The sequence below is a fragment of the Pseudomonas sp. 2995-3 genome (assembly GCF_002742565.1).
Lineage (GTDB): Bacteria > Pseudomonadota > Gammaproteobacteria > Pseudomonadales > Pseudomonadaceae > Aquipseudomonas > Aquipseudomonas edaphica.
The window spans coordinates 57672-820277 of the sequence record NZ_LJSB01000157.1; the positions used below are offsets into that span (position 1 = coordinate 57672).

The 762606-nt window shown below is 60.4% G+C and carries 712 protein-coding genes, 2 tRNA genes, 1 other RNA gene, 4 pseudogenes and 2 riboswitches (1 of these 721 cut by a window edge); of the genes and pseudogenes, 392 read left to right on the forward strand and 327 right to left on the reverse strand.

Annotation, left to right across the window (positions count from 1 at the left end; genetic code table 11):
• From AOA62_RS07845 to AOA62_RS07870, 6 genes and pseudogenes are all read left to right on the forward strand, one after another.
• A protein-coding gene (locus AOA62_RS07845) for a cytochrome bc complex cytochrome b subunit (RefSeq protein ID WP_017138268.1) crosses the window boundary here: on the forward strand, positions 1-1067 show its 3' portion. Its footprint begins 145 nt before the window's first position; 1067 of the gene's 1212 nt are visible here — the last part of the coding sequence; the start codon falls outside the window, past its left edge; the stop codon is at positions 1065-1067.
• On the forward strand, positions 1067-1846 hold the full coding sequence (locus AOA62_RS07850) for a cytochrome c1 (RefSeq protein WP_017138267.1): 780 nt from the start codon (positions 1067-1069) through the stop codon (positions 1844-1846). Before AOA62_RS07845 ends, AOA62_RS07850 begins: the two co-directional genes overlap by 1 nt.
• A gap of 149 nt (positions 1847-1995) precedes the next feature.
• Positions 1996-2613 (forward strand): glutathione S-transferase N-terminal domain-containing protein, encoded by a 618-nt coding sequence (locus AOA62_RS07855; RefSeq protein WP_017138266.1) that lies wholly within the window; start codon positions 1996-1998, stop codon positions 2611-2613.
• Between the two features lie 17 nt (positions 2614-2630).
• Entirely contained in the window at positions 2631-3050 is a 420-nt protein-coding gene (locus AOA62_RS07860) for a ClpXP protease specificity-enhancing factor (protein WP_017138265.1), read from the forward strand.
• A gap of 158 nt (positions 3051-3208) precedes the next feature.
• Positions 3209-3958, forward strand: coding sequence for a FadR/GntR family transcriptional regulator (locus AOA62_RS07865; RefSeq protein WP_099548373.1), 750 nt, complete (start codon positions 3209-3211; stop codon positions 3956-3958).
• Between the two features lie 277 nt (positions 3959-4235).
• A pseudogene (locus AOA62_RS07870) lies at positions 4236-4340 on the forward strand (GntR family transcriptional regulator); the annotation flags it as partial.
• 293 nt (positions 4341-4633) lie between these two features.
• Here the strand turns inward: AOA62_RS07870 and AOA62_RS07880 are convergent.
• Positions 4634-5788: a phospholipase gene (locus tag AOA62_RS07880; RefSeq protein ID WP_099548375.1), complete on the reverse strand. Its 1155-nt coding sequence runs from the start codon at positions 5786-5788 to the stop codon at positions 4634-4636.
• A 236-nt stretch (positions 5789-6024) separates the two neighbouring features.
• Here AOA62_RS07880 and kdgD point away from each other — a divergent pair, with 236 nt between their 5' ends.
• From kdgD to AOA62_RS07910, 5 genes are all read left to right on the forward strand, one after another.
• Positions 6025-6936 carry a 5-dehydro-4-deoxyglucarate dehydratase gene (gene kdgD, locus AOA62_RS07885; RefSeq protein WP_017138261.1) on the forward strand — a complete coding sequence of 304 codons (912 nt, stop codon included), beginning with the start codon at positions 6025-6027 and terminating at the stop codon, positions 6934-6936.
• 54 nt (positions 6937-6990) lie between these two features.
• On the forward strand, positions 6991-8436 hold the full coding sequence (locus tag AOA62_RS07890; protein WP_017138260.1) for an aldehyde dehydrogenase family protein: 1446 nt from the start codon (positions 6991-6993) through the stop codon (positions 8434-8436).
• Positions 8437-8609: 173 nt separating this feature from the next.
• The gene (locus AOA62_RS07900; RefSeq protein ID WP_099548377.1) at positions 8610-9974 is read left to right on the forward strand and encodes an MFS transporter; all 1365 of its coding nucleotides are present in this window, start codon (positions 8610-8612) and stop codon (positions 9972-9974) included.
• Positions 9975-9985: 11 nt separating this feature from the next.
• Positions 9986-11539, forward strand: coding sequence for a galactarate dehydratase (gene garD, locus AOA62_RS07905; RefSeq protein ID WP_017138258.1), 1554 nt, complete (start codon positions 9986-9988; stop codon positions 11537-11539).
• Between the two features lie 125 nt (positions 11540-11664).
• A complete protein-coding gene (locus AOA62_RS07910; RefSeq protein ID WP_017138257.1) occupies positions 11665-12606 on the forward strand; it encodes an AEC family transporter in 942 nt (313 codons plus the stop codon).
• Between the two features lie 112 nt (positions 12607-12718).
• On the opposite strand, the gene AOA62_RS07915 is transcribed toward AOA62_RS07910, so the two are convergent.
• From AOA62_RS07915 to gatC, 6 genes are all read right to left on the reverse strand, one after another.
• Positions 12719-13099, reverse strand: coding sequence for a carboxymuconolactone decarboxylase family protein (locus AOA62_RS07915; protein WP_017138256.1), 381 nt, complete (start codon positions 13097-13099; stop codon positions 12719-12721).
• Positions 13096-14142 carry a calcium/sodium antiporter gene (locus tag AOA62_RS07920; RefSeq protein ID WP_032865800.1) on the reverse strand — a complete coding sequence of 349 codons (1047 nt, stop codon included), beginning with the start codon at positions 14140-14142 and terminating at the stop codon, positions 13096-13098. Before AOA62_RS07920 ends, AOA62_RS07915 begins: the two co-directional genes overlap by 4 nt.
• Positions 14143-14198: 56 nt before the next feature.
• A complete protein-coding gene (locus AOA62_RS07925; protein ID WP_026013786.1) occupies positions 14199-14570 on the reverse strand; it encodes a septal ring lytic transglycosylase RlpA family protein in 372 nt (123 codons plus the stop codon).
• 131 nt (positions 14571-14701) lie between these two features.
• On the reverse strand, positions 14702-16147 hold the full coding sequence (gene gatB / locus AOA62_RS07935) for an Asp-tRNA(Asn)/Glu-tRNA(Gln) amidotransferase subunit GatB (RefSeq protein WP_099548380.1): 1446 nt from the start codon (positions 16145-16147) through the stop codon (positions 14702-14704).
• A 10-nt stretch (positions 16148-16157) separates the two neighbouring features.
• A complete protein-coding gene (gatA, locus tag AOA62_RS07940; RefSeq protein ID WP_065911562.1) occupies positions 16158-17609 on the reverse strand; it encodes an Asp-tRNA(Asn)/Glu-tRNA(Gln) amidotransferase subunit GatA in 1452 nt (483 codons plus the stop codon).
• Positions 17610-17625: 16 nt separating this feature from the next.
• Positions 17626-17913: an Asp-tRNA(Asn)/Glu-tRNA(Gln) amidotransferase subunit GatC gene (gene gatC / locus AOA62_RS07945; RefSeq protein ID WP_003188556.1), complete on the reverse strand. Its 288-nt coding sequence runs from the start codon at positions 17911-17913 to the stop codon at positions 17626-17628.
• Positions 17914-18123: 210 nt separating this feature from the next.
• Here gatC and mreB point away from each other — a divergent pair, with 210 nt between their 5' ends.
• The 8 genes from mreB to tldD all read left to right on the forward strand — a co-directional run bounded on the left by mreB (position 18124) and on the right by tldD (position 29325).
• Positions 18124-19161, forward strand: coding sequence for a rod shape-determining protein MreB (gene mreB / locus AOA62_RS07950; protein WP_002555108.1), 1038 nt, complete (start codon positions 18124-18126; stop codon positions 19159-19161).
• 138 nt (positions 19162-19299) lie between these two features.
• Positions 19300-20412, forward strand: coding sequence for a rod shape-determining protein MreC (gene mreC, locus AOA62_RS07955; protein ID WP_080593785.1), 1113 nt, complete (start codon positions 19300-19302; stop codon positions 20410-20412).
• A complete protein-coding gene (mreD, locus tag AOA62_RS07960) occupies positions 20412-20900 on the forward strand; it encodes a rod shape-determining protein MreD (RefSeq protein ID WP_017138250.1) in 489 nt (162 codons plus the stop codon). Before mreC ends, mreD begins: the two co-directional genes overlap by 1 nt.
• 51 nt (positions 20901-20951) lie before the next feature.
• A complete protein-coding gene (locus tag AOA62_RS07965; protein ID WP_017138249.1) occupies positions 20952-21548 on the forward strand; it encodes a nucleoside triphosphate pyrophosphatase in 597 nt (198 codons plus the stop codon).
• Positions 21549-21619: 71 nt separating this feature from the next.
• Positions 21620-23077, forward strand: a complete 1458-nt coding sequence (gene rng, locus AOA62_RS07970; RefSeq protein ID WP_010213134.1) for a ribonuclease G — start codon at positions 21620-21622, stop codon at positions 23075-23077.
• Positions 23078-23153: 76 nt separating this feature from the next.
• On the forward strand, positions 23154-26969 hold the full coding sequence (locus tag AOA62_RS07975) for a YhdP family protein (protein ID WP_099548382.1): 3816 nt from the start codon (positions 23154-23156) through the stop codon (positions 26967-26969).
• Between the two features lie 48 nt (positions 26970-27017).
• Entirely contained in the window at positions 27018-27866 is an 849-nt protein-coding gene (locus AOA62_RS07980; RefSeq protein ID WP_017138248.1) for a carbon-nitrogen hydrolase family protein, read from the forward strand.
• A gap of 16 nt (positions 27867-27882) precedes the next feature.
• Positions 27883-29325 carry a metalloprotease TldD gene (tldD, locus tag AOA62_RS07985; protein WP_017138247.1) on the forward strand — a complete coding sequence of 481 codons (1443 nt, stop codon included), beginning with the start codon at positions 27883-27885 and terminating at the stop codon, positions 29323-29325.
• Positions 29326-29370: 45 nt separating this feature from the next.
• On the opposite strand, the gene yjgA is transcribed toward tldD, so the two are convergent.
• On the reverse strand, positions 29371-29892 hold the full coding sequence (gene yjgA / locus AOA62_RS07990) for a ribosome biogenesis factor YjgA (protein ID WP_017138246.1): 522 nt from the start codon (positions 29890-29892) through the stop codon (positions 29371-29373).
• 108 nt (positions 29893-30000) lie between these two features.
• Here yjgA and pmbA point away from each other — a divergent pair, with 108 nt between their 5' ends.
• From pmbA to AOA62_RS08020, 6 genes are all read left to right on the forward strand, one after another.
• Positions 30001-31347 carry a metalloprotease PmbA gene (pmbA, locus tag AOA62_RS07995; RefSeq protein ID WP_099548384.1) on the forward strand — a complete coding sequence of 449 codons (1347 nt, stop codon included), beginning with the start codon at positions 30001-30003 and terminating at the stop codon, positions 31345-31347.
• A 134-nt stretch (positions 31348-31481) separates the two neighbouring features.
• Positions 31482-31877: a FagA protein gene (locus AOA62_RS08000; RefSeq protein WP_099548385.1), complete on the forward strand. Its 396-nt coding sequence runs from the start codon at positions 31482-31484 to the stop codon at positions 31875-31877.
• Positions 31870-33246, forward strand: a complete 1377-nt coding sequence (locus tag AOA62_RS08005) for a lyase family protein (protein ID WP_099548386.1) — start codon at positions 31870-31872, stop codon at positions 33244-33246. Before AOA62_RS08000 ends, AOA62_RS08005 begins: the two co-directional genes overlap by 8 nt.
• Positions 33247-33273: 27 nt before the next feature.
• Positions 33274-33702, forward strand: a complete 429-nt coding sequence (locus AOA62_RS08010) for a hypothetical protein (RefSeq protein ID WP_017138243.1) — start codon at positions 33274-33276, stop codon at positions 33700-33702.
• Between the two features lies 1 nt (position 33703).
• Complete coding sequence (locus AOA62_RS08015; protein ID WP_017138242.1) at positions 33704-34315, forward strand: superoxide dismutase; 612 nt, start codon at positions 33704-33706, stop codon at positions 34313-34315.
• 32 nt (positions 34316-34347) lie between these two features.
• Complete coding sequence (locus AOA62_RS08020; RefSeq protein ID WP_099548388.1) at positions 34348-35241, forward strand: ZIP family metal transporter; 894 nt, start codon at positions 34348-34350, stop codon at positions 35239-35241.
• 37 nt (positions 35242-35278) lie between these two features.
• Here the strand turns inward: AOA62_RS08020 and AOA62_RS08025 are convergent, their stop codons facing one another.
• The 10 genes from AOA62_RS08025 to AOA62_RS08070 all read right to left on the reverse strand — a co-directional run bounded on the left by AOA62_RS08025 (position 35279) and on the right by AOA62_RS08070 (position 42328).
• Complete coding sequence (locus tag AOA62_RS08025; RefSeq protein WP_017138240.1) at positions 35279-35551, reverse strand: HPr family phosphocarrier protein; 273 nt, start codon at positions 35549-35551, stop codon at positions 35279-35281.
• Between the two features lie 16 nt (positions 35552-35567).
• Positions 35568-36425 carry an RNase adapter RapZ gene (gene rapZ, locus AOA62_RS08030; RefSeq protein ID WP_017138239.1) on the reverse strand — a complete coding sequence of 286 codons (858 nt, stop codon included), beginning with the start codon at positions 36423-36425 and terminating at the stop codon, positions 35568-35570.
• A 2-nt stretch (positions 36426-36427) separates the two neighbouring features.
• Positions 36428-36892 carry a PTS IIA-like nitrogen regulatory protein PtsN gene (gene ptsN / locus AOA62_RS08035; RefSeq protein ID WP_017138238.1) on the reverse strand — a complete coding sequence of 155 codons (465 nt, stop codon included), beginning with the start codon at positions 36890-36892 and terminating at the stop codon, positions 36428-36430.
• A 12-nt stretch (positions 36893-36904) separates the two neighbouring features.
• Positions 36905-37210 (reverse strand): ribosome-associated translation inhibitor RaiA, encoded by a 306-nt coding sequence (gene raiA, locus AOA62_RS08040; protein ID WP_017138237.1) that lies wholly within the window; start codon positions 37208-37210, stop codon positions 36905-36907.
• Positions 37211-37285: 75 nt separating this feature from the next.
• Positions 37286-38779: an RNA polymerase factor sigma-54 gene (locus AOA62_RS08045; protein WP_017138236.1), complete on the reverse strand. Its 1494-nt coding sequence runs from the start codon at positions 38777-38779 to the stop codon at positions 37286-37288.
• A gap of 184 nt (positions 38780-38963) precedes the next feature.
• Positions 38964-39689 carry an LPS export ABC transporter ATP-binding protein gene (gene lptB, locus AOA62_RS08050; RefSeq protein ID WP_016974288.1) on the reverse strand — a complete coding sequence of 242 codons (726 nt, stop codon included), beginning with the start codon at positions 39687-39689 and terminating at the stop codon, positions 38964-38966.
• Entirely contained in the window at positions 39689-40261 is a 573-nt protein-coding gene (gene lptA, locus AOA62_RS08055) for a lipopolysaccharide transport periplasmic protein LptA (RefSeq protein WP_099548390.1), read from the reverse strand. Before lptA ends, lptB begins: the two co-directional genes overlap by 1 nt.
• Positions 40248-40820, reverse strand: coding sequence for an LPS export ABC transporter periplasmic protein LptC (gene lptC / locus AOA62_RS08060; RefSeq protein WP_017138234.1), 573 nt, complete (start codon positions 40818-40820; stop codon positions 40248-40250). The genes lptA and lptC overlap by 14 nt, the downstream gene beginning before the upstream one ends.
• Before the next feature lie 8 nt (positions 40821-40828).
• Positions 40829-41353, reverse strand: coding sequence for an HAD family hydrolase (locus AOA62_RS08065; protein ID WP_017138233.1), 525 nt, complete (start codon positions 41351-41353; stop codon positions 40829-40831).
• Complete coding sequence (locus AOA62_RS08070) at positions 41354-42328, reverse strand: KpsF/GutQ family sugar-phosphate isomerase (RefSeq protein WP_017138232.1); 975 nt, start codon at positions 42326-42328, stop codon at positions 41354-41356.
• A gap of 287 nt (positions 42329-42615) precedes the next feature.
• On the opposite strand from AOA62_RS08070, the gene AOA62_RS08075 reads away from it, so the two are divergent.
• From AOA62_RS08075 to hisC, 10 genes are all read left to right on the forward strand, one after another.
• Positions 42616-43425, forward strand: a complete 810-nt coding sequence (locus AOA62_RS08075) for an ATP-binding cassette domain-containing protein (RefSeq protein WP_005784851.1) — start codon at positions 42616-42618, stop codon at positions 43423-43425.
• Positions 43425-44222 carry a lipid asymmetry maintenance ABC transporter permease subunit MlaE gene (gene mlaE / locus AOA62_RS08080; RefSeq protein WP_017138231.1) on the forward strand — a complete coding sequence of 266 codons (798 nt, stop codon included), beginning with the start codon at positions 43425-43427 and terminating at the stop codon, positions 44220-44222. Before AOA62_RS08075 ends, mlaE begins: the two co-directional genes overlap by 1 nt.
• Positions 44222-44689, forward strand: a complete 468-nt coding sequence (gene mlaD, locus AOA62_RS08085; RefSeq protein ID WP_010170575.1) for an outer membrane lipid asymmetry maintenance protein MlaD — start codon at positions 44222-44224, stop codon at positions 44687-44689. The genes mlaE and mlaD overlap by 1 nt, the downstream gene beginning before the upstream one ends.
• Before the next feature lie 11 nt (positions 44690-44700).
• A complete protein-coding gene (locus AOA62_RS08090) occupies positions 44701-45354 on the forward strand; it encodes a phospholipid-binding protein MlaC (protein ID WP_017138230.1) in 654 nt (217 codons plus the stop codon).
• On the forward strand, positions 45351-45656 hold the full coding sequence (locus AOA62_RS08095) for a lipid asymmetry maintenance protein MlaB (RefSeq protein WP_099548392.1): 306 nt from the start codon (positions 45351-45353) through the stop codon (positions 45654-45656). The genes AOA62_RS08090 and AOA62_RS08095 overlap by 4 nt, the downstream gene beginning before the upstream one ends.
• A 114-nt stretch (positions 45657-45770) precedes the next feature.
• Positions 45771-46010, forward strand: a complete 240-nt coding sequence (locus tag AOA62_RS08100) for a BolA family protein (RefSeq protein WP_017138228.1) — start codon at positions 45771-45773, stop codon at positions 46008-46010.
• Positions 46011-46033: 23 nt separating this feature from the next.
• The gene (gene murA, locus AOA62_RS08105) at positions 46034-47299 is read left to right on the forward strand and encodes a UDP-N-acetylglucosamine 1-carboxyvinyltransferase (protein WP_017138227.1); all 1266 of its coding nucleotides are present in this window, start codon (positions 46034-46036) and stop codon (positions 47297-47299) included.
• A 236-nt stretch (positions 47300-47535) separates the two neighbouring features.
• Positions 47536-48171, forward strand: a complete 636-nt coding sequence (hisG, locus tag AOA62_RS08110) for an ATP phosphoribosyltransferase (protein WP_003188599.1) — start codon at positions 47536-47538, stop codon at positions 48169-48171.
• 127 nt (positions 48172-48298) lie between these two features.
• Positions 48299-49618, forward strand: a complete 1320-nt coding sequence (gene hisD, locus AOA62_RS08115) for a histidinol dehydrogenase (RefSeq protein ID WP_099548393.1) — start codon at positions 48299-48301, stop codon at positions 49616-49618.
• Between the two features lie 3 nt (positions 49619-49621).
• Positions 49622-50674, forward strand: a complete 1053-nt coding sequence (gene hisC, locus AOA62_RS08120; RefSeq protein ID WP_099548395.1) for a histidinol-phosphate transaminase — start codon at positions 49622-49624, stop codon at positions 50672-50674.
• A gap of 69 nt (positions 50675-50743) precedes the next feature.
• On the opposite strand, the gene AOA62_RS08125 is transcribed toward hisC, so the two are convergent.
• Together AOA62_RS08125 and upp are read right to left on the reverse strand one after the other, a co-directional pair.
• The gene (locus AOA62_RS08125) at positions 50744-52018 is read right to left on the reverse strand and encodes a uracil-xanthine permease family protein (RefSeq protein WP_099548397.1); all 1275 of its coding nucleotides are present in this window, start codon (positions 52016-52018) and stop codon (positions 50744-50746) included.
• 2 nt (positions 52019-52020) lie between these two features.
• Entirely contained in the window at positions 52021-52659 is a 639-nt protein-coding gene (gene upp, locus AOA62_RS08130; protein WP_017138223.1) for a uracil phosphoribosyltransferase, read from the reverse strand.
• A 164-nt stretch (positions 52660-52823) separates the two neighbouring features.
• Between upp and AOA62_RS08135 the strand changes: the two genes are divergently transcribed.
• The 4 genes from AOA62_RS08135 (at position 52824) to AOA62_RS08150 (ending at position 54851) form a co-directional block, all read left to right on the forward strand.
• Positions 52824-53381 carry a hypoxanthine-guanine phosphoribosyltransferase gene (locus tag AOA62_RS08135; RefSeq protein ID WP_003216150.1) on the forward strand — a complete coding sequence of 186 codons (558 nt, stop codon included), beginning with the start codon at positions 52824-52826 and terminating at the stop codon, positions 53379-53381.
• Positions 53382-53384: 3 nt separating this feature from the next.
• Positions 53385-53852, forward strand: a complete 468-nt coding sequence (locus AOA62_RS08140) for a WbuC family cupin fold metalloprotein (RefSeq protein WP_099548399.1) — start codon at positions 53385-53387, stop codon at positions 53850-53852.
• Positions 53853-53887: 35 nt separating this feature from the next.
• Positions 53888-54373, forward strand: a complete 486-nt coding sequence (locus AOA62_RS08145; RefSeq protein WP_099548400.1) for a hypothetical protein — start codon at positions 53888-53890, stop codon at positions 54371-54373.
• A 190-nt stretch (positions 54374-54563) separates the two neighbouring features.
• Positions 54564-54851: a PA4642 family protein gene (locus AOA62_RS08150; RefSeq protein ID WP_017138220.1), complete on the forward strand. Its 288-nt coding sequence runs from the start codon at positions 54564-54566 to the stop codon at positions 54849-54851.
• Positions 54852-54943: 92 nt separating this feature from the next.
• Here the strand turns inward: AOA62_RS08150 and mqo are convergent, their stop codons facing one another.
• Both mqo and AOA62_RS08160 read right to left on the reverse strand, forming a co-directional pair.
• Positions 54944-56452, reverse strand: coding sequence for a malate dehydrogenase (quinone) (gene mqo, locus AOA62_RS08155; RefSeq protein WP_099548402.1), 1509 nt, complete (start codon positions 56450-56452; stop codon positions 54944-54946).
• Positions 56453-57175: 723 nt separating this feature from the next.
• The gene (locus AOA62_RS08160) at positions 57176-57409 is read right to left on the reverse strand and encodes a hypothetical protein (RefSeq protein WP_017138218.1); all 234 of its coding nucleotides are present in this window, start codon (positions 57407-57409) and stop codon (positions 57176-57178) included.
• A gap of 182 nt (positions 57410-57591) precedes the next feature.
• On the opposite strand from AOA62_RS08160, the gene AOA62_RS08165 reads away from it, so the two are divergent.
• Positions 57592-58176 carry a YajG family lipoprotein gene (locus tag AOA62_RS08165; RefSeq protein ID WP_017138217.1) on the forward strand — a complete coding sequence of 195 codons (585 nt, stop codon included), beginning with the start codon at positions 57592-57594 and terminating at the stop codon, positions 58174-58176.
• Between the two features lie 72 nt (positions 58177-58248).
• Here AOA62_RS08165 and AOA62_RS08170 read toward each other — a convergent pair whose 3' ends face one another.
• Entirely contained in the window at positions 58249-58458 is a 210-nt protein-coding gene (locus tag AOA62_RS08170; protein WP_056859008.1) for a hypothetical protein, read from the reverse strand.
• Between the two features lie 183 nt (positions 58459-58641).
• On the opposite strand from AOA62_RS08170, the gene AOA62_RS08175 reads away from it, so the two are divergent.
• Positions 58642-58899 (forward strand): hypothetical protein, encoded by a 258-nt coding sequence (locus AOA62_RS08175; protein WP_017138215.1) that lies wholly within the window; start codon positions 58642-58644, stop codon positions 58897-58899.
• 120 nt (positions 58900-59019) lie between these two features.
• On the opposite strand, the gene AOA62_RS08180 is transcribed toward AOA62_RS08175, so the two are convergent.
• Positions 59020-60183, reverse strand: coding sequence for a 1-acyl-sn-glycerol-3-phosphate acyltransferase (locus tag AOA62_RS08180; protein ID WP_026013785.1), 1164 nt, complete (start codon positions 60181-60183; stop codon positions 59020-59022).
• Between the two features lie 131 nt (positions 60184-60314).
• On the opposite strand from AOA62_RS08180, the gene AOA62_RS08185 reads away from it, so the two are divergent.
• From AOA62_RS08185 to AOA62_RS08195, 3 genes are read left to right on the forward strand one after another with little or no spacing between them, the layout of a single operon-like run.
• Positions 60315-60494: a CPXCG motif-containing cysteine-rich protein gene (locus AOA62_RS08185; protein WP_017138213.1), complete on the forward strand. Its 180-nt coding sequence runs from the start codon at positions 60315-60317 to the stop codon at positions 60492-60494.
• Positions 60495-60506: 12 nt separating this feature from the next.
• Positions 60507-60767, forward strand: coding sequence for a DUF2007 domain-containing protein (locus AOA62_RS08190; RefSeq protein WP_017138212.1), 261 nt, complete (start codon positions 60507-60509; stop codon positions 60765-60767).
• A gap of 37 nt (positions 60768-60804) precedes the next feature.
• Positions 60805-61425: an SOS response-associated peptidase gene (locus AOA62_RS08195; RefSeq protein WP_056859005.1), complete on the forward strand. Its 621-nt coding sequence runs from the start codon at positions 60805-60807 to the stop codon at positions 61423-61425.
• Between the two features lie 114 nt (positions 61426-61539).
• Here the strand turns inward: AOA62_RS08195 and AOA62_RS08200 are convergent, their stop codons facing one another.
• Positions 61540-63678, reverse strand: a complete 2139-nt coding sequence (locus tag AOA62_RS08200; protein WP_099548404.1) for a methyl-accepting chemotaxis protein — start codon at positions 63676-63678, stop codon at positions 61540-61542.
• A gap of 226 nt (positions 63679-63904) precedes the next feature.
• On the opposite strand from AOA62_RS08200, the gene AOA62_RS08205 reads away from it, so the two are divergent.
• A complete protein-coding gene (locus AOA62_RS08205; RefSeq protein ID WP_017138210.1) occupies positions 63905-64723 on the forward strand; it encodes a M48 family metallopeptidase in 819 nt (272 codons plus the stop codon).
• Positions 64724-64840: 117 nt separating this feature from the next.
• On the opposite strand, the gene AOA62_RS08210 is transcribed toward AOA62_RS08205, so the two are convergent.
• The 3 genes from AOA62_RS08210 to AOA62_RS08220 all read right to left on the reverse strand — a co-directional run bounded on the left by AOA62_RS08210 (position 64841) and on the right by AOA62_RS08220 (position 67677).
• Positions 64841-65425, reverse strand: a complete 585-nt coding sequence (locus AOA62_RS08210; protein ID WP_016974259.1) for a TMEM165/GDT1 family protein — start codon at positions 65423-65425, stop codon at positions 64841-64843.
• 89 nt (positions 65426-65514) lie between these two features.
• A riboswitch (yybP-ykoY riboswitch) is annotated at positions 65515-65634 on the reverse strand.
• 51 nt (positions 65635-65685) lie between these two features.
• On the reverse strand, positions 65686-66684 hold the full coding sequence (locus AOA62_RS08215; protein WP_017138209.1) for a class I SAM-dependent methyltransferase: 999 nt from the start codon (positions 66682-66684) through the stop codon (positions 65686-65688).
• Positions 66685-66714: 30 nt separating this feature from the next.
• The gene (locus AOA62_RS08220) at positions 66715-67677 is read right to left on the reverse strand and encodes a 2-hydroxyacid dehydrogenase (RefSeq protein ID WP_099548405.1); all 963 of its coding nucleotides are present in this window, start codon (positions 67675-67677) and stop codon (positions 66715-66717) included.
• 87 nt (positions 67678-67764) lie between these two features.
• Here AOA62_RS08220 and AOA62_RS08225 point away from each other — a divergent pair, with 87 nt between their 5' ends.
• From AOA62_RS08225 to AOA62_RS08245, 5 genes are all read left to right on the forward strand, one after another.
• Positions 67765-68397, forward strand: coding sequence for a LysE family translocator (locus tag AOA62_RS08225; RefSeq protein WP_056859000.1), 633 nt, complete (start codon positions 67765-67767; stop codon positions 68395-68397).
• A 258-nt stretch (positions 68398-68655) separates the two neighbouring features.
• Positions 68656-70338 (forward strand): fatty acid--CoA ligase, encoded by a 1683-nt coding sequence (locus tag AOA62_RS08230; protein ID WP_099548407.1) that lies wholly within the window; start codon positions 68656-68658, stop codon positions 70336-70338.
• Positions 70339-70671: 333 nt separating this feature from the next.
• Positions 70672-72531: a DUF1302 domain-containing protein gene (locus tag AOA62_RS08235; protein ID WP_017138205.1), complete on the forward strand. Its 1860-nt coding sequence runs from the start codon at positions 70672-70674 to the stop codon at positions 72529-72531.
• Positions 72532-72574: 43 nt separating this feature from the next.
• Positions 72575-73939, forward strand: a complete 1365-nt coding sequence (locus tag AOA62_RS08240; protein WP_017138204.1) for a DUF1329 domain-containing protein — start codon at positions 72575-72577, stop codon at positions 73937-73939.
• A gap of 187 nt (positions 73940-74126) precedes the next feature.
• A complete protein-coding gene (locus tag AOA62_RS08245) occupies positions 74127-76856 on the forward strand; it encodes a LuxR C-terminal-related transcriptional regulator (protein WP_099548408.1) in 2730 nt (909 codons plus the stop codon).
• A 153-nt stretch (positions 76857-77009) separates the two neighbouring features.
• Here the strand turns inward: AOA62_RS08245 and AOA62_RS08250 are convergent, their stop codons facing one another.
• The 4 genes from AOA62_RS08250 to AOA62_RS08265 are packed head-to-tail and all read right to left on the reverse strand — an operon-like array spanning position 77010 to position 80446.
• Positions 77010-77570: a membrane integrity-associated transporter subunit PqiC gene (locus AOA62_RS08250; protein ID WP_017138202.1), complete on the reverse strand. Its 561-nt coding sequence runs from the start codon at positions 77568-77570 to the stop codon at positions 77010-77012.
• 14 nt (positions 77571-77584) lie between these two features.
• Positions 77585-79234 carry an intermembrane transport protein PqiB gene (locus tag AOA62_RS08255; protein WP_017138201.1) on the reverse strand — a complete coding sequence of 550 codons (1650 nt, stop codon included), beginning with the start codon at positions 79232-79234 and terminating at the stop codon, positions 77585-77587.
• Positions 79215-79859, reverse strand: coding sequence for a paraquat-inducible protein A (locus AOA62_RS08260; RefSeq protein ID WP_017138200.1), 645 nt, complete (start codon positions 79857-79859; stop codon positions 79215-79217). The genes AOA62_RS08255 and AOA62_RS08260 overlap by 20 nt, the downstream gene beginning before the upstream one ends.
• Positions 79856-80446 carry a paraquat-inducible protein A gene (locus tag AOA62_RS08265; RefSeq protein WP_017138199.1) on the reverse strand — a complete coding sequence of 197 codons (591 nt, stop codon included), beginning with the start codon at positions 80444-80446 and terminating at the stop codon, positions 79856-79858. The genes AOA62_RS08260 and AOA62_RS08265 overlap by 4 nt, the downstream gene beginning before the upstream one ends.
• A gap of 136 nt (positions 80447-80582) precedes the next feature.
• Here AOA62_RS08265 and AOA62_RS08270 point away from each other — a divergent pair, with 136 nt between their 5' ends.
• Entirely contained in the window at positions 80583-81227 is a 645-nt protein-coding gene (locus AOA62_RS08270) for an MBL fold metallo-hydrolase (protein ID WP_017138198.1), read from the forward strand.
• 243 nt (positions 81228-81470) lie between these two features.
• Positions 81471-82250, forward strand: coding sequence for an OmpA family protein (locus AOA62_RS08275; protein WP_017138197.1), 780 nt, complete (start codon positions 81471-81473; stop codon positions 82248-82250).
• Positions 82251-82318: 68 nt separating this feature from the next.
• Here the strand turns inward: AOA62_RS08275 and AOA62_RS08280 are convergent, their stop codons facing one another.
• From AOA62_RS08280 to AOA62_RS08295, 4 genes are all read right to left on the reverse strand, one after another.
• On the reverse strand, positions 82319-82900 hold the full coding sequence (locus tag AOA62_RS08280) for a BON domain-containing protein (RefSeq protein WP_017138196.1): 582 nt from the start codon (positions 82898-82900) through the stop codon (positions 82319-82321).
• A complete protein-coding gene (locus AOA62_RS08285) occupies positions 82897-83490 on the reverse strand; it encodes a phosphoheptose isomerase (protein ID WP_007904374.1) in 594 nt (197 codons plus the stop codon). The genes AOA62_RS08280 and AOA62_RS08285 overlap by 4 nt, the downstream gene beginning before the upstream one ends.
• Positions 83491-83582: 92 nt before the next feature.
• Positions 83583-83954: a YraN family protein gene (locus AOA62_RS08290; RefSeq protein WP_017138195.1), complete on the reverse strand. Its 372-nt coding sequence runs from the start codon at positions 83952-83954 to the stop codon at positions 83583-83585.
• On the reverse strand, positions 83954-85765 hold the full coding sequence (locus AOA62_RS08295) for a penicillin-binding protein activator (protein WP_017138194.1): 1812 nt from the start codon (positions 85763-85765) through the stop codon (positions 83954-83956). The genes AOA62_RS08290 and AOA62_RS08295 overlap by 1 nt, the downstream gene beginning before the upstream one ends.
• Before the next feature lie 165 nt (positions 85766-85930).
• Here AOA62_RS08295 and rsmI point away from each other — a divergent pair, with 165 nt between their 5' ends.
• From rsmI to lpxC, 18 genes are all read left to right on the forward strand, one after another.
• On the forward strand, positions 85931-86836 hold the full coding sequence (gene rsmI, locus AOA62_RS08300) for a 16S rRNA (cytidine(1402)-2'-O)-methyltransferase (protein ID WP_017138193.1): 906 nt from the start codon (positions 85931-85933) through the stop codon (positions 86834-86836).
• 96 nt (positions 86837-86932) lie between these two features.
• An RNA gene (rnpB, locus tag AOA62_RS08305) (RNase P RNA component class A) lies at positions 86933-87286 on the forward strand.
• 355 nt (positions 87287-87641) lie between these two features.
• The gene (mraZ, locus tag AOA62_RS08310) at positions 87642-88097 is read left to right on the forward strand and encodes a division/cell wall cluster transcriptional repressor MraZ (protein WP_003171868.1); all 456 of its coding nucleotides are present in this window, start codon (positions 87642-87644) and stop codon (positions 88095-88097) included.
• A gap of 2 nt (positions 88098-88099) precedes the next feature.
• The gene (gene rsmH / locus AOA62_RS08315) at positions 88100-89041 is read left to right on the forward strand and encodes a 16S rRNA (cytosine(1402)-N(4))-methyltransferase RsmH (protein ID WP_085985981.1); all 942 of its coding nucleotides are present in this window, start codon (positions 88100-88102) and stop codon (positions 89039-89041) included.
• Complete coding sequence (gene ftsL / locus AOA62_RS08320; protein WP_003216203.1) at positions 89038-89331, forward strand: cell division protein FtsL; 294 nt, start codon at positions 89038-89040, stop codon at positions 89329-89331. The genes rsmH and ftsL overlap by 4 nt, the downstream gene beginning before the upstream one ends.
• Complete coding sequence (locus AOA62_RS08325; RefSeq protein ID WP_169986985.1) at positions 89331-91073, forward strand: penicillin-binding protein 2; 1743 nt, start codon at positions 89331-89333, stop codon at positions 91071-91073. Before ftsL ends, AOA62_RS08325 begins: the two co-directional genes overlap by 1 nt.
• Positions 91073-92536, forward strand: a complete 1464-nt coding sequence (locus AOA62_RS08330) for a UDP-N-acetylmuramoyl-L-alanyl-D-glutamate--2,6-diaminopimelate ligase (protein ID WP_017138190.1) — start codon at positions 91073-91075, stop codon at positions 92534-92536. The genes AOA62_RS08325 and AOA62_RS08330 overlap by 1 nt, the downstream gene beginning before the upstream one ends.
• Positions 92529-93899, forward strand: coding sequence for a UDP-N-acetylmuramoyl-tripeptide--D-alanyl-D-alanine ligase (gene murF / locus AOA62_RS08335; RefSeq protein ID WP_099548410.1), 1371 nt, complete (start codon positions 92529-92531; stop codon positions 93897-93899). Before AOA62_RS08330 ends, murF begins: the two co-directional genes overlap by 8 nt.
• The gene (gene mraY, locus AOA62_RS08340; protein ID WP_017138188.1) at positions 93899-94981 is read left to right on the forward strand and encodes a phospho-N-acetylmuramoyl-pentapeptide-transferase; all 1083 of its coding nucleotides are present in this window, start codon (positions 93899-93901) and stop codon (positions 94979-94981) included. Before murF ends, mraY begins: the two co-directional genes overlap by 1 nt.
• 6 nt (positions 94982-94987) lie before the next feature.
• Entirely contained in the window at positions 94988-96334 is a 1347-nt protein-coding gene (murD, locus tag AOA62_RS08345) for a UDP-N-acetylmuramoyl-L-alanine--D-glutamate ligase (RefSeq protein ID WP_017138187.1), read from the forward strand.
• A complete protein-coding gene (ftsW, locus tag AOA62_RS08350) occupies positions 96331-97548 on the forward strand; it encodes a putative lipid II flippase FtsW (RefSeq protein WP_020372698.1) in 1218 nt (405 codons plus the stop codon). The genes murD and ftsW overlap by 4 nt, the downstream gene beginning before the upstream one ends.
• Positions 97538-98608 (forward strand): undecaprenyldiphospho-muramoylpentapeptide beta-N-acetylglucosaminyltransferase, encoded by a 1071-nt coding sequence (gene murG, locus AOA62_RS08355; protein WP_017138185.1) that lies wholly within the window; start codon positions 97538-97540, stop codon positions 98606-98608. The genes ftsW and murG overlap by 11 nt, the downstream gene beginning before the upstream one ends.
• Positions 98601-100046: a UDP-N-acetylmuramate--L-alanine ligase gene (gene murC / locus AOA62_RS08360; protein ID WP_017138184.1), complete on the forward strand. Its 1446-nt coding sequence runs from the start codon at positions 98601-98603 to the stop codon at positions 100044-100046. The genes murG and murC overlap by 8 nt, the downstream gene beginning before the upstream one ends.
• Positions 100043-100999, forward strand: coding sequence for a D-alanine--D-alanine ligase (locus AOA62_RS08365; RefSeq protein WP_017138183.1), 957 nt, complete (start codon positions 100043-100045; stop codon positions 100997-100999). Before murC ends, AOA62_RS08365 begins: the two co-directional genes overlap by 4 nt.
• Positions 101000-101003: 4 nt before the next feature.
• On the forward strand, positions 101004-101873 hold the full coding sequence (locus AOA62_RS08370) for a cell division protein FtsQ/DivIB (RefSeq protein ID WP_017138182.1): 870 nt from the start codon (positions 101004-101006) through the stop codon (positions 101871-101873).
• A gap of 15 nt (positions 101874-101888) precedes the next feature.
• Positions 101889-103154: a cell division protein FtsA gene (ftsA, locus tag AOA62_RS08375; protein WP_017138181.1), complete on the forward strand. Its 1266-nt coding sequence runs from the start codon at positions 101889-101891 to the stop codon at positions 103152-103154.
• A 66-nt stretch (positions 103155-103220) separates the two neighbouring features.
• Positions 103221-104435: a cell division protein FtsZ gene (gene ftsZ / locus AOA62_RS08380; protein WP_099548412.1), complete on the forward strand. Its 1215-nt coding sequence runs from the start codon at positions 103221-103223 to the stop codon at positions 104433-104435.
• A gap of 112 nt (positions 104436-104547) precedes the next feature.
• Positions 104548-105459, forward strand: coding sequence for a UDP-3-O-acyl-N-acetylglucosamine deacetylase (gene lpxC, locus AOA62_RS08385; RefSeq protein ID WP_003171886.1), 912 nt, complete (start codon positions 104548-104550; stop codon positions 105457-105459).
• A 169-nt stretch (positions 105460-105628) separates the two neighbouring features.
• Here the strand turns inward: lpxC and AOA62_RS08390 are convergent, their stop codons facing one another.
• The 6 genes from AOA62_RS08390 to AOA62_RS08420 all read right to left on the reverse strand — a co-directional run bounded on the left by AOA62_RS08390 (position 105629) and on the right by AOA62_RS08420 (position 115279).
• Complete coding sequence (locus AOA62_RS08390; protein WP_099548687.1) at positions 105629-107119, reverse strand: diguanylate cyclase; 1491 nt, start codon at positions 107117-107119, stop codon at positions 105629-105631.
• Positions 107120-107306: 187 nt separating this feature from the next.
• Entirely contained in the window at positions 107307-108629 is a 1323-nt protein-coding gene (locus AOA62_RS08400; RefSeq protein WP_017138178.1) for an OprD family porin, read from the reverse strand.
• Between the two features lie 349 nt (positions 108630-108978).
• Positions 108979-110343: a heavy metal sensor histidine kinase gene (locus AOA62_RS08405; protein ID WP_099548413.1), complete on the reverse strand. Its 1365-nt coding sequence runs from the start codon at positions 110341-110343 to the stop codon at positions 108979-108981.
• The gene (locus AOA62_RS08410) at positions 110333-111010 is read right to left on the reverse strand and encodes a heavy metal response regulator transcription factor (protein ID WP_017138176.1); all 678 of its coding nucleotides are present in this window, start codon (positions 111008-111010) and stop codon (positions 110333-110335) included. Before AOA62_RS08410 ends, AOA62_RS08405 begins: the two co-directional genes overlap by 11 nt.
• A 10-nt stretch (positions 111011-111020) precedes the next feature.
• On the reverse strand, positions 111021-114116 hold the full coding sequence (locus tag AOA62_RS08415; protein ID WP_099548414.1) for a multidrug efflux RND transporter permease subunit: 3096 nt from the start codon (positions 114114-114116) through the stop codon (positions 111021-111023).
• Entirely contained in the window at positions 114113-115279 is a 1167-nt protein-coding gene (locus tag AOA62_RS08420) for an efflux RND transporter periplasmic adaptor subunit (protein ID WP_017138174.1), read from the reverse strand. Before AOA62_RS08420 ends, AOA62_RS08415 begins: the two co-directional genes overlap by 4 nt.
• Positions 115280-115494: 215 nt before the next feature.
• Here AOA62_RS08420 and AOA62_RS08425 point away from each other — a divergent pair, with 215 nt between their 5' ends.
• Positions 115495-115728 (forward strand): hypothetical protein, encoded by a 234-nt coding sequence (locus AOA62_RS08425; protein WP_017138173.1) that lies wholly within the window; start codon positions 115495-115497, stop codon positions 115726-115728.
• Positions 115729-115895: 167 nt separating this feature from the next.
• Positions 115896-116678 carry a transporter substrate-binding domain-containing protein gene (locus tag AOA62_RS08430; protein ID WP_099548688.1) on the forward strand — a complete coding sequence of 261 codons (783 nt, stop codon included), beginning with the start codon at positions 115896-115898 and terminating at the stop codon, positions 116676-116678.
• 185 nt (positions 116679-116863) lie between these two features.
• Here AOA62_RS08430 and AOA62_RS08440 read toward each other — a convergent pair whose 3' ends face one another.
• From AOA62_RS08440 to AOA62_RS08460, 5 genes are all read right to left on the reverse strand, one after another.
• Positions 116864-117607, reverse strand: a complete 744-nt coding sequence (locus AOA62_RS08440; protein ID WP_017138171.1) for a YkgJ family cysteine cluster protein — start codon at positions 117605-117607, stop codon at positions 116864-116866.
• Positions 117608-117715: 108 nt separating this feature from the next.
• Positions 117716-118198 carry an N-acetyltransferase gene (locus AOA62_RS08445; protein ID WP_099548415.1) on the reverse strand — a complete coding sequence of 161 codons (483 nt, stop codon included), beginning with the start codon at positions 118196-118198 and terminating at the stop codon, positions 117716-117718.
• 3 nt (positions 118199-118201) lie between these two features.
• Positions 118202-119104, reverse strand: coding sequence for a chemotaxis protein CheV (locus AOA62_RS08450; protein ID WP_017138169.1), 903 nt, complete (start codon positions 119102-119104; stop codon positions 118202-118204).
• A gap of 208 nt (positions 119105-119312) precedes the next feature.
• Positions 119313-120287 (reverse strand): D-glycerate dehydrogenase, encoded by a 975-nt coding sequence (locus tag AOA62_RS08455; protein ID WP_017138168.1) that lies wholly within the window; start codon positions 120285-120287, stop codon positions 119313-119315.
• 142 nt (positions 120288-120429) lie between these two features.
• Positions 120430-121398, reverse strand: coding sequence for a LysR family transcriptional regulator (locus AOA62_RS08460; RefSeq protein WP_017138167.1), 969 nt, complete (start codon positions 121396-121398; stop codon positions 120430-120432).
• A gap of 182 nt (positions 121399-121580) precedes the next feature.
• On the opposite strand from AOA62_RS08460, the gene AOA62_RS08465 reads away from it, so the two are divergent.
• The 4 genes from AOA62_RS08465 to AOA62_RS08480 are packed head-to-tail and all read left to right on the forward strand — an operon-like array spanning position 121581 to position 126341.
• A complete protein-coding gene (locus AOA62_RS08465; protein WP_099548416.1) occupies positions 121581-123092 on the forward strand; it encodes an efflux transporter outer membrane subunit in 1512 nt (503 codons plus the stop codon).
• 10 nt (positions 123093-123102) lie between these two features.
• Positions 123103-125280 (forward strand): FUSC family protein, encoded by a 2178-nt coding sequence (locus AOA62_RS08470; protein ID WP_017138165.1) that lies wholly within the window; start codon positions 123103-123105, stop codon positions 125278-125280.
• On the forward strand, positions 125270-125470 hold the full coding sequence (locus tag AOA62_RS08475) for a DUF1656 domain-containing protein (RefSeq protein ID WP_017138164.1): 201 nt from the start codon (positions 125270-125272) through the stop codon (positions 125468-125470). The genes AOA62_RS08470 and AOA62_RS08475 overlap by 11 nt, the downstream gene beginning before the upstream one ends.
• A gap of 10 nt (positions 125471-125480) precedes the next feature.
• The gene (locus tag AOA62_RS08480) at positions 125481-126341 is read left to right on the forward strand and encodes an HlyD family secretion protein (RefSeq protein ID WP_017138163.1); all 861 of its coding nucleotides are present in this window, start codon (positions 125481-125483) and stop codon (positions 126339-126341) included.
• Positions 126342-126444: 103 nt separating this feature from the next.
• Here the strand turns inward: AOA62_RS08480 and AOA62_RS08485 are convergent, their stop codons facing one another.
• Positions 126445-126846 (reverse strand): nuclear transport factor 2 family protein, encoded by a 402-nt coding sequence (locus tag AOA62_RS08485; protein WP_017138162.1) that lies wholly within the window; start codon positions 126844-126846, stop codon positions 126445-126447.
• Entirely contained in the window at positions 126839-128032 is a 1194-nt protein-coding gene (locus AOA62_RS08490; protein ID WP_017138161.1) for an MFS transporter, read from the reverse strand. Before AOA62_RS08490 ends, AOA62_RS08485 begins: the two co-directional genes overlap by 8 nt.
• Before the next feature lie 111 nt (positions 128033-128143).
• Between AOA62_RS08490 and AOA62_RS08495 the strand changes: the two genes are divergently transcribed.
• Positions 128144-129001 (forward strand): LysR family transcriptional regulator, encoded by an 858-nt coding sequence (locus AOA62_RS08495; protein WP_099548417.1) that lies wholly within the window; start codon positions 128144-128146, stop codon positions 128999-129001.
• Here AOA62_RS08495 and AOA62_RS08500 read toward each other — a convergent pair.
• Together AOA62_RS08500 and AOA62_RS08505 are read right to left on the reverse strand one after the other, a co-directional pair.
• Positions 128998-129810 carry an SDR family oxidoreductase gene (locus AOA62_RS08500; RefSeq protein ID WP_099548418.1) on the reverse strand — a complete coding sequence of 271 codons (813 nt, stop codon included), beginning with the start codon at positions 129808-129810 and terminating at the stop codon, positions 128998-129000. The genes AOA62_RS08495 and AOA62_RS08500 overlap by 4 nt on opposite strands.
• A 14-nt stretch (positions 129811-129824) precedes the next feature.
• Positions 129825-130289 carry a multidrug transporter gene (locus tag AOA62_RS08505; protein ID WP_069786112.1) on the reverse strand — a complete coding sequence of 155 codons (465 nt, stop codon included), beginning with the start codon at positions 130287-130289 and terminating at the stop codon, positions 129825-129827.
• 360 nt (positions 130290-130649) lie between these two features.
• On the opposite strand from AOA62_RS08505, the gene AOA62_RS08510 reads away from it, so the two are divergent.
• Entirely contained in the window at positions 130650-134024 is a 3375-nt protein-coding gene (locus tag AOA62_RS08510; RefSeq protein WP_256592314.1) for a hypothetical protein, read from the forward strand.
• A gap of 85 nt (positions 134025-134109) precedes the next feature.
• Here the strand turns inward: AOA62_RS08510 and AOA62_RS08515 are convergent, their stop codons facing one another.
• The 14 genes from AOA62_RS08515 to yaaA all read right to left on the reverse strand — a co-directional run bounded on the left by AOA62_RS08515 (position 134110) and on the right by yaaA (position 152849).
• The gene (locus AOA62_RS08515) at positions 134110-134385 is read right to left on the reverse strand and encodes a DUF3077 domain-containing protein (protein WP_017138156.1); all 276 of its coding nucleotides are present in this window, start codon (positions 134383-134385) and stop codon (positions 134110-134112) included.
• 319 nt (positions 134386-134704) lie between these two features.
• Entirely contained in the window at positions 134705-136156 is a 1452-nt protein-coding gene (locus AOA62_RS08520) for a mannose-1-phosphate guanylyltransferase/mannose-6-phosphate isomerase (RefSeq protein ID WP_017138155.1), read from the reverse strand.
• 187 nt (positions 136157-136343) lie between these two features.
• The gene (locus AOA62_RS08525) at positions 136344-137000 is read right to left on the reverse strand and encodes an alginate O-acetyltransferase AlgF (RefSeq protein ID WP_099548419.1); all 657 of its coding nucleotides are present in this window, start codon (positions 136998-137000) and stop codon (positions 136344-136346) included.
• Between the two features lie 16 nt (positions 137001-137016).
• Entirely contained in the window at positions 137017-138192 is a 1176-nt protein-coding gene (locus tag AOA62_RS08530; protein ID WP_099548420.1) for an alginate O-acetyltransferase, read from the reverse strand.
• A gap of 11 nt (positions 138193-138203) precedes the next feature.
• On the reverse strand, positions 138204-139736 hold the full coding sequence (locus AOA62_RS08535; RefSeq protein ID WP_099548421.1) for an MBOAT family protein: 1533 nt from the start codon (positions 139734-139736) through the stop codon (positions 138204-138206).
• Positions 139737-139943: 207 nt separating this feature from the next.
• A complete protein-coding gene (locus AOA62_RS08545; protein WP_017135219.1) occupies positions 139944-141053 on the reverse strand; it encodes a mannuronate-specific alginate lyase in 1110 nt (369 codons plus the stop codon).
• Positions 141054-141061: 8 nt separating this feature from the next.
• Positions 141062-142510: an alginate O-acetyltransferase gene (locus AOA62_RS08550; protein WP_017135218.1), complete on the reverse strand. Its 1449-nt coding sequence runs from the start codon at positions 142508-142510 to the stop codon at positions 141062-141064.
• A gap of 11 nt (positions 142511-142521) precedes the next feature.
• A complete protein-coding gene (algG, locus tag AOA62_RS08555; protein ID WP_017135217.1) occupies positions 142522-144090 on the reverse strand; it encodes a mannuronan 5-epimerase AlgG in 1569 nt (522 codons plus the stop codon).
• Positions 144090-145577, reverse strand: a complete 1488-nt coding sequence (locus tag AOA62_RS08560; RefSeq protein WP_017135216.1) for an alginate export family protein — start codon at positions 145575-145577, stop codon at positions 144090-144092. The genes algG and AOA62_RS08560 overlap by 1 nt, the downstream gene beginning before the upstream one ends.
• The gene (algK, locus tag AOA62_RS08565) at positions 145574-147097 is read right to left on the reverse strand and encodes an alginate biosynthesis TPR repeat lipoprotein AlgK (RefSeq protein WP_256592310.1); all 1524 of its coding nucleotides are present in this window, start codon (positions 147095-147097) and stop codon (positions 145574-145576) included. Before algK ends, AOA62_RS08560 begins: the two co-directional genes overlap by 4 nt.
• Positions 147098-147106: 9 nt before the next feature.
• Positions 147107-148273, reverse strand: coding sequence for an alginate biosynthesis protein Alg44 (locus AOA62_RS08570; RefSeq protein ID WP_017135214.1), 1167 nt, complete (start codon positions 148271-148273; stop codon positions 147107-147109).
• A gap of 36 nt (positions 148274-148309) precedes the next feature.
• A complete protein-coding gene (gene alg8 / locus AOA62_RS08580; RefSeq protein ID WP_032865428.1) occupies positions 148310-149791 on the reverse strand; it encodes a mannuronan synthase in 1482 nt (493 codons plus the stop codon).
• Positions 149792-149874: 83 nt separating this feature from the next.
• The gene (locus tag AOA62_RS08585) at positions 149875-151191 is read right to left on the reverse strand and encodes a nucleotide sugar dehydrogenase (protein WP_099548423.1); all 1317 of its coding nucleotides are present in this window, start codon (positions 151189-151191) and stop codon (positions 149875-149877) included.
• Between the two features lie 878 nt (positions 151192-152069).
• The gene (yaaA, locus tag AOA62_RS08590) at positions 152070-152849 is read right to left on the reverse strand and encodes a peroxide stress protein YaaA (RefSeq protein WP_099548424.1); all 780 of its coding nucleotides are present in this window, start codon (positions 152847-152849) and stop codon (positions 152070-152072) included.
• 120 nt (positions 152850-152969) lie between these two features.
• Between yaaA and AOA62_RS08595 the strand changes: the two genes are divergently transcribed.
• The 6 genes from AOA62_RS08595 (at position 152970) to moaE (ending at position 161152) form a co-directional block, all read left to right on the forward strand.
• The gene (locus AOA62_RS08595) at positions 152970-154094 is read left to right on the forward strand and encodes a polysaccharide deacetylase family protein (RefSeq protein ID WP_099548425.1); all 1125 of its coding nucleotides are present in this window, start codon (positions 152970-152972) and stop codon (positions 154092-154094) included.
• A gap of 339 nt (positions 154095-154433) precedes the next feature.
• Positions 154434-155828, forward strand: a complete 1395-nt coding sequence (locus tag AOA62_RS08600; RefSeq protein WP_012722339.1) for a PhoH family protein — start codon at positions 154434-154436, stop codon at positions 155826-155828.
• Positions 155829-156137: 309 nt separating this feature from the next.
• Positions 156138-159872 (forward strand): autotransporter domain-containing protein, encoded by a 3735-nt coding sequence (locus tag AOA62_RS08605; RefSeq protein ID WP_099548427.1) that lies wholly within the window; start codon positions 156138-156140, stop codon positions 159870-159872.
• A 115-nt stretch (positions 159873-159987) separates the two neighbouring features.
• Positions 159988-160461, forward strand: a complete 474-nt coding sequence (moaC, locus tag AOA62_RS08610; protein WP_056858942.1) for a cyclic pyranopterin monophosphate synthase MoaC — start codon at positions 159988-159990, stop codon at positions 160459-160461.
• Entirely contained in the window at positions 160458-160700 is a 243-nt protein-coding gene (gene moaD, locus AOA62_RS08615) for a molybdopterin converting factor subunit 1 (protein WP_099548429.1), read from the forward strand. Before moaC ends, moaD begins: the two co-directional genes overlap by 4 nt.
• Before the next feature lie 2 nt (positions 160701-160702).
• The gene (gene moaE, locus AOA62_RS08620) at positions 160703-161152 is read left to right on the forward strand and encodes a molybdopterin synthase catalytic subunit MoaE (RefSeq protein ID WP_099548430.1); all 450 of its coding nucleotides are present in this window, start codon (positions 160703-160705) and stop codon (positions 161150-161152) included.
• 219 nt (positions 161153-161371) lie between these two features.
• Here moaE and rhlB read toward each other — a convergent pair whose 3' ends face one another.
• Both rhlB and AOA62_RS08635 read right to left on the reverse strand, forming a co-directional pair.
• Positions 161372-162841, reverse strand: coding sequence for an ATP-dependent RNA helicase RhlB (rhlB, locus tag AOA62_RS08630; RefSeq protein WP_026013543.1), 1470 nt, complete (start codon positions 162839-162841; stop codon positions 161372-161374).
• A 96-nt stretch (positions 162842-162937) separates the two neighbouring features.
• The gene (locus tag AOA62_RS08635) at positions 162938-163594 is read right to left on the reverse strand and encodes an alpha/beta hydrolase (protein WP_017135203.1); all 657 of its coding nucleotides are present in this window, start codon (positions 163592-163594) and stop codon (positions 162938-162940) included.
• 345 nt (positions 163595-163939) lie between these two features.
• Here AOA62_RS08635 and AOA62_RS08640 point away from each other — a divergent pair, with 345 nt between their 5' ends.
• The 4 genes from AOA62_RS08640 (at position 163940) to AOA62_RS08655 (ending at position 168109) form a co-directional block, all read left to right on the forward strand.
• Entirely contained in the window at positions 163940-164971 is a 1032-nt protein-coding gene (locus AOA62_RS08640; RefSeq protein ID WP_056858938.1) for an amino acid ABC transporter substrate-binding protein, read from the forward strand.
• Between the two features lie 72 nt (positions 164972-165043).
• Entirely contained in the window at positions 165044-166225 is a 1182-nt protein-coding gene (locus AOA62_RS08645; RefSeq protein ID WP_017135201.1) for an amino acid ABC transporter permease, read from the forward strand.
• A gap of 10 nt (positions 166226-166235) precedes the next feature.
• Positions 166236-167333, forward strand: coding sequence for an amino acid ABC transporter permease (locus AOA62_RS08650; RefSeq protein ID WP_017135200.1), 1098 nt, complete (start codon positions 166236-166238; stop codon positions 167331-167333).
• Between the two features lie 11 nt (positions 167334-167344).
• Positions 167345-168109, forward strand: a complete 765-nt coding sequence (locus AOA62_RS08655) for an amino acid ABC transporter ATP-binding protein (RefSeq protein ID WP_003171943.1) — start codon at positions 167345-167347, stop codon at positions 168107-168109.
• A 219-nt stretch (positions 168110-168328) separates the two neighbouring features.
• Here AOA62_RS08655 and AOA62_RS08660 read toward each other — a convergent pair whose 3' ends face one another.
• Both AOA62_RS08660 and AOA62_RS08665 read right to left on the reverse strand, forming a co-directional pair.
• Entirely contained in the window at positions 168329-168817 is a 489-nt protein-coding gene (locus AOA62_RS08660; protein ID WP_099548434.1) for a type II toxin-antitoxin system MqsA family antitoxin, read from the reverse strand.
• The gene (locus AOA62_RS08665; protein ID WP_099548437.1) at positions 168814-169125 is read right to left on the reverse strand and encodes a type II toxin-antitoxin system MqsR family toxin; all 312 of its coding nucleotides are present in this window, start codon (positions 169123-169125) and stop codon (positions 168814-168816) included. The genes AOA62_RS08660 and AOA62_RS08665 overlap by 4 nt, the downstream gene beginning before the upstream one ends.
• A gap of 159 nt (positions 169126-169284) precedes the next feature.
• Here AOA62_RS08665 and AOA62_RS08670 point away from each other — a divergent pair, with 159 nt between their 5' ends.
• Both AOA62_RS08670 and AOA62_RS08675 read left to right on the forward strand, forming a co-directional pair.
• Entirely contained in the window at positions 169285-169944 is a 660-nt protein-coding gene (locus AOA62_RS08670; protein ID WP_017135197.1) for a FadR/GntR family transcriptional regulator, read from the forward strand.
• On the forward strand, positions 169934-171199 hold the full coding sequence (locus AOA62_RS08675; protein WP_017135196.1) for a CynX/NimT family MFS transporter: 1266 nt from the start codon (positions 169934-169936) through the stop codon (positions 171197-171199). The genes AOA62_RS08670 and AOA62_RS08675 overlap by 11 nt, the downstream gene beginning before the upstream one ends.
• On the opposite strand, the gene AOA62_RS08680 is transcribed toward AOA62_RS08675, so the two are convergent.
• From AOA62_RS08680 to AOA62_RS08735, 12 genes are all read right to left on the reverse strand, one after another.
• The gene (locus tag AOA62_RS08680) at positions 171196-171840 is read right to left on the reverse strand and encodes a DUF1120 domain-containing protein (protein WP_026013542.1); all 645 of its coding nucleotides are present in this window, start codon (positions 171838-171840) and stop codon (positions 171196-171198) included. The two genes, AOA62_RS08675 and AOA62_RS08680, sit on opposite strands and share 4 nt — an antisense overlap.
• Positions 171841-171876: 36 nt before the next feature.
• Positions 171877-173016: a DUF1120 domain-containing protein gene (locus AOA62_RS08685; protein ID WP_236446477.1), complete on the reverse strand. Its 1140-nt coding sequence runs from the start codon at positions 173014-173016 to the stop codon at positions 171877-171879.
• Between the two features lie 11 nt (positions 173017-173027).
• Positions 173028-175481, reverse strand: coding sequence for a fimbria/pilus outer membrane usher protein (locus AOA62_RS08690; RefSeq protein ID WP_256592311.1), 2454 nt, complete (start codon positions 175479-175481; stop codon positions 173028-173030).
• 128 nt (positions 175482-175609) lie between these two features.
• A complete protein-coding gene (locus tag AOA62_RS08695; protein WP_099548442.1) occupies positions 175610-176314 on the reverse strand; it encodes a fimbria/pilus chaperone family protein in 705 nt (234 codons plus the stop codon).
• A 33-nt stretch (positions 176315-176347) separates the two neighbouring features.
• A complete protein-coding gene (locus tag AOA62_RS08700) occupies positions 176348-177034 on the reverse strand; it encodes a DUF1120 domain-containing protein (RefSeq protein ID WP_017135191.1) in 687 nt (228 codons plus the stop codon).
• 3 nt (positions 177035-177037) lie between these two features.
• A complete protein-coding gene (locus AOA62_RS08705; protein WP_017135190.1) occupies positions 177038-177655 on the reverse strand; it encodes a DUF1120 domain-containing protein in 618 nt (205 codons plus the stop codon).
• Between the two features lie 11 nt (positions 177656-177666).
• A complete protein-coding gene (locus AOA62_RS08710; protein ID WP_017135189.1) occupies positions 177667-178287 on the reverse strand; it encodes a DUF1120 domain-containing protein in 621 nt (206 codons plus the stop codon).
• A 33-nt stretch (positions 178288-178320) separates the two neighbouring features.
• Positions 178321-178959, reverse strand: coding sequence for a DUF1120 domain-containing protein (locus tag AOA62_RS08715; RefSeq protein ID WP_099548444.1), 639 nt, complete (start codon positions 178957-178959; stop codon positions 178321-178323).
• A gap of 28 nt (positions 178960-178987) precedes the next feature.
• Complete coding sequence (locus tag AOA62_RS08720; RefSeq protein ID WP_099548446.1) at positions 178988-179617, reverse strand: DUF1120 domain-containing protein; 630 nt, start codon at positions 179615-179617, stop codon at positions 178988-178990.
• 29 nt (positions 179618-179646) lie between these two features.
• The gene (locus tag AOA62_RS08725) at positions 179647-180276 is read right to left on the reverse strand and encodes a DUF1120 domain-containing protein (RefSeq protein ID WP_170036306.1); all 630 of its coding nucleotides are present in this window, start codon (positions 180274-180276) and stop codon (positions 179647-179649) included.
• Positions 180277-180291: 15 nt separating this feature from the next.
• Positions 180292-180915, reverse strand: a complete 624-nt coding sequence (locus AOA62_RS08730; RefSeq protein WP_099548692.1) for a DUF1120 domain-containing protein — start codon at positions 180913-180915, stop codon at positions 180292-180294.
• 15 nt (positions 180916-180930) lie between these two features.
• Positions 180931-181554: a DUF1120 domain-containing protein gene (locus AOA62_RS08735; protein WP_099548450.1), complete on the reverse strand. Its 624-nt coding sequence runs from the start codon at positions 181552-181554 to the stop codon at positions 180931-180933.
• Between the two features lie 394 nt (positions 181555-181948).
• Between AOA62_RS08735 and AOA62_RS08740 the strand changes: the two genes are divergently transcribed.
• The 7 genes from AOA62_RS08740 (at position 181949) to dacB (ending at position 189681) form a co-directional block, all read left to right on the forward strand.
• Positions 181949-182767, forward strand: coding sequence for a response regulator (locus AOA62_RS08740; protein ID WP_099548452.1), 819 nt, complete (start codon positions 181949-181951; stop codon positions 182765-182767).
• 199 nt (positions 182768-182966) lie between these two features.
• Entirely contained in the window at positions 182967-183602 is a 636-nt protein-coding gene (locus AOA62_RS08745) for a response regulator transcription factor (protein ID WP_017135183.1), read from the forward strand.
• A 90-nt stretch (positions 183603-183692) separates the two neighbouring features.
• Entirely contained in the window at positions 183693-184163 is a 471-nt protein-coding gene (locus AOA62_RS08750; RefSeq protein WP_010212931.1) for a nuclear transport factor 2 family protein, read from the forward strand.
• A 37-nt stretch (positions 184164-184200) separates the two neighbouring features.
• A complete protein-coding gene (locus AOA62_RS08755; protein WP_017135182.1) occupies positions 184201-184476 on the forward strand; it encodes a GIY-YIG nuclease family protein in 276 nt (91 codons plus the stop codon).
• A gap of 75 nt (positions 184477-184551) precedes the next feature.
• Complete coding sequence (locus AOA62_RS08760; protein ID WP_099548454.1) at positions 184552-185487, forward strand: glutathione S-transferase family protein; 936 nt, start codon at positions 184552-184554, stop codon at positions 185485-185487.
• Between the two features lie 109 nt (positions 185488-185596).
• Positions 185597-188011, forward strand: coding sequence for a TonB-dependent receptor (locus AOA62_RS08765; protein WP_099548456.1), 2415 nt, complete (start codon positions 185597-185599; stop codon positions 188009-188011).
• A gap of 212 nt (positions 188012-188223) precedes the next feature.
• Entirely contained in the window at positions 188224-189681 is a 1458-nt protein-coding gene (gene dacB / locus AOA62_RS08770) for a D-alanyl-D-alanine carboxypeptidase/D-alanyl-D-alanine-endopeptidase (RefSeq protein WP_026013537.1), read from the forward strand.
• 1 nt (position 189682) lies between these two features.
• Here dacB and AOA62_RS08775 read toward each other — a convergent pair whose 3' ends face one another.
• Positions 189683-190462, reverse strand: a complete 780-nt coding sequence (locus AOA62_RS08775) for an IclR family transcriptional regulator (RefSeq protein ID WP_017135179.1) — start codon at positions 190460-190462, stop codon at positions 189683-189685.
• 120 nt (positions 190463-190582) lie between these two features.
• Between AOA62_RS08775 and hmgA the strand changes: the two genes are divergently transcribed.
• The 4 genes from hmgA (at position 190583) to AOA62_RS08795 (ending at position 195312) form a co-directional block, all read left to right on the forward strand.
• The gene (gene hmgA, locus AOA62_RS08780) at positions 190583-191866 is read left to right on the forward strand and encodes a homogentisate 1,2-dioxygenase (protein WP_099548458.1); all 1284 of its coding nucleotides are present in this window, start codon (positions 190583-190585) and stop codon (positions 191864-191866) included.
• Between the two features lie 3 nt (positions 191867-191869).
• The gene (fahA, locus tag AOA62_RS08785) at positions 191870-193156 is read left to right on the forward strand and encodes a fumarylacetoacetase (protein WP_099548460.1); all 1287 of its coding nucleotides are present in this window, start codon (positions 191870-191872) and stop codon (positions 193154-193156) included.
• A 12-nt stretch (positions 193157-193168) separates the two neighbouring features.
• Positions 193169-193804: a maleylacetoacetate isomerase gene (maiA, locus tag AOA62_RS08790; protein WP_017135176.1), complete on the forward strand. Its 636-nt coding sequence runs from the start codon at positions 193169-193171 to the stop codon at positions 193802-193804.
• 137 nt (positions 193805-193941) lie between these two features.
• Entirely contained in the window at positions 193942-195312 is a 1371-nt protein-coding gene (locus tag AOA62_RS08795) for an aromatic acid/H+ symport family MFS transporter (protein ID WP_017135175.1), read from the forward strand.
• A gap of 196 nt (positions 195313-195508) precedes the next feature.
• Here the strand turns inward: AOA62_RS08795 and AOA62_RS08805 are convergent, their stop codons facing one another.
• Entirely contained in the window at positions 195509-196312 is an 804-nt protein-coding gene (locus AOA62_RS08805; protein ID WP_099548462.1) for a SirB1 family protein, read from the reverse strand.
• A 187-nt stretch (positions 196313-196499) separates the two neighbouring features.
• Here AOA62_RS08805 and AOA62_RS08810 point away from each other — a divergent pair, with 187 nt between their 5' ends.
• The gene (locus AOA62_RS08810) at positions 196500-197519 is read left to right on the forward strand and encodes a Glu/Leu/Phe/Val dehydrogenase dimerization domain-containing protein (protein WP_017135173.1); all 1020 of its coding nucleotides are present in this window, start codon (positions 196500-196502) and stop codon (positions 197517-197519) included.
• A gap of 55 nt (positions 197520-197574) precedes the next feature.
• On the opposite strand, the gene AOA62_RS08815 is transcribed toward AOA62_RS08810, so the two are convergent.
• Entirely contained in the window at positions 197575-197835 is a 261-nt protein-coding gene (locus tag AOA62_RS08815) for a YebG family protein (RefSeq protein WP_003188807.1), read from the reverse strand.
• Positions 197836-198083: 248 nt separating this feature from the next.
• Between AOA62_RS08815 and AOA62_RS08820 the strand changes: the two genes are divergently transcribed.
• Positions 198084-198572 carry a phosphate-starvation-inducible protein PsiE gene (locus AOA62_RS08820; RefSeq protein WP_017135172.1) on the forward strand — a complete coding sequence of 163 codons (489 nt, stop codon included), beginning with the start codon at positions 198084-198086 and terminating at the stop codon, positions 198570-198572.
• Here AOA62_RS08820 and AOA62_RS08825 read toward each other — a convergent pair.
• From AOA62_RS08825 to AOA62_RS08835, 3 genes are all read right to left on the reverse strand, one after another.
• Complete coding sequence (locus AOA62_RS08825; RefSeq protein ID WP_099548463.1) at positions 198569-198886, reverse strand: DUF3509 domain-containing protein; 318 nt, start codon at positions 198884-198886, stop codon at positions 198569-198571. The two genes, AOA62_RS08820 and AOA62_RS08825, sit on opposite strands and share 4 nt — an antisense overlap.
• Positions 198887-199172: 286 nt before the next feature.
• Positions 199173-200477: a serine/threonine transporter gene (locus AOA62_RS08830; protein WP_017135170.1), complete on the reverse strand. Its 1305-nt coding sequence runs from the start codon at positions 200475-200477 to the stop codon at positions 199173-199175.
• Positions 200478-200539: 62 nt separating this feature from the next.
• A complete protein-coding gene (locus AOA62_RS08835) occupies positions 200540-201916 on the reverse strand; it encodes an L-serine ammonia-lyase (RefSeq protein WP_099548465.1) in 1377 nt (458 codons plus the stop codon).
• 137 nt (positions 201917-202053) lie between these two features.
• Between AOA62_RS08835 and AOA62_RS08840 the strand changes: the two genes are divergently transcribed.
• Together AOA62_RS08840 and AOA62_RS08845 are read left to right on the forward strand one after the other, a co-directional pair.
• Positions 202054-203001: a LysR substrate-binding domain-containing protein gene (locus tag AOA62_RS08840; protein ID WP_017135169.1), complete on the forward strand. Its 948-nt coding sequence runs from the start codon at positions 202054-202056 to the stop codon at positions 202999-203001.
• 212 nt (positions 203002-203213) lie between these two features.
• Complete coding sequence (locus AOA62_RS08845; RefSeq protein ID WP_017135168.1) at positions 203214-203624, forward strand: HPF/RaiA family ribosome-associated protein; 411 nt, start codon at positions 203214-203216, stop codon at positions 203622-203624.
• A 58-nt stretch (positions 203625-203682) separates the two neighbouring features.
• On the opposite strand, the gene AOA62_RS08850 is transcribed toward AOA62_RS08845, so the two are convergent.
• Entirely contained in the window at positions 203683-205194 is a 1512-nt protein-coding gene (locus AOA62_RS08850) for an MFS transporter (RefSeq protein WP_099548467.1), read from the reverse strand.
• A gap of 105 nt (positions 205195-205299) precedes the next feature.
• Between AOA62_RS08850 and AOA62_RS08855 the strand changes: the two genes are divergently transcribed.
• Positions 205300-206172: a LysR family transcriptional regulator gene (locus AOA62_RS08855; RefSeq protein WP_017135165.1), complete on the forward strand. Its 873-nt coding sequence runs from the start codon at positions 205300-205302 to the stop codon at positions 206170-206172.
• Between the two features lie 514 nt (positions 206173-206686).
• On the opposite strand, the gene fecA is transcribed toward AOA62_RS08855, so the two are convergent.
• The 3 genes from fecA to AOA62_RS08870 form a co-directional block, all read right to left on the reverse strand.
• On the reverse strand, positions 206687-209023 hold the full coding sequence (gene fecA, locus AOA62_RS08860; protein WP_099548469.1) for a TonB-dependent Fe(3+) dicitrate receptor FecA: 2337 nt from the start codon (positions 209021-209023) through the stop codon (positions 206687-206689).
• A 93-nt stretch (positions 209024-209116) separates the two neighbouring features.
• Complete coding sequence (locus AOA62_RS08865; protein ID WP_099548470.1) at positions 209117-210058, reverse strand: FecR domain-containing protein; 942 nt, start codon at positions 210056-210058, stop codon at positions 209117-209119.
• The gene (locus tag AOA62_RS08870; RefSeq protein ID WP_099548693.1) at positions 210055-210543 is read right to left on the reverse strand and encodes a sigma-70 family RNA polymerase sigma factor; all 489 of its coding nucleotides are present in this window, start codon (positions 210541-210543) and stop codon (positions 210055-210057) included. The genes AOA62_RS08865 and AOA62_RS08870 overlap by 4 nt, the downstream gene beginning before the upstream one ends.
• Before the next feature lie 171 nt (positions 210544-210714).
• Between AOA62_RS08870 and AOA62_RS08875 the strand changes: the two genes are divergently transcribed.
• From AOA62_RS08875 to AOA62_RS08900, 6 genes are all read left to right on the forward strand, one after another.
• Entirely contained in the window at positions 210715-211017 is a 303-nt protein-coding gene (locus AOA62_RS08875; RefSeq protein ID WP_026013535.1) for a DUF3649 domain-containing protein, read from the forward strand.
• A complete protein-coding gene (locus AOA62_RS08880) occupies positions 211014-212582 on the forward strand; it encodes a PepSY domain-containing protein (protein WP_099548471.1) in 1569 nt (522 codons plus the stop codon). Before AOA62_RS08875 ends, AOA62_RS08880 begins: the two co-directional genes overlap by 4 nt.
• On the forward strand, positions 212583-212909 hold the full coding sequence (locus AOA62_RS08885; RefSeq protein ID WP_017135159.1) for a DUF3325 domain-containing protein: 327 nt from the start codon (positions 212583-212585) through the stop codon (positions 212907-212909).
• Positions 212910-212916: 7 nt separating this feature from the next.
• Entirely contained in the window at positions 212917-213495 is a 579-nt protein-coding gene (locus AOA62_RS08890) for an RNA polymerase sigma factor (protein ID WP_017135158.1), read from the forward strand.
• Positions 213492-214469: a FecR family protein gene (locus AOA62_RS08895; RefSeq protein ID WP_017135157.1), complete on the forward strand. Its 978-nt coding sequence runs from the start codon at positions 213492-213494 to the stop codon at positions 214467-214469. Before AOA62_RS08890 ends, AOA62_RS08895 begins: the two co-directional genes overlap by 4 nt.
• Before the next feature lie 275 nt (positions 214470-214744).
• Complete coding sequence (locus tag AOA62_RS08900; protein ID WP_099548473.1) at positions 214745-216985, forward strand: TonB-dependent receptor; 2241 nt, start codon at positions 214745-214747, stop codon at positions 216983-216985.
• 178 nt (positions 216986-217163) lie between these two features.
• Here the strand turns inward: AOA62_RS08900 and AOA62_RS08910 are convergent, their stop codons facing one another.
• Both AOA62_RS08910 and yejK read right to left on the reverse strand, forming a co-directional pair.
• Positions 217164-217514, reverse strand: coding sequence for a glutaredoxin family protein (locus AOA62_RS08910; RefSeq protein WP_099548478.1), 351 nt, complete (start codon positions 217512-217514; stop codon positions 217164-217166).
• Positions 217514-218518: a nucleoid-associated protein YejK gene (gene yejK / locus AOA62_RS08915; protein WP_003171997.1), complete on the reverse strand. Its 1005-nt coding sequence runs from the start codon at positions 218516-218518 to the stop codon at positions 217514-217516. Before yejK ends, AOA62_RS08910 begins: the two co-directional genes overlap by 1 nt.
• Before the next feature lie 396 nt (positions 218519-218914).
• On the opposite strand from yejK, the gene AOA62_RS08920 reads away from it, so the two are divergent.
• A complete protein-coding gene (locus AOA62_RS08920; RefSeq protein ID WP_003188840.1) occupies positions 218915-219196 on the forward strand; it encodes an HU family DNA-binding protein in 282 nt (93 codons plus the stop codon).
• A gap of 111 nt (positions 219197-219307) precedes the next feature.
• Here AOA62_RS08920 and rlmF read toward each other — a convergent pair whose 3' ends face one another.
• The 5 genes from rlmF to AOA62_RS08955 all read right to left on the reverse strand — a co-directional run bounded on the left by rlmF (position 219308) and on the right by AOA62_RS08955 (position 225954).
• A complete protein-coding gene (rlmF, locus tag AOA62_RS08925) occupies positions 219308-220327 on the reverse strand; it encodes a 23S rRNA (adenine(1618)-N(6))-methyltransferase RlmF (RefSeq protein ID WP_069551850.1) in 1020 nt (339 codons plus the stop codon).
• Positions 220328-220530: 203 nt separating this feature from the next.
• Positions 220531-223377: a valine--tRNA ligase gene (locus tag AOA62_RS08935; protein WP_017135153.1), complete on the reverse strand. Its 2847-nt coding sequence runs from the start codon at positions 223375-223377 to the stop codon at positions 220531-220533.
• 212 nt (positions 223378-223589) lie between these two features.
• Positions 223590-223976, reverse strand: coding sequence for a DNA polymerase III subunit chi (locus AOA62_RS08945; protein WP_099548482.1), 387 nt, complete (start codon positions 223974-223976; stop codon positions 223590-223592).
• A 7-nt stretch (positions 223977-223983) separates the two neighbouring features.
• On the reverse strand, positions 223984-224412 hold the full coding sequence (locus AOA62_RS08950; protein ID WP_017136290.1) for a DNA polymerase III subunit chi: 429 nt from the start codon (positions 224410-224412) through the stop codon (positions 223984-223986).
• 51 nt (positions 224413-224463) lie between these two features.
• Positions 224464-225954, reverse strand: coding sequence for a leucyl aminopeptidase (locus AOA62_RS08955; protein WP_017136291.1), 1491 nt, complete (start codon positions 225952-225954; stop codon positions 224464-224466).
• Positions 225955-226238: 284 nt separating this feature from the next.
• On the opposite strand from AOA62_RS08955, the gene lptF reads away from it, so the two are divergent.
• The 10 genes from lptF to tadA all read left to right on the forward strand — a co-directional run bounded on the left by lptF (position 226239) and on the right by tadA (position 236762).
• A complete protein-coding gene (gene lptF / locus AOA62_RS08960; RefSeq protein ID WP_017136292.1) occupies positions 226239-227357 on the forward strand; it encodes an LPS export ABC transporter permease LptF in 1119 nt (372 codons plus the stop codon).
• A complete protein-coding gene (lptG, locus tag AOA62_RS08965) occupies positions 227350-228429 on the forward strand; it encodes an LPS export ABC transporter permease LptG (RefSeq protein ID WP_017136293.1) in 1080 nt (359 codons plus the stop codon). The genes lptF and lptG overlap by 8 nt, the downstream gene beginning before the upstream one ends.
• A 151-nt stretch (positions 228430-228580) precedes the next feature.
• Complete coding sequence (lepA, locus tag AOA62_RS08970; protein ID WP_003210439.1) at positions 228581-230380, forward strand: translation elongation factor 4; 1800 nt, start codon at positions 228581-228583, stop codon at positions 230378-230380.
• Between the two features lie 5 nt (positions 230381-230385).
• A complete protein-coding gene (gene lepB, locus AOA62_RS08975) occupies positions 230386-231240 on the forward strand; it encodes a signal peptidase I (protein WP_017136294.1) in 855 nt (284 codons plus the stop codon).
• Between the two features lie 152 nt (positions 231241-231392).
• Positions 231393-232082 carry a ribonuclease III gene (gene rnc / locus AOA62_RS08980; RefSeq protein ID WP_017136295.1) on the forward strand — a complete coding sequence of 230 codons (690 nt, stop codon included), beginning with the start codon at positions 231393-231395 and terminating at the stop codon, positions 232080-232082.
• Positions 232075-232977, forward strand: a complete 903-nt coding sequence (gene era, locus AOA62_RS08985; protein WP_028618988.1) for a GTPase Era — start codon at positions 232075-232077, stop codon at positions 232975-232977. Before rnc ends, era begins: the two co-directional genes overlap by 8 nt.
• Positions 232978-233136: 159 nt before the next feature.
• Positions 233137-233826: a DNA repair protein RecO gene (gene recO / locus AOA62_RS08990; RefSeq protein ID WP_099548483.1), complete on the forward strand. Its 690-nt coding sequence runs from the start codon at positions 233137-233139 to the stop codon at positions 233824-233826.
• Between the two features lie 51 nt (positions 233827-233877).
• Complete coding sequence (pdxJ, locus tag AOA62_RS08995) at positions 233878-234621, forward strand: pyridoxine 5'-phosphate synthase (RefSeq protein WP_017136297.1); 744 nt, start codon at positions 233878-233880, stop codon at positions 234619-234621.
• 267 nt (positions 234622-234888) lie between these two features.
• Entirely contained in the window at positions 234889-236265 is a 1377-nt protein-coding gene (locus AOA62_RS09000) for a multicopper oxidase family protein (protein WP_099548694.1), read from the forward strand.
• Entirely contained in the window at positions 236265-236762 is a 498-nt protein-coding gene (gene tadA, locus AOA62_RS09005; RefSeq protein WP_017136300.1) for a tRNA adenosine(34) deaminase TadA, read from the forward strand. Before AOA62_RS09000 ends, tadA begins: the two co-directional genes overlap by 1 nt.
• A gap of 59 nt (positions 236763-236821) precedes the next feature.
• On the opposite strand, the gene cmoB is transcribed toward tadA, so the two are convergent.
• The 6 genes from cmoB to AOA62_RS09035 form a co-directional block, all read right to left on the reverse strand.
• Positions 236822-237778, reverse strand: a complete 957-nt coding sequence (gene cmoB / locus AOA62_RS09010) for a tRNA 5-methoxyuridine(34)/uridine 5-oxyacetic acid(34) synthase CmoB (protein WP_099548484.1) — start codon at positions 237776-237778, stop codon at positions 236822-236824.
• On the reverse strand, positions 237775-238518 hold the full coding sequence (cmoA, locus tag AOA62_RS09015; RefSeq protein ID WP_017136302.1) for a carboxy-S-adenosyl-L-methionine synthase CmoA: 744 nt from the start codon (positions 238516-238518) through the stop codon (positions 237775-237777). Before cmoA ends, cmoB begins: the two co-directional genes overlap by 4 nt.
• A gap of 36 nt (positions 238519-238554) precedes the next feature.
• Positions 238555-239211, reverse strand: a complete 657-nt coding sequence (locus tag AOA62_RS09020) for a lysoplasmalogenase (protein ID WP_099548485.1) — start codon at positions 239209-239211, stop codon at positions 238555-238557.
• A gap of 1 nt (position 239212) precedes the next feature.
• On the reverse strand, positions 239213-239602 hold the full coding sequence (locus AOA62_RS09025; RefSeq protein ID WP_017136304.1) for a protease inhibitor I42 family protein: 390 nt from the start codon (positions 239600-239602) through the stop codon (positions 239213-239215).
• Between the two features lie 192 nt (positions 239603-239794).
• A complete protein-coding gene (gene lon, locus AOA62_RS09030) occupies positions 239795-242218 on the reverse strand; it encodes an endopeptidase La (RefSeq protein ID WP_099548486.1) in 2424 nt (807 codons plus the stop codon).
• 222 nt (positions 242219-242440) lie between these two features.
• A complete protein-coding gene (locus tag AOA62_RS09035; RefSeq protein WP_017136306.1) occupies positions 242441-243430 on the reverse strand; it encodes a GntR family transcriptional regulator in 990 nt (329 codons plus the stop codon).
• A gap of 335 nt (positions 243431-243765) precedes the next feature.
• Between AOA62_RS09035 and AOA62_RS09040 the strand changes: the two genes are divergently transcribed.
• The 9 genes from AOA62_RS09040 to AOA62_RS09080 all read left to right on the forward strand — a co-directional run bounded on the left by AOA62_RS09040 (position 243766) and on the right by AOA62_RS09080 (position 254102).
• Positions 243766-245097: an amidase gene (locus tag AOA62_RS09040; RefSeq protein WP_099548487.1), complete on the forward strand. Its 1332-nt coding sequence runs from the start codon at positions 243766-243768 to the stop codon at positions 245095-245097.
• Between the two features lie 11 nt (positions 245098-245108).
• On the forward strand, positions 245109-245987 hold the full coding sequence (locus AOA62_RS09045) for a polysaccharide deacetylase (RefSeq protein WP_003234086.1): 879 nt from the start codon (positions 245109-245111) through the stop codon (positions 245985-245987).
• Positions 245988-246065: 78 nt separating this feature from the next.
• Complete coding sequence (locus tag AOA62_RS09050; RefSeq protein ID WP_065912690.1) at positions 246066-247406, forward strand: MFS transporter; 1341 nt, start codon at positions 246066-246068, stop codon at positions 247404-247406.
• Between the two features lie 10 nt (positions 247407-247416).
• Entirely contained in the window at positions 247417-248178 is a 762-nt protein-coding gene (locus AOA62_RS09055) for an SDR family NAD(P)-dependent oxidoreductase (protein WP_099548488.1), read from the forward strand.
• A 135-nt stretch (positions 248179-248313) separates the two neighbouring features.
• Complete coding sequence (locus AOA62_RS09060) at positions 248314-249063, forward strand: SDR family NAD(P)-dependent oxidoreductase (protein ID WP_099548489.1); 750 nt, start codon at positions 248314-248316, stop codon at positions 249061-249063.
• A 13-nt stretch (positions 249064-249076) separates the two neighbouring features.
• A complete protein-coding gene (locus tag AOA62_RS09065; protein WP_017136312.1) occupies positions 249077-249373 on the forward strand; it encodes a hypothetical protein in 297 nt (98 codons plus the stop codon).
• On the forward strand, positions 249370-250344 hold the full coding sequence (locus AOA62_RS09070; RefSeq protein ID WP_099548490.1) for a GTP-binding protein: 975 nt from the start codon (positions 249370-249372) through the stop codon (positions 250342-250344). The genes AOA62_RS09065 and AOA62_RS09070 overlap by 4 nt, the downstream gene beginning before the upstream one ends.
• Positions 250341-251516: a PotD/PotF family extracellular solute-binding protein gene (locus tag AOA62_RS09075; RefSeq protein ID WP_099548491.1), complete on the forward strand. Its 1176-nt coding sequence runs from the start codon at positions 250341-250343 to the stop codon at positions 251514-251516. Before AOA62_RS09070 ends, AOA62_RS09075 begins: the two co-directional genes overlap by 4 nt.
• A gap of 249 nt (positions 251517-251765) precedes the next feature.
• Positions 251766-254102 carry a bifunctional diguanylate cyclase/phosphodiesterase gene (locus tag AOA62_RS09080; RefSeq protein ID WP_099548492.1) on the forward strand — a complete coding sequence of 779 codons (2337 nt, stop codon included), beginning with the start codon at positions 251766-251768 and terminating at the stop codon, positions 254100-254102.
• Positions 254103-254265: 163 nt separating this feature from the next.
• Here AOA62_RS09080 and AOA62_RS09085 read toward each other — a convergent pair whose 3' ends face one another.
• Both AOA62_RS09085 and AOA62_RS09090 read right to left on the reverse strand, forming a co-directional pair.
• Positions 254266-256683, reverse strand: a complete 2418-nt coding sequence (locus AOA62_RS09085; RefSeq protein WP_099548493.1) for a glucose/quinate/shikimate family membrane-bound PQQ-dependent dehydrogenase — start codon at positions 256681-256683, stop codon at positions 254266-254268.
• 470 nt (positions 256684-257153) lie between these two features.
• Complete coding sequence (locus AOA62_RS09090; RefSeq protein WP_099548494.1) at positions 257154-259172, reverse strand: TonB-dependent receptor; 2019 nt, start codon at positions 259170-259172, stop codon at positions 257154-257156.
• Positions 259173-259376: 204 nt separating this feature from the next.
• Here AOA62_RS09090 and AOA62_RS09095 point away from each other — a divergent pair, with 204 nt between their 5' ends.
• On the forward strand, positions 259377-259610 hold the full coding sequence (locus AOA62_RS09095) for a VF530 family DNA-binding protein (protein ID WP_010212838.1): 234 nt from the start codon (positions 259377-259379) through the stop codon (positions 259608-259610).
• Positions 259611-259614: 4 nt separating this feature from the next.
• Positions 259615-260238, forward strand: a complete 624-nt coding sequence (locus AOA62_RS09100) for a Pr6Pr family membrane protein (protein ID WP_099548495.1) — start codon at positions 259615-259617, stop codon at positions 260236-260238.
• Between the two features lie 118 nt (positions 260239-260356).
• On the opposite strand, the gene AOA62_RS09105 is transcribed toward AOA62_RS09100, so the two are convergent.
• On the reverse strand, positions 260357-261124 hold the full coding sequence (locus AOA62_RS09105; protein WP_099548496.1) for a siderophore-interacting protein: 768 nt from the start codon (positions 261122-261124) through the stop codon (positions 260357-260359).
• A complete protein-coding gene (locus AOA62_RS09110) occupies positions 261121-261630 on the reverse strand; it encodes a PadR family transcriptional regulator (protein ID WP_017136320.1) in 510 nt (169 codons plus the stop codon). Before AOA62_RS09110 ends, AOA62_RS09105 begins: the two co-directional genes overlap by 4 nt.
• A 483-nt stretch (positions 261631-262113) precedes the next feature.
• Between AOA62_RS09110 and AOA62_RS09115 the strand changes: the two genes are divergently transcribed.
• From AOA62_RS09115 to AOA62_RS09135, 5 genes are all read left to right on the forward strand, one after another.
• Positions 262114-262614 (forward strand): CS1 type fimbrial major subunit, encoded by a 501-nt coding sequence (locus AOA62_RS09115; RefSeq protein ID WP_017136321.1) that lies wholly within the window; start codon positions 262114-262116, stop codon positions 262612-262614.
• A 114-nt stretch (positions 262615-262728) separates the two neighbouring features.
• Entirely contained in the window at positions 262729-265251 is a 2523-nt protein-coding gene (locus tag AOA62_RS09120; RefSeq protein WP_099548497.1) for a CS1-pili formation C-terminal domain-containing protein, read from the forward strand.
• 19 nt (positions 265252-265270) lie between these two features.
• Positions 265271-266515, forward strand: coding sequence for a hypothetical protein (locus AOA62_RS09125; protein WP_032865514.1), 1245 nt, complete (start codon positions 265271-265273; stop codon positions 266513-266515).
• A gap of 60 nt (positions 266516-266575) precedes the next feature.
• Positions 266576-267334, forward strand: a complete 759-nt coding sequence (locus AOA62_RS09130; RefSeq protein ID WP_017136324.1) for a p pilus assembly chaperone — start codon at positions 266576-266578, stop codon at positions 267332-267334.
• A 5-nt stretch (positions 267335-267339) separates the two neighbouring features.
• A complete protein-coding gene (locus AOA62_RS09135) occupies positions 267340-267822 on the forward strand; it encodes a CS1 type fimbrial major subunit (protein WP_017136325.1) in 483 nt (160 codons plus the stop codon).
• A 233-nt stretch (positions 267823-268055) separates the two neighbouring features.
• On the opposite strand, the gene AOA62_RS09145 is transcribed toward AOA62_RS09135, so the two are convergent.
• Complete coding sequence (locus AOA62_RS09145; RefSeq protein WP_099548499.1) at positions 268056-271151, reverse strand: transglycosylase domain-containing protein; 3096 nt, start codon at positions 271149-271151, stop codon at positions 268056-268058.
• 380 nt (positions 271152-271531) lie between these two features.
• On the opposite strand from AOA62_RS09145, the gene AOA62_RS09150 reads away from it, so the two are divergent.
• On the forward strand, positions 271532-272944 hold the full coding sequence (locus AOA62_RS09150; protein ID WP_099548500.1) for an amino acid permease: 1413 nt from the start codon (positions 271532-271534) through the stop codon (positions 272942-272944).
• Between the two features lie 45 nt (positions 272945-272989).
• On the opposite strand, the gene AOA62_RS09155 is transcribed toward AOA62_RS09150, so the two are convergent.
• The 5 genes from AOA62_RS09155 to AOA62_RS09175 all read right to left on the reverse strand — a co-directional run bounded on the left by AOA62_RS09155 (position 272990) and on the right by AOA62_RS09175 (position 279439).
• On the reverse strand, positions 272990-274114 hold the full coding sequence (locus tag AOA62_RS09155; protein ID WP_099548501.1) for an OpgC family protein: 1125 nt from the start codon (positions 274112-274114) through the stop codon (positions 272990-272992).
• Between the two features lie 132 nt (positions 274115-274246).
• Positions 274247-274543 carry a cupin domain-containing protein gene (locus AOA62_RS09160; protein ID WP_099548502.1) on the reverse strand — a complete coding sequence of 99 codons (297 nt, stop codon included), beginning with the start codon at positions 274541-274543 and terminating at the stop codon, positions 274247-274249.
• A 65-nt stretch (positions 274544-274608) separates the two neighbouring features.
• Positions 274609-276228 carry an FMN-binding glutamate synthase family protein gene (locus AOA62_RS09165; RefSeq protein ID WP_099548503.1) on the reverse strand — a complete coding sequence of 540 codons (1620 nt, stop codon included), beginning with the start codon at positions 276226-276228 and terminating at the stop codon, positions 274609-274611.
• Positions 276229-276311: 83 nt separating this feature from the next.
• Positions 276312-278573, reverse strand: coding sequence for a glycoside hydrolase family 3 N-terminal domain-containing protein (locus AOA62_RS09170; protein ID WP_099548504.1), 2262 nt, complete (start codon positions 278571-278573; stop codon positions 276312-276314).
• Positions 278574-278674: 101 nt separating this feature from the next.
• Complete coding sequence (locus AOA62_RS09175) at positions 278675-279439, reverse strand: LuxR C-terminal-related transcriptional regulator (RefSeq protein WP_099548505.1); 765 nt, start codon at positions 279437-279439, stop codon at positions 278675-278677.
• A gap of 93 nt (positions 279440-279532) precedes the next feature.
• Between AOA62_RS09175 and AOA62_RS09180 the strand changes: the two genes are divergently transcribed.
• The 3 genes from AOA62_RS09180 (at position 279533) to AOA62_RS09190 (ending at position 282242) form a co-directional block, all read left to right on the forward strand.
• Positions 279533-280354 carry a carbon-nitrogen hydrolase family protein gene (locus tag AOA62_RS09180; protein WP_099548506.1) on the forward strand — a complete coding sequence of 274 codons (822 nt, stop codon included), beginning with the start codon at positions 279533-279535 and terminating at the stop codon, positions 280352-280354.
• A gap of 189 nt (positions 280355-280543) precedes the next feature.
• The gene (locus AOA62_RS09185) at positions 280544-281869 is read left to right on the forward strand and encodes an APC family permease (protein ID WP_099548507.1); all 1326 of its coding nucleotides are present in this window, start codon (positions 280544-280546) and stop codon (positions 281867-281869) included.
• A gap of 100 nt (positions 281870-281969) precedes the next feature.
• Complete coding sequence (locus tag AOA62_RS09190) at positions 281970-282242, forward strand: type B 50S ribosomal protein L31 (RefSeq protein ID WP_017135901.1); 273 nt, start codon at positions 281970-281972, stop codon at positions 282240-282242.
• Positions 282243-282262: 20 nt separating this feature from the next.
• Here AOA62_RS09190 and AOA62_RS09195 read toward each other — a convergent pair whose 3' ends face one another.
• From AOA62_RS09195 to AOA62_RS09210, 4 genes are read right to left on the reverse strand one after another with little or no spacing between them, the layout of a single operon-like run.
• On the reverse strand, positions 282263-283642 hold the full coding sequence (locus AOA62_RS09195) for an ATP-binding protein (protein WP_017135902.1): 1380 nt from the start codon (positions 283640-283642) through the stop codon (positions 282263-282265).
• Positions 283639-285465, reverse strand: a complete 1827-nt coding sequence (locus tag AOA62_RS09200; RefSeq protein ID WP_032865483.1) for a DAHL domain-containing protein — start codon at positions 285463-285465, stop codon at positions 283639-283641. The genes AOA62_RS09195 and AOA62_RS09200 overlap by 4 nt, the downstream gene beginning before the upstream one ends.
• On the reverse strand, positions 285462-286424 hold the full coding sequence (locus tag AOA62_RS09205) for a cytochrome-c peroxidase (RefSeq protein ID WP_099548508.1): 963 nt from the start codon (positions 286422-286424) through the stop codon (positions 285462-285464). Before AOA62_RS09205 ends, AOA62_RS09200 begins: the two co-directional genes overlap by 4 nt.
• Positions 286425-286445: 21 nt before the next feature.
• Positions 286446-288320, reverse strand: coding sequence for a bifunctional diguanylate cyclase/phosphodiesterase (locus AOA62_RS09210; protein ID WP_017135905.1), 1875 nt, complete (start codon positions 288318-288320; stop codon positions 286446-286448).
• 227 nt (positions 288321-288547) lie between these two features.
• Between AOA62_RS09210 and AOA62_RS09215 the strand changes: the two genes are divergently transcribed.
• Genes AOA62_RS09215 through AOA62_RS09225 form a run of 3 tightly spaced genes read left to right on the forward strand, consistent with a single transcriptional unit; the run spans position 288548 to position 290771 of the window.
• Positions 288548-289861, forward strand: coding sequence for an HD domain-containing phosphohydrolase (locus AOA62_RS09215; protein ID WP_017135906.1), 1314 nt, complete (start codon positions 288548-288550; stop codon positions 289859-289861).
• Positions 289858-290271 (forward strand): NUDIX domain-containing protein, encoded by a 414-nt coding sequence (locus tag AOA62_RS09220; RefSeq protein WP_017135907.1) that lies wholly within the window; start codon positions 289858-289860, stop codon positions 290269-290271. The genes AOA62_RS09215 and AOA62_RS09220 overlap by 4 nt, the downstream gene beginning before the upstream one ends.
• Positions 290265-290771: a GNAT family N-acetyltransferase gene (locus AOA62_RS09225; protein WP_099548509.1), complete on the forward strand. Its 507-nt coding sequence runs from the start codon at positions 290265-290267 to the stop codon at positions 290769-290771. Before AOA62_RS09220 ends, AOA62_RS09225 begins: the two co-directional genes overlap by 7 nt.
• Before the next feature lie 177 nt (positions 290772-290948).
• Here AOA62_RS09225 and metR read toward each other — a convergent pair whose 3' ends face one another.
• Positions 290949-291866, reverse strand: a complete 918-nt coding sequence (gene metR / locus AOA62_RS09230) for a transcriptional regulator MetR (RefSeq protein WP_017137016.1) — start codon at positions 291864-291866, stop codon at positions 290949-290951.
• Between the two features lie 182 nt (positions 291867-292048).
• Here metR and AOA62_RS09235 point away from each other — a divergent pair, with 182 nt between their 5' ends.
• Entirely contained in the window at positions 292049-293068 is a 1020-nt protein-coding gene (locus tag AOA62_RS09235) for an alpha/beta fold hydrolase (RefSeq protein WP_099548510.1), read from the forward strand.
• Positions 293069-293125: 57 nt separating this feature from the next.
• Positions 293126-293779 (forward strand): DsbA family oxidoreductase, encoded by a 654-nt coding sequence (locus AOA62_RS09240; RefSeq protein WP_017137018.1) that lies wholly within the window; start codon positions 293126-293128, stop codon positions 293777-293779.
• A gap of 89 nt (positions 293780-293868) precedes the next feature.
• Here the strand turns inward: AOA62_RS09240 and AOA62_RS09245 are convergent, their stop codons facing one another.
• Positions 293869-294639 (reverse strand): MipA/OmpV family protein, encoded by a 771-nt coding sequence (locus AOA62_RS09245; RefSeq protein ID WP_099548511.1) that lies wholly within the window; start codon positions 294637-294639, stop codon positions 293869-293871.
• A gap of 225 nt (positions 294640-294864) precedes the next feature.
• Between AOA62_RS09245 and AOA62_RS09250 the strand changes: the two genes are divergently transcribed.
• The 6 genes from AOA62_RS09250 to AOA62_RS09275 are packed head-to-tail and all read left to right on the forward strand — an operon-like array spanning position 294865 to position 302133.
• A complete protein-coding gene (locus tag AOA62_RS09250; protein WP_017137020.1) occupies positions 294865-295575 on the forward strand; it encodes an MtnX-like HAD-IB family phosphatase in 711 nt (236 codons plus the stop codon).
• Positions 295568-296962, forward strand: coding sequence for an aspartate aminotransferase family protein (locus AOA62_RS09255; protein WP_017137021.1), 1395 nt, complete (start codon positions 295568-295570; stop codon positions 296960-296962). The genes AOA62_RS09250 and AOA62_RS09255 overlap by 8 nt, the downstream gene beginning before the upstream one ends.
• On the forward strand, positions 296959-297834 hold the full coding sequence (locus AOA62_RS09260) for a carboxylesterase (RefSeq protein WP_017137022.1): 876 nt from the start codon (positions 296959-296961) through the stop codon (positions 297832-297834). Before AOA62_RS09255 ends, AOA62_RS09260 begins: the two co-directional genes overlap by 4 nt.
• A 9-nt stretch (positions 297835-297843) precedes the next feature.
• On the forward strand, positions 297844-298968 hold the full coding sequence (locus AOA62_RS09265) for a GNAT family N-acetyltransferase (protein WP_099548512.1): 1125 nt from the start codon (positions 297844-297846) through the stop codon (positions 298966-298968).
• Positions 298968-300746, forward strand: a complete 1779-nt coding sequence (locus AOA62_RS09270; RefSeq protein ID WP_017137024.1) for a HAMP domain-containing sensor histidine kinase — start codon at positions 298968-298970, stop codon at positions 300744-300746. The genes AOA62_RS09265 and AOA62_RS09270 overlap by 1 nt, the downstream gene beginning before the upstream one ends.
• Positions 300736-302133, forward strand: coding sequence for a sigma-54 dependent transcriptional regulator (locus tag AOA62_RS09275; RefSeq protein WP_017137025.1), 1398 nt, complete (start codon positions 300736-300738; stop codon positions 302131-302133). Before AOA62_RS09270 ends, AOA62_RS09275 begins: the two co-directional genes overlap by 11 nt.
• 132 nt (positions 302134-302265) lie before the next feature.
• On the opposite strand, the gene AOA62_RS09280 is transcribed toward AOA62_RS09275, so the two are convergent.
• The 11 genes from AOA62_RS09280 to AOA62_RS09335 form a co-directional block, all read right to left on the reverse strand.
• Positions 302266-302604, reverse strand: a complete 339-nt coding sequence (locus AOA62_RS09280) for a GlpM family protein (RefSeq protein ID WP_017137026.1) — start codon at positions 302602-302604, stop codon at positions 302266-302268.
• Positions 302604-303941, reverse strand: a complete 1338-nt coding sequence (locus tag AOA62_RS09285) for a sigma-54 dependent transcriptional regulator (RefSeq protein WP_017137027.1) — start codon at positions 303939-303941, stop codon at positions 302604-302606. Before AOA62_RS09285 ends, AOA62_RS09280 begins: the two co-directional genes overlap by 1 nt.
• On the reverse strand, positions 303941-305842 hold the full coding sequence (locus tag AOA62_RS09290; protein WP_099548513.1) for a sensor histidine kinase: 1902 nt from the start codon (positions 305840-305842) through the stop codon (positions 303941-303943). Before AOA62_RS09290 ends, AOA62_RS09285 begins: the two co-directional genes overlap by 1 nt.
• A 209-nt stretch (positions 305843-306051) precedes the next feature.
• A complete protein-coding gene (locus AOA62_RS09295; RefSeq protein WP_017137029.1) occupies positions 306052-306786 on the reverse strand; it encodes an amino acid ABC transporter ATP-binding protein in 735 nt (244 codons plus the stop codon).
• On the reverse strand, positions 306783-307454 hold the full coding sequence (locus AOA62_RS09300) for an amino acid ABC transporter permease (RefSeq protein WP_017137030.1): 672 nt from the start codon (positions 307452-307454) through the stop codon (positions 306783-306785). The genes AOA62_RS09295 and AOA62_RS09300 overlap by 4 nt, the downstream gene beginning before the upstream one ends.
• Positions 307454-308200 carry an amino acid ABC transporter permease gene (locus AOA62_RS09305; RefSeq protein ID WP_099548514.1) on the reverse strand — a complete coding sequence of 249 codons (747 nt, stop codon included), beginning with the start codon at positions 308198-308200 and terminating at the stop codon, positions 307454-307456. The genes AOA62_RS09300 and AOA62_RS09305 overlap by 1 nt, the downstream gene beginning before the upstream one ends.
• Before the next feature lie 194 nt (positions 308201-308394).
• On the reverse strand, positions 308395-309321 hold the full coding sequence (locus AOA62_RS09310) for a glutamate/aspartate ABC transporter substrate-binding protein (RefSeq protein ID WP_058421600.1): 927 nt from the start codon (positions 309319-309321) through the stop codon (positions 308395-308397).
• A gap of 488 nt (positions 309322-309809) precedes the next feature.
• Entirely contained in the window at positions 309810-311348 is a 1539-nt protein-coding gene (gene glpD, locus AOA62_RS09320; protein WP_017137033.1) for a glycerol-3-phosphate dehydrogenase, read from the reverse strand.
• A gap of 286 nt (positions 311349-311634) precedes the next feature.
• A complete protein-coding gene (locus tag AOA62_RS09325) occupies positions 311635-312390 on the reverse strand; it encodes a DeoR/GlpR family transcriptional regulator (RefSeq protein WP_010212755.1) in 756 nt (251 codons plus the stop codon).
• A gap of 95 nt (positions 312391-312485) precedes the next feature.
• Entirely contained in the window at positions 312486-313991 is a 1506-nt protein-coding gene (gene glpK, locus AOA62_RS09330) for a glycerol kinase GlpK (RefSeq protein ID WP_017137034.1), read from the reverse strand.
• Positions 313992-314067: 76 nt separating this feature from the next.
• Complete coding sequence (locus tag AOA62_RS09335; RefSeq protein WP_026013709.1) at positions 314068-314925, reverse strand: MIP/aquaporin family protein; 858 nt, start codon at positions 314923-314925, stop codon at positions 314068-314070.
• Between the two features lie 325 nt (positions 314926-315250).
• Here AOA62_RS09335 and ybaK point away from each other — a divergent pair, with 325 nt between their 5' ends.
• Positions 315251-315721 carry a Cys-tRNA(Pro) deacylase gene (gene ybaK / locus AOA62_RS09340; RefSeq protein ID WP_017137036.1) on the forward strand — a complete coding sequence of 157 codons (471 nt, stop codon included), beginning with the start codon at positions 315251-315253 and terminating at the stop codon, positions 315719-315721.
• A gap of 142 nt (positions 315722-315863) precedes the next feature.
• Here the strand turns inward: ybaK and AOA62_RS09345 are convergent, their stop codons facing one another.
• Together AOA62_RS09345 and argF are read right to left on the reverse strand one after the other, a co-directional pair.
• A complete protein-coding gene (locus AOA62_RS09345; protein WP_099548516.1) occupies positions 315864-316973 on the reverse strand; it encodes an ABC transporter ATP-binding protein in 1110 nt (369 codons plus the stop codon).
• On the reverse strand, positions 316970-317890 hold the full coding sequence (gene argF / locus AOA62_RS09350; protein WP_069786197.1) for an ornithine carbamoyltransferase: 921 nt from the start codon (positions 317888-317890) through the stop codon (positions 316970-316972). Before argF ends, AOA62_RS09345 begins: the two co-directional genes overlap by 4 nt.
• 422 nt (positions 317891-318312) lie before the next feature.
• Between argF and AOA62_RS09360 the strand changes: the two genes are divergently transcribed.
• Both AOA62_RS09360 and grxD read left to right on the forward strand, forming a co-directional pair.
• The gene (locus AOA62_RS09360) at positions 318313-320421 is read left to right on the forward strand and encodes a molybdopterin oxidoreductase family protein (protein ID WP_099548517.1); all 2109 of its coding nucleotides are present in this window, start codon (positions 318313-318315) and stop codon (positions 320419-320421) included.
• Positions 320422-320505: 84 nt separating this feature from the next.
• Positions 320506-320844 carry a Grx4 family monothiol glutaredoxin gene (gene grxD, locus AOA62_RS09365; protein ID WP_058421605.1) on the forward strand — a complete coding sequence of 113 codons (339 nt, stop codon included), beginning with the start codon at positions 320506-320508 and terminating at the stop codon, positions 320842-320844.
• A 132-nt stretch (positions 320845-320976) separates the two neighbouring features.
• Here grxD and bfr read toward each other — a convergent pair whose 3' ends face one another.
• Both bfr and AOA62_RS09375 read right to left on the reverse strand, forming a co-directional pair.
• Entirely contained in the window at positions 320977-321447 is a 471-nt protein-coding gene (gene bfr, locus AOA62_RS09370) for a bacterioferritin (RefSeq protein WP_017137040.1), read from the reverse strand.
• A 201-nt stretch (positions 321448-321648) separates the two neighbouring features.
• On the reverse strand, positions 321649-321867 hold the full coding sequence (locus AOA62_RS09375) for a bacterioferritin-associated ferredoxin (RefSeq protein WP_010564137.1): 219 nt from the start codon (positions 321865-321867) through the stop codon (positions 321649-321651).
• A 243-nt stretch (positions 321868-322110) separates the two neighbouring features.
• Here AOA62_RS09375 and AOA62_RS09380 point away from each other — a divergent pair, with 243 nt between their 5' ends.
• Entirely contained in the window at positions 322111-322713 is a 603-nt protein-coding gene (locus AOA62_RS09380) for a peroxiredoxin (protein ID WP_003172097.1), read from the forward strand.
• Positions 322714-322929: 216 nt separating this feature from the next.
• Here the strand turns inward: AOA62_RS09380 and rnt are convergent, their stop codons facing one another.
• Together rnt and pyrC are read right to left on the reverse strand one after the other, a co-directional pair.
• Positions 322930-323601 (reverse strand): ribonuclease T, encoded by a 672-nt coding sequence (gene rnt, locus AOA62_RS09385; RefSeq protein ID WP_017137041.1) that lies wholly within the window; start codon positions 323599-323601, stop codon positions 322930-322932.
• On the reverse strand, positions 323598-324644 hold the full coding sequence (pyrC, locus tag AOA62_RS09390) for a dihydroorotase (RefSeq protein ID WP_017137042.1): 1047 nt from the start codon (positions 324642-324644) through the stop codon (positions 323598-323600). Before pyrC ends, rnt begins: the two co-directional genes overlap by 4 nt.
• A 156-nt stretch (positions 324645-324800) precedes the next feature.
• On the opposite strand from pyrC, the gene AOA62_RS09395 reads away from it, so the two are divergent.
• From AOA62_RS09395 to AOA62_RS09405, 3 genes are all read left to right on the forward strand, one after another.
• On the forward strand, positions 324801-325709 hold the full coding sequence (locus tag AOA62_RS09395; protein ID WP_099548518.1) for an OmpA family protein: 909 nt from the start codon (positions 324801-324803) through the stop codon (positions 325707-325709).
• Positions 325710-325838: 129 nt separating this feature from the next.
• Positions 325839-327056 (forward strand): argininosuccinate synthase, encoded by a 1218-nt coding sequence (locus AOA62_RS09400; protein ID WP_003208700.1) that lies wholly within the window; start codon positions 325839-325841, stop codon positions 327054-327056.
• Between the two features lie 635 nt (positions 327057-327691).
• The gene (locus AOA62_RS09405) at positions 327692-328324 is read left to right on the forward strand and encodes a response regulator transcription factor (RefSeq protein ID WP_017137044.1); all 633 of its coding nucleotides are present in this window, start codon (positions 327692-327694) and stop codon (positions 328322-328324) included.
• A gap of 84 nt (positions 328325-328408) precedes the next feature.
• Here the strand turns inward: AOA62_RS09405 and AOA62_RS09410 are convergent, their stop codons facing one another.
• The 4 genes from AOA62_RS09410 to metG form a co-directional block, all read right to left on the reverse strand.
• Positions 328409-328591 (reverse strand): PA3496 family putative envelope integrity protein, encoded by a 183-nt coding sequence (locus AOA62_RS09410; RefSeq protein WP_017137045.1) that lies wholly within the window; start codon positions 328589-328591, stop codon positions 328409-328411.
• A gap of 107 nt (positions 328592-328698) precedes the next feature.
• Positions 328699-329337 (reverse strand): endonuclease III, encoded by a 639-nt coding sequence (nth, locus tag AOA62_RS09415; RefSeq protein WP_017137046.1) that lies wholly within the window; start codon positions 329335-329337, stop codon positions 328699-328701.
• A 69-nt stretch (positions 329338-329406) separates the two neighbouring features.
• Positions 329407-330375 carry an electron transport complex subunit RsxB gene (rsxB, locus tag AOA62_RS09420; RefSeq protein WP_099548519.1) on the reverse strand — a complete coding sequence of 323 codons (969 nt, stop codon included), beginning with the start codon at positions 330373-330375 and terminating at the stop codon, positions 329407-329409.
• Positions 330376-330619: 244 nt separating this feature from the next.
• A complete protein-coding gene (gene metG, locus AOA62_RS09425; RefSeq protein WP_017137048.1) occupies positions 330620-332671 on the reverse strand; it encodes a methionine--tRNA ligase in 2052 nt (683 codons plus the stop codon).
• 172 nt (positions 332672-332843) lie between these two features.
• Here metG and apbC point away from each other — a divergent pair, with 172 nt between their 5' ends.
• Positions 332844-333938, forward strand: a complete 1095-nt coding sequence (gene apbC / locus AOA62_RS09430; protein WP_017137049.1) for an iron-sulfur cluster carrier protein ApbC — start codon at positions 332844-332846, stop codon at positions 333936-333938.
• 498 nt (positions 333939-334436) lie between these two features.
• On the opposite strand, the gene fdxA is transcribed toward apbC, so the two are convergent.
• From fdxA to AOA62_RS09455, 5 genes are all read right to left on the reverse strand, one after another.
• Positions 334437-334760, reverse strand: a complete 324-nt coding sequence (gene fdxA, locus AOA62_RS09435; RefSeq protein WP_003208688.1) for a ferredoxin FdxA — start codon at positions 334758-334760, stop codon at positions 334437-334439.
• 142 nt (positions 334761-334902) lie between these two features.
• Positions 334903-337494: a DNA mismatch repair protein MutS gene (gene mutS, locus AOA62_RS09440; protein WP_099548520.1), complete on the reverse strand. Its 2592-nt coding sequence runs from the start codon at positions 337492-337494 to the stop codon at positions 334903-334905.
• A 375-nt stretch (positions 337495-337869) separates the two neighbouring features.
• Positions 337870-338151: a DUF3077 domain-containing protein gene (locus tag AOA62_RS09445; protein ID WP_053254658.1), complete on the reverse strand. Its 282-nt coding sequence runs from the start codon at positions 338149-338151 to the stop codon at positions 337870-337872.
• A gap of 384 nt (positions 338152-338535) precedes the next feature.
• Positions 338536-342915, reverse strand: a complete 4380-nt coding sequence (locus AOA62_RS09450; RefSeq protein WP_017137053.1) for a response regulator — start codon at positions 342913-342915, stop codon at positions 338536-338538.
• 42 nt (positions 342916-342957) lie between these two features.
• A complete protein-coding gene (locus AOA62_RS09455) occupies positions 342958-344115 on the reverse strand; it encodes a two-component system response regulator (protein ID WP_017137054.1) in 1158 nt (385 codons plus the stop codon).
• Positions 344116-344396: 281 nt separating this feature from the next.
• Here AOA62_RS09455 and AOA62_RS09460 point away from each other — a divergent pair, with 281 nt between their 5' ends.
• The 22 genes from AOA62_RS09460 to recX all read left to right on the forward strand — a co-directional run bounded on the left by AOA62_RS09460 (position 344397) and on the right by recX (position 360214).
• Positions 344397-345140, forward strand: coding sequence for an XRE family transcriptional regulator (locus AOA62_RS09460; RefSeq protein WP_169985843.1), 744 nt, complete (start codon positions 344397-344399; stop codon positions 345138-345140).
• A gap of 149 nt (positions 345141-345289) precedes the next feature.
• Complete coding sequence (locus AOA62_RS31765) at positions 345290-345448, forward strand: hypothetical protein (protein WP_017137056.1); 159 nt, start codon at positions 345290-345292, stop codon at positions 345446-345448.
• 285 nt (positions 345449-345733) lie between these two features.
• Positions 345734-346072: a phage holin family protein gene (locus AOA62_RS09465; protein WP_053254660.1), complete on the forward strand. Its 339-nt coding sequence runs from the start codon at positions 345734-345736 to the stop codon at positions 346070-346072.
• Positions 346073-346095: 23 nt separating this feature from the next.
• Positions 346096-346611: a hypothetical protein gene (locus AOA62_RS09470; RefSeq protein ID WP_099548521.1), complete on the forward strand. Its 516-nt coding sequence runs from the start codon at positions 346096-346098 to the stop codon at positions 346609-346611.
• A gap of 3 nt (positions 346612-346614) precedes the next feature.
• Positions 346615-347226 (forward strand): phage baseplate assembly protein V, encoded by a 612-nt coding sequence (locus tag AOA62_RS09475; protein ID WP_099548522.1) that lies wholly within the window; start codon positions 346615-346617, stop codon positions 347224-347226.
• 9 nt (positions 347227-347235) lie between these two features.
• On the forward strand, positions 347236-347568 hold the full coding sequence (locus AOA62_RS09480; protein ID WP_017137060.1) for a phage baseplate protein: 333 nt from the start codon (positions 347236-347238) through the stop codon (positions 347566-347568).
• Positions 347565-348560: a baseplate J/gp47 family protein gene (locus AOA62_RS09485; RefSeq protein WP_099548523.1), complete on the forward strand. Its 996-nt coding sequence runs from the start codon at positions 347565-347567 to the stop codon at positions 348558-348560. The genes AOA62_RS09480 and AOA62_RS09485 overlap by 4 nt, the downstream gene beginning before the upstream one ends.
• Entirely contained in the window at positions 348557-349186 is a 630-nt protein-coding gene (locus tag AOA62_RS09490) for a phage tail protein I (RefSeq protein ID WP_099548524.1), read from the forward strand. The genes AOA62_RS09485 and AOA62_RS09490 overlap by 4 nt, the downstream gene beginning before the upstream one ends.
• The gene (locus AOA62_RS09495; RefSeq protein WP_099548525.1) at positions 349187-350719 is read left to right on the forward strand and encodes a phage tail protein; all 1533 of its coding nucleotides are present in this window, start codon (positions 349187-349189) and stop codon (positions 350717-350719) included.
• A 1-nt stretch (position 350720) separates the two neighbouring features.
• The gene (locus AOA62_RS09500) at positions 350721-351164 is read left to right on the forward strand and encodes a phage tail assembly chaperone (RefSeq protein WP_099548526.1); all 444 of its coding nucleotides are present in this window, start codon (positions 350721-350723) and stop codon (positions 351162-351164) included.
• Between the two features lie 97 nt (positions 351165-351261).
• Entirely contained in the window at positions 351262-351435 is a 174-nt protein-coding gene (locus AOA62_RS32010; RefSeq protein WP_163005422.1) for a hypothetical protein, read from the forward strand.
• A 2-nt stretch (positions 351436-351437) separates the two neighbouring features.
• Positions 351438-352604: a phage tail protein gene (locus AOA62_RS09505; RefSeq protein WP_099548527.1), complete on the forward strand. Its 1167-nt coding sequence runs from the start codon at positions 351438-351440 to the stop codon at positions 352602-352604.
• Positions 352604-353110 (forward strand): phage major tail tube protein, encoded by a 507-nt coding sequence (locus AOA62_RS09510; RefSeq protein ID WP_099548528.1) that lies wholly within the window; start codon positions 352604-352606, stop codon positions 353108-353110. Before AOA62_RS09505 ends, AOA62_RS09510 begins: the two co-directional genes overlap by 1 nt.
• Before the next feature lie 153 nt (positions 353111-353263).
• Complete coding sequence (locus AOA62_RS09515) at positions 353264-353836, forward strand: phage tail assembly protein (protein WP_099548529.1); 573 nt, start codon at positions 353264-353266, stop codon at positions 353834-353836.
• 127 nt (positions 353837-353963) lie between these two features.
• Entirely contained in the window at positions 353964-355799 is a 1836-nt protein-coding gene (locus AOA62_RS09520) for a phage tail tape measure protein (protein ID WP_099548530.1), read from the forward strand.
• Complete coding sequence (locus AOA62_RS09525; RefSeq protein WP_099548531.1) at positions 355799-356182, forward strand: phage tail protein; 384 nt, start codon at positions 355799-355801, stop codon at positions 356180-356182. Before AOA62_RS09520 ends, AOA62_RS09525 begins: the two co-directional genes overlap by 1 nt.
• Positions 356175-356387 (forward strand): tail protein X, encoded by a 213-nt coding sequence (locus AOA62_RS09530; RefSeq protein ID WP_017137071.1) that lies wholly within the window; start codon positions 356175-356177, stop codon positions 356385-356387. Before AOA62_RS09525 ends, AOA62_RS09530 begins: the two co-directional genes overlap by 8 nt.
• A gap of 9 nt (positions 356388-356396) precedes the next feature.
• A complete protein-coding gene (locus AOA62_RS09535) occupies positions 356397-357407 on the forward strand; it encodes a contractile injection system protein, VgrG/Pvc8 family (protein ID WP_099548532.1) in 1011 nt (336 codons plus the stop codon).
• A gap of 22 nt (positions 357408-357429) precedes the next feature.
• Positions 357430-357987: a glycoside hydrolase family 19 protein gene (locus tag AOA62_RS09540; RefSeq protein ID WP_017137073.1), complete on the forward strand. Its 558-nt coding sequence runs from the start codon at positions 357430-357432 to the stop codon at positions 357985-357987.
• Positions 357988-358095: 108 nt separating this feature from the next.
• Complete coding sequence (locus AOA62_RS09545; protein WP_099548533.1) at positions 358096-358596, forward strand: CinA family protein; 501 nt, start codon at positions 358096-358098, stop codon at positions 358594-358596.
• Positions 358597-358679: 83 nt separating this feature from the next.
• Positions 358680-359738, forward strand: coding sequence for a recombinase RecA (gene recA / locus AOA62_RS09550; protein WP_017137075.1), 1059 nt, complete (start codon positions 358680-358682; stop codon positions 359736-359738).
• 8 nt (positions 359739-359746) lie between these two features.
• Positions 359747-360214, forward strand: coding sequence for a recombination regulator RecX (gene recX, locus AOA62_RS09555; RefSeq protein WP_017137076.1), 468 nt, complete (start codon positions 359747-359749; stop codon positions 360212-360214).
• Positions 360215-360355: 141 nt separating this feature from the next.
• Here the strand turns inward: recX and AOA62_RS09560 are convergent, their stop codons facing one another.
• Positions 360356-361468 (reverse strand): TIGR00730 family Rossman fold protein, encoded by a 1113-nt coding sequence (locus tag AOA62_RS09560; RefSeq protein WP_017137077.1) that lies wholly within the window; start codon positions 361466-361468, stop codon positions 360356-360358.
• Positions 361469-361846: 378 nt separating this feature from the next.
• Positions 361847-362287 carry a PA3611 family quorum-sensing-regulated virulence factor gene (locus AOA62_RS09565; protein ID WP_017137078.1) on the reverse strand — a complete coding sequence of 147 codons (441 nt, stop codon included), beginning with the start codon at positions 362285-362287 and terminating at the stop codon, positions 361847-361849.
• A 179-nt stretch (positions 362288-362466) separates the two neighbouring features.
• Here AOA62_RS09565 and AOA62_RS09570 point away from each other — a divergent pair, with 179 nt between their 5' ends.
• The 3 genes from AOA62_RS09570 (at position 362467) to AOA62_RS09580 (ending at position 364527) form a co-directional block, all read left to right on the forward strand.
• Positions 362467-363186 carry a tRNA-uridine aminocarboxypropyltransferase gene (locus AOA62_RS09570; RefSeq protein WP_099548534.1) on the forward strand — a complete coding sequence of 240 codons (720 nt, stop codon included), beginning with the start codon at positions 362467-362469 and terminating at the stop codon, positions 363184-363186.
• 252 nt (positions 363187-363438) lie between these two features.
• Complete coding sequence (gene erdR, locus AOA62_RS09575; protein WP_017137080.1) at positions 363439-364089, forward strand: response regulator transcription factor ErdR; 651 nt, start codon at positions 363439-363441, stop codon at positions 364087-364089.
• A gap of 75 nt (positions 364090-364164) precedes the next feature.
• A complete protein-coding gene (locus AOA62_RS09580) occupies positions 364165-364527 on the forward strand; it encodes a diacylglycerol kinase (RefSeq protein WP_017137081.1) in 363 nt (120 codons plus the stop codon).
• A 3-nt stretch (positions 364528-364530) separates the two neighbouring features.
• Here the strand turns inward: AOA62_RS09580 and AOA62_RS09585 are convergent, their stop codons facing one another.
• On the reverse strand, positions 364531-365457 hold the full coding sequence (locus tag AOA62_RS09585; protein WP_026013711.1) for a LysR family transcriptional regulator: 927 nt from the start codon (positions 365455-365457) through the stop codon (positions 364531-364533).
• Positions 365458-365581: 124 nt separating this feature from the next.
• Between AOA62_RS09585 and fpr the strand changes: the two genes are divergently transcribed.
• On the forward strand, positions 365582-366361 hold the full coding sequence (gene fpr, locus AOA62_RS09590; protein ID WP_003189055.1) for a ferredoxin-NADP reductase: 780 nt from the start codon (positions 365582-365584) through the stop codon (positions 366359-366361).
• A gap of 131 nt (positions 366362-366492) precedes the next feature.
• Here the strand turns inward: fpr and tsaA are convergent, their stop codons facing one another.
• From tsaA to rimO, 5 genes are all read right to left on the reverse strand, one after another.
• A complete protein-coding gene (tsaA, locus tag AOA62_RS09595; protein WP_099548535.1) occupies positions 366493-367188 on the reverse strand; it encodes a tRNA (N6-threonylcarbamoyladenosine(37)-N6)-methyltransferase TrmO in 696 nt (231 codons plus the stop codon).
• A gap of 3 nt (positions 367189-367191) precedes the next feature.
• Entirely contained in the window at positions 367192-367653 is a 462-nt protein-coding gene (locus tag AOA62_RS09600; RefSeq protein ID WP_003189058.1) for a DUF1456 family protein, read from the reverse strand.
• Between the two features lie 69 nt (positions 367654-367722).
• Positions 367723-368433 carry an rRNA pseudouridine synthase gene (locus AOA62_RS09605; protein WP_058421638.1) on the reverse strand — a complete coding sequence of 237 codons (711 nt, stop codon included), beginning with the start codon at positions 368431-368433 and terminating at the stop codon, positions 367723-367725.
• A 221-nt stretch (positions 368434-368654) separates the two neighbouring features.
• Positions 368655-369122 (reverse strand): GNAT family N-acetyltransferase, encoded by a 468-nt coding sequence (locus AOA62_RS09610; RefSeq protein WP_017137085.1) that lies wholly within the window; start codon positions 369120-369122, stop codon positions 368655-368657.
• A gap of 158 nt (positions 369123-369280) precedes the next feature.
• The gene (gene rimO, locus AOA62_RS09615; protein ID WP_169985845.1) at positions 369281-370609 is read right to left on the reverse strand and encodes a 30S ribosomal protein S12 methylthiotransferase RimO; all 1329 of its coding nucleotides are present in this window, start codon (positions 370607-370609) and stop codon (positions 369281-369283) included.
• 301 nt (positions 370610-370910) lie between these two features.
• Here rimO and AOA62_RS09620 point away from each other — a divergent pair, with 301 nt between their 5' ends.
• The 3 genes from AOA62_RS09620 (at position 370911) to AOA62_RS09630 (ending at position 374567) form a co-directional block, all read left to right on the forward strand.
• A complete protein-coding gene (locus tag AOA62_RS09620) occupies positions 370911-372812 on the forward strand; it encodes a potassium transporter Kup (RefSeq protein WP_099548536.1) in 1902 nt (633 codons plus the stop codon).
• Positions 372813-372939: 127 nt separating this feature from the next.
• Positions 372940-374046, forward strand: a complete 1107-nt coding sequence (locus tag AOA62_RS09625) for an NADH:flavin oxidoreductase/NADH oxidase (RefSeq protein WP_017137089.1) — start codon at positions 372940-372942, stop codon at positions 374044-374046.
• 335 nt (positions 374047-374381) lie between these two features.
• Positions 374382-374567, forward strand: a complete 186-nt coding sequence (locus AOA62_RS09630; protein ID WP_017137090.1) for a hypothetical protein — start codon at positions 374382-374384, stop codon at positions 374565-374567.
• A 117-nt stretch (positions 374568-374684) separates the two neighbouring features.
• Here AOA62_RS09630 and AOA62_RS09635 read toward each other — a convergent pair whose 3' ends face one another.
• Positions 374685-376310 carry a glucan biosynthesis protein D gene (locus AOA62_RS09635; RefSeq protein ID WP_099548537.1) on the reverse strand — a complete coding sequence of 542 codons (1626 nt, stop codon included), beginning with the start codon at positions 376308-376310 and terminating at the stop codon, positions 374685-374687.
• A gap of 304 nt (positions 376311-376614) precedes the next feature.
• Here AOA62_RS09635 and AOA62_RS09640 point away from each other — a divergent pair, with 304 nt between their 5' ends.
• The 16 genes from AOA62_RS09640 (at position 376615) to AOA62_RS31770 (ending at position 393313) form a co-directional block, all read left to right on the forward strand.
• Positions 376615-377325: a tellurite resistance TerB family protein gene (locus AOA62_RS09640; protein WP_065928940.1), complete on the forward strand. Its 711-nt coding sequence runs from the start codon at positions 376615-376617 to the stop codon at positions 377323-377325.
• 171 nt (positions 377326-377496) lie between these two features.
• The gene (locus AOA62_RS09645; RefSeq protein WP_099548538.1) at positions 377497-379119 is read left to right on the forward strand and encodes a methyl-accepting chemotaxis protein; all 1623 of its coding nucleotides are present in this window, start codon (positions 377497-377499) and stop codon (positions 379117-379119) included.
• The gene (locus AOA62_RS09650) at positions 379119-379631 is read left to right on the forward strand and encodes a chemotaxis protein CheW (protein WP_017137094.1); all 513 of its coding nucleotides are present in this window, start codon (positions 379119-379121) and stop codon (positions 379629-379631) included. Before AOA62_RS09645 ends, AOA62_RS09650 begins: the two co-directional genes overlap by 1 nt.
• Positions 379628-380881: a protein-glutamate O-methyltransferase CheR gene (locus tag AOA62_RS09655; protein WP_017137095.1), complete on the forward strand. Its 1254-nt coding sequence runs from the start codon at positions 379628-379630 to the stop codon at positions 380879-380881. The genes AOA62_RS09650 and AOA62_RS09655 overlap by 4 nt, the downstream gene beginning before the upstream one ends.
• Positions 380878-381579 carry a chemotaxis protein CheW gene (locus tag AOA62_RS09660; protein WP_017137096.1) on the forward strand — a complete coding sequence of 234 codons (702 nt, stop codon included), beginning with the start codon at positions 380878-380880 and terminating at the stop codon, positions 381577-381579. Before AOA62_RS09655 ends, AOA62_RS09660 begins: the two co-directional genes overlap by 4 nt.
• Positions 381576-383858: a hybrid sensor histidine kinase/response regulator gene (locus tag AOA62_RS09665; protein WP_017137097.1), complete on the forward strand. Its 2283-nt coding sequence runs from the start codon at positions 381576-381578 to the stop codon at positions 383856-383858. Before AOA62_RS09660 ends, AOA62_RS09665 begins: the two co-directional genes overlap by 4 nt.
• The gene (locus tag AOA62_RS09670; protein WP_017137098.1) at positions 383855-384865 is read left to right on the forward strand and encodes a chemotaxis response regulator protein-glutamate methylesterase; all 1011 of its coding nucleotides are present in this window, start codon (positions 383855-383857) and stop codon (positions 384863-384865) included. Before AOA62_RS09665 ends, AOA62_RS09670 begins: the two co-directional genes overlap by 4 nt.
• Positions 384866-384917: 52 nt before the next feature.
• Positions 384918-385919, forward strand: a complete 1002-nt coding sequence (locus tag AOA62_RS09675; RefSeq protein ID WP_017137099.1) for a PleD family two-component system response regulator — start codon at positions 384918-384920, stop codon at positions 385917-385919.
• Positions 385920-386152: 233 nt separating this feature from the next.
• Positions 386153-387248, forward strand: a protein-coding gene (gene prfB, locus AOA62_RS09680) for a peptide chain release factor 2 (RefSeq protein WP_096236834.1) whose coding sequence is annotated in 2 segments (ribosomal slippage) — positions 386153-386224 and positions 386226-387248 — 1095 coding nt in all. Because the reading frame shifts where the segments join, the coding sequence is not laid out codon by codon here.
• A gap of 71 nt (positions 387249-387319) precedes the next feature.
• A complete protein-coding gene (gene lysS, locus AOA62_RS09685; RefSeq protein ID WP_017137101.1) occupies positions 387320-388822 on the forward strand; it encodes a lysine--tRNA ligase in 1503 nt (500 codons plus the stop codon).
• 162 nt (positions 388823-388984) lie between these two features.
• Positions 388985-389701 (forward strand): TetR/AcrR family transcriptional regulator, encoded by a 717-nt coding sequence (locus tag AOA62_RS09690; protein ID WP_026013712.1) that lies wholly within the window; start codon positions 388985-388987, stop codon positions 389699-389701.
• Between the two features lie 57 nt (positions 389702-389758).
• Complete coding sequence (locus AOA62_RS09695; protein ID WP_099548539.1) at positions 389759-390319, forward strand: hypothetical protein; 561 nt, start codon at positions 389759-389761, stop codon at positions 390317-390319.
• Positions 390320-390340: 21 nt separating this feature from the next.
• The gene (locus tag AOA62_RS09700) at positions 390341-391618 is read left to right on the forward strand and encodes a flavohemoglobin expression-modulating QEGLA motif protein (RefSeq protein ID WP_017137104.1); all 1278 of its coding nucleotides are present in this window, start codon (positions 390341-390343) and stop codon (positions 391616-391618) included.
• A gap of 174 nt (positions 391619-391792) precedes the next feature.
• Positions 391793-392698: an alpha/beta hydrolase gene (locus AOA62_RS09705; protein ID WP_099548540.1), complete on the forward strand. Its 906-nt coding sequence runs from the start codon at positions 391793-391795 to the stop codon at positions 392696-392698.
• Positions 392695-393021 carry a hypothetical protein gene (locus tag AOA62_RS09710; RefSeq protein ID WP_017137106.1) on the forward strand — a complete coding sequence of 109 codons (327 nt, stop codon included), beginning with the start codon at positions 392695-392697 and terminating at the stop codon, positions 393019-393021. Before AOA62_RS09705 ends, AOA62_RS09710 begins: the two co-directional genes overlap by 4 nt.
• Positions 393022-393139: 118 nt before the next feature.
• Positions 393140-393313 (forward strand): hypothetical protein, encoded by a 174-nt coding sequence (locus tag AOA62_RS31770; protein ID WP_157786501.1) that lies wholly within the window; start codon positions 393140-393142, stop codon positions 393311-393313.
• A 50-nt stretch (positions 393314-393363) separates the two neighbouring features.
• Here AOA62_RS31770 and AOA62_RS09720 read toward each other — a convergent pair whose 3' ends face one another.
• The 3 genes from AOA62_RS09720 to AOA62_RS09730 form a co-directional block, all read right to left on the reverse strand.
• The gene (locus AOA62_RS09720) at positions 393364-394149 is read right to left on the reverse strand and encodes an OmpA family protein (RefSeq protein WP_017137108.1); all 786 of its coding nucleotides are present in this window, start codon (positions 394147-394149) and stop codon (positions 393364-393366) included.
• A gap of 55 nt (positions 394150-394204) precedes the next feature.
• Positions 394205-394630: a DUF4398 domain-containing protein gene (locus AOA62_RS09725; protein ID WP_017137109.1), complete on the reverse strand. Its 426-nt coding sequence runs from the start codon at positions 394628-394630 to the stop codon at positions 394205-394207.
• 282 nt (positions 394631-394912) lie between these two features.
• The gene (locus AOA62_RS09730; protein ID WP_099548541.1) at positions 394913-395257 is read right to left on the reverse strand and encodes a pilin assembly protein; all 345 of its coding nucleotides are present in this window, start codon (positions 395255-395257) and stop codon (positions 394913-394915) included.
• A gap of 184 nt (positions 395258-395441) precedes the next feature.
• Here AOA62_RS09730 and ppc point away from each other — a divergent pair, with 184 nt between their 5' ends.
• The 6 genes from ppc to AOA62_RS09760 all read left to right on the forward strand — a co-directional run bounded on the left by ppc (position 395442) and on the right by AOA62_RS09760 (position 402043).
• Entirely contained in the window at positions 395442-398069 is a 2628-nt protein-coding gene (gene ppc / locus AOA62_RS09735; RefSeq protein WP_099548542.1) for a phosphoenolpyruvate carboxylase, read from the forward strand.
• Positions 398070-398349: 280 nt separating this feature from the next.
• Entirely contained in the window at positions 398350-398997 is a 648-nt protein-coding gene (adk, locus tag AOA62_RS09740; protein WP_056857561.1) for an adenylate kinase, read from the forward strand.
• Between the two features lie 90 nt (positions 398998-399087).
• Positions 399088-399771 (forward strand): tRNA (adenosine(37)-N6)-threonylcarbamoyltransferase complex dimerization subunit type 1 TsaB, encoded by a 684-nt coding sequence (gene tsaB / locus AOA62_RS09745; protein WP_017137113.1) that lies wholly within the window; start codon positions 399088-399090, stop codon positions 399769-399771.
• 254 nt (positions 399772-400025) lie between these two features.
• Positions 400026-400328 (forward strand): hypothetical protein, encoded by a 303-nt coding sequence (locus AOA62_RS09750; protein ID WP_017137114.1) that lies wholly within the window; start codon positions 400026-400028, stop codon positions 400326-400328.
• Positions 400328-401188, forward strand: coding sequence for a DUF72 domain-containing protein (locus AOA62_RS09755; protein WP_099548543.1), 861 nt, complete (start codon positions 400328-400330; stop codon positions 401186-401188). The genes AOA62_RS09750 and AOA62_RS09755 overlap by 1 nt, the downstream gene beginning before the upstream one ends.
• A 27-nt stretch (positions 401189-401215) precedes the next feature.
• Positions 401216-402043 (forward strand): oxaloacetate decarboxylase, encoded by an 828-nt coding sequence (locus tag AOA62_RS09760; RefSeq protein WP_099548544.1) that lies wholly within the window; start codon positions 401216-401218, stop codon positions 402041-402043.
• Position 402044: 1 nt separating this feature from the next.
• On the opposite strand, the gene AOA62_RS09765 is transcribed toward AOA62_RS09760, so the two are convergent.
• A complete protein-coding gene (locus AOA62_RS09765) occupies positions 402045-402665 on the reverse strand; it encodes a hypothetical protein (protein ID WP_017137117.1) in 621 nt (206 codons plus the stop codon).
• A gap of 96 nt (positions 402666-402761) precedes the next feature.
• Here AOA62_RS09765 and AOA62_RS09770 point away from each other — a divergent pair, with 96 nt between their 5' ends.
• Positions 402762-403544, forward strand: a complete 783-nt coding sequence (locus tag AOA62_RS09770; protein ID WP_017137118.1) for a class I SAM-dependent methyltransferase — start codon at positions 402762-402764, stop codon at positions 403542-403544.
• A gap of 122 nt (positions 403545-403666) precedes the next feature.
• On the opposite strand, the gene AOA62_RS09775 is transcribed toward AOA62_RS09770, so the two are convergent.
• The gene (locus tag AOA62_RS09775) at positions 403667-404302 is read right to left on the reverse strand and encodes a TetR/AcrR family transcriptional regulator (protein ID WP_017137119.1); all 636 of its coding nucleotides are present in this window, start codon (positions 404300-404302) and stop codon (positions 403667-403669) included.
• A 93-nt stretch (positions 404303-404395) separates the two neighbouring features.
• Between AOA62_RS09775 and AOA62_RS09780 the strand changes: the two genes are divergently transcribed.
• Both AOA62_RS09780 and AOA62_RS09785 read left to right on the forward strand, forming a co-directional pair.
• Positions 404396-405496: an efflux RND transporter periplasmic adaptor subunit gene (locus tag AOA62_RS09780; protein WP_099548545.1), complete on the forward strand. Its 1101-nt coding sequence runs from the start codon at positions 404396-404398 to the stop codon at positions 405494-405496.
• Positions 405497-405502: 6 nt separating this feature from the next.
• On the forward strand, positions 405503-408568 hold the full coding sequence (locus AOA62_RS09785) for an efflux RND transporter permease subunit (RefSeq protein ID WP_099548546.1): 3066 nt from the start codon (positions 405503-405505) through the stop codon (positions 408566-408568).
• A 105-nt stretch (positions 408569-408673) separates the two neighbouring features.
• On the opposite strand, the gene AOA62_RS09790 is transcribed toward AOA62_RS09785, so the two are convergent.
• Entirely contained in the window at positions 408674-409264 is a 591-nt protein-coding gene (locus tag AOA62_RS09790) for an Lrp/AsnC family transcriptional regulator (RefSeq protein ID WP_232626369.1), read from the reverse strand.
• Between the two features lie 194 nt (positions 409265-409458).
• On the opposite strand from AOA62_RS09790, the gene AOA62_RS09795 reads away from it, so the two are divergent.
• Entirely contained in the window at positions 409459-410073 is a 615-nt protein-coding gene (locus tag AOA62_RS09795; protein WP_099548547.1) for a LysE family translocator, read from the forward strand.
• Between the two features lie 513 nt (positions 410074-410586).
• Here AOA62_RS09795 and AOA62_RS09800 read toward each other — a convergent pair.
• From AOA62_RS09800 to plsB, 3 genes are read right to left on the reverse strand one after another with little or no spacing between them, the layout of a single operon-like run.
• The gene (locus AOA62_RS09800) at positions 410587-411276 is read right to left on the reverse strand and encodes a DUF4197 domain-containing protein (protein ID WP_017137124.1); all 690 of its coding nucleotides are present in this window, start codon (positions 411274-411276) and stop codon (positions 410587-410589) included.
• Between the two features lie 38 nt (positions 411277-411314).
• Entirely contained in the window at positions 411315-411716 is a 402-nt protein-coding gene (locus tag AOA62_RS09805; protein WP_017137125.1) for a YbaY family lipoprotein, read from the reverse strand.
• Positions 411717-411767: 51 nt separating this feature from the next.
• A complete protein-coding gene (gene plsB, locus AOA62_RS09810) occupies positions 411768-414272 on the reverse strand; it encodes a glycerol-3-phosphate 1-O-acyltransferase PlsB (protein WP_017137126.1) in 2505 nt (834 codons plus the stop codon).
• Between the two features lie 182 nt (positions 414273-414454).
• Here plsB and AOA62_RS09815 point away from each other — a divergent pair, with 182 nt between their 5' ends.
• Positions 414455-414664 (forward strand): cold-shock protein, encoded by a 210-nt coding sequence (locus tag AOA62_RS09815; protein ID WP_003219353.1) that lies wholly within the window; start codon positions 414455-414457, stop codon positions 414662-414664.
• A gap of 137 nt (positions 414665-414801) precedes the next feature.
• On the opposite strand, the gene AOA62_RS09820 is transcribed toward AOA62_RS09815, so the two are convergent.
• The 4 genes from AOA62_RS09820 to AOA62_RS09835 all read right to left on the reverse strand — a co-directional run bounded on the left by AOA62_RS09820 (position 414802) and on the right by AOA62_RS09835 (position 419968).
• Positions 414802-415179 carry a hypothetical protein gene (locus AOA62_RS09820; protein WP_017137127.1) on the reverse strand — a complete coding sequence of 126 codons (378 nt, stop codon included), beginning with the start codon at positions 415177-415179 and terminating at the stop codon, positions 414802-414804.
• A gap of 54 nt (positions 415180-415233) precedes the next feature.
• Positions 415234-416043, reverse strand: a complete 810-nt coding sequence (locus tag AOA62_RS09825) for a putative RNA methyltransferase (protein ID WP_017137128.1) — start codon at positions 416041-416043, stop codon at positions 415234-415236.
• Positions 416043-417194: a succinyl-diaminopimelate desuccinylase gene (gene dapE / locus AOA62_RS09830; protein ID WP_017137129.1), complete on the reverse strand. Its 1152-nt coding sequence runs from the start codon at positions 417192-417194 to the stop codon at positions 416043-416045. Before dapE ends, AOA62_RS09825 begins: the two co-directional genes overlap by 1 nt.
• Positions 417195-417376: 182 nt before the next feature.
• Positions 417377-419968 (reverse strand): glycosyltransferase, encoded by a 2592-nt coding sequence (locus AOA62_RS09835; RefSeq protein WP_099548548.1) that lies wholly within the window; start codon positions 419966-419968, stop codon positions 417377-417379.
• A 211-nt stretch (positions 419969-420179) separates the two neighbouring features.
• Between AOA62_RS09835 and tcdA the strand changes: the two genes are divergently transcribed.
• A complete protein-coding gene (gene tcdA / locus AOA62_RS09840; RefSeq protein ID WP_026013713.1) occupies positions 420180-421001 on the forward strand; it encodes a tRNA cyclic N6-threonylcarbamoyladenosine(37) synthase TcdA in 822 nt (273 codons plus the stop codon).
• Between the two features lie 99 nt (positions 421002-421100).
• On the opposite strand, the gene AOA62_RS09845 is transcribed toward tcdA, so the two are convergent.
• The 4 genes from AOA62_RS09845 to AOA62_RS09860 all read right to left on the reverse strand — a co-directional run bounded on the left by AOA62_RS09845 (position 421101) and on the right by AOA62_RS09860 (position 424154).
• Positions 421101-421514 (reverse strand): SufE family protein, encoded by a 414-nt coding sequence (locus AOA62_RS09845; protein ID WP_099548549.1) that lies wholly within the window; start codon positions 421512-421514, stop codon positions 421101-421103.
• Positions 421511-422716 carry an aminotransferase class V-fold PLP-dependent enzyme gene (locus tag AOA62_RS09850; protein ID WP_099548550.1) on the reverse strand — a complete coding sequence of 402 codons (1206 nt, stop codon included), beginning with the start codon at positions 422714-422716 and terminating at the stop codon, positions 421511-421513. Before AOA62_RS09850 ends, AOA62_RS09845 begins: the two co-directional genes overlap by 4 nt.
• Positions 422717-422779: 63 nt before the next feature.
• A complete protein-coding gene (dapD, locus tag AOA62_RS09855; RefSeq protein WP_099548551.1) occupies positions 422780-423814 on the reverse strand; it encodes a 2,3,4,5-tetrahydropyridine-2,6-dicarboxylate N-succinyltransferase in 1035 nt (344 codons plus the stop codon).
• A gap of 31 nt (positions 423815-423845) precedes the next feature.
• Positions 423846-424154, reverse strand: coding sequence for an arsenate reductase (locus AOA62_RS09860; RefSeq protein WP_231982825.1), 309 nt, complete (start codon positions 424152-424154; stop codon positions 423846-423848).
• Positions 424155-424432: 278 nt separating this feature from the next.
• Between AOA62_RS09860 and AOA62_RS09865 the strand changes: the two genes are divergently transcribed.
• The gene (locus tag AOA62_RS09865; protein ID WP_017137136.1) at positions 424433-426076 is read left to right on the forward strand and encodes a Na+/H+ antiporter; all 1644 of its coding nucleotides are present in this window, start codon (positions 424433-424435) and stop codon (positions 426074-426076) included.
• Positions 426077-426095: 19 nt separating this feature from the next.
• On the opposite strand, the gene AOA62_RS09870 is transcribed toward AOA62_RS09865, so the two are convergent.
• From AOA62_RS09870 to map, 4 genes are all read right to left on the reverse strand, one after another.
• The gene (locus AOA62_RS09870) at positions 426096-426806 is read right to left on the reverse strand and encodes a M12 family metallopeptidase (protein ID WP_099548552.1); all 711 of its coding nucleotides are present in this window, start codon (positions 426804-426806) and stop codon (positions 426096-426098) included.
• Positions 426807-426971: 165 nt separating this feature from the next.
• The gene (dapC, locus tag AOA62_RS09875) at positions 426972-428168 is read right to left on the reverse strand and encodes a succinyldiaminopimelate transaminase (RefSeq protein WP_099548553.1); all 1197 of its coding nucleotides are present in this window, start codon (positions 428166-428168) and stop codon (positions 426972-426974) included.
• Between the two features lie 146 nt (positions 428169-428314).
• A complete protein-coding gene (locus AOA62_RS09880; RefSeq protein ID WP_017137139.1) occupies positions 428315-431017 on the reverse strand; it encodes a [protein-PII] uridylyltransferase in 2703 nt (900 codons plus the stop codon).
• 66 nt (positions 431018-431083) lie between these two features.
• Positions 431084-431866, reverse strand: a complete 783-nt coding sequence (gene map, locus AOA62_RS09885) for a type I methionyl aminopeptidase (protein ID WP_017137140.1) — start codon at positions 431864-431866, stop codon at positions 431084-431086.
• A 387-nt stretch (positions 431867-432253) separates the two neighbouring features.
• Here map and rpsB point away from each other — a divergent pair, with 387 nt between their 5' ends.
• The 23 genes from rpsB to ispD all read left to right on the forward strand — a co-directional run bounded on the left by rpsB (position 432254) and on the right by ispD (position 458454).
• Positions 432254-432991 (forward strand): 30S ribosomal protein S2, encoded by a 738-nt coding sequence (rpsB, locus tag AOA62_RS09890; RefSeq protein WP_003189158.1) that lies wholly within the window; start codon positions 432254-432256, stop codon positions 432989-432991.
• 191 nt (positions 432992-433182) lie between these two features.
• Positions 433183-434046 (forward strand): translation elongation factor Ts, encoded by an 864-nt coding sequence (tsf, locus tag AOA62_RS09895; RefSeq protein WP_053254736.1) that lies wholly within the window; start codon positions 433183-433185, stop codon positions 434044-434046.
• Positions 434047-434257: 211 nt separating this feature from the next.
• Positions 434258-435001, forward strand: coding sequence for a UMP kinase (pyrH, locus tag AOA62_RS09900; RefSeq protein ID WP_003172271.1), 744 nt, complete (start codon positions 434258-434260; stop codon positions 434999-435001).
• Positions 434998-435555 carry a ribosome recycling factor gene (frr, locus tag AOA62_RS09905; protein WP_049709667.1) on the forward strand — a complete coding sequence of 186 codons (558 nt, stop codon included), beginning with the start codon at positions 434998-435000 and terminating at the stop codon, positions 435553-435555. Before pyrH ends, frr begins: the two co-directional genes overlap by 4 nt.
• Before the next feature lie 17 nt (positions 435556-435572).
• Positions 435573-436328, forward strand: coding sequence for a polyprenyl diphosphate synthase (gene uppS, locus AOA62_RS09910; RefSeq protein WP_017137143.1), 756 nt, complete (start codon positions 435573-435575; stop codon positions 436326-436328).
• Positions 436329-437138: a phosphatidate cytidylyltransferase gene (locus AOA62_RS09915; protein WP_099548554.1), complete on the forward strand. Its 810-nt coding sequence runs from the start codon at positions 436329-436331 to the stop codon at positions 437136-437138.
• A complete protein-coding gene (gene ispC / locus AOA62_RS09920; RefSeq protein ID WP_099548696.1) occupies positions 437135-438325 on the forward strand; it encodes a 1-deoxy-D-xylulose-5-phosphate reductoisomerase in 1191 nt (396 codons plus the stop codon). The genes AOA62_RS09915 and ispC overlap by 4 nt, the downstream gene beginning before the upstream one ends.
• 53 nt (positions 438326-438378) lie before the next feature.
• A complete protein-coding gene (gene rseP / locus AOA62_RS09925) occupies positions 438379-439731 on the forward strand; it encodes a sigma E protease regulator RseP (RefSeq protein ID WP_017137146.1) in 1353 nt (450 codons plus the stop codon).
• 74 nt (positions 439732-439805) lie between these two features.
• Complete coding sequence (bamA, locus tag AOA62_RS09930) at positions 439806-442208, forward strand: outer membrane protein assembly factor BamA (RefSeq protein WP_099548555.1); 2403 nt, start codon at positions 439806-439808, stop codon at positions 442206-442208.
• A 45-nt stretch (positions 442209-442253) separates the two neighbouring features.
• Positions 442254-442757 (forward strand): OmpH family outer membrane protein, encoded by a 504-nt coding sequence (locus AOA62_RS09935; protein WP_003189173.1) that lies wholly within the window; start codon positions 442254-442256, stop codon positions 442755-442757.
• Positions 442758-442760: 3 nt separating this feature from the next.
• A complete protein-coding gene (gene lpxD, locus AOA62_RS09940; RefSeq protein WP_099548556.1) occupies positions 442761-443816 on the forward strand; it encodes a UDP-3-O-(3-hydroxymyristoyl)glucosamine N-acyltransferase in 1056 nt (351 codons plus the stop codon).
• Positions 443817-443927: 111 nt separating this feature from the next.
• Complete coding sequence (fabZ, locus tag AOA62_RS09945; protein WP_003172281.1) at positions 443928-444368, forward strand: 3-hydroxyacyl-ACP dehydratase FabZ; 441 nt, start codon at positions 443928-443930, stop codon at positions 444366-444368.
• Positions 444365-445141 (forward strand): acyl-ACP--UDP-N-acetylglucosamine O-acyltransferase, encoded by a 777-nt coding sequence (lpxA, locus tag AOA62_RS09950; protein ID WP_017137149.1) that lies wholly within the window; start codon positions 444365-444367, stop codon positions 445139-445141. The genes fabZ and lpxA overlap by 4 nt, the downstream gene beginning before the upstream one ends.
• 2 nt (positions 445142-445143) lie before the next feature.
• Complete coding sequence (gene lpxB / locus AOA62_RS09955) at positions 445144-446283, forward strand: lipid-A-disaccharide synthase (RefSeq protein WP_099548557.1); 1140 nt, start codon at positions 445144-445146, stop codon at positions 446281-446283.
• A complete protein-coding gene (gene rnhB / locus AOA62_RS09960; RefSeq protein ID WP_017137151.1) occupies positions 446280-446912 on the forward strand; it encodes a ribonuclease HII in 633 nt (210 codons plus the stop codon). The genes lpxB and rnhB overlap by 4 nt, the downstream gene beginning before the upstream one ends.
• A gap of 77 nt (positions 446913-446989) precedes the next feature.
• The gene (dnaE, locus tag AOA62_RS09965) at positions 446990-450511 is read left to right on the forward strand and encodes a DNA polymerase III subunit alpha (RefSeq protein WP_017137152.1); all 3522 of its coding nucleotides are present in this window, start codon (positions 446990-446992) and stop codon (positions 450509-450511) included.
• A gap of 129 nt (positions 450512-450640) precedes the next feature.
• Positions 450641-451588 (forward strand): acetyl-CoA carboxylase carboxyltransferase subunit alpha, encoded by a 948-nt coding sequence (locus tag AOA62_RS09970; RefSeq protein ID WP_017137153.1) that lies wholly within the window; start codon positions 450641-450643, stop codon positions 451586-451588.
• Between the two features lie 190 nt (positions 451589-451778).
• Entirely contained in the window at positions 451779-453098 is a 1320-nt protein-coding gene (gene tilS / locus AOA62_RS09975) for a tRNA lysidine(34) synthetase TilS (RefSeq protein ID WP_099548558.1), read from the forward strand.
• A gap of 273 nt (positions 453099-453371) precedes the next feature.
• Positions 453372-455003 (forward strand): CTP synthase, encoded by a 1632-nt coding sequence (locus AOA62_RS09980; protein ID WP_078741105.1) that lies wholly within the window; start codon positions 453372-453374, stop codon positions 455001-455003.
• Between the two features lie 5 nt (positions 455004-455008).
• Positions 455009-455854: a 3-deoxy-8-phosphooctulonate synthase gene (gene kdsA, locus AOA62_RS09985; protein ID WP_010212442.1), complete on the forward strand. Its 846-nt coding sequence runs from the start codon at positions 455009-455011 to the stop codon at positions 455852-455854.
• 157 nt (positions 455855-456011) lie between these two features.
• Positions 456012-457301, forward strand: coding sequence for a phosphopyruvate hydratase (gene eno / locus AOA62_RS09990; protein WP_017137156.1), 1290 nt, complete (start codon positions 456012-456014; stop codon positions 457299-457301).
• Positions 457302-457471: 170 nt separating this feature from the next.
• Complete coding sequence (ftsB, locus tag AOA62_RS09995) at positions 457472-457750, forward strand: cell division protein FtsB (protein WP_017137157.1); 279 nt, start codon at positions 457472-457474, stop codon at positions 457748-457750.
• On the forward strand, positions 457747-458454 hold the full coding sequence (gene ispD, locus AOA62_RS10000; protein ID WP_017137158.1) for a 2-C-methyl-D-erythritol 4-phosphate cytidylyltransferase: 708 nt from the start codon (positions 457747-457749) through the stop codon (positions 458452-458454). The genes ftsB and ispD overlap by 4 nt, the downstream gene beginning before the upstream one ends.
• A gap of 112 nt (positions 458455-458566) precedes the next feature.
• Here ispD and AOA62_RS10005 read toward each other — a convergent pair whose 3' ends face one another.
• Complete coding sequence (locus AOA62_RS10005) at positions 458567-459463, reverse strand: LysR substrate-binding domain-containing protein (protein ID WP_017137159.1); 897 nt, start codon at positions 459461-459463, stop codon at positions 458567-458569.
• 109 nt (positions 459464-459572) lie between these two features.
• Between AOA62_RS10005 and AOA62_RS10010 the strand changes: the two genes are divergently transcribed.
• From AOA62_RS10010 to rpoS, 8 genes are all read left to right on the forward strand, one after another.
• Positions 459573-460685 carry an S-(hydroxymethyl)glutathione dehydrogenase/class III alcohol dehydrogenase gene (locus tag AOA62_RS10010; RefSeq protein ID WP_017137160.1) on the forward strand — a complete coding sequence of 371 codons (1113 nt, stop codon included), beginning with the start codon at positions 459573-459575 and terminating at the stop codon, positions 460683-460685.
• 8 nt (positions 460686-460693) lie between these two features.
• Positions 460694-461539 (forward strand): S-formylglutathione hydrolase, encoded by an 846-nt coding sequence (gene fghA / locus AOA62_RS10015; RefSeq protein ID WP_017137161.1) that lies wholly within the window; start codon positions 460694-460696, stop codon positions 461537-461539.
• A gap of 54 nt (positions 461540-461593) precedes the next feature.
• A complete protein-coding gene (gene ispF, locus AOA62_RS10020) occupies positions 461594-462067 on the forward strand; it encodes a 2-C-methyl-D-erythritol 2,4-cyclodiphosphate synthase (protein ID WP_012722614.1) in 474 nt (157 codons plus the stop codon).
• Positions 462064-463122: a tRNA pseudouridine(13) synthase TruD gene (gene truD, locus AOA62_RS10025; RefSeq protein ID WP_099548559.1), complete on the forward strand. Its 1059-nt coding sequence runs from the start codon at positions 462064-462066 to the stop codon at positions 463120-463122. Before ispF ends, truD begins: the two co-directional genes overlap by 4 nt.
• Positions 463110-463859, forward strand: a complete 750-nt coding sequence (gene surE / locus AOA62_RS10030; protein ID WP_017137163.1) for a 5'/3'-nucleotidase SurE — start codon at positions 463110-463112, stop codon at positions 463857-463859. The genes truD and surE overlap by 13 nt, the downstream gene beginning before the upstream one ends.
• A gap of 41 nt (positions 463860-463900) precedes the next feature.
• On the forward strand, positions 463901-464536 hold the full coding sequence (locus tag AOA62_RS10035; protein WP_169850588.1) for a protein-L-isoaspartate(D-aspartate) O-methyltransferase: 636 nt from the start codon (positions 463901-463903) through the stop codon (positions 464534-464536).
• Between the two features lie 209 nt (positions 464537-464745).
• Positions 464746-465588 carry a peptidoglycan DD-metalloendopeptidase family protein gene (locus tag AOA62_RS10040; RefSeq protein WP_099548560.1) on the forward strand — a complete coding sequence of 281 codons (843 nt, stop codon included), beginning with the start codon at positions 464746-464748 and terminating at the stop codon, positions 465586-465588.
• A 106-nt stretch (positions 465589-465694) separates the two neighbouring features.
• Positions 465695-466705 (forward strand): RNA polymerase sigma factor RpoS, encoded by a 1011-nt coding sequence (rpoS, locus tag AOA62_RS10045; protein WP_017137165.1) that lies wholly within the window; start codon positions 465695-465697, stop codon positions 466703-466705.
• A 235-nt stretch (positions 466706-466940) separates the two neighbouring features.
• Here the strand turns inward: rpoS and AOA62_RS10050 are convergent, their stop codons facing one another.
• Complete coding sequence (locus tag AOA62_RS10050) at positions 466941-467150, reverse strand: cold-shock protein (protein ID WP_002554837.1); 210 nt, start codon at positions 467148-467150, stop codon at positions 466941-466943.
• 389 nt (positions 467151-467539) lie between these two features.
• On the opposite strand from AOA62_RS10050, the gene dcd reads away from it, so the two are divergent.
• Positions 467540-468106: a dCTP deaminase gene (gene dcd / locus AOA62_RS10055; protein WP_017137166.1), complete on the forward strand. Its 567-nt coding sequence runs from the start codon at positions 467540-467542 to the stop codon at positions 468104-468106.
• Between the two features lie 107 nt (positions 468107-468213).
• The gene (locus AOA62_RS10060) at positions 468214-468414 is read left to right on the forward strand and encodes a hypothetical protein (protein WP_017137167.1); all 201 of its coding nucleotides are present in this window, start codon (positions 468214-468216) and stop codon (positions 468412-468414) included.
• 25 nt (positions 468415-468439) lie between these two features.
• On the opposite strand, the gene pdeM is transcribed toward AOA62_RS10060, so the two are convergent.
• The 15 genes from pdeM to AOA62_RS10135 form a co-directional block, all read right to left on the reverse strand.
• Positions 468440-469090, reverse strand: a complete 651-nt coding sequence (pdeM, locus tag AOA62_RS10065; protein WP_099548561.1) for a ligase-associated DNA damage response endonuclease PdeM — start codon at positions 469088-469090, stop codon at positions 468440-468442.
• Positions 469090-471570: a ligase-associated DNA damage response DEXH box helicase gene (locus AOA62_RS10070; RefSeq protein WP_099548562.1), complete on the reverse strand. Its 2481-nt coding sequence runs from the start codon at positions 471568-471570 to the stop codon at positions 469090-469092. The genes pdeM and AOA62_RS10070 overlap by 1 nt, the downstream gene beginning before the upstream one ends.
• Before the next feature lie 57 nt (positions 471571-471627).
• Positions 471628-472392 (reverse strand): ABC transporter ATP-binding protein, encoded by a 765-nt coding sequence (locus tag AOA62_RS10075; RefSeq protein WP_017137170.1) that lies wholly within the window; start codon positions 472390-472392, stop codon positions 471628-471630.
• Between the two features lie 13 nt (positions 472393-472405).
• Positions 472406-473524 carry a succinylglutamate desuccinylase/aspartoacylase family protein gene (locus tag AOA62_RS10080; protein WP_099548563.1) on the reverse strand — a complete coding sequence of 373 codons (1119 nt, stop codon included), beginning with the start codon at positions 473522-473524 and terminating at the stop codon, positions 472406-472408.
• Between the two features lie 9 nt (positions 473525-473533).
• Positions 473534-474244, reverse strand: a complete 711-nt coding sequence (locus AOA62_RS10085; RefSeq protein ID WP_017137171.1) for an ABC transporter permease — start codon at positions 474242-474244, stop codon at positions 473534-473536.
• Positions 474241-474969, reverse strand: a complete 729-nt coding sequence (locus AOA62_RS10090; protein WP_017137172.1) for an ABC transporter permease — start codon at positions 474967-474969, stop codon at positions 474241-474243. The genes AOA62_RS10085 and AOA62_RS10090 overlap by 4 nt, the downstream gene beginning before the upstream one ends.
• A 60-nt stretch (positions 474970-475029) precedes the next feature.
• Positions 475030-475809, reverse strand: a complete 780-nt coding sequence (locus tag AOA62_RS10095) for a transporter substrate-binding domain-containing protein (RefSeq protein ID WP_017137173.1) — start codon at positions 475807-475809, stop codon at positions 475030-475032.
• A 355-nt stretch (positions 475810-476164) separates the two neighbouring features.
• Positions 476165-477799 carry an ATP-dependent DNA ligase gene (locus AOA62_RS10100; RefSeq protein ID WP_099548564.1) on the reverse strand — a complete coding sequence of 545 codons (1635 nt, stop codon included), beginning with the start codon at positions 477797-477799 and terminating at the stop codon, positions 476165-476167.
• On the reverse strand, positions 477796-478800 hold the full coding sequence (locus AOA62_RS10105; RefSeq protein ID WP_017137175.1) for a ligase-associated DNA damage response exonuclease: 1005 nt from the start codon (positions 478798-478800) through the stop codon (positions 477796-477798). The genes AOA62_RS10100 and AOA62_RS10105 overlap by 4 nt, the downstream gene beginning before the upstream one ends.
• A 235-nt stretch (positions 478801-479035) precedes the next feature.
• Positions 479036-481477 (reverse strand): penicillin acylase family protein, encoded by a 2442-nt coding sequence (locus tag AOA62_RS10110; protein WP_099548565.1) that lies wholly within the window; start codon positions 481475-481477, stop codon positions 479036-479038.
• 206 nt (positions 481478-481683) lie between these two features.
• A complete protein-coding gene (locus AOA62_RS10115) occupies positions 481684-482328 on the reverse strand; it encodes a glutathione S-transferase N-terminal domain-containing protein (RefSeq protein WP_099548566.1) in 645 nt (214 codons plus the stop codon).
• Positions 482329-482421: 93 nt separating this feature from the next.
• Positions 482422-483207, reverse strand: a complete 786-nt coding sequence (locus tag AOA62_RS10120; RefSeq protein ID WP_099548567.1) for an ABC transporter ATP-binding protein — start codon at positions 483205-483207, stop codon at positions 482422-482424.
• Entirely contained in the window at positions 483204-484262 is a 1059-nt protein-coding gene (locus tag AOA62_RS10125) for an iron ABC transporter permease (RefSeq protein WP_099548568.1), read from the reverse strand. The genes AOA62_RS10120 and AOA62_RS10125 overlap by 4 nt, the downstream gene beginning before the upstream one ends.
• A gap of 196 nt (positions 484263-484458) precedes the next feature.
• Positions 484459-485574: an ABC transporter substrate-binding protein gene (locus tag AOA62_RS10130; RefSeq protein ID WP_099548569.1), complete on the reverse strand. Its 1116-nt coding sequence runs from the start codon at positions 485572-485574 to the stop codon at positions 484459-484461.
• Positions 485575-485599: 25 nt separating this feature from the next.
• Positions 485600-487984 carry a TonB-dependent siderophore receptor gene (locus tag AOA62_RS10135; RefSeq protein WP_099548570.1) on the reverse strand — a complete coding sequence of 795 codons (2385 nt, stop codon included), beginning with the start codon at positions 487982-487984 and terminating at the stop codon, positions 485600-485602.
• 197 nt (positions 487985-488181) lie between these two features.
• On the opposite strand from AOA62_RS10135, the gene AOA62_RS10140 reads away from it, so the two are divergent.
• Both AOA62_RS10140 and AOA62_RS10145 read left to right on the forward strand, forming a co-directional pair.
• Positions 488182-488892, forward strand: a complete 711-nt coding sequence (locus AOA62_RS10140; RefSeq protein WP_099548571.1) for a response regulator — start codon at positions 488182-488184, stop codon at positions 488890-488892.
• Positions 488889-490274: an ATP-binding protein gene (locus AOA62_RS10145; RefSeq protein ID WP_099548572.1), complete on the forward strand. Its 1386-nt coding sequence runs from the start codon at positions 488889-488891 to the stop codon at positions 490272-490274. The genes AOA62_RS10140 and AOA62_RS10145 overlap by 4 nt, the downstream gene beginning before the upstream one ends.
• Before the next feature lie 125 nt (positions 490275-490399).
• Here AOA62_RS10145 and AOA62_RS10150 read toward each other — a convergent pair whose 3' ends face one another.
• From AOA62_RS10150 to AOA62_RS10165, 4 genes are read right to left on the reverse strand one after another with little or no spacing between them, the layout of a single operon-like run.
• Positions 490400-490624: an SEC-C metal-binding domain-containing protein gene (locus AOA62_RS10150; RefSeq protein ID WP_099548573.1), complete on the reverse strand. Its 225-nt coding sequence runs from the start codon at positions 490622-490624 to the stop codon at positions 490400-490402.
• On the reverse strand, positions 490621-491103 hold the full coding sequence (locus tag AOA62_RS10155; protein WP_017137185.1) for an LEA type 2 family protein: 483 nt from the start codon (positions 491101-491103) through the stop codon (positions 490621-490623). Before AOA62_RS10155 ends, AOA62_RS10150 begins: the two co-directional genes overlap by 4 nt.
• A gap of 20 nt (positions 491104-491123) precedes the next feature.
• The gene (locus tag AOA62_RS10160; protein ID WP_017137186.1) at positions 491124-491594 is read right to left on the reverse strand and encodes a YchJ family protein; all 471 of its coding nucleotides are present in this window, start codon (positions 491592-491594) and stop codon (positions 491124-491126) included.
• A 4-nt stretch (positions 491595-491598) separates the two neighbouring features.
• Entirely contained in the window at positions 491599-492096 is a 498-nt protein-coding gene (locus AOA62_RS10165; RefSeq protein ID WP_017137187.1) for a DUF6231 family protein, read from the reverse strand.
• Between the two features lie 190 nt (positions 492097-492286).
• On the opposite strand from AOA62_RS10165, the gene AOA62_RS10170 reads away from it, so the two are divergent.
• From AOA62_RS10170 to AOA62_RS10180, 3 genes are all read left to right on the forward strand, one after another.
• Positions 492287-492982 carry an OmpA family protein gene (locus tag AOA62_RS10170; protein ID WP_017137188.1) on the forward strand — a complete coding sequence of 232 codons (696 nt, stop codon included), beginning with the start codon at positions 492287-492289 and terminating at the stop codon, positions 492980-492982.
• Positions 492983-493114: 132 nt separating this feature from the next.
• Complete coding sequence (locus tag AOA62_RS10175) at positions 493115-493408, forward strand: DUF1145 domain-containing protein (RefSeq protein ID WP_017137189.1); 294 nt, start codon at positions 493115-493117, stop codon at positions 493406-493408.
• Positions 493401-494159, forward strand: a complete 759-nt coding sequence (locus AOA62_RS10180) for a hypothetical protein (protein ID WP_026013715.1) — start codon at positions 493401-493403, stop codon at positions 494157-494159. Before AOA62_RS10175 ends, AOA62_RS10180 begins: the two co-directional genes overlap by 8 nt.
• Positions 494160-494265: 106 nt before the next feature.
• Here AOA62_RS10180 and AOA62_RS10185 read toward each other — a convergent pair whose 3' ends face one another.
• A complete protein-coding gene (locus AOA62_RS10185; protein ID WP_017137191.1) occupies positions 494266-494730 on the reverse strand; it encodes a CopD family protein in 465 nt (154 codons plus the stop codon).
• Positions 494731-494829: 99 nt separating this feature from the next.
• Between AOA62_RS10185 and dinG the strand changes: the two genes are divergently transcribed.
• The 6 genes from dinG (at position 494830) to AOA62_RS10215 (ending at position 503317) form a co-directional block, all read left to right on the forward strand.
• Positions 494830-496974, forward strand: a complete 2145-nt coding sequence (gene dinG, locus AOA62_RS10190) for an ATP-dependent DNA helicase DinG (RefSeq protein WP_017137192.1) — start codon at positions 494830-494832, stop codon at positions 496972-496974.
• A gap of 114 nt (positions 496975-497088) precedes the next feature.
• A complete protein-coding gene (locus AOA62_RS10195) occupies positions 497089-499386 on the forward strand; it encodes a beta-galactosidase (RefSeq protein ID WP_099548574.1) in 2298 nt (765 codons plus the stop codon).
• An 82-nt stretch (positions 499387-499468) separates the two neighbouring features.
• Entirely contained in the window at positions 499469-500614 is a 1146-nt protein-coding gene (locus AOA62_RS10200) for an EstA family serine hydrolase (protein WP_017137194.1), read from the forward strand.
• Between the two features lie 143 nt (positions 500615-500757).
• Positions 500758-501915: an OmpA family protein gene (locus AOA62_RS10205; protein WP_099548575.1), complete on the forward strand. Its 1158-nt coding sequence runs from the start codon at positions 500758-500760 to the stop codon at positions 501913-501915.
• 27 nt (positions 501916-501942) lie between these two features.
• Complete coding sequence (gene pdxH / locus AOA62_RS10210) at positions 501943-502590, forward strand: pyridoxamine 5'-phosphate oxidase (RefSeq protein ID WP_099548576.1); 648 nt, start codon at positions 501943-501945, stop codon at positions 502588-502590.
• Between the two features lie 262 nt (positions 502591-502852).
• Positions 502853-503317 (forward strand): glycine zipper 2TM domain-containing protein, encoded by a 465-nt coding sequence (locus AOA62_RS10215; RefSeq protein ID WP_017137197.1) that lies wholly within the window; start codon positions 502853-502855, stop codon positions 503315-503317.
• Positions 503318-503600: 283 nt separating this feature from the next.
• Here AOA62_RS10215 and AOA62_RS10220 read toward each other — a convergent pair whose 3' ends face one another.
• Both AOA62_RS10220 and nhaA read right to left on the reverse strand, forming a co-directional pair.
• Complete coding sequence (locus AOA62_RS10220) at positions 503601-505223, reverse strand: methyl-accepting chemotaxis protein (protein WP_099548577.1); 1623 nt, start codon at positions 505221-505223, stop codon at positions 503601-503603.
• A 196-nt stretch (positions 505224-505419) separates the two neighbouring features.
• Positions 505420-506595, reverse strand: a complete 1176-nt coding sequence (nhaA, locus tag AOA62_RS10225; RefSeq protein ID WP_099548578.1) for a Na+/H+ antiporter NhaA — start codon at positions 506593-506595, stop codon at positions 505420-505422.
• A gap of 215 nt (positions 506596-506810) precedes the next feature.
• Here nhaA and AOA62_RS10230 point away from each other — a divergent pair, with 215 nt between their 5' ends.
• Positions 506811-507905 (forward strand): PLP-dependent cysteine synthase family protein, encoded by a 1095-nt coding sequence (locus tag AOA62_RS10230; RefSeq protein WP_017137200.1) that lies wholly within the window; start codon positions 506811-506813, stop codon positions 507903-507905.
• A gap of 135 nt (positions 507906-508040) precedes the next feature.
• Here the strand turns inward: AOA62_RS10230 and AOA62_RS10235 are convergent, their stop codons facing one another.
• The 3 genes from AOA62_RS10235 to AOA62_RS10245 form a co-directional block, all read right to left on the reverse strand.
• Positions 508041-509654, reverse strand: a complete 1614-nt coding sequence (locus tag AOA62_RS10235; protein ID WP_017137201.1) for an NAD(P)/FAD-dependent oxidoreductase — start codon at positions 509652-509654, stop codon at positions 508041-508043.
• 106 nt (positions 509655-509760) lie between these two features.
• A complete protein-coding gene (locus AOA62_RS10240; protein WP_099548579.1) occupies positions 509761-510432 on the reverse strand; it encodes a COG3650 family protein in 672 nt (223 codons plus the stop codon).
• Positions 510433-510529: 97 nt separating this feature from the next.
• Entirely contained in the window at positions 510530-511129 is a 600-nt protein-coding gene (locus AOA62_RS10245) for a short chain dehydrogenase (protein ID WP_099548580.1), read from the reverse strand.
• Positions 511130-511233: 104 nt separating this feature from the next.
• On the opposite strand from AOA62_RS10245, the gene AOA62_RS10250 reads away from it, so the two are divergent.
• Complete coding sequence (locus AOA62_RS10250; RefSeq protein WP_099548581.1) at positions 511234-512148, forward strand: LysR family transcriptional regulator; 915 nt, start codon at positions 511234-511236, stop codon at positions 512146-512148.
• On the opposite strand, the gene AOA62_RS10255 is transcribed toward AOA62_RS10250, so the two are convergent.
• The 4 genes from AOA62_RS10255 to AOA62_RS10270 are packed head-to-tail and all read right to left on the reverse strand — an operon-like array spanning position 512139 to position 514613.
• Positions 512139-512624 carry a DoxX family protein gene (locus tag AOA62_RS10255; RefSeq protein WP_017137204.1) on the reverse strand — a complete coding sequence of 162 codons (486 nt, stop codon included), beginning with the start codon at positions 512622-512624 and terminating at the stop codon, positions 512139-512141. The two genes, AOA62_RS10250 and AOA62_RS10255, sit on opposite strands and share 10 nt — an antisense overlap.
• Complete coding sequence (locus AOA62_RS10260; RefSeq protein ID WP_099548582.1) at positions 512621-513397, reverse strand: DNA-binding domain-containing protein; 777 nt, start codon at positions 513395-513397, stop codon at positions 512621-512623. The genes AOA62_RS10255 and AOA62_RS10260 overlap by 4 nt, the downstream gene beginning before the upstream one ends.
• Entirely contained in the window at positions 513394-514281 is an 888-nt protein-coding gene (locus AOA62_RS10265) for a DUF692 domain-containing protein (RefSeq protein WP_017137206.1), read from the reverse strand. The genes AOA62_RS10260 and AOA62_RS10265 overlap by 4 nt, the downstream gene beginning before the upstream one ends.
• A 23-nt stretch (positions 514282-514304) precedes the next feature.
• Positions 514305-514613 (reverse strand): DUF2282 domain-containing protein, encoded by a 309-nt coding sequence (locus AOA62_RS10270; RefSeq protein WP_017137207.1) that lies wholly within the window; start codon positions 514611-514613, stop codon positions 514305-514307.
• A 225-nt stretch (positions 514614-514838) separates the two neighbouring features.
• Between AOA62_RS10270 and AOA62_RS10275 the strand changes: the two genes are divergently transcribed.
• Positions 514839-516131 carry an MFS transporter gene (locus tag AOA62_RS10275; RefSeq protein WP_099548583.1) on the forward strand — a complete coding sequence of 431 codons (1293 nt, stop codon included), beginning with the start codon at positions 514839-514841 and terminating at the stop codon, positions 516129-516131.
• Positions 516132-516181: 50 nt separating this feature from the next.
• Here the strand turns inward: AOA62_RS10275 and AOA62_RS10280 are convergent, their stop codons facing one another.
• The 5 genes from AOA62_RS10280 to AOA62_RS10300 all read right to left on the reverse strand — a co-directional run bounded on the left by AOA62_RS10280 (position 516182) and on the right by AOA62_RS10300 (position 521178).
• Positions 516182-516883, reverse strand: a complete 702-nt coding sequence (locus AOA62_RS10280) for an ABC transporter ATP-binding protein (protein ID WP_099548584.1) — start codon at positions 516881-516883, stop codon at positions 516182-516184.
• A 1-nt stretch (position 516884) separates the two neighbouring features.
• Entirely contained in the window at positions 516885-517652 is a 768-nt protein-coding gene (livG, locus tag AOA62_RS10285) for a high-affinity branched-chain amino acid ABC transporter ATP-binding protein LivG (protein ID WP_017137210.1), read from the reverse strand.
• Entirely contained in the window at positions 517649-518902 is a 1254-nt protein-coding gene (locus AOA62_RS10290; protein ID WP_099548585.1) for a high-affinity branched-chain amino acid ABC transporter permease LivM, read from the reverse strand. Before AOA62_RS10290 ends, livG begins: the two co-directional genes overlap by 4 nt.
• Positions 518899-519822 (reverse strand): high-affinity branched-chain amino acid ABC transporter permease LivH, encoded by a 924-nt coding sequence (gene livH / locus AOA62_RS10295; RefSeq protein WP_017137212.1) that lies wholly within the window; start codon positions 519820-519822, stop codon positions 518899-518901. Before livH ends, AOA62_RS10290 begins: the two co-directional genes overlap by 4 nt.
• A 228-nt stretch (positions 519823-520050) precedes the next feature.
• The gene (locus AOA62_RS10300) at positions 520051-521178 is read right to left on the reverse strand and encodes a branched-chain amino acid ABC transporter substrate-binding protein (RefSeq protein ID WP_017137213.1); all 1128 of its coding nucleotides are present in this window, start codon (positions 521176-521178) and stop codon (positions 520051-520053) included.
• 138 nt (positions 521179-521316) lie between these two features.
• On the opposite strand from AOA62_RS10300, the gene AOA62_RS31405 reads away from it, so the two are divergent.
• The gene (locus AOA62_RS31405; protein WP_138453093.1) at positions 521317-521523 is read left to right on the forward strand and encodes a hypothetical protein; all 207 of its coding nucleotides are present in this window, start codon (positions 521317-521319) and stop codon (positions 521521-521523) included.
• Entirely contained in the window at positions 521520-521840 is a 321-nt protein-coding gene (locus AOA62_RS10305; protein ID WP_017137214.1) for a DUF2288 domain-containing protein, read from the forward strand. Before AOA62_RS31405 ends, AOA62_RS10305 begins: the two co-directional genes overlap by 4 nt.
• 299 nt (positions 521841-522139) lie before the next feature.
• Here AOA62_RS10305 and AOA62_RS10310 read toward each other — a convergent pair whose 3' ends face one another.
• Both AOA62_RS10310 and AOA62_RS10315 read right to left on the reverse strand, forming a co-directional pair.
• Positions 522140-524404 carry a bifunctional diguanylate cyclase/phosphodiesterase gene (locus tag AOA62_RS10310; protein ID WP_099548586.1) on the reverse strand — a complete coding sequence of 755 codons (2265 nt, stop codon included), beginning with the start codon at positions 524402-524404 and terminating at the stop codon, positions 522140-522142.
• A 138-nt stretch (positions 524405-524542) separates the two neighbouring features.
• Positions 524543-524908 (reverse strand): YkgJ family cysteine cluster protein, encoded by a 366-nt coding sequence (locus tag AOA62_RS10315; protein WP_099548587.1) that lies wholly within the window; start codon positions 524906-524908, stop codon positions 524543-524545.
• Between the two features lie 251 nt (positions 524909-525159).
• Between AOA62_RS10315 and AOA62_RS10325 the strand changes: the two genes are divergently transcribed.
• Entirely contained in the window at positions 525160-526506 is a 1347-nt protein-coding gene (locus AOA62_RS10325) for an MFS transporter (RefSeq protein WP_017137218.1), read from the forward strand.
• Positions 526507-526634: 128 nt separating this feature from the next.
• Here the strand turns inward: AOA62_RS10325 and rapA are convergent, their stop codons facing one another.
• A complete protein-coding gene (gene rapA / locus AOA62_RS10330; RefSeq protein ID WP_099548588.1) occupies positions 526635-529481 on the reverse strand; it encodes an RNA polymerase-associated protein RapA in 2847 nt (948 codons plus the stop codon).
• Positions 529482-529698: 217 nt separating this feature from the next.
• On the opposite strand from rapA, the gene AOA62_RS10335 reads away from it, so the two are divergent.
• On the forward strand, positions 529699-530040 hold the full coding sequence (locus AOA62_RS10335) for an aspartate-semialdehyde dehydrogenase (RefSeq protein ID WP_099548589.1): 342 nt from the start codon (positions 529699-529701) through the stop codon (positions 530038-530040).
• Here AOA62_RS10335 and AOA62_RS10340 read toward each other — a convergent pair.
• The 3 genes from AOA62_RS10340 to AOA62_RS10350 form a co-directional block, all read right to left on the reverse strand.
• A complete protein-coding gene (locus AOA62_RS10340) occupies positions 530037-531218 on the reverse strand; it encodes an aminotransferase class V-fold PLP-dependent enzyme (RefSeq protein WP_099548590.1) in 1182 nt (393 codons plus the stop codon). The two genes, AOA62_RS10335 and AOA62_RS10340, sit on opposite strands and share 4 nt — an antisense overlap.
• The gene (locus tag AOA62_RS10345; RefSeq protein ID WP_099548591.1) at positions 531215-531685 is read right to left on the reverse strand and encodes a RidA family protein; all 471 of its coding nucleotides are present in this window, start codon (positions 531683-531685) and stop codon (positions 531215-531217) included. Before AOA62_RS10345 ends, AOA62_RS10340 begins: the two co-directional genes overlap by 4 nt.
• Positions 531686-531775: 90 nt before the next feature.
• A complete protein-coding gene (locus AOA62_RS10350; RefSeq protein ID WP_099548592.1) occupies positions 531776-532648 on the reverse strand; it encodes a LysR substrate-binding domain-containing protein in 873 nt (290 codons plus the stop codon).
• A gap of 158 nt (positions 532649-532806) precedes the next feature.
• On the opposite strand from AOA62_RS10350, the gene AOA62_RS10355 reads away from it, so the two are divergent.
• The 3 genes from AOA62_RS10355 (at position 532807) to ccoM (ending at position 533815) form a co-directional block, all read left to right on the forward strand.
• Positions 532807-533292, forward strand: coding sequence for a lipocalin-like domain-containing protein (locus AOA62_RS10355; RefSeq protein ID WP_099548593.1), 486 nt, complete (start codon positions 532807-532809; stop codon positions 533290-533292).
• 68 nt (positions 533293-533360) lie between these two features.
• A complete protein-coding gene (locus tag AOA62_RS10360) occupies positions 533361-533555 on the forward strand; it encodes a hypothetical protein (protein WP_138452551.1) in 195 nt (64 codons plus the stop codon).
• A 143-nt stretch (positions 533556-533698) separates the two neighbouring features.
• Positions 533699-533815 carry a cytochrome c oxidase subunit CcoM gene (gene ccoM, locus AOA62_RS32575; protein ID WP_017137226.1) on the forward strand — a complete coding sequence of 39 codons (117 nt, stop codon included), beginning with the start codon at positions 533699-533701 and terminating at the stop codon, positions 533813-533815.
• Positions 533816-534013: 198 nt separating this feature from the next.
• On the opposite strand, the gene AOA62_RS10365 is transcribed toward ccoM, so the two are convergent.
• On the reverse strand, positions 534014-535489 hold the full coding sequence (locus tag AOA62_RS10365) for an inorganic phosphate transporter (RefSeq protein WP_017137227.1): 1476 nt from the start codon (positions 535487-535489) through the stop codon (positions 534014-534016).
• Between the two features lie 334 nt (positions 535490-535823).
• On the reverse strand, positions 535824-536024 hold the full coding sequence (locus AOA62_RS10370; RefSeq protein WP_003189295.1) for a hypothetical protein: 201 nt from the start codon (positions 536022-536024) through the stop codon (positions 535824-535826).
• 505 nt (positions 536025-536529) lie between these two features.
• Between AOA62_RS10370 and pcaR the strand changes: the two genes are divergently transcribed.
• The 11 genes from pcaR (at position 536530) to pcaC (ending at position 547532) form a co-directional block, all read left to right on the forward strand.
• Positions 536530-537372 carry a pca regulon transcriptional regulator PcaR gene (gene pcaR / locus AOA62_RS10375; RefSeq protein ID WP_017137228.1) on the forward strand — a complete coding sequence of 281 codons (843 nt, stop codon included), beginning with the start codon at positions 536530-536532 and terminating at the stop codon, positions 537370-537372.
• A gap of 144 nt (positions 537373-537516) precedes the next feature.
• Positions 537517-538857, forward strand: a complete 1341-nt coding sequence (locus tag AOA62_RS10380; protein WP_017137229.1) for an MFS transporter — start codon at positions 537517-537519, stop codon at positions 538855-538857.
• 244 nt (positions 538858-539101) lie between these two features.
• Positions 539102-539959 (forward strand): CoA transferase subunit A, encoded by an 858-nt coding sequence (locus tag AOA62_RS10385; protein WP_017137230.1) that lies wholly within the window; start codon positions 539102-539104, stop codon positions 539957-539959.
• Positions 539959-540738, forward strand: a complete 780-nt coding sequence (locus AOA62_RS10390; RefSeq protein WP_017137231.1) for a CoA-transferase subunit beta — start codon at positions 539959-539961, stop codon at positions 540736-540738. Before AOA62_RS10385 ends, AOA62_RS10390 begins: the two co-directional genes overlap by 1 nt.
• Positions 540735-541937, forward strand: a complete 1203-nt coding sequence (gene pcaF, locus AOA62_RS10395) for a 3-oxoadipyl-CoA thiolase (RefSeq protein WP_169985849.1) — start codon at positions 540735-540737, stop codon at positions 541935-541937. The genes AOA62_RS10390 and pcaF overlap by 4 nt, the downstream gene beginning before the upstream one ends.
• Positions 541938-541954: 17 nt before the next feature.
• Positions 541955-542659, forward strand: coding sequence for a protocatechuate 3,4-dioxygenase subunit beta (pcaH, locus tag AOA62_RS10400; protein ID WP_017137233.1), 705 nt, complete (start codon positions 541955-541957; stop codon positions 542657-542659).
• Between the two features lies 1 nt (position 542660).
• The gene (pcaG, locus tag AOA62_RS10405) at positions 542661-543227 is read left to right on the forward strand and encodes a protocatechuate 3,4-dioxygenase subunit alpha (protein ID WP_058421728.1); all 567 of its coding nucleotides are present in this window, start codon (positions 542661-542663) and stop codon (positions 543225-543227) included.
• Positions 543228-543416: 189 nt separating this feature from the next.
• On the forward strand, positions 543417-544712 hold the full coding sequence (locus tag AOA62_RS10410; protein ID WP_017137235.1) for an MFS family transporter: 1296 nt from the start codon (positions 543417-543419) through the stop codon (positions 544710-544712).
• A gap of 9 nt (positions 544713-544721) precedes the next feature.
• On the forward strand, positions 544722-546086 hold the full coding sequence (locus tag AOA62_RS10415; RefSeq protein WP_099548594.1) for a 3-carboxy-cis,cis-muconate cycloisomerase: 1365 nt from the start codon (positions 544722-544724) through the stop codon (positions 546084-546086).
• 10 nt (positions 546087-546096) lie between these two features.
• Positions 546097-546888: a 3-oxoadipate enol-lactonase gene (gene pcaD / locus AOA62_RS10420; RefSeq protein WP_099548595.1), complete on the forward strand. Its 792-nt coding sequence runs from the start codon at positions 546097-546099 to the stop codon at positions 546886-546888.
• Positions 546889-547133: 245 nt separating this feature from the next.
• The gene (gene pcaC, locus AOA62_RS10425) at positions 547134-547532 is read left to right on the forward strand and encodes a 4-carboxymuconolactone decarboxylase (RefSeq protein ID WP_017137238.1); all 399 of its coding nucleotides are present in this window, start codon (positions 547134-547136) and stop codon (positions 547530-547532) included.
• Between the two features lie 27 nt (positions 547533-547559).
• Here pcaC and AOA62_RS10430 read toward each other — a convergent pair whose 3' ends face one another.
• The 8 genes from AOA62_RS10430 to AOA62_RS10465 form a co-directional block, all read right to left on the reverse strand.
• Positions 547560-549155, reverse strand: coding sequence for a M91 family zinc metallopeptidase (locus tag AOA62_RS10430; RefSeq protein WP_099548596.1), 1596 nt, complete (start codon positions 549153-549155; stop codon positions 547560-547562).
• A gap of 110 nt (positions 549156-549265) precedes the next feature.
• Positions 549266-550153, reverse strand: coding sequence for a polysaccharide deacetylase family protein (locus AOA62_RS10435; RefSeq protein ID WP_017137240.1), 888 nt, complete (start codon positions 550151-550153; stop codon positions 549266-549268).
• Between the two features lie 83 nt (positions 550154-550236).
• Positions 550237-551487 carry an OprD family porin gene (locus tag AOA62_RS10440; protein WP_099548597.1) on the reverse strand — a complete coding sequence of 417 codons (1251 nt, stop codon included), beginning with the start codon at positions 551485-551487 and terminating at the stop codon, positions 550237-550239.
• Positions 551488-551637: 150 nt separating this feature from the next.
• Entirely contained in the window at positions 551638-553323 is a 1686-nt protein-coding gene (locus AOA62_RS10445; RefSeq protein ID WP_099548598.1) for a J domain-containing protein, read from the reverse strand.
• An 11-nt stretch (positions 553324-553334) separates the two neighbouring features.
• Entirely contained in the window at positions 553335-555032 is a 1698-nt protein-coding gene (locus AOA62_RS10450; protein ID WP_017137245.1) for a molecular chaperone HscC, read from the reverse strand.
• 164 nt (positions 555033-555196) lie between these two features.
• Positions 555197-556654 carry an AdeC/AdeK/OprM family multidrug efflux complex outer membrane factor gene (gene adeC, locus AOA62_RS10455; protein ID WP_017137246.1) on the reverse strand — a complete coding sequence of 486 codons (1458 nt, stop codon included), beginning with the start codon at positions 556652-556654 and terminating at the stop codon, positions 555197-555199.
• Complete coding sequence (locus AOA62_RS10460) at positions 556651-559812, reverse strand: efflux RND transporter permease subunit (RefSeq protein ID WP_017137247.1); 3162 nt, start codon at positions 559810-559812, stop codon at positions 556651-556653. The genes adeC and AOA62_RS10460 overlap by 4 nt, the downstream gene beginning before the upstream one ends.
• A gap of 3 nt (positions 559813-559815) precedes the next feature.
• Positions 559816-560964 (reverse strand): efflux RND transporter periplasmic adaptor subunit, encoded by a 1149-nt coding sequence (locus AOA62_RS10465; RefSeq protein ID WP_017137248.1) that lies wholly within the window; start codon positions 560962-560964, stop codon positions 559816-559818.
• A gap of 265 nt (positions 560965-561229) precedes the next feature.
• Between AOA62_RS10465 and AOA62_RS10470 the strand changes: the two genes are divergently transcribed.
• Positions 561230-561862 carry a TetR family transcriptional regulator gene (locus AOA62_RS10470; RefSeq protein ID WP_017137249.1) on the forward strand — a complete coding sequence of 211 codons (633 nt, stop codon included), beginning with the start codon at positions 561230-561232 and terminating at the stop codon, positions 561860-561862.
• A gap of 358 nt (positions 561863-562220) precedes the next feature.
• Here AOA62_RS10470 and AOA62_RS10475 read toward each other — a convergent pair whose 3' ends face one another.
• Genes AOA62_RS10475 through AOA62_RS10485 form a run of 3 tightly spaced genes read right to left on the reverse strand, consistent with a single transcriptional unit; the run spans position 562221 to position 564814 of the window.
• Positions 562221-563276 carry an alkene reductase gene (locus AOA62_RS10475; RefSeq protein ID WP_017137250.1) on the reverse strand — a complete coding sequence of 352 codons (1056 nt, stop codon included), beginning with the start codon at positions 563274-563276 and terminating at the stop codon, positions 562221-562223.
• A 31-nt stretch (positions 563277-563307) separates the two neighbouring features.
• Positions 563308-564474 carry an MFS transporter gene (locus AOA62_RS10480; protein WP_099548599.1) on the reverse strand — a complete coding sequence of 389 codons (1167 nt, stop codon included), beginning with the start codon at positions 564472-564474 and terminating at the stop codon, positions 563308-563310.
• A gap of 13 nt (positions 564475-564487) precedes the next feature.
• Positions 564488-564814 carry a helix-turn-helix transcriptional regulator gene (locus AOA62_RS10485; RefSeq protein ID WP_099548600.1) on the reverse strand — a complete coding sequence of 109 codons (327 nt, stop codon included), beginning with the start codon at positions 564812-564814 and terminating at the stop codon, positions 564488-564490.
• Positions 564815-564968: 154 nt separating this feature from the next.
• On the opposite strand from AOA62_RS10485, the gene AOA62_RS10490 reads away from it, so the two are divergent.
• Positions 564969-565553: an ACP phosphodiesterase gene (locus AOA62_RS10490; RefSeq protein ID WP_099548601.1), complete on the forward strand. Its 585-nt coding sequence runs from the start codon at positions 564969-564971 to the stop codon at positions 565551-565553.
• A gap of 26 nt (positions 565554-565579) precedes the next feature.
• Here the strand turns inward: AOA62_RS10490 and AOA62_RS10495 are convergent, their stop codons facing one another.
• Positions 565580-566371, reverse strand: coding sequence for a lysophospholipid acyltransferase family protein (locus tag AOA62_RS10495; RefSeq protein ID WP_017137254.1), 792 nt, complete (start codon positions 566369-566371; stop codon positions 565580-565582).
• A complete protein-coding gene (gene olsB / locus AOA62_RS10500) occupies positions 566371-567126 on the reverse strand; it encodes an L-ornithine N(alpha)-acyltransferase (protein WP_017137255.1) in 756 nt (251 codons plus the stop codon). The genes AOA62_RS10495 and olsB overlap by 1 nt, the downstream gene beginning before the upstream one ends.
• Positions 567127-567311: 185 nt before the next feature.
• On the opposite strand from olsB, the gene AOA62_RS10505 reads away from it, so the two are divergent.
• Positions 567312-568394 (forward strand): serine hydrolase, encoded by a 1083-nt coding sequence (locus tag AOA62_RS10505; RefSeq protein ID WP_099548602.1) that lies wholly within the window; start codon positions 567312-567314, stop codon positions 568392-568394.
• Positions 568391-568705, forward strand: a complete 315-nt coding sequence (locus AOA62_RS10510; protein WP_017137257.1) for a hypothetical protein — start codon at positions 568391-568393, stop codon at positions 568703-568705. Before AOA62_RS10505 ends, AOA62_RS10510 begins: the two co-directional genes overlap by 4 nt.
• Before the next feature lie 179 nt (positions 568706-568884).
• On the opposite strand, the gene AOA62_RS10515 is transcribed toward AOA62_RS10510, so the two are convergent.
• Positions 568885-569178: a DUF3077 domain-containing protein gene (locus AOA62_RS10515; RefSeq protein ID WP_099548603.1), complete on the reverse strand. Its 294-nt coding sequence runs from the start codon at positions 569176-569178 to the stop codon at positions 568885-568887.
• Positions 569179-569573: 395 nt separating this feature from the next.
• Here AOA62_RS10515 and AOA62_RS10520 point away from each other — a divergent pair, with 395 nt between their 5' ends.
• From AOA62_RS10520 to AOA62_RS10550, 7 genes are all read left to right on the forward strand, one after another.
• On the forward strand, positions 569574-569945 hold the full coding sequence (locus AOA62_RS10520) for a colicin E1 family microcin immunity protein (protein WP_017137259.1): 372 nt from the start codon (positions 569574-569576) through the stop codon (positions 569943-569945).
• 236 nt (positions 569946-570181) lie between these two features.
• A complete protein-coding gene (locus AOA62_RS10525; protein ID WP_099548604.1) occupies positions 570182-571357 on the forward strand; it encodes a M20 aminoacylase family protein in 1176 nt (391 codons plus the stop codon).
• 59 nt (positions 571358-571416) lie between these two features.
• Positions 571417-572727: a citrate-proton symporter gene (locus AOA62_RS10530; RefSeq protein WP_099548605.1), complete on the forward strand. Its 1311-nt coding sequence runs from the start codon at positions 571417-571419 to the stop codon at positions 572725-572727.
• Positions 572724-574166 (forward strand): amidase, encoded by a 1443-nt coding sequence (locus tag AOA62_RS10535; RefSeq protein ID WP_099548606.1) that lies wholly within the window; start codon positions 572724-572726, stop codon positions 574164-574166. The genes AOA62_RS10530 and AOA62_RS10535 overlap by 4 nt, the downstream gene beginning before the upstream one ends.
• A gap of 64 nt (positions 574167-574230) precedes the next feature.
• Complete coding sequence (locus AOA62_RS10540; protein ID WP_017137263.1) at positions 574231-574989, forward strand: IclR family transcriptional regulator; 759 nt, start codon at positions 574231-574233, stop codon at positions 574987-574989.
• A gap of 317 nt (positions 574990-575306) precedes the next feature.
• Positions 575307-575888: a YceI family protein gene (locus tag AOA62_RS10545; protein WP_017137264.1), complete on the forward strand. Its 582-nt coding sequence runs from the start codon at positions 575307-575309 to the stop codon at positions 575886-575888.
• Between the two features lies 1 nt (position 575889).
• Complete coding sequence (locus AOA62_RS10550) at positions 575890-577047, forward strand: phosphatidylserine/phosphatidylglycerophosphate/cardiolipin synthase family protein (protein ID WP_099548607.1); 1158 nt, start codon at positions 575890-575892, stop codon at positions 577045-577047.
• Positions 577048-577192: 145 nt separating this feature from the next.
• On the opposite strand, the gene bglX is transcribed toward AOA62_RS10550, so the two are convergent.
• Positions 577193-579484, reverse strand: a complete 2292-nt coding sequence (bglX, locus tag AOA62_RS10555) for a beta-glucosidase BglX (protein WP_017137265.1) — start codon at positions 579482-579484, stop codon at positions 577193-577195.
• Positions 579485-579725: 241 nt separating this feature from the next.
• Here bglX and AOA62_RS10560 point away from each other — a divergent pair, with 241 nt between their 5' ends.
• The 4 genes from AOA62_RS10560 (at position 579726) to AOA62_RS10575 (ending at position 583139) form a co-directional block, all read left to right on the forward strand.
• Positions 579726-580337 (forward strand): LemA family protein, encoded by a 612-nt coding sequence (locus tag AOA62_RS10560; protein ID WP_017137266.1) that lies wholly within the window; start codon positions 579726-579728, stop codon positions 580335-580337.
• An 18-nt stretch (positions 580338-580355) separates the two neighbouring features.
• Positions 580356-581084: a YgcG family protein gene (locus AOA62_RS32580; RefSeq protein ID WP_026013717.1), complete on the forward strand. Its 729-nt coding sequence runs from the start codon at positions 580356-580358 to the stop codon at positions 581082-581084.
• A 31-nt stretch (positions 581085-581115) separates the two neighbouring features.
• The gene (locus tag AOA62_RS10570) at positions 581116-581733 is read left to right on the forward strand and encodes a TPM domain-containing protein (protein ID WP_099548608.1); all 618 of its coding nucleotides are present in this window, start codon (positions 581116-581118) and stop codon (positions 581731-581733) included.
• A gap of 188 nt (positions 581734-581921) precedes the next feature.
• On the forward strand, positions 581922-583139 hold the full coding sequence (locus AOA62_RS10575) for an SAM-dependent methyltransferase (protein WP_017137269.1): 1218 nt from the start codon (positions 581922-581924) through the stop codon (positions 583137-583139).
• Between the two features lie 39 nt (positions 583140-583178).
• Here the strand turns inward: AOA62_RS10575 and AOA62_RS10580 are convergent, their stop codons facing one another.
• From AOA62_RS10580 to AOA62_RS10605, 6 genes are all read right to left on the reverse strand, one after another.
• Positions 583179-584132 (reverse strand): DMT family transporter, encoded by a 954-nt coding sequence (locus AOA62_RS10580; protein WP_017137270.1) that lies wholly within the window; start codon positions 584130-584132, stop codon positions 583179-583181.
• Positions 584133-584417: 285 nt separating this feature from the next.
• The gene (locus AOA62_RS10585) at positions 584418-586976 is read right to left on the reverse strand and encodes a TonB-dependent receptor (RefSeq protein ID WP_017137271.1); all 2559 of its coding nucleotides are present in this window, start codon (positions 586974-586976) and stop codon (positions 584418-584420) included.
• A 128-nt stretch (positions 586977-587104) separates the two neighbouring features.
• A complete protein-coding gene (locus AOA62_RS10590) occupies positions 587105-588073 on the reverse strand; it encodes a FecR domain-containing protein (RefSeq protein ID WP_099548609.1) in 969 nt (322 codons plus the stop codon).
• Complete coding sequence (locus AOA62_RS10595; protein ID WP_099548610.1) at positions 588070-588609, reverse strand: RNA polymerase sigma factor; 540 nt, start codon at positions 588607-588609, stop codon at positions 588070-588072. The genes AOA62_RS10590 and AOA62_RS10595 overlap by 4 nt, the downstream gene beginning before the upstream one ends.
• A gap of 198 nt (positions 588610-588807) precedes the next feature.
• Positions 588808-589680 (reverse strand): dihydrodipicolinate synthase family protein, encoded by an 873-nt coding sequence (locus AOA62_RS10600; RefSeq protein WP_099548611.1) that lies wholly within the window; start codon positions 589678-589680, stop codon positions 588808-588810.
• A gap of 27 nt (positions 589681-589707) precedes the next feature.
• Positions 589708-590490, reverse strand: a complete 783-nt coding sequence (locus tag AOA62_RS10605; protein ID WP_017137275.1) for an aldolase — start codon at positions 590488-590490, stop codon at positions 589708-589710.
• Positions 590491-590596: 106 nt separating this feature from the next.
• Between AOA62_RS10605 and AOA62_RS10610 the strand changes: the two genes are divergently transcribed.
• Positions 590597-591124 (forward strand): helix-turn-helix domain-containing protein, encoded by a 528-nt coding sequence (locus tag AOA62_RS10610; protein ID WP_058421756.1) that lies wholly within the window; start codon positions 590597-590599, stop codon positions 591122-591124.
• Positions 591125-591264: 140 nt separating this feature from the next.
• On the opposite strand, the gene AOA62_RS10615 is transcribed toward AOA62_RS10610, so the two are convergent.
• Positions 591265-592281, reverse strand: coding sequence for a DUF4917 family protein (locus AOA62_RS10615; RefSeq protein WP_099548612.1), 1017 nt, complete (start codon positions 592279-592281; stop codon positions 591265-591267).
• A gap of 123 nt (positions 592282-592404) precedes the next feature.
• Between AOA62_RS10615 and yiaY the strand changes: the two genes are divergently transcribed.
• The 6 genes from yiaY to AOA62_RS10645 all read left to right on the forward strand — a co-directional run bounded on the left by yiaY (position 592405) and on the right by AOA62_RS10645 (position 599208).
• Positions 592405-593553 (forward strand): L-threonine dehydrogenase, encoded by a 1149-nt coding sequence (yiaY, locus tag AOA62_RS10620; RefSeq protein ID WP_017137278.1) that lies wholly within the window; start codon positions 592405-592407, stop codon positions 593551-593553.
• 92 nt (positions 593554-593645) lie between these two features.
• Positions 593646-594320 (forward strand): NAD(P)H-binding protein, encoded by a 675-nt coding sequence (locus AOA62_RS10625; protein WP_099548613.1) that lies wholly within the window; start codon positions 593646-593648, stop codon positions 594318-594320.
• Positions 594320-595231: a LysR family transcriptional regulator gene (locus tag AOA62_RS10630; protein ID WP_099548614.1), complete on the forward strand. Its 912-nt coding sequence runs from the start codon at positions 594320-594322 to the stop codon at positions 595229-595231. Before AOA62_RS10625 ends, AOA62_RS10630 begins: the two co-directional genes overlap by 1 nt.
• Positions 595232-595685: 454 nt before the next feature.
• Complete coding sequence (locus tag AOA62_RS10635) at positions 595686-596879, forward strand: CaiB/BaiF CoA-transferase family protein (protein WP_099548615.1); 1194 nt, start codon at positions 595686-595688, stop codon at positions 596877-596879.
• On the forward strand, positions 596876-597817 hold the full coding sequence (locus tag AOA62_RS10640) for a hydroxymethylglutaryl-CoA lyase (RefSeq protein WP_017137282.1): 942 nt from the start codon (positions 596876-596878) through the stop codon (positions 597815-597817). The genes AOA62_RS10635 and AOA62_RS10640 overlap by 4 nt, the downstream gene beginning before the upstream one ends.
• A gap of 59 nt (positions 597818-597876) precedes the next feature.
• Entirely contained in the window at positions 597877-599208 is a 1332-nt protein-coding gene (locus AOA62_RS10645; protein WP_099548616.1) for an MFS transporter, read from the forward strand.
• Here AOA62_RS10645 and AOA62_RS10650 read toward each other — a convergent pair whose 3' ends face one another.
• Positions 599209-599697, reverse strand: coding sequence for a DMT family transporter (locus tag AOA62_RS10650; protein WP_099548617.1), 489 nt, complete (start codon positions 599695-599697; stop codon positions 599209-599211).
• Positions 599698-599765: 68 nt separating this feature from the next.
• On the opposite strand from AOA62_RS10650, the gene AOA62_RS10655 reads away from it, so the two are divergent.
• Positions 599766-600683 (forward strand): LysR family transcriptional regulator, encoded by a 918-nt coding sequence (locus AOA62_RS10655; protein ID WP_099548618.1) that lies wholly within the window; start codon positions 599766-599768, stop codon positions 600681-600683.
• 7 nt (positions 600684-600690) lie between these two features.
• Here AOA62_RS10655 and AOA62_RS10660 read toward each other — a convergent pair whose 3' ends face one another.
• Both AOA62_RS10660 and AOA62_RS10665 read right to left on the reverse strand, forming a co-directional pair.
• Positions 600691-600975, reverse strand: coding sequence for a type II toxin-antitoxin system RelE/ParE family toxin (locus AOA62_RS10660; RefSeq protein WP_017137286.1), 285 nt, complete (start codon positions 600973-600975; stop codon positions 600691-600693).
• Positions 600965-601204: a CopG family ribbon-helix-helix protein gene (locus AOA62_RS10665; RefSeq protein ID WP_017137287.1), complete on the reverse strand. Its 240-nt coding sequence runs from the start codon at positions 601202-601204 to the stop codon at positions 600965-600967. The genes AOA62_RS10660 and AOA62_RS10665 overlap by 11 nt, the downstream gene beginning before the upstream one ends.
• A gap of 101 nt (positions 601205-601305) precedes the next feature.
• Here AOA62_RS10665 and fos point away from each other — a divergent pair, with 101 nt between their 5' ends.
• The 3 genes from fos to AOA62_RS10680 all read left to right on the forward strand — a co-directional run bounded on the left by fos (position 601306) and on the right by AOA62_RS10680 (position 603059).
• Positions 601306-601716, forward strand: coding sequence for a fosfomycin resistance glutathione transferase (fos, locus tag AOA62_RS10670; RefSeq protein WP_017137288.1), 411 nt, complete (start codon positions 601306-601308; stop codon positions 601714-601716).
• A 54-nt stretch (positions 601717-601770) separates the two neighbouring features.
• Positions 601771-602412, forward strand: coding sequence for a LysE family translocator (locus tag AOA62_RS10675; RefSeq protein ID WP_017137289.1), 642 nt, complete (start codon positions 601771-601773; stop codon positions 602410-602412).
• 119 nt (positions 602413-602531) lie between these two features.
• On the forward strand, positions 602532-603059 hold the full coding sequence (locus AOA62_RS10680; RefSeq protein ID WP_017137290.1) for a DUF4142 domain-containing protein: 528 nt from the start codon (positions 602532-602534) through the stop codon (positions 603057-603059).
• Between the two features lie 54 nt (positions 603060-603113).
• Here AOA62_RS10680 and AOA62_RS10685 read toward each other — a convergent pair whose 3' ends face one another.
• Positions 603114-603539: a low affinity iron permease family protein gene (locus tag AOA62_RS10685; RefSeq protein WP_017137291.1), complete on the reverse strand. Its 426-nt coding sequence runs from the start codon at positions 603537-603539 to the stop codon at positions 603114-603116.
• A 181-nt stretch (positions 603540-603720) separates the two neighbouring features.
• Between AOA62_RS10685 and AOA62_RS10690 the strand changes: the two genes are divergently transcribed.
• Entirely contained in the window at positions 603721-604503 is a 783-nt protein-coding gene (locus AOA62_RS10690) for a GNAT family N-acetyltransferase (RefSeq protein WP_099548619.1), read from the forward strand.
• Here the strand turns inward: AOA62_RS10690 and AOA62_RS10695 are convergent, their stop codons facing one another.
• The 5 genes from AOA62_RS10695 to AOA62_RS10715 all read right to left on the reverse strand — a co-directional run bounded on the left by AOA62_RS10695 (position 604504) and on the right by AOA62_RS10715 (position 607168).
• A complete protein-coding gene (locus tag AOA62_RS10695; RefSeq protein WP_017137293.1) occupies positions 604504-605004 on the reverse strand; it encodes a methylated-DNA--[protein]-cysteine S-methyltransferase in 501 nt (166 codons plus the stop codon). It abuts the gene before it with no gap.
• Positions 605005-605092: 88 nt separating this feature from the next.
• Entirely contained in the window at positions 605093-605416 is a 324-nt protein-coding gene (locus AOA62_RS10700) for a hypothetical protein (RefSeq protein WP_017137294.1), read from the reverse strand.
• Positions 605417-605491: 75 nt separating this feature from the next.
• The gene (locus tag AOA62_RS10705) at positions 605492-605902 is read right to left on the reverse strand and encodes a type II toxin-antitoxin system HicB family antitoxin (RefSeq protein ID WP_017137295.1); all 411 of its coding nucleotides are present in this window, start codon (positions 605900-605902) and stop codon (positions 605492-605494) included.
• Positions 605903-605924: 22 nt separating this feature from the next.
• A complete protein-coding gene (locus tag AOA62_RS10710) occupies positions 605925-606107 on the reverse strand; it encodes a type II toxin-antitoxin system HicA family toxin (protein WP_017736377.1) in 183 nt (60 codons plus the stop codon).
• A 167-nt stretch (positions 606108-606274) separates the two neighbouring features.
• Positions 606275-607168, reverse strand: coding sequence for a LysR family transcriptional regulator (locus AOA62_RS10715; RefSeq protein ID WP_099548620.1), 894 nt, complete (start codon positions 607166-607168; stop codon positions 606275-606277).
• 95 nt (positions 607169-607263) lie between these two features.
• On the opposite strand from AOA62_RS10715, the gene AOA62_RS10720 reads away from it, so the two are divergent.
• Together AOA62_RS10720 and AOA62_RS10725 are read left to right on the forward strand one after the other, a co-directional pair.
• On the forward strand, positions 607264-608427 hold the full coding sequence (locus tag AOA62_RS10720; RefSeq protein WP_099548621.1) for an MFS transporter: 1164 nt from the start codon (positions 607264-607266) through the stop codon (positions 608425-608427).
• Positions 608424-609623, forward strand: a complete 1200-nt coding sequence (locus tag AOA62_RS10725) for an MFS transporter (protein ID WP_099548622.1) — start codon at positions 608424-608426, stop codon at positions 609621-609623. The genes AOA62_RS10720 and AOA62_RS10725 overlap by 4 nt, the downstream gene beginning before the upstream one ends.
• On the opposite strand, the gene AOA62_RS10730 is transcribed toward AOA62_RS10725, so the two are convergent.
• Positions 609608-609916 (reverse strand): addiction module antidote protein, encoded by a 309-nt coding sequence (locus AOA62_RS10730; RefSeq protein ID WP_058419536.1) that lies wholly within the window; start codon positions 609914-609916, stop codon positions 609608-609610. The genes AOA62_RS10725 and AOA62_RS10730 overlap by 16 nt on opposite strands.
• A 2-nt stretch (positions 609917-609918) precedes the next feature.
• Entirely contained in the window at positions 609919-610212 is a 294-nt protein-coding gene (locus AOA62_RS10735; RefSeq protein WP_099548623.1) for a type II toxin-antitoxin system RelE/ParE family toxin, read from the reverse strand.
• A 464-nt stretch (positions 610213-610676) separates the two neighbouring features.
• Between AOA62_RS10735 and AOA62_RS10740 the strand changes: the two genes are divergently transcribed.
• Positions 610677-610916 carry a DUF6124 family protein gene (locus AOA62_RS10740; protein ID WP_017137302.1) on the forward strand — a complete coding sequence of 80 codons (240 nt, stop codon included), beginning with the start codon at positions 610677-610679 and terminating at the stop codon, positions 610914-610916.
• Positions 610917-611110: 194 nt separating this feature from the next.
• On the opposite strand, the gene AOA62_RS10745 is transcribed toward AOA62_RS10740, so the two are convergent.
• From AOA62_RS10745 to AOA62_RS10800, 12 genes are all read right to left on the reverse strand, one after another.
• Positions 611111-611184: transfer RNA gene (locus AOA62_RS10745), tRNA-Gly, on the reverse strand.
• Positions 611185-611368: 184 nt separating this feature from the next.
• Positions 611369-612253 (reverse strand): alpha/beta fold hydrolase, encoded by an 885-nt coding sequence (locus tag AOA62_RS10750; protein ID WP_099548624.1) that lies wholly within the window; start codon positions 612251-612253, stop codon positions 611369-611371.
• Positions 612254-612557: 304 nt separating this feature from the next.
• Positions 612558-613250 (reverse strand): 16S rRNA pseudouridine(516) synthase, encoded by a 693-nt coding sequence (locus AOA62_RS10755; protein WP_099548625.1) that lies wholly within the window; start codon positions 613248-613250, stop codon positions 612558-612560.
• Complete coding sequence (locus AOA62_RS10760) at positions 613250-613462, reverse strand: cysteine-rich CWC family protein (protein ID WP_099548626.1); 213 nt, start codon at positions 613460-613462, stop codon at positions 613250-613252. The genes AOA62_RS10755 and AOA62_RS10760 overlap by 1 nt, the downstream gene beginning before the upstream one ends.
• Before the next feature lie 51 nt (positions 613463-613513).
• Entirely contained in the window at positions 613514-615286 is a 1773-nt protein-coding gene (gene atzF, locus AOA62_RS10765) for an allophanate hydrolase (protein WP_099548627.1), read from the reverse strand.
• A gap of 28 nt (positions 615287-615314) precedes the next feature.
• Complete coding sequence (uca, locus tag AOA62_RS10770; protein WP_099548628.1) at positions 615315-618953, reverse strand: urea carboxylase; 3639 nt, start codon at positions 618951-618953, stop codon at positions 615315-615317.
• A gap of 241 nt (positions 618954-619194) precedes the next feature.
• The gene (locus tag AOA62_RS10775; RefSeq protein WP_099548629.1) at positions 619195-619824 is read right to left on the reverse strand and encodes an urea amidolyase associated protein UAAP2; all 630 of its coding nucleotides are present in this window, start codon (positions 619822-619824) and stop codon (positions 619195-619197) included.
• Between the two features lie 9 nt (positions 619825-619833).
• Positions 619834-620559: an urea amidolyase associated protein UAAP1 gene (locus AOA62_RS10780; protein ID WP_017137309.1), complete on the reverse strand. Its 726-nt coding sequence runs from the start codon at positions 620557-620559 to the stop codon at positions 619834-619836.
• On the reverse strand, positions 620556-621320 hold the full coding sequence (locus AOA62_RS10785) for an ABC transporter ATP-binding protein (protein WP_099548630.1): 765 nt from the start codon (positions 621318-621320) through the stop codon (positions 620556-620558). Before AOA62_RS10785 ends, AOA62_RS10780 begins: the two co-directional genes overlap by 4 nt.
• Positions 621317-622132, reverse strand: coding sequence for an ABC transporter permease (locus AOA62_RS10790; RefSeq protein WP_017137311.1), 816 nt, complete (start codon positions 622130-622132; stop codon positions 621317-621319). The genes AOA62_RS10785 and AOA62_RS10790 overlap by 4 nt, the downstream gene beginning before the upstream one ends.
• Positions 622133-622144: 12 nt before the next feature.
• On the reverse strand, positions 622145-623212 hold the full coding sequence (locus AOA62_RS10795; protein WP_099548631.1) for a putative urea ABC transporter substrate-binding protein: 1068 nt from the start codon (positions 623210-623212) through the stop codon (positions 622145-622147).
• A 60-nt stretch (positions 623213-623272) separates the two neighbouring features.
• Positions 623273-623376, reverse strand: a riboswitch (guanidine-I (ykkC/yxkD leader).
• A 157-nt stretch (positions 623377-623533) separates the two neighbouring features.
• The gene (locus AOA62_RS10800; RefSeq protein WP_099548632.1) at positions 623534-625156 is read right to left on the reverse strand and encodes a methyl-accepting chemotaxis protein; all 1623 of its coding nucleotides are present in this window, start codon (positions 625154-625156) and stop codon (positions 623534-623536) included.
• Positions 625157-625461: 305 nt separating this feature from the next.
• On the opposite strand from AOA62_RS10800, the gene AOA62_RS10805 reads away from it, so the two are divergent.
• Positions 625462-625827: a hypothetical protein gene (locus tag AOA62_RS10805; protein WP_017137314.1), complete on the forward strand. Its 366-nt coding sequence runs from the start codon at positions 625462-625464 to the stop codon at positions 625825-625827.
• Positions 625828-625881: 54 nt separating this feature from the next.
• On the opposite strand, the gene AOA62_RS10810 is transcribed toward AOA62_RS10805, so the two are convergent.
• On the reverse strand, positions 625882-626994 hold the full coding sequence (locus AOA62_RS10810; protein ID WP_099548633.1) for an enoyl-CoA hydratase/isomerase family protein: 1113 nt from the start codon (positions 626992-626994) through the stop codon (positions 625882-625884).
• A 135-nt stretch (positions 626995-627129) separates the two neighbouring features.
• Here AOA62_RS10810 and ung point away from each other — a divergent pair, with 135 nt between their 5' ends.
• Positions 627130-627822: a uracil-DNA glycosylase gene (ung, locus tag AOA62_RS10815; protein ID WP_017137316.1), complete on the forward strand. Its 693-nt coding sequence runs from the start codon at positions 627130-627132 to the stop codon at positions 627820-627822.
• Positions 627823-627948: 126 nt separating this feature from the next.
• Here the strand turns inward: ung and AOA62_RS10820 are convergent, their stop codons facing one another.
• Genes AOA62_RS10820 through AOA62_RS10840 form a run of 5 tightly spaced genes read right to left on the reverse strand, consistent with a single transcriptional unit; the run spans position 627949 to position 633320 of the window.
• Complete coding sequence (locus AOA62_RS10820) at positions 627949-628986, reverse strand: AbrB family transcriptional regulator (RefSeq protein ID WP_026013720.1); 1038 nt, start codon at positions 628984-628986, stop codon at positions 627949-627951.
• The gene (locus AOA62_RS10825; RefSeq protein ID WP_065929105.1) at positions 628979-630493 is read right to left on the reverse strand and encodes a tripartite tricarboxylate transporter permease; all 1515 of its coding nucleotides are present in this window, start codon (positions 630491-630493) and stop codon (positions 628979-628981) included. The genes AOA62_RS10820 and AOA62_RS10825 overlap by 8 nt, the downstream gene beginning before the upstream one ends.
• A 1-nt stretch (position 630494) precedes the next feature.
• The gene (locus AOA62_RS10830) at positions 630495-630953 is read right to left on the reverse strand and encodes a tripartite tricarboxylate transporter TctB family protein (protein ID WP_099548634.1); all 459 of its coding nucleotides are present in this window, start codon (positions 630951-630953) and stop codon (positions 630495-630497) included.
• Between the two features lie 60 nt (positions 630954-631013).
• The gene (locus tag AOA62_RS10835; protein WP_169985851.1) at positions 631014-632003 is read right to left on the reverse strand and encodes a tripartite tricarboxylate transporter substrate binding protein; all 990 of its coding nucleotides are present in this window, start codon (positions 632001-632003) and stop codon (positions 631014-631016) included.
• Between the two features lie 27 nt (positions 632004-632030).
• A complete protein-coding gene (locus tag AOA62_RS10840) occupies positions 632031-633320 on the reverse strand; it encodes an OprD family porin (protein ID WP_099548635.1) in 1290 nt (429 codons plus the stop codon).
• A 235-nt stretch (positions 633321-633555) separates the two neighbouring features.
• Between AOA62_RS10840 and AOA62_RS10845 the strand changes: the two genes are divergently transcribed.
• Positions 633556-634227 carry a response regulator gene (locus AOA62_RS10845; RefSeq protein ID WP_017137322.1) on the forward strand — a complete coding sequence of 224 codons (672 nt, stop codon included), beginning with the start codon at positions 633556-633558 and terminating at the stop codon, positions 634225-634227.
• Positions 634220-635605, forward strand: coding sequence for a sensor histidine kinase (locus AOA62_RS10850; RefSeq protein ID WP_017137323.1), 1386 nt, complete (start codon positions 634220-634222; stop codon positions 635603-635605). The genes AOA62_RS10845 and AOA62_RS10850 overlap by 8 nt, the downstream gene beginning before the upstream one ends.
• On the opposite strand, the gene AOA62_RS10855 is transcribed toward AOA62_RS10850, so the two are convergent.
• Together AOA62_RS10855 and AOA62_RS10860 are read right to left on the reverse strand one after the other, a co-directional pair.
• Positions 635606-636427, reverse strand: coding sequence for an HDOD domain-containing protein (locus AOA62_RS10855; protein WP_017137324.1), 822 nt, complete (start codon positions 636425-636427; stop codon positions 635606-635608).
• Positions 636428-636463: 36 nt separating this feature from the next.
• Positions 636464-637405, reverse strand: a complete 942-nt coding sequence (locus AOA62_RS10860; protein WP_099548636.1) for a folate-binding protein YgfZ — start codon at positions 637403-637405, stop codon at positions 636464-636466.
• 140 nt (positions 637406-637545) lie between these two features.
• On the opposite strand from AOA62_RS10860, the gene AOA62_RS10865 reads away from it, so the two are divergent.
• Positions 637546-637800, forward strand: coding sequence for a succinate dehydrogenase assembly factor 2 (locus AOA62_RS10865; protein WP_017137326.1), 255 nt, complete (start codon positions 637546-637548; stop codon positions 637798-637800).
• Complete coding sequence (locus AOA62_RS10870) at positions 637784-638230, forward strand: hypothetical protein (RefSeq protein ID WP_017137327.1); 447 nt, start codon at positions 637784-637786, stop codon at positions 638228-638230. The genes AOA62_RS10865 and AOA62_RS10870 overlap by 17 nt, the downstream gene beginning before the upstream one ends.
• Here the strand turns inward: AOA62_RS10870 and nadB are convergent.
• Positions 638199-639815 carry an L-aspartate oxidase gene (nadB, locus tag AOA62_RS10875; protein ID WP_017137328.1) on the reverse strand — a complete coding sequence of 539 codons (1617 nt, stop codon included), beginning with the start codon at positions 639813-639815 and terminating at the stop codon, positions 638199-638201. The genes AOA62_RS10870 and nadB overlap by 32 nt on opposite strands.
• Positions 639816-640278: 463 nt before the next feature.
• Here nadB and rpoE point away from each other — a divergent pair, with 463 nt between their 5' ends.
• The 4 genes from rpoE to AOA62_RS10895 all read left to right on the forward strand — a co-directional run bounded on the left by rpoE (position 640279) and on the right by AOA62_RS10895 (position 644130).
• Positions 640279-640860 (forward strand): RNA polymerase sigma factor RpoE, encoded by a 582-nt coding sequence (rpoE, locus tag AOA62_RS10880; protein ID WP_003172477.1) that lies wholly within the window; start codon positions 640279-640281, stop codon positions 640858-640860.
• Between the two features lie 32 nt (positions 640861-640892).
• The gene (locus AOA62_RS10885) at positions 640893-641480 is read left to right on the forward strand and encodes a sigma-E factor negative regulatory protein (RefSeq protein WP_034096393.1); all 588 of its coding nucleotides are present in this window, start codon (positions 640893-640895) and stop codon (positions 641478-641480) included.
• 16 nt (positions 641481-641496) lie between these two features.
• A complete protein-coding gene (locus AOA62_RS10890) occupies positions 641497-642456 on the forward strand; it encodes a MucB/RseB C-terminal domain-containing protein (protein ID WP_099548637.1) in 960 nt (319 codons plus the stop codon).
• Positions 642457-642690: 234 nt separating this feature from the next.
• A complete protein-coding gene (locus AOA62_RS10895) occupies positions 642691-644130 on the forward strand; it encodes a DegQ family serine endoprotease (protein ID WP_099548638.1) in 1440 nt (479 codons plus the stop codon).
• 67 nt (positions 644131-644197) lie between these two features.
• Here the strand turns inward: AOA62_RS10895 and AOA62_RS10900 are convergent, their stop codons facing one another.
• A complete protein-coding gene (locus AOA62_RS10900; RefSeq protein WP_017137332.1) occupies positions 644198-645631 on the reverse strand; it encodes a M48 family metalloprotease in 1434 nt (477 codons plus the stop codon).
• A 95-nt stretch (positions 645632-645726) separates the two neighbouring features.
• On the opposite strand from AOA62_RS10900, the gene AOA62_RS10905 reads away from it, so the two are divergent.
• On the forward strand, positions 645727-645966 hold the full coding sequence (locus tag AOA62_RS10905; protein WP_017137333.1) for a sulfurtransferase TusA family protein: 240 nt from the start codon (positions 645727-645729) through the stop codon (positions 645964-645966).
• Between the two features lie 31 nt (positions 645967-645997).
• A complete protein-coding gene (locus tag AOA62_RS10910) occupies positions 645998-647068 on the forward strand; it encodes an AI-2E family transporter (protein ID WP_017137334.1) in 1071 nt (356 codons plus the stop codon).
• Positions 647069-647212: 144 nt separating this feature from the next.
• Here AOA62_RS10910 and AOA62_RS10915 read toward each other — a convergent pair whose 3' ends face one another.
• Both AOA62_RS10915 and AOA62_RS10920 read right to left on the reverse strand, forming a co-directional pair.
• Positions 647213-647686, reverse strand: coding sequence for a peroxiredoxin (locus AOA62_RS10915; protein ID WP_017137335.1), 474 nt, complete (start codon positions 647684-647686; stop codon positions 647213-647215).
• A 10-nt stretch (positions 647687-647696) separates the two neighbouring features.
• Positions 647697-648257, reverse strand: coding sequence for a glycine cleavage system protein R (locus tag AOA62_RS10920; RefSeq protein ID WP_017137336.1), 561 nt, complete (start codon positions 648255-648257; stop codon positions 647697-647699).
• Between the two features lie 273 nt (positions 648258-648530).
• On the opposite strand from AOA62_RS10920, the gene dapA reads away from it, so the two are divergent.
• From dapA to AOA62_RS10955, 7 genes are all read left to right on the forward strand, one after another.
• The gene (gene dapA / locus AOA62_RS10925) at positions 648531-649409 is read left to right on the forward strand and encodes a 4-hydroxy-tetrahydrodipicolinate synthase (protein WP_017137337.1); all 879 of its coding nucleotides are present in this window, start codon (positions 648531-648533) and stop codon (positions 649407-649409) included.
• Between the two features lie 17 nt (positions 649410-649426).
• On the forward strand, positions 649427-650542 hold the full coding sequence (gene bamC / locus AOA62_RS10930; protein ID WP_017137338.1) for an outer membrane protein assembly factor BamC: 1116 nt from the start codon (positions 649427-649429) through the stop codon (positions 650540-650542).
• 4 nt (positions 650543-650546) lie between these two features.
• The gene (locus AOA62_RS10935; RefSeq protein ID WP_017137339.1) at positions 650547-651305 is read left to right on the forward strand and encodes an MBL fold metallo-hydrolase; all 759 of its coding nucleotides are present in this window, start codon (positions 650547-650549) and stop codon (positions 651303-651305) included.
• Positions 651306-651332: 27 nt separating this feature from the next.
• Positions 651333-652046 (forward strand): phosphoribosylaminoimidazolesuccinocarboxamide synthase, encoded by a 714-nt coding sequence (purC, locus tag AOA62_RS10940; protein WP_017137340.1) that lies wholly within the window; start codon positions 651333-651335, stop codon positions 652044-652046.
• A gap of 83 nt (positions 652047-652129) precedes the next feature.
• Positions 652130-652219, forward strand: a tRNA-Ser gene (locus AOA62_RS10945).
• Positions 652220-652340: 121 nt separating this feature from the next.
• Positions 652341-652736 (forward strand): nucleotidyltransferase domain-containing protein, encoded by a 396-nt coding sequence (locus AOA62_RS10950; RefSeq protein ID WP_099548639.1) that lies wholly within the window; start codon positions 652341-652343, stop codon positions 652734-652736.
• Positions 652726-653145: a DUF86 domain-containing protein gene (locus AOA62_RS10955; RefSeq protein WP_099548640.1), complete on the forward strand. Its 420-nt coding sequence runs from the start codon at positions 652726-652728 to the stop codon at positions 653143-653145. Before AOA62_RS10950 ends, AOA62_RS10955 begins: the two co-directional genes overlap by 11 nt.
• A gap of 32 nt (positions 653146-653177) precedes the next feature.
• Here AOA62_RS10955 and AOA62_RS32015 read toward each other — a convergent pair.
• Positions 653178-653258: pseudogene (locus AOA62_RS32015) on the reverse strand (type II toxin-antitoxin system RelB/DinJ family antitoxin); the annotation flags it as partial.
• A gap of 531 nt (positions 653259-653789) precedes the next feature.
• Between AOA62_RS32015 and AOA62_RS10965 the strand changes: the two are divergent.
• A complete protein-coding gene (locus AOA62_RS10965; protein ID WP_099548642.1) occupies positions 653790-654074 on the forward strand; it encodes a DUF3077 domain-containing protein in 285 nt (94 codons plus the stop codon).
• 72 nt (positions 654075-654146) lie between these two features.
• On the opposite strand, the gene AOA62_RS10970 is transcribed toward AOA62_RS10965, so the two are convergent.
• Entirely contained in the window at positions 654147-655373 is a 1227-nt protein-coding gene (locus AOA62_RS10970) for an MFS transporter (RefSeq protein ID WP_017137346.1), read from the reverse strand.
• Positions 655374-655740: 367 nt separating this feature from the next.
• Positions 655741-656613 carry a DUF6216 family protein gene (locus tag AOA62_RS10975; protein WP_099548643.1) on the reverse strand — a complete coding sequence of 291 codons (873 nt, stop codon included), beginning with the start codon at positions 656611-656613 and terminating at the stop codon, positions 655741-655743.
• A 276-nt stretch (positions 656614-656889) separates the two neighbouring features.
• On the opposite strand from AOA62_RS10975, the gene AOA62_RS10980 reads away from it, so the two are divergent.
• From AOA62_RS10980 to AOA62_RS32585, 6 genes and pseudogenes are all read left to right on the forward strand, one after another.
• Complete coding sequence (locus tag AOA62_RS10980) at positions 656890-657144, forward strand: hypothetical protein (RefSeq protein WP_017137348.1); 255 nt, start codon at positions 656890-656892, stop codon at positions 657142-657144.
• Positions 657145-657287: 143 nt separating this feature from the next.
• Positions 657288-657839, forward strand: coding sequence for a cytochrome b (locus AOA62_RS10985; protein ID WP_099548644.1), 552 nt, complete (start codon positions 657288-657290; stop codon positions 657837-657839).
• 40 nt (positions 657840-657879) lie between these two features.
• Positions 657880-658431 carry a tetratricopeptide repeat protein gene (locus AOA62_RS10990; protein ID WP_178075633.1) on the forward strand — a complete coding sequence of 184 codons (552 nt, stop codon included), beginning with the start codon at positions 657880-657882 and terminating at the stop codon, positions 658429-658431.
• A 60-nt stretch (positions 658432-658491) separates the two neighbouring features.
• Positions 658492-658989: an RNA polymerase sigma factor gene (locus AOA62_RS10995; RefSeq protein WP_099548645.1), complete on the forward strand. Its 498-nt coding sequence runs from the start codon at positions 658492-658494 to the stop codon at positions 658987-658989.
• Positions 658986-659753, forward strand: coding sequence for an anti-sigma factor (locus AOA62_RS11000; protein ID WP_099548646.1), 768 nt, complete (start codon positions 658986-658988; stop codon positions 659751-659753). Before AOA62_RS10995 ends, AOA62_RS11000 begins: the two co-directional genes overlap by 4 nt.
• A gap of 20 nt (positions 659754-659773) precedes the next feature.
• A pseudogene (locus AOA62_RS32585) lies at positions 659774-660009 on the forward strand (histone deacetylase family protein); the annotation flags it as partial.
• A gap of 92 nt (positions 660010-660101) precedes the next feature.
• Here AOA62_RS32585 and AOA62_RS11010 read toward each other — a convergent pair.
• Genes AOA62_RS11010 through AOA62_RS11020 form a run of 3 tightly spaced genes read right to left on the reverse strand, consistent with a single transcriptional unit; the run spans position 660102 to position 661623 of the window.
• The gene (locus tag AOA62_RS11010) at positions 660102-660980 is read right to left on the reverse strand and encodes a hypothetical protein (protein ID WP_017137354.1); all 879 of its coding nucleotides are present in this window, start codon (positions 660978-660980) and stop codon (positions 660102-660104) included.
• A 50-nt stretch (positions 660981-661030) separates the two neighbouring features.
• Positions 661031-661345 (reverse strand): type II toxin-antitoxin system RelE/ParE family toxin, encoded by a 315-nt coding sequence (locus AOA62_RS11015; protein ID WP_099548647.1) that lies wholly within the window; start codon positions 661343-661345, stop codon positions 661031-661033.
• Positions 661342-661623: a type II toxin-antitoxin system ParD family antitoxin gene (locus AOA62_RS11020; RefSeq protein ID WP_026013723.1), complete on the reverse strand. Its 282-nt coding sequence runs from the start codon at positions 661621-661623 to the stop codon at positions 661342-661344. The genes AOA62_RS11015 and AOA62_RS11020 overlap by 4 nt, the downstream gene beginning before the upstream one ends.
• Before the next feature lie 345 nt (positions 661624-661968).
• Here AOA62_RS11020 and AOA62_RS11025 point away from each other — a divergent pair, with 345 nt between their 5' ends.
• Positions 661969-662871 (forward strand): LysR family transcriptional regulator, encoded by a 903-nt coding sequence (locus tag AOA62_RS11025; protein WP_017137357.1) that lies wholly within the window; start codon positions 661969-661971, stop codon positions 662869-662871.
• Here AOA62_RS11025 and AOA62_RS11030 read toward each other — a convergent pair.
• Positions 662863-663621, reverse strand: a complete 759-nt coding sequence (locus AOA62_RS11030) for a substrate-binding domain-containing protein (RefSeq protein WP_017137358.1) — start codon at positions 663619-663621, stop codon at positions 662863-662865. The two genes, AOA62_RS11025 and AOA62_RS11030, sit on opposite strands and share 9 nt — an antisense overlap.
• Positions 663621-664925, reverse strand: a complete 1305-nt coding sequence (locus AOA62_RS11035) for an MFS transporter (RefSeq protein WP_017137359.1) — start codon at positions 664923-664925, stop codon at positions 663621-663623. Before AOA62_RS11035 ends, AOA62_RS11030 begins: the two co-directional genes overlap by 1 nt.
• A gap of 191 nt (positions 664926-665116) precedes the next feature.
• On the opposite strand from AOA62_RS11035, the gene AOA62_RS31775 reads away from it, so the two are divergent.
• Complete coding sequence (locus AOA62_RS31775; RefSeq protein ID WP_157786503.1) at positions 665117-665269, forward strand: hypothetical protein; 153 nt, start codon at positions 665117-665119, stop codon at positions 665267-665269.
• A gap of 125 nt (positions 665270-665394) precedes the next feature.
• Here AOA62_RS31775 and AOA62_RS11040 read toward each other — a convergent pair whose 3' ends face one another.
• Positions 665395-665787, reverse strand: coding sequence for a VOC family protein (locus AOA62_RS11040; RefSeq protein ID WP_099548648.1), 393 nt, complete (start codon positions 665785-665787; stop codon positions 665395-665397).
• A 31-nt stretch (positions 665788-665818) separates the two neighbouring features.
• Entirely contained in the window at positions 665819-665998 is a 180-nt protein-coding gene (locus tag AOA62_RS11045; RefSeq protein WP_017137362.1) for a hypothetical protein, read from the reverse strand.
• Between the two features lie 129 nt (positions 665999-666127).
• Here AOA62_RS11045 and AOA62_RS11050 point away from each other — a divergent pair, with 129 nt between their 5' ends.
• The 3 genes from AOA62_RS11050 (at position 666128) to AOA62_RS11060 (ending at position 668707) form a co-directional block, all read left to right on the forward strand.
• On the forward strand, positions 666128-667063 hold the full coding sequence (locus AOA62_RS11050) for a LysR substrate-binding domain-containing protein (RefSeq protein WP_099548649.1): 936 nt from the start codon (positions 666128-666130) through the stop codon (positions 667061-667063).
• 25 nt (positions 667064-667088) lie between these two features.
• A complete protein-coding gene (locus AOA62_RS11055) occupies positions 667089-668276 on the forward strand; it encodes a low temperature requirement protein A (RefSeq protein WP_017137364.1) in 1188 nt (395 codons plus the stop codon).
• 68 nt (positions 668277-668344) lie between these two features.
• On the forward strand, positions 668345-668707 hold the full coding sequence (locus AOA62_RS11060; protein WP_099548650.1) for a 5-carboxymethyl-2-hydroxymuconate Delta-isomerase: 363 nt from the start codon (positions 668345-668347) through the stop codon (positions 668705-668707).
• Positions 668708-668710: 3 nt separating this feature from the next.
• Here AOA62_RS11060 and AOA62_RS11065 read toward each other — a convergent pair whose 3' ends face one another.
• The 3 genes from AOA62_RS11065 to AOA62_RS11080 form a co-directional block, all read right to left on the reverse strand.
• Positions 668711-669646 (reverse strand): LysR family transcriptional regulator, encoded by a 936-nt coding sequence (locus AOA62_RS11065; protein WP_099548651.1) that lies wholly within the window; start codon positions 669644-669646, stop codon positions 668711-668713.
• 373 nt (positions 669647-670019) lie between these two features.
• Positions 670020-671462 carry an aldehyde dehydrogenase family protein gene (locus tag AOA62_RS11075; RefSeq protein WP_099548652.1) on the reverse strand — a complete coding sequence of 481 codons (1443 nt, stop codon included), beginning with the start codon at positions 671460-671462 and terminating at the stop codon, positions 670020-670022.
• Entirely contained in the window at positions 671459-673084 is a 1626-nt protein-coding gene (locus AOA62_RS11080) for a 5-guanidino-2-oxopentanoate decarboxylase (protein ID WP_099548653.1), read from the reverse strand. Before AOA62_RS11080 ends, AOA62_RS11075 begins: the two co-directional genes overlap by 4 nt.
• A gap of 111 nt (positions 673085-673195) precedes the next feature.
• Here AOA62_RS11080 and AOA62_RS11085 point away from each other — a divergent pair, with 111 nt between their 5' ends.
• The gene (locus AOA62_RS11085; protein WP_099548654.1) at positions 673196-674068 is read left to right on the forward strand and encodes a LysR substrate-binding domain-containing protein; all 873 of its coding nucleotides are present in this window, start codon (positions 673196-673198) and stop codon (positions 674066-674068) included.
• Positions 674069-674270: 202 nt separating this feature from the next.
• Here AOA62_RS11085 and AOA62_RS11095 read toward each other — a convergent pair whose 3' ends face one another.
• Together AOA62_RS11095 and AOA62_RS11100 are read right to left on the reverse strand one after the other, a co-directional pair.
• Positions 674271-674885 carry an NAD(P)-dependent oxidoreductase gene (locus tag AOA62_RS11095; protein WP_017137370.1) on the reverse strand — a complete coding sequence of 205 codons (615 nt, stop codon included), beginning with the start codon at positions 674883-674885 and terminating at the stop codon, positions 674271-674273.
• 33 nt (positions 674886-674918) lie between these two features.
• Positions 674919-675785 (reverse strand): MBL fold metallo-hydrolase, encoded by an 867-nt coding sequence (locus tag AOA62_RS11100; protein ID WP_017137371.1) that lies wholly within the window; start codon positions 675783-675785, stop codon positions 674919-674921.
• A gap of 104 nt (positions 675786-675889) precedes the next feature.
• On the opposite strand from AOA62_RS11100, the gene AOA62_RS11105 reads away from it, so the two are divergent.
• Both AOA62_RS11105 and AOA62_RS32020 read left to right on the forward strand, forming a co-directional pair.
• On the forward strand, positions 675890-676795 hold the full coding sequence (locus AOA62_RS11105; protein ID WP_017137372.1) for a LysR family transcriptional regulator: 906 nt from the start codon (positions 675890-675892) through the stop codon (positions 676793-676795).
• Between the two features lie 99 nt (positions 676796-676894).
• Entirely contained in the window at positions 676895-677071 is a 177-nt protein-coding gene (locus AOA62_RS32020) for a hypothetical protein (protein WP_017137373.1), read from the forward strand.
• Positions 677072-677130: 59 nt separating this feature from the next.
• Here AOA62_RS32020 and AOA62_RS11110 read toward each other — a convergent pair whose 3' ends face one another.
• On the reverse strand, positions 677131-678006 hold the full coding sequence (locus AOA62_RS11110) for a helix-turn-helix domain-containing protein (RefSeq protein ID WP_017137374.1): 876 nt from the start codon (positions 678004-678006) through the stop codon (positions 677131-677133).
• Between the two features lie 190 nt (positions 678007-678196).
• Between AOA62_RS11110 and pobA the strand changes: the two genes are divergently transcribed.
• Both pobA and AOA62_RS11120 read left to right on the forward strand, forming a co-directional pair.
• Complete coding sequence (gene pobA, locus AOA62_RS11115; protein WP_169985853.1) at positions 678197-679381, forward strand: 4-hydroxybenzoate 3-monooxygenase; 1185 nt, start codon at positions 678197-678199, stop codon at positions 679379-679381.
• A gap of 67 nt (positions 679382-679448) precedes the next feature.
• Positions 679449-680966 (forward strand): MDR family MFS transporter, encoded by a 1518-nt coding sequence (locus tag AOA62_RS11120; RefSeq protein WP_099548657.1) that lies wholly within the window; start codon positions 679449-679451, stop codon positions 680964-680966.
• A gap of 71 nt (positions 680967-681037) precedes the next feature.
• Here AOA62_RS11120 and AOA62_RS11125 read toward each other — a convergent pair whose 3' ends face one another.
• Positions 681038-681874 (reverse strand): cache domain-containing protein, encoded by an 837-nt coding sequence (locus AOA62_RS11125; RefSeq protein WP_017137378.1) that lies wholly within the window; start codon positions 681872-681874, stop codon positions 681038-681040.
• A gap of 50 nt (positions 681875-681924) precedes the next feature.
• Positions 681925-682689, reverse strand: coding sequence for a transporter substrate-binding domain-containing protein (locus AOA62_RS11130; protein ID WP_026013725.1), 765 nt, complete (start codon positions 682687-682689; stop codon positions 681925-681927).
• Positions 682690-683022: 333 nt separating this feature from the next.
• On the opposite strand from AOA62_RS11130, the gene AOA62_RS11135 reads away from it, so the two are divergent.
• The 5 genes from AOA62_RS11135 (at position 683023) to AOA62_RS11155 (ending at position 687820) form a co-directional block, all read left to right on the forward strand.
• Positions 683023-684393: a glutamine synthetase family protein gene (locus AOA62_RS11135; RefSeq protein ID WP_099548658.1), complete on the forward strand. Its 1371-nt coding sequence runs from the start codon at positions 683023-683025 to the stop codon at positions 684391-684393.
• A 240-nt stretch (positions 684394-684633) separates the two neighbouring features.
• Positions 684634-685233, forward strand: a complete 600-nt coding sequence (locus AOA62_RS11140) for a class I SAM-dependent methyltransferase (RefSeq protein ID WP_017137381.1) — start codon at positions 684634-684636, stop codon at positions 685231-685233.
• Between the two features lie 122 nt (positions 685234-685355).
• A complete protein-coding gene (gene rnd / locus AOA62_RS11145; protein WP_017137382.1) occupies positions 685356-686489 on the forward strand; it encodes a ribonuclease D in 1134 nt (377 codons plus the stop codon).
• Complete coding sequence (locus AOA62_RS11150) at positions 686486-686779, forward strand: YcgL domain-containing protein (protein WP_017137383.1); 294 nt, start codon at positions 686486-686488, stop codon at positions 686777-686779. The genes rnd and AOA62_RS11150 overlap by 4 nt, the downstream gene beginning before the upstream one ends.
• Before the next feature lie 108 nt (positions 686780-686887).
• The gene (locus AOA62_RS11155) at positions 686888-687820 is read left to right on the forward strand and encodes a D-2-hydroxyacid dehydrogenase (protein ID WP_017137384.1); all 933 of its coding nucleotides are present in this window, start codon (positions 686888-686890) and stop codon (positions 687818-687820) included.
• Between the two features lie 152 nt (positions 687821-687972).
• On the opposite strand, the gene AOA62_RS11160 is transcribed toward AOA62_RS11155, so the two are convergent.
• Entirely contained in the window at positions 687973-688557 is a 585-nt protein-coding gene (locus tag AOA62_RS11160) for a nitroreductase family protein (RefSeq protein ID WP_099548659.1), read from the reverse strand.
• A gap of 153 nt (positions 688558-688710) precedes the next feature.
• Between AOA62_RS11160 and AOA62_RS11165 the strand changes: the two genes are divergently transcribed.
• Together AOA62_RS11165 and AOA62_RS11170 are read left to right on the forward strand one after the other, a co-directional pair.
• Positions 688711-689160 (forward strand): YcgN family cysteine cluster protein, encoded by a 450-nt coding sequence (locus AOA62_RS11165; RefSeq protein WP_017137386.1) that lies wholly within the window; start codon positions 688711-688713, stop codon positions 689158-689160.
• A gap of 12 nt (positions 689161-689172) precedes the next feature.
• Positions 689173-690393: a hypothetical protein gene (locus AOA62_RS11170; protein ID WP_099548660.1), complete on the forward strand. Its 1221-nt coding sequence runs from the start codon at positions 689173-689175 to the stop codon at positions 690391-690393.
• A gap of 55 nt (positions 690394-690448) precedes the next feature.
• On the opposite strand, the gene AOA62_RS11175 is transcribed toward AOA62_RS11170, so the two are convergent.
• From AOA62_RS11175 to AOA62_RS11185, 3 genes are all read right to left on the reverse strand, one after another.
• Positions 690449-690790 (reverse strand): DUF2892 domain-containing protein, encoded by a 342-nt coding sequence (locus tag AOA62_RS11175; protein WP_017137388.1) that lies wholly within the window; start codon positions 690788-690790, stop codon positions 690449-690451.
• 67 nt (positions 690791-690857) lie between these two features.
• A complete protein-coding gene (locus AOA62_RS11180) occupies positions 690858-691325 on the reverse strand; it encodes an RNA methyltransferase (RefSeq protein ID WP_003189607.1) in 468 nt (155 codons plus the stop codon).
• Positions 691326-691487: 162 nt separating this feature from the next.
• Positions 691488-691862, reverse strand: a complete 375-nt coding sequence (locus AOA62_RS11185) for a YajD family HNH nuclease (RefSeq protein WP_003210675.1) — start codon at positions 691860-691862, stop codon at positions 691488-691490.
• A 151-nt stretch (positions 691863-692013) separates the two neighbouring features.
• Between AOA62_RS11185 and AOA62_RS11190 the strand changes: the two genes are divergently transcribed.
• Positions 692014-692934 carry a ParB/Srx family N-terminal domain-containing protein gene (locus tag AOA62_RS11190; protein ID WP_099548661.1) on the forward strand — a complete coding sequence of 307 codons (921 nt, stop codon included), beginning with the start codon at positions 692014-692016 and terminating at the stop codon, positions 692932-692934.
• Between the two features lie 156 nt (positions 692935-693090).
• Here AOA62_RS11190 and AOA62_RS11195 read toward each other — a convergent pair whose 3' ends face one another.
• The gene (locus tag AOA62_RS11195; RefSeq protein WP_099548662.1) at positions 693091-693777 is read right to left on the reverse strand and encodes a spermidine synthase; all 687 of its coding nucleotides are present in this window, start codon (positions 693775-693777) and stop codon (positions 693091-693093) included.
• Between the two features lie 78 nt (positions 693778-693855).
• Between AOA62_RS11195 and AOA62_RS11200 the strand changes: the two genes are divergently transcribed.
• Positions 693856-694140, forward strand: coding sequence for a hypothetical protein (locus tag AOA62_RS11200; protein ID WP_026013726.1), 285 nt, complete (start codon positions 693856-693858; stop codon positions 694138-694140).
• On the opposite strand, the gene AOA62_RS11205 is transcribed toward AOA62_RS11200, so the two are convergent.
• Together AOA62_RS11205 and AOA62_RS11210 are read right to left on the reverse strand one after the other, a co-directional pair.
• Positions 694137-694610, reverse strand: coding sequence for a cyclic nucleotide-binding domain-containing protein (locus AOA62_RS11205; RefSeq protein ID WP_017137392.1), 474 nt, complete (start codon positions 694608-694610; stop codon positions 694137-694139). The two genes, AOA62_RS11200 and AOA62_RS11205, sit on opposite strands and share 4 nt — an antisense overlap.
• 70 nt (positions 694611-694680) lie before the next feature.
• The gene (locus AOA62_RS11210; protein WP_099548663.1) at positions 694681-696723 is read right to left on the reverse strand and encodes a S9 family peptidase; all 2043 of its coding nucleotides are present in this window, start codon (positions 696721-696723) and stop codon (positions 694681-694683) included.
• A gap of 21 nt (positions 696724-696744) precedes the next feature.
• On the opposite strand from AOA62_RS11210, the gene AOA62_RS11215 reads away from it, so the two are divergent.
• From AOA62_RS11215 to AOA62_RS11225, 3 genes are read left to right on the forward strand one after another with little or no spacing between them, the layout of a single operon-like run.
• Positions 696745-697281: a hypothetical protein gene (locus AOA62_RS11215; protein WP_017137394.1), complete on the forward strand. Its 537-nt coding sequence runs from the start codon at positions 696745-696747 to the stop codon at positions 697279-697281.
• Positions 697282-697311: 30 nt separating this feature from the next.
• Positions 697312-698088, forward strand: coding sequence for a class II glutamine amidotransferase (locus AOA62_RS11220; RefSeq protein ID WP_017137395.1), 777 nt, complete (start codon positions 697312-697314; stop codon positions 698086-698088).
• An 11-nt stretch (positions 698089-698099) separates the two neighbouring features.
• Positions 698100-698642 carry a DUF2937 family protein gene (locus AOA62_RS11225; protein WP_099548664.1) on the forward strand — a complete coding sequence of 181 codons (543 nt, stop codon included), beginning with the start codon at positions 698100-698102 and terminating at the stop codon, positions 698640-698642.
• Positions 698643-698751: 109 nt separating this feature from the next.
• Here AOA62_RS11225 and AOA62_RS11230 read toward each other — a convergent pair whose 3' ends face one another.
• Positions 698752-699666, reverse strand: coding sequence for a LysR family transcriptional regulator (locus AOA62_RS11230; protein ID WP_099548665.1), 915 nt, complete (start codon positions 699664-699666; stop codon positions 698752-698754).
• A gap of 175 nt (positions 699667-699841) precedes the next feature.
• On the opposite strand from AOA62_RS11230, the gene AOA62_RS11235 reads away from it, so the two are divergent.
• From AOA62_RS11235 to AOA62_RS11245, 3 genes are read left to right on the forward strand one after another with little or no spacing between them, the layout of a single operon-like run.
• Positions 699842-700582: a 5-oxoprolinase subunit PxpA gene (locus tag AOA62_RS11235; RefSeq protein WP_017137398.1), complete on the forward strand. Its 741-nt coding sequence runs from the start codon at positions 699842-699844 to the stop codon at positions 700580-700582.
• The gene (pxpB, locus tag AOA62_RS11240; protein WP_017137399.1) at positions 700579-701283 is read left to right on the forward strand and encodes a 5-oxoprolinase subunit PxpB; all 705 of its coding nucleotides are present in this window, start codon (positions 700579-700581) and stop codon (positions 701281-701283) included. The genes AOA62_RS11235 and pxpB overlap by 4 nt, the downstream gene beginning before the upstream one ends.
• Complete coding sequence (locus tag AOA62_RS11245) at positions 701280-702194, forward strand: biotin-dependent carboxyltransferase family protein (RefSeq protein WP_099548666.1); 915 nt, start codon at positions 701280-701282, stop codon at positions 702192-702194. Before pxpB ends, AOA62_RS11245 begins: the two co-directional genes overlap by 4 nt.
• Positions 702195-702300: 106 nt before the next feature.
• On the opposite strand, the gene AOA62_RS11250 is transcribed toward AOA62_RS11245, so the two are convergent.
• The 3 genes from AOA62_RS11250 to AOA62_RS11260 form a co-directional block, all read right to left on the reverse strand.
• Positions 702301-703479 (reverse strand): VWA domain-containing protein, encoded by a 1179-nt coding sequence (locus tag AOA62_RS11250; RefSeq protein WP_099548667.1) that lies wholly within the window; start codon positions 703477-703479, stop codon positions 702301-702303.
• Positions 703479-704324: a MoxR family ATPase gene (locus AOA62_RS11255; protein WP_017137402.1), complete on the reverse strand. Its 846-nt coding sequence runs from the start codon at positions 704322-704324 to the stop codon at positions 703479-703481. Before AOA62_RS11255 ends, AOA62_RS11250 begins: the two co-directional genes overlap by 1 nt.
• 222 nt (positions 704325-704546) lie before the next feature.
• A complete protein-coding gene (locus AOA62_RS11260) occupies positions 704547-705623 on the reverse strand; it encodes a DUF748 domain-containing protein (RefSeq protein ID WP_099548668.1) in 1077 nt (358 codons plus the stop codon).
• A gap of 124 nt (positions 705624-705747) precedes the next feature.
• On the opposite strand from AOA62_RS11260, the gene cysK reads away from it, so the two are divergent.
• Entirely contained in the window at positions 705748-706722 is a 975-nt protein-coding gene (gene cysK / locus AOA62_RS11265) for a cysteine synthase A (protein WP_099548669.1), read from the forward strand.
• Between the two features lie 312 nt (positions 706723-707034).
• Positions 707035-707973 (forward strand): aspartyl/asparaginyl beta-hydroxylase domain-containing protein, encoded by a 939-nt coding sequence (locus tag AOA62_RS11270; RefSeq protein ID WP_099548670.1) that lies wholly within the window; start codon positions 707035-707037, stop codon positions 707971-707973.
• Positions 707974-708037: 64 nt separating this feature from the next.
• Here AOA62_RS11270 and acnA read toward each other — a convergent pair whose 3' ends face one another.
• Positions 708038-710779 carry an aconitate hydratase AcnA gene (acnA, locus tag AOA62_RS11275; RefSeq protein ID WP_099548671.1) on the reverse strand — a complete coding sequence of 914 codons (2742 nt, stop codon included), beginning with the start codon at positions 710777-710779 and terminating at the stop codon, positions 708038-708040.
• A 196-nt stretch (positions 710780-710975) separates the two neighbouring features.
• Here acnA and rlmM point away from each other — a divergent pair, with 196 nt between their 5' ends.
• Both rlmM and tusA read left to right on the forward strand, forming a co-directional pair.
• Entirely contained in the window at positions 710976-712052 is a 1077-nt protein-coding gene (gene rlmM / locus AOA62_RS11280) for a 23S rRNA (cytidine(2498)-2'-O)-methyltransferase RlmM (protein ID WP_017137407.1), read from the forward strand.
• A 125-nt stretch (positions 712053-712177) separates the two neighbouring features.
• Positions 712178-712423, forward strand: coding sequence for a sulfurtransferase TusA (gene tusA, locus AOA62_RS11285; RefSeq protein ID WP_058419610.1), 246 nt, complete (start codon positions 712178-712180; stop codon positions 712421-712423).
• Here tusA and AOA62_RS11290 read toward each other — a convergent pair.
• Complete coding sequence (locus AOA62_RS11290; protein WP_065929173.1) at positions 712420-713802, reverse strand: MATE family efflux transporter; 1383 nt, start codon at positions 713800-713802, stop codon at positions 712420-712422. The two genes, tusA and AOA62_RS11290, sit on opposite strands and share 4 nt — an antisense overlap.
• Positions 713803-714089: 287 nt before the next feature.
• Here AOA62_RS11290 and pdxB point away from each other — a divergent pair, with 287 nt between their 5' ends.
• On the forward strand, positions 714090-715232 hold the full coding sequence (gene pdxB, locus AOA62_RS11295) for a 4-phosphoerythronate dehydrogenase PdxB (protein ID WP_099548672.1): 1143 nt from the start codon (positions 714090-714092) through the stop codon (positions 715230-715232).
• Between the two features lie 193 nt (positions 715233-715425).
• Here the strand turns inward: pdxB and AOA62_RS32025 are convergent, their stop codons facing one another.
• Positions 715426-715599 carry a PA1571 family protein gene (locus AOA62_RS32025; RefSeq protein ID WP_017137411.1) on the reverse strand — a complete coding sequence of 58 codons (174 nt, stop codon included), beginning with the start codon at positions 715597-715599 and terminating at the stop codon, positions 715426-715428.
• Positions 715600-715834: 235 nt separating this feature from the next.
• On the opposite strand from AOA62_RS32025, the gene AOA62_RS11300 reads away from it, so the two are divergent.
• The gene (locus AOA62_RS11300; RefSeq protein ID WP_178075634.1) at positions 715835-717622 is read left to right on the forward strand and encodes an ABC transporter transmembrane domain-containing protein; all 1788 of its coding nucleotides are present in this window, start codon (positions 715835-715837) and stop codon (positions 717620-717622) included.
• Positions 717623-717851: 229 nt separating this feature from the next.
• Here AOA62_RS11300 and AOA62_RS11305 read toward each other — a convergent pair whose 3' ends face one another.
• Complete coding sequence (locus AOA62_RS11305; protein WP_017137413.1) at positions 717852-719780, reverse strand: transglycosylase SLT domain-containing protein; 1929 nt, start codon at positions 719778-719780, stop codon at positions 717852-717854.
• Between the two features lie 213 nt (positions 719781-719993).
• Between AOA62_RS11305 and AOA62_RS11310 the strand changes: the two genes are divergently transcribed.
• Complete coding sequence (locus tag AOA62_RS11310) at positions 719994-721916, forward strand: ATP-binding cassette domain-containing protein (protein WP_017137414.1); 1923 nt, start codon at positions 719994-719996, stop codon at positions 721914-721916.
• A 181-nt stretch (positions 721917-722097) separates the two neighbouring features.
• Here AOA62_RS11310 and AOA62_RS11315 read toward each other — a convergent pair whose 3' ends face one another.
• Complete coding sequence (locus AOA62_RS11315; protein ID WP_099548673.1) at positions 722098-722550, reverse strand: universal stress protein; 453 nt, start codon at positions 722548-722550, stop codon at positions 722098-722100.
• A gap of 105 nt (positions 722551-722655) precedes the next feature.
• Between AOA62_RS11315 and AOA62_RS11320 the strand changes: the two genes are divergently transcribed.
• The 7 genes from AOA62_RS11320 (at position 722656) to AOA62_RS11355 (ending at position 731125) form a co-directional block, all read left to right on the forward strand.
• Entirely contained in the window at positions 722656-723093 is a 438-nt protein-coding gene (locus AOA62_RS11320) for a hypothetical protein (RefSeq protein ID WP_017137416.1), read from the forward strand.
• A gap of 499 nt (positions 723094-723592) precedes the next feature.
• Positions 723593-725740 carry a fatty acid oxidation complex subunit alpha FadB gene (fadB, locus tag AOA62_RS11330; protein ID WP_099548674.1) on the forward strand — a complete coding sequence of 716 codons (2148 nt, stop codon included), beginning with the start codon at positions 723593-723595 and terminating at the stop codon, positions 725738-725740.
• Between the two features lie 29 nt (positions 725741-725769).
• Entirely contained in the window at positions 725770-726945 is a 1176-nt protein-coding gene (gene fadA, locus AOA62_RS11335) for an acetyl-CoA C-acyltransferase FadA (protein WP_017137418.1), read from the forward strand.
• Between the two features lie 97 nt (positions 726946-727042).
• The gene (locus AOA62_RS11340) at positions 727043-727279 is read left to right on the forward strand and encodes a DUF1653 domain-containing protein (protein WP_056857286.1); all 237 of its coding nucleotides are present in this window, start codon (positions 727043-727045) and stop codon (positions 727277-727279) included.
• A gap of 114 nt (positions 727280-727393) precedes the next feature.
• Positions 727394-730015 (forward strand): type I DNA topoisomerase, encoded by a 2622-nt coding sequence (topA, locus tag AOA62_RS11345; protein WP_099548675.1) that lies wholly within the window; start codon positions 727394-727396, stop codon positions 730013-730015.
• 127 nt (positions 730016-730142) lie between these two features.
• The gene (locus AOA62_RS11350) at positions 730143-730664 is read left to right on the forward strand and encodes a DUF6586 family protein (RefSeq protein ID WP_026013729.1); all 522 of its coding nucleotides are present in this window, start codon (positions 730143-730145) and stop codon (positions 730662-730664) included.
• Between the two features lie 227 nt (positions 730665-730891).
• Positions 730892-731125, forward strand: a complete 234-nt coding sequence (locus AOA62_RS11355) for a hypothetical protein (protein WP_010212068.1) — start codon at positions 730892-730894, stop codon at positions 731123-731125.
• A 251-nt stretch (positions 731126-731376) separates the two neighbouring features.
• Here AOA62_RS11355 and sulA read toward each other — a convergent pair whose 3' ends face one another.
• Both sulA and lexA read right to left on the reverse strand, forming a co-directional pair.
• On the reverse strand, positions 731377-731850 hold the full coding sequence (gene sulA, locus AOA62_RS11360) for an SOS-induced cell division inhibitor SulA (RefSeq protein WP_017137422.1): 474 nt from the start codon (positions 731848-731850) through the stop codon (positions 731377-731379).
• A 10-nt stretch (positions 731851-731860) separates the two neighbouring features.
• A complete protein-coding gene (lexA, locus tag AOA62_RS11365; RefSeq protein WP_017137423.1) occupies positions 731861-732469 on the reverse strand; it encodes a transcriptional repressor LexA in 609 nt (202 codons plus the stop codon).
• Between the two features lie 263 nt (positions 732470-732732).
• Here lexA and AOA62_RS11370 point away from each other — a divergent pair, with 263 nt between their 5' ends.
• The gene (locus tag AOA62_RS11370) at positions 732733-733440 is read left to right on the forward strand and encodes a TetR/AcrR family transcriptional regulator (protein ID WP_017137424.1); all 708 of its coding nucleotides are present in this window, start codon (positions 732733-732735) and stop codon (positions 733438-733440) included.
• Positions 733441-733574: 134 nt separating this feature from the next.
• Positions 733575-734585 carry a beta-N-acetylhexosaminidase gene (gene nagZ / locus AOA62_RS11375; protein ID WP_099548676.1) on the forward strand — a complete coding sequence of 337 codons (1011 nt, stop codon included), beginning with the start codon at positions 733575-733577 and terminating at the stop codon, positions 734583-734585.
• A gap of 100 nt (positions 734586-734685) precedes the next feature.
• Here the strand turns inward: nagZ and AOA62_RS11380 are convergent, their stop codons facing one another.
• From AOA62_RS11380 to mfd, 3 genes are read right to left on the reverse strand one after another with little or no spacing between them, the layout of a single operon-like run.
• On the reverse strand, positions 734686-737376 hold the full coding sequence (locus AOA62_RS11380; RefSeq protein ID WP_099548677.1) for a DEAD/DEAH box helicase: 2691 nt from the start codon (positions 737374-737376) through the stop codon (positions 734686-734688).
• Between the two features lie 9 nt (positions 737377-737385).
• Positions 737386-737955 carry a CsiV family protein gene (locus tag AOA62_RS11385; protein WP_017137427.1) on the reverse strand — a complete coding sequence of 190 codons (570 nt, stop codon included), beginning with the start codon at positions 737953-737955 and terminating at the stop codon, positions 737386-737388.
• 11 nt (positions 737956-737966) lie between these two features.
• Positions 737967-741416 (reverse strand): transcription-repair coupling factor, encoded by a 3450-nt coding sequence (mfd, locus tag AOA62_RS11390; RefSeq protein ID WP_099548678.1) that lies wholly within the window; start codon positions 741414-741416, stop codon positions 737967-737969.
• Between the two features lie 340 nt (positions 741417-741756).
• Between mfd and AOA62_RS11395 the strand changes: the two genes are divergently transcribed.
• Complete coding sequence (locus tag AOA62_RS11395) at positions 741757-743220, forward strand: glyceraldehyde-3-phosphate dehydrogenase (RefSeq protein WP_017137429.1); 1464 nt, start codon at positions 741757-741759, stop codon at positions 743218-743220.
• A 162-nt stretch (positions 743221-743382) separates the two neighbouring features.
• Here the strand turns inward: AOA62_RS11395 and AOA62_RS11400 are convergent, their stop codons facing one another.
• Both AOA62_RS11400 and AOA62_RS11405 read right to left on the reverse strand, forming a co-directional pair.
• A complete protein-coding gene (locus AOA62_RS11400) occupies positions 743383-744681 on the reverse strand; it encodes an MFS transporter (protein WP_017137430.1) in 1299 nt (432 codons plus the stop codon).
• Positions 744682-744955: 274 nt separating this feature from the next.
• Positions 744956-745498 carry a chalcone isomerase family protein gene (locus tag AOA62_RS11405; RefSeq protein WP_017137431.1) on the reverse strand — a complete coding sequence of 181 codons (543 nt, stop codon included), beginning with the start codon at positions 745496-745498 and terminating at the stop codon, positions 744956-744958.
• Positions 745499-745733: 235 nt separating this feature from the next.
• On the opposite strand from AOA62_RS11405, the gene sthA reads away from it, so the two are divergent.
• Positions 745734-747128: a Si-specific NAD(P)(+) transhydrogenase gene (gene sthA / locus AOA62_RS11410; protein ID WP_017137432.1), complete on the forward strand. Its 1395-nt coding sequence runs from the start codon at positions 745734-745736 to the stop codon at positions 747126-747128.
• A gap of 42 nt (positions 747129-747170) precedes the next feature.
• Here sthA and AOA62_RS11415 read toward each other — a convergent pair whose 3' ends face one another.
• Together AOA62_RS11415 and AOA62_RS11420 are read right to left on the reverse strand one after the other, a co-directional pair.
• Positions 747171-747893: a glycerophosphodiester phosphodiesterase gene (locus tag AOA62_RS11415; protein ID WP_017137433.1), complete on the reverse strand. Its 723-nt coding sequence runs from the start codon at positions 747891-747893 to the stop codon at positions 747171-747173.
• A 44-nt stretch (positions 747894-747937) separates the two neighbouring features.
• Complete coding sequence (locus AOA62_RS11420; protein WP_017137434.1) at positions 747938-748516, reverse strand: PilZ domain-containing protein; 579 nt, start codon at positions 748514-748516, stop codon at positions 747938-747940.
• A 94-nt stretch (positions 748517-748610) separates the two neighbouring features.
• On the opposite strand from AOA62_RS11420, the gene AOA62_RS11425 reads away from it, so the two are divergent.
• The 3 genes from AOA62_RS11425 (at position 748611) to AOA62_RS11435 (ending at position 751861) form a co-directional block, all read left to right on the forward strand.
• Positions 748611-749861, forward strand: coding sequence for a lipoprotein-releasing ABC transporter permease subunit (locus AOA62_RS11425; protein WP_099548679.1), 1251 nt, complete (start codon positions 748611-748613; stop codon positions 749859-749861).
• A 7-nt stretch (positions 749862-749868) separates the two neighbouring features.
• Positions 749869-750552 carry a lipoprotein-releasing ABC transporter ATP-binding protein LolD gene (lolD, locus tag AOA62_RS11430; RefSeq protein ID WP_020372695.1) on the forward strand — a complete coding sequence of 228 codons (684 nt, stop codon included), beginning with the start codon at positions 749869-749871 and terminating at the stop codon, positions 750550-750552.
• A 61-nt stretch (positions 750553-750613) separates the two neighbouring features.
• The gene (locus AOA62_RS11435) at positions 750614-751861 is read left to right on the forward strand and encodes a lipoprotein-releasing ABC transporter permease subunit (RefSeq protein WP_056857275.1); all 1248 of its coding nucleotides are present in this window, start codon (positions 750614-750616) and stop codon (positions 751859-751861) included.
• A gap of 105 nt (positions 751862-751966) precedes the next feature.
• Here the strand turns inward: AOA62_RS11435 and AOA62_RS11440 are convergent, their stop codons facing one another.
• Both AOA62_RS11440 and AOA62_RS11445 read right to left on the reverse strand, forming a co-directional pair.
• On the reverse strand, positions 751967-753322 hold the full coding sequence (locus AOA62_RS11440) for a heavy metal sensor histidine kinase (protein ID WP_099548698.1): 1356 nt from the start codon (positions 753320-753322) through the stop codon (positions 751967-751969).
• Entirely contained in the window at positions 753319-753999 is a 681-nt protein-coding gene (locus AOA62_RS11445) for a heavy metal response regulator transcription factor (RefSeq protein WP_099548680.1), read from the reverse strand. The genes AOA62_RS11440 and AOA62_RS11445 overlap by 4 nt, the downstream gene beginning before the upstream one ends.
• 156 nt (positions 754000-754155) lie before the next feature.
• On the opposite strand from AOA62_RS11445, the gene AOA62_RS11450 reads away from it, so the two are divergent.
• Both AOA62_RS11450 and queF read left to right on the forward strand, forming a co-directional pair.
• On the forward strand, positions 754156-754686 hold the full coding sequence (locus AOA62_RS11450; RefSeq protein WP_026013731.1) for a plastocyanin/azurin family copper-binding protein: 531 nt from the start codon (positions 754156-754158) through the stop codon (positions 754684-754686).
• Between the two features lie 66 nt (positions 754687-754752).
• The gene (gene queF / locus AOA62_RS11455; protein WP_099548681.1) at positions 754753-755583 is read left to right on the forward strand and encodes an NADPH-dependent 7-cyano-7-deazaguanine reductase QueF; all 831 of its coding nucleotides are present in this window, start codon (positions 754753-754755) and stop codon (positions 755581-755583) included.
• Positions 755584-755658: 75 nt separating this feature from the next.
• Here the strand turns inward: queF and AOA62_RS11460 are convergent, their stop codons facing one another.
• Positions 755659-755925 (reverse strand): DUF4404 family protein, encoded by a 267-nt coding sequence (locus tag AOA62_RS11460; RefSeq protein ID WP_017137441.1) that lies wholly within the window; start codon positions 755923-755925, stop codon positions 755659-755661.
• A 110-nt stretch (positions 755926-756035) separates the two neighbouring features.
• Entirely contained in the window at positions 756036-756644 is a 609-nt protein-coding gene (locus AOA62_RS11465) for a phosphatase (protein ID WP_099548682.1), read from the reverse strand.
• Positions 756645-756853: 209 nt separating this feature from the next.
• Here AOA62_RS11465 and AOA62_RS11470 point away from each other — a divergent pair, with 209 nt between their 5' ends.
• Entirely contained in the window at positions 756854-757543 is a 690-nt protein-coding gene (locus tag AOA62_RS11470; RefSeq protein ID WP_065929195.1) for a VacJ family lipoprotein, read from the forward strand.
• A gap of 62 nt (positions 757544-757605) precedes the next feature.
• Here the strand turns inward: AOA62_RS11470 and AOA62_RS11475 are convergent, their stop codons facing one another.
• Positions 757606-757902 (reverse strand): PilZ domain-containing protein, encoded by a 297-nt coding sequence (locus AOA62_RS11475; protein WP_099548683.1) that lies wholly within the window; start codon positions 757900-757902, stop codon positions 757606-757608.
• Positions 757903-758178: 276 nt separating this feature from the next.
• Here AOA62_RS11475 and rssB point away from each other — a divergent pair, with 276 nt between their 5' ends.
• Positions 758179-759360 carry a two-component system response regulator RssB gene (rssB, locus tag AOA62_RS11485; RefSeq protein WP_099548684.1) on the forward strand — a complete coding sequence of 394 codons (1182 nt, stop codon included), beginning with the start codon at positions 758179-758181 and terminating at the stop codon, positions 759358-759360.
• A complete protein-coding gene (gene rssC, locus AOA62_RS11490; RefSeq protein ID WP_003172602.1) occupies positions 759360-759842 on the forward strand; it encodes an anti-sigma factor antagonist RssC in 483 nt (160 codons plus the stop codon). Before rssB ends, rssC begins: the two co-directional genes overlap by 1 nt.
• A gap of 196 nt (positions 759843-760038) precedes the next feature.
• Here rssC and tal read toward each other — a convergent pair whose 3' ends face one another.
• Both tal and dusA read right to left on the reverse strand, forming a co-directional pair.
• Positions 760039-760965 (reverse strand): transaldolase, encoded by a 927-nt coding sequence (tal, locus tag AOA62_RS11495; RefSeq protein ID WP_099548685.1) that lies wholly within the window; start codon positions 760963-760965, stop codon positions 760039-760041.
• A gap of 672 nt (positions 760966-761637) precedes the next feature.
• Positions 761638-762600 (reverse strand): annotated as a pseudogene (dusA, locus tag AOA62_RS11500) (tRNA dihydrouridine(20/20a) synthase DusA); the annotation flags it as partial.
• Between the last annotated feature and the right edge of the window lie 6 nt (positions 762601-762606).

Sequence of the window (762606 nt, forward strand, 5' to 3'; positions counted from 1 at the left end):
TCGTCACCGGTGTGTGGCTGACGATGAGCTACACGCCGTCGGCGGAAGAGGCGTTCGCCTCCGTCGAGTACATCATGCGTGACGTCGAGTACGGCTCGATCCTGCGTCTGCTGCACTCCACCGGCGCGTCAGCGTTCTTCATCGTCGTGTATATGCACATGTTCCGCGGCCTGCTCTACGGCTCGTACCAGAAGCCACGCGAACTGGTGTGGGTCTTCGGCATGCTGATCTACCTGGCGCTGATGGCCGAGGCCTTCATGGGTTACCTGCTGCCGTGGGGCCAGATGTCGTACTGGGGCGCCCAGGTGATCATCTCGCTGTTTGGTGCGATCCCGGTGATCGGCAACGACCTGACCCAGTGGATTCGCGGTGACTACCTGATCTCCGGCATCACCTTGAACCGCTTCTTTGCGTTGCATGTCGTTGCATTGCCTATCGTGATTCTGGGCCTGGTGGTGCTGCACATCCTGGCGCTGCACGAAGTGGGTTCGAACAACCCCGATGGTGTGGACATCAAGAAGCACAAAGACGAAAACGGCATCCCGCTGGATGGCATTCCGTTCCATCCGTATTACACCGTCAAAGACATTGTCGGTGTGGTGGTCTTCCTGTTCATCTTCTGCTCGATCGTGTTCTTTTTCCCGGAGATGGGTGGTTATTTCTTGGAGAAGCCTAACTTCGAACAGGCCAACGCCTTCAAGACGCCTGAGCACATTGCACCGGTCTGGTACTTCACGCCGTTCTACGCGATCTTGCGGGCGATCCCCGACAAGCTCATGGGCGTAATGGCCATGGGCGCGTCGATTGCGCTGCTGTTCGTACTGCCATGGCTCGACCGCAGCCCGGTCAAGTCGATGCGCTACAAAGGCTGGCTGAGCAAGATCTGGCTGTGGGTGTTCTGCATTGCATTCGTGATCCTGGGCGTGTTGGGCGTATTGGCGCCGACCCCTGAGCGCACGCTGCTGTCGCAGGTCTGCACCTTCCTGTACTTCGCCTACTTCATTCTGATGCCGTTCTACACCCGGCTCGAGAAGACCAAACCGGTTCCGGAAAGGGTGACTGGCTGATGAAAAAGTTATTCGTTGCTTTGATCCTTGCGGCGCTGCCGCTACTGTCCTTCGCTGCCGAGCACGGCGCGGAGCTGGAAAAAGTCGATATCGACGTGTCCGACAAGGCCGCCATGCAAGATGGCCTGCGTACGTTCACCAACTACTGCATGGGCTGCCACAGCGCCAAGTTCCAGCGTTACGAGCGTGTCGCCGATGACCTTGGCATTCCCCATGACGTGATGCTCAGCCACGCCGTGTTCACCGGCGCCAAGATCGGCGACCACATGAACATCGGCATGCAGCCTGCGGATGCCAAGGCCTGGTTCGGCGCTGCGCCGCCCGACCTGACCCTGGTGGCGCGCGTGCGCGGCACCGATTGGCTCTATGGCTACCTCAAATCCTTCTACGAAGACCCGGCGCGCCCTTACGGCGTGAACAACAAAGTCTTCCCGAACGTCGGTATGCCTAACGTTCTGGTCGGCCTGCAGGGTCGCCAAGTGGTAGGATGCAAGCAGGTTCAGGTCGTTGAAGACGGCAAGAAGCAATATGATCCGTTGACCGGCACGCCTTTGACACACGAAGCGTGCGATCAACTGACCATCGTGCCCAAGACCGGTACGCTGAACGAAGAGCAGTTCGACGAGAAGGTCAAGAATCTGGTGACCTTCCTGGCCTACTCGGCCAACCCGGTCAAATTGCAGCATCAGCGCATCGGTACGTATGTGTTGCTGTACCTGGCCTTCTTCTTCGTATTCGCTTATCTGCTTAAACGCGAATACTGGAAGGATGTGCATTGATCCAACCGTAAGCAATTGCTGTTAATCTTGCGCGCCCAGCGGCATCTCTGAATACGTAGCGGTCTGGTTGAACCAGGCACTACAGGGATGCTCTCTGGGCGCGCTCGTTTTTGAGCTTTCCATAATTTCAACAAGCGAGGAGGACCGCCATGGGCGTGACCAATCGGTTGGCCTGTTACTCCGACCCCGCCGACCACTATTCCCACCGAGTACGCATCGTGCTCGCAGAGAAGGGTGTCAGCGCCGAGATCATCAGTGTGGAGGCAGGTCGTCATCCGCCGAAACTGATCGAAGTGAACCCTTACGGCAGCTTGCCCACCCTGGTCGATCGTGACCTGGCGTTGTGGGAGTCAACCGTGGTGATGGAATACCTGGATGAGCGTTACCCGCATCCGCCTTTGCTGCCGGTGTATCCGGTGGCGCGTGCCAACAGCCGCCTGCTGATCCATCGGATCCAGCGTGACTGGTGCGGGCTGGTGGATGTGATCCTGGATACGCGCAGTAAAGAAGCCGTTCGTGTGCAAGCGCGCAAGGAATTGCGCGAGAGCCTGACCGGCGTTTCGCCGCTGTTCGCCGACAAGCCTTTTTTCCTCAGTGAGGAACAAAGCTTGGTGGATTGCTGCCTATTACCCATACTCTGGCGCTTGCCGATCCTGGGCATTGAACTGCCACGGCCGGCCAAGCCGTTGCTTGATTACATGGAGCGCCAGTTTGCGCGTGAGGCTTTCCAGGCGAGTCTGTCTGGTGTCGAACGCGACATGCGCTAAGGCTTAAGGAGCCGCTGATGAACTCCAGTCGACCCTATTTGGTCCGCGCGCTCTATGAGTGGATTGTGGACAACGATTGCACCCCGCACATGCTGGTCAACTCTGAATTTCCCAAGGTTGACGTGCCGCAGGGTTTTGCCAGTGACGGGCAGATCGTGCTGAACGTATCACCGAGTGCAGTGCGTCACTTGCACATGGACAATGAAGCCGTCAGCTTCGAAGGGCGTTTTGGCGGCGTGCCGCATACGCTGTTCGTGCCGATTGGTGCCATCCTCGGGATCTATGCCCGGGAAAATGGCCAGGGCATGGTGTTTGATCTGGAATCGCCTTTCGAGGACGACGAAACGATCGAAGGCGAGGACGGTGATGATGTACCGCCACCAGACTCCGAGCCGCCGCGTCCAAGCGGTCGGCCAAGCCTGAAAGTGGTGAAGTAAGCGGCGTTCACCCTTGGGTGAAGTCTAAAAATGCCTCGGCCTGTGCCGGGGCATTTTTTTGCGCAAAGGATATGGATGAAAGTCGTGACAGAACGGTGATCGTACAACCGCCATGGGCTATGATGCGGACTCAAGTTCGCCGAGAAAGATCATTCGTCATGGAAAACGCCAACATCGCCCCTCGTCTTCCCCGCAAGCGCCGCAGCCTTGCCCAGGAATTGGTCACGGTGTTGTCCGAGCAGATCCGCGACGGCCAGCTCAAGCGTGGCGACAAGTTGCCCACCGAGTCGGCCATCATGGAAGCCCATGGGGTCAGCCGCACGGTGGTGCGTGAGGCTATCTCACGTTTGCAGGCGGCGGGGCAGGTGGAAACCCGCCACGGTATCGGCACCTTTGTGTTGGACACGCCAAGCCCGAGCGGTTTCCGGATCGACCCGGCCACGGTGGTGACACTGCGGGATGTGCTGGCGATTCTTGAGTTGCGTATCAGCCTGGAAGTGGAATCGGCTGGCCTTGCCGCGTTGCGCCGCAGTGACGAACAGCTGGCAGCCATGCGCGCGGCCCTTGATGCGTTGAATGAAAGCGCGGCCCACGCAGGGGATGCGGTGGCGTCAGACTTTGCGTTCCATCTGGAAATTGCGCTGTCCACCGGCAACCGCTACTTCACCGACATCATGACCCACCTGGGCACCAGCATCATTCCGCGTACCCGGCTGAATTCGGCGCGCCTGGCCCATGATGACCAGCAGCACTACATGGGCCGCCTGGGCCGCGAACACGAAGAGATTTATGAGGCGATTGCCCGCCAGGATTCGGATGCGGCCCGCGCGGCCATGCGCCTGCATTTGACCAACAGCCGTGAGCGGCTGCGCCATGCCCATGAAGAGGCGCAAGCACAGCGCGGTTAACCGCCAAACCCGTTCTAGTGTGGGAGCTGGCTTGCCTGCGATGGCTGAGTGTCAGGCAACTGATACTGTGTGCACGCACCGCTATCGCAGGCAAGCCAGCTCCCACATTTTGATCTCCTTGGCCTGGAGTTGATCGTTCCCACGCTCTGCGTAGGAATGCCGCCCTGGACGCTCCGCGTCCCGATGTGCGCGAGTATCTCAAGCCCCGTGCAAGGTGACGCAGAGCGTCACAGGATGTATTCCCACGCAGAGCGTGGGAACAATCATTCCGCGTACCCGCCTGAATTCGGACGCGGCCCGCGCGGCCATGCGCCTGCATTTGACCAACAGCCGTGAGCGGCTGCGCCATGCCCATGAAGAGGCGCAAGCACAGCGCGGTTAACCGCCAAACCCGTTCTAGTGTGGGAGCTGGCTTGCCTGCGATGGCTGAGTTTCAGGCAACTGATACTGTGTGCACGCACCGCTATCGCAGGCAAGCCAGCTCCCACATTTTGATCTCCTTGGCCTGGAGTTGATCGTTCCCACGCTCTGCGTGGGAATGCCGCCCTGGACGCTCCGCGTCCCGATGTGCGCGAGTATCTCAAGCCCCGTGCAAGGTGACGCAGAGCGTCACAGGATGTATTCCCACGCAGAGCGTGGGAATGATCAGTGGCAGGTCGGTTGGTACGATCAGTGTCAGGCCGGCTGGTTGGGCTTGTAGTCCTTGAGCAGCAGGTAAGTGCTCCAGCCCCACCAATCATTGGTCCAGTGCTTGTCGTTCAGGTCATTCACGTCCTTGCGGCGCAGCACTTTGTCACCCTCCAACTTGAACAGCGGCGAAAAGTTGTTCGCCGGGTTCTGCGCAGCATTCAGGTCCGGCACATACAGCGGTGCCTTGAAGCTGGCCGGGGAGGGCGCGACACCGCTGATAAAGGTCTCGAAGATCTCATCGGCCGAGGCCTGCACTGTACGTTTAACCATGGCCCGATTGTCCGCGTCGATCGCATCGAAGTAGCGCTTGTCCCCATAGGCGTGCCATTGATCACCCTTGGCATTGCGTACCTTGAGCCCGAACTTGCTGTCTTCGTCGTGCATGAAGCGGCTGATCAGTGAGCCCAACTCTCCTGGCGTGACCACCGCCGCCAATTGCTTGCGCGGCACGCGCAGGTGGCCGGCAGAAAACAGATCGGTCAAAAAGTGATCGGCAAAGCTGTTCATTGCATACGCCAGTTCCAGCGCCTGGTCGGTGCCAGTCTGGTGCGCGATGACCGCCTGTTGCAGTGCCGCCGTATGGCCGGCCAGGTACGCCGACAGCGCCCATTCGCCAAAGTGGTCGGCGTTGTCTGCTGCCAGCTTCAAGTAACGCCCCAGTGGAATCAGCGCCGAAACCGCACTGCCGCCGCCGGTAATGCGGTTCCATTCTTCGGACAACGTATCACCCAGCGCGTCATAGGCTTCATGGGGTTGTTTGCCGTCGCGGATGGCCTGGTTGACCGCGTTGATCTCCTTTTGCATGACTGCGAGGATTTTCCCGGCTTCTTCACGCGAGGCCGGTAGCACCGCCAGTGTGTTGAAAGCGGCGGTAAAACGTTGCACACGGTCGGCCGGGGAGGCGCCATCGCTGATGGCCTGGCCGGGAATGCCATAGAAATCACCGCCCAGGGCAATCACTTGGCCGTAGGTCAGCGCCAGGCCGTTGGGCAGGTGCAGTTCGACTTGCCGCGCAGGAATCGCCGGGGCGTCCTTGACGAAACGCAGCAGCGTGTCATCGCCGATGACAGTGTGTTCACCGCCTTCAAAACGTAGGGTGGGCGGTGTTTTTTCGGGTGCTGCGAGTTCAAGACCTGACATGTTAGCTCCTTGCTATGTCGTAGGAATCTTCCGTAATAACTGTATATGCATACAGTTATTCAGAGCATAGAGGAATAATTTCCTACGTCAAGAAGCTGCGTTTAAACACGTGCCTGCGGATGAAGCCCGATGAATTGCAGTTGACGAATTATTTTATAGTTGTACGATGACGTACGACATCATCAAAACCAACAACAACCTTTCGACAGAAAGTCTTCATCCAGGGTGTTCGAATAATGAATCCACAAGAACTGAAGTCCATCCTCTCCCACGGTCTGCTGTCTTTTCCGGTAACCGATTTCAATGCCCAGGGTGACTTCCACCAGGCGGGCTACATCAAGCGTCTGGAATGGCTGGCCCCTTATGGCGCCACCGCCTTGTTCGCCGCCGGCGGCACCGGTGAGTTTTTCTCCCTGGCCGCCAGCGAATATTCCCAAGTGGTGAAGACCGCCGTTGATACCTGCGCCACCAGCGTGCCGATCCTGGCCGGTGTCGGCGGTTCGACCCGTCAGGCCATCGAATATGCGCAGGAAGCCGAGCGTCTTGGCGCCAAAGGCTTGCTGCTGTTGCCGCACTACCTGACCGAAGCCAGCCAGGACGGCGTCGCCGCCCACGTTGAGGCCGTGTGCAAGTCGGTCAAAATCGGCGTAGTGGTCTACAACCGCAATGTTTGCCGCCTGACTGCACCCTTGCTCGAACGCCTGGCCGAGCGCTGCCCGAACCTGATCGGCTATAAAGATGGCCTGGGTGATATTGAGCTGATGGTGTCGATTCGCCGCCGTCTCGGCGACCGTTTCAGCTACCTCGGCGGCCTGCCGACTGCCGAGGTTTACGCCGCTGCCTACAAGGCCCTGGGCGTGCCGGTGTACTCCTCGGCGGTGTTCAACTTCATCCCGAAAACCGCGATGGACTTCTACCACGCGATTGCCCAGGACGATCACGCCACTGTTGCCAAAATCATCGACAACTTCTTCCTGCCTTACCTCGATATCCGCAACCGTAAAGCCGGTTACGCGGTGAGCATCGTCAAGGCGGGCGCCAAAATTGCTGGTTACGACGCAGGCCCGGTGCGCACGCCGCTGACCGACCTGCTGCCGGAAGAATACGAAGCCCTGGCCGCGCTGATCGACAAGCAAGGTCCGCAGTAACTTATCAACAAGGCCGCTGAGTAATCAGCGGCCTTTTGCGTCAGGAGAAGATTTGTGTCCCAAGCCAAACGTTTTGAAAACTACATCAATGGCGAGTGGGTGGCCGGTGCCGACTACTGCAATAACATCAATCCGTCGGAGTTGTCCGATGTCATTGGCGAATACGCCAAGGCCGATGTAGCCCAAGTCAACGCCGCCATTGATGCCGCCCGCGCCGCGTTCCCGGCCTGGTCGACGTCCGGCATCCAGGCACGCCACGATGCACTGGATAAAGTCGGCAGCGAAATTCTCGCCCGCCGCGAAGAACTTGGCACCTTGCTGGCTCGGGAAGAGGGCAAGACCCTGCCCGAAGCCATCGGCGAAGTGACCCGCGCCGGTAACATCTTCAAATTCTTCGCGGGCGAATGCCTGCGCTTGTCTGGCGATTACGTGCCATCGGTGCGCCCAGGCGTGAATGTGGAAGTCACTCGCGAAGCCCTCGGTGTGGTCGGCCTGATCACGCCGTGGAACTTCCCGATTGCCATCCCTGCGTGGAAAATCGCTCCGGCCCTGGCCTACGGCAACTGCGTAGTGATCAAACCGGCTGAACTGGTGCCGGGTTGCGCCTGGGCCTTGGCCGAAATCATCTCCCGCGCCGGTTTCCCGGCCGGTGTGTTCAACCTGGTGATGGGCAGCGGCCGTGTGGTCGGCGATGTGTTGGTCAACAGCCCGAAAGTCGACGGCATCAGTTTTACCGGTTCGGTTGGCGTCGGGCGTCAGATCGCGGTCAGCTGCGTGTCGCGCCAGGCCAAAGTACAGTTGGAGATGGGCGGTAAAAACCCGCAGATCATCCTCGATGACGCCGACCTTAAACAGGCCGTCGAGCTGTCGGTACAGAGCGCGTTCTACTCCACCGGCCAGCGTTGCACGGCCTCCAGCCGCTTGATCGTCACCGCCGGTATCCACGACCAGTTCGTCGCGGCCATGGCCGAGCGCATGAAGTCGATCAAAGTCGGCCACGCGCTCAAAAGCGGCACAGACATTGGCCCGGTGGTCTCCCAGGCCCAGTTGGACCAGGACATGAAGTACATCGACATCGGCCAAAGCGAAGGCGCGCGGCTGGTCAGCGGTGGCGGCCTGGTGACCTGTGACACCGAAGGTTACTACCTGGCGCCGACGCTGTTTGCCGACAGCGAAGCCGCCATGCGTATCAGCCGTGAGGAGATCTTCGGCCCGGTGGCCAATGTGGTGCGTGTTGCGGATTACGAGGCGGCGCTGGCCATGGCCAATGACACCGAGTTCGGCCTGTCGGCGGGCATCGCCACCACCTCGCTCAAGTACGCCAACCACTTCAAGCGCCACTCCCAGGCCGGGATGGTGATGGTCAACCTGCCGACCGCCGGTGTGGACTACCACGTGCCGTTCGGTGGGCGTAAGGGTTCATCCTATGGTTCGCGTGAGCAAGGTCGCTATGCGCAAGAGTTCTACACCGTGGTGAAAACCAGCTACATCGGTTCGTAACACCTGCGAGCCCTGCTTGTGTGGGAGCTGGCCTGCCTGCGATAGCATCACTGCGGTGTACCTGACACACCGCGGTGCCTGTATCGCAGGCAAGCCAGCTCCCACATAAAGCCGGTCCCGCATACAACAAGACCATTACCCGCAAAAAAAATAATTAGTGGGAGTACATCTTCATGCAAGCGACCAAGCCGACTCACGTCCGCTATTTGATCCTGCTCATGCTGTTCCTGGTGACCACGATCAACTACGCCGACCGAGCCACTATCGCCATCGCCGGCTCCAGCCTGCAAAAAGACCTCGGCATCGACGCGGTCACCCTCGGTTATATCTTCTCTGCATTCGGTTGGGCCTACGTGGCCGGGCAAATCCCCGGTGGCTGGCTGCTGGACCGGTTCGGTTCAAAAAAAATCTACGCGCTGAGCATCTTCACCTGGTCGCTGTTCACCGTGCTGCAAGGCTATGTGGGTGAGTTCGGGGTTTCCACCGCGATTGTTGCGCTGTTTATGCTGCGCTTTTTGGTGGGCCTGGCTGAGGCGCCTTCGTTTCCCGGAAACGCCCGTATTGTGGCGGCGTGGTTTCCTACGGCCGAACGCGGCACTGCTTCGGCGATTTTCAACTCGGCGCAGTACTTCGCTACGGTACTGTTTGCACCGCTGATGGGCTGGATCGTCTACAGCTTCGGCTGGCAGCACGTGTTTATCGTGATGGGCGGCATCGGCATCCTGTTCTCGCTGATCTGGCTGAAACTTATCCACAGCCCGCGCCAGCATCCGATGATCAACGAAGCCGAGTTCAACCACATCGCGGCCAACGGTGCGATGGTCGACATGGACCAGGACAAAACCAAAGGCCAGAAAACCGACGGGCCGAAGTGGGATTACATCCGCCAACTGCTCACCAACCGCATGATGCTCGGCGTGTACCTGGGCCAGTACTGCATCAATGGCATCACCTATTTCTTCCTGACCTGGTTCCCGGTGTATCTGGTGCAGGAGCGTGGCATGACCATTCTCAAGGCGGGGTTCATTGCCTCGTTGCCAGCCATCTGCGGCTTTATCGGTGGCGTACTCGGCGGCGTGATTTCCGACTACCTGCTGCGCAAAGGCCATTCGCTGACGTTCGCGCGCAAGGCGCCGATCATTGCCGGCTTGTTGGTCTCCAGCAGCATCATCGCGTGTAACTACGTTGACGTTGAATGGATGGTGGTGGGCTTCATGGCTTTGGCCTTCTTCGGCAAAGGCGTTGGCGCACTGGGTTGGGCGGTGGTGTCCGACACCTCGCCGAAACAAATCGCCGGGCTCAGTGGCGGCTTGTTCAATATGTTTGGCAACCTGGCGTCCATCAGCACGCCGATCGTGATTGGTTACATCATCGCCACCACCGGCTCGTTCAAGTGGGCGTTGGTGTTCGTCGGCGCCAACGCGCTGTTGGCGGTGTTCAGCTACTTGGTGATCGTCGGCCCGATCAAGCGCGTGGTGCTCAAAGAGCCGCCAAGCAAAGGGCCGGAACTGACTAACCTTACCCAAGCACACTCCTGAGGGGCGATGTAATGCAGTTGATTGAACATGCCGACTCGCCGCGCTCGATTCGTTTGCACGCGCGCGACAATGTGGTGATCGTGGTGAACGACCAGGGCGTGCCGGCCGGCACCGAGTTTCCGGACGGCCTGGTCACCGTGGATTTCATTCCACAGAGCCACAAGGTGACCCTGGAAGATATCCCCGAAGGCGGTGAGATTATTCGCTACGGCCAGACCATCGGCTATGCGCTGGCGCCGATTCCGCGTGGCAGTTGGGTACAGGAAGACCAATTGCGCATGCCGACTGCGCCGCCGCTGGACAGCTTGCCGCTGTCGACCGAGGTGCCAGCAACGCAGGCGCCGTTGGAAGGCTTCACGTTTGAGGGCTACCGCAACGCCGACGGCACCGTGGGCACGCGCAATATCCTCGGCATCACCACCACGGTGCAATGCGTCACTGGTGTGCTGGACCATGCGGTCAAGCGCATCAAGGACGAGTTGCTGCCCAAGTACCCGCACGTTGACGACGTGGTGGCGCTGACCCACAGCTATGGCTGTGGCGTGGCCATCACCGCGACCGATGCCTACATCCCGATCCGCACCGTGCGCAACCTGGCACGCAACCCGAACCTGGGCGGCGAAGCGCTGGTGATCAGCCTGGGCTGCGAAAAGCTGCAGGCCGGGCAGGTGATGCACGACAACGACAGTTCTGTCGACCTCAGTGAGCCTTGGCTGTACCGCTTGCAGGACTCCAGCCACGGGTTTACCGAAATGATCGAGCAGATCATGGCACTGGCCGAAACCCGCTTGAAGAAACTCGACCAGCGTCGCCGGGAAACCGTGCCGGCGTCCGAGCTGATCCTGGGCATGCAATGCGGCGGCAGTGATGCGTTTTCCGGCATCACCGCCAACCCGGCGTTGGGTTATGCCTCGGATTTGCTGTTGCGAGCCGGGGCGACGGTGATGTTTTCCGAAGTCACCGAAGTGCGCGACGCCATCTACCTGCTGACGTCGCGCGCCGAGAGCAAGGAAGTTGCCCAGGAACTTGTCAGGGAAATGGACTGGTACGACCGTTACCTGGCCAAGGGTGAGGCGGATCGCAGCGCCAACACCACGCCGGGTAACAAGAAGGGCGGGTTGTCGAACATTGTCGAGAAGTCCCTGGGCTCCATCGTCAAATCCGGCAGCAGCGCGATCAATGGCGTGCTTGGCCCGGGTGAGCGGTTCAAGGGCAAGGGCCTGATCTTTTGCGCCACGCCGGCCAGCGACTTTGTCTGTGGCACCTTGCAACTGGCGGCCGGGATGAACCTGCATGTGTTCACCACCGGGCGTGGCACGCCTTACGGGCTGGCGATGGCGCCGGTGGTGAAGGTCTCAACGCGCACGGAACTGGCGCAGCGCTGGCCGGACTTGATCGATATCGACGCCGGGCGTATCGCCACCGGGCGTGCGACCATCGAGGAGCTGGGCTGGGAGCTGTTCCACTTCTACCTGGATGTGGCCAGCGGCAAGAAACAGACGTGGGCGCAGCGGCATAAACTGCATAACGACATCACCCTGTTCAACCCTGCACCCATTACCTGAGACCGAGTCGAAACCTGTGGGAGCAGGCAAGCCAGCTCCCACATTTGCTCGGGGTTGCCCAGACGAACCGGGCTGCATGGCTTATCATTAGCCACCTGACGACACCCACCAAGGTTCTCCCCGGCATGCTGGCTATCTTCCTCACCACCCTGACCATCACCGCGCCGGTGTTTGCCATGCTGTTTTTGGGGGTGCTGCTCAAGCGCATCAACTGGATCAACGACAACTTCATCCACGTTGCATCGTCGCTGGTGTTCAACGTCACCATGCCGGCGCTGCTGTTTCTCGGCATCCTCCACGCCGACCTGCATTCGGCGCTCAAACCCGGTTTGTTGATCTACTTTGCCGTTGCCACGCTGCTGAGCTTTGCCCTGGCCTGGGGCTGGGCGATCTTTCGCTGCCCGCGTGAAGACCGTGGCATTTATGCCCAGGGCGCGTTTCGCGGCAATAACGGCGTGATCGGCCTGGCGCTGGCGGCCAGCATGTACGGCGACTACGGCATCTCCCTTGGCGCGATTCTCGCGGCGCTGGTGATCCTGTTCTACAACACGCTGTCGACCATTGTGCTGGCGGTGTACAGCCCGGTGATCAAGTCCGACCCGTGGAGCATTTTCAAAAGCGTGATAGCCAACCCGCTGATCATCAGTGTGATCGTCGCCGCGCCGTTCGCGATCTTCAAGATCGGCTTGCCGGGGTGGCTGGAGTCGTCCGGGCAGTATCTGGCGGACATGACCTTGCCGCTGGCGCTGATCTGCATCGGCGGCACCTTGTCGTTGGCGGCCTTGCGCAAAAGCGGGAGCATGGCCTTGAGTGCCAGCCTGGTGAAGATGATCGGCCTGCCGCTATTCGCGACGTTGGGCGCGTGGCTGCTGGGCTTTCGTGGGCCGGAATTGGGGATTTTGTTTCTGTATTTCGGCGCGCCGACGGCGGCGGCGAGTTTTGTCATGGCCAGGGCGGCTGAGGGCAACCATGAGTTGGCGGCGGCGATTATTGTGATCACCACGTTGATGGCGGCGGTGACCACCAATATCGGGATTTTTGTGTTGCAGGCGGGTGGGTGGATCTAGGGTTTGTGGTGTGCTTGAGGGCCAATCGCAGGCAAGCCAGCTCCCACATTTTGAATGTATTCACAGTTCAAATGTGGGAGCTGGCTTGCCTGCGATTGCGATCTAACAGTCACTACTGGTCTGCCTGATACGCCTCAATCACTTCCTGCGCCGCCCGAAACGCATCAATCGCCGCCGGCACACCCGCGTACACCGCGCAATGCAGCAGCGCTTCGCGAATCTCTTCCACCGTGCAGCCATTGTTCAGTGCGCCGCGCACGTGGCCCTTGAGTTCCTGTGGGCACTTGAGTGCGGTCAGGGCCGCGAGGGTGATCAGGCTGCGGGTCTTTAAGGGCAAGCCTTCGCGATTCCACACGCTGCCCCAGGCATGTTCGTTGACAAAATCCTGCAGTGGCTGGGTGAACTCGGTGGCGTTGCCCAGGGCGCGATCGACGAACACGTCGCCCATCACCTGGCGACGCATCTCAACCCCGGGCTTTCTCTGATCGGTCATTGCGCTTCCCTCTTGTGTTGGCGGCGCCAGGCTCGCAGCGTGCTGAGTACCAGAAACGCCACCAGCGCCGGCAGGACGTAATACAGCATCAGTTTTTCAAGACGGGTAGCCAAGGGCATGCCGAACGTGAACGAGACCACATGCAATGCGTACACCAGGTACAGGCCCAGAAAGACCAGGCCTTCGGCGCGGGTGACTCGGTAACCGGTGTAGAACACCGGCAGGCACAGCGCCACCACGCCGAGCATTACCGGCAAGTCGAAATCGAGGGCGTTGGGCGATACCGACAGCGGTGACGGCGCTACCAACGCGGTAAACCCCAGCACACCGAGCAGGTTGAACAGGCTGCTGCCGATCACATTGCCCACGGCAATCTCGCGCTCGCCGCGCACGGCGGCAATCAGCGAAGTGGCCAGGCACGGCAACGAAGTGCCGACGCCGATCAAGGTCAGGCCGACGATGCGCTCCGACAGGCCCAGGTCGCTCGCCACGTCCACCGCCGCGCCCAGCAGCAAATGCCCGGCCAGCACCAGAATCAGCAGCCCGCCGAGCATCAGCAACACGCTGCTCAACCACGGCGCTCTGGCCACGGTGTCCAGCGTGCGCGGGCGCCGGGAATGGCGGGTCTGGTAATGCAGCACACCCAGGTAGGCCACCAGCGCTGCGAGCAGTACCAGCCCGTCAACGGGCGTCAACGTTTCATTGGCCGACAGGGTAAACACCAGCAGCGCGGCGCAAATCATCACCGGGATGTCCAGGCGCACCAGTTGTCGCGACACCCGCAGCGGGATGATCAGCGCAGACAGGCCCAGGGTGACGAGGATGTTGAATATGCTGCTGCCGATCACGCTGCCCACGGCGATATCGGTATTGCCGGCCAGTGTGGCTTGCAGGCTGACGGTCATTTGCGGCGCGCTGCTGCCGAAGGCAACGATGCTCAAGCCGATGATCAGCGGCCGCACCTTGAGGCTGGCCGCCAGGCGCACGGCGGCGCGCACCAGGATTTCGGCGCCGAGAATCAGCAGCAGCAGGCCGCTGACCAATTCGAGCAGGCTGAAGGGCGAGAGGGCGGTGAGTACGGAAATGGCCAAGGCTCCTGTCAGTTGCTCAGCGCTTGCACGCGAACCCGTGCGGTGCCGCTGCCCAGCATACCGAGTTGCTCAGCCGCTTTGCGGGAAACATCGATCAGACGGCCACGGGTGTGCGGGCCGCGATCATTGATGCGCAGCACGACGGATCTGTTGTTGTCGAGATTGGTCACCTTGACCCGCGTGCCGAAGGGCAGGCGCCGATGGGCGGCGGTCAGGGCATTCTGGTTGAAGGGTTCACCGCTGGCGGTTCTATTGCCATGGTGCTTGGCGCCGTAATAGGAGGCGGTGCCGGTTTCGTCGTAGCCGTTGGGGTCGATGAGGCCGCTGGCGCAACCGGCCAACAGAGAGAACAGGGCCAGGAGGCCGAGTAGACGCTTCATGTTCAACAAACCCCCAATTGATCGTTCCCACGCTCTGCGTGGGAATGCAGCCCGTGACGCTCCGCGTCACAAAAGCGGACGCGGAGCGTCCAGTGAGGCGTTCCCACGCGGAGCGTGGGAACGATCAAGTGTCAGCCTTCGAGCTTGCTTTTGAGCAGTTCGTTCACCTGTTGCGGGTTGGCTTTGCCTTTGGAGGCTTTCATCGCCTGGCCGACAAAGAAGCCGAACATCTTGCTGCGCTTGGCTTCGTCTGCCGCACGGTATTGTTCAACTTGCTCGGCATTGGCGGCGAGCATCTCATCGAGCACGGCCGAAATAGCGCCGCTGTCGGTGACTTGCTTGAGGCCACGCTTCTCGATGATGTCGTCGGCGCTGCCTTCGCCTGCGGCCATCGCTTCAAACACGGTCTTGGCGATTTTGCCGGAGATAGTGTTGTCTTTGATGCGCAGCAGCATGCCGCCCAACTGCTCGGCGGTCACCGGGGCTTCGTCGATCTCCAGGCCCTGTTTGTTCAACAGGCTGCCCAGCTCAACCATCACCCAGTTGGCCGCCAGCTTGGCGTCACCGGCAATGCTCACGACTTTTTCGAAGTAGTTGGCTTGCTCACGGCTGGAGGCCAATACGCTGGCATCGTAGACCGACAGGCCGAACTGTTCCTGGAAACGCTCGCGTTTTTGCGGCGGCAGTTCCGGCAGGGTGGCACGCACGTCATTAAGGAACGAGTCCTCAATGATCACCGGCAACAGGTCCGGGTCGGGGAAGTAACGGTAGTCGTTGGCTTCCTCTTTGCTGCGCATGGCGCGGGTTTCGTCTTTGTTCGGGTCGTACAGGCGCGTTTGCTGGATCACCTTGCCGCCGTCTTCGATCAGCTCGATCTGGCGACGCACTTCGGTGTTGATCGCCTTCTCGATGAAGCGGAACGAGTTGACGTTCTTGATCTCGCAGCGTGTGCCGTACTCGGCCTGGCCTTTTGGCCGCACCGACACGTTGCAGTCGCAACGCAGCGAACCTTCGGCCATGTTGCCGTCGCAGATGCCCAAGTAGCGCACCAGCGCGTGGATGGTCTTGACGTAGGCCACGGCTTCCTTGGCGCTGCGCATGTCCGGCTCGGAAACGATCTCCAGCAGCGGCGTACCGGCGCGGTTCAAGTCGATACCGGTAGCGCCGTTGAATTCTTCATGCAGGCTCTTGCCGGCATCTTCTTCCAGGTGCGCACGGGTCACGCCGACACGCTTGATGGTGCCGTCTTCCAGCGGGATATCCAAGTAGCCCTTGCCGACGATCGGCAATTCCATCTGGCTGATCTGGTAGCCCTTGGGCAGGTCCGGGTAGAAGTAGTTCTTGCGCGCGAACACGTTGTGCTGGCCGATCTCGGCGTCAATCGCCAGGCCGAACATAACCGCCATGCGCACCGCTTCCTCGTTCAGCACTGGCAGTACGCCGGGCATGCCCAGGTCTACCAGGCTGGCCTGGGTGTTGGGTTCTGCGCCGAACGTGGTGGCGCTACCGGAGAAAATCTTCGATTGGGTGGCGAGCTGGGTATGAATCTCCAGCCCGATCACAACTTCCCATTGCATAGTGTTCTCCTCAGAAGCCGGTAGGGGTGCGAGTGTGCCAGTCGGTGTTCAACTGGTACTGGTGCGCCACATTGAGCAGGCGGCCTTCCTGGAAATACGGGGCGAGCAATTGCACGCCGACCGGCAGGCCATCGACGAAACCTGCGGGCATGGACAAGCCCGGCAAGCCCGCGAGGTTGGCGGTGATGGTGTAGAGGTCTTCCAGGTACTCGGCGATCGGGTCGCCGGTCTTGGCGCCGATCTTCCAGGCCGGGTTCGGCGTGGTCGGGCCGAGGATCACGTCGACTTCTTCAAAGGCGGCCATGAAGTCGTTCTTGATCAGGCGACGGATCTTTTGCGCCTTGAGGTAGTACGCGTCGTAGTAACCGGCGGAAAGTGCGTAGGCACCGACCATGATCCGGCGTTGTACTTCGGCGCCGAAGCCTTCGCCACGGGAGCGTTTGTACAGGTCGGTAAGGTCTTTCGGGTTTTCGCAGCGGTAGCCGAAGCGCACGCCGTCGAAACGCGACAGGTTCGAGGAGGCTTCTGCCGGCGCGATCACGTAGTACGCAGGAATCGCGTGCTGGTTGTTCGGCAGGCTGATTTCCTTGATCACGGCACCGAGCTTTTCCAGCTCTTTAATGCTGTTGTGCACCAGTTCGGCGATACGCGGGTCGAGACCGGCGCTGAAATACTCTTTCGGCACGCCGATACGCAGGCCTTTAAGCGAGGTATTAAGGCTGGCGCTGTAGTCCGGCACCGGCTCATCGATGCTGGTGGAGTCCTGTTTATCGAACCCGGCCATACCTTGTAACAATATTGCGCAGTCTTCAGCCGTGCGTGCCAGCGGGCCGCCCTGATCGAGACTGGAGGCATAGGCAATCATGCCCCAACGGGAAACGCGACCGTAGGTCGGCTTCAAACCAGTGAGGTTGGTGAAAGCGGCGGGCTGGCGGATCGAGCCGCCGGTGTCGGTGGCCGTGGCCGCCGGCAGGAAACGCGCGGCAACAGCAGCAGCCGAGCCGCCGGAGGAACCGCCGGGCACGTGCTCCAGGTTCCACGGGTTTTTTACCGCACCGTAGTAGCTCGACTCGTTGGCCGAACCCATGGCGAATTCGTCCATGTTGGTCTTGCCCAGGGTCACGGCCCCGGCGGCTGCCAGCTTGGACACTACGGTGGCGTCGTAGGGTGCCTTGAAGTTGTCGAGCATCTTCGAGCCGCAGCTGGTGCGAATGCCCTGGGTGCAGAACAGGTCTTTGTGGGCGATCGGGGCGCCCAGCAGTGCGCCGTTTTCACCGTTGGCGCGACGTGCGTCGGCGGCCTTGGCCTGGCTCAGGGCCAGTTCCTCGGTGAGGCTGATAAAGCTGTTGACCTTGGGATCCAACGCGGCAATTCGCGCCAGCAGGGTCTGGGTCAGCTCTTCGGAAGAAAACTTTTTGTCGGCGAGACCGCGGGCGATCTCGGCCAGAGTCATGTGATGCATGAAAGGCTCTTTCCCTTTAGTCGATGACTTTCGGAACCAGGTACAGGCCGTTTTCGACCGCTGGCGCGATGGACTGGTAGGCCTCGCGATTATTTCGCTCGGTCACAACGTCTGCACGCAGGCGCTGGCTGGCTTCCAGCGGGTGAGCCAGGGGCTCGATGCCGTCGGTATTTACGGCCTGCATTTGGTCGACCAGCCCGAGAATGCTGTTCAGGGCTGCGGTGGTCTGTGGAAGATCGGCGTCATTAAGGCCAAGCGAGGCCAGATGCGCGATTTTTTCCACGTCGGAGCGTTCAAGCGCCATGGGTTTCTCCAGTGGAAAACAGAACGGAGGGCATCCGTGTGTTAGATTGTCGGAACACTACCGCATTTCTACGGTCATAAGGCCGCGATTGTGGGGGTTGGTGCACAGAAAGTCGGCCAATTTAGCACATTGGCGCCTTGCCCAAAATCCCTGTCGTTGTTAGAGTTTGCCGCACTTTTTTACCCACGCGTTGCCTAGGGTCCTTTCCCCATGTTCAAGAAACTGCGTGGCATGTTTTCCAGCGATCTTTCCATTGACCTGGGCACTGCCAACACCCTTATTTACGTGCGCGAGCGCGGTATCGTTCTGAATGAGCCATCGGTTGTGGCCATTCGGACCCATGGTAATCAGAAAAGTGTCGTTGCCGTTGGCACCGAGGCCAAGCGCATGCTCGGCCGTACACCAGGCAATATTGCTGCCATTCGTCCGATGAAAGACGGCGTGATCGCCGACTTCAGCGTCTGCGAAAAGATGCTGCAGTACTTCATCAACAAAGTTCACGAAAACAGTTTTCTGCAGCCCAGCCCACGTGTGCTGATCTGCGTTCCGTGCAAGTCCACCCAGGTGGAGCGTCGTGCCATCCGTGAATCGGCCCTTGGTGCCGGTGCCCGTGAAGTGTTCCTGATCGAAGAGCCTATGGCTGCCGCAATCGGCGCCGGCCTGCCGGTTGAGGAAGCGCGCGGTTCGATGGTGGTGGATATCGGTGGTGGTACTACCGAGATCGCCCTGATTTCCCTGAACGGTGTGGTGTATGCCGAATCCGTGCGTGTAGGCGGCGACCGTTTCGACGAAGCGATCATCACGTATGTACGCCGTAACTACGGCAGCCTGATCGGTGAGTCCACTGCTGAGCGCATCAAGCAGGAAATCGGCACCGCTTACCCGGGCGGCGAAGTTCGCGAAGTCGACGTTCGTGGTCGCAACCTGGCCGAAGGCGTTCCACGTGCCTTCACCCTGAACTCCAATGAAGTGCTGGAAGCTCTGCAAGAGTCCCTGGCCACCATCGTTCAGGCTGTGAAAAGCGCCCTGGAGCAATCGCCGCCGGAACTGGCTTCCGATATCGCCGAGCGTGGCCTGGTGCTGACCGGTGGTGGCGCCTTGCTGCGCGACCTCGACAAGCTGCTGGCCCAGGAAACCGGCCTGCCGGTGATCGTCGCCGAAGACCCGCTGACCTGCGTTGCCCGTGGCGGTGGTCGTGCACTGGAAATGATGGATAAACACACCATGGACCTGCTCTCCAGCGAATAAGATCGTTGGTTGCACCATGCTTCGCCCGCAGGCAGCACTTTGCAGTGCTGCCTGTTGGCGTTTATCTTCTTCAATCTGCATCCAGGCCGGTTTGATGCCGTATGAATAAAGAGAACATTTGCCTGGGAGGAGCGGCTTATTAAACCGCTTTTCGCCAAAGGCCCCTCATTGGGCGTGCGCTTATTGGTGCTGGTCGTGCTTTCGGTCGCGCTGATGGTGGTCGATGCCCGCTTTGCACTGCTCAAGCCCGTGCGCAGCCAGATGTCGCTGGTGTTGATGCAGACTTACTGGATCACCGACCTGCCGCAACGTCTCTACCAAGGCGTGGCCAGCCAATTCGGCAGCCGCACCGAGCTGGTCGCCGAGAACGAAAAACTCAAGACTGAAAACCTGCTGCTGCAGGGGCGCATGCAAAAGCTCGCGGCCCTCACCGAGCAGAACGTTCGGCTGCGCGAGTTGCTCAATTCTTCGGCACTGGTCAACGAGAAGGTCGAAGTGGCCGAGTTGATCGGCATGGACCCAAATCCCTTTACCCACCGCATCATCATCAACAAGGGTGAGCGCGACGGTGTCGTGCTGGGCCAGCCGGTGCTTGATGCCCGTGGCCTGATGGGCCAGGTGGTGGAGCTTATGCCCTACACCTCACGGGTATTGTTGCTGACGGACACCACCCACAGCATTCCGGTACAGGTCAACCGTAACGGCCTGCGGGCGATTGCCAGCGGCACCGGCAACCCGGAGCGTCTGGAGTTGCGTCACGTTGCCGACACCGCCGATATCAAGGAAGGCGACCTGCTGGTCAGCTCCGGTTTGGGTCAGCGCTTCCCGGCGGGTTACCCGGTGGCGACGGTCAAGGAAGTGATCCACGATTCCGGCCAGCCTTTCGCTATCGTGCGTGCCGTGCCAACCGCTGCCTTGAACCGCAGCCGCTATCTGTTGCTGGTATTCAGCGACAATCGCACTCCGGAAGAGCGCGCCAACGACGCCGCCCAGGCCCAGGAAGCGGAAGACAAGCAGAACGGTATAACGCCGATCGTTCCCGCAACGGTGCCCAAGCCCGCATTTGTTGGGCCGCCTGCACCGGTGGCAACTCCGGCAGCACCGGTGGCGACGCCCGTTAAACCTGCCACCCACAACGCCCGCCCGGCGAAACCCGCCGCAACCAAACCGCCTGCGTCGACGCCTGCCGCCACACCAGCCGCTCGACCAGCGGCCGCTGCCCCGGCAACCACGCGGCAGAGGGAGGAATAATGGCCGGTACTCATTCACGCAATGGTTGGATCGTCTGGCTGACCTTCGCCATCGGCTTATTGCTCAGCGTCTCGCCGCTGCCGCAATTCATGGAGATCCTGCGACCGCTCTGGCTCGCGTTGTTGCTCGCGTTCTGGTCGCTGACCCTGCCGCATAAAGTCGGGATGGTCACGGCGATGTGCCTGGGCTTGGCGGAAGACGTGCTCTATGGCACTTTGCTGGGTCAGAACGCATTGATCCTCACGCTGATTACTTTCCTGGTGCTGTCGTTGCAGCAGCGTTTGCGCATGTTCCCGATGTGGCAACAGTGCCTGGTGATCCTGGTGATCTTCGGCCTGGCGCAGTTGGTGCAACTGTGGCTCAGTGCCTTGACCGGCAACCGCCAACCGACCTTGGCGCTGGTGTTGCCAGCGTTGGTCAGTGCGCTGCTGTGGCCTTGGGTCAGTTTCGGCCTGCGTGGGTTACGTCGTCGCTATAAAATCAATTGAATGGATTGCGAGGCTCTGCCTGGTTATCAAACTCTACAGGGAGAGTCTGCAATGAATTCGCTTTACCTGGCCTCGGGCTCACCGAGGCGGCGTGAACTGTTGACCCAGATCGGTGTGCCTTTCACCGTGGTCAGCGCCGCCATTGATGAAACCCCTCTTACTAATGAACCCGCCGTTGCCTACGTCGAGCGCCTTGCGCGCGGCAAGGCCGAGGCGGGTTTTGCTGCGCTTGAACAAAGTGTGCAGGCCTGTGTGCTGGGTGCGGACACGGCGGTGATCGTGGATGGCCAGATCCTTGGCAAGCCCGTGGACCAAGCCGATGCCTTGGCGATGCTGATGGCGCTTTCAGGTCGTGAACATGAAGTGCTCACTGCCATTGCCCTCACCGACGGCCATCGTTGCGAAACGCGTTGTGTAAGCAGTCGTGTACGTTTTCGCGCTATTTCTGTCCAGGAAGCTACATCCTACTGGCACAGTGGCGAACCTGCGGACAAGGCCGGCGGCTATGCTATCCAGGGGCTGGGTTCGGTGTTTGTCGCCGGGCTCAATGGCAGCTATTCCGCTGTGGTCGGCCTGCCGGTGTGCGAAACCGCGCAACTGCTCGGCCAATTCGGCATACCCTGTTGGCAAAACCTTACCGCGCGCTGAACGCCTTTATTTGCGCGCCAAGCCTTAAGCGATCGGTCACTATTGTGAAAACGCCTGAACGAGACCCAGCCATGAGTGAAGAGATTCTGATCAATATCACGCCGATGGAATCGCGCGTGGCGGTGGTAGAAAACGGTGTTCTGCAGGAAGTGCACGTCGAGCGCACCCAGAAGCGCGGTATTGTCGGCAATATCTATAAAGGCAAGGTGGTGCGCGTATTACCGGGCATGCAGGCGGCTTTCGTCGACATCGGCCTGGACCGTGCCGCGTTTATCCACGCCTCGGAAATTTCCCTGCGTGAAGGCCCGGCGGTAGAAAGCATCAGCGCCCTGGTGCACGAAGGGCAGAGCCTGGTGGTGCAAGTCACCAAGGATCCGATCGGTTCAAAAGGCGCGCGGCTGACGACGCAACTGTCGATCCCCTCGCGCTATCTGGTGTACATGCCGCGTACCGCGCATGTGGGTATTTCCCTCAAGATTGAAGACGAAGCCGAGCGCGAGCGCCTGAAAAAGGTGGTCAGCGACTGCGTAGCGGCCGAAGGCATCAAGGAAGCCGGCGGGTTTATCCTGCGCACCGCCGCTGAAGGCGCCGGTGCTGACGAAATCCTTATGGACATCCGCTACCTGCGCAGGCTGTGGGATCAGATCGGCGCACAGATCAAAACCATTGGTGCGCCGAGCGTCATCTATGAAGACCTCGGTCTAGCGTTGCGTACTTTGCGTGACCTGGTCAGCCCAAAGATCGAGAAAATTCGCATCGACTCGCGGGAAACCTTCCAGCGCACTACGCAATTCGTGGCCGAGCTGATGCCGGAAATTGCCGACCGCCTGGAGCATTATCCTGGCGAGCGGCCGATCTTCGACCTGTATGGCGTCGAAGATGAAATCCAGAAAGCCCTGGAGCGCAAAGTGCCGCTCAAGTCCGGCGGCTATCTGGTGGTCGATCCGGCCGAAGCCATGACCACCATCGATGTCAACACCGGCGCGTTCGTGGGCCATCGCAACCTCGAAGAAACCATCTTCAAGACCAACCTCGAAGCGGCCACCGCGATTGCCCGTCAACTGCGCCTGCGCAACCTGGGCGGCATCATCATTATCGACTTCATCGACATGGAAGACGAAGAGCACCAGCGCCAAGTGCTGCGCACCCTGGAGAAGCAACTGGAGCGTGACCACGCCAAGACCAACATTATCGGGATCACCGAGCTTGGTCTTGTGCAGATGACCCGCAAGCGCACCCGCGAAAGCCTTGAGCAAGTGCTGTGCGAGCCGTGCAGCAGTTGCCAGGGGCGTGGAAAGTTGAAGACCCCGGAAACGGTTTGCTACGAGATTTTCCGCGAAATCTTACGGGAGGCACGTGCCTACCAGGCGGAAGGCTATAGAGTGCTTGCCAACCAGAAAGTGGTCGACCGATTGCTGGATGAAGAGTCCGGTAACGTTGCTGAGCTTGAGGGTTTTATCGGGCGCACCATTCGTTTCCAGGTCGAAACCATGTATTCCCAGGAACAATACGACGTGGTGCTGCTCTGATCCCCAATCGCTTTCTTTATTCGAGACCGGCAGGCATTGATCTGCCGTCCGCTAACTGCCTTGAGGGTCGCCTGACATGGAGCGTCTGACACGCTTTTTTGCCGCCTTGACCCGTTGGGGCCTGGGCCTGTGCGCCTTGCTGCTGGTACTGGCGGCGGTGTACGTGAGCCTGGGTCGTGAGTTGGTCCCACTGGTGGCGGAGTACCGCGCCGAAGTTGAAGCCAAGGCGCAGGCTGCGGTGGAGATGCCCCTGCACATCGGCAGCCTCGAAGGGCGCTGGAGTGGTTTCGCGCCGATATTGCTGGCCCACGACGTGATGGTCGGCGAAGGCAACAGCGCCTTGCGCCTGGATCAGGTTGAAGTGGTGCCGGATATCTGGGCCAGCCTGATGGCGCGCGAAGTGCGTATCGCCCACCTGGAAGTCAGCGGCCTGCAGTTGAGTGTCAAGGAAGACCAGGACGGCCACTGGGCGCTGCAAGGTTTGCCGGTGCAGGATGACCAGCCGTTGGACCCGCAGCAGTTGCTCACGCGCATGCAGATGGTCAAGCGCGTGTCGTTGCTCGACAGCCAGGTGACATTGCAGCCGTTCGAGCAAGCGCCGTTGACCCTGACCTATGTGGGCCTGAGCCTGCATACCGGCAACACCCGCCAACGCCTGGATGCACGCCTCACCCTGCCGGACGGCCAGCCTTTGGCGCTGAGCCTTCGTAGCCGTATTCGCGCAAGCGCATGGAAAGAGGGCGAAGTCGAAGCCTACCTGAGCCTGCCTCAAAGTGACTGGGCCAAATGGATTCCCGCCAGGCTGACCCAGCAATGGAAGCTCACTCAGTTCAAAGCCGGTGGCGAGTTCTGGCTCAATTGGGGCAAAGGCACCGTCCAAAGTGCCGTGGTGCGCCTCAACTCACCGCAAGTAAAGGGCAGTTACGCCGACCGCAAACCTGTGCATATCGAAAACCTCGCCCTGACCGCCTACCTGCAACGCAGTGACAGTGGCCTTAAGGTGTTGTTCGATTCACTGGCGATGAACATCGGCGATACCCGCTGGGAATCACACCTGCAACTGCAACAAAGCGTGGCCACCGACAAAGACCAGGAAACCTGGAAGCTTCAGGCTGACCGCCTTGACCTGACCCCTGTTACCCCGCTGTTGAATGCCTTGGCGCCATTGCCGGAAGGTTTTGCCAAAACCATCGAACACCTCAAGGCCACGGGCGTGTTGCGCAATGTGTTGGTGGATTTCCGTCCGCAGGACGCCACCGATAAAAAACTCAGCTTCGCCGCCAACCTTGAACGCATCGGTTTTGACGCGTACTTCGGTGCGCCAGCCGCACGGAACGTATCCGGGAGTATCAGTGGCGATTTGGGCCAAGGTGAGTTGCGTATGGACAGCAAGGATTTTTCCCTGCACCTGTACCCGATCTTCGCCAAGCCCTGGCAGTACATCCAGGCCAACGCGCGCCTGACATGGAAGCTGGATAAAGAAGGCTTCACCCTGATTGCCCCTTACATCAAGGTGCTGGGCGAGGAGGGCAAAGTGGCTGCCGACTTCCTGATTCGCCTGCACTTCGACCATGCCCAGGAAGACTACATGGACCTGCGGGTCGGTATGGTCGATGGCGATGGTCGTTTCACGCCCAAGTATTTGCCGGCCGTGTTGAGCCCGTCCCTGGATGAATGGCTGCGCACCGCAATTCTTAAAGGCGCCGTGGACCAAGGGTTCTTCCAGTACCAAGGTTCGCTCAACCATGACGCGCTGCCCGCTGCGCGCAACATCAGCTTGTTCTTCAAGGTGCATGACGCCGAACTGGCCTTCCAGCCGGGTTGGCCGCATGTGAGCAAGGTCAATGGCGAAGTGTTTGTCGAGGAGAGCGGCGTGCGCATCCTGGCCAGCAAGGGCCAATTGCTCGATACCAAGGTCAAGGACGTCTACGTCAATATTCCCCACGCACCGGCCGGTAAAGACAGCCACCTGCTGATCACCGGTGGGTTTGCGGGCGGCCTGGGTGATGGTTTGAAGATCCTTCAGGACGCGCCGATAGGCACGGGTTCAACCTTTGCCGGCTGGAAGGGCGACGGCGACCTGCAAGGCAATCTGGACCTGGACATTGCGCTGGTCAAAGGCGCCGAGCCGAAGATCGTGGTGGACTTCAAGACCGACAAAGCCCGTCTGCAATTGGCGGAGCCGACCTTGGACCTGACACAGCTCAAGGGCGATTTCCGCTTCGACAGCAGCAAGGGCTTGAGTGGCCAGAACATCTCGGCCCAGGCATTCGATCGACCGATCACCGCGCAAATTGTTGCCGATGGCAAGCCAGGCAACATCAGTACCCGCGTCACCGCCAAGGGCCAGGTCACGGTCAAGCGCCTGACCGATTGGTTAAAAATCAGCCAGCCGTTGCCAGTGTCCGGTGATATTCCGTACCAGCTGCAACTCACACTGGACGGCGCCGACAGCCAACTGATGGTCAGTTCCACTATGAAAGGCGTGGCGGTAGACCTTCCGGCGCCCTTCGGCATGCCTGCCAGCCAAGGCCGTGACAGTGTGTTCCGCATGACGTTGCAAGGTGCCGAGCGTCGTTACTGGTTCGACTACGGCGAATTGGCGAGCTTTACCTTTGCCTCGCCGCCGGACAAATTCAATGACGGGCGCGGGGAGTTGTTCCTTGGCGCCGGCAATGCTGTGTTGCCCGCAGCCAAAGGCTTGCGTATTCGCGGTGTGCTGTCGGAACTGGATATTGACCCATGGAAAAAACTCGCCAACCGTTACGCCGGTAACGACCCAGGCGGCAGCGCCAAACAGTTGCTCAGTGGTGCCGATTTCAAAGTGGGCAAACTGATCGGTTTTGGCACCCAGCTTGATCAGGCCAACCTTCAGCTGGACCGCAAGCCTGCCGCCTGGGGTTTGCAGCTCGACAGCCAGCAGGCCAAGGGCACGGTCAACCTGCCGGACGCCAAGGGCGCGCCGATTGCGATCAACCTGCAATACGTGAAGCTGCCGGCGGTGGACCCGACCGCGCAGGCCGACGAAAACGCACCGGACCCGTTGGCGGATATCGACCCCAAGGACATCCCCGCGCTGGATATCGCCATCAACCAGCTGTTCCAGGGCCCCGACCTGGTGGGCGCCTGGTCGCTGAAGATCCGCCCGACTGCCAAAGGCCTGGCCTTCAACAACCTCAACCTCGGCCTCAAGGGCATGCAGCTTAATGGTGCCGGCGGTTGGGAAGGCGCGCCCGGCGCCAGCAGCAGCTGGTACAAGGGCCGCCTGGACGGCAAGAACATTGCCGACGTGCTCAAGGGCTGGGGTTTTGCGCCGACCGTGACCAGCGAAGACTTCCACCTGGATGTGGATGGCCGTTGGCCGGGTTCGCCGGCCTGGGTTGGCCCCAAGCGTTTCTCCGGTAGCCTGGATGCGTCATTCCGTAAAGGCCAGTTTGTCGAAGTGGAAGGTGGCGCCCAGGCCTTGCGGGTGTTTGGTTTGCTCAACTTCAATTCGATCGGTCGCCGTTTGCGCCTGGACTTCTCGGACCTGCTCGGCAAGGGCTTGAGTTATGACCGGGTCAAAGGCTTGCTGGCCGCCAGTGATGGGGTGTTCGTCACCCGTGAACCCATCACCATGACCGGCCCGTCCACCAACCTCGAGCTCAATGGCACCCTGGACCTGGTGGCTGACCGTGTCGACGCCAAGCTGCTGGTCACGTTGCCGGTGACCAACAACCTGCCGATTGCCGCGCTGATTGTCGGCGCGCCCGCCATTGGCGGCGCGTTGTTCCTGATCGACAAGCTGATCGGTGACCGTGTTTCGCGCTTCGCCAGCGTGCAATACAAGGTTCAAGGCCCGTGGAAGGATCCAAAAATCACCTTCGACAAGCCATTTGAAAAGCCAAACTGAGAGCCTGTGGAGTAGCATGGCCGCATGCCTATTATGGAGTGTCGGCCCATGCCCTTTGCGGTAATTCAAATGGTCAGCCAGAGCGATGTGCTGGCCAACCTGGCCCAGGCCCGGCGCTTGCTGGAGCAGGCGGCAGCAGGCGGTGCGAAGCTTGCGGTACTGCCGGAGAACTTCGCTGCCATGGGTCGCCGCGACGTGGCCGATATCGGTCGCGCCGAAGCCTTGGGCGAAGGCCCGATCCTGCCCTGGTTGAAACAGACCGCCCGCGACCTCACCTTATGGATAGTGGCCGGCACTTTGCCGTTGCCGCCCAAGGATCAACCGCACGCCAAGTCCAACGCTTGCTCGCTATTGATCGATGATCAGGGCGAAATCGTTGCCCGTTACGACAAACTGCACCTGTTTGATGTCGATGTTGCAGATGCCAGGGGCCGTTATCGTGAATCCGACGACTATGCTTTCGGCAGTAATGTGGTGGTGGCGGACACGCCGGTGGGGCGCTTGGGCCTGACGGTGTGCTACGACTTGCGGTTTCCCGAGCTGTACAGCGAGCTGCGTGCGGCGGGGGCGGAGTTGATTACTGCGCCTTCGGCCTTTACGGCGGTGACCGGCGCGGCACATTGGGATGTACTGATTCGGGCGCGAGCCATCGAAACCCAGTGCTATTTATTGGCCGCCGCTCAAGGCGGTGCGCACCCGGGGCCACGGGAAACCTTTGGCCACGCAGCCATTGTCGACCCTTGGGGGCGTGTGCTGACACAACAGGATCAAGGCGAAGCGGTGTTGTTGGCCGAACGCGATAGCAGTGAACAAGCGTCGATACGGGCGCGCATGCCGGTGGTCAATCATCGGCGCTTTTTCTCGCAGGGCGCGCAGCGGCCTGCTTCAGAACGATGAATTTAAGGCCAAACCTATGAGCGAGTTGTTGTCCTCAGTCAGTGAACACCTCCTGGCACCCGGTGGCGTGACCATCGACAGTTTGCAAACCGTGCTCGGTGATCTGGCCGGGCCGGGCATCGACGCGGCCGACCTGTATTTCCAGGGCCAGATTTCCGAGTCGTGGGCCCTCGAAGACGGCATCGTCAAGGAAGGCAGTTTCAACCTTGACCAAGGCGTAGGCGTGCGCGCGCAATCCGGTGAAAAGACTGGTTTTGCCTACAGCAACGCCATCACCCTTGAAGCCCTCGGCCTGGCGGCGCGCGCGGCACGCTCGATTTCCCGCGCCGGCCAGAACGGCACTGTGCAGGCTTTCAGCACTCAGGACGTGGCCCAGCTGTACGCGCCGGATAACCCGCTGGAGGTGATCAGCCGCGCGGAAAAGGTCGATTTGCTCAAGCGTATCGATGCGGCCACTCGTGCGCTCGACCCGCGTATTCAGCAAGTAACGGTGAGCATGGCTGGCGTGTGGGAGCGCATTCTGGTGGCGTCCACGGACGGCGGGCTGGCGGCGGACGTGCGGCCGCTGGTGCGTTTCAACGTGAGTGTCATTGTTGAGCAGAACGGCCGCCGCGAGCGCGGTGGTCACGGCGGTGGCGGGCGTACCGACTACCGTTATTTCCTCGCTGAAGACCGCGCCATGGGTTACGCCCGTGAAGCGCTGCGTCAGGCGCTGGTCAACCTGGAAGCCATTCCGGCGCCGGCCGGTACCTTGCCGGTGGTGTTGGGCTCGGGCTGGTCTGGCGTGCTGTTGCACGAAGCCGTGGGCCACGGCCTGGAAGGCGACTTCAACCGCAAAGGCAGTTCGGCCTACAGCGGGCGCATGGGCGAAATGGTTGCATCCAAACTCTGCACCATTGTCGATGACGGCACCCTGGCTGGCCGGCGTGGCTCGTTGAGTGTCGACGACGAAGGCACGCCGACCGAATGCACCACGCTGATTGAAAACGGCGTGCTCAAGGGCTATATGCAGGACAAGCTCAACGCCCGCCTCATGGGTGTGGCGCGTACCGGTAACGGCCGTCGCGAGTCTTACGCGCACCTGCCGATGCCGCGCATGACCAACACCTACATGCTCGGTGGCGAAAGCGACCCCGCGGAAATCATCGCCTCGGTAAAACGCGGGATCTACTGCGCCAACCTCGGCGGCGGCCAGGTCGATATCACCAGCGGCAAGTTTGTGTTCTCCACCAGCGAAGCGTACCTGATCGAAGACGGCAAGATTACCGCGCCGGTCAAAGGGGCGACGTTGATTGGCAATGGGCCGGAAGCCATGAGCAAGGTGTCGATGGTCGGTAATGACCTGTCGCTGGACAGCGGCGTGGGCACCTGCGGTAAGGATGGGCAGTCGGTGCCAGTCGGCGTCGGTCAGCCAACCTTGAAAATCGATGCGATCACCGTGGGTGGCACGGGGTCGTAATGGCCGGAGCTTCGGGTGGCGAAGACCGCCACCCGGGGAAGAGGGTCAACGCAGGCCGCGTTGAGTCTCGTCCAGCTCACGGATGTATTTGAAGATTTTACGGCTGGTGGCCGGCGCCTTGTTATGCGCCTGCTCGTGCTGGGCCTGACGGATCAGGGAGCGCAGTTGCTGGCGGTCCGCGTCCGGGTAGTCCAGCACGAATTTCTCCAGCACCGCGTCATCGCCCGAGATCAGGCGGTCACGCCAGCGCTCCAGGTTATGGAAGCGTTCGTTGTACTGGCGAGTGGAGGCATCGGTTTGATCGAGCAAGGCCAGAATGGCATCAGTGTCCTGATCGCGCATCAGCTTGCCGATAAACATGATGTGCCGTTTACGCGCGATATTCGCGGTGTGCTTGGGAGCATCCGCAAGCGCCCGGCGCATTTCGTCGGTCAGTGGCAATTTGGCAATCAAGTCTTTCTTGAGCGTTGTAAGGCGCTCGCCGAGGTCAACCAGCGCATGCAGCTCGCGTTTGACCTGGGTTTTGCTTTTCTCCCCATCGAGGGAGTCGTCGTAAGAATCAACCATGGTGGCAGTCCGCAAAGAAACGCCGCCATGATAACCAGTCGGGGGCCGCTTGTCCGGCCCGGTCGCTCGATGGCCTTAACCGAAAGCAGAATTTGAGTGGAGAAAACCATGAGTGCAGCCCAAAGCGTCGGTCCGCAAGCGTTACCGGCACTGCAGGAACAAGTCGAGCAGATCCTTGCCGAGGCCAAGCGCCAGGGGGCCAGCGCCTGTGAAGTAGCCGTGTCGCTGGAGCAGGGGCTGTCGACGTCGGTGCGCCAGCGTGAAGTAGAAACTGTTGAATTCAATCGCGACCAGGGTTTTGGTATCACGTTGTATGCCGGGCAGCGCAAAGGCTCGGCCAGTACTTCCGCCAGTGGGCCGGAAGCAATTCGTGAAACCGTGGCGGCGGCGCTGGCGATTGCCAAGCACACCTCCGAGGATGAAAGCTCGGGCCTGGCCGACAAAGCGCTGATGGCCAAGGACTTGAAGGATTTCGATCTGTTTCACGCCTGGGACATCACGCCCGAGCAAGCGATCGAAAAGGCACTGATCTGCGAAGCAGCGGCGTTTGATGCCGATGCCCGCATCAAGAACGCTGATGGCACCACGTTGAGCACTCATCAAGGCTGCCGTGTCTACGGTAACAGCCATGGTTTTATCGGTGGTTATGCCTCCACTCGCCATAGCTTGAGCTGCGTGATGATCGCCGAAGCCAATGGCCAGATGCAGCGCGATTACTGGTACGACGTGAGCCGCCAGGGCGAATTGCTCGCCGATCCAGTCAGCATCGGTCAGCGCGCGGCGCAACGTGCAGCGAGCCGCCTGGGTGCACGCCCGGTACCAACGTGCGAGGTGCCGGTGCTGTTTTCGGCCGAGCTGGCTGGCGGTTTGTTCGGCAGTTTCCTGGGCGCGATTTCCGGCGGCAACCTGTACCGAAAATCTTCGTTCCTTGAAGGCGCGATTGGCCAGAAACTGTTTCCTGAATGGCTGACGATTGATGAGCGCCCGCACCTGATGCGTGCCATGGGCAGTTCCTCATTCGATGGTGATGGCCTGGCCACCTATGCCAAACCGTTTGTCGAAAAGGGCGAGTTGGTGTCCTACGTGCTGGGCACTTACGCCGGTCGCAAGCTGGGCCTGCCAAGCACGGCGAACGCCGGTGGCGTGCACAACCTGTTCGTCACCCATGGCGATGAAGACCAGGCAGCGCTGTTGCGTCGTATGGGCCGAGGCCTGCTGGTCACCGAGCTGATGGGCAGTGGCCTGAACATGGTGACCGGTGATTATTCACGCGGTGCGGCGGGGTTCTGGGGAGAAAAAGGCGAGATTCAATTCGCCGTCCAGGAAGTGACTATTGCCGGCAACATGCGCGATATGTTCAAGCAGATCGTCGCAGTGGGTAATGACCTGGAGCTGCGCAGCAACATTCGCACCGGTTCGGTGCTGATTGAGCGGATGACCGTCGCCGGCAGTTAACGGCGCGACGCTTCATCAAAAAGGCACGCCATCCTCAAGATGGCGTGCCTTTTTTAATGGCTGCAATTTGCTGCTCTTGTTTTGATTCTCAATATCATTTAATAATAAATATCATTACCGAATGAGCGTGGATCATGAGTTCTGTCCTGCATGAGGATCCGTACCTGGAAAGTTGGCGTTGGATGAGTCGTCAGATTCGCTGCGGCCTTGATCCCAATGAACCGCGACTGATCGAACATTACCTCAACGAAGGGCGATACCTGGCGTGCTGCACCGCGACCCATCCGTGGACGATCGCCGAAACGTCATTCCGCCTTTTGATCGACACCGCGGGCGACATCGCCTTGCCCTGGCACTGGCGATCCATGTGCCTGGACCAGGCCTGGCGCCCACTTCGCGACCTGGAAAAACTTTCCCACTGTGCCTGCCGCCTCAAGCGCTGGCAGACCTTTGCCTGGCAATTGGCGACCTGCGAATTGCTGCCTTCCCTTTCTGTTTCTGACCTGGTGCAAGGATCAAACGATGAGTAACACCCGTATCGAACGCGACAGCATGGGCGAGCTGCAAGTGCCTGCCGAGGCTTTGTATGGCGCGCAGACCCAGCGCGCGGTGAACAATTTTCCGATCAGTCATCAACGCATGCCGGCGCAATTCATTCGCGCCCTGATCCTGGCCAAGGCCGCCGCCGCCAAGGTCAATGTCGACCTCAAGCAAATCAGCGAAGGGCAGGGCAAGGCCATCGTTGACGCGGCCCAGGGCCTGCTCGAAGGCAACTTCATGCCGCACTTCCCGGTGGATATTTTCCAGACAGGCTCCGGCACCAGCTCGAACATGAATGCCAACGAAGTGATTGCGACCTTGGCCAGCCGTTTGCTGGGTGAAGCGGTTAACCCCAATGATCATGTGAACTGTGGCCAAAGCAGCAACGACATTATCCCAACCACCATCCACGTCAGCGCAGCCTTGGTGCTGCATGAGCAAACGCTGCCGGCCTTGCTGCACTTGGTGCAAGTCATCGAGCAAAAGGGCGAAGAGGTCCACCCGTTCATCAAGACCGGCCGAACGCACCTGATGGACGCCATGCCGGTGCGCATGAGCCAGGTGCTTAATGGTTGGGCGCAACAGCTCAAGGCCAATATCGGCCATTTGCAGGATTTGCTGCCGAGCTTGCAGGCGCTGGCACAGGGTGGCACGGCGGTTGGTACCGGGATCAATGCGCACCCCGAATTTGCTGCGCGTTTCAGTCAGCAACTGAGCATCCTTAGCGGGGTGAAATTCACCCCCGGCAAGAACCTGTTCGCGCTGATCGGCTCCCAGGACACCGCCGTTGCCGTTTCCGGCCAGTTGAAAGCCACTGCGGTATCGCTGATGAAAATCGCCAACGACCTGCGCTGGATGAACTCCGGCCCGCTCGCAGGCTTGGGTGAAATCGAATTGGAAGGCTTGCAGCCAGGCTCCTCGATCATGCCGGGCAAGGTCAATCCAGTGATTCCGGAGGCCACCGCCATGGTTGCCGCCCAGGTCATCGGCAATGACACGGTGATCACTGTGGCGGGTCAGTCCGGCAACTTCGAGCTGAACGTGATGCTGCCGATCATCGCCCAGAACCTGCTTAGCAGCCTCGAATTGCTGGCCAATGCCAGCCTCCTGCTGGCCGACAAAGCCATCGCCAGCTTCAAGGTCAACGAAGCCAAGCTTAAGGAAGCGCTGTCGCGCAACCCGATCCTGGTCACCGCACTCAACCCGATCATTGGTTACCAAAAGGCCGCTGAAATCGCCAAGAAGGCCTATCAGCAAGGCCGCCCGGTGATCGATGTCGCTCTTGAGCACACCGACTTGTCACGTAGCCAACTGGAGATCCTGCTGGACCCGGAAAAGCTCACGGCCGGCGGCGTGTAATCACCGACCCTGCTTTGGAGGCGCACCATGGAGCACTGGAAACGCACGATCGAACGGGCCAATCGCTGTTTTATGGCGGGCGAGCTGGTCGACGCTCGTGAGGCCTATTTGCAAGCCCTGGCCCTGGCGCAAGTGTTGTTCGAGCGTTGGGCGGATGCCGACGAAGCAGTGGCGGCTTGCGTCATTTCCCACCACAACCTGGCGGACCTGCACCTGCGCCTGAACCAGCCGGAGGAAAGCGCGGAATACCTGTGCGCCATTCACCAACGGCTGTTGCAGACCATGCAGGACCCGCGTCTGAACCCGCAATTGCGCGAGGCGGCGTTGCGCCAGAGCAGCAAGACCTACGTCGAACTGTTGAATTTCATCAGCGATCACGGCGAATACCCGCGTACCCATCGCCTGCTGGGCGGTACTGCGGCGCAACCGATCACTCCACACTACGGAGCACATTGATATGACCTACACCTTGCCTGCCCTGCCTTACGCCTACGACGCCCTGGAGCCGCATATTGATGCGCAAACCATGGAAATTCACTACACCAAGCATCACCAAACCTACATCAACAACCTCAATGCAGCGGTCGAAGGCACGGAGTTTGCGGGTTGGCCGGTAGAGAAGTTGGTGTCCAGCGTGCAGCAACTGCCGGAAAAACTGCGTGCTGCCGTGATCAACCAAGGGGGTGGTCACGCCAACCACTCGTTGTTCTGGGCGGTGATGTCGCCAAAGGGCGGCGGTAAACCTGACGGCGCGCTGGGCAAAGCCATCGACGAGCATTTGGGCGGCTTCGACAGTTTCAAAGAGGCCTTCACCAAGGCCGCCTTGACCCGCTTCGGCAGCGGCTGGGCATGGCTGAGTGTCACCCCGCAAAAGACGCTGGTGGTGGAAAGCAGTGGCAATCAGGACAGCCCGTTGATGAGCGGCAACACGCCAATCCTGGGCCTGGACGTGTGGGAGCACGCCTATTACCTGCTGTATCAGAACCGTCGCCCGGAATACATCAACGCCTTTTATAGCGTGATCAACTGGCCGGAAGTCGCCGCACGCTACCAGGCCGCCCTGGCCTGATATTTAACCTATAACAAGATCTAAGGCCGACTATGGGCACTGAAACACTGGCGATCAGCAGCGGGCGAATGTTTCGTTATGCGTTTGGCTCGCTGTTGCTGTTGGCAGGGACTGCATTGTTGGTGGCCCATGGGCTGGCCTGGCTAAACCTTGAGCCGCGTATCCTGCGCGCCTTGCAGGGCGGCGCTATCTGCGCGCTCGGCACGGCACTGGGCGCGGTGCCCGTGCTGGTCATACGCCGCATGCCGGTAGCGCTGAGCGATACCTTGCTGGGCTTTGGTGCCGGGGTAATGTTGGCGGCGACGGCTTTCTCGCTGATCGTACCGGGCATTGCGGCTGCCGAAGGCCTGGGGCTCTCGCCTTGGGGTGCCAGTGGTTTGATCAGCTTCGGCATCATGCTGGGGGCGTGCGGGCTGTATCTGGTAGACCGCAAGGTTTCCGGTGCGAGCCCGGAAATGCTGGTGGGTACGTCGGATAAACCCGTGATTGCGCCGCGTATCTGGTTGTTTGTGTTCGCCATCATTGCTCACAACATTCCGGAAGGTATGGCAGTGGGCGTTTCTGCCGGTGGTGGCATGCCGGACGCCGACAGCCTGGCCATGGGCATTGCCTTGCAGGATGTGCCGGAAGGTTTGGTGATTGCACTGGTGTTGGCAGGCGCGGGCATGTCGCGGGTCAAGGCGTTCTTGATCGGCGCCGCGTCAGGCTTGGTCGAGCCGGTGTTTGCCGTGCTGTGTGCGTGGTTGGTGAGCCTGGCTGAGGTTCTGTTGCCATTGGGGCTTGCGCTGGCGGCGGGGGCTATGTTGCTGGTGGTGACTCACGAAGTGATCCCGGAATCGCGCCGCAACGGTCACGAAAAGCTTGCCAGCCTGGGGTTGTGCGTCGGGTTTTGTTTGATGATGGTGATGGATACCGCATTAGGGTGAGGCCATTGCAGCCTCACACCTGTCTCAAAGGGTGGGTTTACTCACCCTCGTCAAAGTAGTTATTGATCAACTTAACCAGGGCGTCCATCGCTTCCTGCTCTTGTTCGCCTTCCGTCTTCAAGTGAATCTTGGTGCCCTTGCCCGCAGCCAGCATCATCATGGCCATGATGCTTTTGCCGTCGACCATCGATTCCGGCGTGCGCCCGGCGCGGATCTGGCAAGGGAACTGCCCGGCAACGCCGACAAATTTGGCCGAGGCGCGGGCGTGCAGGCCCAACTTGTTGATGATTTCAATTTCCAGAGCGGGCATCGCGGGGGTGTTCCTTTCAGCTAAGGTCGCGGTGGCGAACCTGGACGTTCTTGAGGGTTTGTTGCAGCACCTGGCCCAGGCGTTCGGTCAGGTAGACGGAACGGTGGTGGCCGCCGGTGCAGCCGATGGCAATGGTGACATAAGCCCGATTACTTGCAGCAAAGCGCGGTAACCATTTGAGCAGGTAGCTGGAGATATCCTGGAACATCTCCTCGACATCCGGTTGCGCAGCCAGGTACTCGGCTACTGGCTGGTCCAAACCAGACTGGTCACGCAGCTCCGGCTTCCAGTAGGGGTTGGGCAGGCAGCGCACGTCGAACACCAGGTCGGCATCCACCGGCATCCCGCGCTTGAACCCGAACGACTCAACCAGAAAGGCCGTGCCTGGTTCCGGCTGGTTCAGCAGGCGCAGCTTGATGGCATCGCGCAACTGATACAGGTTGAGGTCCGTGGTGTTGATCTTGAGATCCGCGAGGTCAATGATCGGCCCCAGCAGCGTGGTCTCATCCTCTATGGCTTCTGCCAGGGAGCGATGCGGACTGCTGAGGGGGTGACGTCGACGGGTTTCGGAGAAACGCTTGAGCAGCGTTTCCTCGTCGGCATCCAGGTACAGCACATCGCAATGAATATGCTTGGCGCGTACTTCCTCGAGCAGTTGCGGGAAGCGCTCGAGATGGCTGGGCAGGTTGCGGGCGTCAATCGAGACGGCCACCAGTGGCTGCGGCAGTTCAGTGTGGATCAGGGCGCGTTCGGCCAATTCCGGCAGCAGGCCCGCCGGCAGGTTGTCGATGCAGTAGAAACCGTTGTCCTCAAGAACATTGAGGGCGGTGCTTTTACCCGAGCCGGAGCGGCCGCTGACGATGATCAAACGCATGGTTACTGCCCGCTTTGCTCATCGAGTACAACCTGATAAAGCGCCTCGTTGCTGCTGGCACTGCGCAGTCTGTCGCGTACTTCTTTGCGGTCGAGCATGCTGGCTATCTGCCGAAGCAGTTCCAGGTGCGCATCGGTGGCGGCTTGCGGGACCAGCAGAACGAACAGCAGGTCAACCGGGGCGCCGTCGATGGCGTCGAAATCGATGGGGGCTTCGAGGTGGAGCAAGGCGCTGACGGGTGTCTCGCAGCCTTTGAGGCGGCAATGAGGAATGGCGATGCCGTTGCCAAAACCGGTTGAGCCGAGTTTTTCACGGGCGATCAGCGCGTCGAATACATCCTGCATCTCCAGATCCGGCACTTCGCGCGCGATCAGGTTGGCAATTTGTTCGAGGGCTTTCTTTTTGCTGCCGCCCGGCACGTTCACAAGGGAACGGCCGGGGGTCAGGATAGTTTCAAGTCGGATCATGGGTGGGGAGTGTTAGCGGCCTGTGCCTTGAAGAAGGCTCTGCTGCTTTTCCTTATGCTTTTTAAGTTGGCGGTCAAGCTTGTCAGTCAAGGCATCAATTGATGCATACATGTCTTCATGCTCGGCATTGGCGACTACTTCGCCACCGGGTATCTGGAGAGTCGCCTCAATTTTCTGCTGAAGCTTGTCGACCTTCATGATGACTTGCACATTGGTGATTTTGTCGAAATGACCCTCAAGCCGTTTCAGCTTCTGCTCGACGTATTCGCGCAATGGAGGGGTGACTTCTACATGGTGTCCACTGATGTTGACTTGCATACAGCTTCTCCTTCGTTGCCAGTGCATAAAGCGGTGGGTAGGAATACCCACCACTGGAACGCTATGGCCCGCCCGTCACATCAAACGCTTACGCTCGCTGGAAGGCGCGATCCCGAGGGACTCGCGGTACTTGGCGACGGTTCGACGGGCGACCTGAATGCCTTGTGCCTCCAGTAAACCAGCGATCTTACTGTCACTCAATGGCTTTTTCTGATTTTCCGCCGCAACCAGTTTTTTGATGATCGCGCGGATCGCCGTGGACGAGCATTCACCGCCTTCGGAGGTGCTGACGTGGCTGGAGAAAAAGTATTTCAGCTCATAAATACCCCGTGGGGTATGCATGAATTTCTGCGTGGTTACCCGTGAAATCGTCGATTCATGCATACCTACCGCTTCGGCAATGTCGTGCAGAACCAGTGGCTTCATCGCCTCATCGCCATATTCCAGGAAGCCGCGCTGGTGCTCGACGATCTGGGTGGCCACTTTCATCAGGGTTTCGTTACGGCTTTGCAGGCTCTTGATGAACCAGCGCGCTTCCTGCAACTGGTTGCGCATGAAGGTGTTGTCGGCGCTGGTGTCGGCGCGCCGTACAAAGCCTGCGTATTGCGGGTTGACCCGCAGGCGTGGCACCGATTCCTGGTTCAACTCCACCAGCCAGCGTTCGTTGTCTTTGCGCACGATCACGTCGGGCACGACATATTCGGCTTCGCTGGACTCGATCTGCGAGCCGGGGCGCGGGTTGAGGCTCTGTACCAGCTCGATGACTTGCCGCAGGTCGTCTTCCTTGAGCTTCATGCGGCGCATCAACTGGCTGTAGTCGCGGCTGCCCAGCAGGTCGATGTAGTCGGTGACCAGGCGCTGGGCTTCGGCGAGCCAAGGGGTCTTGGCCGGCAGTTGGCGCAGTTGCAGCAACAGGCATTCGCTTAAGGTGCGAGCGCCAATGCCGGCAGGCTCGAACTGTTGGATGCGATGCAGGACGGCTTCGATTTCGTCAAGTTCGATGTCCAGTTCCGGGTCGAAGGCTTCAAGAATCTCGTCGAGCGTTTCGTCCAGGTAGCCCTGATTGTTGATGCAGTCGATCAGGGTTACGGCGATCAGGCGATCGGTATCGGACATCGGCGCCAGGTTCAGTTGCCACAGCAAGTGGCTCTGCAGGCTCTCACCGGCGGACGTGCGAGTGGTGAAGTCCCACTCGTCGTCGTCATTGCTGGGCAGGCTGCTGGCGCTGGTTTGGTAGACGTCTTCCCAGGCGGTGTCCACGGGAAGCTCGTTGGGAATGCGTTCGTTCCATTCACCTTCCTCAAGGTTGTCCACCGTAGGGGCGGTTTCCTGATAGGACGGTTCCTGCACGTCGGGGTTGGGTTTTTGCTCGATGTTGTCGGCCAGCGGGTCTGCATTGTCGAAGTCGTCGCCTTCTTCCTGGCGTTCGAGCATCGGATTGGACTCCAGGGCCTCCTGGATTTCCTGTTGCAGGTCCAGGGTCGACAATTGGAGCAGGCGGATGGCCTGTTGCAGCTGCGGTGTCATCGTCAGCTGCTGGCCCATTCTCAGGACTAGCGATGGTTTCATGGCAGGGGCTTAACACCTTATTCGCCGGCGCAATGCGCCATCCACGACAGGGCGCGTGAGCGCCAAACATAAGCAAATTATATGCCTGATATCAGGGGCTTTGCCTAGAGCGCGGTAACAATAAAAAAACTGAGGTTTTTATTGACTTGCACGCGCCCCGGGCAATGGCCTGATACCACCGTGTTTACAGGCGGAACTCGTGACCCAGGTACACTTCCTTCACCAGTTCATTGGCCAGGATAGTGGCGGAGTCACCTTCTGCAATCAGTTGCCCATCGTTAACGATATAGGCGGTTTCGCAGATATCGAGGGTCTCACGCACGTTGTGGTCGGTGATCAGTACACCGATACCCTTGGCCTTGAGGTGATGGATGATCTGCTTGATATCGCCAACCGAGATCGGGTCAACACCGGCGAAAGGTTCGTCCAGCAGGATGAACTTCGGCGCGGTGGCCAGGGCACGGGCGATTTCCACACGGCGACGCTCGCCACCGGACAAGCTCATGCCGAGGTTGTCGCGGATGTGGTTGATATGGAACTCCTGCAACAGGCTTTCCAGCTCTTTGCGACGGCCGTCACGGTCGAGTTCCTTGCGGGTCTCGAGGATCGCCATGATGTTGTCGGACACCGACAGTTTGCGGAAGATCGATGCTTCCTGGGGAAGATAGCCGATACCTGCGCGTGCACGACCGTGCATGGGCTGGTGGCTTACGTCCAGGTCGTCAATCAATACACGGCCCTGATCCGCCTGGACCAAGCCAACAATCATATAGAAGCAGGTGGTCTTGCCGGCGCCGTTGGGGCCGAGCAAGCCGACGATCTGGCCGCTGTCGATCGACAGGCTGACGTCGCGTACGACCTGACGGCTTTTATAAGCTTTGGCCAGATGCTGGGCTTTCAGGGTTGCCATCAGTTCGTCTTCTTCGCAGCGGGTTTTGGCGCAGGGGCGGCAGCGTCTTTCTGCTTCGGCTGGATAACCATGTCGATGCGCGGCTTCGGTGTGCCGATTTTTGTGCCATTGGCGCGACCGGCGGTAGCGATCTGCTTGACGGTGTCGTAGGTGATTTTTTCACCTTCGGTGGTATTGCCGTCAGTACTGACAACCCGTGCCTGGTCAATCAGGATAATGCGGTTCTGCTGGGCGTGATACTGGATGGTCTTGCCGTAGCCTTTCATCGGTGCTGGGTCGGCAGCCGCCTGCTTCTGTTCGAAGTAAGCCAGGTTGCCCACCGAAGTCACTACGTCGATGTCGCCAGCCGGGGTGCGAGTCAGCGTTACCGTGTTGCCGGTAATCTTCATCGAGCCCTGGGTGATGATCACGCCACCGGTGTAGGTCGCGACGCCTTGTTTATCATCCAACTGCGCATCGTCAGCCGAGATATGGATCGGTTGCTGGCTATCGTTCGGCAGAGCCCAGGCGCTCACGCTTCCCAGTGCTGCGCCCAGACCGAGCAAAATAGGGAGGGTTTTAACGAGCCTCATACTGTCCTCTTACGTTCGATAGCAGGTGTATCCTGCTTTCTTTCAAATACGCTTTCATTCCCTTGCCAGTCGATACACCGCCAGCGCCGTCAATTCTAACGTCTTGCTCGGTCTGCGCATATTGCTGTTGTGGGAAAACGGTCATGCGACTGCTGGTGATGATGGTGTCACGCTTGTGTTCATCGGTGCGCGCAACGCGTACCGAGTCGATCAACTCAACCTGGGTGCCGTCCGCATTGACCTCGCCACGTTTGCTGGTGACGTGCCACGGAAAGTCGGTGCCGCGGAACAGGTTCAGGTCCGGGTTGGTCAGCAAGCTGACGTCGGAGGCTTTGACGTGCTCCACCTTATCGGAGGTCATCTCGTATTGGACCTTGCCGTCAGGCATGAACTGCACCGTATAGGCATTGGTGGCGAAATTGTCGATCAGCCCCTCGTCAACCTGTGCTACAGGCTTGTCGAGAAAGCGCTCCGGGCTGATATTCCAGTAGCCCACCGCCAGGAACAGCGCGGCGATGACCCCGAATAACAGGAAGTTGCGAATCTTTTTGCTCAGCATAAAACGCTCTATAAGTAGGCGGCGTGGGCCGCTTCAAGACTGCCTTGGGCACGCAGGATCAATTCGCAGAACTCGCGGGCAGCGCCTTCACCGCCACGTGCGACAGTAATGCCATGGGCGTGTTCACGAACAAATGCCGCTGCATTGGCGACGGCCATGCCCAGGCCCACTCGGCGAATGACCGGCAGGTCAGGCAGATCATCACCCAGGTACGCAACCTGCTCATAGCTTAGGTTGAGTTGGCCAAGAAGCTCGTCCAGAACCACCAGTTTATCCTCACGGCCTTGATACAGGTGAGGAATCCCCAGGTTTTGTGCGCGGCGTTCCACAACCGGTGTCTTTCGACCACTGATAATTGCCGTTTGCACACCGGCGGCCATCAACATTTTGATGCCCTGGCCGTCGAGGGTGTTAAAGGTCTTGAATTCGCTGCCATCTTCGAGAAAGTACAGGCGGCCGTCGGTCAGCACGCCGTCCACGTCGAAAATCGCCAGTTTGATGTGTTTGCCGCGTTGCATCAGGTCGCTGGTCATTTACATCACTCCCGCACGCAGCAAGTCGTGCATGTTCAGGGCGCCGATCGGGCGGTCGTCACTATTGACCACCACCAGCGCGCCAATCTTATGGTCTTCCATGATCTTCAGCGCTTCGGCTGCAAGCATCTCGGGGCGGGCGGTCTTGCCGTGGGGCGTCATCACCGCATCAATGGTCGCGGTGTGGATATCGATGGTGCGGTCCAGGGTGCGGCGCAGGTCGCCGTCGGTGAAGACTCCGGCCAGACGCCCGTCGGCTTCCAGGATTACGGTCATGCCCAGGCCCTTGCGGGTCATTTCCATCAGCGCGTCTTTGAGCAAGGTGCCGCGTTGCACGTGGGGCAGCTCATCCCCCGAGTGCATGACGTTTTCCACTTTGAGCAGCAGGCGACGACCCAGCGCGCCGCCCGGGTGCGAAAACGCGAAGTCTTCAGCGGTAAAGCCACGAGCTTCCAGCAACGCCACGGCCAGGGCGTCGCCCATGACCAGGGCGGCGGTGGTGGAGGAGGTCGGTGCCAGGTTAAGCGGGCAGGCTTCGTGGGCCACGTGCACGTTCAAATTGACTTCGGCAGCCTTGGCCAGCGTGGATTCCGGGTTGCCGGTGAGGCTGATCATCTTGATGCCCAGGCGCTTGATCAAGGGCAGCAAGGTCACGATTTCGTTGGTGGTGCCCGAGTTCGACAGCGCCAGGATAATGTCATCCTTGGTGATCATGCCCATGTCACCGTGGCTGGCTTCGGCCGGGTGCACGAAAAACGCCGTGGTCCCGGTGCTGGCCAGGGTGGCGGCGATCTTGTTGCCGACGTGGCCGGATTTGCCCATGCCGACCACCACAACGCGGCCCGTGCTGGCCAGAATCATCTCGCAGGCGCGTACGAAATCTGCGTCGATATGGGCCAGTAAACCTTCTACGGCTTCAAGCTCGAGGCGGATGGTGCGTTGTGCGGATTGAATAAGGTCGCTGGATTGGCTCATGTCTGAAATCGTATAGCCTGACGAAAAGTCGGCGATTATAGCGGTAATGATCAAATCCCTCACGCTAGTTATTCTGCAGGTGCCTGGGATTTATGCTCAGCCACGTGTTTTCCCTGTCCCGAATCTGAACAAGCGCTGTTCCGGCCTTGGGGGCTCTGTACCAGCAGTGATATAGTTCGCCGCCAGTTCGGTCGGCCCACCCCATGCCGCTAACTTTTGTGCATCTGTTGCAAACGAAAGTCGCAAGCATGGTGTCTGAGTGAAAGGCTGCATCCCAAGGAGATTAGATGAGTGCCGATAACGCCTACGCGGTCGAGCTGAAGGGCCTTACCTTCAAGCGCGGTTCGCGCAGCATCTTCAATAACGTCGATATTCGCATTCCCCGCGGCAAAGTCACGGGCATCATGGGGCCTTCCGGTTGCGGCAAGACCACTTTGTTGCGCCTGATGGGCATGCAATTGCGGCCCAGCGCCGGCGAAGTGTGGGTCAACGGCCAGAACCTGCCGACCCTGTCGCGCAGCGATCTGTTCGATGCGCGCAAGCATATGGGCGTGCTGTTCCAGAGCGGTGCCCTGTTTACCGACCTCGACGTTTTCGAAAACGTAGCGTTTCCGCTGCGGGTGCATACCCAGCTGTCCGATGAAATGATTCGTGACATTGTGCTGCTCAAACTGCAAGCCGTGGGCTTGCGCGGTGCCATCGACCTTATGCCCGACGAGTTGTCCGGTGGCATGAAGCGCCGAGTTGCGCTGGCGCGGGCTATTGCTCTCGATCCGCAGATCCTTATGTATGACGAGCCGTTCGTAGGCCAGGACCCGATCGCCATGGGCGTGCTGGTGCGCCTGATCCGGCTGCTCAACGATGCGTTGGGGATCACCAGCATCGTGGTTTCCCACGACCTGGCCGAAACCGCGAGCATTGCTGACTACCTTTATGTGGTCGGCGATGGCCAGGTGCTGGGGCAGGGTACGCCTGAAGAACTGATGAACGCTGATAACCCGCGCATTCGCCAATTCATGACCGGCGATCCCGATGGCCCGGTGCCTTTTCATTTTCCGGCAGCGGACTACCGCTCAGATCTTCTGGGGAAGCGCTGATGCGCAAGACATCTTTACTCGAGAAGGTTCGCCTTTTCGGCCGTTCCGGCATCGACTTGGTCGAGGTCCTGGGGCGTTCGACAATTTTTCTGTTTCACGCGCTGCTCGGGCGTGGCGGCATTGGCGGCGGTTTTGGCCTGTTGTTGAGACAGCTGCATTCGGTGGGCGTGATGTCCCTGGTCATCATCGTGGTGTCCGGGATATTCATCGGTATGGTGCTGGCGTTGCAGGGGTTCAATATCCTCTCCAGCTACGGTTCGGAGCAGGCAGTCGGGCAGATGGTTGCCCTGACGCTGCTGCGTGAGCTGGGGCCGGTGGTCACCGCTTTGCTGTTCGCTGGCCGTGCGGGTTCTGCATTGACCGCCGAAATCGGCAACATGAAGTCCACCGAGCAGTTGTCCAGCCTGGAAATGATCGGCGTGGACCCGCTCAAATATATTGTTGCCCCGCGCCTGTGGGCCGGCTTCATATCCCTGCCGCTGCTGGCGATGATTTTCAGCGTGGTGGGCATCTGGGGTGGTTCGTGGGTGGCGGTTGACTGGTTGGGCGTCTATGACGGCTCCTACTGGGGCAACATGCAAAACAGCGTGACCTTCAGCGGCGACGTGCTCAATGGCATCATCAAAAGCATCGTTTTCGCCTTTGTAGTGACCTGGATCGCCGTATTCCAAGGCTATGACTGTGAGCCCACTTCAGAAGGGATCAGTCGCGCCACCACCAAGACCGTTGTGTACGCCTCGCTGGCGGTACTGGGCCTTGACTTCATTTTGACCGCCTTGATGTTTGGAGATTTCTGATGCAAAACCGCACTGTGGAAATCGGTGTCGGCCTTTTCTTGCTGGCTGGCATCCTGGCTTTACTGTTGCTCGCCCTGCGAGTCAGCGGCCTTTCGGCCAGCCCCACCGCCGATACTTATAAGCTTTACGCGTACTTCGACAATATTGCTGGTTTGACGGTCAGAGCTAAAGTGACCATGGCCGGTGTAACCATCGGCAAGGTCACGGCAATCGATCTGGATCGCGACAGCTTCACTGGCCGGGTGACCATGCAAGTCGACAAGAAGGTAGATAATCTGCCGACTGACTCCACTGCATCTATCCTCACTGCTGGGCTGCTGGGCGAGAAGTACATCGGCATCAGCGTGGGTGGGGAAACAGCCCTGCTCAAGGATGGTTCGACAATCCACGACACACAGTCGTCGCTGGTGCTTGAAGACTTGATCGGTAAATTCCTGCTCAATACGGTCAATAAAGACGCCAAATGAGGAACCTGTTCATGATCTCTACCTTGCGACGTGGCCTGCTGGTGCTGCTGGCAGCGCTGCCGCTGATGGCTAATGCCGCTGCCGGCGGTTCTGCGCACGATCTGGTGCAGGACACCACCAACAAGATGTTGGCTGACCTGACTGCCAACAAAGAGCAGTACAAGCAAGACCCGACCAGGTTTTACGAAGCACTGAATACCATTGTGGGCCCGGTGGTCGATGCCGAAGGCATTTCCCGCAGCATCATGACGGTCAAGTATTCGCGCAAGGCTACCCCTGCGCAAATGCAAACATTCCAGGAAAACTTCAAGAAGGGCCTGTTCCAGTTCTACGGCAACGCCCTGCTGGAGTACAACAACCAAGGTATTACCGTCGCCCCAGCTGGGGATGAGTCGGGTGATCGCACCAGCGTTAACATGAGCGTCAAAGGCAACAACGGCGCAATCTACCCTGTGCAGTACACGCTGGAGAAGGTCAACGGCGAGTGGAAACTGCGCAACGTGATCATCAACGGCATCAACATCGGCAAGCTGTTCCGCGATCAGTTCGCTGATGCGATGCAGCGTAATGGCAATAACCTGGACAAAACCATCAATGGTTGGGCCGGTGAAGTCGCCAAAGCCAAGGAAGAAACCGACAAACAAGCCGGGAAGCCTGCGCAATGACCGAGTCGGCTGTTCGTCTGGGTGACGCCGGCGAGTTGTTCCTCAGTGGCGTGCTGGATTACCGCACCGGGCCTGACCTGCGCAAGCAGGGGCAGGCGCTGATCAACAGCAGTAACGCACCTGCGTTGGTGCTTGATTGCTCGGCGGTGACCAAGTCCAGCAGCGTCGGCTTGTCGTTGTTGCTGTGCTTCATGCGTGATGCGCAAGCCGCCAAGAAGCCGGTCAGCATCCGCTCAATGCCCGAAGACATGCGTGAAATCGCTCAGGTTTCCGGTATTACCGAACTGTTGGCGCATCCTTAATACACATTATTAAAGAAGCCCCCCGTCAGAGTCCTGCTATGCGGGGTTCGCAGGCGCGGGGCTTTTTTGTATGATGTGCGACCCGTGCGCACTGGGCGCCGATAGAGGTTGAGCATGCAGGCCCTAGAAGTTAAAAGCTTCCTTGAAGGAAAGCTGCCGGAAACGATCGTAGAAGTTGAAGGCGAAGGCTGCAATTTCCAGCTGAACGTGATTAGCGATGAACTGGCGAAATTGAGCCCGGTCAAGCGTCAACAGCAGATCTATGCCCATTTGAACCCGTGGATCACCGATGGCAGCATCCACGCGGTTACTATGAAATTTTTCAGCCGCGCGGCCTGGGCCGAGCGTACCTGAGCCCCCAAGGCGTCGAGATTCTTATGGATAAATTGATTATTACCGGTGGTGCCCGCCTCGATGGCGAGATCCGCATTTCCGGTGCAAAAAACTCCGCCTTGCCGATCCTGGCAGCGACCCTGCTGTGCGATGGCCCGGTAACTGTGGCCAACCTGCCGCACCTGCACGACATTACCACCATGATCGAGCTGTTCGGTCGCATGGGTATTGAGCCGGTGATCGACGAGAAGCTGTCTGTCGAAATCGACCCGCGCACCATCAAGACCCTGATCGCGCCGTACGAACTGGTGAAAACCATGCGTGCCTCGATCCTGGTGCTGGGCCCGATGGTTGCCCGTTTTGGCGAAGCTGAAGTAGCACTGCCTGGCGGTTGCGCGATTGGTTCGCGTCCTGTCGACCTGCACATCCGTGGCCTTGAAGCCATGGGCGCGGTCATTGACGTAGAAGGTGGCTACATCAAGGCCAAGGCGCCGGAAGGCGGTTTGCGCGGTGCCAACTTCTTCTTTGATACCGTCAGCGTCACCGGTACCGAGAACATCATGATGGCTGCCGCCCTGGCGAACGGTCGCAGTGTGCTGCAAAACGCAGCGCGCGAGCCTGAAGTAGTCGACCTGGCCAACTTCCTGATCGCCATGGGTGCCAACATCACCGGCGCCGGCACCGACACCATCACTATCGACGGTGTGAAGCGTCTGCACTCGGCCACCTACAAAGTGATGCCGGACCGTATCGAGACCGGCACCTACCTGGTTGCCGCTGCCGTTACCGGTGGCCGCGTCAAGGTCAAGGACACCGATCCGACCATCCTGGAAGCCGTGCTGGAAAAACTCAAGGAAGCCGGTGCTGAAATCACTACCGGTGAAGACTGGATCGAGCTGAACATGCACGGCAAGCGGCCAAAAGCCGTAAACGTGCGTACGGCTCCTTACCCGGCGTTCCCGACCGACATGCAGGCGCAGTTCATTTCCTTGAACGCGATTGCCGAAGGCACAGGCGCCGTGATCGAGACCATCTTCGAAAACCGCTTCATGCACGTGTATGAACTGCACCGCATGGGCGCCAAGATCCAGGTCGAAGGCAACACCGCCATCGTTACCGGCATCGACAAGCTCAAGGGCGCGCCAGTGATGGCGACCGACCTGCGTGCCTCGGCCAGCCTGGTGATTTCGGCGTTGTGCGCCGACGGCGACACCTTGATCGACCGCATCTACCACATCGACCGTGGTTACGAGTGCATCGAAGAAAAGCTGCAGATGCTCGGCGCTAAAATCCGCCGCGTACCGGGCTAGCTCCTGGAACTGTAAACACCGTCACCTGTGGCGAGGGAGCTTGCTCCCGCTGGACTGCGCAGCAGTCCCGTTCTTGGGGGCCGCTTCGCGACCCAACGGGAGCAAGCTCCCTCGCCACAGGTCTGTGTTTGCTGTTAGCTGAATTTGTTTCAAATCGAGGCTGTAATGGCCTCGATCTGTGTCTGGCGCCGTTTGCGACCGGACAGCAATAGCCTGATGAAGGACTGACGTTTCCCATGTTGACCATCGCACTGTCCAAGGGCCGCATCCTTGACGACACTTTGCCGCTTCTGGCTGAAGCGGGCATCGTGCCAACCGAGAATCCGGACAAGAGCCGCAAGCTGATCATCCCCACGACCCAGGACGACGTTCGCCTGTTGATCGTGCGGGCTACCGACGTGCCGACCTACGTTGAACATGGCGCCGCCGACCTCGGTGTGGCCGGTAAAGACGTGCTGATGGAATACGGTGGTCAGGGCCTGTACGAGCCGTTGGACCTGCGTATTGCCCTGTGCAAGCTGATGACCGCCGGCCGTGTCGGTGACGTCGAGCCTAAAGGCCGCCTGCGTGTGGCCACCAAGTTCGTCAACGTCGCCAAGCGCTACTACGCCGAGCAAGGCCGTCAGGTCGACATCATCAAGCTCTACGGCTCGATGGAGCTGGCGCCGCTGATCGGCCTGGCTGACAAGATCATCGACGTGGTCGACACCGGCAACACCCTGCGCGCCAACGGTCTCGAACCCCAGGACTTCATTGCCGACATCAGCTCCCGCCTGATCGTCAACAAAGCTTCGATGAAGATGCAACATGCCCGTATCCAGGCGTTGATCGACACCCTGCGCAAGGCAGTGGAGTCTCGACACCGCGGTTGACTCACCCGCGCGGCCTTAGGCCGCGCCCGTCTATCCGCCTCATAGCCAGAATTCTCAGGTGCCCAAGCGGAAATGACTGCTAGTTTAGGGCGCCTGAGTTTTTGCCAATTCTATTGAGGCCCTCGCTATGACCACGTCCACTGCAATTGCCCGACTCAACGCTGCCGACCCGGATTTCGCCCATCATCTGGATCATCTGCTGAGCTGGGAAAGCGTGTCTGACGACTCGGTCAACCAGCGAGTGCTCGACATTATCAAGGCCGTGCGCGAGCGCGGTGATGCGGCGCTGGTGGATTTCACCCGTCAGTTCGATGGCCTGGACGTGAAGTCCATGGCCGACCTGATCCTGCCCCGTGAACGCCTGGAGCTGGCGCTGACACGCATCACTGCACCCCAGCGCGAAGCCCTGGAAGTGGCGGCGGCGCGGGTGCGCAGCTACCACGAAAAACAGAAACAGGATTCCTGGAGCTACACCGAAGCCGACGGCACCGTGCTGGGCCAAAAAGTCACGCCGCTGGACCGCGCCGGTCTGTACGTGCCCGGCGGTAAGGCCTCGTACCCGTCATCGGTACTCATGAACGCGATTCCGGCCAAAGTGGCGGGCGTGACCGAAGTGGTCATGGTGGTGCCGACCCCGCGTGGTGAAATCAACGAGCTGGTGCTGGCCGCTGCCTGCATCGCCGGCGTCGACCGCGTGTTCACCATTGGTGGTGCGCAAGCCGTTGCAGCCCTGGCCTACGGCACCGAAAGCGTGCCGAAGGTCGACAAGGTGGTTGGCCCCGGCAACATCTATGTCGCCACCGCCAAGCGCCACGTGTTTGGCCAGGTCGGTATCGACATGATCGCCGGCCCTTCGGAAATTCTCGTGGTGTGTGATGGCCAGACCGACCCGGACTGGATCGCCATGGACCTGTTTTCCCAGGCCGAGCACGACGAAGACGCCCAGGCGATTCTGGTCAGCCCGGACGCCGAGTTCCTCGACAAGGTCGCCGCCAGTATCAATAAGCTGCTGCCGACCATGGAGCGCGCCGAGATCATCGAGAAGTCGATCAATGGCCGTGGTGCGCTGATTCTGGTGCGTGACATGGAACAGGCCATCGAAGTGGCCAACCGCATTGCGCCAGAGCACTTGGAGTTGTCCGTAGCCGACCCACAGGCCTGGCTGCCGTTGATCCGCCACGCCGGTGCGATCTTCATGGGCCGTCACACCAGCGAAGCCCTGGGCGACTACTGCGCCGGCCCCAACCACGTGCTGCCGACATCCGGCACCGCGCGGTTCTCGTCGCCGCTGGGGGTGTATGACTTCCAGAAGCGCTCGTCGATTATCTTCTGCTCGCCACAAGGCGCCTCCGAACTGGGCAAGACTGCCTCGGTGCTGGCCCGTGGTGAATCGCTGAGCGCTCACGCGTGTAGCGCCGAATATCGCATCCTTGAAGAGGGGAAATGAGGCATGAGCAAATTCTGGAGCCCCTTCGTCAAGGACCTCGTGCCTTACGTACCCGGCGAACAACCGAAGCTGACCAAGCTGGTCAAGCTCAACACCAATGAAAACCCCTACGGCCCTTCGCCCAAGGCGCTGGCCGCGATGCAGGCCGAGTTGAACGACAATTTGCGCCTGTACCCGGACCCCAACAGCGACCTGCTCAAGCAGGCCGTGGCCAAGTACTACGGCGTTGACGCCGGCAAAGTGTTCCTCGGCAACGGTTCCGACGAAGTGCTGGCGCACATCTTCCACGGCCTGTTCCAGCACGACTTGCCGCTGCTGTTCCCGGACATCAGCTACAGCTTCTACCCGGTGTACTGCGGCCTGTATGGCATCAAGTCCGCCCCGGTGCCGCTGGACGAGCAATTCCAGATCCGCGTGGCCGACTACGCCAAGCCCAATGGCGGAATCATCTTCCCCAATCCGAACGCGCCGACCGGCTGCGTGCTGGCGCTGGATGCAGTGGAGCAGATCCTCAAGGCCAGCCCGGATTCGGTGGTGGTGGTCGATGAAGCCTATATCGACTTCGGCGGCGAAACCGCCATCAGCCTGGTGGATCGCTACCCGAACCTGCTGGTGACCCAGACCCTGTCCAAATCGCGCTCACTGGCCGGTTTGCGTGTAGGCCTGGCCGTGGGCCACCCGGACCTGATCGAGGCGCTGGAGCGGGTCAAGAACAGCTTCAACTCCTACCCGCTGGATCGCCTGGCGATTGTCGGCGCGGCGGCGGCTTTTGAGGACCGTGAGTACTTCGAGAAAACGTGCAAGCGGGTGATCGACAGCCGCAACACGGTGGTCGCGCAGTTGCAAGGCAAGGGCTTTGAAGTGTTGCCTTCAGCGGCCAACTTCATCTTTGCCCGTCACCCACGGCACGACGCCGCGGGTTTGGCCGCAAAGCTGCGTGAGCAAGGCGTGATCGTGCGGCACTTCAAGCAGGAGCGGATTGCCCAGTTCCTGCGGATCAGCATCGGTACGCCGGAGCAGAACCAGGCGCTGATCGATGGCCTCGGCGAGCTTTAAGCCACACTGAAGAGCAAAAAATGTGGGAGCTGGCAAGCCAGCTCCCACATTTTTTTTGCGTTGAGCCAGTTAGATCAACGGCTCATCCGGCTTCTTGTTCTTCCAGCCATCATTGCCCGGCAGCAGCAGGTTCAAACCAATCGCTACCACCGCACACAGGGCGATGCCCTTGAGGCCGAAATCATCCGGGCCAGTGCCGGTGCCGACCAGCACGCCGCCAATCCCGAACACCAAAGTCACCGACACAATCACCAGATTGCGCGCCTCACCCAGGTCGATCTTGTGGCGGATCAACGTGTTCATGCCAACCGCCGCAATCGAGCCGAACAGCAGGCACAGAATCCCGCCCATCACCGGTACCGGGATGCTTTGCAGCAACGCGCCGAACTTGCCGATAAACGCCAGGCTGATGGCAAACACGGCCGCCCAGGTCATGATTTTCGGGTTGTAGTTCTTGGTCAGCATCACCGCGCCAGTCACTTCAGCGTAGGTGGTGTTTGGCGGGCCGCCGAACAGGCCGGCAGCGGTGGTGGCAATCCCGTCACCCAGCAGGGTGCGGTGCAGGCCGGGCTTCTTCAGGTAATCGCGACCGGTCACGCTGCCTCCCGCAATCACACCGCCGATATGCTCGATCGCCGGGGCCAGGGCCACCGGGACGATAAACAGGATGGCCTGCCAGTTGAACTCCGGCGCGGTGAAGTGGGGCAGGGCGAACCACGGCGCGGCGGCGATTTTCGCGGTGTCGACCACACCAAAGTAGAACGACATGGCAAAGCCGACCAGCACGCCGGAGATAATCGGCACCAGGCGGAAAATGCCTTTGCCGAATACCGCGACGATCAAGGTGGTCAGCAGCGCCGGCATCGAAATCAGCATCGCCGTCTGGTAATGGATCAGCTCGCTGCCATCGCCGGCTTTGCCCATTGCCATATTGGCGGCAATCGGCGCCATGGCCAGACCGATGGAAATGATCACCGGGCCAATCACCACCGGCGGCAGCAGGCGGTCGATGAAGCCCGTGCCTTTGACCTTAACAGCCAGGCCCAGGAAGGTATAAACGAAACCGGCCGCCATCACCCCGCCCATGGTCGCCGCGAGGCCGAACTGGCCTTTGGCGAGAATGATCGGGGTGATAAACGCAAAGCTCGATGCCAGGAATACCGGCACCTGCCGCCCTGTCACCACCTGGAACAGCAGCGTGCCCAGGCCTGCGGTGAACAGTGCGACGTTTGGATCAAGACCTGTGATCAGTGGCATCAACACCAGCGCGCCAAATGCTACAAACAGCATTTGTGCGCCAGACAGGATCTGGCGCCAAAGCGGGTCGTTGAATTCATCCTGCATGCTCACGCGTCCTTCTGCTTGGTGCCGAAGATCTTGTCACCGGCATCGCCCAGGCCTGGGATGATGTAGCCGTGTTCGTTCAAGCGCTCGTCGATGGAGGCGGTGTAGATCTGCACGTCCGGGTGAGCCTTTTCGACGGCAGCGATGCCTTCGGGGGCAGCCACCAGCACCATGGCGCGGATGTCCTTGCAACCGGCCTTTTTCAGCAGGTCGATGGTGGCAACCATGGAACTGCCGGTGGCGAGCATCGGGTCGATGATCATTGCCAGGCGTTCGTTGATTTCCGGGACGAGTTTTTCCAGGTAGGTGTGCGCCTGCAAGGTTTCTTCATTGCGAGCCACGCCCACGGCGCTGACTTTGGCGCCCGGGATCAGGCTGAGCACGCCTTCGAGCATGCCGATACCGGCGCGCAGGATAGGCACTACGGTGATTTTCTTACCGGCGATTTTCTCCACTTGTACGGGACCGGCCCAACCGGGGATCTCGTAGGTTTCCAGCGGCAAATCCTTGGTCGCTTCATAAGTCAGCAGCGCTCCGACTTCCTGAGCAAGCTCACGGAAATTCTTCGTGCTAATGTCGGCACGGCGCATAAGGCCGAGTTTGTGTCGGATCAGCGGGTGGCGGATCTCGCGAGTGGGCATGGGAAAGGCTCCGGCGGCGGGCAAAAAAACCGGCCTAGATTAATCTATCCGAGGGTGTTGTCCTATAGACATCTAGTACGTTAGTCCATTAAGGCTTGATCGTTGCGCCTCACATGCGTACCTTTGCCCGCTTTTCTTGCCACAGCACCCCCTTGGAGAGCGCCATGTCCGCTGATCTCGAGCATATCCGTCAAATCATGCGCGAGGCTGACTGCCTGTACACCGAAGCGCAAGTCGAAGAAGCGATCGCCAAGGTCGGCGCACACATCAGCCGCGAAATGGCCGACACCAACCCGGTGGTCTTCTGCGTGATGAACGGCGGCCTGATTTTCGCCGGCAAATTGCTGACTCATCTGCAATTCCCGCTGGAAGCCTCCTACCTGCACGCCACCCGTTATCGCAACGAGACCAGCGGCGGCGACCTGTTCTGGAAAGCCAAGCCGGAAGTGTCGTTCATCGACCGCGACGTGCTGATCATCGACGACATCCTCGATGAAGGTCACACCCTGGGCGCGATCATCGACTTCTGCAAACATGCCGGCGCGCGCAAAGTGCACACCGCCGTACTGATCGACAAAGACCACGACCGCAAAGCCCGTCCGGACCTCAAAGCCGATTACGTCGGCCTGCCGTGCATCGATCGTTACATCTTCGGCTACGGCATGGACTACAAAGGCTACTGGCGTAACGCCAATGGCATCTACGCGGTTAAAGGGATGTAAACCATGGTGCGCTTTCTTGATCAGACGCTGTTCGCGCAATTGGCCGAGAAAGCCGCCGCCAGCCCTCGCGGCCGGCACCATCACAACTTCCATCAGATGGAAGAGCCCTGCCATCGCCTGGCCGTTGGCCTGCAACCCGACACCTATGTGCCGCCGCATCGGCACCTGCGTGCCGACAAGGCGGAAACCCTGTTGGTGCTCAAGGGCAGCCTCGGCTTACTGGTGTTCAGCGATACCGGCGAGGTGATTGCCAAGCGCATTCTGCAGGCGGGCGGTGAGTGTGCAGGCGTCGATCTGCCGCCAGGTGTGTTTCATGGCCTGGTGGTTCTGGAGCCTGACAGTGTGATGTTTGAATGCAAGGCCGGGCCGTATCGCCCGATAGGCGAGGGCGAGTCACCCGGCTGGGCGCCCCGCGAAGGCGATTCCGGTGTGGCCGAGTATCAACGCTGGATGCTCGCCCAGTTCGATTGAGCTACAGTGCTCGGCCTTCTTCTACGGAGCGGCCCATGAGCCTGTTGACACGCACCTGCGCCGCCCTGGCGTTGACTCTCAGTTTGCCACTGGCTGCCGCGCCCGCGCCGATGCACAGCCAGTTCCTGCCGCCCGATGACCTGACCCTGCGTGCGCAAACGCCCGACCAGCAGCAACTGCTGCAAGTTACTGAATATGCGGTGGTGGTGGGTAGCCAGCGGCAGTCGACGCAACAGCCAATTCCGGTGACCTCGCCGGTGATGATCCGCCTCAAGGGGAAATCCCTGAACAAGGGCGCGACGATCAGTCAGGTGGTGCTCAATTTTGATGCCGAAAGCAAAAGCCTGAAAAAGCCGATGTTCGATGACGCCAGCAAAACCCTGACCCTGTCTTACCCAATGGCGCAATATCGAGTGATTGTCGACCTGCTGCGCAATGACACGGTGTATGTGCAGTTCCTCAGTTATGCCAATGGGCATATCTGGGCGGATCTGCACACAGGGGCCGTACGCGCAAAGTAATTAAGCCGAATGCAGTCAATGTGGGAGCTGGCTTGCCTGCGATGGCGGCGGGTCAGTTGGCCCAACTGTCACTGATGCACCGCTATCGCAGGCAAGCCGGCTCCCACATGAGTGTTTGGTTGTTTTCGAAGGTGGTGTCTGGCAGGTAGACTCCCAATCCCGTGTAAATGTCTGCAGGCTGGAGTCGGTAATGCGTAAAGATAAGAAACAGGTGATTGGTGACGAGATCGGCGACGACCAGATCAAGTTGTTCCTGGATTTTGAGCCAGTCGACGCGACTTCACCGTCCCTGCACAAGCTGATCAAGGCCTACCGTGGCCTGCGTATCGACGACTTCGAGCGCTTCCTGGGCTTTTTCAAGGAAGCTGGCCTGGACCTGGATGGTAAGGACGAGCACGGCAAGACCTTCGTCGAGCTGATCAAGGACCAGCGCAACGCGCCTGAGTACATCGAGCTGATCGAAAACGCTCGCGGCTGATTATCCCGGCCACAAAAAAACGCCCCGAAGGGCGTTTGATCGTTCCCACGCTCCGCGTGGGAATGCCTCCACTGACGCTCCGCGTCAAGACCTCAAGCGAAGCTTTCAGCCTCGTTGCTTTGCGCAACCAGCTCCAGGCTGATGTTGTTCTGCGCATTGATCTTGCGATACAGCTCAGCGTCCGTCTCCAGCACTTTTTCCCTCGCCGGGAAGATCTCGTGCAGCTTGGCCGCCCACTCACCAGCAGCCTTGGCCGGGAAGCAGCGCTCGATCAGTTCCAGCATGATCGAAACCGTCACCGAAGCGCCTGGGGACGCGCCCAGCAGGGCCGCCAGCGAGCCGTCTTTGGCCGCGACCAGCTCGGTGCCAAATTGCAGCACGCCGCCTTTTTTCGGGTCTTTCTTGATGATCTGCACCCGTTGGCCGGCCACTTCCAGGCGCCAGTCTTCGGCTTTGGCTTGCGGGTAGAAGCGGCGCAGTGATTCCAGGCGCTGCTCCATGGACTGCATCACTTCGCTGACCAGGTATTTGGTCAGGTCCATGTTGTCGCGAGCGACCGCCAGCATCGGGCCGATATTGCCGGCGCGAACCGACAGCGGCAGGTCGAGGAACGAGCCGTGCTTGAGGAACTTGGTGGTGAAGCCGGCGTATGGCCCGAACAGCAGGGATTTCTGGCCATCGACCACGCGGGTGTCCAGGTGCGGCACGGACATCGGCGGCGAGCCCACGGCGGCCTGGCTGTAGACCTTGGCCTGGTGGTGCTTGACCACTTCCGGGTTGTCGCAACGCAGCCACTGGCCACTGACCGGGAAGCCGCCGAAGCCTTTGCTTTCTTCGATGCCCGAAGCTTGCAGCAGCGGCAGGGCCGCGCCACCGGCGCCGAGGAACACGAACTTGGCGTCGACTTCGCGGGTGTTGCCGCTGTTGACGTCCTTGATGCTCACGGTCCAGCCCGCGCCATTGCGCTTGAGGCCGGTAACGCGCTTGCTGTACTTGACCTGGGCATCCGGTGCGCTGGTCAGGTGCGACAGCAGTTGGTTGGTCAGGGCGCCGAAATTGACGTCGGTGCCGTTCATCACGCGGGTGGCCGCGATTTTTTCGTCGAGCGGGCGGCCCGGCATCATCAGCGGCATCCACTCGGCCATCTCATTGCGGTCTTCGGTGTAATGCATCTCCGAGAACGCATGGTGCTGGCTGAGGGTTTCAAAGCGTTTCTTGAGGAAAGACACGCCTTTGTCGCCTTGCACGAAGCTCAGGTGCGGCACCGGGCTGATAAAGGACTTGGACGAGCCAAAGGTGCCCTTTTTGGTCAGGTACGCCCAGAACTGCTTCGACACCTCGAACTGGGTGTTGATGTGCACGGCTTTCTTGATGTCGATGGAGCCGTCGCCAGCCTGCGGCGTGTAGTTCAGCTCACACAGCCCGGCGTGGCCGGTGCCGGCGTTGTTCCACGGGTTGGAACTCTCCGCGGCACCCGAATCCATCAGCTCAACGACTTCCAGCTTGAGGCCGGGGTCGAGCTCTTTGAGCAATACGGCCAGGGTGGCACTCATGATGCCGGCCCCTACCAGTACTACGTCGACTGCTTCGTTATGCGCCATTTAACGCGTCTCCAAAATCTGCAGCACCAAATTGACGGCATGGCTGCCAGGAGTGACGGGGCGGTTCACGTGTTGCCCCAGGTTACCCATGGCCAGGATCGCCATGTCCGTTTCGCAATTCTTTGCAACTTCAGCACACGCTTCCTGCCAGGCTAATCTGCCTATGAACGCATTCATGGGCGCCTGTGGCAATTCGACTTATGGTCAAAGCGTGCGATTTGTGCAATCAATCCGTAGCGGACAGGCTCAAGCTCCGGTGTTTGAGGAGTACTCGGTCCTGTGTGGTTGGGCTGTTCCAGACGCTGATGGTGCTTGTACAAACGCCAAACTATTCATTTGCTCGCCACACTCTTGTGAAGTTGTGAAAACCCGTTTTTTTCACGCTCTTTTGAAGACGTGAACCTCAAAAAAGGGCTGCCCCAGCCTGGCACCTGGCCCGTAAACCCCTGCCGACACGCGGCAAGACGGGCAAACAACTCAAGTGGCCGAGCGCAATGGCAGCTCTGGCAGATTCGGTAAAGAGGGGTGGTTTGCAAAGAAAACAGCAAGCGCGCCAGCTTCACTCGATCTGTGTGGGCGGCTCTCTGTGGGCGATTGGGGGGTTAATACCGAGGCATTAACGATGCTGCGAGGCCCGATCAGGAGACGTCCTTATAATCGGGGGGAGATTGTAGCGAAGAACGCCAGGGAAATGGGCGTGTTTTGTGACTTTTATTAGGGCGTTCAGGAAGCCAGTGCGTGCCGCGAGTGCGTGTGGGCAACCCGTGGGCTGATTCGGGCGTTCATTGGCAGTGGGCGGTGCATCCAGCCCAGATGTGTCTCCGTGACTTCCACCCAGCCCTCGCCCACGGGTGGCAGGCTGCACTGCTTGAACGCCACGCAATGGCCATTGGCATCGAGCCGTGCGTAGTGGCGATGGCGGGGGTGGGACATGAACAATGATTTAAGAAGGCGCATGGCTTTGTACCTGTTACGTTACATGCTTGAAGGTTGCCAGTGTGCCATGACAGTGGAGTGACGAAATTATGCGAAATTGTAATTTCAGCCCGCCTTCAGCTGCCGTTCAGGATGGCTGGTGAGTGGCCCACATGCGCCGTTATACTGGCGGCCTGTTTGCACCTAGTCCTGGAGAAATGAGTATGTTGCAACGCCTGTTGTTCGGTTTGATCACTGTGACCAGTTTGACCCTGGTTGGCTGCGCCAACAGCCCGCAACAACTCAGCCCGCAACCTAAAGTCACGGCGCAACTGGCGCCTGTCGGCCACGGCCAGCCGGTATCGGTGCGCGTGGTAGATGGTCGTCCTTCGCCAACCCTGGGTTCCCGTGGTGGTCTGTACCCTGAGACCGCGCTGATTTCGGTACAAGGCCAGGACGTGCTGCCCAAGCTGCAAGCCCAGGCTGAAGCCGCCGTGCGCCTGCTGGGCTTCACCCCGGCCAACTCGCCGGGCGCGCCGCAGTTGACCATCACCCTGGCTGAGCTGAAGTACCAGTCGCCCAAAGAAGGCCTGTATGTGACGGAAGCCTCCATCGGCGCGACCTTCAAGTCCGACGTCAGCGCCGGCACACGCCGCTACAGTGGCCGCTACGGCGCGTCCCTGAACCAGCGCTTCGGTATGTCGCCGAACCAGGAAACCAACACCAAGCTGGTCAGCGACGTGTTGAGTGATGCCCTGACGCGCTTGTTCAAAGACCCGAGCATCGGTTCGCTTCTCAACGCGCAGTAACCGTCAGGCGGGCGCGCAACGCCCCCATCGCCGGGCTCAGCAATGAGCCCGGTTTTTTTATGCCTGTAGCCTTCATGCAGCCGTTTCGACATAAAAGTCCAGCACACTCACGCCAGTGAGCAGGTCCAGCTCCGGCAGGTCGGCATGCTGGTGCCCGCCGAGCGCGCAATACACCAGCCAGTGGCGGTCCTGGACGTTGAATGCGAGGCCGCCGACCAGCGCTTCCTGTTCATCGTTCTGGGCCATCAGGTACAGCCGATCCTGATTTTGTGCGTGCAGCATGACAAGCTCCCAAGCGTTCGAAGGGCAACAGAGTGGCTTGTTAAGGTGACGTTCAGGTGACGCTGTAAATTACTGGATACATTAACCGTACATGGGGGACGGAACGTTTCAGCGGCAGGAGGCCAATATCATTCAGGTTTGTATCTGAATTGATACCAAGACACTCGTCTACCGAGGTTTGCGATGGCGCTGCCCGCACTGCTGATCAATGCTGTGGCTTTATTGGTGGCCTGCCCGGGTGCAGCGCTGCTGTTCATTACCCGCCTGCGCGAGCAGCGAGCGCTGGCCGACCTGACCGCCCAAAGCGAAGACCGCGCGATCGACCAACCGATGTTGTTTCTGGATGTGCGTACCGAACGGTCGCATCGCCTGGCTTACCGCGTCGGGTTTGCCTGCCTCGGCCTGGCGCTGGCCGTGTCCTGGCTCAGCACCCACCTCTAAAACCACCGAAAGACCAATGTGGGAGCTGGCTTGCCCGCGATAGCAGTGTGCCAGTCGATAGATTCGGTTCTGACACGCCGCCATCGCGGGCAAGCCCGCTCCCACATTTTGGTTTGGTATTTACAGAGGAATCCCGGCCTTGACCCGGTATTGATTCCTCACCGGCGTCGCATACTGCGTCACCAAGTACGGCCGGTGTTCCACCGGGCATTCATTCAAGCGCCGCTCCCACTCCGCTTTGGCCTTGGCCAGCTCATCGGCCGGGAACACCTCGGCTGCCGCCGGCACCTGCAATTGCGGGTCGGCGTCGCTCCACTGCGCATACGCCAGGTAATGCACCGGGAACAGGCGATAACCGCCGAGAATCTGGCGGTCCATTTCTACGGCCAACAGTTTGGTGTCTTCAAAGCGTTCGGTGATCGGCGGTGCGAAGTTCACGTGCACGCGGCCCTTGTAGCCGGTAATGCCCAGCGCAATGCTCACATCGTCTTCACCTGGCGCCTTGCTGTAGGTGCCGGTGGTGGCGCGGATGTACAGCTCGCGGGCCTTGGCGCTGTCGCATGGGTCGTATTCATAGCTGATCGACACCGGCGTCAGGTTCAGCGACTGGATCACCTCTGCAAACGGCTCGTCCTTGCGGCTGACGTGGAACATCTTGAGGATCGCCGACTCGGTGCGATCATCCCCGTCCTTGGCCCGCCCTTCGGCCTGGGCGATCCAGATCGACTGGCAGTCGTTGCGGATCGAATGGTTGATATAGGCCGACAGCAGGTTATACGCCGCCATCTTCTCCTTTCGCCCAGTGATCGAGCGGTGCACGATAAAGCTCTTGTTCAGGCGCATCAGGTCGCTGACAAACGGCTTTTGCAGCAGGTTGTCGCCGATGGCGATGCGTGGCGTCGGCAGGCCGGCGTGGTACACGGCATAGTTGACGAAGGCCGGGTCCATCACGATATCGCGGTGGTTGGCCAGAAACAGATAGGCGGTGCCGGACTTGAGCTGCTCGACGCCGGTATAAGTCACGCCGTCGGTCGCCCGATCTATGGTGTGATCGACGTAGTACTCGACTTTGTCCTGCAGCGTGGCCACGGTGGTGACGCCGGCAAATTCACGGCGCAGTTTGCGGGCGATCATCGGCTTGAGCAGCCAGCCCAGGGCGCCGGCAAAGCGCGGGAAGCGAAAGTGAGTCAGGATGTCCAGAAAGGCCTTGTCACTGAACAGGCGCGCCAGCACGGCCGGGACTTCGCTGTCGTTGTAAGGTCGGATGGTATCGAATTCGCCCATCATGCTCTCTTGTTAGAAACGGCTAGGGTAAGTAAAGGAAATATCAGGGTGCGGCCGCAATATTGGCTCTGCCGTGAATAGCCCTGTAAATAGACCGGCGATTATACGCACAAGTCACCTGGGAGACCGCGATGGAAGAGGAGTCGTACGAATGTCCTTATTGTGGAGAGGTGGTCACGGCGTTGCTGGACCTGTCGGGAGGCGATCAGCAATATATAGAGGATTGCCCGGTGTGCTGCCGGCCCATTACTTTCGAGCTACAGGTGCATGATGACGAATGGATGCTGAACGTGCGCAGCGAAAACGAGTAACAGGTACACCCCATGCAGCGAATCTACGAACCGGAAAACCTGATGGAGGGCGAGCTGCTGCAACAGATGCTTGCCAGTGAAGGCATCGAGGCGCACCTGGTGGGGCGCCATTTGCTCGGTGGGACCGGCGAGTTGCCGATCTTCGGCCTGTTGGGCCTGGAAGTCGACAACGACCAGGCCGCCTACGCCCGCGAATTGATTACGGCCTATAACGGCGCGCAACCCATGCCCGGCGATGAACCCGACAGCTTCCCCGACGTGTTGGTCTGTTAGGCTGTCGGTCGGTTTACCCCAAGAGTCGTGTTGCCCCATGTGTGGACGTTATGCCCTGTTTCGCTGGAACCCTTCCTTTGCTGCCTTGCCGGGCTTCCCGGCCGACCAGCAGGCCCAGTGGAACATCTCCCCGAATGATTCGGTGCTGATCCAGCGCCTGAGCGAAGGCCAGCGCACCCTGGCCCGTGCGCGCTGGGGCCTCACGCCACCGTGGCTCACCGACCTTTCGCGCACGCCAGCCCACGCGCGCGCCGAAACCCTGGCCGAACAACCGATGTTTCGCGAAGCCTTGCGTCAGCGCCGCTGTTTGCTGCCGGCCAACGGTTTCTACGAATGGCGCGGCACCCAGCGTAAACGCCCGTATTGGCTGACGCCGGGTGAAGGCTCGACACTGTTTTTTGCGGCGATCTGGGAGGCTTATCCGGTGCAGGAGCAGGTGTGGCTGAGTACGGCGGTGGTGACCCAGGCCGCACAGAGTCAGCGGCGGCCGTTGATTCTGGATGCGGCAGGGCAAGAGGCGTGGTTGAATCCTGAGACGCCGCTGCACGTGTTGCAGGGCTTGTTGGCCAGCGAGCCTGCCGCGTTGCGCGAGCGGGTGTTGGCCAATATGGTCAATGATCCGAAGTTGAATGGGCCGGAGTGTCTGACCCCAGGTTGAGGTTGGCTTTGCTGGACTCATCGCAGGCAAGCCAGCTCCCACATGTTGAGTGTATTCACAAATCCAAATGTGGGAGCTGGCTTGTCGGGTCGCCGCATCGCTGCGATAGCGGCCTCAGACCTTGAACTGATTGATCAACCGCCGCTGCTGCTCCGCCAACTTGGTCAAATCCGCACTCGCTGCGCTGGACTCATCCGCACCACCCGCCACCTCATTGGCCACCTGGCCAATATTGATCACATTGCGATTGATGTCCTCGGCCACGGCGCTCTGCTCTTCGGCCGCGCTGGCGATTTGCGTGTTCATGTCGTTGATCACCGACACCGCCTGGGTAATGGTCTCCAGCGCTTCGGCCGCCTTCGCCGCGTGCTGCACGCTTTCGTCGGTACGGTGCTGGCTGTCTTCCATCACCCGCACCACATCCCGCGTGCCTTGTTGCAGCTGTTGGATCATGGTCTGGATTTCTTCAGTGGCTTTTTGGGTTTTCTGCGCCAGGTTGCGCACCTCATCGGCCACCACCGCAAAACCACGCCCTTGCTCACCGGCGCGGGCCGCTTCGATGGCGGCGTTGAGCGCCAGCAGGTTGGTCTGCTCGGCAATCCCGCGAATCGCCGTGAGGATCGCGTTGATATTTTCGCTGTCCTTGGCCAGGGTTTGCACCACACCGACCGCCTTGCCGATTTCTTCAGCCAGCGCGCCGATGGAAGTGGACGTGTCGCGCACAATACGCATGCCTTGGCTTGCGGCCTGGTCGGCATGGCTGGCGGCTTGCGCGGCCTGGGTGGCGTTGCGTGCCACGTCTTGCGCAGTGGCGGTCATTTCGTGCACAGCGGTGGCCACCTGGTCGATCTCGACCATCTGTTTATGCACGCCCTGGTTGGTGCGAATCGCGATGTCGGCGGTGTGTTCTGACGAGTCGCTGACCTTCTGCACCGAACTCACGACCTGAGTGATCATGCCCTGCAACTTGATCAGGAAGGTATTAAAGCCGTTGGCAATCGCGCCCAGCTCATCGGCGCGATCACTGGTGAGGCGGCGGGTAAGGTCACCTTCGCCCTGGGCGATATCGTTGAGCATGGCCACCATTTGCTTGAGCGGGCGGGCGATGCCATGGCCCACCAGCCAGATCACCAGCAAACCGATACCGGCGATCAACAGGCCGACCATGGCCATGCCGAAGGTGTCGGTCTTGCGCTGGGCTTGCAGGTCGCCTTGCAGCTTCTGCGAGTCGGCCATTACCGCACTCAGCGGCAGTTGCAGCATCAAGGTCCAGCGCGCTTCGGCCTGGCCGATGTTGAAGGGCAGGAACAGCTCGATATGCCCGTGCTCCTTGTCGATGTCGTAGCGCACTTCGCCGACTTTCAACTGGCCGAGGTTGGCCAGCTCGTTGCTGTCGAGCAGGTCGCTGGCTTTTTCGCCAAGCTTGCTGGCGTCCTTGGTATAGGCCACCAGGCGACCGTTGCTGGAGATCAGCGCCAGTTCGCCGGCGCCGTTGTACAGGTTCTGGTCGGCGCGGGTGAGCATGTCCTGGATGAAGTTCACCGACAGGTCGGCGCCGACGATGCCCTGGAACGTGCCGTCGACCATGATCGGTTCGATAAACGAGGCGAGCATCACCATCGCATTCCCGACTTTATAAGGCGCCGGGTCGATGGCGCAGGGCTTCTTGCTCTCTTTGGAGCACAGGTAGTACTCACTGGCGCGCACGCCGGTTGACAGGATCTTCTGATCGTTGACGTCAGCGAGCTTATCCAGGCCCAGGCTGCCATCGGCGTTGCGGTACCACCACGGCAGGAAACGGCCGTCGGCGGCCATGCCGACAATTGGGGTGTTTACGTAGGCGGCGTCGTTATGGTCGATGGCATTGGGTTCCCAGCCGATGTAGGCGCCGAGGATTTTCGGGTTGCGCGCCACGGTTTCATGCAGCAGGTTGATCAATTGCTCGCGGCCGACCTGCAGCGCGGGTTCGCCCTTGGCGTCTTTCATCGCCAGCAGGGCATTGGCGGTGGCCAGGCCTTTGGCGGTCACCAGTGGTGCCTCCAGTTCGCGCTGAATCAGCGTGGCCTGGGTTTGCGCCAAAGCGGTGAGGCGCTGCTCGATGATCTGCTCAAATTGCGCCTGGGTGCGCTCCTGCACCAGCTCCTGGGTGCGGGCACCGGCAAACACTGCATAGAGCACCAGCACTGCGACCACACTCAGCACGATGGCCCCGGTCAATGCGGCGACAGAAAACTGAATCGACTTGAATTTCATGGAGGCTCCAGGCGCAGGGCAGGTGGGCTGCCTTTTTGTATCGGCCATGGGCACTGGAGGCTTAAGGCTTGGCGGGCGAAATAGTGCGAGATGTCGCAAACGGGCAGTTCGCCGCCGCTGTGGGTGTGTGGGATGTATCTGAAAGTTAGTGGTTACACGTCGTGTGTATCTGGCGCAGATACACATGACCGCCTAGGATACGCGCCAGGATTTCAGGGAGAGCGTCATGAAAAAGTCATTGGTGGTAAGTGTACTCAGTGCAGCGATGCTGCTGGCCGGTTGCCAGGTGGTCAACACCACCAGTGGCGGTGCCGTTGGCGTTGAGCGCAAGCAATATATGTACAGCCTGTTGTCGAGTCAGGAAGTCGACCAGATGTATGCCCAGTCCTATCAAAAGACCTTGGGCGAGGCGAGCAGCAAAGGTGTCGTCGACAAGACGAGTGCCAACGCCAAGCGCGTGCAGGCGATTGCCAAGCGTTTGATCGTGCAAGTACCGGCGTTCCGCCCGGACGCGGCGCAGTGGCAATGGGAAGTGAACCTGATCAAAAGCGACGAGATCAACGCTAACTGCGGGCCAGGCGGCAAGATATTCGTATACAGCGCGCTGATCGACGACCTCAAATTGACCGATGACGAGTTGGCGGCGGTGATGGGGCATGAAATCGCCCACGCCTTGCGCGAGCACAGTCGTGAGGCCATGTCCAAAGCGTACGGTATCGAAATGGCCAAGCAGGGCGCCTCAGCCTTGTTGGGGTTGGGCCAAGACAGTATGGCGATTGGTGATGCTGCCGTTAAATACGGCCTGACGTTGCCCAACAGTCGCGGCAACGAGAATGAAGCCGACCTGATCGGCCTGGAGCTTTCGGCCCGCGCCGGCTACAACCCGAATGCCGCGATCACCTTGTGGAACAAGATGGCCAAGGCTTCCCAGGGCGGGACACCGGAGTTCATGAGCACTCACCCGGCCTCCGACAGCCGAATCGCCTCGTTGCAGGCGGCGATTCCGAAGGTGATGCCGCTGTACCAGCAGGCCAAAAAGTCCTGAGTTAACGCGGTCCAGTGTGGGAGCCGGGCTTGCCCGCGATGCAGGCGACTCGGTTTGTAAGGTGTACCGAGGTGATGCCATCGCAGGCAAGCCAGCTCCCACAGGTTTACATCGAGTTTAGATCCAGCCGCTGCTTTGCATGGCCTTGTACACCGCCACCACCGCCAGGACGAAAAACGCCGTAGCCGCCAGTCGACGAATCAAAGTCAGCGGCAGTTTTTCCGCCGCAAAATTCCCCGCCAATACCACCGGCACGTTGGCAATCAGCATGCCCAGCGTGGTGCCGATAATCACCAGCCACAACTCCGGGTACTGCGCCGCCAGCATCACCGTGGCGATCTGGGTCTTGTCACCGATTTCGGCGAGGAAGAACGCAATCAGCGTGGTCAGGAACGGCCCGAACTTGCGCGTGGTACTGGCTTCGTCATCGTCGAGTTTGTCCGGCACCAAAGTCCACAGCGCGGTGGCACAGAAGCTCGCTGCGAGGATCCAGTGCAACACCGCATCCGAGAAGAAACTGCCGAACCAGGCCCCCACGGCGCCGGCGGCCGCATGGTTGGCCAGGGTCGCGGCGACAATGCCGGCGATGATCGGCCAGGGTTTGCGAAAGCGTGCGGCAAGGATGAGCGCGAGCAGTTGCGTCTTGTCGCCGATTTCGGCCAAGGCAACGATTGCGGTAGGAACGAGTAATGAATCCAGCATCAGGTAGGTTTCCAGGGGCGGGCCGACACGGCTATGACACGTACAGCCTTCCCGCCCCGGGTAAGGTGTGCGTGTCATAGGTCTTGTCAAACCCCGGTCCGTCTGTGCGGACTCCTGGGTCGCATACGCCATGGTCTGTTGACCAAGTATGTTGACGTATGCCGGACGAGCATGGCGCTCGTGGGAGACTACTCCCCTAGGACGGAGCGGATTCTGCCTAGGCAAAACCCATTCGGCAAGCGTTCTTTTTCAAATCGCCCTCAGCCGCGTTTGGCACGGTAAATGCGAAAACCATTGCCCTCGGCCTTGATCGCACACACGCCCAAGTGCTCTTCGATCAGCGGTTGATACTTGAGGAAACTGTTGGCGACCAAGCGAAGTTCGCCACCTTTTGCCAGGTGTTTCGCCGCTTTTCGTAGCAAGTTTTCCGTAGCGAAATAATCCGTATGTACACCGACATGGAACGGCGGGTTGCTTAAAATCGCGTTCAAACCCATCGGCGCGGCGTCGATACCGTCACCGGTCAACACCTCGGCTTCCAGACCGTTGGCCGCCAGAGTCAGGCGGCTGCTGGCGGCGGCGAAGGCGTCCACATCGAGCATCGTCACGCTGTTATGCGGGTAACGGCGCTTGACCGCCGCCCCGAGCACGCCGGCGCCGCAACCAAAGTCGAGCAGATGCCCGCTCGGTAGCTTATCCAGGTGCTCCAGCAGCAGCTCGGTGCCGCGATCCAGCCGACCATGGCTGAACACGCCGGGCAGGCTCACCACCTTCAGCGGCCCTTCGGCCAGCGGCACCTCGAAGACTTGCGCCAGGCTTTCCAGCTCGACCGCTTGCGGGGCGTTGGCCACGGTGACTTGCCACAGCTGGCAATGCCGCGCGTTGTCGAGCTTGCGCGGCTTGCCGTACGGAATCATCTGCTTGGCGGCACTTTCGATGCCGCCCTTTTTCTCCCCGACCAAAAACAGCTCGGCGCCGGGCAAGCGTGCGGCCACGGCGTTGAGCAGGTAGTCGGTGAGGTCTTTGGATTTTGGAAGGAAAATCACTGCCGCATCAAACCCGCGTTCGGGCACGTTCACGCCGAACTGGCTGCGCTCGGGAAAGCGCGCATCCAGTGCGGCCTGATCGCCGGCATGCCAGCTCCAGCCGTGGGCATTGGGCAGTCGGCCGAGCAAGTCGTCAGCGGGCAAACCTACCAGCAGCAGGTTGCCTTGAAAAAGTTCGGCCTGACGAAGCAGTACTTCACTGCGCGGATCCATAGTCTGCTCCTTGAAAAGGGGCGCAGTTTATCAACTGACGACGCGCAGCGGGGCACCGCTGAAAAAGCCTCGGGCGTTTTCAGCCAGTTGGCCGACGATACGCTGGCGCGCTTCGCGACTGCCCCAGGCGTTGTGCGGGGTGACGATCAAGCGGGGAATGTCGCCGGCCAGCAACGGGTTGCCATTCACGGGTGGTTCCACGCTCAGCACGTCGGTGGCCGCGCCGCCCAAATGGCCGCTGCGCAAGGCATCTGCCAGCGCCTGTTCGTTGATCAAACCACCACGCGCGGTGTTGACGATAAACGCGCCCGGCTTGAGCAGTGCCAGTTCACGGGTGCCGATAAAGTCGCGAGTGTGTTCATTGAGCGGGCAGTGCAAGGTCAGCGCGTCGACCTGTGCGAGCAGCTCATCCAGCGGCACGCGGTCGGCGCGGGCAGGGCGCCCGGGAATGGCGCCGAGCACCACGCGCATGCCAAAAGCTTCGGCCAGGCGTGCCACCGCGCCGCCCAGTTCACCATGGCCGAGCAGGCCGAGGGTTTTGCCTTCCAGCTCGACAATCGGGTAGTCCAGCAGGCAGAACTGCTTGGCCTGTTGCCATTTGCCTGCCGTTACATCCTGTTGATAGTCCTTCAGACGCGTCGCCAGGTTGAGCAGCAGCATGATCGTGTGTTGCGCCACCGATGGCGTGCCGTAGCCGTGGCAATTACTCACGGTAATGCCGTGTGCGCGGGCGGCGTCGAGGTCGATGTTGTTGGTGCCGGTGGCCGACACCAGGATCAGCTTGAGCTCAGGGCAGGCCGCCAGGGTTTGCGCGTTAAGGGCAATCTTGTTACTGATCACCACCTGGGCGCCTTGCACGCGTTCAAGCACATTCTGTGGCGTGGTGTCGGTGAACAGCTGCAAATCACTGAAGCTGTTACGCAGCTCGCTGAGGTCGAGGTCGCCCAGGTCCAGGGACGGGTGATCAAGGAAGACGGCGCGGCGATTGTTCATTCTCAACTGTACCTTTTGCGACGAGGTTCGAAGGCGTAATCTGCCGAGCCTATCAGATGAAATAATCAGTTACTTAATGGAGTGAGCATGTACGTCGCCGAGTTTTTGACCGTAGCCCTGATTCACTTGTTGGCAGTGGCCAGCCCCGGCCCGGATTTCGCCGTGGTGGTGCGTGAAAGTGTTACCCATGGCCGTCGCGCCGGCACCTGGACCGCATTGGGCGTGGGTTCGGCGATTTTCCTGCACGTGGGGTACTCGCTGCTCGGCATCGGCTTGATCGTGTCGCAGTCCATTGTGCTGTTCAACGCGCTGAAGTGGGCCGCCGCTGCGTACCTGCTGTACATCGGCTTCAAGGCTTTGCGCGCGCAGCCGGCCAAGCCGCCCGCCGAGGGCGAGTTGCACCGTGAAGTCGGCGAGCGCACCCCACGCGGGGCGTTTACCGCAGGGTTTGTCACCAATGGTTTGAACCCGAAGGCCACGCTGTTCTTCCTGTCGCTGTTCACGGTGGTGATCAACCCGCACACGCCACTGGCGATCCAGGCCGGTTATGGCGTGTACCTGGCAGTGGCGACGGCGTTGTGGTTCTGCCTGGTGGCCATGCTGTTCAGCCAGCAGCGCGTGCGCGCCGGGTTTGCGCGGATGGGGCATTGGTTCGACCGGACCATGGGCGCGGTGCTGATTGCCATTGGTGTGAAGTTGGCGTTTACCAGCATGAAATAAACCCACACGGGTAACACACGGCCACTGTGGGAGCCGGGCTTGCCCGCGATGCAGGCGCCTCGGTGTATCAGTTGCACCGAGGCGACGCTATCGCAGGCAAGCCAGCTCCCACAGGGAATCGCTATAAGGCTCCAGTAGTGGCGCAAAGCTAGCATTCATTGGCCGCTGCAAATCATTCCTTTGGCTGATTTGGCTGAAACATTAGCGCTCTACAGTGCAGGTCTTAGCCAAGACCGTGCAGTCAGATAAGGGATTCGTATGTTGCAGACCCGTGTTATCCCGCCCGCCGAAGGCGCTTACCAATACCCGTTGTTGATCAAACGCCTGTTGATGTCCGGGGCGCGTTACGAGAAGACCCGGGAAATCATCTACCGCGACAAGCTGCGTTACACCTATCCAACCCTGATCGAGCGGGTCGCGCGCCTGGCCAATGTGCTGACCCAAGCCGGGGTCAAGGCCGGTGACACCGTGGCAGTGATGGACTGGGACAGCCACCGTTACCTGGAGTGCATGTTCGCCATCCCGATGATCGGCGCGGTGATCCACACCATCAACGTGCGCCTGTCGCCGGAACAGATTCTCTACACCATGAATCACGCCGAGGACCGCTTTGTGCTGGTCAACAGCGAGTTCGTGGGGCTCTACCAGGCGATTGCCGGGCACTTGACCACCGTCGACAAGACCTTGCTGCTCACCGACGCTGACGCCAAGACTGCCGAGTTGCCGAACCTGGTCGGCGAGTACGAAACCCTGCTGGCGGCCGCCAGCCCCAAGTACGACTTCCAGGACTTCGACGAAAACTCCGTCGCCACCACCTTCTACACCACCGGCACCACCGGCAACCCCAAGGGTGTGTACTTCACCCATCGCCAGTTGGTGCTGCACACCATGGGCGTGGCGACCATCATGGGCAGTGTCGACAGCGTGCGCCTGCTGGGCACCAACGACGTGTACATGCCGATCACACCGATGTTCCACGTCCACGCCTGGGGCTTGCCGTATGTGGCAACCATGCTCGGTTTGAAGCAGGTCTACCCCGGCCGTTACGACCCGGAATACCTGGTGGAGCTGTGGCGCAAAGAAAAGGTCACCTTCTCCCACTGTGTGCCGACCATCCTGCAAATGGTGCTCAACGCCAAGGCCGCCCAAAACGTGGATTTTGGCGGCTGGAAAATCGTCATCGGCGGCAGCGCGCTCAACCGCACGTTGTATGAAGCGTCCAAGGCGCGGGGCATTCAGCTGACGGCCGCGTATGGCATGTCCGAAACCGGGCCGCTGGTGTCCTGCGCCCATCTCAACGAAGAGTTGATGGCCGGCACCGAAGACGAGCGCACCACCTACCGCATCAAGGCCGGCGTGCCCGGGCCGTTGGTGGAAGCGGCAATTATCGACGGCGACGGCAACTTTTTGCCCGCCGACGGCGAGTCCCAGGGTGAACTGGTGCTGCGTGCGCCGTGGCTCAGTGAAGGTTATTTCAATGAGCCGCAAAAGGGCGCCGAACTGTGGGAAGGCGGCTGGATGCACACCGGTGACGTGGCCACCCTGGACGCGTTTGGCGTGATCGATATTCGCGACCGCATCAAGGACGTGATCAAGACCGGCGGCGAGTGGATTTCGTCATTGGCCCTCGAAGATCTGGTCAGCCGTCACTCGGCGGTACGCGAAGTAGCGGTGGTGGGCATCGCCGACCCGCAATGGGGCGAGCGCCCGTTTGCGTTGCTGGTGGTGCGTGATGGCCATGTGATAGGTGCCCGAGAGCTTAAGGAGCACCTCAAGCCGTTCGTGGAGTTGGGGCACTTGAGCAAGTGGGCGATTCCAAGCCAGATCGCCGTTGTTACTGAAATTCCCAAGACCAGTGTCGGCAAACTCGACAAAAAACGTATCCGCGTTGACATCATCGAGTGGCAGGCCAACAACAGTACGTTCCTGTCCACGCTCTGACCCCCTTCGCCGCGCCCGTTCGGGCGCGGCAATGCTCTAACTCGCGGCTTCACTTGTGATTTCAGAATTTTCAGCCATCCTTCCCGCGCCGGCCTTCGTCGGCGTGGCGAAAGGGTTGTGGCAGACAGGTTGGTGATGCAAATCACACTTTAGAGGGATCAAGCGCTACCCCCTGCTGGCTATAGTCCCACTCAGAGTTTTTCACGGATGTTGCGCTGCGGGCCATGGGGGCCCGGTTGCCGTTCGGCATTGGAATCGTTGTATTCCGGCCGTTACATGCATCCAGAAGAAAGAACTCACTGCCATAACAATAATGCACATGGAGTAGCGTCGATGACCTCAGTAAACCAGTTCTGGCGCCGGGCAAGACTGCCCCTGGCCGTCAGTCTCGCTTCTACGCTCGCCGGGCCCGCATTCGGCGTCAGTTTCAACATCGGTGAAATCGAAGGCAGCTTCGACTCATCCCTGTCGGTGGGGGCGAGCTGGTCGACTGCCGGTCGCAATAAAGACCTGATCGGTGCCAACAACGGTGGCAGGGGGTTGTCGCAGACCTCCGATGACGGCCACTTGAACTTCGACAAGGGCGATTCCTTCTCGAAGATCTTCAAGGGTATCCATGACCTTGAGTTGAAATATGGCGACACCGGCATCTTTGTGCGTGGCAAGTACTGGTATGACTTCGCGCTGCAAAACGAAGACCTGGACTTCAAGAACGTCAGCAACAACAACCGCAAAGAGGGCGCCAAGTCTTCCGGTGGGCAGATCCTCGATGCCTTCATCTACCACAACTACACCATCGCCGATCAGCCGGGTAACGTGCGGTTTGGCAAGCAGGTAGTGAGCTGGGGTGAAAGCACCTTCATTGGTGGCGGTATCAACTCCATTAACCCGATCGACGTGTCCGCGTTCCGTCGTCCGGGCGCCGAGATCAAGGAAGGCTTGATTCCGGTCAACATGTTCTACGTCTCGCAGACGCTGACCGATAACCTCTCGGCCGAAGCGTTTTATCAGCTGGAGTGGGACCAGACCGTCACCGATAACTGCGGCACATTCTTCTCCCAGCCGGACGTCATCTCGGATGGTTGCAGCAATAACCTGCGGGTGCTGAACAAGCGCTCCACCATCCCTGGCGCGGCCTTGCCCACCCTTAACGCCCTGGGCGTGGACGTGAACAACGAAGGTGTGCTGGTACGTCGCGGCGGTGACCGTGATGCACGCGACAGCGGCCAGTTCGGCGTGGCCATGCACTACAACTTCGAGCCGCTGGACACGGAGTTCGGTGCGTACTTCATGAACTATCACAGCCGTGCGCCGATCTTCAGCGCCACCGGCGCGCCAAACTCGGCCTACACCCGTCCGCTGGGGCCGCTGGCGGCTTTGCGTCCGTTGATCGTGGCAGGCAGCTCCCAGTACTTTGTTGAGTACCCGGAAGATATCCGCCTCTACGGCTTGAGCTTCTCCACCACGCTGCCTACCGGCACCGCCTGGAGTGGTGAATTGAGCTACCGGCCAAACGCGCCGGTGCAACTGAGCACCACCGATATCCTGTACGCGGGCGTCACGCCGATTCCGGGCTTTGGCAATGCATCGGTGCTCAAGGGCACACCGGGCCAGGACCTGCACGGCTACAACCGTAAGGAAGTGACCCAGTTCCAGACCACCTTCACGCACTTCTTCGACCAGGTCATGGGCGCTTCTCGCCTGACAACCGTGGGCGAAATCGGCGTGACCCATGTGGGCGGCCTGGAGAGCAAAAACCAGGCACGTTATGGCCGTGATCCGGTCTTCGGCCCTGGCACGCTACCCGGCGGCTTCTGCAATGCGCTTAACAATTCGACAGCCAACGGCGCAGGCCTGCCCAATGCGTCCGGCCTGAACACCAATTGCAACAACGACGGCTACACCACCGCCACGTCCTGGGGTTATCGCGCCCGGGCCATTTGGGAATACCCGGATGTGTTTGCCGGTGTGAACCTCAAGCCCAACGTGGCCTGGTCCCATGACGTCAAAGGTTATTCGCCTGGCCCTGGCGGCAACTTTGAAGAAGGTCGCAAGGCCGTCAGCCTGGGTGTGGATGCCGAGTACCAGAACACCTACACCGTCAGCCTCAACTACACCAACTTCTTTGGTGGCAAGTTCACCACCGTGGATGACCGTGACTTCATCGCGCTGAGCGCCGGCGTGAACTTCTAAGCACAACCTCTTTAAGCAGTCTGTTTTCAGGAAGAACCAGAACATGAAAATAACTAAAAGTCTGTTGCACGTGGGTGTGCTTGGGCTGTCGATCCTGGCGAGCAACGTCATGGCGGCAGTCTCGGCGGATGAAGCCGCCAAGTTGGGCACGACCCTGACGCCGATGGGCGCTGAAATGGCCGGTAACGCGGCCGGCACCATTCCTAAATGGTCGCCGCTGCCTACCAACGCCGGCGCCGTGGATGCCCGTGGCTTCCTGGCCAACCCGTATGCCAGCGAACAGCCGCAGTTCACCATCACCGCGCAGAACGTCGAGCAGTACAAAGACAAGTTGGCGCCGGGGCAGTACGCGATGTTCAAGCGCTACCCGGACACTTTCAAGATGCCGGTCTACCCGACCCATCGCGGCGCTACCGTGCCGGCCGATGTGTTTGCCTCGATCAAGAAGAACGCCACCAGCACCAACCTGGTGTCCGGCGGCAACGGCCTGGAAAACTTCGAAACCGCGATTCCGTTCCCGATTCCCAAAAGCGGCGTGGAAGTCATCTGGAACCACATCACCCGCTATCGCGGTGGCAGCGTGACCCGCCTGGTAACCCAGGCCACGCCGCAAACCAATGGCTCGTTCAGCCTGGTGTACTTCCGCGATCAGTTCGTGTTCCGCGACAAAATGAAGGACTACGACCCGAAAAACCCGGGCAACGTGCTGTTCTACTTCAAGCAGCAAGTGACTGCACCGGCGCGTCTGGCCGGTGGCGTGCTGCTGGTGCACGAAACCCTGGACCAGGTGAAAGAGCCGCGTTCGGCGTGGGTCTACAACGCCGGCCAGCGCCGTGTGCGCCGGGCGCCGCAAGTCTCCTATGACGGGCCAGGTACCGCCGCCGATGGCCTGCGTACCTCCGACAACCTCGACATGTACAACGGTGCCCCGGATCGCTACGACTGGAAGCTCGAAGGCAAGAAAGAAATCTACATTGCCTCCAACAGCTACAAGATCGACGATCCGAAGCTCAAGTACGCCGACATCATCAAGGCCGGCCACATCAACCAGGACCTGGCTCGCTACGAGCTGCGCCGCGTCTGGCACGTGGTTGCGACCTTGAAGGAAGGCCAGCGCCACATCTATGCCAAGCGTGATTTCTTCATCGACGAAGACACCTGGCAAGCGGCGGTCATCGACCACTATGACGGTCGTGGCCAACTGTGGCGCGTCGCCGAAGCCCATGCCGAGAACTACTACGACAAGCAAGTGCCGTGGTACGCCATCGAAACCCTCTACGACCTGCAGTCCGGCCGCTACCTGGCCCTGGGCATGAAGAACGAAGAGAAGCAGGCCTATGACTTCGGTTTCACCGCTTCCACCGCAGACTTCTCCCCGGCGGCCTTGCGCCAGGATGGGGTTCGCTAAGTTGCTTTAACTGAGGCCGCACCCTCAGCGTGAAGCCCCGACTGGTTCGGGGCTTTTTTATGTGGGGATATTTTTTGTCGCAGTTCTTTTTCAGGCAAATGCCGCAAAGATCTACAAACCCGCCGCTTTTACCGCTAGTCTGCGGACATCTGCAATGCCGACAACAGCCTTCTACAAGAGCCCGGCGATGACTGATCTGTCCCGAATCCAAGGGCCTGCGAGCGCGGTGATTCCGACCCTGGAAGCGCGTTTCTACAGGCCACCGCTGCCTGACGGCTACGTGCTGCGCCCTCGCCTGTGCGAACGCCTGAGTGCTGGCCTTGCGGGACGACTGTTGCTGGTGAGCGCCCCGGCCGGGTTCGGCAAGAGTTCGTTGGCGGTGGAGTTTTGTCAGAGTCTGCCGGCGCATTGGCAAAGCCTGTGGCTGGGCCTGAGCCCACGGGATAACGACCCCGGCCGCTTCCTTGAGCGCTTGCTCGACGGCTTGCAGCAATACTTCCCGCAACTCGGCGCCCAATCCCTGGGCCTGCTGAAAATGCGTCAGCGTCACCAACCCTTTGCCTTTGAAGAATGGCTCGACGGCTTGCTCGACGAGCTGACGTTGCACCTGTCCACACATGCGCCCTTGCTGCTGGTGCTGGATGACTACCATCTGGCCCAAGGCCCGGTGCTGGATCGCTGCCTGCAATTTTTCCTCAATCATTTACCCGATGGGCTGCTGGTTTTGGTCACCAGCCGCCAGCGCCCGGACTGGCACCTGGCGCGGCTGCGACTCTCGCGCCACCTGCTGGAGCTGCACGAACAAGACCTGCGCCTGACCCACGACGAATCGCTGGCCGTACTCGATAGGCACAGCAGCTCGTTGCGCGGCGAAGCCCTCGACAACCTGATTCGTCGCAGCGAGGGCTGGGTGGCTGGCCTGCGCTTCTGGTTGCTGGCCCTTTCCGAAGCCGGCAATGAGGCCGCGTTGCCACAACATTTGCACGGTGGCGAAGGGCTGATCCGCGACTACTTGCTCGAAGAAGTCATTGATTGCCTGCCAGCAGAAGTTCAAGCCTTCCTCTACGACACTGCGCCTCAGGATCGTTTTTGCAGTGAGCTGTGCGACGCCGTGCGCGAAGCCCACGACAGCGCGCACATCCTCGGTTATTTACAGGCCCACCAAGTGTTTCTGGTGCCGCTCGATGAGCAGGGCCACTGGTATCGCTACCACCATCTGTTTTCCGACCTGCTGCGTACCCGCCGTGCGAGCAGTGCCACCGTGCCGATTGCCAGCCTGCACCTGCGTGCCTGCCGCTGGTTCAACACCCAGGGCTTGATCGATGAAGCGGTGGAACAGGCGTTGCGCGCCGGCCACCTGGATGTGGCGGCGAACCTGGTGCAGAACCTGTCGGAGGAGCAACTGCTGGCCGAACAGAACGTCGGCATGCTGCTGCGCTGGAAGATGGACTTGCCCGACAGCCTGCTGATCAGCACGCCGCGTTTGATCGTGCTCTACAGTTGGGCATTGGGGCTGGCCTGCCAACTGGATGCGGCCGAAGAACTGTCCGGCTACCTCAGCCGCTTCCTGCCGGCACCGTCGGCCACTGCGCAAAAGTCGATGCTGGCACAGTGGCTGGCGCTGAGCGGGATTATCGCTCGAGGCCGAGGCGATCGTGAGTCGACCCTGCGCTACTGCAGCGAGGCGTTGGAAAGCTTGCCGCAAAAACGTTACGGCCAGCGCCTGATGTGCCTGTCGACCCTCTCAAACCTGGCAATCGTCGATGCCGACCTGTGGCGTGCCCGTGGCCTGAATCGCGAATCCCTGGAGCTGGCGCAGCGCGTCGGTAACCCGCTGTTCGAGGCGTTGGCCCATTACGATCGCGCGCGGGTGTTGCAGGCGCGGGGCGAAATCCTGCGTTCCCTGGACGAAGTGCGCCAGGGGCTGCAACGTCTGCATGGCTTGGCGCCGCAGCGGCTGTACGCGGTGCGCGCGCGGTTGTCGCTGTACGAGGGCTATCTGCTGCTGGTGCGCTATCAGCCCGAGGCCGGCCTTGTCCGTTTACGCGCGGGTCTGAACGAAGCCCGCGCCTGCCGGGATATCAGCGTGCTGATCGGGCATTGTGTAATTGCCAGCTTTGAAGGGCGCCGTGGGGACTTTCCCACAGCGTTTGCCGAGCTTGCCGAAGCTGAGCGCTTGATGCACATCTGGGATGTGCCGCCGATCTACTACCTGGCGATGATCACCCTGATCAAATGCGAGCTGTGGCTGGCTCAAGGCCGCACTGACTTGGCAGATGCCTGGTTGACCCGGCTGGGGCAAACCTACAACGGTGAACACGCAGCAGCAGCGCCGGAATTTCACCCGCACTTGCCACAACATATCGAGCTGCAACAGGCTGCGCTGGACGCCACCCGTCATCAGCCGGCCGCCGCGTTGCAACGCCTCGAGGAGCTGGCTCAGCAAGCGCATAACAGTGGGCGGCAAATGATTGCCCTAATGGCCCTGACCCAGCAGGTGCAGTTGCTGCTGGAGTGTGGGCAGCAAGACCAGGCCCGGCAAGTATTGGCCCGCGCCCTTGAGGCGGGCGCCGGTGGGGCGTTGCAACCCTTTCAGCGGCTGCTGGAGAGTTATCCGGACTGGATGCGTGAGCAGCTTGGCCGGGAGGCTCATGGCTTGCTGAACCAGAGTTTGTTGGTGCTGTTGCCGGTTGTTGCTGACGCCCAAGTACCGTCCGGCCAGGAAACCCTCAGCGTCCGCGAACTGGCGGTGCTGCAACTGATCGCCCAGGGGTGTTCGAACCAGGAAATCAGCAATCAGTTGTTTATCTCCCTGCACACGGTGAAAACCCACGCCAGCCATATCAACAGCAAACTGGGTGTAGAGCGCCGGACTCAAGCGGTGGCCCGTGCCAAGTCGATGGGGCTGCTGGCCTGATAATGGGCCAGCTTTCCTGTAGAAGCTGGTGTGTGTGGGAGCTGGCTTATGTGGGAGCTGGCTTGCCTGCGATGCAGGCACCTCGGTCTATCAGTCAAACTTAGGTGATGCTATCGCAGGCAAGCCAGCTCCCACACTGGTCTGACTGTCTCGCTACGGCGCAGTCGGGCACGCTTTCAGCGACGTGTCGGCGGTTTTGCTGACCAACGCGGCAAAACGCTTGAGGTTGTTCTGATGCGCCACCACCAGGTCGTCAATGCTCGGGCCTGCGGGTGTCTGCAAGGTGGTACGGCAAGTCAGCGGTGCGGCATCTCCTCCGCTTGTGGACCGCAGGCGCCAGCGCACATCGAGCAGTGCGTATTGGCCCGGCACCGAGTCGAATCGCTGCACTTCAACGCGCAACGACAGGGGCTGCCGGGCGTGACTGTTGGCCAGTTGATCCACCAGCGCGCTTTTCAGCTCATCGGCCAGGGTTGCGGCCCACCATTGGGTTTCAAGGATCGCCACGCCACTGTCGCCCTGGCGAATCACGATTTGTGCGCGGTCGACCTGGGGCGGCACGCTGATGCTTTCAATGCGGATATCGCTGGCCTGTGCCTGAGTGCTGTTATTCCAGTGCACCGGGGTGAGAGTGTGGAACGCAATCGGCTCACTGCGACAGGCCGCGAGCAGCACCAGCGCGGCGACCAGGGTAAGTTTCAAGGGAAAGGTCATGGCGGCTCCAATGGTCATTTGCGCGGCGGCCCTTGCAGGTCTGTTGGCGCGGCGTTGTCAGGGCGACCGCGAATCAGCGATTCCGGATGCCGGCCCAGGTAGTCCGACAGTTCGCGCAAGGAGCGCGACATACGCGCCAGTTCATCCAGGGTCTGGGTCAGTTGTTCACGTTGCGGCGAGTCTTCGGCCAGGGTTGAGTTGGCCGACTGCAAGGTCTTGCTCACGTCGCCCAGGGTGCTCTGCACGCCAGGCAGGGTCTTGGCGTTGAACTGGGCAAGGCTTTTGCGCAGCTCAACCAGGCTGCCGTCGAGGTTGCCGGCGATGCGCTCCATCGGCAGTTGGTTGACCTTGTTGACGATGCCTTCGAGTTTCTCCTGCAACTGTTCCAGATTGCCGGGGATGGTCGGAATGTTGACCGGGCGCAGGTTCGGGTCAAACGTGACTTTGTCGGCTTTCGGGAAAAAATCCAGGGCGATGTACAGCTGGCCGGTCAGCAGGTTGCCGCTGCGGGCCTGAGCGCGCAGGCCGTTTTCGATAAAGGTGCCGATCAGGCGCACGCCGCCTGCTTCATCGTTAGGGTCATGGTTGGTGGCCTTGAGCAGCTTGGTGTTGGCTTCACCGAGCAATTGCGGGTAAATAACGATGCCGACGTTGATCGGGAAACTGCGTTTTTTGGCATCGAAGTCCAGGTTGATCGACACCACTTTGCCGAACTCGACCCCAAGAAATTCCACCGGCGCGCCGACCTTGAGCCCACGCAATGCCTGATCAAAACGCAGCGCCATGTATTGCCCTTGACCGTTGGGCGGGGCGAGGGCGCTTTGCTGGTCGTCGAACAGTTCATAGGTGTGATCTTCGCTGGCCGGTTTGTCGTTGGGGCTGTAGGGCGGTGCCTGGAATGCGATGCCGCCGGCCAACATCGATGACAAGGACTCGGTTTTCAGCGCGAAACCATTGGCGCCGACGCTCAGGTCAATGCCGCTGGCATTCCAGAACCGCGTGTTTTCGGTGACGTACACATCATTGGGCGCATGCACGAAAACCTCGATCTTCACGCCCTTGCCATCGTCATCCAGCTCGTAGGCCACTACCTGGCCCACCGGGATCTTGCGGTAGTACACCGGCGAGCCGATATCCAGGGAGCCCAGGCCCTGGGTATGCAACGTGAAGCGTTTGCCCGGCTCGCCATAGGTGATGGGCGGCGGGTTTTCCAGGCCCTTGAACTGTTTGGCGCGGGTATCGGATTGGCCGATATCGGCACCGATATAGTCACCGGACAGCAGGGTATCGATGCCCGACACGCCACCGGCACCGATGCGCGGGCGCACCACCCAGAACTTGGAGTCTTCACGGGTGAAGCTTTCCGCCTGCTTGGCCAACTTGATGGTGGCGTTGACGCTTTTCTGGTCATCGCTCAAGGCCACATCCGAGACTTGGCCGATCACCACGTTGCGGTATTTGACTTCGGTTTTATTGGCGACCAGGCCGTTGCCGGTCTTGAAGTTGAGGACGATGATAGGCCCCTGTTGCAGCACGCTGTGTACCACCAGCGAGATGCCCACCAGCACCGCCACGATCGGCACGATCCACACCAGCGAAACGCTGAAGCGCCGCGTCTTGATCGCCGGTGAGCCGGCGGGGGTGTCAGTGTTGCGTGAACTCATCCGAGATCTCCTCGTTGTGTGGGTTTTCCCAGATCAGGCGCGGGTCGAAACTCATCGCCGCGAGCATGGTGAACACCACCACCAGACCAAAAAACAAAATGCCCAGGCGCGGCTCGATGGTGCCCAGCGCCTGGAACTTGACCAGCGCGGCCACCAGCGCGACCACAATCACATCGAGCATGGACCAGTAGCCGATCAGCTCGACAAACCGAAACAGCTTCGAGCGCTCCTTGCGCGCCCACAGGCTGTTGCGCTGCACGGTGACCAGCAGCAGGGTCAGCGAGAGAAACTTGATACCCGGCACCGCAATGCTGGCAATGAAAATGATCAGGGCAATGTCCCAGGCACCATGCTGCCAGAACTCCAGCACGCCGCTCATGATGGTGCTGTCCGCGCCGGAACCAAGCAGGGTGGTGTTCATCACCGGCAATAAATTCGCCGGGATATAAAACGCCAGTGCCGTGAGCATGTAGGCCCAGGTGCGGGTCAGCGAGTGGAGTTTGCGCCGATGCAGCGGCGCGCCGCAGCGCTCGCACTCGCTGGGTTCGTCGCGCATGTCGCACGGCTGGCCGCAGGTGTGGCACAGGCACAGGTTGAGTTCACGGGCGGTCGGTGGTGAGTTCATACGGCGTCCCACAAGTCGCGTACGTCACGCCCGGCGATGCGGATCAGCAGCAAGGCGAGGGCGGCGAGGGCGAACAGGCCGGTGCCGGGGATCACGTCGAGCATGCCGGCCAGCTTGAACACCGCAACCATGGCGCCCAGCAGGCAGACTTCGAGCATGCTCCACGGCCTCAGCGCTTCCAGCCAGCGCATGCACAGTTTGAACGCTGGCGAGCGCTTGCCGGCCAGGGCGAAACTCAGCACCCACATCAGCAAGAGCAACTGAAACACCGGCGCGATGATGATCGAGATCGCCGCGACCAGCGCAATAAAAGTGATCGGCCCCAGGCTCAGCGCGACCACCGAGTCCCACAGGGTCGCGCTGTTTTTCAAGCCTTTGAGGCTGATGCTCATCACCGGATAGAAATTGGCAAAGGTCCACAACACGGCTGCGGTAACGGTGAGCGCGAGGCGCTGTTGCACCGACAAACCGTTGTAGCGCTGCAACACGCCCGCGCAACGGGTGCACAGGGCTTTTTGATGTTTGGCGAGCGTGACCTTTTCGTACACGCAATCGCAGTGTTCGCAGATGATCCGAGGATTGGCCATACGTCTTGCTCCAAATGCGACGCTGCGGTGCGGGTTCCATGGCGCTGGAGTAGCTTAGCAGCTGATGCCCTTCGAATCCGCAGCAAGCTCCACCATACTGCGCCTGGAATGTGCCATAGAGCTTGCAGGAACGCCCATGAATATCGAAAAACCCGTGCTGATCCGCGAAACCTTCCCCGTCGGCCCTTTGCAGTGCAACTGCACCATCATTGGCGATCCGATCAGCAAAAAAGCCATTGTGGTCGACCCGGGCGGCAATCACGAGCTGATCCTTGCGCGCCTTGATGCGCTGGGCCTCAAGGTGGTGAGCATTATCCACACCCACGCCCACTTGGATCACTTCCTGGCGTCCGGCCAGTTGAAAGAGAAGACCGGCGCCACGCTGCATTTGCACAAAGAAGACCAATTTCTTTGGGATAACCTGGAAATGCAATGCCAGATGTTTCGTGTGCCCTACACGCCGGTGCCGTCGCCGGACCGCTGGCTGGAGGACGACGAGGAGTTGGCGTGTGGTTGTGGGGTGGCGCTGCATACGCCGGGGCACACACCGGGTTCGATGAGCTTCTGGTTTGCCGATGCCAAGCTGCTGATCGCCGGCGATACCTTGTTCAAGCGCGGCGTGGGGCGTACCGACCTGTGGGGTGGCGACCAGGCGACTATCGTGCGCTCGATCAAGCAGCGGTTGTACACCCTGGATGAGGGCGCGACCGTGGTGACAGGGCATGGGCCGGACACCTGTTTGGGTGATGAGATGCGCGAGAACCCGTTTGTGCGGGCTTGAGGGTACGCCTGGAAATAATTCCTGGGCGGGCGCTGTTCTCTCTCAAGCACCGCAGTAGCAAAAAACGCAGGTCGCGTTCAGCCTGCGTCTGCTACGGTTTCCCTGGCGGTGATAGGGGCCAGTATTTTGTTCTGGCTCGGGACGTGGCCACGGAATTTTTACCGTTTGTCGCGTTCCAAACTCCGCACAGGTCGATTGCCAATGTCCTCTGCACCACAGAATGCAAAAGTAGGAGCTCCCTTCATGTTCACTCCGCGTCGTCTGCTTGTTGTCGCTACCGCCGTAGCCCTGTTGTCCGGCTGCGCTTCACCTAATCCTTATGGCGGCAGCCAGGGACAGGCCAGCAACGGTTCCGAAGGGGGTATCAGCAAAACCGCCAAATACGGCGGCCTGGGTGCTCTGGCCGGTGCGCTGGCGGGTGCTGCCATCGACCATAACAACCGTGGCAAGGGCGCACTGATCGGTGGTGCTATTGCAGGCCTGGGCGCCGCCGGTTATGGCTACTACGCCGACCAGCAGGAAAAGAAACTGCGCGAAAGCATGGCCAACACCGGTGTTGAAGTGCAGCGCCAGGGCGACCAGATCAAGTTGATCATGCCGGGTAACATTACCTTCGCGACCAACTCCGACGCCATCGCCAGCAGTTTTTACCAGCCGCTCAACAACCTGGCCAACTCCCTCAAGCAGTTCAACCAGAACACCATCCAGATTGTCGGCTACACCGACAGCACGGGCAGCCGCCAGTTGAACATGGACCTGTCCCAGCGTCGTGCCCAGAGCGTGGCCAACTACCTGACCTCTCAAGGCGTCAGCCCGACCAACCTGAGCGCCCGCGGTGCCGGCCCGGATAACCCGATTGCCAGCAACGCCGATGTGAATGGCCGTGCCCAGAACCGTCGTGTAGAAGTTAACCTCGGCCCGATCCCCGGCCAGCAATACGGCCAGCCTGGTCAACAGCAGCAACAACAGGCGCCGCAGCAGAACAACCAGTTCCAGGGCAACCCGTACCAGCAATACCAGTAAACCCTGGGCAATAAAAAGGGCGCCGTGCAGTCAATGCACGGCGCCCTTTTTTGTGGCTGGCGATTACATCAGTCGATGTATTCGAACACTTTCACGATCTTCTGCACGCCGGACACGCCCTGTACCAGGTTGGCGGCACGGGTGGCTTCTGCCTGGGTCAGCAGGCCCATCATGTAGACGATGCCATTATCGGTGACGATCTTGATGCGCGAGCCGGGTACACCGCTGTCGGTGAGCATCTGCGCCTTGATCTTGGTGGTCAGCAGCGCATCGTTGCTGATGGCCAGCAGGGTGATCGGGTCCATGACCTGCAGCTCGTTGTGGACCTTCTTGACCCGCTGGACCGTCGAGGCGGCTTGTTCGGCCTGGGCCTTGAGGTCGGCACGCGGCGTCTGCCCGGCCAGCAGTACCACGCCGTTGAAGCTGGTGACCACAATGCGCGAGGCGCCGTTGCCCAGGTCGGTAGCGGCCTTGGCGACGTTGACCTTGACCTTGGTTTCTATCAGCGAATCGTCGATGGTGCTGCCAAAAGTGCGTGTGCCCCGGTCATCCTGAATGGGTGTGTCGCGTGTCGCAGTGATTGCCGTGCTGCAGCCGCTGATGGCGAGGCACAGCGTAATGGCCAAAAGGCTGAGGCGGTTAACGGTCATTCTTCACTCCCGAACAGTTGGCTGTCGATCAGATCGCACAGGCAGTGGATCGCCAGCAGGTGGACTTCTTGAATGCGTGCAGTGACGTTGGCCGGGACACGGATCTCCACGTCCTCAGGCAATAACAGTGAGGCCATGCCGCCGCCGTCGCGCCCGGTCAAGGCTACGACAATCATTTCGCGGTCATGTGCGGCCTGGATCGCTTGAATAATGTTCGCCGAGTTGCCGCTGGTAGAAATAGCCAGCAACACATCGCCGGGTTGGCCCAGGGCGCGTATCTGCTTGGAGAAGATTTCGTTGTAGCTGTAGTCGTTGGCGATCGAAGTGATCGTCGACGAGTCGGTGGTCAGCGCGATGGCCGGCAGGCTCGGACGCTCGCGCTCGAAGCGGTTGAGCAGCTCGGAGGAAAAGTGCTGGGCATCACCGGCCGAACCGCCGTTGCCGCACGAAAGCATTTTGCCCTCGTTGAGCAAGGCATTGACCATGACCTGACTGGCTTGCTCGATGTGCGGTGCAAGTACGTCCATCGCCTGTTGCTTGGTGTCGATGCTGGCCTGGAAAAGCTGGCGAATTCGGGATTGCATGTCCATCTGTGTGACCTTAAGTAGCGCGGCTGTTTGGCACAGAAATGTGCAGCCCGCAAAGCAAAGAGCAAAAGTGTGTGGTGAAGATATCCGGGCAATCAGCTGTCGAAGGCATTCTTGAGCCAGTTCAAATCAGCTGGGCCTGCCGGTGTGCTTTCCATGGCAACCACATCGAAACGGCAGGGGCTGTCAGCCCAGCGATGCTCTTTTTGCAGGAAAAACTGCGCGGCGAGTATCAGCTTCTGACGCTTGCGCCCATCGATACTGGCGAGCGCGCCACCCCATTGTGCGTGTTTTCTGTAGCGGACTTCGACGAATACTACTGTATCGCCGTCAAGCATGACCAGATCAAGCTCACCGCGTTTACATAACCAGTTCTGCGCCAGAAGGCGCAGACCCTGTTGTTGCAGATAGTTCAGAGCTTGCAGTTCGGCGTCCTTGCCGCTTTGTGCGCTGGACCGCTCGAGCATCAGCGCGGGGTGTCCGGCAGGCGTTGAATCTCGCCGCCGACGAACTTCGCCCATGGCATCTGGCGGTCAACACGCTGGTAGGCGCCGATACCCAGGTTGCCCGACAGGCCGTCAACGCGAGTGTCCGGCAATGCCTTGAGTTGGCCCAGGCGCGGTGCCAGGCGGTAGGCGTCCACGCCCATCGCATACAGGCGGCCAAGGCTGCCATTGGCCTGTGGCCATTGCGCGGCAACCTGGTTGCGCAGCGGGTCGGTGGTGTTGAGCAGCCACGGGGTTTCGCAGAACATCACGTTGGTCATGTCCAGGTACTGGTTTTTGTCGCCGCTGGCGCTGAACACGTGGGACGTCGCATACACAGGTACATCACCGGCGTACTGGAAGTTAAGTGTCGGTTTGATCTGCTGGGCCAGTTGCGGCGTCACAGCCAGGAAGATGAACTCGATGTCCTGGCGGCGCGAAGGTTGCGCGGCGACGTCGGTGCCGACGGTGCTTTGCAGGCTCTTGGCGCGGCCTTCGCTTTTACGCAGTTGGAACAGGTCAGCAATCTGCTGGGCGAGGGCCACCGGCTGATCGACGTACTCAACGCCAACCACGGTGCCGCCGTTGGCTTCCCAGTCCTGACGGAAGGCTTTATAGACGCGCTCACCCCATTCGCCACGCGGCACCATGGCGGCGGCGCGGTGCAGGCCGTCGGCACGGGCGCGACGCGAGACTTCGCGGGCTTCGTCTTCAGCGGCCAGGCCGAACTGGAACAGTTGCGGCGGGTTTTCGTTAAGTTCGCTGTAGTTCAGGCCCAGGGTGGTGATCGGCAATTGCCCGCGGGAGGCGAGCTGCTTGACCAGTGGTTTCTCCAGCGGGCCGACTACCAGTTGCACGCCGGCAGCCTGGGCCTTGGCGTAGAAGTCGTCGAGGGAGGTCAGGCGCGAGCTGTCATAGAACTCGATCACCGGCGGCTTCTGCCCGGCTTGTTCAGCCTGGAAGTGCGCCGCCATGAAGCCTTCGCGCAGCGCCTTGCCGACCGCCGCCAAAGGGCCTTCCTGCGGCAGCAGCAACGCGATTTTGGTCAGCGGCTGGCTGGCCAGCTCCTTGAGCTTGGTCAGCGGGGTCGGCAGGTTGACTGCCGCCGGGTGGCCTGGGTTCTGCGCGCGCCAGGTATCAATGGCGGCTTGCTGTTGTTCCAGGGTGCCGGCGCCTTTGATTGCCTGGGCCAGGGTGATCCAGCCGTCGAGGGTCGGGTTGCCGCTGGCTTGCAGTTGCTCTGCAGGCAGCGCGGCGACCAGCGCCCAGATGGCTTCGTGGTTGCTCTTGGCGGCATCACCCGTCAGCAACGGGGCCATGGCCACCCGCTCACGCGCGGCAGCCATAGTCTGGCCATCGGCTTCATAGGCGCGAGCATGCACGGTGCCGGTACGGATCTGCTGGTCAGTCGGCAGCTCCTTCAGGCTTTGCAGGCTGGGGTGGTTCAGGGCGGCCAGAGCCGCTTTGGGTTGGTTGCGCGCCATGGCCAGTTCCGCGGCCAGGGTGCTGGCAAAGACTTGTGCGGCCGGCTTCAGGACATCCAGGGGCACCTGCGCAAGAATCTGCGACGAGCGGCCAGGGTTGTTCTGGTGGTAGGCCAGGTCTGCCGCACTCAGGCGCAGCATCGCGGCCTTTTCTGGCGTACTGGCCTTGGTGGCCTGTTCGAGCAGTTGCTCGATACTGGCATCCGGGGTCCGGGGGAGGTCGCCAAGGCTGGACGAGGGCGAGCTGGCGCACGCGGCCAGTAAGGCAGCGAGGCAGAGGGCGGAGAGCAGCCGCAGGCAAGCGATCATGTAAGTGTTCCTGATACCGATCAAATTAGCGTGGAATTGTACCCAAGCACTGGCCCAGGCGCGATGTTACTGGCGTGAAACCATCGATTTAGGTCGTGTAAATGTTGCGAGCCGGCATCGATGGCCGACCTCGAGGGCATATTATCGAGGCGCCTACGCGCTACAATGCGACTTTTCCTTACCATCGAGGTGTGCGTTTTGACTGCTCCAGGTCCTTTGAATTCCACTGCAGGCTCGCTTTTTGTCGTGGCGACGCCCATTGGCAACCTGGACGACATCAGTGCTCGGGCGCTGAAAGTGTTGCGTGACGTAAAATTGATCGCGGCGGAAGACACGCGGCACTCCCAGCGTTTGATGCAGCATTTTGGCATCAGCACGCCATTAGCCGCGTGCCATGAGCATAACGAGCGAGAAGAAGGCAGCCGTTTTATCACGCGCTTGCTGGCGGGTGACGATGTGGCGTTGATCTCGGATGCCGGCACTCCGTTGATTTCCGACCCTGGCTATCACCTGGTTCGCCAGGCGCGTGCCGCTGGTATCAATGTAGTGCCAGTTCCGGGAGCGTGCGCGCTGATTGCGGCATTATCGGCCGCCGGGTTGCCGTCGGACCGTTTTATCTTCGAAGGTTTCCTGCCCGCCAAGGCGGTTGGGCGCCGTGCGCGACTGCAAGCGTTAAAGGAAGAGCCGCGTACGTTGATCTTTTACGAGGCGCCGCACCGCATTCTCGAGTGCTTGCAGGACATGGAGCTGGTGTTCGGCGGCGAACGCCTGGCGCTGTTGGCTCGGGAGCTGACCAAAACCTTCGAGACCCTCAAAGGCTTGCCGTTGGAAGAGCTGCGTGCGTTCGTTGAGGGCGACAGCAACCAGCAGCGCGGTGAGTGCGTGGTGCTGGTGGCCGGCTGGACCGCACCGGAAAATGAAGACGCGGTGGGCAGCGAGGCTATGCGCATCCTGGATCTGCTGCTTAAGGAAATGCCCCTGAAGCGTGCGGCAGCCCTGGCGGCTGAAATTACCGGCTTGCGTAAGAACGTGCTGTATCAAGTCGCGCTGGATAAGCAGAAAGCCGAATAGTTCCGGGGTTACGCCGGTATCCCGTCCGAACGTGATGGCATTGCTGCACTTTTAATACTTGTCCTCAAGCCGTCGTGCCGTTAACCTGCGCGGCGGAGAGTCGATTGGACAGTCGCTGCCCTCTATGAAAATTAGGGGGGGGAGGAAAGTCCGGGCTCCATAGGGCGAAGTGCCAGGTAATGCCTGGGAGGCGTGAGCCTACGGAAAGTGCCACAGAAAATAACCGCCTAAGCACTTCGGTGCCGGTAAGGGTGAAAAGGTGCGGTAAGAGCGCACCGCACGACTGGCAACAGTTCGTGGCTAGGTAAACCCCACTTGGAGCAAGACCAAATAGGGTCCCAAGGCGTGGCCCGCGCTGGGACCGGGTAGGTTGCTAAAGATGTCCAGTGATGGCCATCGTAGACGAATGACTGTTCAAGACAGAACCCGGCTTACAGATCGACTCTCCACCTTTTTTCCTTCTGCCCGAATCTCGGGCAGAAAACCGGTAGTAACGCAAGAATCCCTCCCTGCCAAATCATTGGCAGATGCATCTTCGTAATACCAAAAAAATCTTACTCTTAATAAATTACTTTAACTTTAAGCCGTAGCTCCATGAGCTATTTGCGGTTGCTGAGTCAAAAACATCGCCAAACTCGCGTTTCTCCTCCTTTTACGTTCCTAAATCTCCGTTCTGTAAGGCTTTTCCTTGAATCCGCGCCTTGACGGTGTGGTGGGCGCATTCCTATAGTGTGCGCAAGTGGCGGAAAGTGGCACAAAGTGGGTTTTTTGAACGTAAAACGCTAAAATTTGGAGAAACGCATCTGTGTTTCGCGGAGCTAACGCTATCAGTCTCGATGCAAAAGGCCGTCTCGCCATGCCGAGCCGGTATCGTGACGAGCTCATTTCGCGAAGTTCAGGCCAGTTAATCATCACGATTGACGCCGTTGACCCTTGTTTGTGTGTTTACCCCCTCGATGAGTGGGAGTTGATCGAAACCAAGTTGCGCGCTCTGCCTTCATTGCGTGAAGAAAACCGCCGCCTGCAGCGTCTGCTGATCGGTAATGCCGTCGACCTTGAACTCGATGGCAGTGGTCGTTTCCTGGTGCCGCCGCGCTTGCGCGAGTACGCCAAGCTGGATAAGCGCGCAATGCTGGTGGGCCAGCTGAACAAGTTCCAATTGTGGGACGAAGATGCCTGGGATGCTGTTTCTGCAGCAGACCTGGCTGCTATTCAACAACCGGGCGCTATGCCTGATGAACTGCGTGATTTGATCCTGTGACTATTGATAGCGGCTTTAACCACATCACCGTACTGCTTGACGAAGCCGTTGAGGCTCTCGCCGTACGCGCGGATGGCTGCTATGTGGATGGCACCTTCGGCAGGGGCGGGCACAGCCGGTTGATACTCAGCCAGCTCGGCTCCGACGGTAAACTCCTCGGGTTCGACAAAGACCCTCAAGCGATTGCCACCGGGCAAGCGCTAGCGGCCGAAGACGGCCGCTTTGTCGTTGTGCAGCGCAGCTTTGCCGAGCTGGGTGCCGAAGTCGCCGAGCGCGGCATGGCAGGTAAGGTAGCCGGGGTTTTGCTCGACTTGGGCGTATCTTCGCCACAGCTTGACGACCCCGAGCGCGGCTTCAGTTTCATGAACGACGGCCCGCTCGACATGCGCATGGACCCGACTCGTGGTATCAGCGCTGCGCAGTTCATCGCCACTGCGCCCCATGAAGAAATTACCCGCGTGTTCAAGGAATACGGTGAAGAACGCTTCGCCGGCCGCATGGCCCGTGCCGTGGTTGAGCGCCGTGAAATCCAGCCGTTCGAGCGCACCGCCGACCTGGCTGAAGTGCTCAAGGTCGCAAACCCTGCGTGGGAAAAGGGCAAGAACCCGGCAACCCGTGCGTTCCAGGGTCTGCGCATTCACGTCAATAACGAACTGGGCGATCTGGAAGCCGGCCTCGAAGCCGCACTGGACGCCTTGGAAGTGGGTGGTCGCCTGGTGGTGATCAGCTTCCACTCCCTGGAAGACCGCATCGTCAAACTGTTCATGCGTCGTCTGGTCAAGGGCGAGTCCGATAACCTGCCGCGCAACCTGCCGGTGCGTTTCGAAGCCTTTGTGCCGAAAATCAAAATCCATGGCAAAGCGCAGTTCGCCTCCGAAGCCGAACTCAAGGCCAACCCACGTTCCCGTAGCGCCGTTATGCGCGTCGCGGAGAAGCTGCGGTGAGCAAGCTTTTCGCCAAGCCCCTCCCGGGCGGCAGCTTCTTTATGTTGCTGTTGTTTGTCGGCGTGCTGGTGTCCGCAATTGCGGTGTCTTACAGCGCCCACTACAACCGTCAATTGCTTAACACCCTGTACGGGGAATTGAGCGTGCGTGACAAAGCGCAGGCGGAATGGGGCCGGTTGATCCTTGAACAAAGCACCTGGACGGCCCATAGCCGTATTGAAGTGCTGGCCACCGAACAGCTGAAAATGCACATTCCTGGTGCGGCCGAAGTGCGGATGGTGGCGCCATGATGAAACTTGAAGGTGCACTTTACCCGTGGCGCTTTCGCCTGATGCTCGGCATCTTGGCTTTGATGGCCGGCGCGATTGCATGGCGGATTATCGACCTGCAAGTGATCGACCGCGACTTCCTGATCGGCGAGGGTAATGCCCGTAGCCTGCGGCATATCCCGATTCCTGCGCACCGCGGCCTGATCACCGACCGTAATGGCGAGCCTCTGGCCGTGAGTACGCCGGTGACCACCCTGTGGGCCAATGCCAAGGAACTGCAAACCGCCAAGGACAAATGGCCTGAGCTGGCTGCCGCGCTGGGCCAGGACCCTAAAGCCTTGAGCGAGCGTCTGGAAGCCCAGGCCAACAAGGAATTCATCTATCTGGTGCGTGGGCTGACGCCTGAGCAGGGCCAGCAAGTGCTCGACCTTAAAGTCCCCGGTGTCTATGGCATCGAGGAGTTTCGTCGTTTCTACCCGGCGGGTGAAACCACCGCGCATATGGTTGGCTTTACCGACATTGATGACCACGGCCGTGAAGGTGTGGAGCTGGCCTACGACGAATGGCTGGCCGGCGTGCCCGGCAAACGGCAGGTCATCAAGGATCGACGCGGCAGACTGATTAAAGATGTCCAGGTGACCAAAAACGCCAAGGCCGGTAAGCCCTTGGCGTTGTCGATTGACCTGCGTCTGCAGTACCTGGCCAACCGCGAGCTGCGTAACGCGATCATCGAGAACGGCGCCAAGGCCGGTAGCCTGGTGATCATGGACGTCAAGACCGGCGAGATCCTCGCCATGGTCAACCAGCCGACCTACAACCCGAACAACCGTCGAAACCTGCAACCGGCGATGATGCGTAACCGCGCCATGATCGACGTGTTCGAGCCGGGTTCGACCATGAAAGCCATTTCCATGAGTGCCGCCCTGGAAACCGGGCGCTGGAAGCCGAGCGACAAGGTCGAGGTTTACCCAGGCACCTTGCAGTTGGGCAAATACACCATTCGTGACGTGTCCCGCAGCGAAGGGCCAGTGTTGGATTTGACAGGTATCCTGATCAACTCCAGTAACGTCGGCATGAGTAAGGTCGCCTTCGATATCGGCGGCGAAACCATCTATCACCTGGCGCAAAAAATCGGCTTGGGCCAACCCACCGGCCTGGATTTCCCAGGCGAGCGCGTGGGCAACCTGCCGAACTACCGCGACTGGAAAAAAGCCGAGACTGCCACGCTCTCCTACGGCTACGGCCTGTCGGTAACCGCGATCCAGCTGGCCCATGCGTTCTCTGTATTGGCCAATAATGGCCGTATGGTTCCACTGAGCTTGATTCACGTCGACGAAGCGCCGAAAGCCACCCAGGTAATCCCGGAAAAAGTCGCCAAGACCATACAAGGCATGCTGCAACAAGTGATCGAAGCCCCGCGCGGTGTGTTCCGGGCACAGGTGCCGGCTTATCACGTGGCCGGCAAGTCCGGTACTGCACGTAAAACCTCGGTCGGCACCAAGGGCTACGCCGAAAACTCTTACCGCTCGCTGTTCGCCGGCTTCGGTCCGATGAGCGATCCGCGCTACGCCATCGTCGTAGTGATTGATGAACCGAGCAAGGCCGGCTACTTCGGTGGCCTAGTGTCGGCTCCGGTATTCAGCAAAGTGATGTCCGGCACCCTGCGCCTGATGAATATTACGCCGGACAACCTGCCGCCGACTCAACAAGCGAACGCAGGACCACCGGCCGCAGCTGTCAAAGCCAATGGAGGGCGCGGCTGATGTCTCTTAGCCTGAACAAGATTTTTGCCCACGCCGGACGCGATCTGCTGATTCGTGAATTGAGCCTGGACAGCCGTAATGTACGCGCCGGTGATCTGTTCCTGGCGGTGCCCGGCGGCAAGCTCGATGGCCGTGCACATATCGCCGATGCCCTGCAACGAGGCGCGGCCGCCGTGGCTTATGAAGTGGAAGGCGCCACCGTGCTGCCGATCACCGACGTGCCCTTGATTCCGGTCAAGGGCCTGGCCGCGCAACTGTCGGACATCGCCGGGCGTTTTTATGGTGACCCGAGCCGTCAGTTGAACCTGATCGGTGTGACTGGTACCAATGGCAAGACCAGCGTGACCCAATTGGTTGCGCAGGCACTCGACCTGCTGGGCCAGCATTGCGGCATTGTCGGCACCCTGGGCACGGGTTTTTACGGTGCGCTGCAAAGCGGCCTGCACACCACGCCGAACCCGATCGCCGTGCAAGCGACCCTGGCCGACCTGAAAAAGGCCGGTGCCAAGGCGGTTGCCATGGAAGTGTCATCCCACGGTCTGGACCAGGGCCGTGTGACTGCCTTGGCGTTTGACGTGGCGGTGATGACCAACCTGTCTCGCGACCACCTCGACTACCACGGCACCATGGAGGCGTACGCCGCCGCCAAGGCCAAGCTGTTCGCCTGGAATGACCTGAAGTGCCGGGTGGTAAACCTGGATGACGCATTCGGCCGCCAACTGGCTGCCGAAGACAGCGAAGCACGCCTGATCACCTACAGCCTGGAAGACTCCAGCGCGTATCTGTATTGCCGTGAAGCCCAATTTAATGACGAAGGCGTGCTCGCCACGCTGGTCACGCCCCAGGGCGAACACCACTTGCGCAGCACCTTGCTCGGGCGTTTCAACCTGAGCAACGTGCTCGCGGCTGTTGGCGCATTGCTTGGCCTGGATTACGCCCTGGACGAAATCCTGCGCGTGCTGCCCAAGCTCGAAGGCCCGGCCGGCCGTATGCAGCGTTTGGGTGGCGGCTCTCAGCCACTGGTGGTGGTCGATTACGCCCACACCCCGGACGCGCTGGAAAAAGTCCTCGAAGCCCTGCGCCCACACGCCAAGGGCAAATTGCTCTGCCTGTTCGGCTGCGGCGGTGACCGTGATCGCGGCAAGCGCCCGCTGATGGCTGAAATCGTCGAGCGCCTGGCCGATGGCGTGCTCGTGACCGACGACAACCCACGCAGCGAAGACCCGAACCAGATTTTCGACGACATCCGTGTCGGCTTTAAAGACGCCACCAAGGCCACCTTCGTTGCCGGTCGCGGTGCCGCCATTGCCCAGCTGATCGCCAGCGCCAGTGCTGAGGACGTGGTGGTACTGGCTGGTAAAGGTCACGAGGACTACCAGGAAATCAACGGCGAACGCCATGCCTTCTCCGATCTGGTCGAGGCTGATCACGCCCTGACTGCCTGGGAGGTCGCCCATGCTTAAAGCGATGAAGTTCAGCGAACTGACCCAGGCCTTGTCGGCCCGCGTAGTGTCGAGCGATTGCAGCTTCGACGGCGTCAGTATCGACAGTCGCAACATCAAGCCGGGGCAGCTGTTTATTGCACTGGCCGGCCCGCGTTTCGATGGGCACGACTACCTGAACGAAGTAGCCGCCAAAGGTGCCGTGGGTGCCTTGGTGCAGCGTGAAGTCACGGACTCGACGCTGCCGCAATTGCTGGTCGCCGATACCCGCCTGGCCCTCGGGCTGTTGGGCGCGCTGAACCGCGCCGCATTTGATAAGCCCGTTGCCGCCATCACTGGCTCCAGCGGCAAAACCACGGTCAAGGAACTGCTTGCCGGCGTGCTGCGCACGCGCGGGCCGGTGCTCGCCACCCGTGGCAACCTGAACAATGATTTCGGCGCTCCATTGACCCTGCTCGAACTGGCCCCGGAACACACGGCGGCGGTAATCGAGCTGGGCGCTTCGCGCGTCGGCGAAATTGCTTACACCGTGGCGCTGACCAAGCCTCACGTGGCAATTATCAACAATGCCGGCACCGCCCACGTGGGCGAGTTCGGTGGCCCGGAAAAAATCGTCGAAGCCAAGGGCGAAATCCTCGAAGGCCTCGATGCCTCGGGCACCGCAGTATTGAACCTCGACGACAAGGCCTTCGAGACCTGGCGTGTGCGCGCCGCCGGTCGCAAGGTGCTGACGTTTGCCGTGCTCAACGCGGCGGCTGATTTCCACGCAGCCGACATCACCGTCGACGCCCGTGGTTGCCCGTCCTTCACCTTGCACACACCGCAAGGCAGCGAGCACGTGCAACTGAACCTGCTGGGCAACCATAACGTCGCCAATGCCTTGGCCGCCGCCGCTGCCGCCTCCGCACTGGGCGTATCGCTGTTCGGTATCGCCACCGGCCTGGGCGCGGTGCAGCCGGTCAAAGGCCGCACCGTGGCACAACTGGCGACCAATGGCATGCGTGTGATTGATGACACCTACAACGCCAACCAGTCCTCCGTCTGCGCCGCTATTGACCTGCTTAAAAGCTTCGCCGGGCGCAAGGTGCTGGTGCTGGGCGATATCGCCGAATTGGGCGACTGGGCCGAGCAGTCCCACCGTGAAGTCGGCGCCTACGCGAGCGGTAAAGTCGACGCGCTTTACGCCGTTGGCCCGAACATGGCCCACGCCGTTGACGCCTTCGGCCTCGGTGCGCGGCATTTCGCTACCCAGGCCGAGCTGATCCAGGCGCTGGTGGCGGCTGAACAAGACAAACACACAACCATTTTGATCAAGGGATCGCGCAGCGCGGTGATGGAAAACGTCGTCGCGGCCTTGTGTGGCTCAAGTACGGAGAAACATTAATGCTGCTGCTGCTGGCTGAGTATCTGCAACAGTTCCACAAAGGCTTCGCGGTCTTTCAGTACCTGACCCTGCGCGGGATCCTGGGTGTGCTGACTGCGCTGTCTTTGTCGCTGTTCCTGGGGCCGTGGATGATCCGCACCCTGCAGAACCTGCAAATTGGTCAATCGGTTCGTAATGACGGCCCGCAGTCGCACCTGTCCAAATCCGGCACCCCGACCATGGGCGGTGCGCTGATCCTGTCTTCCATCGGTATCAGCACCTTGCTGTGGGCCGACCTGCATAACCGCTACGTGTGGACGGTGCTGCTGGTGACCCTGTTGTTCGGCGCGATCGGTTGGGTCGATGACTACCGCAAAGTGATCGAGAAAAACTCCAAGGGTTTGCCCAGCCGCTGGAAGTACTTCTGGCAGTCGGTGTTTGGCCTTGGCGCTGCGATCTTCCTGTACATGACCGCGCCAAGCGCCGTCGAAACCACCTTGATCATTCCGATGCTCAAGGACGCCAGCATTCCACTGGGCGTTGGCTTTGTGGTGCTGACCTACTTTGTGATCGTCGGCTCCAGCAACGCGGTGAACCTGACTGATGGCCTCGACGGCCTGGCAATCATGCCGACCGTGATGGTCGGCGGTGCGCTCGGTATCTTCTGCTACCTGTCGGGTAACGTGAAGTTCGCTGAATACCTGCTGATCCCTTATGTGCCGGGCGCAGGTGAGTTGATCGTGTTCTGCGGCGCGCTGATCGGTGCCGGCCTGGGCTTCCTGTGGTTCAACACCTACCCCGCACAAGTCTTTATGGGCGACGTCGGCGCGCTGGCGCTGGGCGCAGCCTTGGGCACCATCGCGGTGATCGTCCGCCAGGAAATCGTGTTGTTCATCATGGGCGGTGTGTTCGTGATGGAAACCCTGTCGGTGGTCATCCAGGTGGCCTCCTTCAAATTGACCGGGCGCCGCGTGTTCCGTATGGCGCCGATTCACCACCACTTTGAACTCAAGGGCTGGCCAGAGCCGCGTGTGATTGTCCGTTTCTGGATCATTACCGTGATTCTGGTACTGGTCGGCCTTGCCACCCTGAAACTGAGGTAGAAACGAGTGTCCCTGATCGCTTCAGACCACTTCCGCATCGTTGTCGGCCTCGGCAAGAGCGGCATGTCCCTGGTTCGCTTCCTGGCGAACCGGGGCACGTCGTTTGCCGTGGCCGATACGCGGGAAAATCCACCGGAGCTGGTCACGCTGCGCCGTGACTACCCGCACGTGGAAGTGCGTTGTGGCGAGCTGGATGTCGAGTTTCTGTGCCGTGCCGATGAGCTCTACGTGAGCCCCGGCCTGGCCTTGGCGACACCGGCCCTGCAAGCGGCAGCGGCGCGTGGCGTGAAGCTGTCCGGCGACATCGACCTGTTTGCGCGCTATGCGAAGGCACCGATCGTGGCCATCAGCGGCTCCAACGCGAAAAGCACCGTGACCACCCTGGTCGGCGAGATGGCGGCTGCGGCCGGCAAGCGCGTGGCCGTGGGCGGTAACCTCGGCACGCCAGCGCTGGACCTGCTCAGCGACGACATCGAGTTGTACGTGATGGAACTGTCGAGCTTCCAGCTCGAAACCACCCACGATCTGGGGGCTGAAGTCGCCACCGTGTTGAACGTGAGTGAAGACCACATGGACCGCTACAGCGGCCTGCCGGCGTACCACCTGGCCAAGCACCGGATTTTCCGTGGTGCCAGGCAATTTGTGGTCAACCGCCAGGATGCCCTGAGCCGTCCGCTGATGGGCGAAGGTATGCCCTGCTGGACCTTTGGCCTGGGCAAGCCGGATTTCAAAGCCTTCGGCATTCGCGAAGAGAACGGCGAGAAATACCTGGCCTTCGAATTCCAGAACCTGATGCCGGTACGTGAATTGAAAATCCGTGGCGCGCACAACCAATCCAATGCATTGGCGGCCCTGGCGTTGGGTCACGCCGTCGGCCTGCCATTTGATGCGATGCTGTCGAGCCTGCGCACCTTCGGCGGCCTCGAGCATCGCTGCCAGTGGGTACGCGACCTCAATGGCGTGAGCTACTACAACGATTCCAAGGCCACCAACGTGGGTGCCGCACTGGCTGCCATCGAAGGGCTCGGCGCTGATATCGACGGCAAGCTTGTGCTGATCGCCGGTGGCGACGGCAAGGGTGCCGACTTCAAAGACCTTAAAGGCCCGGTGGCTGCACATTGCCGCGCCGTGGTGCTGATCGGCCGTGACGCGGACTTGATCGCCGCCGCGTTGGGCGACGCAGTACCGCAGGTACGCGCCACCTCGCTGGACGATGCGATTGCTCAATGCAAGGCCCTGGCCCAGCCGGGGGATGCGGTGTTGCTGTCGCCGGCGTGCGCCAGTTTCGACATGTTCAAGAACTACGAAGAGCGCGGCCAGCTGTTCGCTCGCGCCGTGGAGGCCTTGGCATGAATTTCAGAAATATTATCAAGCCGTACCCGTCGCCGATCATCACAGGTCGCGGTATCGACCTCGACTTCCCAATGCTCGCCGGCTGCCTGGCGCTGCTGGGCCTGGGGTTGGTCATGATCACTTCGGCGTCCTCGGAAGTGGCCGCAGTGCAGTCGGGCAACACCCTGTACATGATGATCCGTCACCTGGTGTACCTGGTGATCGGTCTCGGCGCCTGCATCGTCACCATGATGATCCCTATCGCTACCTGGCAGCGCCTGGGTTGGCTGATGCTGATCGGCGCGTTTGGTTTGTTGATCATGGTGATCCTGCCCGGCATCGGCCGTGAGGTGAACGGTTCGATGCGCTGGATCGGCTTCGGCGCGTTTAACGTGCAGCCGTCGGAAATCGCCAAGGTGTTCGTGGTGATCTACCTCGCCGGTTACCTGGTCCGTCGCCAGAAAGAAGTACGCGAAAGCTGGATGGGCTTCTTCAAGCCGTTCATCGTGCTGCTGCCCATGGCTGGCCTGTTGCTGATGGAGCCCGACTTCGGTGCCACCGTCGTAATGATGGGCGCGGCGGCGGCGATGCTGTTTCTCGGCGGTGTGGGCTTGTTCCGGTTCGCCATGATGGTGGTGCTGGCGGTGGTCGCGGTTTACCTGCTGGTGGAAGCACAACCGTACCGTATGGCGCGCCTGATTACCTTTACCGACCCCTGGTCCGATCAGTTCGGCTCCGGCTACCAGTTGACCCAGGCGCTGATCGCCTTTGGTCGCGGCGGATGGCTGGGTGTTGGGCTGGGCAATAGCGTGCAGAAGCAGTTTTACCTGCCGGAAGCGCATACCGACTTCGTGTTCTCCGTGCTGGCCGAAGAACTCGGTGCCGTGGGTTCCCTGTGCACCGTTGCACTGTTCATGTTCGTCTGCGTACGGGCGCTTTACATCGGTCTTTGGGCCGAGAAAGCCAAGCAGTTTTTCGCAGCTTATGTCGCCTACGGCTTGGCGTTTTTGTGGATTGGTCAGGTGCTGATCAACATCGGGGTAAACATCGGTCGCTTGCCGACCAAGGGTTTGACCCTGCCGTTTCTCAGCTACGGCGGCAGCTCGTTGGTTATCTGCTGCGTGTGCCTGGGCTTGCTGCTGCGCATCGAGTGGGAGAGTCGCACCCACCTGGGCAGCGAAGAGATGGAATTCAGCGAGAGCGATTTTGCCGAGGAGCCGGACCATGGGCGCTAATGTGCTGATCATGGCAGGCGGCACCGGGGGCCATGTGTTCCCGGCCCTGGCTTGCGCGCGCGAATTCCAGAACCGTGGCTACACCGTGCATTGGCTCGGTACGCCACGTGGCATCGAAAACGAATTGGTCCCGAATGCCGGCTTGCCGCTGCACTTGATCAACGTCACCGGCTTGCGTGGCAAGGGCAAGTTGTCCCTGCTCAAGGCGCCGTTCGTGTTGCTCAAGGCGGTGTGGCAGGCGCGCAAAGTGATTCGTGAGTTGAAGCCGGTGTGCGTGCTGGGCTTTGGTGGTTATGTGACTGGCCCTGGTGGTGTTGCCGCCAAGCTCGCCGGCGTACCGGTGATCGTGCACGAACAGAACGCCGTTGCCGGCACTGCCAACCGCCTGTTGGTGCCTTTGGCCAGCCGAGTGTGCGAGGCGTTCCCGAAGACTTTTGGCGCCTCGGACAAGTTGCGTACCACCGGCAACCCGGTGCGCACCGAACTGTTCATGGCCATTGCCCGTCAGGCGCTGGAGGGCCGTAAGCCACACTTGCTGATCCTGGGCGGAAGCCTGGGCGCGGAGCCGTTGAACAAATTGCTGCCCGAAGCCTTGGCGCTGCTGCCCGTGGACCTGCGTCCCGAAGTGTTCCACCAGGCCGGTAAAAACCACGATGAAATCACCGCTGCCCGCTATCGCGAGGCCGGTGTCGAGGCGAATGTACAGCCTTTCATCAAAGACATGGCCCATGCCTATGGCTGGGCCGACCTGGTGGTCTGTCGCGCTGGTGCGCTGACCGTCAGTGAATTGGCCGCCGCCGGTCTGCCGTCCTTGCTGGTGCCTTTGCCCCACGCCATCGACGATCACCAGACCCGCAACGCCGAATATTTGGCCGGGGAGGGCGCTGCCTTCCTGCTGCCGCAAAGAACGACTGGCGCCGCCGATTTGGCCGCACGCCTGACCGAGGTTTTGATGCAACCGGAACGACTCAACAGCATGGCGAGCACCGCAAGCCGCCTGGCTAAACCTGACGCAACCCGCACCGTGGTCGATATCTGCCTGGAGGTGGCCCATGGTTGAGAATCAGAAAGCCATGCCGCAGCCCGAAATGCGCCGCATCCGTCGTATCCACTTCGTCGGCATCGGCGGCGTGGGCATGTGCGGGATTGCCGAAGTGCTGCTGAACCTGGGTTATCAGGTATCCGGCTCGGACTTGAAAGAGTCGCCGGTGACCGATCGCCTGAAAACCTTCGGCGCACAGATCTTTATCGGCCACCGCGCCGAGAACGCCGCCGAGGCTGACGTGCTGGTAGTGTCCAGCGCCGTGAACACCTCCAACCCGGAAGTGGCCACCGCCCTTGAGCGCCGTATTCCAGTGGTGCCGCGCGCCGAGATGCTGGCCGAGCTGATGCGCTATCGCCACGGTATCGCCGTGGCCGGTACGCACGGCAAAACCACCACCACCAGCCTGATCGCCTCGGTGTTCGCCGCCGGTGGCCTGGACCCGACCTTCGTGATTGGTGGTCGCCTGAATGCAGCCGGCACCAATGCCCAGCTCGGCACCAGCCGTTACCTGATCGCCGAAGCCGATGAAAGTGATGCGAGCTTCCTGCACCTGCAGCCGCTGGTCGCTGTGGTGACCAACATCGACGAAGACCACATGGCCACCTACGACGGTGACTTCAACAAGTTGAAGAAAACCTTCGTCGAGTTCCTGCACAACCTGCCGTTCTACGGTTTGGCCGTGGTGTGCCTGGACGATCCGGTGGTGCGTGAGATCCTGCCATCGGTCAAACGCCCAACCGTGACCTACGGCTTCAGCGAAGACGCCGACGTGCGCGCGATCAATGTGCGCCAGGAAGGCATGCAAACCTTCTTCACCGTGCTGCGCCCTGACCGCGAGCCGTTGGACGTATCGGTGAACATGCCGGGCAACCACAACGTATTGAATTCGCTGGCGACCATTTGCATTGCTTCCGATGAAGGCGTCAGCGATGAAGCCATCGTCGAAGGCCTGTCGCGTTTTGCCGGTGTCGGCCGGCGCTTCCAGGTCTACGGTCAACTGCCGGTAGAAGGCGGCGACGTGATGCTGGTGGACGACTACGGTCACCACCCAACTGAAGTTGCAGCCGTTATTAAAGCCGTGCGCGGTGGCTGGCCGGAGCGCCGTCTGGTGATGGTTTACCAGCCGCATCGCTACAGCCGCACCCGCGACCTGTATGACGACTTTGTGAATGTATTGGCCGATGCCAACGTGCTGCTGCTGATGGAAGTCTACCCGGCCGGTGAAGAGCCGATTCCGGGCGCCGACAGCCGCAAGCTGTGCAACAGCATCCGTCAGCGTGGCCAGTTGGACCCGATCTACATCGAGCGCGGTGTGGACCTGGCGCCGATCGTCAAGCCGCTGCTGCGTGCCGGTGACATCCTGCTGTGCCAGGGCGCCGGTGATATCGGTGGCCTTGCGCCCAAGCTGCTCGCCAGCCCGCTGTTTGCGGCTGCAAAGGGGAAGTCGAAATGATCACGCATTACGACACTCTGTTCTCGACCATAACGCCTGCCGACTTCGGCCGCGTAGCGGTATTGTTCGGCGGCAAGAGCGCTGAGCGCGAAGTCTCGCTCAAGTCCGGCAATGCCGTACTGGAAGCGCTGCAAAGCGCCGGCGTAAACGCATTCGGTATCGATGTGGGCGATGATTTCCTTGCCCGCTTGCAGGCCGAGAAGATCGACCGTGCCTTCATCATTCTGCACGGCCGTGGCGGTGAAGACGGCAGCATGCAAGGCTTGCTCGAGTGCGCTGGCATCCCTTACACCGGCAGCGGAATCCTCGCTTCGGCACTGGCCATGGACAAGTTGCGCACCAAGCAGGTGTGGCACAGCCTGGGTATTCCAACCCCACGTCACAGCGTGCTGTGCAGCGAAGACGATTGTATTTCTGCAGCCAAGGAACTGGGCCTGCCTTTGATCGTCAAACCTGCCCATGAAGGCTCCAGTATCGGCATGGCCAAAGTGAACTCGGCCGCCGAATTGATCGACGCATGGAAAGCGGCAAGTACCTACGATTCGCAAGTGTTGGTGGAACAGTGGATCCAGGGTCCCGAGTACACCATCGCCACCCTGCGTGGCCAGGTATTGCCGCCTATCGCATTGGGCACGCCCCACACCTTTTACGACTACGACGCCAAGTACGTGGCTTCCGATACTCAGTACCGGATCCCGTGTGGCCTCGACGCAACCAAGGAACAGGAATTGATGGACCTCACGGCGAAAGCCTGTGAGGCACTGGGTATCGCCGGTTGGGCGCGGGCAGACGTGATGCAGGATGACCAAGGGAATTTCTGGTTCCTTGAAGTCAACACCGCTCCCGGCATGACCGACCACAGCCTGGTACCTATGGCAGCCCGTGCTGCCGGTCTGGATTTCCAGCAGTTGGTGCTGGCGATTCTGGCCGCAAGCATTGAGCCAAGAGGCTAACCCCATGAACGGCGCATCGCTTCGTCATCAGCAACCTCCAGTGCCCAGCCGCAAGCCGGTGCCTCGAGGTGCCAGCCGAATGGTGGCTAAAGAGCCGATGTCGGCGCGCCTGCCGAAAGCCAACTTTGGTTTTCTTAAAGCGCTGTTCTGGCCGGTGTTGCTGGTGGCGTTGGGCTTCGGTACTTACGAGGGCGCACAACGCCTGTTGCCGTATGCCGACCGGCCGATCACCAAGATCAGCGTACAGGGCGACTTGAGCTACATCAGCCAGCAAGCGGTACAGCAGCGCATCGGCCCGTACCTGGCGGCGAGCTTCTTTACCATCGACCTGGCCGGTATGCGCGCAGAACTGGAACAGATGCCGTGGATCGCTCACGCCGAAGTCCGCCGTGTATGGCCGGACCAGGTGACGATTCGTCTGGAAGAACAACTGCCCGTGGCCCGTTGGGGCGATGGCGCACTGTTGAACAACCAGGGCCAGGCGTTCGCGCCGCGTGAGGTGGCCAACTATGAGCACCTGCCGCAGTTGTTCGGGCCACAGCGGGCGCAGCAGCAAGTGATGCAGCAGTACCAGGCGCTGAGCCAGATGCTGCGGCCACTGGGTTTCTCCATCGCACGCCTGGAATTGCGTGAGCGGGGCAGCTGGTTTTTGACCACCGGGGCAGGCAGTTCCGGCCCGGGCATCGAGTTGTTGCTGGGACGCGACCGCTTGGTGGAAAAGATGCGCCGCTTTATTGCCATCTATGACAAGACCTTGAAAGAACAGATTACGAACATTGCGAGCGTCGACCTGCGTTACGCCAACGGCCTGGCCGTCGGCTGGCGTGAACCAGCTGCGCCGACGACAGCCAAACCCGCTGTCGCGAAGAATTAAGAAGAGGCAGGACCCATGGCAAACGTGCAAAGCGGAAAAATGATCGTCGGTCTCGATATCGGCACCTCCAAGGTGGTGGCGCTGGTCGGCGAGGTCGGGGAAGACGGTGTGATCGAAATCGTCGGTATCGGCACGCATCCGTCCCGGGGCCTGAAGAAGGGCGTGGTGGTGAACATCGAGTCCACCGTGCAGTCGATCCAGCGCGCCATTGAAGAAGCGCAGCTGATGGCCGGTTGCCGGATTCACTCGGCGTTCGTCGGCGTGGCCGGCAACCATATCCGTAGCCTGAACTCCCACGGCATCGTGGCGATCCGTGATCGTGAAGTCAGCTCGGCCGACCTTGAACGCGTACTCGACGCCGCCCAGGCCGTGGCGATCCCGGCTGACCAGCGCGTGCTGCACACCTTGCCGCAGGACTACGTGATCGATAACCAGGAAGGCGTGCGTGAGCCGCTGGGCATGTCGGGCGTGCGCCTGGAAGCCAAGGTTCACGTGGTGACCTGTGCCGTCAACGCCGCACAGAACATTGAAAAATGCGTGCGCCGCTGCGGCCTGGAAATCGACGACATCATTCTTGAGCAGTTGGCCTCGGCCTACTCAGTACTCACCGACGACGAAAAAGAGCTGGGCGTGTGCCTGGTCGACATCGGCGGTGGCACCACCGACATCGCGATCTTCACCGAAGGTGCGATCCGTCACACCGCCGTGATCCCGATTGCGGGCGACCAGGTCACCAACGACATCGCCATGGCGCTGCGTACACCGACCCAGTACGCCGAAGAAATCAAGATCCGCTACGCCTGCGCCCTGGCCAAACTGGCCGGTGCCGGTGAAACCATCAAGGTGCCGAGCGTGGGCGACCGTCCACCGCGCGAACTGTCGCGCCAGGCCCTGGCCGAAGTGGTCGAACCACGCTACGACGAGCTGTTCACCCTGATCCAGGCTGAACTGCGCCGCAGCGGCTACGAAGATTTGATCCCGGCCGGCATCGTGCTGACCGGTGGCACCTCGAAGATGGAAGGCGCGGTCGAACTGGCCGAGGAAATCTTCCATATGCCAGTGCGCCTGGGCGTGCCCCATGGCGTCAAAGGCCTGGGCGACGTGGTGCGCAACCCGATTTATTCCACCGGCGTGGGCTTGCTGTTGTACGGGCTGCAAAAGCAGACCGACGGCATTTCCCTGTCGGGCCCGAGCATCCGTGACAGCTACCGTGGCGGCGACGATGAAGCCAAAGCGCCGTTGTTCGAGCGGTTGCAGGCTTGGGTAAAAGGCAATTTCTAAAGATTTACCGCAACACCGCAGTAAGTAGTAGGCGAAAAAACTAGAGAAAACGAAAGGAGAGGGAACATGTTCGAACTCGTAGACAACATCCCCGCAAGCCCGGTTATCAAAGTAATCGGTGTTGGCGGTGGCGGCGGCAACGCTGTCAATCACATGGTCAAGAGCAACATTGAAGGCGTTGAATTCATCTGCGCCAACACTGATGCCCAAGCGCTGAAAAGCATCGGCGCGCGGACCATCCTGCAATTGGGCACAGCCGTGACCAAGGGCCTCGGCGCTGGCGCCAACCCGGAAGTCGGCCGTCAAGCCGCGCTGGAAGACCGCGAGCGTATTGCGGAAGTGCTGCAAGGCACCAACATGGTGTTCATCACCACCGGCATGGGCGGCGGTACCGGTACCGGTGCTGCTCCGATCATTGCCGAAGTGGCCAAGGAAATGGGGATTCTGACCGTTGCTGTCGTGACGCGTCCGTTCCCGTTCGAAGGTCGCAAGCGCATGCAGATCGCCGACGAAGGTATCCGTCTGCTGTCTGAAAGCGTCGACTCGTTGATCACCATTCCCAACGAGAAACTGCTGACCATCCTGGGCAAGGACGCAAGCCTGCTGTCCGCATTCGCCAAGGCTGACGATGTACTGGCCGGTGCCGTTCGCGGTATCTCCGACATCATCAAGCGTCCAGGCATGATCAACGTCGACTTTGCCGACGTGCGTACCGTGATGAGCGAAATGGGCATGGCGATGATGGGCACTGGCTGCGCCAGCGGTCCGAACCGTGCACGTGAAGCCACTGAAGCGGCGATCCGCAACCCGTTGCTCGAAGACGTGAACCTGCAAGGTGCACGCGGCATCCTGGTGAACATCACCGCCGGCCCTGACCTGTCCCTGGGTGAGTACTCCGACGTGGGTAGCATCATCGAAGCCTTCGCTTCCGAGCACGCGATGGTCAAAGTCGGTACCGTTATCGACCCGGACATGCGCGACGAACTGCACGTGACCGTGGTTGCCACCGGCCTGGGCGCAAAAATCGAGAAGCCTGTAAAGGTCATCGACAATACCGTTCACACCGGCCACAACAGCCACAACAGCCACGCCAGCCAGCAAGCTGCCGCTCCAGCGCCTGCGCGCCAGGAACTGCCGTCTGTGAACTATCGTGACCTGGACCGTCCGACCGTGATGCGCAACCAGGCTCAGGCCGGTGCTGCGGCGTCCCGTAGCCCGAATCCGCAAGATGACCTGGACTACCTGGACATCCCGGCATTCTTGCGTCGTCAGGCCGATTAATGGAATGTATCAGGGCTATGAAGGTGATTGGTGTTCAGCAAAGGTCTGGTCTGTTATTATCGCCAGCCTTTGTTGATACCAGTTCGCAATTTGCGCTGAAGCGGTCCAAGCCATGATTAAACAACGCACCCTGAAGAATATTATCCGTGCCACAGGTGTAGGTCTGCACTCCGGGGAGAAGGTATACCTGACCCTCAAGCCCGCACCTGTCGACACCGGCATCGTGTTTGTTCGTGCCGACCTGGACCCTGTGGTGCAGATTCCTGCTCGCGCGGAAAATGTTGGCGAAACCACGATGTCGACCACGTTGGTCAACGGTGACGTCAAAGTGGACACGGTGGAGCACTTGCTCTCGGCCATGGCTGGCCTGGGCATCGATAACGCCTACGTCGAGCTCTCCGCGTCCGAAGTCCCCATCATGGATGGCAGCGCTGGACCCTTCGTATTCTTGATTCAATCTGCCGGCCTGGAAGAACAGGACGCAGCCAAGAAGTTCATTCGCATTCTGCGGGAAGTGACAGTAGAAGACGGCGACAAGCGCGCCACCTTCGTCCCGTTCGAAGGCTTTAAAGTGAGCTTTGAGATCGATTTCGATCACCCGGTATTCCGTGACCGCACCCAAAGTGCAAGCGTGGATTTTTCCAGCACTTCGTTCGTAAAAGAAGTCAGCCGCGCCCGTACCTTTGGTTTCATGAGTGACATCGAGTACCTGCGCAAGCACAACCTCGCACTCGGCGGCAGCGTTGAAAACGCCATTGTGGTCGACGCGGATGGTGTACTGAACGAAGACGGCCTTCGCTATGAAGACGAATTCGTGAAGCACAAGATCCTCGATGCAATCGGTGACCTCTACCTGCTGGGCAATAGCCTGATAGGCGAGTTCAAAGGCTTCAAGTCGGGCCACGCCCTTAACAACCAGCTGCTGCGCAAGTTGATTGAGCAGACAGACGCTTGGGAAGTAGTGACCTTCGAAGATGCCAGCACCGCACCGATCTCTTACATGCGTCCCGTTGCGGCGGTGTAAGTAACAACTCTCTTTCTTTAGTTTTGAAAGGCCACCTTCGGGTGGCCTTTTTTTTATGCCGATCGTTCCCACGCTCCGCGTGGGAATGCAGCCCTGGACGCTCCGCGTCCCGAAGCCTGACGCAGAGCGTCAGAAGAGGCATTCCCACGCGGAGCGTGGGAACGATCACCTAGCGGGCCGCAGCCTCCACAATGCGGTTGCGCCCGGTGTGCTTGGCCTCATACAGCGCCTGATCAGCATTGAGCAGCAAGTCCTCAAGTGCCATGCGGCTGCGCTTTTGCCAGGTGCTCATGCCGATACTCACTGTAATAGGCCCGTCGGCACCGGCCACCCGTGGCAAATGCTCGACGCTGCTGCGGATATGTTCGGCAATCAACCAGGCACCCTTGGCGTCGGTATGTGGCAGCACCACTGCAAACTCTTCGCCACCGTAGCGCGCTGCCAGGTCAGCCGGGCGGCGGATGTTGTCTTCGATCACTTGGGCAACCGCGCGCAATGCTTCATCGCCGCCGTGATGGCCATGCAGGTCGTTGAAGGCCTTGAAGTGATCCACGTCGATCATCAGCAGGCTCAGCGGCTCGGTTGAGCGTTGTGCGCGGTCCCATTCCAGGCGCAGGCGCTGGTCCAGGGTACGGCGGTTGGCAAGGCCGGTGAGGGCGTCGGTGGCTGCCAGTTCTGACAGCACTTGTTCGGCACGATGACGGCGACGCAGCTCCTTGCTCAGCATCCAGGTCAGCCACAACAGGCCGATGCACAACACGCCCGTGGCCATGCTGACCAGCCACGCGGCACGCCGCCATGGGGCAAAGATTTCATCGCTGGACAACGCCACTGCGACAATTAAGGGCAAGCTGCCCACATTCGAGAAACTATAGAGCCGTGGCTGGTTGTCGACGCTGGAGACGCCCCGAAAGCTGCCGTCGCGTTCACGCAGCATGCGCGCGACATTGGGCCGCTGGCTCAAGTCCTTGTCGATCATGTCCACTTCCAGCAGCGGTTGTTGCGCCAGCAGGATGCCTTGGTGGTTGATCAGGTTGATGGTGCCGTTGCTTCCGATGTTCAGGCCGCTGAACAACTGTTGGAAGTACGACAGGCGCATCGAGGCCACCGCCACGCCCAGGAAGCGCCCGTCCGGCGATGACACGCGGCGGCTGAATGCGATGCGCCACTGGTCATCACACACGCAACGGGCCAGGAATGGGCGGCTGATATACAGCCCCAGCTCAGGGTTTCTGCGGTGTGCCTGAAAATAGTCGCGATCAGCGAAGTTACCGGTCTTGGGGGTGAGCAGTGAGGAGTCGGCGATCACTTCACCACTGGGGTCCAGCAACAGAATGTCGCCCTTGAAGGGTGCAGCGGCAGAGCGATCGAACAGCACCAGATGGCGGATACTGGCGGACACACCCTGCAGGTCACTGCGTTCGGTGGCGGCGATCAGGCCCTTGAGGGCCATGTCATAGAGTTCGACGTTACGCAGCACATCGGCGTCGATCAGTTGGGTGATGTTATTGGCGGTGCGCTTGGCGGTCTGCAAGGTGTTGGCATGTTCGCGAATCAGCAGCGCGGTGACGATCGCCACGATCACAAAGACCGTGAGGCAACTGCCCAGGATCAGCAAGCGTTCCGGGCGAGGGGTGGGTCGGTAGAGACTTGGGCTCATCGGGCGTACTTCTGCTTCGAGGATGCCAATAGCGTAGTAGGCAATCGCAGGTTTGGTGGGAGCTGGCTTGCCTGCGATGCAGACACCTCGGTACATCTATAACACCGCAGCGATGCTATCGCAGGCAAGCCAGCTCCCACACAAGCCAGCTCCCACATCAGCTATTCATCGTCTGGCAGATTTATGCCTAAAACACGTTGATCGGGTAATCCACAATCACGCGGTATTCATCCACATCCCGGTCCACCGCCGAGTAGCCATTGCCACCGCGGTTGGTTGCCCATTGCAGGCGCACGGCCAGGTCCTTGGCTTTGCCGCCTTGCACCACGTACTTCACGTCGATGTCGCGTTCCCAGTGCTTGGCGTCTTTGCCGTTGGCGCTGTACCAGGCGCTGTAGCCGCGGCTGTTGGGGTCGACCTTGGTCAGGTCGGTCTTGCCGCTGATATACGACACGGCGGACGTCAGCCCAGGCATGCCGAGGCCTGCAAAGTCGTAGGCGTACTTGAGCTTCCACGAGCGCTCGTTGGGGCCGTTGAAGTCCGAGTATTGCTGGGAATTGTCCAGGTACACGCTGTCGCCCTGGGTGATGTAGTCGAACGGCGTGTTGCCGTTGACCCGCTGGTACGCGGCGGTGACGCTGTGGTGACCAACACCTACGGTGAAATGCAGGCTGTAAGTGTTGTTGTCGATGCTGCCCAGCAACGACTGGCCGGTGTCCTGGGTGTGGTAGTAGTGCAGGCCTGGGTTGAGGCTGACAAGATCGTTCAGCGCGTAGGTGTAGTCCAGGTCGTAGTAGTACTGGTGCCATACATCCTTGAGTTCGGAGGCGTACAGGTTGCTGGTCAGGCCCGGGACGCCGCTGAAGGACACACCGGCCCAGTTCAGGTGCTGGCTGTCGGCGTTGGCGGGCAGGGTGCCGTAGCTGGTGCCGATGCGTCGGTGGCCGCTCTGGTTGTAGAGTTTGGTAAAGCTGGCCTGGCCACCTTCGAACATCCAGCCATCGAAGCTGTGGTTGGCCAGGCTCACACCCCGGAACGTCTGCGGCAACATGCGGGTCATGCCGCCAGCGATCACCGGGTTGTTGAGGAACAGGTCGCCGGCTTTGAGTTCGGTGTCGAAGGCACGCATTTTCAAAGTGCCGCCCGCGGTGGAGAACGAGCCAGGCGCTTTGCCGTTGCCGCTGCCGTACGGCAGGATGCTGGAACCGTCAGTGCCACCGCCGCCGTCGAGCTTGAGGCCGAGCATGGCATTGAGGTCCAGGCCAAAGCCGACGGTGCCTTGGGTGTAGCCGGATTCGAATGTGCCGATGAAACCCTGGCCCCATTCTTTGCTGTCATCGGTGTGAGTGTCGCGGCGGTCGCGGTTCATGTAGTAGTTGCGGGTGTTGATCTTCAGGCTTGAGCCTTCGACGAAACCGTCAGCGGGGGTCGAGTCTGCCGCGTGGGCAAGGGGGACGATCGTTGCTGCAATCGCGAGGAATAACGGGGTGAACGTCAGCGAGTTCTTCACCGGTTTAGCTCCTTTGGTCAATCGAAAACGGCCAATGTCGTGGGGGTGTGCCTGGCCTTTTTTTACGGCAAAAAAAAGCCGCTGAAGTCAGCGGCTTTAAACAGATTCCCAGTGTAGAGCCCTGGAAATAAGTCGAGGGAAATTCGGGTGAGCGGGAAGCTGCCTTGCCGTCGCGCTCATCGGTGCGTCAAAGTAACGCAGGTGAGCGGTGCGATATAGAGTGTAACAAGATAATGACTGTTGCCCAAACCGCAACAGTCAGACCTTTGAGATCCAGTGGGGAAGCTGGCTTTGTGGGATCTGGCTTGTGTGGGAGCTGGCCCACACTGGATCGATGTGTTCTGGTGAGTCAGACCGGCAAGGTAATGCCAAAAGTATTGCCACCGCCCTCACTGCGCACAAACACATCACCGCCGTGCATCAATGCAATCGCCTTGACGATCGCCAGCCCCAGCCCATGATTTGCGCCGCTGTTACTGCGCGACGCGTCCACCCGGTAGAAGCGTTCAAACAAGCGCGGCAAATGCTCACGGGCGATCTCATCGCCGGGGTTGGTCACCCCGATCGCCACCCACTGCTCCTGCACCTCAATGCTCACTTCGATGATCTGCCCCGGCGCAGTGTGCTGTACCGCATTGCTCAGCAGGTTGATCAGCGCGCGGCGCAGGTGGGCTTTTTCGATGTGCACCAAGGCATCTCCGTGTACGCGCACTTTGACTTGGGCGTCCTCGAGGATGAAGTCCAGGTAGTCGAGGGTGGTGGCGACTTCATCGGCCAGGGAGCTTTCGATCAGTTTGGTGGCCTTGCTGCCCTGGTCGGCGCTGGCCAGGAACAGCATGTCATTAATAATCGAACGCAGGCGTTCCAGCTCTTCGAGGTTCGATTGCAGCACCTCGAAGTAATGCTCGGCCGAACGACCACGGGTGAGCGCCACTTGGGTCTGGCCGATCAGGTTGGTCAGCGGCGAGCGCAGTTCGTGGGCCACATCTGCATTGAACGACTCCAGGCGCGAATACGCCTGTTCCACCCGATCCAGGGTGGAGTTGAACGAGTTGACGAACTGGCTCAGCTCCGGCGGCAAGGGCGACAACTGCAGGCGCCCGGAGAGTTTGGGCGGTGCGAGTTTTTGCGCTTCATCCGAAAGTTTGCCCAGCGGCTTGAGGCCGATACGCGAGACCCAAAAGCCCAACAGTGCCGCCAGCGCCACACCGACACAGGCCAGGCCGATCAAGGCCATCAACAGATGGTGCTGAGTGGCGCGGAAGTTCTCGGTGTCGATGGCGATCATAAAGCGCAGCGGTGGGCGTTGATCCTTGGCCGCGAACTGGCTGAGCAACACCTTGAACGGGTATTCATGCCCAGGCAGGCGCAAGTCGCGTTTGCCGGTCGGCCCTTGGGCGAATGCGCGGATCTGCGCGTCGGGGTTGCCGTATTCGTAGCTCGGGTCGCTGCTCACCACCCAGAAGCGAATGCGCGGGTCTTCTTCGCCGAGCAACTTCAACTTGGCGGTGATTTTTGCCCAGTGGTCCGGTGTGCCGAAGCGGTTTACCGAGGATTCCAGCACGCTGTAGCGCGCATCCAGTTCGGCGCCCGGCAACAAGCCCAGGCCGCGATCCACTTGCTGGTACAGCGCGCCGCCGATCAACACGAAAATCAGCAGCGCCACCAGCGTGAACATGCCGCTCAGGCGCAGGGCGATGGAGTTAGCCGACACTTCTGCTCTCCAGCACATAACCCATGCCACGAATGGTGTGCAGCAACTTGTGTTCGAACGGCCCGTCGAGCTTGGCGCGCAGGCGCTTGATCGCCACTTCCACCACATTGGCGTCGCTGTCGAAATTGATGTCCCAGACCATTTCCGCAATCGCGGTCTTGGACAGGATTTCACCCTGGCGCCGTGCCAATACGCTGAGCAGCGAGAACTCTTTGGCGGTCAGGTCCAGGCGCAGGCCGTTGCGGCTGGCCTTGCGGCTGATCAGGTCGATCCACAGGTCGGCCACGGTGACTTGCACCGGCTCATGCCCGCCACTGCGGCGGGTCAGCGCTTGCAGGCGCGCCACCAGTTCGAGGAACGAAAACGGTTTGCCCAAATAATCATCGGCGCCTTCACGCAAGCCACGGATGCGGTCTTCCACACGCTCGCGAGCAGTGAGCATGATCACCGGCGTCTGCTTGCGTGCCCGCAGTGCGCGCAACACCCCAAAGCCGTCGAGGCCGGGCAGCATCACGTCAAGCACGATCACCGCGTAGTCGTTTTCCAGCGCCAGGTGCAAACCCTCGACGCCTTCGCGCGCCACATCCACGGTGTAGCCTTGTTCGGTCAGACCACGGTGCAAGTAGTCTGCGGTTTTTTCTTCATCTTCAATAATCAGGACGCGCATGACCCCGCCTTTAGTGTGTGGTCGCCAGCGCCGGCGCTGGTTTGGGCCTGTGGAAAAACTTCTCAAGGTACAAGTATATGATCGGTGTGGTGAACAGCGTCAGCGCCTGGCTCACCAACAGGCCGCCGACCACCGCGATCCCCAGCGGCTGGCGCAGTTCGGCGCCTGGCCCGGAGCCCAGCATCAACGGCACGGCGCCGAGCAGGGCGGCGAGGGTGGTCATGATGATCGGCCGGAACCGGGTGACGCAGGCTTCATAAATCGCCTCCTCAGGTGGCAGCCCGCGCACGCGCTGGGCCTCCAGGGCAAAGTCGATCATCAGGATGCCGTTTTTCTTGACGATACCGATCAGCAGCACCAGCCCGATCAAGGCCATGATCGAAAAGTCCTGGCCCAGCAACCACAGCATGATCAACGCGCCCAAGCCCGCCGAGGGCAAGGTGGAGATGATCGTCAGCGGGTGCACGAAGCTCTCATACAGCACGCCCAAAATAATATAGACCGCCACCAGCGCCGCCAGGATCAGCCACGGTTGGCTGGCCAAAGAGCTTTGGAACGCCTGGGCCGCACCCTGGAAGGTGCCGATCAGGGTGGTCGGCATGCCGATTTCGTTTTTGGCCTGGTTGAGCATGATCACTGCATCACCCAATGCCACGCCGGGTGCCAGGTTGAATGACAGGTTGGCCGCCGGGAACATGCCGTCATGGCTGATGGACAACGGCCCCACGCTGGGCGGGTCGACCTTGGCCAGTGCCGACAGCGGCACCATCTCGTTGGTCAACGGTGAGCGCAGGTAAAAGTAGTTCAGGCTTTCGGCCTTGCCGCGCTGTTGAGTGTCGAGTTCCAGCACCACCTGGTACTGGTTGATCTCGGTCTGGAACTCGTTGATCTGGCGCTGGCCGAACGCGTCATACAGCGCCTGGTCGACATCGGTAGCGGTGAGGCCAAAGCGCGCCGCCGCCTGGCGGTCGATGCTGATGTGAGTGATGCTGCCGCCCAGTTGCAAGTCGTTGGACAGGTCGCGAAAGGCCGGGTTGGCGCGCAGTTTTTCGGTCAGGCGTTGGGTCCAGGTATTGAGCGTCGCGCCGTCGTTGCTCTTGAGCACATATTGATACTGGGCGCGGCTTGGGCCGGAACTCAAGTTGATGTCCTGGCCGGCGCGCAGGTACAAGACGATGCCCGGCACCTTGGCCAGTTTGGGGCGGATGCGGTCAATGAACTGGCTGGCGGATACATCGCGATCACCGCGGTCCTTCAAGGCGATCCAGAAACGGCCGTTGGCGATGGTCTGGTTGCTGCCGGTCACGCCCACCGAGTGGGAAAACGCGGCCACTGCCGGGTCGTCCTTGACGATCTCGGCCAGCGCCTTGTGCCTGGCGACCATGTCCGGGTACGACACGTCGGCCGCCGCTTCGCTGGTGCCGAGTACAAAGCCGGTGTCCTGCACCGGGAAGAAACCCTTGGGGATAAACACGTAGCCGACCACGGCCAACGCCAGGGTCAGCATAAAGATCGCTGCCATGCTGCGTTGATGCGCCAGCGCACGGCGCAGGTTGCGCGCGTAGCCAGCGAGCAGGCGCTCGCTGAAGCCCGGTTTGTCATGGGCATGATGAGTCGGCGCGCGCATGAACAGCGCGGCCAGGGTCGGCGCCAAAGTCAGCGAAACCACCACCGAAATCAGGATGGTCGAGGTGGCCGTCAGCGCAAACTCCTTGAACAGCCGCCCGACCACACCGCCCATGAACAGCAGCGGAATAAACGCCGCCACCAGCGAGAAGCTGATGGACACCACGGTAAAGCCGATCTCGCCCGAGCCCTTGATTGCCGCCTCGCGTTTATCCAGGCCCGCCTCCAGGTGACGGTGAATGTTCTCCACCACCACGATGGCATCGTCGACCACAAAGCCCACGGCGATCACGATCGCCACCAGCGTCAGGTTATTCAAGCTGAAGCCCAGCACATACATCAGCGCGAAACTGGCGATCAGCGACACGCCGAGTACGCTGGACACAATCAGCGTCGCCGACAATTGGCGCAGGAACAGCGCCATCACCGCCACCACCAGCAGGATGGCGATCAGCAGGGTCACTTCCACTTCATGCAAGGACGCGCGGATGGTCTTGGTGCGGTCGGTCAACACGCTGACCTGCACCGAGGCGGGCAGCATGCCTTCCAGGCGCGGCAGTTCGGCTTGAATGCGGTCCACGGTCTCGACAATGTTGGCGCCGGGCTGGCGCGAAATCACCAGGTTGACCCCGGGCGTGTCACCGGACCAGGCCTGCACGTAGGCGTTTTCCGAACCGTTGATGACTTTGGCGACATCACGCAGCTGCACCGGCGCGCCGTTCTTGTAGGAAACGATCAGTTGGCCGTATTCCTCGGGGTGAAACAGCTGGTCGTTGGTCGATAGCGTCGACACGCTGTTCTTGCCGTAAATCGCACCTTTGGCCAGGTTCAGGCTGGACTGCTGGATGGCCAGGCGCACATCGGCGAGGGTCAGGCCGATGGCCGCGAGTTTGTCCGGTGAAGCCTGTACGCGAATCGCCGGGCGTTGCTGCCCGGTGATATTGATCTGGCCAACGCCGTCAATCTGGCTGATCTGCCGCGCCAGCAAGGTTTCTACATAGTCGCTCAGCTCGGTGCTGGGCATGCTGTCGGAGCTGACGCTGAGGATCAGCACCGGGCTGTCGGCCGGGTTGACCTTCTTCCAGGTCGGCAGGCTCGGCATGTCGCTGGGCAGCTTGCCGGAGGCGGTGTTGATCGCCGCCTGCACTTCCTGCGCGGCGGTGTCGATGCTTTTGTTCAGGGTGAATTGCAGGGTCAGCAGGCTTGAACCCAAGGCGCTGCTGGAGGTCATCTGGGTCATGCCAGGGATGGCGCTGAATTGCACCTCCAAGGGCGTGGCCACGGATGAGGCCATGGTGTCCGGGCTGGCGCCGGGCAAGGTGGCGGTGACCTGGATGGTCGGGAACTCCGCTTCCGGCAGCGGCGCCACAGCCAGGCGCGGGAAGGCAATCAGCCCCAGCAACACCAGCGCAAAGGTCAGCAACAGGGTGGCAACCGGATGGTCGACGCACCAGGCGGACGGGGAACGGCTGCCGCTCATGGTTGCACCTTGGTCTGGGCGGTCTGGATCACTTGTGGTGGCTCTTTGAGCACCTCGATTTGCGCACCGGCCTTGAGCCGCGACTGGCCGTCGCTGACCAGCACATCACCGGCTTGCACGCCCTTGATGATGGTCACGTCGCTGTCCTGATACGCCACCTGCACCGGCACAACCTCAACCTTGTCACCGTTGACGCGGTACACAAAATGCGCGTCGAGCCCACGTTGCACCACGGTCGGTGGTACCACCAGCGCGTTCTTGTCCAGGGCGGTCTGGATCTTGATAGTCACCAGTTGCCCCGGCCACAGACGCTGCGAAGCGTTGTTGAATTCAGCCTTGGCGCGCAGGGTGCCGGTGGTGGAGCTGATCTGGTTGTCGATCAGGCTCAGGTGCCCTTCGCCGAGCAGGTCGCCGGTCTGGCCGTCGGTGTCGGCGCCCATGTAGGCATCGACGCTGGCTTGGGTGGGCGCGGCGATCAAGCCTTGCAGGGTCGGCAACATTTGTTGCGGCAACGAGAACTCCACGGCGATCGGATCGATTTGCGTCACCGAGAACAAGCCTTGGGTATCACTCATGCGCAGGAAGTTGCCTTCATCCACGGTGCGAATGCCGACACGGCCAGTCACCGGCGAGCGAATCTGGGTGTAGGACAGCTGTACCAGGGCCGAATCAATGGCGGCCTGATTACCTTGCGCCGTGGCCTTGAGCTGGTTGACCAGGGCTTGCTGCTGGTCATAGGTCTGCTTGGATACGCCGTCGTCGACGCTCAGCTCTTTGTAGCGCTTGAGGTTTACCAACGCCACTTGCAACTGCGCCTGGCTTTCGCCCAACTGCGCCTTGGCCTGATCAAGGCTCGCGCGGATCGAGCGGTCATCGATGGTCGCCAGCAGGTCACCGGCCTTGACCAATTGGCCCTCCTTGACCAGCAGCTTGGTGAGGATGCCGTCGATTTGCGGGCGGATCACCACGCTGTGCAGCGACAGCACCGAGCCGATACCGCTGACAAATCGAGGAATGTCCTGCTGTGTGACGCTCACCACTCGCACCGGGATAGCGGTGGACACCGCCAGTTTGGTTTTCGCCGGTCGGTTGAAGGCCCAGGCTGCAACTGCCACGACCACCAGGGCAGCCACGATCAGGGCGGTTTTTCGTTGAATGTGCATGGGGTGGGGCGCCGGGGCAAAGGGTTGGGAGAGTGATCGTTCTTTATAGCCCGCCAACCCGGTCAGCACGGTGACTGCTAACTGACAGCGCTGTCAGTAAAGTCCGACCATTCGTACCGGCGGTGGTTAAAGATCCAAGGCGCGCAGGTATACTGCGCGCCAGCGTGGCCCGCAAGCCGGCCACCGCCTCATTTTCTGCACGCCCCGGAGCTTCCATGACTTCCCCGACACAACCCCCTGTTGACGCGGCCGACCTCGTCGATCCGGCCGACGCTCAAAGCGTTGAAAAAGCCGAGATCCCGGCGTTCAAGTTTCCGTTCAAGCCGGGTGAACTGGCTGGGGCCAAAAACGCCGCCCAGCCTTGGTACAAGAATGGCGCCAAGAACGGCCACACCAAGTCGCCAGGCATGGCGCCGCCGGGCACTCGCCGCTCGATGGGTAAACGCTGAGAATAGAACGACCAGCGTTTTATCAGGTGCGGACTACAACACCTGCTGACATTTCCGATTGAAGACCCGCGACCGTTTCTAGAAAGCTTGCACAGCCTTGATTCCATCCCGACCGTTCAGATCGGGCGGGTGGCCAAGGCTGGTCTTTCTGGAAAAGGATGTTTCCCGTGGCTCTGATACCCGTGTGTGCAGCACTTGCCCTTTTGCTGTCGATCGACGCCGTGGCCGACGATGATCAACCCCGGCGCGAAATCCGCTTCGCTGTTGCCGCGCAGTTTCCGCCCTTTCAGAGTCGTAGCCCGCAAGGTCAATTGGTGGGCTTGAACATCGACTTGGGCAACGCCTTGTGTACACAGTTGAATGTGCGCTGCACCTGGGTCGACCAGGTGTTTGTCGAAGACTTCCCGGCCCTCGAAGCCCGGCAGTTCGATGCGATCATGGGCATTGCCGCCACCTCGGGGCGGCGGCGGTGGGTGGGGTTCACCGATAATCTCTACCCTTTTACCACGCGTTTGGTGGCCCGTAAGGCGTCCGGCCTGTTACCCGACACACGCTCGCTCAAGGGTAAGCGTGTCGGTGTGCTGCTGGGCAGCAATCGCGAAGCCTTTGCGCGGTCGCAGTGGGCACCGGCGGGCGTCATCATCAAAAGTTTCTGGCTCAATGACGAACTGGCCCGCAGTCTGGTAGCCGGCAAGATTGATGCGACGCTGCAAGGCACTGTGGAAATTCGCAGTGCACTGCTCGACACCCCGGTTGGCCAGGATTTCGACTTCATGGGGCCGCCCTTGTCCGGTGAACTCTTAGGCAACGGCATTGCCATTGCTGTGCGCAAGTTTGACTCCACTTTGCGCAACGACCTCAATCACGCGCTTGAGCAACTGATGCACAACGGTGAATACCAGCGGATTCTGGCGCCTTATCACTTGGATGAGCCGCCCTCCACTCAATGATGGCCAATTAATTGCGGCACGTGAGCAGGCCCCGTGTTTTGCAAGCCATGGCCAACAGGCAGCCATACCCGTTCAACTGTGGGAGCTGGCTTGCCTGCGATGGCATCACTTCGGTGTACCTGGTGTGCCGAGTTGCCCGCATCGCAGGCAAGCCAGCTCCCACATCCACACTGGCCGCATCGAGCCTAAGCCGCCCTCAACGAGATAAACGCATAGTTGGCCGGCACCTCAGTGGCAATCTGCGCCCCCGCATCCAGCACCTGCTCGGCGATGTCCATGCCGGAGACGTGAAACACCCACTCATTAGCCACCGATGGTTGCTCAATCGCCAACTCAATCGCCTGCGCAAAGGCAGCCATATCCGGCAAATACGCGGTAAACCCATCGCCCTTGAGCGCCGTGGTACGAATACCCAGCAAGGCGCACACGGCCTCCTTGGTTTGCACATCGTCACGGTCGGCCTGGCGTGAGCGGCGGATCAGCTCAGCCAGTTCTGCATCCATCAACTCACCGCCGACGATCAGCGCCGGCCCCTGTTCCCAGGATTCTGGCGGGCAATCCTTGGCGGCGGGGTTCAATGGGATATGCGGGTTGATTTCCATCGGGTAGATGCGACACACCAGTGGGCGACGCTCATAGATGCCACAACGGTTGTCTTCGTCAAGATTGCGGCAACGCCCGGCGTTGTAGGCGGCAAAGGTGATTGCCACAAACGCCTCGGTATTGCCGCTCGGCACTACCACTGAACGGCGTTCGGCATGCTCGCGTTGTTGCACCGGCAAGCCCAGGCCGGTGCCAAGAAAGCCCTCCACCAGCACGATGACGTTACCACCGTCAGCCGCCCAACTGCGGGCTTCTTCGAGGGTCAAGGGAACGTGATGGTCGCTGCAGCATTTGCCGCAACCCACGCAGGAAAAGTGAGTATTCATGGAGGATCTGTCACCAGGCAAGGTCAGAGGGCACTCTTGAACGGTGACGGGTTTTTGCCTCTATTCACTGTTCAGGCTCAGTGGAAGCAAGTTATGCGCCAGTGCCGGTCAGTCCTCGGGTACCTGGTCGCGCAGCACAAACACCATGCCGGCACTTTCATACAACTGTCGGGCGCGTTGGTTGGTTTCCAGCACCTTCAGGTCCACACAGGGCTCGCCGCGTTGCTTGAACACATGGAAGGTATGCAGCAACAAGGCACGCCCCAGCCCCTGGCCTTGGGCGCACGGATGGATCGAGAGGTTCTTGATAAACGCGCTGGTCCAGCACTGAGCCACGCCAAGAATGCCGTCTGCGTTACTGGCCACCAGGCATAGCGTGGGGTCGAACTCGGCGTCGGTGACGAACTGCCGGCGCCATTCTGCCAGGCTGGGGACACGGCCGCCGCCCTGTTCCTGGGTCATGCGCAATACGGCGTGGATGGCCGGGGCCAGCTCATCGCGGTAATGATCCAGCCGGGTATTGGCCGGCCACTGCGGTGCTGGCAGGCTGGTAGTAAGGTCGCGGCGCAGCAGTTGGAAATACTCCGCCACCGCTTACAGGCCTTTTTGCGCCACAGTTTGCGCGGCAACCACCAGGCATTTGGTCAGCTCGGGCGACGAGAACTTGGTGAGCACCGCATCGGCACCGGCCAGGCGGGCCTTCTCGCTGTTCATCGCGCTGTCCAGGGAGGTGTGCAGCAGCACGTAAAGCTCCTGGAAGTCCGGGGTTTCGCGCAGTGTGCGGGTGAGGGCGTAACCGTCCATTTCGGACATCTCGATGTCCGACACCACCACGTTGATCTGCTCGACCGTGCCTTGCAGCTCCAGCAGCACATCAATGGCTTCCTTGGCACTGCGCGCGGTGTGGCACGTCAGGCCGAGGTTGCGCAGGGTGTGTACCGATTGCTGCAGAGCCACCTGGCTGTCGTCCACCACCAGGATTCGCGCATTGCCGAGCACTTCGGCTTCTTCCATGGTCAAGTCGGTCGGCGCCGCTTCAACGGGGGCCGGGGCAATGCCGTGGATGACCTTTTCGATATCCAGCACCTGCACCAGGCCGCCTTCGACCTGAGTCACGCCGGTGATAAACGAGCGATTGCCGCCGGAGCCATAGGGCGGCGGGCGGATGTCGGTGGTCAGGCAATGCACAATCTTGCTCACCGCCTGCACATGCAGGCCCTGCTTGGAACGGCTGACATCGGTGACGATCAGGCAGCCGCCGTTCGGGTCTTGCAGCGGCATCTCACCGAGGGCGCGGCTCAGGTCGATCACCGACAGCGAGGCACCGCGCAGGGTGGCGATGCCTTTGACGTGCGGGTGCGACTCCGGCAGCTTGGTCAGCGGTGGGCAGGGGATGATTTCACTGACTTTGAGCAGGTTGATGGCCATCAGCTTGCCGCTGCGCAAGGTAAAGAGCAGAAGCGAGAGTGAATCTGCGCGGGCTTTGGTGGTGGACATAAAAACCTTCTGTGGATCAGGGATGACGATCTATGGAAGGTTATCGACTCGGGGGAGCCAGGCTTTAACCGGATTTTGTGTCGGGCTGGGCTTGTGTGGGAGCTGGCTTGCCTGCGATGCAGGCACCTCGGTCTACCAGTTGCACTGAGGTGATGCCATCGCAGGCAAGCCAGCTCCCACACAAAACCCATCCCATATGAGATCGGCGTCAGCCCTTCCAGACCTGCGGGTTCACCAGATCCTGCGGACGTTGCCCCAGCAAGGCGCTGCGCAGGTTGTCCAGGGCGCGATTGGCCATGGCTTCACGAGTTTCATGCGTAGCCGAGCCGATATGCGGCAGGGTCACCGCATTGCTCAGTTGGAACAGCGGCGATTCGGCCAGCGGCTCTTGCTCATACACATCCAGCCCGGCGCCACGGATTTTCTGGGTTTGCAGCGCCTCAATCAGCGCCGGTTCATCCACCACCGGCCCACGGGAAATATTGATCAGGATCGCACTGGACTTCATCAGCCCCAATTCGCGGGTGCTGATCAAGTGGCGGGTCTTGTCGCTCAACGGCACCACCAGGCAGACAAAATCCGCCTCGGCCAGCAACTGGTCCAGGCTGCGCAACTGCGCGCCCAGCTCCTGCTCCAGCTGGGTCTTGCGGCTGTTGCCGCTGTACAGAATCGGCATATTGAAGCCCAGGCGCCCACGCCGGGCCACGGCTGCGCCGATATTGCCCATGCCCACTATGCCGAGGGTCTTGCCGTGTACATCGCAGCCAAACAGCGGCGCGCCAACGCTGGCTTTCCACTGGCCGGCCTTGGTCCAGGCATCCAGTTCGGCCACGCGGCGCGCGCTGCTCATCAGCAGGGCGAAGGCCAGGTCGGCGGTGCTTTCGGTGAGTACGTCCGGGGTGTTGGTGAGCATGATCCCGCGCTCGTTGAAGTACGGCACGTCGTAGTTGTCGTAACCCACCGACACGCTGGACACCACTTCCAGCTTGCTCGCGCCTTCCAGCTGCGCACGCCCCAGCTTGCGGCCTACGCCAATCAGGCCATGGGCGTGGGGCAGGGCTTCATTGAATTGAGCATTGATGTCACCCAGCTTGGGGTTTGGCGCGATGACCTCGAAGTCCTGTTGCAGGCGTTCGATCATTTGCGGGGTGACACGGCTGAAGGCGAGGACAGTCTTTTTCATTGCAGAACTCCGCTCAAAATGTGGGAGCTGGATTGCCTGCGATGCTGGCGCCTCGGTGTATCAGCAGTACCGAGGCGATGCTATCGCAGGCAAGCCAGCTCCCACAGTAAATGGATGGTGTTTGTGGGGCCGTATTCCAACGTCAGTTCGCCAGGCGTGTGCCGCCCAGGCTGCCACTCAACTCATACGCCACCAACTCCGCCTGATGCGCCGCCAGAATCTCCGGCAACGACCCTCTCAGGTATTCCACCCAGGTCTTGATCTTCGCATCCAGGTACTGGCGCGAGGGGTAGATGGCATACAGGTTCAGCTCCTGCGAGCGGTAGTTGGGCATCACCCGCACCAGCGTGCCGTTACGCAAACCCTCAATAGCCGCATACACCGGCAGCAGGCCGACGCCCATGCCGCTGGTGATCGCGGTTTTCATCGCATCAGCCGAGTTGACCAGGAACGGCGAAGTGTTGATCGCCACGCTTTCCTGGCCTTCGGGGCCGTTGAAGGTCCATTTGTCCAGCTGGATCACCGGGCTGACCAGGCGCAGGCAGGCGTGGTTGAGCAAATCCTGGGGCCGCTGTGCGCAACCTTTGGCCTTGACGTAATCCGGCGAGGCACACGCGATGCTGTAGGTGATGCCCAGGCGCTGGGACACAAAACCCGAATCCGGCAGCTCGCTGGCCAGCACGATGGACACGTCGTAACCCTCGTCGAGCAGGTCCGGCACGCGGTTGGCCAGGGTCAGGTCGAAGGTCACGTCGGGGTGGGTGCGACGGTAACGGGCAATTGCGTCAATCACGAAATGCTGGCCGATGCCGGTCATGGTATGCACTTTCAGCTGCCCGGCGGGGCGTGCGTGGGCGTCGCTGGCTTCGGCCTCGGCTTCCTCGACATAAGCCAGGATCTGCTCACAACGCAGCAAATAGCGCTTGCCGGCCTCGGTCAGCGCGATGCGGCGAGTGGTGCGGTTGAGCAAGCGGGTTTGCAGATGGGCCTCAAGGTTGGAGACCGCGCGCGAAACGTTGGCGGTGGTGGTGTCCAGTTGCACGGCGGCGGCGGTGAAGCTGCCGGCCTCGGCCACGCAACTGAAGGCGCGCATATTTTGCAAAGTGTCCATGGAGTGTTCTCAAGGGAGATAGCAAATTGTGACAGAAAGTTACGCCGTCCAGTGATCCCTACCAACGGATTATCGCCTGAACGGTAACAAAGATTCACAGGAATGCCAGCTTATCGTTCCCCATGGCGCCCCCTAGAATTGCGCCACCTTCCCCGCCTCACCACCTCAGGAATTCGTTCGCCGTGCCGCGTCGCATCAGCAGAGAGCTGAAGGCTCTCAGTGTTTTGGCCTTATCGTTAGCAATCAGCGGCTGCATCGGAACCGGAGGAATCGCCCCCCAAGGCCAAGCCTTCAACGCCAATACCCTGGCCACCGACGCCGCCATCCAGAGCGCCGCGCAGGACGCCCACTGGCCCACCACACAATGGTGGCAAGCCTATGGCGACATGCAACTCAACCGCTGGGTCGACCTCGCCACGCAAAACAGCCCGAACATGGCCATGGCCGCCGCGCGGGTGCGGGAAGCGCGGGCCATGGCCGGGATCGCCGAGTCGGCTGAGTCGTTGCAGATCAACAGTGACACCACGCTCAAACGCCACAATTGGCCGAAAGATCAGTTCTACGGGCCGGGCGAATTGAGCGGTGCCAATACCTGGGACAACACCGCGTCCCTGGGCTTGAGCTACGCCCTCGACCTGTGGGGCCGCGAAAGCAATGCCAGCGAACGCGCCGTCGACCTGGCGCATATGAGCGCTGCCGAAGCGCGTCAGGCCCAGCTCGAATTGCAGAACAATGTGGTGCGCGCCTATATCCAGCTGTCGTTGCACTTCGCCAACCGCGATATCGTCGCCGCCACCCTGGCCCAGCAACAGCAGATCCTCGACCTGGCCAATAAGCGCCTGAATGCCGGCATCGGCACGCATTTCGATGTGAGCCAGGCCGAAACGCCCTTGCCCGAAACCCATCGCCAGCTCGACGCACTCGACGAAGAAATCGCCCTGAGCCGCAACCAGCTCGCGGCATTGGCCGGCAAAGGGCCGGGCGAGGGCGCGCAACTGCAACGCCCGAGTTTGTCCTTGGCCGCGCCGCTGAAGCTGCCCTCAAGCCTGCCCGCGCAATTGCTCGGTCAACGCCCGGATGTGGTCGCCAGTCGCTGGCAGGTCGCCGCCCAGGCGCGCGGTATTGATGTGGCGCACGCCGGTTTCTACCCCAACGTCGATCTGGTCGGCAGCCTCGGCTATATGGCCACCGGCGGCACGATGCTGGGGTTTCTCAGCGGGCAGAAATTCAACTACACCGTCGGCCCGGCGATCAGCCTGCCGATCTTCGACGGCGGTCGTTTGCGTGGGCAGTTGGGCGAAGCCAGCGCCGGTTATGACATCGCCGTGGCCAAGTACAACCAGACGCTGGTCAACGCGCTCAAGGGCATCAGCGACCAGTTGATCCGCCGCGAATCCATGGACAAGCAAGCTACCTTTGCCGCGCAGTCGGTGGCCTCGGCGCAGAAAACCTACGACATCGCCATGATCGCCTACCAGCGCGGCCTCACCGATTACCTCAATGTGCTCAACGCTCAGACCTTGTTGTTTCGCCAGCAACAGATCGAACAACAGGTGCAGGCCGCGCGCCTGAGTGCGCATGCCGAACTGGTCACGGCCCTGGGTGGCGGGCTCGGCGCCGGTAACGACGTACCACCGGACGCCAAGACACTGCCGAGCAAAACCCCGGCGGCGCTCGCCGTGTTTGATCACTGAGTAGACTGTAATGACTCCCTTGCCTGCCCCGCTGCGCTGGTTGCACTCCCTTGAGTGGCGCCGTGGTTTTTTCGACTGGGCACGCAGCGACGGCGTGACCTGGGTGTATATCTTCAAGGTGCTGATCGCTGCGTTCCTGACGTTGTGGCTGGCCATGCGCCTGGAGTTGCCGCAACCGCGCACGGCGATGATCACCGTATTTATCGTGATGCAACCGCAGAGCGGCCAGGTGTTTGCCAAGAGTTTCTATCGCTTCCTCGGCACCTTGGCGGGCTCGGCGGTGATGGTCTTGTTGATTGCCTTGTTTGCGCAGAACACCGAATTGTTCCTGGGCGCGTTGGCGATCTGGGTGGGCATCTGCACCGCTGGCGCCACGCGTAATCGCAACTTTCGCGCCTACGGGTTTGTACTGGCCGGCTATACGGCGGCGATGGTTGGTTTGCCGGCGCTGGCAAACCCGGACGGCGCGTTTATGGCGGCGGTATGGCGCGTGCTGGAAATTTCCCTGGGGATTTTATGCTCCACAGTGGTCAGCGCCGCGATCCTGCCGCAAACCTCCAGCGCGGCGATGCGCAACGCCTTGTATCAGCGCTTTGGCGTGTTCGCGCTGTTCGTCACCGACGGCCTGCGTGGGCGCAGCCAGCGCGAAGGTTTCGAGGCCAGCAACGTGCGTTTTATCGCCGAAGCCGTGGGCCTGGAAGGGCTGCGCAGCGTCACCGTGTTTGAAGACCCGCACATGCGTCGGCGCAATGGTCGGCTCAGCCGCCTCAACAGCGAATTCATGAGCATCACCACGCGCTTCAACGCCCTGCACCAGTTGCTCGAACGGTTACGTGCGCACGCGGCTGATCATGTGGTGGCTGCGATCAAGCCCGGCCTGCAAGGCCTTGCCGAAGTGCTCGACGGCTTCTCCGGTCGGGCGCTCACCAGCCCCGACGCCGCACGGCTGGTCAACCAACTCAGCGCCTACAAAGACGAGCTTCCCGCCACGGTGCGTGCCCTGCGTGCAAGCTTTCAGGAAGCCAACCCAAGCGAAGCTGAGCAGCTGGATTTTCATACCGCCTACGAGCTGCTTTATCGCTTTGTCGATGACTTGCACAACTACGCGCTGACCCACGCTTCCCTGGCCGACCACAGCCATGAGCGCGAGCAGTGGAACGAGACCTTTATCCCCAAGACCAACTGGCTGGCCTGCGCGGCTTCGGGTATTCGTGCGTCGTTCATCCTTATTGTGCTCGGCAGCTACTGGGTGGCCACCGCCTGGCCCAGCGGCGCAACCATGACGCTGATTGCCGCCGCCACCGTCGGCCTGTCCGCCGCCACGCCCAACCCCAAGCGCATGGCCTTTCAAATGGCCTGCGGCACCTTGATCGGCGCACTGGTTGGCTTTGTCGAAATGTTCTTCGTGTTCCCCTGGATCGACGGCTTCCCGCTGCTGTGCCTGATGCTCGCGCCGGTGATCATCTTCGGCTCGTTCCTGGCCTCACGCCCGCAATACGCCGGGGTAGGCGTGGGCCTGTTGATCTTTTTCAGCACCGGTTCGGTGCCGGACAACCTCACGGTCTACAACCCCTACACCTTTATCAACGACTACATCGCCATGATCATCGGCATGCTGGTGTGCGCGGCGGCGGGGGCGATCATTCTGCCGCCCAACAGCCGTTGGTTGTGGCGCCGTTTGGAGCAGGACCTGCGCGAGCAGGTGGTGTATGCGATCAGCGGCAAGCTCAAGGGCCTGGCCTCGAGTTTTGAAAGCCGCACCCGCGATTTGCTGCACCAAGCCTACGGCCTCGCCGTTGGCCAGCCGCAGGTGCAGCGTGATTTGTTGCGCTGGATGTTCGTGGTGCTGGAAGTCGGCCATGCGATCATCGAACTGCGCAAGGAACAGGCGATTTTGCCGGTGCACCCGGCGTATGCCCAATCCCAGCCGTGGCGCCAGGCGATCCGCGTGATGGGGCGCTCGCTGGTGCGGCTGTTTTTGCAACCGAGCGCGAACAATCTGGAGCGTGGACTGGTGGCTGTCGACCATGCGATCAGCCGTGTGCAGGCCACCGACGAACCCTTCGCCCCGCATTTTGATACCTCGGCGCTGCGCCGGGTGAAAAGCTACCTGCACTTTATCCGCACCTCGCTGCTAGACCCGCAATCGCCATTGGCTGCTCTCAAAGGAGCCCCGCATGCCCCGTGAAATCGCCTTCCATGGCCTGTACATGCCGACCATGACCCTGTTGTTTTTTATCGCCGCAGGGTTGGCCTGGGCGTTGGACCGCTTCCTGGCCGGGTTCGACCTCTACCGTTTTTTCTGGCACCCGGCGCTGCTGCGCCTGAGCCTGTTCGTTTGCTTGTTCGGCGCGCTCGCGCTGACCGTCTACCGTTGAGAATGCCCCGATGAAAAAGTTTTTCAGCCTGCTCGCGACCTTGCTGGTATTGGCATTGGCGATCTGGATTGGCCGCACGTTGTGGGTGCACTACATGCAAACGCCGTGGACCCGCGATGGCCGCGTGCGCGCCGACATCATCAATGTGGCGGCCGACGTTACGGGCGAAGTGGTGGATGTACCGGTGCGTGACAACCAGTTGGTGAAGAAGGGCGACCTGCTGATGCAGATCGACCCCGAGCACTACCGCATTGCCGTCAAACAGGCGCAGTCGCTGGTGGCTTCGCGCAAAGCTACCTGGGAGATGCGCAAGGTCAACGCCCACCGCCGTGCCGACCTCGACGCGCTGGTGATCTCCAGGGAAAACCGCGACGACGCCAGCAACATCGCCGACTCGGCGTTGGCCGATTACCAGCATGCGTTGGCGCAACTGGAAGCCGCTGAACTTAACTTGAAACGTACGCAGGTGGTGGCGGCAGTGGACGGTTATGTCACCAACCTCAATGTGCATCGCGGCGACTACGCGCGCATTGGCGAGGCAAAAATGGCCGTGGTGGACATGAACTCGTTCTGGGTCTACGGCTTCTTCGAAGAGACCAAGCTGCCCCATGTGAAGGTGGGCGACAAAGCCGATATGCAACTGATGAGCGGCGAGACGCTCAAGGGCCACGTGGAAAGCATCTCGCGGGGTATCTATGACCGCGACAACCCCGAGAGCCGTGAGCTGATCGCCGATGTGAACCCGACCTTCAACTGGGTGCGCCTGGCCCAGCGGGTGCCGGTGCGGATACACATTGATGAAGTGCCCGACGGCGTGCTGCTGGCGGCGGGGATCACCTGCACGGTGATCGTCAACCCAACGCAACATTAAACTGTGGGAGCTGGCTTGCCTGCGATAGCGCACTGTCAGTTGACCTGTTTTCAGCTGACCCACCGCCATCGCAGGCAAGCCAGCTCCCACAGTTTTGGCTGTGTTATGCCTTGATGAAGGTTTCATGCAGATGGCGCCACAGCAGCGCGCCGCTGGCCTGTTTTTCGAATACCACGGTGGCGCGGCGGTCAGTCTGGGTGCCGCTGTCATCAATCTGGTGTTCGCGGTAAGTCACCGTGGCACCGCGCGCGTGCCGGTCGATCCCGGCCATTTCGCTCAAGGTGATCTTCAACCCCGGGCGCATACCGCCCAGGCGCGTGAACAACGCTTTAACCCCGGCTGTATTCACTCTCGTGCCGGTGGCGGGTGCGACCATGCTGAAATCGGGTGAAAAGCGCGCAAGCAAGGTTTCCAGGGTGCCTTCAGGCGCAACCCCGGCAAACCATTGCTCGATCTCGACGTGGGTCTGGATCACTTCTTCAAAAAAATCGTTGTAATCAATCATGGCTGGGCTCGCTGGCAGGGTGAAGCAGCGTGCGGACTCTGGATGTATCCAGGCGCAACACGGCAAAAAGGGGCAGCAGTGTCAGGGCTGCGGCTATCGTGAAGGTTATGACGAAGGAATCCAAGGCCGACAACAACGCACTGAGGGCGGCAGCGCCGAGGCAGAAGCTGACTTGTCGATTGATGTTCCACAGCGCACTGGCGTGGCCCATGCGCTCGGCGGGTATGTCGAGAAACGCCAAGGTCTGCGCCGTGCTGCTGCACAGGCTGCCGCCCAGGCCCATCAACGCGTAGGCTAGAATAATTACGGCCGGTTCGGGTTTTGTCAGCAGCAGGATGCCGATGCATTGCAGGGCCATGCCCGCCAGCAGCAAGGGTTTTGGGCCGTAGCGGTTGAAGCGTTTTTTGCTCAGGAAAATCGCCAGTGCCGACGCCAGCGCCCACGGCAACATCAGCGCGCCGGTGTGTGTCGCGTCGTAGCCCAGGCCGCGCAGGTAGAGAATAGCGATCAGGCTGGTGCCGATAAATATGCCGGGGATGAACAGATAGACCAACATCGCCACGCGCAGCATCGGGCTGCGGATCTGTTTGAAAATACTGCCCACATCCAGGGCCGGGCGCACTGTTACAGGTGCATCAGGTTTTATCCACAGCAGTGCCAGCAGCAACGTGAGCAACGCCAGCGGCAGGTTGGCGTAGAAGATCCAGCGCCATGACACACTGTCGACGATCAGCCCGCCCAAAGCCGGCGACAATGCCGGTACCAGCAGCGCCACCGACATCACGCTGGCTGTCAATTGGCTGCGTTCTGCCGCTGGATAGTGCCGGTAAGCCATGGCTTGGCCCACGGGGATCAGCAAGCCACCGCCCAAACCTTGCAGCGCCCGCCAGCCAATCAGCGTTTCGATGGAACCCGCCTGGCCAACCATCACCGAGGCGCCCGCGAACAACAGCAGGCTCGCCGCGATCAGCGTTCGTTCGCCCATGATCGCCGCCAGCCACACACTCAACGGAATGATCACGGTCAGCCCGAGTACGTAGGCGTTGCTGATCCACGCCAATTGCGTGACCGAGGCGTGCAGTTCGCGGGCGATGTCCGGGTAGGCAACGGTGGCGACAAACATGTTCACCAGGTCCAGGGCAAAGCCGAGTAAAAAGATCCAGGCGACTTTCGAGCGGTAGGTCATAAACGCGATCCTGCGAGTGAAGCGGGCAGGGTAGGTCGCAAGCAGCGTTTGGGATACGGTGATTTGACTGTTAGTTTGTCAAAAATATTTTGACAAAGGAGCGCGAGGCCAATGGTCAGCCTGGACCGATTCGACACCTTCAAAGCCGTGGTCGAGGCCGGCTCGCTCACCGCCGCCGCCGATCGGCTGGGCCAGACCCGCGCCGTGGTCAGCTTCAACCTCAAGCGCCTTGAGGCAGAACTGGGCGTGACCCTGTTAACTCGCAGCACCCGCCAGTTGGCACTGACGGATGCCGGTGAGCGCTTTTACCTGCGTTGCACGCGCATGCTGGAAGAAGCTCGGTTGGCGGTGGAAGAAGCCCGCTCCGAACATGCCCAGCTCAAAGGCACCTTACGCATCACCACCACGGTGGAATACGCGTTGGCAGTCGTTGCTCCTGCGGTGGAGGCTTTTCGGCGCCTGCACCCGGACTTGAACATTCACTTATCCACATCCTCCACCCATGCCGATTTGATCTCCGAACGCTTTGACGTGGCGATTCGGTTGGGGCGACTGCTCGACTCCAATCACCGGGCGGTGCAGCTGTCGACCTTTGAGGTGTTTGCTGTCGCCGCGCCTGAGTTTGCCCTGGTGCAAACCCTGGATGCGTTGGAGCGCGTGCCCAAGTTAGGCCATGGCCGTTTGACGGAGCTGAGCCTGACCGACCCGGCCGGCGGCGAGCATCAATACCGTTCCGGCCCTGCGGCGCTGGTGGCCGACAGTGCGTCTGTGCTCCAGGCTTTTGCCGTGCGTGGGCATGGTGTGGCGGTGCTGCCGCAATGGCTGGTGCAGGGTGATCTGGACGCGGGGCGGTTGGTGCGCTTACTGGCGGACCATCGCTTCGCGCCGCAAGGGATTTACGCGATGTACCCGGATACACGGCATTTGCCGCTGAAGGTGCGGGCGTTTATTGATTTTATGAAGGGCTAGAGTGAGCCAGAGAGTCCGAACCGCTTCTTCAGGACTTTCTCCAGCAACCCTTTTGGCAACAGCGCCGCCATCAACGGCAACGCTCGGCTGCCATTGCCCGCACGCAACATCCGTGGCGGTGTTGGGTGTTGCACAGCCTTAAGCACTTGAGCTGCAAACTGCTCGGCCGAAGTCGGGTTGCCCTGCGAAGCCTGGGAGCGCGCACGAATACCTTCACGCAACGGCCACCAGGGCGATTGTTCGTTGATCAGCAGCTCAGCCTGGGCGCCGGCGTTTTTCGCGAAGCTTGTATTGATTGCTCCCGGCTGTACTTCCAGCACGCGCACGCCAAACGGCGCCAGTTCCATACGCAATGCATCGCTCAAGGCATGCACCGCCGCTTTCGAGGCGCAGTACGCACCGGCAAACGGCGTGACCAGCACACCCGAAACGCTGCCGATATTCACCACCAGCCCTTTGCTGCGCCGCAGCGCGGGAAAGAGTGCCTGGGTGACGCCGACGATGGAAAACACATTGGTCTCGAACTGGCGCTGCATGGCTTTGGTGCCGCCGTCGAGCAGCGGCCCCATGGCGCCGTAGCCGGCATTGTTGATCAACACGTCCAGTTCGCCGAGCTGTTCGGCCAGGCGCTGCAGCGCCGCACTGTCGTTGACGTCCAGTAGCACGGCATTGAAGCCGGCAGCAGCGAGGGCGGCGACGTCCGCTTCGCGGCGGGCGCTGGCCCACACGTCGAAGCCGGCGGATTTAAAGGCGTCAGCCAAGGCGCGGCCAATGCCACTGGAGCAACCGGTGATGAGTACGTTGGGCATGGATCAATCCTTTGTCAGTCCGAGAAACTGCCTTGCAGGTGCTCGGCGCGAAATTCCAGGGTTTGCGGGCGGTAGCCGGGGCGCAGCGGCGGCGTGGGTAAACAGTCGTCCCAGGTGGCGCCGGCCTGTAATTCGCCAGGGCCGCGGTAGCGCGGCGCAGCATAAACGTTATCGGCCAGGTTCACCGTGTCCCCCGGTGCATACGCTGCGAGGCGCCAGCGCAATTCAGTGAGCGGCACGTCGTTGCCGTTGATCAGCACCAGTTTCAACGGTCGGTCGGCTGGGCATTCCTGTGGCGCGTAGCTGATGCGCAGTTCCAGGCGTGCCAGTTGCGACGCTTCGCGGCTGTCCAGCCACACCACCCAGATGGCGACAAAACCCAGGCCGACGGCGGCGGCCAGCGATACCGGCAAGGCTTTGGCGGGGTAGCGCAGCAGCAGGATCAGCCAGGTGATGATCAGTAGAACGCCGAAGAACATGGTGATGACCTCGCGAAGGGATAGACCATCGTACCTGTGGCTGGGCCGGGTTGACTATCTACGGGCAGAGACAGGGTCTGTGCGCTGCATTGAACACATGATCAAACAAGTTTTTTTAGCGGTTTTTATACGAATCGACACTCAGGAAGTACCGAAGCCTGTCGGAACAGAGCGCCTCGACAGGTCCTACTTCAAGTCCTTTTATGTGAGAAAGAGTCGATGATTTACCGCCCCCTCAGTCCAGGCAATCAGCAACCGTTTTTGGCTATAACGCCACCCTCTTCATTGCCGGTTGAACCACCTCCTGCGGCGGTGGGCAATGAACCGTTGCAAGCGCCTTCGGCTCCCCAAACGCCCAGGGTGCCTCGGTTGCGCAGAGCCACACTGGAAAACCCTCCGGCCCGCGACACCTCTAAGCCTTCGGCGCTGACGCTCAGTCAGCGCCAAGAATTGGCAGGGAATATTCATACCAATTATTGCCTGACGGTGGCGTTGGAAGAGATCCAGGCGGCCATCGCCGAGGATCCGAGTCTGGATGTTGCAGCGTTGCTCGAAGTGAAGAAATTTTCCGCTCATCACGTTTCTACTTTTGGGCGCGCCTATAAAATCGCGCCGGGCGAGGATGTGCCGCTGGCGTGGTTCCTGCGGGAAAATCAATGGCTGGTCCCCAAGGATCTTGGGCAACTGGCCAACCTCATCGCCGTGTGCAAGGAGCCGTTGCCTGAGCCGGTTGAGCACGGCAATTACTGGGGGCTGTTATCCCAGCCCGCCACATTGGACAGTGGTCAGCGCACCCGGCTAAGCGAAATGGCCGCCGCCGAAATGGCCACGCTGTCGCCTGGCAAAGGCATCTTCGCTGCTTTTTATGAGAAGCATGGGGTTTCGCTTCAAGGCATGAGCGCCGCGCAGCTGCTTGAAAGCATGCTGGGCAGTGCTCAGATCAGAAACTTGGGCCAAACGCTGGAAATGGCCCTCAACAGTGACGCGTCACTGACCAGCAAAGATGCAAGTTGGGCGTTGGCGGCAATGGTGCTGGAGCTGGATCCGCAGGCCGGCAGCAAGCGTGGCGTCGTGGCCGGGTATGACCTTTACCAGCCAGCCAATCGAGATGTCCATCCTTCGGTGGTCGTCTCGCGCCTGGAGAAACATCTGGTGGACCAGGGCAAGGTGCCTGTCGAGCTGGCACCGGCCGCCGCGCGCTTATTGCTTGCAGGCGCTGACCCTGCCTTCATTGCCGAAGATATGCCCAGCAACCTGGTGGTTAAGTCTGCGGCCTTTGCCAAGCTGTCGGCGGTTGTGCAGGCGCAAGAGTTTTGGACGCCGGGCATTGCGACATACACCGATTTTCAAACGTTCATGAGGCTGGCCAATCACAGTCCTGTCTCGGAGGCCGAGGGGGTTGTCGAGGCCAAGGCACAGTCCAATGCGTTGATTCAGTGGGGCGTTGCCCAGGATGAAATGGCAGGTAAGGACGATGAAGACTATACGTCGCAAGACGTGGTCGGGTTACGCGACGCCTTCAATGAGGAACTCTCCTCATTGAAAAAAGCCCATGAGCAGATAAGCGCCGCCATGCCCACCCGCGAGAACATCGCAGTTGAAAACCTGAAAGAGGCCTATGGGGCCGATCACTCATTTGATGTGCGTAATATCAGCATTGCCAACATCGATGCCAGTGAAAGCCAGTACCACTCGTTACTGGATATCTACATGTCAGGAAAGATGGACCGTATCCCAAGAGGGCAGCGGTACGATTTTCAGTTAGGTAACCGTTTCACCCGGGTCAAGCCGCTTCCTGATGTCAACCAGGCATTCGACAGCCAGTTCGATAGCTACTTCAACAACTTGAAGGAGGGCGTGACAACCACCTCCAGACACCAACTATTGCAGCTGTCTGCGCAAGACAGACACACCATCGCGTCGGGTAAGGTCGAGTTTTTTTCTCTACGCAAAGCCGGTGTTGCGCAGGCTGAGGAGACGGAGAGCCCGGAACAGGCACAAGCGGCCAAGGCGCGTTACGGACTGTTGATGCGGGTGCTGACCAAAGTCGACAAAAACGGCAGTGACCGGGACGTTAAAAACCTGCGCCATGTGTACTACGAAGTGTTCCCCCTGCAAGGCGTCATCCGCCGTCGCGACGACCTGCCCCGGTATCTGCCTAACCCCCCTCCACGAGTGGCCAACGCTCAAACCTACGCCACGACTCAGGCTAAAGGGGTCAGTGTTCCGGTCGATTATGAGGCCTATGAAAACGGCCCCCCGCCACAGGCCGGCAAGGTTTCGACGGGGCTGTTGACTCAGCAGCTCAACGCGCCTTATTTGCCTGAGCCCAGGCAAGGGCAGGACGCCAGTTCCGCGGTTTCCGTGAATGCTCGGTTCGACGCGATCGCCAAGGTGATCGCCGACCACCTGTTACATGATCGCGATGCCATAAAGGCAGGCGCCAAAGGCGTGACCGAGGTGGAAAAGGAAGAGGCCGGCATCAAGGCCGCGCATGATTTTGTGACCGGACTGATTCCGTTTAAAAATGCCATCGAAAACGCAGTCAAGGGCAATACCGGCGCGGCCATCAAGGACTTTGCGCTGGATATCTTTGGTTTCATCCTGCCATTCGGCAAAGGGCTGGTGCAGGCGAGCAAGGCGTTGGGCAAGTTGGGTGAAAAGCTCGGAACACGGGCGTTCAAGGTGTCCGATACGGTTTTGCGCTCAGTTGCCAGTGGCTTGAACCCCACCGATGGTCTGGGAGACCTGGCAGTGGGGCTGGCAAGGGGCGGGAAGACAGTGTTGAAAAGTAGTTTCAGGGAGCTGAAGCAAATATTGCAGGAGCAGTCTGTCAATGTTGGCGTGTCTGGGAAGGTAGCGAACACGGTATCCGACATCGCCGGTACCGGTCGCCAACTGCCCGACTACAGTGCTCACTCACTGCCTGATAGCCTGCTTGAGGGCCGGAATATAAAAGGGGATGGCACTTACCAAGTCGGTGATCAGCACTATGTTCGTTTCACCGATGGCACAGCCACCAGCCGAGTATTTGAAATCAGCCGGAACTATAAAGTTGCGGGCGGCCAGGTTCGGGTTATTGATCCTGTCACCCAGAAAACGGTGATGTTCCTCCAGCCAACAGGCACCGGCGAATGGCGACTGAACAGCCTGCTGGGAGGCGTCAAGCCCGAAACACTGCAACGCATGAATGGGATCAGGCCTGCGCCGCAAAAACGTCCTGCCGGGCAAGGCAGCTCTGGTTCAGCCGCAGGCGTGGGGGGGGCCGGCAGTCAACCGGCCTTTAAACGACCCAAGTTGCCTGAAGTTTTCCAGGGTGAAAAGGCGCTGATGGATCCGCCCGTCAAAGGCGAGAACCGTTTCTACCATTACACCGGGGCAAAGTCTCATGCCGCAATCAACAGCGATTGGCATTTGCAGTCCTCGGTGCTTAACGTGGATGGCAAGCCGTTACCGCGTGGGAAAGGCAGGCATTACTTTACGGATCTGGCGCCTGATGATGCGGCAACCAAAGAGATCTCCACGACTATTTTTGGGCGCCGGCGACATGGCAACCAATTGGACAAGATGACGCATTACTACGAGGTCAATACCTCGGGGCTGGCGGTCATGAAAACCGATAACCCACATATTTTTTATGTGGAGACGACATACGCCCTGCCCTTGAAGTACAGCGTCGAAGGTGAGCCGGTGAGTCGAATCATTACCCACGGGCAAACGCCATTCACTGCGTAGCCTCTACGGCCCCTCCCGCATTTAACCGCGTCCCTGCTTTGAAATACGGCCAACGGCGGGAGGGGGCTTGCTCCCGATGAATTGCTTACTGAGCAGAAGAATCCGCCTGCAAGCCTTCGATGGAAGCCTCAACCAATGCCAAACCGGTTTCGGCTAATTGCAGGCTGGCCCAGTTCAGGTAGCTCTGGTGTTCGGTGCACAAGTCTTGAGCTGCCAAGGTGAGCACGCGCGCGGTGCCTAAAACATAGCTGGCATGTTCCAGTGCATGTTCGATGGGAATGCCGGGTTGTACGCAAAAAAGAGGTTCTTCACTGCGGTCGCTGGGGCCGAAGGGGGTGGGGCGGGTGGTTTGTTTGGACATGGTGGATCTCCTGATGAAAATGGGATCCTATGAGTTCGCGAGGCCGTCAAACCTCATCACGAATGAGTCGTGACAGGCGCGAGGATAGGCAGGATGGGGGCAAGGGTCAATGCTGGCGGGATGCTTTCGGACGCCATCGCAGGCAAGCCAGCTCCCACATTCGACTGCATTCCAAGAGCATACCCGGTCCAACTGTGGGAGCTGGCTTGCCTGCGATGAGGCCCTTACGGTCACTGCAAAACCCAAGAAAAAGCCCCCACCCAGCCCACTGCGGATAGGGGACGCAACGGGCTGGATGAGGGCTTCTTGTACGACCGTGTTACTGCGCGATAGTTTTCACCGAAACGCCACGTTCAACCGGCGTCGAGCGACCGTAGATATCTTCAAAGCGCTCGATATCGTCTTCGCCCAGGTAGCTGCCCGATTGCACTTCGATGATCTCCAACGGGATCTTGCCCGGGTTACGCAGGCGGTGCACCGAGGCGATCGGGATGTAGGTGGACTGGTTCTCGCAGAGCAGGAACACGTTGTCGTCACAGGTGACTTCGGCCGTGCCGCTGACCACGATCCAGTGTTCGGCGCGGTGGTGGTGCATCTGCAGCGACAGGCACGCGCCCGGCTTGACCGAGATGTGCTTGACCTGGAAGCGCCCACCCATGTCCACCGAGTCGTAGGAACCCCACGGGCGGTAGACTTCGCAGTGGTTCTGGGTTTCGCTGCGGCCCTGGTCGTTGAGGGTGGAGACCATTTGCTTGACGCCCTGGACCTTGTCCTTGTGGGCAATCATCATCGCGTCCTTGGTTTCCACCACCACGATATTGTCCAGGCCGATCACCGACACCAGCTTGCCGTTGCCGTGGATCATGCAGTTGCGGCTGTCCTGGATCACCACGTCGCCTTTGCTGACGTTGCCATTGACGTCTTTGTCATTGACCGCCCACAACGAGGCCCAGCAACCCACGTCGCTCCAGCCGGCACTCAACGGCACCACGCAGGCGCGTTGGGTTTTTTCCATCACCGCGTAGTCGATGGAATTGTCCGGGCAGCAGGCGAAGGTAGATTCGTCGAAGGTCACGGTGTCGGCATCCTGTTCGCTGCGCTCCAGGGTCAGCACGCAGGTGTCGTAGATGTCCGGGTCGTGTTTTTTCAGCTCTTCAAGAAAACGGCTGGCGCGGAACAGGAACATGCCGCTGTTCCAGAAGTAGCCGCCGCTTTTGACGAACTCGACGGCGCGTTTTTCATCGGGTTTTTCCACGAACTGTTGCACGCGGCTGACGCCTTCGGGCAGCAGCGAATCGTTGCTGGACTTGATGTAGCCGTAACCGGTTTCCGGGCGGGTTGCCGGCACGCCGAACAGCACCATCTCGCCACGCTCGGCCGCCACGGTGGCCAGGGCCAGGGCGCGTTGCAGGGCTTTCTGGTCGTCGATCACGTGGTCGGCGGGCAGCACCAGCATCAGCTCGTCGCGGCCTTCGTTGACCAGCATCATCGCAGTCAGGGCCACGGCCGGCGCGGTGTTGCGGCCGAACGGCTCCATCAGGATGCGTTGGCATTCGAGCTTACGCGTGCTCAGTTGCTCGTTGACGATGAAGCGGTGGTCCTTGTTGCAGACCACGATCGGGGCGTCCATGCCTTCGAACACCAGGCGCTCCAGGGTTTGCTGGAACAGTGTGTGTTCGCCGGTCAAGGCCAGGAATTGCTTGGGGAACTGTTTGCGGGAAAGCGGCCAAAGACGTGAGCCGCTACCACCGGAAAGGATTACTGGGATCATGGGTGTTTCTCCTTGAATCGATTTGGGTCAGAGCTACGAAGGTTTGTCGTTTCACTCTTGTTTTTGTCTCGGTCCTGAGTCGAAACGCGCACAGTGTGGGAGCTGGCTTGCCTGCGATGGCGCCTTCAAGACCGCCATCGCAGGCAAGCCAGCTCCCACAAGGGGCCGTGTCAACTCAGGGAAATCATCAGCGGGTCGACACGGGGCGCTTGACCCACACTGGCGAAATGCTCGAGCCGGAACCGGTCACGTACAGCACCGCCGCTTCACCGCGTTCCAAAGCCACCGGCTTCACATCGCCGACTTTCTTGTCACCGTCATACAACGCCAGGCTGACTTTCACCGGGTTGATTTCGCGCTCGCCACGGCCCTTGGCAGCCACCGACTTGACCACGTCGGTCTTGCCGTCGGCGGTTTTCAGGGTCAGGGCCTTGTCGCTGAGGTTCTGCACACGCACCAGGGATTTCTGCTTGTTCTTGAACGGCGGCTCTTCGATCAGCTGTGGCTGGCCGCTGACGCTGTTAACCAGGGTGTAGTAGTGGTCAGCGGCAAGTTTGACCGGCACGGTCTGGCTGCCGACCTTGGCGCTGTAGTCGCCGCCGGGCATGAAGCTGAAGTCACTGCTGGCCAGCGGTGCCACATCGCTCAAATTGGTCGCGCCGACAGTAGCGCTGACTTCCTGGTTCGATGCGTTGTAGACCCGCACGAAGCTGGAGCCTTTTGGTGCCGTCGGGCCGTACAGGGCGGCGTCGCCCCCGGCGAAGGCAGACATCGATACGAAGCTCATGCCGGCTGCGATAGCCAGGGTTTTAGCGAGACGACGAGGAGTAGTAGTGAAAGTCATGTGAGTTACCTCTCTTTCAGTTTTGCGCCCGGTCGGGCGTCTCGGATTTTTTGAAGGTGTTGATTGCCATGTTCTGTTGGCGCGAACCGGCTTGTTTAAGCTGCGCAACCCACTGCGGGTCGGCATCACCGATTTCGTTGTTGACGGGCAGATAACGTTCCGGAAACTCCCAGATCAGCACTTGGGGCGGGCTGTTCTTGAAGTCATCGCTTTTCAGGTAGCTGAGCATCGGCAGGATCGGGCCGTGGCCGTCTTCGGAGTAGTTGATGACGTCGCTGTGCAAGGCTTGCTTGAGGGCGCCGACGAAGTTCCAGTTGGGGTTGGCGCTGTAGCTGGTGCCCACCAGAGCCACTGGCGTTTCACTGTCGGCAAACAGGGCGTCGTCGCCTTTGTTTTCCGCCAGGTGCGTGACGCGTTTTTGCAGCGGCTCTTTAGGCGGCATCAGGTTTTCGAACAGCGGGTCCAGCGGCAGGAACAGGCGCAGGTCACCTTTGTGCGGTTCGGTTTTTTCGGCTTCGGTGACAAAGCGCTGTGGCTCGCCGCTCAACGGCGTCTTGTCGGCAATGGTCTTGGCCAATTGTTTGGCAGCGATTTCCGCACCGTCCGGGGTCCAGTGGGTATCGGTGCGCAGGAACACTTGCGTGCCGCCCAGCTTGGCCTGTTGCAGCGGGCCAAGCAGGTCAGGGGCGATGATCTTGTCGGCCGCCACACGGGCGTGGAAGTCCTCGTACAGGTTGGCGTGGATGCTCGCCGGTTTCACTTTACCCAGGTGTTCCGGGTACAAGCGCACCTTGGCCGGCACGATCGCCATCACCAGTTGGATGCCCTGGGCCTTGAGTTTTTGGCGCACGCCTTCGACCAGCGCGTAGTTGCCTTGCAGGTTCTGGTCTTCGTTGACGATGGGGTTGAATTCCTCGTCGCTGTACAACCAGTGGTCGCGGCCCAGCACCACGCCGGGGCGGCCTTCATTGAACAGCTTGTAGTCCAGCGCCGCCCAGAGGTTGGTGCCCAGGCGCTTGATCGGGAACTCATCGTCGTAGTGGGTCTCGACGGCCTTGGTCCAGCGGCCGTTGAGCACGGTGGCGTCGGCGTTGGTGCTGAAGCCGAAGAAGCTGCGCAGCGACCAGGCGCCCAAGGCCAGCAGCACCAGCAGGAACAGCGTGATATAGAGGACGCGAAATGAACGGGTCATGGTCGGCTCCCTCAAAATTGGAAGTAAAGGAACGGCGAGAAACTCTGCGCCGACAGTTTCAGAATCGAGGCCACGAACAGCAGCAGCACGGTGGCGCGCATGGCGTAGCGTGGCCAGTCAGCGGTCCAGTAGGCCGGTTGCACGGTGGCGTCCTGGCCCACGCTGAAACCGGGCTGGTGGATGCTGCCTGGGTTGTCGCCCGGTACTGCCTTGATCAGGCTCGGGTCGGCGGGTTTGGCTTTTTCGGCAGGGCGATTGTTGTAGAAATCGCGCAGGCCAAAGAACGCCAGTGTTGCGTAGGCCACCACCAGGGTTGCCACTTGCAGGCCAGTGAGGCTGGCGCGGTTGAGTTCTGACAACGACCACTCACCAAAGCTGAACATCGCGCCGTACATACGCCCGGCGACGTGCAGGTTTTCGGCGCGGAAGATCACCCAGCCCATCACCACCAGCAGGAAGGTGAAGGCCCAGCGCAGCAGATTGAAACTGCGTGGCGCGGTATTCAGGCCGATGGCTTTTTCAATCGCCAACCACATACCGTGCCACGCGCCCCACACGATGTAGGTGATGTTTGCGCCATGCCACAGGCCACCGAGCAGCATGGTCAGGAACAGGTTGCGATAGGTGATCAGCGTGCCTTTACGGTTGCCGCCCAGGGTGATGTACAGGTAGTCACGCAGCCAAGTGGACAGGCTGATGTGCCAGCGCCGCCAGAACTCGGTGATCGACTGGCTGATGTACGGCTGCTTGAAGTTTTCCATGAAGCGGAAACCCATCATCAAGCCCAGGCCGATGGCCATGTCGCTGTAGCCGGAGAAGTCGAAGTACAGCTGCGCGGTGTAAGCCAGCGCGCCGAGCCAGGCATCGCCCGTGGTCGGGTTTTGCAGGGCGAAGCAATGGTCGGCCACCACCGCCAGGGTGTCGGCGATGAAGACTTTCTTGATGAAACCTTGCATGAACCGCGTGCAGCCCTCGGAGAACTTGTCGAGGGTGTGGGTGCGGTTGTTGAACTGGTCGGCCAGGTCACGGAAGCGCAACACGGGACCTGCAATCAGGTGCGGGAAGATCGCCACGAACGCCGCGAAGTCGATCAGGTTGCGGGTTGCCGGGGTATCGCCACGGTACACGTCGATGATGTAGCTGATGGACTCGAAGATGTAGAACGAGATGCCAATCGGCAACAGCACGTGGGTGAGGATAAACGGCTCCAGGCCCGCCGACTTCATCATCACATTGATGCTGTCGACGCCGAAGTTGGCGTACTTGAAGTAGCCGAGGATGCACAGGTCGACAGCCACGCCGAGCAACAGCCAGCGCTGCGCCGGTTTGGTGCGCACGCCGGCGGCACCGACCTTGAGGCCGATCCAGTAATTCCACAGCGTCACGGCGGCGAACAGCGCCAGGAAGTCCACTCGCCACCAGGCGTAGAACACGTAGCTGGCAATCAGCAGCAGCAGATTGCGATAGCGTTGCCCGCTCAAGTAGTACAAGCCGAGAAAGATCGGCAAGAACAGAAACAGGAACACATTGGACGAGAAAACCATCCCGATCTCTCCATGTTTAACCAACAGTCAAGGGCCAACGGCCCCCCCAAACCCCCCACGAATCTGGGAGGGTGTACGCGTTCAGTGTGGGAGCTGGCTTGCCTGCGATGACGGTGTGTCAGTCGACATCAATGCTGAATGTCATACCGTCATCGCAGGCAAGCCAGCTCCCACATTTGGACCGAGTCCAGGTGTGGGAGCTGTGTATCAGCTGCCTTTGTTGCCTTTTTCGTGCGTCGGGTCGTAGACCTTGGTCAGGTCACCGCCGAGGCGGAAAGTCTTGAACGGCTGCATGCCGTGCTTGCGCTCGATCACCTCCGGCGCGCAGGTGTAGAGGGTGCAGAAGGGTTCAAGCCAGGCAAATTTCATGTCCTCCTTGAGGTCCTTCATGTCCTGCTCTTTGCCGTTCTTCTGCTCGAAGATGTCCGGGTCTTTAACCCCGGCCAGCACCTTGTCGCCCAGGCGTTTGAGCGCGCCGTTATTTTCCTGGCGCAGGTCCACACCGTTGACCAGCGCAAAGCTGGCGATCATCGACAGCGGCGGCAGCGCGTAGTTGTGGTACGCCAAGGCGCGTTGCTGGCGCTTCAGTTCGTTGGGCAAGAACCCTTGGGCGTCCACCTGATTGGCGCCGACCTTGTATTCCTTCACCGCCCAATCAAACAGGTCGCGACGGTTGGTGGCGATGGACGTGGCCATCACCGACCAAGCGGCCCAGTAGGAGTGGTTGTTGGTTTTATCCAGGGGCAGGTTGTCCCAGTCGCTGACCACTTGATCGGCGAGTTTGTTGAACCAGGCCTCGATCAATTGCGATTCCTGCTGATGATTAGCCAGCGGGTGCGAGTCGGAGAACTTCAGGCGTACATAGGCCGAGGCCATGCTGCCCAAGGCCCATTTGCGCATCGATTTGCCGGTGTGGTTGAAGTCCTTGGACATCAAGGCATCGGCCTTGGCCCAGCTCGTAAGCCAGTTGAGGGTGCACTCCAACTGCTCCGGGCGGCCGTCGCGCATGAACTGCATCACGCGCTTGCTGGTGTCTTTTTCCAGCTTGGTGATGTCGGCGGTGCTGTCGCGAAAGGCTTTTTCCGATTGCACATTCAGGGTGGCACGGGCCTTGTCCGAGCCTTCGTACTTGCTGCGAAATTGCAGCGAGCCGGTGTACGGCGCCGGCATGGCGTCGCAGTCATTCTTGAAGTCGCCGGTCTTGAACGCTTCCACCGGGGCGAAATAGCCTTGAGGTGGACGCAGTGGTGCGGCGGCGTTGACTACACCTGCGAACATCGCCAGGCCCAGCAGCGTTGGAATCAATAATTTCTGCATAAGTAACCTCACTTCCCAAGCTGGGCGGTCTGTTGACCACCCGCCGGGAACACGTTGCGTGTGCAAATTTTCGCTTCGACTTTCTGCGCGGCAGTGCCCGCTTCGGGGCCTTGCACTTCCACGGCCAGCAAGTTCTGCGAGGCCCAGTCTTCATCGGTGCGCAGTTCAAAGGCGAAACGCCCGTCTGTATCGGATGTTTCGGGTTTCTCGATCTTGATGTCCTCGTGGCGCCCGTTCATGTACCAGAGGGTGGCTTGCAAGGTTTTCACCGACGGGTCGGCGAAGCGGATATCGACCTGATGGTTGGCGTTGCGCAGGTCTTTGTTCGAGCTGTTGACCATCAACTCGTTCTTGCCGGGTTTGAGCGTGGTGCTGGCGCTCATTTGCGCAGGCTTGCCTTCGCAGCCGTTGTCGAGCAGCGCCATCATCTGGCGGTAAATGGTTTCCTGGTCGAGGCGGTACAGCGGCGAGAATTCCCAGATAAGGATTTTCGGCGGCGTCTTCTGGAACTCGTCGCTGCCCAGGTACTGGATCATCGAGCCTTCCAGACCGCCGCCGGGGAAGGCGACGTTAAGGATGTCGGCACCGATTTCCTGCTCCAGGAAGCCGGCGAAGTTGTAGTTCTTGCCGCTGTGGCTGGTGCCCACCAGGGTGATCTGCGGGTTGCCCGAATCGCCGAACAGGTCGCCGTCACCGGCTTCGCCTTTAGGCTCGGTGGTGAACTGGTCCATGTACTGGATTGCGTAGCTGGTGCCGCACAGTTGCCCGGCCATGTTGTGCAGGGTGCCGGTCTTGCCCATGCGCCCTGAGCGTTTGGTTTCGAATTCGCGCTTGGGAATATCGGCAAACTCGGGCATGGCACGCACTTTGGCGCCGACGATTTTTGCCGTGCGTTGGGCGCCGTATGGCGTCCAGTGCTGGTCACCACGGAAGTAGAAGTCGTGGGCCGGCAGTTCATCGGGCAACTGTTCGTTGGTCAGCGGCGACAGGTCCGGCACCACATAACCCATCTTGGCGAAACGGCCGAGCATGCTTTTGTAGTTGCCCAGCGCCTTGTCAAAATTGAACGCGGCTTTTTCCTCAGGGTTGAGCTTGTTGCGATTCACCAGGCCACGGGTCGGCTGGTACACCACCACCAGCTCCACGCCCTTGGCCTTGAACGCATCGTGCAGTTGCTGCATGCGTTTGTAGCCGGCGGGGCTGGTGTCGAATTCGGTGCGCAAATCTTCCTGGGTACGGAACAGCCAGTCGCCCTGGGCTTGCACCAGGGTGGTGAAGTTCTGCTGGTAGCGCGTGGTGTAGTTCTTCGCGTCATGGGCGGCCGGGCACAGGCTGCAGCACGGCTCGGCGGTGAAGGTCGGTGCCTTGATTTCATCGGCGCGCACGCCCTGGCTGGCCGCCAGCAGGCCGAGGGTCAGACCCGAGAGGCTCAGCAGTTTGATCATGTGTGGGTGCATAAGGGTCATCCTCAGTCCTGCATTTGGGTCTGGCGTTCGACAGGGTCGATCAGCACGGCTTTCTGCTGGCGCACCAGCAGGTCGAGAATCTCTTCCTGGCGATCGCCCAGCACACCGGCAAAGCTGATGCCGCTGGATTTGGTCGGCGCCAGCATCGACACGCGGTACAGCTCGATGCTCAACGGCGAATCAATCGACAGCGGCCCGCTGCCGTTGCCGGCCAGCTCGCCGCCGACCACGATCAGCGAGACCTTCGCGTCAAACGGGTCGAGGGCGATGTCGCGGTCGGTGTCGGTCAAATCCTTGATGTGCCCGTACACGCCGGTCAGCCCGTTGGCCATGGCGGAGTTCTCGTACAGGCGAATGTTCACGCTGTTGCGCACGCGGATGCCGTGGCGACGGTTGGCGATGACCTTGTTGCCCCACAACAGGTTGTCGCCGCTCTCATAGAGGGTGATGCCGTCGGTGTGGTTGCGGTAGATCTCGTTGTCGGCGATCAGGTTGTTGACGCTGTTACGGTCGATCACCAGGCCCGAGAGCTTGTTGTCGTAGCTGCGGTTGTTGAAGATGAAGCTGTCGTTGACCTCACGGGAAATAATGATCCCGTGCTTTTTTTTGGTGCCGTAGACGGTGTTGTCAGCAATGATCAGGCCGTGGGAACGGTCGTGCGGGTCGATGCCGTAGACGATGTTGTCTTTGTAGGTGTTGCCCTTGATCACAAAGCCGGTGGTCTCGTAGCAATAGAAGCCATACCACATGTCGGAGAACTCGGAATCGATGATCCAGCCGGTCGGTTCCGCGCGCTTGAGCACCTTGGCCATGTTCGGCGTGTACTGGGAAATACTCACGCCGTAAGACTTACTGTTGGCGTAGCCAAAGCTGGCCATCTTGGTCTTGGAGATGTAGGTTTCGGTGCCGCCCCAGGCCAGCAGGAACGGGCGGAACTCCTTGGGCGACTTGAACAGCGCCGGGCCGTTGGTCTTTTCGTCCCAGCCGGTGATTTTGGTGTCACGCACAAACAGCTGGCCGTCGTTGATCAGGAACGAACCGGCTTGCTGGGACAGGCGCAGCTCCTGGGTCTTCTTGTCGATGTCGAGGATGCCTTTGCGCCCGACCACAATCGGCAGCTTGGCCAGAAACACGCCCGGCGAGGTTTCACTGAGGTACTGCTTGGGCACTTTACCGAGCAGGTCCTTGAGGTTCAGGTAGCCGTCGTCGACAAAGATTGCCTGGGGAATGCCGTGCTGGCGTACCACCCATTCGGCCATCTTGTTATCGCCGCCGATAAAGTCCTTGAGCGCGTCTTCCTGCATCATGCGGCGGATGCTGACTTTGCCCGGTTTGCTGCGCACGATCTTCTTTTCCATCGCCGCTGCGGTGTAGCCAGTCAGGTCGGGCAGCGCAGGCTTGGGCAGTTCCAGCGGCGCGGTGGGCGGGCTGGAAATGGTGTAGGTCTTGGCCTGTTGCAGTTCCTTGGCGATGGTCGGCGCCTTGGCCGCCGTATCGGCAAACGCTGTGGCGCTGGCCATCAGCATTGCCGCGACGAGTAGGCTTTGAGCATTCATTGCGCAGGCTCCCATCAGAATTTCCAGATCACGTCGACAAACGCGCGGTGCATGTACGAGTCGACCTGGCTGCCGTAGGCGTCACCCGGCTTGAACACGCCTGCACGAAAGCGTACCAGCGCCGACGGCTCGTCGATTGACTGGCTGAGCGCGGCCGGCAACAGGCCCTTTTTGAAGTACTTGGTGACCACCAGGTCCATCTCCTGACCCAGGTCTTTTTTGCCGTCTTCCAGCGGTAACGAGGTGCTGGACAGGATCGCGCCGGTCACGTCGTCGGTGTTGTTCTGCACCGCATCGATGCCGTTGCTGCCCACCGGCTTGTTGCCGTCCACGCGCCAGAACTTGTGATAGACCAGGCTGGCGTCATAGTCCTCGCGCAGCTGCCAGGAACCGAACAGGCTCATGGACTGCATGTTGTTCATCTCACCGCGAAACGCCTCGCCAAAGCGATGCACACGGGACTGGGTGCCGGTCCAGTTCGAACGGTTGCTTTGCAAGCCGTTCTGCTCGTACTCGGCGCTGGCACGGGAATAGGCCGCACCGACTTGCCACTGCGGGTCGAGGCGCAGGCGCACGCCGATGTCAGTGGCCCAGCCATTCACGTCGTCGCTGCGCTTGGCCTGGGTTGGGCGGGTGCCGTCGGCGTTGAGGGCGTTGACCGTGTCGCGGTTGCCTTTCATGCCGGTGACGCTGGCCCAGTAGTTGACGGTGTTGGTGTTGCGCCAGTTGTAGGCGTCGCTGTTGGCTTCGATGCCGAGCCAGGTCAGGTCGCCGTTTTCGCGCTTGTCCAACGAGTCGGTCGCCACGCCCGGTTCCGGGTAGTCGAGCTTACCGTTGTCATGGGTGTGGTGGGCGCGCAAGCCGATCCACTGGCCTGGGGTCCACTGGTAGGCGGCGTCGGCGTAGAGGTGCTGGCGGTCCTTGTCCTTGGGCGACAGCTCCTTGAGGTCGGTGCGGTATTCGCTGAAGCGTTCGGCGACGCCGACATTGGCCTTGAGCAGGGTGGTATCGAAGGTCCAGTTCAGCGCTTCGATATTGGTGTCGCGCCATTGGCCGTCGTCATTGCGCAGGCGTTGGCGACCCAGCTTGAGCAGCTCGCCCGGGTAAGGCGTGAAACCGCTGTAGCCGACCCAGAACTCGCGCATGGCCAGGTAGTTTTTCTTGGACTTGCGGTCGTTGTTGGTGGTTTGCTGATTTTCGTCATCGGCCGATTGTTGCAAGGGGTCGGTCTCGATGATGTCACTCGACACGACCGCCTGACCCATGGCGTAGGCGCTCCACGCGCCGCTTTCGCCGTAGACCCACGGGCGCAGGTCGAGGCCGATGCCGTTCACATCGCCGCCTTTTTGCGTGCCGAGGTCGCGGTCATCTTCGGATTGTGCGGTGGCTTTGACTTCCAGGCCGAAGTTCTTGGCTTCGGTCAGCGCGGCCAGGGTCGGGCACGACCACAGCAGGGCGAAGGTCAGGCCGATACCGGCCTTGACGAATGGGTTGAGCTTCATAGGGATTCCTCGCCGTCTTCTTCTTGCAGGGCGTGCAGTTGCAGCGTGCTCTGGGCCAGGGTGCCGCGCGTGGCCAGTTCCTGTTGCACCAGGCGTTGGCCTTCGGCGCGTTGCTCAGGCGTGAGCGGGGCTTCGAGCTGCGTGGCCAGGTCATTGGCCTCTGGCGTGTCCTGGGCTTTGGCCAATTGGCTGAAGACATAGGCGTTCAATGGGTCGGGCTTGGTGCCCTTGCCCTGGGAGAACAATTGCGCGATGGCGAAGTCGGCGCTGTTCTGGCCGTTGCGTGCAGCGGTCAGCAGGTGGTCGAGGGCTTTTTGCGAGTAGACCTTGCCCAGGTAGCCACGGCGGTAGATCTGGCCGAGGTAGTAATCGGCGGCGACTTCACGGCCCACGGCTTTCTCGAAATGCGCTTCGGCAGCCTTGGCGTCTGCCGGTACCCATTTGCCTTCGTAGTAGAGCTTGCCCAGCAACAGCTCGGCGCGCGGCTGGTCGGCGGCGCGGCCGTTGTCCAGGTACTTCATCATCTGGTCGACGTCGCCCAGTTCGGGGAAGTCGTAGAGCAGTTGCGCCAGGCTGACCCAGGAGGCCGGGTAGCCGGGGGCGATTTTTTCCAGCAGCGCCTGGGCGGTTTTTTCGTCCGGCTGGCCGAGTGTCGCGTCACCCAATACGCGGGCTACGCTGTCGACGCGCTGGGCGGTGACGGTGCCACGGGCGTAGCCGGCTTCGAGCTGCTTGAGCAGTTCGGCCTGTTTTTCCGGCTCGGCTTTCTTCTGATAAACCGTGGCCAGCTCGACGTAGCAGATATCGGTGGTGTTCAGCGCCGCCTTGCAGATGCGCTCCACATCATCCAGGTGCTGGTCGTAGGTGCCCTGGGTGCGATACAGCAGCACCTGGGCCAAACCTGATTCCGGGTAACCCGCCGCCTGCCATTTGCTGATTTGCTGTTGGGCGTTCACGTTGGGGAAGCTGTGCGGGTATTGCAGGTACAGCATCGCCAGCGGGATCAGGGTGTTGCCTTCGCCATTGGCAAAGGCTTTTTTCAGCAGGCCTTCGGCTTCGTGCTGTTCGGCTTCGGTAGCGCCGGGTTTGGCCACCAGCAGGCGGCCCAGACGTGCCTGGGCACGCGGCGACGTATCGGCGGCCGCGCGGTAAGTGGCCTCGGCCTGGCGGATTTGCTCGGGATCGCGGGTGGTGACCTGGATGTCAGCGAGGCCGACTTGGGCTTCGCTGTAGCCCAGGTCTGCCAACTGCTGGTAGTTCTGTTGGGCGGTGACCGTGTCGCCACGTTTGAGGGCTTCGTTGGCCAGGCGCTGGTCGGGCAGGCCGGCGCAACCGGCGAGGCTGACCGCCAGTGCCAATGTGCAGAATGCAGAGGCGAAGTGCGACCCGCTCTGTGTGGGAGCTGGCTTGCCTGCGATGCGGGCAACTCGGTCTTTCAGGTGCACCGAGTCGATCCCATCGCGGGCAAGCCCGACTCCCACAGTGCTCTGTGTTGTGCTTGAAATAGGGTTCACAGGCATGTCCTCCGCTTACAGACCGTGAGCCATGGCTTTATCGATCAGCCAGTTCAGCGAAGGGCCGCGGTCGCTGGTGACTTCCACTGGGCGCCCGGCATAGGTGCTGTCCAGCGGCGCGTCCGGCTTGATCTGCACGCGAATGTCGGAAGACAAGTCGGCGCTGTTCAGGCTGGTGCTGCTGACGATGGTGCCGGTACGGATCTGTTCTTCGTCGGCGACCTGGAAGTTCACCTGTGTACCTGGGCGCACGTCAGCGAACTGGCGATAGGTAAAGCGCGCTTCCACATTGGCCTGGCTGCCGCGTGGCACCAATTGGAAGATCACATCGCCCTTGCTGGCGTACTGGCCGTCGGCGACCAATTGCTGGGCGACCACGCAATCGCACGGCGAGGTCAGGGTGCCGGTCATTTGCTTGCCGAACAGCTCTTCAACCTTGGCCGGTTGCAGCTGGTCTTCGTCCAGATGGCCCTTGAGCACATCGAGCATGCTGGTGCTGAACGTTGCCAGTGGCGCACCTTTGGCTGCAACCGCGTCGCCTTTGAGCAGGCTCTGCACGGTGCCGTCGCGCGGCATGGTCACGTTCATGCCGGGCACGCTGACGAGGCCGGCCTGGGCGTGGCTGACGAAGTACATGCCGTACACCGACTTGAACACAAAACCGAACGCGGCGAGGCCGACAATGAAGATCCCGGCGCTGAACACCACCGCGCGCAGGCGGCCGAACGCGGTCATGCCGCTGCCGCCGTCCTTGACCTTGCGCGCCTTGGTGAAGTTGTCGCGTTGCAGGGTGGCCAGCACGTCGCCCATGGTCACGATGTCGCCGGACAGGTGCGAAGTGATCAGGTGGCGCAGGGTGGAAATATCCTGGGCGTCGAGGTTCTGGAACTGGCAACCGGTGCGGCCGCTCTGGCGGTCGTAGGAGCGAATCTGCAGCTCTACATCCATCGCCAAACCGAGGTTATCGATCACGAACTGCAGGCGGCCCTTGTGCACTTCACCGACGGTCAGCGGCTGGGTGGCGGTGAACGCCAGGCCACCGGCGGACAGGTCGATCACCCGTGCTTCGGTCTGGGTACGGTCGGTGTTGAAGAAGCGCAGCTTGGCCGGGATTTTGACCCGGGCATGTTGGCGCTGGGCTTCGGATTCGTGGACAACGTTGGCGTTTACTGGGCTGTTCATATGTTCGATTTCCTAGTTAATTCAGGCTTGGCTGGGTCAGACCATCATCAGCAACACGGCGACGAAAATGCTGCCGGCGGAGAAGGTCATGGTCCGAGACGACCAGGTGTTGAACCAACGTTGAAAGCTGGCCAAATCGCGGGTCAGTTTGGTGTCCTGGCGGGTCCAGGACTGTTGATCAAGGCGGAAGAACACGTAGATCTTCACCAGCGCGCCCATGATCTGGTTGTAATAGAGAATCACCGGGTAGGCCGGGCCGATCTTGTGGCCGGAGCACGACAGCAGCAGGGTCAGGATCAGGCGGGTGATACCGATCCACAGCAGGTACGCGAGGATGAACGCGCCGCCGTATTTGAAGGTGGCGATGATCGCCACGGTCAGGCCGAGCAGGGAGGTCCACATCGATACGCGCTGGTCGAACAACACGATGCTGGTGAACAGGCCCAACCGACGCATACCCAGGCCCAGAGCGCGGGAGTTCTGGCGCAGGTTGTTGCCGTACCAGCGGAACATCAGCTTGCGGCTGGCCTTGATAAAGCTCTTTTCCGGCGGGTGTTCCACGGTGTGGATCGCGGCGTCCGGCACGTAGAAGGTGTCGTAGCCCAGGCGCATCAGGCTGAACCAGCTCGACTTGTCGTCACCGGTCAAAAACTTGAAGCGGCCCAGGCGCCAGTGTTGCAACGAGTCGCTTTCCACGTCGGCGATAAAGCCGGGGTCGGTCACCACGTTGGCGCGGAACACCGACATACGACCGGTCATGGTCAGTACGCGCTTGGACAGGGCCATGGAGCACATGTTGATGTGGCGCTGGGCGAAGCGCAGCTTGTGCCATTCGCTCATGATGTAGCCGCCGCGTACTTCGCAGAATTCGTTGGTGGTCAGGCCACCGACATTGCCGAACAGCTGGAACCACGGCACGGTCTTGCGCACTACACCTTCGGCGAGCACGGTGTCGCCATCGATCACCGCCACCACGGCGCGGTCATCCGGCAGGTGGCGCGAGATAGCGCGGAAACCGAAGGCCAGGCCGTCGCGTTTGCCGGTGCCGGCGATGCGCACGAAGTCGAGCTTTACGCGCTCCGGCGGGTTCATGCGTTCCCACAGGCTTTTCACCAGCAGCTCATCGGACATCTCCACCAGCGAGCACACCACGGTGGTTGGGAAGCCGCACTCGATGGCTTCGCGAATCACCGAGCTGTAGACCTGCGCGGTGGTCAGCGCGTCGATACGGAAACTGGTGACCATCAGGAATACGTGGGACGGGTCGGCCGCCTTGCCCAGCTTGCGCACCTTGCGGCGCAAGTGCGGGTAGACCACGTACAGGAACAGCATGCCGCGAAAGAAATGCGTAGCACCCATCGAGTAGCGCCAGATGCCGACGGCGCCAATCAGGAAAATAAAATTCTTCGACTGCGAGTCGAACGTACTCGCCGGCAACAGCAGGGCGAGACCCATCAGCAGGCTGAGGAAGAACAACCAGCCGGCCGATTGCAGTAATACATGTTTTAACTTGGACATAAGCGTCATCCGGAAGGGAAGGAGGCTTCAGGCTGCACGCGCTGGGGATAAAGACACGTGCAACCCGAAACTTGCCGTCGCTGTTACCAGCAAATGCCTTCGGTACGGCCACTGACACTGGTGGCCTGGGACATGAAGCCCACCAAGTCGATCACCTGTTTGCCGTGAGGTGCGTTGTGCGCCAGGGCACGGAATTTCTCGTCACGGTTGCCGAGGATGATCACGTCGGAGTTGTTGATCACGTCGTCGAAGTCGGAATTGAGCAGGGACGACACATGCGGGATCTTGCCTTCGATGTAGTCCTTGTTCGCGCCGTGGACACGGGCGTACTCGACGTTGCTGTCGTAGATGCTCAGGTCAAAACCCTTGCCGATCAGCATTTCCGCCAGTTCCACCAGCGGGCTTTCGCGCAGGTCGTCGGTGCCGGCCTTGAAGCTCAGGCCCAGCAGGGCGACTTTGCGTTTGTCATGGCCGGCGACGATGTCGAAGGCGTTCTGTACCTGGGACTCGTTGCTGCGCATCAGCGAGTTGAGCAGCGGCGCTTCCACATCCAGCGAGCTGGCGCGGTAGGTGAGGGCGCGCACGTCTTTGGGCAGGCACGAGCCGCCGAACGCGAAGCCTGGGCGCATGTAGTACTGGGACAGGTTGAGCGTCTTGTCCTGGCACACCACTTCCATCACTTCGCGACCATCGACGCCGACGGCCTTGGCAATGTTGCCGATCTCGTTGGCGAAGGTGACCTTGGTGGCGTGCCACACGTTGCAGGTGTACTTGATCATCTCGGCGACGGCGATGTCCTTGCGGATGATCGGTGCATCGAGTTCTTCGTACAGCGACTGCAGGACATCGCCGGAGGCTTTGTCGAATTCGCCGATGACGGTCATCGGTGGCAAGTCGTAGTCGGCGATGGCGGTGGATTCACGCAGGAACTCAGGGTTCACCGCCACGCCGAAGTCGACACCGGCTTTTTTGCCGGAGCAGTCTTCCAGAATCGGGATCACCACATTGGCTACGGTGCCTGGCAATACGGTGCTGCGCACCACGATGGTGTGACGGGTGGTTTTGTCACGCAGGACAAAACCGATCTCGCGGCATACCGCTTCGATGTAGTTGAGTTCCAGGTCGCCGTTTTTCTTGCTCGGCGTGCCCACGCAAATCATCGACAGGTCGGTATCGCGGATGGCGTCGGCGAAGTTGGTAGTGCCGCGCAGTCGACCGTTTGCGATGCCTTGGCTCAACAGTTCGCCCAGACCCGGTTCAACGATCGGCGATTTACCCGCGTTGATCAGGTCGATCTTATCCTTGGAGATGTCTACGCCGACCACTTCATGGCCACGGGCAGACAGGCAACCGGCACAGACTGCGCCAACGTAACCCAAACCAAATATGCTGATGCGCATCGCAATTACCTCTTTGTTTAATACAGGCCATTAGATGGCTGGAGTTCATGTTTGCAAGCGTCACTGATGCCGCGAAAGTTGGGCGAATAGACGCCGACTTACCGCGTGCAGGCATGTTTAATGACGAGTGACTAATAAGTGCACCCAAGGTGTGCGCAACGTGGCCTTGTTATTGGAGCTTGCCCTCAAATGCAGCCGGCCTTCCTGGGAGAAGGGCCTGGCGTCAGTGCCGCAGGGCCTTGATAGAGGCTGATAGCCTTTAAATATCAATGTCTTGGGTTGTATCACTGACCAATTAGGGGAAGCTTGGCCTTGGCCTTACAGTGCGTGGCAATTCATCCTTGTCGCCGCTATCAACTAATCAATTGGCAATATGACTCCTGAGTCAAAGTTGAAATATGACAACTTTGCTACTTCCGTGGGTTGGTCATGTAAGTCATCTCTTACAGCAACAGAGAATTTCGTTACCGGTGGTATGAGCGGTGCTTTAGGGTGAAGTTCCTGGCCGCTCATCCTGTTTCCGGAAATTTCTTGAAATATTAGAAAAGATGGCACTGGTACTATATTGATAGCACTTGCTATTTGGGCGAGTGGATATGGGGAGTTGAAGAGAGGGGATAGTTTTGTGCCACTAGTGTTTGAAAAAAGTGGTGCCACTACGAAAAAAAATGACGAATGTCGAGTGAAAGATTCGTTAGGAATCTGCTTGAGGTTTTTTTGACGTCAAACAAATGACTTTTTCGACGTGGAATGCAGACAAAAATGTGGGAGCTGGCTTGCCTGCGATAGCGGAGTGTCAGGTAAAGAAATACTGACTGACCCACAGCTATCGCAGGCAAGCCAGCTCCCACAGTTGAACTATAGCGTGAGAGCGGGCGCTATTCCGGTGCGTGATCGCGCAGGAACACCAAATTATCCGGCTTGGACTGCTCCGCATTGAAGCGATAACCCTGCACATCAAACTGCTTCAGTTTGGCAGGATCATTGATGCGTTCTTCAATCACAAAACGGCTCATCATGCCCCGCGCCTTTTTGGCGTAGAAGCTGATGATCTTGTACTGGCCGTTCTTCAGGTCCTTGAACTCGGTGTTGATGATCCGTGCGTTCAGAGCCGTGCGCTTGACCGCCGAGAAGTACTCGTTGGAGGCCAGGTTGAGCAGCACGTCGTCGCCTTGTTCGGCCAGCGCTTCATTGAGCCATTCGCTGATGCGCGTGCCCCAGAATGCGTAGAGGTCTTTGCCGCGGGCGTTGGGCAGTTTGGTGCCCATCTCCAGGCGGTACGGCATCATCAGGTCCAGCGGGCGCAGCAGGCCGTAGAGGCCCGAGAGCATGCGCAGGTGGTCCTGGGCGTAGCTGAAGTCGGCATCGCTGAAGGTTTCGGCATTCAGGCCGGTGTAGACGTCGCCCTTGAACGCCAGCAGCGCCTGCTTGGCATTGGCCGGTGTGAAGGCCGGGGTCCAGCTGCCGAAACGGGCGGCATTGAGGCCGCCGATTTTGTCGGAGACGTGCATCAACTCGCTGATTTGCGCCGGGCTCAATTCGCGCAATTGTTCGATCAGTTCCTGGGAGTGGTCGAGGTATTGCGGTTGAGTGAAGCGTGGGGTTGCCGGCTTTGACTCGAAGTCGAGGGTTTTGGCGGGGGAAATCACCATCAGCATGAAGTTGGCTCCTGTAATCGTGGCAGGGATTCTAGGGGGTTGAGTGGTTTGACTCCACCTATGATGGCGATAGGCACGATCCGCTATGATGGGCGGTAACTCTGGAGAGGGAGACCCTGCGTGCGCCTAGCACTATTATTGTCAGCCTGCTTACTGTGCCTGAACGCCAGCGCCGCGCCGGTGGATGTCGCCAGCCTGGACCGTGGCATCTGGCCCGAAAAGCTCAGCAGCCCGGCGCTGTTCGATGTCGCTTCGCGCGCTGAAATCCTGATGTTCGCCCATAGCCTGCTGGCCAGCGAAAACCAGGATGAGGCCGCCCTCAAGCAGCGTCTTGGTCTGAAAAACATCAACCTCGCCGCCATCGACGACCTGCGTCGCCAGCTCTGGCAGCGCCTGCTGGAAAACTACACGGCGGCCCAGCAGAGCTGCGAAGAGGACGCCTCGTTCTGCTACCTGGTGGAAAACATGGACGATCTGCGCGAGCAGGCCGGCAAGTTCCAGGTCAGCGATAACTCCTTCTATATAGGCTGGGCCGGGCCTAGCCATAACTTCCATGAACGCTACCTGGAGGAGCTGTTGCGCAAAGCCGCGCTGTTCCCGCAGATCAGCAGCGAAGTGCTGCGCTTTGGTGACCACGAACGCAATGGCGACGAGTTCAACGACCGTCTGTTCCTGCTGACCTTCGACGGCGGCCCGGCGCCGGTCAGCGGCAATACCGACTGGCTCACCGACTACCTGCGCAAGCAGAAGATGAACGCCATGTTCTTTGCCCTTGGCAGCAGTTTGCAAACCCGTGTGGAGCGCAGTTCCAGCAGTGACGTGCAGGCCTTGTACCAAGGCCAGTGCGTGGGCACCCAGGGTTGGCAATACCGCTCCCACAGCCATTGGGTCGAGTGGCAAAGCTCGATTACGCGCAGCGCTGCGCTGGTGCAGAACCTGATGCCGGAAAACTACGTTCCGCTGTTTCGCCCGCCCTATGGCCAGCGCCGTGCCGACAGCCAGGGTTTCTTCCAATCCCAGGGTTTGCAGGTGGCGTTGTGGGACATCGACTCCCAGGACGAACCGGGCAAACTCAAGGCCGATGAGTCGGCGCAACGGGTGCTGACGTTGATGCTGCTGTGGCGCAAAGGCGTGATCGTGTTTCACGACACCCAGGACAAGGCGCGGGTGGCATTGCCGATGTTATTGCAGGCAACGGCGCAAAGTGGCTTGGGGTGGCAGGACTGCCGGGAGGCATTTCGCTGAAGTGCCCGGCCCTGTTAGGGATGGGGGAATTCAGGGGTGATTTTGTGCGACATTTCGATGCAGGCGGACTTCCGACTTTAACGGGGTCACTGGCACTCGGCTAGTGCTATTCGTCATCCTGAAAAATAAATTTCAAAAAAGCGTCAAAGTGCTTTTTCCTGTCATGGGTTTTGCGGTATTACGAAGTCAGATCGCCGAACCCTGCAACACAGGTGGCGTCTTCCAAGACTCCTCATGTGGGCACTGCACTTGACGTCACTCAGGTGCAGTCGGTGGTCGAATCGAGGCGCAGCACCGCCCAGGTATTGCGTCGAATGGCTCCCACAAAGGTGACCGAGTATGGATGATCATGGACGTAACCCTTCTTCCGACCAGCCAATCCTTTATGTGCTTGATACCAACGTATTGATCCACGATCCAAACGCACTGCTTAACTTCGAAGAACACCACGTCGCCATCCCGATGATCGTGCTTGAGGAGCTCGACAAACTCAAAAGCGGGCACCACAGCGTGGCTGCCGAATGCCGCCAGGCGATCCGCCTGATCGACAAGACCTTGGGCGAAGCCTCACCCGAGGACGTTGAAGTCGGCGTGCCGATCCAGCGCGGCAAAAGCGGGCCTAAGGGCTTGCTGTCGATTCTGATGAGCAAGCGCAGCGAGCCCAACAGCCTGCTGCCGGAAAACCTCAACGACAACAAAATCATCAACCAATTGATCGACCTGCACGCGCGCGACAAGGACCTGCGCCTGGTGCTGGTGACCAAAGACATCAATATGCGCCTCAAGGCACGAGCGTGTGGGATCGCTGCCGAGGACTACAGTACCGACCAACTCGTCGACGACGTGTCGATGCTGTCGCGGGGTTATCACACCGTGACCGGCTCTTTCTGGGATCTTGTCAGCAAGGTCGAAACCCGTCAGGACCATGGCCGCACCTGGCACCAGGTACAGCTGATCGACAACCTGCCGGCCGTGCACATCAATGAATTCATCATCGACGAACAGGGGTTTGTGGGCTGGATCAAAGAGATCCAGGTCGACAAACTGCTGATCCTCGACCTGCATCAGGAACCCCTGTTGCATCAGGAAGCCTGGGGCCTGAAACCGCGTGACATCTACCAGAGCCTGGCGCTGTATGCGCTGCTCGACCCGGACATTCACCTGGTCAACCTGACCGGCGCTGCAGGCTCGGGGAAAACCATCCTCGCCCTGGCGGCCGCCATTGAGCAAACCATGGTGACCAAGCGTTATCGCCGCATCATCGCCACCCGCAGCGTGCAGGGCCTGGACCAGGAGATCGGCTTTCTACCCGGCACCGAAGCGGAAAAAATGGAGCCGTGGCTGGGGGCGATCACCGACAACCTCGAAGCCTTGCACATGGATGACGAAAACACCCATGGCAGCGTCGACTACATCCTCAGCAAAGTGCCGTTGCAGTTCAAATCCCTCAATTACATCCGAGGTCGCAGCTTCCAGCAGAGCCTGATTTTGATCGATGAATGCCAGAACCTCACGCCGCACCAGATGAAAACCATCATCACCCGTGCTGGCGCCGGTTCCAAAGTGGTGTGCCTGGGCAACCTGGCACAGATCGACACCCCTTACCTGTCCGCGACCAGCTCCGGGCTGACCTACCTGACGGAACGCTTTAAAGACTTCCCGAACGGCGTGCATATCGCGCTGCAAGGGGTACCTCGTTCGATCCTGGCCGAGTACGCCGAATCCCATCTGTAATCGCCCATGCTGTAGTTAGTGGCTAAATGCCACAAAATACCCCGGATTTCTCGCGAAGTTCGGGGTTTTTGTTATGGGCGACATTTGTCTTCGTTAATGCGTCCTGGGTGCTTGTAGGCTTTGTAATTATTTTGTTACATTTTTTATCGCCGAAAACTCTAAGAAAACAGCGTAACCCCGTCGAAACGCGATCGCTTTGATTCGACGATTTATTCAAGACCCGGCGTTGGTCTTGCGCGTGATCCTGCCTATTACAAAAAGCCCGATACATCGCTCATTGACGAAGCACATATCCAAAGGGAAAGGAAAATGGACGCAGCAGGTAATGGCTTCACTTTGTCGCAAAAACGCAAGCGCGCCACAGGCTCAAAATCGATACCCCTTACACCCATCGCACTCGGCTTGGCCTTATGGCTGGGCCAGGGCTCCATGGCCTGGGCCGATGACGCCAACCCCTACACGTCGCCAGTGCTGGAGTCGGCCTTCAGAAAAGCCGTTGCCTCGTTTGGCCCCAACACCGATGTGTATAAAAACCTGCGGTTCGCCTACGCCGATATCGTCGACCTGGCCGCCAAGGACTTTGCCGCACAGTCCGGCAAGTTCGATTCGGCCCTAAAGCAAAACTACGAACTGCAACCGGAAAACCTCACCATCGGCGCCATGCTCGGCGATACCAAGCGTCCGCTGGACTACGCCTCGCGCCTGGATTACTACCGCAGCCGGCTGTTCAGCAACAGCGGGCGCTATACCACCAATATTCTCGACTTCTCCAAGGCCATTATCGCCAACCTGCCGGCGGCCAAGCCCTACACCTACGTAGAGCCTGGCGTGAGCAGCAACCTCAACGCGCAACTGAATGCCGGCCAATCCTGGGCGGGCGCCACCCGTGACTGGAGCGCCAACGCGCAAACCTGGAAAACCCCCGAAGCCCAGGTCAACTCCGGCCTGGACCGCACCAACGCGTATTACGCCTACGCCCTGGGCATGACCGGCAAGGGCGTGAACGTCGGCGTGCTCGACTCGGGCATCCTCACTGAACACTTTGAGTTCCAGGGCAAGAATGCCCAGGGCCAGGACCGCGTGCAGGCAGTGACCTCCACTGGCGAGTACTACGCCACCCACCCGCGTTACATTCATGACACGCCGGACGGCCAGTTCCAAAAAGGCGAGCACTTCAGTATTTCCGGCGAGTACGACCCGAAGATCAATGACGGTCACGGCACGGAGATGTCCGGCGTACTGGGCGCCAGCCGCAACGGCACCGGCATGCATGGCATTGCGTTTGACGCGAATATTTTTGTCGCCAATACCGGCGGCACCGATGACAACCGTTTCCAGGGCTCCAATGACCTGGACTACAACGCGTTCATGGCCAGCTACAACGCGCTGGCGGCGAAGAACGTCTCGATCGTCAACCAGAGCTGGGGCCAGAATTCGCGCAATGATGTGGAAAACCACTTCGGCAACGTAGGCGACAGCGCGGCCGATAATTTGCGCGACATGACCGCTGCCTATCGCCCGTTCTGGGACAAGGCCCACGCCGGGCAAAAGACCTGGATGGACGCGATGGCTGACGCCGCGCGGCAAAACACCTTTATCCAGATTATCTCGGCGGGCAACGACAGCCACGGCGCCAACCCGGACACCAACGCCAACCTGCCGTTTTTCAAGCCCGATATCGAGAGCAAATTCCTCTCGATCACCGGCTACGACGAGACCAGCGCCCAGGTCTACAACCGCTGTGGCACGTCGAAGTGGTGGTGCGTGATGGGCGTTTCAGGCATCCCGTCCACCGGACCCGAAGGGGAAATTATCCCCAACGCCAACGGCACCTCTGCGGCTGCGCCGAGCGTCTCCGGGGCGCTGGCGCTGGTGATTCAACGCTTCCCTTACATGACCGCCAGCCAGGCGCGGGATGTGTTGCTGACTACCTCCAGCCTGCAAGCGCCGGACGGTCCCGATACGCCGGTGGGCGACCTGACCGGTGGCCGCACCTACGACAACCTGCAACCGGTGCACGACGCCGCGCCAGGCACGCCGCAAGTGCCGGGCGTGGTCAGCGGTTGGGGCTTGCCCAACCTGCAAAAAGCCATGCAAGGGCCGGGGCAGTTCCTCGGCTCGGTGGCGGTGGCCTTGCCGGGTGGTACGCGCGATATCTGGGCCAACCCGATTTCCGATGAGGCAATCCGCGCCCGCCGTGTAGAAGACACCGCCGAACAAGCCACCTGGGCGGCCACCAAGCAACAGAAAGGCTGGGTCAACGGCTTACCCGCCAATGCCTCTGACGATGACCAGTTTGAATATGAAATCGGCCACGCCCGGGAACAGGCGACGCTGGCACGCGGCAAGGATTTGCTCACCGGCACGACCTACGTCGGCAGCCTGGCCAAGTCCGGCGACGGCGAACTGGTGCTCGAGGGCCAGAACACCTATTCGGGCAGCACCTGGGTACGCGGCGGCAAGCTGTCGGTAGACGGCTCGTTGACCTCCGCGGTGACCGTGGATGGCAGCGCGGTAGGCACCCGCAATGCGGATAACGGCGTGATGACCACGTTGGGCGGCACACTGGCCGGTAACGGCACGGTGGGTGCCTTGACCGTGAACACAGGCGGGCGCGTGGCGCCGGGCCACTCGATCGGCACGCTGCACACCGGCGACGTGACCTTCAACCCTGGTTCGGTGTATGCCGTGGAGGTCGGCCCGAACGGGCAAAGTGATCAAATCCAAAGCAGCGGCGTCGCCACCCTTAACGGAGGTGTGGTGACCGTATCCCTGGAAAACAGCCCGAACCTGCTGTCTGCCACTGAGGCCCGTAGCCTGGTGGGCCAGCAGTTCAACATCCTGACGGCCAGCCAGGGCATCAACGGCCAGTTTGCAGCGATCACGCCCAACTACCTGTTTATCGGCACGCAGTTGAGCTATCAGCCGAACCAACTGAGCCTGGCCGTGGCGCGTAACCAGACGACGTTTGCCAGCATCGCGCAAACCCGCAACGAACGCGCCGTAGCGACGGCGGCCGAAGCCTTGGGCGCGGGCAGCCCGGTGTATGAAAGCCTGCTGGCCTCAGACTCGGCGGCGCAGGCGCAGGCTGCATTCAAGCAACTCTCGGGGCAACTGCACTCGGACGTGGCCGCAGCGCAAATGGCGGACAGCCGTTACATTCGTGAAGCGGTCAACGGCCGTCTGCAACAGGCTCAGGCGCTGGACTCCAGCGCGCAGATCGACACTCACGACAACGGCGGCTGGGTTCAGCTGCTGGGCGGGCGCAATAACGTCAGCGGTGACAACAACGCCAGCGGCTACTCCTCGTCTACCAGTGGCGTGCTGCTGGGCCTCGACACCGAGGTCGGCGACGGCTGGCGTGTGGGCGCCGCCACCGGCTACACCCAAAGCCATCTCAATGGCGAGTCGGCATCGGCGGACAGTGACAACTATCACCTGTCGGTCTACGGCGGTAAACGCTTCGACGCCATTGCCCTGCGCATGGGCGGTGCCACCACTTGGCACCGTATCGACAGCTCGCGCCGTGTGGCGTACGCCAACCAGTCGGACTACGACAAAGCTGACTACAACGCGCGCACCGACCAAGTGTTTGCCGAGATCGGTTACACCCAATGGAACCAGTTCGAACCCTTCGCCAACCTGACCTACCTGAACTACCAGAGCGATTCGTTCAAGGAAAAAGGCGGCGCCGCAGCCTTGCATGCCAGCAAGCAAAGCCAGGACGCCACGCTTTCCACCTTGGGCCTGCGCGCGCATACCCAACTGCCGGTCAGCTCGACCTCGGCGGTGACGTTGCGCGGTGAGTTGGGCTGGGAGCATCAGTTTGGCGACACCGATCGCGACGCCTCGCTGAAGTTTGCCGGCAGCGACAACGCGTTTGCGGTCAATAGTGTGCCGGTGGCCCGCGATGGCGCGGTGATCAAGGCCAGTGCGGAAATGGCCCTGACCAAGGACACGCTGGTGTCGTTGAACTACAGCGGTTTGCTGTCCAATCGGGGTAACAACAACGGAATCAATGCCGGGTTTACTTTCCGGTTCTAACGCAAGTGTTGGTATTTGAAGGGGCGCTTTGCGCCCCTTTTTTCATGGGATAAACAGCCCTGCGCAAAATTGACTCACAGGTTTACAATTGCCGCTCCTGATCAGGAGTATCCCTGTGCTGACTCATCTCGATTCCCAAGGTCGCGCCCACATGGTCGACGTCACTGACAAAGCCGTGACGTTCCGTGAAGCCGTGGCCGAAGCGCGGGTGCGCATGCTGCCCGACACCTTGAAAATGATTGTCGACGGCGCCCACCCCAAGGGCGACGTGTTTGCCGTGGCCCGCATCGCCGGGATCCAGGCGGCGAAAAAAACCAGCGACCTGATCCCGTTGTGCCATCCGCTGATGCTGACCGGCGTCAAGGTTGAACTGCGCGCCGACGGTGTGGACGCTGTGCATATCCTCGCGCGCTGCAAACTCAGCGGCCAGACTGGCGTGGAGATGGAAGCGCTCACCGCCGCCAGTGTCGCCGCGCTGACGATCTACGACATGTGCAAGGCGGTGGATCGCGGCATGACCATCGAAAGTATTCGCCTGCTGGAAAAGCTTGGCGGCAAAAGCGGGCATTTCAAGGCGGACCAGGCATGAGCATCAACGTATTGTTTTTTGCGCGTTACGCCGAAGCGACAGGCTTCGATTCGCTGGAGATGGAAGGCGAGTTCGCTACCGTCGATGCGGTGCGACTGGCGTTGGCGGCAGACCCTGCGTTTGCAGTCCTCACCGAAAGCAGCTTGATGTGCGCGCGTAACGAGGAGCTGTGCGACCTCGACGAGCCGGTGCAGGCCGGTGATGAAGTGGCATTTTTCCCGCCCGTGACCGGAGGCTGAGCATGGCCATTCGCGTACAGGCCGAGGCATTTGACCCCGGCGCAGAGGTCAACGCCATGCACGCCGCCAATGTTGGCGTGGGCGCGGTGGTGAGTTTTGTCGGTTATGTACGCGACTTCAATGACGGTCGCGATGTGTCCGGGATGTTCCTGGAGCACTACCCCGGCATGACCGAAAAAGCCCTGGCCAAGATCACCGTGGAAGCCGGGCAGCGCTGGCCGTTGCTCAAGTTGGAAGTGCTGCACCGGATCGGCGCGTTGGAGCCGGGCGAGCCGATTGTGTTTGTTGCGGCGGCCAGCGCGCATCGCCAGGCGGCGTTTGATGCCTGTGCGTTTGTGATGGATTACTTGAAGACGCGGGCGCCGTTCTGGAAGAAGGAAAACACGCCTGAAGGCCCGCGCTGGGTGGAAGGGCGGGGCAGTGATCACGCGGCGGCGGAGCGCTGGAAGTGAGCATCTGCTGAAGATCGATGGAGATCCAAATGTGGGAGCAGGGCTTGTGTGGGAGCTGGCTTGCCTGCGATACAGGCACCTCGGTTTTTCCGTTGCACCGAGGAGATGCTATCGCAGGCAAGCCAGCTCCCACACAAGCCAGCTCCCACACAAGCCAGCTCCCACACAAGCCAGCTCCCACACAAGCCAGCCCCCACATCTCCTACTGCATTTCAGCTATTAAGGGCGTTTGCGTTCCACAGCCCGCAGCAAATGCGTCGGCGGCGTTTCGCAGCTGATCTTGCGACCCAGCAACGTCTCAATCGACGGCAGCTGGTACGAGTCATCTTCCCCTGCAAAGCTGATCGAAACACCCGCCGCCCCGGCACGGCCAGTACGGCCAATGCGGTGCACGTAGTCGTCCGGCACTTCCGGCAGGGTGAAGTTGATCACGTGGCTGATGCCGTCGATGTGAATACCGCGCCCGGCCACGTCGGTGGCCACCAGCACGCGGATCTTGCCTTCGCGGAAACCTTCCAGGGTCTTGATACGCTTGTGCTGCGGCACATCGCCGGACAGTTGCGCGGCATTGACGCCATCACGTACCAGGCGTTCTTCGATGCGGCGTACTTCGTCCTTGCGGTTGGCGAACACCATCACGCGCTCCCAACCGTTGTCGTTGACCAGGTTGTAGAGCAGCTTGTACTTGTCGGCCCCGGCCACGGCATAGATGTGTTGCTCAACGTTTTCGCTGGCAACGTTCAGCGCTTCGATCTCGACGATGGACGGGTCGGTGGTCCACTGCTTGGCGAGGTTCATCACGTCTTCGGTGAAGGTCGCAGAGAACAGCAGGGTCTGGCGCTCGTTTTTCGGCGGAGTCTGGCGAATGATCTGGCGCACTTGCGGGATAAAGCCCATGTCGAGCATGCGGTCGGCTTCGTCCAGCACCATCACTTCAACCATGTCCAAATGCACGTCGCCGCGCTGGTTGAAGTCGAGCAGGCGGCCTGGCGTGGCCACCAGGATGTCGCAGTGACGGGCTTCGAGGTGCTTGAGCTGCTTGTCGAAGTCCATGCCGCCCACGAACGTCATGACGTTGAGGCCGGTGTACTTGGTCAGGTCGGCGGCGTCCTTGGCGATCTGTACCACCAGCTCGCGGGTCGGGGCGATGATCAGTGCACGCGGCTCACCCATGTAGCGTTCTTTGGGCGGTGGCGTTTGCAGCAGTTGGGTGATGATCGAGATCAGGAACGCGGCGGTCTTGCCGGTGCCGGTCTGCGCGCGGCCGATGGCGTCTTTACCGGCGAGGGTGAAGCCCAACACCTGCGCCTGGATCGGCGTGCAGTACGGGAAGCCCAGGTCCTGGATGGCATGCATCAGTTCCGGGGCCAGTTTGAAGTCATGGAAGCGGGTCTTGCCTTCCTGGGGTTCAACCACGAAGTCTTCGAGTTTCCACGGGGTCACGGGCGGCTTCGGTGCGCGTTCACGACGGGGCGCTTTCGGCGCCGGCGCGGGGGCTGCCTCGACAGGTTGGGCCTGTTCGGGCGCGGTCACCTTTGGCTTCTGCGGCTGTGCGGCAGGTGCGGTCCGGCCGGGCTGTTGGCCGTCATTGCGGCTGCCGGAGGAGGGCACAGGAGCACTGGGAACTGGCGCGAGCGGCTCAGCCTCGCTTTTGCCGAACATCTTCTTAAGTGCTTTGAGCACGGTGATCTCATTAATTGGTTAAGGAATGTACGCCGGCCAGTGTAATGCAAGAAACGGGCGCGGCGTAGTGCGTCTGTCATACGGCTACATAAACTGTGGTTTTCAGCCCAGCCGGGCGGTCAACCAGGCACCGATATCGGCGATCTCTTGAGGTAACACTTCGTGACCCATTGGGTATTCCTGCCATGTCACGGTGACACCACGGCTGTTTAAATGCTCGTAGGCGCTGCGGCCCATGGCGTTCTGCACCACGTCGTCGTATTGGCCGTGCAGGCACAGCGTTGGAATGCGCTGCTGGCTGGCGGACAACTCCAGCTCATCCCCGAAGGTCGGTGCATAAGTCGAGAGGGCGATTACGCCACCCAACGGTCCCTGCCATTTAAGGAAGGCGGTGTGGAAAACCACGGCGCCGCCCTGGGAAAAACCGGCGAGGAAAATTCGCGAAGCGTCTATTCCGGTTCTCTTCTGTTCTTCGATCAAATCCGTGACCATTTTGGCCGAGGCTTCCAGCTCTTCCAGGCTGATCGAGCGAGCCGGGCTCATGGCCTTGATGTCGTACCAACTCGGCATCTCGTAACCGCCATTTATGGTTACCGGACGTGTCGGTGCCTGGGGCAAAACGAAGCGGGTGCTCAGCAGGCTTTCCTGCAACGCTTCCGCCACCGGCAAAAAGTCGTAGCGATCAGCACCCAGGCCATGCAACCAGATAACGCAGGCGTCTGCGGGCTTGGCGGGCTGAAGAATCAAGGGTTCGGTCATGTCTGCTCCATATATGTGCGTGCGCTCCGATTGGGTGCGTCGGAACGGTGCGCGACGGGTTGATCTGTTAAGAGAATGTCGCAACGTTGAATGTTTTTCTATTGACCAAGGGCTGAAACGACTCAGCCACCACTCTGGTACGCGCCTTGCTATGTGTAGGTCGATGTCAGAACTATCTTGTGACGGTAACACTATCAGTGACTGCCGCTTGTGGGATAGCAACTGGAATTACCGCGAAAACCTCATGCCGCTTGACCCCAAAAAAAGCCAACACGGGTCGATATCGCCTCATAAGGGTGCGCTGGGGTTTTAGCTCCGACACAACAAGAGCAACTGGAGGTTTGAATGAAGGTATTGAAATCCACCCTGGCCATCGTTTCCGCGGCTGCTGTACTGGGTGTCAGTGGTTTTGCCCAAGCTGGCGCCACCCTGGACGCCGTGCAGAAGAAAGGCTTTGTGCAATGTGGCGTGAGTGATGGCTTGCCGGGTTTCTCGGTGCCGGATGCCAGCGGCAAGATCCTCGGGATCGACGCTGACGTTTGCCGCGCTGTGGCCGCTGCCGTGTTCGGTGACGCAACCAAGGTCAAATTCAGCCAGTTGAACGCCAAGGAGCGTTTCACCGCGCTGCAGTCCGGCGAAGTCGACGTACTGTCGCGCAACACCACCATGACCAGTTCACGCGATGCGGGTATGGGCCTGAAATTCCCAGGCTTCATCACCTACTACGACGGTGTTGGCTTCCTGGTGAACAACAAGCTGGGTGTTAAAAGCGCCAAGGAACTGGACGGTGCAACCATCTGCATCCAGGCCGGTACCACCACTGAGCTGAACGTTTCCGACTACTTCCGCGCCAACAACCTCAAATACACGCCGATCACCTTCGACACCTCCGATGAAAGCGCCAAGTCGCTGGAATCCGGTCGTTGCGACGTGCTGACCTCGGACAAATCCCAGCTCTACGCACAGCGCAGCAAGCTGGCTTCGCCGAAGGACTACGTGGTTCTGCCGGAAACCATCTCCAAAGAACCACTGGGCCCGGTCGTGCGTAACGGCGACGACGAGTGGCTGGCCATTGTGCGCTGGGTTGGCTACGCCATGCTCAACGCTGAAGAAGCTGGCATCACTTCGAAAAACGTTGAAGCTGAAGCCAAGTCCACCAAGAACCCGGACGTTGCGCGTCTGCTCGGTGCTGATGGCGAATACGGCAAAGACCTGAAAGTGAAAAAAGATTGGGTTGTACAGATCGTCAAGCAAGTCGGTAACTACGGTGAAGTGTTCGAGCGCAACTTGGGCAAGAGCACCCCACTGGAAATCGACCGTGGCCTGAACGCACTGTGGACCAACGGTGGCATTCAATACGCACCCCCTGTGCGCTGATCGCTGATGGTTCTATCACCCGGTGGGCCAACCACCGGGTGATGTTCTGTTCCATTCTTTGCGGGGCACTTCATGCAAAATCAAATCGGCGCACCCAAGCAGAAGCTCAGCTTCAGCGACCCTAAAGTGCGTGCGTGGCTCTTCCAGATCATCACGATTGTGGCGGTGGTCGCGCTGGGCTGGTACCTCTTCAACAATACGCAGACCAACCTTCAACACCGGGGTATCACCTCGGGTTTCGACTTTCTTGAGCGCAGTGCCGGCTTCGGTATCGCTCAGCATCTGATCGACTACACCGAATCGGACAGCTATGCCCGCGTCTTCGTGATCGGGCTGCTTAATACCTTGCTGGTGACTGTGATCGGTGTGGTCCTGGCGACTATCCTTGGCTTCATCATTGGCGTGGCGCGCTTGTCGCCCAACTGGATGATCAACAAGCTGGCGACGGTGTATGTGGAAGTGTTCCGCAACATTCCGCCGCTGCTGCAAATCCTGTTCTGGTACTTCGCGGTATTCCTGACCATGCCGGGGCCGCGCAACAGCCATAATTTCGGTGACACTTTCTTCGTCAGCAGCCGTGGCTTGAACATGCCGGCGGCGATTGCTGCCGATGGGTTCTGGCCGTTTGTGGCCAGTGTGGTGGTTGCTATTGTGGCAATCGTGCTGATGGCGCGCTGGGCCAACAAACGCTTTGAGGCCACCGGCGTACCGTTCCATAAGTTCTGGGCGGGCCTGGCGTTGTTTATTGTGATCCCGACATTGTGTGCCTTGGTCTTCGGGGCGCCGCTGCACTGGGAAATGCCAAAGCTTTCAGGTTTCAACTTCGTCGGCGGCTGGGTATTGATCCCTGAACTGCTGGCGTTGACCCTGGCGCTGACCGTGTACACGGCGGCGTTTATTGCCGAGATCGTGCGTTCGGGCATCAAGTCCGTCAGCCACGGCCAGACCGAAGCCGCGCGCTCCCTGGGCCTGCGCCCTGGGCCGACGTTGCGCAAGGTCATCATCCCGCAAGCCTTGCGGGTGATCATTCCGCCGCTGACCAGCCAATACCTGAACCTGGCGAAAAACTCCTCGCTGGCCGCCGGTATCGGTTACCCGGAAATGGTTTCGCTGTTTGCCGGCACGGTGCTCAACCAGACCGGCCAGGCCATCGAAGTCATTGCCATCACCATGAGCGTGTACCTGGCGATCAGCATCAGCATTTCCCTGCTGATGAACTGGTACAACAAGCGCATTGCGCTGATCGAGCGGTGAGGAAACGCACATGAGTTCGCATACTTTCAAACCCGATATGCCGCCGCCGAACAAAGTCTTCGGACCGATGGCCTGGATGCGCGCCAACCTGTTTTCCAGCTGGCTCAACACCTTGCTGACGCTGTTGGCGTTCTATCTGATTTACCTGATCGTGCCGCCCATCCTGCACTGGGCCATCCTGGATGCCAACTGGGTCGGGACCACGCGCGCCGATTGCACCAAAGAGGGCGCCTGCTGGGTGTTTATCCAACAGCGCTTCGGGCAGTTCATGTATGGCTACTACCCCGGCGACCTGCGCTGGCGCGTGGACCTGACCGTGTGGCTGGCTATCGTGGGCGTGGCGCCGTTGTTCATCTCGCGGTTTCAACGCAAGGCTGTGTATGGCCTGGGTTTCCTGGTGCTGTACCCGATCATCGCCTACTGCCTGCTGCACGGTGGGGTTCTGGGCCTGACCAACGTGGCCACCAGCCAATGGGGCGGCTTGATGCTGACCCTGGTGATTGCCACTGTTGGTATCGCTGGCGCCTTGCCGTTGGGCATTGTGCTGGCGCTGGGGCGACGCTCGAACATGCCGGCGATTCGGGTGGTCTGCGTGACCTTCATCGAGTTCTGGCGCGGCGTGCCGTTGATCACCGTGCTGTTCATGTCCTCGGTGATGCTGCCGCTGTTCCTGCCTGAAGGCATGGGCATCGACAAGCTGTTGCGCGCATTGATCGGCGTGATCCTGTTCCAGTCGGCCTACGTGGCTGAAGTAGTGCGCGGTGGCTTGCAGGCGATTCCCAAGGGTCAGTACGAAGCGGCTGCGGCGATGGGCCTGGGTTACTGGCGCAGCATGGGCCTGGTGATTCTGCCGCAAGCCCTGAAGCTGGTGATCCCTGGCATCGTCAACACGTTTATCGCGTTGTTCAAGGACACCAGCCTTGTGATCATCATCGGCCTGTTCGACCTGCTCAACAGCGTCAAGCAAGCCGCTGCCGACCCTAAATGGTTGGGCATGGCCACTGAAGGCTACGTGTTCGCCGCCCTGGTGTTCTGGATTTTCTGTTTTGGTATGTCGCGCTATTCCATTCATTTGGAACACAAGCTCGACACTGGCCACAAGCGTTAGGAGTTGTTGTTATGAGCGAAGCGATCAAACAGCCTGTGAGCCCTGAAGGCATTATCCAGATGCAGGGCGTCAACAAGTGGTACGGCCAGTTCCACGTGTTGAAAGACATCAACCTCAACGTCAAGCAGGGCGAGCGTATCGTGCTGTGCGGCCCGTCGGGTTCGGGCAAGTCCACCACCATCCGCTGCCTCAACCGCCTGGAAGAGCACCAGCAGGGCCGCATCGTGGTCGATGGCGTGGAACTGACCAACGACCTCAAGCAGATCGAAGCGATCCGTCGTGAAGTCGGCATGGTGTTTCAGCACTTCAACCTGTTCCCGCACCTGACCATCCTGCAGAACTGCACGCTGGCGCCGATGTGGGTGCGCAAGATGCCCAAGCGCAAGGCTGAAGAAATTGCCATGCACTACCTGGAACGCGTGCGCATTCCGGAGCAGGCGCACAAGTTTCCGGGGCAACTGTCTGGTGGTCAGCAACAGCGTGTGGCGATCGCCCGTGCCTTGTGCATGAAGCCAAAAATCATGCTGTTCGATGAGCCGACTTCGGCACTCGACCCGGAAATGGTCAAAGAGGTGTTGGACACCATGATCGGCTTGGCCGAAGACGGCATGACCATGTTGTGCGTCACCCACGAAATGGGCTTTGCGCGCACCGTGGCCAACCGCGTGATCTTCATGGACAAGGGCGAGATCGTGGAACAGGCGGCGCCCAATGACTTCTTCGACAACCCGCAGAATGACCGGACCAAGTTGTTCTTGAGCCAGATTCTGCATTGATCGAAGCTTGAACCCATAAACCCAGCCTGCAGGCTGCATAACCTTTGGCGAACACAAACCAATGTGGGAGCTGGCTTGCCTGCGATAGCGGTACAGCAGTGCGTACAACTGCTGCTGACCCACCGCCATCGCGGGCAAGCCCGGCTCCCACATTTGATCGCCATTGCTCTGCAGAACACCCATAAAAAGCCTGCTGGTGCCGGGTTTATTTTTGCCTGTTCAAGACGCTTTGAGGGCTTCTTGTGTTTGGTTATGGGGCGTGCAAGTAAAGGCGTTGCGCAGGTCTGCGCCTTCGGCCAGCTCTTTGGCGTCGGCGAGCAAATGCGGGTAACGGTCCAGCAGGCGCATCAACACCATCAACGGTTTGGGCGGCGTTATTTCTCCGCGTTCGTAACGTGAGAATGCGTTGTGCCCGCCACCGGACAACAACTGCACGGTTTCTTTTTGCGTGAGGTGCAGCTTGCGGCGGATACGCTTGAGTTCGGCGCCCATCATCCGTCGCGCGGCGTGCAGCATGTCATCACTGGCCTTGACATGGCGTTCGCTGCTGTCGGGGTCATACATGCCGTCTTCGCACAGTTGGCACTCCCAGCCGGACAGGTCCTCAATGTGCTGTTCCATGCCTTTGATGCGCAGGGTCTCACTGCGGCCCTCAAAGCGCACCATGGCGTCGGGTGCGCCGCAGATAAAGCAGTGTTGGGTTTTCATAGGTTCATCCCTTTGAAGGAGATCACCGGTGGGTTGCTGCCGGAGCAGTAAGTGACCTTGATGTAAATCTCCAGACCGTGTGAATGGATGTGGTAGACGTCTTGCCAGACGCGGTGATCCGCATAGGTGGTCATCGACTTGTACAGCATCCTGTTTTGTAGTTTGAAAACGACCGCCTGCATCTCGCTGATGTCGAGGTCGAGTTGCTTTCCCGCCTCCTTGGCTGCACGGGTGAATGCCCTGGCACCCAGTCGCCTGACATCCGCCTTGATCACGGCCAGATCGTAGTGAGGTGTGTACTTTTCCATAAGACACCTGAGTCCAATAATTACCCTTAAAGGGTAATTTTACCAATCGAAAATACTGCTCCTTTTGCTGCCTATGAACCCTAGTGCGTTGCCTTTGTGGGCAAGTCTGAATAGGCTGTAGGAAAATTCATCCTATGATTGGACGAAAGTGCAAAACTCATGACAGACATCGCCCCCCTGATCAAACGCTCCCTGGTCGATCAAGCGTTGGAGCAACTGCGCTGGCGTATAACCGAAGGCAAATGGGCCATCGGTGAGCGCCTGCCCACCGAGCCGGAGTTGTCCGCCGAGCTGGGCATCAGCCGCAATACCGTGCGTGAGGCCATGCGTGTGTTGGCGTTCTCGGGTCTGATCGAAATCCGCCAGGGCGACGGCAGTTACTTGCGCTCGATGACCGACCCGTTGGGGACGATGCGCGCACTGTCCCACTGCACGTTGGCGCAGGCGCAGGAGACGCGGCAGATTCTCGAAGTGGAGGCTATCGGCCTGGCGGCGTTGCGTCGTACCGAGGACGATCTCGAAGGGTTGCGTGAAGCCCTTGAGCGCAGCGGCGAGTTGTACCACGGTGACCTGGAGGCCTATATCAGCGCCGACCTGGTGTTCCACAAGCGCCTGGTGGATGCAGCGCACAACCCGGCGCTGAGCGAGCTGTACCAGTATTTCTCCAGCATCGTCGGCGCCCAGTTGCGTCAGACCCTGAACATCTCACCACGTCGCCAGGCGGTATTCGACCTGCATATCGCCTTGCTCGACGCGGTGGAAAACCAAGACCCCGAACGTGCCAAATCCCTCTGCCGGCAGTTGATCAATGAACCTTGAAGCCAAACGTACGACTGAACTCGAAGAACTGTTGATTGACGCCGAAGCCGATGACGAAGCCGTCCAGCAGGCCCCTCCGTTGGTGGCTCGCCCGTGGCTCTTGCTGCTGGGCCTGGTGCTGGTGGCATTGAACCTGCGCCCGGCGCTGTCGAGCATGGCGCCATTGCTGGCAGAAGTGTCCAGCAGCCTGGGGTTGTCCGCTGCCAAGGCGGGCTTGCTGACTACCTTGCCGGTGTTGTGCCTGGGCCTGTTCGCGCCCACTGCGCCGATCCTGGCCAGGCGTTTTGGCGCTGAGCGCGTGGTGCTGGGGATTCTGCTCACCCTGGCTGGCGGCATCATCCTGCGCAGTTCGTTCGGTGAAGTGGGGTTGTTCGCGGGCAGCCTGATCGCTGGCGCGAGCATCGGCATCATCGGTGTATTGCTACCGGGTATCGTCAAGCGTGATTTTGCCAGGCAGGCGGGCGCCATGACTGGCGTCTACACCATGGCATTGTGTCTGGGCGCCGCGTTGGCAGCCGGGGCCACGGTGCCCCTGAGTCAGTACTTCGCAGACAGCTGGGCCGTCGGACTGGGGTTCTGGGTTATCCCGGCGTTGCTGGCGGCGTTGTTCTGGTTGCCGCAAGTCGGACCAAAGCACGGCGCCCATCAGGTGGCTTACCGGGTCAAGGGCTTGCTGCGTGACCCACTGGCTTGGCAGGTGACTTTGTACATGGGCCTGCAATCGTCCCTGGCTTACATTGTGTTTGGCTGGTTGCCGTCAATCCTCATTGGCCGGGGGCTCAGCGCCACCGAGGCGGGGTTGGCGTTGTCCGGTTCCATCATCGTGCAACTGCTCAGTTCCCTGGCCGCACCGTGGCTGGCCACCCGCGGCAAGGACCAGCGCCTGGCGATTGTGGTGGTGATGCTGCTGACCCTTGGCGGCCTGTTCGGTTGCCTGTATGCGCCGCTGGACGGCTTGTGGGGTTGGGCGATTCTGCTCGGCCTGGGGCAGGGCGGCACCTTCAGCCTGGCGCTGACCCTGATCGTGCTGCGCTCGCGTGATTCCCATGTCGCCGCCAACCTGTCGAGCATGGCCCAGGGTATTGGCTACACCCTGGCGTCGATGGGGCCGTTTGCGGTCGGCCTGGTGCATGACTGGACCGGCGGCTGGACGGCCATCGGCTGGATCTTCGCCGTGATCGGCCTCGGTGCGATTGTCGCGGGTCTCGGCGCCGGGCGGGCGCGTTATGTACAAGTGACCAGCGAGAAACTCTAGAGATACACCACCTCAAGCGTTGCCCAGCCATCCAGTGGAGTTTCCACGCTCAAGTCCAGGTTCTGCCGGGCATTGATCACGGTCTGCACTGTGACTGTACCCGTCAGCGTGCCGATGGCCGTAGGCCCGCTGACGCTGCCCTCCACCTCGGTAAAACCCAGGTAGCTCCTGGAGCCGATGTCGATGGGGTTGAGGTTGGACGTGCGCCACGCCACGCCGCCGGTGGTGGACTCGGTGCCGTAGATTTGCGCGGTGGTGTTGGCCTGGGTCTGGCGCGGGTCGAAGGTCATGGAGTAAACCCCCAGGCGATTACCGCTGATATCGAACCCCAACCCATAGTAAATCTCGCTGTTGACCATGGCCGAGCCCTCGCGGTTATCGCGCATGCGCAGGGCATAGCGGGTGGGACCGCTGCAGGCGATGGCGAAAAGCAGGGGCTTGACCGGCAGGCGTGTCGCAGTGCCCAGGTTCAAGTCCTGTTGGGCGATTTTGCCGTAGTCGATCAGTGCCCCGCCGGGGAACTGCGGCAAGCAAGCGGCGGGAACGATCAGGCCTTTGACGGTCAGGTCCACCGCCGATGCGGCCAGCACCGAGGGCGCGCAGGCCAGTAACAGCAGGCCGGAAAAAATGCGGGTTTTCATAGGGCGTTTCATGGGACGGACTCCTTGCAGTGACGGTTACGGGTACACGATCTCGAGGGTGCCGGAACCATTGATCAGCACCACCTCACGCAGGTCCAGGCTTTGCATGGGTGCCAGGTAAGTCTTTATACGTACCGTGCCGGTCAGGGCCTGGATGGCGACAGGGCCTGTGGTGACGCCGGTTTTGTCGGTAAAGCCCAGCAGGCTGTTGGCGGCCATGGGGATTTGCCGGGCTGTGGAACTGCTCCACGCCACGCCGTTGCTGGTGGAGTCGGTGCGGTACAACGTGGGCCAGGTATCGGCGCTGAATTCCGCCGGGTCGACAGTCAGGTAAAAACGCCCGATTTTGTTGCGGCTGGCATCCAGGTCCAGGCCATAGGCGGTTTCATCGGTGCCACCGGTGGCCGACCCGTCGCGGTTATCAAACATGCGCAGGGCAAAGCGTGCCGGCGCGTCGCAGGTCACGCTCAGGCGCAGGGAGCGGGTCGGCAACGGTGTCTCGTTGGTGGCGCTCAAGTCCTTGGCGTACAAGGTGCCGTAGTCCACCACGCCGTGGTCGGACAGCGTCGGCAGGCAGGCGATGGGCGCAAAGTGCGCGCGCAGTGTCAGTTCCCGGTAACGCCCGTGCTTTGCGCCGTACAACGTCCCGGTGGTTTCCCAGGTGGTGGCATCGCGCACCTGCGTGGCGGCGAGGTCGGCCCAGGCGCGCAGGGTCAGTTGCAGCGACAGGGTTTTACCCATGAGCACTGCGCCTTGTTCGACCGGTGCTATGCCGTGGCCGGGGCGCCACTCCAGCACGTTGCCATTGGTAACGGGCGCCTGGCCGTCGGCGGGCAGCAAACCCAGTTCAACGCTGCGGCCGTCGAGCACGGCGTTGCCGACTTCGATGGCATAACTGCCGTGCTCGGTAAATTGCAGGCGTTGCGGGTCTGTGGCCAGGGCGCGGTAGAACAGGCTGAGGTCTTCAGCTTGTGGGCAATTGACGATCACGCTCAGGCGCCGTTCGCCGAGCAGGCGTTGCGCCGCGCTGTCGTTTTGAGCCAGGCGGCTCATCACGCCGAAATCCACCAGTGCTTCGCTGACGTTGAGTTGGCATTCCTCCAAGGCCTGGGCAGTGCCGGCTACGCCGATCAGCAGCCACAGGCACAGTTGACGCATATAAGGTGTGATGGGCATGGCGGTCATCCTCAAGGCAGGTTGCAACGTGCGGGAGCGGTTTCGAAGTACACCGCCGGGTCGGCTTTTTCCGGCAGTTCGTAGCGCAACTCGCAACGCCCGCTTTGCGGCGTGGTTATCCACAACGTCGGCTGTTCCAGCACATTGGGCAGAAACACCTGGCTGCCGTCCTGCACCAAGGTGACGAATTCGCCACTGGCAGTGCTGACGGAGGCGCCCGCAGGCAGCGGCACGCCCTGGTCGTTGCTGACGGTAAGCAGCACGCGACGGGTCAGGCCGACGCCAAATTCGACGCGGTCCACCGCGCCACGCCCGGCCGAGATCATCGCCAGGCCGTTATTGATATCGGCATTGCGCGGCAGTGAGCGTGTCTGCACTTCAACCGGGCTGCGCCCGTATGCGGCAACTTGCGGCACTACGGCCTGGCCCTGCCAGTCGGTCCACACCGGGCCGCTGGGGGTGCTGAGCTTAATGCCGCTCATGTCGCCGACCGACACCACGGCAAAGGTGTCGCGCACCGGGTAGGGCGAAAAGGTCACGCCGTCGCCGTGCAGCACCACACCGCCACGAGCGCCGCCCTGGTAGCTCGAACGCTCGGCGTCGGAGCGGCTGTAGCTGAAATCGAGCTGGCTGTAGCGCGGCAGTGCCGAGACGCCTACGGAGGTTTCCACCTGATGGTCACTGCTGTCGTGTTCGGCGCTGACGCGGTAGCTGAGTTGGTCGTCGATCTGTTCGGTCAGGCCCAGGCCGGTACGGTTTTCACCGCCGGAATTGCGCACCCAGCTGCGTAGCCTGCGGCTCTCGCCCAGCGGTACGCTGATGTTGAGATAGACGGCGTTGTCTCGCTGCTCGCGGCCGCCCATTTGCCACTCGGCACTGGCCGACAACGACACGGCGCCGATACTGGTACCCCAGGACGCCAGCGCGCGGCTGCTGCTGTCACCGGCAAAGTTGGACGAGCGCGAAACCCCGGCACTGAAGGCGCCCAGCAGCGGATGCGACCAACCCAGGTTGAGGCTTTGCTGGTCGCGATAGCGGGAGTTGCGACGGCTGTCATTACTCTCATGGCTGTGGTCGCGCTCATAGGTGCTTTCTTCGAGTTCGCGGTAGCCGATGCTGCGCCAGGAGTTGGCGGCGCTGACCGACCACTGTTCGCTCAAGCGCTGGGACCATGACAGGTCGGTCTGTACACCCGAGACTTTTTCCCAGCCCTGGGTGTTGGACAGTTGGGTTGACAGCTGGATCTGGCTGTCAAGCCACGGCAACCAGCCCAGGCTGGCGCCTACCGAACGGTATTCGCTGGCGGCCAGCACGCCACTCCCCAGTGTCAGTTGCGGGTGCAAGGCGCCGGTCCAGCCGGCACTCACCACCCAAGGATCATTACCCTCGGCGTCACCCACATTGCGTACTCGGCCTGCGGCCACGGAGTAGCCCGGTGCCGGCAACCCGAGGCCAAGCATGGCGGCGGGCACGGTGAAACGTCGCTCACCGCCAACACTTTCCTTGACCGTGACTTCGACATCCGAGCGCGTGTTCAACCGACGTACATCGTTCAAGGTGAAAGGCCCGGCAGGCACCACGGTGGAGTGAATCAGTGCTCCGTTCTGACGTACTTCCACTTGCGCCGGGCTGTTGGCGATACCTTGGATCTGCGCGCCCTGACCCTGTTCTTGAAGTGCATGTTCGGTCAGCACCTGCACGCCGGTGATCTGCGCACCGGAGAGCACCGGGTTGTAGAGGTTGATCTGCCCGGCCTGCAGCACCGCCTGGTGGCTGGCGAAGGTGCGTTGCGCGTAGGCCTCCAGATGCGTACTGCGCGACAGGCCATCCTGCCAGGTCTGCACCTGGCGGCTGCGCACGATCCAGTCGCCGGCGTTGACCCCGACTTCGGTATTGGCCGAGCCAAAGCGGCTGGCGTCATCGCCGAAGCGGTTGTAAAAACCGCTGAGGTCATAGTTGAGCAGCCCGGCAAAACCGCCGGTTTCATACCCTGAAATATCCTGCTGCACAGGGCGCAGGGCTTCGGTGGGCACCACCAGTGACACCGCCAGTGTCGCCGGGTCCGGCTCCACCAGGGTTTGTGGATACTGCGCGAGAAAATCCCGGCAGCCTGGCGTCTCGCTGGGCGTCACCAGGTCAGCGGCGTCCAGCAAGGCGCGGTCCAGGCACAGGTTGCCCTGTTGATCGAAGGTCAGATCCTGTCGGCCACGGCGTTGGCCGTTGACCCGCAGGTTAACGGTGTGCCGCCCGGCAGCGAAGCGCGGTGCTGCCAGCAACAGGCTGGCCAGCTGTGGGTCAATGCCACGCTGATGCAAGGTCTGGGCGTCGAAGCCAACCGGGCTGGAATCGTCGGCCCAAGCCTTGTCGGGCACGAGGGCACACAGTAACAACACCAGCGGCAAGGTCTGGCAGACGGGGGTATCGGACACGGCTTCGCCGTCACGGTAACTCAATACTGTTTTCACGCAAGGTACTCGAGTAGTGAGTGCACTGGCCCCCGTTGTGTCGGGGATTCCAGGCGCTCTGGTGACGGTCAATAAGCCGTCACTTCGTTATCCAGGTGCCGGTCTGTCACGACACCTGTGGTTGTCAGTCAGAGGGTGATAGGGGCGTCGTAGGCCTTGACCGCAAACCCATACACCGTGGCCGGCTGCAGACGCACCGTTCTGGCCTGGCCACCGCTGGCCGGTACGCTCAAAGCTTCGCCCGGCAGCACATAGGTACGCGGCAGCATTGCCCTGCCGTCACCGGGCAACAGCAACAGCTCCTGTGCAAGGCGCACCACATAAGGCGTGTCGTTGCGCACCTGTAATTGGCCGTCGCGCAGCGTCCAGGTCAGGTCGGTCCAAGGGGTGCGGTTCGGCGCAAGGCCCTTGGGGTGCACGATCACGGGCAGGTTCTGGCGCACGGTCACGCCCACACGGGCGTGACCGGCGGCGGTGGCGGCGCGACCTTGGGGCATGCCTTCGAACACTGCCCGTTTAAGCCGCTGGGTCAGCAACGGCTTCTGGTTTTGCAGAATGAAGCGCACCAGCTGGGTTTTGGACGCTTCTACCCGTGACAGCGGCGGTGTCACCACCAACAGCGGCTCGGTGTCTTCAGGAATGTCCTGCAAGGTCACATGCAGCAGCGCGAGCTGGCTGTCGGTATTGGTCACCGACACCGCCGCTTCGCCTTCGGCTTCATGCACGATCACCACGGAGGTGTCCGGGACCATGCCGTCGGCTTTGACTTGATTGCCAAGGATCAGCAGCAGGGCGACAAGGCCTACCACGGTGTTTGAGAATGACGTCGTCATGATGGGGTTTCCATTAGGCCAAAAGGAGGGCGGTCAGAGGTAGCGCAGGTCCAGGACAATGGCGCCGTCGAGCGGGACTTCCTGGTCCAGAGTCAGGTACTGCGAAAAATTGATGGCGGTGCTCACCTGAACCTGGACGGTCAACTGGCCGATGAAATCCGGTTGGCGGTCCCCGACTGGCGCAAAGGCCATATGCGCGCGCGGGTAAGCGTTGGGCTCCTGTGACCAGGTTTCGCCGTTGTCGTTGGACGCCAATACCTGCATGGGCTGCGCATCGCCCACTGCGTTGCGATAGGACAACGCCACGGATCCCAGGCGCTCCTCTGGGACGTGGATGTTCCTGCCCAGCCCGTAGAAATAATCGGGTGCCGACGAGGAGTCGGCACGATTATCAATACCTACCAGCGCAAACAACATGGGCCTGGCGCACTGCACGCGCAGATCGAGCATCTGGATAGGCAGCACGGTGAATTCGTCGGCGTTGAGGCTATGGGAAGGAATCTTGCCGTGATCGACGGTGCCTTCATTAGTCAGCTCGACATGGCAGGCGTCCGGCGTTATCCGGCCGGTTACCGTGAGGTCGACGGTCGACGCCGCGTGGGCGTTGACTAAGGTGGCCAGGCAGAGGAGCAGCGCAGCCACGCAACGGCCAACGGTGTTCAGTACCGGCACAGGTAGGCGCAGCCCATGCCCGGCGGTAGTCAAGGGATGGGCGGCCATGGGTTACAGGTACTTCACTTCAACGGTGGCCGAGCCATCGATGGTTACCTCATTGCTGAGGTCCAGGCTGGCGGCGGCATTGATGATAGTGAGCACTTCCAGATCGACGCTCAGGTTTTGGATCGGCAGCGGCTGGGTGTCGTCGCTCATCGACGCTGCCGCCATGTACATGCTCGGCTCCCAGAATTTTTCGGAGTACCAGGTTTTGCCCTGGTCCATCGATGCGATGGGTTGAACGGTCACGCCGTCGGCAACCATGCCGCGCCAAGTGAGGGAGAAGTGGCCCAGCTTCTGGGTTTCGTTGATAAAGCCCAGGCCGAAGTCCGTGGTTAGACCTGAGGCTGCGCGGTTATCGATGGGGTGCAGAGCAAACTGGATCGGCGCGTCACAGTCGACGGTCATCGACAGAGTATGCACGCCAATCGCGGTGCCCCGGTCCGGGTTCAGGTCCTTGGCAGACACTTTGCCGTGGTCGATCATGCCACCGCCGGACAGGCTGGGCGTACAGGCGCTGGGCACAATCAGGCCTTTGACGGTCAGGTCGACGCTGCTGGCGGCAAAGGCATTGGCCGAACTGAGCAGCAGTGCGCTGACGGCCAGGGTGGTCAATCGAGTGTTCATCGGGAGGTTCCTTAGAGGTAATTGACTTGCACGGTGGCGTGACCGTCGATAGGCACATCGTCGGTCAGCGTCAGGCTGCTGGCGGGCGCAATGTGGGTGATCAGGCGTATCTCGGCGTCCAGTTCCTGGATCGCAATCGGCACCACGCCGTCGTTGTCGGCGACCGCCGTCAACACGGTATGGCTGAGCATCACTGAAGGCATCCAGGTGACGCCGCCATCCCGTGAGGTGATGGTGCGCACCGGTACGCCGTCGGCCACCGGCTGGTAGAGACCAAGCCCGGCATCGCCGAGTTTTTCATCGCTGGGGGTCAGGCCCAGGCCGTGCCAACTGAAGTGGCTGGCGGTGGTGCCGGCGCGGTTGTCGATGGTGTTCAAGGTAAAAAACGTCGGCCCTTCGCAGCGCACGCTCAAGAGCATGGTTTCTCTGGGCAGGTCGGTGTAGGTATCAGCGTTGAGGTCCTTGACCGACACCTTGCCGAAGTCGACATTGCCGCCGCCGGAAACCACTGGCGCGCAGGCGCTGGGCGTGATGATGCCCTTGACGGTAAGGTCCAGGCTGCTGGCGGCCAGCGTGAGAGACGAGGTGCCCAACAACAGGGCGGCCAGGGGCGCCGCTCTTAAGTAAGTCATCGTTTAAACCTTCCTTAGTAAGAGGATGAGGGGTTACAGGTACATCACTTCCAACGTGGCGGAGCCATCGACAGGTTGTTCCTGGGTCAATGTCAGGCCACTGGAAGGGGCGATAGTGGGGTGAACCACCAGGTTGCTGGTCAGTGCCTTGATCGCGATGGGCGCCCAGGTGCCACTTGCGTTGTTGCCGAAGGCGGCGAGCCTGCCGCGCATCCAGATGGCGTCCTCACTGTTTTCGCTCCAGGTGGCGCCGTTGTCGCTGGAAGCCAGCTTGCTGACCGGCAGGTTGTCGGCGAGGTAGTTGGTGATAATGATCACGTAGTCGCCGACCCGCTCTGTTTCGTTGATGAACCCCAGGCCATACGAGTAATCGTTGGGGCTACTGGCTGAGCCGGCGCGGTTATCCACACCATTGAGTGCAAACAGCGTGGCGGCCTCGCAGCTGAGGTTGAATGGCAAGGTAGTGGGCGGCAACGGAGTAGCCTGGTTTTCTTGCAGGTCCTTGGCGGCGATCTTTCCGTAGTCGGCAACACCGCCTTGGGCCAGTGCCGGGGTGCAGGCGCTGGGGGTAATCAGCCCCTTGACGGTCAGATCGATGCTGCTGGCGGCGAATGCTGGGCCGGCGCAGATCAGCAACAATGTCGCGGCGATGGGAGTGAGGAGGCTAGCCATGGGTCACATCCTGTGATGTTAGAGGGGGTTACAGGTATTTCACTTCAATTGTGGCGGAGCCATAGATGGGGACCTCAGTGGTCAGGTCCATCCCGGCAGTTGGAGCGATAAGGGTTTGCACCTTGAGATCGGCCGTCACCAGCCGGACTGGGGTGGGCGCCCAACTGCCGGTCGAACGATCGCCAAACGAAGCGAGGTAGGCGGCCGGCCAAGTGTCACCTGGGATATTTTCCTGCCAGGTGAGGCCGTTATCGGAGGACTCAATCACGGAGATCGCTGCGTTGTCGGCTATAGGATTGCCGAAGGTCAGGGAGTACCCGCCCAATTTTTGGCCGCTGACCAGGCCCAGGCCATACCTGTTCATCGGGTCATGGGAGTCGCCTACATTATCGATGCCCTTGAGGGCCACCAGAGTTGGCGCCTCGCAGGTTATCGCCAGTTGCAGCGTGTGATTGCCGATGACCGTCCAATTGTCCGGCTTTAAATCCTTGGACGCGATTTTGCCGTGGTCGATGACCCCGCCGCTTGAAAGGCTGGGGGCACAAGCGCTGGGTGTGATCAGCCCCTTGACGGTCAGATCGATGCTGCTGGCGGCGAATGCTGGGCCGGCGCAGATCAGCAACAATGTCGCGGCGATGGGAGTGAGGAGGCTAGCCATGGGTCACATCCTGTGATGTTAGAGGGGGGTTACAGGTATTTCACTTCAATTGTGGCGGAGCCATAGATGGGGACCTCAGTGGTCAGGTCCATCCCGGCAGTTGGAGCGATAATGGTTTGCACCCAAAGCCCCGCAGTCACTTGCTGGACCGGTGCCGGCGCCCAACTGCCGGTCGAGCGATCGCCAAACGAAGCGAGGTCGGCGGCTGGCCAGACGTCTCCTGGGTAAATTTCGCGCCAACTGAGGCCGTTATCCCGGGACCCAATCACGGAAATCACCGCGCCATCCGCCATTGGGTTATCTAGTGCCAGGGTGTACCCGCCGAGTTTTTTGCCGCTGACCAAGCCCAGGCCGTAGGCGTTGCTCGAGTCGTAGGCGCTACCTTGATTGTCGATGCCCTTAAGGGCCAGCAGGGTGGGGGCATCGCAGGTGATCGCCAGTTGCAGCGTGTGATTGCCAAGCAACGTGTAGCCGTCCAGCTTCAAGTCTTTGGCGGCTACTTTGCCGTGGTCGATGACCCCGCCGCTTGAAAGGCTGGGGGCACAAGCGCTGGGTGTGATCAGCCCCTTGACGGTCAGGTCCACACTGCTGGCGGCGAACACTGACGAGGCGCTTGTGAGCAACAGCGCAGCGCTGAGCAGGGACAGCGAGGTCTTCATTTCAAAGGTCTCCATTTACAGGTACATGACTTCAAACGTTGTGGAGCCGTCCAGCGCCACTTCGTTGGCCAGGCTCAAGCCGTTGGCAGGTGCAACGGCGGTGTGCACGGTGATGTCCATGAGCGCGTCCTGCACGGGGTGCGGGGCCCAGCCGGAATCGCCACGGCTGCCCAGGGCCACCAACATATCGTCTTCTACGGGGTCCTCTGGATAGAGCGGCGCCCAGTCGCGCTGTTCGTACTGGTAGAGCAAGGTCGAAGGCGTTTCGGCGACGGGGTTGCTGAACATCAGTTGATACCCGCCGAGCTTTTCTGTGCCGTTGGCCAGGCCCAGGCCGTAGGAGCCTCGGCCAATGGTTGAGGAACCGGCTCGATTGTCGACGGGGTTGATGGCAAACAGCGTCGCCGCCTCGCAGTTCACGCTCAACTGCAATGTCTGGTCCTCAAGCCAGGTGTGGCTGTCGGGGTTCAGGTCTTTTGCTGCGATTTTTCCGTAGTCCACGGCGCCCGGCAGGTTGGGAGTGCAGGCGCTGGGGGTGATCAAACCCTTGACGGTCAGGTCCACGGAACTGGCGGCGAAGGCGGATGAGGTAATGGCGAGCAACAGCGCGCTGCTCAACAGGGGCAGGCAGGTCTTCATTTGGGAAATATCCATTTACAGGTACTTCATTTCAAAGGTCGCAGAGCCGTCGATTACCACTTCGCTGGTCAAGGTCAGGTTTCTTGCCGGTGCAATTGAGGTGTACAGCGTCATGTCCATGATCGCGTCTTTTATCGGGTGGGGTGCCCAACCGCTGTCGCCCCGGCTGCCCAGCGCCACCAGATCGTTGGGGGCGATGGCGTCATCTGTAAGGATCTCCGTCCATCGGCCCTCGGAGTTGAACATCGCAATCAGAGTGGAGGGCGTTTCGGCGGTGGGGTTGGTGAACGTCAGCTGATATACGCCGAGCTTCTGGTTTCCGTTGATCAAACCCAGGCCAAAGGCGGCGCCGTGAGCGGCTGAACCGGCTCGATTGTCGAGGGGGTGGATTGCAAACAGTGTCGCCGCGTCGCAATTGACGCTCAGTTGCAGGGTCTTTCTCTCAAGCGGCGTATAACTGTCTAGGCTCAGGTCTTTTGCCGCGATTTTTCCAAAATCGACGTCACCTGGCAGGTTGGGTGTGCAGGCGCTGGGCGTGATGATGCCCTTGACGCTGAGGTCGACGCTGCTGGCGGCGAACACCGATGAGTTCATGGCGAGCAGCAGGGCACTGCTCAGCAGGGATACAGAGATCTTCATTTCATTTGTTCCATTACAGGCTGGCAGATTGAGGCGCGTGCGGGGCCACGTCCGACCCGGTATGAACGGGTGGTTGGCCAAGCGGCGGTCTCGGTGTTTATTGGCTGTTGCCTGGGAGTGGCAAGCCGACCCTCTTTGGGGTGGGCACAATTTAGCGAGGGGGGCGAGCAGGGGAAATACAACTAATACGACATTGGCAGGGCGGTGTGAAGGCGATGATTCAGGGGGGATTTTCGTAGTTGTTGTATGGGCTTTGGTTAACTCGAAAGGTTATTTGTTTTTGGCCGATAGCATTCAGAAGAATGCGTCGACCATTGCTGCATGATAGGCCTCACGAGCTATTGCATCAGTGCTGCGGATTGCTGCTGGATCAATAGTTGCGATAGAGGTACTGATGGGTTCGCTGGTAGGTTCAACAGCAGGAGCGAGCCACAACCTGAAGCCGCCAACCCTTCCCCCGTTTCATTGGCGGCAGTTGAGTGTGCTGGTTGTGGATGATCATTCTGCCTACCGCCTGTTGTTGGGTGGTTTGTTGCAGAAACTGGGGCTGGGGCACGAGACGGCCGCCGACGGCTACCTCGGGCTGGTGGCCTTTACCACCCGACCCTTCGACCTGGTAATCAGCGATTGCCAGATGCCCTTCATGGACGGTTACAGCATGGCCCGCGCCATTCGCCAGCATGAGTGCGATACCGGGATGAGGCGAGTGCCGATCATTGCCTTGACCGCTAACCTGCAAAATGACAGTCCCAAGCGTTGCCGCGATGCCGGCATGGATGCCTGGTTGCTCAAACCCTTGACCCTTGAACAATTGCATGCGGTGTTGGTGCGCTGGTTGCCTGGCGTGGATGATCGGTATGTCGAACAGGCGGCCATTGTACCGCTCGCCGGCTGGCCAACGCGTGCCACGTTGGTCGCGACGTTTGGCAGCGAGCCTGTCGTCGATCAATTGTTGGAAACCCTGCTGTTCGAGGCGTGGGAGGACCATCGTTTGTTACGCCATGCCTGTGCGACGTTGAACGCATCATTGACAGCTGAACGCCTCCATCGCTTGGTGGGCAGCCTGGTGTTTTTGGGCGGCACCGGCCTTGAACCCATGGCGGTGAGGCTGATTGAGCAGGTCCGGTCCCAGGGCGTTGCTGCGCACAAGGTGCAATTGGAGTTGTTCCTGACTCGGTTGTACGTCTATCTCGAGTACCTGTCCGATGTCTGAGGAGTGGTGTTTTCACTGAGCGTTTGCAATCCGACGATCTAGTTTTGGCTGTAGGTTTTTTCCTGTTGTTATGTAGGCAAAAAAATGTGAACGAGTGAACATTGGGGTTGGCTGTAAGCGGCTGTTTGTTAGCGGTTGTTGATGAGCGCCGGCGGGGGTATTTTGCGCGGATTCAAGTTGCCATCATTCGTGGGAATTTATGCTTCGAGTAATTATTGCTGACGATCACCCCATTGTTCGTATCGGGCAGAAAGTCGTGATTGAGGCGCATGGCCGCTGCAAAGTGGTCGCGGAGGCCGATGGACCCGATCAATTGCTCGACGTGTTAAGTACGACGCCGTGCGACTTGCTCATCACCGACTTCGCCATGCCCGGCGGTCAGCAGGCCGATGGCTACGGGCTGTTGAGCCTGCTGCACCGCCAGTATCCGAAGTTGCCGGTGATTCTGGTGACCATGTTCGCCAGCGTCGCCACCCTGCGCGCTTCCTTCGCCCATGGTGCCAAGGCAGTGGTGGCTAAAAGTGCTTCGGCCAAGGAGCTGCCCCTGGCGATCAAGGCCGTGTGTGCCGGCCAGACGTTCGCCAGTGAATCCCTGCGGGTGCAAATGGTCGAGGCGGGCACGGGCGATCAGTCCCAGGAGCCGCAATTATCCGGCAAGGAGCGCGAGGTGGTGCGCATGCTGGCCAGCGGCATGACCGTCAGCGAGATCGCGGCACAGGTCAATCGCAGTATTTCCACGATCAGCAAGCAGAAAAGCACGGCCATGCAACGGCTGAGTATTTCCACCGATGTTGACCTGTTCGCCTATGCTCGCAGTGTTGGGATGGTGCCGTAGGCTCATCATTTGCGTGGCGAATGTCAGTAGCCAGCGCAGTGTGGGCAGCTTATCGTGCGCCTATTCTTTCGACGCCTGCGGAGCCTGCCCATGAGTGATGCCCATAACGCCCTGATCACCGAGTTCTACAGTGCTTTCCAGCGCCTGGACGCCGAAGCCATGGCCGCCTGCTACACCGACGACGTGGTGTTCAGCGACCCGGCCTTTGGTGAGTTGCGCGGGCGCGACGCCGGGGACATGTGGCGCATGCTCACCACGCGGGCCAAGGATTTCTCCCTGACCTTCGACCATGTGCGCAGTGATGACAGCACGGGCAGTGCGCATTGGGTGGCGACCTACCTGTTCAGCGCCACGGGCAATACGGTGGTCAACGATATCGGTGCGCGGTTTGTGTTTCGCGATGGCAAAATCTGCGAGCACCACGACCACTTCGACCTGTGGCGTTGGTCGCGCCAGGCGCTGGGCTTGAAGGGCTTGTTGCTGGGCTGGTCGCCGGCATTGAAGAACGCCGTGCGTGCCCAGGCGCTTAAAGGCTTGAAGGCATTTCAGGCCGGTCGTTGATAAGATTGGCGTTCTTTTGGTTTGCAGCAATCGTCCCGTGACTGAACTTCCTGAACCCAAACCCTGGTTCGTCTACCTGGTGCGTGCCGCCAATGGTTCGCTGTATTGCGGCATCAGCAATGACCCGGTGCGCCGCTTTGCCTCCCACCAGAGCGGCAAGGGCGCACGGTTTTTTCTGTCCAGCCCGGCCGTGGCGCTGGTGTACACCGAGCAGTGTGCTTCCAAGGGCGAGGCGCTGCGTCAGGAGCGGCTGATCAAGAAATTGAAGAAGAGCGCCAAGGAATGCCTGGCGGCGAGTGGCTCATTGATTTGACTGATGGGTTCCCATCGTCCCCACGCAAGGTTTTGCAGGCTAAGCTGGCGGCTCACCTATCGAGCGGAGCCTGGCATGTCTGAGTTAATCCTGCACCATTACCCGACCTCACCCTTTGCAGAAAAAGCCAGGCTGCTGCTCGGTTTCAAGGGGTTGTCCTGGCACTCTGTACACATATCACCCGTCATGCCCAAACCCGACTTGACAGCCTTGACCGGCGGCTACCGGAAAACCCCGGTACTGCAAGTCGGCGCCGATATCTATTGCGACACTGCCCTGATCGCGCGTCGCCTTGAGCAGGAAACGTCCTCGCCGGCGCTGTTCCCGTTGGGCCAGGAAATGATCACGCAGACGTTCGCCACCTGGGCCGACAGCGTTGTGTTCGCCCATGCCGTCAGCCTGGTATTCCAGCCGGAGTCAGTGGCGGTGCGCTTTGGCAAATTGCCGCCGGAAGCGATCAAAGCGTTTATCGCTGACCGCGCCGCGTTGTTCAGTGGCGGCACGGCCAGCAAGCTCCCTGCCGAGCTGGCCAAGCACCAATGGCCGGCGATCATGGCGCGTCTGGAGTTCCAGCTGCAGCACGCGCCGGGAGACTTTCTGTTCGGTGAACCGTCGATTGCCGACTTTGCCTTGGCCCACCCGATGTGGTTCCTCAAAGCCACTCCCGTGACGGCTCCATTGGTGGATGCTTATCCGGCCGTCTTGGCTTGGCTGGCGCGCGTGCTGGGTTTTGGTCACGGCAGTGCGAGTCAAATGACGGCGGAGCAAGCATTGGCGATTGCCCGTAATGCCACGCCTGCGGCATTGCCGGATGACGAGTTCGAGGACTTGAATGGTTTCAAGGCGGATCAGTCGGTAACGATTGCGGCCATTGATTACGGGGTTGATCCCGTTGCCGGTGAGCTGCTGTTCGCTGGCCGTGAAGAGCTGATCCTGCGCCGTACCGACGAGCGTGCTGGCACTGTGCACGTGCACTTCCCACGCATGGGTTTCCGCATTCAGGCGCAATAAATAAAAATAATTGCAAACAAAAGTGAGGTAAATCGCCCGCCCATCCGTGTAGTGTTTGAAACTGCGAGCTATTCGCATTAACAGCTTTTTCTACACGGGTTCTCACAGCATGAAGTCGACGGCGGGCGGTTGGGTAAAACAGTGGCTGGGAGCCTCGGTATTGGCGGCATCAGGCCTGGCGTTGCTGCCTCTGGCGATTGCGCAGGCGCAGGAGCAACAAAGCGCCCAGTTCAATTTTGCCCTGGCAGCCAAGCCGCTGCCCCAGGCGCTGAGCGATTTCAGCCGGGTCACCGGCATCAGCGTGATCTACACCGACGAAGCGCCCTATGGCCTTAGCGCCCCGGCTGTCAGCGGGCAGATGAGCGCCACCCAGGCCCTGCAACGGCTGCTCGGCAACTCAGGCTTTACTTTTCGCCAGATCGACGCCCGTACTCTGGCGCTTGAGCCTGTGCCTACCGACGGCGCAGTCAACCTGGGCGCCACCACTATCAGTGGCGCGAGCCAAGCCCAGGACACCACCAGTTATCAGCCCCCGCCCACCAGCTCGGTGATGCGCTCCCACGGCCTGCTGCTGGAAACCCCTCAAACCGTCAACGTCGTGCCGGCCCAAGTGCTGCGTGACCAACAGCCGCGCAACCTGGATGACGCCCTGGGCAATATCAGCGGCATCACCCAGGCCAACACCCTCGGCAGCACCCAGGACGCGGTGATGCTGCGCGGTTTTGGTGACAACCGTAACGGCTCGATCATGAAGGACGGTATGCCCGTGGTGCAGGGCCGGGCGCTGAATGCCACCGCCGAGCGCGTCGAAGTGCTCAAAGGCCCGTCGTCTTTGCTGTATGGCATCCAGGACCCGGGCGGCGTGGTCAATATCGTCAGCAAGAAGCCCGAGCTGGTGCAGTCCACCTCGTTGACCGCGCGCGGCTCGACCTTCGGTGACGGCAAGAACGGCAGCGGCGGCAACCTCGACACCACCGGCCCGATTGGTGACAGCGGCCTGGCCTATCGCCTGATCGTCGACCACGAAGACGAAGATTACTGGCGCAACTTCGGCACCCACCGCGAAACGTTGGTGGCGCCGTCGCTGGCCTGGTACGGCGACACCACCAAAGTGGTGTTCGCCTATGAGCACCGCGAATTCCTCTCGCCGTTCGACCGTGGCACCGCCATCGACCCCAAGACCAACCACCCGTTGAACATCCCCGCGACCCGTCGGCTGGATGAGCCGTTCAACAATATGCAAGGCCGCTCCGACCTGTATCGCCTGGAAGTCGACCACGACTTGAACGACGACTGGAAAGCGCACTTCGGCTACAGCTGGAACCGCGAGACCTACGACGCCAGCCAGGTGCGCGTAGTCAAGGTCAACACCAACGGCACCCTGACCCGCAGCATGGACGGCACCCAGGGTGCGCTGACCACCGACCGCTTCGCCACCACCAGCCTGGAAGGCAAGGTCAATGTCGGCGGCATGCAGCACGACCTGGTGTTCGGGCTCGACGACGAGTACCGCAAGATCTACCGCGCCGACCTGATTCGCCAGACGCCGCGTGGCGTCTTCAACTATAACGATCCGGTGTACGGCAACGAAGTCGCGGGCACCAAAGTCAGCGCGCCGGACAGCAACCAGACCGACCTGCTGCGCAGCGATTCGCTATTCTTCCAGGACGCCATCCACCTCAATGACCAGTGGATTCTGGTCGGCGGTGCGCGCTACCAGATGTACGACCAATACGCCGGCAAAGGCGTGCCGTTCACCGCCAACACCGATGGCAACGGCCAGAAGTGGGTGCCGCGTGCCGGCCTGGTGTATCGCTACACCGATCAATTGTCGTTCTATGGCAGCTACACCGAGTCGTTCAAACCCAACTCCACCATCGCGCCGTTGGCGAACAAAAGCGTATTGGATGGCAGCCTGGAACCGGAGCAGTCCAAAGCCTGGGAGCTGGGCACCAAACTCGACATACCGGGGCGTATAACCGCCAGTGCGGCGCTGTTCAATATCGAAAAACGCAACGTGCTGGTGCAGGTCGGCGACGGTTTGGCAGCGGTCTACAGCGTGGCGGGCAAGGTGCGTTCCCGTGGCCTGGAGCTGGACGCCAGCGGCCAGTTGACCGACAACTGGAGCCTGATCGGCAGCTATGCCTACACCGATGCCGAGGTGACTGAAGACCCGACGCTTAAGGGCAATCGCTTGCAAAACGTTGCGAAAAACACCGCTTCGTTGTCGGCCGTGTATGACTTCGGCAGCCTCTTGGGGGGTGACCAACTGCGTGTGGGTGCCGGTGCGCGTTACGTAGGCGAGCGGGCCGGGGACGCGGCCAACAGCTTCGAACTGCCGAGCTACACCGTGGCCGATGCGTTTGCCAGCTACGACACCAAAATCGACGGGCAGAAGGTCAAGTTCCAGCTCAACGTGAAGAACCTGTTTGATCGCACCTACTACACCTCGTCGGTGAACACGCAGTTCGTGTCCATCGGCGATGCGCGGCAGGTGTCGGTTTCCAGCACGCTGCAGTTTTAAGGCAAGCGACCTCTTGTGGCGAGGGAGCTTGCTCCCGCTGGGTTGCGAAGCAGCCCCGCTCTTTGCTTTAAGAGCATGGGACTGCTACGCAGTCCAACGGGAGCAAGCTCCCTCGCCACAACAGCCCCGATCCCACAACAGCCACACTCGCCACAACGGCAATGAGCTGGTAGCGTTGCCGCCACTGAAGGCTTTGCGGGAAAACGGTACTGATGCAGTTGGGTCGATGGATACACACCAGCGCGATGCTGGTGGGCTTGAGTTTGTTACTGGGCGGTTGCGCCACGCCTTCCAAGACGGCCACCGGGCACAGCCTCGACCAGTTGCTGGCCGACCCGGCGCTGCACGGCGCCTCGGTCTCGCTGATGGTGCGGGACGCCAACAGTGGCGCCACGCTGTATCAGCACAACCCGCGCACGCGGCTGGTGCCGGCTTCCAACCTCAAACTGCTGACCACGGCCGCGGCCATGGATGTGCTTGGGCCGCAGTACCGTTTCGCCACGCAACTGCTGAGCAACGGCATTCGCCAGGGCGACCGCTTGACCGGCAACCTGTACCTGCGCGGCCTGGGTGACCCGACCATTCAGTTCGCCGATTACCAGGCGTTGGCGGCGCAATTGGCCAGCCAGGGCGTGCGTCAGGTGCAGGGCGACCTGGTGTTTGACGACACCTGGTTTGACGCCGAGCGGCTGGGTGTCGACTGGTCCCATGACGATGAAACCACCTACTACGGCGCACAGATTTCGGCGCTGACCGTGTCGCCCAATACCGATTTCGATGCTGGCAGCGTGCTGGTCACCGCCAAGGCGCCAGCGCGGGCCGGGCAGCCTGTGAGTGTCGACATCTTCCCGCCAACCAACTACCTGCAACTGAGCAACCGCGCGGTCAGCGGGCCGGGCAACACCTACGGGATCAACCGTCGCCATGGCACCAACCTGCTGCAGCTCAGTGGGGCCGTGGCGCCGGGGCGACAGAGCGAGCAACTGGTGAGTGTCTGGGAGCCAACGCAACTGGTGGCCAACCTGTTCGAGCAAGCGCTGGCGCAGCAAGGCATCACAGTGCTTGGCCGTCGAGTGATGGGCGGTGCCAGCCCGGTTGCGGTGACGGTACTGGCCGAGCACAAGTCGGCGCCGTTGCAGGAATTGATTACGCCGCTGCTCAAACTTTCGAACAACAACATGTCCGAAGCCTTGCTCAAGGCCATGGGCCGCCAGACGGCCAACAGCGGCACGGCGGCGGCGGGTGCGGTGGCGGTGGCCGGGTTTCTCAAGCGCCAGGGGCTGGATACGGCGACATTGAGCCAGGTCGATGGTTCGGGGCTGTCGCGGCGTAACCTGGTGTCGTCGCAAAACCTCACCGACCTGCTGCTGGCCGCGAGTAAACAGCCGTGGTTCAACGCCTGGTACAACGCGCTGCCGATTGCCGGCAACACCGACCGCATGACCGGCGGCAGCCTGCGGTATCGCCTGCGCGGTACACCGGCCGAGAACAACCTGCATGCCAAGACCGGCTCCATGGGCGGCGTGTCGTCCTTGAGCGGTTACATCACCGATAGCAAGGGGCGCAAGCTGGTGTTCTCGATGCTGAGCAACAACTACGTGGTGGGTGGCGCGCAGGTCAAAGCCGTGGAAAACCGCGTGGCGCTGGCTTTGTCAGGCTGGGACGAGTGATTCAGGGCTGATAGCCCATGCGCCAACTCACGGCCCGAGTCGCCGCCAGCAAGTGCTGCGCCGCCGGGCCGTCTTCATCGGCATGGAACAGTGAGGTGGGGCCGACCACGGTCATCACCGCCGCGACGTGCCCGACCGCATTGAACACCGGCGCCGACAACGCATCCACGCCGGGCATCAGCAAACCATGCACAAAGTGCAGGCCACGGCTGCGGATCTGTTCGCAGGCGCTGGCGTAAGCCTCGTCGTCCGCCAGGGCATGGGCAGTCCCGGCCTGAATCTCGCGTTCGCGCAATTCCACGGTTTCCCGCGACGGTAAATAGGCGCTGAACACCAGCCCGGTGGACGAGCTGAGCAGCGGCAGCACCGAACCCAGCTGCGTCACCACGGTGACGGCGCGCACCGCCGGCTCGATCTGCACCACGGTCGCGCCCTGGTTGCCCCACACCGCCAAAAAGCAGGTTTCATTCAATTCATCGCGCAGCTCTGCCAGCGGCATCGCGCCGACTTTCAACACATCCATGCTGCCCAGCGCTGCCAAACCTACGCGCAAGGCCTCGCGACCCAAGCCGTAATGGTTGGTGGCGGCGTTCTGCTCGGCGAAGCCCGAGGCGATCAGTGCCTGCAAATAGCGGTGGACCTTGCTCGCCGGCATCTGCACATGGTCGGCCAGGCGCGACAGCGAAGTGGCCGGGGACAGCTCGGCCAGCGCCTTGAGGATATCGGTGCCCACTTCGGCCGAGCGGACTTTCTGTTTACCGGTGTCGCGGGGCTTTTCCATGGAAGGGCGAGAATCCGAGAGATGAATGGGCGTCTTTATAGCTTGACGGTCGATAGTGATCAAATTACGTTATGCGTAACTGGATTACGATAAAAACAACTTCCGCACAGAGGATGATCCATGAACCTCGAATACCTGTCGGGCTTCGGCAATGAATTCGCCAGCGAAGCCCTGCCCGGCGCGCTGCCCGTCGGCCAGAACTCCCCGCAAAAAGCCCCCTACGGCCTGTACACCGAATTGTTCTCCGGCACCGCCTTTACCATGGCGCGCAGCGAAGCCCGCCGCACTTGGCTGTACCGCATTCAGCCATCAGCCAACCACCCGGCGTTTATCAAGCTGGAACGGCAATTGGCCGGTGGGCCGTTGGGCGCGGTGACGCCGAATCGCTTGCGCTGGAACCCGCTGGATAGTCCAAGTGAGCCGACCGACTTTGTCGACGGCCTTGTAGGCATGGTCGCTAACTCCGGGTCGGAAAAACCCTCAGGCATCAGCATCTACAACTACCGCGCCAACCGTTCCATGGAGCGGGTGTTCTTCAACGCCGATGGCGAACTGTTGATCGTCCCCGAGCAGGGCCGTCTGCGTATCGCCACCGAATTGGGGGTGCTGAACGTTGAGCCACTGGAAATCGTGGTGCTGCCCCGTGGTTTGAAGTTTCGCATCGAACTGTTGGATGCGCAGGCTCGCGGCTATGTCGCGGAAAACCATGGTGCGCCACTGCGCCTGCCAGACCTTGGGCCGATCGGCAGTAACGGCCTGGCTAACCCGCGTGACTTCCTCACGCCGGTTGCGCACTACGAAGACAGCAAAAAGCCGACCACGCTGGTGCAGAAATTCCTCGGCGAACTCTGGGCTTGCGAACTGGACCATTCGCCGTTGAACGTAGTCGCCTGGCACGGCAATAACGTGCCGTACAAGTACGACCTGCGCCGCTTCAACACCCTCGGCACGGTGAGTTTCGATCACCCGGACCCGTCGATTTTCACCGTATTAACCTCGCCCACCAGTGTTCACGGCTTGGCCAACCTAGACTTCGTGATCTTCCCGCCGCGCTGGATGGTGGCCGAGAACACCTTCCGTCCGCCGTGGTTTCATCGCAACCTGATGAACGAATACATGGGCCTGATCCAGGGCGCCTACGACGCCAAGGCCGAGGGTTTCCTGCCGGGTGGCGCGTCGCTGCACAGCTGCATGAGCGCCCACGGTCCGGACGGCGAGACCTGCACCAAAGCCATCAACGCGGACCTGGCGCCGCACAAGATCGATAACACCATGGCCTTCATGTTTGAGACTAGCCAGGTGCTGCGCCCGACACAGTTCGCCCTTGAGTGCCCACAACTGCAACCTTCCTACGATGCGTGCTGGGCCTCGCTGCCCGCCACCTTCAACCCGAACCGGAGATAACCGATGACTCAGCCAACCTTTACCCGCAGCTGGGTAGCCTCCGCCAACGGCCACCGCGATTTCCCCTTGCAGAACCTGCCGCTGGGCGTGTTCAGCATCAATGGCTCGGCGCCGCGCAGTGGCGTGGCGATTGGCGATTCGATTCTCGACCTGCACGCCGCGCTGGATGAGTTCGAAGGTGAAGCACGGCGTGCCGTTGAAGCCACTGCCGGTGGTCAACTGAACGCGTTTTTTGAACTCGGCCGTGGCCCGCGCGTAGCCTTGCGCGAGCGCCTGCTGGAGCTGCTCGCCGAGGGCAGCAAGCTGCACACCCGTGAGGCGCAGGTGCTGCACCGCGCGGCTGATTGCCAGATGCATCTGCCGGCAAAAATCAGTGATTACACCGACTTTTATGTGGGCATCGAACACGCGCAAAACGTCGGCAAACTGTTCCGTCCCGACAACCCGTTGCTGCCCAACTACAAGTACGTGCCGATTGGCTATCACGGCCGCGCCTCGACCATTCGCCCCTCGGGCACGGACGTACGTCGGCCTAAAGGCCAGACGCTGCTGGCCGGCCACACCGAGCCCACCTTCGGCCCGTGCGCGCGCCTGGATTACGAATTGGAACTGGGCATCTGGATCGGCCAGGGCAATGCCATGGGCGACTCGATTGCCATTGGCGACGCCGCCGAGCATATCGCCGGTTTCTGCCTGCTCAACGACTGGTCGGCACGGGATATCCAGGCCTGGGAATACCAGCCGCTCGGCCCGTTCCTGTCGAAAAGCTTCATCACCAGCATCTCGCCGTGGGTGGTCACCGCCGAAGCGCTGGAGCCGTTCCGCAAGGCCCAACCGGCACGCCCCGAAGGTGACCCGCAGCCGCTGCCTTACCTGCTGGACACGCGTGACCAGGCCGCTGGCGGTTTCGACATCGAACTGGAAGTGCTGCTGACCACCGCCGCGATGCGCGAGCAAAACTTGCCGGAACACCGCCTGACCCTGAGCAACACCCAGCACATGTACTGGACCGTAGCGCAAATGGTTGCTCACCACAGCGTCAATGGCTGCCAGTTGCAGGCTGGTGACCTGTTTGGTTCGGGCACTTTGTCCGGGCCGCAGCCGGGGCAGTTCGGCAGCCTGCTGGAAATTACCGAAGGCGGTAAAAAGCCGATCGAACTGGCCTCCGGCGAGGTGCGCAAGTTCCTTGAAGATGGCGACGAAATCATCCTGCGCGCCCGTTGCAGCCGTGAGGGGTTTGCCTCCATCGGTTTCGGCGAATGCCGTGGCACTGTGATCGCAGCACGCTAAGAGGGCAGGGCGATGGAACTCTATACCTACTACCGCTCTACGGCGTCGTACCGGGTGCGTATCGCCCTGGCACTCAAGGGGCTGGACTTTACCGCCGTGCCGGTGAACCTGCTGGTCCCGCCGGGCGGTGCGAATCGCCAGCCGGCTTACCTGGCGATCAACCCGCAGGGCCGCGTGCCGGCGCTGCGTACCGATGAGGGTGAACTGTTGATTCAATCACCGGCAATCATTGAGTACCTGGAAGAGTGTTATCCACAGGCGCCGCTACTCTCCAAGGACTTGGCGACCCGCGCCCATGAACGCGCGGTGGCGTCGATCATTGGCTGCGATATACATCCGCTGCACAACTCCAGCACGCAAAACCTGCTGCGTAAATGGGGGCATGACGAGGCGCAAGTGCTCGAGTGGATCGGGCATTGGATCAGCCAGGGCCTGGGCGCGGTGGAGCAGTTGATTGGGGATGAAGGCTTTTGTTTTGGTGACCAGCCGGGGATGGCGGATGCGTTTCTGATCCCGCAGTTGTACGCGGCTGAGCGCTTCAAGGTGCCGTTGGGCGCGTACCCACGCATTGGACGCGTGGCGGCGCTGGCGGCGCAGCATCCGGCGTTTGTGCAAGCGCATCCGGCCAACCAACCCGACACACCCTAAATCAATGTGGGAGCTGGCTTGCCTGCGATAGCGGCCTATCAGTTGATCATTCGCTGGCTGACACACCGTCATCGCAGGCAAGCCAGCTCCCACAGTTTGATCCGCGTCATCCTTATAAAAATAACAGGTACCTTGCGATGCACAATCAGATTGCCAGCTTTCGCGCGGCACTCGACGCCCGTCCGGTGTCGCGCTACCAGTGGTTGATTCTCCTGTTGCTGGCGTTGCTGCTGGTAACCGACGGCTATGACGCCCAGGTGCTGGGCTACGTAGTGCCGGCATTGGCCAAGGATTGGGGGCTGGAAAAAGCCGCGTTCGGCCCGGTATTCAGCGCCAACCTGTTGGGCCTGACCCTGGGTTCGTTATTGGTAACGCCGCTGGCCGACCGCTTTGGTGTGCGCCGTATCCTGCTCGCCTGCGTGCTGATCTACGCGAGCCTCACCGTGCTGATGGTGTTCGCCAACTCCCTGACCACACTGATGGCCGCGCGGTTTATCTGCGGCATTGGCATGGGCGGCGCGATGCCCAGCGCCATGGCGTTGATGTCGGAATATTCCCCGCCGCGCATGCGTACCTTGATGGTGACCCTGGCCGCCTGCGGCTTCTCGTTCGGTGGCGCGGCGGGTGGGTTTGTAGCCGCAGGTTTTATCGAAGGCTACGGCTGGCAGGCGGTGTTTCTGGCAGGCGGGGTGACGCCGTTGCTGCTGTTCCCCTTCCTGGTGTGGTTGCTGCCGGAATCCTTGCCGCGTTTGCTGCGGGATGCGCCGCCGTATGCGCGACTGCAAAAGGTTACGGCGCGCATGCTGCCCGACTGGCAGCCGCCGCTGGCGAGCGAGGCAGAGAATCTTCAGGAGCAGGGCAGCAAACTCACGGTGGTGGAGCTGTTTCGCAACGGCTACGCGCGTCCGACCATACTGATTTGGGCCACTTTTTTTGTCAGCCTGATCCTGCTGTATTTCATGATCAGCTGGCTGCCGACGCTGTTGCTGGAAAGCGGCCTGACGTTGAAGCAAGCGAACCTTGTGACCTCGATGTTCTTGTTTGCCGGCACTTTGGGCGCCATCGGCATGGCCTGGTTTGCCGACCGCCTGAAAAGCAAAGTGCGGCTGCTATCCGGCGTGCTGGCGGCGGCTGCTGTGTGCACGATTTTGCTCGGGCTGAACCACGACAACCCGCGTTATCTGGTGGCCTGTGTGTTCGCGGCCGGGTTCTGCATTATTGGTGGGCAACTGACCCTCAACGCCTTCGCCAGCAACTTCTATCCGGCGCATGTGCGTGCTACCGGCACCGGCTGGGCGTTGGGCGTGGGGCGCTTTGGTTCAATCCTGGGGCCGTTGTTTGGCAGCATGTTGCTGGCGATGCATATTCCGGTGGAGCAGATTTTCTTCTTCTGTGCGATTCCGGCGGTGATTGCGGCGCTGCTGATCATTCAAGTGCGCTCGCCTGGCTCCAACGCGCCGCAGGGTCCATTGCACAGCGATATTCTCAAGGCGCCGGCCAATCATTGATTCAACGCAGATCAAATGTGGGAGCTGGCTTGTTGTGGCGAGCGGGCTTGCCCCGCGTTGGGCTGCGAAGCGGCCCCAAAACCTGCCACTGCGGTGTGTCTGGAGAAATGCGGTGACTGTCTTGGGGCTGCTGCGCAGCCCAACGCGGGGCAAGCCCGCTCGCCACAATAAATCCTGATCGCCAAAAATAAGTAGTTCAATGCACCACGGTGTTGGGCGGCAAATGCCCCAGCCGCTCGGTCAGGCGCAGGCGCTGGATCGGGTCTTCGCTGAGCAGCAGTGCGTGTTCCAGGTCAAAGCGCTCGGCGCTCGGGCAGTCCAGGCGCTGGTAAAGGCTGGCCCGCGCCAGGTAATCCGCAGCGCTGGCGTTGCCCAACTCCAGCACGCGCTCGGCATCAATCAGGGCCGACAGCGGGTGGTCATTGGCCAAGTGCAGTTGGCGCAGGTTACGTGACAGCCGTTGCAGTATCGCGCGCGGTTCGGCGGTGAGCAGGTGCTCGGCCTGCAACTTGAGGTTTGGCCCGTACTGGCGGTGCAACAGCTCGCGGCAGTCGTTGGGGTACAGGCGCCGGCCGCCGCAGGGGTCCAAGAGGTGGTCGGCACCGGGCACTCGCAGCAGGAAATGGCCCGGGAAATTAACCCCCACCATGGGGATATCCAGGCGCCGCGCCAGCTCCAGCGCGATCAGGCCCATGGCCAAGGGCTGGCCGCGTTTGCGCTGCAGTACCTTGTCGAGCAGCGCGGCGGCGGGGCGCAGCGGTGTGGAGTCATCCTGGGCAAACCCCAAGTCATTCATGCGCCGCAGCAACGGCTGGCCGAGCTCATCCGCTGGCAGCATGGGCATACCGACGCTGACCTGTTGTTGCAGCAGGGACAGGTCTTGCAGGATCAGCAAGGGTTGCACGCTCGGATCGTGTTCAGCCGCCATCCACAACGCAGCTTCAAACAGCGCAGGCGGTGAGCGGTCCAGGCAGGCGAAAAAGGCTGTGCGGGGATTCATTGCATTCTCCGGCGGATGCCCACGTTTTAGCCTTGCTGTGAATTTTCGTCCAGTAACTTAAGAAATGTCCTGCGTGCTTATGTCGTGATGCCTACGAAACCTGGCGGCTTATTCCAGCGTGATTCAGCAGTTTTCTACCGCAAGCCTATACTGGGGCCTCTACCAGAAGTGATTCGGGAGCCTGACGATGTTTGCGCTTATGCACAGCACCCGCCTTGAATCGCTGCACCTGAGCATCGACCCGGTCACCGGGTTGAAGGCCGTCATCGCCATCCACAACAGCCGCCTCGGCCCTGCCTTGGGCGGTTGCCGTTATCTTGCTTACCCCGACGATGAAAGTGCCGTAGCCGATGCCGCGCGCCTGGCCCAAGGCATGAGCTACAAAGCCGCCCTGGCCGGCTTGCCGGTGGGCGGTGGCACGGCGGTGATTATCCGCCCCGTGCACGTGGAAAGCCGCGCCGCGCTGTTTGAAGCGTTTGGCCGTTGCATTGAAAAACTCGACGGCCGTTTTGTGACCTCGATCGACAGCGGCACCAGCGTTGCCGACATGGACTGCATCGCCCAACACACCCGTTTTGTCACCAGCACCACGGCCGCCGGCGACCCGGCACCGCATGCCGCCATGGGCGTGTTCACCGGCATCCGCACCACTGCCATGGCGCGCCTGGGCAGCGATAACCTCGAAGGTTTGCGCGTCGCGATCCAGGGCCTGGGAAATGTCGGTTATGCCCTGGCCGAACAGCTGCACGCGGCGGGCGCCGAACTGTTGGTCAGCGACATCGATCACGGCAAGGTGCAATTGGCCATGGAGCAGTTGGGCGCACACCCTATCGCCAACGATGCGTTGCTCAGCACACCCTGTGACATCCTGGCGCCGTGCGGTGTGGGCGCGGTGTTCAATCGCCACACGGTCGGCCAATTGCGCTGCGCTGCCGTGGCGGGCTCCGCCAGCGCGCAACTGAGCAACCTGGACATCGCCGACCAGTTAGAGGGACGCGGCATCCTCTACGCCCCGGACTACGTGATCAACTCCGGCGGCCTGATCTACGTCGCCCTCAAACACGCCGGCACCGAGCTGCCAGGTATCACCGCGCACCTGTCAAATATCGGCACACGCCTCACCGAGATATTTGCCCACGCCCAGGCCGAAAAACGCTCCCCTGCACGGGTGGCCGATGAACTGGCCGAGCGCCTGCTCTACAAATAATCCAGGCATTAAAAAGGCCCTGGATCAATGATTCAGGGCCTGTTCAATTCGGGCTTTATTCTGCCGCCGGGTTCAGCAACTCGGACAATGCATCCGGCTGGCTCTTGAACGCCTTGGCAAACACATCGCGATTCTTCGCCATGTAGATCCCGGCTTCCTCCACCTGCTGCTCGCTCAGGGACGGCACGGCTTTTTGCAACACTTCTGCCAGCAACTCAGCGAGTTCAAGCATCTTGTCATGACGATCAGCTTCGGCTTTATCCATGAACAAACGCTCCAGATCTCGGCTGCTGCGGTATACCACTTCGACGGCCATTCACCACCTCACATGCCTTCACGATAGTTGTCTTATACGACTACTGTATTCATATACAGTAAAAAGGGTAAGCCAAACCACGGGGTTTGGGTAGCAGTTTTTTAATGTAGCCGGTAAATAGGGGTTTGCAGTGCCTCATGTCACCCCGCCATCATCTTATACCTGCCGCTGGCCTTTTTTCTGCATGCAGAACAACCGTCACGTCTAACCCGCAATATCCGGTCGAATCGACCTAAGGAAGCTTCATCGTGAAAATTAACTGGGCCGAAAAGCTGCGTCAGCAAGTCCATGGGCTGGCCGAGTCGCTGGGCAATCTGTTTGTCGAGACGTTCCACTACCTGGCGTTGTTCGCCATTGGTGCGGTGACGGCCTGGGCGGCGGTGATGGAGTTTCTGGGGATGCTGGAGACGGGGCACATCAAGATCGATGATATCTTGCTGCTGTTCATCTACCTGGAATTGGGCGCAATGGTCGGGATTTATTTCAAGACCAACCACATGCCCGTGCGCTTCCTGATCTACGTGGCAATCACCGCGCTGACGCGCCTGCTGATCTCCAACGTGTCGCACCACAACCCGCCGGACATCGGCATCATCTACCTGTGTGGCGGCATTCTGTTGCTGGCGTTCTCGATTCTGGTGGTGCGCTATGCCTCGTCGGCGTTCCCGTCGGTGAAGGTCGAAGGCCCGCGTCGCAAGGGCGAGGCGAGCCTGGAAACCGAGAAAGGCGAGCTTTAAAGCCCGACGCTGAAGGGTAGGGTGCGGGCGGGCGGCGGCTGCAATAATTTGTGGCTGTCGCCATCCGTCATCACCGCCAGAATCTCCATGGCGCTGTGACCCTGCTCGATGGCGATGCCGAACTGAATGCTTTGTACCAGGCGCTTGAGTCGTTGCGGGTCGTTGCGTTGTTCGGCGCTGATCATGCGTTTGGCCACCACGCCCGTCTCGTCCGAGAGGGTGAGCATGATGCTGCCGTCGAGCCGTTGGATGCTCAGGTTGACGCGGTAGGTGGGCGTGAAGGTGTCAGTGATGATCTGAAAAGGATTGTCCATGGTGCGTTACCGCCTGATAAGAACATGCAGTCATTGACGACCGGTGCCTGGTTTAGTTCGCGTTGCCTGACCACCGGCCACTCCGTCGCTGAGGTTTCACAAGGTCCGTTTGCCTCGGTAGGTGTAGAGCAAGGGGCGTGCCGTATAGCGACTTGCCTGACTGCGCCTGACCCCTGTGGGAGCGGGCTTGCCCGCGATTGCGGTGTATCAGCTAAATAATTTCTGACTGACAGACCGTTATCGCGGGCAAGCCCGCTCCCACAGGGGGTGTGGGTTGTGTTCGATTTCAGGGCAAAACCGAAAAAACGATCGCAGACAGCGCAATCAACCCGATCAGCACCACAAACACATTCGACACCTGACCCGAATACTGGCGCAGAGATGGCACGCGGCGGATCGCGTACATTGGCATCAGGAACAACAGGCACGCGATGATCGGCCCGCCCAGGGTTTCGATCATGCCCAGGATGCTCGGGTTGAAGGTCGCCACGGCCCAGCAGGTCAGGACCATGAACAGTGCGGTGCAGCGTTCCAGCCCTTTGGACGACATCGAGCGGTTGCGCCCACGCAGGGATTTGACGATCAAGCCCTGGAAGCCTTCGCTGGCGCCGATGTAGTGGCCGAGAAAGGACTTGGTGATGGCCACCAGCGCGATCAACGGCGCGGCGTAAGCAATCACTGGCGTCTGGAAGTGGTTGGCGAGGTACGACAGGATCGAAATGTTCTGCGCCTTGGCAGCCGCCAGGTCAGCCGGCGACAGGGCCAGTACGCAGCTGAAGCAGAAGAACATCACCGTCAGCACCATCATGCCGTGGGCGGTGGCGAGGATGCCGCTGCTTTTGCGTTCGGCTTGTGGGCCGTAGACGCGCTTCTGGTCAACGGCAAAGGCGGAAATGATCGGCGAATGGTTGAAGGAGAACACCATCACCGGGATCGCCAGCCACAGGGTCTTGAAGAACAGCGGCAACGGCATGCCTTCGCTGGCGGAAGCGAAGAACGCGCCGTTCCAGTTGGGGATCAGGCTCACGGCCAGCAACAGCAGGGCGGCGACGAAGGGGTAAACCAGCACGCTCATGGCTTTGACGATCACGCCCTGGCCGCAGCGCACAATGGCCATCAGGCCGAGGATCAGCACCAGCGACAGGATCGCCCGAGGCGGCGGGGCCATGTGCAGTTGGTGTTCCATGAAGCTGCTGAGGGTGTTGGTCAGCGCCACGCTGTACACCAGCAGGATCGGGAAAATCGCGAAAAAGTACAGCAGCGTGATCAACTTGCCCGCGCCCACGCCGAAGTGTTCTTCGACCACTTCGGTGATATCACCGGATTTGCCCGACAGCACAAAGCGCGTCAGCCCACGGTGAGCGAAGAAGGTCATGGGGAAGGCCAGCAACGCCAGCACGATCAGCGGCCAGAAACCGCCAACGCCGGCGTTGATCGGCAGGAACAAGGTGCCCGCGCCAATGGCCGTGCCGTAGAGGCCGAGCATCCAGGTGGTGTCGTGTTTGGTCCAGCCGGTGGTTACGGTGTTATCTAAAACGTTATCTACAGCAACAGCAGGGTTTTCAGCGGCAGGTGTACGTACATCAGTCATCGATATTGCCTCGTTATTATTTTTGCGCGGGCTCACGTAGGGGGCGGGTAGAAGTGCTCCGATCAGCACTCCACCCAGCTGACCGCCAGGCCGCCCCGTGAAGTTTCTTTGTATTTGTCATGCATATCGGCGCCGGTATCGCGCATGGTGCGGATGACCCGGTCCAGGGAAATAAAGTGTTTGCCGTCACCGCGCAGGGCCATTTGCGTGGCGTTGATCGCCTTGACCGCCGCGATGGCGTTGCGCTCGATGCACGGCACTTGCACCAGGCCGCCGACCGGGTCGCAGGTCAGGCCGAGGTTGTGTTCCAGGCCGATTTCGGCAGCGTTTTCCAATTGCTCCGGTGTGGCGCCGAGGATGTCGGCCAAGCCGGCAGCGGCCATGGCGCAGGCCGAGCCGACTTCGCCCTGGCAGCCGACTTCGGCACCGGAGATCGAAGCGTTCTTCTTGCAGAGAATGCCCACGGCAGCGGCTGCCAGGAAGAAATTGACCACATCGTCATCCGACGCATCGGCGTTGAACTTCATGTAGTAATGCAGCACGGCCGGGATGATCCCTGCTGCGCCATTGGTCGGCGCGGTGACCATGCGCCCACCGGCGGCGTTTTCTTCGTTGACGGCGAGGGCGAACAGGTTGACCCATTCCATGGCCGACAAGGTGGAAGTGATCACGTTGGGTTTGCCGATTTCCAACAGGCTGCGGTGCAATTTCGCCGCCCGGCGCGGCACGTCCAGGCCGCCTGGCAAGATGCCTTCATCGCGCAGGCCTTGCTCCACGCACTCGCGCATCACCGACCAGATATGCAGCAGGCCACTGCGGATTTCGTCATCGCTGCGCCACGCGCGTTCATTGGCCATCATCAGCTCGGAAACCCGCAGGCCGTGCTTGTTGCACAAGGCCAGCAGTTCGACGGCGCTGGAAAAGTCGTAGGGCAATTCAACATCGCTGGTAGGCGCGATGCCCGAGGCTGCTTCAGCCGCTTCGATGATGAAACCGCCGCCTACCGAATAATAGGTTTGTTCGCTCAGCAGGCCGTTTTCGCCATAGGCGTGCAGGGACATGGCGTTGGGATGGTAGGGCAGGCTCTCGTCGAGCAGCAGGAGGTCGGTGTGCCAGTTGAAGGCAATGTCCTGCGAGCCTGCGAGCAGCAATCGGCCGGATTCGCGCAATTGCTGAATACGCGCATTGATCGAGGTGGGGTCGACCTTGTCTGGCCATTCGCCCATCAGCCCCATCACGGTGGCGCGGTCGGTGGCATGGCCCACGCCAGTGGCGGACAGCGAACCGTACAGGCGCACTTCGATACGTCGCGTTTCACTGAGCAAATGCTGGTCTGTCAGGGCTTGGGCGAAGGTCGCCGCTGCGCGCATCGGGCCGACGGTATGGGAGCTGGACGGGCCGATGCCCACTTTGAATAGATCGAAAACACTGATAGCCATGCTAAAGCCTTACAAGCAATGGAGTAAAAATCGCTGCCATGTTTTGTAGAGCAGGCGGAATTGGCGCGATACTGAGCCTCTGGATCGGCACTGACCAACGAATTATCCTAAGACACCCTTTAGCAGGACTAAACGCTATGACTCGCCCTCTCCATGGCCAGACCTATGTCTGGCTGCACGTGTTTTCTTGCGCCGCGCGGCATTTGTCGTTCACCCGCTGCGCCGAAGAACTGCACATCACGCCGGGGGCGGTGAGCCAGCAAATTCGCCAGTTGGAAGAGCGCCTGGGCTTTCGGCTGTTTCATCGGCGCGCCCGTGGCGTGGAGTTGAGTGCCGAAGGGCAGAGGCTGGCGGCGACGGTGGGCGAGGCTTACGGCAGCATCGATGCGGAGTTGCAGCGGCTGGACGCGGGGATGATCAGCGGTACGTTGCGATTGCGTTCAATCCCGTCGTTTCTCGGCAAATGGCTGACCCCACGTTTGCCGCGTCTGCAGCAGCGCTTCCCGGACATCCAACTGCGCATGGTCGCCGAAGACAGCAGCATCGCCCTGCACGAGGGCGACTTCGACCTGGCCATCGACTTGAACGACGGCAGCTACCCCGGCCTGTTATCCACAGCCCTGCTCGATGAACAGATCTTTCCGGTGTGCGCGCCGAGCCTGCTGCGCGGGAGGCCGCCGCTGCATGGCCCGGCGGACCTGGTGCATTTCCCGCTGTTGCACGACATCACCGCGTGGCGTGGGAGTTATGAATACGCCGAGTGGGAGTTTTACCTGAATGCTATCGGCTACCACGACGCCGACGTGCGGCGCGGCCACACCTTCAACCGCAACCACCTGACCATCGAGGCGGCTATCGCGGGTATGGGCGTTGCGATTGCGCGGCGTACCTTGCTCAACGATGAGCTGGAGCGCGGCACCTTGATCGTGCCCTTTGGCCTGGCTGTGCCCAACCACAAACGTTATGTGCTGCTGTATGCACCGGGCGCGTTGAGCCACCCGGGTGTGCGTGCGGTGCATGACTGGCTGGTAGAGGAAGCAGGGATTTTTCGCGGATTGCACCCGTTGGGAGAGGGGCAATTGTAAGGTTCGCTGAGCGTAAGAAGATGTAACCAACTCCCCACCCTAACAGCGTTTTTGCTCGTCGTCAGGGTTAATTTGTAATGTGGGATTTATCTTTGCAAAGGGGTTGAAATGTTCTTCTGACTGCTCAATTGTGTAATCAAGAGGTCATGGTTTCACCACCCCGGTGTCGCAGTTGTGACCTCTCGCGAGCTAGCTGAAATAAGGGAAGAACTATGCAAATCCAAGTCAATAGCGATAACCATATTGAAAGCAGCATCCGACTGGAGGAGTGGGTACGTACTACCATTGAGAGCACGCTCGAACGTTATGAGGAAGACCTGACCCGCGTTGAGGTCTATCTGAAAGATGAAAACGGCGATAAGCCCGGCCCCCACGATCTGAGTTGCCGTCTGGAAGCACGGCCAAAGGGCCATCAACCACTGTCGGTCCTGCATAAGGCCGATACGCTGGAACAGGCGATCGATGGCGCCGCCACCAAGCTTGAGCATGCGCTGGAACATCTGTACGGCAAACTGCGCGGCAAACCACGCGCCGCAGGGCAGAGCCTGCCTGATACCAAGGCTGACGAGGCCGAGCTGGAAGAGGAATTTCTGGAAAACGAACAGGCTGCGCTTAACAGCTGATAGCTGAGTGTTTTTTCAACCCCAATAAACGGGCCTGCATCTGCAGGCCCGTTTTCGTTTAGCGGCGCTGCTGGAAGAAGTACCGGCTCAAGCCTGCCAATCCGCAAGCACCGAGGCCGGCAAAGAGCATGGCCCAGCCGGCGCCATGGCGCAGCGCGGCCTGGGCTTGCGCAGGTTCCAGTCCTGCTATATCCAGCTTGCCTGCTGCAATGTTCTGGCTGATGGTGGGCCAATCCAACGCCGTGGTGGCAGGCAGCAGGCTGGAAAGGTGATGGCCGATGCCCAGCAACAGCACCAGCCCCATCAAGGCGATGTTCAGCGCCAGCGTGATCAGCCGCGCGCTGAGGTCGATACCCGAGGCCATGCCTGCGCGGTCGGCCGAGACGGCGCCGGTGGTGGTGTTGGTGGTCGGTGAGTTGGTCAGCGCCAGTCCCACGCCTGCTAACACACAGCTCAACAGCACTAAGACGATACTCGGTTGCTGCGCCGCATTGATTGCCGCCATGGCGATAAAACCTGCGCCCATCAAACCCAGGCCCAGCGGGATAATACGTTCGGCGCCGAAGCGCAGGGCCAGGCGTTCAGCCAGCGGCGGCACCAGCAAGGTCGGCAGCGTGTAGGCCAGCAAGGCCGCGCCGGTGGTCAGCGTGTCGTAGCCCAGGCCGGCCTGGAAGTAGAGCGGCAGGTAGATCATGAAGGGCCAGAAACTGAAATTCATGCCGATCGACCCCATCAGCGCGCCGTTGAAGCGCTGGATGCGGAACACCGAAAAATCGAACATCGGGTGCGCGCTGCGTCGCTCAACCATGATGAACAGCAGCAGCCCGACCAGCGACAAACCGGCCCAGCCAAGCATCGTCGGGCTGCCGAAGCCGTTTTCGCTGCCCTGAGTAATGAAATACACCAGGGCGAACACCGACAGCGTCAAGGTCAGCATGCCGGCGATATCCAGCCGATGGCCGGCCGGGTCGCGGGATTCCTGCACACTGATGCGCAGCAGCAGCAAGGTCAACAGCGTGAGCGGCACATGCACCAGGAACACCCAGCGCCAGTCCGCGACTGCCAGAATCAACGCGCCGACCATCGGCCCGAAGCCCAGGCCCACGCCCGCGATCACGCCCCATACCGCGAAGGCCCGCGCGCGTGCCGCCGGTTCGCGGAACTGGTGCGACAGAATGGCGAACTGGCAGATCATCATCGCCCCGGCGCCTATGCCTTGCACGAAGCGTGCAGCGATCAGTGTGGAAGCCTCATTGGCCAGCCCGCAGGCCAGCGAAGCCAATCCAAACAGCCACAGGCACAACACCAGCATGCGCCGCCGTCCAAAGCGGTCGGCCAGGGTGCCGGCGGCCATCAAGACGCTGGTGCAGGCCAGGGTGTAGGCGTTCATGATCCATTGCGCATCCTGAAAACCGGTGCCCAACTGCTGTTCCAGGGTTGGCAGGATGACCGGCACGCTGGAGATCTCCAGGCCGAACATCAATGCCACAAGGCACACGGCGGTGAGTGCCAGGCCATCTCTGGCGGTGCGCGGGGCACTGACGGCGGATACGGCGGCGGCGGGCGGCATGGGATATTCCTTTTGCTTGGGGGAGAGCGCTATTCTCGCGGGAGCAGAATTCTTTATTCGTGATAAGTTTTCCTTTGATAAGGGAATTAAGGGCGACAATTAAGCATGGCCACTCCGCGTTTTGATGGTGTTGAGCTCTTTCTGCAAGTCGTCGAGAGCGGCAACCTGACCGAGGCTGCCGAACGACTGAACCTTACGCGTTCGGCCGTGGGTAAAGGCCTGGCGCGCCTCGAAGCGCGCTTGGGCACTCGCCTGTTGCAGCGCTCCACCCGCCGCCAGCGTCTGACTGAGGATGGGCAGGCGTACTACGAACATTGTTTGCGTGCGCTGGCAGAGCTGGAAGCTGCCGAATCGGTGTTGGAGAGCGGCCGGCAACAGCCACGCGGGCGTTTAAGGGCGAGCTTGCCTTTGGCTTTCGGTCATCATTACGCGGCGCCAGCGTTGTGGGGGTTGATGGATCGTTACCCGGCGTTGGAGATCGAGATTTCGTTTTCTGACCGGCTGATCGATCTCGCACAGGAAGGCTTCGACGTGGCCGTGCGCATTGGTCCGCTGCCGGACACTGACCGCCTGAGTGCGCGTCGCCTGGGCGAACAGTCTGTTGGGCTGGCAGCTTCACCGGCCTATTTGCAGCGGGTCGGGCCAATCAACGCTATCGACGACCTCGCCGCCCACCGAGGCATTGCCTACCGTTGCAATACCTCGCAGCGCCCCGGTGTGCCTTCGCTGTTGATGCTCGACGACCTCCAGGCCGTGGCCGATGCCGCGATTGCGGGCGTGGGCCTGGCCTGGTTGCCGAGCTGGTTGATTGCGCATTACGTGCTGCGCGGGCAACTGGAAGCGGTACTGCCAAGCCACCGCGACCAGCCTGCGCCAATCCACGTGATCTGGCCGACGGCCGCACACATGCCAGCCAAGACGCGCTGCGCCATCGACGCCTTGGTGGCCGGCACCCCGAGTTGCCTGGCAGGCAGTTAGAGTCGGCCAATGCAGATCTAAACGACAATGCCGATCCCCTGTGGGAGCTGTCGAGCTTTAGCGAGGCTGCGAAAGCGGTGGGGCAGGCAACTTATGTGTCGCCCGTGCCGCCGCCTTCGCAGCCTCGCCGGGGCTCGACAGCTCCCACATTTGAGCCTTGTCGCTGGCGGGATTTGTGTATGACGCGATGGCCCTACGAACTGAGATCTAACCATCACAGCCGATCCCCTGTGGGAGCTGTCGAGCTTTAGCGAGGCTGCGAAAGCGGTGGGGCAGGCAACTTATGTGTCGCCCGTGCCGCCGCCTTCGCAGCCTCGCCGGGGCTCGACAGCTCCCACATTTGAGCCTTGTCGCTGGCGGGATTTGTGTATGACGCGATGGCCCTACGAACTGAGATCTAACCATCACAGCCGATCCCCTGTGGGAGCTGTCGAGCTTTAGCGAGGCTGCGAAAGCGGTGGGTCAGGCAGCTTATGTTTCGCCAGTGCCGCCGCCTTCGCAGCCTCGCCGGTGCCTAAAACGCGATGGAGGTCTGCACGTACACCGTGCGCGGTTCCCCCACATATTTGCCTTTGTTGTTGTCGTCGAACGAGCGCGTGAAGTACTGCTTGTTGAAGATATTTTTCACTCCGACCGCCACGTTCAAGTCCGACAGTTGCGGGCCGAAGTCATACGCTGCGCGGCTGCTGAACAGCATATAGCCGGGGATACGCCCGTTGGCGCCGTCGGCAGTTTCGGCCTGGGTGTTGGCGTTGTCGGCGAACTGGCTGCTCTGGTAGCTGCTGTCGACATTGAGCTTCCAGCGGCCTTCGGTGTAACCCACGCCCAGCGTGCCTTTGTGCTTGGACGAGAAGGGCACGCGGTTGCCTTTGTTCGGGCCGTCTTCGCGGATGGTCGCGTCCACATAGGCGTAGGTGGCGTACACGTCAAAGCCCGCGAGCGCGGGGCTCAAGCCGTCGAGGGCGTAGTTGATGCTCGACTCGACGCCCTGGTGGCGCGTTTCGCCACGGGCGATCACGGTGTCGTTGGTCTGGTTGCTGTCGTACTGGTTGTCGAAGTTGATCAGGAACGCGCCGATCTCCGCACGCAGGCTGCCGTTGTCGTAGCGCGTGCCGAGTTCCCAGGTGCGGGCTTTTTCCGGTTTTACTTCGCCGCTGCTCACGCGGTTGGGCATCTGGCTGTATTGCACGCTGCCGAACGAACCTTCGGTGTTGGCGTAGAGGTTCCAGTCTTCGGTGAGGTGATAGAGCACGTTCAACGCCGGCAGCGCGGTGTTGTAGTCGCCTTTGTATTTGACGTTGCTCAGGTTGTTGGTCTGCTGGGATTCGATCATCTCGTAGCGCACGCCCGGCGTGATGGTCCACTTGCCGATGTCAATGCGGTCGTCGATGAAGAACGCGTTGGCTTCGGTGGCGCCACGGGTGTCGCGGTCGTTGCGGCTGTTGGTGTTGGGCAGTTGCTGGTTGGCGCTGATCGGCGTGCGGTAGCGCATCTCATGGCCGGCTTCGCTGATGTAGCGGTAGCCAACGCCCACTTCATGGCTGGTAGGGCCAAGATCGAAGCCTTGGGCGAAGCGCGTTTCCAGGCCACGTACCCAGTATTCGCGCGGGGACAACGAGAGGAAGTTGCCCTGGTCCAGGTAGCCATTACGCAACGTGGTGGTGAAGAAAGTGTTGGCAGTGAATTCGCGGCGGTCTTCCTGGTAACGGTAGCCAGCGTTGAACATCGTGCGGCGGCCCCAGAACTTGTCGTAAGGGCGGGTGGATTGGTACGGGTCAGCCTTGTAGTCCTTGACGTTCAAGCCGCCGGGCATATCGGCCTGGCCTTCGTAGTACTGCGCCATGGCGTTGAAGCTGTTGGCGTCGTCCAGCTGGTATTTGCCCTTGAGGATCAGGTCGTCGATGCGCGTGTTGCTGTTTTCGCGCCAGTCGCCGCCACGGGTGCCGGAGTACAGGATTGCGCCACCCAGGCCGTTGTCGGCAGTGCCGCCAGCCAGCAGGTTACCGGTGGTCTTGAAGCCGTCATGGCTGGAGGACGGGCTGGTCTCGGTCTGCAAACCGCCTTTGACGGTCGGCGCATCCGGGATTGCACGGGTCACGAAGTTGACGATGCCGCCGACGTTCTGCGGGCCGTAGCGCACGGCACCGCCACCGCGAACCACGTCTACGGCGTCCATGTTGCCCATGCTGATCGGCGCGAAGGACAACTGCGGCTGGCCATAGGGCGCGAACGGCACCGGAATGCCGTCCATCAACACGGTGGAGCGCGAGGCCAGGCGCGGGTTGAGGCCACGAATGCCGAAGTTCAGCGCCATGTCATGGCTGCCGGTGCCGTTGTTTTCCGGGGCGTTGACGCCGGGGATGCGGTTGAGCACATCGCGGGCCTGGGTGGCGCCTTGGCGTTCGAATTCTTCGCGGCGGATCACATCACGGGCGCCGGGGTGCTCGAACACATTGGTTTGCGCGGCGTCACCCAGCCAGTCGCCGACCACGCTGGAGGTTTGCAGCTCCACGGTCGCAGGCGCACTGGCCGGTTGCAGGCTATAGGCCTTGTCGCCCTCGGCGCGGGCTTGCAGGCCGGTGCCTTCCAGCAGTTTTTGCAGGCCTTCGTCGGCGCTGTAATTGCCCGACAAACCACGGCTCTGCAGGCCGGCCGTGACTTGCGAACCGAACGAAATCAACACGCCAGCTTCGCGACCAAATTGATTCAGCGCGGCTTCCAGCGAGGCCGGTGCGATGTGATACGGCTTGGCCTCGGCCGCCACCACCTGAGGCAGTACGGTAAAACTGAGGCTGGCGCCCAGTAACAGTTGGCGCAAGGTGCGGGCGAGAGGGGTCGGCTGCTGGGGCATGACGTGCGGTCCTGAGAAGGAAGGATCAAGGGGGCTTTCCTTCTCTGTCACGCGAGGTGTGGAAAACGGCTCACTGTTCTTGAAAATAATTTTTCAGGCGCGGGCCTGAACGGTTACCCAGTAGCGCGTAAAGCGCCGCACCTTGACCGGCAGGCTGACTTCCAGCAGGTCGAGAATGCGTTCGCTGTCGGCCAATGGATAACTGCCGGACAACAGCAGGTTGGCCACTTGCGGGTCGCAGTTGAGCTGGCCCCGGCGATAACGGCCAAGCTCTGCGAGGAAATCGTCCAGGCGCATATGCGCCGCCACCAGCATGCCGTCGGCCCAGGCGCCGCTGTTGGCGTCGTTCGGGCGCGGCGTGTCCCAGCCTTTGCGGGTGAAATTGACCTGGCGCGCGGCCTCGACGGTCAACGGCAAACCGCTGTAGCTGTTGGGCATCACGTCGACATGGCCGTCAAACACCGCCAGTTGAGTATGGTCGTTGAACTGGCGCACATTCAGCCGGGCCGCCTGGCTGCTGAGCAAACCCTGGCCGGTGAGTACGCGCAGCGGCGTATCACCTGCGCGCGCCGTCAGCAATATCTCGCCTTCAAGCACGCGGATCAGGCGCTGCTGCCGATCAAAATGCACATCCACTGCACTGCCGGTATTGAGCTGCAACTGGCTGCCATCGGCCAGCTGCACCTTGCGACGCTCGCCGATAGGGCTGCGGTAGTCGGCGCTCAGCGGCGGCAAAATATGCTGCTGGCGCAAGCCCCAAGCGGCGGCTGAACCCGCGCCGAGAATCAGCAACAGCTTCAGGGCCTGGCGTCGGCTACTCGATTGCGGCGCGTTCAGCGCTGCGTGAGCGAGAGGCGAGGGCATGCCACGCAGGCGCTGGTTGACGCGTTGGATATGGTCCCATGCGCGCTGATGTTCACTGTGGGCATTCAGCCAGTGCTGCCACGCCGCTTGCTGGCGCGGGTTAAGCGCACCTTGCTGCATTTTCATCAGCCAGTGCACAGCCTGTTCCGCAACCTGGGTAGAAAAGTTCATAGGGCGAAGTAGCAGCGCATCGCTGCTTTATTCAGATGGCGTTTGACCGTGGCAATGGAGATGCCCAGTTCGGCGCCGATTTGCGCGTAGGTCAGGCCGTCGAGCTGGGCCAGCAGAAAGGCGCGCTTGACCTGCACGGGCAGGCCGTCGAGCAGTTGGTCCAGCTCCACCAGCGTTTGCAGGATGATGGCGCGGTCTTCTTCCGAGGGCGCCACGTGTTCGGGCATCTGCGCGAGGGCATCGAGGTAGGCGCGCTCCAGGTCCTGGCGGCGGTAGAAGTTGAACAGCACACGTTTGGCCACGGTGGTGAGGAAGGCGCGTGGCTCGATCAGCGTGGGGGCTTCGCGGGCCGTGAGCACGCGGATGAAGGTGTCTTGCGCCAGGTCCGCCGCGCTTTGCGGGCAGCCGAGTTTGCGTCGCAACCAGCCGGTAAGCCAGAGGTGATGGTCGTGGTACAGGACTTCGACGGTGTTGGACGGCTGCAACGCGTTCACTCCGAAAGTATCAATGCACTTTAGAGAACAAGAATTGTTCGCATTGTAAGGGGCGTGATACGCGTTCGGCAATCCATGCGGGCAGGTGATTCATCCGTTCTCTTTTGCTTATGAGAATATTTATCATTAATATTGCGCGCTGATGAATCTGGCGTCTCCCCGATGAAAAGCAAACCCTCACTGGCCGTCTCTTACCGCCTCGCCGTCACCTCGCGTGCATTGGCCGCTGTGGTCGGCGGCTATCTGATGGCGTCGCTGGCGGCCGTGTGTATGGCGCTGTGGATGCCCACCTCGCGCGCCGACGCGGTGATCACCGGGATGATGAGTTCGTTTGTGTTCTATCTGCTGGCCGTCATCTGGTGCTTCGCCTGCCGCACAGCCTCGCGCGCCTGGTTTGGCGTGATGCTGCCGAGCGCGTTATTTGCCACCCTGGCGGGCGTGGGTTTTTGGATGGCACGCACATGAAAGAGGGCTTTCGCCAGGCGATGGCCTGGTTGCACACCTGGGCCGGCCTGATCTTCGGCTGGCTGCTGTTTGCGATTTTTCTGACCGGCACCCTGGCCTATTTCAAAGACGAAATTACCCACTGGATGCAGCCCGAAGTGCAGGCCCATCCGCTGGATGAAGCGCGCAGCCTCGCCGCCGCGCAAACCTATCTGCAGCAACAGGCGCCCAACGCCGCGCGCTGGTTTATCACCCTGCCCAACAGCCGTGACCCTGGCCTGTCGGTGATGTGGCAAGACAAGATCGACCCCGGCAAACGCGGCAACTTCATCCAGAAAGTCCTCGATCCTGTCAGCGCTCAACCGGTCCAGGCTCGCGAAAGCATGGGCGGCGATTTCTTCTACCGCTTCCACTTCCAGCTGCAAATGCCTTACCCATGGGGCCGCTGGCTGTCGACGATCGCCGCGATGGTGATGTTCGTCGCGCTGATCACCGGGATCATCACCCACAAGAAAATCTTCAAGGACTTCTTCACCTTCCGCCCGCGCAAGGGCCAGCGTTCGTGGCTCGACGGGCATAACGCGGTGGGTGTGCTGGTGCTGCCGTTTCACCTGATGATCACCTACAGCAGCCTGGTGATCTTCATGAACATGGTGATGCCTGCGCCGATCCTTGCCTCGTATGGCGACGACAGCCGTGCGTTCTTTAATGAAGTGTTCCCCAATACCAACAATGCGCCGGCGCTCGGCCAGCCGGGTAAGTTGCTGCCATTACTGCCGATGTACGAGCAGGCGCGCACGCAATGGGCCGGTGGGCATGTGGGCCGTTTGGTGGTTAACAACCCTGGCGATGTGAACGCGTCGGTCAATGTGGTGCGCGCCGGTTCCGACCGTGTGGTGCATGACTTTGGCAGCAGCGTGTCATTCAGCGGCACCACCGGCGAGTTGCTGCGGGTCAGTGGCGAACAATCGCTGCCGGCGGCGATTGGCGGCAGTTTCTATGGCCTGCACATGGGCCATTTCGCCGGCCCGGTGCTGCGCTGGCTGTACTTTATCTGTGGCCTGGCGGGCACGGCGATGATCGGCACCGGCCTGGTGATCTGGCTGGGCAAGCGCCAGCTCAAGCACGCTAAAACCGGGGCGATGCCGTTTGAGCTGCGGCTGGTGGAGGTGCTCAACATCGCCAGCATGTCTGGCTTGATGATCGCCATCGCGGCGTTTTTCTGGGCCAACCGCCTGTTGCCGGTCAGCTTCGCCGAGCGTTCCGATTGGGAAATACAAACCTTCTTTATCGCCTGGGGCCTGAGCCTGCTGCACGCCGTATTGCGCCGTGGTCGCCAGGCTTGGGTCGAGCAACTGAGCTTCGCTGCGCTGCTGTTTGTGGCGATCCCTCTGCTCAACGCACTGACCACCTCGCAGCACTTGGGTACGTCATTGGCCAAGGGTGACTGGGCCATGGCCGGCTTCGACCTGACCTGCCTGGCCAGTGGCCTTTTCCTCACCTGGGCGGCGTGGAAGATGCAACACCGCACGCAACCCAAGGCCGAACGTGTGCGGGCAATGACGCTCAAGCAGGAGGCGCACTGAATGCTGCTCGCCCTGTTGATGTGCTACGCCGGGTTTACCGCGTTGTGCCTGGCCACCGACCGCCATCACGGCGAGTTGCTGCACAGCAAGCCGTCGCCCGCGCGGCGCTCAAGCCTGCGCATGGCCGGTTGGTTGTTGCTGGGCGTGTCGATCTGGCCCGCCGTCGCCGCTTCAGGTTGGGCCCAAGGGTTGGTGGAGTGGTGCGCGGTGTTGATGCTCAGCGCGCTGCTGCTGGTGTTGCTGTTGCCGTATCGGCCAAGGCTGGTCTTGATTCTGGCGGGCGCCGGCCTGCTGGTCAGCCCTGTGGCGGCCTTCGCCTTATGCTGAGCCAGTGATGATGATCAGCACGCCACCCGAATCCCAGGACAGCCCGCACACCGATGCGGCCGGTGGACGTGCGCATTTTTTGCAGGTGTTTTTGTCACAGCGTTCGCAAATGGAAGCCTTGGTCAGTCGCCGGGTGGGGTGCCGCGCCACGGCGGCTGATTTGGTACAGGATTTATTCCTGCGCTTCTGGCGCCGCCCGTTGGTGCAGGTCGAAGAACTCAGCACTTACTTGCTGCGCTGCGCCGGCAACATTGCCATCGACCATTTGCGCAGCGAAGGCGCCCGCGTACGCAGCAGCGAAGGCTGGCTGCCGGAGCAACAGGACAATCAGGGCTGCGAACCCCAGGCGGCACTCGAAGCGGGCAATGATCTGCGCCATGTCGAAGCCGCCTTGCGCAGCCTGCCGGAGCGCACGCGGCAGATTTTTTTGCTCAACCGCATTCATGGCCGCAAGTACGCCGAAATCGCCAAGGCCATGGGCTTGTCCCAAAGCGCAGTGGAAAAACATATGATGCGTGCCCTTGAAGCCTGCAAGGCCAGCCTTCGCGAACCATCGCCCCCACGCACGCCAGGGAAAGCACCGTGAACGTCACCCCCACGCCCGCCCAGGAGCAGGCCGCACTCGACTGGCTGAGCCTGTTACACGACCAGCCCAGCAGTGGCGACCAGGCCACCTTCAGCCGCTGGTTGCGGGCCGATCCTGCCCACGTCGAGGCTTATTCCCAGGCCCAGGTGCTGTGGGAGTTAAGCGAAGTACCGGCGCGCACACTGGCGGGCGAAGACGCCCTGGCCTTGCAGGGTTACCTCAACGCGATGAACACCTCGAAACGTTCGCGCGGCGTTCGCTGGTCCGGCGCCTTGGCCATGGCCGCGTGCCTGCTGGTGATGGTGTCGATGGGCGCCGGGTGGCAGCCGTCGCGTTGGGTTGATGACTTCGGCGCCGATTACGTGACCGCACCGGGGGAAGTGAAAACCGTGACCCTGGCCGACCAGTCCCAAGTGACCCTGGATGCCGACAGCGCCATCGCCGTGGATTTCAGCCACGGTGAGCGGCATATCCAGCTGCGTCGCGGTGCCGGTTTTTTTAGCGTGACCCACACCGGCCAGTCCTTTGTGGTCGAGGCCGGCAGCGGCGAAGCACGGGTGTTGGGCACACAGTTCGAAGTGCGCCTGCAACCGGCGGGCGCGCAAGTGACGGTGTTGTCCGGTCGGGTTGGCGTGACGCCATCCTGGCAAGGCCAACAGCAAATTCTGACCGCAGGCCAGCAAGTGGCTTACGCCGACGGCGTGGCCGAAGCGATGCACGCGGTCGACAGTGAATCCCGCCTGGCCTGGCGTGACGGTTGGCTCAATTACTACAAAGCGCCGTTGGCTGACGTGGTCAAGGACCTGAGCCGTTACTATCCGGGGCGCATTCTGTTGCTGAACGACGAGATGGGCGCCAAGCGTGTCAGTGGCAGCTTTCCGAGCAAGGACCCTGTGGCGGTTTTAAATGCCCTGCAGGCGGTGCTGGGTTTTGAACAGCACACACTATTAGGCCGAATGATTGTGTTGCGTTAGACACGAACGGTTTGCTGGCCACCTTCTTATACAACTGTTTCCCTCGCGATCATTTCCTGCCGGCAGTTACAGGCCAGGTATCACGCTGCCTGTAGATCCTTCACTTAACCTTCATCGCAATTGCCAAAACCTGTCACCAAACCGTTACACGCGCCAAGGATGATCCTCGGATTCCTGAGCAGATGGTCAGGAAGGCTGGCGTCGCCGTTCACCCGGTTCTGACAGCCAGTACCGCCCTCCATAACAACAGATAGATGCACGTAAGGGATCTACTTGTGAAGATCAACACACTCTCTGCCCTGCTGTTTGCATCGGGCCTAGGTAGCTTTGCGCCATTGGTTTTGGCAGACACCACGCAGGACGTTGGCTCGGTGGACATCGCCGGTAAACAGACCCTGGGCAACGGCCATATGATCCGCGAAGAAAGTGCCAAGGCGCGGTCGACGGTGACCAAGGAAGCCATGGACCAGATGTCGTCGACTGCCAACGCCATCGACAAGCTCAAATACACGCCGGGCATCAACGTTTCCAGTGATGACGCCAGTGGCACCAGCGGCACCAACTTCACCATGCGCGGCATGAACTCCGACCAGATCGGGGTTTCCGTCGACGGTGTGCCGATCAACGATTCGGGCAACTACAGTGTCTACTCCAACCAATTGGGCGACCCGGAAAACCTTGCGGAAGTATTCGCGACACAGGGTTCTTCGGAAGCTGACGGCCCGCACATCGGTTCCAGTGGCGGCAACATCGGCATGATCACCATCCGGCCGACTAAAGAGGCCGGGGTGTTTGCCAAGCAGATCGTCGGCGCCAACGACTTGCGCAAGACGTTCGTGCGGGTCAATACCGGTGATTTCGGCGGCCTCAAGACTTGGGTCTCGGCGTCGCACCTGGAAGGCGACAAGTGGCGTGGCAAAGGCACCCTGCGCAGCGACAAGGTCGAGTGGAGCAGCCTGTTCGAAGACGGCAGCGGCAACTCCACACTGGCCACGATCAAGTACAACAACCAGGAAAACTACAACTACAACTCCTTGAGCAAGTCGCAGTTCGACACGGATGGGCGGCGCAAGGACTACTCGGAAACCCCGGTGTACAAATCCGGTTTACTGTCGTCTTCCTACAAGCTCAATCGCAACCCTTTCGAAAGCGTGAATGCCACGCTCACCCAGCGCTGGCAGTTGCAGGACAACCTGGCGCTGACGGTCACGCCCTATTACTACTGGGCCAACGGTGGCAGTTTCAGCGGCCAGACCGCATCGAACCTGGGGCCGAAGTCCGACAAGGCTGGCAACTACGACCTGAGCAACCTCAAATCGCTCAACTACTACCGCCCTTCGTGGACCGAAACCTGGCGCCCAGGCGTTACCGCCAAAATGAAATGGGACATCAACGAAGAACACAGCCTGGACTACGGCTACTGGTATGAGCGCGCACGCCAGCGCCAGAGCCAGCCGTTTATCGGCATCAACGGCGAAGGCGCACCCGATGACGTGTGGGGCGACTACAACGGCGGCGGCCAAGTAGTCGACAAGAACGGCGCGACGGTACAAGGCCGTCATTACTACACCGTCACGCCGGCGCAGAAGCTCTGGGTGCAGGACAGCTGGCAAGCCACGCCAGACCTGAGTTTTGTCGGCGGCGTGGCCTATCAGTACGTCGAGCGTGACGGCAACAACCTGGGCAGCCTCTACGACAAACCGGAAAAGCGTAACACCCGTTACCACCAGTTCCTGCCGAACTTCAGCGCCAAGTACCAGATCGACGAGAGCAACCAGGCGTTCTACAACGTCACCCGCAACATGCGCACACCGCCGAACTACGTGCTGTACAACAAAGGCGATTCGGTAAGCCTCAAGCCTGAGTTGAGCTGGAACCAGGAACTGGGCTGGCGCTTCACCGAAGACGATGTGGCGCTGAGCGCGACGCTGTTCTACATCAGCTTCAAGGACCGCCAGTTGTCGACCACCGACCTCAACGGCGACTACGCGGTAATCAACGTCGGCAAAGTCGACAACAAAGGCCTGGAGCTGGAGTGGAGCGGGCTGTTGCCGCATCACTTCAACTACTACGCGTCCTACACCTACACCCAGTCTGAACAGAAAGACAATCTGCTCAGCAAGAACGTGTTGTTGCCCACCGCCGGCAAGCAGCTGGCCAACGTGCCGGAAAACATGTTCAACCTGGTGTTTGGCTACGACGACTCGCGCTTCTACGGCAACGTTGCCGGCAAATACGTAGGCAGTTTCTACGGCGATTTGACCAACGACGAAAAAATCTCCGGGCGTACCGTGGTCGACCTCAACGCGGGTATCTATTTGCCGGTGGACAAGAAAGTCATCAAATCCGCGACCCTGCGGCTGTCGATGCTTAACGTCTTCGACAAGGAATACCTGAGCTCGGCGCGTACCGTGTCGTTTAACTCGGCGCCGGTAAGCGGCCTGGCGCCGAGTACGGCGTATTACAACGTCGGTGAAGAGCGTACGGCGATGGTGTCGCTGGAAGCCAACTTCTAAAGACGCTGCAGAACTGAATGTGGGAGCTCGCTTATGTGGGAGCTGGCTTGCCTGCGTTGCAGGCAACTCGGTCTGTCAGTTACTGCGCGCTGATGCTATCGCAGGCAAGCCAGCTCCCACAAAAGCCAGCTCTCCTACAAACCAGCTCCCACACAAGCGAGATGCTGCAACGTTGGGGTTATTTCAAGGCAGCCATGATCGCATCCGGGTTGTAGTCGCGAATGAGCGTGCCATTGACCTCCACAAACGGAATCCCGCCGCCGCCCAGCGCCTCATACGCCTTGCGCGCCTGGGCGTCCTTCTCGATATCGAACGCCTGGTACGGCACACCTTTCTGATCCAGAAAGCGCCGGATCTGCTTGCAGTAGCCGCACCACTCGGTGGAGTAGAGCACCACGCGCGCTGAGGCGCGTACCTGCTCCGAAACCACCTGCGAGGGGTTGAACAGCCGCTCGATCTTGCCCCAGTGCTGAATCACCACCACCACCAGCAACACCAACAGGACTTTCTTGAGTACCCCGCCCAGCATCAGTTACGGCGCTTGAGCTGGTCGGTCAGTTGGGTCGGCAGGCCCTTGATGATCAAGGTGCCGGCGGCTTCGTCGTATTCGATCTTGTCACCCAGCAGGTGCGCCTCAAAGCTGATGGACAAGCCTTCGGCGCGGCCGGTGAAGCGGCGGAACTGGTTGAGCGTGCGCTTGTCGGCCGGAATTTCCGGCGACAGGCCGTAGTCCTTGTTGCGGATATGGTCGTAGAACGCTTTTGGCCGATCTTCATCGATCAAGCCCGACAGCTCTTCCAGGCCCATCGGCTCGCCGAGCTTGGCCTGGCTGCTGGCGTAGTCCACCAGGGTTTTGGTCTTTTCGCGGGCGGATTCGTCCGGCAGGTCTTCGCTTTCAACAAAGTCGCTGAAGGCCTTGAGCAGGGTGCGGGTCTCGCCCGGGCCGTCGACGCCCTCCTGGCAGCCGATAAAGTCGCGGAAGTACTCCGAAACCTTCTTGCCGTTCTTGCCTTTGATAAACGAAATGTACTGTTTGGACTGCTTGTTGTTCTGCCACTCGGAGACGTTGATGCGCGCCGCCAGGTGCAGTTGGCCAAGGTCCAGGTGCCGCGACGGGGTCACGTCCAGCTCATCGGTCACTGCCACGCCTTCGCTGTGGTGCAGCAGGGCGATGGCCAGGTAATCGGTCATGCCTTGTTGATAGTGGGCAAACAGCACGTGGCCGCCGGTGGAGAGGTTGGATTCCTCCATCAGCTTTTGCAGGTGCTCAACCGCCGTGCGGCTGAAGGTGGTGAAATCCTGGCCACCGTCGAAATACTCCTTCAACCAGCCGCTGAACGGGTGCGCGCCGGATTCGGCATGGAAGAAACCCCAGGCCTTGCCTTGTTTGGCGTTGTAGCTCTCGTTGAGGTCGGCCAGCATGTTCTCGATGGCGGCCGATTCGGACAACTCAGAATCGCGGGCATGCAGAACTGCAGGTGTGCCGTCGGGTTTTTTGTCGATCAAGTGAACAATGCAATGACGGATCGGCATAGGCTTCTCGGCTGGTTGAAGGGGAGCGGTGGGCCTCCCCCAAAAGTCGCCCAGTGTACCGCACCCATTGGCCAAGACGCGCCTGGAAGGCGGTTTTGGACGACCTCCGACGGCCCATATGCCTTTTTTTCACGGTTTAGAGCGATAAAGCTGACCAAATGGGTATGTTGAGGCGGATATTTCCCCGTCTCTGTGCTAGTTTTGCCCCGTCTTACGCCAAGTCTCGGCGTTAAGCGTGCATTCAGCATCTGTCAGGTCGAACCAATCCCCGTTTCAAGCATCTATAACCCCGATCTCCGTGGTTATGGCCGGGGGTGCCAGGCCATGACGGTCGGGCTCGACGGCTGACACTGCACTCTGCAATCCATATGAATTTGATAGGGAAGGAACACCACAATGGCTATTACTAAAGACCAACTGATCGCTGACCTGGCTGAAGCAGTAGACGCACCGAAAACTACCGTGCGCGCTCTGCTGGACCAACTGAGCCAAGTTGTTGCTGATCAGCTGGAAAACGGCGGCGAAATCACTCTGCCAGGCGTTGGCAAACTGAAAGTGACCGAGCGTCCAGCCCGTACTGGCCGTAACCCTTCGACTGGCGCTGCCATCGAAATCGCTGCCAAGAAAGTTATCAAGCTGGTTGTGGCCAAAGGCCTGACCGACGCTGTTAACAAGTAAGACGCAGCAAAAAAAACCGTGCCTCGGAGCGATCCGGGCACGGTTTTTTGTTGCCTGCGATTTGTGATGTGCTTTGTGTGGCGAGGGAGCTTGCTCCCTCGCCACAGTGATTCAGTCGCGAACCCAGCGCTGGCGCCAGATCTGCTGCTCGTTCTTGGTCTGGAAGGTCCAGGCCACAAAACGGCTTTGCTTCTGCCCCTGGGACATCTCCACCACCTGGCTTTCCAGCACGCCGGCTTTTTTCAGGGCTGTCTCGATCGCGGGCAAGTTCGACGCTTTTGACACCAGCGTGCTGAACCACAGCACCTTGTGGGCAAAATGCGCGCTCTCGGCGATCAGCTGCGTCACAAAACGCGCTTCGCCGCCTTCACACCACAGCTCCGCCGATTGACCGCCGAAGTTCAGCACCGGCAGCTTGCGCTTGGGGTCGGCCTTGCCCAGGGCGCGCCATTTACGCTCGCTGCCCTTGGTGGCTTCGTCCATGGACGCGTGGAATGGCGGGTTGCACATGGTCAGGTCAAAACGCTCGCCCGGCTCCAGCAGGCCCAGCAGGATCTGCTTGGGGTTGGGTTGCTGGCGCAACTGGATGACCTTGCTCAGGTCATTGGACTGCACGATGGCCTTGGCGGCGGCCACAGCGATTGGGTCGACCTCGGAGCCGAGGAAATTCCAGCGGTACTCCATATAGCCGATCAGCGGGTAGACGCAGTTGGCGCCCATGCCGATGTCCAGCACCTTGACGATAGAGCCGCGCGGAATCTTGCCGTCGTTGACGCTGGCCAGCAGGTCGGCGAGGAAGTGCACGTAGTCGGCACGCCCCGGCACTGGCGGGCAGAGGTAATCCTGCGGGATATCCCAATGCTGGATGCCATAGAACGATTTAAGCAGTGCCCGGTTAAACACCCGCACCGCGTCCGGGCTGGCGAAGTCGATGCTCTCTTTGCCATACGGGTTAATGATCACGAATTTCGCCAGTTCCGGCGTGGTCTTGATCAGCGCCGGGAAGTCGTAACGGCCTGTGTGGCGGTTGCGCGGGTGCAAGGTAGCCTCTTTGCGCGGCGCGACGGGCTTGGCCGGGGCTGCGGTTTTAGGCTTCTTGCGCGGTGGTTTGGGTGTGCTGGGGGCGGTCATGTTGATTCTGGTGTTGGCTCAAAGTGGTGGGCATTGTCACACATCCTGAGGCCAACTCGTTCAAATGTGGGAGCTGGCTTGCCTGCGATGGCATCAACTCGGTCTGGCGGTTACACCGAGTCGGCTGCACCGCAGGCAAATCAGCTCCCACAAAGAGCAAAAAAAAGAGACCCGAAGGTCTCTTTTTTCACACAGTTTCCAGCTTACAGGCTGGAAATTCGCGCATGTTGCTCGGCCAGCTTGCCCAAAGCCTGTTCCGCTTCGGCCAATTTGGCGCGTTCTTTGTCGATGACCTCAGCCGGCGCCTTGTCGACGAACGCCGCGTTGGACAGCTTGCCACCCACTCGCTGCACTTCGCCTTGCAGGCGCGCAATTTCCTTATCAAGACGCGCAAGTTCCGCGCCTTTGTCGATCAAACCTGCCATCGGCACCAGCACTTCCATCTCGCCAACCAATGCGGTCGCAGACAGCGGCGCATCTTCGCCAGCAGCCAATACAGTGATCGACTCCAGCTTCGCCAGCTTCTTGAGCAGTGCGTCGTTCTCAGTGAGGCGACGCTGGTCTTCGCTGCTGGCGTTCTTCACAAACACCGCCAACGGCTTGCCCGGCCCGATGTTCATTTCGGCACGGATGTTACGCGTGCCCATCATCAGGGTCTTGAGCCATTCGATATCACTTTCGGCCGCTTCATCGATGCGCGCTTCATTGGCCACCGGCCAAGGTTGCAGCATGATGGTCTTGCCTTCGATACCGGCCAGCGGCGCGATGCGCTGCCAGATCTCTTCGGTGATGAACGGCATGAACGGGTGCGCCAGGCGCAGCGCCACTTCGAGTACGCGCACCAGGGTGCGGCGGGTGCCGCGCTGGCGTTCGATCGGCGAATTCTCGTCCCACAGTACCGGCTTGGACAGTTCCAGGTACCAGTCGCAATACTGGTTCCAGATGAATTCGTACAAAGCCTGGGCGGCGAGGTCGAAACGGAACTGGTCGAGCTGGCGGGTCACTTCGGCTTCGGTGCGCTGCAGCTGCGAGATGATCCAGCGATCAGCCAGGCTCAGTTCGACGGCTTCGCCGTTCTGGCCGCAGTCTTCGCCTTTATCCAGCACGTAACGTGCAGCGTTCCAGATCTTGTTGCAGAAGTTGCGATAGCCTTCGACGCGGCCCATGTCGAACTTGATGTCGCGACCGGTGGACGCCAGCGAGCAGAACGTGAAACGCAGGGCGTCGGTGCCGTAGCTGGCAATGCCATCGGCAAACTCGTCGCGGGTCTGCTTCTCGATCTTCTTCGCCAGTTTTGGCTGCATCAGGCCCGAGGTGCGTTTCTGCACCAGGGTTTCCAGGTCGATGCCGTCGATGATGTCCAGCGGGTCCAGGACGTTGCCCTTGGACTTGGACATCTTCTGGCCCTGGCCATCCCGCACCAGGCCGTGTACGTACACGGTCTTGAACGGCACCTGCGGCGTGCCGTCTTCGTTCTTCACCAAGTGCATGGTGAGCATGATCATCCGGGCAACCCAGAAGAAAATGATATCGAAGCCGGTAACCAGCACGTCGGTGGAGTGGAATTTCTTCAGGAACTCAGTCTGTTGCGGCCAGCCCAGGGTCGAGAAGGTCCACAGGCCCGAGCTGAACCAGGTGTCGAGTACGTCGTTGTCCTGTTGCAGGGCGATGTCCGCGCCGAGGTTGTGCTTGGCACGCACTTCGGCTTCATCGCGGCCTACGTACACCTTGCCCGACTCGTCGTACCAGGCCGGAATACGATGGCCCCACCACAGTTGACGGCTGATGCACCAATCCTGGATGTCACGCATCCACGAGAAGTACATGTTTTCGTACTGTTTAGGCACGAACTGGATACGGCCGTCTTCCACGGCAGCAATCGCAGGCTCGGCCAATGGTTTGGTGGACACGTACCACTGGTCGGTCAGCCACGGCTCGATGATGGTGCCGGAACGGTCGCCCTTCGGCACTTTAAGGCCGTGGTCGTCAACGCTTACCAGCAAACCGGCGGCGTCGAAGGCGGCCACGATCTGCTTGCGCGCTTCGAAACGGTCGAGGCCGGCGTATTCGGCCGGGATCTTGCCGTCGATGCTCTCGTTCAGCGTGCCGTCCAGGTTGAACACCTGGCAGGCCGGCAGTACGGCGGCGTTCTTGTCGAAGATGTTCAGCAACGGCAGGTTGTGGCGCTTGCCGACTTCATAGTCGTTGAAATCGTGGGCCGGGGTGATTTTCACGCAGCCGGTGCCGAATTCAGGGTCGCAGTAGTCGTCCGCGATGATCGGGATACGACGGCCAACCAATGGCAGCTCGACAAACTTGCCAATCAGCGCCTGGTAGCGTTCATCGTTCGGGTTAACCGCCACGGCGGCGTCGCCGAGCATGGTTTCCGGACGGGTAGTGGCGACGATCAGGTAGTCGTTGCCTTCAGCGGTCTTGGCGCCATCGGCCAGCGGGTACTTGAGGTTCCACAGGAAACCTTTCTCGTCGTGGTTTTCCACTTCGAGGTCGGAAATTGCCGTGTGCAACTTGGTGTCCCAGTTGACCAGGCGCTTGCCGCGGTAGATCAGGCCGTCTTCATGCAGGCGCACGAAGGCTTCTTTCACCGATTCCGACAGACCATCGTCCATGGTGAAGCGCTCGCGGCTCCAGTCCACAGACGAACCGAGGCGACGGATCTGACGGCTGATGTTGCCGCCGGACTGGTCTTTCCACTCCCAGATCTTCTCCAGGAATTTTTCGCGACCCAGGTCGTGACGGTTTTGGCCGGTGGCTTCGAGCTGGCGTTCCACCAGCATCTGTGTGGCGATACCGGCGTGGTCAGTACCCGGTTGCCACAGGGTATTACGGCCCTGCATGCGGCGGAAACGGATCAACGCATCCATGATCGCATTGTTGAAGCCATGGCCCATGTGCAGGCTGCCAGTGACGTTCGGTGGCGGAATCATGATGGTGTAGGACTCGCCGGCACCTTGTGGGGCGAAGTAATTCTCGGACTCCCAGGTGTTGTACCAGGAAGTTTCAATGGCGTGCGGCTGGTAGGTCTTATCCATGCGCGGCGGGACCCTAGTTGGCATTAATTCAGGAAAGCCGACAAGTATAACGGGGGATAAGGCGCAGGGCGAGGCGAAGACGGGCTAGAGATGTATGTTGAGCAAATGTGGGAGCTGGCTTGCCTGCGATGGCGGTGTGGCAGTCGCCGAAGGGTTTGACTGAGAAACCGCCATCGCAGGCAAGCCAGCTCCCACAGGGATCTAAGTAAGGCTCAGGACTGGTATTGGCTGAGCAACCGCTCCATGCGCGCATCCATTCGCCGTTTGATCTCGGCTTCAATATGCGGGGCAAAGTCGTCGATCACATCCTGCATGATCAGTTGCGCGGCGGCACGCAGTTCATTGTCCAGGTGCAGCAGCAACGCGTCGGGGGCTTTTTCTGCGGCGGGGGGCGGTTCTGCAGTGGGGGCTGGTGTGACAGGTTCAGGTGCGGCAGGTTTGCCACCGACCATGTCGAACAACAGCGGAATCTGTACCTCGCCCTCGACCGATTCGGTCAGCAGCGGCGGTTGCAACTCATCATCACCGAGCAATTGACGGATCGACTCCAGGTCGTCCAGCAAGTGGTCGTCTTTTTTTAGCGGGTTTGGAGTGTCCATCGTGTGCTCAAAGTCGTTGTAGCCGGTGATCTTGCAGAGGATAGCCCTGTTCGCGGTAGAAACGGAAACTCTCCCGCGCGGCCTGACGAATAGCCGGGTCTTCGACCACCACTTCCGCCACGCGGGCAAAAGCCTTGGCAAAGGCCGGTACTTTCAGGTCGAGGTTCACCAGCAGGTCTTGGTGATCGCCGCAGTTGTCGCCCAAACCCAGCACAATCAGGCCTTCGGGTTCGGACTCGGCGGGGCCGTGGGGCACGAAGCTTTCGCCCTTGAAGCGCCACAGGCGGGCGTCAAGGTCTTCACGCTGAGCGGCATCGCTGCAATGCAGGTAGATGCGGTGGCCCATGCGCCAGGCTTTTTCGGTAAGTTTGCAGGCAAAGTCCAGGCGCGCAGAGGGATCGGCGCTGGGCAATATATAGAAGTCGACTTGGGTCATTGCGGTTCCTGAGACCGGGGCGCCGTGAAGGCCGCCCCGGAATCTTCAGTTTCAGGCTTTGGCGCGATCCAGCAGGTACTGGGTCAACAGAGGAACCGGACGGCCACTGGCGCCCTTGTCCTTGCCGCCGCTGGTCCAGGCCGTGCCGGCGATGTCCAGGTGCGCCCAGTTGAAGTTCTTGGCGAAGCGCGACAGGAAGCAGGCGGCGGTGATGGTGCCGGCTTTTGGGCCGCCGATGTTGGCGATATCGGCGAACGGGCTGTCCAGTTGTTCCTGGTACTCGTCGAACAGCGGTAGTTGCCAGGCGCGGTCGTCGGCAGCCTTGCCGGCGCTGAGCAGTTGCTCGATCAACTCGTCGTTGTTACCCAGCAGGCCCGAGGTGTGAGCGCCCAGGGCGACCACGCAGGCACCGGTCAGGGTGGCAATGTCGATCACGGCCTGTGGCTTGAAGCGTTCGGCGTAGGTGAGGGCGTCGCACAGCACCAGACGGCCTTCGGCGTCGGTGTTGAGGATCTCGACAGTCTGGCCGCTCATGGTGGTGACGATGTCACCCGGGCGTGCAGCACCACCGCTCGGCATGTTCTCGGCGCAGGCCAGGATGCACACCAGGTTGATCGGCAGCTTGAGTTCCAGCACGGCACGCAGGGTGCCGAACACGCTGGCGGCGCCGCCCATGTCGTATTTCATTTCGTCCATGCCGGCGCCCGGCTTGAGGCTGATGCCGCCGGTGTCGAAGGTGATGCCTTTGCCGACCAGCGCGTAAGGCTTCTCGGACTTCTTGCCGCCGTTGTATTGCATCACGATCAGGCGTGGCGGCTGGTCGCTGCCCTGGCCCACGGCATAGAACGAGCCCATGCCCAGTTCCTTGATCTTCTTCTCGTCCAGCACTTCAACCTTCAGGCCCTTGAACTCCTTGCCCAGCGCCTTGGCTTGTTCGCCCAGGTAGGTTGGGTGGCAGATGTTCGGCGGCAGGTTGCCCAGGTCACGGGTAAACGACATGCCGTTGGCGATGGCGGTGGCGTGGGTGACGGCGCGCTCGACTTCAGCCTGGGCGGCCTTGATGGTCAGCAGGGTGATTTTCTTGATGGCGCGCGGTTCGGCCTTCTGGCTCTTGAACTGGTCGAAGACGTAACCGCCGTCCACCAGGCTTTCGGCCAGCAGGCGGGTCTTGCCGTAGCTGTCGCGGCCTTTTACTACGATTTCATCGAGGGCCAGCGCCGCATCGGTGCCGCCCAGGCCTTTAAGAGTGGTGAGGATACCGCTGATGATCTTGCGGAACGGGCGGTCGCCCAGTTCGGCGTCCTTGCCCACGCCCACCAGCAATACACGGTCGGCTTTGAGGTTGGGCAGGCTTTGCAGCAGCAGGCTTTGGCCGACTTTGCCGGCCAGGTCGCCGCGCTTGAGGACCGCGCTGATGGCGCCGCCGCTCAGTTCGTCCAGTTGCTTGGCGGCGGCGCCGAGCTTGCGCCCTTCGCCGACGGCGACCACGAGGGTGGCGGTTTTCAACGTTTCGGGGCTAACGCTTTTTACAACCAATTCCATTTTCGGGTCCCTTATTTAAGGTCTGTGAGCCTGGCGTCTGTACGCAGGCTTTGATGCTTGGCAGCTTTGTAAACCGCCCGCGACAAAGGCCGCAGTTTGAACCTCGCCAGAGCAGCCTGACAACCCTTGCAGCACGCTTTGTGCGTGCGTATGAGCAAGCACCGTGACAGGCGCGGTCAATCACAGGATAATGCGCAATCTTTTTAGCCGGCCCGTGCATGTGGGTCGACTCGGTATGCTTGCTTGTTTGGCCGCCTTAGCCTGACAACCCTGGAGTGTCTGGTTTGATCGTCTTCCGTTATCTGTCCCGCGAAGTCCTGTTGACCCTGAGTGCCGTGAGTGCGGTATTGCTGGTCATCACCATGAGTGGTCGTTTCGTCAAATTCCTCGCCCAGGCGGCCTCGGGCGCCCTGGATCCGGGCTCGTTGTTCCTGATCATGGGCTTTCGCCTGCCGGGTTTTTTGCAACTGATCCTGCCGCTTGGCCTGTTTCTCGGCATCCTGCTGGCCTATGGCCGGCTTTACCTTGAAAGTGAAATGACCGTGCTTTCGGCCACCGGCATGAGCCAGCAGCGTCTGCTGGCCATGACCATGGTGCCGGCCACCGGCGTTGCGCTGGTGGTGGCCTGGTTGAGCATGAGCCTGGCGCCCCAGGGCGCCATGCAGTTCCAGTTGCTGCTGAACAAGCAGGACGCGATGACCGAGTTCGATACCCTGGAGCCCGGGCGCTTCCAGGCGCTCAACGACGGCACGCGGGTCACCTATACCGAAACCATGACCGACGACCGCTCTAACCTTGGCGGTGTGTTCATCTCGCAGAAAAACCTCGGCCTGAACCAGAAGGACCGCGGTATTTCGATTCTGGTAGCCAACAGCGGGCGCCAGGAAATACGCCCTGACGGTAACCGCTACCTGATCCTGGAAAATGGCTACCGCTACGACGGCAGCCCTGGGCTGGCGGAATACCGGGCGGTCAAATACGACACTTATGGCGTAATGCTGGCCAAGCCTGACATCAGTGAAGAGGTCACCGACCGCGATGCACTGCCGACGCTATCGCTGATCGGTAATCCCGAGCTGCGCTCCGTTGCCGAGCTGCAATGGCGACTCTCCCTGCCGCTGCTGGTGTTCATCGTGACGTTGATGGCGGTGCCGCTGTCGCGCGTCAACCCGCGCCAGGGCCGCTTCCTCAAGCTGTTGCCGGCGATCCTTTTGTACATGGCTTACCTGACCATCCTGATTTCTGCCCGTGGCTCCCTGGAGAAGGGCAAGCTGTCGCCAACCCTGGGCCTGTGGTGGGTGCACGGGATCTTCCTGGTGATCGGCCTGGGGCTGCTCTACTGGGAACCTATCCGTTTGAAAATGAAGAGCCGTCGTGGCCTGAAGGAGTTGGCTCGTGGCTAAGCTCGACCGCTACATTGGTAGCAGCGTACTGATCGCCATCCTGGCGGTATTGGGCATCATCCTTGGCCTGGCTTGCCTGTTTGCCTTTATTGATGAAGTGGGCAACGTCACCGACACCTATACCGTCACCCACGTATTGAGCTACGTGGCGCTGACCGCACCGCGTCGCCTCTACGACATGATGCCGATGGCGGCGCTGATCGGCTGCCTGATCGGCCTGGGCAGCCTGGCCAGCAGCAGCGAATTGACCATTATGCGAGCGGCGGGCGTTTCCATCGGCCGCATCGTCTGGGCCGTCATGAAACCCATGCTGTTGCTGATGGCGTGCAGTGTGCTGATCGGCGAGTACGTAGCACCACCGACCGAAGCCACGGCCCAGGCCAATCGTGCCCTGGCCCAGGGTTCGGGGGATGCGCAGAGCGCCAAGCACGGCCTGTGGCACCGCCAGGGTGATGAGTTTATTCACATCAACGCCGTGCAACCGGGCGGTTTGCTGGTGGGTGTGACGCGTTATACGTTCGACAAAGAGCGGCATATGCTGACCTCCAGTTTCTCCAAGCGTGCGCAGTACGACGAGGGGAAATGGGAGCTGTACGATGTCACCACGACGTATTTCCGTAATGTGGGGCAGGGCATCAAGGCCTACACCGAAGTGATCAATGTGCCGTCTGAACAGTGGGACATTGCCCTGAAGCCGGAACTGCTCAATACCGTGGTCATGATCCCGGAAAGCCTGCCGATCTCCGGTTTGTGGAGTTACATCCACTATCTCAAGGATCAGGGCCTGAACAATGGCCGTTACTGGTTGGCATTTTGGGTCAAGGTGTTGCAGCCGCTGGTCACCGCCGCGTTGGTGCTGATGGCTATTTCGTTCATCTTCGGCCCGCTGCGTTCGGTAACGCTCGGCCAGCGTGTGTTTACCGGCGTGCTGGTGGGCTTTACCTTCCGCATCGCCCAGGACCTGCTTGGCCCGTCGAGCCTGGTATTCGGTTTCTCGCCGCTGTTTGCGGTGCTGGTACCGACGGCGGTCTGCGCCGTGGCCGGGTTCTGGCTGTTGCGCCGGGCCGGTTGATACCGCGCTTATGCACAAAAAATGCCCCGCTCATATGACCGGGGCATTTTTGTTCTGGTCAGCAAAGATGACGCCCGGCCCGAGCATCAGGTACAATTCCCGGCTATTTTTCAGCGGGCAATCTGCCTGCAGCCTTTTTGAGTGTTGATCCGTGAGTGATTTGAGTCATATCCGCAATTTCTCCATCATCGCCCACATTGACCATGGTAAGTCGACGCTGGCCGATCGATTCATCCAGATGTGCGGCGGCCTTGCCGAGCGTGAAATGGAAGCCCAGGTCCTGGACTCCATGGACCTCGAGCGCGAGCGCGGCATCACCATCAAGGCCCACAGCGTTACCCTGTACTACACCGCAAAAGACGGTATCAAGTACCAGCTGAACTTCATTGACACCCCTGGCCACGTTGACTTCACCTACGAAGTCAGCCGTTCGCTGGCCGCCTGTGAAGGTGCCTTGCTGGTGGTCGATGCCGGCCAGGGTGTTGAAGCCCAGTCCGTGGCCAACTGCTACACCGCGATCGAGCAGGGCCTTGAGGTCATGCCGGTACTGAACAAGATCGACCTGCCCCAGGCCGATCCTGACCGCGTTAAAGAAGAAATCGAAAAAATCATCGGCATTGACGCCACCGACGCCGTCGAGTGCAGCGCCAAGACCGGCCTGGGCGTTGACGAAGTGCTCGAGCGCCTGGTCAAGACCATTCCTGCGCCTACCGGCAACTACGAAGATCCGCTGCAAGCGTTGATCATCGACTCCTGGTTCGACAACTACCTGGGCGTTGTTTCCCTGGTACGCGTGCGCCACGGCCGTGTGAAGAAGGGCGACAAGATCCTGGTCAAATCCACCGGCAAGATCCACCTGGTGGACAGCGTCGGTGTATTCAACCCGAAACACACCGCCACCACCGACCTCAAAGCCGGTGAAGTGGGCTTCATCATCGCCGGTATCAAGGACATTCACGGTGCGCCAGTGGGTGACACCCTGACCTTGAGCTCCACCCCTGACGTCGACGTGCTGCCGGGCTTCAAACGCATCCAGCCGCAGGTTTACGCCGGCCTGTTCCCGGTCAGCTCCGACGACTTCGAAGACTTCCGCGAAGCGCTGCAGAAGCTGACCCTCAACGACTCGTCGTTGCAGTACACCCCGGAAAGCTCCGATGCCCTGGGCTTCGGCTTCCGCTGCGGTTTCCTGGGCATGCTGCACATGGAGATCATCCAGGAGCGCCTCGAGCGCGAATACGACCTGGACCTGATCACCACGGCGCCGACGGTTATTTTTGAGCTGGCGCTGAAAACCGGTGAAACGATTTACGTCGACAACCCGTCCAAGCTTCCGGATCTGTCCTCCATCGAAGACATGCGCGAGCCGATCGTGCGGGCCAATATCCTGGTTCCGCAAGAGCACTTGGGCAACGTTATTACCCTGTGTATCGAAAAACGTGGCGTGCAGCACGACATGTTGTTCCTCGGTACCCAGGTGCAAGTGACCTACGATTTGCCGATGAACGAAGTGGTTCTGGACTTCTTCGACCGTCTCAAATCCACCAGTCGCGGCTATGCTTCGCTGGATTACCATTTCGACCGTTACCAATCGGCTAATCTGGTGAAACTGGATGTGCTGATCAACGGCGACAAGGTGGATGCACTGGCGCTGATCGTGCACAAGGACAACGCGCACTACAAAGGTCGCCAGTTGACCGAAAAAATGAAAGAACTGATTCCGCGCCAGATGTTCGATGTCGCGATCCAGGCCGCCATTGGCGGGCAGATCATTGCACGGACCTCCGTCAAGGCACTCAGAAAGAACGTACTGGCCAAATGCTACGGCGGTGACGTAAGCCGTAAGCGCAAGCTGCTTGAGAAGCAAAAGGCCGGTAAGAAACGCATGAAGCAAGTGGGCAACGTGGAAATTCCACAAGAAGCCTTCCTTGCAGTGCTCAGGTTGGATAGTTAGGTCCTATGTCACTAAATTTCCCGCTGTTGCTGGTCATCGCCGTTGCCGTTTGCGGTCTCCTGGCGTTGCTCGATCTGGTGTTCTTCGCCCCGCGTCGGCGGGCGGCGATCGCCTCGTATCAGGGCAGCGTCAGCCAGCCCGATGCGGTGGCAATCGAGAAACTGAACAAAGAGCCTTTGCTGGTTGAATACGGCAAGTCGTTCTTCCCGGTGTTGTTCATCGTGCTGGTGCTGCGTTCGTTCCTGGTGGAGCCGTTTCAGATCCCTTCGGGGTCGATGAAACCTACCCTGGACGTGGGCGACTTCATCCTGGTGAACAAGTTCTCCTACGGGATCCGCCTGCCGGTGCTCGACAAGAAAGTCATCCCGGTCGGTGACCCGCAGCGCGGCGATGTGATGGTGTTTCGCTACCCAAGCGACCCGAACGTCAACTACATCAAGCGTGTCGTGGGCCTGCCGGGCGACGTGATTCGCTACACCAGCGACAAGCGCCTGTTCGTCAATGGTGAGTCGGTAGCCGAGAAGTTGATCGGCACCGAGCCGAACACCCTGGGCAGCGCTGAGCTGTATCAGGAAAAACTCGGCGCAGTAGAGCACCAGATCCGCAAGGAAATGAGCCGCTACCGCTCGCCGCCCGACACCGAATGGAAAGTGCCGGCCGGGCACTACTTCATGATGGGCGACAACCGTGACAACTCCAACGACAGCCGGTATTGGGATGACCCTAATATCCCCAAGGACCTGCTGGGCATGGTTCCCGACGAGAACATTGTCGGCAAGGCCTTTGCGGTCTGGATGAGCTGGCCGGAACCCAAGCTCAGCCACCTGCCGAACTTCTCGCGGGTCGGGCTGATCAAGTAATACAGGCGGCGCTGTGAACACAGCGCCGAATGCTTTTCTGGGGTTGGGACAATTATTGGCCCAACTCCTTGCTGTACCAATCAGGATTTGAATTTGAACACTGCGTCAATCGTCGATGGCCGCCGGTGCCACCAAACAGAAATGGGTAAACCGTGAGCGTTTCTCTAAGCCGTCTCGAGCGCCAGCTCGGCTACACCTTCAAGGATCAGGAATTGATGGTCCTTGCCCTCACACACCGCAGCTTTGCAGGGCGCAATAACGAGCGCCTGGAATTCCTCGGTGATGCCATCCTCAACTTTGCCGCCGGTGAGGCGCTGTTCGAGCGTTTCCCGCAAGCGCGCGAGGGCCAGCTGTCACGCCTGCGTGCACGCCTGGTAAAAGGCGAGACCCTGGCCGTGCTGGCCCGTGGTTTCGGCCTGGGTGAGTACCTGCGCCTGGGGTCCGGCGAGCTGAAAAGCGGTGGCTTTCGCCGCGAGTCGATCCTGGCCGATGCCCTCGAAGCGTTGATCGGTGCGATCTACCTGGATGCAGGCATGGAGACCGCCAAGGAGCGCGTAGTCGCCTGGCTGGCGTCGGAGATCGAGAGCCTGACGCTGGTCGACACCAACAAAGATCCCAAGACCCGCCTGCAGGAATACCTGCAGTCGCGTGGTTGCGAACTGCCACGCTACGAAGTGGTGGATATCCAGGGTGAACCCCATTGCCGCGTGTTCTTCGTGGAATGTGAAATCACCTTATTGAATGAAAAAAGCCGAGGTCAGGGTGTGAGCCGTCGTATTGCCGAACAGGTAGCGGCCGCTGCAGCACTGATTGCCCTGGGCGTGGAGAATGGCCATGACTGATTCAACCGCAACACGCTGTGGCTATGTTGCCATCGTCGGCCGCCCGAACGTGGGCAAGTCCACGCTGCTGAACCACATCCTCGGCCAGAAGCTGGCGATCACCTCGCGCAAGCCGCAGACCACCCGCCACAACATGCTGGGCATCAAGACCGAAGGCAATGTGCAAGCGGTCTACGTCGACACCCCAGGCATGCACAAAGGTGGCGAGAAGGCGCTGAACCGCTACATGAACAAAACCGCTTCGGCGGCGTTGAAAGACGTCGACGTGGTGATCTTCGTGGTCGACCGCACCAAGTGGACCGACGAAGACCAAATGGTTCTGGAGCGCGTGCAGTACGTCACTGGCCCGTTGATCGTCGCGCTGAACAAGACCGACCGTATCGAAGACAAGGCTGAGCTGATGCCGCACCTCAGCTGGCTGCAGGAACAACTGCCGAACGCCCAGATCATCCCGATCTCGGCCCAGCACGGCCACAACCTTGAGGCCCTGGAACGCGTGATCGCCGAGCACCTGCCGGAGAACGAGCACTTCTTCCCGGAAGACCAGATCACCGACCGCAGCAGCCGTTTCCTCGCCGCCGAACTGGTACGCGAGAAAATCATGCGCCAGATGGGTGCCGAGCTGCCGTACCAGATCACCGTTGAAATCGAAGAGTTCAAGCAGCAGGGCAAAACCCTGCATATCCACGCGTTGATCCTTGTAGAGCGTGACGGCCAGAAGAAAATCATCATTGGCGACAAGGGCGAGCGCATCAAACGCATTGGCACCGAAGCGCGCAAGGATATGGAATTGCTGTTTGATTCCAAGATCATGCTTAACCTGTGGGTGAAGGTTAAAGGTGGTTGGTCCGATGATGAGCGCGCGCTGCGTTCCCTGGGCTACGGCGACCTGTAACACCCCGCAGTATCTCTGTGGGAGCGGGCTTGTGTGGGAGCTGGCTTGCCTGCGATAGCATCACCTCGGTGCAACTGAATGACCGAGGTGCCTGCATCGCGGGCAAGCCCGCTCCCACATTGGTTTGTCGCTGTTCTTAAGTTCTGCGAAGAGACTTGCATGTCCCAAACCCCACCCCCCAGCCAACTCGCCTACGTCCTGCACAGCCGCGCCTACCGCGAGACCAGCGCTTTGGTGGATTTCCTCACGCCCCAAGGCCGCTTGCGCGCGGTGTTGCGCAGTGCGCGGGGCAAAGCGGGTACGTTGGCACGGCCGTTTGTGGCGCTGGACGTAGAGTTTCGTGGCAAGGGCGAGCTGAAAAACGTCGGCCGCCTGGAGAGCGTCGGCACCTCGGCCTGGCTCAATGGCGAAGCGCTGTTCAGTGGCCTCTACCTCAACGAACTGTTGATCCGCCTGCTGCCCGCCGAAGACCCGCACCCCGCCGTCTTCGATCACTATGCCGCCACGCTTATGGCCCTGGCCGAAGGTCGCCCGCTGGAGCCGCTGCTGCGCGCCTTCGAATGGCGCCTGCTCGATGACTTGGGCTACGGCTTCGAACTGAGCAACGACCTGCACGGCGACCCCATCGCCGCCGACGGTATGTACCGCCTGCAAGTCGACGCCGGCCTTGAGCGCGTGTACCTGCTGCAACCGGGCCTGTTCCAGGGCACAGAGCTGTTGGCCATGAGCGAAGCGGACTGGACAGCGCCTGGTGCCTTGTCCGCCGCCAAGCGCCTGATGCGCCAGGCGCTGGCCGTGCATTTGGGCGGGCGCCCGCTGGTCAGTCGCGAGTTGTTTCGAAAGCCCTGACAAGCCCGTGTATGCTGTGCAGCGTTTCTTTCCCTTTTCAGGAGCGCTTCCGTGACCACCAGCAATCGCATTCTTCTTGGCGTCAACATCGACCACGTCGCCACCCTGCGCCAGGCCCGGGGCACCCGTTACCCCGACCCGGTCAAGGCCGCGCTGGACGCCGAAGAAGCGGGCGCCGACGGCATCACCGTGCACCTGCGCGAAGACCGCCGCCACATCCAGGAGCGCGATGTACTGGTGCTCAAGGACGTGCTGCAAACCCGCATGAACTTCGAGATGGGCGTCACCGAAGAAATGATGGCGTTCGCCGAGCGCATCCGCCCGGCGCATATCTGCCTGGTGCCGGAAACCCGCCAGGAACTCACCACCGAAGGCGGCCTCGACGTGGCCGGCCAGGAAGCACGGATCAAGGCGGCGGTGGAGCGCCTGTCGAAGATCGGCAGCGAAGTGTCACTGTTCATCGACGCCGACGAGCGCCAGATCGAAGCGTCGCGTCGCGTCGGCGCGCCAGCGATCGAACTGCACACTGGCCGTTACGCCGATGCCACCACGCCCACCGAAGTGGCTGAGGAACTGCAGCGCATCATCGACGGCGTCAAGTGCGGCCTCAACGAAGGCCTGATCGTCAACGCCGGCCATGGCTTGCACTACCACAACGTCGAAGCCGTGGCCGCGATCAAGGGCATCAACGAGCTGAACATCGGCCATGCGCTGGTGGCGCATGCGCTGTTCGTCGGTTTCAAAGGCGCGGTTGCCGAAATGAAAGCCCTGATTCTGGCGGCTGCCAAGCACTGATCAGACACTGGAAATCTCCTGTGGAGCGGGCTTGTGTGGGAGCTGGCTTGCCTGCGATAGCATCACCTCGGTAAAACTGAAAAACCGAGGCGCCTGTATCGCGGGCAAGCCCGGCTCCCACACAAACCAGCTCCCACAGGAAATCTTCAGAGTCTTCATCGGCGTTTTCGCCATGCGGCAATGCGAAGCCTTACTGTTTAGCCGATGCAGGTGTATCGTATCTGCCCTTTGCGGGCCTCTGGCCTGCGGCAGATACGTGAGGTTGTTGTGTCCCGATCCTTTTCCCGTCGACAAATCCTGGGTGGCCTGGCAGGCCTAGCCGTCGTGGGCGTCGGTGCCGGTGGCGCCTATCGCTACTGGCTGGGGAAAGTCGCCGAGGCCAACGCGGGCCACGATTACGAGCTGATTGCCGCACCGTTGGACGTGGAACTGGTGCCCGGCCACAAGACCGAAGCCTGGGCGTTCGGCCCCTCGGCGCCAGGCACCGAGTTGCGTGTGCGCCAAGGCGAGTGGCTGCGGGTACGTTTTATCAACCACCTGCCGGTCGCCACCACCATTCACTGGCACGGCATCCGCCTGCCGCTGGAAATGGACGGCGTGCCCTACGTCTCGCAACTGCCGGTACTGCCCGGTGAATATTTCGACTACAAATTCCGCGTGCCCGATGCCGGCAGCTACTGGTATCACCCCCATGTGAACAGCAGCGAAGAACTTGGCCGTGGCCTGGTCGGCCCGCTGATTGTCGAAGAGCGCGAGCCCACCGGTTTCAAACACGAATGCACCTTGAGCCTGAAAAGCTGGCACGTGGACGAAGAGGGCGCTTTTGTCGCCTTCAGCGTGCCCCGTGAAGCGGCGCGTGGTGGCACGGCCGGGCGGTTGTCGACCATCAATGGCGTGCCCCAGGCGGTGATCGATCTGCCTGCCGGGCAGATCACCCGCGTGCGCTTGCTCAACCTCGACAACACCCTGACGTATCGCCTCAACATCCCCGACGTTGAAGCGCAGATCTACGCACTGGATGGCAACCCCATCGAGCCGCGCCCGTTGGGCAAAGAATACTGGCTGGGCCCGGGCATGCGCATTTGCCTGGCGATCAAGGCGCCACCGGCGGGGGAAGAGCTGTCGATCCGTAACGGCCCGGTGCGTCTCGGCACTTTCCGTTCAGTCGCCACTACCGACGCGCCGAGCGAATGGCCGCCAGCACTGCCCGCCAACCCGATTGCCGAGCCGGACCTGGCCAATGCCGAGAAACTCAACTTCAATTTTGAGTGGGTCGGCAGCGTGTCGGTGGATGACGGCAAACCGCCGAGCCTGTGGCAGATCAACGGCAAGGCCTGGGACATCACCGACAAGACCTGCGCCGACCGCCCGATTGCCAGGCTTGAGAAGGGCAAGAGCTACATTTTTGAATTGAAGAACATGACCCAGTACCAGCACCCGATTCACCTGCACGGCATGAGCTTCAAGGTGATCGCCTCGAACCGCCACAAGGTGATTCCGTATTTCACCGACACCTACCTGCTGGGCAAGAACGAGCGTGCGCGCGTGGCGTTGGTGGCCGATAACCCAGGCGTGTGGATGTTTCACTGCCACGTGATCGACCATATGGAAACCGGCCTGATGGCCGCCATCGAGGTGGCGTGATGCGCCAGATTCGCCCCGCAGCGATTATCGACCGCAGCCGCGACCAGCACTTCATGCGTGAGGCTCTGGCCCTTGCCGCTCAGGGCGCGGCACTTGGCGAAGTGCCCGTGGGCGCGGTGCTGGTGCAAGGCGGTGAAATCATCGGCCGTGGCTTTAACTGCCCGATCAGCGGCAACGACCCCAGCGCCCATGCCGAGATGGTCGCCATTCGCGCCGCTGCGCAGGCGATCAGCAACTACCGGCTGGTGGGCAGCACGCTGTACGTGACACTGGAACCGTGCAGCATGTGCGCTGGTTTGATTGTGCATTCGCGCATCGCGCGGGTGGTGTACGGCGCGCTGGAGCCCAAGGCCGGGATTGTGCAAAGCCAGGGGCAGTTTTTTACCCAGGGTTTTCTCAACCATCGGGTGCTGTATGAAGGCGGGGTGTTGGCCGAGGAATGTGGCACGGTACTGAGTGAATTCTTCAAGGCCCGCAGAGCCAAGCCCACACTCTAAAGAACACCGAGGAGCCAGCTCCCACATTTTGATCCCCATTTAGTCAGGGACATCAGTGTTTATTTCTTGGCGATAATCACCGCCCGCATCGGCGCCGGCAGCCCTTCGATGGTCTTGCTGTGATCATCCGGGTCCAGGAAATCACTCAGCGACTGATACTTCATCCACTCGGTGCCGCGTTGTTCTTCAACCGTGGTCACGCTCACATCCACACAACGCACTTCACTGAAACCCGCGCGGCGCAGCCACAGCATCAGTGCCGGCACCGACGGCAGGAACCACACGTTGCGCATCTGTGCGTAGCGGTCTTCCGGCACCAGCACTTGCTGCTGATCGCCGTCCACTACCAGGGTTTCCAGCACCAACTCGCCACCTTTGACCAGTGTGTCCTTGAGTGCCAGCAGATGCTCGATCGGCGAGCGACGGTGATAGAACACGCCCATGGAAAACACCGTATCGAAGCCTTCCAGGTTCGACGGCAGGTCCTCAAACGGGAACGGCAAGTGCCAGGCCTTTGGCTCGGACAAGTAGCGCTGCACCGCCTGGAACTGGCAGAAAAACAGCCAGTTCGGGTCTACGCCAATCACGCTGTCGGCGCCCGCGCCGAGCATGCGCCACATGTAATACCCGTTGCCGCAGCCCACATCGAGGATGCGCTTGCCCTTCAAATCCAGGTGCGGCGCCACCCGCGACCATTTCCAGTCCGAACGCCATTCGGTGTCCACGTGCACGCCGAACAGGTTGAACGGGCCTTTGCGCCACGGGCTCAGGCCCATCAGGGCGGTGTGCATTTGTGCGCGGGTGGCGTCGTCGCAATCGGTATCAAGCGTCAGGCCATTGAGCAAATCGACTTCGCTGGGCTGGATCTGCGGCAGTGCGTCCAGCGCACTTTGCCAGCGCTCCAGGTCGCCGTGACCCTTTTCCATTTTGCTGTCGAGCTGCGCTTGCAGGCCCTGGGCCCATACGGCCAGAGGAGTACCGACCAAGTGGCGGGCGAGGGGGGACAAATCAATCATGGCAAGGCAATCAACGAGGCAAAGTTAAGACACTGGAACCACGGCACGACTTTCGAGAACCCGGCCGCCAGCAGGCGTTCGCGGTGTTCTTCGAGGCTGTCGGGCTTCATGACGTTTTCGATGGCGCTGCGCTTCTGGGCAATTTCCAGTTCGCTGTAGCCGTTGGCGCGTTTGAACGCGATATGCAGGTCGGTGAGCAGCGCGTGTTCTTCGGGATCGTTGAAACGCAGCTTTTCCGAAAGGATCAACGCCCCGCCTGGCAGCAGCGACTGGCGGATACGCCCGAGCAACGCCAGGCGTTGGTCAGGCGCGATAAATTGCAGGGTGAAGTTCAATGCCACCACCGAAGCAGGCTTAAATTGCAGCGCGAGAATGTCGCCCTCAATCACCTCAACCGGCAGCAACTCCTGGAACATCGAGTCCTGACCGTTGAGGTATTCGCGGCAGCGCTCGACCATGGCGGCGGAGTTATCCACTGCAATCACCCGGCAGCCGTCGGTGCGCACGTGGCGACGCAAGGCTTGGGTCACGGCGCCTAGGGACGAACCGAGGTCGTAAAGCACGCTGCCCGGCTGGGCAAATTGCGCCGCAAGCACGCCGAGGTTCTCGACGATGGTCGGGTAACCCGGCACCGAGCGCTTGATCATGTCCGGGAACACCCGCACCACGTCCTCGTTAAAGGCGAAGTCCGGCACCTGGGGCAGGGGCTGGGCGAATAGGCGATCGGGTTCTTTGCTCACGGTTGTTCCGGCGACGAGGGGGGAAAGGCCGGCATTTTAGCCAAGTTGGCCCTCATGTGCGCGGGTTGTCTGATGGAAAGCCGAAGCGGTAATACCCCACTGACCCAGCCAATAGGTGGTGATCAGCAAATACGGTGCCGCATCGAAGGCCAACACAAACCGGTTGATGCCGATCAGCGTGTCGGAAAACACAAACGACACCGCCCCCGCTGCCGCAAGCCATGCCGAGCGTTTGGGCACTTCACTGCCCAGCCGTGCGAGCGCACGCCAAAGCATGGCACTGATCACCAGGGCGTAAACCACCACTGGAATCAGCAAGTCGCCGAGGCCGTGGGAAATCAAAATACTCAGCAGGATTGCCCCCACACCCAGCGCCAATACCAATGGCAACACCGCCAGGCGGCGGCAATCGCTGAAATAGGCTTTCAGATACGCCAGGTGCGCAAACAGGAACGCGCCGAGGCCAAAGATAAACAGGTCGCCCGGCCAAGCGAGCAGCACATCACCGACCAGGGAAAAAATCAGCCCCAGGCTGATCCAGCGTCGATAGTCAGTGGGCGGCGCATCATGCAGCCAGCCCAGCAGCGCGAGCACCGGCAGTGGTTTGACCAGCAGGCACAACAAGGTGGCGTGGGTGGTCAGGCCGTAGATAAAGGTGCCGGCGCCCATCAGCGCAAGGATCAGCCATGGCATATCAGTTCACCGTAATGGCGCAGTCGAAGGTTTCGGCCGGTTCGGCTTCCGGCTCCCAGGGTTGCTGGGATGTCAGGCGCAAACGGCCCTGGCCGGCCGCGAAGGCCTGGAAGCGCCAGGTGGAGTGGCCGCCGCCGCCGATCACACCGGATTCCGCGCTGCTGTAGACCTCCGGGCTCAAGGCACGCAGCACACCGCCCGCGGAATCCTGGATGGCCCAGCGGTAGCCGGTGGTGGGGTTGCTCGGCAGGGTGAGGATCAGGTTTTGTCCGGTTTTAAGCTGCAGCGGGCAGGCGCTCTGGTTGTCCACTGTGACGTTTTGCTTGGGGGCACTGGCGCATCCGGCCAGCAGGGCAAGGCTCAAGGGGAGAAGCAGGCGGGCAGCGGTCATGGAGGCTCCGTTGTGTGGCGACGAAGGGCGAGCATAACCGAAGATGAGACAAGGTGTGACAAGCAGACAGTGACAGAAACCTTTGTGGCGAGGGAGCTTGCTCCCGCTGGCCGCGAAGCGGCCCCGGCTTTGTTGGGACTGCTGCGCAGTCCAGCGGGAGCAAGCTCCCTCGCCACAGGGTTGGAGTGAAATTTAGAAGAGCACCTTCGCCACATCGGCAAAGCGCTTGGCAAAGTGTACCGTCATGCCTTCCTTCAGGTACTCCGGCAACTCCTCAAAGCTCCCGCGATTCGGCTCCGGCAAGATCAGCTCGTGAATCTTCTGGCGGCGCGCCGCAATCACCTTCTCGCGCACGCCGCCAATCGGCAGCACATGCCCGGTCAAGGTCAGCTCGCCGGTCATGGCCACGCCTTTTTTCGGCGGCTGGTTGCGCGCCAGCGACAGCAGCGCACTGGCCATGGTGACACCCGCGCTCGGGCCGTCTTTTGGTGTGGCGCCTTCCGGCACGTGCAGGTGTACGAAGGCTTCATCGAAGAACTTCGGATCGCCGCCAAACGACTTCAGGTTCGAGCTGATGTAGCTGTAGGCGATCTCGGCGGACTCTTTCATCACTTCACCCAACTGCCCGGTGAGTTTGAAGCCGCGATTGAGCGTGTGGATGCGCGTCGCCTCAATCGGCAAGGTCGCGCCGCCCATGCTGGTCCAGGCCAGGCCAGTGATCACACCAGTGCCCGACAGCACTTGCTCGTTGCGGAACACCGGCATGCCCAATGAGCTTTCCAGGTCCTTGTTGCCGATCTTGATCACCGAGTCTGGCTCATCCAGCAGCTTGACCACCGCCTTGCGCACCAGTTTGCCCAGCTGTTTCTCCAACTGGCGCACCCCGGCTTCCCGCGCATAACCGTCGATCAACGCACGCAGGGCGCCGTCGCTGATGCTCAGGCTGGTTTTCGCCACGCCGGCTTTTTCCAGCTGCTTGGGCCACAGGTGACGCTTGGCGATGGCGACTTTTTCTTCGGTGATATAGCCCGACAGGCGAATCACTTCCATACGGTCCAGCAACGGGCCGGGGATCGAGTCCAGGGTGTTGGCGGTACACACGAACAGCACTTTGGACAGGTCCAGGCGCAGGTCCAGGTAGTGATCGAGGAATTCGACGTTCTGCTCAGGGTCGAGGGTTTCCAGCAGCGCAGACGCCGGGTCGCCCTGGAAGCTCTGGCCCATCTTGTCGATCTCGTCGAGCATGATCACCGGGTTCATCACTTCCACATCTTTAAGCGCCTGCACCAGCTTGCCCGGCAGGGCGCCGATGTAGGTGCGGCGATGGCCCTTGATCTCGGCCTCGTCGCGCATGCCGCCAACGCTGAACCGATAGAACGGCCGGCCCAGGGATTCGGCGATGGATTTACCCACACTGGTCTTGCCCACGCCCGGCGGGCCGACCAGCAGCACGATGGAACCGGCGACTTCGCCTTTGTAAGCACCGACCGCGAGGAATTCGAGGATGCGACTTTTGATGTCGTCCAGGCCCGCATGGTGCTTATCCAGCACTTTGCGCGCGTGTTTCAGGTCGAGCTTGTCCTCGCCATATACGCCCCACGGCACGGAAGTGGCCCAGTCCAGGTAGTTGCGTGTGACCGCGTATTCCGGCGAACCGGTTTCCAGGATCGACAGCTTGTTCATCTCTTCGCCGATGCGTTTTTGCGCCTGGGCCGGCAGCACTTTGCCCACCAGGCGTTGCTCGAACTGTTCGACGTCAGCGCTGCGGTCATCCTTGGTCAAGCCCAGCTCTTGCTGGATGACCTTGAGTTGTTCCTTGAGGAAGAACTCGCGCTGATGCTCACCGATCTTGCGGTTTACCTCGGCGGAGATTTCCTTCTGCAGGCGCGCGACTTCAACTTCCTTGCGCAGCATTGGCAATACTTTTTCCATGCGCTTGAGCATGGGGACGCAGTCCAGCACTTCCTGCAACTCGTTACCGGTTGCCGAGGTCAACGCGGCGGCGAAGTCGGTGAGCGGCGACGGGTCGTTGGGGCTGAAGCGATTGAGGTAGTTCTTCAACTCTTCGCTGTACAGCGGGTTGAGTGGCAGCAGTTCCTTGATCGCATTGATCAACGCCATGCCGTAGGCCTTGACCTCGTCGGTCGGCTGGGTGGGCTGGTGCGGGTATTCGACTTCCACCAGGTATGGCGGGCGATGGTGCTTGAGCCAGGTCTTGATGCGCACGCGGGTCAGGCCCTGGGCGACGAACTGCAGCTTGCCGTTCTCGCGGCTGGCGTGGTGCACCTTCACCAGCGTGCCGTACAGCGGCAGGCTGGACGTGTCGAAGTGGCGCGGGTCTTCGGGTGGTGTGTCCATGAAAAACAGCGCAAGCGAATGATGGTCGGATTTGCTCACCAATTCCAGGGTCTCGGCCCACGGCTCTTCATTGACGATCACCGGCAACACCTGCGCCGGGAAGAACGGCCGGTTGTGGATCGGGATGATATAGACCTTGTCCGGCAGGTTTTGCCCAGGCAGGGCCAGGCCGGTGTTGGACGAGGTTTCGTGCTCAGCGTTTTCGGGGTCGGCGTAATCGTTCAGGTCGATGTCCGGGAATTCTTGCTGGTCGCTCATGGGGCACCTGCATAAGGAAGTATGCAGGTTAGATGGGGCGGGGTAGCGGTGGTTTCAATGGTGGGCGTGAGATAGCAACATATTGCATGAAATTTCTAAAACGACGCTGAGTCCATGTGGGAGCTGGCTTGCCTGCGATAGCGGTGTGCCAGTTGATACATCGGGTGACTGATACACCGCCATCGCAGGCAAGCCAGCTCCCACATGTCAGACCGAGTGGCGTCAGCTGATTTTGTGCAGGTAAGCCGGCAGCGGCTGCTCCGGTAACACCGACAGCACCTTCAGGCGCTGCAACATCCGCTGCCGCGCTCGCTGCAAATGCTCGCGCAAATTCAGCGCCGCCGCATCAAATGCCCCATGCAGCAACAACTCCAGAATCAAGCGATGTTCGGCGAGCATGGCGGGATCTGCGCCGATTCCCAGTAAACGGTAAAAAATACGACTGATGATCATCGGGCTCTGGCCCTGGCGGATCAGCGCGGCGATCTTGCGGTTTTGCAGGCCGGCCAGGCAGCGTTGGTGCAAGTCCTCTTCGATCTGTTCGATGGTTTCCAGGCTGCAGTGTGGGCTTTGCTGGGCATCCAGCACGCGCTGCAACATCGCTTCGAGCATTTCGCGGTCCAGGTTCGGCGCGCTCTGGCGCAGCGCTTCGGGTTCCAGGCAGGCGCGTAGTTCGTAGTCTTCGGTGACTTCCCGCGCGGTCAACGGCCCGGCCAGCCACTGGGAGTAGGGTTCTTTTTCCACCAGGCCACGGTCGCGCAGGCGCATCAGCGCTTCACGCACCACCGCGCGGCTGACGCTGTAGTGGTCAGCGGCGGCTTGCTCGTCCAGGCGGTAGTGGCCAAAAGCGATACACGTGGACAGCGCCGCGCCGATCTCCTCGACGATCCGCTCACCCAGCGGCCGCGTATCCACCAACTCAGCTTCGCCATCAAGGCCCAGGTGCGCATGGCTCAGGGGCAAGCGCAGCGGCTCCATGACCAGGCCTTTGGGGTTGATCAAGTAACCTCGGCCATTGAAACGGCAGATCAAGCCCTCGTCATGCAGCAGGTCCAAAGCCTTGCGGACTGGAACGCGGCTGGTGCCGAACAGCTCGGCCAGCGGCGCTTCCAGCAACACCAGCCCGTGGCGCGCAGTGCCGTTAACGATCGCATCACGCAACAGTTGGTGAATCATCGCGTAACGGGAGGCCGAGGCGGACACTGCTTTCATCGTGTTCTCTTGGGCGTGTAGGAAATTGGTCGGGGATTCTCTCATAGATGCACCTGTCACTCTGCGCTACAGCGGTGGCACTTTTTTGGGGCCGCCAAGAGAGAAACGTTACTTTTTGCACCAAAATGTATTTATTAATAAAAGATACATTATTTCAATTCGGGCCAGGCCATGCACGTGCGCCGATATTTTTTGCAGCCTGCAAAACCATCTATCCCGCTGGTGTTGACGTTATGGCTTAGGAACACCACAACACGTCCAAAGAGACTGGCACGAAATCTGCCTTTGTAAAACGTACATTTTATTAATATGTACGTTTTGTGAGGGTCATCTTGATGTCAGACGCCACCTCAATGGCCCAAGCGTTCGCCAGCGGTCGCAACGACCCGGTGCAGGCACTGGAGCAGGCACTCGTCCACGCGAGCATGGCGCCCAGTGTCTTTATTTCCCTGACCGCCGAGCGCGCACGCCGTGAGGCCGAGGCTGCCGCCGCGCGCTGGCGTGCCGGGCAGCCTTTGAGCGCATTCGATGGCGTGCCACTGGCCTGGAAAGATTTGTTCGACGTGGCCGGCAGCATCACCACCGCAGGCGCCGCCTATCGCCGCAAGGCTGCGCCGGCCTTGGTCGATGCGCCCAGTGTCGGGCTGTTGTGCCGCGCCGGAATGGTCAGCCTGGGCAAGACCAATCTCAGTGAACTGGCGTATTCCGGCCTGGGCCTGAACCCGCATTTCGGCACGCCCCATAACCCCAATGGCAGCGATCAACCGCGCATTCCCGGCGGCTCGTCGTCGGGCTCGGCGGTCGCTGTGGCGGCGGGGATCGTGCCCATCGCCATGGGCACCGACACCGCCGGCTCGATCCGCATCCCCGCGGCGCTCAATGGTGTGGTGGGCTACCGCAGCAGCTGTCGGCGCTACAGCCGCGACGGCGTATTCCCGCTGGCGCACACCCTCGACAGCCTCGGCCCGCTGACCCGCAGCGTGCGCGATGCGCTGGCCATCGACGACCTGCTCAACGGCCGCACGCAACAGCACGTCGCCCGTAGCCTCAAGGGCCAGCACTTCGTCCTTGAGCAGGGCACGTTGGAAGACATCGAGCCCGCCGTGCGCAATAACCTGCTGCGCGCCGTGGACCAGCTCAAGGCTGCCGGTGCGCTGATCGAGGTGCGCGCGTCAGCCACCTTCCAGGCCACCCTCAACCTGATCAAGCAGGACGGCTGGCTCGGCTCATTCGAAGCCTTCGCCCTGCACGAAGGCCTGTTGGACAGCAGCGATGCCGAGCAACTCGACCCGCGTGTACGTCGCCGCCTGGAGGCCGCGCGTGAATTGCCTGCCAGCCAATTACTGCACCTGATCGACGCGCGTCGCCGCTTGCAACTCCAACTGGTCGATGAACTCGACGGTGCCGTTCTCATTACCCCGACCGTCGCCCATGTCGCCCCGGCCCTTGCACCGCTGCAAGCCGATGACGAGCTGTTCGTCAAAACCAACCTCGCCACCCTGCGCCTGACCATGCCCGGCAGTTTGCTCGACATGCCTGGCGTCAGCCTGCCCAGCGGCCGTGATGCCCTGGGTTTACCCACCGGCCTGCTGCTCAGCGCCCCAAGCGGCGAAGACGCACGTCTGCTCAGGGCCGCACTGTCGGTCGAAACCACCCTGAATTTTTAAGGAGACATACCATGGCTAAAGACATTCTCTGTGCATTTGGCGTCGACGTAGACGCCGTCGCCGGCTGGCTCGGCTCCTACGGCGGTGAAGACTCGCCGGACGACATCTCTCGCGGCTTGTTCGCAGGTGAAATTGGCGCGCCGCGCCTGCTCAAACTGTTCGAACGCTACGGCCTGCGCACCACCTGGTTTATTCCCGGTCACTCAATGGAAACCTTCCCCGAGCAGATGAAAGCGGTGGCCGACGCCGGCCACGAAATCGGCGTGCACGGCTACAGCCACGAAAACCCGATCGCGATGACCGCCGAGCAGGAAGAAATCGTCCTCGATAAGTCGATCGAGCTGATCACCCAGGTCACCGGCAAGCGCCCGACCGGTTATGTCGCACCCTGGTGGGAATTCAGCAAGGTCACTAACGAGTTGCTGCTGAAAAAAGGCATCAAGTACGACCACAGTTTGATGCACAACGACTTCCATCCGTACTACGTGCGCAAGGGCGACAGCTGGACCAAGATCGATTACAGCCAGCACCCGGATACCTGGATGAAACCTTTGGTGCGCGGCGAAGAAACCGACCTGGTGGAAATCCCGGCCAACTGGTACCTCGACGACCTGCCGCCGATGATGTTCATCAAAAAAGCCCCCAACAGCCACGGCTTCGTCAACCCGCGCCACCTGGAAGAGATGTGGCGCGACCAGTTCGACTGGGTTTACCGCGAACACGAACACGCGGTGTTCACCATGACCATCCACCCCGACGTGTCCGGCCGCCCGCAAGTACTGTTGATGCTCGAGCGCCTGATCGAACACATCCAGAGCCATGCCGGCGTGCGCTTTGTCACCTTCGACGAAATCGCCGACGACTTTATCCGCCGCCAACCGCGTACCTGATCTGAGTCATCCGTTACCTGTGGTTCAGGTTCCACCTTGGCTAGTCGGCATTTGCCCCAACCCTGCGAGGCGCGATTTATGTCCATCTACAACAAGCTTGACCTGACTGGCTGGAAACCCCGGCAACTGACGTCGCAAGAGGTGCGCTTTGCCACCTGGATCGCGTTTTTCGCCTGGGTGTTTGCGGTGTATGACTTCATCCTCTTCGGCACCTTGCTGCCGGAGATCGGCCGGCATTTTGGCTGGGGTGAAGTGGAGCAAGCTGAAATCGCAACATGGGTGGCGGTGGGCACAGCGGTGGTCGCCTTTGCGATTGGCCCGGTAGTGGACAAGTTGGGCCGGCGCAAAGGCATTATTTTTACCGTGGCAGGTTCCGCGCTGTGCTCGGCACTTACCGCGATTGGCGGTGCGTGGGGCAAGTCGCCGCTGATTCTGATTCGTTCGCTGGGCGGCCTGGGCTATGCCGAGGAAACCGTCAACGCCACGTACCTGAGCGAGCTGTATGGCGCCTCGGAAGACCCACGACTGACCAAGCGCCGCGGGTTTATCTACAGCCTGGTGCAGGGCGGCTGGCCGGTGGGCGCGTTGATCGCTGCCGGGTTGACCGCGCTGTTGCTGCCGATTATCGGCTGGCAGGGGTGTTTCATCTTTGCAGCGATCCCGGCCGTCGTGATCGCGATCATGGCGCGCAAGCTCAAGGAGAGCCCGCAGTTCCAGATCCATCAGCGCATCAGCGAACTGCGTAAAAGCGGCGCGGTAAAAGAAGCGCAAAACGTCGCTGTGACTTACGGCGTCGACTACGACGAACACAGCAAGGCTGGCCTTAAAGCTGCCTTCCGTGGTCCGGCACGGCGCGCCACGCTGGTGATCGGCGCCGCGTTGTTGCTGAACTGGGCAGCGATCCAGGTGTTCAGCGTGCTCGGCACCTCGGTGATCGTCAGCGTGCACCATATTTCGTTCGAAAACTCGCTGATCATCCTCGTGTTGTCCAACCTGGTGGGTTACTGCGGCTACCTGACCCACGGCTGGATGGGCGACAAGATCGGCCGCCGCAACGTGATCGGCCTGGGCTGGATGCTCGGCGGCCTGGCGTTTGCCGGGATGCTGTTCGGCCCAAGCAATATGCCGATGGTGGTGGGGCTGTACAGCCTGGGCCTGTTCTTCCTGATCGGGCCTTACTCGGCGGCGCTGTTCTTTATCAGTGAGAGTTTCCCCACCAGCATCCGCGCCACCGGCGGCGCGATCATCCATGCCATGGGGCCGATTGGTGCAGTGGTCGCAGGGTTTGGCGCCACCCAGGTGTTGTCCGCCGGCAGTGACTGGCAGACCGCCGCGCTGTGGTTCGGCGCGCTGCCGTGCTTCTTGTCCGGTGCGCTGATGTTTGCCGCACGCCATGTGCGGCCGGAAACCGTTCAGTAAGGAGTGTTAGATGAGCCGTAAAGTTGCCTTGATTACCGGTGCCGCCAGCGGCATCGGCCAAGCCCTCGCCGTGGCGTATGCGCGCAGCGGCGTGGCGGTGGTCGGCGGGTATTTCCCGGCCGATCCCCATGACCCGCATACCACCGTGGCCCTGGTGAAAGAAGCCGGCGGCGAATGCCTGATGTTGCCGCTGGACGTGGGCAATAGTGCCTCGGTCGACGCCCTGGCCGAGGCCGCCGTGCAGCACTTCGGCCGCCTCGATTACGCCGTGGCCAACGCCGGTTTGCTGCGCCGCGCGCCGTTGCTGGAGATGACCGATGAGCTGTGGGACGAGATGCTCAATATCGACCTGACGGGGGTGATGCGCACCTTCCGCGCTGCAAGCCGGCACATGAAAGAGGGCGGCGCGCTGGTGGCGATTTCATCGATTGCCGGCGGTGTGTATGGCTGGCAGGAACACAGCCATTACGCGGCGGCAAAAGCCGGCGTGCCGGGGTTGTGCCGTTCGCTGGCGGTGGAGTTGGCGGCGTTGGGGATTCGTTGCAATGCGGTGATTCCGGGGTTGATCGAGACGCCGCAGTCGTTGGATGCGAAGAATTCACTCGGGCCAGAAGGGCTGGCCAAGGCCGCGCGAGCGATTCCGTTGGGGCGGGTAGGGCGGGCGGATGAGGTGGCGTCGCTGGTACAGTTTTTGACCAGTGAGGCGTCGAGCTATTTGACTGGCCAAAGCATCGTCATCGACGGTGGTTTAACCGTGCGCTGGCCCGACTGAATGCATCCAATCCAAATGTGGGAGCGGGCTTGCTCGCGAATGCGCCGTGTCAGTCAATGCATGTGTTACTGACCCACCGTATTCGCGAGCAAGCCCGCTCCCACATTGGAACTGTGTTTGTCCAAGGAGACTTGTATGTCCCAACTCGTTAACCGTCGTGCCGTAATCACCGGCGCCGGCAGCGGCATCGGTGCCGCCATCGCCCGTGCCTACGCCGCTGAAGGCGCACGCCTGCTGCTGGCCGACCGCAACGCCGTCAGCCTCGCCGAAACCGCGATCACCTGCCGCAACCTCGGCGCCGAGGTGGTCGAGTGCCTGGCCGATGTCGGCAGCGTTGAAGGCGCCCAGGCCAGTGTCGACCGCTGCGTCGAGCACTTCGGCGGCATCGATATTCTGGTCAACAATGCCGGCATGCTCACCCAGGCACGCTGCGTCGACCTTTCCATCAAGATGTGGAACGACATGCTGCGCGTCGACCTCACCAGTGTATTTGTCGCCAGTCAGCGCGCCTTGCCGCACATGCTGGCGCAGCGTTGGGGCCGCATCATTAATGTGGCCTCGCAACTGGGTATCAAGGGCGGCGCCGAGTTGACCCACTACGCCGCGGCCAAGGCTGGGGTGATCGGCTTCACCAAATCCCTGGCGCTGGAAGTGGCCAAGGACAACGTGCTGGTCAATGCCATTGCACCCGGCCCGATCGAGACGCCGTTGGTGGGCGGCATCAGCGAAGACTGGAAACGCGCCAAAGCTGCCGAGTTGCCCCTGGGCCGCTTTGGCCTGGCCGATGAAGTGGCGCCGACCGCTGTACTGCTTGCCAGCGAGCCGGGTGGCAACCTGTTTGTCGGCCAGACACTCGGCCCGAATTCCGGCGATGTCATGCCATGAGTGGGGTGTAAGCATGTGCGGACTCTGCGGCTTGCTCGGCGAAGACTTGCACTGGAGCGACCCCTTGGGCGATGAGCTGCCCAGGCGCCGTGAGCGTCTGCGCCGCATTGCGGCGATCAATCAAGTGCTGGCGGTGTTCCGACTCAAGGTCGAAGACTTCCAGGGCGCGTCCTACCTGTTGTTGGGCGCGACCGGCAAACAGGCATTGGCCAGTGGCCTGGATCAACTGTGGCAGGCGGCGGAGACCATGCTCGGGCGCCCGCTGGACCCGCTGGACCCGCGTTTGCTCGATCATCTGGAGTCGTCATGAGCATCGCCCTTAATGTCATCACCGGCTTTCTCGGCAGCGGCAAAACCACCTTGCTCAAGCGTTTGCTGCAAGGCGAAAGCCTCGGTGATACCGCCCTCTTGATCAATGAATTCGGTGATATCGGCATCGACCATCTGTTGGTGGAAGAGGTCGCGCCAGACACCGTGTTGCTGCCCAGCGGCTGCGTGTGCTGCTCGATTCGCGGCGAGTTGAAAGACGCGCTGCTTGGCCTGTTGCAACGCCGTGAGCGCGGTGAGATCCCGGCGTTCAAGCGCGTGATCCTGGAAACCACCGGCCTGGCCGACCCGGCGCCGATCCTCGCCACCCTGAATAACGATGTGCAACTGCGTGGGCGTTTTCATATTGGCCTGGTGATCACCTTGGTGGATGCCTGCCACGCCCAATTGCAAGAGCGCCTGCACCCGGAGTGGCTGGCCCAGGTGGCGGCGGCGGATCGTTTGCTGCTGAGCAAAACCGACCTGGCCGGCGATTGCTCCGCGCTACGGGCGCACTTGCGGGCATTGAATGCCGGCACGCCAATCCTCGATACCCATGCGGTTCACAGCGGCGACCAACTGTTGCTCGGTGAGGGGTTGCGCAGCGCCGAGCCTTCGGTTGAAGTCAGCCGCTGGCAACTGCACCACACCACCACGGCGAGCCACGGCGCTGCCCAAGTCTGCTGCCTGACCTTTGAGCAGCCGCTGGATTGGGTGGGCTTCGGGGTGTGGTTGTCGATGCTGTTAAGATGCCACGGCGAACGAATCCTTCGCGTCAAAGGACTGCTTAACGTGAACGCAAGCTCGGCCCCCATTGTTATCCATGGCGTGCAGCATTGCCTGCATGCTCCGGTGCATTTGCCTGCATGGCCAGGCACCGACCGCCAGTCACTCCTGGTGTTTATCCTGCGCGGTCTCGACCCGGCGTTGTTGCAGCGCTCCTTTGACGTGTTCTCACGGCGGTTCGCGGCATGATCACATTGCGTGTCCTCGGTACTTCCGTGACCTTGCTGGAATGCCTGCGCGTGCGCGCCGAGCAAGAGCTGGGCATTCGCCTGGTGTACCAGGTACACGATGTGGAGCAGGCCCAGCGCATTGCGGTGATGCAACCCGAGAGTTACGACCTGTACGACCAGTGGTTTCACAACGTCGACTTCGTATGGCCGGCGCGGGCGATCCAGCCCATCGACACACGGCGTATTGCGTTGTGGCATGAGATCAATGACCTGCCCAAGCGCGGCCGGCTGTCGGCCAGCGACCGCCTGGGCAGCGGCAGCGTGCCCAGTGAGCGCCTGTTCGTGCAGCACGACGGCAGCCTCGGCAGCACGGTGACCGAGCGCATCAGCATGCTCCCGCTGACCCACAACGCCGATAGTTTTGCCTACCGCCCCGAGCGTTTGCCCGATGGCTTCAGCCACGGCAATGAAAGCTGGGGCTGGCTGCTCGACCCGGCCTGGCGCGCGCGTACCGCGTTGCAAAGTGACGCGGCGATTGGCGCGCTGGATGCCGCGCTGGCCGTGCAAGGCGCGGGGCTGGCGCAGTTCAAGGACATCGGCAATATGAGCATCGAAGAGATCGATGTGCTGGCCGACATCCTGGTGCGCAAGCAGAAGGAAGGGCACTTCGCCGCGTTCTGGTCCGATGATGAAGAAGCCGCGCAGTTGATGCTCAGCCCAAGCATCGATATCCAGAGCCTGTGGTCGCCGACCTTGATGCGCCTGCACCGTGCGGGGGTGAAGTACCGGTTGGCGGTGCCGCGTGAAGGCTATCGCGCCTGGTTTGGCGGCTTGTCGTTGTCACGCCATGCCCAAGGCCCGGTGTTGGATGCGGCGTATGCCTATCTCAATTGGTGGTTGTCCGGCTGGCCGGGCGCGGTGATGGCGCGCCAGGGTTACTACATCGGCAACCCGGCGCGCACCCGCGACCATTTGAGCAGCGCCGAGTGGGATTACTGGTACGCGGGCCTTCCGGCCCGCGAGGAGTTGCCGGGCAGCGATGGGTTGCCGTTGATCGACATCGGTGACGTGCGCGATGGCGGTTCCTACGAGCAACGCATGGGGCATATCGCGGTGTGGAACTCGGTGATGGATGAGCACAACTACCTGGTGCGCCGTTGGGGGGACTTTATGCGCGCGCGCAGCGTTTAAGCCGGATATTTCCCACGCTCCGCGTGGGAGTGCCGCCCCGGACGCTACGCACGCCTTTACCGCCAATAAAATGACATTCAAGTCCCCGCTCCAATTGGGTGTACTTATCCCAAGTCCCAGCTAATCTGCTAAAACCAAATATTCAGTTTAAATGGATGTTTTTTTGACGCCAGATCAGCTTCGTCAGGGATGCGTATGACCAAGGAACCCAGTGGCACAGAGAGGCGAACGCGGCCGCAGGGTTCGGCCATGCAGTGGCGCCACACGTTCCAGACCCGTATCGCCGGGGTGCTGGCGCTGTTGTTGCTGGTGGTGGTGGCGGCCACTTACTTTGCGGTCAAGGCTGCTACCACTCGTGCCGTGGAGAACCAGGCCCAGGTTCAGCTCAGTACCGGCATCCAGGTCTTTGAGCGCCTGTTGGACCTGCGCGGGCGTCGCCTGCAATACGGCCTGGACTGGCTGACGGCGGACGGCCCTTTCAAACACGCAGTGATCGACGCCAAGGCTGATTCGATCCTGACTGCGCTGCGCCGGCATGGCACCGGTATCCACTCCACCGAGGTGTTTGTCCTCGACCTGGATGGCAAGGTGATGATCAGCACCTTGCCGGTGTTGGTACAGGGCGCGGTGTTTCCTTATGAGCAGGCCTTGCGCCATGCGCGGCGCAGTGGCCAGCAAATGTTCATCGTCGCCATGGACGGGCAGCCGTATTTGCTGGTGCAGGATGAAGTACTCGACCCGGAGCCCATTGCCCGCGTGGTCATGGGTTTCCCCATGGACAAGTTGTTCGCCAATGAATTGCGCTCCATGAGCAACCTTGAAGTGTCGTTCCTTGGTGAGCAGGACGGCCTTGTCGGCCAGTTGTTCAGCACCCAGCCTGAAGCCTATCAAGACACCGTCATCAGCCTGATGCGCGAAAGCCCTCCCAACCCTGAGGCGCAGATCAATGTGTTTCACGGGCAACGTGCACTGAGCCAGGTGCTGCCGCTGGCCAATACCGGCGATGGCGATCAAGTACGCGTGTTGCTGCAAAGCCCGCTGGACCATGCGCTGGAATCCTTTGCGCCGCTGGACCGGCAGTTCCTCGGGATTGCCCTGGCGGTGCTGCTGGTGTCATTGGCGGCGGCGTTGTTGCTGGCGCGCCGTGTGTCGCGCCCGCTCACTGCCTTGGTGGAGGCCGCTGAACGCATTGGCGCCGGTGACTACCGCACGCCAGTGCGGGTGCGCAGTCATGACGAATTCGGCTTGCTGGCCCGTGCCTTCAACGCCATGCAAAGCGGCATCGCCGTGCGCGAGCGGCAACTGGCGCATAACGCCTTGCATGATCCGCTCACCGGCTTACCCAACCGCGCCTTGGCCATGGAGCGCCTGGGCAGTGCGATCAGTGCGCGGCGGCCAGTGGTGTTGCTGTACGTGGGGATCGAAAACTACCGGGTGATCAACGAAGGGTTTGGCCCTCAGGGCGTCGAAGAAATGCTGCGTGAAGCCAGCCGGTGTTTGTCCATGAGCCTGTTGGCCAGCGACACCGCGGCGCGCATCGCTGGCAGTGAGTTCCTGCTGTTGCTGGAAAACACCGAGATCGACCGCGCCGTGGCCCGCGCCGATCGCCTTTACGGGCTGCTTACCGAACCCCAGCGTATCGGCAATGACGAAGTGCGCCATGAAGTCAGCATCGGCATCGCCGCGTACCCCACCGACGGCCAACAGGTCGAAGAGTTGATCAGCCGCGCGGCCATTGCCCGGCATGATGCGGCGAGCCTGCCGGGGCATTTGCAGATCTACCAGCAAGACCGCGACCTTGCACACCAGCGCCAGATCACCCTGATCCGCGACCTGCGCCGGGCGGTGGTCGAGGGCGAATTGTTCCTGTGTTACCAGCCCAAGCTCGACCTCAGGCACGGCCATGTGCGTCAGGCAGAAGCCTTGCTGCGCTGGCAGCATCCGACCCTTGGGCAGGTGTCGCCCACCGAATTCATTCCATTGGCCGAGCGCACCGGCAGCATGGGCAGCCTGACCTTGTGGGCAATCGAGGAAGCCATCCGCCAAATGGCCGAGTGGGCGCAACGGGGGTTGCACCTGCAACTCTCGGTCAATATCTCGGTGGATGATTTGGCTGATGATGACTTGGCCATACGCGTCACCGCCTTGTTGATGCAGTACAAGGTCTCGGCCGACCAACTGATTTTCGAGATCACTGAAAGCGCGATCATGCATAACCCGCAACAGGCCCTCAGTGTGCTGGAGCAACTGCGTGGCTGCGGCATCAGCCTGTCGGTGGATGACTTCGGCACAGGCTATTCATCGCTGGCGCAATTGCAGCGTTTGCCGGTGCAGGAATTGAAGATCGACCAGTCGTTTATCCGCAACCTCGACAGCGCCAGTGGCGACGGTGTGATCGTGCGTTCGACCATTGAGATGAGCCACAACCTGGGGCTCAAGGTGGTGGCAGAGGGTGTGGAGTTTGAGCCCAGCCTGAAGTTGCTCAGGCAGTGGAAGTGCGACACGGCGCAGGGGTACTTGATCAGTCGGCCGTTGAATGCCATGGCATTTGAAATGTGGATGCGGCGCGAGCGGATGGTGTTGTAAATCGTGATCTCCAGGCATTCCTGTGGGAGCTGGCTTGCCTGCGATGGCGGTTGGGCAGACGACCTGAGTGTTGAAGCCGTGCTCGGTCAAAATGGTTTCCAGCAGGGCATAAAAAAGGCGGCTACCCATCAGGTAGCCGCCTTTGTTTTACCGCCGGTTCAGCTTAATCCGGCAATTTGAACGCCATCACATAGTCACCCTGTTTGGTGCCCAGCGAGCCGTGACCGCCGGCCATGACCAGCACGTACTGCTTGCCGTCCTTGCCGGTGTAGGTCATCGGTGTGGTCTGCGCGCCTGCAGGCAGGCGGCCTTCCCACAGTTGCTTGCCGTTTTTCACGTCATAGGCACGCAGGTACTGGTCGAGGGTGCCGCTGAGGAACGCGACGCCACCGGCGGTGGTGAACGTACCGCCCAGGCTAGGCACGCCCATGGTCAGCGGGATCGGAACCGGCGAGCTGTCGCGCACGGTGCCGTTCTTGTGCATCCAGATGGTCTGGTGGTTGGTCAGATCGACCGCCGCCACATAACCCCACGCTGGCGCCTGGCACGGCAGGCCCAAAGGCGACAGCAGTGCTTCGAGGATCACGCCATACGGCGCGCCTTTGTTCGGCTGCACACCTTCGGTTTCGCTGACGCGTGGGCCTTGCTTGGCAATTTCGGCCGCCGGGATCAGTTTCGATTTGAACGCCATGTAGCTTGGGTTCACGAAAGCGATCTGGCGAACCGGGTCAACCGAGATACCGCCCCAGTCGAATACGCCGAAGTTACCCGGGTAAACGATCGAGCCTTGCAGCGATGGCGGGGTGAATGGGCCGTCGTAGCGCATGGATTTGAAATCGATACGGCACAGCATCTGGTCAAACGGGGTCACGCCCCACATGTCGCGTTCTTTCAACGGCGGCGGCATGAAGTTGAGGTCGGACTTCGGCTGGGTCGGCGAGGTGTGATCACCGGCCACTGCGCCTTGCGGTACAGGGATTTCGTTGATCGGCACCACCGGCTTGCCGTTGCTGCGGTCCAGCACGTAGATGCTGCCTTGCTTGGTCGAGGCCATGACTGCTGGCTTGACGCCGTCAGCGGTCTTGATGTCGATCAGCGAAGGCTGGCCGCCCACGTCCATGTCCCACAGGTCATGGTGGGTGAACTGGAAGGTCCACTTCACGTGGCCGCTGTCGATGTCCAGAGCGGTCAGGCCGGCGCTGTATTTTTCCGAGTCTTCGGTACGGTCGCCGCCGTATTGGTCAGGCATCTGGTTGCCCATCGGCAGGTAGAGCATGCCGAGTTTTTCGTCGACACTGAACATGGACCACATGTTCGGCGAGTTGCGGGTGTAAGTCTTGCCCTCGGCCAACGGGGTGGTGTCGTCCGGGTTGCCGCTGTCCCAGTTCCACACCAGTTTGCCGGTGTGTACGTCGAACGCGCGGATCACGCCGCTAGGCTCGTCGGTGGAGACGTTGTCGGTCACGTGACCGCCGATCACGACCAGGTTCTTGGTCACGGCCGGTGGCGAGGTGGAGTAGTAACCGCCGGGGGCGAAGCTGCCGATGTTGGCACGCAGGTCGACCTGGCCTTTGTCACCAAAGTCTTCGCACATCTTGCCGGTGTCGGCGTTCAGGGCGATCAGACGGGTGTCGGCAGTCGGCACGAAGATGCGTTTAGGGCAGACAGCGCTGACAGGTGCAGTGCTGGCGCTGCCGGTAGGGCTTTGCGCGGAAGCGTAGACGGCGTCATCGTGATACGACACGCCACGGCAGGTCATGTGCGCCCAACCTTTGAAGTTCGCGGCACCCTGGCTGCTGATCTTCGGGTCGAAACGCCAGATTTCCTTGCCGGTGTCCGGGTCCAGGGCAATCACCTGGCTGTGCGGCGTGCACACATAGAGCATGCCGTTGACTTTCAGTGGGGTGTTTTCTGCGGTGGTTTCACCGGGATCGCCTGGGCCAGGGATGTCACCGGTGCGATAGGTCCACGCCGGCACCAGCTTGTGGGCGTTTTCCGGGGTGATCTGCGCCAGAGGCGAGTAACGATCACCGAAGGCCGAGCGGCCATAGGAATTCCAGTCGCCATCGGCCTGGGCCGGTGCAGCGCTGGCCATGCCAGGCGCGGCGTCGCGGTCCAGTTGGCCGGTCTTGACCATCTCACCCGGGTTGGTGAATTGGCTGGCCAGGGCGGCAGCGCCCGCCAGCACCACGGCTACGCTCAGCGCGCCAGTGCCCAGCGGCGCGGGTTGGCCACGCAGCAACGGACGGCGAAACCACGGCAGCAGCAAGACGATGCCCAAGGCGAACAGCAGGGCCAGGCGCGGCACCAATTGCCACCAGTCCAGGCCGACTTCCCACAGTGCCCACACGGTACTGGCGAACAGCACCAGTGCGTACAGGCCCAGCGCTGCGCGGCGGGTGGCCAGCAGCAACACGCCGGTGAGGGCGATGCCGATACCGGCCAGCAGGTAGTACAGCGACCCGCCGAGCATGCTCAGCTTGACGCCGCCAGCCAGCAAGGCCAGCCCCATGATCAGCAGCAAGACGCCTAGCAGCCTGGGCAGCAGGCGGCTTGGGCTTGAAGCACCATCAGTGCTCATAGTGTGTTTCTCCGTGACGTTGGAATTATGTAACCCCGTGCTTCACTGTAGATGACGATTCGGCGCGGGCTTGGTTCAGCGTTAAATTGGGTTTTTCTGGGGATAAGTCGGTTATCCACAGGCGGGCGATTGAACCCCACGCGCGGGTCGATTTAAGACAGCGCTGTCTTTAAGGCAGGGAACATTCGGCAAGATGGGATCGACCGCAGGCGTGAAACGTTTCAGTTTGTTGCGGCAAGGATAAAGCGCCTTCTCATTTTGAGAAAGCGTAATTAGAGAGATGCATCATTTCAGATCTGGTAACAGTGACAGAACGTCGCTGCAAGAATGCCTGTAAAGCCTGGCTTCTGTGGGAGCTGGCTTGCCTGCGATAGCGTCACCTCGGTACCCCAGGGAAGCTGCGGTGATGCTATCGCGGGCAAGCCCGGCTCCCACAGAAGCCGGTTACTACAGGAGGATTGTGCTGCTGTTTAGAAGGTGGTGCGCACGCCGAACTGCACGCTGCGCCCAGGCGCCGGGGCGATATCGCGCAGGATCGAACTGGCATAGCGCACGGTCTGGTTGGTGAGGTTTTCGCCATTGACGAACGCCAACCACTGGCTGCCACCCACATTGAAGTGATAACCGGCGCTGGCGCCCAAGGTGGTGTAGCCGTCGGTGCCGCTTTCGTTATCCGGCACACGCCCTTGGCCTGCGGCGTGTTCCACGTCGATCCGCGCCTGCCAGCGGTCCAGTTCCCACAGTAAGCCGCTGTTCAAGCGCAGAGGCGCAATACGCGGCAAGGCTTCGCCCGTGTCCAGGTTGGTGGCGCGGGTGTAATCGCCCGACAGCTCCAGGGCGAACTTGCCGTAGGCGCTTTCGCCCAACTTCCAGTGATCCTGGGCTTCGAAGCCGGCGAAACGTGCGCGTACACCGGAATATTTGTATTCCGGGATACCGCCCGCGTCTTCTTCGCCTTCATCGTTCAGCGTGCGCCCTGTGCCCAGTAAACCGATGTAGTTGGAGAAGCGACTATAGAACACGCCGAAACTGCCTTTGTGCGTGCCGTTGTCAAAGCGCAGTGCCAGGTCGCTGGACACGGCTTTCTCTTTCTTCAGGTTGGCGTCACCCAACTCGTAAGTGCCGGTGGCGACGTGGGCGCCGTTGGCGTACAGCTCGTAGAAAGTCGGTGCGCGCTCGGTGTAGCCCAGTGTCGCGGCCAGCGACCAGACCGGCGTGAGGCTGTATACCGCGCCGGACGACAGGCTGCCGGCGGTAAAGTCATTGGATTTATCGGCACCGGCAAAGCGCGCATTACCCTTGGCATTCGGGTCGACATTGGTGTGTTCCACACGCCCGCCAAGGCTGAGCTTGAGACGCTCGGTGGCCTGCATCTCTTCGAGAATAAACAGCGCGCCGGCGTTGGTGTCGGTCTGCGGTACAAAGGCCTCTTCACCCAGTGCCGAGAACTCATTGCGCGTCACTTGGGCGCCGACCACACCCTCGAACGGGCCGAGCGGCTGGTGGCGCGCTTCAACGCGGGCTTCATAGCCCTTGTTCTTGAAAATGGTGCCGGTTTCGCCGCCTTCGATTTCACGGTGCTCGTAATCGGTGTAGCCCGCGTCAAGTTTCACCGAGCTAAACGGGCCTTGCAGGTTGCGGATCTCGGACGCAAAGGCGTAGTGATCCTGCTTCATGCGGATGCGCACATCTTGCTCGGCGGGTGAACCGTAGTTGCTGTCATAGTTGCTGTAGGACAGCCCGGCATAACCGTCGTCCCAGGTGTAGGAACCGCCGACCGCGCCGCCATCCTGACGCCCGTCGCTGTTGCCCAGTCGACCATTTTTGCCGGGGCCATCCTCGGTCTCCGGGGCATGGCGGCTGCGGGCCTGGCCTGGGATTTTGAGGTCGTTGAATTCCCGCGCGTTCGCGTCCAGGTGCAAGGCGAAGGTGCCGTTGCCGGCTTCCAGTTTACCGGCGCTGCTGCGGGTGGTGTCGGCGCCGCCGTAGCGCAGTTCACCGGCACCGTGGATGCCTTCGATGGCTTCTGTGGGAATACGGTTGTCGAAGGTGTTGACCACACCACCGATGGCGCTGCCGCCGTAGAGCAAGGCTGCCGGGCCACGTACGATTTCGATGCGGTCGACGTTGATCGGGTCCAGGGGCACGGCGTGGTCATAGGACAGCGACGAGGCATCCAGTGCACCCACGCCGTTGCGCAGGATGCGAATGCGGTCGCCATCCTGGCCACGAATGATCGGGCGGCTGGCACCTGGGCCAAAGTACGACGACGACACGCCTGGCTGCTTATTCAGGGTTTCGCCGAGGCTGCCTTTTTGTTGCAGGGTCAGGTCATCGCCTTCCAGCACCGTGGTGGGCGAGGCGAGTTGTTCGCTGCCCAAGGGGTTGCCGGTAATGACTTGGGGTTGCAGTTCCAGGGCGTGGGCTTCGGAGCCGATCAACAGGGCGGCGGCAAGCGGGGTCAAGCGCCACAGAGTAGAGAGGGACATCAAACATTCCTTGGTAAAAGGCACAGAAAAGAGAAGGCTTAAAACGGTATCGACTTTGATAAGTATCGTTACAATATAACATCACTTTTTTGCCTGAAAAGGGGAACTTTTTTCCAGGGGCTATATTCAATGCAGTGCTTCCACCTCTACGCCCCGTCGGCTAAGGTGCGCGGCTGTGTTTCCTCTTTTTGCAAAAGGCCTGGCATGACCGCGACAAGCAACGACCCACTTCACGGCGTGACCCTGCAGCACGTCCTCACCACCCTGGTGGAACACTACGAATGGAGCGGTCTGGCCGAACGCATTGATGTGCGCTGTTTCAAGAGCGACCCCAGCATCAAGTCGAGCCTGACCTTCCTGCGCAAAACGCCGTGGGCGCGGGAGAAAGTCGAAGGTTTGTACGTCAAGCTGATGCGTACCAAACGCCCGCTGGATTGAGGCCATGAAGCGGTATGTGGCCACGGCGGCGCTGGCTGGCTGGACAGGGCTGGCGATTCAGCAATACTTGATTTTCTATTCGCGCTGGGAGGCCGGCGCGAGCCTGTTGGGCGGGCTGATCAACTTTTTCAGTTTCTTCACGGTGCTGACCAACACCCTGGTGGTCGTGGTGTTGAGCTATGCGCTGGTCAATCGCGAGTCGGCGGTAAAACGTTTCTTCCTGGCGCCCGCTGTCAGTAGCGGTATTGCCGCGAGCATCGTGGTCGTGAGCCTGGCCTACAACCTGTTGCTCCGACATTTGTGGAGCCCCACCGGCTTTCAATTTATCGCCGACGAGTTGTTGCACGACGTGATGCCGCTGCTGTTCGTGATCTATTGGTGGCGGTGTGTGCCCAAGGGCACGTTGCACTTCAAGCACATTGGCGGGTGGGTGATTTACCCGCTGGTGTACTTCGGCTATGTGCTGCTGCGCGGGCATTTGCTGGGGCAGTATCAGTACCCGTTCATCGATGTGGACAGCCTCGGTTATCCACAGGTGTTTGTGAATGCCGGGGGGATTTTGGCGGGGTTTGTGCTGATTGCGTTGGCGGTGGTGGGGCTGGACAAAGTTCTTAAACGGGCAGCGTAAAAATGTGGGAGCTGGCTTGCCTGCGATGGCGGTGGGTCAGTTGGACAATTTGTTTCTGATGCACCGCCATCGCAGGCAAGCCAGCTCCCACATTGGATCTTCAGTGGACTTGAGGGCTTTATTCTTCTTCGCTGCCCTCGGCACGCCAGTATCCCACGGCCTTGAGGAACTCCTCATTGACCTGGTGCGTGTCCAGCAACACGCGGCGCAGTTGGCGCGACAGTTTGGTTTCCGTCGCGACAAAGCTGTACAGCGAACCGCCCGGCAGGGTCAGGTTGCGCACCGTCTCCAGCAGGTCGTCGTGGCCGCGCACCACCCAAATCACCTCTACATCGGCAGCGCTGGTCAGTGGCTGCTGTTCGGCGCTATTGGCGATTTCAATCACCGTCAACACCTTGCGCCCGGCCGGCAATTCTTCCAGGCGACGGGCGATGGCCGGGATCGCGGTTTCATCACCAATCAGCAAATAGCTGTCGAAGATGTCCGGCACGATCATCGAGCCGCGCGGCCCGCCGATGTACAGGTGCTGGCCAACCTGCACCTGTTCGGCCCAGGTAGAGGCTGGGCCATCGCCGTGCAGCACGAAGTCGATATCCAGCTCGCCGATGCTCAGGTCGAAGCGCCGTGGCGTGTAGTCGCGCATGGCCGGTTGCGGGCCGTCGCCCTTGATGTTGAAGGTCGGGCTTTCCAGCGCAGCCTGCTCGGCGGCGTTTTGCGGGAACAGCAGTTTGATGTGGTCGTCACTGCCCAGGCTGATAAAACCTGCCAGTTCCGGCCCGCCCAAGGTGACGCGGCGCATGCGTGGGGTGATGTCGACCACCCGCAGCACTTGCAGTCGGCGGCGTTTGATTTCGTGGGTAACGCGATGGATAGCTTGAGTATTCATTGGTTTTTCCCGTCGGCAATGGCTTGAGCGGTGCCGTTGAGCAGCGCCGCGACACGAACGATTTCTTCCGGGCTCCAGCGCCCGTGGTGCGAATGCAAGGCGTGGCGCAGGTTATGCACCGCCTCGTGAATCTCGGGTGGGCGGTCGTGGCCACGCAGCGAGCGCTTGCTGACATCAATGCGCATGCGCACGCCTTCCAGGGCAACGGCTTGCTCGCTTAAGAAGAGACGACCGGCGTCGGTGATTGTGTAGCGTTTTTTTCCATTCTCGGCGTCGCCGCTGATCAACTCGCTCTCTTCCAGAAAGGTCAGGGTGGGGTAGATCACACCGGGGCTGGGGCTGTAGGCGCCGTCGAACAGGCTTTCGATCTGGCGGATCAGGTCATAGCCATGGCAGGGCTGCTCGGCGATCAAGGCCGGTAGCAGCAGTTTCAGGTCGCCAGGGGCAAATACCCGAGGGCCGCGGCCGCCGCGTTTTTCAAATTCACTGCGATGCTCGTGTCGCATGGTCTGTCCTCTGTCCTATTTAGATATAACTTAAGATATATCTTATGGTGACGGTAGCCCGAGACGACCAACGGTCGTGAGCAGCGTCAAGCGGCTCACGCTCGAGGGGCATGGACGATAAAAGTATTTAGAGTTATAACTTTAATTAGAGTTTGTGCTCGAACAGGCGCGTTAACAGGTTGCTCTTTATAGCAGCGCTTGTGCGTGTAGTATTGCTCTTACAGTCACTTCCCGTTATGACACTTATGTTCAAGTAGGCTGATTCTTACGGCTATTTTTAAAGTTTTGGCAAAGTGCCATACTTTTCGTTCGCCCCGTGTTTCTAAAGGCTACTTGGCCGTGGGAAGCGACCTGCATACCTGTTGTTGATTTGAATTGATCATTGCTTGGCGTTGTTCGGTTCAACTAACCGTCTGCGTTATTCGTTGTTGAGAAGTTGCTTGGCGACGAATCAATCAATGTTGATAACTACAGGTATTGATCATGTTCAAGAAGTTTGCTGTCGCTGTTCCTCTGGCTGTTCTGGCACTGTCTTCCTCGGTAACAGCTACTGCTGCCGGTGAAGCCAGCCACACCGTCAATATCAAGGCAAACATCCCGACCACCGTGTTCCACGCACAACCGCGTGATCCGAACTGGGGTCGTGACGAAACCATGACCTACAACCTGGTCAGCGGTGAGCTTGCTTCGTTGAGGGCCACCTACGACGTCAAGAACACCAACGGTTCGGTTGCTGCCTACATCGAAGGTGGCCCGGCCGTACTGTTCAACGGTGATGCCGCGCAAAACATCCCGGTCACCACCACCTTCAATGGTGTGATCTTGAGCGGCAGCCCTCAGGAAGTGGTCAACGAAGCCGACTCCACCCCGGGTATAGGGGCGGAAATGCACATCGCCGCGGCCAAGCCTACGGCCACTCAGCGTGGCTCCTACACAACCACGATCCCGGTAGTGTTCGACGCGGTACTGCCAGTCACCCCATAAGGCCAATGCGTGCTCGTTAACCACGGGCATCTGCTTGCAGGTCGGCTGACTTCCCTCCTCGGTCCGCCGGCCTGATTTTCTCTCCAGTCTTCTGGCATTCAGAGTGTTCCGTTCATGTTTCCGATGACGCCTATCGCGGCTGCGCTAGCGCTGCTGATGTGTACGAGTGCCCTGGCTGCACCTGCTTCTTCCGGTGCTTCAACCCCCGGCAGTCTGATTACTCAGGCGCAAGGCTTGCCCGCTGGTTTTACTGATCATTTTTTCGAGGTGCCGTTGGCGGTACGTGTGGACCTTGACCAGCAACTGTTGGGTGAGGCGCTGATTGTTTTGTCCCGCGATGACCGTGTCACCTTGCTTGAATTTACCGACACCGCCGACAGCAAAGTCCCGGCCGCCACCCGCGACACCTGGCAAGCGCTGCTGGAGAAAGGCGTGTCATTGGGTGCTTGTACCCAGTCCTGCCCGCAGAAAATGCTCTCGGCCTTCTACAACCTGGAAAGCTCCCAGCTGTCGATCCTCACCCAAGACGTCGAACTGAGTGGCGACATCCCGCGTTTCCATGAGCAGCCCGAAGGTGGCAGCCTCGGCTTGATCATCAACAACCAGCTCAACCTTAATGGCAGCCAAGAGGACAGCCTCGGCGGACGCTATGGTTTGCAAGCCAGTTCCAGTCTGGGTAACTGGAGTCAGGTGTTCAACCTGCAGCTGGCGCGCCAGAGCGGCGATGACGAGCCCATGCGCCATGCGATCCATGAGCTGTATACCCAGCGAGAACTCGAAGGGCAGTTTTTCCGCCTGGGCCACTTCACCCCCAATTCCGATGGCCTGACCCGCCAACTGCGCAGCTTCGGCGCCAGCCCCGATACGGCGCTGGGCCTGATGTATGGCAGCTCCGACAGCCTGGCCATCAACAACGCCAAGCCCAGCGTGTACCCGATCTATGTCACCGCCAACCGCCAGGCGGCGGTGGAGATTTACCGTAATGGCCTGTTGATTAACACCCAGGCCGTTGCGGCCGGCCTGCAAACCCTGGACACCCGGCCCTTGCCCGGCGGCATCTATGAAGTGGAAGTGCGCCTTATCGAAGACGGCCTGACCACCAGCACCACCCAGGAGCTGGTCTACAAACCCAGCAACTGGCGCAACGCCGAAGACCGCTGGCGCTATAACCTTTTCGCCGGGCGCGAGACCAAGTTGTTCAGCAACTGGGAAGAACAAGCTTCCGGCGCGGTGACGGCCGGTGCGTCGCTCAACTATCTGGTACACCCGCGCGTGATCCTCGGCCTGTCGGCCCGTCAGGTGCGCGAGCAGTTGCAATACGGCGGCTCGGCGGACTGGACGGTGGCCAACAATACCAGCCTGTATGCCAACCTCTACCAGACCCAGGAACACGGCACCGGCATGGACCTGCAAGGGCTCTATACCCTGGGCGCGACCAACCTGGTGTTCAGCCATAACCGCAGTTGGCTCGACACCCGCGACACCTACGAGACTCTGCCCGATGGCACACGCCTGCGGCGCAACACCTTCGTCGGTGAAGCCAGCAACACGGCGTTGTCGGTCAACCACCGGCTGGATGCGAAAAACACCCTGAACATGCGCCTGTCCCACAGCGAAGGCAATGTGGAGGGGGCCGGCATCGACCTGGGTTGGAGCCGCCACGACAACCTGTTCGGCAGTGACGCCAACTGGCGCTTCTCGGTGTTCGACCGGCCCGGCAGCGCCGGCACCAACGACGCGCGCAACCGCGGCGTGGACGTGAGCGTCAGCGTCAACCTGGGCACCGAAGGCCGGCAGATTTCCGGCAGCATCGGCACCCGTACTGCCCGTGACGGTGGGCGCGACAACAACGCTTCCGTGACTTTGCGCCAGGACCTCACCGACCACTTGCTGCAAAGCGTCTCGGCCACGGCGATCACCGACACCTACGGCGTCGGCCTGTCGGGCATGGCCAGCTTCAATACGGACGCGGTCAGCGGTGACGGGTTTGTGCAACGCAGCTCGTTCAACGGCGACCTGAGCGGTGGCTTGAACCTCAACAGCACCTTCGTTGCCGGCGCCGGCCAGATGCTGCTGAGCAGCCAGTACCAGGGCAACGGTGCGGGCATGATCATCGACGTGGAAACCGACCTCGACGAAATCGCCCTGCGTGCCGACGACCTCGGCGGTGGCGGCGCGATCTTGCGGCCGGGGCGCAACTACGTGCCGGTCTCAGCCTACAAGAGCAGCAGCGTGAGCTTCGACTTTGAAGGTAATCACCCGTCTGCGGCGAATATCCAGCCGACCCGCGCCAGTTATCACCTGAACAAGGGCGGGGTCGACTACCGGAAAATCACCGTGATGAAAACCGTCACCGTGCTCGGCCGGTTGTTGGATGAGCGTGGTGCACCGCTCAAGGGCCATCACGTGATCAACCACGCCAGCCGTGGGGTCAGCGAAGTCGACGGGTTTTTCTCGATGGAAATGAGCGCCAGTTCACCGACCTTGCAAGTGCGCTACCAGAACCAATTGCTCTGTCAGTTCCGCCTGGACCCTGCCAATGCGCCGAGTGAGAGCGATGTGTTGATGATCGGCGATTTGCGCTGCACCAAGGACACCCTGGCAGAAGCAACCCACAACGCCGAAACCGCTGGTTGATGGCATGGACTGGATTTTTATGAACGTGAAAAACGTAACGAGAACCGGCTTGAAGCAGTGTGCGTTCGCGCTGGCGCTGGTCAGCATGAGCCTGCCTGCGCACGCGCTGGTGCAGAACATCACGGCGGTGTTTCGTCCTGACCCGTCGAACCCGATGGTGAATAAATTCGAAAACACCACGCCCCACAGTGGCGTCTGCGCGTGGCACGTACCGGCCAGGTGCGAGGCGTTGAATACCTTCAGTATCCGTGATGCGGCATTCAGGGCCGAGTCGGTAGAGCCGATCGAGGCCAACCATGAAGACCCTCGAAAAGGCGCCTATTTCAAAGTGCCTTCATCTTGGCGTGATGTACAGGTGGTCCATGTCGGGACGGGTGAGGTTGAAACCGTACAAATGCGCATTGCGGGTATTGGTACGCGTTGGGATGTGCCGCGTCCGCCTGGCGTCAGCGGGTGGGCTAACGGAGGAACCGGTTGGACCTACTATTGGAGTAACGGTGCGCCTCCTTGCCAGGGGGTTAACTATTTGGCGGCATCCGCCAGTTACGCACTGTTTTTCTGGATCGTCCCGGAGGGCGTGGGGGCTTGTACGGTAAACCCGGGCACCACTTTTGCGCGTTTGACCTACAGCCACTTGGAGTACGGCTACGAACTTAAAACCCCCAACCCGCTAGGCATGGCCAGCGGCGAATACCGCGGCTCCCTGACTTACAGCATCGGGCCGGGCGGGGATTTTGATTTCGGTGACGTGATGGCGTCCACCGAAAGCGCCCTGACGTTCAATTTTCAATTGGCTGTAGAGCATGAGCTCAAGGTCGATCTCCCACCGGGCGGCAACCGCATCGAGTTGCTACCCGAAGGCGGCTGGCAAGCCTGGCTTAACCGTGGGCGCCAACCGGCGCGGTTGTTCCGTGACCAGACCTTTGTCATTTCCGCCAGTGGGCGTTTCAAGATGCAGCTCGAATGCAGCCTTGCGGTGGGCAACACCTGTGGCTTGCGCAACGGCGCGGGGGATCAGGTGCCGTTGCAGGTTGCTGTCAGCCTGCCCTTTGGCTTGCAGAACCAGGCCGGGCAGGCGGTCAACAAGCAGCCCTTGCGCCTGGATGGCGTGGGCACCGAGTTGTTCCAGCCTGCGTTTTACGTGAACAACCGTGCTGGAACGCTGCACTTCGAAGTCGAAAAAGACCAGGTCAAGGACATGCTCGAACAGCCGGGCAGCACCTATTCGGGTGTGGTCACGGTGATCTGGGATTCGGAAGTCTGAGCGGATATTTGCCGCACGCCGGCCGCTGGGCTGGGTTCAATCAATAAGGCGTAATCAAACATGAAACATGCAGTGTTATCAGTGGGGCTGTGGCTGGTGTCTTTGGCGGTTCATGCGGGACCTGCGATCAACGTCGGCGTGGTCTACGACTACCTGGAAGGCGACCGCAGTTCTTACCTCAAGCGTGTCTACAACGGCGGCACCAGTACCGCGTTTATCAAAGTCAATGTGCTGGAGATCGTCTACAACGCCGACGGCACGTCCAGGGAAGTGCCCGTCGCGTCGATGACCGACGCCAAAGGCAGCACCACCAACCGCGACGGCCTGATGGCCAGCCCGGCTCGTCTGATCGTACCGGCCGGCGGGCGTCAGGGCACTCGGTTGCTGTACATGGGCCAGCGAGACAAGGAGCGCTATTTCCGTGTGCGTTTCATTCCGGTGGTACCGGAAAAGGAAGATGACTTTGCTGTCACCGATGCCGAACGCGCCGAATACAAGGACGCCCTGGCCGCCGGAGTCAACGTCATGGCCGGGTACGGCACGGTGTTCTTCGTGCGCCCGCAAGACACCCGTTTTGATACCCGGATCAGCGAAACCGCCAGCCAATACACCATGCGTAATGCCGGCAACAGCGTGGTGGTGCTCGATGAGTTCCGCGATTGTTCGGTGACGAAAAAGACCGAATGTGAGGCCACCACCAAGCACCACATTCTGCCTGGCCGCCAGTTGGTGCTGGAGAAAAAGTCGGAGCGTCAGTTCAACTTCCAGCTGATCGAAGGTCGCAACAAAAAAACGATGACGGTCAACAGTAACGGGTGATGACAATGTTCAAGCAACTGACGGTACTGGCTGTGCTGATGGCGCCTGTGTTGGCGGGTGACCAGGCGCAGGCATTTCAGGAGCGCCACAGTTTTGATGTATCGGTGACCATCCCGATCCATGAGGCCTATGTGCTGCCTTCCGAGTCCGATTGGATGGGCCAGGACCAAGTGCTGCCCTGGGACCTTGCGACAGCCCGGCTGGGCCGTCTGCGCAAGAACTTTGATGTGAAAAACATCAACGGCGGCGTGGCGGCGCGCCTTGGTGACACGCCTTATCTGTTGAGTGGCCGCAACCGTATCGATTTGCAGGTGTTGTTCAACCGGGTGCCGCTGACTCTCGATTCTACCCTGGTGATCAGCGCCGATGAAGCCCGCTCGGGCCGTCGCGCTGAACTGGAAATCACCGCCGTTGAACCGGAAGACGGCTACAAGGGCGGCGAGTATTACGGCACGGTACACCTGCTGTTTGATTTTCCGGCGCCTTGAGACATGCACTTTGCTGTTCGCGAAATTGGCGGCACAGGCAAGTTATAAGTTGCCTGGCCCACCGCTTTCGCAGCCTCGCTAAAGCTCGACAGCTCCCACAGGGGATCAGTGTTGCCAGCGCTAAAAATTAAATGTGGGAGCTGGCTTGCCTGCGATAGCAATAGTGAATTCATCACCGCCATCGCAGGCAAGCCAGCTCCCGCACAAACCCCATTTCACCCCAGGCGCTTCGGTCATGCCCCGTGGCACAGCAGGGTGCCGCTGCCTTGCAAGTACGGGGTCAAAATCGGCGCCATGCCTTTGAGCACCTGCACCGGCAGTGCCGAAGTGAACTTGAAGTTTTGCGCCGAACTGCCTGGCACAAAGGCGGTTAGGGTGCCGAAGTAGCGCTCGCTGATGTAGAACACGAACGTGGCGGTGCGGTTGATCGCTTTGGAGCTGATCACTCGGCCGCCGGCGCCCATCGCTTCTATGCGGTTGTCGCCGGTGCCGGTCTTGCCGCCCATGGCCATCGGCGTACCGTCGGCCTGCACGAAACTGCCGGAAACACGCTTGGCCGTGCCCGCGTCCACCACTTGCGATAACGCGCCGCGCAGCGCGGTAGCGACCTCGGACGGCATCACTCGTTTACCCGCATCGGGCGTGTTGACCACGCGGGTTTCGTACGGCGTATCGGCGGCAAAGTGGAGACTGTCGATGCGCAGCACTTTGCCGCGCACGCCGTCGTTGAGGATGATGCCCATCAGTTCGGCGAGCGCGGCGGGGCGATCGCCCGAGCTGCCAATCGCGGTGGCCAGCGACGGCACCAAATGGTCGAACGGGTAACCCACCGCCTGCCAGCGCTGGTGAATATCCAGGAACGCCTCGACCTCCAGTATGGTGCGAATACGACTGTCGCGCGCGCTTTGGTGACGGCTCTTGAACAGCCAGCTGTAGACCTCCTGGCGTTCAAATTGGCTGGCCTTGACCACTTCGCTGAAGGTCGCGTCGGGGTGGTTGAGCAGGTAACCGAGCAACCACAGGTCCAGTGGGTGGACCTTGGCGATGTAGCCCTGGTCGGGCAAATCATAGCGGCCCGGGCCGTAGTCGGTGTACAGGCGTTGCAGGCGTTCGTCGGTGAGTTTGTCGCTGGTTTTGGCATTCACCAGATGTGAACGCACGAAGCGATTGAAGGTGTCCTGGTCAGCCTCGGGGAACAGGTAGCGATGCACAGCCGCCATACGGATCGCCGTGGGGTGCAGCCCGTCAAGAAAGGTCTCAAGGCGCGCCTGGGTGTCTTTTTTCTGGTACTTCTTCCAGAACTTGAGCAGGAAGGTGGTGCCTTCGCGATCAGCGAATTGGGCCAGGTACTCCTGGCGCCGTGGGTCGTTATCATCCTTGAGCAATTGCGCACTGTTGTTGGGGCCTGCGTAAGTAACGTAGCGTTCCAGGTCGCGCATCAGCCGGATAAATGGCAGGTTGATCGACTCGCGCAAGGCGTCTCGCAGCGACGGGCTGCGGCCATTGTCCTGGTTGCGGAAGTTGTGGAAGTGGTGCATGCCGCCGCCGGTGAAAAAACCTTCGTTGGGGTTGGCCGAGTAAGTCCGGTCGAGGGCGGCATCGAGCATGTTGGCCAGGGACTTATCGGGATTCTGGATCAGGTAATCGACCGCCCACCGGCTGATGCGGTCCTGCTCGGCAATCTCGGTTTTTTTCAACGCGGCGGGTGTTTGCGCCGCGTAGCGATCATGCAGCTCGCTGATGATCTGCAGGTAAGTGGTGAGCACTCGCAGCTTGGCCGTGGAGCCCAGCTCCAGCTTGCTGCCCTCATTGATGTCGAAGGGCTGATCAGTGTTGTCGGTTTGCACGCGCACCCGCGAGCCGTCCGGGGTCAGTTCGAACAGGGTGAAGCTGTAGCGCACCTGGGGCGTGCTGGCGGGCGTGAGCAGGCGCTCGCCGAGCAGGCCCATTTTGCCGGCGAAGGCGGGGTCGGCCAGTTGCTTGAGGTAGTCGGTGGCCTGGCTTTGCAGCTCGGCTTGCAGGGTGCTGGTGGCCGACAGGTCCAGGCGGTCGAGGTCGTACAGCGGCCGGTTGAGCAGGGCGGCGAGACGGCTGCGGGCAACGCTGATGCCCTTGTTGGTGTCGATGGGCTGCACGGTCGGCTGTTGCTGCCAGTCGCGGTAAGTGACGTGGGATGCCAGGGCGGCCTTGAGCAACGGCGGGTCGATCACGGCGTTCTGCGCCAGCAGGCGCAGGTGGCTGTCGGTGAGTTGCGCCAGTTCATCGCGGCCGTTGGCCAGGTAATGAGACGGCCGGCGCTGAGCGATCATCAGCGACAGCACCTGGCGCAAAGCCAGGCCACGTTGCGCCACATGGACCGCATCAATTTCAGTGCCGTTAAGGGCCAGGTTCACCTGCTTGAAGTCAGCGCCGTACCACACGCGCAAACCCTCGGCCATGCCATGCACTTCGCCATGCCCCGGCACGGCGGACAGCGGCACGCTGTTGAGGTAGTCGCGCACGATATTCTGGCGTGCCACCTGGGTGTCAGGCCCAGGCTGGTAGGCGCGCACACCGGCGGACAGCATCTGGCGCAGTTTTTCACTGCCGGACAAGGTCAGGCCGTCGGGCGAATGCCGATATTTTTCCAGCTGGGTGGCCAGGGTACTGCCGCCGGCACTTTGACCGGGCAGGTGCAATACCTTTGCGACTTGCGACCAGGCCGCCATGGCAAAGCGCGGCCAGTCCACCGCTGGGTTGGCCTGGGGCTGGGCGGGGTCGAGCAGGTCACGGTTCTCGATGAACAACAGGCTGTGGACCACCAGCGGCGGGATGGCGGCAAAACTTGAGTACAGCTGCTGCGGGTACTCGAACTGGTACAGGGGCAAGGCGCGACAGTCGGTGATCGAAAGGCCGGCCTGGATTTTCTCCGGGTAAGGCACGAAGAGACCGTGGCCGGCGTAGCTCATTAGCGCTGGCGAAAACTGCACCTGGGACTCGATCACATAACCGCGCTTGAGCAGGCGCGGCAAAAAGGTGCCGAGGTCGCTGTAGCCCAAGCGGCGATCGAACGGGCCGGCGCCGGGGTAAACCATTGCCTGGCTCGGGCCGGGTTCCAGCCGGTAGGTGAGGTCGTGGGCCAGCCGGCTCAGTTGCCGGGCTTGCAGTGCGGATGTGCGTATCTCTTTGGCGGCGGCGAACCCCAGCGCAATCACCACCATCAACACAATCAGCCAGAACAGGCGACGTATGTAACGGGGCCTGGGTTTATTTTTGGGTAAAGGCGCTGGGTCCGAACTGCCTTGTAATTTCGCAGCCTTGGTCGATTCGGTTTGCCACAGTGCGCCCATAGTCGATTGATCCTGCACGCAGATTGATCGGACTTGCCTGAAGCTTAGTCGCTGGGCGACAGGTGTGAGGGAATTGTGGTTGGGTAGTCGGAATCTTCTTGGATGGCGTGTGAATGCAGGGTGGGTTGCGACGTTTTGTCGCTCAGCGCAGGTAATATGCTCCTGTAAAGTGGCTTTTTAGCCGGGTCTTTCACTGAATTGCATGGTTTTTATAGTGAAAGACCCTGGTCCCGGCTTTTTATACTGCACGTCCCGCCGATCTTGCCCGGCAAGAAGGGCCCGTCCATGAGGCGGCCCCGGTTTCAACAAGGGCACAGGCTTACCGGCCTGGCCCCGGAAACTCGACGGACAATCCAATAACAAAATGAGGTTGTTTCCCTATGCCTGTCGGCAAACCACTGCCCCCTGGCGAGACCGCTCAAGGCGGCCCGCTCAAACGTGAACTGGGTGAACGACACATCCGTTTGATGGCGCTCGGCGCCTGTATCGGTGTCGGCCTGTTCCTCGGTTCGGCCAAGGCCATCGAGATGGCCGGCCCGGCAATCATGCTCTCCTACATCATCGGCGGCCTGGCCATTCTGGTGATCATGCGCGCCCTTGGTGAGATGGCCGTGCACAACCCGGTAGCCGGCTCGTTCAGCCGTTATGCCCAGGATTACCTCGGCCCGTTGGCGGGCTTTCTCACAGGTTGGAACTATTGGTTCCTGTGGCTGGTGACCTGTGTCGCGGAAATCACCGCCGTGGCGGTGTACATGGGTGTCTGGTTCCCCGACACGCCGCGCTGGATCTGGGCCCTGGCGGCGCTGATCAGCATGGGCACGATCAACCTGATCGCCGTCAAAGCCTTTGGTGAGTTCGAGTTCTGGTTTGCGCTGATCAAGATCGTCACGATTATTGCCATGGTGATCGGCGGCGTCGGCATCATTGCATTCGGCTTCGGTAACGACGGTGTGGCCTTGGGTATTTCCAACCTGTGGGCTCACGGCGGCTTCATGCCCAATGGCGTGCAGGGCGTGTTGATGTCCTTGCAGATGGTGATGTTCGCCTACCTGGGCGTCGAGATGATCGGCCTGACCGCCGGTGAAGCACGCAACCCGCAGAAGACTATTCCAAGCGCCATCGGCTCGGTGTTCTGGCGCATTCTTTTGTTCTACGTCGGCGCGTTGTTTGTGATCCTGTCGATCTACCCGTGGAACGAAATCGGCACCCAGGGCAGCCCGTTCGTGATGACCTTTGAACGTTTGGGCATCAAGACCGCCGCAGGCATCATCAATTTCGTGGTGATCACCGCCGCACTGTCGTCCTGCAACGGCGGCATCTTCAGCACCGGGCGCATGCTCTACAGCCTGGCGCAGAACGGCCAGGCGCCGGCGACTTTCGGCACCACCTCCAGCAATGGCGTACCGCGCAAGGCGCTGCTGCTGTCGATCTTTGCCTTGCTGCTGGGCGTGTTGCTCAACTACCTGGTACCTGACCAGGTGTTCGTATGGGTGACCTCCATCGCCACCTTCGGCGCGATCTGGACCTGGCTGATGATCCTGCTGGCCCAGCTCAAGTTCCGCAAAGGCCTGAGCCCGGCCGAAGCGGCGGGCCTCAAGTACCGCATGTGGCTGTACCCGGTCAGTTCCTATCTGGCGCTGGCGTTCCTGGTGCTGGTGGTGGGCCTGATGGCGTACTTCCCGGATACGCGGGTGGCGCTGTATGTGGGGCCTGCGTTTCTGGTGCTGCTGACCGTGCTGTATTACGTGTTCAAGTTGCAGCCGACCAATGCGGCGGCACGCTCCGTCGCCTGACGGCCTGGCGTACACCAAAAGCCCCTTGATCGGGGCTTTTTGTTTTCAGGCGGCGGCCATGCGTGTCGATTGGTCCAGCCGTTTGTTGAACTCCAGCCAGGCGCCCAACATCGCCATCAAGCCAGCGCCCACAAGCGCGGTAAAAATTTGCATGGCAAAGGCATCGCCGGCCATGGCGTTGACCATGTCCGCCAACGGCGCCAACAACACGCCAAGGCAGAACACTTCCAGCGAAAAGCGGCCCATCCGGCAGGTCTGCTGTGCCAGCCAGTTTTGCGTCCAGGCACGCCCCGGCAACAGTTTGGCGGTGACATAGGCCAAGGCCAGGAAATGCAGCAGACGCACCGGCGACAGGTCGGTCTTGCTGATCGGGTACAACAGTTCGCTGAGCGCGTGCGGCATCAGTGCGTCATGCACCTCGGGCCAGCGCCAGCCGATCGTGATCACGCCGGCCATCAATGCGTAGGTCGCGGCCATCATGAATAACGGCTGCCGCAGCAGTGGCCGATGCTCCTGCGCGCGGGGTTGTTGCCCATGAATCGCCGCCGCGCCGCCCAGCACGAACAGGAACTGCCAGGTAACCGGGTTGAAATACCACACCCCGTCGGCAATCGCTGCCAGGTTCCAACCCAGGTGTGGCGCCAGCAGGTACACCGCCATCGACCCCGCCACCACCCACCACGTTTTGCGCAAGAGCCACGGCAACACCAGCGGCAGGCCGGCCAGCAGCACGATATACAAGGGCAACGGGTCCATCAGGTTGGGCTTGAAGCGCAGCAGCAATTCATCCACCAACGCTTGCTGTGGTTGGGTGACAAAGTGCGTCAGGCCCATCTCCTGCACCAGATCGCGGGTTTCCACATGGCTGTTGGCGAAGAACACGATGCCCATCAGCATCGCCAGCAAGAAAATATGCACCACGTAAAGCACCCAGGTGCGCCGCAGGATCTTCAGGCAGGCCATCCAGTAGCCTTCGCGTTGCAAGACCTTGCCATAGGCCAGCACTGAGGCATAACCGGCAAGAAATACAAACACTTCAGCGGCATCGCTGAAACCGATATTACGCAGGGTGATCTGGCCGAGTGGGTTGTGGGGGACGTGATCCCAGAAAATGAAGATCAACGCCAAGCCCCGAAAAAAATCGATGCGCGGGTCGCGTCCGTTCAGCATGGCAGCGGGCTCTTGAACAGGGGTTTAAGTCATGACAGGCGAATGCGCGTGTTGTCACACGCCGCACGTCGGGCGCGCGCAGGTTGGCGGTATTTGTAAGCAATTGCAAAGGCTGGGTATTACTGAATGTCTCTATACATCGATGATGACCAACGTGCCCCGGCTGCCGGGGCTTACAGCATGGGGAGTGCCGGCTTCTACGAGGTACATCTGGCCGGCAGCAACGCGTATTTGCTCGGTGCCAATGCTCAGGCACAACTGGCCGCTGACTACCAATAACCCCTCGTTGTAATCATGGGTTTCCTCTTTATAAGCTTGGTCATCCATACGCAACACCTTGATCCGCGCTGGGCCGACCTGGCCCAGGCGTGCGGATTTCCAGCTGTCGGGCAGTTGCGCCGCAATGGCGCTGAAGTCGAGTAACGGCATGTGAAGCTCCTTGTTTCAACGATGCCGTCGGTGGTCCGGTTCAGCGGTCAAGAGTATTCGGATATTTATGCGGCAGCCACTTCCTGCGGCTCAAAACTGTCCGCCCGTGCCATTTGCCACATGCGCGAATAGAACTCGCCGTTCACCTCGCCGGTGAGCAACTCGCCAGGCTTGAGGAACACATGCAGCTGCGAGAACAGTTTGATTTCGGTCGCCGACATGCGCCGCACCAAATGCTTGGCCGACAGTTGCGACGGATGATCCAGGCCGGCCGCAGCGAGCATTTCCGCCAAGGCGTGCAGCGTGTTGCGGTGGAAGTTGAACACGCGCTGGGCTTTGTCGGGCACCACCAGCGCACGCTGGCGCAGCGGGTCTTGGGTGGCGACGCCCGTCGGGCATTTGTTGGTGTGGCAGCTTTGCGACTGGATGCAGCCGATGGCGAACATAAAGCCGCGCGCCGAGTTGGCCCAGTCGGCGCCGATGGCCAGCACGCTGGCGATATCGAAGGCGCTGACGATTTTGCCGCTGGCGCCCAGCTTGATCTTGTCGCGCAGGTTCAGGCCCACCAGGGTGTTGTGCACAAACAGCAGGCCTTCACGCAGCGGCACGCCGATATGGTCGGTGAACTCCACCGGCGCGGCGCCGGTGCCGCCTTCCTTGCCGTCGACCACGATAAAGTCCGGGAGGATGCCGGTCTCGAGCATGGCCTTGGCGATGCCCATGAACTCCCACGGGTGGCCGAGGCAGAACTTGAAACCCACCGGTTTGCCGCCGGACAGTTCACGCAATTGAGCGATGAACTGCATCATCTCGATCGGTGTGGAAAACGCGCTGTGGCGCGATGGCGAGATGCAGTCTTCGCCCATCATGATGCCGCGCGTCTCAGCAATTTCCTGGGTGACTTTGTGCTTGGGCAGGATACCGCCGTGGCCGGGCTTGGCACCCTGGCTCATCTTGATTTCAATCATGCGCACTTGCGGGTTCTGCGCCTGCACGGCAAAACGTTCCGAGTCGAAACGGCCGTCGCTGGTGCGGCAGCCAAAGTAACCGCTGCCCAGTTCCCAAGTCAGGTCGCCGCCGTTTTCGCGGTGGTAGGGGCTGATGCTGCCTTCGCCGGTGTCATGGGCAAAGTTGCCGAGCTTGGCGCCTTGGTTCAACGCGCGAATCGCATTGGCGCTCAGCGAGCCGAAGCTCATCGCCGAGATGTTGAAGACCGAGGCCGAGTAAGGTTGCGTGCACTGCGGGCCGCCGACCATCACGCGAAAGGCGCTGGGGTCGCTGAGCGGCGCCGGACGCATGGAGTGGCCGATAAACTCGAAGCCCGACTGGTACACGTCGATCAGGGTACCGAACGGCTTGTCGGCGGTTTCGTTTTTGGCGCGCGAGTAAACCAGCGAGCGCTGAGCCCGGGAGAAGGGCAGGGCGTCGCTGTCGGATTCGAGCAGGTACTGGCGGATCTCCGGGCGAATGGCTTCCACCAGGTAACGGATATTACCCAGGATCGGGTAGTTGCGGCGCACCGCGTGGGGGCTTTGCAGCAGGTCGAAAACGCCGATCAGGCTGAGGATGCCGGTGACCACGGTGATAGGCCACAGCCATTCATGTTCGATAAACGGAAGGCTGGCGAGGGTGAAAATGACGCACACGGCAAAGAAGGCGTAACGGCTTAGCAACGACAGGCTCATACGGTTTTTCCTCAGGTTCAACTCTACAGGTCGATCGGCCATTCTGCGCCTGTACGGAAACCATAGACAACCTGTGGGAATAATCAGTTTGGCTGCACCTGTGGGACAGACTGGCCCGGAATAGACAACTGGCGGCTATCGGTGACCTCGAATTGCGCCTGTTGGGTGGCGGTCGAGTCGGCCCCGACGAAGACGGTAAAGGTGCCCGCTTCGACCACTGGCGAGAGGTTCATATCCAGCAAGGCGAAGTCCTCTTGATCGAGGGTGAAAGTCACGCTCTGCGCCTCGCCGGGGGCCAGGTGCACTTTGCGAAACCCGCGCAGCTGTCGGACCGGGCGGGTCACACTGGCGACGTCATCGCGCAGGTACAACTGGACGATTTCATCGCCGGCACGCTTGCCGGTGTTGGTGACGGTGACCTCGACGGTCAGGGTTTGGGTGGACGCAAGCCGGGTGCTACTCAGTTTGGGCGTTGAGTAGCTGAACGTCGTGTAGCTCAAGCCGAAGCCAAATGGATAGGCTGGCGTGTCATTGATGTCCATGTAGTTGGAGCGATAGCCGGACGGCGAACCGTCGATATTGCTGTTGGGGCGGCCAGTATTTTTGTGTGCGTAGTAAAGGGGGACCTGCCCGATGCTGCGTGGGAAGGTGATCGGCAATTTGCCGCTGGGGTTGACATCGCCAAACAACACATCCGCCACTGCATGCCCCATTTCGCTGCCGAGAAACCAGGTTTCAAGCAATGCAGGCGCCTGTTGAAGGGGCTGCGCGAACACCAATGGGCGGCCGTTCATCAGGATGACTACCACGGGTCTTCCGGTGTCCAGAAGCGCGCGCAATAGCGCCTCCTGGCCGCCGGGCAAGCCAAGTTCGGCGCGGCTCTGACCTTCGCCGCTGTACTCGGCATTTTCGCCCAGTACGGCGACCACTACGTCGACGTCGCGGGCGGCTTTTTCGGCGGCTGCGATACCTTGGGTGTCGGCGCTGCTGGGGGAGGCGCCGGGCAGGTAGGTTACGTCGGTGTCGGTGGAGACGGCGTTCTGTATGCCTTGCAGGACTGTTACCGCGCCGATGGGGGTGCCTGGCCAGGACGCCGGGCCGAGCGTGGCGGCGGCATCTTTGGCCAGGCTGCCGACCACCAGCAACCGGCGAAGTTTCTTTGACAGAGGCAGTAATTGACCGCTGTTTTTCAACAATACGATAGACTTTTGCCCCGCCTCACGGGCCAAAGCACGATGCTGCGGTATATTCGCGCTATTGGCTTCGCGGATCGGGTCACTGTAGCGGTAAGGGTCTTCAAACAGTCCCAGGCGCTGCTTGGCCTTGAGTACGCGGCGCACGGCTTCATCCACGTCTGCCATTGAAACCTGGCCGTTGCGTAGGAGCGTCGGCAGGTGTTGCCGGTAAGTCTGGCTGGCCATTTCAATATTGATGCCAGCGTTAAAGCTTAACCATGCCGCATCCGATGGGGTGCGGGCGATGCCGTGCTGAATCAGTTCCTCTACGGCGGAGTAATCGCTGACGATAATACCGGTGAAGCCCAACTTCTGACTCAACAGCCCTGTCAGTAGGGCCTTGTTGCTGTTCATGGGCGTGGCGGCGACCTCGTTGAAGGCGGGCATGATTGCGTCAACGCCCGCGGCTACGGCCGCCTGGAAAGGGGGCAGGTAGACCTCCATAAAGGTTCGTTCCGACAGATCGGCGACGTTGTAATCCCGCCCGCCCTCGCCAGCCCCATAGGCAACAAAGTGTTTAGCGGTAGCCATCATGTACGAGTTGTCAGGCCGGCCTGAGCCGTGAAAACCGCGCACCCGCGCAGCCGCCAGGATCGAGCCGAGAAACGGGTCTTCACCAGCACCCTCCACCACGCGTCCCCAACGTGGGTCACGCGCTATGTCGACTACGGGAGCGTAGGTCCAGTGCACACCGCTGGCGGTGGCTTCAACAGCTAACGCGCGGGCACTTCGTTGCGTCAGTTGAGCGTCCCAGGCCGCAGCCTCCGCCAGGGGCACCGGGAACACGGTGCGAAAGCCATGAATGACATCGAGGGTAAACAACAGCGGTATATGTAAGCGCGAACCTTGTACCGCCTGTTTTTGCAGCTGGCGAGTCAGGTCGGCACCGTAGGCTCCGATGACAGAACCGACGGTTATCGTTGGCCGTTCTTCCAAGCCGTTTTGATCAACGACAGTGCCGGTCGGTGTTTCCTTGATGCCGAGCAGGCTGAGTTGGGCGACTTTTTCCTCCGGCGTCATTTGCGCCAGTAGGCGTTCGACAACATCATCCTGGGCGGTTGCTGCCAAGGCCAAAAAGCTCAGTAATAGCATCAAGAAGCGAGTAGACATGGGTATCAACGCTGGCCGAAATATGCACATAAGTGTTCAGCGCGCAGGCAAACCCAGCTACTGTCAGAAATAACAGTTCATCAACGGTTTCAGACAAACGGTCAGGCGTTTTGCGCCTGAAGAAAGATCGAGAACAGCTCCGACTGGGATTTGATCCCTAGCTTGCTGTACATGTGTTTCTTATGGACTTTTACGGTTTCAACAGAGATTTCCAGCTTGCGGGCGATCTCTTTGCTGGAGCAACCGCTGAGCATCAAACGGCCTACATCCAGCTCACGGGCGGTGAGTTGTGCGCCCCAGCCATCATTTTGAATCGGCGGTTGCGGCGCGCTCACCTGGTTCAGTTCATGGGGCAGGCGCTGGCGCAGCAGGCTCAACACCCACGGCTGGATCAGTGACAGCAGGGCAATTTGCTGTGGGTCAAAACGCTGTTTCGAACCCAGCGACAGGCACAGGGTGCGCCCGTCCGGCAGGTGGCAATTGAACTGGATTTCATCGGCCACCACGTTCAGGCGAAAGTAGCGCTGGTAGTACTCGGTCAGCTCGAAATGCTCCGGCGCCACGTCCGCCAGGCGCAACAGGCCGGTGCGCGCGTGTTCGCGGCTGGCGATGTAGAACGGGTCGAGCAGGTACAGGCCGTTGAGGTAGTCCTGGAACAGAGGGTCCGGCGTGCCATCGGCGCCCGGGGATTCGGCGAACACCAGCGGGCGGTGCTGACTGCTGAACAGCAAGGCCACCCAACTGTCGGACGGCACGTATTGGTCCAACAGCCGCACAAGCTGGGTCCAGAAATTGGGCTGGTCCAGGGCGTCTATCATTTGCCCCACCGAACGGTGCCAGGCGATGTCTTGCAGCGTCATGCTCATCAATCTACCCCTATCGGGTTACCTCGGCCGCGTAATTCCCTGGCCGGTGTTGGCTGCGCATACTGCGACACGGATAAAGAACAAGGAATACCCATGAAGGTCGAATTTGCCCAATTGGCAGGCCGCGATAACGGTACAGCTTACAACCTTGAGCGCGCCTTGGCGGCCATTGCTGCGTGCGCCGCCGACACGCAACTGATCGTCTTCCCGGAAACCCACCTGATGGGCTTCCCGTCGGCCGAGACCGTCGCCACTATCGCCGAGCCGGTAGACGGCCCCACCGTACAAGCGGTTATCCAGGCGGCCCGTGCGCGCAATATCGCCGTGGTCATCGGCATGGCCGAACACGACGGTGGCCAGTTCTATAACACCACCTTGCTGATCACCCCCGAGGGCATCGCCCTGCGTTATCGCAAGACGCATCTGTGGGCTTCGGATCGCGGCGTGTTCACCGCTGGCGATCGTTACGCCACATGCCTGTGGAACGGCGTGCGCGTCGGCCTGCTGATTTGCTACGACATCGAGTTCCCGGAAACCGCCCGCGCCCTGGCGCAACTGGGTGCCGAGCTGCTGATCGTCACCAACGGCAACATGGACCCTTACGGCCCCACGCACCGCACCGCGATCATGGCCCGCGCCCAGGAAAACCAGGCGTTTGCGCTGATGGTCAACCGGGTCGAAGAGGGCGACGACGACCTGTTGTTCGCCGGTGGCAGCGCCCTGGTGGACCCGATCGGCACCTTGCTGTTTGAAGCGGGGCGTGAGGAAGGGCAATTCACCGTCGAGCTGGATCTCGACCAATTGGTGGCGGCTCGCAAGGACTACCGCTACCTGGATGACCAGCGCTTGAAATTGCCCGGCGAGGTGATTGAGCGCAGCGATGGGACGCGCGAATTGCTGATCCCCCACGTTTAAGACTGGCCCCTAGTGGCGAGGGAGCTTGCTCCCGCTGGGCTGCGCAGCGGCCCCAAAATTTTAGGGCCGCTACGCGCCCCAGCGGGAGCAAGCTCCCTCGCCACAACAGCAGCATCATTCATAAAAATAGTTTGCGCTTCACTGACTTCAGTTCTGCCATAAATCTAATAAATCAGCGGAGAATCGCTCATGGCTCGTTTGCAACGCACCCTGTCGTTAGGGTCGGTGGTGCTGTTTGGCATCGCCTATATGACGCCGATCATTGTGCTCGGCACCTTCGGCATCCTCGCGCAATCCACCGGCGGTATGGTCCCGGCCGCTTACCTGGCGGCCCTGGTGGCGATGTTCTTTACCGCCATGAGCTACGGGCGCATGGCCTCGGCATTCCCGGTGGCCGGTTCCGCCTACAGCTATGTGCGCAAGGCCATCAGCCCCAAGCTGGGCTTTATCGCCGGTTGGGCGGTGTTGCTCGACTACCTGTTCCTGCCCATGGCCATCTGGTTGATCGGCGCTGCGTACCTGCATTCGGCGTTCCCGGCGGTGCCGCAGTGGGTGTGGGTGCTGGCCTTTATCGGTATCACCACGGCAATCAATATCATCGGGTTGAAGCTCGCCAACGGCATCAACGCGCTGCTGATGCTGGTGCAATTTCTGGTGCTGATCGCGTTTGTCGCGCTGTGCATCCACTACATCGGCGGTGACGCGAGCAAGCCGCTATGGACCATCGCCCCGTTCTTCAACGGCCAGATGCACATGCCGCTGATCATGAGCGGCGCGGCCATCGCCTGCTATTCGTTCCTGGGCTTTGATGCGGTCAGTACCCTCACCGAAGAAACCCGCGACCCGCGCCGTACCATCCCACGGGCAATCATGCTGATCACCTTGATCGGCGGTCTGATCTTCGTCGGCGTGTCGTACTTCGTGCAGATCGCCCACCCGTCGTTCGAATTCGCCGATGTGGATTCGGCGGCCTACGAGATTGCCCGCAACGTGGGCGGCGACCTGTTTGTGTCGATCTTCCTGATCGGCCTGATCGTCGGCCAGTTCGCCTCGGGGCTGTCGGCCCAGGCCAGCGGTTCGCGGCTGTTGTTTGCCATGGGCCGTGACGGTGTGTTGCCCAAGTCGTTCTTCGGCACCTTGCATGCGCGCTTCGGCACGCCGGTCAACAGCATCCTGTTGTGTGCGGTGGTGGCCTTGCTGGCGTTGAAGCTCGACGTGACCACCTCAACTTCGTTCATCAACTTCGGTGCGTTCCTGGCGTTCAGCCTGGTGAACCTGTCGGTGATCTTTCACTACTGGATCGGCGCCAAACAGCGCGGTGTGCGTGAGGTGATCCTGTTCCTGGTATTCCCGACCATCGGCTTGCTCGCGGACGTGTGGCTGATGGTCAGCCTCGATCACCTGGCGATTTACCTGGGCGCGGTGTGGTTGGTGATTGGCCTGGTGTACCTGGGCTTTCTCACACGCGGTTTCTCGAAACAACCCCCGGAAATGGACTTCCAGGAAGCGGCATAGAAGCAGTCGGCCTATTCTTATTGCAATCGGTTCTCGTTTGGGCGCATGATTTATGTTACTGTATAACACTTGAATTGCACCCAGACGCCCCGGAGGCCTTATGAAAGCTGGTATCCATCCCGACTACCGCACTGTGCTGTTCCACGACACCGCCGCCGACGTGTTCTTCCTGATCGGCTCCACCGCCGACAGCGACCGCACCCATACACACAGTGACGGCAACACTTACCCGTATATCCCGCTCGATGTGTCCAGCGCCTCGCACCCGATCTATACCGGCCAGCAGCGCAAGACCCAGGTCGAAGGCCGGATCGCCGGGTTCAACAAGCGTTTCGCTTCGTTTGGGTCCAGCCCAAAAAAGGCGGATGCATAACCCCGACTCGGCGGCGTGCCCTACGCCGCCGTTTGCCGAATCGGCAGCACCACCCGAAAGGTTGTGCCCTTGCCCAACTCACTGCTGACCGAGATTGAGCCCCGGTGTTTCTTGACGATGCCGTAGGAGAGTGACAACCCCAGGCCAGTGCCTTCGCCGACGGGTTTGGTGGTGAAGAAGGGGTCGAAAATCTTCTGCACGGTTTCCGGCGCAATGCCACAGCCGTCGTCCGCCACTTCCAGCCAGATGTTCTCACCTTCCACGCCGTTGCTGATGGTAATGGTGCCGCGTTCCGGGCCCATGGCTTGTGCGGCATTGATTACCAGATTCATCACCACTTGATTGAGCTGCGACGCCAGGCACTCTATGTCCGGCAGCGGCATGTAGTGCTTGACCACATCAGCCCTGTACTTCAGTTCGCTGGCGACGATGTTCAGCGTCGAATCAATGCCTTGTTGCAGGTTGGTGAATTGCCAGGTCTGGTCGTTGTCCACCCGCGAAAAATTTTTCAGGTCTTTGACGATTTGCACCACGCGGCCAATGCCATCCTTGGATTCGCGGATCAGGATCGGGATGTCCTCCTTGAGAAAGTCCAGCTCCAACGTCGTGCGCAAAGCCTTTAGCTGGTCGCGCTGTGGTTGCGATGCGATTATTTCTTCAGTGTGTCGATAAGCTTCAAGCATCTGTTGCAGCTGGTTGAAGTAGCCATCGAGGGTGCTGAGGTTGGACGAAATGAAGCCTACCGGGTTGTTGATCTCATGGGCGACACCGGCGGCAAGCTGACCCAGCGACGCGAGCTTTTCCGACTGCACCAGCTGGCTTTCCAAGTGCTTGCGCTCGTCGATTTCCAGTTGCAGCGCCTGGGTACGTTGTTCCACCAGCTGTTCCAGGTGGGAGGTTTGCAAGGCGGCGCGACGGGCCATGTCCCACTTGTTGGCCAAGGTGTTGGCCATTTGCTGGACCTCAATGTTGTCGAAGGGTTTTTTCAGGATCAGCAAGCGGTCATGGGCGTGCAGGCGAAAGAGCAGGTCCTCCCAGGAGTAATCCGAGTACGCGGTGCACACCACCACTTGCAGGTCGGGGTCGACCTTCCACAATGCCTCGATGGTCTTCGCGCCGTCCCAGCCCTGGGGCATGCGCATGTCCACAAAAGCCAGCGCATAGGGCCGTTGTTCTGCCATGGCCGTGGTCAGCAAGCCCAGGCCTTCTTCGCCGCCGTACGCCGAATGCAGGTCGAATACCTGAGCCTGAGGCGTGGCGGCGGCGCCGAACAGCGCTGATTCCAGGTCGTCCAGTGCAGGGTTGGCGGCCACGCTCGGCATCAGAATCTTGCGAAAGTCTTCATGAATTGACGGTGTGTCATCAATCAACAGAATGCGCCGGTTGGGAGTCTGGTTCATGGGGCAGTTCCGGCAAGGGTAAGAGGAATCGTCAAGGTAAACACTGCGCCAAGGCCTGGCCCATCGCTGTGGGCGCTGAGTTGGCCGTGCATTTCCACGGCGGCCAGGGCGCAGCTGTGCAGGCCGAAGCCGTGGCCTTCTTTGCGCGTGGTGAAGCCGTGGGTGAATATCCGGGTCATGTTCTCGGCGGGTATGCCCTCGCCATCGTCCCTTACACTGATTTTCAGCGTCTCTTCAGCCGCCGGTTGCACGGTCAGGGTCATTTGCCGTGGCCGGTCACTGAGGTTGGACATGGCGTACTTGGCGTTGCTGATCAGGTTGACCATGATCAGCAACAGCCGGTGTTTGTCGCCCAGAATCTCCGGTACTTGCGCGTACTCCTTGACCACCGTGACGTGATGACGGCTCAAAGCGCCGGCGTTCATGCGCAGGGCGTCTTCCATCAACGCGCTGATGTTGACGGGTTCGAGCAGTGTGGAGGCGCCGGCATAGGATTGCTGGGTCGAGACGATGTCCTTGATGTGGTCAACGCTTTTGCTCAGTTGCGTCAGTTCCTCGCTCATGTCTTGCTGTTCGACTGCAATCGCTTCGACCAATTGGTTCAGGTAGCCCGGCAGCAACTTGCCCTTTTCATCCTCGCTGAGGAAGGTGCCCAGGTCGCCCTGATGCGCGTTGATCAATTGCATGGCTTTGCCCAGGCCCTGGGCCTTGCTGTTGCGCAATTTGCGCCCCACCAGGTCGGCGGAAATGTTCACACTGTTGAGCACGTTGCCGACGTTGTGCAGCACGTTCGTGGCGATTTCCGCCATGCCCGCCTGGCGGGCGCTGTCCATCAGCTCGCTCTGGGCGTCCTTGAGCTGTTGCGTGCGCCGCTCCACCCTTTGTTCCAGGGTTTCGTTGGCGGCCTGCAAGGCACGATTGATCCGGTTGATCTCGGCGAAACTGCGCAACAGGCGTACCGCCAGGTACAGCAGCAACACCACCAGCAAGGTTGAGAAAATCAACAGATAGCGGTGGTATTGATGATCAATGAGGTCGGCCGCCTGCTGGTCCTGGTTGAGGTGGGTGGTCAAGTCATCCAGGCGCTCGGCCACGGGCACTGCGGCAATTCGTTCGAGGAGGCTGTTGACCACCGGTTGCTCGCGCAGGATCAGCGAAATGTGGTTGCTGAGGATCTCGACCGGGGCCTGGAACTCAATGGGCAGGCGTTCCTTGTTAATTTCCAGTTTGCCCAGGCCCACCAGAATGTCGGCGGCGCGGTCGTCGCTGGTGACCTGGGCGAACTCCAGGCTGCTGAGCAGCAGGTCGTAGGTGTCGGTGGCCACGCTTTGCAGTTGCAGCCGCCCTCCATCGTCAACACGATTGAACTGGGCCTGGATATCGTCTTCAGCGGTCGGCAGAAACGCCAGCGAGTTGCGCAGCACCGCATTGTGGGATTTGAACCTGTCTACCAGCCGCGCCTTTTCCTGGATGGCGGTTTCATACGCTAGCTGGATGGTGCGCCAACGGGGCAGGTCGACGCTGTTGTGGTAGGTGCTGCGGCTGCTAAGTTCGGCCCATATACGCGTCATTTCGGTGAGTGGTGTCACCAGCGGATCGTAGTTGTGGGTAATCGCGATCCGGGCCTTGAGCACTTCGCTGTCCCATTGTGCGTTGAGTTGCTGGAGCTGGCGGATCAGATCCCGTGACTGGGTGTAGCTGGCCGTTTGGTCGCGGGAGGACATGAGGTACAAAAAAACCAGGGTCGAGGCCAGCAGCAGGGTCATCAACCCCAGCAACAGCTGACTGATACGGCGGCGGGACAGGCTCGGCAGTCGGCTCATAACGGCTTGCCCGCCCATTGGCCAGTCAGGGTCTTGAGAAACAGGATGATCAGGTCCTTGTCTTCCTGGGTCGGAGTGCGCCCCAGCTGATACTTGAACATCACGTCCACAGCCTCTTCCAGGCTCTTGGCCGAAGCGTCGTGAAAGTAGGGCGCGGTGACCGCCACATTACGCAGGCTGGGCACCTTGAACACATAGCGGTCCTCTTCATCCTTGGTCAACAGGTAACGCCCCAGGTCCGACTCGACCGGGTTGCCGCGGTCCTTGAAGTAGTCAGCCATCACGCCGAATTTTTGAAACATGTTGCCGCCGATGTTCACACCCTGGTGGCAGGCGATACAGCCGTAATCTTTGAAACGCTGGTAGCCGTACTTTTCCTTGAGGGTCAGGATCTCCGTATTGCCCTTCAAGTATTGGTCAAACCGTGAGTCGGGCGTGAGCAGCGTGCGCTCATAGGTGGCCAGGGCGTTTTGCACATTGGCGGCGGTGACCCCATCGGGATAGGTTTGCTGGAATGCGCTCTGGTAGGCGGGCACGGCGGCGAGGTTCTGCACCACGGTTTTCCAGTCGCTGCCCATTTCTGCCGTGCTGGTGACCACGTGTTCGACTTGCGCCTCCAGCGTGTCGACACGACCATTCCAGAACTGTTTGAAATTCAGGCTGGCGTTGAACACCGATGGGGTGTTGACCTCTACCGGTTTGCCGTCAAAACCGATCGAAAACGGCTTGTCGTCGGCGCCGCCGGACTCCAGGCGATGGCAACTGGCGCAGGACAGGGTGTTGTTGGCTGACAGGCGCGGCTCATTGAACAGTTGCCGGCCCAGTTCGACTTTGGCCGGGTCCAGCGTCGGCACGCCCGGCAAGGGTTTGAGTGCCTCGTCCAGCGGTGCGGCTGCCAGTGGCAGACTCGCGCCTAACCATAAGGTGAAAATGAGCCCTTGGGTTGATACTTCGCTCAAGCGAGCACTCCTTGCAATCGGCTATTGATCGGGCATCAGGGCAGGGTGACCGGCTTGCATCAACTGCGCAAAATCCTTTGGGGGCACGGCTTTGCTGAATAGAAAACCCTGGCCTTCTTCGCACCGCTGAGCTTGCAGGAAGTTCAGTTGTTCGATCGTCTCCACGCCTTCGGCAATGATGCTCATGTTCAGACTTTTGCCCATGCCGATGATAGCGCTGATCAGTTGCGCGTCCTGGCTATTTACGCTCATGCCGCGTACGAAAGATTGGTCGATTTTCAGCACGTCGATGGAAAAGCGCCGCAGGTAGCTGAGGCTGGAATAACCGGTGCCGAAGTCATCCAGGGCCAGACGCACGCCCATGGCCTTGATGGTGTTCAAGGTGGCGACGGTGTCATCGACATTCTGCATCAACACGCTTTCGGTGATTTCCAACTCCAATTGGGCAGGCGGCAGGCCGGTCTGTGTGAGTATCTCGGCCAGGTTGTCGGTAAAGTCCCGCTGGCGAAAGTCGATGGCCGAGACGTTCACCGAGATGCACAACGGGCTCAAGCCCATGGCGCGCCAGGCTTGCCCTTGCTCGCAGGCCCGGCGCAGTACCCACTGGGTCAAGGGCACTATCAGCCCACTGTCTTCGGCCACCGGAATGAACTCAGACGGACTGACCCATCCGGCGCGCGGCGCAAACCAACGTATCAAGGCTTCGGCACCGACGATTTTGCCGGTTTTCAATTCCAGTTTCGGTTGGTAGTGCAGCACGAACTCGTCACGCTCCAGGGCCTGGCGGATCGCGCTTTCCAGGCCTTGCTGGTGTTGCGCGCGCAGGTTCATGGTCTCGGTATAAAAGCTGAAATCACCCGGGCCACGCTCCTTGCTGGTGTGCATGGCGGTTTCGGCATGTTTGATCAGTTCCACCGCCGTGCTGCTGTCATTGGGGTAAATACTGATGCCCAGGCTGGCGGTGACGCTCAGGTCGTGCCCGGCGACGTGGCGGGTTGTGCGCACGGCCGTGAGCAACTTTTGCGCAATATGCTGGGTTTGTTGCGGGTGCTGGATATCGTTGAGCAGAATCACAAACTCGTCGGCCCCGTAGCGAAACACTGAATCCGAGTCTCGCACCGTCGCCACCAGGCTCTGGCTGACCTGCTGGAGCACCTCGTCGCCCGCCGGATACCCCAAGGCATTGTTGATGCGCTTGAAGCGGTCGAGCCCGATAAATATCACCGCCAGTTGTGTGTCATGCCGTCGGCCCAAGGCGATGGCCTGGGTCAGGCGGTCACCCAGCAACGTGCTGTTGGGCAACTGCGTGAGCGCGTCGTATTGCAACAGGTGCGACACTTTGAGCAGTTCCTGCACGCGTTCTTCAATGGTGCGCTCCAGGCCCAGTACCTTGAGGGCGACGTCTTGGGCGAGCTGCCATTTCCAGGTCAGGGCGCTGGCCATCTGGCGGATTTCCAGGTGGTCAAAGGGTTTTTTCAGGATCAGTAGCTGGTCGTTGTACTTCAATCGCGCTTCGATGGCCTCAAAGGAGTAATCGGAGTAGGCGGTGCACAGGGCAACCTGCAGGTTGGGGTCGACGTTCCACAACTGTTCGATGGTGTGCAGGCCATCCCAGCCGGGCGGCATGCGCATGTCGATAAACACCATGGCGTAGGGCGCACCGTCCGCCAGGGCTTTGTTCACCAGGGCAAGGGCCTCCTGGCCCTGATAGGCCGAATCCAGCAAAAACGCCTGGCGCACCGGCGCCGCGGTGCCGAACAGGGCTTCTTCCAGGCTGTCCAGTGAGGGGGCATCGTTGGGATTGGCGCACAGAATCTTGCGGAAATCTTCGTGGATAGAGGCGGTGTCATCCACGATCAGAATGCGTCGGTTGGCCCGCCCTGAATCCGGCTTCATGGCGCACTCTGCATTGGCAACAGGGTTGATGGCATAACACTTCCTTCCTTGGTTTGACATCCGGGAGGAGTACGTACCGGTTGAGACAGCATAGTTGAGTTCCCTTGAAATCGACGGCAAGTTGGCGTCAAATCAGCTGCGTGGCTGCGTGCATCAAGCGCAGAAACGCGGCGGGATACCAGGGTTCAATTTAGCTCTATTACGTTTATTTTTAAGGCGCAGTAACCATGGATGAACAGCTTGCGACCCCACCCACGATTCTGCTGGTTGATGATGAAGAATCGATCCTCAACAGCCTGCGCCGCCTGTTGCGCGGCCAACCCTTCAATGTCGTACTCGCCGGCAGCGGCGCCCAGGCCCTGGAGATCATGGCGGCCCAGCCCATCGACCTGGTGATGAGCGACGCGCGCATGCCCGGCATGGACGGCGCGCAGTTGCTGGCTGAAGTCCACCGGCTGTACCCGGCCACCAGCCGCATCCTGTTGACCGGCTATGCTGACCTTGCGACGATCATCAAGGCGATCAACGAAGGGCAGATTCACCGTTACATCAGCAAACCCTGGAATGACGAAGAACTGCCGCTGGTGTTGCGCCAGGCCCTGGAGCATCAGCGCCTGGAGCGCCTGGCCCATGAGCAGAATGATCAGCTCAAGGTGTTGAACGCCAACCTGGAAAAGCGCGTGGCAGCCCGTACCAGCGAGCTGCAACAGACCGCCGACATGCTCGATCTGGCCTACGACGAGCTCAAGCGCAGCTACGTGACCGGTACCGAAGTGTTTTCGCTGTTGGCCAACCTGCGCTTGCCCAAGGACAAACAGACCAACCGCGCCTTGATCGAACTGATCCGGGTCTACTGCGCGGCCCAGTCCATCGACGAAGCCAGCACCCGCGACCTGACCATGGCCGCTGCGCTGTACAACATTGGCAAGCTGAGCTGGAGCGACAGCATGATGGTTGCGCCGTCGGACAAGCTGCACAGCACCGACCGTGGCCTGTATCGCGAGTACCCGACCCAGAGCGAATCGCTGCTGATGACCCTGGAACCGATGAAGGATGCGGCGCGGATCATTCGCCACCACCAGGAGCGTTGGGACGGTACAGGGTTTCCCGATCACCTCAAGGGCGATGCGATCCCGCCCGGCTCGCGCCTGCTTAAACTGGCAGTGGACTTCATCGAACTGCAAAAAGGCTTGATCCTTGAACGGCATCTGAACAGCGACGAAGCGTTGCTGTATATCCGCAAGTACGCCGGTCGTCTTTACGATCCGGAGCTGGTGGAAGACTTCGTGCAGGCCTGCGCGGCCTTCCTCAGCGATGTGACCTTGGGCGACCCCAGCGTCAAGGTCCTCTCCACCCGAGAGCTGGAAGCCGGCATGGTGCTGGCCCGCAACCTCAATGCCGATAACGGCATGCTGTTGCTTAACGCCGGCAAGGTGTTGAATCTGCCGCTGGTGGACAAGCTGATTGCGTTCGAGGCGATGGAAGGCGCGAAATACAGCGTATTTATCAAACAACCTGAAGAGACACCGATTCTTTCATGAGCATTTCCACTATTCGAATTGCCGCCGCCCTGCTGATCGGCAGCGACGGTCAAACCCTGCTGGTACGCAAACGTGGCACCCAGGCGTTCATGCAGCCCGGCGGCAAGATCGACGCCGGTGAGCAACCCGCCGAGGCGCTGGCCCGTGAGCTGTACGAAGAACTGAACCTGTGTATCAAACCGAGTGATGCCGTGTACTTGGGCCACTTCTCGGCGCCTGCCGCCAACGAACCGGGTTTTACGGTGCACGCCGAGTTGTTCCAGGTGCACATTGATGTGCCGGTGACGCCCGCTGCCGAGATTGAAGAAGTGCGCTGGATCGACCCGGCCGGTGACGGCGGCTTGCACCTGGCGCCTTTAACGCGGGATTTGATCCTGCCGTTTTACCGAAAGTCGCTCACCGCATGCTGATTCGCCCACTGGGTGCCCACGACGCCGAGGCATATCGAGCGCTGATGCTTGAGGCCTACGGCGCCTATCCCCAAGCGTTTACCTCCAGCGTCGCCGAGCGCGCGCGGATGCCAATGAGTTGGTGGGAAAAGCGCCTGGACAATCCGTTGGACCGGGTACTCGGCGCGTTCGCGGCTGACACCTTGGCCGGGATTGTCGGCCTGGCCTTTGAACCCCGGGAAAAGGCGCGGCACAAAGTCACGCTGTTCGGCATGTTCGTGACCGAGGCTTATCAGCGCAAGGGCCTGGGCCGTGAGTTGCTGGAGGCGGCGCTCGATGCCGCGCGACGCCAGCCCGGCGTCAAACTGATCCAACTGACCGTCACCGCCGGCAACGACGCAGCCTTCGCGCTGTACCAGCGCTGCGGTTTTATTCAATACGGCCTGGAGCCGTTGGCGGTGCGGGTGGGGATCGAGTATTTCGACAAGGTCCACATGTGGCGTGAACTCAAAGGCGACTGAAATTCCATAGGGGAACCATAGTTCTGTGTGGGAGCTGGCTTGTCGAATCGTCGCACCGCTGCGATAGCATCAACTCTGTGTACCTGACACACCGAGGTGTCTGCATCGCAGCGGTGCGACGATTCGACAAGCCAGCTCCCACATTAGAGTCCTCATTGTGTTCACCTTTGTGCGTGATTAACGCACGGCGCTGACCCCATCCAAAGTTGAAAACGAGGTGTCCTTGGCGGTCAGCAAGAAGTCGCGCATATACGGCGCATCCAGCATGTCCGCACGGATCCCCGCATACAACGTCGCGAACAAGCCTTTTTCGCCCAAACGCTTGGCCTTCACATACCCACGCGCGCTGTATTCATGCAGCGCCCAATGGGGCATGCCGCACACGCCACGGCCGCTGGCGACCAATTGCATCATCATCACCGTCAGCTCCGAGGTGCGCACCTGGGCCGGCTCCACGTCGGCCGGTTCCAGGAAACGCGTGAAAATATCCAGGCGGTCGCGCTCAACCGGGTAGGTGATCAGGGTTTCGCTGAGCAAGTCTTGCGGCACGATGTACGACTTGTTCGCCAGCGCATGCTGGTTGGCCACGGCCAACATGGCTTCGTAGGTAAACAAGGGCACATAGGTGATGCCCGGCAGTTCCAGCGGGTCGGAGGTCACCACCAGGTCCAGGTCGCCACGGGCCAGGGCTGGCAGCGGCGCGAAGGCAAAGCCTGAGGCCAGGTCCAGTTCGACTTCCGGCCAGGCATCGCGGAACTGGTCGATGGTCGGCATCAGCCACTGGAAGCAGCTGTGGCATTCGATCGCCATGTGCAAGCGCCCGGCGGTGCCACCGGCCAAACGCGCAATGTCACGCTCGGCGCCGCGCAACAAGGGCAGGGTGGCATCGGCCAGTTGCAGCAGGCGCAAGCCGGCGCTGGTGAAGCGCAGCGGTTTGGTTTTGCGCACGAACAGCGGCATGCCCAGGCGCTCTTCCAGTTCTTTGAACTGGTGGGACAGCGCCGATTGCGTCAGGTGCAGGCGTTCGGCGGCTTCGACCAGGCTGTCGGCTTCGCGCAATGCGTGCAGGGTCTTGAGGTGGCGGATTTCGAGCACGGGCGCTCCATGAAGATAATTTTTGATGATTGGATATATCATGAGTTTGTCTCATGTTGCCAGTCATGTCGACCATGACCGTTGGGCGCACTTCATCAAACTGTCACGCAACTGTGGCAGCGCGCTTGTACAAACTTCATCAGACTCGCGCTCTACTGGGGTTCTGCGTTTCGGTGTTTTTCATGCGCGTGTTGTTTTTATTGGCCGCTCTAGTGTTCGGCCTGCCGTCTTTTGCGGCTTCTCGATGTGATGTCAATGTCCCGACCCAAACGGTCGACCTGGAAAAAGTCAGCATCGCCTATCAGAGCATCGGCCGAGCGTCGGATCCGGCGTTGCTGTTGGTCATGGGCCTGGGCGGGCAGTTGATCCACTGGCCGGATGAAGTGGTGGTGGCCTTGTGTGAACAGGGTTTTCGCGTGATCCGCTACGACAACCGTGACGTTGGTTTGTCCACCTGGCGCCAGGCTCCCGCCAGCGCCAACCTGACGTTCGAAGTGCTGCGCTACAAGCTCGGTTTACCGGTGGCGGCGCCGTACACGCTGACCGACATGGCCGACGATGCATTGGGCTTGATGGACGCGCTGCAGATTCAGCAATTCCACGTGCTGGGCGCGAGTATGGGCGGCATGATCGCCCAGCACCTGGCAGCCATGGCGCCACAGCGGGTCGAAAGCCTGACGCTGGTGATGACCAGTTCCGGCGCCGAAGGCCTGCCGGCGCCCAATGCGGCGTTGGTGCAGTTGCTGTCGCGGCGCAGCGCGCCGAACCGTGAAGTGGCGCTGGAGCAACAAGCCGATTTACTCGCAGCCCTGGGCAGCCCCAACGTGAAAGATGATCGCCAGGCGCTGCTGCACCAGGCCGCGCTGTCCTACGACCGCGCCTTCAACCCGGACGGCGTGAAGCGTCAGATCATGGCGATTTTGGCTGAGCCGAGCCGCGTGCCTTTGCTTAACCAATTGCGCGTGCCGACCCTGGTGGTGCACGGCACCGCCGACCCGTTGTTGCCGGTGATGCACGGCGTACACCTGGCCGCGCATATCCAGGGCAGCCAGCTGAAGCTCATACCGGGCATGGCCCACCGCTTCCAGGAAGCCTTCAAGGCACCGCTGCTGACGGCTGTGTTGCCGTATCTGAAAGCCCATCGCGAAGATGCCGCGCATTGGGCGCAGATTGATCTGGGCGAGCCTTCGAAGGTGCTGTGAAGTTGGTGTATGGTGCAACCTTTATGGCGCACATTAATGCCAGCGAGGTTGCCTACCATGAGTACTCCCCTGAAAATCGATTTCGTCAGCGACGTGTCTTGCCCCTGGTGCATCATCGGCCTGCGCGGCCTGACCGAAGCCCTCGACCAACTGGGTAGCGAGGTGCAGGCCGAAATTCATTTCCAGCCGTTTGAGCTGAACCCGAAGATGCCGGCCGAAGGGCAGAACATCGTCGAGCACATCACCGAAAAGTACGGCTCCACCGCCGAGCAATCCCAGGCCAACCGTGAGCGTATCCGCGACATGGGCGCGGCGCTGGGCTTTGCCTTTCGCACGGACGGGCACAGCCGTATCTACAACACCTTCGATGCGCACCGGTTGCTGCATTGGGCGGGGCTTGAAGGGTTGCAGTACAACCTCAAGGAAGCGCTGTTCAAGGCGTATTTCAGTGATGGGCAAGACCCGTCCGACCACGCGACGCTGGCGATCATCGCCGAAAGTGTTGGGTTGGATATCAAGCGCGCGGCTGAAATTCTGGCGTCTGACGAGTACGCTGCTGAAGTCCGTGAGCAGGAAGAATTGTGGATTACACGCGGTGTGACTTCAGTACCCACCATCGTGTTCAACGACCAGTACGCGGTCAGCGGTGGGCAGCCGGCTGAAGCCTTTGTCGGGGCTATTCGTCAGATCATCCAGGAAGCCAAGGCCTGATGATCGTTCCCTTGCTCTGCGTGGGAACGCCGCCCCGGATGCTCCGCGTCCTGCCCTTGAAGTTATGACGCAGAGCGTCACAGGATGCGTCAGTCGAACTTGTAGCTGATCGCCGTCTGGACCTGGCCCTGGTTTACCTTGCCGGTCTCTTTGACGATGGTGCTGTTCGCCGCCGACCCCACCAGGCGAGTCCAACTGGCGCTGGTCAACAGTGACCAGTGGCTGTCCAGTGGGAATTCGAAGCTCTCGGTCAGCGTCAGGTTCTGAAAGCCTGCGCTGGCGTTATAGGTGCGGATGCCGGACGCAACGGACTCTTTATCATCAACGCCAAAAAACGCCTGGGTCTGGCGCGCATCAGCAAAATGCGCCATCAAGCCAGTGCTGCCGATAATACCGCCGCCCAGCGGGTAGCCCAACTCGCCGCCCAGTTTGCCGAGCACGCCACTTTGGTCACGCGAGCCGCCGACGGTTTGGCCAACCTGGGCGTATACGCGCCAGAACTCGGCCGGTGAGTACTGGACGAACCCCCCGACTTCGGCCATGTCCGGCACATCCCGCAACCCACGCAGTGAACCGTTGGCCGTGCGGCCCGGCAGGTAATTGATATACGGGCCGGCGGTGAAACCGTTGGTATTGAGTGCGCTCCAGGTCAGGCCGTCGTCGGTGCCCAGGCTCACATTGCCCCAATCCAGATCGAAATAAGGAATCGGCCGGGTTTCGTAGCGGCTGCCTGTCGGGTCATGGGGCTCATAGCTGACGCCCGCGCCGACTTCGCCGGTAATACCTTCGGCCAATACCGAGCTGGAAAAGCTCCACAGCCCCAGCAAACCGGCGAATACAGCAGAAGTAACCTTGAACATGGAGCGTTTCCTTATCTGAACCTGCGCGCATTCACGCGCGAAGAGCGTCCCTGAGGCAAGCACTCATCTTGTTTGTAGCAAGCTACAAAAATTGTAGCTCCTGCGACACAAATCACCCTGTTTATCGACCAAAACCCCAGCCCCGCTGGGCTTTGGCCAGTTGGCACAGTCTCTGCAATACCCCTGGCACAAGCGCACAGAGCGCTCCTCTTCCAGGTAAACGCAATGATCCAGTGGCATATCGTGTGCGACTTCGACGGGACCATCACCCCCACCGACGTCATCGACAACGTCCTCCAGCGCTTCGCCGGCCCTGAGTGGGAAACCATCGAACAGGAATGGCTGGATGGGCATATCGGTTCCCGCGAATGCCTGAGCCGTCAACTGGCGCTGATCAAGGCCACCCCGGCTGAACTGCTGGCGTATTTCGACAGCGTTGAAATCGACCCGGACTTCCCGGACTTTGTCGATCACGTCATGGGCCTGGGCGCGACCATCGAAGTGGTCAGCGACGGCATCGAGCAAGGCATCGCGCGCATTCTGTCGCGCAACTACGTGACCTTGCTGCCGATCCTCGCCAACCGCCTGCGCCAGGTCGACCAGAACAGCTGGCGCATCGACTTCCCGTATTCCAGCGATGCCTGCCGCGCCGCCTCCGGCAACTGCAAGTGCAAATCCACGCCGCGCAACAAGCGCGTGCTGGTGATCGGCGACGGCAAGTCCGACATGTGCGTGGCTTCAACCGCCGACTTCGTCTTCGCCAAAGGCAGCCTCGCCAAGTACTGCGAAGCCAACAACATTCCCCATGCGCGCTTCGACACCTTTGCCGAATTGCCCGCACTGCTGACCGCTTTGCCACAAGGCATCGCCGCTAACTCCGGCACCTTTGCCGCCGACCTCTCTGTTGAAAATCAGGAACTCTTCCACCATGTCTGATATTCGTATCGCTACCGCCGAAGACCAGATTCTTCTGGATAAAGAAGCCAAATACTGCTCCTACGGCGACACCGTTCACTACATCGAGCCGCCGCGTATTTTCAGCCGTTGCGAAGGCTCCTACGTGTGGGACACCGAAGACCAGGCCTACCTCGACCTGCAAATGTGGTACTCGGCCGTTAACTTCGGCTACGCCAACCCGCGCTTGAATAACGCGCTGAAACAGCAGATCGACACCCTGCCGCAAATCGCCAGCCAGTACCTGCACAAAGGCAAGATCGAGCTGTCGGAAATGATCGCGGTCGATGCCAAGAACAAATTCGGCCTCGACGGTCGCGTGCACTTCAACGTCGGCGGTTCGCAGTCGATCGAAGACTCGCTGAAAGTGGTGCGTAACGCCTCCAACGGCAAGAGCCTGATGTTCGCCTTCGAAGGCGGCTACCACGGCCGTACCCTCGGCGCTTCGTCGATCACCTCGAGCTTCCGCTACCGTCGCCGCTATGGCCATTTTGGCGAGCGCGCCAACTTCATCCCGTTCCCGTACCACTTCCGCGGCCCTAAGGGCATGACCAAAGAAGAATACGGCAGCCACTGCGTGCAGCAATTCGCGCGGCTGTTCGAGACCGAATACAACGGCGTCTGGGACCCGAAAACCAACCAGTGCGAATACGCAGCGTTCTACGTCGAGCCGATCCAGGGCACCGGCGGCTACGTGATCCCGCCGATGAACTTCTACCGCGAATTGAAGCAAGTGCTGGATCAGCACGGCATCCTGATGGTGTCCGACGAAATCCAGATGGGCTTCTACCGTACCGGCAAACTGTGGTCGATCGAACACTTCGACGTACAGCCGGACGTGATCGTCTTCGGTAAGGCGCTGACCAACGGCCTCAACCCGCTGGGCGGCATCTGGGCGCGTGAAGAACTGATCAACCCGAAGGTCTTCCCGCCAGGTTCGACCCACTCCACCTTCGCCTCCAACCCACTGGGTACGGCGGTAGGCCTGGAAATGTTCAAGATGACCAGCGAAGTCGACTACGGCGCAATGGTCATGGCCAAGGGCAAATACTTCCTGGAAGGCCTGCAAGACCTGCAGAAACGTTTCCCGATCATCGGCGACGTCGATGGCCTGGGCCTGGCCCTGCGCTGCGAAATCTGCGGCCCGGATGGCTTCACGCCGGATAAGGCGACCCTGGACTACATGGTCGAAGAAGGCATGAAGGGCGACATGATCGTCGATGGCCAGAAACTCGGCCTGATCCTCGACGTGGGCGGCTACTACAAAAACGTGATCACCCTGGCACCGTCCCTGGAAATCAGCTACCCGGAAATCGACCTGGGCCTGAAGCTGCTCGAGCAATTGCTGGTGCGAGCGACTAAACGGTGAACAGCGTTGGGATCGACCTCGGCGAGGGTGATGCCGGCTTCGTTCTCGGTGAAGGTCCGGTCGGGATCCTGTTGATCCACGGCCTGACCGGCACCCCGACGGAATTGCGCCAGGTCGCCAAAGGCCTGGCCAAGGCGGGTAACTGCACGGTGTATGTGCCCACACTCGCTGGGCACTGCGGCGATAACAGCGACCTGCAGGCCACCGGCTGGCTGGACTGGTACGAAGGCGTGCGCAAGACCTTTGCGCAGGTCAAGCAGCGCCATGAGCAGGTGTTTGTCGGTGGCTTGTCCATGGGCGCGGTGATGTCGATGTACGTGGCCGCCGAGCACCCTGGGCAAGTGGCCGGGCTGCTAATGTATTCGACCACCTTGAAGTACGACGGCTGGAGCATTAACAAGCTGGCGTTTTTGACGCCGTTGCTGATGAAGATCCCGTTCGGCGTGCACATCTGTCGCTTCGAAGAGAAGCCGCCTTACGGCATCAAGAACGAGCGCCTGCGGGCGATCGTCGAGCGTCAGATGAAGGAAGGCGAAAGCAGTGAGGCCGGTTTACTGACCATGGAAGGCATCACGGTGCGCGAGTTGCACCGCATGAACGCGGTGGTCAAAAAGCGCATGCCCGAGGTCAAGGTGCCGGCGCTGGTGCTGCACTCCATCGAGGACGACATCACCAGCCGCTGGAACGCCGATTATGTCGAGCGCCACCTGGGCGGCCCGGTGACCAAGATCCTGCTGGATAACTGCTACCACATGATCACCGTCGACCTGCAATACCGCCGAGTGATCGAGTTGAGCGCAGAGTTTGTCGAGCAACACGCCGCCCCGGCTGTGCAGGCGCCCGTGGATTATCGACAGCGGGCCTCAGCCTAAGGACTAGACGTGATCACCGCCCAAGCCTTCTCGACTATCCGGGCCATCCCGCGTTGCGCCTGGAATGACTGCTTTCCCGCAGCCCTGGAGGATTGGGATTTTTACGTTGCCGTGGAAAACGCCGCGATCGATGATTTCAAGTGGCGTTACCTGGCCGTCTACGACGATGAAACGCTGGTGGCCGTTGCCGCCGCGTTCATCACTTATTATCGCCTCGACACCACGGTGTCGGGCGCCGGCAAGCGCTTTACCGAGCGCCTGGAGCGACTGTGGCCGGGTGTTTTGCGCTTGCAGTTGTATGCCATTGGCTCGCCGGTGGCCGAGCGTTGCGATGCGGGCATCGCCAGTCACGTGCCCCAGGGGCAGCGCCGACTGTTGATCAAGCATTTGCTGGAGGCGGCACGCGAGGATGCCACTACCTTCGGGATTGGCCTGGTGGCGGTCAAAGACGTGCCGACCAGTGACCTGGACTGGGCAGAAAATTGCCGCCAGGCAGGCTTTCAGAGTATGCCAAGCTTACCCAGGGGTTGGTTGACGGTGCCTTACGGCTCGGTGGAGGCCTACCTGGGCTCGCTGTGCAAGGCGACCCGCAAAGACTTGCGCCGCAAGTTGCGCGCGCCAGGCCCACGGGTCGAGTGGCGGCACACTATTGATGATGTGTTGCCCGACGTGATGCGCCTGTACGAAGACACGCTCAGCCGCGCCGATTTGCAGTTCGAACGCCTGCCGGCGCGTTATTTCACCGGCATTCTTGAACAGCTGCAAGGGCGTGCGGTCTGTGCTCTTTACTGGGTGGATGAGCGTCTGGTGGCGTTCAACCTGGTGCTGTTGGACCAGCATCGGCTGATCGACAAGTTTTTCGGGCATGACCGTGAGTTCAGCCGCGCGTACAGTTTGTACTTTCGCTACTGGTTGACCAATGTCGACTACTGTATTGCACACAAGATCCCGGTGTACGAGTGCGGTCAGGAGGGCTATGCCAGTAAGCTGCGCCTGGGGTGCGAGTTCCAGGGCAACAGCATGTTCTTCCGTCACCGTAACCGGCTGGTCAACGGCCTGCTCAAACTCGTGAAAATGTACATAAGACCGGACCGTTCCGACCCTGCCATGGCTGCTGCGATAAGCGAAACCTGATGATCACCAAGACCCGCCCAAAAGCCCGCCCCTTTGCCATTTCGCGTTGGAGCGTCCAGCGCAAGCTGGTGCTGGCGTTCTGGCTGGTCAGCGTTATCCCGACCATGATCGCGGCCGAACTGGCGGCGACCACGTTGTCGCAGATTTTTGACAGCAACGTGCGCATCTGGCTGCAAGAGTCGACCAAGATCGTCAAGGACGAAATCGGCGACATCCTGCATGACAACGCGCGCATGGCCAAGCTGTTCCTGCGCTACACGGCTCCGCCGTTGAACAAACAAGCCGCCAAGCATGACCGGCTCACCGCCGATATTGCCGAGGCCACCGATATCGACGTGGTCTCGCTGATTCGTGTCAGTGACCACAAGATTGTGTTCAGCACGGCCCCTGACGATGTCGTCAAGCAGATCAACCTGACCAGCAACGCAGTGTTGCAAACCATCCAGGTGGCCGGCGTGACGACGGGCCTGGTGGTCTCAACGTTCGAAACCACCCAAGAGGGCGTCGACTACGTGCTGTTGGTGGCCACGTACCTGGACAGCAGCTTCCTCACCAGCGTGGCCGATGTGCATTCCCTCGACCTGCGCCTGTACCTGGCCAACCCTACGGGGTTTTCCGAGATATTCTCGACCCAGCGCTTTGAGAATCATCCGTCACGCATTCCCACGAATGTTGAAACGGCGATGCGCGCCACCAAGCAACCGAGCGAGCAGTTCACCAATAACTACAGCGGTTTGTACTGGCCGATCTTCAATGATGGCGGCGAACTGCAAGGCGTGATTTTCAGCGGCCTGTTGCGCCATACCAGCCTGGTGGGGCTGGTGAACCAGAGCAACCTGTTCGTGCTGATCTTCTTGCTGAGTTCGGCGTTGTCGCTGGGCGCCGGTGTCTTGGTGTCACGCCGCCTGACCAAACCGTTGCGCGATTTATCCCAGGGCGTGGACGCAGTGATCTCGGGCAATTACGAGCATCGCGTGCTGGTCAGCGGCGGCGATGAGCTGGCGCAACTGAGCAGCACCTTCAACCACATGACCGAACGCCTGGGCGAGTTGCACCACCTCGAGGCCCAGCTGCGCCGCCGCGACCGGCTGCATGCTTTGGGCGAAGTCGCCATGGGCCTGGCACACGAGATTCGCAACCCGCTGGGCATCATCAAGACCGCCACCCAACTGCTGCATCGTCGCGTCGACCTGCCGGACACCGACAAGCGCCACCTCGAATACGTTATCAGCGAAGTCAGCCGCATCAACGACCTGATCACCGAGTTTCTGGATTTCGCCAAACCCAACCCGCCCCTGCGTGTGTTGCAGGCGGCGCGCCCGGTGGTGGAAGAGATCCTCGGCTTTTGCAGCCCGGAGCTGGCCACCCATAACATCGATGCGCACATCGATGACCAGGCGCCCGGCGCGACGATTTATGCCGATGCCAAGCAACTCAAGCAGGCATGCCTGAACCTGATCCTCAATGCCATTGATGCGATGCCCGAAGGCGGGCGCCTGACCTTGGGCATTCGCAGTGTGGACGGCAATACGGTGATCAGCATTGCTGACACCGGCCAAGGCATTCCGGCCGATATGATCGAGCGGATCTTCACGCCATTCGTCACCACCAAGGCCTCGGGCACGGGCCTGGGGCTGGCTAAAGTCTATTCGATCATGGAAAGTCATGACGGCAGCATCGAATGTGCCAGTGAGAAAGATGCCGGCGCCACCTTCAGCCTGTACATTCCGGCCCATGGTGAAGACGACGGTGACGATGAGGAAGTTCATGACGCATAACGTATTGGTAGTCGACGACGAGCCCAAGCTCTGCGACTTGCTGTCATCGGCCTTGAGCCAGAACGGCATCCAGGTATTTACCGCCGGCAATGGCCTGCACGCGCTCAAGGTGCTGGAGCAGGAAGACATCGACCTGGTGATCAGCGACTGGCGCATGCCAGGCATGGACGGGCCGGCGCTGTTGGCGGAGATAAAAGTGCGCTTCCCGGAGTTGCCGGTGATCGTGATGACCGCCTACAGCACGGTAAAAAACGCCGTGCAGTCGATGCGTAATGGCGCCTATGACTACATTGCCAAGCCGTTCGATATCGACGAGCTGGACATCACCGTGGCCAAGGCCCTGCAGTTTCGCGACATCATGCGCGACAACGCACGCCTGCGCGCCGAGCTGGATCACCATGCGCAGTTCGACAGTCTGGTGGGCGACAGCCCGGCGTTTCGCCAGGTGCTGCACGCGGTCGATTCGGTACGCGACAGCAACGCCACTATCCTGCTGACCGGCGAGAGCGGCACCGGCAAGGAAATGGTCGCCCGCGCGATTCACAAACATGGCAGCCGCGCCGACAAGCCGTTCGTGGCGGTCAACTGCGCGGCCATCCCCGAAGGCTTGCTGGAAAGCGAGATGTTTGGCCATCGCAAAGGCGCCTTTACCGGTGCCGTGGCCGATCGGGTAGGGCGCTTTATGCAGGCTGACCAAGGCACTTTGTTTCTGGATGAAGTGGGCGACATGCCGTTGGCGTTGCAGGCCAAGATCCTGCGGGCCTTGCAGGAGCGGGTGATCGAGCCGGTGGGCGACTCGCGCGAGCGCAAGGTGGATGTGCGCGTGATCGCCGCCACGAACAAGAACCTGCTGGATGCGGTGGCCAATAAAGAATTTCGCGAAGACCTGTATTACCGCCTCAATGTATTCCCGATCCCGTTGCCGGCCTTGCGCGAGCGCGCCGAAGACATCGTGCCCCTGGCCCGGCACTTCGCCCAGACCCTGAGCGCTACCGCGGGCAAACGCATCACCGGCTTCAGCCCCGAGGCATTGCAGGCGATGGCGGCTTACCACTGGCCGGGCAATATTCGTGAGCTGCAGAACTGCGTGGAGCGGGCGACCATCGTGGCGGCTTCGCCGGTGATTGAAGACATTGACTTGCCGGCTTATCTGTTTGCGTCCAAACCTGCCGAGGACGGCGTTACGGCGCTGCTCGGTGACACACCGGGCGTGCCTGCCGACCTGGATGCGGCGCTGGCTGAGGTCGAGAAAACCTACATCATGGCGGCGTTGAACGAGAGCAACGGCGTGCAGGCTGCGGCAGCGGCGAAGATCGGGATTTCCGAGAGGAGTTTTTGGTATCGGCTGAAGAAGCTGGGGATTCAGGTCGAGAAGATCATCCGCTGATCTATCAGGCTCACCATGAACCCCAATGTGGGAGCTGGCTTGCCTGCGATAGCGGTATGTCTGTGCCAGATAAGTTGGCTGATACACCGCCATCGCAGGCAAGCCAGCTCCCACAGGTTTAACCGCGGTGTGTCAGGCGTGGACGCGTACCCACACTGTCACCAACACCGTCGCCGCCATCAACCATGCCACTGCCGCCACGGCGAGTGACGCCTCCAGGCGCATGCGGTCGACCATCACATACAGCGTCGCCAAATACACAAAATACGGAATGATCGACCACATCCCAAACAGGATGGTGGTCTTCAAGTCGTCCACCGAACGGCCCTTGCCGACGATGTAATGCGCGATCAGTGCGAAAGTCGGAAACAGCGGCACCAGCCCTGCGATATAGTAATTTCTGGTCTTGGCCAGCGCCGCCAGGATCAGCACCACCGCCGCGCCCAGGGCGGCTTTCAAGAGTAAGTCCATCAGTGGCTCAACCCGTATTTCTTGACCTTGTCGAACAGCGTGGTCTTGGCCATTCCGAGTTCCAGGCTCGCCTGGGTGAGGTTGCCGCCGCTGCGTTGCAGGGCGTCGTTAAGCAGGTTGCGCTCGAAGGCTTCCACCGCTTCGGTAAAGGCCAGGCCGTGGTTGCTGCTGCTGGCGCCGCTTTTCTTGAAGGCTGGCAAGCCCAGCGCAAAGCGCTCGGCGACGTTGCGCAGTTCACGCACGTTGCCTGGCCAGTCGTGGCTCATCAGGGTCGATACGGTCTGGTTGTCCAGCTCCGGCACACTGCGGTCAAAACGCAGTGACGATTGCTGCAGGAAGTGTTCGAACAGCTGCAGGATGTCTTCACGGCGCTCGCGTAACGGTGGCAATTCCAGGGTCACGACGTTGAGGCGGTAGTAAAGGTCGCTACGGAATTGGTTGGCGCGGCTCAGTTCGTCCAGGTCGGATTTGGTCGCGGCAATGACTCGGCAATCCACCGCCACACTCTGGTTCGAGCCCAGGCGTTCCAAGGTGCGTTCCTGCAACACACGCAGCAGTTTGATCTGCAGGTTGATCGGCATGCTTTCCACTTCGTCGAGGAACAGCGTGCCCTCATGGGCGTGTTCGATCTTGCCGATGCGCCGCTTGCCCGCGCCGGTAAAGGCGTTGGCTTCGTGGCCGAATATTTCGCTTTCGAACAGGTTCTCCGGCAGGCCACCGCAGTTCAGGGCAACGAACTGATGGTCGTGGCGTCGGCTGAAATCGTGCAAGCAACGCGCAACCAGTTCCTTGCCGGTGCCGGTTTCGCCTTCGATCAGCACGTTGGCCGAGGTATCAGCGACGTTGGCGATCAGTTCGCGCAGGTTTTGCATGGCGGGCGAGCGGCCGATGATGCGGCCTTCCAGCGAGTCGCGCTCGGCCAGTTGGCGGCGCAGCGACCAGACTTCCCGCGCCAGCCCACGTTGCTCAAGCGCGCGGCGCGCCACATCGACCAGGCGCTCGGGGGAGAAGGGTTTTTCCATGAAGTCGTAGGCGCCGTTACGCATGGCACCGACTGCCATCGAAATATCCCCGTGGCCGGTGATCAGCACCACCGGCAGGCTTTTATCCAGGGCCTTGAGGCGGGTGAGCAGCTCCAGGCCATCGATGCCTGGCAGGCGAATATCGCTGATGACGATGCCGGCAAAGTTCTCACCGATGCGCTTGAGCGCTTCCTCGGCACTGCCCACACCCACGCTGTGAATGTCTTCCAGCGCCAGGGCTTGCTGGCAGCCGAGCAGCACATGGGGGTCGTCTTCGACGATCAGAACGGTGAGGTCTTTAGGATCGGTACTCATCATGTCGACTCAGCTTTTTGGGTGCCCACCAACGGCAGGCACAAGACGAAGGCAGTACCACCACTGGCCGGGTGTTCCACGGCGAGGTTGCCGCCGGTGGCCGCCGCCAGGCTGGCCGAAAGTGTCAGGCCCAGGCCCAGGCCTTGTTCGCCGGGTTTGGTGGTGAAGAACGGTTCGAATAAATGTTTGCGCGCTTCGGGGTCGATGCCGTGGCCATTGTCGCGCACTTGCAGGCGGTACTTGCCCTCGCTGCTGTGGCCGTCCAGCCATAGTTCGGGGGCCGGTTGTGCCTGCATGGCGTCGAGGGCGTTGCCGATCAGGTTGACCAGGATCTGTTCCAGGCGGGTCTGGTCGATCTGCAATTGCGCGCTGACAAAGTCACGGTGCACGGTCAACGGCAAGCCGTCCAGGCGCGCGCCCAGCACCTGGAAGGCGGCGTCCACGGCTTTGCCCAGGTTGGCCTCGCCCTGATCATCGCCGCGCCGGGCAAACGAGCGCAGGCTGGCGGTGATGCGGCCCATGCGGTCGATCAGCTCGTTGATGGTCTTGAGGTTGGCGCTGGCGGTGTCGAGGGCGCCACGCTCCAGGAAGCGCACGGTGTTACCCGACAGCGTGCGCAATGCCGCCAGCGGCTGGTTGAGTTCATGGGCAATGCTGGTGGACATCTGGCCGATGGCCGCCAGCTTGCCGGCCTGCACCAGTTCATCCTGGGCGCGGCGCAGGGTTTCTTCGGCCTGGCGGCGTTCGCGGATCTGGCCCTTGAGCCGTTCGTTACTGGCGCGCAGGTCGGCGGTGCGTTCGGCAATCCTTCGTTCCAGCTGGCTGTTGGCTTCCTGCAAGGCTTCGCGCGCAGCGAGGCGGGTGGCGATGACTTTGCGCCGCTCGTTCCAGGCAATCAGCAGGAACGCGACCAGGCCAAATGCGACCGCCACCAGAATGCCCTGATTGATCGCGGCGCGACGCAGGTCGTTAAGTGGAGTCAGCAGGGTGAAGTTCCAGGGCGTGTCGCTGAGCGGGCGGGTCTGGGCCAGGTAGCTGACTTCGCGCTCGTCGTTGACCACTTCGCTGTTGGCCGGAAAGGTGAGTTTCTCGGTGCCTTCGTTGAGACGCTCGCGGGCCAACGGCTCCAGCTCGTTCAATGTCGCCCAGTAATATTGCAGGCTGTGGGCCAGGCGTTCCTTGGTGTCATCGCTCAGCGGGCGCACGGCCTTGAGACGCCGGGCCGGGTCGCTGGAGAGGATGATGATGCCGTTCTCATCGCTCACAAAGGCTTCGAGACGCGCGCGCTGCCAGCGTTCTTCGAGTGCTTCAAGGCGCACTTTGACCACGGCCACGCCGATGATCTTGCCGTGCTCTTCGAGGCCGTGCGCCAGGTAGTAACCGGGTTCGCCGTTGGTGCTGCCAATGCCATAGAAACGGCCGGGCTGGCCGCGCACGGCGTTTTGGAAATAGGCACGGAAGGACAGGTCTTCACCCTGGTAACTGTCGGCATCGCGCCAGTTACTGGTGGCCAGCACGCGGCCGGTGGTGTCCATCACGTAGATGGCCCGGCTACGACTGCGTCGGTTCAGGCCTTCGAGGTAATCGTTGACCGTTTGCCGGGTTTCCTGGCTGGGGTCGGCCAGCAGCTTGGAGACGCTGGATTCCAGCTCCAACAGGCTGGGCAGGTAGGTGTATTTGCTCAGTTCGCTTTCGACGGTACGGGCATGCAGCTCCAACTGGCGTTCGCCGTTGTCGCTGAGGGTGCGGATGCCATAGTACTCACTGACCCAGAAGCCGATGTAACCCAAGCCGATCATCAGGGCGATGATCAACGGCGGCAGGAACAGTTGGCGAATCAGACGAGGTTTCACGGCAAGTGATGGCGGTGCGGCGCGAAATTGGTTGGGGTCGCATTTCATCACAGATGCCTTGGGTCAACCAGCGCTGTCAGCCCTGTTGCGAACCCGGTTGTGTGGGCAATTTGATTATGTGGGAGCCGGGCTTGCCCGCGATGCAGGCGCCTCGGTGTATCAGTTGCACCGAGGTGATGCTATCGCAGGCAAGCCAGCGCCCACACAAGCCGTCTTCCACACAAGCCCGGTTCCCACAGGGAGAACAGTGCTGCTTTTTAGTGCTGCAGGATTTTCTCAAGGAAGTGCTGCGCGCGTTCGGAGCGGGCGCTGATATCGCCGAAGAACTCCTCTTTCGGGCAGTCTTCGATGATCTTGCCGGCGTCCATGAAGATCACGCGGTCGGCCACTTTGCGCGCGAAGCCCATTTCGTGGGTCACGCACATCATGGTCATGCCTTCGTGGGCCAGTTGCACCATCACGTCGAGCACTTCGTTAACCATCTCCGGGTCGAGCGCGGAGGTCGGTTCGTCGAACAGCATGACGATCGGGTCCATGGCCAGGGCGCGGGCAATGGCCACACGTTGTTGCTGGCCGCCGGAGAGCTGGCCCGGGTGCTTGTGGGCGTGCGCCGACAGGCCCACACGGTCAAGCAGCTGCAGGCCCTTCTTGGTGGCTTCTTCCTTGCTGCGGCCCAGCACTTTGATCTGTGCGATGGTCAGGTTTTCGGTGATGGTCAGGTGCGGGAACAGCTCGAAGTGCTGGAACACCATGCCCACGCGCGAGCGCAGTTTGGGCAGGTTGGTCTTCGGGTCGGCAATGGAGGTGCCGTCGACCACGATGTCGCCCTTCTGGAACGGTTCCAGCGCGTTGACGCACTTGATCAGGGTGGATTTGCCCGAACCCGATGGGCCGCACACCACGATCACTTCGCCTTTTTTGACATCAGTGCTGCAATCGGTCAGCACCTGGAAGTCGCCATACCACTTGTTGATGTTCTTGATAGAGATCATACGGCAAACCTTTTTTGCAGACGCTTGACCAGCAGCGAGGCGGAAAAGCTGATGATGAAGTAGACGACACCGGCGAAGATCAGGAACTCATTGGAGCGGCCGATGATGTCGCCGTTGGAGCGGGCGGAGTTGAGGAAGTCCACCAGGCCCACGGTGTAGACCAGCGAGGTGTCCTGGAACAGGATGATCGACTGTTGCAGCAGCAACGGGGTCATCTTGCGGAAAGCCTGGGGCAGGATGATCAGACGCATGGTCTGGCCATAGGTCATGCCCATTGCCTGGGCTGCGCCCATCTGGCCCTTGGGGATCGACTGCACGCCGGCCCGCACGATTTCACAGAAGTACGCAGCTTCGAACATCATGAAGGCCACGACGCAGGAAGTGAACGCGCCGATCGGGGTGTCTTCGCCGGTGATCCAGCGCAGCACGAACGGCACCGCCAGGTAGAACCAGGTGATCACCAGCAGCAGCGGGATCGAGCGGAAGTAATTCACGTAGGCGCCGGCCAGGCGCGACAGCAGTTTGCTGGACGACAGGCGCATCAGCGCCAGGACCGTACCCAGTGCGATGCCGCCGACCACGCCCATGACCATCAACTGCAAGGTCATGACCATGCCGTTCCACAGGCCCGGAATGGCGGGGATGATACCGCTGAAATCGAAGTCCATTATTTACCCCCCACGGAGATCAGGCCGGGCACCGCGACTTTCTTCTCGATCACGCGCATCAGCAACATCAGGCTCATGTTCAAGGTGAAGTAGATCAACGTGGCCAGGGTGAAGGCTTCAAACAGGTTGGCCGAAAACTCGGCGGTCTGTTTGGTTTGCGCCAGCAGTTCCATCAAGCCGATCAAGGACGCCACGGAGGAGTTCTTGAACACGTTGAGGAATTCGGAGGTAAGCGGCGGAATGATGATGCGGTAGGCCTGGGGCAGCAGCACGTTCCAGTAGATCTGTGGCAGCTTGAAGCCCATGGCACGCGCCGCAGCTTCCTGGCCACGTGGCAGCGCCTGGATGCCGGTACGCACTTGTTCGCACACACGGGCGGCGGTGAACAGGCCCAGGCACACGACAACGCTCAGGTAGGCCGAGGTGGTCGGGTTGAGGTCCTGTTTGTACCAGTCCTGCAGGTTCTGCGGCAGCATATCGGGCACCAGGAAGTACCAGATAAACAGCTGCACCAGCAGCGGCACGTTACGAAACAGCTCCACGTAGCAGGTCGCGATGCCCGCTACGATGCGGTTTGGCACGGTGCGCATGACCCCCAGAATGGAGCCAAGCAACAAGGCGATAATCCATGCCACGACAGCGATGGCGATGGTCCAGCCCAAGCCGGCGATGTACCAGTCGAGATAAGTCTCGCTGCCAACGCCAGTGGACTTGAAGAACACGCCCCAGTCCCAGTTGTAATTCATTAGGGTCTCCCCTCGAGATCGATCGATGTACAAGCACCCGCTTGGGGAAGATCCTTTCCCGCCTGACGGTGAACGCCAGGCACACGCGATCGGCTCGAAAACCGCCAGGTCGAGTGTTCCACATTAATGCCAGCAGGTAGTAACAGACGCCTGAGGGAGGGTTGGCTCCCTCAGGACATAAGCTTAGTCAGGTATCAGATTTTTACGTCAGGGGCTGGCTTGTCGCTTGGGTTAGCGATCAGCTCCTTAACCTTTTCGCTCATCGGGAAGTTCAGGTTCAGGCCTTTTGGTGGGATCGGGCTCTCGAACCACTTGCTGTAGATCTTGTTGATCTCGCCGGACTTGTACAGGGCGACGATGGCGTCATCCACGGCTTTCTTGAAGGCCGGGTCGTCTTTACGCACCATGCACGCGTAGGCTTCGAAGGACTGTGGAGTACCGGTGATGACCCAGTCGTCCGGCTTCTTGGCCTTGGCTTCTTCGCCGGCCAGCAGGGCGTCGTCCATCATGAACGCAACGGCACGGCCGCTTTCGAGCATCTGGAAGGATTCGCCGTGGTCTTTGGCCGAGATAACGTTCATGCCCATCTGCTTGTCGGCGTTCATCGCTTTGATGATGCGCTCGGACGTAGTGCCAGCGGTGGTCACGACGTTTTTGCCTTTCAGGTCGGCAAAGTCAGCGTAGGACGGCTTGCCATCCTTGTCCTTCTTGACCAGCAGACGGGTGCCGATTTCGAAGATGTTGACGGTGAAATCAACTTGCTGGGCGCGTTCGGCGTTGTTGGTGGTGGAGCCGCACTCAAGGTCCGCAGTGCCGTTCTGGATCAGCGGGATACGAGTCTGCGAAGTCACCAGGTTGTATTTGGCCTTCAGATCGGGCTTGTTCAGGTCTTTTTTCAGGGCTTCAACTACAGCCAACTGAACGTCGTGGGAGTAGCCCACGGGTTTGCCCGAGCCATCCGCGATGTAGGAAAACGGAATGGAGCTGTCGCGGTGAGCGAGGGTGATGGTGCCGGAGTCGTTGATTTTCTTCAGTGTGCCGGTGAGTTCGGCGGCGAAAACTGGAGTGCTGATCAGAGCAGCAGCGATAGCTGCGCCCAGGATATGGGGAACGATGCGCATCAATACTTCCTCGACATTTGTTTTTTTTATGAAGCCGGCTAAGCGACTCTCTTTGTACTGCGAATGCCCATGACGGCTCCTAAGGCGCCTCAGGCAATCGTCAGGGAGTGTAGAGCATGAGTCGTGCCATACCAGAAATAAAAGGTTATTTGATTGATTTATAAGGAGATTAAGTTTGTGTTACGAGGGATTTGTAACGGTTTGGTCCGGCAAACCGAATGGGGTGGGGTGTGGCGTTCGGAAAACCGAATGGTCAGCAAGGTATTCCGAGCCAGGCTTTTTGTGGGAGCTGGCTTGCCCCGCGATGCCTGCACCTCGGTCTTTGATTGAACCGAGGTGATGCAATCGCAGGCACCGGCGGCCTATCCGGTGCTGCTGGGCTCGGCCTTCAGTGTGATTCGCGACATGGGCCTGCGCTATGCCAGGACACACCCCATAAAAAAGCCCCTGGACCTTGCGGTACAGGGGCTTCTCGTCACTGCCTGCGATCAGGCTGCTTCAATCTTCGCGCGGTTTTGCTCGACCTTGGACAGGTAGCGCTGCACGTTTTCCTGCTCTTGCGGTGTGGTGAACAAGCCCAGCTTGGTCCGGCGCCACAGCACGTCCTGCGGTTGCGTCACCCATTCTTCGGCGCACAGGTAATCGACTTCGCGGGTGTACAGGCCGCCACCCAGGTGTTCGCCCAAGTCAGCAAGCGATTGCACGCCTTCGAGCAAGCGCCAGGTACGGCTGCCGTACGTGGTGGACCAACGGCGTGCGATCTCGCTTGGCACCCAGTCAAATTTGGCGCGAATCGCTTCGGCCAAGGCTTCTGGCGTAGTCATGTTCTCGCCGCCCGGCAGGCTCGCCGTGGCGGTCCAGCTTGGGCGCATTTGCGTGAAAAACGGCGCCAGTTGCGCCATCGCCGATTCGGCCAGCTTGCGGTAGGTGGTCAACTTGCCACCGAACACCGACAGGATCGGCGCTTCACCGTTACCGCCAGACAGCGACAGGGTGTAGTCGCGGGTGATGGCCGACGGGTTGTCCGATTCGTCGTTGCACAACGGGCGCACGCCGGAGTAGGTGTGCACGATGTCGTCGCGGCTCAACTGCTTCTTGAAGTGCGCGTTGACCACTTTGAGCATGTAGTCGGTTTCACCTTCGGTAATCGCAACCTTCGCTGGGTCACCGGTGTACTCACGGTCGGTGGTGCCGATGATGGTCAGGTGGTTCAGGTACGGAATCGTGAAGACGATGCGCTGATCTTCGTTCTGCAGGATGTGCGCGTGCGCACCTTCGTAGAGTTTCGGCACGATCAAGTGGCTGCCCTGGATCAGGCGGATGCCGTAAGGCGAGTCCAGCTTCAGGTCTTCCTTGATGAACTTGGCGACCCACGGGCCGGCGGCGTTCACCAAGGCGCGGGCGCGGATCGAGAACAGGCTGCCATCGGCGCGTTCCATGTTCATTTCCCACATGCCGTTGCTGCGATGTGCGCTGATGCAACGGGTCTGGGTGTGGATATGCGCGCCTTTTTCACGGGCGGCCATGGCATTGAGTACCACCAGGCGGGCGTCATCAACCCAGCAGTCGGAGTATTCGAAGCCTTTGGTGATTTCACTTTTCAACGGGCTGTCGGGGCCGAACTTAAGGCTCTTGGAACCGGCGAGTTTCTCGCGCTTGCCCAAGTGGTCGTACAGGAACAGGCCCGCGCGAATCATCCACGCCGGGCGCAGGTGCGGGCGGTGCGGCAATACAAAGCGCATCTGCTTGACGATGTGCGGGGCCTTGGCCAGCAGCACCTCACGTTCGGCCAGAGCCTCGCGCACCAGGCGGAATTCGTAATGTTCGAGGTAGCGCAGGCCGCCGTGGATCAGCTTGCTGCTGGCGGAAGATGTGTGGCTGGCCAAGTCGTCCTTTTCGCAAAGGAATACCGACAAACCGCGCCCGGCTGCGTCTGCTGCAATGCCGACGCCATTGATTCCGCCGCCAATTACGGCAACGTCATAGACTTCGGCAAGCGGTGGAGCAGGCAAGGTGGAAGGGTTCATCGGCTGGCCTCGCGATCTTTTCGTCTTGGAATTCGAACATTAATGTTCATTTGCGAAAATGGTAGCTGATAAACGCGCACACAGCCACCCGACTTCGATTGAAAAAACTCATCGAAGGGCTGAAAAGGGAAGAATTGTGAACATGAGCCAAGGAAAGGCTCGAGAGAGGGGGGTTGGATATATCGCCATCGCGGGCAAGCCCGGCTCCCACAGTTGATCGTGTACCTGCATGAGAATGCGGTCAACTGTGGGAGCGGGCTTGCCCGCGATGGCGGTGTTACAGACTCTAAACCACTTCCAGCCGAACCTTATGCTGGTTCAACAACTGCACCAACGCCGGCACCGGCTGCTGGTCGGTCACCAGACAGTCCACCAGACTGATCGGCCCCAAGCGAATCATGGCATTGCGCCCGAATTTACTTGAGTCGGCCGCCAGGATCACCTGGCGTGCATTGGCGATGATCGCCTGGGAAACCCTGACTTCCTGATAGTCAAAGTCCAGCAGGCTGCCGTCTTCATCAATGCCACTGATGCCGACCAACGCAAAGTCGACCTTGAACTGGTTGATAAAGTCGACACTCGCCTGGCCCACCACACCGCCGTCACGGCGCACGTTGCCGCCGGTCAACAGCACATCGAAGTCGTCCTTGGCACTGAGCATGGTGGCAACGTTGAGGTTGTTGGTGATGATTTTCAGGTGGTTGTGATTGAGCAGCGCACGCGCGATGGATTCGGTGGTGGTGCCGATATTGATGAACAGCGAGGCGTGATCAGGGATTTGCGCGGCAATGGCTTCGCCGATGCGTTGTTTCTCATCGCGCATCTGGTCGGCACGCATGGCGTACGCGGTGTTCTCGACACTGGAGTCATAGGCCGCGCCGCCGTGGTAGCGGCGCAGCAGGTTGGCGTCCGCCAGTTGGTTGATGTCGCGGCGGATGGTTTGCGGGGTGACAACGAATAGCTGCGCCATCTCCTCGATACTGACGTAGCCGCGTTCGCGCACCAGTTCGAGAATTTGTTGTTGGCGGGGAGGCAGATTCATGGGGCGTCCTTTGGGCTGCCATACAAAAGTGGCCCATGATGCCGCAGCAATCGACTCCCCGCCAGTTACAACCCGATTTGGGTCCGACGGTTGGCTTATTCAGCGCCTTCGTGTGGTTCCCAGTCGCGGGTGCGGCTGACTGCTTTTTGCCAGCCGGCGTAGAGCTTCTCTTTGGCGGCTTCATCAAGCTGTGGTTCGAATTCGCGCTCGATGACGGCCTTGCCACGCAGCTCATCCAGGCTGCCCCAGAAACCACAGGCCAGGCCTGCCAGGTACGCGGCGCCGAGTGCTGTGGTTTCGCGCATTTGCGGGCGCTCGACCTGGGTGCCGAGGATATCGGCCTGGAACTGCATCAGGAAGTTGTTGGCCACCGCGCCGCCGTCCACACGCAGGGCTTTGAGGCGTTCGCCAGAGTCCTGTTGCATGGCGTCCAGCACGTCGCGGGTCTGGTAGGCAATCGACTCCAGGGCGGCACGGATAATGTGATCCACGCGCACGCCACGGGTCAGGCCGAACAGCGCGCCACGGGCATACGGGTCCCAGTACGGAGCGCCCAGGCCGGTGAAGGCTGGCACCAGGTACACGCCGTTGCTGTCCTTGACCTTGCCGGCGAAGTATTCGGTGTCGGTGGCGTCGGCGATGATTTTCAGCTCGTCACGCAGCCATTGCACGGTGGAGCCACCGTTGAAGACCGCGCCTTCGAGGGCGTAAGCCACTTCGCCACGTGGGCCGCAAGCGATGGTGGTGAGCATGCCGTGCTTGGATTTCACCGCCTTGTCGCCGGTGTTCATCAGCAGGAAGCAACCGGTGCCATAGGTGTTCTTGGCCTGGCCGGCTTCTACGCACATCTGGCCGAACAGCGCCGCTTGCTGGTCACCGGCAATACCGCCGATGGCGATGCCGCTTTTGGTGCGGCCGTAGATTTCCGAGGAGGACTTGACTTCCGGCAGCATTTCGCGCGGCACGTCGAGAATCTCCAGCATCTTCGCATCCCACTCCAGGGTGTGGATGTTGAAGAGCATGGTGCGCGAGGCGTTGGTGTAGTCGGTGACGTGGGTCTTGCCGCCGGTAAATTTCCAGATCAGCCAGCTGTCGACGGTGCCGAACAGCAGTTCGCCATTGCGCGCACGCTCGCGGCTGCCTTCGACGTTGTCGAGGATCCACTTGAGCTTGGTGCCGGAGAAGTACGGGTCGGTGACCAGGCCGGTGGTGTCACTGATGTATTGCTCGTGGCCATCGCGCTTGAGCTGCTGGCAGATCTCGGTGCTGCGGCGGCACTGCCACACGATCGCGTTGTAGATCGGGCGGCCGGTGATCTTGTCCCAGACCACGGTGGTTTCACGCTGGTTGGTGATACCGATGGCGGCGACCTGGTCATGGTGCAGGCCGGCTTGTGCCAGGGCCTCGACCATTACCGCGCTCTGGGTGGCGAAAATTTCCATCGGGTCATGTTCGACCCAGCCGGCTTGCGGGTAATGCTGAGCGAATTCACGCTGGGCGGTGCAGACCACGTTGGCGTCACGATCGAAGATGATCGCCCGCGAACTGGTGGTGCCCTGATCGAGGGCAATGATGTAGTTCTTATTCTGAATGTCGGTCATGTCAATTGCCTTGGACGAAATAAGGAAGTCAGAAATCAGCCTGGTCCGCGAAGGGCAGGGGACCAGGCCGGCGCTTTCAGGAAATACGAGTCTTGCCGGTGACAGCCGTGTCAGGTGTTTCTTCAGCTATAGCAGGTGCGGCGCTCGGCAGGTGGCGGGCAATCAGCCCGCGATAAGCCGCTGCGCCGAGGCAGGCGCCGACAATCGGCGCGAAAATCGGTACCAGGAAGTAAGGAATATCGCGGCCGCCAGTAAAGGCCATTTCACCCCAGCCGGCGAAAAAGGTCATCAGCTTGGGGCCGAAATCACGCGCCGGGTTCATCGCAAAGCCGGTCAGCGGGCCCATGGCACTGCCGATAACTGCAATCAGCAGGCCGATTAACAGCGGGGCCAACGGGCCGCGGGGCAGGCCATTGTTATCGTCGGTCAGGGCCATGATCACGCCCATCAGGATGGCGGTGATGACCATTTCCACCAGGAATGCCTGGGCCGTGCTCAGCAGCGCGTGCGGGTAGGTGGAGAACACCGACGCCAATTCCAGGCTGGCCTGAGAGCCGCGAATCATGTGGTGAGTTTGTTCGTAATCGAAAAAGAGGTTGCTGTACAGCGTGTAAACCAACGCCGCCGAGCAGAACGCGCCGGCGATTTGCGCGAGGATATAGAAGGGCAGTTTGCGTTTTTCGAAATCGGCAAAAATGCACAGCGCGATACTTACCGCCGGGTTGAGGTGCGCCCCGGAAATACCGGCGCTCAGGTAGATCGCCATGCTCACGCCGACCCCCCAGATAATACTGATTTCCCACAGCCCGAAGCTGGCACCCGCGACCTTGAGCGCAGCGACACATCCTGTACCGAAGAAGATCAGAAGCGCAGTCCCCAGGAATTCGGCCATGCATTGGCTCGAAAGTGAAGGCTGTTGAAGAGCAGTAGTCATGGCAAACCTCGATTGTTGTTCTTGTTGGCGCACAGCCTCAACGGGCCGTTGCGCGATTTTCACCGTAATCAGGATCCCCATCCTGACTGCAGCTTCCCGCTGGAACACTGGAGCACTATTCCTACAGTATTCGGAAACGAAAAAATATAGACAAGAATGACCGCTGTCAAAGGTCGAAAGTGAACCATTGGTCATTTTCGAACTATTGGTCTGGTGAATGATCACGGGTGAGGCTGCAAGCGCGCATGGCGGGAGGGGCGCACTAGAGCGTTTTGCGCGGGCTTGGCCTAGAATTGGCGATCTTTCTGCCGCGCCCGGAGTAGTCATGACACCCGCACTGGACCTGTTGAAAAAAGTTCGCGCCGAACATCGCATCCACAGTTACGAGCACGACCCCAAGGCCGCGTCTTATGGCCTGGAGGCCGCGGAAAAATTGGGGCTCGACCCGGCGCAGGTGTTCAAGACCTTGCTGGCCAGCAGTGAGAAAGGTGAATTGCTGGTGGCGGTGGTGCCGGTCGTCGGAAGTCTGGACCTGAAGGCGCTGGCCCATGCGGCCGGCGTTAAAAAAGCCGAGATGGCCGATCCGGTAGCGGCGCAGCGCTCTACCGGTTACCTGTTGGGCGGCATCAGCCCGTTGGGGCAGAAGAAGCGTTTGCGCACATTTATTGATGAGACCGCGCAACAGTTTGCGACGATTCATGTGAGCGCAGGCAGGAGGGGGTTAGAAGTGGAACTGGCCGCAGCGGTGCTGGCCGAGCATACCCAGGCCAAATTTGCGCCGATTGGGCGGGGCTGAAACTCAATTCTGAATCCACTAAAAACCCAATGTGGGAGCTGGCTTGCCTGCGATTGCATCACCTCGGTTCAACTGACAGACCGAGGTGTCTGCATCGCAGGCAAGCCAGCTCCCACATTTTTTACCCGGTTTAGTCAGTTGTTCAGTGGGCGGCGCTGTAACGTCGCACGCCGGATTCAACTTGAGGAATCTGCGCCGCCGTGCTGCCCGATGCCTGAAACAACACCAGATGCTCCGCCGCCACCCGAATCCCCACCTGCGCACCCACCTGATGGTCTGCATGGCTGGGGAAAATCGACTCCAGCTGTGCACCGGTCGGCAGTTGCAAGCGGTACAAGGTCGAAGCGCCGAGGAAAGTCTTGCCGACAATCCGCGCTTTTAACGCGCTGTCGGGTGCGTAAACGATGTCATCCGGACGTAGCAACACATCCACCGCGCCACCCGTTGGCCAGGTGTAGGCACGGTTGCCACGCAAGTCACCCAGTTCGGTGCTGACCGATTCCGGCGAACTCAATTGCCCGCGAATGAAGTACCCCTGGCCGATAAAGCTGGCGACATAAGGGGTTTGCGGTTCGTGGTAGAGGTTGTAGGGCGTGTCCCACTGCTCAAGACGGCCCTCTTTGAATACGCCCACGTGATCACTCACGGCGAAGGCTTCTTCCTGATCATGGGTGACCAGAATCGCGCTGGTGCCGCGCGCCTTGAGAATGTCACGTACTTCATGGCTGAGCTTGCGCCGCAGTTCACCGTCGAGGTTGGAGAAAGGTTCATCGAGCAGCAACAGTTGCGGTTCCGGCGCCAAGGCGCGGGCGAGGGCGACGCGTTGTTGCTGGCCGCCGGAAAGTTCGTGGGGGAAACGCTTGCCGAGGTTTTTCAGGTTGACCAGTTCCAGCAGTTCGCCAACCACGCGGTCTTTTTGCGGGTGCTTGCGAATGCCAAAGGCGATGTTGTCGGCCACGCTCAAATGCGGAAACAGCGCGTAGTCCTGAAACACCATGCCAATGCGACGTTTCTCCGGCGCCAGGGTGAACCCGGCGCTGGAGATTACTTCGCCGGCCAGGCTGATCTCACCTTCATGCACCGGCTCAAACCCGGCGATCGCGCGCAAAGTTGTGGTTTTTCCGCAACCCGAGGAGCCCAGCAGGCAGCCGATGTCACCGGCGTTGAGGTGCAGGTTGAGGTGCTGCACCACGCGTTGATCTTGATAGCCGCATGCCAGATTGCGCAGGTTCAGCAGTAATGGCTGGCTCATGCGTGGTGGTACGACGGCGGGACGAGGAATTCGAGCAGCGCCTTTTGCGCATGCAGGCGGTTCTCAGCCTGGTCCCACGCCACCGAACGCTCATCGTCGAGCAGGTCGAGGCTGATTTCTTCGCCCCGGTGCGCGGGCAGGCAGTGCATGAACAGCACGTCTGGCGCGGCCAGGTCGAGCAAGGCACGGGTCACCTGGAACGGCGCGAACAGCGCCAGGCGCTTGGCGGTTTCTTCTTCCTGGCCCATGGAGGTCCACACGTCGGTGCTCACCAGGTGCGCGCCGATGACCGCGTCACGCGGGTCGCGCACCACGGTCACACGATCGCCCGCCTGGGCCAGGAAACGTGCATCCGGCTCGTAGCCTTCGGGGCAGGCCACACGCAGTTGGAAGTCGAACTGGATCGCCGCTTCTATATAGCTGTTGCACATGTTGTTGCCGTCGCCGATCCAGGCCACGGTCTTGCCCTGGATCGAACCACGGTGTTCAAGGAAGGTTTGCATGTCGGCCAGCAACTGGCACGGGTGCAGGTCATCGGACAGGCCGTTGATCACCGGTACGCGCGAGTTGGCGGAAAATTCGGTCACGGTGCTGTGGGCAAAGGTGCGGATCATCACCGCATCGAGCATGCGCGACATCACGCGGGCAGCGTCGGCGATCGGTTCGCCGCGGCCCAGTTGGGTGTCACGCGAGGACAGGAAGATGGCTTGGCCACCCAGCTGGATCATGCCGGCTTCGAACGACACGCGGGTGCGGGTCGACGACTTCTCGAAAATCATCCCGAGCACACGGTTTTTCAAAGGCTCGAACAGTACGCCGCGGTTACGCAGGTCTTTAAGCTCAATGCCTCGACGGATCACGCTGACCAGCTCTTCGGGCGTGCAATCCATCAGGGAGAGAAAGTGCCTTGCGCTCATCATTAACTACCTTTTTGCAACAGACCGCAGATACTCAAAGCCTTGTTTATTGTGACAACGGGCGAGACCTGCGGCGAAAGCCGCACGGGGCGACGAAATAGGGGAAGGCGCGATCTTATAATTAAATGTCGCGTCTTACCAATAGGGCTACAGTTTTTAAGGGTGTTCAAGAGGGGCGCCGGAGCGCTTTTGAAGACTGATTCCTGACAGCAGCGCCCCATTTGTACACTGGCGCCAAGACCTTTTGCAATGTGTGGGGCGGGCCTGGAGCGGGTTGTGTCGGTTTCGGAGCGCCTATGCAAAGATTTGAAACACTTGCCCATGGCCTGGCCTGATGCCCCTCGATTCACAGAACGAACGTTGCTGGTGCGCGTTCAGGTGTCGGGCCATAGTTGGGCCAAAGCCCAATAAAGAGACTGGCCATGACCAAGACTCTCCACCACCGTGCCTGCCATCTGTGTGAAGCCATCTGCGGCCTGACCCTGGAAACCACCCAGGCGGATGACGGTAGCCTGGCGATCACCTCTATCAAGGGCGACCCGCTGGACGCGTTCAGCCGCGGACATATTTGCCCAAAAGCCGTGGCGCTGCAGGATATTCAGAACGACCCCGACCGCCTGCACCAGCCCATGCTGCGAGTGGGCAGCGACTGGCAGCCGATCCCGTGGGACGAGGCCTTTGCACTGGTAGCCGAACGCCTCGCAGGCATCCAGGCCCGGCACGGGCAGAACGCGGTGGCGGTGTATCAGGGCAACCCCAGCGTGCATAACTACGGGTTGATGACCCACAGCAACTACTTCCTTGGCCTGCTGAAGACGCGCAATCGGTTTTCCGCCACCTCGGTGGACCAGTTGCCCCATCACCTCACCAGTCACCTGATGTACGGCCATGGCTTGTTGCTGCCGATTCCGGATATCGACCACACCGATTTCATGCTGATCCTGGGCGGCAACCCGCTGGCGTCCAACGGCAGCATCATGACCGTGCCCGATGTGGAGAAACGCCTCAAGGCCATCCAGGCCCGCGGCGGCAAAGTGGTGGTGGTTGACCCCCGGCGCAGCGAGACGGCGGCGATTGCCGATCAGCATGTGTTCGTGCGGCCCGGTGGCGACGCGGCGCTGCTGTTCGGGCTGCTCAACACCTTGCTCAGCGAAAACCTGACCCGCGACAGCCATTTGCCGATTGCAGGCCTGGAGGATGTGCGCCAGGCGATTGCCGGGTTTACCGCCGAAGCCATGAGCCGCCAGTGTGCGGTGCCTGCCGAACAGATCCGCCAGTTGGCGCGGGACTTTGCGGCGGCGGACAAGGCCGTGTGCTACGGGCGCATGGGCGTATCGACCCAGGCCTTCGGCACGCTGTGCCATTGGCTGGTGCAATTGATCAACCTGGTCACGGGCAACCTCGACCGTGTCGGCGGCGCCTTGTGCACCACGCCGGCGGTGGACCTGGTGGCCTCCACTGGCGGCGGGCACTTCAATCGCTGGCAAAGCCGGGTGTCCGGGCGGCCGGAGTACGGTGGCGAGTTACCCGTATCGGCCCTGGCCGAAGAAATGCTCACTGAAGGCGAAGGGCAGATCCGCGCCCTGGTGACGGTGGCCGGAAACCCGGTGCTGTCCACGCCTAACGGTCGCCAACTGGAGAAGGCCCTGGACGGTTTGGAGTTCATGGTCAGCGTCGACCTGTATATCAACGAAACCACGCGCTATGCCGACCTGATCTTGCCGTCCACTTCAGCGTTGGAAAACGATCACTACGACACCACGTTCAATATGTTCGCAGTGCGTAACGTCACCCGCTTCAATCGCGCGATCCTGCCCAAGCCTGCCGGCGCGTTGCATGATTGGGAGATCTTTGTCGGCTTGGCCAAGGCCTTCGCTGCGCACACCGGCGCGGTGCTCAAGCCGACCATGGCGCCGGCACAGATGATCGACTTTGGCTTGCGTGCCGGGGTCTATGGCGATGCGTCCGAGCACAAACTGTCGGTGGCCATGCTCGCCGATCATCCCCATGGCGTGGACCTGGGGCCGCTCAAACCCAACTTGGCCGCACGCTTGAAAACCGCCGACGGCCACGTGCAGGCAGCGCCTGCGGTGGTCCTGGCAGACCTGGCGCGCTTTGCGGCCCAGCCGGTGCCAATGGTCAATGAGCTGTTACTGATCGGCCGTCGGCATGTACGCAGCAACAATTCCTGGATGCATAACTATCACCGCCTGGTGAAGGGCAAGCCGCGCCATCAACTGCATATGCATCCCGACGACCTTGCCAGCCGACAATTGAGTGATGGGCAGTGGGTGCGTGTCAGCTCACGCGTTGGCGAGATCGAAGTGGAAGTGGTGGCCAGCCTGGACATGATGCCTGGCGTGGTCAGCCTGCCACACGGCTGGGGCCACGGTCGTCCAGGCGTGCGCATGACCATCGCCAGTGGGCAGCCTGGGGCCAGTGCCAATGACCTGACCGACGAGCGGCAATTGGATGAATTGTCTGGAAACGCCGCGCTTAATGGCGTGCCGGTACAGGTGGCCGCCGCATAAGGCCCGAGCACTGCGCTGGAATTTTGCGTTACAATGCGCCACCGTGCCGACCTGTGAGTCGCAAAGTTCCAGCCGAGGTGTTCCATGGATATCATCGAAACGATCAAAGAGCAGATTGCCAATAACACCATTCTGCTTTACATGAAGGGCGCCCCGAACGCTCCTCAGTGCGGTTTCTCCGCGAAGGCTTCCCAGGCCATCATGGCGTGCGGCGAGAAATTCGCTTACGTGGATATCCTGCAAAACCCGGAAATCCGCGCCAACCTGCCGAAGTACGCCAACTGGCCAACTTTCCCACAACTGTGGGTAGCCGGTGAGCTGGTCGGCGGTAGCGATATCATCACTGAGATGGCTGCTGACGGTTCGCTGCAAGCGCTGATCAAAGAAGCAGCGGTAAACGCGGCGGCCAAGACTGACGCTTGACCCGAATGCAATAAAAAGCCCCGCTTCTCGAAAGAGAGCGGGGCTTTTTTGTGATCGTTCCCACGCTCCGCGTGGGAATGCATCCTGTGACGCTCTGCGTCACCATGCTCAAGTGGGAACGATCTTCAGCGCTTATTCACCCATCTGCGATTGCAGGTAGTTTTCCAGGCTGACTTTAACGATCAAGCCCAGCTGGGTTTCCAGCCAGTCGATATGTTCTTCCTGATCTTCCAGGATATCTTCCAGCAGCTCACGGCTGCCGAAGTCGCCTTTGGTTTCGCAGTGAGCGATGGCGGCCTTGAGGTCGCTGTGGCTCTTCTGCTCGAACTTCAGGTCGCTGCTGATCATCTCCTGGGTGTGCTCGCCGATGTTCAGCTTGCCCAGGTCCTGTACGTTCGGCAGCCCTTCCAGGAACAGGATGCGCTTGATCAGCGCGTCTGCGTCCTTCATGGCCTTGATCGATTCTTTGTATTCACGCTTGCCGAGCTTTTCCAGGCCCCAATCGTCATACATGCGCGCATGCAGAAAGTACTGATTGATCGCGACCAGTTCATTGGCAAGGATTTTGTTGAGTTGCTGGATGACTGAGATGTCGCCTTTCATGACTGGGGTCCTGCCCTGTAATAGCTGTGTATAGGGCGGAGTTTGAGCGGCGAAATCCCTAGTGTCAAACCTAAGTTATTGAATAATAAATGAAAATTAATCGGAATAAGAATGTTTGTGTTCCGCGTCTTGACGCTAACTAATTGAATTACGGGCATAAAAAAACCGGACATTAAGTCCGGTTCTTCAAAACACGCCTATTTAAGCGTGTGTAAATTCTGCTGAGTAGGGGAGTGCGGCCTGGGCTGTTTGCAGCTGCGTCAGGGTTTCCCGTACCACTTGCTTGGCGAGGCAAGCACATTTGCCGCACTGGCTGGCAACGCCGGTGGTTTCACGTACTTCCTTGTAGCTGCAGCAACCTTCATAGATTGCTTCGCGGATTTGTCCGTCGGTGACGCCAGTGCAGAGGCAGACATACATAAGGGAGAACCATCGCGGGTTTAAGGCTTAAGTGCGATGGATCTTAATGTTAACGAGAATGATTGTCAAAGTAGATTCACAGGGTATTGCCAGGTACCTGCGGCGCGCTGACGAACGGTTTTTTCAGTGTATGATGGTCGGTCTTCACGAAGCGTGACCGCGTCACAGGCCTGTCGCTTAATTGCGCCAGACTTGGGCTGGTCCTTTTACTTCAATCGTCACCCTTACATCAGGAGATACCCAATGAGCGTACTCGTCGGCAAACAAGCCCCGGATTTCGACGTACCTGCCGTCCTCGGCAATGGCGAAATCGTAGACAGCTTCAAACTGTCTGAAGCCATCAAAGGCAAATACGGCCTGGTGTTCTTCTACCCGCTGGACTTCACCTTCGTGTGCCCGTCGGAGCTGATCGCTCTGGACCACCGCATGGACGATTTCAAGGCGCGCAATGTTGAAGTGGTAGCCGTTTCCATCGACTCCCATTTCACCCACAACGCCTGGCGCAACACCGCCATCAATGATGGCGGCATCGGCAAAGTCAAATACACCATGGCTGCCGACATGAAGCACGACATTGCCAAGGCCTACGACGTTGAGTCCGAAGGCGGCGTGGCGTTCCGTGGCGCGTTCCTGATCGACGACAAGGGCGTTGTACGCTCGCAGATCATCAACGACCTGCCGCTGGGCCGTAACATGGAAGAGCTGATCCGTCTGGTCGATGCCCTGCAATTCCACGAAGAGCACGGCGAAGTCTGCCCTGCCAACTGGAAAAAAGGCGACAAAGGCATGAACGCTTCGCCAGAAGGCGTTGCGGCTTACCTGACCGAGAACGCTGGCAAGCTGTAAGCCAGGTTCGCGGCACAAAAAAACCGGCCTGAAAAGGCCGGTTTTTTTGTGCGCTGCATTTGGTTCTGTGGCGAGGGAGCTTGCTCCCGCTGGGCTGCGAAGCAGCCCCATAACCTGACACCGCAGTTTAACAGGTTAACCGCGGCGGTCTTATTGGGGCCGCTGCGCAACCCAGCGGGAGCAAGCTCCCTCGCCACAACCACAAAGGCGTCAGCCTCAGTCGTTGAAGTCTTCCCAGCCGCCCATTTGCTTCCACCGATTGACGATGCCGCAGAACAGCTCGGCAGTCTTCTCGGTGTCGTAGCGGGCCGAGTGGGCCTCACGACCGTCAAAGTCGATACCGGCCGCCTGGCAGGCCTTTGCCAGCACGGTCTGGCCGTAAGCCAGGCCCGCAAGCGTGGCGGTGTCAAAGCTGGAGAACGGGTGAAACGGGTTGCGCTTCATGTCCAACCGCGTCACGGCAGCATTCAGGAAGCCCAGGTCGAAGCTGCTGTTATGGCCCACCAGGATCGCGCGTTTGCAGCCATTGGCCTTCAACGCTTTACGCACACCACGGAAGATATCGGTCAGCGCCGCTTCTTCACTCACGGCCATGCGCAGTGGGTGATCGAGCTTGATGCCGGTGAACTCCAGGGCTGCAGCTTCGATATTCGCGCCTTCAAACGGCTCCACACGGAAGAAGTGGGTGTGTTCCGGGAACACAAAACCCTGTTCATCCATGCCGATAGTGGTCGCGGCGATTTCCAGCAATGCGTCGGTGGCGCAGTTGAAACCACCGGTTTCTACGTCGATGACAACCGGCAGATAACCGCGAAACCGCTCGGCCATCGGGTGGCGGGAGCCGCCACCACTGTGCTCGTGTTCGTCGTCGTAATGGTCTTCACTCACTTGCTTTCCTCCAGCAGGCGCCAGCGCAGTGTTTCACCGGCGCGCAGCGGGATAACAGTCAGCTCGCCAAACGGCAGGCTGGCAGGGGCGGTCCAGTCTTCACGAACCAGGGTAATGCGGTCGGTATTCGCCGGCAGGCCGTAGAAGCGCGGGCCGTTGAGGCTGGCGAAGGCTTCGAGCTTGTCCAGGGCGTTGCGCTGTTCAAACGCTTCGGCATACAGCTCGATGGCGGCATACGCGGTGTAGCAACCGGCACAGCCGCACGCAGCTTCTTTGGCGTGCTGGGCGTGGGGCGCCGAGTCGGTGCCGAGGAAGAACTTCGGGCTGCCGCTGGTAGCGGCGTCCAGCAGGGCCACCTGGTGGGTGTTGCGCTTGAGGATCGGCAGGCAATAGAAGTGCGGCCGAATCCCGCCCACCAGCATGTGGTTGCGGTTGTAAAGCAGGTGATGCGCGGTGATGGTCGCGCCGACGTTGGCCGAAGCCTCGTTGACGAACTGCACGGCGTCGGCGGTGGTGATGTGTTCGAACACGACCTTGAGGGTCGGGAACAGCTCGACCACGCGGCGCATATGCTCGTCGATGAAGATCTTTTCACGATCAAACACATCCACATCGCCACGGGTGACTTCACCGTGGATCAGCAGCGGCATGCCGACTTCAGCCATGGCTTCGATCGCCGGCAGGATCTTGTCGATACTGGTCACGCCGGAGTCGGAGTTGGTGGTCGCGCCCGCCGGGTACAACTTGGCGGCGTACACAAAACCGCTGGCCTTGGCCTCGCGGATTTCGGCAGGCTGGGTACGGTCGGTGAGGTAGAGCACCATCAACGGTTCGAAGCGGCTGCCGGCCGGGCGCGCAGCGAGGATACGCTGGCGATAGGCATCGGCTTGCTCGGCATTACGCACCGGAGGTACCAGGTTAGGCATGATAATCGCGCGGCCAAACGTGCGCGCTACATCGGCCACGGTTTGGGGTAACGCAGCACCATCGCGAAGATGAATATGCCAGTCGTCGGGACGCAGCAGGGTCAGGCGGTCGGACATTGGGGATTCCAGGCGGGTCAATCTGGTGGGAATGCTACCGGAAAAGACTCTTGCAGGCACTCGCTATCAAGTTTTGCCGCACGTGTCCGATATCCCTGGGTATGCCTTAACGACGTATGACGCTTTGAAGTGTTGTAGAAACCAGTGGAGCCTCCCGTGCGCCAGCATTATCTAGCCCTGCTCAGTGTGTTCGCCAGCCTGCCTGCGATGGCACTCACATTCCAGACACGTCTGGAGAATATTGAGTGGAAGGTGGAAGGCGACCAATTCGAGTGCCGCCTGGCCCAGCCGATCACCGATTTCGGTTCGGGTGAGTTTGTGCGCCGGGCCGGCGAGCAGGCGACATTTCGCCTGAAAGCCTATAGCGGCGCGCTCGGAGCGGGCTCGGCGACCTTGCTGGCTGCGGCGGCACCCTGGCAACCGGGCCGTGGTGATATCAACTTGGGCGCCGTGCGTGTTGGCAGTGGCGACGTGCTGTTCAACAGCTCCCAGGCCCAGGCCGGGCGTTTGTTCACGGGTTTGCTGGAGGGGCGTAGCCCTACGGTGCGGCATTACGGGCGTGAGGGCGGCTACTCGGAGGTCCGCCTGTTGCCGGTGAAATTCAACAAGGCCTTCAACGACTATCAACTGTGCACCACCAAGCTGTTGCCGATGAATTACGATCAGGTCAAACAGACTGAAGTCGGCTTCCCCGGCGGCGGTATCGAGCTGGACGCCGCTGCCAAGAAGAAGCTGGACGTGATTCTCGCGTTCATGAAAGCCGACCCGACGGTTAATCACGTCGAGCTCAATGGTCATTCCGACAACAGCGGTAACCGCCTGACCAACCGTGACGTCTCGCGCCGTCGTGCCCTGGCGGTGATGGACTACTTCAAGGCCAATGGCATTCAGGAATCGCAGATCACCCTGCGTTTTCACGGTGAAAGTTACCCACTGGCGCCCAATACCAATGCCGCCAACCGCGCCCGTAATCGTCGCGTGAATATTCAGCTCGAACGCGTGGCTGCCCCCGAGAAACCGGCACCCCAGGCCACTGGCCCGAGCAGCGCGGCACACACGTCATAAGGTGCGACCATCGGTCGCCCGCTCGACATAATCTGTCGCTTTATCTTCATTTGCTGTCGCGCCTCTGTAAATTCACGGTTTTGGTCGGTAGAATCGACGGCTTTCCGTACAACCCCGTGGAGTGATGGCATGGCCGACGTAAACAAGGTCGTTCTCGCGTATTCCGGCGGCCTGGACACTTCGGTGATCCTCAAGTGGCTGCAGGATACTTATAACTGTGAAGTGGTGACCTTCACCGCTGACCTGGGTCAGGGCGAAGAGGTCGAACCTGCACGTGCCAAGGCGCAAGCCATGGGCGTGAAAGAGATCTACATTGACGACCTGCGCGAAGAATTCGTCCGCGATTTCGTCTTCCCGATGTTTCGCGCCAACACCGTCTACGAAGGCGAGTACCTGCTGGGTACTTCCATCGCACGCCCGCTGATCGCCAAACGCCTGATCGAAATCGCCAACGAAACCGGCGCCGACGCCATTTCCCATGGCGCTACCGGCAAGGGCAACGACCAGGTGCGTTTCGAACTGGGCGCCTACGCCCTCAAGCCAGGCGTGAAAGTGATTGCTCCTTGGCGTGAATGGGACCTGCTGTCCCGTGAAAAGCTGATGGATTACGCTGAAAAGCACGCAATCCCGATCGAGCGTCACGGCAAGAAGAAGTCCCCGTACTCGATGGACGCCAACTTGCTGCACATCTCCTATGAAGGCGGCGTGCTGGAAGACACCTGGACCGAGCACGAAGAAGACATGTGGAAATGGACCGTCTCCCCTGAGAACGCTCCAGACAAGGCCCAGTACCTGGAACTGACCTACCGCAACGGCGACATCGTTGCACTGGACGGCGTCGAAATGACCCCGGCCACCGTGCTGGCGACCCTGAACCGTATCGGTGGCGAACACGGTATCGGCCGTCTCGACATCGTCGAGAACCGCTACGTGGGCATGAAGTCCCGTGGTTGCTACGAAACCCCAGGCGGCACCATCATGCTGCGCGCTCACCGCGCCATTGAGTCGATCACCCTGGACCGTGAAGTGGCTCACCTCAAAGACGAGCTGATGCCCAAGTACGCCAGCTTGATCTACACCGGTTACTGGTGGAGTCCGGAGCGTCTGATGCTGCAACAGATGATCGACGCCTCCCAGGTCCACGTGAACGGCGTTGTGCGCCTGAAGCTGTACAAGGGCAACGTGATCGTCACCGGTCGCAAGTCTGATGAGTCGCTGTTCGACGCCAACATCGCCACCTTCGAAGAAGACGGCGGCGCCTACAACCAGGCGGACGCGGCAGGCTTCATCAAGCTGAACGCGTTGCGTATGCGCATCGCCGCCAACAAGGGTCGCAAGCTGTTCTGAGTGCGACCCTTGTTGTAAAAATGGCCCCTAGTCCAAGGGGCCATTTTTTTTGCCTGCATATAAAGACGGGCGCATTTAAAAGCAAGCTGATGTTTAAACGCGGTCTGACTGTTTAAGGTTTGTTGAATGTTGAAGTTGAATTCGGCCGTTTCAGCGATGGCGTGTTTATTTCTGTACGGTTGAATGAATTTTTTACACCTGCACAGGAACTATGTCTTACGGAAAATTCACTACCTAAGTACAGCGAGTATGTAGGGCGCTGAAACTTCTGTAGGAAATAGGGATGTAAACAGGTATGTTGAATGGAACTAAATCAGTTGATTTCTTTTCAGCTGCTCACTGGCCTAGCTGCCATAAGCAAGGGGTATTTCCTGAAAGTCATGTGCGGTACATTTACCTCGTACCCATTCTGCGGCGTATATTTCACTCGAAATATGTATGGCCCCGGAAAGTTCTGAAGGGTTGCATAAAATTCCCTGCACCTGAGTTTGTGTTTTTTTGTAGGTTAATTCCTATATCGTTGTGGGTTGGGTCTCTGCTTGCTGTTGCTTGGGGGGGAGCGCTATGCCAACTAGGAAACGACTAGGCTATTGTGCTTGCTCTAAATAATTCGAACAGCGAAATTGGACTTTCTCATGAATAAAGTGCTGATCGTGGATGATCATCCCGTCATTCGACTTGCTGTGCGCATGCTAATGGAACGTCATGGTTATGAAGTCGTTGCCGAGACTGATAACGGCGTCGATGCGCTGCAACTTGCACGGGAACATATGCCGGACATTGTCATACTGGATATCGGGATACCCAAGCTCGATGGCCTGGAAGTTATCTGTCGGCTGGCGTCTACCAAGCAGGCTACACCCGTCAAGGTGCTGGTGCTGACGTCTCAGGCACCCGGCCATTTCTCCATGCGCTGCATGCAGGCGGGGGCGGCGGGCTACGTATGCAAGCAGCAGGACCTGACCGAGCTGCTGAGCGCCATCAAGGCTGTACTTTCCGGCTACAGCTATTTCCCCAACCAGGCGCTCAACTCGGTACGCTCGACCATGGGCAATGCCAGCGAGGCGGACATGGTTGAACGCTTGTCGGGTCGCGAGATGATGGTGTTGCAGCAACTGGCCCGAGGCAAAACCAACAAGGAAATTGCCGATGGCATGTTCCTGAGCAACAAAACCGTCAGCACCTACAAGACCCGCCTGTTACTCAAGCTCAATGCACGCTCCCTTGTGGACCTGATCGAGCTGGCCCAGCGCAACGGCCTCGTGTAGACGCGGTGCGGTTTTGCACCAAAACCCGAAAACCCGGCAAAAAAAAGCCTCCGTCAGGGAGGCTTCCGGCCGTCAGCGCATCGATCAGAGGTCGAAGTCGTAATCGGCCAGTTGTTTTTGCAAGCGTCGCTCTTCCAACAGGTTGTCGATAGTGCGGCGTTTGCTCAAATTGGTCTTGGCCACCTCTGCCACAGGGGCGTCCCCTTCGTCTTCCGCCACATCAACGAGATCGTCTTCTACATCCAGTTGTTCTTTGCCAGTGCTCATAAGGTTAACTCCAGGCTAAGACTGCCGTTGGCGCTCCTTATAACGATAATCCACGAACGGGTAAAAAAGATTTTTTCAATCGACTGATCGAGAAAACCAATGAACCCTCAATCGTCCGAGGTTTTGTCCTTGTACTCGCACAGGTCTTCGATGCGGCAACTCCCGCAGCGAGGCTTGCGGGCCTGGCACACATAGCGCCCGTGAAGGATCAGCCAGTGGTGGGAGTCGAGCAGATAGGGCTTGGGCACAAACTTCATCAACTGCTTTTCTACCTCGACCACATTTTTGCCACGCGCGATGCCGGTTCGGTTGCTGACGCGGAAAATATGCGTGTCCACTGCCATGGTCAGTTGCCGGAACGCGGTATTGAGTACCACGTTCGCAGTTTTGCGGCCTACGCCGGGAAGGGCTTCCAGGGCTTCGCGGGTTTGTGGCACTTCACTGCCGTGCAGCTCAACCAACAAGCGGCAGGTCTCAATGACATTCTTGGCCTTGCTGTTGTACAGGCCGATCGTCTTGATGTACTCCGACAAACCCTCCACACCCAAGGCATAAATGGCCGCTGGCGTATTGGCCACTGGGTACAGCTTGGCCGTAGCCTTGTTGACGCCCACGTCCGTGGATTGTGCTGACAGGATCACCGCAATCAGCAACTCGAACGGCGACGAGTAGGCCAGCTCGGTCTTGGGTTCCGGATTGTCTTCATGAAACCTGCGGAAAATTTCCAGGCGTTTTGCGGCGTTCATGGGGCAGGTGGTTCCTTGCAGGCGATCAGCGCGATTGTAGTAATACACACAGCAGGGTTTAGCGCGGGTTTAAACGCTGTCATGAGTATCCACTTGGCGTTGTGCGTCATCGACTTTGCTTTGCGCCTCGGCCAGTTGCTGTGGTGTGGCGTTTAGATCCTGGGCTTTCTTCAATGCTGCGCGGTGCATGGCCAGCTGGATTTTAGCGCGCTTGAGATCGGCGCTGTTACTCGGTGCCGTTGCTGGCGTCGGTGTGCTCTGTACTTCCAGTGCGGCCAGCGCCTGCTCCGCTGCTTCGAACTGCTGTTGCAGCACGATCAACTGCGACTGCTGCTCAAAGGTCGGTGGATGTCCAAATGCCTTGAGTGATTTATGCAGTTGGGCGCGACTCATGGCAACGGTGATCTTGGCCTTCTTGACCGCTGTATCCCGGGCCGCCTGAGCGTCATCGGCTTGCACAGGGGCAACCGGCGGGGCCAAACGTTTAGCCCGCGCCAGGCGCTCGGCGAGTTTATGCGCTTCCTCGCGTTGCAGCCGCGCATTGCGTTGCTCAAAGCGCCGCCGCGCGCGGTCGCGCTTGAGGCCGCGCTCATGGCGTTGCCCATCATCGGCCGCCAGGCCGCCGACAATCGCCAGCACAGTGGTCGCTGGACGCATTTCAATGCAATCCACAGGGCAGGGCGCAACACACAGGTCGCAGCCGGTGCATTCATCCATGATCACGGTGTGCATCAACTTGGCGGCGCCGACAATCGCATCCACCGGGCACGCCTGGATGCACTTGGTGCAGCCGATGCATTCGGCTTCGCGGATGTAGGCGACCTGGGCCGGGGCTTCGCCGCGACTGGTGTCCAGTTCCAACACCGGCACGCGCAACAGCAGGGCCAGGCCGGCAATGGTTTCTTGCCCTCCGGGCGGGCACTTGTTGATTGCCTCACCCAACGCGATGCCCTCGGCGTAAGGCTTGCAACCCGGATGCCCGCATTTGCCGCATTGGGTCTGCGGCAGCAGCGCGTCGATACGTTGAATCAAGTTCATGGGGTGATCATTGGTATGCCGGTTGAACAAACAGTGCCTGTAGTGGCGAGCGCGCGTTCTGTGGCGAGCGGGCTTGCCCCGCGTTGCGGCGCGGAGCGGCCCTTGGTACAGACACTCGGCTTAACAGGCCAAATGCGGCGACTTTATTGGGGCTGCTGCGCAGCCCAACGCGGGGCAAGCCCGCTCGCCACAGGCAGCCCGTTTGCCACGGGAGGCCCGCTTGCCGCAGACGGGCTTTGCGGGCTTACTTGATACGCTGCCCCGGCTTGGCACCGCTGTCAGGGCTCAACAGGTAGATCTCTTCGCCGCCTGGGCCGGCTGCCATCACCATGCCTTCGGAGATGCCAAACTTCATTTTGCGTGGCTTGAGGTTGGCGATCATCATGGTCAAGCGGCCGTCGAGCTTGGAAGGATCCGGGTAGGCGCTCTTGATGCCGGAGAACACGTTACGTTGCTCGCCACCCAGGTCCAGGGTCAGGCGCAGCAGCTTGTCGGCACCCTCCACGGCCTCGGCCTTGACGATCAGCGCAACGCGCAGGTCTACAGCGGCAAAGGCGTCGAAGTCGATTTCTGCCGAGATCGGATCCTTGGCCAGCTCACCGTTACCGGCGGGCGCAGCCGAACCGGTGTCGGTCTGGCTGGCGACCAGGTCTTCTTTCGAAGCGTCGGTCATGGCCTGGACTTTCACCGGATCAATACGCGTCATCAACGGCTTGAACTCGTTCAACTGATGGTTGCTGAGCAAGGTGGCGTGGTCGTTCCAGGTCAGCGGCGCGACGTTGAGGAACGCCTCGGCATCAGCGGCCAGCAATGGCAGCACCGGTTTGAGGAAGATTACCAATTGGCGGAACAGGTTGACGCCCGTGGCACAGATAGCCTGGACTTCAGCTTGCTTACCTTCCTGCTTGTTCAGCGACCACGGTGCCTTGTCGGCGATCCAGGCGTTGGCGCGGTCGGCCAGGCCCATGATCTCGCGCATGGCGCGGGCAAAGTCACGGGCTTCATAGGCGTCGGCGATGCTTGGTGCGGCGGCCAGGAAGGCTTCGGTCAGTTCCGGTGCGGCGTTTTCAGCCACCAGTAAACCGGCATTGCCCTTGTGGATAAAACCGGCGCAACGGCTGGCGATGTTGACCACTTTGCCGACCAGGTCCGAGTTGACCTTCTGCACGAAGTCTTCCAGGTTCAGGTCGAGGTCGTCGACACCACGGCCCAGCTTGGCGGCATAGTAGTAGCGCAAGTATTCCGGCGACAGGTGGTCCAGGTAGGTGCGCGCCTTGATAAAGGTGCCACGGGACTTGGACATTTTCTGGCCATTGACCGTCAGGTAGCCGTGCACGGCGATACCGGTCGGCTTGCGATAGCCCGAACCTTCGAGCATGGCCGGCCAGAACAGCGCGTGGAAGTTGACGATGTCCTTGCCGATGAAGTGGTACAGCTCGGCGGTGGAATCCTTTGCCCAGAACGCGTCGAAGTCCAGCTCAGGCGTGCGGTCGCAGAGGTTTTTGAAGCTGGCCATGTAGCCAATCGGCGCGTCCAGCCACACATAAAAGTACTTGCCCGGCTCGCCCGGGATCTCGAAGCCGAAGTACGGCGCATCGCGGGAGATGTCCCACTGCTGCAGGCCGCTGTCGAGCCATTCGGAGAGTTTGTTGGCCACGGCGTCCTGCAAGGTGCCGCTGCGGGTCCAGGTTTGCAGCATTTGCTGGAAATCCGGGAGCTTGAAGAAGAAGTGCTGGGAATCCTTGAGCACCGGGGTGGCGCCGGAGATTGCCGACTTCGGGTTCTTCAAGTCCGTCGGTGCATAGGTCGCGCCACATTTTTCGCAGTTGTCGCCGTACTGGTCTTCGGTGCCGCATTTAGGGCAGGTGCCCTTGATGAAGCGGTCGGCCAGGAACATTTTCTTTTCCGGGTCGAAATACTGGGTCACCGAACGCTGGTCGATGTGCCCGGCTTCCTTCAAGCGCAGGTAGATCTGGCTCGACAGCTCGCGGTTTTCTTCGGAGTGGGTCGAGTGGAAGTTATCGAAGTCCACCAGGAACTCGGCAAAGTCGGCGCTGTGTTCAGCCTGCACATTGGCGATCAGTTGTTCCGGGGTGATGCCTTCCTTCTCGGCACGCAACATGATGGCCGAACCGTGGGCGTCGTCCGCGCAGACATAAATGCATTGATTGCCGCGATGCTTCTGGAAGCGCACCCACATATCGGTCTGGATGTACTCAAGCATATGGCCAAGATGGATGGAACCATTGGCATAGGGCAGGGCGCTGGTGACGAGGATCTTGCGTGGCTCGGACATGGGGCTCGGCTACTTGATGAAACGGAGGTCGGCCACTATAAAGCGCCGGGAAATATATTTCACCCCGTGGTGCTGTTTCTGAATCTTCCCAAGTCTCGAAAGCATGCCGCTGGGCGGCCGGAACGGTTAGGATAGCCGCCTGTTTCAGTCAGTCTTTTTTCGGGAGTAGCCCATGAGCGCCGTCAATCGCGCAGCGGTGGAAGCCGTTCTTCGCCAGTACACCGACCCCTATTTGAACCAGGACCCGGTCAGCGCCGGCTGTGTACGTGCCATTGAAGTCCAGGGCGACCAGGTGTCGGTCCAGTTGGAACTGGGCTATGCCGCCGGTTTGTTCAAGAGTGGCTGGGCGCAGATGTTGCAAATGGCCATCGAAGGCCTGGAGGGCGTGCGTTCGGCCAAGGTCGACATCCAGTGCGTGATCGCCGCGCACAAGGCCCAGGCGCAGATTCCGGGCCTGGCCAACGTCAAGAATGTTATCGCGGTGGCCTCCGGCAAGGGCGGCGTGGGTAAATCCACCACCGCCGCCAACCTGGCGCTGGCGCTGGCCCGAGAAGGTGCGCGCGTGGGCATCCTCGACGCTGATATCTACGGCCCCAGCCAGGGCGTGATGTTCGGCATCGCCGAAGGCACGCGGCCCAAGGTCAAGGACCAGAAGTGGTTTGTGCCAATTGAGTCGCTGGGTGTGGAAGTCATGTCCATGGCGTTCCTAACCGACGACAACACACCTATGGTCTGGCGTGGGCCGATGGTTTCCGGCGCCTTGCTGCAACTGGTTACCCAGACCGCCTGGGGCGACCTCGATTACCTGGTGATCGACATGCCGCCAGGCACCGGCGATATCCAGCTGACCCTGGCGCAAAAGGTGCCGGTGGCCGGTTCGGTAATCGTGACCACACCCCAGGACCTGGCGCTGCTGGATGCCAGAAAAGGCGTGGAGATGTTCCGCAAGGTCAACATCCCGGTGCTGGGCGTTGTTGAAAACATGGCGGTACACATCTGCTCCAACTGCGGCCACGCCGAGCATTTGTTTGGCGAAGGCGGCGGTGAGAAGTTGGCGACCCAATACGGGGTTGAGTTGCTGGCGTCGTTGCCGCTGGCGATGGAAATTCGTGAGCAGGCCGACGGCGGCAAGCCCACCGTGGCCGCAGAGCCCGATGGACCGATCGCTATGGTGTACCAGGAACTGGCCCGTCACGTGGGCGCGCGGATCGTCCTGCAGGAAGCCGCAGCACCGGCAATGCCGACCATCACCGTCAGCGACGACTGAGCCTGCTGAAGGAAAACAGCCTCGGCGTTGTCGGGGCTTTTTTATGCCTGCCGATCAGTCAATGGTTCCGAATCATGCGTTTGCGCAATTGCGCGTGTAAGCATTTGCTTACTTTTTCGTAAGTGTTTGGTTTTTTTTACCGGGCATGTCCATCTCGAAACGGTGAAAGAATATTCTATCCTTATGAAAAATAACAATTATTTATACTTGGATGAGCGTTCAAGTCTGTCAGCCGATCACTTGGATCCCGTTGAACTTCCCTCGGAACTCTCTAAGATCAGCCCTGTGTCCACGGATTGGCACAGCCATCAAGGAACGATGGTTGAAGGAACGTCGCAGGATGCGATTCATCAGGATGATGAAAAGGAATACAGGGACTAGGGAAAAAATGTGGGCGGGTCATACCGCCCCTTTTTTTTGCCTGCAGAAAAGTGAAAACGACCACCCAGAAACGCAAAAAGGCCCGCAAGGGGCCTTTTTTATTGGGCGGCGGCGCTTTCAGCGCTCGAGGTCTGCAATCTTACCTTTCTTGCCATCCCACTCCGCTGCATCAGGCATCGGATCTTTGCGCTCAGTGATGTTCGGCCAGATTTCCGCCAGCTCGACGTTCAACTGAATGAATTCCTGCATCTCTGCCGGGACTTCGTCCTCGGAGAAAATAGCGACGGCCGGGCATTCTGGTTCACACAGGGCGCAGTCAATGCACTCATCCGGGTGGATAACCAGGAAGTTCGGGCCTTCGTAGAAGCAGTCCACCGGACACACTTCGACGCAGTCGGTGTACTTGCACTTGATGCAGTTGTCGGTAACGACGAAGGTCATTTCTAATTCTCTCCTCAGGCGGCGGCAGCGAAACCCTTTGTGGCAGGGCTCGCGAGGTTCGGGAGCGATAGTCTGCAGGCCAGGCTAATAACCTGCAGCATCCCAAACCGCGCGAGAGTCTACCAGCTTGCAAGCCTGTGCGTTATATCCGAACTTGCAGTGCATATAACATTTCGAGCGCTTTACGCGGCGTCAAGCCGTCCAGGTCAAGCTTTGCCAGCTCATCCAGCACTGGATGGGGCAGGCTGGCGAACATATCACTCTGGTGCGGCGCGCTGGGTTTTGCGCTGGTTTTGGCCGGGCTTGCCACAGGAATCTCGTGGGGCAGGGCGGTTTCTTCCAGGCGGCTCAAGTGTTCGCGGGCACGGGTGATGACTTGCGCAGGAACCCCCGCCAACTGCGCCACGGCCAAACCGTAACTCTGGCTCGCCGGCCCCGGCAACACGTGGTGCAGGAACACGATGCGCTCGTTGTGCTCAGTGGCATTGAGATGCACGTTGGCCACCAGCGGCTCGCTTTCCGGCAACACCGTCAGCTCGAAATAGTGCGTGGCGAACAGCGTATAGGCGCGCAAATGCGCCAAACGCTCGGCCGCCGCCCACGCCAGCGACAGACCATCGAAGGTGCTGGTGCCGCGCCCCACTTCGTCCATCAGCACCAAACTGCGTTCGGTGGCGTTGTGCAGGATGTTGGCGGTTTCGCTCATTTCCACCATAAAGGTCGAACGCCCTCCGGCCAGGTCATCACTGGAACCGATCCGGGTGAAAATGCGGTCCACCAGCGACAACTCGCAACTGGCTGCCGGCACAAAGCTGCCGATATGCGCCAGCAACACGATCAAGGCGGTCTGGCGCATGTAGGTGGATTTACCACCCATGTTCGGACCGGTGATCACCAGCATGCGCGTGTCGTCATCCAGCGACAGGTCGTTGGCCACAAACGGCGTGGTCAACACCTGCTCCACCACCGGGTGGCGCCCCTGCACGATGCGCATGCACGGCTCGCTGACAAAACGCGGGCAGTTCAGGTCAAGGTTCAGCGCACGTTCGGCCAGGTTGCTCAGCACATCCAGTTCCGCCAGGGCGGCGGCGGTGTCTTGCAGCGGCGCCAGGCGGCTGATCAAATCTTCGAGCAACGCTTCATACAGCATCTTTTCGCGCGCCAGGGCACGGCTTTTGGCCGACAGTGCCTTGTCTTCGAACTCTTTCAGCTCCGGCGTAATGAAACGCTCGGCGCCTTTAAGGGTTTGGCGGCGCTGATAATCAATCGGCGCCGACTCGGCCTGCTTGCTCGGCAACTCAATAAAGTAGCCGTGCACGCGGTTGTAGCCGACCTTCAAGTTGGCCAAGCCCGTGCGGGCTTTTTCGCGGGCTTCCAGGTCAATCAGGAACTGCCCGGCGTTTTCGCTCAGCGATTGCAGCTCGTCCAGCTCGCTGTCGTAACCGGTTTTAAGCACGCCGCCGTCACGGATAATCGCCGGCGGGTTGTCGATAATGGCTTTTTCCAGCAGCGCCGCGAGGTCCGGGTAAGTGCCGGCCGTTACGGCGAGTTGTTGCAGGTGCGGCGTGTCCAGTTCGGTCATGGCCACTTGCAGCTGCGGCAGCGCGCTCAACGCATCGCGCAGGCGCGCCAGGTCACGTGGCCGCGCATTGCGCAGGCCGATCCGCGCCAGAATGCGCTCGATATCACCGATTTCTTTAAGCTGCGGCTGCAGGTTCTCAAAGCGATAGCGATCCAGCAGGCAAGTAATAGAGGTCTGGCGCGCTTGCAGCACGGTCAAGTCGCGCAGTGGGCGGTTCAACCAACGGGTCAGCAAACGGCTGCCCATGGCCGTCTGGCAACGGTCGACCACCGATTGCAGCGTGTTATCGCGGCCACCGGCCAGGTTGGTGTCCAGCTCCAGGTTGCGACGGCTGGCGCCATCGAGCACCACAGTGTCATCCAGGCGCTCATGGCGCAGGCTGCGCAAATGCGGCAGGGCGGTGCGCTGGGTTTCCTTGGCATAGCTGAGCAAGCAACCGGCAGCGCCGATGGCCAGGGTCAAGGTCTCGCAGCCGAAGCCTTTAAGGTCCTGCACCGAGAACTGCTGGCACAGGCTTTTTAGCGCTGTATCGCGCTCAAAATCCCACGGCGCACGCCGCTTGGTCCCACGGCGTTTTTCCGCCGGCAGATCCTTTGGCCAATCATCCGGAATCAACAACTCCACCGGATTGATACGCTCCAGCTCCGCCAGCAGGTTCTCCCAGCCCTTGATCTCCAGCACGCTGAAGTTGCCGCTGGTGATATCCAGCACCGACAGGCCAAACAAACGCTCATCGCCCAACACCGCCGCGATCAGATTGTCACGACGCTCATCCAGCAACGCCTCATCACTCACCGTGCCCGGCGTGATAATGCGCACCACCTGACGTTCCACCGGCCCTTTGCTGGTCGCCGGGTCACCGATCTGCTCACAGATCACTACCGACTCGCCCAGCTTCACCAGCTTGACCAGATAACCTTCCAACGAATGGTAAGGAATCCCACACATCGGAATCGACTGCCCCGCCGACTGCCCGCGCGCGGTCAGGGTGATGTCCAGCAGCTTGGCGGCCTTCTTCGCGTCTTCGTAGAAGATCTCGTAGAAATCGCCCATGCGATAGAACATCAACTGATCAGGGTGCTGGTTTTTGAGGCGCCAGTACTGCTGCATCATTGGAGTGTGGGAGGACAGATCGGAGGTGTTTTTACTCATCAGATAGTTAGCAAATTCGTTGAAAGTGATGGGGCAAAGGGCACGCTTGGTCCAGTGTCGATCAGTTGCGGAGCGCGTACTTTCCAACGACGCAGGCCGAATGTGGGAGCTGTCGAGCCTTAGCGAGGCTGCGAAGGGATCGCCGCGCTGTACCTGCAGGCCGCAGCCCGCGCATCGCTGAAGTTCTAAAGCTCAACATCGTGCCCAATCGTAGTCGCTTAACTGATCGGCATTGGGCGCTTGGCCCAGCATTTGTTGCGATGGGCGCAAGGTTAACACGTGAAGTCGGCCCTTCGCAGGTCGCAAACGGCCAGGTAAAACACAAAAAGGGCAGCGCCTTTATATAAGCGCCGCCCTTTTTTACTGTCGCCCGATTTACTGAAGGTTGCCGGGCGAATCCAACACCTTCACCACATCATCAACCACCGCCTTGACCATCTCCTGCAAGTAATGCGACGCCCAGGCGTACCGGTCCGTCTCCTTGGTCATCGCCGCATCTTCGGCGAGTTGCTTGGCGACGTGGAGGAGGTCCGAGGCGTGGTGCAGGGCTTCATGCAGGGAGACGCCGCTGTTGACGCGAAATAGCGGTTGGTCGGAATGGAAGGAGAAAGGCGTGACGCCGAGGGTGGTTAACGCAGACGGATCTGTAGCGGTCATCGGTAAAACTCCCATAGTCGGTTGAGAGCTACCACGTTCGTTGTTGAACGAATGCGTGGCGCTTTTGGCGCCTGCATCTAAACGGGTTATCAGGCCCGGTCGCTGAATTTGCAGCGACCGGGGGAGGTTAGCGTGATGGTGAGGTGGGTGCAACTGGGAAAAAGGGGGAATCTCTTGACTTTGCTTCGCCAGTTGCCGGCGGACCCATGCGGGAGGATACGCCCCGGAAATTAACACCTAAAGATGTGAGGGCAGGATTGATCGCTTGGTCAATGGTTTAAGGTGAACGCAGCTTTCGGCCGTTAGCTGCCGTTGAAAAATAGCTGCTTTCGGCCAAAAGCTGTCAGCTGCAGGAAGGGGCTGCAGCCACCTCATTACCTCAACTCATTCATCCTGTAGAAGCTTCAAGGCACGATCAAAGTCGAAGAGTTCCACCTGCGCCGCGACCATTGCCAGACGTTCTGCCAACGCCCGATCAAGTGGCATGTTGCGCAGTTCTGCAAGCGCGTCCAGCGCCGCCGTGTCACCTTCGTCCAAAAGACCCATGAGCCTGTTCAGTTGCTCGCTGAATGCCGAGTCATCCAGCAGGTCATCCTCTTTGGCGACCAGTGCGTCTATGTTGAGGTCGGCAAGAGCCGCCAGGGTCGGGAGCAAGCAAAGCTCGACCTGTGTCGCTAGCGCTTGCAGCATCGCAGCCGGCTCGCGGTCCTGGCAGGCCTGTTCCAGCAAAGCGCAGGCCTGCGCCACTGCCTTGGCGCCGATGTTGCCAGAGGAGCCGCGCAAACTGTGCGCCAGCCGTCCGGCGGCGCCAGCATCCGGATCGACCCGTGCGGCCTGGAATTGCTCGGCAAAGCCTTTCTGAGTGTCGCGAAACTTGCAGAGCAAGCGTAAGTAGAGATCACGACGGCCCATGCAAGTGGTGAGGCCGGCATCCATATCAATGCCTTCGAGACGATCGGGCAGTCCATCTACCTGGCCTGCATTCAGCGATGCTTGGACCAGCCGTGGCTTGATCCATTTCGCCAGGGTGGCGAACATGGCCTGGACATCGAGTGGCTTGGAGATGTGGTCGTTCATGCCACTGCTCAGCGCTTTCTCGCGGTCACCGTCCATGGCGTTGGCGGTCATGGCGATCACCGGCAAGGCGTCGAAGCGCGGCTGCTGGCGAATCCGCCGGGTGGCGGAGTAGCCGTCCAGCACTGGCATCTGGCAATCCATCAGCACGCCATCGAAGTTAGTATCCTCGGCGAGGATGTCCAGGGCCTCTTGGCCGTGCCAGGCCAACCGCAGGCTGATTCCGACACTCTCCAGCAGTTCGCAAGCCAGCTCTTGATTGAGCTCGTTGTCTTCCACCAGCAGCAGCCGCGCACCATTCAGGCTGGCGAGGGTACTGGCATTGTGTTGGGAGCGCTCTCCGGCCCGGGTGTCGCCCTGCAGCCCTTTGCCCAGCACCCCACCAATGGCTTCGAGCAGAGAGGACGGTGTGACCGGTTTGGTCAGCACCACCGGCAGGCGGATGCCCTGGCGCTCGGCTTCCTCGCGCGCCTCTTCGCGGCCAAACGCGGTGACCATGATGACCGATGGCGTATGCATCAGGCTGGCAGAATGCATTCTGCTCACGGCTTCCATGCCATCCATGCCGGGCATCCGCCAGTCCATCAAGACCAAATCGTAAGGCAGCGCCTTTTGCTCGGCGTCGGCCAACATGCGCAGCGCCAGACTGCCGCCCTGCGCGACATCCACTTCCAGGCCAAAACTGCGCGCCATGCCCGAGAGGATTTCACGGGCACTGGCGTTGTCATCCACGACCAACACGCGCATGCCCAACAGCTCGTCAGCCTTGAACATACAACGCGGCTGAACGTCTTGCTGCACGCCGAGCTGTACCTGGAAGTGGAACGTGGAGCCAACTCCCGGCTCGCTCTCGACCCAGATCCGGCCGGCCATCAGCTCCACCAGCTTCTTGGAGATAGACAATCCCAAACCGGTGCCGCCGTATTTGCGGGTGATCGAAGTGTCCGCCTGACTGAACGACTGGAACATACGTGAACACTGTTCGACGGTCATGCCGATGCCGGTGTCGCGCACCCAGAAATGTAGCTGGACGCTATCCGTGTGCGTGCTGATTTCCTCCACACCGACGACGATGTCGCCGTACTCGGTGAACTTGGTCGCGTTGTTGCCGAGGTTGATCAGCACCTGCCCCAGCCGCAGGGGATCGCCGAGCAGGGCCGTGGGTAAGTCGGGCGGGATCTGGAACAGCAACTCCAGGCCCTTGTCCTCGGTCTTCAGGCCAATCATGGCGGCGAAGCTGTCGAGCACGTCTTCCAGGCGGAAAGGCACCTGTTCGAGGCTCATCCGGCCGGCCTCGATCTTGGAGAAGTCGAGGATGTCGTTGATGATCCCCAGCAGGTTCTCCGCCGAACGGTGCACCTTTTCTATGTAGTTGCGCTGGCGATTGTCCAGTTCGGTCCGCAGCGCCAGGTGGCTCATGCCGATGATTGCGTTCATTGGCGTGCGGATCTCATGGCTCATGTTGGCGAGAAACTCGCTCTTGGCCTGAGTGGCTTCTTCGGCCGTCGCCCTGGCCTCTGCCAATGCCGTCACGTCGATGTTGATGCCGGTTGCGCGCAATGGCTTGCCGTCCGCTGTGCGTGAGAACCGGTTGAGCGAGCGAAACGTGCGCACCTGCCCATCGTTTTTGCGCACGATGCGAAAGTCGAATTCGACGCGATCATCATCACTCTGAACGGCACTCTCAAACGTACTGCTGACCCGCGCCACATCTTCTGGATGCACCAGCGCCTGCCAGTGCGCCAACGTGCCGCCAAATCCGCCGGGCTCCAGCCCGAACAGGGTTTCGAGCTGGGGTGTCCAGTAGTTTGTGCCGCTGACCAGATCAACGTCGAACAAACCGATGTCACCGGACTCTTGCGCCAGGTTCAGGCGATCGCTGGCGGTACGCAGCCGGGCTTCCATCGCCCGGCGATCACTGACGTCGCGCACCGAGGCGCAGACGCAGACACCCCGACCCTCCAGACGCGGCAGATGGGATAGGCCGATTTCCACGGAGAACAGACTGCCGTCCTTCCGCACCCCGCTCAGATCATCCAGATCGCCGCCCATCTTCCGGGTTCCGCCGCTGGCAATGAAACCGTCGCGCAACCGGACATGCCGTTCGCGGGCAGGCTGCGGCACCAGACGCTCGATGCTGGCGCCAATCAACTCTCCAGGTGCATAACCAAACAGGCTGTCCATTTGCGGATTGGTCATCAGGATGTTGCCGTCGGCCCCCAGCACCAGCATGCCGTCCGGCGCCGCCTCGATGATGCCGCGATACCACGCTTCGGTGGCGCGCAGTGCCGCCTGCTGGGTCTCCAACTCACTGGCCTGGTGTTCCAGCAACAAGGTTTGCGCGCCCATTTCGTCCGCCTGACGACGGGTTTCCTGCAGCAGCGCCTTGGCCGCCTCGCTGCGCTCCATGATGGCCATGGCCCCGGCCAGCCTCGGCAGGACTTCTTGCAAAAGCAACGCTTCGTTTTCCTCCGGCGGCCGGAACCCAGCCATTTCCACAACCCCGAGCAGGCGCTCGCCACGCAGCACCGGTTGCACCATCAGATGGCTGGCAGCAGCTGCGCCCAACTGCGCGCGCACATGCCAGAACGATTCGGGCAGATCCTCAAGCAGACGGGGTTGGCGATCCAGTGCGCACTGGCCAAGCAGCCCTTCACCGAGTTCAAGCTCAGTGGGCAGAGGGTGCGCACTGTCCAGCGCGTAACCGCCGACTAATTGCAGGCGTGACTCGCCTTCATATAGCACGTAAAGCGCCCCCTGGCACATGCCCAACCGGGGCGCGATGCGACTGAAAAAAGCCTGGGCCAATTGTTGCGGCGTCTCGGCCTGCTGCAGATCCACTTGAAGCAGCGAGGCGTGCGTTTTCACCCAGCGCTGGCGTTCAAGCTGACAAGCCTCCACCTGCAGTGTGGCAATGGCCCGCGCCAGATCGCCGGTTTCGTTGCGTAGATCGGTGTGGGGGATCTGACCGTCCAGCTTGCCGGACGCCAACTCGTCCACCGCCACGCGAACGCGGTTGAGCGGCACGCGAATGGAATAGCTGACGAGCCAGGTCAATAGCAAGGCCAGCGTCGAACCACCCAGCAGCAAGACATAGGTGATCGTGCTGCTGCGCCGGGCGTACTCAGCGAGGTTCTTCGCCGTGTCGTGGATGTCGGCTTCCTTGTTTTTCTCTATCTGGGTGAGCAGCCCGTCGCTGTCCTGTTCCAGAGCGAGAAAGTCCTTGCTGTTGAGCAACGTCAACGCCTGACCCAGAGAGCCTTTGCCGGCCAGTTCCAGTGCGTCGTCGCCGTCTTTTTGCAGGCGCCGCAGGACCACTTCGAATTCCAGCAAACTGTTGATACTGCTCTGGCGCCGCAGCGTCGGCCGTACTTGCTCGAGGGCTTCGTGGAGGCGCTCCTGAGTGGCCTCCATTTGCGCTCTGGCGCTGATGCGGATGTCGGCGTTATTGGTCGCGATTGCCCGTTGCATGGCCAGCAACAGATGCGGCAGCTGCACCCGAACCTCCTGCACATGCTGGATACCCACCAGATCCTGTTGGTACAGCTGCTGCATTTCATGCCTGAGCGAATACTGGGTGCGCAGGCTTTGCACGCCGAGTATCAGGATCAATGTCATCAACGCAGCGAAGCCGATAATCAATTTGTTGCGCAGGGACAGGCGCTCGAGCAGCTCGAACAGTCTGTTCATAAATGGCCTCGTTCAACTGGAGTGCAGGGTGGCGCAAAGGGCTCAGGGATGGTCAGCTATCGGCTCATGCAAGGCCAACTGCCTGGCCATGTCCTGGTCACTGTCGGCGAAGCGCGCGGCAATCTCCCGGAACTGCTCCGCATTGGCGAGAAACGCGTCGCAGATGTCGGGGTCGAAATGCGAACCGCGGCCTTCGCGGATGATGTGCACCGCCTGCTCATGGGACATGCCGGGCTTGTACACGCGGCGGCTGATCAACGCGTCGTAGACATCTGCCACGGCCATCAACCGGGCGCTGATCGGGATGTCGTCGGTGGCCACGCCTTGCGGGTAACCACTGCCATCCCATTTTTCTTGATGGCCGTAGGCAATTTCCTTGGCAAGATGAAGAAAATCGACGTCTATGCCCAACTGATCCTCGGCGTGCTGGATGGCATCGCGTCCCAATGTGGTGTGGGTTTTCATGATCTCGAACTCTTCCGGGGTGAGCCGTCCCGGCTTGAGCAGGATGCGATCGGGGATGCCGATCTTGCCGATATCGTGCAGCGGCGCCGATTTGAAAAGTAGTTTGATGGTGTCCTCGTCGAGGAAGTGACGGAAGCGCGGGTGATTGCGCAACAGTTCAGCCAGCCGTTTCACATAGTGCTGGGTACGACGAATGTGGTTGCCGGTTTCGTTGTCGCGGGTTTCCGCCAGCGAGGCCATGGCGTGGATCGTGACATCCTGTATCGCGATCACCTCACGGGTGCGGCGTTGCACTTCCTGCTCGAGAAATTCGTTCTGATTACGCAGGAAATCGGCAACGGCCTTGAGCTTGATTTGCGTCTCGACCCTGGCCATGAGCACCTGGGGTATGATCGGCTTGGTGATGTAGTCCGCAGCGCCAAGGCTCAACCCTCTAATTTCGTCCTCTGTGGCCGTCATCGACGTCAGGAACATGATCGGTATGTGGCGAGTGCGAGCGTCAAGCTTGAGCTGCTCGGCAACGTCATAACCGGACAGACCCGGCATCATGATGTCTAGCAGGATCAGGTCGGGAAGGGGGCCAGCCTGCAGAAGGCGCAAGGCTTTCTCGCCGCTATTGGCCGCCTTGACCCGATATTTATCCTTGAGCAACTCGGCAATAAGCATCAGGTTGTCGGGTGTGTCATCGACCACCAGAACGGTTGCCGATGGATAAACGCCCTGCAGGCTGTCCATGGATGTTGGCTCCCTTGCCAGACAATTAATGAACGGGCGGAGTTACGCCATTCTTGCTGGCAAGCGTAGCTAGAAAAACCGTAATCGCTAGTTGAAATTCGGTAGGTTGGCTTGATGAAGCAATGAATAGAATGTCTCTAATTGGCCGATAGCAGCCTCTCGGACTTTGAAATTGACGAGTGCCCAGACCCCAATTGCTTACCGACGTGTCGGTTAACACTTTCTGCCATTGCATAAAATATGCAATTTAGCATTTGCCAACCCCCAAAACTCCCGGCACTATCGCCGTTATGCAAAAACGCAACGTTTCAACCGTCTTAAGAGAGCTGCTGGACCGCGACCGGATCTCCCCCACGGAGCTTCACCGGCGTACCGGCGTGCCTCAATCCACACTCTCGCGGATCCTCAGCGGCAAGATCGTTGATCCGTCGGACAAGCACATCTCGCGCATCGCCGAGTACTTCCGCGTCAGCACCGACCACTTGCGCGGGCGCGCGGCGATGGGTGCTGGGCGCGATGACGGGCGCGACCCGATGCATTCGGAACTCAAGGACATAAGCCTGTGGGACGACGACACGCCCGTTAATGATGACGAGGTGTCGATCCCCTTTTTGCGCGAGGTTGAATTGGCTGCTGGATCAGGAAGATTCGTCATCGAGGAAAGCGAGAAGGCCAGCCTGCGGTTCGGCAAGCGCAGCCTTCGCCACAACGGTGTGCAGTTCGACCAGGCCAAATGCGTGACAGTGCGTGGCAACAGTATGTTGCCGGTGCTGCGCGACGGCGCGACGGTTGGGGTGAATGCGGGCAAGAGCGGCATTGGTGATATCGTCGACGGCGACTTGTATGCCATCAATCACAATGGCCAGTTACGGGTGAAACAGCTCTACCGCCTGCCTTCCGGGATTCGCCTGCGCAGTTTCAATCGCGATGAGCACCCGGACGAGGACTACAGCTTCCAGGATATCCAGGATGAGCAAATCAGCATCCTCGGCCATGTGTTCTGGTGGGGCATGTACGCCCGTTAACCTCCTTGCGTAAGACAAAGCCCGCCCATGTGCGGGCTTTTTTTCGACCGTAGAAAACCGGTAAACCCCTGGCCCATAAGGTTCGAAATGCGCTGGTGCATTCCGATAGCAAAAATAAATGCATTTGTGCATTGACTGTATATGCATACATGCATATTCTCCATCTCAAGCCAGCCAACAAGGTGGTGGAGGCGGCAAGGATGCTGCCAAGGAAAGTGACAAGGAAGGCACGCAACATCGGCAAGGATGCCATCGAAGCGATGGCAGGGATGCCAGGCAACACCGGCAAGGATGCCGACGCTCTTTAGTTACACCGCTTTAAAAAAACAGGCAGCGATGAACCGGCCTTAACGGTTCAGAGGGTTGGCAACTGACCCGGGTGTGCAGCGTAAAGCACCAGAAGCAGTTATCCGGCAGACAGGGATCGTGGTCGGAAAAACATTGAGGAAAGAACCGTACCGCGCCAGTAGCGCCGAACGTTCGAGGAAATCATTACTGAAAAGCCCGGGCAACCGGGCTTTTTGGAATGCCGACCTATCGAAGCATGTGTGAATGAAAAATGGACTATTGAGTGCTCAGCCAGGAGGCGTGACATGACAAATGAACAGCAAGCGTTAGCGGAAATGCCTATCTGGCTGGTCATCGTATTGGCAGTGATCGGCGGTGTATCCGGCGAAATGTGGCGCGCCGACAAGGAGGGCGCACGTGGTTGGTCGCTGATCCGCCGCCTGGCCCTGCGCTCCGGCGCGTGCATGGTCTGCGGGGTTTCAGCCCTGATGCTGTGCTACGCCGCCGGCATGTCGATCTGGACCGCCGGCGCCATTGGTTGCCTCACCGCAATGGCCGGTGCCGATGTCGCCATTGGCCTTTATGAACGCTGGGCGGCCAAGCGCATCGGGGTCAACCAAGGCTCCGGCCAAGATCCGCAGTAACCGTTGCAAGGACGCTACTTAATATGACCCTTATCGAAAAGCCATCCCAATTGCCCAACGCCATAGGCGCGGCGCTGCACGCGGCCTTCCCGAACTTGAAGGTCGGCAATCACCAGGATTTTCAGGGCGCCTTGGATAAAACCGGCGTGTTGATCACGGTCGAAGGCAATGGCCCAGGCATTCGCTCTCGCGAAGGGCGCAAGGCGCACGCCCTGACGATTTCTCTCCGGGCCATGGTGGCGCCGGGTGCGCTGCCGTTTGATGCCTGCGACCTGGCCAGCCAGCTAATGGACCAAGTGCTGGATAACCGTTGGGGCCTGCCCTTGGCCCAGTGTGATTTGCCGATAAATATCGTCGCCGCTCCGGTTGCTTCAACAGCAGCAGAAACGGACTACGACACTTGGACTGTCTCCTTCACCCAGACCGTCTACATCGGGCCGGTATTACTCACAGATCCTACCGGACAGCCGCTGTTTGCCCGCACCTGGGAAGTGTCGAACATCGACGATCCCGACCAATACAAACCACTGGCGGAGTAGCCCATGTTCGACGCGCTGTTACGCATGCAGCTGGGGCCGATTGTCGAGCGCCTGGCAGAGATGGAAACCCAACTTGAAGATCTGTATCGACGCGCCGAGAGTTTTTGCCGGATCGGCACGTGTCAGTCGGTCGACGCCGCCAGCAACACCTGCAAGGTCAGCCACGGTGATTTGCTCACCCCGGCGATCCGCTTTTTCAACCCCAGCGCAGGCGCACAAACCGAAACGCGTATCCCGTCTGTGGGTGAACAATGCCTGTTGCTCAATTACGGCGGCGGCGAAGGCGGTGGGCAGTCTGTGGCCTTGTTCGGCCTCAACAGTAGTCAGTTTCCGCCCGTCTCCAGTGTTGCCACATTGACCCGACGACGCCATCAGGACGGCACCCAAAGCGACTATGACGATGCCAGCCACATTTTCAATTGGGTCAACGGCCCCACCACGTTCAGCGGTTCGCGCGAACAGGTAGACGTCAAAGTCGGCGCCGCCAGCTTGGTCATGAGCGCCCAGAACATCACCCTGCAAATCGGCGGCACCAGCCTGGTACTGGACGCTAGCGGCGCGCACTTCAGCGGCCCGCTGGTGGACCATCAAGGCCGCGTCATCAGCCCTCGATAAGGACATCCCATGCTCGGCATCGATCGAAACACCGGGGCAGCCGTCGATGACTGGCTGCAGTTCGTGCAGCGCGCCACCCGAGCGCTGACCACCCCCGTGGGCACTCGGCAGAAACGCCCGCTATATGGCTCGCTGATCCCGCAACTGCTCGGCCAGAACCTCGGCGACGACCTGCTGATACTCGCCCAAAGCCACGCCGCGCAGGCGTTCTACAACAGCCACAACGGCATCGGCGATTTTCAACCCCTGGTCATCGTCGCCACCCGCCAAGGCGCCGGCCTGCTGTTGCGCTTCGCCGGCACCTGGAAAAACCGCCAACAAACCTTCGAGGTCGTGACATGAGCATGCTGATCCCCGGCCAGAACCAACTGGCAGAACCGGCCATCATTGCGGTGGATGAGTTCGAGCCGTTGTTGGCCGAATTCAAGGCGTTTGTTGTGGACTACGTCGCCACCCGCGCACCGCAAAGCGCGGCCAAACTCAAGGTCAGCCTCGACAACGAAAGCGAGTTGCTGACCCTGGCCCTGGAAGCCTTCTGTGTAAGGCTGCAAACCCACGAACGCAAATACAATGCCCGTATCAAGCAGATGCTGGCGTGGTGGGCCACCGGCAGCAACCTGGATGCGCGCCTGGCGGACATGGGCCTGGAACGCCAAGTGCTCGATCCAGGCGACCCGGCGGCGTTTCCGCCGGTGCCGCCGACGTTGGAGAGTGACGACGACGCTCGCTTGCGTTATTACCTGGCGCCCCATGCACCGGCAGCCGGCTCGCGGATGCAGTATCGGCGAGAGGTTTTTACCCTGGGTGAACGGCCGTCGGTGAAGGTGCAAAGCGCGACGCCGGGCGTGGTGACGGTCAGCTACACTTTTGATCCCGACGGTTATGCCGCGCAGGTCAAGGACGGCAACGCTCGTCGAACAGCGCCCGGTGAAGTGATGGTGACTGTGCTTGCTCGTGAGAGCGGCGGCACGCCGTCCGCCGATTTGCTTGACGGGGTTCGTCGCCATTTCGCACGGCCGGATGTGCGGCCGGAGACCGATCTGGTTAGCGTGCAAGGTGCGCAGATCCTGCCTTATAAAATCCGTGTGGTTGCGAAGATCAATGCCGGCCCGGATTCGGGGCTCACGCAAGTTGCCGCGCAGAAACTGCTACAGGACTATGCAGAGTCTTGTCATCGGCTGGAGGGGCGGGTGGATCCGAGTTGGATTGACTATGCGATTCACAGCGCCGGGGCGGCGCAGTTACAGATCCTTGAACCCTTGGCACCGATTATTGCGACGGCCTTTCAGGCGCCTTATTGCACCGGGGTTGAAGTACAGGTACGCACGCTATGAGTGAGCGCATACCGAGCCTGCTCCCCGCCAACAGTTCGCCCTTGGAAAAAGCGTTGGACCAAGGCTTCGGTCAGTTACTCGAGCGAGTAACCCCACCGTTCCCCGCGTTGATGGACCCCTCGCAAACGCCTACGGATTTTTTACCTTATCTCGCAGCGGATCGTGGCGTGAACGAATGGAGTTCTACTGCCGCCGGGGCTGAAAAGCGTGCGACGGTAAAACTCGCCTGGCCAACCGCTCGACAGGCCGGTACCCGTACAGCACTCGAAAATGCTGCCAAAGGCCTGCAACTGATCCCTGAGGTAAGGGCCTGGTATGAGCAGTCGCCGCGAGGTAATCCTTTCAGTTTTTCCATCAGGGCTTACTCCGAACTGCCGTACAGCGAAGAAATCGACGCGAGGCTGGATCTGCGTCTAGCAGAGGCCAAAAGCGAGCGTGACATTTTCACCGTCACGGTCGGGTTGAGCGCGTTTGGTAGCCATTCAATCGGCGCTGCGACTGTCTGCGGTGAGCTGACCACTATCTATCCGATTTTTATCGAGGGGCTTGAAGCGTCCGGCATGGCCTTTTTGGCAGCCGGCTTCTATAGCGTCGAAACCGTCACTATCTATCCACAGGGGTCCTAAATGGCCGACTTTTATACCTTGCTGACCAACGCAGGGATTGCTTATGAAACTGCCTGCAAGGCTGCGGGCGTGCCGATCAAACTCGCGCAAATTTCGGTGGGCGATGGCAATGGCTCTGTCTACAACCCCGACGCCACTGCAAAAGCGCTGAAACGTGAAGTGTGGCGCGGGCCATTGAATGCGTTGTTTCAGGATGAAAAAAATCCGAGCTGGTTGCTGGCTGAAGTGACTATTCCACCCGAGGTGGGTGGCTGGTATGTGCGTGAGGCTGGGCTTTGGACGGATACCGGAGTTTTGTACGCCATCGTTAAGTATCCGGAGTCGTTCAAGCCGGTGTTGGCAACGTCTGGCTCGGGGAAAGAGTTTTATATTCGGTCGATTTTCGAGACCAGTAATGCGTCGCTGGTGACGTTGTTGATTGATGACTCAGTGGTTAAGGCAACGCGGGCTTGGGTGACGGGGTATGTGGCTGATGAGTTGGCCAAGCTTGATGCCAAGCAGTCGGTTCGCGTGGCGACCACGGCAAACATCTCCTTGAGTGCAGCGCAAACAATTGATGGTGTGGCTGTTATTGCGGGGGACCGGGTTCTTGTCAAAAACCAGTTGGCTGCGAAAGATAACGGGCTTTATGTTGTGACGAACACTGCGTGGGTTCGGGCTAAAGATGCGGACTCCAGCACCAAAATGACACCTGCGATGACGGTGACTGTTGAGCAGGGTGCAACGCTCGCCGATACGATTTGGCAGCTGATTACCGACGGTTCGATTGTTGTCGGTAGCACTTCGCTGGTCTTTCAGAACATAACGTTTGGTTTTGCACCGCTCAGGTCGCCGGCATTTATTGGTCCTTCGGCGAATACTCCTGCACGATTTGACAACAGTAAGGCGTTGGCAACGACCGAGTTTGTCAAACAGGCTGGAGGCAGTTTTATCGGTATTCGTAATATTACTACCGCGACGCAATTTACCGTTGAGGACGTGGGTTTCGCCTGTGGTTTGGGGGGGAACTCTGGCTATACGGTGACCTTGCCGGATATCGCCGATGTGCCAGATGGTTCGGTTATTGCGATGCACTGTCGAAGTAACGGCACCGTTGTTGTGGCCAGTAAGTCAGGCCAGCAGATTAGTCCGCAAGGTGCTTATCTTAGCTCGATAACAATGGCTGCTGGCGAGAGCGCTTCCTTCGTTAAAGAGTGGGGTGTGTGGTGTGTCTATGGTACCGCAGCGCTGAAATACTCAACCCAATTCTCTGCCAGTACGGGGGAAAATGGCTTTGAGAAGAAACCATCTGGCCTTATTGAACAATGGGGCTATGGAGTAAGCGATTCCTCTGGAAATCTCTATGTCACCTTCCCTGTCTCTTTTCCCGGGGCGATGCGCAACATTGTGGCAACTCATGTGGGCGGGGCAGGTGCAATTGTTATTTGTGTTGGCGGTAGTGCAACAAAGCAGGGGGTAACCTTAAGAATTCAAGAAGGGGTCTCGGGTTCACCTGGTGTTTGGAATATCTTCTGGCGGGCTATTGGAGTTTAAAATGACAGAAAAAATCCTGTTTAGCCCGAGTACGCTCGGCGCCTACTTGCCGACTATCAACGGCGACGATATTCCTGACGACGCAGTTGAGCTGCCATTGATCCAGTGGCAATCGGTACTTGCCGAACTAGCGGTCAGTCCTAAAAGAATAGGTGCTGACGCTGATGGTTTTCCTATTTTGATTGACCCGCCGCCACTGAGTAATGAGTTGCTTGAATCAGTAGAGCGGACGTGGCGGGATGTGCGGCTATCCTGGACTGACTCGATTGTGTCAAGGCATCGGGACGAGTTAGAACTTGGCGGAATGGCTACACTCAACGACGTGCAATACGCTGAACTGCAACTTTACCGACGCAAGCTACGTGACTGGCCGCAAGGAGCCGAGTTTCCTTTGGCTGATCACCGTCCAACTAGCCCTGTTTGGCTGACCACCTCACTTAAGTAAACGCCTCGCACAGACGGGGCGTTTTCTTTTCTGGCGCTCACTTATTCATAACCCACTAAAACCGCCCTGCGGTTTTTTTATACCCGGAGATCCACCTATGGCCAATCGCCAAACCTACACCGTCCTCATCCCATTCCCCACCGGAGGTGGCCACTGGTCCACCGCCGGTGAGGAGCTTGAACTTCTGGACGTCGAAGCATCCGCCCTGCGCACCGCCGGCCGCCTGGAACTGACCAGCGTCCTTAACTCCACCCCCAAGAAGGCTGACTAATCATGGCTGAGGTTTTGAACTTCGAGCACAACGGCATCACCGTGAATGCCACTGAATCCCCCGAGGCCATGGGTGGCCTGGGCGACAACGTTATCGGCCTGGTCGGCACCGCGCCGAATGCCCACGCGTCGATTCCGAAAAACGCGCCGTTTCGCATCAACAGCTTTACCACCCAGGCGCTGCTGGACCCTACCGGCACCGAGTCGGGCACGTTGTTTCAGGCGGTGTACCAGATCCTCAAAGTGGTGAAGGTGCCGGTTTATGTGGTGATCGTGGAGGAGGGCGCAACCCCGGCCGACACCCTCAATAACGTGATCGGCGGCAACGAGCCAGCCACCGGCCGCAAGCTGGGCCTGGCGGCTCTGAGCAGCGTCCCGGAAGACCTGACCATCATCGGTGCCCCAGGCTTCACCGGCACCAAGGCTGTGGCCGGTGAGTTCGCTGCCTTTGGCAAGCGCATCAAGGCCCGTGTGGTGCTGGACGGCAAGGACGCGTCCGTCGCTGACCAAGTGACCTACAGCGGCGAGCTGGGCGGTGCCGACCTCGGCTTCGACCGCTGCCTGCTGGTGCACAACATGCCGTCGGTGTATTCCAAGGCGGCGAAGAAAAACGTGTTCCTGTCGCCATCGTCGCTGGCTATTGCTGCACTGGCCAAGGTCAAACAGTGGGAAAGCCCAGGTAACCAGGTGACCTTCGCCGAGGACGTTTCCCGTGTGGTCGAGTACAACATCCTCGACACCTCCACCGAAGGCGACCTGCTCAACCGTTACGGCGTGAGCTACTACGCGCGCACTATCCTTGGCGGCTTTTCGCTGCTGGGTAACCGCTCCCTCACCGGCAAGTTCATCAGCTACGTCGGCCTGGAAGATGCCATCAGCCGCAAGCTGGTCAAGGCCGGCCAGAAAGCCATGGCCAAGAACCTCACCAAGTCGTTCATGGACCAGGAGGTCAAGCGCATCAACGACTGGCTGCAAACCCTGGTGGCCGATGAAACCATCCCCGGCGGCAGCGTGTACCTGCACCCGGAGCTGAACAGTGTCGAGAAGTACAAGAACGGCACCTGGTTCATCGTCATCGATTACGGCCGCTACGCGCCGAACGAACACATGATTTATCAACTCAATGCCCGCGATGAAATCATCGAGCAGTTCCTGGAGGACGTTCTCTAATGTTTACCAACCGTGTAAGACAGGCCATTGCGGCCACCCTTCAAGGCCTGCCGTTGTCCGCGACAGTAGAGGAGTTCACCCCGCCGAAGATTGAGTTCGACATGGAATCCATGTCCGGTGGGCGCTTCATCGCCGAAGAAATGGCCAAGAGCGGCAAGGTGCTCAATGCCAAGTTGGTTCTGCAAGGTGCCGGGCCGGAAATCATGCTGGCCCTGGGCGTGCGCTTGGGTGACGACATTCTGCTGAACGTGCGAGAAGCCGGTCAGGATCAGGATGGCAAAACCTACTTCACCTACCACACGGTCGGCGGCAAACTCAAATCCCTGGAGGAGGCGAAGCTGAAGATGGGCGACAAGGTCACCACCACTTTGGAACTGTCCTGCCGTACCTACAACCGTCTGGAAAACGGCATTTCGGTGATCGACATCGACGTGCGCACCCAGAAGTTCGTGCTCAACGGCGTCGACATTCTCGGCGATGCACGCCGCGCGGTGCTGATGCCTTAAAGGCGAAGCGGGCACGGTCAATGTGGGAGCTGGCTTGCCTGCGATGGCATCACCTCGGTGCACCAGACATACCGAGTCGCCTGCATCGCGGGCAAGCCCGGCTCCCACATTGACTGTGTTTAACCTCAAAAATGCTTAACAAGGAATTGCCCCATGGCCTGGATGCCACCGCTGCACATTCTGCTGTCCCCGATCACCGCCGACACTGGCGCGGCGATCCAGCAGATTCAACTCAAGCCGTTGTTTTACGCCGCGCAAAAAGACGCGCTGGCTCGGGCCGGTGATGACGAGGACGACCAGTTTTTTGAACTGGCGAAACTCGCCACCGGCCTGTCGGAAAAAGAGCTCGACCAGCTCAAGCGCCCGGACTACGTGAGCATCGCTCAGTACGTACATGACATGTCGACACGCCCTGCGTCATTCTTCCTGGATCAGCCTGACGAAGCGACCCACGACCAGCCTGTTCAGCTGCTGCTGGCCCTTGACGCGGCCGGTCGCAGCCTGACCGAACTGCCCCTGGAAATGCCCGCCCTGCGCGCCACCAAGGTGATGAAAAAACTCGCCACCAACAAAGAACGCGCCGAGTTCATCACCGCTCATTGCACCGGCCTGATGATCCCCGATCTCGCTGGCCTGACCGTACCCGACTGGACGGAACTGCAGGAGCGCATCGACGATTTTTTAAATCAACCGGCGGACTTCTTTCGCAGCGCGACATCGAAGTAATCCTCGATGTGGTGCCGCTGATTTACTCGGTCAATGAGGCAGAGATCCTCGACTGGGACGCCGGCAAAGCATTGCGCCGCTACGACATCGCGATCACTCGCCTTGGCGTTAAACAGGAGTAAGCGGGATGCAAAACAAGTATTCGCTCGCGTATGCCATGGCCAAGGATGGCCAAGGTATTTTTAGCAACGCAGACAACGCAAAGGGGGGCGAGATTGTCAGCCCAGGCCCTTTGGTCTCTGGTGCTCTCGCAGAAGCGCCGTCGTTGTCCTCGATGAGTCTGGCGCTGACCAATGCAGGCTTGCAACTCAATGGCCTCTCGCTGTCCCTGGGGTTAGTGCGCAACAGCGTGGACGCGCTGGAAGACGCCTTGTCGCGGCTGAAGGCGGTGGACGTTGAACCGTCTAAAATCGATCAGCGTAGTGAGCAGAAGACGACCACCGAGGTTAAGTCGAGCGCATCGCAAGATCGGAGCTTGGTCCGTGACGCCATGACGTTGCGCGATGTAAAGAGCCTCGATCCGGTCGCAGCCTTTCAGCAATCGTTTGCAGCACCCGCCGTTGCGGAAAAAACTACCACTCAATTGCGAGAGGAGTCGTCAAAGAGTGAGGAGCGGCTCTCCACCACGCTGAAGCTCGCGCCGGTGCTCGGGGAGGACTGGTGGCTGCAAGCCAAGACCCATGTGATGGACCGCGCCAACACCATAGCGGGTGAGTCGCCCACAGCTGTCACCGCTGTAAAAATGGCTGAGGTGGTCGTTTTGCCGGTTATTTCACCCGTCATTACTGGCTTTTTTTCGGGCTTGGGAGAGACGATCAAAACCCGGGTAACGGGTAACTTGGTTGATGTAACGCTTGGCAAGTTGCCTGGAGTCGCCGGCAAGCTATTCAAGAGTGATGGCTTTAAAAAGGATAAGTCCTGCTGCTGTGCTGCTGCTGTTCAAGCCTCACCCAGTAGCCGCCGCGTCAGCCGTAGAAGTTCTTCTGCCAGGAAGAAGAATACCCAACCGCCAAAATCGCAGAATAAGAAGACGCAGCGCGCGCAGAACAAGCAAGGTTCGCAGAAGAAACAGGCTTCCGTGGCCAAGCCAGCTGCTACCAGGCTTGCATCCACAAAAAGCGGCGGCGTGATGGCAACGCTGCGCGGTGTGTCCGAGCGCTTTGCCAAGTCCTTTTTCCCTGCGCAGTCGAATGGTTTTCACGCCGGTGGCCCTACTCAGGGGATGCAACTGCGCGAGGTCCGGGCAAATAGTCGAAAGCAGGGCGCTGATTACCGTCAACCGGCTGCTGGCAGAGGGCCGGGGCTGATGGAGGCCTTGGAGCGAGGGCTTGTCCCCCTGCCTTCTGATGGGCGTATGACTGCTCTGCCAAACACACAGACCTTCAGCCATGAGCGCTCAACTGAGGCGCTGCCTCACGCGCCGAAGCTGCCGGCCTCCGGCCTGTCAGGCGCGGTGAGCAAGCTGGAGTCCTCCGCCGCCCGCCGCCTCGGCCCGATGAGGTATGTCGACACTGCCATGGATGTGGCCGAGGGTATCCGCAACGGCGACGCCAAAGCCGTCGGTGCAGGCCTCACCACTGCAGGTGGCGCCTGGGCAGGAGCCTCCGCCGGCGCGGCCATTGGCACGCTGATTTTTCCCGGTGTCGGCACCGCGGTCGGCGGCGCCATTGGTGGTTTGCTTGGCAGTGAAGCGGGCACCTGGTTGGGTGACAAATTGTTCGGCTCAACCGACCGACTGCCTGCACCCGGTGCAGTGAGCAAAGAGCTCAACGCCGCGCGTACCGACAATGTGCAAGTCACCCTCGCGCCGAGCATTCAGATTACCGGCGTGAACCCCGCCGATGCCCAGCAAGTCGTCAACCAGGTGATCCAGGCCCTGCAATTTCAGTGCATGCCGATGGTCACCGACACCCTTGGCATTCGGCGCAATGCGGCGCTGGCCGATCCATCAGGAGGTGATTGATGCAACAACAAATGGTCCTCGGCGACTTTATTTTTGGCCTGTCCCGTGGCTTTGCTTATTCCGGGCTGGTGCGTACCACTGATGGCGGCTGGAGTGACCTGGCGATTATTGCCAGCAAACCCCAGTCGCGGCAAAGCGGCCAGAAGCTGGAGAAGCTCACGTTCACCGGCACAGCGATGTATGCCATCGGCATGCAGCGCCTGGACGAGTTGCGCGCCCTGCAAAATGCGCGTGCGCCCTTACCGCTGGTCGATGGCATCGGCCGTAACTGGGGCCTGTGGCGGATCAATTCGGTGATGGAAACCCAGAGCAACGTGATCGATGACGGCACTGCCATGGTCATGGCCTGGACTATAGAACTGGAGGAATTCGTCAATGCGTAGAGTGCGAAGTATTGCCGGTGATTCGGTCAACCTGTTGCTCTACCGCGAATTGGGCCGTTGCGATGACGCGGCGGAAGAAACCCTTTGGCGTCTGAACCCCGAGCTTGCCGAGTACGGGCCGGTACTGCCCGCTGGTGTGTGGGTCATCGTGCCGGAAATGCAAGCGCGGCCGGCTGCTGTGCGGCCTGTTCTGGCCTGGGATTAAGGAGGCGACATGGCACAGGGATTTACGCCAATCGTGGAGTTTTATGGCGCCAATGCCGCGCTGCTCAATCAACGCCTGATGCATTGGAGCCATACCGACGCCGCAGGTATCGAGTCTGACCGGCTGGAGTTGACCCTCAATATCGAGGGGCTGGAAGGTTTGCCCAGCCTGAGCGGCAAGATCGGTTTGCGCGTGGGTTATCAGGAGTCCGCGCTGGTGGAGAAAGGCGAGTTCGTGATCACGCAGCGCACGCCCGTGCTGTTTCCCATGCGCTTGATGATCGTGGCGACAGCCGCACCTTTCAGCATGCTCGACGCCAGCGGTTATCGCCAGCGACGGTCGGCCAGTTACGGGCCAACCACGTTGGGCGCACTGTTTCGCCAACTGGTCAGTCGCCACGGTTTTTCACCGCGTGTTGCACCTGCGTTGGAAGGCATTGCGATTGCCCATATCGACCAGTCCAATGAAAGCGACATGGCGTTCATCACCCGCCTTGCCAAGCGCTACAGCGCGGTCACCAAACCAATCAACGAGCTGTACGTGCTGGCCGAGGCGGGGCAGGTCAAATCACTTACCGGGCAACTATTACCGCAGGTGAAGCTGTCCGTGACCCAGGACAACCGTCCCGGTGACCAGGCCTTCATCACTGCCAAGCTCGACGAAACGTCTCGCTCCAAATACATGGGCAGCCGCGTGACCTGGTGGGATGCCGCAGGTGGCAAACAGCAGGTAGTCGAGGTTGGGGTGGCCCCGTTCAAAACTTTGCGTCAGCGCTGCCAGAACCAAGCCGAGGCACGTGCCGTGGCTGAAGGCGAACTGCGACGTGTGGGACGCGAAGGTTTGAAACTGCTGATTGATTGCCCTGGCAACCCTTTGTTGGCTGCCGAAGGCGTGTTGTTGCTGGATGAAACCTGGCCTTCGTATATGCAGGGCCAGTGGTCGATGAAACAGGTGGTGCATGTTGGCGATCCGGCGACGGGGTATCGCAGTTCGATCACGGCGAATGGGTTGTCGGCATAGCCATTTTCAAAGGGAAAGCCCCATGGCGATAACGCTTGCTCAACTGCTTCAAGTGATGCCTGGAGCCCGCCTTAGAGCGGGCTTTTTTTTATCTGCGTTAAATGCGGTGCTGGTTCGCTACGACATTGGCACGCCAAAGCGTAGTGCCGCGTTCCTCGCCCAAATCGGCCACGAATCCGGCCAGTTGCTCTATTTACGAGAACTGGGCAGCGATAAATACCTGAGCAAATACGACACTGGCACCCTGGCCGCGCGTTTGGGCAACACCCCCGAGGCCGACGGCGATGGCCAGAAGTACCGAGGCAGGGGGCTTATTCAGATCACGGGGCGACGCAATTACCTGGCGTGCAGCCAGGCGTTGTTCGGCGACGACCGCCTGTTGCAGCAACCGCAACTGCTGGAGCAGCCGCAATGGGCGTGTGAGTCCGCCGCATGGTTCTGGCAGAGCAATGGTTTGAACGAACTTGCTGACAAAGACCAGTTCACCACTATCACCCGGCGCATCAATGGTGGCCTGAATGGCCTGGACGATCGTTTGCAGCTCTGGGCGCGGGCGAAGGCGATATTGGGCGTTTCCTGAGGCAGGATGCGCGTCGTCGGCCGTTAGCGTCTTGATGCACTCTGCAACTTGCATGGCCGATAGGCTCCTGTAGGGTAGGCAAACCCCCGCCCATTCCTGGAGACGACCGTGAAGGAAATCACTCAACTGGCCGCTGAACTGGGTCGCCGTTTGCAGGTGCTCAATGCCCACGTCACCACTGCCGAGTCGTGCACCGGTGGCGGTATCGCCGAAGCCATCACGCGTATTCCGGGCAGTTCGGCGTGGTTTGAGGCCGGTTATGTCACTTACTCCAACCGGCAGAAGACCCGCCAGCTAGGCGTGCCGGAGGCGTTGTTCCCCAAGGTCGGCGCGGTCAGCCAGGAGGTGGTGGAGGCGATGGTGCGCGGCGCGCAGGAAAAAAGCCTGTCGCGCTTTGCCGTGGCGGTCAGCGGTGTCGCGGGGCCGGATGGCGGTTCGCCGGACAAACCGGTGGGCACCGTATGGCTGGCGTTCGGTGTGGGCGATGAGGTAACGGCCGAGCTGGCGCACTTCCCCGGCAACCGCGACGAGGTCCGCCGACAAACGGTAAAAGCCGCGCTTGAGGGCTTGTTGCGACGAGCTGCAGCAGAAATCGAAAATCAGGGGTAGGCGATCCCGGATCTTTGTGGAACAATACTGTCTACTTATACAGGTGTTGGCCGTCAGGCCTTATTGATTACGTGAGGACTTTAATGGACGACAACAAGAAGAAAGCCTTGGCTGCGGCCCTGGGTCAGATCGAACGTCAATTCGGCAAGGGTGCCGTAATGCGTATGGGCGATCACGACCGTCAGGCGATCCCGGCTATTTCCACTGGCTCTCTGGGTCTGGACATCGCACTCGGCATTGGCGGCCTGCCAAAAGGCCGTATCGTTGAAATCTACGGTCCTGAATCTTCCGGTAAAACCACCCTGACCCTGTCGGTGATTGCTCAGGCGCAAAAAATGGGCGCCACCTGTGCGTTCGTCGACGCCGAGCACGCCCTGGACCCGGAATATGCCGGCAAGCTGGGCGTCAACGTTGACGACCTGCTGGTTTCCCAGCCGGACACCGGTGAGCAAGCCCTGGAAATCACCGACATGCTGGTGCGCTCCAACGCCATCGACGTGATCGTGGTCGACTCCGTGGCTGCCCTGGTACCGAAAGCTGAAATCGAAGGCGAAATGGGTGACATGCACGTGGGCCTGCAAGCCCGTCTGATGTCCCAGGCGCTGCGTAAAATCACCGGTAACATCAAGAACGCCAACTGCCTGGTGATCTTCATCAACCAGATCCGCATGAAGATCGGCGTGATGTTCGGCAGCCCGGAAACCACCACCGGTGGTAACGCGCTGAAGTTCTACGCTTCGGTCCGTCTGGACATCCGCCGTACCGGCGCGGTGAAGGAAGGTGACGAGGTTGTTGGTAGCGAAACCCGCGTTAAAGTCGTGAAGAACAAGGTGGCTCCGCCATTCCGTCAGGCTGAGTTCCAGATCCTCTACGGCAAGGGTATCTACCTGAACGGCGAGATGATCGACCTGGGCGTACTGCACGGTTTCGTCGAGAAGTCCGGTGCCTGGTATGCCTACAACGGCAGCAAGATCGGTCAGGGCAAGGCCAACTCGGCCAAGTTCCTGGCGGACAACCCGGATATCGCCGCCACGCTTGAGAAGCAGATTCGCGACAAGCTGCTGACCCCAGCACCAGACGTGAAAGCTGCTGCCAACCGCGAGCCGGTTGAAGAAGTAGAAGAAGTCGACACTGACATCTGAAGCAAACGATGACTGTTGTACTGGATACACTCGTCGCCGTTCGGCGCACTGCCATGGACCTGCTCGCTCGCCGCGAGCATGGTCGAGTCGAGCTGACGCGTAAACTGCGTCAGCGCGGTGCAGAGCCCGAGATGATCGAAACAGCCCTGGACCGTTTGACGGAAGAGGGGCTGCTTTCCGAAGCCCGTTACCTTGAAAGCTTTGTCTCCTACCGTGCGCGCTCCGGCTACGGCCCAGCGCGAATTCGTGAAGAGCTGAGCCAACGTGGCCTGCAACGTGCCGATATCGACCTCGCCCTGCGTGAGTGCGGTATTAGTTGGCAGTCGCAGTTGGAGGATACCTGGCGTCGCAAGTTTGCCGGGCATCTACCAATTGATGCCAGGGAGCGTGCGAAGCAAGGGCGCTTCCTGAGCTATCGCGGGTTTTCGATGGACATGATCAGCCGGTTACTCAGCGGTCGGGACATGGAAGATTGAGTCTTCAGGTTGGTTAAATCCAAATGTGGGAGCAGGCCAGCCAGCTTCCACATTGGATTGTGTTGGCTGCTGGGATGCCAAATCCCGGTAAAACAAAAGGCCCACTACGACAGTAGTGGGCCTTTTTTTTTGCCTTAAAAATCACGCCGGCTCTGGCGCCGCCCGCTGCTGTGTCTTCCCCTGAGCCTGGACCCAGTTCTCCGGCAAGTTGATGTAATCCACCAACTCCCGCAACCGGCCCTGATCACGACCGTTGAAGTTGAACACCAGCCGCGTCAAATGGCTGAACCTTGGTTCATCATGTTCCTCGCCTGTGTAAGCAAGCTGCTGGAACTCTCCACTTAGCCGCAAGCTGGCAAACTCGCTCTGCAAGTGGGTCAGTGCACGATCACTGAGCGGATGATTCATGCGCACCACAAACTCACGCTTCAACCAACGCGTGGAGTGGAAGTTGGCATAGAACTGGTTGATCTCCGCCACCGCCTCTTCAGCGCTGTAGACCAGGCGGATCAGCTTGAGGTCGGTGGGCAGGATATAGCGATTGGCTTCCAACTGACTGCGAATGAAGTCCAGTGCGCCTTGCCAGAAACCACCGCCTGGGGCATCCAGCAGCACCACCGGCACCAGCGGGCTCTTGCCGGTCTGGATCAGGGTCAGCACTTCCAGCGCTTCATCCAGCGTGCCAAAACCGCCCGGGCACAGCACCAACGCGTCGGCTTCCTTGACGAAGAACAGCTTGCGGGTAAAGAAGAAGTGGAAAGACAGCAGGTTCTCGGTGCCATCAATGGTCGGGTTGGCGTGCTGTTCAAACGGCAGGTTGATGTTGAACCCCAGGCTGTGTTCCAGACCTGCGCCCTCGTGGGCAGCGGCCATGATGCCGCCGCCACCGCCGGTGATCACCATCAGGTCGGATTGCGCCAGCAGCGTGCCGACTTCCCTTGCCAAGGCGTACAGCGGGCTTTCGACCGGCGTGCGCGCCGAGCCAAACACCGTGACCTTGCGGCGGCCCTTGAACTGTTCCAGCACGCGGAAGGCGTTATCCAGCTCGCGGATCGCCTGCAGCGTGATTTTTGCATTCCAACGGTTGCGGTCATCCTTGGCCATGCGCAGCACGGTGAGGATCATATCGCGATAAAGGGGGATGTTCGGGCTGTTGGGAGCGACCAGCTGGAGTTGTGCGTCGACCTGCTGGGTGAGGTCAGCGCCGTTTGCTTCAAAATGACGGAGCAGGCGGTCATTCGGTTCGTAAGGCATTCAACTTCTCCTTCTTCACAGAACCTGGGCCATCGGCGAGAGATTCGTCCGCGGCCACGACACTGCGTGTGTCGCTGCACGCCTTAAGCGTTGCACGGTGTTCGCCAGGCGGCAAAACGGGCTCTGTATGTTCCTTGTGATTTGGAAACCTTTGCACTGCAAGTCGCAGGAGGGCAACCCTCTTTTGCCCTGAAAATGTTACAGAACGGCGTGAAAAACGCAGTAGATGGGCTGCCGAGATGGCTTGATCATGAGCCGAAAAACCCTTGGCTGGCAACCGCTTATTGGTCACTCATCAAGCAGTTTAGTTGGCGGCTGGCCAATGAGGCGAGGGAGGTGCGCGCCACCGGACAGCAGCGCGCGATGATCGAGCAACAGTTACTTTTTCTTTTTCGCCGCAGCGGGGGCCGGGCAATCGGCTTCCACGAACTTGACCGACGCTACCGGGCGGTTGGTCTTGTTTTCGGTGATCTCATAACGCATCACGGCGCCCTTGGCCATCAGCTCGCGATAGCCTTTGTTCAGGCATACGCTTTGACCCAGCTGGAAATACACAGCTTTGGGGTTTGCGCGCATCTGTTCGGCACGGTCAGGTAGCACACTGAGGTGATCAATCAGTTGCATGCCTTCAACGGTGTAGGCCACTTCCAGGGTCTTTGCATCGATTTCCCGGGGCAGGTCCTTATTGCTCTCGGCCGCGACGCTCTGCAGTTTCCTGTTCATTTGGGCCTCCAGCAGCGACGCCGCGTGGGCGCCCATGGGCAGAACCAGCGCAAGGGCGACGGATGGGGCAACAAGGCGCAGCATGGAACGCAGCATGAAACTCTCCTGATTCGGTTACTGGTGCATAGACCAGCCACTGCGCTGTGCGTTCAGTGGCGCGCAATTATAGGGGACCGCTTGCCACTACAGCCAGGCGTATCGCTGGTAAACTGCGGCCACTTAAGCCTGATTCGAGTTTTGCCTGTGTCGATTGACCTCTGCTCGCGGTGCGCCCGATGAGCCACGCCGTCTCCCGCTTGCGTACCCAGCGCCTGGCGCGCGCCGTCCGGCCGTTTCTAAACCGTGGTTCGCGCGCCGAACGTTGCCCCGGTTGCCGGGTGATTCCCGAGTACTGCCTGTGCGCCTGGCGCCCAACAGTGCAGGCCCGCTCGGCCATGTGCCTGTTGATGCATGACGTGGAACCGATGAAACCCAGCAATACCGGCTGGCTGATCGCCGATGTGATCGATGACACCACCGCGTTCGCCTGGTCGCGCACAGAAGTGGACCCTGAGTTGCTGACCCTGTTAGCCGACCCGCAATGGCAACCGTATATCGTGTTTCCGGGCGAATTCGTTGCGCCTGAGCGAGTGTGCAGTGAGGTGAGGGTGCAAGACGGCAAGCGCCCGTTATTCATCCTGCTGGACGGCACCTGGAGCGAGGCGCGCAAGATGTTCCGCAAAAGCCCTTACCTTGCGCACTTGCCGGTGTTGAGCCTGGCGCCCGAACAGCTGTCACGCTACAAGCTGCGCCGGTCCAAGCGCGATGATCATTTCTGTACCGCCGAGGTTGCGGCGCTGTGCCTGGAGTTGGCCGACGACCCAGCGGCCAGCGAAGTGCTGGACGCCTACCTCGATGTGTTCAGCACGCATTACCTGGCCGCTAAATTTCAATTGCCGCTGGACCCGGCGGACAGCGTGCATATGCGGCTCGCGCCCCATATCCCTACGGTATAACCAGACGACGTTTGCATGATGGCACCGTAAACCCGCAACCGGCTAAAATGCCCACGGGCGTAGTGCTTGACCCCCCAGGCTGCGCTGGGCATGCTGGGCGCCGATTGGGGCGTAACCGTGACTTTTCAGTGTCGTTTCAGGTGTTTTTGATGCTGAGTGTGCCCTGTGGCGATGGCTGCCTGGCTATTGCCTTGTGTACTGGCGAACCCTGAACCCATCAGGGCTCCCATAAAAAACAGGATCATTTAATCAATGGCCACATACGAAATCCTGATAGCCGATGACCATCCGCTGTTTCGCAGTGCGCTGCATCAGGCCGTTACCTTGGGCCTTGGCCCTGACGTGAGCCTGGTCGAAGTGGCCAGCATTGCCGAACTGGAAGCCCGCCTCAACGAAAAATCCGACTGGGACCTGGTGCTGCTCGACCTGAACATGCCGGGTGCCTATGGCTTCTCGGGATTGGTGCTCTTACGCGGGCAATACCCGCAGATCCCGGTAGTAATGGTTTCAGCCCAGGAAGAAGCCGACGTGGTGGTGCGCTCCAAGGAGTTTGGTGCCAGCGGCTTCATTCCCAAGTCCAGCTCTATGGAAGCGATCCAGAAAGCCGTGCGCACCGTGCTGGATGGCGACGTGTCATGGCCGCCGCAAGCGTTTGAAGAAATCAACGTGTCCGACGAAGCCAAAGCCGCCCGTGATGGCCTTGCCAGCCTGACGCCCCAGCAATTTCGGGTGCTGACCATGGTTTGCGAAGGCTTGTTGAACAAGCAGATTGCGTATGAGTTGAGTGTGTCGGAAGCGACCATCAAGGCCCACGTGACGGCGATCTTTCGCAAGCTCGGCGTGCGTACCCGCACTCAGGCGGCGCTGCTCTTGCAACAACTTGAGTCAATTTCGCAGCATTAAGCTGTACCCGATTCACGCTTTTTTGACTTTGCGTGATCTAGTTTCCCCACTTCTTTGGTTCAGTTGCCTACATCTATGTCGCCTTTCAAGGGTCAAACCGGTATCAAACGTATCTTCAACGCAGGGGGCTATTCCCTGGATGGCCTGCGCGCAGCTTTCACCGGCGAGGCGGCATTCCGTCAGTTGGTGTTGCTGAACGTGATCCTGATCCCGCTGAGCTTCTTCCTGCACGTCAGTCGGGTCGAGCGCGCCTTGCTCATCGCGGTCTGCCTCCTGGCCTTGATCGTTGAGTTGCTCAACTCGGCAGTGGAAGCGGCTATCGACCGGATTTCCCTCGACCGCCACCCGCTGTCGAAAAACGCCAAGGACATGGGCAGCGCCGCGCAATTCGTAGCGCTGACCATGATTACCCTGGTGTGGGCCGTGATCCTGATCTAAGCCTCAGGCAATGTTGGGCAGCACGATCTCGTCGCTGCGCTGAACCCCGGCGGTGAAGGCGCGGCACAGTTCCAGGAACTCGCGCATCGCCGAGGTCTGGTACTTCTGTTTATGCCAGATGAAGTAAAACTGCCGGGCCAGGTCCAGGTCCGGGGTTTCCACCGGCACCAAACTGCCACGGCGGAACGCATCGCGCAGGGCCAGCCGGGAAATACAGCCAATCCCCAACCCTGACTCCACTGCACGCTTGATCGCCTCGGTGTGTTCAAGCTCGAGGCGGATATTCAGCGCGCTACGGTGATGGCGCATGGCCTGGTCAAAGGTCAAGCGCGTGCCCGAGCCCTGTTCGCGCAGGATCCATGCTTCATGGGTCAGCTCTTCCATCGTCGCCACACCGCGCTTGGCCAAGTGATGCTGCGGCGCACAGAACACCACCAACTCATCCTCGACCCAGGTTTGTACCTCGATGTCCGGGTGGCTGCAGTCGCCTTCGATTAGACCCAGGTCAATTTCGTAATGCGCCACTTGGTGCACGATATTGGCAGTATTCTGCACATGCAGTTTCACCTGGCTCTCGGGGTGCTGCTGCATGAAGCTGCCGATCAGCAGGGTCGCCAGGTAATTGCCGATGGTCAGGGTGGCGCCGACCGCCAGGGAACCAAAGCCGGACTTGCCGTTGAGCAAGTCTTCGATCTCCTTGGCCTGGTCCAGCAGCGCAACGGCCTGCGGTAATAACTGATGGCCGAGAGCATTGAGGCTCAGGCGCTTGCCTGCGCGGTCGAATAATTGGCAGCTGGATTGACGCTCCAGCTCGGTGATTGAGGTGCTGGCGGCGGATTGAGATAAGGCCAGAAGGCCAGCAGCGCGTGAGACGCTTTCCTGCTGGGCTACGGCGACGAAGACTTGCAGTTGACGTAGAGTAAATCGCATATCGATATAACCGATAACCCTTATCTTAATAATCCAGTTAACAGATATTGTCGCCGCCATTAGAATGCTGTGCAATTGCGCATCTCATCTTTGGCGCAGACCCATTTCCAGGAGTTCCCCGTACATGAGCAACATGAACCACGAACGTGTCCTCAGTGTTCATCACTGGAACGACACGCTGTTCAGCTTCAAGTGCACCCGCGATCCGGGCTTGCGCTTCGAGAATGGTCAGTTCGTGATGATCGGCCTGCAACAGCCCAACGGCCGCCCACTCATGCGCGCGTACTCCATTGCCAGCCCAAACTGGGAAGAGCATCTGGAGTTCTTCAGCATCAAGGTGCCCGATGGTCCGCTGACTTCGCAATTGCAGCACTTGAAGGAAGGCGACGAGATCATCATCAGCAAAAAACCGACAGGCACCCTGGTGCTTGACGATTTGAAGCCGGGCAAACATCTGTACCTGCTCAGCACGGGTACCGGTCTGGCGCCGTTCATGAGCGTGATCCAGGACCCGGAAACCTACGAGCGCTTCGAAAAAGTGATCCTGTGCCACGGCGTGCGTTACGTCAATGAAGTCGCCTACCGCGAATTCATCACCGAGCACCTGCCGCAGAACGAATTCTTCGGCGAGGCGTTGCGTGACAAGTTGATCTACTACCCAACGGTGACCCGCGAGCCGTTCGAAAACGAAGGCCGCCTGACCGACCTGATGCGCAGCGGCAAGCTGTTCAGCGACATCGGCCTGCCGCCGATCAACCCCGAGGACGACCGCGCCATGCTGTGCGGCAGCCCGAGCATGTTGGACGAGACCAGCGAAGTGCTGAACAGCTTCGGCCTGAAAGTTTCGCCACGTATGCGTGAGCCGGGTGATTACCTGATCGAGCGCGCGTTCGTCGAGAAGTAAACACTGCTCAAAAAAATGTGGGAGCTGGCTTGCCTGCGATGCAGACACCTCGGTCGTTCAGTTGAACTGAGGTGATGCTATCGCAGGCAAGCCAGCTCCCACATGAGCGGCTCCCCCAGTTGTTTCGGCGTTTACTTGGCCGGTACCACTTCCAGCACACAGATGACACCCGCCTCTGGATAGTGCCAACGCACATCCACATCCCAGAACTGCGCGCCGTACTCACGCTCAGGCCCTGGCGTCTGATACGCCGGCCGTGGGTCCTGGGCCAGACACTGCTCGATCAATGCCACCAGCGGCTCATCAAGGCGCTGCGCATGGCCTTGTGCCTGGTGCAGGGCCGTCTTCAGCCACTGCACGGGAATCAGCTGCGGCGCACTGCTGGCAATATCATTGGTGGCGGTGTCAATGATGTCCGCGTACGGCACGTACGGCTTGATATCCAGCACCGGCGTGCCGTCGAGCAAATCGATCCCGGAAACCCACAAGCGGCCCGGCTCGACCTTATCCAGCTTCACCACCGACTGGCCAATGCCATTGGGCCGGTGTGTCGCGCGGGTGGCAAACACGCCCATGGAGGTGTTGCCGCCCAGGCGTGGCGGCCGCACCTTGAGGCGCGGCTTGTCTTCCAGGGCCTGGTGGAACAGAAACAGCAGCCACACATGGCTGACCTGCTCCAGGCCCTGCACCGCCTCGCCCTGATCGAACGGCGCCACCAGCTCCAGCACGCCGCGTGCGGCCGGGGCCAGCTGCGGCTGGCGCGGGATGGCGAACTTCTCCTTGAAGCAGGAGCGCACGAAGCCGACGGGCGAGACCGAGTAGCTCATGGCTTACGCACGAACCCGCAGGGTCAGGCCCTTAAGGAAATTGCGCAGCAACTGGTCGCCACAGGTGCGGTAGTTGGTGTGGCCGAACTTGCGGAACAGTGCGCTCAACTCAGGCTTGGACACCGGGAACTCAGCGGCCTTGAGGATGGCGTGCATGTCGTCTTCCTTCAGTTCGAAGGCCACGCGCAGCTTCTTGAGGATGATGTTGTTGGTCACCGGGGTTTCGATCGGCTGCGGCGGACGGCTTTCGTCCTTGCCACGCTTGAAGATCACCAGGCCATCGAGGAAGTGCGCCATGACATCGTCCGGGCAGAACACAAAACCTTCTTCCTCATCTTTCTTGAGGTAGGTCAGCAGGTCTTCCTTGGTGACGTCCATGCCGCCGAGCTTGATGATCTCGACCATCTTGTTGTCGCTGATGTCGAGCATGTAGCGCACGCTGCGCAATACGTCGTTGTGAATCATGGTGGGCAATCCTGGTATTCAACTGAGGGCACCGCGCAGAGTTGCCGGTGCCGGGAAAAGGGGAGCGGCTTAGAATTTCTCTTTGCCGGACAGGTAACGCCATTGGCCGACCGGCACCTTGCCGATGGACACGCCGCCAATGCGGATGCGGCGGATGGCGATGACTTTCAGGCCGACCGCTTCGCAAAACAGGGCAATTACACCCGGCTGCGGGTTTTTCAGCGCAAACCGCAGGCGGTTTTCGTTCTGCCAGCTGGCTTTGACGGCCGGCAGCTCTTTGCCCTTGTAGGTCAAACCGTGGTTCAGGCGGTTGAGGCCATGGGCAACCATGTCACCCTCGACCTCAACCACGTATTCCTGCTCGATCTTGGCGGCATCGGCGGTCAACTTGCGCAGAATCTTCCAGTCCTGGGTGAACACCAGCAGGCCGCTGGCCTTGGCCTGCAGATCGGCGCTGGCGGTCAGGCGCAGGAAGTGGCCCTTGAGCGGGCGCTTGCTGAAACGGTGCTCTTCGGACAGCGTCTCGGCGCTGATCGAGGCCATTGCTGTTTCCACATCCACGCCCACCGGGGCGTGCAGCAGAATGGTCACCGGTTCCGGCACAGTGGCTTTAGCCTCTGGGTCCAGCTCGACCTTCTGGGTAGTGACCTTGAATTGCGGCTCGTCGATCACTTCACCGTCCACCGAGACCCAGCCGCCTTCGATAAACAGCTCAGCCTCCCGACGGGAGCAACCGACCAGTTCGATAAGGCGTTTGGAAAGGCGTATGGGGTCAGTCATGACAAGGGCCGTAGCAAAAGGGGGCGGCTATTGTACCTGTGTGGGCGCGGTTAATCCCGGACCCATTTCAGCGTAGTGGCTTTTTGTGGGCGCTGGCCTGTGTGGGAGTCGGGCTTGCCCGCGATGCAGACACCTCGGTCGTGCATTTGGAATCGAGGTGATGCCATCGCAGGCAAGCCAGCTCCCACACAAGCACGCTCCCACATTGGCGCTGTGTTGTGTCAGCCACTGCGCCGTTGCTGTTGGCGCAAGCGCATATGCAGCAACGGATACGGCTGGCCCAAGCCATCATGTTCCGCCCGTCCGACCACCTCGAAACCCTGCTTGAAGTAAAACCCCAGGGCCTGCGGGTTTTGCTCGTTGACGTCCAGCGCATCGGCATTCAGGTGCTCGATCGCATAACTCAGCAATTGCTGGCCCAAGCCCTGGCCACGGTGTTGCGGGTCGATAAACAGCATCTCGACCTTGCCCGCCGCCACCCCGGCAAACCCGGTGATGCGCTGGCGCGCGTCCTTGGTGCAGATCAGCATCACCGCGTCCAGGTAGCGCGTCAGCACCAGCTCCTTGAGCAGTACGATGTAGCTGTCCGGCAAAAAGTCATGGGTCGCTCGCACGGAGTCTTCCCAGATCTGCGCCAATTGCTGGTAGTCGCTGGTTTTAGGTGTGTGGATAACCGAATGCTGACGCATGCCCGCTGCCCCTTGCCGATGATCGGCGCTGATGGGCAAACGATAGACCTAAAAAAGCCCCGCATCTTGCTCAGACACGAGGCTTTTTCAATTTTTCACGCCGATCGTTCCCACGCTCTGCGTGGGAATGCCTCGCCGGACGCTTTGCGTGCGCAGAGCTAGTCGCGCTTTTCAGCCCACAGGTCGTACTCGTCGGCATCCGTCACGGTGCACCAGACCTTGTCGCCCGGCTTCAAGCCGCTGGCATCGTCGATAAACACGTTACCGTCGATTTCCGGCGCATCGAAGAAGCAACGGCCCACTGCGCCTTGCTCGTCGACTTCGTCGATCAGTACTTCGATTTCCTTGCCGATGCGCAGTTGCAGGCGTGCGGAGCTGATGGCCTGCTGATGCGCCATGAAGCGCTCCCAGCGGTCCTGCTTGACGTCGTCCGGCACGATGGCCGCATCCAGCAGGTTGGCCGGGGCACCTTCGACCGGCGAGTACTGGAAGCAACCGACGCGATCCAGCTGCGCTTCGGTCAGCCAGTCCAGCAGGTACTGGAAGTCTTCTTCGGTTTCGCCAGGGAAGCCGACGATGAAGGTCGAACGGATGATCAGCTCCGGGCAGATCTCGCGCCAGTTCTTGATGCGCGCCAGGGTCTTGTCTTCGAAGGCCGGGCGTTTCATGGCCTTGAGGATTTTCGGGCTGGCGTGCTGGAACGGAATGTCCAGGTACGGCAGGATCTTGCCGGCGGCCATCAACGGGATCAGCTCGTCCACGTGCGGGTACGGGTAAACGTAGTGCAGGCGCACCCACACGCCCAGGCTGCTCAAGGCTTCGCACAGTTCGGTCATGCGGGTTTTCACCGGCGCGCCGTTCCAGAAGCCGGTGCGGTATTTCACGTCGACGCCGTAGGCGCTGGTGTCCTGGGAGATCACCAACAGCTCTTTAACACCGGATTTGACCAGGCGCTGGGCTTCGTCCAATACATCGCCCACCGGGCGGCTGACCAGCTTGCCGCGCATCGACGGGATGATGCAGAAGCTGCAGCTGTGGTTGCAGCCTTCGGAAATCTTCAGGTACGCGTAGTGGCGCGGCGTCAGCTTGATGCCTTGCGGCGGCACCAGGTCGATCAGCGGGTTGTGGTCCTGACGCGGCGGCACCACGTCGTGCACGGCGTTGACCACCTGCTCGTACTGCTGCGGGCCGGTTACCGCCAGCACGCTTGGGTGCACGTTGCGGATATTGCCTTCTTCCACGCCCATGCAGCCGGTGACGATGACCTTGCCGTTTTCCTTGATGGCTTCGCCGATCACTTCCAGCGATTCAGCCTTGGCCGAGTCGATGAAGCCGCAGGTGTTAACCACCACCACGTCGGCGTCCTGATAAGTGGACACGACGTCATAGCCTTCCATACGCAGTTGCGTGAGGATGCGCTCGGAGTCAACGAGAGCCTTCGGGCAACCCAGGGATACAAAGCCGACCTTTGGGTTGGCTTTTGCGATGGTGGTGGACATGTCTAACCTCGGTATTGAATGACGCCGCCAGTCGGGCACGACATGGCGGTAGACGGGCGCTTGGTGCGCCTCTGATCAAAAAGTGCGCAATTCTATCGACGGGCAGCGCGCTTGACCAGCTTTATACGGGGAAATGCGACGAGTGCTGCGCTATGCTTCGCGCCGTTGCGCACGGGTGAAACCCCGGGGTCAATAAAACGTCTGTTACGAGAAGTAAAACAGCGCATGCTAGGGTCAGCTTAGGCGCGTTGTTTATAAAAGACCTCAGGTCAAAGGGCAGGAGTGGTTGATGGGTCAGGCAAATAGTCAGGCAGCAGGTGCCGAGCATTCCAATGCAAAGCCGATCGGCATGTTGGTGGCGGCAGTCGGGGTGGTTTACGGCGATATCGGTACCAGCCCGCTCTATACCCTTAAAGAAGTGTTTACCGGTGGTTATGGGGTTCAAGTCAATCACGACGGGGTCTTTGGCATTCTGGCGCTGATTTTCTGGTCGCTGGTGTGGGTCGTGTCGATCAAGTACGTGCTGTTTATCCTGCGCGCGGACAACCAGGGCGAAGGCGGCATCATGGCCCTGACGGCGCTGGCGCGACGGGCGGCGTCGCCGTACCCCAAGTTGCGTTCGGTGCTGGTGATCCTCGGCTTGATCGGTGCGGCGCTGTTCTACGGCGACAGCATGATTACCCCGGCGATCTCGGTATTGTCGGCGGTTGAAGGCCTGGAACTGGCCTTTGACGGGATTGAACGTTGGGTGGTGCCGCTGTCGCTGGTGGTGCTGGTGGGGCTGTTCCTGATCCAGAAACACGGCACTGACCGCATCGGCAAGCTGTTCGGGCCGGTGATGGTGGTGTGGTTCCTGGTGCTGGGCGGTCTTGGCGTGCACGGCATCCTGCAACATCCCGAGGTGCTCAATGCGCTGAACCCCGTGTGGGGCGTGCGTTTCTTTGTGTCCCATCCGGGCATGGGCGTCGCGATTCTTGGCGCCGTGGTGCTGGCCTTGACCGGTGCCGAAGCGCTGTACGCCGACATGGGCCACTTCGGCCGCAAGCCGATCGCCCGCGCCTGGTTCGCCCTGGTGCTGCCGGCGCTGGTGCTCAATTACTTCGGCCAGGGCGCGTTGCTGCTGGAAAACCCCGAAGCGGCGCGCAACCCGTTCTACTTGCTCGCGCCGGAATGGGCCTTGGTGCCATTGGTCGCGCTGTCGACCCTGGCCACCGTGATTGCATCCCAGGCGGTGATTTCCGGCGCGTTCTCGCTGACGCGTCAGGCGATCCAGTTGGGTTACATCCCGCGCATGCATATCCAGCACACCTCCAGCGCCGAGCAAGGCCAGATCTACATCGGCGCGGTGAACTGGTCGCTGATGGTCGGTGTGATCCTGCTGGTGCTCGGCTTCGAATCCTCCAATGCCCTGGCCTCCGCCTACGGCGTGGCAGTCACCGGCACCATGTTGATTACCAGCATCCTGGTGTCGGCGGTGATGCTGCTGCTCTGGAAGTGGCCGCCGGTGCTGGCGATTCCGGTGCTGATCGGCTTCCTGTTGGTGGACGGCCTGTTCTTCGCCGCCAACGTGCCAAAGATCGTGCAGGGCGGTGCCTTCCCGGTGTTGGCGGGGATTGTGCTGTTTGTGCTGATGACCACCTGGAAGCGCGGCAAGGAACTGTTGATGGACCGCCTCGACGAAGGCGGGCTGCCGTTGCCGATCTTTATCAGCAGTATCCGCGTGCAACCGCCTCATCGCGTGCAGGGCACTGCGGTGTTCCTCACCGCGCGGCCCGATGCCGTGCCCCACGCGCTGTTGCACAACCTGCTGCATAACCAGGTGTTGCATGAGCAAGTGGTGATGCTCACGGTGGTCTACGAAGACATTCCGCGTGTGCCTGCCTCGCGGCGTTTTGAGGTGGACGCCTACGGCGAAGGCTTCTTCCGGGTGATCCTGCATTTTGGCTTTACCGATGAGCCGGACGTGCCCGAGGCCCTGAAGCTGTGCCACCTGGACGATCTGGATTTCAGCCCGATGCGCACCACCTACTTCCTCAGCCGTGAAACGGTGATCGCCTCGCGCATCAAGGGCATGGCCCGTTGGCGTGAGAGCTTGTTTGCGTTCATGTTGAAAAACGCCAACGGCAACCTGCGCTTCTTCAAACTCCCGGTAAACCGGGTGATCGAGCTGGGCACCCAGGTCGAGATGTAATCTTTTGCAACACGGGAGCCGGCATTCGGCTCCCGCTTTCCTTTCTGAACCCTGTGCAATCCACCGTTGTCGACTAGGCTCTAAGCACTGTTTGAATAGTGCCCACAGAACCCAGAAGAGGTGCGCCATGAGTCAGCTGCTCGAACCCTACACCCTCCGTCAATTGACCTTGCTCAACCGCATCGCCGTCTCGCCGATGTGCCAATACTCGTCCGACGATGGCCTGGCCAATGACTGGCACCTGGTGCACCTGGGCAGCCGCGCCGTCGGTGGTGCCGGGCTGATTTTTACCGAAGCCACCGCCGTCACCGCCGATGGCCGCATCACCGCCCAGGACCTGGGCCTGTGGAACGACGCGCAGATCGAACCGCTGCAGCGCATCACCCGCTTTATTGCTGCTCAAGGCGCGGTGGCGGGCATCCAGCTGGCACATGCCGGGCGCAAGGCCAGCACCCATCGGCCGTGGATCGGCAAGCACGGCAGCGTCAAGCCGGAGGAGGGCGGCTGGGTGCCGGTGGGCCCTTCGCCGATTGCCTTTGACCCGAACCACACGCAACCCAGGCCACTGGATGAAGGGCAGATCCAGCAGGTGATTGCCGACTTTGTCGCCGCCGCCAAACGCGCGCTGACCGCCGGTTTCGAAGTGGTGGAGATCCACGCTGCCCACGGTTACCTGTTGCATCAATTCCTCTCGCCGATCAGCAACCAGCGCCAGGACCACTACGGCGGCTCGTTTGAAAACCGTATCCGCCTGGTGCTCGAAGTGACCACCGCCGTGCGCGCCGTCTGGCCCCAGGAGCTGCCGCTGTTTGTGCGGGTATCGGCCACCGATTGGGTCGAAGACGGCTGGAACCCCGATGAAACCGTAGAGCTGGCGCGCCGCCTCAAAGAACTCGGCGTGGACCTGATCGACGTGTCCTCCGGTGGCACCGCCGCCAACGCCGAGATTCCCACCGGCCCGGGCTACCAGACGCGGTTTGCCGAGCGCGTGCGCAAAGAGTCGGGTATCGCCACCGGCACGGTGGGTATGATTACCGAACCGGCCCAGGCTGAACACATACTGCGCACCTGCCAGGCCGACATCATCTTCCTCGCCCGTGAGCTGTTGCGTGACCCTTACTGGCCGCTGCATGCCGACGATGACTTGGGTGGGCGCAAAGCCATCTGGCCCGCGCAGTACCAGCGGGCGACTCACCGTGATCAGCCGATTCACGAGTCTGACCTGAGGGATTGAACCCGCGTCTGCCTGCAATAAACCCACCCGACTCGGTGGGTTTTTTGTTGCCCGCGTTTAACGCATGCCTGATCCGCAGCTGATGCGCAAGAGCTTCTCGATATCCACCTTTAGCGGTCGCTGCGTGAGAAAGGGTTGTAGGTATTTGTTACCGAAGTAATTTTTTAAGTGAATACTCTAAAAAAATCCCACACGTGACGAGATTGTTTCTACGCTTAGGGTAAGTGTGATTTCTGGCCCAGGGAGTCAGGCTGTTTGTCCTTGAAGCCATTGCGCTTCATGAGCGTAGGGAATGGGCACCAGGAGTAATTGACTGATATCAGGAGTAACGGTCCATGACCAAGTCTTATGGCGTAGCGGGTGCGGTGGCGTCTTTTTGGAGTCGCCGGATGTCCTTGCGGGGGCGAAGGTTGAGTTCGGATGAGGTGGAGTTGCTGGCGCAGTATCGCGCCCTGACCGAAAACGATCAGGTGGCGATGCGCTACTTGATTGGCGCAATGAAGAGCGTGTCGCGGTTTTAACGGCATAAGCTCGTTCCCACGCTCTGCGTGGGAATGCAGCCCAGGACGCTCCGCGTCCTGCTATCACCACGGGATGCGCTCCCACGCGGGAGCGTGGGAGCGCTCTGTTGGCGCGTATCAGCTGTACTTACGCTGGTCCGGTGCCGGCGGGAAGTACTGATACAGCCAGGTTTCACTCAAGGTGCGGTCCTGGGTGCGGATAAACAGCCGCAGTTCAACCGGTTCCACACTGTCGCTGGTCGGGTACCAATCGAACAGAATGCGATAGCCCTTGATGTTGTCCAGCACCAGCACACTGAAGTCTTTGACTTCCCCGTGGGAGCAGGTCACCACCGGCTCGATCCCGGTGCCGGCCGGCAGGCGATCCAGACCACCGCCCTTGAAATCCACGGCAAAGCGGCGCGCCCACACTTCGGGGTAATGCTCGCCCGGTGCCCAGCCTTCGGTAAAACCGCCCATGCCTGAACGGGTGGCATCCACTTGCGCCAGCGGTGTGCTCACCGGCGGCAGCGCGCTCCAGTACAGCTTGTAGCCATAGTTGAGTGATTCGCCTGCGGCCACGGGCTTTTTTGGGGTCCAGAAGGCCACGATGTTGTCCAGGGTTTCGCCGGTGGTGGGGATTTCCAGCAGGTCGATCGAGCCTTCGCCCCAGGCGGTGGTGGGTTCCACCCACAGGCTAGGGCGCTTGCTGTACCAGTCCACAGTGTCCTGGTAGCTGGCGAACTCATGGTCGGTCTGTACCAGGCCGAAACCTTTCGGGTCGGTGTCGGCAAAAGCGTTGAACTGCAGCTTGGCCGGGTTGTTCAGTGGACGGCAGATCCACTCGCCGTTGCCACGCCACATGGCCAAACGGTCCGAGTCGTGGATTTGCGGGTGGATGGTGTCGCACATCCGGCGTTCATGGGTACCGCAGCTGAACATGCTGGTCATCGGCGCGATGCCCAGTTGCTCGATGGCGGTGCGCGCATTGATGTGCGCGTCGATGGCCATGACCACCTGGCTGGCCTGGCAGTCGATGTCAAAGCGATAGGCGCCGGTGGCGCTTGGCGAGTCGAGCAGGGCGTAGACCACAAAACGCGTGGCGTCCTTGCTCGGGGTTTCGAACCAGAATTGCGTGAAGTCGGGGAATTCCTCGCGTTTTTTCGCGTAGGTATCAATCGCCAGGCCGCGTGCGGAGAGGCCGTACTGGCCGGTTGCGTCTACCGCACGGAAGTAGCTGGCGCCGAGAAACGACAGCACGTCATGGCGATCCAGTTCCGGCGCCTTGAACAGCTTGAAACCGGAGAAACCCAGGTCGCCGGTCAGCTGCTTGGTGTCCACCGTGGTCTTGGCATAGTTGAACAGCGACGGGCGGAAATGCACCTCGCGGGCTTCGCGGGTCTTGGGGTCGACGCTGTGCATGCGTACTGGCGTCTTGAAGCCCATGCCGACGTGGAAAAATTGCACGTCGAGCTGGCCGTTCAGCTCCTTCCACAGCGAATGGTTGCCGTCGTAGCCGATGGCATTGAAGTTCTGCGGGGTCATGGTTGCGAGGGTCGGCGGCAGCACCTGTTTGGTGTCTTTATACGCGGTGGCGGCGAGCTGCCTGGCCTGGGCCTTGAGCGATTCGAAGTCAAACGCTACAGCCTTGCCATCGGCGGCACGGTTTCCCGCCCAAGCCTGCGCGGCCAACAGGCCACTGGCCGACAAGCCGGTGTAAGCCGCAATGGCCATGGACGCTTTGAGCAAATTCCTGCGGTGCATAGAGACAACCTGTCGTGAGCAAATCCCGCGCCGTTCCTGGCACGTAACGGATCATAAATAACGGTTCGGACATGCCTTCGACCAAACGCAACGGACAATAAACAGACGCCGGATAGCTTAAGCGGTTCGATGCAGAAGGAAAATTGATTGATGGCGGGGTGATGGCGTTGCATGTGAAACAAGACGTTTCAAATACGCGCTGCCGGCGTTACATCTGGAAGCACTCTAGATCGCGGCTTTTTGGCACTTAGTTTTACGCTGGGAGCCTATTGGTCCTACGAACCCAAGTGTCTGGAGGCTACGCATGAATACCCGTGGATTGCTCGATCAGTTGCTCAAATCCGGCCAGGACATGTTGCAAAACAAGGCGGGCGGGCAACGCAAATCGGACGACAAAAGCGCCCTTGGCGGCTTGCTCGGCGGCGGTGGGCTCGGCAGTTTGCTTGGCGGTGCGGGTGGCGGTGCCCTGGCGGCGGGCGCGATGGGGCTGCTGCTGGGTAACAAGAAGGCGCGCAAGTTCGGTGGCAAGGCGCTCACCTATGGCGGGCTGGCAGCACTCGGAGTGATCGCCTACAAGGCTTACGGCAACTGGCAGGCGCAGCAGGCCGGCGCACCCCAAGGCGAGCCGCAAACCATCGACCGCCTGCCGCCGGCCCAGGTCGAACAACACAGTCAGGGCATTCTCAAGGCGCTGGTCGCCGCCGCCAAAGCCGACGGGCATGTAGACGAGCGAGAGCGCGCTTTGATTGAAGGCGAATTCACCAAGCTGGATAACGACCGTGAACTGCAAAGCTGGCTGCACGCCGAGCTGAACAAGCCTCTGGATCCCGCTGATGTGGCGCGCGCAGCGAGCACTCCGGAAATGGCTGCCGAGATGTACATCGCCAGCGTGATGCTGGTGGACGAAGAGAACTTCATGGAAAAAGCTTACCTGGACGAGCTTGCGCGCCAGCTCAAACTTGAACCCGGCTTAAAGGCCGAGCTGGAAAAACAGGTACGCCAAGCCACGCTCTGACCTCCTGAATGATCGCTCCCACGCTCTGCGTGGGAGCGCAGCCCGTGACGCTCTGCGTCACCTGCACAGTGTTTTTGCGTTCTGTGAGCGCGACATCAAAACCTGTTGATAAATGCGGGCACCCGCTCAGCTATACTCCTCGGCATTTGATCGGCCCTTCGAGGAATTACTGTGAAGAACTGGACCTTGCGCCAAAGGATTTTGGCGAGCTTTGCGGTAATTATCGCGATCATGCTGTTGATGGTCGTGGTCTCGTATTCGCGCCTGCTGAAGATTGAAGTCAGCGAAAACTCGGTCCGGGATGACGCCGTACCCGGGGTATTTTTCAGTTCGATGATCCGCAGCGCCTGGGTCGACAGCTACCTGCAAACCCAGGAATTGGTCGGTGCCCACCGAAGTCAGGGCATCTCGGAAGCCGACAAACAGGACTACAAGTCGTTTGAGGCACGTTTGGAACAGCACATGGCCAGTTACGCGAGCACGATCAATATTGATCAGGATCGCACTGAGTTCGACGCCTTCGAAAAGCTCCACCAGAACTACAACAAGATTCTTGCCCTGGTACTGGACGCCCATCAGGCTAACAACGGCGTTGAGGCGCAAAAGCTGTTCGACGAGCAACTCACGCCCGCCTGGACCGCAGGCCGCATGAAGCTCAATGACATTATCAATGAAAACAAACAGGTCGCCGATAACGCCACCGCCGCCATCGATGAAGCGGTGGCCGCCGCCAAAGTCAGCATGTTCGTATCGTTGGTCGTGGCCATTCTCGCAGCGGGCCTGTGCGGCCTGCTGCTGATGCGCGCGATCATGGCGCCGATGAATCGCATCGTCGAAATCCTCGAAACCATGCGCACGGGCGACCTGAGCAAGCGCTTGAACCTTGAGCGCAAGGACGAATTCGGCGCTGTCGAAACCGGCTTCAACGACATGATGACCGAGCTGACCGCCCTGGTTTCCCAGGCCCAGCGTTCGTCGGTGCAGGTGACTACCTCGGTGACCGAGATTGCCGCCACCTCCAAGCAACAACAGGCCACGGCCACCGAAACGGCGGCCACTACCACCGAGATCGGCGCGACATCACGGGAAATTGCCGCCACGTCCAAGGACTTGGTGCGCACCATGACCGAAGTGTCCACCGCCGCCGACCAGGCGTCGGTCGCTGCCGGCTCCGGCCAGCAAGGCCTGGCGCGTATGGAAGAAACCATGCACTCGGTGATGGGCGCCGCTGACCTTGTGAACGCCAAGCTGGCGATCCTCAATGAGAAGGCCGGCAACATCAACCAAGTGGTGGTGACCATCGTCAAGGTGGCCGACCAGACCAACCTGCTGTCGCTCAACGCCGCCATTGAAGCCGAGAAGGCTGGCGAGTACGGACGCGGGTTTGCCGTGGTGGCCACCGAAGTGCGCCGTCTGGCCGACCAGACCGCCGTGGCCACCTACGACATCGAGCAGATGGTGCGCGAGATCCAGTCGGCAGTGTCAGCGGGCGTGATGGGCATGGACAAGTTCTCCGAAGAAGTGCGTCGCGGCATGTTCGAAGTGCAGCAAGTGGGCGAACAGCTGTCGCAGATCATCCATCAGGTACAGGCCTTGGCGCCGCGGGTATTGATGGTCAACGAAGGCATGCAGGCCCAGGCCACCGGCGCCGAACAGATCAACCATGCGCTGGTGCAACTGGGCGATGCCAGCAGCCAGACCGTGGAATCCCTGCGCCAGGCCAGTTTTGCCATTGATGAACTGAGCCAGGTTGCGGTCGGTCTGCGCAGCGGCGTGTCGCGTTTCAAAGTCTGATGAGCGACCTTGCGGCTAAACGCGGCGTCGTCCCGGCAGCGAAAAAGGCGTTGTTTCTGGTGTTCCACATCGGCGGCGAACGTTATGCCCTCAAGGCCACGGAGGTGGCCGAGGTGCTGCCGCGCCTGCCACTCAAACCCATCGCCCATGCACCGCTGTGGGTGGCGGGGATCTTTGCCCATCGTGGCGCGCTGGTGCCGGTTGTCGACCTGTGTGCGTTGACCTTCGGCAAACCGGCCCAGGCCCGCACCAGCACACGGCTGGTGCTGGTCAATTACCAGCCGCAACCTTGGATCGAGCCACGCTGGCTGGGGTTGGTCCTGGAGCAGGCCACCGACACCCTGCGTTGCGACCCGGCCGAGTTCCAGCCTTATGGGCTGGATAACCGCGAGGCGCCGTACCTGGGGCCGGTGCGTGAAGATGCGTTGGGTTTGATGCAGTGGATCGGCGTGGCCGACTTGCTCACCGACGACGTGCGCGCCTTGCTGTTTGCCAGCGAGCTAAGCTTATGAGCAACGACCCACGCTTTTTTGCCTTCTTGAAGGACCGCATTGGTTTGGACGTCGCCTCGGTGGGCGAAGCGATCATTGAGCGTGCGGTGCGCCAGCGCAGCCAGGCCGTGCAGGCGCAGACCGTGCAGGATTACTGGCAGCATTTGCAGAGTTCGCAGGATGAGCAGCAGGCGCTGATCGAAGCGGTGATCGTTCCCGAGACCTGGTTTTTCCGCTATCCCGAGTCCTTTGCCACCTTGGCGCGCTTGGCCAGGGAGCGCCTGGCGGCGATCAAGCAGATGCGCGCCCTGCGCATTCTCAGCCTACCGTGTTCCACGGGCGAGGAGCCTTATTCGATTGCCATGGCCTTGCTCGATGCCGGGCTGGCGCCGCACCAGTTCAAAGTATTGGGGCTGGACGTCAGCCCGCTGTCGGTGGAGCGCGCCAAGCGTGGGGTGTATGGCAAGAACTCCTTTCGCGGCGGCGATATCGAGTTTCGCGAGCGTCACTTCAGCGAACAGCCCGATGGTTACCACATTGCCGAGCGGGTGCGCGAACAAGTGCGTCTGCAAGTCGGCAATTTGCTCGACCCGGCGTTGCTGGCCAATGAGCCCACCTACGATTTTGTGTTCTGCCGCAACCTGCTGATCTACTTCGACCAGCCCACCCAGAAGCAAGTGTTCGATGTGCTCAAGAGCCTGACCCATGAGGACGGCGTGCTGTTTATCGGCCCCGCCGAGGGCAGCCTGCTGGGGCGCCATGGCATGCGCTCGATTGGCGTGCCGCAATCCTTTGCATTCAGTCGGCATACCGAGCCGGTCAAGCCTGAACCGGTATTTGTGCCCCTGCCCATCCCCCAGCGCAGCGCGGCACCGATTCCTGCCAAGCCGCGCCCGTTCAGCACCGCGAGTGCCCAAGTGGTGCCGATCAAGGCGCCGCACAGCGATGCGGGCGATTTGCTCAGCCGCATCGCTACGTTGGCTAACGAAGGCAAAAGTGCTGAGGCCCGTGCCGCGTGTGAACAGTATTTGAGTAACCACCCGCCGGCAGCCCAGGTGTTTTACTGGCTGGGGCTGCTCAGCGACGTGGCCGGCAGCGCCCTGGAAGCCCAGGGTTATTACCGCAAAGCCTTGTACCTGGAACCGCAGCACCCGCAGGCCTTGATGCACTTGGCCGCATTGCTCGAGTCCCAGGGTGACAGTGCGGGCGCGCGTCGCTTGCAGGCGCGCGCCGCGCGTAGCGAGCGTGCAGACAGTGAGTCCAAACGATGAATAACCTTGATGCGCTCGACACCGCAGGTCTGGACCTGACCCTGGCCGACACCCAAGCCATCGACGACTGCTGGAACCGCATCGGCATCCATGGCGACAAGTCCTGCCCGTTGCTCGCCGAACATATCCACTGCCGCAACTGCTCGGTGTATTCCGCCGCCGCCACGCGCCTGCTTGACCGTTATGCGTTGCAGCAGGACGACCGACAGGCGTATGCAGCCGCGGAAGTTGACGAAGACATCGTCACCCGTTCGATCCTGATGTTTCGTCTGGGTGAAGAGTGGCTGGGCATTGCCACGCGATGCCTGGTGGAGGTGGCGCCACTGCAGCCGATTCACTCGCTGCCGCACCAACGTTCCCGCGCATTACTGGGCGTTGCGAATGTGCGCGGTGCGCTGGTGGCGTGCCTGTCACTGGTGGAACTGCTGGGGCTGGACCCGGCCAGCACAGGCGCTACCGGCGCGCGAGTGATGCCGCGCATGTTGATTATTGCTGCCCAGGACGGCCCGGTGGTGGTACCGGTGGATGAAGTCGACGGCATCCATGCCATCGATGAGCGCACCTTGAAGGCCGCGTCGGCTTCCGGCACCCAGGCCAGCGCGCGCTTTACCCAAGGCGTGTTGCAGTGGAAAGGCCGCAGCCTGCGTTGGCTGGACGAGGCGCAATTGTTGTCTGCCGTGACCCGGAGCCTCACATGACCCCCGACCAGATGCGCGATGCCTCGCTGCTGGAGCTGTTCAGCCTGGAAGCCGATGCGCAGACCCAGGTGTTGAGCGCGGGCCTGCTGGCCCTGGAACGCAACCCCACCCAGGCTGACCAGCTTGAGGCATGCATGCGCGCCGCGCACTCGCTCAAGGGCGCGGCGCGGATTGTCGGCGTGGACGCCGGGGTCAGCGTGGCCCATGTGATGGAGGACTGCCTGGTCAGCGCCCAGGAAAACCGCCTGTACCTGCAACCTGAGCATATCGACGCCTTGCTGCAGGGCACCGACCTGCTGATGCGCATCGCCACGCCGGGCAATAATGTCGGGCCAGCGGACATTCAAGGCTATGTAGCGCTGATGGAACGCCTGCTGGATCCGTCGCAGCCGATTGTCAACGCCACACCAGCCCCCGCCGCTCCCGAACCTGCGCCGGTGATTGAAGCGTTGCCGCCGGAGCCTGAGCCAGAGCCTGTGCCGCCGGTCAGCACTGACCTGCCGCGCCCGAACAAACGCCTGACCGAAGGCGGGGAGCGCGTGCTGCGTGTCACCGCCGAGCGCTTGAACAGCCTGCTCGACCTGTCGAGCAAGTCTTTGGTGGAGACCCAGCGGCTCAAGCCTTACCTGGTGAGCCTGCAGCGCCTCAAGCGCATTCAAAGCAACAGCGCGCGCGCCTTGGACACGCTCGATGGCCAACTCAAGGCCATGAACTTGAGCCTGGAAGCCCAGGAAGCCCTGGCCGACACGCGCCGCCTGTTGAGTGAAGCCCAGGCGTTGCTGGCGGATAAAACCGCCGAGCTGGATGAGTTCGGCTGGCAGGCCGGCCAGCGTGCCCAGGTGCTTTATGACACCGCGCTGGCCTGCCGCATGCGACCGTTTGCCGATGTGCTCGCCGGCCAGGTGCGCATGGTGCGTGACCTTGGCCGCAGCCTCGGCAAGCAGGTGCGCCTGGAGATCGAGGGTGAAAAGACCCAGGTCGACCGCGACGTACTGGAAAAACTCGAAGCGCCGCTCACGCATTTATTGCGCAATGCCGTCGACCACGGCATCGAAATGCCCGAGCAGCGGGTGTTGGCGGGCAAACCCGCCGAAGGCCTGATCCGCCTGCGCGCCTCCCATCAAGCCGGTTTGCTGGTGCTGGAGTTAAGCGACGACGGCAATGGCGTCGACCTGGAGCGTCTACGTGGCACCATCGTCGACCGGCACCTGTCACCACTGGAAACCGCGCTGCGCTTGAGTGAAGAAGAGCTGCTGACTTTCCTGTTCCTGCCGGGTTTCAGCCTGCGCGACAAGGTCACCGAAGTGTCCGGGCGCGGCGTCGGCCTGGATGCGGTGCAGCACATGGTCCGCCAACTGCGTGGCGCCGTGGTGCTGGAGCAGACGGCGGGGCAGGGCAGCCGCTTCCACCTGGAAGTGCCGTTGACCCTGTCGGTGGTGCGCAGCCTGGTGGTGGAGGTCGGCGAGGAAGCCTATGCCTTCCCGCTGGCGCACATCGAACGCATGTGCGACCTGGCGCCGAATGACATTGTGCAACTGGAAGGGCGCCAGCATTTCTGGCACGAAGGCCGGCATGTCGGTCTGGTGGCCGCCAGCCAATTGCTGCAGCGCCCGCCGGGGCAGAGCAATGACGAAACCTTGAAGGTGGTGGTCATCCGCGAGCGCGATGCGGTGTATGGCATTGCGGTGGAGCGTTTTATCGGTGAGCGCACCCTGGTGGTATTGCCGCTGGATGACCGCCTGGGCAAGGTCCAGGATATTTCCGCCGGTGCTTTGCTGGATGACGGCTCGGTGGTGTTGATCGTCGACGTCGAAGACATGCTGCGTTCGGTGGATAAATTGCTTAACACCGGGCGCCTGGAACGCATCGCACGGCGCAGCCAGCAGGCGACCGAAGCACCGCGCAAACGCGTGCTGGTGGTGGACGATTCGCTCACCGTGCGTGAGCTGCAACGCAAATTGTTGCTTAATCGTGGTTATGAAGTGGCGGTCGCGGTCGATGGCATGGATGGCTGGAACGCGCTGCGCTCCGAAGACTTCGACCTGCTGATCACTGACATTGATATGCCTCGTATGGACGGGATCGAATTGGTCACACTCTTGCGCCGTGATAGTCGCCTGCAATCGTTGCCGGTGATGGTGGTGTCGTACAAGGATCGCGAAGAAGACCGGCGCCGTGGACTGGACGCCGGCGCCGACTATTATCTAGCTAAGGCCAGTTTCCATGATGATGCGTTGCTGGATGCCGTGATGGAGCTGATTGGAGGCGCCCGGGCATGAGGATTGCGATCGTCAATGACATGCCCCTGGCGGTAGAGGCCTTGCGCCGCGCGTTGAGTTTAGAGCCGGCCCACGAGGTTGTGTGGGTGGCCAGCAATGGCCTGGAAGCTGTGCAGCGCTGCGCCGAATTGACCCCGGACCTGATCCTGATGGACTTGATCATGCCGGTGATGGACGGCGTGGAGGCCACGCGGCAGATCATGGCCGAGACCCCATGCGCTATTCTGCTGGTGACCGTCGACCGCCAGGCGAATATGAGTCGCGTGTTCGAAGCCATGGGCCATGGCGCCCTGGATGTGGTGGACACCCCGGCGCTGGGCGTGGGCAACCCCAAGGATGCGGCGGCGCCGTTGCTGCGCAAAATCCTCAATATTGGCTGGCTGATCGGCCAGCGTGGCAGTCGTGTACGCGCCGAAACCGCGCCAGCGCGCACCACTGGCAAACGTCAGAGGCTGGTGGCGATTGGTTCCTCTGCGGGCGGCCCGGCCGCCCTGGAAATCCTGCTCAAGGGTTTGCCCCGTGACTTTCCCGCCGCCATTGTGCTGGTGCAGCATGTGGACCAGGTGTTTGCCGCCGGCATGGCCGAATGGCTGAGCAGCGCCTCCGGCCTGCCGGTGCGCCTGGCACGCGAGGGCGAACCGCCTCAAAACGGCGTGGTGCTGCTGGCTGGCACCAACCACCACATTCGCCTGTTGAAAAATGGCACGCTAGCCTATACCGCGGAGCCTGTGAACGAGATTTACCGGCCTTCCATCGACGTGTTCTTCGAAAGCGTCGCCAGCCACTGGAATGGTGATGCCGTCGGCGTACTGCTCACCGGCATGGGGCGCGACGGGGCTCAGGGCCTCAAGATACTGCGTGAACAAGGCTATTTGACCATCGCCCAGGATCAGCAGAGCTGTGCGGTGTATGGCATGCCAAAAGCGGCGGCGGCGATTGATGCTGCTGTTGAAATCCGCCCACTGGACAGAATTGCGCCCCGATTGCTGGAGGTATTTGCAAAATGATCAAGACCTCTCGCAGTGCCGGCTTGCAGGAAAGTAATTCAGGTGACTGCACATGAATGATTTACAGATCGACGACATCAAGACCGACGAAAACGCTGCCATGGTGTTGCTGGTCGACGACCAGGCCATGATCGGCGAAGCTGTGCGGCGCGGCCTGGCTCACGAAGAAAACATCGACTTTCACTTTTGCGCCGACCCGCATCAGGCGATTGCCCAGGCGATCCGCATCAAACCGACGGTGATCCTGCAAGACCTGGTGATGCCCGGTCTTGATGGCCTGACACTGGTGCGCGAATACCGCAACCACCCGGCCACGGCGAATATCCCGATCATCGTGCTTTCGACCAAGGAAGACCCGCTGATCAAAAGCGCGGCGTTTTCGGCCGGGGCCAATGATTACCTGGTCAAGCTGCCGGATAACATCGAGCTGGTGGCGCGCATTCGCTATCACTCGCGCTCGTATATGACGCTGTTGCAGCGCGATGCGGCTTATCGCGCGCTGCGTGTGAGCCAGCAGCAATTGCTGGACACTAACCTGGTGCTGCAGCGGCTGATGAACTCCGATGGCCTCACCGGGCTGTCCAACCGCCGCCACTTTGACGAATACCTGGAGCTGGAATGGCGCCGTGCCATGCGTGACCAGACCCAGCTGTCGTTGTTGATGATCGATGTGGACTTCTTCAAGACCTACAACGACAGCTTTGGCCACGTCGAAGGTGATGAAGCCCTGCGCAAAGTCGCCGCGAGCATCCGTGAAGCCAGCAGCCGACCTTCGGACTTGCCGGCGCGGTACGGCGGTGAAGAGTTTGCGTTGGTGCTGCCCAATACTTCGCCGGGCGGTGCGCGCCTGGTGGCCGAGAAGCTGCGCATGGCGGTTGCGGGGCTGAAGATCCCGCACATTGCCCCGGCAGAAGGGGCGAGCCTGACTATCAGCATCGGCCTGTCGACCATGACGCCGTTGCAGGGTACGGATTGTCGGCAGTTGATCATGGCGGCGGACAAGGGGTTGTACACGGCCAAGCATAACGGGCGCAATCAGGTCGGTATCGAGTAAGCAGAACACCGCCGAACCCTTGTGGGAGCTGGCTTGCCTGCGATAGCGGCCTGTCAGTTACCACATCTGTACCTGATACACCGCTATCGCAGGCAAGCCAGCTCCCACATTTGATCTCAATCGTTCTGGAGATCGTCAACAACCCCGCCTTTTCGCCAAGCGGGCTGCCGTTAGCGCCGGTTTGTCGTTATACTCGTCGGCTTTCAAAAGTTCGCCAACGAGTGCTGCCCGCCATGGAAATCAACCCGATCCTTAACACCATCAAGGACCTGTCCGAGCGCTCCGAAACTATTCGGGGGTATCTTTGACTACGATCAAAAGCATGAGCGTCTGACCGAAGTCAATCGCGAGCTTGAAGATCCGGCTGTCTGGAACAAACCTGAATACGCCCAGGAACTGGGCCGCGAGCGTGCTGCGCTGGCGCAGATCGTCGACACCCTCGACGAGTTGAACACCGGTCTGGGCGATTGCCGCGACCTGCTGGACATGGCCGTCGAAGAAAACGACGAAGGCGCAGTGGGCGATGTCGTCGCCGAGCTGGCCCGTCTCGAGGAAAACCTCGCCAAGCTTGAATTCCGCCGCATGTTCAGCCACGAAATGGACCCGAACAACGCCTACCTGGACATCCAGGCCGGTTCCGGCGGCACCGAGGCCCAGGACTGGGCCAACATCCTGCTGCGCATGTACCTGCGCTGGGCGGATAAACGCGGTTTCGACGCCACCATCATGGAACTGTCGGCCGGTGAAGTCGCCGGTATCAAAGGCGCGACCGTGCACATCAAGGGCGAATACGCCTTTGGCTGGCTGCGGACCGAGATCGGCGTACACCGCCTGGTGCGCAAGAGCCCGTTCGACTCCGGCAACCGCCGCCATACCTCGTTCTCCGCCGTTTTCGTCTCGCCAGAGATCGACGACAAGGTGGAAATCGAGATCAACCCGGCCGACCTGCGGATCGACACCTACCGCTCCTCCGGTGCCGGTGGCCAGCACGTAAACACCACCGACTCGGCCGTGCGTATTACCCACGTACCGACCAACACCGTGGTCAGCTGCCAGAACGAACGTTCCCAGCACGCCAACAAGGACACCGCCATGAAAATGCTGCGGGCCAAGTTGTACGAGCAGGAAATGCAGAAGCGCAACGCCGCTTCCCAGGCGCTGGAAGACACCAAGTCGGATATCGGCTGGGGCCACCAGATCCGTTCGTATGTGCTTGATGCATCGCGGATCAAGGATCTGCGCACTAACATCGAACGCAGCGATTGCGACAAGGTGCTCGACGGTGATATCGACGAATACCTGGAAGCCAGCTTGAAATCGGGGCTGTAAACCGTCAGCCAAGACCTTAAGTCCCCTGCCACCGGTGGGGGCAACGAACCTGTGATGGAATTTCAAAAGACATGAGCGACCAACAACTCGACCCGCAAGCCCTGCAACAGGAAGAAAACTCCCTGATCGCCCTGCGCAAGGAAAAGCTTGCTGCCGAGCGCGCCAAGGGTAATGCCTTCCCGAACGACTTTCGCCGTGACAACTACTGCGATGCCTTGCAGAAACAGTACGCGGACAAGACCAAGGAAGAGCTGGCAGAGGCTGCAATCCCGGTCAAGGTGGCGGGTCGCATCATGCTTAACCGTGGCTCGTTCATGGTGATCCAGGACATGACCGGTCGCATTCAGGTGTACGTCAACCGTAAAACCCTGCCTGAAGAAACCCTGGCCTCGGTGAAAACCTGGGACATGGGCGACATCATTGCCGCCGAAGGCACCCTGGCGCGTTCCGGCAAGGGCGACCTTTACGTTGAAATGACCAGCGTGCGCCTGCTGACCAAGTCGCTGCGCCCGCTGCCGGACAAGCACCACGGCCTGACCGACACCGAGCAGCGCTATCGCCAGCGCTACGTCGACCTGATCGTCAACGAAGACGTGCGCCAGACCTTCCGCGTGCGTTCGCAAGTGATTGCGCACATCCGCAGCTTCCTGATGGCGCGTGACTTCCTCGAAGTGGAAACGCCGATGCTGCAAACCATCCCCGGTGGTGCCGCAGCCAAACCGTTCGAGACTCACCACAACGCGCTGGACCTGGAAATGTTCCTGCGTATCGCGCCGGAGCTGTACCTCAAGCGCCTGGTGGTTGGCGGCTTCGAGAAAGTGTTCGAGATCAACCGCAACTTCCGTAACGAAGGCGTCTCGACCCGTCACAACCCTGAATTCACCATGTTGGAGTTCTACCAGGCCTACGCCGACTACGAAGACAACATGGACCTCACCGAAGAACTCTTCCGCGAGCTGGCGCAACTGGTACTGGGCAGCACTGACGTGCCGTACGGCGACAAGGTGTTCCACTTCGGCGAGCCGTTCGTGCGTCTGTCGGTGTTCGACTCGATCCTCAAGTACAACCCTGAGCTGACCGCTGACGACCTGACCGACATCGACAAGGCCCGCGCCATCGCCAAGAAAGCTGGCGCCAAGGTGCTGGGCTTCGAAGGCCTGGGCAAACTGCAGGTGATGATTTTCGAAGAGCTGGTGGAGCACAAGCTGGAACAGCCGCACTTCATTACCCAGTACCCGTTCGAAGTGTCGCCGCTGGCACGTCGCAACGATGACAACCCGAACGTCACCGACCGTTTCGAGCTGTTCATTGGCGGCCGCGAAATCGCCAACGCCTACTCCGAGCTTAATGATGCAGAAGACCAGGCCGAACGCTTCATGGCCCAGGTGGCCGACAAGGACGCCGGTGACGACGAGGCGATGCACTACGACGCCGACTTCGTTCGCGCCCTGGAATACGGCATGCCGCCGACCGCCGGTGAAGGTATCGGTATCGACCGGTTGGTGATGTTGTTGACCAACTCGCCGTCGATCCGCGATGTGATCTTGTTCCCGCACATGCGGCCACAAGCGTAACCGTAGCGAAATCCGAAGCCGCCTTTTATAAGGCGGCTTTTTTGTGTGACGAATTCAGCCGTCAGCAGAACGGCGCCAAGAGGCACGCGCTGAGCGTTCCCACGCTCTGCACAGGAATGCAGCCCGTGACGCTCCGCATAACTCATTAAAGGAAGATCTGTCGTGAACCGCGTAATGGCTCAAGAAGGCGCCGCCGGCATTGCTGCTGCCGTGGCTGATAGTGTCCAGTACCAGGGCCGCAAGGCCAGCCGTCGAGGCAGCGAGCAACGCCGGCAAGACATTCTCGATGCGGCCATGCGCATCGTCGTGCGTGATGGGGTACGCGGTGTGCGCCATCGCGCGGTGGCAGCAGAGGCCGGCGTGCCGTTGTCGGCCACCACCTATTACTTCAAGGACATTGATGACCTGCTCACCGATACCTTCGCCCAATACGTGGAGCGCAGCGCTGCCTTCATGGGCAAGCTGTGGGTGCGCAATGAAGGCCTGCTGCGCGAGATGGTCGCCTATGGCGATGGCAGCCCGCAGTCACGCTCACAACTGGCCGATGACATTGCACGGCTGACCGCCGACTACGTGATGCGCCAACTGACCAATCGCCGCGAACACTTGATGGCCGAACAGGCCTTTCGCCAGGAAGCCTTGCTTAACCCGCGCCTGGCTGAGCTGGTGCGCTCGCACCAGCAGATTCTGTTGCAGGGCACCGGGCAGTTTTTCCAGGTATTGGGTTCCCGCGAGCCGCAACAGGATGCCAGAGTGTTGACGGCGATAATCGGTCGGATGGAATATCAGGGCCTGCTCGGCGGCCCTGAGCCTCTGACGGGTGAAGAGATGCTTGAGATTCTCAAGCGTTACATGCATTTGGTGTTGGCCTCGGTCTAGCCCCGTGCGCAATCTGCTTTATGTGGGAGCCAGCTCCCACACTTGATGGGGTGCCCAATGAAAGCCTGGCGTGTCATTGCAATCGCCTTGTCCTTCCTGCTGCTCAGCGGTTGCCTGGTCACCTTCAAGGACCCACTGGCGGCCAGTGAAGCCGCGCCCGACGCCTTGCTCGGCCGCTGGTCGAGTAAAAACGCCTGGGGCGAACCGTTGAATCTGCAGATCACCCGTGTCGATCAGCAGCATTACAAGGCCGTGAGCTACCCTAAAGCCAAGCCGGGCCAGCGTGATGAGTACCTGTTTACGGTGTCGCGCCATGGCAACCGCTGGTACCTTTCTGCGCCGTTGCCGGCGGCCTTGGGTGGCAATTACTTCCTGGCCGGTTTTGACTTTGAAGGTAAGGGCGACAAAACGCGTGAATTGGTGGTCTACAACCTCGACCTTGAGCAGATCCATCAAGCCATAGGCCAAAATGCTTTGCGCGGCAGCACCGTGGAAACCGTCGAAGGTGACGGCGTGCGGGTCGACAGCCCCATGGACCAGGTATTTGCCTATCTGGATGACCCGGCCAATGCCGATGTGTTCGTTGAAGCCGTGCGCTACCGGCGCGCGGGCAAATAACGTTTAAAGAGGAAGCACCGGGTGGACGATTACCAGCAGACGATACGCACCTTGTCCGATCGCATTGTGCTGGCACAAACACCGATTCGCGTCCTCGACGCCGTGAAGTGGGACGAGAACATTCGCCAGGGGTTTCTCAAGGCCAAGGGCAAGGCCATGCCGGCCGTGGACCGCGATTACTACCTGGGCCGGCCGCTGTCGTTTGACTCCAGCGCGGTGAAGCTGGAGTTCCAGAACATCGAGCGCGACATCACCCGCCGCCTCGGCCAGTTCAGCCCGGTGGGGCAGATCATGCGCCGCATGTGCCGCGAGTACCGCATGGTGGTGCGCATGCTCGAAGCGCGGGGCACCGAGGACTTCGGCCTGATTTCCCAGGAACTCTACGGCGCCGCCTCGGACGCGTTCCACGCCGGTGACCCGACGCTGGCCGACCTGGGCCTGATGATGTCTGACTACCTCAACCAGATCGACGGCCGTGGCGACCTCAAGGACGAAGCCAAGACGCTCACGGCCAAGCATGCCGTGGCCTTGCTGCAAACCCGTTTGAATAAGGTGTTCGGTGAGGCCGAAGAGACCATCCGCGTCTTCGAGTCCGACGGTATCGTCGCCGATGCGGCGGCGGGCGCCGACTACATCAAGATCCGCGCCGACGCGATGTTCAACGAGCGTGATGTGCGCGCGCTGGAAGTGCACGAAGGCCTGGTGCACGTCGGCACCACGCTCAATGGCCAGAACCAGCCGATCTGCACCTTTCTGTCCAAAGGGCCGCCCTCGTCAACGGTGACCCAGGAAGGCCTGGCGATTCTGATGGAGATCATCACCTTTGCCTCCTACCCCAGTCGCCTGCGCAAACTGACCAACCGCACCCGTGCCATCCATATGGTCGAAGAGGGCGCCGACTTCCTGCAGGTATTCGAGTTCTTCCGCGAGCAAGGCTTTGAGATGGCCGAAAGCTACGGCAATGCCAGCCGCGTGTTCCGTGGTTCGACGCCGACCGGTCTGCCGTTTACCAAGGATTTGTCCTACCTCAAGGGCTTTATCATGGTTTACAACTACATCCAGTTGGCCGTGCGCAAAGGCAAGTTGGAACAAGTGCCTCTGCTGTTCTGCGGCAAGACCACCCTGGAAGACATGCGCACCTTGCGCCAACTGGTCGACGAAGGCCTGGTGGTGCCACCCAAGTACCTGCCCGAGCAGTTTCGCGACATGAACGCCCTGGCGGCGTGGATGTGCTTCTCCAACTTCCTCAACCACCTGAGCCTGGACCGGATCGAGGCGGATTACTCGAATATCCTGTAGAGATTTCCCTGACACAACCGAATCAAAAAGGTGGGAGCTGGCTTGCCTGCGATAGCGGTGTATCAGTCACCGCTGTTTTAACTGAAAGACCGCTATCGCAGGCAAGCCAGCTCCCACATTTGATCTCATTGGTTCTTGAGAAATGAGTACAACCTATCAGCGAGGCTTCAACGGATGAGAATCCTCGGCATTCTTTGCCTGCTACTCACTTTAAACGGCTGCAGCTCACTGCTGTTCTACCCCGAACCCGGCCTGCCGTTCACGCCGGAAAAAGCCCACCTGGCCTATCGCGACGTCACCCTCACCACCGCCGACGGCGTAAAGCTGCATGCCTGGTGGCTGCCGGCCAAACCCGGTGTGCCGCTCAAAGGCACGGTGCTGCACCTGCACGGCAATGGCGGCAACCTGGCCTGGCATCTGGGTGGCAGCTGGTGGTTGCCGGAGCAGGGCTATCAAGTGCTGTTGCTGGACTATCGCGGTTATGGCCTGTCTGAAGGCAAGCCGTCCTTGCCGGCGGTGTATCAGGACATCGATGCCGCATTCGGCTGGATCGACAAGGCCCCTGAAACCCAAGGCCAGCCGCTGATCGTGTTGGGCCAGAGCCTGGGCGGTGCGCTGGCGGTGCATTACCTGGCGGCACACCCGCAGCGCCAAGCCCAGCTCAAGGCCCTGGTCCTGGACGGCGTGCCCGCCAGTTATCGTGATGTAGGACAATTCGCCCTCAGCACCTCCTGGTTAACATGGCCGTTTCAGGTGCCGCTGTCGTGGCTGGTGCCCGACGCCGACAGTGCGATCAATGCCATGCCCCAGCTTACCGGCGTGCCCAAGCTGCTGTTCCATAGCCTGGATGACCCGATTGTGCCGGTGGCCAACGGCATTCGCCTGTATCAGGCCGCGCCGCCGCCGAGGGTGTTGCAGTTGACCCGTGGCGGCCATGTGCAGACCTTCGCCGACAAGACCTGGCAAACCGTGATGCTGCGCTATCTGGACGACCCGCAGTACTTCAATGGCCTGCGCCGCCTGGGCGAGATACCGAATTACCCTATTCCTAAAGTTGATTCATCAGAGAGCCCGCAATGAGCGAAGAACGCAACATGATCCCGCTGATCCTCACCGGCATCGGCACCATCATCGGCACCGTCGGCTGCCTGTGGTTTTACGGCTACTTGCACTTCGCCAAGCCGGAAGATGCCTTGTTGCTCAGCGACTTCACCATGCTCAAGACCGTGCCGGGCGAGGACTACAAGGTCTCGCTGACTCCGGCTGCGCAGGTGGCGCAATGCATTGATGGCGTATTGGTGATGTTTGATACCGAACAGAAAGGCTTGAGCGGCGTACTGGTCAATAACAAGAAACAAGCCGTGCGTTGCATGGGCCAGGAAACCCCGCAACTTCAAGAGTAAAGCGCTTCAATGCAGCGATACTGAAATATCTGGAACCGTATTCCGTAGGATGCCACTTAAGGGCTTGTCAGCGCTGCTGATGGATAACTTATGAATGGCCAGCCAAGGGAGAGTTACGGTGAATATTGCTGCGATAGACAGGATGTTGGATATGGCCCGGGCGCAGCAAAGTTTGGATGAGTTCAGCGAGTGGGACGCAGAGCTTTCCCAAAAGGAGCAGGACGAAACCAGGCGGCGCACGGAGTTCGAGTTGGCGGGCGGCGACGACAGCAACCGTCAGATCCAATTCTGAAGCAAAAAAAACCACCGTTTCCGGTGGTTTTTTCATCCTGCGTCAATCAATCAGTTAGCAACGGAAGAGCGTGGCTTGACTGGCTGGTTGTCGTTGGAGATGGTCACTTCAACGCGGCGGTTCATGGCACGGCCCGAAACGCTGCCGTTGTCGGCAACCGGGTATTCCTTGCCGTAACCCTGGGTCACGATGCGCGAGATATCCACGCCTTGTTGAGCCAGTGCACGTTGTACCGAAGCGGCACGGCGCTCGGACAGGCTCTGGTTGTACGAGTCCGAACCGGTGCTGTCGGTGTAGCCTTCGACGATCACTTTACGGTCCGGGTTGTCGCGCAGGAACTGAGCCAGTTTGGTGATGTTCACCAGGCCACTGGATTTCAGGTCGGACTTGTTGGTGGCGAACAGCACGTCACCGAAGGTCACCAGAGTGCCGCGATCAGTCTGCTTGGCGTTCAAGCTGTCTTGCAGTTGCTTGATCTGTGCATCACGGGCTTGCAGCAGGGCGCGAGCACGTTCGTCGCCGGCGTTTTTCAGCTTGGCTTCGGATTCACGCAGCGAGATGGTGTCTTTGGCCACTTCCACACGCTGGTTGGTCAGGTAGGCCAGTTGGTCGACCTTCTTCTCGTCTTCCTTGTCGCGGTAGGCCTTGTCAGCCTTGTCCAGCCAATCCTGCGCGTCCTTGGTTTCCAGCGCCGCTACCTTGGTGGCTTGCGGGTTGGATTGCAGGGCCGAGAAGTTGGTCCGTGCGTTTTCCAGGTTCTGGTTCGGCGGGGTGGAGCACGCCGCCAGAGCAACGCTCATCGCCAGCAGGGCAGGGATCATCAATTGTTTACGCATAGTCGTGTCGTCCTTTCAATTCGATATCGGGTGCAGTGCAATCAGTGGCGGCGGCTTATTGCTGTTTGATAACAGCCGGGCGCATGCCTTCCTGACGCAGTTCCTGCACAGCTTTCTGGGAATCCTTCACAGCCTGGTCAGCTTTGGCAGCCTGGGCCTTGCGCTCTGCGACTCGGGCATCCCACTCGGCTTGCTCAGCCAGTTGACGCGCTTTGTCGTAGTTTTTGTCATGCATGGCCAGTTCGGCAGCTTTGAGCTTGTCCTGGGCCGACTTCATTTCTACCGCTGCGTACTCGGTGCCGCCGGCGCTGACTGCGCTGTTTACGGCGGACTGGGTCACGGCGTATTGCTCGGTCGGCGGGTTGCCGGCGCAGCCCGCCAGAACGAAGCTGGTGCCGATTGCCAGCGCGGCCAATTTCAGCCCGCGCAGATGGTTAAACGAGGATTTGGCAGTGCTGGTCTTCATCGTCTTCAACTCCATTGGATAACTCCTGAAAAAATCAAAATCCACTTCATTGGTTGGCGGTTTCAGGCCCGGCGGTAAAGCACCAAATGCCCTTTTCAAACGGCCGTTCCAAGTGATGGCTTACTGGTTGTGACCGGAGCGTTTTTTCAAAAGTTCAGCGGAGATGGCGATTTGCCTAAAAAAATATCTGACTGTTTGGTCAGCGTTTAAAAGTTTGAACTTTCGCGTTGCGCAGAGGTACTCCGAGCCACTGTGAGGCCCGGAATACAGGGGTTAAACGGGGGTTTCGAATGTTTATCAGTGTTGCTGTTTATCGGCGGTGGCTGATAAATCATGCAGATAGCGGCGTGACAGAGTCAGAAAGCGCGGCGTCGGGCCGACGTCCTCGTACAGTGGGTCACCCTCTTCATCGGTGGCGATCACATGCTGGCCCTTGATGTAGGGGAAGCTCGCTTCCAGCTCTTCAAGGGCCGCGCCGATCAGTTCGCCGAGCAATTCTTCGGTGCTGCGCTTGGGGTACATCTCGGCGATAGCGGCCAGGCGCGCAGCGGACTCGACGTCCAAGTGGATCGCGTACTCGGTTTTGGTCAGGCGACCCTTGGCGTTCTCTTCCCAATGTTGGGCCAGTTCTCGAATTTTCATGGCAACCTCAATAAGCCCGCGATGGCAGGCGGTGATGGGTGTCCAGTCGCCTGCGTGGGTAACACGACGACTCACTGTTGAGACTAGCTGCAAGTCGCAAGGTTTAAAGTGTCTTGTCAGAAACTGACGCGGGCGGCACTCTGGAAGGCCTGCGCGTCCCGGATTTCTGGCTGGAGATTGGCTGATGAGTGATATCGATGCACGCTTGCGTGAGGATGTTCACCTGCTGGGTGAGCTGCTGGGCAACACCATTCGAGAACAGTACGGCGATGCTTTTCTCGACAAGATCGAGCAGATCCGCAAAGGCGCCAAGGCTGACAGACGAGGTGCTGGCGATGAGCTGAGCACCCGCCTCAATCAGTTACAGGAAGATGAATTGCTGCCCGTGGCCCGGGCCTTCAACCAGTTTCTCAACCTGGCCAATATCGCCGAGCAGTACCAACTGATCCATCGGCGCGATGAATCGCAACCAGCGCCCTTCGAGTCTCGCGTATTACCGGAGTTACTGGCGCGCCTGCAAAGCGAAGGTCACAGCAATGAGTCCCTGGCCCGTCAGTTGGCGCGCCTGGAGATTGAGCTGGTGCTCACCGCCCACCCGACCGAAGTGGCGCGCCGCACCTTGATCCAGAAATACGATGCGATTGCCGCACAACTGGCGTTGCAGGATCACCGCGACCTCACCAGCGCCGAGCGCGAGCAGATCCGCCAGCGCTTGCAGCGGCTGATCGCCGAAGCCTGGCACACCGAAGAGATCCGCCGCATCCGGCCCACGCCGGTAGACGAAGCCAAGTGGGGCTTTGCGGTGATCGAGCATTCGCTGTGGCATGCCATTCCCAATTATTTGCGCAAGGCCGACCAGGCCTTGCACACCGCCACCGGCCTGCGCCTGCCACTTGAGGCGGCGCCGATCCGCTTTGCTTCGTGGATGGGCGGCGACCGGGACGGCAACCCGAATGTCACCGCGCCGGTCACCCGCGAAGTGTTGCTGCTGGCGCGCTGGATGGCGGCGGATCTGTACCTGCGAGATGTCGATCATCTGGCCTCTGAGCTGTCGATGCAGCAGGCCAGCCCTGCATTGCAGGCCAAGGTTGGTGATAGCGTCGAACCTTACCGTGCCTTGCTCAAGCAACTGCGCGAACGCCTGCGCGCCACGCGCCAATGGGCGCATACCTCACTGACCGCCAGCACGCCTGCGCCTGCCGATGTGTTGCAAAACAACCGCGACCTGCTCGACCCGTTGGAGCTGTGCTACCAGTCGCTGCATGAGTGCGGCATGGGCGTGATCGCTGATGGCCCGTTGCTCGACTGCCTGCGCCGTGCCGTGACCTTCGGTTTGTTCCTGGTGCGCCTGGACGTGCGTCAGGATTCCAGTCGTCACTCGGCGGCCATGACCGAAATCACTGATTACCTGGGCTTGGGCCGTTATGAAGACTGGGACGAAGAAGCGCGCATCAGCTTCCTGAGCAAAGAGCTGACCAATCGCCGACCGCTGCTGCCGGGTTATTTCAAACCGTCGGCAGACACCGCCGAAGTGTTGAACACCTGCAAGGAAATCGCCGCCGCACCGGCTGCATCACTCGGTTCTTATGTCATTTCCATGGCGGGTGCCGCGTCGGATGTGCTGGCCGTGCAACTGTTGCTTAAAGAGTCGGGCGTGCAACGGCCGATGCGCGTGGTGCCGCTGTTTGAAACCCTGGCCGACCTGGATAACGCCGGGCCGGTGATGGAGCGTCTGCTGCAATTGCCGGGTTATCGCGCGCGCTTGCAAGGCCCACAGGAAGTGATGATCGGCTATTCGGACTCGGCCAAGGACGCCGGCACCACCGCCGCTGCCTGGGCACAGTACCGGGCGCAGGAACGGCTGGTGGATATCTGCCGCGAGCAACAGGTGGAGTTGCTGTTGTTCCATGGTCGCGGCGGCACCGTTGGCCGTGGCGGCGGCCCGGCGCATGCGGCGATCCTGTCGCAGCCGCCAGGCTCGGTGGCGGGGCGTTTCCGTACGACCGAACAAGGCGAGATGATCCGCTTCAAGTTCGGCCTGCCGGACATTGCCGAGCAGAACCTCAACCTTTATCTGGCTGCCGTGCTCGAAGCCACGCTGCTGCCACCGCCGCCACCTGAGCCGGCCTGGCGGCATCTGATGGATGAATTGGCAGCAGACGGTGTCAGTGCTTACCGCGCCGTGGTGCGGGAAAATCCGCAGTTCGTCGAATACTTCCGCCAGTCCACACCCGAGCAGGAGTTGGGCCGCTTGCCATTGGGCAGTCGCCCGGCCAAGCGCCGTGCGGGCGGTATCGAGAGCCTGCGCGCGATTCCGTGGATCTTCGGCTGGACCCAAACCCGCCTGATGCTGCCCGCCTGGCTTGGTTGGGAAGCGGCATTAAGCAAGGCGCTGGAGCGTGGCGAAGGTGAGTTGCTCGGCCAGATGCGCGAGCAATGGCCGTTCTTTCGCACCCGCATCGATATGCTCGAGATGGTACTGGCCAAGGCAGATGCCGATATTGCGCGGCTGTATGACGAGCGTTTGGTGCAGCCGGACCTGCTGCCATTGGGTGCGCACTTACGCGACCTATTGTCGCAGGCGTGCGACGTGGTACTTGGCCTGACCGGCCAGTCGCAACTGCTGGCCCATAGCCCGGACACGCTTGAGTTCATTCGCCTGCGCAACACCTACCTCGACCCGCTGCACCTGTTGCAGGCCGAATTACTGGCACGCTCGCGCCAGCAGGAGGCGGCGCAGGACAGCCCTCTGGAACAGGCGCTGCTGGTGTCTGTAGCCGGTATTGCCGCCGGTTTGCGCAACACTGGCTGAGGTTTTCTGCGTATTCTCAATGGCTTGCAGATAAACAACGACGGCCGCCCGGAAACGGGCGGTCGGCGTTTAGGAGGCGGGGTTGCACTCAGGCACACCCTACCTATGACTGCATGGCGGGCGCGGTTCTTGCGACTTTTGGCGGCTTGTATGGATAGAGCCCGCTGTGTATCTTGATCAGCCTTTGGCCGTTTGATCGGCCAGGACCCACATTTTTACGAGATTGGCCCCACGCGGCGAATCCGAGCGTCATCTCTATAAAAAATTGAGGAGCACATCGATGCGCGTCATTCTGCTGGGAGCTCCCGGGGCCGGTAAAGGTACTCAGGCAAAGTTCATCACTGAAAAATTCGGCATTCCACAAATCTCCACCGGTGACATGCTGCGTGCCGCCGTCAAGGCCGGCACCGAGCTGGGCCTGATCGCCAAGAGCGTAATGGACAGCGGCGGCCTGGTCTCCGATGACCTGATCATCAACCTGGTCAAGGAACGCATCAGCCAGGAAGATTGCAAGAACGGTTTCCTGTTCGACGGTTTCCCACGCACTATTCCCCAGGCGGAAGCCTTGGTGAAAGCCGGCGTTGAGCTGGACGCTGTGGTTGAAATCGCAGTTGAAGACGAAGAAATCGTTCAGCGTATTGCGGGCCGTCGCGTTCACGAAGGCTCGGGCCGCGTGTACCACATCGTCTACAACCCGCCAAAGGTTGAAGGTAAAGACGATGTGACCGGTGAAGACCTGGTACAGCGTAAGGACGACACCGAAGAAACCGTGCGCCATCGCCTGTCGGTCTACCATTCGCAGACCAAGCCGCTGGTGGATTTCTACCAGAAGCTTTCGGCTGCCCAAGGCAAGCCGAAGTACAGCCACATCCCTGGCGTGGGTTCGGTAGAATCCATCACTGCCAAGGTGCTTGAAGCACTGAGCTGATCCTTCGATCGGCTTTGCGTACAACGGCCCGCTTGCGGGCCGTTGTTGTTTATACTGGCGCACTTTTTTTCGACTTGGACACCTACACCGATGAGCACCCTGCTGGCCCTGGACACCGCGACTGAAGCTTGCTCCGTCGCCTTGCTGCACGATGGCAAGGTAACGAGCCACTACGAGGTGATCCCGCGTCTGCATGCGCAGAAGCTGTTGCCGATGATCAAGCAACTGCTGGAAGAGGCGGGCACCACGCTGTCTGCCGTGGACGCGATTGCTTTCGGGCGTGGCCCGGGCGCCTTTACCGGCGTGCGTATTGCCATTGGTGTGGTGCAGGGCCTGGCCTTTGCGCTGGAGCGCCCGGTGTTGCCGGTGTCCAACCTTGCGGTATTGGCCCAGCGTGCATTGCGTGAACACGGCGCCTCGCAGGTGGCGGCGGCGATTGATGCGCGCATGGATGAAGTGTATTGGGGCTGCTACCGCGAAACCGCTGGCGAAATGCGTCTGGTGGGCGTGGAAGCCGTACAGCCTCCGGAATCGTCGGTGTTGCCTGCTGATGCCAGCGGCGAGTGGTTCGGCGCCGGCACGGGTTGGGGTTACGGTGAGCGCATCGACGTAAAGCTGGCTGGCCAGGATGCAACAATGTTGCCGCATGCCGAAGACTTGCTGACCTTGGCGCGCTTTGCTTTCGAGCGCGGCGAAGCGATTCCTGCTGACCAGGCTGCACCGGTTTACCTGCGCGATAAAGTTGCGCAAACCAAGGCTGAGCGCGGCCTTTAAGTGTGGCGAGGGAGCTTGCTCCCGTCGGGCCGCGAAGCGGCCCCGCTGTTAATAGATCGGGGCTGCTGCGCAGTCCAACGGGAGCAAGCTCCCTCGCCACAGTAAGTGCAGCGCACCGGCAAAAATCCCCAATCGTCAGAATTTGCCCCGGTTTGTAAACCTTTTACAAATTATGTGTTCTAGTTATCACCAGAGCATTTGCGCGCTACGGAAAGTGCCGCTAAATTGCCATCATTGATACCGAGTCTGCATGTATGCGTATAGACGGCTTTTCCTCACAGTCCTACCCACTCAAGCGTAAGCCGCGCAAGGCGAACGTCACGGTAGACGAGTCCGTCGAAGATTCGCCGGACTTCATCGAGGTTCAGTCAGAGTCGCAACCCAGTGCCCAAGGTTCTGGCGCTGCACGCATCAGTGGCCTTCCTGCCCGTCAGCAAGACATGGTCTTCCCCCGTTCCATGAGCAAAAGCGTCGCCACCGCGCTGGCCAGCTACCTGACCACCGCCGGCTTTGTCGAATGGGATATGGAAGTGCTGGGTCTCGACATCCACATCTGATGCGCCTGCCTTACTACATCGGCTGCCCGTCCTGGAGTGAAAACGCCTGGCGCGAGTACCTGTACCCGGCCGATGCCCGTTCCAGCGACTACCTTGCCCTGTATTCCCAGGTCTTTAACGCCGTTGAAGGCAACACCACCTTTTATGCCCGCCCCTCGGCCGCCACGGTGCAGCGCTGGGCTGAAATCATGCCTGAGGGTTTTCGTTTCACCGCCAAATTCCCCGGAGATATCAGCCACGGCGGCGACTTGCGCGAGCAATTGCCGGCAGCGGAAAGTTTTGTCGGCTTGATGAGCCCTTTGGGCGAGCGGGTTTCGCCGCTGTGGTTGCAATTGTCGGCGAGCTTTTCGCCGCAACGCCTGGGCGAACTGGCGGGTTTCATTGACGGCCTGGAACGCCCGCTGGCCGTGGAAGTGCGTCACCCTGAGTTCTTCGCCAAGGGCGATGCCGAGCGCAGGCTCAACCGCCTGTTGCGCGACCGTGGCGTGGAGCGTATTTGCCTCGATCCACGTGCGCTGTTCAGTTGCACTTCAACGTCGGCGGCCGTGCTGCACGCCCAATCGAAAAAGCCCAAGGTACCAACACGGCCGGCGGCGTTGACTCAATTTCCCCAGGTGCGCTTCATCGGCCATCCGGAACTGGAGGCCAATGACCCGTTCCTGGTCCCGTGGGTAGAAAAAATTGCTGGCTGGATCGAAGAGGGGCGCACGCCTTATGTGTTCCTGCACACCTCGGATAACCGCCTCGCCGCGCAACTGGCGCTGCGCTTTCACCAACAGTTGATGCTGCGTTTGCCGGGGTTGCCAGCGCTGCCAACCTTGCATCGGGAACCCGCAGCGGAGCAACTGGGGTTACTCTAGGGCTCCTTTTTCCGACAGGAGTCAGCCATGGATGCCCAAACCCTTCGCGCCGAAACCTTCAAGGCCTTGCATGAGCGTGACCGCGCATTCGTGATGCCCAACCCGTGGGACGCCGGCTCCGCCATCATGCTCGCCAGCCTGGGTTTTGAGGCGTTGGCCACGACCAGTGCGGGCTATGCGTTCAGCCTCGGGCGACCGGATGCGGAAGGCGCATTATCCCTTGAAGACACCTTGGCCAATGCGTCATCGATCGTGCGGGCCACTGCGCTGCCGGTGGCGGCTGACCTGGAGAACGGCTTCAGCGACACCCCCGAAGGCTGCGCCCAGACCATCCTGCGCGCCGCGGCCAGCGGTATTGTGGGTGGCTCTATCGAAGACGCCACAGGCATTGCGGTCGACCCGATCTATCCGTTTGACCTGTCGGTGGAACGCGTGGAAGCCGCCGTCGCCGCTGCCCGCAGCTTGCCATTTGCCTTTACGCTCACCGCCCGTGCAGAAAACCTCCTGCATGGGCGCCTGGATTTGCCTGACACTATTCGCCGCCTGCAAGCCTACGCCGAAGCCGGGGCGGACGTGCTCTACGCTCCCGCCTTGCGCAGTGCCGAAGAAGTGCTCGCGGTGGTCAAGGCGGTGGCGCCCAAACCGGTAAATGTGCTGATGTCCGGTGGTTTGAACCTGAGCGTGGCGCAGTTGAGCGAAATGGGCGTGCGCCGCATCAGTGTCGGCTCAGCCATGGCGCTGGCGGCGTATGGCGAGTTCTATCGGGCGGCGCAGGAGGTGTATGAGCTGGGCACTTTTACCTTCACTGAACGCAAGATGCCGTTCAGCCAGGCCAACGGTTTTTTCAAAGACTGAATCAGGCCGCCAGGCGCAGGTTGTTGAGGATCAGCGGGCGCGCCCAGTGGTAATCGAAGTCCAGCGCCTTCTGTTGCGCCACCAGCTCCTCGGCCGGGTAAGGCGTGGCAGGCGGTGGCAGCAGGTCCAGTTCGAATTCGGCAATCGGCAGGTGCAGCGGCTGGGGCTGCGGCGCCGGGCCAGGCTCAGGCGGCGGGTTGCCGGCATTGAGCACAATCGGGCGGACCCAGCCGCTTTCGAAGTTTTGCTGGCGCTGCTGGGCGATGATTTCTTCTGCCGGGAACGGCGTGGCAGGCGGCGGCAGCAGCTCGGTTTCAAATTCGGCGATGGGCAGGAACAGCGGCTCCGGCGGGGCGACCTCGGTGTCGTGTACGTCGCATTCACGCTGGGTGAGGATCTGTGACAACAGGTCGGCGCCTTCGCTGGGTTCTACCGCCGGGTCCCTCGGCGCCGGGGCTTTGGCCGCCAGCGCACCCGGCGTATCGCCAAGCTGCTCGGCCAACGCACGGGCGAAGAAGTCCTGCCACACATGGCTCACCCCAGCCAGCGCTTGAGTATTGCGCAGGCCGTAGTGGTTGTGGGTCGGCAGTACACCGATGGTTAGGGGAAGAATGTCTGACATTTTTCTCGGTCGACGCTCAGCTCTGGCAAAATACCTGACTGTTGTTTTTATCGGCCGTTGTTTGCCGATCCTTAATATTTTTGAGCGTAGCGATTGATGAGCGAACAACCAGCGGCCAGCCGCATTCGGGTCGAGGCTTTGGCCGACGGTTTCAAGGCCCGCGCCGAGCACTGGGCCGCGCAGCTTGGCCTGCCTTTGCAGCTGGAGGAGGCGGACTTTTCCCTGCAAGTCGGGGAACACGGCCTGCAACTGCAACAGCTCGGGCCTGACGCGCCGGGGCCGGTGCGCGTGGACTTCGTCGAAGGCGGCGCGGCGCATCGGCGTCTCTACGGCGGTGGCAGCGGGCAGATGATCGCCAAGGCGGTCGGTGTTGCCCAAGGCGTGCGCCCACGGGTGCTGGACGCTACGGCGGGCTTGGGCAAGGACGCGTTCGTACTCGCCAGCCTGGGCTGCGAGATGAGCCTGATCGAGCGTCAGCCGTTGATCGGCGCCTTGCTCGAAGACGGCCTGGCCCGTGGTGCGGACGACTTTGAAGTGGCGCCGATTGTGGCGCGCATGCAGTTGCTCAAGGGCAACTCGATCGAGGTGATGCGCAACTGGGAGGGCGAGCCGCCGCAGGTGATCTACCTGGACCCGATGTTCCCGCACCGTGAGAAAACGGCGCTGGTTAAGAAGGAAATGCGCCTGTTTCGCCCATTAGTGGGTGATGATCCGGACGCACCGGCCTTACTCGCTGCCGCCTTGGCGTTGGCCAGCCACCGCGTGGTGGTCAAGCGCCCGCGCAAGGCGCCGTGCATTGACGGGCCGAAACCGAGCCATGCGTTGGATGGAAAGTCCAGCCGGTATGACATCTATCCAAAGAAAGCGCTCAAGTCCTGAATCATTGTTGTTCTATCGGGCCTCATCGCAGGCAAGCCAGCTCCCACCTTTTGATTTGCAAACACAGTCAAAGGTGGGAGCTGGCTTGCCTGCGATAGTGCCCGATCAGGCAGCTCAAACCCTCAAGGCCGATACGCCCGCATAAACAACCCCACCACCTCCTGCACATGCGCTTCGGCAGCTTCTTCACTCAACTGCCCGCCACACCCATACAACAAGCAGAAATTTGCCGTGCCCTTGAGCAGGCAAAAGAAGTGCTCAGCCGCCGTAAATGGTTTGTCGATGCTCAAGGCGCCGCTCTGGTCAATGCGGCTGAGCAGGCGCTCCATGCCTTGCAGCATGCGCATAGGCCCGGCTTCAAAGAAGATCTGCGAGAGTTTCACGTCCTGGTTGCCGGTGGTCATCATCAGGCGGTGCAGGTTCACCGATTCTTCGCTGTTGATCAGCCGATGAAAGCCGCGCGCGATGTTCAGCAGTACGGTGTGCACCGGCATGCCCTCGGGCAACTCGAAATACATCACCGGCAACTGCTCCTCGCACTTGGCCACGACGGCGGCGGTGAACAAGGTCTCTTTATCCGTGAAGTGGCTGTAGACCGTCAGTTTTGACACGCCGGCCTCAAGGGCCACGGCATCCATGCTGGTGCTGGCGTAGCCATTGCTCAAAAACAGGATTTTGGCTGCTTCGAGGATTGCCTGGCGTTTTGCCATGTCCTTGGGACGCCCGGGGCTATTGGTGTTTACAGGATTGTCGGACATTTTCACCTTTAATACTGGACTGGTGAGTTTGGTATTAATAACATACCGGCCAGTATAATTATTCCTAGCTCCATTTGCGAAAGGTCCTTCAGCATGCGCAGTACTTTCCTGCCCCTTGCGTTGCCTGTCAGCCTGATCTTCCTGTTGACCGCCTGCGGTCATGAAGAAGCGGCCCAAACCACCATCCGCCCGGCCATGGTGGTGCAACCGCAGCCGTCGGCGCTGGCGATGGACAGTTTTCCGGGGGAAGTACGCGCCCGTTATGAGCCGGACCTGGCCTTTCGCATCGGCGGCAAAGTCAGTAAGCGCTTGGTGGAGGAGGGCGAGCGGGTCAAGGCCAACCAACCATTGGCAGAGCTCGACCCACAGGACGTGCGCCTGCAACTGGAAGCCACCCGCGCTCAGGTTGCCGCCGCCGAAGCCAACCTGAGCCTGGTGCGCGCCGAACGCGACCGCTACAAGACCCTGATGGACCGTCAGATGGTCAGCCGCTCGCAGTACGACAATTCCGAAAACCTCTACCGATCCGGTGAAGCGCGTCTTAAGCAGATCAAGGCCGAGTTCGACGTATCGAGCAACCAGGCCGGCTATGCCGTGCTGCGTGCGCCCCAGGACGGTGTAGTGGCCAAGCGTGCGGTGGAAGTCGGCCAAGTGGTGGCCGCCGGCCAAACGGTGTTTACCCTGGCCACCGATGGCGAGCGCGAAGTGTTGATCAGCCTGCCCGAGCAAGGCTTTGGCCGCTTCAAGATCGGCCAACCGGTATCGGTGGAGTTGTGGAGCCAGCCCGACCAACGTTTTGCCGGGCGCATTCGTGAGCTCTCACCGGCAGCCGACCCAAAATCCCGCACCTTCGCTGCACGCGTTGCCTTCACCGGCGGCAAAGTCCCCGCCGAGTTGGGCCAGAGCGCCCGCGTCTTCATCCAGGCTGATGGCATCGTCCCACTGTCCGTGCCGCTGTCGGCCCTGAGCGCGGAGAACGGTGCGTCCTACGTCTGGCGGGTACAGCCGGACAACACGCTCAAACGAACGCCGGTGCGCATCGGTGCTTTCGGTGAAAAAACCGTGCCGGTGCTTGAAGGCTTGGCCCCCACCGATTGGGTGATCGCGGCGGGTGTGCATGTGCTCCATGAGGGCCAGCAAGTGCGCCCGGTGGATCGCTCCAACCGAGTAGTGAATCTGGCGGCCAAGGAGTAGTCCCCGATGGGTTTCAATCTTTCCGAATGGGCGTTGCGTAATCGCCAGATCGTACTGTTCCTGATGATCCTGCTGGCAGTGGTCGGCACGTTGTCCTACACCAAGCTGGGGCAAAGTGAAGACCCGCCGTTTACCTTCAAGGCCATGGTCATCAAGACCAACTGGCCGGGCGCCACGGCCCAGGAAGTTTCGCGCCAAGTCACCGAACGTATCGAGAAGAAGCTGATGGAGACGGGCGAGTACGAGCGCATTGTCTCGTTCTCCCGGCCCGGTGAGTCCCAGGTCACCTTCATGGCCCGCGATTCGATGCACTCGGCACAAATCCCGGAGCTGTGGTACCAGGTGCGCAAGAAGATCAGCGATATTCGCCAGACCTTGCCGCCGGATATCCAGGGGCCGTTTTTCAACGATGAATTCGGCACCACCTTCGGCAATATCTACGCCCTGACCGGTGACGGTTTTGACTACGCGGTGCTCAAGGACTACGCCGACCGCATCCAGATTCAACTGCAACGCGTGCCGGATGTGGGCAAGGTCGAGTTACTGGGCCTGCAGGACGAGAAGATCTGGATCGAACTGTCCAACCTCAAGCTCGCCACCCTCGGCCTGCCATTGGCTGCAGTGCAGCAGGCACTGCAGGAGCAGAACGCCGTCTCCACCGCCGGTTTCTTTGAAACCCCGACGGAACGCGTGCAACTGCGCGTCTCGGGTAACTTCAAAACGGTCGATGAGATCCGTAACTTCCCGATTCGCGTAGGTGACCGCACCTTCCGCATCGGTGATGTGGCGCAAATCCATCGCGGCTTCAACGACCCACCGGCGCCGCGCATGCGCTATATGGGCGCGGACGCCATCGGCCTGGCCGTGGCGATGCGTGACGGCGGCGACATTCTGGTACTGGGCAAGGCCCTTGAAGGCGAATTCGCACGCCTGCAGAAGAACCTTCCGGCAGGCATGGAACTGCGCAAGGTCTCGGACCAACCGGCGGCGGTGAAAACCAGCGTCGGTGAATTCGTCCAGGTACTCGCTGAAGCCTTGGCCATCGTGCTGCTGGTGAGCTTCTTCTCCCTTGGTGTACGCACCGGCATGGTGGTCGCCCTGGCGATTCCGCTAGTACTGGCGATGACCTTTGCGACCATGTATTACCTGGGCATCGGCCTGCACAAAATCTCCCTCGGTGCCTTGGTGTTGGCCCTGGGCTTGTTGGTGGACGATGCGATCATCGCCGTGGAAATGATGGCGATCAAAATGGAGCAGGGCTACGACCGGCTCAAGGCCGCGAGTTTTGCCTGGACCAGCACCGCGTTCCCGATGCTCACCGGCACATTGATCACCGCCGCAGGTTTCCTGCCGATTGCCACCGCGCAATCGAGTACCGGTGAATACACCCGTTCGATTTTCCAAGTGGTGACCATTGCCCTGCTGGCCTCGTGGGTTGCGGCGGTGGTGTTTGTGCCGTACCTGGGGGAAAAGCTCCTGCCGGACCTGGCGAAGATTCATGCGGCCAAACACGGCACCGATGGGCCTGATCCCTACGGCACGCCGTTCTATCAACGTGTAAGACGCTTGGTCGAATGGTGTGTGCGTCGGCGCAAAACCGTGATCGTGTTGACCTTGTTGTTGTTTATCGGCTCGGTGGCGCTGTTCCGTTTTGTACCTCAGCAGTTCTTTCCGGCCTCCGGTCGCCTGGAGCTGATGGTCGACCTGAAACTGGCTGAAGGTGCTTCGCTGAGCAACACCGCCGACCAGGTCAAGCGCCTGGAAGCCTTGCTCAAGGAACATGCTGGCATCGACAACTATGTGGCCTATGTGGGCACCGGTTCGCCGCGCTTCTACCTGCCGCTGGACCAACAACTGCCGGCCGCCAGCTTTGCGCAGTTTGTGGTACTGGCCAAAACCATCGAGGAACGCGAAAGCCTGCGCACCTGGCTGATCGAGACCCTTAACGAACAATTCCCCGACCTGCGTTCACGCGTCACGCGCCTGGAAAACGGCCCGCCCGTGGGCTACCCGGTGCAGTTTCGCGTGACCGGCGAGCACATCGAAGAAGTCCGTGCCCTGGCGCGCAAGGTCGCGGCCAAGGTTCGCGAAAATACCCACGTGGTCAACGTGCACCTGGACTGGGAGGAACCGAGCAAGATCGTCTACCTGAATATCGACCAGGACCGTGCCCGTGCGCTGGGCGTCAGCACTGCCAACCTGTCGAAGTTCCTGCAAAGTTCCTTGACCGGCTCCAGCGTCAGCCAGTACCGCGAGGACAACGAGTTGATCGAGATCCTGCTACGCGGCACCGTGCATGAACGTACCGAGTTGTCGCTGCTGCCGAGCCTGGCGGTGCCGACCGACAACGGCAAAAGCGTAGCGCTGTCGCAGATTGCGACCCTCGTATATGGCTTTGAAGAAGGCATCATCTGGCACCGCAATCGCCTGCCGACGGTGACCGTGCGTGCCGATATCTACGGCAAGGAACAACCGGCAACCTTGGTCCAGCAGATCCTGCCGACCCTGGAAGGCGTGCGCGCCGAACTGCCGGACGGCTACCTGCTCGAAGTGGGCGGCACCGTCGAGGATTCGGCCCGTGGCCAGAACTCGGTCAAGGCCGGCGTGCCGCTGTTTATCGTGGTAGTGCTGACCTTGCTGATGCTGCAACTGCGCAGTTTCTCACGCACTGCAATGGTGTTTCTGACGGCGCCGCTGGGCTTGATCGGCGTGACCTTGTTCCTGCTGGTGTTCCGCCAGCCCTTCGGCTTTGTCGCCATGCTCGGCACCATCGCGCTGTCGGGCATGATCATGCGTAACTCGGTGATCCTGGTGGACCAGATTGAACAAGACATCAAGGCGGGACTGGCGCCCTGGCAGGCGATCATCGAAGCCACCGTCCGACGCTTCCGCCCGATTGTACTGACGGCGCTTGCGGCGGTATTGGCAATGATTCCGCTGTCGCGCAGCGTGTTCTTCGGGCCGATGGCGGTGGCAATCATGGGCGGGTTGATTGTGGCGACCGCGTTGACGTTATTGTTCTTGCCAGCCCTGTATGCGGCATGGTTTCGCATTAAGAAGGAGGCGCACTAGTTCATAACGGGAGGCGTGAAGGCGTATCGATAGTATTGACGGGTGTGGGAAAAGCCTGAAATTCGATAACTGCTGTTTAAGCCTGAATGTCTCCCACTTGTTTATTTAGAATATTGGCAGTTTCTTCTCGACGGTTTTTATAATGGAAGTGTTGGTGTCGGCCAACGGCGTTATTTTTTGCAAGGTTTGATCAAGGTGGTTAACGGAATGTGTGTACAGATGGCAGACGAAACTGTCTTCCCCGGTGATCTTGTAACAGACAATACATTCAGGCATGTCTGACAGTAGCTGCTCCACTGTTTGAAAATTTCCCGTCAGCGGTTTTACCCGCACCAGTGCCTGCAGCGCAAACCCCAGTGCCTGCGCGTCCAACGCTACGCTGAACCCACTTATAACCCCTGCCACTTCCAGGCGTTTGAGACGCTCACTGCAACCAGGAGCGGACAATCCCACCTGCCGGCTGAGCGCGCGGATAGAGGCACGGGCATTCTGATGCAGGGCGACCAGCAGCGCGCGATCAATGGCATCGAGTGTCTGATCGTTTTTTGTAAGCCTTTTCATTAGATGGACCTTACGAACATTGATGAAATAGCGTGAAAATCTTACATACCACAGATCCCTGACAAAAGAATGGATTTTTAAAAGCTTTCCATCTATTTTTTTATTCTTGAATGTGCGAATTACAGCTGCGTTCAAAAGTTACCGCCGGCTAAACGATGCGGCTGTGTTTGAGTGAGTGTTTTTAACTTGCTATAAATTTTATTGAATGGGTGTATGAAAGTGCAAAGCGGTCCAGTGCGTGGTGGTTGTGAGGGGTGCTAACGTCGAGTTACAACTACAAGGCGGTGCGGTTTCATTAAGTTTTGAATAAAGCTACCGAGGCGCTTCACATGTTTGATGTCACGCTAAGTGTTTACCAGGCGATATTCACCTTTACCCTCGCAGCTATCGCCTTACTGGCCAGCCCCGGCCCCGCGACTCTGGCGCTGGCTGCCAGCGGCGCGGCGTATGGCATGCAACGCTCGTTTGAGTTTTTTGTCGGGATCACCCTGGGTTTAGTGATTGCCATGGCGTTGGTTGCCTCGGGTCTGTACGTCGTCTTGCACAGCTTTCCCGGGTTGGCGGTGGCACTGACGATCATCTCCATTGTTTATATTTTTTGGTTGGCTTACCGCATTGGTACGGCACCGCCCATTCAGGATCAGCAAGCCGTGGTCACGCCGGGCTGGGGTGCCGGTTTTGTGCTGGGGGTTGCAAATATCAAGGCGTATGCCGCGTTTGCAGCGTTACTGGGCAGTTTCACCTTGGGCACGACGCCGGGCTGGGAGCAGGGCACAAAAGCGCTTATTTGTTTATTGGTTTGCGTGGTATTCGATTTTTTGTGGCTTTTTGCAGGCAGCCGGATGCGCAAGTTGTTCATCCACCCCGTTTGGAGTCGACGACTTAACGTAAGCTTCGCGATTTTGATGGTAGTGACGGTCGCCTGGTCATTCACGCTGACGTAGTAGCACTGACTCACATCCTGATGCAAACAGGCGTCTGCGCCTTTGGAACGTTTGCCTTTTTTACTCCACTCAGAATTGCCTGATGGACAGGCGCAGGTTTGGACTTCCCTGAGTTGGCAGTCCGACCTATTCAATGAGTTTATGGAGAGTTACATGGCTTTTTTTGATGCTGTAATTGCTTTCAAAAGTGCGCTGCTCGGAGCCCTGTTGGGCAATAATGCACCGCGCAACAATTTTGGAAATGGATATAGGTCGGGGCACGCAACAAACAATCACCACTATCCCCAACATCGTCCTCATACAGTCCGGCCGAACGTGGGCCACACCTATCCAACCCAGACCAACCATGGCAGGCCGTATCCACAGCAGCACACGGTCTACGAGCAACCTTCACCCTACAGGCCTAGCTATCCGCTTTTTACGCTGAATCGTTAAGGGGCTTGGCCTGAAACAACTGCGCCAAGGCCCGTGGTAAGCGGCCTTGGCGCAGTGGGACCAGTGTGTTTGAGAAGCTTATAGTGCCCCAAACACCTTCTTGGCCAGGCTGGTGGCCGCGGCCGCCGGGTTTTTGCGAATGGTTTCTTCCTGCTGCGCGATCATCTTGAACAAGCCGTCCAGCGCCTGTTCGGTCACGTAGTTTTCAACGTTGGCACTTTTGGCATCCACTGCGCCAAATGCTGCCGCCTTGCCGGCCAGGGCGTTGTACTGTTGCGCAACCCCAACCTTGTCGGTAGCGGCCTTGACGATCGGCAGGAACTTGGCGCGGATCTGCTCGCGGCTGCTTTTGTTCAAGTACTGCGTCGCCGAGTCCTGGCCGCCGCTGAGAATGCCCTTGGCGTCAGTCACGCTCATGTTTTTGACGGCATTGACCAGAATCGGTTGCGCCTGGGTCACGGCCGTTTCGGCGGCCTTGTTCATGCTGGTTTCCAGCTGCGTGACCTGGTCACCCATGCCGAACATCTTCAGCTTGTCGGCGACTTTGCCGAGTTTGCCTGGCAAGCCGATCTTCACTTCGGGGTTGTTGCTGAAGCCACCGGGCACGCCCAGTTGTTTCACGGCGATCTGGGCGCCTTGGGTCAGGGCGTCTTTGAGACCGCCGCTGGCGTCGCCCTGGGACAGGCTGCCAAGGTCCAGGGCCATGGCGTTGGCACCGAGCAGCAAGCCGGCACACAGGGCAGTGAGGCGAAGAGAGTGACGGAGCATGAGCGCTTCCTTATGTTCGGGCTTATGGTCTGGAAAGGTCAGTGTGCGACAGCATCAACGCGCAGACGCAGTGGCTGTTCGTCCTTGCCGTCGAGCTGCACCGCGTGGCGTTCGGTGGTAATAAACAGTAGCTTGCCGTCCAGCTCGATGCGAGCACTCACCGAATAAGTGTGGCCTGGCTTGATTTGGGCCGGGTCGTAGCTCAGGTGAAACGGCAGCGGCACCTGGCCTTTGACCGGGCCTTTCTGTTCGGCCAGGGTCACCGCCGGCGCGTCCATCAGCGACACGTCCTGCAGACTGACGCTCAGGGTGGCCGCGGGCGGCAAGGCGATGCGTTGCAGGTAGAACACTTCGCCGTCGAGGCTGGCCTTGGGGGCTGGGGTCATGGATTGGCAGGCTCCGAGCAGGGCGGTAAGGCCCAGGAGGATGATCTTTTTCATGGTACAGCTCCTTTTCAACGGCGCCGGAAACAGCCCGGCGCCTCAGTCAATCTAGCGGCTTTCTGCCGGTTCCACAGGCGCTTCAGCTGCGCCGTCGACGCGATGCAAGGCCACCTGGCGAATCGACAGACGAATCTCGGCAGGCAGCACGCGTTTGGCCGCGCCTTCCGCCAGTTCACCCAGCAGGTCGTGGTAACTCAATTTCCCGGCCTCGTCGCGGCGCAGCACATCTTGCTCCAGCAATGTCTGGATAAAATGTCGGAAAAGACTCTTGTCGAAGAACTCCGGCGCGTTCAGGCCATGCAGGATCGACAGGCGCTGGGCCATGATCGTGCACAGGTCTTCCAGCTCTTCGGCGCTGATGCTGTTCTGGCCGCTGTTAAGCAGCAGCGAGATCGCCATGTAGAAGCGTTGCAGGGTCTGGGCGATGCTCTTGGACAACAGCGTCAGCAGCACAAAGTGCCGCGAACTCGGGGCCGGGCGCAGGTACACGTTGTTTTCAAAACGCAGCAGGCCTTGCTCGACAAAGGCTTCCAGCCATCGGTCGACGACGGCGTCCAACTCTTCCAGCGACCAGCGGATAAACAACTCCGATTGCAGGTAAGGGTAGAGCGCGCGAGTAAAGCGCAGGATCTGCTCGCGGCTCATGCGCGAGCTGCTCTGGAAGAAGCTCGCCAGCAGCGCCGGCAGGGCAAAAATATGCAGCACGTTGTTGCGGTAATAGGTCATCAGGACGGCGTTCTGCTCATCCAGATACACAATTTTGCCCAGGGCGTCACTCTGCTCCGAGAGCAGGTTCATGTCCTTGACGTGCTTGATCAGCGCCAGCCCATCGCCTTCCGGCAAGGTGGTGTGCGGCGAGTAGGGCACACGGCGTAGCAGTGCCAGGTACAGGTCCAACTGGCGGGCCATGGCCTGTTCATCCAGGGCCAGGCGTGTGGTCGAAAGCAGTGCCAGGGCCACCAGGTTTACCGGGTTGACCGCTGCGGCTTCGTTGAGGTGGCGTGCCACCTGTTCGCCGAGGCGGTTGGTGGTTTCGTTGAGCCACGCCGGTTTGTAGTTCGGGCCCAGCTCTTGGGCACGCCAGTCCGGCTGCTCGGCGTCGAGGAACTCGGCCAGCTTGATCGGCTCGCCGAAGTTGACCGCGACCTGACCAAAGCGCTGCTTGAGCGCGCCGACCACTTTGAAAATATCGAAGATCGATTCTTTCTTCTTGCTCGCCCCGCGCAACTCGCCCAGGTAGGTACGGCCTTCGAGTACGCGTTCATAGCCGATATACACCGGCACGAACACGATCGGCATGCGTGAGGAACGCAAAAAGCTGCGCAGGGTGATCGCCAGCATGCCGGTTTTCGGTTGCAGCATGCGCCCGGTGCGCGAGCGTCCGCCTTCGACGAAGTACTCCACCGGGAAGCCCTTGGTGAACAGGGTGTGCAGGTACTCGTTGAACACCGAGGTGTACAGCGGGTTGCCCTTAAAGGTGCGGCGCATGAAAAATGCACCGCCCCGGCGCAACAGGCTGCCGATCACCGGCATGTTCAGGTTGATGCCGGCGGCAATGTGCGGCGGAGTCAGGCCGTTTTTGAACAGCAGGTACGAAAGCAGCAGGTAGTCGATATGGCTGCGGTGGCAAGGCACGTAGATCACCTCGTAACCCTGGGCAACCTTTTGCACACCTTCGATATTGTTGACCTTGATGCCGTCGTAGATCTTGTTCCAGAACCAGCTCAATACCACTTCCAGAAAGCGAATCGCGGTGTAGGTGTAGTCCGAAGCGATCTCGTTGCCGTAGCGCAGGGCCTGGGCCTTGGCTTTTTCCGGGGTGATTTTCTCGCGCTCGGCTTCATCGGCGATGGCCTGGCGCACCAGCGGCATGTTGACCAGGCCTTTGACCAGGTTACGGCGGTGAGACAGGTCGGGGCCGATGACCGCAGTCTTCAGGTTACGAAAGTGCACGCGCAGGATGCGCTGGGCCATGCGCACGGTACGTTCGTGGCCTTTATTGTGCTCGATCAATTCACGCAGGTTGATAGGCGCGGAGAATTGCACACGTGTCTTGCGGCCCAGGATCAGGATGCTCAGCAACCGGCGCAGGCGGCCGGTGACGGCCCAGCTGTCGGCAAACAGCAGTTTCCACGGGCTGGACTCGCTTTCGGGCGACTGCCCCCAGAACACGCTGACCGGAATGATTTGTGCATTCTCTTCGGCGTGCTCGGTCAGGGTGTTGACCAGGCGGGTCAGGGTTGGCGGCGCGCCGCGCTTGTCCTGGCGGCCGAGCCAGTCGGGTTCGGGCGTGAGGTAGAAGAACGCGGCGGGTTCGATCAACGAACCCACTGACACCGGCAGCACCGGGCGCGGCAGGCCGGCCTTGGTGCATTCCTTGTCGACCACCGCCAATTCGGTGAGAGAGGGCGATTGCAGGACGTAGAACACCGGCCGGCTGCGGTCCAGGTTAAGGGTTAGGGACGACTGATTGATCGTCTCCGAGCGAACCCAGAGGTACAACAGTCGGCGCAAGGTGCCAAACACCAGACGGCGGAACGGGGAGCGGGTCATAGGCATGCTGCTTCAAGTGGAAAAAACCGAGCAGGTGCTCGGGCGGGTAGTGTGCCGTATTCGCCGAAAATCGGCAAAAAAGCAGCGATGTAAACTTGAGTTGATCGTTTTTGAGCCTGTCTTATACTCGGCAGTTCAATGCGAGCGACTCAACAATAAAAATGCATGTGGGAGTAAGACAGATGGCAACGCGTGAAACCGGCAATGTGAAGTGGTTCAACGATGCAAAGGGCTATGGCTTTATCCAGCGTGAAGACGGCAAGGATGTGTTTGTGCACTACCGCGCCATTCGCGGTGAGGGCCACCGCTCATTGGCCGAGGGCCAGCAGGTGGAATACGCCGTGGTGACCGGCGAGAAGGGCTTGCAGGCTGAGGATGTGGTGGGTCTGTAACACCCTTGTCCTGCCAACCCAATCAACTGTGGGAGCTGGCTTGCCTGCGATGCAGACACCTCGGTCTAACAGTCGGACCGCGGTGATGCTATCGCAGGCAAGCCAGCTCCCACATTGATTGGGTTTTCAGGTTTGGATCAGGCAGTTTTCCAGGTGATCTGCTCTTCGCCGTCAGCACTGATGCGAATCCAGCTATCAGCGCTTTCCTCGCCTTCCTCCTCAACCCAGGTACCCGGCGCGCAGCGCACTTCGACGTTCAGCGCGGCAAAGGCGGCGCGGGCGCAGGCGATGTCGTCGTCCCACGGCGTCTGGTCGCTTTCCAGGTACAGGCTGTTCCACTTGCCCACGGCTTTTGGCAACCAAGTGACCGGTACAGTGCCGGCCTTGCACTTGTAGGTCTGGCCTTTCTGGACCCAGTCGGTGCATGGGCCCAGGGCGGCACCCAGCCAGGCGGCGATGGCCTTGTAGTCGACCTCGGCGTCTTTCAGGTAAATCTCGATATCAGGTTGGCGCATGGATGTTCCTCGTTGCGGGATTCGAAAATCCATTCGCGGATACTTAAAAGTCGGTTATTGAAGCACGAAATAATCGTAGCGCATCGACACGGTGACCAGCAGCGGCTCGGCGGCCTCGATCACTTCAGTACGGCGCTCGGCACTCGCGCGCCACCCATGGGGCGTCATCGCCAGCAGGTTGGCGCGGTCCTGGGGTTCGATCAGGCTCAGGGTGAATTCCAGCGTTTCACTGTGCGCCAGGCGCATGCCTTGCGGCACCAAAGCCAAATGCTTGTCGTCGGTGTATTCACGCACTTCGTCGTACAGGCGTTCGCGCAATTCCATCAGGTGGCCGGCAGTCGGGCCAACCTTCATCAAACCGCCGCCGGGGCTGAGCAGGCGCTTGGCCTCTTCCCAGTCCAAAGGGCTGAACACGCTGGCGAGAAACTGGCAACTGCCCGACGCCAACGGCACGCGGGCCATGCTGGCGATCAACCAGGTCAGCGCCGGGTTGCGTTTGCACGCGCGTTTCACCGCTTCCTTGGAGATATCCAGCGCATAACCGTCAGCGTGGGGCAGGGCGTCGGCGATTTGCGCGGTGTAGTAACCCTCGCCACACCCGATGTCCACCCAGCGCTGCGGCGCGCGCTCGGCGGCCAGTTCGGCCAGGCGCCTGGCCACTGGCGCATAGTGCCCGGCATTGAGAAAGTCGCGGCGTGCCTCGACCATGGCCAGGTTGTCGCCTGGGTCGCGGCTGTTCTTGTGCTGCACCGGCAACAGGTTCAGGTAACCCTGGCGCGCACGGTCGAAACGGTGCCCAGCGGGGCACGCCACGCCATTATCCACCGCGTTGAGCGGTGCGCTGCAAAGGGGGCACGCGAGCATCAGGCGAGCAACTTGATCAGGGTTTGATAGTAGATTTCGGTCAGCACATCGAGGTCGCTGGCCAGAATGCGTTCGTTAACCTGATGAATCGTCGCGTTGACCGGGCCCAGCTCCACCACCTGAGTGCCGAGGGTGGCAATGAAGCGCCCGTCGGACGTGCCGCCGCTGGTGGACGCCTTGGTCTCGCGGCCGGTAATCGCCTTGATGCTGGCCGAGACAGCATCCAGCAACGCGCCCGGCTCGGTGAGGAATGGCAGGCCAGACAAGGCCCAATCAACGTGCCAGTCCAGGCCGTGTTTATCCAGAATCGCCGCAACCCGCTGTTGCAGGCCTTCGACGGTGGATTCGGTGGAGAAACGGAAGTTGAACACTGCTGTCAGGTCGCCCGGAATCACGTTGGTGGCGCCGGTGCCGGAATTGAGGTTGGAGATTTGAAAGCTGGTCGGTGGGAAGAAGGTGTTGCCATCGTCCCAATGCTCGGCAGCCAGTTCCGCCAGCGCCGGTGCTGCCAGGTGGATCGGGTTTTTCGCCAGGTGCGGGTACGCCACGTGGCCCTGCACGCCGCGCACGGTCAGGGTGGCGCCGAGGGAGCCGCGACGGCCGTTCTTTACCACATCGCCCACCAGCGTGGTGCTCGACGGTTCGCCGACGATGCACCAGTCCAGACGCTCCTTGCGTGCCGCCAGACGCTCAATCACCGCTTTGGTGCCGTGGTGCGCCGGGCCTTCTTCATCACTGGTGATCAGAAAAGCCACCGAGCCCTTGTGGTCCGGGTAGTCGGTGACAAAACGCTCCGAAGCCACCAGCATTGCCGCCAGGCTGCCTTTCATGTCCGCTGCGCCACGCCCGCAGAGCATGCCGTGCTCGTCGATCAACGCATCGAACGGGTCGTTCTGCCAGGCCTGCACCGGGCCGGTTGGCACCACGTCGGTGTGGCCGGCAAAGCACAGCACCGGGCCTTCGTGCTTGCCATGGGTGGCCCAGAAGTTGTCCACATCTTCGATACGCATCGGCTCAAGTGCAAAACCTGCGTCGCCCAGGCGCTGCATCATCAGCTTCTGGCAGTCGGCATCAATCGGCGTCACTGAGGGGCGACGGATCAAGTCGATGGCAAGTTGAAGGGTCGGCGAAAGGTCGGCATGGGCCGTCATGGGAAAACTCCGGGAAGCGTGTAATGGGCGCGCAGGACGAATGTGGATAAAACAGGGTTCGATGTGGGAGCAGGCAAGCCAGCTCCCACAGAAAGCAGGGCCTGGCCAAGTCTCGTAAAACGGCCGTTATCTTATAGCAAAACGGCGGCCAGAGGCCGCCGTTTAGTGCATTGCGCAAGTTTTTACTCAGCGGTTGCCGGCTCAACCTTAGGTGCAGGTTTTGGCAGCGACGACAGGAACGCCATGATCAGCGCGGCAACATACGGCAGCGATTGCACCAGCAGCATCACCACCCAGAAGCGTATGTCATTGCTCGGCAGGCCCTGCACCAGGTAAATCCCGAGTGCGGCGCCCCACAACAACAACATGATGAACATCTCTTCGCGGGCTTCGGAAATGGCTACCCAGAAGCCGTGGTTATCGGCGTTTTTCGGTGTGCGAAAGAACGGAATACTGGTGGTGAAGAAGCCATACAGCACCGCCTTGGCGATGGTGTGTGACAACGCCAGCCCGGCCAGCGCCGCGCAGAATGCGTCCTTCAAGTTCACACCCACCGCACGGCGGTAGAGGAAGATGATCTTGCCGACCTTGAACACAAACAACGCCAACGGCGGGATCGCGAAAATCAGCAGCGGCGGGTCAACACGGGTCGGCACGATGATCATCGCCGCCGACCACAACAGGGCGCCGACGGTGAAGAAGATGTTCATGCCATCCGCCACCCACGGCAACCAGCCCGCGAGGAAGTGGTAGCGCTGGCCACGGGTCAGCTCGGTGCCCTTGCCGCGCAACAGGCTGGCGGTGTGGCGCTTGATGATCTGGATCGCGCCGTAGGCCCAGCGGAAACGCTGCTTCTTGAAGTCGATAAAGGTATCCGGCATCAAGCCCTTGCCGTAGCTGTCGTGGTAATACGCGGCCGACAGGCCTTTCTCGAACACGCGCAGGCCGAGTTCGGCGTCTTCACAGATGCACCAGTCGGCCCAGCCCAGCTCCTCGAGTACCGAGCGACGGGTCATGGTCATGGTGCCGTGCTGGATGATCGCGTCACGGTCGTTGCGGGTGACCATGCCGATATGGAAGAAGCCTTTGTATTCGGCGTAGCAGAGCTTCTTGAAAGTGCTCTCGTTCTGGTCGCGGTAGTCCTGCGGCGACTGCACCACGGCGATTTTCGGGTCGGCGAAGTGCGGCACCATGTGCTTGAGCCAGTTGGGCGACACGCAGTAGTCCGAGTCGATCACCGCGATCACTTCGGCATCCTTGGCGGTATGCGGGATCAGGTAGTTCAGCGCGCCGCCCTTGAAACCGGCGAGGGGCGAGACGTGGAAGAACTTGAAGCGCGGGCCGAGGGTTTCGCAGTAGTCGCGCACCGGCTCCCAGACGGCTGGGTCCTTGGTGTTGTTGTCGATGATCAGGACTTCGAAGTCCGGGTAATCGAGGGCGGCCAGGGCGTCGAGGGTCTGTTTGACCATCTCCGGCGGCTCGTTGTAGCACGGCACATGGATCGAGACTTTCGGGCGGTAGTCCGAATCGCCTTCCACCGGCAGGAATTCACGCCGGCGCTTGTGGGTCCACACCGCTTCCGCCAGTTCGTGGGCTTCGGTGAGCAATACGATAAACACGCCCAACGCGCCGAGGGCCAGCAAAATGCCGACGGTGACGCTGAACCAGGTGCTGTATTGCTGGCTGTAGTCGTAACCGATCCAGACCAATACCGAACCACAGAGGAACGCGATAAAGGTCAGGAAGGTGCGGCCACGCTGGCGCAGGGCCGAGCCGTCGATCATCAGCAGGGTCAGCGACAGCAGCGCCAGCACCACCGAGCCGATGGCCAGCACGCGCCATTGCGGGATCGCGACGACCGGGCCTTCAAAGTTGAATTTCTGCTGGCGTGCGGCGTTGTACACGCCCCAATAAGCGCCCGCCGAGCCTTCGTCGCTGACTTTCCACGGCTGGTCGAAGGCCTCGATCACGAAGTAGTTGTAACCCTGGCGGTTCAGTTTGTTCACCAGCGTACGCAGGTAAATCGCCTGGTCTGCCGGCGAGCTTTCATTGCCACCGCGCATACGGCCGTTGCTCGGCCAGCCCACTTCCGAGAGCAGCAGCGGTTTTTTCGGGAACAGCTTTTTCAGATCCCGTGCACGGTCCAGTACGTACTGGCCGGCCTTGTCCATCGGGATGAACTCCCAGAACGGCAGGATGTGCGCGGCGATCAGGTCGACGTGCTTGGCCAGTTGCGGGTTCTTTTCCCAGATGTGCCATTGCTCGGAGGTGGTCACCGGCACTTTCACGGCGGCGCGCACCCGGTCCAGCAGCACGATCAGCGCCTCCGGGGTGATTTCTTCGCGGAACAATGCCTCGTTACCGACCACCACGCGCACGACACTGCGCGAGTTGTTGGCGATCTCGATGGCGCGCTGGATTTCACGCTCGTTGCGTTCCAGGTCCGGGCTGATCCAGATCCCCAGGGTCACGCGCAGGCCGAACTCTTCGGCAAGTTTGGGAATATCGCCCAACGTGCCGTCGACCGAGTAAGTACGGATGTTGTCCGTCAGCTTGCTCATGATCGCCAGGTCCTGGCGCATCTGGTCGTCAGTGGGGTACTGGTCTTTCTGCGGGAACTGGCCTTGTTGGAACGGCGAGTAGGAGAACCCGGAGATCTGTTCTGGCCAGTTAGGGGTGGTAACCGGGCGGTTTATCAGCGCCCAGAAGCCGGTAAACAGCGCGGCAATTGCCAGCACTACCACCAGGTTGAGTCCAAATTTACGCGATGACATGGCTATTTCGGGTTCCAAAGGGTGTGGAACGAAAAGAGGTGTCGGCCTACGCCGAACGGCGCGCATCCTACACCGGCCTTTAACTGAGCGTACAGCAGACAGAGAAAAGCCGGACGTTAGTCAGCGAAAGACCCTCTAAGTTCTTTACTTGTAGCTGGAAGCTTCGAACTTGTCGCTGTGTAGTCCATAATGCGCGCCGGTTTTTGGGGTAATGGTCATGAGCACAGAAGATCCGCGGTTTGCAGGCGTCGCCCGCTTGTATGGCATTGAAGGCCTGGAACGCTTGAAAGCGGCCCATGTGGCGATCGTCGGCGTCGGCGGCGTGGGCTCTTGGGCGGCGGAAGCCATGGCCCGTTGCGGCGTGGGCGAGATTTCGCTGTTTGACCTGGACGATGTCTGCGTCAGCAACAGCAACCGCCAGTTGCACGCCCTGGACAGCACCGTGGGCAAGCCCAAGGTCGAGGTAATGGCCGAACGCCTGCGCGGCATCAACCCGGACTGCACGGTGCATGCGGTGGCGGACTTCGTAACCCGTGACACCATGGCTGAGTACATCACGCCGAATATCGATTGCGTGATCGACTGCATCGACGCCGTGAACGCCAAGGCCGCGCTGATTGCCTGGTGCAAGCGTCGCAAGATCCAGATCATCACCACCGGCGGCGCCGGCGGGCAAATCGACCCGACGCTGATCCAGGTCTGCGACTTGAACCGCACCTTCAACGACCCGCTGGCCTCGAAAGTGCGCTCCACGCTACGCCGCGACTACGGCTTTTCGCGCACCGTGACCCGCCATTACAGCGTGCCGTGTGTGTTCTCTACCGAGCAGCTGCGCTATCCCAAGCCGGACGGCAGCATTTGTTTGCAGAAAAGTTTTGTCGGTGACGGCGTGAAGCTGGACTGTGCGGGCGGGTTTGGCGCGGTGATGATGGTCACGGCCACGTTTGGCATGGTGGCGGCGACCAAGGCGGTGGACAAGATTGTGGCCGGGGTGCGCAGGCCGTCGGAGCGGGTTAAACCTACCCAGATCTAGCTGTCCTGCACAAAACAAAATGTGGGAGCTGGCTTTGACTGATAGACCGAGGTGCCTGCATCGCAGGCAAGCCAGCTCCCACACAAGCCAGCTGCCACATTAGTTTTGCGTACAGGTCAGCTCTTGCATGCGCTGCAGTACAGCATTAAGCCCATTGCTGCGCGACGGCGACAGCTGGCGCGAAAGCCCCAGTTGATTGAACCAGTCCGGCAAGTCAACCGCCTGCAACTCACTTGCCGACAACCCATTGACCCGTGCCAGCAGCAACGCCACCAACCCCCGGATCATTCGCGCATCGCTGCTCGCGGCAAACTGCCAATGGCCGTCCTGTAAACGGCCGACCAACCACACCAGGCTTTCACAGCCCTGCACGAGGTTGGCCTCAACCTTTTCGTCAGCCGTCAACGCCGGCAGCCGCTCGCCCCACTGCATCAGCATGCGGGCGCGTTGTTCCCAACTGCCTACTGCCTGAAACGACTCAAGCGCGCTGATGGCATCCGCAGGCAAGCTCATCGCAACATATCCAGCGCCTGATCCAGCGCTTCAAAGAAGCGCTCCAGGTCATCGGAGTCGTTATACAGCGCCAGGGACACACGGATCGCTCCGGACAAGTGCATGGCCTTGAGCAATGGCATGGCGCAATGATGGCCAGCTCGCACGGCAATGCCTTGTTCGGTCAACAGATGAGCCAGGTCGGCGTTATGCACGCCCTCCACCACGAAACTGGCGAGTGCCACCTGGGGCGAGCCCAGTACGCGCACGCCATTGCGTGCTTTCAGGCCGCGCAGCAGGTAGTCATGCAGGGCTGCTTCATGGGCGACCACGGCCGGCTGGTCCAGAGAGTTCAGGTAGTCCAGCGTGGCACCCAGGCCGATCACACTTGCAATCGGCGGCGTGCCCGCTTCGAAACCCAGCGGGGCAGGGCGAAAGCTCGCACTTTGATACTCGGCCTGCTGCACCATCTCGCCGCCAAACTGCCAGTGGCGCAGGTGATGCAGCGCTTCGTTGCGGCCATACAGCACGCCGACGCCGTCCGGGCCGTAGAGCTTATGACTGGAAAACACGTAGAAGTCGCAACCCCGCGCCTGTACGTCGTGGCGACCATGGACAATGCCTTGGGCGCCATCGACCACGGTCAAGGCACCGTGGGCCTTGGCCATTGGCAGCAAGACCTCCAAAGGTTGCCAGGCGCCGAGTACGTTGGACAGCTGGCTCACTGCCAGCAAGCGCGTACGCGGGCTGATCAATTCGGCGGCGGCTTGCAGGTCAATCACGCCATCATCGCCAAGGGGCAAGACCACCAGCGTCAGCGCGCGACGTTTGGCCAGTTGCTGCCAGGGCAGCAGGTTGGCGTGGTGTTCCAGGGCGCTGAGGACAATTTCATCACCCGCATTGAATAAGTGCTCAAGGCCATAGGCCAGGAGGTTCAGCGCAGACGTCGCGCCGTGGGTAAACACGATCTGCCCGCTGTCACCTGCATTCAACCACTGCGCGACCTTGCTGCGACTGTCTTCAAACGCCTGGGTCGCGTGGGCACCCGGCAAATGCTGGGCACGGTGCACATTGGCTGCGCCATTGGCGTAGTAATGGCTGATGGCATCCAACAGGGCTTGGGGTTTTTGCGTGGTGGCGGCGTTGTCCAGGTAGGTCTGGTCTTGCCGTTGCAGGGTGGCGATGGCCGGAAAATCGGCGCGCCAGGGGGAGGGCACAAGCATGGTCTTAAGACTCGTATAAGCGAGCCCCAGGTTTGGGGCTCGCTAGTGGCATCGAGTGGCTGCTTAGTTGTGAGCGTGCAGCGCTTCGTTCAGTTCGATCGCCGATTTGTGGGTTTTGCACTCCACGGCACCGGTCTGGGAATTGCGGCGGAACAGCAGGTCCGGCTGGCCGGCCAGTTCGCGCGCCTTGACCACTTTGACCAGTTGGTTGTGCTCGTCTAGCAGAGCAACCTTGGTACCGGCAGTCACGTACAGGCCCGACTCCACGGTATTGCGGTCGCCCAACGGGATACCGATACCGGCGTTGGCGCCGATCAGGCAGCCTTCGCCCACCTTGATCACGATGTTGCCGCCGCCCGACAGGGTGCCCATGGTGGAGCAACCGCCGCCCAGGTCCGAACCCTTGCCGACGAATACACCTGCCGATACACGGCCTTCGATCATGCCCGGGCCTTCGGTGCCACCGTTGAAGTTGACGAAACCTTCGTGCATCACGGTGGTGCCTTCGCCCACGTAGGCGCCCAGGCGGATGCGCGCGGCATCAGCGATACGCACACCGGTTGGCACAACGTAATCAGTCATTTTTGGGAACTTGTCCACCGAGAACACTTCCAGCAGCTCGCCACGCAGGCGTGCTTCCAGTTGGCGCTCGGCCAGCTCGTTGATGTCGATTGCGCCCTGGCTGGTCCACGCCACGTTCGGCAACTGCGGGAACACACCGGCCAGGCTCAGGCCGTGGGGCTTGACCAGGCGGTGGGACAGCAGGTGCAGCTTGAGGTAGGCCTCAGGCGTGGAGGTCAGTGCGGCGTCTTCGGCCAACAGGGTGGCGACCAACGGGGTGTGGCTTTCAGCCAGGCGGCTGAGCAGCGCGGCCTGGGCCGTGTCGACACCTTTGAGCGCGTCAGCCAGTTGCAGCGCCTGGCTCACGGTGAAAGTAATGGCCTGGTTGCCTTCGGTGTAACCGAGGATCGGCGCGATGGCGGCAACGATCTCGGCCGACGGGTTGAGCAGCGGTTGTGCGTAAAACACTTCCAGCCAAGCACCTTGGCGGTTCTGAGTGCCGACGCCGAAGCCCAGGCTGAACAGGGAATTGGACATGCTGTTACCTCTACAAAAATGGAAGGCTGGCCTACTTGAGGGCCGCCGAATAACTATCTGGCTTGAAGCCAATCAGGGTTCTGTCACCGAGATCGAGCACCGGGCGCTTGATCATCGAGGGTTGTGCGAGCATCAATTCAATGGCTTTCGACTGATCGAGATCGGCTTTGCGTTCGTCTTCGAGTTTGCGAAAGGTGGTGCCCGCACGGTTCAAAACCACCTGCCAACCGTGCTCGTTGCACCATTGGGTCAAGTGTTCGCGGTCGATACCGGCTGTTTTGTAGTCGTGGAACTCATAGCTCACAGCGTGCTCATCGAGCCAGGTGCGCGCCTTTTTCATGGTGTCGCAGGCTTTGATGCCGAAAAGGTGCAAGGTTTTGCTTGAAGCGGTCAAGGAATTGCCCCCCTTTGGACGTATGAAAGTTAAAGGTCACGGATTATGCCACGGCCAGCGGGTTTGGGTGCCGCTCGTCATACTTGCCGATGATTCAGTGCGACTTATGTGCAAAAGCCGTTGCGCAGCCAAGCGGGTAACATAGCCGGTTAATATGGCACTTCAACGGCCAGTTGTTGCCAGATCGGTGTCATAGCAAGTCGATTGTCCGGGAAACCCGCGTTATGCAAACCGCCTATACCGTTCTTATCCTGCTGATGCTGGTCAGCGTTTCGCGTCTTGTCGGGCGCATTATTCCCCTGCCGTTGCCCTTGGTGCAGATCGCCGCCGGCGCCTTGCTGGCCTGGCCTACGCTGGGGTTGCACGTGGCGCTGGACCCGGAGCTGTTCCTGTTTTTGTTCCTGCCGCCGTTGCTGTTCTCCGATGGCTGGCGCATGCCCAAGCGCGAATTGTGGCGGCTCAGAGGCCCGATCCTTACGCTGGCGGTGGGTCTGGTGCTATTTACCGTGGTGGGCGCCGGTTACTTCATCCATTGGATATTGCCCACGATCCCGTTGCCGGTGGCCTTCGCCTTGGCGGCCGTATTGTCCCCGACTGACGCCGTGGCGGTGTCGGCCATTTCCCAAAATCGCCTGCCAAAACCTTTGATGCATATGCTTCAAGGCGAGGCATTGATGAATGATGCCTCGGGCCTGGTGACCTTCAAGTTCGCCCTGGCGGCGGCGTTGACCGGCGTGTTTTCCCTGGCCGATGCCAGCCTGACTTTTGTGCTGGTAGCGGTGGGCGGCCTCGCGGTAGGCGTGGCGCTGAGCTGGTTGGTCGGCCGTTTACGCGCCTGGATGATTGCCCGTGGTTGGGACGACCCGGCCACCCACGTGGTGTTTATGTTGCTGCTGCCGTTCGCAGCCTACGTGCTGGCCGAGCGCCTGGGCGCATCCGGCATCCTGTCGGCGGTGGCGGCGGGCATGATGCAAAGCTGGCTCGACTTGCTGCCACGCCAGACCAGCACGCGCTTGCTCAACCGCAGTGTGTGGTCGCTGCTGGAGTTTGCGTTTAATGGCCTGATCTTCCTGCTACTGGGCCTGCAACTGCCGGACATCATCAAGGCCGTGGTCAGTCACGAACCGACACTGTGGCCAACGCTGTTGTATCGCTGCCTGGATGTGGTTGCGATCTTCCTGGTGCTGGTGGTGCTGCGCTTTATCTGGGTGCAAAGCATCTGGCGTTTGTCGGGCCTGTTACGGCGGCTGCGTGGGAAAAGCGAGCTGACACTGGTGCCTACGGCCCGGTCCTGCTGGCTATTGACCGTGGGTGGCGTGCGCGGTGCGGTCACTTTGGCGGGTGTGATGTCGGTGCCTTTATTGCTGGCGCCTGGCCAGGATTTTCCCGAGCGCGACCTGCTGATCTTTATCGCCGCCGGCGTGATCCTACTGTCGCTGGTGGCGGCCTGCATTGCCTTGCCGCTGCTATTGCGTGGCATCGAGCAGAGCCCCGATGAAAAGCGCCATAACGAAGTGCGTGAGGCGTGGAAAAAAACCGCCGTAGCCGCCATCCACGCGCTGGAAGCGGACGAGCCTGCCGAAACCGAAACCCCAGACGCCGCCCAGGCAGCACTCGCGACCGAGCTAAAGGCGCGGCTGATGTCGGAATACCGTCATCAGTTGGAAGTATTCAACGATTCAGCCGAAGCCCAGGCACTGGCGCATCAGATGGACCTGCTTGAACGCAAATTGCGCCTCAAGGCCTTGCGCGCGCAGCGCTTGGAGTTGTACAGCCTGAGCCGTCATCACCAGATTGGTGATGACGTGTTGCGCGAGGTCCTGGCGGATCTGGATATGAGTGAGGCGAATCTGGGTGTGATGAAGTAGTTGTCCACACCGCGGTGCCTTAAGGTTTGGGGTACTGCTCGGCTATGAAAGACTTATCCAGTTCTGTCAATCGGGTGGGCCAAGGGATTGCCGGCTGCTTCCATAGTTCGTCTCTGGTGAAGCCGTAATGCATGATTGAGTTTCTATCGTATTTGGAGGCAGCGACGTTTTTTCCAGTGAGGCGCTGGAGAATGTCTTTATGGATGGCTTCATTCGATCCATGGCCTTTAAAGTGTCTGTAGATGGTTGGCGTATTAAAATCAATCGTTCTATTGGGGTGTTTATGTTCGTGATGCAACCCTAGGGCATGCCCGAACTCATGGGCTGCAATGGCTTCGAATCTTGGGTTGTCGTAAGGGTTTGGCAACACCATGGTCGGTAGGTAGAGGGGTACCTTTTGCGCGTCGGTTCCAAGTGCAGAGCTGCCTGATTGAGTCTCCCCATAATCCAGCGCGATGCGTATATCTCCCTCTTCCCCTGAAACAAATTCAAAGGTCAGGTTGATATGCGACAGCCAAAGATTCGCAGCCTTTTTTATGTGCTCCAGTGCTTCTTCGTCGGCATCATAGACAGCAATCTTCAGCGTGGAATTTTGCGGCCAGTATTTGTCGGGTGCTGAAACAGCGCGGGTTTTTCTTGAGTGGGATTTATCCGGGGGCGCTTGATATATATCAATGTCGTGAGTGCGTGTGGAGGTGAAACCGAGAGTTGCTGTGCTCAGGTTTGTCATCGTGCCATGTCTACATTGTTCAAGACGTTAATGAACATTGAGTGGCACTTGTCGTTGATAGGATTCCACCGATTGTCGTTTTTACGCAAATGGCTACTTATGCAGCGCAGTGTCGATCGTGTGGCGCTGCCCGCACTTTATTACAGTGCGGGCATTGTGGGGTGTTCAGCGACGGTTTATGAAGTCCCGAATCCGTTCCGCCGCTTCCACACACTCCGACAACGGCGCAACCAGAGCCAGGCGTACGCGACCGGCGCCAGGGTTGAAGCCGTCGACTTCGCGCGACAGGTACGAACCCGGCACTACGGTCACGTGTTCTTCCACGAACAAGTCACGGCAGAACGCGGCATCGTCGCCCTTCACATTCGGCCACAGATAGAAGCCGCCGTCTGGGGCTTGTACATCCAGCACCGGCTTGAGAATCGCCAGCACGGCGTCGAATTTCTCCCGATACATGTCACGGTTGGCCAATACGTGGGGCTCATCCTGCCAGGCAGCAATGCTGGCCAGCTGGGTTTGCACCGGCATCGCGCAACCGTGATAGGTGCGGTACAGCAGGAAGGCCTTGAGGATATCGGCATCGCCAGCCACGAAACCCGAGCGCAGGCCCGGCAGGTTGGAGCGCTTGGACAGGCTGTGGAACACCACGCAACGCTTGAAGTCCTGGCGGCCCAGTTCCACACAGGCGCTGAGCAGGCCTGGCGGCGGGGTTTGTTCGTCGAAGTACAGCTCGCTGTAGCACTCGTCGGCGGCGATCACGAAGTCATATTCGTCGGCCAGGGCGATGAGCTTTTTCAGGGTCTCGACCGGGATCAGCGCGCCGGTCGGGTTGCCGGGTGAGCACAGGAACAGGATCTGGCAGCGTTTCCAGATGTCTGGCGAAACGGCGTCGAAGTCCGGGTTGAAACCATTGCTGACCAGGCACGGCAGGTAATGCGGCTTGGCCCCGGCCAGGAACGCAGCGCCTTCATAGATCTGATAGAACGGGTTGGGGCTGACCACCAGTGCATCGTCAGCGCGGTTGACCACGGTTTGGGTGAAGGCAAACAGCGCCTCGCGGGTGCCGTTGACCGGCAAAATGTTGCGCGCCGGGTCGAGCCAACCTTTGGGCACGTTGAAGCGCCGTTCGCACCAGGCGCCGATGGCCTCGCGCAGGGCCGGGATGCCCAGGGTGGTCGGGTACACCGCCATCTGGTCGAGGTTATCCGCCAGGGCCTTGGCTACGAAGGCCGGGGATTTGTGCTTCGGCTCGCCGATGGACAGCGCGATCGGGCGCTTATCCGGGTTCGGTGTAACGCTGCCGAGCAGGGCGCGCAGTTTTTCGAACGGGTAGGGCTGGAGCTGGTTCAGGGCGTTGTTCATGTAAGCCTCGATCAAGATGAGTGCGGCCTTTTGTGGGAGCTGGCTTGCCTGCGATCACATCGCTGCGGTGTACCAGATGCACCGCGGCGCCCGCATCGCAGGCAAGCCAGCTCCCACAGGGACCGTGCCCACTGGGAAGTTAAAAATCAAATGGTCAGTCTGGTCAGCTCGACACCCGGTTCCTGGCTCACGCTCAATTGCTGCACGATGGCTTCCTGCAAGCGCAGGCACAGCTGCGGGTCGGACAGCGGCTGGTTGTCGGCGTCGGTAATGAAGAACACGTCTTCCACGCGTTCCCCCAGGGTCGCAATCTTGGCGTTTTGCAGCGACAGGTCGAACTCCAGGAAGATCCCGCCGATGCGCGCCAGCAAGCCTGGGCGGTCCGGTGCGCTGAGTTCCAGCACGGTCACTGGGCGCTGGGCGTCGTTGGAAATGGTCACCTGGGGCGCAAACGCAAAGTGCTTGAGCTGGCGCGGCACCCGGCGCTGGATGATGGTTGGGTAGTCATCAGGGTTGCGCAGGGCCTCGGTAAGGCCTTCGCGGATCTTTTTCACGCGCACCGGGTTGTCGCCGATCGAGTCACCGTCGGTGTCGAGCACAATGTAGGTGTCGAGGGTGAACTGGCTGCTGGAGGTGATAACCCGCGCATCATGGATGTTCAGGTTGAGCTGGTCCATGGCGGCCACGGTCACGGCGAAGAAGTCGTGCTGGTCCGGCGCGTAGATGAAGATCTGCGTGCCGCCCTCGAATTCGCGCTGGGTGGTTTCCTTGATCAGCACCAGTGGGCCGCCGTCGGCCGGCTGTTGCAGGATCGCGTCACTGTGCCAGGCCACGTCGCCGGCGGTGTGGCGCAGGAAGTAATCATCGCCCAGTTGCGACCATAGCTGCTCGACGTCATCCGGGTCGTTGCCGCCGCGCACGAGGATATCCAGGGCCGCGCTTTGGGTGCGGCGGATCTGCTCCTCGCGGTCCACCGGGTTTTCCAGGCCACGGCGCAGCGCGCGCTTGGTCTCGGTGTAGAGCTGGCGCAACAGGCTGGCGCGCCAGGAATTCCACAGTGTCGGGTTGGTGGCGTTGATGTCGGAGACGGTCAGCACGTAAAGATAGTCGAGGCGGGTTTCATCACCGACGATCCCGGCAAAGTCGTGGATCACCTGCGGGTCGGAGAGGTCCTTGCGCTGCGCGGTCGTCGACATCACCAGGTGGTTCTGCACCAGCCACACGATCAGGCGGCTGTCCCACTGCGGCAATTGGTGGCGCTGGCAGAAGGCTTCGGCATCGACCGCGCCGACTTCAGAGTGGTCGCCATGCCGGCCTTTGCCGATGTCGTGGTACAGGCCGGCCAGATAGATCAGTTCGGGTTTGGGTAGCTTGGCCATGAGTTTACTGGCCAGCGGGAATTTTTCTGACACCTGGGTGTACTGCAACTTGCGCAGGTGTTTGATCAAATTGAGGGTGTGGGCGTCGACGGTATAGATGTGGAACAGGTCGTGCTGCATCTGCCCGACGATAAAGCCGAACTCCGGCAGGTAGCGGCCGAGGATGCCGTAACGGTTCATGCGCCGCAGGTTGCGGTGAATGCCGATCTTGCACTTGAACAGTTCGATAAACAGGCTGGTGTTACGGATGTCGTTGCGAAAATCATCGTCGATCAGGTGACGGTTTTCCCGCAGCAGGCGGATGGTATCGGCGCGCACGCCTTTGATTTCCGGCTGCTGGGCCATCAGCACAAAGATTTCCAGCATGGCGAACGGCGTGCGACGGAACACATTGTCGTTGCGCGCCTCGATATAGCCGTCGTGCAGTTGGAAGCGCGAGTTGATCGGCTGCGGCGGGGCTTCGTCTTCCGGCGCCAGGATCACCTCTTCGAAGTGCTGGATGATCAGGTCGCTGAGCTGGGCAATGCTCATGACCACGCGGTAATACTGCTGCATGAAGCTTTCGATGCTGGTTTTCGCGTCCTCGCCTTCAAACCCCAGCAGGGTGGCGATGGAGCGCTGGTGGTCGAACAGCAGGCGGTCTTCGGAGCGCCCGGCGAGCATGTGCAGGGCGTAACGCACCTTCCACAGGAACTCCTGGGACGAGGCCAGCAGCGCATTTTCGCTCTCGACCAGAAAGCCTTCACCGGCCAAGGCGCGCAGGTTGAGGGTGCCGTACTGGCGGCGGGCCACCCATAAGATGGTCTGGATGTCGCGCAGCCCGCCCGGAGAGCCTTTGACGTTGGGTTCCAGGTTGTATTCGGTGTCGTTGTACTTGTGGTGCCGGGCTTTTTGCTCGGCACGCTTGGCCAGGAAGAACTCCTTGCTTGGCCACATATGCGCGGTGCTGGTGACCTCCAGCATGCGCTGGCGCAGGCGTTCCGGCCCGGCGATGGTGCGGCTTTCCATCAGGTTAGTGATGACGGTGAGGTCGGCGCGTGCCTCTTCGGCGCATTCGTCCACCGAGCGCACGCTCTGGCCGACCTCCAGGCCGATGTCCCACAACAGCGTCAGAAAACGCTCGATGGAATCGCGAAAGATCTCATGATCGGCACTGTCCAGCAGGATCAGCAGGTCGATGTCGGAGTAGGGGTGCAACTCACCTCGACCGTAGCCGCCGACCGCTACCAGGGCGATGTCGGCGTCTTCACTCCAACTGAACTGCTCCCAGGCCTTTTGCAGGATATTGTCGACGAACCAGGCGCGGTCCTCGATCAGCCGACGAATGTCCCGGCCGCTGCGAAAGCGCTCATCGAGCACCTCGCGGGCCTGGCGGATAGCCTTCTTGAAGGCGGCGATGGGGCTTGCCTTCAGGGCCAGTTCGGCCTGGAACTGGCCACGGTCGAAGAGTTCGGGGTCCACCTGGGGCATCGATCGGCTTTCCTATCTGTCTATTGAGTCAGTCACAACGGTGTAGCTGGAAAACCGAGGCAACCATCACGCCGAAACGCGAGGGATCGTGTCGTCTGCGCGCAGGGTGAAGATCTCGTAGCCGGTTTCGGTGACCAGCAGGGTATGTTCCCACTGGGCCGAGAGCTTGCGGTCCTTGGTGATGGCGGTCCAACCGTCGCCCAGCACCTTGGTGTCGGCTTTGCCCTGGTTGATCATTGGCTCGATGGTGAAGGTCATGCCTGCCTTGAGCTCCATGCCGGTGCCGGCGCGGCCGTAGTGCAGGATCTGTGGTTCTTCATGGAATACGGTGCCGATACCGTGGCCGCAGAATTCGCGCACCACCGAAAAGCCGTTCTTTTCTGCGTGCTTCTGGATCACTTCACCGATATCGCCCAGGCGGCAGCCAGGTTTTACGATCTCGATGGCCTTGTACATGCATTCCTGGGTGACCTGGGACAGGCGCTCAGCCCAGACCGGCACGTTGCCGACGTGGAACATACGGCTGGTATCGCCGAAATAGCGGTCCTTGATCACGGTGACGTCGATGTTCAGGGTGTCGCCGTCCTTCAACGGCTTGTCGCCTGGAATCCCGTGGCAGACCACGTGGTTGACCGAGGTGCAGATCGATTTGGGGAAGCCCTTGTAGTTCAGTGGGGCAGGGATGGCCTTTTGCACGTTGACTATATAGTCGTGGCAGATCTGGTTCAGAGTGTCGGTGGTGACGCCTGGCTTGACATGCTCGGCAATCATTTCCAGCACGTCGGCAGCCAGTTTGCCGGCAATGCGCATGCCGGCGATGTCTTCGGCGGTTTTCAAACTAACGGTCATACAGGCTCTCTCTAGCGCGACGCGCTGAAATCAATACGGTTTACGGGCGTGCGACAAATGGTTACGAAATTCGCACAAGCCTCAAAAAACGCGATTCTAACAGACGATGGCGTCAAATCATGATCCTCTGATAATCGCATCTCTCTATAGAGTAAGGGTATGTCGGCTCTATTCAAGGGGTTACACGAACACGGTTGCTGGCAAATGTGATTGCAGGTTTCGTTTTCGTCCTTCGTGTGGTATAAAATGCGCCGCTTTCCGGGGATACCCCGCAAAGCTTAAATCCACACACGTGTCGACACGATGACCTGGGTGCCGGAGGCCTTGATGCCGCTGGTTGGTCATTGGGATACGTGGAGGCCAAACCCGACTTATTAAGGAACTATCATGTCCCAAGTCAACATGCGCGATATGCTGAAGGCCGGTGTGCACTTCGGTCACCAGACCCGTTACTGGAACCCGAAAATGGGTAAATACATTTTCGGCGCGCGTAACAAGATCCACATTATCAACCTTGAAAAAACCCTGCCAATGTTCAACGAAGCTCTGACTTTCGTAGAGCGTCTGGCCCAGGGCAAAAACAAGATCCTGTTCGTCGGCACCAAGCGTTCCGCTGGCAAGATCGTTGCTGAAGAAGCAGCACGTTGCGGTTCGCCGTACGTCGATCACCGCTGGTTGGGCGGCATGCTGACCAACTTCAAAACCATCCGTGCTTCCATCAAGCGTCTGCGTGACCTTGAAGTGCAAGCCGAAGACGGTACTTTCGCCAAGCTGACCAAGAAAGAAGCGCTGATGCGCTCCCGTGACCTGGAAAAGCTCGATCGTTCCCTGGGTGGTATCAAGGACATGGGCGGTCTGCCTGACGCACTGTTCGTTATCGACGTTGATCACGAGCGCATCGCGATCACCGAAGCCAACAAGCTGGGCATCCCTGTTATCGGCGTAGTCGATACCAACAGCAGCCCGGAAGGCGTTGACTACATCATCCCAGGCAACGATGACGCAATCCGCGCTATCCAGCTGTACATGGGTTCGATGGCTGACGCTGTAATCCGTGGTCGCAACCACGTTGCTGGTGGTACCGAGCAGTTCGTTGAAGAAGCTCCGGTAGCTGCCGCTGAGTAATTAGCGCCCTGGCGTTGACTCAGTAAGCAAAAAGGGGGCTTGGCCCCCTTTTTGCCACCTCGAAAACCATTTGTCGGCAGCGCAGCTACAACTTCTGTAACGTGCAGCGGCCTACAAGGGTGATTCGGGAAGAATTGATCGCCCGTTTGATCGGGTGGAATGGTTGAAAACCTATCCAAGAGGATTTTGAAATGGCAGAGATTACTGCAGCGTTGGTTAAAGAACTGCGTGAGCGTACCGGCGAAGGCATGATGGATTGCAAAAAGGCCTTGACCAAGGCTGGCGGCGACATCGAAAAAGCCATTGATGACATGCGTGCTTCCGGCGCCATCAAGGCTGCCAAGAAAGCAGGCAACGTTGCTGCTGAAGGCGCTATCGCTCTGGTTGAAGACGGCAAGGCTGCCGTTCTGCTGGAAGTGAACTCCCAGACCGACTTCCTGGCTCTGCAGGACGACTTCAAGGCATTCGTTGCTGCCAGCGTCAAGAAAGCATTCGACGACAAGCTCACTACCGTTGAGCCGTTGATCGAAGCTCAAGAAGCTGATCGCCTGGTACTGGTCGGCAAGGTTGGCGAAAACGTCAACATCCGTCGCCTGGCCCGCATTGAAGGCGATGTGGTTGGTGGTTACCTGCACGGTAACAAAATCGGCGTCGTGGTTGCCCTGAAAGGCGGCGACGTTGAGCTGGCAAAAGACATCGCTATGCACGTAGCGGCCAGCAACCCGGAATTCCTGCTGCCATCGGAAGTGTCCGCTGACGCAATCGAACGCGAAAAAGCCGTGTTCCTGAGCCTCAACGCTGACAAGATCGCCGGCAAGCCGGAAAACATCGTTGAAAACATGATCAAAGGCCGTATCAGCAAGTTCCTGGCTGAAGCGAGCCTGGTTGAGCAGGCGTTCGTCAAGAACCCTGAAATCAAGGTTGGCGAACTGGCCAAGAAAGCCGGTGCTGAAATCGTTTCCTTCACCTACTACAAAGTAGGCGAGGGCATCGAGAAGCCGGTCGACAACTTCGCTGAAGAAGTTGCTGCCCAGCTGGCTGCCGCCAAGCAATAAGACAGTTTTCAACTGTCGCCGAAAGAGGCTGCCCGCTCACGCGCGCAGCCTCTTTTCAAATGGGAAGGCCAATTTTTATTTGGCTTCCTTTCGGAACTGGCTTACAAAGCCGTGTTCCGATGGCGCTGTAATAGCGTCCAGCTAGAGTGAACGCAAGCCGTAAACGGCTCGCCAAGAATTTTTAAAAAATACGCCGCAGGAGAGATTCGCAATGGCTCAGCAGGGCAGTGGTTATCAGGCTCGCTATAAACGCATTCTACTCAAGCTCAGCGGCGAGGCCCTGATGGGCTCGGAAGAGTTCGGGATCGATCCCAAGGTGCTCGACCGCATGGCGCTCGAAGTCGGCCAACTGGTCGGCATCGGCGTTCAAGTCGGCCTGGTGATTGGCGGCGGTAACCTGTTCCGTGGCGCGGCACTGAGTGCTGCCGGTATGGACCGGGTCACTGGCGACCACATGGGCATGCTGGCCACTGTGATGAACGCCCTGGCCATGCGCGACGCCCTGGAGCGCGCCAATATCTCGGCCATCGTGATGTCGGCTATTTCCATGGTTGGCGTGACTGATCATTATGATCGTCGCAAAGCCATGCGCCACCTGAACGCCAAGGAAGTCGTGATCTTTGCCGCAGGCACGGGTAACCCGTTCTTCACGACCGATTCGGCTGCCTGCCTGCGTGCCATCGAAATCGATGCTGACGTGGTGCTCAAGGCCACCAAGGTAGACGGCGTCTATACTGCCGACCCATTCAAAGACCCGCATGCCGAGAAGTTCGATCATCTGACCTACGATGAAGTGCTGGATCGCAAGCTGGGTGTGATGGACCTGACGGCTATTTGCCTGTGCCGCGACCACAAGATGCCGCTGCGCGTATTTAACATGAACAAGCCCGGCGCCCTGCTGAACATCGTACACGGCGGCGCGGAAGGGACTCTGATCGAGGAAGGCCAACAATGATCAACGAAATCAAGAAAGACGCTCAAGAGCGTATGCAGAAATCCCTGGACTCTCTGAATCACGCATTTGGTCAGATCCGTACCGGCAAGGCCCACCCAAGCATTTTGGGTAGTGTGATGGTGCCGTACTACGGCGCAGATACCTCCATCACCCAGGTGGCCAACATCACCGTAAAAGACTCGCGCACCCTGCAAGTCGTGGCTTTTGAGCGCAACATGCTCGGCGCTGTCGACAAGGCCATCCAGAGCGCTGGCTTGAACCTCAACCCGACCAACCTGGGCGAGTTGTTGCTGATCTCCATGCCAGCCCTGACCGAAGAAACCCGTAAGGGCTTCACCAAGCAGGCGCGCAGCGCAGCTGAAGATGCGCGGGTTGCAGTGCGTAATATCCGCCGTGATGCGCTGGGCGACCTGAAGAAACTGGTCAAGGACAAAGAAATCAGCGAAGACGAAGAACGTCGCGCCGTCGCCGATATCGACAAGCTGACCAAAGATGCCGAGGCCCAGATCACCAAGGCTACGGAAGAGAAAGAAAAGGACCTGATGGCCGTATAAGGGGTCAGGACACCTTCATGGAAAAGACCAAGCAGACTGTGCCCTCTGTGGTGCCGCGCCATGTCGCGATCATCATGGACGGGAATAATCGCTGGGCGAAAAAACGCTTTATGCCGGGTGTCGCCGGGCATAAAGCGGGTGTCGATGCAGTGCGCGCGGTGATTGAGGTATGTGCCGAGGCCAAGGTCGAAGTGTTGACCCTGTTTGCCTTCTCCAGTGAGAACTGGCAACGGCCGGCCGAAGAAGTCAGCGCCTTGATGGACCTGTTCTTCAAGGCTTTGCGTCGTGAGGCCAAGCGCCTCAACGACAACAACATCAGCCTGCGTATCATCGGTGACCGTTCGCGGTTTCATCCGGAGCTGCAGGCGGCCATGCGCGAAGCTGAAGCCATCACCGCTGGCAGCAACCGTTTTGTACTGCAGATCGCGGCCAACTATGGCGGCCAGTGGGATATCGCCCAGGCCGCGCAGCGCCTGGCTCGCGAAGTACAGGCCGGGCACCTGCGGCCCGACGACATCACGCCCGAATTGTTGCAAACCTGCCTGGTGACCGGTGACCTGCCGTTGCCGGACCTGTGTATCCGCACCGGTGGCGAGCACCGCATCAGCAACTTCCTGTTGTGGCAGTTGGCCTACACCGAGCTGTACTTCTCCGACCTGTTCTGGCCGGACTTCAAACACGATGCCATGCGTAATGCACTGGCCGATTTCGCTTCCCGTCAGCGCCGCTTCGGTAAAACGAGCGAGCAGATCGAAGCTGGAGCCCGGGTTTAAATGCTTAAACAACGAATCATCACCGCACTGATCCTGCTGCCGATCGCCTTGTGTGGGTTTTTCCTGCTCGACGGTTCCGGCTTTGCGCTGTTTATCGGCGTGGTCGTGACCCTGGGTGCCTGGGAGTGGGCGCGTCTGGCGGGCTTTAATGCGCAATTGCCACGCGTGGTCTACGCCGCTGTTGTAGCGCTGTTGCTGTTTCTGATGCATACCCTGTCGAGCATCGTGGTGCCTTGGGTATTGGGCGCTGCGGTGCTGTGGTGGGCGCTCGCGACCTTCCTGGTGCTGACCTTTCCGCGCACCAGTGGCCATTGGTCCAGTGTTGCCAGCAAATTGGTGATTGGCTTGTTGATTTTGCTGCCGGCCTGGCAAGGCCTGGTGGAAATCAAGAATGCACCGAACGGCAACCTGCTGATCATGGCGGTGATGGGGTTGGTGTGGGGCGCCGATATTGGCGCCTACTTCTCTGGTCGCGCCTTCGGCAAGCGCAAGCTGGCCCCGGCTGTCAGTCCTGGCAAGAGCTGGGAAGGCGTCTACGGCGGCTTGGCGTTGACCTTGCTGATCACGCTCGTAGTGGGTGTTGTGCGCGACTGGTCGGTGAAGGAAATACTCCTGGCCCTGCTGGGTACGGCGGTCGTGGTGTTCATCTCGGTGGTGGGCGACCTGACTGAAAGCATGTTCAAGCGCCAGGCCGGGATCAAGGACAGCAGCAACCTGCTGCCGGGCCATGGCGGCGTGCTGGATCGTATCGATAGCCTTACCGCTGCTATCCCGATCTTTGCAGTGCTGTTGTGGATGACGGCTTCGTGAGCCGCCTGCAACAGGTGACCGTGCTGGGGGCAACCGGCTCGGTGGGGTTGAGCACCCTGGATGTGATCGCTCGCCATCCTGACCGTTATCAGGTGTTTGCCTTGACCGGGTTCACCCGTTTGGCCGAGCTGCTGGCCCTGTGCGTGCGTCATACGCCGCGCTTTGCCGTAGTGCCTGAAGTGGCGGCAGCACGTGGCTTGCAGCAACAGTTGCAGGCTGTCGGGCTGGCTACGCAGGTGCTGGTGGGTGAGGAAGGGCTGTGCCAGGTGTCGGCCGATGCCGAGGTAGACACCGTGGTGGCGGCCATCGTCGGCGCAGCGGGTTTGCGCCCGACGCTGGCAGCGGTGGGTGCTGGCAAGAAGATCCTGCTGGCCAATAAAGAAGCGCTGGTCATGTCCGGCACGTTCTTTATGCAGGCAGTACGCAAGAGCGGCGCAGTGTTGCTGCCCCTCGACAGTGAACACAACGCAATCTTCCAGTGCATGCCCGGTGATTTTGCCCGCGGCTTGAGCCAGGTGGGTGTACGACGGATTCTTCTTACGGCATCCGGTGGCCCGTTCCGGCAAACTCCACTGGCTGATCTGGAGCACGTGTCGCCTGATCAGGCCTGTGCACACCCGAACTGGTCCATGGGGCGCAAGATTTCCGTGGACTCGGCGAGCATGATGAACAAAGGCCTGGAGTTGATCGAGGCGTGCTGGTTGTTCGACGCTCGGCCGGATCAGGTTGAAGTGGTGATCCATCCGCAAAGTGTGATTCATTCCCTGGTCGACTATGTGGACGGCTCGGTGCTGGCGCAGTTGGGTAACCCGGACATGCGCACGCCGATCGCCAATGCCCTGGCCTGGCCGGAGCGGATTGACTCGGGGGTCGCGCCGTTGGACCTGTTCGCCGTTGCGCGCCTGGACTTCGAGGCGCCGGACGAACAACGCTTCCCGTGCCTGCGTTTGGCGCGGCAAGCAGCAGAGGCGGGCAACAGTGCGCCGGCGATGCTTAATGCGGCTAACGAGGTGGCTGTGGCGGCGTTTCTTGACGGGCGTATTCGCTTCCCGCAGATCCCGAGTATCATCGAGGAAGTTTTGAGCCTTGAGCCCGTTGTGGCAGTGGAAGATTTGGGTGCAGTGTTCGAGGCCGATGCAAAGGCCCGTGCCCTGGCCGAGCAATGGTTGAACCGCAACGCGCGTTAGCCTGTGGGCAGGTTTGAGCCTTCAGGCACTGGATTGGAATGCGGAGAAATTAGATGAGTGCGCTCTACATGATTGTCGGCACCCTGGTTGCTCTGGGTGTGCTGGTCACCTTCCACGAATTCGGCCACTTTTGGGTGGCGCGTCGTTGCGGCGTCAAGGTACTGCGCTTTTCCGTCGGTTTCGGCATGCCGTTGCTGCGTTGGCACGATCGTCGTGGCACCGAATTCGTAATTGCGGCCATTCCGCTGGGTGGCTACGTCAAAATGCTCGATGAGCGTGAAGGCGAAGTGCCGGCTGATCAATTGGACCAGTCCTTTAATCGCAAGACCGTTCGTCAGCGTATCGCGATTGTGGCTGCCGGTCCGATCGCCAACTTCCTCTTGGCGATGGTGTTCTTCTGGGTCTTGGCCATGATGGGCAGCCAGCAGGTGCGCCCGGTCATCGGCGCGGTCGAAGCGGACAGCATGGCGGCCAAGGCCGGCCTGGTCGCGGGGCAGGAAATTGTTTCCATTGATGGCGAACCGACCACAGGGTGGGGCGCGGTCAATTTACAGCTGGTACGCCGCATGGGTGAAAGCGGCACCATTAATGTGGTGGTGCGCGAACAGGATTCCACCGCCGAGACGCCTCGCGCCCTGGCCCTGGATCACTGGCTCAAGGGCGCAGATGAGCCTGATCCGATCAAGTCGCTGGGGATTCGGCCTTGGCGCCCGGCCTTGCCGCCGGTGCTGGCCGAGTTGGATCCGAAAGGCCCGGCGCAAGCCGCAGGTCTGAAAACCGGCGACCGTTTGTTGGCCCTTGATGGCCAGGCGCTGGGCGACTGGCAGCAAGTGGTTGATCTGGTGCGTGTACGCCCTGATACCAAAATTGTGCTGAAAGTTGAGCGCGATGGTGCTCAAATCGACGTCCCTGTGACCCTGGCGGTACGCGGGGAAGCCAAGGCCGCTGGGGGTTACCTGGGTGCCGGGGTGAAAGGTGTCGACTGGCCACCCTCGATGGTGCGGGAGGTCAGCTTCGGGCCGTTGGCGGCGATTGGCGAGGGTGCAAAACGCACTTGGACCATGAGTGTGCTGACCCTCGAATCGCTCAAGAAAATGTTGTTCGGCGAGCTCTCGGTAAAAAACTTGAGTGGACCGATAACCATTGCTAAAGTGGCGGGCGCTTCTGCCCAGTCGGGTGTCGCGGATTTCCTGAATTTCCTGGCTTATCTGAGTATTAGCCTTGGAGTTCTGAATTTGCTGCCCATTCCAGTATTGGATGGGGGGCATCTGTTGTTTTATCTGGTCGAGTGGGTGCGTGGTCGCCCCTTGTCGGATCGGGTGCAGGGTTGGGGGATACAGATCGGTATCAGTTTGGTGGTTGGAGTGATGTTGTTAGCTCTGGTCAACGATCTGGGACGACTGTAACGCTTCGCTGAATTGCGAATCTGCCGCATTTTGCGGCAGTTTGTTTATTGCCAGTTGGAATAAGAAAGGACTTCATGAAACGTCTGCTGCTAACTGCGGTTCTCACCGTATTGATGATCGCCGAAGTTCACGCCGAGTCCTTCACTATCTCCGATATTCGCGTCAACGGCCTCCAGCGGGTTTCCGCCGGTAGCGTCTTTGGTGCCTTGCCGTTGAACGTCGGGGAACAGGCGGATGATCGTCGCCTGGTGGAATCCACTCGTGCGCTGTTCAAAACCGGGTTCTTTCAAGATATCCAACTGGGTCGCGAAGGTAACGTCCTGGTCATCACTGTCGTTGAGCGACCTTCCGTCGCCAGTATCGAGATCGAGGGTAACAAGGCGATCTCCACTGAAGACTTGATGAAGGGTCTCAAGCAATCCGGCCTGGCCGAAGGCGAGATCTTCCAGCGCGCCACCCTCGAGGGTGTGCGTAACGAACTGCAACGTCAGTACGTCGCCCAGGGTCGCTATTCCGCGTCCGTGGAAACCGAAGTGATTCCGCAGCCTCGTAACCGTGTTGGCCTCAAGGTCAAGATCAACGAAGGCACCGTGGCGGCGATCCAGCACATCAACGTGGTGGGTAACACCAAGTTTGCTGATGACGACCTGATCGACCTGTTCGAACTCAAGACCACCAACTGGCTGTCGTTCTTCAAGAACGATGACAAGTACGCCCGTGAAAAACTCTCCGGTGACCTGGAACGTCTGCGTTCCTACTACCTGGACCGTGGCTATATCAACATGGATATCGCTTCGACCCAGGTGTCCATCACCCCGGACAAGAAACACGTCTACATCACCGTCAACGTCAACGAAGGTGAGAAATACACCGTGCGTGACGTCAAGCTCAGCGGCGACCTGAAAGTCCCTGAAGACCAGGTGAAGTCGCTGTTGCTGGTGCAGAAAGACCAGGTGTTCTCGCGCAAGCTGATGACCACCACGTCCGAACTGATCACCCGTCGCCTGGGTAACGAAGGCTATACCTTCGCCAACGTCAACGGCGTGCCGACCCCGCACGACGAAGACCACACCGTGGACATCACCTTCGTTGTCGACCCAGGCAAGCGTGCCTACGTGAACCGCATCAACTTCCGTGGCAACACCAAGTCTGCGGACGAAGTGCTGCGTCGTGAGATGCGTCAGATGGAAGGTGGCTGGGCGTCGACTTACCTGATCGACCAGTCCAAGACCCGTCTTGAGCGCCTGGGCTTCTTTAAGGAAGTCAACGTCGAAACCCCGGCCGTACCGGGTGTGGACGACCAGGTTGACGTGAACTACGCCGTTGAAGAACAAGCCTCGGGTTCGATCACTGCCAGCGTCGGTTTTGCACAGAGTGCCGGTCTGATCCTCGGTGGTTCGATCACCCAGAACAACTTCCTCGGTACCGGTAACAAGGTCTCCATCGGCCTGACCCGAAGCGAATACCAGAGCCGCTATAGCTTCGGTTATGTCGACCCCTACTGGACAGCTGACGGTGTGAGCCTGGGCTACAACGCCTTCTATCGCACCACCGACTACAAAGACCTGAACGTTGACGTTGCCAGCTACGCGATCGACAGCCTCGGCGCCGGTGTCAACATCGGTTACCCGATCAGTGAGACTTCGCGTCTGACCTTCGGTTTTACTGCGCAACAGGACAAAATCAAGACCGGTGTGTACACCACGGATGAGATTTTCGACTTCGTGCGCCGTGAAGGTGACCAGTTCCTGAACTTCAAGGCGTCGGTTGGCTGGTCGGAATCGACCCTGAACAAAGGTGTACTGGCGACACGTGGCCATTCCCAAAGTCTGACTGCGGAAGCCACCACGCCGGGCAGCGACCTGTCGTTCTTCAAGCTCGACTACCGTGGCCAGTTGTTCCAGCCGCTGAGCGACAACTACACCGTGCGCCTGCACACCGAATTGGGTTATGGCGACGGTTATGGTTCGACCAGTGGTCTGCCGTTCTATGAGAACTACTATGCAGGCGGTTTCAACTCGGTTCGTGGCTTCAAGGACAGTACCTTGGGCCCACGTGGTACGCCGAGTCGTGGTCAAGGCGTAACCGGTAACCAAGGCACGCTTGCTGACTCCAACAATGACGCTCTGGCATTCGGTGGTAACGTACTGATCCAAGGTGGTGCCGAGCTTCTGTTCCCGCTGCCATTCGTCAAGGATCAGCGTTCGCTGCGTACTTCGGTCTTTTGGGACGTAGGTAACGTGTTCGACTCCAAGTGCCAACAGGTCAACAACCCGGCTCCTGTTCCTGGTCCTGGTTCTGTGTCCCAAACCCAGTGCAACGACGTCAGCTTGAGCAACCTCGCCAGCTCCGTAGGTGTTGGCGTGACGTGGGTGACTGCACTTGGCCCATTGAGCTTTGCTCTGGCCATGCCGATCAAGAAACCGGATAACGCTGAAACCCAGATTTTCCAATTCTCCCTCGGCCAGACGTTCTAAGCGTCTGACCCAAGATAACGACAACGGATTCTGTAGGAGTACATCGTGCGTAAGTTGACTCAATTGGTTCTGCTGGCCACCGTGCTGGTAACCACCCCGGCCTTCGCCGAAATGAAAATCGCCGTCCTGAACTATCAGATGGCCCTGCTGGAATCCGACGCGGCCAAGCGTTACGCCGTGGATGCCGAGAAGAAGTTCGGTCCGCAACTGACCAAGCTCAAGACTCTGGAAAGCAGTGCCAAGGGTATCCAGGATCGTCTGGTAGCCGGTGGCGACAAAATGCAGCAAGGCGAGCGTGAGCGTCTGGAGCTTGAATTCAAGCAAAAGGCCCGCGACTACCAGTTCCAGTCCAAGGAGCTGAACGAAGCCAAAGCCGTTGCTGACCGTGAAATGCTCAAGCAGCTCAAGCCTAAGCTCGACAGCGCCGTGGAAGAAGTCATCAAGAAAGGTGCCTTTGACCTGGTGTTCGAGCGCGGCGCCGTGATTGACGTCAAGCCTCAATACGACATCACCCGCCAGGTGATCGAGCGCATGAACCAGCTGAAGTAAGCCATGACCGCGACTATCAAGCTCGGCGAGTTGGCCGAGTTCCTGGGGGCCACCTTGCGTGGCTCCAAGGAGAAAGAAATTACTGGGCTAGCCACCTTGCAGGAGGCTGGCCCAGCTCAGTTGAGCTTCCTCGCAAATCCCCAATACCGTAAATACCTGGTCGACAGCCAAGCCGCAGCCGTGTTGCTGAAGGCCGCTGACGCCGAAGGGTTTACCGGGGATGCGCTGGTGGTTGCCGACCCTTACCTGGCGTATGCCCGGGCGTCGCACCTGTTCGATCCGAAACCCAGGGCGGCGGCTGGTATTCACCCGTCGGCCGTGATTGCCGATGATGCCCAGGTTGACCCTGCGGCCAGCATTGGCGCGTTTGCCGTGATCGAGAGTGGTGCGCGCATTGCTGCCGGTGTCACGGTGGGGGCTCATTGCTTTATCGGTGCGCGCTGCGAAATCGGCGCCGATGGTTGGCTGGCGCCTCGCGTCACCCTTTACCACGACGTGCGTATTGGTGAGCGGGTTGTCATTCAGTCAGGCGCAGTGATCGGTGGCGAAGGTTTCGGTTTTGCCAACGCCAAAGGCATCTGGCACAAAATTGCCCAGGTCGGCGGCGTATTGATCGGCGACGACGTGGAAATCGGTGTCAACACCGCTGTGGATCGCGGGGCCTTGGCCGATACCGTACTCGGTAACGGCGTGAAGCTCGACAACCAGATCCAGATCGCCCACAACGTGCAGATTGGCGATCACACCGCCATGGCGGCGTGCGTGGGTATCTCCGGCAGTACCAAGATCGGCAAGCATTGCATGCTCGCCGGTGGCGTTGGGCTGGTGGGGCATATTGAAGTTTGCGACAACGTCTTCATCACCGGCATGACCATGGTGACCCACTCGATTACCGAGCCGGGTGCCTACTCTTCCGGTACGGCCATGCAGCCTGCGGCTGAATGGCGAAAAAGTGCGGCACGTTTGCGCAAGATCGACGACATGGCCCGACGCCTCAAGCAGGTCGAAAAGCGTGTCGAGGACGTGACCCCTGGCGGTAATGCTTCATCAGAAGGCTGATACCATTTCCATATCAAGTGTGCACAGCCGCTAGACTGCCTCCTTGATTTGCTAGCGGGGCGTGCGTTTAGTTCGCCCGCCCCCAATCTTTATTACAGGCTTCCCCCCGAAATGATGGACATCAACGAGATTCGCGAATACCTGCCTCACCGTTACCCGTTCCTGCTGGTGGACCGTGTAGTGGACCTCAATGTCGAGGAAAAGCGCATTCGTGCCTACAAGAATGTCAGCATCAACGAACCGTTCTTCAATGGTCACTTCCCCGCGCATCCGATCATGCCGGGCGTGCTGATTATCGAAGCGATGGCCCAGGCTGCCGGTATCCTTGGTTTCAAAATGCTCGACCTCAAGCCTGCCGACGGCACGCTTTACTATTTCGTGGGCTCCGACAAACTGCGCTTTCGCAACCCGGTCACTCCGGGTGACCAGTTGATCCTGGAAGCCAAGTTCATCAGCTGCAAGCGCCAGATCTGGAAGTTCGAATGCCAGGCCTCGGTGGACGGCAAGCCGGTGTGTTCCGCTGAGATCATCTGTGCGGAACGCAAACTATGAGTTTGATTGACCCTCGCGCAATCATCGATCCGTCGGCCGTTCTGGCCGCCGACGTTGAGGTCGGCCCTTGGTCGATCATCGGCGCAGGTGTTGAAATCGGCGAGGGGACTGTCATCGGGCCACACGTGATCCTCAAAGGTCCGACCCGCATTGGCAAACACAATCGTATCTACCAGTTTTCCTCGGTAGGCGAAGACACCCCGGACATGAAGTACAAGGGTGAAGAAACACGCCTGGTAATCGGTGATCACAACATCATCCGTGAAGGTGTGACCATTCACCGTGGCACTGTGCAGGATCGTGCCGAAACCACGCTGGGTGATCACAATCTGATCATGGCCTATGCGCATATCGGCCATGACAGTGTGATCGGCAACCATTGCATCCTGGTCAACAACACGGCGCTGGCCGGCCATGTGCACGTTGACGATTGGGCGATCCTGTCCGGCTTCACCCTGGTCCACCAGTACTGCCATATCGGCGCCCACAGCTTTTCCGGCATGGGCACAGCGATTGGCAAGGATGTTCCGGCATTTGTCACGGTGTTCGGCAACCCTGCCGAAGCCCGCAGCATGAACTTCGAAGGCATGCGCCGTCGCGGTTTCAGTGAAGACGCGATTCACGCTCTGCGCCGCGCCTATAAGACGGTTTACCGTCAGGGGCTGACGGTTGAGCAGGCACTGACTGAACTGACCGAGCCAGCAGCGTTGTTCCCGGAAGTCGCGGTGTTCCGCGACTCTATCCAGGCATCGACGCGCGGCATCACCCGCTGATCATGGCTACTCTGCGTATTGCGCTGGTGGCCGGTGAAGCTTCCGGCGATATCCTGGGCGCTGGGCTGATGCGGGCGCTCAAGGCCCAGCATCCAGCGGTGGAGTTTATTGGCGTGGGCGGCCCGCTCATGCAGGCCGAAGGTCTGACATCCTACTTTCCCATGGAGCGCCTGTCGGTCATGGGGCTGGTGGAGGTGCTGGGCCGCCTGCGTGAGTTGCTGGCACGCCGCAAGCTGCTGATTCAAACCCTGATCGAAGAAAAGCCCGACGTCTTTATTGGCATCGATGCGCCGGACTTCACCCTCAATATCGAACTCAAGTTGCGTCAGGCCGGCATCAAGACCGTGCATTACGTCAGCCCGTCCGTATGGGCGTGGCGGCAGAAGCGTGTGCTGAAGATCCGCGAAGGCTGCGACTTGATGCTGACCTTGCTGCCGTTCGAAGCCAGGTTCTACGAAGAGAAGGGCGTACCGGTGCGGTTTGTCGGGCATACCTTGGCCGACACCATCCCGCTACAAGCTGACCGCGCCGCCGCGCGCGCCCAGCTGGGCTTGCCTGACGGTCCGCTGGTGGCATTGATGCCAGGCAGTCGTGGCGGCGAAGTCGGGCGTCTGGCCAGTGTGTTTTTCGAGGCTGCCGAACGCCTTCAAGCCCTGAAGCCAGGCGTGCGTTTCGTATTACCTTGCGCCAGCCCGCAACGGCGTGCGCAAATCGAGACGTTGCTCGAAGGCCGCAATCTGCCGTTGACCTTGCTCGACGGCCAGTCGCACCTGGCTCTAGCCGCCTGTGATGCGGTATTGATTGCCTCGGGCACCGCGACCCTGGAGGCGCTGCTGTACAAGCGCCCGATGGTCGTGGCTTATCGCCTGGCGCCGCTGACGTTCTGGATTCTCAAGCGCATGGTCAAGAGCCCTTACATCTCCTTGCCTAACCTGCTGGCCCAACGCCTGCTGGTGCCGGAGTTGTTGCAGGACGATGCAACGCCCGAAGCCTTGGCACAAACCCTACTACCCTTGATCGACGGCGGCGAAGAGCAGACCCGTGGTTTTGACGACATCCACCGCACCCTGCGGCGTGATGCATCGAACCAGGCGGCTGATGCCGTACTGACCTTGATCGGGCAAAAACAGGACGCTTTATGACCACGCAAATGGGCCTGGATTTCAGTCTGGTCGCACACGCCGACGCACTGGTCGCCGGTGTTGATGAAGTGGGGCGTGGCCCGTTGTGTGGCGCGGTGGTGACGGCGGCGGTGATCCTCGACCCAAATCGCCCGATCCTCGGTCTCAATGACTCGAAAAAACTCACCGAAGCGCGCCGTGAAAAGCTCTACGACGAGATCTGCGAAAAAGCGTTGAGCTGGCACATCGCCCGGGCCGAAGTCGAAGAGATCGATGAGCTGAACATCCTTCACGCCACCATGCTGGCCATGCAGCGCGCCGTCGAAGGGCTGCACATCACACCGAAAATGGCGATGATCGACGGCAACCGCTGCCCCAAACTGGCGATGCCTTCAGAAGCCGTGGTCAAGGGGGATAGCAAGGTCCCGGCGATTGCCGCCGCCTCGATCCTGGCCAAAGTCAGCCGCGACCGCGAAATGGCGGCGTTTGAATTGATCTATCCGGGCTACGGCATCGGTGGTCATAAAGGTTACCCGACGCCCGTTCATCTGGAAGCCTTGGCTCGCCTGGGCCCGACGCCGATCCACCGTCGTTCGTTCGCCCCGGTTCGTCAGGCTTACGAGGCGCGTGAGAGTCTCAGCGAGGTTTAGTCGCGAGGCTGATGTTTTGCTCAAGGCCCGGTACAATCCCGGGCCTTGTTGTTTCTAAGTTTTTAGACAGGATCACTATGCCGGCTTCATTCGTTCACCTGCGCCTGCACACTGAATACTCCCTGGTCGACGGCCTGGTACGGATCAAACCGCTGGTCAAAACCCTGGTGGGCATGAACATGCCTGCGGTGGCGGTTACCGATCAGAACAACATGTGTTCCCTGGTCAAGTTTTACAAGAACGCCATGGGCGCCGGCATCAAGCCGATTTGCGGCGCCGACCTGTGGCTGTCGAACAAAGACCCGGATAACCCCCTGAGCCGCATCAGCCTGCTGGCGATGAATGGCGTGGGTTATCGCAACCTCACCGAATTGATCTCGCGCGGTTTTATCGACGGCCAGCGCAACGGCTCGATCATCATTGAGCGTGAGTGGGTGGCTGAGGCGAGTGAGGGCGTGATCATGCTCTCGGCCGCCAAAGAGGGCGAGATCGGTATCGCGCTGCTGGGCGGCAACCCCCAGGAAGCCGAAGTGTTGGCCCGCGAGTGGATGGACGTGTTTCCCGACCGCTTCTACCTGGAAGTCCAGCGCACCAACCGTCCCAACGATGAAGAGCACCTGCACGCCGCCGTGGCCCTGGCCGACAAGCTGGGCGCGCCGCTGGTTGCGACCAACGATGTGCGCTTTATCAAGAAAGAAGATTTCGAGGCCCACGAAACCCGCGTGTGCATTGGCGAAGGCCGGGCACTGGATGACCCGCGCCGCTCCAAGAACTACAGCGAAGAGCAGTACCTCAAAAGCGCCGATGAAATGGCCGAGCTGTTCAGCGACCTGCCTGAGGCGCTGGAAAACTCGGTCGAAATCGCCAAACGCTGCAATATCGAAGTGAAGCTGGGCAAGCACTTTCTGCCCAACTTCCCGATTCCCGATGGCATGACCATCGATGAGTATTTCCGCAAGGTGTCGTTCGACGGTCTGGAAGAGCGATTGAGCGTTCTGCTGCCCAAGGACACTACCGAAGACTACGACGCCAAGCGCCAGGTCTACGTCGACCGGCTGAATTTCGAGCTGGATATCATTATCCAGATGGGGTTCCCCGGTTACTTCCTGATCGTAATGGACTTTATCCAGTGGGCCAAGAGCAACGGCGTGCCGGTAGGCCCAGGGCGGGGTTCGGGTGCCGGGTCGCTGGTGGCCTATGTGCAGAAGATCACCGACCTTGACCCGCTGGAATACGACCTGCTGTTCGAACGGTTCCTGAACCCGGAACGGGTTTCCATGCCCGACTTCGACGTCGACTTCTGCATGGACGGTCGCGACCGTGTGATCGAGTACGTGGCCGAGAAATACGGCCGCAACGCCGTGAGCCAGATCATCACCTTCGGTTCCATGGCGGCCAAGGCAGTAATCCGTGACGTGGCGCGGGTGCAAGGCAAGTCCTACGGTTTGGCGGACCGTCTATCGAAGATGATTCCGTTTGAAGTCGGCATGACCCTTGAGAAGGCTTACGAGCAGGAAGAAATCCTGCGCGACTTCATCAAGATCGATGAAGAAGCCGCCGAAATCTGGGACATGGCACGCAAACTCGAAGGCGTGGTGCGTAACGTCGGCAAACACGCCGGTGGTGTGGTGATTGCGCCAACCAAGCTCACCGACTTTTCGCCGATTTATTGCGATGAAGAAGGCGATGGCCTGGTCACCCAGTTCGATAAGGATGACGTGGAGGCAGCCGGCCTGGTGAAGTTCGACTTCCTCGGCCTGCGAACCCTGACGATCATCGACTGGGCGCTCAAGACCATTAACCGCGAGCGCGCCAAGGTCGACGAAGAACCGCTGGATATCGCGTTTATCCCGCTGGATGACAAACCTACCTACCAGCTGCTGCAAAAAGCCGAAACCACCGCGGTGTTCCAGCTTGAGTCGCGCGGCATGAAAGAGCTGATCAAAAAGCTCAAGCCCGACTGCCTGGAAGACTTGATCGCACTGGTGGCCTTGTTCCGCCCAGGCCCGCTGCAGTCGGGCATGGTGGATGACTTTATCAACCGTAAGCACGGCCGCGCCGAACTGGCGTACCCGCACTCCGATTACCAGTATGAAGGCCTAAAACCGGTACTGGCGCCGACCTACGGCATCATCCTGTATCAAGAACAGGTGATGCAGATTGCCCAGGTCATGGCCGGTTACACCCTTGGCGGTGCGGACATGCTGCGTCGCGCCATGGGTAAGAAAAAGCCCGAGGAAATGGCCAAGCAGCGCGGCGGTTTCATTGAGGGTTGCGCCACCAACAATATCGACGCGGACCTGGCCGGTAACATTTTCGACCTGGTAGAGAAGTTCGCCGGTTACGGCTTCAACAAATCCCACTCCGCCGCCTACGGCCTGGTGTCGTACCAGACCGCCTGGCTGAAAGCCCACTACCCGGCGCCGTTCATGGCGGCGGTACTCTCGGCGGATATGCACAACACCGACAAGGTCGTGACCTTGATCGAGGAAGTGCGCACCATGAAGCTGCGCCTCGACGCGCCGGACGTGAACGCCTCGGAGTTCAAGTTCACGGTGAACGACGAAGGCCGCATCATCTATGGCCTGGGCGCCATCAAGGGCGTGGGCGAAGGGCCGGTTGAAGCAATCACCGAAGCGCGTCAGCATGGGCCGTTCGAGGATTTGTTCGACTTCTGCGCACGGGTTGACCTCAAGCGCATCAACAAGCGCACCCTCGATGGTTTGATCCGCAGTGGCGCGCTCGATCGTCTCGGCCCGTATTTCCATGATGAACCGAAGGCTTACCAGGCGAACATCGACCGCAACCGGGCGGTGCTGCTCACAGCCATGGAAGAAGCGATCAAGGCCGCCGAACAGACCGCCCGCACCCATGACAGTGGCCACGCCGACCTGTTTGGCGGGCTGTTTGTCGAGGAAGATGCCGACGTTTATGCCAACCATCGCAAGGCCAAGGAGCTGACCCTCAAGGAGCGTCTCAAAGGTGAGAAAGACACCCTGGGCCTGTACCTGACCGGTCACCCGATCGACGAGTACGAAGGTGAAATACGCCGTTTCGCCCGTCAGCGCATCATCGACCTGAAGCCAGCGCGCGATACCCAGACCGTCGCCGGCATGATCATCGCCCTGCGCGTGATGAAAAATAAGAAGGGCGACAAGATGGGCTTTATCACCCTCGATGACCGCTCGGGCCGCATCGAGGCGTCGCTGTTTGCCGATGCGTTTCACTCCGCGCAGTCGCTGCTGCAGACCGATGCCATGGTGGTGGTGGAAGGCGAGGTCAGCAACGATGACTTCTCCGGCGGCCTGCGCTTGCGGATCAAGCGGGTGATGAGCATGGAAGATGCGCGCACCAACCTGGCCGAAAGCCTGCGCTTGAAGGTCAAGACCGAAGCCCTTAAAGGCGATCAGCTACGCTGGTTGGGTGACTTGCTCAAACGTCACCGTGGCGCGTGCCCGGTGACCATGGAATACACCGGCAATGACGCCAAGGCGATGCTGCAGTTTGGTGAGACGTGGCGAATTGATCCCGCTGATGGCTTGATTCAAGCTTTGCGTGACCAGTTCGGGCGAGACAACGTCTTCCTCCAATACCGCTGACGGTCAGATACGTCTGATCTCGGCTGAACATTTAATCTCGACCTAAACGCGCCTCTCCCTTAAGGTAGGGCGCGAATAGACAACCGGCTGGCCAGGCACTCCTTGGCCGTCGACCCAAGACGGACGCTTATGAACCCGAATTTTCTTGATTTCGAACAGCCGATCGCTGACCTGCAAGCCAAGATTGAAGAACTGCGCCTGGTCGGCAATGACAATTCGCTGAATATCGGCGATGAGATCGCTCGCCTGCAAGACAAGAGCAGCACGCTCACCGAAGACATTTTCGGCAAGCTGACCAGCTGGCAGATCGCGCGCCTGGCCCGCCACCCGCGCCGTCCGTACACCCTGGATTACATTCAGCACATTTTCACCGAATTCGACGAGTTGCATGGCGATCGCCACTTTTCCGACGACGCGGCCATCGTGGGCGGTATTGCCCGCCTGGACGACCAGCCAGTGATGGTGATCGGTCACCAGAAAGGCCGTGAAGTGCGTGAAAAGGTTCGCCGTAACTTCGGCATGCCGCGCCCGGAAGGCTACCGCAAGGCGTGCCGCCTGATGGAAATGGCCGAGCGCTTCAAGATGCCGATCCTGACCTTCATCGACACCCCGGGTGCTTACCCCGGTATCGATGCCGAAGAGCGCAACCAGAGCGAAGCGATCGCTTGGAACCTGCGCGTCATGTCCCGTCTGAAAACCCCGATCATCGCCACCGTGATTGGTGAGGGTGGTTCCGGCGGTGCACTGGCCATTGGCGTCTGCGACCAACTGAACATGCTGCAATATTCGACCTACGCGGTGATTTCGCCGGAAGGTTGCGCCTCGATCCTGTGGAAAACCGCCGAAAAAGCGCCGGACGCTGCCGAAGCCATGGGCATCACCGCCGATCGCCTGAAAGGCCTGGGCATCGTTGACAAGGTTATCGCCGAGCCATTGGGCGGCGCCCACCGCGATCCGGCTGCCGCTGCTGCGACTATCCGTGCCGAGCTGGGTTCGCAACTGGCGATGCTCAAGAAGCTGGACAACGAAGCGCTGCTCAAGCGTCGTTATGAGCGTCTGATGAGCTACGGCCTCTAAGTCGACGCAGTACCCAATGTGGGAGCTGGCTTGTGTGGGAGCTGGCTTGCCTGCGATAGCATCAACTCGGTGTAACAGATGAACCGAGTTGTCTGCATCGCGGGCAAGCCCGGCTCCCACACAAGCCCGCTCCCACATTTGCTTTGTGTATGCTTGGCTGCCGTATTCCAGTTCTGCGCCGGTATTTTTGATGAGCCCTACTTTACCCGCCAAACTTCTGCGAAACCTCGCCCCTTGGCGCAACGCCCCCGCCTGGCATATCGCCTTCTCTGGCGGCCTTGATTCCACCGTCCTGCTGCACCTCCTGGCCTCCCTGGCAAACACCGAAACCCTGCCGCCCCTCAGCGCAATCCATGTCCATCATGGTCTGCAAGCTGCCGCCGATGCCTGGCCAAGTCATTGCCAGGGCGTATGTGACGAGCTGGGCGTGCCCTTGCAGGTGGTGCGTGTGCAAATCCAGTCGGGTGCCAGCGTTGAGCGCGCAGCGCGGGAGGCGCGCTACCGGGCGTTTACCGAAGTGACCGGGGCAGGGCAGGTGATGCTCACCGGCCAGCATCGTGACGATCAAGCCGAAACCCTGTTGTTTCGCCTGTTGCGTGGCGCGGGGGTGCGAGGCTTGGCGGCCATGCCGGTGCATCGCCCATTGGGGGGAGGGCACTTGCTGCGGCCGTTGCTGGATGTCTCACGCGTCGAGCTGCAAGCCTATGCGCACCAGCACCAGTTGCAGTGGATCGAAGACCCATCCAACGCCGATTCCCGATTTTCGCGCAATTACCTGCGCAATCGTGTGTTCCCGCTGCTGAGCGAGCGTTGGCCCCAAGCGGTCGCCAGCCTGGCCCGCGCTGCCGAGCATTTGAGCGAAGCCCAGGGCTTGCTCGACGAATTGGCCGTCATTGACCTGCAAACCGCCGACCAGCCTTCGCCGTTTCCCTGGCTGGCCTTGCCGTCATTGGCCCTCGCTCCCTTGCGCGAATTTTCCGATGCCCGCCAACGCAATGCCCTGCGCCACTGGCTGACGCCGCTGACGCGCTTGCCCGACAGCGACCACTGGGCCGGTTGGTATTCCTTGCGGGATGCCAAGGGTGATGCGCAACCGCTGTGGCGCCTGGCCGATGGTCAATTGCACCGCTGCGGCGAGCGTGTGTGGTGGCTGCCTTCCACCTATTCAGCGTTTTCCGACACGCCGGTGAGCTGGTCCCATCCGCAAAACCCACTAGAGTTACCGGGTAATGGTCAGCTTGAACTTATCGGAGAGGCACCTGCAGGCCCGTTGGTGATTCGTTATCGCCAGGGCGGCGAAATCATCGATGTGCCTGGTCGGGGCCGGCGGGACTTGAAGCGCCTGCTGAATGAAAGTAGCTTGCCGGGCTTCATCCGTGGCAGATTGCCGCTGCTCTATCAGGGCGAGCAATTGCTGGCTGTCCCAACCCTTGCGGGGCTATGCGCCTGCTCGACTGGCAAGTGGCAATTACATTGGATGCCACAGAGGTGCGATCAAGGTTTGAGCTGATAGAGGCTTTCCGGTAGACTACGCTCCCTTCTTGATACAACTTCTGTGGATTCAACTGAATCGCAGCAGTTGCCGATTACCAAGCAGTCTTTGCTGGGCGATTCCAAAAAATGTGTAGCGATCAACGTACCGGTGTTTCATTGCTGGTCTGTCACCACGCGGCGGTTTTTTTGAAAGGTGCACTGTGATTAATGCAGGTGATCGGGGGCTTCGGCCTTCCTTCGCTTTCCCCGGCGGCTCGGACCGCTTTAACGCAGACTTCTAGGGTTTTTCATGACGCGCTACATATTCGTCACGGGCGGTGTTGTTTCTTCATTGGGGAAAGGCATTGCCTCCGCTTCATTGGCGGCCATCCTGGAGGCGCGGGGACTTAAGGTCACCATGCTCAAGCTGGACCCGTACATCAACGTTGACCCGGGCACCATGAGCCCGTTCCAGCACGGTGAAGTGTTCGTCACCCACGACGGCGCCGAAACCGACCTGGACCTGGGCCACTACGAGCGGTTCATCCGCACGACCATGACCCAGAACAACAACTTCACCACCGGTCGTGTCTACGAGCACGTGCTGCGCAAAGAGCGCCGTGGTGACTACCTGGGTGCAACCATCCAGGTGATCCCGCACATTACCGACGAAATCAAACGCCGCATCATCAAGGGTGCAGGCGATGCCGACGTGGCAATGGTCGAGATCGGTGGCACCGTGGGTGACATCGAATCCCAACCGTTCCTCGAAGCCATCCGCCAGCTGCGTTTCGAAGTCGGCGCCAAGCGCGCGATGCTGATGCACCTCACGTTGGTGCCGTACATCGCCACCGCCGGCGAGACCAAGACCAAGCCAACCCAGCACTCGGTAAAAGAGCTGCGTTCGATTGGCCTGCAGCCGGACGTGCTGGTGTGCCGCTCCGATCACCCGATCGACATTTCCTCGCGTCGCAAGATCGCGCAATTCACCAACGTTGAAGAACGTGCGGTCATCGCGCTGGAAGACGCCGACACCATCTACAAGATCCCGGGCATCCTGCACTCGCAAGGCCTGGACGATTTTGTGGTCGAGCGTTTCGGCCTGCAGTGCAATGGCGCAGACCTGTCCGAGTGGGAAGCCGTGGTTGACGCCAAGCTCAACCCTGAGCACGAAGTCACCATCGCCATGGTCGGCAAGTACATGGAACTGCTGGATGCGTACAAGTCGCTGATCGAAGCGATGAGCCACGCGGGTATCAGCAACCGTACCAAGGTCAACCTGCGCTACATTGATTCCGAAGACATCGAGAACCAGGGCACTGCACTGCTCGAAGGTGTTGACGCGATCCTCGTACCCGGCGGTTTTGGCCTGCGTGGCGTGGAAGGCAAGATCACCGCGGTTCAATACGCTCGTGAAAACAAAGTGCCGTACCTGGGTATCTGCCTGGGCATGCAAGTGGCCGTTATCGAGTTCGCCCGTAACGTGCTGGGCTGGAAAGACGCCAACTCCACCGAGTTCGATCACACCAGCGGCCACCCGGTCGTGGGCCTGATCACCGAGTGGGAAGACGCCACCGGCGCCGTTGAAACCCGTACCGAAACCTCCGACCTGGGCGGCACCATGCGCCTTGGCGCACAGGACTGCCTGCTGGAGCCGGGCTCGCTGGTTCACGACTGCTACGGCAAGGACGTGATCGTCGAGCGTCACCGTCACCGCTACGAAGTGAACAACAACCTGCTGCCGCAGATCAAAGAAGCCGGCCTGAAAATCTCTGGTCGCTCCGGTGATGGCAAGCTGGTTGAAGTGGTCGAGGCGCCGGATCATCCGTGGTTCGTGGCCTGCCAGTTCCACCCTGAGTTCACCTCGACGCCGCGCGATGGTCACCCGTTGTTCAGCGGTTTCGTTAAAGCAGCACTGACGCAACATCAGAAGAAGGCGTAAACCTGATGGCCCAGAAGATCATTCGCGTAGGCGACATCGAGATTGCCAACGACAAGCCCATGGTGCTGTTCGGCGGCATGAACGTGCTGGAAAGCCGCGACATGGCGATGCAGGTCTGTGAAGAGTACGTAAAAGTGACCGAGAAACTCGGTATCCCTTACGTGTTCAAGGCCAGCTTCGACAAGGCCAACCGTTCGTCCGTGACCTCCTATCGTGGCCCCGGCCTTGAAGAAGGCATGCGGATCTTCCAGGACATCAAGCAAGCCTTTGGCGTGCCGATCATCACCGACGTCCACGAGCCTGAACAGGCTGCCGTGGTCGCCGAGGTGTGCGACATCATCCAGTTGCCGGCCTTCCTGTCGCGCCAGACCGATCTGGTCGTTGCGATGGCCAAGACCGGCGCTGTGATCAATATCAAAAAAGCCCAGTTCCTCGCGCCTCAGGAAATGAAACACATCCTGAACAAGTGCGTGGAAGCGGGTAACGACCAGTTGATCCTCTGCGAGCGTGGTTCGAGCTTCGGCTACAACAACCTCGTGGTGGACATGCTCGGTTTCGGCATCATGAAACAGTTCGAATACCCGGTATTCTTCGACGTGACCCACGCGCTGCAAATGCCTGGTGGTCGCGCCGATTCTGCTGGCGGGCGACGTGCCCAGGTGCTGGACCTGGCCAAGGCGGGCATCAGCCAGTCGCTGGCGGGCCTGTTCCTGGAAGCTCACCCGGACCCGGACAACGCCAAGTGCGACGGCCCTTGCGCCCTGCGCCTGGACAAGCTGGAGCCGTTTTTGGCCCAGTTGAAGCAGTTGGACGAACTGGTCAAGAGTTTTCCGACGGTAGAGACCGCGTAAGCCGCGTTTCTCCGGTAAAGTATCCCACGCTAAACGCTCAGGCCTGCGGGCCTGAGCCTTGTCGCCTGCAAGTCTGCCCTGTTGTTCCACCCTTGCGGTCGGTCAAAAGATTTCCTACAGCTGCGTCGTTTTCGTCAACTTTGGAGTGTTTACAACAATGGCAAAAATCGTCGACATCAAAGGTCGTGAAGTTCTCGACTCCCGTGGCAACCCCACCGTCGAAGCCGACGTGCTTCTCGATAACGGCATCATCGGCAGCGCTTGCGCGCCGTCCGGTGCGTCTACCGGTTCGCGCGAAGCGCTGGAACTGCGTGATGGCGACAAGAGCCGTTACCTGGGCAAAGGTGTACTCAAAGCTGTAGCCAACATCAACGGCCCGATCCGTGACCTGTTGCTGGGCAAAGACCCGCTGGACCAGAAAGCCCTGGACCACGCGATGATCAAGCTCGACGGCACCGACAACAAAGGCAGCCTGGGCGCCAACGCCATCCTCGCCGTGTCCCTGGCCGCTGCCAAGGCGGCTGCGCAGGACCAGGACCTGCCGCTGTACGCACACATCGCCAACCTGAACGGTACCCCGGGTGTTTACTCGATGCCGGTGCCGATGATGAACATCATCAACGGTGGCGAGCACGCCGATAACAACGTCGACATCCAGGAATTCATGGTGCAGCCGGTTGGCGCCAAGACCTTCTCCGAAGGCCTGCGCATGGGCACCGAGATTTTCCATCACCTCAAGGCTGTGCTGAAGGCCCGTGGCCTTAGCACTGCGGTGGGTGACGAAGGTGGCTTTGCACCGAACCTGGCGTCCAACGAAGATGCACTCAAAGTCATCTCCGAAGCTGTGGCCAACGCTGGCTACAAGCTGGGCACCGACGTGACCCTGGCCCTGGACTGCGCGGCCAGCGAATTCTACGAAGACGGCAAGTACAACCTGTCCGGCGAAGGCCACGTGTTTACGTCGGAAGGTTTTGCTGATTACCTCAAAGGCCTCACCGAGCGCTACCCGATCATCTCGATCGAAGACGGCCTGGACGAGTCCGACTGGGATGGCTGGAAAGTCCTCACCGACAAGATCGGCGAGAAAATCCAGCTGGTGGGCGACGACCTGTTCGTCACCAACACCAAGATCCTGAAAGAAGGCATCGATAAAAAGATCGCCAACTCGATCCTGATCAAGTTCAACCAGATCGGCACCCTGACCGAAACCCTGGAAGCCATCCAGATGGCCAAGGCTGCGGGCTACACTGCCGTGATCTCGCACCGCTCCGGCGAAACCGAAGATTCGACCATTGCCGACCTGGCTGTGGGCACTTCGGCAGGCCAGATCAAGACCGGTTCGCTGTGCCGTTCCGATCGTGTGTCCAAGTACAACCAATTGCTGCGTATCGAAGAGCAACTGGCAGGTAAAGCCAAGTACAACGGTCGTAGCGAGTTTCGCGGCTGATTGTTAAGTGGTAAAAGTCTAAGGATTGTGTCGGAAAGTTCACGACAGTGTGTATTTCGGCGCTAATCTGATGGCTATCAAGCACAAGCCTGGGTCTTCCAGGCTTCGTGCTATCAGTTGCTGTAGAAGTTTTGCATGGCTGTCTTTTTTTACTGGATACCCGGATTTCGATGCGCAGTCCCAATTGGTTGTTCCTCGTCTTGCTCTTGTTGCTGGCTGGCCTGCAATACCGCCTATGGGTGGGTAATGGCAGCTTTGCGCAGGTAAAAGAGTTGACCCAGCAGATTGCCGACCAGCATGCCGAAAACGAACGTCTGCTGGAGCGCAACCGCGTCCTCGATGCCGAAGTGCTTGAGCTGAAAAAAGGTACGGAGACCGTTGAAGAGCGGGCTCGCCATGAGTTGGGCATGGTCAAGGAGGGTGAAACCCTCTACCAGTTGGCCCAATGAGTAACGATTTACCGGCCTTCTGGGCCGTGATTCCTGCCGCGGGCGTCGGTGCCCGTATGGCTGCGGACCGTCCCAAGCAGTATCTGCAACTGGGCGGGCGCACTATTCTGGAACACAGCCTTGGCTGTTTTCTCGACCATCCAGGCCTCAAGGGGCTGGTGGTCAGCCTTGCTGTCGATGATCCCTATTGGCCAAACCTGTCGTGTGCCAACGACCCTCGCATCGTGCGTGCGGAAGGCGGCGACGAGCGCTCGGGCTCGGTGCTCAATGCGCTGTTGCAACTCAATGCCCTGGGCGCCAGTGATGATGATTGGGTGCTGGTGCACGATGCCGCGCGGCCAAACCTGAGCCGGGATGACCTCGACACACTCCTGGCTGAACTGGCGGATGATCCGATCGGCGGCCTGCTGGCGGTGCCGGCGCGCGACACCCTCAAGCGCGTCGACAAACATGGACGTGTGGTTGAAACCGTCGACCGCAGCCTGATCTGGCAGGCGTATACGCCGCAGATGTTTCGTCTGGGTGCGTTGCATCGTGCCTTGGCCGATAGCCTGGTGGCCGATGCGGTGATCACTGATGAAGCCTCGGCCATGGAATGGTCCGGTCAAGCGCCGCGCTTGATCGAGGGGCGTGCGGACAACATCAAGGTGACCCGGCCAGAGGATCTTGAATGGCTCAGGTTACGGTGGGCTAACCGCAGGTAGTCAGTTAAACCGTGTCGACTTCATCGCAGGCAAGCCAGCTCCCACCTTTGAAATGCATTCCCCTGTGGGAGCCGGGCTTGCCCGCGATGAGGCCGGTAAAGGCGCCGAATAATCAGCCACAGTACTCCGGCCTTTCAGCCAACCCAGCCTTCAAAAAGTCCACCAGCTTCCTGACCTTCGGCGACAAATGCCGCTGCTGCGGATACAACGCCCACACCGCCGTATTCGGCGGCTGATGCGCCTCCAGCAACGACACCAGCGCGCCAGTGTGCAAATGTTCCAGCACGTAATAATCCGGCAGTTGGCACAACCCAACCCCTTGCAGCGCCGCATCCAGTACCGCCTGCCCACTGTTACAGCGCCAGTTTCCCTGCACTCGCTGGGAAAATTCCCGTCCATCCTGAGCCAGTTGCCAGATATCCGAGCTGCCGATCAGACAGTTATGCCGACTCAATTCCGACAAACTATGTGGCCGACCATACCGCGCTAAGTAGGACGGCGATGCGCACAGGTACATGCGCCGAGGTGCCAGGCGGCTGGCGACCATGCGTGAGTCTTGCAAGCGCCCCAGGCGAATCGCCAGGTCCAGCCCCTCGTGCACCAGGTCCAACTGGCGATTACTCAATTCGATATCCACGCGCAACTGCGGGTACAGCCCCATGAACCGCGTGACCAACGGCACGATGAAGCGCTCGCCGTAAGCCACCGCGCAGGTCATGCGCAACATGCCCTTGGGTTCGCTGGTGAGGTCGCCCACCGCGCGCAACGCTTCTTCACGACCATCTTGCAAACGCTGGCAATGTTGCAGAAAGGTCTGGCCGGCTTCGGTGAGCGTCACCTTGCGCGTACTGCGATACAGCAAGCGCGTTTGCAGCCGTTCCTCCAGGCGCGCCACCTGCCGGCTGATATGCGATGAAGACACCCCAAGCCGCTCGGCCGCCGCGGTGAACTGGCTGCATTCAGCCACGGCGACGAACTCATCTATGCCTTCCCAGCGGTTTTCCAGCATGTTGATTGTCCCTGTGCAGCAATAATGTTTTGCTTTTGCCTGGATTATTCATCAGTGAGCCATGTTTTACACTCACTGCCTCAGTTTTTAACTCCCTGGAGAAACCCGGATGATCAAGTCCCGCGCCGCCGTAGCCTTTGAAGCTAAAAAGCCCCTTGAGATCGTTGAAGTGGATGTCGCCATGCCCAAGGCCGGCGAGGTGCTGTTGCGTGTGGTTGCGTCCGGCGTGTGCCATACCGACGCCTACACCTTGTCGGGCGCCGACCCGGAAGGCATCTTCCCGTCGATCCTCGGCCACGAAGGCGGTGCGGTGGTTGAAGCGATCGGCGAAGGCGTGACCTCGGTAGCGGTTGGCGACCACGTGATCCCGCTGTACACCCCGGAATGCGGCAAGTGCAAATTCTGCCTGTCGGGCAAGACCAACCTGTGCCAGGCCATTCGCTCCACCCAGGGCAAAGGCCTGATGCCCGACGGCACCACGCGTTTCTCCTACAAGGGCCAGCCGATTTTCCACTACATGGGCACCTCGACCTTCTCCGAGTACACCGTGTTGCCGGAAATCTCCGTGGCCAAGATCCCTAAAGAAGCGCCGCTGGAAAAAGTCTGCCTGCTGGGCTGCGGTGTCACCACCGGCATTGGTGCAGTGATCAACACTGCCAAGGTCAAGCCGGGCGACACCGTGGCCATCTTCGGCCTCGGCGGCATCGGCCTGTCGGCGGTGATCGGCGCGGTGAAAGCCAAGGCCGGTCGCATCATTGCCATCGACATCAACCCGGCCAAGTTCGAAATCGCCAAGCAACTGGGCGCCACCGACTGTATTAACCCGAAAGACTACGACCGCCCGATCCAGGACGTGATCGTCGACTTGACCGACGGCGGCGTGGACTTCTCCTTCGAGTGCATCGGCAACGTACAACTGATGCGCGCCGCCCTCGAGTGCTGCCACAAAGGTTGGGGCGAGTCGGTCATCATCGGTGTGGCCGGTGCCGGCCAGGAAATCTCCACCCGCCCATTTCAATTGGTCACCGGTCGCGTCTGGCGCGGTTCGGCGTTCGGCGGTGTGCGCGGTCGTACCGAATTGCCAAGCTATGTGGAAATGGCCCAGACCGGCGAAATCCCGCTGGACACCTTTATCACTCACACCATGGGCCTGGAAGACATCAACAAAGCGTTTGATCTGATGCATGAAGGCAAGAGCATTCGTACCGTCATCCACTTCTGAGGTCGGCCATGAACCTGGAAAACCTGTCGTGCCAGAAGAGCTTCGGTGGCTGGCATAAACGCTACAAGCACCATTCCGATGTGCTCGGTTGCGACATGACTTTCGCCGTCTACCTGCCGCCGCAAGCGGAGCAGGGCGGCAAGTTGCCAGTGCTGTACTGGCTGTCGGGGCTTACCTGCACCGATGAGAACTTCATGCAAAAGGCCGGCGCCCAGCGCATGGCCGCCGAGCTTGGGTTGATCATTGTCGCGCCGGACACCAGCCCGCGTGGGCCGGGTGTGCCGGGCGACCCGGACAACGCCTGGGATTTTGGCCTGGGTGCCGGCTTCTATCTGAATGCCACGCAGGAACCGTGGGCCAAGCACTATCGGATGCATGATTATGTCGTGCAGGAATTGCCTGCCTTGGTTGAAGCGCATTTCCCGGCTTCAGACAAGCGCGGCATCAGCGGCCACTCCATGGGCGGTCACGGTGCGCTGGTGTGTGCCTTGCGCAACCCGGGGCGTTACCAATCGGTGTCGGCGTTTTCGCCGATCAACAATCCGATGGATTGCCCGTGGGGCCAGAAAGCTTTCTCCCGTTACCTGGGCGAAGAGCGCTCCAAATGGCGCGAGTGGGATGCCTGCGTGCTGATCAGCGAAGCCTCGGAAAAACTGCCGCTGCTGGTGGATCAGGGCGATCGCGACGATTTCCTTGCCGTGCAGCTTAAGCCTGAGGCGTTGCAGCAAGCGGCCAAGGCTGCCAACCATCCGCTTGAACTGCGCCTGCAGCCGGGTTATGACCACAGTTACTTCTTTATCGCCAGCTTCATCGAAGATCATTTGCGACATCATGGTCGTGCTTTGCTCGGTTAATGTGAGGCAAAAGTAGGTAGAATCACGCCCTGAATTAAATCGGGGCGTTTTTTTATGCGTATTGGCCACGGCTACGATGTGCACCGTTTCGCTGAAGGCGATTTCATCACCTTGGGCGGCGTGCGCATTGCACACCACCATGGGTTGCTGGCTCATTCCGACGGCGACGTTGTGCTGCATGCCTTGAGCGATGCCTTGCTCGGCGCGGCTGCGTTGGGCGATATCGGCAAGCACTTTCCAGACACCGACCCGACCTTCAAGGGCGCGGACAGCCGTGTCTTGCTGCGCCACGTGGTCGGCCTGATCCATGCCAAGGGCTGGAAGGTCGGCAACGTCGACAACACCATCGTGGCCCAGGCGCCGAAAATGGCACCCCACATCGAATCGATGCGCGCGCTGATTGCCGCCGACCTGCAAATTGAATTGGATCAAGTCAACGTGAAAGCCACCACCACCGAAAAGCTCGGGTTTACCGGCCGGGAAGAAGGCATCGCGGTGCACTCCGTCGCCTTGTTGCTGCGCGCATGAATGATCTGCAATTGCTGGGCCCGCGTGCCTATGGCGAGGCCTTGGGCAGCGCGGTTTTGAAGGCAACGGCTGAAGACTTCCAGGTCGACGAAGTGCTGGACATTCCCCTGAGCGGCGACGGTGAGCACCTGTGGCTGTGGGTAGAAAAGCGCGGCCTGAATACCGAAGAGGCTGCGCGCCGTATCGCCAAGGCTGCTGGCGTGCCCTTGCGCACCGTCAGCTATGCCGGGCTCAAGGACCGTCAGGCGTTGACCCGTCAGTGGTTCAGCGTGCAACTGCCAGGCAAGGCCGACCCGGACATGGGCGGGGCCGAAAACGACACCCTCAAGATCCTCAAAATGGGCCGCCACAAGCGCAAGCTGCAACGCGGCGCGCATTCGGCCAACGGGTTTACCCTGCGCCTGACCCAATTGGTCGGCGATACCGCCGCCATCGACGCACGCTTGCAACTGATCGCCCAGCACGGCATCCCGAACTACTTCGGTGCCCAGCGTTTCGGGCATAACGGCGGCAACGTGGTGGATGCCCGTGAGTGGGCGGCACGCAAGGCGTTGCCCGAGCAGCGCAATGTGCGTTCGCGGCTGCTGTCGACCGCGCGCAGCTTTCTGTTTAACAAAGTGTTGGCGGCGCGGGTCGCGGACGGCTCCTGGCAACGTGCCCAGGTCGGTGACCTGCTGGCGTTTACCGACAGTCGCAGTTTTTTTCCGGCGGGTGAGGCTGAATGCAGCGACCCGCGCCTGGCGATTCTGGATCTGCACCCCACCGGCCCACAGTGGGGCGAGGGTGATTCACCGGCCGGCGGCGCGACCCACACGCTTGAGCAAACCATTGCCGCGAGCGAGCCAGAGCTGCGCGATTGGCTGGTGAACGCTGGCATGAGCCAGGAACGTCGCATTCTGCGACTGCCCATTGGCGGGTTGACGTGGCATTATCCCGGTCCTGACATTCTGCAATTGGAATTCGTCCTGCCGGCCGGATGCTTCGCCACTGTGTTGGTGCGCGAGCTTGTTGATCTGGTGCCGGTGGGGCCGACGGACAACCCATGCGTATTCTGATATCAAACGATGACGGTGCCACCGCACCCGGTCTTGCCGCGCTTTATGCTGCGCTGCAGGATTACGCCGAGTGTGTGGTGGTTGCCCCGGACCAGGACAAGAGCGGCGCCAGCAGTTCTCTGACGCTCGACCGTCCGCTGCACCCGCAGGTTCTGGCCAATGGCTTTATCAGCGTGAACGGCACCCCCACCGACTGCGTGCACCTGGCAATCAACAGCTTGTTGGACCAGGAGCCGGATCTGGTTGTGTCGGGCATCAACCTGGGCGCCAATCTGGGCGATGACGTGCTGTATTCCGGCACCGTGGCGGCGGCCCTTGAAGGGCGTTTCCTGGGGCGCACCTCATTCGCTTTTTCGTTTGCCTCACGGCAACTGGATAACCTGGCGACGGCGGCGTATTTCGCCCGCAAGCTGGTGGAAGCCCACGGCTCGCTGGACTTGCCACCGCGCACGGTGCTCAACGTTAATATCCCCAATTTGCCCCTCGACCATATCCGCGGCATCCAGCTGACGCGCCTGGGCCATCGCGCTCGTGCGGCAGCACCGTTGAAGGTGGTCGACCCGCGTGGCAAGGAAGGTTACTGGATTGCCGCCGCCGGCGATGCCGAAGACGGCGGCCCCGGCACCGACTTTCATGCGGTGATGCAAGGTTATGTTTCGATTACCCCGTTGCAGCTCGATCGCACCTTCAGTGATGCCTTCAGTAGTCTGGATGGCTGGCTTGAGGGGTTGCGTTAATGGCGCGTGAACAAGACGACCTGTTGCGTCGTGGTATCGGGATGACCTCCCAGCGTACCCGCGAGCGTTTGATCCAGCGTCTGTATGAAGAAGGCCTGTCCAACGCCCAGGTGCTGGAAGTCATCCGGCGCACGCCTCGGCATCTGTTCGTGGATGAGGCGCTGGCGCATCGTGCCTATGAAGACACTGCGTTGCCAATCGGCCATAACCAGACCATCTCGCAACCTTATATGGTCGCGCGCATGAGTGAACTGCTGCTGGCGGCGGGGCCGTTGGACAAGGTGCTGGAGATCGGCACCGGTTCGGGTTACCAGACCGCCGTGCTCTCGCAGCTGGTGGAACGGGTGTTCTCGGTGGAGCGCATCAAGGTCCTGCAGGATCGCGCCAAGGAGCGCCTGGTGGAGCTCAACCTGCGCAACGTGGTGTTCCGTTGGGGCGACGGTTGGGAAGGCTGGCCGGCGCTGGCGCCGTATAACGGCATTATCGTCACGGCGGTCGCCACCGATGTGCCCCAGGCGTTGCTCGATCAGCTCGCCCCTGGCGGGCGCTTGGTCATCCCGGTGGGCTCTGGCGAAGTGCAACAATTGATGCTCATTATTCGCGAGGACGAAGGCTTTTCCCGGCATGTACTGGGTGCTGTGCGCTTCGTTCCGCTGCTCAATGGCCCGCTGGCCTGATCATTTCTTTGCAAACAGTGAATTCTGTTGATGGGGATGTGTCTTACGGCGGGGCTTATTGAGTCAACATGATTGGAAGCCGGGTTTAAACGCGATGAATTTTTCGTTTCAGTCGTGTACCGGTAAAAAGCCAATGCCCAGTTATACTTGCGACATATTTCAAGCCTGATACAGGCATTCATGTTCGGCCAGCACAAAGGGAGCGGCGGGTGAGTCTCACAGGTCTAGCGCAGCGTATGAGTAAAACAAGTTTTCAGCGACTGGTGCTTGGCCTTGTCTTGAGTTCCTTATTGGTGGGTTGCTCAAGCTCTCCGTCCAGTGGCGCTCGGGTTGTCGACCGAAGCCGTGCCAGCGCCGTGCCGCAAAAACCGACAGTCACCACCGGGCAATATGTAGTGCGAAAGGGGGACACGATGTTCTCAATCGCCTTCCGTTACGGCTGGGATTACAAGGCGCTCGCAGCTCGTAACAATATTCCTGTGCCGTATACGATACATCCCGGGCAAACCATCCGTTTCGATGGGCGTACCGGTTCGGCATCTACGGCAGTTGTGACAAAGTCCGGATCTTCGGCCTCGTCCTCAAGCAAAACCACAATCATCACCAGGCCTGCAGGCACCGCTGCGCCTACGGTTGCGAGCAAGCCGGCAGCCACGCCGTTGCCACCTGCCGGGCCGGCGCCGACCGGTTGGGGATGGCCTTCAAACGGGGTGCTGATTGGAAAATTCTCTTCAAACGGTAGTTTGAATAAAGGCATTGATATCGCCGGGGATTTGGGACAGCCTGTTTTAGCTGCGTCTGATGGGACAGTGGTTTACGCCGGGAGTGGTTTACGGGGCTACGGCGAGCTGGTCATCATCAAACACAGCGATACCTACGTCAGTGCCTACGGTCATAACCGCAGGCTGTTGGTTCGGGAGGGGCAGCAGGTCAAAGTCGGACAGACAATTGCCGAAATGGGGTCAACTGGTACAGACCGGGTGAAACTGCACTTTGAGATTCGCCGCCAAGGGAAGCCTGTAGATCCGCTGCAATTCCTACCCCGTCGTTGATGTGTTGCACAGCCTGTTCCCTCACGTAGAAGGAACAGGCTCCAGCGTTGCCAAGGATAAAGGCGTCGCTTGAGCTTGAGGTCGAACTCACCAAAGGACTATAACAATGGCTCTCAGTAAAGAAGCGCCGGAGTTTGACATCGACGATGAGGTTCTCCTTGAAATGGAGATCCTCACCGAAAAGGAATCGATGTCGAATGATGAAGGAGCTGCTAAACCTTCAGTTCGCACCAAATCCAAAAACGCCACCGCGTTAAAGCAGCACAAGTACATTGACTACACGCGGGCGCTCGACGCTACGCAGTTGTACCTCAATGAAATTGGCTTTTCCCCTTTGCTGACTCCCGAAGAAGAAGTCCATTTTGCGCGCTTGTCGCAAAAGGGCGATCCGGCTGGGCGCAAGCGCATGATTGAAAGTAACTTGCGGCTGGTGGTGAAAATCGCCCGACGCTACGTCAATCGTGGCCTGTCGCTGTTGGACCTGATCGAGGAGGGCAACCTGGGCTTGATCCGGGCAGTGGAGAAGTTCGACCCTGAGCGGGGCTTCCGCTTCTCTACCTATGCCACCTGGTGGATTCGCCAGACCATCGAACGGGCGATCATGAATCAGACCCGTACGATCCGGTTGCCGATCCATGTGGTCAAGGAGCTCAACGTCTACCTGCGGGCGGCACGTGAGCTGACACAAAAACTCGATCATGAACCTTCGCCTGAGGAAATCGCCAACCTGCTGGAAAAGCCAGTGGGCGAGGTTAAACGCATGCTCGGCTTGAACGAGCGCGTGTCTTCGGTCGATGTCTCGCTGGGTCCGGATTCGGATAAAACCCTGCTGGACACCCTGACAGATGATCGCCCGACAGATCCTTGTGAGCTGTTGCAGGACGATGATCTTTCCCAAAGCATTGACCAGTGGCTGTCCGAACTCACGGACAAGCAGCGCGAGGTGGTGATTCGCCGTTTCGGCTTGCGCGGCCATGAGAGCAGCACCCTGGAGGATGTAGGCCTGGAGATCGGCTTGACCCGTGAGCGGGTGCGGCAGATTCAGGTGGAGGGCCTCAAGCGCTTGCGTGAGATCCTCGAGAAGAACGGCTTGTCGAGTGAGTCGTTGTTCCAATAAAGGCGCAGTACAAAATGTGGGAGCGGGCTTGTGTGGGAGCTGGCTTGCCTGCGATAGCATCACCTCGGTGTACCTGATACACCGAGGTGTCAGTATCGCAGGCAAGCCAGCTCCCACATAAAGCTCGCTCCCACATTTTTTTGTGCCTGGTATTACCTGGGTGCCGGGACTAAATCCCAGGCATAAAAAAACCCCGCTTTTAAGGGCGGGGTTTTTTCGACTAAGTCAGTACAAGTTAGATAACTTGAACTTCTTCAGCTTGCATGCCTTTCTGACCGCGGGTAGCGATGAAAGAAACCTGTTGGCCTTCTTTCAGGCTTTTGAAGCCGTCGGATTGGATAGCTTTGAAGTGAACGAACAGGTCGTCACCGGATTGTGGAGTGATGAAGCCGAAGCCTTTTTCATCGTTGAACCACTTAACGGTACCAGTTTGGCGATTAGACATGGTGTATCTCCTTGGACAAAGTTAACTGCGACTCAGGAAAAGCCCTGGCCGAGACTGAGTGCAAAGAGCAGGAAAAATTCTTGGAGATGGTTGGATCGAAATTCAACATATCGTGTAGAGATTCTCAGTGACACAAGCAGCACAGTGGCGCCACCTTAACCCTTTTTCCGGGACGTGCCAATGGTATTTCCGAAGGTTTCTCTATTTTCGTGACTGGCGGTGGTATTTACAGTCACCTGGCACTGTAATGTGGGGCCCGGCCCCGCTGGCTGCCGCTTATAGACGGCTGCACATTCATCAACAAATGCCCTGCGCCCTTTGAACCCCAGGGCCAGCCCCGGTAAGATGCCCAACAGAATTTTTCCACCTCGCTATTCAGGACACCCGCCATGAGCATCAAATCGGACAAGTGGATTCGCCGCATGGCGCAAGAACACGGCATGATCGAACCTTTCGTTGAACGCCAGATCCGTGGCGAAGGCGCAGCTCCCGTGATTTCCTACGGTGTTTCCAGCTACGGCTACGACGTACGCTGTGCCGATGAATTCAAGGTGTTCACCAACATCAACTCGGCGATCGTCGATCCGAAAAACTTCGACGAAAAGAGCTTCGTCGACGTTAAAAGCGACGTGTGCATCATTCCGCCAAACTCCTTTGCCCTGGCGCGCACCGTGGAATTCTTCCGTATTCCACGTGACGTGTTGACCATCTGCCTGGGTAAAAGCACCTACGCGCGCTGCGGCATCATCGTTAACGTGACGCCGCTTGAGCCGGAGTGGGAAGGCCACGTGACCCTGGAGTTCTCCAACACCACCACCTTGCCGGCAAAGATCTACGCCAACGAAGGCGTGGCGCAGATGCTGTTCCTGCAGTCCGACGAAGCCTGTGAAGTGTCCTATAAAGACCGCGCCGGCAAGTATCAGGGCCAGCGTGGCGTTACTCTCCCACGCGCTTGATCGAAAGGTCTTACACGCAAAGGGAATTAGTCTGCGTGAAGTGACTCTATTGGGTGTACTGCCTCGGTGCGTGCAAAACGCGCCGAGCCACGCTTGAGGAGTACTTTATGAAGATCGACCCGCGAATCAGCGCCGAACTCGCCCGGCTTGAACCCAACCAGATTGGTGTTCTGGCCTGGTCCCTGATGGCCGACCCAGCGTATGCGGGTGGCATCCCTGGCCAACCTGACGAAGATTGGCCGCAGCAGCCCACCGAGCCCGGTGAGCCAGTCCTTCCCGATGAGCCGCCTCCCGCGCCTGTCGCCTGACTTATCAAAAGACATGGCTGGCGCTTCAGCACACCGGCCATACGTCTTGATCGCCGATCACAAATACTCGCCGATCGTCGCTTTTTTCTACGGAGTAACCGCCGGTAAAAGCTCCGAACGCCGGCAGCAAGCTGATCTTCGAGCCGATCTGGAAGCACGGCAAACGCAAACTCTGCCGACCTTTGCCGCGCAACCGGTACACAGGATGCACATGCCCGGCCAGCACATGCTGGCTGGGGTGGGCATCCGGCTCATGCTGCAATGCAAACGGCCCCATCAATAGCGGCTCGGCCACCACTTCAATCCTCAAGTCGGCAGGCGGGTCGCCAGCGCGTTTATCGTGATTACCGCGAACTAAGGTCAGGTTCAGTGCGTGATTGCGCTCGCGCCAGGTTCTCAAGGCGCTCAGGGTGCCGCTGGCGTGCGAACCCGGGCCGTGCAGGAAGTCACCGAGAAAGATCACCTGCGCGCACGGCAGGGCCGATAACAGGCGGTCCAGGCGCTGCTGGTTGTCGGTAGTGGTGCCCTGCGGCACCGGTTGCCCGAGGCTGCGATACGCCGAGGCCTTGCCAAAATGCGCATCGGCGATCAGCAGGCACTGGCGGGCGGGCCAGTAAATCGCCTTTTCCGCCAGCAGCCACAACTCCTCACCCTCAAGCGTCAGCGAATAATGCATCAACGTTTCCCGGTATCCGCGACTTTTTCCAGGTCCTTGACCATGCGTGCAATACGCTCGGACAGCTTCTCCGAACTCATGCTCTCGCGCATTCGCTCAACCAGCAGTGGAAAAGCCAGCGGCGTCGGCCGTTCGATCATGTGCAGGTCGAGTTTCAGCGCCGACAAATGACGCAATGTCTCTTCCAACCGACGAATATCCAACTCATCACGCAGGACTTCTTCTCCGGCCTGGGTCAGCAAAAGGTTCTCTGGGTCGTATTGTTTGAACACCTCAAAGAACAAGCCGCTGGAAGCCTGCACCTGCCGTGTGCTTTTCGGCGCGCCAGGGTAACCGGCAAACACCAGCCCGGCGATGCGGGCGATTTCGCGAAAGCGGCGCAGCGCCAGCTCACCGGCATTCAAGCTGGCCGCCACGTCCAACAGTAAGTTCGTTGGGCTTAGCAACGCTTGATTCAACACAACCGGCCAGTCCACCGGCGTAGCGCTCAATAGTTCCAGCCCGTAATCATTCACCGCAATCGAAAAGGTCACCGGCTGGCCTTGGCTGACCCTCCACGCCAGCAGGCTCGCCAGCCCCAGATGCACCTGGCGACCGGCGAACGGGTAGAGAAACAGGTGCCAGCCTTCCCGCGACTTCAGGGCTTCCGCCAGCAAGTACGCACGTGTCGGCAGGCCAGACCAGCGCAACTGGGTTTGTAACAGGGGTTGCACCGCCCGCATCTCCGGGCCATCGAAGTGCCCGTGGGCGGCTGCATCAAAGCGCTCGACCACCGCCTGCGCCAATTCATTGGATAGCGGCATGCGCCCGCCATTCCAGCGCGGCACGGCAGCCTTTTTCGCGGTGCTGCGCCGTACATACGCGGTCATGTTTTCCACTCGCACCAACTCCAGCAAACGCCCTGCAAACAAAAAACCGTCGCCAGGCTTGAGCCGGGCGATAAAACCTTCCTCGACACTGCCCAGATTCTTGCCGCCGCCGCCCTTGCTCCAGAATTTCAACTGGATACTCGCATCGCTGACGATAGTGCCCACGCTCATGCGATGACGCCGCGCCAGGCGTGCATCCGGCACGCGCCACACGCCATGCTCGTCGGGTTCCACTCGGCGGTAATCCGGATAGGCCGTCAACGACAAGCCGCCATGGCGCACAAACCCCAGCGCCCAGGCCCAGTCGGCGTCAGTCAGGTCACGATAAGCCCAGGCATCACGCACCTCCGCCAACAGCGCATCCGGGGTAAAACCACCGCCCAGGGCCATGCTCACCAAGTGTTGTACGAGCACATCCAATGGCTTGTAGGGCGATTCGCGAGCTTCGATGCGCCGCTGCGCTATCGCGTCCTGGGCGGCGGCGGCTTCCACCAGTTCCAGGCTATGGGTTGGCACCAACGTCACCCGTGATGGCCTGCCTGGCGCATGACCAGAGCGGCCGGCGCGCTGCATCAGGCGCGCCACGCCTTTGGCCGAGCCGATTTGCAGCACGCGCTCCACTGGCAGGAAATCCACACCCAGGTCCAGGCTTGAGGTACACACCACGGCCTTGAGCTGGCCGTCTTTCAGGGCCCGCTCCACCCAGTCGCGTGTTTCACGCGACAGCGAGCCATGGTGCAGGGCAATCACGCCCGCCCAGTCCGGACGCGCCTCCAGCAACGCCTGGTACCAGATCTCCGACTGTGCCCGCGTATTGGTAAACACCAGGCAACTGCTGCTGGCGTCAACTTCGGCCACCACCTGCGGGAGCATCTTCAAGCCGATATGCCCAGCCCAGGGAAATCGCTCGGTGGTCGGCGGTAACAAGGTGTCGACCTTCAGTTCTTTAGCCGTCTGCCCCTGCACATTGATCCCACCGCCTTGTGGGACCAGAACCTCAAGGGCGTGGGGCTGATTGCCCAAGGTCGCGGAAATCCCCCACACCATCAAATCCGGATGCCAGCGCCGCAAGCGCGCCAACGCCAGTTGCAGTTGCACGCCACGCTTGTTGCCGATCAGTTCGTGCCACTCATCCACGATCACCATGCGCAGGTGCGCCAGGCTGGTCTCACTGTCGGCACGCGCAAGCATCAATGTCAGGCTTTCCGGCGTGGTCACCAGCGCGGTGGGCTGACGCCGGGTTTGGCGCGCGCGTTCGCTGCTGCTGGTGTCGCCGGTACGCAGGCCGACACTCCATGGAATCTCCAGTGCCGCCAGTGGCGCCTCCAGGGCGCGCGCCGTGTCGGCGGCCAAGGCTCGCATGGGCGTGATCCACAACACCGTCAGTGGCTCAGCGGGCGCTTTGCGTTTACCGGTGGCGGGCGGGCGAGTGACGGCGAAGCGGTTGAGGGCGGCAAACCACAGCGCATAGGTTTTACCCGCGCCGGTGCTGGCGTGCAGCAGGCCTGATTGGCCGTCTTTAACCGCCGCCCACACGGCTTTTTGAAAGGCGAACGGCTTCCAGCCCTTGGTGGCAAACCATGTTTTGGCGAAATCGAGGGGTTTTGCCATTCGGCGGCTGACGCTCTGGAGTCTCTATGTCAGAGACCCTCCAGGCGTCGCAAAGGTTTACTTCAAGTTACCGCTCAGAAATTGCTGCAGGCGCTCGCTCTTCGGGTTGCCCAACACATCTTCGGGCGTGCCTTGCTCTTCCACCAGACCCTTGTGCAGGAACAGCACCTGGTTCGACACCTTGCGCGCAAAACTCATCTCGTGGGTGACCATGATCATGGTGCGGCCTTCCTCGGCCAAACCCTGTATTACTTTCAACACTTCGCCGACCAGTTCCGGGTCGAGGGCCGAGGTGGGTTCGTCAAACAGCATCACCTCCGGCTCCATGGCCAGGGCGCGGGCGATGGCCACCCGTTGCTGTTGGCCACCAGAAAGGAACGCCGGGTATTGATCGGCCACGCGTGCCGGCAACCCGACCTTATCCAGGTAGCGACGGGCACGGTCTTCGGCGTCCTTCTTGCTGCAACCCAGTACCCGGCGCGGTGCCATGGTGATGTTTTCCAGCACGCTCATATGGCTCCACAGGTTGAAGTGCTGGAACACCATCGCCAGCCGCGTACGCAGGCGTTGCAATTCGGCGTCGTCGGCCACGCGCATGCCATGGCGATCGCTGACCATGCGGATCTGCTGACCATCGAGGGTCATGGCGCCGTCGTTAGGGGTTTCCAGAAAGTTGATGCAGCGCAAAAAGGTGCTTTTGCCCGAGCCGCTGGCGCCGATCAGGCTGATCACATCACCGGTGTTGGCCTTGAGCGAGACACCTTTGAGCACTTCATTGTCGCCATAGCTTTTATGCAGGCCTTCAACGGTCAATTTGTACATGGGGCGTGCATCCTCAAGGCGAAAGTAGGTAGCCGCTGCGGTAGGCTTGCGTGCCTGCAACATGGCTGATCACCATGCCGGCAGTGGCCATGCGCCGCAGCGAACGGGCGTAAAGCAGGCCGGCATGTTTGCAGTGCACAGGCGTTACGCGGTCAGTAATGGGGTCGATGATTTCGGCGATCAGTTGCCCGGCTTCCAGGTATTCACCGGGCAGGGCGCTGAACACCAGCAAGCCGCCGACCGGCGTGGTCACCGGTTCCACGCCCGCCAGCGGCGTGGCCGGGTAGGGCAGCTCGGGCAGTGGCGCCGCGTCACCGGTGATGGCACCGAAGTGAGTCAGGTAGTCGATGATCGCCTGGCAATCCAGCGCCGCCAGGCCATGGTTGACGTCGCCCTGGCCGCGCAGTTCGACGGTCACCGAAAAACTGCCCATCGGGATCGGGAAACGCTCACCGAAGCGTTGCTGTAACTGCCACCACACCAGCGTGAAGCACTCGTCGAACGACTGCCCGCCGGAGTCGGTCGCCAGCAAGTTGGCTTCCGAGCCGATATAGCGCGCCAGCGGCTCCACCTGCGGCCAGGCCTCGGGGGTGGTGTACAGGTGCGCCACGGCTTCAAAGTCGCAATGCAGGTCCAACACCATGTCGGCATCGCAGGCCAGGCGTTGCAACACCAGGCGTTGGGATTGCAGCTGGGTAGCAGGCGTTTGCGCCGCAAGGGCCAGGCTCAGGGCGTCGCGAATAAGCTCGACGTTGTGCGTGGGGTCGTCGCCCAGCAGGTCTTCGACCTGATTGCCGACCTCCTCACTGAGGTCGACAAACAGGCGATTGAAATTTTGCCCGCTTTCCAGCTCGTAGCGGCCCAACGGAATGTCCATCAACACCTGCTCCAGCCCCACCGGATTGGCGATGGGCACCAGCACGATCTCACTGCGCAGGCGCCCAGCCGCCGCCAGCTCCGCCAGGCGCAGCTTCAGGTGCCAGGCCACCAGCATGCCCGGCAGCTCATCGGCATGCAGTGATGACTGGATATAGATCTTGCCTTCAGCCTGTTCCGGGCCGAAGTGGAAACTGTGAACCTGCCGCGCCGTGCCCGGCACCGGCGCGATCAGTTCATGCACCTGATGACGCATGACGACTCCTTAGTGGCTCGGCCCGAGAAAGGCCAGCCAGCGACGTTCCGCCAGACGAAACAGCCCGACCAGCGCGAAGGTCACGGTCAGGTAGATCAGCGCGGCGATGCCGAATGATTGAAAGGTCATGTAGGTGGCCGAGTTGGCATCCCGCGCCACCTTGAGAATGTCCGGCACCGTCGCGGTAAACGCCACCGTGGTCGAGTGCAGCATCAGGATCACTTCGTTGCTGTAGTAGGGCAGCGAGCGGCGTAGGGCCGAGGGCATGATCACATAGGCATACAGCTTCCAACCGCTCAGGCCGTAAGCCTTGGCCGCTTCGACTTCGCCATGAGCCATGCTGCGGATCGCGCCGGCGAAAATTTCCGTGGTGTATGCGCAGGTGTTGAGGGCGAAGGCCAGAATGGTGCAGTTCATCGCGTCGCGAAAGAACGCATCCAGCACCGGTTGCGCGCGCACGGCGGCGATGCTGTAGATGCCGGTGTAGCAAATCAACAGTTGGATATACAGCGGCGTGCCACGAAACAGGTAGGTGTAGAACTGCACCGGCCAGCGTATGGAGCGTTTGCGCGAAACGCGGGCGATGGACAGCGGAATCGAGACCAGAAAGCCGATCACCAGCGCCGCGCTGAGCAGCCACATGGTCATCGCCAGCCCGGTGATGTGCTGACCGTCGCTATAAAGGAAAGGCCGCCAGTATTGCTGGATAAGTTCGATCATCGCACGGCCTCCCGGGACCCAGCGGAGTAGCGGCGCTCAAGCCAGCGCAGGACGACGTTGGATGCACTGGTGATCAGCAGGTAGATCAGCGCCGCGATGACCAGAAAATAGAACAGCTGATAAGTACTCTTGCCCGCATCCTGCGCGGCCTTGACCAGGTCCGCCAGACCGATGATCGACACCAGCGCGGTGGCCTTGAGCATCACCATCCAGTTGTTGCCGATGCCCGGCAAGGCAAAGCGCATCATCTGCGGGAAGGTCACGAAGCGAAACCGCTGCCCGCGCGTGAGCCCGTAGGCGGTCGCCGCTTCCAGCTGGCCACGCGGCACGGCGAGGATCGCGCCGCGAAAGGTCTCGGTGAAATAGGCGCCATAGATGAAGCCCAGGGTGATGACCCCGGCGCTGAATGGGTCGATCTCGATGTAGTCCCATTCCATAAAGTCGGTAAAGCCGGTCAGCCAGATTTGCAGGCTGTAGAAAATCAGCAGCATCAGCACCAGGTCGGGCACGCCGCGAATCAAGGTGGTGTAGAGCTGGGCGGGGATGCGGATCAGGCTGACGCTGGACAGTTTGGCGCTGGCGCCGAGCAGGCCGAGCAAGACGCTGACGGCCAGGGAGGCGACCGACAGTTTCACGGTCATCCACGTACCTTGCAGCAACAGCGGGCCGAACCCCTTCAAGCTGAAGGCACCCAGCCCCAGGGTTTGCAAAAGATCTTCAAACATGAATTCAGGACCTAATGGCGATAAAAAAGCGCCCACCGCAAACCGGTGGGCGCCGGGGTGTTATTTACCGCTGTAGAGGTTCAGGTCGCCGAAGTGTTTCTTCTGGATGGTGGCGTAGGTGCCATCATCGTGTAACGCTTTGATACCTTTATCGAGCAAGGCCTTGAGGTCTTTGTTACCTTTTTTGATACCGACCGCAGTTTTGGATGGCAGCAGTGGGTCATCGATGGCCTTGCTGACTTCGTAGTCAGCGCCGGCTGGCGACTTCAAAAAGCCCAGTTCGGCTTGCAGCATGTCCTGTACGGAAGCATCCAGGCGGCCCGAGGTCAGGTCGGCGTAGACCTGGTCCTGGTTGGCGTAGGCCTTGGTGGTCACACCGGCTTTGTCCAGCACGGCCTTGGCGTAGGCTTCCTGGATGGTGCCTTGCTCGTAGCCCACGGATTTGCCCTTGAGGGACTCAGGCGTGGAGAAGTTCGCGCCCTTTTTGAACACCAGGGACGTCGGGCCGGAGAACAGCTCGCTGGAGAAATCGATCGCCTTTTCACGGGCTTCGGTCACGGTCATCGAGGAAATCACACCGTCGAACTTGTTGGCGTTGAGGCCTGGAATCATGCCGTCGAAGTCGCTTTCAACCCACTTGCACTTCACTTTCAGCTCGGCACAGATCGCATTGCCCAGGTCGATATCGAAGCCTACGAGGCTGCCGTCGGCGGCCTTGGACTCGAATGGCGCGTAGGAAGGATCGACACCAAAACGCAATTCCTTGTATTCCTTGGCCAGCGCGGTACCAGCAGCCATGCACAGAGCCAGTGCAGAAAGGGTCAGCAATGCTTTTTTCATTATGTAATCCCTGGAAACCAAGATAAGCGCTTGTGGCGCGGTTAGGACTGTTACTGAACGGTGTCAGACGGATCACAAGTAGCAATTTCTGCACCATAGTTCCGAATGTAGTTCCGAATGGTTGTTTTAAAAGGAAGGATAAAGGAGATGTGAGTGTAGGGGATGCCCGAAAATGGGCATGGAAAAATCAATGCACCATTCTGGATCTTGCTCGGATCCAAAATGTGGGAGCTGGCTTGTCGGGTCGCCGCATCGCTGCGATAGCGGTGTGTCAGCTGAATCTCTCTAACTGACCCACCGCCATCGCGGGCAAGCCCGGCTCCCACAGGGTTCTGCAGTGTTTGGGAGTAAGGGGTCAAGTCAACAAGTCCTGCAAGGTCCCCAGGTTGTCGGCTTCTTCCACTGTCTTATCCTGCCGCCACCGCAACATCCTGGGAAACCGCACCGCAATCCCGCTTTTATGGCGCTTCGACAGCGCAATCCCCTCAAACCCCAGCTCAAACACCATGCTCGGCGTCACGCTGCTGACCGGGCCGAATTTTTCCACCGTGGTCTTGCGCACGATGGCGTCGACCTTGCGCATTTCTTCGTCAGTCAGCCCTGAATAAGCCTTGGCGAATGGCACCAGCGTGCGTTCAGTGCCGGGCGGGCCGTCCCACACTGCAAAGGTGTAGTCGCTGTACAGACTGGCGCGGCGGCCATGGCCGCGCTGGGCGTAAATCAGTACGGCATCGACACTGAACGGGTCGACTTTCCACTTCCACCACACGCCCATGTCCTTGGTGCGGCCCACGCCGTACAGGCCATCGCGGGCTTTTAGCATCATGCCTTCCACGCCGAGGCGGCGAGAGTCTTCGCGTTGCTCCGCCAGGTCCTTCCAGCTCGCGCCCGTCAGCAAGGGCGATGGCAACAGCACGGGCTGGTTGCACTGCGCAATCACTTGCTCAAGCTGGACGCGGCGCTCGGCCTGGGTGTGGTTGCGCCAATCGTCGCCCTGATGTTCCAGCAGGTCATAGGCCAGGGCCGCGACTGGCGCATCCTCCAGGACCTTTTTGCTCAAGGTTTTGCGGCCGATGCGCTGTTGCAACAGCGCGAAGGGTTGCACCGCGTCTTTCCACACGACAATTTCGCCATCGATCACCGTGCCATCCGGCAGGCCGCTGACCAAGCTGTGCAGTTCGGGGAAGCGCTCGGTGACCAACTCTTCACCGCGCGACCAGACCCACAGGCGACCGTCGCGCTTGACCAGTTGCGCGCGAATGCCGTCCCACTTCCATTCCACCTGCCAGTCGGCGGGTGCGCCGAGCAAGGCGTCGAACTGCTCCACCGGTTGCGCCAGCCCATGGGCCAGAAAAAACGGATACGGCTGACCGCCGCGTTGCGCATGCTCGTCGGACGATTCGGCGGCGATCAGTTTGAGGTAGCCTTCGGCCGTAGGCCGGTTGGACAAATCGGTGTAGCCCACCAAGCGTTGTGCCACACGTTTGCTGTCCAGGTCGGCCATGGCGGCGAGGGCGCGGGTGACCAGCAGTTTGGACACGCCGACACGAAAACTGCCGGTGATCAATTTGATGCACACCATCAGGCTCGGCTGATCGAGCTGCGCCCATAACGCCGGCAGGCGTTCGGCCAATTCCAGCGGCGGCAGGCCACGCAGGGGCAGCAGCTTTTCCTCCAGCCACACTGCAAGCCCGTCTTCCGAGGTATAGGAGGATTCGGGCAACAACAGGGAAATGGTCTCGGCCAGGTCGCCTACCGACTGGTAACTTTCTTCGAATAACCAAGGTTCTATGCCCGATGCTGCGGTGGCCATGTCGCGCAGCAGACGGGTCGGCACCAATTGCCGGGGCCGCCCGCCGGAGAGGAAGTACACCGCCCAGGCCGCATCTTCGGGTGGCGCCTGGCGGAAGTAGGCTTGCAGCGCGGCCAGCTTGGCGTTGCTGGAGGTGGTGGCGTCGAGGTTGGCGTACAGCTCGGCGAAGGCTTTCATGCCGTGGCCTCTTCTTCGTCATCGCCGTATTCGGTGGTGAAACCCTGGGCATCCAGGCCTTTTTCCCGCAAGTGGCGTACCAAAACGCCTACGGAACCATGGGTGACCATCACCCGTTCGGCGCCGGTCTGTGCGATGGCCCACAGCAGTCCGGGCCAATCGGCGTGGTCCGAGAGCACAAAGCCTCGGTCCACACCGCGCCGCCGTCGCGTGCCACGCAGGCGCATCCAGCCGCTGGCGAAGGCGTCGCTGTAGTCGCCGAAGCGCTTGATCCAACTGCTGCCACCGGCGGACGGCGGCGCAATGATCAGTGCCTGACGCAGCAATGGGTCAGTCTTTTTGAAGTCCCCGGCATATAAGGTTTCGGGGATATAGATGCCGGCCTCGCGGTACACGCGGTTCAGCGGTTCCACCGCGCCATGGCTGAGAATCGGGCCGATGCTGGCGTCGATGCCATGCAGGATGCGCTGGGCTTTGCCAAAGGAATAACAGAACAACACGCTGGCTTTGCCGACCGCGATATTGGCCTGCCACCAATCATTGATGCCGGCAAAAATCTGCGCCTGGGGTTGCCAGCGGTAAATCGGCAGGCCGAAGGTGGATTCAGTAATAAAGGTGTGGCAACGCACCGGCTCAAAGGGCGCACAGGTGCCATCGGGTTCGACTTTGTAGTCGCCGGAGGCTACCCAGACTTCGCCCTGGTATTCCAGGCGCACCTGCGCGGAACCGAGCACATGCCCGGCGGGATGGAAACTCAGGGTGACGCCGTGGTGGATGAGTTTTTCGCCGTAGGCCAGGGTTTGCAGGTTGATGTCCTGGCCCAGTCGCGAACGCAGGATGCCTTCGCCGGGAGCGGCGGCCAGGTAATGCTGGTTGCCGGTGCGGGCGTGGTCCCCATGGGCGTGGGTGATGACGGCGCGGTCCACCGGGCGCCATGGGTCGATGTAGAAATCTCCCGCAGTACAATAGAGGCCTTCGGGGCGGGCGATGACAAGGTCCATGGGCGTGCCGGGGCAGTGGGCTTATCAGGTATGAGGGGAGCGAGACTTGAGAAGTTCTATCTAAATGCAGGCGATCAAATGTGGGAGCTGGCTTGCCTGCGATTGCGGTGTGTCAGTCGATTAATTAGTGACTGACACACTGTTATCGCAGGCAAGCCAGCTCCCACATTTTGATGGCGTGACGCGGAGCGTCACAGGATGCATTCCCACGCAGAGCGTGGGAACGATCACCGGGTTACTTGCCGGGTGTGAGGGTCAAGCGGGTTTTCCCGTACACCTTGTCAAAGTTCTGCGGCTGCATCGGGAAGCTCAGGTATTGCGCCTTGAGCGACGCATCGATGCCGTTCGCATAACTCGGGCTGGCCGGGTTGCCGGATTGGCCGATGCCACCTTGACCCATCATCGGTTCGATTTGGCTGAAGTCGACGATCATGCGCAGCGCCGGCACTTGGGTGGTGACAAAATCCTGCCCCCAGCTGTACGGCGCCGGGTTCAGGGTGTTGTGGTCGCCGCCACTGGCAAACGGCCCGCGGATCACCTGGCCATTGGTGTTTTTCCAGGTGGTGGTGTGCAGTTTGCCCCACTGCCAGGCCTTGTGATCACCACCCAATTGGCTGTCGCCAGCGGTGATGGCGGCGGCAAGGCTGCGGGCGAGGATCGCCGGTTTGTCTTCTTTTTGCGCGGTGCGCACGTCGTCCCAGAAGGGGCTGTCTTCGCGGCCCAGCAGGTGGTCGGCGTTGGCGGAATAGGACAGGTTGGCGTTGCTGACAAAGGCTTTCCAGCTGGCGCTGGTTTCCGGGCCGAGTTCGTCGAGGAAGATCTGCTTGGTGCTTTCCTGCAGGAACAGCTCATAGATCGCCGCGTCTGCGGAGGTCGGTGCCAGGCGGCCATCAAACGCCATCAAGCGACTGAGCGCTTCGCGTGCCTTCACAGCTTCGGTTGCCGGCAGCGCATCGATTGCCTGTTTCAGTGGCTGGGCCATACCCGGCGCCTGGAACATGGTCTTGAGCTTGGCGGCAAACGTGGTGGTCTGGTCGTACTGCATGGCGATCATGCTGCGGCTGTCATGCTTGCCGGCGTTGGCCAGTTGTGCCAGGCGCTCGCTGCGCTCCGGGGCGTCCCAGGAATTGGACAACTGCATGCCATAACCGCGTGGCGCGGTGCGCTGGTTGGCCGTGCCGATCCAGCCTTGGGCCGGGTCCTGATCGTAAGGGTGCAGCATCGCGTCGGCGTAGCCGTCCCAGTCAAAGCGCGCGTCCCAGCCCGGCGAGGGCAGCAGGCCTTCGCCTTCGCGACGGTTGGGGAAGCGGCCAGTGACTTGCCAGCCAATGCTGCTCGCGTCGGCAAAGATCATGTTGAGGGCGATGGCGCGGATTTCCCGGGTCGCGTCCGAGGCCTTGCCAGCGCTTTGGGCGCGGGACAGGTCGAAGAATGCGTCCAGGCTCTTGTCGTCCTTGAGGTCGGCGGTTTGCAGGGCCAGGCCGAACCCGGTGGTGAGTGCCTGGCTGCTGTTGAGCAGGGCGCCGTGGCGGGTTTCGTACACCACTTCGCGAATCGGCCGCTGGCCCTTGGCGAAGTAGGTTTCGTTGCGCACGACGGCCGGTAGCCATTTGCCGTTGTTCTCGTAGTACAACGCGCTGCCTTGGCGTTTGACCTTCTCCAGGAACAGGTCCTGGGTGTCGCCTTTTACCGCGCTCATGCTCCACGCCACTTTGCCGTTGAAGCCGGACAGCAGGGTCGGCAAACCGGCAATCGAGACGCCGACCGCCTGGTATTTCGGGGCACGGATCTGCACGTAGTTCCATGGCGACGGTGCTTGTGGCTGGGCTGCCAGGTCGCTGGCCAACAGGCTTTTGCCACTGCGGCTGCGTTGCGGGCCGATGGCCCAGTTGTTAGAGGTGGTGACGGCCAGTGCGTTGAGACTGTTCAACTGCTGGCCGACGCTTTCAAGCCCTGCAAGGCCGGTGATCTGGCTGAGGTTCACGCCCTTGAGCTTGTCGGCTTCGTCCATCGGGATCGGCTCGTCCGGCGCACTCGGCGTCAGCCAGGCGAGCTTGTCGGCCCCGACTTTCTGCGCCAGCACCAGCGACGAGAGTTCTTCCTGCAGGTTGCTCGACTCGCTGAAATTCAGCAGGCAGAACAGCAGCGCCGAATCTTCCGGCTTCCAGTACTCGGGCTTGAAGCCGGTCTGGGCCAGGTCCGGCGGCAGCTTGTCGCGGTAGCGGAACAGGTAGGCGTTGACGCCACGGGCATACACTTCAAAGAAGCGCTTGAGGCGCGGCGACGAAGCGTTATACAGCTCGCCGGCGCTTTTTTTCAGGTTGACCGCGCGCATGAAACGGTCGACATCCAGCACTTGCGGGCCGGACATCTCCGCCAGGCGGCCCTGGGCCAACAGGCGCAAAGTGACCATCTGCGTGATGCGGTCGCTGGCGTGTACATAACCGAGGCTGAACAGCGCGTCATGGAAGGTGTTGCTTTCGATCAACGGCATGCCCTGGGCATTGCGGCGCACCGACACATTCTGTGCCAGGCCTTTGATCGGTTGCACACCGGCCACCGGCGGCAGGGTGTCCTGGGTGCTCTGGAGCTGGCAACCGGCCAGGCTTAAAGCACTGGCCACTGCCGCGGCAACGCCGAACCGGGGGATAAAGTGTGAGAGGGCTGGCGAGGCCATGGCAAAGCTCCTGCGGGGGGTAGCGTCATTAAAGGCGCTACGTTAGTGAGCGCGGCGAAACGACGCAAGCAGGAGTTTGGGTTAAGCGTGAGATCTTGAGACCGGTAGAGAACAATGTGGGAGCTGGCTTGCCTGCGATGCTGACGCCTCGGTGTGTCAGTTACACCGAGGTGATGCTATCGTAGGCAAGCCAGCTCCCACATAGATCAGGATTTTGGCGGATTCACTTTCTGCACCAGTTCATACGCCCGCACCGTCGCCGGCCGTTCCTTGATGCTGTTGAACCAGCGCTGCACGTGCGGGAAGTCCTCCAGACGCTGGCTCTGCCACTTGTGGGAAACGACCCACGGGTAGATCGCCATGTCGGCGATGCTGTAGTCCTCACCCGCCACGAACGCGCGGTCCGCCAGGCGTCGGTCCAACACGCCGTACAGGCGCGCGGTTTCGTCCACATAGCGCTTGATCGCGTAAGGAATCTTTTCCGGTGCGAATTGGCTGAAGTGATGATTCTGACCCGCCATCGGCCCCAGCCCGCCCATTTGCCAGAACAGCCATTGCAGCGCTTCCTGGCGGCCGCGCAGGTCTTTTGGAATGAATTGGCCGGTTTTTTCCGCGAGGTAAAGCAAGATCGCGCCGGATTCGAACAGCGAAATCGGCGCGCCGCCGTCGGTCGGGCTGTGATCGACGATGGCCGGGATGCGGTTGTTGGGAGCGATCTTCAGGAAGTCCGGCTTGAACTGCTCGCCCTGGCCAATGTTGACCGGGTTCACCTCGTAGGGCAGGCCGGCTTCTTCCAGGAACAGCGATACTTTGTGACCGTTGGGGGTGGTCCAGTAGTACAGGTCGATCATGAAGCTCTCCAAATGAGCGAATGCCTGTCTCTATAGGTGATGATCAAGGGGCAATAATTCAATCAAACATTTGCGTCTAACCTTAGAAGCCAATCACACCGCGCTATCGACCAACACCTGCAATGACTGCTGCGAGCAGCGCTCAATGCGCACCTGTACGCCATAGACCTGCGCAAACAACGCCGGGTCGAGCACCTCATCCGCCACGCCGCTGGCGTACAACCTGCCCTGGCGCAGCACGGCAATATGGTCGGCGAAGCGTGCAGCCAGATTGATATCGTGCAGCACCACCACGGCGATCAAATTGTGTTCGCGCACCAGCGCGCGCACGCAGTCCATGACTTTTAATTGGTAATTGAGGTCGAGCGCGCTGGTGGGTTCGTCGAGCAGCATCACTTGCGGGCGACGCGCAATCAGCTGGGCGAGGCCGACCAATTGGCGCTGGCCGCCGGACAACGTGCTCAGCAGCTGATCGGCCAAATGCGCGATGCCGATACGCTGCAACGCTTCGAAGGCTTCGCCCAGGCAGGCCTCGCTGGACAGCGCAATGCCGGCCACATTGGCCACACGTAGCGCGGCGATCACGCTTTCCATCACGCTGAGGCTCAGGCCCGGCGGCAGGTTTTGCGGCATGTAAGTCACGCGGCGCGCACGCTCGGCCACCGACATGGCTGACAGGTCGAGGTCACCCAGTCTGACCACGCCTTGCATCTTTTCCAGCCCGGCGATGGCCCGCAGCAGCGTGGATTTACCCGCGCCATTCGGGCCGATCAAGGCGGTGAGGCTGCCGTGGGGCAGGGTCGGCAAGCTCAGCTCATGCACGATCTGCCGACGCCCGTAGCGGATAGTGGCGTTGTGTACCGATAAGCCCGCACTCATAACTGCCTCCCGCGCTTGAACACCAACACCACAAAAATCGGTACGCCCACCAAGGCGGTGACAATGCCCACCGGCACAATCACGCCGGGCATGATCAGTTTGCTGGCAATCGACGACAGCGCCAGCAGCAACGCGCCGGTCAACGCACTGGCCGGCAGCAGGAAACGCTGGTCTTCACCCACGAGAATCCGCGCGATATGCGGCCCTACCAAGCCGATAAAGCCGATGGTGCCTACAAACGCCACGGCGGTGGCTGACAGCAGGCTGATACGCAGCAACGAGAAAAACCGCAGGCGCTTCACATCCACGCCAAAGCTTTGTGCGCGGTCCTCGCCCATGCGCAGCAGGGTCAGGCGCGGCGCGGCGGCGAAGGAAAACGGCAGCACCACGGCAACGACAAAGGCGAGGATGCCGAGCTTGTCCCAGTTGGCGCGGGTCACGCTGCCCAAGGTCCAGAACACCAATTGTTGCAGCACGTCTTCGGTGGCCACCAGTTGCAGCAAAGCCACCACGGCGTTGCAACTGAACACCAGTGCGATGCCGAACAGCACCAGGCTTTCCACGCCCGCACCGCGCAGGCGTGACATGGCTTGCAGCAAAAACACCGAGGCGGCGGCAAAGATAAACGCCGAGATGGAAATCGCGGTGTTGGCCGACACCCACAGCGTGGTCACCGGAAACACGATGACCAGCGAGGCGCCCAAGGCCGCCGCCGACGACACGCCCAACGTAAACGGGCTGGCCAGCGGGTTATTGAGGATCGCCTGCATCTCGGCCCCGGCCAGAGACAGCGCGCAACCCACCAGCACCGCCATCAGCGCGTAGGGCAGGCGCACGTTCCAGATGATCACCTGGTCGGTGGCGCTCAGGTGCGACGGATGCAGGATGCCGTCGAGCAACGCCAGCAGGCCCATGCCCGACGGGCCGCTGGCCAGGTCCACCAGAATGGCGCAGACCAGCGCGATGCCGAGCAGCGCCAGCAGCCAGGTACGCCGGGCCAGCAAACGGCGATAGCCGTGAGTGGCGCTGGCAAGGTCGAGGGTTTGAGTGGTCATGGGGCTCACACAATGTTGAAAACAACGAAAATCCACATGTGGGAGCTGGCTTGCCTGCGATTGCGGTGTGCCAGTCGATTAATTCAGTGACTGACACACCGCTATCGCAGGCAAGCCAGCTCCCACACTGACTGCATTCCTGCATTCCTGCATTCCTGCATTCCTGCATTCCTGCATTTGTGCATGGCGCTAGGGGTTACTTGGTTTTGGCGTCAATCCAGTAAGCACCCTGCAGCGGCATCCCCAAAAACTGCTGGTTGATCTGTTTCATAGTCGCTTGCGGGTCGAGCTTGGCGAACAGTTCCGGGTGTACCCATTTGGCCAATACTTCAATCGCCAGCAAGTTGTATGGCGAGTTGTAAAAGTCATGCCACAGGCCGTGGGCATCGCCTGCGCGGATGGCACGCAGGTTGGCGAACTCCGGCCGCGCCAGCACACGATCAAACGCCTCACGGGCTTCATCGGTGCTCACGCCAGCGCCGAGAATCAGCCCAGGCTTGTGGTTGCCGGTGGCCACGTACACATCCGGGTCGGCCTTGAGCGCGTATTCAACGCTGATATCCCCCAGCGCACCCGGCACCACCTCGGCGGCGATATTGCGCCCGCCGACCAGCTTGATCACTTCACCCATGCCGCTTTTGCCGGTGGTGTGCCCCGGCGCCTGCCAGGCACCGGCCAGTAATTCGAGGAACACACTCGGGCGCGGGCCGGCAGGCAAGGTGGCAACGGCGTCGGTGATGGCCTTGATGTGCTGGTCATAGAAGCCCAGAAACGCCTTGGCCTGGGCTTCACGGCCCAAGGCCTGGCCCAGCGCGTTCATGCTGGTGTGGGTGCCTTGCACCGGGTTGATGCGAAAGTCGACGAACAACACCGGGATGCCGGCTTTGGCCAGCACGTCTGCCACCGCGCTGTGTTCGGTCGGGCCGTGGCCGGAAATGCTGAACACCGCCAGATCCGGTTTCAGCGAGAGAATCTCCTCAGCACTGACACTCTGCTCCGACGCTTGCCCGATCAACGGGATGTCTTTGACCGTAGGAAACTTCGCCACATAGGCGTTGTAAGTGTGCTGGTCCAGCAGCTTCAAATCGTTCTGCCAGCCGACGATGCGCTGGAACGGCGCGTCCTTGTCGAGCAAGGTAAACGCCGAAATCAAGCGGCCTTCGCCCAGCACCACACGTTTGACGTGGTCTTTGACCTCGACCTTGCGGCCCAACACGTCGGTGACTTCATGGGCAGCGGCAGTTTCGGCGTGGCCGAGGACCAGCGCGGCGCACAGCACGCCGAGCTTAAGCACGTTACGAGGTTTGAACATGGAAAGGACTCCGGGTGAGGGGCAATCAGAATTCATAATCGACACTGGCGGTGAGCGTGCGACCGGCACCTGGGATGCCGTAGAGCTGGAAGCCGTCGAGGGACGCGCCGACCTGGCTGTAATAGAACGTGTTGAACACATTGTTGAGGTTGAGGTTGACCGTGGTGTCCTTGTTCACCTTGTATTGCGCCGCCAGGTTGCTCAGCCAGTAACCCGGGGCTTTTTCGTGGTCGCGGGTGTAGATCGCATACACGCCGGACGGGCCGTTGGCGTAGCTGCTGTTGTTGTTCAAACCGCCGACATCCTTGTTGTCGCTGTAGCGGCGACGGCCCACGTATTGCTCGCCGTAGCTGAGGCTCAGGGCGTCGGTGACGGCGTAGGTGGTCCACAGGTTGGCGGTCAGGTCGGGGACGTTCTTGGCTTCCGCGCCTTTATTGATACCTTTGGTCTGCGTGCTTTTGAGCGCCGAGAAGCCGGTGTAGACGGTCCAGCGCGGGGTGATGTTGCCTTGCAGGCCGAGTTCGATGCCGTCCACACGCTTGGCGGGCAGGGCGCGCACCGGGGCGGATTCGCCGTCCTGGTATTCCCAGGCGTTGTCCAGTTCGGTGCGGAAGATCGCCGCCGTGACATTGAGCCTGTCGTGGGCAATGTCCCACTTGGTGCCGATCTCGTAGGTTTTCGACTTGGCCGGGCTGTAGTTACTGGTGGTGGACGCGCCGTAGATCTGGTTGTTGGTGGACGCGCCCAGCGCCGACGGTTGCGCCGCCTCGCTGTAGGACACGTAGATGCTGCCGTTCGGCAATGGCTTGTACACCGCGCCGACGCGACCGCTCACTGCGCCGTCGGTGCTGCTGATGTCGGCTTGGCCGCGCTGGCTGGTTTGCGCGCGCCAGTTGTCGTAGCGCAGCGAGCCGAGCACTTGCCATTGCTCGTTGAGGGTGACGGTGTCGCCCGCGTAGACACCGGCGTTATCGATCACCGAGCGCGGGTCGCCTTCGCCTTTGGTCACGTAGGTGCTGGCGAAGCTGTGGCTGGGGTCGTTCATGTTGAAGAGCAGATCGCCGGCCGGCACTTCGGCGTTGCGTTTCAGGCCGCCGTAGGTCTCGTGATAGAACTCCAGGCCGCTGACCACGGCGTGCTGCAGGCTGCCGGTGTTGAACGTGAAGCTGAAGTCGGTCTGGTTATCCAGGATGGTGTAGCGCTTGGACAGGCCAAAATCGCTGCCCCGCAGGATGCCGTAGCCGGTGTTGCTGTTGTTCACGTAGTCGGTGTAGGCATTCACCGTGCTGCCGGGCACTTGGCTGATAGGCCCTACGCCGGTGTAGCCCAAGGTCGCACAGCGGGCGCCGGTGCAGGTTTTTTTACCGCTGGCATCGGCGACGAAGAAGCGTGCCGGCGACAGCACGGCGAAGTTGTCGCTGCGTTCCCAGCGCGTCTGGTTGCGCAGGTGGGCGTCGTGCCAGTCAAAGTCATGCTCGAAGCGGGCGGTCAGCGAGGTGGTTTCGTTCTCCTGGGTATAAAGGCTGGAGTCGCCGTACCAGTCGGAGCGTTTGACGCCGGGCATGCGGTGGCCGTCGGTGCCGCGCTGGATCGGCACGCCGCCGTCCGGGGTGTTGGTGTCTTTCTGGTAAAAGGTGTAGACGAAAAAGCGCGTGTCGGTGCCCAGGCCGAAGCCGAACGAGGTGGCGATGCCCCAGCGGTCGTAGTCCACGTCGTCGCGGTCGGCCACTTGGTTGTAGTGCTTCATCAGGTTGATACGTACGGCGGCGGTGTCGGTCAGCTGTTTATTGAGGTCGGCGGTGAGGCGACGGTAGCTGTCGGTGCCGATCCCGGCGGACACCTTGTTGGCATCGCCCAGGTGCGCTTCTTTGCTCACCAGGTTGACGCTGCCGCCCACGGCGGAAACGCCGGACTCGATCGAACCCGTGCCCTTGAACACTTCGGCCTGTTGCAGGTTGAAAGTGTCGGTGCGTGTGGACATGCCCGCGTCGCGCACGCCGTCGACGGTCAGGCTTTGCTCGGAGGAAAACCCACGGATCGAAAACAGATCGCCCCAGCCCAGGTTGCCTTCGCCGGACATGAAGGTGATGCCGGGCACGTTGCGCAACACTTCCTGCAAGGTCTGCGCGTTCTGCTCCTTGAGCACCTGCTGCGGCACGATGGTCACGCTTTGCGGGGCGTCGAGCAGCGGCTGGCTGATTTTGGCCGAGGTCACGCGGTCGACTTTGAAGGTGGAGGTGGCTTCCTGGCCGTCGACCTTGATTTGCGGCAGGCTTACCACCGAATCATTCGGCGTGGCGGCCGGCGCATCGGCCCAGGCGGTCGGCGCAACACTGCCGGCGGCGAGGAAACCGAACATCGGTGCCAGGGTTGTGTGCAGCGTGTGACGTTGGGGCGTGGGCAATGACATAGGTGATGATCCGAGTCTAAATTACAATTACTCTCATTTAGGTTCGGTAGTCTAAAGAGCGATTCCGCCTGCCATACCCTGGCTTTGTATCGCTGATGCGTGATTATGGTTTCCCACAACATTCCATTACATTTGCGTGTATCGCTGGATGAACTTTCGGCTATCTCCTGCGTTTTGAGTTTTCGGATTGACTGCCCATGGCCAAGCTTGACCACCTGCTGATCGTTGATGATGACCCGCAAATCCGTCAGTTGCTTTGCGACTACTTGAGTGACGCGGGGTTTCAGGTGTCCACCGCCGCCGACGGCAAGGAAATGCGCCGCCGCCTGGCGCTGAATGTGATCGACCTGATCGTGCTTGACCTGATGCTGCCTGGCGAAGACGGCTTGAGCCTGTGCCGCGAACTGCGCGTCAGTTCCAACACGCCGGTGGTGATGCTCACCGCCAAAGGCTCGTTGATCGACCGCATCGTCGGCCTGGAAATCGGCGCCGACGACTACCTGCCCAAGCCGTTCGACCCGCGTGAGTTGCTGGTGCGAATCAAGGTGGTGTTGCGCCGGGTGCAGAGCTTTCCCGATCGAGCACGCCTGGATGAAGCACCGAATATTCGTTTTGCCGGCTGGCAACTCGACACACGGGCGCGGCAATTGCTCACGCCCGAGGGCGTGGTGGTGAGCCTGGGCAACTCGGATTACCGTGTGCTGCGCCTGCTGTTGCAGCACCCCAACCGGCCGTTGAGTCGCGACTTTTTGCTCAACCATGTCTTCGACAAGGACAGCACGCCGTTCGACCGCTCCATCGACGTGTGTGTCAGCCGCCTGCGCTCGCAGCTGCCGGTGGGGCTGATCAAAACCGTGCGCAATGAGGGTTACATGCTGACTGCCGATGATGTGGTGCTGGAGTCGTGAGACTGCTGCCGCGTTCGCTGTTCGGGCGGCTGGTGCTGATTCTGGTCAGCGGCATGCTCGCGGCCCAGGCGCTGACCAGCAGCATCTGGTACGACCGTCGGCATGGCCAGGTGCTGGAGATTCCTGCGCGGTTGATCGCCACACGCCTGGCAGACGTGGTGCGCCTGGTACACAGCGACCCGCAGCAGGCCGACCAGTTGATCAAACTGCTCAACACCCCGCATTTTCAATTGACCTTGAGCGATCAGGCCAGCAACACGCCGAGCACGTTGACCGACAGTGACCGGCCCACCGAGCGGCTGATCAAGCAGGTGCTGACGGAGAAAACCGGTTCTGCCCAGACCCTGATGTTGCTGCGCCTGTCTCTGGTTGATGGCGAAGGGCAAGGCGCCGGGCTCTCGACCCTGCTCAGTTCCAAGCCGGTCATCGGGCAGTTCCTGATCGACCTGCGCCTGCCCGATGGGCGCTGGTTGCAGGTGGACGCCAGTGAGGAGCAGGGCTGGACCAGCACGTCGCCGCTGGACTTGCTGTTCGACTACGTGATGCGCATCTATTTGCTGCGCGTGCTGGTGCTGGTGATCATCGCGTTGGTGGCGGTGCGCCTGGCCATCCGCCCGCTCAATGCCTTGGCCAAGGCCGCCGAAGCCCTGGGCCGGGATATCCAGCGCCCGCCGTTAGCGTTGGACGGCCCCACCGAAGTGCGCCGCGCCGCCCAGGCGTTTAATGCGATGCAGCAACGGTTGATAGCCAATATTGCCGAGCGCACGCGCTTTCTGGCGGCGATTTCCCACGACCTGCGCTCGCCGATCACACGCCTGCGCCTGCGCACCGAAATGCTCGAAGACACGCGCACCAAGGAGCGGTTTCGCAGTGACCTGGAAGAAATGGAACACATGGTGTCCAGCACCCTGGATTTTGTCAGCAGCGGCGAAATCAACGAGACGCGGCAGAACATCGACATCAATGCCTTGCTGCAAAGCCTGCAGGCCGACCTTGAAGACGTGGGCGAAAGCGTGACCATTGTCGGTCGCGCCCGGCAACCGCTGCCGGGCTATGCACGCAGCCTCAAGCGTTGCGTGCAGAACCTGCTGGAAAATGCGGTGCGTTATGGCCGAGAAGTGGTGGTGCGGGTTGAGGATCAGGTGGACAGTTTGAAAATCGTCATCAGTGACCGTGGCCCAGGGATTCCCCAGGAGCAACTGGAGCAGGTGATGGAACCGTTTTACCGCATCGAAGGCTCACGCAATGCCGACACGGGCGGTTACGGGTTGGGGCTGAGCATTGCGCACACGATTGCGCGGGCGCATGAAGGGCGGTTGAGTTTGAGTAATCGGGAAGGCGGGGGGTTGGAGGTAGTGTTGCAGTTTCAGAGAAAGCTCTGATCTGAAATACGGAGCAAATGTGGGAGCTGGCTTGCCTGCGATGGCGGTGGGTCAGCTGACACATTGTTAACTGTCAGACCGCTATCGCAGGCAAGCCAGCTCCCACACTGACTGCATTCAGGGCATCAGGCCCCGTGGCACTTCTTGAATTTCTTCTCACTGCCGCACGGGCACGGATCGTTGCGACCCACGTCCTTCAACGCGTTGCGCACCGGCTCCTGGTGAGCGTGGCCGCAGTTCGGGCCGTGGACATGGCCGTGGTCGTGATCATGGCCGTGATCATGGCCGTGATCATGCTGATCGTGATCGTGGTTGCAGTCAGGACCATGGACATGGGGTTGCTGAGTCATCGATGTCGCTCCGGAATAAAATCGCCGGGGATTATCTCGCCATTGTGGGCGACCTGCACGTCATTACCGATGAATAATCCGGTTTTCAGCTCGCCTTCCAGGCGATAGGGCACGGGTTTGGTCGGGTTTTTGAGCATTTGCACCACATCGCGGATCTTCGGCCAGAGGTTGGTGCGCACCTTCACCCGAAAAAAACCATGACTGCGCGGCGGTATGGTCAGCCATTCGTTGGACTCGCCTTCGGTCAAGACAAAACCGCCCAGGCTGACCTTATAGATCAGGCCGCGCACCGTGAGGTCGGCGTCGTCGCGGTTATCCACGCGAAACCACAGTTTGAATTTCTGCTCCAGCAGCTTGGCCCGTACCACCTCGACTTTCACCAGGGCGACGTGGGGCGTAGGCGCATCGTCTTCAAACCACGACGCGCAGCCGCTGAGACTCAAGGTCAACGCCAGCATCAAGCTGTACATCCGAAGCATGGCGTTTTCCCTGTGGGTGATTAGAGGTAGCTGGAACAGCACTTCTTGAATTTTTGGCCACTGCCGCACAAACATACATCATTGCGCCCGGCCTTGAACTCAACCGTCGGATCGATGAAGTACCAGCGCCCGTCATTCTGTACGAAAGACGACTGCTCACGGTGGCTGTGTTCGCCGGTGCTGTCATGCCAGCGTGCGGTAAAGGTCACGAATGCATGTTCCGGCTGGCCGCCGAACACTTCCGAACTTTCCACCTCCAGGCCCAGCCAGGTGCTCTGCGCGCTCCAGGCGCTGATCGCGATGCGGTCCAGGCCGGCTTGCTGCGCGGGCAAGGTTGTGGCCACCAGGTAGTCCACCAGGCCCAGCACATAGGCGCTGTAGCGCGAGCGCATCAGCGCGGTGGCGCACGGCGCCGGGTGGCCGGCGTGATAGTGGCCGCAGCAGGCATCCAACAGGTTGCCGCTGCCGCAGGGGCAAATGGATGTACTCATCGGGTTACCACCAATACTTTCCAAAATTTTCCGGGTTGGCCCAGAAACGGGCGTTGAGCCAGTCGGGCACCTGTTTGTAGTCAAGCAGATCATAGGTAAACAGTGTCAGTACCTGCTCGTCGCGCTGGAAACGCTCGCCGGCTTGCAGGGCCAGGGAGAAGAAGTCGGTGTCTTTCCAGCCGCAGGCGCCCAGGTCCACCAGCACCGCAATGCGGCTGCTATTAAGGTTGCGAATGCCGCCGAGCAAGGTCAGGCCTTGCGGTTTTGACAGGTGCTCCAGGCAGTCGACCACCAGCGCCAGGTCAAAACGCTGCGCCGCCAGTTCTGCCGGCAACGGCCCGGGCGGGGCGATGGCCACGATGGTGTCCGGGTGCTCGGCCTGGAACGCCTCCAGCGCCGGAAACTGGCTGGCGCCCAACAACAACAGGCGTTTGGGCTGGTGCAAGTCGAGCAAAGCGGCCAGGGCTTGCTGGGGTGTACGGGAAGAAATACCAGCGGTCATCACAGATCCTCACATCAGAACCCTAGAGACTAGCGCGGCTGAGCGTGCGGGCCTAGAGCGGGCGGCAGCGAAAAGTCCTACAAATGCGGCGATCCTCAATGAAACCGGGGGTGTGGCGTACTGGCGCAGATGAAAAGAGCGGTCTTTACTCCACCTGTCGGCCCCCGCCGATCCCCTCAGGAGAAATCACATGAGCATCATGCGGACAGCTCTACCCTTGGTTCTGCTAACCGGAGTATTGACAGGTTGCGCAGGGTTGCAAAAAACCGATTGGCCCACCTGTGCAGCAGTCGGTGGTGTGACGGGCGCTGCCATTGGCGCCACTGAAAGTTCAGCCTATGCGGGCGCAGGCGCGCTGTTGATCGGCGGCATGGCCGGCGCCTATTGCTGGGTGCATGGCGATGGCGACGAAGATGGTGACGGTGTGCCGGACAGCCGCGACAAGTGCCCTGGCACGCCAAAAGGCGTGCAGGTCGATGCCAATGGTTGCCCACCCGCACCGCCGGCCGCCGTGGTTGAGGAAGTGGTGGTGGTCAAGGAAGAAACCATCGTGATTCGCGATGTGCACTTCCAGTTCGATTCGGCCAAGTTGACGGCAGCGGACAAAACCAAGCTCGACATCATTGCCACTCGCCTGAAAAAAGAAGCCCCAGGCGCGCAACTGCGGGTCAGTGGGCATACCGACAGCGTCGGTAAAGATGCCTACAACCAGAAACTCTCGGAAAAACGCGCTCATTCGGTGACGGATTACCTGGTCAGCTCCGGTGTGCCTCGCAGCAACTTTGTCTCGGTGACCGGTGCTGGCGAAAGCCACCCAGTGGCCGACAACAAAACCGCTGAAGGGCGTGCGTTGAACCGTCGCGTGGAAATCCAGATCAACCGCTGACAGCCCTTGCCCCTGCGGGCACCGCAGGGGCATTGCCGGCGAGCCCTGGCAAGTTTTTTCATCCTTCACTGGCAAATCGCCTGCAGAAGTCGGTACTGTGCGCCCAAAGAATAATAGGCAGGGGCATGCGGGATGAAGGTGTTTTGGGGGCTGGGAAAGTTTCTGACGTTGTTGTTCTGGGTAGTGGTGCTGGTCAACCTGTTCCGGCCGCTGACGAATCCGTTTCACCTGTTGGTCAGCCTGGCCGGCAGTCTGTTGATGCTTACCCACCTGCTTGAATTGCTGTTGTTCAACAGCAGCTTGAAACACCGTGCCCACCCTTGGCGTGACCGCTTGCAGATTCTGCTGGTGGGGATGTTCCATGTGCGGGGCCTGTCGGCGCCTGCTGCGGTTAATGAAACGAACGAGGAGGCCAATCATGCGTAAGGTTTTTCTGTTGGCCCTGTTGGTCAGCCCCATTGCTATGGCGCAGAGCGTCAGTGTTGAAACCAACTCGCTGATGCGCCTGCCCAGCAGCACCAGCGTGTTACAACTGGAGCGCCTGGATGTGGCGGACTACGGCACGTTGCTGGTGCCGGCGACCATCAGCCAAGTGACCGTGGATGAGTTGCACCTGGGTCGCGAGGCGCGTATCACCATCGCCCCCGGCAATACCGCGCTGCAATTGCAGGTGCGTAATGCGCAACTGGAACATGGCAGCCAGATCACGTCGCGCGGCGCCCCCGGTACCCACGAAAAGCCGGCCAAGGCCGGGCGTGACCTGGTGCTGCGCATTAACGCGCTGACCGCCGAAGAGCTGTCGGTGGACGCGCGTGGCGGCGCCGGTGCCCAAGGTTATGCCGGCCTCGATGGCGCCAACGGTGTGGACCCAGGCTGCACCTGGGGTTCCGCCGGGCGTGGTGCCAATGGCGATAACGGCGGCGACGGCCTGCCGGGCGCGTCGGGGGCGACTGTGCGGGTTGAGCTGCCACAGAGCTTCCCGGCCGAGCAGATCAAAGTGTGGGTCGACGGCGGGCCGGGTGGCTTGGCCGGTACGGCGGGCAAACCGGGCAAAGGCGGGCAGTCCAAGGGCTGCCTGGTGTACCGCGCCGATGGCGGCGATAAAGGCCGGCCAGGGCTGGAAGGCCAGCCGGGGCCGGCTGGGGCTGCGGGTGCTGTGACCATTCAGCGGTTGTGAGTCGTTTGGGCTGACGCCATCGCGGGCAAGCCCGGCTCCCACAGGTTGGAATGCGTTCCATATGTGGGAGCCGGGCTTGCCCGCGATGAGGCCCTGAAAGACAACCTCAGAACATCGGCCGCGCCGAAGCAATCGCCACCACCACCAACCCCACTATTAAATTAATTCCTACCAATTTGCGGATCTGCCCCAGCGCAGCCGCGCCCGCCGGCCAATCCTCAGCCGCCACCGCTGTGCGCAGTTCCGGGAACTTCAGTGCCTGGATGCGGATAAACAGCGCCGTCATCACCAGATACAGACCCATCATCACCTGCACATAGCGCGGCGCAGTCTCAAAACCACTGAAGCGCAGTTGCAACAGGCCGATGCCGCTGATCGGCAAAATCAGCACCGCGACCCAGACCCACACAAAAAAACGCTGAAACACATTTGCCCACAGCTTGAGCCGGGCAGGGCCTTCAAGTGCCGCCATGGCGGCGGGACGCAGGATCATCCAGGCGAAAAACATACCGCCGACCCAAACCAGGGCGGCCAATACATGCAGGGTGTAAGCGAGGCTAAACGCGGTCATTGTGGTACTCCGTTCTGCGCGGGATTAATTAGCGGGGTATGATAGCGGCCGATCCGAACCACTGAAAATTTATCCAGCGTTTTTTGCGCCCGACTATCCATGATCAGCACTGAACTCAAAACCACGATCCAGGGCGCCTATTCGCGTTTTCTCGAAGCCAAGAGCTTGAAACCGCGCTACGGCCAACGCCTGATGATCGCCGAAGTGGCCAAGGTCCTCGGGGATATCGACACCGACGACGAAGGGCGGCGCAGTGGCGACCCTGCGATTGTGGCTGTCGAGGCCGGCACCGGCACCGGCAAGACCGTGGCCTACAGCCTGGCCGCGATCCCTACCGCCAAGGCTGCCGGCAAGCGCCTGGTGATCGCCACCGCCACTGTCGCCCTGCAAGAGCAGATCGTCTACAAAGACCTGCCCGACCTGATGCGCAACAGCGGTCTGAACTTCACTTTCGCCCTGGCCAAGGGGCGTGGGCGCTACATGTGCCTGTCCAAGCTCGACGTGTTGCTGCAGGAAGGCCATGCGCAAACCGCCACTGCCTCCTTGTTCGAAGAAGAAGGCTTCAAGATCGAGGTGGATGAAGTCAGCCAGAAGCTGTTTACCAGCATGATCGAGAAGCTGGCCGGCAATAAATGGGACGGCGACCGCGACAGCTGGCCCACCGCTCTTGAAGATTCGGACTGGGCACGCCTGACCACCGACCACAGCCAGTGCACCAACCGCCATTGCCCCAACTTCGGCCAGTGCGCCTTTTACAAGGCCCGCGAAGGCATGGGCAAGGTCGACGTGATCGTCACCAACCACGACATGGTACTGGCCGACCTGGCCCTGGGCGGCGGCGCGGTGTTGCCGGACCCGCGCGACACCCTCTACGTATTCGACGAAGGCCACCACCTGCCGGACAAGGCAATTGGCCACTTCGCCCATTACACGCGCCTGCGTTCCACGGCCGACTGGCTGGAAACCACTGCCAAGAACCTCACCAAACTGCTGGCCCAGCATCCGCTGCCCGGCGATTTGGGCAAGTTGATCGAGCAAGTGCCGGAGCTGGCGCGGGAGATCAAGACTCAGCAGCAGTTCATGTTCAGCGCCTGTGAACAGGTCGCCGACTTCAAGCCCGGCGAAGACGTGGAGGGCCGTGAGCGGCCGCGCCACCGCTTTGTCGGCGGGTTGATCCCCGAGCATATGCGCGAAATGGGCATCGAGTTGAAGAAGGGCTTTTCACGCCTCACCGACCTGTTCACACGCCTCACGGATTTGCTCAAGGAAGGCATGGATGGCGAGGTCAATATCGGCATCGCCAGCAACCAGGCCGAGGAGTGGTACCCACTGTTCGGCAGCCTGTTGTCACGCTCCCAGGGCAACTGGGAGCTGTGGACCGCCTTCACCGTCGAAGACCCGGAAGACAACCCGCCGATGGCGCGTTGGCTGACCCTGTCGGAAAGCGGTGCGCTGTTCGATATCGAGGTTAACGCCAGCCCCATCCTCGCCGCCGAAATGCTGCGTCGCAACCTGTGGAACGTGGCTTATGGCTGCCTGGTGACCTCGGCCACGCTGACGGCCCTGGGCACTTTCGACCGTTTCCGCATGCGCGCCGGGCTGCCGAAAAAAGCAGTGACGGCCGTGGTGCCGAGCCCGTTCCACCATGCCGATGCTGGCGTGCTGCGCGTACCGGACCTCAAGGCCGACCCACGGGATGCGGCCGCGCACACGGCGGCGATCATCCGCGACTTGCCGGAGCTGGTCGAAGGTTCGCGCGGCACACTGGTACTGTTTTCGTCACGTAAACAGATGCAGGACGTGTTTGACGGCCTCGACCGTGACTGGCGCAAACAGGTGTTTATCCAGGGCAACCTGTCCAAGCAGGAAACCCTCAACAAGCACAAGGCGCGGGTTGATGGCGGCGATTCCAGCGTGCTGTTCGGCCTGGCCAGTTTTGCCGAAGGCGTGGACTTGCCCGGCGCCTATTGCGAGCACGTGGTGATTGCCAAGATCCCGTTCTCGGTACCGGATGACCCGGTCGAGGCAGCCTTGGCCGAGTGGATCGAGGCGCGGGGCGGTAACCCGTTCATGGAAATCTCGGTGCCGGATGCGTCCTTGAAGCTGGTCCAGGCCTGCGGTCGCTTGCTGCGTACCGAGGAAGACCGGGGCACCATCACCTTGCTCGACCGCCGCTTGGTCACGCAGCGCTATGGCAAAGCTATCCTTAATGCCTTGCCGCCGTTCAGGCGCGAAATTTCTTAAGCCACTCATTTATTAAGCTGCTGTGGGCGAAGTCGCCCACTTCGTGGTCTATCTCACTGCCAACGCTTTATGTCATCAGGCCAGTTATCGGCCGATTGGGAGAACCTTGTTCGTATGATTCGCACGCTGCCTGCTCTTTTTGCCCTGTTATTCGCTGCGCCCTTGATGGCCGCGCCTGCCGGGCAACAAACGCTGTTCAACTTCGTCCGACCTGCCGATGTGGTCAAGGTGGCGACTCAGGACGCCAGCCTGCCGCAATACAACGCCGAACAAACCCCCGAAGGCGAGGTGTTGCGCCGCATCACCTTCAACCCGGCGGCCGAACCGAGCCTGGTGCTCAGCCCGCAGGCCGGGAGCTGGGACTGGTCGCAATCCGGCGCCATGAGCCTGCGTATCCAGAGCGCCATGGACTGGGCGTTGACCCTCTATGTCAAAGTACAGAGCGTCGACGGCAAGACTCTGGTCAGCCGTATCGACCTGCCGGCCGGCCCGGCCCAGACCCTGTTGATCCCGTTGCAAGCCAACTCGCCGCTGAGCCAGGGCATGAAGGCCGGCCCGCCCATGCCGATCACCCTGGACGGCCAGCGTGTATTGCTGGCCGCCAGTGCTGGCGAGATCGACCGCAGCCAAGTGGCCTCGGTCACCTTGTCGATGCTCAAGCCCAATGCCGCCCAAAGCATTTTGCTTGAGCGTTTTGGCGTGCAGGACAGCGAGCCGGTGCTGAAGGCGGTCTACAGTGAGCTGGTGGACGCTTATGGCCAGTCCACCCGTGCGCGCTGGCCGGAAAAGGTCAGCACTGACGAGCAACTCAAAGCCGCAGCGGCCAAGGAGCAGCAACAGCTCAAGGGCTGGCTGGCCGAGCGTGACAAATCCGCTCTGGACCAATACGGTGGCTGGAACAAAGGCCCGGCGTTCGACGCCAGTGGTTTTTTCCGTACCGAGAAGCGTGACGGTCGCTGGTACCTGGTGACGCCGCAAGGCCATCCGTTCTATTCGTTGGGTGTTAACACCGTGGCACCGGACAACAACCAGACCTACGTGGCCGGCCGCGAGTGGATGTTCGCCGCGCTGCCCAAGGCTGGCGAACCGTTCGACAAGTACTACGGCAGTGGCGATAACCGGGGCGGCAACGGTGCCGATCAGGGCCGCGGCTTCAATGTCGGGCGTTGGTACGATTTTTACGGCGCCAACTTGCAGCGTACTTATGGCGGCGAAGGTTTCGACCAGAAGCGCTGGGTCAGCCACACCCTCGACCGCCTGCAAGCCTGGGGCTTCAACACCGTGGGCAACTGGAGTGATGAGGACCTGGCCCGCGCCGACCGTGTGCCCTACACCTTGCCGCTGTCGATTGTCGGTGACTACGCCAGCATCAGCACTGGCACCGACTGGTGGGGCGGCATGCCCGACCCGTTCGACCCGCGCTTTGCCATGGCCACCGAACGCGCCGTGGCCATTGCCGCCCGCGACCACCGTGATGACCCGTGGCTGATCGGCTACTTTGCCGACAACGAGCTGGCCTGGGCCGGCCCCGGCGATGATCCAAAATCCCGTTACGCCTTGGCCTATGGCACGTTGCGCATGACCACCGACGTACCGGCCAAACGCGCATTCCTCAAACAACTGCGCGACAAGTACCGTAACGAAGAAGGCCTGTCGAAAGCCTGGGGCATCCACCTGGCGGGTTGGGAGCTGATGGAAGACCCAGGCTTCGAGCCGCCGATGCCGAGCCCCGAGCACCCGGAAATCGAAGCTGACTTCAAATATTTCCAGAAGACCTTCGCTGATGCCTACTTCAAAACCATCTCCGATTCGTTGAAATGGCACGCGCCCAACCAGTTGCTGCTGGGTGGTCGGTATGCCGTCAGCACGCCCGAGGCCGTGGCGTCCTGCGCCCAGTATTGCGACGTGCTGAGTTTCAACATGTACACCCTGAAGCCGCAGGACGGTTATGACTTTGCTGCCTTGCGCGCGCTGGACAAGCCGGTGCTGATCACCGAGTTCAACTTCGGCTCGGCCGACCGTGGCCCGTTCTGGGGCGGCGTGACACAGTTGGCCCGTGAAGAAGACCGTGGCGTGGCGTACAGCAACTTCCTCAAGCAGGCCATGGCCGAGCCATCGATTGTCGGCGTGCATTGGTTCCAGTACCTGGACCAGCCGGTCACCGGGCGTCTGCTGGATGGTGAGAACGGCCACTTCGGGCTGGTGGGCATCACCGATGTGCCGTTCCAGGGCTTTGTCGAGAGTGTGCGTAAAAGCAACCTGGCGGCGGTCGACCAACTGGGCAAGGAAGCCGAAAAAGCCAAGGCGGCCAGCAAGGTTCGCGAGAACGAAGGCGGCAAGTCCGGGCAAGAAGGCAAAGGCGCGGGGCAGGGCGCCGGGCATGCGGGTGGACACTCTGGAAATGGCCATTGATTCATCACTGACGGGTTCACAAAACCTGCAATGACTGGAACAATGTCGGCCACTTCTTACGGTGTTTTCCAAGGCGGCTTAGGTGCAGATTCAGGGTCATTACGAGCTCCAGTTCGAAGCGGTACGTGAAGCCTTTGCCGCGTTGTTCGATGACCCGCAGGAGCGTGGTGCCGGGCTCTGTATCCAGATCGGCGGCGAAACCGTCGTCGACCTGTGGGCCGGTACCGCCGATAAGGACGGTGCCGAGGCCTGGCACAGCGACACCATCGTCAACCTGTTCTCCTGCACCAAGACCTTCACTGCCGTCACAGCCCTGCAGCTGGTTGCCGAAGGCAAGCTGAAACTGGATGCGCCAGTTGCCGACTACTGGCCCGAGTTTGCCGCGGCGGGTAAAGAAACCATCACGCTGCGCCAGTTGCTCTGCCACCAGGCCGGGCTGCCGGCGATTCGCCAGATGCTGCCGACCGAAGCCCTGTATGACTGGCCACTGATGGTCGACACCCTGGCGGCCGAAGCCCCGTGGTGGACGCCGGGCGAAGGGCATGGCTACGAGGCCATCACTTATGGCTGGTTGGTCGGCGAGTTGCTGCGCCGTGCCGACGGGCGCGGGCCGGGCGAGTCGATTGTGGCGCGGGTTGCGCGGCCCCTGGGCCTGGACTTCCATGTCGGTTTGGCGGACGAAGAGTTTTATCGGGTTGCGCATATAGCGCGCAGCAAAGGCAATATGGGCGATGAAGCCGCGCAACGTTTACTTCAAGTAATGATGCGCGAACCTAATGCCATGACCACCCGTGCATTTGCCAACCCACCGTCTATTCTGACCAGCACTAATAAGCCCGAATGGCGGCGGATGCAGCAGCCAGCGGCAAATGGTCACGGTAATGCGCGCAGCCTGGCAGGTTTTTATAGCGGATTGTTGGACGGTAGTTTGCTTGAGAGCGACATGCTCGAACAATTGACCCGCGAACACAGTATCGGGCCAGACAAAACATTATTGACTCAAACCCGTTTCGGTTTGGGGTGCATGTTGGATCAACCGCAACTGCCCAATGCGACCTTTGGCCTTGGCCCGCGTGCGTTTGGCCACCCTGGCGCCGGTGGTTCGGTGGGGTTTGCCGACCCTGAGCGCGATGTAGCATTTGGTTTCGTGACTAATACACTGGGCCCTTATGTACTTATGGACCCGCGTGCGCAGAAGTTGGTCGGAATATTGGCCGGTTGTCTGTAAAGAGCTTGCTGTTTCACGTTTTTTTGTTACAAAGGCAAGTATAAGAAGGCGCTGAACGAAATTGTGTAACTTTACTGTTCTCTAAGCGTCTGTTTAACGGGTCAACCAGGCCCCCCGTTTTTTTCTCATTTTGTGGATACCTCATGTTATCGAACAAGTCCTTGGCACTGGCGCTGTGCCTCACTATTACTGGCTGCGCACAAACACCACAAAGTGATGCCGAAGGTGGGCACTGGTGGTCATTTGGATCTGACAAGGCTGCTACCAAGGACGCCGTGACACAAACCGACGCCAAGCCGGATGCCAAACCTGCCGCCGGCGCCAAGCCTGTCGAACCTGTGGCCGCCGCTGCTGCTCCAGCGCCTGCACCGGTAGCCAAGGCTGACACCGGCTTCAACTGGTGGCCGTTCGCTGCCAAAAGCGCCGACGAAAAAGCGGCGGATGCCAAGGCCGACCTGAAAGCCGACCTCAAGGCCGCAACCCCTGCTTCCACGCCGGATGCTGCGCCTGCCGTCGCCAAGACCGACACCGAAACCAAATGGTGGTGGCCGTTCGAAAGCAAGCCAAAGCCACTGGCCAAGGTTGATGTGACCAACGTGCAGATGCCCGATCCGAAAATCACCCAAGCCTGGCTGGATGATTATGAGCCGCGTCTGCGCGCCGCCATCAAGGACAGCAACCTGCAACTGGAACGTCGTGACAACGTATTGGTCGTGATTGCCCCGGTGGACGGCTCCTACAACCCGAAACGCCCGGCAATGCTGCTGCCGGTCACACTCGGCCCGTTCACACGCGTTGCCAAAGCTGTTGAAGCTGACCCCAAGACCGCGGTCCTGGTCCTGGGTCACGTTGATGCCACAGGTACCGCCCCGGCCAGCCAGGCGTTGACCAAAGAACGTGCGCAATCCATTGCCTCTATCTTCAGCCTCAGCGGCTTGAAGCAGGATCGCTTGATGCTGCGCGGTATGGGCGACCTGATGCCGCGTGCCGCCAACGACAGCAATCAGGGGCGTGCGCTGAACCGTCGCATGGAAATCATGTTCACTCAGCGTACAACTATGCTGGCGCTGCTGAGCAAGTACAACTCGGGCAAACCACCGGTCGCCGACATGGTCGCGGTGCAAACTGCGCCAGCCCCTGTGCCGGCTCCGGCTGCGAAAAAAGCGGCTCCGGCGAAAAAAGCCCCGGCCAAGAAAGCTGCCGCCAAGCCAGCTGCGAAAAAAGCCGCTGCCAAGCCTGCCGCGAAAAAAGCCGCACCGAAGGCTGCCGCCCCGGCTGCGAACGACCAGGCGAAAAACTGATCCGTTGAAACAGAAGGATAAAGCTGCATGACCCAGGCACTGGCCGATATGCGCCGTGACTACACACGGGACGGTTTGAGCGAGGCCCAGGCCCCGGACGAGCCGTTTGCGTTGTTCCACCAATGGTTTGGCGATGCGGTGAAAACCGAGCAGCCACCGGTGGAGGCCAATGCCATGACCCTGGCAACGGTCGACCAGGACGGTCGCCCGCACTGTCGCATCCTGCTGCTCAAGGGCCTGGATGCACAGGGTTTTACCTTCTTCACTAACTATCAGAGCGCCAAGGGTGAACAACTCGCGGCGCGGCCGTTTGCGGCCATGACCTTCTTTTGGCCCTCCCTGGAGCGCCAGGTGCGCATCGAAGGGCGGGTGGTCAAGGTGACGCCTGAAGAGTCGGATGCCTATTATCAGGTCCGGCCTTTGGGCAGCCGTCTTGGCGCCTGGGCATCGCCGCAAAGCCAAGTCATTCGTGACCGTGAAGAGCTGCAGGAGCTGCTCAAGCAGACCGAACAGCGTTTCAGCGATACCCAACCCGACTGCCCCGAGCATTGGGGTGGCTATCGTTTGTTGCCTGAGCGCATCGAGTTCTGGCAAGGCCGCGCCAGTCGCCTGCATGACCGCCTGAACTATCGCCTGCAAGCGGGCGAGTGGACGCGCGAGCGCCTGGCGCCCTGAGCTACACCTTTCGTCATTCCATCTGAATGGTGATCATCACGCCGAAGTCTCTACACAGAGGCTTCGGCGTTTTTGATTGCGTGACTACAATAAAGAGCGCTTCCACGTGATTTTTGGATCGGGGCGGGAGCTACCGTTCGTCGAGTTTTTTGGTGCTGGCAGTCTGTACTCAGGCTGAATGAAAGCAATTTTCTGGCGTGCTTGCCGTGACAGGCGCCAAGCAGCGGCGTCTAATGAATACCTGTCCTTTGGAGTTGATGCTATGCGTAAGTCTGTTTTACTAGTTGCCTGCTTTACCACCCTGTCGTTGCTGTTGGGTGGCTGCGCCTCGAGTCTGACCGGCGACTCGTACTCCCGTGACGAGGCGCGTCGTGTACAGACCGTTCGCATGGGCACCATTGAATCCCTGCGTCCGGTGAAAATCGAAGGCACCAAGACCCCAATCGGCAGTGTTGCCGGTGCAGTGGTCGGCGGCGTTGGCGGCAGCGCGATCGGTGGTGGCCGTGGCAGTATCGTCACTGGCGTTATCGGTGCGGTTGCCGGTGGCTTGCTGGGTTCCGCCGCTGAAGAAGGTCTGACCCGCACCCAGGGTGTTGAAGTTACCGTTCGCGAAGACGACGGCAGCATGCGCGCCTACGTCCAGGCCGTCGACCCTAACGAAATCTTCCGCATTGGCGACCGCGTGCGCATCATGACGGTTAACGGCACCAGCCGTGTAACGCGCTAAGCGCTGGTTGTAGAAACGCAAAACCCCAACCGGGTGACGGGTTGGGGTTTTTTATTGCCTGCGGTTTTTTGAGAAAATGCAGGCAATAAAAAAACCGCTTTAGTAGGGCGGTTTTTATTGCAAGCCATGTCTAAGTTTGCCTGTGGCGAGGGCGCTTGCTCCCGTTGGACCGCGTAGCGGTCCCATGCTTTTAAAGCAAAGAGCAGGGGCCGCTACGCGACCCAGCGGGAGCAAGCTCCCTCGCCACAGTTACAGTGTCCGGGCAGGCATTCGCGCGGATACTTCACACCTGAAAGTGCTTCACCATCGTATTCAACTCATGCGCCAGGCTGGCAAGCGATTGCGAAGCGGCGGTGGTCTGAGTCGAGCCTTCGGCGGACTGAATCGACAACTGTTGAATATTCAGCAAGTTGCGGTCGACCGCCCGGGCAACGTCAGCTTGCTCCGCCGCCGCCGTGGTAATCACCAGATTGCGGTTGTTGATCTCGTCATTAGCGGCAAGGATATCCGCCAGCGCTTGCTGCGCCAGTTCGGCCAGGCCAATGGTTTGCTGGGTCATGGTGCTGCTGTCGAGCATGGTGTTGACGGTGCTGGCGGTGTTGGTCTGGATGCTGCCAATCATCTGTTCGATTTCCTGGGTCGATTGCGCGGTGCGATGGGCGAGGGCGCGTACTTCGTCGGCGACCACGGCAAAACCACGGCCCGCATCACCGGCCCGCGCCGCTTCGATGGCCGCGTTCAGTGCCAATAAATTGGTTTGCTCGGCAATGGTGCGGATAACGTCGAGCACTTTGCCGATGCCTTTGGCCTGCTCGGCCAGGCCTCCCACTTGGCTGGAGCTTAGCTCTACACCACGGGTCAGGGCCTGGATGGAACTCAGTGCCTCGACCATACGTTGCTGGCCTTTCAAGGCGATGCTGCGCGACGCCTGGGACAGGTCGGAGGTGGTGGCGGCATTCCGGGCGACCTCTTCAATGGCCGTGGTCATCTCGGTGACGGCGGTGGCGGCCTGCTCGATCTCGCCATGTTGCTGCTGCAGGTCGCGGCTGCCCTCGGCAGTAACGGCATTCAGTTCCTCGGCCGCTGCCGCCAGTTGGCTCGACGAGCCGGTTATTTGCCGCAGTGTCTGCACCAGGTTGTTGCGCATGGTCTCTTGTGCCCGCAACAGGCGTGTGGCTTCGTCATTGCCGGTCGGGTTTATGGGCTGGCTGAGATCGCCCTTGGCGATGGTTTCAGCCACCCGTACCGCCTCAATGATGGGGCCGGTGATGCTGCGGGTCAGCAGCCAGGCCACCAGCACCGTGCCGCCACTTACCAGCACGATGACGATGGCGATACCGCCCACGGCATGCTGGTACGCGGCCACGGAAGTCTGGCCGGCAAGTTCTGCGCCCTTGTTGGCGAGGTCGATCAACTGATCGAAGTTCTTGGTCATCTGCTCATAGCTTTCTCGAATGCTGTTGAGAAAGTCACGGGCGCCAGACTTGTCACCTGAGCGCGAGCGTTTGAGCATCTCGGTGTGGTTCTTGGCGTACCCTTCCAGGCTCTGGTTAAACACGTCCAGGCGCGATTTTTCCTCCGGCGTGCGCAACAGCGCTGCATATTGAGCCAGTTGCTCCTTGACGCTTTTCAGGCGACCCGCGGATTTGTCTTCGTAGGTCTGCATATCGGCGTCGCTTGCGGACAGGATGTGCGCCATTTCCCCCAAGCGAAAACGATCCAGCGAGGCATTGGCCAGGGCGAGGATCCTCACGCGCTGCATCCAGTTGTTTTGGATGTCGGCAGCCTGGGACTGCACTTCGCCGATCTGCTTGAGCGCGAACAGGCCGAGAAACACACTCAGCGACGCAATAGCAGCGAAGCCGATGAAGGCTCTGGCTGCGATTCTTATATTTCTCAGGAACATGGGTTTTCGCTCGGGCTGGGAACGCGTTGAAGAGCTGTGTCAGGCGGGTGCCCCAGACGGGGCAGGCGGATCGCCACAATCCTTAGTCGGCGGCCGAGACAAAGTCTTTAGGCGTTACGCGAAAGTGTCATCTTCGCCAAAAGAAAAACCCCAACCGGGTAACCGGCTGGGGTTTTTTGTGGGGCGTTCAGAGCGCTCAGGCTTTCTTGCGACTCGCCAGCGCTGTGACCGCGTAGCCAATACAGGCTGCCAGGATCGACCCGGTGAGGATGCCCATTCGATCCTCACCCGCGAACTCACTGGCGCCCGGCACAAAGGCCAGGGAGCCGACAAACAGGCTCATGGTGAAGCCGATGCCGCACAAGATGGCCACTCCCAGCACCTGGCCCCAATTGGCGCCGCTGGGCAGGGTGGCGATTCCGGTCTTGATGGCCAGCCAAGTGAGGCCGAACACGCCGATGGTCTTGCCGATCAGCAGGCCGGCAGCGATGCCCATGGGCACGTGGTGAGTGAAGCTGTCCAGGGTAACCCCGGTCAGCGACACGCCAGCGTTGGCGAAGGCGAACAACGGCAGGATAGCGTAGGCCACCCAAGGGTGCAGGGCGTGCTCCAGAGTCAGCAGTGGCGAGGGTTCGGCATTTTTGGTGCGCAGTGGAATGCAGAACGCCAAGGTTACCCCGGCCAGGGTGGCGTGCACGCCACTCTTAAGCACGCAGACCCACAGGATCAGGCCGATGATCATATACGGGCCGAGTTTGACCACGCCCAGGCGGTTCATCGCGATCAAGGCGACCAGGCACGTGGCCGCGCCCGCCAAGGCTGCATTCGACAGTTCGGCGGAGTAGAACACCGCGATGACGATGATAGCGCCCAGGTCATCAATGATGGCCAGGGTCATCAGGAACAGCTTCAGTGACACCGGTACACGCTTGCCGAGCAGGGCCAGGACGCCGAGTGCAAAAGCGATATCGGTGGCCATCGGGATTGCCCAGCCGGAAAGTGCGGCGGGGTTGTCCTTGTTCAGTGCCCAATAGATCAAAGCCGGCACCACCATGCCGCCAATCGCGGCCGCCCCCGGCAGTACCACTTGCGATGGCTTGGACAGATGGCCGTCGAGCAACTCGCGTTTGACCTCCAGACCGATCAGGAGGAAGAACAGCGCCATCAGGCCATCGTTGATCCACAGCAGCGCTGGCTTGGCGATTTTCAGCGCGCCAACCTGCGCCACCACCGGCGTATCGAGGAAGGCGCCGTAGAGGTGGGATAGCGGTGAGTTATTGATGATCAGCGCCAGAGCGGCAGCGGCGATCAATAACAGACCGCTGGCGGCCTCCAGCTGGAAGAAACGGGTGAAAGTGCTACGCAGAGGCAAGGGATGCTCTCCAATAAGGTTCAATAGGTGGGTACCCTAACCCGTACTGTTAGTTGTTAAAACAAAAGTTATATTCTTATTTGTTATAAGAGAGGGTCAGGATCGGTCTTGCGTCAAAGCTTAGCAATTGTGTGTCTAATTGAGTCGTCACTGTATCTGTGTGGCGTGTAGGAAAGCCCCTAAAATCGGGACTGAAACCCTTAGAGACTCACCTCATGAACGACCACCGTACCTGGGCTCGCGAAGCCATCCGTGTCATCGAAGCGGACTTCCAGCGCAGCGCCGACACGCACCTCATCCCTCTTCCATTGCCGGGGCTGCCGGGTATCGAGTTGTACTTCAAGGACGAGTCCAGCCACCCCACTGGCAGCCTCAAACATCGGCTGGCGCGTTCGCTGTTCCTTTATGCGCTGTGTAATGGCTGGCTCAAGCCGGGTGCGCCGGTGATCGAAGCGTCCAGTGGGTCTACTGCGGTGTCGGAGGCTTACTTTGCGCGTTTGCTTGACCTGCCGTTTATCGCGGTGATGCCGGCCACCACGTCCCAGGCGAAGATCGACCAGATTGCCTTCTATGGTGGCAAGAGCCATCTGGTAAAGGATCCGACGCAGATCTACGCCGAGTCCGAACGTTTGGCGAAGGAAAGTGGCGGTCACTTCATGGACCAGTTCACCTACGCCGAGCGCGCGACGGACTGGCGGGCAAACAACAACATCGCTGAGTCGATTTTCCAGCAGATGCGTTTTGAGCATTACCCGGAGCCGAGCTGGTTGATTTCCAGCCCCGGCACCGGTGGTACCACGGCGACCCTGGGCCGCTACGTGCGTTATCGCCAGCATTGCACCCGCGTGCTGTGTGCCGATGCCGAGCGTTCGGTGTTTTTTGACTACTACCAGACGGGCGATGCCAGTTTGCGTCTGGAGTGCGGTTCACGCATCGAAGGGATCGGCCGGCCACGGGTCGAGGCTTCGTTTTTACCCCAGGTGATTGATGCGATGGTCAAGGTGCCGGATGCGCTGTCATTGGCAGCCATGCATTACCTGGCCGAGCGGTTGGGGCGGCGGGTGGGTGGTTCCAGCGGGACTAACCTGATCGGCGCTTTGGTCGCGGCGCTGCAGATGAAAGCGGCGGGGGAGTCGGGGTCGATCGTGGCGATCTTGTGTGATGGGGGCGAGCGGTATGCGAACACGTACTACGATCAGGCTTGGTTGGCGGAGCAGGGGTATGAGCTTGGCGGCTTGATAGCAGCCGTTGCGGCCAGTGTAGAGAAGGGTGAGCCGTTGCCTGCCAGCGTCCTGCGCGCCAATATCTGACACGCCCAATAAACCCATGTGGGAGCTGGCTTGCCTGCGAAAGCGGAGTGTCAGTCGCCGAATTTATCGACTGAACCACCGCCATCGCAGGCAAGCCAGCTCCCACATTTGATACGGGTTGGCTGTAAGAAGTGCTTAAGCTTCTATACCCAGCATATCCCGCGCCAACGCCTCGGCAATCCGAATTCCGTCAACACCCGCCGACAGGATGCCACCGGCGTAACCTGCGCCTTCACCGGCCGGGAACAAGCCTTTCACGTTCAGGCTCTGCATCGACTCGTTACGGGTAATGCGCAGTGGCGACGAGGTGCGGGTCTCAATACCGGTCAGTACCGCATCGTGCAGCGAGTAACCTTTGATCTGTTTCTCGAACGCCGGCAGCGCTTCACGAATCGCCTCAATGGCGAAGTCCGGCAATGCCAGCGCCAGGTCGCCCAGGGCCACCCCCGGCTTGTAGGACGGTTCCACACTGCCAATGGCGGTGGACGGCTTACCGGCGATGAAATCACCCACCAGCTGCGCCGGCGCCTCGTAGTTGCTGCCGCCGAGGATGTAGGCGTGAGACTCCAGGCGCTCCTGCAACTCGATACCGGCCAGCGGTCCGCCTGGGTAATCCACCTCAGGCGTGATGCCGACCACGATGCCGGAGTTGGCGTTGCGCTCGTTGCGTGAATATTGGCTCATGCCATTGGTGACCACGCGGTTCGGCTCGGAAGTCGCCGCCACCACGGTGCCGCCCGGGCACATGCAGAAGCTGTAGACCGAACGGCCGTTCTTGGCGTGGTGTACCAGTTTGTAGTCGGCGGCGCCCAGTTTCGGGTGCCCGGCGTATTTGCCCAGGCGCGCTGCGTCGATCAGTGACTGCGGGTGTTCGATACGGAAGCCCACCGAGAATGGTTTGGCCTCCATGTACACGCCACGGCCGTGCAGCATACGGAAGGTGTCGCGGGCGCTGTGGCCCAGGGCCAGAATCACGTGCTTGGAGAGGATCTGCTCGCCGCCGTCGACGACCACGCCGTTCAACTGGCCATCTTCGATCAGCACATCAGTGACGCGCTGCTCAAAACGCACTTCACCACCGAGAGCGATGATCTGCTCGCGCATGTTTTCCACCACGCCGGTCAGGCGGAAGGTGCCAATGTGCGGCTTGCTGACGTAGAGGATTTCTTCCGGCGCGCCGGCCTTGACGAACTCGTGCAGCACTTTGCGACCGTGGAACTTCGGGTCTTTGATCTGGCTGTAGAGTTTGCCGTCGGAAAAGGTCCCGGCACCGCCTTCGCCAAATTGCACGTTGGACTCGGGGTTGAGCACGCTTTTGCGCCACAGGCCCCAAGTGTCTTTGGTGCGCTGGCGCACTTCCTTGCCGCGTTCGAGGATGATCGGCTTGAAGCCCATCTGCGCAAGCAACAGCCCGGCGAAAATGCCGCAGGGGCCGAAACCCACCACGATCGGCCGTTCAACCAAGCCTCGCGGCGCCTGGCCCACCACTTTGTAGCTGACGTCCGGTGCCGGGTTGATGTTGCGGTCATCGGCGAACTTGAGCAGCAGGGCGGCTTCGCCCTTTACGTTCAGATCGATGGTGTAGATGAAGCACAGCTCCGACGATTTCTTGCGCGCGTCGTAGCTGCGTTTGAACAGGGTGAAGTCGAGCAGGTCATCACTGGCGATGCCCAGGCGCTGCACGATGGCAGGCCGCAGGTCTTCTTCGGGATGGTCGATGGGCAGCTTGAGTTCGGTGATTCGTAACATGACAGGATCCGGTGGGCGGCGGGCTTCGATGCCGGCTGTTTTGCAAACCGGCGATTATAAGCCCCAAAGGCTGATTCCCGTCATGTTAAAACAGCCCAAGGCTGAATCAGTCGTCCCGCGAGCCGCCGAATGATGCACAACCGCGCTGGACCTGGCCATTGACCCGCAACTCGGCGGTCATGTGTTGCAAGCTCCCGCTGGCGGCATCGATGCAGCGTTGTGGGGCTACCCACAGTTCGATGTGCTGGTTATTGGCTTCGGTCATCAGGTTGAAACGGCCGTCACCCAGTTGCTCTTCGACAAAAGGCACCGCCAGTGGCGGCTGGCCCTCGCGTTCCAGCACCATGCCCTTGGCCGTTACGCTCATCGCCCAGGCCGGTTTATGGCCATTGGCCCGCAGAATCATGCGTTTGAAGTCCGGGTCGTTACAGGCCGAGGTCGAGCGTTCTACACGATACAGTTGTTGCAGGTCGACCGAACCCTGGGTGCCGCTGGCCACCCCGGAAAACTTGCCGCGTAAATCGGCAAACAGCACGCCTTGCTGGCCGGCCAGGGACGCGGCTTCCTGCAAGACGCTGGTGCCGCCGGTGTCATTGACCACGTAGTTGCGTTTGTCGCCGCACGGCTGGAACAGCAGTTTGTCGCCCACTGCCGTGAGCTCACCCTGCATGCGGGTCAGCCCGACGGTAGACGGTTTGGCCGGCTCGCTCTCGAACATCTGGCAAGCGGTGAAGAGGGGCAGCAGGGCAAACAGAGCAAGGGTACGGGCGGCGCGCATTATTGGGTCTCCAAACTAGTGCCGCCACGTTACGCAGGCTCGCACCGCACCACAAGCCCGTTCGCCGGGTTCAGGCGATTCTGACAGACATCATATTTCAGCCAACGATGTAGGTCTGACCAGTCTGTAAGCCTTCGACACTTTTCGCGTAGGCCAGTGCTACATCGGCACCCGGAGCCGGTTTGTAGCCGCGGAAGTACGGCGCGTAGCTGCCCATGGCTTCGAGCAAGACGGTCGGGCTCACCGAGTTGATGCGCAAGCCGCGCGGCAATTCGATCGCCGCCGCCTTGACGAAGGCATCCAATGCGCCGTTGACCAATGCGGCAGAAGCGCCGGTGCGGATCGGATCGCGGTTCAGAATGCCGCTGGTAAAGGTGAACGAGGCACCGTCGTTAGCGTAGTCGCGGCCGATCAGCAGCAGGTTGACCTGGCCCATCAGCTTGTCCCGCAGGCCCAGTTCAAAGTCGGCTTCGCTCATCTCACCCAGTGCCACAAAATTCACACTGCCTGCCGCGCAGACCAACGCGTCGAACTTGCCGGTCTGCTCAAACAGTTTGCGGATCGATGCGCTGTCGCTGATATCCACCTGGAAGTCGCCGCCGCTGCGGCCGATGCTGATCACCTCGTGACGCTGCGCCAGTTCCGCCTTGACCGCTGAGCCGACCGTGCCGCTGGCACCAATCAATAGGATTTTCATCGTGCTGTTCCTCCGGGGATTAAGTGAGGTTTCAGTCTAGGATGGCTTTTTAAGTGGATAAACGCGCTAATAGGCAACCTTTGGTTTTCAATTGGAAACAATCTATGAGCGAAATGGATGACCTGGCGGCCTTTGCCGTGCTGATCGAGGCGGGCAGTTTTACCCTGGCGGCGGAGCAATTGGGCTGCAGCAAGGGCCAATTGTCCAAGCGCATCAGCCAATTGGAAGCGCAGTTTTCGGTGGTGTTATTGCACCGTACCACTCGCAAGCTCAGCCTGACCGCCGCCGGTGCGGCGTTGTTGCCCCAGGCTCAGGCGCTGGTGGCCCAGGTGGAGCGCGCCCGTCAGGCGTTGGCGCGGCTCAAGGACGATCTGGCTGGGCCAGTGCGTATGACGGTTCCGGTGTCGCTGGGGGAGACCTTCTTCGATGGCTTGTTGCTGGAGTTCACCCAGCAATACCCGCAGGTTCAGATCGAGCTGGAACTGAACAACAGCTACCGCGACCTGGCGCGTGATGGCTTCGATTTGGGCGTGCGCATGGGGGCGATGGATAACGAGCGGCTGGTGGCCAAGCCACTGTTGGCCTGGCATGAAATGACCTGCGCCAGCCCGGCCTACCTTGCGCAGCATGGCGAACCGCTGACGCCTGCGGATCTGGCCGCGCACACCTGTCTGCTCAACAGCCATTACAGCGGGCGTGAGGAATGGCTGTACCACCAGCAACATGAACTGCTGCGGGTGCGGGTCAGCGGTACCTTCGCTTCCAACCACTACAACCTGTTGAAAAAAGCCGCCTTGGTGGGCGCCGGCATCGCCCGCCTGCCGTCCTACGTGTTACCGGCAGAACTGGCCGACGGGCGCTTGCGCTGGCTGCTGCGTGATTATCAAACGCGCAGCATGCCGATGTACCTGGTTCATCCTTATCAAGGTGGCCTGCCGCGCCGAACCCAAGTGTTGGCCGACTACTTGGTGGACTGGTTCAGACGCAGCGGCGAAACCCTGGATCGCCTTCAGCGGTAGCGGCGCGCGATCAGGTGATCAATCGACAGGCAACCTGGGCCTTTGGCCACCAACAGCAGCAGTAACGCGATCCAGGTGCCATGGGTGGGGTAGGCCTCGGGGTAGACGAACAGTTGAATGGTCAAGGTCATGCCGATCAGCGCCAGGGCCGAGAAGCGCGTGGCAAAGCCCACCAGGATCAGTACCGGGAAAAAGTGTTCGGCAAATGCTGCCATGTGCGCGGCCACTTCCGGTGACAGCAAGGGCACGTGGTACTCGCTGCGAAACAGCGGCAGGGTTGAAGCGGCAAGCTTGGGTTCGCCCAATTGGAAGGTGCCGTTGATGATATCAATCGCAAAGCCTTCGACTTTGGTCTGGCCGGACTTCCAGAACACCGCCGCAATGGAAAACCGTGCGAGAAAGGCGATCAGGCTGTAGGGGATTTTTTCGAACAGCGCGATGGTCCGTTTTACCAGGCAAGTAGGGGAAGTGTTCATGGCGATTCCTTTTGTTCTGTGTGCAAATGAATGATGGCGTCGTGGCAGATCAGCAGTGTCAGGCAATGGTTGAGGTCGAATTCGGCTGATGCTTCAAGCGCGTGCTCTACCGCTATTTCCAGGCCTGATCCCTGGTCAAGGCTGTTGATAAACGCCACCGAACCGCTGTCGATGGCGAAGACCTTGACCGCCAAGCCCTGGCGTAACACCAGTGCACTTTGGGCGTACCAAGGGTTCAAGGTGGCAATGGTGCCTTCGGTCTGGTGCGCGGCCCATACCGCAACCACGGCGTAGGGTGAATTCAAGGTGGCCAGGGACGGATGCAGGTGCAGGCTTAGCTGCCCCAGGTCGGTCGGCCCTTGCAGTTGTTCAAGGATGGCCTGCTGATTCAGTGGCTGGCGGTCCGCGGCGTGATAAGCACGCACCCGCAGGCGTTCCAGGCGTGCGACGTCCGCCAGGTAAGGCACGCTCGCAGCCGGTTCGAACGCCTGGATGAACGCGGCAAACGTGCTGCCGTAATCGCTGATCAACGGGCTGTCGGGCGGGCTGGCTTGCACGTACAGGCTGGCCATCGCGCGAAAAAATTCATCGCCAACCAATTGCAGCGTTACCGGATAAGCGGCGGCGAGCGCGTTGATCAGCGAGCTGTGGACATTGTTTCGATACACCGCGAAACGGCTGGCCGGGTCGGCGCCGTTGCTGCTGAACAATCCGTCGGGGCAGGCCTGGTCGGCGTCGAGCAAGGCGCCGGCAAATGCAGCTTGATCGCTCATGGCTTCAATACCTTCGCCTGTGACAGATGCCAGTCGGCGTGTTGGGCTTCGGCGTGTAACACGCTGAAGGCGGGCACCTGGTTGTCCCGCTCGATCAGCGTGGCCACCGGGCCGGTGCACTTGAGCACCTGTTCATAGAGCTGCCACACCGCGTTATCGATGGGCGCGCCATGGTCATCGATCAGCAGGCGGTCGCCCAGGCTGTCGGTGTCTTCGGCAAAGCCGGCCAGATGAATCTCACCGACGGCCTTCAGCGGTAGCGCATTGATGTAGGCCAGTGGATCGCGCTGATGATTGATGCACGACACATAGACGTTGTTGACGTCCAGCAACAGCCCGCAACCGGTGCGCCGGATGACCTCGCTGATGAAGTCCGTCTCGTCCAGGGTCGAGCGTTGGAACTGCAGGTACGTCGAGGGGTTCTCCAGCAGCATCGGCCGCTTGAGGGTGCTTTGTACCTGATCGATGTGCTCGCACACCCGGTCCAGGGTCGCGGCGTCGTAGGCAAGCGGCAGCAAGTCATTGAGGAACACCGGGCCGTGGCTGGACCAGGCCAGGTGTTCAGAGAAAGAGTGGGGTTGATAGCGTTCGATCAGCGTGGCCAACCGTGCCAGGTGCTCACGATTAAGCGGGCCTTCGCCGCCGATGGACAGACCCACGCCATGCAATGACAGTGGGTACTGTTCGCGTATCAAACCCAGGTAGTGATGAAACGGGCCGCCGGCGACCATGTAGTTTTCGGCGTGAACTTCAAAAAAACCGATATCGGGCGAGGTCTCGAGCACTTCAAGAAAGTGCTCGTTCTTCAGCCCCAGCCCGGCCCGGTAAGGGAGGCCGGGCACCTGAGCCGGTGAGACCGTGTGCTGGGGTAAAAGCGTCATCATCAGTACTCAGGTTTTGCAGGGTTTCAGGACTTGGCGGTGAAGGCTGCTTCCTGGCCGAAACCGGTCGGCGAGGTGGCGCTTGGGGTCTTGGCGCAAGTGCCGGCTGGGACCAGTTTCCAGGCGTTGGCCTGGTCTTTGACTTTCGAGGTACCAGCACAGGTAGTACCGGCGCCTGCAGCGCAATCGTTCTTGCCGGCTTCGGCGACACCAAAGCACTTGTCCATTTTCGCTTCGTCAGCGTGGGCCATGTTGGTCAGGGCGGAAAAGCTCAGGGCCGAACCCAGGGCCAGAACGAGGGTAGCGGCGGACAGCGAACGGGATTTAGTAGTCATGGTGTAACTCCAGCAGTGAGGTTGGGTAAGGAAGCGTTTTTGCTTGCTTACCCCTCTAGAGTTGGGGCATCAGGCTGCGTTACAGCAGGTGATAAATAAATTTTCGAGGCCGAGCAAATGGCGCCGTGAGTCTTAGTGTTCGCAAGCCCCGTATGCGCTTGCTGTAGGATCAAGCAATGCCTGGCACTGGGCGAATGTGCGCAAGACCAATAAGGAGCGTTGGCTGTGAAGAACCGCTTTGCAGATTTTTTCATCAGCAGAAATTTCTCATTCTTGTGGCTGGGGCAAGCCCTCTCATCGTTTGGCGAGTTCGTTTTCGAGAGCACCGTCATTGTGTGGCTGGTGACTGACTTGTTTCACGACAGCGCGTTCTTGCCGACGGTCGTAGGCCTGGCAGTGGCGGCTTCGGCTATTCCGCGTGTATTGGTAGCACCACTGGCCGGGGCTTGGGTGGACAGGATGACGCCGCTGTACGTGATGATCGCGGCGGACGGCATTCGGGTGCTCAACTTCCTGATCTTTTTTGTGATCTATTCACTGTCCGGCCTGGACCCGATGCAAGTGCTTGTCGGTGTGCTGCTGTTGTTGTTGGTTAACAGCACGGCCGCACAGTTTTTCAACCCGTCACGCCAGGCGATCATGCAAGTGGTCATCCCTTCGGCACGACGCGTTGAAGCATCGGCCAAGGCAATGTTTTCCCTGACGGGCATTTCAGTGTTGTCGGCGTCCCTGGGGCCGGCCTTATTTGTCTGGGTTGGCCCCACCCTGGCACTGCTGATCAATGTGCTGGCCTTTGCCTGTTCGGCCCTGTGCATCGAGTCTACCCAGGGCCTGCGCCGGACCTTGCTGGCCGAGCAACAACGGCTGCCCTTTTGGCATGGAGTGCTCGCAGGGCTGCGGTTTTCCTGGGGGCACGCCTCGATCAGGACGTTGTTGATCGGTGTCGCGTTGTACGGGTTTTCCCTGGGGGTCAATAACGTCGCGTTGTCCTTGTACGCCTTCAAAACCCTGGGCTTGAGCCCTTATGAATACGGCCTGATTCTCGCAGCGTTCCCTGTGGGCGGGTTGATTGCTGCCGTGCTGGTCCGGCCGCTGTTGAAGTCATTGAGCACGCGCCAGGCCTTTACCTTTGCGCTGCTGTGCATGGGGTTCAGTTACCTGGCGTATTCGCTGCATCCGCCGTTTTACCTGGCCTGGGCGCTGATGTTCAGTTGTGGGTTGTTCTTCTCGGTGTTTGCGATTGTGCAAGGGCCGATGCTTCAGGAAGCCGTGCCTGAAGGCTACATGGGGCGTGTGTCCGCGACGGTCACGCCGGTACTGGCCATCGCCTCGTTGACCGGTACGCTGGTGTGTTCTCAGACATTGAATAGGGCAGAGCGCGTCATAGCCTATTTCGACGCGCCGCTGGATGTGTACGGCGCGTATATCTTCCTGGCGGCGGGCTTGCTGCTATTGGGCGGGGCATTGATGCTGGCCGGCCAGCGCGCGGGCAAGGGGGAGTTGGTCGCGACGCTTTGAACCGCGATAAAAAAACGGCCCGAAGGCCGTTTTTTTGTTACCTCAATGGCTCAGCCACCGAGATAGGCTTCACGCACCTTCGGATCCGTGAGCAATTGCTCCCCGGAGCCCTGCATCACCACCCGGCCGTTTTCCAGCACGTAGGCGCGGTCGGCGATTTTCAGCGCCTGGTTGGCGTTCTGCTCCACCAGGAATACCGTCACACCGTCCTTGCGCAGTTGTTCGATGATATCGAAGATCTGCTGGATGATGATCGGTGCCAGGCCCAGTGAAGGCTCGTCGAGCAGCAACAGCTTGGGCTTGCTCATCAGCGCCCGGCCGATGGCGAGCATTTGCTGCTCGCCGCCGGACATGGTGCCGCCGCGCTGGCTGAAGCGTTCCTTGAGCCGTGGGAACAGGTGCAGCACCTTGTCCATCTGCTCCTGATAATCGCCCTTATCGGTGAAGAACCCGCCCATGGCCAGGTTCTCTTCCACCGTCAGGCGCGAGAACACACGACGGCCTTCGGGCACCACGGCAATGCTCTTGCGCATGATCTCGGAGGAAGCCTGGCCCACCAGTTCTTCACCCATGTAGCGGATGCTGCCGCTATGGGCCTGGGGTGAACCGCACAGGGTCATCAGCAAGGTCGACTTGCCGGCACCGTTGGCGCCGATCAGCGTGACGATTTCACCTTGGCGCACTTCCACGTTGACGCTGTGCAGCGCCTGGATCTTGCCGTAGAAAGTGGAAACGTTTTCGAATTGCAGCATTTTACGCTTCCCCCAAATAGGCTTTGATCACTTCCGGGTTGTCGCGGATCTGCTCCGGCGTACCGTTGGCCAATGGCGTGCCCTGGTTGATCACCACGATGTGGTCGGAAATGCTCATGACCAGTTTCATATCGTGTTCGATCAACAGCACCGTGGCGTTGTTTTCCTCACGCAGCACCGTGATCAGCGCCTTGAGGTCTTCGGTTTCCTTGGGGTTCAGGCCGGCGGCCGGTTCGTCGAGCATCAGGATCCGCGGGCGGGTCATCATGCAGCGAGCGATTTCCAGTCGGCGTTGTTGGCCGTAAGCCAGGGTGCCGGCCGGGCGGTTGGCGAACTCGGTCAGGTTGACCTTGTCCAGCCAGTACGCCGCGTATTCCATGGCCTCGCGCTCGCTCTTGCGGAACGCCGGGGTCTTGAACAGGCCAGCAAAGAAGTTGGTGTTCAAGTGCCGGTGCTGGGCGATCAGCAGGTTTTCGACCGCCGTCATGTCCTTGAACAAGCGCACGTTCTGGAAGGTACGCACCACGCCCTTGCGGGCGATCTCGTGACCGGCCAGGCCCTGGATGGGTTGGCCATCCAGCAGGATGCTGCCACCGCTCGGCTTGTAGAAGCCGGTAAGGCAGTTGAACACCGTGGTCTTGCCGGCGCCGTTCGGGCCGATCAGCGCCACAACCTGTTTCTCTTTGACGGTCAGGGCCACGCCGTTGACCGCGAGCAAGCCGCCAAAACGCATGCTCAAGTTTTCGACTTTCAGGATCTCGCGGCTCATTTGCGCAGCTCCATGTGTGGGCGTTGCATCGGCAGCAGACCTTGGGGACGCCAGATCATCATCAGTACCATCATGGCGCCGAACATCAACATGCGGTATTCGCTGAACTCACGCATCATTTCCGGCAGCAGGATCATCACGATCGCCGCCAGGATCACGCCCAGCTGCGAGCCCATGCCACCCAGTACCACGATGGCGAGAATGATCGCCGACTCGATAAAGGTGAACGACTCCGGGGTCACCAGGCCTTGGCGCGCGGCGAAGAAGCTGCCGGCGAAACCGGCGAAGGTTGCCCCCAGGGTGAATGCCGAGAGTTTGATGACGGTCGGGTTCATGCCTAATGCACGGCAGGCGATTTCATCTTCGCGCAACGCTTCCCACGCGCGGCCGATCGGCATGCGCAGCAGGCGGTTGATCACGAACAGTGCCGCCAATGCCAGCAACAACGCCACCAGGTACAGGAACACCACTTTGCTCACCGGGTTGTAGTCGATCCCGAAGTATTCGTGGAAGGTCTGCATGCCTTCGGCTGCGGTGCGGTCGAACGACAGCCCGAAGAACGTCGGTTTGGGGATGCTGCTGATGCCGTTGGGGCCACCTGTGATATCGGTGAGGTTCCGCAGGAACAGCCGGATGATTTCACCGAAGCCCAGGGTCACGATCGCCAGATAGTCACCGCGCAGGCGCAGCACCGGGAAACCCAGCAGGAAGCCGAACGTGGCCGCCGCCATGCCGGCCAGTGGCAGGCAGATCCAGAAGCCCCAGCCCAGGTAGTGCGAGAGCAGCGCGTAGGTGTAGGCACCCACGGCATAGAAACCCACATAACCGAGGTCGAGCAGGCCGGCCAGGCCGACTACGATGTTCAGGCCCAGGCCCAGCAACACGTAGATCAGGATCAGGGTGGCAATGTCGACGGCGCCGCGCGAGCCGAAGAACGGCCAGATCAACGCGGCCACGATCAGCCCGATGATGATGTAGCGCTGGGTACGCGGCAGGGTCAGGAATTGGCTGACCTTGGGCGACACCAACGGGCCACGGTTGCCCTTGAAAAACGCACCGACCTGCTGGGTGAACAGCACGCGCAGGAACATCAGCACCGAGCACAGGGCGATGATGGTCAGGGTCACGGGACCGGTGCCATGCACTTCCAGGTTGATGCCGACAATGCTCAGCTTGAGGCCGAGTACCGGAAAGGCCACGGCCCAGACCAGCAAGGCGCTGAAGAACGCCGATTTAAGATATCTGCTCATACTTTCTCAACCTCCGGACGACCCAGGATGCCGGTCGGACGGAACAACAGCACCAGAACCAACAGGCCGAACGCCACGACGTCCTTGTACTGGTCGCCGAACACGTCGGCGCCAAAGGCTTCAGCCACACCCAGCACCAGCCCGCCGAGCATCGCGCCCGGAATACTGCCGATACCGCCCAAGACCGCTGCGGTAAAAGCCTTGAGGCCTACCAGGAAACCGGCGTTGGGGTTGATCACGCCGTACTGCATGCTCAGCAGCACCGCCGCAATGGCTGCGAGTGCGGCACCGATCACGAAGGTCAGGGCGATGATGTTGTTGGTGTTGATGCCCAACAGGTTGGCCATCTTGATGTCTTCGGCGCAGGCCCGGCAGGCGCGCCCCAGACGGGAGCGGGAAATGAACAGGGTCAGGCCGAGCATTGCCACCAGGGTGACGACGAAAACCAGCACCTGCATGTACGAAATCAGCACTTCTTGTGCGCCACCTGGGCCGAAGGAGAAGCTCCCCGGAATCAGGTTGGGAATGGACTTATCCTTGGAGTCCTGGGACAGCAATACAGTGTTCTGCAGGAAAATCGACATGCCGATGGCGGAAATCAGCGGGATCAAACGGTTGCTGCCACGCAAGGGGCGGTAGGCGACGCGCTCGATACTGTAGCCATAAGCACTGGTCACGACGATCGATGCCAGGAACGCAGCGGTCATCAACAGCGGCAGGGAATGGATACCCAGCATGGCCAGCCCGGCAAGGGCGATGAAGGCCACGTAGGAACCAATCATGTACACCTCGCCATGGGCGAAGTTGATCATTCCAATGATGCCGTAAACCATTGTGTAGCCAATGGCTATCAAGGCATAGGTGCTGCCAACGGTCATGCCGTTAACCAGCGTTTGGAAAAAATGATAGATCTCAGGCATTACAGCGCTCCTAAAAACCCGATACGCATTTCACTGGTGGAGTCATTTCCGGCTCGGTGCCCTGCTCTGTGATCAGGTTGCACGAAGCGTTTGCCAGCGAACCGCTGGTGACGGTTTTAAGATTTTCAGGTGAGCCAGCGCCCGGATCGCGGGTGACATGGCCCATAAACCTCGTAAAACAAAGCCCACTGCTCTCACAGTGGGCTTGTTGGACCAGTAACGCCTGGCTTACTGAGGGGAAACTTCGGTTTTTGGTTTACCGAAGTGCCATTCGTAGACCACGAATTTGAAGTCCTTCAGGTCACCCTTGGCGTCGAAGCTCAGGTCGCCAGTTGGGGTCTTGAAGGTGCCGGCGTGGATAGCAGCAGCCACTTTGGCGGTGTCTTCGCTTTTCGCGGCGGCGATACCGCCGGCGATCACTTCAACGGCCGAGTAGGCCGGGAACACGAACGGACCGGTTGGGTCCTGCTTGTTCTTGGTGAACTCTTCAACGATGGCCTTGTTGGCCGGGTCGGTGTCGAAGGATTTCGGCAGGGTAACCAGCAGGCCTTCGGAAGCGCCCTGGGCGATTTGCGAGATGGAGTCGTTACCCACACCTTCTGGGCCCATGAACTTGGCGTTCACGCCTTTTTCCTTGGCCTGGCGCAGGATCAAGCCCAGCTCTGGGTGGTAGCCGCCGTAGTAGACGAAGTCGACGTTGGCTTGCTTGAGCTTCTGGATCAGCGAGCCGAAGTCTTTGTCGCCAGCGTTGATGCCTTCGAACAGGGCGACTTTCACGCCTTTCTTCTCGAGGGTCTGCTTGACGGCGGTGGCGATGCCTTCACCGTACTGCTGTTTGTCGTGGATAACAGCAACGACTTTCGGCTTCACGTGGTCGGCAATGTAGTTACCGGCCGCTGGGCCTTGGGCGCTGTCCAGGCCGATGGTACGGAACACCAGCTTGTAGCCACGGGAAGTGATTTCCGGGCTGGTAGCCGCCGGGGTGATCATGATCACGCCTTCGTCTTCATAGATGTCGGACGCTGGCTGAGTGGAGCTGGAGCAGAGGTGACCGACCACGAACTTGACGCCGTCGTTGACCACTTTGTTCGCTACGGCAACGGCTTGTTTTGGATCGCACGCATCGTCGTATTCTTTCGCTTCAAGCATTTTGCCGTCGACACCGCCCTTGGCGTTGATGTCAGCGATTGCCTGCTTGGCACCCATGAATTGCATGTCGCCGTATTGCGTCACTGGACCTGTCTTAGGCCCGGCGATACCGATCTTGATGGTGTCGGCTGCGAACGAATGGCCGGCAACCCCAGCCAGGACCATAGCGGCAAACAGTTTGGAAATCTGCTTAGTAGCCTTATTCATAGTGCTCCACTCTTACTGTTGTATTTTTTATAGTTCTAGCGGCCTTGTGAGCTGCAGAACCGGATCAGATATCGCGGATATCCCCCCGGCATTGCCCTGGCAACTGTACCGGTACAGTGTAGAGCGCCGGTTGATCGCTTGAAAAGCTGGCTGCTGGGGGCAAACCTTGGGTGTGTCGCTTTAATGAAAGAAAAAGACAGAATTGCGGCGGGCTTATGCCAGAGTTTCGGGCAATCCTTGGCTTTCCTGACACTTTCGTTCGGTGCCTCATTTGCAACTGGGTTTTTCTGCCTGACGCCTGACGCTATGATTGCGCCGATTTTTTCTTCAGGTGAATTCCCATGACGCAAGAACCTAGCACCCTCTATGCCAAGCTGCTCGGTGAAACCGCCGAAATTTCCTGGAAGGAGCTTGAACCGTTCTTTGCCAAGGGTGCCCTATTGTGGGTCGACGCTGGCCTGGATTTGATCGAAGCGGCCGAAGGAATGGCCGAGGATAACCGCGACAAAGTCGCTGGTTGGCTGGCCGCAGGGAGCCTTGGCGAAGTGTCTGCGACGCGGGCGTTGGACTTGGTTGAGCGTGATCCGAGCCTGTGGGCGGTCGTGGTTTCGCCGTGGATTCTGATCCAGGAAAGGGCGGCGCAAGAAAGGCTCGCACTATAAAGGTGCGCGTTTTCTTGCCGAGCAAGTGTGTAGCCGAGTAACCGCTGGCGCCGTGATGGCATCTTGCCGTAGAGAAAGGTCACAGGTGACGGTGACGTAAGCGTCACGGGAACAGTTTTAAAGTGGGCGGAACATCGGGGGAATTGTTTCCGGGTGTGGCAAAGCCAGATCGTTCCCACGCAGAGCGTGGGAACGATCAACCCTGACTTTTCAAGAGGAGTACCCGGCGTACTCCGATGATTCGGCCGCTCGTCGGCGTTCATCCAAGTAGATGATGGCTAAATCCCAAAGATACGACGTCATCGAATGGGCCTGACAATCGACGGCGGGCCGATGCGGCCTGCACCAGGGTCCTTCGGCGCGATGGCGTCCTTATTGCCCTCGATGCTGAACGGGTAGAGTGGGTTGCGCATCTGGATGCCCTGGATCACACCCACCACATCGCTCAAAGGCACCGCCGGGCTCAGCAGGTAACCCTGGATAAAGTCGCAGCCGTGCTTGAGCAGCAGTTCAAATTGCGCCTGGGTTTCCACGCCTTCGGTGACCACCTGCAAGTGCAGGGTATGGGCCATGCCGATGATCGCCTGGACGATCTCGACATCGGCGGTGGACTTGGGAATGTCCTGGATAAACGACCGGTCTATCTTCAGGGTATTGAGCGGCAGGCGCTTGAGGTAGGCCAGGGATGAATAACCGGTGCCGAAATCATCAATGGCCAGCGAAACGCCCAGGGCGCGGATCTGGCGCAACAGCGCCAGGGTGCTGCTGATATTGCCCATCAGCGCGTTTTCGGTGACTTCCAGTTCCAGGCGGCTGGCGGCGATCCCGGCAAAACGCAGGGCGGCTTCGATCTCATCTGCCAGCTCGTCACGGGCCAGGTTCAAGGCCGAGCAATTCACGGCCATGGTCAGCTCGGTGTAACCGCGGTCAGACAGCAGGCTCAAATCGTGACAGGCCTGACGCAATACCCAGTGGTCGAGTTCGGCAATCAACCCGTTGTTTTCGGCGATGCCGATAAACCGGTCCGGGGCCAGCAGCCCATGTTGCGGATGTTGCCAGCGCACCAGTGCTTCCAGGCGGGTGACCTTGCCCAGCTTCATGTCGAAGATCGGCTGGTAGAACAGCACCAATTCATTGCGGCCGCGCAACGCAGCGCGCAATTGCTCCTCCAGTTGCAGCTCGAGGAAGGCGCGGGTTTTAAGGTTGGAGCTGAAGAAGTTCAAGCTGTTGCGACCGGCATCCTTGGACTGGTACAGCGCCAGGTCAGCGGTTTTAAGCAACTCTTCGCAGGTCAGTCCGTCATCGGGGAACAGGCTGATGCCAATGCTGGTGGTCATCACCATGCGCCGGCCGGCCAGTTCGATTGGTTCTTTCATCTTATGCATGATGCGCTGGGCCAGGTGCCGCGCTTCGTCGCGATGGTGAATGTTGATCAGGATGCAGAACTCGTCGCCGCCAAACCGCGCGACCACATCGCTATGGCTGCGCACCGACCCCTTGATATGCCCGGCCAGTACGGTGAGCAGTTGGTCGCCGGCATCGTGGCCAAGGCTGTCATTGATGCGCTTGAAGTGGTCGATATCGAGGAAGATCACCGCCATCATGCCGTGGCCGGCGGTTTTTTCGGCGACCTTCTCGGCAAAGATCTGGTTGAAGCCGCGACGGTTGAGCAGGCTGGTCAGCGCATCGAAGTGCGCCACTTGTTGCAGCGAGGCACGGGCTTGGTCCAGCTCACTGAGCAGGGCGTTGACCCGGCGCAGGTCACGCTCCTTGTGCTGCAGTTTTTTGTCGGCGAGGGCGGCGCTGACGCTGCTGCCAATCACCAGCAGGGTGATCACGGCCACCGACAGGCCCAGTTGAATCGGGTTGTTATCCAGTGGCAACGACAGGTCAGCGCCGGCCGGTACCAGCATCCGCATGGCCGCCATGCCGGTGAAGTGCATGCTAAGGATGCCGGCGCCCAGCACCAGGCTGGCGGCGTACTTGAGCAGTTGATGAAACACGCCGGCGCCGGTGCGCAGGTAGCTCGACAGCAACAGCGCGGCCAGGCTGGCGCCGATGGCAATCGCCACGGAGGCCATGAACAGGTCGGTCTCGAAGTACACATCGGCCTGGGAGCGCATGGCCGACATGCCCACGTAATGCATCAGCGCGATACCCAGGCCCATCCATACCGACGCCAGCAGGTATTGATGGAATCGCAGATGGGTATGACTCAGGGTTTGCATGGCGAACAGTGAAGCGATCAAGGCGATCACCAGCGAGGCGAACGTCATGATCAATTCATAATGAATGGCGATAGGTGCCTGGAAGGCCAGCATGCTGATGAAGTGCGTCGACCAGATGCCACCCGCCAGGCAACCCGCTCCCAGCCAACGCCAATGACGGCGGGCGGTAGGGTCTTCGACATGGCCCACGCGCTCAGCCATGTCCAGCGTGCCGAAGCCGGCCGCGCAAGCAACCAGATACGCCAGTAGCACCAGAAAAGGGTTATGACTGCAATTGAGTAATAAGTGCCCGTTCTCTGGCAGGTCGGTAAAAAAATGCAGACCCAGCCATTCCATAGCAAGCCCCGTCATAGCGTCACGTCACAGCCAACGGCGATGACCTATGAAGTCGAGTATAGAAGCCGCGCAGGATTTTCCATGGATAATGGCACTTTGCTTTCAACCATTTTGGCATGCCTGCCATAGCGTTTGATGCTAAGCGCTGATCGGCAGGTCCAGTTCAAAAGGTGCTTCTAATGGCGGCAGGCCAAAGGCGGCGCGAGCGGTATCGCAGTCGACGTTCTGCTCGCCCTGGCTCCACGACGCATCGAACTCTCGGCAGGGGCTTGAGCGTTGTTCATAGATGGTGCAACGGGTGCCCTTGCCGACCTCACCCTCGAGGCTGCAACACCTGGCGGGTTTCTGGTCGGTACCAATCATCGCCACGCGTGTGGGGTTGATCTGCACCACCAGGTCATCGGGCACCGTGCCGCCCGATGAGGCGCACTCGCCCCAGAAGAAAGACACACGAAAGTGTGAACAGCAGGCACCGCAACTCAGACACGGACTGGCTTCGGACATGGGCGTCATCGATAAGAAAAGTAGGATGTGGGTGTTACGGAAGGCTCGCCATTCTATCCGTGCCATGGCGGTTGGGAAGGGGGGCGCGAACTTATATTTTCGTAGGGAAAGTCCCGTCGCTGCGGGTGAAATCATGCCCTATCAGCTTTACGAATCATTACAGACAAGCGTGCCTGGCCTGATTATGTTGCAGGTACCGGGCAGGATGCATCGGGCATCGCAGCTCTCATAACAATAAAAGAGACGGACCCATGCAGAACTCGACCCAAGCGGCGAATGCCTGGCGCATTCTGTTCCTGCTGTTCCTCGCCAACCTGTTCAATTTCTTCGACCGCACCATCCCCGCCATCATCATCGAGCCAATCCGCATGGAATGGCACTTGAGCGACTTCCAGCTCGGTATCATCGGCACCGCCTTCACCATCGTCTACGCCATCGCCGGCCTGCCGCTCGGGCGCCTGGCCGATACCGGCTCACGCAGCAAACTGATGGGCTGGGGCCTGTTTGCCTGGAGCGGGCTGACGGCGGTCAACGGCATGGTCGGCAGCTTCTGGACCTTTTTGCTGGTGCGAATGGGCATCGGCATCGGTGAAGCCAGCTACGCGCCGGCGGCCAATTCGCTGATCGGCGACCTGTTTCCCGCCCACCGCCGCGCCCGGGCCATGGGCATTTTCATGTTGGGCCTGCCGTTGGGCCTGCTGCTGGCGTTCTTCACCATTGGCGCGATGGTCAAGGCGTTCGACAGCTGGCGCGCACCGTTCTTTATCGCCGCCGTGCCGGGGCTGATCCTCGCGATCTTTATGTTCTATATCAAGGAACCCAAGCGCGGCGCAGCGGAAACCGTGCAAGTCTCCCAGGAGCGCGTCGACCGCCCGATTCGTCGCGTTCTGGCGGTGCCGACCTTCCTGTGGCTGGTGCTGGCCGGGTTGTGCTTTAACTTCGCCACCTATGCGTGCAATTCATTTTTGGTGCCGATGTTGCAGCGTTACTTCCTGATGCCGTTGCAGGACGCCGCGGTGGCCACCGGCGTGATCGTCGGCATCACCGGGCTGGTGGGCCTGACCCTGGGCGGCTGGATTGCCGACAAGATCCATCAGCGCGTCGCCAACGGCCGGCTGCTGTTTGCCGCGTGCAGCTTGATTATCTCGACCATTACCACTGCCTGGGCCTTGCACGCGGGGCGCATTGAGATTGGCGTGTTTGTGGCGCTGTTCAGTGTGGGCTGGTTGTTCGCCTATAACTTCTACACCTGCGTGTACACGGCCATTCAAGACGTGGTTGAGCCACGCCTGCGCGCCACGGCGATGGCGCTGTTTTTTGCCGGGTTGTACTTGCTCGGCGGTGGCATGGGGCCGGTGGTGGTGGGCGGCCTGTCCGACCATTTTGCCCATTCGGCGATGTACGCCGATGGCGCCTCGCAGATGACCGAGGCGTATAAAGCGGTTGGGTTGCACGACGCCATGTACCTGATTCCGGTGGCGCTGTTCTTGACCATGCTGTTTCTGTTCCAGGCCTCGCGCAGTTTTGTGCGCGATGCCAAGAAGATGAAAGATGGGTTGGGGGCGGTTGAGGTGCCGGCTGCTGCCGCTGTAGCTTGATCGTTCCCACGCTCCGCGTGGGAATGCATCCTGTGACGCTCTGCGTCATGCTTCTAGGAGCGGACGCAGAGCGTCCAGGGCGGCGTTCCCACTCAGAGCGTGGGAACGATCAAAGGCCCGCATGTTGATCAACCCGCCACCAACACTCGAATCGCCTCCAACCGCAGCGCAGCCTTGTCGAGCATGGCCAGGCCTTGCTCGCGTTGGTTGCGCAGCGCCACCAGTTCGCTGTCGCGCACGGTCGGGTTGACCGCTTGCAACGCGGTCAGGCGCGCCAGTTCTTCGTCGGTGTCGGCTGCCAGACGGCGTTTCGCCTCGGCCACACGCTCGGCGTGACGCGGGGTGATCTTCTCTTCGCCGGCATTGATGCGTGGCGTGAGCTGATCGCGCTGGGCCTGCACAAACTTGTTGGCGCTGGCGCGTGGCACGCTTTCCAACTGGTCGTTCAAGGTTTCAAACGACACACGACCGGACAGGTCATTACCGTTGGTATCCAGCAGGCAGCGCAAGGCGGCCGGTGGCAGGTAGCGGCCCAGTTGCAGCGAGCGCGGCGCAACCACTTCACTGACGTAGAGCAGTTCGAGCAACACGGTGCCTGGCTTGAGCGCCTTGTTCTTGATCAGCGCCACGGCGGTGTTGCCCATCGAGCCGGACAGCACCAGGTCCATGCCACCTTGCACCATCGGGTGCTCCCAGGTGATGAACTGCATGTCTTCACGCGACAGCGCCTGGTTACGGTCGTAGGTGATGGTCACACCTTCGTCGTCGCCCAGGGGGAAGCTGGCGTCGAGCATTTTTTCGCTGGGCTTGAGGATCAGTGCGTTTTCCGAATGGTCCTCGCTGTCGATGCCGAAGGCGTCGAACAGGGTTTCCATGTAGATCGGCAGGGCGAACTGGTCGTCTTGCTCAAGAATGTCTTCCACCAGCGCATCGCCTTCACCCGCGCCGCCGGAGTTGAGCTCCAGCAAGCGGTCGCGACCGGTGTGCAGTTCCTGTTCCAGACGCTCGCGCTCGGCACGCGCTTCGTCGATCAGGGCTTGCCACTCGCCGTCGTCGGCGTTTTCCAGCAGCGGCAGCAGGCGTGGGCCGAACTGATGTTGCAAGGCGTTGCCGGTCGGGCAGGTGTTGAGGAACGCGTTCAGCGCTTCGTGGTACCACTGGAACAGGCGCTCTTGCGGGCTGGTTTCCAGGTACGGCACGTGCAGTTCGATCATATGCTTCTGGCCGATCCGGTCCAAACGGCCGATCCGCTGTTCCAGCAGGTCGGGGTGGGACGGCAGGTCGAACAGCACCAAGTGGTGGGAGAACTGGAAGTTGCGGCCTTCACTGCCGATTTCCGAGCAGATCAGCACCTGGGCGCCGAACTCTTCGTCTGCGAAGTAGGCAGCAGCGCGGTCACGCTCGAGGATGTTCATGCCCTCGTGGAACACCGTGGCCGGGATGCCGGAGCGCACGCGCAGGGCGTCTTCCAGGTCCATGGCGGTTTCGGCGTGGGCGCAGATCACCAACACTTTGGTGCGCTTGAGCATTTTCAGCTGGTCGATCAGCCACTCGACGCGCGGGTCGAAGCGCCACCAGCGGTTTTCTTCTTCAACATCCGGTTGCGATTGGAAGCTGACTTCCGGGTACAGCTCGGCGTGTTCACCCAGCGGCAGTTCGAGGTATTCGTCCGGGTTCGGCAGCGGGTAGGCATGCAGCTTGCGCTCCGGGAAACCCTGCACGGCGGCGCGGGTGTTACGGAACAGTACGCGGCCGGTGCCGTGGCGGTCGAGCAGCTCACGCACCAGGCGTGCGCTGGCTTCGGTGTCGCCATCGTTGACGGCGCTGAGCAGTGCTTCACCTTCGTCACCGAGGAAACCCTGGATGGTTTTGTGCGCTTTTGGCGACAGGCGGCCCTTGTCCAGCAGTTCCTGCACGGCTTCGGCTACCGGGCGATAGTTCTCGCTTTCGGCGCGGAAGGCATGCAGGTCGTGGAAGCGGTTCGGGTCCAACAGGCGCAGGCGTGCGAAGTGGCTGTCCTGGCCCAGTTGTTCCGGGGTGGCGGTGAGCAGCAGCACGCCAGGGATCACTTCGGCCAGTTGCTCGACCAGCGCGTATTCCGGGCTGGCTTTTTCTTCATGCCACACCAAATGGTGGGCTTCGTCGACCACCAGCAGGTCCCAGCCAGCAGCGAACAGCGCGTCCTGGGCCTTCTCGTCGTCCACCAGCCATTCGAGTGCAACCAGTGCAAGCTGGGTGTCTTCGAACGGGTTGGCGGCATCGCTTTCGATAAAACGCTCTTCGTCGAACAGCGCAACCTGCAGGTTAAAGCGGCGGCGCATTTCCACCAGCCACTGGTGTTGCAGGTTTTCCGGCACCAGGATCAGCACGCGGTTGGCGCGACCCGACAGCAACTGGCGATGAATCACCAGGCCGGCTTCGATGGTCTTGCCCAGGCCCACTTCGTCGGCCAGCAATACCCGTGGCGCGATACGGTCAGCGACTTCGCGAGCGATGTGCAGTTGGTGAGCAATAGGTTGTGCACGCACGCCGCCCAGGCCCCACAGCGAGGACTGCAACTGACGGCTGGTGTGTTCCAGCGTGTGATAGCGCAGCGAGAACCAGGCCAGCGGGTCGATCTGCCCGGCGAACAGACGGTCGCTGGCCAGACGGAACTGGATGAAGTTCGACAGTTGGGTTTCCGGCAGGGTGACCTGCTCGTTCTGCCCATTGAGGCCGTGGTAGACCAGCAGGCCATCGACGTCGTCGACTTCCTGTACGGTCATTTTCCAGCCTTCGAAATGGGTGATGCTGTCACCCGGCGAAAACCTCACACGAGTGAGGGGCGCATTCCGTAGCGCATACTGACGAGTGTCGCCAGTGGCCGGATAGAGCACGGTCAACAAGCGCCCGTCCTGTGCCAGAACGGTGCCTAACCCCAGCTCTGCTTCGCTGTCACTAATCCAGCGTTGCCCCGGTTGATACTGCTGCGCCATGCTGCCTGACTCCCGCCGTGAAAAAGCCGACTATTCTAACGGAACACGGCTTCCAGACCAAAAGGAATAGCTGCAGCTTCAAGCTTTAAGCTCCAAGCGGCAAGAAAAAGGGCGATATGTTCGTCGGATAGATGACGATTGGTTCACAAGTTGGGGGCTTGATGCTCAAGTCGCCCCTCCCGCAGCCGACAGTCTGCGCAATAGGAGACTAAAAACCATGCTGCCACCCATACTGCCCTTGAGCGTTGTGCCGGTCACGTCGCAACTTGATCCGGTGCGCCAGAAGCCGGATATCCCGCCCGTGGTGCCCGTGCAGGCCGGCTCCAACGAAAGCACCATCGACCTGAAAAAGGGCGATGCCGAGCAGTCGACTTTGTTACTGCGCGAAAAACAACGCCGCCAGCAAGAACAGCAGAAACGCCGGCGCGAAGCGGATGAAGACCCTGACGCGCACTTGGCGATCCCCGGCGATGAGCTCAACGCCGACAACACCGTGCCGGTAGCGCCGCTGATCGAGGACGCGCCGCGCCAGGGTTTGTGGGTGGACGTCGAGGTTTAATCGCGCAATTCGCGCAGCGCGGCGATCAGCAACTCGATGTCGTGTTCGGTGTTGAGTGGGCTGACAGAAACCCGCGCGATGCTTGTAAGACCCCGCGCCTGCATATCCAGAGGCGTGTAGGCCACACCATTGGCGCCGATGTTGATGCGCTTTAATCCCAGCCGACGTTTGAGTTCAAACGCCTCCCAGCCGGCGAGGTTAAAGGCGATCAGTCCTGAGTGAACCGTGCCCAGATCGTGCAGGGAAACACCCGGAATCTGACGCAGCGCGTCGCGGATTCGTCCGCTAAGCTGCAAGACCCTTTCCCATGTCCGCTCCACGCCCAGTCGGTTAACTTCCTGCAACGCATTGCCCAACCCCGCTAATAAGGCGTAGGACACTTCGCTGGTTTCAAAGCGGCGGGCATCGTTACGCAGGTCGAACCCTTCAACGGTCCAGGGCGCCGAGAACACGTCGCGCTGGGCGGGGTTCAGGCGTTGCAGAAAGTCTGGTCGCACATACAGCAGCGCCGTACCCCGCGGCCCGCGCAGGTGTTTACGCCCGGCCGACTTGAGCACATCGCAGTGCAGCGCCTGCACATCCACCGGCAACTGGCCGACCGCTTGGCCGGCGTCGATGAAGTAGGGGATTGCGTGGCGCCTGGCCACTTCGCCGATGGCTGGGGCAGGGTTGATCAGGCCGCCGTTGGCCGGCAGCCAGGTCAGGTCGATCAGCTTGACGTTGGCATCAATCATTGCTTCCAGCGCCAATGGGCAGACTGCGCCGGTTGCATCGCAGGGAATCACCTCCACTCGGGCACCCGTTTGCACGGCCAACTGCATACTCGCCAGGTTGCCGCCCCATTCATGGCGCCCGACCAGAATGCGATCGCCCGGCTGCCACGGCCCCAAGGCCTGGAAAGCCAGGCTCCAGGCGGTTGAGCCGCTGCTGGCGAAGGCAATCGAGGAGACGGGCGCATTGAGTAATTGCCCAGCTGCGCGCCGGGCTTTTTCTACCAGGATCGCGCCATGCTCGCCGGCCTCCATCGGGCCATCGCGGGCTTCGCGTTGCAACTGGTCGATGATCGCGTCGAGGGTGGCTTGGCTCGGCAGCGAGGCACCGGCATGGTTGAAGTGCACGATGCCTGATTGGCAGCCAGGTGTGTCGTCACGCAGATGCTGGACCTGCAGCGGGCTCACGACAGCAGCTCGAAAATTGCGTCCACCTCCACGGCGACGCCGGCGGGCAGGCTCGACACACCGACGGCGGTGCGCACGTGCCGGCCTTTGTCGCCCAGGGCATTGACCACCAGATTGGATGCGCCATTGGCAACTACGCTTTGGCGCGTGAAATCGCCGCTGCTGGCGATGAACACGCCCAAGCGGAGAATGCGCACTACACGCGACAGGTCATCACCGACGGCAGCACTTAACTGGCCGAGCAAGCCCAACGCCGCCAGCTCTGCTGCCTGGGCACCTTCTTCATCGCTGAGGGATTGCCCCAGCCGGCCGATGTAGGCGGGTTTGCCGTCGAGCATAGGAATTTGCCCGGAGATAAACAGCTGGTTCTGGCTGACCACATGATTGATGTAATTGGCCGCCGGCTGGCTAGGGGTTGGCAGCGTCAGGCCAAGGGCTTGTACGCGTTGGCGGATGGAGTCGCTCATGTTGGATCCTCTTGGGTTAAGAGGTTTGAGCATGTTTGTTGTATCAATGGGCGACAAACGGATAGATCTCACTCGACGTATCGAAATAGCTCATGCATCGGCGCAGGTGTCTTTCAACCATTGACTGAAGCATTCGACCGCTTGGCTCGCAGGGCCTTGAGGCACGATCAGCCAGTAACCGATTTCACTGTGGTAGGGCGGCCAGTCGAAGGCTTCTACCAGGCTGCCTTCCTTGAGCCTGCGCTCTATCAGGCGGTGACGGCCCATGGCGATGCCTTGGCCAGCCACGGCGGCTTCGACCACGATGTTGTAGTCGTGCAGCAGCACGCGGGAATGGTGGTCGAGGTTGACCTGGTAGTGCGCCGACCAATCCGTCCACTCGAAAGGGCGGTGCGAGGTGGCCATCAACAAGGGCGCATTGTGCAGTTGGCTGGCCTTGAAGGCCGGGCTGCACACCGGTGAAATGACTTCCGCCATCAAACGCGTGGCCTGTACATCGGGCCAGTCGCCCTTGCCATAGCGGATGGCCAGGTCGACCTCGGCGGTGGCGACGTTGGCTAATTGAATCGCCGGCAGCAGTTCCACCTGGATATGCGGGTAGCGGTTGAGAAACCCGGCCAGACGCGGGGCCAGCCACAGGGTGGCAAACGAGGCCAGCAGGCCCACGCGCAAAATTGTGGTCGTGGGGGCGACTTTCTGCGCGCGGGTGGCGGCGGCGATCATATCGAGGGCCGGGCGGATTTCGTCGTAGTAACCTTGGCCGTCGGCGGTCAGATCAATCGCGCGGGTGCGTCGGATAAACAGTGGTTTGCCCAGATACTGTTCGAGCTTTTGCACTTGGTGGCTGAGTGCGCTCTGGGTAACCGACAACTCATTGGCGGCCTTGATAAAACTCAAGTGCCGCGCCACCGCCTCAAAAGCGCGCAGGGCCAGCAGCGGCGGAAGGTCATTGTGCAGTGCCAACTGAGTGCGCCTACAGGGTAAGTTGGAAAGTGTCGATTTTGGGCGATGTGCTTCCTTTTGTCGCCCGCAGATTCTCCTGTCGTAGTTTGGGGATATGCCCTACATCTCCCCGGGCAGCCGTGCGCAAAGCTCTGTGTCTTTTTTGAGACGGTAGAGCGATGAAACTCCCTATAAAGGCAAATGTGATCGGGTTGGCTGTTTCAATGGGCCTTTGCGCGGGCGCAGCAGCGAATGAGTCACCGCTGGTCGGGGCCTGGAAGCTGGTCGGCTATCAGGTCGAGTCCCAGGATACCCGTGAGAAAATTCCGGCAATGGGCAGCCGTCCTTCCGGGCGCGTTATTTTTACCGCGGATCATCGAGTGGCTTTCGTGTTGACCGGTGAGGGAAGAAAAGCCGGCGCTTCCGACGCTGAAAAATCAGCGCTGTTGAATACGCTGGTGGCTTATACCGGTATTGAGCGGGTCGAGGGCAATCAATGGTGCACAGAGGTTGATTCTGCCTGGAATCCGGCGTGGGTGGGGACGGTGCAATGCCGCGATTTTCAGGTCAGGGGCGATACGCTGGAAGTGCTGACGCCCTGGCGCCAAATGCCGAATTGGCCGGGGACTACACGTTCCATCATTACGTTTGAGCGGGATAAATAAGCGCCAGGAAAGAGAAGTACGAGGATTTTCACCCTGGCATTTGCCGTCGAGCGGGAGAGGCCGCATTATTGAGCCATTCCCGCCACGACGTAAGCCCAGCCATGAGTGAAGACGACAAACTGATCGACCTGAATGCCGAACGTGCCAAACGTGTGCATGACTTGAATGACAAGCGCCTGAATGAAGTTCGCCAGGCATTTGAGCAGGCGATGCCGCTTGGCAAAGTTAAGAAAAAACCCAAGAACAAGCCGAAAAAGCGTTGAAACAGCCTGCATTTGTTGATGCAGGTCAGTTATTACCCTTCTTTAAGCCCCGTTGCGGGCGACATTGATCCCGGTCAATTTTCCACTCCGCCTTCTCCATTAACTTAGCCCTATCGCAACAGGGCATGAGCAGGAGGCCGGTCATGTTTTTCGATAATGTGGTGTTTGCCGGGGTGCTGACTGTCAGCCTCATGGTGCTGTTTTTTGTAGGGTTTGGGATTTTTATCTGGAAGGACGCTAATAAGCGTAAAGAACCGTAAGTTCTTCTGGGTTACATGAGCACGCAAGGCATTTTGGGCGACTTCGGTCGCCCTTTTTTTTGCCTGCTATTTAATGTGATCGTTCCCACGCTCCGCGTGGGAATGCCGCCGAGGACGCTCTGCGTCCCGCACCTGTAGTTGCATAAAAAAAGGTGCGATCCTCATCGAGGTCGCACCTTCTTTTTCAACGGTTGGCTATCAACTGCCCAGCGCCTTGGAGGCCAGCCAGAACAACCCGGCCGACAGGCCCACGGTTGCCGGCAAGGTCAACACCCAAGCCATCAGGATGGTCTTCACCGTGCCGCCTTGCAGGCCGCTCTTATTGGCAACCATGGTGCCGGCCACGCCTGAAGACAGTACGTGAGTGGTGGAAACCGGCAGGCTGAAAATGTTGGCCAGGCCAATCATGCTCGCCGTGGTGATCTGTGCCGACATGCCTTGGGCATAGGTCATGCCCTGCTTGCCGATCTTCTCACCGATGGTCAGTACCACACGCTTCCAGCCCACCATGGTACCCAGGCCCAGGGCCAGTGCGACGGCGAGGATCACCCAGAACGGGGCGTACTCGGTGGTGGCGGTCAAGTCTTTGCGCAGCTTGTCCAGGTCGGACTTCTCACGCGCATCCAGGCCCGGCAGCTTGCCGACTTTCTTCGCGGTGTCGTCCAGGCACAGCAAGTAGCGGCGCACTTCAATGCGGTGCTCGGCAGTCAGCGAGTGGTAGTCGGAAACGCCTTTCAGGGTTTCCATCAATGCATTGATAGTCGGCTCGGTCTGCTGCGGGTTGCACCGGAACTTGCCCGGCAGGTCGTCCTTCACGCTTTTGCCCAGTGCCAGGAACTCGCCGAGCGTGGCGTTATTGCGCTCGTAAAACTGGCTCAAATGCACGGTGGCATCGCGAGTACGTTCAATCTGGTAAGTGGTGCTTCCCAGGTCGAGTACGAACTGCGCCGGTACGATACCGATGAGCACCAGCATGATCAGGCCGATGCCTTTCTGGCCATCATTGGAGCCGTGTACGAAGCTCACGGCCATGGCCGAGATCACCAGTACCAGACGGTTCCAGAACGGTGGGTGCTTCTTGTCGTCAAGTTTGCGGCGCTGGTCCGGGGTCTTGTGCATTTTCGACAGTGGGCGCCACCATTTCAGGCCGATCAGCACCAGAGCTGCGACCAGGAAGCCGGCCATCGGCGAGAACACCAGGGAAGCACCGATATCGATGGCTTTCTGCCAGTTCACACCGTCAGCCAATGGGATGTCGTTGATCAGGGCATTGGCCAGGCCGACACCAAGGATCGAGCCGATCAAGGTATGGGAGCTGGAGGCCGGGATACCGAAGTACCAGGTGCCCAGGTTCCAGGTGATCGCCGCTGCCAATAAAGAGAAGACCATTGCCAGGCCATGGCCGGTGTTCACATTGATCAGCAACTCCACCGGCAGCAAGTGCACGATGGCGTAGGCGACGCCGACACCACCGAGCAACACGCCGAGGAAGTTGAACACCCCGGAGAAGAACACGGCCAGGTGCGGCGGCATGGCTTTGGTGTAGATGACTGTGGCCACCGCGTTAGCGGTGTCATGAAAGCCATTGATGAACTCGAAGGCGAGGACAAAGGCCAGGGCGAGCAACAGGCTCACTAGAACCCAAGCATCCAGTCCGCTGAATAAATCGATCATGAAGGTTTTCTGACCCGGTCGTAAGGGGGCGCGATTATGCCAGAAAACCTCAGTAATCGATGCATTAGCTGCTCATCGGTAACAATCTTCACTGAAAAAACACCGGGCAAAGCGGCGCATCCCAGGGTTTTCGGGGCTTTGGCAAGTCTTTGATTTATAAAGTGCGGGGCCGAAAAGACACGGATTTGTCATGCAAACGTCATGTCTGAAACATTTGTATGAAATTTCGTTGGCGGCAGCAGGACGCTGACCAATGGTGAGCCAATGCACGGTGCCTTCCGCCGGCGCTGGGCCGGCAGAGACAGCAAGACCCTGGAAACTCTGAGCGAAGGGCTTATGGCTCTTCGGTCTTGAGTTCCTGTTCAATCTTTTGAATTTCCTGGGCAAATGCCTGATCCAGCAAACTGGCCCGTTTGCGCCAGGGTTTGCGCTCGGGTTCAGGTTGCGCGGCGTAGGTGGTGACTTCCCCGCCGTAAACGTCCTTGTAACGTTGTTCCTGGCGCTCAAGTTCCGCGCGCAGTTCGTCTTTCGTCACAGTGTTACCTAATTAAGTTGAGTGTATTGACGGTGCAGCGTCATGCCTGAAAGTCGTCCTCGGGTTGTTCAAAATTGAACAGTAGAACCATTCAAGTTTGAAAAAGGGCCAAAGGGCAGATCTTATAAACAGGTATGTGTGACCGATGATGCCTGTAACGCGCATCGCCTCGTGAGCTCCACTCCCGATGATAATGAAATCGGGCTGACCTCTGCACAAGCTGCATTATAGCGGCGCATTTGGATAAAACTATCAGCATTAAGTTAAAAAGCGTCAACTTCGTGTGAGACTTTTGTTACATGACGGTGTGAGTCATTTGCGTGTTTTGCGCATGACTGTAGTGGTCTACCCGGCTGTCGGGTTCCATCGGCAAAATTGCGATAATCGCATGGCTGTCCGATAATCGCCCGATGTTGCGGGCGCAACCTTGTGCATCCCGGCCGGCACGGCTTGTAATGGCGGCCAACCCTCCCTGCGGTTGAAAACAAGAGAAAGGACCCTGGAAATGAACGATCAATTGCGCAACTCCTTCGCATCAGTGGCGCCGCCGATCGTGGCTTCACCGGCCAAGCGTATCCAGGCGTTTACCGGTGATCCGGACTTCATGACCTCCCTGGCGCGCGGCCTGGCCGTGGTGCAGGCGTTTCAGGAGCGCAAACGCCACCTGACCATCGCCCAGATCAGTCATCGCACCGAAATCCCGCGTGCCGCCGTGCGCCGTTGCCTGCACACCTTGATCAAGCTCGGTTATGCCACCACCGATGGGCGCACCTATTCGCTGCTGCCCAAAGTCTTGACCCTGGGGCATGCGTATTTGTCCTCCACGCCATTGGCCGTATCGGCCCAGCCTTACCTGGACCGTATGAGCGAGCAATTGCACGAGGCTTGCAACATGGCGACCCTGGAAGGCGACGACATCCTTTATATCGCCCGCTCGGCCACCACCCAGCGCCTGATCTCGGTGGACCTGTCGGTGGGCGGGCGTTTGCCGGCGTATTGCACATCGATGGGGCGCATCCTCCTGGCGGCGCTGGACGATGCCTCGCTCAAGGACTATCTCGACCACGCCGACCTGCAAACCAAGACCAGCCGCACCCTGACCACGCCCGAAGCCTTGTTCGAATGCCTGCAACAAGTGCGTCAACAAGGCTGGTGCATCGTCGATCAGGAGCTGGAGCAGGGTTTGCGCTCCATCGCCGTGCCGGTGTACGACGCTTCCGGCCAGGTGTTGGCCGCGCTCAATGTCAGCACCCACGCCGGGCGTGTCAGCCGCAGCGAGCTGGAGCAGCGGTTTTTGCCAAGCATGCTCAGCGCCAGCCGCGAGTTGAGTGCGCAACTGTTTGCCTAAGTGTTCGGTGACCGCACAGATCCCGGCTTGATCAATTGACGCTGTTTCCCCCGACTTATTACTGTGCGGCAGCGCTCTGAAGAGCCGCCCAATAATAATGACGACCCCAGGTCGTTGGCCCGCCATCGGTGTGGAATAAAAAAAATGAATCAGCCTTCTGTCGGTACCACCCTGGACGTGCAGTCCTTTATCAACGCCCAGCCACTCTCGCGTTACCAGTGGCGTGTGGTAATCCTGTGTTTCCTGATTGTCTTCCTCGATGGCCTCGACACCGCTGCCATGGGCTTTATTGCGCCTGCGCTGTCCCAGGACTGGGGCATCGACCGCGCCAGCCTTGGCCCGGTAATGAGTGCCGCGTTGATCGGCATGGTGTTTGGTGCGCTCGGTTCCGGCCCGCTGGCGGACCGTTTTGGCCGCAAAGTGGTGCTGGTGAGTGCGGTGTTGGTGTTTGGCGCATTCAGCCTGGCCTCGGCCTACAGCAGCAACGTCGACCAACTGCTGGTGTTGCGCTTCCTGACCGGGCTGGGCCTGGGCGCAGGGATGCCGAACGCCACGACGCTGCTGTCCGAATACACCCCCGAGCGCCACAAATCGTTGCTGGTGACCAGCATGTTCTGCGGTTTCAACCTGGGCATGGCCGGCGGCGGGTTTATCTCGGCCAAGCTGATCCCGGCGTTTGGCTGGCATAGCCTGCTGCTGATCGGCGGCATTCTGCCGTTGATTTTGGCGGTGGTGCTATTGGTATGGCTGCCGGAATCGGCGCGTTACCTGGTGGTGCGCAACCGCGGCACCGACAAGGTGCGTAAAACCTTGTCTCCCATCGAACCTACGATCGTTGCCCAGGCGAGCAGCTTCAGCGTGCCCGAGCAAAAAACCGTCAAGGCGCGCAACGTGTTCGCGGTGATCTTCTCCGGCACCTACAGCGCCGGCACCCTGCTGCTGTGGCTCACCTACTTTATGGGCCTGGTGATTGTTTACCTGCTGACCAGTTGGCTGCCGACCCTGATGCGCGACAGCGGCGCCAGTATGGAACAGGCAGCCTTTATCGGCGCGTTGTTCCAGTTCGGCGGCGTGCTGAGTGCGGTCGGCGTGGGCTGGGCAATGGACCGCTTCAATCCCCACAAGGTCATCGGTACTTTCTACCTGTTGGCCGGGGTGTTTGCCTACGCCGTGGGGCAGAGCCTGGGCAATATCACCGTACTGGCGACCTTGGTGTTGATCGCCGGAATGTGCGTCAACGGCGCGCAATCGGCCATGCCATCCCTGGCCGCGCGCTTCTACCCGACACAGGGCCGCGCGACCGGTGTGTCGTGGATGCTCGGCATCGGTCGCTTCGGCGCGATCCTCGGCGCGTGGATGGGCGCCACCTTGCTGGGCCTGGGCTGGAACTTCGAGCAGGTGCTGACGGCGCTGGTGATTCCGGCGGCGTTGGCCACGGCTGCCGTGGTGATCAAGGGTATGGTCAGCCATGCGGATGCTACCTGATCCCCGCGCGATTCAAGTGGGCGCTAAATTGTGTGGGAGCTGGCTTGGGTGGGAGCTGGCTCCCACATAAGCCAGGCCCTCAGACTGAGCGAGTTTTCGTAAACGATTAGCTAGACAACAATCCGTTCGATAATCGAACGCTGAGTCGATTATCGGATTGTTTGGCCCATTTGCCCGGCTTAATCTTCAAGCACTTCGGCGCCACCTCAGCGCCTTTTTCGATCAACACCGGGAGCCCAACCCCATGGCTGAAATTCTCACCCTGCGTGATGCGGTCAAGCGCTTCGTGAACGACGGCGATACCGTCGCCCTCGAAGGCTTCACTCATCTGATCCCTACGGCAGCGGGTCATGAAATCATTCGTCAGGGCAAGAAAGACCTGACGCTGGTGCGCATGACGCCTGACCTGATCTACGACCAGTTGATCGGTGCCGGCTGCGCGCGCAAGTTGATTTTCTCCTGGGGCGGCAACCCGGGCGTGGGTTCCCTGCATCGCCTGCGCGACGCCGTTGAAAAGCAATGGCCGCAGCCGCTGGAGATCGAAGAACACAGCCACGCCGACCTGGCCAATGCCTACGTTGCCGGAGCCTCGGGCCTGCCGTTTGCGGTGCTGCGCGCCTACGCCGGCTCCGACCTGCCCAAGGTCAACCCGCTGATCAAAACCGTCACCTGCCCATTCACTGGCGAAGTGCTGGCGGCCGTGCCGTCGGTGCGTCCGGACATCACCGTGATCCACGCACAAAAGGCCGACCGCAAGGGCAATGTGCTGCTCTGGGGCATTCTCGGTGTGCAGAAGGAAGCGGCCCTGGCGGCCAAGCGTTGCATCGTCACCGTCGAAGAAATCGTCGATGACCTGAATGCACCGATGAACAGCTGCGTGCTGCCGACCTGGGCCTTGACTGCGGTGTGCCATGTACCCGGTGGTGCGCACCCGTCCTACGCCCATGGCTACAACGAGCGCGACAACCGCTTCTATCAGGCGTGGGACCCCATCGCCCGCGACCGTGGGACCTTTACCGCGTGGATCGACGAATATATCCACGGCACCGCTGACTTCAGTGAATTCCAGGCCAAGCTGGCCCACGCGCAGGAGGCCAAGTAATGGCTTACTCGACCAATGAAATGATGACCGTCGCCGCCGCGCGCCGCCTCAAGAACGGCTCGGTGTGCTTTGTCGGTATCGGCTTGCCTTCCAAGGCCGCCAACCTGGCACGCCTGACCTCGTCGCCGGACGTGGTGCTGATCTACGAATCCGGCCCGATTGGCGCCAAGCCAAGCGTATTGCCGCTGTCGATCGGTGACGGCGAACTGGCAGAAACCGCCGACACGGTAGTACCGACCGGTGAGATTTTTCGCTACTGGCTGCAAGGCGGGCGCATCGACGTCGGCTTTCTCGGCGCCGCCCAGGTCGACCGCTTCGGCAACATCAACACCACCGTGGTGGGCGATTATCACCAACCCAAAGTGCGCCTGCCGGGTGCCGGTGGCGCGCCGGAGATTGCCGGTTCCGCCAAGAGCGTGTTGATCATCCTCAAGCAGTCGGCGCGCTCGTTTGTCGACAAACTGGACTTCATCACCTCGGTCGGCCACGGCGAAGGCGGTGACTCACGCAAGCGCCTGGGCCTGCCTGGCGCCGGCCCTGTAGGGATTATTACCGACCTGTGCATCATGGAACCGGAGGAGGGCAGCCATGAGTTTGTGGTCACCGCGCTGCACCCTGGCGTCACCCGTGAACAAGTGGTGGCAGCCACCGGTTGGGCAATTCGTTTTGCCGACCACGTAAGCACCACCGCCGAGCCGACCGAGGTGGAGCTGACCGCGCTGCGTGATCTCGAAGCGCGCACTGCCGCCGCCCACGGCCAAGCACCGGGAGAAGCCTGATGCGTGACGTCTTTATCTGTGATGCCATCCGCACGCCCATCGGCCGTTTCGGCGGTGGCTTGTCCACGGTGCGCGCCGATGACTTGGCAGCTTTGCCAATCAAGGCACTGATCGAGCGCAACCCGTCGGTGGACTGGAGCGCGGTCGACGAAGTGTTCCTTGGTTGCGCCAACCAGGCCGGTGAAGACAACCGCAACGTCGCGCGTATGGCGTTGCTGTTGGCGGGCTTGCCGCAAAGCATTCCGGGCGTGACCCTCAACCGCCTGTGCGCCTCGGGCATGGACGCGATCGGCACGGCCTTCCGCGCCATCGCCAGCGGCGAAATGGAGCTGGCGATTGCCGGTGGCGTCGAGTCGATGTCCCGTGCGCCGTTCGTGATGGGCAAGGCTGACGCGGCGTTTTCGCGCAACATGAAACTGGAAGACACCACCATCGGCTGGCGTTTTATCAACCCGTTGATGAAGGCCCAATACGGCGTGGATGCGATGCCGCAAACGGCCGATAACGTCGCCGACGACTACAACGTGTCCCGCGCCGATCAGGACGCCTTCGCCCTGCGCAGCCAGCAACGCACCGCCGCCGCGCAAGCCGCCGGGTTCTTTGCTGAAGAAATCGTGCCGGTGCGCGTCGCCCATAAAAAAGGCGAAACCGTGGTGGAGCACGACGAGCATCCACGCGACACCACCCTGGAGGCCCTGGCCAAACTCAAGCCGGTCAATGGCCCGGATAAAACCGTCACCGCCGGCAATGCGTCGGGCGTGAATGACGGTGCGGCGGCGCTGATTCTGGCGTCTGCCGAAGCGGTCAAAAAGCACGGCCTCACCGCCCGCGCTCGCGTATTGGGCATGGCCAGCGCCGGCGTTGCGCCGCGTGTAATGGGCATCGGCCCGGTGCCGGCGGTGCGCAAACTGGTGGAGCGCCTTGGTTTGGCGGTCACCGACTTTGACGTGATCGAACTCAACGAAGCCTTCGCCAGCCAAGGCCTGGCGGTGCTGCGTGAACTGGGGATTGCCGACGATGCCGCGCAGGTCAACCCGAACGGCGGCGCCATCGCTCTTGGCCACCCGCTGGGCATGAGCGGCGCGCGGTTGGTGCTGACGGCACTGCATCAGTTGGAGAAAACCGGCGGCCGCAAAGGCCTGGCGACCATGTGTGTGGGCGTCGGCCAAGGCCTGGCCCTGGCGATTGAACGCATCTGATAAGAGAGGATTGCTCCATGAGTGACAAGCCCGGTTACCGGCGCCCGCAAGCGGGCACCCAACCTGATTACCTGCACCCGGCCTACCAGTCGACGAACCTGCGTTCGCCGTCCCAGCCATTGGTGTTTCTGCCGCACTCCTTGTCGGAAATCACCGGCCCGACCATCGGCGCCGAGCGGATCAACGAGAAGGACAACGACCTCACCGCCCAGCACGAAGGCGAGCCCCAAGGCGAGCGCATCATCATCCACGGCCGTGTGCTGGATGAAAACGGCCTGCCGGTACCGGGCATTCTGGTGGAGATCTGGCAGGCCAACGCCGCCGGTCGCTACAACCACAAGCGCGACCTGCACGACGCGCCGCTGGACCCGAACTTTACCGGCACCGGCCGCACCGTCACCGACGCCGACGGCTGGTATCAGTTCCAGACCATCAAGCCCGGCGCCTACCCGTGGGGCAACCACCACAACGCGTGGCGCCCGGCGCATATCCACTTCTCGCTGTTTGGCCCCAGCGTACTGACGCGGCTGGTCACGCAGATGTATTTCCCCGGTGACCCGCTGCTGGAATACGACCCGATCTACAACTGCGTGCCGGACACCAGCGCCAAGCAGCGTCTGATCGCGCGTTTTGATCTGGAAAAAACCATTCCGTCCTATGCCCTCGGCTATCGCTGGGACATCGTTTTACGCGGCCGCGACGCCACGCCGATGGAGAAATGAGATGACCCTCAATGCGACCACGTCCCACACCGTCGGGCCGTATTACCACATCGGCCTGACCTGGCTGAACCGCGAAGACCTGACCGTGCCGGCCACCTTGGGCGAGCGCGTGGCAATCAGCGGGCAGGTGGTGGACGGCAACGGTGATGTCGTCAACGACGCCATGCTGGAAGTTTGGCAAGCCAATGCCGCCGGCAAGTACGACCACCCCGAAGACGAGCAGGCCAAGGCTGTCGATCCCAACTTTGAAGGGTTCGGCCGGGTGCCGGTGGACGCCGAAGGGCGTTTTCGGTTTACCACCATCAAGCCGGGCAGTGTGCCGGGCCTGCAAGGCACGACCCAGGCGCCGCATCTGGTGGTGCTGGTGTTTGCCCGTGGTTTGGTCAAGCACCTGTTGACGCGGATCTATTTCGACGGTGAAGCGTTGAATGGCGATGACCCGTTGCTGGCGTGTGTGCCTGCTGAGCGTCGCGGCACGTTGATTGCCAAGCCGGATGCGCAAGGTGTGCATCAGTGGAATGTGATTTTGCAGGGCACAGACAAGGAGACGGTGTTCTTCGATTATTGAGTTGAGCTGGCGGGCGCCATCGCGGGCAAGCCCGGCTCCCACATTTTGAACGGTGAACAGGTTCAAAGGTGGGAGCTGGCTTGCCTGCGATGGCGCCCTCAAGGCCGCACCTATGCAAAAGTCTGCTTGCGGAACATGGTTGTTGCAAAGTATGTCTAGGCTATAACCGTTCCCACTGAGTAAAAAAACATGACAACAAAAACGAGTCACTACACCGGAGAAGAACGCAGCAAACGGATTTTTGCGATTGTCGGGGCCTCCTCCGGCAACCTGGTCGAATGGTTCGACTTCTACGTCTATGCCTTCTGCGCGATTTATTTTGCCCCGGCGTTTTTCCCCTCGGACGATCCCACGGTCCAGTTGCTCAACACCGCCGGGGTGTTTGCTGCAGGATTCCTGATGCGACCCATCGGTGGCTGGCTGTTTGGCCGAGTGGCCGACAAGCACGGGCGCAAAAACTCGATGATGATCTCGGTGCTGATGATGTGCGCCGGTTCGCTGGTCATCGCCTTTTTGCCCACCTACAAAGATATCGGCGCCTGGGCGCCGGCCTTGCTGCTGGTGGCGCGCCTGTTCCAGGGCCTGTCGGTGGGTGGCGAATACGGCACCACGGCGACCTACATGAGTGAAGTGGCACTCAAGGGCCAGCGCGGCTTTTTTGCGTCATTCCAATACGTGACCCTGATCGGCGGCCAATTGCTGGCGGTGCTGGTGGTGGTGATCCTGCAACAGATCCTGAGTGAAGAAGAACTGCGCGCCTGGGGCTGGCGGATTCCGTTCGTGATCGGTGCCATTGCTGCGGTGATCTCCCTGCTGCTGCGTCGCACCTTGAAAGAAACCACCAGCAAGGAAATGCGTGAAGACAAAGACGCCGGCAGCATCGTCGCGCTGTTCCGCGACCACGGCAAAGCCTTCATTACCGTGCTGGGCTACACCGCCGGTGGCTCGCTGATTTTCTACACCTTTACCACGTACATGCAGAAATACCTGGTGAACACCGTGGGCATGCACGCCAAGACGTCGAGCTACATCATGACCGGCGCGCTGTTCCTGTACATGTGCATGCAGCCGCTGTTCGGCATGTTGGCGGACAAGATCGGTCGACGTAATTCGATGCTCTGGTTCGCAGGCCTGGGCACGCTGTTCACCGTGCCGATCCTGCTGACCCTGAAAACCGTCACCAGTCCGTTCCTGGCCTTTGTGCTGATCACCCTGGCCTTGGCGATCGTCAGCTTCTATACCTCGATCAGCGGCCTGGTCAAAGCGGAGATGTTCCCGCCGCAGGTGCGCGCACTGGGTGTGGGCCTGGCGTATGCGGTGGCGAATGCGATTTTTGGTGGTTCGGCCGAAGTCGTTGCGTTGAGCCTGAAATCCATTGGCATGGAAAATACCTTTTACTGGTACGTCACCGCGATGATGGCGGTCGCTTTCCTGTTCAGCCTGCGTCTGCCCAAACAGGCGGCTTATCTACATCACGACCTCTAGGGATGAGTTATGACACTGCGCACGAGCAATCAACTGTTCGACGCTTACTTCACCGCTGACAGCATGGCCGAGGTGTTCTGCGACCAGGGACGTTTGCAGGGCATGCTGGATTTCGAAGCGGCGCTGGCCCGGGCCGAGGCCCGGGTCGGGCTGATTCCGCAAGCCGCCGTCGCACCGATTGCCCAGGCGTGCCTGGCTTCGCTTTACGATGTGGATACCCTGGGCGAGGCGATTGCCTCGGCGGGGAATTCGGCAATTCCGCTGGTGAAGGCCTTGGGCAAGTTGATTGCTGCTGAAGATGCCGGTGCCGAGCGTTACGTGCACCTGGGCGCGACCAGCCAGGATGTGATGGACACCGGGCTGGTGTTGCAACTGCGCCAGGCGTTGGCGCTGATTGAAGCGGACCTGGCGCAATTGGGCGAGGTGTTAGCTGCCCAGGCCCAGCGTTATGCCGACGTACCTTTGGCCGGGCGAACCTGGTTGCAGCATGCGACGCCGGTCACGCTGGGGATGAAAATTGCCGGGTGGCTGGGCGCGGTGACGCGCAGTCGCCAGCGCCTGGCCGAGCTGAAGCCGCGCTTGTTGGTGCTGCAGTTCGGTGGCGCGTCCGGCACCCTGGCGGCACTCGGTGAGCAAGCCATGCCGGTGGCGCACGCCTTGGCAACTGAGCTGCAACTGGGTTTGCCCGAGCAACCCTGGCACACCCAACGTGATCGACTGGTGGAGTTTGCCGGCGTGCTCGGCCTGATCGCCGGCAGCCTCGGCAAGCTGGGGCGCGACCTCAGCCTGTTGATGCAGACCGAAGCGGCGGAAGTGTTCGAGCCGTCGGCGCCGGGCAAGGGCGGCTCATCGACCATGCCGCACAAGCGCAACCCGGTGGGCGCCGCCGTGTTGATCAGCGCTGCCACCCGCGTGCCGGGGCTGGTGGCGACGATGTTCAGCGCCATGCCCCAGGAGCACGAGCGCAGCCTGGGCCTGTGGCACGCCGAGTGGGAAACCCTGCCAGAGATTTGTCGGCTGGTGTCCGGTGCCTTGAAACAGGCGCTGTTGGTGAGCCAAGGCTTGGAGGTCGACTCCGAGCGCATGGCGCACAACCTCGACCTGACCCAAGGGCTGGTGCTGGCCGAAGCCGTGAGTATCGTGCTTGCCCAACGCCTGGGCCGCGAGACCGCTCACCATCTATTGGAGCAATGTTGTAAACGCGCCGTCGCCGAACGGCGACATCTGCGCGCGGTTCTGGCGGACGAAGCACAGGTCACCGCCGAGTTGTCGGCGGTGGAACTGGACCGTCTGCTCGATCCGGCCCACTACTTGGGCCAGGCTCAAACCTGGGTTACCCGTGCGGTGACCGACCATTTTGCTTTGACTGCGTAAGGAGACCGCCGTGGCATTTGTACAACTGGCCGAAGGCCCATTGCATTACCAACTGGACGGGCCTGAGGGCGCGCCGGTGCTGGTGTTGTCCAACTCGTTGGGTACCGACCTGCATATGTGGGACATCCAGATCCCGGCCTTCACCCAGCACTTTCGCGTACTGCGTTTCGATACCCGTGGCCATGGCAAATCCCTGGTCACCGAAGGGCCGTACAGCATCGAGCAGCTGGGTCGCGATGTGATTGCGTTGCTCGATGCGCTGGATATTCAGCGTGCGCATTTTTGCGGGCTGTCCATGGGCGGCCTGATCGGCCAATGGCTGGGCATCCACGCAGGTGATCGCCTGCTGCGCCTGGTGGTGTGCAACACCGCCGCCAGGATCGGCACGCCGGAGATCTGGAACCCGCGAATCGAGATGGTTTTGCGTGACGGTGCGGCGGCCATGGTAGCGCTGCGCGATGCGTCGATTGCACGCTGGTTTACCGCCGATTTCGCCGCCGCCAACCCGCACCAGGCCCAGCAGATTACCGACATGCTTGCCGCCACGTCGCCCCAAGGTTACGCCGCCAACTGCGCAGCCGTACGTGATGCGGATTTGCGCGAGCAACTGTCCACGATCCAAGTGCCGACCCTGGCGATTGCCGGCACCGAAGATGCCGTTACGCCGCCGGCCGGCAGCCGCTTTATCCAGAATCAGATCAAGGGCGCCGAGTACGCCGAGTTCTACGCGGCGCACCTGTCCAACGTACAGGCCGGCGCCGCGTTCAGCGACCGCGTGCTGGCGTTCCTGTTGGTTGATTAAACCTGTGGCAGCGAGCTTGTTCTGGAGAGCTGACGTGTTCTGTATAGCAGGCTTGTTGTGACAGACAGGTTTGTTGTGGCGAGCAGGCTTGCCCTGCGTTGGGCGGCGAAGCGGCCCTGATACAGCCACCGCGTTCTTCCCGATGAACCGCATCGCCAGGTTTTGGGGCCGCTTCGCGCCCCAGCGCAGGGCAAGCCTGCTCGCCACACGTGTTCGAGCTTCTATCAAATGTTTAAGGAGTTTTTGTGGACGAGAAACAACGTTATGCCGATGGCCTGCAAGTGCGTCGCGAAGTGCTGGGCGATGCCCATGTCGACCGCAGCCTCAATGCCCTGACCGAGTTCAACAGCGAGTTCCAGGAAATGATCACCCGCCACGCCTGGGGTGATATCTGGACCCGCCCCGGCCTGCCTCGGCATACCCGCAGCCTGATCACCATCGCCATGTTGATCGGCATGAATCGTAGTGAAGAATTAAAACTTCACCTGCGTGCCGCCGCCAGCAACGGCGTGACACGCGCCGAGATCAAGGAAGTGCTGATGCAGAGCGCGATCTACTGCGGGATACCGGCAGCCAATGCGACGTTCCACTTGGCCGAGTCGGTGTGGGATGAGCTGGGCGTCGAGTCACGGGAGTCGGTTTGATCAACCCACTCCCTCGCTCAATACCCCTCAGGTGTAGGTAGTGCGTAACGGACGGCGCATCTCCTCTCGGAACCCATTTTCGGAAAACGGCTTGGGGTTTGTTGTACTCGGTTCGGCCGCGGGGTGACCTACAAAATTAAATGGCTGAGCAACGGTAAACAGCCCTACGGCTTGCCGTTCATCATTGGGTTCACCGTCGGGGTTCTCCGGTATGGCGGTGCTGCCTGCGAGGAACGTTCCCGAGGCGCCATTATAGGCGTGGGCCATTTCGTGATAGAGGGCGTTGACGGGTGCGCTGTCTGCATCCAGCGAATACGAGGGGTTGTATTGTATCTGCGCACCCGTTGCGACGGCGCCAGCTTGTTGGTGTGTGATGAAGCCTTGGGCCGCAGGTGCCAGCGTATCCATAGAGTGGCCTGCTTCGAGGTGGTTGCGAATGGCCGCATTACTGAAGTAGTAGCTGCCGTTGTCCTCCGTCAATTCAGTAATGCGTACCGGGGAATCATTCCTCTGAGCGGCGGCGTCGGCAGTACCGAGCATTCTCTTGCCTTGCCGGGATATTCTTAGCAGCTCCATATCGTCTTCTACGTTTTGTACGAACTCGGCAGAGCCCTCAATCACATAGCCACTTTTGCCCACCTCGCTGTGTTGCGTGTGAACGCGCTGGGAGCCCGGGGTACGATGAACCTCGTCCGACGGTTTGGCGTAGATGACGGTATTGTCGTTATCAGACCTGACGATGTTTTTGTCGCGCCCGGTGTAAATTGTGGCGGGGCCATTTGCGACGATCAGGTTTTCACCTTTGCCACCGTGCAGGACTGTCGGGATTTGAGTGTCGTTGCGCGTGACAATCATGAAGTCGTGACCGTCGCCGCCGTCCATGAACAGGCGACGATCAGCCGAGCCTTTTCCTGCCTGCATACGGTCATTGCCATTGTTGCCTTTCAGGACACCGTTCCCGGTGCCGGCGATCAACACGTCATTGCCATCGTTACCGAATGCGATGCCGTCGCCGCTCCCAAGCTTGAGCATATCGTCTCCCGCACCGCCATAGAGGCGGGTGTCTCCTGCGCCGGCACGCGCGTAATCATTGCCGGCGCCGAGCTCGATGCGAATGGCGTTTTTAACTTCAGGATCGATCAGAACACAATCGTCGCCCCCGTTGGTCCTGATGCGTAAGGGTTGCGATTCACTGCCGTCAGGGGACGTCAGCAGGTTCAGTTGATAGGGCTTATTGTTGATGGTCGCGATCAGACTATGACCCGGGCCTTTTTTAATGGTTACCTTGTCGGCACGGTTACCGGTCTCGATTACAAGTTCGTTGGAGGACGAGCCTATCGGCTTGCCGTTTTCGCTCATGTAGGCGATTTCCTGGTAGAACTTCACGTGCTTGTCGTGTCGCAATACGTCGGTGTTGATGTATTTTTTTTGGGTACTGTCCAGCGGATGCTGATCGGGAGTGAGTTTGGAATGCGAGGATAGGTATAGAAAATCTATCGGTCTGTCGCGCCCCACGTAGTAGGAACGCCGGGCACTGATCTCAATGGGCGCTTGCGATGCTGTTGGCGTTGTATCCGGGGGGGCAATCGAATGCTGATTAAGCGATGGCGAAGTGACGTTCATGGGATTCTCTTTTTTATTGACGTCCCTATGTGTGTTGGCGGCGTGAACTTGAGTTCCCCATGAGCGGCAAGCGCAAGTAGCAGCAAATATAACCGGTCGTCGCAGAGCGCCTAATGCGAGTCCGCATCCCACACCCAGTTCCACACCCCCGGCAGATGCACTACTTCATTCATATCCTTGACTGTGCGTGCCAACGCTGCGCGTTCCAGCGTGGCGTGGTCTGTGTAGAACGGCTCGGCTGCGACCTTCATGCCATTGATCCGAGCGCTGTCCATCAGGATTTGCAAGTACTCCTGCATGTGTCGCGCGGTGTAACGGTTGATATCGTGGAAGGTCACCACCACGGGTATCACGCCGTCCACCGTTGGCAATTCGCCCAGAGCAATGCGTTCGCGCACCACAGACAGTTGCCGATACAAGTTCGCTCGCCGGCGTGGGCTGCCATTGAAACCCCAGATTTTTCCGTCATTGGCACTCAGGTCAGTCAGCAGCACATGCATGCCGTGGCGCTGGTAGGCGGCGAAGGTGCGGCGGTCGTAGTTCCAGAAGGGTGGGCGTACCAGCGTGGGCGCAGTGCCAGTGATCGACGCAATGTCGGCTGCGCCCTCGGTGAGGGTGCTTTCCAGCTCGGCGTCATTGAGCCAACGGTGGTTGGTGTGAAACGCCGTGGCTGTGTGAAAGGCCAACACATGCCCGGCGGCGTATTCGCGCTCCATGGTCTTGCGACCCCGCAGGCTGCCACCGGAGCGGGACGCTTCGGTCTGCAGGAAAAATACCGCCTTGATGCCCGGCAGTATCGGGTTGTGCAGCAAATCGGCCATCACTGACCGGCTGGGGTTGTTATAACCCGAGGCGCTGGGGCCGTCATCGAAGGTCAACAAGAAGCGGATGGGCGCCTGAGCCTGCAAGCGTTGCGCCGTCTGCGGCGTCAGGACGACAGGTGCGCCGATGCAGCCGCAAAGGCTCAGAGCCAGGACCAGCATGGCGAAGAATTTCATGGTGTGCATGCGCTCGAATAGAGGCCGCTGCTGGGCGGATCAGCAGCGGCAGGCGCGCACCATACAGTAAGTCCGACGCTGGTTTACAGCAGACTTATCGGGTAGCTGACGATCAACCGGTTCTCATCAAATTCGTTGTTGCTGTAATCACGACGCATCGTGGAGTTGCGCCAGCGCACATTGAGGTTCCTGAAGGTGCCGCTTTGCACCGTATAGCCCACTTCGCTCTCGCGCCCCCATTCCTTGCCGTCGGTGATGGTGCCGGTATGCACGTTGCTACCGCTGATATAACGGTTCATCAAAGTCAGGCCAGGTATGCCCAGCGCGGCGAAGTTGTAGTCGTGGCGCACTTGCCAGGACTTTTCCTGGGCGTTGTCGTAGCTGGAGTTATAGCTGTCGTTGGCCAGGATGCCGCCGCTGGTGCCGTTGACGCGCATCCAGGCACTGTTGCCGGTGAGTTTTTGCAGGCCGATATAGAAGGTGTTGCCGCCGTAACGGGCGGAGAAAAGGCCTGACCAGGTCTTGTTGTCCAGCTCGCCTGCGCGGGCGCTGCCGTCGTCCTTGCCGTAGAAGAACCCGAGGTTGGCGCCCAGGGTCCAGTCGCCTATGGGCTGGCTATGGATCAGGTTGATGTATTGCTGGCTGTAAATGTCCTTGAGCTGGGCATTCCACACGCCGACTTGGGTGCGTTTTTCGTTGAACGCGTATTCACCGCCCTGGAAGTTGAAACGGTCGGAGGTGAAGGCGGTTTTACCGACCATCGACATGTCGGTCATGCTGCTGTCGTCGCGTGGGCTGTTGGCGCGGAACTGGCCGCCATAGAGGGTCAGGCCGTCGATCTCCTTTGAGGTGATCTGCCCGCCACGCAGGGTTTGCGGCAGGGAGCGGCCGTCGTCCGAGCGCAAAATCGGCAGCACCGGCATCCATTCGCCGACCTTGACTTCGGTCTTGGAGATTCGCGCCTTGAACGCGACCCCAAGACGCCCGAAGTTATCCGCCGGGCGGCCGTCGCGGTCCAGCGGCAGCAGCTGGGTGCCGCCGGTGCCGCGCCCGCCATCGAGCTTTTGTGAGTACATGCCCAATACATCCACACCGAAACCCACCGTGCCCTGGGTGAAGCCGGAGCGGGCATCGAGGATAAAACTCTGCGTCCACTCCTGCGCGCCACCCTGGGTTTTGGTCGGGTTGGTGTAATTGCGGTTGAAGAAGAAGTTGCGCAGGTTGAGGTTGGCGCTGGCGTCTTCGAGAAAGCCGTGTTCTTCGGCGGCGACGGGCAGGGCAAGGCTGGCGACAGCGGTTGCCAGCAATAGCTGGCGCGGGCGGAACGTGCTCATGGTGTTGGACCTGTTGTTATTGGGTTTATGCAGGTGCCGGCCATGGTGAGGGGCGGTGCGGGGGCGATGAAAGTAGGGTAGGGCGGGTTGTGGGCGATGATCGAACGCAAGTTGCGGGCCAGCGCACTACGCTCAGGCCCGATCTTCTTGTTACCGTTTTGGCAGGTCGATATGTGTCCATGGCACAGTTGGCAGGTAATGCTGCGCGACGATGATCACCGCCACCATCACCACCAGGAATACCACTTGCAGCGGGCTCCAGAAGGCCCAATGCAGACCATTGAGCCACGGATAGTTGAGGCTTTTCTCACCCATGTGGCCGATGCGTTTGCTGTGCAGCAGGTTGATCAGCAGCATCCCGGCATAAGTAATCGCCCCCAGAATCCCCAGCATCAGCCCGCACGCCACGAGCATGGCCAATTGCGGGATGCCGTGGCGTAACACCAGCCAATACTGGTTGGGGTTGACGCGCTTAGGGATCAAATACTGGCTCAGCCACAGGTCCGCAACCATAAAGGACGAACTCATCCAGACCCACACCTGCGTGATCCGAAAGAAAACCGCGGCCGGCAAGATCGCCAATACCACTAAGATGAGTACGACCCCGAAGTCCAGCTCTTCGGTTTGAACGTGAGCGAGGTTCAGGACAGCGGCCAAGGCAAAGATCGCCCAGAGCCGGATAAGCACTTGGACGTAAATCGGTCGTGGGACGAATTTGCGCCAGAAGAACAGGTCGCTTTGGGGCAGGCGTTCGATCAACTGCGGATAACGCCAGGTCAGGGTTTCGCCCAGATGCTGGCAGGCGTTCCATTCGTTTTGGCCAAACGTGCCGATGATGCTCATCTGTTGGGTGGCGGTCATGGGCGTGAGCAACAAGCGCGCGGCCAGGGCGTCGGCGCTGGTGCGCCGGGTGTCCTGGGCTTTGTCTTGGAGGTTGATATAAAAGCTTTCCTGCTCGCAACGCGACACCAAGCCACGCCACATCCACTCAGGTTCCGGGTACACGCCTTTCTGGTCGTCCCAGCCAAAGGCCTGGCACACGCGTTCAAACAGCGGCACGCTCCATTGGGTGTCGTGCAGCAGTTGCAGAATAATGCGCTGCCACTGTTGCTGCTGATCGAACACCCGCAGCCAGGCTTGCTCGTTGTAGTGCGTCAGTTGGGTGATGAACTCGCGCTCGGCCTTTTGCTCCAGCAGTTCCTGCAAGGTGCGGCGGTAGTCCTGCAGCAGCTCGCTGGTGAGGGCTTCGTGCTGCCACGGGGTCATCACCACCTGTTGCCAGGGCGTCAGCCATTCCAGGTGTTGCATCGCCCAACCGGCAATTGCACTGCGCTCGCCGGGGGCTTCAAAGCAGTGGCGCAGCAGGCCGGCCTGGAATGTTTCTTCGCAGCTCTGCTGTTGGGCCTGGGCCCAGCGTTCATCGAGGTTGTGCACGTTCACGCCGGCGAGCAGCGCGTGGGCCGGGTCGGGCTTTGGCGCTTCAAACGCGGCGGGGCTGAGTGGGCTGATGTTCATCAGCTCGGCGAGGTCATACGCGTTTTTCGCCATGGGCGGTTCGAACGACGCAGGACTCAAGGGGCGAACGTCCATCAGTTCAGCCAGATCGTTGAGATTGCCGTGTGCCTGTTCGGCCATCGGCGCCTCGACGGTTTCCACTTCCTCGTTGTCGGCCCGCCAGCGCGCGATGTTCAGCGCCTGTTCATAGGCCTCGCGCAGGCGCTGGAAACCCTCGGCGTCATCGTCCGGGCGGCAGCTTTTCAGCAGTCGCGCGTAGGTGCGCTTGATGGTCCGTTCGTCGGCATCGTCTGCCAGTTGCAACACTGTCCAACAGTCCATGTGGATTTCCTTCAGCGCCAGAACCCGTTATCGAGTTGCTCAAGTTGTCGGGTCAGCTCGCTGCGGGCCTCACGGATGCGGCGTTCGTCCTGGGTGTCGAGCACTTGCTGGAACTGCGCGGCCCAGTGTCCGAGTTGCTCACGCAATTCGCCGAGGTTTTCCTGGTAGAGCCGCTCGAGGCGGGCGGTCAGCACGGTGTTGACCTGCTGGTCGCGCGGGTGAATTTTCAACAATGCCAACGCTTGCAGGCGTTGCTGGATCTCTTGCGGGCTGAGCACGCCGGGGTTGTTCTCGATCACCAGCGAGTGCTGCTCACCGGTCAGCGGGATGTTCACCTGGGCTTCGAGCAAACCGTTGTTGTCGTAGGTGAAGCGCACGTCCAGTGAGACTTCGCCAGCCTTGCGCTTGGGCACGGGGATTTCCAACTGGCCCAGTTCGATGTTGTCTTTCACCAGGCGACTTTCGCCTTGGTAGATTTTCAGCAGCACGCGGGGCTGGTCGTCGTAGAGCGTGACCACACTTTTGACCCGGCTCACCGGCACGCTGCTGTTGCGTTCGATCAACGGCAGGTAATGCCCGCTCTCGATATGGCCGCCGTACTGGTTCGAGGTTTCGATACCCAGGGTGTAGGGGCAGACGTCGGTCAGCACGATTTCTTCCAGCGCCGCCGAGCGGGCCTTGAGCGCGGCCTGGATCGCCGCGCCGTGGGCGACCACCTGGTCCGGGTCGAGGCTGATGGACGGGAAACGCCCGAACAAACCTGCGGCCAGTTTGCGCACCAGCGGCATGCGCGTGGTGCCGCCGACCAGCAGGATTTCATCGAGGTCGCCGACCCGAATCCGTGCGTCGCGCAGGGCGCGTTCAATCGGTGCGCGCAGGCGTTCCAACAACGGCGTGTAGAGCTTGGCGAGTTCGGCCTGGGTGATGGTTGTGACCCACTGTTGGCCATCTATACGCAGGGCGAACTCGGCGCTGTCGTCCTGACCCAAGGCTTTGCGCACACGCTCGGCTTCGCGGCGCAGGGCTTGCAGTACACTGCTGGTGGGCGGGAAACCCTGGGCATTGCGCTGGCTGTCGACGAAGTGTTCCAGCAACAACGTGTCGAAGTCTTCGCCACCCAGGAAGTTGTCGCCGGCGCTGGCGCGTACTTCCATCACACCGTCGAACAGCTCGATGATCGACACGTCAAAGGTGCCGCCGCCGAGGTCGAAGACCAGGAACGAGGTTTCCTTGTCACGCTGGTGCAAGCCATAAGCCAAGGCGGCGGCGGTGGGTTCGTTGATCAGTTTTTCAACATTGAGCCCCGCCAGTTCACCGGCAATGCGCGTGGCTTTGCGCTGGCCGTCGCTGAAGTAGGCGGGCACGCTGATCACTGCTTCGGTGACGGTTTGGCCGTAGGTGCGCTCGATGTCTTCTTTGAGGCTTTTGAGGACCAGCGCCGACAGCTCTTCGGGGCGGAACGAGCGGTCGCCCAGGCGCACTTCGGTGGCACTGCCCATGTAGCGCTTGAACAGCGACGTGGTCAGGAGTGGGTGAGTATGCAGGCGTTCCTTGGCGGCTTGGCCCACCAGGATACGGCCTTGATCATCCAGGCCGACCACGCTGGGGGTCAGCAACTGGCCAAGCGCATTGGGCACCATTTCGGCCGCATCGCCGCGCCACACGGCGGCCAGGCTATTGGTCGTCCCCAGGTCGATTCCTACGATCATTACGACAAGCTCCCTCTGTGGTCTGTAAGAATCTGTTACTAATTTTACCCTGAAAGGTTGAAGGGAAGGCAAGCCAGCGCCCACCTTTGATTCGCGCTGATTAACGACATGGCAAAAAAAAACCGCTTCCGGTAAGGGAAGCGGTTTTATCTACATCAGCACGATCAGAACAACTTCAGCGCCGGTGCTTCTTCTTTCAACGGCTCGTTCTTCGCGGTCTGCTCGTTCCAGCCGCCGCCGAGGGCCTTGTACAAGTTGACCTCGCTGTTGAGCTGCGCCAGGCGGTCGGTGATCAGCGATTGCTGGGCACTGAACAGTTGGCGCTGGGCGTCGAGGAAGGTCAGGTTGCTGTCGACACCAATGCGGTAGCGACGCTCGGCCAGGCGGTAGTAATCCTGGTTGGCCGCAACGAAGCCGCGCTGAGCATCCAGCTGCTGCTTGTAGGTCTCGCGGGCGGCGAGGCCGTCGGAGACTTCCTGGAAGCCGGTCTGGATCGCCTTCTCGTAGTTGGCCACGTTGATCTCTTTCTGGATCTTCGAGTAGTCCAGGCTTGCGCGCAGGCTACCGGCGTTGAAGATCGGGATGTTGATCTGCGGGGCAAACGACCAGGTGCCCGAACCGCCTTTGAACAGGCCACCCAGGGTAGGGCTGGCGGTACCGGCGCTGGCAGTCAGGCTGATGCTCGGGAAGAACGCAGCACGGGCCGCGCCGATATTGGCGTTGGCGGCCTTGAGGTTGTACTCGGCCTGCACAATGTCGGGACGACGTTGCAGCAGGTCCGAGGGCAACCCGGCAGGCACTTCGCTGAGCAGGTCATCCGACAGCGGCTTGCTGGTGATATTGGCTGGCAGGCCAGTGCCCAGCAACAGGGTCAGGCTGTTTTCGTCCTGTGCCACCTGACGCGTATAGCGCGCCAATTGAACACGGGCGTTTTCCACCGAGGTGCGTGCCTGGCTGAGGTCGAGGGCCGAGGCCACGCCGACTTCGTTGCTGCGCGAGGTCAGCTTGAAGCTCTGCTCAAACGCGCCGAGGGTGTCCTGGGTCAGCTTGAGCAGTTCCTTGTCGGCCTGCCAGGTCAGGTAGGCATTCGCCACACTGGCCACCAGGCTGATCTGGGTGCTGCGCCGTGCTTCTTCAGTGGCAAAGTACTTTTGCAGCGCTTCTTCACTCAGGCTGCGCACGCGGCCGAACAGGTCCAGCTCATACGAACTGATACCCAGGCCGGCCGAGTACTGGCTGGAGATGCTCGATTCGCCGGTCTGTGACAACTTGGCCGGGGTGCGCGAGCGGCTGCCGCTGCCGGTGGCCGAAACCGCCGGGAACAGGTCGGCACGCTGGATCTGATACTGCGCCGCATAAGCGTCGATGTTCAGGGCAGCGACACGCAGGTCACGGTTGTTGACCAACGCGGTCTGGATCAGCTGTTGCAGGGCAGGGTCATGGAAAAACTGCTTCCAGCCCTGCTCGGCAGCGGCCTGGCTCGGCGCCTGGGCCGACGAGTACGCCGGCCCCTGCGGGAACTGGGCTGCTACCGGCGCTTCAGGGCGCTGGTAGTCAGGGATCAGCGAGCAGCCACTGAGCACGAATGCGGTGACGGCTAAGGAAAGTAGCGACTTGCTCATTGGCCAGCCTCTTTAGGAGTTTCAGTAGTGTCTTTCTTTTTGCGTTCGCCAGCGGCGGATACAGTTGCGTAGAACAGCGGCACCCAGAAGATCGCCAGCACAGTGGCCGTGATCATACCGCCGATCACGCCGGTACCGATCGCATGCTGGCTGCCTGAGCCTGCGCCCGTGGAGATCGCCAGCGGCAATACGCCGAGCATGAACGCCAACGAGGTCATGATGATCGGGCGCAGACGCATGCGGGACGCTTCGATAGCCGCCTCGACGATGCCTTTGCCTTGCTCATGCAGCTCTTTGGCGAACTCCACGATGAGGATGGCGTTTTTCGCCGCCAGGCCCACCGTCACCAACAGGCCCACCTGGAAGAACACGTCGTTGGACAAGCCGCGCAGGCTGGTGGCGATCAACGCACCGATCACCCCCAAAGGTACCACCAGAATCACCGCGATCGGGATCGACCAGCTTTCGTACAGTGCCGCCAGGCACAGGAACACTACCAGCAGCGACAGTGCGTACAGCGCTGGCGCCTGGGAGCCGGAAAGGCGCTCTTCGTACGACAGGCCTGTCCAGGCATAACCAACACCGGCCGGCAGTTCTTTGGCAATGCGTTCGACTTCGGCCATTGCATCACCGGTACTGTAGCCAGGTGCCGGGGTACCGAGGATTTCCATCGCCGCTACACCGTTGTAGCGCGAAAGCTTGGGCGAACCGTAGATCCACTTGCCCGACGAGATGGCCGACAGCGGCACCATTTTCCCGTCGTTGCTGCGCACGTACCATTTGTCCAGGTCTTCCGGCGACATGCGGCTGGCGGCGTCACCTTGTACATACACCTTTTTCACGCGACCACGGTCGATGAAGTCGTTGATGTAGCTGCCACCCAAGGCAATGGCCAGTGTCTGCTGGATATCCGCTAGGCTGATGCCCTGGGCACTGGCCTTCTCGTCGTCAACGGTCAGCTCGTACTGCGGCTCGTCGTTCACGCCGTTAGGACGTACGCCGGCCAGCACCTTGCTTTGTGCCGCCGCACCCAGGAACTGGTTACGTGCAGCCATCAGCTTGTCGTGGCCGACGCCACCCTGGTCTTGCAGGAACACGTCGAAACCAGTGGCGTTACCCAGCTCCAGTACCGAAGGCGGCACGATGGCGAAGACCATGGCGTCCTTGAAGGCCCCGAAGAAGTAACCCTGGGCACGCTTGGCCACTTCGAACACCGATTGGGTAGAGTCACGCTCATCCCACGGCTTGAGCATCACGAATGCAAGCCCCGAGCTCTGGCCACGACCGGCGAAGTTAAAGCCGTTCACGGTAAACACCGACTTCACCGCCTTGCCTTCGCCTGGCTCGCCTTCCTTGTCGTTCAGCAGGAAGGCGCGCATGTCGTCGACGACTTTTTGTGTGCGCTCAGCCGAAGCACCGACCGGAGTCTGCACCTGGGCGAAGATCACACCCTGGTCTTCCTCAGGCAGGAACGCGCTTGGAATACGGGTGAACATCCAGATCATGCCGGCCAGGATCAGCGCATACACCAGGAATGCCGGAATCTTGTGCTTGATCATGCCGCCCACGCCGCGCTCGTACTTGAGTACGCCACGGTCGAAGGTGCGGTTGAACCAGCCGAAGAAGCCGCGCTTGGGCTGGCCGTGTTTTTCCGGATCAATCGGCTTGAGCATGGTGGCGCACAAAGCCGGGGTGAAGATCAGGGCAACCATTACCGACAAGGCCATCGCCGAAACGATGGTGATGGAGAACTGCCGGTAGATCACACCAGTGGAACCACCGAAAAACGCCATCGGCAGCAGTACCGCCGACAGTACCAGGGCAATACCCACCAGGGCGCCCTGGATCTGGCCCATGGACTTGATCGTCGCTTCCTTGGGCGACAGGTGCTCCTCGGCCATCACCCGTTCGACGTTTTCCACCACGACGATGGCATCGTCCACCAGCAAGCCGATGGCCAGGATCATGCCGAACATGGTCAGGGTGTTGATGGTGAAACCGCACGCCGCCAGGATCCCGAAGGTACCCAGCAATACCACCGGTACGGTCATGGTGGTGATGATGGTGGCACGGAAGTTCTGCAGGAACAGGAACATCACCAGGAACACCAGCACGATCGCTTCGACCAGGGTGTGAACCACACCGGAGATCGATTCGGTCACTACCGGGGTGGTGTCATATGGCACCACCGCCTTCATGCCAGGCGGGAAGAACGGCTCCAGGGACTTCACTGTTTCGCGGATGGCCTTGCCGGTGTCCAGTGCGTTGGCACCGGCCGCCAGCTTGATCGCCATACCCGAAGCCGGCTTGCCGTTGAACTGCGCACTGATGCTGTAGTTCTGGCCGCCCAGTTCGATGCGTGCGAGGTCACCCAGGCGAACCTGCGAGCCGTCGGTGTTCACCTTCATCAGGATCTTGGCGAATTCCTCGGTGCTTTGCAGGCGCGTCTTGCCGATGATCGTGGCGTTCAGCTGGGTGCCGGGCAGGGCAGGCAGGCCGCCCAATTGGCCGGTGGCCACCTGCACGTTCTGGGCCTTGATGGCATTGCTGACGTCCACTGGCGTGAGCTGGTAGTTGTTCAGCTTGGCCGGGTCGAGCCAGATACGCATGGCGTACTGCGAACCGAACACCTGGAAGTCACCCACCCCCGCGGTACGGGAGATCGGGTCCTGGATGTTGGACACGATGTAGTTGGAGAGGTCGTCCTTGGTCATGCTGCCGTCTTCCGACACCAGACCGATCACCATCAGGAAGTTCTTCACCGACTTGGTCACGCGGATACCCTGTTGCTGCACTTCTTGCGGCAGCAGTGGGGTCGCCAGGTTCAGCTTGTTCTGTACCTGGACCTGGGCGATATCCGGGTTGGTACCCTGGTTGAACGTCACGGTGATGGTCATGCTGCCGTCGGAGTTACTGTCCGAGGAGACATAACGCAGGTTGTCGATACCGTTGAGCTGTTGTTCGATCACCTGCACCACGGTGTCCTGCACGGTTTGTGCGGACGCGCCTGGGTAGGTCACCTGGATGTCGATGGCGGTCGGCGCAATGGCCGGGTATTGGTTGATGGGCAACTTCAGGATCGAGAGTGCCCCGACCAGCATGATCACCAGGGCAATTACCCAGGCGAAAATGGGACGGTCGATAAAAAATTTCGACATGGATTACTCCCCTTTACCAGCATCGGCAGCAGGCGCTGCGGCAGTGCCGGCGGGTTTGGCGTTGTCAGCGTCTTTAACCTTGACTTCGATGCCCGGCTTGATGAACTGCAGGCCTTCGGTGATCACGCGGTCACCGGCATCCAGGCCCTTTTCCACCAGCCAGTAGGCGCCGGCAGTGCGGTTGGCAACCAGTTGACGCTGCTCGACCTTGTTGTCCTTGTTCACGATCAGCGCAGTCGGGATGCCCTTGAGGTCACGGGTCACGCCTTGCTGAGGTGCCAGGATGGCCTTGCTGTTCACACCGGCTTGCAGCTGGGCGTGGACGAACATGCCCGGCAGCAGGGTGTGGTCAGGGTTGGGGAACACCGCGCGCAGGGTCACGGAGCCAGTAGTCTGGTCCACCGACACTTCGGAGAACTCCAGCTTGCCGTCCTGGGCGTAGGCGGTGCCGTCTTCCAGGGTCAGCTTGACCTTGGCAGCGTTGTCGCCGGCTTTTTCCAACTGGCCGCTTTCCAGGTCGCGGCGCAGTTTCAGCATTTCTGCCGAAGACTGGGTGACGTCGACGTAGATCGGGTCCAGTTGCTGGATCACGGCCATGGCATCGGCCTGGCCATTGCTGACCAGCGCGCCTTCGGTGACCGAAGAACGACCGATACGCCCGGAGATCGGCGCGAACACTTTGGTGTAGCGCACGTTGATCTGGGCGGTTTGCACGTCGGCTTCAGCCGTCATGCGGTTGGCCACGGCGGTGTCGTATTCCTGACGGCTGACGGCTTGCTCATCGACAAGTTGCTTGTAGCGGTCGGTGATGGACTTGGTCTGGGTCAGTTTCGCTTGAGCGCTTTTGAGGGTGGCGTCATACACCGACGGGTCGATCTGGTAGAGCTGTTGCCCTTCCTTCACGTCGCCGCCTTCCTTGAACAGGCGCTTGAGAATGATGCCGTTCACCTGGGGACGAACTTCCGCGATGCGGTAGGCAGTGGTGCGGCCTGGCAGCTCGGATGTCAGGGTAAAGGCTTGCGGTTGAATAGTGACCACGCCGACCTGAGGGGTTTGAGCGGGCGGAGCCGCTTCTTCCTTTTTACATCCGCTGAGCAGCGATGCCAGGGCGACGGCAGTGACCAGAGCGGTAACAGCTGGCTTAAGTTGCATGAAGATCCTCGGGTCAGGCGCGCAAAATGCGCACAAGAAGTGTGGAAGGGTAAAAAACAAGCCGTGAGTGGATAAGTAGCTTGCTACGCAATATACTTACGTTCACGGTTGTTTGTAAACTCTTGACAGGCTTCGCGGATTGTTGACAAAGCAAGCGCCAAAGCCTCGATTTTAGTACGTTCGGCGTCCAAGACGACGTCGTCCCACAATTATTCAGATGTTGCTCAAGCACCATCCACAGTGTCCTGATTGAGGTTTTACTGCCATGGTTCGTCGCACCAAAGAGGAAGCTCAGGAAACGCGCAGCCAGATTCTCGACGCCGCCGAGCAAGCCTTTTATCAACGCGGTGTGGCGCGCACCACGCTGGCGGACATCGCCGCGTTGGCCGGGGTGACGCGCGGGGCTATCTATTGGCATTTCAGTAACAAGTCCGATTTGCTCCAGGCACTGCTCGACACGCTGCACGAACCCCTGGACGAACTGGCCCGGGCCAGTGAAAGCGAGGATGAAGTCGACCCGCTGGGCTGTATGCGCAAGCTGTTGATCCATCTTTATCATCAAGTGGCCCTGGACCCGAAAACCCGGCGCATCAACGAAATCCTGTTTCATAAGTGCGAGTTCACCGATGAAATGTGCGACATGCGGCGCCAACGCCAGACTCATAGCCTGGAGTGCAACCTGCGTATCAGCCTGACACTGCGCAACGCGGTCCATCGCGGGCAACTTCCGGAAAACCTCGACACCACGCGTGGCGCGGTGTGCATTCATGCCTATATTCACGGCCTGATTGGCCAATGGCTACTAGTCCCCGACAGCTTCCAGTTGCATCAGGACGCCGAACGCTGGGTTGACGCAGGGCTGGACATGCTGCGCTTGAGCCCTAGCCTACGCAATTAAGACAAAATGCGTAATTGCATCCAGTTGTGTCAACAGTAAAGTCCAGAGACAGTCAATCGTCCCTTCGCAGGATTTGCGGGGTGACTTTATATACGGGCTGGCGGGCGGTTGATAGGTAGCCGCCTAAGTATTTTGTAGCGATTTTGTTGCAAGGCTGTGAAGGAATGTTTCCCAGCTACTGTGCGATCGTTCCCACGCTCCGCGTGGGAATGCATCCTGTGACGCTCCGCGTCACGCTTTAGGGGCAGACGCAGGGCGTTCAGGGCGGCATTCCCACGCAGAGCGTGGGAACGATCAATCAGCCGAAAAAAAGCCCCGGTTCCTGCGAACCGGGGCTTTTTCGTTTCAGCGAATTACATCACAGCGCCAGCGTGGGGTAGTCGATGTAACCCACTGGGCCTTTGCCGTAGAAGGTTTCCGGGTGCGGTTCGTTCAACGGCGCATCGGCCTTCAGGCGCGCCGGCAGGTCCGGGTTGGCAATGAATGGCACGCCGAAGGCCACTGCATCGGCCTTGCCGGCCGCCAGCCAGGCGTTGGCGCTGTCTTTGGTGAAGCGCTCGTTGGCGATGTACGGGCCACCGAAGGCTTTTTTCAGTTGTGGACCGAGGCTGTCGCCGGCTTCTTTTTCACGGGAGCAGATAAAGGCGATGCCACGCTTGCCCAGCTCGCTGGCGACGTAGGTGAAGGTTTCCGCCAAATTGTCGTCGCCCATGTCGTGGGAGTCGGCGCGTGGTGCCAAATGCACACCCACACGGCCGGCGCCCCAGACTTCAATGGCGGCGTCGGTCACTTCCAGCAGCAGGCGAGCACGGTTTTCCAGGGAGCCACCGTAGTTGTCGGTGCGCTGGTTGGTGCTGCTTTGCAGGAACTGGTCGAGCAGGTAGCCGTTGGCGCCATGGATTTCCACGCCGTCAAAGCCTGCGGCCTTGGCGTTTTCAGCGCCGATGCGGTAAGCGTCAACGATGTCGGCGATTTCAGCGGTTTCCAGGGCGCGTGGCGTCGGGTAGTCGGCCAGCGGGCGAACCAGGCTGACGTGGCCTTTAGGCTGGATGGCGCTTGGTGCCACCGGGGTTTCGCCGTTGAGGTACGACTCATGGGAGATACGGCCCACGTGCCACAATTGCAGGAAAATCTTGCCGCCCGCGCCGTGTATAGCCTTGGTTACATTGGCCCAGCCGCGAACCTGGTCGTTGGACCAGATACCCGGTGTGTCCGGGTAGCCAACGCCCAGCGGCGTCACGGAGGTGGCTTCGCTTAAGATCAGCCCGGCGGAAGCGCGTTGCACGTAGTACTCGGCCATCAGCGCGTTGGGTACGCGGCCTTCATCGGCGCGGCAGCGGGTCAGCGGCGCCATGATGATGCGGTTGGACAATTGCAGGTCGCCCAGTTTGATCGGATCGAAAATAGTCGTCATGGGAAAACACCCTTCTCTTTAAGTGGATTGATCAGTTGGTCGCAGGGGCCAGGTCGGCATCGCCGCTCTGACGAAAAGTAATCAGGGTCACCAGCAGGGCCAGAATCGCCAGGGCCGCCGCGGCCAAAGGCACGCTGGTCAGGCCGAAACCGTGGGCAATCACGCTGCCGCCGACCCAGGCGCCGAGCGCGTTGCCGATGTTGAAGGCGCCGATATTCAAGGTGGACACCAGGTTTGGAGCGGCCTTGCCGAAGGTCACCACGTTGATTTGCAGCGCCGGTACGGCGGCGAACGAAGCGGTGGCCCACAGGAACAGGGTGATTTCCGTCGGGATCACCGCGACGCTGGTCCAGGCCAGCACCGTGGAGACCACTGCCATGCTGATGAACACGCCGATCAGGGTGGCGGCCAGGCGTTTGTCCGCCAGCTTGCCGCCGATGATGTTGCCGACGGTAAGCCCCAGGCCGATCAGCAGCAGGGTCCAGGTCACGCCTTTGGGCGACACGCCGGTGACATCGCCGAGCAGCGGTGCGACGTAAGTAAAGAGGGTGAACATGGACGCGGCGAACAACGCAGTCATGGTCAGCGACAGCCAGATGCCGGCGCCCTTGAGCGCGGCCAGTTCGGCGCGCATGTCGAGTTTTTCTTCGTCACGCTTGGCCGGCAGGAAGCGGATCAGACCGATCAAGGCGACTACGCCAATCACCGTCACCGCCCAAAAGGTCGAGCGCCAGCCGGCTTCCTGTCCCAGTGCGGTACCCAGCGGCACGCCGAGCACGTTGGCCAGGGTCAAACCGGTGAACATCAAGGCAACGGCCGAAGCCCGTTTGTTGGCCGGCACCAGGTTGGCCGCTACCACCGAACCGATCCCGAAGAACGCACCGTGGCACAGCGCGGTGACCACACGGGCAAACATCAGCACGTTGTAGTCACTGGCCAGGGCGCAGAGCAGGTTGCCGACAATAAAGATGCCCATCAACGCTACCAGGGCGGCCTTGCGTGGCAGCTTGGCGGTGGCCAGTGCCATGAACGGCGCGCCGATGGCCACGCCCAGGGCGTAGCCGGTGACCAGCCAGCCGGCGCCGGGGATCGACACGCCCAGGTCCGCCGCCACATCGGGCAGCAAGCCCATGATGACGAACTCGGTGGTGCCGATGGCGAAGGCGCTGAGGGCCAGTATGAGTAGCGAGAGGGGCATTGGCGTTTCCTTGTTACAGCGCTGCGTTTTCGTCAGCACTGAGTTCGGTGATGAGCGCCGCGAGGAAGGCCTGGATGGTTGCCTCGTTGCGTTTGAAAAAATGCCACTGCCCGGCCTTCTGGCTGCTGATCAACCCGGCGCGTTGCAAGGTGGCCAAATGGGCCGACACGGTCGACTGCGACAAGCCGCAGCGCTGGTCGATCTGCCCGGCACAGATCCCGTATTCGTGGTTGTGCACTTGCTCGGGAAACTGCACCTTCGGGTCTTTCAGCCAGGTGAGGATGTCTCGTCGTACTGGGTGTGCCAGGGTTTTTATTATTTCGTCGAGGTCAATGGACATGGCGGTTGCTCGGTTTCGTACAGCGTTATATCGCGATGAGGCGAACTTTAAATCGGTCTATCCCGATATACCAATATGATTTTGATCTGAGATCAGGCTATTTCGGTATATCGGGTTATAACGATACGTAATCGGCAGTGGTAGACTGCGCGGCATGAATTATCTCGCACATCTGCACCTGGGCGGCCAACTTCCTGCTCAATTGCTCGGCAGCCTGTATGGCGACTTTGTAAAAGGCCGCCTGCAAGGCCAGTTCAGCCCGCAAATCGAGTCGGCGATTCAGTTGCATCGCTCAATCGACCGCTTTACCGACAGCCACCCGCTGGTGGATGAGGCGTTGTCACGCTTCAGCCTGACCCGCAAGCGCTACGCCGGGATTGTCCTCGATGTGTTTTTCGACCACTGCCTGGCGCGGGATTGGGCGCTGTACGTCGAGCAGCCGCTGGAACGCTTCACTGCGCAGGTGTACCGCGTGCTGGCGGCCGAGCCGCAACTGCCGGGGCGGCTGGCGCAGATTGCGCCGTATATGGCGGCGGATGATTGGCTGGGTTCGTACCGCGAGTTTGCGGTGATGGAGCAGGTGTTGCGGGGGATCTCGCGGCGCCTGACACAGCCCCAGGAATTGGGCCATGCGATGCAGGAGTTGCGGGTTTTGTATGAGCCGTTGAGTGAAGATTTTCGGTTGTTTTATCCAGAGCTACAGAAGTTTGCACAGCTCCAACTGACTACTGAGATCTAAATGTGGGAGCTGGTGTTCAGTTCATCTCAGGCCGCAAATGCAGGTCGAGCCGCCACCTGCTCAACTTCCGGCAACGGCCCAAACAACGCTTTCTGCACCGCCTGCTGCGCCTGATACGCCAGCGCCGCACGTTCCTGCCCGGCACAGGCAATCGGCTGGAGCACATGAATCTCCACATCACCCTGGTCATTACTGAACAGACGCATCAGGTGCGAGAGCAAATCGTCATCGCCAATAAAAGGTGCCAACGCATCCACCTGCCCATCACGCAAATAACGAATCGCTACCGGTTGCAGCGACACATCCGCATCAATCGCACTGGCCAGCAAACGCCCGTGGAACGTACGCAGGCTGCGCCCATCAGTGGTGGTGCCTTCGGGGAACATCAGCAGCGGATGCTGTTGCTCCAGATGGCGAGTCATCTGCTTGCGGATCAACTGGCTGTCGCCTGAGCCGCGGCGAATAAACAAGCTGCCGGCCTTGGCCGCCAACCAGCCGGCCACCGGCCAGGTGCGCACTTCGGCCTTGGACAAAAACGACATCGGCGCCACCGCGCCGAGCAGCGGAATGTCGGTCCAGGACACGTGATTGCTTACCCACAGCATCGGCTGCGTCGGCAGCTCACCGTGTACCGTCACGCGAAAGGGCAGGGCGTTAGTCAGCCGTGCCATAAAAAACCGCGACCAACGCTGGCGCCGCACCATCGAGTTGGCAATGCCCATGCGTTCGAATACACCAAACACACTGGCCATGCTCAACCCCAGCGCCACCACCAGCAGCACCCGGGCAATGCGCCCGTACACGCGCAGGCGGCTCATCACATGGCCGCCTTGAAGTGGCGGGCGTAGCGCGGGCACAACTCATCGCGCTTGAGCAGGATGAACACGTCGGCCACCTGGAAGTCTTCATCCCAGCACGGCTCGCCGCAGATCTTCGCACCCAGGCGCATATAGGCTTTGAGCAGCGGCGGCATTTCCGCGATGACGTTGGACGGCAGGTCCAGCGCCGGCAGTGGTTTTTTCGGTTCGGCGCGCAGGTGCTCGTTGCACAGGTAGCGTTCGCGCAGGCGCTGCATGATCGCGTGAGCCTGGATGCCGCCGTCGTGCATCGGGATGCTCGCGCAACCCATCAGGTAGCTGTAACCGCCCTGGTTGAGGACTTCGGCCAATTCGCCCCACAACACCGCGATGGTGCCGCCGTTGCGATAGGCCGGGTCGACGCAGGTGCGGCCGATCTCCAGGATCGGGCCTTGCAAATGCAGCAAGCCATGCAGGCTGAATTCTTCTTCGCTGTAGAACCGGCCCAAGGTGCTGGCGGCCTGGTGGTCGAGCAAACGGGTGGTGGCCACCAGTCGACCGCTGTTCAAATCCCGCACGCCGATATGGCTGCAGTGAACATCATAGTCATCCATGTCCAGACCCTGTTCCGCGCCTTTCAGCTTGGCGTTGAACTCGCCGCTGAACACGTTGAAACGCAGGGCCTGGGCTTCCTGCAAAGCCTTGGCGCCAACCAGGCGTTCGGCTTGCAGACGGCGTTCATTGCCGGTGTCGCTGATGCGGGCGATCTGAGTCATGGCGAATCTCCGAGTGCCGGCCACTTACCGGCCGGTCGACTTGTTTGTCCAAACTCAGGCTATGTAGGCTCGGTGTCAGCTCCATGAAGTTATGGTGACGCTTGGATGACAGGCCTTCCTGTCGCAAATCTGTCATGCGCCTGGGCTAGGCTCGCGGGCTTGAAAGCCCCCTTGAGTTTGCGTCCATGGTCCGAGGCCTGTTGTGCGTTGCCCTGCTGTTAGTCACCGCTGCCGCCCACGCCGACACCTGGCCGGACAAGGAATGGGCCAAGGGCGCGCCGCTCGAAGGCCCGGCGGTCGATGCACTGAATGCCTATGCTTTTCCACCCCGTGACGACGCCACTCGTAAAGGCATCCGCACCGACGCGCTGCTGGTGATCCGCGATGGCGTGATCGTTTACGAGCGCTACGACGCGCCCACCACCGCCAGCACGCCGCACCTGACCTGGTCGGTGAGCAAAAGCCTGATGGCCACCGTGCTCGGTGTGGCCTACGGCGAAAACCGCTTCAAACTCACTGACCCGGCCGCGCGTTTTTACCCGCCGATGAAACAGCACCCCAAAGTGAGCATGGCCGACCTGCTGCACTGGGCCTCGGGCCTGGATTGGCAGGAAGACTACGAATACGCCCCGCTGAAATCCTCGGTGGTGGCGATGCTCTACACCCGAGGCCGCAGCGATATGGCCGAGTTTGCCGCAGCCACCGAGGCCGCCGCCGCACCGGGCCAGGCCTTTCGTTATTCCAGTGGCGACAGCAATATTCTGTCCGCCGCCCTTAAAGGCATGCTCGGCCACAAGGCCTATATGAGTTACCCGTGGGACGCGCTGTTCAAGCCGCTGGGCATTCACAACGCCACCTGGGAAACCGACGCCGACGAAACCTTCGTCGCCTCGTCCTATGCCTACCTCACCGCTCGCGATTTGGCGCGGGTCGGCCTGCTGATGGCGCGCGACGGTCGTTGGGGGGAACAGCAACTGGTGCCTAAAGAGTGGGTCGCCTTCAACCGCCAGCCATTCGACAAATACAAGGCCGGCCAGGACGACGCCGTCCCCGGCGGGCAATGGTGGCTCAACCTCGACGTACAAGGTGCCCCAAGACCCTGGCCCGATGCGCCTGCCGACACCTTCGCCGCCCTCGGCCATTGGGGCCAGGCGCTCTATGTGCTGCCCGACGAACACCTGGTGATCGTGCGCTACGGCGATGACCGTGACGGCACTTACCGTCACAACGAACTGCTCAAGCGCGTACTGGCGGCGGTGCAACCATGATCCGTCGTCATCCGTTTATCAGCGTGTTTTTGCTGCTGTTGCTCGCCCTGTCGGGCTGGGTGTGGCACGAACGCGTCAACCTGCAAGCCTTCCCCGACATCATCGCGGCGTACACGGCCAAGGAATATTGCTCGTGCCGGTATGTGGAAAACAACCCGGCGGAGTATTGCCTGGGGTATGTGAAGCAGTATGTGCCGACCAGTGCGTTCACTGATTCGCCGGAACGCAGTGAAGTGACGGCGAGTGGTTTAGGACGCACGCACACGGCGCGCTGGTTGGGTGATCGCCAGGGCTGCCGCCTCAACCCCTGACGCACCAAAGATTTTCTGTGGGAGCTGGCTTGCCTGCGATGACGGCGGCACAGGCCACAGTGATGTTGACTGACCGGCCGCTATCGCAGGCAAGCCAGCTCCCACATGGATTTGTGCTGATCTTGGGAAATGAGACAGTCCGGACAGGCGCCCGATGCACTGCACCGGGCGCGGACGACTTACTGCGGGGTTGGGCTGCCAGGCTGCAAGGCCAGCAACAGGTCATCGATGATCGCCTTGCCCATTTCCCCCAGGTAATGCGAGGCGAATGCAAACTTCTCCGCCTTGGGGTCCATGGCGGCTTCAAGGGAGAGCATTTTTGCGTAATAGAGCACGTGGGATGCGTGTTCGAGGGCTTCTACGAGCGGAACCCCGGCGTTGACGCGGAACAGTTTCAAATGGCTTTTGTTTTCTCCGCAGTCTGCGAAGGTGGCGGCGCCGATGGTTTCGGCTGAGGGTATTTCGTACGGCATATGCTTGCTCCTTTGGTACAACCAAAAAGAGCTTCTTTTCTCGGGATTCCACGCCCGGTCACTCATGAGCAGCGACGGAGGCGAGGTTAACCCTATGTACGCGGCGTCGCAACCGGTGGCCAATAGCTGTCCGCAATCTGCGTTGTGTGGCGAGGGAGCTTGTCGGATCGCCGTACCGTCCCGTTTGACTGCGCAGCAGTCACCGGCTTTTTGGGGGCGCTTCGCACCCCAGCGCAAGCAAGCTTGCTCGCCACAGGGTTATGCGCAGCGGCAGAAGTGTCGGTTGTTGCCTTGAAACTTGCCGGGTGCTGTGTTTCCAGCGCGCGCCCCTGTAGTAACCTTGCCCGCGGCCGACCCCACACACGTCGGCCGTTAACAGGCATAAAAGGAGACTTATGACGCTGGGGCGCAAGGCCGAAAAATACTTCAGGATGATAAGAACGCGAATGGGCCTGGAGAAAAACTATTATTTAAAAAGCTTCGTTATTGCGTTGTTTATTTTTTGCATGAGCGTCTACGGTTTCAAATCAAGCGAAAAGGCCGCGATCTATATTTTGATCTGCGGGGTTAATGCGCTGTTGTTCCCGCTGGCCAGGCGTGCAGTCGAAAACGTTGTCTTTCGTTTTACTGGAAAAGAATTTTGGGCGACACATCCCCTACAGACCGCCGCATCGAATGGTGGTCACACACTGCTATGGATGTTTTATTTCGTTTTTGCCATTCCGCTTGGCGTCTTCTATGGGCTGTGGTTGTGGCTGAAAAAATAGTGCCCGTTCGCGCGGCCTCTGCTTTCTGAGAACGGAACCTCTAGTTGTTGGGCCCCGCGTTTTGGGCGCGCTTCGCACCCCGGCGCAAGCAAGCTTGCTCGCCACAGGGTTATTAGGTGTCGGCCTTAGGTTCCACCCAGTGGAACCACCTTTGATTGTCCTCGCGCCCACATCGCGCTTAGCTGTCGATGTGCAGCCAACAAGAACGGGACCACCCGCCTGTGAGGAGAATCACCATGCGCCCACACCAGCACATTCTGGATTGGCTCAGCGATGTCGCCAGCGACTTGCACGCTGTGCGCCACGATATCCATGCCCATCCCGAACTCGGCTTTGAAGAAAACCGCACCAGCGCGCTCGTTGCGCAGTCCTTGAAAGAATGGGGCTACGAGGTGCACACCGGCATCGGCAAAACCGGTGTGGTCGGCGTGCTGCGCAATGGCAGCAGCTCGCGCACGCTGGGCATTCGCGCCGACATGGACGCCTTGCCCATCATCGAGAACACCGGCGCGGCCTACACCAGCCAGCACGCTGGTTGCATGCACGCCTGCGGGCATGACGGCCACACCACCATGCTGCTCGGCGCCGCGCGTTACTTGGCGGCGACGCGGCAATTTGACGGCACCTTGAACCTGATTTTCCAACCCGCCGAAGAAGGCCAGGGCGGCGCCGAGGCGATGCTGGCCGATGGTTTGCTCGAGCGCTTCCCGTGCGATGGCCTGTTCGGCATGCACAATATGCCGGGCTTGCCGGCGGGGCATCTGGGCCTGCGGGTCGGGCCGATGATGGCCTCGCAGGACTTGCTCACGGTGACGCTGGAAGGCGTCGGTGGCCACGGTTCCATGCCGCATCTGACGGTGGATCCGCTGGTGGCGGCGGCGAGTATGGTCATGGCGTTGCAAACGGTGGTGGCGCGCAATATCGACACCCAGGAAGCCGCCGTGGTCACGGTCGGTGCGCTGCAAGCGGGGCAGGCCGCCAACGTGATTCCTCAGCAAGCGCTGTTGCGCCTGAGCCTGCGCGCACTGAACCCCAAGGTCAGGGAACAGATGCTCGAGCGCGTCAACGCCATCATCCAGACCCAAGCCGCGAGCTTCGGCTGCACGGTGCAGGTCGAACACCGCCCGGCCTACCCGGTGCTGGTCAACCACGCCGAAGAAACCGAGTTCGCTCGCCAGGTCGGCATTGCCTTGCTCGGCGCCGACGCGGTGGACGGCAACACCCGCACGCTGATGGGCAGTGAAGACTTCGCCTGGATGCTGCAACGCTGCGCCGGCAGTTACCTGTTTATCGGCAACGGCGTGTCGCGGCCGATGGTGCATAACCCTGCCTATGACTTCAACGACGACATCCTGCTGACCGGCGCCGCCTACTGGGGCGCGCTGGCCGAGAGCTGGCTCAAGCCTGCCTGACGACCTCTTTTTTTCTGCCGCTGGACCCTTGCCCTTATCGGTTGAATGGAGTGTTCCTCATGCAGACTTCAAACACAGGCGTATCGCGCACCCGCCAGGTGGTGGCGGCTGTGATCGGCAATGCGCTGGAATGGTATGACTTTATCGTTTACGGCTTTCTGGCCAGCATCATCGCGCGGCAATTCTTTCCGTCGCAGGATGAATACGCCTCGCTGCTGATGGCCTTGGCCACCTTCGGCGTGGGCTTTTTCATGCGCCCGGTGGGCGGCATCCTGCTCGGCATTTATGCCGACCGCAAAGGCCGCAAAGCCGCGATGCAGTTGATTATCCGGCTGATGACCGTGTCTATCGCGCTGATCGCTTTCGCGCCCAATTACGCCGCCATCGGCATGGGCGCGCCGTTGCTGATTGTGGTGGCGCGCATGCTCCAGGGCTTTGCCACCGGCGGTGAGTACGCGAGTGCCACGGCGTTTCTGGTGGAAAGTGCGCCGGCCCATCGCAAGGGCTTGTATGGCTCCTGGCAGTTGGTGGGGCAATGCCTGGCGGTATTTGGTGGGGCGGCGATGGTGGCGTTGGTCACGCACTTCTTTTCGCCGCAAACCCTCGACCTGTGGGGCTGGCGCGTGCCGTTTGTGCTGGGCTTGCTGATCGGCCCGGTGGGGTTGTGGATTCGCAGGAACCTGGAAGACCCGGAAGAATTTATCCAGGCGCGCAAGCAGGCCACCGGCCCGGCGCCGAGCCTGATGGATGTGCTGCGTGAGCATCGGCGCAGTATCCTCGTGTCCATGGGCTTGGCCTGCGGCGCGACGGTGTCGTTCTACGTGGTGCTGGTGAATATGCCGACCTTCGCGCACAAGAGCCTCGGTTTGCCGCTGGACCAGGTGCTGATGGTGCAGATGTTCGCAGTGGCGCTGATGACCGTGGTGATTCCGCTGTCCGGCATGCTCTCGGACCGGCTGGGGCGGCGGCCGGTGTTGATGGCTTTCACCCTGGCATTCTTTGTGATGGTTTACCCGTTGTATGTGTGGGTGGCCGCGGCACCGTCCATCGAGCGCTTGCTGGTGATGCAAGTGCTGCTGTGCACGGTCATCGGCGGCTTTTTCGGCCCGGCACCGACGGCCCTGGCCGAGCAGTTTCCGATTGAGGTGAGGTCAACGGGTGTGTCGGTGGCTTATAACGTCGCGGTCATGGTGTTCGGCGGTTTCGCACCGTTGATCGTGACCTGGCTGACCAAAGTACTGGGTACGCCAGTGGCGCCGTCGTTTTATGTACTGTTCGCTTGCGTGCTGACGTTGATGGGCACTTACTGCATGCACGAAGCCCCACGGGCGAAAAAACCGCTGCCCTTTTCCAATGAGGTGAAGCCTTGAGCCGTGTTGATTGGGATGCCACGCAGCTGTCGCAAGCGATCCATGCGCGGCAGGTGTCGTGTGAAGACGTGATGGGCGATTACCTGGCGCAGATCCAGCGTTTTAACCCGAGTGTGAATGCGCTGGTGTCGTTACGTGATGCCGATGAAGTGCTGGCCGAAGCGCGTGCTTGTGATCGCGAACTGGACCAGGGCAAGTCCCGTGGCTGGATGCACGGCATGCCACAGGCGATCAAGGATTTGGCGGCCACCCAAGGTTTGCGCACCACGCTCGGCTCGCCGTTGTTCGCCGAGCATGTGCCCACTGAAGATGCCATCAGCGTGGCGCGGGTGCGGGCCAGCGGTGCGATTATCATCGGCAAGACCAACGTGCCGGAGTTCGGCCTCGGCTCGCAGACCTACAACACGCTGTTCGGCACCACCGGCAATGCCTATGACCCAAGCCGGGTGGCCGGCGGCAGCAGCGGCGGGGCGGCGGTGGCGCTGGCGTTGCGCATGCTGCCGGTGGCCGATGGCAGCGACATGATGGGCTCGCTGCGCAACCCGGCGGCGTTCAATAACGTGTTTGGTTTGCGCCCTTCACAGGGGCGTGTGCCGCACGGGCCGGCGCCGGAATTGTTTGTGCAGCAACTGGGCACCGAAGGCCCAATGGGTCGCAGTGTGACGGATGTGGCGCATTTGCTCAGTATCCAGGCCGGTTACGACCCACGGGTGCCGCTCTCATCCAAGGATGATCCGTCGGTGTTCGGCCAGCCGTTGCAGCGCGACTTCAAAGGCGCCCGCCTGGGCTGGCTGGGTGACTACAACGGCTACTTGCCGATGGACGAGGGTGTGATGAGCCTGTGCGAGTCGGCCCTCGGCGATTTCGCCGCATTGGGCTGCGAGGTGGAAAGCTGCCAGCCGGCATTTTCCCTGGCGCGCCTATGGCGCTGCTGGTTGGTGCATCGCCACTGGCTGGTGCACGGCAACCTCGGCGGGGCCTACGCCAACCCGCAAAAACGCGCATTGCTCAAGCCTGAGGCGCAATGGGAAGTGGAGGGCGGGCTGGGCTTGAGCGCGCAGCAGGTGTACCAGGCGTCGGTGGACCGCAGCGAGTGGTATCGCGCCCTGGCCAAGCTGTTTGAACGTTACGATTTCCTGCTGTTGCCCACTGCCCAAGTGTTCCCTTTTGATGCACAACAAGCGTGGCCGCGCCGTGTGGGTGGGCGCGAAATGGACACTTATCACCGCTGGATGGAGGTGGTGATCGGCCCTACATTGGCCGGCTTGCCGAGCATGAATATTCCGGTGGGCTTCAATCCTCAAGGCTTGCCCATGGGCCTGCAGATTATCGGCCCGGCCCAGGCGGACCGGGCGGTTTTGCAGCTGGCCTATGCCCATGAACAGCTGACGCAATGGGTACAACGCCGCCCGCCTGCGTGCCTTGAATCGACGAGTTGACCTGCGATCGGGCCTGTATCTTGCTGTGAAAAATGATCATCCACCGGCAACAGGGAGATCGAACATGGAGACAGGCACGGTACGGTCGGTTGAGCGCGCACTCGCCATCGTCGAACTGCTCGGTGAGCACCAGGCCTTGGGGTTGGAGGAGTTGCACTACCTCACACGCTTGCCCAAGGCGACGGTGTCGCGCATGTTGCTGACCTTGCAGGAACAGGGCTGGGTCTATCGCGGCCTCAGCGACCGCCGTTACCGCCTGCGCGCCCAACGGTTGTTCGGCGACACCCAGCAACGTTTCAAGCGCCAAGTGGTGGAAAGCGCCGCGCCCTGGCTGCTGGAACTCAGCGAGCGCACCGGGCTGGTGGTGGATCTGTCCTGCTTTGATGGCGAGCGCCTGGAAGTCATGGAAAGCGCGATCCCCAGTGTGTTACGCAAGTTGTACCCCAATAACTGCCAGATCGTCGGCCAGCACGCCAGCCTGTTTCACTCGGCGATGGGCAAGGCGTGCCTGACGCAATTGCCGGTTGAGGAGGTGCAGCGTCTGGCGGGCCGCGATCATGTCGCTGCGGACGAGCAGGTGCATACCTGCGAGCAAACCCAGCACCAGGGGTTTGGCCAGCGTACTGAAGGCTATTGGGAATACCCGGTGCGCCTGCCGTTTCTGATTCGCGCGGTGGCCTTGCCGGTGCAGGCCAATGGGCGGCTGGTGGGCAGCATGGCGCTGCACTGGCCGATGCATCAGGCGCCGGTGGAACGCGTATTGAACCTGCACATGGCCAGCCTGGAAGCGACGGTGCGCGATGTGCAGCGGGCGCTGATCTGAAGGCAACCACCGAACCCTGTGGGAGCTGGCTTGCCTGCGATAGCGGCAGGTCAGTCACCTTCACTGTTGCCTGTGGCGAGCAGGCTTGCCCTGCGTTGGGCTGCGAAGCAGCCCCAAAATCAAGCGCTGAGTTTTTTCAGTAAAAATTCCAATGCTCTCATGGGGCTGCTGCGCAGCCCAACGCAGGGCAAGCCTGCTCGCCACAGGGGTTTGGCTGCCTTGAAAAATTGTGCAGATACCCGGCTCCCACATTGGATTTGCGCCGCTTGTGAGATTGCGCTTAAGGTTCGTGCAGGTTTTTTGCCCCATGAGTTTCTATGTTCAATCTCAAACCCCTGGCCTTCACGCTGTTGACGTGCGCCGCCTTGCCTGCCCACGCCGACTGGTACCTGGATAACGAATCCTCGCGCCTGTCGTTCGTCACTACCAAGAACACCGAGATTGCCGAGGTGCATCGTTTCCTGGTGTTGCACGGCAAGGTCGACAGCAAAGGCGCGGCGCAGCTTGAGGTCGAGATGGAGTCGATCAACAGCGGCATCCCGCTGCGCGATGAGCGCATGCGCAATGACCTGTTCCAGATCAAGGCCTTCCCCGAAGCGCTGATCAGCGCGCAGATTAATCTGCAACCGATCAATGACCTGGCCCCAGGCGCGCAAATTGAGTTGCGCCTGCCACTGTCGGTGACTTTGCATGGCAAGACCCAGACCTACAGCGCCGAACTGCTCGCCACACGCCTGGATGATCGACGCTTCCAGGTGGTAACCCTGGAACCTGTGGTGCTGCATGCCGAGGATTTCGATTTGGTGCCGGGTGTGGCGGCACTGCGCAAGGCGGCCGGCTTGGCGTCGATCAGTTTGTCGGTGCCGGTCGGTGCGGTGCTGATTTTCACGGCGCGCTGACGTGAGCGGCGCAGTGTTCCCGTGGCGCAGCGCCAACCGCTTCGAGTTGCTGATCGACGGCCCGAGTTTCTTCCCGCAGATGCTGGTGGGTATTGCCCGGGCCGAGCGCCAGGTCGATCTGGAGTTGTACCTGGTGGAGGCGGGTGCTTGCGCTGAAGCCATGGTGCAAGCGTTGGTGCAAGCCGCCGAGCGCGGCGTGCAGGTGCGCTGCCTGTTTGATGATTACGGCAGCCTGGCCTTCACGCTGGGCCTGCGTAAGCGCCTCACCGACGCGGGCGTGCAACTGCGCTTCTACAATCGCCTGAGCTGGCGCCGTTGGATGCGTAACCTGTACCGCGACCATCGCAAACTGTTACTGATCGATCAGGGCATCGCGGTGGTCGGCGGCACGGGCGTTACCGATGAGTTCTGGACGCCAGGGCAAGACACCGCCGACTGGCATGAAGTGATGGTGCAGATCAGCGGCCCGTTGGTGCTGGACTGGCAGGCGTTGTTCGACCGCCAATGGCACGCCAACGCGGCGCGCCGCGAGTGGAAACCCGCCACCCATTTCGGTTTGCCGCGCTTGCCCAAGGTGCCGGCCACCGGGCCTGGCCTGGGGCGCGTGGCGTATGCCGATGCTCGTCAGCACCGCGATATTTTGCAGTCGCTGATCCGCGCGCTGAACAGCAGCAAGACGCGCATCTGGCTGGCCACCCCGTATTTTCTACCGACCTGGAGCGTGCGCCGTGCGTTGCGCCGCGCAGCCGGGCGTGGCGTGGATGTGCGTTTATTGCTGACCGGCCCGCGCACCGATCACCCTTCAGTGCGCTACGCCGGGCACCGTTATTACCCACGGTTGTTGCGCGCAGGCGTGCAGATCTTTGAATACCAGCCGTGTTTTTTGCACCTGAAAATGGTGCTGGTGGACGACTGGGTGAGCGTTGGCTCGTGCAATTTCGACCACTGGAATTTGCGCTTTAACCTGGAGGCCAACCTGGAAGCGCTCGACCCAGAATTGACGGCAGCGGTGGTGGGCAGTTTCGAGGGTGATTTTGCCAAGAGCCAGGCGGTGAGCCTGGCGGCCTGGAAGGCGCGGCCACTGTGGCGGCGGGTGAAGCAGCGGGTGTGGGGCTGGATTGATCGGTTGGTGGTCAACCTGCTGGATCGGCGGGGGTAGCCGCATCACTTAGATCAAATGTGGGAGCTGGCTTGCCTGCGAAAGCATCACCTCAGTACACCTGACACACCGAGGTGCCTGCATCGCAGGCAAGCCAGCTCCCACAAAAGCCAGCTTCCACACTGACCGCATTTACAGTTTTAGATCAGAGCAGTTCAAACGTCTGCTGCTGCACATCCTGGGAGTCCAACCCGATCTGCACATTGAACTCGCCCGGTTCCGCCGCGAACTTGAGTTGAGTGTTGTAGAACTTCAAGTCTTCCTCGCTGATGGTGAAGTGCAAAGTGCGCTCTTCACCGGCCTTGAGCATGACTTTCTGGAAGTTCTTCAGCTCTTTAACCGGGCGGATCATCGAGCCGGCCACGTCCTGGATGTACAACTGCACTACGGTTTCGCCATCGACTTTACCGGTGTTCTTCACGGTGACGCTGGCGTCGAGCTTGCCGGTCTTGTTCAGGGTGGTGGACGACAGCGCCATGTCCGACAGGCTGAACGTGGTGTAGCTCAAGCCATAACCGAACGGGAACAGCGGCCCGGTGACGTCATCGAAGTACTGCGAGGTGTAGTTGCCCGGCTTGCCTGGGGTGAACGGCCGGCCGATGCTCAGGTGGTTGTAGTAGGTCGGAATCTGCCCCACCGACCGTGGGAAGGTGATCGGCAGCTTGCCCGATGGGTTGTAGTCACCGAACAGCACGTCGGCGATGGCGTTGCCGCCTTCAGTGCCGGCAAACCAGGTTTCCAGGATCGCGTCAGCCTCTTTGTTTTCATCCACAATCGACAGCGGGCGGCCGTTCATCAGCACCAAGACCAGCGGTTTGCCGGTGGCTTTGAGCGCCTTGATCAGGTCGCGCTGGCTTTGCGGGATGTTCAGGTCGGTGCGGCTGGAAGACTCGTGGGACATGCCACGGGACTCGCCCACGGCGGCGACCACTACGTCGGCTGCCTTGGCGGCCTTGACCGCTTCGTCGATCATCACCTGGGCTGGGCGGGTGTCATCGACCACTTCCGGCGCATCGAAGTTGAGGAAGTTGAGGTAGTCGACCACGGCCTTGTCATTGGTGATGTTGGCGCCACGGGCGTAGATGATTTTGCCTTTGTCGCCGATTACAGCGTTCATGCCGTCCAGCAGCGTGACGGATTGTTCAGGCTTACCGGCGGCGGCCCAACTGCCCATCATGTCGATCGGGGCCTTGGCCAGCGGGCCTACCAGCGCGATGGTCGCGGATTTTTTCAGCGGCAGGGTGTTGTTGTGGTTTTTCAGCAAGACCTGGCTGCGGCGTGCAATATCGCGCGCATCGCTGCGGTGCAGGCGGCTGTCGGCATAGGTGTCGGCCGGGTCATCTTCAGCCTTGCCGATGCGCAGGTACGGGTCTTTGAACAGGCCCATGTCGTACTTGGCGCCGAGCACTTCGCGCACCGCATTGTCGATGTCGCTTTGCTCGATTTCGCCGGATTTGAGCAGGCCGGGCAATTCCTTGCCGTACAGCGAGTCGTTCATGCTCATGTCGATGCCGGCCTTGATCGCCAGCTTGGCAGCCTCACGCCCGTCCTTGGCCACGCCGTGCTTGATCAGCTCGAAGATCGCGCCATGGTCGCTCACGGCCAAACCTTTGAAGCCCCAGTCCTTGCGCAGCAGGTCGTTCATCAGCCAGGTGTTGGCGGTGGCCGGTACGCCGTTGATCGAGTTGAGCGCCACCATCACGCCGCCGGAACCGGCCTTGATCGCCGCATGGTACGGCGGCAGGTAGTCCTGGTACATCTTGACCGGGCTCATGTCGACCACGTTGTAGTCGCGACCGCCTTCCACCGCGCCATACAGGGCGAAGTGCTTGACGCTGGCCATGATGCTGTCGGCATTTGCCGGGCTTACGCCCTGGAACGCCTTGACCATCACTTCGGCAATGCGTGAGACCAGGTAGGTGTCTTCACCAAAACCTTCGGAGGTGCGGCCCCAGCGCGGGTCGCGGGAAATGTCGACCATTGGCGCAAAGGTGATGTCGAGGCTGTCGGCGGCGGCTTCCTGGGCGGCGATGCGCCCGGAGCGGCCGATGGCGTCCATGTCCCAGCTGGAGGCCAGGGCCAGGCTGATCGGGAAGATGGTGCGGTGGCCGTGGATCACGTCATAGGCGAAGAACATCGGGATCTTCAACCGGCTGCGCATGGCCGCGTCCTGCATCGGACGGTTTTCCGGGCGGGTGATCGAGTTGAACGTGCCGCCGATGCGGCCGGCGGCGATTTCCTTGCGGATCAGCTCGCGGGGCATTTCCGGACCGATGCTGATCAGGCGCAATTGGCCGATCTTTTCATCCAGGGTCATCTGCTTGAGCAGGTCGCTGACGAAGGCGTCCTTGTCTTTAAGCGCAGCAGGCTTTGTTTCTGCCCAGACGGGGTGGGTGGCCAGAGTGGCAACAAGGCCGAGCAAACACAGCTTTTTCATGAATATCCTTTTTCGGCTACTGCACAGCGAAAATGCGCTGGTCTGCCAAAATGTGGGGGAACCTATGTTGTTGTTCGAGTGTTATTGCAGTAAATGCACCACACTTGTGAACTCTTATTCGCGCTGGGCATCTTTTTAGCTGATTGGCTCGACGCAATCCAGTGGTGGCGGATTATGCCCCAAGCGCGCGGTTTATAGGGTTAGTCGTCACATTCCATCCAGATTGGGCAGGAGAAACACTATGCAAGCAGCACAACATTACCGCTGGGGCTTCAAGGCCGCGGCTTTGCTACTGATCAGCACGGTGCTGAGCGGTTGCGGCATCAACACCATTCCGACCCTGGACGAACAGGCCAAGGCGGCCTGGGGCCAGGTGCAAAACCAATACCAACGCCGCGCCGACCTGATTCCCAACCTGGTGGAAGTGGTCAAGGGCTATGCGGCCCATGAGCAAGACACCCTCACCGCTGTGATTGAGGCGCGGGCCAAGGCCACCTCGATCCAAGTGGATGCCAGCACCCTCGACAACCCCGAGAAGCTCAAGCAGTTCCAACAGGCTCAAGACGGTTTGAGCGGCGCACTCAGCCGTCTGATGGTGGTGTCCGAGCGTTACCCGGACCTCAAAGCCAACCAGAACTTCCTGGCGTTGCAGTCTCAGCTTGAAGGCACCGAAAACCGTATTGCCGTGGCCCGTCGCGACTTTATCCAGGCGGTGCAGGCTTACAACACCGAGATCCGCACCTTCCCCGGCCGCCTGTGGCATAGCGTGATGTACAGCGACTTGCCGATCCGCGCCACGTTTGAAGCCACCAGTGCCGACGCCGATAAAGCGCCGCAAGTGAAGTTCAAATAAGGCTTCTCTGAGGTGTCGATGCGTTTATTACGGATAGGCTTGGCGCTGTGGCTGCTGGCCTGCGTGGGCGTGGCCCAGGCGGCGCTGACCTTCCCGGCCTTGACCGGGCGGGTGGTGGACACCGCACAGATGATCGACCCGGCGGTACGTGCGCAGCTGACCCAGCAATTGCAGGCGCTGGAGCAAACTTCGGGTGACCAGATCGTGGTGGTCACTGTGCCTGACCTGCAGGGCGTGCCCATTGAGGACTACGGTTATCAATTGGGCCGCCAGTGGGGCATCGGCCAAAAGGGCAAGGACAACGGCGCGCTGTTGATCGTCGCCCGCGATGAGCGCAAATTGCGCATCGAAGTCGGCTATGGCCTCGAAGGCGTGCTGACCGATGCGCAGTCGTGGGTGATCATCAACCAGGTGATCGCGCCCAAGTTCAAGGCCGGTAATTACAGCCAGGGCATCAGCGACGGCGTTGCGGCCATGATTCAGGTGGTGGGCGGCGAGCCGCTGGCCGTGCCGGCGCATGTGGCGGATGCGAATTTTGCCAAGGATAATCCGGGGTTTTCCATCGGTTTGTTCATCCTGCTGATCGGCGTGTTGTGGCTGTGTAATCGGCTGGGGCTGCCCGTTGGCGCTATCCTGCTGGCGATTCTCAGCAGCAGTGGACGCGGCGGCGGTGGCGGGGGCGGCGGTGGTGGCTTCAGAGGCGGCGGCGGTGGTTTTGGCGGCGGTGGTGCCTCAGGTGGCTGGTAATGACAATAACTAGAACAGAGCATCTACAACCATGGCATTACTGACTGAACACGAGCAGCGCCAAGTCGCCGAAGCGATCGCACGCGTCGAAAAAACCACCGACGCCGAGCTGGTCACCGTGCTGGCCGCGCGCGCGGATGATTACGCCTATATCCCGCTGCTGTGGGCCAGCCTGGTCGCCTTGGTGGTACCTGGCATCGTGCACTACCTGTCGGGCTACCTGACCATGTACACCTTGCTGTTGGCGCAATGGGCGACCTTCATTGTGTTGTGCCTGGTGTTTCGCCTGCCCAAGGTCACCACCCGCCTGATTCCGCGTTCGGTACGCCACTGGCGTGCATCGAACCTGGCCCGTCGACAGTTCCTGGAGCAAAACCTGCACCACACGCTGGGCAGCACCGGCGTGCTGATTTTTGTCAGCGAGGCGGAGCGGTATGTGGAGATTCTGGTGGACGATGGTATTTCCAGGCACCTGGATGACAGCAGTTGGGATGAGATCGTCAAGGCATTCACCCAGCAGGTGAAGCAGGGGCAGACGCTGGCGGGGTTTATTGCCTGCATCGAAGCGTGTGGTGAATTGCTGAAGGTGCATGTGCCGGTGACGCAGACGCGTAATGAGCTGCCTAACCGCCTGATAGTGCTGGAATAGCTGCTTTTCTGTGGGAGCCGGGCTTGTGTGGGAGCTGGCTTGCCCTCCACATAAGTCAGTTTCCAGAGAAAAGTGATTCCCGCATTTGATTTGCGGCGGCTGAGCGACCGTTGATCAAATAACCCCGTGCCCTAAACCTTCATCCCCCCTAAAATGCCCGGCATTCTTTGCCCGAGGCGTTTTTGTTCATGTCTGTCACCGCTCAACCTGCCAGCCCTGCGCCGGATCATCACGCCCAGTTCATCGAACTGCTGAGCGCAAGCCTCGCGCAGAACGCGTTTATCAAGCTGGTGCTGGCCAAGTACGTCGGCGAAGAAGCCGAGTTGCAGCGGCTGATCATCAAGCAGGTCGTGGTCAAGGAGCAGGCGTGCCTGTCCTTTGTTTATCGCTACAAGACCCGCGACATTACCAAGAACTTCCCGCTGGCCGAAGGCGTGGCGGCAATTGCCGCGCTGCTGCCGGCGTCGTTCAAGAATGCGCACCTGTTATCGCTGACCGACGAAGCCCAGCTGGAATACAGCAAAAAGAACAAAAGCTCGCTGTTCAAAAGCAAGCCGCAGCAATTGCGCGAGGCGCCTTCTGCTGAGCATAACCGCGAGAAAAACCGCTTCCTCGACTTGAGCCGACCCTTCCTCGCGGACCTGGGCGTCACCGACGCCAAGCAGGCGCTGATCCCATCGATGTCGCGCAAATGGAAGCAGATCAACAAGTTCATCGAAGTGTTCAGCCATGCGCTGACCTCATCGCCGTTGAAGCTTGACCAGCCGGTGCGCGTGGCGGATTTCGGTTCGGGCAAGGGCTACCTGACGTTCGCCATTCACGATTACCTGCGCAACACCCTCAAGGCCGAGGGCGAAGTGACGGGTGTGGAATTGCGTGAAGACATGGTAACCCTGTGCAACACCGCCGCCGCACGCCTGGAGCATCCGGGGCTGGTGTTCAAGTGTGGTGATGTGCGCAGTGTGGCGCCCAGCGAACTGGATGTGATGATCGCCCTGCATGCCTGCGATATCGCCACCGACTACGCGATCCACACCGGCATCCGTTCCGGTGCGTCGATCATCATGTGCTCGCCGTGCTGCCACAAACAGATCCGCCTGCAGATCCAGAGCCCGGTGCTGCTCAAGCCGATGCTGCAGTACGGCCTGCACCTGGGCCAGCAAGCGGAAATGGTCACCGACAGCTTGCGTGCGTTGTTCCTGGAAGCCTGTGGCTACGAGACCAAGGTGTTCGAGTTCATCTCGCTGGAACACACCAACAAGAACAAGATGATTCTGGCGGTCAAGCGCACCGAGCCTGTGGACAATGCGCAACTGTTGGAAAAAATCCAGGAGCTGAAGGCGTTCTACCACATCAGCGAACACTGCCTGGAAACCCTGCTGCGCGCGGATGGCTTCTTGAACTGAATGCGGTCTCCTGTGGGAGCTGGCTTGCCTGCGATGGCATCACCTGGGTTTGCTGATAGACCGAGGTGTCTGCATCGCAGCGGTGCGACGATTCGACAAGCCAGCTCCCACACAAGCCGGTGCAGGCTGCACCGCCGTCTTGCGCCCGAGCATCACCGTAATGATCACGCCACACGCAAACACCCAGGTAATCGGCTCGATATGTTCACCAAAGAACAACGCCGAAAACGCGATGGTAAAGAAGATCTGCAACAGCTGAATCTGGCTGACCCGCGCAATGCCGCCCATGGCCAGCCCGGCGTACCAGGCGAAGAACCCCAAAAACTGCGAGAACAGCGATACATACCCAAACGCCCACCAGGTGCGCATGGAAATCGCGCCTTGATGCTGCGCCGCCAAGTACCACACCGGGCCGATCAATACTGGCGTCGACAGCACCAGCGCCCAGCAGATCACCTGCCAGCCGCCCATTTCCTTGGCCAACCGGCCGCCTTCGGCATACCCCAGGCCGCCCACGGCAATCGCGCCGAGCATCAGCAAATCGCCGGCCTGGATACTGCCCGCGCCGGTGATCAACGCATAACTCAGCACCAACGCACTGCCCAGCGCTGCGCAGGCCCAGAAGGCTTTTGACGGCCGCTCATGTGACAGCCACGCCGCATACAGTGCCACGCACAGCGGTTGCAAACCGTTGACCAGCGCGCCATGGGACGCCGGCAAGGTTTGCATGGCCCAGGCCGACAACACCGGGAAACCCAGGATCACCCCGGCAATCACCAGGCACAGACCGCGCACCTGGCGCCAGGTTGGCCAGCGCTCGCGTCGCCACAACAACAGCGCTGCTGCCGGGATCGCCGCGAACAAGGCGCGCCCGAGGCCATTGAGCAAGGGGTGGATTTCCTGCACCACGATACGGGTGAAGGGCAAAGTCAGGCTGAAGATGACGACGCCCAGCAGGCCGAGGGCCATGCCGGTGTTTTCGCGCGAGCTCATGAGTGGGGACCAGAATCTGGAGGGCTTCAAGGGAAGCCCATCTAGCCACAACCCCCGCCGATCGCGGGCCTACAGCTGGTCGCAGATTTATCCGTACAGTTTCAATCTTTAAACTGGCAGGCACGGCGCCATCGCGGGCAAGCCCGGCTCCCACATTGGATCTCTATTGTCTGGCGGACCGAGATCTCCTGTGGGAGCTGGCTTGCCTGGGGTTGATCTCTATTGCCTGGTTGACCGAGATCTCCTGTGGGAGCTGGCTTGCCTGCGATGGCGTCACCCTGGTCTTTAGAAGAACCGCGTAATGCTGACCTTAGCATCGCGGCCCTTGGTGTAGGCACGATCACCGCTCAAGGCCGGGCGGAAGTTGTTGTTGAACAGGTTGTCCACGGTGAAGTTCACCTCGGTGCCTTTGAGGTACGCCTGTTGCGGTTTCCATTTGGCGAACAGGCCTTGGGTGTTGTAGGCCTTGTTGCCGTACTGGTCGTAGAACAGGTCGCCCAAACTGCTGCCCGGGCCGCCGGAATATTTGTCACTCGGCAAGCGATCGGTCGCGCCAATGAACTGGCCCATCCAGCCCACCTGGGCATCCCAGGCCGGGATGTTGGTGCCCACTACCAGCACCCATTTGGTCGGTGGAATGTCACGTGCCGGTACATCCGGCCCCCACGGGTTGGTGTACGCGCCTTCGTGTTCACCCTTGGCGTAGGCGAACGACACCGAGCCGAACAGGTAGGTGGAGTTGTAGAAAGACTCCAGCTCAAAGCCCTTGATGGTCAGGCCACCGATGTTGCGGTAGTTGGACATCGCCCCAGGCGGGCAAGCGTTGGCAATGGTGCCGCCGTTGACGGCCTGGTTTTGGCAACCAACGCCGGTGGCCTTGAAGATTTCATCTTCGACTTTGTTGTGGAACAGCGTGGCGCGCACTTGCAGGTTGTCGTTCTGGGCGATCAGGTTGTCGAAGCTGGTGACGCCACCCAGGGTAATCGAGGTGATGCGCTCCGGGTCGAGGTCGACGCTGGTGGCGGTGCGGCTGCCCAGGCCTTGCACTTCATATTGCTCGTCGATCACCGGCGCCCGCCAAGTCTTGCTCCAGTTGGCGAACAGCCCCAGGTTCGGCGTGACGTTCCAGAACAGCGCCAGGCGCGGCGACCAGCCGGTGTAAGTGCGGTCGCTGTAATCGTGGCCGAAGGACGGATTCGGGTTGTTGTAGTACGGCGCGTCATTGCCTTCGCCACGGTTGCGCACATGGTCGTAGCGCAGCGACGGGGTGATGGTCACATCGCCCACGGTGACTGCGTCCTGGACAAAGAAACTGTTGGTGTCGACCTTGCCGTGGGGCATGAAACCCGGCTGGAAGTGCCCGTAGTTGTAGCGCGCGGTGTTGTAGGTGGTGCCGGGCATCCACATTTCGGTTTCGCGGATGTGCTTGCGGATTTGCCCGCCGACGGTCACCGCATGCTGCAAGGGGCCGGTGTCAAACAGGCTGACGTTGCGGATGTCGAGGTTCTTGTCGGTGTAGGCGGTGTCCATCTTGCGCCCGCCGGTGGCCAGTTGGAAAAACGCAGTGGCGTCGCGTTCGTCGGTCTGGTCGGTATTGGACTGGGAATATTTGACGGTCAGGTCGATCAGCGGGTTATTCACCGGCGTGTATTCGTACTTGCCTGACCAGGTGGTGTCAGTGGTGTCACGCTGGGCTAAAAAACGCTTCAGCGCGTTTTCGTAACCGTAGCGGTCGATGTTGGCCTGGGTCGGCGGCGTCGGGTAGCTGGCGGCGGAGAATGGTGTCCAGCGGTTGCTGTGGGAGCGCGAGTAAGAGAGGCCAACGCTGTGCTCCTCGGTGAAGTGGGCGTTGACCTTGAACAGTTTGCCGTCCACATCCTGGGCACTGTTGGGCAGGCGCTGCGGGTTGACCGGGTATTCGTTGTTGTCGTTGGGCAGTTTGGCGGCCACCTTCATGTCGCCGCCGTCGCGCTGGGTCAGGTAGGCCAGCGCGTCAAAACGCCCGTCGTCGGTGCGGCCGTACACGGCACTGCTGTAGATCTGTTCGTGGTCATTGCTGGAGTAACCGTATTTGAGCATCGCGCCGCTGTTGCGACCGTCTTGCAGCAGGTCCGGGGCGTCCTTGGTGGTCATGTTGACCGTGCCGCCAAAGCCGCCGTTGCCGGTGAACGGCGAGTTGGGGCCTTTCTCGACCTCGATGCTCTTGATCAGCTCCGGCTCGATAAATACGGTGCCTTGCTGGTAGCGCTCAAAGCCGGTTTTGGTGGCGCCGTCGACGGTCATCGGCACGTCTTCGGCATCGCCGAAACCTCGAATATTGATGGTCTGGCCACCAGGTTTCAGTGAGCCGCCCTGGCTCACGCCGGGCAAGGTCTGCAACAGGCTGGGGATGTTGTTGGACTGGTAGCGGTCAATGTCGGCCTGGGTCATGGTCGAGCGGTTGACGGTGCTGGAGTCGACTTCGTTACCGGTGCCGATCACGCTGAGGGCATCCAGCTGGATGGCGCCGCTGTGGGTGGTCTTGCCCTCGTCGGGGCGCACCACGTAGGTGCTGCCGACTTTGATCAGGGTGAACTCGCCGTTTTTCAGCAGGCTGCGAATCGCCACTTCCGGGCTGAATTCACCGTTGAGCGCCGGCGCCTGCACATGTTTGAGCAGTGTCTCATCGAACAACAGCTGGATTTTCGCCTGCTGCGCGACAAAGCTCAGGGACGTGGCCAGCGATTGGGCGGGCAGTTGCAGCCTGAGCGACTCGGCCTGGGCGTTGAGGCTCAAGGCCATGCAGCTGGCAATAAGGGTCGGTCGAAGAAACAGGTGCGGAGCGTGGCAAGGCGCGCGAAACATGAAATCCCCCGGGGTGGCTAAATAGCCAAAAGGTGTGCGTATCCAACACAGTCGGGAGGAAGACGGGGCAGCTGCAAAAAACCACACATGCGAATGCAAAATATTCTCAAGTGTGATGCTTGCAGGCCTTACTTGAGTGGTTCGATGCGGACAATGCCATCGGCCGAGGCCACGGTTTTAACCGGCAGCAGCGCGGGCAGGGCGCTGAGCAGGGCATCCGGGTCATTCACATCCAGATTGCCCGAGACCTTCAGTTGCGCCACGGCTTTGTTGACCTGCAAGGGCGCTTGAGGCCGGTAGAGGCTCAGTTCATCGATCAGGCTGGCCAACTCCCGATTGCGAAACGACAGGTGCCCACTGCGCCAGTCGGCCACTTCTTCGGTGGTGAGTGTCTGTTGCTGCACGGTGCCCTTGGCGTAGCTGTACGTGGCACGTTGCTGGGCGCCGAGCAACGCCACCGGGCTTTTGGCGTCCGGCTCGAAGGCGACCTGGCCGTGGGCGACGCTGACCACCAGTTGTTGCTGGCTGCGTCGCACGTCAAACCCGGTGCCAACCACCCGCACGTTCGCCTCGCCGGCTTGCACGTAGAGCGGGCGCTCTTTGTCGGCGGCAACTTCGATAAAGACCTGGCCCTTGTCCAGGTGCAGGATGCGTTGATGCGCATTGAAGTCCACGCGCAGGTGGGTGTTGGCATTCACATACAGCGTGCTGCCGTCGGGCAAGGCGAGGGTGCGCATGCCTTTGGCGTGCCCGGCAATCTGGCTGTGGAACAGCGCGCGGGGTGCACCGATATTTGTCGTCAGCACGGCGCAGACCAGTGCGGCGGCCACGGCCAGGGCAGGGCGCACTATCGAAGGTTTGCGCGGGGGCAGTGGCACGGGTTTGTTCAGTTGCTGCAGTTGGGCGAGGTCGTCCCACAGTTGTTCGAATTCGGCATAGGCGCGGGCGTGGGCGGGGGTTGCCTGCCAGGCGGCAAAGGCTTTGCGCTCGGCCCGTGCTGCGCCATTGCGGTTGCGGGCAAACCAGCTGGCGGCTTGGGCATCGATGGAGTCGCTCGCTTCGATGTCCAGGACGTCAATGTCGCTCAGGCGGTTCATTCTGGCTGCTCCGTGCCGGGTTCTGGTTGAAGGCGTCGCTTGCAATGCAGCAGGGCAAAAGCGATGTGCTTTTCTACCATGCTGGTCGAAATACCCATGCGCTCGGCGATCTGCGCCTGGCTCAAGCCTTCGAAGCGGTGCAGCATAAGGGCTTCTCGCCTGCGGGGCGAGAGTTCGGCAAGGACTTCTTTCAACCGTTCCAGGCGTTGCAGGCGCTGCGCGGCGGCCATGGGGTCGTTTTGTGCGTCGGCGACCGGCTCCGTGTCAGCGTCGGCCGGGCCGGAGTGAGCGCTTTGGCGTACCTTCTGTTTACGCCAGTGATCGCGCAACAGGTTGCGCGCCATCTGGAACAGAAACGCCCGTGGCTGCTCGACCTTGGCGCGGTCGCGGTAGTCCAGCCATTGGGTGAAGACATCCTGGGTCATGTCCGCCGCGTCGTTGGCGTTGTCCGTGCGCTTGCGCAGGAAATGCAGGATATCTGCATAAAACCCGCGAAAGGCATCGGCCGACAACGGGTCGGGCTTGGGACGAGACATGGATATCCTTCTTGAGGAAGCACGACGTAGATAAGTCGCGAATGATATCGAGAACTATTGTCATTTGTCTCTATGTAACGGGTTCATGGGTTCAAAAATGTGGGAGCTGGCTTGTCGAATCGTCGCACCGCTGCGATAGCGGTGGTGGCAGCACCATCGCTATCGCAGGTAAGCCAGCTCCCACAGAGGACCGCGGTTTTAGCGCAGTAATGCTTTGAGCTGTTCGATGCCAGCCTCACCCAACGGGAACACCGGCAAGCGTGGATCGCCCGCCTCCAGGCCGGTCAGCCGCAACCCGGCCTTGATCGTCGCCGGCAAACCGCCCTTGAGGATGAACTCCAGCAACGGCAACTGGCGATAGAACAGCTCCCGCGCCAGTGTCAGGTCATTGGCCAGCACCGCGTCATACAACTCCAGGTTCAGCTGCGGGATCAGGTTCGGCGCGGCCGTGCACCAGCCCTTGGCACCCGCCGCGAAGGCTTCCAGCGCCAGCGGGTTGCAGCCGTTGTAGAACGGCACGTCGCTGTGGCGGCGCAACTGGTGCATGCGCTGAATATCGCCAGTGCTCTCCTTGACCATGGTCACGTTCGCCACCTGCTTGACGATGCGCAGGATCAAGTCCACCGACATGTCCGTGCCGCTGGTGGCCGGGTTGTTGTAAAGCATGATCGGCACGCCGATGCTGTCGCCAATCGCAGCGTAGTGGGCGAGGATTTCCGCTTCGCTGAGTTTCCAGTATGAGGCCGGCAGCACCATCACCACATCGGCGCCATTGGCTTCGGCATAACGGGCGCGACGCACGGCCTTGGCGGTGGTCAAGTCAGACACGCTGACAACAGTGGGTACGCGCCTGGCGATTTTCGCAAGGCTGTAGGCGCTGACCTCATCCCACTCCGCATCGCTCAAATACGCGCCTTCACCGGTACTGCCCAAAGGCGCGATGGCGTGTACGCCGCTGTCGATCAGGCGGTCGATGGAACGGCCGAGGGCGTCGAGGTCAATGCGCTGGCCGTCGGCGCTGAACGGGGTGATGGTGTAGCCGATGATGCCGTGAATAGTGGGGTTGGACATGGGAGGTCTCCGCGTGAATAAGGGCAATCAGTTCAGGCAATCGGCGTGTTTGCGCAGGTTCTGCCGGGCGTAGTAGTTGAATGCGGCGCCATGGCGCTTGGGCTTGGAGATCCAGTCATGGGCCTCGCGACCCAGTTCCGGCAGGATCGGCTTGATAGTGCCCGCCGACATTGCCAGCAACTGCAACTTGGCCGCCCGTTCGATCAACTGCGCGATCACGCAGGCTTCCTCGATGCTTGCGCCGGTGGACAGCTGACCGTGGTGCGAGAGCAGGATTGCGCGCTTGTCGCCCAAAGCTGCTGTGATGATTTCGCCTTCTTCATTGCCCACCGGCACGCCCGGCCAGGCTTCCAGGAAGGCGCAATCTTCGTACAGCGGGCACAGGTCCATATGCGACACCTGCAGCGGCACTTCGAGCATCGACAGCGCGGCAATATGCGTGGGGTGCGTATGGATGATGCAGTTCACATCCGGCCGCCCACGGTAGACCCAGGTGTGAAAACGGTTGGCCGGGTTGGGAATGCCATGCCCCTCGAGTACTTCAAGGTCTTCGTTGACCAGCAACAGATTGCTGGCCGTGATTTCATCGAAACCCAGGCCCAGTTGCTGAGTGTAATAGGTGCCAGGCGTTGGTCCACGTGCGGTGATCTGCCCGGCCAGGCCGGAGTCGTGTCCGTGTTCGAACAGGATGCGGCACGTGAGCGCCAGCTTTTGCCGGTCGGTCCACGTATTATCCGCCAGGCTGTTTTGCATCTGGATCAGTGCTTGCTTGACCAGTTGGTCTTTGGGAAGTGCTAATGTCTTGGCCATATCGGTGTCCTTTGGGTTAGAACAAATGACACTAAAGATGCTATATGACACTTTGTGTCATTGGCAAGCGTGATTCTGCCTTTTCTGCAGGGATTAACCGCAGCACATGTCTATCCGTTTGAAACTATTAAGAAAAAAACTTGGCGTAACCCTGGAGTCCCTGGCCGAAAAGTCCGGGATGACCAAGAGTTATCTGTCCAAGGTCGAGCGTGGGCTCAACACACCGTCGATTGCTGCCGCGCTGAAACTGGCCAAGGCGTTGAACGTGAAGGTCGAAGAACTGTTCAGCGAAGACAACGTCAGCCTCGACAGCTACAGCCTGGTGCGCAGCCACGAACGTCCCGACACCGCGCCGGGTTATGCCGTGCTGGCTCATCAGGTCAGCGAGCGCAGCCTGCTGCCGTTCATCATCTACCCGCCGGCAGAATTCACCGACAAGACCTTCAAGGAGCATCTGGGCGAGGAGTTTTTGTTTGTGCACGAAGGCCAGGTGGAAGTGGATTTCATGAACGAACGGGTGATTCTGGAACGGGGCGACGCGCTGCACTTCAATGCACAGAAACCTCACCGAATTCGCTCGGTGGGGCAGGTGCAGGCGCAGTTGCTGGTGGTGGTGCACAGCAGCGACGAGTGACTGTGTTCCCAGGCTGGAACACAGTCACTGTGGGAGCTGGCTTGCCTGCGATAGCGGTGGGCCAGTCAGTACTGTCTTAACTGACACACCGCTATCGCAGGCAAGCCAGCTCCCACAGTTGATCTTCGTTGTTCAGTAGATCAGCGTTCGACGGGTACTGAGAGTGCGGCATTACCCAACGGATGCGTACGCGCCGCAAAGAACTTCAGCTCCACGCCACTGCCGTCAAACAACTGCGAATACCGGCGCTTCTGCTGGCGGATAAACCCGTCACTGCGCCCCGACACCGAGATTGCCAGTGTCGTCAGTCTGGCCTGGCGGATCGCGTCCACCAAGTGGCTGTCCTGAGCCCCCAAGTCATGGCCGAAGATGCACAACGCGCCTTCATGACTCAGCAACTGCTCGTAGCAGAACGACAAGTAATCCGAACTGCGAATGGTCTTGAGCTTCTCCTCCACCTTGCCCTCGCTGACAAACAACGGCACATCGTCCAACGTCTTGATCGTGTTGTTTATTGCAAAGCTGCTGAGCAAGGTGCTCTCGGTGGTCGGCAATTTGCGCGCGGTGCCGTCGAGGTTGCGCACCAGGTGCAGGCCGCCGTGCAGGTAGAGGATGCGCGTGGCGTCGGTGCGGGTGTTGCGCAGGTCGAAGCTGGCGTCGGCGCTGCGGAACAGGTCGTCGATGCCCGGCGTGTGCAAAATCGCCCAGTAGTTGAGCAAATCGTAATTGCTGGTGAACACCGTCGCGTAGCGCTTCAGTTCAGTGTTGATCGTCGCCAGTGTCGACGGCTGCACCAGGCGCCACGGAATGTGTACGGCGTGGATGGTGTTGATCAGCGCTTCCTTGATCGCGTAATAACGATTGCGCGGTGCCGCCGAGCTGACCGCCAGCGCCTTGTTGACCCGGCTGGTGGTCTTCAAGGCGCCCAGCGCTTGCTCGAAACTGCGGGTTTGCAGGGCGTCGAACACGCTGAGTTCGGATGGGCTCAGGGGCTTTTCTTCGACGGTGCGGGCGTTTTCGAACAGCGAGTCGTAGGCAAAGTCTTCCCAAATCGCACGGCTGGCGCCATTGCCGATCAGAATCCCATTGAAGTCGATGGCGCTGCGCAGTGCGCTCCAGTCTTCAAGGTGGGCGTCAATATCCTGGAAATCCTTCATTGCGGCGGGTCTACTCGAAATCGGCTGGGTGGTGACTTTATCATGAGCGGGCGTTGATCCTGATCAAGATGCGCCACGCGTTAGCGGTTGATTCTGTCGGCATACCGCCTCTGAGGATTGACCATGAGCAGCACCTTTTTTATTCCCGCCGTCAACATCATGGGCACCGACTGCCTCGACGAAGCCATGACGGCCATCCGCAACTACGGTTTTCGCAAGGCGCTGATCGTCACCGACGCCGGGCTGGCCAAGGCCGGCGTGGCCAGCATGATCGCCGAAAAGCTGGCGATGCAGGACATTGACTCGGTGATCTACGACGGCGCCAAGCCTAACCCCAATGTGGAGAACGTCGAGAAAGGCCTGGCGATGCTGGAGGCCACCGCCTGTGATTTTGTGGTGTCCCTGGGCGGCGGTTCGCCCCATGACTGCGCCAAGGGCATCGCGTTGTGCGCCACCAACGGCGGGCACATCGGCGACTATGAAGGTGTCGATCAGTCGAGCAAGCCGCAGTTACCGCTGGTGGCGATCAACACCACCGCCGGCACGGCCAGCGAGATGACCCGTTTTTGCATCATCACCGATGAAACCCGCCATGTGAAAATGGCCATCGTCGACCGCAATGTCACGCCGCTGCTGTCGGTCAACGACCCGACGCTGATGGTCGGCATGCCCAAGGGGCTGACGGCGGCCACTGGCATGGATGCGCTGACCCATGCGATCGAAGCCTATGTGTCGACGGCCGCCACGCCAATCACCGATGCCTGTGCGATCAAGGCCATGGAGCTGATCAGCGCCAACCTGCGTCTGGCGGTACGTGATGGCAGCGACAAAGCCGCGCGGGAAAACATGGCGTATGCGCAGTTCCTCGCCGGGATGGCCTTCAACAATGCCTCGCTGGGGTTTGTGCACGCCATGGCCCACCAACTCGGCGGCCTCTACGACCTGCCCCACGGCGTGTGCAACGCGGTGTTGCTGCCCCATGTGCAAAGCTTCAACGCCAGCGTGTGCGCCAAACGCTTGAGCGACGTGGCGCGCGCCTTGGGCGCCGATATCAAGGGTATTACTCCGGAAGAGGGCGCCCAGGCGGCCATCGTCGCTATTCGCGCCTTGGCCCATGACGTTGAGATCCCGGCCGGTTTGCGCGAATTGGGCGCCAAGTTGCAGGACATTCCGCTGCTGGCCACCAATGCGTTGAAGGATGCCTGCGGTCTGACCAACCCGCGCCGGGCGGATCAGCGACAAATTGAGGAGATATTTCGCAGCGCGTTCTAAAGGCGGCAGCTGCACGCCGCAAGCGTTAAGCTACAAGTTGAACGGTATTTAACTTGAGCATGAAGCTTGCGGCTTGCCGCTGAGGTCACCTGATGAGAGTTCTATTATTCGGCGCCACCGGCATGGTCGGCCAAGGCGTGCTGCGCGAGTGCCTGCTGGCCGCTGACGTGCAGGAAGTGGTCGCCGTGGGCCGCACGCCGCTGACCCAGGAACACGGCAAGCTGCACCAGGTGTTGCACAGCGACATGCTGGACTTCCAGCCGCTGGAAAACCTGCTGCAAGGCTTTGATGCATGCTTCTTCTGCCTCGGCGTGTCGTCGGCGGGCATGAATGAAGCCAAGTACACCCACCTCACCTATGACCTCACCCTGGTCGCCGCCAGCACCTTGGCGCGGCTCAATCCGCAGATGACCTTTATCTATGTGTCCGGCGCCGGCACCAACAGCTCCGAGGCGGGCAAGTCGATGTGGGCGCGGGTCAAGGGCAAGACCGAAAACGCCTTGCTGCGCTTGCCGTTCAAGGCGGTGTACCTGTTTCGGCCCGGGGTGATTCAGCCGTTGTATGGCGTGCGCTCGAAAACGCCGCTGTATCAATTGTTCTATACCGTGCTCGGGCCGCTGTTGTCGTTTTTTCGTCGGGTCAAACCGAGCTGGGTGGTGAGCACCGAGACCGTCGGCCTGGCGATGTTGGCGGCGGCGCGTCATGGCGCGCCGCAAGCCGTGGTGGAGCAGGCCGAGATCAATCGCCTGGCCAGCGAGCCGCGCTGATGCTGCACAAAAGCCTGGTGCGTCGCCTTGACCTGATCACTCTGCAACTGTTCGTTGCAGTGTTTGAAGAAGGCACGCTGACCCGCGCTGCGGCCCGTGAAGCCATCGCCGTATCGGCGGCCAGCAAGCGCCTGATGGAGCTGGAGCAGGTATTGGGCGTGAGCCTGTTCGTGCGCCGTGCCAAGGGCATGGACCTGACTGCGGCGGGCGAAACATTGCTGCACCATGCGCGGCAGATGCTGTTCAACGTCGAGAAAATGGGCCTTGAACTGGGCGAACACAGCCACGGTGTGCGCGGTTATGTGCGCATGCTGGCGAATCTGTCGGCGATCATTCAGTTCCTTCCGGAAGACCTGCGCGACTTTTCCCAACGGCACCCCGAGGTCAAGACTGATCTGGAAGAGCGCCCCAGCAACGGCGTGGTCCAGGGCGTGCTGGACGGGGTGGCAGACCTGGGCATCTGCTCCAGCGACACTGATACCAAAGGCTTGCCCAGTGTGCTGTATCGCCATGACAAGCTGGTGGTGTTGATGCCGGCGGAGCATCCCTTGGCCGCACGCCAAACCCTGGCCTTCGAGGAAACCCTGGGCAGCGATTACGTGGGCCTGCACGCCGCCAGTTCGATCAACATGCGTACCCATGCCGCTGCGCGTGAGGCCGGCAAGATGCTGCGCCTGCGTATCCATGTGCCGGGGTTTGATGCGATGTGCCGGATGGTCCAGGCGAATATGGGCATCGGTATTTTGCCGCAAAAAGCCTATGAGCTGTTTGGTCGCGCGCTGGGGTTGCATGCGGTGCCGCTGACCGACACGTGGTCGGATCGCAGCTTGATTGTGGTGGTGCGTGATGAAGCGCAGTTGTCGCCGGTGAGCCGGTTGTTGTTTGACTACCTGCGCACGCCACTGAAGTGAGGAAACCCTGTGGGCCTCATCGCGGCATAGGTATCTACACAACCGGTTAACACGAAGTCTGTGGCTGGTGGGCTGTTGTGGCGAGCAGGCTTGTCCTGCGTTGGGCTGCGAAGCTGCCCCAGTACAGGCACGGCAATTTTGCTGAAAGTACTCAGCGTCTGTTTTTGGGGCTGCTTCGCAGCCCAACGCAGGACAAGCCTGCTCGCCACAGGAGAAATAGGCTGCTTTTAAAAGTTGTGTAGATACCTATGCTCATCGCGGGCAAGCCCGGCTCCCACAAGGGGCCGCATTCCTCCTGTGGGAGCCGGGCTTGCCCGCGATAGCGATCTGACTGACGCCGGCACCCAATAGCCGTTCGCATTTCGCGAACGCTCCTTGCCAACTGACGGTTGGATTTATCTTCCCTCTGTCCTCTAGCCTTGGCTGCATATTCCAAGAACAAGAGGACCATCCCATGACAGCGCCGTTGAGCGGTATCAAGGTGATTGAAATCGGCACGCTGATTGCCGCGCCGTTCGCCGCGCGGATGCTGGCCGAGTTTGGCGCCGAGGTGATCAAGATCGAAGCCATGGGCCAGGGCGACCCGCTTCGTAAATGGCGAAAGCTGCACGAAGGCACATCGCTGTGGTGGTACCTGCAATCGCGTAACAAAAAGTCGCTCGCCCTGGACCTCAAGTCCCCGGAAGGCCTGGGGTTGATCAAGCAATTGCTGGGCGACGCCGACGTGCTGATCGAAAACCTGCGCCCCGGCGGCCTGGAGAAACTTGGCCTGGGTTGGGACGTGCTGCATGCGCTGAACCCCAAGCTGACTCTGGTGCGTATCTCCGGCTACGGCCAGACCGGGCCTTACCGCGATCGCCCAGGGTTTGGTGCGATCGGTGAGGCCATGGGCGGCATTCGCTACACCACCGGCAACCCCGACTCTCCGCCGGCGCGGGTTGGCGTCAGCCTGGGTGACTCTCTCGCCTCGTTGCACGCGGTGATCGGCGCGCTGATGTCGCTGCTGCGGGTCAAGACCGGGCAGGGCGAGGGGCAGGTTGTCGATGTGTCACTGGCCGAAAGTGTGTTCAACCTGATGGAAAGCCTGGTGCCCGAATACGACATGCTCGGCCATGTGCGTGAGCGCAGCGGCGGCGCCTTGCCGGGTATTGCGCCGTCCAACACCTACCTGACTGCCGACGGCGCCTATGTGGTGATCGCCGGCAACAGTGACCCGATCTACAAGCGCCTGATGCACACCATCGGCCGTGCCGACCTGGCTGAAGCGCCGGAGTTTGCCCACAACGACGGCCGCGCCACCAAAAGTGGCCTGCTCGATGCGGCCATTACCCACTGGACCAGCAGCCTGCCTATCGACCAGGTGCTCAGCGCGCTCGAAGCCGCCGAGGTGCCGGCCGGGCGCATTTACTCGGTGGCCGATATCGTCAGCGACCCGCACTACCTGGCGCGTGACATGCTGCTCAATGCCCAATTGCCCGGCGGCGTGTCGGTGAAGATGCCCGGCATTGTGCCCAAACTTTCTGAAACCCCCGGTGGTGTGAACTGGCAAGGCCCGACCCTGGGCCAGCACACCGATGACATCCTTGGCAGCCTGGGCCTTACCGGCGCCGATATCCAGCGCTTGAAAACCGCGGGAGTGGTGCAATGATCACTGATTATTCTGACGCGCTGATCGTGCAGGAAGTGTCCCCGCGCGATGGCTTGCAAATCGAACCGACGTGGGTTGAAACCGCCGACAAGATCACGCTGATCAACGCGCTGGCGCAGGCCGGTTTTTCGCGAATCGAGGCGGGCTCGTTCGTGTCGCCCAAGGCCATTCCCGCGTTGCGTGATGGCGAGCAGGTGTTCCAGGGCATTGAGCGCCGGGCCGGTGTGATTTATGTGGCGCTGATCCCCAACCTCAAGGGCGCCCAGCGCGCCATCGAGTCGCGCGCCGATGAGCTGAACCTGGTGATGTCCGCCAGCCAGACCCACAACCTGGCGAATATGCGCATGCGTTGCGAGGCATCGTTGGCGGCGTTTGGCGATATCGTCAGCTTTGCCGCCGACCACCCGGTGCGGCTCAACGGCAGCATTGCCACCACCTTTGGCTGCCCGTTCGAAGGCAAGATCGATGAAGACCGCGTGCTGCAAATAGTCGACGCCTATCGCGAGTTGGGCATTCAGGGCATCACGTTGGCCGACACCACCGGCATGGCCAATCCGCGACAGGTCGAACGTTTGGTCAAGCGCGTGCTGCAACAGGTGCCGGCCAGCGATCTGACCCTGCATTTTCACAATACCCGTGGCCTGGGTTTGTGCAATGTGCTGGCCGCTTACGAGGCTGGAGCCCGCCGGTTTGATGCGGCATTGGGTGGCCTCGGCGGTTGCCCGTTTGCACCGGGCGCGTCAGGCAATATCTGCACCGAAGATTTGGTCAACCTCTGCGAAGAGGTCGGCATTCACACCGGCATCGACCTGCCGCACCTGTTGCAAATGTCCCGTCGCTTGCCGGCCTTGCTTGGGCATGAACTGCCCGGCCAAGTCGCCAAGGCCGGGCGCAATGGCGACCTGCACCCGCCACCGGCTTACATCGCCACGCTGTAACGCGCTACCAGACAACAAAAACAATCGGGCGCCTGTGAGCAGCCCGCTGGAGAGAAACCATGAGCACTAATACGTTAGAGGCCGGCGTGCGCCCGGCCGCTGAAATCGATGCCGAAAAAGCCCTGGTCAGTAAGGTCGCCTGGCGCCTGATGCCGCTGATCATGGTGTGCTACCTGTTCGCGTTTTTTGACCGCATCAACATCAGCTTCGCCAAGTTCCAGCTGCAAACCGACCTGAGCCTGAGCGACACCGCCTATGGCCTGGGCGCCGGCTTGTTTGTGGTGGGTTATGTGCTGTTCGAAGTGCCGAGCAACATGATGCTCTACAAGGTCGGTGCCCGCCGCTGGATCGCGCGCATCATGATGTCGTGGGGCCTGGCCACGGCGGCCATGGTGTTTGTCACCGCCGAATGGCAGTTCTATGGCCTGCGCTTCATCATCGGCGCAATGGAGGCGGGGTTTGCGCCTGGCGTGCTGTATTACCTGACGCTGTGGTTCCCGCAGCACTTTCGTGGGCGCATCACCTCGATGCTGTTCCTGGCCTCGGCTTTCGCCGGTTTAGTCGGCGCGCCATTTTCCGGCCTGGTGCTGGAACACCTCGACGGCGTACTGCAAATGCGCGGCTGGCACTGGCTGTTCCTGCTCGGCGGCTTGCCCTGCATCGGCCTGGGTTTTCTGGTGCTGACCTTGCTCAAGGACCGCATTGAAGACGCGCATTGGCTGACGCCTGCCGAGAAAACCCTGCTGTCGAGTCGCATCGCCAAGCATGAGCCGAACGCGCACGGTGGCTCGTTGCTCTCGGCGATCCGCATTCCAGGGTTTTTGATGCTTGGGTTTATCTACTTTCTGATCCAGGTGGCGTCTTACGGCCTCAACTTCTGGGCGCCACAGTTGATCCGCAGTGCCGGCACCCAGAGCCCGGTGATGATCGGCCTGCTCACCGCCATTCCCTATGTGTGCGGGGCGATCAGCATGGTGGTGATCGGGCGACTGTCGGACGCCACCGGTGAGCGCCGCAAGTTTGTCTGCGGCCTGGTGGTACTGGGCGCCATTGGCTTCTTCTGCGCCGGGATCTTTGCCGACCACACCACCTTCCTGATCATCGCCCTGGGCCTGTTGGGCGCGGGCATCATTGCCTCGATCCCCACCTTCTGGACGCTGCCGCCCAAATTGCTGGCTGGCGCCGGTGCGGGTGCGGCCGGTGGCATTGCGGTGATCAACACCCTCGGGCAGTTCGGCGGTATTGTCAGCCCGGTGATGGTGGGGCGCATCAAGGACCTCACCGGCAGCACCACGCCGGCGCTGTATGTGATCGGCGTGTGTGCGCTGTTGGCGGCGGCGCTGCTGCTGTGGGGCTTGCCACAAAAACTGCGCACGCTCGACAGGGGCTGATCAGCCTGCCGTGGCAAGGGCGCGGGCCGGTGTGGCGCTGAACTGAATCAACACCACCCCGCCAATCAACAACAACGCCCCCAGCACGCGGGGCGTTGTCAGTTGGCGTTCCATCAGGCCGAACAGGCCAAAGTGATCGAGCAGCAGCGAAGCGAGAATCTGCCCGGCCATGGCCAGCGCAATAAACCCTGACGCGCCGAGCTTGGGCAGCAACATCAGCGCCAGCGAAATAAAGCACACGCCAAACGCGCCTCCGGCCCATATCCACAGCGGCGCCTTGGTGATAAAGGCCAGGCTCGGCAAGGGCAGGCGCAGCGCGATGATGACCGGCAGCAACACAATATTGCTCACCAGCAGTGACGCCAGCGTGGCCCACAACGGGTGCCCCAGCCCGCGCCCGAGGCTTGCGTTGATCGCACTCTGAAACGGCACCACCGCGCCGGCGATCACCGCCAGTGCCAACAGACCTACCCAATGCAACGTCGTCATCTCAGTTCTCCCAGAGGTTTTGCTGGACTCTAGGCTATTCGTCGCGCAAATTTAAATTCCAAGTTCTTATGCTGAGCATGCAGATGATGAATGACCTGCGTCGCATCGACCTCAACCTGCTGGTGATCCTCGACGCCTTGCTCAGCGAGCAACACGTCACCCGCGCCGGCGAGCGCCTGCACCTGAGCCAGCCGGCGGTCAGCCATGCGCTGGCGCGCTTGCGTGATCTGCTTGGTGACCCATTGCTGGTGCGCCAGGGCGGTGCCTTGGTGCCGACCGCCCGCGCCCTGGAGCTGGCCGCGCCACTGGCCGAAGCCCTGGCCCAAGTGCAGGCGCTGCTGGCGCCCAACCGGTTTGATCCAGCATCGGCCAAGCGCCGGTTTCGTGTGGCGATGTCGGACTACAGCGCGGCGATTTTCCTGCCGGGGCTGGTCCGCACCTTGCGCCGTGAAGCGCCTGGCATCGACCTGCAAATCGTCCAGGCCAGCCGCGAAGGCATGGTCGACGGCGTGCTCAATGGTGACCTCGACCTGGCCGCCGGGGTGTTCCCCGACATGCCCGCCGAACTGCGCACCACGCCGTTATTCGAAGAGCATTACACCTGCCTGATTGACCGCGAAAGCCTGCCGAAAAACGGCGTGCTCGATCTGCCCGCTTACCTGTCGCGTCCGCATGTGTTGCTGGAAATGCGCGGCAGTGGCACCCCGGAGATCGAACGGGCGTTGACGGCAATTCGTGAGCGCCGGCATGTGGCGATCAGCCTGCCGCACTGGGGCGTGGCACCGCAGTTGATCCAGGGCACAGACCTGATTTTGACGGTGTCATCCAGAGGCTTGCTCAACATCGATCAGCAGCACCTGCTGGCTGTGCCGCCGCCGTTTCATATCCCTTCGTTTGCGTTTGAGTTGGCGTGGCATGCGCGGCGGGGCGGGGATTCGGGGTTGCAGTGGTTGATTGGGCAGGTGCAGGGTGTATTGTCCGTCTGAACCGTGGCTACCAGGAAGCGGGTGGCTGGCGGCGTGTATGAAAAATTCGCATCACCTGTAACCGGCCATCTCGAATACGGTAGGGAACGATATAGGGCCATCGGGGCACTACCCATTCGCGCGTGCCGGGCACTCTGCCTTCTTTGCCCATTGCCGGAAATTCAGCGACATGTTCAAGCCCGGTCAAGATCGCCTGCACGAACTCATGGGCAGCTTTCGGGTTTTCTTCGGCAATGTAGGCCGCTTCATCGTCAAGATTCCTGAGGGCAGCCCTCAGCCAATCAACCTGCATTGTTACGCCATTTATCGGCGACTGCTTTTACTTCGGCCGCTGTCGCAAAGTCGCCCGCATCAGCTTCTTTCAATGCTTTTTGAATTTCCTCTATTTGCCAGGCCTCACGCGTCAGGTATTCGCGTAATGCATCTACGGCTAGAAAGGATTTGCTGCGCCCTGTCGCCTTGGCGAGACTGGCAAGCGTGTCGGCGACGTCTTCCGGTATGCGTAGAGACATAACAGACATAAGAGCCTCGATGTAGTGATGTGTAGTGCAACATACTACATCGTCATCGCAAAAACGGTTTGCCCCGTTCGTCACTGGGTGAATAGATAAAAGGACATTCCATGCTCTGCGGCCTTAACCACCTGACCCTTGCCGTCACCGACCTGAACCGCAGCATCGGCTTCTACCATCAATTGTTGCAACTTCGGCTCGATGCGACCTGGGACGGCGGCGCCTATTTGTCCCTACCCGGTTTATGGCTGTGCTTGTCCCTCGACCCATTGCGCTCGCCAGAGCCTGCGGCTGAATACACGCACTACGCGTTTACCGCCGATACCGGTGATTTTGCGGCGCTGGTGGCGCGCCTGCGCGCTGCGCAGGTGCGGGAATGGCGCGACAACCGCAGTGAAGGCGCGTCGTTCTACTTTCTCGACCCCGATGGCCACAAGCTCGAAGCCCACGTCGGCGATCTGGCCTCACGTTTGCAGGCCTGTCGCGCCAAGCCTTATGCAGGAATGAAGTTTTACCCGTAGCGGCGGAACGTGCAGAATCGATCCACCTCATCACCGTCTATCAGAGTCGCGCCCATGACCCTATCCCTGCTGTTCGCCGTGCTTGCTTCGGGTTTTATCTATGGCATTACGCCCGGTCCGGGCGTGCTCGCCGTATTCGGTATCGGCGCTGCCCGTGGTCGCCGTGCCGGGGCGGGTTTTTTGTGTGGGCATTTGCTGGGTGACGTGGTGTGGTGCAGCACGGCGCTGATTGCCATCGTGGGCGCGCGGGAAGTGGGCAGCACAGCCTTTGATGCACTGGGCGTGCTCAGCGGTTTATACCTGTTCTGGCTCGGCTGGCGTGCGATCCGTACCCAGCGGCGCAGCAGCGATGCACCTCAGGGCGCGGCGCGGCACCCGTTCTGGCACGGCATTGTGTTCGGTCTCACCAACCCCAAGGCTTACCCGGTGGCCGTGGCGACCTTCACCGCGTTGTTGTCCAGCCGTGCCGAGTTGCTGACGTGGGCGATGCTGCCGTCGTTGATCTTCCTGAGCTTTATCGGTGGCCTGCTGGCCTATGCCATTCTGATCGGCGTGGTCGGCGCCCAACGTGTGCGCACCGTGTATCAGCGCCATGAAATCCTTATCACCAAACTCTGTGGCGTGATGTTTATCGGCTTCGCCATCAATGCCCTGGCGCATGCGTTGCCGGGCCTGTTTGGCAGCAAACCGGCCTGATATAGCGACGACCGTTCGTCGCACTGGCGAGTTTTTTCTAAACCTTTGCCGCCCTGAAAATTCGAATTCAGGGCGGGGCGTCTGTTCCCGCACCTATTTTTGACCTGGAGGAACCCATCATGAGCCGCATGGCTATCCGGTTACGCACCGCCAGTTTCGCGATGCTGCTGGGCCTCGGCGCCAGCAATGCTTTCGCCCAGTCGCCTGCTGAATTCATCGAGCAGGCTTCGGCCAAAGGGATGGCTGATATCGAAACCAGTCGCATGGCCCACGCCAGAACCTCGTCCCAGGAAATCAAGGACTACACCATCGAGGTGATCAACGAACGCACCCAGGCTAACCAGCACCTGGCAGCCATCGCCAAGAAACTCGACTTGCCGGTGGCCCCGCGCGAGAAGATCGTCGATAAAGCCGAAACCTTGATGCCCGAACTCAAGGACGGCGACTCCTTCGACGCGGCCTACACCGCGCAACAGGTCAAGGAAAACGAAGACGCCATTGCCCTGTTCAAACAGGAAGGTGCGGCGTCGGATGTGCCGGAAATCAAAGCGCTGGTGGATGAAACGCTGCCCAAGTTGGAGGAGCGCCTGCAAAAGGCCCGTGCCTTGGCGTCGACCTATGGCAAAGGTCATCAAGGCGACGGTTGAGTCCGTCACTTGAGATAGAAAACGGCGGTTGGATTTTCTCCAGCCGCCGTTTTTTTATGCCTGGTTCAGATCGGTTTTGTTGGTCACCGCATCGTCGACTACTTCGCCGCAACTGCTGTTGAGGCTGACATTGCCTGCGGCGCCGATGCTGCGGTATTCGCTGCGCAGTTTTTCCAGTTCCTTACGGTCCAGGCCATCGAGGCTCAGCACGGCGTTTTGCGCATCCTTGGAGACGCGCAGCAACTCGTCGATCTTGATATGCAGGATGTCGTTGTCGCGGTTTTGCGTGTTCTGGATCAGGAACACCATCAGGAAGGTGATGATCGTGGTCGAGGTGTTGATGATCAGTTGCCAGGTGTCGTTGTAGTGGAAATATGGCCCGCTGAGGCTCCACAGGAAAATCAGTGCGACAGCCACGTAGAACGTGCGGGCACTGCCTGCCCAGCGGGACAGAGATTGGGAGACTGCAGAGAATTTCATGACCGTTTTTCCTTGACCGGAGGGTGATGAAATTATGGACCGCAGGCCCGCTTCGAAATTTCTTTTTACATTTTAGGGTTAGAACAATGTCGTGCTTTTTCCTCCGGCTATCTTAGGAATTGGCCTACTGCGCCTTTGAATGGCGGGAGCAAGACTGGTTTTTTTATCCGGATGTTCTCCCATGCACGCTAACGCCGCCTGCGATTTGCCCACGCTCTACGGTAAAACCGAAGAGCATTTTTTTGCCGCGGTGTGCCCAACGCATCGTCGATACAGCGGCGGCATCAATGCTTACTTCACGGATGAGTATTTCAGCCCGTTCAATTTGTTGTTTATCCGGGTTGGCAGCACTTTGCTGGATAACGCTTTGGCCGCACCGCTGGAGCTTATCCGGCGTACCACGCAGGCAATACGCGTGGTGATCCATGAGGAACAGGTCGAAGCGTTGGGTGAGGTGTTTTTGGCACACGGCTTTAAGCCGGTCGAAAAGACCACCGCGATGGTGGGTGACCTGGCGTGCCTGGCGCCATGGGTGGGCGAGAGCGGTGTGCAGGTCCAGCTCACGCGGAACATGAACGATTGGGCTGAGCCCTTTGGCAGTGCGTTCATGAGGCTGCCCGAGGAGGTTGCGCGTTATCAGGTCCGCCACCAGCGGGCCCTGGACGCGGGTGAGGCGCTTTATCACTTCACCTTGTCCGATGAGGGGCAGGTAAGGTCTTCGCTGGTGCTGTCCCTGTGTGATGGCGAGGCCCGGCTTAGCGATATCGGCACACTCATGGGCTTGCGTGGCAGAGGGTACGCCACTCGATTGATCCATGCCGCTCTGCTGCACGCGTCGAGCCTCGGGGCCCTGCGATGCTTTCTAGAAGCCTCGCAGGGTGCCTTCGCGCTGTACCGGCAACTAGGTTTCGAACCTTTGTACGAGTGCCAGGCCTTTACCCGTGACGCCCTTGCAGGCGCGTAATCAGAGGGCCAGCTTTGCCTGGCCGCGATCCTCAAGCGCCAGCAAATACTGCTTGGCCTCAAGCCCACCGGCAAACCCGGTCAGCCCGCCCGAAGCACCGATCACCCGGTGGCAGGGCGCGACGATCGAGATGGGGTTGCGGCCATTGGCTGCGCCTACCGCGCGCACGGCCTTGGGGTTGCCGATCTGCTGGGCAATCTGGCTGTAGCTGCGGGTTTCGCCGAAGGGGATGGTCAGCAGTGCCTGCCAGACTTGTTTTTGGAAATCGGTGCCGTCGAAGTCCAACGCCAGATCGAACTGATTGCGGGTGCCGGTAAAGTATTCCCGTAGCTGGCGCTCGGCTTCCAATAACACCGGGCTGTCGTCGGCTAGATGCAACTCGCCCAGACGCACGCGATTGGCGCGTTCTTTTTCCCACAGGATGGCGCTGAGTTTGCCGTTGCGCGCCACCAGGGTGAGCTGGCCGACGGGGGAAGGCATGAGCTTGTATTGGTAGGGCATGAGCGGGCTCCTTGAAGATGTAGGGGGCCACTATCCACCTTGTGGGCGGTTGGGAAACCCAGTTTCTTGCGGTCAAATTCTACTGGGACTAAATGCTCCAGTGAATCCAGTTACCGGAACCATAGGCCCAAGCGACGAAATAGATGAACCAGACGATCGAGGGCGTCGACAGTGCTACCCATGAACCGAGGTTAAGTAGCGCAAGTGCGGTTGCGCAGAGTGTGATGCCTCGGCTGGCGTTCTGCCTTGAATACCAGACGCCATAGATGGATCCCGCCAGAGCCGCTATCGACGCCAGGCTCCTCAGGCCGAAAGGGATTGGCGTCAGCGGTAACAGCAGTGGAATGATCAATACCAGCCCCACCACCTTTCTAACGACTTGGCTCTCAGTTTTTTGTACAGGCACGCGCATTGGCTCTGCTCATGGGTAAGATATGTGCGCATTTTTAACGAAGGTCGTCTTCGTCGCTTTAGGAATTTACTTAAGTCAATGTTCCTGCTGCAGAACCTTTAGTGCTGCCGATGCCAGAAAGCCGGAACGGCTTTTTTCTTCAGGATGATGCAACACGTATTCATCAATTCGATTCAGCAGGTAACCCGGCAGGGTGATATTGAGCTTCTGCGCTTTGCCCAGATATTTAGTGACATCAATATCAACCACGGCCCAAATGCAGCCGGCATATTCCGGGTTGGCCGCGTGCAGGGTGACTTTTTGAGCGGTGGGAATCGGCGCGCCATCCTCTGCAAGGATTTCAAAGTGCCCTTCGATCGCTTCGCGGGCCATGGCCATGGCGTCGTCCAGGTCGTCGCCGGCGGAGTAGCAGCCAGGAATATCCGGCACTTCCACACCCCAGGCGTGGTCCTCGTCACCGGTTGAAATTGCGATGGGGTAAAGCATGTCTATTGCTCTCCAGGGGCGCTCAGCTCAGCAGCGCCTGTTTCAAAATACTCTTGGCGGTCTTGTCCAACAGGTCTTTCTTTGGATGAGGAATCGTCACCAGCCCCGGTTTGGTCGGGTGTTTGAAGTGGTGGTGACTGCCTCGGGTGCGTACCAGGTACCAGCCATCCGCAACAATGTGACCTATCAAATATCGGCTATCCACAGCACCTCCTTGTGGTGTGTGTTGGTGGTGACTATAACCACTGAAAATAAATTATCAACACTCTACCTACCGACGGCTGACGACCGGCGTTTCGGTAAGTGCTGAATGAAGTGTATGAGCCTTTGAAAACGGCGTCTTAGAGAGGTATTGCGGGGATTTTCGAAGTGTTACTCGTTGTTTAAGACATGGGCGAGAACGGCGAGAAATGCGTCAGCCAACAGGCTTTTTCTGGCCGCAGGCGTCAGCACCAACAGCTGCGCACAGGCATCCACCTCGACCATGGGCTTATAGGTGACACCCTTGTTCATCAAGCTCTGCGTGCATTCGGGCACCAATGCCACGCCTTGCCCGGCGGCCACCAACGCAATGATCGAAGTGATCTGCCGCCCGGTCGGCCCCGCACGCAGGGGCACGCCGTGGTGTCGGTACAACTGCTCGATCGACTGGTTCAACCCCGACCCGTAATCGGGCGGAAACAGAATCAGCGGGTAAGCACTGAGCTGCGCCAGGCTCACCTGCGTTTGGCCGGCTAACGGACTTTCACTGGAAACCGCCGCCCACAAGCGCTCCTCACCCAGCGACAGCGCTCGCACGGCCTGGCTTTGCGGCAGCAGACGACTCAGGCCGACATCCAGGCGCCCATCTGCCACCTGTGCGCCCAGGCTGCCGGAAGCGCACTCCACCAAGGTCAACTGCACATCGGGAAAACCCTGGGCGAAGGCCTGGATCGCCTGGCTGAACAGGTCCGACAGCGCGATCGAACTGACGTAACCCAAGGTCAGTTGCCCGGCGGTCCCGGCGGCCAATTTACCGGCGATTACCTGTGCCAGCTCCACCTGTTCCAACACGCTACGCGCATAGGGCAAGAACGAACGGCCCTGGGCGGTGAGGGAAACCGTGCGGCTGGTGCGATCAAACAACTTGAAGCCCAACTCCGTTTCCAGCGCCGAGATCTGCCGGGTCAACGGCGGCTGGGCCAGGTGCAGGCGAAGGGCTGCGCGACCGAAGTGCAGTTCTTCGGCGACCGTCAGAAAGTAACGCAGCTTGCGTAGGTCGAGCATCCTGATCCCTGGGTATTGATCGGTTCGAATTCGGTATTGGTTTAAGACCCGCTGGCCATTCTATAAAGACCTCACAAAATAAAACGAGAGGTTTCATGAAACCGCGCCTGCATTGTGCCCGTCTTGCCCTGTTCCTGTGTGGCTGCGCGGCGTTTCTAAACCTGTATGCCACCCAGAGCATCCTGACCACGTTCGCCGAGCAGTTTCATATCAGCGCCAGGGCGGCGGGCTGGAGTATCACGGTCACCACCCTGGCGGTGGCAGTGACCGCGCCATTTGTCGGCCGGCTGACCGGGCGTTTCCAGCAGCGTACGGTCATCGCTGTGACCGCGCTGTTACTGGCCGTGCCCGCGCTGATGACCGCCTACGCCGGCAGCTTTGTCGAAGTGTTGGTGTGGCGCTTTGTGGAAGGCATGTTGATCCCGGTGGTGTTTGCCACCAGCGTGGCTTACATCGGCGACCGCTGGCACGGCGTCACGGTGACCGAAGTCACCAGCCTCTATGTGGCGGGCACCGTACTGGGCGGGTTCGCCGGGCGCTTCGTCACCGGCGTGATGACCGAATATGTCGGCTGGCGCGAGGCCTTTGAATTGTTGGCCGTATTGAGTCTGATGGTCGGTGGGTTCATTCAGTTTTTGCTGCCCGATAACCCGCCGCGAGTCGCACCGGTCAAGGCTGCTTCGTCAGGCGTTTTTCGCAAGCCATTGGTAGCTGCCTACGCCGTAGGGTTTTGTGTGTTGTTCTCCCAGGTTGCGGCATTTACCTACGCGGGACTCTACCTTGGCCTACCGCCTTTCAACCTCGGGCCTGCGGCCTTGGGCACGCTGTACATGGTGTTTCTGCTGGCCTTGATCGTGATCCCTATCGCCGGCCGCCTCAGCAAAGCGCGGCCCCACGCCGAGCTGCTGGCTGTGGCTGCCGTGCTGGGTATCAGTGGCTCGGCACTGACCCTGGCGCCGTCGCTGGGGTGCATCGTGGCGGGCCTGGCGCTCAGTTCGACCGGTGTCTTTCTCGCCCAGGCCGCCGCCAACGCGTTCATCAGTGCCACCGCGCAGGCCAACAAGGCAGGCGCCGTGGGAGTTTACCTCACCTGTTATTACCTGGGCGGCAGTTGTGGTGCCATCGTCCCCGCCTTGATGTGGGAGCGCTGGGGCTGGGCTGGGTGTGTAGCGCTGATTATCGGCTTTCAACTGCTGACGTTGCTGATCGCCCTGACGGGCTGGAAGCCCCTTAAACCTGAGTTGATCCAAGCATCATGACCGACACCAGCGCTGTGCCTGCCCGCGAAACCTCAAACCGCCGCCGCTCGCTGATCGCCGGGTGCGGCGCCCATGCCGTACACGATGGCCTCACGGATGTGATCTACGTGTTGCTGCCGATCTGGCAGGCACAGTTCGCTCTTTCCTACGCGCAGATCGGGCTGTTGCGCGGTGCCTATTCCGGGATGATGGCCGTGTTTCAGCTGATGGCCAGCCGCGCCGCCCGACGATGGGGGCGCATGCCGATGCTGGTGGGCGGCACGGCGCTTGCTGGCGTCGCTTATTTGTTGGTGGGGCAGGCCACTGGGCTGATCATGCTGCTATTGGCGTTGCTGTTAGGCGGTTTGGGCGCCAGCACCCAACACCCATTAGCCTCTTCGATGATTACTGATGCTTATGAGGACGGCGGCGGGGTCAAGCAAGCCTTGTCCCAATACAACTTTTCCGGCGATATCGGCAAAACCCTGATCCCGGGGTTGGTCGGCTTGCTGCTCACCGTCATCAGTTGGCGCGCCAGTGCCACACTGTTGGGCTTGCTCGGCGTGGCGGCGGCGGGGTTGTTGTGGTGGTTAGTGCCTGGGCAAATGTCCGAAACCGCTTCTGTAAAAAAAGCCAAACCCCTCAGCGGAACCGGTTCCATTACCGGCCTGCGCGCCCTGATGCTTACCGGCACGCTCGACAGCGCCGTGCGCATGGGCTTTCTCACCTTCCTGCCGTTTCTGCTGCAAGCCAAAGGCGCGGGAACTGCCGGCATCGGCCTGGCGTTGACGCTGCTGTTTATCGGTGGCGCGTTCGGCAAATTGCTCTGCGGCTACCTCGGTGCCCGCATCGGCATGATGAAAACCGTATGGCTGACGGAAACCAGCACGGCGCTGCTGATCATTACCGCCGTGTACCTGCCGCTGCATGGACTGATGGTGATGCTGCCACTGCTAGGGTTGGTGCTCAATGGCACCTCCTCAGTGCTGTACGGCGCCGTGCCGGACCTGGCAGCGGCGGGAAAACGCGAGCAGGCGTTTGCTGTGTTCTACACCGGTACGATCGGCGGCGGCGCGCTGGCGCCGTTTCTGTTTGGTGGTGTGGGCGATGCACTGGGCGTGCCGGTGGCGGTGATGGTATTGGCGGGCATGTTGTTGGTGACGTTGCCCTTGGCGTGGGTGGTGCAGCGGGGGTGTGTGCCTCAGGCAATCGAGTGATTGCAGGAGTGTCCAGGCCGAGCCAACAGATCAATGCCAAGTGAGTGCAGCACCTTCAGAACCGTTTCAAAACGCGGTTTTGCGCCCGGGGCAAATGCCTTGTACAAGCTCTCGCGCCCTACGCCCGCATCCGTGGCGATCTTTGTCATGCCACGGGCTTTGGCTACGTAGCCTACGGCGCGAAGGAACTCTTCGTTGTCACCGTCTGCCAGCACCTGAGAAAGGTATTCGCTGATGGCCTCATCACTGTCGAGCAGCTCGGCCATATCAAATGTCGTCAGTGTTTGAGTCATGATCAAACCTCCTTTGCTAATTTTTTTGCTCGCCGGATATCGGCTTCTTGTGAGGACTTGTCGCCACCTGCCAGCAAGATGACGACCTCCCTGCCGCGCAAGGTGAAATAAACGCGATAACCCGCACCCACGTCTATCCGCATCTCTGAAATACCGCCGCCCAGCATCTTGAAATCCCCCAGATTGCCCACACTGGCTCGCTCGATACGTCGAGCAATGGTGATTTTTGCTCGCAGATCGCGAATTGCCGAGCACCATTGAGTGAAGGCTTGGGTTTGCTGGATCGAATAACGCACGGGGCCTCACAGAATCTCACTGTATCTACTTGGATACGGGTTGGCAAGAGACACGTCAGTGTCGAAGGCTGGGGAGAGTGATGCGAGGGCGTGCCGGTTTCAAACGTTCTTCAGGGTTTTCCTATTGCCAGAATTTACAGTCTGAAAGAGAACGGTACAGCGGTCCCGAATGTTGCGTTATTGCCTACACAACACTCAGAATCGTCTGAGTTGTACGCCTTGGACGAGCGCTTTAAGGTTCGTTTGCCGCTGCCCATCAGCGGTCGGGTTTAGTAGCCCGATTTGATCAACGGCGTATGGCTGTCCTATCAGTCAGGCATCTCGATGTCTGTCCTCAATGGTGGCTGTACGCAGGGCACTTTCGGGTGCGCCGGTTTCGTTGATCCGCCGGTCTACTAACCTGCATACAGCCGCCACCCATTGTTTAGTAGCTCTGGAAGGTGGTCCTTACCGAGGATCAACAGATGTGTACTGACTCCTGCAACCCAACCGCGACCCTGTTCAGCGTTCGCCCTGAAGCCAACACCGAAGCCTTGCTCGCCAACGCCTACGAAACCATTGCTGGCGCGGGTGCCATGACCAACGAGTTCGCCGAAAGCCTGCCTTCTCAACATCGATACCTGGCCTTGGCCATTCAGCAAATGATCGAACTGGGGCTGATGCTGGTAGAAGCGGCGCAAGACCGCGTGGACCGCGCCGCGTAGGTTTTTCACGCCCTGCAACAGGCTTGCCTTCCCAGGCCGCACATACCAAGGGGAAGGGGAGCCAGATACCCTGCATCGGAACCGGTCGCTCACGCATGAAGCCAAATTTAGAACATAAAAAAACCGGCCACCAAGGGCCGGTTTTTTGGTGCATCTCCCGCCAGAACCAACCTGACGCAAGACCAAAATCTGAGTGGAGCGGGTAGAGGGAATCGAACCCTCAACTAAAGCTTGGGAAGCTTTCGTTTTGCCACTAAACTATACCCGCTCAAAGCGGCTGACTTTGTACCAGATGTTCGCCGGGATTTGAAGTTTTTCTTCGAAAAATGTGTAAGTTGGGTTCATCAAGCTTGTGTGGGAGCTGGCTTGCCTGCGATTGCATCACCTGAGTGTGACTGGCACACCGCGGCGCCTGCATCGCGGGCAAGCCCGGCTCCCACATAAGCCGCCTTTCAGATAGCAAACGCATGCTGCGTCTGGCCCTGGTGATAACGCAACCGACTCACCTGGCGTTCTGGTTTCAAAAAGCCCACCACCGCATCCCGGCTGTCCCTGCAGGCCGCCTTGTGCTCCATGTCCAGAAAATGCCCGGTCGCCTGGATGGTGCTGAAGCTGCTGTTGGCCACGTGCTGGCCAAACAGCTTGGCATCCTCGGCGCTGGTGTATTCATCCCATTCGCCATTCAAAAACAGCACCGGAATGTCGATCTGCCTGGCGGCTTTTAGGTAGCACAGCCGGTCGCTGTTGAGCACGTGGCTGATGTGGAAGTGCATCTGCCCGTATTCATGCTCGGCCAGGCCGCTCACGTGCTTGTAGTTGAAGCGCTTGAACAGTGACGGCAGGTGTTTGCCGATGGTGCTGTTGACCAGGTGGCCGACGCCGTGGCGGTCGAGGTTGCCGAGGTAGTCGACACCGCGTTCGAGGTAGTCGCGCATGGGGGGGTTGATCACCGGCGAGAACGAGCTGATCACGGCCTTTTCCACCCGGCGCGGGCGGTGGGCCAGGGCGACCAGGGCAGCGGCGCCGCCCCAGGAGAACGACAGCACGTGTTCGGCGCCGAAGTGTTCGATGAGTTCCAGCAGGATCTGGCCTTCGACTTCCTTGGTCAGCATGTGCTCATGACGGTTATGGATTTTGGAGCGGCCAGCGTAGGGCTGGTCGTACAAAACCACATTGAATTGCGGGTACAGGCTTTTCACGGTTTGAGCGAAGGATGCCGTGGTGGCCATGGAGCCGTTGACCAGGATGATGGTCTTTGCAGCAACGTCCGCGCGATAGAACTCCGTGTAAACCCGATACTGACCCTGTATATCCAACACAGCGATTTCTGGCCTCATGTCGTAAGACTCCTGGCAAGCGGGTAGGGCGCGCAGATCACTCTGCACGAGCTTTATGACAGGTAGGCATACGCCTGGAAGATGAGGCCCATGTCGGTCCGATAACGGCTGGCCGACGGGTGTTGTTATGGCGGGCTGTTTGCCTGGAACGCCCATAGATCAAGCGCGGGCGGGGCAAGGTGTTTCTTGGAGGTTATGGGGCGACTCGCCAGTCATAATTTGGCTGACGTCTTGATTCAAGCAGCACAGGCGCCAGCTCGCAAGGCGCCAAGCTGGTTTTTTGCCATCACCGGCTGAACGGTCGTCAGACCTGTCGGATTTCTTCGTCGGTCAGTTCCCGATATTCGCCCGGCGCAAGGGTGGCATCCAGCACCAAAGGCCCCATACGCTCACGGTGCAGGCAGATCACCTTGTTATCAAAGTGCCCGAACATGCGCTTCACCTGGTGATAACGGCCTTCGATGATGCTCAGGCGTGCGGTCCTTGGGCCGAGTAGCTCAAGCTCGGCGGGTTGAGTGGTGAGATCTTCAAAGGCGAAATACAGGCCCGCGGCAAAGGTCGCTGCATACTCAGGACCAATGTCCTGCTCGGTATGCACGAGGTAAACCTTGGGCAGTTTGGTCTGGGGTTGGGTCAGGCGCCGCGACCATTGGCCGTCGTTGGTGATCAGCATCAGCCCGGTGGTGTTGAAATCCAGGCGACCGGCGATGTGCAGCTCGTGCTTGTCCGGTTCAACCAGCCAATCAAGCACGGTGGGGTGCACCGGGTCGGCGGTAGCGCTCACGCAACCTTGGGGTTTGTGCAGCATGAAATAACGCGCCGGTTTGCCGGCTTGCAGTACCTCATCATCGACACAGACGCGGCTGAATGCTCGCACTTCATGGTGTGGGTCGCTGACGGCCATGCCATCAACTGTCACCCGTCGCTCAACCAGCAGCACACGCACTTGTTGGCGATTGAAACGCGGCAGGTTGCTGAGGAAACGATCAACGCGCATTACGGCTGTTCAGCCCCATGCAACTGCGCATCCACCTGCGCACAGCGTGGGCACAGGCAGGCCTTATTGCGCAGTTCATCGGGCAGCGCTTCGAGTACCGCCGGGTCGATGGTGACGCTGTAGCACCAACAGGCTTGGTCGGCGGTGCGTGGGTCGGCCAGGGTGCAGTCGTTGCGGGCACCGCAGGCAGGGCAAAGGGTGGGTGTGGTCATGTCGGTTCGGGCTGTATCGCGCAGTTCCCTGCACGATACAGCGCCGCCCCGCTATTGCAAGCTGCGCAGGTAGCCGCGCCAGCCGCCGAAGTGGCTGATGTCCACGGCGCCGGTCAAGCCGTAGGGCTCGCAGATGAAGCCGGTTTCCCAACGCCCGTCGGCCAGTTGCACCTTGCCCAGGCCCAAGGGGGCGGGGATACCGGTGAGGAAGGAGCCCAATTCGCGGCTCGGCAGCTCCCACACTTCCACCTCAATGGCCACGCCGCCTTCACTCACCCGCAACATGCCGGGGCGACAGGGTGGCCCACCGGCCAGCGCGAACAACTGATAGTCGGCCGAGCTGTGGGTGCGCTCCAGCAGGCGCGCGCCACGCCGCACTAATTGGCCGTTAAGCGCCAGCCCCTGCAGGTGCGCGCCGCACACCACCAGCCGGGTAAAGTCATGACCTGCGCTGCCGACAGGCACAGGCAGCGACGTATCGTGCTGGCGCTGCAACGCATCCGCCACGCCCAACAGGTATTGGTCGGTGAACGCTCGGCCAAACAGCGTCACACCCCAAGGCAAACCGTTGTGCATAAAGCCGCTGGGCACGGCGACGGCGGCGTAATCCAGCAGGTTCATGAAGTTGGTGTAGTAGCCCAGCTCGGCGTTGCGCAGCACCGGTTCGGCGCGCAGTTCTTCCAGCGTCACCGGGCGGCCTATGGTCGGCGTCAGTACGCAGTCGAGGCCTTCAAGCATGCCATCGCACTGCGCTTTCAAGGCTTGCAGGCGGTACTGCGCACGGAAGGTCTGTACGCCGTTTACCGCTGGCGCTTTGGCCAGCACCGCACGAATCACCGGCAGCACGGCCTCGGGGTTCTGCTCCATCAGTTCACCGGCCACGCTGTAGCGTTCAGCCACCCACGGCCCTTCGTAGAGCAGGCGCGCGGCTTCCAGGAAGGGCGACAGGTCCAGCGTTACCGGCTCGCCACCCAGTGCAATCAAGCGGTCGATGGCCTGCGCAAACAACTGCGGGCCTTGCTCGCAGCCGAAGTACTCCAGGTCCTGCTCGCGCGGTACGCCAAAACGAAACGCGCGGGGTGCGCCAAACGCCGATGCATCATTCCACGCCGGGTTCGCTCGGCTGTACGCATCCAACGGATCGAGTTTGGCAGTCAGCGCCAGTAACTGGCTGGCCTCGCGCGCGGTGCGGGTAAAGGTGGTGACGCAATCCAGCGTGCGGCACGCCGGCACCACGCCGGCTGTGGAGATCAAGCCTTTGCTCGCCTTGAGCCCCACCAGGTTATTCAGCGCCGCCGGCACCCGCCCGGAACCGGCCGTGTCGGTGCCCAGGGCAAAACTCGCGACACCCAACGCGACGGCCAGTGACGACCCGGCGCTGGAACCGCCCGACGGATATTCCGGCAATACGCTGTTGGGGCACGCGCCATACGGCGAGCGGCTGCCATTGAGCCCGGTGGCGAACTGGTCGAGGTTGGTCTTGCCCACTGGCACCGCGCCCAAGGCGATCAACTGCTCGACAATGCTCGCGTTGCGCTGCGGCACATAGACGAACGCCGGGCACGCGGCGGTGGTGGGAATGCCAGCCAAGTCGATGTTGTCTTTGATCGCAAACGGTACGCCGAATAACGGCAACTCAGCCGGTTCGCGCGCGTCCAATGCGGCCAGGTACGGCTCCAGCTCCGCTTCGGTAAGCAAGTGGATAAACAGGTGATAATCGGGGTTCAAGTGCGCGGCTTTTTCGCGCAGGTGCAGCAGCACTTCACGGGGCGTGGTGTCGCCGCTCAGGTAGGCATTGCGCAGGTTGTCCAGTTGCAGATTCATGGCTTGTCCGCCTGTAGAAATAGAAGAGTCAGTCACGTTCGAGCACCACCACCCGTTGCCCGGCGCCGATGCCGCTGCCGGGTTGCACGGGGATCTCGCGCACGGTGCCGGCGAACGGCGCCACTACCGGGATTTCCATTTTCATCGACTCCAGAATCACCAGCACATCGCCAGCCGACACGCGCTCGCCGTTAGCCACCTGGACTTGCCAGAGGTTGCCGGCGATCGGGCTGTCGACACTGATTTGGTCGGCCTGCAACGGCGTGTCTGCACCTTGTGGTGCCGCGAGTTCTTCACTGTCGAAATGCGCTTGGCCACTGGCAATCCAGCGTTCACGCTCGGCATTGAAGGCGTGCTGCTGATGCTCACGAAACGCGCCAATGCTTGCGGCTTCGCGCGCGAGGAAATCCTGATACTCCGCGAGGTTCAACTGGCTGTGCTCGATGCTCAATTCAAAGCGCCCCAGCGGAAAGTCGCGCCGGATCTGCACCAGCTCATCAGCCGTCACCGGGTAAAAACGGATCTGGTCAAAGAACCGCAATAACCACGGCTTGCCATCAAACGCCGAGACCTCCCGGTAGCGGTTCCACATCTGCAAGGTGCGGCCCACAAACTGATAACCGCCTGGGCCTTCCATGCCGTACACGCACAAATAAGCGCCGCCAATGCCCACCGAATTCTCGGCGGTCCAGGTGCGCGCCGGGTTGTATTTGGTGGTCACCAGACGGTGGCGCGGGTCCAGCGGCGTGGCCACCGGAGCGCCGAGGTAGACGTCACCCAAGCCCATCACCAGGTAGCTGGCATCGAACACCGTGTGGCGCACTTCATCGAGGTTGGCGAGGTCGTTGATGCGGCGAATGAACTCCAGGTTGCTCGGGCACCACGGCGCGTCCTTGCGCACGGTGGTCATGTATTTTTCGATCGCCAGCTGACACGCCGGGTCGTCCCACGACAGCGGCAAGTGCACGATGCGCGAGGGCACTTGCAGGTTGGGGGTGGCGCACACAGCGGCCCATTGCGTGGTGATCAACGCCAGTAAACCAGCCAGCGGCAGTTGTTCGGGCTGGTAGTGGATTTGCAGGGAACGGATGCCTGGGGTCAGGTCGATGACACCTGGCAGGGCGAGAGTTTCCAGGGCTTGCATGAGTGCATGAGCACGAAAGCGCAGCACCAGGTCCAGCTCGGGGGCGCCGATTTCCAGCAGCAGGTGAGTGTCGCCGGCGAGGCGGGCGACGAGGCGGGTGTCGCCTTCACCCAACTCCAGCACCACAGGCGATCCGATCGTAAGTGGGCCACGGTCGATGTGGGAGCCGGGCTTGCCCGCGATGGCATCAATGTGGTCTGCCTGAGGTACCGAGTTGTCTGGATCGCAGGCAAGCCAGCTCCCACATTGATCCCATTTCAGGGCGAGGTCGCGGGCGGTTTTCAGGTTCACCGGTTCGAACCGCAGTTTGTCCCCGGCCTTGAGTTGCCCCAACTGCCAAAGGTCCGCCTCGATCACCGTCACCGGGCACACAAACCCGCCAAGGCTCGGCCCATCCGGCCCCAGGATCACCGGCATGTCCCCGGTGAAATCCACCGCGCCGATGGCATAGGGGTTGTCATGGATATTCGACGGATGCAGCCCCGCTTCGCCACCGTCCGTGCGCGCCCATAAAGGTTTTGGCCCGATCAGTCGCACGCCGGTGCGGCTGGAGTTGAAGTGCACTTCCCATTGGGTGGCGAAGAAGGTGACGATGTATTCAGGCTTGAAGTATTCCGGCGCGCCGTGCGGGCCATAAATCACCCGCAGCGTGCGCACCGCAGGCAGGGGTTCCGCGATCAATTGCTGGCCGGCGTCGGCGTCTGTCAGTGGCAGCAAATGCAACACATCGCCAGTGCGTAAAGCGCGCCCGGCGTGCCCGCCGAACTGGCCGAGGGTGAAGGTGCTTTTGCTGCCCAGGTAATCTGGCACTTGCAACCCGCCGCGCAGGCACAGATAGCTGCGCGCACCGGCACCTATGATGCTGCCAAGGCTCAACACCGCGCCTGCTTCAATCCGCAACGCGGTGTTCATCGGCACTGGTTGGTCGTTCAGCAACAGCGTGATGGCTGCGCCGGTAACAGCGACGACCGCCGCGCAATTAAAGCGCAACAGCGGCCCATTCATGGTGATTTCCAGCGCCGCCGCGCCGTCGTCGTTACCCAGCAGGCGATTGCCCAGGCGCAGTGCGCGGCTGTCCATTGGCCCGGAGGGCGGCACACCGACGGCCCAGTAGCCGAGGCGGCCGGGGTAGTCCTGCACACTGGTTTGGGTGCCGGCGCTGAGCACTTCGAAGGTGCTGGCGCTGTAGACCAGGCCTTCCAGGCAACGCGTCCACGGGCGGCCGCTGGCAAACGGCGTGGCCAGCAGGATTTGGCGCAGGTAGTCGCGGTTGGTTTCCACGCCGTAGAGCTGGCTGTCGCTCAATGCCTGATGCAGATTCAGACGCGCCTGTTCGCGGGTCGGCGCCCACGTGATGAGCTTGGCGATCATCGGGTCGAAGTAGGGCGGTATCTCGCAACCGGCTTGCACCCAGGTGTCGATCCGCAAACCTTCAGCCGTCGGGAAATCCACACGGGTTAACAGGCCTGGGCTCGGCTGGAAATCCTTGCCTGGATCTTCCGCATACAGCCGCGCCTGAATCGCGTGGCCCTGAGGGTGCAGCTTCAATTCGCTCAACGCAGGTAGTTCACCCGCCGCCAATTGCACCATCCAGCGAACAAGGTCGACGCCCCAGACTTGTTCGGTGACGCCGTGTTCTACCTGCAGGCGCGTGTTCACTTCGAGGAAGTAGAAGCGGCCGTCAGCGCTGTCAAAGATGAACTCTACGGTGCCGGCGCTGCGGTAATTGACCGCCCTGGCCAGGGTGATGGCCGCCGTGCACAAGGCTTCGGCCATGCCGTCGGGCAGGTTCGGCGCGGGTGTTTCTTCGAGGACTTTCTGGTTGCGCCGTTGCACGGAACAGTCGCGCACGCCAAGGGCGATGACGTCGCCCAAACCGTCGCCGAACACCTGCACTTCCAGGTGGCGGGCGTGCTCGATGTATTTCTCGATAAACACACCGGCATCGCTGAAGTTGTTTTGCCCCAGGCGTTTGACCGCTTCAAAGGACTCACTCAGCTCTGTCGCATTGTGGCACACACGCATGCCGATGCCACCGCCGCCTGCGGTGCTTTTGAGCATGACCGGATAGCTCACGGTTTCGGCCGCCAGCAACGCTGTATCGAGGCTGTCGAGCAGCTCGGTGCCTTCCAATAATGGAATTTGATGGTGTTTGGCCAAGGCCCGCGCGGTGTGCTTGAGGCCGAATACGCGCAGCTGTTCGGGTGTCGGACCGACGAAGGCTATCCCCGCATTTTCGCAGGCTTGGGCAAAGGCGGCGTTCTCTGAGAGAAAACCGTAGCCAGGATGAATCGCCTTGGCGCCACAGGCCTTGGCGGTGGCGAGGATTTTTTCCACTGCCAGGTAGGTGGCCGCCGCCGCGCCTTCGCCGAGGCTGTAGGCCTCGTCGGCTTGCTGGATATGCAGGCTGGCTGCGTCGGCTTCGGCGTAGACGGCGATGCCTTTGACCTGCAGCTCGCGCAAGGTGCGCAGGATGCGGCAGGCGATGGCGCCACGGTTGGCGATCAAGAGTTTTTCGAACATAGCAAAACCCTGCGGGCCGTCCCGCAAAGTGAGGGAGCACTGCGGTCGTCCGCAGTGCCTGTGGTCAGTGTGGGAGCCGGGGTTGCCCGCGATGGCGGTAGGGCAGTCAGCTTATCGGTTGGCTGATGGACCGCTATCGCAGGCAAGCCAGCTCCCACAGTTGATCGCTAGTGTTTTCGGATGCATTGCCCGGCTCGGGACTGGCACAGGGCGAATAACCACTTACGCAGGCGTTTTATTTTCAGTTCCATACCAGTAACTCCGCAGCCGTCGGGTTGTAGCCATTGCATGGATTGTTCAGTTGCGGGCAGTTGGAGATCAGCACGATCACGTCCATCTGCGCACGCAGGTCGACGTACTTGCCGGGCGCGGAAATGCCGTCTTCAAAGGTCAGCCCGCCGTCGGCGGTGACCGGCACATTCATGAAGAAATTGATGTTCGGCCCGATGTCACCTTTACCCAGCCGGCCGTCGTGGGCGCAGGCGCGCAGGTAGTTGTCGCGGCAGCTGTGCATGTAGCGTTTTTCCAGAGCGTAGCGCACGGTGTTGCTCTCTTGGGCACAGGCACCGCCGAGGGTGTCGTGGCGCCCGCAGGTGTCATCGACGATGGTCAGCATCGGCTGGCCAAGGTTGGAATACAGCACGCTGCCGGTGCTCAGGTACACGCGGTTTTGCCGGCGTAATGTGCGCTGTACGTCGTAGCGTTCCTTGGGGTTTTTGCGGCTGTAGAACAGCGTGTCGACGGCCTGGTTGCCCTCCAGGTCGAGGATGCGCAGGGTCTGCCCGGCCTTGACCTCCATCAGCCACGGTTCGCCGGCGGGAATGATGGCGCGGTACACGGCTGCCTCGGGTTGTTTCAGTGCGATAGACATGGCAGTTCCTCAGGCGAACAGACGGTCGGTGTTGATAAAGCCGCGCTCGTTTTCCGGGCGCGAAGTACGGCACTGTTCGGCGACGCTGGAATCGGCGTTCATCCAGCTGAGTTTCAGCGGTTGCGGCGCGTAGTTCGGGTTGGGGTCCATCGGGTGTTGCAGCGCGGTCAGCACCACCAGTGTGTCCATCGGCGCGTAGAGTTCGATGTAGTCGCCGGCTTTGGAATTGCCCGGTACAAAGTGCAGGCCGCCGCCTTCGTCAACGCTGACCCGGCTGAACAGGTTGAGGGTCATCAGCAGGTCGCTAAGCCCCAACCCCCACTTGCCCAATTCCACCAACAGGTTGTCGGTGCCGTTGCGAAAGAAGCCGTTGCGCAGCTCCTGATAACGGCCCTGGCCGTACTTCTCGGCCACTTCGGCGGCGCACAGCACGCCGCCGATGCTGTCGCTCCAGCCGCAGGTGTCGGCGGTGATGGCTGCCAGCACGCGGCCCATGTCCGAGTACAGGCAGTGGCCGCGGGTGAGCTTGGCGGTGTGTTGGCATTTGAGGCTGTCGGGCAGGTTCAGACGCTCGGTTTTTTCATTGGCATTGAGCAGGGTCAGGCTGACGTTGGCACCACCGCGAATATCCGTGAGGCGCAGCAGTTGGCCGCGCTTGAGCACAAAGGAGCGGTGGCCGCCGCCGGGCAGCATTTCTTCGGCGAAGGGTGGGAACAGTTGAATGGAATCGGTCATTTGCAAGTCGCTCCAAGTTCGGCGGCCAGCGCTTTGCGGCGCTCGCTGTTCAAAGGGATGTCGTAGGTGATGCGCGCGCCATAGGCGCCGGGGGCGTGGGGGTCGACACGGACTTTGTCGAACACCAGCAAGCGTGTGCCGAGGCTGAAACCTTCGCTGAGGTCGTGGGTGACCATGAACACCGTCAGCCGGGTTTCGCGCCATAGCGCCAGCAACAGCTGATGCATGTCTTTGCGAATGCCCGGGTCGAGGGCGCCGAAGGGTTCGTCCAGCAGCAACACGCGGGGTTTCATGATCAGGGCTTGGGCGATGGCCAGGCGTTGCTGCATGCCGCCGGAGAGCTGCGCCGGGTATTTGTCCAGTGCGTGGCCGAGGCCGACTTTTTGCAGCAGGGCGGCGGCCTGTTCCCGTGCGTCTTGTTTGGCTTTGCCGAACAGCCGTCCCAGCAGCGGCGAGCGCGGTAGCTCAAGGCCAAGCGCAACGTTGTCCAGCACCGTCAAATGCGGGAACACCGAGTAACGCTGGAACACCACGCCACGGCTGGCATCCGGCTCGCCGGCAAGTGGTTGGCCGTCCAGCAGGATCTGGCCTTTGCTCGCGGTTTCCTGGCCCAGTAACAAGCGCAGGAAGGTCGATTTTCCGCAGCCGGACGTGCCGACCAGGGTGCAAAACTCACCCTCATTGACGTGCAGGTTGAGCCCTTCCAACACCACCTGTTCGCCATAGCGCTGCCACACATTGTTGACGCTGATAAAACTCATGGCCGCGCTCCTTCGTACCAGGGGAACGCACGCCGTGTGAGGGTTTTGAGGCCCCAGTCCATCAGCCAGGCGAGCAGGGTGATCCACACCACGTAGGGCAAGATCACGTCCATCGCCAGGTAGCGGCGCACCAGGAAGATCCGGTAGCCGAGGCCGTCGGTGGAGGCGATGGCTTCGGCGGCGATCAGGAACAACCACGCCGAGCCGAGCATCAGCCGCAGCGAGATCAGCAGACGTGGCAGCAGTTGCGGTAGCACCACACGCAGCATCAGGGTCCAGGTGGAGGCGCCGAGGGTCTGTGCCTTGACCAGCAACTCGACGGGTATTTCCCGGGCGCGCTGTTCCAGGTCGCGCGCCAGGCACGGTGTTACACCGATGACGATCAGCATGACTTTGGACAACTCTCCCAGCCCAAACACGATGAACAGAATCGGCAGGATCGCCAGTGGCGGCACCATTGACAGCACCGTGAGCAGTGGCGACAACGGCGCGCCAAACAACGGCAGTGTGCCGGCGGCGATGCCCAGGCACAGGCCGGCGAGGGCGCTGATGCCCAAGCCGATCGCCAGGCGGCGCAGGCTGGAGGCGCTGTCTTGCCACAGCACATATTCACCGGTGCGCGTATCGGCGCTGAACGCCAGGCGTTTCACCGCGTCGCCCATTTGCGCGGCGCTGGGCAGCAGTTTGTCGTTGGGGTTATCCGCCAGGCGCTCGGCCGAGCCTACAAAGTAGGCGAACAGCAGCAGGGCGAACGGCAGCAGCACCAACAGCAGGCGGCTGGAGCGTTCCGGGTGACGGTTGATCAGGCGCATGGCCGGGTCCTCTTACAGCGTGCCGTCGGCGGCCATCTGCACGTAGCTGGGGTCGAAATGCAGCTTGAGGTTGGCGGTGTCGCCGCTGGTGATGCCATTGGCGAAGCTCATGCCCACGGCGCTGGCGTCCCTGGCCCCTTCGCCGAGCAGGCCGTGTTCAAACGAGAACTCGGCGACCTTGCGCAGGGTGGCGGGCAGTTGCGCGCTGGTGGCGAACGCCAGCGCTTCCTTGGGCGTGGCGAACAGCTTGGTGGTGTCCAGTTGCGCCTGGAAACCCTTGAGGTCGGTGCCGGAGGCCTTGGCCATATGTTCAAGCGCCGCGGTGCTGGCAGCGTTTTTGGCGTTCATCAGCGCGACCACTTCAAACCAGGCGCCGGTCAGCGCTTTGCCCAGGGCCGGGTTGTCTTTGAGGGTTTGGGTGTTGACCACCATCATGTCCATGATTTCGCCGGGCACTTTGCTGGAGTCGAACACTTGGGTGACGCCCGGTTTAGCCTTGATCTCGGAGAGCATCGGGTTCCAGGTGGTCACGGCTTGCACCTGGTCGGTGTTGAAGGCCGCGGCGATGTCGGCGTCGGAGGTGTTGACGACTTTGAGGTCTTTTTCGGTGAGATCAGCGGATTCCAGGGCGCGGGCGAGCAGGTAGTGAGACACCGAGAGTTCCACCAGGTTGACGTTCATGCCCTTGAGGTCGGCCACGGTCTTGCCGGTGCCCTTGATCACCACGCCATCATTGCCGTTGGAAAAGTCGCTGACCACCAGCGCGGTGCTGTCCACACCACCGGCGGCGGGAATGGTCAGGGCGTCCATGTTGGTCATGGTGCAGCCGTCGAACTGGCCAGCGGTGTATTGGTTGATGGACTCGACATAGTCATTGAGCTGCACCATGTCGATCTTGATGCCGTACTTCTTGGCCCACGTGTCGAGGATGCCTTGGCTGCCGGCGTATTCCCACGGCATCCAGCCGGCATAGATAGTCCAGCACACACTGAAGTGGTCTTTGGTCGCGGCTTGGGTTTGAAAGCTCAGCACGGCGGCGAAGGCGGCGGCGAGCAGGGCGGGTAAACGGATTGTGGGCATGGGGCTTCTCCAGTTGAACATGGGCGAGCAGGAGCAACGCGGCACCGTGAACGGTGGCTTGTCTCCCGGGCTTTTATCCCGCCGTGTAACCTCAACTGGAGGTCGCCAACTCTCGGACCAGCCACTCGCTTTTCAAGCGAGCCGGAACCCTAGTCGGCCATTGCAAATTGTGGTGCCGCGAACCTGTGATGAATCCTGCACGGGAGAGGCAAAGCGAGAGTCGTGCCAACTGGGCCAGAGGCCCGGTTTACGGCCGGGCGTGGCGGGGAAGAGGGGTATGCGTGCGCCACTCGGGTGCGTTGGCGCACTGCAATGAGGCGGTTACAACCGGAACTTGCTGACCAGCACGTTGAATGAGGTGGCCAAGCGGGACAGGTCCTGGCTGGAGGCGTTGGTCTGGTTGGCACCGGCAGCGGTCTGGGTCGACAGGTCCTGGATGTTGAGGAGGTTGCGGTCCACTTCGCGGGCTACCTGCGCCTGCTCTTCCGACGCGGAGGCGATCACCAGGTTGCGTTCGTTGATCTTCGCCACGCTGGCGGTGATGCGTTCCAGGGCTTCGCCGGCGTTTTGCGCCAGGGTTTGGGTGTTGTTGGCCCAGGTCAGGCTTTTGTTCATGGCTGCCACGGCGTCATCGGCGCCGACCTGCACTTCGCCGATCATTTTTTCGATATCGACGGTGGAGGTCTGGGTGCGATGGGCCAGCGCGCGGACTTCATCGGCCACCACCGCAAAACCACGGCCTTGCTCACCCGCGCGTGCGGCTTCGATGGCGGCGTTAAGGGCCAGCAGGTTGGTCTGGTCGGCGATACCGCGGATCACGTCGATCACCTTGCCGATCTCGCGCACCTGGCTGGCCAGGTCGGCCACCGATTGTGTCGAATCGTTGATCTCGACCACCATCGAACTCATACCGGACACGGCCTGCGCCACCTGCTCACGGCCTTCCTCCGCTTCAGTGGTGGCCTGGCGCGAGGCTTCGGAGGTCGACACCGCATTGCTTGCCACTTCATCCACCGCCGCCGTCATCTGGTTGACGGCAGTGGCGGCTTGCTGGATTTCGTCATTCTGGCGCGTGAGGCCACGGCTGCTTTCGTCGGTGACCGCACTGAGTTCTTCAGCGGCGGAGGCGAGCTGGTCGGCGGCGTTGGCGATTTCCACCAGCGTGCTTTTCAGCCCGCCCTGCATGTCGGCCAATGCCATCAACAATTTTCCGGCTTCGTCAGTACGGTCGGTGATGATGGCTTGGGTCAGGTCACCCTTGGCAATGCGTTGGGCGCTCTCGACGGCCTGGGCGATAGGGCGGGTGATCAGGCGGGTGATCAGCACGCCAATGATGAGGGCGATGATGAAGGCCAGCACGATGCCGCTGATCATCCAGGTCAACGCGCTGCTGCGTAGGTCGGCGGCGGCGGCGGCGCCTTCCTGGATCTGGCGGTTGTTGGAATCGATAATCACACGGATCAGCTCGCGCGCCTGACGGAACAGCTCATTGTTGGTGCTGTTGAGCTGAGCGCGCGCCTGCTCGAGCTGGCCGCCGTTCATCATCGCGACGATGCGCTCGGAGTTGCTGATGTAGGTGGGCCAGATCTGGTCGAGCTTGTCACCGGCTGCCCGTTCGTCGTCTGCCAGCGGCGTGGCGCGGTAGGTGGCGTAGGCGCTCTGGCTGCGTTTGAGTTCGTTGGCGATGTCCTGGGTCACGCGGTCGCGGTCCTGGGCGGAGACGTCGCCCTTGCTGGCGTCCAGCAAACGGTACAGACCACGGTTGTGGGCGACCAGACCATTGAGCGTACTTGCCGTGTTGCTGACGGAAACCAGGTTGTTGGAGAACGTGAGTTCCAATGCGCTGGAAAGGCGCACGACGCTTTTGATACCCAGCAGGCCAACCCCGAGGGTGACCAGTGCGCACAGTAGGAATGAAAGCAGCAGCTTGGTTGAAATTTTCATGACTCTAATCCGGCGATATTGGCGAGGGGCGCACGATAGAGCCTCCCTGGCCATGTGCGATGTCATAGTGACATCATCGCAATCGACAAGGTTCCGGGCCAGCAAAATTTACTGAATCGATAAAGTAACTTGATAGTTACCGGGATGCGCAACGGATCGTATCGACCGCCTACGGTCATGTATCAAGTTGTTACCAAAACGCACCAGATCTGGTTTTCGATGTCCGATACTGTGTCATTCGGCGAAAGCCGGGTGCCGCCCTCCCGCGTCGCTGGAGGTGCTCTTCCGCGGTCCAGGAGGCCGCCATGTATCGACGACTGCTGCTCAGCGCTTTACTCGGTCTTACCCTTTCTGCTTGTGTGCCCTACTACGATGGAGGCGGTAGCTACTATCGATCCGAGGTCTACACCGCGCCGGCGCCGGCGTATTACTACGGCGGTGGCACGTACTATTCGGCGCCACGTTATTACGCACCGGCTCCGCGCTATTACGCCCCCGCACCGCGTTACTACTCGGCGCCGCGTTATTACCAACCGGCCCCGCGCTACTACCCCTCGGGCCCAAGGGGCGGTTACCGGCCTTATCCGAACCAGGGTTGGGGCGATCACGGCGGCAGAGGCGGGCACGGTCGGGGTGGCGATCATGGAGGTGGCCGCGGCGGTCACCGCTGACAGGCCTTGAATGCAAACGGCGCAGGAAGCGCCGTTTTTTGTGGGCGACACTTTTCAGTAATCGGACAAATCCGCCAGCGGATGCCGGCCTTCCCACACCTTGTTGAAATGCGCCTGCACCACCGCGTCCGGGATCGTATTGATATCCGGCCAGTGCCAATGGGGCGTCTGGTCCTTGTCGATCAAGCGCGCCCGCACGCCTTCGGCAAACTCCGGGTAACGGCAGCAATTGAGGCTCAGTGTGTATTCCATCTGGAACACCTCGGCCAACGACAGGTGCCGCGCCCGCTGGATCTGCTCCCACACCAGGTGCGCGGTCAGCGGGCAGCCTTCACTCAGGTTTTTGCCGGCGCGGCTGAACAGCGGGTCGGCGTGCTCACGTAACGGGCTCAAGGCGCGCCAGGCACAGCGCACATCAGCCACATCCAGCCATTCGTCGATCTGCGCACGGCGCGGCAGCCATTGCGCTTCGGGTTGCTGGTCAACGGCTTCCTGGGCGAGCGCCTTGAGCAGGCTGTTGAGCTGCATCGCGGTTTGTTCCTGCCAGTTCAATTGCAGCAGGCCATCTATCAACGCTTCCTGCTGGTCATCGCGCAGGAAACGGTCGGCCAGGCCCAGGTCCAACGCATCGCGGCCGTTGATATGGGCGCCGGTGAGGCCAAGGAATAACCCCAGCTTGCCCGGTAACCGCGACAGGAACCAACTGGCCCCAACATCCGGGTACAGGCCGATGCTGATCTCGGGCATGGCCAGGCGGCTGCTCGGTGTGACGATACGCACCGAAGCGCTCTGCAGCAGGCCCATACCCCCGCCCAATACATAGCCGTGGCCCCAGCAGATCAGCGGTTTGGGGTAGGTGTGCAGGCGGTAGTCGAGGCGGTATTCAGCGGCGAAGAACTGCGCGGCCAGGGCGGGCACTTCGCCGGGGAGTTCACGGCAGGCCTGGGCCAGGCTGCGGACTTCGCCACCGGCGCAAAAGGCTTTGGGGCCATTGCCGCGCAGCAGTACACACACGATATTCGGGTCTTTGGCCCAGGCATCCAGGCGTTCGTCCAAGGCCAGGATCATGGGCAGGGACAGTGCGTTGAGGGATTTTTCCGCGTCCAGGCTGGCGATGCCGAGGCGGGCACCGTCGCTGCCGGTCAGCTCTTCGAAGTGCAGGTTCATCGTGACCTCAATCGAGAAAGTGAAGGTTCAGTATGAACGCTTCAAAGGAAAGTGCCGATGATGTGTCAGATCAATTGACAAGCGGGGTCGGCTTTCCTAGGGTTCGCCCATTCTTTTTTACACGATGAACACACCATGACCGAAGGCGACCGCATCAAACTCGAACCCAGCTGGAAACACGCCCTGCGGGATGAGTTCGACAAGCCCTACATGGCCGAACTACGCGAGTTCCTGCGCCAGGAACATGCCGCCGGCAAAGAGATCTACCCGCCTGGCCCGCTGATCTTCAATGCGCTCAACTCCACACCGTTGGACAAGGTCAAGGTGGTGATCCTCGGCCAGGACCCATACCACGGCCCCGGCCAGGCCCATGGCCTGTGCTTCTCGGTACAACCGGGCGTGCCGACGCCGCCGTCACTGGTCAATATCTATAAAGAGCTCAAGCGCGACCTGAACATCGACATTCCCAACCACGGCTGCCTGCAAAGCTGGGCCGACCAGGGCGTGCTGATGCTCAACACCACCATGACCGTGGAGCGCGCGAATGCCAATGCCCACGCGGGCAAGGGTTGGCAGTTCTTTACCGATCGTGTGATCGAAGTGGTCAGCGAGCACCAGCCGCACCTGGTGTTCCTGTTGTGGGGCGCCCATGCGCAAGGCAAGCAAAAGCTGGTGGATGCGACCAAGCACCTGGTGCTGACCTCGGTGCACCCGTCGCCGCTGTCGGCGTATCGCGGGTTTTTGGGGTGTGGGCACTTCGGTCGTACCAACAAGTTTCTTGAGCAGAATGGCGAGACGCCGATTGAGTGGCGGTTGCCGCCAGCCTGAAGGTTAACCGCAACCTACTGTGGGAGCTGGCTTGCCTGCGATGACGATCTATCAGCCGATACATTTATTGACTGAACCACCGCTATCGCAGGCAAGCCAGCTCCCACATTGGAATTTTTTGAAGGCTTAGATTTTTTCCGGCTGACGATTCCAGTGCCTGAACAACGGCTCAGCCAAAAACAGCACAAACAACAAGCGCATCACTTGCATCGCCGTTACCAGCGGCACCGATAGCTGCAAAGTCTCTGCCGTGAGGCTCATTTCGGCAATGCCGCCCGGCATCATGCCCAGGGTGAGTGAGCGCAAATCCAGCTGCGTCAGCGCGCTCAAGCCCACCGCCGCCAACGTCGCAAGCGCCATGGTCAAGGCGGTGCCGATCAAGGTACGGCCCATGAACGACGGCGCACGACGGAAGAACTGACGGTTGAAGTGGCAGCCCAGGCCGCTGCCGATCAGCCACTGGCCGATCTGGCTGCCGCCGTCCGGCAGGCCGTAATGCAAGTCCCAGACAACACTGGCAGTCGCGCTGACCAACAGTGGCCCGAACAACCACGGGTTTGGCTGACGTAAACGCTGCCAGCCCCAGGCCACCAGCGCGCCCAGCGGGAACAGCAGCGCCAGCCAACCCCAACTCACTGGCGCCGGGTGAAACTGCGGCGTGCCGCCTTCGAGCAAGTACTTGAAGATCGCCGGCACACACAGCACCACCACCAGCACACGCAAACTTTGCCCCGCTGCGACACGGCTGAGCACTGCGCCATTACGGGCGCCGAGGTTGACCATTTCACCGGAACCGCCCGGCATGCTGGAGAAAAACGCGGTGGCGCGGTCTTCGCCGCTGCGGCGCATTAACCACACGCCGACCACGCTCGACAGGCTGGTGATCAGCGCACCGAAGAAAATCAGGCCGAAGTGGCTCATCACTTGCTCGATCACCACCGGCGTGAAGTGCAGGCCGATGCCGATGCCTACCACCCATTGGCCACATTTGCGCCCGCCGGGAATCTCCGCCAACTGCCACGGCGTGAGGCAGCGCACCAGGATAATCGCCAGCAACGAGCCGACCATATAGGGCAAAGGCCAGCCGACGAGGCTGGCCAGGTAACCGCCGGCCAGGCCGACCAGCGGTGTTGCCCACCATTGTTTAAAGGTGACCTCAGACATCGGCCAGGGCGCGACGCTGTTGGGCACGTTTACGCCAGATACGCAGCAGCGGCACGAACAACATGATCGCCGTCAGTACCCACACGCCAAAGGTGATCGGGCTGGACCAGAGGATTTCCAGCGCACCGTTGGAGATCGACAGCGCGCGGCGCAGGTTCTGCTCCATCAGGCCACCGAGGATAAAGCCCAGCAGTACCGGCGACAGCGGGAAGTCCAGCTTGCGCAGGATGTAACCGAAGATGCCGATGCCGACCATCAGGAACAGGTCGAAGGTGGTGGCGTGAACCGCGTACACACCGATGGCGGTGATGATGGCGATCACCGGCACCAGCGCCCAGTTCGGTACGGCGAGGATGCGCGTGAAGATGCGGATCATCGGGATGTTGAGGATCACCAGCATGATGTTGGCGACAAACAACGAAGCGATCAGGCCCCAGACGATGTCCGGTTGCTGTTGGAACAGCAGCGGGCCGGGTGTGATGTTGTACAGCGACAGCGCGCCGATCATCACCGCCGTGGTGCCCGAACCGGGTACGCCTAGGGTGAGCATCGGCACCAGGGCGCCGCAGGCGGACGCACCGATTGCAGTTTCCGGCGCAGCGAGGCCGCGCATGTCGCCCTGGCCGAATTTGCCGCTGGCACCGGCCAGGCGTTTCTCGGTCATGTAGGCAACAGCCGAAGCGAGGGTTGCACCAGCACCCGGCAGCACGCCCATGATGAAACCGAGCAGGCCGCAGCGGATGTTAACTACAAAGACAGCACCGGCTTCCTTCAGATTGAACATCATGCGCCCGGTGGCTTTTACCGCTTCCTGGCCACGGTGGGTTTTTTCCAACAGCAACAGGATTTCGCTGATGGAAAACAGACCCAGTACCAACACCACAAACTGGATGCCGTCGGTGAGGTGGATGTTGTCGCCGGTAAAACGGTACACGCCGCTGTTGGCATCGATGCCCACGGCCGAGAGGAACAGGCCGATCAGCGCTGCAACAAACGTCTTCAGCGGTTTGTCACCGGCCATGCCGCCCAGGCAGACAATCGCGAACACCATCAGTACGAAATATTCCGCCGGGCCGAAGGCAATCGCCCATTTGGCCAGCAGCGGCGCAAACAGCACCATGCCGCAGGTGGCGATAAACGCGCCGATGAACGAACTCCATGCCGACAGCGACAACGCCACACCGGCCAGGCCTTTGCGGGCCATCGGGTAGCCGTCGAGGGTAGTCATTACGGTAGAAGCTTCGCCCGGGATGTTGAGCAGGATCGAGCTGATACGGCCGCCGTATTCGCAGCCCAGGTACACGGCCGCGAGCAGGATCAGCGCCGATTCCGGCGGCAGGCCCAACGCGAACGCGATGGGGATCAACAAGGCCACGCCGTTGATCGGGCCCAGGCCTGGCAACAGGCCGACCACGGTGCCGATCAAGGTGCCACACAGCGCGGTCACCAGGTTGTAAGGGGTCAGTGCAACGCCGAAGCCCTGGCCCAAATAGCTGAACGTATCCATATCAGTTCTCCAGAACTTCAAGCAGGCCGAGGGGCAGCGGTACATCCATGGCCTTGTCGAACAGCAGGTACAGGCCGATAGCCATGAGGGTGACGATCACTACGCTGGGCAACCAGCGGCCGCCATACAGGCGTGCCATCGGAATACCGATCAACATGCTGCTGAGGATGAAACCCAAGGGCTCGAAAGTGCCGGCGAACACGATCAGCAGCGCGACGCAAAGGCTGATCTTGATCAGGGTTTCGCGGTCCAGCGCGGGTTCTTCTTCGGTGTGCTTGGTTGGCTGCGGGCGAAAGATCATGTAGATCAGGCCCAGGCTCATCAGGCCGAGCATCAGCAGCGGAAAGGCACGTGGGCCGACCGGCTCGTAGGAAAACGCCGCCTGATACGGCCAGGCCATCAGTGCCAGGCCGGCGCAGACCAGCAGCATCACCGAGGCGAAAATGCGTTGTAAGAGCATGTGGAACTCCTGGGCCGCGCCGCCCGTTAAAGAGGGCGCAGCCGTGCAAAAGAGGGGCGATTACTGGATCAGGCCGAACTCTTTGGCCAGCACTTTGTAGTCAGCCACCTGTTTCTTCACGTAGGTGTCCAGCTCCGGGCCGGTCATGGCAAACGGGAACAGCTCGCGCTGGTCACGCAGCTTGGCGAACTCTTCGGAGGCCAGCAGTTTGTCGAACGCTTCTTTCCACCAGGCGTAGTCGGCATCGCTGACTTTTGGCCCAAGGTAGAAACCGCGGACCACTGGCCAGACGATGTCGTAGCCTTGCTCTTTGGCGGTCGGAATGTTCTTCATTTCCGGCTCGTCCAGGCGCTCTTCGGCGAACACCGCTAGCAGGCGCATGTCACCGCTGAGGATGTGCGGCATGGAGTCGGAGATGTCGGTGCTGCCCACCTGGATGTGGCCGCCGAGCAGGGCGGTGGCGATTTCACCGCCGCCTTCGAGGGCGACATAACGCAGTTCGCGCGGGTTGATGCCGGCGGCCTTGGCGATCAGGGCGGTTTGCATCCAGTCCTGGCTGCCTACGGTGCCGCCGGAACCGATCACCACGCTGCCCGGATCTTTCTTCAAGGCTTTGACGAGATCGTCGAGGGTCTTGTAGGGCGAATCGCTTTTCACTGCGATGGCACCGTAGCTGGTGCCGACCGCTGCCAACCAACGCACGGCGCTTTCATCAAAACGGCCGAACTTGCCCTGGGCCAGGTTCAACAGCGAACCGCTGGACCAGGCCACCAGTGTGCCGCCGTCCGCTGGGCGCTGTGCTACCACCGCGTTATAGGCCACCGCGCCCACGCCGCCGGGCATGTAGGTCACACGCATCGGTTTACTCAGCAGCTTCTCATTGACCAACGCGCTTTGCGCCAGTTTGCAGGTCAGGTCAAAACCACCGCCGGGGGAGGCTGGGGCGATGCATTCCGGGCGTTTGGGTTCGTCGGCGGCCAGCAGTTGGCCGGCGAACAACATGCAGCCGGCGGCGAGGGCCAATTTACGCAGTGAATAGGTCATTTGAATCTCCGTCTTGTTGTTATTTAGGGGCTACTACCAAAGTGCGACGCTATAGCTGACCAGCACGCGTACTTCATCCGCATCACGGGCCGAGTAGTTGGAGCGGTACGTGGCGTTACGCAGGCGAAACGCGACATCCTTGAACGTGCCGCTTTGCACGATGTAGCGGATCTCGCTGTTGCGCTCCCACTCCTTGCCGGTCTCGCCGTTCTTGAGCTTGATGTTGTCACCCGACAGGTAACGGCTCATGAAGCTCAGACCGGGAATGCCCAGCTTGGCGAAATCGTAGTCGTAGCGCGCTTGCCAGGAGCGTTCTTCGGCGCCGGCAAAGTCGTTGATCTGTACGAAGTTGACCAGGTACGGGTCGGCCCCATCCACATACGGAAAGGCGCTGTCGCCGGACATGTGCTGGTAGCCGGCGCTGAGCTTATGGCCATTGAGGGCATAGCTGAACAGGCCGTTGAGGGATCTGTTGTCGATCTTGCCGCCATGGGCCGCGCCCGTGTCATCACTGATGGCCAGGCGCAGGTCGGTGCCGAAGGTGCCGGGGCCGAGTGGGCGCGAGGCCACCAGGCCGAGGAAGTGCTGGCGGTACACGTCATCGAGTTGGGCGAAGTGGTAACTGCCGGTGATCTTGTCGGCGAGCTTGTAGTCAACGCCGCCGAAGTTGAAGTGCTTGCCGGTAGCCCCGCTGACGAAACGGCTGTTCTTGTTATTGAGGGCGATTTCTTCGTAGTCGGTGGAATCGCGGTCTTTGGCTTTGTCCAGGCGGCCGCCGGTAAACACCAGGTTCTTGAATTCTTTGGAGGTCAGCAAGCCACCGTTGAAGGTCTGCGGCAGGATGCGGCCGTCGTTGGGCTTGAGGGTCGGCAGTTCGGGGATCAGCGCACCGATCTTGAGTTCGGTGGCGGAGATCTTTACTTTGCCGGTCAGGCCGAGTTTGGCGTAGTCGTCGACAGCGCGGCCGTTGTCAGTGGGCAGCAAGCCAGAACCTGTGCGGTCGGGGCTGGAGTCGAGCTTGACCCCGAGCATGCCCAGCGCGTCCACACCAAAGCCGACGGTGCCGTCGGTGTAGCCCGATTGCAGGTTGAGCATGAAGCCCTGAGCCCATTCGTCGCGCTTGGATTGCTGCGCGCTGGTGCCGTCGCGAAAGTCGCGGTTGAAGTACATATTGCGGGTTTCCAGGGTCGCGCTACTGTCTTCAAAGAAGGCAGCCTGGGCAAGCGGCGAAAAGCCGGCAAGGGCGGTGGCACTGGCAAGGGCGGTCTTGGCAAGACGGGAAAAACGCACAGGCGGGCAAGCCTGGGGCTGGGTCGACAGCATCGTGGTGTACTCCGTTATTGTTCTTATTCTGGCGAAAACGCTTCGAGGCGCTTTTCGATCGCTACGGATCAGGTAGCTCGGCGGGCATTACCCACCGTTGCTGGATGCTAAAGGGCGAAGCTTTCACTAACCTTTCAGCTGCCTTTCAAGGTTTTCGGGCTTCACAGGGCAGGCGGCGCCTGTAAACTGCCCGCCAAAGCGTGGCGTCGACCATGCCCGAACGAGGTGAAAATCCATGCGTGTCCTCTTGGTTGAAGACCATCTGCAACTCGCCGAAAGTGTTGCCCAAGCGCTCAAGAGCACGGGTTTGACCGTCGACGTACTGCACGACGGCGTGGCCGCGGACCTGGCCTTGAGCAGCGAGGAATATGCGGTGGTGATCCTCGATGTGGGGCTGCCGCGCATGGATGGTTTTGAGGTGTTGGCGCGTCTGCGGGCGCGTGGGAAAAATCTGCCAGTGCTGATGTTGACGGCGCGCAGTGATGTAAAAGACCGTGTGCATGGCCTGAACCTGGGCGCTGATGACTACCTGGCCAAGCCCTTCGAGTTGACCGAGCTGGAAGCGCGAGTCAAGGCGCTGCTGCGCCGCAGCGTGCTGGGCGGCGAGCGTCAGCAGGCGTGCGGCGTGCTGGTCTACGACCTGGATACCCGGCGTTTCACCGTGGGCGGCGAGCTGATGACGCTGACCTCCCGCGAGCAGGCGGTGCTCGAGGCGTTGATCGCGCGGCCCGGCCGCGTGATGAGCAAGGAGCAACTGGCCTCCCAGGTGTTCGGCCTGGACGAGGAAGCCAGCCCCGACGCGATTGAAATCTACGTGCACCGCCTGCGCAAGAAACTCGACGGCCAGCCCATCGCCATCGTGACCTTCCGTGGCCTTGGCTATTTGCTGGAAGCCCGTGATGCATAAGCCCAGCAGCCTGCGCTGGCGGCTGCTGTGGAACCTGGCGCTGCTGCTGGTGGTGCTGATGCTCGCCAGCGGCATGAGTGCTTACTGGAATGGCCGCGAAGCTGCCGACACCGCCTATGACCGCACTTTGCTGGCTTCTGCGCGCACCATCGCCGCCGGGTTGACCCAGGTGGACGGCACCCTGAGTGCCAATGTGCCGTATGTGGCGCTGGATACCTTCGCCTACGACAGTGCCGGGCGGATCTATTATCAGGTCAATGACATCGACCGAAAATTGATCTCCGGCTACGAAAACCTCCCTGGCCCACCGCCGGGCACGCCGCGCACCGATGATTACCCGGCGTTGGCGCGGTTCTACAACGCCATGTACCAGGGCCAGCATGTGCGGGTGGTCAGCCTGCTCAAGGCGGTGTCAGAGCCGAACATGAACGGCATGGCGGAAATTCGCGTGGCGGAAACTGACGAAGCTCGCGAGAGCATGGCTCGCAGCCTGATGGCCGACACTCTGCTGCGCCTGGGCATGCTGGCGGTCGGTGCGTTATTGCTGGTGTGGTTTGCCGTGAGTGCGGCACTGCGCCCGCTGGAACGCCTGCGCACCGCCGTGGAAGAACGCCAGCCCGACGACTTGCGCCCGCTGCCGCTGGTGGAGGTGCAGCATGAGTTCGGCCCGTTAGTGCGCTCGCTTAATCATTTCACCGAGCGCTTGCGCGGCCAGTTCGAGCGCCAGGCGCAGTTTATCGCCGACGCCGCCCACGAATTGCGCACCCCGCTGGCGGCGCTCAAGGCCCGGCTTGAGCTGGGCCTGCGCAGCAGCGACCCGGCGACGTGGCGCAGTACCTTGGAAACCGCAGCCCAAGGCACCGACCGTCTGACCCACTTGGCCAACCAATTGCTGTCCTTGGCACGCATCGAAAACGGCGCGCGGGCGATTGCCGAGGGCGGTGCGCAATTGCTTGACCTCAGCCAGCTGGCGCGGGAACTGGGCATGGCCATGGCGCCGCTGGCCCACGCGCGGGGCGTTGCCCTGGCATTGGAGGCGGACGAACCGGTGTGGCTGCGCGGTGAGCCGACCTTGCTGAATGAACTGCTGAGCAACCTGGTGGATAACGCCCTGGCCCACACCCCATCGGGCGGGAACGTGATTCTGCGGGTGACCGCGCCGGCGATCCTGGAAGTTGAAGATGACGGCCCAGGCATCCCGCTGGATGAGCGGGACCGGGTTTTCGAACGTTTCTACCGCCGCAGCCAGCAGGGCATGGGCTCGGGCTTGGGGCTGGCGATTGTCGGCGAGATCTGCCGGGCGCATTTGGCGCAGATCAGCCTGCATGATGGTGAATTGGCGGGGTTGAAGGTGCGGGTGAGTTTTATCGCGGGGTAGTCAATAGAACATCGAGCGCGCTTCATCCAGCTCGGCACGCAATGTTTCGCTGTAGGGGTCGATGCGCAGCTTCTTGAGCGCCGGCAGGCTGGTAACGTCTACGTTGGCCAATGGATGCGCGGTGCCTCGGTGGCAATACAGTACGGCGATTTGCACCACGTCGATGTAGTCCAGGCTTGGGGAGTCACGCTCCAAATCCAAGTACTGCCCCGGCAGCTTGGCCAGCATTTCCGGGAAATCCCACACACCCAGCAGTTTGTCACCCAGCAACGGGTGAATACTGTCGATGACATGGTTGAGGCTGACCGGGTCGGCCAACAGCTCGTAACGGTCTTCGGCGTAGGTGAGGATCGGCAGCACGCCAATCTGATGCACCAGCCCGCCGAGGGCGGCCTGGTCCGGCTTGAGGTGGCTGTGGTTGCGGCACAAGGCATAACTCACGCCCGCCACTTCCAGGCTGCGGCGCCACACTTCGCGCATTTTCAGTTCGACGACTTCGGAGCGGGCGTGGAAGATCTGTTCCATGACCAGACCGATGGCCAGGTTGCTGCTGTAGTTGGTGCCCAGCCGCGTGATGGCGGTATGCAGATCAGTGACTTCCTGGGTTGCGCGTAGCAGCGGGCTGTTCACCACTTTGATCAGGCGCGCCGACAGCGCGGTATCGCGACCGATCACTTTGCTCAAGTGGCTGATGCTGATCTCCGGGTCTTCCGCGGCCTGACGAATGTTCAAGGCCACTTCCGGTAATGTCGGCAGAACCAGGTCATCGTTGTCGATGGCCGTTACTAAAGCCTGTTGGACTTTTTCCGCCAGCTTGTTCATTCATGCTCTCTAGGGTGTTGCAAAAAGGTGCGGCGATTAACGCTGGATCTCTTTATCTCGATCCAGTAGATACGGCAGGTCGAGCAGTTGTAAGCCGGGGCCTTCCAGGGTGCCGACGTGCACATCGCCGCTGTCGGCAGCTTCGGCTTGCAGCACGGCCAGAAGTTCAATGGAATGGTCAGCTTTTGCCGCGATGACGACTTCGCCGATCGCGCTGTTATGGTTGGGCGAGAACAGCGGAGTGCCTGGCTCGGGCAATTGCGCCGCATTGAGGCTCAGGCGATACAGGCGACGCTTGAGTTTGCCCAGGTACTGCATGCGCGCGACGATTTCCTGGCCGGTGTAGCAGCCTTTTTTGAAGCTGACGCCGCCTACGGCCTGCAGGTTAAGCATCTGCGGGATAAACAGTTCGCGGGTCTGCGGCATGACCTGGCCGATGCCGGCGCGGATCTGGCCGAGCAACCAGTCATTCAAGTCAGCTTGTTGCAGTTGGCTGGCCAATTGCTGGCGTACGCCTTCGGCGTGTTCGGCAGGCACCCAGAGTTCGGCGCGGTTCTGGGAGACACGAATGGCAATCAATGTGTCGGTGCGCACCACGCTGTCGGTTTCAGTTGGCAGCTCAAGCCCAAGGGTGGCCAGGGTTTGATCCGCATTCGAGAGACCAAAGCGTGCCCAGGCGGCGCTTTCGTCGGTGAGTTTGGATTTGGAGAACACCGCGTATTTCTTCAGGTCTGCCAGTTGCGGTTCGAGCAGCTCAGTGGCCATGGCCAGCAACACGCCGTCACCTTGCAGCAGGATGCGAAAACTCGACTGCATGCGGCCTTTTTGCGTACAACGCGCGCCAAGGCTGGCCTGGGTGTCGCTCAGGTAATTGAGGTTGCAGGTCAGTTGCCCTTGCAGGAACTTGGCGGCGTCGGAGCCGCGGACGGCAAGGACGCCTTCGTGTGTCAGGGGGCAGAAAAATGCAGAGTCGGCCATGGGTCTTCGCAGGTCAAAAAGTCATGCGTGCATCATAGAGGGGCGCCCGGCAAATGGATAGTTTCCGTATGGGGCGACCAAAGCCGAGTGTTCCGCTGCCGTCGGGCCTGTATACTTGCGCGCTATTTGAGGAGCAGTCCATGGTCGAAGAAGTAGAAATCAACCGCCTCTACTGGCACAGCCGCCGTGGCATGCTGGAGTTGGATGTGTTGCTGGTGCCGTTCACTAAAGAAGTGTACGCGACGCTGGATAAGGTAGACCGCGATCTCTATGTGCGGCTGCTGACGTGCGAAGACCAGGACATGTTCGGTTGGTTCATGGAACGCGCCGAATCTGAAGACCCGGAGTTGCAGCGCATGGTTCGGATGATCCTGGATCGTGTCCAGCCCAAGTAATCGCTTCGAATGCCGCTGGCAGGCCTCTCGGCTGTTGCTGGCGGCGTACCTGCTTGCCCAGTTGTTCGCGCTGGGTGCCTTGCTGTTTATCGATTTGCCCTTCGCAAGCCTTGGCATTCTGGTGTGCCTGGCCCATGCCGCCTGGGTGTTGCCGCGTCATATCCTGCTGACTCACCGTTCGTCGATTCGTGGCCTGCGCCGTGACGAAGATGGCTGGCAATTGTTCAGTGCCGAGCGCGGCTGGCACAGCGTACAGCTGCGTCCGGACAGCCTGGCGTTGCCGCTGATCGTGGTGCTGCGCTATCGGGTGCAGGGCGAGTGGTGGGTGCGTTCGGTCTGTGTGCCGATGGATTCGCAGGTCGCCGATGTGCACCGACGCCTGCGGGTGCGCTTGAAGTTCAGTCGCCGTAGGTGGCTGGCACCAGAATAGTGTCGCGGGCTTCGGGCAGCATCTGCGGGTAGTCGAGGGTGTAATGCAGGCCGCGGCTTTCCTTGCGTTCCATGGCTGAGCGGATCATCAACTCGGCAACCTGGGCCAGGTTGCGCAACTCGATCAGGTCGCGGCTGACTTTGTAGTTGCTGTAGAACTCGTCGATTTCGTCCAGTAGCAAACGCACGCGGTGTTGAGCCCGTGCCAGGCGCTTATTGGTGCGCACAATGCCTACGTAGTCCCACATGAAGCGCCGCAGTTCGTCCCAGTTGTGGGCGATGATCACGTCTTCGTCGGAGTCGGTCACCTGGCTGGCGTCCCAGCGCGGCAGGGCAGCGGGCACCGGGATGCGGGGTAGCTGTTCAAGGATGTCGGTGGCCGCCGAGCGTGCGTAGACGAAACATTCGAGCAGCGAGTTGCTGGCCATGCGATTGGCGCCGTGCAGGCCGGTGAAGCTGGTTTCGCCGATCGCATACAGGCCGGGCACGTCGGTGCGACCGTGTTGGTCGACCATCACGCCACCGCAGGTGTAGTGCGCAGCCGGGACCACCGGGATCGGGCCTTTGGTGATATCGATGTTGAACGCCAGGCAGCGCTCATAGACGGTGGGAAAGTGCGTCTTGATGAAGGCTTCGGGTTTGTGGCTGATGTCGAGGTAGACGCAGTCGATGCCCAGGCGCTTCATTTCGTGGTCGATGGCGCGGGCCACGATATCCCGTGGCGCCAGTTCGGCGCGGGGGTCGAAGCGCTGCATGAAGCGCTCGCCGTTGGGAAGTTTCAGGTGCGCACCTTCACCGCGCAGGGCTTCGGTGATGAGGAAGCTCTTGGCTTGCGGGTGATACAGGCAGGTGGGGTGGAACTGGTTGAATTCCAGATTGGCCACCCGACAGCCTGAACGCCAGGCCATGGCGATACCGTCACCGCAGGCGCCGTCGGGGTTGCTGGTATAGAGGTAGACCTTGGCGGCACCGCCTGAGGCGAGAATGGTGAAGCGTGCGCCGTAGGTGTCCACTTCGCCACTGGCGCGGTTGAGCACGTAGGCGCCGAGGCAGCGTTCGCCGTCCAGGCCCAGACGCTTTTCGGTGATCAGGTCGACGGCGACGCGTTGCTCCAGCAATTCGATGTTGGGGCGTTGGCGGGCTTGCTCGAGCAGGGTCTTGAAGATGGCGGCGCCAGTAGCATCGGCGGCGTGGATGATGCGGCGATGGCTGTGGCCACCTTCGCGGGTCAGGTGGAACTCGAATCCGCCGTCATCGCTGCCCGCGTGTTCGTCGCGGGTGAACGGCACGCCCTGGTCGATCAGCCATTGGATGGCTTCGCGGCTATGCTCGACGGTGAAGCGCACCGCGTCCTCGTTGCACAGGCCGCCGCCGGCGTTAAGGGTGTCTTCGACGTGGGATTGCACTGTGTCGGTGTCGTCCAGTACCGCGGCGACACCGCCTTGGGCCCAGAATGTCGAGCCATTGGCCAGGTCGCCCTTGCTCAGGACCGCAATGCGCAGGTGGCTGGGGAGGGTGAGTGCCAGGCTCAAGCCGGCCGCACCGCTACCGATCACCAGAACATCGTGTTGAAACTGTTGGCTCATTTGAAGGATTCCGCAAAAAGCGATCCAAAGGGCTGGCGCAAACAGGACGCCTGGATCGGCGAATCAAAGGGTCACACGGGCCACTAGTATATAGAGGGGGGGAGCGGCACAATAGCCGGGCATTCGTGGCAATGTGAAATTACGGTGCACAGCTGGGGTCATATGGGCCGGCTATTGAGATGGGAACTTTTTGCATGAGCCCCGACTCAATAGCAGGTTGCCCGAAAGCTGGGAAAACGTTGAGTTTATTGGCCCGTCGGGAGCATTGGACGCGTCAGAAAACCGGCGACAAGATTATTCGCGCAGCCGGCCTAGCCCGTGCTGCGTTTTTCGTGTGTGCCAAATCAGTGCATGCCGGAAACTTGCTTGGAGGGGGAGAACTTTTGCGAGAAGTCCTAGTCTATGTTTGCAAGCCTGATCGTTTAGTTATGCAAGCCTCCTGCGAGTACAACGAGGAGTGTTCATGCTAACCCAGGAAGAGGATCAGCAGCTGGTCGAGCGCGTTCAACGTGGCGACAAGCGAGCATTTGATCTGCTAGTGCTGAAATACCAGCACAAAATTCTCGGGTTGATCGTGCGGTTTGTGCACGACACCCATGAAGCGCAGGACGTTGCACAGGAAGCCTTTATCAAGGCGTACCGTGCACTTGGCAATTTTCGCGGTGACAGTGCGTTTTACACGTGGCTGTACCGCATCGCCATTAACACGGCGAAGAACTATCTGGTGTCTCGCGGCCGCCGCCCACCGGACAGTGATGTAAGTTCAGAAGATGCAGAATTTTACGATGGTGATCACGGCCTCAAAGATCTCGAGTCGCCGGAACGTGCTTTGCTGCGCGACGAGATCGAAGGCACCGTTCATCGCACTATTCAGCAACTGCCAGAAGATTTGCGTACGGCGTTAACTTTACGTGAATTCGATGGTCTCAGTTACGAAGACATTGCGAGCGTCATGCAATGTCCGGTGGGGACTGTAAGGTCACGGATTTTCCGGGCCCGGGAAGCCATCGACAAAGCCTTGCAACCGTTGTTGCAGGAAAACTAAAGACAGCGGCGACAGCCAAGAGAGGAACCGCCATGAGTCGTGATGCCCTGCAGGAATCGCTGTCCGCAGTGATGGATAACGAAGCGGATGAACTGGAACTTCGTCGGGTGCTCAACGCATTTGATGATGCCGAAACCCGTGATACCTGGTCTCGTTACCAAGTCGCTCGGGCGGTGATGCACAAGGATCTTTTAATCCCTCGTCTGGATATTGCTGCGGCCGTTTCTGCCGCGTTGGCCGATGAAGCCGTTCCGGCAAAAGCTGCTCGTGGTCCATGGCGTAGCCTGGGTCGCCTGGCAGTAGCTGCCTCGGTGACTGTTGCCGTGTTGGCCGGTGTTCGCCTGTACAACCAGGACGAAATTGCCGGTGCCGAACTGGCCCAGCAGACTCAGCAACCGGTCATGGCCGGTCCGCAAGTCAAAGGCCCAGCGGTACTGGCCGGCTACAAGGAAAGCTCTGATGCCACCGGCCCTATGGCCAACGGCGTACTTCAAGGGCAATCCGGCTGGCAGGACCAGCGTCTTCCAGGCTACCTGCGCCAACACGCACAGGAATCGGCCTTGAAAGGCACTGAAAGCGCTCTGCCATACGCTCGTGCAGCCAGCCTGGAAAACCGCTAAACCGCTAAGGGGCACTATGCGCGCCATACCGCTCCTTACGCTTTTGCTCAGTGGTTGTTTTGCACTATCCGCCCATGCCGACGAAGCCCAAGACTGGCTGACTCGACTTGGGCGTGCAGAACAGCAGCAAAGCTTTGCAGGTACGTTCGTCTACGAGCGTAACGGCAGTTTCTCTACCCATGACATCTGGCATCGCGTCCAGGACGGTCACGTCCGCGAGCGGCTGTTGCAACTCGACGGCTCTGCCCAGGAACTGGTGCGCGTAGATGGACGCACGCAGTGTGTCAGTGGCACCTTGGTTGCCGGCCTTGGCAACTCGCCTGATGCGCCTTCGCGCGCTCTGGATCCGCAAAAACTAACTCAATTCTACGAACTGGCCGTCATTGGCAAATCTCGCGTGGCCGGTCGGAATGCGGTGATTGTGTCAATTACTCCCCGTGATCAATACCGATATGGCTTTGAGTTGCACCTGGATCGTGAAACCGCGCTGCCGCTAAAGTCCCTGTTACTCAATGAGCAGGGTCAGTTGTTGGAGCGCTTCCAGTTCACTCGACTGAACACTTCGGCTGCGCCATCAGATCATGACTTACTGCCCAGCAGCGAATGCTCACCTGTGGCTGTTTCCAGCACCAAAGCACCCGAGGTGCCCGCCACCCACGCATGGCATCTGGACTGGTTGCCTCCAGGTTTTCAGCTCACCAACAGCGTCTCGCGAAAAGATACTCAGACCCACGCCACTGTCGACAGTCTGATGTACGACGACGGGCTTGCACGTTTCTCAGTGTTTCTTGAGTCCACCGACGGTGCGAGTGTGAGCGAAACACGCACGCAGCTTGGCCCAACTGTGGCCGTGTCGCGCCGTCTGAACACGGTCGATGGCGAAGTCATGGTGACGGTTGTAGGCGAAATCCCCATCGGCACCGCCGAACGCATCGCGCTGTCGGTGCGCGGCGAAAAGACCGCCGCCAAGCCATGAGTCGTTAATCCTATGTTCATCCTGACCTTTCAATGTGAGCCTTTGCGCGGTTGGGGGCTGAAAGCATGAAATTTCTGGATCAGTATTTTCACTTGCAAAAAATCCCCATGTTTTTTATAGGTCAGAGCTTGTCGGCTCTGACCTTATTTTGTTCGCGGAACAAAAATGCCGGTCGAAGTTTTCGGCGTTTCTTGAACCCTGTCGCTCAACCCTGCTCGTCGTAACGGGAGCTGTATGTCGATACCACGTTTGAAGTCTTACCTAACCATAGTCGCCACGGTATTGGTGCTGGGTCAGGCAGTGTCCGCGCAAGCGGCCGAACTGCCTGACTTCACCCAATTGGTGGAGCAGGCTTCGCCTGCCGTGGTGAATATCAGTACCACGCAGAAGCTGCCGGATCGCAAAGTCTCGAACCAGCAGATGCCTGACCTGGAAGGCTTGCCGCCCATGCTGCGCGAGTTCTTTGAGCGCGGTATGCCGCAACAACGCTCCCCGCGTGGCGGCGGTGGCGGGCAGCGTGAGGCGCAGTCCCTGGGCTCGGGCTTCATTATTTCGCCAGACGGCTACATCCTCACCAATAACCATGTGATTGCCGACGCTGACGAAATTCTCGTGCGCCTGGCCGACCGCAGTGAGTTGAAAGCCAAGCTGGTGGGCACCGATCCGCGTTCCGACGTGGCTTTGCTGAAAATCGAAGGTAAAGACCTGCCCGTACTGAAACTGGGTAAATCCCAGGACCTTAAAGCCGGGCAATGGGTGGTTGCGATCGGTTCACCGTTTGGCTTCGACCATACCGTGACCCAGGGTATCGTCAGCGCCATCGGTCGCAGCCTGCCAAATGAAAACTACGTACCGTTCATCCAGACCGACGTGCCGATCAACCCGGGTAACTCCGGTGGTCCGCTGTTCAACCTGGCGGGCGAAGTGGTGGGGATCAACTCGCAGATCTACACCCGTTCCGGTGGTTTCATGGGCGTGTCCTTCGCCATCCCGATCGACGTGGCCATGGACGTTTCCAACCAGCTCAAAAGCGGCGGCAAAGTCAGCCGTGGCTGGTTGGGTGTGGTGATCCAGGAAGTGAACAAAGACCTGGCTGAATCGTTCGGCCTCGACAAGCCGGCCGGTGCCTTGGTCGCGCAGATTCAGGACGACGGCCCGGCTGCCAAGGGCGGCCTGCAAGTGGGCGACGTGATCCTGAGCATGAATGGCCAGCCGATCGTCATGTCCGCCGACCTGCCGCATCTGGTAGGCGCTCTGAAAGCCGGCAGCAAAGCCAAGCTGGAAGTGATTCGTGACGGCAAGCGCCAGACCGTTGAGCTGACCGTCGGCGCGATCCCGGAAGAGGGTGCAACCCTGGACGCACTGGGCAACGTCAAGCCAGGCGTTGAGCGCAGCAGCAATCGCTTGGGCATTGCCGTGGTTGAGTTGACCGACGAGCAGAAGAAGAGCTTCGACCTCAAGAGCGGTGTTGTGATCAAAGAAGTCCAGGACGGCCCAGCCGCCTTGATCGGCCTGCAGCCGGGCGACGTGATCACCCACCTGAACAACCAGGCGATCAACTCCACCAAGGAATTCACCGACATCGCCAAAGCGTTGCCGAAGAATCGCTCGGTGTCGATGCGCGTGCTGCGTCAGGGCCGTGCAAGCTTCATCACCTTCAAGCTGGCCGAGTAATCCGCTAGCTCAATAAAAAGCCCCGCTTTCGGTTACCGAAAGCGGGGCTTTTTTGTGGGCGATGGTTTTAGCTCATCATCCCTTTCACCAAGCGTTCCTGTTCAATCAGCTCACGCTGGCGCGCGTCGATACGCGAGGACAGTGGGAAGTTGTTGCCGGCCCGGCGCTTGGCAAAGTCCAATTGCTGAATGGCCTGCTTGAAGTCACCCACCAAAGCAAAGTACTCGGCGCGTGCCTGATGCAGACCAATGATATTGCCGGACAGGCCGCGAGTCTCTGCCACCTGGTACCACACATCCGGATCATCGGGGCGCGACTTGAGCAACCCGTCCAATGCCTTTTCAGCATCGGCCGTACGGTTCTGCTTGAGCAGCACATCTATGCGAATCTGATTAAGCGGATAGCTGCCGGGGTACTGGGCCAGCATCCGGTCAGTACGTTGCTGGGCATCCGGCAGGCGGTTGCTGTCGATATCCAACTCGATCTGCGCCAGGTTGTAGGTAATGTCGTTGGGCGCCTTGGCCAGCAGCGGCTGCAAGCTTTCCCGCGCCTCTTTGAACTGGGTACCCTTGATCTGCGCGATGGCCAGGCCATAACGCGCTATATCGTTTTTCGGGTTCTCGTCCAATTGCGCCTGGAAGCGCTTGGCGGCCAGCCCCGGCGTGTCTTCGTATTGCAACTGCACCCGTGCGCGAATCAGTTGGTAGCGCAAGCTGTCTTCCTTGCCGCCCTGCTTGGCTTGTTCGGCACGGTTGCGGGTGTCGGCGATCCGCGACTCGGTCACCGGGTGAGTCAGCAAAAACTCCGGTGGCTTGGCATCGAAACGGTATTGGCGCATCAGGCGTTCGAACATCGTCGGCATGGAGCGTGGGTCGTAACCGGCTTTTTCCAGGTTGAGGATGCCGATACGGTCAGCCTCTTGTTCGTTCTGGCGCGAAAACCTGCGCTGTTCCTGGATAGCTGCCGCCTGGCTGCCCGCAATCGCGGCAATGCCAGCATCACCTGCACCCGCTGCCGCCGCGATAATGCCGCCGAGCAGGGCGGCCATCATCGGAATCTGCATGCGCGACTGCGCTTCCACACCTCGCGCGAAGTGACGTTGGGACAGGTGAGCCAATTCGTGAGCGAGTACCGAGGCATATTCGCCTTCAGTCTGAGCATTCAGGAACAAGCCGCCGTTAACCCCTACAATCCCGCCGGGTGCGGCAAAGGCGTTGAGTTGCGGGCTGTCGATGAGGATGAACTCCAGGCGTCGGTCATTCACCTGGCTGGTCTCCACCAGCTTGTACACGCTGGTTTCGACGTAATCCTTGAGCTGCGGGTCATTGAGTTGCGAGACCTGGCCTCGCAGGTAGGCCAGCCATGCGCGGCCCAGTTGGAATTCCTGTTGCGGCGAGACAATGGCAGAACTGGCGTCGCCGAGTGACGGCAGGTCGTCAGCGAAGGCCGGGGAGGCCAGCAGGCAAGCCAGCGTCAGCAGGGTAGGGCGCAAAAAAGTCATGCACAAAGCCTTTCGACAAAGAGCTTACTGTAGCCGGACACTGAGCTTCGGACCAGATATTCTAAGCACTCCAAACGCATGCCCGGAGCAAACCGATGACCAACGCTGTAGCCTTTGACGCCGAACTCGATGCCAGTGGCCTCAATTGCCCGCTGCCCCTGCTCAAGGCCAAGCTGGAACTCAACCGCTTGGCCAGCGGTGCCGTGCTCAAGGTGATCGCCACGGACGCAGGCTCCCAGCGCGATTTTCGCACCTTTGCCAAGCTGGCCGGGCACACCCTGCTGCACGAAGAAGATGCCGCCGGTGTGTACCGTTACTGGTTGCGCAAGGCCTGAACTGTTCGCCCCCACCACCCGAGGTTGATTGATGTTCAAAGTGTTACGAGACTGGATTCAGCGCTATTTTTCCGATGAAGAAGCGGTAGTGCTGGCCGTCCTGCTATTCCTGGCTTTTACCGCCGTGCTCACCTTGGGCGGCATGCTGGCGCCAGTATTGGCGGGTATGGTGCTGGCCTACCTGATGCAAGGTTTGGTCACTACCCTGGAACGTCTGCGTTTGCCCGGCGGTGTGGCGGTAGGGCTGGTCTTTGCCCTGTTCATGGGGCTGTTGGTGGTGTTTATCGTCGTGGTGCTGCCATTGCTGTGGCATCAGTTGATCACCTTGTTCAACGAGTTGCCGGGCATGCTCGCCAAGTGGCAATCGCTGTTGCTGCTGTTGCCGGAGCGTTATCCACACCTGGTATCGGACGAGCAGGTGTTGCAGGCCATTGAAGTGGCGCGCGGCGAGATCGGAAAGTTCGGACAATGGGCGCTGACTTTTTCCCTGTCCAGCCTGCCGCTCCTGGTCAACATCATGATCTACCTGGTGCTGGTGCCGATCCTGGTGTTCTTCTTCCTCAAGGACCGCGCAATGATCGGCCGCTGGGTCAGCGGCTATCTGCCGCGTGAACGGGCGCTGATCACCCGAGTGGCCGAAGAAATGAACCGGCAGATTGCCAACTATATTCGCGGCAAGGTCATTGAGATTGTGATCTGTGGCGGCGTCACCTACATCGCGTTTGTCGCGCTCGGGCTGAACTACGCGGCGCTGCTCGCCTTGCTGGTGGGTGTATCGGTGGTAGTGCCGTATGTGGGCGCGGTGGTGGTGACCGTGCCGGTGATGTTGATCGCGTTGTTCCAGTGGGGCTGGAGCGACCAGTTCATCTACCTGATGGCGGTGTACGGGATTATCCAGACCCTGGATGGCAACGTGCTGGTGCCGCTGCTGTTCTCGGAGGCCGTCAACCTGCACCCGGTGGCGATCATCTGCGCGGTGCTGTTGTTTGGAGGGCTGTGGGGGTTTTGGGGCGTGTTCTTTGCAATCCCGCTGGCGACGCTGTTCAAGGCCGTACTGGATGCGTGGCCGCGGCAAGAGCCGGTGGTTGCACCTTTGTTGTAGCAGCAACCTTATTGTGGCGAGGGGGCTTGCTCCCTTTGGGTTGCGTAGCGGCCCCGTAAAAGCGGGAGCGCTTCGCACTCCAGCGCGAGCAAGCTCGCTCGCCACAACAAGCTCGCTCGCCACAGCAAGCTAGTTCAGCAGGGGTCAAGCTTTATTCAATGCCTGTGCCGCCGCCAACACCGCATCCACATGGCCCGGCACTTTCACACCTCGCCATTCCTGACGCAGCACGCCATCCTTGTCGATCAGGAACGTGCTGCGGTCCACGCCCAGGTATTCCTTGCCATACAGCTTCTTCAGCTTGATCACATCAAACAGCTGGCAAACCGCTTCGTCCTTGTCGCTGATCAGCTCGAAGGGGAATTCCTGCTTGGCCTTGAAGTTCTCGTGGGACTTCACGCTGTCTCGCGACAAGCCAAACACTTCGGTATTGGCAGCCTTGAACGCGGCGTACTGGTCACGAAAACCCTGACCCTCGGTGGTGCAACCCGGGGTGCTGTCCTTTGGGTAGAAGTAGATCACCACTTGCTTGCCCTTGAGGGCTGCAAGGCTGAACGTCTGGCCGCTGGTGGCCTGGGCTTCGAAATCGGCCACGGGTTTGTCGATGGCTACCGGCATAGGTACTTCCTTACATTGGGTTCTGTGGGCGCCATGGCTCGATCAGTGCGTCGAGGTTCAGGGCATCGGCGAAATCCAGGAATTGGTCACGCAGCCAACTGATCTGCACGCCGGCCGGCAAGGTCACGGTGAACGTGGCGTTGAGCATGGTGCCGCCGGTTTGCGGGGCCTGGTAGGTGTCGCAGGTCAGGTTTTCCAGCTCGACGTTGTGGTCGATGAAAAACTGGCACAGCTCATTGACGATGTCCGAGCGGTAGGCCGAGCTGACATACGCCACATAAGGCAGGGCCTGCGGGCGGTTTTCCAGGGCGGCGCTGCGCACGACGTTGACGGTGAAGTTGTGCTTCTTGGCCAGGCCCGGCAGGCCGGTTTCGAGGCGCGCCAGGGCGTCCCAGCTGCCGGAGATCTGCAGCACCAACGCGCTGCACTCGCCGTGGCGGGTGAGGCGGGAGGTCACGACGGCGCAGCGGTTCTCATGGCTGGCGCGGCACAGGACGTTGGTCAGCTCCATGGGGTTGGCGCCGAGGGCACTGATAACAAGGAATTGTTCGCGAACTGTGGGGGTGGACATGCAGCCTTCCTAAAGCGATGAGCGGTCGATACCGTGTGGGCTGTATCGATCAAAGGATGAAGGGTAGCGAAAACCATCGCCAAGGGCTAGGAGGTGGCGTTTTCATTACGCGATCGGTCTGATTTCAGCGTGCTTCAAGCCGCGCTTTGGCCCAATGATGGCATTGCCCGTCGTTTAGTTGCCCCAGAACGCATCCTCAGGCGGTACTTCGCTTGTACAAGCATCTTGGCGCCAGTACCATTACGGCTCTCTTTTTCCGGCAGGAGCGGTTGCATGATTGCGGGCAGTATGGTGGCACTGGTCACACCCATGGATGCACAAGGTCATCTCGACTGGGACAGCCTTGGCAAACTGGTGGACTTCCACCTGCAAGAAGGCACCAACGCCATCGTGGCGGTCGGCACCACAGGTGAATCGGCCACCCTTGATGTGGAAGAACACATCCAGGTCATCGAGTTCGTGGTCAAGCGCGTGGCGGGCCGCATTGCCGTAATTGCCGGCACAGGCGCCAACTCGACGCGTGAAGCGATCGAGCTGACCAAGAACGCCAAGAAAGCCGGCGCCGATGCCTGCCTGCTGGTAACCCCGTACTACAACAAGCCGACCCAGGAAGGCTTGTACCAGCACTTCAAGGCCATCGCCGAAGCCGTCGACATCCCGCAGATTCTCTACAACGTCCCTGGCCGCACTGCTTGCGACATGAAGGCTGAGACCGTGATCCGCCTGTCCACCGTGCCGAACATTATCGGCATCAAGGAAGCTACCGGCGACCTGCAGCGCGCCAAGGACATCCTGGCCGGCGTGAGCAGCGACTTCCTGGTGTATTCCGGTGACGACGCCACGGCGGTCGAGCTGATCCTGCTGGGCGGCAAAGGCAACATCTCGGTGACCGCCAACGTCGCGCCACGCGCCATGAGCGACATGTGCGCCGCCGCCATCGCCGGTGACGCCGTAAAAGCCCGTGCGATCCATGAGCAACTGATGCCGCTCAACAAGACACTGTTTATTGAATCCAACCCTATTCCCGTGAAATGGGCGCTGTTTGAGATGGGCTTGATGCCGGACGGTATCCGTCTGCCGCTCACCCGGCTCAGCGAAGCCTGTCACGAACCGCTGCGACAGGCCCTGCGCCAGTCCGGCGTCCTGGTTTAATTGAGGAAGCACTACGCATGAAGCGATTGGCCGGACTTTCCGCACTTGCCTTGATTATCTCCAGCACCAGTGGCTGCGGTTGGGTATGGGGCCCGGAAGGCTACTTCCGTGACCGCGGCAGCGATTACCTGGAAGCCCAAGCAACCAAACCGATGCAACTTCCGCCGGACGTCAACGTCGCCAAGCGCCTTGACCCGTTGTTGCCGATTCCGCGCAACGTCGCCGATGACACCACCAAGGGCGAGTACGTAGTGCCACGCCCGCAGCCGATCTCGGCCGTGGCGGACACCAGCGACTACAGCCTGCAAAAGAGCGGCGACAACCGCTGGATCATGGCCCAACGCCCACCGGCTGAAGTCTGGCCAGTGGCGGTGCAGTTCTTCCAGGACAACGGTTTCAGCATTGATCAACAACGCCCGCAAACCGGTGAGTTCACCACGGCATGGCAGCACGGCAGCGAACTGTCCGCCAGCATGGCCAAGCGCCTGCAGGCGAGCGGTGTAGCGCCCGACAGCGAAGCCCGTGTGCGTGTGCGCATCGAGCCAGGTGTGCAGCGCAATACCAGTGAAGTCTACGTGGTGAGCGCCGAGCGTCCTGCCGGCAGCACTGCCAACGTCGATTTCACCCCGCGTTCGGTCAACATGGGCGTAGACGCCGCGTTGGTCGACGAGATGCTGGCCAGCATGAGCCGTATCTCCGAGAAGGGCGGTTCGGTTTCCCTGCTCGCCGCCGGTAACTTCGACACGCCTAACCGCGTCAGCCTCACCGAAGACGGCAGCGGCAACGTGGTGCTCACCCTGGGTGAAGACCTCGACCGTGCCTGGGCCAGTGTTGGCCGTGCGTTGGAGCAAGGTCCATGGCGCGTTGAAGACATCAACCGCAGCCTGGGCCTGTACTACATCAACGTAGCGGAAAAGGCCGAGAAGAAAGACGACGAGCCAGGGTTCTTCGGCAAGTTGTTCGGCAGCAAGCCGACCAAGGAAGAGATCGAAACACGTGCCGAGCGTTATCAGGTTCGTTTGAGCAAGGTGGGCGAGAGCGTACAAGTGACCGTCGAGAAGAACATCAACACCGTTGCGCCGGCTGAAACAGCGCGCAAAGTGTTGGGCGTGATTCAGGACAACCTGGGCTGACCCGATGCGTTTTGCCGTTCTCGGCAGCGGTAGCCAAGGGAACGGCACGCTGGTCGCACATGACGACACGTATGTGCTGGTGGATTGTGGTTTCTCGTTAAAAGAAACCGAGCGACGCCTGCTGCGCCTGGGGGTTCACCCCTCGCAGCTGAGCGCAATTGTGGTGACCCACGAACATGCCGACCACGTGCATGGCGTGGGTTTGCTGTCTCGGCGCTACAATCTTCCGGTGTACCTGAGTCGCGGCACCTTGCGCGGGATGCGCAAACCCATAGAACCCGCAGGCTTCCTGGCCGGTGGCGAGACGCTGCAGATCGGTGCGTTGAGCATTGATGTAGTTGCCGTAGCGCACGACGCCCAGGAGCCGACGCAGTATGTATTCAGTGGCGGTCAGCGGCGTTTCGGCGTGCTCACCGACCTTGGCTCCTACTGCTCCAAGGTGCTGGACGGTTACCGTGACCTCGATGCCTTGATGATCGAGTCCAACCACTGCCGCGACCTGCTGGCACGTGGTCATTACCCCTACTTTCTCAAGCAGCGGGTAGGCGGCGAACTGGGACATTTGAACAACCACCAGGCGGCGTACCTGGTGTATGAGTTGGGCTGGCAAGACTTGCAACACCTGGTCCTGGCCCACCTGAGCAGCAAGAACAACCTGCCTGCGCTTGCGCGGCAATGTTTTGTCGACACCCTCGGGTGCGACCCGGACTGGCTGCAACTGGCCGATCAAGATTCAGGGCTCGACTGGCGACACATCGCCTAGCCCACCATTTAGCAAGCGGAGCCCATCATGGAAAAACGTGAAGAACTCTACCGCGGCAAAGCCAAGTCGGTATACAAGACCGACGACGCCAACCGCCTGATCCTGCTGTTTCGCAACGACACCTCGGCGTTCGACGGCAAGCGCATCGAACAGCTTGATCGCAAAGGCATGGTGAACAACAAGTTCAACGCCTTCATCATGCAAAAACTCGAAGCGGCCGGCATTCCGACCCAATTCGACAAACTGCTGGGCGATAACGAGTGCCTGGTCAAGAAGCTCGACATGATCCCGGTCGAATGCGTCGTGCGTAACTACGCCGCCGGCAGCCTGGTCAAGCGTTTGGGCGTGGAAGAGGGCCTCAAGCTCAACCCTTACACGTTTGAACTGTTCCTGAAGGACGACGCCAAGGGCGACCCGTTCATCAACGAATCCCACGTCGTGGCATTCGGCTGGGGCACCGCTGAGCAACTGGTACGCATGAAAGAGTTGTCCCTCAAGGTCAACGACGTGCTGAGCAAGCTGTTCGACGACGCAGGCCTGCTGCTGGTCGACTTCAAACTCGAGTTCGGCGTGTTCCACGACGGCACCATCGTCCTGGGCGACGAATTCAGCCCGGACGGCTGCCGCCTGTGGGACAAAGCCACCAAGAAAAAGATGGACAAAGACCGCTTCCGCCAAGGCCTCGGTGACGTCATCGAAGCCTACGAAGAAGTCGCCAATCGTCTCGGCGTACCGCTGTAATCGACGCAAGCATCTGATAGCACGGAAAAAAATCGCTTTTTTGGTTTGCTTTCGCGAAACACACTGTTATGATGCGCGCCGTTGGAGAGATGCCAGAGTGGCCGAATGGGACGGATTCGAAATCCGTTGTACCTTCACCGGTACCTAGGGTTCGAATCCCTATCTCTCCGCCATTATTTATAAACAGAAACCCCCAATAACTTAAAGGTTGTTGGGGGTTTTTGTTTTTGTAGCAGAAATGCTCAGGTGAATTCTGCTACGGTCGTGATTACCTGATGACAATGCGGGTCAATCATGAATTTTGAAAAAGTGCTCACGCATTTGCAGGCTAACCTTCCAGGTCTTTTGGCAGTGTACGTCTTTGGCAGCCAGGTGACGGGCGAGGCAAATGCCGACAGCGATCTTGACTTGGCTGTGCTGATTGAGGGAAGCATTGACCCACTGCAACTGTGGCGCCTATCCGGGGAGTTAGCGGATATCGTCAAGGTCCCCGTTGATTTGCTGGACTTGCGCGCAGCCTCGACGGTCATGCAATACCAAGTCATAACGACAGGGCACCGCCTCTGGAGCAAGGACAGTCAGGCGGGTATCTTTGAGAGCTACATACTCAGCGAGAAAACTGCGCTGGATTGCGCCAGGGCAGAGCTGCTAGTCGACATTCAAAAGGACGGAACGGTATATGGCCGATGATGTACTCATCAACAAGGCTGCCAGTATTGAGCGTTGCATTGCTCGTGCTCGGGAGGAGTACGAAAAGGATCCAGCCAGTTTCGCCACTGACTTCACCCGTCAGGATGCGGCCATTCTCAATATTCTGCGTACCTGTGAGGCTGCCCTCGACTTGGGGCAACATCTGATTCGTCGTGAGCGCCTCGGCGTCCCCCAAAGTGCTCGTGACGTGTTTGAGCTGCTGGCGCAGGGCGGATGGGTGAATCCTTCCTTACTGGCTAACCTGAAAAATATGGTCGGTTTCCGCAATATCGTGGTGCATGAGTATCAGACGCTTCAGTTGCCTATTGCCGTTGCGATCATCACCAAACATCTGGGCGATTTCCTGGCATTCAGTGCACATGTCTTGACTAAGGACGCGGGCCAGTAAGCCGATTCAAATGGCCCGCGGTAAAATCTAGGCTATAGGTCGTCTAGAGAAACCTTCACTCGCTGAGCAGACGCCTGGCGCTCACGTACGGTCGCTATCAACGCTTCATCCTCTTTTGCCGGGCGCTTTCTATCCGATTCTTTTACCGTTTCCCTTGGTCTTTTCTTCGCCTCTTGCTCGGTTACGTATTCACCTGTGACCGCATCGCGATATCTCGTTGGCATATCAGCACCCTTGGCAGTATGTCGCCACGGCGGCGACTTTTTGAGACTAGCTCGCAGGCTTATGCACACAAGGTTCCCGGTGGGGATACTGGTTACCAAGCTTTTCTGAAACAGGTGCTTACGTTGTGCAGGTTCGACAGTTTTCCAGCAGGGTTGCGTTGGCTGGGGCGGGGCGCTAACCTTCCGCCGTCGCCCTCATGGCGACCGGTTTTGACAGGCCGAATAATGTGCGATCTCTGTGCATCCCCAAACTGGTTCCAGGCGTCTGTCTGTACCCATTTTTTATGGCGGCTGTGCGTGGGGCATCTTCGGGTGCGCCGGGTTTCCACGTTTCCGGTCTGTCAACCCGCGTACAGCTGCCACCCAATCCTGTTTGACAGCAGGGAGTGGTAGCTCCTTTTCATAACGTGGAGTTACATCATGAAAAAGATCACCCCCAACCCGACCGATGTTTTCAATGCCGAATCCGACGGTGAACCTCGCAAAATCTTCTACGTAGGCGCCGACGTCGGCACCGAAGAAGCCCTGGCCAACGCCTCCGAAATCCTCGCATCCGCCCTTCAAACCGCCTACCAATGCGCCGAAGACCCGGACAGCACGCAGTCACCCGTGATCATGGGCCTGGCGCAATTGATCGAGAACGCTCAGGCACTGGTGGACGCTGCACTTGAGCGTCATTTCCCAACGGATAAACCAGGCAACTAACCCAATACCCTGAAACTAAAAAGCCTGCCGAGCTCAATGCTCAGCAGGCTTTTTAGTGGTTACCGAGTCGTGTCAGCCCGGCTGCGCAGCCAAGCTATTACTCACATTACGTCCCAACACCAGCACGGTCACAAATCCAAGCCCCACCAGCGCCGTGGCCAGGCTCAACAGCATTGCGCTGCCCATTTGGTCCACGATCCGGCCGCCAAAGAATGAACCCAGGGCGATGATCACTTGGAACAGGGCAACGAACAGCGGCATGCCGCGTTCGACGTCTTTAGGTGCGACCACAAACATCCAGATACTCGCGCAGGCCGGGAAGGCGCCGAAGGCGAAGCCCCAGAGTGCGATCAGCATCGCGGCGCCGGTCATGCCGGTGGCGAAGTGAGGGAACAGCGCGGTGCTGGTGCCGATCATCAGCGCGACCAGCAGCAGGGTGTGACGCACGCTGCGGTTGGCGGCGAAACCGGCAAAGACGTTGCCCATCACGCCGGCCACGCCATACAGCAGCAACAGTGAGCCGATGGTCGGGCCGTCGAACCCGGAACTGTTTTTGAAGAACGGCGCGACATAGGTGTAGGCAGCAAAGTGCGCCAGGCCGATCAGCAGCACGGCGATCAAGCCGACCCGCGCTTGTGGGTTGATAAACAAGGCCGGCAGGTCACGGATCTGGATGGCCTTTTCCGGGGTGAGTCGCGGCAGCAGGAACACCTGCGCCAGCAGCACCGGCACGCCGACAATCGCGGTCACCAGGAAGGTCATGCGCCAGCCCATCAGGCCACTGAGCCAGGTGCCGACGGGTACGCCCAGCACGGTGGCCAGGGTCACGCCCATCATGATGATCGAGGTAGCCTTCGCTACGCCTACGCCCTTGGGCGCCAAGCGGCCGCTGAGGGCAATGGCCGTGGCCCAGAAGCCGCCGATGCTGATGCCGAGCAGGACACGGCCGAACAGCAGCAGGCTGAAGTCGCTGGCGTAGGCCACTACCGTGTTGGCGATGATCATGATCAGCGTCAGGCCGATCAGCAGGTAACGACGGTCCATGCCGCCAATGATCACCGACAGCAACGGCGCGGCGAGGGCGGCCATGATGCCGGGCAGGGTCACCATCAGGCCGGCGTGACCGGCACTGATGCCCAGGTCGCTGGCGACGTCATTGAGCACGCCCACCGGCAGAAACTCACTGGTTACCAGGGCGAAAGCGCCTACGGCGACCGAGAGAATCGCCAGCCACTGCTGTTTGACACTTTGTTGATTATGTTCGGGACGGCCGCTGTGGGCCTGGCTGGGGCTTGGCATAGTGTCGGTTCCAGAAGGAATGTCGCCTGAAGCTAGGCGAAGGGGAGGGAAAGTGGAGGCGATTATAGGAACCGGTGCTGGCAATCACACAGGCGCTCGTTTCGATAATAACCATCAGTGCAATCGATTCGACGCTCTGGGACGGCCTTGATGGTCGGTGAGCCAGCCTGCTATGGCAAGTAGCCTTGTGGCGAGCAGGCTTTTTGTGGCGAGCAGGCTTGCCCTGCGTTGGGCTGCGTAGCGGCCCTAAAACCTGCCACCGCGATCCTCCCCCCTGACACTCGGCGCGTGGGATGGGGCGGCTTCGCCGCCCAACGCAGGGCAAGCCTGCTCGCCACAACGAGCCTGCTCGCCACAGTGACAGTGTTTACGGTTGAGCGGCGGTCTCTGCGGTCGTATTTGTACTCTGCGCGGTCATCTGGTCATGGAGTTTGCGGGCAACGCCCAAACGCGAGAGCTTGGTCAAAATACAGAAGACCGCACATATCGACAGGCAGGCGATGAACAGCAAAAAGCCTTTTTGCTCTTTCAACCCGGTTTTTACATTTTCACCATAAGTGGGCGAAAGAAATAGCGTGCAAATGGTATTGATGGTGCTTTCCGAGAAGTCCTCGTTATAGAACTTTTCCAGTGCCGTTGGTGATTTGCACTCGTCCACAGACAGCGTTTCGCTGGGCCAGAAATGGAATTTGGCGTTGTTTTCCGACAGATAGAAAGACGGCACATCCGAGGCTTTTTTCAAGGACACCATCAGGTAGCTGGAGTCAGCCAATGGCGGCGTGATGCTGATAATCGCCAGGAAAAAGGCGCCCAACCCCAAAAACCAATTACGCTTGAAGGGGGTGATCATTGCCTCTTTAAGCGATAACTGAGTGAAGTCTTTCCAGTCAATGTACTTTCTGATCCTGGCCACATCGTTGTAACTGAAGTTGTTGTCAGTGATCCACTGATCGGCTTGCCGCGCGTGTTCCAGGTTTTGCGCGGGGATATTGAATTCGAACCGATAATATTCAACTTCGCGCAGGTCTTTGCGGGTGGCCTCATATTTTGGGTTTTCAAATGTGGTCGAGCCACCGAAGAACCGCCACATCAAGTCACGCAGAAAAATCAGCGAGCCTGAGCGCGAGTAGATATATAAAACCAGCGCACATATTGCCAGGCCACTGAGCAGCCCGACGATGGCGGCATAGTTTTGAAACGTCCATGTGACGATATTATCGTTGAGTACAGGTTGGGACATGCAGGGTCATCCTTGAAGGGTTATTAGAGCGGCGCGTCAGCGAAGTTGCTGTGACTGGCCGGGCGAAAATCTAATAAAAACAAGACGACTTTTCAAACATTATCATTGCGTTGAACTTCGAACTGGGCGGGTACTACATAACGCTGGAATCTTTCTTACGTGGTTTAAAAACAAAGGCTACAGCCAGTTCGTTGCGAACGGATATTTAACTCACTATCTTCTGACTACGAGACGTTCACTCGTAGGCTTTCCCCTCAAACGCAAAGGAAATGCACCATGAGCAAAAACACCAAAAAGACCTCCAGCACCCTGGCGACGTTGGCCGCCGAAACCTTGAATAATCCAAACGCCTCGGCCATAGCCAAGAGCCTGGCTGCGTCGGCGCTGTCCCAGACCGGTACTGATAAGCAGACGAGTGCACACATGGAGGAAAAGGCCGGCAAAGCCCTTCAAAGCGATAAATACAGTGAGGAGACCAAATCCCTGGCTGCATCGGTCCTCTCTCAAGCTAACAAAGAGCGGGGAAACTGAGTCATAAAAATCGCATAAAAACGCCCCGTCGTTGAATCAGCGACGGGGCTTCTTGGTTTCCCGATCAGCAAAAATTATTCGCCCCCCACCGAATAACTTTCGCCACTGCGGTGTTCACTTCACAGACCACCCAGGAAACGCCCATGAACACAGCATCCGATCGCTATGACCGCCTGACCCGCAGCTTCCACTGGCTGACCGCCGCCGTGGTGATCTTCATGTTTGCCAGTGCGCATATCTGGGAAAACCTGGAGAAGGGCACACCGCTGCGCAAGGGCCTGCAAGCGCTGCATATCTCTTTAGGTATCGTCATGGCGCTGTTGATTGCCGCGCGGATTGTGTGGCGTATGTTCGGCGGCAATCGGCCCAAGGCCGACAGTCACCCGGCGCTTAACCTGCTTGCGAAATTGGCGCATGGTTGCCTGTACCTGTTGCTGGTGTCGCAGATTGTGTTGGGCTTCCTGTTTCGCTGGGCTCAAGGTGAACCCTTCAATTTTTTCGGACTGTTTGCCGTGCCCGCGCCTTTTGTGATCGATCATGCCTGGCGGGGCACCTTGGGCGGCCTGCATAACAATGTGGCCTGGGCGATCATCTTGCTGGCGGGCGTGCATGCCATAGCTGCGCTCTGGCATCACTACGTGCTGGGCGACAGCACCTTGCGCCGGATGTTGCCGGGCGCACGCAATGCGCTTTAACAGTGATGTTTCCTCCCTATCATTACGGAGTAAGACAACCATGAAGGCTCGCCACGAATACCCTGTCACCTACCGCACCGCGCTGGTCTTCGGCGCTTGCCTGGCCGCCGCTTTGCTCGCAGGCCAGGCCCACGCCTCCGGCGATGAGTCGGCCCCGCCCAAGCCCAACTGCCCCAAGGGCCAGGTCTGGGACACCAAGACCGGCAAGTGCGTGCTGCAAACCAGCAAGGCCACCTCCGACGCCGACCGCACCGATTACGCCTACCGCCTGGCCAAGGACGGGCGCTTTGATGAGGCGCTGGCCTTGCTCGACACTCTGCAAAATCCCAACACCGCCAAGGCCCTCAACTATCGCGGCTACGCCACGCGCAAGCTGGGGCGCACCGATGAGGGCATCGGTTATTACCTGAAGTCGGTTGCACTCGACCCCAACTACGCACAGGTTCGCGAGTACCTGGGCGAGGCCTATGTGATCAAGGGCCGGGTCGACCTGGCGCAAGAGCAACTGGTGAAAATCAAAGCCTTGTGCAGTACCACCTGCGAAGAATACGAAGACCTGGCCGCAGCCATCGCCGCAGCGCCACAGGCTTGAACGCCGTGAACCTGTCCGCAGGAGGCAGCCATCGTTCGGGACGCTGAGTTTCGCCGCGAGTTGGGCCAATTGTTGCCACGCTTGTGGCGATACGGTTGGGTGTTGTCGCGGCAAAAGCACCTGGCCGAAGATCTGGTGCAAGCCACCTGCGTAAGGGCCTTGGAGCGTGCCGGGCAATTCGTGGCCGGCACGCGCCTGGATCGCTGGTTGCTGGCGATCATGCACTCGATCTGGCTCAACGAACTGCGCTCGCAACGGGTGCGCCAAGGGCAGGGGTTTGTTGATGCCGAGCAGGTGCTGTCGTTTGATGGCGAGCGCCAGGCGCAGGAACAGATACTGGCCGCACAAGTGATCAAGCGCGTTAACGGTTTGCCCGAAGCGCAGCGCGAAACCGTGTTTCTGGCGTATGTCGAAGGGCTTTCATACAAGGAAATTGCCGAAATCCTGCAGATACCTATGGGCACGGTGATGAGCCGGTTGGCGGCCGCCCGCATTAAGCTGGCCGAAGCCGCCTCCCCAACAGCCCGGCAGGATAAAGCCAACGGAGAACGGCGATGAGCCACACTGACACACCGTCCGATGAGCAGTTATCGGCTTATCTGGATGGCGAACTGAGCGCAGACCAACATCAACGGATCGCCGACCAGGCCAGCGCTGACCCGGCGCTTGCCGCACGCCTGGACGCATTGCGCTGCGCTGACTTGCCGTTCAAGGCCGCCTTCGACACGGTGCTGGAACACGCCCCGACTGAACGCCTGCACGCAATGCTCAACGCCTTGCCACCGGCGCCGCCCCAAGCCTGGAGCCGGCGGCGTTTTCTTGCCGTGGCTGCGAGTTTCGCAGTAGCTGGCGTGGCGGCCGATCGCCTGTTCTTGGGGTGGCAACGTACTGAACCCGGCCAAGGCTGGCGGGCCTCGGTGGCCGAATACATGGCCTTGTATACGCCCCAGACCCTGGAAAACCTCAGCCTCGACCCGGCCTCCCACACGGCCCAGTTGACCGCCGTGGGCGCACTACTGGGCGTGTCGTTATCGCCTGAGTCCGTGAGCCTGCCTGGCGCCGAATTCCGACGGGCGCAGATCCTCGACTATGACGGCGTGTTGATCGGTCAACTCACCTACCTCGACCCACGCCACGGGCCTTTGGCACTGTGCATCACCGCCAGTAAAAAGGGCATGCAGCCGTTGGCCAGCGAACAGCGCCGAGGCCTGAACGTGGTGTATTGGGCCAACCCTGCGCATGCTTTTATGCTGATTGGGAGAAACCCGGTTGAGGATTTGCAGCACATGGCCATTGGTGTCGAGAGCCGCTTGCCGGCCTGACCTCGGTGAGTCGTCGTCCGCAGCGCGTCGCCGTGCTCGACACCGACCTGCACCACGGTCAAGGTTTCCAGGAGATTTTCTACGAGCGGGACGACGTGCTGTATGTGTCCATCCACGGCGCCCGTGAAGCCGTGTTCTTCGACAAGCTCGAACTGGCCCTGCGGCGCTGAAGGACTTTTCGGCGGATGCGCTGGTGTTGTCCCTGGGCTTTGAAATTTGCGAGCTGGACCCGCAAAGCAAAGTCGCGGTGACGCGCGTCTGGCGAGAGGTGGTGTCGCGATAGAAGATGTCCTGTTGATTTTATGACAGGTTCGCGAGCATTCAAATTGGCCCGTACTGCAAAATTTTTTAAGGCGACAGCGTGCGAGTCTCAGGCGTCAACTCCAACACCCGATTCCTCCCGCCTTCCGCCAGCAGATAAGTGCCTCGATTCGTCGGCACAATTGACTGCGGCGCCTTCAGGAACGACAAAATCGTCTGTTGCCGCCCCTGTTTATCAATGAGCAGCAATCTTGCTCGGTGCGTCGAATCTTCATTCACCCACAGCCCGCGCTCATCGCACATCAAGAACGTGGGTTTGTTCAAGCCTGCCAGCACCACCGGATCGCTGCCGTCGTCGGTCAGTTCGCGCACCACGCCTTTTTTCTTTTCGGTGTAGAGCATTCGGCCGTCGGTGCAACGGGTGATGGACTCGCCTTCGTGCAGCTTGTCGCGTATGACAGTCAGCGATTGGTCACTCCAGCGGTAACGCAAAAGTCGCCCGTTGTCTTTGCGGTCTTCGATGGCGTAGAGGTCGTCGCCCTCGACCCACAGGCCTTGCACGTTTTCGCCGCGAAACAACTCGGTCACCACGCCGTCCTTGAGAAAGCTGACCGGGGCGTCGCCGGTTTCCTGGCTGAACACCCAACCGCCATGGGTGGCGAACATGCCATCGGGCTTGGACAGGCTGCCCACCACCACGTCACGTCGCCCGTCGGGATGGATACGCACGATGCTGCCTTTGGCGTCATTGAGTTCCTGGCTGATCATCAGCGAGCCATCCGGCATGGGCATCAATGAGGCGGCTTTGGGCACGTCACTGTGCACGGTTTGCACGCTCCAGCCGGTCGCCGCGCTGACGGGGTAGAAGCTTTGCCAGGCGAAAAAGCCCAGGGTCGCAACAGCCAGCAAGCCGGTCAGGCTTAACACCCAGCGCAAAGGTCGGCGCGGGTTTGGGGTGTCAGTCATTTTTTCTTCCTTGTTTTTGGGCACGCCATCGGTGGGCGTGAGGCCTGCTCTCACCCGTGATTCTGAAATTGAGCGGCGTAATCCTGGCCGCCGTAAAACACGCCCAGGATCGACACGGTTTCAGTCTCGGCGGCCACGCTGAATGCGATGGCGGTGGTGTGCCGGTAATGGGTGATGCGCAAGGCAGGCAGCAGGTCGTTACGGCATTTACCGCGCAATGGAAACACACTGAGGCTGTCGCAGTAGCTGATGATGTTGTCGATAAAACGTGCTGCAGCATCGGGGGCTTCGGTTTTGCTGATGTAGTCTTCAAGGGCGTCCAGTTGGGCTAACGCCTCAGGCGCAAAGGCTACCGTATAGCTCACGGTTTTTCTGTACCGGTTCGCTGGCGTTTGGCTGCCATGTGTTCGCGAACCTGCTCGGTGGAGAGCGCTCGGCCAGGGGCTGCCTCGAGAGCGGCGGCGGCGGGGATCACCTGGTCGCGCAACCAGTCTTCCATGGCGCGATCACGGGCCATCAGCGCCCTGAGGCCGTCGCGTATCACTTCACTTTCGCTCGCATATTCACCGGAGGTGACCTTGGCTTTGACCAGGGCGGCCATCTCGAGTGGCAAGGTAATGCTCATTTGCTGGGTTGAGCGCATGTCGAAGCCTGCGGACAGTGGGTAGGATTCAATCCTACTCGACCACTGGCGTGTTGCAAGGAGCAACTGACCGATGTCGGTGTCCGGCATCTCATCGTCGATCCAAAATAGGTAGGGGTTCTGGCAGGTTTCCATGAGCGTTTCTCTCTCCTGTTGAGTAACTCAGGTTGCAAGTATTGACGCTTTTCAGCGATTGCGTGGCGCCACTCAGCCAATAACGCACTGATATGTATGACTTCATATTTGTAGCAGGGTTATTAACGCCAACCGCCCCCGGCACGCATGGCGCCTTACCCCCGGCCGTACGATAATGCCCTCCAAATCGACCACACTGGCCCATCCCCCGTGATCATCAACTTCGACCTCAACGACCTCCAAGCCTTCCGCGCCGTGGTAGACAAGGGCAGTTTTCGCGGCGCCGCCGAGGCCATCCGCATCTCACAGCCGGCCCTGAGCCGGCGTATCGAAAAGCTCGAGTCCGCCCTTGACGTAAAGCTGTTCGAACGCACCACGCGCCGGGTCAGCCTGACCATGGTCGGGCGCGCGTTTCTGCCTCAGGTGGAGCGCATTCTCGACGACCTCGACATCGCCTTGATGGGTATCAGTAACGTCGCCTCCACGCGCATGGGCAACGTCACCATCGCCTGCGTGCCGTCCACCGCGTATTACTTCATGCCCCACGTGATCTCCGAATTTCACAAGCTATACCCGAAGATTCGCCTGCGTGTGCTGGATGCCAGCGCCGGTGAGGTGTGCAATGCAGTGGAAAGCGGTGAGGCGGATTTCGGCGTGAGTTTCAGCGGCAGCCTGGCCGATGAAGTGGAGTTCGAGTTGCTGTTCCAGGAGCGCTATGTGCTGGCCTGCCGCCGTGACCATGAGTTGGCCGAACGCGACAGCGTAAGCTGGGCCGAAGCCTACGAGCACGACTACATCACCGTCGACAAAACGTCGGGCAACCGCTTCCTGCTGGACCAGGCCTTGCGCGGCGTGCGGGTGAAAAAGCCGAGTATCTGCGAGACCCACCACGTGACCACCATGATCGGGCTGGTGGAGGCGGGGCTGGGCGTGGCGATGGTACCGTCGATTGCGATGCCGGCGTGCGAACACCCGATTCTGGTGAGTGTGCCGCTGATCGAGCCGCAGGTGATGCGCCATGTGGGCTTGATAAAACGCCGCGGGCGGACATTGCCGCCAGCGGCGCTGGAGTTGGAGCGGTTGGTGCGCGAGATGCCGTTTCGGTCAGTGTGAAACCGAGTCCAGGCCGGTGGATTGCACCACCGGTTGCGCTTCGGGCGAGGCCAGGAACTGCAGCAACGCCTTGGCCTGGGCCGGGTGTTCGGCGTTGACCGGAATGCCCGCCGCAAAGCGCGTAACCGACTGCACGTCTTCCGGGATCTTGCCCACGTAGGTCACGCCCGGCACCGGCAACAATTCCGCCACTTGCTGCAGGCCCACCTCGTAATCACCCTTGGCGACCACTGACGCCACCGGGATGCGTTCGATCATGCTGCCCTTGGCGGGCATGCCGAGCTTCTTGAACAGCTCCTTCTCGACATACACACCGCTGGCGCTGTCCGAATACGCCACGGACTTGGCCTGGCTCAGCACTGCCTTCAGCTCGGCATCGGTGCCGATCGCAGGTTTGGCTGCGCCGGCTTTGACCACCAGGCCGATGCGCGAATCCGCCAGTTCCACACGGGACGCCGGGTCGACCTTGCCTTGTTTGATCAAGTCATCCAGGGCATAGCCGACCATGATCACCACATCGGCGTGTTCGCCACGGGCCAGGCGGTTGGGGATCGCCTCCGGCGCCTTGCCCATCGACGGGCCGAGGATGGTGTCCAGGGTGTCGCCGCTGTGCTCGGCATATTGCGGGCCGAGCAGTTTATAGGCGGCGGTGAAACCGCCGGAGGTCATCACCTTGAGCTGTTCGGCCTGGGCCGTCAGCGCCAGGGCGCCGAGGGCCAGGGCCGTCAGGGTTTTCAATAGCGTCTTCATTACACCGCCCCCTGCATGACTTGGCCACGCGTGTTGGCACGTCGGTACAGCGCCAGGGTCGAGCACAGCGCGCACAACGCGGCAAACATCATCCAATAGGCCGGCGAGGCTTTGTCGCCAGTGATGTGAATGAACCACGTGGAGATCGCCGGCGTGAAGCCACCGAAGATCGCCGTTGCCAGGCTATAGGCCAGGGAGAAGCCCGCCACACGCACTTCCACCGGCATGATTTCGGTCAGCGCCGGGATCATCGCGCCGTTGTACATGCCGTACAGGAACGAGAACCACAGCAGGGTTTCGAGCATATGCGCAAAGCTTGGCGCACTGACCACGAACGACAGCGCCGGGTAGGCAGTGATCACGGTCAGGGCGGTCATTGCGACCAGCACCGGCTTGCGGCCAAAGCGGTCACTCAGGGTGCCGCCGATCGGCAGCCAGACAAAGTTCGACACGGCCACCAGCAAGGTCACCAGCAGGGCGTCGGAGGTGCTCAGTTGCAGCACGGTCTTGCCGAAGGTCGGCGCGTATACCGTGATCAAGTAGAACGCGGTGGTGGTCATGGCCACCATCAGCATGCCGCCGATTACCACACTCCAGTTTTTCACCAGGGTCGCCAGCACTTCGCGCATGGTCGGGCGATGCTTGCGGTTGGCGAACTCTTCGGTTTCCTGCAAGTTGCGACGCAGCACGAAGATGAACGGGATGATCACGCAGCCGAGGGCGAACGGAATGCGCCAGCCCCAATCGGCAACGACCGAGGGTTCCATCCACACATTCAGGCCGTAGCCCAGTGCGGCGGCCACTACGATGGAGATCTGTTGGCTGCCCGACTGCCAACTGGTGTAGAAGCCTTTGCGGCCTGGCGTAGCCATTTCAGACAGGTAAACCGACACACCGCCCAGTTCTGCGCCAGCCGAGAAGCCTTGCAGCAGGCGGCCCAGCAGCACCAGCAACGGCGCCCACAGGCCAATGGTCTGGTACCCCGGCACGAGCACGATCAGCAACGTACCGCTGGCCATGATCGACAGGGTCACGATCAAGCCTTTGCGACGACCGACGTCATCGATATAGGCACCCAGGATAATCGCGCCCAGGGGCCGCATCAGGAAGCCCGCACCGAACACGGCGAAGGTCATCATTAATGACGCAAACTCATTAGCGGCGGGGAAGAACGCGGCAGCGATATAGGTGGCGTAGAAGCCGAACAGAAAGAAGTCGAACTGTTCGAGGAAGTTGCCCGAAGTAACGCGGAATACCGCACCAACTTTCGAGCGGGCAGAGTCGGGCCGGGAAGGGCTAGTCATGGTTTTGTGTCTCCAGCGTTCTTTTTAAAGTGCTTGTTTCGCTTAAGACCGCGGATAGTGGCTGACACATTTAGAAATGATAAGTGAGTAATTTGGATGCATTGATGCGTTTTAGCTATCAATCAGCAGGTCCGCCAAAATCTCACTGCTGTTCTATGCTTCAGAAGTGACCAATTTCTTATGGAAGGGAGGTGCGTATGGGTGACGAGCACAAACGTCAGGACGAGCCGGAGCACGAGCAGGCCCGGCGGCAACGCGAAGAAGACAAGCCGCAGACCTGGAAACATCCGGACGACGGCACCGAGCTGTCCGAGCGCGATCAGGAGCGACCGCTCAAGCCGTGAATTCCAAGGCGATGATGATCAAACTGTGGGAGCTGGCTTGCCTGCGATGGCGGCGGGTCAGTCTCTACATCTGTGCCTGACACACCGCTATCGCAGGCCAGCCAGCTCCCACAATGTTTCTGTGTTCAGCCCACGATCGGCGTACACAACTCCACCAGCGTGCCATCCGGGCAGCGCACATAAGACACCACTTGCCCCCAGGGCTTGGTGCTCGGTGGCGACAGCTCCTTCGCACCGTGTAACAGCGCCGTGGCATGGGCGACGAATACATCCTCGGTGACAAACCCCACCTCCATCCCCAGCGGCTTTCGGGAGGCGTGCGCCTCGACGTGCCCGCCGTCGAAGTTCATTTCGCCCAGTTCATGCGCGGCAAACGACAGCGTGGTGTCCCCCGTTTCCAGCTCGCCATAAGTGCCGGATTCATGCAAAAACCGGCGACTGAACCCAAAGGCTGCTTCAAAGAATGCCAGTGACGCGGCAACGTCGGGCACATAGATAATGGTGTAGGCGAATTTCAAGATAGGCAGTCCTTGCAGAAAAAGTGACAGTTCATGAAGCCAATACTGAGATAGGAAAACCCCACGCCAGCACCCAATAGGCCACTGCCGCGGCCAGGCATAAGCCAATAAACACCCGCGTCAGTGTCCTGACGGTAGGGTTGGCAATGAACCGGACGACCCAGAGGCAGAGCCCGGCGACGACCATGGCCAAGGCAATAATGACCAGCACGATGGCGTTCCTTTGACCTTCAAGCGCTGATTTATAGTCCCAAAGGCGCCGGATGAACAGTGTTCACATAGACGCAGCCCCGCGGGCTTTCTAAACTGCGGCTTGTCTTGGGGAAAGGGGCAGGCGCCGATGAATCGCAATGAATTACGCAAGGCCGACATCAACCTGATGGTGGTCTTCGAAGCACTGATGCTCGAGCGCAATGTGACGCGGGTGGCAGAGAAGCTGTTTCTCGGCCAGCCGACCATCAGTTCGGCGCTCAACCGCTTGCGCACCTTGTTCAACGACCCACTGTTTATTCGCGTCGGCCACCGCATGGAGCCCACCGCGCGGGCCGAGGAGATCATCCAGCACCTGTCGCCGGCCCTGGACTCTTTGTCGTCGGCCTTGAGCCTGACCCACGATTTCGACCCGACCCAAAGCACCATGACCTTCCGCATCGGCCTGTCCGATGACGTCGAGTTCGGCCTGCTGCCGCCGCTGCTGCGGGCCTTGCGTCAGGAAGCGCCGTTGGTGGTGTTCGTGGTGCAACACGTCGATTACTGGCGCATCCCCGACCTGCTGGCTTCCGGCGATATCACCGTGGGCATCACCCAGACCCGCGGCCTGCCGGCCAATGCCAAGCGCAAGTTGTTACGGCATATTCGCCCCTGCCTGTTGCGCGCCGACGCCTCGGACACACCGCTGACCCTCGACGAATATTGCGCCCGTCCCCATGTGCTGGTGTCTCACACCGCCAACGTGTCGGGGTTTGCCGACGAGTGGCTGGCCGAGATTGGTCGCAAGCGCCACGTGGTGCTGTCCGTACCCCAGTACAGCGCATTGCCGGCGTTGCTCGCCGGCACCGACATGATCGCCAGCCTGCCGGATTACACCGCCCATGCCATGGCCGCCGGCGGCAACCTGTTTTGCGAGCCGTTCCCGTTCGAAACCCCGACCCTGGACCTGTCCATGGTCTGGCTCAGCCACGTCGACACGGACCCTGCCGAACGCTGGATGCGTTCACGGCTGGAAGCGTTCATGAGTGAACGCGACAGGCTGCCGGTAATCGTGGAAAAATCTTGAGATAAGCCTTCAGGGAGATCCACCGATGACTTCATCCCGTTCTTTGCTGCGTGGGCGCGGCAGTCATGACAGCGGCAAGGTGGGCATGGTCGAGCTGTTTTTCGACCTGGTGTTCGTGTTCGCCGTGACCCAGTTGTCCCACTCGCTGCTGGCCCACCTGAGCCTCGGCGGCGCGGTGCAGGTGGCGCTGATGATGGTCGCGGTGTGGTGGGTGTGGATCTTCACCTCGTGGATCACCAACTGGCTGGACCCGGAAAAAATCCCTATCCGCATCGGCCTGTTCGGCTTGATGGTCGCCGGCCTGTTGCTGTCTTCATCAATCCCCAAAGCCTTTACCGATCGCGGCCTGTTGTTCGCCGGCGCTTACGTCTTCATGCAGGTGGGCCGCACGCTGTTTGCGTTGTGGGCCGTTCGCGGCGAGTCGCTGAACATGACCCGCAACTTCCAGCGGATCCTGGCGTGGATGCTGTGTTCCGGGGTGTTCTGGCTCACCGGCGGCCTGCTCGAAGGCGAGCAACGCCTGGCTTTCTGGGCGCTGGCGCTGCTGATAGAACTGATATCGCCGTCGGTGTATTTCTGGGTGCCAGGGCTTGGGCGCTCGACCCTGGCGGACTGGAATGTCGAAGGCAACCACATGGCCGAGCGTTGCGGCCTGTTTGTGATTATCGCCCTGGGTGAATCCTTGCTGGTGACCGGCGCCACGTTCGCCGAGTTGCCGTGGAGCGTCGAAGGCCTGGGTGCTTTCCTGGTGGCCGTAGTGGGCAGCATTGCGCTGTGGTGGATCTATTTCGACAGCGGCGCCGAGCGCGCCCATCACCGGATTGCCAGCTCCGCCGACCCCGGCCGCCAGGCGCGTATCGCCTACACCTATCTGCATGTGCTGATCGTCGCCGGGATCATCGTCAGCGCGGTGGCCGACGAACTGGTGCTGGTGCATCCAGGGCATGCCAGCCAGGCGGGCGTGCTGGCGATGATTGCCGGGCCGTTTTTGTTTTTGCTCGGCAGTGCGTTGTTCAAGTGGGTGATGAGTGACCGACCGTTGCCACCGCTCTCGCACCTGGGCGGGCTGCTGATGTTGCTGGTGCTGTTGCCGCTGGGGTTGCAGCATATGTTTTCGGCGCTGGCGCTGGGCGCGTTGACCACGGCGGTGTTGGTGATCGTGGCGTTCTGGGAAAATCGTTCGCTGCGGGGGCTGACCGAAGTTTCACATTGAAATCGGTCTGCCTTCGTTCAACTGCATGCTATATGTAGGTTTCTTTTCAAGCCCACTCGGAGCTTTTCATGCCGCACCTGCACCTGGAATACACCGCCAACCTGACCGGCCTTGCCGTCGAGAAAACCCTGCTGCGCCTGAACAACGTGCTGATGGCGTCCGGGCAGTTCGGTTCCGAGTTCGATATCAAGAGCCGCGCAATCAAGGTCGAGAGTTTCCAGGTGGGCACTTCCCTCAGCCCGCGCGGTTTTATTGCGGTAAAGCTCTCGCTGCTCAGCGGGCGCTCACCGCAGGTCAAGCAGCAGTTGTCGGAAAGCTTGTTGGCGGCCCTGCAGGACGCGGCTGAGTGGCCGGCCGATCTGCAGGTTCAACTCAGTGTGCAGTTGATGGACATGGATCGTGATTCCTACAGCAAAGTCGCTATCGGCTAAGGGTTACAACAAGCATTGATCGGCGCACACCTTGACGATCTGCTCGCGAAACCAGGTATTGGCGCTGTCCTGGCCACTGGTTTCATTCCACTGCATGTCCAGGGTAAACCCCGGTAACCCGTTCGGCGCTTCGCAATGGCCGAACACGGTGGCCGGGGCCAGCAGCTTTTGCACGCGACGGGGCAGGGTGACGATAAAGTCGGTGCCACTGATCATCTTCAAGGCGGCGCTGTAGCTGTTGGCACGGGCAATCACCTGGCGCTTGTGAGCCTGGCGTGCCAGCCAGCCGTCGATCATGTTGGTGTCGGAGGTCCAGGGCGCGGGGAACACGTGGCGCCGTTCGACAAACGATTGCAGGCTGAAGGCCGGCTCGCGCGGCGTGGCGCGTTTATCAAACACACACACTAAATCGTCTTCCAGCAGCATCTGGGTCTTGAAGTCTTTGTGGGCACGGTGAAAGTGCGGGCCGAAGCAAATCACCAGGTCGAGACGGCCTTCGCGCAGGTCCTCGGCGGGCAGCTCGGTTTCCAGCTTTTGCACATTGATGATCACCGGCAAGTCGGCTTGGTCGAAGTTCTTCAACAGGCGTGGCAGGATCAGTTGCTCGAAGTATTCCGGGGCACAGACATTGAAGGTCACCGCCTGCTGCGTCGGGTCGAAGGCCTGGCTGCCGGCATGGCACAGGTTGATGCTTTCAAGGATCTTCTGCACGTGTTCGTACATGGTTGTGGCCTTGTACGTCGGGCGCATGCCGGCCCGCGTGTTGATAAACAGCTCATCCTCAAAACTGGTGCGCAGCTTCTTCAGGCTGTAGCTCACGGTTGACTGACTGACGAACAGCGTCTCGGACACATCGGTAACGCTGCTCTGGTCATAGACGGCGATAAACACCATCAAGTCCTGCATATCAAGCTTTCTGAGCAAGTTACTGTTTAGCATCGGTTTCGTCCGTAAACCCTTTGTACCGAACTCAGTACAAGACTGGCAAAAGCTTAACGGAACGGTCGTACCAATAGAAAGCGCTGTAGGGCGTTTCTATGTTTGGTGTGGGACATAAAATGTTGGCAATACGACGTCAGTGAATATGTCGGCTGTAATGCTTTGGGTTCAAGCGTGTGACGATCAGCACAGTGACCACCAGGCCACAGCAGGTCGAGGGGTTGCGGGCTGAAGATGACTGATCGTTCCCACGCTCCGCGTGGGAACGCAGCCCAGGACGCTCCGCGTCCCAAGAGCGGACGCGGAGCGTCCATTGAGGCATTCCCACGCGGAGCGTGGGAACGATCATCAGCTCCCACAGGGGACCGTGGTGTCAGCTAGCGCGAATCACGTGCTTGATCTCCTGAAACGCCGCCAACCCCCACGGCCCCAGCTCGCGGCCGATACTGCTCTGCTTGTAGCCGCCCCATGCCGTCTGCGGGAAGATCACCTGCGGTGCGTTGATCCACACCAGGCCCGCCTGCAAGGCATTGGCCACGCGTTCGGCGGCTTCGGCATTGGCGCTCACCACACTGGCGACCAGGCCGAAATCGCTGTCGTTAGCCAGGGCGATGGCCTCGGCTTCAGTGGTAAAACGTCGTACACACAGCACCGGGCCGAAGATCTCTTCATTCCACAAGGCGCTGCCTGATGGCACGTCGGTAAACACTGTCGGGCGAATGAAAAAGCCTTTTTCCAGATCAGCCGGGCGATCGCCGCCGCACAACAAGCGCGCGCCTTGGTCGATACCACGCTGGATATGCCCCAGCACCCGCTGATACTGCGCACGGTTGATCAGCGCGCCCATCTCCACATCCTCGGCAAACGGGTCGGCCACGCGAATCCCTTCAGCCCGCGCCTGCAAACGCTGCAGGAATTCATCCGCCAGGTTGTCGGCTACCAACACGCGACTGGTGGCCGAACAGATCTGCCCGGCATTGAAAAAACCACCGCCACAGGCCAGCTCCACTGCTAGGTCGAGGTCGGCATCGGCCAGCACCAGCAATGAGGATTTGCCGCCCAGTTCCAGGCTCACACCCTTGATGGTTTCGGCGGCGCGCTGCATCACCTGCACGCCCACCGCATTGCTGCCGGTAAAGGAAATTTTCGCCACGCGACGGTCCGCAGCCAGCGGCGCACCGACCGCCAGCCCCGTGCCACACACCAGGTTAAACACACCCGCCGGGAAGCCTGCTTCGGCAATAATCCGCGCCAATTGCAACTCCGCCAGGGGCGTGACTTCCGACGGCTTAAGCACCACGCAGCAACCGGCCGCTAACGCGGGGGCAAGCTTCCAGGCGGTGGTCACCATCGGGAAGTTCCACGGCACGATCAAACCCACCACGCCACAGGGTTCGCGGCGCATGCGTGCGCTGAAATCGTCGCTGGGCAATGCCACCTTGCAGTCTTGACCTGCGTCCATCGCGTCGCAGATTCCCGCGTAGTATTCGAAGGTGGCGATCACGTCATCCACATCAATACTCGCTTCAAACAGCGGCTTGCCGTTGTTGCTCGACTGCAACTGCATCAGTTGTTCACGCTGCTCGCTCACACCTTGGGCGACCTTGCGCAACAGGGCGCCGCGATCACGGCCACTGCTTTTCGACCAGTCGACAAAAGCCGCGCTGGCTGCGTCGACCGCCAGTTCCACTGCTGAGGCATCGCCCACGCTGACATGGGCCAAGGTCGCTTCGGTAGCCGGGTTGATCACCTCCAGCACCTCGTGGCCCGCCTGCCATTGGCCGTTGATAAACACACCGTTCAAGACTGCGCTCATACCGCCACCTCCTGCATCCAGAGCCCTTGGTTGATTTCAATCAGTGTCGGCCCCTGGCGATCCGCGGCGGCGCGCAACGCGCTGCGCAATTGCTCGACGCCCTGGATACTTTCTACGGCGCAACCCAAGGCCTTGGCTACGCCGATAAAGTCCGGGGTGTAGATGTCCACACCGACCGGTTCGATGGCGCGGTTGAGCATGTATTTCTTGATCTCTTCATAGCCCTGGTTATTCCACAGCAGCACAATCACTGGCACCTGCGCCTCTACCGCGCTGGCCAGTTCCGGCAGGGAAAATTGCAGGCCGCCGTCGCCGATCAGGCACACCACCGGCTGGCCGTCACCTCGGCCCAGCCAGGCACCGACTGCAGCGGGCAGGGCGTAGCCCAAGGTGCCGTAGCCGGTGGAGGAGTTGAACCAGCGGCGTGGGTGGTCAAGATTCAGTGTCAGGTTGCCGCTGTACACCGGCTGGGTGGAGTCGCCCACCAGCACGGCGTTGGGCAGCGCTTGCAGCACGGTGTTGAGGAACAGGGTTTGTGCGCGGGTGGCAGCGTCCCAGTTGGGCGCCAGTTCGGCCCACAAACGCGCGACTCGTTCAGCGCCCCAATCGCGGTTGCGGGCAGGCAATGGGGTTTTATCCAATTCGGCGAGCAAGGCGTCGGCGGCTATCTGTGCATCGGCTACCAGTGCCACGTGCGGCGGGTAGTTGCGTACAGTCTGGTCGGGGTCGATGTCGATACGCAGCAGTGCGCCGGGGATCTCGAAGCCGCCGGCGAAGGTCACGTCGTAGTCGGTTTCTGCCAGCTCTGTGCCGATGGCCAGCACTACGTCGGCTTCAGCGACCAGCGCACGGGTGGCGACCAGGGTTTGCGTCGAGCCGATCAGCAGCGGGTGGGTCGATGCCAGCATGCCTTTGGCATTGATGGTCAGCGCCACCGGCGCGCCGAGGATGTCGGCCAGGCGCGTCAGCTCTGGCGCGGCATCGATGGCACCGCCACCGGCCAGGATCAGCGGGCGTTTGGCCGCTGCGAGCAATTGGCTCATCTGCTTGACCGCCGACGGCGACGCACCGGCGCGGGCAACGCTGACCGGCTCGCTGCCCAGCAACGCGTCGGCATTCTCCACCAGCACATCCAGCGGGATTTCGATATGCACCGGGCGTGGTCGCCCCGCCTGGAACAACGCAAACGCCCGCGCCAGCACGCCAGGCAACTCCGCCGCCGACATCAACGTGTGGGAGAACGCCGCCACGCCGGCGATCATCGCGCTCTGGTTCGGCAGCTCATGCAGTTTGCCGCGCCCGCCGCCCAATTGGCTGCGCGACTGCACGCTGGAAATCACCAGCATCGGGATCGAGTCGGCGTAGGCCTGGCCCATGGCGGTGGTGATATTGGTCATGCCCGGGCCGGTGATGATGAAGCACACGCCGGGTTTGCCGCTGGTGCGTGCATACCCGTCGGCCATGAAGCCGGCGCCCTGTTCGTGGCGCGGGGTGACATGGCGGATGCCGGAATGCGCCAGGCCGCGATACAGCTCAACGGTGTGTACGCCGGGAATGCCGAACACCTGGTCCACGCCGTAGCTTTCCAGGAGGTTGACCAATACTTCGCCGCAGGTCGCCATACATGTCGCTCTTGTTATGGATTCGAGGCGCTATTGGAGCGGCTGGCCCGTAGCGGCAACAATCGATAAAAAGTCATACTAGCCATGTCCCCACGTCATGGCTCACGCACGATGAAACGCCTTCCGCCGCTGCCTGCGCTGCACACGTTTTGGGTCACTGCCCAGTGCTGCAACTTCACCCGCGCCGCCGAGCAACTGCACATCACCCAGGGCGCAGTGAGCCGCCAGATTGCCGGCCTGGAAAGCCATTTGGGTTACGCCCTGTTTCAGCGCCAGGCACGGGGCTTGAGCCTGACCGAAGAAGGCCGCGAGTGGTCACTGCGTGCGCAGCAAGTATTCGGCCTGATCGGTGACGCGGTGGAGCAGATCGGCAGCCGCCGCGCGACCCTGCAACTCAAGGCCTCCACCTGCGTGATGCGCTGGCTGCTGCCGCGCCTGTTGCAATGGCAGAAGGAGCGCCCGGATGTGCCGGTGGAACTCACCACCACCGTGGCCTATACCGTGGACTTTCGTCGTGAGCAATTTGATGCGGCGGTGATCTATGCGCCCATCGCCGAGCAGTCGGCTGAGGCACGGCACCTGTTTGATGAGCAACTTACGCCAGTGTGCGCACCGGCGCTGCTCGGCGCTTTGGATACCCCGGCAGACTTGCAGCAACAAGTGCTGCTGCACCCCACGCGGGACGAGCGGGATTGGGCGTTGTGGTTAAAGGCGGCGAATACGCGGTTGAGCAACCTGGCCCAGGGGCATCATTTCGAGACGCTGGACCTGGCCATGACGGTGGCGTCACAAGGCTCAGGTGTGGCGATTGGCGACAGTGCGCTGATTGGTGAGGATGTGAAAGCCGGGCGCCTGGCGACGCCGTTTGAACTGCGGGTGCCGACGGGGATGGGCTATTACCTGGTGTACCCGCCGGGGATCGAGCCGTCGGCTGGGCTGCAAGCGTTGATGGCGTGGCTGGTGAGCGAGGCACACCAGTCTTAACACTGAGTATCCAACTGTGGGAACCGGGTTTGTGTGGGAGCTGGCTTGCCTGCGATGCGGGCAACTCGGTCTATCTGTTAAACCGAGCTGATGCCATCGCAGGCAAGCCAGCTCCCACACAAGCCAGCTCCCACACAAGCCAGCTCCCACACAAGCCAGCTCCCACACAAGCCAGCTCCCACACAAGCCAGTTCCCTCAGGGTCAGTAACCGACTGTGAAGCGTTGGCGCGAGTGCTTCGGCGATTCCACTTCGTCGATCAGGGCGATGGCAAAGTCAGCAAAACTGATCCAGCTACGGCCCTCGGCGCTCACCAGCAGATCGTCCTGGCCCAGACGGAATTTCCCGGTGCGCTCGGTTTCAACAAACTCCGCCGATGGCGACAGGAAGGTCCAATCCAGTTCTTTTTCCTGACGCAGCACGTCGAGAAACTCAGCCCCGGCGCTGGCTTCGGCTTTGTATTCAGCCGGGAAACCCTCGCTGTCGATCACTCGACTGCCACCTGGCAACAACAGCGAACCCGCACCGCCCACCACCAGCAGGCGTTTCACGCCGGCTTTTTTTACCGGGCCGATCACGGCGCTGGCGGGCAGGGTGGCGAAGTGCGCCGCACTGATCACCACGTCGTTGCCGCTCACTGCTTGCTGCAAGGCCGTTGCATCAAGGGCGTCGACCTTTTTAACGGTAAGGCCTGGGCGTGCGGCCAGCGTGTCGGTGTTACGCGCAATGGCAGTAACGGTATGCCCACGACGCAGCGCTTCTTCCAGCAGTTGGCTACCGGCACGGCCGGTGGCACCAATGATTGCAATCTTGCTCATGACGTTCTCCAGTACGTTAGGGTTTAAAACCAATCACCACTTCATTTCGCCCTTGGCGACTTTGGCACCCAGTTCCAGGCTGCTTTCGTCTTTAAGGTTCGGGTAACGCTTTTTCATCGCCGCGATCAGCGCAGTCGAATCCTTGGCCTTGGCGGTCTCGATATCGAAGGCCTTGATGTAGTCGGCGGTAAAGGCCACGGACTGCACGGTCGGTGTGCCCAGGTAGTGGCCAGGGATCACGGTGGCCGGTTTCAGGTCCTGGATACGTTGCAGGGTGGCCAGCCAGTCGGTGTGGGATTTGGCGGTTTGCGTGTCGGCCATCCACACGTGGGTGTTTTCAAACACCACGACGCCACCGACGACCGCCTTGATCGAGGGGATCCACACAAAGGTGCGCTCAGGTTGCGGACCGTCCAGGCCGATCACTTCCAGGCTTTTGCCTTCCAGCGTCAGGGTATGGCCCTGCAACACCTGCGGGATGATGGCTTTGCTTGGCTTGTCGGCGCCGAGTTTCGGGCTCCAGAACGCGATTTTTTGCTCGACGGTGGCCTTGATATGGTCCACCACCGGCTGGGTGGCCAGCACTTTGGCGTCGGGGAACGCGGCGGTCAGGGTGTCGAGGCCGAAGTAGAAGTCCGGGTCGCCGTCGCTGACGTAGATGGTGGTGAGGTGTTTGCCGCTGCTGCGGATTTTCTGCACCAGTTGCTCGGCTTGGGTCTTGCCGAACTGGGCGTTGACCAGGATGAGGTCTTTTTCACCGCTGACCAGTACCGAGCTGACCGGCATCATGGCCGAGGTGCCAGGGTTGTAGGCATCCAGCTTCAGGTCGGCAGCCGCAGCATGGGCAGCGAACGCCAGGGCGGCCGAAGCCAGGGCAAATCGTTTAAGTACCGAGATCATGTGCAGCTCCAGCAGCAGGTAAGTGATGCACAGAGCTTAGTTGCACCAAACACAACAAAAAATGCGATGCTTGGACATAGTTTGTTTCTAAAAGCGTGCAAATCATGGATCGTCTTCAAGCAATGCGGGTGTTTGTCACGGTAGTTGACCTGGGCAGCCAGTCCGCCGCCGCCGATCAGTTGGACCTGTCGCGGCCGGTGGTCTCGCGCTATCTGGCTGAACTTGAGGATTGGGTCGGTGCGCGCTTGATGCATCGCACCACGCGCAAGCTCAGCCTCACCGCGGCCGGCAGTGAAACGCTGCCGCGCTGCCGGCAAATGCTGGAGCTGTGCAGTGACATACAGGCGGCCGTCAGTGAGCCGGATGAAGCGCCGCGTGGCCAGTTGCGCCTGAGTGTCAGCAGCTCATTCGGCCAGGCGCAGTTGGCGGATGCCGTGGCCGAATTCGTCAAGCGCTTCCCGTTGGTCAGCATCGACCTGCAGATGCTCGACCGCACGGTAAACCTGGTGGATGAGCGTATCGACCTGGCCATCCGCACCAGCTTTGAGCTGGACCCCAACCTGATCGCGCGCAAGCTCACGCTGTGTCGCTCGGTGATCTGCGCGTCACCGGCGTACCTGCTGGAACACCCGCAGCCTCGGCAAGTCCACGACTTGGCGGAGCACAACTGCCTGACGCATTCTTACTTCGGCAAAAGCCTGTGGCACTTCACCGAGAACGGCGAAGCAGTCTCGGTGGCGGTGCAGGGCAATATCACCGCCAACGAGGCCACGACCTTGCTGCGGGTGACGCTGGCGGGCGCCGGGGTGGCGCGGCTGCCCAGTTATCAGGCGGGGGACTACATCCGCAGTGGCGAATTGATCCGGCTGCTGCCCGAGGCTGAGCCGCAGCAAATGAACGTCTACGCCGTGTATGCCTCGCGTAAACACATGCCGTTGGCGTTGCGCAGCCTGCTGGATTTTCTGGTGCTGCGGTTCCCGGAAGAGCCGGTGTGGGATATCGGTCTGTAAAGCCGACATAAAGATGTTGAATGACGCCCAATAATGGCAACTCGCCCTGACTGACCTATGCTTTAAACAGCACCGAGTCGATCTATTCAGAGGTGTGCCATGACCCTAAAAATTAGAAAGTACCTGATGATTTTCATCCTGTGCGCGTTGGCTACCGCGCTGTACGGCACGGCCGCCTATCGGGTTGAACAGACCCGTATGCAACCGACCTTTGCGATCAGTTGCCATCAGGATCTGTGTGTGCCGCGTACCGGTAGTTTCAGCGCGCTCAGGTAGGCTGTGATCGTTCCCACGCTCCGAGTGGTAATGCAGCCCAGGACGCTCCGCGTCCCGCGTCAATCCGCCTTCAGCTGCTCGCGAAACGCCTTGGGCGAAAACCCCACCCGGCGGCGGAACAGCCGGGAGAAGTTGGTCGGGTCGGAAAACCCCAACACCTCCGACATCTCATTGATGGTCATGCTGGTGTAGGTCAGCAAGCGCTTGGCTTCCAGCAACTGGCGGTCATGCATGATCTGCAAGGCAGGCTGGCCACCCAATTCTCTGCACGTACCGTTCAGGTGTGAGACCGAGATACCCAGCTTGTGCGCCAGGTCTTCAATCTTCGGGTGTTCGCGGTAATGCTGCTCGACCAACTGCGTGAAGCGACGGAAATACTCCCGGCCACGTGGGGCACGCGGGTGGCGGCGCTGGATGGCTTGACGGCTGATCCACACCAGCAGCACGCTGACCAGGGCGTGCATCATCATGTCGCGGGCCGGTTGTTCATCGGCGTACTCATCCTGCAGTCGAGCGAACAGGCTGTTGAGGTAATCGCTGTCCTTGCCGGCGGGGTAATTGCCCAGGGCCTGCAAACCGTCCACCGTCGCGCCCAACTGTGTCTGCAAATGGCTGACCAGCGGCGCGGCCAGCGTCAGGATAAAACCTTCCACATCTTCAGAAAACCGAAACCCGTGTACACACAACGGCGGCAGCACCTGCAAGGTGGCTTCGCTGAGGGTAGTACGCTGGCCTTCGATTTCCAGCTGCGCCTGGCCTCTGTGTACGTACAGCAACTGGCACAGGTCCGCGTGCCGGTGGGGTTGGATTTCCCACTGGTATTCCCGGCTCCGTCGGGAAATGGTTTCACAGTGCAACAAATCCGGAGTCGGCCATTGCTGACTTTCTCCGTAAAGCTTGAAGACCGGAATCGCGGTACTGGCAGTTTTGGTCATGGTTTCAATCCGATACTCAGGATAGTGGTGCGGTAATCGCCCCAATTGGCAAAAAGCGCAGGCTTTGTCTCAGTTTTCACCTTCTTATGGCGGCCACTCAAGTGAAAAATGATCAGCAACAGGATGAATGACAACTCTTTCACCCTATCCGTTCGGGTGAAGCTTGCGAGCCATAAAAATAATGAAAACGCTGAAAACCCAAGTCGCCATTATTGGCGCCGGTCCCTCCGGATTGCTGCTCGGCCAACTGCTGCATAACGCTGGTATCCAGACCCTGATTCTAGAGCGCCAGAGCGCCGACTACGTGCAAGGCCGCATCCGCGCCGGTGTGCTGGAACAAGGCATGGTCGACCTGCTGCGCGAGGCGGGCGTCAGCCGACGCATGGACACCGAAGGCCTGGTGCATGACGGCTTTGAGTTGGCACTCAATGGCCAACTGACCCATATCGACCTCAAAGGCTTGACCGGCGGTCAGTCGGTGATGATCTACGGCCAGACCGAAGTCACCCGCGACCTGATGGCCGCCCGCGAGGCTGCCGGGGCTGTGACCCTGTACGAAGCGCGTGACGTGCAGCCCCATGACCTTAAAACTGATCGGCCCTGGCTCACCTTCGAACATGCCGGCGAAACCTATCGCCTGGACTGCGACTACATCGCCGGGTGCGACGGTTTCCACGGGGTGGCGCGCCAGGCGATTCCGCCTGAGGCGTTGCAGGTGTTCGAGCGCGTCTATCCGTTCGGCTGGCTGGGCATCCTCGCCGATACACCGCCGGTGCATGACGAGCTGGTGTATGCCAAACATTCGCGTGGCTTTGCGTTGTGCAGCATGCGTTCGCCGACCCGCAGCCGCTATTACCTGCAGGTGCCGGTCGATGAGCCTCTGGATGATTGGTCGGATGAGCGTTTCTGGGCCGAGCTGAAAACCCGCCTGCCCAGCCAGTTGGCTGAGCAACTGGTCACCGGGCCGTCAATCGAAAAAAGCATCGCGCCGCTGCGCAGCTTCGTGGTGGAGCCGATGCAGTACGGGCGCCTGTTCCTGCTCGGTGACGCCGCGCATATCGTGCCGCCCACCGGCGCCAAAGGCTTGAACCTGGCGGCCAGTGATGTGAGCACGCTGTTTCGGATCATGCTCAGGGTGTACCGCGAGGGCCGCGTGGACCTGCTGGAAAAATACTCGGCCATCTGCCTGCGCCGGGTGTGGAAGGCCGAGCGGTTTTCCTGGTGGATGACCTCGATGTTGCACCAGTTCCCGGACGCCGACGGCTTCAGCCAGCGAATTGCCGAGAGCGAGCTTGAGTATTTCATCCATTCGCAGGCGGGGCGCAAAACCATCGCAGAAAATTACGTCGGGCTTCCTTACGAAGCTATCGAGTAGCCTGCTATCGTATCCAGCATTCCCGCAGGCTCTTCCTTGCCTGCGGGCCTTGCTCGAAGGTTCTGCCGTGACCAGCCTCAACCAACCCGCTCAGCCCGTTCCTGCCGTTCGCAGTGTGCTCGCCGCCTTGATGCTGGCGATTTTCCTCGGCGCCCTGGACCAGACCATTGTCGCCGTGTCCATGCCAGCGATTTCCGCACAGTTTCACGATGTAGACCTGCTGGCCTGGGTGATCTCCGGCTACATGGTGGCGATGACCGTGGCCGTGCCGATCTACGGCAAGCTCGGCGACCTGTACGGGCGCCGCCCGATGATGTTGATCGGCATGGGTGTGTTCACCCTGGCCTCGCTGTTTTGCGGCATGGCGCAAAGCATGGAGCAGTTGGTGCTGGCGCGGATTCTCCAGGGCATCGGTGCCGGCGGGATGATCTCGGTCAGCCAGGCGATCATTGGCGACATCATCGCGCCCCGTGAGCGTGGGCGTTACCAGGGCTATTTCAGCAGCATGTACGCGGTGGCCAGTGTGGCCGGGCCAGTGCTGGGCGGCTACATGACCGAATACCTGTCGTGGCGTTGGGTGTTTTTGATCAACCTGCCGCTGGGCGCCGGGGCCTGGTATGTGGCGCACCGCACACTGGTAGGGCTGCCGGTGCCGCAGCGCAAGCCGATTATCGATTACCTCGGCACCGTGCTGATGATCATCGGCCTGACCGCCTTGCTGCTGGGCATCACCGAAATCGGCCAGGGCCATCATTGGCGTGACGAGCAAGTGCTGGGGCTGTTGGCCTGCGCGTTGGTGGCCTTGACGGTGTTCGTGTGGCACGAACGCCGGGCGCGCGAGCCATTGTTGCCGATGCACCTGTTCGCCAATCGCAGCGCGGTGCTGTGCTGGTGCACGATTTTCTTCACCAGCTTCCAGGCCATTTCCCTGACGGTGTTGATGCCGTTGCGTTATCAGACGGTGACCGGCTCGGGGGCCGACAGCGCCGCCTTGCACTTGCTGCCATTGGCCATGGGCTTGCCGATGGGGGCCTATTTCGCCGGGCGCATGACCTCGGTGACCGGGCGTTATAAACCGATGATCCTCACCGGCGCATGCTTGAGCCCACTGGCGATTCTCGGCATGGCCTACAGCGCGCCGCAGGCGGTGGAGCTTACGGCGGGGTTTTTGCTGCTGTGCGGGATTGCGGCGGGGATGCAGTTTCCGACGTCCCTGGTGGGTACACAGAACTCGGTGGAGCAGCGCGACATTGGCGTGGCCACCAGCACGACTAACCTGTTCCGCTCGTTGGGCGGGGCGGTCGGTGTGGCGTGCATGTCAGCACTGCTGTTGGCGTTGTTGCAGGATTCCAGCTTTGCGCATTTGGCCAGCGGCGCGCTGGGGGCTGAAGGCAGTTCCGGCAACGTGTTGCTCGACGGCCTCAACGCCGCGCCGGGGCCTGCGCAGGATGCCTTGCGCGGGGAGCTGGCGGTGACATTCCGGCATTTGCTGATGGTGAGTGCGGCGGTGTCGTTGCTGGGGTTGGCGGCGGCCATTGCGATGCCCAATCGTGTGCTGCGTGGGCGTGAAGACAAAGCACGTTAACTGACACAACGATGATCAAACTGTGGGAGCAGGCAAGCCAGCTCCCACAATGGATTGCATTCCAACTCAGATCAGGGGCTGTAGTACCCAACCGCCACCATAAAATGCCCGGCCTTGCGCACGTACGCATGCTTGTTCTCAACCTTGTCGGTCACCGGGTTCTTCCAGCGGTACTTGTATTCCCCCTGATCCTGCTCGGCCATCAGCTTCAGAATGGGTTCACCCACCGGCTTGCCATCCGGGTCTTTGATCTTGCGAAAGTCGGTATTGACCAGTCGCAAGTTGGTGCCATGCGCCACATACCGCCCGGTGTTCAGATCGACCACAAACACATACAAATCATCCTGCAGAAACCCGCCCTGCAATGAGTTGATCGCCTTGAGCGTGCCTGCCTCATCCTTGACCAGCGCCTTCACAGCCTTGTTGCGCAACGCTCGGGCCTGTTCCGGTGTGGCCCGTGGCAGGTAGTAACCCACCGCCAGGATGCGTTCACCCACGCGCTGATAAAACACGTGCTTGTGCTCAACCTTGCCGTCGTTCCAGTTCTGCCAGCGGTAGTCGGCTTGTTGGATGCCCTGGCCTTCGGGCACGGTCAGCGCCTGTTTGAACGAAGCTTGCAGGTCTGGCCCGAGCACCTCGGACACATCACGGCCGATCAATGCAGAGGAAGGCCCGCCGCTGGCTAACAACACGCCCTTGGTGTCGACCACGAACACATAGCGGTCATGGTCGATAAACTCACCCTGGCGGCTGAACGCGGCGAAGGCTTTGTCGCCGTTGCTTTGGAAGTAAGTCACAGCCTTTTCCAGCAGAGCCTTGGCGGCCCGAGCGTCCTCATCCTGAGTGGTCGCGTGCACCTGGCTGAACCCCAACAGCAGCAGGCAGGTGAGTCGGAGCAATCCCTTCATTACCGATCCCTCGTTATGGTTGATGTGAGCACAGCGTAGACGGCTCCTGCTCAGGGCGCCGCCAGCCACTGATTGACGATGCCTTCATACACCCCGGTGGCCATGCTCAGGTGCAGCCACTGGTCGACGTAGCTTTTCCACGCCACATCATCGCGGGGCAGCAGGAAGGCCTTTTCGCTGTATTGCATCTGCCGCTCGGGGTTGACCGCACACAGCCCAGGTTTCTGTTTTTGCTGGAAGCGCGCTTCGCTGGCGTCGGTGATCATCACGTCGGCTTTGCCCGCCAGCAGTTCGTCGAAAATCGTCACGTTGTCATGCAGGCGGATTTGCGCCTTGGCCAGGTGGGCGCGGGCAAACACCTCGTTGGTGCCGCCCGCCGGCTCGATCACACGCACCTGCGGCTGGTTGATCTGCTCGACGCTCTGGTAGCGCTGTACATCGGCGCAGCGCACCAGCGGGATCTTGCCATCGACGCCGAGAGGCTGGCTGAAGAAGGCTTTTTTCTGGCGTTCCAACGACACCGAAATACCGCCCACCGCGATGTCGCAGCGCTGGGCGAGGAAGTCCGGCATCAGGGTTTTCCAGGTAGTGGGCACCCATTTGATGTTGGCGTTGAGGCTCTTGGCCAGGGACTCGGCCATGGCGATATCAATGCCTTCGTAGCGCCCATCGGCACGCAGCGAGGTGTAGGGCTTGTAGTCGCCGGTGGTGCAGACGGTGAGGGTGCCGTTTTGCAGCACCTCGTCCAGGCGTGAATCGGCCAGGGCGTGGGTGGCCACGCTTGCCAGTAAACAGAAGACCAGGGGAGCTTTCATGCGATCGAATCCTTGGGGCATGCTCGGGTCGCCATTATTTCCAGCTATACGCAGGGATGGCAATTGTTTAGCCAGGCTGCAACCAAACTCCGTCAACCCTGAATTGAACAACCTTTGTGGGCGTGTGACGCTGCAGGGCATCTACCTCACTGTGAATCTCGCATGGACGGCTCCCCTGACACTCACCTCGCGACACTGCCGTCCGCGCTGGCCTTCTGGGCCTTGTTCCACTGCCGACACGCGCGCCCACCGGATACCTTTCTCTTACGTTGATTTGCCCCATGAATGACGCGCACCTGTGCGCCTGCCTGACGCAAACGTATGAGAGTTCCCATGAGTGTTTTTGCCAGCCTGCAAGAAGCCCAGTCTTTTCTTGAACAGCACTCGGACATCGAAATGTTCGAGCTGTTTATCCTCGACAACAACGGCGTGCCACGCGGCAAGTTGCTGCACCGCGATGAGCTGCTGGCGGTGTATGAAAGTGGCCGCCCGTTGCCCAGCACCATCCTGGGCCTGACGATTAACGGCGACGACGTGGAAAACTCCGGGCTGGTGTGGGAAGTCGGCGATATCGACTGCCGCGCCTACCCGGTCAGCGGCAGCTTGCAGCGTATGCCGTGGCGCCTGATCCCCACAGCCGCCGTGCAAGTCAGCATGCACCCCACCGAAGGCTTGCCGGCCACCGTGGCTGACCCTCGGCATTTGCTGGCCAAGGTGATCGACGACCTCAAGGCCGACGGTTATTACCCGGTGATGGCGGCGGAGTTGGAGTTTTACCTGCTCGACCAGAAACCCGACAGCAACGGCCGCCCACAACCGGCACGGGATGTGGACGGCAATCGCCCGCGCTCGACCCAGGTGTACGGCCTGCGTGAGCTGGAGCAAATCGAGCCGTTCCTGGCCGACCTCTACAGCGCTTGCAAGCTGCAAGGCATTCCGGCGCGCACGGCGATTTCCGAGTATGCGCCGGGCCAGGTGGAAATCACCCTGGAACATCGCGCGGATGCCCTGCAAGCCATGGACGAAGCGGTGCGCTACAAGCGTCTGGTCAAGGGCGTGGCGCATAAGCACGCAATGACCGCCTGCTTTATGGCCAAGCCGTTCGATGACCTGGCGGGCACCGGCATGCACATGCATGTGAGCCTGGCGGATGCCCAGGGCAATAACCTGTTCGCCAGCGAGGCCGCCGATGGCACGCCGCTGCTGCGCCAGGCGGTGGGCGGCATGCTCAGCACCTTGCTCGATTCGCTGCTGATGTTTTGCCCGAATGCCAACTCTTATCGGCGCTTCCAGACCAACAGCTATGCGCCGCTGGCGGCCACCTGGGGCGTGGATAACCGCACCGTCAGCCTGCGCGTGCCGGGCGGGCCTGCCTATTCCCGGCATATCGAACACCGGATTTGCGGGGCCGACGCCAATCCTTACCTGGCGGCTGCCGCCATCCTGGCGGGTATTCACCGAGGCATTCGCGAACAGCGCGACCCCGGTGCGCCGGTGGAAGGTAACGGATACGCCCAGGCCAAGGAGTTGCTGCCCACTGACTGGCTGACCACCTTGCGTGCGCTGGAGGGTTCAAGCTGGGCACGGGAGGCGTTTGGCAGTGAATTCCTCGGCGTCTATTTGGCGGTGAAACGTGAGGAATATCGTCAGTTCATGGGGGAGGTGGGCGAGCAGGATTGGCGCTGGTATCTGCATCAGGCGTGATCCGCTGGCAGCAGATTTGGATACACCGAAGAGCTGCTTTTCTGTGGGCGCTGGCTTGCCTGCGAAGGCATCAACTCGGTGTACCCGATGTACCGAGGTGCCAGCATCGCAGGCAAGCCAGCTCCCACAGTCGAACGTCGGTGTTTTACAGGCGTCACGGTTTCAACCTTTTTTTCACGTTGCAGTGGTTAAGCTGCGGATCAAGGTCGTTCACCACCGTTCCACCCACATGAGCCCGCGATGTCGCCACAACCTCCATCCTCTATCGAGATCGAATTCACCGAGCGCTGTGACCGCGAGCATGCGCAGGTCTGCGGCGACACGCGTCCGCCCGCGCTGCTCAAGCGTCTGGCGGCCTGGCGCGATGAACGGCTGGTGCGCCAAGCGTTGAAAGTGGCCGGTGAGCCTGGGTTGATCCTCGACCTGGCGTGTGGCTCCGGCCGGTTTTGGCCCGTGTTGGCCGAACACGTCAACCGGGTGATCCTGGCATCCGACAACTCCCAGGACATGCTCGACCATGCGCGCACCCATCACCCGGCGGCGTTGCTCAAACGGGTCAAAACGTTCCAGGGTTCGGCGTTTTCCATCGGCCTGTCGGCCAACGCCGTGGACTGTATTTTCTGTTTGGAACTGTTTCGTCATGTGCCCAGCAGCGACGTACGCATGGCGCTGTTGCGCGAATTTCACCGTGTCAGTCGCGACACAGTGATTGTCGCGGTGAGCTCGCGCACACCGGTGGAGGACGAATTCCGCCAGGCCGGTTTCAAGGTCCTCCATCAGCAGGAGTTCCTGCCGGGCTCCAAGCTGTGGCGTGTCTACGTCTTGCGTAAGAGAGGCTAAGTCCCGCCTGTCGGACTATTCTTCCTCTCTTGTCAGAGTTTTCATGATGGTGTGTGCACTGCGGATGCTCGCAAGTCCCTTTCGCGATATATACTGCGCGCCATTCTTCAAGGGAGAGCCGTGTGGCCATCGATATTCACTGGATCTGCGACAACGATAGCCTCGGCCAGCATTGCGCCGAATGGCAGCAGTTGCCATTCGTCGCCCTCGACACCGAATTCATGCGGGTCGACACCTTTTATCCCATTGCCGGGCTGATCCAGATCGGTGATGGCGTTCGCGCTTACCTGATCGACCCCCTGACCATCGATAACTGGCAACCCTTGGCCGCCTTGCTGGAGAACCCGGCGGTGATCAAGGTGGTGCACGCCTGCAGCGAAGACCTGGAAGTGTTGTTGCGCCTGACCGGCAGCCTGCCGGTGCCGCTGTTCGACACTCAATTGGCAGCGGCTTACCTGAACCTCGGTTTCTCCATGGGCTACTCGCGCCTGGTGCAGGCTGTACTCGACATCGAACTGCCAAAGGGCGAAACCCGCTCGGACTGGCTGCAGCGGCCGTTGTCCGAGACCCAGGTGAGCTACGCCGCCGAAGACGCGGTGCACCTGGCCGAAGTCTATGTGCGCTTGCGCCCGCAGCTGTCGGATGACAAATATGCCTGGGTACTGGAAGACGGCGCCGAACTGGTGGCCAACCTGCGCCGCGAAGTCGACCCGTATGAGGTGTACCGTGACGCCAAGCTGGCGTGGAAACTCTCGCGTGCGCAGCTCGCCGTATTGCGTGAGCTGTGCGCCTGGCGCGAGCAGCAGGCCCGTGCCCGTGACCTGCCGCGCAACCGCATCATTCGCGAACACTCATTGTGGCCCTTGGCCAAATCCCAGCCGGATAACCTCGCTGCGCTGGGCAAGATCGAAGACATGCACCCGCGCACTGTGCGTCAGGACGGCCAGTTTCTGCTGGACCTGATCAAGCGCGCCGGCAGCGTGTCGATGGACCAGTGGCCGCCCGCCGTGGCTGAGCCGCTGCCGGTGGACGCTGCTGTGCTGATCAAGCAACTGCGCGCCCTCGGCCAGGCCGAGGCCGAGCGCCTGGAGATGGCGCCGGAACTGATGCTGCGCAAGAAAACCCTCGAAGCCCTGGTCAAGAGCGGCTACCCCGATGGGCCTTATACATTGCCAGACTCGCTGCGTGGCTGGCGCCGCGAGTTGATGGGCCAGGCGCTGCTCGACAGCCTGGCCACTGCCGGAGAACAGCCTTGAAACGTATTTGCTCCATTTATCGCAGCTTGAAAAAAGACGGGATGTACCTCTACGTGCTCAAAAGCGATGCGCTGGAGCGTGTGCCGGAACCCTTGATGACTGCCTTCGGCAAAGCCCATCTTGCATTCGAGATGATACTCACGCCGGAGCGCAAGTTGTCGCGCGAGGACATTACCGTGGTCCTGGAAAACCTCGACAAGCAGGGCTACCACCTGCAAATGCCACCGGCCGAGGACGAGTACATCGAGCACTTGCCCGAAGAGCTGCTGCGCCGCAACGACCCGATGTAACCGGTCAGTGCCCTGTCCCGGGCACATTCTTTTATGGACTCGTATTCGTTTGGCGGTGGCCGTAAGGAAGCGGGCGGCCGTCTGCACTGTTTTTGAAAGGTTTGAACCATGCGTGTTCTGATTGCTGAACAGGATCACCCGCTCTACGCCCAATTGCTGAGCGAAGCGGCCCCGGACCTTGAGGTGCTGACCAGCGGCGACTCGGCCGAACTGTCGCGCCTGGCCGCCGATTGCCCGGTTTGGCTGGGCCAGCCGGACCTGCTCGCCACCTTGCTGCGCCAGGGCCATAAGCCGCAATGGCTGCAATCGACCTGGGCGGGTATCACGCCGCTGCTGGCCGATGGCTTGCCGCGCGACTATCGCCTGACCCGCGCGGTAGGCATCTTTGGCCAGGTCATGGCCGAGTTCGTGCTCACCTATATGCTCGGCCATGAGCGCGAAGTGCTGGCGCGACTGGTCAGCCAGGTCGAGCGCAAGTGGGACAACCGCATGGGCCAAAGCCTGGCGGGACGCAAGGTGCTGGTGGTTGGCACCGGCGATATCGGCCAGAGCGTTGCTGATTTTTTGCTGCCGTTTGGCGTCAAGCTCTACGGGATTGCCAGCAGCGCGCGAGAACAGGCACCGTTTATCGAAGTGGCCGGGTTGGACCAACTGAGCCGGCTGGTGGGGGAGGTGGACTACGTGATCAACCTGCTGCCGAACACGCCTGATACCCATGATTTGTACAACGCGGCGCTGTTCAAGCAATTCAAGCCGACGGGGTTGTTTATCAACGTCGGGCGCGGCGTGGCGGTGGTCGATGCCGATTTGGTCGAGGCGCTTAAAGAGGGGCACTTGGCCGGTGCGGTGATCGACGTGTGCCGTCAGGAGCCTTTGCCGCAACGCCATCCGTTCTGGACCGCCTGGGGCTTGCTGTTGACCGGGCACAGTTCCGCGCCGACGTCGCCGGGGATGATGGTGGAATTGTTTGTGCAGAACCTGCGGGCTTATCAGGCCAAGGATGCACTGCGCGGGGAAGTCAGCTTCGAACGCGGCTATTAAACGTGTGAGCTGGGCTTATGTGGGAGCTGGCTTGCCTGCGATAGCATCACCTCGGTCTACCTGATTCACCGAGGTGCCTTCATCGCAGGCAAGCCAGCTCCCATACAAACCAGCTCCCACACAAGCCCGCACATATTGGATCTATGCAAGGCTTACAGGCTGAAATCACCCTCGGACACCAGTTCGCTCAGCGGCCGACGCGGGCTTGGCGCTTCACGACCTTGCAGGTACTCCGGCAAGCTCGACTTGTCCCCCAGCTTGCCCACGGCCACAGCCGCGTGCAGGGCATAACCTTCTGGAATCTTCAGCTCTTTGCGGGTCAGCTCCTGATCGAAACCGGCCATGCCGTGGGTGTGCCAGCCGCTGAGGCTGGCTTGCAGCGCCAGGTGGCCCCACGCCGAACCGGTGTCGAAGGTGTGCCACAGCGCCGGGGTTTCTTCGCTGGCGCCGGGGGCGGTAAAGTCGGTTTTTGAAGCGATGATCACCAGGGCCGACGCGTGTTGCGCCCAACCACGGTTGAATTCATTGAGCAACCCCAGGAAACGCTCCCAGTTCGGCGTGTCGCGGCGCGCGTAGAGCAAGCGCCATGGCTGCGAGTTGTAGGCCGACGGCGCCCAGCGTGCGGCTTCGAAGAAGCTCAGCAGCGTCTCCTGCGGGATGCTTTCGCCGGTAAAGGCGCGGGGCGACCAGCGTTCGGTGAACTGGGTGTGGATCGGGTAATCGGCAACGCGTGTCATGGGCAGTTCCTGATCGTCAATTCGGCCTTCAAAGCTACTGCGCGCCCACTAGACTGACAAGTGTTGTTACACCGCCAGTCGTAAGCGCTTGGCCCCAGGCGCCTTGGGCACTAGACTGGCGGCCTTTTCACCTTCCGATACTGATGTAGAGCCATGGCCGCCAAAGTCGAACCTTTCTGGATACGCAAAACCCTTGAACACCTCGACCAGGAGGAGTGGGAGTCGTTGTGCGACGGCTGTGGCCTGTGCTGCCTGCAAAAGCTTGAGGATGAAGAAGACAACAGCGTCTATTACACGCGCATCGCCTGCAAATTGCTCGACCTGAAAACCTGTCAGTGCAGCGACTACACCAACCGCCGCGCCTCGGTGCCCGATTGCATCCAGCTCACGCCGGGCCAGGCCGACCAGTTCAAATGGCTGCCGCCGACCTGCGGCTACCGCCTGGTCAGCGAACGCAAGGACTTGCCGCTGTGGCATCACCTGGTGTGTGGCGACCGCGATGCTGTGCACCATGAACGCATTTCCCAGTCCGGGCGCATGCTCGCCGAAGGCAGCGTGCCCGAAGATGACTGGGAGGATTACCTGATCTTCCGCGCAGGCTGAAAAGGAGTGTGTATGAGGGTGGCAACCCGGCTGGCGGCATCCTTGGTGCTGCTGGCACTGAGCCTGCCTGCGTGGTGCGCGAAGAAAGTCGACCTCGATTATCACGTCAAGCTGCTGCCCCAGAGTGATCAGGCCGAGGTCCGCGTGAGCCTGTCCCAGGGCTCGGCTGTGCGCAGCCTGAACTTCGACCTGGGCCGTGACGGCGACTACAGTGACTTCAAGGCCGACGGCCAATGGCAGGTCACCGGCAGCCGTGGCCTGTGGCAACCCAGCGCCGACAAAGCCAGCCTGACTTACCGCGTGCGCCTCGCCCATGCGCGCAAGGCGGGCGTGTATGAGGCGCGGATGACGCCGAGCTGGGCGCTGTTTCGCGGCGAAGAGCTGGTGCCGGTTGCGCGGCTGGACCAGCAGGACGGTACCGAGTTGGTGTCGCGCCTGATGTTTGAATTGCCGGCCGGCTGGAAGAGCGTCGAAACCGCCTGGCCGCGTATCGGCAAGCACAAATTCCGTATCGACAATGTGTCCCGCCTGTTCGACCGGCCTACCGGCTGGATGCTCGCTGGCAGCCTCGGCAGTCGTCGCGTGCGCCTGGGTGAAACTGACGTCACCGTGGCCTCGCCCAAGGGTCAGGCCATGCGCCGGATGGACGTGCTGACGCTGCTGACGTTCGTCTGGCCGCAAGTCGAAGCCGCACTGCCACGCCATCCTGCCAAGCTGTTGATCGTCGGCGCCAGCGACCCGATGCGCCGTGGCGCTTTCTCATCTCGCGATTCGATTTACCTTAACAGCCGCACGCCGCTGATCAGCGAAAACGGCAGCAGCCCGTTGCTGCGCGAAGTGGTGCAAGCCATTGGCCGTTTTAACGACCACGATACCAGTGACTGGATCAGCGAAGGGTTGGGCGAGTATTACGCCATTGAACTGCTGCGGCGTGCCGGCGGCATTACCGATGAGCGGTATGCGGCGATACAGACGCGGTTGGCCAAGGAGGGCAAGGGCGTGATCAGCCTGCGCGGCAATCAAGTCAACGCTGCGACCGTGGCGCGGGCGGTGCTGGTGTTGCAGGAGCTGGACCGCGAGATCCGCGTCAAGACCCACAACAAACGTTCGCTGGATGATCTGGCGCAGGCGGTGATGCGGGCGAACAGTGTTAATACGGCGCAGTTTGTGCAGTTGGCTGAAAGTGTGATCGGCGAGTCGTCGGTGGTGCTGGACAACAAATTATTGCGTTGACCCAAAACAACTGTGGGAGCTGGCCAGCTCCCACAGTTGATTGGGGTTGGCCGGGCTATTTAGTGGCTTTCTCTGCCGCCACTTCAGCCTTGGTCTTCAAGTTCTTCAACTCTTCGCCCGCGCGTTCGATCTTGGTGCGCACACTGTTCATTTCCTGGCGGCCTTGCTCCAGCTTGTCCTTGAGCGAGCTGTGCCCGGTCACGCCGCGCACCAGCGCCACGCCACCAATCGCCACCTGGATCAGCCCGAAGATGCCGCCACGGCGCAGGCCTTTGCCGACCATCATCACACCGCCGGCCACCGAAAGAATGCGTTCCGACCCGTGTACGTTTTGCTCGCTTTTGGGGGCTGGCTGCAGGTGTTCGATGATAGGTCGCAGGGTTTTGCTGTCGCTCATGGTTTGTCTCCAACAAAGGCAAGTGTAAGTAGCTGACTGTTTGCAGGCGCCGGATGTTCCCGAAATATCAGTACTTGGGGCCTGAGCGGGTGTTGTTGCCCTTGGCCAGACGGTCGTACAGCACCACATTGACGGTGGCGGCAAGGTTCATGCAGCCGGTGGTCGGGATGTACACCACGTCTTCACACCAGTCGCGGATCTCTTTGTCCAGCGAGCCGTCTTCGGGGCCGAAGATGTACAGCGCGCGGTCCGGGTGCGTGTATTCGGGCAGAGGGCGGGCGCCTTCCACCAGCTCCACGGCGACCGGGATACAGCCCAGCGGCAGGATCTTTTTCAGGTCATCGATGCCGATCAACGGAATGTCGTGGTGGACCTTCTTGGTGTCGGTGATGAAGTCCCGGGCGCGCTCGTAACGCACGCCGGTGTAAAACACCGAGGCCACGCCGTAGCAGCCGGCGGCGCGCATCACCGAGCCGACGTTTTCGGGGGATTTGGGGTTATACAGACCGATGCAGCTGTAGCGTTTATTGCCCACGGGGAAGGGTGCCTTGGAGGAAAACCGCGATTATACGGCCTTGGAGGCATGTGTTGCTTGGGCGATCGCTATCGCGGGCAAGCCCGGCTCCCACACTTGGAATGCATTCCCCTGTGGGAGCTGGCTTGCCTGCGATGAGGCCCGCACAGACAAAGAAGGGCTTCAGTCGTCCTTTTTCATCAACCCCGCCAACGCCGCAAACGGGTTGTGCGTCGCCTTGGCAATCGTCGGGCTGCTGGTGGAGCCTTCGCCGAAATACTGCTGGTCGGTGTAGCGCGAGTGTTCGTTGTCGTGGCAGTACAGGCACAGCAACTCCCAGTTGGAACCGTCCTGGGGGTTGTCATCATGATTGTGGTTGCGATGGTGTACGGTCAGTTCGCTCAAGCGTTTGCCGGCAAACTCACGGGCACAGCGGCCGCACACGTGCGGGTACATCTTCAAGGCTTTGTCGCGGTAGCCCATTTCCCGGTCGCGCTGGGCATCGGCGAGGATGCGGTCCAGCTTGGCGGTGTGGGAGGGCGGGTTGGTCGAGCTCATCATGGCTCCTGGCTATTTGGGGGTTCACGGATAGGGTTGATTCTAGCCGCTCGCGAGGCAAATGACCGCTGGCTTTTTCAGCCGCGGTACAGCTGCGCTTGAGCGAACGTTTGTAGTATCGGCATATTCACTTCACAAGGATCTGAAACCTATGCGTGTGTACACATGGACCGCAGCCCTGCTGCTCAGCGCCCTGGCCGCTCAAGCCCAGGCGTTCTCCACACCCAAGCCCGGCCAGGTGATCGAGGTGGCCCTTGAGCAACTGCACCCGACCCAGGCCGTGGTGGGCTTTGACCAGATCTACTACAGCCTGGGGCTGTTCGCCGACAAACCGGCCAAGGTGTTCGACGAATACTGCGAAACCAACGGCCAGGGCGCCGCCGACAACGTGCCGAAGAAAGCCGACCTGCACCAACCCGATAGTTTCACCTGCAAAGACCCGGTGGGCACCCACCCCGACGACATGAAAACCGTGGTGGTTGGCCCCGGTGGCCAGTTGTACCTGACCGACGGTCACCATAGTTTTACCACCTTGTGGGAAGTGCCCGGCGGCGGCCCGCAGCTGAAAATGTGGGTCAAGGTAACCGATGACTTCAGCAACAGCGCCGACATGAATACCTTCTGGCAGCGCATGGAGGCGGCCCGCAAGGTCTGGCTCAAGGACAATCAAGGCCAGACCCTGCCGCCGCAACAGCTGCCTGCGCACCTGGGCTTCAAGAACCTGCAGGACGACACGTTTCGCAGCCTGGTGTATTTCACCCGCAAGGCCGCCTATGGCAAGCCGGACGATGGCGCGATTGCGCCGGAATTCCTGGAGTTCTACTGGGGCAATTGGCTGCGTACGCAGATTGATTTGAAGGCGTACAACCTGAACAAGAAGGGCGGCTATAAGGACGCGATTGAGGCGGTTGCCAAGCGCATGGTCAGCCTGGCGCCGGGTTCACAGGTGGGCAGCAGCGGTTTTACTGCCAGGCAACTGGGCGGTATGACCCAACTGGACCAGGGCGAGCTGGACAAGACCTTCGAGAAAAAAGTGCCGTATGTGATCGACTATCGAAAATCCCGGGGCTGACACGGGACCAAAATGTGGGAGCTGGCTTGCCTGCGATGCTGGCACCTCGGTGATTCAGGTAGACCGCGGTGATGCTATCGCAGGCAAGCCAGCTCCCACACAAGCCAGCTCCCACACCAGCGGGCTCCTACAGGTTTTTTTTTGTGTCAGCGGGCCTCAGCCCTTGAGCTTCTCGGCAATCCAGATGGTATGCCGGGTGCCCTTGTTGCCATGGGCGAACACCTGCACTTCCTCGGCCTTGAACCCGGCCTTGCGCAGTTTGTCGCTGAACAGCTTGTCGGCGCTGGCTGACCACACCGCCAGCACGCCTTTAGGCCGCAGCGCTTTGGCACACGCGGCCAGGCCACCGGCCGAATACAGCCAACTGTTGGCTTTTTGCGTCAGGCCTTCGGGGCCGTTGTCCACATCCAGCATGATCGCGTCAAAGCCTTGCGGCTCGGCCTGCAGCACCTTGGCCACGTCTTCCATGCGGATCACCGTGCGTGGGTCCAGCAGCGGGCGGCCGGATTTTTCCCCCAGTGGGCCACGGTTCCATTCCACTACGCCAGGCACCAATTCCGCTACCACCACTTCAGCGCCCTTGCCCAAATGCTTGAGTGCCGAGGCCAGGGTAAAGCCCATGCCCAGGCCGCCGATCAGCACCCGCGAACCCGGCCGACCGGCGACTTTACGGCAAGGAATCTCCGCCAGCGCGTCTTCGGAACCATGCATGCGTGTGTTCATCAACTGGCCGCCGTCACCGCCCTGGATCTTGATGACAAAATCCTCGCCGTATTCGAACAGGCACAAGGCACCGCCGTTGTCGGGGATTGGGGTGGTGTCGAGCAGAACGAAACGTTTCATGGAAATCTCATTGGGAAGGGCATTCTTGCGCGGTTGGGAGTAGCCTTACGACATTCCGGTCAGGCCATGGAGCCATCGATGAAGTGCAGCATTCTAACGGTCATTGCGTTGAGCGCGCTCACATTGGGTGCGGCGCAGGCGCAAGAGGCGCAAACCGTGCCCGTGGCGCCTACGCCAACCCCCGGTGCGCCGGGCACGCCGACGCCCACCTTGTACCCGCAAGTCACTCCGCCCGTGGCGCCCAAAACCACCGCGAACGGCTCACCGGCGCTGGTGCCGATTGTGTTGCCAACGCCGCCCAAGGATCAGACGGTGCCCGGCCTGCTGCAAAATGACAGCAAGCCGAAGACGCCCGGCGGTTAAAATTGCTGGGACAGTAATTGCCCGTCGGCCATGCGCAGGCGCTTGGACAAGGCAATCGCAATCGCGCGAATGATCTTGGCCGCTACCCTGGGGGCTTCGTTGAGCATTTTTTCCAGCGCATCTTTGCCCAGGTTCAACAGCACGCAATCACTGGCGGCCACGCAACTGGCGGAGCGCCGCTCGCCGTCAAGCACGGCCATTTCGCCAAAGGCCCGACCACTGCGCAAGGTGGCGATGGTCAGGCGCTGGCCGGTGTGATTGGTTTTTTGCACGGCCACCTGGCCGCTGTGCAGGATGCACATGAAGGTGCCTGCATCGCCCTCGAGGAAAATCACCTCATCGCGGGCAATGCTGCTGATATTGAAGTAGCCGGCGGCCACGTGAAAATCTTCCGGTAACAGCGGGTCGAACAGGCCGCAATCCATGAGCATGTCGCGGATTTCGTTGTTCATCAGAGTCGGTAGTGGCATAGCTGCAATCTTGGTCCATCAATCAAGTCGGGCGGTCTTGTGTTCAGACAGGACCGCCTTGCTAAGTTCCTTAAACGAGCCCCAGGGCCTTGAAGACAAATCCATATTCGAGCGCTACGTCACGTAATCCCTGGTAACGCCCGCTCATCCCGCCATGGCCGGCACCGAGTTCAGTCTTGAGCAGCAACAGGTTGTGGTCGGTTTTGGTGTCGCGCAATTTGGCCACCCACTTGGCCGCTTCCCAATACTGCACGCGGCTGTCGTTGTAGCCGGCAATCACCAGCATGTGCGGGTAAGCCTGGGCCTGGACGTTTTCATAGGGCGCGTAGGCCTTGATGCGTTCATACACCTCGGGCTCTTGCGGGTTGCCCCACTCGTCGTACTCGGTAATGGTCAGCGGCAGTTCCGGGTCGAGCATGGTGTTGAGCACGTCGACGAACGGCACTTCGGCAATCGCCGCCTGAAACAGCTCCGGGCGTTGATTGAGCACCGCGCCGATCAACAGGCCGCCGGCACTGCCGCCGCTGATAGCCAGCTGCTTGGAGGTGGTCAGCCCTTCGGCGATCAAGTGCTCGGCGCAGGCGATAAAGTCGCTGAACGTGTTCTGTTTGTGTTCCTGCTTGCCATTGCGGTACCAGGCTTCACCCAGCTCACCGCCGCCGCGTACATGCGCGATGGCAAATGCCACGCCACGCTCCAGCAAACTCATGCGCGCATGGGAAAACCAAGGGTCGAGGCTTGAGCCGTAGGCGCCGTAGCCATAGAGGTACAGCGGCGTGGGTTGGCCAAGCTGATCACGCTTGACCACCAGGCTGATCGGCACCTGAGTGCCATCTGCAGAAGTCGCCCACAGCCGTTGGCTGACATAATCGTCGGCGTTGAACACACCGAGTACCGGGGTTTCCTTGAGCACCACCTGCGCGCCGCTGGCCAGTTCAAGCTGGCGCACCTGGGCCGGACGGTTCAGGGCTTCATAACGCAGGCGGATCTTGTCGCTGGCAAATTCCAGGCTGTTCTGCACGTAAAGGCTGTAGGCGGCGTCAGGCAATTCCACGCGGTAGGCGCTCGAACCCTGCGGGTGCACTTCGATCACCGGCAGGCCGCCGATACGCAGACTCAAGGTCATGGCGCCGGCATTGAGGCTTACGCCGTCGAGCATCACGTCATCGCTGTGGGGGACCAGGTTCTGCCATTGATCCTCGCTTGGCACACTGCCAGTGTCGGCGGCGATGAACAGCGCATAGTTGATGCCGTCACGGTTGCTGCGGATAAACCAGGTCCATTGGTCATCCAGCATGCCGTGGTCGACATCGTATTCATGGTCTTCGACCCGTGGCGCCAGGCAGGTGAAAGCCTGCTGTGGCTGGTCGGCGTCCAGCGCCCAGATTTCGCTGGTGGTCTTGCTGCCCAGGGCCAGCAGCAATTGGCGCTCGGAGCTGGAGCGGTAGCAATGCAGGAAGAACCGCCCGTCGGGCTCGTGGAACACTTCCTGCGCTGCCGTGCCATCCAGGCGGTAGCGGTAAAGCTTGTGCGGGCGATGGGTGTCGTCCAGTTCGCCGAAGAACAGCGTCAGGCTGTCGTTGGCCCAGGTCATGCTGCCGTCGCAGTCTTCAAACTCCAGTTCGCTGACCTTGCCGGTGGCCAATTCCTTCACGTACAGGGTGTAAATCTCTTCACCGCTGGTGTCGAGGCTGTAGGCCAGGCGCAGGTGGTCGGGGCTGATGCTGAACGCGCCCAGGGAGAAAAAGCCGCCGTTTGCCAGCACATTCGGGTCCAGCAGCAATTCTTCGCTGCTTTCGTCCACCGTGTTGCTGTCATCCGCCGGGCGACGGCAGCGGTAGTGGCGGGCGTATTCATCACCGGCGGTGGTGCGTGTGTAATACAGGTACGGGCCCCACGGCGAAGGCAACGACAGGTCGGTTTCCAGGATGCGGCCCTTGATTTCTTCGAACAGGCTTTGACGCAGGGCTTGCTGGCCGGCGAGCTGGTCTTCCTGCCAGGCGTTTTCGGCTTTGAGGTAATCGAGGACTTCAGGTGTGTCACGTTCCTGCAGCCAGGCATACGGGTCCGGGCCTTGGGCCTTGCGGGCGATCGGGGCAGTCGATATAGGCATGGATCACTCTCTGTCTGGCGGATGGTGGCAGGCATTGCAGCCGAGACACGCAAAAGCCGTTATCATAGCCGCCTCTTTGCCAGCCTTGCCATGGACACCATGACCGAGAACGACTATCTGACCGCTTGGGGCCTTTACGCCTTCGCCGCTTTGGGCTGCCTGTTGGTGTGGTGGCGCATGACCCGCTGGATCTGGCGCTGGCTGCGTGAGCCGCTGCAATTGTTGATGGCGGTGTTGCTGTTCAGCCCGACCATCGTCGACCCGGTCAAGACCCAGTTTGCGCCAGCCGTGGCCATTACCGCCCTGGACCTGGTGCTGCACGTGGGCAATAACGCCTGGCGGGCCATCTCCGACCTGTTCATGTACACGATGATCGCGTTTGGCGTGTATATCGTGTTCGTGTTGATCCGCTGGCCCATCGAGCGTGCCGCCAACGCCCGCCGTGAGCGCAAGGCCGCCGCCGACGCCGCACTGGCCGCCGAGCCGGTAGACGAAGACGACGAACCTTTCCGTCGCCCGCCGCCTGCCGGCAATCTGCGGGTTGAGCCGCGTCTTTAACGTTGTAAGCCCTGCAGCGAGAGCCCTGGCATGTGTGAATTATTGGGCATGAGTGCCAACGTCCCCACCGATATCGTGTTCAGCTTTACCGGGCTGATGCAGCGGGGCGGGCGTACCGGCCCCCACCGCGACGGTTGGGGTATCGCGTTTTACGAAGGCCGTGGCCTGCGGCTGTTCCAGGACCCGGCCGCGAGCAGCGAGTCGGAAGTCGCCCTGCTGGTGCAGCGTTATCCAATCAAAAGTGAAGTGGTGATTGGCCATATCCGCCAGGCCAATGTGGGCAAGGTGAGCCTGGCCAACACTCACCCGTTCGTGCGTGAACTGTGGGGCCGTAACTGGTGCTTTGCGCATAACGGCCAATTGGCCGACTTCAACCCGCGCGCCACGTTCTACCGGCCGGTGGGCGACACCGACAGCGAAGCGGCGTTCTGCGACCTGCTCAATCGCGTTCGCGAAGCCTTTCCGGAGCCGGTGGAGATCGAGCAGGTGCTGCCGGACCTGATCGCCGCCTGCGCCGAATACCGCAGCAAAGGCGTGTTCAACTGCCTGCTCAGCGACGGCGACTGGCTGTTTTGCTACTGCTCGACCAAACTGGCGCAGATTACCCGGCGCGCACCGTTTGGCCCGGCGCGTTTGAAAGATGTCGACGTGATCGTCGATTTTCAGGCCGAAACCACGCCTGATGACGTAGTCACGGTGATCGCCACCGAGCCCTTGACCGACAATGAAAACTGGACCCGCTACGAACCGGGCCAATGGAGCCTGTGGCGACGCGGTGAATGCGTCAGCCAAGGCGTTACCGAGTAAGGATATCGACCATGTTGCTCAGTTATCTGCGGTTGGTGCTGTTTGCCATTGGCTTGTTGGTCGGCGTGCAAGTGCCGGGGTTTATCAACGACTACGCCAAGCGCGTTGAAGCCCATTTGATCGAAGCCCAGACCGGCCTGCGCGGCTTTGATGCCACGGCGCAGCAGTTCTTCAATGGGGACTTGCAGGCGTTGGTGGCCCATTACCGCGCCAGTGATGACCCGGTGTTTCGCAGCGATGCCAACAGCCTGGGCACTTTGCTCGATCGTCAGGTGGCGTTGGACAAGCAGTTCCAGGCCATGCAAGGCCCGTGGTACATCCGCGCGCTGCAAGTGGCGGTGGCTGCCGACCCGGATATCCGCCTGGAAACCTGGAATGGCTACAGCTACCAGATTTTGCTGACGCCTGAGGCGATGGGCTGGGGTTTGGGCGGGGCGATGCTGTTGTCGTTCGGCATCGAATGCCTGTTTCGCCTGATCGACTGGGTGGTGTTGGGCGGCAAGCGCCTGCGCCAGAGCCGGCCGATTGAAGAGCGCGACCTTAAAGGCCTCTAAAGATGATCGTTCCCACGCTCTGCGTGGGAATGCCTCTTGTGACGCTCTGCGTCAGGCTTTGGGACGCAGAGCGTCCCGGGCTGCGTTCCCACGCGGAGCGTGGGAAAGATCATTGGCTTAGTACCATCCTTTCTTCGCCCACTTCCTCGGCATACCGCGCCACCACCTTCTGGCAAAACCCCACAATCTCCTCCACCAACTCCACCCCCACACGCCACGACACCACCACCTGCAAGTTCGGCAAGCGTTGCGCCATTGGCAGCATCACCAACTCCCCACTGGCCAATTCCTCCATCACCAGCACCGGCGGTAACGCGCCAATCCCGAAGCCATCGCGTAGCAAGCGGGTAATCGCCGACACCGAGTTCACACAGTTCATGCGTGGCGAGGCCACCCCGTTGGCCTGCATCAGGCTCAGCACATCCTGGTGTGGGTGGGAATTTTTCGAGTAGGTGATGATGCGCTCCTGGGCCAGTTCGGCGAGGGAGGCGTAGTCACGGTTGTAGATGGAGTGGCTGGCGACTATCCAGGCCATGGGGTGGCTGGCCAGCTCCAGGCTGCGCACTGTTTCCAGGCGCAGCAGGTCGGTTTGCAGGATCAGGTCGAGGAAGCCTTTTTGCAGCTGATCGCTGAGGTTAAGCGCCGTATCGGCGACCAGTTCGATTTCTACCCGCGGGAAGTGATCCATCAATTGCGCCACCAATGGGCTCAGCCAGGTGTGGATCACCGTGTCCATGGCACCGATGCGGATGCGCCCCACCTTGCTGCTGGTGGTCTCCAGGGACTGCTTCAAGCCCTGCATTGTGACCATCATCTGCTCGGCATAATCGAGCACCTTCAAGCCTTCCGGGGTCAGGCTGACGCCGCGTGAATCGCGCAGAAACAGCTTCACACCCAGTTCGCTTTCGAGCACGGCGATGCGGCTGGAAATCGAGGCCTGGGTGGTGAACAGCTTTTCGGCGGTCAGGCGAAAGCTCTTGAGCTTGGCCACCCAGACGAAAGTTTCGAGGAACTTCAAATTCATGGGATCAACTTTTCTTATGCTTGGATCGGTTTTTATTAGTTGGACGCCGCACCCGGCAAACGCCAAAAATCGAGGCATTCCACGATAAGCGCCGTTAGGGTGTCAGGACAAGTTGCGAGTTCTGCGTAAAAAATCCCACACTACAAAAAATACAAAGCCTACAGGAGCAACCACCGTGAGCCGTCTGCTTTTGAATTGCGACATCGGCGAAAGCTTTGGTAACTGGACCTTGGGTCTGGACGCCGAGGTCATGCCGTTCATCGATTGCGCCAACGTGGCCTGTGGGTTTCATGCCGGCGACCCGAGCATCATGCGCCAGACCGTCAGCCTGGCACTCAAGCATGGCGTGCAAATAGGTGCGCACCCGGCCTACCAGGACCTGCAAGGGTTCGGCCGCCGTTCCATGGCCTATACGCCGCAGGAAATCCAGGACCTCATGCACTACCAGATCGGCGCCCTTGAGGGCATCTGCCGTGCGCAGGGTACCCGCGTCAGCTACGTCAAACCCCATGGTGCGCTGTACAACGACATGATGGCCAAACCGGCGCAACTGCGAGCGGTGATGCAGGCTGTGGCCGCGTATGGCGATTTGCCCTTGATGTTGCTGGCCAAAAGCGACAACAGCGAGGCCCAGGCGATGGGCGATGAATTCGGCCTGACACTGTGGTTCGAAGCCTTCGCTGATCGCGCCTATGACCCTAAGGGCCATCTGGTTTCGCGTCAGTTGCCGGGCGCGGTCCATCACGACGCCGACACCATCGTGCAGCAAGCCCTGACCATTTCCCGTGGGCAAGCCCTGACGGCCAGCGACGGCAGCGCCCTGGTGTTGCAGGCCAACACCCTGTGCGTACACGGCGACAACGCCAGCTCGATCGCCGCTGTGCAGCGCATCCGCGAGGCGTTGAAACCAGCATGAAGCCACGCATTGAAGTGGTGGCCATCGACTGCTTGATGGTGCGTCTGTTTGAGGTGATTGCTGAAGCCAACATGCCGTGGATGCTCGCCGCCACCCAACGTCTGCGTGAAAGTTTTGGTGACGCGCTGGTGGATCTGGTGCCGTCCTACACGACCTTGATGGTGCATTACGACCTCACAGCGTTAAGCCCGGCCCAGGCGCGGGAGCTGATCGACCGTGCGCTGACCGACTTGCAACCCCAGGCGCAGGGCAGCGGCCAGTGCCACGTGTTGCCGGTGTGGTACGACCTGAGTGTCGGCCCGGAACTGACGTTGCTCAGCCAGCGCAGCGGCTTGTCGATCGAGCAGGTGATCCATCGCCACAGTGCCCACGAATACCAAGTCTTTGCCCTCGGCTTCGCGCCCGGTTTTGCCTTTATGGGCTTGGTCGACGAAATCCTCGCCACACCACGGCTCAACACGCCGCGTAAACGCGTGGCGGCCGGCAGTGTCGGCATTGCCGAGCGGCAAACCGCCGCCTACCCGGTGGTGTCGCCGGGCGGCTGGAACCTGATCGGCCGCACCCCGACCAAACTGTTCGACCGCGAGCGTGACGGCTACAGCCTGATGCAGCCGGGCGATACCGTACGTTTCGAAGCGGTCGGCCACGCCGAATTCATCCATTTGGGTGGCGATGACACGCCGTTGGAGGCGCAGGCATGAGCCGCTTGTTGATCGAGGCCAGCACGCCGCTGTGCCTGTTGCAGGACGCCGGACGCTTTGGCGTGCGCCACCTGGGCGTGACCCAGGGCGGGGCGCTGGATTGGGTGTCGATGTCCTGGGCCAATTGGCTGCTGGGCAATGCGCTGGATGCACCGGTGGTGGAAATCACCTTGGGCGGGTTTACCGTGCAGGCCGAAGACTATTGTTTGCTGGCATTGGCCGGGGCGGATTTGGGCGCCTATATCGACGAACGCGCCATCAGCCCTGGGCGCAGTTTTATCCTGCAAAAGGGCCAGCGTCTGCGCTTTACCCAGCCATTCAGTGGTGCGCGGGCTTACCTGGCGGCGCCCGGCGGGTTTGATGCGCCGGCTGTGCTGGGCAGTTGTTCCACGGTGGTACGTGAGGCATTAGGTGGGCTGGACGGTTTCGGCAAGGCCTTGGCCGAAGGCGGGCGGTTGGTTTATTCCGGTACGGGCGGCGCGATGAAAGTGCTGAGCACGCCTGATCTGCCGGCAAAAACGCCGCTGGACGTGATTGTCGGCGCGCAGATCGGCCAGTTCAGTGGGCAGAGCCTGTTCGATGCATTCAATACCGACTGGTCGCTGGACAGCCGCGCCGACCGCATGGGCATGCGCCTGCTGGGCACGCCGTTGCAGTACCAGGGGCCGTCGTTGATCTCTGAAGGCATCCCGTTGGGCGCGATCCAGGTGCCGCCGGATGGGCAGCCGATTGTGTTGCTCAATGATCGGCAGACCATTGGCGGCTATCCGCGTTTGGGCGCACTGACGCCGTTGGCATTGGCGCGGCTGGCGCAGTGTTTGCCGGGGGAGAAGGTGAGGCTGGCGCCAGTGGTGCAGGAGACTGCGCATCGGCAGCACATCGAGTTTTTGCAGCGGTTTTTGAATCGCTAAAAGCATCGCAGGCAAGCCAGCTCCCACAGGGGAATGCATTTCAACTTTGGAATGCACTCCCCTGTGGGAGCTGGCTTGCCTGCGATAGCGTCAGTGAATACACCACCTACTTAGACAGAAAACGCATGCCTTCTTCCAGCCCACGCAACGTCAGCGGATACATCTGATCCTCCACCAACTCGCGCACAATCCCCGTCGACGCCGTATAGCCCCAAGTGTCTTTCGGGTACGGGTTAATCCAGATCAGCTTCTTGTACTTGGCCATGAAGCGCTGCATCCACACATACCCAGGCTCCTCGTTCCAGTGCTCGACACTGCCGCCGGCCTGGGTGATTTCATACGGCGCCATCGACGCATCGCCGATAAAAATCACTTTGTAGTCGGCGCCGTACTTGTGCAGCAGGTCCTGGGTAGAGGTGCGCTCTGAAGTGCGGCGCTGGTTGTTCTTCCACACCGACTCGTACACGAAGTTGTGGAAGTAGAAGTACTCCAGTTGCTTGAACTCGGTTTTGCACGCCGAAAACAGCTCTTCGCAGATCTTCACGTGAGCGTCCATCGAGCCGCCGATATCGAACAGCAGCAACAGCTTGATGGTGTTGCGCCGCTCCGGGCGCATCTGGATATTCAGCAAGCCGGCATCCCGCGCCGTGTGGTCGATGGTGCCGTCGATATCCAGCTCTTCAGCCGCACCCTGACGCGCAAATTTGCGCAGGCGGCGCAGGGCGATCTTGATATTGCGCGTGCCCAGCTCGACCTGATCGTCGAGGTTCTTGTATTCGCGCTGGTCCCAGACCTTTACGGCTTTGCCCTGGCGTTTGCCGGCATCACCAACCCGGATACCTTCCGGGTTGTAGCCGCCGGAGCCAAACGGGCTGGTGCCCCCGGTGCCGATCCACTTGTTGCCGCCGGCGTGGCGTTCTTTCTGTTCTTCCAGGCGTTTCTTGAATTCTTCGATCAACTTGTCCAGGCCGCCAAGGGACTGGATCTGCGCGCGTTCCTCATCGGTCAGCGAGCGTTCGAATTCCTTGCGCAGCCATTCTTCAGGGATCAACGCCTGCAGGTGGTCGTCGAGCTTTTCCAGCCCATTGAAATAGGCGCCGAACGCACGGTCGAATTTGTCGAAGTGCCGTTCGTCCTTGACCAGGATCGCCCGGGCCAAGTAATAAAACTCGTCCATGTCAGCGAAGACCACGCGCTGTTTAAGCGCGTTGATCAGGTCGAGCAGCTCGCGCACCGACACCGGCACCTTGGCGGCGCGCATCTCGTTGAACAGGTTGAGCAGCATCAGCGATTACCGCGACGGCTCATGAACGCCAGACGCTCCAGCAACTGCACGTCTTGCTCGTTCTTGACCAGGGCACCGGCCAGCGGCGGAATAGCCTTGGTCGGGTCGCGCTCGCGCAGCACCGCTTCGCCGATGTTGTCGGCCATCAGCAGCTTGAGCCAGTCGACCAGTTCGGAGGTGGACGGCTTTTTCTTCAGGCCCGGCACTTTGCGCACGTCGAAGAACACGTCCAGCGCTTCGCTGACCAAATCCTTCTTGATATCGGGGTAGTGCACGTCGACGATCTTTTGCAGGGTGCTGCGGTCGGGGAACGCAATGTAATGGAAGAAGCAGCGGCGCAGGAACGCGTCCGGCAGCTCTTTTTCGTTGTTGGAGGTAATGATGATGATCGGGCGTTTCTTGGCCTTGATGGTCTCGTCGATTTCGTAGACGTAGAACTCCATCTTGTCGAGTTCTTGCAGCAGGTCGTTGGGGAACTCGATGTCGGCCTTGTCGATTTCATCGATTAGCAGGATCACGCGCTCCTCGGACTCGAAGGCTTCCCAGAGCTTGCCCTTTTTCAGGTAATTGCGCACATCGTGGACTTTCTCGTTGCCCAGTTGCGAGTCGCGCAGGCGGCTGACCGCGTCGTACTCATACAGGCCCTGATGCGCCTTGGTGGTCGACTTGATGTGCCAGGTGATGAGCTTGGCACCAAAGGACTCGGCCAATTGCTCGGCGAGCATGGTCTTGCCGGTGCCCGGTTCGCCCTTGACCAGCAGCGGCCGCTCCAGGGTGATGGCGGCGTTGACGGCCAGTTTCAGGTCATCGGTAGCCACATAGGCCTGGGTGCCTTCGAACTTCATCGGTCATTCCTCGAATTCATCAATGCCCGGACTATACCGCGCAGCCCCGGCGACTGTGAACGCAGACGGGTTATTCAGTCTCTGAATGGCCGGTCACATCGCAGGCCAACGGGCGGGGGTTATGCTGATGCTTATGTGGGAGCTGGCTTGCCTGCGATGCGAGCACCTCGGTGATTCAGGCAGACTGAGTTGATGCTATCGCAGGCAAGCCAGCTCCCAGGGTTAGTTGGCGGAAGGCTTGGGTTGTTCGTAGCGCGCATTGAACGCCTGGATGAAGCCATTACGCAAAATCGCCAAAAATGCGGAGAACGCGCTGATATCTTGCTGATGCACGCTGCCACTGAGTTCCACGCGGGTGGCAAACTGGTTTTTGTTCTGGTTCTTGAGCACGGTTTCGCTGGTGCCTACCACGGCTTCCCAGATCGAGCGGAAGATGTTTTTGTCCTTGTTCTCCACGTCCTGTTTCCAGTCGAACACTTCTACATCGCGCAGCAGCGGCTTGATATAGCCAGTGAGCTGGCCTTTTTCCGCTTGGGCTTCAATCACCACGTCGCCGGTGCCAGCCTTGAAGTCGAATTTGCCATAGGCCGAGGCGAAGTCGTTCATGCGTTTAAGTTGCAAGTCGCGGGCGCGGAAGCGGAATTCGAAGTCTTCAAAATTATTTAAAGGATCAAAGGTTGCGTTGGCCTCCATAGGGGCCTGGCCCTGCAGCAGGGCCTTGCCTTCGAATCGCGCGTCGCGTTTGCCTTTGAGGTCTACCACGTTGGTCAGGTTGTACAGACTGGCATTGACCTCGGTGGCCTTGATGTTCACCTGGGGCTTGGAGCTGAAATTATGAAAGGCGATCTTGCCATCTTCAATGCGCACTTCATTCAGCGTGATCGGCAGCAGTTTTTTCAACTGTTGCTGCCAGTCGGTGCCTTTACCGGTTTGGGACGCCTGTTTGTTGGCACCGCCGTCGACGAAGTTGATTTCAGGCTTTACGAAATGGCCCTCGGCGACGACGGCATGGTCGTACCACAGCGAGTGCCAGCTGACGGCAAATTCAATCAGCGGCGCGTTGACGAACGGCACAGGTACTTTACCGTCGACCTTGACGATTTTCAGGCCATTAATGCGGTAGGCGCCACGCCACAAGGCCATGTCCACGTCAGTGACCTGGCCACGGTAGTCGCCCATGTCGGCCAGCTTGTCGTTCAGGTAATTGCGCACCAGATAGGGCAGGGCCAGGTCCAGGGCGATCAGTACTACCACCAGTACGGCGACGATCCATAGCAGCCCACTGTAGCGACGTTTCATGTCAATGCTCTCCAACGGTATAGGCGATGGACCGCACGCGCGGGCGCAACGTTCCTCTGACTGGACGCCCAAAGGCCTGAGGCATACCCTTGGGGCCTTCTTGAAATTGCCTTAAGGACCCGTCATGAGCCGTATCTTTGCCGACAACGCGCACTCCATCGGTAACACGCCCCTGGTGCAGATCAACCGCATTGCGCCGCGTGGCGTGACCATCCTGGCCAAGATCGAGGGGCGTAACCCGGGTTACTCGGTGAAGTGCCGCATTGGCGCCAACATGATCTGGGACGCCGAAAGCACCGGCAAACTCAAGCCGGGCATGACCATTGTCGAACCGACCTCCGGCAACACCGGCATCGGCCTGGCATTTGTCGCCGCCGCCCGTGGCTACAAGCTGCTGCTGACCATGCCGGCCTCCATGAGCATCGAGCGACGCAAAGTGCTCAAGGCCCTGGGCGCCGAGTTGGTGCTGACTGAGCCGGCCAAGGGCATGAAAGGCGCTATCGACAAGGCTGGCGAGATTGTCGCCAGCGATCCGGCCACCTACTTTATGCCGGCCCAGTTCGAAAACCCGGCCAACCCGGCTATTCACGAGAAAACCACCGGCCCGGAAATCTGGAACGACACCGATGGCGCCGTGGACGTGCTGGTGGCGGGCGTGGGCACTGGCGGCACCATTACTGGCGTTTCGCGCTATATCAAGAACATTGCGGGCAAGCCGATTCTGTCGGTGGCGGTTGAGCCGAGGGTATCGCCGGTGATCACCCAGGCGCTGGCCGGTGAAGAGATCAAGCCGAGCCCGCACAAGATCCAGGGCATCGGCGCCGGGTTTGTGCCGAAAAACCTCGACCTGTCGATGGTTGACCGCGTGGAGCTGGTGACCGACGACGAATCCAAGGCCATGGCCCTGCGCCTGATGCAGGAAGAGGGGATTTTGTGCGGTATCTCCTGCGGCGCCGCCATGGCTGTGGCCGTGCGTCTGGCCGAGAAGCCGGAAATGCAGGGCAAGACCATCGTGGTGATCCTGCCGGACTCCGGCGAGCGTTACCTGTCGAGCATGTTGTTCAGCGATCTGTTTACCGATCAAGAAACCCAGGCGTGATGATCTCCTGTGGCGAGCAGGCTTGCCCTGCGCTGGGCTGCGAAGCAGCCCTAAACCCGACGAATCGGTCTATCAGGTACACCGCGTAGTCTGAATGGGGAGTGCTTCGCACTCCAACGCAGGGCAAGCCTGCTCGCCACAACAAGCCTGCTTGCCACAACGGCTCCGCTCATCATCGGAGTTGATGTATATCAGCCGGTCGGCCTGGGCCTTCTGCATAATGGCCCAAGTGTTTATCATGGCCGGCTGCTACGTCTGGTTTCCCGTTGACGGGAGGTTGCTGGCCAGGCGCTTATTTTCAGGAGTTGCTGCATGACCTTTTCTTTGGCCGCCAAACTGTCGGTGCTGGCGTTGTTTATCGGCAGCATTCTGTATGTGCACTTGCGCGGCAAGGCGCGTTTGCCGGTGTTGCGCCAGTTCGTCAACCATTCGGCACTGTTCGCCCCGTATAACGCCTTGATGTACCTGTTCTCGGCCGTGCCGTCCAAGCCATACCTGGATCGCAGCAAGTTCCCGGAGCTGGATGTGCTCAAGGATAATTGGGAAGTGATCCGCGAAGAGGCCATGCACCTGTTCGACGAGGGTTATATCCGCGCCGCCGAAAAAAACAACGACGCCGGTTTTGGCTCGTTCTTCAAGAAGGGCTGGAAGCGTTTCTACCTCAAGTGGTACGACAAACCCCTGCCATCGGCGGAGGCGCTGTGCCCGAAAACCGTGGCTTTGGTGAGCAGCATCCCTAACGTCAAGGGCGCGATGTTCGCGCTGCTGCCGGGTGGCAGCCACCTCAACCCGCACCGCGATCCGTTTGCAGGCTCGCTGCGTTATCACTTGGGCTTGTCCACGCCAAACTCCGACGACTGCCGCATTTTTGTCGACGGCCAAGTTTACGCGTGGCGCGACGGTGAAGACGTGATGTTCGATGAAACCTACGTGCATTGGGTGAAGAACGAAACCGAGCACACCCGTGTGATTCTGTTCTGCGATATCGAACGCCCGTTGAGCAACCGCATCATGACCGGTATCAACCGCTGGGTCAGCAAGCAGCTGGGTCGCGCGACTGCGCCGCAGAACCTGGATGACGAGCGTGTGGGCGGGATCAACCAGGCGTATGCCTGGAGCAAGACGTTCAGTGACAAATTCAGTGGTGTGGTCAAGCAGTGGAAACGCAAGCATCCCAAGGCCTACCGCATTGCGCGGCCGGTGCTGGCTGTGGTTGTGCTGGTGCTGCTGTGGAAGTGGCTGTTCGGCTGATCTGAACACGGTCAAAACTGTGGGAGCAGGCAAGCCAGCTCCCACATTTGATCTCCCGTGTTGCTTAGGACGCGATCAACTGGCGCAGCACATAGTGCAAGATGCCACCGGCCTTGAAGTATTCCACCTCATTAAGCGTATCAATCCGGCACAGCACCTCAACCTTCTCGCTGCTGCCGTCTTCGCGGGTAATCACCAGTGTCAGGTTCATCCGTGGTTCGATCTCGGCATCGGTAAGCCCAAGAATGTCGATCTTCTCCTTGCCGGTCAGCTTGAGCGCCTTGCGGTTCTGATCCAGCTTGAACTGCAACGGCAACACACCCATGCCCACCAGGTTGGAGCGGTGAATCCGCTCGAAACTCTCGGCAATCACCGCCTTGACCCCCAGCAGGTTAGTGCCCTTGGCCGCCCAGTCGCGGCTTGAGCCGGTACCATATTCCTGGCCTGCAATCACCACCAGCGGCGTGCCCGAGGCCTGGTACTTCATGGCGGCGTCATAGATCGGCATTTTCTCGCCGGTGGGGATGTACAGCGTGTTGCCGCCTTCTTCGCCGCCGAGCATTTCGTTGCGGATACGGATGTTGGCAAAGGTGCCGCGCATCATCACTTCATGGTTGCCCCGGCGTGAGCCGTAGGAGTTGAAGTCGCGTGGCTCCACGCCTTGCTCGCGCAGGTAGCGCCCGGCGGGGCTGTCGGTCTTGATATTGCCGGCGGGGGAGATGTGGTCGGTGGTCACCGAATCGCCCAGCAGGGCCAGAACGTTGGCGCCCTTGACGTCTTCGATCACCGGCAATGGCCCGGAAATATCGTCAAAGAACGGCGGATGCTGGATGTAGGTGGAGTCCTCCTGCCATACATAGGTCGCGGCCTGCGGCACTTCAATCGCCTGCCATTGCTCGTCACCGGCAAACACTTCGGCATATTCCTTGTGAAACATACCGGTGCTGACCTGCGCCACCGCATCGGCAATCTCTTTGCTGCTCGGCCAGATGTCTTTGAGGTACACCGGCTTGCCGTCCTTGCCTTCGCCCAGCGGCTCGCTGCTGATGTCGATACGCACGGTGCCCGCCAAGGCATAGGCGACCACCAACGGCGGCGAAGCCAGCCAGTTGGTTTTCACCAGTGGGTGCACGCGGCCTTCGAAGTTGCGGTTGCCCGACAGCACCGAAGCCACCGCCAGGTCGGCCTTCTGGATGGCTTTTTCGATCGGCTCAGGCAATGGCCCGGAGTTGCCGATGCAGGTGGTGCAACCGTAGCCGACCAGATCAAAGCCCAGCTTGTCGAGGTATTGGGTAAGGCCGGCCGCCTTGTAGTAATCGGTCACCACTTTGGAGCCGGGCGCCAGGGAGGTTTTCACCCACGGCTTGCTGGTCAGGCCTTTTTCCACGGCCTTTTTCGCCACCAGGCCTGCGGCCATCATCACGCTGGGGTTGGAAGTGTTGGTGCAGGAGGTAATCGCGGCGATCACCACCGCGCCGTTTTTGAGGCGATAGGTGTGGCCGTCGTACTCGTAATCGGTCTCGCCGACCAAATCCGCATTGCCCACGGCAACCCCGCCGCCGCCTTCACTTTCCAGGCGGCCTTCTTCTTTGCTGGCGGGTTTGAACTGCAGGTCGAGAAAGTCCGTGAACGCCTGGCCTACATTGGGCAGTGACACACGGTCCTGCGGGCGTTTCGGCCCAGCCAGGCTGGCTTCGACACTGCCCATGTCCAGCGCCAGGGTGTCGGTGAACACCGGTTCCTGGCCGGCGTTACGCCACAGGCCCTGGGCCTTGGTGTAGGCCTCCACCAACTTGACGGTTTCTGCCGGGCGGCCGGACAGGCGCAGGTAGTCCAGCGTCACCTCGTCCACCGGGAAAAAGCCACATGTGGCGCCGTATTCCGGGGCCATGTTGGCGATGGTAGCGCGGTCGGCCAGGGGCAGGTCGGCCAAGCCGTCGCCGTAGAACTCGACGAACTTGCCGACCACGCCTTTTTTACGCAGCATCTGGGTGACGGTCAGCACCAGGTCGGTGGCAGTAATACCTTCTTTCAATTTGCCGGTCAGCTTGAAGCCGATCACTTCCGGAATCAGCATCGACACCGGCTGGCCGAGCATCGCCGCTTCCGCTTCGATACCGCCCACGCCCCAGCCCAGTACACCCAGGCCGTTGATCATGGTGGTGTGGGAGTCGGTGCCCACCAACGTGTCGGGGAAGGCGTAAGTGCGGCCGTCTTCGTCCTTGGTCCACACCGTGCGCCCCAGGTACTCAAGGTTGACCTGGTGGCAGATGCCGGTGCCCGGTGGCACCACGCTGAAGTTGTCGAACGCACTTTGGCCCCAGCGCAGGAAGGCGTAGCGTTCGCCGTTGCGCTGCATCTCGATGTCGACGTTCTGTTCAAAGGCGCTGGTGCTGCCGAACTTGTCGACCATCACCGAGTGGTCAATCACCAGGTCCACGGGGGAGAGCGGGTTGATGCGCTGCGGGTCGCCACCGGCCTTGGCCACGGCGGCGCGCATGGCGGCCAGGTCGACCACGGCGGGTACGCCGGTAAAGTCTTGCATCAATACGCGGGCCGGGCGGTACTGGATCTCGCGGTCGGACTGGCGCTCTTTGAGCCAGGCGGCGATGGCCTTGAGGTCGGCGCCGGTGACGGTCTTGTTGTCTTCCCAGCGCAGCAGGTTTTCCAGCAGCACCTTGAGGGACATCGGCAGCTTGTCCAGGTCACCCAGGCTCTTGGCGGCTTCGGGCAAGCTGAAGTAGTGGTAAGTCTTGTCGTCGATTTGCAGGGTTTTAAGGGTTCTCAGGCTATCTAGCGATGACATTACATGACTCCTTATGGTCCGCACGGCTACGGACCTGACGGGACGAACAGAGCTTTCAACTTAGCCCTGTTTTCATTAGCAGGCTAATAACTGGACTCTATCGTTAAGTCCAAGGTTCCGAACTCGGCTATCATGCGCGCGTTTTCATGACAGGTATTGCGATAGCGCAAGGCCGGTTGAGTCACCAGGAGAGTTGATGAACACCCTTTTTATGCACTGCCGCCCGGGTTTTGAAGGCGAAGTCTGTTCCGAGATCGCGGAACACGCCGCGCGCCTGAACGTTTCCGGCTACGCCAAGGCCAAGACCGGCAGCGCCTGCGCCGAATTTGTCTGCACCGAAGAAGACGGCGCCCAGCGCCTCATGCACGGCCAGCGCTTTGCCGAGCTGATCTTCCCAAGGCAGTGGGCGCGCGGGGTATTCATCGACCTGCCGGAAACCGACCGCATCAGCGTGATCCTCGCCCACCTGCGCGAATTCCCGGTGTGCGGCAGCCTGTGGCTGGAGATGGTCGACACCAACGACGGCAAAGAGCTGTCGAACTTCTGCAAGAAATTTGAAGTGCACCTGCGCAAAGCCTTGCTCAACGCCGGCAAGCTGGTGGACGACCCGAGCAAGCCGCGCCTGCTGTTGACCTTCAAAAGCGGTCGCGAAGTGTTCATGGGCCTGGCCGAGTCGAACAACTCGGCGATGTGGCCGATGGGCATCCCACGCCTCAAGTTCCCGCGTGACGCGCCAAGCCGTTCGACCTTGAAGCTTGAAGAGGCCTGGCACCACTTCATCCCCCGCGATCAGTGGGACGAGCGCCTGCATGGCGACATGACCGGCGTCGACCTCGGCGCCGCGCCGGGCGGCTGGACCTGGCAACTGGTCAACCGTGGCATGCTGGTGACCGCCATCGACAACGGCCCCATGGCCGAAAGCCTGATGGACACCGGCCTGGTGCAGCATTTGATGGCCGACGGTTTTACCTTCGTGCCCAAGCAGCCCGTGGACTGGATGGTCTGCGATATCGTCGAGAAACCGGCACGTAACGCCGCGCTGCTGGAAACCTGGATTGGCGAAGGGCATTGCCGCGAAGCGGTGGTGAACCTCAAACTGCCGATGAAGCAGCGTTATGCTGAGGTAAAGCGTTTGCTTGAGCGCATCGAAGACGGCTTCAAGGCTCGTGGTATTCGGGTGGAAATCGGCTGCAAGCAGCTGTATCACGACCGAGAGGAAGTGACTTGCCACCTGCGTCGGCTGGTTGATGCAAAAAAACCTAAAGGTCGCTGAAACCCAATGTGGGAGCTGGCTTGCCTGCGATAGCGGTATAACGGTTGAAATCTATGTTGAATGTGCCCCGGTCATCGCGGGCAAGCCCGCTCCCACACTGGAGCGGGCCAGTTTCAGGAGTGATTATGAGTATTGAATTGCCTGTCGACGGCACCCTCGACGCCACCGGCCTCAACTGCCCGGAGCCAGTGATGATGTTGCACCAGCACATCCGCGACCTGCCGCCGGGCGGCTTGCTCAAGGTGATCGCCACCGACCCGTCGACCCGCCGCGATATTCCCAAGTTCTGTGTGTTCCTTGACCACGAACTGGTGGATCAGCAGGAACAGGCCGGCAAATACCTGTACTGGATTCGCAAGAAGTCTGCTTAAACCAGGCGAATCCGCCGGCGCGCGCTGCGTGCCAGGCGGATCACCAGCATCGCCGCGGCGCAGCTCAAGCCCACGATCAGCCCTTGCCACAGCCCACTCGGCCCACTTGCTGCGCCCAGCCAATCGGTCAGCCCCAGGGCATAACCCACCGGCAACCCCACGCCCCAGTAAGCAAACAAGGTCAGCACCATGGTCACCCGTGTGTCCTGGTAGCCACGCAACGCGCCGGCTGCGGTGACCTGGATCGCGTCGGAGAACTGGAACAGCGCCGCAAACACGATCAGCATCGATGCCACGTGGATCACCAGCGGGTCAGGCGTGTAAATCGTGGCAATCTGTTCGCGAAACAGCAGCATCAGGCTGCAGGACAGGCACGCGTAGGTCAGTGCCGTGCCCATGCCGACCCCGGCGGCAAAGCGTGCTTCACGCGGCTCGCCACGGCCCAATGCCTGGCCGACCCGCACCGTGACCGCCATGCTCAGCGAATAGGGGATCATAAACACCAGCGAGCTGAAGTTCAGCGCGATCTGGTGCCCGGCCACCACGTTGGCGCCCAGGCTGCCGATCAGCAGGGCGATCACCGCAAAGATGCTCGATTCGGCAAACACCGCGATCCCGATCGGCAGGCCGATGCCCAGCACGCGCTTGATCACGGCCCATTGCGGCCAGTCGAAACGCTTGAACAACTCGCTGCTCTGGTACGCCGGTGCCCAGCGGGTCCAGGCGGCGAGGCCGAGCATCATCACCCACATCACAATGGCTGTAGCCCAGCCACAGCCCACGCCGCCCATGGCCGGCACACCGAAGTGGCCATAAATGAACACGTAGTTCAGTGGAATGTTCAACGCCAGCCCGCACAGGCCCATGACCATGCTGGGGCGCGTACGGCCCAGGCCATCACTGAAGCAACGCAACACGTAATACAGGGCGATGGCGGGCATGCCGGACGCGATGCCGTGCAGGTAGGCCATGCAGGGTTTGATCAGCTCGGGGTCGACATTCATCGCGTGCAGGATCGGCTCGGCGCTGATCAGCATCAGCAGGGCAGTGATGCCCACCACCACTGCCAGCCACAGGGATTGGCGCACCAGCGGGCCAATCTCGGTGTGGTGACCGGCGCCGAAGCGCTGGGCGACTTTGGGCGTGGTGGCCAGCAGCGTGCCGGTCATCAGCAGGTACACCGGAATCCAGATCGAGTTGCCCAAGGCCACCGCCGCCAGGTCTCGCGGGCTCACGCGCCCGGCCATCACCGCATCGACAAAGCCCATGGCCGTGGTGGCGAGTTGGCCGATCATGATCGGCAGGGCCAGGGTCAGCAGGCTGCGCACCTCGCGACTGACGCGGGCGGGGCGGGAGAGGGTGGCGGTGGCGGTGTTCACGTGCGGTTGTCCAGTAAAAGAGTTGCAAAGGACGGCGAAGTCTACGCCTTGACGCAGTGGTCAGGAAAAAACCTGTGTTGCTGATTTGTAATGCGCTTTCCCGGTAGAGGATAAAACCCTGTGGGAACTGGCCCATTTGGGAGCTGGCTTGCCTGCGATGCAGGCACCTCGGTGTTTCAGGAAGATCAAGGTGATGCCATCGCAGGCAAGCCAGCTCCCACACAAGCCAGCTCCCACACTCGAACCACGCATCCCTGTACACTGCTGGTCCGCGAAAGGAGCCTGCCATGCTGATTGTTGCCGACGAAAATATCCCGCTGCTCGATGCCTTCTTCGAAGGGTTTGGCGAGATTCGCCGCGTACCCGGGCGTTCCATCGACCGCGCCACGGTCGAGCAGGCCGATGTGCTGCTGGTGCGCTCGGTAACAAACGTCAATCGTGCCTTGTTGGACGGCACTCAAGTGCGCTTTGTGGGCACCTGCACCATTGGCACCGATCACCTGGACCTGGATTACTTCAAACAGGCCGGTATCACCTGGTCCAGCGCCCCGGGCTGTAATGCCCGAGGCGTGGTGGACTATGTGCTGGGCAGCTTGCAGACCCTGGCCGAAATCGAAGGCGCCGACCTGAACCAGCGCACTTATGGCATCGTCGGTGCCGGTGAAGTGGGCGGGCGCTTGGTCAAGGTGCTTAAAGGTCTGGGTTGGAACGTGCTGGTGTGCGACCCGCCGCGCCAGATTGCCGAAGACGGTGATTACGTCAGCCTGCAGCAGATTATCGAGCAGTGCGATGTGATCAGCCTGCACACGCCACTGACCAAGTCTGGTAACGGCTCCACCTGGCACCTGTTTGATCGTGAACGCCTTGGTCGCCTCAAGCCCGGCACCTGGCTGATCAACGCCAGTCGCGGCCCTGTCGTCGATAACGCGGCCTTGCGCGAAGTACTGCTGGAGCGCGAAGACCTGCAAGCCGTGCTGGACGTGTGGGAAGGCGAGCCCGAAGTGGACGTCGACCTGGCCGACCTGTGCGTGCTGGCCACACCGCATATCGCCGGCTACAGCCTCGACGGCAAGCAGCGTGGCACCGCGCAGATCTACCAGGCTTTGTGCGCCCATATGGGTCAGGAACCCAGTATCCAGTTGAGTGATTTGTTGCCGCAGCCATGGCTGGCCGAGGTGCACTTGAATGCATCGACAGACCCGGCCTGGGCGCTGGCGACCTTGTGCCGCAGTGTGTACGACCCGCGCCGCGATGATGCGGATTTGCGCCGCAGCCTTGTGGGAACCGTGGAAGAGCAACGCAAGGCGTTCGACCTGCTGCGCAAGCATTACCCGGAGCGTCGCGAGATAGATGGCTTGAAGGTGCGGATCAATGGCGAGTCGGCAGTGTTGTCGAACATCGTCACTGCATTGGGCGCCATGCCTTTATAGGACTGTTACGCCTGTGGCGAGGGAGCTTGCTCCCGTTCGACTGCGCAGCAGTCGCAGGCTTTCAGGGGCGCTGCGCACTGGAGCGCCAGCCCGGCCCAGCGGGAGCAAGCTCCCTCGCCACAAAAGGCGGACCACAAAAAACAGGCATAAAAAACCCGGCCATCAAGGCCGGGTCTGAAAGAGCGTGGGCGCGTCAGCCTTGCTTGGCAGGTTTGACCAGTCGCTGTTCCAGGTCGCTGCACGCTTGCTGGATCATTTCTTCGGTAATCTGCACTTCGCGGCCCTTGGCGTCGATATACGAGCAAGGCAGGTGCTGCGGCTGGCGAATCACTTCAATTTTGGCGTCACTGCTGTTTTGCAAGGTCATGGCCTGTCTCCTCATCAGGTTGTGTGCCTAATCTAATACCTGCGCGTGACCGCGCTATTACAACTGCTTACACGATCACCGCTTCGAACGCCCAGTCCAGCAGAAACCGATACAAATTTCCACCCAGGCGTTAGACCGATAGCCTCTAGGCATCAACATCGGCGGGCATAATTAACCTGACGCATTGTTATTTAGCTAAGTTCCCCCAATGTTGGTGTACAGGTTCCTCATCGGTATGCCCGCCATGTTCTCAGTCCGTCAACGCCGTGCCATTCGCCTGGCCAGCCGCTTTATCGCGCCGTACCGCTGGCAGGCACTGGGTGCTTTGTTGGCACTCATCGTCACTGCGGGCATCACCTTGTCCATGGGGCAGGGCATTCGCCTGCTGGTGGACCAGGGGTTCATGACCCAGTCGCCGCACCTGCTCAACCAGTCTATTGGCCTGTTTATGGTGCTGGTGCTGGGCCTGGCCGTGGGTACGTTTGCGCGGTTTTACCTGGTGTCGTGGATCGGCGAACGGGTGGTGGCGGACATTCGTCGGCAAGTCTTCAATCATCTGATCTACCTGCACCCAGGCTTTTACGAGAACAACCGCAGTTCGGAAATCCAGTCGCGGCTGACCACCGACACCACGTTGCTGCAATCGGTGATCGGCTCGTCGCTGTCGCTGTTCCTGCGCAACGCCTTGATGGTGATCGGCGGCATCGTGCTGTTGTTTGTCACCAACCCCAAGCTCACCAGCATCGTGGTGGTGGCGCTGCCGCTGGTGCTGGCGCCGATCCTGATCTTCGGTCGCCGCGTGCGCAGCCTGTCGCGGCTGAGCCAGGACCGTATTGCCGATGTGGGCAGTTACGTGTCGGAGACGCTTGGCCAGATCAAGACCGTGCAGGCCTATAACCACCAGGTGCAGGACGAACAGCGCTTTGCCATCACCGTGGAAGAGGCGTTTGCCACGGCGCGTAAACGCATCGCGCAGCGCGCCTGGCTGATTACACTGGTGATCATGCTGGTGCTCGGCGCCGTGGGGGTGATGCTGTGGGTGGGCGGTATGGATGTGATCAGTGGGCGGATTTCCGGCGGTGAACTGGCGGCGTTCGTGTTTTACAGCCTGATCGTCGGCAGTGCGGTTGGCACTCTGAGCGAAGTGCTCGGTGAGCTGCAACGTGCCGCCGGTGCCGCTGAGCGGATTGGCGAACTGTTGCAGTCGAGCAATGACATCCAGGCACCCGCCGAAGGCAGCGTGCAGTTGCCGGAGCGGGTCAGCGGTCGTATGGAACTGCAAGACTTGCGTTTTTCCTACCCGTCGCGGCCGGACAGCTACGCCATCGACGGTTTGAGCCTGAGCATCAACCCCGGTGAAACCCTGGCGTTGGTCGGCCCATCCGGCGCGGGTAAATCGACGATCTTTGATTTGCTGCTGCGCTTTTACGATCCGCAGCACGGCCGCATCCTGCTTGAGGGCCACCCGCTGACCGAACTCGAGCCAATGGACCTGCGCCGTCATTTCGCGCTGGTTTCCCAGAGCCCGGCGCTGTTCTTCGGCAGCGTTGAAGAAAACATCCGTTATGGCAACCCGTCCGCCACCCGCGAACAGGTCGAAGCCGCGGCACGCATCGCCCACGCCCATGACTTCATCCTGCAAATGCCCGACGGCTACCAGACCCATCTGGGCGACGGCGGTATGGGCCTGTCCGGCGGCCAACGCCAACGCCTGGCCATCGCCCGCGCGCTGCTGGTGGATGCGCCGATCCTGCTGCTGGACGAAGCCACCAGCGCCCTGGATGCGCAGAGTGAGCATTTGATACAGCAAGCCTTGCCGCAACTGATGCAGGGCCGCACCACGCTGGTGATTGCGCATCGGTTGGCCACGGTGAAGAACGCCGACCGAATTGCGGTGATGGACCAAGGCAAGCTGGTGGCAGTTGGTACGCATCAACAGTTGATTGCGAGTAATCCGTTGTATGCACGGTTAGCGGCGTTGCAGTTCAGTGATGGCGGTGAGGTTGTGAAAAACCAAGGCTAGCTCGATCTATGTGGCGAGCGGGCTTGCCCCGCGTTGGGCTGCGTAGCAGCCCCAAAACCTGCCGACTCGGTCTATCAGTTACACCGCGGCGGGGCTGAATGGGGAGCGCTTCGCACTCCAGCGCAGGGCAAGCCTGCTTGCCACATCAAGCCTACTTGCCACATAAAGCCTGGTGCCCAAATGAAGCCTGTTGGCCACAGCAAGCCTGCTGATCGCACTTCAGTCAGTCTTACTGATCATCAAAATACCGCTCATGCCAATCCACCAGCGGCTGCGGTGAATTGAGTTTCTGCCCGTAGATCACCGAATAAGACAGCACGTTCTGCACATACTGGCGGGTTTCGTCGAACGGGATGCTTTCCACCCACACATCGAAACTCAGGTGGTCGGCACCGCGCAGCCACTGGCGCACACGGCCGGGGCCGGCGTTGTAGGCGGCAGAGGCGAGTACGCGGTTGCCGTTGAATTGGCTGTGTACCTGGCTCAGGTAGGCGGCGCCGAGCTGGATGTTTTTGTCCGGGTCCAGCACCTGGGCCGGGGAGGCCAGTGGGATGCTGAATTTACGTGCGGTTTCTTTGGCAGTGCCGGGCATCAGTTGCATCAGGCCACTGGCGCCGACGCCGGAGCGGGCGTCGTCCATGAAGGCACTTTCCTGGCGGGTGATGGCGAACACCCAGCTTGAATGCAGGCCACGCACCTTGGCTTCGCGTACCAGCGTGTCGCGGTGTGCCATCGGGAAACGAATATCCAGGTCATCCCAGTACTGCGCCTGGCTGATGGTGCGGATCGCCGGGAAGTACCACTTCATGTCGTAGGCCAGCTTGGCCTGGGCGACCATTTCATCGCGGTTGAAGTGACGGCTGACGTGGTACCACTCGCGGCGGCCATCGACAATCTGGCCGCGTGCATAGAACTCCATCGCGCGGCGCACACCGGGGGTGTTGCGCACTTTGTTGATCAGCGCCTGGCTCATCACCAAGGGTTTGTTTTTCAACTGGTAGGGCGCTTTGGAGCGATCAGCCGCGAGGAACCCGTAGAAATCACGTTCCTGCGCAAGGTTCTTGTACAGCACCAGCGGCTGCGGGTTCTTCGGCTCGGCCAGTTCCAGGCTGCGCGCCTGCCAGTATCGCCAGCGGTTGGTGGTGGCCAGGTCTTGCGGGAGTTTGCGGGTCAACTGGTAGGCATCTTCCCAGCGAGCCAGGCGCAACAGCAGGCGCAGGCGCCATTCGGAGACGGTGTTGTCACGTAGCTCGGGGTCGTACTTGGTCATCACGTCCAGGGCGCGTGGGTCGTAGCGGCGCGCGAGGGTCAGGCCGATTTCGCGGGCGATCGACACTTTTTCGTCACGGGAGAAGTGCATGCTGCTGGCATAGCCGTCGAGCAGGGCCATGGCCTTGTCCGGGTCCTGGCGTGCCAGGCGGCGCAGGCCCAGGCCCACAGCGTCAGACATGGCCTCGTTGGCCGGCAGGAAGCGCGACGGGTCGCTGAGCATGTCGGGCTTTTGCGCCACGTCGATCATCAAGCGGCCTTGGGCGCCAAGGGTTGGCAGGGTTTTCACCAGGCTGTTGGCCAATGCGTAGTTGCGGGCTTCGGCGGCGAGCTTGGCGCGGTCCCAGATTTTCTGTTCGGTGAGTTGGCCATCGGCGGCCCACTGGCCAAAGGTGGCGTCACAGGCGGCCGGCTGGGATTTGCCGGTCATCCAGAGTTTTTCGGTGGTCTTGTAGCCTTCGGCTTTGAGGTTGTGCGTCAGCTGGTACTGGCCATGCAGGCAGTCCAGTTCGACGAAATTGAGCTTGGCGTCGTAGTACTTTTCGAAGGTTTGCCAGTCACCACGGTCGGCCAGCCAGCGCAACCAACGCAGTTTCATCCAGTTGGCCTGGGGCAGGTCGCCGTTTTTGGCGAGGAACTGTTCGATTTCCTCGTTGCTCGCGGTTTTGAGGCGCGCGGTCAGCTCGTCGTAGGCCAGGTACGGCGTGAGCGGGTAGTCGGCCAGGGCCTGGCTGTATTGCATATACGGGCCGCTGTCGCCTTTGGCGAGGGCGCGTTTGGCTTCATCGTAATACTGACGTTGGGTGGTGAGGTCCACGGCCTGGGCGGATTGAACGGCGGTGGCGGAAAGAAGCAGACAAGATAAAAAGTTGAAAAGGCGACTGCGCATGAGACGTCCGTGCAGAGAAATCACGACTAGCACCGGCACCGCCGACACTGATTGCCCCTAGCTTAGCCTTTTGCCAGCGGCTGGCGAAAGCTTTGCCGGCCGGCTGGCAGCAGTTCACCGTAAATGTCCTACAGAACGTGTCTGTGGCAAAAATGCCGGCCGCATCCCACCTTCAAGTCAGGTAGAATGCGCGCCCAGTTTTTGGAGAAGCGTATGACCCTGCTCAAATTCAGCGATGTGTCCCTTGCTTTCGGCGCTATGCCGTTGTTGGACAAGGTGTCCTGGCAGATCGCCCGTGGTGAGCGGGTGTGCATCATCGGCCGCAACGGCACCGGCAAGTCCAGCATGATGAAGCTGGTAAAAGGCGACCAGAAGCCCGATGACGGCTCTGTATGGCGCGCGCCGGGCCTCAAGATCGGCGAATTGCCGCAGGAATTGCCGGTGGCCGACGGACGGACAGTGTTCGACGTGGTTGCCGAAGGCCTCGACGGCGTTGGCGAGTTGCTCGCGCAGTACCATCACCTGGCGCAGAACTGCGTCACCGAAGCCGACCTGGACAAGCTGATGCATGTTCAGCAAGACCTCGAAGCCCGTGACGGCTGGCGCTTGCAGCAACTGGTCGACAGCACCTTGAGCCGCCTGCAACTGCCGGCCGACAAGACCCTCGCCGAGTTGTCCGGTGGCTGGCGCCGTCGCGTGCTGCTGGCCCAGGCGCTGGTGTCCGAGCCCGACCTGCTGCTGCTCGACGAACCAACCAACCACCTGGACATCGGCGCTATCGCCTGGCTCGAAGAAGCCCTCAAGGATTTCCAGGGCGCCGTGCTGTTCATCACGCACGACCGCTCCTTCCTGCAAAACCTGGCCACGCGCATCCTCGAACTGGACCGTGGCGGCCTGATCGACTGGAACGGCGACTACGCCAGCTTCCTGGTACACAAAGAAGCCTCGCTGGCCGCTGAAGAAACCGCCAACGCGCTGTTCGACAAGAAGCTGGCCCAGGAAGAAGTCTGGATCCGCCAGGGCATCAAGGCCCGTCGCACCCGTAACGAAGGCCGTGTACGCGCCCTCAAAGCCCTGCGTGTTGAGCGCAGTGAGCGCCGCGAGCGCACCGGCAAGGCCAATATCCAGCTGGACACCGCCGACAAGTCGGGCAAGCAGGTGATGGTGCTGGAGAATGTCAGCTTCCACCACCCGGATGGCCCGTTCCTGATCAAGGACTTTTCGATGGTCCTGCAGCGCGGCGACCGTATCGGCCTGCTGGGCGCCAACGGCACCGGCAAGACCACCTTGCTCAAACTGATGCTCAATGGCCTGCAACCGACCAGCGGCACCGTGGAAGAAGGCACGCGCATCGACGTGGCCTACTTCGACCAGTTGCGCCATCAGTTGGACCTGGAAAAGACCGTGATCGACAACGTCGCCGAAGGCCGCGACTTTATCGACATCGACGGTCAGAGCCGCCACGTGCTGAGCTACCTGGGCGACTTCCTGTTCAGCCCGCAGCGTGCGCGTACGCCAGTCAAAGCCCTGTCCGGTGGTGAGCGTGCGCGCCTGCTGCTGGCCAAGCTGTTCAGCAAGCCGTCCAACCTGCTGGTACTCGACGAACCGACCAACGACCTCGACGTGGAAACCCTCGAGCTGCTGGAAGAGGTTTTGCTGACCTTCAACGGCACCGTGCTGATGGTCAGCCACGACCGGGCATTCCTCGACAACGTGGTGACCAGCACCCTGGTCTTCGAAGGTGAAGGCAAGGTGCGTGAATACGTCGGTGGTTACCAGGACTGGATCCGTCAGGGCGGCTCGCCGCGCCTGCTGGGCGTGACCGAGAGCAAGTCCGGCAAGGCCGACCTGACCTCGGCAGTCGTGGCGCCTGTGGCCGCTGCTGCTGCACCGGTTGCGGAAGCTGCACCGGCGGCCAAGAAGAAGCTCAGCTACAAGCTGCAACGCGAGCTGGAAGCCTTGCCGGGTGATATCGACGCCAAGGAACAGCAGATCGCTGCGGTAGAAGCAGACATGGCTGACGCGGGTTTCTACCTGCGCCCGGCGGCGGAAACCGCCAAGGTGATTGCTTCCCTGGAAACGTTGAACCAGGAGCTGGAAGTGCTGATGGAGCGTTGGGCTGAGCTGGATGCCTGATTGATTCGCACGCCATAAAAAAGCCCGGCGCTCATCGGTATGATCGCCGGGCTTTTTATATGAAATGCGATTCGAAATGTGGGAGCTGGCTTGCCTGCGATAGCCTCACCTCGGTCTGCCTGAAGCACCGAGGTGCCTGCATCGCAGGCAAGCCAGCTCCCACATTAGATCTTCATCGGCCTTACGCGCTTTTTACCAGCTTCACCGCCAGCACATCACACGGCGCGCCGTGCAGCACGTCATTGGCGGTAGAACCCAGCAACAACGCCAGGCCATGACGACCATGGCTGCCGACCACGATCAGGTCGCAGTTCTGCTCTTTGGCCAGGTGATGGATTTCCTGGCGCGGTTGGCCGTAGGTGAGGTGGCAGTCTTCCTTTTTCAAGTGCGGGTACTTGAGAATCAAACGGTCCAGGCGCTCTTTGGCCTGGTCAAACTGCTGTTGCTGCAACTGGGAAAGGTCCATGGGTACGTCGCCACCAAAGGCCATGGCCATGGGCTCGACGATATGCACGAGTGACAGCTTGGCGCCGTTGGCGATTGCTGAAGCCTGAGCGCGCTTGATAACCGGGTCGCACTCTTCGGTCAGATCGACCGCGACCAGGATATGTTTGTAGGAATATTCGTTGGGCATGGCGCGTTCCTCCAGGAGACTGCAATAAGTTCAGTATGGCTGGTTTCAAGCGGATGGGGTTGCGTCAGCTCAAATCCGCGCATCTAGAAATTCGGGAGTACACATATGACGGTCTGGATAGTGGTGTCAATCCTTCTGGTGGTTCTTAGCCCCCTGGCCTGGCTGCGCCCGTCGCGCCATCAGAGCGGGCGCATGGCCCTGCGCATGGAGGCGCGCCGCATCGGTTTGGCCATGCAATTGGCGCCACAGGAGTGGCCGCACTGGCTTGCGCAAGAGCCGCCGAGCCCCTGCGCGCAGTACTGCAGGCCACGGCGCGGCAGCACGCCGGCCCTGTGGAGTTATTGGCAAATGTCGCCAGGCGTATGGGTCAATCAATGGCGTGAAGTGTGTGAGGATGAAAAGTTGTTGCCGCATTTTGCGACGTTGCCGGCCAACGTCTACAAGGTCGAGGCCGACAAGCAAATGATCGCCCTGTATTGGGGCGAGAAGGGTGAGGCCAGTGTGCTGAAGGACATCGATACGCTGCTCAAGGCCCTGGCATGACGCCATTAGCGTTAAAAGACAGGCATTAAAAAGCCCGACATCATCATCGGGCTGGAGTTGGCCAGGCAGGCCGGTAATTCTGTGTTCCTCGCGCCGGGTGTTCATCACGGGGCGCTTTGCGGTTGTCGCAAGCCTAGCGGCATATCCGATTCTGTACAGCCTTTTCCCACATCTTTTTTATTATTGATTCTGTGAATATTTGAATATTGACAGGGCGCAGGCGTGGGCGTGGAGTTCTGAACTGACTGGAAAGTCGCGTTTTTCCTGGCCTTTCGAGCGATTGACAATTGCCCTGAATTGGATGAAGGTGACGTACCCAAATCAAACGGGCGTATGAATTGAGCGTTTGTCTGTCAGACGACTCATACAGAACCCCGACTAGCGCATTGGCGGGTGTGCCTGGCGGATTGGCATGAGCATTGAGGCAACTATCAATGTCCAACCAATAGGCCAGCGTCCAGTGTGTACTGTTCAGCTTCCATATCGTGGAGATCAGTTGATGATTTACGAAGGTAAAGCCATCACGGTTAAGGCTCTTGAAAGTGGCATCGTCGAACTGAAATTCGACCTCAAGGGTGAGTCCGTCAACAAGTTCAACCGTCTAACCCTGAACGAACTGCGTCAGGCCGTAGACACCATCAAAGCAGATGCTTCGGTCAAGGGCGTGATCGTCTCCAGCGGCAAGGACGTGTTTATCGTCGGCGCTGACATCACCGAATTCGTCGACAACTTCAAGCTGCCCGATGCAGAGCTTGTGGCCGGCAACCTCGAAGCCAACAAGATTTTCAGCGATTTCGAAGACCTCAACGTGCCAACCGTGGCTGCCATCAATGGCATCGCGTTGGGCGGCGGCCTGGAAATGTGCCTGGCTGCAGACTTCCGCGTCATGTCGGCCACCGCCAAAATCGGCCTGCCTGAAGTCAAACTGGGCATCTACCCAGGTTTCGGCGGCACTGTGCGTCTGCCGCGCCTGATCGGTGCTGACAACGCGATCGAGTGGATCGCCGCCGGTAAAGAAAACCGTGCCGAAGACGCGCTGAAAGTCGGTGCAGTCGATGCCGTGGTTGCCCCGGACAAACTGGCTGAAGCCGCCCTGAACCTGATCAAAGGCGCCATCAGCGGCGAATTTGACTACAAGGCCAAACGTCAGCCGAAGCTGGAAAAACTCAAGCTCAACGCCATCGAACAAATGATGTCGTTCGAAACCGCCAAAGGTTTTGTGGCCGGCCAGGCCGGCCCGAACTACCCGGCGCCGGTTGAAGCGATCAAGACCATCCAGAAAGCTGCGAACTTCGGTCGCGACAAAGCCCTGGAAGTGGAAGCGGCAGGTTTCGTCAAACTGGCGAAAACCTCGGCAGCACAAAGCTTGATCGGCCTGTTCCTGAACGATCAGGAACTGAAGAAAAAGGCCAAGGCCTACGACGAAATCGCCCGCGACGTGAAACAGGCTGCCGTACTGGGCGCCGGTATCATGGGCGGCGGTATCGCCTATCAGTCGGCGTCCAAAGGCACGCCGATCCTGATGAAAGACATCAACGAGCACGGCATCGAGCAAGGCCTGGCAGAAGCCGCCAAGCTGCTGGTGGGCCGCGTTGATAAAGGTCGCATGACCGCCGCGAAGATGGCTGAAGTGCTTAACGGCATTCGTCCTACGCTGTCCTACGGCGATTTCGGTCACGTCGACCTGGTGGTCGAAGCCGTAGTCGAAAACCCGAAGGTCAAGCAAGCCGTACTGGCTGAAGTGGAAGGCCAGGTTAAAGACGACACTATCCTGGCCTCGAACACTTCGACCATTTCCATCTCGCTGCTGGCCAAAGCCCTCAAGCGTCCGGAAAACTTCGTCGGCATGCACTTCTTCAACCCGGTACACATGATGCCGCTGGTGGAAGTGATCCGTGGCGAGAAGTCCAGCGAGTTGGCGGTTGCCACCACCGTTGCCTACGCCAAGAAAATGGGCAAGAACCCGATCGTGGTCAATGACTGCCCGGGCTTCCTGGTCAACCGCGTGTTGTTCCCGTACTTCGGCGGTTTCGCCAAGCTGGTCAGCGCCGGTGTCGACTTCGTACGCATCGACAAGGTTATGGAAAAATTCGGCTGGCCAATGGGCCCGGCGTACCTGATGGACGTGGTCGGTATCGACACGGGCCACCACGGTCGTGACGTGATGGCTGAAGGCTTCCCGGACCGCATGAAAGACGACCGCCGCTCGGCGATCGACGCGCTCTACGAGGCCAAGCGCCTGGGCCAGAAAAACGGCAAAGGCTTCTACGCCTACGAGGCTGACAAGAAGGGCAAGCAGAAGAAAGTGGCCGACCCGTCGGTTCACGAAGTGCTGGCTCCGGTCATCTACGAGCAGCGTGAGGTGTCCGATGAGGACATCATCAACTGGATGATGATCGCCCTGTGCCTGGAAACCGTGCGTTGCCTGGAAGACGGCATCGTTGAAACCGCCGCCGAAGCCGATATGGGCCTGGTGTACGGTATTGGTTTCCCTCCATTCCGTGGTGGTGCGCTGCGTTACATCGACTCGATCGGTGTGGCTGAGTTCGTTGCCCTGGCTGACAAATACGCTGATTTGGGCCCGCTGTACCACCCGACCGCGAAGCTGCGTGAAATGGCCAAAAACGGCCAGAGCTTCTTCGGTTAAGCGCCCAGACGACTAGAGCGAGAATATTTATGAGCTTGAATCCAAGAGACGTGGTGATTGTCGACTTCGGTCGCACGCCAATGGGCCGCTCCAAGGGCGGCATGCACCGCAACACCCGCGCCGAAGACATGTCGGCGCACCTGATCAGCAAATTGCTGGAGCGTAACGTCAAGGTCGACCCTAACGAAGTCGAAGACGTGATCTGGGGCTGCGTCAACCAGACCCTGGAGCAGGGCTGGAACATCGCGCGCATGGCGTCGTTGATGACCCAGATCCCGCACACCGCAGCTGGCCAGACCGTCAGCCGCCTGTGTGGTTCGTCGATGAGCGCGCTGCACACTGCTGCGCAAGCGATCATGACCGGCAACGGCGATGTGTTCGTGGTCGGCGGCGTGGAGCACATGGGCCACGTCAGCATGATGCACGGCGTCGACCCTAACCCGCACATGTCGCTGTACGCGGCAAAAGCCTCGGGCATGATGGGCCTCACCGCAGAAATGCTCGGCAAAATGCACGGCATTACCCGCGAAGCCCAGGACGCATTCGGCGTGCGCTCCCACCAGTTGGCCCACAAGGCGACCGTGGAAGGCAAGTTCAAGGATGAAATCATCCCGATGAACGGTTACGACGAGAACGGTTTCCTCAAACTGTTCGACTACGACGAAACCATTCGTCCGGATACCACCCTGGAAAGCCTGGCGGCCTTGAAACCCGCCTTCAATCCAAAGGGCGGCACCGTGACAGCCGGTACGTCGTCGCAAATCACCGACGGTGCTTCGTGCATGATCGTGATGTCGGCGCAACGTGCCCAGGACCTGGGCATTCAGCCGATGGCGGTGATCCGTTCGATGGCAGTGGCAGGTGTGGACCCGGCAATCATGGGCTATGGTCCAGTACCGGCCACACAAAAAGCCTTGAAGCGCGCGGGCCTGACCATCTCCGATATCGACTTCTTCGAGCTCAACGAAGCTTTCGCCGCACAGGCCCTGCCAGTGCTGAAAGATTTGAAAGTACTCGACAAGATGAACGAGAAGGTTAACCTGCACGGCGGCGCGATTGCCCTGGGCCACCCATTCGGTTGCTCCGGTGCACGTATCTCCGGCACTTTGCTTAACGTGATGAAGCAAAATGGCGGCAACCTTGGGGTTGCAACCATGTGCATTGGTCTCGGCCAAGGCATTTCCACCGTCTTCGAACGTATCTAAACGTTTCGCTGACGGAAGCCGGGGCCCAGTGCCCCGGTTTTTGTTTTTTGGAATTTTTAATATTTTTTTTCAACAAATTTTGCACGAGGGCCAAAGCATGAAAGTCGAACCAGGGCTCTACCAACATTATAAGGGCCCGCAGTACCGCGTTTTTAATGTGGCGCGGCACTCCGAGACCGAAGAAGAAGTGGTGTTTTACCAAGCACTGTATGGCGATTACGGCTTTTGGGTGCGCCCATTGAGCATGTTCCTTCAGACCGTCGAAGTTGACGGCGAGCAGGTCCCGCGCTTTGCTTTGGTGCAGGTCGAACCCAGTCTTTTTTCAGGGCAATAACGGCAGGCCGCGCAGAATGCTGCGCTTGACCTCACCTTGTTGCCACTATATATAGCGTTGCCGCGACAGGCGCCAACTGCCTTTCACTTCTCGAATTCAGGAATTTTCCGATCCATGGGCAAATCGCTGGTCATTGTGGAATCCCCGGCTAAGGCCAAGACCATCAACAAGTACTTGGGCAACGAGTACGTGGTGAAGTCGAGTATCGGCCATATCCGAGACCTGCCCACCAGCGGTTCGGCTAGCGCCAGCAAGGAGCCTGCCGCCAAGCGCGGCAAGGCCGCTGCGGGCGAAGGTCCGGTGCTCAGCCCTAAAGAGAAAGCGCGCAAGCAGCTGGTCTCACGCATGGGTGTGGACCCGGATCACGGCTGGAAGGCCAAGTACGAAATCCTTCCAGGCAAGGAAAAGGTCATCGAAGAGCTGCGCCGGCTCGCCAAAGATGCCGACACCATCTATCTCGCGACGGACTTGGACCGCGAAGGGGAAGCCATTGCCTGGCACCTGCGCGAAGCCATAGGCGGTGATGACAGCCGCTACAAGCGTGTGGTGTTCAACGAAATCACCAAGAAAGCCATCCAGGAAGCCTTCTCCAAGCCGGGTGAGCTGGATATCGACCGTGTTAACGCCCAGCAGGCGCGTCGTTTCCTCGACCGCGTGGTGGGTTACATGGTCTCGCCACTACTGTGGGCGAAAATCGCCCGTGGCCTGTCCGCCGGCCGTGTGCAATCGGTAGCGGTCAAGCTGGTGGTGGAGCGTGAGCGCGAGATTCGTGCGTTCAACCCCGAAGAATACTGGGAAGTCCACGCTGACCTGGGGACTGCCAAGGGCGCCAACGTGCGCTTTGAAGTGGCCCGTGAGAAAGGCGAGGCCTTCAAGCCGCTGAACGAAGCCCAGGCCATGGCCGCGCTGGAGAAGCTCAAGGCTTCCAGCTATAGCATCGTCAAGCGCGAAGACAAGCCAACCAGCAGCAAGCCGTCGGCGCCGTTCATCACGTCCACCTTGCAACAGGCCGCGAGCAACCGCCTGGGCTTTGGCGTGAAGAAGACCATGATGATGGCCCAGCGCTTGTACGAAGCCGGCTACATCACGTATATGCGTACCGACTCCACCAACCTGTCGCAAGACGCGGTGGCGATGGCGCGCACTTATATTGAAAGCGAGTTCGGCAAGAAGTACCTGCCGGAAAAGCCGAACGTCTACAGCAGCAAGGAAGGCGCACAAGAGGCTCACGAAGCGATTCGTCCTTCCGACGCCAACACCGAGCCAAGCAAGCTGAGCGGCATGGAGCGTGATGCTGAGCGCCTCTACGAGCTGATCTGGCGCCAGTTCCTGGCCTGCCAGATGCTGCCGGCGCAATACCTGTCCACCACCGTCAGCGTGGGCGCAGGCGACTTCGAGCTGCGTGCCAAGGGCCGTATCCTCAAGTTCGACGGCTATACCCGCGTGATGCCGCAAATCGCCAAGCCAGGCGATGACGACGTGCTGCCGGACATGGCCCAGGGCGACACGTTGAAGCTGATCAAGCTCGACCCGTCCCAGCACTTCACCAAGCCGCCGGCGCGTTACTCTGAAGCCAGCCTGGTAAAAGAGATGGAAAAACGCGGTATTGGTCGTCCTTCGACCTATGCGGCAATCATCTCGACCATCCAGGACCGTGGCTACGTAGCGCTGCACAACCGTCGTTTCTACTCGGAAAAGATGGGCGACATCGTCACCGAACGCCTGTCCGAGAGCTTCTCCAACCTCATGGATTACGGCTTCACCGCCGGCATGGAAGAGAACCTCGATGACGTGGCGCAGGGCGAACGCGACTGGAAAAACGTGCTGGATGAGTTCTACGGCGACTTCAAAAAGAAACTCGAAGTAGCCGAAAGCCCTGAAAGCGGCATGCGCGCCAACCAACCGGTGATGACCGACATCCCGTGCCTGACGTGCGGCCGCCCGATGCAGATTCGTACCGCATCCACCGGTGTGTTCCTCGGTTGCTCGGGCTACAGCCTGCCGCCGAAAGAGCGCTGCAAGGCCACCGTTAACCTGGTGCCAGGCGATGAGATTGCCGCCGACGACGAGGGTGAATCCGAGTCGCTGGTACTGCGCGGCAAGCACCGTTGCCCGATCTGCAGCACGGCGATGGACGCCTACCTGCTCGACGAGAAGCATAAGTTGCACATCTGCGGTAACAACCCGGATTGCAATGGCTACGAGATCGAAGAGGGCACCTACCGCATCAAAGGCTACGAAGGTCCGAGCCTGGAATGCGACAAGTGCGGCAGCGAGATGCAGCTCAAGACCGGTCGTTTCGGCAAGTTCTTCGGCTGCACCAACCCGACTTGCAAGAACACGCGCAAACTGCTCAAAAGCGGTGACGCGGCGCCGCCGAAGATGGACCCGGTGAAGATGCCTGAACTCAAGTGCGAGAAGGTCAACGACACCTACATCCTGCGTGACGGCGCTTCGGGTCTGTTCCTGGCGGCCAGCCAGTTCCCGAAAAACCGCGAGACCCGTGCACCCTTGGTGATGGAGATCGTGCCGCACAAGGACGAGATCGATCCGAAGTACCACTTCCTGTGTGAAGCGCCGAAGAAGGATCCCGACGGTCGCCCGTCCGTGATCCGCTACAGCCGCAAAACCAAGGAGCAGTACGTGCAGACCGAAGTGGACGGCAAGCCTACCGGCTGGAAAGCCTTCTACGACGGCGGCAAGTGGAAGGTCGAGGACAAGCGCCAGGGCGCTTGATCGGCTGATCTGCCAGCTACAAAGGCCGCCTGAAAAGGCGGCCTTTTTTTACGCTTGCAGGAAACTTGGCTGATCCGTGACACTGTTCAGCCAGCATCACGCTTATTTCGTTGTGGAGATTGCCGTTATGGCCAACGAACTCTATACCCGTACCAATCAGAAAATTTACTTCGCGGGTTTGTCCCTGGAAGCCCTTGGCCGCGCCGAGGAAGGGAAGGAGATGAATGCCATCGCGCTGGTCCAGGCCGGGCGTGAGGCGGCGTTGTTCCACCTCTATGGCGCTTTGCTGGGCCTGTGCCATGAAATTGCCGGGTTCTACCGCTTGCCCCAGGCGGGCGCACCACGCGCAGAAATGCTCATGAACCGCGAAGTGCTGGACAGCATGGCGATTCCTGAACTGGCCGAACTGGTGGAAATGGCGCAGAGCCCCGACAGTTGGGTTGCTCGATTGCTCAAAGCGCATGCGGATATGTTCCAGCCGCCGCGTGTTCCCCATGTGCCCAAGGGTGATGTGACACAGCCGCTGATCGTGGCCGTTGCGCTGGGAGAGGATGAGCCCAAGCCCTTGAGCCGCGAAGAGCTGGAAAGCTGGCGCCAGGAGCTGAAGAAGATGGCGTTGCGGTTTCGTGAAGGCTTGAACGAGTGTTAAGAGGTTTGCGCTGAACAAAGGTGGGAGCTGGCTTGCCTGCGATAGGCTGGGTCAGCTTGCCGGCCATTTGCTGATGCACCGTAATCGCAGGCAAGCCAGCTCCCACATTGAGAGCAGTCTTGCCGAAGAGCACCATTCATCAAGCCGTTAAGAAACCTGTTCAGATCCTCAGCGAGGCTGGGTGGATGACTGATATAATCCCGGCCTTTCGTGGAGAACAGACTTATATGCCAACGTCCTTTCTGGAAATTGTAGAGTTGCCTGACGGCCGAATCGAGCTGCGCAGGGCCGAGGACGAGGGTTCTCTGGTTATTTTGGATTTTTCCGAAGATGCAAAAGTGTTCCTGCAGGGCCAACATGTAGAAGTGGCAAAAGCCATGTTGAGCGTTGGTGTGCAGATGGCTGGTCGCCTGGCCGAAGGCGAGCCGGAGAAGGAAGATGGGCCGCGGGTGCTTCACTGAGTAGCAATGACGCGCTGTCGGAAGTGTTCTGACGACCGGGCTTCTGTGGCGAGGGAGCTTGCTCCCGCTGGGCTGCGAAGCGGCCCTGAATAGATTTAATGCGCTGTATCAGGTATTCCACGGTGCCTGGTTTTGGGGCTGCTGCGCAGCCCAGCGCGAGCAAGCTCGCTCGCCACAACAAGCTCACCTGCCACAACAGGCTCGCCTGCCATAACAAGCCCATCCATACGGCTGGCCTGCAGCAGATCCCATTACCCCAATCGAATATTCAAACTCTGCGCATCGCCCGTGCGCGCGGCGCTGATCAGCTGCTGCTTGGCTGTTGCATTCAGCGGGTTCAACCAGCTCACCACCGTGTGGCTGCGCCCCAGGCGCAAGGCTTCGCACGTCAGTTGCTGAGCACTTTGCGCACCGCGCGGTTGCAGCAGCAGGATGCGCTCACGGTTGAGGCCGGCGTCCCGCAGCCAGGCCTGGGTCAGGCTGGCGGGTGGGGCAATCAGCGTCAGCCAGCGTGCGTCCAGCTCCTCGCTCAATTCTCGAAGGATCGGCGCCAGCAGGCTCAGGCAGCTCCCGGCAGCACCGCGCAACGACAGTTCACTGAACGCCTCAGGTTCGGAGCCCCAAGGGGCCTCGACCGCTTCCTTGAGAATGGGCGCAAGGGGTTGGGCCATAAAGGCCTCGAACAGCGACAGTTGTGTGTGTTGTGGGGTGTGCACGAGTTGCATGGTGCCTCCTTTAGCGGCGAATAACGCCGACGCTCAAGCCTTCGATCACCAGGTCCTGATCTTTCAGGTTCACTTCAATCGGGGCGAACTCAGGGTTCTCGGCCATAAGCCAGACCTTGCTGCCTTCGCGCTTGAAGCGTTTGACGGTGACTTCGTCGCCGATACGGGCGACGACGATCTGACCATTACGGGCTTCGCGAGTGGTGTGGACAGCCAGCAGGTCACCGTCGAAAATGCCCACGTCCTTCATGCTCATGCCGTGTACGCGCAACAGGTAGTCGGCACGCGGATGGAAGAAAGTCGGGTTGATGTTGCAGGACTCTTCGACGTGCTGCTGCGCCAGGATCGGCGCACCGGCGGCGACGCGACCGATGATCGGCAGGGTCGATTCGTCGGCCTTGGCTTCAAAGCCAGGGATGCGAATACCGCGTGAAGCACCTGGGGTCATCTCGATCGCACCTTTGCGGGCGAGGGCCTTGAGGTGTTCTTCGGCGGCGTTGGGGGACTTGAACCCCAGTTCCAGCGCAATTTCCGCTCGCGTCGGCGGGTAGCCGTTGTCGTCGAGGCAGCGCTTGATAAAAGCCAGAATCTCAGCTTGGCGTGGCGTCAGTTTTAGCATGTTGATCGCTCTGTCTTTTTATACAGTGACTGGGATTATATACAGTGAACTGCGCTTGGCAATCATCCTTTTTTGGCACTCCGCTGGACGGTCGTCTGTCACTCTTCCTGCAAGGCATAGACAGCGCTGCCTACAGGGCGCGAAGGATGTGATTAAATAGCGATGAAATAGATGACTGCCCGGCCGGAAAACGGCCTCGCAGGCTTGACAAGACACACCCTGAAACGTATGTTTCAAACAAGTGTTTGTCAGGCGGAGTAGCCATGGCCCAGTCGGAAACCGTTGAACGCATTCTCGATGCTGCCGAGCAATTGTTCGCGGAAAAAGGATTTGCTGAAACTTCATTGCGGCTGATTACCAGCAAGGCTGGGGTTAACCTCGCCGCTGTGAACTATCATTTCGGCTCGAAAAAAGCCCTGATCCAGGCGGTGTTCTCGCGCTTCCTGGGGCCGTTCTGCGCCAGCCTCGACCGTGAGCTGGAGCGTCGCCAGACCAAGCCCGAAAACAAGCCAAGCCTGGAAGACCTGCTGGAAATCCTGGTTGAGCAAGCCTTGGTGGTTCAACCGCGCAGCGGCAATGACCTGTCGATCTTCATGCGCCTGTTAGGGCTGGCCTTCAGCCAGAGCCAGGGCCACTTGCGCCGTTACCTGGAAGACATGTACGGCAAGGTGTTCCGTCGCTACATGCTGCTGGTCAACGAAGCTGCGCCGCGTATTCCGCCGATCGAACTGTTCTGGCGTGTGCACTTCATGCTCGGCGCTGCCGCGTTCAGCATGTCCGGGATCAAGGCGTTGCGTGCGATTGCCGAGACCGATTTTGGCGTCAACACGTCCATCGAACAAGTGATGCGCCTGATGGTGCCGTTCCTTGCCGCCGGCATGCGTGCCGAAACCGGCGTGACCGATCCGGTCATGGCCGCTGCCCAGTTGCGTGCGCGCAGCAAATCTACGCCGGCCGTCGCCAAGGCGTGATTGCCCCAGGTGTGCGCGGCGGCTAAGCTAGCCGCCATGCCGATTTCAGCTATTTACTCACAACCCGTTGTGCTCGCTGCGCTTATTGCGCCAGGTGAGGGCAACGGGTTGTGTGCGTTATTTAAGGAAAGTTTATGACTGCTGCCCTGCAAGGTTCGTTAATGGTCGATGTGGCCGGTACTTGGCTGACGGCCGAGGATCGCCAGTTGTTGCGCCAGCCTGAAGTGGGCGGGTTGATCATTTTTGCGCGCAATATCGAGCACCCGCGGCAAGTGCGCGAATTGAGTGCGGCCATTCGCGCGGTGCGCCCAGACCTGCTGCTGGCGGTCGATCAGGAAGGCGGGCGTGTGCAGCGCCTGCGCCAGGGCTTTGTGCGTCTGCCGGCCATGCGCCTGCTGGCGGATAAACCCAACGCCGAATACCTGGCCGAGCTGTGCGGCTGGATCATGGCCACTGAAGTGCTGGCGGTCGGCCTCGACCTGAGCTTCGCCCCGGTGCTTGACCTCGACTACCAACGCAGCGCCGTTGTCGGCACCCGTTCCTTCGAAGGCGATCCGGAGCGCGCTGCCGTGCTCGCGGGTGCATTCATTCGCGGCATGAACAGCGCCGGCATGGCGGCCACCGGTAAACACTTCCCGGGCCATGGCTGGGCCGAGGCGGATTCCCACGTCGCGATTCCAAACGACGAGCGCAGCCTGGAACAGATTCGCGCAAATGACCTGGTGCCTTTCGCACGCCTGAGCAAGCAATTGGCGGCGGTGATGCCGGCCCACGTCATTTATCCGCAAGTGGACGCCCAACCCGCCGGTTTCTCGCGTCGCTGGTTGCAGGATATTTTGCGTGGCGAGTTGCAATTTGACGGGGTGATTTTCAGCGATGACCTGTCCATGGCTGGCGCTCATGTGGTCGGTGATGCGGCCAGTCGAATTGAGGCGGCGCTGACGGCCGGTTGTGATATGGGGTTGGTGTGTAATGACCGTGCTGCTGCTGAGCTGGCACTGACTGCGGCGCAGCGCATGAAGGTTACGCCATCGGCGCGGATTGCGCGGATGCGTGGGCAGGCGATTGCCTCTACGGAGTACAAGCAGGATCCGCGTTGGCTGGTGGCGCTTACCGCGTTGCGCGATGCTCAGTTGATCGACTGAACACCGCGTCGCTGCCATCGCAGGCAAGCCAGCTCCCACTCTCGATTTGTGAATACATTCAAGGGTGGGAGCTGGCTTGCCTGCGATAGCGATCTAACCGTCAGCGCTTCTCTTGCTTGTTGGGCAACGGCGCAAACAACGCCTCGATATCCTCATTACCCAACTGCCAATCCCCGGTCGTGCGCCCATCCAGCACGCCTGCTGCCAGATCAGACTTTTCCTTCTGCAGGTGTTGGATCTTCTCCTCCACCGTGCCTCGCGCAATCATCTTGTACACGAACACTGGCTTCTCCTGCCCGATGCGATACGCACGGTCGGTCGCCTGGTTTTCCGTCGCCGGGTTCCACCACGGGTCATAGTGGATCACCGTATCCGCCTCGGTCAGGTTCAAGCCCACGCCGCCGGCCTTCAGGCTGATCAGAAAAATCTGCAGCTTGCCGCTCTGAAAATCCTTCACTGGCGTGCGCCGGTCGCGGGTCTGGCCGGTGAGTAATGCGTAGGGCACGCCGCGTTTTTTCAGCTCGGCTTCGATCAGGCTCAGCATCGAGGTGAACTGCGAGAACAACAATATCCGGCGCCCTTCGGCAAACAGCTCTTCGAGCATCTCCAGCAGGCTGTCGAGTTTGCCCGAGCTGCTGCCACGGGCGGGCAGGGTGGCGTCGTTGACCAGGCGCAGGTCGCAGCACACCTGGCGCAACTTGAGCAGCGCTTCAAGAATGATGATCTGGCTGCGCGCCACGCCCTTGCGGGTGATTTCGTCGCGCACCTTCTTGTCCATGGCCAGGCGCATGGTTTCGTACACGTCGCGCTGGGCCTCATTGAGGTCGACCCAATGGATGATCTCGGTCTTGGGCGGCAGCTCGGTGGCCACCTGCTCTTTGGTGCGGCGCAGCAGGAAAGGTTTTATCCGACCGTTGAGGTGTTGCAAGCGCACCTCACTGGCGCGCTTTTCGATGGGCACGCGGTAATCGCGGTTGAAGCTTTTTACGTCACCCAGCCAGCCCGGCAGCAGAAAGTGGAACAGCGACCACAGCTCGCCCAAGTGGTTTTCCAGCGGCGTGCCGCTCAGGCACAGGCGCTGGCGAGCAGTGAGCTCGCGCGCGGCCTGGGCAGCCTTGCTGTTGGGGTTCTTGATGTATTGGGCTTCATCGAGGATCAGCACATGCAAGGGCAGGGCGGCGAGCGTGTCGATGTCCTTGGGCAGCAGCGCGTAGGTGGTCAGCAGCAGGTCATAGTCCTGCAAATGGGGGAAATGTTTCTTACGGCCAGCGCCGTATAGCGCCTGCACCCGCAGTTGCGGTGTGAAGTGCGCCGCCTCATCCAGCCAGTTGGGAATCAGGCTGGTGGGCATCACCACCATGCACGGTCGGTCGAGGCGTCCGGCGGCCTTTTCGCTGAGAATATGCGCCAGGGTCTGCAGGGTTTTGCCCAGGCCCATGTCATCGGCAAGGATCCCGCCGACATCGAGCTGACGCAGCGACTGCATCCAGCTCAAGCCTTCCAGCTGATACGGGCGCAAGGTCGCGTTCAAGCCCTCGGGCGCCACGCAGGTGAAGTCCTTGATGTCGCGCAGGCGCTGGGCGAAATTGCGGATCTTCTCACCGCCTTCCCATTGCAGCGGCAGGTCTTCCAGCGGGTTCAGGCGAATGGCGTCGGCTTTGGCCAGACGCAAGCTGGTGGTGCCGGTTTCCTGTAGGTAAAACTCGCCAAGGGTTGCCAGCACCGGCTTGAGCCTGCCGTACGGCAAAGCCACTTGCAGCGGGCCGTGGCCGTTGGGCAGGCCGGGAATATTCACCAGGATCAGCTCGTCGTCACGGCGCCGGGCAAGTTTTTCCGGGTTGAGGATTTCGGTATGCGAACGCATCAAGTTGAGCAAAATCGGCAACAGGCTCAGGCGCTCGCCATTGACGATAATCCCCAGCTCCAGGTCGAACCAGTCGCGTTCCGGGCCTTCGTCGACGGTGGCGTACCAGTCATCGACGGTGCTCAAGTCGAAACCGAAATCCTCATCGATCTGCAACTCCCAACCCTCGGCGCGCAAGGTCGGCGAGGCGTTGAGGGTGAAGTTCAACCAGGCGCTGTCATTGACCATTTCGAACAATTCACCGGCACTCTCCGGCAAGGCCTTGCTCTGGCGTGTAGCGATCTTGAAGCCCAGCAGGCGCAGTTGTTCGCGATAGGGTTGCTCCAGTTCCGGATGGCGCTTGATGCGCAGGCTCTGGGTTTCCTGGCGCACGATGATGTCGGCGTTTTTTTGCCCGCTGACATAGTTGCCCAGGTAATTGAACGACAGCGCCGCACGGTGCTGGATATAGCGCTGCATCTTGCCATTACGCGGTTCAAACGCGCTGAACTCCACGCTGGCCAGCCACAGGCGCGGCACTGGCCGCACATCTTCCATCACCACCTGTGGCAGCACCACGCGGTTATCCAGCACGGCCTGGAGTTTTTCCAACAGCTCGGCATCTTGCGCGGCGGCCGGGTAAGCCAGGGTTTCCTGGACCTTGAGCAGCACTGCCGCGATGTGTTTGCAGTTGGTGTGTACCGGGCAGGTGCAGCGGCTGTCCACCAGGATCAGCGTGCCCTTGGCCGATTCGCGCAGTGAGATGGTTTGTCGGTATACATTGCCGCCAGAGCCTTCGCAGCTGGCGATGATGGTGCTGTCGCCGGACTCGACGATGCGCACGCGGTTTTCCAGGGCGTAGCGCCGCCCGCGCTCAAGGCTTTGCTCTTTAAAGCGATTGGCCCACGAAGGGGCCAGGGGTTTGGTCAACGACGACGTCAGGGGCATGGCGCTGGATCAGTCCTGAATGTCGGGCGGTGGCGCACTGGGTGGTTTGGCGGTCAGCGAAGTGATCTTGATCAGCAGCGCCAAGTGGCCGCCATCCAGGTAATTGAGTTGGTTGTTCTTGGTGCGCACGTCTTGCTGGCTCAAGTGTTCGCTGGCAATCACGCTGCCATTGGCGTCGAACTGGTTGATCCAGAAATCCGCGTCGATATCGGTAAAGCGCCCCAGTTGCAGGTTCAGCGTGCCTTCGATGGGGAACTGGCCGAACTGCTCCTGGCCGTCGGTAATGGCCAGCTTCACGGGTTGCTCGCCAAGGTTCTGATCCCAGGCCCGGTGCAGCAATACGGTGTAACTATTGTCCGCACTGAGCTTGTCGACGATGTTGCCCAGCCGCGGTGGGCTTAGCTTGTCGGTCGGCAACCGCGCAGCGCCGGCATCCCAGTTTTCCGGCGCGGCGCGGCTGTTGATCACCGGTTCGGCGTTCTGGCGCACCAGGATCATTTCAACCAGGTACGGGCTGTCGGCAAACGCCGAAGGTGCGACCACCACCAACACTAAGCTCAGAATGCGGAACAGGCGCATGGGGGCGTCCTTCAAGCAGATTTCGGGAGGAGGCGCTCAAACAGCGCCTCCAGGGTATTGAAGCGTTCTTCGGCACGCTCCATCGGCACCATGAATTTGAACAGCGTAGCCCCTTCGAACTTGTAGCGGTTGGGTTGGCCCTGAATCAGTTTGATCAGCACCAATGGGTCCACCGGCGTTTGCGCCTCGAACTCGATGCGCCCACCCTGCGGCCCGGCGTCGACTTTCTTGATGCCCAGCTGTTCGGCCTGCAATTTCAGCAGCGTCAGGCGCACCAGGTTCTTGGTTGGCTCGGGCAGCAGGCCGAAGCGGTCGATCATCTCGACTTGCAAGTCCTTGAGGCCTTCTTCGTCGGTGGCCGAGGCGATGCGCTTGTACAGAATCAGCCGCGCGTGCACGTCGGGCAGGTAGTCCTCGGGAATCAGCGCCGGCAAACGCAGGTTGATTTCCGGGCCGCCGCCCAAGGGTTGGTCGAGGTTCGGTTGTTCGCCCTTGCGGATGGCTTTCACTGCGCGCTCGAGCATCTCCATATACAAGGTGAAACCCACGGCCTGGATCTGTCCGCTCTGGCCGTCGCCGAGCAGTTCGCCGGCGCCACGGATTTCCAGGTCGTTGGTGGCCAGTACAAAACCGGCACCGAGGTCCTGGGTATTGGCGATCGCTTCCAGGCGCTTTTCGGCATCGGAGGTGATCTGTTGGCGCGGCGGAGTCAGCAGGTAGGCATAGGCCTGGTGGTGACTACGGCCCACACGGCCACGCAGCTGGTGCAATTGCGCCAGGCCGAACTTGTCGGCGCGCTCGATGATGATGGTGTTGGCGCTCGGCACGTCGATGCCGGTCTCGATGATGGTCGAGGCAATCAGCACGTTGAAGCGCTTGTGATAGAAGTCGCTCATGACTTGTTCGAGTTCGCGCTCGCGCATCTGCCCGTGGCCGATGGCAATACGGGCTTCCGGCACCAGTTCGGCGAGGTCGGCGGCGCATTTCTCGATGGTCTTCACGTCGTTGTGCAGGTAATACACCTGGCCGCCACGCAGCAATTCGCGCAGCAGTGCTTCCTTGACCGTGCTTTTGTTCTGCTCCATCACAAAGGTGCGCACCGACAACCGGCGCGCCGGCGGCGTGGCAATGATCGACAAGTCGCGCATGCCCGACACGGCCATGTTCAGCGTGCGTGGGATCGGCGTCGCAGTGAGCGTAAGAATGTCGACTTCGCTGCGCAGGGCCTTGAGCTGTTCTTTTTGACGCACACCAAAGCGGTGCTCTTCGTCGATGATCACCAGGCCCAGGTTCTTGATCTTCACATCGTCCGACAGCAGCTTGTGCGTGCCGATCACGATATCGATCTTGCCCTCGGCCAGGTCAGCGACGGCGGCGTTGACTTCCTTGGCGGATTTGAACCGGCTCATCACTTCCACGGTCACCGGCCAGTCGGCAAAGCGATCACGGAAGCTGTTGTAGTGCTGTTGGGCGAGCAGGGTGGTCGGCACCAGAATCGCTACTTGCTTGCCACCGTGCACGGCAATAAACGCCGCGCGCATGGCCACTTCGGTTTTGCCGAAGCCCACGTCGCCGCACACCAGGCGGTCCATCGGCTTGGGCGCCAGCATATCGGCGCGCACCGCTTCGATGGTGGTTTGCTGGTCGGGGGTTTCTTCGAAGGCGAAACCGGCGCTGAAGGTGGCGTAGTCGGCTTTCGGGTCGGCAAACGCATAGCCTTCGCGCGCGGCACGGCGGGCATAAATGTCGAGCAACTCGGCCGCTACGTCGCGCACCTGTTCGGCGGCCTTGCGCTTGGCTTTCTGCCAGGTCTCGGAGCCCAGGCGATGCAACGGCGCCAGCGCGTCGTCGCTGCCGGTATAGCGGGCGATCAGGTGCAGGCTGGCCACCGGCACATAGAGCTTGGCGCCTTCGGCGTATTCCATGGTGAGGAATTCGGCGGCCTGGTTGTCGATCTCCAGGGTCTGCAGGCCCAGGTAACGGCCCACGCCGTGGTCGATATGCACCACCGGCGCGCCTTCGCGCAGCTCGGTGAGGTTCTTGATCACCGCGTCGTTGTTGGCGTCGGCGCGTTTTTCACGGCGCCGGCGCTGCATCACTCGCTGACCGAACAGCGGGCTCTCGGCGATGAGTGCCAGCGCCGGGTCGTCCAGCAACAAGCCTTCGTCCAGCGGCGCAATGGTGATCGCCAGGCGCTCTTTGCCGGCGACGAAATCCGGCCAGCTGTCGACGGTTTTCGGGCGCAGCTTCAGGCGTTCCAGCAATTCCAGCAGCACTTCGCGACGGCCGGCGGATTCGGCGGTAAACAGCACGCGACCAGGGAAGTCGCCAAGGAAATTCGACAGCGCTTCCAGTGGCTGGGTGGCTTTGGCCTGGATCGCCAAGTCCGGCAGCGTGCTCGCCGGGAAACGCTCGCGACCACTGCCGGTGTCCACGTCCTGCTGGCTGGCGACCACGCGCGGCCAGTTTTTCAGGCGGGCGAAGCAGTCTTCCACCGGCAGGAACAGCTCGGCGGGCGGCAATAAAGGTCGCGACGGGTCGACGCGGCGCTCTTCGTAGCGGTTGCGCACGTCGTTCCAGAAGTTTTCCGCCGCCTGCTCGATGCCCGGCAGCGAGAACACTTGGGTGTCTGCGGGCAGGTAATCGAACAGGGTGGAGGTTTCGTCGAAGAACAGCGGCAGGTAGTACTCGATACCGGCCGGTGTAATCCCGCTGCTTAAATCCTGAAAGATCGGGCAGCGGCGGAAGTCGACGTCGAAGCGTTCGCGAAAGCGCGCCTTGAAGCGCGTGACCGCGTCTTTTTGCAGCGGGAATTCGCGCGCCGGCAGCAGCTTGATCGACTCTACTTTGTCGATGGAGCGCTGGTTGTCCGGGTCGAAGGTGCGCAACGTCTCGATTTCGTCATCGAACAGGTCGATGCGGTACGGCAGTTTGCTGCCCATCGGGAACAGGTCGATCAACGCACCACGCACCGCGAATTCGCCGTGTTCGTACACCGTGTCGACGCAGCGGTAGCCGCTGGCTTCCAGGCGCGTGCGCATCTGCTCTACATCGAGTTTCTGGCCGACATCCAGCACCAGACTGCTGCCGAGCAGGAACTTGGTCGGCGCCAGGCGGTGCAGGGCGGTGGTGATCGGCACCACCAGCACGCCGTGCGCCAGTTCCGGCAGGCGGTACAGGCTGGCGATGCGCTGGGAAATGATGTCCTGGTGCGGCGAGAACAGGTCGTAGGGCAGGGTTTCCCAGTCGGGGAAATGCAGCACCGGCAAATCGGGGGCGAAGAAGCTCAGCTCCTGCTCCAGCCGCTCGGCGCTTTGGCTGTCGGCGGTGAGTAGCAGGGTAAAGCGCTTGGCTGCGCTGGCAGCCTCGGCAATGGCCAGGCTCAGGGCGGCACCGGGCAGGTTGCCCCAGTGCTGTTTACCTGCCGCGGCAGGGAGAAGCGGTAGACGCAGAACGGGCACGGAAGGTTGAGCTCCAAGCGTTGCGACAAAGTCGGTAATTGTAGCGGTCCAAGGTGCCGCCTGTCAGTTGCTGACTGAGCCTATTACGGTTTGCAGGAAATGTAGTGGCTAAGACAAACAATGGCGGGTTTTGACTCAATATGTAGTGCTATTTTGCGTGGATGTTTCGGAGGGTTACGGACAAGTCGGCGTTGGCGCTCAACCAGCGGCCTTCTGGAAGCCGCGTATTTACTGGGCTGCAGCGGTGTGTGATTTTTTCGCAAGCACTTTTTGTTGCCTGACGCGCATTGCTCCGAGGCCGGTCGGGCGGCATAATGTAGCCCCTTTTTTCTGCCCCTACATGTGGAAGGTTCCCGTGACTCAGAAGCCCGACCAGTGTCTTGGTGAATGGATCGACCGTGAAGCACTCGCTGAAGCGATGATTCCGCTTATCGGTCAGCTGTACCGCAATAACAATGTGGTGAGCTCGATCTATGGCCGCAGCCTGATCAACCAGTCAGTCATCGCGATTCTCAAAGCCCATCGCTTTGCTCGCCATCGTTCTGCCGACGACAGCGAACTCTCCGTCCACGAAACATTCCCTCTGCTTAAAGCCATGAGCGAGCTCAAGCTCGGCGCGGCTTCGGTAGACCTGGGCAAGTTGGCTTACAAGTTCCGCAAAGAAGGTGCCGGCCGCAGCGCCGAGCAGTTCGTGCGTGAAGAAATGGCCGATGTGGTTGGTCAGCAAAACGCTGCAGCCCGCAAAGGCACCGACGTGGTGTTGTACGGCTTCGGTCGTATCGGCCGCCTGCTGGCGCGCATCCTGATCGAAAAAACCGGTGGCGGCGACGGCCTGCGCCTGCGTGCCATCGTGGTGCGTAAAGGCGCCGAGAACGACCTGACCAAGCGTGCCAGCCTGCTGCGCCGCGACTCGGTACATGGCCCGTTCAACGGCACCATCGTCATCGACGAAGAAAACAACACCATCACCGCCAACGGTAACCTGATCCAGGTGATCTACGCGAAGAACCCGGCCGAGGTGGATTACACCCAATACGGCATCAAGGACGCACTGCTGGTGGACAACACCGGTGTATGGCGTGATGCCGAAGGCCTGGGCCAGCACCTGGCCTGCCCAGGTATCGACCGCGTTGTACTGACTGCGCCTGGCAAGGGCAAGCTCAAGAACATCGTGCACGGTATCAACCACGGCGAAATCACCGCTGACGACAAGATCGTGTCCGCTGCTTCCTGCACCACCAACGCCATCGTGCCGGTGCTGAAGGCTGTGAATGACAAGTTCGGCATCGTGAATGGTCACGTTGAAACGGTTCACTCGTACACCAACGACCAGAACCTGATCGACAACTTCCACAAAGGCGATCGCCGTGGCCGTAGCGCCGCGTTGAACATGGTGATCACCGAGACCGGTGCTGCCACCGCTGCTGCCAAGGCCCTGCCTGAGCTGGCCGGCAAGCTGACCGGTAACGCGATCCGCGTACCGACGCCGAACGTGTCGATGGCCATTCTCAACCTGAACCTTGAGAAAGCCGCCACCCGCGAAGAGATGAACGAGTACCTGCGCTACATGGCGCTGCACTCCGACCTGCATAAGCAGATCGACTTCGTTAACTCGCAGGAAGTGGTGTCCACCGACTTCGTGGGCTCGCGTCACGCCGGTGTGGTCGACGCTGAAGCGACCATTACCCAGGACAACCGCGTTGTGCTGTACGTGTGGTACGACAACGAGTTCGGCTACAGCTGCCAGGTGGTTCGAGTGATGGAAGACATGGCCGGGGTTAACCCGCCAGCATTCCCGCGCTAAGCCTTTGCGGTAAATGAAAAAGCCCCGACTGGTTCGGGGCTTTTTTGTGGCTGTTGGTTTTGTGGTGAATATCAGGGCCTCATCGCAGGCAAGCCAGCTCCCACATTTCGACTTGTGAACACCGTCAAATGTGGGAGCTGGCTTGCCTGCGATAGCGGTCTATCAGGCGCCGCCAACCACCGAAGCCTGCGCCGTCCGCAGTTCATGCCGATTGCCTTTAAACAGCACCAACGTCGCAATCAGCCCCAACACCGCCGCACCACTGAGCCAAATCCCTGGCGCCGCCTTGTTATCCAGTACATGGATCAGGTAAGTACAGGCCGCCGGCGTAAACCCACCAAAGGTCGCCGTTGCCAGGCTATAAGCCAGCGAGAATCCAGTGGTGCGCACTTCAATCGGCATGATCTCGGTAAGCGCCACCACCATCGCCCCGTTGTACGAGCCATACAGGAACGACAACCACAACAGCACGATCAGCAGATGGCTGAAACTCGGATTCGCCACCAGCCACGACAGCGCCGGATACGCTGTGAGAATTGCCAGAATCGTCGCACCCAGCAGCAAGGGTTTGCGCCCGATCTTGTCGGACACCGCGCCCATCACCGGCAGCCAGATAAAGTTGGAGATGCCCACGCACACCGTCACCAGCAATGCGTCGAAGTCAGACAGGTGCAGTTCGGCCTTGCCGAAGGTCGGGGTGTAAGCGGTAATGAGGTAGAACGACACGGTGGTCATCACCACCAGCGCCATGCCGGCGATGACGATGCCAAAGTTCTGGCCGATCGAACGCACGATTTCCTGCAGGGTAGGGCGGTGTTTACGTGCCTGGAACTCTGGGGTTTCCTCCAGCGAACGGCGAATCACGAAGATCACCGGCACGATCAGGCAGCCGATCAGGAACGGCACGCGCCAGCCCCAGTCGCCCATCTCTTCCGGGCTGAGCCAGTGGTTGAGGCCCACGCCGAGCAAACCGGCGAACACCACCGCAGCCTGCTGGCTGGCGGACTGCCAGCTGACGAAAAAGCCCTTGCGGCCCGGTGTGGCGATTTCTGCCAGGTACACCGACACACCGCCCAGCTCGACGCCGGCAGAGAAACCCTGAAGCAGTCGACCGAACAGCACGATCAGCGGCGCGGCCACACCCAATGTGGCGTAGCCGGGCACGCAGGCAATCAGGATGGTGCCGGCGGCCATCAAGGCCAGCGTGATGACCAGGCCCTTTTTGCGGCCGTGGCGGTCGATATAGGCGCCAAGGAAGATTGCGCCCAGTGGCCGCATCAGGAAACCGGCGCCGAAGGTCGCAAGCGATAGCATCAACGAGGCAAACGCGCTGTCGCTGGGAAAGAAGGTCTTGGCAATGGCCGTGGCATAGAAGCCATAGACCATGAAGTCGAACATCTCGAGGAAGTTGCCGCTGACAACGCGAAAAATCGCTTTGCCTTTGCCCGTGGTAGTGGACATGTCATGCACTCATGTTGGCTGTCTTATTAGTGATCCCTGGTCATCATTCGTCCTTGCTGTAGTTTTGTAACCATATGTGTATTGGCCATTACCGGCAATAAAAATTGATAGCAAGCATGACTAAATGCGCAGTTGTCGAGGGCGATGAAAATCAAATGTGGGAGCTGGCTTGCCTGCGATAGCGGTGTGTCAGTCCGCAAATGAGTGGCTGACCCACCGCTATCGCAGGCAAGCCAGCTCCCACAGGGTTCTTTGGGGTTTTTGGGGGCGTTGGTTAGTTCAGGAGGGCGTTGCGCAGGCTGTCCGACAGGCCTTTCGGCGCGAGCCAGATACCGAGGTAGGCCTTTGCCAATTCATCATCGCGACTGCTGAACACCACTTGCTCATTGATCTCCAGGCTCAGCCCACGCCCAGGACGAAAATCCAGGGCGTAACGGTCACCGCTGCGAATGTTGCGGAAACTGGCGTGCAGTTGGTCCAGCTCGGGCTTCAGGCGGGCGAGGGTTGCGGCGGATTGCTGGCGTTCAAGGGTAGCCGTAGCGGCCTTGATCACATCATTGCGGTCGATGTCGCGAAAGTAATACAGCGCCAGGCGCACATCCTTTTGCTGGTTCCAAGCCTGTCTGGCGTTGACGTCTGCCGGGGCATACAGCGCTGCCGCGTACACATCCGCCCAGAGATACACCAGCACCGCCTGGTTTTTCAGCGCCAGCTCATGCGTTTGCGCAGCAAAACCGGCTTGCTTAAGCCGACTCGCTTCACTGGCGTGCGCTGTCAGCGAAAAAATCATCATTAAACAGAAAACCACATGCCGCATAATGGCCCCGCCTGCGAAGGTGCGTGTCAGCAGTGTAATGCCAGTTTGCAGTTCCTGTAGTAAAGGCAAGACTGGCCTACGACGCGACCAAGGGTTAATGTGCGCGGCGTTGAGCCTTATATAGACTGTGCCCCGGCTCACACACTTGAGCCAAAAATTTCCTTCATGCCCGCTGGCCGCGGCATGATTTAGCCAGGCGTCCAACCGTACGCCTGGCCTGTTCTGAGGAGTACGCATGGCTGTCTACAACTACGACGTGGTGGTACTGGGTTCCGGCCCGGCTGGAGAAGGTGCGGCAATGAACGCCGCCAAAGCGGGGCGCAAGGTGGCGATGGTCGATAGCCGTCGCCAGGTCGGCGGTAACTGCACCCACCTGGGTACCATCCCGTCCAAGGCCTTGCGTCACTCGGTGCGCCAGATCATGCAGTTCAACACCAACCCGATGTTCCGGGCCATTGGTGAGCCGCGCTGGTTCTCGTTCCCGGACGTGCTTAAAAGCGCCGAGAAAGTCATCTCCAAGCAAGTTGCGTCTCGCACGGGTTACTACGCCCGTAACCGCGTCGACCTGTTTTTTGGCACCGGCAGTTTCGCCGACGAGCAAACCGTCGAAGTGGTCTGCGCCAATGGCGTGGTCGAGAAGCTGGTGGCCAAGCACATCATCATCGCCACCGGTTCGCGCCCGTATCGCCCAGCCGATATCGATTTCCACCACCCGCGTATCTACGATAGCGACACCATCCTGAGCCTGGGCCACACCCCGCGCAAACTGATCATCTATGGCGCCGGCGTTATCGGCTGTGAATACGCCTCGATCTTCAGTGGCCTGGGTGTGTTGGTGGAGCTGGTCGACAACCGCGACCAGTTGCTGAGCTTCCTCGACTCGGAAATCTCCCAGGCGTTGAGCTACCACTTCAGCAACAACAACATCACCGTGCGCCACAACGAAGAGTACGAGCGGGTCGAAGGCCTGGATAACGGGGTGATTTTGCACCTCAAGTCCGGCAAGAAGATCAAGGCCGACGCCTTGCTGTGGTGCAACGGCCGTACCGGCAACACCGACAAGCTGGGCATGGAAAACATCGGGGTCAAGGTCAACAGCCGTGGCCAGATCGAAGTGGATGAGAATTACCGCACCTGCGTACCGAACATCTACGGTGCCGGTGACGTGATCGGCTGGCCGAGCCTGGCCAGTGCTGCGCATGACCAGGGCCGTTCGGCCGCTGGCAGCATCGTCGACAATGGCAGCTGGCGTTATGTGAACGACGTGCCGACCGGGATCTACACGATTCCCGAGATCAGCTCGATCGGCAAGAACGAACACGAACTGACCAAGGCCAAGGTGCCTTATGAAGTCGGCAAGGCATTCTTCAAGAGCATGGCGCGTGCGCAGATCGCCGGTGAGCCGCAAGGCATGCTGAAGATCCTGTTCCACCGTGAAACCCTTGAGGTTCTCGGCGTGCATTGCTTCGGCTACCAGGCCTCGGAGATCGTGCACATCGGCCAGGCGATCATGAGCCAACCGGGTGAGCAAAATACCCTCAAGTATTTTGTAAACACCACGTTCAACTACCCGACCATGGCCGAAGCCTATCGGGTAGCGGCCTACGACGGCCTCAACCGGCTTTTTTGAGCGGCTCCGGCCGGTGGCCTGAGCCGGCCGGGGAGACCGATTTCAGTAATTCTCGAGGGTGGCAGTGGCCAAACCGGGAAAGTCTGTAATCAGGCTATCTACGCCGAAGTCGGCGAGCCTGCGCATCAGCGCAGGTTCGTTGACCGTCCACACGGACACGTGCAAACCCTGACGCTGGGCTTTTTCCAGGCGCTCGGGGGTGCACAACGTCCAGTTCAACGCCAAGTACTCACAGCCGTAGTTCTGCGCGACCTTCAACGGGTCGAGCCAGGCGTATTCGGCCACCAGGCCGCGTGACAGGTCCGGGGTGAGCTCCACCGCTGCTTTCAATACTTCCCGAGAACTTGAGGTCACGGTGACCTTGTCCATCAGGCCATGCCGCACGGCCATCTCGCGGATCGCCAGCACAGTGGTCGCGGCGCGGGTGCGCGAGGCACTTTTGACTTCCAGCTGCCAGTGATCGAAGTCGCACTGTTCGAACAGTTCTTCCAGGCGGGGAATCGGGCACGGTTTGACCCAGCCTGGGCCACCTTTGCGCGCGTCCATCTTTACCAGGTCGGCGGCTGAATATTCGACGACCTTGCCGCGCCGGTCGGCGGTGCGCTTGAGGGTCGGGTCGTGGATCACCATCAACTCGCCGTCCATGGACAGGTGCAAGTCCAGTTCGCAACGGCGTACACCGTGCTTGAGGCACTCCTGAAAGCTGGTCAGGGTGTTTTCCGGTGCTTCGCCTTTGGCACCGCGGTGGCCGTAAATCAGGGTCACAGTTGCTCCTTTGCGCCAGATAGGCTGGCGTGTTCAATACGTATTCAGAGGTCGTCGCTTTGTTCCCGGGCCAGACGGCGTTCCTGTGCCTGTTTCTGCAGGATATAGCGCGCCAGCAACTGGCGTTGGGCGTCGGTCATGGATTCGAACTCCGTGCCCACGTCAAAACCATCGCCTTTGGGCTCGCAATGCGTCACGCGTGCGCGCAGCAGCAGGCCGAGCGCCTGGGGCATCAGCACCAGCTTGACCGCCAGGTGCGCGCCGGGCGCCAGCGGCGTGGGGTACTGGAAGTCGATGCCGCCTTCGGAGATGATCACCGGCTGCGGTGCGCCGACTTCGTCCAACAGACCACGGGCCATGATCTGGCTGAGCAGGTCCACGCGTTTGTTCTGGACTTTGAGAAAGGCCGCCAGGCTGCGATCTTTCTCGCTGATCTGGCGCAGCAGGTGCTGGGCTTCGAATTCGCTGAGGTGCAGTTCGCTGAGCAGATTGAACAGCGGGGAATCATCCAGCAACACTTCCTTGCTCGCGGCTTCCGGGGCAGACAGTGTGCTGATTTGAAGTGCGATCATGTCGTCGATACGGTAGTATTCGCGGCGTTCTTCTTCATCTAATGTCGACATGGCGAACCCCAGGTAACGGTAATGGTCAGAGTGTAAAGCTGCTTACCAGACCCCGCCACCGGGACGTCTTCTTTTCCTCCGAACAAGCCCCGACATGTTCAGACCTCTCTTCGTATTTATCGGCACGCGTTATACCCGTGCAAAGCGCCGCAATCATTTTGTGTCGTTCATTTCCCTGACCTCGATGATCGGGCTCGCCTTGGGCGTGGTCGTGATGATCGTGGTGCTGTCGGTGATGAACGGCTTCGATCATGAGATGCGCACCCGCGTGCTGGGCATGGTGCCCCACGCGACCATCGAGTCCGATGAACCCATCAACGACTGGCAAAGCCTGGCCTCCAAGGTCAAGCAGAACCCCAAGGTGGTGGCCGTTGCGCCGTTTACCCAGATGCAGGGGCTGCTGACCAACGACGGCAAGGTGCAGAAGATCCTGCTCAATGGCGTTGACCCGGCCCAGGAACGTAACGTGTCGATCATCGACAAGTTCATGTTGCAGGGCAAACTCGACGACTTGGCACCCGGCAGCTTCGGCATCGTGATCGGCGACAAGGCGGCGGCCAAGCTCGGCGTGGGCATCGGCGACAAGCTGACCTTCGTCGCGCCGGAAGTCACCGTGACCCCGGCCGGCATGTTCCCGCGCATGAAGCGCTTTACCGTGGTCGGCACCTTCCACGTCGGCGCCGGCGAAATCGACGGCTACCTGGGCCTCACCAACCTCACCGACCTGGCGCGCCTGCATCGCTGGCAGCCGGATCAGGTGCAGGGCCTGCGCCTCAAGTTCAACGACCTGTTCGATGCACCGCGCGGCGCGTGGGAAATCGCCCAGCACTTGGGCGACTCGCAGTATTACGCCCGCGACTGGACCCGCACCCACGGCAACCTCTACCAGGCCATCCGCATGGAAAAAGCCATGATTGGCCTGCTGTTGCTGCTGATCGTCGCCGTGGCTGCGTTCAACATCATCTCCACGCTGGTGATGGTGGTGAACGACAAGAAGGGCGATATCGCCATCCTGCGTACCCTTGGCGCCACGCCGGGCCAGATCATGGCGATCTTCATGGTGCAGGGCACCGTGATCGGTGTGGTCGGCACCTTGATCGGTACCGCCGTCGGCATTCTGGCCGCGCTGAACGTCAGCGCCGCCATTGCCGCGCTGGAAAAAGTCATCGGCCACAAGTTTCTCAACGCTGACGTCTACTTCATCGACTACTTGCCGTCCCAGGTTCAGGCCCAGGACGTGTTGATGGTGGGCGGCGCGGCGTTGCTATTGAGTTTCCTTGCCACCCTGTATCCAGCCTGGCGCGCGGCACGCACCCAGCCAGCACAGGCCTTACGTTATGAGTGAATCGGGCATGAGTGAAAAAGCTATCTTGAGCTGCCGCAACCTGGGCAAATCCTACGAGGAAGGCCCGGAGTCGGTAGTGGTGTTGTCCAACCTGCAGCTGGAACTGCACCCGGGCGAGCGCGTGGCGATCGTCGGCAGTTCCGGTTCCGGCAAAAGTACCTTGCTCAACCTGTTGGGCGGCCTGGATACGCCTTCCGAGGGCAGCGTGTGGCTGGCCGGCGAAGAACTCTCGGCACTCGGTGAAAAAGCCCGTGGCCAACTGCGCAACCGTTCGCTCGGTTTTGTGTACCAGTTCCACCACCTGCTGCCGGAATTCACCGCACTGGAAAACGTGTGCATGCCGCTGCTGATCGGCAAGACCGCGATCCCCGAAGCCCGCCAGCGCGCCAAGGCGTTGCTGGAGCGCGTCGGCCTTGGCCATCGCCTGGAGCACAAACCGGCGGAGCTGTCCGGCGGCGAGCGCCAGCGTGTGGCCATCGCCCGTGCCCTGGTGAACAACCCAGGCCTGGTGATGCTTGACGAGCCGACCGGCAACCTCGACTCGCATACCGCGCAAGGCATCAAGGACTTGATGCTGGAACTGAGCACCCAGATGCGCACCGCGTTCCTGGTGGTCACCCATGACATGAGCATGGCCCGCCAGATGGACCGCGTGTTGCACCTGCAGGAAGGTCATCTGGTCGCCATCTGACCCGTTTCAAGCCTGGCTTTTTTAAGCCAGGCTTTTTCATTTTTTTAAACGGTGCCCGCGAATGTTCAGACCGTTATCGATTTTCATCGGCACGCGCTATACCCGCGCCAAGCGCCGCAACCGTTTTGTCTCGTTTATCTCGATGACCTCGATGATCGGCCTCGCCCTGGGCGTGCTGGCGATGATCGTGGTGCTGTCGGTAATGAACGGCTTCCAGCGTGAAATGAGCACGCGCATCCTCGGCATGGTGCCCCACGCCACTATCGTCGGTGTAAACCCGATTGATAACTGGCAGCCCGTGGCCGCCGCCGCGCTGAAGAACCCCGAGGTCACCGCTGCGGTGCCGTTCACACAGATGGACGGCATGTTCTCCTACAAGGGCGCGATGCAACCGATCGAGATCAGCGGCGTTGACCCGGCCCAGGAAGGCAAGGTGTCGATCGTGGCCCAGCATATCGTGCGCGGCAAACTCGAAGACCTCAAAGCCGGCGAGTTCGGCGTAGTGATCGGCGACATTACCGCTCGGCGCTTTCGCCTGAATGTGGGCGACAAGCTGACCCTGATCGTGCCGGAAATCAGCACGGCCGCACCGGGTGGCATCACCCCGCGCATGCAGCGCTTGAACGTGGTCGGTATCTTCAAGGTCGGTGCCGAGCTGGATGGCTCCATGGCCCTGATCAACATGGCCGACGCCGCCGAGATCCAGCATTGGCAGCCGAACCAGGTGCAAAGCGTGCGCCTGGCGGTAAAAGACTTGTACGCGGCCCCCAAGGTTTCGGCCGACATTGCCGCGAGCCTCGGCGCCGACTACAAGCCGGATGACTGGACCCACACCCAGGGCAGCCTGTTCAGTGCAATGAAGATGGAAAAGACCATGATCGGCCTGCTGTTGCTGATGATCGTCGCCGTCGCTGCGTTCAACATCATCGCCACCCTGATCATGGTGGTGAACGACAAAGGCGCGGACATCGCGATTTTGCGCACCATCGGCGCCACGCCACGGCAGATCATGGCGATCTTCATGGTGCAGGGCACGGTGATCGGTATCGTCGGCACCTTGATCGGCGGCGTGCTGGGCGTGATTGCGGCGCTGAACGTGAGTGAACTGGTGGGCTGGCTGGAGCGCGTGACCGGGCAGCATATCTTCAGTTCGGACGTGTACTTCGTCAGCAACCTGCCTTCCGAGCTGCAAGGCGGCGATGTACTGCTGATTTGCACGGCCGGGTTTGTGTTGAGCTTTATGGCGACGATTTACCCGGCGTATCGGGCGGCGAAGATTGAGCCGGCGCATGCCCTCAGGTATTCGTAAACGCTAAGACCGCTATCGCAGGCAAGCCAGCTCCCACATTTTGATGTGTGAATACATTCGAATGTGGGAGCTGGCTTGCCTGCGATAGGGCCGGCCCAGCTTGCATCAATCCCCCTTGGGCAACTCAATCACAAACCTGGTCCACCCGGCTTCAGACTCACAATAAATCCTCCCCCCATGCGCCCGCACAATCGACTGGGTAATCGCCAACCCCAGCCCAGCATGCTCGCTGCTGCCTTCACGGCGCGCGGGGTCCGCCCGATAGAACCGGTCAAACAATTTAGGTAACAAAGCCGCTGGAACACCTTCCCCGGTATTGGCGACGGTCAGCGTCACAGCCTGTGCGCTTTCCATAATCCGCACCCGCACCTCGCCACCTACCGGGGTAAACCGCAGCGCGTTATCCAGCAAGTTCGACACGGCCCGGCGCAACATACCGCGATCGCCCGCCGTTTGAGCCGTGCCTTCGCACACCAGATTGACCTGCGCGTCTTCGGCCAACAGCGCAAAAAACTCCAGCAACGCCTCCACTTCATCGTGCAGCGCCAGCGCTTCGCGCTTGGGCATCAGCAGGCCATGGTCAGCTTTGGCCAGGTACAACATGTCATTCACCAATTGCGCCATCCACTGCAACTCCTCCAGGTTGCTGTGCAGCGCCTCGCGATAGTCCTCCAGCGGGCGCGGCTGGGTGAGGATCACCTGGGTTTGAGTCAGCAGGTTCGACAGGGGCGTGCGCAGTTCATGGGCGATATCGGCGGAGAAAGACGAGAGGCGCTGGAACGCGTCGTCGAGCCGTCCCAGCATCGCGTTAAACGCTTGGGCGAGTTCGGCCAGTTCCACCGGCATTTGCGCCTGGGGCAAGCGTTGGGTCAGGGAGTGGGCCGACACGCCGGAGGCCACTTCACTCATGCGCCGTAACGGCCGCAGCCCGCTGCGCGCTGCCCATGCGCCGAGCAGCGCGGTGGCCAGGGCGGACAAGCCGACCGTGAGCCAGATCAACCGCTGCATGCGTTGCAGAAAGTGCTGGTGGTGCGTGATGTCGAGGATCAGCGTCACTTGCGGCGAGCCGGGTTGGCCCGCTATCAACGGCGCGTTGTACACGCGGTAGTCGGTGCCCGCGTTTTGCAGGCTGTGCAGGCCGGGTGCTGCGGGCAGCGTGACGCTCGGCGCGCCATCAAACCAGCGTTGGCCGGCGGCGCTGATGCGCAAGGCGAGGTCCGGCTGGCGGCTGAGTTCGGCACGCAGTTGCGCTTCTCGCGGGGTGAAGGACGCCAGTGAGTCGACACCCTGCAAGGTGCTGCGCAGCGCGATCAGTTTGCCGTCGAGTTGCTGCTGGTCCAGCTCGATAAAGTGCGCTTCGCTGGCCTGGTTGAACAACACGCCAGCGATGAGCGAGACCACCGCCGTACAGCCGGCAAATAACAGGGCCAGACGGCTGGCCAGGGACAGGCGCGCAATCAATTGCACCGTTCCTCCAGCACATAGCCCATGCCGCGCACGGTGTGGATCAGCTTGGTGGGGAAGTTGTCGTCGACTTTAAGGCGCAAGCGGCGGATCGCCACTTCGATGATATTGGTGTCACTGTCGAAATTCATGTCCCACACCTGGGAGGCAATCAGGCTCTTGGGCAGCACTTCGCCCTGGCGGCGCAGCAGCAGTTCCAGCAAGGCGAACTCCTTGGCGGTGAGGTCGATACGCTGGCCGCCGCGCTCGACGCGGCGGCGGATCAGGTCCAGGCGCAGGTCGGCCAGTTGCAGCGTGGTTTCCTGCGGGGTGCTGCTGCCACGGCGCAACAGGCTGCGCACCCGCGCCAGCAATTCGGAAAAGGCGAAAGGCTTGACCAGATAATCATCGGCGCCCAGCTCCAGGCCGTGCACACGGTCTTCCACGGCGTCGCGGGCGGTGAGGAACAACACCGGAATGTCCAGGCCCGCACTGCGCACGGCGTGCAGAATTTGCCAGCCGTCGCGGCCGGGCAGCATCACGTCGAGGATCAGCAGATCGTAATCGCCGGTCAGGGCCAAATGCTGCCCACTCGTGCCGTCGGCCACCAACTCGGTGGTAAAGCCAGCCTCGGTCAGGCCCTGGCGCAGGTAGTGGCCGGTTTTCGGTTGGTCTTCAACGATCAGCAGTTTCATGGGCAACTCGTGGCAACAGGTGGCGATGGGCTTTATACCGTGGGCGGCAGCGTCAGGGCGTAACCTGACAAAGTTGTAATCTAGCAGTCAGCTGGCTGGCAGCAGAGCCATCTTAAAGTGCTGACCAAGCTGGACACACTTTTTTGGAGAAGCGTCATGGCGTTGCGTACACCTCTGTTATTGGCGGGCTGTCTGTTGGCATTGAGCGTTAATGCAATGGCTGATGAGGCTCACACCTACGCGTTTGGTCACCCGGCACCGGCCGATAAAGCCACGCGCACCGTAGAAGTAACCCTGCAGGACATTTCCTTTTCGCCCAAGGCTCTGGATGTAAAAGCCGGTGAGACCGTGCGCTTTGTGCTGGTCAACAAAGGCCAGTTGCTGCACGAGTTCAACCTGGGTGATGCGGCGATGCACGCCGAACACCAAAAAGAAATGCTCAAGATGCAGGCCAGCGGCATGCTCACGGCCACCGGCATGGGCAAGATGGACCACGCCGCCATGGGGCATGGCGACATGGGCGAGATGGGTGGCATGAAGCATGACGATCCCAACAGCGTGCTGGTGGAACCGGGCAAGACCGCCGAGCTGACCTGGACCTTCAACAAGGCCACCGGTCTTGAGTTTGCCTGCAACATTGCGGGGCATTATCAGGCGGGCATGGTCGGCAAGCTGACCGTTGAGTGAGGCGATTCTTAAGGGCGGGAGCAAAGGCTGGTAGACTGGCGCGGTTTATTTAGCCAGGTTTCCGCCATGCATCCCGCAGCCGAACATTCGCCGCTGGGCAAGTCCAGTGAATACATCTCTACCTACACGCCGTCGTTGCTGTTTCCGATCCCTCGCGCCGCCAAATGGGCCGAGCTGGGCCTGACTGCCGAAACCCTGCCTTATAAGGGCGTGGATTTCTGGAACTGCTTCGAACTGTCGTGGTTGCTGCCATCGGGCAAGCCGGTGGTGGCCATCGGTGAATTCAGCATCCCGGCCGAGTCGCCGAACATCATCGAGTCCAAATCTTTCAAGCTGTACCTCAACTCGCTGAACCAGACCGCGTTTGCCGACACGCAAAGCCTGGAAACCACCTTGCGCACCGACCTCAGCGCCGCCGCTGGCCTGCCTGTGAGTGTGCGCATCCGCAGCCTGGCCGAGGTTGAGGCTGAAGGCGTGATGGCGTTGCCGGGCGCGTGCATCGACGACCTGGACATCAGCGTCAGCAACTACGAGCACCCGCGCCCGGAACTGCTGCGTTGCGACGACTCGCGCATTATCGAGGAGAGCGTGCACAGCCACCTGCTCAAATCCAACTGCCCGGTCACCAGCCAGCCGGATTGGGGCAGCGTGGTGGTGGAGTACCGTGGTCACGCGCTGGATCATGCCAGTTTGCTGGAATATATCGTGAGCTTCCGCCAGCACTCGGACTTTCATGAACAGTGCGTGGAGCGCATCTTTTTGGACTTGCAGCGGTTGCTCAAGCCAGAGAAGTTGACGGTGTATGCGCGCTATGTGCGGCGCGGTGGGTTGGATATCAACCCGTATCGCAGCACTGAGGATGTGCAGTTCCAGAACGTGCGCCTGGCTCGTCAGTAGCCGTCACACAAAACAAATGTGGGAGCTGGCTTGCCTGCTCCCACATTTTGGTTCTGTGTTTGGCTTGGGGCCGGGTTAGATCCCCATGTTGCCCAAGGTGATCATGATATTGCGCAATGTCCCGGAAATGACCGGGTGTTCGGCATCGAACTCTATGGCTGCTTGATTCACATCGTCGGAAATACTGGGCGTTTGGGTGGCCGGTTCAAGTTCGAGTTGTAATTCGAACTTGGCAATCAAGGCTTCCAGTGCTTCACGTTTTTCTTCAGACAGCGGCGGTTGCTGTTCCAACTGCCCGCGCAGGATGTTGACCTGTTCTTCAAGCTTTATGCGGTCAGGCATGACGTTCTTCCTTTTATCGATAGGCACTGGCATAGACCGCGGCTCGCCGTGAAAGGTCTACGGGCTGACCTGTAGATTAATCCACCGGCGCCTTGAGTGCATGATCTCTATCAGGGCTTCTCGCCTTTAAGCTGGCGCAGGCTGATATCCGCCAGGCAGGTGCCCAGCTCGCCAAGGTGATCGATCACTGAATGCACGCCCAGCCCATACAGCGCCACCGTGGCTTTGCCGCGCTTGTGCTCGCGCTGTTGTTCGGTCAACGCCTGCCATTGCTCAGGTGACAGGCCGCACAGCGAGCCGCAGGACGCCAGGCCGATGGTCCATAACCCGGCATTCAGGCCCGATTGCAGTAAACGTGGCTCGCCGCTCACCAGCACACAGCCTTCGAGGCGTTCGATATTCAGTGCCATCAAGGCTTGCCAGCAGGCATGTGGCGCCGGCCAGCGGAGGGAGGAGGGCGGTGTTGCCTTCACCCAGTCGGGCAATGCGGCCGACAGGGGTGTGGTCACCGAGGCGGGCAGCTCATCCAGCCAGGCGCAGGGCACGCCCTGGTCCTTGAGGCTGCGCAGAATCTTCAGCGCGCCGGGCGTGGCCTGGGAGTCGGGGCAGGGCGAGTCTGTGCGGGCCTGGGAACCGAAATCCACCAGGCAGCCACTCAGGCCAAACAGCACGGCAGTCAAGGTGGGGGCGCTGGCTATGGCAATTTCGGCGTGAGGCATTTCGACTTCCCTGAAATAACTATCCTGAAATAGCTACGACGCTATCCGGGCTGCATGACAAGCGGATGACACTTAATCTGTTTGTAGGAATTTTGTGCATTTTGCGTATGTCGATTCCTCGTTACTGCCTAAATCCACACATCCGTCATATACTGACGGTCTTATTCAGGGCATAGCGCCCATGACAGATCATTCAAGGAGCCAAAGCTATGCGCTGGAGCCAGTACTTCGCTCAGCTATCTGTGTGTGCAACTATCCTGCTCGCCCCCTTCGCGGCCCAGGCTGCGTCGGAAGACGATCCATGGGAAAGCGTCAACCGCCCGATCTTCACCTTCAACGACACCGTTGATACCTACGCGCTCAAGCCGATTGCCCAGGGTTATCAATTTGTAACCCCGCAATTTGTGCAAGACGGCATCCACAACTTCTTCCGCAACATCGGCGATGTCGGCAACCTGGCCAACAACGTGCTGCAGCTCAAGCCGCACGCCGCTGGTGTGGACACTGCCCGCCTGTTGATGAACACCACCTTCGGCGTGCTTGGCTTTGTTGATGTGGGCACCAAAATGGGGCTGCAACGCAGCGATGAAGACTTCGGCCAGACCCTCGGCTACTGGGGCGTCGGCAGCGGTCCTTACGTGATGCTGCCGCTGCTCGGCCCAAGCACCCTGCGTGATGCGCCGTCCAAATACGTCGACAGCTACACCCAGCCGTACCGCTACATGAACGATATCGGCTGGCGCAACAGCACCTTCGGCCTGAACATCGTTGATACCCGTGCCAGCCTGCTCGACAGCGAGAAGCTGATCACGGGCGACAAGTACACCTTTATCCGTAACGCTTACCTGCAGAACCGTGAGTTCAAGGTAAAAGACGGCAAGGTCGTCGACGACTTTTAAGCCGTGACGTTTTGAAATGAAAAAAGGCGACCTCTATAGGTCGCCTTTTTTGTGCGCGTTTTTCAGCGCATTTTCAAGATCCTGAGGCCCAGGTGCTGGCGCTCGCCTTCGTTTTTGGCCCACACCACCTCGGTGTCCGCCTCCAGGCCCGTGAGGGCGGCGTGTTCCGAATCGATGCGCACGGTCAGGTGGTCACCCACCTCAAACTGGCGAGGTGCCTCAACCTGCATGCCGGAGCTGGAAAGGTCCACACAAACCCCGGCAATCTCTTGCCCCGCGTGGATCAGCGCCACATCGGCATCCACGCGCATGCGGATGAAATCGCGTTTTTCGTCGTAGCCGCGCTCATGTTCGCTCACGGGTTCCATCCTTACTTTGTGTTGTGGTGGTGACTGTTCTTATAACTCCCGGTGATTTGCGGTGTAAAGACGCCCGGCGACCATCGGCATGAGCTTGAAACCCCTGACGGATGGGAGTACCGTCTGCGCCTTAGAAGGGCACCTCTGCTTTACCGTTGTGCATGGGAGAAATCCCAGTACTTTGTAGGACAGAGAGGCTAGAAAGCGAATCCAGTACGTGAGCCCGGCCATTGCCGAGCCGCCTACGCCAACCTAATTCTGGCGCCGTTTGCCCACATGCAAAAAACCAGTGCCACGCTGCTGATAATCGATGACGACGAAGTAGTGCGCGCGAGCCTCGCGGCCTATTTGGAAGACAGTGGCTTCAGCGTCCTGCAGGCCAGTAATGGCCAACAGGGTCTCCAGGTGTTCGAGCGCGACAAGCCCGACCTCGTGATCTGCGACCTGCGCATGCCCCAAATGGGCGGCCTCGAGCTGATTCGCCAGGTAACCGAGCGTGCGCCGCAGACGCCAGTGATTGTTGTGTCCGGTGCCGGCGTAATGAACGATGCTGTCGAGGCCCTGCGCCTGGGCGCTGCCGACTACCTGATCAAGCCCCTGGAAGACCTGGCGGTGCTGGAGCATTCGGTGCGCCGCGCGCTGGACCGTGCTCGCCTGCTGCTGGAAAACCAGCGCTACCGCGAAAAGCTCGAAACCGCCAACCGCGAACTCGAAGCCAGCCTCAATTTGCTCCAGGAAGACCAGAACGCCGGTCGCCAGGTGCAGATGAACATGCTGCCGGTGAGCCCGTGGACCATCGACGAATTCAAGTTTGCGCACCAGATCATCCCGTCGCTGTACCTGTCGGGTGATTTTGTCGACTACTTCCGCGTCGATGAGCGACGTGTGGCGTTCTACCTGGCCGACGTGTCCGGCCACGGCGCTTCTTCTGCTTTTGTCACCGTGTTGTTGAAATTCATGACCACACGGCTGTTGTTCGAATCCAAGCGCAATGGCACCTTGCCGGAGTTCACCCCCTCCGAGGTGCTGGGCCACATCAACCGAGGCCTGATCAGCTGCAAGCTGGGCAAGCACGTGACGATGGTTGGCGGCGTGATTGATGAAGAAACCGGTCTTTTGACCTACAGCATCGGCGGTCACCTGCCGATGCCGGTTTTATACACTCCCGACAGTGTGCGTTACCTGGAAGGCCGTGGTCTGCCGGTGGGCTTGTTTAACGAAGCCACCTACGAAGACCACATCCTGGAACTGCCGCCGACGTTCAGCCTTACGCTGATGTCCGACGGCATACTGGACCTTCTTCCAGAGCCTACACTCAAAGAGAAAGAAGCTGCCTTGCCCCAAAAGGTCAAGTCGGCGGGCGGCAGCCTGGATGGCCTGCGGCAGGTTTTTGGATTGTCCACGCTAGGGGAGATGCCGGATGATATCGCCCTATTGGTGTTGAGCAGGAATCTTTGATGAGTACCGGAAGAATCCAATTCGCCGAGCAAGACGGGACCTTCGTCCTGAAGTTTGTCGGTGAAGTGCGCCTGACCTTGTGTTCGGCGCTGGATGCGACGATTGAGCGGATCTTCACCGCGCTGAACTTCTCAGCGATCGTGATCGATCTGACCGAAACCCGCAGCATCGATAGCACCACCCTTGGCCTGCTGGCCAAGTTGTCCATTCTGTCTCGGCAGAAGGTCGGCCTGTTGCCGACCGTCGTCACCACCCACGAAGACATCACCCGTCTGTTGCAGTCCATGGGTTTTGACCAGGTGTTCAACATCGTTGACCGCCCGATCCCCTGCCCGGAATGCCTGACCGACCTGCCTTCGCAAGACCAGTCCGAAGAAGTGGTACGGGTCAAGGTGCTGGAAGCGCACAAGATCCTGATGGGCTTGAACGAGTCCAACCGCGAAGCCTTCCACGACCTGGTCAATGCCCTAGAGCGCCACTGACCTTCAGTTGAAACCCAATCCAATGTGGGAGCTGGCTTGCCTGCGATAGCGGTATGTCAGCCACCTATTCATTGCTGACCTACCGCTATCGCAGGCAAGCCAGCTCCCACAGTTTGAATGGGGTTTGGTTTGAGATCAGCAAACATGAAAAAGGGCGGCACCCTCACAGGTGCCGCCCTTTTTGTCGCCGCCTGCCTTACAACTTGGCAGTCAACAACGCCTCCAGCTTCTCCTGGTCCCGAGCAAACTGACGAATCCCCTCTGCCAGCTTCTCAGTCGCCATTGCGTCCTCGTTGGACTCCCAACGGAACTGCGCTTCAGTCAAATGCACCCGCGCTTCACCGGCATGGCCTGGCGACAGCTTGCGCTCCAGCTTGCCTTCATCCGCCGCCAGCTTCTCCAGCAGGTCCGGGCTGATGGTCAGGCGGTCACAGCCGGCCAGCTCTTCAATCTGGCTGAGGTTACGGAAGCTCGCACCCATCACTACAGTTTTATAGCCATTGGCCTTGTAGTAGTTGTAGATGCGCGTCACCGACTGCACGCCCGGGTCATCGGAACCGGTGTAGTCGTTGCCGTTAGCCTTCTTGTACCAGTCGTAGATACGGCCCACGAACGGCGAAATCAGGAACACACCGGCTTCGGCGCAGGCCACGGCCTGGGCAAACGAGAACAGCAGCGTCAGGTTGGTTTGAATGCCTTCTTTTTCCAGCTTCTCCGCTGCGCGGATGCCTTCCCAGGTGGAGGCGATCTTGATCAGCACGCGGTCACGGCCTACGCCAGCTTTGTCGTACAGGTCGATCAGACGGTGCGCACGCTTGAGAATCGCGGCTTCATCGAACGACAAACGCGCATCCACCTCGGTGGAAATACGCCCCGGCACGACTTTGAGAATCTCTTGACCTACCGCCACCGCAAAACGGTCGCTGGCCAGGCCGACGTCACCGTTGCAGTCCTTCACAGCCTCATCCAGCAGCGTGGCATAGCCTGGAATCGACGCCGCCTTGAGCAGCAGGGAAGGGTTAGTGGTGGCGTCTTGCGGCTTGAGCTTGGCGAGGGTGGAGAAATCGCCGGTATCGGCTACAACGGTGGTGAATTGCTTGAGTTGTTCCAGCTTGGAAGTCATGGGCGTGCTCTGTCCTGTGGGTCTGATGACATTACCCGAGCGCCGACAAGCGCTCAAGGGCGCAAATACATTCAGTCGTTTGCGAGGGCAACAACCTGAAAACAGCCGTTTGAATGCCCCGTCTTGGTGCTAAATAGGAGACCAAAACCCCCGACAGGTTCAACCCAAGTTCCCCCAACCCACGCGGCCCCGTGTGAGAGCAGGCTTGCTGTGGCGAGCAGGCTTGCCCTGCGTTGGGCTGCGAAGCAGCCCCAGTAAGGCGATCGAGTTTTTCATTCAGAACGCCGTCATAGTCATCAGGGCCGCTACGCACCCCAACGCAGGGCAAGCCTGCTCGCCACAACAGCCCAGCCACCGACCAACTCCCTGACACCCATCGCCCAAACCTGTGGGAGCTGGCTTGCCTGCAATAACGCCAGCCCAGCCACCAACCACCCCCTGACACCCTGCACTCAAAACTGTGGGAGCTGGCTTGCCTGCAATAACGCCAGCCCAGCCACCACCCAACCCCCTGACACCCTGCACTCAAACTGTGGGAGCTGGCTTGCCTGCGATAACGCCAGCCCAGCCACCAACCAACCCCCTGACACCCCGCACTCAAACCTGTGGGAGCGAGCTTGCTCGCGAAAGCGGCCTGTCAGCCTCCAAATAAACTAACTGACACCCAACCCCTCACCGCCCCTCCAACAACTCCCCAGCCTGATCCAACAAAGCCAACGGATCACTCGCCTTATGAATATCCACCGACAACAACTGCCTGAACCGACGAGCCCCCGGAAACCCGGTCCCCAACCCCAACACATGCCGAGTAATGTGATGCATCGCACCACCGCTCGCCAAATGCTCCGCAATATAAGGCCGCAACAACGCCAACACCTGCGCCCGACTCACCACCGGCGCCTCACTGCCAAACAACCGCTGATCCACCTCCGCCAACACATACGGATTGTGATAAGCCTCCCGCCCCAACATCACCCCATCAAACACCTGCAAATGCTCCTGGCACTGCTCCAGCGTCTTGATCCCGCCATTCAACACAATCTCCAACTCCGGGAAATCCTGCTTCAACTGCGCCGCCACGTCATAACGCAACGGCGGAATATCCCGATTCTCCTTCGGCGACAACCCCTCCAGAATCGCAATCCGCGCATGCACCGTAAAACTGGTACACCCCGCATCCCTCACCGTGCCAACGAAATCACACAGCTCGGCATAACTGTCCCGCCCATTGATCCCGATACGATGCTTCACCGTCACCGGAATCGACACCGCATCCCGCATCGCCTTCACGCACTCCGCCACCAGCGCCGGGTGCGCCATCAAGATCGCGCCGATCATATTGTTCTGCACCCGATCACTCGGGCAGCCGACGTTCAAGTTCACTTCATCGTAACCGGCAGCCTCAGCCATACGCGCGCAGGCGGCCAGGTCAGCGGGGACGCTACCGCCCAGTTGCAACGCAAGCGGGTGCTCGGCTTCGTTGTGACGCAGGAAACGGTCGTGGTCGCCGTGGAGGATCGCGCCGGTGGTGACCATCTCGGTGTAGAGCAGGGCGTGTTTGGAGAGCAGGCGCAGGAAGTACCGGCAGTGGCGGTCGGTCCAATCCATCATGGGGGCGACGGAGAAGCGGCGGGAGGGTTA

Bases quoted from the DNA above. Each gene is read 5' to 3' on its own strand.
- AOA62_RS08065 (WP_017138233.1), bottom strand. From the start codon at position 41,353: ATGACCAGCGACCTGATGCAACGCGGCAAACACATCAAACTGGCGATT.
- AOA62_RS11205 (WP_017137392.1), bottom strand. From the start codon at position 694,610: ATGCCACTACCGACTCTGATGAACAACGAAATCCGCGACATGCTCATG.
- AOA62_RS08560 (WP_017135216.1), bottom strand. From the start codon at position 145,577: ATGAAGCTCAACCCATTCGTCAAGGCCGGTATCGGCCTGACCTTCGCC.
- AOA62_RS10860 (WP_099548636.1), bottom strand. From the start codon at position 637,405: ATGGCCGACTCTGCATTTTTCTGCCCCCTGACACACGAAGGCGTCCTT.
- nagZ (WP_099548676.1), top strand. From the start codon at position 733,575: ATGACTGCTGCCCTGCAAGGTTCGTTAATGGTCGATGTGGCCGGTACT.
- AOA62_RS10965 (WP_099548642.1), top strand. From the start codon at position 653,790: ATGAAAAAGATCACCCCCAACCCGACCGATGTTTTCAATGCCGAATCC.
- AOA62_RS09295 (WP_017137029.1), bottom strand. From the start codon at position 306,786: ATGATCTCTATCAAGAACATCAACAAGTGGTATGGCGACTTCCAGGTG.
- AOA62_RS08425 (WP_017138173.1), top strand. From the start codon at position 115,495: ATGACTTCCCCGACACAACCCCCTGTTGACGCGGCCGACCTCGTCGAT.
- AOA62_RS08920 (WP_003188840.1), top strand. From the start codon at position 218,915: ATGGCTATTACTAAAGACCAACTGATCGCTGACCTGGCTGAAGCAGTA.
- AOA62_RS09755 (WP_099548543.1), top strand. From the start codon at position 400,328: ATGCGCCTGCCTTACTACATCGGCTGCCCGTCCTGGAGTGAAAACGCC.
- AOA62_RS08490 (WP_017138161.1), bottom strand. From the start codon at position 128,032: ATGACCTACCGCTCGAAAGTCGCCTGGATCTTTTTACTCGGCTTTGCC.
- AOA62_RS09610 (WP_017137085.1), bottom strand. From the start codon at position 369,122: ATGCGTCAGCATTCGGTTATCCACACACCTAAAACCAGCGACTACCAG.
- raiA (WP_017138237.1), bottom strand. From the start codon at position 37,210: ATGCAAGTCAACATCAGTGGACACCATGTAGAAGTCACCCCTCCATTG.
- AOA62_RS09105 (WP_099548496.1), bottom strand. From the start codon at position 261,124: ATGAATACTCAAGCTATCCATCGCGTTACCCACGAAATCAAACGCCGC.
- AOA62_RS09520 (WP_099548530.1), top strand. From the start codon at position 353,964: ATGCAAAACAAGTATTCGCTCGCGTATGCCATGGCCAAGGATGGCCAA.
- AOA62_RS08245 (WP_099548408.1), top strand. From the start codon at position 74,127: ATGACTGATCTGTCCCGAATCCAAGGGCCTGCGAGCGCGGTGATTCCG.
- AOA62_RS07910 (WP_017138257.1), top strand. From the start codon at position 11,665: ATGCTGGCTATCTTCCTCACCACCCTGACCATCACCGCGCCGGTGTTT.
- AOA62_RS11315 (WP_099548673.1), bottom strand. From the start codon at position 722,550: ATGCCCAACGAATATTCCTACAAACATATCCTGGTCGCGGTCGATCTG.
- pdxH (WP_099548576.1), top strand. From the start codon at position 501,943: ATGACCCAGGCACTGGCCGATATGCGCCGTGACTACACACGGGACGGT.
- AOA62_RS08515 (WP_017138156.1), bottom strand. From the start codon at position 134,385: ATGTCCAAACAAACCACCCGCCCCACCCCCTTCGGCCCCAGCGACCGC.
- AOA62_RS10125 (WP_099548568.1), bottom strand. From the start codon at position 484,262: ATGACCACTCAAACCCTCGACCTTGCCAGCGCCACTCACGGCTATCGC.
- AOA62_RS08710 (WP_017135189.1), bottom strand. From the start codon at position 178,287: ATGACTTACTTAAGAGCGGCGCCCCTGGCCGCCCTGTTGTTGGGCACC.
- AOA62_RS10255 (WP_017137204.1), bottom strand. From the start codon at position 512,624: ATGAACACTTCCCCTACTTGCCTGGTAAAACGGACCATCGCGCTGTTC.
- AOA62_RS10495 (WP_017137254.1), bottom strand. From the start codon at position 566,371: ATGAGCCGCCTGCGCGTGTACGGGCGCATTGCCCGGGTGCTGCTGGTG.
- AOA62_RS09075 (WP_099548491.1), top strand. From the start codon at position 250,341: ATGATCACATTGCGTGTCCTCGGTACTTCCGTGACCTTGCTGGAATGC.
- AOA62_RS09695 (WP_099548539.1), top strand. From the start codon at position 389,759: ATGAAAGCCTGGCGTGTCATTGCAATCGCCTTGTCCTTCCTGCTGCTC.
- AOA62_RS10895 (WP_099548638.1), top strand. From the start codon at position 642,691: ATGTCGATACCACGTTTGAAGTCTTACCTAACCATAGTCGCCACGGTA.
- AOA62_RS09175 (WP_099548505.1), bottom strand. From the start codon at position 279,439: ATGAGCATGACGCTGCAAGACATCGCCTGGCACCGTTCGGTGGGGCAA.
- AOA62_RS10195 (WP_099548574.1), top strand. From the start codon at position 497,089: ATGATTCGCACGCTGCCTGCTCTTTTTGCCCTGTTATTCGCTGCGCCC.
- AOA62_RS08020 (WP_099548388.1), top strand. From the start codon at position 34,348: ATGGGCACTGAAACACTGGCGATCAGCAGCGGGCGAATGTTTCGTTAT.
- AOA62_RS08680 (WP_026013542.1), bottom strand. From the start codon at position 171,840: ATGAAAACCCGCATTTTTTCCGGCCTGCTGTTACTGGCCTGCGCGCCC.
- AOA62_RS11385 (WP_017137427.1), bottom strand. From the start codon at position 737,955: ATGCGCCTGTTCCGCATTCTGAGCTTAGTGTTGGTGGTGGTCGCACCT.
- AOA62_RS09235 (WP_099548510.1), top strand. From the start codon at position 292,049: ATGCGCGTGTTGTTTTTATTGGCCGCTCTAGTGTTCGGCCTGCCGTCT.
- lepB (WP_017136294.1), top strand. From the start codon at position 230,386: ATGTCACTAAATTTCCCGCTGTTGCTGGTCATCGCCGTTGCCGTTTGC.
- fahA (WP_099548460.1), top strand. From the start codon at position 191,870: ATGACTCAGCCAACCTTTACCCGCAGCTGGGTAGCCTCCGCCAACGGC.
- AOA62_RS11420 (WP_017137434.1), bottom strand. From the start codon at position 748,516: ATGTCGACATTAGATGAAGAAGAACGCCGCGAATACTACCGTATCGAC.
- AOA62_RS10175 (WP_017137189.1), top strand. From the start codon at position 493,115: ATGAAGGTGTTTTGGGGGCTGGGAAAGTTTCTGACGTTGTTGTTCTGG.
- AOA62_RS08715 (WP_099548444.1), bottom strand. From the start codon at position 178,959: ATGGCTAGCCTCCTCACTCCCATCGCCGCGACATTGTTGCTGATCTGC.
- AOA62_RS32020 (WP_017137373.1), top strand. From the start codon at position 676,895: ATGACCCTAAAAATTAGAAAGTACCTGATGATTTTCATCCTGTGCGCG.
- AOA62_RS09560 (WP_017137077.1), bottom strand. From the start codon at position 361,468: ATGCCTTACGAACCGAATGACCGCCTGCTCCGTCATTTTGAAGCAAAC.
- AOA62_RS08830 (WP_017135170.1), bottom strand. From the start codon at position 200,477: ATGACTGATGTACGTACACCTGCCGCTGAAAACCCTGCTGTTGCTGTA.
- AOA62_RS10845 (WP_017137322.1), top strand. From the start codon at position 633,556: ATGCGTGTCCTCTTGGTTGAAGACCATCTGCAACTCGCCGAAAGTGTT.
- AOA62_RS08200 (WP_099548404.1), bottom strand. From the start codon at position 63,678: ATGAAATTCAAGTCGATTCAGTTTTCTGTCGCCGCATTGACCGGGGCC.
- AOA62_RS11350 (WP_026013729.1), top strand. From the start codon at position 730,143: ATGGCCAACGAACTCTATACCCGTACCAATCAGAAAATTTACTTCGCG.
- AOA62_RS08745 (WP_017135183.1), top strand. From the start codon at position 182,967: ATGCTTCGAGTAATTATTGCTGACGATCACCCCATTGTTCGTATCGGG.
- AOA62_RS10345 (WP_099548591.1), bottom strand. From the start codon at position 531,685: ATGAGCGACTCCATCCGCCAACGCGTACAAGCCCTTGGCCTGACGCTG.
- AOA62_RS08865 (WP_099548470.1), bottom strand. From the start codon at position 210,058: ATGAACTTTTCTACCCAGGTTGCGGAACAGGCTGTGCACTGGCTGATG.
- AOA62_RS10180 (WP_026013715.1), top strand. From the start codon at position 493,401: ATGCGTAAGGTTTTTCTGTTGGCCCTGTTGGTCAGCCCCATTGCTATG.
- AOA62_RS07915 (WP_017138256.1), bottom strand. From the start codon at position 13,099: ATGACCGATCAGAGAAAGCCCGGGGTTGAGATGCGTCGCCAGGTGATG.
- AOA62_RS10690 (WP_099548619.1), top strand. From the start codon at position 603,721: ATGCACGCTAACGCCGCCTGCGATTTGCCCACGCTCTACGGTAAAACC.
- upp (WP_017138223.1), bottom strand. From the start codon at position 52,659: ATGCCCACTCGCGAGATCCGCCACCCGCTGATCCGACACAAACTCGGC.
- AOA62_RS08365 (WP_017138183.1), top strand. From the start codon at position 100,043: ATGATCACGCATTACGACACTCTGTTCTCGACCATAACGCCTGCCGAC.
- mreD (WP_017138250.1), top strand. From the start codon at position 20,412: ATGGCCGGTACTCATTCACGCAATGGTTGGATCGTCTGGCTGACCTTC.
- AOA62_RS11255 (WP_017137402.1), bottom strand. From the start codon at position 704,324: ATGAAGTTCGAAGGCACCCAGGCCTATGTGGCTACCGATGACCTGAAA.
- AOA62_RS09670 (WP_017137098.1), top strand. From the start codon at position 383,855: ATGAGGATTGCGATCGTCAATGACATGCCCCTGGCGGTAGAGGCCTTG.
- AOA62_RS09335 (WP_026013709.1), bottom strand. From the start codon at position 314,925: ATGACTACTGCTCTTCAACAGCCTTCACTTTCGAGCCAATGCATGGCC.
- AOA62_RS08670 (WP_017135197.1), top strand. From the start codon at position 169,285: ATGACAGACATCGCCCCCCTGATCAAACGCTCCCTGGTCGATCAAGCG.
- moaE (WP_099548430.1), top strand. From the start codon at position 160,703: ATGGCCATTCGCGTACAGGCCGAGGCATTTGACCCCGGCGCAGAGGTC.
- AOA62_RS08835 (WP_099548465.1), bottom strand. From the start codon at position 201,916: ATGGCTATCAGTGTTTTCGATCTATTCAAAGTGGGCATCGGCCCGTCC.
- AOA62_RS10990 (WP_178075633.1), top strand. From the start codon at position 657,880: ATGAAGGCTCGCCACGAATACCCTGTCACCTACCGCACCGCGCTGGTC.
- AOA62_RS10725 (WP_099548622.1), top strand. From the start codon at position 608,424: ATGACCGACACCAGCGCTGTGCCTGCCCGCGAAACCTCAAACCGCCGC.
- AOA62_RS09070 (WP_099548490.1), top strand. From the start codon at position 249,370: ATGAGCATCGCCCTTAATGTCATCACCGGCTTTCTCGGCAGCGGCAAA.
- AOA62_RS09655 (WP_017137095.1), top strand. From the start codon at position 379,628: ATGAGCAACGACCCACGCTTTTTTGCCTTCTTGAAGGACCGCATTGGT.
- AOA62_RS09605 (WP_058421638.1), bottom strand. From the start codon at position 368,433: ATGACTGACCCCATACGCCTTTCCAAACGCCTTATCGAACTGGTCGGT.
- AOA62_RS10615 (WP_099548612.1), bottom strand. From the start codon at position 592,281: ATGAAGGATTTCCAGGATATTGACGCCCACCTTGAAGACTGGAGCGCA.
- AOA62_RS10630 (WP_099548614.1), top strand. From the start codon at position 594,320: ATGCTGCACAAAAGCCTGGTGCGTCGCCTTGACCTGATCACTCTGCAA.
- AOA62_RS10705 (WP_017137295.1), bottom strand. From the start codon at position 605,902: ATGCTTTACCCCATCGCAATTTCAACCGGTGACGAGGACCACGCCTGG.
- AOA62_RS08260 (WP_017138200.1), bottom strand. From the start codon at position 79,859: ATGAACTCACCACCGACCGCCCGTGAACTCAACCTGTGCCTGTGCCAC.
- AOA62_RS09705 (WP_099548540.1), top strand. From the start codon at position 391,793: ATGAGAATCCTCGGCATTCTTTGCCTGCTACTCACTTTAAACGGCTGC.
- AOA62_RS09345 (WP_099548516.1), bottom strand. From the start codon at position 316,973: ATGAGCCAGCCATTACTGCTGAACCTGCGCAATCTGGCATGCGGCTAT.
- AOA62_RS08825 (WP_099548463.1), bottom strand. From the start codon at position 198,886: ATGGACAATCCTTTTCAGATCATCACTGACACCTTCACGCCCACCTAC.
- AOA62_RS10760 (WP_099548626.1), bottom strand. From the start codon at position 613,462: ATGACCACACCCACCCTTTGCCCTGCCTGCGGTGCCCGCAACGACTGC.
- AOA62_RS08025 (WP_017138240.1), bottom strand. From the start codon at position 35,551: ATGCCCGCTCTGGAAATTGAAATCATCAACAAGTTGGGCCTGCACGCC.
- AOA62_RS11060 (WP_099548650.1), top strand. From the start codon at position 668,345: ATGCCGCACCTGCACCTGGAATACACCGCCAACCTGACCGGCCTTGCC.
- AOA62_RS11085 (WP_099548654.1), top strand. From the start codon at position 673,196: ATGAAACGCCTTCCGCCGCTGCCTGCGCTGCACACGTTTTGGGTCACT.
- AOA62_RS07975 (WP_099548382.1), top strand. From the start codon at position 23,154: ATGGAGCGTCTGACACGCTTTTTTGCCGCCTTGACCCGTTGGGGCCTG.
- AOA62_RS09490 (WP_099548524.1), top strand. From the start codon at position 348,557: ATGAGTGAGCGCATACCGAGCCTGCTCCCCGCCAACAGTTCGCCCTTG.
- lolD (WP_020372695.1), top strand. From the start codon at position 749,869: ATGAGTGAAAAAGCTATCTTGAGCTGCCGCAACCTGGGCAAATCCTAC.
- AOA62_RS08735 (WP_099548450.1), bottom strand. From the start codon at position 181,554: ATGAAGATCTCTGTATCCCTGCTGAGCAGTGCCCTGCTGCTCGCCATG.
- rapZ (WP_017138239.1), bottom strand. From the start codon at position 36,425: ATGCGTTTGATCATCGTCAGCGGCCGCTCCGGCTCGGGTAAAAGCACC.
- AOA62_RS08645 (WP_017135201.1), top strand. From the start codon at position 165,044: ATGCAAAATCAAATCGGCGCACCCAAGCAGAAGCTCAGCTTCAGCGAC.
- AOA62_RS09225 (WP_099548509.1), top strand. From the start codon at position 290,265: ATGCTGATTCGCCCACTGGGTGCCCACGACGCCGAGGCATATCGAGCG.
- AOA62_RS08270 (WP_017138198.1), top strand. From the start codon at position 80,583: ATGAATATCGAAAAACCCGTGCTGATCCGCGAAACCTTCCCCGTCGGC.
- AOA62_RS09085 (WP_099548493.1), bottom strand. From the start codon at position 256,683: ATGAGCACTGATGGTGCTTCAAGCCCAAGCCGCCTGCTGCCCAGGCTG.
- AOA62_RS08550 (WP_017135218.1), bottom strand. From the start codon at position 142,510: ATGCACCCACACATGATCAAACTGCTGAGCCTCTCGGGTCTGACCCTC.
- AOA62_RS09650 (WP_017137094.1), top strand. From the start codon at position 379,119: ATGAGCGACCTTGCGGCTAAACGCGGCGTCGTCCCGGCAGCGAAAAAG.
- AOA62_RS08585 (WP_099548423.1), bottom strand. From the start codon at position 151,191: ATGCGCATCAGCATATTTGGTTTGGGTTACGTTGGCGCAGTCTGTGCC.
- rlmM (WP_017137407.1), top strand. From the start codon at position 710,976: ATGAACACCCTTTTTATGCACTGCCGCCCGGGTTTTGAAGGCGAAGTC.
- AOA62_RS08665 (WP_099548437.1), bottom strand. From the start codon at position 169,125: ATGGAAAAGTACACACCTCACTACGATCTGGCCGTGATCAAGGCGGAT.
- AOA62_RS08650 (WP_017135200.1), top strand. From the start codon at position 166,236: ATGAGTTCGCATACTTTCAAACCCGATATGCCGCCGCCGAACAAAGTC.
- AOA62_RS10640 (WP_017137282.1), top strand. From the start codon at position 596,876: ATGATCACTGATTATTCTGACGCGCTGATCGTGCAGGAAGTGTCCCCG.
- pdxB (WP_099548672.1), top strand. From the start codon at position 714,090: ATGCTGATTGTTGCCGACGAAAATATCCCGCTGCTCGATGCCTTCTTC.
- AOA62_RS08660 (WP_099548434.1), bottom strand. From the start codon at position 168,817: ATGAAAACCCAACACTGCTTTATCTGCGGCGCACCCGACGCCATGGTG.
- AOA62_RS09495 (WP_099548525.1), top strand. From the start codon at position 349,187: ATGGCCGACTTTTATACCTTGCTGACCAACGCAGGGATTGCTTATGAA.
- AOA62_RS09115 (WP_017136321.1), top strand. From the start codon at position 262,114: ATGTTCAAGAAGTTTGCTGTCGCTGTTCCTCTGGCTGTTCTGGCACTG.
- AOA62_RS11000 (WP_099548646.1), top strand. From the start codon at position 658,986: ATGAGCCACACTGACACACCGTCCGATGAGCAGTTATCGGCTTATCTG.
- AOA62_RS08075 (WP_005784851.1), top strand. From the start codon at position 42,616: ATGAGTGCCGATAACGCCTACGCGGTCGAGCTGAAGGGCCTTACCTTC.
- moaD (WP_099548429.1), top strand. From the start codon at position 160,458: ATGAGCATCAACGTATTGTTTTTTGCGCGTTACGCCGAAGCGACAGGC.
- AOA62_RS08545 (WP_017135219.1), bottom strand. From the start codon at position 141,053: ATGCAGAAATTATTGATTCCAACGCTGCTGGGCCTGGCGATGTTCGCA.
- AOA62_RS11395 (WP_017137429.1), top strand. From the start codon at position 741,757: ATGTGGAAGGTTCCCGTGACTCAGAAGCCCGACCAGTGTCTTGGTGAA.
- pcaR (WP_017137228.1), top strand. From the start codon at position 536,530: ATGAACGATCAATTGCGCAACTCCTTCGCATCAGTGGCGCCGCCGATC.
- AOA62_RS10840 (WP_099548635.1), bottom strand. From the start codon at position 633,320: ATGCTGTCGACCCAGCCCCAGGCTTGCCCGCCTGTGCGTTTTTCCCGT.
- AOA62_RS09405 (WP_017137044.1), top strand. From the start codon at position 327,692: ATGAATAAAGTGCTGATCGTGGATGATCATCCCGTCATTCGACTTGCT.
- mutS (WP_099548520.1), bottom strand. From the start codon at position 337,494: ATGAGTAAAAACACCTCCGATCTGTCCTCCCACACTCCAATGATGCAG.
- AOA62_RS10865 (WP_017137326.1), top strand. From the start codon at position 637,546: ATGGTCGAAGAAGTAGAAATCAACCGCCTCTACTGGCACAGCCGCCGT.
- AOA62_RS09300 (WP_017137030.1), bottom strand. From the start codon at position 307,454: ATGGACTTCGATTTCAGCGGTATCATCCCCGCCATTCCGGGCCTGTGG.
- eno (WP_017137156.1), top strand. From the start codon at position 456,012: ATGGCAAAAATCGTCGACATCAAAGGTCGTGAAGTTCTCGACTCCCGT.
- AOA62_RS08290 (WP_017138195.1), bottom strand. From the start codon at position 83,954: ATGCTCGAGCGGTCCAGCGCACAAAGCGGCAAGGACGCCGAACTGCAA.
- glpK (WP_017137034.1), bottom strand. From the start codon at position 313,991: ATGACCGACATTCAGAATAAGAACTACATCATTGCCCTCGATCAGGGC.
- AOA62_RS09240 (WP_017137018.1), top strand. From the start codon at position 293,126: ATGAGTACTCCCCTGAAAATCGATTTCGTCAGCGACGTGTCTTGCCCC.
- AOA62_RS09485 (WP_099548523.1), top strand. From the start codon at position 347,565: ATGAGCATGCTGATCCCCGGCCAGAACCAACTGGCAGAACCGGCCATC.
- pyrC (WP_017137042.1), bottom strand. From the start codon at position 324,644: ATGTCCGACCGCCTGACCCTGCTGCGTCCCGACGACTGGCATATTCAT.
- AOA62_RS10290 (WP_099548585.1), bottom strand. From the start codon at position 518,902: ATGAGCAGATATCTTAAATCGGCGTTCTTCAGCGCCTTGCTGGTCTGG.
- AOA62_RS10165 (WP_017137187.1), bottom strand. From the start codon at position 492,096: ATGACCGCTGGTATTTCTTCCCGTACACCCCAGCAAGCCCTGGCCGCT.
- AOA62_RS08480 (WP_017138163.1), top strand. From the start codon at position 125,481: ATGAAAAAGTTTTTCAGCCTGCTCGCGACCTTGCTGGTATTGGCATTG.
- AOA62_RS10790 (WP_017137311.1), bottom strand. From the start codon at position 622,132: ATGCGCCTGATCAACCGTCACCCGGAACGCTCCAGCCGCCTGCTGTTG.
- AOA62_RS11035 (WP_017137359.1), bottom strand. From the start codon at position 664,925: ATGACTAGCCCTTCCCGGCCCGACTCTGCCCGCTCGAAAGTTGGTGCG.
- AOA62_RS09285 (WP_017137027.1), bottom strand. From the start codon at position 303,941: ATGAGTACCGATCCTAAAGACCTCACCGTTCTGATCGTCGAAGACGAC.
- AOA62_RS11140 (WP_017137381.1), top strand. From the start codon at position 684,634: ATGTCGCCACAACCTCCATCCTCTATCGAGATCGAATTCACCGAGCGC.
- AOA62_RS10685 (WP_017137291.1), bottom strand. From the start codon at position 603,539: ATGAAATTCTCTGCAGTCTCCCAATCTCTGTCCCGCTGGGCAGGCAGT.
- gatA (WP_065911562.1), bottom strand. From the start codon at position 17,609: ATGCATCACATGACTCTGGCCGAGATCGCCCGCGGTCTCGCCGACAAA.
- AOA62_RS08100 (WP_017138228.1), top strand. From the start codon at position 45,771: ATGCAGGCCCTAGAAGTTAAAAGCTTCCTTGAAGGAAAGCTGCCGGAA.
- AOA62_RS10885 (WP_034096393.1), top strand. From the start codon at position 640,893: ATGAGTCGTGATGCCCTGCAGGAATCGCTGTCCGCAGTGATGGATAAC.
- tsf (WP_053254736.1), top strand. From the start codon at position 433,183: ATGGCAGAGATTACTGCAGCGTTGGTTAAAGAACTGCGTGAGCGTACC.
- algK (WP_256592310.1), bottom strand. From the start codon at position 147,097: ATGCCTGTGAACCCTATTTCAAGCACAACACAGAGCACTGTGGGAGTC.
- AOA62_RS10265 (WP_017137206.1), bottom strand. From the start codon at position 514,281: ATGATGACGCTTTTACCCCAGCACACGGTCTCACCGGCTCAGGTGCCC.
- AOA62_RS09040 (WP_099548487.1), top strand. From the start codon at position 243,766: ATGTCAGACGCCACCTCAATGGCCCAAGCGTTCGCCAGCGGTCGCAAC.
- AOA62_RS10510 (WP_017137257.1), top strand. From the start codon at position 568,391: ATGATCCGTCGTCATCCGTTTATCAGCGTGTTTTTGCTGCTGTTGCTC.
- AOA62_RS10445 (WP_099548598.1), bottom strand. From the start codon at position 553,323: ATGGACTGTTGGACAGTGTTGCAACTGGCAGACGATGCCGACGAACGG.
- ftsW (WP_020372698.1), top strand. From the start codon at position 96,331: ATGAATTTCAGAAATATTATCAAGCCGTACCCGTCGCCGATCATCACA.
- glpD (WP_017137033.1), bottom strand. From the start codon at position 311,348: ATGAACCCTTCCACCTTGCCTGCTCCACCGCTTGCCGAAGTCTATGAC.
- AOA62_RS08945 (WP_099548482.1), bottom strand. From the start codon at position 223,976: ATGGACACTCCAAACCCGCTAAAAAAAGACGACCACTTGCTGGACGAC.
- AOA62_RS09805 (WP_017137125.1), bottom strand. From the start codon at position 411,716: ATGAAAAAGATCATCCTCCTGGGCCTTACCGCCCTGCTCGGAGCCTGC.
- AOA62_RS07980 (WP_017138248.1), top strand. From the start codon at position 27,018: ATGCCCTTTGCGGTAATTCAAATGGTCAGCCAGAGCGATGTGCTGGCC.
- AOA62_RS10635 (WP_099548615.1), top strand. From the start codon at position 595,686: ATGACAGCGCCGTTGAGCGGTATCAAGGTGATTGAAATCGGCACGCTG.
- surE (WP_017137163.1), top strand. From the start codon at position 463,110: ATGCGTATTCTGATATCAAACGATGACGGTGCCACCGCACCCGGTCTT.
- lexA (WP_017137423.1), bottom strand. From the start codon at position 732,469: ATGCTAAAACTGACGCCACGCCAAGCTGAGATTCTGGCTTTTATCAAG.
- AOA62_RS08215 (WP_017138209.1), bottom strand. From the start codon at position 66,684: ATGGATCCGCGCAGTGAAGTACTGCTTCGTCAGGCCGAACTTTTTCAA.
- AOA62_RS09730 (WP_099548541.1), bottom strand. From the start codon at position 395,257: ATGAAAATTCGAGAACTGGCCCAACATTGGGAAGAGAACGCCAAGGGT.
- AOA62_RS10680 (WP_017137290.1), top strand. From the start codon at position 602,532: ATGAGCCGCATGGCTATCCGGTTACGCACCGCCAGTTTCGCGATGCTG.
- AOA62_RS10220 (WP_099548577.1), bottom strand. From the start codon at position 505,223: ATGTTCCTGAGAAATATAAGAATCGCAGCCAGAGCCTTCATCGGCTTC.
- AOA62_RS09800 (WP_017137124.1), bottom strand. From the start codon at position 411,276: ATGCTCCGTCACTCTCTTCGCCTCACTGCCCTGTGTGCCGGCTTGCTG.
- argF (WP_069786197.1), bottom strand. From the start codon at position 317,890: ATGAGCGCAAGGCACTTTCTCTCCCTGATGGATTGCACGCCCGAAGAG.
- frr (WP_049709667.1), top strand. From the start codon at position 434,998: ATGATCAACGAAATCAAGAAAGACGCTCAAGAGCGTATGCAGAAATCC.
- AOA62_RS10390 (WP_017137231.1), top strand. From the start codon at position 539,959: ATGGCTTACTCGACCAATGAAATGATGACCGTCGCCGCCGCGCGCCGC.
- AOA62_RS11215 (WP_017137394.1), top strand. From the start codon at position 696,745: ATGGTGGCAGGCATTGCAGCCGAGACACGCAAAAGCCGTTATCATAGC.
- AOA62_RS11300 (WP_178075634.1), top strand. From the start codon at position 715,835: ATGCCCGCCATGTTCTCAGTCCGTCAACGCCGTGCCATTCGCCTGGCC.
- AOA62_RS08885 (WP_017135159.1), top strand. From the start codon at position 212,583: ATGCTGCTCGCCCTGTTGATGTGCTACGCCGGGTTTACCGCGTTGTGC.
- AOA62_RS10920 (WP_017137336.1), bottom strand. From the start codon at position 648,257: ATGTCCACCCCCACAGTTCGCGAACAATTCCTTGTTATCAGTGCCCTC.
- AOA62_RS09270 (WP_017137024.1), top strand. From the start codon at position 298,968: ATGATCACCAAGACCCGCCCAAAAGCCCGCCCCTTTGCCATTTCGCGT.
- rssB (WP_099548684.1), top strand. From the start codon at position 758,179: ATGCAAAAAACCAGTGCCACGCTGCTGATAATCGATGACGACGAAGTA.
- lptC (WP_017138234.1), bottom strand. From the start codon at position 40,820: ATGCTGAGCAAAAAGATTCGCAACTTCCTGTTATTCGGGGTCATCGCC.
- AOA62_RS09870 (WP_099548552.1), bottom strand. From the start codon at position 426,806: ATGACAAACCTGAGCACAGCAACTCTCGGTTTCACCTCCACACGCACT.
- algG (WP_017135217.1), bottom strand. From the start codon at position 144,090: ATGGGAGCCTGCGCAATGAATGCTCAAAGCCTACTCGTCGCGGCAATG.
- fadB (WP_099548674.1), top strand. From the start codon at position 723,593: ATGATTTACGAAGGTAAAGCCATCACGGTTAAGGCTCTTGAAAGTGGC.
- AOA62_RS10035 (WP_169850588.1), top strand. From the start codon at position 463,901: ATGACCTCCCAGCGTACCCGCGAGCGTTTGATCCAGCGTCTGTATGAA.
- AOA62_RS10830 (WP_099548634.1), bottom strand. From the start codon at position 630,953: ATGCTCTTACAACGCATTTTCGCCTCGGTGATGCTGCTGGTCTGCGCC.
- AOA62_RS10775 (WP_099548629.1), bottom strand. From the start codon at position 619,824: ATGTCTATCGCACTGAAACAACCCGAGGCAGCCGTGTACCGCGCCATC.
- AOA62_RS09190 (WP_017135901.1), top strand. From the start codon at position 281,970: ATGAAAGCTGGTATCCATCCCGACTACCGCACTGTGCTGTTCCACGAC.
- AOA62_RS10935 (WP_017137339.1), top strand. From the start codon at position 650,547: ATGCGTTTTGCCGTTCTCGGCAGCGGTAGCCAAGGGAACGGCACGCTG.
- rseP (WP_017137146.1), top strand. From the start codon at position 438,379: ATGAGTGCGCTCTACATGATTGTCGGCACCCTGGTTGCTCTGGGTGTG.
- AOA62_RS09160 (WP_099548502.1), bottom strand. From the start codon at position 274,543: ATGCCGTTACTCGACTTCAGCGCCATTGCGGCGCAACTGCCCGACAGC.
- AOA62_RS08045 (WP_017138236.1), bottom strand. From the start codon at position 38,779: ATGAAACCATCGCTAGTCCTGAGAATGGGCCAGCAGCTGACGATGACA.
- AOA62_RS08390 (WP_099548687.1), bottom strand. From the start codon at position 107,119: ATGAGCCCAAGTCTCTACCGACCCACCCCTCGCCCGGAACGCTTGCTG.
- AOA62_RS08150 (WP_017138220.1), top strand. From the start codon at position 54,564: ATGCGTAAAGATAAGAAACAGGTGATTGGTGACGAGATCGGCGACGAC.
- AOA62_RS09120 (WP_099548497.1), top strand. From the start codon at position 262,729: ATGTTTCCGATGACGCCTATCGCGGCTGCGCTAGCGCTGCTGATGTGT.
- AOA62_RS08010 (WP_017138243.1), top strand. From the start codon at position 33,274: ATGGAGCACTGGAAACGCACGATCGAACGGGCCAATCGCTGTTTTATG.
- AOA62_RS10185 (WP_017137191.1), bottom strand. From the start codon at position 494,730: ATGACCGCGTTTAGCCTCGCTTACACCCTGCATGTATTGGCCGCCCTG.
- AOA62_RS11155 (WP_017137384.1), top strand. From the start codon at position 686,888: ATGCGTGTTCTGATTGCTGAACAGGATCACCCGCTCTACGCCCAATTG.
- AOA62_RS08420 (WP_017138174.1), bottom strand. From the start codon at position 115,279: ATGCACATTCAACGAAAAACCGCCCTGATCGTGGCTGCCCTGGTGGTC.
- AOA62_RS11160 (WP_099548659.1), bottom strand. From the start codon at position 688,557: ATGACACGCGTTGCCGATTACCCGATCCACACCCAGTTCACCGAACGC.
- AOA62_RS09275 (WP_017137025.1), top strand. From the start codon at position 300,736: ATGACGCATAACGTATTGGTAGTCGACGACGAGCCCAAGCTCTGCGAC.
- AOA62_RS11050 (WP_099548649.1), top strand. From the start codon at position 666,128: ATGAATCGCAATGAATTACGCAAGGCCGACATCAACCTGATGGTGGTC.
- AOA62_RS08145 (WP_099548400.1), top strand. From the start codon at position 53,888: ATGAGCCTGTTGACACGCACCTGCGCCGCCCTGGCGTTGACTCTCAGT.
- AOA62_RS09625 (WP_017137089.1), top strand. From the start codon at position 372,940: ATGAGTCAGCTGCTCGAACCCTACACCCTCCGTCAATTGACCTTGCTC.
- AOA62_RS09860 (WP_231982825.1), bottom strand. From the start codon at position 424,154: ATGAAAAAGGCGCGCACCTGGCTCGATGAGCACGCTGTGAGCTATGAG.
- AOA62_RS08410 (WP_017138176.1), bottom strand. From the start codon at position 111,010: ATGCGCGTCCTGATTATTGAAGATGAAGAAAAAACCGCAGACTACTTG.
- AOA62_RS09635 (WP_099548537.1), bottom strand. From the start codon at position 376,310: ATGCACCGCAGGAATTTGCTCAAAGCGTCCATGGCCATTGCGGCTTAC.
- AOA62_RS11100 (WP_017137371.1), bottom strand. From the start codon at position 675,785: ATGATCTCGGTACTTAAACGATTTGCCCTGGCTTCGGCCGCCCTGGCG.
- AOA62_RS09465 (WP_053254660.1), top strand. From the start codon at position 345,734: ATGACAAATGAACAGCAAGCGTTAGCGGAAATGCCTATCTGGCTGGTC.
- AOA62_RS08190 (WP_017138212.1), top strand. From the start codon at position 60,507: ATGCAGCGAATCTACGAACCGGAAAACCTGATGGAGGGCGAGCTGCTG.
- AOA62_RS09835 (WP_099548548.1), bottom strand. From the start codon at position 419,968: ATGTCATCGCGTAAATTTGGACTCAACCTGGTGGTAGTGCTGGCAATT.
- AOA62_RS10010 (WP_017137160.1), top strand. From the start codon at position 459,573: ATGATCAAGTCCCGCGCCGCCGTAGCCTTTGAAGCTAAAAAGCCCCTT.
- mlaE (WP_017138231.1), top strand. From the start codon at position 43,425: ATGCGCAAGACATCTTTACTCGAGAAGGTTCGCCTTTTCGGCCGTTCC.
- AOA62_RS10005 (WP_017137159.1), bottom strand. From the start codon at position 459,463: ATGCTGGAAAACCGCTGGGAAGGCATAGATGAGTTCGTCGCCGTGGCT.
- AOA62_RS10955 (WP_099548640.1), top strand. From the start codon at position 652,726: ATGGCCGATGATGTACTCATCAACAAGGCTGCCAGTATTGAGCGTTGC.
- AOA62_RS08655 (WP_003171943.1), top strand. From the start codon at position 167,345: ATGAGCGAAGCGATCAAACAGCCTGTGAGCCCTGAAGGCATTATCCAG.
- AOA62_RS09500 (WP_099548526.1), top strand. From the start codon at position 350,721: ATGACAGAAAAAATCCTGTTTAGCCCGAGTACGCTCGGCGCCTACTTG.
- truD (WP_099548559.1), top strand. From the start codon at position 462,064: ATGAATGATCTGCAATTGCTGGGCCCGCGTGCCTATGGCGAGGCCTTG.
- AOA62_RS09155 (WP_099548501.1), bottom strand. From the start codon at position 274,114: ATGCTGAACGGACGCGACCCGCGCATCGATTTTTTTCGGGGCTTGGCG.
- AOA62_RS08675 (WP_017135196.1), top strand. From the start codon at position 169,934: ATGAACCTTGAAGCCAAACGTACGACTGAACTCGAAGAACTGTTGATT.
- AOA62_RS11320 (WP_017137416.1), top strand. From the start codon at position 722,656: ATGACGGTCTGGATAGTGGTGTCAATCCTTCTGGTGGTTCTTAGCCCC.
- ispF (WP_012722614.1), top strand. From the start codon at position 461,594: ATGCGTATTGGCCACGGCTACGATGTGCACCGTTTCGCTGAAGGCGAT.
- AOA62_RS09025 (WP_017136304.1), bottom strand. From the start codon at position 239,602: ATGACCGCTGCCCGCCTGCTTCTCCCCTTGAGCCTTGCCCTGCTGGCC.
- AOA62_RS09185 (WP_099548507.1), top strand. From the start codon at position 280,544: ATGGCTCGTTTGCAACGCACCCTGTCGTTAGGGTCGGTGGTGCTGTTT.
- AOA62_RS09450 (WP_017137053.1), bottom strand. From the start codon at position 342,915: ATGAACAGACTGTTCGAGCTGCTCGAGCGCCTGTCCCTGCGCAACAAA.
- AOA62_RS08775 (WP_017135179.1), bottom strand. From the start codon at position 190,462: ATGGAAAAGCCCCGCGACACCGGTAAACAGAAAGTCCGCTCGGCCGAA.
- dapC (WP_099548553.1), bottom strand. From the start codon at position 428,168: ATGAACAACGCCCTGAACCAGCTCCAGCCCTACCCGTTCGAAAAACTG.
- AOA62_RS10485 (WP_099548600.1), bottom strand. From the start codon at position 564,814: ATGTCCATTGACCTCGACGAAATAATAAAAACCCTGGCACACCCAGTA.
- lptB (WP_016974288.1), bottom strand. From the start codon at position 39,689: ATGGCAACCCTGAAAGCCCAGCATCTGGCCAAAGCTTATAAAAGCCGT.
- AOA62_RS11260 (WP_099548668.1), bottom strand. From the start codon at position 705,623: ATGAAACGTCGCTACAGTGGGCTGCTATGGATCGTCGCCGTACTGGTG.
- bamA (WP_099548555.1), top strand. From the start codon at position 439,806: ATGAAACGTCTGCTGCTAACTGCGGTTCTCACCGTATTGATGATCGCC.
- ppc (WP_099548542.1), top strand. From the start codon at position 395,442: ATGAGTGATATCGATGCACGCTTGCGTGAGGATGTTCACCTGCTGGGT.
- recX (WP_017137076.1), top strand. From the start codon at position 359,747: ATGACTGTTGTACTGGATACACTCGTCGCCGTTCGGCGCACTGCCATG.
- yaaA (WP_099548424.1), bottom strand. From the start codon at position 152,849: ATGCTGATGGTGATTTCCCCCGCCAAAACCCTCGACTTCGAGTCAAAG.
- kdsA (WP_010212442.1), top strand. From the start codon at position 455,009: ATGGCCCAGAAGATCATTCGCGTAGGCGACATCGAGATTGCCAACGAC.
- AOA62_RS10305 (WP_017137214.1), top strand. From the start codon at position 521,520: ATGACGCAAGAACCTAGCACCCTCTATGCCAAGCTGCTCGGTGAAACC.
- bamC (WP_017137338.1), top strand. From the start codon at position 649,427: ATGAAGCGATTGGCCGGACTTTCCGCACTTGCCTTGATTATCTCCAGC.
- hisG (WP_003188599.1), top strand. From the start codon at position 47,536: ATGTTGACCATCGCACTGTCCAAGGGCCGCATCCTTGACGACACTTTG.
- fdxA (WP_003208688.1), bottom strand. From the start codon at position 334,760: ATGACCTTCGTCGTTACCGACAACTGCATCAAGTGCAAGTACACCGAC.
- AOA62_RS08005 (WP_099548386.1), top strand. From the start codon at position 31,870: ATGAGTAACACCCGTATCGAACGCGACAGCATGGGCGAGCTGCAAGTG.
- grxD (WP_058421605.1), top strand. From the start codon at position 320,506: ATGGATATCATCGAAACGATCAAAGAGCAGATTGCCAATAACACCATT.
- AOA62_RS09750 (WP_017137114.1), top strand. From the start codon at position 400,026: ATGCGTATAGACGGCTTTTCCTCACAGTCCTACCCACTCAAGCGTAAG.
- AOA62_RS10470 (WP_017137249.1), top strand. From the start codon at position 561,230: ATGGTTCGTCGCACCAAAGAGGAAGCTCAGGAAACGCGCAGCCAGATT.
- AOA62_RS08135 (WP_003216150.1), top strand. From the start codon at position 52,824: ATGTCCGCTGATCTCGAGCATATCCGTCAAATCATGCGCGAGGCTGAC.
- AOA62_RS09540 (WP_017137073.1), top strand. From the start codon at position 357,430: ATGGCGATAACGCTTGCTCAACTGCTTCAAGTGATGCCTGGAGCCCGC.
- AOA62_RS09475 (WP_099548522.1), top strand. From the start codon at position 346,615: ATGTTCGACGCGCTGTTACGCATGCAGCTGGGGCCGATTGTCGAGCGC.
- uppS (WP_017137143.1), top strand. From the start codon at position 435,573: ATGGAAAAGACCAAGCAGACTGTGCCCTCTGTGGTGCCGCGCCATGTC.
- adk (WP_056857561.1), top strand. From the start codon at position 398,350: ATGCGCGTCATTCTGCTGGGAGCTCCCGGGGCCGGTAAAGGTACTCAG.
- sthA (WP_017137432.1), top strand. From the start codon at position 745,734: ATGGCTGTCTACAACTACGACGTGGTGGTACTGGGTTCCGGCCCGGCT.
- AOA62_RS09850 (WP_099548550.1), bottom strand. From the start codon at position 422,716: ATGCTTGTGCCCTCCCCCTGGCGCGCCGATTTTCCGGCCATCGCCACC.
- AOA62_RS09725 (WP_017137109.1), bottom strand. From the start codon at position 394,630: ATGGAGTTGAAGACGATGAAGACCAGCACTGCCAAATCCTCGTTTAAC.
- AOA62_RS10855 (WP_017137324.1), bottom strand. From the start codon at position 636,427: ATGAACAAGCTGGCGGAAAAAGTCCAACAGGCTTTAGTAACGGCCATC.
- AOA62_RS09765 (WP_017137117.1), bottom strand. From the start codon at position 402,665: ATGTCAGACATTCTTCCCCTAACCATCGGTGTACTGCCGACCCACAAC.
- metG (WP_017137048.1), bottom strand. From the start codon at position 332,671: ATGTCCGAGCCACGCAAGATCCTCGTCACCAGCGCCCTGCCCTATGCC.
- AOA62_RS09515 (WP_099548529.1), top strand. From the start codon at position 353,264: ATGGCCTGGATGCCACCGCTGCACATTCTGCTGTCCCCGATCACCGCC.
- AOA62_RS10810 (WP_099548633.1), bottom strand. From the start codon at position 626,994: ATGAACCTGCACTTCGAAGAGCTGACCGGCAGCGACGGTGCCCGCCTC.
- AOA62_RS10605 (WP_017137275.1), bottom strand. From the start codon at position 590,490: ATGGCCAAGACATTAGCACTTCCCAAAGACCAACTGGTCAAGCAAGCA.
- AOA62_RS09195 (WP_017135902.1), bottom strand. From the start codon at position 283,642: ATGAACCAGACTCCCAACCGGCGCATTCTGTTGATTGATGACACACCG.
- AOA62_RS09100 (WP_099548495.1), top strand. From the start codon at position 259,615: ATGAAGCGGTATGTGGCCACGGCGGCGCTGGCTGGCTGGACAGGGCTG.
- AOA62_RS08845 (WP_017135168.1), top strand. From the start codon at position 203,214: ATGCAAATCCAAGTCAATAGCGATAACCATATTGAAAGCAGCATCCGA.
- AOA62_RS09200 (WP_032865483.1), bottom strand. From the start codon at position 285,465: ATGAGCCGACTGCCGAGCCTGTCCCGCCGCCGTATCAGTCAGCTGTTG.
- AOA62_RS10740 (WP_017137302.1), top strand. From the start codon at position 610,677: ATGTGTACTGACTCCTGCAACCCAACCGCGACCCTGTTCAGCGTTCGC.
- AOA62_RS11305 (WP_017137413.1), bottom strand. From the start codon at position 719,780: ATGCGCAGTCGCCTTTTCAACTTTTTATCTTGTCTGCTTCTTTCCGCC.
- rlmF (WP_069551850.1), bottom strand. From the start codon at position 220,327: ATGACCGCCCCCAGCACACCCAAACCACCGCGCAAGAAGCCTAAAACC.
- AOA62_RS08440 (WP_017138171.1), bottom strand. From the start codon at position 117,607: ATGAATACTCACTTTTCCTGCGTGGGTTGCGGCAAATGCTGCAGCGAC.
- AOA62_RS10625 (WP_099548613.1), top strand. From the start codon at position 593,646: ATGAGAGTTCTATTATTCGGCGCCACCGGCATGGTCGGCCAAGGCGTG.
- AOA62_RS10980 (WP_017137348.1), top strand. From the start codon at position 656,890: ATGAGCAAAAACACCAAAAAGACCTCCAGCACCCTGGCGACGTTGGCC.
- AOA62_RS08740 (WP_099548452.1), top strand. From the start codon at position 181,949: ATGGGTTCGCTGGTAGGTTCAACAGCAGGAGCGAGCCACAACCTGAAG.
- AOA62_RS09915 (WP_099548554.1), top strand. From the start codon at position 436,329: ATGCTTAAACAACGAATCATCACCGCACTGATCCTGCTGCCGATCGCC.
- AOA62_RS10600 (WP_099548611.1), bottom strand. From the start codon at position 589,680: ATGTCCAACCCCACTATTCACGGCATCATCGGCTACACCATCACCCCG.
- AOA62_RS10335 (WP_099548589.1), top strand. From the start codon at position 529,699: ATGCTGCCACCCATACTGCCCTTGAGCGTTGTGCCGGTCACGTCGCAA.
- AOA62_RS10900 (WP_017137332.1), bottom strand. From the start codon at position 645,631: ATGACTTTTTTGCGCCCTACCCTGCTGACGCTGGCTTGCCTGCTGGCC.
- tldD (WP_017138247.1), top strand. From the start codon at position 27,883: ATGAGCGAGTTGTTGTCCTCAGTCAGTGAACACCTCCTGGCACCCGGT.
- AOA62_RS08265 (WP_017138199.1), bottom strand. From the start codon at position 80,446: ATGGCCAATCCTCGGATCATCTGCGAACACTGCGATTGCGTGTACGAA.
- AOA62_RS09245 (WP_099548511.1), bottom strand. From the start codon at position 294,639: ATGTTCAAGGTTACTTCTGCTGTATTCGCCGGTTTGCTGGGGCTGTGG.
- AOA62_RS09215 (WP_017135906.1), top strand. From the start codon at position 288,548: ATGGATGAACAGCTTGCGACCCCACCCACGATTCTGCTGGTTGATGAT.
- AOA62_RS10385 (WP_017137230.1), top strand. From the start codon at position 539,102: ATGGCTGAAATTCTCACCCTGCGTGATGCGGTCAAGCGCTTCGTGAAC.
- AOA62_RS09825 (WP_017137128.1), bottom strand. From the start codon at position 416,043: ATGCTCGCGTGCCCCCTTTGCAGCGCACCGCTCAACGCGGTGGATAAT.
- AOA62_RS10435 (WP_017137240.1), bottom strand. From the start codon at position 550,153: ATGAAATTCTTCGCCATGCTGGTCCTGGCTCTGAGCCTTTGCGGCTGC.
- AOA62_RS32025 (WP_017137411.1), bottom strand. From the start codon at position 715,599: ATGACCTTGCAAAACAGCAGTGACGCCAAAATTGAAGTGATTCGCCAG.
- AOA62_RS10270 (WP_017137207.1), bottom strand. From the start codon at position 514,613: ATGACTACTAAATCCCGTTCGCTGTCCGCCGCTACCCTCGTTCTGGCC.
- AOA62_RS09170 (WP_099548504.1), bottom strand. From the start codon at position 278,573: ATGTCTACTCGCTTCTTGATGCTATTACTGAGCTTTTTGGCCTTGGCA.
- dnaE (WP_017137152.1), top strand. From the start codon at position 446,990: ATGCCGGCTTCATTCGTTCACCTGCGCCTGCACACTGAATACTCCCTG.
- AOA62_RS09045 (WP_003234086.1), top strand. From the start codon at position 245,109: ATGGCTAAAGACATTCTCTGTGCATTTGGCGTCGACGTAGACGCCGTC.
- bglX (WP_017137265.1), bottom strand. From the start codon at position 579,484: ATGAAAAAGCTGTGTTTGCTCGGCCTTGTTGCCACTCTGGCCACCCAC.
- AOA62_RS09785 (WP_099548546.1), top strand. From the start codon at position 405,503: ATGGGTTTCAATCTTTCCGAATGGGCGTTGCGTAATCGCCAGATCGTA.
- AOA62_RS10520 (WP_017137259.1), top strand. From the start codon at position 569,574: ATGACGCTGGGGCGCAAGGCCGAAAAATACTTCAGGATGATAAGAACG.
- AOA62_RS08855 (WP_017135165.1), top strand. From the start codon at position 205,300: ATGGCCACTCCGCGTTTTGATGGTGTTGAGCTCTTTCTGCAAGTCGTC.
- AOA62_RS08205 (WP_017138210.1), top strand. From the start codon at position 63,905: ATGAAAAAGTCATTGGTGGTAAGTGTACTCAGTGCAGCGATGCTGCTG.
- AOA62_RS11095 (WP_017137370.1), bottom strand. From the start codon at position 674,885: ATGAGCAAGATTGCAATCATTGGTGCCACCGGCCGTGCCGGTAGCCAA.
- AOA62_RS10450 (WP_017137245.1), bottom strand. From the start codon at position 555,032: ATGATCGTAGGAATCGACCTGGGGACGACCAATAGCCTGGCCGCCGTG.
- AOA62_RS08635 (WP_017135203.1), bottom strand. From the start codon at position 163,594: ATGACCGAACCCTTGATTCTTCAGCCCGCCAAGCCCGCAGACGCCTGC.
- AOA62_RS09845 (WP_099548549.1), bottom strand. From the start codon at position 421,514: ATGAGCTTGCCTGCGGATGCCATCAGCGCGCTTGAGTCGTTTCAGGCA.
- AOA62_RS08935 (WP_017135153.1), bottom strand. From the start codon at position 223,377: ATGGATAAGACCTACCAGCCGCACGCCATTGAAACTTCCTGGTACAAC.
- tsaA (WP_099548535.1), bottom strand. From the start codon at position 367,188: ATGAGCTACTCGGTCTCGCCCGTCGGCTTCGTGCGCTCCTGCTTCAAG.
- AOA62_RS10205 (WP_099548575.1), top strand. From the start codon at position 500,758: ATGTTATCGAACAAGTCCTTGGCACTGGCGCTGTGCCTCACTATTACT.
- AOA62_RS10060 (WP_017137167.1), top strand. From the start codon at position 468,214: ATGAAGATCGACCCGCGAATCAGCGCCGAACTCGCCCGGCTTGAACCC.
- fpr (WP_003189055.1), top strand. From the start codon at position 365,582: ATGAGCAACATGAACCACGAACGTGTCCTCAGTGTTCATCACTGGAAC.
- pcaG (WP_058421728.1), top strand. From the start codon at position 542,661: ATGACCCTCAATGCGACCACGTCCCACACCGTCGGGCCGTATTACCAC.
- pyrH (WP_003172271.1), top strand. From the start codon at position 434,258: ATGGCTCAGCAGGGCAGTGGTTATCAGGCTCGCTATAAACGCATTCTA.
- dapA (WP_017137337.1), top strand. From the start codon at position 648,531: ATGATTGCGGGCAGTATGGTGGCACTGGTCACACCCATGGATGCACAA.
- AOA62_RS09380 (WP_003172097.1), top strand. From the start codon at position 322,111: ATGAGCGTACTCGTCGGCAAACAAGCCCCGGATTTCGACGTACCTGCC.
- tal (WP_099548685.1), bottom strand. From the start codon at position 760,965: ATGACTTCCAAGCTGGAACAACTCAAGCAATTCACCACCGTTGTAGCC.
- AOA62_RS10105 (WP_017137175.1), bottom strand. From the start codon at position 478,800: ATGGACCTTGTCATCGCCCGCCCCGAAGGCCTCTATTGTACTGCGGGA.
- AOA62_RS09035 (WP_017136306.1), bottom strand. From the start codon at position 243,430: ATGAAAGCAGTGTCCGCCTCGGCCTCCCGTTACGCGATGATTCACCAA.
- AOA62_RS09675 (WP_017137099.1), top strand. From the start codon at position 384,918: ATGAATGATTTACAGATCGACGACATCAAGACCGACGAAAACGCTGCC.
- rsxB (WP_099548519.1), bottom strand. From the start codon at position 330,375: ATGAACTTGATTCAACGTATCGACGCGCTGCTGCCGCAGACCCAATGC.
- ptsN (WP_017138238.1), bottom strand. From the start codon at position 36,892: ATGATCCGACTTGAAACTATCCTGACCCCCGGCCGTTCCCTTGTGAAC.
- AOA62_RS08370 (WP_017138182.1), top strand. From the start codon at position 101,004: ATGAACGGCGCATCGCTTCGTCATCAGCAACCTCCAGTGCCCAGCCGC.
- AOA62_RS08805 (WP_099548462.1), bottom strand. From the start codon at position 196,312: ATGAATCCCCGCACAGCCTTTTTCGCCTGCCTGGACCGCTCACCGCCT.
- AOA62_RS11380 (WP_099548677.1), bottom strand. From the start codon at position 737,376: ATGCCCCTGACGTCGTCGTTGACCAAACCCCTGGCCCCTTCGTGGGCC.
- AOA62_RS10430 (WP_099548596.1), bottom strand. From the start codon at position 549,155: ATGAACGTCACTTCGCCATCGCTTAATCAGCATTCGATTGCCCCCCCG.
- AOA62_RS11210 (WP_099548663.1), bottom strand. From the start codon at position 696,723: ATGCCTATATCGACTGCCCCGATCGCCCGCAAGGCCCAAGGCCCGGAC.
- AOA62_RS08280 (WP_017138196.1), bottom strand. From the start codon at position 82,900: ATGACCGTTAACCGCCTCAGCCTTTTGGCCATTACGCTGTGCCTCGCC.
- AOA62_RS08090 (WP_017138230.1), top strand. From the start codon at position 44,701: ATGATCTCTACCTTGCGACGTGGCCTGCTGGTGCTGCTGGCAGCGCTG.
- AOA62_RS09305 (WP_099548514.1), bottom strand. From the start codon at position 308,200: ATGAATTACAACTGGGACTGGGGCGTGTTCTTCAAGTCCACTGGCGTT.
- AOA62_RS10120 (WP_099548567.1), bottom strand. From the start codon at position 483,207: ATGAGTGCGGGCTTATCGGTACACAACGCCACTATCCGCTACGGGCGT.
- AOA62_RS10650 (WP_099548617.1), bottom strand. From the start codon at position 599,697: ATGACGACGTTGCATTGGGTAGGTCTGTTGGCACTGGCGGTGATCGCC.
- AOA62_RS09525 (WP_099548531.1), top strand. From the start codon at position 355,799: ATGCAACAACAAATGGTCCTCGGCGACTTTATTTTTGGCCTGTCCCGT.
- AOA62_RS10825 (WP_065929105.1), bottom strand. From the start codon at position 630,493: ATGGATACGTTCAGCTATTTGGGCCAGGGCTTCGGCGTTGCACTGACC.
- era (WP_028618988.1), top strand. From the start codon at position 232,075: ATGACTGATTCAACCGCAACACGCTGTGGCTATGTTGCCATCGTCGGC.
- AOA62_RS31765 (WP_017137056.1), top strand. From the start codon at position 345,290: ATGCATATTCTCCATCTCAAGCCAGCCAACAAGGTGGTGGAGGCGGCA.
- AOA62_RS08230 (WP_099548407.1), top strand. From the start codon at position 68,656: ATGTTGCAGACCCGTGTTATCCCGCCCGCCGAAGGCGCTTACCAATAC.
- AOA62_RS09400 (WP_003208700.1), top strand. From the start codon at position 325,839: ATGGCCGACGTAAACAAGGTCGTTCTCGCGTATTCCGGCGGCCTGGAC.
- AOA62_RS08125 (WP_099548397.1), bottom strand. From the start codon at position 52,018: ATGCAGGATGAATTCAACGACCCGCTTTGGCGCCAGATCCTGTCTGGC.
- AOA62_RS08415 (WP_099548414.1), bottom strand. From the start codon at position 114,116: ATGAGCGGCAGCCGTTCCCCGTCCGCCTGGTGCGTCGACCATCCGGTT.
- mreB (WP_002555108.1), top strand. From the start codon at position 18,124: ATGTTCAAGAAACTGCGTGGCATGTTTTCCAGCGATCTTTCCATTGAC.
- AOA62_RS08185 (WP_017138213.1), top strand. From the start codon at position 60,315: ATGGAAGAGGAGTCGTACGAATGTCCTTATTGTGGAGAGGTGGTCACG.
- AOA62_RS09210 (WP_017135905.1), bottom strand. From the start codon at position 288,320: ATGAAGCCGGATTCAGGGCGGGCCAACCGACGCATTCTGATCGTGGAT.
- AOA62_RS08725 (WP_170036306.1), bottom strand. From the start codon at position 180,276: ATGAAGACCTCGCTGTCCCTGCTCAGCGCTGCGCTGTTGCTCACAAGC.
- AOA62_RS11355 (WP_010212068.1), top strand. From the start codon at position 730,892: ATGCCAACGTCCTTTCTGGAAATTGTAGAGTTGCCTGACGGCCGAATC.
- yjgA (WP_017138246.1), bottom strand. From the start codon at position 29,892: ATGGTTGATTCTTACGACGACTCCCTCGATGGGGAGAAAAGCAAAACC.
- AOA62_RS09455 (WP_017137054.1), bottom strand. From the start codon at position 344,115: ATGGACAGCCTGCAGGGCGTTTATCCATCGGCAACCGTTCTGGTGGTC.
- AOA62_RS09630 (WP_017137090.1), top strand. From the start codon at position 374,382: ATGACCAAGTCTTATGGCGTAGCGGGTGCGGTGGCGTCTTTTTGGAGT.
- AOA62_RS10300 (WP_017137213.1), bottom strand. From the start codon at position 521,178: ATGAATAAGGCTACTAAGCAGATTTCCAAACTGTTTGCCGCTATGGTC.
- AOA62_RS08250 (WP_017138202.1), bottom strand. From the start codon at position 77,570: ATGACCTTTCCCTTGAAACTTACCCTGGTCGCCGCGCTGGTGCTGCTC.
- murA (WP_017138227.1), top strand. From the start codon at position 46,034: ATGGATAAATTGATTATTACCGGTGGTGCCCGCCTCGATGGCGAGATC.
- AOA62_RS10240 (WP_099548579.1), bottom strand. From the start codon at position 510,432: ATGCGCGCCGCCCGTACCCTTGCTCTGTTTGCCCTGCTGCCCCTCTTC.
- AOA62_RS10560 (WP_017137266.1), top strand. From the start codon at position 579,726: ATGCAAGCAGCACAACATTACCGCTGGGGCTTCAAGGCCGCGGCTTTG.
- AOA62_RS10135 (WP_099548570.1), bottom strand. From the start codon at position 487,984: ATGTCATTGCCCACGCCCCAACGTCACACGCTGCACACAACCCTGGCA.
- AOA62_RS09110 (WP_017136320.1), bottom strand. From the start codon at position 261,630: ATGCGACACGAGCATCGCAGTGAATTTGAAAAACGCGGCGGCCGCGGC.
- AOA62_RS08685 (WP_236446477.1), bottom strand. From the start codon at position 173,016: ATGCCCATCACACCTTATATGCGTCAACTGTGCCTGTGGCTGCTGATC.
- AOA62_RS08750 (WP_010212931.1), top strand. From the start codon at position 183,693: ATGAGTGATGCCCATAACGCCCTGATCACCGAGTTCTACAGTGCTTTC.
- AOA62_RS10070 (WP_099548562.1), bottom strand. From the start codon at position 471,570: ATGGCAAAACCCCTCGATTTCGCCAAAACATGGTTTGCCACCAAGGGC.
- AOA62_RS07855 (WP_017138266.1), top strand. From the start codon at position 1,996: ATGGGCGTGACCAATCGGTTGGCCTGTTACTCCGACCCCGCCGACCAC.
- pdeM (WP_099548561.1), bottom strand. From the start codon at position 469,090: ATGCATTATTCGCTGACGCTTGAGGGTGAGGAGTTGTGGCTGCTGGCG.
- hisD (WP_099548393.1), top strand. From the start codon at position 48,299: ATGACCACGTCCACTGCAATTGCCCGACTCAACGCTGCCGACCCGGAT.
- AOA62_RS08180 (WP_026013785.1), bottom strand. From the start codon at position 60,183: ATGGGCGAATTCGATACCATCCGACCTTACAACGACAGCGAAGTCCCG.
- AOA62_RS09510 (WP_099548528.1), top strand. From the start codon at position 352,604: ATGTTTACCAACCGTGTAAGACAGGCCATTGCGGCCACCCTTCAAGGC.
- AOA62_RS11200 (WP_026013726.1), top strand. From the start codon at position 693,856: ATGAAGTGCAGCATTCTAACGGTCATTGCGTTGAGCGCGCTCACATTG.
- AOA62_RS08850 (WP_099548467.1), bottom strand. From the start codon at position 205,194: ATGCCGCCCGCCGCCGCCGTATCCGCCGTCAGTGCCCCGCGCACCGCC.
- AOA62_RS08485 (WP_017138162.1), bottom strand. From the start codon at position 126,846: ATGATTGATTACAACGATTTTTTTGAAGAAGTGATCCAGACCCACGTC.
- AOA62_RS09600 (WP_003189058.1), bottom strand. From the start codon at position 367,653: ATGATTCACAACGACGTATTGCGCAGCGTGCGCTACATGCTCGACATC.
- mraY (WP_017138188.1), top strand. From the start codon at position 93,899: ATGCTGCTGCTGCTGGCTGAGTATCTGCAACAGTTCCACAAAGGCTTC.
- AOA62_RS08495 (WP_099548417.1), top strand. From the start codon at position 128,144: ATGGTCAGCCTGGACCGATTCGACACCTTCAAAGCCGTGGTCGAGGCC.
- AOA62_RS09280 (WP_017137026.1), bottom strand. From the start codon at position 302,604: ATGGACTTACTCTTGAAAGCCGCCCTGGGCGCGGCGGTGGTGCTGATC.
- AOA62_RS09290 (WP_099548513.1), bottom strand. From the start codon at position 305,842: ATGAAATGCGACCCCAACCAATTTCGCGCCGCACCGCCATCACTTGCC.
- AOA62_RS11110 (WP_017137374.1), bottom strand. From the start codon at position 678,006: ATGACCAAAACTGCCAGTACCGCGATTCCGGTCTTCAAGCTTTACGGA.
- AOA62_RS10310 (WP_099548586.1), bottom strand. From the start codon at position 524,404: ATGGAATGGCTGGGTCTGCATTTTTTTACCGACCTGCCAGAGAACGGG.
- AOA62_RS10280 (WP_099548584.1), bottom strand. From the start codon at position 516,883: ATGCTGCAATTCGAAAACGTTTCCACTTTCTACGGCAAGATCCAGGCG.
- AOA62_RS08325 (WP_169986985.1), top strand. From the start codon at position 89,331: ATGAAACTTGAAGGTGCACTTTACCCGTGGCGCTTTCGCCTGATGCTC.
- AOA62_RS08015 (WP_017138242.1), top strand. From the start codon at position 33,704: ATGACCTACACCTTGCCTGCCCTGCCTTACGCCTACGACGCCCTGGAG.
- AOA62_RS10780 (WP_017137309.1), bottom strand. From the start codon at position 620,559: ATGACCGATTCCATTCAACTGTTCCCACCCTTCGCCGAAGAAATGCTG.
- AOA62_RS10170 (WP_017137188.1), top strand. From the start codon at position 492,287: ATGAGCATCATGCGGACAGCTCTACCCTTGGTTCTGCTAACCGGAGTA.
- AOA62_RS10805 (WP_017137314.1), top strand. From the start codon at position 625,462: ATGTATCGACGACTGCTGCTCAGCGCTTTACTCGGTCTTACCCTTTCT.
- AOA62_RS08505 (WP_069786112.1), bottom strand. From the start codon at position 130,289: ATGTTCTTCGGCGTTCTACTGATCATCACCTGGCTGATCCTGCTGCTG.
- ccoM (WP_017137226.1), top strand. From the start codon at position 533,699: ATGTTTTTCGATAATGTGGTGTTTGCCGGGGTGCTGACTGTCAGCCTC.
- AOA62_RS09445 (WP_053254658.1), bottom strand. From the start codon at position 338,151: ATGACCGCTACAGATCCGTCTGCGTTAACCACCCTCGGCGTCACGCCT.
- pmbA (WP_099548384.1), top strand. From the start codon at position 30,001: ATGAGTGCAGCCCAAAGCGTCGGTCCGCAAGCGTTACCGGCACTGCAG.
- AOA62_RS08295 (WP_017138194.1), bottom strand. From the start codon at position 85,765: ATGATCGCTTGCCTGCGGCTGCTCTCCGCCCTCTGCCTCGCTGCCTTA.
- AOA62_RS09480 (WP_017137060.1), top strand. From the start codon at position 347,236: ATGCTCGGCATCGATCGAAACACCGGGGCAGCCGTCGATGACTGGCTG.
- AOA62_RS10415 (WP_099548594.1), top strand. From the start codon at position 544,722: ATGACACTGCGCACGAGCAATCAACTGTTCGACGCTTACTTCACCGCT.
- olsB (WP_017137255.1), bottom strand. From the start codon at position 567,126: ATGACTCAGATCGCCCGCATCAGCGACACCGGCAATGAACGCCGTCTG.
- AOA62_RS09710 (WP_017137106.1), top strand. From the start codon at position 392,695: ATGAGCGAAGAACGCAACATGATCCCGCTGATCCTCACCGGCATCGGC.
- AOA62_RS09775 (WP_017137119.1), bottom strand. From the start codon at position 404,302: ATGTCCGACAATCCTGTAAACACCAATAGCCCCGGGCGTCCCAAGGAC.
- AOA62_RS11230 (WP_099548665.1), bottom strand. From the start codon at position 699,666: ATGAATTTGAAGTTCCTCGAAACTTTCGTCTGGGTGGCCAAGCTCAAG.
- AOA62_RS08470 (WP_017138165.1), top strand. From the start codon at position 123,103: ATGACTCCCTTGCCTGCCCCGCTGCGCTGGTTGCACTCCCTTGAGTGG.
- AOA62_RS11340 (WP_056857286.1), top strand. From the start codon at position 727,043: ATGAAAGTCGAACCAGGGCTCTACCAACATTATAAGGGCCCGCAGTAC.
- AOA62_RS09090 (WP_099548494.1), bottom strand. From the start codon at position 259,172: ATGTCCCTCTCTACTCTGTGGCGCTTGACCCCGCTTGCCGCCGCCCTG.
- AOA62_RS11170 (WP_099548660.1), top strand. From the start codon at position 689,173: ATGAGGGTGGCAACCCGGCTGGCGGCATCCTTGGTGCTGCTGGCACTG.
- AOA62_RS08815 (WP_003188807.1), bottom strand. From the start codon at position 197,835: ATGGCCGTCGAAGTGGTATACCGCAGCAGCCGAGATCTGGAGCGTTTG.
- map (WP_017137140.1), bottom strand. From the start codon at position 431,866: ATGACCGTTAGTTTGAAAACCGCCGAAGACATCGCCGGCATGCGCATT.
- AOA62_RS10410 (WP_017137235.1), top strand. From the start codon at position 543,417: ATGACAACAAAAACGAGTCACTACACCGGAGAAGAACGCAGCAAACGG.
- AOA62_RS11175 (WP_017137388.1), bottom strand. From the start codon at position 690,790: ATGAGCGACAGCAAAACCCTGCGACCTATCATCGAACACCTGCAGCCA.
- AOA62_RS08195 (WP_056859005.1), top strand. From the start codon at position 60,805: ATGTGTGGACGTTATGCCCTGTTTCGCTGGAACCCTTCCTTTGCTGCC.
- AOA62_RS09770 (WP_017137118.1), top strand. From the start codon at position 402,762: ATGAGCGAACAACCAGCGGCCAGCCGCATTCGGGTCGAGGCTTTGGCC.
- AOA62_RS09580 (WP_017137081.1), top strand. From the start codon at position 364,165: ATGTCGCCTTTCAAGGGTCAAACCGGTATCAAACGTATCTTCAACGCA.
- AOA62_RS09255 (WP_017137021.1), top strand. From the start codon at position 295,568: ATGTCTGATATTCGTATCGCTACCGCCGAAGACCAGATTCTTCTGGAT.
- AOA62_RS09760 (WP_099548544.1), top strand. From the start codon at position 401,216: ATGGATGCCCAAACCCTTCGCGCCGAAACCTTCAAGGCCTTGCATGAG.
- fghA (WP_017137161.1), top strand. From the start codon at position 460,694: ATGAACCTGGAAAACCTGTCGTGCCAGAAGAGCTTCGGTGGCTGGCAT.
- AOA62_RS10085 (WP_017137171.1), bottom strand. From the start codon at position 474,244: ATGATCGAACTTATCCAGCAATACTGGCGGCCTTTCCTTTATAGCGAC.
- AOA62_RS10475 (WP_017137250.1), bottom strand. From the start codon at position 563,276: ATGACGACTATTTTCGATCCGATCAAACTGGGCGACCTGCAATTGTCC.
- AOA62_RS11450 (WP_026013731.1), top strand. From the start codon at position 754,156: ATGGCGTTGCGTACACCTCTGTTATTGGCGGGCTGTCTGTTGGCATTG.
- AOA62_RS10850 (WP_017137323.1), top strand. From the start codon at position 634,220: ATGCATAAGCCCAGCAGCCTGCGCTGGCGGCTGCTGTGGAACCTGGCG.
- rpoS (WP_017137165.1), top strand. From the start codon at position 465,695: ATGGCTCTCAGTAAAGAAGCGCCGGAGTTTGACATCGACGATGAGGTT.
- AOA62_RS08640 (WP_056858938.1), top strand. From the start codon at position 163,940: ATGAAGGTATTGAAATCCACCCTGGCCATCGTTTCCGCGGCTGCTGTA.
- AOA62_RS10355 (WP_099548593.1), top strand. From the start codon at position 532,807: ATGAAACTCCCTATAAAGGCAAATGTGATCGGGTTGGCTGTTTCAATG.
- AOA62_RS08210 (WP_016974259.1), bottom strand. From the start codon at position 65,425: ATGCTGGATTCATTACTCGTTCCTACCGCAATCGTTGCCTTGGCCGAA.
- AOA62_RS08070 (WP_017138232.1), bottom strand. From the start codon at position 42,328: ATGAGCCAATCCAGCGACCTTATTCAATCCGCACAACGCACCATCCGC.
- AOA62_RS11055 (WP_017137364.1), top strand. From the start codon at position 667,089: ATGACTTCATCCCGTTCTTTGCTGCGTGGGCGCGGCAGTCATGACAGC.
- rsmI (WP_017138193.1), top strand. From the start codon at position 85,931: ATGCGACTTTTCCTTACCATCGAGGTGTGCGTTTTGACTGCTCCAGGT.
- lpxB (WP_099548557.1), top strand. From the start codon at position 445,144: ATGGCTACTCTGCGTATTGCGCTGGTGGCCGGTGAAGCTTCCGGCGAT.
- AOA62_RS10130 (WP_099548569.1), bottom strand. From the start codon at position 485,574: ATGTTCAAACCTCGTAACGTGCTTAAGCTCGGCGTGCTGTGCGCCGCG.
- rpoE (WP_003172477.1), top strand. From the start codon at position 640,279: ATGCTAACCCAGGAAGAGGATCAGCAGCTGGTCGAGCGCGTTCAACGT.
- AOA62_RS10115 (WP_099548566.1), bottom strand. From the start codon at position 482,328: ATGATCGACCTGTACTACTGGACCACCCCCAACGGTCACAAAGTATCG.
- AOA62_RS09125 (WP_032865514.1), top strand. From the start codon at position 265,271: ATGAACGTGAAAAACGTAACGAGAACCGGCTTGAAGCAGTGTGCGTTC.
- yejK (WP_003171997.1), bottom strand. From the start codon at position 218,518: ATGCCGATCCGTCATTGCATTGTTCACTTGATCGACAAAAAACCCGAC.
- dapE (WP_017137129.1), bottom strand. From the start codon at position 417,194: ATGACGGCCCATGCCGACCTTTCGCCGACCCTTCAACTTGCCATCGAC.
- AOA62_RS09530 (WP_017137071.1), top strand. From the start codon at position 356,175: ATGCGTAGAGTGCGAAGTATTGCCGGTGATTCGGTCAACCTGTTGCTC.
- AOA62_RS09095 (WP_010212838.1), top strand. From the start codon at position 259,377: ATGACCGCGACAAGCAACGACCCACTTCACGGCGTGACCCTGCAGCAC.
- AOA62_RS11135 (WP_099548658.1), top strand. From the start codon at position 683,023: ATGAGTGTTTTTGCCAGCCTGCAAGAAGCCCAGTCTTTTCTTGAACAG.
- fecA (WP_099548469.1), bottom strand. From the start codon at position 209,023: ATGCCCCAGCAGCCGACCCCTCTCGCCCGCACCTTGCGCCAACTGTTA.
- bfr (WP_017137040.1), bottom strand. From the start codon at position 321,447: ATGAAAGGCGACATCTCAGTCATCCAGCAACTCAACAAAATCCTTGCC.
- AOA62_RS10465 (WP_017137248.1), bottom strand. From the start codon at position 560,964: ATGCAACTTAAGCCAGCTGTTACCGCTCTGGTCACTGCCGTCGCCCTG.
- AOA62_RS10110 (WP_099548565.1), bottom strand. From the start codon at position 481,477: ATGGCCTCGCCAGCCCTCTCACACTTTATCCCCCGGTTCGGCGTTGCC.
- AOA62_RS08170 (WP_056859008.1), bottom strand. From the start codon at position 58,458: ATGCTGCACGCACAAAATCAGGATCGGCTGTACCTGATGGCCCAGAAC.
- AOA62_RS11020 (WP_026013723.1), bottom strand. From the start codon at position 661,623: ATGCGCTCAACCCAGCAAATGAGCATTACCTTGCCACTCGAGATGGCC.
- rnhB (WP_017137151.1), top strand. From the start codon at position 446,280: ATGACCACGCAAATGGGCCTGGATTTCAGTCTGGTCGCACACGCCGAC.
- AOA62_RS07860 (WP_017138265.1), top strand. From the start codon at position 2,631: ATGAACTCCAGTCGACCCTATTTGGTCCGCGCGCTCTATGAGTGGATT.
- AOA62_RS11165 (WP_017137386.1), top strand. From the start codon at position 688,711: ATGGCCGCCAAAGTCGAACCTTTCTGGATACGCAAAACCCTTGAACAC.
- AOA62_RS11370 (WP_017137424.1), top strand. From the start codon at position 732,733: ATGGCCCAGTCGGAAACCGTTGAACGCATTCTCGATGCTGCCGAGCAA.
- AOA62_RS08450 (WP_017138169.1), bottom strand. From the start codon at position 119,104: ATGTCCACCACCAAAGCCCGCGCAGATTCACTCTCGCTTCTGCTCTTT.
- lon (WP_099548486.1), bottom strand. From the start codon at position 242,218: ATGAGCGACCAGCAAGAATTCCCGGACATCGACCTGAACGATTACGCC.
- ftsZ (WP_099548412.1), top strand. From the start codon at position 103,221: ATGTTCGAACTCGTAGACAACATCCCCGCAAGCCCGGTTATCAAAGTA.
- AOA62_RS11400 (WP_017137430.1), bottom strand. From the start codon at position 744,681: ATGTCCACTACCACGGGCAAAGGCAAAGCGATTTTTCGCGTTGTCAGC.
- AOA62_RS08535 (WP_099548421.1), bottom strand. From the start codon at position 139,736: ATGGTTTTCTCGTCCAATGTGTTCCTGTTTCTGTTCTTGCCGATCTTT.
- AOA62_RS10090 (WP_017137172.1), bottom strand. From the start codon at position 474,969: ATGTTTGAAGATCTTTTGCAAACCCTGGGGCTGGGTGCCTTCAGCTTG.
- AOA62_RS08600 (WP_012722339.1), top strand. From the start codon at position 154,434: ATGGATGATCATGGACGTAACCCTTCTTCCGACCAGCCAATCCTTTAT.
- AOA62_RS09980 (WP_078741105.1), top strand. From the start codon at position 453,372: ATGACGCGCTACATATTCGTCACGGGCGGTGTTGTTTCTTCATTGGGG.
- AOA62_RS10950 (WP_099548639.1), top strand. From the start codon at position 652,341: ATGAATTTTGAAAAAGTGCTCACGCATTTGCAGGCTAACCTTCCAGGT.
- AOA62_RS10890 (WP_099548637.1), top strand. From the start codon at position 641,497: ATGCGCGCCATACCGCTCCTTACGCTTTTGCTCAGTGGTTGTTTTGCA.
- AOA62_RS08760 (WP_099548454.1), top strand. From the start codon at position 184,552: ATGTCTGAGTTAATCCTGCACCATTACCCGACCTCACCCTTTGCAGAA.
- AOA62_RS09055 (WP_099548488.1), top strand. From the start codon at position 247,417: ATGAGCCGTAAAGTTGCCTTGATTACCGGTGCCGCCAGCGGCATCGGC.
- dacB (WP_026013537.1), top strand. From the start codon at position 188,224: ATGCAGTTGGGTCGATGGATACACACCAGCGCGATGCTGGTGGGCTTG.
- apbC (WP_017137049.1), top strand. From the start codon at position 332,844: ATGAGCGCCGTCAATCGCGCAGCGGTGGAAGCCGTTCTTCGCCAGTAC.
- AOA62_RS11075 (WP_099548652.1), bottom strand. From the start codon at position 671,462: ATGAGCGCAGTCTTGAACGGTGTGTTTATCAACGGCCAATGGCAGGCG.
- nadB (WP_017137328.1), bottom strand. From the start codon at position 639,815: ATGAGCCAACAGTTTCAACACGATGTTCTGGTGATCGGTAGCGGTGCG.
- AOA62_RS10260 (WP_099548582.1), bottom strand. From the start codon at position 513,397: ATGAGCGATCAAGCTGCATTTGCCGGCGCCTTGCTCGACGCCGACCAG.
- AOA62_RS08795 (WP_017135175.1), top strand. From the start codon at position 193,942: ATGCACAATCAGATTGCCAGCTTTCGCGCGGCACTCGACGCCCGTCCG.
- AOA62_RS09570 (WP_099548534.1), top strand. From the start codon at position 362,467: ATGAGCCACGCCGTCTCCCGCTTGCGTACCCAGCGCCTGGCGCGCGCC.
- AOA62_RS08235 (WP_017138205.1), top strand. From the start codon at position 70,672: ATGACCTCAGTAAACCAGTTCTGGCGCCGGGCAAGACTGCCCCTGGCC.
- AOA62_RS07925 (WP_026013786.1), bottom strand. From the start codon at position 14,570: ATGAAGCGTCTACTCGGCCTCCTGGCCCTGTTCTCTCTGTTGGCCGGT.
- AOA62_RS08695 (WP_099548442.1), bottom strand. From the start codon at position 176,314: ATGACGACGTCATTCTCAAACACCGTGGTAGGCCTTGTCGCCCTGCTG.
- AOA62_RS08765 (WP_099548456.1), top strand. From the start codon at position 185,597: ATGAAGTCGACGGCGGGCGGTTGGGTAAAACAGTGGCTGGGAGCCTCG.
- AOA62_RS10245 (WP_099548580.1), bottom strand. From the start codon at position 511,129: ATGAAAATCCTATTGATTGGTGCCAGCGGCACGGTCGGCTCAGCGGTC.
- AOA62_RS10715 (WP_099548620.1), bottom strand. From the start codon at position 607,168: ATGCTCGACCTACGCAAGCTGCGTTACTTTCTGACGGTCGCCGAAGAA.
- AOA62_RS11445 (WP_099548680.1), bottom strand. From the start codon at position 753,999: ATGAAACTGCTGATCGTTGAAGACCAACCGAAAACCGGCCACTACCTG.
- hmgA (WP_099548458.1), top strand. From the start codon at position 190,583: ATGAACCTCGAATACCTGTCGGGCTTCGGCAATGAATTCGCCAGCGAA.
- AOA62_RS10230 (WP_017137200.1), top strand. From the start codon at position 506,811: ATGAACGACCACCGTACCTGGGCTCGCGAAGCCATCCGTGTCATCGAA.
- AOA62_RS08720 (WP_099548446.1), bottom strand. From the start codon at position 179,617: ATGGCTAGCCTCCTCACTCCCATCGCCGCGACATTGTTGCTGATCTGC.
- AOA62_RS08875 (WP_026013535.1), top strand. From the start codon at position 210,715: ATGAAAAGCAAACCCTCACTGGCCGTCTCTTACCGCCTCGCCGTCACC.
- AOA62_RS08000 (WP_099548385.1), top strand. From the start codon at position 31,482: ATGAGTTCTGTCCTGCATGAGGATCCGTACCTGGAAAGTTGGCGTTGG.
- plsB (WP_017137126.1), bottom strand. From the start codon at position 414,272: ATGACCCGCTCCCCGTTCCGCCGTCTGGTGTTTGGCACCTTGCGCCGA.
- AOA62_RS10645 (WP_099548616.1), top strand. From the start codon at position 597,877: ATGAGCACTAATACGTTAGAGGCCGGCGTGCGCCCGGCCGCTGAAATC.
- topA (WP_099548675.1), top strand. From the start codon at position 727,394: ATGGGCAAATCGCTGGTCATTGTGGAATCCCCGGCTAAGGCCAAGACC.
- AOA62_RS10525 (WP_099548604.1), top strand. From the start codon at position 570,182: ATGCGCCCACACCAGCACATTCTGGATTGGCTCAGCGATGTCGCCAGC.
- mqo (WP_099548402.1), bottom strand. From the start codon at position 56,452: ATGGCGCATAACGAAGCAGTCGACGTAGTACTGGTAGGGGCCGGCATC.
- lpxD (WP_099548556.1), top strand. From the start codon at position 442,761: ATGACCGCGACTATCAAGCTCGGCGAGTTGGCCGAGTTCCTGGGGGCC.
- AOA62_RS08950 (WP_017136290.1), bottom strand. From the start codon at position 224,412: ATGACCCAAGTCGACTTCTATATATTGCCCAGCGCCGATCCCTCTGCG.
- AOA62_RS09505 (WP_099548527.1), top strand. From the start codon at position 351,438: ATGGCTGAGGTTTTGAACTTCGAGCACAACGGCATCACCGTGAATGCC.
- murC (WP_017138184.1), top strand. From the start codon at position 98,601: ATGGTTGAGAATCAGAAAGCCATGCCGCAGCCCGAAATGCGCCGCATC.
- AOA62_RS10080 (WP_099548563.1), bottom strand. From the start codon at position 473,524: ATGCGTCATCAGGTGCATGAACTGATCGCGCCGGTGCCGGGCACGGCG.
- fos (WP_017137288.1), top strand. From the start codon at position 601,306: ATGCTCTGCGGCCTTAACCACCTGACCCTTGCCGTCACCGACCTGAAC.
- rng (WP_010213134.1), top strand. From the start codon at position 21,620: ATGAGTGAAGAGATTCTGATCAATATCACGCCGATGGAATCGCGCGTG.
- AOA62_RS08910 (WP_099548478.1), bottom strand. From the start codon at position 217,514: ATGCTGGGCGGGGTACTCAAGAAAGTCCTGTTGGTGTTGCTGGTGGTG.
- AOA62_RS09050 (WP_065912690.1), top strand. From the start codon at position 246,066: ATGTCCATCTACAACAAGCTTGACCTGACTGGCTGGAAACCCCGGCAA.
- AOA62_RS10675 (WP_017137289.1), top strand. From the start codon at position 601,771: ATGACCCTATCCCTGCTGTTCGCCGTGCTTGCTTCGGGTTTTATCTAT.
- recO (WP_099548483.1), top strand. From the start codon at position 233,137: ATGTCCCAAACCCCACCCCCCAGCCAACTCGCCTACGTCCTGCACAGC.
- AOA62_RS07850 (WP_017138267.1), top strand. From the start codon at position 1,067: ATGAAAAAGTTATTCGTTGCTTTGATCCTTGCGGCGCTGCCGCTACTG.
- hisC (WP_099548395.1), top strand. From the start codon at position 49,622: ATGAGCAAATTCTGGAGCCCCTTCGTCAAGGACCTCGTGCCTTACGTA.
- AOA62_RS08455 (WP_017138168.1), bottom strand. From the start codon at position 120,287: ATGAAAAAGACTGTCCTCGCCTTCAGCCGTGTCACCCCGCAAATGATC.
- AOA62_RS09310 (WP_058421600.1), bottom strand. From the start codon at position 309,321: ATGCGCATCGTTCCCCATATCCTGGGCGCAGCTATCGCTGCTGCTCTG.
- gatC (WP_003188556.1), bottom strand. From the start codon at position 17,913: ATGGCGCTTGAACGCTCCGACGTGGAAAAAATCGCGCATCTGGCCTCG.
- AOA62_RS08460 (WP_017138167.1), bottom strand. From the start codon at position 121,398: ATGGACACTTTGCAAAATATGCGCGCCTTCAGTTGCGTGGCCGAGGCC.
- AOA62_RS08840 (WP_017135169.1), top strand. From the start codon at position 202,054: ATGACTCGCCCTCTCCATGGCCAGACCTATGTCTGGCTGCACGTGTTT.
- AOA62_RS10215 (WP_017137197.1), top strand. From the start codon at position 502,853: ATGCGTAAGTCTGTTTTACTAGTTGCCTGCTTTACCACCCTGTCGTTG.
- AOA62_RS08240 (WP_017138204.1), top strand. From the start codon at position 72,575: ATGAAAATAACTAAAAGTCTGTTGCACGTGGGTGTGCTTGGGCTGTCG.
- AOA62_RS08275 (WP_017138197.1), top strand. From the start codon at position 81,471: ATGTTCACTCCGCGTCGTCTGCTTGTTGTCGCTACCGCCGTAGCCCTG.
- AOA62_RS10820 (WP_026013720.1), bottom strand. From the start codon at position 628,986: ATGTCTGAGGTCACCTTTAAACAATGGTGGGCAACACCGCTGGTCGGC.
- AOA62_RS08525 (WP_099548419.1), bottom strand. From the start codon at position 137,000: ATGACTTTCACTACTACTCCTCGTCGTCTCGCTAAAACCCTGGCTATC.
- AOA62_RS11435 (WP_056857275.1), top strand. From the start codon at position 750,614: ATGTTCAGACCGTTATCGATTTTCATCGGCACGCGCTATACCCGCGCC.
- AOA62_RS08605 (WP_099548427.1), top strand. From the start codon at position 156,138: ATGGACGCAGCAGGTAATGGCTTCACTTTGTCGCAAAAACGCAAGCGC.
- ybaK (WP_017137036.1), top strand. From the start codon at position 315,251: ATGACACCCGCACTGGACCTGTTGAAAAAAGTTCGCGCCGAACATCGC.
- AOA62_RS10365 (WP_017137227.1), bottom strand. From the start codon at position 535,489: ATGATCGATTTATTCAGCGGACTGGATGCTTGGGTTCTAGTGAGCCTG.
- pcaH (WP_017137233.1), top strand. From the start codon at position 541,955: ATGAGTGACAAGCCCGGTTACCGGCGCCCGCAAGCGGGCACCCAACCT.
- AOA62_RS10730 (WP_058419536.1), bottom strand. From the start codon at position 609,916: ATGACTCAAACACTGACGACATTTGATATGGCCGAGCTGCTCGACAGT.
- AOA62_RS10595 (WP_099548610.1), bottom strand. From the start codon at position 588,609: ATGTCTCGTCCCAAGCCCGACCCGTTGTCGGCCGATGCCTTTCGCGGG.
- alg8 (WP_032865428.1), bottom strand. From the start codon at position 149,791: ATGTCCAAGTTAAAACATGTATTACTGCAATCGGCCGGCTGGTTGTTC.
- dinG (WP_017137192.1), top strand. From the start codon at position 494,830: ATGATCAGCACTGAACTCAAAACCACGATCCAGGGCGCCTATTCGCGT.
- AOA62_RS09820 (WP_017137127.1), bottom strand. From the start codon at position 415,179: ATGCGCCAACCTGATATCGAGATTTACCTGAAAGACGCCGAGGTCGAC.
- AOA62_RS11065 (WP_099548651.1), bottom strand. From the start codon at position 669,646: ATGCTAAACAGTAACTTGCTCAGAAAGCTTGATATGCAGGACTTGATG.
- erdR (WP_017137080.1), top strand. From the start codon at position 363,439: ATGGCCACATACGAAATCCTGATAGCCGATGACCATCCGCTGTTTCGC.
- AOA62_RS08730 (WP_099548692.1), bottom strand. From the start codon at position 180,915: ATGAAGACCTGCCTGCCCCTGTTGAGCAGCGCGCTGTTGCTCGCCATT.
- AOA62_RS11105 (WP_017137372.1), top strand. From the start codon at position 675,890: ATGGATCGTCTTCAAGCAATGCGGGTGTTTGTCACGGTAGTTGACCTG.
- AOA62_RS09795 (WP_099548547.1), top strand. From the start codon at position 409,459: ATGTTTGATGTCACGCTAAGTGTTTACCAGGCGATATTCACCTTTACC.
- AOA62_RS11245 (WP_099548666.1), top strand. From the start codon at position 701,280: ATGAGCCGCTTGTTGATCGAGGCCAGCACGCCGCTGTGCCTGTTGCAG.
- fadA (WP_017137418.1), top strand. From the start codon at position 725,770: ATGAGCTTGAATCCAAGAGACGTGGTGATTGTCGACTTCGGTCGCACG.
- AOA62_RS10785 (WP_099548630.1), bottom strand. From the start codon at position 621,320: ATGAGTTTTATCAGCGTCAACAATGTGTGGCAGCGCTATGGCGAACAG.
- AOA62_RS08095 (WP_099548392.1), top strand. From the start codon at position 45,351: ATGACCGAGTCGGCTGTTCGTCTGGGTGACGCCGGCGAGTTGTTCCTC.
- AOA62_RS10505 (WP_099548602.1), top strand. From the start codon at position 567,312: ATGGTCCGAGGCCTGTTGTGCGTTGCCCTGCTGTTAGTCACCGCTGCC.
- AOA62_RS08225 (WP_056859000.1), top strand. From the start codon at position 67,765: ATGTACGTCGCCGAGTTTTTGACCGTAGCCCTGATTCACTTGTTGGCA.
- AOA62_RS10325 (WP_017137218.1), top strand. From the start codon at position 525,160: ATGCAGAACTCGACCCAAGCGGCGAATGCCTGGCGCATTCTGTTCCTG.
- AOA62_RS11425 (WP_099548679.1), top strand. From the start codon at position 748,611: ATGTTCAGACCTCTCTTCGTATTTATCGGCACGCGTTATACCCGTGCA.
- AOA62_RS10720 (WP_099548621.1), top strand. From the start codon at position 607,264: ATGAAACCGCGCCTGCATTGTGCCCGTCTTGCCCTGTTCCTGTGTGGC.
- AOA62_RS09130 (WP_017136324.1), top strand. From the start codon at position 266,576: ATGAAACATGCAGTGTTATCAGTGGGGCTGTGGCTGGTGTCTTTGGCG.
- AOA62_RS09565 (WP_017137078.1), bottom strand. From the start codon at position 362,287: ATGCTGCGTTCCATGCTGCGCCTTGTTGCCCCATCCGTCGCCCTTGCG.
- AOA62_RS10610 (WP_058421756.1), top strand. From the start codon at position 590,597: ATGTCTATCCGTTTGAAACTATTAAGAAAAAAACTTGGCGTAACCCTG.
- lpxA (WP_017137149.1), top strand. From the start codon at position 444,365: ATGAGTTTGATTGACCCTCGCGCAATCATCGATCCGTCGGCCGTTCTG.
- AOA62_RS08255 (WP_017138201.1), bottom strand. From the start codon at position 79,234: ATGAGTTCACGCAACACTGACACCCCCGCCGGCTCACCGGCGATCAAG.
- tadA (WP_017136300.1), top strand. From the start codon at position 236,265: ATGCGCCAGATTCGCCCCGCAGCGATTATCGACCGCAGCCGCGACCAG.
- AOA62_RS11465 (WP_099548682.1), bottom strand. From the start codon at position 756,644: ATGCCTCACGCCGAAATTGCCATAGCCAGCGCCCCCACCTTGACTGCC.
- AOA62_RS07880 (WP_099548375.1), bottom strand. From the start codon at position 5,788: ATGTCAGGTCTTGAACTCGCAGCACCCGAAAAAACACCGCCCACCCTA.
- AOA62_RS10755 (WP_099548625.1), bottom strand. From the start codon at position 613,250: ATGCGCGTTGATCGTTTCCTCAGCAACCTGCCGCGTTTCAATCGCCAA.
- AOA62_RS08955 (WP_017136291.1), bottom strand. From the start codon at position 225,954: ATGGAATTGGTTGTAAAAAGCGTTAGCCCCGAAACGTTGAAAACCGCC.
- AOA62_RS10585 (WP_017137271.1), bottom strand. From the start codon at position 586,976: ATGTTTCGCGCGCCTTGCCACGCTCCGCACCTGTTTCTTCGACCGACC.
- AOA62_RS09065 (WP_017136312.1), top strand. From the start codon at position 249,077: ATGTGCGGACTCTGCGGCTTGCTCGGCGAAGACTTGCACTGGAGCGAC.
- garD (WP_017138258.1), top strand. From the start codon at position 9,986: ATGCAGTTGATTGAACATGCCGACTCGCCGCGCTCGATTCGTTTGCAC.
- AOA62_RS09250 (WP_017137020.1), top strand. From the start codon at position 294,865: ATGATCCAGTGGCATATCGTGTGCGACTTCGACGGGACCATCACCCCC.
- AOA62_RS10915 (WP_017137335.1), bottom strand. From the start codon at position 647,686: ATGCCGGTAGCCATCGACAAACCCGTGGCCGATTTCGAAGCCCAGGCC.
- AOA62_RS09970 (WP_017137153.1), top strand. From the start codon at position 450,641: ATGAACCCGAATTTTCTTGATTTCGAACAGCCGATCGCTGACCTGCAA.
- AOA62_RS10985 (WP_099548644.1), top strand. From the start codon at position 657,288: ATGAACACAGCATCCGATCGCTATGACCGCCTGACCCGCAGCTTCCAC.
- tsaB (WP_017137113.1), top strand. From the start codon at position 399,088: ATGAGCACCCTGCTGGCCCTGGACACCGCGACTGAAGCTTGCTCCGTC.
- cysK (WP_099548669.1), top strand. From the start codon at position 705,748: ATGAGCCGTATCTTTGCCGACAACGCGCACTCCATCGGTAACACGCCC.
- AOA62_RS09780 (WP_099548545.1), top strand. From the start codon at position 404,396: ATGCGCAGTACTTTCCTGCCCCTTGCGTTGCCTGTCAGCCTGATCTTC.
- AOA62_RS09060 (WP_099548489.1), top strand. From the start codon at position 248,314: ATGTCCCAACTCGTTAACCGTCGTGCCGTAATCACCGGCGCCGGCAGC.
- AOA62_RS08705 (WP_017135190.1), bottom strand. From the start codon at position 177,655: ATGAACACTCGATTGACCACCCTGGCCGTCAGCGCACTGCTGCTCAGT.
- AOA62_RS32580 (WP_026013717.1), top strand. From the start codon at position 580,356: ATGCGTTTATTACGGATAGGCTTGGCGCTGTGGCTGCTGGCCTGCGTG.
- AOA62_RS10490 (WP_099548601.1), top strand. From the start codon at position 564,969: ATGAATTATCTCGCACATCTGCACCTGGGCGGCCAACTTCCTGCTCAA.
- gatB (WP_099548380.1), bottom strand. From the start codon at position 16,147: ATGCAATGGGAAGTTGTGATCGGGCTGGAGATTCATACCCAGCTCGCC.
- AOA62_RS10570 (WP_099548608.1), top strand. From the start codon at position 581,116: ATGGCATTACTGACTGAACACGAGCAGCGCCAAGTCGCCGAAGCGATC.
- AOA62_RS10800 (WP_099548632.1), bottom strand. From the start codon at position 625,156: ATGAAAATTTCAACCAAGCTGCTGCTTTCATTCCTACTGTGCGCACTG.
- AOA62_RS11125 (WP_017137378.1), bottom strand. From the start codon at position 681,874: ATGAAGGGATTGCTCCGACTCACCTGCCTGCTGCTGTTGGGGTTCAGC.
- AOA62_RS08570 (WP_017135214.1), bottom strand. From the start codon at position 148,273: ATGAACAGCCCAGTAAACGCCAACGTTGTCCACGAATCCGAAGCCCAG.
- AOA62_RS09880 (WP_017137139.1), bottom strand. From the start codon at position 431,017: ATGCCCCAGGTGGACCCCGAACTCTTCGACCGTGGCCAGTTCCAGGCC.
- AOA62_RS10155 (WP_017137185.1), bottom strand. From the start codon at position 491,103: ATGCTTCGGATGTACAGCTTGATGCTGGCGTTGACCTTGAGTCTCAGC.
- AOA62_RS09640 (WP_065928940.1), top strand. From the start codon at position 376,615: ATGAATACCCGTGGATTGCTCGATCAGTTGCTCAAATCCGGCCAGGAC.
- ftsB (WP_017137157.1), top strand. From the start codon at position 457,472: ATGCGCAGTCCCAATTGGTTGTTCCTCGTCTTGCTCTTGTTGCTGGCT.
- AOA62_RS09470 (WP_099548521.1), top strand. From the start codon at position 346,096: ATGACCCTTATCGAAAAGCCATCCCAATTGCCCAACGCCATAGGCGCG.
- AOA62_RS09220 (WP_017135907.1), top strand. From the start codon at position 289,858: ATGAGCATTTCCACTATTCGAATTGCCGCCGCCCTGCTGATCGGCAGC.
- AOA62_RS10655 (WP_099548618.1), top strand. From the start codon at position 599,766: ATGCTGAGCATGCAGATGATGAATGACCTGCGTCGCATCGACCTCAAC.
- nth (WP_017137046.1), bottom strand. From the start codon at position 329,337: ATGAACGCCGCAAAACGCCTGGAAATTTTCCGCAGGTTTCATGAAGAC.
- AOA62_RS09165 (WP_099548503.1), bottom strand. From the start codon at position 276,228: ATGAGCCTGTCGTTGCTAAGCCGTTACGCCTTCTTTGCCGTGTGCGTC.
- AOA62_RS10460 (WP_017137247.1), bottom strand. From the start codon at position 559,812: ATGTCGAAATTTTTTATCGACCGTCCCATTTTCGCCTGGGTAATTGCC.
- AOA62_RS10590 (WP_099548609.1), bottom strand. From the start codon at position 588,073: ATGAACCGCCTGAGCGACATTGACGTCCTGGACATCGAAGCGAGCGAC.
- AOA62_RS32010 (WP_163005422.1), top strand. From the start codon at position 351,262: ATGGCCAATCGCCAAACCTACACCGTCCTCATCCCATTCCCCACCGGA.
- AOA62_RS11010 (WP_017137354.1), bottom strand. From the start codon at position 660,980: ATGACTGACACCCCAAACCCGCGCCGACCTTTGCGCTGGGTGTTAAGC.
- sulA (WP_017137422.1), bottom strand. From the start codon at position 731,850: ATGCAACTCGTGCACACCCCACAACACACACAACTGTCGCTGTTCGAG.
- AOA62_RS10140 (WP_099548571.1), top strand. From the start codon at position 488,182: ATGGCCAAGCTTGACCACCTGCTGATCGTTGATGATGACCCGCAAATC.
- maiA (WP_017135176.1), top strand. From the start codon at position 193,169: ATGGAACTCTATACCTACTACCGCTCTACGGCGTCGTACCGGGTGCGT.
- adeC (WP_017137246.1), bottom strand. From the start codon at position 556,654: ATGAGCAAGTCGCTACTTTCCTTAGCCGTCACCGCATTCGTGCTCAGT.
- AOA62_RS10905 (WP_017137333.1), top strand. From the start codon at position 645,727: ATGACCAACGCTGTAGCCTTTGACGCCGAACTCGATGCCAGTGGCCTC.
- lptA (WP_099548390.1), bottom strand. From the start codon at position 40,261: ATGAGGCTCGTTAAAACCCTCCCTATTTTGCTCGGTCTGGGCGCAGCA.
- lpxC (WP_003171886.1), top strand. From the start codon at position 104,548: ATGATTAAACAACGCACCCTGAAGAATATTATCCGTGCCACAGGTGTA.
- mlaD (WP_010170575.1), top strand. From the start codon at position 44,222: ATGCAAAACCGCACTGTGGAAATCGGTGTCGGCCTTTTCTTGCTGGCT.
- murG (WP_017138185.1), top strand. From the start codon at position 97,538: ATGGGCGCTAATGTGCTGATCATGGCAGGCGGCACCGGGGGCCATGTG.
- AOA62_RS10380 (WP_017137229.1), top strand. From the start codon at position 537,517: ATGAATCAGCCTTCTGTCGGTACCACCCTGGACGTGCAGTCCTTTATC.
- AOA62_RS11405 (WP_017137431.1), bottom strand. From the start codon at position 745,498: ATGCGGCATGTGGTTTTCTGTTTAATGATGATTTTTTCGCTGACAGCG.
- AOA62_RS09535 (WP_099548532.1), top strand. From the start codon at position 356,397: ATGGCACAGGGATTTACGCCAATCGTGGAGTTTTATGGCGCCAATGCC.
- AOA62_RS11250 (WP_099548667.1), bottom strand. From the start codon at position 703,479: ATGCTGCTCAACCTGTTCAACGAGATGCGCGCCGCCAAGGTGCCGGTG.
- AOA62_RS09865 (WP_017137136.1), top strand. From the start codon at position 424,433: ATGCAAACCGCCTATACCGTTCTTATCCTGCTGATGCTGGTCAGCGTT.
- AOA62_RS08330 (WP_017138190.1), top strand. From the start codon at position 91,073: ATGTCTCTTAGCCTGAACAAGATTTTTGCCCACGCCGGACGCGATCTG.
- AOA62_RS09080 (WP_099548492.1), top strand. From the start codon at position 251,766: ATGCAGTGGCGCCACACGTTCCAGACCCGTATCGCCGGGGTGCTGGCG.
- AOA62_RS10540 (WP_017137263.1), top strand. From the start codon at position 574,231: ATGGAGACAGGCACGGTACGGTCGGTTGAGCGCGCACTCGCCATCGTC.
- AOA62_RS08285 (WP_007904374.1), bottom strand. From the start codon at position 83,490: ATGGACATGCAATCCCGAATTCGCCAGCTTTTCCAGGCCAGCATCGAC.
- livG (WP_017137210.1), bottom strand. From the start codon at position 517,652: ATGAGCCGCGAGATCCTGAAAGTCGAAAACTTGAGCATGCGTTTTGGC.
- tilS (WP_099548558.1), top strand. From the start codon at position 451,779: ATGAGCCCTACTTTACCCGCCAAACTTCTGCGAAACCTCGCCCCTTGG.
- AOA62_RS11030 (WP_017137358.1), bottom strand. From the start codon at position 663,621: ATGAAGACGCTATTGAAAACCCTGACGGCCCTGGCCCTCGGCGCCCTG.
- AOA62_RS09665 (WP_017137097.1), top strand. From the start codon at position 381,576: ATGACCCCCGACCAGATGCGCGATGCCTCGCTGCTGGAGCTGTTCAGC.
- AOA62_RS10095 (WP_017137173.1), bottom strand. From the start codon at position 475,809: ATGAAAAAAGCATTGCTGACCCTTTCTGCACTGGCTCTGTGCATGGCT.
- murF (WP_099548410.1), top strand. From the start codon at position 92,529: ATGCTTAAAGCGATGAAGTTCAGCGAACTGACCCAGGCCTTGTCGGCC.
- livH (WP_017137212.1), bottom strand. From the start codon at position 519,822: ATGCCTGAGATCTATCATTTTTTCCAAACGCTGGTTAACGGCATGACC.
- AOA62_RS08520 (WP_017138155.1), bottom strand. From the start codon at position 136,156: ATGATCCCAGTAATCCTTTCCGGTGGTAGCGGCTCACGTCTTTGGCCG.
- AOA62_RS10530 (WP_099548605.1), top strand. From the start codon at position 571,417: ATGCAGACTTCAAACACAGGCGTATCGCGCACCCGCCAGGTGGTGGCG.
- AOA62_RS08220 (WP_099548405.1), bottom strand. From the start codon at position 67,677: ATGAACAATCGCCGCGCCGTCTTCCTTGATCACCCGTCCCTGGACCTG.
- pxpB (WP_017137399.1), top strand. From the start codon at position 700,579: ATGAAGCCACGCATTGAAGTGGTGGCCATCGACTGCTTGATGGTGCGT.
- ftsA (WP_017138181.1), top strand. From the start codon at position 101,889: ATGGCAAACGTGCAAAGCGGAAAAATGATCGTCGGTCTCGATATCGGC.
- AOA62_RS10515 (WP_099548603.1), bottom strand. From the start codon at position 569,178: ATGCCGTACGAAATACCCTCAGCCGAAACCATCGGCGCCGCCACCTTC.
- AOA62_RS10910 (WP_017137334.1), top strand. From the start codon at position 645,998: ATGTTCAAAGTGTTACGAGACTGGATTCAGCGCTATTTTTCCGATGAA.
- ispD (WP_017137158.1), top strand. From the start codon at position 457,747: ATGAGTAACGATTTACCGGCCTTCTGGGCCGTGATTCCTGCCGCGGGC.
- AOA62_RS11220 (WP_017137395.1), top strand. From the start codon at position 697,312: ATGTGTGAATTATTGGGCATGAGTGCCAACGTCCCCACCGATATCGTG.
- AOA62_RS11190 (WP_099548661.1), top strand. From the start codon at position 692,014: ATGCGTGTGTACACATGGACCGCAGCCCTGCTGCTCAGCGCCCTGGCC.
- AOA62_RS07965 (WP_017138249.1), top strand. From the start codon at position 20,952: ATGAATTCGCTTTACCTGGCCTCGGGCTCACCGAGGCGGCGTGAACTG.
- uca (WP_099548628.1), bottom strand. From the start codon at position 618,953: ATGTTCGAAAAACTCTTGATCGCCAACCGTGGCGCCATCGCCTGCCGC.
- dapD (WP_099548551.1), bottom strand. From the start codon at position 423,814: ATGTCCAATTCCCTGTTCAGCCTGGGCTTCGGCGTCGGCACTCAGAAC.
- AOA62_RS09410 (WP_017137045.1), bottom strand. From the start codon at position 328,591: ATGAGCACTGGCAAAGAACAACTGGATGTAGAAGACGATCTCGTTGAT.
- AOA62_RS10545 (WP_017137264.1), top strand. From the start codon at position 575,307: ATGTTCAATCTCAAACCCCTGGCCTTCACGCTGTTGACGTGCGCCGCC.
- AOA62_RS09375 (WP_010564137.1), bottom strand. From the start codon at position 321,867: ATGTATGTCTGCCTCTGCACTGGCGTCACCGACGGACAAATCCGCGAA.
- AOA62_RS10160 (WP_017137186.1), bottom strand. From the start codon at position 491,594: ATGAGTACATCCATTTGCCCCTGCGGCAGCGGCAACCTGTTGGATGCC.
- AOA62_RS11080 (WP_099548653.1), bottom strand. From the start codon at position 673,084: ATGGCGACCTGCGGCGAAGTATTGGTCAACCTCCTGGAAAGCTACGGC.
- queF (WP_099548681.1), top strand. From the start codon at position 754,753: ATGCATCCCGCAGCCGAACATTCGCCGCTGGGCAAGTCCAGTGAATAC.
- AOA62_RS11460 (WP_017137441.1), bottom strand. From the start codon at position 755,925: ATGCCTGACCGCATAAAGCTTGAAGAACAGGTCAACATCCTGCGCGGG.
- AOA62_RS10235 (WP_017137201.1), bottom strand. From the start codon at position 509,654: ATGTTACGAATCACCGAACTCAAGCTGCCCATCGACCATCCCGAAGAA.
- acnA (WP_099548671.1), bottom strand. From the start codon at position 710,779: ATGTCATCGCTAGATAGCCTGAGAACCCTTAAAACCCTGCAAATCGAC.
- AOA62_RS11270 (WP_099548670.1), top strand. From the start codon at position 707,035: ATGACCTTTTCTTTGGCCGCCAAACTGTCGGTGCTGGCGTTGTTTATC.
- AOA62_RS11225 (WP_099548664.1), top strand. From the start codon at position 698,100: ATGTTGCTCAGTTATCTGCGGTTGGTGCTGTTTGCCATTGGCTTGTTG.
- AOA62_RS09180 (WP_099548506.1), top strand. From the start codon at position 279,533: ATGAAGGTCGAATTTGCCCAATTGGCAGGCCGCGATAACGGTACAGCT.
- cmoB (WP_099548484.1), bottom strand. From the start codon at position 237,778: ATGATTGATTTGTCCCCCCTCGCCCGCCACTTGGTCGGTACTCCTCTG.
- AOA62_RS10575 (WP_017137269.1), top strand. From the start codon at position 581,922: ATGTCTGTCACCGCTCAACCTGCCAGCCCTGCGCCGGATCATCACGCC.
- purC (WP_017137340.1), top strand. From the start codon at position 651,333: ATGGAAAAACGTGAAGAACTCTACCGCGGCAAAGCCAAGTCGGTATAC.
- AOA62_RS10695 (WP_017137293.1), bottom strand. From the start codon at position 605,004: ATGCCCTACCAATACAAGCTCATGCCTTCCCCCGTCGGCCAGCTCACC.
- AOA62_RS10750 (WP_099548624.1), bottom strand. From the start codon at position 612,253: ATGAGGCCAGAAATCGCTGTGTTGGATATACAGGGTCAGTATCGGGTT.
- AOA62_RS11470 (WP_065929195.1), top strand. From the start codon at position 756,854: ATGCGCTGGAGCCAGTACTTCGCTCAGCTATCTGTGTGTGCAACTATC.
- AOA62_RS09135 (WP_017136325.1), top strand. From the start codon at position 267,340: ATGTTCAAGCAACTGACGGTACTGGCTGTGCTGATGGCGCCTGTGTTG.
- recA (WP_017137075.1), top strand. From the start codon at position 358,680: ATGGACGACAACAAGAAGAAAGCCTTGGCTGCGGCCCTGGGTCAGATC.
- AOA62_RS10795 (WP_099548631.1), bottom strand. From the start codon at position 623,212: ATGCCCACAATCCGTTTACCCGCCCTGCTCGCCGCCGCCTTCGCCGCC.
- AOA62_RS08500 (WP_099548418.1), bottom strand. From the start codon at position 129,810: ATGCCCAACGTACTCATCACCGGTTGCTCCAGTGGCATTGGCCGCGCC.
- AOA62_RS09720 (WP_017137108.1), bottom strand. From the start codon at position 394,149: ATGCGTAAACAATTGATGATCCCTGCCCTGCTGGCGATGAGCGTTGCT.
- lysS (WP_017137101.1), top strand. From the start codon at position 387,320: ATGAGCGACCAACAACTCGACCCGCAAGCCCTGCAACAGGAAGAAAAC.
- tcdA (WP_026013713.1), top strand. From the start codon at position 420,180: ATGGTCATGAGCACAGAAGATCCGCGGTTTGCAGGCGTCGCCCGCTTG.
- AOA62_RS09360 (WP_099548517.1), top strand. From the start codon at position 318,313: ATGACCAAGACTCTCCACCACCGTGCCTGCCATCTGTGTGAAGCCATC.
- AOA62_RS09150 (WP_099548500.1), top strand. From the start codon at position 271,532: ATGCCTGTCGGCAAACCACTGCCCCCTGGCGAGACCGCTCAAGGCGGC.
- rpsB (WP_003189158.1), top strand. From the start codon at position 432,254: ATGTCCCAAGTCAACATGCGCGATATGCTGAAGGCCGGTGTGCACTTC.
- rapA (WP_099548588.1), bottom strand. From the start codon at position 529,481: ATGGCGCAGCAGTATCAACCGGGGCAACGCTGGATTAGTGACAGCGAA.
- AOA62_RS08160 (WP_017138218.1), bottom strand. From the start codon at position 57,409: ATGCGCCTTCTTAAATCATTGTTCATGTCCCACCCCCGCCATCGCCAC.
- AOA62_RS10075 (WP_017137170.1), bottom strand. From the start codon at position 472,392: ATGTACAAATTGACCGTTGAAGGCCTGCATAAAAGCTATGGCGACAAT.
- AOA62_RS08530 (WP_099548420.1), bottom strand. From the start codon at position 138,192: ATGACCCGTTCATTTCGCGTCCTCTATATCACGCTGTTCCTGCTGGTG.
- AOA62_RS10150 (WP_099548573.1), bottom strand. From the start codon at position 490,624: ATGACTCAGCAACCCCATGTCCATGGTCCTGACTGCAACCACGATCAC.
- fabZ (WP_003172281.1), top strand. From the start codon at position 443,928: ATGATGGACATCAACGAGATTCGCGAATACCTGCCTCACCGTTACCCG.
- AOA62_RS10480 (WP_099548599.1), bottom strand. From the start codon at position 564,474: ATGCCCCTCTCGCTACTCATACTGGCCCTCAGCGCCTTCGCCATCGGC.
- AOA62_RS08140 (WP_099548399.1), top strand. From the start codon at position 53,385: ATGGTGCGCTTTCTTGATCAGACGCTGTTCGCGCAATTGGCCGAGAAA.
- AOA62_RS10970 (WP_017137346.1), bottom strand. From the start codon at position 655,373: ATGCCAAGCCCCAGCCAGGCCCACAGCGGCCGTCCCGAACATAATCAA.
- AOA62_RS10050 (WP_002554837.1), bottom strand. From the start codon at position 467,150: ATGTCTAATCGCCAAACTGGTACCGTTAAGTGGTTCAACGATGAAAAA.
- yiaY (WP_017137278.1), top strand. From the start codon at position 592,405: ATGAGCAGCACCTTTTTTATTCCCGCCGTCAACATCATGGGCACCGAC.
- AOA62_RS11195 (WP_099548662.1), bottom strand. From the start codon at position 693,777: ATGAAACGTTTCGTTCTGCTCGACACCACCCCAATCCCCGACAACGGC.
- AOA62_RS07900 (WP_099548377.1), top strand. From the start codon at position 8,610: ATGCAAGCGACCAAGCCGACTCACGTCCGCTATTTGATCCTGCTCATG.
- AOA62_RS10440 (WP_099548597.1), bottom strand. From the start codon at position 551,487: ATGAGCACGTTCCGCCCGCGCCAGCTATTGCTGGCAACCGCTGTCGCC.
- AOA62_RS10580 (WP_017137270.1), bottom strand. From the start codon at position 584,132: ATGAGCTCGCGCGAAAACACCGGCATGGCCCTCGGCCTGCTGGGCGTC.
- AOA62_RS10315 (WP_099548587.1), bottom strand. From the start codon at position 524,908: ATGTCCGAAGCCAGTCCGTGTCTGAGTTGCGGTGCCTGCTGTTCACAC.
- dcd (WP_017137166.1), top strand. From the start codon at position 467,540: ATGAGCATCAAATCGGACAAGTGGATTCGCCGCATGGCGCAAGAACAC.
- AOA62_RS10665 (WP_017137287.1), bottom strand. From the start codon at position 601,204: ATGTCTGTTATGTCTCTACGCATACCGGAAGACGTCGCCGACACGCTT.
- AOA62_RS08890 (WP_017135158.1), top strand. From the start codon at position 212,917: ATGATGATCAGCACGCCACCCGAATCCCAGGACAGCCCGCACACCGAT.
- AOA62_RS10660 (WP_017137286.1), bottom strand. From the start codon at position 600,975: ATGCAGGTTGATTGGCTGAGGGCTGCCCTCAGGAATCTTGACGATGAA.
- AOA62_RS09815 (WP_003219353.1), top strand. From the start codon at position 414,455: ATGGCAACGCGTGAAACCGGCAATGTGAAGTGGTTCAACGATGCAAAG.
- AOA62_RS08700 (WP_017135191.1), bottom strand. From the start codon at position 177,034: ATGGCCGCCCATCCCTTGACTACCGCCGGGCATGGGCTGCGCCTACCT.
- AOA62_RS09620 (WP_099548536.1), top strand. From the start codon at position 370,911: ATGGGTCAGGCAAATAGTCAGGCAGCAGGTGCCGAGCATTCCAATGCA.
- AOA62_RS08165 (WP_017138217.1), top strand. From the start codon at position 57,592: ATGTTGCAACGCCTGTTGTTCGGTTTGATCACTGTGACCAGTTTGACC.
- atzF (WP_099548627.1), bottom strand. From the start codon at position 615,286: ATGAATCTGCAACTGGACAACCTGCGCAATGCCTACCTGAGCGGCGAC.
- AOA62_RS08810 (WP_017135173.1), top strand. From the start codon at position 196,500: ATGTTTGCGCTTATGCACAGCACCCGCCTTGAATCGCTGCACCTGAGC.
- AOA62_RS09325 (WP_010212755.1), bottom strand. From the start codon at position 312,390: ATGAATCTGCCTCCCCGCCAACAACAAATTCTCGAACTGGTGCGCGAA.
- ung (WP_017137316.1), top strand. From the start codon at position 627,130: ATGACCGAAGGCGACCGCATCAAACTCGAACCCAGCTGGAAACACGCC.
- AOA62_RS10700 (WP_017137294.1), bottom strand. From the start codon at position 605,416: ATGCGCGTGCCTGTACAAAAAACTGAGAGCCAAGTCGTTAGAAAGGTG.
- AOA62_RS09020 (WP_099548485.1), bottom strand. From the start codon at position 239,211: ATGCCATGGCTGATCCTTGCGCTGATGGGCGCCGGCACCTTTATCTAC.
- AOA62_RS09585 (WP_026013711.1), bottom strand. From the start codon at position 365,457: ATGCGATTTACTCTACGTCAACTGCAAGTCTTCGTCGCCGTAGCCCAG.
- AOA62_RS10975 (WP_099548643.1), bottom strand. From the start codon at position 656,613: ATGTCCCAACCTGTACTCAACGATAATATCGTCACATGGACGTTTCAA.
- AOA62_RS11130 (WP_026013725.1), bottom strand. From the start codon at position 682,689: ATGAAAGCTCCCCTGGTCTTCTGTTTACTGGCAAGCGTGGCCACCCAC.
- AOA62_RS10250 (WP_099548581.1), top strand. From the start codon at position 511,234: ATGAGCGAAATGGATGACCTGGCGGCCTTTGCCGTGCTGATCGAGGCG.
- AOA62_RS07865 (WP_099548373.1), top strand. From the start codon at position 3,209: ATGGAAAACGCCAACATCGCCCCTCGTCTTCCCCGCAAGCGCCGCAGC.
- tusA (WP_058419610.1), top strand. From the start codon at position 712,178: ATGAGTATTGAATTGCCTGTCGACGGCACCCTCGACGCCACCGGCCTC.
- AOA62_RS08475 (WP_017138164.1), top strand. From the start codon at position 125,270: ATGCCCCGTGAAATCGCCTTCCATGGCCTGTACATGCCGACCATGACC.
- rssC (WP_003172602.1), top strand. From the start codon at position 759,360: ATGAGTACCGGAAGAATCCAATTCGCCGAGCAAGACGGGACCTTCGTC.
- AOA62_RS09660 (WP_017137096.1), top strand. From the start codon at position 380,878: ATGAATAACCTTGATGCGCTCGACACCGCAGGTCTGGACCTGACCCTG.
- AOA62_RS08880 (WP_099548471.1), top strand. From the start codon at position 211,014: ATGAAAGAGGGCTTTCGCCAGGCGATGGCCTGGTTGCACACCTGGGCC.
- AOA62_RS11185 (WP_003210675.1), bottom strand. From the start codon at position 691,862: ATGAGCTCGACCAACCCGCCCTCCCACACCGCCAAGCTGGACCGCATC.
- AOA62_RS11310 (WP_017137414.1), top strand. From the start codon at position 719,994: ATGACCCTGCTCAAATTCAGCGATGTGTCCCTTGCTTTCGGCGCTATG.
- AOA62_RS10100 (WP_099548564.1), bottom strand. From the start codon at position 477,799: ATGAAAGCCTTCGCCGAGCTGTACGCCAACCTCGACGCCACCACCTCC.
- AOA62_RS09145 (WP_099548499.1), bottom strand. From the start codon at position 271,151: ATGGGCGCACTGTGGCAAACCGAATCGACCAAGGCTGCGAAATTACAA.
- kdgD (WP_017138261.1), top strand. From the start codon at position 6,025: ATGAATCCACAAGAACTGAAGTCCATCCTCTCCCACGGTCTGCTGTCT.
- AOA62_RS08175 (WP_017138215.1), top strand. From the start codon at position 58,642: ATGGCGCTGCCCGCACTGCTGATCAATGCTGTGGCTTTATTGGTGGCC.